Annotated in this window: 693 protein-coding genes, 1 tRNA gene, 2 other RNA genes, 7 pseudogenes, 3 riboswitches and 2 other annotated features (1 of these 708 running past the window's edge); of the genes and pseudogenes, 241 read left to right on the top strand and 462 right to left on the bottom strand. The window is 35.7% G+C overall.

Annotated elements, in window-relative coordinates; all coding sequences use genetic code 11:
• Nucleotides 1-1088, top strand: the 3' portion of a protein-coding gene (locus ACFOY7_RS14445) for an aspartate kinase (protein ID WP_390252802.1). It extends 259 nt beyond the left edge of the window; only the last 1088 of its 1347 coding nucleotides appear in the window; its start codon lies off the left edge, out of view; the stop codon is at nt 1086-1088.
• A gap of 94 nt (nt 1089-1182) precedes the next feature.
• On the opposite strand, the gene ACFOY7_RS14450 is transcribed toward ACFOY7_RS14445, so the two are convergent.
• On the bottom strand, nt 1183-1425 hold the full coding sequence (locus tag ACFOY7_RS14450) for a DUF2627 family protein (protein ID WP_390252803.1): 243 nt from the start codon (nt 1423-1425) through the stop codon (nt 1183-1185).
• Nucleotides 1426-1577: 152 nt separating this feature from the next.
• On the opposite strand from ACFOY7_RS14450, the gene ACFOY7_RS14455 reads away from it, so the two are divergent.
• The 8 genes from ACFOY7_RS14455 (at nt 1578) to ACFOY7_RS14490 (ending at nt 10459) form a co-directional block, all read left to right on the top strand.
• Nucleotides 1578-3233, top strand: coding sequence for an AAA-type ATPase lid domain-containing protein (locus ACFOY7_RS14455; RefSeq protein WP_390252804.1), 1656 nt, complete (start codon nt 1578-1580; stop codon nt 3231-3233).
• Entirely contained in the window at nt 3230-4315 is a 1086-nt protein-coding gene (gene buk / locus ACFOY7_RS14460; protein ID WP_390252805.1) for a butyrate kinase, read from the top strand. Before ACFOY7_RS14455 ends, buk begins: the two co-directional genes overlap by 4 nt.
• Before the next feature lie 15 nt (nt 4316-4330).
• Entirely contained in the window at nt 4331-5746 is a 1416-nt protein-coding gene (gene lpdA, locus ACFOY7_RS14465) for a dihydrolipoyl dehydrogenase (RefSeq protein ID WP_390252806.1), read from the top strand.
• Complete coding sequence (locus ACFOY7_RS14470; protein WP_390252807.1) at nt 5739-6728, top strand: thiamine pyrophosphate-dependent dehydrogenase E1 component subunit alpha; 990 nt, start codon at nt 5739-5741, stop codon at nt 6726-6728. Before lpdA (ACFOY7_RS14465) ends, ACFOY7_RS14470 begins: the two co-directional genes overlap by 8 nt.
• On the top strand, nt 6729-7712 hold the full coding sequence (locus tag ACFOY7_RS14475; protein WP_390252808.1) for an alpha-ketoacid dehydrogenase subunit beta: 984 nt from the start codon (nt 6729-6731) through the stop codon (nt 7710-7712). It begins immediately after the preceding gene.
• Nucleotides 7713-7726: 14 nt separating this feature from the next.
• On the top strand, nt 7727-9007 hold the full coding sequence (locus tag ACFOY7_RS14480; RefSeq protein WP_390252809.1) for a dihydrolipoamide acetyltransferase family protein: 1281 nt from the start codon (nt 7727-7729) through the stop codon (nt 9005-9007).
• Nucleotides 9008-9189: 182 nt separating this feature from the next.
• Nucleotides 9190-9795: a transporter gene (locus tag ACFOY7_RS14485; protein ID WP_390252810.1), complete on the top strand. Its 606-nt coding sequence runs from the start codon at nt 9190-9192 to the stop codon at nt 9793-9795.
• A 25-nt stretch (nt 9796-9820) separates the two neighbouring features.
• Complete coding sequence (locus tag ACFOY7_RS14490; protein ID WP_390252811.1) at nt 9821-10459, top strand: trimeric intracellular cation channel family protein; 639 nt, start codon at nt 9821-9823, stop codon at nt 10457-10459.
• Between the two features lies 1 nt (nt 10460).
• On the opposite strand, the gene ACFOY7_RS14495 is transcribed toward ACFOY7_RS14490, so the two are convergent.
• Nucleotides 10461-11138, bottom strand: coding sequence for a TerC family protein (locus ACFOY7_RS14495; protein WP_390252812.1), 678 nt, complete (start codon nt 11136-11138; stop codon nt 10461-10463).
• A gap of 279 nt (nt 11139-11417) precedes the next feature.
• Between ACFOY7_RS14495 and ACFOY7_RS14500 the strand changes: the two genes are divergently transcribed.
• From ACFOY7_RS14500 to ACFOY7_RS14510, 3 genes are all read left to right on the top strand, one after another.
• Complete coding sequence (locus ACFOY7_RS14500; protein ID WP_390252813.1) at nt 11418-12404, top strand: BMP family ABC transporter substrate-binding protein; 987 nt, start codon at nt 11418-11420, stop codon at nt 12402-12404.
• Nucleotides 12405-12432: 28 nt separating this feature from the next.
• On the top strand, nt 12433-14235 hold the full coding sequence (locus ACFOY7_RS14505) for a sensor histidine kinase (RefSeq protein ID WP_390252814.1): 1803 nt from the start codon (nt 12433-12435) through the stop codon (nt 14233-14235).
• A gap of 91 nt (nt 14236-14326) precedes the next feature.
• Nucleotides 14327-14758 carry a BrxA/BrxB family bacilliredoxin gene (locus tag ACFOY7_RS14510; protein ID WP_390252816.1) on the top strand — a complete coding sequence of 144 codons (432 nt, stop codon included), beginning with the start codon at nt 14327-14329 and terminating at the stop codon, nt 14756-14758.
• Between the two features lie 93 nt (nt 14759-14851).
• Here the strand turns inward: ACFOY7_RS14510 and prli42 are convergent, their stop codons facing one another.
• Nucleotides 14852-14953 carry a stressosome-associated protein Prli42 gene (gene prli42 / locus ACFOY7_RS14515; protein WP_390252817.1) on the bottom strand — a complete coding sequence of 34 codons (102 nt, stop codon included), beginning with the start codon at nt 14951-14953 and terminating at the stop codon, nt 14852-14854.
• Nucleotides 14954-15053: 100 nt separating this feature from the next.
• On the opposite strand from prli42, the gene ACFOY7_RS14520 reads away from it, so the two are divergent.
• Nucleotides 15054-16172 (top strand): M20/M25/M40 family metallo-hydrolase, encoded by a 1119-nt coding sequence (locus ACFOY7_RS14520; protein ID WP_390252819.1) that lies wholly within the window; start codon nt 15054-15056, stop codon nt 16170-16172.
• A gap of 17 nt (nt 16173-16189) precedes the next feature.
• Nucleotides 16190-17278, top strand: coding sequence for a DNA polymerase IV (locus ACFOY7_RS14525; protein WP_390252820.1), 1089 nt, complete (start codon nt 16190-16192; stop codon nt 17276-17278).
• 19 nt (nt 17279-17297) lie between these two features.
• Here ACFOY7_RS14525 and rnz read toward each other — a convergent pair whose 3' ends face one another.
• The gene (gene rnz, locus ACFOY7_RS14530) at nt 17298-18212 is read right to left on the bottom strand and encodes a ribonuclease Z (protein WP_390252821.1); all 915 of its coding nucleotides are present in this window, start codon (nt 18210-18212) and stop codon (nt 17298-17300) included.
• Between the two features lie 18 nt (nt 18213-18230).
• The gene (locus tag ACFOY7_RS14535; RefSeq protein WP_390252823.1) at nt 18231-18974 is read right to left on the bottom strand and encodes a glycerophosphodiester phosphodiesterase; all 744 of its coding nucleotides are present in this window, start codon (nt 18972-18974) and stop codon (nt 18231-18233) included.
• A 193-nt stretch (nt 18975-19167) separates the two neighbouring features.
• Between ACFOY7_RS14535 and ACFOY7_RS14540 the strand changes: the two genes are divergently transcribed.
• A complete protein-coding gene (locus ACFOY7_RS14540; RefSeq protein ID WP_390252824.1) occupies nt 19168-19959 on the top strand; it encodes an SDR family NAD(P)-dependent oxidoreductase in 792 nt (263 codons plus the stop codon).
• A 13-nt stretch (nt 19960-19972) separates the two neighbouring features.
• A complete protein-coding gene (locus tag ACFOY7_RS14545) occupies nt 19973-20290 on the top strand; it encodes an iron-sulfur cluster biosynthesis family protein (protein WP_390252825.1) in 318 nt (105 codons plus the stop codon).
• Nucleotides 20291-20381: 91 nt separating this feature from the next.
• Here the strand turns inward: ACFOY7_RS14545 and ACFOY7_RS14550 are convergent, their stop codons facing one another.
• Nucleotides 20382-21296 carry an aldo/keto reductase gene (locus ACFOY7_RS14550; RefSeq protein ID WP_390252826.1) on the bottom strand — a complete coding sequence of 305 codons (915 nt, stop codon included), beginning with the start codon at nt 21294-21296 and terminating at the stop codon, nt 20382-20384.
• Between the two features lie 90 nt (nt 21297-21386).
• Between ACFOY7_RS14550 and ACFOY7_RS14555 the strand changes: the two genes are divergently transcribed.
• From ACFOY7_RS14555 to ACFOY7_RS14645, 19 genes are all read left to right on the top strand, one after another.
• Nucleotides 21387-21932: an NUDIX hydrolase gene (locus tag ACFOY7_RS14555; protein ID WP_390254114.1), complete on the top strand. Its 546-nt coding sequence runs from the start codon at nt 21387-21389 to the stop codon at nt 21930-21932.
• Between the two features lie 2 nt (nt 21933-21934).
• The gene (locus ACFOY7_RS14560) at nt 21935-23092 is read left to right on the top strand and encodes an endonuclease Q family protein (RefSeq protein WP_390252827.1); all 1158 of its coding nucleotides are present in this window, start codon (nt 21935-21937) and stop codon (nt 23090-23092) included.
• An 82-nt stretch (nt 23093-23174) separates the two neighbouring features.
• Nucleotides 23175-23813, top strand: coding sequence for a stage II sporulation protein M (gene spoIIM / locus ACFOY7_RS14565; RefSeq protein WP_390252828.1), 639 nt, complete (start codon nt 23175-23177; stop codon nt 23811-23813).
• Between the two features lie 107 nt (nt 23814-23920).
• A complete protein-coding gene (fur, locus tag ACFOY7_RS14570; RefSeq protein ID WP_390252829.1) occupies nt 23921-24370 on the top strand; it encodes a ferric iron uptake transcriptional regulator in 450 nt (149 codons plus the stop codon).
• Between the two features lie 70 nt (nt 24371-24440).
• Nucleotides 24441-24659 carry a DUF4227 family protein gene (locus tag ACFOY7_RS14575; protein ID WP_390252830.1) on the top strand — a complete coding sequence of 73 codons (219 nt, stop codon included), beginning with the start codon at nt 24441-24443 and terminating at the stop codon, nt 24657-24659.
• 11 nt (nt 24660-24670) lie between these two features.
• Complete coding sequence (xerD, locus tag ACFOY7_RS14580; RefSeq protein ID WP_390254116.1) at nt 24671-25555, top strand: site-specific tyrosine recombinase XerD; 885 nt, start codon at nt 24671-24673, stop codon at nt 25553-25555.
• Nucleotides 25556-25684: 129 nt separating this feature from the next.
• A complete protein-coding gene (deoB, locus tag ACFOY7_RS14585) occupies nt 25685-26857 on the top strand; it encodes a phosphopentomutase (protein WP_390252831.1) in 1173 nt (390 codons plus the stop codon).
• 12 nt (nt 26858-26869) lie between these two features.
• Complete coding sequence (locus tag ACFOY7_RS14590; RefSeq protein WP_390252832.1) at nt 26870-27691, top strand: purine-nucleoside phosphorylase; 822 nt, start codon at nt 26870-26872, stop codon at nt 27689-27691.
• A gap of 22 nt (nt 27692-27713) precedes the next feature.
• Nucleotides 27714-29015: a pyrimidine-nucleoside phosphorylase gene (locus ACFOY7_RS14595; RefSeq protein ID WP_390252833.1), complete on the top strand. Its 1302-nt coding sequence runs from the start codon at nt 27714-27716 to the stop codon at nt 29013-29015.
• Nucleotides 29016-29122: 107 nt separating this feature from the next.
• Nucleotides 29123-30316 (top strand): D-alanyl-D-alanine carboxypeptidase family protein, encoded by a 1194-nt coding sequence (locus ACFOY7_RS14600; RefSeq protein WP_390252834.1) that lies wholly within the window; start codon nt 29123-29125, stop codon nt 30314-30316.
• 102 nt (nt 30317-30418) lie between these two features.
• Nucleotides 30419-30772 carry an anti-sigma F factor antagonist gene (spoIIAA, locus tag ACFOY7_RS14605; protein WP_390252835.1) on the top strand — a complete coding sequence of 118 codons (354 nt, stop codon included), beginning with the start codon at nt 30419-30421 and terminating at the stop codon, nt 30770-30772.
• Entirely contained in the window at nt 30769-31209 is a 441-nt protein-coding gene (gene spoIIAB / locus ACFOY7_RS14610) for an anti-sigma F factor (protein WP_390252836.1), read from the top strand. Before spoIIAA ends, spoIIAB begins: the two co-directional genes overlap by 4 nt.
• 9 nt (nt 31210-31218) lie before the next feature.
• Entirely contained in the window at nt 31219-31962 is a 744-nt protein-coding gene (gene sigF, locus ACFOY7_RS14615) for an RNA polymerase sporulation sigma factor SigF (protein WP_390252837.1), read from the top strand.
• Nucleotides 31963-32162: 200 nt separating this feature from the next.
• A complete protein-coding gene (locus ACFOY7_RS14620; protein WP_390252838.1) occupies nt 32163-32774 on the top strand; it encodes a stage V sporulation protein AA in 612 nt (203 codons plus the stop codon).
• The gene (locus ACFOY7_RS14625; RefSeq protein ID WP_390252839.1) at nt 32767-33204 is read left to right on the top strand and encodes a stage V sporulation protein AB; all 438 of its coding nucleotides are present in this window, start codon (nt 32767-32769) and stop codon (nt 33202-33204) included. Before ACFOY7_RS14620 ends, ACFOY7_RS14625 begins: the two co-directional genes overlap by 8 nt.
• Nucleotides 33205-33228: 24 nt before the next feature.
• Nucleotides 33229-34698 carry a spore germination protein gene (locus ACFOY7_RS14630; protein ID WP_390252840.1) on the top strand — a complete coding sequence of 490 codons (1470 nt, stop codon included), beginning with the start codon at nt 33229-33231 and terminating at the stop codon, nt 34696-34698.
• A 246-nt stretch (nt 34699-34944) separates the two neighbouring features.
• Entirely contained in the window at nt 34945-36249 is a 1305-nt protein-coding gene (gene lysA, locus ACFOY7_RS14635; RefSeq protein ID WP_390252841.1) for a diaminopimelate decarboxylase, read from the top strand.
• A 2-nt stretch (nt 36250-36251) separates the two neighbouring features.
• Nucleotides 36252-36686 (top strand): peptidylprolyl isomerase, encoded by a 435-nt coding sequence (locus ACFOY7_RS14640; RefSeq protein ID WP_390252842.1) that lies wholly within the window; start codon nt 36252-36254, stop codon nt 36684-36686.
• A 312-nt stretch (nt 36687-36998) separates the two neighbouring features.
• Nucleotides 36999-37352, top strand: a complete 354-nt coding sequence (locus ACFOY7_RS14645) for a GNAT family N-acetyltransferase (protein WP_390252843.1) — start codon at nt 36999-37001, stop codon at nt 37350-37352.
• 214 nt (nt 37353-37566) lie between these two features.
• Here the strand turns inward: ACFOY7_RS14645 and ACFOY7_RS14650 are convergent, their stop codons facing one another.
• Nucleotides 37567-37653, bottom strand: coding sequence for a YjcZ family sporulation protein (locus tag ACFOY7_RS14650; protein WP_390254118.1), 87 nt, complete (start codon nt 37651-37653; stop codon nt 37567-37569).
• Between the two features lie 168 nt (nt 37654-37821).
• Here ACFOY7_RS14650 and ACFOY7_RS14655 point away from each other — a divergent pair, with 168 nt between their 5' ends.
• From ACFOY7_RS14655 to ACFOY7_RS14720, 14 genes are all read left to right on the top strand, one after another.
• Complete coding sequence (locus tag ACFOY7_RS14655) at nt 37822-38547, top strand: segregation/condensation protein A (RefSeq protein ID WP_390252844.1); 726 nt, start codon at nt 37822-37824, stop codon at nt 38545-38547.
• Between the two features lie 31 nt (nt 38548-38578).
• Nucleotides 38579-39160 (top strand): SMC-Scp complex subunit ScpB, encoded by a 582-nt coding sequence (scpB, locus tag ACFOY7_RS14660; RefSeq protein ID WP_390252845.1) that lies wholly within the window; start codon nt 38579-38581, stop codon nt 39158-39160.
• A gap of 95 nt (nt 39161-39255) precedes the next feature.
• A complete protein-coding gene (locus ACFOY7_RS14665; protein ID WP_390252846.1) occupies nt 39256-40374 on the top strand; it encodes a D-alanyl-D-alanine carboxypeptidase family protein in 1119 nt (372 codons plus the stop codon).
• Nucleotides 40367-40957: a nucleoside recognition domain-containing protein gene (locus tag ACFOY7_RS14670; RefSeq protein WP_390254120.1), complete on the top strand. Its 591-nt coding sequence runs from the start codon at nt 40367-40369 to the stop codon at nt 40955-40957. The genes ACFOY7_RS14665 and ACFOY7_RS14670 overlap by 8 nt, the downstream gene beginning before the upstream one ends.
• Nucleotides 40954-41487, top strand: coding sequence for a spore maturation protein (locus ACFOY7_RS14675; protein WP_390252848.1), 534 nt, complete (start codon nt 40954-40956; stop codon nt 41485-41487). The genes ACFOY7_RS14670 and ACFOY7_RS14675 overlap by 4 nt, the downstream gene beginning before the upstream one ends.
• A gap of 108 nt (nt 41488-41595) precedes the next feature.
• A complete protein-coding gene (locus tag ACFOY7_RS14680) occupies nt 41596-42327 on the top strand; it encodes a pseudouridine synthase (RefSeq protein WP_390252850.1) in 732 nt (243 codons plus the stop codon).
• A gap of 56 nt (nt 42328-42383) precedes the next feature.
• Entirely contained in the window at nt 42384-42956 is a 573-nt protein-coding gene (gene resA / locus ACFOY7_RS14685; protein WP_390252851.1) for a thiol-disulfide oxidoreductase ResA, read from the top strand.
• A 25-nt stretch (nt 42957-42981) separates the two neighbouring features.
• Nucleotides 42982-44625, top strand: a complete 1644-nt coding sequence (locus ACFOY7_RS14690) for a cytochrome c biogenesis ResB family protein (RefSeq protein WP_390252853.1) — start codon at nt 42982-42984, stop codon at nt 44623-44625.
• Nucleotides 44626-44648: 23 nt separating this feature from the next.
• On the top strand, nt 44649-45839 hold the full coding sequence (gene ccsB, locus ACFOY7_RS14695; protein ID WP_390254122.1) for a c-type cytochrome biogenesis protein CcsB: 1191 nt from the start codon (nt 44649-44651) through the stop codon (nt 45837-45839).
• A gap of 100 nt (nt 45840-45939) precedes the next feature.
• Complete coding sequence (locus ACFOY7_RS14700; RefSeq protein WP_390252854.1) at nt 45940-46647, top strand: response regulator transcription factor; 708 nt, start codon at nt 45940-45942, stop codon at nt 46645-46647.
• Nucleotides 46644-46824, top strand: a riboswitch (cobalamin riboswitch). (Overlaps the previous gene by 4 nt.)
• Before the next feature lie 86 nt (nt 46825-46910).
• Nucleotides 46911-47297, top strand: a complete 387-nt coding sequence (locus ACFOY7_RS14705; RefSeq protein WP_390252855.1) for a DUF4430 domain-containing protein — start codon at nt 46911-46913, stop codon at nt 47295-47297.
• Nucleotides 47294-47806 carry an ECF transporter S component gene (locus ACFOY7_RS14710; protein WP_390252856.1) on the top strand — a complete coding sequence of 171 codons (513 nt, stop codon included), beginning with the start codon at nt 47294-47296 and terminating at the stop codon, nt 47804-47806. The genes ACFOY7_RS14705 and ACFOY7_RS14710 overlap by 4 nt, the downstream gene beginning before the upstream one ends.
• Before the next feature lie 80 nt (nt 47807-47886).
• A complete protein-coding gene (locus ACFOY7_RS14715) occupies nt 47887-48417 on the top strand; it encodes an RNA polymerase sigma factor SigX (protein ID WP_390252857.1) in 531 nt (176 codons plus the stop codon).
• 1 nt (nt 48418) lies between these two features.
• Nucleotides 48419-49633, top strand: coding sequence for a hypothetical protein (locus ACFOY7_RS14720; RefSeq protein WP_390252859.1), 1215 nt, complete (start codon nt 48419-48421; stop codon nt 49631-49633).
• A 35-nt stretch (nt 49634-49668) separates the two neighbouring features.
• Here ACFOY7_RS14720 and ACFOY7_RS14725 read toward each other — a convergent pair whose 3' ends face one another.
• Nucleotides 49669-49896, bottom strand: coding sequence for a ferredoxin (locus tag ACFOY7_RS14725; RefSeq protein ID WP_390252861.1), 228 nt, complete (start codon nt 49894-49896; stop codon nt 49669-49671).
• 171 nt (nt 49897-50067) lie between these two features.
• Between ACFOY7_RS14725 and ACFOY7_RS14730 the strand changes: the two genes are divergently transcribed.
• The 3 genes from ACFOY7_RS14730 to ACFOY7_RS14740 are packed head-to-tail and all read left to right on the top strand — an operon-like array spanning nt 50068 to nt 52925.
• A complete protein-coding gene (locus ACFOY7_RS14730; RefSeq protein ID WP_390252862.1) occupies nt 50068-51114 on the top strand; it encodes a YpbB family protein in 1047 nt (348 codons plus the stop codon).
• Between the two features lie 16 nt (nt 51115-51130).
• A complete protein-coding gene (locus ACFOY7_RS14735; protein ID WP_390252863.1) occupies nt 51131-52663 on the top strand; it encodes a RecQ family ATP-dependent DNA helicase in 1533 nt (510 codons plus the stop codon).
• Nucleotides 52664-52685: 22 nt separating this feature from the next.
• On the top strand, nt 52686-52925 hold the full coding sequence (locus ACFOY7_RS14740; RefSeq protein WP_390252865.1) for a hypothetical protein: 240 nt from the start codon (nt 52686-52688) through the stop codon (nt 52923-52925).
• Between the two features lie 100 nt (nt 52926-53025).
• On the opposite strand, the gene ACFOY7_RS14745 is transcribed toward ACFOY7_RS14740, so the two are convergent.
• From ACFOY7_RS14745 to ACFOY7_RS14755, 3 genes are read right to left on the bottom strand one after another with little or no spacing between them, the layout of a single operon-like run.
• The gene (locus ACFOY7_RS14745; protein WP_390252866.1) at nt 53026-53595 is read right to left on the bottom strand and encodes a manganese catalase family protein; all 570 of its coding nucleotides are present in this window, start codon (nt 53593-53595) and stop codon (nt 53026-53028) included.
• Nucleotides 53596-53608: 13 nt separating this feature from the next.
• On the bottom strand, nt 53609-53860 hold the full coding sequence (locus ACFOY7_RS14750) for a spore coat protein CotJB (RefSeq protein WP_390254124.1): 252 nt from the start codon (nt 53858-53860) through the stop codon (nt 53609-53611).
• A 2-nt stretch (nt 53861-53862) separates the two neighbouring features.
• Nucleotides 53863-54084 carry a spore coat associated protein CotJA gene (locus tag ACFOY7_RS14755; protein ID WP_390252867.1) on the bottom strand — a complete coding sequence of 74 codons (222 nt, stop codon included), beginning with the start codon at nt 54082-54084 and terminating at the stop codon, nt 53863-53865.
• A 302-nt stretch (nt 54085-54386) separates the two neighbouring features.
• On the opposite strand from ACFOY7_RS14755, the gene ACFOY7_RS14760 reads away from it, so the two are divergent.
• Nucleotides 54387-55622: a Glu/Leu/Phe/Val family dehydrogenase gene (locus ACFOY7_RS14760; RefSeq protein WP_390252868.1), complete on the top strand. Its 1236-nt coding sequence runs from the start codon at nt 54387-54389 to the stop codon at nt 55620-55622.
• Between the two features lie 27 nt (nt 55623-55649).
• Nucleotides 55650-56630: a YpdA family putative bacillithiol disulfide reductase gene (locus tag ACFOY7_RS14765; protein WP_390252870.1), complete on the top strand. Its 981-nt coding sequence runs from the start codon at nt 55650-55652 to the stop codon at nt 56628-56630.
• On the opposite strand, the gene ACFOY7_RS14770 is transcribed toward ACFOY7_RS14765, so the two are convergent.
• Nucleotides 56622-57602 carry an asparaginase gene (locus tag ACFOY7_RS14770; protein WP_390252871.1) on the bottom strand — a complete coding sequence of 327 codons (981 nt, stop codon included), beginning with the start codon at nt 57600-57602 and terminating at the stop codon, nt 56622-56624. The two genes, ACFOY7_RS14765 and ACFOY7_RS14770, sit on opposite strands and share 9 nt — an antisense overlap.
• A 52-nt stretch (nt 57603-57654) precedes the next feature.
• Between ACFOY7_RS14770 and prsW the strand changes: the two genes are divergently transcribed.
• The 54 genes from prsW (at nt 57655) to nth (ending at nt 105061) form a co-directional block, all read left to right on the top strand.
• Complete coding sequence (gene prsW, locus ACFOY7_RS14775) at nt 57655-58320, top strand: glutamic-type intramembrane protease PrsW (protein WP_390252872.1); 666 nt, start codon at nt 57655-57657, stop codon at nt 58318-58320.
• A 153-nt stretch (nt 58321-58473) separates the two neighbouring features.
• Nucleotides 58474-59361 (top strand): spore cortex-lytic enzyme, encoded by an 888-nt coding sequence (gene sleB / locus ACFOY7_RS14780; protein ID WP_390252873.1) that lies wholly within the window; start codon nt 58474-58476, stop codon nt 59359-59361.
• A 15-nt stretch (nt 59362-59376) separates the two neighbouring features.
• The gene (gene ypeB / locus ACFOY7_RS14785) at nt 59377-60708 is read left to right on the top strand and encodes a germination protein YpeB (RefSeq protein WP_390252874.1); all 1332 of its coding nucleotides are present in this window, start codon (nt 59377-59379) and stop codon (nt 60706-60708) included.
• 134 nt (nt 60709-60842) lie between these two features.
• Nucleotides 60843-61511: a flagellar brake protein gene (locus ACFOY7_RS14790; protein WP_390252876.1), complete on the top strand. Its 669-nt coding sequence runs from the start codon at nt 60843-60845 to the stop codon at nt 61509-61511.
• A gap of 24 nt (nt 61512-61535) precedes the next feature.
• Nucleotides 61536-62198: a (d)CMP kinase gene (gene cmk, locus ACFOY7_RS14795; RefSeq protein WP_390252878.1), complete on the top strand. Its 663-nt coding sequence runs from the start codon at nt 61536-61538 to the stop codon at nt 62196-62198.
• Between the two features lie 3 nt (nt 62199-62201).
• Nucleotides 62202-62780, top strand: coding sequence for a lysophospholipid acyltransferase family protein (locus ACFOY7_RS14800; protein ID WP_390252880.1), 579 nt, complete (start codon nt 62202-62204; stop codon nt 62778-62780).
• 97 nt (nt 62781-62877) lie between these two features.
• The gene (gene rpsA, locus ACFOY7_RS14805; RefSeq protein WP_390252882.1) at nt 62878-64020 is read left to right on the top strand and encodes a 30S ribosomal protein S1; all 1143 of its coding nucleotides are present in this window, start codon (nt 62878-62880) and stop codon (nt 64018-64020) included.
• Between the two features lie 160 nt (nt 64021-64180).
• Nucleotides 64181-64780, top strand: a complete 600-nt coding sequence (locus tag ACFOY7_RS18455) for a YphA family membrane protein (protein WP_465260653.1) — start codon at nt 64181-64183, stop codon at nt 64778-64780.
• A complete protein-coding gene (locus ACFOY7_RS14810) occupies nt 64777-65664 on the top strand; it encodes a YIEGIA family protein (RefSeq protein ID WP_390252884.1) in 888 nt (295 codons plus the stop codon). Before ACFOY7_RS18455 ends, ACFOY7_RS14810 begins: the two co-directional genes overlap by 4 nt.
• A 2-nt stretch (nt 65665-65666) precedes the next feature.
• Complete coding sequence (locus tag ACFOY7_RS14815; protein ID WP_390252887.1) at nt 65667-65852, top strand: capping complex subunit for YIEGIA; 186 nt, start codon at nt 65667-65669, stop codon at nt 65850-65852.
• 161 nt (nt 65853-66013) lie between these two features.
• Nucleotides 66014-67324, top strand: a complete 1311-nt coding sequence (gene der / locus ACFOY7_RS14820) for a ribosome biogenesis GTPase Der (RefSeq protein WP_390252889.1) — start codon at nt 66014-66016, stop codon at nt 67322-67324.
• 12 nt (nt 67325-67336) lie between these two features.
• Nucleotides 67337-68377 (top strand): NAD(P)H-dependent glycerol-3-phosphate dehydrogenase, encoded by a 1041-nt coding sequence (locus tag ACFOY7_RS14825; protein WP_390252892.1) that lies wholly within the window; start codon nt 67337-67339, stop codon nt 68375-68377.
• Between the two features lie 57 nt (nt 68378-68434).
• The gene (locus ACFOY7_RS14830; protein WP_390252895.1) at nt 68435-68695 is read left to right on the top strand and encodes a stage VI sporulation protein F; all 261 of its coding nucleotides are present in this window, start codon (nt 68435-68437) and stop codon (nt 68693-68695) included.
• Nucleotides 68696-68935: 240 nt separating this feature from the next.
• The gene (locus tag ACFOY7_RS14835; protein WP_390252897.1) at nt 68936-69202 is read left to right on the top strand and encodes a DUF2768 domain-containing protein; all 267 of its coding nucleotides are present in this window, start codon (nt 68936-68938) and stop codon (nt 69200-69202) included.
• Between the two features lie 18 nt (nt 69203-69220).
• On the top strand, nt 69221-69949 hold the full coding sequence (locus ACFOY7_RS14840; RefSeq protein WP_390252900.1) for a hypothetical protein: 729 nt from the start codon (nt 69221-69223) through the stop codon (nt 69947-69949).
• Nucleotides 69950-70210: 261 nt separating this feature from the next.
• Nucleotides 70211-71689: a stage IV sporulation protein A gene (gene spoIVA / locus ACFOY7_RS14845; RefSeq protein ID WP_390252902.1), complete on the top strand. Its 1479-nt coding sequence runs from the start codon at nt 70211-70213 to the stop codon at nt 71687-71689.
• A gap of 375 nt (nt 71690-72064) precedes the next feature.
• Nucleotides 72065-72337: an HU family DNA-binding protein gene (locus ACFOY7_RS14850; RefSeq protein ID WP_390252904.1), complete on the top strand. Its 273-nt coding sequence runs from the start codon at nt 72065-72067 to the stop codon at nt 72335-72337.
• 217 nt (nt 72338-72554) lie between these two features.
• Nucleotides 72555-73349 carry a heptaprenyl diphosphate synthase component 1 gene (locus ACFOY7_RS14855; RefSeq protein WP_390252906.1) on the top strand — a complete coding sequence of 265 codons (795 nt, stop codon included), beginning with the start codon at nt 72555-72557 and terminating at the stop codon, nt 73347-73349.
• Nucleotides 73346-74065, top strand: a complete 720-nt coding sequence (gene menG, locus ACFOY7_RS14860) for a demethylmenaquinone methyltransferase (RefSeq protein WP_390252908.1) — start codon at nt 73346-73348, stop codon at nt 74063-74065. The genes ACFOY7_RS14855 and menG overlap by 4 nt, the downstream gene beginning before the upstream one ends.
• Nucleotides 74066-74077: 12 nt before the next feature.
• The gene (gene hepT, locus ACFOY7_RS14865) at nt 74078-75049 is read left to right on the top strand and encodes a heptaprenyl diphosphate synthase component II (protein WP_390252910.1); all 972 of its coding nucleotides are present in this window, start codon (nt 74078-74080) and stop codon (nt 75047-75049) included.
• 17 nt (nt 75050-75066) lie between these two features.
• Entirely contained in the window at nt 75067-75513 is a 447-nt protein-coding gene (gene ndk, locus ACFOY7_RS14870; protein ID WP_390252912.1) for a nucleoside-diphosphate kinase, read from the top strand.
• Between the two features lie 34 nt (nt 75514-75547).
• Complete coding sequence (locus ACFOY7_RS14875; protein ID WP_390252914.1) at nt 75548-76321, top strand: CheR family methyltransferase; 774 nt, start codon at nt 75548-75550, stop codon at nt 76319-76321.
• Between the two features lie 89 nt (nt 76322-76410).
• Nucleotides 76411-77577: a chorismate synthase gene (aroC, locus tag ACFOY7_RS14880; protein ID WP_390252917.1), complete on the top strand. Its 1167-nt coding sequence runs from the start codon at nt 76411-76413 to the stop codon at nt 77575-77577.
• Between the two features lies 1 nt (nt 77578).
• Nucleotides 77579-78652, top strand: coding sequence for a 3-dehydroquinate synthase (gene aroB / locus ACFOY7_RS14885; protein ID WP_390252919.1), 1074 nt, complete (start codon nt 77579-77581; stop codon nt 78650-78652).
• Nucleotides 78653-78654: 2 nt separating this feature from the next.
• Entirely contained in the window at nt 78655-79023 is a 369-nt protein-coding gene (gene aroH / locus ACFOY7_RS14890) for a chorismate mutase (protein WP_390252922.1), read from the top strand.
• A 35-nt stretch (nt 79024-79058) separates the two neighbouring features.
• Nucleotides 79059-80147: a histidinol-phosphate transaminase gene (hisC, locus tag ACFOY7_RS14895; protein WP_390254126.1), complete on the top strand. Its 1089-nt coding sequence runs from the start codon at nt 79059-79061 to the stop codon at nt 80145-80147.
• A 15-nt stretch (nt 80148-80162) separates the two neighbouring features.
• On the top strand, nt 80163-81263 hold the full coding sequence (locus ACFOY7_RS14900; RefSeq protein WP_390252925.1) for a prephenate dehydrogenase: 1101 nt from the start codon (nt 80163-80165) through the stop codon (nt 81261-81263).
• An 11-nt stretch (nt 81264-81274) separates the two neighbouring features.
• Nucleotides 81275-82561 (top strand): 3-phosphoshikimate 1-carboxyvinyltransferase, encoded by a 1287-nt coding sequence (gene aroA / locus ACFOY7_RS14905; protein ID WP_390252928.1) that lies wholly within the window; start codon nt 81275-81277, stop codon nt 82559-82561.
• Between the two features lie 120 nt (nt 82562-82681).
• Entirely contained in the window at nt 82682-83971 is a 1290-nt protein-coding gene (locus ACFOY7_RS14910) for a tetratricopeptide repeat protein (RefSeq protein WP_390252930.1), read from the top strand.
• A 23-nt stretch (nt 83972-83994) separates the two neighbouring features.
• Nucleotides 83995-84564 carry a ReoY family proteolytic degradation factor gene (locus ACFOY7_RS14915; protein WP_390252934.1) on the top strand — a complete coding sequence of 190 codons (570 nt, stop codon included), beginning with the start codon at nt 83995-83997 and terminating at the stop codon, nt 84562-84564.
• A gap of 156 nt (nt 84565-84720) precedes the next feature.
• Nucleotides 84721-85179: a DUF2487 family protein gene (locus tag ACFOY7_RS14920; RefSeq protein ID WP_390252937.1), complete on the top strand. Its 459-nt coding sequence runs from the start codon at nt 84721-84723 to the stop codon at nt 85177-85179.
• Between the two features lie 154 nt (nt 85180-85333).
• Nucleotides 85334-85843, top strand: coding sequence for a QcrA and Rieske domain-containing protein (locus ACFOY7_RS14925; protein ID WP_390252940.1), 510 nt, complete (start codon nt 85334-85336; stop codon nt 85841-85843).
• 3 nt (nt 85844-85846) lie between these two features.
• Nucleotides 85847-86521, top strand: coding sequence for a menaquinol-cytochrome c reductase cytochrome b subunit (qcrB, locus tag ACFOY7_RS14930; protein ID WP_089738318.1), 675 nt, complete (start codon nt 85847-85849; stop codon nt 86519-86521).
• A 24-nt stretch (nt 86522-86545) separates the two neighbouring features.
• Complete coding sequence (locus tag ACFOY7_RS14935) at nt 86546-87319, top strand: menaquinol-cytochrome c reductase cytochrome b/c subunit (RefSeq protein WP_390252942.1); 774 nt, start codon at nt 86546-86548, stop codon at nt 87317-87319.
• Nucleotides 87320-87429: 110 nt separating this feature from the next.
• Nucleotides 87430-88002, top strand: a complete 573-nt coding sequence (gene lhaT / locus ACFOY7_RS14940; protein ID WP_390252943.1) for a lipoprotein heptaprenylglyceryl N-acetyltransferase LhaT — start codon at nt 87430-87432, stop codon at nt 88000-88002.
• Between the two features lie 74 nt (nt 88003-88076).
• The gene (locus ACFOY7_RS14945; protein ID WP_390252945.1) at nt 88077-88808 is read left to right on the top strand and encodes a sporulation protein YpjB; all 732 of its coding nucleotides are present in this window, start codon (nt 88077-88079) and stop codon (nt 88806-88808) included.
• Between the two features lie 58 nt (nt 88809-88866).
• Nucleotides 88867-89544: a zinc metallopeptidase gene (locus tag ACFOY7_RS14950; RefSeq protein ID WP_390252947.1), complete on the top strand. Its 678-nt coding sequence runs from the start codon at nt 88867-88869 to the stop codon at nt 89542-89544.
• Nucleotides 89545-89669: 125 nt separating this feature from the next.
• The gene (locus tag ACFOY7_RS14955; protein WP_390252949.1) at nt 89670-89999 is read left to right on the top strand and encodes a nucleotide pyrophosphohydrolase; all 330 of its coding nucleotides are present in this window, start codon (nt 89670-89672) and stop codon (nt 89997-89999) included.
• Nucleotides 90000-90011: 12 nt separating this feature from the next.
• Entirely contained in the window at nt 90012-90812 is an 801-nt protein-coding gene (gene dapB, locus ACFOY7_RS14960; protein ID WP_390252951.1) for a 4-hydroxy-tetrahydrodipicolinate reductase, read from the top strand.
• Between the two features lie 9 nt (nt 90813-90821).
• The gene (gene mgsA / locus ACFOY7_RS14965) at nt 90822-91214 is read left to right on the top strand and encodes a methylglyoxal synthase (RefSeq protein WP_390252952.1); all 393 of its coding nucleotides are present in this window, start codon (nt 90822-90824) and stop codon (nt 91212-91214) included.
• A 23-nt stretch (nt 91215-91237) separates the two neighbouring features.
• Nucleotides 91238-92371 (top strand): N-acetyl-alpha-D-glucosaminyl L-malate synthase BshA, encoded by a 1134-nt coding sequence (gene bshA / locus ACFOY7_RS14970; protein ID WP_390252955.1) that lies wholly within the window; start codon nt 91238-91240, stop codon nt 92369-92371.
• Nucleotides 92364-93557: a CCA tRNA nucleotidyltransferase gene (locus ACFOY7_RS14975; protein WP_390252956.1), complete on the top strand. Its 1194-nt coding sequence runs from the start codon at nt 92364-92366 to the stop codon at nt 93555-93557. The genes bshA and ACFOY7_RS14975 overlap by 8 nt, the downstream gene beginning before the upstream one ends.
• Nucleotides 93538-94515, top strand: a complete 978-nt coding sequence (locus ACFOY7_RS14980) for a biotin--[acetyl-CoA-carboxylase] ligase (protein WP_390252958.1) — start codon at nt 93538-93540, stop codon at nt 94513-94515. Before ACFOY7_RS14975 ends, ACFOY7_RS14980 begins: the two co-directional genes overlap by 20 nt.
• A 12-nt stretch (nt 94516-94527) precedes the next feature.
• Complete coding sequence (gene panB / locus ACFOY7_RS14985; protein WP_390252960.1) at nt 94528-95364, top strand: 3-methyl-2-oxobutanoate hydroxymethyltransferase; 837 nt, start codon at nt 94528-94530, stop codon at nt 95362-95364.
• A gap of 2 nt (nt 95365-95366) precedes the next feature.
• Nucleotides 95367-96245 carry a pantoate--beta-alanine ligase gene (gene panC, locus ACFOY7_RS14990; RefSeq protein WP_390252962.1) on the top strand — a complete coding sequence of 293 codons (879 nt, stop codon included), beginning with the start codon at nt 95367-95369 and terminating at the stop codon, nt 96243-96245.
• 25 nt (nt 96246-96270) lie between these two features.
• Nucleotides 96271-96654 carry an aspartate 1-decarboxylase gene (gene panD / locus ACFOY7_RS14995; protein WP_390252964.1) on the top strand — a complete coding sequence of 128 codons (384 nt, stop codon included), beginning with the start codon at nt 96271-96273 and terminating at the stop codon, nt 96652-96654.
• Nucleotides 96655-96768: 114 nt separating this feature from the next.
• The gene (gene dinG / locus ACFOY7_RS15000) at nt 96769-99453 is read left to right on the top strand and encodes an ATP-dependent DNA helicase DinG (protein WP_390252967.1); all 2685 of its coding nucleotides are present in this window, start codon (nt 96769-96771) and stop codon (nt 99451-99453) included.
• A 60-nt stretch (nt 99454-99513) separates the two neighbouring features.
• Nucleotides 99514-100299: a ComEC/Rec2 family competence protein gene (locus ACFOY7_RS15005; RefSeq protein WP_390252969.1), complete on the top strand. Its 786-nt coding sequence runs from the start codon at nt 99514-99516 to the stop codon at nt 100297-100299.
• Nucleotides 100300-100456: 157 nt separating this feature from the next.
• A complete protein-coding gene (locus tag ACFOY7_RS15010) occupies nt 100457-100630 on the top strand; it encodes a YpmA family protein (RefSeq protein ID WP_390252971.1) in 174 nt (57 codons plus the stop codon).
• On the top strand, nt 100596-101129 hold the full coding sequence (locus ACFOY7_RS15015; protein ID WP_390252973.1) for a hypothetical protein: 534 nt from the start codon (nt 100596-100598) through the stop codon (nt 101127-101129). The genes ACFOY7_RS15010 and ACFOY7_RS15015 overlap by 35 nt, the downstream gene beginning before the upstream one ends.
• A 6-nt stretch (nt 101130-101135) precedes the next feature.
• A complete protein-coding gene (locus tag ACFOY7_RS15020; protein WP_390252976.1) occupies nt 101136-102317 on the top strand; it encodes a pyridoxal phosphate-dependent aminotransferase in 1182 nt (393 codons plus the stop codon).
• 26 nt (nt 102318-102343) lie between these two features.
• Nucleotides 102344-103636 carry an asparagine--tRNA ligase gene (gene asnS / locus ACFOY7_RS15025; RefSeq protein ID WP_390252978.1) on the top strand — a complete coding sequence of 431 codons (1293 nt, stop codon included), beginning with the start codon at nt 102344-102346 and terminating at the stop codon, nt 103634-103636.
• A gap of 85 nt (nt 103637-103721) precedes the next feature.
• Entirely contained in the window at nt 103722-104393 is a 672-nt protein-coding gene (locus ACFOY7_RS15030; protein ID WP_390252980.1) for a DnaD domain-containing protein, read from the top strand.
• A gap of 14 nt (nt 104394-104407) precedes the next feature.
• On the top strand, nt 104408-105061 hold the full coding sequence (gene nth / locus ACFOY7_RS15035; protein WP_390252981.1) for an endonuclease III: 654 nt from the start codon (nt 104408-104410) through the stop codon (nt 105059-105061).
• A gap of 16 nt (nt 105062-105077) precedes the next feature.
• Here nth and ACFOY7_RS15040 read toward each other — a convergent pair whose 3' ends face one another.
• The 3 genes from ACFOY7_RS15040 to ACFOY7_RS15050 all read right to left on the bottom strand — a co-directional run bounded on the left by ACFOY7_RS15040 (nt 105078) and on the right by ACFOY7_RS15050 (nt 109045).
• On the bottom strand, nt 105078-107960 hold the full coding sequence (locus ACFOY7_RS15040; RefSeq protein WP_390252983.1) for a PBP1A family penicillin-binding protein: 2883 nt from the start codon (nt 107958-107960) through the stop codon (nt 105078-105080).
• 15 nt (nt 107961-107975) lie between these two features.
• Entirely contained in the window at nt 107976-108566 is a 591-nt protein-coding gene (gene recU / locus ACFOY7_RS15045; RefSeq protein ID WP_390252985.1) for a Holliday junction resolvase RecU, read from the bottom strand.
• Between the two features lie 374 nt (nt 108567-108940).
• Nucleotides 108941-109045, bottom strand: a complete 105-nt coding sequence (locus ACFOY7_RS15050; RefSeq protein ID WP_390252987.1) for a spore protein — start codon at nt 109043-109045, stop codon at nt 108941-108943.
• 217 nt (nt 109046-109262) lie between these two features.
• Between ACFOY7_RS15050 and ACFOY7_RS15055 the strand changes: the two genes are divergently transcribed.
• The 9 genes from ACFOY7_RS15055 to ACFOY7_RS15095 all read left to right on the top strand — a co-directional run bounded on the left by ACFOY7_RS15055 (nt 109263) and on the right by ACFOY7_RS15095 (nt 113737).
• The gene (locus tag ACFOY7_RS15055; protein WP_390252989.1) at nt 109263-109415 is read left to right on the top strand and encodes a hypothetical protein; all 153 of its coding nucleotides are present in this window, start codon (nt 109263-109265) and stop codon (nt 109413-109415) included.
• Between the two features lie 39 nt (nt 109416-109454).
• On the top strand, nt 109455-109811 hold the full coding sequence (locus ACFOY7_RS15060) for a DUF1798 family protein (RefSeq protein ID WP_390252991.1): 357 nt from the start codon (nt 109455-109457) through the stop codon (nt 109809-109811).
• A gap of 18 nt (nt 109812-109829) precedes the next feature.
• Nucleotides 109830-110237: a cytidine deaminase gene (locus ACFOY7_RS15065; protein ID WP_390252993.1), complete on the top strand. Its 408-nt coding sequence runs from the start codon at nt 109830-109832 to the stop codon at nt 110235-110237.
• A gap of 113 nt (nt 110238-110350) precedes the next feature.
• On the top strand, nt 110351-110629 hold the full coding sequence (locus tag ACFOY7_RS15070) for a CotD family spore coat protein (RefSeq protein ID WP_390252995.1): 279 nt from the start codon (nt 110351-110353) through the stop codon (nt 110627-110629).
• A gap of 113 nt (nt 110630-110742) precedes the next feature.
• Nucleotides 110743-111300: an SLOG family protein gene (locus tag ACFOY7_RS15075; RefSeq protein ID WP_390252997.1), complete on the top strand. Its 558-nt coding sequence runs from the start codon at nt 110743-110745 to the stop codon at nt 111298-111300.
• A gap of 129 nt (nt 111301-111429) precedes the next feature.
• The gene (gpsB, locus tag ACFOY7_RS15080; protein WP_390252999.1) at nt 111430-111717 is read left to right on the top strand and encodes a cell division regulator GpsB; all 288 of its coding nucleotides are present in this window, start codon (nt 111430-111432) and stop codon (nt 111715-111717) included.
• 85 nt (nt 111718-111802) lie between these two features.
• Nucleotides 111803-112193, top strand: an RNA gene (gene rnpB / locus ACFOY7_RS15085) — RNase P RNA component class B.
• A 113-nt stretch (nt 112194-112306) separates the two neighbouring features.
• Entirely contained in the window at nt 112307-113437 is a 1131-nt protein-coding gene (locus ACFOY7_RS15090) for a THUMP domain-containing class I SAM-dependent RNA methyltransferase (protein WP_390253002.1), read from the top strand.
• A 27-nt stretch (nt 113438-113464) separates the two neighbouring features.
• Nucleotides 113465-113737, top strand: a complete 273-nt coding sequence (locus ACFOY7_RS15095) for a DUF6123 family protein (protein WP_390253005.1) — start codon at nt 113465-113467, stop codon at nt 113735-113737.
• 3 nt (nt 113738-113740) lie between these two features.
• Here ACFOY7_RS15095 and ACFOY7_RS15100 read toward each other — a convergent pair whose 3' ends face one another.
• The 3 genes from ACFOY7_RS15100 to ACFOY7_RS15110 all read right to left on the bottom strand — a co-directional run bounded on the left by ACFOY7_RS15100 (nt 113741) and on the right by ACFOY7_RS15110 (nt 115127).
• A complete protein-coding gene (locus tag ACFOY7_RS15100; RefSeq protein ID WP_390253008.1) occupies nt 113741-114136 on the bottom strand; it encodes a ribonuclease HI family protein in 396 nt (131 codons plus the stop codon).
• On the bottom strand, nt 114129-114815 hold the full coding sequence (locus ACFOY7_RS15105) for a queuosine precursor transporter (protein WP_390253010.1): 687 nt from the start codon (nt 114813-114815) through the stop codon (nt 114129-114131). The genes ACFOY7_RS15100 and ACFOY7_RS15105 overlap by 8 nt, the downstream gene beginning before the upstream one ends.
• 111 nt (nt 114816-114926) lie before the next feature.
• Nucleotides 114927-115127 (bottom strand): cold-shock protein, encoded by a 201-nt coding sequence (locus ACFOY7_RS15110; protein ID WP_390253013.1) that lies wholly within the window; start codon nt 115125-115127, stop codon nt 114927-114929.
• A 359-nt stretch (nt 115128-115486) separates the two neighbouring features.
• Between ACFOY7_RS15110 and ACFOY7_RS15115 the strand changes: the two genes are divergently transcribed.
• Nucleotides 115487-116341, top strand: coding sequence for a DUF72 domain-containing protein (locus tag ACFOY7_RS15115; protein ID WP_390253015.1), 855 nt, complete (start codon nt 115487-115489; stop codon nt 116339-116341).
• Here ACFOY7_RS15115 and ACFOY7_RS15120 read toward each other — a convergent pair.
• The gene (locus ACFOY7_RS15120; RefSeq protein ID WP_390253017.1) at nt 116333-117373 is read right to left on the bottom strand and encodes a C40 family peptidase; all 1041 of its coding nucleotides are present in this window, start codon (nt 117371-117373) and stop codon (nt 116333-116335) included. The two genes, ACFOY7_RS15115 and ACFOY7_RS15120, sit on opposite strands and share 9 nt — an antisense overlap.
• Nucleotides 117374-117491: 118 nt before the next feature.
• Between ACFOY7_RS15120 and ACFOY7_RS15125 the strand changes: the two genes are divergently transcribed.
• The 14 genes from ACFOY7_RS15125 (at nt 117492) to ACFOY7_RS15190 (ending at nt 129055) form a co-directional block, all read left to right on the top strand.
• Nucleotides 117492-118448, top strand: coding sequence for a thymidylate synthase (locus tag ACFOY7_RS15125; RefSeq protein WP_390253020.1), 957 nt, complete (start codon nt 117492-117494; stop codon nt 118446-118448).
• A 12-nt stretch (nt 118449-118460) separates the two neighbouring features.
• Nucleotides 118461-118955 carry a dihydrofolate reductase gene (locus ACFOY7_RS15130; protein WP_390253022.1) on the top strand — a complete coding sequence of 165 codons (495 nt, stop codon included), beginning with the start codon at nt 118461-118463 and terminating at the stop codon, nt 118953-118955.
• A 93-nt stretch (nt 118956-119048) separates the two neighbouring features.
• Nucleotides 119049-119219, top strand: a complete 171-nt coding sequence (locus tag ACFOY7_RS15135; RefSeq protein ID WP_390253024.1) for a twin-arginine translocase TatA/TatE family subunit — start codon at nt 119049-119051, stop codon at nt 119217-119219.
• 33 nt (nt 119220-119252) lie between these two features.
• Nucleotides 119253-119423 (top strand): twin-arginine translocase TatA/TatE family subunit, encoded by a 171-nt coding sequence (tatA, locus tag ACFOY7_RS15140; protein ID WP_390253026.1) that lies wholly within the window; start codon nt 119253-119255, stop codon nt 119421-119423.
• A 119-nt stretch (nt 119424-119542) separates the two neighbouring features.
• A complete protein-coding gene (gene tatC / locus ACFOY7_RS15145; protein WP_390253028.1) occupies nt 119543-120298 on the top strand; it encodes a twin-arginine translocase subunit TatC in 756 nt (251 codons plus the stop codon).
• Between the two features lie 18 nt (nt 120299-120316).
• Complete coding sequence (locus ACFOY7_RS15150; RefSeq protein WP_390253030.1) at nt 120317-120535, top strand: YozE family protein; 219 nt, start codon at nt 120317-120319, stop codon at nt 120533-120535.
• A gap of 125 nt (nt 120536-120660) precedes the next feature.
• Nucleotides 120661-121824, top strand: a complete 1164-nt coding sequence (locus tag ACFOY7_RS15155) for an exonuclease SbcCD subunit D (RefSeq protein ID WP_390254128.1) — start codon at nt 120661-120663, stop codon at nt 121822-121824.
• A complete protein-coding gene (locus tag ACFOY7_RS15160) occupies nt 121824-124928 on the top strand; it encodes an AAA family ATPase (RefSeq protein ID WP_390253033.1) in 3105 nt (1034 codons plus the stop codon). The genes ACFOY7_RS15155 and ACFOY7_RS15160 overlap by 1 nt, the downstream gene beginning before the upstream one ends.
• Nucleotides 124929-125103: 175 nt before the next feature.
• Nucleotides 125104-125604, top strand: coding sequence for a VrrA/YqfQ family protein (gene vrrA / locus ACFOY7_RS15165; protein WP_390253035.1), 501 nt, complete (start codon nt 125104-125106; stop codon nt 125602-125604).
• An 87-nt stretch (nt 125605-125691) separates the two neighbouring features.
• Nucleotides 125692-126654, top strand: coding sequence for a peptide-methionine (S)-S-oxide reductase MsrA (gene msrA, locus ACFOY7_RS15170; protein WP_390253037.1), 963 nt, complete (start codon nt 125692-125694; stop codon nt 126652-126654).
• Nucleotides 126655-126718: 64 nt separating this feature from the next.
• Nucleotides 126719-127756 (top strand): AbrB family transcriptional regulator, encoded by a 1038-nt coding sequence (locus tag ACFOY7_RS15175; RefSeq protein ID WP_390253038.1) that lies wholly within the window; start codon nt 126719-126721, stop codon nt 127754-127756.
• A gap of 80 nt (nt 127757-127836) precedes the next feature.
• Nucleotides 127837-128040, top strand: coding sequence for a DUF6501 family protein (locus tag ACFOY7_RS15180; protein WP_390253040.1), 204 nt, complete (start codon nt 127837-127839; stop codon nt 128038-128040).
• Nucleotides 128041-128131: 91 nt separating this feature from the next.
• Nucleotides 128132-128680, top strand: a complete 549-nt coding sequence (locus ACFOY7_RS15185; protein WP_390253041.1) for a histidine phosphatase family protein — start codon at nt 128132-128134, stop codon at nt 128678-128680.
• Between the two features lie 135 nt (nt 128681-128815).
• Nucleotides 128816-129055: an indolepyruvate ferredoxin oxidoreductase subunit alpha gene (locus ACFOY7_RS15190; protein WP_390253043.1), complete on the top strand. Its 240-nt coding sequence runs from the start codon at nt 128816-128818 to the stop codon at nt 129053-129055.
• 42 nt (nt 129056-129097) lie between these two features.
• Here the strand turns inward: ACFOY7_RS15190 and ACFOY7_RS15195 are convergent, their stop codons facing one another.
• On the bottom strand, nt 129098-129373 hold the full coding sequence (locus ACFOY7_RS15195; RefSeq protein ID WP_390253045.1) for an acylphosphatase: 276 nt from the start codon (nt 129371-129373) through the stop codon (nt 129098-129100).
• 166 nt (nt 129374-129539) lie between these two features.
• On the opposite strand from ACFOY7_RS15195, the gene ACFOY7_RS15200 reads away from it, so the two are divergent.
• The gene (locus tag ACFOY7_RS15200) at nt 129540-131138 is read left to right on the top strand and encodes an FAD-dependent oxidoreductase (RefSeq protein ID WP_390253048.1); all 1599 of its coding nucleotides are present in this window, start codon (nt 129540-129542) and stop codon (nt 131136-131138) included.
• A gap of 176 nt (nt 131139-131314) precedes the next feature.
• Here the strand turns inward: ACFOY7_RS15200 and ACFOY7_RS15205 are convergent, their stop codons facing one another.
• Nucleotides 131315-131638, bottom strand: coding sequence for a hypothetical protein (locus ACFOY7_RS15205; RefSeq protein ID WP_390253050.1), 324 nt, complete (start codon nt 131636-131638; stop codon nt 131315-131317).
• Nucleotides 131639-131780: 142 nt separating this feature from the next.
• The gene (locus ACFOY7_RS15210; protein WP_390253052.1) at nt 131781-132251 is read right to left on the bottom strand and encodes a serine hydrolase domain-containing protein; all 471 of its coding nucleotides are present in this window, start codon (nt 132249-132251) and stop codon (nt 131781-131783) included.
• A gap of 309 nt (nt 132252-132560) precedes the next feature.
• Here ACFOY7_RS15210 and glgB point away from each other — a divergent pair, with 309 nt between their 5' ends.
• From glgB to ACFOY7_RS15235, 5 genes are read left to right on the top strand one after another with little or no spacing between them, the layout of a single operon-like run.
• Complete coding sequence (gene glgB, locus ACFOY7_RS15215) at nt 132561-134477, top strand: 1,4-alpha-glucan branching protein GlgB (protein ID WP_390253054.1); 1917 nt, start codon at nt 132561-132563, stop codon at nt 134475-134477.
• A complete protein-coding gene (locus ACFOY7_RS15220) occupies nt 134474-135631 on the top strand; it encodes a glucose-1-phosphate adenylyltransferase (RefSeq protein WP_390253056.1) in 1158 nt (385 codons plus the stop codon). The genes glgB and ACFOY7_RS15220 overlap by 4 nt, the downstream gene beginning before the upstream one ends.
• Nucleotides 135628-136743 carry a glucose-1-phosphate adenylyltransferase subunit GlgD gene (gene glgD / locus ACFOY7_RS15225; RefSeq protein ID WP_390253058.1) on the top strand — a complete coding sequence of 372 codons (1116 nt, stop codon included), beginning with the start codon at nt 135628-135630 and terminating at the stop codon, nt 136741-136743. The genes ACFOY7_RS15220 and glgD overlap by 4 nt, the downstream gene beginning before the upstream one ends.
• On the top strand, nt 136740-138173 hold the full coding sequence (locus ACFOY7_RS15230; RefSeq protein WP_390253060.1) for a glycogen synthase: 1434 nt from the start codon (nt 136740-136742) through the stop codon (nt 138171-138173). The genes glgD and ACFOY7_RS15230 overlap by 4 nt, the downstream gene beginning before the upstream one ends.
• 22 nt (nt 138174-138195) lie before the next feature.
• A complete protein-coding gene (locus ACFOY7_RS15235) occupies nt 138196-140604 on the top strand; it encodes a glycogen/starch/alpha-glucan phosphorylase (protein ID WP_390253062.1) in 2409 nt (802 codons plus the stop codon).
• A 21-nt stretch (nt 140605-140625) separates the two neighbouring features.
• Here ACFOY7_RS15235 and ACFOY7_RS15240 read toward each other — a convergent pair whose 3' ends face one another.
• Nucleotides 140626-141621, bottom strand: coding sequence for a helix-turn-helix domain-containing protein (locus tag ACFOY7_RS15240; protein ID WP_390253064.1), 996 nt, complete (start codon nt 141619-141621; stop codon nt 140626-140628).
• A gap of 270 nt (nt 141622-141891) precedes the next feature.
• On the opposite strand from ACFOY7_RS15240, the gene ACFOY7_RS15245 reads away from it, so the two are divergent.
• Nucleotides 141892-143028 (top strand): tyrosine-type recombinase/integrase, encoded by a 1137-nt coding sequence (locus tag ACFOY7_RS15245; protein ID WP_390253067.1) that lies wholly within the window; start codon nt 141892-141894, stop codon nt 143026-143028.
• Nucleotides 143029-143252: 224 nt separating this feature from the next.
• On the opposite strand, the gene ACFOY7_RS15250 is transcribed toward ACFOY7_RS15245, so the two are convergent.
• The 10 genes and pseudogenes from ACFOY7_RS15250 to ACFOY7_RS15295 all read right to left on the bottom strand — a co-directional run bounded on the left by ACFOY7_RS15250 (nt 143253) and on the right by ACFOY7_RS15295 (nt 152995).
• Nucleotides 143253-143885 (bottom strand): type 1 glutamine amidotransferase family protein, encoded by a 633-nt coding sequence (locus ACFOY7_RS15250; protein ID WP_390253069.1) that lies wholly within the window; start codon nt 143883-143885, stop codon nt 143253-143255.
• Between the two features lie 74 nt (nt 143886-143959).
• Nucleotides 143960-144922 (bottom strand): helix-turn-helix transcriptional regulator, encoded by a 963-nt coding sequence (locus tag ACFOY7_RS15255; protein WP_390253072.1) that lies wholly within the window; start codon nt 144920-144922, stop codon nt 143960-143962.
• A gap of 12 nt (nt 144923-144934) precedes the next feature.
• A pseudogene (locus ACFOY7_RS15260) lies at nt 144935-145110 on the bottom strand (helix-turn-helix domain-containing protein); the annotation flags it as partial.
• 224 nt (nt 145111-145334) lie between these two features.
• The gene (locus ACFOY7_RS15265) at nt 145335-146189 is read right to left on the bottom strand and encodes a tyrosine-type recombinase/integrase (protein ID WP_390253075.1); all 855 of its coding nucleotides are present in this window, start codon (nt 146187-146189) and stop codon (nt 145335-145337) included.
• A gap of 160 nt (nt 146190-146349) precedes the next feature.
• A complete protein-coding gene (locus ACFOY7_RS15270) occupies nt 146350-147069 on the bottom strand; it encodes a YkgJ family cysteine cluster protein (protein WP_390253078.1) in 720 nt (239 codons plus the stop codon).
• Nucleotides 147070-147378: 309 nt separating this feature from the next.
• A complete protein-coding gene (locus ACFOY7_RS15275; protein WP_390253082.1) occupies nt 147379-148176 on the bottom strand; it encodes an energy-coupling factor transporter transmembrane component T family protein in 798 nt (265 codons plus the stop codon).
• The gene (locus ACFOY7_RS15280; protein ID WP_390253085.1) at nt 148160-149611 is read right to left on the bottom strand and encodes an ABC transporter ATP-binding protein; all 1452 of its coding nucleotides are present in this window, start codon (nt 149609-149611) and stop codon (nt 148160-148162) included. Before ACFOY7_RS15280 ends, ACFOY7_RS15275 begins: the two co-directional genes overlap by 17 nt.
• A gap of 4 nt (nt 149612-149615) precedes the next feature.
• Nucleotides 149616-150206 (bottom strand): ECF transporter S component, encoded by a 591-nt coding sequence (locus ACFOY7_RS15285; protein ID WP_390253087.1) that lies wholly within the window; start codon nt 150204-150206, stop codon nt 149616-149618.
• Nucleotides 150196-150891 (bottom strand): thiaminase II, encoded by a 696-nt coding sequence (gene tenA / locus ACFOY7_RS15290; protein ID WP_390253089.1) that lies wholly within the window; start codon nt 150889-150891, stop codon nt 150196-150198. The genes ACFOY7_RS15285 and tenA overlap by 11 nt, the downstream gene beginning before the upstream one ends.
• A 95-nt stretch (nt 150892-150986) precedes the next feature.
• Nucleotides 150987-151093, bottom strand: a riboswitch (TPP riboswitch).
• Nucleotides 151094-151243: 150 nt separating this feature from the next.
• Nucleotides 151244-152995 (bottom strand): methyl-accepting chemotaxis protein, encoded by a 1752-nt coding sequence (locus ACFOY7_RS15295; protein WP_390253091.1) that lies wholly within the window; start codon nt 152993-152995, stop codon nt 151244-151246.
• Between the two features lie 368 nt (nt 152996-153363).
• Nucleotides 153364-153542: riboswitch (Lysine riboswitch) on the top strand.
• A 201-nt stretch (nt 153543-153743) separates the two neighbouring features.
• Here ACFOY7_RS15295 and dapA (ACFOY7_RS15300) point away from each other — a divergent pair.
• Complete coding sequence (gene dapA / locus ACFOY7_RS15300; protein WP_390253094.1) at nt 153744-154634, top strand: 4-hydroxy-tetrahydrodipicolinate synthase; 891 nt, start codon at nt 153744-153746, stop codon at nt 154632-154634.
• Nucleotides 154635-154657: 23 nt separating this feature from the next.
• On the opposite strand, the gene ACFOY7_RS15305 is transcribed toward dapA (ACFOY7_RS15300), so the two are convergent.
• Nucleotides 154658-155830, bottom strand: coding sequence for a M20 family metallopeptidase (locus ACFOY7_RS15305; RefSeq protein WP_390253097.1), 1173 nt, complete (start codon nt 155828-155830; stop codon nt 154658-154660).
• Nucleotides 155831-155962: 132 nt separating this feature from the next.
• On the opposite strand from ACFOY7_RS15305, the gene ACFOY7_RS15310 reads away from it, so the two are divergent.
• Nucleotides 155963-156418, top strand: a complete 456-nt coding sequence (locus tag ACFOY7_RS15310; protein ID WP_390254130.1) for a YaiI/YqxD family protein — start codon at nt 155963-155965, stop codon at nt 156416-156418.
• On the opposite strand, the gene ACFOY7_RS15315 is transcribed toward ACFOY7_RS15310, so the two are convergent.
• Complete coding sequence (locus ACFOY7_RS15315) at nt 156400-156543, bottom strand: hypothetical protein (RefSeq protein WP_390253100.1); 144 nt, start codon at nt 156541-156543, stop codon at nt 156400-156402. The two genes, ACFOY7_RS15310 and ACFOY7_RS15315, sit on opposite strands and share 19 nt — an antisense overlap.
• 13 nt (nt 156544-156556) lie before the next feature.
• Nucleotides 156557-157348 carry an alpha/beta hydrolase gene (locus ACFOY7_RS15320; protein WP_390253103.1) on the bottom strand — a complete coding sequence of 264 codons (792 nt, stop codon included), beginning with the start codon at nt 157346-157348 and terminating at the stop codon, nt 156557-156559.
• A 237-nt stretch (nt 157349-157585) separates the two neighbouring features.
• Here ACFOY7_RS15320 and ACFOY7_RS15325 point away from each other — a divergent pair, with 237 nt between their 5' ends.
• The gene (locus ACFOY7_RS15325) at nt 157586-157855 is read left to right on the top strand and encodes a hypothetical protein (protein WP_390253106.1); all 270 of its coding nucleotides are present in this window, start codon (nt 157586-157588) and stop codon (nt 157853-157855) included.
• A 119-nt stretch (nt 157856-157974) separates the two neighbouring features.
• On the opposite strand, the gene cysK is transcribed toward ACFOY7_RS15325, so the two are convergent.
• From cysK to ACFOY7_RS15420, 19 genes and pseudogenes are all read right to left on the bottom strand, one after another.
• Nucleotides 157975-158889, bottom strand: coding sequence for a cysteine synthase A (gene cysK, locus ACFOY7_RS15330; RefSeq protein ID WP_390253108.1), 915 nt, complete (start codon nt 158887-158889; stop codon nt 157975-157977).
• 170 nt (nt 158890-159059) lie between these two features.
• Entirely contained in the window at nt 159060-159773 is a 714-nt protein-coding gene (locus tag ACFOY7_RS15335) for a LutC/YkgG family protein (protein ID WP_390253111.1), read from the bottom strand.
• Nucleotides 159773-161203: a LutB/LldF family L-lactate oxidation iron-sulfur protein gene (locus ACFOY7_RS15340; RefSeq protein ID WP_390253113.1), complete on the bottom strand. Its 1431-nt coding sequence runs from the start codon at nt 161201-161203 to the stop codon at nt 159773-159775. The genes ACFOY7_RS15335 and ACFOY7_RS15340 overlap by 1 nt, the downstream gene beginning before the upstream one ends.
• Nucleotides 161203-161928: a (Fe-S)-binding protein gene (locus tag ACFOY7_RS15345; RefSeq protein WP_390253115.1), complete on the bottom strand. Its 726-nt coding sequence runs from the start codon at nt 161926-161928 to the stop codon at nt 161203-161205. Before ACFOY7_RS15345 ends, ACFOY7_RS15340 begins: the two co-directional genes overlap by 1 nt.
• A gap of 111 nt (nt 161929-162039) precedes the next feature.
• Nucleotides 162040-164106, bottom strand: a complete 2067-nt coding sequence (locus tag ACFOY7_RS15350; protein WP_390253117.1) for a bifunctional aldolase/short-chain dehydrogenase — start codon at nt 164104-164106, stop codon at nt 162040-162042.
• A gap of 116 nt (nt 164107-164222) precedes the next feature.
• A complete protein-coding gene (gene rhaA, locus ACFOY7_RS15355; RefSeq protein ID WP_390253119.1) occupies nt 164223-165479 on the bottom strand; it encodes an L-rhamnose isomerase in 1257 nt (418 codons plus the stop codon).
• 2 nt (nt 165480-165481) lie between these two features.
• Nucleotides 165482-166888, bottom strand: a complete 1407-nt coding sequence (gene rhaB / locus ACFOY7_RS15360) for a rhamnulokinase (protein ID WP_390253121.1) — start codon at nt 166886-166888, stop codon at nt 165482-165484.
• Between the two features lie 365 nt (nt 166889-167253).
• A complete protein-coding gene (locus ACFOY7_RS15365) occupies nt 167254-168225 on the bottom strand; it encodes an AraC family transcriptional regulator (RefSeq protein ID WP_390253123.1) in 972 nt (323 codons plus the stop codon).
• Nucleotides 168226-168299: 74 nt separating this feature from the next.
• Nucleotides 168300-169559, bottom strand: a complete 1260-nt coding sequence (gene ilvA, locus ACFOY7_RS15370; RefSeq protein WP_390253125.1) for a threonine ammonia-lyase IlvA — start codon at nt 169557-169559, stop codon at nt 168300-168302.
• A gap of 300 nt (nt 169560-169859) precedes the next feature.
• A pseudogene (locus ACFOY7_RS15375) lies at nt 169860-170135 on the bottom strand (VOC family protein); the annotation flags it as partial.
• Nucleotides 170136-170477: 342 nt separating this feature from the next.
• Complete coding sequence (locus ACFOY7_RS15380; RefSeq protein WP_390254132.1) at nt 170478-170915, bottom strand: DUF3139 domain-containing protein; 438 nt, start codon at nt 170913-170915, stop codon at nt 170478-170480.
• Between the two features lie 314 nt (nt 170916-171229).
• Entirely contained in the window at nt 171230-171616 is a 387-nt protein-coding gene (locus ACFOY7_RS15385) for a hypothetical protein (RefSeq protein WP_390253126.1), read from the bottom strand.
• A 118-nt stretch (nt 171617-171734) separates the two neighbouring features.
• A pseudogene (fosB, locus tag ACFOY7_RS15390) lies at nt 171735-172105 on the bottom strand (metallothiol transferase FosB).
• A gap of 411 nt (nt 172106-172516) precedes the next feature.
• A pseudogene (locus ACFOY7_RS15395) lies at nt 172517-173557 on the bottom strand (quercetin 2,3-dioxygenase).
• A gap of 731 nt (nt 173558-174288) precedes the next feature.
• Entirely contained in the window at nt 174289-176298 is a 2010-nt protein-coding gene (locus ACFOY7_RS15400; RefSeq protein WP_390253129.1) for a beta-galactosidase, read from the bottom strand.
• A 243-nt stretch (nt 176299-176541) separates the two neighbouring features.
• Nucleotides 176542-177465 carry a manganese-dependent inorganic pyrophosphatase gene (locus tag ACFOY7_RS15405; RefSeq protein ID WP_390253131.1) on the bottom strand — a complete coding sequence of 308 codons (924 nt, stop codon included), beginning with the start codon at nt 177463-177465 and terminating at the stop codon, nt 176542-176544.
• Nucleotides 177466-177541: 76 nt separating this feature from the next.
• A complete protein-coding gene (locus ACFOY7_RS15410; RefSeq protein WP_390253133.1) occupies nt 177542-178786 on the bottom strand; it encodes a glutamate-5-semialdehyde dehydrogenase in 1245 nt (414 codons plus the stop codon).
• A complete protein-coding gene (gene proB, locus ACFOY7_RS15415; RefSeq protein WP_390253136.1) occupies nt 178779-179906 on the bottom strand; it encodes a glutamate 5-kinase in 1128 nt (375 codons plus the stop codon). The genes ACFOY7_RS15410 and proB overlap by 8 nt, the downstream gene beginning before the upstream one ends.
• Nucleotides 179907-179976: 70 nt before the next feature.
• Nucleotides 179977-180192: a binding site (T-box leader), on the bottom strand.
• 46 nt (nt 180193-180238) lie between these two features.
• Entirely contained in the window at nt 180239-181312 is a 1074-nt protein-coding gene (locus ACFOY7_RS15420) for a branched-chain amino acid aminotransferase (RefSeq protein ID WP_390253139.1), read from the bottom strand.
• A gap of 190 nt (nt 181313-181502) precedes the next feature.
• Between ACFOY7_RS15420 and ACFOY7_RS15425 the strand changes: the two genes are divergently transcribed.
• Nucleotides 181503-182246 carry a CBS domain-containing protein gene (locus tag ACFOY7_RS15425; protein ID WP_390253141.1) on the top strand — a complete coding sequence of 248 codons (744 nt, stop codon included), beginning with the start codon at nt 181503-181505 and terminating at the stop codon, nt 182244-182246.
• A 58-nt stretch (nt 182247-182304) separates the two neighbouring features.
• On the opposite strand, the gene ACFOY7_RS15430 is transcribed toward ACFOY7_RS15425, so the two are convergent.
• Nucleotides 182305-183801 carry a glutamate synthase subunit beta gene (locus ACFOY7_RS15430; RefSeq protein ID WP_390253143.1) on the bottom strand — a complete coding sequence of 499 codons (1497 nt, stop codon included), beginning with the start codon at nt 183799-183801 and terminating at the stop codon, nt 182305-182307.
• A gap of 16 nt (nt 183802-183817) precedes the next feature.
• Nucleotides 183818-188371 (bottom strand): glutamate synthase large subunit, encoded by a 4554-nt coding sequence (gene gltB / locus ACFOY7_RS15435; RefSeq protein ID WP_390253145.1) that lies wholly within the window; start codon nt 188369-188371, stop codon nt 183818-183820.
• 131 nt (nt 188372-188502) lie between these two features.
• Between gltB and ACFOY7_RS15440 the strand changes: the two genes are divergently transcribed.
• Nucleotides 188503-189405 carry a LysR family transcriptional regulator gene (locus ACFOY7_RS15440; protein WP_390253147.1) on the top strand — a complete coding sequence of 301 codons (903 nt, stop codon included), beginning with the start codon at nt 188503-188505 and terminating at the stop codon, nt 189403-189405.
• Nucleotides 189406-189790: 385 nt separating this feature from the next.
• Here ACFOY7_RS15440 and ACFOY7_RS15445 read toward each other — a convergent pair whose 3' ends face one another.
• Nucleotides 189791-190681, bottom strand: coding sequence for a 5'-3' exonuclease (locus ACFOY7_RS15445; RefSeq protein ID WP_390253150.1), 891 nt, complete (start codon nt 190679-190681; stop codon nt 189791-189793).
• A 90-nt stretch (nt 190682-190771) separates the two neighbouring features.
• Between ACFOY7_RS15445 and msrA (ACFOY7_RS15450) the strand changes: the two genes are divergently transcribed.
• Nucleotides 190772-191296, top strand: coding sequence for a peptide-methionine (S)-S-oxide reductase MsrA (msrA, locus tag ACFOY7_RS15450; protein WP_390253153.1), 525 nt, complete (start codon nt 190772-190774; stop codon nt 191294-191296).
• Nucleotides 191297-191309: 13 nt separating this feature from the next.
• Here msrA (ACFOY7_RS15450) and ACFOY7_RS15455 read toward each other — a convergent pair whose 3' ends face one another.
• The 8 genes from ACFOY7_RS15455 to ACFOY7_RS15490 form a co-directional block, all read right to left on the bottom strand.
• Nucleotides 191310-191966 carry an HAD family hydrolase gene (locus tag ACFOY7_RS15455; protein ID WP_390253157.1) on the bottom strand — a complete coding sequence of 219 codons (657 nt, stop codon included), beginning with the start codon at nt 191964-191966 and terminating at the stop codon, nt 191310-191312.
• 263 nt (nt 191967-192229) lie between these two features.
• Nucleotides 192230-192877 (bottom strand): bifunctional phosphoribosyl-AMP cyclohydrolase/phosphoribosyl-ATP diphosphatase HisIE, encoded by a 648-nt coding sequence (gene hisIE / locus ACFOY7_RS15460; RefSeq protein ID WP_390253160.1) that lies wholly within the window; start codon nt 192875-192877, stop codon nt 192230-192232.
• Nucleotides 192867-193625 carry an imidazole glycerol phosphate synthase subunit HisF gene (hisF, locus tag ACFOY7_RS15465; protein ID WP_390253163.1) on the bottom strand — a complete coding sequence of 253 codons (759 nt, stop codon included), beginning with the start codon at nt 193623-193625 and terminating at the stop codon, nt 192867-192869. Before hisF ends, hisIE begins: the two co-directional genes overlap by 11 nt.
• Nucleotides 193622-194239, bottom strand: coding sequence for an imidazole glycerol phosphate synthase subunit HisH (gene hisH, locus ACFOY7_RS15470; RefSeq protein ID WP_390253166.1), 618 nt, complete (start codon nt 194237-194239; stop codon nt 193622-193624). The genes hisF and hisH overlap by 4 nt, the downstream gene beginning before the upstream one ends.
• Nucleotides 194236-194823: an imidazoleglycerol-phosphate dehydratase HisB gene (gene hisB / locus ACFOY7_RS15475; protein ID WP_390253169.1), complete on the bottom strand. Its 588-nt coding sequence runs from the start codon at nt 194821-194823 to the stop codon at nt 194236-194238. Before hisB ends, hisH begins: the two co-directional genes overlap by 4 nt.
• The gene (gene hisD / locus ACFOY7_RS15480) at nt 194820-196106 is read right to left on the bottom strand and encodes a histidinol dehydrogenase (RefSeq protein WP_390253171.1); all 1287 of its coding nucleotides are present in this window, start codon (nt 196104-196106) and stop codon (nt 194820-194822) included. The genes hisB and hisD overlap by 4 nt, the downstream gene beginning before the upstream one ends.
• Entirely contained in the window at nt 196103-196723 is a 621-nt protein-coding gene (hisG, locus tag ACFOY7_RS15485) for an ATP phosphoribosyltransferase (protein ID WP_390253173.1), read from the bottom strand. The genes hisD and hisG overlap by 4 nt, the downstream gene beginning before the upstream one ends.
• Nucleotides 196720-197841 carry an ATP phosphoribosyltransferase regulatory subunit gene (locus ACFOY7_RS15490; protein ID WP_390253175.1) on the bottom strand — a complete coding sequence of 374 codons (1122 nt, stop codon included), beginning with the start codon at nt 197839-197841 and terminating at the stop codon, nt 196720-196722. The genes hisG and ACFOY7_RS15490 overlap by 4 nt, the downstream gene beginning before the upstream one ends.
• A 167-nt stretch (nt 197842-198008) precedes the next feature.
• On the opposite strand from ACFOY7_RS15490, the gene hisJ reads away from it, so the two are divergent.
• Nucleotides 198009-198848: a histidinol-phosphatase HisJ gene (gene hisJ / locus ACFOY7_RS15495; protein ID WP_390253177.1), complete on the top strand. Its 840-nt coding sequence runs from the start codon at nt 198009-198011 to the stop codon at nt 198846-198848.
• A gap of 3 nt (nt 198849-198851) precedes the next feature.
• Here hisJ and ACFOY7_RS15500 read toward each other — a convergent pair whose 3' ends face one another.
• The 4 genes from ACFOY7_RS15500 to ACFOY7_RS15515 form a co-directional block, all read right to left on the bottom strand.
• Nucleotides 198852-202463: a dynamin family protein gene (locus ACFOY7_RS15500; protein WP_390253179.1), complete on the bottom strand. Its 3612-nt coding sequence runs from the start codon at nt 202461-202463 to the stop codon at nt 198852-198854.
• A 137-nt stretch (nt 202464-202600) separates the two neighbouring features.
• Complete coding sequence (parC, locus tag ACFOY7_RS15505) at nt 202601-205054, bottom strand: DNA topoisomerase IV subunit A (RefSeq protein WP_390253181.1); 2454 nt, start codon at nt 205052-205054, stop codon at nt 202601-202603.
• A gap of 11 nt (nt 205055-205065) precedes the next feature.
• Nucleotides 205066-207018 carry a DNA topoisomerase IV subunit B gene (parE, locus tag ACFOY7_RS15510; RefSeq protein ID WP_390253183.1) on the bottom strand — a complete coding sequence of 651 codons (1953 nt, stop codon included), beginning with the start codon at nt 207016-207018 and terminating at the stop codon, nt 205066-205068.
• Nucleotides 207019-207142: 124 nt separating this feature from the next.
• On the bottom strand, nt 207143-207559 hold the full coding sequence (locus ACFOY7_RS15515) for a CoA-binding protein (RefSeq protein WP_390253185.1): 417 nt from the start codon (nt 207557-207559) through the stop codon (nt 207143-207145).
• Nucleotides 207560-207778: 219 nt separating this feature from the next.
• Here ACFOY7_RS15515 and plsY point away from each other — a divergent pair, with 219 nt between their 5' ends.
• The 3 genes from plsY to yidD all read left to right on the top strand — a co-directional run bounded on the left by plsY (nt 207779) and on the right by yidD (nt 209669).
• Nucleotides 207779-208366: a glycerol-3-phosphate 1-O-acyltransferase PlsY gene (plsY, locus tag ACFOY7_RS15520; protein ID WP_390253187.1), complete on the top strand. Its 588-nt coding sequence runs from the start codon at nt 207779-207781 to the stop codon at nt 208364-208366.
• Nucleotides 208367-208493: 127 nt separating this feature from the next.
• Complete coding sequence (folE2, locus tag ACFOY7_RS15525; RefSeq protein ID WP_390253189.1) at nt 208494-209417, top strand: GTP cyclohydrolase FolE2; 924 nt, start codon at nt 208494-208496, stop codon at nt 209415-209417.
• An 18-nt stretch (nt 209418-209435) separates the two neighbouring features.
• Complete coding sequence (yidD, locus tag ACFOY7_RS15530; protein ID WP_390253191.1) at nt 209436-209669, top strand: membrane protein insertion efficiency factor YidD; 234 nt, start codon at nt 209436-209438, stop codon at nt 209667-209669.
• A 44-nt stretch (nt 209670-209713) separates the two neighbouring features.
• Here the strand turns inward: yidD and ACFOY7_RS15535 are convergent, their stop codons facing one another.
• The 6 genes from ACFOY7_RS15535 to ACFOY7_RS15560 form a co-directional block, all read right to left on the bottom strand.
• Nucleotides 209714-210028: a hypothetical protein gene (locus tag ACFOY7_RS15535; RefSeq protein ID WP_390253193.1), complete on the bottom strand. Its 315-nt coding sequence runs from the start codon at nt 210026-210028 to the stop codon at nt 209714-209716.
• Between the two features lie 2 nt (nt 210029-210030).
• Entirely contained in the window at nt 210031-210450 is a 420-nt protein-coding gene (locus ACFOY7_RS15540) for an acyl-CoA thioesterase (RefSeq protein ID WP_390253195.1), read from the bottom strand.
• Nucleotides 210447-212717, bottom strand: coding sequence for an AAA family ATPase (locus tag ACFOY7_RS15545; RefSeq protein ID WP_390253196.1), 2271 nt, complete (start codon nt 212715-212717; stop codon nt 210447-210449). Before ACFOY7_RS15545 ends, ACFOY7_RS15540 begins: the two co-directional genes overlap by 4 nt.
• A gap of 64 nt (nt 212718-212781) precedes the next feature.
• The gene (locus ACFOY7_RS15550) at nt 212782-213387 is read right to left on the bottom strand and encodes a TlpA family protein disulfide reductase (RefSeq protein WP_390253198.1); all 606 of its coding nucleotides are present in this window, start codon (nt 213385-213387) and stop codon (nt 212782-212784) included.
• A gap of 211 nt (nt 213388-213598) precedes the next feature.
• A complete protein-coding gene (acnA, locus tag ACFOY7_RS15555; RefSeq protein ID WP_390253200.1) occupies nt 213599-216304 on the bottom strand; it encodes an aconitate hydratase AcnA in 2706 nt (901 codons plus the stop codon).
• A gap of 192 nt (nt 216305-216496) precedes the next feature.
• Complete coding sequence (locus tag ACFOY7_RS15560; RefSeq protein ID WP_390253201.1) at nt 216497-217585, bottom strand: ATP-binding protein; 1089 nt, start codon at nt 217583-217585, stop codon at nt 216497-216499.
• A 237-nt stretch (nt 217586-217822) separates the two neighbouring features.
• Between ACFOY7_RS15560 and ACFOY7_RS15565 the strand changes: the two genes are divergently transcribed.
• Complete coding sequence (locus ACFOY7_RS15565; protein ID WP_390253203.1) at nt 217823-218305, top strand: DUF2621 family protein; 483 nt, start codon at nt 217823-217825, stop codon at nt 218303-218305.
• A gap of 27 nt (nt 218306-218332) precedes the next feature.
• On the opposite strand, the gene ACFOY7_RS15570 is transcribed toward ACFOY7_RS15565, so the two are convergent.
• The 6 genes from ACFOY7_RS15570 to ACFOY7_RS15595 all read right to left on the bottom strand — a co-directional run bounded on the left by ACFOY7_RS15570 (nt 218333) and on the right by ACFOY7_RS15595 (nt 223041).
• The gene (locus tag ACFOY7_RS15570) at nt 218333-218758 is read right to left on the bottom strand and encodes a Na(+)/H(+) antiporter subunit B (RefSeq protein ID WP_390254133.1); all 426 of its coding nucleotides are present in this window, start codon (nt 218756-218758) and stop codon (nt 218333-218335) included.
• A gap of 43 nt (nt 218759-218801) precedes the next feature.
• Entirely contained in the window at nt 218802-219506 is a 705-nt protein-coding gene (locus ACFOY7_RS15575) for a cytochrome c biogenesis CcdA family protein (protein WP_390253205.1), read from the bottom strand.
• Nucleotides 219507-219595: 89 nt separating this feature from the next.
• The gene (locus tag ACFOY7_RS15580; protein ID WP_089738060.1) at nt 219596-219820 is read right to left on the bottom strand and encodes a YneF family protein; all 225 of its coding nucleotides are present in this window, start codon (nt 219818-219820) and stop codon (nt 219596-219598) included.
• Between the two features lie 124 nt (nt 219821-219944).
• Entirely contained in the window at nt 219945-221942 is a 1998-nt protein-coding gene (gene tkt, locus ACFOY7_RS15585) for a transketolase (RefSeq protein WP_390253207.1), read from the bottom strand.
• A 147-nt stretch (nt 221943-222089) separates the two neighbouring features.
• Nucleotides 222090-222314, bottom strand: coding sequence for a DUF896 domain-containing protein (locus ACFOY7_RS15590; RefSeq protein ID WP_390253209.1), 225 nt, complete (start codon nt 222312-222314; stop codon nt 222090-222092).
• A gap of 61 nt (nt 222315-222375) precedes the next feature.
• Entirely contained in the window at nt 222376-223041 is a 666-nt protein-coding gene (locus tag ACFOY7_RS15595) for a YneB family resolvase-like protein (RefSeq protein ID WP_390253211.1), read from the bottom strand.
• Between the two features lie 270 nt (nt 223042-223311).
• Here ACFOY7_RS15595 and lexA point away from each other — a divergent pair, with 270 nt between their 5' ends.
• A complete protein-coding gene (lexA, locus tag ACFOY7_RS15600) occupies nt 223312-223932 on the top strand; it encodes a transcriptional repressor LexA (RefSeq protein ID WP_390253213.1) in 621 nt (206 codons plus the stop codon).
• 325 nt (nt 223933-224257) lie between these two features.
• Here the strand turns inward: lexA and ACFOY7_RS15605 are convergent, their stop codons facing one another.
• Together ACFOY7_RS15605 and ACFOY7_RS15610 are read right to left on the bottom strand one after the other, a co-directional pair.
• On the bottom strand, nt 224258-224494 hold the full coding sequence (locus ACFOY7_RS15605; RefSeq protein ID WP_390253215.1) for a spore germination protein: 237 nt from the start codon (nt 224492-224494) through the stop codon (nt 224258-224260).
• A gap of 31 nt (nt 224495-224525) precedes the next feature.
• Nucleotides 224526-224738 carry a spore germination protein gene (locus tag ACFOY7_RS15610; protein WP_390253217.1) on the bottom strand — a complete coding sequence of 71 codons (213 nt, stop codon included), beginning with the start codon at nt 224736-224738 and terminating at the stop codon, nt 224526-224528.
• 293 nt (nt 224739-225031) lie between these two features.
• On the opposite strand from ACFOY7_RS15610, the gene ACFOY7_RS15615 reads away from it, so the two are divergent.
• Nucleotides 225032-225136 carry a YjcZ family sporulation protein gene (locus ACFOY7_RS15615; RefSeq protein ID WP_390253219.1) on the top strand — a complete coding sequence of 35 codons (105 nt, stop codon included), beginning with the start codon at nt 225032-225034 and terminating at the stop codon, nt 225134-225136.
• 334 nt (nt 225137-225470) lie between these two features.
• On the opposite strand, the gene ACFOY7_RS15620 is transcribed toward ACFOY7_RS15615, so the two are convergent.
• From ACFOY7_RS15620 to yfmF, 25 genes are all read right to left on the bottom strand, one after another.
• Nucleotides 225471-225614, bottom strand: a complete 144-nt coding sequence (locus ACFOY7_RS15620; RefSeq protein ID WP_390253220.1) for a hypothetical protein — start codon at nt 225612-225614, stop codon at nt 225471-225473.
• A gap of 47 nt (nt 225615-225661) precedes the next feature.
• On the bottom strand, nt 225662-225910 hold the full coding sequence (locus tag ACFOY7_RS15625; protein ID WP_390253222.1) for a hypothetical protein: 249 nt from the start codon (nt 225908-225910) through the stop codon (nt 225662-225664).
• Nucleotides 225911-226038: 128 nt separating this feature from the next.
• Nucleotides 226039-227370, bottom strand: a complete 1332-nt coding sequence (gene glnA / locus ACFOY7_RS15630) for a type I glutamate--ammonia ligase (RefSeq protein WP_390253224.1) — start codon at nt 227368-227370, stop codon at nt 226039-226041.
• Between the two features lie 21 nt (nt 227371-227391).
• Nucleotides 227392-227760, bottom strand: coding sequence for a MerR family transcriptional regulator (locus ACFOY7_RS15635; RefSeq protein WP_390254135.1), 369 nt, complete (start codon nt 227758-227760; stop codon nt 227392-227394).
• Between the two features lie 139 nt (nt 227761-227899).
• The gene (locus ACFOY7_RS15640) at nt 227900-229126 is read right to left on the bottom strand and encodes a methionine gamma-lyase family protein (protein WP_390253226.1); all 1227 of its coding nucleotides are present in this window, start codon (nt 229124-229126) and stop codon (nt 227900-227902) included.
• Nucleotides 229123-230376, bottom strand: a complete 1254-nt coding sequence (gene hflX, locus ACFOY7_RS15645) for a GTPase HflX (RefSeq protein WP_390253228.1) — start codon at nt 230374-230376, stop codon at nt 229123-229125. The genes ACFOY7_RS15640 and hflX overlap by 4 nt, the downstream gene beginning before the upstream one ends.
• A gap of 109 nt (nt 230377-230485) precedes the next feature.
• The gene (gene hfq, locus ACFOY7_RS15650; RefSeq protein ID WP_089738049.1) at nt 230486-230710 is read right to left on the bottom strand and encodes an RNA chaperone Hfq; all 225 of its coding nucleotides are present in this window, start codon (nt 230708-230710) and stop codon (nt 230486-230488) included.
• 38 nt (nt 230711-230748) lie between these two features.
• Nucleotides 230749-231681, bottom strand: coding sequence for a tRNA (adenosine(37)-N6)-dimethylallyltransferase MiaA (gene miaA, locus ACFOY7_RS15655; protein ID WP_390253230.1), 933 nt, complete (start codon nt 231679-231681; stop codon nt 230749-230751).
• 69 nt (nt 231682-231750) lie between these two features.
• A complete protein-coding gene (gene mutL / locus ACFOY7_RS15660; protein ID WP_390253232.1) occupies nt 231751-233589 on the bottom strand; it encodes a DNA mismatch repair endonuclease MutL in 1839 nt (612 codons plus the stop codon).
• Entirely contained in the window at nt 233590-236196 is a 2607-nt protein-coding gene (gene mutS / locus ACFOY7_RS15665) for a DNA mismatch repair protein MutS (RefSeq protein ID WP_390253234.1), read from the bottom strand.
• A 172-nt stretch (nt 236197-236368) separates the two neighbouring features.
• Nucleotides 236369-236935 (bottom strand): outer spore coat protein CotE, encoded by a 567-nt coding sequence (locus ACFOY7_RS15670; protein WP_390253235.1) that lies wholly within the window; start codon nt 236933-236935, stop codon nt 236369-236371.
• A 438-nt stretch (nt 236936-237373) separates the two neighbouring features.
• Nucleotides 237374-237790, bottom strand: coding sequence for a YlbF/YmcA family competence regulator (locus ACFOY7_RS15675; RefSeq protein WP_390253237.1), 417 nt, complete (start codon nt 237788-237790; stop codon nt 237374-237376).
• A gap of 1 nt (nt 237791) precedes the next feature.
• Complete coding sequence (gene miaB, locus ACFOY7_RS15680; protein ID WP_390253239.1) at nt 237792-239369, bottom strand: tRNA (N6-isopentenyl adenosine(37)-C2)-methylthiotransferase MiaB; 1578 nt, start codon at nt 239367-239369, stop codon at nt 237792-237794.
• Nucleotides 239370-239454: 85 nt separating this feature from the next.
• Nucleotides 239455-240369: a dipeptidase gene (locus ACFOY7_RS15685; RefSeq protein ID WP_390253241.1), complete on the bottom strand. Its 915-nt coding sequence runs from the start codon at nt 240367-240369 to the stop codon at nt 239455-239457.
• Nucleotides 240370-240439: 70 nt separating this feature from the next.
• On the bottom strand, nt 240440-240700 hold the full coding sequence (locus ACFOY7_RS15690) for a stage V sporulation protein S (protein WP_089738033.1): 261 nt from the start codon (nt 240698-240700) through the stop codon (nt 240440-240442).
• A 137-nt stretch (nt 240701-240837) separates the two neighbouring features.
• Nucleotides 240838-241635 (bottom strand): TIGR00282 family metallophosphoesterase, encoded by a 798-nt coding sequence (locus ACFOY7_RS15695; protein WP_390253243.1) that lies wholly within the window; start codon nt 241633-241635, stop codon nt 240838-240840.
• A gap of 62 nt (nt 241636-241697) precedes the next feature.
• Nucleotides 241698-243260 carry a ribonuclease Y gene (rny, locus tag ACFOY7_RS15700; RefSeq protein WP_390253245.1) on the bottom strand — a complete coding sequence of 521 codons (1563 nt, stop codon included), beginning with the start codon at nt 243258-243260 and terminating at the stop codon, nt 241698-241700.
• Nucleotides 243261-243557: 297 nt separating this feature from the next.
• The gene (gene recA / locus ACFOY7_RS15705; RefSeq protein WP_390253247.1) at nt 243558-244604 is read right to left on the bottom strand and encodes a recombinase RecA; all 1047 of its coding nucleotides are present in this window, start codon (nt 244602-244604) and stop codon (nt 243558-243560) included.
• Nucleotides 244605-244785: 181 nt separating this feature from the next.
• Nucleotides 244786-246036, bottom strand: a complete 1251-nt coding sequence (locus ACFOY7_RS15710) for a competence/damage-inducible protein A (RefSeq protein WP_390253249.1) — start codon at nt 246034-246036, stop codon at nt 244786-244788.
• Nucleotides 246033-246611: a CDP-diacylglycerol--glycerol-3-phosphate 3-phosphatidyltransferase gene (gene pgsA / locus ACFOY7_RS15715; protein WP_390253251.1), complete on the bottom strand. Its 579-nt coding sequence runs from the start codon at nt 246609-246611 to the stop codon at nt 246033-246035. The genes ACFOY7_RS15710 and pgsA overlap by 4 nt, the downstream gene beginning before the upstream one ends.
• Before the next feature lie 123 nt (nt 246612-246734).
• Nucleotides 246735-247619, bottom strand: a complete 885-nt coding sequence (locus ACFOY7_RS15720) for a helix-turn-helix domain-containing protein (protein ID WP_390253253.1) — start codon at nt 247617-247619, stop codon at nt 246735-246737.
• A gap of 421 nt (nt 247620-248040) precedes the next feature.
• Nucleotides 248041-248298, bottom strand: coding sequence for a DUF3243 domain-containing protein (locus ACFOY7_RS15725; RefSeq protein WP_390253254.1), 258 nt, complete (start codon nt 248296-248298; stop codon nt 248041-248043).
• Between the two features lie 86 nt (nt 248299-248384).
• The gene (gene ymfI / locus ACFOY7_RS15730) at nt 248385-249104 is read right to left on the bottom strand and encodes an elongation factor P 5-aminopentanone reductase (protein WP_390253256.1); all 720 of its coding nucleotides are present in this window, start codon (nt 249102-249104) and stop codon (nt 248385-248387) included.
• Between the two features lie 15 nt (nt 249105-249119).
• Complete coding sequence (yfmH, locus tag ACFOY7_RS15735) at nt 249120-250406, bottom strand: EF-P 5-aminopentanol modification-associated protein YfmH (RefSeq protein WP_390253258.1); 1287 nt, start codon at nt 250404-250406, stop codon at nt 249120-249122.
• A gap of 2 nt (nt 250407-250408) precedes the next feature.
• A complete protein-coding gene (gene yfmF / locus ACFOY7_RS15740) occupies nt 250409-251668 on the bottom strand; it encodes an EF-P 5-aminopentanol modification-associated protein YfmF (RefSeq protein ID WP_390253260.1) in 1260 nt (419 codons plus the stop codon).
• Between the two features lie 283 nt (nt 251669-251951).
• Here yfmF and ACFOY7_RS15745 point away from each other — a divergent pair.
• A pseudogene (locus ACFOY7_RS15745) lies at nt 251952-252050 on the top strand (IS3 family transposase); the annotation flags it as partial.
• Between the two features lie 86 nt (nt 252051-252136).
• On the opposite strand, the gene ACFOY7_RS15750 reads toward ACFOY7_RS15745, so the two are convergent.
• The 90 genes from ACFOY7_RS15750 to smc all read right to left on the bottom strand — a co-directional run bounded on the left by ACFOY7_RS15750 (nt 252137) and on the right by smc (nt 340139).
• Nucleotides 252137-252859: a GntR family transcriptional regulator gene (locus ACFOY7_RS15750; protein WP_390253262.1), complete on the bottom strand. Its 723-nt coding sequence runs from the start codon at nt 252857-252859 to the stop codon at nt 252137-252139.
• A 119-nt stretch (nt 252860-252978) separates the two neighbouring features.
• Nucleotides 252979-255294 carry a DNA translocase FtsK gene (locus tag ACFOY7_RS15755; RefSeq protein ID WP_390253264.1) on the bottom strand — a complete coding sequence of 772 codons (2316 nt, stop codon included), beginning with the start codon at nt 255292-255294 and terminating at the stop codon, nt 252979-252981.
• Nucleotides 255295-255509: 215 nt separating this feature from the next.
• Nucleotides 255510-255716, bottom strand: a complete 207-nt coding sequence (locus ACFOY7_RS15760) for a YlzJ-like family protein (protein ID WP_390253266.1) — start codon at nt 255714-255716, stop codon at nt 255510-255512.
• Nucleotides 255716-256438 (bottom strand): ClpP family protease, encoded by a 723-nt coding sequence (locus ACFOY7_RS15765; RefSeq protein ID WP_390253268.1) that lies wholly within the window; start codon nt 256436-256438, stop codon nt 255716-255718. Before ACFOY7_RS15765 ends, ACFOY7_RS15760 begins: the two co-directional genes overlap by 1 nt.
• Nucleotides 256439-256505: 67 nt before the next feature.
• Nucleotides 256506-257378 (bottom strand): 4-hydroxy-tetrahydrodipicolinate synthase, encoded by an 873-nt coding sequence (gene dapA, locus ACFOY7_RS15770; protein WP_390253270.1) that lies wholly within the window; start codon nt 257376-257378, stop codon nt 256506-256508.
• A gap of 50 nt (nt 257379-257428) precedes the next feature.
• On the bottom strand, nt 257429-258655 hold the full coding sequence (dapG, locus tag ACFOY7_RS15775) for an aspartate kinase (protein WP_390253272.1): 1227 nt from the start codon (nt 258653-258655) through the stop codon (nt 257429-257431).
• Between the two features lie 13 nt (nt 258656-258668).
• Nucleotides 258669-259718 (bottom strand): aspartate-semialdehyde dehydrogenase, encoded by a 1050-nt coding sequence (asd, locus tag ACFOY7_RS15780; protein ID WP_390253274.1) that lies wholly within the window; start codon nt 259716-259718, stop codon nt 258669-258671.
• Between the two features lie 102 nt (nt 259719-259820).
• Nucleotides 259821-260411, bottom strand: a complete 591-nt coding sequence (locus ACFOY7_RS15785; RefSeq protein ID WP_390253276.1) for a dipicolinate synthase subunit B — start codon at nt 260409-260411, stop codon at nt 259821-259823.
• A gap of 101 nt (nt 260412-260512) precedes the next feature.
• Nucleotides 260513-261394, bottom strand: coding sequence for a dipicolinic acid synthetase subunit A (gene dpaA / locus ACFOY7_RS15790; RefSeq protein ID WP_390253278.1), 882 nt, complete (start codon nt 261392-261394; stop codon nt 260513-260515).
• 134 nt (nt 261395-261528) lie between these two features.
• Nucleotides 261529-261765, bottom strand: coding sequence for a YlmC/YmxH family sporulation protein (locus ACFOY7_RS15795; RefSeq protein WP_390253279.1), 237 nt, complete (start codon nt 261763-261765; stop codon nt 261529-261531).
• 26 nt (nt 261766-261791) lie between these two features.
• Nucleotides 261792-263003, bottom strand: coding sequence for a M16 family metallopeptidase (locus tag ACFOY7_RS15800; RefSeq protein ID WP_390253281.1), 1212 nt, complete (start codon nt 263001-263003; stop codon nt 261792-261794).
• 206 nt (nt 263004-263209) lie between these two features.
• Nucleotides 263210-265315 carry a polyribonucleotide nucleotidyltransferase gene (gene pnp / locus ACFOY7_RS15805; protein ID WP_390253283.1) on the bottom strand — a complete coding sequence of 702 codons (2106 nt, stop codon included), beginning with the start codon at nt 265313-265315 and terminating at the stop codon, nt 263210-263212.
• A gap of 195 nt (nt 265316-265510) precedes the next feature.
• Nucleotides 265511-265780 (bottom strand): 30S ribosomal protein S15, encoded by a 270-nt coding sequence (gene rpsO, locus ACFOY7_RS15810; protein WP_390253285.1) that lies wholly within the window; start codon nt 265778-265780, stop codon nt 265511-265513.
• A gap of 134 nt (nt 265781-265914) precedes the next feature.
• Nucleotides 265915-266850 (bottom strand): riboflavin biosynthesis protein RibF, encoded by a 936-nt coding sequence (gene ribF, locus ACFOY7_RS15815; protein ID WP_390253287.1) that lies wholly within the window; start codon nt 266848-266850, stop codon nt 265915-265917.
• Nucleotides 266851-266873: 23 nt separating this feature from the next.
• On the bottom strand, nt 266874-267761 hold the full coding sequence (gene truB / locus ACFOY7_RS15820) for a tRNA pseudouridine(55) synthase TruB (protein ID WP_390253289.1): 888 nt from the start codon (nt 267759-267761) through the stop codon (nt 266874-266876).
• A 102-nt stretch (nt 267762-267863) separates the two neighbouring features.
• Nucleotides 267864-268217, bottom strand: coding sequence for a 30S ribosome-binding factor RbfA (gene rbfA / locus ACFOY7_RS15825; protein WP_390253291.1), 354 nt, complete (start codon nt 268215-268217; stop codon nt 267864-267866).
• Between the two features lie 45 nt (nt 268218-268262).
• Nucleotides 268263-268541 carry a DUF503 domain-containing protein gene (locus tag ACFOY7_RS15830; protein ID WP_390253293.1) on the bottom strand — a complete coding sequence of 93 codons (279 nt, stop codon included), beginning with the start codon at nt 268539-268541 and terminating at the stop codon, nt 268263-268265.
• On the bottom strand, nt 268538-270610 hold the full coding sequence (gene infB / locus ACFOY7_RS15835; protein WP_390253294.1) for a translation initiation factor IF-2: 2073 nt from the start codon (nt 270608-270610) through the stop codon (nt 268538-268540). The genes ACFOY7_RS15830 and infB overlap by 4 nt, the downstream gene beginning before the upstream one ends.
• Before the next feature lie 4 nt (nt 270611-270614).
• Nucleotides 270615-270935, bottom strand: a complete 321-nt coding sequence (locus tag ACFOY7_RS15840) for a L7Ae/L30e/S12e/Gadd45 family ribosomal protein (RefSeq protein WP_390253296.1) — start codon at nt 270933-270935, stop codon at nt 270615-270617.
• Nucleotides 270936-271205 (bottom strand): RNase P modulator RnpM, encoded by a 270-nt coding sequence (gene rnpM, locus ACFOY7_RS15845; RefSeq protein ID WP_390253298.1) that lies wholly within the window; start codon nt 271203-271205, stop codon nt 270936-270938.
• 12 nt (nt 271206-271217) lie between these two features.
• Nucleotides 271218-272366, bottom strand: coding sequence for a transcription termination factor NusA (gene nusA, locus ACFOY7_RS15850; protein WP_390253300.1), 1149 nt, complete (start codon nt 272364-272366; stop codon nt 271218-271220).
• A gap of 17 nt (nt 272367-272383) precedes the next feature.
• Nucleotides 272384-272854, bottom strand: coding sequence for a ribosome maturation factor RimP (gene rimP / locus ACFOY7_RS15855; protein ID WP_390253301.1), 471 nt, complete (start codon nt 272852-272854; stop codon nt 272384-272386).
• 266 nt (nt 272855-273120) lie between these two features.
• Nucleotides 273121-277410 (bottom strand): PolC-type DNA polymerase III, encoded by a 4290-nt coding sequence (locus ACFOY7_RS15860; RefSeq protein WP_390253303.1) that lies wholly within the window; start codon nt 277408-277410, stop codon nt 273121-273123.
• 94 nt (nt 277411-277504) lie between these two features.
• Entirely contained in the window at nt 277505-279202 is a 1698-nt protein-coding gene (locus tag ACFOY7_RS15865; protein WP_390253305.1) for a proline--tRNA ligase, read from the bottom strand.
• A gap of 138 nt (nt 279203-279340) precedes the next feature.
• Nucleotides 279341-280597: an RIP metalloprotease RseP gene (gene rseP, locus ACFOY7_RS15870; protein ID WP_390253307.1), complete on the bottom strand. Its 1257-nt coding sequence runs from the start codon at nt 280595-280597 to the stop codon at nt 279341-279343.
• Between the two features lie 33 nt (nt 280598-280630).
• Nucleotides 280631-281785, bottom strand: a complete 1155-nt coding sequence (dxr, locus tag ACFOY7_RS15875; RefSeq protein ID WP_390253309.1) for a 1-deoxy-D-xylulose-5-phosphate reductoisomerase — start codon at nt 281783-281785, stop codon at nt 280631-280633.
• A gap of 26 nt (nt 281786-281811) precedes the next feature.
• The gene (locus tag ACFOY7_RS15880; protein WP_390253311.1) at nt 281812-282594 is read right to left on the bottom strand and encodes a phosphatidate cytidylyltransferase; all 783 of its coding nucleotides are present in this window, start codon (nt 282592-282594) and stop codon (nt 281812-281814) included.
• 13 nt (nt 282595-282607) lie between these two features.
• Nucleotides 282608-283366 (bottom strand): isoprenyl transferase, encoded by a 759-nt coding sequence (locus ACFOY7_RS15885; RefSeq protein ID WP_390253312.1) that lies wholly within the window; start codon nt 283364-283366, stop codon nt 282608-282610.
• Between the two features lie 198 nt (nt 283367-283564).
• On the bottom strand, nt 283565-284122 hold the full coding sequence (gene frr / locus ACFOY7_RS15890; protein ID WP_390253314.1) for a ribosome recycling factor: 558 nt from the start codon (nt 284120-284122) through the stop codon (nt 283565-283567).
• A 2-nt stretch (nt 284123-284124) separates the two neighbouring features.
• On the bottom strand, nt 284125-284847 hold the full coding sequence (pyrH, locus tag ACFOY7_RS15895) for a UMP kinase (protein WP_390253316.1): 723 nt from the start codon (nt 284845-284847) through the stop codon (nt 284125-284127).
• 154 nt (nt 284848-285001) lie between these two features.
• Nucleotides 285002-285889, bottom strand: a complete 888-nt coding sequence (tsf, locus tag ACFOY7_RS15900; RefSeq protein ID WP_390253318.1) for a translation elongation factor Ts — start codon at nt 285887-285889, stop codon at nt 285002-285004.
• A gap of 311 nt (nt 285890-286200) precedes the next feature.
• Nucleotides 286201-286950, bottom strand: a complete 750-nt coding sequence (gene rpsB / locus ACFOY7_RS15905; protein ID WP_390253320.1) for a 30S ribosomal protein S2 — start codon at nt 286948-286950, stop codon at nt 286201-286203.
• A gap of 149 nt (nt 286951-287099) precedes the next feature.
• Nucleotides 287100-287600, bottom strand: coding sequence for a DUF6115 domain-containing protein (locus tag ACFOY7_RS15910; protein ID WP_390253322.1), 501 nt, complete (start codon nt 287598-287600; stop codon nt 287100-287102).
• 12 nt (nt 287601-287612) lie between these two features.
• Nucleotides 287613-287921, bottom strand: coding sequence for a hypothetical protein (locus ACFOY7_RS15915; RefSeq protein WP_390253324.1), 309 nt, complete (start codon nt 287919-287921; stop codon nt 287613-287615).
• Between the two features lie 25 nt (nt 287922-287946).
• Nucleotides 287947-289305: a DUF342 domain-containing protein gene (locus tag ACFOY7_RS15920; protein WP_390253326.1), complete on the bottom strand. Its 1359-nt coding sequence runs from the start codon at nt 289303-289305 to the stop codon at nt 287947-287949.
• Between the two features lie 29 nt (nt 289306-289334).
• Entirely contained in the window at nt 289335-290090 is a 756-nt protein-coding gene (locus ACFOY7_RS15925; RefSeq protein ID WP_390253328.1) for a FliA/WhiG family RNA polymerase sigma factor, read from the bottom strand.
• A 27-nt stretch (nt 290091-290117) separates the two neighbouring features.
• Nucleotides 290118-290615 (bottom strand): chemotaxis protein CheD, encoded by a 498-nt coding sequence (locus ACFOY7_RS15930; protein WP_390253330.1) that lies wholly within the window; start codon nt 290613-290615, stop codon nt 290118-290120.
• Nucleotides 290612-291247: a chemotaxis protein CheC gene (locus ACFOY7_RS15935; RefSeq protein WP_390253332.1), complete on the bottom strand. Its 636-nt coding sequence runs from the start codon at nt 291245-291247 to the stop codon at nt 290612-290614. The genes ACFOY7_RS15930 and ACFOY7_RS15935 overlap by 4 nt, the downstream gene beginning before the upstream one ends.
• 6 nt (nt 291248-291253) lie before the next feature.
• Entirely contained in the window at nt 291254-291715 is a 462-nt protein-coding gene (locus tag ACFOY7_RS15940) for a chemotaxis protein CheW (RefSeq protein WP_390253334.1), read from the bottom strand.
• Nucleotides 291716-291726: 11 nt separating this feature from the next.
• Complete coding sequence (locus ACFOY7_RS15945; RefSeq protein WP_390253336.1) at nt 291727-293754, bottom strand: chemotaxis protein CheW; 2028 nt, start codon at nt 293752-293754, stop codon at nt 291727-291729.
• A gap of 17 nt (nt 293755-293771) precedes the next feature.
• Nucleotides 293772-294857: a protein-glutamate methylesterase/protein-glutamine glutaminase gene (locus tag ACFOY7_RS15950; RefSeq protein WP_390253338.1), complete on the bottom strand. Its 1086-nt coding sequence runs from the start codon at nt 294855-294857 to the stop codon at nt 293772-293774.
• Between the two features lie 5 nt (nt 294858-294862).
• Nucleotides 294863-295720: a MinD/ParA family protein gene (locus ACFOY7_RS15955; RefSeq protein WP_390253340.1), complete on the bottom strand. Its 858-nt coding sequence runs from the start codon at nt 295718-295720 to the stop codon at nt 294863-294865.
• Nucleotides 295721-296824 (bottom strand): flagellar biosynthesis protein FlhF, encoded by a 1104-nt coding sequence (gene flhF / locus ACFOY7_RS15960; protein ID WP_390253342.1) that lies wholly within the window; start codon nt 296822-296824, stop codon nt 295721-295723.
• The gene (flhA, locus tag ACFOY7_RS15965) at nt 296821-298854 is read right to left on the bottom strand and encodes a flagellar biosynthesis protein FlhA (protein ID WP_390253344.1); all 2034 of its coding nucleotides are present in this window, start codon (nt 298852-298854) and stop codon (nt 296821-296823) included. The genes flhF and flhA overlap by 4 nt, the downstream gene beginning before the upstream one ends.
• Nucleotides 298855-298887: 33 nt before the next feature.
• Nucleotides 298888-299970 (bottom strand): flagellar biosynthesis protein FlhB, encoded by a 1083-nt coding sequence (gene flhB, locus ACFOY7_RS15970; RefSeq protein ID WP_390254137.1) that lies wholly within the window; start codon nt 299968-299970, stop codon nt 298888-298890.
• A gap of 2 nt (nt 299971-299972) precedes the next feature.
• The gene (fliR, locus tag ACFOY7_RS15975) at nt 299973-300743 is read right to left on the bottom strand and encodes a flagellar biosynthetic protein FliR (protein ID WP_390253346.1); all 771 of its coding nucleotides are present in this window, start codon (nt 300741-300743) and stop codon (nt 299973-299975) included.
• Between the two features lie 3 nt (nt 300744-300746).
• On the bottom strand, nt 300747-301016 hold the full coding sequence (fliQ, locus tag ACFOY7_RS15980) for a flagellar biosynthesis protein FliQ (RefSeq protein ID WP_390253348.1): 270 nt from the start codon (nt 301014-301016) through the stop codon (nt 300747-300749).
• Nucleotides 301017-301041: 25 nt separating this feature from the next.
• Nucleotides 301042-301719 carry a flagellar type III secretion system pore protein FliP gene (gene fliP / locus ACFOY7_RS15985; protein WP_390253350.1) on the bottom strand — a complete coding sequence of 226 codons (678 nt, stop codon included), beginning with the start codon at nt 301717-301719 and terminating at the stop codon, nt 301042-301044.
• Nucleotides 301709-302347, bottom strand: coding sequence for a flagellar biosynthetic protein FliO (locus tag ACFOY7_RS15990; RefSeq protein ID WP_390253352.1), 639 nt, complete (start codon nt 302345-302347; stop codon nt 301709-301711). Before ACFOY7_RS15990 ends, fliP begins: the two co-directional genes overlap by 11 nt.
• Before the next feature lie 13 nt (nt 302348-302360).
• Nucleotides 302361-302723 (bottom strand): response regulator, encoded by a 363-nt coding sequence (locus ACFOY7_RS15995; protein ID WP_390253354.1) that lies wholly within the window; start codon nt 302721-302723, stop codon nt 302361-302363.
• A gap of 21 nt (nt 302724-302744) precedes the next feature.
• Nucleotides 302745-303932: a flagellar motor switch phosphatase FliY gene (gene fliY / locus ACFOY7_RS16000; RefSeq protein ID WP_390253356.1), complete on the bottom strand. Its 1188-nt coding sequence runs from the start codon at nt 303930-303932 to the stop codon at nt 302745-302747.
• Entirely contained in the window at nt 303922-304923 is a 1002-nt protein-coding gene (gene fliM, locus ACFOY7_RS16005; protein ID WP_390253358.1) for a flagellar motor switch protein FliM, read from the bottom strand. Before fliM ends, fliY begins: the two co-directional genes overlap by 11 nt.
• Nucleotides 304924-304950: 27 nt before the next feature.
• On the bottom strand, nt 304951-305367 hold the full coding sequence (locus ACFOY7_RS16010) for a flagellar basal body-associated FliL family protein (protein ID WP_390253360.1): 417 nt from the start codon (nt 305365-305367) through the stop codon (nt 304951-304953).
• Nucleotides 305357-305578: a flagellar FlbD family protein gene (locus tag ACFOY7_RS16015; RefSeq protein WP_390253362.1), complete on the bottom strand. Its 222-nt coding sequence runs from the start codon at nt 305576-305578 to the stop codon at nt 305357-305359. Before ACFOY7_RS16015 ends, ACFOY7_RS16010 begins: the two co-directional genes overlap by 11 nt.
• A 51-nt stretch (nt 305579-305629) precedes the next feature.
• Nucleotides 305630-306580 (bottom strand): flagellar basal body rod protein FlgG, encoded by a 951-nt coding sequence (flgG, locus tag ACFOY7_RS16020; protein WP_390253364.1) that lies wholly within the window; start codon nt 306578-306580, stop codon nt 305630-305632.
• A 78-nt stretch (nt 306581-306658) separates the two neighbouring features.
• Nucleotides 306659-307021, bottom strand: a complete 363-nt coding sequence (locus ACFOY7_RS16025; RefSeq protein ID WP_390253365.1) for a TIGR02530 family flagellar biosynthesis protein — start codon at nt 307019-307021, stop codon at nt 306659-306661.
• Nucleotides 307022-307033: 12 nt separating this feature from the next.
• On the bottom strand, nt 307034-307597 hold the full coding sequence (gene flgD / locus ACFOY7_RS16030) for a flagellar hook assembly protein FlgD (protein ID WP_390253367.1): 564 nt from the start codon (nt 307595-307597) through the stop codon (nt 307034-307036).
• Between the two features lie 10 nt (nt 307598-307607).
• Entirely contained in the window at nt 307608-309014 is a 1407-nt protein-coding gene (locus ACFOY7_RS16035; protein WP_390253369.1) for a flagellar hook-length control protein FliK, read from the bottom strand.
• A gap of 29 nt (nt 309015-309043) precedes the next feature.
• Nucleotides 309044-309676, bottom strand: a complete 633-nt coding sequence (locus ACFOY7_RS16040; protein WP_390253371.1) for a MotE family protein — start codon at nt 309674-309676, stop codon at nt 309044-309046.
• Nucleotides 309633-310076, bottom strand: a complete 444-nt coding sequence (gene fliJ, locus ACFOY7_RS16045) for a flagellar export protein FliJ (protein ID WP_390253373.1) — start codon at nt 310074-310076, stop codon at nt 309633-309635. The genes ACFOY7_RS16040 and fliJ overlap by 44 nt, the downstream gene beginning before the upstream one ends.
• Entirely contained in the window at nt 310076-311392 is a 1317-nt protein-coding gene (gene fliI, locus ACFOY7_RS16050) for a flagellar protein export ATPase FliI (RefSeq protein ID WP_390253375.1), read from the bottom strand. Before fliI ends, fliJ begins: the two co-directional genes overlap by 1 nt.
• The gene (fliH, locus tag ACFOY7_RS16055) at nt 311370-312131 is read right to left on the bottom strand and encodes a flagellar assembly protein FliH (RefSeq protein ID WP_390253377.1); all 762 of its coding nucleotides are present in this window, start codon (nt 312129-312131) and stop codon (nt 311370-311372) included. Before fliH ends, fliI begins: the two co-directional genes overlap by 23 nt.
• On the bottom strand, nt 312124-313140 hold the full coding sequence (gene fliG / locus ACFOY7_RS16060) for a flagellar motor switch protein FliG (protein WP_390253379.1): 1017 nt from the start codon (nt 313138-313140) through the stop codon (nt 312124-312126). Before fliG ends, fliH begins: the two co-directional genes overlap by 8 nt.
• 15 nt (nt 313141-313155) lie before the next feature.
• The gene (gene fliF, locus ACFOY7_RS16065) at nt 313156-314754 is read right to left on the bottom strand and encodes a flagellar basal-body MS-ring/collar protein FliF (RefSeq protein ID WP_390253381.1); all 1599 of its coding nucleotides are present in this window, start codon (nt 314752-314754) and stop codon (nt 313156-313158) included.
• A 32-nt stretch (nt 314755-314786) separates the two neighbouring features.
• Nucleotides 314787-315074 (bottom strand): flagellar hook-basal body complex protein FliE, encoded by a 288-nt coding sequence (gene fliE, locus ACFOY7_RS16070; protein WP_390254139.1) that lies wholly within the window; start codon nt 315072-315074, stop codon nt 314787-314789.
• 50 nt (nt 315075-315124) lie between these two features.
• A complete protein-coding gene (gene flgC / locus ACFOY7_RS16075; protein WP_390253383.1) occupies nt 315125-315583 on the bottom strand; it encodes a flagellar basal body rod protein FlgC in 459 nt (152 codons plus the stop codon).
• A gap of 2 nt (nt 315584-315585) precedes the next feature.
• A complete protein-coding gene (flgB, locus tag ACFOY7_RS16080) occupies nt 315586-315978 on the bottom strand; it encodes a flagellar basal body rod protein FlgB (RefSeq protein WP_390253385.1) in 393 nt (130 codons plus the stop codon).
• 245 nt (nt 315979-316223) lie between these two features.
• Nucleotides 316224-317000, bottom strand: a complete 777-nt coding sequence (gene codY / locus ACFOY7_RS16085) for a GTP-sensing pleiotropic transcriptional regulator CodY (RefSeq protein WP_390253387.1) — start codon at nt 316998-317000, stop codon at nt 316224-316226.
• 15 nt (nt 317001-317015) lie between these two features.
• Nucleotides 317016-318413 carry an ATP-dependent protease ATPase subunit HslU gene (gene hslU / locus ACFOY7_RS16090; RefSeq protein ID WP_390253389.1) on the bottom strand — a complete coding sequence of 466 codons (1398 nt, stop codon included), beginning with the start codon at nt 318411-318413 and terminating at the stop codon, nt 317016-317018.
• Nucleotides 318414-318431: 18 nt separating this feature from the next.
• Nucleotides 318432-318971, bottom strand: coding sequence for an ATP-dependent protease subunit HslV (gene hslV, locus ACFOY7_RS16095; RefSeq protein ID WP_390253391.1), 540 nt, complete (start codon nt 318969-318971; stop codon nt 318432-318434).
• Between the two features lie 13 nt (nt 318972-318984).
• Complete coding sequence (xerC, locus tag ACFOY7_RS16100) at nt 318985-319893, bottom strand: tyrosine recombinase XerC (protein ID WP_390253393.1); 909 nt, start codon at nt 319891-319893, stop codon at nt 318985-318987.
• 203 nt (nt 319894-320096) lie between these two features.
• A complete protein-coding gene (topA, locus tag ACFOY7_RS16105) occupies nt 320097-322175 on the bottom strand; it encodes a type I DNA topoisomerase (protein ID WP_390253395.1) in 2079 nt (692 codons plus the stop codon).
• 398 nt (nt 322176-322573) lie between these two features.
• Nucleotides 322574-323479: a DNA-processing protein DprA gene (gene dprA, locus ACFOY7_RS16110; protein ID WP_390253397.1), complete on the bottom strand. Its 906-nt coding sequence runs from the start codon at nt 323477-323479 to the stop codon at nt 322574-322576.
• 63 nt (nt 323480-323542) lie between these two features.
• Nucleotides 323543-324445, bottom strand: a complete 903-nt coding sequence (sucD, locus tag ACFOY7_RS16115; RefSeq protein ID WP_390253399.1) for a succinate--CoA ligase subunit alpha — start codon at nt 324443-324445, stop codon at nt 323543-323545.
• 43 nt (nt 324446-324488) lie between these two features.
• Entirely contained in the window at nt 324489-325655 is a 1167-nt protein-coding gene (gene sucC / locus ACFOY7_RS16120; RefSeq protein WP_390253401.1) for an ADP-forming succinate--CoA ligase subunit beta, read from the bottom strand.
• A gap of 161 nt (nt 325656-325816) precedes the next feature.
• Nucleotides 325817-326092, bottom strand: a complete 276-nt coding sequence (locus ACFOY7_RS16125) for an EscU/YscU/HrcU family type III secretion system export apparatus switch protein (protein ID WP_390253403.1) — start codon at nt 326090-326092, stop codon at nt 325817-325819.
• Nucleotides 326089-328143 carry a hypothetical protein gene (locus ACFOY7_RS16130; RefSeq protein WP_390253405.1) on the bottom strand — a complete coding sequence of 685 codons (2055 nt, stop codon included), beginning with the start codon at nt 328141-328143 and terminating at the stop codon, nt 326089-326091. The genes ACFOY7_RS16125 and ACFOY7_RS16130 overlap by 4 nt, the downstream gene beginning before the upstream one ends.
• Before the next feature lie 14 nt (nt 328144-328157).
• Entirely contained in the window at nt 328158-328922 is a 765-nt protein-coding gene (locus ACFOY7_RS16135) for a ribonuclease HII (protein ID WP_390253407.1), read from the bottom strand.
• A 73-nt stretch (nt 328923-328995) separates the two neighbouring features.
• Entirely contained in the window at nt 328996-329850 is an 855-nt protein-coding gene (ylqF, locus tag ACFOY7_RS16140; protein ID WP_390253408.1) for a ribosome biogenesis GTPase YlqF, read from the bottom strand.
• An 18-nt stretch (nt 329851-329868) separates the two neighbouring features.
• Nucleotides 329869-330426, bottom strand: a complete 558-nt coding sequence (gene lepB / locus ACFOY7_RS16145; protein ID WP_390253410.1) for a signal peptidase I — start codon at nt 330424-330426, stop codon at nt 329869-329871.
• A 110-nt stretch (nt 330427-330536) separates the two neighbouring features.
• On the bottom strand, nt 330537-330881 hold the full coding sequence (rplS, locus tag ACFOY7_RS16150) for a 50S ribosomal protein L19 (RefSeq protein WP_390253412.1): 345 nt from the start codon (nt 330879-330881) through the stop codon (nt 330537-330539).
• A gap of 120 nt (nt 330882-331001) precedes the next feature.
• The gene (gene trmD, locus ACFOY7_RS16155) at nt 331002-331745 is read right to left on the bottom strand and encodes a tRNA (guanosine(37)-N1)-methyltransferase TrmD (protein WP_390253414.1); all 744 of its coding nucleotides are present in this window, start codon (nt 331743-331745) and stop codon (nt 331002-331004) included.
• On the bottom strand, nt 331745-332269 hold the full coding sequence (gene rimM / locus ACFOY7_RS16160; protein ID WP_390253416.1) for a ribosome maturation factor RimM: 525 nt from the start codon (nt 332267-332269) through the stop codon (nt 331745-331747). The genes trmD and rimM overlap by 1 nt, the downstream gene beginning before the upstream one ends.
• Nucleotides 332270-332277: 8 nt before the next feature.
• Nucleotides 332278-332664 (bottom strand): YlqD family protein, encoded by a 387-nt coding sequence (locus ACFOY7_RS16165; RefSeq protein WP_390253418.1) that lies wholly within the window; start codon nt 332662-332664, stop codon nt 332278-332280.
• Nucleotides 332665-332940: 276 nt separating this feature from the next.
• Nucleotides 332941-333168 (bottom strand): KH domain-containing protein, encoded by a 228-nt coding sequence (locus ACFOY7_RS16170; RefSeq protein ID WP_390253420.1) that lies wholly within the window; start codon nt 333166-333168, stop codon nt 332941-332943.
• A gap of 20 nt (nt 333169-333188) precedes the next feature.
• Entirely contained in the window at nt 333189-333455 is a 267-nt protein-coding gene (gene rpsP, locus ACFOY7_RS16175; protein ID WP_390253422.1) for a 30S ribosomal protein S16, read from the bottom strand.
• Nucleotides 333456-333750: 295 nt separating this feature from the next.
• Nucleotides 333751-335112 (bottom strand): signal recognition particle protein, encoded by a 1362-nt coding sequence (gene ffh / locus ACFOY7_RS16180; protein ID WP_390253424.1) that lies wholly within the window; start codon nt 335110-335112, stop codon nt 333751-333753.
• A gap of 12 nt (nt 335113-335124) precedes the next feature.
• Entirely contained in the window at nt 335125-335481 is a 357-nt protein-coding gene (locus ACFOY7_RS16185) for a putative DNA-binding protein (protein WP_390253425.1), read from the bottom strand.
• A gap of 75 nt (nt 335482-335556) precedes the next feature.
• A complete protein-coding gene (gene ftsY / locus ACFOY7_RS16190) occupies nt 335557-336555 on the bottom strand; it encodes a signal recognition particle-docking protein FtsY (RefSeq protein WP_390253427.1) in 999 nt (332 codons plus the stop codon).
• A gap of 17 nt (nt 336556-336572) precedes the next feature.
• Nucleotides 336573-340139 (bottom strand): chromosome segregation protein SMC, encoded by a 3567-nt coding sequence (gene smc, locus ACFOY7_RS16195; RefSeq protein ID WP_390253429.1) that lies wholly within the window; start codon nt 340137-340139, stop codon nt 336573-336575.
• Nucleotides 340140-340489: 350 nt separating this feature from the next.
• Between smc and ACFOY7_RS16200 the strand changes: the two genes are divergently transcribed.
• Entirely contained in the window at nt 340490-340714 is a 225-nt protein-coding gene (locus ACFOY7_RS16200) for a DUF1128 family protein (protein ID WP_390253431.1), read from the top strand.
• Nucleotides 340715-340786: 72 nt separating this feature from the next.
• Here the strand turns inward: ACFOY7_RS16200 and rnc are convergent, their stop codons facing one another.
• From rnc to ACFOY7_RS16245, 9 genes are all read right to left on the bottom strand, one after another.
• Entirely contained in the window at nt 340787-341476 is a 690-nt protein-coding gene (gene rnc / locus ACFOY7_RS16205; protein WP_390253433.1) for a ribonuclease III, read from the bottom strand.
• 92 nt (nt 341477-341568) lie between these two features.
• The gene (locus tag ACFOY7_RS16210) at nt 341569-341802 is read right to left on the bottom strand and encodes an acyl carrier protein (protein WP_390253435.1); all 234 of its coding nucleotides are present in this window, start codon (nt 341800-341802) and stop codon (nt 341569-341571) included.
• A 44-nt stretch (nt 341803-341846) separates the two neighbouring features.
• Complete coding sequence (gene fabG, locus ACFOY7_RS16215) at nt 341847-342587, bottom strand: 3-oxoacyl-[acyl-carrier-protein] reductase (protein ID WP_390253437.1); 741 nt, start codon at nt 342585-342587, stop codon at nt 341847-341849.
• The gene (gene fabD / locus ACFOY7_RS16220; protein ID WP_390253438.1) at nt 342587-343534 is read right to left on the bottom strand and encodes an ACP S-malonyltransferase; all 948 of its coding nucleotides are present in this window, start codon (nt 343532-343534) and stop codon (nt 342587-342589) included. The genes fabG and fabD overlap by 1 nt, the downstream gene beginning before the upstream one ends.
• Nucleotides 343535-343536: 2 nt before the next feature.
• Nucleotides 343537-344544, bottom strand: coding sequence for a phosphate acyltransferase PlsX (gene plsX, locus ACFOY7_RS16225; protein WP_390253440.1), 1008 nt, complete (start codon nt 344542-344544; stop codon nt 343537-343539).
• Entirely contained in the window at nt 344528-345118 is a 591-nt protein-coding gene (fapR, locus tag ACFOY7_RS16230) for a transcription factor FapR (RefSeq protein WP_390253442.1), read from the bottom strand. The genes plsX and fapR overlap by 17 nt, the downstream gene beginning before the upstream one ends.
• A gap of 90 nt (nt 345119-345208) precedes the next feature.
• A complete protein-coding gene (recG, locus tag ACFOY7_RS16235; protein ID WP_390253444.1) occupies nt 345209-347242 on the bottom strand; it encodes an ATP-dependent DNA helicase RecG in 2034 nt (677 codons plus the stop codon).
• Nucleotides 347243-347338: 96 nt separating this feature from the next.
• Nucleotides 347339-348994, bottom strand: coding sequence for a DAK2 domain-containing protein (locus tag ACFOY7_RS16240; RefSeq protein WP_390253446.1), 1656 nt, complete (start codon nt 348992-348994; stop codon nt 347339-347341).
• A gap of 16 nt (nt 348995-349010) precedes the next feature.
• On the bottom strand, nt 349011-349373 hold the full coding sequence (locus ACFOY7_RS16245; RefSeq protein ID WP_390253448.1) for an Asp23/Gls24 family envelope stress response protein: 363 nt from the start codon (nt 349371-349373) through the stop codon (nt 349011-349013).
• 317 nt (nt 349374-349690) lie between these two features.
• On the opposite strand from ACFOY7_RS16245, the gene rpmB reads away from it, so the two are divergent.
• Nucleotides 349691-349879, top strand: a complete 189-nt coding sequence (gene rpmB / locus ACFOY7_RS16250; RefSeq protein ID WP_390253450.1) for a 50S ribosomal protein L28 — start codon at nt 349691-349693, stop codon at nt 349877-349879.
• Between the two features lie 97 nt (nt 349880-349976).
• Here rpmB and spoVM read toward each other — a convergent pair whose 3' ends face one another.
• From spoVM to ACFOY7_RS16320, 14 genes are all read right to left on the bottom strand, one after another.
• Entirely contained in the window at nt 349977-350087 is a 111-nt protein-coding gene (spoVM, locus tag ACFOY7_RS16255) for a stage V sporulation protein SpoVM (protein ID WP_390253452.1), read from the bottom strand.
• A 66-nt stretch (nt 350088-350153) separates the two neighbouring features.
• Nucleotides 350154-350807, bottom strand: a complete 654-nt coding sequence (locus ACFOY7_RS16260) for a thiamine diphosphokinase (RefSeq protein ID WP_390253454.1) — start codon at nt 350805-350807, stop codon at nt 350154-350156.
• A 24-nt stretch (nt 350808-350831) separates the two neighbouring features.
• The gene (rpe, locus tag ACFOY7_RS16265; protein WP_390253456.1) at nt 350832-351482 is read right to left on the bottom strand and encodes a ribulose-phosphate 3-epimerase; all 651 of its coding nucleotides are present in this window, start codon (nt 351480-351482) and stop codon (nt 350832-350834) included.
• 2 nt (nt 351483-351484) lie between these two features.
• A complete protein-coding gene (gene rsgA / locus ACFOY7_RS16270; protein ID WP_390253457.1) occupies nt 351485-352366 on the bottom strand; it encodes a ribosome small subunit-dependent GTPase A in 882 nt (293 codons plus the stop codon).
• Nucleotides 352367-354376 (bottom strand): Stk1 family PASTA domain-containing Ser/Thr kinase, encoded by a 2010-nt coding sequence (gene pknB / locus ACFOY7_RS16275; protein ID WP_390253459.1) that lies wholly within the window; start codon nt 354374-354376, stop codon nt 352367-352369.
• Nucleotides 354370-355134, bottom strand: a complete 765-nt coding sequence (locus tag ACFOY7_RS16280; protein ID WP_390253461.1) for a Stp1/IreP family PP2C-type Ser/Thr phosphatase — start codon at nt 355132-355134, stop codon at nt 354370-354372. The genes pknB and ACFOY7_RS16280 overlap by 7 nt, the downstream gene beginning before the upstream one ends.
• A gap of 27 nt (nt 355135-355161) precedes the next feature.
• Nucleotides 355162-356520 (bottom strand): 16S rRNA (cytosine(967)-C(5))-methyltransferase RsmB, encoded by a 1359-nt coding sequence (rsmB, locus tag ACFOY7_RS16285; RefSeq protein ID WP_390253463.1) that lies wholly within the window; start codon nt 356518-356520, stop codon nt 355162-355164.
• Complete coding sequence (gene fmt, locus ACFOY7_RS16290) at nt 356517-357455, bottom strand: methionyl-tRNA formyltransferase (protein WP_390253465.1); 939 nt, start codon at nt 357453-357455, stop codon at nt 356517-356519. The genes rsmB and fmt overlap by 4 nt, the downstream gene beginning before the upstream one ends.
• Nucleotides 357456-357470: 15 nt before the next feature.
• A complete protein-coding gene (gene priA / locus ACFOY7_RS16295) occupies nt 357471-359879 on the bottom strand; it encodes a primosomal protein N' (RefSeq protein WP_390253466.1) in 2409 nt (802 codons plus the stop codon).
• A 1-nt stretch (nt 359880) separates the two neighbouring features.
• Nucleotides 359881-361080: a bifunctional phosphopantothenoylcysteine decarboxylase/phosphopantothenate--cysteine ligase CoaBC gene (gene coaBC, locus ACFOY7_RS16300; protein ID WP_390253468.1), complete on the bottom strand. Its 1200-nt coding sequence runs from the start codon at nt 361078-361080 to the stop codon at nt 359881-359883.
• Nucleotides 361081-361204: 124 nt separating this feature from the next.
• Nucleotides 361205-361420, bottom strand: coding sequence for a DNA-directed RNA polymerase subunit omega (gene rpoZ, locus ACFOY7_RS16305; protein ID WP_390253470.1), 216 nt, complete (start codon nt 361418-361420; stop codon nt 361205-361207).
• Nucleotides 361417-362034: a guanylate kinase gene (gene gmk / locus ACFOY7_RS16310; RefSeq protein WP_390253472.1), complete on the bottom strand. Its 618-nt coding sequence runs from the start codon at nt 362032-362034 to the stop codon at nt 361417-361419. Before gmk ends, rpoZ begins: the two co-directional genes overlap by 4 nt.
• Before the next feature lie 15 nt (nt 362035-362049).
• Nucleotides 362050-362310: an extracellular matrix/biofilm regulator RemA gene (gene remA / locus ACFOY7_RS16315; RefSeq protein ID WP_390253474.1), complete on the bottom strand. Its 261-nt coding sequence runs from the start codon at nt 362308-362310 to the stop codon at nt 362050-362052.
• 50 nt (nt 362311-362360) lie between these two features.
• A complete protein-coding gene (locus tag ACFOY7_RS16320) occupies nt 362361-363239 on the bottom strand; it encodes a YicC/YloC family endoribonuclease (protein WP_390253476.1) in 879 nt (292 codons plus the stop codon).
• 207 nt (nt 363240-363446) lie between these two features.
• Here ACFOY7_RS16320 and ACFOY7_RS16325 point away from each other — a divergent pair, with 207 nt between their 5' ends.
• A complete protein-coding gene (locus tag ACFOY7_RS16325) occupies nt 363447-365162 on the top strand; it encodes an Rqc2 family fibronectin-binding protein (protein WP_390253478.1) in 1716 nt (571 codons plus the stop codon).
• A gap of 14 nt (nt 365163-365176) precedes the next feature.
• Here the strand turns inward: ACFOY7_RS16325 and ACFOY7_RS16330 are convergent, their stop codons facing one another.
• Nucleotides 365177-365446 (bottom strand): hypothetical protein, encoded by a 270-nt coding sequence (locus tag ACFOY7_RS16330; protein WP_390253480.1) that lies wholly within the window; start codon nt 365444-365446, stop codon nt 365177-365179.
• Nucleotides 365447-365680: 234 nt separating this feature from the next.
• Between ACFOY7_RS16330 and ACFOY7_RS16335 the strand changes: the two genes are divergently transcribed.
• Entirely contained in the window at nt 365681-366973 is a 1293-nt protein-coding gene (locus tag ACFOY7_RS16335; protein ID WP_390253482.1) for a DUF2254 domain-containing protein, read from the top strand.
• Nucleotides 366974-367097: 124 nt separating this feature from the next.
• On the opposite strand, the gene pyrE is transcribed toward ACFOY7_RS16335, so the two are convergent.
• The 20 genes from pyrE to ACFOY7_RS16435 all read right to left on the bottom strand — a co-directional run bounded on the left by pyrE (nt 367098) and on the right by ACFOY7_RS16435 (nt 387479).
• Nucleotides 367098-367721 carry an orotate phosphoribosyltransferase gene (gene pyrE, locus ACFOY7_RS16340; protein ID WP_390253484.1) on the bottom strand — a complete coding sequence of 208 codons (624 nt, stop codon included), beginning with the start codon at nt 367719-367721 and terminating at the stop codon, nt 367098-367100.
• Nucleotides 367714-368418, bottom strand: coding sequence for an orotidine-5'-phosphate decarboxylase (pyrF, locus tag ACFOY7_RS16345; protein WP_390253486.1), 705 nt, complete (start codon nt 368416-368418; stop codon nt 367714-367716). The genes pyrE and pyrF overlap by 8 nt, the downstream gene beginning before the upstream one ends.
• Nucleotides 368411-369328, bottom strand: coding sequence for a dihydroorotate dehydrogenase (locus ACFOY7_RS16350; RefSeq protein ID WP_390253488.1), 918 nt, complete (start codon nt 369326-369328; stop codon nt 368411-368413). The genes pyrF and ACFOY7_RS16350 overlap by 8 nt, the downstream gene beginning before the upstream one ends.
• Complete coding sequence (locus tag ACFOY7_RS16355) at nt 369325-370086, bottom strand: dihydroorotate dehydrogenase electron transfer subunit (RefSeq protein WP_390253490.1); 762 nt, start codon at nt 370084-370086, stop codon at nt 369325-369327. Before ACFOY7_RS16355 ends, ACFOY7_RS16350 begins: the two co-directional genes overlap by 4 nt.
• Nucleotides 370083-373283, bottom strand: coding sequence for a carbamoyl-phosphate synthase large subunit (carB, locus tag ACFOY7_RS16360; protein ID WP_390253492.1), 3201 nt, complete (start codon nt 373281-373283; stop codon nt 370083-370085). The genes ACFOY7_RS16355 and carB overlap by 4 nt, the downstream gene beginning before the upstream one ends.
• A complete protein-coding gene (locus tag ACFOY7_RS16365) occupies nt 373283-374380 on the bottom strand; it encodes a carbamoyl phosphate synthase small subunit (protein WP_390253494.1) in 1098 nt (365 codons plus the stop codon). Before ACFOY7_RS16365 ends, carB begins: the two co-directional genes overlap by 1 nt.
• The gene (locus tag ACFOY7_RS16370) at nt 374377-375657 is read right to left on the bottom strand and encodes a dihydroorotase (RefSeq protein ID WP_390253496.1); all 1281 of its coding nucleotides are present in this window, start codon (nt 375655-375657) and stop codon (nt 374377-374379) included. The genes ACFOY7_RS16365 and ACFOY7_RS16370 overlap by 4 nt, the downstream gene beginning before the upstream one ends.
• On the bottom strand, nt 375617-376546 hold the full coding sequence (locus ACFOY7_RS16375; RefSeq protein WP_390253498.1) for an aspartate carbamoyltransferase catalytic subunit: 930 nt from the start codon (nt 376544-376546) through the stop codon (nt 375617-375619). The genes ACFOY7_RS16370 and ACFOY7_RS16375 overlap by 41 nt, the downstream gene beginning before the upstream one ends.
• A 33-nt stretch (nt 376547-376579) precedes the next feature.
• Complete coding sequence (locus tag ACFOY7_RS16380; RefSeq protein ID WP_390253500.1) at nt 376580-377965, bottom strand: solute carrier family 23 protein; 1386 nt, start codon at nt 377963-377965, stop codon at nt 376580-376582.
• A 140-nt stretch (nt 377966-378105) separates the two neighbouring features.
• Nucleotides 378106-378657, bottom strand: a complete 552-nt coding sequence (gene pyrR, locus ACFOY7_RS16385; protein ID WP_390253502.1) for a bifunctional pyr operon transcriptional regulator/uracil phosphoribosyltransferase PyrR — start codon at nt 378655-378657, stop codon at nt 378106-378108.
• A gap of 180 nt (nt 378658-378837) precedes the next feature.
• Nucleotides 378838-379752, bottom strand: coding sequence for an RluA family pseudouridine synthase (locus ACFOY7_RS16390; protein ID WP_390253504.1), 915 nt, complete (start codon nt 379750-379752; stop codon nt 378838-378840).
• Nucleotides 379749-380222: a signal peptidase II gene (gene lspA, locus ACFOY7_RS16395; protein ID WP_390254141.1), complete on the bottom strand. Its 474-nt coding sequence runs from the start codon at nt 380220-380222 to the stop codon at nt 379749-379751. Before lspA ends, ACFOY7_RS16390 begins: the two co-directional genes overlap by 4 nt.
• A gap of 210 nt (nt 380223-380432) precedes the next feature.
• The gene (ileS, locus tag ACFOY7_RS16400; RefSeq protein WP_390253505.1) at nt 380433-383195 is read right to left on the bottom strand and encodes an isoleucine--tRNA ligase; all 2763 of its coding nucleotides are present in this window, start codon (nt 383193-383195) and stop codon (nt 380433-380435) included.
• 57 nt (nt 383196-383252) lie between these two features.
• Nucleotides 383253-383480: a binding site (T-box leader), on the bottom strand.
• Nucleotides 383481-383528: 48 nt separating this feature from the next.
• Nucleotides 383529-384038 carry a DivIVA domain-containing protein gene (locus ACFOY7_RS16405; protein WP_390253507.1) on the bottom strand — a complete coding sequence of 170 codons (510 nt, stop codon included), beginning with the start codon at nt 384036-384038 and terminating at the stop codon, nt 383529-383531.
• Nucleotides 384039-384122: 84 nt separating this feature from the next.
• Complete coding sequence (locus ACFOY7_RS16410; RefSeq protein ID WP_390253509.1) at nt 384123-384896, bottom strand: YlmH family RNA-binding protein; 774 nt, start codon at nt 384894-384896, stop codon at nt 384123-384125.
• 18 nt (nt 384897-384914) lie between these two features.
• Nucleotides 384915-385184 carry a YggT family protein gene (locus ACFOY7_RS16415; protein WP_390253511.1) on the bottom strand — a complete coding sequence of 90 codons (270 nt, stop codon included), beginning with the start codon at nt 385182-385184 and terminating at the stop codon, nt 384915-384917.
• Between the two features lie 5 nt (nt 385185-385189).
• Nucleotides 385190-385609: a cell division protein SepF gene (locus ACFOY7_RS16420; protein ID WP_390253513.1), complete on the bottom strand. Its 420-nt coding sequence runs from the start codon at nt 385607-385609 to the stop codon at nt 385190-385192.
• Between the two features lie 13 nt (nt 385610-385622).
• A complete protein-coding gene (locus tag ACFOY7_RS16425; RefSeq protein WP_390253515.1) occupies nt 385623-386309 on the bottom strand; it encodes a YggS family pyridoxal phosphate-dependent enzyme in 687 nt (228 codons plus the stop codon).
• A gap of 20 nt (nt 386310-386329) precedes the next feature.
• The gene (pgeF, locus tag ACFOY7_RS16430; protein ID WP_390253517.1) at nt 386330-387121 is read right to left on the bottom strand and encodes a peptidoglycan editing factor PgeF; all 792 of its coding nucleotides are present in this window, start codon (nt 387119-387121) and stop codon (nt 386330-386332) included.
• A gap of 85 nt (nt 387122-387206) precedes the next feature.
• Nucleotides 387207-387479 carry a YlmC/YmxH family sporulation protein gene (locus ACFOY7_RS16435; RefSeq protein WP_390253519.1) on the bottom strand — a complete coding sequence of 91 codons (273 nt, stop codon included), beginning with the start codon at nt 387477-387479 and terminating at the stop codon, nt 387207-387209.
• Nucleotides 387480-387633: 154 nt separating this feature from the next.
• Between ACFOY7_RS16435 and ACFOY7_RS16440 the strand changes: the two genes are divergently transcribed.
• The gene (locus ACFOY7_RS16440) at nt 387634-387804 is read left to right on the top strand and encodes a YfhD family protein (RefSeq protein ID WP_390253521.1); all 171 of its coding nucleotides are present in this window, start codon (nt 387634-387636) and stop codon (nt 387802-387804) included.
• A gap of 52 nt (nt 387805-387856) precedes the next feature.
• Here ACFOY7_RS16440 and sigG read toward each other — a convergent pair whose 3' ends face one another.
• The 22 genes from sigG to ACFOY7_RS16550 all read right to left on the bottom strand — a co-directional run bounded on the left by sigG (nt 387857) and on the right by ACFOY7_RS16550 (nt 410768).
• The gene (sigG, locus tag ACFOY7_RS16445) at nt 387857-388636 is read right to left on the bottom strand and encodes an RNA polymerase sporulation sigma factor SigG (RefSeq protein WP_390253523.1); all 780 of its coding nucleotides are present in this window, start codon (nt 388634-388636) and stop codon (nt 387857-387859) included.
• 84 nt (nt 388637-388720) lie between these two features.
• Nucleotides 388721-389440 (bottom strand): RNA polymerase sporulation sigma factor SigE, encoded by a 720-nt coding sequence (gene sigE, locus ACFOY7_RS16450; protein ID WP_390253525.1) that lies wholly within the window; start codon nt 389438-389440, stop codon nt 388721-388723.
• 20 nt (nt 389441-389460) lie between these two features.
• Nucleotides 389461-390396, bottom strand: coding sequence for a sigma-E processing peptidase SpoIIGA (spoIIGA, locus tag ACFOY7_RS16455; RefSeq protein ID WP_390253527.1), 936 nt, complete (start codon nt 390394-390396; stop codon nt 389461-389463).
• Nucleotides 390397-390697: 301 nt separating this feature from the next.
• Nucleotides 390698-391837 (bottom strand): cell division protein FtsZ, encoded by a 1140-nt coding sequence (gene ftsZ / locus ACFOY7_RS16460; protein ID WP_390253529.1) that lies wholly within the window; start codon nt 391835-391837, stop codon nt 390698-390700.
• A gap of 72 nt (nt 391838-391909) precedes the next feature.
• Nucleotides 391910-393196 carry a cell division protein FtsA gene (gene ftsA, locus ACFOY7_RS16465; RefSeq protein ID WP_390253531.1) on the bottom strand — a complete coding sequence of 429 codons (1287 nt, stop codon included), beginning with the start codon at nt 393194-393196 and terminating at the stop codon, nt 391910-391912.
• A 229-nt stretch (nt 393197-393425) separates the two neighbouring features.
• Nucleotides 393426-393776, bottom strand: coding sequence for a small basic family protein (locus ACFOY7_RS16470; RefSeq protein ID WP_390253533.1), 351 nt, complete (start codon nt 393774-393776; stop codon nt 393426-393428).
• A complete protein-coding gene (locus ACFOY7_RS16475) occupies nt 393776-394501 on the bottom strand; it encodes a DUF881 domain-containing protein (protein ID WP_390253535.1) in 726 nt (241 codons plus the stop codon). Before ACFOY7_RS16475 ends, ACFOY7_RS16470 begins: the two co-directional genes overlap by 1 nt.
• A 5-nt stretch (nt 394502-394506) precedes the next feature.
• Nucleotides 394507-395193, bottom strand: a complete 687-nt coding sequence (locus ACFOY7_RS16480; RefSeq protein WP_390253537.1) for a DUF881 domain-containing protein — start codon at nt 395191-395193, stop codon at nt 394507-394509.
• Nucleotides 395190-395978: a cell division protein FtsQ/DivIB gene (locus tag ACFOY7_RS16485; RefSeq protein WP_390253539.1), complete on the bottom strand. Its 789-nt coding sequence runs from the start codon at nt 395976-395978 to the stop codon at nt 395190-395192. The genes ACFOY7_RS16480 and ACFOY7_RS16485 overlap by 4 nt, the downstream gene beginning before the upstream one ends.
• Before the next feature lie 174 nt (nt 395979-396152).
• A complete protein-coding gene (spoVE, locus tag ACFOY7_RS16490) occupies nt 396153-397256 on the bottom strand; it encodes a stage V sporulation protein E (RefSeq protein WP_390253541.1) in 1104 nt (367 codons plus the stop codon).
• Nucleotides 397257-397349: 93 nt separating this feature from the next.
• On the bottom strand, nt 397350-398696 hold the full coding sequence (gene murD, locus ACFOY7_RS16495) for a UDP-N-acetylmuramoyl-L-alanine--D-glutamate ligase (RefSeq protein WP_390253543.1): 1347 nt from the start codon (nt 398694-398696) through the stop codon (nt 397350-397352).
• Complete coding sequence (mraY, locus tag ACFOY7_RS16500) at nt 398693-399679, bottom strand: phospho-N-acetylmuramoyl-pentapeptide-transferase (protein ID WP_390253545.1); 987 nt, start codon at nt 399677-399679, stop codon at nt 398693-398695. Before mraY ends, murD begins: the two co-directional genes overlap by 4 nt.
• A 41-nt stretch (nt 399680-399720) precedes the next feature.
• Nucleotides 399721-401178 (bottom strand): UDP-N-acetylmuramoyl-L-alanyl-D-glutamate--2,6-diaminopimelate ligase, encoded by a 1458-nt coding sequence (locus ACFOY7_RS16505; protein ID WP_390253546.1) that lies wholly within the window; start codon nt 401176-401178, stop codon nt 399721-399723.
• A 100-nt stretch (nt 401179-401278) separates the two neighbouring features.
• Nucleotides 401279-403204, bottom strand: a complete 1926-nt coding sequence (locus ACFOY7_RS16510) for a stage V sporulation protein D (protein ID WP_390253548.1) — start codon at nt 403202-403204, stop codon at nt 401279-401281.
• A 76-nt stretch (nt 403205-403280) separates the two neighbouring features.
• The gene (locus tag ACFOY7_RS16515) at nt 403281-405431 is read right to left on the bottom strand and encodes a penicillin-binding protein (protein ID WP_390253550.1); all 2151 of its coding nucleotides are present in this window, start codon (nt 405429-405431) and stop codon (nt 403281-403283) included.
• Between the two features lie 11 nt (nt 405432-405442).
• Nucleotides 405443-405826 (bottom strand): cell division protein FtsL, encoded by a 384-nt coding sequence (gene ftsL / locus ACFOY7_RS16520; RefSeq protein ID WP_390253552.1) that lies wholly within the window; start codon nt 405824-405826, stop codon nt 405443-405445.
• Entirely contained in the window at nt 405826-406803 is a 978-nt protein-coding gene (gene rsmH, locus ACFOY7_RS16525; protein ID WP_390253554.1) for a 16S rRNA (cytosine(1402)-N(4))-methyltransferase RsmH, read from the bottom strand. The genes ftsL and rsmH overlap by 1 nt, the downstream gene beginning before the upstream one ends.
• 31 nt (nt 406804-406834) lie before the next feature.
• Nucleotides 406835-407266, bottom strand: a complete 432-nt coding sequence (gene mraZ / locus ACFOY7_RS16530; protein ID WP_390253556.1) for a division/cell wall cluster transcriptional repressor MraZ — start codon at nt 407264-407266, stop codon at nt 406835-406837.
• 250 nt (nt 407267-407516) lie between these two features.
• Nucleotides 407517-409139, bottom strand: a complete 1623-nt coding sequence (gene bshC / locus ACFOY7_RS16535) for a bacillithiol biosynthesis cysteine-adding enzyme BshC (RefSeq protein WP_390253558.1) — start codon at nt 409137-409139, stop codon at nt 407517-407519.
• A gap of 161 nt (nt 409140-409300) precedes the next feature.
• Nucleotides 409301-409756 (bottom strand): RsfA family transcriptional regulator, encoded by a 456-nt coding sequence (locus ACFOY7_RS16540; RefSeq protein ID WP_390253560.1) that lies wholly within the window; start codon nt 409754-409756, stop codon nt 409301-409303.
• 302 nt (nt 409757-410058) lie between these two features.
• On the bottom strand, nt 410059-410232 hold the full coding sequence (rpmF, locus tag ACFOY7_RS16545; protein WP_089741890.1) for a 50S ribosomal protein L32: 174 nt from the start codon (nt 410230-410232) through the stop codon (nt 410059-410061).
• A 14-nt stretch (nt 410233-410246) separates the two neighbouring features.
• Nucleotides 410247-410768: a YceD family protein gene (locus ACFOY7_RS16550; RefSeq protein WP_390253562.1), complete on the bottom strand. Its 522-nt coding sequence runs from the start codon at nt 410766-410768 to the stop codon at nt 410247-410249.
• A gap of 186 nt (nt 410769-410954) precedes the next feature.
• Here ACFOY7_RS16550 and ACFOY7_RS16555 point away from each other — a divergent pair, with 186 nt between their 5' ends.
• Nucleotides 410955-412154 (top strand): nucleotidyltransferase, encoded by a 1200-nt coding sequence (locus ACFOY7_RS16555; RefSeq protein WP_390253564.1) that lies wholly within the window; start codon nt 410955-410957, stop codon nt 412152-412154.
• 16 nt (nt 412155-412170) lie between these two features.
• Here ACFOY7_RS16555 and ACFOY7_RS16560 read toward each other — a convergent pair whose 3' ends face one another.
• A complete protein-coding gene (locus ACFOY7_RS16560; protein ID WP_390253566.1) occupies nt 412171-413190 on the bottom strand; it encodes a SepM family pheromone-processing serine protease in 1020 nt (339 codons plus the stop codon).
• 146 nt (nt 413191-413336) lie between these two features.
• Between ACFOY7_RS16560 and ylbJ the strand changes: the two genes are divergently transcribed.
• On the top strand, nt 413337-414533 hold the full coding sequence (gene ylbJ / locus ACFOY7_RS16565; protein WP_390253568.1) for a sporulation integral membrane protein YlbJ: 1197 nt from the start codon (nt 413337-413339) through the stop codon (nt 414531-414533).
• Here ylbJ and coaD read toward each other — a convergent pair.
• From coaD to ACFOY7_RS16600, 7 genes are all read right to left on the bottom strand, one after another.
• A complete protein-coding gene (coaD, locus tag ACFOY7_RS16570; protein ID WP_390253570.1) occupies nt 414520-415005 on the bottom strand; it encodes a pantetheine-phosphate adenylyltransferase in 486 nt (161 codons plus the stop codon). The two genes, ylbJ and coaD, sit on opposite strands and share 14 nt — an antisense overlap.
• Nucleotides 415006-415011: 6 nt before the next feature.
• Nucleotides 415012-415623 (bottom strand): 16S rRNA (guanine(966)-N(2))-methyltransferase RsmD, encoded by a 612-nt coding sequence (gene rsmD, locus ACFOY7_RS16575; RefSeq protein WP_390254142.1) that lies wholly within the window; start codon nt 415621-415623, stop codon nt 415012-415014.
• Nucleotides 415624-415831: 208 nt separating this feature from the next.
• On the bottom strand, nt 415832-416107 hold the full coding sequence (locus tag ACFOY7_RS16580) for a YlbG family protein (protein WP_390253572.1): 276 nt from the start codon (nt 416105-416107) through the stop codon (nt 415832-415834).
• 23 nt (nt 416108-416130) lie between these two features.
• Entirely contained in the window at nt 416131-416571 is a 441-nt protein-coding gene (locus ACFOY7_RS16585; RefSeq protein WP_390253574.1) for a YlbF/YmcA family competence regulator, read from the bottom strand.
• A 65-nt stretch (nt 416572-416636) separates the two neighbouring features.
• Complete coding sequence (locus ACFOY7_RS16590) at nt 416637-416870, bottom strand: YlbE-like family protein (protein ID WP_390253575.1); 234 nt, start codon at nt 416868-416870, stop codon at nt 416637-416639.
• Nucleotides 416871-416885: 15 nt separating this feature from the next.
• Nucleotides 416886-417290, bottom strand: coding sequence for a spore coat protein YlbD (ylbD, locus tag ACFOY7_RS16595; protein ID WP_390253577.1), 405 nt, complete (start codon nt 417288-417290; stop codon nt 416886-416888).
• A 94-nt stretch (nt 417291-417384) separates the two neighbouring features.
• Complete coding sequence (locus ACFOY7_RS16600; protein ID WP_390253578.1) at nt 417385-418410, bottom strand: CAP domain-containing protein; 1026 nt, start codon at nt 418408-418410, stop codon at nt 417385-417387.
• A gap of 150 nt (nt 418411-418560) precedes the next feature.
• Here ACFOY7_RS16600 and ACFOY7_RS16605 point away from each other — a divergent pair, with 150 nt between their 5' ends.
• Together ACFOY7_RS16605 and ytvI are read left to right on the top strand one after the other, a co-directional pair.
• Nucleotides 418561-418926, top strand: a complete 366-nt coding sequence (locus ACFOY7_RS16605) for a YugN family protein (RefSeq protein WP_390253580.1) — start codon at nt 418561-418563, stop codon at nt 418924-418926.
• 108 nt (nt 418927-419034) lie between these two features.
• The gene (gene ytvI, locus ACFOY7_RS16610; RefSeq protein WP_390253582.1) at nt 419035-420090 is read left to right on the top strand and encodes a sporulation integral membrane protein YtvI; all 1056 of its coding nucleotides are present in this window, start codon (nt 419035-419037) and stop codon (nt 420088-420090) included.
• A gap of 26 nt (nt 420091-420116) precedes the next feature.
• On the opposite strand, the gene ACFOY7_RS16615 is transcribed toward ytvI, so the two are convergent.
• From ACFOY7_RS16615 to cyoE, 7 genes are all read right to left on the bottom strand, one after another.
• Nucleotides 420117-420572 carry a DUF420 domain-containing protein gene (locus ACFOY7_RS16615; RefSeq protein WP_390253584.1) on the bottom strand — a complete coding sequence of 152 codons (456 nt, stop codon included), beginning with the start codon at nt 420570-420572 and terminating at the stop codon, nt 420117-420119.
• A gap of 79 nt (nt 420573-420651) precedes the next feature.
• Nucleotides 420652-421527, bottom strand: coding sequence for a cytochrome c oxidase assembly factor CtaG (gene ctaG, locus ACFOY7_RS16620; RefSeq protein ID WP_390253586.1), 876 nt, complete (start codon nt 421525-421527; stop codon nt 420652-420654).
• 197 nt (nt 421528-421724) lie between these two features.
• On the bottom strand, nt 421725-422048 hold the full coding sequence (gene ctaF, locus ACFOY7_RS16625) for a cytochrome c oxidase subunit IVB (RefSeq protein WP_390253588.1): 324 nt from the start codon (nt 422046-422048) through the stop codon (nt 421725-421727).
• Nucleotides 422049-422051: 3 nt separating this feature from the next.
• A complete protein-coding gene (locus tag ACFOY7_RS16630) occupies nt 422052-422672 on the bottom strand; it encodes a cytochrome (ubi)quinol oxidase subunit III (RefSeq protein WP_390253590.1) in 621 nt (206 codons plus the stop codon).
• Nucleotides 422672-424522 carry a cytochrome c oxidase subunit I gene (ctaD, locus tag ACFOY7_RS16635; RefSeq protein WP_390254144.1) on the bottom strand — a complete coding sequence of 617 codons (1851 nt, stop codon included), beginning with the start codon at nt 424520-424522 and terminating at the stop codon, nt 422672-422674. The genes ACFOY7_RS16630 and ctaD overlap by 1 nt, the downstream gene beginning before the upstream one ends.
• Nucleotides 424523-424582: 60 nt before the next feature.
• Nucleotides 424583-425638 carry a cytochrome c oxidase subunit II gene (gene coxB / locus ACFOY7_RS16640; protein ID WP_390253592.1) on the bottom strand — a complete coding sequence of 352 codons (1056 nt, stop codon included), beginning with the start codon at nt 425636-425638 and terminating at the stop codon, nt 424583-424585.
• 82 nt (nt 425639-425720) lie between these two features.
• On the bottom strand, nt 425721-426659 hold the full coding sequence (cyoE, locus tag ACFOY7_RS16645) for a heme o synthase (RefSeq protein ID WP_390253593.1): 939 nt from the start codon (nt 426657-426659) through the stop codon (nt 425721-425723).
• A 320-nt stretch (nt 426660-426979) separates the two neighbouring features.
• Between cyoE and ACFOY7_RS16650 the strand changes: the two genes are divergently transcribed.
• On the top strand, nt 426980-427870 hold the full coding sequence (locus tag ACFOY7_RS16650) for a COX15/CtaA family protein (protein WP_390253595.1): 891 nt from the start codon (nt 426980-426982) through the stop codon (nt 427868-427870).
• Between the two features lie 50 nt (nt 427871-427920).
• Here the strand turns inward: ACFOY7_RS16650 and ACFOY7_RS16655 are convergent, their stop codons facing one another.
• Both ACFOY7_RS16655 and ACFOY7_RS16660 read right to left on the bottom strand, forming a co-directional pair.
• On the bottom strand, nt 427921-429138 hold the full coding sequence (locus ACFOY7_RS16655) for an FtsW/RodA/SpoVE family cell cycle protein (protein WP_390253597.1): 1218 nt from the start codon (nt 429136-429138) through the stop codon (nt 427921-427923).
• Nucleotides 429139-429279: 141 nt separating this feature from the next.
• Nucleotides 429280-429561: an Fpa/YlaN family protein gene (locus ACFOY7_RS16660; RefSeq protein ID WP_390253599.1), complete on the bottom strand. Its 282-nt coding sequence runs from the start codon at nt 429559-429561 to the stop codon at nt 429280-429282.
• Between the two features lie 166 nt (nt 429562-429727).
• Here ACFOY7_RS16660 and ACFOY7_RS16665 point away from each other — a divergent pair, with 166 nt between their 5' ends.
• Together ACFOY7_RS16665 and ACFOY7_RS16670 are read left to right on the top strand one after the other, a co-directional pair.
• Nucleotides 429728-430189, top strand: coding sequence for a hypothetical protein (locus tag ACFOY7_RS16665; RefSeq protein WP_390253601.1), 462 nt, complete (start codon nt 429728-429730; stop codon nt 430187-430189).
• Nucleotides 430190-430270: 81 nt separating this feature from the next.
• The gene (locus ACFOY7_RS16670) at nt 430271-430855 is read left to right on the top strand and encodes a YhcN/YlaJ family sporulation lipoprotein (protein WP_390253603.1); all 585 of its coding nucleotides are present in this window, start codon (nt 430271-430273) and stop codon (nt 430853-430855) included.
• 15 nt (nt 430856-430870) lie between these two features.
• Here the strand turns inward: ACFOY7_RS16670 and ACFOY7_RS16675 are convergent, their stop codons facing one another.
• Entirely contained in the window at nt 430871-431140 is a 270-nt protein-coding gene (locus tag ACFOY7_RS16675; RefSeq protein ID WP_390253605.1) for a hypothetical protein, read from the bottom strand.
• 122 nt (nt 431141-431262) lie between these two features.
• Between ACFOY7_RS16675 and ACFOY7_RS16680 the strand changes: the two genes are divergently transcribed.
• Nucleotides 431263-431469, top strand: coding sequence for a YlaI family protein (locus tag ACFOY7_RS16680; RefSeq protein WP_390253607.1), 207 nt, complete (start codon nt 431263-431265; stop codon nt 431467-431469).
• A gap of 43 nt (nt 431470-431512) precedes the next feature.
• Here the strand turns inward: ACFOY7_RS16680 and ACFOY7_RS16685 are convergent, their stop codons facing one another.
• A complete protein-coding gene (locus ACFOY7_RS16685) occupies nt 431513-431872 on the bottom strand; it encodes a YlaH-like family protein (protein WP_390253609.1) in 360 nt (119 codons plus the stop codon).
• A gap of 93 nt (nt 431873-431965) precedes the next feature.
• Between ACFOY7_RS16685 and ACFOY7_RS16690 the strand changes: the two genes are divergently transcribed.
• Nucleotides 431966-432139: a DUF5325 family protein gene (locus ACFOY7_RS16690; protein WP_390253611.1), complete on the top strand. Its 174-nt coding sequence runs from the start codon at nt 431966-431968 to the stop codon at nt 432137-432139.
• A 369-nt stretch (nt 432140-432508) separates the two neighbouring features.
• On the opposite strand, the gene ACFOY7_RS16695 is transcribed toward ACFOY7_RS16690, so the two are convergent.
• A complete protein-coding gene (locus ACFOY7_RS16695; protein ID WP_390253613.1) occupies nt 432509-433309 on the bottom strand; it encodes an inositol monophosphatase family protein in 801 nt (266 codons plus the stop codon).
• 139 nt (nt 433310-433448) lie between these two features.
• Here ACFOY7_RS16695 and ACFOY7_RS16700 point away from each other — a divergent pair, with 139 nt between their 5' ends.
• The gene (locus tag ACFOY7_RS16700) at nt 433449-434069 is read left to right on the top strand and encodes a DUF1054 domain-containing protein (protein ID WP_390253615.1); all 621 of its coding nucleotides are present in this window, start codon (nt 433449-433451) and stop codon (nt 434067-434069) included.
• Between the two features lie 26 nt (nt 434070-434095).
• Here ACFOY7_RS16700 and ACFOY7_RS16705 read toward each other — a convergent pair whose 3' ends face one another.
• Nucleotides 434096-434368, bottom strand: a complete 273-nt coding sequence (locus tag ACFOY7_RS16705; RefSeq protein ID WP_390253616.1) for a UPF0223 family protein — start codon at nt 434366-434368, stop codon at nt 434096-434098.
• A 234-nt stretch (nt 434369-434602) separates the two neighbouring features.
• On the opposite strand from ACFOY7_RS16705, the gene ACFOY7_RS16710 reads away from it, so the two are divergent.
• Entirely contained in the window at nt 434603-436075 is a 1473-nt protein-coding gene (locus tag ACFOY7_RS16710; protein ID WP_390253618.1) for an aminotransferase class I/II-fold pyridoxal phosphate-dependent enzyme, read from the top strand.
• A gap of 31 nt (nt 436076-436106) precedes the next feature.
• Here ACFOY7_RS16710 and ACFOY7_RS16715 read toward each other — a convergent pair whose 3' ends face one another.
• The 5 genes from ACFOY7_RS16715 to pdhA all read right to left on the bottom strand — a co-directional run bounded on the left by ACFOY7_RS16715 (nt 436107) and on the right by pdhA (nt 441875).
• Nucleotides 436107-436988 (bottom strand): polysaccharide deacetylase family protein, encoded by an 882-nt coding sequence (locus tag ACFOY7_RS16715; RefSeq protein WP_390253619.1) that lies wholly within the window; start codon nt 436986-436988, stop codon nt 436107-436109.
• An 87-nt stretch (nt 436989-437075) separates the two neighbouring features.
• A complete protein-coding gene (gene lpdA / locus ACFOY7_RS16720) occupies nt 437076-438485 on the bottom strand; it encodes a dihydrolipoyl dehydrogenase (protein WP_390253621.1) in 1410 nt (469 codons plus the stop codon).
• Nucleotides 438486-438488: 3 nt separating this feature from the next.
• The gene (locus tag ACFOY7_RS16725; RefSeq protein ID WP_390253623.1) at nt 438489-439784 is read right to left on the bottom strand and encodes a dihydrolipoamide acetyltransferase family protein; all 1296 of its coding nucleotides are present in this window, start codon (nt 439782-439784) and stop codon (nt 438489-438491) included.
• Between the two features lie 27 nt (nt 439785-439811).
• Nucleotides 439812-440789, bottom strand: coding sequence for an alpha-ketoacid dehydrogenase subunit beta (locus ACFOY7_RS16730; protein WP_390253625.1), 978 nt, complete (start codon nt 440787-440789; stop codon nt 439812-439814).
• A gap of 3 nt (nt 440790-440792) precedes the next feature.
• Nucleotides 440793-441875, bottom strand: a complete 1083-nt coding sequence (gene pdhA / locus ACFOY7_RS16735; RefSeq protein ID WP_390253626.1) for a pyruvate dehydrogenase (acetyl-transferring) E1 component subunit alpha — start codon at nt 441873-441875, stop codon at nt 440793-440795.
• 620 nt (nt 441876-442495) lie between these two features.
• Between pdhA and ACFOY7_RS16740 the strand changes: the two genes are divergently transcribed.
• Together ACFOY7_RS16740 and ACFOY7_RS16745 are read left to right on the top strand one after the other, a co-directional pair.
• Nucleotides 442496-443467 (top strand): BMP family lipoprotein, encoded by a 972-nt coding sequence (locus ACFOY7_RS16740; RefSeq protein WP_390253628.1) that lies wholly within the window; start codon nt 442496-442498, stop codon nt 443465-443467.
• Nucleotides 443468-443482: 15 nt separating this feature from the next.
• A complete protein-coding gene (locus tag ACFOY7_RS16745) occupies nt 443483-445126 on the top strand; it encodes a methyl-accepting chemotaxis protein (RefSeq protein ID WP_390253630.1) in 1644 nt (547 codons plus the stop codon).
• A 51-nt stretch (nt 445127-445177) separates the two neighbouring features.
• Here the strand turns inward: ACFOY7_RS16745 and ACFOY7_RS16750 are convergent, their stop codons facing one another.
• Nucleotides 445178-445822, bottom strand: a complete 645-nt coding sequence (locus ACFOY7_RS16750) for a YkyA family protein (protein WP_390253632.1) — start codon at nt 445820-445822, stop codon at nt 445178-445180.
• Nucleotides 445823-446014: 192 nt separating this feature from the next.
• Here ACFOY7_RS16750 and def point away from each other — a divergent pair, with 192 nt between their 5' ends.
• Nucleotides 446015-446569, top strand: coding sequence for a peptide deformylase (gene def / locus ACFOY7_RS16755; protein WP_390253634.1), 555 nt, complete (start codon nt 446015-446017; stop codon nt 446567-446569).
• Nucleotides 446570-446626: 57 nt separating this feature from the next.
• Here the strand turns inward: def and ACFOY7_RS16760 are convergent, their stop codons facing one another.
• Nucleotides 446627-447400: a Cof-type HAD-IIB family hydrolase gene (locus ACFOY7_RS16760; RefSeq protein WP_390253636.1), complete on the bottom strand. Its 774-nt coding sequence runs from the start codon at nt 447398-447400 to the stop codon at nt 446627-446629.
• A 457-nt stretch (nt 447401-447857) separates the two neighbouring features.
• Here ACFOY7_RS16760 and ACFOY7_RS16765 point away from each other — a divergent pair, with 457 nt between their 5' ends.
• Complete coding sequence (locus ACFOY7_RS16765) at nt 447858-448067, top strand: DNA-dependent RNA polymerase subunit epsilon (RefSeq protein ID WP_390253638.1); 210 nt, start codon at nt 447858-447860, stop codon at nt 448065-448067.
• Nucleotides 448068-448069: 2 nt separating this feature from the next.
• On the top strand, nt 448070-449737 hold the full coding sequence (gene rnjA / locus ACFOY7_RS16770; protein ID WP_390253640.1) for a ribonuclease J1: 1668 nt from the start codon (nt 448070-448072) through the stop codon (nt 449735-449737).
• 29 nt (nt 449738-449766) lie between these two features.
• Here the strand turns inward: rnjA and ACFOY7_RS16775 are convergent, their stop codons facing one another.
• From ACFOY7_RS16775 to ACFOY7_RS16795, 5 genes are all read right to left on the bottom strand, one after another.
• Entirely contained in the window at nt 449767-450438 is a 672-nt protein-coding gene (locus tag ACFOY7_RS16775) for a potassium channel family protein (protein WP_390253642.1), read from the bottom strand.
• A gap of 94 nt (nt 450439-450532) precedes the next feature.
• Nucleotides 450533-452371: an ABC transporter ATP-binding protein gene (locus tag ACFOY7_RS16780; RefSeq protein ID WP_390253644.1), complete on the bottom strand. Its 1839-nt coding sequence runs from the start codon at nt 452369-452371 to the stop codon at nt 450533-450535.
• 19 nt (nt 452372-452390) lie between these two features.
• Nucleotides 452391-454139 (bottom strand): ABC transporter ATP-binding protein, encoded by a 1749-nt coding sequence (locus ACFOY7_RS16785; protein WP_390253646.1) that lies wholly within the window; start codon nt 454137-454139, stop codon nt 452391-452393.
• Between the two features lie 323 nt (nt 454140-454462).
• Complete coding sequence (locus ACFOY7_RS16790) at nt 454463-454912, bottom strand: TlpA family protein disulfide reductase (protein ID WP_390253648.1); 450 nt, start codon at nt 454910-454912, stop codon at nt 454463-454465.
• A gap of 87 nt (nt 454913-454999) precedes the next feature.
• Nucleotides 455000-455542, bottom strand: a complete 543-nt coding sequence (locus ACFOY7_RS16795) for a peroxiredoxin (RefSeq protein ID WP_390253650.1) — start codon at nt 455540-455542, stop codon at nt 455000-455002.
• Nucleotides 455543-455740: 198 nt separating this feature from the next.
• Between ACFOY7_RS16795 and ACFOY7_RS16800 the strand changes: the two genes are divergently transcribed.
• Nucleotides 455741-456562, top strand: a complete 822-nt coding sequence (locus tag ACFOY7_RS16800; protein ID WP_390253652.1) for a mechanosensitive ion channel family protein — start codon at nt 455741-455743, stop codon at nt 456560-456562.
• A 74-nt stretch (nt 456563-456636) separates the two neighbouring features.
• Here the strand turns inward: ACFOY7_RS16800 and ACFOY7_RS16805 are convergent, their stop codons facing one another.
• The 3 genes from ACFOY7_RS16805 to cbpB form a co-directional block, all read right to left on the bottom strand.
• A complete protein-coding gene (locus tag ACFOY7_RS16805) occupies nt 456637-457755 on the bottom strand; it encodes an N-acetyldiaminopimelate deacetylase (protein ID WP_390253655.1) in 1119 nt (372 codons plus the stop codon).
• 87 nt (nt 457756-457842) lie between these two features.
• A complete protein-coding gene (gene dapD, locus ACFOY7_RS16810; protein ID WP_390253657.1) occupies nt 457843-458562 on the bottom strand; it encodes a 2,3,4,5-tetrahydropyridine-2,6-dicarboxylate N-acetyltransferase in 720 nt (239 codons plus the stop codon).
• Nucleotides 458563-458629: 67 nt separating this feature from the next.
• Nucleotides 458630-459073: a cyclic-di-AMP-binding protein CbpB gene (gene cbpB / locus ACFOY7_RS16815; RefSeq protein ID WP_390253659.1), complete on the bottom strand. Its 444-nt coding sequence runs from the start codon at nt 459071-459073 to the stop codon at nt 458630-458632.
• A gap of 160 nt (nt 459074-459233) precedes the next feature.
• Between cbpB and ACFOY7_RS16820 the strand changes: the two genes are divergently transcribed.
• The 3 genes from ACFOY7_RS16820 to ACFOY7_RS16830 all read left to right on the top strand — a co-directional run bounded on the left by ACFOY7_RS16820 (nt 459234) and on the right by ACFOY7_RS16830 (nt 461252).
• Complete coding sequence (locus tag ACFOY7_RS16820; RefSeq protein WP_390253661.1) at nt 459234-460085, top strand: metallophosphoesterase; 852 nt, start codon at nt 459234-459236, stop codon at nt 460083-460085.
• Nucleotides 460086-460092: 7 nt separating this feature from the next.
• The gene (locus tag ACFOY7_RS16825; RefSeq protein WP_390253663.1) at nt 460093-460716 is read left to right on the top strand and encodes an SCO family protein; all 624 of its coding nucleotides are present in this window, start codon (nt 460093-460095) and stop codon (nt 460714-460716) included.
• Nucleotides 460717-460790: 74 nt separating this feature from the next.
• Nucleotides 460791-461252, top strand: coding sequence for a YkyB family protein (locus ACFOY7_RS16830; RefSeq protein WP_390253665.1), 462 nt, complete (start codon nt 460791-460793; stop codon nt 461250-461252).
• Nucleotides 461253-461265: 13 nt separating this feature from the next.
• Here the strand turns inward: ACFOY7_RS16830 and ACFOY7_RS16835 are convergent, their stop codons facing one another.
• Nucleotides 461266-461592 carry a hypothetical protein gene (locus tag ACFOY7_RS16835; RefSeq protein ID WP_390253667.1) on the bottom strand — a complete coding sequence of 109 codons (327 nt, stop codon included), beginning with the start codon at nt 461590-461592 and terminating at the stop codon, nt 461266-461268.
• 121 nt (nt 461593-461713) lie between these two features.
• On the opposite strand from ACFOY7_RS16835, the gene ACFOY7_RS16840 reads away from it, so the two are divergent.
• Nucleotides 461714-462874: an aminotransferase A gene (locus tag ACFOY7_RS16840; RefSeq protein WP_390253669.1), complete on the top strand. Its 1161-nt coding sequence runs from the start codon at nt 461714-461716 to the stop codon at nt 462872-462874.
• Nucleotides 462875-462933: 59 nt separating this feature from the next.
• On the opposite strand, the gene ACFOY7_RS16845 is transcribed toward ACFOY7_RS16840, so the two are convergent.
• Nucleotides 462934-463125 carry a Spo0E family sporulation regulatory protein-aspartic acid phosphatase gene (locus ACFOY7_RS16845; RefSeq protein WP_390253671.1) on the bottom strand — a complete coding sequence of 64 codons (192 nt, stop codon included), beginning with the start codon at nt 463123-463125 and terminating at the stop codon, nt 462934-462936.
• A gap of 268 nt (nt 463126-463393) precedes the next feature.
• On the opposite strand from ACFOY7_RS16845, the gene ACFOY7_RS16850 reads away from it, so the two are divergent.
• Nucleotides 463394-463726 carry a PilZ domain-containing protein gene (locus tag ACFOY7_RS16850; RefSeq protein ID WP_390253673.1) on the top strand — a complete coding sequence of 111 codons (333 nt, stop codon included), beginning with the start codon at nt 463394-463396 and terminating at the stop codon, nt 463724-463726.
• A gap of 500 nt (nt 463727-464226) precedes the next feature.
• Nucleotides 464227-464916 (top strand): hypothetical protein, encoded by a 690-nt coding sequence (locus tag ACFOY7_RS16855; RefSeq protein WP_390253675.1) that lies wholly within the window; start codon nt 464227-464229, stop codon nt 464914-464916.
• A 9-nt stretch (nt 464917-464925) separates the two neighbouring features.
• On the opposite strand, the gene ACFOY7_RS16860 is transcribed toward ACFOY7_RS16855, so the two are convergent.
• Nucleotides 464926-465369, bottom strand: a complete 444-nt coding sequence (locus ACFOY7_RS16860) for a hypothetical protein (RefSeq protein ID WP_390253677.1) — start codon at nt 465367-465369, stop codon at nt 464926-464928.
• Nucleotides 465370-465599: 230 nt separating this feature from the next.
• Here ACFOY7_RS16860 and ACFOY7_RS16865 point away from each other — a divergent pair, with 230 nt between their 5' ends.
• From ACFOY7_RS16865 to spoVAE, 4 genes are read left to right on the top strand one after another with little or no spacing between them, the layout of a single operon-like run.
• A complete protein-coding gene (locus tag ACFOY7_RS16865; RefSeq protein WP_390253679.1) occupies nt 465600-466055 on the top strand; it encodes a hypothetical protein in 456 nt (151 codons plus the stop codon).
• Nucleotides 466056-466068: 13 nt separating this feature from the next.
• The gene (spoVAC, locus tag ACFOY7_RS16870) at nt 466069-466518 is read left to right on the top strand and encodes a stage V sporulation protein AC (protein ID WP_390253681.1); all 450 of its coding nucleotides are present in this window, start codon (nt 466069-466071) and stop codon (nt 466516-466518) included.
• A gap of 4 nt (nt 466519-466522) precedes the next feature.
• On the top strand, nt 466523-467530 hold the full coding sequence (gene spoVAD, locus ACFOY7_RS16875) for a stage V sporulation protein AD (protein ID WP_390253683.1): 1008 nt from the start codon (nt 466523-466525) through the stop codon (nt 467528-467530).
• An 18-nt stretch (nt 467531-467548) separates the two neighbouring features.
• Nucleotides 467549-467899, top strand: a complete 351-nt coding sequence (spoVAE, locus tag ACFOY7_RS16880) for a stage V sporulation protein AE (RefSeq protein ID WP_390253685.1) — start codon at nt 467549-467551, stop codon at nt 467897-467899.
• A 31-nt stretch (nt 467900-467930) separates the two neighbouring features.
• Here the strand turns inward: spoVAE and ACFOY7_RS16885 are convergent, their stop codons facing one another.
• Both ACFOY7_RS16885 and ACFOY7_RS16890 read right to left on the bottom strand, forming a co-directional pair.
• Nucleotides 467931-468908 carry a zinc-binding dehydrogenase gene (locus ACFOY7_RS16885; RefSeq protein WP_390253687.1) on the bottom strand — a complete coding sequence of 326 codons (978 nt, stop codon included), beginning with the start codon at nt 468906-468908 and terminating at the stop codon, nt 467931-467933.
• Nucleotides 468905-469381 carry a DUF6884 domain-containing protein gene (locus tag ACFOY7_RS16890; protein WP_390253688.1) on the bottom strand — a complete coding sequence of 159 codons (477 nt, stop codon included), beginning with the start codon at nt 469379-469381 and terminating at the stop codon, nt 468905-468907. Before ACFOY7_RS16890 ends, ACFOY7_RS16885 begins: the two co-directional genes overlap by 4 nt.
• Nucleotides 469382-470153: 772 nt before the next feature.
• Between ACFOY7_RS16890 and ilvB the strand changes: the two genes are divergently transcribed.
• The 8 genes from ilvB to ACFOY7_RS16930 all read left to right on the top strand — a co-directional run bounded on the left by ilvB (nt 470154) and on the right by ACFOY7_RS16930 (nt 479109).
• Nucleotides 470154-471851 (top strand): biosynthetic-type acetolactate synthase large subunit, encoded by a 1698-nt coding sequence (gene ilvB, locus ACFOY7_RS16895; RefSeq protein ID WP_390254146.1) that lies wholly within the window; start codon nt 470154-470156, stop codon nt 471849-471851.
• Nucleotides 471848-472363, top strand: coding sequence for an acetolactate synthase small subunit (ilvN, locus tag ACFOY7_RS16900; RefSeq protein ID WP_390253690.1), 516 nt, complete (start codon nt 471848-471850; stop codon nt 472361-472363). The genes ilvB and ilvN overlap by 4 nt, the downstream gene beginning before the upstream one ends.
• 88 nt (nt 472364-472451) lie before the next feature.
• Nucleotides 472452-473483, top strand: a complete 1032-nt coding sequence (ilvC, locus tag ACFOY7_RS16905) for a ketol-acid reductoisomerase (RefSeq protein WP_390253692.1) — start codon at nt 472452-472454, stop codon at nt 473481-473483.
• Nucleotides 473470-474993: a 2-isopropylmalate synthase gene (locus ACFOY7_RS16910; protein WP_390253694.1), complete on the top strand. Its 1524-nt coding sequence runs from the start codon at nt 473470-473472 to the stop codon at nt 474991-474993. Before ilvC ends, ACFOY7_RS16910 begins: the two co-directional genes overlap by 14 nt.
• Before the next feature lie 30 nt (nt 474994-475023).
• On the top strand, nt 475024-476094 hold the full coding sequence (gene leuB, locus ACFOY7_RS16915) for a 3-isopropylmalate dehydrogenase (protein WP_390253696.1): 1071 nt from the start codon (nt 475024-475026) through the stop codon (nt 476092-476094).
• Between the two features lie 96 nt (nt 476095-476190).
• Entirely contained in the window at nt 476191-477609 is a 1419-nt protein-coding gene (gene leuC / locus ACFOY7_RS16920; protein WP_390253698.1) for a 3-isopropylmalate dehydratase large subunit, read from the top strand.
• Between the two features lie 32 nt (nt 477610-477641).
• On the top strand, nt 477642-478226 hold the full coding sequence (leuD, locus tag ACFOY7_RS16925; RefSeq protein ID WP_390253700.1) for a 3-isopropylmalate dehydratase small subunit: 585 nt from the start codon (nt 477642-477644) through the stop codon (nt 478224-478226).
• Between the two features lie 184 nt (nt 478227-478410).
• Complete coding sequence (locus tag ACFOY7_RS16930) at nt 478411-479109, top strand: TraR/DksA C4-type zinc finger protein (RefSeq protein WP_390253702.1); 699 nt, start codon at nt 478411-478413, stop codon at nt 479107-479109.
• A gap of 54 nt (nt 479110-479163) precedes the next feature.
• Here the strand turns inward: ACFOY7_RS16930 and ACFOY7_RS16935 are convergent, their stop codons facing one another.
• The 3 genes from ACFOY7_RS16935 to ACFOY7_RS16945 are packed head-to-tail and all read right to left on the bottom strand — an operon-like array spanning nt 479164 to nt 481062.
• Nucleotides 479164-479763 (bottom strand): DUF421 domain-containing protein, encoded by a 600-nt coding sequence (locus tag ACFOY7_RS16935; protein WP_390254148.1) that lies wholly within the window; start codon nt 479761-479763, stop codon nt 479164-479166.
• A 20-nt stretch (nt 479764-479783) separates the two neighbouring features.
• Entirely contained in the window at nt 479784-480812 is a 1029-nt protein-coding gene (gene splB / locus ACFOY7_RS16940) for a spore photoproduct lyase (protein WP_390253704.1), read from the bottom strand.
• A complete protein-coding gene (locus ACFOY7_RS16945; protein WP_390253706.1) occupies nt 480805-481062 on the bottom strand; it encodes a transcriptional regulator SplA domain-containing protein in 258 nt (85 codons plus the stop codon). Before ACFOY7_RS16945 ends, splB begins: the two co-directional genes overlap by 8 nt.
• A 151-nt stretch (nt 481063-481213) precedes the next feature.
• Here ACFOY7_RS16945 and ACFOY7_RS16950 point away from each other — a divergent pair, with 151 nt between their 5' ends.
• From ACFOY7_RS16950 to ACFOY7_RS16965, 4 genes are all read left to right on the top strand, one after another.
• Nucleotides 481214-481981: an alpha/beta fold hydrolase gene (locus ACFOY7_RS16950; RefSeq protein ID WP_390253708.1), complete on the top strand. Its 768-nt coding sequence runs from the start codon at nt 481214-481216 to the stop codon at nt 481979-481981.
• 161 nt (nt 481982-482142) lie between these two features.
• Complete coding sequence (gene htpG, locus ACFOY7_RS16955; RefSeq protein ID WP_390253710.1) at nt 482143-484023, top strand: molecular chaperone HtpG; 1881 nt, start codon at nt 482143-482145, stop codon at nt 484021-484023.
• 108 nt (nt 484024-484131) lie between these two features.
• Entirely contained in the window at nt 484132-486066 is a 1935-nt protein-coding gene (locus ACFOY7_RS16960; protein ID WP_390253712.1) for an aconitate hydratase, read from the top strand.
• Nucleotides 486067-486099: 33 nt separating this feature from the next.
• Entirely contained in the window at nt 486100-486258 is a 159-nt protein-coding gene (locus tag ACFOY7_RS16965) for a hypothetical protein (RefSeq protein WP_390253714.1), read from the top strand.
• 119 nt (nt 486259-486377) lie between these two features.
• Here ACFOY7_RS16965 and ACFOY7_RS16970 read toward each other — a convergent pair whose 3' ends face one another.
• From ACFOY7_RS16970 to ACFOY7_RS17000, 7 genes are all read right to left on the bottom strand, one after another.
• Nucleotides 486378-487418, bottom strand: a complete 1041-nt coding sequence (locus ACFOY7_RS16970) for a lactonase family protein (protein WP_390253716.1) — start codon at nt 487416-487418, stop codon at nt 486378-486380.
• 329 nt (nt 487419-487747) lie between these two features.
• A complete protein-coding gene (locus ACFOY7_RS16975) occupies nt 487748-488005 on the bottom strand; it encodes a hypothetical protein (RefSeq protein ID WP_390253718.1) in 258 nt (85 codons plus the stop codon).
• A gap of 79 nt (nt 488006-488084) precedes the next feature.
• Nucleotides 488085-488630: an RNA polymerase sigma factor gene (locus ACFOY7_RS16980; RefSeq protein WP_390253720.1), complete on the bottom strand. Its 546-nt coding sequence runs from the start codon at nt 488628-488630 to the stop codon at nt 488085-488087.
• Nucleotides 488631-488654: 24 nt separating this feature from the next.
• A complete protein-coding gene (locus ACFOY7_RS16985) occupies nt 488655-490640 on the bottom strand; it encodes an MFS transporter (RefSeq protein WP_390253721.1) in 1986 nt (661 codons plus the stop codon).
• The gene (locus ACFOY7_RS16990; RefSeq protein WP_390253723.1) at nt 490615-491514 is read right to left on the bottom strand and encodes an ABC transporter ATP-binding protein; all 900 of its coding nucleotides are present in this window, start codon (nt 491512-491514) and stop codon (nt 490615-490617) included. The genes ACFOY7_RS16985 and ACFOY7_RS16990 overlap by 26 nt, the downstream gene beginning before the upstream one ends.
• Nucleotides 491489-491884, bottom strand: a complete 396-nt coding sequence (locus ACFOY7_RS16995) for a GntR family transcriptional regulator (protein ID WP_390253725.1) — start codon at nt 491882-491884, stop codon at nt 491489-491491. Before ACFOY7_RS16995 ends, ACFOY7_RS16990 begins: the two co-directional genes overlap by 26 nt.
• 255 nt (nt 491885-492139) lie before the next feature.
• The gene (locus ACFOY7_RS17000; RefSeq protein ID WP_390253727.1) at nt 492140-492748 is read right to left on the bottom strand and encodes an alpha/beta hydrolase; all 609 of its coding nucleotides are present in this window, start codon (nt 492746-492748) and stop codon (nt 492140-492142) included.
• A 164-nt stretch (nt 492749-492912) separates the two neighbouring features.
• On the opposite strand from ACFOY7_RS17000, the gene ACFOY7_RS17005 reads away from it, so the two are divergent.
• Nucleotides 492913-493524: an NAD(P)-binding protein gene (locus ACFOY7_RS17005; RefSeq protein WP_390253729.1), complete on the top strand. Its 612-nt coding sequence runs from the start codon at nt 492913-492915 to the stop codon at nt 493522-493524.
• 21 nt (nt 493525-493545) lie between these two features.
• Here ACFOY7_RS17005 and ACFOY7_RS17010 read toward each other — a convergent pair whose 3' ends face one another.
• The 5 genes from ACFOY7_RS17010 to nirB (ACFOY7_RS17030) form a co-directional block, all read right to left on the bottom strand.
• Nucleotides 493546-494580 carry an anthranilate phosphoribosyltransferase gene (locus ACFOY7_RS17010; RefSeq protein ID WP_390253731.1) on the bottom strand — a complete coding sequence of 345 codons (1035 nt, stop codon included), beginning with the start codon at nt 494578-494580 and terminating at the stop codon, nt 493546-493548.
• Nucleotides 494564-495322, bottom strand: coding sequence for a sirohydrochlorin chelatase (locus tag ACFOY7_RS17015; protein ID WP_390253733.1), 759 nt, complete (start codon nt 495320-495322; stop codon nt 494564-494566). Before ACFOY7_RS17015 ends, ACFOY7_RS17010 begins: the two co-directional genes overlap by 17 nt.
• Nucleotides 495323-495333: 11 nt before the next feature.
• Complete coding sequence (gene cobA, locus ACFOY7_RS17020; RefSeq protein ID WP_390253735.1) at nt 495334-496116, bottom strand: uroporphyrinogen-III C-methyltransferase; 783 nt, start codon at nt 496114-496116, stop codon at nt 495334-495336.
• A 77-nt stretch (nt 496117-496193) separates the two neighbouring features.
• A complete protein-coding gene (gene nirD, locus ACFOY7_RS17025; RefSeq protein ID WP_390253737.1) occupies nt 496194-496532 on the bottom strand; it encodes a nitrite reductase small subunit NirD in 339 nt (112 codons plus the stop codon).
• Nucleotides 496533-496550: 18 nt separating this feature from the next.
• Complete coding sequence (gene nirB, locus ACFOY7_RS17030; protein WP_390253739.1) at nt 496551-498950, bottom strand: nitrite reductase large subunit NirB; 2400 nt, start codon at nt 498948-498950, stop codon at nt 496551-496553.
• Nucleotides 498951-499237: 287 nt separating this feature from the next.
• On the opposite strand from nirB (ACFOY7_RS17030), the gene nirB (ACFOY7_RS17035) reads away from it, so the two are divergent.
• The 3 genes from nirB (ACFOY7_RS17035) to ACFOY7_RS17045 are packed head-to-tail and all read left to right on the top strand — an operon-like array spanning nt 499238 to nt 505228.
• Nucleotides 499238-501559: a nitrite reductase large subunit NirB gene (gene nirB, locus ACFOY7_RS17035; RefSeq protein WP_390253741.1), complete on the top strand. Its 2322-nt coding sequence runs from the start codon at nt 499238-499240 to the stop codon at nt 501557-501559.
• 49 nt (nt 501560-501608) lie between these two features.
• On the top strand, nt 501609-503747 hold the full coding sequence (nasC, locus tag ACFOY7_RS17040) for an assimilatory nitrate reductase catalytic subunit NasC (RefSeq protein ID WP_390253742.1): 2139 nt from the start codon (nt 501609-501611) through the stop codon (nt 503745-503747).
• Between the two features lie 35 nt (nt 503748-503782).
• Nucleotides 503783-505228 (top strand): MFS transporter, encoded by a 1446-nt coding sequence (locus ACFOY7_RS17045; protein ID WP_390253744.1) that lies wholly within the window; start codon nt 503783-503785, stop codon nt 505226-505228.
• Nucleotides 505229-505902: 674 nt separating this feature from the next.
• Here the strand turns inward: ACFOY7_RS17045 and ACFOY7_RS17050 are convergent.
• The 4 genes from ACFOY7_RS17050 to ACFOY7_RS17065 form a co-directional block, all read right to left on the bottom strand.
• On the bottom strand, nt 505903-506124 hold the full coding sequence (locus ACFOY7_RS17050) for a hypothetical protein (protein WP_390253745.1): 222 nt from the start codon (nt 506122-506124) through the stop codon (nt 505903-505905).
• A 163-nt stretch (nt 506125-506287) separates the two neighbouring features.
• Nucleotides 506288-507256, bottom strand: a complete 969-nt coding sequence (locus tag ACFOY7_RS17055; protein WP_390253747.1) for a 2-hydroxyacid dehydrogenase — start codon at nt 507254-507256, stop codon at nt 506288-506290.
• 61 nt (nt 507257-507317) lie between these two features.
• Nucleotides 507318-508127 carry a pyruvate, water dikinase regulatory protein gene (locus ACFOY7_RS17060; RefSeq protein WP_390253748.1) on the bottom strand — a complete coding sequence of 270 codons (810 nt, stop codon included), beginning with the start codon at nt 508125-508127 and terminating at the stop codon, nt 507318-507320.
• Nucleotides 508128-508146: 19 nt separating this feature from the next.
• On the bottom strand, nt 508147-508785 hold the full coding sequence (locus ACFOY7_RS17065) for a helix-turn-helix transcriptional regulator (RefSeq protein WP_390253750.1): 639 nt from the start codon (nt 508783-508785) through the stop codon (nt 508147-508149).
• Nucleotides 508786-509170: 385 nt separating this feature from the next.
• On the opposite strand from ACFOY7_RS17065, the gene ACFOY7_RS17070 reads away from it, so the two are divergent.
• Nucleotides 509171-510406, top strand: coding sequence for an MFS transporter (locus ACFOY7_RS17070; protein WP_390253751.1), 1236 nt, complete (start codon nt 509171-509173; stop codon nt 510404-510406).
• Between the two features lie 57 nt (nt 510407-510463).
• Here ACFOY7_RS17070 and ACFOY7_RS17075 read toward each other — a convergent pair whose 3' ends face one another.
• The 3 genes from ACFOY7_RS17075 to ACFOY7_RS17085 form a co-directional block, all read right to left on the bottom strand.
• A complete protein-coding gene (locus tag ACFOY7_RS17075; protein ID WP_390253753.1) occupies nt 510464-512173 on the bottom strand; it encodes a DNA-binding protein in 1710 nt (569 codons plus the stop codon).
• Between the two features lie 93 nt (nt 512174-512266).
• Nucleotides 512267-513412, bottom strand: coding sequence for a PstS family phosphate ABC transporter substrate-binding protein (locus ACFOY7_RS17080; RefSeq protein ID WP_390253754.1), 1146 nt, complete (start codon nt 513410-513412; stop codon nt 512267-512269).
• Nucleotides 513413-513612: 200 nt separating this feature from the next.
• On the bottom strand, nt 513613-513894 hold the full coding sequence (locus tag ACFOY7_RS17085) for a DUF2524 family protein (RefSeq protein ID WP_390253756.1): 282 nt from the start codon (nt 513892-513894) through the stop codon (nt 513613-513615).
• Nucleotides 513895-514001: 107 nt separating this feature from the next.
• Between ACFOY7_RS17085 and mnmM the strand changes: the two genes are divergently transcribed.
• On the top strand, nt 514002-514565 hold the full coding sequence (gene mnmM / locus ACFOY7_RS17090; protein ID WP_390253758.1) for a tRNA 5-(aminomethyl)-2-thiouridylate-methyltransferase MnmM: 564 nt from the start codon (nt 514002-514004) through the stop codon (nt 514563-514565).
• Between the two features lie 91 nt (nt 514566-514656).
• On the opposite strand, the gene ACFOY7_RS17095 is transcribed toward mnmM, so the two are convergent.
• The 3 genes from ACFOY7_RS17095 to ACFOY7_RS17105 form a co-directional block, all read right to left on the bottom strand.
• On the bottom strand, nt 514657-515079 hold the full coding sequence (locus ACFOY7_RS17095) for a hypothetical protein (RefSeq protein ID WP_390253759.1): 423 nt from the start codon (nt 515077-515079) through the stop codon (nt 514657-514659).
• Nucleotides 515080-515405: 326 nt separating this feature from the next.
• Nucleotides 515406-515762, bottom strand: a complete 357-nt coding sequence (locus tag ACFOY7_RS17100; protein WP_390253761.1) for a putative periplasmic lipoprotein — start codon at nt 515760-515762, stop codon at nt 515406-515408.
• A gap of 498 nt (nt 515763-516260) precedes the next feature.
• Entirely contained in the window at nt 516261-517295 is a 1035-nt protein-coding gene (locus ACFOY7_RS17105; protein ID WP_390254150.1) for a tetraprenyl-beta-curcumene synthase family protein, read from the bottom strand.
• Between the two features lie 127 nt (nt 517296-517422).
• Here ACFOY7_RS17105 and ACFOY7_RS17110 point away from each other — a divergent pair, with 127 nt between their 5' ends.
• The gene (locus ACFOY7_RS17110) at nt 517423-517941 is read left to right on the top strand and encodes a gamma carbonic anhydrase (protein ID WP_390253763.1); all 519 of its coding nucleotides are present in this window, start codon (nt 517423-517425) and stop codon (nt 517939-517941) included.
• Between the two features lie 21 nt (nt 517942-517962).
• Complete coding sequence (locus ACFOY7_RS17115; RefSeq protein ID WP_390253765.1) at nt 517963-518817, top strand: C39 family peptidase; 855 nt, start codon at nt 517963-517965, stop codon at nt 518815-518817.
• Here ACFOY7_RS17115 and asnB read toward each other — a convergent pair.
• The 11 genes from asnB to ACFOY7_RS17170 all read right to left on the bottom strand — a co-directional run bounded on the left by asnB (nt 518812) and on the right by ACFOY7_RS17170 (nt 531332).
• On the bottom strand, nt 518812-520716 hold the full coding sequence (asnB, locus tag ACFOY7_RS17120; protein WP_390253767.1) for an asparagine synthase (glutamine-hydrolyzing): 1905 nt from the start codon (nt 520714-520716) through the stop codon (nt 518812-518814). The genes ACFOY7_RS17115 and asnB overlap by 6 nt on opposite strands.
• 130 nt (nt 520717-520846) lie before the next feature.
• Nucleotides 520847-522049, bottom strand: coding sequence for a methionine adenosyltransferase (metK, locus tag ACFOY7_RS17125; protein WP_390253769.1), 1203 nt, complete (start codon nt 522047-522049; stop codon nt 520847-520849).
• A 319-nt stretch (nt 522050-522368) separates the two neighbouring features.
• Nucleotides 522369-522854, bottom strand: a complete 486-nt coding sequence (gene ytkD, locus ACFOY7_RS17130; RefSeq protein WP_390254152.1) for an RNA deprotection pyrophosphohydrolase — start codon at nt 522852-522854, stop codon at nt 522369-522371.
• A gap of 25 nt (nt 522855-522879) precedes the next feature.
• Entirely contained in the window at nt 522880-523440 is a 561-nt protein-coding gene (locus tag ACFOY7_RS17135; protein WP_390253771.1) for a hypothetical protein, read from the bottom strand.
• Nucleotides 523441-523549: 109 nt separating this feature from the next.
• The gene (locus ACFOY7_RS17140; protein ID WP_390253773.1) at nt 523550-523864 is read right to left on the bottom strand and encodes a hydrolase; all 315 of its coding nucleotides are present in this window, start codon (nt 523862-523864) and stop codon (nt 523550-523552) included.
• A 96-nt stretch (nt 523865-523960) separates the two neighbouring features.
• Nucleotides 523961-524800, bottom strand: a complete 840-nt coding sequence (locus ACFOY7_RS17145; protein ID WP_390253774.1) for an ABC transporter ATP-binding protein — start codon at nt 524798-524800, stop codon at nt 523961-523963.
• Between the two features lie 132 nt (nt 524801-524932).
• Complete coding sequence (locus ACFOY7_RS17150) at nt 524933-526387, bottom strand: o-succinylbenzoate--CoA ligase (RefSeq protein WP_390253776.1); 1455 nt, start codon at nt 526385-526387, stop codon at nt 524933-524935.
• 194 nt (nt 526388-526581) lie between these two features.
• Complete coding sequence (menB, locus tag ACFOY7_RS17155) at nt 526582-527400, bottom strand: 1,4-dihydroxy-2-naphthoyl-CoA synthase (protein ID WP_390253778.1); 819 nt, start codon at nt 527398-527400, stop codon at nt 526582-526584.
• Nucleotides 527390-528211 (bottom strand): 2-succinyl-6-hydroxy-2,4-cyclohexadiene-1-carboxylate synthase, encoded by an 822-nt coding sequence (menH, locus tag ACFOY7_RS17160; RefSeq protein WP_390253779.1) that lies wholly within the window; start codon nt 528209-528211, stop codon nt 527390-527392. Before menH ends, menB begins: the two co-directional genes overlap by 11 nt.
• Nucleotides 528195-529940 carry a 2-succinyl-5-enolpyruvyl-6-hydroxy-3-cyclohexene-1-carboxylic-acid synthase gene (menD, locus tag ACFOY7_RS17165; RefSeq protein ID WP_390253781.1) on the bottom strand — a complete coding sequence of 582 codons (1746 nt, stop codon included), beginning with the start codon at nt 529938-529940 and terminating at the stop codon, nt 528195-528197. Before menD ends, menH begins: the two co-directional genes overlap by 17 nt.
• 3 nt (nt 529941-529943) lie before the next feature.
• Nucleotides 529944-531332 (bottom strand): isochorismate synthase, encoded by a 1389-nt coding sequence (locus ACFOY7_RS17170; RefSeq protein WP_390253783.1) that lies wholly within the window; start codon nt 531330-531332, stop codon nt 529944-529946.
• Between the two features lie 302 nt (nt 531333-531634).
• Here ACFOY7_RS17170 and ACFOY7_RS17175 point away from each other — a divergent pair, with 302 nt between their 5' ends.
• Nucleotides 531635-532579 carry a 1,4-dihydroxy-2-naphthoate polyprenyltransferase gene (locus ACFOY7_RS17175; RefSeq protein WP_390253785.1) on the top strand — a complete coding sequence of 315 codons (945 nt, stop codon included), beginning with the start codon at nt 531635-531637 and terminating at the stop codon, nt 532577-532579.
• 14 nt (nt 532580-532593) lie between these two features.
• Nucleotides 532594-532977: a PaaI family thioesterase gene (locus ACFOY7_RS17180; RefSeq protein ID WP_390253787.1), complete on the top strand. Its 384-nt coding sequence runs from the start codon at nt 532594-532596 to the stop codon at nt 532975-532977.
• Between the two features lie 13 nt (nt 532978-532990).
• Here ACFOY7_RS17180 and ACFOY7_RS17185 read toward each other — a convergent pair whose 3' ends face one another.
• Together ACFOY7_RS17185 and ACFOY7_RS17190 are read right to left on the bottom strand one after the other, a co-directional pair.
• Nucleotides 532991-533572: an ECF transporter S component gene (locus ACFOY7_RS17185; RefSeq protein ID WP_390253789.1), complete on the bottom strand. Its 582-nt coding sequence runs from the start codon at nt 533570-533572 to the stop codon at nt 532991-532993.
• A gap of 94 nt (nt 533573-533666) precedes the next feature.
• Nucleotides 533667-534728 (bottom strand): M20/M25/M40 family metallo-hydrolase, encoded by a 1062-nt coding sequence (locus ACFOY7_RS17190; protein ID WP_390253791.1) that lies wholly within the window; start codon nt 534726-534728, stop codon nt 533667-533669.
• A gap of 92 nt (nt 534729-534820) precedes the next feature.
• On the opposite strand from ACFOY7_RS17190, the gene ACFOY7_RS17195 reads away from it, so the two are divergent.
• Complete coding sequence (locus tag ACFOY7_RS17195; protein WP_390253793.1) at nt 534821-535816, top strand: potassium channel family protein; 996 nt, start codon at nt 534821-534823, stop codon at nt 535814-535816.
• 34 nt (nt 535817-535850) lie between these two features.
• On the opposite strand, the gene ACFOY7_RS17200 is transcribed toward ACFOY7_RS17195, so the two are convergent.
• Both ACFOY7_RS17200 and ACFOY7_RS17205 read right to left on the bottom strand, forming a co-directional pair.
• A complete protein-coding gene (locus tag ACFOY7_RS17200; RefSeq protein ID WP_390253795.1) occupies nt 535851-536261 on the bottom strand; it encodes a YugN family protein in 411 nt (136 codons plus the stop codon).
• A 118-nt stretch (nt 536262-536379) separates the two neighbouring features.
• Nucleotides 536380-537726: a glucose-6-phosphate isomerase gene (locus ACFOY7_RS17205; RefSeq protein ID WP_390253797.1), complete on the bottom strand. Its 1347-nt coding sequence runs from the start codon at nt 537724-537726 to the stop codon at nt 536380-536382.
• 198 nt (nt 537727-537924) lie between these two features.
• On the opposite strand from ACFOY7_RS17205, the gene ACFOY7_RS17210 reads away from it, so the two are divergent.
• On the top strand, nt 537925-538122 hold the full coding sequence (locus ACFOY7_RS17210; RefSeq protein ID WP_390253799.1) for a DUF378 domain-containing protein: 198 nt from the start codon (nt 537925-537927) through the stop codon (nt 538120-538122).
• A 22-nt stretch (nt 538123-538144) separates the two neighbouring features.
• Here ACFOY7_RS17210 and yugI read toward each other — a convergent pair whose 3' ends face one another.
• Nucleotides 538145-538498, bottom strand: a complete 354-nt coding sequence (gene yugI / locus ACFOY7_RS17215) for a S1 domain-containing post-transcriptional regulator GSP13 (protein WP_390253801.1) — start codon at nt 538496-538498, stop codon at nt 538145-538147.
• 330 nt (nt 538499-538828) lie between these two features.
• On the opposite strand from yugI, the gene ACFOY7_RS17220 reads away from it, so the two are divergent.
• Both ACFOY7_RS17220 and ACFOY7_RS17225 read left to right on the top strand, forming a co-directional pair.
• On the top strand, nt 538829-539644 hold the full coding sequence (locus ACFOY7_RS17220; RefSeq protein ID WP_390253803.1) for an alpha/beta fold hydrolase: 816 nt from the start codon (nt 538829-538831) through the stop codon (nt 539642-539644).
• A gap of 71 nt (nt 539645-539715) precedes the next feature.
• The gene (locus tag ACFOY7_RS17225) at nt 539716-540900 is read left to right on the top strand and encodes a MalY/PatB family protein (RefSeq protein ID WP_390253805.1); all 1185 of its coding nucleotides are present in this window, start codon (nt 539716-539718) and stop codon (nt 540898-540900) included.
• A gap of 4 nt (nt 540901-540904) precedes the next feature.
• On the opposite strand, the gene ACFOY7_RS17230 is transcribed toward ACFOY7_RS17225, so the two are convergent.
• The 3 genes from ACFOY7_RS17230 to ACFOY7_RS17240 all read right to left on the bottom strand — a co-directional run bounded on the left by ACFOY7_RS17230 (nt 540905) and on the right by ACFOY7_RS17240 (nt 542153).
• Complete coding sequence (locus ACFOY7_RS17230) at nt 540905-541483, bottom strand: superoxide dismutase family protein (RefSeq protein ID WP_390253807.1); 579 nt, start codon at nt 541481-541483, stop codon at nt 540905-540907.
• Nucleotides 541484-541573: 90 nt separating this feature from the next.
• Entirely contained in the window at nt 541574-541729 is a 156-nt protein-coding gene (locus ACFOY7_RS17235) for a hypothetical protein (RefSeq protein WP_390253809.1), read from the bottom strand.
• Between the two features lie 160 nt (nt 541730-541889).
• Nucleotides 541890-542153 (bottom strand): phosphocarrier protein HPr, encoded by a 264-nt coding sequence (locus ACFOY7_RS17240; protein ID WP_390253810.1) that lies wholly within the window; start codon nt 542151-542153, stop codon nt 541890-541892.
• A 221-nt stretch (nt 542154-542374) separates the two neighbouring features.
• On the opposite strand from ACFOY7_RS17240, the gene deoD reads away from it, so the two are divergent.
• Nucleotides 542375-543085 (top strand): purine-nucleoside phosphorylase, encoded by a 711-nt coding sequence (gene deoD / locus ACFOY7_RS17245; RefSeq protein ID WP_390253812.1) that lies wholly within the window; start codon nt 542375-542377, stop codon nt 543083-543085.
• 209 nt (nt 543086-543294) lie between these two features.
• A complete protein-coding gene (locus tag ACFOY7_RS17250) occupies nt 543295-543768 on the top strand; it encodes a divergent PAP2 family protein (RefSeq protein WP_390254154.1) in 474 nt (157 codons plus the stop codon).
• 51 nt (nt 543769-543819) lie between these two features.
• Here the strand turns inward: ACFOY7_RS17250 and ACFOY7_RS17255 are convergent, their stop codons facing one another.
• The 3 genes from ACFOY7_RS17255 to ACFOY7_RS17265 all read right to left on the bottom strand — a co-directional run bounded on the left by ACFOY7_RS17255 (nt 543820) and on the right by ACFOY7_RS17265 (nt 546216).
• Nucleotides 543820-544503: a 3D domain-containing protein gene (locus tag ACFOY7_RS17255; RefSeq protein ID WP_390253814.1), complete on the bottom strand. Its 684-nt coding sequence runs from the start codon at nt 544501-544503 to the stop codon at nt 543820-543822.
• A gap of 59 nt (nt 544504-544562) precedes the next feature.
• Nucleotides 544563-544874: a YuiB family protein gene (locus tag ACFOY7_RS17260; protein WP_390253816.1), complete on the bottom strand. Its 312-nt coding sequence runs from the start codon at nt 544872-544874 to the stop codon at nt 544563-544565.
• 124 nt (nt 544875-544998) lie between these two features.
• A complete protein-coding gene (locus tag ACFOY7_RS17265; protein WP_390253818.1) occupies nt 544999-546216 on the bottom strand; it encodes an NAD(P)/FAD-dependent oxidoreductase in 1218 nt (405 codons plus the stop codon).
• A 261-nt stretch (nt 546217-546477) separates the two neighbouring features.
• Here ACFOY7_RS17265 and ACFOY7_RS17270 point away from each other — a divergent pair, with 261 nt between their 5' ends.
• A complete protein-coding gene (locus ACFOY7_RS17270) occupies nt 546478-547461 on the top strand; it encodes an NAD(P)/FAD-dependent oxidoreductase (RefSeq protein ID WP_390253820.1) in 984 nt (327 codons plus the stop codon).
• A gap of 23 nt (nt 547462-547484) precedes the next feature.
• Here ACFOY7_RS17270 and ACFOY7_RS17275 read toward each other — a convergent pair whose 3' ends face one another.
• The 5 genes from ACFOY7_RS17275 to ACFOY7_RS17295 form a co-directional block, all read right to left on the bottom strand.
• Entirely contained in the window at nt 547485-548660 is a 1176-nt protein-coding gene (locus ACFOY7_RS17275; RefSeq protein WP_390253821.1) for an MFS transporter, read from the bottom strand.
• Nucleotides 548660-549079, bottom strand: coding sequence for a MarR family winged helix-turn-helix transcriptional regulator (locus ACFOY7_RS17280; protein ID WP_390253823.1), 420 nt, complete (start codon nt 549077-549079; stop codon nt 548660-548662). The genes ACFOY7_RS17275 and ACFOY7_RS17280 overlap by 1 nt, the downstream gene beginning before the upstream one ends.
• Nucleotides 549080-549245: 166 nt before the next feature.
• Nucleotides 549246-549605: a HesB/IscA family protein gene (locus ACFOY7_RS17285; protein ID WP_390253825.1), complete on the bottom strand. Its 360-nt coding sequence runs from the start codon at nt 549603-549605 to the stop codon at nt 549246-549248.
• A gap of 74 nt (nt 549606-549679) precedes the next feature.
• Nucleotides 549680-550543 carry a diaminopimelate epimerase gene (dapF, locus tag ACFOY7_RS17290; protein WP_390253827.1) on the bottom strand — a complete coding sequence of 288 codons (864 nt, stop codon included), beginning with the start codon at nt 550541-550543 and terminating at the stop codon, nt 549680-549682.
• Between the two features lie 11 nt (nt 550544-550554).
• The gene (locus ACFOY7_RS17295) at nt 550555-550797 is read right to left on the bottom strand and encodes a YuzB family protein (RefSeq protein WP_390254156.1); all 243 of its coding nucleotides are present in this window, start codon (nt 550795-550797) and stop codon (nt 550555-550557) included.
• Between the two features lie 241 nt (nt 550798-551038).
• On the opposite strand from ACFOY7_RS17295, the gene ACFOY7_RS17300 reads away from it, so the two are divergent.
• A complete protein-coding gene (locus tag ACFOY7_RS17300) occupies nt 551039-551269 on the top strand; it encodes a NifU family protein (RefSeq protein WP_390253829.1) in 231 nt (76 codons plus the stop codon).
• A gap of 52 nt (nt 551270-551321) precedes the next feature.
• Here the strand turns inward: ACFOY7_RS17300 and thrB are convergent, their stop codons facing one another.
• The 4 genes from thrB to ACFOY7_RS17320 form a co-directional block, all read right to left on the bottom strand.
• On the bottom strand, nt 551322-552233 hold the full coding sequence (gene thrB, locus ACFOY7_RS17305; RefSeq protein WP_390253831.1) for a homoserine kinase: 912 nt from the start codon (nt 552231-552233) through the stop codon (nt 551322-551324).
• Nucleotides 552230-553291, bottom strand: coding sequence for a threonine synthase (thrC, locus tag ACFOY7_RS17310; protein ID WP_390253833.1), 1062 nt, complete (start codon nt 553289-553291; stop codon nt 552230-552232). Before thrC ends, thrB begins: the two co-directional genes overlap by 4 nt.
• A gap of 3 nt (nt 553292-553294) precedes the next feature.
• The gene (locus tag ACFOY7_RS17315) at nt 553295-554587 is read right to left on the bottom strand and encodes a homoserine dehydrogenase (protein WP_390253834.1); all 1293 of its coding nucleotides are present in this window, start codon (nt 554585-554587) and stop codon (nt 553295-553297) included.
• A gap of 150 nt (nt 554588-554737) precedes the next feature.
• Entirely contained in the window at nt 554738-555709 is a 972-nt protein-coding gene (locus ACFOY7_RS17320) for a protein kinase family protein (RefSeq protein WP_390253835.1), read from the bottom strand.
• A 98-nt stretch (nt 555710-555807) separates the two neighbouring features.
• Here ACFOY7_RS17320 and ACFOY7_RS17325 point away from each other — a divergent pair, with 98 nt between their 5' ends.
• Nucleotides 555808-556311 carry a phosphatidylglycerophosphatase A family protein gene (locus ACFOY7_RS17325; protein WP_390253837.1) on the top strand — a complete coding sequence of 168 codons (504 nt, stop codon included), beginning with the start codon at nt 555808-555810 and terminating at the stop codon, nt 556309-556311.
• A 22-nt stretch (nt 556312-556333) separates the two neighbouring features.
• Here the strand turns inward: ACFOY7_RS17325 and ACFOY7_RS17330 are convergent, their stop codons facing one another.
• From ACFOY7_RS17330 to ACFOY7_RS17370, 9 genes are all read right to left on the bottom strand, one after another.
• Nucleotides 556334-556714, bottom strand: coding sequence for a YbaN family protein (locus ACFOY7_RS17330; protein ID WP_390253839.1), 381 nt, complete (start codon nt 556712-556714; stop codon nt 556334-556336).
• 6 nt (nt 556715-556720) lie between these two features.
• Nucleotides 556721-557296 carry a molybdenum cofactor guanylyltransferase gene (locus ACFOY7_RS17335; protein ID WP_390253841.1) on the bottom strand — a complete coding sequence of 192 codons (576 nt, stop codon included), beginning with the start codon at nt 557294-557296 and terminating at the stop codon, nt 556721-556723.
• Between the two features lie 140 nt (nt 557297-557436).
• Nucleotides 557437-557937, bottom strand: coding sequence for a molybdopterin-guanine dinucleotide biosynthesis protein B (gene mobB / locus ACFOY7_RS17340; protein ID WP_390253843.1), 501 nt, complete (start codon nt 557935-557937; stop codon nt 557437-557439).
• 90 nt (nt 557938-558027) lie between these two features.
• The gene (gene moaD / locus ACFOY7_RS17345) at nt 558028-558261 is read right to left on the bottom strand and encodes a molybdopterin converting factor subunit 1 (protein WP_390253844.1); all 234 of its coding nucleotides are present in this window, start codon (nt 558259-558261) and stop codon (nt 558028-558030) included.
• A 4-nt stretch (nt 558262-558265) separates the two neighbouring features.
• Nucleotides 558266-558718: a molybdenum cofactor biosynthesis protein MoaE gene (locus ACFOY7_RS17350; protein ID WP_390254158.1), complete on the bottom strand. Its 453-nt coding sequence runs from the start codon at nt 558716-558718 to the stop codon at nt 558266-558268.
• Between the two features lie 24 nt (nt 558719-558742).
• Entirely contained in the window at nt 558743-559981 is a 1239-nt protein-coding gene (locus ACFOY7_RS17355; protein ID WP_390253846.1) for a molybdopterin molybdotransferase MoeA, read from the bottom strand.
• A 12-nt stretch (nt 559982-559993) separates the two neighbouring features.
• Nucleotides 559994-561007 carry a ThiF family adenylyltransferase gene (locus ACFOY7_RS17360; protein ID WP_390253848.1) on the bottom strand — a complete coding sequence of 338 codons (1014 nt, stop codon included), beginning with the start codon at nt 561005-561007 and terminating at the stop codon, nt 559994-559996.
• Nucleotides 561008-561036: 29 nt separating this feature from the next.
• Nucleotides 561037-562053, bottom strand: a complete 1017-nt coding sequence (gene moaA, locus ACFOY7_RS17365) for a GTP 3',8-cyclase MoaA (RefSeq protein WP_390253850.1) — start codon at nt 562051-562053, stop codon at nt 561037-561039.
• 92 nt (nt 562054-562145) lie between these two features.
• A complete protein-coding gene (locus ACFOY7_RS17370; protein ID WP_390253852.1) occupies nt 562146-562583 on the bottom strand; it encodes a DUF86 domain-containing protein in 438 nt (145 codons plus the stop codon).
• A 106-nt stretch (nt 562584-562689) separates the two neighbouring features.
• Between ACFOY7_RS17370 and ACFOY7_RS17375 the strand changes: the two genes are divergently transcribed.
• On the top strand, nt 562690-562965 hold the full coding sequence (locus ACFOY7_RS17375; protein WP_390253854.1) for an SAV0927 family protein: 276 nt from the start codon (nt 562690-562692) through the stop codon (nt 562963-562965).
• A 67-nt stretch (nt 562966-563032) separates the two neighbouring features.
• Here the strand turns inward: ACFOY7_RS17375 and ACFOY7_RS17380 are convergent, their stop codons facing one another.
• Nucleotides 563033-563308: a YutD family protein gene (locus ACFOY7_RS17380; protein ID WP_390253856.1), complete on the bottom strand. Its 276-nt coding sequence runs from the start codon at nt 563306-563308 to the stop codon at nt 563033-563035.
• A 129-nt stretch (nt 563309-563437) separates the two neighbouring features.
• Between ACFOY7_RS17380 and ACFOY7_RS17385 the strand changes: the two genes are divergently transcribed.
• A complete protein-coding gene (locus ACFOY7_RS17385) occupies nt 563438-564388 on the top strand; it encodes a M23 family metallopeptidase (protein ID WP_390253858.1) in 951 nt (316 codons plus the stop codon).
• A 27-nt stretch (nt 564389-564415) separates the two neighbouring features.
• Here ACFOY7_RS17385 and ACFOY7_RS17390 read toward each other — a convergent pair whose 3' ends face one another.
• From ACFOY7_RS17390 to ACFOY7_RS17470, 17 genes are all read right to left on the bottom strand, one after another.
• A complete protein-coding gene (locus ACFOY7_RS17390) occupies nt 564416-564520 on the bottom strand; it encodes a methionine/alanine import family NSS transporter small subunit (protein ID WP_390253860.1) in 105 nt (34 codons plus the stop codon).
• A 14-nt stretch (nt 564521-564534) separates the two neighbouring features.
• Nucleotides 564535-566016 carry a sodium-dependent transporter gene (locus ACFOY7_RS17395; protein WP_390253862.1) on the bottom strand — a complete coding sequence of 494 codons (1482 nt, stop codon included), beginning with the start codon at nt 566014-566016 and terminating at the stop codon, nt 564535-564537.
• A 336-nt stretch (nt 566017-566352) separates the two neighbouring features.
• Nucleotides 566353-567129, bottom strand: coding sequence for a sporulation protein YunB (gene yunB / locus ACFOY7_RS17400; RefSeq protein WP_390253864.1), 777 nt, complete (start codon nt 567127-567129; stop codon nt 566353-566355).
• Nucleotides 567130-567199: 70 nt separating this feature from the next.
• Nucleotides 567200-568291 carry an HD-GYP domain-containing protein gene (locus ACFOY7_RS17405; RefSeq protein WP_390253866.1) on the bottom strand — a complete coding sequence of 364 codons (1092 nt, stop codon included), beginning with the start codon at nt 568289-568291 and terminating at the stop codon, nt 567200-567202.
• 120 nt (nt 568292-568411) lie between these two features.
• Complete coding sequence (locus ACFOY7_RS17410; RefSeq protein ID WP_390253868.1) at nt 568412-568717, bottom strand: YunC family protein; 306 nt, start codon at nt 568715-568717, stop codon at nt 568412-568414.
• A gap of 58 nt (nt 568718-568775) precedes the next feature.
• Entirely contained in the window at nt 568776-570167 is a 1392-nt protein-coding gene (locus ACFOY7_RS17415) for a bifunctional metallophosphatase/5'-nucleotidase (protein ID WP_390253870.1), read from the bottom strand.
• Nucleotides 570168-570315: 148 nt separating this feature from the next.
• A complete protein-coding gene (locus tag ACFOY7_RS17420; protein WP_390253872.1) occupies nt 570316-571149 on the bottom strand; it encodes a sulfite exporter TauE/SafE family protein in 834 nt (277 codons plus the stop codon).
• A 529-nt stretch (nt 571150-571678) separates the two neighbouring features.
• Nucleotides 571679-573076, bottom strand: a complete 1398-nt coding sequence (sufB, locus tag ACFOY7_RS17425) for a Fe-S cluster assembly protein SufB (protein ID WP_390253874.1) — start codon at nt 573074-573076, stop codon at nt 571679-571681.
• A gap of 29 nt (nt 573077-573105) precedes the next feature.
• Nucleotides 573106-573549 (bottom strand): Fe-S cluster assembly sulfur transfer protein SufU, encoded by a 444-nt coding sequence (sufU, locus tag ACFOY7_RS17430; protein WP_390253876.1) that lies wholly within the window; start codon nt 573547-573549, stop codon nt 573106-573108.
• Complete coding sequence (locus ACFOY7_RS17435; RefSeq protein ID WP_390253878.1) at nt 573539-574759, bottom strand: cysteine desulfurase; 1221 nt, start codon at nt 574757-574759, stop codon at nt 573539-573541. Before ACFOY7_RS17435 ends, sufU begins: the two co-directional genes overlap by 11 nt.
• Nucleotides 574759-576066 (bottom strand): Fe-S cluster assembly protein SufD, encoded by a 1308-nt coding sequence (gene sufD / locus ACFOY7_RS17440; protein ID WP_390253880.1) that lies wholly within the window; start codon nt 576064-576066, stop codon nt 574759-574761. Before sufD ends, ACFOY7_RS17435 begins: the two co-directional genes overlap by 1 nt.
• A 17-nt stretch (nt 576067-576083) precedes the next feature.
• Complete coding sequence (gene sufC, locus ACFOY7_RS17445) at nt 576084-576869, bottom strand: Fe-S cluster assembly ATPase SufC (RefSeq protein WP_390253882.1); 786 nt, start codon at nt 576867-576869, stop codon at nt 576084-576086.
• A 353-nt stretch (nt 576870-577222) separates the two neighbouring features.
• Nucleotides 577223-577375, bottom strand: a complete 153-nt coding sequence (locus tag ACFOY7_RS17450) for a hypothetical protein (protein WP_390253884.1) — start codon at nt 577373-577375, stop codon at nt 577223-577225.
• Nucleotides 577376-577574: 199 nt separating this feature from the next.
• Nucleotides 577575-577898: a thioredoxin family protein gene (locus tag ACFOY7_RS17455; protein ID WP_390253886.1), complete on the bottom strand. Its 324-nt coding sequence runs from the start codon at nt 577896-577898 to the stop codon at nt 577575-577577.
• Nucleotides 577899-577909: 11 nt separating this feature from the next.
• Nucleotides 577910-578260 (bottom strand): toprim domain-containing protein, encoded by a 351-nt coding sequence (locus ACFOY7_RS17460; protein ID WP_390253888.1) that lies wholly within the window; start codon nt 578258-578260, stop codon nt 577910-577912.
• A 140-nt stretch (nt 578261-578400) separates the two neighbouring features.
• Complete coding sequence (gene gcvH / locus ACFOY7_RS17465) at nt 578401-578784, bottom strand: glycine cleavage system protein GcvH (protein WP_390253890.1); 384 nt, start codon at nt 578782-578784, stop codon at nt 578401-578403.
• Between the two features lie 42 nt (nt 578785-578826).
• Nucleotides 578827-579183: an arsenate reductase family protein gene (locus ACFOY7_RS17470; RefSeq protein ID WP_390253892.1), complete on the bottom strand. Its 357-nt coding sequence runs from the start codon at nt 579181-579183 to the stop codon at nt 578827-578829.
• Nucleotides 579184-579409: 226 nt separating this feature from the next.
• Here ACFOY7_RS17470 and ACFOY7_RS17475 point away from each other — a divergent pair, with 226 nt between their 5' ends.
• The 4 genes from ACFOY7_RS17475 (at nt 579410) to ACFOY7_RS17490 (ending at nt 582808) form a co-directional block, all read left to right on the top strand.
• Nucleotides 579410-580162 (top strand): metal ABC transporter ATP-binding protein, encoded by a 753-nt coding sequence (locus ACFOY7_RS17475; protein ID WP_390253894.1) that lies wholly within the window; start codon nt 579410-579412, stop codon nt 580160-580162.
• Between the two features lie 15 nt (nt 580163-580177).
• A complete protein-coding gene (locus ACFOY7_RS17480; RefSeq protein WP_390253896.1) occupies nt 580178-581050 on the top strand; it encodes a metal ABC transporter permease in 873 nt (290 codons plus the stop codon).
• On the top strand, nt 581047-581454 hold the full coding sequence (locus tag ACFOY7_RS17485; RefSeq protein WP_390253898.1) for a Fur family transcriptional regulator: 408 nt from the start codon (nt 581047-581049) through the stop codon (nt 581452-581454). The genes ACFOY7_RS17480 and ACFOY7_RS17485 overlap by 4 nt, the downstream gene beginning before the upstream one ends.
• Before the next feature lie 208 nt (nt 581455-581662).
• Nucleotides 581663-582808 (top strand): glycosyltransferase family 4 protein, encoded by a 1146-nt coding sequence (locus ACFOY7_RS17490; RefSeq protein ID WP_390253900.1) that lies wholly within the window; start codon nt 581663-581665, stop codon nt 582806-582808.
• On the opposite strand, the gene ACFOY7_RS17495 is transcribed toward ACFOY7_RS17490, so the two are convergent.
• The 9 genes from ACFOY7_RS17495 to ACFOY7_RS17535 form a co-directional block, all read right to left on the bottom strand.
• Entirely contained in the window at nt 582805-583707 is a 903-nt protein-coding gene (locus tag ACFOY7_RS17495; RefSeq protein ID WP_390253901.1) for a M14 family metallopeptidase, read from the bottom strand. The two genes, ACFOY7_RS17490 and ACFOY7_RS17495, sit on opposite strands and share 4 nt — an antisense overlap.
• Nucleotides 583708-583775: 68 nt before the next feature.
• Nucleotides 583776-584936 carry an acyl-CoA dehydrogenase family protein gene (locus ACFOY7_RS17500; protein ID WP_390253903.1) on the bottom strand — a complete coding sequence of 387 codons (1161 nt, stop codon included), beginning with the start codon at nt 584934-584936 and terminating at the stop codon, nt 583776-583778.
• Between the two features lie 155 nt (nt 584937-585091).
• Complete coding sequence (locus ACFOY7_RS17505; protein ID WP_390253905.1) at nt 585092-585448, bottom strand: response regulator; 357 nt, start codon at nt 585446-585448, stop codon at nt 585092-585094.
• 15 nt (nt 585449-585463) lie between these two features.
• Nucleotides 585464-585931: a chemotaxis protein CheW gene (locus ACFOY7_RS17510; protein ID WP_390253906.1), complete on the bottom strand. Its 468-nt coding sequence runs from the start codon at nt 585929-585931 to the stop codon at nt 585464-585466.
• A 36-nt stretch (nt 585932-585967) separates the two neighbouring features.
• Entirely contained in the window at nt 585968-586435 is a 468-nt protein-coding gene (locus ACFOY7_RS17515; protein WP_390253908.1) for a chemotaxis protein CheX, read from the bottom strand.
• A gap of 284 nt (nt 586436-586719) precedes the next feature.
• A complete protein-coding gene (locus ACFOY7_RS17520) occupies nt 586720-587781 on the bottom strand; it encodes a siderophore ABC transporter substrate-binding protein (RefSeq protein ID WP_390253910.1) in 1062 nt (353 codons plus the stop codon).
• A gap of 217 nt (nt 587782-587998) precedes the next feature.
• Entirely contained in the window at nt 587999-588769 is a 771-nt protein-coding gene (locus ACFOY7_RS17525; RefSeq protein WP_390253912.1) for an iron ABC transporter ATP-binding protein, read from the bottom strand.
• Nucleotides 588766-589719: an iron chelate uptake ABC transporter family permease subunit gene (locus tag ACFOY7_RS17530; RefSeq protein WP_390253914.1), complete on the bottom strand. Its 954-nt coding sequence runs from the start codon at nt 589717-589719 to the stop codon at nt 588766-588768. Before ACFOY7_RS17530 ends, ACFOY7_RS17525 begins: the two co-directional genes overlap by 4 nt.
• Nucleotides 589709-590662, bottom strand: coding sequence for an ABC transporter permease (locus ACFOY7_RS17535; RefSeq protein WP_390253916.1), 954 nt, complete (start codon nt 590660-590662; stop codon nt 589709-589711). Before ACFOY7_RS17535 ends, ACFOY7_RS17530 begins: the two co-directional genes overlap by 11 nt.
• A gap of 279 nt (nt 590663-590941) precedes the next feature.
• Here ACFOY7_RS17535 and ACFOY7_RS17540 point away from each other — a divergent pair, with 279 nt between their 5' ends.
• From ACFOY7_RS17540 to ACFOY7_RS17550, 3 genes are read left to right on the top strand one after another with little or no spacing between them, the layout of a single operon-like run.
• Nucleotides 590942-591538: an anthranilate synthase component II gene (locus tag ACFOY7_RS17540; RefSeq protein ID WP_390253918.1), complete on the top strand. Its 597-nt coding sequence runs from the start codon at nt 590942-590944 to the stop codon at nt 591536-591538.
• Nucleotides 591539-593281 (top strand): aminodeoxychorismate synthase component I, encoded by a 1743-nt coding sequence (gene pabB, locus ACFOY7_RS17545; protein ID WP_390253920.1) that lies wholly within the window; start codon nt 591539-591541, stop codon nt 593279-593281.
• A 60-nt stretch (nt 593282-593341) separates the two neighbouring features.
• Nucleotides 593342-593770, top strand: coding sequence for a BrxA/BrxB family bacilliredoxin (locus tag ACFOY7_RS17550; RefSeq protein ID WP_390253922.1), 429 nt, complete (start codon nt 593342-593344; stop codon nt 593768-593770).
• Nucleotides 593771-593888: 118 nt separating this feature from the next.
• Here the strand turns inward: ACFOY7_RS17550 and ACFOY7_RS17555 are convergent, their stop codons facing one another.
• From ACFOY7_RS17555 to ACFOY7_RS17605, 11 genes are all read right to left on the bottom strand, one after another.
• Nucleotides 593889-595136 carry a C40 family peptidase gene (locus tag ACFOY7_RS17555; protein WP_390253924.1) on the bottom strand — a complete coding sequence of 416 codons (1248 nt, stop codon included), beginning with the start codon at nt 595134-595136 and terminating at the stop codon, nt 593889-593891.
• 209 nt (nt 595137-595345) lie between these two features.
• The gene (locus tag ACFOY7_RS17560) at nt 595346-595978 is read right to left on the bottom strand and encodes a YesL family protein (protein WP_390253926.1); all 633 of its coding nucleotides are present in this window, start codon (nt 595976-595978) and stop codon (nt 595346-595348) included.
• Nucleotides 595979-595995: 17 nt separating this feature from the next.
• Complete coding sequence (locus ACFOY7_RS17565) at nt 595996-596835, bottom strand: carbohydrate ABC transporter permease (protein ID WP_390253928.1); 840 nt, start codon at nt 596833-596835, stop codon at nt 595996-595998.
• A gap of 2 nt (nt 596836-596837) precedes the next feature.
• Complete coding sequence (locus tag ACFOY7_RS17570) at nt 596838-597737, bottom strand: carbohydrate ABC transporter permease (RefSeq protein WP_390253930.1); 900 nt, start codon at nt 597735-597737, stop codon at nt 596838-596840.
• A gap of 70 nt (nt 597738-597807) precedes the next feature.
• Nucleotides 597808-599139 carry an ABC transporter substrate-binding protein gene (locus tag ACFOY7_RS17575; protein ID WP_390253932.1) on the bottom strand — a complete coding sequence of 444 codons (1332 nt, stop codon included), beginning with the start codon at nt 599137-599139 and terminating at the stop codon, nt 597808-597810.
• 132 nt (nt 599140-599271) lie between these two features.
• On the bottom strand, nt 599272-600813 hold the full coding sequence (locus tag ACFOY7_RS17580) for a response regulator (protein WP_390253933.1): 1542 nt from the start codon (nt 600811-600813) through the stop codon (nt 599272-599274).
• Nucleotides 600779-602560, bottom strand: a complete 1782-nt coding sequence (locus ACFOY7_RS17585; protein WP_390253935.1) for a cache domain-containing sensor histidine kinase — start codon at nt 602558-602560, stop codon at nt 600779-600781. The genes ACFOY7_RS17580 and ACFOY7_RS17585 overlap by 35 nt, the downstream gene beginning before the upstream one ends.
• Nucleotides 602561-602969: 409 nt before the next feature.
• On the bottom strand, nt 602970-603245 hold the full coding sequence (locus tag ACFOY7_RS17590; protein ID WP_390253937.1) for a KGG domain-containing protein: 276 nt from the start codon (nt 603243-603245) through the stop codon (nt 602970-602972).
• Between the two features lie 105 nt (nt 603246-603350).
• The gene (locus tag ACFOY7_RS17595; protein ID WP_390253939.1) at nt 603351-603512 is read right to left on the bottom strand and encodes a hypothetical protein; all 162 of its coding nucleotides are present in this window, start codon (nt 603510-603512) and stop codon (nt 603351-603353) included.
• 19 nt (nt 603513-603531) lie between these two features.
• Nucleotides 603532-604788: a hypothetical protein gene (locus ACFOY7_RS17600; RefSeq protein WP_390253941.1), complete on the bottom strand. Its 1257-nt coding sequence runs from the start codon at nt 604786-604788 to the stop codon at nt 603532-603534.
• Nucleotides 604789-605319: 531 nt separating this feature from the next.
• Entirely contained in the window at nt 605320-605520 is a 201-nt protein-coding gene (locus tag ACFOY7_RS17605; RefSeq protein ID WP_390253943.1) for a cold-shock protein, read from the bottom strand.
• A 199-nt stretch (nt 605521-605719) separates the two neighbouring features.
• On the opposite strand from ACFOY7_RS17605, the gene ACFOY7_RS17610 reads away from it, so the two are divergent.
• The gene (locus ACFOY7_RS17610; RefSeq protein WP_390253945.1) at nt 605720-605845 is read left to right on the top strand and encodes a hypothetical protein; all 126 of its coding nucleotides are present in this window, start codon (nt 605720-605722) and stop codon (nt 605843-605845) included.
• A 401-nt stretch (nt 605846-606246) separates the two neighbouring features.
• Here ACFOY7_RS17610 and ACFOY7_RS17615 read toward each other — a convergent pair whose 3' ends face one another.
• Nucleotides 606247-606498, bottom strand: coding sequence for a hypothetical protein (locus ACFOY7_RS17615; protein WP_390253947.1), 252 nt, complete (start codon nt 606496-606498; stop codon nt 606247-606249).
• A 48-nt stretch (nt 606499-606546) separates the two neighbouring features.
• Here ACFOY7_RS17615 and ACFOY7_RS17620 point away from each other — a divergent pair.
• Nucleotides 606547-606747, top strand: a pseudogene (locus ACFOY7_RS17620) (tyrosine-type recombinase/integrase); the annotation flags it as partial.
• Between the two features lie 63 nt (nt 606748-606810).
• Here ACFOY7_RS17620 and ssrA read toward each other — a convergent pair.
• From ssrA to secG, 5 genes are all read right to left on the bottom strand, one after another.
• Nucleotides 606811-607175, bottom strand: a transfer-messenger RNA (tmRNA) gene (gene ssrA, locus ACFOY7_RS17625).
• A gap of 126 nt (nt 607176-607301) precedes the next feature.
• The gene (smpB, locus tag ACFOY7_RS17630) at nt 607302-607763 is read right to left on the bottom strand and encodes an SsrA-binding protein SmpB (protein WP_390253949.1); all 462 of its coding nucleotides are present in this window, start codon (nt 607761-607763) and stop codon (nt 607302-607304) included.
• Nucleotides 607764-607964: 201 nt separating this feature from the next.
• Complete coding sequence (gene rnr, locus ACFOY7_RS17635; RefSeq protein WP_390253951.1) at nt 607965-610238, bottom strand: ribonuclease R; 2274 nt, start codon at nt 610236-610238, stop codon at nt 607965-607967.
• A 45-nt stretch (nt 610239-610283) separates the two neighbouring features.
• On the bottom strand, nt 610284-611024 hold the full coding sequence (locus tag ACFOY7_RS17640; RefSeq protein ID WP_390253953.1) for an alpha/beta hydrolase: 741 nt from the start codon (nt 611022-611024) through the stop codon (nt 610284-610286).
• 108 nt (nt 611025-611132) lie between these two features.
• Entirely contained in the window at nt 611133-611363 is a 231-nt protein-coding gene (secG, locus tag ACFOY7_RS17645) for a preprotein translocase subunit SecG (RefSeq protein ID WP_390253955.1), read from the bottom strand.
• Between the two features lie 138 nt (nt 611364-611501).
• On the opposite strand from secG, the gene ACFOY7_RS17650 reads away from it, so the two are divergent.
• The 3 genes from ACFOY7_RS17650 to ptsP all read left to right on the top strand — a co-directional run bounded on the left by ACFOY7_RS17650 (nt 611502) and on the right by ptsP (nt 614577).
• On the top strand, nt 611502-612446 hold the full coding sequence (locus ACFOY7_RS17650) for an alpha/beta hydrolase (protein WP_390253957.1): 945 nt from the start codon (nt 611502-611504) through the stop codon (nt 612444-612446).
• 138 nt (nt 612447-612584) lie between these two features.
• On the top strand, nt 612585-612854 hold the full coding sequence (locus ACFOY7_RS17655) for a phosphocarrier protein HPr (protein ID WP_390253959.1): 270 nt from the start codon (nt 612585-612587) through the stop codon (nt 612852-612854).
• Between the two features lie 7 nt (nt 612855-612861).
• Nucleotides 612862-614577, top strand: a complete 1716-nt coding sequence (ptsP, locus tag ACFOY7_RS17660; RefSeq protein WP_390253961.1) for a phosphoenolpyruvate--protein phosphotransferase — start codon at nt 612862-612864, stop codon at nt 614575-614577.
• A 131-nt stretch (nt 614578-614708) separates the two neighbouring features.
• Here the strand turns inward: ptsP and ACFOY7_RS17665 are convergent, their stop codons facing one another.
• The 10 genes from ACFOY7_RS17665 to ACFOY7_RS17710 all read right to left on the bottom strand — a co-directional run bounded on the left by ACFOY7_RS17665 (nt 614709) and on the right by ACFOY7_RS17710 (nt 624735).
• Nucleotides 614709-615017, bottom strand: a complete 309-nt coding sequence (locus ACFOY7_RS17665; protein WP_390253963.1) for a rhodanese-like domain-containing protein — start codon at nt 615015-615017, stop codon at nt 614709-614711.
• A gap of 675 nt (nt 615018-615692) precedes the next feature.
• Nucleotides 615693-616979: a phosphopyruvate hydratase gene (eno, locus tag ACFOY7_RS17670; RefSeq protein ID WP_390253964.1), complete on the bottom strand. Its 1287-nt coding sequence runs from the start codon at nt 616977-616979 to the stop codon at nt 615693-615695.
• Between the two features lie 30 nt (nt 616980-617009).
• Nucleotides 617010-618551 (bottom strand): 2,3-bisphosphoglycerate-independent phosphoglycerate mutase, encoded by a 1542-nt coding sequence (gene gpmI, locus ACFOY7_RS17675; protein WP_390253966.1) that lies wholly within the window; start codon nt 618549-618551, stop codon nt 617010-617012.
• The gene (tpiA, locus tag ACFOY7_RS17680) at nt 618548-619306 is read right to left on the bottom strand and encodes a triose-phosphate isomerase (protein WP_390253968.1); all 759 of its coding nucleotides are present in this window, start codon (nt 619304-619306) and stop codon (nt 618548-618550) included. Before tpiA ends, gpmI begins: the two co-directional genes overlap by 4 nt.
• A gap of 19 nt (nt 619307-619325) precedes the next feature.
• Nucleotides 619326-620507 carry a phosphoglycerate kinase gene (locus ACFOY7_RS17685; protein WP_390253970.1) on the bottom strand — a complete coding sequence of 394 codons (1182 nt, stop codon included), beginning with the start codon at nt 620505-620507 and terminating at the stop codon, nt 619326-619328.
• Between the two features lie 85 nt (nt 620508-620592).
• Entirely contained in the window at nt 620593-621600 is a 1008-nt protein-coding gene (gene gap / locus ACFOY7_RS17690; RefSeq protein ID WP_390253972.1) for a type I glyceraldehyde-3-phosphate dehydrogenase, read from the bottom strand.
• Nucleotides 621601-621639: 39 nt separating this feature from the next.
• Nucleotides 621640-622668 carry a sugar-binding transcriptional regulator gene (locus ACFOY7_RS17695; RefSeq protein ID WP_390253974.1) on the bottom strand — a complete coding sequence of 343 codons (1029 nt, stop codon included), beginning with the start codon at nt 622666-622668 and terminating at the stop codon, nt 621640-621642.
• A 132-nt stretch (nt 622669-622800) separates the two neighbouring features.
• Nucleotides 622801-623043, bottom strand: coding sequence for a glutaredoxin family protein (locus ACFOY7_RS17700; RefSeq protein ID WP_390254160.1), 243 nt, complete (start codon nt 623041-623043; stop codon nt 622801-622803).
• A gap of 82 nt (nt 623044-623125) precedes the next feature.
• Nucleotides 623126-624088: an L-lactate dehydrogenase gene (locus tag ACFOY7_RS17705; RefSeq protein WP_390253976.1), complete on the bottom strand. Its 963-nt coding sequence runs from the start codon at nt 624086-624088 to the stop codon at nt 623126-623128.
• Nucleotides 624089-624662: 574 nt separating this feature from the next.
• Nucleotides 624663-624735, bottom strand: a tRNA-Arg gene (locus ACFOY7_RS17710).
• Between the two features lie 260 nt (nt 624736-624995).
• Between ACFOY7_RS17710 and clpP the strand changes: the two genes are divergently transcribed.
• Nucleotides 624996-625592, top strand: a complete 597-nt coding sequence (clpP, locus tag ACFOY7_RS17715) for an ATP-dependent Clp endopeptidase proteolytic subunit ClpP (RefSeq protein WP_390253978.1) — start codon at nt 624996-624998, stop codon at nt 625590-625592.
• A gap of 40 nt (nt 625593-625632) precedes the next feature.
• On the opposite strand, the gene ACFOY7_RS17720 is transcribed toward clpP, so the two are convergent.
• From ACFOY7_RS17720 to ACFOY7_RS17745, 6 genes are all read right to left on the bottom strand, one after another.
• Nucleotides 625633-625887, bottom strand: a complete 255-nt coding sequence (locus ACFOY7_RS17720) for an HPr family phosphocarrier protein (protein WP_390253980.1) — start codon at nt 625885-625887, stop codon at nt 625633-625635.
• 202 nt (nt 625888-626089) lie between these two features.
• The gene (whiA, locus tag ACFOY7_RS17725) at nt 626090-627040 is read right to left on the bottom strand and encodes a DNA-binding protein WhiA (RefSeq protein WP_390253982.1); all 951 of its coding nucleotides are present in this window, start codon (nt 627038-627040) and stop codon (nt 626090-626092) included.
• Nucleotides 627041-627062: 22 nt separating this feature from the next.
• Nucleotides 627063-628016: a gluconeogenesis factor YvcK family protein gene (locus ACFOY7_RS17730; protein WP_390253984.1), complete on the bottom strand. Its 954-nt coding sequence runs from the start codon at nt 628014-628016 to the stop codon at nt 627063-627065.
• Between the two features lie 5 nt (nt 628017-628021).
• Nucleotides 628022-628903: an RNase adapter RapZ gene (rapZ, locus tag ACFOY7_RS17735; RefSeq protein ID WP_390253986.1), complete on the bottom strand. Its 882-nt coding sequence runs from the start codon at nt 628901-628903 to the stop codon at nt 628022-628024.
• A 282-nt stretch (nt 628904-629185) separates the two neighbouring features.
• Entirely contained in the window at nt 629186-630136 is a 951-nt protein-coding gene (gene trxB / locus ACFOY7_RS17740; RefSeq protein WP_390253987.1) for a thioredoxin-disulfide reductase, read from the bottom strand.
• Between the two features lie 76 nt (nt 630137-630212).
• Nucleotides 630213-631220: a tetratricopeptide repeat protein gene (locus ACFOY7_RS17745; RefSeq protein WP_390253989.1), complete on the bottom strand. Its 1008-nt coding sequence runs from the start codon at nt 631218-631220 to the stop codon at nt 630213-630215.
• A 249-nt stretch (nt 631221-631469) separates the two neighbouring features.
• On the opposite strand from ACFOY7_RS17745, the gene ACFOY7_RS17750 reads away from it, so the two are divergent.
• Nucleotides 631470-632378, top strand: a complete 909-nt coding sequence (locus ACFOY7_RS17750; RefSeq protein WP_390253991.1) for a ketopantoate reductase family protein — start codon at nt 631470-631472, stop codon at nt 632376-632378.
• A gap of 18 nt (nt 632379-632396) precedes the next feature.
• Here ACFOY7_RS17750 and ACFOY7_RS17755 read toward each other — a convergent pair whose 3' ends face one another.
• The 11 genes from ACFOY7_RS17755 to ACFOY7_RS17805 form a co-directional block, all read right to left on the bottom strand.
• Entirely contained in the window at nt 632397-632930 is a 534-nt protein-coding gene (locus ACFOY7_RS17755) for an acyltransferase (protein ID WP_390253992.1), read from the bottom strand.
• Entirely contained in the window at nt 632930-633571 is a 642-nt protein-coding gene (gene ppaX / locus ACFOY7_RS17760; RefSeq protein WP_390253994.1) for a pyrophosphatase PpaX, read from the bottom strand. Before ppaX ends, ACFOY7_RS17755 begins: the two co-directional genes overlap by 1 nt.
• Nucleotides 633572-633649: 78 nt before the next feature.
• Nucleotides 633650-634486 carry a prolipoprotein diacylglyceryl transferase gene (gene lgt / locus ACFOY7_RS17765; RefSeq protein WP_390253996.1) on the bottom strand — a complete coding sequence of 279 codons (837 nt, stop codon included), beginning with the start codon at nt 634484-634486 and terminating at the stop codon, nt 633650-633652.
• A gap of 28 nt (nt 634487-634514) precedes the next feature.
• Nucleotides 634515-635465, bottom strand: a complete 951-nt coding sequence (gene hprK / locus ACFOY7_RS17770; protein ID WP_390253998.1) for an HPr(Ser) kinase/phosphatase — start codon at nt 635463-635465, stop codon at nt 634515-634517.
• A 195-nt stretch (nt 635466-635660) separates the two neighbouring features.
• Entirely contained in the window at nt 635661-636002 is a 342-nt protein-coding gene (locus ACFOY7_RS17775) for a phage holin family protein (RefSeq protein WP_390253999.1), read from the bottom strand.
• A 1-nt stretch (nt 636003) separates the two neighbouring features.
• Complete coding sequence (locus ACFOY7_RS17780) at nt 636004-636201, bottom strand: PspC domain-containing protein (RefSeq protein ID WP_390254001.1); 198 nt, start codon at nt 636199-636201, stop codon at nt 636004-636006.
• A gap of 109 nt (nt 636202-636310) precedes the next feature.
• A complete protein-coding gene (gene bshB2, locus ACFOY7_RS17785; protein ID WP_390254003.1) occupies nt 636311-636970 on the bottom strand; it encodes a bacillithiol biosynthesis deacetylase BshB2 in 660 nt (219 codons plus the stop codon).
• Between the two features lie 15 nt (nt 636971-636985).
• Complete coding sequence (locus tag ACFOY7_RS17790) at nt 636986-637339, bottom strand: YojF family protein (protein ID WP_390254005.1); 354 nt, start codon at nt 637337-637339, stop codon at nt 636986-636988.
• Between the two features lie 253 nt (nt 637340-637592).
• Nucleotides 637593-640448, bottom strand: a complete 2856-nt coding sequence (gene uvrA / locus ACFOY7_RS17795; RefSeq protein ID WP_390254006.1) for an excinuclease ABC subunit UvrA — start codon at nt 640446-640448, stop codon at nt 637593-637595.
• Between the two features lie 6 nt (nt 640449-640454).
• Nucleotides 640455-642440 carry an excinuclease ABC subunit UvrB gene (uvrB, locus tag ACFOY7_RS17800; protein WP_390254008.1) on the bottom strand — a complete coding sequence of 662 codons (1986 nt, stop codon included), beginning with the start codon at nt 642438-642440 and terminating at the stop codon, nt 640455-640457.
• A 257-nt stretch (nt 642441-642697) separates the two neighbouring features.
• On the bottom strand, nt 642698-644284 hold the full coding sequence (locus ACFOY7_RS17805) for a peptide chain release factor 3 (RefSeq protein WP_390254010.1): 1587 nt from the start codon (nt 644282-644284) through the stop codon (nt 642698-642700).
• Between the two features lie 208 nt (nt 644285-644492).
• On the opposite strand from ACFOY7_RS17805, the gene ACFOY7_RS17810 reads away from it, so the two are divergent.
• A complete protein-coding gene (locus ACFOY7_RS17810; protein WP_390254012.1) occupies nt 644493-647699 on the top strand; it encodes an SNF2 helicase associated domain-containing protein in 3207 nt (1068 codons plus the stop codon).
• 36 nt (nt 647700-647735) lie between these two features.
• On the opposite strand, the gene ACFOY7_RS17815 is transcribed toward ACFOY7_RS17810, so the two are convergent.
• The 16 genes from ACFOY7_RS17815 to ACFOY7_RS17890 form a co-directional block, all read right to left on the bottom strand.
• Complete coding sequence (locus tag ACFOY7_RS17815; protein ID WP_390254014.1) at nt 647736-648938, bottom strand: PDZ domain-containing protein; 1203 nt, start codon at nt 648936-648938, stop codon at nt 647736-647738.
• A 234-nt stretch (nt 648939-649172) separates the two neighbouring features.
• The gene (locus ACFOY7_RS17820; RefSeq protein WP_390254016.1) at nt 649173-650654 is read right to left on the bottom strand and encodes a S41 family peptidase; all 1482 of its coding nucleotides are present in this window, start codon (nt 650652-650654) and stop codon (nt 649173-649175) included.
• 126 nt (nt 650655-650780) lie between these two features.
• A complete protein-coding gene (locus ACFOY7_RS17825; protein ID WP_390254018.1) occupies nt 650781-652223 on the bottom strand; it encodes a PcsB-like coiled-coil domain-containing protein in 1443 nt (480 codons plus the stop codon).
• A 37-nt stretch (nt 652224-652260) separates the two neighbouring features.
• The gene (ftsX, locus tag ACFOY7_RS17830) at nt 652261-653154 is read right to left on the bottom strand and encodes a permease-like cell division protein FtsX (RefSeq protein ID WP_390254020.1); all 894 of its coding nucleotides are present in this window, start codon (nt 653152-653154) and stop codon (nt 652261-652263) included.
• A complete protein-coding gene (ftsE, locus tag ACFOY7_RS17835; protein ID WP_390254162.1) occupies nt 653144-653830 on the bottom strand; it encodes a cell division ATP-binding protein FtsE in 687 nt (228 codons plus the stop codon). The genes ftsX and ftsE overlap by 11 nt, the downstream gene beginning before the upstream one ends.
• A gap of 644 nt (nt 653831-654474) precedes the next feature.
• A protein-coding gene (prfB, locus tag ACFOY7_RS17840; RefSeq protein WP_390254021.1) for a peptide chain release factor 2 occupies nt 654475-655576 on the bottom strand; the annotation gives its coding sequence in 2 pieces (ribosomal slippage) (nt 654475-655503 and nt 655505-655576; 1101 coding nt in all).
• A 46-nt stretch (nt 655577-655622) separates the two neighbouring features.
• Nucleotides 655623-658136 (bottom strand): preprotein translocase subunit SecA, encoded by a 2514-nt coding sequence (gene secA, locus ACFOY7_RS17845; RefSeq protein WP_390254023.1) that lies wholly within the window; start codon nt 658134-658136, stop codon nt 655623-655625.
• A gap of 414 nt (nt 658137-658550) precedes the next feature.
• Nucleotides 658551-659111, bottom strand: coding sequence for a ribosome hibernation-promoting factor, HPF/YfiA family (gene hpf / locus ACFOY7_RS17850; RefSeq protein ID WP_390254025.1), 561 nt, complete (start codon nt 659109-659111; stop codon nt 658551-658553).
• Nucleotides 659112-659325: 214 nt separating this feature from the next.
• Complete coding sequence (fliT, locus tag ACFOY7_RS17855) at nt 659326-659679, bottom strand: flagellar protein FliT (RefSeq protein WP_390254027.1); 354 nt, start codon at nt 659677-659679, stop codon at nt 659326-659328.
• On the bottom strand, nt 659679-660077 hold the full coding sequence (gene fliS / locus ACFOY7_RS17860; protein WP_390254029.1) for a flagellar export chaperone FliS: 399 nt from the start codon (nt 660075-660077) through the stop codon (nt 659679-659681). Before fliS ends, fliT begins: the two co-directional genes overlap by 1 nt.
• 27 nt (nt 660078-660104) lie before the next feature.
• Nucleotides 660105-660473 carry a flagellar protein FlaG gene (gene flaG, locus ACFOY7_RS17865; RefSeq protein WP_390254030.1) on the bottom strand — a complete coding sequence of 123 codons (369 nt, stop codon included), beginning with the start codon at nt 660471-660473 and terminating at the stop codon, nt 660105-660107.
• Nucleotides 660474-660621: 148 nt separating this feature from the next.
• Nucleotides 660622-660798 carry a YjfB family protein gene (locus tag ACFOY7_RS17870; RefSeq protein ID WP_390254032.1) on the bottom strand — a complete coding sequence of 59 codons (177 nt, stop codon included), beginning with the start codon at nt 660796-660798 and terminating at the stop codon, nt 660622-660624.
• An 18-nt stretch (nt 660799-660816) separates the two neighbouring features.
• Nucleotides 660817-662880: a flagellar filament capping protein FliD gene (fliD, locus tag ACFOY7_RS17875; protein WP_390254034.1), complete on the bottom strand. Its 2064-nt coding sequence runs from the start codon at nt 662878-662880 to the stop codon at nt 660817-660819.
• 83 nt (nt 662881-662963) lie between these two features.
• Nucleotides 662964-664268, bottom strand: coding sequence for a hypothetical protein (locus tag ACFOY7_RS17880; protein WP_390254036.1), 1305 nt, complete (start codon nt 664266-664268; stop codon nt 662964-662966).
• A complete protein-coding gene (locus ACFOY7_RS17885; RefSeq protein ID WP_390254038.1) occupies nt 664258-665376 on the bottom strand; it encodes a DUF58 domain-containing protein in 1119 nt (372 codons plus the stop codon). The genes ACFOY7_RS17880 and ACFOY7_RS17885 overlap by 11 nt, the downstream gene beginning before the upstream one ends.
• Entirely contained in the window at nt 665373-666341 is a 969-nt protein-coding gene (locus tag ACFOY7_RS17890; RefSeq protein WP_390254039.1) for an AAA family ATPase, read from the bottom strand. Before ACFOY7_RS17890 ends, ACFOY7_RS17885 begins: the two co-directional genes overlap by 4 nt.
• Nucleotides 666342-666630: 289 nt before the next feature.
• Here ACFOY7_RS17890 and ACFOY7_RS17895 point away from each other — a divergent pair, with 289 nt between their 5' ends.
• The 6 genes from ACFOY7_RS17895 (at nt 666631) to ACFOY7_RS17920 (ending at nt 674646) form a co-directional block, all read left to right on the top strand.
• Complete coding sequence (locus tag ACFOY7_RS17895; RefSeq protein ID WP_390254041.1) at nt 666631-667692, top strand: NAD(P)/FAD-dependent oxidoreductase; 1062 nt, start codon at nt 666631-666633, stop codon at nt 667690-667692.
• 163 nt (nt 667693-667855) lie between these two features.
• Nucleotides 667856-668614 (top strand): EAL domain-containing protein, encoded by a 759-nt coding sequence (locus ACFOY7_RS17900; RefSeq protein ID WP_390254043.1) that lies wholly within the window; start codon nt 667856-667858, stop codon nt 668612-668614.
• A gap of 146 nt (nt 668615-668760) precedes the next feature.
• Entirely contained in the window at nt 668761-670440 is a 1680-nt protein-coding gene (locus ACFOY7_RS17905; RefSeq protein WP_390254045.1) for a DUF2334 domain-containing protein, read from the top strand.
• Nucleotides 670441-670504: 64 nt separating this feature from the next.
• Complete coding sequence (locus ACFOY7_RS17910; RefSeq protein ID WP_390254047.1) at nt 670505-672238, top strand: DUF2334 domain-containing protein; 1734 nt, start codon at nt 670505-670507, stop codon at nt 672236-672238.
• 17 nt (nt 672239-672255) lie between these two features.
• Nucleotides 672256-673533 carry a glycosyltransferase family 2 protein gene (locus ACFOY7_RS17915; protein ID WP_390254049.1) on the top strand — a complete coding sequence of 426 codons (1278 nt, stop codon included), beginning with the start codon at nt 672256-672258 and terminating at the stop codon, nt 673531-673533.
• 18 nt (nt 673534-673551) lie between these two features.
• On the top strand, nt 673552-674646 hold the full coding sequence (locus tag ACFOY7_RS17920; protein WP_390254051.1) for a transcriptional regulator: 1095 nt from the start codon (nt 673552-673554) through the stop codon (nt 674644-674646).
• 159 nt (nt 674647-674805) lie between these two features.
• Here the strand turns inward: ACFOY7_RS17920 and ACFOY7_RS17925 are convergent, their stop codons facing one another.
• A complete protein-coding gene (locus tag ACFOY7_RS17925; RefSeq protein ID WP_390254053.1) occupies nt 674806-676290 on the bottom strand; it encodes a methyl-accepting chemotaxis protein in 1485 nt (494 codons plus the stop codon).
• A gap of 174 nt (nt 676291-676464) precedes the next feature.
• On the opposite strand from ACFOY7_RS17925, the gene ACFOY7_RS17930 reads away from it, so the two are divergent.
• Complete coding sequence (locus ACFOY7_RS17930) at nt 676465-676665, top strand: stalk domain-containing protein (protein ID WP_390254055.1); 201 nt, start codon at nt 676465-676467, stop codon at nt 676663-676665.
• Between the two features lie 25 nt (nt 676666-676690).
• Entirely contained in the window at nt 676691-676978 is a 288-nt protein-coding gene (locus ACFOY7_RS17935) for a hypothetical protein (protein ID WP_390254057.1), read from the top strand.
• 231 nt (nt 676979-677209) lie between these two features.
• Here ACFOY7_RS17935 and ACFOY7_RS17940 read toward each other — a convergent pair whose 3' ends face one another.
• From ACFOY7_RS17940 to ACFOY7_RS17950, 3 genes and pseudogenes are all read right to left on the bottom strand, one after another.
• Entirely contained in the window at nt 677210-678394 is a 1185-nt protein-coding gene (locus tag ACFOY7_RS17940) for an MFS transporter (RefSeq protein ID WP_390254059.1), read from the bottom strand.
• A gap of 129 nt (nt 678395-678523) precedes the next feature.
• Nucleotides 678524-679436: pseudogene (locus ACFOY7_RS17945) on the bottom strand (D-2-hydroxyacid dehydrogenase).
• 44 nt (nt 679437-679480) lie between these two features.
• Nucleotides 679481-679681: hypothetical protein (locus tag ACFOY7_RS17950; protein ID WP_390254061.1), on the bottom strand; the 201-nt coding region annotated here is incomplete at its 5' end.

Below are 679681 nucleotides of genomic sequence, written 5' to 3' on the forward strand. Positions count from 1 at the left end.
ATGATGTGATTAATGAAATTAAACAAGGTGTTATTGAAATTTTTGCATCAGACAAGAGTGATGATCTTAAATTAGATGCAATTAAAGCAACAGGGGAAGATTCACTTGCAAAAGTATTAAGTGCTTATTTACAATCTATTGGTTTAAAAGCGGTTTATCTAAATCCCAAAGATGCGGGAATCCTTGTGAGTGATAACCCTGGTAGTGCTCAAATATTAGATGAGAGCTATGACCATCTATACAAGCTTAGAGACCGTGAAGAGATTGTGGTCATACCGGGATTTTTCGGTTACACTAAAGATGGCAAACTAGTTACATTTTCCCGAGGTGGATCAGATATAACCGGCTCCATCGTTGCTGCAGGTGTGAAAGCAGATCTCTATGAAAACTTTACGGATGTAGATTCTGTATACTGTGTGAATCCGACTATTGTTCCAAACCCTAAAGAGATAACTTCTTTAACTTATAAAGAGATGCGGGAATTGTCCTATGCAGGGTTCTCAGTTTTTCATGATGAAGCACTAATACCGGCATTTAAAGCCGATATCCCTGTGTGTATTAAAAATACCAATAATCCAAAAGGGATGGGTACAATTATTGTTTCGCAAAAAGAACCACAACCAAATCCAGTTGTTGGTATTGCTAGTGATACAGGTTTTATCAGTATCTATATCAGCAAATATTTAATGAACAGAGAAATTGGTTTTGGTCGTAAATTGTTAACGATTTTAGAAGATGAAGGAATATCTTTCGAACACACTCCATCAGGGATTGATGATATCTCTGTGATTATCAGAGAATCCCGAATGACGAAAGAAAAGGAAGAAAGAGTAATTGCAAGAATTAATGAAGAGTTACAGCCTGATATGGTACATGTTGACCGTGATTTAGCATTGATTATGGTAGTTGGTGAAGGTATGGATAGTATTGTTGGCTTAGCAGATAAAGCTACACATGCTTTTGCAAATGCGAATGTGAATCTGGAAATGATCAATCAAGGTTCTTCAGAAGTATCGATGATGTTTGGTATTAAGTCATCGAAAGTAGACGCTGCAGTTAGAGCATTATACGAAACTTTTTTTGAATAATAATCAGTCAGCCGAGCTGTGTGGCTGTAATGCTTGATTGTCTACATAGCACTGAGATTATAAGATCTATATAGAAAGGCGGAAAGATAACAGATCAATGATTATACCTGTTATTCTTTCCGCCTTTTATTAATTGTCTTTTTTTATCTCTGTGCAAAATAAATCCGCCAATAAATGATAAACCTCCAAAAAATAATATTAACCCAACAATAAATTGGACAACTATATGTAGAAATATTGCTGTCAGCTCACCGAAAAAGGCATCTCTCATTAGTTTGATCCCATACGTAGCCAGGATAGCAGGAAGGACCAATAATAATAAAGCAATTAATCTCATAATGTGACCCCGTTCTGTTCATAATAATACTGTAAATATTAAATGTAGTATAGCATAGGGACGATCTATTTCGCAAAAGATGTTCTAGCTTGCTAATTTTTGCATAAAAGTATATTATTAAAGCATGCAAAAAAATGCAGGGTGGGATATTAATGTCTGCAAAAGGTAATCGAATTGATTATAGTCTAAATGAAAATATGCTGAATAACTTTCCGTTTGGATTGATAATTCTTAATGCAGAAAAGAAAATCGAACAAATAAATCACCATGCAATCAGATACATGAGAATGGAGCTTGATGGCCCTGTTACTGGACAAGCTTTATCTGATTTTATTAGTATGGACATGGTTGAGCTAGTATGGCAACAAAGGAAAGTATACTATCGAATGGAAAAGTTAGTCACAAATGGTGAGAAAGTCTATTTTACATACAGCCCGATTCTGGATCAAAAAGGTTTAACCATTAAAACACTGATAACAATTGAACCATATGACACTTTTATAGAAAAAATCCGTGAACAGACAGATTATTATCCAATGACAGAACTAATCCCGTTAATTGCAGAATATTCACCTGATGCAGTATCTTTTGTTGTTCCAAATTCTAAAAAAACCTACTATAACAATAAATGGAATTTACTGATTGAGCGTATGTGTAAGCATGACGAAGGTGCGCAAGATGAGTTAGAACATATACTTAATAGAATTGTGAAAGACACGATAAAGCAAAGGCGTAAGATAGAGCAGGTTGTTTCAATGAGCAGCAATTTAGAAATTGAAATAACATCAAAGCCAATTATTATCTCTGGAAAACTGTATGGATGTTTTCAAATGATTAGGGATGATAAGGAGTTAAATAAATACAAACGACAATACCGATTGGCCACATCTGTCATCCGAAATTTAGAAAAAACCTATCTATTTGATGATATGATTGGAAATTCCTTTGATTTAATTATGGCTAAGAAACAAGCAAAACTATATGCAAATATGAATGTCCCAATTTTTCTTAGAGGAGAACAAGGTACAGGAAAAGAATTAATGGCAAGAGCGCTTCACTACGATACCGACCGAAAAGAATATCCCTTCAAGCATTTACGAATAGATGGAAAGGAAGAAAATTTAGAGACTTTCATTTTCAACGATGCTACATCAAAAGGGATTTTATCAGAAGTTAGAGGTGGGACACTTTTTATTGAGGAATGTACTAATTTCCCTAAAAAGATTCTTAATAGGATTGTTCACGAGTTAGAAGAAAACTCAAGCGGACAATCCTTCCAATTAATAGTATCTTCTAGCAATTTGGAAGATTCCCTTCCGCGTAGTACATTCTATGATTGGATTAGCCGTTATCAAATTGTCTTGCCGCCATTAAGAGAACGCAGGGAAGATCTCGCCTTATTAGTCAGCTGTTTTATGGAACAATGTAATATGAAATTTAAGACAAATCTCCAAACAATAGATGGAAAAATGCTTGAGTTGTTTGGGAAATATAGCTGGCCCAAAAATATAAGTGAGTTAAAACATATAGTTGAATTAACAGCAATAAGTGCAGGCATAACTAACAAAATTCTTACTAAAGATTTATTACCTGAACATTTCTTAGCAAACATTGAGAAAAAAAGTTCCACATATTCTGGAGACTTGGAATTACAGCAAGCATTAGATTCCTTCGAAAGAGATTATATTGAAAATACGCTGGAAACCAATCAATATAATAAAACAAAAACGGCAAAAAAATTAGGAATATCTATTCGAAATCTTTACTATAAAATGGATAAATACAATATTGACAGGGGTAGCTCATGAGTAATAATCAAATATTTCGTATCTTAGTAATCAATCCTTTAGTTCATGCAACTAAGATAGCTATATATGAGAATGACCGAAACATTTTTGAACAGAATATTGTATTAACTGATCAAGTTATGAATCTAGATTTATATGAGCAGATTGAGCCAAGGAAACAAGCCATTACCAATGCAATTATTAACTTAGGATTGAATTTGTCTTCACTTGATGCGATTTGTGGCAGAGGTGGCTTATTAAGACCTATTAGCGGCGGCACTTATCAAATCAATCAATTAATGATTCAAGATTTAGTCAGTTGCGTCAATGGGAAACATGTATCGAATCTAGGTGCTATTCTAGCTTATGAAATAGCAAACAACTTAAGTCTTAATTCCTATATTGTAGACCCTGTAGTGGTTGATGAAATGTCCGATGTCGCCAAATCCACTGGTGTACCCCATATTAAGAGAAAGAGTATTTTTCATGCGCTAAATCAGAAATTTGTTGCAATGGAATTGGCTAAACGGTTAGGGAAAAATTATGAGCAAACCAACGTTATCGTAGCACATCTAGATGGCGGAGTGACGGTTGGAGCACACCGTAAGGGGAAAGTGATAGATGTTAATAATGGATTTGATGGGGAAGGACCATTCTCATTTGAACGTTCTGGAAGTTTACCTAACAATGAACTTATCAACCTTACTAACGATTCAACTAACAATTCCAGTCAGCGCTTGAAGCAAAGGCTGATACACCATAGCGGATTAAAAGCATATTTAGATGTCAAACAAATAAAGGATGTAAAATTACTAATCCAGAAAAAAGACAAGCAAGCCATTGAAGCAATAGATATAATGGGGTATCAAATTGCGAAAGAAATCGGAAAAATGGCGGTTGTTTTAGATGGCCACGTAGATGGAATTATTTTAACAGGTAATTTAGCAGATATTAACTATTTAAATGAATATATTATAAAAAAAGTTAGCTGGATTGCCGATGTTTTTACATATCCAGGTGAGAATGCCTTGCTAGCACTTGCTAGAGGTACATTAAGAGTATTACAAGGGAAAGAACAAGCAAAGCTATATGAAATTGTGTAGAAGAGAGGGTTTAGAATGGCGTTAGAGTATGATGTTGTTGTCCTTGGTGGAGGAACTGGAGGGTATGTAGCAGCAGTCAGAGCAGCACAAAATGGGTTAAAGACTGCCATTGTGGAGAAAGATAAATTAGGCGGAACATGCTTACATAAAGGGTGTATTCCCACAAAAGCACTTTTAAAAAGTGCAGAAATATTCGAAATAATTCAAAAAGCACAATCATTTGGTATTGAAGTAGAAGAACCTACCTTCCATATTGAAAAAGCAATGGAGCGAAAAGATAAGATTGTCTCCACATTACATCAAGGTGTAAAAGGGTTAGTTGCTAATGCAAAAGTTGATATTTATGATGGATTTGGCAGAATTCTCGGCCCATCGATCTTTTCACCAATGGCTGGTTCAATTTCAGTTGAATATGAAGATGATCGAGAGAACGATATATTAGTTCCGAAGAATGTTATCATTGCAACAGGATCATCACCGAAAACTTTACCTGGAATAACAATCGATGGTGAATTAGTCATAACATCTGACCATGCTCTTAGTATGAATAAACTGCCATCTTCTATTGTTATCTTAGGAGGAGGGGTTATTGGAATAGAGTGGGCATCCTTTTATCAGTCAGTTGGTGTTGACGTGACATTAATTGAAGCCAGTGATCAAATCTTACCTAATATGGATAAGGATATTGCAAAAGAAATGAGCAAGTATCTAGTCCGTAAGGGTGTAAAACTGCATACAGGTACTAGTGTTATCCCAAGTAGCTTATCGACAGTTAATGGGATTGCCATTAAGTCAGAAACTGACGACATGACATTTGAAGCAGATCAACTTTTAGTGGCAATTGGCCGTAAAGCAAATATAAGTAATATAGGTGTTGAGAATACTGATATTCAGCTTGCTAATGACTTTATTGATGTAAATCCATATTTCCAATCCAAAGAATCTCATATATATGCGATTGGTGATGTAAATGGTGGAAAACAATTAGCACATGCGGCTACATATGAAGCTGACATTGCAGTAGCTCACATTGTTGGAAATACTCCGGTATTGTTAAATCCAACAGATATCCCATCATGTGTTTATGGTGAAATGGAAATTGCATCATTAGGTCTAACGGAAACAGAGGCGAAAGAGCAATACGGTAAAGTCAAAGTAACGAAAACATCTATGCAGGCAATTGGAAAGGCACACGTTAATGGAAACATCGATGGATTTGCCAAGATCGTTATTGATCAAAACACGGATGATCTGCTAGGATTTCATCTCATTGGAAAAGGTGTAACCGAGATAATTGGACAAGTAAGTTTAGCGAAATATTTTGATGGCTCAGGTTTAGAAATATCTGAATCAATAAATCCACATCCGTCTATATCTGAAATTATAAGTGAAGTTGCTTTAGCGGCTGAGGGGAGGAAAATTCATGGATAAAGGAAAGTTTAGTAATGAAGAGCAATTAGAAATGTATGAAGAAATGTTATTAGCGAGAAGAATTGATGAAAGAATGTGGTTATTAAATCGTTCAGGAAATATACCGTTTGTTGTCTCATGTCAGGGACAAGAAGTGATGCAAGTTGCTGCATCAACTGCCCTCGATAAAAAGGTAGATTATATTCTGCCATATTATCGTGATCTAGGTGTTGTCCTGCATTTTGGCATGACAACGAAAGAAATATTTCTACAAGCATATGCAAAAGCAGAAGATCCAAACTCTGGCGGAAGGCAGATGCCTGGTCATTTTGGTCAAAAGAAAAACAGGATTGTTACAGGATCATCTCCTGTGACCACGCAGGTTCCTCATGCAGTAGGGATTGCCTTGGCGGCCAAAATGGAAGGTAAGTCATTAGTTTCTTTTGTAACATTAGGAGAAGGATCTACCAATCAAGGGGACTTTCACGAGGGATTAAACTTTGCAGGTGTGCATAAATTACCAGTTATTTTCATGGTCGAAAATAATAAATATGCAATATCCGTACCTCTTCATAAGCAGGTAGCGTGTGAAAATATAGCAGACCGTGCTATTGGATATGGTATGCATGGCATTAAGGTGGATGGTAATGATCCTTTTGCTGTGTATCAAGCAGTGAAAGAAGCCAGAGAACGTGCATTAAACGGCGACGGACCAACATTAATAGAAGCAGTATCGTACAGGCTTACACCACACTCAAGTGATGATGATGATATGACTTATCGGACTAAAGAAGAAGTTGAACAGGAAAAGTCGATCGATGGTCTAATACAATATAAAGAAAAATTGAAGAAAGAAGGAATATTAACGGATGAAATAGAGGAAAAAATGGAAAGCAAGCTGAAAGAAGAAATTAATGAGGCAACAGAGTATGCAGAAAAAGCTCCAAATCCAGATCCAGGAACTTTAAGCGATTATGTGTACAGCAGCAAGGAGGGGATGTAGGTGGCAGTTTTAAACTATATTCAAGCAATCACCCAAGCGTTAAAAGAAGAAATGGAACGTGATGAAAAAGTTTTTGTTTTAGGGGAAGACGTTGGTCCGCGCGGAGGAGTTTTTCGTGCAACAGATGGATTGTATGAACGATTCGGTGAAGCACGTGTGCTTGATACGCCGTTAGCAGAATCAGCAATTGCTGGTGTAGGAATTGGTGCAGCAATGTATGGTATGAAGCCTGTTGCAGAAATGCAGTTCGCTGATTTTATCATGCCTGCAGTTAATCAAATTATATCTGAAGCAGCTAAAATAAGATATCGTTCCAATAATGATTGGACATGTCCAATAACCATTCGTGCACCGTACGGTGGCGGTGTTCATGGGGGACTTTATCATTCCCAATCAATAGAAGCAGTTTTTGCTAATCAACCAGGCTTGAAAATTGTTATGCCATCAAGTCCTTATGATGTGAAAGGACTTTTAAAATCCTCTATTCGCGATGAGGACCCTGTTCTGTTTTTAGAGCATAAAAGAGCATACCGCTTGTTAAAAGAAGAAGTTCCAGAGGAGGATTACACAATTCCGATTGGTAAAGCTGCTGTGAAACGTGAAGGTAGTGATGTAACAGTCATTACGTACGGTTTATGTGTACATTTTGCCAAGCAAGCAGCGGAAAAATTGGATCAAGAAGGAATTAGCACAGAGATTTTAGATTTACGTACAGTGTATCCATTAGATCAGGAAGCAATTATTCAAGCAGCTTCGAAAACTGGTAAGGTGTTACTTGTTACAGAGGATAACAAAGAAGGTAGTATTATCGGTGAAGTAGCAGCAATTATAAGTGAAAATTGTTTATTTGATTTAGATGCACCTATTAAAAGACTTGCTGCTCCAGAAGTACCGGCAATGCCATTTGCTTCCCCGTTAGAAAAAGAGTTTATGATGAATCCAGATAAAATTGAAGCAGCGATTAAAGAATTAGCGGAATTCTAAATGTAAGGAGTGAGATGATTTTGGGAGTACAACGAATCAATATGCCGCAACTAGGTGAAAGTGTTACAGAAGGAACTGTGAGTACCTGGCTAGTTAAAGAGGGCGACTATGTTGAAAAATATGATGCAATAGCTGAAGTGATGACAGATAAGGTCAATGCGGAGGTACCATCCTCCTATACAGGTGTAATTAAAGAATTGATTGCAAAAGAAGATGAAACAATCGAAGTTGGACAGCTTATGTGTTACATAGATGTAGAAGGTGCTGAATCAGAAGTTACAGGTGAACCGGTCCAAGACAAGGGGGCAGCAAAAGAAACTTCAGTTGAGAATAAATCATCATCGATGAAAAACAGATACTCACCAGCTGTTATGCGTATAGCGCAAGAGAATGACTTGGACTTATCACAGATTACCGGTTCAGGTAAAGGTGGAAGAATTACTAGGAAAGATGTCGAAAAAGTCATTCAAAATAATGATCGGAAAGTTGAACAGGCTGAAATACCAGAATTAGAAGATCAATCGAAATTAGAAGAAGAAGCAACAGAAGAATTTACACCACCTATTATTCGTAGAAAACCAGTAAAAGTAAACCCGGGCGATCGTGAAATCCCTGTGACCGGCTTGCGCAGAACCATTGCGCAGAATATGGTTCGGTCTAAAACTGAGATTCCGCATGCATGGATGATGATAGAGGTTGATGTTACGAATTTAGTTGCTTATCGTAATGCAGAAAAAGACCAATTTAAGGAAAATGAAGGATACAATTTATCTTATTTTGCTTTCTTCTTGAATGCTGTTGCTAAAGCGTTAAAGAAATTCCCTGAACTAAATAGCTGCTGGGCAGGAGATAAAATTATCCAACGTAAGGATATAAACCTATCAATCGCTGTTGCGCATGGTCATGAATTATATGTACCAGTGATAAAAAATGTCGATGAAAAGAGTATAAAAGGTATCGCAAAGGAAATTCACGAACTTTCCAGAAAAGCGAGAACAGGAAACTTGGCAAAAGAAGATATGGAAGGCGGCACATTTACTGTTAATAATACAGGGTCATTTGGCTCAGTAGAATCAATGGGAGTTATTAATTATCCACAATCAGCTATTCTCCAAGTGGAGTCAATCGTTAAAAGACCTGTGATAATCGATAATATGTTTGCTGCACGTGATATGGTTAATCTATGTTTATCTCTAGACCATCGTGTTTTGGATGGTGTGATATGTGGTGCATTTATGTCACATGCGAAAGCAATCTTAGAAAATATCTCAAGTGATACAACACCAATTTATTAGTTGAAAAAAAGAGTTTCATTTTATGAATGAATCTCGTATACTTAATTGAGAAGAGAAACCCTTTTTTTCACATAGGGTTTCTTTTCAATTATTTTTTTATGAAAGAATTCCCTGCGCTGCAAACGAATTAGTTAAACCAATGACAGGAATTCCGAATACTAAAGCGATGTGGTGGGATAGGATTGCAAGGCAAATTAAAAATCTTATATGACTTGCTGATGGTCGTTTTAGTTATGATGACAATTTTAACATTATGGACTAATAATGAAGTTAATTCAACGATTAACTGGATTGTTTGGTTAATATTCTTCACAGATTTTGTTATTCGGATATTAATAGCTGATGATAAATGGGGATTTATTAAAAAAAACCCTTTTTTAATCATAGCAATCATACCTTTTGATCAGTTTTTTCAGTTGGCAAGGTTTGTTCGTATTATTTATTTTTTTCGAATTAAAACAATTACAAAATATTATGTTCAGCCTTATATAGAAAAAATGAATGCATTTGCTAAAATTATTCTGATTGTTCTTCTTCCTGTCAGTTTGATATTAGAATCCTTATTTGTATGGTTAATGGAAAATAAATTCCACTTCTGGTTAGAGGCTCTTATTGTAGTTTTTAAGCACTTATTTATTTTTGCAAACAGTTTAGAATCGGTTGAGCATTTTCCTACAATTATATGTTTGACTATTACTTCTATTATAGGAGTAATTATACAAGGATTAGCATTACAATGGATATTTAATAAATTGGATTTGGTTTATAAAAACTTCAAATCAGCCTGACATAATGAAGGTATAGGAGGTTTCTATGTTACTTATTGAAATGTTTGTATTTCTCGGTACCATTGCCTTTGCAATATCGGGATCTTTACTAGCGATACAAAAAAGATTGGATATTTTCGGAGTGTTATTATTAGGTTTGACGACAGCACTGGCTGGGGGTGTGATTAGAGACTTGATGATTGGGAATATCCCCCCTACTAATTTAGCTGAACCTCAATATTTTTTAGTTAGTTTATTAGCTAGTTTATCCACCATCATATTTTTTGAGAGAATAAAAAAATTCAACCATAGCATTGCATTTTTTGATGCAATCGGCTTAGGTGTTTTTACAGCTGTTGGAGCAAATGCTGTGTTAAGCTTCGAGTATTCACAACCATTTCTAATTATCACAATGGGCTTAGTTACGGGTATTGGTGGTGGTGTACTCCGTGATGTGTTTGTCCAGGAAATTCCGCAAGTTTTTCGTAAAGAAGTCTACGGAATGGCATCAATTGCTGGATCTGTCGCACTAATAATCAGTTATGATTTTGTTTCACCAATCATTAGCCTGTATATTTGTTTAACCGTAACCTTTACAATCAGAATGCTAGCATTAAAATGGAAGTGGAATATCCCGGTAGTTGGCCGGAAAGCTAAAATCAATCGAAGGACATTAAATTCGTGAACTAAGTCTTTTGCTGTTTGGAGATATAACCACTCAATATAACGCCAACAGTTAAAATAATAGATAGAATGATTGTAATTAAATGGTGATTAATATGAAAAGTGTGGAGAATAAAAGGCTCGTGAATTATCATATCTGCACCAGTGTACACAAGTATTCCGGAGCCTATGTACATTAAATAGCTATATTTGTTTAGTAAGACAACAATGAATTTCGCACCAAAAATCATTAATGGTATGCTAATGAGTACCCCAATAGAAAGCAAAGCGATACTTCCATCAGAAGCACCAGCGATGGCGACAACATTATCCAAGCTCATTATAACATCTGCTGTAATAATAGTAGTTATTGCTTTTGTTAAAGAATCATGTGAGGCGATATGTTGCTGCTCTTCATTACTGACTAAAAGTTTGTAACTAATCCATATTAACAGGAGTCCGCCAATCAAGTATATGAATGGAAACTTTAGTAAATAAACAATTCCTGTTGCAAAAATAATTCGTAATGCTATCGCACCCCCCACACCAATTAATATCGCTTTATTTTGAGTTTTCTTTGGTAAATTTTTTGTAGCTAGTGCAATTACCAGCGCATTATCCCCGGACAATACGATATCAATAGAGATGATTTGCAATAATCTAATCCAATCGATATCGATCGCAGACATAAAAATGAACATAACTCCGCCTCCTGATTTATTATTATTTTTGAATGGACAATCTATATCATTATATGCTTGACCATGTTCATAATATGCTTTAATGAAAGAGGTGCATAATTTGTCGAAAACGACAGAATGGTGTAAAAAATACATGTTCAAACTGGAAAAAGTTATGTATAATAGTGCATATAATGCTAAAGTGCTGTTTTATTAACTTCTTATTTAATTCCCTGCTTGCGCTCATTAAGGCAGGATTAGAGTTGATTTAGCATGGAGATTATTAATGGGGTGCTTATAATGCAAGCTAATAAACAATTAAAATTAATTCTGGCAATAACTTTAATTGTTATTTCCGTTTTTTTTGTCTTTCTATTGTTTCGTTCAAGTCAAATTATGAATGATATGAACGCTTCAGAAAAAAAACCAACAAAAATACTAATTCTAACAACAGATAATGTGACAGACCAGAGTTGGGGCAGCCAAGCATACAAAGGGAAGATGCAAATCGAGAATCTTTATAATGTGGAAGCAACACTTGAGAGTGAAGTTATTATAAATATGGAATTAGAAGATTTAATTATGCAATCTATTCATGATGGTACTGAACTTGTTATTGGACATGGACGTGAATTTTCTGAATTTTTTTATAAGTTGACGAATCAATATAAAGAGACACAATTTGTAACAGTTCACGGAGAATATACTAATTCCAATTTAGCTGTATATACTTTTGATCATCAAGAAATCGAATATGTTGCAGGAATAGCTGCAGCATTAAAGACTAAAACAAATAAAGTTGGCGTCATTGATGCTGTAAATAATGAGCATAAGGACTGGGGCTTTTCGGAAGGCATTAAATCAACTAAGCCAAATATTGAGTTAGTGTATGATGTTGTATACAGTAGAGAAGATCATGAGAAAGCTTTACAAATTGCTAATAAAATGATAGAACAAGATGTGGATATAATTTACACTAAAGGAAATAGTTACAATAAATCAGTTATCAACCTTGCTAAATCCGAAGGTATTTATGTAATTGGCTATTTAGAGGATCAAGCATACATGGCCAAACAAAATGTTCTGACAAGTGTAGTTAATAATATTCCGCAAGTATACTCGGCCATTGCAAAAGACTTCTTGAGTAAGGGGGGAGTAAAACCAGAAAAAAAATTCCTTGATACAACTGATGGTGTATATGGATTAGCGCCATTTGGAAGTATGTTTTCAAATGAAGAAATATTATTTATTGAAAATAAAAAGGAAGAGATATTATCAGAAACATAAATATTGTTTCTAGTTTGGGGAGAGTTACATGAGTAATTTATTTAAGCAATTATCTTTACGTAATAAGCTTTTAACGATTCTTCTCACAATCATGGTCATATTTAGTGGCTTTTCCATTTTTTTAATTCAATCAATTGATGAAATAAGCAAAGTAACAAATTCGATTAAGGATGAAAATCTCCCGCAGCTAGTGTGGTATAATTATTGGGAGAAAGAATTGCAGATTAAGAAAAACCTCGTTGAAACACAATTTGATTACCCGACAAATGAAGATTTTATTAGTGAATATGCATCAGTGGTCAATACTTTGAAAGAAGAAGGGTCTTTGGAAGATATTATTGAATTGCCAGAAGGCTTAGAGGAACTTAACAATCGAATCATGTTATTAGACTTCATTATTGAAAATAAGGTTAGCGGTTTACTAGAATATGATGATGCAGATGCTGCGAAAAATGTATTGCGTAATGAATATTTGCCAGAACTCGAATCACTTATTAAAGAGATACGAACTGGACAAAACCAGGAATTATATTCGTTTGATAACAACACGAAAGCGTTTCCTAAGATTATTGAAAAATCTATTGTCATTTTACTGCTGCTAACATTTTTAGGGATAATCGGATCTATATATTTATCCTATCGCATGAGTCAAAATATGACGAAACCAATAGAGGAAATGATGGATAAGGTTGATAAAATCGCTAATGGTGACTATGGTGTCATATTAAATCAGCCAAGACAAGTAGAATTCAGAAGCTTAGCTAAATCAATTAATCAAATGTCATTGAGCCTCCAGCAATCATTTCAGAAAATTGTACGGGATAAGTTAAAGCACGAACAAGTTCTTAATTCATTGCCAATTGGTATTATTACATATGATAAAAATGATAAGGAATTTATGGCGAATTCTTTTGTTAAAAATCTATTTAATATCGATATTAACAAATTAAGTGATCCAGTATATTTTGAAGAGGTAAGGACTAAACCATTATTACGTATGTTTTTTTCCGAAGAAAATTATTATAATAAAAAAGTATCTCTATCAATACATAACAATGAGTATGTGTTTCTAGTTTCTCAAACACATTTAAAAGATAGCAATTTTTCGAATGCCGGTAGAATTTTTTATTTCATAGATATAACAGAGTCCACTCTACTGGAGAAACGGATTATACAATCTGAAAAGTTGGCATTGGTTGGAGAAATGGCTGCATCCTCTGCACATGAAATTAGAAACCCTTTGACAGTTATTCACGGATTTTTGTCATTAATGCAAGAATCGCTAACCGACAAGGAATTGAAACGATTCAATTTCCATCTAATGATGAAAGAAATAGAGCGTCTTTATGAGATTGTAGAGCAAATGTTACTTATGTCTAATCAGAAGGAACCGGAGAAACGGCCCGTCCAACTTAGTGAAATTTTGAATGAATTAGTGCCTTTAATGCAAAGTACGTTTGATGCCAAAAACATAAAATTCAGTATGGAATTAGCAGAACAAGAAGTACTGGCAGATACGAAACAATTAAAACAAGTATTTCTGAATTTAATCAGAAACAGTCTGGAAGCAATTGGAGCTAACGGATCTATTAAAATAGAGTCACATGTAAAGGATCAGCATATTATATTAAGAATTAAAGATAGTGGTTCAGGAGTTCCAGAAGCAATTAAAACAACGTTATTTGAACCATTTTCTACATCTAAATCTAATGGTACAGGGTTAGGACTGAATGTAGTTCGGCGAATCATACAAAACCATGATGGACAAATATCTTTATATGAGAGCAACAATAGTGGTACAACCTTTCAAATTAACCTTCCAATCATTTGAAAAAAATGGAAAGTCCCTGAGTGGTTCTAATTGAAAAAATGAAAGTATGTTGGTAAAATTATAGTAATGAACAGGAAAAGGGGTATTCTTCATGGATTTTAATTTATTTATGGGTGATATAGTAGAAACTGCAAGAACCGAGATTACTGGTGCTGGATACAAAGAGTTAAAAACTCCAGATGAAGTTAAAGAAGCGTTAGAGCACGATGGTACTACACTAGTTATGGTAAATTCAACATGTGGTTGTGCTGGAGGTGTGGCTAGACCAGCTGCAGCAAGTGCCATCCATTATGATAAACGTCCTGATCAATTAGTTACTGTTTTCGCAGGGCAAGATCGTGAAGCTACAGAGACAGCCAGACAGTTTTTCGAAGGATATGCACCATCTTCACCGTCTTTTGCTCTTTTAAAAGATGGAAAAATCCTTAAAATGGTTGAAAGAAGTGAAATTGAAGGACACAGCCCAGTAGAAGTTGTTAATAAGTTACAACAATTGTTTGATGAATATTGTGAAGAAGTTTAATAAATACTTCTTATAGGAGAAAGAACCGTCTATTATAATCTGGGCGGATAAAAAGGAATCAACATCCATATGATGTTGATTCCTTTTCACAATTTAGATGAATGAAGCTAGTCCCATTGTTAGAGTGGATAATATCATTGCGATAATCATAATATATACAATTAATTTAATTCGTTTTTCGCGTTTTGATGCCATGCAGGTAGCCTCCTTTAACAACATTACTATCATTTATTTTACATGGTATTTATCCAAACGACAAGTAAATAATAAGGAAATTTGTATCGGAGGAAAGATAATGGTTAGAACAGAAAGAGTTATTCAACAGTTTATGGAATTAGTCAAAATTGATTCGGAGACACAATATGAGAGAGAGATCGCCAACTATTTACTCCGATTCTTTAAAAAAAGTGGGTTAACTGTTTTAGAAGATAATACCGCTAAACATACAAATCATGAGGCAGGCAATATTCTTGCACACTATCCTGGAAATACGAAGAAAGAATCAATTTATTTCACATGCCATATGGACACGGTAACACCGGGGAAGGCAATTAAACCACGTATTCAAAACGGCTTTATATGCTCAGATGGAACAACAATTTTAGGGGCAGACGACAAGGCAGGTATTGCCGCAATAATGGAAGCTATCCAATTATTAAATGAAAAACAAATGGAGCATGGGGACATTTACTTTCTAATTACAAGTGGAGAAGAGTCTGGATTAGTTGGCTCACGCTACTTTAATGAAAAATCTTTACCGGTTAAATATGGTTACGCCTTAGATAGTGATGGAGAAGTTGGACAGATTATAACCAAAGCACCCTCTCAAGTGAAACTCTATGCCACGATATACGGAAAGGCAGCGCATGCCGGTGTAAGTCCGGAGAAGGGGATTTCAGCAATTAGTTTAACAGCAAAAGCTATAACCAACATGCCGCTTGGAAGAATCGATGAAGAGACTACTGCAAATATTGGAAGCTTTGAAGGAAAAGGCCCTACAAATGTAGTGTGTGAACAAGTATTATTGATAGCAGAAGCTAGGTCATTATCCAAAGATAAATTAGATAAGCAAGTAAAGGCCATGACAAAAGCTCTGGAAACAACTGCAGAATCGATGGGTGGAAATGTTGATATAAAAACAGAAGTAATGTATCCATCCTATTGTTTTAATGAGGAAGACCAAGTAGTAAAAACGGCTATCCGTGCTGTGAGAAATATGGGAATTGAACCAGCCACAGCAACTAGCGGTGGGGGCAGTGATGCTAATCATTTATCCGGAAAGGGAATACCCACAATAAATTTAGCAATTGGTTATGAAAATATTCACACAACGAGCGAAAGAATATCCACTGACCAATTAGTGAAAATTCCGGAACTCATAATAGAAATAGTAAAAGAAGTAGAAAGTATATAACGAAGAAGTGAGAGAGTATGAATAAGTGGTATCCAAAAAATGGCTATGTTATTTTCCATGTAGATATGAATAGTTTTTATGCATCTGTTGAAATAGCGGATAATCCTGAACTTAAAGGGAAGCCGGTAGCCATAGCTGGAAATCCTGATGAACGAAAAGGAATTATTGTAACATGCAGCTATGAGGCCAGAGCATATGGGGTAAAAACTACGATGTCTTTATGGGAAGCCAGGAAGTTATGTCCGAGCCTTGTTGTATTAAGACCTAATTTCCCAAGATACAGAGAAGTTTCACAAGAAATATTTAAATTATTAGAGACATACACTCCATATGTGGAACCTGTCTCCATAGATGAGGCATTCATGGATATTACAACATGCAGTCATTTAGGGAGTCCTATTGAACTTGCAGTATCAATACAGAATAAGCTTCTGGAGCAAATGAACTTACCATGCAGTATTGGAATTGCGCCAAATAAATTTCTAGCTAAAATGGGTTCTGATATGAAAAAGCCAAATGGAATAACCATTCTTAGAAAAAGAGACATTTATTCGAAATTATGGCCACTTCCTATTGAGGAAATGTATGGGGTGGGAAAGAAATCAGCAGCGAAATTAAGGAAACATGTGATAAATAACATTGGTGATATTGCAAAAGCTGATTCCCAATTGCTGAAAACCTTACTAGGTGTTAATGGTGAAAAATTAAAATCAAGGGCATTGGGTAATGACCCTAGGCCTGTGGATCCGGAACAAGCGGAATCATTTAAAAGTATAGGAAGTTCAACCACATTTCCAAAAGATATCGTAGATTATGAAGAACTGATTATTAAATTGAATGATCTCGCCCAAAATGTTGCAACAAGGCTGGAGCGAAAAGATGCAGTTGGAGATACTGTTCAGTTGATGATCAGGTACTATGATCGGAAAACTATTACAAGAAGAATGAAGCTTTCCACATACATTTATTCGAAAGACGATATCTTTTATTATAGTGAAATGTTATTAAATCAGCACTGGAATGGTGCAGCTATTCGGTTACTGGGAATTACTATACAAGATGCAAAAAAGAAAGAAGATGTCACATATCAACTAAGCTTGTTCTAAAAAAAGACTATACCTGGTTTTATACATCAAACCAGGTATAGTCTTTTGCAATTACACTATTTGGAAAAATTAAAGTTGCTTCACCTAGTAGTGATTCGATCTCATCTTCCTGAAATCTAGCAGAAATATGTGTCAAAATAAGTTTTTTCACTTTCGCTTTTTTTGCTAACGAAGCTGCCTGAGCGGTTGTTGAATGGTAATAATCCTTTGCTAGACCACTTTGATTAGCTGAAAAAGTTGCCTCATGAACGAGAACATCTGCATTCTCTGCTAGGAAAAAATGATCTTTCTTATACCGTGTGTCACCAAAAATAGCTACGATTTTACCTCGCTTAGGTTCCCCGATAAATGGAGCTGTTTCCAGGACTTCTCCATTAGGTAAAGTAACTGCCGGTTGCGCTTTTATTTGTTGATAAATGGGGCCAGGCTGGATGTTGTGTTCTTTTAGTTTGTCCACAAGTAAAGCTCCAGGTAAATCCTTTTCCATAATGCGATACCCGTAACTAAGTATGCCGTGATCAAGTGCTTGGGCGGTTACCTTAAACCGGCTGTCTTCATATATTAATCCATCTCTTGTTTCTATAAATTCTAATGGATAGGTCAATCTGGTTTGGCTAATTTGCAAACTTGTCCTGACAAACTGTTCGATACCTGGCGGTCCGCAGATAGTAACCGGATCTGTCCCGCCTTGAAAGGAGCGGCTGCTCAGAAATCCAGGTAATCCATAAATATGATCACCATGTAAGTGGGTAATGAAGATTTTCGTCACTTTCCTTGGTTTAATGTTAGTATTTAATATTTGGTGCTGGGTTGCTTCACCACAATCAAACATCCACATCTCTTGATTCTCTTGTAATAAGTCTAAAATAATTGATGTGACATTTCTCTCTTTGCTGGGTAAACCTGCCCCTGTCCCTAAAAAAACCACTTTCATGTAGATGTTGCCACTCCTTCATTTGTCTATCTGACCTAATCTATTTCTCACTGATATTGCTAAATCCGGTACGTCAGTAAACAGGGCATAGCAGTTGTTCCTCATTACTCTCGCGATTGAGAATGGTTGATTAACAGTGTAAACAGCAGTATATAAATTATTCTCAATTGCTCTCTCTACCAATCTTTTTGATAAGAGTCGATAACGGATATGCAAACCTTTCACACCTAACTCTTTCCCTAATTCAACTAATTCTCTAGAACGTCTGCTCGTTAAGAAAGCTGTTGGTATACTGTATTTCAGCTTACTGATTTTTTTCAGGCTCTTACTATTAAATGTAGATATTACTGAATTATTATCCATATTATATTCTTTTATTTTCTCACAAACTATTTTTTCTATGTTGGGATATTCAATCAAATTATTTTTCAATTCTATATTCAGTTTTAATTGTTTCATTTGATTCCATGCTAATAAATCATCAAGTGTGGGGATTATTGTCTTGCGAAAGGTCGCCGAATGCCAAGACCCTGCATCAAATTTCTTTAATTCGTCGTATGTATAATCCTGGACGAATCCAATTCCATTCGTAGTACGGCGTAATGTTTCATCATGAATTAGTACTGGTATATTATCTTTAGTTAGTTGTACATCTGTTTCAATCCCATCTGCACCTAATTCATAAGCAATTTCAAATGCTGGCATGGTATTTTCAGGAGCTTTCTTGCTGGCCCCTCTATGGGCATATATGATTGTATTCACAGTGTTTCCCCCATCCTTTATTTGCAAAACTTCCCTAAAGAACAATATATTCTTTTATTTTGCTTGATTTCTGTAAACATGTCAAATTGATTTCTTATTCCATTCATAGTATGCAATTTTTTTAAATGTATTAATAAACATTAAGATTCGCCTAGCATCCTTTTGAGTGATACAATGAATATGGTGATGTTAAATGAATGAAATAAAAGGGAAAATAGTGTTAATAACTGGAGCTTCTTCAGGTATTGGTAAAGCAATTACAAAGGAAATAGCTAGCAATGGGGCGATTCCCATTATGCTTGCCAGATCTGGTGATGTACTTCAATCATTACAAAATGAAATAAGAGAAGAATATAAGCAGGAATCGTATTTTTTTACTGTAGATTTAACAGACCGAAAACAAGTGGATATAGTTATAGATGAAATAATTAGCTCAGTGCCAAAAGTTGACGCGATAATAAATAATGCTGGTTTCGGAATCTTTCAATTATTTGAGAAAATGGATTGGGAACAGACAGAACGGATGCTCTTATTAAACATAAATAGTTTAATGTATCTGAGTTATCGCTTTCTGCCAGTTTTGAAACTGCAAGAAGATGCACATATTGTTAATATTGCCTCACAAGCTGGCAGAATAGCAACACCTAAATCTGCGGTCTACTCTGCAACCAAAGCCGCTGTCATTAGCTTTAGCAATGCCCTTAGAATGGAGCTTGCTAACACAAAAGTAAATGTAACAACTGTTAATATCGGACCAGTTAAAACAGCTTTTTTTGAACAGGCAGATCCCTCAGGGAAGTATCAAAATAGTGTGGCACGTTATATGCTGGATCCGATTAAAGTAGCGATTAAGATTCGTCGGGCATTATTTACAAATAAACGTGAAATAAACTTGCCTATCTGGATGCATGCAGGATCAATCTTATATCAAATCGCCCCTAAATGGATGGAAAGAATGTTGCGAAATCAATTCGAGAAAAAATGAGGAGGTATTACTAGTGGAATTAACAATAACTAAGCAAGCACTGGATGAATTACAAGAATATAGAAAAGATAATCAGCAATATCTGGCCCTAACCTATGATACAGAAGGATGCGGTTGTGGTGTAAATGGTATGCCAACAATTAAGTGGAAAAAAGAGGAGGGTACCGATTATATATCGATAACATGTGAGCAACTTCCAGTACTGGTGCATTACCAGCAAAAAGTTTTTTTCGCTAAAAACATGACGTTGGAATTTAATGGTCAGACATTTCGATTAACAAGCCCTGAAGGTGTGTTAAATCCAATTATACCGACTACAGTTCTGCAATAACCAAAACTGGAAGTAACTGTCCGTAAGTCCACCAAATTATTTCCAAACGTTAAGAGGGGATCTTACATTCTCCCCTCTAACTGGTTTACCATTATCGGTGTTGAGTATAATTATATTGTTTAATTAGTTGTTTCACTTTAGAAATTTGCTCAGATTCAAAACGTTGAGAAAGTGCATTTAGATTATCACTTAATTGTTCTGTTGAGCTTGCACCTGCTACGACAGATGCCACCGGATCCTCTGCTAGTACATAAGCTATAGCTAGTCCATTAAGAGTTTGGCCTTCTTCTAATAAATGTCCCAATTGGTTTACGTCATTATACAGATCACTCTGGCTATGATCTAAATACCCACTTTTTGCTTTATTTTCAATGATAGAAGATGCTTGAGAACTTAACATACCTTTAGCTAAAGTGCCCCTTGTAACAACACTAATTTCATTCCTTTTCAAAAGGCTTAATACTTCTTCTTCAGGACGGCGGTCAAAAATACTGTATTGCATCATTACACTTATTATATTAGATTTGTTAACATATTCTTTAATTACGTTTGGCCGAATTGAAGATATACCGTAATAACGGATGATGCCTTCTCTCACTAAATCCTCAAAAGCTTCGATTGTTTCATCAATCGGATCTTCGATTGTTCCGCCATGGAGCTGATATAAATCGATATAATCTGTTTGCAATTTCCGCAAGCTGTTTTTCACTTGTTCTTTTATATAGGCCTTTGATGGGTCCCAATACCAACTGCCATCTTCTTTTAAATGGTTACCAACCTTTGTTGCTAGTATAATATCTTTTCTCTTATCTTTAATTACTTTACCAACTATTTCTTCATTCATTCCTTGATCATACAAATCAGCTGTGTCTAAGTAATTAATCCCTTTATGGGTTGCAAGGTCAATGATCTTTTGTGCCTCTTTTACATCTGTTCCAAGCGACATACAGCCTAATGAGAGTTGAGAAACATTTAAATCAGATTTCCCCAGTTTGTTATAAATCATAATAAACTCCTTTCCTTCCAATGATCATTTCATTTCAATTGTATATATTCTTAAAAAGAAATACAATTAATGTAGATGAAAGGATGAAGAATAATGAATTTTGAAGAGAAAACGATTCGTAGTAAAAAGATTTATAATGGAAGAATAATAAATCTTCAGCTAGATGAAGTAACTTTGCCAAACGGGAAAACATCTACCCGAGAAATCATAAAGCATCCTGGAGCTGTGGCAATTATTGCAGTTACAGAGAATAATAAGATAATTTTTGTGAAACAATATCGAAAAGCGTTAGAAAAAGAATTAGTTGAGATTCCTGCAGGTAAGTTAGAAGAAGGTGAATCTCCAGAGGTCACGGCTATTCGGGAACTAGAGGAGGAAACAGGATTTACAACAGATGTTTTAAAGTATGTCACATCATTCTATACCTCTCCGGGATTTGCCGATGAAATTATCTATTTATATGAAACGACAAATTTAAAAAAACTAGGAGAAAAGAAAGCTTTAGATGAAGATGAATTTGTAGAATTAATGGAACTTTCTATCACCGAGGCTGAAAAATTAATGGAAAGCGAACATATTCACGATGCAAAAACAGCTTTTGCAATCCAATATATAAAGAGTAAAGGTATGAAATAAGAATGGGACAATTTTTTGCGGACTTGCATATTCATGTTGGCAGGAATAAATACGGTAAACCTGTAAAAATAACTGGGGCAAAAACACTAACGATAACAAATATTCTAAAAGAAGCATCTGATCGAAAAGGGATGCATGTGGTTGGAGTGATTGATTGTCATGCACCAACTGTTTTAGAAGAAATAGAGGACAACATTGTCAAAGGATTAGCAGCAGAACAGAAGGATGGTGGGATCAGGTATAAAAATACTACGTTATTTCTAGGTAGTGAAATTGAAATATATGATAGCAACTGCCATGGTCCTATTCATGTGTTATGTTATTTGCCGAAGATGGAGGCAATGAGACAATTTTCAGCTTGGTTAAGCCAACATATGAAAAATATTGAATTAAGTTCCCAGCGGTTTTACGGGACAGCAGCAGAATTACAAGCAAAAGTAAAACAGCTAGAAGGGATTTTCATACCTGCTCACATATTTACTCCATTTAAAAGCATGTTTGGTAAAGGGGTTAAACAGTCGCTACGGGAAGTGTTTGATCCGGACTTAATTGATGGTGTAGAATTAGGGCTTAGTTCTGATACATATATGGCCGACCAAATAAAAGAGCTTCATGATTATTCTTTTCTAACAAATTCTGATGCCCATTCCCTTGCTAAGATTGGAAGAGAGTATCAATTAATTCAAATGGATGAACCTACTTTTTTAGAATGGAAAAACGTTCTACAACAGAAAAACAACCGCAAGATTATGGCGAATTACGGCATGCACCCTAAATTAGGAAAGTATTATGCCACTGTGTGTAAGAATTGCTTAACACCTATTACCGCACCACCATGTGAGAGTTGCGGTTCCACGAGTATAATCAAAGGGGTGTCTGATCGAATAAATGAATTAGCAAACGATAGTAAATGTTCAGTCGAACGTCCACCGTACATTTATCAGGTGCCATTGGAATATATTCCAGGTTTGGGCAAGAAGACGATTGAAAAACTATTGGATCACTTTCAGAATGAGATGAACATAATACACTATGTTCCACAAGTCCATCTAACAGAAGTAGCAGGAGAACAAATAGCCCAATCTATTATGAATATTAGAAATGGTATTGTTCAAATAGAGCAAGGTGGCGGCGGCAAATATGGTAAATGGTTAAGTTAAAAAAAGAGAAAATGAAACAGTTCTATTTCTATCATCCTGTTCATAGATTTAAGTGAGAATATGAATAGAGGATGTGAAGGTTATGCCTAAAAAAAGAAATATAATTGTGAATCATTTAAATCAATATTATACCATTTATATTTTTACTGTTATTTTATTTTTAACTGGCATTATATTTGGTGCTATTATTGTAAACAGTATGTCATTCATTCAAAAGCAAGACTTATACTTTTATTTAGAAAATTTCTTTCTGAATTTTCTCCATGATGACAATATAGTGCAAACGGATTTATTTAAAAATGCCATGCTTTACCACATACAGTTTTTGGCATTGCTTTTCTTCCTTGGTTTAGCAGTTATTGGACTTCCGATAATTTGGGTTTTATTATTTGTAAAAGGGGTTGCTGTCGGCTTTACAGTAGGCTATTTTGTTAACCAGCTTGGTTTAAAAGGATTAATGTTATCCTTTTCTTCTATTGCAGCACAGAATATGGTAATCATTCCTATATATATTATTGCTAGTGCTTTTGCAATGATATTCTCCTTTACATTATTGCAGAGTATATTTTCTAAGAGATACAAAATACCTGTAATACAAGTATTTTATCGGTATATTGGATTATTCTTTATTCTAACTGTAGGAGCGACAATTGCTGCGGGACTTGAAAGTGTAATCTCTTACAAATCAATGCAGATGATTTCTGATTATTTTATTAAATAATAATAAATTTAAATTAGTAATTAATACATTTTATCTTTTTATAATTATTTTAATTGACACCTATCCATTCGATAATTATAATTGGGAATGTGAGGGAGGTCTTACACATGGAACACCGCTTAGACCGGATTAAGAAGGAATTGCATGCGCAAAGCTACAAATTAACGCCGCAAAGAGAGGCGACAGTAAGGGTACTTCTGGAAAGAGAAGAAGACCATTTAAGTGCTGAAGACGTATATTTATTAGTTAAAGAAAAAGCGCCAGAAATTGGCTTAGCGACTGTTTATAGGACTTTAGAATTACTGACGGAATTAAAAGTAGTCGATAAAATAAATTTTGGTGATGGTGTTTCAAGATATGACCTTCGGAAAGAAGGCGCAAAACACTTCCATCATCACTTGGTTTGTACAGAATGCGGTTCTGTTGAGGAAATTATGGACGATTTGCTAGAGGAAGTAGAAGAAATTGTCCAAAAAGATTGGGGTTTTCTTGTGAAAGACCATCGATTAACTTTCCATGGTATTTGTCGAAAATGTCAGATTAAAGAAGAAAATTGATAGGTATATTTTCTCTATTTTTTGGCATAAATTCTAATAGAATAATAATTTCTATTAGGAGAATGTTATGATGCAAACAATTTTTCGGGCAATATATGAGATTGGCAAAGTCTTTATCATTTTTGTACTTTGTACCTTTTTATTCTATTATGTTATAAAGGCATTGCACCAGGAATATGAAAAATTAGATCGGTATGATGTACCGCAAGGCAGTGCAGTCAAAGTTTTTCATCAAGAAGATAATGACTTGTGGGAACGTTTAAATATTTTCTTTCGATTGGGTGAATAGTCATGGATGACATGCAATATGCAATGGAAGATTTCTTTCATTATTTACAAATTGAACGAGGATTGTCTTCCAATACAATTCAAGCATATAAAAGGGATTTAAAGCAATATTATATTTTTCTGAAGCAGAGAGAAATAGTTAAATGGGAAAGTGTCTCAAGGCATGATATATTGCAATTCTTATACCAATTAAATGATCTAGGTAAATCTAGTGCGACTTTAGCCAGGGTGTTATCAACAATAAGATTGTTTCATCCTTTTTTGATGAGAGAATATCAGATTCCAGAAGACCCCAGTATACATATTGAAACACCTAAAACCAATCGTAAATTACCAAAGGTTCTATCTATCGGGGAAGTTGATCGCTTACTAACTTTTAATGACGGGGATAAATTCTCGCTAAGAAACAAAGCAATGCTTGAAACAATGTATGCGACTGGATTGCGTGTAACCGAACTAATTGATTTAACTTTAGCTGATTTGCATTTATCAATGGGCTTTGTCCGCTGCTTCGGTAAAGGTTCTAAAGAGAGAATAGTGCCATTGGGAGATGTAGCTAAAGATTCAATTGAGCAGTATTTAGAGCGGAGCAGACCTAAATTCGTTAAACAAAAGAAAACAGAACAAGTATTTGTAAATCACCATGGCAGTGCTCTTTCCAGACAAGGATTTTGGAAAAATATTAAGCAAATTGCAAAAGATGCTGGGATTGAAAAGGAGATATCGCCACATACATTGAGACATTCTTTTGCCACACATTTATTAGAAAATGGTGCAGATTTAAGGGCTGTGCAAGAAATGCTCGGCCATGCTGATATATCCACAACACAAATATATACACATGTATCGAAGTCAAGACTTAAGGATATTTATAAAGCTCATCATCCTAGAGCTTGAGCAGCCACGATAAAAAGCGTGGTTTTTTCTATTTTATCAAAAAGAGACTAGAACCAGTACTCTAAAAGAATGCAATATTTTGGCTTATTCGGTTATGATAAAGGGTAATGATGGACAGGAGGGATTTATATGGCTTTTAAGCGTATTTTTTTAATTGTATTAGATTCAGTCGGGATTGGTGAGGCGCCAGATGCCGATAAATTTAATGATAAAGGTGCAGATACTTTAGGGCATATAGCAGAATATCGCAATGGACTGAAAATGCCTAATTTAGGCGCTTTAGGTTTAAGCAATATTCGTGAAATTAAAGGTATTGAGAAAAGTGAGCAGCCATTAGCATACTACACGAAAATGGAAGAAGCCTCGAATGGTAAGGATACTATGACAGGCCATTGGGAAATTATGGGATTACATATTGATACACCATTTCGGACATTTGAAAAGTTCCCAGATGAACTGATCCAGGATCTTGAAGAAAGAACTGGTCGTAAAGTAATTGGAAATAAACCTGCATCAGGTACAGAGATTATTAAAGAATTAGGGAACGAACATATGAAAACTGGAAGCTTAATTGTATATACATCTGCAGATTCTGTTCTTCAGATTGCAGCACATGAAGACATTGTGCCAATTGATGAGCTTTATAACATTTGTGAAATAGCTAGAGAATTAACTCTTGATGAAAAATATATGATAGGACGGGTGATCGCAAGACCTTTTGTTGGGGAACCAGGTGCTTTTGAAAGAACCTCTAACCGCCATGACTATGCATTAAAGCCTTTTGGTCATACAGTTATGAACGAATTAAAGGATGCTGGATTAGATGTTATTGCACTAGGTAAAATAACAGATATATACGATGGGGAAGGTGTAACGAAAGCAATTCGAACAAAAGACAATGATGATGGTATGCAAAAATTTATTGACTCTATGGATCAGGACTTTCATGGATTAAACTTTCTTAACCTTGTGGACTTTGATGCAAAATATGGACATAGAAGGGATCCGGATGGTTATGCTGATGCGTTAGAAAGTTTTGATCAGAGATTGCCGGAAATGTTGGAGAGATTAACAGAAAGTGACCTGCTTATATTAACTGCAGATCATGGGAATGATCCTACTCATCATGGAACTGACCATACTAGAGAATATGTACCATTATTATTGTATTATAAAGGAGCAAATGGTAAGGAACTGCCTATTAGAAAAACATTTGCTGATATTGGTGCGACTATTGCAGAAAATTTCAAAGTGGATCTTCCTAAACATGGAACAAGTTTCCTTAGGGATCTTTATAAATAAAGGAGTGTCAAAATGAATCACAGTCAAATAGAGGAGTCTATTCAATATATTAAGGAGAAAGTTAATAATGTGCCTGAGACTGGTCTTATTTTAGGCTCCGGTCTTGGTGTACTGGCTGAAGAATTAACTGAAACAACAGCCATTGAGTATAAAGATATACCTCATTTCCCCGTCTCGACAGTGGAAGGACACCATGGGAGATTGGTCTTCGGGAAACTGGAGGACGTAAATGTTGTAGTAATGCAGGGGCGTTTTCATTATTATGAGGGTTATTCCATGGAACAGGTAACATTCCCGGTCCGGGTGTTTCAATTATTAGGAATCAATCATTTGATTGTAACAAATGCTGCAGGTGGAATTAATGAAAAGTTTTCAGCTGGTGACCTAATGATTATTACAGACCATATTAACAATTTAGGAACAAACCCTTTAATAGGACATAACGATAAGGCACTTGGTGAAAGGTTCCCTGATATGTCAAAAGCGTATGACGAACAATTAATAGGAATAGCAAAGCGATGTGCAAATCAGCTGAATATTTCCATTAAGGAAGGTGTTTACATTGCTAATTCAGGACCTTCCTATGAAACACCGGCAGAAGTTAGAATGTTACGGTTATTAGGTGGGGATGCTGTAGGAATGTCAACTGTTCCAGAAGTAATTGTTGCTAACCATGCGAAAATGAATGTTCTTGGAATATCGTGTATTTCTAATATGGCTGCAGGTATTCTCGATCAACCTCTTAGCCATCAGGAAGTAATGGAAACAACAGAAAAAGTCAAGGAAGATTTCATTCGTCTAGTTCGAGAAATTATTAAGAATATGCCTCATTAATTATTGTAAAGGGTGGATTATAATGCGAATGGTAGATCTGATAGCCAAAAAAAGAAACGGAAATGTATTGTCAGAGGAAGAAATAAAGTTTTTTATCGAAAATTACATGGCAGAGAATATTCCAGACTATCAAATATCAGCATTAATGATGTCGATATATTTTCAAGGCATGAATCAGGAAGAGACAGCTTATTTGACGAAATATATGGTTGAATCAGGTGAAATAATTGATTTATCAGCAATTAAAGGACACAAGGTTGATAAGCATTCGACTGGTGGAGTTGGTGACAAAACAACATTTATTGTGGCGCCATTAGTTGCAGCAGCGGGAATTCCAGTAGCTAAAATGTCAGGACGCGGATTAGGACATACTGGTGGGACAATTGATAAACTTGAATCAATACCGGGTTTTAAAGTAGAACTAACAAATGAGCAGTTTATTTATAATGTAAATAAATTTAAGCTATCTGTCGTTGGGCAGACTGGTAATTTAGCACCTGCAGATAAGAAGTTGTATGCATTGAGAGACGTAACGGCTACTGTTGACTCAATCCCATTAATAGCCAGTTCAATCATGAGTAAAAAAATTGCTTCAGGTGCGGATAGTATCGTTTTAGATGTGAAGACTGGATCTGGGGCTTTCATGAAGACATTAGAAGATTCGAAAAAGTTAGCACGAGAAATGGTAACAATAGGTAAACAATTAAATCGAAATACTATTGCAGTAATTAGTGATATGAATCAACCATTAGGATATGAGATCGGTAATGCGAATGAAGTGAAAGAGGCTGTCAAAGTCTTACAAGGTGAACGAATAGAAGATTTAAGAGAACTAGCAATAGAATTAGCGGCACATATGACCATATTGGCAGGAATATATCCTGATTATAATAAAGCTACATTTGAATTGTCACGCATAATCGATGAAGGGAAAGCTTTCGAAGCATTTAAAAATTTTATAAAAGCCCAAAATGGGGATATTTCCGTTATCGAAGATTATGATAAATTACCGACATCTTCCTATCATGTGGAGGTAACTTCAACAGCAAGAGGTTATATACATCAAATGGATGCAGAGACTGTCGGAATTGCAGCAATGCATTTAGGTGCTGGAAGAGCAACGAAGGATGATTCAATTAATCATGGAGTTGGGATCACGTTACACAAGAAGATCGGTGATATAGTAAAAGAGAATGAAGTAATTGCAACACTCCACACAGATAAACAGGAGAATCATGAAATAACGAAGCTGCTCCGAAGTGCTTTTACGATTAATGAGCAACCAATTAAGAGAAATAGGATGATTTATGATGTAATTAAATAAGTCATAGGAAGAAAGATGATTTCCATTTGGAAATCATCTTTTTTTGTTATAAATTTAGCTTATTTTGGTAAAAATAGATATTGTTAATAATCGGAGGTGTTTGAGAGTTGAATAAATTAAAGAGTTGGTTAAAAATTATCATTTGCTTTTCCATAATTTTCAGTACAAGTATTGGGGGGGAGTTGTTTGCAACACATCATGAACCAGTTAATGAATCAGGTTCATTAGATTTAGCAGAAAACTCTAAATCCGCCATACTAATTGAACGGGATACAGGAGAAGTATTATTTGAAAAGAATGCAACAGAAGTTCTTCCCCCTGCAAGCATGACTAAGATTATGACAATGTTATTAATTATGGAAGAACTGGAGAATGGGAATATGTCTCTTTCTGAAAAGGTTAGAGTCAGTGAAAAAGCTGCCTCCATGGGAGGGTCGCAAATCTTCCTGGAAGCTGGAGAGGAAATGACAGTTGATGATTTATTAAAAGGTATTGCGGTTGCTTCAGGCAATGATGCTTCCGTTGCATTAGCTGAAAGAGTTGCAGGTAGTGAAGAAGCATTTGTAGAGATGATGAATCAAAAAGCGAAAGAGCTGAAATTGAAAAATACTTTATTTCAAAATACTACAGGCTTACCTGCCGAAAATCATTACAGTACGGCGGAAGATATGGCTTTAATGGCGAAAGAACTTTTAAAATATGACGACATCACAACATATACAAGTATTTATGAGGACTACCTAAGAAAAGGGCAAGATAATGAATTTTGGTTGGTCAACACCAATAAATTAGTGAAGTTTTACGAAGGTGTTGATGGACTGAAAACGGGTTTTACCAATGAAGCGAAGTATTGTTTGACTGCAACTGCAGAAAAAGATGGAATGCGAGTTATTGCAGTGGTAATGGGAGCAGATACGACTAAAAATCGTAACAGTGATATTAGTTCAATGCTAGATTATGCTTACAGTAAGTACACAACAAAATCTCTATTTGAAAAAAATCAAAAAGTTACAAGTTTTGAATGGCTGAAAGCAGAAAATTCAAAAGTAGATGTAGTTACAAATGATTCTATTTCCATTTTGCATAAAAAAGGGGAAGATTTAACGAATATTGAAACAGATGTAAAAATAGATCAGAATATTAAATTGCCTTTAAAAAAGGGCACTTCTGTTGGCAAACTGTTAATTAAAAAAGATGACCAACTAATTAGTGAAACAGAGTTAGTGATAAAAGAAGATATGGAAAAATCCGGTATTTTTCAATTAGTTGGAAGAATACTTGGATCATTTTTAAGTAAATAATCGCAAGAAATAAATCGATTTAATTCTACTTTTGTCATGTAGAAGGATTACCTGATGGTTATATAGAAATAAAGATTATTATAAACTTTGGGAGGGATTAGTTTGCAATTAGTATCAGAATTTATTGCAATGGAGAATGTATTAATTGTTCGGTTAGAAGGAGAGCTGGATCACCATTCTGCTGCAAGACTAAAAATAGAATGGCAAGAACAGATTCAGAAGCATCAAACAAAGCATATAGTTTTGAATTTATCCAATCTTCATTTTATGGATAGTTCCGGTTTAGGCGTAGTTCTTGGGAGGTATAAAGAAGTTCAGCAACTAGGGGGAGAAATGGTAGTCTGTTCGATTTCGCCTTCTGTTAAAAGATTATTTGAAATGTCAGGGTTATTTAAGATCGTTAGGTTAGAGCAAGATGAAGCTTTTGCTTTATTGACTTTGGGGGTGGCATCATGAATAATTCAATGCAATTACAATTTAAAAGTATTAGTGAAAATGAAGCCTTCGCGAGGGTTACTGTTGCTGCGTTCGTATCGCAGATTGATCCAACAATGGATGAATTAACAGAAATTAAAACTGTTGTATCGGAAGCAGTTACGAATGCAATCATTCATGGGTATGACGAAGATCCTGATCAAACCGTTTATATAGAATGTGAAATAACTGATAGCACACTCTCCATTACAATTGAGGATAATGGAATCGGTATCGATAATATTGATTTAGCAAAAGAACCACTGTTCACATCGAAACCTGAATTAGAAAGATCAGGGATGGGTTTTACCATTATGGAGAACTTTATGGACAAAGTGAATGTTCATTCAGAACCTGGCATTGGAACCAAAGTAACAATGATAAAAGATTTTCAGACAAGCAAAAGTTTTTGTAATTAGGTGATGCCAATGACAAAAATACAAAATGCGCAGACATTGGATGATAAAGATGTCAAACGATACATTGAATTAAGTCAACAAGGGGATGAATCAGCCAGAACCATTTTAGTTGAAAAAAACATCCGCTTAGTCTGGTCTGTAGTTCAGCGGTTTTTAAACAGAGGTTATGATCAAGATGATCTATTTCAAATTGGTTGTATTGGATTATTGAAATCAATTGATAAATTTGATCTCACATATGATGTAAAGTTTTCCACATATGCCGTACCAATGATTATTGGTGAAATACAACGTTTTATCAGAGATGACGGTACTGTGAAGGTAAGTCGATCTTTAAAGGAAATTGGTAACAAAATTAGAAGAGCAACGGATGAGTTAACAAAGGAGTTAGGAAGGGTACCAACTATTCAGGAGATTGCGATTAAACTAGAAATAAGTCCAGAGGAAATTATCCATGCCCAAGAAGCGACGAAAAAACCGCAATCGATACATGAAACAGTATTTGAAAATGATGGTGATCCTATCACATTACTCGATCAGATTGCAGACTCAAACAACAACTGGTTTGATAAAATGACAATGGAACAATTAATCAATGATCTTGATCAAAGAGAAAGACTGATTGTTTACTTAAGGTATTATAAAGATCAAACACAAACAGAAGTTGCCAACCGATTAGGTATCTCCCAAGTTCAAGTATCAAGGATTGAGAAGAAAATACTGGAGAAAATGAAAGAAGAAATGTTGAATTAATAGCTTTGATTAAAGATATTTTACAAAAAGATGTAAGAGTATCGAATGATCATATCATTTGATACTTTTTTTATATTTAATTTCATGTATTCGCTTTGAATTAATCGTTGTTTCAATATAAGGAAGGAACATTGCAGGTCTGTATAAATTAATTAGATATTTACATACTAAAAACAAGAAAGAATAGGAGGTAGGAAAGAATGGAAGAGAAGATTTACCTTCGCCTTAAGAAGAAAATAGCCGTTAATCCAAACCATCTCTTGAAATTATCTGATATTGCTTATATAACCGGAAATATTAGTGGCTTATCTAGATTAAATGAATTAGAGATATACCAAATTACCGATAAGGACAAAAACGTATCAGTTATTGATGGCTTTCTTTTACTAAAGCAGCTCATCCATGCTTACCCAGCGATTACTTTTGAGTTGATTGGTCCAAATCAAATTATTGTAGAAATAAAGAAGCAAACTAAAAAGGTGAATATTATTGTCCTTACAGCAATTTGGCTGCTTCTGTGTGTTGGATCAGCTATGGCAATTATGAACTTTCATTATGATGTTAGCATGGAGCAAGTTCAACAGAGTTTAGCATATCTGTTAACAGGCGAAAGAGTTAACAAACCCCTACTGATACAGATTCCCTATTCTTTTGGATTGGGATTAGGGATGGTACTTTTTTTCAATCATATCTTTAAGAAGCGATTTAATGAAGAGCCAAGCCCTTTGGAAGTAGAGATGTTTAATTATCAACAGGATTTAGATAATTATTTAATTTATCATGAAAATGTGATAACAAAACGTGATGATTGATGCTATCCGTATTTTTCTCGTAGAAATAGTAATTGGTTTTGGAACAGGAATCATGGTAGGATCTGGCTTTGTTGCATTTCTAACAGTCCTTGGAATTATCCCGAGGCTGGTTCAATTGAGTAAATCTGGTGAATTCCTGCATTCATATCAGGCAAGTGTTATCATCGGTGCCTTACTTGGTACATTTCTTTCTTTTACAAGTATTACATTTAGTTTCCCATCCTTCCTGTTAATATTATGGGGATTATTACATGGAGTCTTTGTAGGAATGTTGGCAGCAGGTTTAACAGAAGTATTAAATGTGTTTCCGATTTTAATGAAGAGGCTAGGCATTGATCGCGAATTACTTTGGTTACTGATGGCAATAGTGATAGGAAAGATTGTAGGGTCAGTTTTCCAATGGACTGTTTTTGTAGATGTTATGGGATAAAAAATATATTCTAAGGGGTTTAATATGAGAAAAAATAAGAAACCAAAATTAATCAGTACACAGATAGAGGAAAATGAAGCATTTCTAAAAACAAAACTAGGTCTGGATGTATCTTTTGATATTGGATTCAGAGAATTAAATATCCTTGAGAAAAAAGTCCAATTATATTATGTGACAGGATTGGTTGATACTAATATAGTAATTGAAGTTATTAAGAAGTTTATGACAGTAAATGACAAAAGTAATAATGAATCCGGTATATATGAAATTTTGGAAAATCGTGTTGTACACCAACAAGTTGATAAAACGGATTCCTTTGAAAAAGCAGTTGATCAATTACTATCAGGTTTGCTTGTAATATTCGTGGACGGGGAGAAAGAGTGTTTTATTGTTGATGTAAGGAGTTACCCGGGGAGGGCACCGGAAGAACCCGATACGGAGAAAGTAGTCAGGGGAGCTAGGGATGGATATACTGAAAATATCATCGAGAATACTGCTTTAACTCGCAGAAGAATAAGGGATGAAAGACTACGGAATGAAATTATGCAAATTGGAGAGCGATCAAAAACGGATGTTTGTATATCATATTTACAAGACGTTGCTGATGATGGACTGATCGCATTAATCAAAGATGAATTAAAGCAAATTGAAGTGGATGGAATTTCTATGGCAGATAAGACTATTGAAGAATATCTAGTCCACCAGGGGATGAACCCTTATCCGTTAGTAAGATATACAGAAAGGCCTGATGTCGCATCAACCCATCTATTAGAAGGTCATGTACTTATCATGGTTGATACTTCACCAAGCATGATCATTATGCCAACGACCTTCTTTCACCATGTTCAACACGCAGAAGAATATCGGGAATCTCCAGCTGTTGGTACTTTTGTCAGGTGGGTACGATTTTTAGGAATTTTTGCTTCGTTATTTCTGCTGCCATTATGGTTGTTATTAGTTTTAGAACCACACCTATTGCCATCCTATTTACAATTTATTGGGCCAAATGAAACGGGTAATATTCCAATTGTTGTTCAGATTTTACTTGCTGATATTGGAATCGAATTTTTAAGAATGGCTGCGATCCATACACCAACCCCGTTATCTACAGCGATGGGTCTAATTGCAGCAGTATTAATTGGAGAAATAGCGATCAAAGTAGGATTGTTCAGCTCAGAAGTTATATTGTATGTAGCGATTAGTGCTATTGGCTCATTTGCTACCCCAAGTTATGAGTTAAGTGTTGCAAACAAGATAACACGTATGGTACTGATTTTGTTAACATTTTTCTTCCACGTTCCCGGTTTTATGATTGGTATGGCATGTTTATTACTATTCTTAACAAATATCCGATCATTACAGACACCGTATTTATGGCCCTTTTTACCATTTAACGGCAAGGCTTTATCGCAGATTTTATTTCGTGTATCCGTTCCATTATCGAAAACCAGACCAAGTATAGTTCATCCGAAAAATAACAGAAAGCAAGTTTAGTATTAATATTAACCTGTCCTAACTTGATAAATGTGAATGTTGTATATTATAATAACTTTTATGTATCAAATATTTTAATTTTTGGGAACATCAACTGATCCCTCTTTCTTTCTCCCGATGTGAAAGGAAAAGGGATTTTATTTTATACGTAAGCAAGTGTAAAATCTCAATGTAGATGTTTATGAAGAGACTTAAACTTGAATCAGCAAAGGAACAAAACATAAACACTGAAGGTAGGGAGAGTAGATGACAAATCGGTTAACTGTAAATGAACAAGGTCATCTTACAATAGGTGGTCTTGATAGTGTAATGCTTGCTGAGAAATACGGCACCCCGTTGTTTGTATATGATGTGGAGAAAATAAGAAACAATGCTAGAGCTTTCGTACGTACATTCGCTAAACATAATGTAAAAGCACAAGTTGCTTATGCGAGTAAGGCATTCTCTTCTATAGCAATGGTACAAGTTGCTAAACAGGAAGAGCTAAGTCTAGATGTTGTTTCCGAAGGGGAATTATATACAGCACTGAAAGCAGGTTTTCCAGTTGACAAAATTCATTTTCATGGGAATAATAAGAATCTGGAAGAATTAAAGATGGCTGTTGAAGCGAAAATTGGATGCATAGTCATTGATAATTTCTATGAGATTGATTTATTAGCTTCAGTACTTGAAGAAAAACATGCAACAATGGATGTATTAATCCGTGTTACTCCAGGAATTGAAGCACACACACATGATTATATTCTGACTGGGAATGAAGATTCCAAGTTCGGCTTTGATTTAACTAACGGTCAGGCAGCTAAAGCGCTGGAAAAAATATTGTCAATTGATTCGATTAAGCTAAAAGGATTACATTGTCATATAGGTTCTCAAATTTTCGAAACAGATGGTTTTGTAATGGCTGTGGAGCGTTTGTTTGAAAAATTAGCTGAATGGAAGGAACAATATCAATTCACTTCGGAAGTACTTAATTTAGGCGGTGGCTTTGGTATTAGGTATACGACTGAGGATGAACCATTACCGCTAGATAAATATGTTGAATCATTAATCGACGAAGTGTCGAAGCAAGTACAAAAAACCGGTCTTGAATTTCCTGAACTTTGGATTGAGCCCGGTCGGTCAATTGTCGGTGATACAGCTACAACTTTGTATACAGTAGGTTCAACGAAAGATATTCCGAATGTAAGAAAATATGTAGCAGTCGATGGTGGAATGACTGATAATTTAAGACCAGCACTATATCAAGCGAAGTATGATGCAGTTATTGCCAATAAAGCAAAACAGCGGAACGAAGAGAAGGTATCCGTTGCAGGTAAATGTTGTGAATCTGGTGATATGTTAATATGGGATATTGACTTGCCTGCAATTGAAGCTAACGATATTATGGCAGTTTTCAGCACAGGAGCATATGGGTATTCCATGTCTAATCATTATAATCGTTTTCCTAAAGCAGCAGTTGTTTTTGTGGAAGATGGTTTAGATAAATTAGTCATTAAAAGAGAAACATATCAAGACGTTATTCAAAATGATTTATCATATGAGGAGGAATAATAATGAAACAAGCAACAATCGATTTTGAAAATGGAGAAAAAATTGTTATCGAACTGTACGAAGAGGCTGCACCAAATACTGTAGCAAATTTTGAAAAATTAGCCAATGATAAATTCTATGATGGAGTAATCTTTCACCGTGTCATTCCAGGTTTTGTTGCACAAGGTGGGGATCCTACCGGGACAGGCATGGGTGGACCTGGTTATACGATTAAATGTGAAACAGAAGGCAACCCGCATAAACATATTGCAGGATCCCTTTCTATGGCCCATGCAGGAAAAGATACAGGCGGAAGTCAGTTCTTTTTAGTACATGAACCACAACCGCATCTGGATGGTGTCCACACAGTGTTTGGACAAGTTATCGAAGGTATGGACACGGTCCTTCGCATAAAACAAGGTGATGCGATGAAGACAGTCAGAGTTACAGAAGTTTAATAAATGAAAAACTACAGATAAATGAGTAACAGTAAAAGATTGACATATTGTTATTGATATACTATTGTAAACAATATAAAGGATACTTTTTGTCATTTGATAAATGAGGTTAGTGAAAATGAGTGAAAAGCGTAAGAATTGGCTACTTTTTGTCATAATATTAATTGTTGCGATCATTTGGGGATGCTACTACTGGTTTGGGATTGCTTTACCAAATACGTAATATTTAATGTAGTAGTAAGTGTAACGACTTCATCGATCAGAACATAGCATAACTATAAATGATAATGCTATGAATAATGAGGGGTAAAAATGTTAATTCGTTATAAGAAAAGGCTTGAAAAAATAGCAATGGGATTGCTGTCATTTATGCCTGATGAGAAAGAAGTAAAAAGGTTACAAGATACCATAAAGGAATATGAAACAAACGACGACTGGCAACTATTTTTATGGAAAGTAGAAGAAGATATTCTCGGTGCAGTAGGTGTAATTGTAGATACAGAAGAACAGCAAGTTTTATTACAACACATCACAGTAGATCCATCGCACCGCAATTTAGGTATTGGAAAACAAATGGTACAGGCAGTGAAAGAATATTATCCATTATTCTTAGTGAAACCAAATGACCATACAGAAAAATTCTTAGACAAATGTAATCATGAATAGGGAAACCATTAGTGAATGCAAGAGAGGAATTGGCCATTTTTGGTAAATTTTTCCGTCTCTCTGCTAATTTATAATTCCGGAGAAACAAAGAAAGAACCTTTGCTGTTGTAGTTTGCAAAGGTTCTTTTCTGTCTTGTACTACCAATATGCCAATCTTCTATCATAATTGACCATTACTGATTCCGGGTAGATATTTAGTACAAGCTATAAAAAATTAAAGCCAAGCTGCACCAACAATAATCAACAAGATAAACAATACAACGATTAAAGCAAATCCACCGCCATAAGAGTAGCCCATCATTAAATTCCTCCTTAAGACATTTGTAATCAATTGAGATAATTGATTTCTCGAAATTAATGTATGCAACTATTATAAAATAGTATGGGCATATATAATAGAAACAGGCTATTTTTGTGTGATTCGTACAAGTAACAACACTTGACATACCAAAACTGGGAGGTTTATGTATTGACAATTCAATATGAGGTTAAATTAGATCAATTTGAAGGCCCGCTGGATTTACTATTACACTTAATAAATAAATATGAAATAGATATATATGATATCCCTGTAGCTGAAATAACAGCACAATATTTGACATACATACACACAATGCAACAGTTAGAACTTAATATTGCAAGTGAGTACTTAGTAATGGCAGCAACTTTATTAGAGATGAAAAGTAAAGTGTTACTGCCTAATCCGACGATTGAAATGGAAGAAGAATACGAAGAGGATCCTCGTGAAGAGTTAATGCGAAGACTAATTGAATACCGAAAATATAAAGAGGCAGCTGAACAATTAAAAGAACGTGAAATGGAACAAAGTCATGTGTTAACAAGGCCGCCAATACATATTGAACGTGAAGAAACGTTCAATGTGCCAGAAGGTGCAGCAGACGTTTTAGACATGATCCAAGCGATGAGTAAGATACTAGAGAGAAGAAAATGGAATCAGCCAATCGAAACAACTGTTCAGAGAAGAGAAATCCCAATTAAAGAAAGAATGTCAGAGATTATCGACTTAGTTTCAGATAAAAAAACTGGAATATCATTTTATCAATTGTTTCCTCAACAATCAAAGTCATATCTTGTAGCAACTTTTATCGCTGTATTAGAATTAATGAAATTGAACGAAATTTATTGTATTCAAGAGGACCATTTTGATGATCTGATTATTTTTAAACAGATATAAAGACAATATAATGGAAGGTGAGAAAATAAATATGGATTTATCTGAAATAAAAGCAATTACTGAAGGATTGACTTTCGTGTCAGGGGATGATGGGATTACTAAGAGAGAATTGCAAAAGATTTTGGATTTAGATAAAGATATGCTTGAGCATGTGTTGAATGAATTGAAATTTGATTATGAAAACAGTAGTCGTGGTATGATGCTAGTAGAATCTAAAGGGTCAGTATTTCTAACAACAAAACCAGAGCATAGTGAATATTATTCCGCGCTAACAGAAACAAAATCAATATCTAAATTGTCCCAAGCAGCTTTGGAAACTTTAGCTATTATTGCTTATTTACAACCAATAACACGAACAGAAATTGAACAAATCAGAGGTGTAAAAAGTGAAAGACCTGTTCAAACATTAATTGCCCGGGCATTAATCGAAGAAGTTGGACGTAAAGAAGGAATAGGAAGGCCAATTCTGTTCGGTACTACGCTAGAATTCCTAACTTACTTTGGCTTGAAATCTTTGGAGGATTTGCCTCCATTACCTGATGAGATTGATGAGATGGATGTTGAGACAGAAGCAGATTTGTTCTTTGACCGCTTTCAAGAATTGGAAAATTAATCAAACGAAAGTATACGTTTTTCATGAATATGCTTGTCTTTGCTGCATACAATGTTACAAACATTTAAACATTGAATGGGAGAAGATGAGGTGAGATGATGCGTATTATAATGATTATTCCAATACTGCTCTTTGCTTTTGTATTTTCAGCACCAAACGTAGCAGCAAGTGTGCAGGTATCTGCTAAAAGTGCTGTATTAATAGACCAGGCAACAGGCAGAGTGCTTTATGAGAAAAACGCTAATGAAAAATCCCTAATTGCAAGTATCACGAAAATAATGACAGCTATTGTTGCAATTGAATCTGGCGATTTAAAGGAGCATGTTAAGGTAAGCAATCGAGCTATCGGGACGGAAGGGTCGTCCATCTACTTAAGAAAAGAAGATCAGTTTACATTAGAAGAACTAATATATGGATTAATGTTAAGATCAGGAAATGATGCAGCTGTGGCAATTAGTGAACAAGTAGGTGGCAGTGAAGAGGGATTTGTTCATTTAATGAATGAAAAAGCTAGTTGGATTGGAATGACAGATACGCATTTTGATAACCCGCACGGCTTGGATTCCGATACCCATTATTCTACAGCGTATGATATGGCAAAGCTGATGAAATATGCGATGGATAATGAGATATTTACAGAAATTTCTGGAGCTGAGTCATTTAAAGCGAATGATCGAGATTATGCATGGCATAACAAAAATAAATTATTAACATCTTATTATGATTATTGTATTGGCGGTAAAACTGGTTACACGAAAGCTGCTGGTAGAACTTTAGTAACTTCAGCAGAAAAAGATGGACAAAGACTAATAGCTGTAACATTGAATGCACCGAATGATTGGCAAGATCATATTCAAATGTTTGAGTGGGGATTCGATACATTTGATCAAGAAAAACTTCAATCAATCGGAATTTATTCATACAAAGATAAGAGCAATGGAAATATTATTAACGGAAAAATTACAGAAAATGTTATCTATCCATTAAAGAATGAAGAAATGAACCAGGTGGAAACTAAAACGTTTATTTCTTCTTCCACCGATAATACTGCAGGCCATTTTGGTAAAAAGGTTTTTTATTTGGATGGCAAACAAATAGCAGAGACAGTAATCTATCATGTAGATAAGCAAATCGAAAAAGAAACTGATCATAACCATTTTTGGACAGAAGTTTGGTCATCTTTCTCTCGATTTTTAGGTGATCAAGATGATTAATGTGATTTGGGCATTAATGGCTAGTATAGGTATTATCTACGCAATGATAAACGGTACAATGGATGCAGTCAATGAAGCGATTTTTAAAGGAGCTAATGACGCAATTACATTAGTGATTGCCTTAACAAGTGTACTGGTGTTCTGGTTAGGTATGATGAGAATAGCAGAAGAAGCAGGTATACTTAAGGGGCTGAGTAAGGTATTCAAACCGATCGTCACAAGAATCTTTCCTGATATCCCCCCAAACCATCCAGCAATGGGATACATACTAGCTAATTTCAGTGCGAATTTATTCGGCCTCGGAAATGCTGCTACTCCAATGGGAATAAAAGCAATGGAAGAAATGAAGAAATTAAACAATGGTTCCAATCATGCCAGTAATTCTATGATAACATTTTTAGTTATAAATACATCGAGTATCACCCTTGTACCCACCCAAATTATTGCTATTCGAATGCAATACGGCTCTCAATCACCAACAGAAATTGTAGGTACAACTCTTATCGCAACAGTGGTTACGACACTTGCTGCTTTAATAATTGATGGCCTTTTGAGAAAGAGAAGGGAGTTTCATTCTCTATGATTCAATGGATTACAACAATTAGTGTCTGGTTAATTCCCTGTATAATATTGTTTATCTTACTTGTTGCTACTGCAAAAAAAATATCATCATATGAATTATTTGTGGAAGGCGGGAAAGAAGGCTTAAAAATGGCGATTTCTCTTCTTCCATTCTTATTAGGGATGCTAGTCGCAATAGCTATCCTAAGAAGTTCTGGAGCATTAGATGCTTTCATTCAGTTGATTGAACCTGTTCTTACTAAATTAGGATTTCCGGCGGAAATGGCTCCATTGGCAATTATTCGGCCGATCTCCGGAACAGCTGCTTTAAGTGTCACAACAGAGATTATTCAAACATATGGACCAGACTCATTTTTAGGAAGGCTAGCTTCCACAATGCAAGGAAGTACAGATACAACTTTATATATCCTCACAGTGTACTTTGGGGCTGTCGGTATTAAGAAAATGGGTGATGCACTTAAAGTTGGACTTATCGCTGATTTTATTGGTATAATTGTATCGGTTATTGTAGTATCGTGGATTTTTGCTTAGAAGCGTTAACAAATATGTTAACGCTCCTTTTCATTATGAAAGGGATAATAATCGTAATGGTATAGCAGCAAACTACTATAAATTTATGATAAGAAAGAGTGTGAATAAATGAGTGAACGATTGCAAAAAGTGATTGCAAAAAGTGGGATAACCTCTAGAAGAAAAGCAGAAAAACTAATCGAAGATGGACAGGTAAAAGTAAATGGTAAGGTTGTTACAGAATTAGGTGTGAAAGTAACAAACCAAGATCAAATAGAAGTTAATAATGTTCCGATAGAGAAGGAACAGCCAGTATATTATCTTCTATACAAACCTAGAGGCGTGATTTCAAGTGTTTCTGATGACAAGGGACGCAAAACAGTAACAGATTTTTTCGAAGAACTGGATGAAAGAATTTTTCCTGTAGGAAGACTTGATTACGATACATCTGGACTAATAATAATGACGAATGATGGCGACTTCATGAATTTATTATTACATCCCAGATATCAAATGGACAAAGAGTATATTGTTAAAACAAAGGGAATTCCAGCAAAAGAAAACTTGCAAAAATTCAAAAAAGGTATACGTTCTGATGGCGAACTATTAAAGGCAAAGCATGTAAAAACAATGTCATTTGATAAAAAAAAGCAAACGGCAATATTAAAGATCGTTTTGCATCAAGGTAAAAACCGCCAAATAAGAAGAATGTTTGATGCTATTGGGCACCCTGTTATGAAACTGAGGCGTGAGCGATTTGGAATATTAACATTGGAAGGTCTCCAGCCTGGAGAGCATCGTAAGCTGACTGCACATGAAGTGGAGCAGCTAAAGAAACATGCTAATAAAATTGTTAAATAAATGTCACAATCTATCACTGCATACATGGTAAAATGATCGTAGGGGGAGTGGGTACTTTGAACAAAGTAGAGCAAGCGAACAAGACAAAACAAAAGAAAAAAAGAAATCGGTTAATTTATCGGACCTCAATTTTAGTCGTTTTGTTCGGGGCTTTGTTATTTGCTGTGATTTCTAACATACTGGCAGATGATGCAGCTTTAGACATTGGGGACCAAGCACCTGATTTTCAGCTAACTCACTTAAACGATGAACAGTCAGATACTGTACGCCTGGAGGATTTAAAAGGAAAAGGGGTTATGCTGAATTTCTGGGCTACTTACTGTGAACCATGTGAACGGGAAATGCCATATATGGAATCTCTATATCCGGAATATAAAGAGAAAGGTGTTGAGATAATAGCTGTAAGTGTTGATGCAACTGAATTAGTTATAGACCAGTTTGTGGACCAATATAACTTAACTTTCCCTGTTTTACACGATAAAAACAGCCAGGTAATGGATGCTTACGGTATTAGACCACTTCCTACGACATTTTTCATTGATGAAGATGGAATAGTGGTGGAACGTGTTATTGGTGAACTAACTTTAGAAAACTTAGAGGGATATTTACAAAAAATTGAACCAAGCTAATTTTACGAGATAACGAGGGGTATCTATGAATGTAATTAAGTGTGAGGCCTGTGGTTATGAAAATTCAAGAGGAACTTCCATTTGTAACAGATGTGGGAAGCCATTAGATAAAGAAAATACTTCCAATATATTAAACATGAGATATGACGGAAGAGCGATCCGCTCAAAAACAAGAAATACTTCTATTGTTGATAAAGTATGGAATTTCTTTTCATCAATTAAAGCAGGTGTTTCGTTAATAGCAATTGCACTAATTGCTTCAGCTATTGGCACAATTTTTCCGCAAAGTCCTTATATTCCGTCAACCGTTGATCCTGCGGTACATTATCGGGATCAATATGGAATAATGGGGCAAATCTATTATCAATTAGGTTTTCATGAATTGTATAGTTCATGGTGGTATATGATATTAATTGCTTTAATCGGCATTTCTATCTTTATTGTAAGTTTAGATCGTGGGGTTCCATTATATAAGGCACTAAAGAATCAAAACCCTAAAAGACATATTAACTTCCTGAAAAGACAAAAACTGTTTGGGTATTATCCGGAATATAATCCAAAAGATTATGATCAATTACTAACCAATTTAAAAAAGCACCGATACAAAATCTATGAAAAAGAAGGTCACATTCTTGCTGAAAAAGGTAGATTTTCAAGATGGGGTCCATATGTTAACCATACGGGACTTATTATTTTCTTAATTGGCTCATTACTTCGTTTTGTTCCATATATGTATGTAGATGAGTTTGTATGGGTTCGTGAAGGTGAAACCGAAATAATCCCAGGTATTGGCCAACAATACTATGTAGAAAATCAAGAATTTATTTTCGAAACATATGGCGATGATGACGAAGATGCAAAATTTAGCGAAATGTTGGAACGGCAAGGTTCAGCTGTTCCGAAACATTATGAAACAAAAGCAATTATTTATAAAGATACTTCAAAAGATGTAATTGGATCTGAGCCCGATTTAGAGGAAGTGACAAGAGGATCAGCAATTGTAAATAAGCCGATTAAGTTCGATGGTTATGCACTATACCAGAGTAAATATCAATTGAATGAGTTTCAAAGTATGTCATTTAAACTTCATGAAACCAATGACCCTGAAGAGCAGTCCATACTTGACTTTACGGTTGATTTTTCGGATCCACAATCAACTTATACTTTTGATAACGGCTTTAAAATCGAAATAAATAAATATTATCCAGACTATGTTCTGGATGATGATGGTACACCTCGATCACAAACTAATTATCCGCGTAACCCAGCGTTTGTATTTTTTGTCTATCCACCAGGACAAGACGATCCTGAGGTCAGTTTTATCGGAATCAGACAAAATGTTGATCCTTCCAAAGATAATCAGTATAGGATTGGATTTACAGGTATCGATGTTAGAGATGTAAGTGGACTGAACCTTAAAAAGGACCTTACCTTACCTGTACTTGGATTGGGAGCGTTTATATTTATGATTGGTGTCATCCAAGGAATGTACTGGCAGCATAGACGTGTATGGATTCATCCTGATAATGGGAAATTATATATTGCAAGTCATACTAATAAAAATTGGTTTGGGATGACCAGAGAAGTCGAAAAAATTTTGAAAGATACAGATTTTCAAATGTTAAAAGATCAAGAAAATAAAGTGACCGAAGACCAAGAAAAAGTATAGATAAATGAAGGAGGGTCACAATGATGGAAGATTTAATTGTTTGGAGTAATCGGTTATTATACTCGACTTTTGTCCTTTACCTTATTGCAACAGTGTTATTTGCTGCAACAATTAAAGATAAGAGACATGAGAAAAATTTTACAATACTTCATTTTTTAGCTCTGATTACCACAATAACAGGGTTTCTAACACAGCTAGGCTATTTTATTACAAGGTGGATCGCTAGTGGACATGCCCCTGTAAGTAACATGTTTGAATTTGTCACATTTTTTGGAATGATGCTTGTATTAGCATTTATTATTCTGTATTTTATTTACCGTATAGAATTGCTAGGGTTATTTGCATTGCCGATTGCATTAATAATTATTGGATATGCAAGTATGTATCCAAATGAAATTTCACCGCTTGTACCGTCATTGAAAAGTCACTGGTTATACATACATGTAACAACAGTAGCTCTAGGTGAAGCCATATTAGCTATAAGTTTCGTGGCGGGCTTGATATATTTAATTCGTCATATTGACCAAACGAAATCAAGTGCTAGAACAAGATGGCTTGAGGTAATTATGTATTCCATTTTTGCAACAATAGGATTTGTTATAATATCCACAGCATTCTCATTAACTGATTATTCTTCTACATTTGAATATACGATCGAAGGTAAAACAAATGAACTAGAATATCAGTTACCTCCAATTTTCGGTCCGGCAGATGGAAGACTAGTAACAGCGGATCACATGGACGCAATATTCAGTACACCGGAATGGATGCATGGAGCTGAAGCACCTAGGAAATTAAACACATTAGTCTGGTCATTAGCAGTGGGGCTTTTATTGTATGCTGTTACTAGATTAATCTTACGCAAAAGGATTGCGGCATCAATCCAGCCACTGCTTCGGAAAGCTAATCCGGAACTATTGGATGAAGTTTGTTACAGAGCAGTTGCGATTGGTTTCCCAGTTTTCACACTTGGTGGACTAATTTTTGCTGCTATATGGGCACAGGAAGCATGGAATAGATATTGGGGATGGGACCCTAAAGAAGTTTGGGCATTGATTACATGGTTTTTCTATGCAATTTTCCTCCATTTACGATTAACAAGAGGATGGCATGGTGAAAAGTCTGCATGGCTTGCTGTAGTTGGTTTTGCAATTATTATGTTTAATTTAATCGTTGTAAATTTAGTACTAGCAGGTCTTCATTCCTATGCTTAGAGTTGATTAGCGAAAAATATAAAGAAAAAGTACAAGAGATAATTGTCCCTTGTACTTTTTCCGTATATACTAATATTGTGATAGGGGGTATGAAATTTACATGGAAAAACAAAAAGTGTTAGTTGTTGATGATGAAGATAGAATTAGAAGATTGTTAAAGATGTATTTGGAAAGAGAAGAATATGTGGTCGAAGAAGCAGCAGATGGTGAGGAAGGTTTACATAAAGCACTGAATCAAGATTATGAAGTAATTCTTTTGGATGTAATGATGCCAGGTAAAGACGGACTTGAGGTTTGCAAAGAAATACGTGAAAAGAAAGCTACACCAATTATTATGTTAACTGCCAAAGGGGAAGAAATAAGCAGAATTCATGGCTTTGAAGCTGGAACAGATGACTATATCGTCAAACCATTTAGCCCCCGTGAAGTAGTGTTACGTGTAAAAGCTTTATTAAGGAGGACTGGAATTCAGTCTTTATCCAATCAAGTCAATCGCTCAAAAGATATGATAGAATTTCCCCATTTAATCATTGATAATGATGCCCACAAGGTAGTGGCTGATAATAAAGAGGTTAATTTAACACCAAAGGAATATGAATTACTATTATTCTTAGCTAAAGCACCTGATAAAGTTTTTGACCGGGAAGAATTATTAAAAGAAGTTTGGAAATATGAATTCTTCGGTGATCTTCGTACAGTTGATACCCATGTTAAGAGATTACGCGAAAAACTAAGTAAAGTCTCAGAAGAAGCTGCAAAGATGATCGTAACAGTATGGGGAGTCGGGTATAAATTTGAAATAAAATAAATGAATTATGTAGTGATGTAGTTAGTACTTTAATAGGGAATCTGGTGAGAATCCAGAACTGTCCTCGCAACTGTCAGTGTTCACAAAACGGATATGTCATTGTACTTAACACGTATGAGAAGACCCGGATTAGATTTAAACACAAGTCAGGAGACCTGTCATTACATAAAATAAAAATGCTTCGAGGATTGAGCATTGTAAGTAGTGAATCATTCCATAACTACTTTTGTGTTAAATCCTCCTATCAATTATGGAGGGATTTTATGAAAAGGATATACACTGGAATATTATGTTCCTTTATTACATTATTAATGCTAACGGGCTGTTTTACAACTGAATCACAGGAAGAGCAAGATTCGGTAAATGAAGAGTCGCTAACTATTGTAATATCTGTTGAAAATGAAGATGTTTCAGTAAACAAGATAGAAATAGATGATACTGTGAATTTAATGGATCTCCTAGTGAACAACTTTGAAGTAGAAGCTGATCAAGGCATGATTACATCAATTGAAGGTTATGAGCAAGAACCTGACGAAGGTAAATACTGGTTATTTGAAGTGAATGGTGAAATGGCAACGGTTGGAGCTTCAGATTATAAAGTTACACCAGGTGACCAAGTCGTTTTTAATTTAGGTGTCGTCACCGAATGAGCTTAAATGTTCACAAGCTAACATTTTTAGCATTATTATCTAGTCTGGCAGTAATTGGTCGTATATTCTTCCAATTTATCCCTAATGTCCAGCCTGTTTCTGTTATAATCATTATTGCTGGCTTTCTGCTAGGTCCTTATTCCGCTTTATTACTTGCAGTAGTTTCAGCTTATCTATCCAATCTTGTACTGGGGATGGGGCTTTGGACAATCTGGCAGATACTGGCGTGGGGGCTTATTGGTTTGATTGCTGGCTCTTTCAAATTATATAAATGGAAAAAACCGCTTTTTCCTCTGATGATTTACAGTTTTTTTGCTGCTTATATATATGGTTTGATCTTAGACGTTGGGACCTTTTTATATGCTGGTAAGTTCTGGCCGTATTTCTTAGCTAGTTTACCATTCAGCACCTTACATGCGCTCGGTAATATTGTGTTTATGATTTTATTGTTTCCTGTTATAAGCAAGTTATTTTATTCAGATCGGGCAAAAAGATTACTTGGTAAATAACGTATATTTATAAAAGTTACAAGTTATTGTAACTTTTTTTCGTATCATTCGACAAATAAAATAGTAAAGGGGGTCTTATCGTGAGGACCACTTTTGATGAACTTTATGATAAGTATCATCAAGACTTATACCAGTTTGTTTTTTATATGGTTAAGAACAAACAAGAAGCAGAAGATATAATTCAAGAAGTCTATATCCGTGTAATACGTTCATACGATAATTTTAAAGGAGATAGCAGCGAAAAGACGTGGCTTTTTTCGATTGCCAGGCATGTAACATATGATTATTTTAGAAAGTTGAAAAGAAAAAGAAATCGCTTCTTAAGTTTTTTTAATTGGTTCGAAGCGGGAGAGTCTTTAGCTTCCAACCAACCGATACCTGAAAATGTAGCAATATTAAGTGAAGAGATAAAACTATTATATAAGTCTTTAGATTATTGTACTGCAGATCAGAAACAAGTCATCATTTTAAGGTATATACAAGAGTTCACCATTCAAGAAACTTCTGAAGTATTAGGGTGGACTACTAGTAAAGTAAAAACAACGCAGCATCGAGCCATCAAATTATTGCAACAGCATATGATTAATGCTGAAGATAAGGAGGATGTGTAATATGACAACAAATCATCCTAATCATAGTGGGAAAGTCGAAACACTATTGAAACAAATGCCTAAAATAGAAGATACACAAAGTAAAGAAGTTATTTATCGTAAAATCCAGACAGAGATAAATAAGACAACATCTAAACAAAAAAGTAAAATAGTTTGGTTAATTCCAACTCTTGCTACAATAGGTTGTTTGATTATTTTATTAATTGCCTGGAATGGGCTTGAAAATTTTTCTTTCTATACTGGTACGGATACAAGTCAGGAATCGACGACAGAATCTAATGAAAGTGATGATAAGATTGGCCAGGAAGCAGAAATTATGGAAGATGCTAGTATAGAACAGAAGACTACTGAAGAGGGTAGTGTAGAAAACAATACAGATTTTCTGCCACCGGTTGGTGACAGAACATTTTTTCAACATATCGATGAAAATTCTTTTATCTATCGAACAGATTATTTAAATGACCAAAATATTCTCTATACTTCATGGGCTACAGAAGAAGCGCAGTATGTTGTGCCAATATCTTTAATGAATACCAGTATACCTTATTATGATCTGGCTGCTTTTTATGAAAATGCTACTGATTATTTATCATTAGCGGATAATGGATTTCATAATCTTGCGTTCGATCAGTTAGATTTTAACATTGATCAGGCAGCACAGCGTGTGGAGATACAAGTCAATGAAAATTATCCTGTAATGTCTAGTGGTGCAAATTTTCAAATGTTTAGGAAAATGCTATCAGACATGTTTGTTCCATTGGGCATTAAGCAAGTGGTCTTAACTGGCAATCATTCCTTTGTTGAGGAACAGAATAACTTTTCACCTGAATACCGGACAAATACTTTATATAAAATATATCAATATGAGGATGATTCACCATTTTGGCTCATACCGACAGCCGAATTTACATTTCAGTCTTTTGGTGAAGCCATAGAAGAAATGAAGAATGATGAAGAACCATTTCGTGTTTCTGCACCAATTCCGAAAAATGCAAGCATAGAGGTTAACGCACAAGGGGATATGGTAAATGTTACTGTTACATCTACATTGCTTGGTAATAATCAAGGAACATTAACAATGATTGAAGCGATACTACTAGCAGCAAAAAGTTTTGGCTACAATCAAGTTAAGTTCGATATTGAGGTTGACAATGTAGGTAAATATGATTTAACCAAACCATTAGATGTGCCTGATATTATTAATCCGGTATACTAAATAAAAAGCAACTAGTTTTCAGTTAACTAGTTGCTTTACCTGTTTGGTAATGTTAATTTTTTGATGGACTCTGTAGGGCATGATTCAAACGCATCGATAAAATCCTCTTCATCCTTGATTGGAACAGGAGTAGTGCCATTATTGTTATCAAGCTTTACATAGGCTAGCCCCTCATCATCATAATCAAATACACCACTAGCTGTTGCCCCGCACACTCCACAGGCAATACATGTATGTTTATCTACCCACGTATAAAAGGGCATTTTTATTCTCCTTTATTGTTGTATTACCAATCCATCATAACACAAGAAAAGCAAAAAAAAAAAATTCCTTTACAATGGGCTATCCGTCTATTATAACTTCCACTGATCCAAGTGTTACTTTATCTTTTTAATTAACATTGATAAAATTAAGGGAAGATGGGAGATAGAAATATGTTAAAGTATATTTTATTATATTGTATAGATGCCTTGCGTGCAGAACGTTCGGTTGCTAATGTATATTACTTATTAAGAGGGAAAAAATCTACACAGACTATCCAAGATAGCCATTTATATAATTTAACGAATTTTTTTGGGGTTTACCGTACAATAAAAAGGAAGGATTTTAATCGTGTGGTCGATGAACTGGTAAAAATGAACCTCATAAAAATAAGCGAACAGGGTTTTGCACACATGAATGAGTATGGTAAAGAATACTTAGTTAATCAATATAATAAATTTCAACATTTATACTTAAAAGGGATGAGTTATGAAAAAAGTGCCCCTCAGTTTTTAGCGACACTCATACTTCTCATCCAAACAGTCACCAACATACATATGAAAAATTATAGATTCATTCCGGTTATTGATGATGTTGCCATACAATCTAATGTCAAAAGATTTTTACAAAGCAAGCAATTGGATATGACAATCTTATTAAAAGATTTATATGATGATTTGTTGCAAATCTTGTCATCAAGAAAATTTCCAGAGTATAGTAAAGACATCTTTGTTGATTATATAACTTCCGCTAATGAAGTTGGACTAGGTCAGCAGCAACTCGCTGTGAAATACAATATCTCAAAAGAAGATATTCACTGCTATCTGATGAATATGATCCATTTAATATTGGAAGAGATTAGAATTACCGCTCCCACATATAAAGTGCTTCCATATATACTGGATCAAAAACGTAAACTTCCCCTAACAGAATCAGCAATAGTTACATATAAATACTATAGCAGTGGCTATACCATTCACGAGATCGCAAACCAAAGAAATTTAAAGGAAAGTACAGTACAAGATCATATTATTGAAATTGCTTATATGGGGGAAGTAAAATGGTCTAATCATATGAATGATAAAGAATTTTCCTTAATAAGAGAAGTATTGGAAAAGTCAAACACGAAACAATTAAAGACATTAAAAGATCAATTACCTGACTTTATTACATATTTTCAAATAAAATTAGTAATTGCACTGTGGCACAAGAACTGTTAGGAAAGGAAAGTTAAAAATGTATGAATCCTCATTAGAAGATTATTTGCAACGTTATTTCGGTTACACATCATTTCGGACAGGTCAAAAGGAAATTATAGAATCCGTACTATCTCAAAATAATACCCTTGCTGTTTTACCAACTGGTTCCGGTAAATCAATATGTTATCAACTGCCTGCAATGATTATGGGAGGGACAGTTTTAGTAATTTCCCCATTGCTTTCACTTATGACTGATCAAATAAAGGAAATAAAAGCCTTTGGGATGAGAGATGTAATTGCTATCAATAGTATGACACCGGTACAGGAAAAGCATGTTTCCATGCGAAATTTAATGAAATACAAGCTTATTTTTACCTCACCGGAAATGTTGCAAAATTCGTTCTTTGTCACGAAGTTAAAAAAAATATGTTTATCACTTTTTGTAGTGGATGAAGCACACTGTATTTCGCAATGGGGTTATGAGTTTAGACCTGATTATTTAAGACTGGCAAATGTTCATAAAGAGTTAAATTCACCGCCTATTTTAGCTTTAACAGCAACCGCAACCCCTGAAGTACAAAGTGATATAATTCATTCACTGCAATTAAAGGATTGTAATAAATACATTTACCCGATGGATAAGCCGAACCTTTCATTTGCTGTAAAGAAAGTGACAGAAACCAGCGAGAAAAAAAGAGATATTGTTAATACGTTAAAAAAGTTTACTGTCCCAACAATGATCTATTTCTCTAGTCGGAAAGAAGCTGAGAATATCTCATATTTTTTACAACAAGAGTTACCTGACCTTAAAACAGCTTTTTATCACGGAGCTTTAGATACAACTGATCGGTTATTAATTCAGCAGCAGTTTATGGCTAATCAATTAGATGTTATTTGCTGCACAAGTGCGTTTGGTATGGGAATAAACAAAATGGATGTCCGACTTGTCATTCATTATCACGCACCATCCCAACTGGAGTCTTTTATTCAAGAGGTAGGAAGAGCAGGAAGGGATGGGAAAGAATGTGTAAGTTTGTTATATTATCATGAATCCGATCAGCACATATCAAGGCGTTTAATTGAATCAGAACTTCCAGATATTGATTTGATAGAACATGTATTAAAATATATCATGGATAACCAGATTACAGAGAGAAGTAAGCTAGAAGATTATTTTCTGAAGATAACCGGTGATAATGAAATTCAATGGCGGTTTTTCCAATACCAGTTAGAAGTACGGGAAGTGTTAATTGATGATATAATTGATAAGAATATGATTAACATTGATGAATTGACAAAATCGATTGATCGCCTCATCTTAAAACGACAGCTATACAAACAGAAAAAGATGTATGAAATGAATGATTGGATAAATGTAAATAAATGCAGAAGGGCAGCGTTATATGAACATTTTCAATCAAGTATCCAAAAACCTTTAAATATGTGTTGTGATTATTGTGATTTCAAATGGCATGACTGGAATCCAGTCATGATTAATCGTAAGAAGCAAGATTTCTCATGGATTGAAAAACTTGGAAATAAATTAATGCAACTTGAATCCCAAACGTAAAATGATATTGGAGGGGAGTACTATGAAATCAGACTTAGATGATCAAGCCTCTTCATTACGAGACTTAGTAAACAAAAGAGATGATAAAAACAATTACGATGATATGAGATTGCCAACTAGAAGAAAGATGCATCAAAAAAAGCGAAAAAGAGACACAAGGAAGAAAATTGAATTAATAAGTGTATTACTATTCTTGTTTTTATTTATTGTTGCCGTATTTCTTCTATTTCCGATTTGGGGTGCTTTTATTTTTTCTAGTTAAAATGATCTACCTGTTGAGTGTAAAACAAATTGTTTTTTCTAATAATATGAGAATAGGAAGTCCTACTTTTTTAAAAACAAAAAGGACTTCCTTTTATTATCTAAAATACTTTTTTTTGATCACGTTCTTCTTTTAAAATTTCTACTGCTTCATGAAAACGTTGGGAGTGAACAATTTCCCTTTCTCTAAGAAATTTTAATGAATCATTCAGAAAAGGGTCGTCTGACAAATCGATTATCCATTGATAGGTTGCTCTAGCCTTTTCCTCAGCAGCAATGTCTTCATATAAATCTGCAATAGGATCACCTTTTGCTTGAATATATGTTGCTGTCCATGGAGAGCCTGCAGCATTTTGATAATATAATGCTTGATCATGATTGACATAGTATTCACCTAACCCAGCTTGCTCTAATTGCTGTGGTGTTGCATCCTTTGTTAGTTTATAGATCATTGTTGCGATCATTTCTAGATGAGCAAATTCCTCTGTTCCAATGTCATTAAGCAAACCGACTACTTTGTCTGGAATCGTGTATCTTTGATTAAGATAACGCAATGCTGCTGATAACTCCCCATCCGCACCGCCATATTGTTCGATTAAGTATTTGGCTAAACGAGGATTACATGTACTTACTTTTACAGGATATTGCAGTTTCTTTTCATACACCCACATATTGGCTACCTCCTTAAACTTGCCATGGCCATGGTGTATCTTTCCAGCTCCATGGATAGCTGGAGTAACTTAACCCATATTGAAGTAACGGCCCGAATTGACTTTCAAATTCTGCTTTTAATTGTTTACTTTCCATTGCTTTTTGATTAAATTGTTTGATTGCTTCTAAATCCTCAGGGTGTGTATCCAAATAGAGGGTTAAATCAACAAGGACAAAATCTACAGCCTGAATTTTCTCCATTAATTGATAATAACTTGCAGGCATTGTCAATTTTCATTACACCACCTTTTTGGAAAATAAGGGTCATAGAGGCATGGCCATAATGTTCCGTGGTATAAAGCTTCCTTTGCTGAAGGAAACTGCTCTGATTGCATAGGCTGGAATGGAATATAAAGATTAGGCGGAGTGGAGTAAGACTTTTTGAGAATTGGACGACAAGGGTCAAACGGGCTAATATATGGTGAATAACATTTTATATACAAACTCAAATGTATTCACTCCTTTCATTTCAAGTACCGCTACATTCTATGTGAAAGAATGTTTGTCTTATGCCATACATACTCGGACAAATGTTAGTAAGAAAATGAAAACACTCATCATTACACTTTTGTATCTCAAAATTGTTCTTTTATGTTTTGGTATTTCACATCATCAATATAAAATAGTATAATTAAAATAATGATCTTTTGTACCATTTAATTTGTCTATTATTGTAGGAAAACGGATGATGGTTTTTGCCAAGTGGCTTGGTGACAAACCTGTATTTCTAATGCATTAGGAGTGAAGTTTATTGAGAAGCAGCTATGAGCACTTGCAGTTTATGATGAAGAATGTGCTAGATCATTTAGGTTATCCAAATGATTTATATGAATTAATCAAGGAGCCATCAAGAGTGATGAAAGTACGTTTTCCTGTCAGGATGGATGATGATTCTGTGAAAATTTTTACTGGATTTCGTGCTCAACATCATGATGTTTTTGGTGTAACACAAGGAAATGTCCACTTCCGTCCGAATATAACAGAAGACGAAATTGCTGCATTGTCCATATTAAGAAGCGTAAAATCAAGTAACTTACAATTACCACTCGGAGGAAGCAGTGGTGGTGTAATATGTGACTTGCGAGAACTGTCATTTAGAGAATTAGAAAGACTTTGTCGTGGATACATTCGTGCTATTCATCACATTATCGGTCCTAACATGGACATTCCCTCATCTGATGCGTCAGTTGATCCACAAATAATGGCATGGATGATGGATGAATATAGCAGATTACATACAGGTATGGATCCAAACTTTATTACAGGAAAACCATTTATCTTAGGTGGCATAAAAAATAAGCAAACGGCCGTCGAGCAAGGTGTTTACCATACAATCTACGCTTTAATTGACGAATATCACTTACCACTGAAAGATACCAAAGTAATGATCCATGGATCAGGTATTATTGGCAGTTATATCGCACAGAAATTATATCAATTAGGTGTAAAAGTTGTTGGAATCTCGGATCCGCAAAAAGCTATATATAATCCTGATGGACTCAACATTCCAATGGTATTTAAGCAGAAAGATAACTTCGGTATTTTCACTCGAGTTATTAAAGATACAATAACTTTGGATGAGTTTTGGGAGCAAGATAATGATATATTACTCTTAACAACAAAACAAGATCAAGTGGATGTAAATATTGCCAAGAAATTACGTACATCATTTATCGTAGAAACTGTTAATAATACTTTAGACCAAGCAGCTATTGATTATTTGCATGAACAAGAAACCGTAATGGTTCCAGAAGTTCTTGCAACAAATGGCGGTATTGTTTATGCATATTTAGAATGGATGGAATATAAGCAAGGGAAGAAATTTACTGATAAAGAAGTGGATGATAATTTTAAAGAAATTATTCAGCATGCAATTAAAGAAGCTAAATACACTTCTTTACAAAAAAAGGTGAATATGTATTTAGCAAGTTATATGATAGGAATGAAAAATCAAGTAGAAGCGATCAGATATAGAGGCTGGCTCTGATCCAAATCGTAAGGAGAGTGTATGAAAATGCAACAAGAACAAGTGATTATTATCGGTGCAGGTCCATGTGGAATGTCTGCAGCAATAGAATTACAAAATGTCGGAATACAACCATTAATTATTGAAAAAGGAAACATAGTCGATTCGATCTATCGTTATCCAACACATCAAACTTTTTTCAGTTCAAGTGATAAATTGGAGATAGGGGATGTTGCATTTGTTACTGAAAAGCAAAAACCTGTCAGAAATCAGGCATTAGCATATTATCGTACAGTAGCTCAACGTAAAGATTTAAGAATCAATAATTTTGAAAAAGTTATATCTATTGAAAAACAAAATGAGGGCTTTGTTTTAAAGTCACGAAATAAGGATGATAAGACGAAAGAATATTCAGCAGGATATATTGTTATTGCTACGGGCTATTATGATCAACCAAATTATATCAATGTCAAGGGGGAAGAGTTAAGCAAAGTATTCCATTATTTTAAGGAAGCACACCCTTATTATAAGAAAAATGTTGTTGTCATTGGTGGAAAAAACTCAGCAGTTGATGCAACGATTGAACTGCATAAAGCTGGGGCAAATGTAACGGTACTATATAGAGGAGAAAACTATTCGCCGAGTGTAAAGCCATGGATCTTACCGGAATTTGTTTCACTAATTAAACACCGTAAAGTACAAATGGAGTTTAAAGCAAATGTTTTGGAAATAAAAGAAGATGCGGTTGTATATGAAGTGAATGGAGTTAGAAAAACTATACCAAATGATTTTGTATTCGCAATGACAGGGTATAAGCCAGATCAGGGATTTCTTGAAAATATAGGAATTACGGTTAATGAAGAGACAGGGAGACCAGACTACAATTCAGAATCAATGGAGACTAACATTGAAAATGTTTATATAGCTGGAGTAATTGCAGCTGGATATGATAATAACGAAATCTTTATCGAGAATGGAAGATTTCATGGAGGATTGATTGCATCCTCCATAAAAAGTAAATTATCTTAATTCCTGCCCTTGAAAGGCATCACGAATTTCTTCTACTGTTGCTTCTTGCTGAAGTAATAGTAGAAGCTTTAATCTAGCTTTTGGGCCGTTAATTTGGTTAGTGAAAATTATTCCTAATTTTTGCAGTGATTTTCCACCGCCTTCATAATCATACACTGGCTGTACAATGCCATTATAGCAACGTGACACAATTACTATAATAATCCCTTTACTCTGCAGATTTTCGAGTGAGGGAACAATCTCAGGGGGAAGATTACCTTGTCCCAATGCTTCAATTACAAGCCCGCTTGTGTTATTTTCGTTTAGATGTTCGAATAGGATACTTGAAATCCCTGTATATGCTTTAAATAAATGCACAGTTTTTGTTATTTTTTCTACAGCCAATCGATTATCGGAGAAAAGATACTTCTGATACATTACAATTTGATCTTTATGTATTAGACCTAACGGTCCAAATGGCGGACTCTTAAATGTTGCAACATTACTGGTTGATGTTTTTGTTACATATCTTGCTGAATGAATTTCATCATTCATTACTACTAAGACACCACAGTTAGTAGCTTCTTTACATTTTGCAACTCTTATAGCAGATTGGAAATTATAAATAGCATCTGTGCCGATTTCATTACTTGGCCGCATAGCCCCTGTTAATACGATCGGGATAGTAGACTTGATCGTTAAATCAAGGAAGAATGCAGTTTCTTCCAGTGTATCTGTTCCGTGTGTGATTACTATACCTGCTAACTTACTATGATTTGCCAGTAGTTTATTAATATACTGAGATAATTCTAACATATGTTTTGGGGTAATGTGTGGTGAAGGTAAAGAGAATAATTCTATCTCTTGTATTGGAATATTCTCTACCTCTCTTATATTTGATAATGGATGATTATCAGATAGCGTAATATTCCCTTCCTCATTCTGTTGCATGGAAATAGTACCACCAGTATGTATGACAATTAATTTACTCAATTTTATCACCTCTCAATAGTATATATTATCATTATAGAAAGTAGGTGTATATTTGTTTACATTAATAACAGCAGGCTTAGCACCTGTATTTGCGTTGTTATCATTTTTTTATTTAAAAGATGAGTATGAACTGGAGCCTGTTTATGCAATTTTTAGAACATTTCTGTATGGTGCATTGTTAGTCTTTCCTATTATGTTCATACAATACGCTTTCGTTGAAGAAGGTCTTGCTCAATCGCCTTTTATAAGGAGTTATTTACTATACGGGCTGTTAGAAGAATTTTTCAAATGGTTTATTTTTCTTTTTACGACATATAAATATTCTAAATTTTCTAATGTGTATGATGGAATTGTTTATGGTGTTTCCATTAGTTTAGGATTTGCAACAATTGAAAATTTGCTATATCTTTTTGCACATGGAATAGAGTATGCATTTAGTCGTGCAATTTTCCCTGTTTCTTCCCATGCACTATTTGGTGTTATTATGGGTTATTATATGGGCAGAGCAAAATTTAAAAGCAATCGTTCAAGTTTCCATTTATTATTAGCATTTTTTATTCCGGTGCTATTACACGGAACCTATGATTTTATATTAGTTACTGTAACAAGGGCATGGGTATATTGCTTAGTGCCATTTATGATCGCCCTCTGGTTATATAGTCTTCGCAAAGTTAAAAAAGCAAATGAGTATTCTAAAATACATAAGCTCGAATTATAAGAGTTATCCTATTACTATAAAAGTAGGCGTAACTCTTTTTTGTTGTTGAAATTTCCAATGAATAATTAATGGATTTTCAATAAAAGCTATGTTTAGGAAAGAGATTGATAATTGGTAAAACTTTGCTGACTAGATTAATGGAGGTTATGGTTCATGAAACTTTTCAAATGGGGTGTAATAGCTATTCTATTACTATCAATACCATTCTTTTTAGCGGAAGAACATGAAGTGAATGGATTTACAGAACAAGTAGTCCAACATGGAGCAACCGGAGAGGATGTCATTGAGTTACAAGCAAGATTACAGTACTTAGGCTTCTATAATGGGGAAATAGATGGGGTGTTTGGTTGGGGAACATACTGGGCCCTTCGAAACTTTCAATATGAGTTTGGTTTAGAAATTGACGGTTTAGCTGGTGAGGAAACAAAGCAAAAATTAACTAATGCGAGTAAATATGACAAACAATATGTCAAACAGCAGATCCAGTCAGGGAACAAGTTCACACATTATGGAGGTGTGAATAACAGAGAACAATCACAACCGGATACGACCCAGACTCCACCTGCACAAAATAAACCTAACACTCAAGGAAACAATGCAAATCAACAACAGAATCAGAACCCTGCTGAAAACAACGATACAAACGCGGAGTTAGAGCCTACGGCCGTAAATGTACCTCAAGGATTTTCACAAAATGATATTAAATTGATGGCTAATGCTGTGTACGGTGAAGCAAGAGGGGAACCGTATGAAGGCCAGGTTGCTGTTGCTGCCGTAATCTTGAATAGGGTAGAAAGTCCGACATTTCCTAACACGGTATCTGGTGTTATTTTTGAACCAAGGGCTTTTACAGCAGTAAGTGATGGACAAATATGGTTAACTCCTAATGATACAGCAAGAAGAGCGGTCCTTGATGCCATAAATGGTTGGGATCCTACTGGAGAAGCTTCTTACTATTTTAACCCAGATACCGCAACGTCAGGCTGGATATGGTCTAGACCACAAATTAAGCAAATCGGAAAACATATATTCTGTATGTAAAATGGAGGTGTGTGTATGTTTCGCTGGATAATTATTGCATTACTAAGTCTAACAGTAATTGGAGTCTCTGTATGGGGGTATCAAGAACACCAAGAAAAAAATGCGATACTAATACAGGCAGAGAACGACTATCAAAGATCTTTTCACGATCTCACATATTATATGGATTTACTGCACGATAAAATCGGTTCGTCATTAGCAATGAATAGCAGGGAACAACTGTCCCCGCAGTTAGCGGAAATTTGGCGCATTACATCATTAGCGCATGGTGATGTTGGTCATCTGCCTTTAACATTATTGCCATTTAACAAAACAGAAGAATTCCTTTCTCAAATGGGTGATTTTAGTTACAGAACGGCAGTAAGAGATTTAGAAAAAGACCCCCTAACTAATGAGGAACTGCAAACATTCGAATCATTATATGAAATGTCAGGCGAGATCGAAACAGAATTAAGAAAAGTACAAAACATGGTTTTAAGCGAGAATTTGAGATGGATGGATGTTCAATTAGCTTTAGTTAATAATGATGAGCAAGCTGATAACACCATAATTGACGGGTTTAAGACAGTTGAAAAAACCGTAGAAGGTTATTCAGAAGGGAAAATGAATACTAGTTTAATGGGGACTTCAAGCAAAAAAGACGGATATACAATGCTTGGAAATGAAAAAATATCGGAAAAAGATGCAAAAGAGAAAATGATAAAGTTATTTAATTTAGATAAGGATGCGGAAGTTACTGTTTCAACTTCAGGTGACGGTGCAGATATTCCTTTGATTAGTGCCTCTTTCCAGGAAGAAAACCGGTCAGGATATGCAGATATTACCCAAAATGGCGGATATCCAATAACATTAATGATTCACCGTGAAGTAAATGAGTCCAATATAAGTCTTTATGAAGCCACAAATAAAGCAAAAGAGTACTTAAAAAAGAAAGAATTTGGTGATTTAGCATTGATTGAAAGCAATCAATATGATCATGTCGGTGTTTTTCACTTTGTTCCAAACCAAGACGATGTCTGGATTTATCCTGATGCTATCCAAATTAAAGTAGCTCTAGATAATGGCGACATACTTGGATTTGTTGCAAAGGATTATGTAGAAAACCATCATGATCGAACGATTAAAGAACCGAAAGTCTCGGAAGAGGAAGCCAGATCAAAAGTAAATCCTAACCTAACTATTGAGGAACACCATATGGCCATTATTGAAGATGATCTGGGAGAAGAAGTCTTAGCATATGTATATTTAGGTACACTAGGTAAGGACACCTACAAAATATTTATTAATGCAGAAACGGGAAGAGAAGAACAAGTAGAGAAATTAAAACAGGCTGAAATAAAATATTAAATGTGAGAAGGAAACTCTTTTCCTTCTCGCTTTTTTTTGTGGTAAAATAGTAATAAGAATCGTCAATTTATATAAACAAACATGGAAGATAACATATATAGAAAAAAATAGAGAGACTAGGAAGAGGATGAAAATTGATTAAAATCGGAACATTTTTACAACTTGAGGAAGTGAAGGATAATAATAACAAGGATGATATCCAAGAGTCAAAAGTAACCTACCGGTGCAGGGTGATAGAAACAAAAAAGGATTCTATAATTATTGATTTACCAATAAATGAACTAACCGACAAAACTACTTTCATTCCTGAAGGAATTGCTCTGAAAGTCAGTTATATTAAAGATAATTCTGTCTATGTTTTTACTACCAAAGTAGTCGGGAGAAGGCTGGACCGGGTGCCGGGAATCATTTTAAATTGGGATAAAGATAAAATTAAAAAAATACAAAGAAGAGAATTTGTGAGAGTTGATTCATTATTAGATATCTCGATAAGAAGTCCCAAAGAACAATTTAAACCAATTACCACAATCACAAAAGATATCAGTGGTGGGGGATTATCAGCTTACCTAGATCTTTCCAATAAATTAAATGAAGATGAATTACTCGATATGATGTTAGTACTCCCCCTGGAGAATAATTTAGAGTATTTACACTTACAAGGTGCTGTCGTAAGATTTATTGAAGAAGAAACGAAGGGAGTACTCTCTGTAAAATTCACCGATATATCAATACAAAATCAACAGAAAATTATAAAATACTGTTATCTTGAACAGTTAAGATTAAAACGAAAAGAAATCAAATAAGTGATAGTAGAAAGAGGTATATTTTTGATGGGAAAAATTGCAATAGCGATAGATGGACCTGCAGCTGCAGGCAAAAGTACAATAGCAAAGTTAGTAGCACAGCATTTAAATTACGTATATATTGATACTGGTGCAATGTACCGGTCTTTGACATATAAAGTACTGCAAGAACAAATAGAATTTAATGATGATCAAAAAATTCTATCCCTATTAATGGAATTAGATATTACCTTGAATCAAAATTTCGAAGTATATATCAATAATGTAAATGTAACAAATGAGATTCGTAATAATGATGTAACAAATCATGTATCTCAGATAGCCTCGATTGCGGCGGTACGCAATGAAATGGTTAAGCGGCAACAACAGTTAGCTGCAAATAGAGGAGTAGTTATGGACGGAAGGGATATTGGAACAAGAGTTATACCGGATGCAGAAGTAAAAATATTTTTAGTTGCAAGTGTGGAAGAAAGAGCAATAAGACGTCATGATGAGAATCTGAAAAAAGGGATTCCTTCTGATTTAGAACAATTAAAAATCGAAATTGAGAATAGAGATAGAATGGATTCTGAAAGAGAATCTTCCCCATTAAAAAAAGCGGACGATGCCATTGAAATTGATACTACATCGCTTTCGATAGAGGATGTTTTGCAAGAAATTCTATCTATAGTGAGTCAAGAGGTGTGAGGAATGAGTTTTTATAGATTTGCAAGATTTGTTGTGAAAACCTGGTTGAAACCAAAGTACAAAGTACAATCTATCGGAATAGAAAATATTCCAAAAACTGGTCCTGTTATTATTTGTTCCAATCATATTTCAAATTTCGATCCACCGATTGTTGGCATAACCTGCCCCCGGGATATTCACTTCTTAGCAAAAGAAGAACTATTCAAAAATCCGATATTCGGTTTTATATTGAAAAACGTACATGCATTTCCGATAAAAAGAGGAATGAAAGATCGAAATGCGTTGAGAAAAGGTTTAGAAGTATTAAAAGAGGGTAATGTTTTAGGATTATTTCCAGAGGGTACAAGAAGTAAGACAGGAGAATTAAAAAAGGGCTTGGCTGGAGCAGGCTTTTTTGCTCTAAGATCGGATGCAACTATTATCCCTTGTGCAATTATTGGCGACTACAGCGGAAAGAAGCCGTTAACAGTATCCTATGGAAAACCCGTAGATATGAAAAATTTAAAAGAGAAAAAAGCTTCCGCTCAAGAAGTTACTGATGTTATAATGGAAGAGATAAGAAAAATAAAAGAAAATCACTAACTTCATTTATAAAACTTGACAAATTGGTCTAAATATTAGAAGTTAGAAAAAAGCACATTAAAGTTTTTTGTGTTGTATTTTGAAGGAGGTCTTTGTCATGGAAGAAATGAACCAAGAAAATTCCGAAATTAAGGAGCTTTCCGTCGGCGATATTGTCAAGGGGAAAGTAGTCAAAGTAGAGGAGAAACATGTGCTAGTTGATATTGGCTACAAGGTAGAAGGTATTGTACCAATTAGTGAATTATCTGCACTTCGTGTGGAAACAGCTAGTGATGTTGTAAGTGAAGGCGACGAGCTAGAATTACAGATTAAGAAAGTGGAAGAAGAAGAGATCGTATTATCTAAAAAAGCTGTCGTTGCCGAAAAAGCTTGGGAAGATCTGCAACAAAAATTTGAAGCAAATGAAACAATTGAGGCTGTTGTTAAAGATGTTGTGAAAGGCGGTCTTGTCGTTGATGTTGGTTTGCGTGGATTTATCCCAGCATCACTAGTAGAGACGCATTATGTTGAAGACTTCTCTGACTATCAAGATAAGCCGATTACATTGAAAATAGTTGAATTGGATAAGGAACAAAATCGCATTATTCTTTCACATCGTGCGGTGTTGGAAGAAGATGTAAAAGTAAAGAAAGAAAAACTCTTAGAAGAGCTTGAAGATGGACAAGAAATCGAAGGAACAGTTCAACGTATTACAGATTTCGGCGTGTTTGTAGATATTGGTGGTATAGATGGTTTAGTACATATCTCTCAATTGTCACATACACATGTGGAGAAGGCTACAGACGTTGTAACTGAAGGAGATAAGATTCGTGTAAAAGTATTATCTGTTGATAAAGAAAATGAGAGAATTTCTTTATCCCATAAAGCTACATTGCCTGGTCCGTGGGACAATATTAGTGATAAAATATCGGTAAATGATGTGGTAAGCGGAACAGTCCAACGACTGGTTAATTTTGGTGCGTTTGTTGAAGTATTACCAGGAGTGGAAGGGCTTGTTCATATTTCTCAAATCTCTTCCCAACATATTGGTACACCTGCTGAGGTATTGGAAGTAGGCCAACAGGTTGATGTGAAAGTGCTTGAAGTAAATGAATCAGAAAAAAGAATTTCTTTGAGTATTAAAGAAATTGAAGAAGATAAAAATGAACAAGAGATAAGACAATATGAGAGTGATGATGATCAATCAGGTTTTCAATTAGGTGACATGATTGGTGATAAATTAGATAAATATAAAAAATAAGAAGGTAAAGCATGCTGCGTTTAAATTGTAGCATGCTTTTTTTATACCCATTGAGTGGTTTACAGTGCTGGAAAGGTGAAATCAGTTTATTCCATGGTATTATCTTTCAGAATTTAGTATAAAAAAAAGTAGAATGTCCATAATGTTAAGGGTGATAATAATGGTTGGGTTTTTACACATATGGATACTATGGTTACTGTGGTGTCTGGCTACTTTCTTTTCTAAAAGATCTACAAAAAGAACTTCATTTAGTTTAGGTATATTACTATTAATAATTTGTTTGCCTTATAAAGTAAATGTTGGCGAAATAACTTTCAATTTGGGAGTTATTTTCCTCGCTCTATACAGTTTGATATTGTTAATTAAGACACCATTAATTTTAAAAAAGTACCTCTATATTTTAGTCTTATCCTACTTATATGTCATATATTTTGTTTGGTATATAACAAGTCCTATTTTGAGTACTGGTCACTTTTTAATCATCGGAATTCTCGTTGCGGCCATTCTTTTACAATTCTTAGAGAAGAATTTTTATTATCGGCTATTGATTTGGATAACAAGCATTTCATTGGGGCAGGTTTTATACACATTGATTTTCTGGAGTTACTATCTGCAACACACAATTAATTATCAGCATTACTACATGCTATTATGCAGTGTCCTGCTATTATTAACTATCCAACATATATGGTCTTTATTTAGAGAGTATATAGAAGGTATTCTTAAAAGCATTGAATCTAAGAAGAGGTGGACATTTTGAATGAATATACCTATCCGATTTTATTTGGAGTAGTAGTTGGTACGATCGCACGCTTAATTATGTTAAAAACAGATTACAGACAGTATCCAACATATCTTCATGGGAAAATAATCCACACTGCATTAGGGTTTATAGCAGCCGGACTCGGGTCTGTGGCGGTACCAGCCATCATGGAAAAGGAATTTACAGCAATTACTTTTCTTACTATTGCTGCATCACAATTCCGAGAAGTGAGAAATATGGAAAGAAATACGTTAAGTGAAATGGATAGTTATGAATTAGTACCTAGAGGGAATACCTACATTGAAGGAATTGCTGTTGCTTTTGAAAGCAGGAATTATTTAGTGATTTTTACTGCCTTAATTACAACATTGGCATATTTGGTGTGGAATGTTTATATTGCGATAATTGTAACAATTGTTGCTTTTTTAATTATCCGGAACATAATGAGTGGTTCTACGCTGGGGGATATTGTTGACATTAAGCAAGCGGAAATTTCTTTTGATGGAGCTGGTTTACATGTGGATAATATTTATATAATGAATATTGGTCTGCCTGTAAGGCAACAAGAAATACTAAAATACGGAATGGGTTTTATACTAACACCTAAAAACTTTGATGTTCGTTCAACTATTGCTAATTTAGGCCAGCGACAAGCTATTTTGCATGATGTATCAGTTTCGCTGGGAGTGTTCCGAGATTCAGGCACTCCCGCTTTAGTGCCATTAATCAAGCGTGATTTAGATGATGGTCGAATAGGTGTGTTTATCTTACCTCAAAATAATGATGTGAAAAAGGCAATGAATGTAATAAGTGCTGTTCCAGTATTAGAAAATGCTATTCGGATGCCTTCAGAATCTAAAGCAAGCAATAAGGAGAAATGATGATGCAATTAGAAAAAGCTATTTTAGCAACCATTACTACTAATGCAAACAAAGTAACGGCAGGGTCGTCCATCTTTATTTGTGATACGAAGGAGGAAATGAATAAAGTAGCTGCAAATTTAGAGGCGATATTAGATGGAATTAGTCATGCATTGAGTGATGAACTATATATTATTGTGAAACATTAAAATTGAGCATTTAAGATTGCCCCCATTTAACATAATTTTATTATGTAAATCTAATATATTTTACTGAAACTTGTTTTCTTTCAATAGTTTATGGTAATTTAGTTAAGTAATAATGGCGAGTTTTAAGTAGAGAGAAATTAATAAAGGAAGGATGTGCCTTCATGAGAAATTCAGTTGTAGCTATTGTTGGAAGGCCTAATGTAGGAAAATCAACCATATTTAACCGGTTGGTTGGAGAAAGAATATCAATAGTAGAGGATATACCTGGTGTAACAAGAGATCGCATTTATGCAAAAGCGGAATGGTTAAATAATACGTTTCGTTTAATAGATACAGGTGGTATAGAGATCGGTGATGAACCATTACTTATTCAAATGAGAGAGCAAGCAGAAGTTGCCATTAGAGAAGCTGATGTTATTATCTTTTTAGTAAATGGCCGTGAAGGAATTACAGCAGCAGATGAAGAGGTTGCAAAATTACTATTTAAATCAAATAAACCTGTCGTCCTTGCAGTAAACAAAATCGATAATCCTGAAATGAGAGAACAAATTTATGAATTTTATTCATTAGGTTTCGGTGAGCCGTATCCTATTTCAGGAACACATGGTTTAGGTCTTGGTGATTTATTAGATCGAGTGCTGGAATTATTTCCAGAACGAGAAGATATTCCAGTTGAGGATGATGTCATTCATTTCAGTTTGATTGGAAGACCTAATGTAGGAAAATCTTCATTAGTAAATGCTATGTTAAATGAAGAGCGAGTCATAGTTAGTGATATAGCTGGTACTACTAGAGATGCAATTGATACATCGTTTACAAAGGATGATCAGGATTTTATCATCATCGACACAGCAGGGATGAGAAAAAGAGGGAAAATCTATGAAACTACTGAAAAATACAGTATCCTGCGTGCCTTGAAAGCAATCGAAAGGTCAGATGTTGTCCTAACACTAATTGATGCGGAAACAGGAATTATAGAGCAAGATAAAAAAATTGCCGGATATGCTCATGAGGCAGGAAAAGCCGTAGTTATTGTAGTGAACAAATGGGATACGATCAACCAGCATGATCGAGCGATTAAAGAATTTGAAGAGAATATTCGAGCACATTTTCTGTTTTTAGATTATGCACCAATCGTTTACTTATCTGCAAAGACGAAAAAGAGAATACACACCCTTTTACCCAAGGTGGTTGAAGCAAGTGAAAACCATAGTAAACGTGTGGAAACAAATGTGTTAAATGACGTAATTATGGACGCATTGGCGATTAATCCGACACCGACAAAAAACGGTAAACGACTTAAGGTTCTTTATGCGACTCAAGTTGCGGTCAAACCACCTACTTTCGTTGTGTTTGTGAACGATCCTGAATTGATGCATTTTTCATATGAACGCTTCTTAGAAAACAAAATTAGAGAAGCATTTGGCTTTGAAGGAACACCAATTAAAATATATGCAAGAAGACGAAATTAGAGGTGATTCATTGTGGGTAATGTAGCGGTCTTAGGTGCAGGAAGCTGGGGAACTGCGCTAGCGATGGTATTGTGTGATAATCATCATCAAGTCCATTTATGGACACATAATGAGTCGCAGAAAGAGATCATGCAGACAACAGGAAAGAATGAGAAATATTTACCCGAGATACAACTGCCGGAAAATCTCAATATTGTTACTGATTTAAACCATGCTATTGAAAATGTGGAAGCAGTTGTCTTTGTTGTGCCAACAAAAGCTATTCGGGAAACGTGTAAAAAAGTTTTACCGTATATAAAAAATAATATGGTATTAATTCATGGATCCAAAGGAATAGAGCCCCATTCGCATTATCGTATTTCGGAAATGATGGCAGAAGAATTAGAACAAGTTACGTACAAAGGAATTGTTGCTTTATCTGGACCAAGCCATGCGGAAGAAGTTAGCTTAAAGCATCCAACAACTGTTACCGCTGCTTCGGATAATGAATTTGCAGCACAATTTACACAAGATTTATTTATGAACGAATATTTCCGTGTATATACAAGCAAAGATTTAGTAGGAGTGGAGCTTGGCGGCTCATTAAAAAATATCATTGCATTAGGTGCGGGTATTTCTGATGGGTTAGGCTATGGTGACAATGCAAAAGCAGCACTGATTACTAGGGGATTGGCAGAAATTTCACGACTTGCCACCAAATTAGGGGCTAATCCATTGACTTTTATTGGTTTATCAGGAGTTGGTGATTTAATAGTTACATGTACAAGCATTCACAGTCGAAATTGGCGAGCAGGAAATCTGTTCGGCAAAGGCCATAAATTAGATGAGGTATTAGCCCAAATGGGAATGACGGTGGAAGGTGTAAGGACAACTGAAGCTGTTAACCAATTGTCCAAAAAATTGGATGTAGAGATGCCTATAACAAGGGGAATTTATGATGTGATATTTAATGAAAAATCACCAAAAGATGTCGTTGATAACTTAATGAACAGAGACAGAACAACTGAAATTGAAGACATTGCCTCTATATTGGCAGATAGGTACTCTGATTAACTGTTTGATCCTCCTTTGCATACTATAGAATGAGATCTATAGTAAGGAGGAAAAACATTGAGCGATTTTAAAGACAAAATGTTCGATCAAATTCAAAAGAAATCTAATATTAAATCAGATCAAATTTTTAAAGTAGCCCAGTCTGTTCAAAGTGCTGACTTTTCAGATGAGGCTACTGTAAGAAAATTAGTGCGCCAATTAGCCGATATGGCTGGTAAGCCGGTATCTAAAGAAAAAGAAGATAAAATTGTCCGTGCTATTACAAACAATAATATGCCTGCAGATATGAACACGCTTAGTAAGTTATTTAAAAAGTGATATTATAGGCACTTGAGGATGCAATGTGAAATTGCTTCGCATACAATAAATCGCACAAGCATTCACTTTCAGGGTGCAATTGGGTATTTATTTAGTCATTACCGGAGTAGATTCTGCCCCTTCTACTTCGGTATTTTTTTGTGGTTACACATATATTTTCCATTTTTCGGAAATAGAATCAAAACTGATTATTAACATTTTTTGAACAAGTTTTGTAACAAGTGTCACCGTATAATGTATATGGTATACTATAGATTATGGATTAATTACGGTACTTATAAAATGGTGGAAAGAAAGGATGTAACAATCATGTCTGCTTCAATGATGATGATGTGGGTATCTTTTGCTGGAATGATTGCATTATTCTTGGCAATAGGATTAATATTATTAAGTCGATACAAATTAAAAGGATTTTTTGCAAGAATTGTAGCTTTATTTGCTTACATATTTTTACTTGCGGGTGGTTTAATTATAGCATTCGTCGTTCTTAGAGGACCGACATCATAATTAGGAGGTCAATGAAGAATGATACATAAAAAATTATTGTTTTTCTTCTTATTATTAATACTGTTAACTGGTTGTATGTATCCATCCGAAAATCTCAGTCAAAATCAAGTAGCAAATGATGTCCAACTCGAGTTGGTCCAAGAAGCGATTGATCAATATGTAGCACAGAATGACGGGAGAATACCTATTTACACCAAAGAAAATGATACACCTATTTATCAAAAATACATTATTGATTTTAATTTATTGAAACAAAAGAATTTAATTCAATCGGTTCCTGGAAGTGCATTTGAAAATGGTGGAGTGTACCAATATGTCTTAATAGATGTTGAGACAGAACCAAAAGTTAAGGTAATCGATTTACGAATATCCGATCAATTAAGAGATATACAGCAACGGTTAAACATCTACTTAAGTGATAACAACTATCCTCCATTTGGTGAGAAAATTGCTGATGGAATATACTCATTAAAACATGAGGAATTAAATCTAGAAGCACCTCCCTTTGTTGAAAGCCCATACTCTACCAATAATTTGCCTGTATTAATTGATACAAATGGAGAATTGTTAATTGATTATCGTGCTGAATTATATCAACTATTAGAGGGCACAGAAAATAACTATCAAGAAGGAGAAGATATCAGGAGGTTAATCACAGACAATCACCCGATTGTTCCGGCATATTCCATCCCTTATACATTGAGTGAAGGGGAACCAGAATTTGCACCTTATTTAGAAGATAAATAGGATCAAAAAGAACCTGTATTAATACAGGTTCTTTTTTTTTTTTTTTGAAATCATAATAATTATAGAATTCTAACATATCCGTTCATACTGCCTCATATGATCTACTAGTATAATTTATATTACCCTAGCATGAAATTATGGTAAAAAAAGATTTTTACAATTATTCGCTAATTATTAGCATATTTTAATAGGACAACATCATAAAATAACATTGTCAATGATTCGAGTAATATTAAGTTAAATAGATCGGGAGGGGATCATTTGGAAAGGGTAGATATCTTTAAGGATATTTCAAAACGCACGAACGGGGATATTTATTTAGGAGTAGTCGGTGCTGTTCGAACAGGTAAATCTACTTTCATTAAAAAATTCATGGAAAAAACAGTATTACCTAATATCCCAAATGAGAGTGATCGACTAAGAGCGCAAGATGAATTGCCGCAAAGTGCAGCAGGACGAACAATCATGACAACAGAACCCAAATTCATTCCAAATCAAGCGGTAAAATTGCAGGTTGAAGACGGGTTGGAAGTTAATGTTAGGTTAGTTGATTGTGTCGGCTATACAGTGAAAGGTGCACAAGGATTCGAAGATGAAAATGGACCTAGAATGATCCATACTCCTTGGTATGAAGAGCCAATACCATTTCACGATGCAGCTGAAATTGGCACAAGAAAAGTAATTCAAGAGCACTCTACAATGGGCATTGTTGTCACAACAGATGGTAGTATTGGTGATATTCCTCGGGAGGATTATCTGGAAGCAGAAAACAGAATTGTTGAAGAACTTAAAGAAGTAGGAAAACCATTTATTATGATAGTAAATTCTGTACAACCGTACAAGCAGGAAACTGAATTATTAAGACAAGAGCTAACAGAGAAATTTGACATTCCTGTTCTTGCAATGAGTGTGGAAAGTATGACAGAACATGATATTAATAATGTTCTGCGAGAGGTTCTTTACGAGTTCCCAGTACTTGAAGTAAATGTAAACTTGCCAAGCTGGGTACTTGTTTTGGATGACAATCATTGGTTAAGACAAAATTACCAGCAAGCGATCGAGGAAACAGTAAAAGACATCAAGAGATTACGGGATGTTGACCATGTTATAGGACAATTTGATCATTTTGAATTTATTGAGCATGCGGCGTTAGCGGGCATTGAAATGGGGGAAGGTATTGCGGATATTGATTTGCATGCACCGAATGAGTTATATGATCAAGTATTAAAAGAAATTGTAGGTGAAGAAATACGGGGGAAAGATCACTTACTTCAATTGATGCAGGAATTTACCAATGCTAAGAAAGAATATGATCAGATTGCGGATGCTTTAAAAATGGTAAAACAGACCGGTTATGGTGTGGCAGCACCAGCTCTCCAGGATATGGCGTTAGAAGAACCAGAGATTATAAGGCAAGGGCCTAGATTTGGCGTAAGATTGAAAGCAGTCGCGCCTTCCATACACATGATTAAAGTGGATGTAGAATCAGAATTTGCCCCAATTATTGGTACGGAGAAACAAAGTGAGGAATTAGTAAGATACTTAATGCAAGATTTTGAAGAGGATCCTTTATCAATTTGGCAATCAGATATTTTTGGCAGATCACTAAGCTCTATTGTAAGAGAAGGTATCCAGGCAAAGTTATCTCTGATGCCTGAAAACGCAAGATTCAAATTAAAAGAAACATTAGAAAGAATCATAAATGAAGGCTCGGGTGGTTTAATAGCTATCATTTTATAAATTAAATTGGAAAATTCTTGAAAAGCGTTATGCAGGTTGCGTTACGCTTTTTTTATTTTCTGTTCAAAATGTATATATGTTCCATAAACTGTCAACAATATATAACATAAATTTATAGAATGGTAGCTGAAGTATTGATTTATCAATATTTGAAATCACTTGCATAGTAATGATACATATGATAACATTCTGAATAATTCATCTAAATTAGTATTTAGATCTCAAAAAATCTATAGGAAAAGATGATTTTTTGTTGAATTATATTTAAAACTCAGTTATTATAAGCCTTGTCATCAAACAATTGGTGATAAACAGCTATAAATTCTAAGATGTTGATTGAAATTTTATAGCTTATTTTGGGAGGAGGTGAATGTCATGAATAAAACAGATCTAATCAATGCCGTTGCTGAAAAAGGCGAACTTTCTAAAAAAGACGCTACGAAAGCAGTTGATGCGGTTTTCGAATCTATCATGGATTCACTTAAAGATGGAGAAAAAGTTCAATTAATCGGTTTTGGAAACTTCGAAGTACGTGAGCGTGCTGCACGTAAAGGTCGTAATCCACAAACTGGGGATGAAATTGAGATTCCAGCAAGCAAAGTTCCTGCTTTTAAACCAGGTAAAGCCCTTAAAGATATCGTTAAATAATGTTATGGTATTACATACGGGCAAAAAGGGTGCATTTTTAATGCGCTCTTTTTTTATTTAAAAAACGAACAATATAAATCCATACTAGTATTTTATCTATACAGCAAATCTCAATTTTTGTCTCATTTCATAGATAAATATGGCGTGAAAAATGTAAAGTTATGATATACTATGTTAATATGATATAGGATTCTAATAAGAATTGCGGTGAGTTTTTTTGAAATCTAAACAGTTATTAAATTATTATAAAAAACTGATACATAATAATATTAAACAGGATTATTTATCTGCTTACTTAGAAAAACCATATGTGGAAGAGTATAAGCTGATTGCATTAAATACAGTTACTCCAGATCATACCCAAAAAGATGAGTACATTGTAAGTACAATGATTGTGCAAATGGCTTTAAATACTCATGATCAAATTTCTAAGACAATCCCACGAAGAGATAAGCACTTAATGAAAAAGCAACAGCTTACTGTTCTAGCGGGTGACTTCTATTCAGGCATTTATTATCACCTACTAGCTAAAGCAAAAGACATATCTTTTGTCCGTATTCTGGCTAAAGGAATAAATGAATTAACCCAACAGAAAGCCATGGTATTTTATAAAGAATATGACCAGCTTGAGACATTCCTATCTGAATATGAAAAAATTGAAACGGTTTTGTTGAAAAAAGTTGCCATATATTTCGACGTAGAGCAGGGCATTGAATATCTATGTAAATGGACTATCTATAAAAAGTTACAATTGGAATGGTGGAGCTTAAAAAACGGCCAAAATACTTCCTTTCAACAATTATTGCTCCATAATGTTGTCAGCAATCACTCAATGAGCGACATAGAGAACGCCATATTAGCAATGTTGGATCAAACGAGAAAAAAATTGAGAAGCTTTCACGAAGTTTTGCCACCACAATTCGATGAATTAAAACAAGAATTTCAGAAAGAGATGAGGAAGGACAACTTCCTGCATATTAACTCAGTATTGGAAGAAGGATTATCAAAATGAAGCAATCAAAGGAAGAAAGAGTTCATCAAGTTTTTGAGAAAATATACAGTAACTATGATACGATGAATTCCATCATATCCTTTCAAAGACATAAGAAATGGCGGAAAGATGTCATGAAGCGAATGGATGTAAAAGAGGGAATGAACGCAATAGATGTGTGCTGCGGAACTGGTGATTGGTCTTTTGCACTGGCAGAGCAAGTTGGTACAACAGGAGAAGTGGCAGGGCTGGATTTTAGCCAGAATATGCTGTCAGTAGCTAATGAACGTAATAAGGATTTGGGGTATGATCAGTTAACATTTATTCAAGGGAATGCAATGGATTTACCTTTTGAAGATAATAGATTTGATTTTGCAACAATTGGTTTCGGTTTAAGGAATGTCCCAGACTACTTGCAAGTATTAAAAGAAATGAACCGCGTAGTAAAACCAGGCGGTCTTGTTGTCTGTCTTGAAACATCCCAGCCAACGATGCCAATCTACAGGCAATTATATTATTTTTATTTTAAACATATTATGCCGTTATTTGGAAAACTATTTGCCAAAAGTTACAAAGAATATGTTTGGTTGCATGAATCGGCAAAGGATTTTCCTGGAAAAGAAGCTTTGAAACAACTGTTTTTAGAAGCAGGGTTAGTAAACGTGCAAGTGAAAAGTTATACCGGTGGCGTAGCTGCACTGCATATGGGGGAAAAGATAAAAGTTAGTAAAAAGTAAAGGTGACTTAAAATGAAGCTTGCTAAAACATACTCATTTATTAAAAAAGATTTAAACGAAATTGAATCAGTGCTTGAAGAAACTATTTATACAGATCAAGACGTTTTACGTGATGCTTCTCTTCAATTATTAAGAGCAGGAGGAAAACGGTTAAGGCCTGTTTTTGTTTTATTAGCAGCAATGTTCGGGGATTATCAGATTCAGCGGATTAATAAAGTAGCAAGCGCACTGGAATTAATTCACATGGCTTCATTGGTCCACGATGATGTCATTGATGATTCTAATATCCGAAGGGGAAAGCCAACTGTCAAAGCCAATTGGGATAACCAAATTGCTATGTTGACAGGGGATTTTATATTTGCCAAAGCTTTAGACCAATTTACAGAAATAGAGAGTCCCAGAGCGCATCAAATTCTTTCCAAGACGATGATTGAATTAACTGTAGGAGAAATTGAACAAATAAAAGACAAATATAACCTTGAGCAAAACATGCGTACATACTTAAGAAGAATTAGAAGGAAAACGGCACTATTGATTTCATCAAGCTGCCAATTAGGTGCAATTGTTGCCAATACTTCAAAAGAGACAGAGAAGGCACTTTTTAATTATGGATATAATATGGGGATGTCCTATCAAATCATTGATGATATCCTGGATTTCACTGGTACAGAAAAAGAATTAGGAAAACCAGCTGGCGGTGACTTACTGCAAGGCAATATAACATTACCTGTATTATATGCGATGAAAAATGATGCCATAAAAGCGGAATTAGAAAGATTGTTTAGCAACCCTGAGAAATTAACTAAAGATATTTTAAAACCTGTAATTGATAAAATTCGTAATACGGATGCAATTCAGCAATCAAGATTAATTAGTGATCGCTACCTGGATAAAGCTTATGAATCTCTACATATTTTACCAAATATTAAGGCAAGAAAATCTCTTGAGGATATCGCTAATTATATTGGGAATCGCAAAATATAACTGTGAGGTGAGTGAAAATGGAAAGAACATTTTTAATGATAAAACCAGATGCAGTACAAAGGAATTTAATAGGTGAGATTGTTGGTCGTTTTGAAAGGAAAGGTTTTAAACTAGTTGGTGCAAAGCTGATGATAATCTCAAAAAATCTTGCTGAGAAACACTATAGTGAGCACGAGGGGAAGCCCTTTTACAACCAGTTGGTTCGTTTTATTACTTCTGGTCCGGTTTTTGCGATGGTATGGGAAGGAGAACAAGTAATAACAGCAGCAAGAAAAATGATGGGAAAAACGAACCCGCTGGAAGCAGAAACAGGGACAATTAGAGGGGATTTCGGTGTGGTAACACATCGTAATATTATTCATGGATCAGATTCTGAAGAGAGTGCCAAACGGGAAATTGATTTATTCTTTCAAGAAAATGAATTACATATATATAAAAAAGATGTCGATAATTGGCTGAGTTAATCAACGAGGTTAATTGCATAAAGGGAGAACAGCTATGGATGAATACCAAGCGTTTGTAAATAGAATATACAGCAAGACAGGGCTGGATTTAAGTTTATACAAAGAAGTTCAAATGAAGCGACGATTAACCTCGCTTCGTAATAAGCGTGGATTTAAAGATTTCGGTGAATATTTTGAAGCAATTAATAATGAACAGAAATTGCTTCAAGAGTTTTTAGACAAAGTAACTATTAATGTCTCGGAATTTTTTAGAAACCCCGGCAGATGGAGAGTTTTGGAAGAAAAAATATTTCCGAAATTTAAAGAGAGAAAGAAGACGATAAAGATTTGGAGTGCCGCTTGTTCTACAGGCGAGGAGCCATATACATTGGCGATCTTAGCAAATCAATTCTGGGCTTTAAAAGATATTGAAATTGTGGCAACAGATATTGACAGAAATGTCCTTGCACGTGCTAAACAAGGGATCTATAATGATAGAGCTGTTCAAGATGTTCCTCCAGATTTAAAAGATAAATATTTATGGCAGGAAGAAAATACATATAAAGTGGATGAGAAATTAAAACAATGTATTACATTTAAACAACATAATTTATTAGCAGATACTTATCCTAAAGGGTTCGACCTTATTGTTTGTCGCAATGTGCTTATCTATTTCACTGAACCAGCGAAGGAAAAGATCTATCAAAATTTCAGTAATTCATTAGAACCAAACGGTATATTTTTTGTTGGAAGTACGGAACAAATTTTCCACCCGGAAACATATGGTTATGATGTATTGGATACATTTTTCTATAAAAAAAAATGTTAACTTGAATTTGAAAAAAATTATAAAATTAATTACAATACTAAGACGCTATGTTATAGTATTACAAAAAATAAAAAAATGGGGGGATTACAATGCGTTATTTAACAGCAGGTGAATCACATGGAAAGCAGCAGACCACGATTGTTGAAGGACTACCGGCACGCATGCCAATTACGAAGGAAGACATTAATGACTCTCTATTGCGTCGACAAAAAGGGCATGGGAGAGGGAAAAGAATGCAAATTGAGAAGGACTTAGTAGATATCGTCGGCGGTATCCGTCATGGTTACACTTTGGGATCTCCAATAGCATTAGTTGTACATAATGATGATTTTAAACACTGGATAGATGTAATGGGAGAAGACCCGGTACCAGAAGACCAAAATATTCGCAGAATTGTAACAAGACCGAGACCAGGACACGCTGATTTAAATGGATCTCTGAAATATGGCCACCGCGATATGCGTAATATTCTGGAACGATCATCGGCAAGAGAAACTACCGCAAGAGTTGCAGCAGGCGCTGTTGCCAAAACCCTTTTAAGAAACTTAGGAATTAATATTGTTGGATATGTGAAAGAGATTGCTGGAATTAAAGCAGAAGAAAGAAATGATCTCACTATCCAAGAAAGAATGAAAATTTCAGAAGAATCACCGGTTCGTTCTCTCGATGAAGTGGCAGGGAAACAGATGATGGATGCCATTGACCAAGCCAAAAAAGATGGAGATTCAATTGGTGGTGTTTGTGAAGTCTATATTGAAGGAATGCCAGCAGGGATCGGTTCATATGTACACTATGATCGAAAATTAGATGGTCGTATTGCAGGTGCTGTACAAAGTATAAATGCATTTAAAGGAGTAGAATTTGGTATCGGGTTCGAAGCTGCTCGCAAAAATGGCAGTGAAGTTCATGATGAGATTCTATGGTCGGAAGAGCGAGGGTATTACCGCAGAACTAACCGTTTAGGCGGATTTGAAGGCGGCATGACAACAGGGATGCCAATTGTCGTAAAAGGTGTTATGAAACCTATTCCCACTTTATATAAACCGCTGCAAAGTGTGGATATCGAAACAAAAGAGCCATTTAATGCTAGTATCGAAAGATCTGATTCCTGTGCGGTGCCAGCAGCAGCTGTTGTTATGGAACATGTTGTCGCATTTGAACTAGCAAAAGCAATTATGGAACAATTCCCTAATGATCAATTCCCTAAACTAAAAAAAGCACTAGATGAGTATCGTGAAGAGATCAGGAGTTTTTAATATGCATAAGCAAACGATACAAACAAGTACTAATACGTATGATGTGATCGTAGGCGAAGGACTGTTAACGAAAATTGAACAATTTTTGCCAAATACATATGAAAATATATTAATCATTACGGACGATGTTGTAAATGATTTATATGCAAATAAACTAGCCGATGTATTAAAAAGTGTAAAGCATGTGGCTGTCAGTACTGTCCCGGCTGGGGAAGAATCAAAAAGTATAGAGCAGTACTATCACCTGTTAACTGAAGCCATTAATCACCGTTTAGATCGTAAATCACTAATTATCGCATTAGGTGGAGGAATGGTTGGAGATTTAGCGGGATTCGTTGCAGCTACATACATGCGCGGGATTGATTTTATCCAAGTTCCAACAACGATACTGGCGCATGATAGCAGTGTTGGTGGAAAAGTAGCAATTAATCATCCTAAAGGGAAGAATTTAATTGGGAATTTCTACCCACCAGTCGCTGTTATTTATGATGTAGAAACACTAAAATCGCTGCCAGCCAAGGAAATTCGCTCTGGTTATGCGGAAGTAGTGAAACATGGTCTAATTAGTGACCGATCTTTTTTTGAGGAAGTATTAAAGGCAGATTTGACAGTACCATTACAACCAGAAGTAACTGTAAGCCATCTGCAGCAGGGTATTGCGGTGAAAGCTGGAATTGTACAACAGGATGAAAAAGAAAGCAATATTCGGAAATTTCTGAATTTTGGGCATACTTTAGGACATGCAATCGAATCCGAGTTGGGTTATGGTGAAATCACGCATGGAGAAGCTGTTGCCATTGGGATGTTATTTGCAATGAGAGTAAGTCAGGAAAAGTTCCAGATTAAATTGCCTTATAACGAACTATACGATTGGTTAGCAGCTAATCGCTATCCTACCTCTATTAAATGGCCGAGTGTCAATCATTTAATTGATAAAATGAAGCTAGATAAAAAATCAGAAAATGCGATTGTACAAATGGTGTTACTAAAGGAAATAGGAATACCATCGATTATTAATTTAAATGATCATGAGCTCCACGCTCATTTGGAAAATTTTATAAGAGAGTTGGGTTAACTGTGATCAGAGGAATACGAGGAGCAACCACTGTTAGCAATAATGAAGAAAAAGAAATGGTGGAAGAAACAAAAAAAATGATTGAGCATATGGCAGCAATAAATGATGTCTCCCCGGAAGATATTGCATCTGTTCTTATATCTGTAACACCGGACTTGGATGCAACGTTCCCTGCAAAAGCACTCAGATTAATTGAGGGGTGGAAGTATGTCCCGGTTATGTGCATGCCAGAGATTAATGTACCTGGAAGCTTACCACAATGTATTCGAGTCATGATGACTGTAAATACGAAATTAGGGCAAGCTGACGTGGAACATGTGTATTTAAATGGCGCAGTGAAACTTAGACCTGACTTGATTGAAGAGAGGTGAACTATTTGGAAACGAGGAGAAAGGAAGTAAACACATTGCAAGCAAAACTTATATTTAAGAATATGGCCCCATATACACCCGGAAAACAGATAGAAGACGTAAAAAAGGAATATGGTTTATCTAGAATTGTTAAATTAGCTTCCAACGAGAACCCTTTTGGTTATTCTGAGAAGGTGAGACAGGCAATCCCTAACATGCTTGATGGATTAGAGATATATCCAGACGGTTACGCAAAAGCATTAAGAGAAGAGTTAGCAAAACGATTAGATGTTAAAGAAGAACAACTAACTTTCGGTTGTGGATCAGATGAAATTGTAGACATTTTATGCCGAACTTTCTTAGAAAATGGGAAAAATACAATTATGGCTACACCAACTTTTCCACAATATAAACATAATGCATTAATTCAAGGGGCAGAGATTATCGAAGTTCCATTAAAAGATGGATATCATGATCTTCCTTCCATGTTAGAAGTGATTAACTCAGAAACGAAGATTGTTTGGCTGTGTTCACCTAATAACCCTACAGGTGCTCTAATTCCAAAGGAAGATTTGGTCAATTTTTTAGAAAAATGTCCTGAACATGTTTTAGTAGTGTTAGATGAAGCTTACTACGAATATATTGATCATGCGAAAAATCCAAACAGTGTCTCATTATTAAATAACTATGAAAATTTAGTGGTACTTAGAACTTTTTCTAAAGCATACGGACTAGCAAATTTAAGAGTAGGGTACGGAGTTGCAAGTGAAGAGATTACAAAACTTTTAAATATTACTCGTGGTCCGTTCAATACAACTACTATCTCTCAACTTTCTGCATTAACTGCATTAAAAGATACAGAATTTCTTAAAAAGACTTATCAAGAAAACATTACAAATAAACTTGCATTTATGCAGTTTTGTAACGAAGCAGGATTAGACTTTTATGATTCAGAAGCTAATTTCCTTTTCGTTAAATTACCAACTTCTGGTGATCAATTATTTGCTTACTTACTAAAAAATGGATTTATTGTTCGTTCAGGTGAAGCGTTAGGTCATCCAAATGGTGTGCGAATTACGATTGGTTCAAAAGAAAATATGGAAGAACTGCAACAGTTGATAAAAAATTACCTAGCAACGATTTGAAAAGGAGACTAAATCGTGAAAGAAACGGTTTTAATTGCGGGCCTTGGCTTAATTGGGGGCTCGCTTGCTTTAAATATTAAAGAAATTGAAAATGTACATGTACTTGGTTATGATGCGAAAAGAAGTACATTAGATTATTGTTTAATGAATGGTATTGTTGATAACGTTTATGACGATTTTGCGGAAGCAGTAAAACTTGCTGATATTTGCATATTGGCAGCACCTGTTTCCATTACAGTCGAATTAATCCACCAACTCAATCATATTCCGCTTGAAAAGGAGTTGCTTGTTTCAGACGTTGGATCTGTCAAATCACAAATAATGGAAGCAGCTGAATCTTTAACTTCTGATCAAATCACTTTTATTGGCGGCCATCCAATGGCTGGATCACATAAAAAAGGAATTCAAGCAGCTAAACCATATTTATTTGAAAATGCTATTTATGTATTGTCACCAACAAAAAAAAGCACTGCGGAGCAATTAGATAGACTAAAGGCATTACTTTCACCAACCAAATGCAAATTCCTCATATTAGATCCGGAAGAGCATGATGAAATGACTAGTGTGATTTCCCATTTTCCTCATTTAATTGCGTCATCACTCGTTCATCAAGCACGTAATTGGCAATCCAAGCACCCATACATTCCAAAGCTTGCTGCAGGTGGTTTTCGTGATATTACAAGAATTGCATCAAGTAATCCTTTGATGTGGCGTGATATTTTCTTTCAGAACAGAGAAAAAATGAGCCGGTTACTTGCAGATTGGATAGTAGAAATGCAACAATTAAAAACGTTAATTGATTCAGGTGAAAAGCAGCAAATTCAAACATATTTAGAACAGGCCAAAGATTATCGAGATGGTCTTGATAGCAAAAAGAAGGGTGCCATTCTCTCCTATTATGATATATATGTTGATATTTTTGACCAACCTGGTGCTCTTTTGAAAGTTATAGGGTTATTGGCCGAGCATGATATCAGTATAAATAATATTGAGATATTGGAAATCAGAGAAGGAATAACTGGTGTGTTAAGACTAAGCTTTCAAAATAAAAATGACCAGCAATTAAGTCAGGCTATTTTAAATAAAAATAAATATGAAACGATGATTGAGGAATAGGAGGAACCATAATGGTAAAAAAGCTACTATTCAGTGAGAAGTCCTTAAGAGGTACGATATCTGTTCCTGGTGATAAATCGATCTCACACCGTGCGGTTATGTTTGGGTCACTTGCTAAAGGCAAGACAATGATTACAAATTTCTTAGCTGGCGAAGATTGTTTGTCAACAATAGAAGCATTTGAAACAATGGGTGTAAAAATTACTCGTAACAACCAAACAGTAATAGTCGAGTCAGAAGGGATTGAGGGCTTGAAAGAGCCTTTAGTACCAATTAACCTTGGGAATTCTGGAACTACAGCAAGACTTCTGATGGGGATTTTATCAGCATTACCTTTTCACTCAACACTATATGGAGATGCTTCATTAACTAAACGCCCAATGGATCGAATTACCATTCCATTAAAGGAAATGGGGGCTATGATTGATGGTCGCGAGAATGGCAAGTACTTACCCATCGCAATCAGAGGGAGTAAATTACAACCAATTCACTATCATACACCAATGAAGAGCGCCCAAGTAAAGTCTGGTGTGTTATTAGCGGGCTTATTAACTGATGGCAAGACAATTGTTGAAGAGGATACGAAAACAAGAGATCACACTGAAAATATGTTAAAAGCTTTTGGTGCTGATTTAACTGTGGAGGGAAACAGGGTGATAATAAACGGGAACATCCCCTTATCTTCCTGTGACATTGAAGTCCCTGGTGATATTTCCTCTGCGGCATTTTTCTTAGTAGCTGCTGCGATTACACCAGGAAGTGAAGTGAAGATTGAAAACGTCGGTCTGAATCCAACAAGAACCGGAATAATTGATGTACTCAAATTAATGGGTGTTGCTATTACCTTAGAAGAAAAGCGGACAGTTGGCGGAGAACCGATTGGTGATATAACTGTTCAATCATCAAACCCTAAAGCGGCAACAATTGAGGGAGAGATTATTCCAAGAATCATTGATGAGATCCCTATTATAGCATTATTAGCTTCACAAGCAGATGGTACTACAGTAATTCGAGATGCTGAAGAGCTTAGGTATAAAGAAACAGATCGGATTGAATCTGTTGTTACTACGTTAAGAGCACTTGGAGCAAATATTGAACCGACAAATGATGGTATGATTATTGAGGGAAATGCAAACCTTACTGGAGCTAAAACTAATTCATATGGTGACCACCGAATCGGGATGATGATTGCGATTGCGTCATTATTGACAGAAGATACAGTGGAACTGCATGATGATAAATGTATTGCCGTATCTTATCCAACGTTTTTTGATGATTTAAACAAATTATTACAATAAAATAAAACAGAAAAGTCATGAGATATTTGCTCATGACTTTTTCAGTTGGCAGGAATGAAATTTCTTATAGTTGCTTCTCAACTCAAAGTTCGATAAGATGTAGATTGAATTGGCAGGTATTTGACTGAAAGAAAGGTGAAACGTGTGGAACATCTAAATCGTGCGATAGAATTAATCCATCATGGGGATATGGAACAAGCTCTAAATATATTACAAGAATTAGCGAAAAACAGTGATAACAATGAGAAACTAGATATTATTCAAATATATATTGAATTAGGAATTGAAGATGAAGCGAGAATACTCCTTGAAGACATTATTCAAAAAGAACCAAAACATGCTGAAGCAAAAATATTACTAGCAGATATATTCATCAACGATAATGAAGATGAAAAAGCAATTACAATACTGAATGAAATCGATCGTACAAACGGTTTTTACACTCAGGCACTGTTGCAATTAGCTGATTTATACCAGGCTCAAGGATTATTCGAAGTTGCTGAAAGTAAACTGATAGAAGCAAAGCGATTAGCACCTGATGAGCCAGTGATTGATTTTGCGCTTGGTGAATTTCTATTTTCAATTGGTGATTATCACAAAGCTACCATTTACTTTGATAAACTTGCTAAAGAGACAGAAGAATTTGCTGGGGTAAACATCCAGGCAAGACTTGCAGAAGCTCATGCACTAAATGGTGAATTCGAAGAAGCATTAGAACATTTTCAATCACTGGATACGGAAGACCCTGAGTTATTATTTCGATATGGTTTTTTAGCTTATAAATCAGAGCGATTTGAAATAGCGATAAAAACATGGGAGAAGTTATTAGAATTGGAATTAGAATATCCATCAGTATATCGCTATTTAGCTCAGGCATATGAAGAAGAAGGTTTAATGACAGAAGCAAGTGAAACGGCAGAAAAAGGTGTGGATATGGATCCATTCAATAAGGAAATGTGGTATGTAGCAGGAAGGATCTTACACAAATCAGGTAGAAGTGATGAAGCCTTTCAATTTATTGAAGAAGCCATTCGCATTGATCAGGAGTACCAAGAAGCTCTATTGTTTTTAGTCGAAATATATAAAAATGAAGGAGAATATACTCGTCTTATAGAATTATTATCAAACAAGGTTGATATAGATCAATTAGACGGTGTTTTTCATTGGGAACTTGCAAAAGCATATAATGAGGAAGAGCAATATAATGAGGCATTAAATGCCTACCAAAATGCATATACTAAAATGGATAAAGATGTTGATTTTATGAGAGATTATGGTTATTTCCTAGTAGAAGAGGGGAGGATTTCGGACGCAATATTGGTATTAGGTCAATATTTAGCAATGGAACCATCAGATTTCGAAGTGGAACAGTATGTCGAACGGTTAAGAAATCGAGATAATACTCTCTAGTTGAAATGGAGGGGAGTTTAAATTTGGAAACATCAATTAAAGTGGAAGATAAAAAATCATTTATTCATTGGTTTCTAGGCAACTTTCAATTAAAAAAACGGGAAAGTGTATGGATATTAAATTACTTAATGAATCATGAACATGTTTTATCAAACGTCCACTTTGTTTTAGAAGCACGTTTTTGTCCAAGGGCAATGATTATTTCTACACATTGCACAAAAGAAATTGCGTTTCGCTTCTACAAAAAGCATATTGTAACAACAGATGCTGATAAATCTTTTCATGACATTCGACTGCATAATAAGGAACCTATATATATTCAATTAAACTTTAAGAATTCTAATCAAAGTATAGAATATATGAAAGTATTAGAAGATAATCCTTTCATACCAGATGATTATTTTCTCTCACAACACGATAAAAAACAGGTCGATAGTTGGCTGAATTACACACTTTATCAATTTAAAAAACAAAAACTTGAGGAAAAAATAAACATGGCTTTAGATGAAAAAAACGAGAGTTTATTTCGGGAATATGCCTCTCGGTTAAATAAACTAGAAATCATCTTTAAGAATAAGTATAATAATCAATAAGGTAATAGGTTAATCGAATTTCATTCCAATGGAATTCGGTTTTTCTATTTACAGCAAACGACAGGGTAAACTCAATACGGGATTCTAACCTTATTAACCAGAGTTGTTCCAAATCGTTTGTGTACTTCTAAAATATTTTAATTGGGGGAAAATTATATGAAATGGGATGCTGCTGATCTGCCAACATATTTTGAAGCAAAGGACTTTGTAGACACTGTCTGTATTCCTCTTGTTCCTGTAAAGTTATCAAATAAAGAGGAATCAGTAAAGTTAGCGAGCAATCAACAAACATTGCAAATTATAGCTAAGGAAGTGGAAAGGAATTTTACTGGGAGAGTATTACTAAGCCCAACTTATACATATATACAAAACGAATCCCGCCAAGCAGAAAAAGAACGACTTAATCAATGGGTTGAAATAATGTTTAAAGAGGATTTTAATCATATCTTCTTCTTAACATTTGACTTGAAATGGAAGAAAGAAGAAAAAGGGATGAATGGAACATTGCTCTGGTTACAAGCCTCAACATTAGAAAATCACCAAACAGAAACGACGAAAAAGTGGATTCAAGAACAAACAAGTCAAGTAAACGAATTAATCCGCTCCTTCTGGTAATAATTATCCAAATATGATTAGGATCGATACATTTCATATTTTAGTTCGGGAATTTATTGACCCTAGCTTTAGTTTGCGCTATCATAGTAATGTCCTAGTAAAATAAGAGATTATAATACCATGATGTCGGAATATGTGTAGAGGGGGGTAAATGATGTCAGAGAAAAAACAACAAGTGTCCCGTCGCCAATTTTTAAATTATACTTTAACTGGTGTTGGGGGATTTATGGCTGCAAGTATGCTTGCTCCAATGGTTCGATTTGCGATTGACCCAGTTCTGAAAGCTTCTGAATCTGGTGATATGCAAGCAGTAGTTGATGTATCAGAGATTACAACTGACCCGCAAAGATTTGAGTGGACAGTTGAACAAGTTGATGCTTGGTATACATCTGATGTAACACATAGTGCTTGGGTCTATAAAAACGATAATGATGAAATTGTTCCGCTATCACCTGTATGTAAGCACTTAGGATGTCAGGTGAACTGGGCTGGGAATGATGATTATCCAGATCAATTTTACTGTCCTTGCCATGATGGACGTTATTTAAAAGATGGAACGAATGTACCAAACACTCCACCTGATGCGCCACTAGACCTTTATGAGTTTGAAGTAAAGGACGGTACTTTATATCTTGGACAACCAGTTCCACGAGAGGAGGTTTAATGAATGCTACAGAAGATGTATGATTGGATTGATGAGCGTGTAGACATTACACCGCTTTGGCGTGATATCGCAGATCATGAAGTTCCAGAGCATGTAAACCCTGCACACCATTTTTCCGCTTTTGTATATTGTTTTGGAGGATTAACGTTTTTCGTTACGGTCATCCAAGTATTATCTGGAATGTTTTTAACAATGTATTATGTTCCTGATATTGAAAATGCATGGCGCTCTGTATACTATTTACAAACAGAAGTAGCTCATGGACAAATTGTTAGAGGGATGCACCACTGGGGAGCTAGTGTTGTCATTGTTATGTTATTTCTACATACATTGCGGGTTTTCTTCCAAGGAGCTTATAAGAAACCTCGTGAGTTAAACTGGATGGTAGGTGTATTAATCTTTTTTGTTATGCTTGCATTAGGTTTAACTGGTTATCTATTACCTTGGGATAATAAAGCCTATTTCGCAACGGTTGTTACCCTTCAAATTGCAGAAGGTGTACCATTCATTGGTGAAATGGCGAAAACTTTACTTAATGGTGATCCTTCCATTGTTGGTGCTCAAACATTGGCGCGTTTCTTTGCGATACATGTTTTCTTCTTACCAGCAGCCTTATTTGTATTAATGGGAATTCACTTTATTATGATCCGTAAACAAGGGATTTCAGGCCCACTATAGAGTTTAGTAAAAGGAGGGATTGCTGTGAAAAGAGGTAAGGGAATGAAGTTTGTTGGTGACTCACGTGTAACAGCTGACAAGCAAAAGTTTATTCCAAAGGACTACTCAGAATACCCAGGTAGAACGGAAGCGTTCTGGCCAAACTTTTTATTAAAAGAATGGCTTGTAGGTGCCGTATTTTTAGTAGGTTTTCTCTGTTTAACGGTTGCACACCCTGCACCATTAGAGAAATTAGCAGATCCTACAGATACGACCTACTTACCATTGCCTGACTGGTATTTCTTATTTTTATATCAATTATTAAAATACAAATTTGCAAGTGCATCTTACTTTGTATTAGGTGCAATTATAATTCCCGGGTTAGCGTTTGGTGGATTATTGCTTGCTCCATTCTTGGACAAAGGAACAGAACGTCGCCCACATAAACGACCTGTTGCCACTTCTTTAATGATCCTAGCGTTTATTGCAGTTTTCTGGTTAACATATGAAGCAGCTGCTCATGTTGATTGGGAAGCTAAAGCTGAAAATAATAAACCAGAACTGCCTAGTAGTGTTGAAATTGATACATCACACCCAGGGTATGCTGCATATGAAAACAGCTGTTTACAATGCCATGGCGGTGAATTAGAAGGTGGACCTGCCGCACCTACACTTATTGGCATCGAACGAAGTGTTGATGAAATTAAAGATATCGCAGTAAACGGTATTGGTAGCATGCCTCCAGATCAATTCCAAGGTACAGAAGAAGAATTAGAGCAACTAGCGGAATTTATTGTATCAGTAAATGAGCAAGAGTAGCTCTAAACCCTCGTCACATATACTGGCGGGGGTTTTTATGTAGAGACATAAATGCTCCCATACTTAGATGCTATAATTCGGGAATGGATAAAGAGAGAGGACGTTTGAAAATGAAAACTCTGTTATACCACCCTCAGATGATTATGATCGTATTTCTAATTAATCTGATAGGTACGATATACGGATATTACTGGTATTTGCCTCAGTTGAAAGATACACCGCTAATATTTATTGCTTTCGTTCCGGATAGTCCAACAGCTAGTTTGTTTTTTACTATTTTTTTATATTTTCACATGAGAGGAAGGAATATTCCGATTGTCGAAGCACTAGCCTTTGTTTCCCTATTAAAATATGGGATATGGGCTGTTGTCATGAATATTCTGACATTGAGTGTAAATGGATCACTTGGCTGGGAAGGATATATGTTAATGGCATCCCATGGAGCTATGGCTCTTCAAGCTTTACTATATTCACCATTATATAAAATAAAACTGAAACACTTAACAATCGCAGCAATATTCACTTTACATAATGAAATAATTGACTATGTATTTGGAATGATGCCAGTATACCCAAGCTTATCATCATTTGCGAAAGAAATTGGTTATTTCACCTTCTGGTTAAGTATCGTTTGTATCCTAACAGTATACTATGTATCCATTTACAAAAGACAAAAAATGTAAGCTATTTACAATAGGAATATCTCGTGTTTTTATTTCATACATTATCTAAAAGATGTATGGAAGAAGGGATATCTGTGCGTAAAAAACTTATCATTTTCTTCATTTTATTTATTTGCTTGTCTAATCAATCATTTCCTGTCGTTCATGCAGACAACATTTCTAATGATTTGTACACATTTGAACGATATGTACAGGAACAAAGATATCCACAAGCAGTACAGACATTAGAGAAGATACAGGATAATATGATAACAACTGTTCGTAAAGCACAACCCGCAAGGGTAGAACATGTGGAGGCATTACTAGCTAATAATTTAAATCAATTGCTGGAAGAAAATATAACTGTAACAGAAAAGATGAAAATGGCTCAGCAATTAGTAGTTATGTATGATGCGTTGACAAATTCGGAAGCACCACTATGGCATCGCTGGAAAACAGATTTAGAGTCGAGTATTCAGACGATCTTAAATGAACAAACAATTGATGAAAAACAAACAAAAGAAATCATTTATAAATGGGAAGTTATTTCTCCAGTTTTAAGTATGTACTTACCTGAAAACGAATATAATGATTTAGAATTAATGTTTTTAAATTTCAGTTATATTAATCTTGAAGAGCAGCATAATGAGCTGCAAAGTGTCTTTAATCAGATGTCACTAATCAATTTAGAAACCATTCAGAATAATCAGATACAAACATATTCGCAATGGCTTATCTTTATAGTGATCGGATTTATTTTTTTGACGTTATCTTATGTTGGATGGGTTCGGTATAAAGCTGAATCAAATGTTAATCATACAAATTGACAAGTAAGCAGTTTTTGACTAAAATTGACCTTAGATATATTCTAATGGAGGTATGCAGATGATAGGATATTTGGTCTACTTGGCTATATTAATCTTGGTACCATTGTGGGCACAGGGAAAGGTAAAGAGTACCTATAAAAAGTATTCAAAAGTTATGAATTCAAACATGGTAACAGGTGCACAGGTAGCAAGAAAAATATTAGACGATAATGGGTTATACGATGTACGCATAGAAGAAACAAGAGGAGTTTTATCCGATCATTATGATCCCAGAAAGAAAGTCGTTCGATTATCCAGTGATAATTATCATGGATATTCAGCAGCGGCTGCTGCGATTGCGGCCCATGAAGTAGGACATGCGATACAGGATGCAGAATCATATGCTTTCTTACGTTTTCGCCACAGTCTCGTTCCAATTGCTGGCTTAGGCGATAAGATGTCATTCGTCTTTATTATTGCAGGATTTCTTCTTAATCAGATGGGTCTAGTATTAGTCGGTGTGATTTTCATGTCTTTCGCCGTATTGTTCCAGTTAGTAACATTACCAGTAGAGTTCGATGCTTCCAACCGGGCGATGACACAACTTGTATCTTCTGGTATTATTCGAAATAATGAAGAACGTCAGACCAAAAAGGTACTAAATGCTGCTGCACTTACTTATGTTGCTGCTGCATTAGTAGCATTAGCGGAATTGATCCGTTTCGCGGCAATGTTCTTTTTATCAAGTGATGATTAACGTTCCAAAAGACAGATGTAATCGTACATCTGTCTTTTTTATATAATTCAGAGGTGGAAGTCAGTTATATATTTGGTGAAACATAGGAACTCTAGATGTTATACTTTATTCAAGGAGGGGTTACGATGTATAATAAGGATAGTGTTGCTGATATGCAAAAAAGAGTGGATGATTTTATTTCCCAATTTGAAGAAGGGTATTTTTCACCATTAAGTATGTTAGCAAGATTTACAGAAGAAATTGGCGAATTAGCCCGTGAAGTAAACCACGTTTATGGTGAAAAGCCAAAAAAAGCGACTGAAGAAGAGAATACAATTGAAGCAGAGCTCGGGGATTTATTGTTTGTCTTAATTAGTTTTGCTAATTCTCAAAATATTCAACTTAACAAAGTATTTGACCAAGCGATGACAAAAATTGAAACAAGAGACAAAAACAGATGGACAAAGAAAGAGTAGGGGGCTTTACCAATGGAAAAAATAAAAGTAGTAGTTGCTGGACCACGTGGTAAAATGGGTGCAGAGGCACTAAGAATGATTGAAAAACAGGAGGACTTAGAATTAGTCGCCTGTCTTGATCATAAATATGAAGGAAAGAAGATTAGTGAGATAGACGAGTTACCTGCAATGGATGCAGTTATCTATACAGATATACAAAAATGCTTTGATTCTGTAAATGCAGACGTATTAGTCGATTTAACGACACCGGAATTTGGTTATTTACATACGAAAACGGCAATTCAAAATGGGGTAAGGCCAGTTGTTGGAACGACAGGCTTTACTGATGAACAACTGGAAGAATTAACTGAATTATCTGAAGAGAAAGGTATTGGTGTCATTATTGCTCCTAATTTTGCCCTTGGAGCTGTATTGATGATGCAATTCGCTAAGTGGGCTGCCAAGTATTTTCCCGATGTGGAAATAATCGAGAAGCATCATGACAATAAATTAGATGCACCTTCAGGAACTGCTGTTAAGACAGCACAATTAATTAAAGAAGTTAGGGAATCGAAAAAACAGGGACATCCAGACGAAAAAGAAACTTTACAAGGTGCACGCGGTGCAGATATGGATGGAATGAAAATACATAGTATGCGTTTACCAGGCTTAGTCGCACATCAAGAGGTTGTCTTTGGTTCGAAAGGCGAAAATTTAACAATTAAGCATGATTCATTCCATAGAGAATCATTTATGACAGGTGTTAAATTAGCTATTGACCAAGTAATGAAATTAGATATTTTAGTTTATGGCTTAGAAAATATTTTAGAGTAGGTGACGAGGATGAATATTGCGTTAATTGCACATGACAAAAAGAAAAAAGATATGGTTAATTTTACTGTTGCATATGCTTCCATATTGGAAAAACATACTTTATTTGCAACAGGAACGACTGGAATGAAGATTAATGAGGCTACAGGTTTAGACATTGAACGTTTTCAATCAGGCCCTCTTGGCGGTGATCAACAGATTGGGGCGAAAATTGCTAATAATGAAATGGACCTTGTTATTTTCTTTAGGGATCCATTAACTGCTCAACCACATGAGCCTGACATTACAGCTTTAATGCGTCTCTGTGATGTATATCAGATTCCCCTTGTAACTAATTTAGGTGGGGCAGAAGTAATGATTCGTGCCTTAGATGAAGGGTTATTTGATTGGAGAAATATTCAATAAGAAATTAGAGGAAGGACTATTTTATGTTAAAAATAGGAATAACATGTTATCCTTCAGTTGGTGGATCTGGGATTATTGCAACAGAGTTAGGAAAAATGCTTGCAAAAAAAGGGCATGAAGTCCATTTCATCACATCAAGTGTACCATTTCGCTTAGAGTTGTATGACCCAAATATCTATTTTCATGAAGTGGAAATGAGTCATTACCCTGTGTTTCAATATCCACCTTATGATTTAGCACTTGCAACGAAAATGGCAGAAGTAATTGATGCGGAGAAATTAGATATTATTCATGCGCATTATGCGGTACCACATGCTATCTGTGCTATTTTAGCAAAACAAATGTCAAAACACCCGGTGAAGATTGTAACAACATTACATGGCACAGATATAACCGTGTTAGGTATAGACTTAAGTATGAAAAAAATGATTCGTTTTGGAATCGAAGAATCGGATGCAGTCACTGCTGTATCTAATAGTCTTGTTAACCAAACAAAAGAAATGATTGGTGTGACAAAAGATATTCACGTGGTTTATAATTTCATTAATGAGAAAGAGTACTATCAAAATTATCAACAAAGTTTAAAAGAGAAATATGGGATAGGTGCTAAAGAGAAAGTAATTATTCATATATCTAATTTTAGAAAAGTAAAGCGTGTTGATGATGTTGTACGTACGTTTCATATGGTGAATAAATCCATACCATCCCGGTTATTGTTAATTGGTGATGGGCCGGAATACCGGAAAGTATATGACCTTGTTCATCGCTTACATATTGAGGACAGAGTGCATTTTTTAGGGAAGCAAAAGAATATACCTGAACTATTATCCTTAGCTGATATAAAGTTATTACTCTCAGAAAAGGAGAGCTTTGGACTAGTGTTATTAGAGGCTATGGCTTGTGGGGTTGTCTGTATTGGCACGAATGTTGGAGGTATTCCTGAGGTAATTAGAAATGGAGAAACTGGTTACATTGAGGAATTAGGCGATGTAAATAGTATAGCAAATAGGGTGATTGAATTGTTAAAAGACCCTCAGAGAATGAAAGAACTGGCTGAAAGTGCAAGCCAATACGTAGATAACCATTTTTCGACTGAAATGATCTTACCAGAATATGAAAAAATATACTATCACGCTTTAGGGGATAGCAATGAGTGAAGAATTAATCCAAAAGGCCAGGAAGATAATCAAAGTCTTGCAACAGCACAGCTATGAAGCCTACATTGTGGGTGGTGCTGTTAGAGATCACCTGCTAGGAAGGGAAATTGCGGATGTTGATATTGCAACATCTGCTCTTCCAGAAGAAGTAATACAAATCTTTGATAAAGTATTCCCGACTGGAATTAAACATGGAACAGTACTTGTACGATTAGAAGAGCAGTCCTTTGAAGTAACTACTTATAGACAGGAAAGTGACTATGCAGATTTTCGACATCCTAATCAAGTGAAATTTGTAACAAATATTAAGGAAGATCTGTCAAGAAGAGACTTTACAATCAATGCAATGGCTATGAATGATGGCTTTTCTATTTACGACCCCTACAAAGGTCAGTTGGATTTGGAAAATCGCCTGATCCGAACTGTCGGTAATCCGAATGAACGTTTTAGTGAAGATCCATTACGAATGATGAGAGCAGTACGATTTTCTAGTCAATTAGGGTTCACTATTGAAGATATAACAATTGACGCAATGGAAAAGAACGCTCATTTGTTATCCCATATTGCGATTGAACGAATTGCTGTTGAATGGGAGAAAATGATTGCTGGGGAGTTTTTCAGGGGAAGTACTAACTTAATTTTTTATACAGATTTGTATAAGTATTTACCAATAATTGCAGAAGATAACATAATTCAGGAAAAAATAAAGCATATTAATGCAGCTCTCCCTTCATTCTCAGCATTTATTGCCTATCTAGTTATTTATCAACCTGATATTACAGTTGATGAATGGGTTAAAAGGTGGAAATTATCGAATAAAATCAAAAAAGATGCAAACTGTCTAATTGATGTTATGTATACATATAGAAATGGGGAAACCAGTTGGGCATATTACTTATTACCAATGGATTTGGTCGATCATTTCGTGCTGCTCTCAAGTTTACTGTTTAAAACTGAAATAACTTCTGTAGAGATTATTGAAAGGAAAGATTCCTTTCAAATTAAAAGCAGAACTGAATTAGCAATAAACGGTTATAGTATTAAAGAATTATTTCCAGAACGGAAACCTGGTAAGTGGATACAAGAATTGCTAACAGAGATCGAAAAGTTAGTAGTCGCCGGAAAACTGAAAAATGACCGAATAATTATAAGTGAGTGGGTAGCTAATGAAAGAAACAAAGCGTGACCAACTAATTGATATATTAGCAAATAGTCAGAATGGATTTATCTCCGGACAAGAATTGTCGAGAAATCTGCAAATTTCCAGAACAGCTGTTTGGAAACATATAAATGAGTTAAAAAAAGATGGTTACCAATTTGAAGCTGTACCAAAAAGGGGATACCGCTTGTTATCCCGACCTTCTGCTGTTAATGAATCAACCATTAAGTGGGATTTACAAACAGAATGGTTGGGACAATCACTTGTCTTTAAAGATGAAGTAGATTCCACACAAAATATTGCCCACCAATTAGCTAGAGAAGGTGCGGTGAACGGTACAACAATTATTGCGAATAAACAATTACATGGAAGAGGGAGACTAAACAGAGAGTGGGTATCTCATCATGATGATGGGATATGGATGAGTATGATTTTGAGACCAGAGATGGCTCCATGTCATGCATCTCAAATGACATTATTTACAGCTACGTCAGTTGTAGATACGCTAGCCAAATTTGCAAATATTCCAGTGAAGATAAAATGGCCCAATGATTTATTTATTAATGATAAGAAATTTTGTGGGATTTTAACCGAAATGCAGGCTGAATTGGATCATATTGAGTATATGGTGATCGGAATTGGGATAAATGTTAATCAGGAATCAATGTCTTTTCCAGAGGAAATACGGCAAAAATCAACATCATTAGCCATAGAGACCCAAGAAAAGTGGGATAGAAGGGTCTTGATTCAACAATTATTAGTAGATTTTGAGACAACCTATCGTGAATTTCTAACACAAGGATTTTCTTATGTGAAAGACAAATGGACAAATAATGCTTATAAATTAGGAGAAAAGGTTCTCGTTAATATGCCTAAAAAGTCTTTTGAAGCGACAATCGAAGGAATAACTGACGATGGCGCATTACTTGTTAGAACTATTGATAATAACATAGAAAAAATCTACAGTGCCGAAATTCATTGGTAAGGAGTAAAAAAATTGAAAACAACAATCCAAATCAAATCAATGAAAAAGAATAATCAAAAAATTACGATGATTACAGCATATGACTATCCATCAGCCAAATTGGCAGAACAAGCAGAGGTGGATATGTTACTAGTTGGCGATTCACTTGGTATGGTAGTCTTAGGTTATCAATCTACTATTGAAGTGACGGTAGAGGATATGATCCACCACGGAAGTGCAGTGACGAGAGGGGCTAAGAATACATTCGTGGTTGTGGATATGCCATTTATGTCTTACCATCTATCATTAGAAAAAGCGATGGAAAATGCGCAGAAAATCATGCAAGCAACCAACGCACAAGCTCTAAAGGTTGAAGGAGCTTCCCAACAAATTTTAATATTGGTGGAACGATTAACAGCAGCAGGTGTACCAGTAGTTGGCCATATTGGTTTAACCCCACAATCTGTTCATGTTCTAGGGGGTTATCGAGTTCAGGGAAAAGATATTGAAACTGCCAAGCGTTTAATTACGGATGCGCAGAATCTCGAAAATGCTGGTGCGATGAGTGTTGTGTTGGAATGTGTACCTGATCAATTAGCAGGCCATATCACTAATCGATTAACGATACCTACAATTGGCATCGGTGCAGGCAATAAATGTGATGGGCAAGTATTGGTATATCATGATATCCTTCAATATGGGGTAAATATGACACCATCTTTTGTTGAGAAGTATGCTGATATAGGAAAAATAACGAAAGAGGCTATAGAAAAATATTGTTTTGAGGTAAAATCAAAACAGTTTCCAACAGAATCTCATCGGTTTACTATCGATGACTCCTTAATGAAAGAGATCGAGCGGGAGGTTTAATAATGAAAATAATCCGGTCGATAAAAGAGATGAAAGAAATTTCGACTAATATCAAGGCAAAGGGCGACACAATCGGATTTGTACCGACAATGGGCTATTTACATGAAGGGCATGCAGCACTAATCGATGTATGCAGAAAAGAAACGGATATTGTCATAGTAAGCATTTTTGTCAATCCATTACAATTTGGACCAAATGAAGATTTTGATAGATATCCAAGAGATGAAGAACGGGACCGAAGAATTGCTGAGCGGCATCGTGCGGACTATTTATTTTTACCAACAGTAGAAGAAATGTATCCAGAAAAAGCGTCCCTCTCAATCAATGTAGTTGATCGTACCGATGTTTTGTGTGGAAGAACTAGACAAGGTCATTTCGATGGGGTAGTTACAGTCTTAGCGAAACTATTTCATTTAACAAATTCAGATGTTGCCTATTTTGGTTTGAAAGATGCTCAACAAGTTGCTGTAGTGAAAGCTTTAGTCGATGACTTAAACTTCTCTGTAAAAATTCGTCCTATACCAACGGTTAGGGAAGCGGATGGTCTTGCCAAAAGCAGTCGAAATGTTTACCTTTCACCAGAGGAAAGAATGGAAGCTTCTCATTTATATAAATCATTACAGATAGGACAGCAATTATTAATTGACGGCGTAAAAAATACTGGTATCATAATAAATGAGGTTAGAAAATATTTAAAAAATCATACTAATGGTTCGATTGACTATGTTGAAATATTATCTTTCCCGGAATTGAAGGAAATAAGTACAATTAATCAACCAGTCATTCTTGCTGTTGCGGTAAACTTTGCAAAGGCAAGATTAATCGATAATATATTAATAAATGGACATGGTGTTATTGTTAGTGATCCTTTTCAGTCATGAAAGGAGAATCTTAGGAGGAAATCATATGTTACGAACAATGATGAAATCAAAAATTCATCGTGCTACAGTAACAGAAGCGAATCTGAACTATGTTGGCAGTATTACAATCGATCAGGAAATATTAGATCAAGTAGGGATATTGCCACATGAAAGGGTTCAGATCGTCAATAATAATAATGGTGCAAGACTAGAAACTTATGTTATTCCAGGTAAATATGGCAGTAAAATTATTTGTTTGAATGGCGCTGCCGCTCGTTTAGTACAGCCGGGAGATACCATCATTATTGTTTCATATGCACTAGTTTCAGAAGATGAATTAAAACATTTCAAACCAAAAGTAGCGATAATGGATAACAATAATACTGTGAAAGAGTTGATTGATCAAGAACCGCCATTATCCACTTTGTAGGGAAATTTTGCGTAAGGAACTCTTATCAATGTAATTTGATAAGAGTTTCTTTCTATGTAATATTAGTCTATAAAAGCAAAAACAAAGTAATAACGATAAAATGGGGTGACTTAATTGAAGAGATTTGCTGTAATTGATGTAGAAACAACTGGCCATGCCCCGACAAAAGATGATAGGATCATTGAAATTGGGATTGTTGTGATTCACAATGGGGATATTATTAAGGAATATAACCAGCTTATTAATCCGATGAAAAAAATACCGCCTTTTATTTCCCAATTAACAACAATCAAAGACGAAGATGTTATGGATCAGCCAATATTCGAGGAAGTAGCTGACGAGATTATCGAAATTTTAACAGACACAGTTATTGTGGCACATAATATTACATTCGACTTGAACTTTGTAAATTCAGAATTGGAACGGATTAATAAAGCGAAACTTCAACCACCTATGATTGATACTGTTGAACTTTCTCGTATCTTTTTCCCTAAATCTCCAGGATATAAATTAACCGAATTGGCGAATTTTCTTTACATTACACATGATCAGCCACATCGAGCCATTTCCGATGCTTTAGTAACGGCTGATTTACTGTTACTTATTAAGCAAAAATTAAATTCATTGCCGAATCAGTTGCATGAACATTTAATAGATCTCGGAGGACAATTAAAGTCAGATCTTAGGTTACTTTTACCGGAAAAACCTATACAATCACGTGATGACTTGATAACAGTTAATGGGATTATGCTCAAGAAGCTGCCCCATACAAAGGTGGAGATAGCCTACCAGCATTCTTCATACCAGGAGTTTCTCGAACAAATATACGATGAAAATGGCTATCTTGCCAACATACTGAAAGATTATGAAATAAGAGAGGACCAGCTGTTTATAAGTGAAACGATTTATGATCACTTCCAATCACAGAAACATGCAATGATCGAAGCTGACACAGGTATTGGTAAATCGTTTGCATACTTAATTCCTGCTGTTTATGAAGCAATAGTTACAGGAGAACCAATCGTCATTAGTACATCCAATGTAAATTTGCAAACAAAGTTATTAAAGGAAGATATGGAACAGTTAAATGATTTCTTTAAACAAACAATTAAAGTATCGATTGTAAAAGGAAAGAGCCACTATTTAAGCTTAGCTAAATTTGAATCCTTTTTGTATGACCAATTACAGAATTCCTATCATCATCAACTAATTAAAGCGATGATTTTAGTATGGTTAACAGAGACAGAAACTGGAGACTTAGATGAGATCCAATTTCCGAAAAAGGATGAGCAATTAAGGCAGCAGTTAGTTGTAAACAACCAAAATGAGGATCGAAACTGGGATACTTATAGCTTTTATGAACGTATAAAACAACAAGCAAGAAAGTCACATGTTATTATTACAAATCATGCATTACTTTCACTCGATTTGAAAACAAATGAAACACTGATTCCAGTTTATTCTAAGCTTATTTTAGATGAAGCCCATCATTTTGACATTACGGCATCCAAGTACTTAGGTGATTCGATAAACTATTTTGAATTGATTGCATATTTGCAGCGTTTAGAAATGGAATTTGAAAAGCTGTACGTGGCAAAACCTCACATAAAAGAACAACTATTAAACACAAAGTATGAAATAGATTCACTGTTTCGATTACTATTCCTTTATGTAAAAAATGCAAAAAACGATCAAAAATCCTTTAATGATAAAGGTAGAATGCAACGAATTTGGGAGCCATTAAAACCAGCCAATGATATCCGAATTATTGAAGACTCTGTTAAGCGAGCGTTAATGGAAATGGAGAAAATATCAACCCATTTACACGGAGAGCAACTTACACACAGCTCATTAAAGGAAGAACTCTTGTCCCATACGGAAACAATTAAAAAGTTACTGCTATTGGATGATCATCTAGCAGTAACATGGCTGGAAATTGATCAAAAAGGGGCACAAAATGCTGTTTACATTAATAGAGAGTTATTTTCAGCAACAGAAAAACTAGTTGCCAAGTTGTTCAATGAAAAACAAAGTGTGATATTGATTAGTGCAACACTAACAATTGGTGGCTCTTTTAATTATTTCCGAAAAAGGCTAGGTATTGACCAAGAAGCTGTTGATTGCTTTCAATTAGAGTCACATTTCCCTTATGAGCAAAGTGTTCAGTTGATGGTGCCTTCTGATTTTCCTGAAATCAAATATCCAAATAATGAAGATTTTATTTATGCAACATGTGAAGTAATTATCTCCCTTGCAACTGTACTCAATGGGAAAATACTAGCACTGTTTACATCCTATGATATGTTAAAAAAAGCTTATCAATTATTAAAAGAATCGGAAGAGTTATCTGACTATATTGTTATTGGACAAGGTATATCTACTGGCAGCAGGAATCGTCTAATTAAGCATTTTCAATCTTTTTCCCAATCGATTCTTTTAGGTACAAATACATATTGGGAAGGAATTGATATACCTGGTGATGACTTATCTTGTGTGGTTATTGTTAAATTACCTTTTCAGGCGCCAAGTGACCCAGTTTTTGAAAAAAAATCAGCATATTTTAAACAAAATGGGAAAAATCCGTTTATGGAGCTATCCCTACCTAAGGCTGTTTTTCAATTTAAGCAAGGGTTTGGCCGATTGATCCGGAGAGAGCAGGATAAGGGATTCATATTTGTTTTGGATGATCGCATCATGACAAAGAAATACGGAAAATACTTTATTGATTCAATCCCGAAAGTTCCCTTACATTTCGAGCCAGTTCACCATCTTTTAAAAAAAGTAAATGATTGGCTCTGATAATTAATTCAACTTGTGTCATCCTAATAAATAATAAATAGAGAAAGCAGGATGCATGGGATGAAATGCAAAATAATCATTGGATTGTTAATACTTTCTTTGTCTGTAGTGTTCCCTGTCATTAGTGCGGAACAGAACGTGATGGGTCAAGATATAGACATCATCTTCCTTAATTTACCGAATGGAGAAGCTACATTAATAAAGTTGGAAACTGGTGACAATATTTTAATTAATACAGGGGCAAAAGCAAGTATCGAAAGCTTAGTGTTTCAACTAGAGGAATTAACCGTAACAGAAATCGACCGGCTTATCGTAACAAGTACAACTGAAGAGTACTCCGGTAATACAGAAGCGATTATTAAGAAATTTAATGTCAGAAATCTTTTGCTGCCAGATAACTTCAACTTGAAAGAGGAGCAACTTCTAAAAAAAACAAATATAAAGTACTGGTCAGCTATAGAGAAATTATCTTTATCAAGTAAAATGAAGATTATTAATATTGATGAAAATTCCCACGGTGATGCAACCTTTTTATTGGAATACGGGAAGGAATCTGTTCTTTTTCTCAATGATAAAAATACTTCTATTGAAGAGAAATTATTTAAAAATATGCATCAGATTGATATTATTAAAATTGCAGCATTTGGCAGTGGAAATTCACCTACTCCACATTTGCTGGAACAATTAGACCCTTACATAGGGATTATTTTTCACAGCCCAACTCATAATATTAATGAAGACCTTGTTGAGAGGTTAGCGGCTTCATGGATAGATGTTTATTTTTTAAAACAAACCGGCAGTGTTTATATCCGATTATCCAAAGATGATTATGAACTTCTTTCTTAAGGTGAGAAGTAGTACTTAATTAAATAATTCTAGCATGTTATACTAATTAAAGTAATATCAGCAAAATTCACGAAGTAAAATGTATTTTTTAGTTGAAAAATACTGCAAACTAAATCAAAATAGTTAAAGGTAGTTACATGTATGTGGAGGTGTCATAATGAGTGAGTCAAAGATAACTACATTGTCAACAGTGAAAATCAATTATTCAGATGACCTGTATAAAATTGTTGATAGTTTGAATCGGACTTTGAAAGAAGATGATTTAATGTTCGGACTAACATTAAGTGAGGTAGATAATGAGAAAGCAATCTTTACCATTTATCGAACTTAAGAAAAGTATTGTGATTATTTGTATTGCAGTCGTTTTGTCAGCAATTGTTTTGCTATATTGTATACATATCTACCAAGAGATTATGGCAGACAAAACTTCACAATATGATGAGATACAAGGTTACTTATTGGCACAGGAATCTTCTATCGATCAAATAAACGATATTGATCGATATCATGGGGAGTTTCTGTATTATGTTGTAGATGCTGAGATGGAAGATGAATCTGTTATTATCTTTGTAACAAATGCAGAGAAGGAATTTCGGTACGAGATATATAACAAGAATAACCTGTATTCAAAAGAAGAGCTCCTTTCAGAATGGAAGAATTCTTGTTCGGATTGTGAATTGTTAGATTCTCAAATAGGTATTTTAAATGATTTCCCGGCATTGGAAATTAAATACATGAATGACGGTAAATTAGTGTATGAACATGTTTTGCTGGAAGATAAGTCGAAATATACTTTAACGATCAACACACTATTTAATAAAGAAAGGTGATATAAAATGGAATTAGCAAACAGAGTACAAACATTGACACCATCTTCAACCCTTGCAATTACAGCAAAAGCGAAAGAACTAAAGCAAGCGGGTCATGATGTTATAGGGCTTGGTGCTGGTGAGCCAGATTTTAATACACCTAAACACATACTTGATGCAGCATCTCAAGCGATGTATGAAGGCTTTACTAAATATACACCAGCCGGAGGAACGGTTGAATTAAAAAAAGCTATTCAAACAAAAATGAACAATGATCATAAACTTTCTTATGATTTAGATCAAATCATTGTAACAATAGGGGCAAAACACGCACTATATACATTATTCCAAGTTTTATTAAACAAAGGGGATGAAGTAATTGTCCCAACCCCATATTGGGTAAGTTATCCAGAGCAAATTAAACTGGCCGAAGGTTCACCGGTGTTTGTTGATGCGAAGGAAGAGAACGAATTTAAATTAACACCAGAACAATTAGAAAATGCCATAACAGAAAAAACAAAAGCTGTAATCATTAATTCACCAAGTAACCCAACAGGAGTTATGTATGAGAAAGAAGAGTTACTAGCATTGGGAGAAGTCTGTTTAAAACATGATATTTTTATTGTTTCAGATGAAATATATGAAAAGTTGACATATACTGACACAGAGCATTTTTCTGTAGCAGAATTATCTGGATTATTAAAAGAGAAAACAATTATTATTAATGGTGTGTCAAAATCACACTCTATGACTGGTTGGAGAATTGGCTATGCTGTTGGAGAGAAACAAATAATCAAAGCTATGACAAATCTAGCATCCCATTCAACATCAAATCCAACATCCATCTCACAAGTTGCAGCAGAAGCGGCTTATTCTGGATCACAACAGCCTGTAAAAGAAATGAAGGAAGCATTTAGAGAACGATTAGAGAAATTGTATGAATGGCTTGTCGAAATACCAGGAATTGAATGTGTGAAGCCAAAAGGTGCTTTTTATCTATTCCCTAATGTGAAAAAAGCAGTAGAAATGAATGGTTTTGACTCGGTTGATGATTGGGTAGCGGCATTATTAGAAGAAGAAAAAGTAGCATTAGTTCCAGGTTCTGGTTTTGGTGCACCTGATAATGTTAGACTGTCATATGCTATCTCAATAGAACAACTAGAAGATGCGGCAAAAAGAATCAAACGTTTTGTCGAAAATCATCAATAATTGGTCAGTAATGCTGGAGGAATTAAATGAAAACAACAATTAATCAAGTTAGTAAATATGTAGATCAGGAAGTAACGATTGGAGTTTGGTTAGCGAATAAGCGGTCTAGTGGAAAAATTGCTTTCTTACAACTTCGAGATGGGACAGGATTTATGCAAGGTGTTGTGGTGAAGGCCGATGTAACAGAAGAAACGTTTACACATGCTAAATCTTTGACTCAGGAAACTTCCATGTATATTACAGGCAAGATCGTGGAAGATGCCAGATCACCATTTGGTTATGAAATGCAAGTTAAATCAATTGAAGTGATTGATGAAGCCAAGGACTACCCAATAACACCGAAAGAGCACGGTACAGAGTTCTTAATGGATCATCGTCATTTATGGCTCCGCTCAAAAAAGCAGCATGCGATTATGAAAATTCGAAACCAAATCATTCAAGCAACCTATCAGTTTTTTGCACAAGAAGGGTTTACTAAAATTGATCCACCAATTTTAACTGGATCGGCAGCAGAAGGAACCACAGAGTTATTCCATACAAAGTATTTTGAGGAAGAAGCTTATCTTTCTCAAAGTGGTCAATTATATATGGAAGCTGCTGCTATGGCATTGGGAAAAGTATTCTCATTTGGTCCAACATTCCGTGCAGAAAAGTCTAAGACAAGAAGGCATTTAATTGAATTCTGGATGATTGAGCCGGAAATGGCATTTACCACACATGATGAAAGTTTAGAGATTCAAGAAAATTATGTCCAATTCCTTGTTGAGTCAGTACTTTCACATTGTCAATTAGAACTGAACACTTTAGAAAGATCTTTGGAGAGATTAGAGAAAATTAAAGCACCATTTCCAAGAATTACGTATGACAAAGCGATCGAACTTCTTAAGGAAAAAGGGTATACTGATATTGAGTGGGGAGAAGATTTGGGTGCACCTCATGAAACAGCAATTGCTGAAAGTTTTGACAAACCTGTATTTATTACACATTACCCGACGAATATTAAGGCATTCTATATGAAGCCTGATCCAAATCGGGACAATGTAGTTTTGTGTGCCGACTTAATTGCACCAGAAGGCTATGGTGAAATAATCGGTGGATCGTCAAGAATTGATGACTTGGAATTATTGGAACAAAGATATAAAGAACATAATCTTTCAGATGAGGCGTATAATTGGTATCTCGAATTACGCAAATATGGAAGTGTTCCACATGCAGGTTTCGGATTAGGCTTAGAACGAACTGTAGCCTGGATATGTGGCGTGGATCATGTAAGAGAAACAATACCTTTCCCAAGGCTTTTAAACAGATTATATCCTTAATATAATAATTAGCAGTCAAGTGTTGTATTAATCCTTTGCATATATTATGCAAAGGATTATCATGTTTTAGACAGGTGGTGGTTAAATGAATGTAAACTATAGCGATATAATAAGAGATCAAATAGCAGTTTCGAAAGGTTTACTAACTAGCTATAATACACTTGGCCTTAACGAACATCAAGTTGTATTACTGTTGCATATACACATTTCCCTAACAAATGGTATTCATTTTCCTACCCCGGAACAGTTAGCGGGAAGTATGACAATATCAACAGAGGAATGTTCCAAACATCTACGCAAGTTGATTCAATTAGGATTCCTGCAAATAGAAGAGGACGAAAGTAGTGGGGTATTAAGGGAAATGTACTCAATAGAACCTCTTTGGGAGAAACTTTACACACTTTCGGATAATAAACCACATACCGAAGAAGTAAAAATTGGAGAAATGTTCCGGCGTTTTGAACAAGAGTTTGGCAGGCCATTGTCTCCATTTGAAATTGAAAGAATTAATCAATGGCTAGATGAGGAGGAGTACTCCCTGGAATTGATTTACGCAGCATTGCGAGAGGCTGTATTAATGAGTAAACTGAATTTTAACTATATTGATCGAATATTAATTGATTGGAGAAAGAAAGGCGTAAGATCTGTAGATCAAGCTAAACAAACAAGTAAGAGTTTTCATGGAAATAAAAAAAACGAACATGCACAGAGTAATCCAACTAGAAAAACATTGTATTATAATTGGTTAGACGAGTAATAGGGGGAAGCAAGGTGTTAACAAAAACGCAAATTAGGTATGTATTAGATACAATAACTGAGATGTTCCCTGATGCAGAATGTGAGTTAAACCATCGCAATGCTTTTGATTTATTAATAGCAGTTGTTTTATCTGCACAATGTACAGATGCACTAGTTAATAAAGTAACAGAGGACTTGTTCAAGAAATATCACACCCCAGAAGATTATTTAAATGTCTCCTTAGAAGAACTTCAACAAGATATAAAATCAATTGGCTTATATCGGAATAAGTCTAAGAATATTCAGAAGTTAGCCCGTACATTAATCGAAGAGCACAACGGAGAAGTACCTCCTACAAAAGCTGAATTAGAAAAGTTAGCAGGAGTTGGTCGAAAAACTGCCAATGTGGTAGCATCAGTGGCGTTCAATGAGCCTGCAATTGCAGTTGATACTCATGTTGAACGGGTTTCAAAAAGGTTAGGTATTTGTAGATGGAAAGATAGTGTATTGGAAGTCGAAAAAACATTAATGCGAAAAATACCGATGGATGAGTGGAGTGATACACATCATCGCTTAATTTTTTTCGGTCGTTATCATTGTAAAGCCAAAACTCCGCAGTGTGAGATATGCCCATTGTTAGATATATGCAGGGAAGGGAAGAAAAGAATGAAAAACAGCATGTCATAAGAGACATGCTGTTTTTTTACGATTCATTCTGATTTTCGTCTTCATTCTGATTTTCCGTTTCATTTTCTTTCCGATTATTGTTCGCATTGGACTGGGAGGCAGCATTCGTATCATTTTGTTGTTCTTGATTTTGTTCCTGATTGCCACCATTTCCGTTATTATTTTCCTCAGTCTGATCTTCATTGTTGTCTTCATTATTATTTCCATTGCCATTTCCGTTACCGTTACCCCCATTATTACCATTTCCGTTCCCATTTTCATTTGGCTGTTCAGGCTGTTGCTCGTCTTGTCGTCCTTCATCTAATCCTTCTGTTGTAATTTGAATCGAGGAAGAAGGGCCAGTCACTCCTTCTCTATTTTTTAATACAGGAGTAACTGTTACAGTATATAATCTTCCAGCCTGTAACTGTGTTAAATTAAATGAAGTTTGATTTGTAGTAAATTCATCGATTGTACTTCCACTTTCCATAACACTTATATTAAATTCTACTGGCCCACTTCGATCATAAGACCATGTAATAAGGGAAGAACGATTCACCGGATCAAAACTCTGCTGTAATTGCTGTACTGGTGGCAGATTGGTTTCTTCATCACCTGGAACTGCAACACTTACTGAGGCAGGTTCGCTAGTTGAATCACCACTTTTCGCAACTACCTGGATGGTATAAGTCGTTCCTTCCTCTACGTTGCTAATTTCTAATGATGTGTTCTCTGTCTCTGTCGTGTTACTAGAAGCTCCTTCAGCTGCAACAGTTACTTCATAAGTTATATCATCATCCTCATCATATTGCCACTCAACAAATATTTTTTCTTCATCTTCATCATATTCAGCGGTCAAGTTTGCAACAGGGTCTAATTGATCAAATTTTTCCGATACAGCACTTGGTTCATGTCCTTTGACGAATAACTCTGTTACTATTTGGGAACTTGGTGTGTGCTCACTCGGTCGTTTCGCAGGATTTGATCCTTTTTCAACTTCCACCTCTACAACTGATGATGGTTGTTGAAAGTCTGGTGTTTCCACATCACTTGATACGTGTGTCATTAATTCTCTAAAAATGTGAAGTGGCAGTTGTGTATCATTAATTGGCTTTCTTTCAGTACTAAACCCACTCCATATCGAAATGGTGTAGTTCGGTGTATATCCAGTGAACCATGAATCAGGACTGCCATCTTGGTCTTTTAAATTAGTTGTTCCAGTCTTCCCAGCGATCGGTAGCCCATTAACATTCGCATTTGTCCCAGTTCCGTTTTGAACAACCGATTTAAGCATGTCTGTAATCATATATGCAGTATAATCAGACATAGCTTCCACTGGTTTCGAAGCTAAATCTTCTGTACGTCTGTCCGGATACTCCACTTTTGTTACAGAATATGGTTCATGGTATATACCTCCATTTCCAAAGGCAGCATAAGCACCTGCCATTTGTATTGGTAAGACACCAGTATCTGTACCCCCAATGGCATCGCCTATTGTCACCTGGTTATTAGCAAATTCTATACCTAACCCTTCGGCAAAGTTCTTTGCATTACTATATCCGACTTCGTCTAATGTTTTTACAGCAGGTACATTTAATGACTCTTTTAAAGCATATCTTGCTGTCATCCACCCTTGATATGTTCTGTTCCAATTTCGTATCACACTATCTGTACCCTCAATTGGATATGGACGATCATCGTTTAATTGATGGTACGTTGACCATTTTAAGTGTTCAATAGCTGGACCATATGCAACAATTGGTTTCATGGAAGAACCACCTTGAAGTCCATCACCATCGATGGCAAAGTTCCAACCATCACTTTCACGGTTTCGTCCACCGCCAATTGCCCGAATTGCTCCTGTTTTTGTATCCACTAATGTTATCCCTACTTGAATATCTTCATCTGCACTGTAATTAATTGGGTTTGATTCCTCATTACTTAACAGAAATTCTGTGTATTCCTGTGCGTCTGGATCCAGTGTTGTATAAACTTGTAAACTGTCTTTATAAATGTCTGCACCTGTTTTCTCTTCGACTTCTTTTCTAACTTGCTGAATAAATGATTCATATTTTACATACTGTTTCTTTCTGTCAACGAGCAAGGCAGTAACATCTGTATCTCGTACCTCATTCGCTTCCGCTTCACTAATTTTATTATGTTGTTCCATTAAGTCCAGAACTGTATTCATTCTTTCATTCGTTAAGTCGGGGTTTACAAAAGGATCATATGCAGACGGACGCTGTGGCAACCCAGCAAGGATAGCTGCTTCAGCAAGTGTTAAATCATTTAAGTCAGTTTTCCCGAAATATACCTCGGCAGCAGTTGCTACACCATACGCTCCACCACCGTAATATATCTTATTAACATACATTTCAAATATCTCTTCTTTAGAGTATTTACGCTCTAATTGCAAAGCCAGCCATTGTTCTTGTACTTTCCGTTTTAATTGTTTGTCATTAGAAAGAAATGACCCCTTGACTACTTGTTGGGTAATGGTACTTGCCCCTTGTGAGCCAAATCCATTACGGAAGTTAGCAAGAACTGCAGCACCTATCCGCTTAAAATCAATTCCTATATGATTTTTAAACCGGACATCTTCTGTCGCTAAAATAGCATCCTCTAATACTTTAGGGATTTCATCATATTTCACTATTGATCGCTTTTCAGTTCCTAAATCTGCAAAAATTTCTCCATTTATATCATATAATTTTGTTGATGCAGGGGCAGACAATTGGGACGGATCCAAGTCTGGTGCTGTTGCAACGTAATATCCAAACAATACGCCTACACCTATTCCGATAAAAAGGACCGCTATGACCAATATTTTAATAAGTTGTTTCCACACTGATTTTTTCTCTTTACCTTTTTGCTTTTTTTGTTTTCTTCTTGCCATTCTGGTTTGACTATTTTCTGCCATTACTCTTCCTCCGTTCTAAATATAATACTTTTCAATTACACTCAAATAATCTACTCTTGCATGAAATTGAATTGGTATTATATAACCTTCCTTTTTGACTGTATCCAAAGGGATAGATTTCCTGCCACCATTGAGTTGTTTTTGCCAATGGCTAAATAAGTTTTCAGCTGGATAATAATATGTTTCTTGCAGCACACTAAATCGGATAAGCAGGAAACAAATGGCACCATGATCAACGACTTGTTTCATGTGATCTATTTGATGCTGATGGATATTACTTAAAGGAAAAGAAGTTTTATTTTTAGTTTCTTTCGCTTCAAAATCAATATATTTTCCTTTGAAAATCCCATTATAATCTGTAGTGGATGCCTGTTTAAAGTAAGCTTCTTTAATGACTGCTGCACTTCTTTTAGGATAATCCACTTGAACAATTTGAACAGGTGTTGGCTTTTTGTGTATGATTGCCCGATTTGTATTTTTATAATAATCATTCGTTTCATTTATATCTTCCTCTAATGTCATCCCTCGATTACTGTAAATGGTTCCGCTAGTAACAGATGGTTTGGCAGCATTTACCGTGACTTTCTTCCCGTTCGGATAATGCATAGATTCCCCCCTGACCGTTAGAAAAACTCGTATTCTGTCGTCTATTAGCATTATGGTAGTTTTTAATATGGTATGTGCAATTACAGCTTTAAATGTCCTTTCACGTAAGAACTTCTACAATTTAGAATACTGTATAAAAACAAAAAGTACTATTAGGCAATTGCTAGATTCATCATACGCTATGCTGATTAATTGTTCAATAAAAATAATGACATAAAACATGGCTGAATACTAACTTATATATTCGGTAAGATGACTGTTGTTATGGGGGTAATGACAAAAAATAAAAATAAAATCAATGAGAATGTGTAAAAAAATCGACATTGCAAAAGTGCATTGTCGATTTTTTTACATTTTCGCTGATGGTCATTTATTTAAGTTGATGGACGATTAGGACCATTCAGTTTTTTGTCGTTCTGTGTAGGGATTGATCTATCCTTTTTCTTTTTATTATCTTTTGCCCGCTTGTTTACTCGCATTTCTTTTTCCCTCCTTGTAAATAATCAGCTTCTTAGGTAAACAAGAAACTTTCTTTCCATAGTTTGGCTCATTTTGAAGAAAAAATTCACTAAATTAGAAAAGCTTTGTCATACAGCTTCTAGTTTTGTCATACAGGAAGGATTTCAACCTTTAAACTTGAATTATTTTGGTAAGAAAACAGGGTTCCAATCTAAATAATCTCGTGAGGTGAAGAACGTGATCAATAATAAAATTGTAAAAAAGGAAAGGCTTGTTAACAAATTAGAAAAATTGATAGAGATAATGAACAAGGTAGATCAACAGGCAGCTGTTTCTTTTTCCTACAATAGTGAACAGGAACGTGTTAAAATGGTAAAGAAAGTAGTCTAACATAAATTATGTCCAGATCGGAAAGAAAAAGGTGAAACAATGCAACTACTTGATCAGATTATGTACTTAGAACAAATTTTAGACCAATTGAAAGATCGTTATTTAACGAATGAACGTCCCGAAAACAAACGTGACCCTCAGTTTTTTCAGGTGGTGAAAGAAAGAACAAATCCTATTTTCGAACAAATTGACGAGTGGTACAGCAGTGCCCTTCTATTTATTAAAAAACGTGAGGTACAAGTTCATCCGCAACAATTGCAATCAACGGAAGAAAACTTAAAATTATTATTATTACACAGCTATTATATTGATGTTAGAAAAAAACGATATATGGAATTATATCAATCAGTAAAATATGTGTTTGATTTATTGAAAAAAGATATAAATAAATATTAATTGATGGAGGAGAAGCGAATGGATCAATACGATTTAGTAAACCAAGCGAAAGCAGCTAGAGAGAAAGCATATACTCCATATTCAAAATTCAAAGTGGGTGCTGCATTATTAATGAAATCAGGAAAAATATACCTTGGGTGCAATATTGAAAATGCAGCATATCCTGTGACAACATGTGCAGAGCGGACAGCAATTTTCAAAGCAATTTCGGAAGGGGAGTATGACTTCGATCAATTAGCAGTTGTTGCAGACTCAGAGAGACCCGTACCTCCTTGCGGATCATGCAGGCAAGTTTTGAGTGAATTCTTTGCCAAAGATACGCTTATTCATACAAGTAACTTATCTAATCAGATTAAGACAATTACTATGGAAGAATTATTGCCATTTTCATTTGCAGCTGATGACATGGAAAAGGGGCAAAATTGAACATATATTTAAATTCCCTTGATAAAAATGAGGGAAAGTGGGTAGTTGTCTTAGACAAACTTCACTATCATGACATACGCTAGTATAGATCAAATATAGTGAGGTGATAAATGATGAGAAGAAGACCATGTATGCCAATGAATACAATGCCAACAAAGACTGTTTTTCATCCGACAAAATGTAAACAAGTGAACACATGCAGTGAAAGTGTTGTGAATCATATTCATCCTTCACATACTAATTGTGTTAACCATCATCTAGTGAAAAATGTCCATTATTATCCACATACTACTTCTAATCAATATACTGTAGACCAAATCAATATAAATGGTGGTCCATACCCGCCGATGTACAATCAAATGGGGATGAACCCAGTTAATTTCCCTCGTTAATGAGAAAAAGCTGTCAAACGACAGCTTTTTTATTTCTGCTGAAATACTAGCAACTAAACTCATGATCCATTATAATTTAATGGAATATGCAGGCATATAGGAGAGATATACGATTGATAAAAGTTTTGACCATTACAGGAAATAAACCAAATGAGTTAAATATCACAGGGGAAAAGGATAAAAGAATTGAATATATAAAAAAAGCCATTAGAAAGAAATTAATTTCCTTTATTGATGACGGATTAGAATGGGTTGTTGTCACAGGACAACTAGGCATTGAACTATGGACATGTGAAGTAATTTGTGAGCTAAAAGAAAAATATCCAATTAAATTAGGTATTTTCCCACCATTTCTTGAATATTCATCAAGATGGCCGGACATTTATCAAGAAAAGCTTGAACAAATGATAATGGAAGCAGATTTTTCACAACCTTTGTATAATCAGCCATATCAAGGACCATATCAATTTATCAATAAAGACAACTGGCTTATTGAAAAGTCTGATGCATGCTTAATTCTAGGAGATGAGGATTTTCCTGGAAGTGTGAAGTTCTTTCTGGATAAAGCAAAAAAAGCAGTAGAATTGTATCATTACCAGATTTTCTGGATTACCCCATATGATTTAGAGGACATTGTAAATGAAGAGCAAGATTTGCAGTCATTTGAATAGACAGGTAAATTATTGACAAGAACCAGTTATTTTGAAAAAATGAAAGAAGGTTTATTATCAATTCATTGAGATTTTTTTATTTTAAAGATATTTTAATATGCTAAGTTTTTATAAAATGAGGTGGATGGAATGGCAAATCAATTAAATGGAAAAGATATTCTTGAAAAGAACTTTAAAACATCCATGCGTGGATATAATCAAGAAGAAGTGGATGAGTTTTTAGATACGATCATTCAGGATTATGAATATTTTCAACAGGAAGTAAATCGTTTACGAACAGAAAATGACCGTCTAAAGAAAAACTCGGAAACAAGACTAAGATCGACTCCTTCCAATCATCAAGTTAATTATGACATTTTAAAAAGGCTATCGAACTTAGAAAAAGCAGTATTCGGAAGGAAATTTGAAGAAGAATAAGCTAAGTTGTAATTCTTTCCATTGACTATTTTTAAAGCCATGTTACAATAGTAAAAGCTTCAAACGAAAAATGACTTAGAGAATGAATGTAGAAGTAATCGCTGCACATCTTAATGTGTAGAGGAAAGTCCATGCTCACACAAGCTGTGATGCTTGTAGTGTTCGTGCTTGACGAAGTCATAAGTCAAGGTAACCGTTTATCGGTTAACGGCAGAGAAAATACCTACGTTCCTGTTAGGAATATGGTGTGAGTATCTTGAAAGTGCCACAGTGACGAAGCTAGACAGGAAACTGTTTAGGTGGAACGCGGTAAACCCCTCGAGTGAGCAACCCAAATATTGGTAGGGGCATCTTCTATTAGGGAATAAAGAACCGAACGAAGGACAAGCTAGATACTTGTAGACAGATGATTACACCTTTGGTACGAGGCTGACCACCGTTTGCAGTACGAAAAGGACAGAACATGGCTTATGAACATTCATTCGGTCAATAAATGCTTAATAAAAACCCCTTTTCTTCATGAAAGGGGTTTTGATATTATATAAGTGAATTTTAAATAAGAATGCTAATACATAGAAGGGGCTATTTTATGAAGAAAAAATTTACTCTGATAGCAACAGCGGCAATGGGATTAGAGTCAGTTGTTGCAAATGAAGTGAAGGCACTAGGTTATGAAGACGCAAAAGTGGAAAATGGAAAAGTGATCTATGAAACAGATGAATTAGGAATTGCCCGATCAAACCTGTGGCTGCGTACGGCTGACCGTGTCAAATTACTAATTGGTGAGTTTGATGCCCGTACATATGATGAGCTTTTTGAACAGACAAAAGCTTTAGCATGGGAGAAGTATATACCCGAAGAGGGTGAATTTCCGGTCATTGGTAAGTCTCACAAATCTACGTTATACAGTGTTCCCGATTGCCAGTCAATTGTAAAAAAAGCAATTGTAGAGCGATTAAAGCAAAAACATGGGGTCGCCCGATGGCTAAAAGAAACAGGGGCACTGCATAGAGTAGAGGTTGCCCTATTAAAAGATAAAGTAACTTTAACATTAGATACATCTGGCAGCGGACTTCATAAACGAGGTTATCGAGTGGGACAAGGAGAAGCACCTATAAAAGAGACATTAGCTGCAGCTCTCGTGAAATTAACCAATTGGACACCTGATAAACCTTTTTATGATATATTTTGCGGTTCTGGTACCATTCCGATAGAAGCAGCATTAATTGGTCAAAATATTGCCCCAGGGTTTAACAGGGAGTTTGCATTCGAAAATTGGGATTTTATTCCTTCCTCTATTCACGAGCGAGCATTAGAAGAGGCTGAGGATTTAGCGAATTATGATCAGCCATTAGATATTTCCGGTACAGATATAAGTCATAAGATGATTGAGATAGCTAAAGAGAATGCAATGGAAGCAGGGCTTGGTGATTTAGTGAAATGGAAACAAATGCAAGCGACAGATTTTTATACAAAAGCGACTGGTGGTTACATTGTTAGTAATCCACCATATGGAGAACGTATTGGAGATCGAAAAGAAGTAGAAGCAATGTATCATAATCTTGGTCAAACATTGCAGAAATTTCCGTCATGGAGTGTCTATATACTGACAGCAAATGAAGATTTTGAAAAGCTTTATGGTAAGAATGCTTCTAAAAAGCGTAAGCTCTTTAATGGATTTATTCGCACAGATTACTACCAATATTTCGGTATGCGTTAATTAAATCAAGTTAAATGAGGGATAACTGTGAATAATAATGAAATATTAGCATACTTTTTGGAAAATTTATGGACAAAAGGCTTTAAATTAACAGATGAAGAAGTCCATTTTATCTATTTTGGTATGAAATATACGAACACAACTGTCATACAAGTAAAAATCGCGTTATCCCTCACATTACAATTACAATTTAATTTTGATCGAAGTTTTTATATAAGCTTATTAGAATTATTTAAAACAAACCATATTCAATCAATGAAAGAAGCCCGTCTACTTCTGCAAAAGAAACATCTGATATAAAGACTACGAATCTCGCTTTAATAAAGCAGTACGTGCTAACTTATCAGCATGATTGTTTTGTTTTTCGGGAATCCATTTAATAAAGAAATATGGAAAGGTGTTGGATAATGTCATAACCTTCTCCAAATATGGTTTAAAAAAAGAATTCTTCACAAATTGCCTTTCTATTGTCTCTACAACAAGTTTAGAGTCTGATCGAAAGGATAAGATCTCATCAGGGAAGTTCTCTTGGCAAAATAATAGTGCTTCAATCACAGCAATAAATTCTGCTTCGTGGTTCGTATATTCTCCAATATAAAGTGAGAGAGCAGAAGACTCGATTCCTTTTTTCATATAGACCCCAATTCCGCTTGGACCTGGATTACCCTTCGTTGCAGCGTCCGTATATACTTCAAGCATACTTATCACCTTTATTCCATTTTTTAGCTAAATATATAAACGGTGTATCAATGACCGAGACAATAAACTTAATTATGTATGTCGTTAATAATATCTCTAACCAGTCATTTACAGCGTATAAACCATAGAAAGCGATGGAACAAAAAATTAGGGTATCAACTAATTGACTTATCATCGTACTAGCATTATTTCTAATCCATAAAAATTTTGTTCCAGGTAACCACCGCTTAATTTTTGCAAAGAGCCATACATCAATATACTGGCTGACTACAAAACCAAGCATACTGCCAATCGCAATGTTTGGAATAACTTCAAATATTGCTTCAAGTGCTGGCTGTATAATATCGGATTCATGTGGTGCGAACCGCAGTACCACTTGCATAATAACTGTCATAATTAGCAATGTTGAAAAGCCCATCCAAACCGCTTTTTTTGCATCATTTTTACCATGGTTCTCATTCAATATATCTGTTGCTAAAAAGACGGTGCCATACATTATATTTCCAAGTGTTGCAATAAGTCCAAACATTTCCACTGTTTTTAATACTTGTATATTTGCGATTACTGTAGCCATCCCTATCCAAACGAACAACCCTGCCCGCCCAAAAAGACGATACATGATAATTAATAATGTAAAATTTAAAATCGCAAAGAAAATCCATAATAATTCATTCGGCAATGTAAAAACGTCCTTTCCAACTTTCCCATTTAAAGATTACCATACTATATCAGCGTGTGGAAACACAAGCATTAGAAAAGGCGATGAACCATATCATCGCCTGGGAAATTGTTATTTTTTTTCTACATTGGCAGCTTGTGGGCCTCTTTCACCTTCCACAATTTCAAAAGTTACTTCTTGGCCTTCTTCTAAAGTCTTAAATCCTTCTTGTTGGATTGCGGAAAAGTGTACGAATACATCATCACCATCCTCCAACTGAATAAATCCATACCCTTTTTCCGCGTTAAACCATTTTACTACACCATTTTCCATCTTTTCTTTCCTCCCTAAATCCATTCACGTAATAGATACGTGGAATTCCACAAACAAGATGATGGGTTTCTAGAAAGCATTCTTGGCTGTATCAATAAATGCAAAAAAAGGCAGCAACAATAGAAGTATAGGATCACCATTTAATTCCTACTCCTATATAGAAGCTACCTGTAAATAATGAATCCCGGACATCTGATTTGCTTGTGTATACTATAGCCCATTTAAAAAATGCCGTCAAGAATTCCGCCATCCGACTCTTATCTTGTGAAAAAGGGAAAAGTTATGGTATTTTTTATAATAGAAGTACATTTCATTCGAAAAACTTTTAGCATTTGTTAGTAAAAGAGGGATTTGAGAATATGTCAATTCTTATTGGGTTAACAGGGTGGGGGGACCACCCTGCACTTCACCTGCAGTCAAATCAGAAAAACAAGTTAGTTGAATATAGTTCGCATTTTCCGACGGTTGAAGTAGACAGCTCCTTTTATGCGATTCAGCCCCAACAAAGGTATAGTAACTGGATAGATCAGACGCCAGAGTCTTTTTCTTTTGTTATTAAAGCATATCAAACATTAACAGGCCATGACCGGAAACATTTAACCAATCTCGAAATGAAATCCCTAATGAAGGATTTTAAGCAATCGATTGAACCGGTTAGAAGTGCAAAGAAATTAAACATGGTTTTGTTTCAGTTCCCGCCATGGTTTGGACTGAATAGACAAAATATAATTAAACTGCAGAAATTACGTGAATGGATAGGAGATTTACCAGTTGCTTTAGAATTTCGTAACAGGACATGGTTAGAAGATTATCGAGACAAAACATTGGAATTTCTTCGTTCAGAAGGCTGGATACATGTTATATGTGATGAACCGCAAGCAGGTGTAGGTTCCATTCCTATTGTTCTAGAAACGAGTAATAAACAACACGCATTAGTGAGGTTTCATGGCAGAAATGTTCACGGCTGGAATAATCATGGACAGGATAATTGGCGAGAAGTCCGCTTTTTATATCGATACAATGAAAGGGAATTATCTGAATGGGCTAGCCATATTCATGTATTACAGAAACAAGTAGAACAAATTACAATTTTATTCAACAATAATTCTGGTGGAGACGCTTACGATAACGCAAAACAATTAATGAATCTTCTTAATGTTAAGTATGATGATCTCCATCCTAAACAAATGAACATATTTGATGAATTATTCTGATACGACTCTTTTTGCACCTAGATATCGTTCTGACCAATAGGGTTGATCCAGTGTACTAATCTCCACACCGTTAGATGCCCCTGCATGAATGAATTGTCTATTACCAATATATATACCAGCATGGGAAGGTCCTGGTTTGTATGTTTCAAAAAATACGATATCACCTATTGCTGGTTGGTCTAATGGTTGGGTTGCATTCCACATTTCATTCACGGTTCTCGGTAAATGAATATTTAATTGTTTAAATACATACTGAATATAGCCGCTGCAGTCAAACCCAGCCGTAGTTGTGCCACCCCAAACGTATGGAATACCTTGGTAAGCTTTCGCTGTTCCTACAATATCCGGTATATGGTGAGTAGTTACTTGAACCAATTCTGCCTCAGCTGCTTCGTTTTCGACAGTATGATTGGAAGTAGGTTCCACATTATTTTCGTATGTATTATTTGGTTCTGGCTGGATTGTTGGTGAATTGGATACATCATGGAATGCCTCATTTTCAATATGAACGATTTGTAACCCTTTGTCTTGTTTATAAGCTTGAAGAGCGGCATCGGTTTTTGGACCATAAATTCCGTCAATTTCAGCTTCATAATATCCATAGTATTGAAGTGCTACTTGCAGTTGTTCGACTTCTTCCGGGCTGCTGTTTTGCTCTGATGTAATTTGCTCGGAGAGAATTCCTTCATAACTGTCAGCTTCTAGCTTTATTAATTTTTGAATGGTCTGAGAATCTGCTTCCCCACTAATTTTAATTTGTTGGTCTTTCTGAAATTGTTTTACAGCGAATTCTGTTAAAGCGCCAAATTTTCCGTCTATTGATGAATCGTAGTAAGATAATTTTTGTAATTTATGTTGAAGAATTCTGACAGAATCATGATGTACTCCAAATGATAAAACGGTTGCTTGTTCTAATATTTGGCTTTGTACAATTGGGTATGCATCAACATAAAAGGAAAAAGGTTGACTAAAAGCAAAACTGTATGCGACGGAGTGCTTTACAACGGTTGACAACTGATCATGTAATAACATATAAGCCCTCCCTTGAATATTGCTTAACAAAAATGTATGCTTAATTAATTAGATTATGATGCGTTGATCTATTTGTTATGATTTTGTAATATTATGTATGAATGAGAGGTTGAAGAAAATGACTACTAGTGAACAAGCTTATTTGGATTTATGTAAACAGGTTTTAATGAAAGGAAACGAAAAGGATGACAGAACCAATACTGGTACACTATCTATATTCGGTCACCAAATGCGCTTTGATCTGAGCAAGGGATTCCCGTTATTAACAACGAAGAAGGTTCCATTTCGATTAATCGTGAGTGAATTGCTGTGGTTTATTAAAGGGGACACCAATATCCGTTACTTATTACAACACAATAACAACATATGGAACGAATGGGCTTTCCAAAAATGGATAGATAGTGAAGACTATAACGGCCCCGATATGACTAATTTTGGTCATCGTTCATTAAAAGATCCATCATTTAAAGAGCAATATGAGGAACAAATGAAGCTTTTTACTGATAAAATTTTAAAAGATGAACAATTTGCTGACAAATACGGCGACTTAGGTTCTGTGTATGGCTCTCAGTGGCGTTCTTGGAAAACTTCTAAAGGAGAAACGATCGATCAATTAAAGGAAGTAATTACATCGATTAAAGAGAACCCATATTCCAGGAGACATATCGTAACGGCGTGGAATCCAGAAGATGTGCCATCAAATATGGCTCTGCCTCCATGTCATACTATGTTTCAATTCTATGTTTCTGACGGCAAGTTAAGCTGCCAATTATACCAACGGAGTGGCGATATTTTTTTAGGTGTTCCGTTTAATATTGCAAGTTATGCTCTGTTAACATGTCTTATTGCTAAAGAATGTAACTTAAAACAAGGTGAGTTTATTCATACATTAGGAGATGCTCATATCTACTCTAATCATTTAGACCAGGTAAGAACCCAGTTAGAACGAGAACCAAAACCTTTACCAACTCTTAAACTAAATGATTTCTCATCAGTTTTTAATGTCGAAGTGGGAGATATAGAAATTGATAATTATAATCCACATCCAGCGATAAAAGCACCAGTAGCGGTATAAAGGAGGAAGAATATGATTTCATTACTTTTTGCAATGGATCGTGATAGAGTGATCGGGAAAAATAATGACTTGCCATGGCATTTGCCAAATGATTTGAAGTTCTTTAAAAACCTGACAATGAATCAATCGATCATTATGGGGAGGAAAACATTAGACTCAATGAATGGCCCGCTGCCGAAACGGGAAAACATTGTGCTAACAAGAGATACTAATTTTAACCCACCGAATTGTAAAGTCATTCATTCGATTGAAGATTTGCAAGAACTTATTAATGAGAACAAGGAAAAAGAATGGTTTGTCATTGGTGGTGAGAATGTTTTTAAACAAGTACTTCCTATCGCTGATCGTATTTATATGACCTTTATTGATCAATCGTTTGGAGGAGATACCTTTTTCCCTGAATTTGACCAATCGGAATGGATTGTTACTAGTGAAAAAGAAGGAGAAGTGGATGAGAAGAACCGATATCCGCACACCTTTATTCAATACGATCGAAAAAGATTGTGAAAATATGTATTAGATCAAGACAAGCTAGACAAAACATGGTAAGATGGGTATGATAATAAACGAAAAGATATAAGAAAAAGGTGGGCAAATTATATGTTACAATCTATTGGAATACCAGGATTGATTTTAATATTAGTCATTGCTCTTGTTATTTTTGGCCCAAAGAAACTTCCGGAGATAGGGAAGGCTACCGGTGAAACGTTACGAGAGTTCAAAAAATCTGCACGTGAATTAACAGATGAAGAAGAACAGAAAAATTCCTAATAAAGTCACTTTCAGTAGAATGAGGTGAAACGGATGTTATCTAGTATTGGTTTTCCAGGGTTAATCCTGATTTTAATTACTGCATTAATCATTTTTGGTCCTTCAAAGCTACCTGAAATCGGGAAGGCGGTTGGAAGCTCTTTACGCGAATTTAAAAAAGCGACAAATGATATAATGAACGATGATAAAAAAGAGCAAAAGTAAATTTTAAAGGTGTAAAAGTCTCGACCCTTTTACATCTTTTTATTATACGAAAAACGTGATATATTTTTTCCATAATACATTTATGAGTTAAGGTTGAGCTATGAAGGGGTTTTAGAAGCATGAAGCAAGAAAAATCATTATCAAATGATAAAGAGATGGGTTACCTTGACCATTTTGCGGAATTACGCAATCGATTGATCATCACGACAGTTATTTTTATCCTTTTCTTTGGATTAGGACTATATTTCGTTAATGATATTCGTGATTTCTTTTTAAATGACATTGATATTACGCTAAATCTACTTTCGCCGGAAGAAATCATTTGGGTGATATTCACCATTGCTTTAATAGTTGCAATAACCGGCACTTTACCATTTTTGTGTTTGCAATTATGGCTGTTTGTAAGGCCTGGGTTAACTCGTCATGAGCGGAGGGTTTCCGCCTGCTATATTCCAACAGTTTTCTTATTATTTTTAGCTGGTTTATCATTTGGTTATTTTATTTTTGTAAAACTAATTCTACCATTTGTATTATCACTAAATGACGGGATATTTGAAACATTGTTCTCGGTAGAAAATTATTTTCGTTTTATATTCAATGTTACCTTACCTTTTGCTATTTTTTTTGAGGTCCCAATTATTTCAATGTTTTTAACTAGCTTAGGCATAGTAACACCTCATTTTTTAAGCAAAACAAGGAAGTATGCTTATTTTATTCTGATCATTATCGGGACCATGATTTCTCCTCCAGACTTTATCTTACAAATAGTTGTCGCTATACCACTGATTATTTTGTATGAAATTAGTATTATGCTATCCAGAATGGTATACCGTAAGAAGGAGGAAAAAAACGAGGCATTTATGAGAGAGTCTTAAAAGAGAGGAAATTAAGAAATGAAAAAATCATTCTACCAATATATGTTGCGACATCGTGGCAACCGGAATTTAGACAATGAAAGAAAACTGGCGGAATGGATGTTTAATGAACATGACTTTCCGATACATTCCACAGATTATGATGAAATTAGCCAATATTTAGAATGGAATATCCCATTTACAGAGGCCTTAGCCACTTTTGACCATTTATGGGATAAATATTTAGAGGAAAGCTAAACCATGAGTGAATTCTCATGGTTTTTTCAGTGGTAATTATCACTAGTGGGAACAAGTGTTCCAAATATTGTAGACGACATTTTTAAGATCTTGTATAATTAAAGATAAATATGATAAATAGGTTGGTGATCACTTTGAAAATTATTCATACAGCTGATTGGCATTTAGGCAAGCTAGTCCATGGTCTTCATATGACTGAAGATCAAACTGATGTTCTGGATCGGTTATTCGAAATATTAGATCAGGAAAAACCAGACATTCTCATAATAGCTGGTGATTTATATGATCGATCTGTTCCACCACGGGAGGCGGTAGAATTATTAAATACTGTGTTAACGAAAATATGCACTGAATTACACATTCCTGTGATGGCTATATCCGGGAATCATGACAGCCCTGACCGTCTTGGATTTGGTTCTTCATTATTCCGGTCCCAACACCTTTATTTACACACTGCTATAGAGCAGGCTTTTCAGCCAGTTGTAATAGAAGATAAAGATGGGCCTGCAAACTTCTTCTTGATCCCATACTTCGAGCCTGCCCAAGTTCGGGAATATTTTGAAGATAATGAAATTGACACACATCATCATGCAATGAAAAAAGTATTGGAAGAAATTAAGGCATCCATTAATTATAATGAGCGGAATATTATTGTTGCCCATACTTTTGTTGCTGGCGGGATGGAGTCAGATTCTGAAGAGCGTTTAACAATGATCGGAGGCAGTCCTTATGTGGACGCCTCCCTTTTCAGTGATTTTGATTATGTTGCATTAGGTCATTTACACCGTCCACAAAAGATTTTGAGGGATACAATCAGATACAGTGGTTCCATAATGAAATATTCCTTCTCTGAAGCTACTCATGGGAAATCAGTCACGTTAGTGGATATGGACTCCCAAGGGGCTTGTGTAATTAAACAAATTCCTCTTCGGCCAGCTAAAGATATGAGAGTAGTAAAAGGATATTTTCAGGATTTAATAGAAGAAAAAGTGATTCCTGGAACAGAGGATTATTTACAAATTGAACTTCTGGATGATGGTCAAATACTTGACCCTGTATCTAAATTAAGAAGTATCTTTCCAAATATATTACGGTTGGAAAGAAAGCAGAATCTTCTCGGCATGTCATTAAAAGACAAAGAAAAAATTCACAAAAAACAGGAAATGACACATGAACAATTATTCGAATCCTTCTACAAAGAAATTAAAGGAGAAGAGATACCTAGAGTTAGATCTAATTATATTCATGAGATAATGACTTCACTAATAAATGAAGAGAGGGAGAAGTAATGCGGGTCTTAACATTAGAATTAACTGCATTCGGGCCATATCGCCAAAAACAATTGATTGATTTTGAACAGTTGGGAGACGAAATGATCTTTCTAATTACTGGTCCAACGGGTGCAGGTAAGACTACTATTTTTGATGCAATCTGCTATAGTATATATGGACGTGCGAGCGGTACAGATAGAGATCAAGATACCTTCCGCAGTCACTTTGCAACGAGTGATGATTTAACGAGTGTAACATTAACCTTTACATTACATGAGAAGACATATCGTGTAACAAGATCACCGAAGCAATTGAAACCAAAAGCAAGAGGGGAAGGATATACAGAGGAACCTGCGAGTGCCTCTCTCTATCAATTAAATCATGAGCAGAAATGGGAGCTGCTTGAAACCAAAATTAAAGATGTTAATGAAACATTAGAATCAATGGTTAACTTAGATTATGAACAGTTCCGTAAAATGATTATGATTCCTCAAGGTGAATTTCGCAAACTTATATCTGAAAACAGTAAAGAACGCGAAGAGGTTTTACAGAAAATTTTCCGCACCTATTTTTATCGTGATATGACTGAGAAAATGAAAAGTGATGCTAAAATGCTAAAAGAGAAATCGGAAAAATTGGAGTGGAAGCTTGAGCAAGAACGTATAAAAATATCAACAGATATGATGGAGTTAGAGGAAGATCAGCCAATAATCGATCAAATTCACGCAAAAATAAAAGAATTGTATGAAGAACAGAAAGAGTTGCAAGAGAAGCAGGAGCAACTCAAACAGCGGCAGCAGCAATTAGAGCAAGATTACTATCATAAACAGCAAATCGTTGAATTATATGACCAGCTCGACCGAAAAGTGGAGGAAAGCAAACAACTGCAACAAAGAGAGCCCCAAATAATTGAGCAAAAGGAAGTTTTACAGTTAGCAAAGCTAGCAGAGCAGCTCATTCCACTTGAACAACAATTGCTTAACAGGGAAGAGGAATTGCATCAACAACAAAAGCGTTCTAAAAATATCCAGCAACAGCTTTTGGACAAGCAAACAGAATTTGAAAGAGAAGAAGTGCAGTATAACCAGCTGAAAAGAGAAGAAGCAGCGAGGGACCGATTAAAAATAGACTTACTTCAAAAGAAAGAAAGTCTAGGAAAAATCAAGGAATATATGAATGTAAAAGAACAATTTAATAAGTTAGCATCAATAGTTACTACGGATCAAGAGAAAATGAAAAAGACTGAGCTAGCATTAGAGCAATTAAACAAAGAGAAAGAACAAAGCTACCAGTTGAATGATCAAATTCATCACTTACAGCAAACAATTCAACAAGCAAAGTTTAATAAAGAAAAAAGTCATAGACAGTTAGTGATCTGTCGAGACATTATCAATGAATCTTCTCAATTAGATATTATGAGGAAAGATTATCAGCAAGTGAAAAATGTTGTTATTAAACTTAACGATAAAGTAGACAAGCAAAAATTAAAATGTGATCAAATTGAGCAAGGTTATCACAAGAATATTGCAGAAATTCTTGCTAGTAAACTATCAGACGGAGAAGCCTGTCCTGTCTGTGGATCAGTCCACCATCCTAAAAAAGAAAGTGAAAAAGTTAATGATATTAACAAGGATACGTTAGAGAATGAGCGGAATCATTTGCATCAACTTGAAGAAGAATTAAAAACAATGGAAAGGAAAATGTATGAAATTAAAGAACAGGGTGAAGCCAGAAGAGCTATCTTAAACAGTTATTATCAATCATTAGATAATACTTTTCAGTCATTAAGTTTAGATGAGATGAAAGAGACGGTTAAACAATTAGAGATTAAGGAAAAGATGAGCGAGAAAGAGATACTTGATCTGTACAACTCTGTCGCTGAATTGCAAGCATCCCAAAAAAGTGTACAAGAAATTCAACTAGCGATTGATCGAAAAAAAGAAGAACAAACCAAGTTAATGCAGGAATTTACTTTTAAAAATGATCAATTACAGCAATTACAAATAAAGATTGCTTCCCTGGAAAGTCAACTTCCTGCTAACATAGACTCATTTAAAGACTATGAACAACAAATTAAGGAGTTGGAGATTAACTACAATAATCAAATGAAGCATTGGGAAAACTCTCAACAACGCTATGACAAGGTAAAACAGGAATTAGCAGAAATTAAAACTATTTCTCAACAGGCAGCACAATTTAGTCTGCAGCTTCAGCAAAACTATGAGAAACAAAAAGAACTATTCGATAAGACTTTAAAAGAAAAGAACTTCGATTCAGTAGACGCATACAAAAATGCTTTATTGACTCAAAATCAACAAGAGGATTTAAACAAGTTTATAGAAGAATATGAAGAGACAAGGAAAGTAAATGAACAGCGAATACAAGAAATCAAAGCAGCACTTAAGGACTATGAGAAACCTGATTTAGAACCACTAAAGGAAGAGTTGAACCAATTAAAAGAAAAGCAATTATTCCTTTCAAAGGATGAGCAGTCAATTGAATGGCTAGTGACACAATTAAAGCGGTCGGAAATAAATGTACAATCTATTGAAAAAGATTTAGCAGCAACTTCTGAAAGATATTATCATATTGGAGAGTTAGCAAATATGGCAAAAGGGGACAACCCACAAAGGCTTTCATTCGAGCGGTTTGTCTTATCAACGTTTTTAGATGAAATTTTAATACAAGCAAATTTAAGGCTTGATAAAATGACAGATAATCGTTTTCAACTAATCCGGAGTGAAGAATTAGCAAAAAGGGGAGCGCAGAGTGGGTTAGATTTAGAAGTACTTGACCATTACACTGGTAGAAAGAGATCTGTAAAAACTTTATCCGGTGGAGAAGGCTTTAAAGCAGCGTTAAGTCTTGCTCTTGGTATGGCTGATATTATTCAGTCACATGCCGGTGGTGTCCAGTTAGATACCTTATTTATTGATGAAGGTTTCGGTACACTTGATGAAATATCGTTAGAACAGGCAATCCAATGTTTGAAAGATCTACAACATGATCATCGTGTGATTGGTGTCATTTCCCATGTATCTCAATTAAAAGAGTCCATAAAAGCCAAACTAGTTGTTCAAAGCTCAAATGATGGATCCAATGCTAAATTTGTTCTCCAATAGATTGTCATATTGTTACAAAAAAGAACAGAAGATCACGCTATCCTGTCGCATTGTGCGCTTACCCAGGAAATAATCATTTATTATTTCTCTAATTTCCCTTTTAAGTGAATGCCTATACAGAAAAAGGCTAGTAACATATGCTACTTATAGATGATGATAAAGGGGATGGATTAAGATGAATATGTTTCGACCTCCAAATCAGCCACCAAATATGTTTCAGCAGCCACCGATGCAGCATGGGAACTTTATGCATATGATGCCGCAACGTGGAGGCATGCCACAACAATCTTTTAATCAAAACGGGATCCAAGGGTTATTACAAAGGTTTCTGCCTGGGAATGCGGCAACGAACAGCGCTGGTCTTGGTTCAAGTTCCGGTGGGTCTGGTTTAATGGGGACCTTAAATAATGTCCAACAAGTTCTAAAAGTAGCACAACAAGCAACACCTTTAATTAAAGAATATGGTCCAATGATAAAAAATGCACCAAAACTTATTAATATGATGAAAGCAATAAATGAGATAAATAAGGAAGATGGTCAGGAAATCTCTGATAGCCCGGAATCTCTAGAAAATATTAAAGCGGATGATGAACCGATAGATTTGGATTGGGAAGATCAAGATTATGATATAGCGGTGAAAAAATCAGCAGAGTCCCGCCCAAAACTTTTTATTTAAATCACGAACATGCACAAAGCAGTCCACTTGCTTTTTTTAAGAATCAGTCGCACAATAAAAGTACTAGGAATTTTAGGAGGGTAATTGATGGGTGATCAACCAATTGAAAAAGCTGTATTTGCAGGTGGCTGTTTTTGGTGCATGGTGGAACCATTTGATGAACAGCCTGGTATAATTAATATTGTTTCAGGATATACAGGTGGAGATAAACCAAATCCAACCTATGAAGAGGTTTGTACAAATACGACGGGACACCGCGAAGCAGTCGAAATTACTTTTAATCCAGACATTTTCCCCTATGAAAATTTACTGAAATTGTTCTGGCAACAAATCGATCCGACTGATCCTGGCGGGCAGTTCAATGATAGAGGGGAATCGTACAAGACGGCAATTTATTATACAACTGAAGAACAAAAGAAATTAGCGGAAGCATCGAAACAAAGGTTAGCCGATAGCGGGAAATTTGATCAACCAATTGTGACAGATATACTGCCAGCTAAACCATTTTACGCAGCAGAAGAAAAGCATCAAGATTATTACAAAAAGCAGCGCTTCCATTATCAACTGTATAAAAAAGGGTCTGGAAGAGCCGATTTTATCAAAAATCATTGGAAGAAGCAGTACACAAAAGATGAGTTAAAACAAAAGCTAACTCCTATTCAGTATCATGTCACACAAGAAAATGGGACAGAACGCCCCTTTATGAATGAGTATTGGGACAACAATAAACAAGGAATCTATGTTGATATTGTGAGCGGGGAACCACTTTTTTCAACAACTGATCAATATGATGCAGGATGTGGCTGGCCAAGCTTTACTAAACCATTAAATAGACAAAGATTGAAAGAGAATTTAGACACTTCTCACGGAATGAGAAGGATTGAAGTTCGTAGTGATGCGGCTGATTCACATTTAGGCCACATTTTTGATGATGGTCCCATCGACAAAGGTGGTATGCGTTATTGCATAAATTCAGCTGCCCTTCGGTTTATACCAAAAGAAAAGTTGTCTGAGGAAGGATTAGAACAATATTTACCTTTGTTTGAATAATTATAAAGTAAAAGAACTTGTTGACTCAAGTTCTTTTACTTTATATTAAAGAGGCGTGAATCTAATGAAAGCGGGAATATTACAATACATAAAAATGTACGGTATTGCTCTTTTATGTACGGCAGTTTTTATTTTATTAAGTCTTCCACTCCCTTGGATCTTAGGTCCTCTAATTGCTGTCTTTTTACTAAAACAATGGGATAAGACAAATTTTCACCTGGACAAGGAAATTCGTCATGTCAGTTTTGCTATTACAGGTGTGCAGATCGGTGCTACATTTACAGCAGCCACCATCGAACAAGTAATACCATATTTTCTTCCTTTTTTGCTATTTACAGTAGGGTTAATTATCTTATCAATTTTGAGCGGAGTATTGTTTGCTAAAATAACAAAAATAGGAAAACCTACCAGTGTTCTTGGCAGTGTACCTGGAGGGTTATCAGTTATGGTAGCAATGAGTGATTCTTTGAAAGCAAATACGGGTTTAGTGGCTATTTTCCATACGATTCGGTTAATTAGTGTTTTGTTTATCATACCTATCATTGCTACATTATTATTTTCGGAGTCTGTATCTAATTATAATGTCCAAGTGGGAACAGAAGAGAATGCACCTGTTTGGACAGTTATTATTTATGGTTTCATTTATCTAATTGCACACCTGTTTCGCTATAAAATTCCTGCTTCACATGTGCTTGTACCAATGATTATTATCGCAATTTTTAAGATCAATGGATTTTCAATCATTCCTTTACATGCTTCTTTATTTCATTTTGCTCAAATTTCAATTGGTATTCACTTAGGCTTATCAATAAATTGGAATGATATGAAAAAAGCGGGTAAATATACATTATTATATTTTACTTTAACAAGTATGGTTATCTTTCTTTCAGTCTTATTTGGCTATCTTTTCGCTGAAATGTCAGGATTAACCTTTGCTACAGGTATGCTGAGCATGGCACCAGGAGGTTTAGTAGAAATGGCCATTACTGCCCATGAAGTTAACGCAAACCCGGCAATTGTAGGTTCATTGCAATTAATTAGAATGCTGCTAATCATTTTGATTTTACCTTTTATTCTAAAGAAAATATGGAATAAACAATAATATTATTATGTAAACTAAGGATTGCTTGTATTATACTTGATTAATGGTATGATATTACTAGAGAAAGGAAGGTAATTATCATGATACACAAAACTTGGGAAAATCATAAAACAACAAAAAAAATAGAATGTATTCATACGAATGCAAAAAAATATAAGGTAAACTCTGTCCTGACAGTTGGGGATATTTATGAAGTCAAAAATGAAACAGACGAGTTTTACTTTATAAAAGATAATACAAACCGGATGGCTGGATTTAGAAAAGAATATTTTAAAGTGATCTGATGTTTAACTCTAAAATATTGTGGGAAGTATAAAGGTTAGGTACATGTTACCAGATTGAGCTTTTTAAGATACACCTTAGGAGCTGATATTTATGAAAAGGATATTATTAATTCGTCACTGTCATGCTATCGGTCAACATAAAGACTCTCCCTTAACTAAAGAAGGGAATGAGCAGGCATATGAATTGGCCAGAATAATAATGCAATTAAGTTTCCCTATCGATCGGATAATTTCAAGTCCATATTTAAGAGCAAAAGAGACAATTAAACCCCTTGCTAATGAGTTTGAACTTGGAATTGAAGTTGATGATAGGTTAAAAGAGCGTACATTAAGTGATGAACCGATCGATGATTGGTTTGAAATTCTAGAAGAATCTTTTCATAACTATCAATTCAAACTACCTGGTGGTGAATCCTCGAAGGAAGCATTTAATAGAGCAAATGAAGTTTTAACTGACTGCTTAAATAATGATCACTATGAAACAACAATTATTGTCACGCACGGGAATTTATTAGCATTAATGCTGCAAAAGTTTCAGGTGGATTTTGGTTTTCATGGTTGGAAAACTTTAACGAATCCTGATGTATTTTTAATACAGCGTGTTGGTGGCGAATATATTATAGAAAGAATTTGGAAATAATCTGCCTGAACGAAAGTTTAAAAATCAGTTGAAAATATGGATAATTAAGCTATAATGGTATTCGAGCTTTTTAATATATGATAGAATGTATACGTATATACATAGTAAGAAATATGACTAAAGGAGGGGACAGTCTTGGCATTTGTAATTACTTCACCATGTAAAGAAGAGAAAGCAGGCGAATGCGTAGAAGTTTGCCCTGTAGATTGTATAGAAGAAGGTAAAGATATGTTTTACATCGATCCAGATATTTGCATAGATTGTGGTGCATGTGAAGCAGTTTGTCCGGTAGAAGCAATCTATATGGAAGATGAAGTACCTGATAATGAGCATGAATATATTGCGTTAAACCGTAAATTCTTCGAAGATAATTAATGAGAAAAGCCCCTGTATTGAAAAGTACAGGGGCTTTTCTCATTAATACTTAATTTCAAACTTGTTAAATACCTCAAAATCTTTTCTTTCCTCTAATTTTACATTTCTAACTTTAGCAAACATAGAAGGACCTTTCTTGATTTTGGCAAGGAAATCCTCCATTTCTTCTTCTTTACCTTGTGCAATTATTTCTACAGAGCCATTTTCAAGATTTTTAACCCAACCAACAATATTATTTTCTATTGCTGTACTTTGTGTGAAGGAACGAAAGCCTACACCTTGGACTCTGCCCTCAACGATTGCATGAATATTTTTCATTATATCACCTCTATGAAACCATCTTATCATTTGTCTTGTTATGGAGCAAAAGCTCTACTGATAGGAATAATCGAGCAATTCTTGTTTCTTAGAAAATACCCGTGATTGCTGAATACAAAACAATCATCATTATACAAATATATTTGGGATATGTTGATAGAGCGAAATGATGGAAAAACGAAAATATATTGCGATATATTTTTCGAAATTGGTCAAGCTATCTATAGATGGCGAAAGAAAGGAAGATATGATGGGTGTTAAAAGAATTCCTTTATGGAAAGAAAATTCAAAAATTAAAGATTTTCCCCAATTGAAGAATAATGAAAAGACAGATGTTGTAGTAGTAGGTGCAGGATTAACAGGGGTAACGACTGCCTATTTATTAGCAACAAATGGTGTAAAGGTGATCTTAGTTGACAGAGAAGAAATAGGGCATGGTACTACAGGCCATACCACTGCAAAAATCACTGCACAACATGGAATGATCTATAACGAATTCATTTCTCATTTTGGCAAAGAACAGGCCCTTTTATATTTTCAAAGCCAAGTCGATGCAATGACACGAATGGAGAAAATAATAAAAGACCTCGCTATTGAATGTCATTTTGAAAAACAAGATGCTTACTTGTTTACAAACGATGAAAAGAATCAGAGGAAATTAGAATCTGAATTTGAAGCATATCAGACATTAGATATTGATGGTGAAGGGTTGTTAGAATTACCTATTAACTTTCCGATGAAATATGCCTTAAAGATGAGAGACCAGGCACAGTTTCACCCAATGTATTATTTGAAAGCACTAGTTGATGAAATTATTAAACATGGGGGAAAAATATATGAGAAAACACCCATATATGACATTGACAGTACAGATCATCGTGTTGTTCGTGCGCTAAATCAAAATACTATTGTTTGTGATCATGTTGTCATTGCAACACACTTTCCATTTTACGAAGGAGAGGCATTATACAGTGCAAGAATGTACCCATCAAGGTCTTATGTGGCTGGGTTTTCATCAGATGTTAAATATCCTGGAGGAATGTATTTAAGTGTAGATAATCCCACACGATCTCTAAGGTCTATTATTCATAATGAACAAGAAATCTGGTTACTTGGCGGAGAAGACCATAAAACAGGTCAATATCAAAACAACACCATGCCATATTCTTTATTAAAAGATTTTGGAGAAGCGAATTTCAGTGTGAAGGAATGGCAATATGAATGGTCAGCACAAGACTATATTACATTAGATAAGTTACCGTACATAGGGAGGTTAAATAAGAACCGCCCTGAAATATTTGTAGCAACAGGTTATCGTAAATGGGGAATGACAAATAGTATGGTTGCAGCAAACATAATATCAGGACTGATATTACAGAAAGATAATCCATATATTGATTTATATCGTTCAAACAGATTCCATGCAGATCCTGATTTAAAGCAATTTATCAGTACGAATACGAATGTAGCAAAAGAATTTGTGACAGGTAAAATTGTTTCGGAGAAGCAGGATATGAAACAGTTAAAGACAAATTCAGCAACTAAAGTAAAGCATCACGGACAAACGATTGGGTTATTCAAGGATATGCAAGGAAAAGTCCATGCAGTTGATACAACTTGTACGCATCTGGGGTGTGAAGTGAATTGGAACAACACTGAAAAAACGTGGGATTGTCCATGTCATGGATCCAGATTTGAGTATAATGGCGATGTCGTTGAAGGTCCAGCAATCGAACCACTCAATAAAATCGATTTTTCAAATTAATTTCATCTCACTATCACAAGTATACTTAATTAATGAGATAGTGATGATTTAATTTGATTAACTTCCTATAATATATATTATGTAAACTAGATATAATTTTAATAAAGAAAGGAGATTCCCTATTAAATTTGTTCAATAATTAAAAAAGTGTGTACAGACTTTTTTAAATTTTTCATCTACCCTTCCAATAGATAGTCCTTAAAGTATTGTGAAGGTCTTGTTGCATCATCTTTAATACTACTTGTGAAAACCGTTACTAATTGATAGTCAGGTGCGACAATAATATACTGTCCTTCATGTCCCATTGCCCAAAAAATCCTACCTACTTGATTGTCGGATGTTATAGTCCACCAATGATAAGCGTATGAAGTAATATCGTCAAAATTGAACTTGGGACTTGTAGATTCCTCAATCCAATGATATGGTACGATTTGTTTGGATTTCCATACTCCATTTTTTAAATTTAGCGTACCGATTTTTAACATATCAACTGTTTTCATTGTTAATCCGAATCCACCAATGGCTGGCTATACCTTGAGCATCACGGTTCCACTTATAATCTGTTATTCCTAGAGGCGTAAATAAATACTTTTTAGCGAAGACTTCTGTATTTAATCCAGTAGTCTTTTGTAAGATTGCACTTTATAATTGTGAAGAACCGCAACTGTAGACCATTTCTTTTCCAGGTGGGTTTCCAATGTCCTGCTGCAGTACAACATTGACCCAATTTTTGCTGGGTATCATACCATTATTACCCTGCCAGTGTAATCCTGATGTCATTGTCAGCAGATGCTTAATTGTAATTCTCTCATGTTCTTTATCTTTATTAAATTCCGGAAAGTAATGGATTATTGGAGTGTTAACATTTTCGATAAAACCTTTGTCAATAGCAATTCCAATCAGTGCGGATAAGACGCTTTTTGTAACAGAATATATTTTATGTTGTTTTTCTTTCATTTTTTTGTTTCGATAATATTCAAAAAGCACGGTATCATTCTTCTGTACAAGGACACTATCAATTTTATCTTTTTTTATAATTTTTTCAAAATCGGTTAAAGATTTCATTCTCTTCGTATCCCCCATATGTATTATTCCAATAGCCTGTATTCTCATCTGATTTCTTCCAAGCAATAACAATTGTAAAAATACACCTCCTCCACCCCACTCCATTCCAATCTTTACATTATACACCCCTTGGAGATGTCTGTTGCAATTGAGATGGGAAATGAATCTTCTACTTTTCCATTTGAATACACCCCCCTTTTAAATTTTATGATAGGTTCTTTATGCTTGCAATGAATATATTAGGTTAAATAATTTGTAATGGAAACGCTATTATTTAAAACGATGGTTATATTGTAATGTAAAGCGCTCATATAATAGTAACAGCTCTGGCAAAAGGTAATATGGAAAGGGGATCGCATGTTAACAATACCAACTAACCAAGATATATATTTATTTCATCAAGGTACTAATTACTTTTGTTATCAATTTTTAGGGTGCCATCAGTATGAGCATAACGGAAAGCAAGGATTTCGTTTTGTTGTATGGGCGCCTAATGCAGCATCAGTAAGTCTAGCCGGGGATTTTAATCACTGGACTGGAGAAGATTACCCTTTAGATCGGATCAATAACGAGGGATTATGGCAAGGATTCTTTACAAATTTAGATGTGAATCAAAGCTATAAGTACCTTATCCTGACACAAGATGGTCAATCTTTATTGAAAGCTGATCCCTTTGCGGTTCAAATGGAGTTACGTCCACATACAGCATCAATAACACCCTCCTCCTCTAGCTATCAATGGAATGATGTTAATTGGCAAAATAATAAGGTCAATTTATCATCCTATCATTCTGCTATATCCATTTATGAAATACACTTCGGATCATGGAAGTTAAAAGAAGACGGATCCTATTACACGTACAGAGAAATGGCTAATGTGCTGATTCCATATGTTAAAAAGTTAGGTTTCACTCATATTGAATTGCTGCCGATTGCTGAACACCCATATGATTTATCATGGGGTTATCAAGTTACTGGTTATTTTGCTCCAACAAGCAGGTACGGAAATCCCGATGATCTAAGATATTTTATTGATCAATGCCATCAATCTAATATAGGTGTGCTCTTAGATTGGGTGCCAGGCCACTTTTGCAAAGATTCACATGGTTTGCGTCAATTTGATGGGACAGCGATTTATGAATACAGTGATCCAAATAAGGCAGAAAAGCAAACTTGGGGTACTCTAACATTTGACTTTGGACGTCCAGAAGTTCAAAGTTTTCTTATTTCTAATGCACTATATTGGCTGGAAGAATTCCATTTTGATGGTTTACGTGTTGATGCTGTTGCAAGTATGACAGATTTGAATTTTGATCGGCCTGGTCATCTTAAAAAGCTCAGCAATGGATTAGGTACAGGGGAAAATCTTGAGGCAATTGCTTTCCTGAAAAAACTGAACGAAGTTATTTTCAGGTATTATCCATCAACACTTATGATAGCAGAAGATAGCTCTGAAATGGCTTTTGTTACCCGTCCAACTACTGCTGGAGGGATTGGATTTAATTATAAATGGAATATGGGCTGGATGAATGATTTATTAGAATATATGTCTTATGATCCTGTCTATCGAAAATGGCATCATCATTTAGTGACATTTTCTATGATGTACCACTATAGTGAAAATTTTGTTCTTCCATTATCCCATGACGAGGTTGTTCATGGTAAGAAATCTTTGCTTGATAAAATGCCAGGTGATCAGTGGCAGCAATTTGCTAATTTACGATTATTATACGGGTATATGTTCTGTCATCCAGGTAAAAAACTTGTGTTCATGGGTGGAGAATTCGGCCAATATATTGAATGGCGTGAACAATACGAATTGGATTGGTTCTTACTAGAATACCCTTTACATTGTCAGATGCAAGTATACATGCAAACATTGTTACATTTTTATCGGGAAAATCCATCTCTTTACCAATTAGATTATGATCCGTGCGGGTTTGAATGGATTGATGCTGACAATTGTGATCAAAGTATTTATATATTTCAACGGAAGGCTAAACAACCCAATCAATTAAGTATTGTAATTTGTCATTTTACACCAAATGTTTACGAAGAATTTAAGATTGGTGTACCGGTTCCTGGAATTTATAAAGAGGTATTTAATTCAGATGATATCAATTATGGCGGGTCAGGCCAAACTAATCGTAAGAATTTGTTTACTATTAATGAGGAATGGCACCAACAAAAACAGCATATCCGTGTAAAAATACCTCCACTCGCCATTAGTATTTATCAATTGGTGAAGGAATTTGTGAAGGAGGAAACAAATTGAAAAAAGAATGTGTCACAATGCTATTAGCAGGAGGAATTGGTAAACGGCTTGGTCAATTGACGAAGAATATTGCAAAACCTGCCGTTCCCTTTGGTGGAAGGTATCGAATCATTGACTTCACACTTAGTAATTGTATTCAATCCAACATGCATACAGTCGGTGTCCTCACACAATATCAACCATTAGCTTTAAATAAACATATTGGTGTAGGTAAACCGTGGGACCTTGATCGTATGGAAGATGGACTTACAATACTCTCCCCTTTCACAGAACATGATGGGGGTAACTGGTATGAAGGGACTGCGGATGCTGTAACGAAAAACATACATTTCATTGAACAATATGATCCTGAATATGTCTTGATTTTATCAGGTGATCATATCTATCACATGGATTACAATGAGCTGTTAAATCATCATAAATCGGTTAATGCAGATGTTACTATTTCTGTAATTGAAGTTCCATGGGAAGAAACCTCGCGATTTGGCATTATCCATATGGATGATAATTATCAAATCACCAATTTTGAAGAAAAACCTAATGATGCGAAAAGTAATTTAGCCTCAATGGGAATATATATTTTTAAATGGAATGTCTTAAAAGAATGCCTGCAGCTGGATCGAAACAATCCATATTCAAATAAGGATTTCGGCAAGGATATCTTACCATATATGTTACTCAAACGAAAAAAAATGTGTGCCTATCCATTTAGTGGATATTGGAAGGATGTCGGTACGATTCAAAGTTATTGGGATGCACACATGGATTTATTAGAAAACCAACTTCTTTTACAACTAAATCGGAAAAATTGGATCACATATTCCCATGATAACAACTTTGCCCCACAACTTATTACAAGCACCGGTTCGGTTTATCAATCACTAATTAATAATGGTTGTATTGTATCAGGGCTAGTTGAATCTTCTGTATTATTTGAAAATGTTCATATTGGTAAACATTCTAATGTAAAAAACTCTATTCTACATCCAGGTGTACGTGTAGGTCATCATGTAACATTAGACAGAGTCATTATTCAAGAAGATGCAATCGTACCAGATTATACGAATATCTCTGTGCCATTATCTGAAGAGCCAATCGTTTTATCTAATGAATACTTCCCAGAAATACAAAAAGTAGGTGGAATGAACCGATGAATAAAGTTATGGGGATTATTAATTTAGCTGGTGAAAAAGATTCCTTAGCAGAACTAACGAAAGAACGCTGCTTAGCTGCAGTCCCTTTTGCTGCCAGATATCGATTAATTGACTTTTCCTTAACCAATATGGTTCGATCACATATTAATGAGATAGCTATTTTCGCTCGAAATAATTATCGTTCATTATTAACACATGTTGGATCAGGAGCCGATTGGGAACTTAACAAGCGACATGGTGGTTTATATGTACTCCCTCCATATTGGAAAGAAAAAGACACTCTAGGTGATGTGGATTATTTTTTGCATAATTGGGATTACATTGAACGCAGTCAAGCAGATCACATCTTAATTAGTGGCAGTTCCTTTATCGCTAATACAGATTATCATAAATTAATAGAACAACATATCGAACAAGATGCCGATATAACATTATTATCAACGTATGCCCCTTCTGCCGCCCATTCTGAAATACAAAGATTGGCCATCCAAGTACATGATAAATTTGTTTCAAATATTGCTGTTAATATATCAGACGCTCCCATTTTTACTGGTGTTTATATTATTAAAAAATCCTGTTTAAATCATCTGGTTCATTATCGCAGTTCTGATGAAAGGTCAAACCATCTGATTGAAATGATATGCGATAACCTGAAAACACTAAAGGTTTGTACATTCGCACACAGAGAATATGGCAGTTTCATTACTTCCTTAGAAGAATACTTTCGTGAAAATATAAGGTTGCTGGACCCCCAACATTACTTAAAGCTATTCCAACAAGGAAAGAATGTTTCTACCAAAATAAGTAATTACAGACCGACAAAATATGAAAGCACAGCAAATGTTAAGCAGTCAATAATCAGTACTGGATGCCGCATCGCCGGAAATGTAGAAAGAAGTATGCTCTCTAGAGCAGTGACAGTGAAAGAAGGCTCTACAATTAAAAATTCAATCATTTTAGACCATTGTACGATAGAGTCAGGTGCATATATTGAAAATGCGATAATTGATAAATATACCGTTTTAACTGAAAAGGACTTAATCATTGGTAAGATAGACAAACCACATATAATAGGGAAACTAAACCAAGTTAGCATGGTGACTGAATCATGAAAAAGAGAATTTTATTTATTGCATCAGAGGGCACACCTTTTGTAAAAACAGGCGGTTTAGCTGATGTTATAGGCGCACTGCCTAATGTACTGAACGATGTAGATGATCTGGAAACACGTGTAATTATGCCTTTGTATCAATCTCTTTACCCTTATTGGCATAGTCAAATGAAAAAAATAGCTTCATTTGATGTATCTGTCGGCTGGCGAAAACAACAAACTGCTTTATATCAGATCACCTATCAACGAGTGACTTATTATTTTATCGAGAACGAGTATTATTTCTCCAGAGATGATGTTTATGGGTATGAAGATGATGGAGAACGTTTTGTGTATTTTTGTGAAGCAGTGATCTCCTCTCTGCCCTATTTGGATTTTGAACCAAATATCCTTCATGCACATGATTGGCAAGCGGCTTTAACCATATTATTAAGTAAGGTATATTCTTGTACACCAAAAATGAAATCTGTTCTTACTATTCATAATTTAAAATATCAAGGAATCATGTTACGTGATTCCTTTCATGACTTGTTTCACCTGGATGATGAGCATATCGGTGGAATGGAGTGGCAAGGATTAATTAATTGCTTGAAGGCAGGTATCTATCATGCAGACAAAGTTACCACAGTGAGTCCGTCGTATGCGGAAGAAATTAAGAGCCCTTATTACGGGGAAGGTTTACACCAATGTATACAAGATCGAAGTGAAGACCTTGTCGGCATATTAAATGGGATTGATACCAAAAGTTATCATCCACGAACAGACAGAGCGATTCGCTTTCATTATCAATTCTCTTCTTCAAGGAAAAGGTTAAATAAATTATATATTCAACATAAATTTTCCATGGAAATTGATCCCGATAAACCGATGTATGTGATGATTACACGTTTCGTTGAGCAGAAGGGTTTACACTTAATTGAAGCAATACTTGATCAGTTTTTAACGGAAGAAGATGTTCAATTTATCATTTTAGGAACAGGTGAATCCCATTTTGAAGATTATTTTCATCAAATAGAACAACGATTCAAAGGAAAGATGATTGCATATTTAAAATTTGATGAGAAGCTTGCAAGACAATTATATGCTGCCGGGGATTTTTTTGTCATGCCATCTAAATTTGAACCATGTGGGTTAGCTCAATTAATCGCACTGCAATACAATACTGTACCAATAGTTAGAGAGACTGGCGGGTTAAAAGACACCGTAATTCCATATAATGAATATGAAAAGTCAGGGAATGGATTCAGCTTTACCAATTACAACGCTCATGATCTCTTAGCTGTTTTACGCTATACCCTGAACATTTTCCATGACCAGGATAAATGGTATGCCCTCTTTCGCAATGTAAGAAAATCCTCATTCAGTTGGGAAGAATCAAGAGATCAGTATGTGAAACTTTATGAACAAGTACTAGCATCATCCAGTACCTAGTCCATCATGGGAGTGATCTGAATTGACGAGAATATCTGTTCAACAGTTTATTGATAAGATAGAAGAAAAAAGGAGTTTGAAAGAACCTAATCGTGAGAGTTATAAGGAGATATATTATATTATCTGTTCAATCCTTAATCATTATATTACTTCAGATTGGAAACAAACTGATGATCAAATCCGTTCATCAAAGGTTAAACAAGTCTATTATATATCGATGGAATTCTTAATCGGCAGTTTATTAAAAAACAATCTATTAAACTATGATTTATTAACGACTTGTAATGATGCTTTAACAGAATTAGGTTTTGATCCAGAAAAGGTTTATAAACAAGAACATGATCCCGGACTAGGAAATGGCGGATTAGGAAGGTTGGCAGCATGTTTCTTAGACTCTATGGCATCATTAAATTATCCTGGTGTTGGTTGTGGTATCAGGTATCGCTATGGGTTATTTGAACAGAGAATAATAAATGGTTACCAAACAGAATTCCCTGATGACTGGTTACAACAAGACTACCCTTGGGAGATAAGAAAAGAACAAGAAGCAGTAATTATCGAGTACGGAGGAAAAGCTTCTCTCTACGAAAACGAATCCGGGAAACTCAGCTGTCGTTACGAAGGAACTGAAAAAGTCAGAGCAGTACCTTATGATATACCAATAGTAGGGTTTCGCAACCAATTCATTAATGCACTAAGGTTATGGAGTGCTGAGCCTATTCAGGAATTACAACAAATCAACCAAAATGATTATTATAACCATTTAGAATATGAAAGACAAGTAGAACAGATATCCGGCTACTTATATCCTGATGATTCAAGTATAGCCGGGAAAAAATTGCGTCTGAAACAGCAATATTTTTTAGTCTCTGCTTCTTTGCGTCAAATATTAAATGAATATCGTCAATATCATTCGTCAGGTTACCATCTTTTATACGAAAAAGTTGTCATTCAAATTAATGATACCCACCCGAGTTTGGCAATACCAGAGTTAATGCGGATATTAATGGATGAAGAACAATACAGTTGGAATGATGCATGGCATATAGTGACAAATCTTTTCGCATATACCAATCACACAATTATGTCAGAGGCATTAGAGACATGGCCTGTATCGATGATTAAAGAAATTGTTCCACGCTTATATATGATTATAGAAGAAATGAATGAACGTTTTTGTCAATCGATTTTTTACAACTACCCTGATCTTCGTAAGGAAATTCCTAAGCTTGCTATCATTGCAGATGATCAAGTACATATGGCGCGATTAGCAATTATAGCTAGTTTTCGAATAAATGGTGTCGCAAAACTCCATACAGAGATTTTAAAAACAAAAGAAATGCGTACTTTCCATCAAATTTTCCCTGCAAAGTTTCAAAATAAAACAAATGGTATCTCCCATCGACGTTGGTTATTAATGACTAATCCTAAATTAGCAAAATTTATATCCTCCATGATTAGTCCGATTTGGATTGATCAACCATATGAGTTAAATCAATTGCTTCGTTATACTAAAGACAAAGGAATACTAGAGGAACTTGCTGCAATTAAATTAGCAAATAAACAAGAATTAGCGCACTATATTCATAAAAATACTGGGATAATGGTTGATGACCACTCCATTTTTGATGTGCAAATTAAAAGACTTCATGAATATAAGCGTCAATTGCTGAATGTGTTTCATATCATCTACCTATATAAGCGTGTACAGGAAAATCCACAGCTGAATTTAATGCCAAGAACATTCATTTTTGCAGCAAAAGCGGCACCAAGTTACCATTTAGCAAAAGAAATTATCAAGCTTATTCATACAGTTGCAGATATTGTAAACAATGATCCCAATATTAAAGATAAGATTAAGGTTGTTTTTCTCGAAAATTATAATGTCAGTCTTGCTGAAAAAATCATTCCAGCAGCAGATGTCAGTGAACAAATCTCTACAGCCAGTAAAGAAGCTTCTGGTACTGGGAATATGAAAATGATGATGAATGGTGCATTAACAATTGGAACATTGGACGGGGCCAACATTGAAATGGAAAACTTAGTCGGTAAGCACAATATGTTTATTTTTGGATTGCGATCAGAGGATGTTTACCAGCATTATCAATCAGGGAATTATCGGGCCAATGAAATTTTCCAAACAGATCAAAGAATCCGATTTATTTTGAATCAATTACATGATGGACTTTTCCATCATTCTTCTTTCAAAGATATCTATTTTCAATTATTACAAACAAATGATCCTTACTTTATATTAAAGGATTTTGACAGTTATGTAGAGGCACAGCACTTAATTGACTTTACTTATCGTGATCAATTGAAATGGCAATCGAAATGTTTAATTAATATCGCGCATTCAGGAAAATTTTCCAGTGATCGGACGATTAATGAATATGCAAGTGCTATTTGGAATATAAAACAATTAAACTAATAGAAAGAAGATACCCGTTATTTACCGGGTATCTTCTTTTTCCATTTGCTTCAAATAATTCGTTATGGCTAGTTGAACGAACTCTTCTATTTTTATGTCTTTCGATTTAGCTATTTGCTGTACCCGTTTTTTTAGCTCACTTGGGATAACTGTATGTATTGTTACCTCATCACTATCCAACAGGATTCCTTGATGTCTTTCTATTACTTTCCCTTTAATCATGCTTTGTTTTAGTAATTGTATTTCTTCGGGATTTATTTGCTGATCAAATGGTAATTGAATTGGCTTTACCAATAATTCAATCATTTCCTCCTCAACCCTTACCTTACAATTTTGTACACCGACTGTAAGAAAGAGCTTTTCTATCAATTGATAAATAACCGAATGTAAATGAGCTGGTTTTATAAACTGGAAAATTGCATATCCTCGCTTATTAATTGCTTTTTGATAACCCAGTTTATACTGTGGTCTGTATCCTTGTTCATTTAATTCATCATAATTCAAGTAGTTTCCTCTTTCTGTTATTGCTATCACTCTACCCTCGCGGCCAATTGTCACGACTCTTGCAATTTCACCTGTTGCTTGATGTAAAAATGTCTGAAATAAATAAGTACCGGTTTCCTTAACATACAAGGGAGTTCTTTGCTCTTTTTTATACTTGCTTTCATAAACAGTAAGGTCTTCTTCATCAACAAAGGTAATTTCTCTCCCTAAGTATGTTTTCGTAAATGAAGGTATCTCTCCTGCTTTTATTAGTTTCTGAGCAGTGGATAATGACACATTTAACCTTTCAGCTACATCCTTGTTGGTTAACCCAGGCTTCGTATAATATTCTTTTAATTTTTCTGCTGTTTCACTCGAAAAATAATATGTACCGTCAATGGTCCAGTCTTGTTTATTTATTGGTACTATTTCTTCACGTTTAACTAAACTATAGATAGTCTGTTCAGATATTTGTAAAAATGATGCTAAATCTTTTGTTGAATATATATCTTTCTCGAATGATTCTTCAATCATTTACTTCACCTTCTAATATAGATTGTTTATCTAAAGTATACCGAAAAACTATCTTCTTTTAAATATATAATGTAAACTTTTTATTTTCTGTTACTTATAATCAAACATAATATATATAATTTAAAAAAATCTAAAATTAGGTTTAAGTATAAATAATAGACTGTTATTTGTTATTTATAATATTTACTAATATTTTTTTATTGGTTATAATACTTATATATTTGTTAAATAAAGCAATAATTTAAAGTATAATTAATTACATAAAAGAAGGTGAAGATTATCTTTTCTATAGAAATAAATAGCAATCCATATGAAATAACTAAAATAAAAAATAAAAAGATATTAATAGATTATCTAATAATAGATGACTATATCGATGATATGCAGTTAATCACTTATGAGAATGAAGAGAAACATGGAGAGCGTTTTTATCAGTTTAATGATATGGAAATGATATATTATTTTATTCATAAACAACAACATGTTAACAAAGCGAAAAAGTTATCCGATGCAACAAAAAGAAATTATCTTCGTGATATTTTGCAGTTTTATTATAAGTGGGTAGAATTTCAAGAAAGAAATAATAATGAGATAAATAATTATTTATTAAAAAGGCTAAAACCTAGACATGTGGAATTATATCAAGTAGATTTTTTAACAAAGCAGATGGGATATAAAGTTGCTACAATTGCACGTAAAAGTATTGTGTTAAAAAGTTTTCTCAAATGGTTACATCAAGTCAATTATATAAATGAACCTGTCCATCAAACAATGATATCATCATCTGCAGGCAATGATGACCATCCAGATAGAGATCTATCTTTTCAGGAAGTATCCATGCTGATTAATTACTGGAAAGAAAGAGATCATCCAGTTAATTATTCGATTTTATTAACCTTAGCTACGACAGGTTTACGTATTGCAGAATTATGTAAAGCAAAATGGGGTGATCTGTTTTTTGATTACACTACAGGACATTATTTCCTTGCAAGTATCGGGAAAAATAAGAAACATCGAGATGTTCTCATCTTTCCTTATGTATTAGAGGCTCTGAAAATGTTAAGAAAAAGACGGAGGTTATCAGACCAATTAAATTCTAATGATCATTCACCTCTTCTTCCAAATCAAAGCCGGACGTTTTATAGTGCTACTTATTTAAGTAAATATGTTAAAAAAATAATTCGTCAAACAAATTTTCCATTCTTAATGAACAAAGACGGTCCAATTACTCCTCATTGGTTTCGGCATTTCTTCGCTAATCATTCTTTAGACCAAGGGGCAAATTTAGAATACATTCGCCAAACATTAGGACATTCTATGCTACGGACAACTCAAGGGTACTTGCGCAAAAATATGGAGAGAAAAAATAATGCGGCCATCTATTGGGATCAGCAGCAATTTTCTTAAAAACTTTATAAAAAATTGGTTACCGTCAGGAAAATGCGGATTTACAACGTTAAGGAATTTTCAATACTAAAAAGCCCAACTTCACTGTTAATTAATAGAGAAATTGAGCTTTTTCATTACTCCATAAGCATTTTTAAGTTATATTCAAAAACCATGCTTTGACATTCGCTAAAGCATGGTAATTATTTAAACGAATACAAATCTGCTAAGTTGCTTTTTTTAGCTCATCTATTTATTGAATTCATTAACTGGAAGAAGTATTCAGGTTTATGAGTCTTATTTAGGTTATACCATGAATGTAATGCATCTGGTGTAAATACATCTATTTTTTTCAGTACCTCCATTGCAAATTCCAGAGGAGCTATTCCTGATGCAGTAATTAAATTCGCATCAGATACCGCAGATCCCAACTCATAGAACTTTTCTCCTTTATAGTTAGGACATACCATTTTAGTATATTCTAAGTTATTACTTGTATGCTTTCTAGTATCTAAGTATCCCATATTCGCGAGGCCCTCAATTGCACCACAAATTGCAGCAACAATAGTGCCAAGCTTTAAAGCTTGGCCAATTCTTTCCAAGATAGGTTGATGAATTTCTTCACTCCAAGTAGTCCCTCCTGGTAAAATTAAAAGATCTTTACTCTCAAGAGTACATTCATCAAGGGAAATATCTGGTTTTATGCTCAGTCCTCCCATAGTAGTAATCATTTCTTTATTAGCTCCTACTGTAATTACTTTTAAAGGTGCTAAATCTTTTTTGAAATATCTTCCTGAGTTTAGTTCAGCAATTATATATCCATATTCCCAGTCCGACATTGTATTAAATACATACAGAAAAACTGTTTTTGTTTGCATCCATTAACACTCCAATCACAATTGATATAGCTATTATAATATAACTTCCCTGACAGTTATCGTCAGGGAAGTTATCATACTTGATGAAATTTTATTAATTCCGACAGAACTTCCAACATTCTTTTCTTAAGACTTATTGGCTCAATAACTTTAATAGATTTATTGTATGATAAAAGCAAATAAGGTACATATGTATGTATCATATCTTTTTCAAGAAGAAAAACAGCTTGATTTGAAGTCCGTTCTTGTAAATAATGTCCTAAAAACCAATGTTGGCATATATCAGCCAATACACTTTTATCCCCATTAATAACCAAAGAAATAATCCCTTCCTTATCTTCTATAGTTGGAAGAAGATTTTTCATAAAAAAGTCACGTGCTGAAAAATTTTCTGGCCGGTTAAACTTATTTTCGGTTAGCATTAGACTTTCCATTCGATCTACTCTAAAACTACGGATATCATTCCTAAGATGACACAATCCAATCACATACCACTTATTATTCCAATAGATAATTTTGTACGGATCGACCAATCTATAATTTAATTGCTCTTCGCCACTTTTATGGTAAAGAATTTTTACTGAGTACCCGTCAGCTACGGCCTGCTCCAACTCCTTCAAAAAAGGTTCCATAGAGAGTGAACTTAATCGACTTATTACTTCAAGACTAGTTAAATGTTGGTTTATCTTTGATTCCTGCTCTTGATTTGAGTATTTACTAAGTTTTGAAATGGCCCTATTCAGTGCTTCACCTCCATAATATCCGGCTTCTTCTGCAAAAACAGCAGCGTGAAATAGCGAAGTTTGCTCCTCAAAATCAAAAAAAAGAGGAGCCTCAATAAAATTGTTCAATAAAGTGTATCCACCGTTATGTCCTGGTTCTGAAATTATAGGTACGCCACTTGTTGAAATTGTATCAATATAACGATACACAGTCCTTATATTCATCTCTAACTTTTCTGAAATTTGTTTTGCAGTAATTCTTTCACCTGAACGAAGCATCCATAGAATCGCTAACATATTGTCAATTTTAGGCATATAATTCCACCTCTATATGAAATTTTTTTCTATTATATATTTCCGGTTTTTGGTATAACTCATCAACTGTTCCTTTCCGATAAGCTTTTTATATAATGAGGTCCTAGACACATTTGTAATTTTACAAATTTGATTTACAGTTATATCTCCCTATTATAGAGCTTTACTGCATAATTCATTGCACCATACGTCACCTATAGGCTGGGAACATATTAATTTGCTAGGAGAATACCATTTTAATTCGGAGAAAGTGATCTCATTAGATTCTTTAAGACCACTGAAAATATCTTAACGTTTTTAAAAACGGGAGAATCGTCAGGAAAATAGGCTTAGCGTTGTAAATTTCCGTGTTTTCCTGACGGTACCCCTTTATAAAAATTAAAAGAAGTGGGATAAATGCACCTCACCTCTTTTAATTTTTTATTCTATATTTATCTTCCAAACTGTTTCTAATTAATTTTGTTGCACTTGCTATTTCAATACCTAGAATGTAGGCAATATCTTCAATTGTCATACGTTCTTCTTGATATAGATAGGTCGCATAGATTTTCCTAATACTAGAAACGGTTAGTTTAGGTTTCAAAAAAAAATCTTTTGAGATGATTTCTAAATGAGAAACGATTGTAGTGAATGCAATCGGGGTAATTGATTGATCATGTTTTTTAGTTATTAAGAAATAAGGTGTTTCGTGATGCTTCATCCAATTATACTGTTCGATAAAAAGATCCACATCAGCTTTGTCCTCAAAAGTAATGATTCGATGTTTTAACAAGAGATTTACATGATCTTTTTCTATCTGTATATCTTGTTTCCTGAAGTGAAAATCGATATTTCGCAAACCTTTTAAAGCTAAAAGATAGACTAACTTTCTCTGAACAGTATAGTTCGGGTGATTCCTTATCTCTGGTAATAACGTCAGTAATTCCATGTAATTTTGGCCTAATTGATTTATATTTTGCTTCTTTCCAGGAATGGATTTTATTTTCATGACAGGATCTATTGATACTTTTCCTATCTGCCATATATAATCAAAAAATACTCGTAAAATGGTTAAATATTTGTTTACAGTACTGCTATTGTTACCAGCATCTAATTTAGCCTGAAGGAAATCTTTTATATCTCTTGGATTTATTTCGTACAATTCTTTTTCTTTGTGATATTTTTTATCAATATATTGAAAGAAAAGCTGAATAACAAGTTGATAATCTTTAATGGTTTGTTGACTTTTCCCCTGTTCTTCTAAGAATCTACTAAATCCATATGGCATCACTATTCACTTCCTATCAACGATAGTAATTGATCATATGAATATTTTACCACAATACTTGAACGAACGTCCTCGTTATTGTAAAATAGATTTTGTTTTTGTTTATACAAATTATTTGAAAGTAATCTATTACTTATAAATAAGAAAAATATAAAAGAATTTAGATTTTAACCAACTCAAATAGGTAATTTTCCTTATATAAGTCATCAGGATATTCAATAAAACCAGTATCTCCTTCTTCATATAGACCTTGTAAAAATTCGTTCAGTGCTCCCATATATTGTTCATACAAAAATTCAAAACTTACTGGTTCTTTTGGTAATAAATTGTCTTTACATACATTTGGATGAGCATAATTAACATATGTTCTGCACGGCAGTGGACGTATCTCATAAGCCAAACATTGATTTGTTTCCGTATCTAACATTACACAAGGCAAATGTTTCTTTTTATATTCATATTTAAATCCCTCCTCCTCTCTATCAAGCTGCTTTATTTCTCTTAGAACATCATTATGTTTTCTATAATAACTGCTCATATGCTGTTGAATCTTCACTCGCCTTTCTTCTGGCAATCCTTTTATTGATCCTTTAATTAGTTTCGCCTCAAGCTCGTTAATTATAATTGGAAAATAACAGCAAAAAGCACAACCTAACTGGCAGCTCGGCTTAACATCCATCATTTTTTCCATTTCACTTATCTCTTCATTCACCAGTTTCAGTAACCCACTGAAACTAGCATGTAACTTCTGATCTATCGATAAATCCGCTTTTGCAAAATGATCTACTAAATCATAAAATTTATCTTCTTCTATTACATATCGATTACTTAAATCGATACATCGCTCTTCAATCTGATCCAGTGTCAAATAATCAACCATGAATTTCTGCCCCTTTCTAACTTCCATTCTTATCATAATAAAGCAATCCGGGTATTAAGACAAGATAGCATCTGACCAAGACTAGTAAAGTGTGCGGTTTATTTATCATATACGAACCTTTCATTGTACTTATTCTATATGGGTAGGTAAATTATTAAATAACTACTAAATTTCCCAATAGATGTCCGTATGAAAAAAATCCCTTATCGGTGTAAATTTGCTTACCTATATATTTATACAACCATTTTTCCAGTAAAAAAGTGCAAAGATGTCTCTTTGCACCGCTTTACTATTCGTATCTTTAGTGTACTAATGTATCACACGATCGATTGGCAGGAAGCTGTAGAATCTTTGGAGAAAATAACAAGCAATTGTTCCAATGATTAATAGCAAGCAAAAATATAGATCATAACGCCCATAACCTATTTGATAAAAGTAGGTTCTTTTCACATCTCCATTAAATGATTTTGCTTCCATCGCTGTTGAAATTCTGTGTGCTCTTCTTATACTTTGAGCAAGAATAGGAACTGCATAATATTTTATCCTGTCATAATATCCAGTAATACCTCTAGAAAAGGTTACCCCGCGAACTTTTAAAGCCTGTCTTAATGTATATACTTCCTCTGCAATCATTGGTAATAATCGAACAGCAGCCATAAAACTGTATGCTATTTTGGGCTTAAGTTTATATTGTTGCATAGAGGAATAAAACAACGATACAGGTTTTGTCGTAAGGGCGAATAATAATCCTAGGTAACCAAAGATAATACTTCTTAACCCCAGATGTAACCCCCTGAAAAAACTTTCCTCTGTAACGTGTATAATTCCAAAATGAAAGAATGTCGTTTCTCCTTCACCAAAAAAAGCCATTGATGTAAAAGACGAGATGAATATGACAATAAAGGGTGAAGCAAATAACAATAACCATTTCATTGAATAACCTGTCATAAAAAAATATAGGAAAGATAATCCGATAACAAAATAGATATGAAAATGAATATAATCTACAAATAATAAACCAACAAACAATAAAACAAGAAGGAAAAGTTTTAGTGACGGATTTACATAATGAAGCCATGTTATTTTCGGATTAAGTTCCAATAGCACTTTGCTTTCCCTCCATTCCTTCTGTATTACGTAACCGATACACTCCCGCTAATTTACCAGCATCAATGATCCACTCTGTTGTAGCAAAGTAATTCCTAATATGAAGATCATGAGTAACCATTAATATCGTCGTTCCATCATTGGAAAGAGTTAAAAAATAATCTAACATGCGAAAAGTATTAGCAGCATCTTGTCCAAATGTAGGTTCATCTAATAGTAAGATCTTCGGTCGCATAATAGTTACCGTTGCGATACTTAAACGTTTCATTTGTCCAACAGATAATTGAAAGGGATGTTTATTTTTCACGTGTTCTAATTGAAAAACAGCCAATTGATCTCTAATTCTCTGTTCACACGCTTCATTAGTTAGCTGGCAATCACGTAATGAAAAAGCTAATTCCTCGTATACTGTATTTGTTACGAATTGCAATTCAGGATTCTGAAAGACAAACCCAACATATCGATAAAAAGCCTTATCTTGTTTGATCGAATAGTTTATTTCACCTTTTGTTTTGATTAGTTTTGCTAAAGCTTGTAGAAGTGTACTTTTTCCTGATCCATTTTTACCTGTAATTGTAATCCATTCTCCCTTGTTAACTATTGCGTTCTCTACATGGATTAAGCCCTTCTTACTCCTATATCCGGTTAAGTGATGTATTGTCATTTCAGGCACTGGTTTTTCAGCATACTGGAGATAGGATGGAATATTTTCTTCCCAAACTCCTGGATACCAAATTCCGTATTGCCGAAAGAGATCTTTATAATGATTGATGACGTAATTCGGTTCCCCATCTGCAACAATGGCACCTTGAGAATCCAACATGATCATCCTGTCAGCAAAATCATAAACATGTTCTATCTTATGTTCCACAATGATAACCGTTTTATCTGAAGCTATCTTCCTAACTGATTCCCATACTTGTTGTGTTCCTTCGCTATCTAACATTGCTGTTGGCTCATCTAAAAACATAACATCTGGCTGTAATGCGAGTGTACTAGCAATTGCTAACCTTTGTTTCATTCCACCAGACAATTTGTCAATCTTCGTATGAGACTCAGGTAAAACTAAACCTACTTTTTCCATATAGAATTGAATTCGATCAGACATTTCCTCATGCGGTATTTGAAGATTTTCTAATACAAAAGCTATCTCTTCATCAACATACGGCATACAAAATTGGGTATCAGGATCTTGAAAAACATAGCCAGAATGTTTCGATAATTTACTATCCGCACACTTCATGGGGATTTCTACAGAGTGTGGAATAATACCTGCAAGTATCTTGAGCAATGTTGATTTCCCCGCTCCGGATGGTCCAACCAAAAGTACCTTCTCCCCTTTATTTATAGAAAGCGAGAAATCCTTAAATAAAAAGGACTTCTCATCAGGAAACTTAACTTTTAACCCTTCTATACTCACTTCAACTTGATCCATTCTCTCACCTTACCTCTTCATCCAGTGCCTGGTAATGCTTCTGATTAACTGGTCTAACTAAGTTTGTTACACCTGTTTTCTCTAAAGCTTTCACTAGATAAAATGCAAAAAAACCAGTAATAACTATTGCACCGAGTGTCCTGAATACAATTAAAAGGGTTAAGTTCCACCAGACTAGTTCCTGTATATAGCCATAATAAGTATCTAACCAAAGGGAACCAATCGTTGCCCCAATTGCCGCAAGACACATCACAAAAATACGGTGATTCTTATAACGGAATATTGCAAATATCAGTTCACAGCCCAGTCCTTGTACTAGACCATATAACAGAAGGCTAATTCCCCACTGACCACCAAATAGAAATTCTCCTTGTGCTGCAGCTAATTCTGCCAGGAGAGCAACACCTGGTTTTCTGATAATTAAGAATGCGACAGTTGCTGCCATAAACCACATCCCATAAACTAATTGGTCAATGTGTAATCCAAATACGGAAAGAGTATTATATAATGGACCCCAGATTTTATATATCACACTAAATACGATTGCAATAACAATGGTAACTAAAATATCTGTAAGAGTTAGTTTATTTTTCATTAGCTAACATTCCTTTCGATAATACAGTCTCCCATGTCTCCATTTGATACGCCATTTCCCAAAACAGTAATTCATAATTACTGCTAATAACAAAATGTTCCTTCATCCGTTCTTGATCCGCTTCTGTAACTTGACTGGCTATTTCGTCCAAGCGATCAATTTGTTCGTTCACTAAATTACCAAACCAGTCACCGCCATATGCGGAAATCCATTTTTGATAGACAGGATGGTCCGGCTTACAATCTTTTAATTTTTCCCCAACCTCAAAATAAAGCCAATAACAAGGAAGTATTGCTGCAATTACATCACCTAGATGTCCTTCATATGCAGCACGATACATATGTGAAGTGTAAGCATATGCGGTGGGTGATGGCTTAAAAGCTGCCTTCTCTTCTTTTGTAATACCTAAAATGTCCGAAAAGCTTCGATGTAACTCTAGTTCGGCTTCATATGTACCTTGAGCATGTGATGCCATACGATAGGTGCTCTCGAGTGAATTCGCCTTGGCTGCACCTAATGATTGGATACGGGCAAAATGGGATAAATAATATGCATCCTGCAGGACATAGTATTTAAAACAATCAATGGGTAAGGTCCCTTGACCAATTCCTTGTACAAATGGATGGTCAAAACTTGCCTGCCAAATCGGATCAACTTCTATTCGTAAAATTTCTGAAAACTTCATTTCATTTCCTCCCTTTATTTAACCACAAAAAACCACTATCATTACCAACGTAAAGATAGTGGTCATAAATACAGAAAAATTTATGATAAATAAAGGATAATCCTTCGCCACTTCCCTACGCTGGTATAAACCAGATCAGGTTCTAAGGGTCTTAAAGTAATACTTTAATCTCAGTCTTTAAAAGACACCCCTAGTGGAATTACGGGTTATATAATTTCGTCTCTACTATAACAGATATTGCTAACTTGTCAATACAATTTTTAACAAAAAATGAATTCATTCAATACTCAGTCATTTACTTTGCTGCCGAGATCCCTTCACCTGTTCGACGGAATGGGCTTATATTCCAGGTTTATATTTCAAATTTTTGAACAACACCGTGAAGCTTTTTAGACAGGTCATTTAATTCAGTAATATTAGTGATAATTTGATTCATTGATTGACTTGTTTGTTCTGACGTAGCAGTGGTTTCTTCGATACCCGCAGCTGATTGTTCGGATATCGATGCAACCTCTTGTAAAGCTCCATTCATTCCTTGGCTGCTTGAAGTTATTTCAGTTAAGTTTTCAGAGATGTTTTGTATATTTTCTACAACTAATTTAACCGCATGATTTATTTCTTCAAAGGTTCGACCTGTTTCTTCAATCTGTGATGTTCCTTCTTTGACTTCTCTATATCCGCCTATCAGGGAATTTGATACAGTTGTTGTCTCGTCCTGAATACTGTGTACAATGACTGTAATATCTTTCACAGAGATACCTACTTGCTCAGCTAGTTTACGCACTTCGTCTGCAACTACCGCAAAACCTTTGCCATGCTCCCCAGCTCTTGCCGCTTCAATTGCAGCATTTAATGCAAGTAAGTTAGTTTGTTCAGCGATTTCTTTAATAACGGAGATTAGCTTCGTGATCTCATGAGATTTGCTGTCAAGCACTTTCATTTTATCAACTGCTTCTGTAACAATTTGATCAATCCGTTCCATTTGTGCAATAGATTGTCCCATTAAGTTCTTTCCATCCGTTATCAGCACCTCTGCAGAAGATGTAGAATTTGCAATTGATTCAGCGTTTTCGTTTGTTGTCATTATTTTTTCACTGAATTTTTGCATCTCTTCCGTTAATTCACTTAAAAAGTTTGCTTCATTATCCGATCCTTTGGCTAACCCTTCCATTGTAAGTGATACTTGCTCAGCACCTGTATGTACCTCTTTGGCACTAGCTTTTAGTGCAGTACTTCGTTCACTGACGACATCAGAGATATCAGTAATATGTTGAATCATGTTACTTAAATTCTCTCTCATTGTATTAATTGCATTAATCAGTTTACTAATCTCGTCTTTTCCTTTGTATTTGATGTTCTCTATGTTTAATTTACCTGCTGCAATCTGATTACTATATTCAATTACTTTCTGTAAGTTACTGGATATATTTCTGCTAATAAAGAAAACGGCTAAACAACTTAATATTATGGATACAATAATAGAAACAATGAGCGTAGTATATGTATTACTCTGAGCAATCTCAGCTTTTGCTACAGCTTGTTCCATATCTTGATTAATAATATCAACAAGTACTTCTAAAACTGCCACCGTTTCTAACTGTAGTTGGTTTAAACTTTGTGCATTTCTTTTCGCTGTAACAAAATCATTTACTTCAACAGCAGGAATTACATCGCTTACAAAAGTGTCATTCATTTTATTCATATTCGTAATAACAAGAGTAAATAATTCATTTGATTCTGGCGTATCCATATATTGTTCTAACTCTGCTGTAAGAAGGTCAAATTGATGTCTTCTATCTTCATACTCCGAAACAAACGATTGTGTGGAATAATGAACGTAATTAGCGACCCTTAACCCCATTGATTCAGTTAATGTACTCATTTGTGAAATATCCAAAGCAATTTTACTTCTTTTTTCTATTTCTTGAATATTATTACCTACATCTTTCACTAATCCTGTTGCGTAAATGGTCGATATACTAAATAAAATAATAACTGCCGCAAATGATAACGCTATCTTTTTACCTATACTTAAATGGTTAAATAAATGAACATTACGTAATTTAATCCTTTTAACTTCATTACCTTTGACTTTCTTTCTCACAATAATCCCCCCAGGATGTGTACAAAATTTATGTAGAATGAATATGTTGACTTCTCATTACATTGTATCACCTCTAATCTGATAAATTATGCCTATACCAAGTATAAATATAGGTTAAATTATCTATTTATACACATTATCATACAACATATACGAACATATTACAATTACCTATTTTTAAATCCTCTACAAGTTAAGTTCTATTTTAATTGTAAAATAATGAGTTAGGTTATCTTGGAACATTTGAACGTACATGAATTTATTTTTAAAAAAAGACCAAAATATTGCATTGCAATGCCAGTTTGAATCTGTTATAGTAGGACGTAATAATAAAACAATTAAATATGTGTTACTTCAATTAATTTTGAAGTGAGAATAGAGGTGCAAAGACCATTAGTAAGTAGTTGGAGGAGATGTGACCAATGACAATTACTGAAAGGGGGATTTGCCGAAGTGATAAGAAACACATCAATCTTACTCACTGGTCCTACATTAAATAAGTGTGGGGCTGTCATATAGAATTTCTATATGGAGGGCTATCTCACGCATCTTATCCATAAATTACGATGCCGCAATGAGACCCTCTCATTGCGGTTTTTTATTTTCAAAAAGGATAAGTATACTGTTAGACTAGTCGCTAACCATGATATGGGGAGCAATAGTTTTTCGATAATCTATGTTGTTGGGATATGCTCTATTCATACTAATTAAGTAAATTGTTTTAAATTTATGAATAGAGGTGGAAATAATGAATTTTGGACGTGTAGTAACAGCAATGGTAACACCTTTTGATCAGGACGGACAAGTTGATTATCAAAAGGCCGAAAGATTAATTGACCATTTAATTGCAAATGGTACAGAAGGGATAGTAGTGGCAGGTACAACAGGCGAATCGCCTACATTATCAGCGGAAGAGAAGATTTCTTTATTAAAATTTGCCGTAAAAACTGTTAATAAACGTGTTCCTGTTATAGCTGGTACTGGCTCGAATAATACCAATGGTTCTATCGAACTAACTAAGCAAGCGGAACTAATTGGGGTTGATGCAGTCATGTTAGTTACTCCATACTATAATAAACCATCACAACAAGGAATGTATGAGCATTTTAAGACAATTGCCAACACAACATCTTTACCTATCATGCTATACAACATCCCTGGTAGAACGGGAGTCAATCTGTTGCCTGAAACAATTATTGAACTAGCACAGATTAGTAATATTGTTTCTGTAAAAGAAGCTAGCGGAAATTTAGATGCAATGACAAAAATCATCCGTGGAACACCAAGCACATTCTCATTGTATAGTGGTGATGACAGTTTAACATTACCTATTTTAGCAATTGGCGGGACAGGAGTTGTTTCTGTTTCTTCCCATGTTATCGGGAATGAAATGAATGAAATGATTCAGGCATTCCAACAAGGACGTGTAACAGAGGCAGCTATCTTACACCAGGAATTATTACCAATAATGCAAGCATTATTTACAGCTCCTAATCCAACTCCAGTGAAAGCTGCTTTAAGTTTTATCGGATTAGATGTGGGCTCCGTAAGATTGCCGCTAATTCCACTTACTGATAGTGAATTGAAATTCCTGGAACAGCAATTAGTTTTCACACAAAACAGATCTAATGCAGGCTGAGACAGACAAAAAAAGAGAAGTCTTTAACTAATGGACTTCTCTTTTTTATTGATTATTTTAATTGCTAACTTCTCAATCACTTGCGCTAACAGTAATGTACGCGGAATGAATGATTCAAGTTCTAAATATTCATCTTCCCTATGTGCATTACCACCTACTGGCCCTAAACCATCAACAGTTGGAATCCCTAATGCAGCAGGAAAAGATGCGTCTGACCCACCACCAGTTTCCGTATCCATTATATTTATCTGCAGTTCATTTCCTACTCGTTTGATTATTTTTAATAATCTCTCTGTTTTCTCCGTTTTTTCCATAGGAGGACGATTTATTTCTCCATCTATGAGGACTTTTGTACCATCAACTTCTGTGGTTGCCGAAATCTCTTCTATTTGCTTCTCAATAACTTTCGCTTGTTCCTTGTTTCTGAAACGGACATCAATTTCTGCTGTTGCATGGTCTGATATTGTGTTTACTGAACTACCACCTTCTATTAACCCAACATTTACATGAATACCTGCTTCTTCATCCGTTATCTCATAAAGCTGGATTATTTTATGGGCTAATTCTTCGATCGCACTCCTGCCTCTTTCCGGCTCAATTCCTGAATGTGCTGCTTTCCCTATAACTTCTAGAGTGTAATGTCCTTTTCCCCTTCTCGCTGATACGATTGCGCCATTTTTTCTTGCCGGTTCCATAACTAATGCGAATTTTTTACCGACAGCTTTTTCTTCAATTAATTTTCTTGAACTGATCGAACCGGCTTCTTCATCACTTGTTAATAATATTTCCACTTCATGAAATGCTTTGCTGTTGTATTTTTTTAATGCTTTCATTGTATAATAAACGGATACCAAACTTGCTTTCATGTCGATCACCCCAGGACCATAAGCACGATTATTCTTTATTCGAAAAGGTCTTTTGGCAGCTGTTCCTTTTTCAAAAACAGTATCCATATGTGCTATAATAAGAATCGAGGGTGATTTACCTTTACATTTCATTGAGTGGATTGAAAGATGGTTACCAAAGTCTTTTTGTTTATGCTTTTGTATCTGTAAACCTAATTCCTGGTATAATGTCTCCATTTTGTCGCCAATTAAGTTTACTCCATCTTTATCATATGAGCCACTATCAATATTGACCAATTGTTCTAAAAGATCCAACATATCATCTTGGTGCTGATTAAAATACTCGTTCATCATATGTTCCCTTACCTTCTATTAAGATTAAGAAAATCATACTATATTTTATGGAAGAATGCTATATTTATTGACAAGGATTGATATCATTTATAAATAGATGTCGGAATATAAGTCAGAAAGGAAATGGATATGCGGATATATGTAGATGCAGATGCTTGTCCTGTAGTTGATACAATAATAAATGAAGCAAAGACATACAACACGGAAGTCATTTTGGTTAAAAGTTATAATCATTACTCTCTTCAAGAATATCCTGATCATGTGAAAGTGAGTTATGTTGATTCAGGAGCAGATGCTGCAGATTATAAAATTGTAGGATTGGCAAAACAACATGATTTAATTGTTACCCAAGATTACGGACTTGCTGCTTTAGGCTTAGAAAAAGGGTGCTATGTTCTCCATCATGTTGGGTTTCATTATACAAAGGAAAGGATAGACCAAATGTTAGATGAAAGGCATAGGAAAGCAAAAGCAAGAAAAGCTGGTTTTAGAACAAAAGGGCCAAAAAAGCTAGAACAAACACAAAAAGAAAGCTTCCGTAATTCCTTACGAAAGCTGCTTGACAACTATTCCTCTTCTTCCTGAATGATTTCTGCAATTTTACTAACTTGCCAACGTTCAGCCGTTTCTTCTGGCACCTCATATATTTTGCCTTCTCGTAGAAGTTGGCCATTATACGTAGATTGTACTAACATTTTTACCTTTATCATATTTATAACTCCTTTAATTTTGTTTGACATACTGATTAAGCCAGTTCAAGCACACCTCTTTCCACATATAAGTATGTGGATGTTCATCTGCTAAACCAAGGCCATGTCTGCCATCTTGATATATATGTAAGTCAAATGCAATGTTTTTTTGCTGTAATGCCTGTACATAATGTAAACTGTTGAAAACTGAGACAGATGCATCATTCGCAGTTGACCAGACAAAAGCAGGCGGAGTGTTTTCAGTTACAAGTTTTTCCGCTGAATACTGTGCCATCACACTCTCATCAGGATTTTCCCCGATTAAGTTATTTCTGCTTCCTTCGTGTGTATGTTTCCCCATACTAATTACTGGATAACATAATATATGAAAATCCGGGCGACTTGATTGATGATATAAGGGATTTTCATGTGTTTTGTCACCATAATCAAAGCTATTACTAATCATTGCAGCTAAATGCCCTCCTGCAGAAAAACCTAACACTCCTACTTTATCTGCTTCAATCCCCCATGCTTTTGAATAGTAACGTACAGCTCTTACTGCAGACTGACCATCATTTATTACTTCTTGATTGTAAATAGGCGCTACCCGATACCGCAGGACAGCAGCATGGAAGCCATTTTCATTTAACCACTTTGCAACAGGCTCTCCTTCATGGTATGCCCGATGGCTGTAGCCACCTCCAGGTATAACGATGATCAACGGTGTGTCTTTTTTATTTTCCAACAGATATGGCGTTAAGCTTGGACACTCATCAGATAGTGAATCATTTTGCCAGTCGATTTGGTTTTGTTCCAGTAATTTCATTATTTTCCCCACCCACCTATTATGTTTTAATATCATTTTATCATAAAACAGACATAGGTTAAGCGCTTTCTGTACAGAAACCCTACGAAATTGCGACAAATAAAAATAAACAATATTCGGGTTTATGTAATAAAAATAGGTAAACACCCTTACACAATAGGTAAACGTGCATAGGCTACTATCAAGTAATGAATATTTGCTTAACTATTGAGAGGAGTGTGTATGTTGTATACACCTATGAATCAAAATTTTATAAACGAACCGCATTTCCGTGGACATGATGAGAGATTCTTCGGACCAATTGGGCCAGTTGGTGCTGGATTATTGGGCTTTGGGTTAGGCTTTCTCGGTAGTGAACTGGCAGACGGCCCTCCTAGACCATATCCGTATCCTTATGCTCCCTACCCGCAATATGGACCTTATTCTCCATATTATGGGCCTGGTCCAAAACCGTTCGGTCCCCCAAGACCTCCGTATGGCCCTGGACCGTACTATGGACCATACTAAAAATTAACTACCTGCAAGTGATAGCCGATTAAAAAATGTGAAAGGATTTAGATATGTTCTAAATCCTTTTACCGCTTAATCTTTAACTATTATCACCTGTATTTTGGTCTACATAAGGATTAGAATAAATGCATGCTTAAATATCTCTCACCAGTATCAGGTGCGATGCATACTACCTTCTTACCTTCTCCAAGTTTCACAGCTACTTGTATTGCAGCATATACAGCAGCTCCTCCTGAAGGTCCTACAAAAATTCCTTCTTCTTTTGCCAAACGTTTGAATGTATCCATAGCATCCTCATCACTTATTTGGATAATTTCATCATAAACAGAGGTATTTAATATCTCTGGAACAAAACCAGGACTTGTACCAACTAGTTTATGTTTACCAGGTTTTCCTCCTGACAGGACCGGAGAGCCTTTTGGTTCCACTACTGCTACGTGCAGGTTAGTTAATGCTTCTTTTAGTTTTTCGCCAGTACCAGTGATGGTCCCACCTGTTCCAGCAGTGGCAACAAAGCCATCCAATTCCATTCCCATTTGTTCCAAAATTTCTTTTGCAGTCGTTTGGCGATGAATATCAGGATTGGCATCATTTTCGAATTGTTGCGGCATAAAGCTGTTTGGAATTTGATCAACTAACTCTTTAGCTTTTTTTATCGCTCCAGGCATCTTCTCACTACTGGGTGTCAAAACAACTTTGGCACCATATGCCTTCAAGAGATTAACACGTTCCTGGGTCATATTGTCAGGCATAACCAAAATAGCTTTATAGCCTTTTGCAGCAGCATTCATCGCTAGGCCAATTCCTGTGTTTCCACTAGTAGGTTCTATAATTGTTGAACCTGGACTTAATTGTCCAGCTTTTTCCGCTTCTGCAATCATATTATATGCAGCACGGTCTTTTACACTTTTGGATGGATTAAACATTTCTAATTTTACATAAACGTTTGCAGCACCCTTCGGCACCACACGATTTAATTTAACAATTGGTGTATCTCCAATTAATTCAGTCATACTTTGATAAACACTCATACGCTTCCCCTTCCTTAAGGAACTATTATAACAAGGATTTATTTCTATTATCAATCAAAGTACTTCAAATTATAGAAAGAAAGTGGTAATTATTATAGAATAATTCCACTTTCTTCTATGAAAATAAAAATGCTTAAGTAAGTTTCTTTACTTAAGCACTTTGTATCCGTTTACTTATCCTGAACAATAATATAAGCTGCACGGATTGGACCGTGGACACCGACTACTAAATTCATTTCAATATCGGCACTATTACTCGGCCCTGTAATAAAGTTAATACATGATGCAATATCTTCTCCTTTTTCCACCATTTCATGAATATACTGTGTTGCTTGCGTCATTCTGGGGACAATAGTGGATTTAGGTACAATCGCTATATAATCTTTTGGCAGGAGACTAACCGAACGTCCCTGTCCTTCTCCATTGAACAAGACAATCGTGCCAGACTCAGCAAGTGTCACATCACTGAATGTGATCCCAACATCTGCTTTTTCTGCAAAGCTTACAGAACTGTCTCGATCGTGCTGATCCCATTTAAATGTTTTTCGATCATCATCTGCTGTGTGAAGATATTCATCCAGGCGGTACTCCTTATAGCGACTGTCATTGGAATAAATAATTGATTTTGCTTCATATTTTTTTAAGACATCATCTAATACTTTGACTAACTGCTGGGAAGTTGTCTGAAAGAAGTCTGTATGAATTTGGTCACATTGCGCTTCCAAGATACCAACTAATTGATCTTTTGTAAAATCTCTTAAAACCTTCTTTTGCGGACTAACTGTCCATACAGGTTTTTCCACAGGCTGATCTGCTGATAATCCACCAATTTTTGATCGAATATTTGTTAAGAACCTGTCTCGATTCAATATTTCACCTTTCATCAGGCAGTTCCCCCTCGTTTATTCCGTTTATTAAACCAGTCACGGAATCTATCGTTAGTTGGTTTAGGCAAATCTCTAATATCTGTCCAATTTCTGAGTAGGCCCGGTCCTTTAGTGATTCGATTATTTTTAGCAAAAGGTGTAGTTAGAAATGGCGCCATTTTCGTTGCAGTCCGGTAAAGATTAGCAGAATGAACAATTTGCTCAAACCCTCTCATCGCGACACGCTCTGCTAAAGTTGTCCTCTTCTCCTCTTCAACAATTTTTCTTCTATGCATAATTAACTGTTCGTGCAAAGGGATTTTTACTGGACACACTTCTGTACACGCACCACAGAGGGAGGAAGCATAAGGTAATTCTTTATATTCCTCATAGTCTGATAAAAGTGGTGATAAAACTGCCCCAATTGGTCCAGGATAAATGGAACCGTATGCATGACCGCCTACATGTCGATAAACAGGACAAACATTAATACAAGCTGCACAACGAATACAGTGCAGTGCTTCCTGAAATTCGGTCCCTAAAATTTTGGATCTGCCATTGTCAACGATAACTAAGTGGAATTCTTCTGGTCCATCGGCCTCTTCTATTTGTCTTGGCCCAGTTAATGCGGTAATATAGCTCGTCAGCTTCTGTCCGACCGCTGCCCTTGTTAGCAAACTTACGACGATATCTAATTCTTCCCAGCCAGGAACGATACGCTCCATGCCCATAACGGTAATCTGTGTTTTTGGTAATGCTGATACCATTCTCGCATTTCCTTCATTTGTTACAAGCGCAATGGAACCTGATTCGGCCACAGCGAAATTACACCCTGTGATACCAATATCTGCTGACAAAAATTCTTCTCTTAATTTTTCACGTGCAAACAATGCCAATTCTTCCGGTTTCTCTGTTTTTAGATAATTTAATTTTTCTTTGAATACATCTCTTATTTGTTCTTTATTTTTATGAAGCGCAGGAGCTACAATATGAGAAGGTGGATCATGATCATCAATTTGCAGAATATATTCACCTAGATCTGTTTCTATTACTTCACAACCTACCTCTTCCAATGCTTCATTCATCGAAATCTCTTCTGTGACCATCGATTTCGATTTGGCAATTTTCTTCGCATCCTTTTTTTGCACAACTTCTTTAATATAGTTATTCGCTTCTTCTCCGGTTTCTGCAAAATAAACATGTCCACCAAGTTCAGCGACTTTTTCACTTAATTGATTTAAATAATAATCCAGATGTTCAATTGTATGGCTTCGAATTTGCTGACCAAGTGTGCGCCATTCTTCCCAATCACCTAGTTCCTCTGCTGCTGCAGCTCGTTTGGATTGCAATCTTTCCTGTGCAGAACGAACGGCGCCACGCATAAAATCATCACGAATACCTTTTGTCACTCGTGTTTTAAAATCTTTTTCCCCAATGTGCATCGGCATTATGCATCACCCCTGCTGTTCAAAATTTCTGCAATATGCTTTACTTCAATTGGCTTTCCTTGCCTGGTAATACGACCACCAATATTCATTAAACAGCTTCCATCCGCTCCTAGCAGCAGGTTGGCTTGTGTTTCCTCAATATGGGAAACTTTTTCATCAACCATTTGCTCGGATATATTCGCCATCTTGACAGAAAAAGTACCACCAAAGCCGCAACAATCATTGCGGTGTGGAAGATCTACCAAATCTAAACCTCTGACATTTTCTAATAGTTTCACAGGTGCTTCCTTTACACCTAGTAATCTCGTCATATGACAAGATGTATGATATGTCGCCGTTGCCTTATAAGTCGCTCCAACATCTTCAATCCCTAACACATCCACAATAAATTGTGTGAGTTCATATGTCTTTTCCTTTAATGCAACCGCTCGTTTTCTCCAATTAGAGCCATCTTCGAATAAATGAACATATTCATGTAACATATAAACACACGAACCAGATATTCCAATAACATATTCCTTTTGCTCAAAAACTTCAATCATATGTTTCGCTACTTCCAATGTTTCTTTATGATAACCACTATTATAAGCAGGCTGTCCACAGCATGTCTGTGCATTCGGAAAATCCACATCGCAGCCTAATCTTTCTAAAAGTTCAACAGCTGATTTACCGGCATTTGCATAAAATATATCACCTAAACATGTGATAAATAAAGATACTCTCATTCTCTTACGCCCCTTTTCGGATGTTCCCCTCCACATACTTATATTCTACTATTCCATAGAATAATAGTAGAATGGATAAACCCTCCATGAGAGTTTATCCATTTTCAACTGTTATCTAGTAAATGCTGCGGCAACTCCACCATCTACTGTTACCATGCATCCTGTTGTCTTAGCTGCTTTGGAGGAAGCTAAGAACGCCACAGACTCTGCAATATCTTCCGGCAAAATATTCACATTTAAAATCGTCCGCTTGCGATAATGTGCTTCTAAATCCTCTGTTCCGATACCATAAGAAGAAGCACGTTCTTTTTTCCATGAAGAATCCCATATTTTGGATCCGCGAATAACTGCATCTGGTAATACAGAGTTTACTCGTATTCCTAGTTCCCCGCCATCCGCAGCAATTGTTCTTGCTAAATGGACCTCGGCAGCTTTTGCTGTACTGTATGCAGCAGCATTTTTACCAGCATAGATAGAATTTTTTGAACCAATAAATACCATGTTTCCACCGATTGCTTGCTCTTTCATTAATTTGAATATTTCTCTAGCTACTAAGAAATATCCAGTCACTAATACATTAATATTTAAGTTCCATTGATCCATTGTTGTTTCTTCAAATGGACTGGAGCTAGCTAGACCTGCATTATTAACCAGGACATCAATTCCGCCATATTTAAGTACCGAATCCTGAATTGCTTTTTGTACTTCTTCTTCTTTTGTTACATCCATTCTTATAGCAAAAGCACGGTTCGCGCCATATTTTTCATTCACTTCTTTTGCTAATTTTTCTGCTCCTTCCAAATTAATATCAGCAATGACAACATGTGCTCCATCTTCTACAAGACGATAAGTAGTTGCAGTACCAATTCCGCCGGCACCACCTGTTACAAATGCAACCTGACGTGAAAACTCTTTTTCAGCAGGTGCTAAGCTAAGTTTATATAATTCAAGCGGCCAATATTCTACACCATAAGATTCTGCTTCATCTAATGATACGAAATTCCCTAAAACCGTAGACCCGGCCATAACGGAAATTGCCCTGTGATATAATTGTTCACTAACATTGGCAGCAGACCAGCTTTTGCCTGTGTTAATCATACCAACACCTGGAATCAGGATAATTCTTGGTGCTGCTTCAACTAATTTGTCACCTTCTTGTTTGTTGCGTTCAAAATATTCTTCATATTCTGTTTTAAAATGATCTAATCCTGTTTTCACCTTTTCCTTTAATGCTTCTTTATCTTCTGATTGAGGATTCCAATCAATAAACAACGGGACACGTTTTGTATGAACTAAGTGATCAGGGCATGCTGCACCGACTTGTGACAATTCTTTTGCATCATGGCTGTTTACAAATTCCAGTACACTTGCATCATCATTATATGTTGCTAGCATTTTATTATTCTGACTAACTTGTCCTCTAATGAGTGGCATAATTTCAGCAAATATATTCTTTCTTTCTTGTTCATCCAGGGATTCGTGCTTTGCTCCACCGAATAATTCTTTTCCTTCCGCTTGTTTATTTATATAGCTTTCCGCTTCATTGATGATTGCTATTGTTTTATTGTAGCTTTCTTTCGATGTTTCTCCCCATGTAACAAGTCCGTGTTTTTCCATTATAACTAATTCAGCGTTTGGATTGTTTTGGACACCTTCTGCAATCATTTTTGATAATTTAAATCCTGGGCGAATATAGGGAACCCAAACAAAACGTTCGCCATAGATTTCTTTTGCTATTTCTTTTCCATTATCTGCACAAGCTATACTAATAATCGCATCAGGGTGTGTGTGGTCTACTTGTTTAAATGGTAAAAACGCATGTAACAGTGTTTCAATCGATGATCGTGGATGCTTTGCGTCAATCATACAATGTCCCAGGTATTCAACCATTTCTTCATCAGACATTTCCTCACGCTCTAGTAGTGGACGAATATCTGTCAGGTTAAGTCCAGTGAAATTATCCGCCTTCATTGTCGCAAGGTCGGATCCGCTTCCCTTCACCCACATTACTTCAATATCGTCCCCTTTAAAATTTTTCTCGATTGTTTTCGAAGAAGTGTTACCTCCTCCCCAGTTTACTACAGCTCGATCAGAGCCTAGTAAATTGGATCTGTAGACAAGTGATTCTAAACCATCCTTTTCAGTTGCTTTACTATCATCCCAATTATTTTTAACCAAATTAATTCCTCCCCATATTAATAAAATTCTGTTTTTCATTTTGTTTCTTTGTTTATCTGTCTATATTATACAATCTAAACAAACACGAATCAACACAAACAAATACAAATGCTATTTTACTTGCGTTCTGATAAAATCTTTTCTTCATATTCTTTTACTTCATCCAGCCACTTTTCTTGTACTGGCACTCCCATTTGCTCGCAATAGTAATCCCATACAGCTCCAAATGGATATGTTTTGAATTCTTCCATTAATGCCAACCGATCTGTAAAATTACCTTCTTCCTGAAGCTTTTTTAAATGATCATTAGGCAATAACAGGGCATATAATAACGATTTAATCATATTTCGGGTACCGATAGTCCATGCTGCGACCCTGTTAATACTAGCATCAAAGAAATCAAGACCAATCATTACTTTATCTATTGCATCATTTCTAACGATTTCTAAACCGATTTCTCGTAATTCATCATCCAGGATGACAACATGATCACTATCCCACCGTACTGGCCGTGACACGTGAAGTGCCAATTTATCACTGAAAATAAGCATTGCAGAGATTTTATTTGATACCACTTCTGTCGGGTGATAGTGACCAGTGTCTAATAAACAAAGTTTGTTATTCTTCAGGGCATAACCCATATAGAATTCGTGAGATCCAACAACATATGCTTCAGAGCCGATTCCGAAAAGTTTACTTTCCACTGCATCATTATTTAATGATTCATCTACATTTACAGCAAAGATTTGATCTAATGATTCTTTTAATCTCAATCGTGGTGTTAATCGATCACTGGGGATATCCTTATATCCATCAGGAATCCAAATATTCGTTAACGCTGGCTGACCTAATTCCTTTCCAAAATATTCACCAATTTTCCGAGACTGAATACAATGCTCGATCCAGAAATCTCGAATATTTTTATCAGGGTGTGCTAAGGTTAATCCATCTTCTGCTTTCGGGTGAGAAAACAAAGTAGGATTGAAATCCAGCCCTAAACCATTCTTTTTTGCCCATTCCACCCAATTAGCGAAATGTTTTGGTTCCAATTCATTACGATCCACTACTTCTCCATCTGTTTCAGCATAAATAGCATGCAGATTCACTTTATGAGTACCCGGGATCAATGATAGGGCTTTCTCTAAATCTGATCTCAACTGTTCTGGTGTTGCAGCCTTTCCAGGATAATTCCCTGTTACATCAATCCCGCCGGAAAGTTCTTGCTGGTTGATTTCAAAGCCGCTGATATCATCGCCTTGCCAGCAATGGATCGAAACGGTCACATTTTTTAATTTTTCGAATGCTTCCTCAATTGAAACTCCCCACTTTTCGTATTGTTGTTTGGCCTGATTAAAGTTTTCCTTAACTGACATGATTATTCCCCTCTCACACTAAATTTTTGAATATCAAATGAATGATTAATAATTTCCTTTGACTTTTCTATTGATTCAATTTCATTTGTTGCAACCATTTGAGCAATTAAATTACCAATTGCTGTTGCTTCAGCCGGACCTGTGCAAACAGTTTTTCCTGTGACCTTTGCTAGTCGCTCATTCATATAATTGTTTTTACTGCCCCCACCAATGATATGAATCGTATCAAAACTTTTCCCTGTCAGCTTTTCAATTTGTGTGACTGCATTTTTATAGCTTTCTACCAAGCTATTAAAAATGCATGACGCTATTTCACCAGGTGTCTGAGGGATCGTTTGCTCTGTTTCATCACAGTATTGCTGAATCGCTTTCATCATACTGTCAGGACTTAGAAACCGTTGATCATTAACATCAATTATTGATGGAAATTCAGTATTTTCATAGGCAAGTACAACGAATTCAGCAAAATCATATTCATCATTAAACTCTCGTTTTACCTCTTGGATCATCCAAAGGCCCATAATATTTTTTAAAAAGCGAATATTATGATTAACGCCGCCCTCATTTGTGAAATTGCAGTCATAGGCTTCTTTTGTACTAATCGGCTCATCAGATTCAACGCCAATTAGCGACCATGTTCCTGAACTAATGTAAATTGTTTCCTCGCTGGGAACACTGACAACAGCTGAAGCTGTATCATGAGTCCCCGGAAGAACGACAGTCATGTCATATCCTAGTTCTTCTATTAACTCCTTTTTTAATCTGCCAATTGGTTGCATAGGTTCTTTCGGCTCTGAAAAAATATGATGGGGAATCCCTAATTTCTCTAAAAAGGCAACGTTCCAGGTTTTTTCTTTAGCATTTAGTAACTGTGTTGTTGATACATTGGTGTATTCATTCGTTATTTTTCCTGTTAATAAAAAATTTAAATAATCAGGTACCATTAAAAAATGGGCTGATTGTTCCAGTGTTTCTGGTGATTCTTTTTTTAATGCATATAGTTGGTAAATGGTATTAAATGGCTGGAACTGAATGCCTGTATCCTTATATATATGCTCCGGATTCAAAATCTCAAATACCTCTTCCATCACTCCATCTGTACGATGGTCTCTATATGCTACTGCATCTGTCATTCTTTCCTTCTGATCATTTAATAAAATAAAATCAACTGCCCAAGTGTCTACACCAATAGAAATGGGTTGATAGCTGTTTGCGATACTTTTTTTCATCCCTGTTTTAATCTCTTCAAATAGTCGTTCCAGGTCCCAACACAGATGGTTATTTTGCATAGACATCTTGTTTTCGAATCGGTGTACTTCCTCCAATTTTAGTTGTCCGTTTTTTAAATAGCCTGCAATAACACGGCCGCTAGATGCACCAATATCCACTGCTAAATGACATTTTTGCAATATCCTATCCCCCTTATTGAAAGCGATTTATAATGCTATAATAAAGGGAATTTATCTAGATTAATATATCGAAAATTATCTTTTTATTGTCCATTTTTGCTATCTCTGTTAAAACAGCTAAGTATTTTCCTACATTCTCAGCTATTTATTATTCTAATCTCTTTTGCAGGCTTATTTCATTATCATCAAAAAAAGCAATCCCATATGTGTTTTAGGATTGCTGCTCCATACAATTTAACATTTTATTTTCCTTTTACCCAAAAGACTTTCCCTTACTAATGAAAATCGTCAAAAGCTGATATTTGCAAAACGGCCAGGTATGTTTTAGAAATCCAACTATGTTTTAAATTAAATAGACATGTGATTCATTCTGTTAACCGATTCTTGTATGCCTTTGGTGTATCACCATATTTTCTCTTAAACAAGCGATAAAAGTAGCTGACATTTTCGTAACCTACTTCTTCTGCAATATTCTGCATTGATAGACTTGTATATAATAACAAGTTTTTAGCAACAAATAATCGCTTTTCCTGTACTAAATCTTTAAAATTTTTCTTTGTTAACGCTTTTATTTGTTTGCTTACCCAATAATCTGTCTGGTGTAGTCTGTGAGCGAGTTCCTGTAGATTGGCATCCTTGTAGTGTTCTTCAATATATTCGAATACTGTTGATAAAAATGCATGCTGATCAGTTTTCGGGGTATTTTTTTGTATGTTTTGTTGCTCCATTAATTCAATTATTAGCAGCCCCATTAAGAACTTTATCTTAGATTTTGAAAGCAGGGTGGGTTCCATCATCTCGACCAATAATTGTTCCATTATTTCTTGAATCCGCGGGGAATTCGCCACAGGAAAATACAGAAATTCTCCTTTTTGATTGTATGGGAATATACTATTCATTAGAAATTGCAGCATTTGACTTTGGATAAATCCGGTCGACAAGTTTGATAAAATATAATCAAAAAATCCGGGATGGATAATGAAATTTATAACAATATCATTTTTATTACATGCCGTCAGTTCATGCTCAATATATTGATTAAGGAGCAAAATTTCTCCTTTTTTTAATTCTAGTGGTTGTCCGGCTACTTTTTGTTTAAATTTCCCATAATATACATAATTCATTTCGATATAGTCATGAGAATGTCTAGGAAAATCGATGTATCTCGGATGTTTTCTAATCATTATTAAATCATCTTGAAGAAATTTTTCACTCTGAATAACAAAATCAGATGTTAAGCTTGTATAAATTTCTTTATTAATTGCCTGGTCGCCTGCTAATATCGCTCTCTCTTCCTCTGTCTCTTCCATTAATTTTTCGAATAAATGATTGATCACATCTCCAACCCCTTCAACTATAGACAGAACTTTCGAATGGTATAAACAAGGAAGCAGACTGCTCTGCTTCCTTGTTAAATCAATAATTGGAACAATTGTTCGTCTTTGTTGATTTCGATATATGTGAAACCTTTCTTCTCCATTCTTGCTATTAGCGCTTTATAGTCGTCAGACTTTTCCAGCTCGATTCCGACAAGAACTGGCCCTTTGTCTCGGTTATTCTTCTTAGTGTACTCAAATCTTGTAATATCGTCATTCTCTCCTAATACTTCATCCATAAACTCGCGAAGGGCGCCTGCACGTTGTGGGAAATTAACAATAAAGTAGTGTTTAAATCCTTCATAGATTAAGGAACGTTCTTTAAATTCCTGCATTCGGTCAATATCGTTATTTCCGCCGCTTACAACACATACAATATTTTTTCCTTTAATTTGGTCTTTATAAAAATCTAGTGCGGATATGGATAAAGCCCCTGCCGGCTCTGCAACAATCGCATTTTCATTGTACAAATCGAGCAAAGTTGTACATAGTTTCCCTTCAGGAACGACAACTATATCATCAATAAATTGTTTAGCAATATCAAATGAAATGTCACCAACTTGTTTTACACTAGCGCCATCGACAAATTTATCAATTTTATCTAATTTAACTACCTGTTCCTTTTCTATTGCTGCTTTCATCGAGGCAGCACCTTCTGGTTCCACACCGATAATTTTTGTTTCAGGACTAATACTGTTTATGTATGAACCTACGCCTGAAATTAAGCCACCGCCACCTATTGCCATAAAGACATGCGAAATTGGCTCCTCCATACTATCCAATATTTCAAGCCCAATCGTGCCTTGACCTGTAATTGTTCTTGTATCATTGAACGGGTGGATAAATGATGCATTATGTTCATTACAATATTCCATCGCCTTTTCATAGGAATCATCAAATGTATCGCCAATTAAGCGAATTTCGACAAATGGCCCTCCGAAGAACTCCACACGGTTTACTTTCTGTCTTGGAGTTGTACTCGGCATAAAAATAACACCTTTTACGCCCAATGCTTTACAGGAATATGCTACCCCTTGTGCATGGTTACCCGCACTTGCACAAACAACGCCATTTTCCAGTTCTTTTTTCGTTAACCCTTGCATTAAGTTGTAAGCACCCCTTATTTTGAAGGAACGTACAACTTGCAGATCTTCTCTCTTCAAATATACATTACATTGATATTTTTCTGAAAGGATTGGATCTAATTGTAAAGGTGTTTTTACAACCACATCTTTTAATACTTGATTTGCGATAATAATATCTCTTACTTGGATTGGATTTACTTTTGTACTCATAATACGAACCCTTCCTGCTACAATTGTTAGATTTATACTAACATAAAGTAAGCAAATAGAAAATAATTTTAATATTATTTAATTAGTGGTATAAGTAAACTTTTAATATGATCTGTCGATTCACCTTAGAAAAAGAATCATTACATACAGTAACATACAATAGAAAACACAGATATTATAGGAGAAATTGAACTTGGAGAAACTATAGAGATTGATCGTCAACGTATTACGAATGAGGAAGTAATCAAAATGATCCCAGAAGGTGATCTATGGTTAAAAAATAGTTCCTTACGATACTCCGGGTCGTTTGGATAAGTTAACGGTGGATCTACTTAGTTTCTCGTACATTTCATCAAACTTTTCTTCTTTAATAGCAAATGCTATGTGTGTATAGGATTGGTTTATTTCATCTCGAGGTAAATCTTTCTCTATATTGAGGGCAAGCCACATTCCATTTAAATCAAAGTATGCAGTACTTCTGCCCTTTACTAACATTTTAGCATCAAGTACATTTTTATAAAATTCAAAAGAAACTTCTAAGTCAGAAAAAGAGAACAAAAAATGGTTAAGCCTTTTATCGCCATTTTATTACCCCCAAAATAGGTCCTTTTCTTCCGAATCACCTTTTGTTTTTTCAAAAAAATCATTTACTATTTCCCCTGTGGTGTTCTTGTATAATTTTACTACAGAACCCTGACCTACTTAAACTAACCTGCAAGATAATTCAATATCTTTGTAATTTAGCTTTAGCATGATATTCCAACAATTCATCCACCAAAAAAAAGACCACCTAATTAATGATAGTCTTGTTCACCTCTTGCACCCGTTCTTTGAAGAAGAACAGAGACGCTTATTAATCAATCGCGCCCTATTCTTAAATAAGGATGCACGAAGAATTTAACGGATTCGCCTTAAGCCTTAATTCCGATTATCGAGAGAATTAACACATTTTTTCTCACTATATTTTGTTTCAGTTTCAACTATATCTGTAACACCATCAGCTGATAATTTGTCTTTTTCACAGAATTGCATAACCTGTTTTCCGTTTTTGGTTATACCATAATAATACGTTACATCTGGTTCTTCTTGAAAGATAACCATATAATGACCTTGATAAAAATCATTATTTATGATGTGTTTCGGCTCTACATAATGCGATTCTACTATATCGTTTTCCGTGTATCCCTTTTCCTCTAAATATACTGGAACATTTTTATCCGCTATATAGTTTGTATAAGGGTTTCCGTTGTATAGCACATAAAAGAAACCAATAGGAACTGCCACGATAATGAGTATAATTAAACCCATAGCAAACCATATAATTTTTTTCTTAATATCTTTTCCTCCTTCCTGTATGGAAAACTATATATCTTGATTCATGAAGTTTTTTTATACAACACTCTTCAACCAACCTGTCCGTTAGTTTAAGTGGATAAAATCACAATGTCACATCACTTCATAACTTGAATCTTACCATAAGATAAAGAATTATTGTTCCTATTTTCCGCAATTATGGAAATACTTTGTTGAGTAGTACGTATCATACACGAAGAAGAGACGATCACTTAATGAATGTGATCGTTTTCGTATATTTCAACAGTATTCTTGTACTATGCATTAAAAACAAACTCTTTGGATACCGGCTTGTTCAACTAATACTCCCCGCTTTTTTAATTTATTATTTTGAACAATGACATGATGGAGAAGAAAATTAGACTTCCAACTAAGCCATAAATACCATACCACAAACTCTCAAGTAAAATAGTTTTAAAACTAGATATTATTGTGATAATACCTACGATAAATCCCGAACTTAGGTAAAGTGGCAATTTAATAATTCTCTTTTCTACATACTTATCAATTAACAATGAAGCAGGTATCCCACCAAGTAAATACGCCAAGCCAGTTATTAACAACAGTGTTGGAACCGGAGCACCGAATGGGTCATACCAAGTATTTGAATGTCTTTCTGAAACAGGTGTATATATCATATAAGCTAATACTAAGCTGAATATTACGGTCGACAATAGTGCAACAACTAATCTCTTAACTAACACTAATGTTCTCTCCTTTATTTATTAGAAGTAAACGTATCTTCTTCCATCTAACTGCTACTTTACTTGAACAGCGGGCACACCTTGTCCATCAAACGCCCCCGTTTGTTTAAAATTCAATTTATCTTAAAGTACCTGTATGGAACTCAAATTTATGACCGTCTGGATCACTAAAGTAAATAGAATTTTTATCACTGTCATCTCTCGGACGTCCGGATAAGATTTTTACATTCAATTCCTTTAGTCTATCATACAATATATCAAAATCAGTGTCTTCAATTGAGAAAGCTATAATGTGTATGATTGGTTTATTTCATTACGAGGTATATGTTTTTCAACATTCAGAGCCAGCCATATTCCATTTAACTCAAAATATGCGGTGCTTTTGCCTTTAGCTAACAATTTAACCTCAAAAACATTTTCATAAAACTCAATAGAATTTTTTAAGTTAGAAACTGAAAACAAAAAATGATTAAGACGTTTTATCGACACCGTATCACCTCAATCTTTTCAAGAAATAAGGGAATCCCGCTTCTTGAAGATTTGTTGCCAAAAGTATAAGGGAATTCTTACTCCTAGTTCTTCTTAATACGTGTGATTAGTATTTATCATCTACAACAAGATAAAGTTCTTTATAAACAGTTGTCAAAAGACTAATAGCATAGTTATCTATTAAGCCTCATTAAAATAAAGCTTATTGGATTCCGTTCGAAAAGTCGGATTGCATATCCTCAAATAGACTATGAGTTCTTCCTTGCCGTATTTGAGAGTTTCCCGTTTTCTATAAGTACAGTCCATTTCAATGACATGATGTCCTCCGCATTTAAATCAAACTTGCTCTTTAGCACAAACGGAAAATCCGCTAAAACTTCCACATTGTTTTTTGCAACATTTGCGAATTTCTCATACTTTATCTCTTCTCTCAGTTAATGGTTTATCCACAGGTTTTAAGTCAAGATTGTGTAAATTTTCTAACACTCTATCATAACGGAAAGGCCATGGCTCATAGGGGAATACGTAGTCATCAGTAGGGTCCCCAATCGTTCGGAAAAACGGTTCGAAAAGACCTGATATAAGGAATCCGATAAATTTTGTATAATGAGAATCGCATCGGTAAGCGTGAATTGTTTTTTCAGGCACGTGGAGAAAGTCACCTGGGTGTAACGTCACTTCTTCCCCATTAGCCCACATTGTCAGTTTCCCTTCCAAACAGAAAAACGTTTCTGTATGCTTCTCATGGTAGTGGGCAGGAATACGAGCAGCTTTCGGTGATTCACACATAACAGTGATAAACTCACCCTGTGTATGTGCTTGTGTTGTTAAAAATGAGAATAGTGATTCAGCTGTAACAAGGCGTTCCCCGCCATTTGCTTCAAGTACGTATGGCTCCAGGTTAGCAGGTAATTCACTATTCTCAACGAGTACAGGTTTGCCACTAGATTGTTCAGTAACAACAAATTTAATGTCTCCTGCCGATTCTGCCTCTGCTAACTGTTCTATAGAAAAATCATGGAGTGCTTTTGGTGGACGTTCGTATTTATCATATGGCTTTCCAATAACTGAGTAAATATTAGCGATTTCTCCTTTCATAGTAAAAGAAAGAAATCGTGTCCGGTGACTTAACATGGGATAGCTGTGTACTGTACCGGCTGGAATTTGAGCATAATTATCAGAAGTTAAGAGATGCTTTTTCCCTTTTATGTTTAGCTCTAAGTTCCCATGTAGAACATAGATAGCTTTGTGAGTATGTTCATGGACATGAGAAGGAAAACTATCTCCCTTTCCCCCTGATAAAATAACACACTAAAATAGATTTCCTGTACTTTCAGCTGTCGCTATTACTGTCGCTAGTTGCGTACCGAAAAGATAGCGTTCTCCTTCTCCCGCTCTAACTATATATGGTTCTTTACTTTTTGGTAGTTGATGTTTCGTTTGATTCCTCATTTTCTAACCACCAGCCTTTCTACTAATCTGTTAAAATAAAATAAGTAAGCTCCCCAAAAGGATACATTTACCATATCCCCATTTTATGATAAAAACTTCATCAATTACAAATAGATAATAGGGTTTCCTATTATCTCAAGGAAGGATTTCTAAAATTATGAGTATAATGGCACATCTGAAAACCTCGAAAAAGAGCAAAAAGTTGATTCTTTATAGTAGGTTGAATGGTGTATGAAAAGCAAATTATCGTTATGTAACTTCATTGGGCGAATGTGAGGAATGACTATAATTTATTCGTGCCGTCATTAGCGGAACAGATTATACCTACAGTGAACACTAGTTATTTATCACATATATAGGTTCAGCTCCCAGGAAAATATTAGCATCATAGAAGTAATTGTAAAGCCAGCATAGTTATGATGTACCTCTTTACATTTTTTATTATATAATATGGTATTTAATTCTACGGCTCTTACAGGAACAATACCCTTTTTCTAATCATTATCCACCACAGAAAACATTCTTCCGTTGTAACATTTGGTTTTTCAATTTACCGAAAACTGAAGATTTGATTTTGAACTCCTAACTCTCGAGAGATAAAAGTACTTCGAAGTCAACACATCATAACAGAGTTATTTAACATAGCTAATAAATAAGTAAAAACACGTCCAAAACATTTAGTTAACAATCTAAAAAACTCACTCATTCAGAGATGAAGAGTGAGTTTAGATTTAATAGGAAATAATTGCAACATCTTTACCTTCCAGTTTAATTTCCTGGCTAATTTCTTCGTTCGTTAAACAGTTTCTATAACTAACCCCATTATCCAGAGTTACAGATACCGGATCCTCATTGTGGTTTAGAATAAAAAGAAAATGCTCTTTACCTTTGACACGTTCTGCAACTTCTACATTTGGAGGGGCTTGTAATGGTGCCAAGATATTTAGTTGAGTCAACAATCCTGAGAATAATTCCGTTAGGTAGTTTCCTGAAGGGTTTGTTCCAATATATAAAGCCAACCCTTTCCCATACCGGTGAGTTGTTACTGCCGCTTTTCCTCCATACCAATTTTGTGTAAAATATGCTATAGGTTTTGCTCCTTCTATTTTAATGATGTCCGCCCATAAATTAGCCTTCATCCGTTGACCGTTTGCAACAATTTCATTTGTTTCCCTATCGGCCATTGGGGCAAATTCATCGACAGTAATACCGAGCAACTTACGAAGTGGTGCTGGATAACCGCCTAAATGAATATGATCCTGTTCATCAGCAATACCACTAAAGAAACTAACTACTAGGGTACCGCCACTATCCACATAATTTTCTAAGTGTACAGCTTCTCCATCTTTTATCATATAGAGCATTGGTGCAATGACTAAATCATATTTATCAATAGAACGATTTGGCTTTACAAAATCGACGGCAATATTTTTTTTATAAAAGACTTCATAATATTGATATACTTGGTCCAGATAGGACAGTTTATTATGCGGTTTTCCTTCAAGTTCAACAGCCCACCAATTTTCCCAGTCAAAGATGATGGCGACTTTAGCTTCCGTTTTTGCACCGACAATTTTATCTAACTTTTTCAATTCATTCCCTAATTGCTTGACTTCTTGATAAGCACGGCTGTTTGGGTTAGAGGAATGAGGTACCATTGCACCATGGAATTTTTCTGCACCTGCTTTTCCTTGTCTCCATTGGAAATACATTACACCATCACCTCCACGTGCCACAGTTGAATAACTCCACAATCGCATTTCTCCTGGCTTTTTCGTTAAGTTGATATCTCGCCAATTGACATGTGCAGTTACCTGTTCCATAAGGTAAAATGGTGATCCATCTTTTAAGCTGCGCATTAAATCATGATGCATCGCATGGCGAAATGGTATACCTTCTCTTGGATCAGGATATGAATCCCATGTTACAAGGTCCAATTCCTTTGCCCATTCAAAATAGTTAAGTGGTTTGAATTCATACATAAAATTTGTAAAAACGGGTATTTCCGGAGTGATTTTACGCAAAATATCTTTTTCTGTTTTATATAAATTGAAAATGGCACGATCCATAAATCGTTTGTAATCTAACATCTGGCTAGGATTATAAAATGTCGGTAAATTTGCTGGGAACTGAATCTCATCCCAAGAATTATATCGTTGACTCCAAAAAGCAGTACCCCATTTTTGATTCAATGTATCAATTGTTTGATATTTTTCTTTCAGCCAATGACGAAATGTTTGCAAACTTTCTTTACTATAACATTCTGCTAGATGGCAGGCATACTCATTGTTAATATGCCACATCTTAACGGCAGGATGATCTTTATACCTTGTCGCCATTTCATTTACTAACTTACTAACCGCGTTTATAAAGCGCTTACTATTAGGGGAATAATGTTGCCTTGAGCCTACCTGGTATTTTACTCCATTTGCTTTCACTGCTAGAACCTCTGGATATTTTTTTGATAGCCATGCTGGTGGAGATGCAGTAGCTGTTGCTAATGCCACACCAATGCCATGGTCATGTAAAATATCCAGTACTTTATCTAACCATGTAAAATCAAATTGCCCTTCCTCTTTTTCAATCATAGACCAACTAAAAATGGCTACAGAAACAAGATTTACACCTGCTGCTTGCATTAATTTAGCATCCTGTAACCACACCTCTTCTGACCATTGTTCCGGATTATAATCACCGCCAAATGCTATCTGTGGCATTATTTCTTGTATAGACTTTGCCATAGTTATCCCTCACCTTAAGTAAAATTTAACTTATCTATTTTACTTATATAGTAAATGAATACGCTAACATATTCAACTATTTCTCACAAATAGTTGCTTCTTGATACGAAATTATACTAAAAGGTCATCGCCCTAATAACATGACGATGACCTCTCTTATATTTTAATATATGCCTTAACTTACATTTTTGTTGTCATAAACCACACTCGTACTTATAATGTTTCTTATTTTCGTCAAATAAATTAAAATACGTTTTGTAAGTTAGGTACTACTTGTTTCTTACGTGATACGACACCTTCAAGTTTTGCTGTTTTATTATCTAAAGTTACATTGAATGCCTCAGCAACTTTTTCTTCTGCTTCACCTACAGCTAAGACAACAGAGTCATTGTTTAAAATATCTGTAATAACGAATACAAATAATTTAAGACCTTTATCTGTGACTGTTTTCTCAATTACAGGCTCGATTTCTGAACGAAGTGCCAATACTTCGTCTACATCAACCGTATTTACTTGGGCAATTTCTACTTTGTTGCCATTCATATCAAACTCTTTTGCATCTAGTGAAATTAACTCACTTGCTGATTTATCACTTAAATCAGCACCTGCTTTTAGCATGTCTAAGCCATATTTTTCTGAATCCACACCAGCGATTTCAGCTAATTCTTTAGCTGCCTGGATATCTTCCTCTGTACAAGTAGGTGATTTAAATAATAATGAATCGGAAATAATTGCTGATAACATTAATCCTGCTGTTTCTTTCTTAATTGTTACGTTCTTTTCTTTATACATTTTATTTAAAATCGTTGCAGTACAGCCTACAGGTTCAGCGCGGTAATATAATGGATCTTTCGTTTCAAAGTTAGCAATACGGTGGTGATCGATTACCTCTAATACTTGCACACGGTCAATGTCTTCTGCACTTTGCTGACGCTCATTATGATCAACTAGTATTACCTGATCAACTTCGTCTGATACGTTTTCCACCATTCTTGGTGCTGAAACATTAAAGTGATCTAGCGCAAATTGTGTTTCATTATTCACTTCACCTAATCTAACCGCCTCTACGTCTTCCCCTATTGCTTGTTTTAATTCTGCATAAGCAATTGCGGAACAGATCGTATCAGTGTCTGGATTTTTGTGTCCGAAAATCAAAGTTTGTGCCATGTTCATTACTCCTTTATTTCCCAAGTATTTATATCCATTCCCAATTATACAGGAATTGAATGAAAAGAAAAATAGTTTACTTAATTTGACCATTACCGTGTAATAAATATTTTGTGGACGTTAAAGCTTCTAATCCCATTGGCCCTCTTGCATGAAGTTTTTGTGTACTAATACCAATTTCTGCACCAAAACCAAATTCGAAACCATCAGTAAATCTAGTTGATGCATTATGATAAACTGCAGCAGCATCGACTTCATTCATGAAGGTAACCGCATTTGCATCATTTTCTGTAATAATTGCTTCTGAATGGTTTGTGCCATAGCGATTAATATGGTTAATTGCTTCTTGTACCGTTTCTACTGTTTTTATTGCAACAATTTTATCTAAATACTCCGTTTCATAATCTTCTTCAGTTGCTCTGCTAATGTTCGAACCTTTTGCCATCGTAAAACTATCACCATGAATTTCTACATCTGCATCTTGTAGTGCTGCAATTAACTCACTCAAATGATTTTCAGCCCAATTTTTTTCAACTAAAATTGTCTCAATCGCATTACATACCGAAGGCCGTTGTGTTTTCGCATTTATCGCTATTTCAATTGCCATCTCTTTTTTGGCTGTTTCATCGATAAAAAGGTGACAATTTCCTGCACCTGTTTCTAATACAGGTACGGAGGCATTGGCGACAACTGTATCTATAAGCTTCTTACCGCCACGTGGAATAAGAACATCCAAGTAGTCGTTTAACTTAAACATTTGTGAGGCTGTTTCTCTGCTTGTATCCTCTATTAGTTGAACAGCGTCATTTGGCAGGTCAGACTGTTTTAATGCATCCTGAATGACTTTTACTAAAGCAGTATTAGAATAGATCGCTGACGAACTTCCTCTTAGCAGTACGGCATTACCCGTTTTTAAACAAAGACTGGCTGCATCAATTGTAACATTCGGTCTTGCTTCATAAATCATACCGACAACACCTATTGGTACTCGAGTCTTCTGGATGTTTAAGCCGTTTGGTCTTGACCATTCTTCCATAACGTCACCTATTGGATCATTTAATTCTGCTAACTGGAGTAAAGCTTCTGCCATGTCATCAATACGTTGTTCATTTAAGATCAAACGGTCAATTAACGACTCATGCAATCCGTTCGCACGGCCTCGTTCAATATCTTTATTGTTCTCTGAAATAATAAAAGCCTTTTGTTCTCTTAATTCTCTAGATAATATCGTTAGCGCATTATTTTTTTGGTCAGTCGTTTTTGTTGCTAGATTCGTTGTTGTATTTTTAACAAGTTTTGCTTTTTGTAATAAATCACTCATAATGATATGCCTCCTCCATTGATAATACTAATCTGTCACGATGAATAACTTCAGGTCTAGTTCCCATCGTTATTTTCATCGCAATTTGACTTGGTTCACCTTTTGATAAGATCATCTCATCAGAAGAATAGTTAACTTGACCTTTTGCAATAACTTGCTCATCATAAACTATCTCTACAACGGCGCCTGCTTCAAATGTGCCTTCAATCCATTTTATCCCTGCAGGCAACAGACTCTTTCCTTGGTTAATGATTGCTTCACTAGCACCTTTATCGACAAATATTTTTCCCGAGATCGGTGAATGAAAAGCAATCCACTGTTTTTGTTTACGATAGTTAACTTCTAAGTGTTCACCAATGTAAGTCCCATCACCTTTATTATCAATAATATGATTAAGTTTATCTTCCCCGCTGCCTGTTCCTACAAATACTCGTACACCTAGTGAAAGAGCTGTTTTTGCTGCTAAAATCTTTGATTTCATTCCACCTGTCCCAAATTTTGAACCTGACTCATGTTTCGTTTGCTTTAAAATTTGATCAGAAATTATTGCCAGGCGGTCATACCTTTTAGCAGAAGGGTCTGTCTTTGGATTTCTATCATAGAGACCATTGATATCTGTTAACATGATTAAAAAATCTGCATGTACTAACCCACTTACTAATGCTGATAACATATCATTATCCCCAAAGGTTAATTCGTCTGTTGCTACCGTATCATTCTCATTAATAATTGGCAGGACATCCCGTTTCAACAGCTCTGTTAATGTCGAATAAACATTTCCATATTGCTTCTCATTACTGAAGTTATCACTGGTTAATAATAGCTGTGCGATCGTGATGTCATACTTTTTAAATGCTTCCGTATACGCTTGTATAAGTAACCCCTGACCTACTGCTGCAGCTGCCTGTTTACCCGAAACAGTTACTGGCCTTGTCGGATACCCTAAATCACTGAACCCTGCAGAGACAGCTCCTGAAGAAATAAGAATTACTTCATAATTTGCCTTTTTTAGTTTTGCAATAGCTGCTGTATGCTCCTGGATTTTTTTTAAGCTTAATCCACCATTTTTATTCGTCAATGAACTACTGCCAATTTTCACAACAATTCGTTGTTTTGCCATTTTACTCACGCCTTCTTATAACAATTACTATCTAAGAAAAACTAAATAAAAAGACTCTTCTGCCTTAATAAATAAGGACGAAAAGAGTCATTCCGCGGTACCACCTTTGATTGACAATATAATCTATATTGTCCACTTAACCCTTTAACGCAGAGTAACGTTTAAGTGATGCTTAACAGTTCATAGAATAGGTTTCATTAGTAAAGCGGGCAACAGAATTTTTCAGCCAGGAATTCTGCTCTCTTTTGCCATTTATCTAATTCATTGTTCTAATCATTACATTTTCTCATTATTAATATCATTATAGAAGATTTGCACAAACTTCTCAACTATTATTTCACTTTAACTGTCCAGCCGAATGGATCTTTTACTGTACCAAATTGGATACCAGTTAACGTATCATACAACCGCTTGGAGATCTCTCCAGTTCTTCCATCATTGATAAATAGCTTCTTATCATTCCATGCTAGTTCACCAATTGGGGAGATAACAGCAGCTGTCCCTGAACCAAACGCTTCTTCTAACTCACCGTTTTGGTAACTTTCATATAACTCTTCCATCGTAATCCGGCGTTCTGTTACTTTGAGACCCCAATAATTTAATAGTTCAATAACTGAGTTTCTTGTTACACCGTTTAATATACTGCCATTTAGTTCTGGTGTAATAATTTCCCCATTTATTTTAAAGAATACATTCATACTTCCAACTTCTTCAATGTATTTTTTTTCTAATCCATCTAACCAAAGAACTTGAGCATAACCTTCTTTAGATACAATCTCCTGGGCCTTTAAGCTGGAAGCATAATTACCAGCTGTTTTCGCTTCACCTGTACCACCTTTAACTGCACGGACAAATTCATTCTCAACAGCAATCTTTACAGGATTAATCCCGGATTCATAATATGCACCAACTGGGGATAAAATAACAATGAATTGATAAGTGCTTGAAGGATTCACTCCTAAATATGGTTCTGTCGCAATAATAAATGGTCGGATATATAGAGAAGTTCCCTCAGCATCTGGCACCCAATCACTGTCAATATGAACCAGATGCTTAATCGCATTAATTGCAAATTCTTCATCTATTGCCGGGATACATAATCTATCATTGGAAAGATTTAAACGTTCCATATTTTTATTCGGTCTAAATAATTGAATGTTACCATCTTTTGTGCGATATGCCTTTAATCCTTCAAAGACCGTTTGACCATAATGAAAAATCATTGCAGCAGGATCAAGAACTATTGGTTGGTATGGCACAATTTTAGGATTATGCCAGCCTTTTTCTTCACTGTATTCTTGAGTAAACATATGATCAGTAAAATGTTTTCCAAACTTTAATTGATCAGATGCCGGTTTTGGTTTTGGATTTTCATTCTTTATTACTGTAATTGTATATTCTGACATTGCAAAGACTCCTTAATAACAATATGTAATGCTTAGTATTTACTAAATTCCTAAGTTATATTTTATTACTAAAACAAACATAAATACAACCATAAAATATTAAAATTTTCAAACAATTAAAGGGAATTAGACATTTCTCTACTAATACAATGTTAATTATGTCCTATTCTTCAGAGAAAAAGGTGATTATATGGTGAAAAAAAATAACGAATTATCTGAACGGTTTGAAGCTGCATTTAATCAAATACATGATCAATTATGTCAATATGCACATGAAGTAAACAATCATATCTCATTTACTGAAGTATTAGAGAAAGCAAAACCTCATCATAAAATAATCCAAGCACACTTCGGATTATTAAAGCAATGTAATAAATTACGAAATGCGATGATCCACCGAAAAATTAAACAAAAATTTTATATTGCGGAACCACATGTTGAAGTTGTCGAAGAGTTAGAACAAATTGCAAGTACTCTGAGTCGTCCACCATTAGCTATTAATTATGCTTCCAAGCCTGTAGAATTCTTTAAGGAGGAGGCATCTATTTCTGAGGTATTGAAGGTGATAACTAGTAAACATTTTTCGCAATTCCCGATTTATCGTCAAGATAAATGCATTGGATTACTGACAGAAGGTGCGATTTTGCATTGGCTTGCAACGAGATTCCTTTATGATTCGAGCTCAATAGATCAGTGTCTGATTCAAGATGTATTTTCATTTGAAACGGAAGCGAATATTGCATTTTTATCAGAGAATGCAACAATATTTGATGCACAGGCAATATTCCAACATTACATGAATCAAAACAGGAAATTGGAAGCAATCGTTATTACGAAAACAGGAGATGAGCAAACTGTTCCACTTGGAATTATTTCTTCCTGGGATTTAATTCGCCTGGAATTACGAACATATCCACTTTTAAACCATACGTAACTCTATGACATTATTCAGTAAAGAGATGAAAGGAGCCTGTATTATACAGACTCCTTGATTACATATTGACTACAGATGGTAAAGCAGTTTCTCCCATTAAATATTGATCTACTTGGTAAGCCACTTCTCTACCTTCATTAATCGCCCAGACAATCAGACTTTGACCACGTCGTGCATCCCCAGCAGCAAATACATGCTCAATGTTTGTTTGGAAATCGCCATATTTGGCATTCACACGATTTCTTTCTGTTTTTACATCAAATGCTTGAAGTACTGGCTGTTCTGCGCCTTCAAAACCAATTGCGATAAGCACAAGTTGGGCTGGCCAAACTTGTTCTGTTCCTGGTATTTCTTCAAAAACGAACATACCATTTTCATCCCGTGTTTTTTTCATCTGAACTGTATGAAGTTCTTTTAATTTGCCATTTTCATCTTTAACAAATTTCTTCGTTTGGATGGAGTATTCACGAATATCTGCACCAAATTTCTCTTTTGCTTCTTTATGAGCGTATTCCAGACTAAACACATTTGGAAATGCCGGCCACATGTTGTCATCATTTCGTTTGATTGGAAGCTGAGGGTGTTTACCGAATTGGGCAATACTTTTTGCGCCTTGACGTAATGCTGTTGCTATACAATCAGCCCCTGTATCACCACCACCAATTACGATGACATCTTTCCCTGCTACGTTCAATTCATCTTCTACTTGAACCGTTTCATCAAGGAGAGACTTTGTTGCAACCGTTAAGTAATCCATTGCAAAACGAATACCTTCTGCATCTCTTCCTTCTAATGGCAAATCACGATGCTTTTGCGCACCAGTACATAAAATCACTGAATCATGATTCGATTTAATCTCATCGGCAGAAATGTCCTTTCCAACCTCAGTGTTCAGAATAAAATCAACGCCTTCTTGTCTTAATAAATTTACACGGCGTTCAACAACATCTTTCTCTAATTTCATATTAGGAATACCGTATGTTAATAGACCACCAGCACGATCTTGGCGCTCATATACTGTAACAGAATGCCCAGCTTGATTTAATTGGTCAGCTGCTGCTAAACCTGCAGGCCCTGAACCAACGATTGCTACTTTCTTACCTGTACGGCGTTTCGGGACTCGCGGCTTGATCCAGCCATTTTCAAATCCTTTATCAATGATTTTCTGCTCAATATTTTTAATCGTTACAGCGGGATCATTTATCGCTACAGTACATGATCCTTCACAAGGTGCTGGACAAACACGGCCAGTAAATTCAGGGAAGTTGTTTGTTTTCATTAACCTTTCCAGGGCTTCCTTCCATTTACCCCGATAAACTAAATCATTCCACTCAGGGATAAGGTTGTAGACAGGACAACCGGATGTTGCCCCATCAATGTCCATTCCAATATGACAGAATGGTGTTCCGCAATCCATACAGCGCGCCCCTTGTGTTTTAGCTACTTCGTCAGAGAAAGGAGCAGAATATTCTTTCCAGTCATGAATTCGCTCCAAAGGTTCACGTTGGTTGGCTGTTTGTCGTTCAAATTCCATAAAACCAGTTGCTTTCCCCATCTCATCTGTCTCCTTTCTACTTTGTCATTACCTCTTCATTATTTAAAGATACCGTCATTTTATTATCTTTTTTTGCATTAAATGCTTCATAACGCGCATCTTCCGTTGATAAGCCTTTATCCTCAAACCATTTAATCTGGTCAAGCATTAGCTTATAATCTGTTGGAATAACTTTCACAAATTTATTCACTTCTTTTTCCCAATTCTGTAATGTAATTGCAGCTTTATTGCTCTTCGTATATTCAAAATGATTAGCAATTAATTCTTTTACCTCTGCTATCTCTTCTGGGTTGGTTAATGTTTCGAATTGTACTAACTCATCGTTAGTTAATGATTTAAATGTCTCAATATTATCAGGCTTTACATAAGCAACCCCGCCTGACATACCTGCAGCGAAGTTCTTACCAACATTACCCAAAATAATGACACGACCACCTGTCATATATTCACAACCATGATCGCCGACACCTTCTACCACAATATCTGCACCAGAGTTACGGACAGCAAAACGCTCTCCAGCATATCCATTTATATATGCTTCTCCACTCGTAGCACCATAGAAAGAGACATTTCCTGCGATAACATTATTACCAGGATCTATAGTCGTTTTATCTGATGCCCTGACAATAATTTTGCCACCAGATAACCCTTTTCCGACATAGTCATTCGCATCACCATTTACGATCATTTTCATCCCTTTTGGAATAAATGCACCAAAACTTTGGCCAGCTGATCCGGTAAAGTTTAGTGTGATCGAATCTTCAGGCAAGCCTTCTTCACCATATTTTTTCGATATCTCGCTACCAACGATTGAACCTGCAACACGATTGGTATTTTTAATTTTATATGAAGCCTCAACTTTTTCTCCTGTTTCGATGGCTGTTGATACTTCTGGTAAGATTGCTGTTATATCAAGTGATTCCTCAATTTTATGATCTTGCTTTGTTCGGTTAATTCTTTCACCATCTACTTGATACAGCAATGTCGATAAATCAAGATGTTTTGCCTTCCAGTGGGATTTCGCACGGTTTGACACTTCTAATGCGTCTGTTCTACCAACCATCTCATCAATTGTTCTAAAGCCTAGCTGTGCCATAATTTCGCGTACTTCCTGTGCCAAGAACATCATATAATTAACTACATGATCTGGATTACCTGTAAACTTCTTGCGTAGCTCAGGATTTTGAGTTGCAACACCAACAGGACATGTATCAATATGACAAACACGCATCATCACACACCCAATCACCACTAAAGGTGCTGTTGCAAATCCGTATTCTTCCGCCCCAAGAAGTGCTGCCATAACAACATCTTTACCTGTTAGCAGCTTCCCATCTGTTTCTAATATAATTCGGTCTCTAAGTCCATTTAGCATTAATGTCTGGTGGGCTTCCGCTAATCCTAATTCCCACGGTAAACCAGCATGCTTAATACTAGTTTTTGGACTTGCACCAGTTCCGCCATCATAACCTACTACAGAAATAACATCTGCATTCCCTTTTGCAACACCTGCTGCAATTGTACCAACACCTGATTTCGCTACAAGTTTTACACTAACTCGTGCGTCCCTGTTTGCATTTTTTAAATCATGAATTAATTGTGCTAAATCCTCGATTGAATAAATATCATGGTGTGGAGGTGGTGAAATTAAATCAACACCAGGTGTAGAACCACGAACATCTGCTACCCATGGATACACTTTTGTCGCTGGCAACTGGCCACCTTCGCCAGGCTTTGCACCCTGTGCCATTTTAATTTGTAATTCCTTTGCATTGACAAGATAATGGCTCTTTGCACCAAAACGGCCTGAGGCTACTTGTTTGATTGCACTTGAGCGCAAGTCTCCATTCTCATCAACTTCAAATCGCGCAGGATCTTCCCCACCTTCACCACTATTACTTTTACCACCTAAGCGATTCATTGCTATTGCAAGAGTTTCGTGTGCTTCCTGACTTATGGAACCATAAGACATAGCACCTGTTTTGAAACGTTTAACAATTGACTCAGCCGATTCCACTTCCTCAATTGGAATAGAATTCCCTTGTTTGAATTCAAATAGGTTACGTAAAAAGCCAATCCGTTCTTCATTCGCTGCCTGTGAAAATTTCTTAAATAAGTCATAATCTCCACGGCGGCAAGCCCATTGAAGCGTATGGATAGTTGTCGGATTAAAAGCATGGTACTCACCAGTTTTACGCCACTGGAAATCACTTCCGGAATCAAGTGAAAGTTCGATCGCTTCTTTATAACCTTCTCGATGTCGTTTTTCTGTTTCTGACTGAATTACAGATAAATCAATTCCATCAATTTGTGAAGCAGTTCCAGTAAAGTATTTTTCAATTACTTTCTTACTGATTCCTACTGCTTCAAAAATTTGTGCTCCACGATAACTTTGCACTGTGGAAATACCGATTTTAGACATTACTTTAATAATTCCCTCTGTCACAATATTAATGTAACGTGTTTGTGCTTCAGCTAAAGTCATATCGAGTTCATCGGCTAAAATTTGAGTATATAATGTCTGATAAACGAGATAAGGATGAACAGCATCGACACCATAACCTAATAATGCTGCGAAGTGATGAACTTCTCTTGTCTCACCAGATTGTGCAATAATACTTGCTTTTGTTCGAATCCCTTCACGTATTAAATATTGATGCAGGCCACTTACAGCCAGTAATATTGGAATGGCCGGGTAAGTAGGTCCCATTTCTTTATCCGAAAGAACGATAATATTTGCACCATTTTCAATCGCGCTCTTGGCTTTCACAAATACGCGCTCTAAGGCATCCTCTAAGCTTCCCTGGTACACTGTATCAATAACTGCAGTTTGTGCACCTTCCACTTTATTCCCGACTAAACGGTCAATTTGTGTGTTTGATAGAATCGGAGAATCTAAACGAATCCGGAATACTTTCGTTTTTTCTGGATGCAACAGATCACCTTCCCCACCTAACCATGTCAACATCGATGTTACAATTTGCTCTCGATATGCATCAATTGGTGGATTCGTTACTTGTGCAAACAATTGTTTAAAGTAATTAAACAAGCTTTGAGGGCGCTCAGACAGTACTGCTAACGGTGTATCTGTACCCATTGCACCAATGGGATCTTTTCCACCTTTAACTAGTGGAACAAGATATTTTGCAATATCTTCTGTTGTGTAACCAAATGCTTTTTGTTTTTGTAATAATTGCGGATCAATATAATCATCATCTTCTGCATTGATATCAAGTCGTACAATTTGTTCATCCAGCCATTCTTCATACGGATGGGCTGTTGCAATTTCTTCTTTAATCTCTTTATCTGAAATAATACGACCTTCTTCAATGTCAATTAAAAGCATCTTACCAGGACTTAAACGTTCTTTTAATAGAATGTTCTCTTCCTCGTAATCTACTACCCCTACTTCAGAAGAATAAATAATATAATCATCTTTTGTTACATAGTAACGCGCTGGGCGCAACCCATTTCGATCTAAAATAGCACCAATCTGTTTACCATTAGTAAATGTAATCGATGTCGGTCCATCCCATGGCTCCATCATCATACTGTGATATTGATAAAATGCACGTTTTTTTGCATCCATATGAGGATTCTTTTCCCATGGTTCAGGGATCAACATCATGGCAGCATGTGCTGGTTTTCTACCTGCCAATGTAAAAAATTCCAAAGCATTATCCAATGTTGCTGAATCACTTCCGCCACTATTAATAATTGGTAAAATCTTATCTAAATCATCACCGAATGCGTCTGATACAAACTGCTTTTCTCTTGCTCGCATCCAGTTAATGTTACCAAGAATTGTGTTTATCTCTCCATTATGAATGAGATAACGGTTCGGGTGAGCTCTTTCCCATGAAGGGAATGTATTTGTACTGAAACGTGAGTGTACTAATGAAAATGCTGAAATAAAATCTTCATCCTGAAGATCTAAATAAAACTTATATACCTGATCAGATGTTAGTAGCCCTTTATATACAATCGTACGGCTAGACAAGCTTGGAAAATAAAAGCGGATCCCTTGCTCCTTCGCCCAATTTTCTGCTTGTTTACGAATGATATATAATTTACGTTCAAAAGCTAAATCATCATCGATATGATCTGGTTTTGCGATGAATACTTGTCGAATGTTTGGTAATGTTTCCATTGCACCTTTACCAATTGGTTCCGTATTTACAGGAACATCTCTCCATCCAATTAATTGTTGCCCTTCATTTGCGATTAATTGATTAATTTTTTCGATTGCATCTTGTTGTTCCTGCTCATTTTGTGATAAAAACAACATCCCAACACCATAGTCTCCTACTGCTGGTAGTTGAAAGTCTTTGCATTCTCTTCTAAAATACTTATCAGGGATCTGTACCATTAAACCAGATCCGTCACCTGTGAGCGGGTCACTGCCCTGACCACCACGGTGTTCTAGTTTGCATAGCATATCTAAACCTTTTGTGACAATATCGTGCGTTTGATTCCCTTTCATATGCGCATATAAGCCAATCCCACAAGCATCATGTTCAAAACTCGGATCATATAACCCTTGGGCATTAGGCAAATCATTATATGTCATATATTGTCGCCCCCATTCGTTCATTACTATTTAAGGTGTGTAATACCATTGTAAGTTTTCTTATCAATCTAAACAATATATAATAAGTATCATAATGTTCTAATTTCGATATATATTAGGCGGTGAAGTTTATGGAATTACGTCAACTACGCTATTTTGTTGAGGTTGCAGAGCGAGAGCATGTATCAGATGCAGCAGCTGAATTACATGTTGCTCAATCTGCTATTAGCAGACAAATAGCAAATCTGGAATCAGAGTTAGGTGTAGAATTATTTGAAAGAGAAGGCAGGAACGTTCGTTTAACTCATATTGGGAAAATATTTCTGACTCATACCAAGACGGCATTAAAAGCAATAGATCATGCTAAAAAGCAAATTGATGAATATATTGATCCGGAACGTGGCTCGATTAAAATCGGATTTCCGACTAGTTTAGCCAGTAATTTATTACCTACTGTAATCTCCGAATTTAAAAAGAAACATCCTAAAATCGGGTTTCAATTAAGGCAAGGATCATATAACTTTTTAATTGAATCGGTTGAAAATCGGGAAATTGATGTTGCATTTTTAGGACCTGTTCCGACAGACCATCCAGATATTATTGGAGATATTTTATTCACTGAAAGCTTTTATGCACTTGTTCCAAACACACACAGATTAGCTGAACAGAGCATCGTCAATTTGCGCGATTTGCATAATGAAGATTTCGTACTGTTTCCAGAAGGTTATGTTTTACACCAATTAGTTATTGATGGTTGTAAACAGGCCGGGTTTTCACCAAAGGTATCCTCACAAGGGGAAGATTTAGATGCGATCAAAGGGTTAGTCGCAGCAGGTATCGGGATAACATTGCTCCCGGAAAGTGCATTCAATGATTTGAATCCCTATTATAGTGCAAAGGTGGCGATTCAAAATCCTGAACTAAAACGGACAGTTGGGATTATTATTCCGAAAAATCGAAAACTAGCCCCGTCTGAGCAAGTATTCTACGAATTTATTAAAGAATTCTTTTCGATATTGCAGAGATTTCAATAAAAGGATAAAGAATACGGGAAAGGAAATCTGTATAAGTGATCCACAGGAAATGTACGAATATAGAAGGTGCTGTACGGTTTGAATACCAGTCGTATTCCGAGGGCATCGCTTCCAGACACAATCGCAGGGAAGTGCTTTTTGTTTTCCTTAGAAAAGATAGCCCACTGGATAAAAAATCCTACAACAAGGCGTTGTACTTGTCCCTTGGAGTGAAAGCGAAGTTTATTTACGGATCGAATTTTCATGTACTTTCAATATAAATGATTTATCCATTTTCATATTATTCTTTTATGATATGAAAAACCACGCGTTAGCAAGGTCAGTTGCTTACGCGTGGTTTTCGTTTCATTCCGTTCGCTGTAAGGTTATGATTGATGGTTGTATGCTAGGCAAGCTCTTTGCTTAGTTTCTTCAACCAACGATCTGTGTTATGGAATTCCAATTCTTCCTGTAAATAACGGACAATCTGATCATGATCATTTTTCCAGACCGCCGTTTCTGCAGAGAAATCTAAAGGAACTTCTGTTAAAATTTCTGCTAATTTACGAGAAATAGTCAAATCTTCTTCATATTGCTCTAACTTTTTTTGCATACCTTTAGTAAGAGATGATCTTTCTTCTAACATACGGTCAATTGTTTCAAATTCTTTCAATAATTTGATTGCTGTTTTTTCGCCAACGCCTTTTATACCTGGATAATTATCAGCGCTATCACCCATTAAACCTTTTAAATCAATAATTTGTTTCGGAGATAATTGCTTTTTCTCATAAAAGTTATCATTTGAAAAAACATCATAATTGCCTGTGCCTTTTTTCATTATGGCTACTTGGATCTGTTCATCTACCAGCTGTAATAGGTCTTGATCACCACTAACAATTATCACTTGATACTCATTTTGTAATTGTTTCGCTAATGTGCCAATACAGTCGTCTGCTTCATAGCCAACTACCCCTATGTTAGGCACTTGAAAAGCTTCTACCATCTCTTTTGCTAAGTCAAATTGTGGAATTAATTCTTCGGGAGCTGCACTTCGATTAGCTTTATATCCGTCATACATTTCATTGCGAAATGTCTTGCTTCCCATATCCCAGCAACAAATCACGTGAGAGGGATCAAATGTATGAATGGCATCCGTAAAGTAATTAAGAAATCCAAACAAACCATTACGAGGTACACCTTTACTATTTAACATATAATTACCTGTAAAAGATGTGGCAAAGAAACCTCGAAATAATAATGCCATACCGTCTACAATTAATAATTTTTTTTCACTCATAATTTCACCTTCCTCAATCTATCTATTTTACATCATAACATATTCACGGTATATTTAATTAGAAAGTGATAGAAAAGAGGGAGACAACTTATGGGAAAACTAGAAAAAGCCACATTTGCCGGTGGATGCTTTTGGTGTATGGTAAAGCCATTTGATCAATGGGATGGTGTAGAAAGTGTTGTATCTGGTTACACAGGCGGAGTGGTAAAAGATCCAACATATGAGCAGGTAAAAACGGGAACTACAGGTCATTTTGAAGCTGTCCAAATAACCTATGATCCTAATAAAATATCCTATCAACTGATATTAGATTTATACTGGCCGCAGATCGATCCAACAGATGACGGTGGTCAGTTCCATGATCGCGGACCACAATATCGCACAGCAATATTTTACCATAATGAGGAACAAAGGAAATTAGCGATTCATTCAAAAGAAGTATTAATAAATTCAAATCGATTCCAAAATGAGATTGTTACAAAAATCTTACCAGCCGTAACTTTTTATCCAGCAGAGGAATATCATCAAGATTTTTACAAAAAGAATGAAGCTGAGTATAAAGAAGATCGTGACAAATCTGGTAGAGACGCTTTTATTGATCAGAATTGGAAGTAACTTTCGGATAAAATTATTCGAAAGTTTCCTTTTCTTTCATTATATCTATAATTTCGCATAAATCCTCTATTACATAATCTGTATCCGGATTCCCCCAATAATTATCTTTTTTCCATATACCAATAAGTCCATAACCTTGAGCCGCTTCTATATCGTTTACAGGATGATCGCCAACATAAATACTTTCACTTGGCATAACTTGTAAGTGGTCTAATGCAAGCTTAAAAATTTGCGGATCAGGTTTTTTTATTCCTGCTGCTTCTGAAATAATAATTTGGTCGAAATAATGGGATATCTTTAGTGCATCAATGTTGCGCTTCTGAAATACAGTTCTGCCATACTTTATCTTTTTACTTTTTAGCGTGTCTAAAGTTTCTGTAAGATGGGGAAATGGTACGCAACAACATTGAAAATATTCGATATAATCTTCTAATAATTCTTGCCAAGTTAGGTTCGTTATTTTTAATTCTTCTACCAATTGATGAAAAACCTTATCTTTCCACACATAGCCTCTATTCTCCAGTTCAATAAATCTGTTAATATAGTTTATTTTCGGGACATGAATGAAGCAATCAAGTAATCTGTCATATTGGTTACTGATAAACTTTCGTACAGAAGCATCCCGATTAAGCAATGTTCCATCGAAATCGAACATAACTGCTTTAATCATTTTTCGTCCCTCCTTTATTATTGTTTTTCAGTAAAAAGCGAATCCATACGTTATATGCCCCATCCACTTTTTTCCTTTTTTTGCTCATTTAATTATAACACTGTTACGATAATTGGAGATAGAGCGAGACTTATATCAGCATTGAGTTAAAAGCCCTTTGTCATCCCTGTGGCACTAGTGTTCGCTGTCGCAAATAAACGTGGTATAAAAAAGATGATTCACCCTAATATTAGAATGAATCACCTTTATTCAACCACTAAATTTCACCATTTTTTTATTACGTCTCTATCACCTTTACTGTTCCCTTTTTTTGCAAACCGATTAGAAAGTTCTTGTTTGACATCTCCTAAAGAAACACCCTGGTTTGCCATCATCACAACCGTATGATATAGCAAATCACTTATTTCTTTTGTTAATTCTCCATTATCATTGTTTTTTGCTGCAATAACAACTTCACCAGCTTCTTCAATCACTTTCTTACCAATTTTGTCAACACCTTTGTCATATAAGTAATTGGTATAAGAGCCTTCCACACGTTCTGTTTTGCGTTCTTCTACTTCATCTACAAGGTGTTCAATGATTGAAGCATCAAAATTGGGATCTTTTTCAGCAACACGGTTGTAAAAACAGGATATTTCTCCAGTATGACATGCTGGACCTGAGGGGATTACTTGAATTAATAATGTATCTTGATCACAGTCAAGGTCAATCGACTGCACTTCCTGGGTATTCCCTGATGTAGCCCCTTTGTTCCACAATTCGTCACGAGACCTTGAATAAAACCATGTTTGCTTTGTCTGTAATGTTTTGTTATATGCTTCTTCATTCATATATGCAAGCATCAATACATCCTTTGTATAAAAGTCTGTAATAATTGCCGGGACGAGTCCTTTTGAGAAATCAGGCTTCACGAATATTCACTCCTTGTCGTTTACATGCATCCTTCACTTCTTGAACAGTAAATGTGTTTTCATGAAAGATCGATGCAGCTAATCCTGCTGATACATCCGTCTCTTTAAACACTTCTGGAAAATGCTCTGGTTTACCGACACCTCCAGATGCAATAACCGGGATTCGGACTGTATTAACAACTGCTTTTGTTAAGGCGATATCAAATCCGTTTTTCACACCATCTGTATCAACACTCGTTAGTAGAATTTCACCAGCGCCTCTTGTTTCCACTTCTTTTGCCCATTCAATTGCATCAATGCCAGTATCTTTACTGCCCCCATGTGTCATTACATGCCATTTGTCACCAAAACGTTTAGCATCAATTGCTACAACGGTACATTGTGCACCAAAACGCTCAGAGGATTCTGTAATCAATCCGGGATTGGTTACAGCTGCTGAATTCATCCCAACTTTATCCGCACCAGCTTTCAGCAAGCGATTCACATCCTCAATCGAGCGAACACCACCACCAACTGTAAATGGGACAAACACTTTTTCAGCTGTTTGGCGTACAATATCAACCATTGTTTGCCGACCTTCATTTGTTGCAGAAATATCCAGGAAAATTATTTCATCCGCACCAGATATAGAATAACTAGATGCCATTTCAACAGGATCACCTAAATCACGCAATCCAACAAAATTGGTACCTTTTACAACTTTGCCTTCTTTTACGTCGAGACATGGTATAATTCGTTTGGCAATCATTTCACTTGCCCCCTGACTGAAGAAGTGTTTTCTAAGAAGACTTTTAATAACTCTATTCCTGCTTCCCCACTTTTCTCCGGATGAAATTGCATTCCATACACATGACCTTTTTGGACAATGGCAGGTATCTCCGTACCATAATCTGAAGTTGCTACAAGGAATTCCTGCTCTGTTCTTGCTTGAAACGAATGGACGAAATAGACGTGTTTATCTTGAAATTCTGCAAAAGGTTTATTATTATTTTCTATTTGCAGCTGGTTCCACCCAATATGTGGCAAAATATATTCTGTTTCAATTTTATTTACTTCACCTGGAATTAAACCTAAACCATCAGATTTACCATTTTCATAACCTTTATCAAATAGTAATTGCATACCTAAACAAATTCCGATAAAAGGCTTTTCCTGAGCTAATTCTCTTAATGGCTCTAATAACCGGCGCTGATTAATTTCCTCAACTGCCGCTTTAAATGAACCGACACCTGGTAAGATAATGTGTGTTGCTTGCTTCAACCGTTCCAGAGAATCCGTAATTTCAACCTCATAACCTAGGTTCAGAAAAGCTGTCTTAACACTGGCTACATTCCCCATTCCATAGTCTACAATTGCAATCATTCGATTAGCCCCTTTGTTGAATTAACTCCTTCAATATCAGGATTAATTGTAATAGCTTGCGATAAGGATCGGCCTAATGCCTTAAAAATCGCTTCAATTTTGTGGTGGGTATTGTCACCATATAATACTTTAACATGTAATGTGATACCTGCTTGAAAAGCAAATGCTTGTAAAAATTCCTGAACTAATTCTGTATCAAAGTTTCCTAATTTGGGATTGGAGAATTCCGCATCACATACCAGGAAAGGCCTCCCGCTAATATCTAATGCAACAAACCCGAGAGATTCATCCATCGGTACATACGCACTTCCATAACGGTTAATTGACTTTTTATCACCTAGAGCTTCTTTGATCAACTGTCCCAGCACAATGCCGACATCTTCCACTGTGTGATGACTGTCAATATGTAAGTCACCGTCTGCTTTTACTTCTAAGCCGATTCGTCCATGGCGTGCAAAGAGTTCTAACATATGGTCAAAGAAACCAACACCTGTTTTGATTGTCACATTGGTTGGATCATCTAAATTTACTGCTACATTGATTTTTGTTTCAAATGTTGCTCTGCTTTTACTAGCTGTTCTCATTGTTTTCCCTCCAAACGCTTTGCAACTGCTCTTCCGTGTCCTTCAAGATCCTCTTCATTTGCTAAATTGATGACATGTTCGCTTGCTTCCTTCAATGCCTCTTCAGAATAATATAAGAATGTTGTTTTCTTTACGAAGTCATCGACAGATAAACCAGATGAAAAACGAGCTGTCCCTGAAGTTGGCAATACGTGATTTGGTCCAGCATAATAGTCGCCTAACGCTTCTGGTGTATAGTGACCAAGGAAAACAGAACCAGCATGCTTTACTTTTGATAAATAAGTTAAAGGATCAGTGATTTGAATTTCTAAATGCTCTGGGGCAAGTTTATTGGCTAGTTCAAATGCTTCATCAATGGAATCAACAACAACACTTGCACCCTTTTCTTTTAAAGCAGTAGAGGCAATGGACTGTCTAGGTAATGACTCACATTGCTTCACTAATTCATCCTCCACTTGTGCGATAAGTGCGGAAGAAGTACTGATTAAAAATGCGCGGGCATTTGTATCATGTTCTGCTTGTGCAATTAAATCTGCTGCAACATAGGCAGGATAAGCACTGCTGTCAGCAATAATTGCTACTTCACTCGGACCTGCAATCATATCAATTCCAACATCACCATATACTAACTGTTTGGCTGCGGCAACATAAGCATTCCCCGGACCCACAATTTTGTCAACAGCAGGAATCGACTCTGTACCGTAAGCCAATGCTGCAATTGCCTGCACGCCACCGACACGATATATCTTCTTCACGCCAGCAATGTCAGCAGCAACTGCTAATATTGGCGCAATCTCTTCGTTGTTTTTCACAGGGGTCACCATGACCACTTCCTCCACACCTGCCAGAACAGCTGGAATGGCATTCATTAATACAGAGGATGGATAACAAGCAGTTCCGCCAGGTACATAAATCCCGACTTTTTCAATCGGGCGATAAAGCTGTCCTGAAATAATATCTCCTTCCACTTCCATCATACGTGAGTTGTTTAATTGTTTCTGGTGAAATGAACGAATATTTTCAGCCGCTTTTTGTAATGAGGTAACGATTTTGTTATCCAACTTCTCCCATGCGCTCTTTCTTTCTTCCTCAGTAACAAGAAATGATTGCGGGGCTTCTCCATCAAATTTTTTAATATACTTTGTTACAGCTTCGTCCCCAGTATTTCGAACATCTGCAATAATTTCACTTGCAGCAAGAAGAAATTCCTCTTTATTTTCTTTCTTCATTTTACTAGGAAGCGTTTCTGTCAAGAAATCTTCAACTGATAATTTTCTGATCATGTCTGTTTCGCCCCTTCCTTAAACCGATCAATCACAGGTACTAATTGATTTCGTTTGATTTTTAATGACGATCTATTGGCAATTAAACGTGCACTGAAAGATAAAAATTCATCCTCAATAACAAGTCCATTTTCTTTCAATGTCGTTCCAGTTTCAACGATATCGACAATTGCATCAGCCAGACCAAGAATTGGTGCTAATTCAACAGAACCTTCCAAACGAATGATATCAACCGATTCGCCTTTTTCTCGAAAATATTCTTTCGTAATATTGGTAAAAGTACTCGCTATCCGTTTCTTGCGATTTGGCCATTCGTAATCCGCTTTCGTTGCTAAGGCCATACGGCATTGGCCAAAAGGTAATGGAAATAGATTATAGATATCCGGCTTATGTTCGATCAAAGTGTCACCACCTACAACCCCGAGATCAGCAATTCCATTCTCTACATATGTTGTTACATCAACCCCTTTTGCAAAAAAGAACAAAAATTGCTCTGTTTCGATTTGAAGCTTTCTCCCCTTTTCGAGTAATGGTTCCACATCATAGTCCAGAGACTTAAAAAATTGCAAAAACTGTTTTTCTAAACGTCCTTTTGTAAGGGCAATAACTGGTTTCATCTTTTGACCACCTTATATTGATTGTTGTCACGAACAATGGTGTATATCGTGTTGTAGACTGTTTCGTTCTGCAATTCATATTGGATATCAACAATTTCTTCTGGTAACTCTTTCCGGTGTTTTTCTGCAATGGCATGTGTTTCTGGTGTTGCTAAAATACACGCTCGAGAACAGGAGTTTTCTACCATCATATGCTGTGCCAATAGATCAACATCGAAAGCTAGACCAACAGCTGTTGTTTCTTGTTCAAATTGTTTATATAGTCGATCATAACGTCCACCAGAAAAACAAGTAGATCCGTCTTTTGTTACAAAACCGCGGAACATGGCACCATCATAATATGGCAGATTTTTTACACGCCCTAAATCCACAATCACTTCGGAAACTCCTGTCGCTTCCAAAAGTTCGATTAACTTACGAATATGTTGTAAAATCGCAAGCAGTTCCGGATGGCCTGACCAAACCTTTTCATAGTGACTAATCACATCGATACCACCATATGCATCAATTAATTTCACTAAATCTTGTTTTATTTCGTCTGAATAATTGATTAATAGTTCTTCAACTAAATCCATTCGTTTTTCATGCATTGCTAATCTTAAAGCTTCTTCCTCGTCCTGATTTAGTTGCAATGGTAAAATCATCTGTTCAAAGATACCGGTGTGTCCTAATTCTATTACATATTCTTCAATCTCAAGTTCTTTTAAATATTGGATTGCTGTAAGGAGACACTCACTCTCGCCAAGAAATGGGTTTGCATGAACGATTTCAATACCCGCTTGGCGGCTCTCTGTTCCATCTTTATCCATACGGAAGACAGAACCCTGATAGGACCATTTCTGAAAAGCATGATGCTGTTTCGCAATCGCTCTGGCTACCGCTGCTGTCCAATCTGGCCGTAATACTTCGATCTCCCCTTCAGAATTAAACCATTTCAGCATACTTTGCAAGTCCATGCCTGCAATCTCATTGGTAAATGTATGGGCATATTCAACTACAGGAGTAGATATAGCTTTGAAATTTCTTTTCTCTGTTACCTTACGAAACACCTCAGATGCTTTTAACCGATTGGCTATTTGTACACCTGTTTCATCTTGACTTCCTGCTGGCAAAAACATATTATCACATCCTACATCCACTTTAATAATTTACCACTCTACTGTGGTAAAGCGTTTATTTGTATCTAAACAATACCACACGTTTTTTACAATTGTCAACATATACTTTTCAATTCTGCCAAAACAGATTATGATAGTTATAATACTTAAGAAAGGAGAATGAAAATATGTTTTATACGGGCGATTATCATGTTCATACAAATTACTGTCCCCATGGTTCCAATGACCAAATAAATAAATACATCGAAAATGCAATATCACTAGGCTTAAAGGAAATAAGTTTTACCGAGCATGCCCCGCTGCCGAAAAATTTTGATGACCCGACACCTGAGAATGATAGTGCAATGAACTGGAATGATTTAGCTAATTATATCGAAGAAATTCAACGATTAAAAGAAAAGTACCATAAAAAAATCAGGATCAACCTAGGATTTGAGCTAGATTATATCGAAGGTTTCGATAGTGAGATATCCCATTTTCTTGACCAGACAGGTCCGGTTATTGATGATGCGATTTTGTCTGTACATATGTTAAAAAACCCCTCTGGTCAATATGTATGCTTAGATTATAGTGCGGAAATGTTTGCAGAGATTATAAAGCAATTCGGCAGTGTCGACAAAGTATATGAGCAATATTACCGCACGTTGAATCTGGCAATTCGAGCAGATTTAGGCAAATATAAACCGCAAAGAATTGGTCATATCACATTAATTGAAAAATATAGTAAAAAATATCTACCGAAAAATGATTATACCCATACTATCGAGCGATTGTTAGATCAAATCAGCAGAGAGAATCTAGCATTGGATATTAATACAGCCGGGCTTTTTAAAGAGGACTGTAACCGTATTTACCCAGATGAATCTATTATAGTTAAAGCGCATCATAAAGGCATTGCATTAATCCCGGGTTCTGACAGCCACACAGCCTCACATTTAGCAAGAGGTTTTAACCAACTGCCGGAATATATCCGTTTTTCCACTCCTCCATTAAAAACAAACAACTAGACGCTAAGCTAGTTGTTTGTTAATATCTCCTATTAAATTATCTAATTCAGTCAATTGCTCCACATTCTCCAAACTCTCAGTCAGACCTTTACTAATATTCTCAATAAATGAGCTTGCTTCCTGACTAAAACCGCTCCAGATCGTTCGATCATCTTGCAGCCATTTTTCTTGATAATATTCTTTTAATTGCAGTTCTTTTTGCTTCATAAGATTTTCTATTTTTTCCACATAGAAAGCTTTGATCTCTTTTTCTAATTGATCCCTGCCATCCTTAGCAAAGAATGAAGCAGTATCTTTATAGCTTTTTACTGCGTTACTATTTAATTGGTTATCTTGCTCAATTTCAAGCACCGTTTCTGGTGTTTGAAGCCTGATTTCATCCAATTCGGATAATGAAAATGATGAATCAACTTGTTTTAATTGGTAATTGACATTTTTTCTATATTGTTGCCATTCTTTATTCCATAATGTCTCCACACGAATGTAGATTGCCTCCAGTTCGTATGTTATCCTTTCATTTATTTGCTTATGGAGTTTAATTAGCGCCGTTTCTAATTCATCTTTCCCTTTTTTCCCATTACTTTGGATTGCCCCAGGATTGATAAACCTACGGAATAAATCAGTATATTGAATGGAGAAACGTTGACCAACATAAAAACATTGCTTACTAACTAATTGCATAATTGATGCTATATGAGATTCACTGTCTCTGTTCTCTATCAGCATCTGCATTTTTTGTTCATTCTCAGCCATTTCGTTTAATAAAGCTTCGCGATGTGTTTGATCACTTCGGGAAATTTCCAGCCATTTCTTCACTAAAGCGTGCACTCTTTCAATATCCGTATAAATTGCCTGCATACTAAGTTGGGTCAGCTCTTCCTTAATAAAAGAGTAGAACGATAGCTCAAAATTTTGCAATCCTGATTTCACCGGTGAGTTACCCTGCAGTTTCTCTTCTAATGCCATTTTACTTGAAATGGGAAACATTCTTGGCTCTTGAATATCAAATGTTTGCAACTGTGTTTTGACATAGTTTGTCACCATTTCCACTTCTGCTTCATCTTTTGCCAAATCAACTGCATTAACTAAGAAAAACATTTTATCTAATTGAAATGCATCCTTTACCTTTCCTAATTTCTCAAGGAAGATTTTGTCAGGTCTTGAAAACGGATGATTATAATACGTGACAAACAAAACTGCATCCGCATTTTTTATATAGGAAAACGATAACTCTGTATGTCTAGCATTAACAGAGTCAGCGCCGGGTGTATCGACAAGTGTCACATTTTGTTCTGTAAGTGAGCAATGATAAAAGAGCTCCATCTCCTGGACAAAACACGCAATTTGTTCATCCTGAATATATAGACTGAATTGGTCGATATCAATTTTGTATGTTTTACCAATAAATTCGGCCATCTTTTGATACCCATTCATAAATGCAACTAAGAATGACTTATGTTGATCTGGAATATTAAGTTTATTAATATTGGTTTTCTTTAGCCATTTAACAGCATCCTCTATCATTGGAAACTGGTTATCTTCAATAATGGCATGCAGGTCTTCTAATAACTCTTCTTTTTGTTTTACCGTTACCTTAACCTCTTCGTGTTTATATTCATCTGTCGGCGGGCTAATCTTATTGATTGCTGCAGTTGTTGGATTTGGCGAAACAGGCAAAAGATTCTCCCCGATCAAAGCATTAGCAAACGAAGACTTACCTGCACTAAATGCACCGAACAAAGCAATCGTAAAATGTCTGTTATTGAGCCGTGCTAATTTACTGGTAAGATCAGTGTGATAACTTTGTAATGCTGGAACAGTTTCGAGCATTTGTAATACTTCTTTTGTATGTTTTATTGTCTGGTCAATGGAAAAGCGATGAAATGATTTGGTAGCAGCGGAATCCTGACTCGTCTCTGTTTCCACTATTTCCTTTTCCCAATCTTCCAGTGTGCTTTGTTTGATTTGTAGAGAGTTTGTTAATTTATCATGTAATTGCTTCTCTAATGAATGACCTGCAACGTACTCCCCTGCAGCTAATATTTCTTCCAGTTTGTTTTTATGGGTTACTAATGCACTATGTTGCTCATTAATTTGCTGTTCATACATAGCAAATTGCTCATATTTTCTTAGATGCTGTTCCACTTCATTAAGTTCTGTCTCGATTGTTTGATAAATTTTTGTTTTAGTACTATGCCACTCGTCTTTATAATATTTGCGATACATCTTTTTGATTTGATTAGCGACAAGATCTGTATAGACTAACACATAATCACCTGTAACATTCACATTATCGTTCATCGATTGTGTTAGATTATCCATTGAGAATCTTTTTTGAAATATCTTATCATCAAATGTAACAGAGGTGAATTTTTGTAAATATTCAGTCAATTTATCCTTTAACTTCCATTCTAAATTTACTTCTGCCTGCTTATGAAGGGCGTTATAAAATTTGCTAAGACGGCGCTGTCGCTCTTCCTCTGTCTTCTGTTTGGATTTAAAAAATCCTAATTTAAACCCGGGTGCATAAGCCTCTAGTAATTCACGTGCTATTTCACGAATATCAAACGGCATTAATTGGGCATTCTTAACTGTTTGCTCTAAAATGTTTTGATAGGTTGCCTCAATTTCTGATTTTTGTTGTTCAAGATTAGCTTTTTTCGTTATTAACTCAGCATGATCAATCGTTTGATCGAGTTCTAGCAGCTCAAGCTTTTCTTCAATACTTTCAATGCTTTGATCCGTATTTTTCTGTTTCTCTTCGATAGAATCCTTCACTAACCGGTAAATACCGTTATAGATTGTTTCTTCAATAATTATTTCATTGTCTGATTGTATTTGGCTTCTTACCGTTTCTTTTACATTCCACCATTGATTTATCGCTGGATCACTGTTCCCAGCTAAGGATGTAAAATAAACCGCTTTTGGCGATATGCCCCACTGGTTAAAAACTGTACGTAAGCTGCTCTTAAATGAGTTAAAAGTTATTTCTGCCTCGTTATGTTTATCCATTTGATTAATAATTACAATATACGGCTTATTCATTGCCTCAACCTGCTTTAAAAAAGAAGCATTAACCTCTGATTGGACATGATTGTAATCGATCACATAAAACAGCAAGTCAACGACATGCAATGCAGACTCTGTCATCAGTCTATCAGCATCATCAGCAGCGTCGATCCCGGGTGTATCCAGTAAAGTTACACTTGGAACTAATTCTTCCATTTCTTTGTATATTTCCACTTTTTTTATTTCTTCTCCATCACGGCATAATGCATGTATTTGCTCAAGTGGCGTTTGACCAGCTAGTTTTACCGGTTCCCTCTTTTTAAAATGAATAACATATTCTTCTGGCCCATTTTTAATTTCTACAATATTTGCACTTGTAGGTATAGGGCTTTGGGGTAATAAAGGTTGATTTAGCAACTGGTTGAGCAGTGTTGACTTACCTGCAGAAAAATGACCGCAAAAGCCAATATGCTGCATTTTTTCCTGCTTTTTTTTATAGAAATCAAACACCTTTTGCTGGCGATTCCATTCTTCAAGTTTTCCAAATTGGTCGTATAGTGCTGCGATCTGTTCTGTAGTGATCGCTTGTAATGTAGTTGTCTCCATGCTTAAAACTCCTTCAAGCTTGATCTAATTATTTATTATACTGATAATAATTAATAATCTCCACCATTTTCTTATACCAAATGGTTACAAAATGCAATATAAATTAGCCGAACATTTACACTGTTCGGCTAATAGGTTTATTGATTTTCGGAATGAAAAGGTTTCTGCAAAGTCGCATTAAGCCAAATTCTTTCTACTTCTCCCTCTTGTTCCGTATCAATGACAAATGATCCATTGCTGTACCTTTCACTAATAGGTAAGTTAACGGTTGAAAGTGTTGATACTTTATCTTGACTTGTTCGAATCACAACTTCATCTGTTTCATGGACTTTTTCAAATCCGACTATACGATGGGGTTTTGCTTTTAGTTCACGCAACATGACGGAACCTTTCTTTGCTCGAGATGATTTCTCAAATTGATCAAGCGGGATTCGTTTACATGCACCTCTTTGACTCATTACAAAGAGATACTCTAATGGCATTAATTCATTGAATACTATGCCATTAATAACAAACTCATCTTCTTTAAGCTGAATGGCCTTAACACCGGCTGCGCGCTGACCAATTGGTGCGACCTCTTTCTCATCATACCATAATCCGTAACCTTTGTTTGTTGCTATAAATATATTTGAGTTTCCATCTGTTAAATAGACATTCAAAAGTTGATCGTCTTGTTTAAGGTTAATGGCAATAAGTGGCCGGGAAAATCTTGCAGAGGAATATAGATCCAACGTACTCTTTTTAACCATCCCATTTCTGGTGAAAAAGAGAAGGTTTTTCGCTGGATCGAATTCACGGATTGGAATTGCTTTAATGATCGTCTCCTCTTTATCTGTTGAAGCAATATTGGTAATATGCTGCCCTAATTCTTTCCAGCGAATGTCTGGAAGTTGATGAACCGGAATCGGCATGTATCTCCCTTTGGATGTGAATAACAAAATATGGTCTGTTGTATTCAATTCATATAATCCAATTAAGTGGTCTTCTTCTTTCATTGTAAAATCCTCGATAGAAGAAGCAGTATACGATCGAACACTCGTTCTTTTAACATACCCTTGATTGGTTACAGATACGATAACATCCTCACTTGCAACAAGTACTTCTACATTTATTTTTAATTCCTCGATTTTATCTTCAATTTTTGTCTTTCTTGGTTCATCATACTGATTTTTCATTTTACGTAAGTCTTTTTTTATTACCGAAAATAATTTCTTTTCATCACTCAATATCTGTTGATATCCCTTAATTGCAGCTCGTAACTCTTCTGATTCTTTTTCAAGCGAGGTTATATCTGTATTAGTAAGTCGGTATAATTGCAAAGTCACAATGGCTTCCGCTTGTTCTTCTGTAAATTGATATTGCTGCTTAATCCTCTTTTTGGCATCTTGTTTGTCATTGGATGAACGAATTGTTTGAATTAACTCATCTAAAATAGAAACAGCCTTTATTAAACCCTCAACAATATGGGCGCGTTTTTCTGCCTTTTTCAAATCAAAACGCGTTTGCCTTGTAATAACTTCTTTCTGGTGGCCAATATAGGCATCAATTAAATCAGTTAAACCTAGTAGTTGCGGTGTTTTATCTTTGATTGCAACCATGTTGAAGTTATATGTAATTTGAAGGTCAGTATTTTTATATAAGTAATTAAGAATTCCCTGACTATCTGCATCTTTTTTCAGTTCGATAACAATACGTAAACCTGTTCGGTCAGTTTCATCTCTAACTTCTGCAATTCCCTCTACTTTACGGTCAATTCGCAGTTCATCCATTCTTTTCACTAAAACCGCTTTATTGACTTCATAAGGAATCTCATCTATTACAATTTGTTCTCTACTTGACTTTAATGGTTCAATTTTTGCCTTTCCTCGAACAATAATTTTCCCTTTTCCAGTCTGATAAGCTTTTTTCAGCCCTTCCTTTCCCTGGATAATCCCGCCAGTCGGAAAGTCAGGTCCTTTCACATACTCCAATAAATCATCCACTGTTGCATCTGGTTTTTCTAATTTTTTAATGACTGCATCAATTACTTCACTTAGATTATGTGGTGGAATCTCTGTTGCATAACCTGCTGAAATACCAGTTGATCCATTAATAAGTAAATTAGGTATTCTTGCAGGTAATACGACAGGTTCATCAATCGTATCATCAAAATTCGGGATATAATCAACCGTCTCTTTATCAATATCTCGAATTAACTCGGATGCTATTGCAGAAAGGCGTGCCTCCGTATAACGCATGGCAGCAGGCGGATCTCCATCAACACTACCATTGTTTCCATGCATTTCAATTAATACATTTCTTACTTTCCAGGTTTGACTTAACCGCACCATCGCCTCGTATACAGACGAATCACCATGTGGGTGATAATTACCAATTACAGTACCTACTGTTTTAGCAGACTTCCGAAATGGTTTATCATGGGTATTTCTTTCTTCGTGCATTGCATACAATATTCTTCGCTGAACAGGCTTTAAGCCATCTCTAGCATCTGGTAAAGCACGGTCTTGAATAATGTATTTACTATAACGGCCGAATCGATCTCCCATTACTTCTTCTAATGGAAGATCGAGAAACTTCTCTTCGTTTGCCAACAGTACTCCTCCTATATTTGAATATTCTCATTGTCAATAATGTTATCTTCTTCATCTAAACTAAATTCTACATGTGACTCGATCCATTTTCGACGTGGTTCTACTTTATCCCCCATAAGTGTACTGACGCGTTTTTCAGCTCTGGCAAGATCATCAATCTTAACTCTTATCAGTGTTCTCGTTTCGGGATTCATTGTTGTTTCCCAGAGCTGGTCAGCATTCATCTCACCAAGCCCTTTATAACGCTGAAGTTGGTATCCAGTTTTATAATGCTTTGTTATATTCTTCATCTCATCTTCATTCCAGGCATATTCCACCTTTGCTTTGGCACCTTTCCCTTTTGTTATTTGGTAAAGTGGCGGCAATGCAATAAAGACTTTGCCTGCTTCGATTAATGGACGCATGTAACGGTAGAAAAATGTAAGTAATAGTACTTGTATGTGTGCACCGTCCGTATCAGCATCTGTCATAATGACAATTTTATTATATTGGACATCTTCCAAAGAAAAGTCGGCACCCACTCCGGCACCTATTGTATGAATAATTGTGGAAATTTCTTCATTTTTTAACACATCACCTAATTTGGCTTTTTCTGTGTTAATTACTTTTCCTCTTAGTGGTAAAACTGCTTGAAACTTACGATCTCTTCCTTGTTTAGCAGAACCGCCTGCAGAATCCCCCTCAACCAGGTACAATTCATTTTTCGCAGGGTTTCTTGATTGTGCGGGTGTTAACTTTCCACTTAACAGGGCGTCTTTTCGTTTTTTCTTTTTACCACTTCTCGCTTCTTCCCTTGCTTTCCTTGCAGCAAGTCTAGCTTCTCTCGCGCGAATGGCCTTTTTAATTAACATCGAAGATATATCAGGATTTTCCTCAAGAAAATACAATAAATTCTCTGCAACAATTGCGTCAACGGCAGATCTTGCTTCAGCAGTTCCAAGCTTTCCTTTCGTCTGTCCTTCAAATTGCAGCTTCTCTTCTGGGACTTTAATTGAAATTACTGCTGTAAATCCCTCACGAATATCATTACCTTCCAGGTTCTTATCTTTTTCCTTTAGCAAGTTAACTTTTCTGGAATAATCATTAAAAACTCTTGTTATTGCAGCTTTAGCACCAGCTTCGTGGGTTCCGCCATCTTTTGTGCGAACATTGTTAACGAATGATAGGATACTTTCCGCATAACCATCATTGAATTGAAATGCAAAATCCAGTTCCATACCTTGCTGTTCACCATCAAATGCTACTACCGGATGTAAACTATCTTTATCTTCATTTAAATAATTTACAAATTCCTTTAAGCCGTCTGGATAATGATAAGTTTGTGCTAAACCTTCATTTCGCTCATCTATTAGTTCAATTGTTATTCCTTTTAATAAAAAAGCAGCTTCTCTTAATCTTTCAGCCAGTACTTCAAATTGAAATACATCTGTTGTGAAAATCGACCGGTCAGGTTTAAATGATATCGATGTACCTGTACCCTTTGTTTTTCCTTTTTTCTCCAGTGTTGTAACAGGTTTTCCGCCTGACTCAAACCGTTGCGTAAAGATGTGTCCATCCCTTTCAATTGTTACCTCTAACCATTCAGACAGTGCGTTAACGACAGAAGCACCAACACCATGCAGACCACCACTTGTTTTATAACCGCCTTGGCCAAATTTTCCACCAGCATGTAACACTGTTAAGATAACTTCGGGTGTTGGTCTGCCAGTTTGATGTATTCCTGTTGGCATACCTCGCCCATTATCTTTAACTGTAATACTTTGATCTTGGTGGATAACAACTTTTATATACTCTCCATATCCTGATAACGCTTCATCTACAGAGTTATCGACAATTTCAAAAACTAAATGATGTAATCCACGCGCATCAGTACTTCCGATATACATACCTGGTCTTTTTCTTACTGCTTCCAGACCTTCTAATACTTGTATGGATTCATCTGAATAGGTTGTTTTATTTACCATTTTCCATTTTACCCCTTCCATTGAACCGAACAAAAACATTCATAAATAACATTCTAACTCATTTCTTATATTAAATGTCAATCTATTTTTTAATATAGAACAGATGTTCTTGAAAGTAAAGTGATTAATTTATCTTTAGCACAGCGTGAGCTACTTTTATGCACCTGTCCATAATAACTGATTTACCATGTTTTTGAAGATATTCGCATGCTTTTTCACTTGTAACACCTTGCTGCATCCATACATATGGGGCTTTAGTTTGTGCAATTTCAACAGCTAAATCTTCTAGATAAATTGATTTCCGAAATACATTTACTAACTCAAAATCCTCTTCTATGTCGAGTACTGTAGGATATGCTTTCTCTCCTAATACTTGATTAACAGTAGGATTTACAGGAATAATTCTATACCCTGCATTTTGCATTGCTTGTGCAATCTGATAGGATGTTCGATCTGTGTTATCTGATAAACCGACTACGGCAATAGTTTTCGTTTCTGTTAAAATCTTTCGCATCAATTGTTTTTCATTTTGAATATCCATTATTCTACACCTCATTTTAGTTGATTAAACCACGGACAGTTAATTTGTGCAAGTGGGATCAGTGTTCGGATTGTTCTAACTCTTCCAACAAACAAATAGATAAATAAAATGCTTATCTATAATATGTAACATAGTTTTTCTAAAATATAAATAGTGATATATTCAATTTCTTAAATACATGCTACAATAGTTATATCAAGAAATGTAAGGAGTTTGTGAATGGAATACGTATTTTTAATTATTATCGCTTATTTACTTGGATCAATTCCTACAGGTTTGATCGTTGGTAAGATCGGTTTTAAAACAGATATTAGGGAACACGGCAGTGGAAATTTAGGTGCAACAAATACTTTTCGTGTGCTAGGTGTGAAGGCAGGAATTATTGTTACAATTGGTGACATATTAAAAGGGACTGTTGCTGCATTATTACCAATCTTATTTCAATTAGAAAATATTCAGCCATTATTGATTGGGGTTTTCGCTGTTATCGGTCATGTTTATCCAATCTTCGCCAAATTCAAAGGCGGAAAAGCTGTAGCAACCTCTGCTGGTGTTATATTAGGTGTTAACTGGCTCTTATTCGTTATTATGGTAATCAGTTTTTTAGTTATATTATACTTAACAAAGTATGTTTCTTTATCCTCGATGTTAACAGGAATTATAGCGATTATTGTTTCCATTGTACAACAAGATGTCGGGTTGATTATCGTTACTAGCTTACTTACTATCTTCGTCATATACCGGCACAAAGCAAATATTAAACGAATTATTAATAAAACAGAACCAAAAATAAAATGGATGGGATAATTGAGAGATCTTTTGCAGGGTCTCTCTTTTCCGCTTCATCATACTGTAAAAATCGTAAATATTGAATATTTCTTTGTTATTAAGTATACTTTGAAATAATTGTAATGTAGGAAAGGGGTTTGGGGACATGCATAAGGACCAACCAATACAATTACCAGATAAACAACAACGACATAAATTATTTGGCTCTGTTGAACCAGGAGAAAAAATAAAGCCAACTAAAAAAGAAAACATGGCTGATTTACAAAATACAAAAAAAGACTTTCTGTTTGATATAGATCAAGTAGGTATTGCTAATGTCAAGCAGCCTATTGTTGTAAACAGTGCAATCAAACCTTACAAACAAACAACAATTGGTACGTTTAAAATGACATCAGCAATTAAGAAGGATAGTAAAGGGACGAACATGAGTCGTTTTACAGAACTATTGTATGAATATAGTCATGGAGAACCCTTCCATGTTTCTATTCAAGCTTTGAAGAAATTCACCAAAGAGTTAACAGAAAGATTAGAACAAGAAGATACCCAGATTTCAGTAACATTCCCATGGTTTTTCGAACGAGGTGGTCCTAGTACCAATAAAACTGGAATGAACCATGCTGATGCCCATTTGACTGTCGTTTATGATAGAAATTATGGCTATCAGGTCAATGTTGGTTTAGAGGGAACGATTACAACACTGTGCCCATGTTCTAAAGAGATTAGTGAATATAGTGCCCATAACCAAAGAGGTATTGTAAAAATGTCTGCAGAATTAAATGCAGATTATAATGAAACAGAAATTGACTGGAAAACTGCATTATTAGAGGCTGCAGAAAGTAATGCGAGTGCCCGTATTCATCCAGTTTTAAAAAGACCAGATGAGAAAATGGTCACAGAACAAGCCTATGAAAATCCTCGATTTGTAGAAGATATGGTACGTCTGGTTGCCGCTGACTTGTATGAATTACCATTTGTTAGAAAGTTCTCAGTAACATGTCGGAATGAAGAGTCCATTCATTTACATGATGCAATAGCTTCCATAACTTATGACAAAGCTCTCCACTCGTAGGAAGGTTAGCTGCAAGCCATGAGATATATATTTATCGGTCTTATTCGTTTTTATCAACTTGTTATTAGTCCAATGTTTCCACCGACATGCAGGTTCCAACCTACATGTTCACAATACAGTTTAGAATGTTTTCGTCGATTCAATCTTTTTAAAGCTAGTTATTTAAGTTTAAAAAGACTAGGAAAATGCCATCCATTTCATCCAGGCGGATTTGATCCAATACCTGAAAGAAAGCATGATCACAAATTGTGATCATGCTTTCTTATTGTCATCAAAATGACAGCGACAGACATTAATCAATCTTCTGCGGATGGTTTTTTCAACCTTTCCAACTGCCTAATTTGGTCTTCAGCTAATAAAATTTGTTCTTGTCGTTCACCGAATAGATCAAAGTGGGGAAACTGCGGATCCTTATGAATCCATTCTTTACTTAACCCGTATTTCTTTCCCCAGCTAATTAATTTATTTAAATCACTGCAACCAACCTTTGTTACAGTTGAACAACCAGGGAAACGTTCATCTATCCAATAATGTGTGAGGAATGATATATGACCATCTTTCACCTTCTGTTTCCATTCCCGCAATATTTTGCGATCAATTCCAAATGCCATTATTAATCATTTCCTTTTGCTCTCTTATATGCTTCATGCCATTGAGGGAATTTCTTTTTTAATGATAATGGACGGAAAGAGTCCTTTTGAACGATCACATGTTGTGTTTCACCTGTCACAGCTACTTCCTTATCCTTATTTAGTACACGATAACCATAAGTTGTTCGAATGCCGTTATAGGATACCAGCCATGTTTCAACAAACGCTTCTTCACCATATCGGATTGGCTGCTTGAATTGTATATTTGCGTCAATTACTGGTGAGACCACACCCTCGTTTTCCATCTCATGGTACTTAAACCCTAATTCCTCAATAAAAGCTGTTCTCCCGATCTCAAACCAAATTAAATAATTGGCATGATATACAACTCCCATTTGATCTGTTTCTTGATACCTTACTTTGATTGGTGTTGTAACGATCATTGTTTATTAATCCCCCTAATTGATTTCCAAGCTAATTCAAAATCTTCAGATCGAAGTTCTGTTAATTGTTCGGTATTCGCATCTAGTTCTACTCGTAATGCCTGGTACTGAATTGCCTCGTTTATCAGGTTAACTACAAACCTGCCATTTCCATTAATATTAACTTGACCTAATTGTTCTAACAAAAATGCTTCCACATCTGCTGCTAATGAGTATTGATAGTGTTTTGTATGGGAAACAACCATTTCCAGCAGCTCTTCATCTGTATAATCTTCGAAATGGAAGTATTTTTTAAAGCGTGATTCTAATCCAGGATTACTCGTAATAAAACGCTCCATTTCGTTTTTATAACCAGCTAAAATAACAACAAGGTTTTCGTTGTGTCTTGTCATCTCATCAACTAGTGTATCAATTGCCTCTTTCCCAAAGTCTTTCTCTCCTCTGTATAACGAATAAGCTTCATCAATAAATAAAACTCCCCCAAGTGCCTCGCGAATTTTATTCTTCGTTTTTATGGCTGTTTGACCGACATAACCTGCTACAAGGTCACTCCTTGAGGTGATAACTAAATGACCTCTCTTTAACAGACCGCATTCCTTTAAGACTTTTGCGTAGATTTTTGCAACAGTTGTTTTACCTGTTCCCGGGTTTCCTGAAAAAACTGCATGTAATTGAATAGGTATTGCAGGCAGGTTCATTGCCTTTCGCTTCTGTTGTACTTTGACAAATGCTGATAATTTTTTAACTTCTTCTTTTACATTTGACAGACCAATTAATTGTTCTAATTGTTCGATCGGATGGTCAGAACCAGTATCTTGATCCAGAAGTAGGATATCTGATTCAGAAATTCGCATATGATTTAGCCAATTATCCTTATCAATTAAACTTCTCTTTGCACCAATATGGAAAATTACTTTTAATACGAGATCTTTCACTGTTCTCGCATTACCAAATGACTCGTCAACTTTCGCTTTTTCAACCAATGATTGAAAAGACGAAAGAGCTTTTTCAGTAAAGAAATAGTCGTTTTGTAATGCGGTTGCTTCAGCAATTTCTAACAGTTCTTCTTCTTTAAAATCTGGCAGCTGAATAAAATTACCGTCAGGAAACCGGCTTCGCAGCCCAGGATTTGCCCAAAGGAAATGATTCATCTCTTCAGGATATCCTGCGATAATTACTGCGAATTTATTCGCATAATCTTGACTTGTCATACTTGATACCAATGTATCGATAACGGTTTGACCGTAATCATTGCCAGATTGGTCTTCCCTTCTAAGGTTATAAGCTTCATCTATAAATAGCACACCACCTAGTGCTTTCTTAACATAGTTCAAAGTATTCTCTTCACTTTGTCCCATAAAAGAACCGACAAGCTGGGAACGGTTGACTTCCACCAATTCATTTGAATCTAAAAGACCCAGTCTGTAATAAATATTAGCTAGTAACCGTGCTATGGTTGTCTTTCCAGTTCCTGGATTACCTGTAATCACCATATGCAACCCTTGTTCATCAACCATCTGGAATCCAGCTTCTTTACGTTTTTTTTGATACTTTAAATAATGGTAGTATTGATTAATATAAGATTTCACTTGTTCCAACCCGATCATGTCGTTTAATTCTTCCAACGGGTCTTCTTTATTCTCTTCTTTCAGAAAAGTCGGAAACTCTTGGTAAAATAACTGAATTGCTCGATTAATTTTCTCAACTTCTTCATTGTAATAAGAGATGTCTTGAATGGATTTCTTATGCTCTAATCCGTAAACAAGCCCTTCTGCCAAATCTCCTGCTTTTTCTGCTTGCTCAAAAATGAAGTTATAAGCACTACTTAAGGTAGAATTAGTCTTTAAATTCGATCTTACTTTTAAATCACCCATTCTTTCAAGCTCTGTAAGCAATGCTCTCACTTTTTTTAATTTAACCGGATCAAAATCGGTTTCTCGAATGAAATATTGGGAAAAATCTATTACTTGCAATGATTGATATACGTGAAGATAATGTTTTAATAATTGAATCTCTTGCACCATTGGATGTTTAACCTGATCTGAAAGTTGAAGCAGCTCATTCAAATGATCATCCGTTACTTGTCTTTTTAATCGATAAAAGATTAACATCGCATATAGAATGGCTTCCATCTCATTATCTGTTTTTAACAGTTCATCCTCGTAATAGTCGATGATCCTTAATAATTCTATTTCAGAATAGGGAGGAGAATCCTCGAAACTTTCCCAATTATGTAGTCTTTCCTTTATTAACATTAGATTGTCCACTTACCAACACTCCTCCAAAATTTTAGAAAAACCTCTTAGAACACTAAGAGGAGCATGATCCTATCTATTTATCCTGTAATTCATTTACATACTGTTCCATCTGATCATATGTCATCATACCATTAATCCTTTTTATAATTTGCTGATCACTTTGCCTGACAATAAATGTTGTTGGTATATTAATCACTGAGTAGTTATCGTATACCTTGCCATCTTTATCAAGAAGAATAGTAAAGTCATATTTTCCGTTAGAAATAAAATCCTCAACAGCTTTCATTCCATTGTCCATACTTGTTGCATTAACTGCTAAAACTTGTAATAGATCTTTATATTTTTGCTCTAATTCCTCTAAATCAGGCATTTCTTCAATACATGGTTTACACCATGTTGCCCAAAAATTGATAAATACAAATTCTTTATTCACCTCTGTCAGGTTAAGTTCTTCCCCTTGAATGTTTTCTAACACCAAACCTGGTGCTTTCATTCCCTCTTTTAATAGCTGCTGGTTTGGCGGCATAATAAACTCACCTTCTACAGATGTATCACCGGTAACATCAAACTCATTTGGTCCATCATTTTTTTCCTTGTTAAATATTGTTGGAAAATTAGTAAAAATAACAATTCCTATTAATCCAATAATTACAGTTAATGCAATGATATTTTTCACCATTCTTTTCATCCTTTAATAACATGTGTTAGCTGACTAAGAAAGCCTTCATCACTTAGCAGTAAAAAGATAATCCAAATTCATTATAAGCGATAAAAATGATCGCGTCTATTATTCGACTTTGAATACTTAGGTTGTATTAACTCAACGGATAAGTGATCCAACACGTAAAAAAAGAGACAGTTTACATGAACATAAACTGTCTCTTTTACTATTAGTTAGCTAATTTATTACGTAAGACCATTTGAAGAATTCCACCATGTCGATAGTAATCAATTTCCACATCACTATCAAAACGGGCAATTACTTCAAACTCTGTTATTTTGCCATCTTCACTAGTTGCAACAACTTTTACAAGATCTCGCGGCTTAACTGTTTCATCAATTTGAACTTCAAATGTCTCTTTACCAGTTAACCCTAGTGAATCAGCACCTTCACCTTCTTTAAATTGTAGTGGGAGAACACCCATCATTACAAGGTTTGAGCGGTGAATACGTTCAAAGCTTTGAGCGATAACCGTTTTAATGCCTAAAAGGTTCGTTCCTTTTGCAGCCCAGTCACGAGAACTGCCCATCCCGTAATCATTTCCAGCTAGAACAACCAGTCCAGTACCATCTTGCTGGTACTTCATTGCAGCATCGTAAATCGGCATCACTTCATCAGTTGGCCAGTAAGTAGTATAGCCACCTTCTGTACCTGGTGCCAATTGATTCTTAATACGAATATTAGCAAATGTACCACGCATCATTACTTCATGATTACCACGACGAGAACCGTATGAGTTAAAGTTACGAGGTGATACACCATTTTCTTGTAAATACTTACCTGCAGGCATATCTTTTGCAATTGCACCTGCTGGTGAAATATGGTCAGTTGTTACAGAATCACCGAACTTACCAATTGCCCGCATACCAGATAATCTATTTACTTTACCCGCTTCTTTTGAAAGTCCTTCAAAGAATGTAGGGTTTTGGATATAAGTAGATTTATCATCCCAAGAATATAAAGGCTGGTCAGTTGTTTCAATCGCATTCCACTTTTCATTTGATTCAAATACATTTTCATATTCTTTACGGAAGATTTCCGGTGTAACTACTTTACCAACTTGTTCACGAACTTCATCCATAGATGGCCAAATATCATCAAAGTACACATCATTTCCATCTTTATCTTTACCTAATGGATCATTTTTAAGGTCAACATCAACTGTACCAGCTAATGCGTATGCTACTACTAAAGGTGGTGAAGCTAAATAATTAGCTTTAACTAGCGGATGAATTCGCCCTTCAAAGTTACGGTTACCAGACAATACTGATGCAACTGTTAAGTCATTATCTGCAATTGCTTGTTCAATTTCCTCACGTAATGGTCCAGAGTTTCCAATACATGTAGTACATCCATAACCTACTAAGTTAAATCCTAGCTGATCTAAATACGGCATTAAACCTGCGTTCTCTAAATAACTAGTAACAACTTTTGAACCAGGTGCTAGAGATGTTTTTACATATGCAGGGACTTCCAACCCCTTTTCTACTGCCTTTTTCGCAAGTAACCCTGCACCGAGCATAACATATGGATTAGAAGTATTTGTACATGATGTAATTGCAGCAATTGCAACCGCTCCGGTTTTCATGACAGATTTACGTCCATTTGGATGATTAACTTCCACTTCTTTATCAAATTCGGAAGCATCTAAACCAAACCCTTGGTTACCCGCAGGCGCAGTAATTGCTTTATTAAATTCATCTTGCATATTAGATAAAGGAATTAAATCTTGTGGACGTTTCGGACCAGATAAGTTAGGTTCTAACTCTGATAGATTAATTTCTACTAGATCCGTAAATTCCGGGTCTGGCTGGTCCGCAGAATACCATAAGTTATTTGTTTTGCAATATTTTTCAACTAATGCAATGTGTTCTTCACTTCTACCTGTCAATCTTAAATAGTTCAGTGCTTCTGCATCAACCGGGAAGAAACCACATGTAGCTCCGTATTCTGGTGCCATGTTAGAAATGGTAGCACGATCTGCAAGCGGCATGTCTTTTAATCCAGGACCGAAATACTCAACAAATTTTCCAACTACTTTTTTCTCACGTAAAACTTGAGTTACCTTAAGAGCCAAGTCTGTTGCCGTTGTTCCATTCGGAAAGCTGCCAGTAAATTTAACACCGATTACTTCTGGTGCCGGGAAGTAAGAAGGTTGTCCAAGCATACCTGCTTCTGCTTCAATACCACCAACACCCCAGCCTAGTACTCCGAGACCATTGATCATAGTTGTATGTGAGTCAGTTCCAAATAAAGTATCAGGGAATGTATCATATTCTCCATTACCACTCTCGACTGCATGGACAACATTTGCCAGATATTCCAGGTTTACTTGGTGAACAATACCTGTTGCTGGCGGAACGGCACGATAGTTGTCAAACGCTTTCTGTGCCCAATTTAAGAATTCATATCTTTCTGCATTCCGTTCAAATTCCAACTCCATATTTGCTTGTAATGCCTGCTTTGTACCATATTCATCCACTTGTACAGAGTGGTCGATAACTAAATCTACAGGAACTTCCGGGTTGATAGCATCCGGTGAACCTCCCATGTCTACCATTGCTTTTCTAAGTGAAGCAAGGTCTACTACTGCAGGTACACCAGTGAAATCTTGTAAAATAACACGGGATGGTTTAAAAGGAACATCTTCTGCCTTACCATTTCCCCAGTTTGCTAGACTCTTTACATGTTCATCCTTAATAACATGTCCATCATATTGACGAACTAATGATTCAAGTAATACACGAATTGAGAAAGGTAAACGTTCTATTTTACCAAGTCCAGCATTCTCCAATGCTTTTAATTCATAATAATTGTACTTTTTTCCATTCAATTCAAACTTCTTTTTTGCTTGAAATGCATTCTCGTTTGTCATCTGAATAAGTTACCCCCTTCAAAAATGTTAGACCTAATCTTGCTTAATTCATATTTATAGATACTATACTTATAGTATGCACCTTACTATTTTAAATGAAATCGGTTTATAAGTAAAATGTTTCAATGTAAAAAATCATTGGATTTAGCAGTTTATTAGATCTTTTTGTAAATAATAGGTTTAATTTTTGATTTATAATGGTAAATGTATACTAAATGTGCTACCTACATTTGCTTCCGATTGTATCTCTAGTAATCCATGATGATTTTCTATAATTTGGTTAGATATCATTAATCCCAGCCCTGTTCCATTCTTTTTCGTTGTGAAAAAGGGCTCTTTTAATTTGTGTATAAGATGATTAGGTATTCCTGGCCCTTGATCGATGATCTCCACAATACAAAAATTGTTCGACTTTTTTATTGTTGTTAAGATTTCTCCACCATTCGTCATTTCTTCGATTGCATTTTTAATTAAATTTATAAAAACTTGTTTTAATTGTGACCGATCACAATAGATTACTACATCATCCTGAATATCAAGTAAAAGATCAATGTTAAATAAGTTCGCTTGTGTTTTTAGTAATGTGATCACATCAGAAACCATCTCAGTAACACTTTCTTCAGATTTTTCATCTGTCATAGGTTTAGAAATAAAGAGTAACTCAGATGTAATGGTATTAATTTTTTCTATCTCATCCATCATTATTTTATAGTATGCTTCCTTGTTCTCCATACCTGCTTGTAATAATTGGATAAACCCCCTTAAAGATGTCAAAGGATTTCTTATCTCATGGGCAATGCCTGCAGCCAATTGCCCGGCAATCGACATCTTTTCAGACCGAATAAAAATTTCCTCAGCTTGCTTCTTATCTGAAATATCCTTCGAAACAGTCAATATTTGCTTATGACCTTCTGGCCATTCTACAACAGACATATTGGATTCAAAAATGATATACTTTCCCAACTGGTGTCTAATATGTACGTAGTATTTTTGCGGTGTATTTGAACTGCGATTAAAATGTTGATCAATGTATTTTTTATCATCTTGTAAAATATAGCGAAATACAGATTTTCCTAATAAATCTCCTTTTGAATATCCAAGAACATTTTCTACAGAATCCGATACGAATGTAATTTGGCCAGAGAAATCGCTAAGAGTAATTAAATCAAATCCAGACCTCTCAACAACTTCTAAGACTTCTGCTGGTAATTGGGAAATACACGTAATTATCTTGTCAACCTTTAATTCATTATTTTTATTCACTAAGTCAACATGATTCATCAACATTCCCCTCCTCTCCGTACTTTTGCACCTAATTCTTGAGTTGTTTAGGCAATTAAACACATGTAATGAGATGAAAATCTTGCTATAATTTTAATGATCTACTAAAATAATATGAGAAAAATGTAAATACATGACTTATATTTATTATTCAATGTTATATTACTATAATTTAGATAAATTGAAAATCTTCTTGATAATGAAAATATCAAAAAAAGAAAGTGTGAGGGATTAATTATGTCATTTGGTTTCTCGATGTTTATAGTAACATGGACATTTATTTTAATTGGTTTACTAACCATAGGCGGTTATTTTATGTTCAGAAAATTCTTAAAAAGCCTTCCTAAACAAGACGGGAAATCAGATCTTGATTGGGAGAAACATTATGTAAAACGTTCAAAGCATTTATGGCATCAGCCGGAAAAAGCCTTTCTGGAAGACTTGATTTCACCAGTACCTGAGTTGTTTCGTGATGTGGCCAGGCAAAAGATAGCGGCTAAAATTGGACAAATTGCTTTAGATCGCAAAAAGAAAAGTATTTCACAGGACATACTAATTGAGGGTTATATATTGGCAACACCAAAAAGAGACCATAAATTTCTTAAAAAAAAGTTAGAAGAAAAGAACATTGACATTGACCAATATTTATACCTATTTGAACTTTCGCCTGAAAATTACAGTAACAAAAAATACGCAATGAAAGCACATAGAAATTCATAGAATATTCTGTGCTGTCATTGCGTTTTTTTATTGATCTTCAGATATTGTTAAAACAATCGTAAGGGTTACTCCAATAACGGTAAAATATACTCCAATATCAAATAATAGCGCGGTCGCCAACTCTACCTCGCCAAATATCGGAAAATGAAAATAGTCAAATGTTTGACTTAAGAATGGCTGGCCAAATATGAAAGAGCCCACTGCTGTAGTGAATGCAATGATTAAACCTAACCCGATTAAAAGACGGTAGTTTATTGGCAAAATTTTATTCACTGCTTCATATCCATAAGCCATGTACATTAATACGATAGCTGCAGAGGTCATTAATCCACCAATAAAACCGCCGCCTGGTGCATTATGTCCAGCTAAAAAGATATATACAGAAAAACCAAGCAAAATAAACGAAATTAAAATCGTCATTGTTCTTAAAATAAGATCATTCGTTCTTACCATCATAATAATACTCCTCTCCGTGAATCTCTATTATGTAATTTTATTAAAAACCTTGGAAACCAAAAAATCCTGCTAAAAAAGAGGTTAACTTAGTCATTAAATCGAAGAATAAAAAGAACCCCATAAATATCATAACATATCCACCGATTTTGACCAGTTTTTGAGCATTTTTTTTGATCCATTGCATTTTTCCGATAAAGAAAGCAAGGATGAAAAATGGCACAGAAAAACCTAATGAGTAAGCCGTCATTAATATTAGACCGGCTTCCGTATCAGTTGCAGCAAGGGAGATAACAGCCATTAGAATTGGTCCTGTACAAGGTGTCCACCCTAATGAAAATGCCATTCCAATAATAAATGAACCGATAAAACCTGCAGGACGATTTTTAAAATGAAATTTCTTCTCTTTCATTAAAAATGAAAAGTTGAGTATTCCAACAATCACCAAACCGAAGAATATAATTAGTATTGCACCAATTTGCCTGATTAAATCATCCCATCTGAATAAAAACTCTCCAATAAAACTTGTAGCAAACCCTAGCAAGATAAAAATACTGGAAAATCCAAGCAGGAAGCATAGTGTGTGAATAATACTTTTATAATTAAACATTCCTTGCTCTTCTTTAATATCATTTACACTCATACCAGTAATATAGGATAAAAATGCAGGGTATAATGGCAATACACATGGTGAGATAAATGACAGAAACCCGGCGCCAAAGGCAATAAACACATTTATATCAGTCATACTGTCACTCCAAATCGTAATTGGTCTATAAATAGCATAAAACCCTTGCTTGAAATAAGCAAGGATTCTATTTCGACAAATATGTTACATTATTTATTATCCACCTGGTTATTCATCGCACGCATCATCTGCTTAATTTTCTTTTGCGATGGTTTTTGTCCCATTTGCATCATTAATGTCCGTAACATTTGTTCATTAATTGGCGGGTTTTTCTTTAAATAGTTCATCATATATTTCCTCGCGATAAAAAAGCCGAGAGCAACGCCGGCTAGAAGTGCAACCACGATGAAAATAATCCAAAGAATAGTGCTCATCCGTTTGTTCCTCCTTCAAATTCTCTCTCATACAGTATAGTAAATGTCGAATCATAATACAAGCAATCTTTGTATTAGATGAAGAAATCCTTAGCAGATTATGCTAAGGATTTCTTTCTATAACTTAGAATAAGTCATTTACATGTTTTACAACATTTTCAACAGTGAATCCATACTCTTCGATGACTTTATCCCCATTAGCAGATGCACCAAAAGTATCGATTGCAATAATCGCACCTTCAGATCCTACATAACGCTCCCAGCCTAGTGAAGAAGCCATTTCAATTCCCACACGTTTCTTAACAGCACTTGGAAGCACTTGTTCTTTGTAAGCAGCATCTTGCTTGTCAAAGCGATCCCATGATGGAATACTCACAACACTTACATCTTTTCCATCTTCTTTTAATTTTGCTTGTGCCTTTACAGCTAACTGTACTTCAGAACCTGTAGCAACAAGGATTGCATCAGGAGTATCTTTCGTTGATGGACTAACAACATAGCCACCTTTTTTCACACCTTCATATGCATTTTCTGCAGTTCCTTCAAGTGTCGGAAGGTTCTGGCGTGTTAACACAAGCGCTGTCGGCTGATCAGTTGATTCAATCGCTAAACGCCATGCAGCCTGTACCTCATTTCCATCAGCTGGACGTATGACAGAAAGATTAGGCATGGCACGGAATGCAGCCAATTGCTCCACAGGTTCATGTGTTGGACCATCTTCCCCTACCGCAATAGAATCATGCGTTAATACATACGTGACAGGCAAGTTTTGAATTGCTGACAAACGAACAGCCGGACGTAAGTAATCGCTGAATACAAAGAATGTTCCACCAAATACCTTTAACCCGCCATGCAGTGCCATACCGTTTAGTGCAGCTGCCATCGCAAACTCACGTACACCAAACCAAATATTGCGCTTATCGGCTTCATTTGCTGAGAAATCTCCCGCATCTTTTAAGTTGGTTTTATTGGAACCAGCTAAATCTGCACTACCACCGAATAGAGACGGTACGGTTTTAGCGATTGCGTTTAAAACTTCTCCAGAGGTTGCACGAGTTGCTGCACTGCTACCTGTCTCATAAACCGGTAAATTTTTGTCCCAGCCCTCAGGTAATTTATTTTGCATTGCCTCGTCTAATTCTTTTGCTAATTCAGGATATGCATTTTTGTAAGCATCAAATAAATCGTTCCATTCTTTTTCTGCGGACTGACCTTTCTCAACAATTTTCGTTTCGAAGTCAGCATATACTTCTTCCGGTACTTGGAATGGTTCATGGCCCCATTTGTATGCTTCTTTGGTTAAGGTAACTTCATCCGCTCCAAGTGGTGCACCGTGTGATGCAGCAGAACCTGATTTATTTGGCGAACCAAAGCCAATAATTGTTTTTACTTCAATCAATGTTGGTTGGTCAGTATTTTGTTTTGCTTCAGCAATTGCCTTAGAAATTGCTTTTGTATCGTTTCCATCTTCTACACGAATTACTTGCCAACCGTATGCTTTAAAACGATCCTCTACATTTTCAGAGAATGCTTTATTTAACTCTCCATCTAGTGAGATATCGTTAGAATCATAAAGTGCAATTAATTTACCCAATTTTAAATGCCCTGCAAGAGATGCTGCTTCATGAGAAATACCTTCCATTAAGTCACCATCACTTACAAGTGCAAAAGTATAGTGATCAACCACATTAAAATCATCTTTATTGTATTTTGCTGATAAATGTTTCTCAGCCATTGCCATACCGACACTCATTGCAATCCCTTGGCCTAATGGACCAGTAGTCGCTTCCACACCGTCAGTGTGGTGTACTTCTGGGTGACCAGGTGTCTTAGAGCCCCATTGACGGAATTTTTTAAGCTCATCAATCGGAAGGTCATATCCAGCCAGATGTAATAAACTGTACAGTAACATTGAACCATGACCTGCAGATAATACAAATCGGTCACGATTAAACCATTTAGAGTTTTTAGGGTTTTGGTTCATATGCTCTGTCCATAGTGTGTAAGCCATCGGAGCAGCACCCATTGGTAAACCTGGATGACCGGAATTAGCATTTTCAATAGCGTCTATTGACAATGTACGAATTGTATTTATAGACATTTGTTCAATTTGAGTTGACATTTTTATTTCCCCTTTCAAAACAATATATGTACGCACATCTATAATCCTATAACGAAAACGAAGATTAGACAAGTATCTCCTTTAAAAAAAGCTAATTTTTTGTAATTATGTCTCGTTTTTTTATAAAAATCAAAGAAATAGTGTACACTATTTCTTTGATTTAAGTTGCTTTAATTTATCCGGAGTGACATCGTTCCCATTTGGATCAATGACAGTCATTCCTTTCATATGGTTTTTGAATGACTTTCTCACATTTTTTAAATATTCCTGACGTAATGCCTGTTGTTCTTTTTTTTCCTCTGGACTTAGTTCTTCTTTCTTAGCTTTATTTGCCAATTCATTAATTCTTGCAATTTTATCATTAGAAAGCATTATTTTACTCCTTTATCTCAAAATAATAGAAAAGAGTATACATATTATTTGTACACTCTCTTCATTGTAAATCACTCATTTTATTTTTATCAAGCAATTCGTGTTCTTGGTATCGACGATGAACTGTTGCCTTTGAGACATTGTAACCCATTCCTTGCAGTATAGAAGTAATTTCTGCAAAGGTCAGGTTGTTCCCCCTTAGTCGTACCACTTCCTCAATGGGAAATTCCTTCCGTTCTCTACCTTGCGCTAAATGTTGGTTGGAAAGGTTATTGGCAGGATTGTATCCATTATTTATCGCTTTCCTCATTCCCCGCTTAATTTTCGCATTATGTAATTTACGCTGATATTCTTCTACAATCGATACTATTTGCAATACCATTGAATCACCTTCAGAGAGTTCTAATTTCCCGCTGTGTGCAATAGTTAATATAGTAATATTCATCTTTGCTAGCTGATGGAGCAATGCAATTTTAGCATTCCCTCTTCCTAATCTAGTTTCATCTTGTATTAGTAAAATATTCGCTTTTTTTTGTTGAAAAAGTTCTAAAAGATCAAACACACCTTCTCTTTCAATCTCGTAGCCACTTTGCTTTTCCTTAATTATTTTCACAATATTATAACCTTTTTCTTTAGCAAACCGGCTAAGTTCTTCTGCCTGTCTATGTATTGAACTCTCCTGTGTCTCTTTATCCGTACTAACACGGCAATAAATGATTGCATTCAAAATTTTAACGACTCCTTGATCTCTTTGTTTATACATTCCAAATAAATGAACTATATAAAAAGATAATCCCCACAACAAAAGAAATCAAATAGAATAAATCAACTTTAGAAATTTTCTTTATCATTTTTATCCCTCCAGAGAACCTTTGTTCGTATTTCCATTATATACGAACAAAGGTTCTTGTCAAGTATTTTCGAACGAATGTTTGTGATTATTCCGAACGTATGTTATAATATTCCTAACAAATCATACGTTAAAGGAGTATTGATTATGACTAATCTATCAAAAAGACAGGAACAGATCCTTGCATATATTAAAGAACAAGTAGATTTAAAAGGATATCCGCCGTCTGTGCGTGAAATTGGGCAAGCAGTAGGTCTTGCTTCCAGTTCTACTGTGCATGGTCATTTAGCGAGATTGGAAAAAAAGGGGTACATAAGAAGAGACCCTACCAAACCCAGGGCAATTGAAGTATTATCACAGGAAAATGATAATGAAATTCCAAAAACGGAAGCTGCTTTTGCTCCTGTAATCGGTAAAGTTACAGCAGGTTTACCTATTACAGCAGTAGAGAACATTGAAGAATATATTCCGATTCCCAGCACTGATGTACATAGCGGCGATCAAATATTTGTTCTGATAATTGAAGGAAATAGTATGATTGAGGCAGGGATTCTTGATGGAGATAAGGTAATTGTTAAACAACAAAATACAGCAGTAAATGGGGATATTGTTGTAGCAATGACGGAAGATAGTGAAGCAACTGTCAAACGTTTCTTTAAAGAAAAGGACCATATCCGTTTGCAGCCCGAAAATGCGACAATGGAGCCGCTTCTTTATGATAATGTCAGTATTCTAGGGAAAGTAGTAGGTTTATATAGACATCTATAGAGTAATAGGGAAAATTCTACATAGGAATATGTAGAATTTTTTACTTAGCATCAGATTAAGCAGAACATCCATTATTGTATTCTGCCTGTCTTGAATTATTGAAATATATTCAGTTTCATGACTAACTGTCTTTGAGTCTCCTTTATAACGGTTAACTTTCCACCATAAGAATTTGGTATTAGGAACATATAAACCCTTTCACTTATAGAGAAAGGGTTTCAAAGCTCAGATATTTCGTTTCTTATTTTATATCTTATGACTGGTACTTATACCGACACAGCTTTTACAATTAACTTCTTGGCAAATTCCCGCAACAGTTCCTCTATCAAATTTCACCAACATCTGTCTCTATTGTATCTAAAATATTTGAATCCTCTGCATCCGGATCAAACGTATGACTTGTGCTTACTCCATTACTATTCATAGTAAAAAAACCAGTATTAAAGCTTCCAGATCCAGTAACTACCTTACTTGTAGAAGTAGGAGATGCATGTATCGCTTGTTTTACTATTAACCCTTCATTACTATTAATTGTGACAGGACCAAAGAAAAAACATGACATTTTTCGAGAACCTCCTTTTTTTATTAACCTTTTAAATATTTTCAGCTATATTTGCATCATTTATATCTGGATCAATTGAAGAAGATCTATTTATATTAGTATTTGTTTTAATCCAATACCCTGTGTTGAAACTGCCAGCACCGGCAACAGTTTTACTTATAAATGTTGGACAAGTATTTAAAGTATTACTGACTATAATACCCTCGTTGCTATTAATCGTTACTGGACCTAATATAATAGTCAAATTATACCCTCCCTTCATTGAAAACTTAGAATGGCAATATATAACTATTCCAGTTTTCATTATAAGTATAATTTATGACTAGAACACTACTGTTGAAATGGATAATGAACTAGTAATAAATAGAATAATTAATAATCCTATTTTGATGATTTATTGACTATCATTTTTTCTCCTTTAAATACAGTGAAAGTCAAGCTTATTGCTAAAACATCCTTAGGAATATGACATAAGCCGACGCATTTCATTCAACTTTTCATATAATGATACTATCTAAGTTGAGGAGGTGTTATATAATGGGCGCGAGTGGAGGTTACGGTTCTGGCTTTGCTTTAATTGTTGTCCTATTCATTCTGTTAATAATAGTTGGTAGTTCCTACGTTGGTGGTTACAGCTATTAAAGCAAAATTGAAAGTATTTGGTGGCAAGAAATTCACATGTATCTTTATGTAGTAAAACGATCAAAATTAAAAATATCAGGCACTTCTGATGTCAAATACTGGCCTTTTTAACGAATGTCATATCAAATTGTTCTGGTTGGTACCCCTATACAAGTAAACTCTGCCACAATAGTGTCAGGGTTATGCATAAATACTATGGCTCTCCTTCTCATGAATTACTAGAATACTGAACTATCAGCAGTAAAATATTCCACTGATTTTTCGAAAAGACTTTTACGTTTTTAAAAACTGTTAAAGTCTCGAGAGCTTTTGCACGAGTATAGTGTGTACCAACTTATTCTGCAGGTATCAGTTTAGCTTTCGCCACGTTAAAAAGGTCAATTGCAGTTGATAATATAGTGCCTTCATTAATAATGTATTCTAACAGGGAAAGACCAGTTAGAATGATAATCATTTCATCATTCACTAAATAGTTCACTCCGTCTACTTCAAAACCTTCCCCATCATAATAGCTTAAAAACTCCTCTAACGTTTGTAATCGATGTTGACTGATGTCAACTGAACTTGATTGACTATTGGGTCAGACTCCGCAAAAATCGTAATGGCTTCCTTTATATATTTGGGGTGCAGGCCATTGTAGGTTTCGTATACCGGGTATAGATTTTTTACTTCTTCTGGTATGTTATTTGCGTCTAGATACTCCAATACATTATTCTTACTCACTTCATACTTACTCTTTTCACTTGCTAAATTATCTGACTCATCACTGCACATATCTACATGGATTAAAAATTTAATAGACTATTACGGATATTCTCTAGCTCTCCATCCATAATTACCTAACAAGTTACTTATCCAAACAAAAACTCCTTGACACCAACGGCATCAAGGAGTTTACTAGATTAATATGTTTGAATATATTGTTCTCTTTCCCATGGGTGAACTTGTGTTCTGAACATATCCCATTCGATTTCTTTTGATTCAACAAAATGTTCAAATAAGTGCTCACCAAGTGCTTCAATAATTGTTTCGTCTTTCTTCAACTCTTCTAATGCATCCGCTAAAGTTGCTGGTAAGTCAACAATTCCATTTGCTTCTCTTTCTTCTTTGTCCATAATATATATATTACGGTCAACAGCTTTAGGAGCCTCCAGTTTATTCTCAATACCATCTAAACCAGATGCTAATAATACAGATAATGCTAAGTATGGGTTAGCAGCAGGGTCTACACTGCGAACTTCTACACGTGTACTTAAACCACGTGAAGCTGGCACACGAATTAGTGGACTTCTATTAGCACCAGACCACGCTACATAACAAGGTGCTTCATAACCAGGTACTAAACGTTTATAAGAGTTTACTGTTGGGTTTGTAACAGCAGTAAATGAAAGTGCATGCTTAATAATACCTGCAATAAACTGATAAGCTGTCTCACTTAATTGAAGTGGTCCATTTTCGTCTAAGAATGTATTTGTTTTTCCTTTAAATAAGGACATGTTACAGTGCATACCAGAACCGTTCACTCCGAAAAGTGGTTTTGGCATAAACGTTGCATGTAAACCGTGCTTACGAGCGATAGTTTTAACTACTAATTTAAATGTTTGAATATCATCAGCATGTTTAATTGCTTCGGAATATTTAAAATCAATTTCATGTTGACCTGGTGCTACTTCATGGTGAGATGCTTCAATCTCAAACCCCATTTCCTCCAGTTCTAACACGATATCACGGCGGCAGTTTTCACCTAAATCTGTTGGTGCAAGGTCAAAGTAACCACCTTTATCATTTAACTCAAGTGTTGGCTCACCTTGCGCATCCAGTTTAAACAAGAAAAACTCAGGCTCAGTACCAATGTTAAATGAAGTAAATCCAAGTTCCTCTGCTCTTTTTAAGTTGCGTTTTAAATTATATCTCGGGCAACCATCGAATGGAGTACCATCTGTGTTGTAAATATCGCAAATTAAACGCGCTACTTTACCTTTTTCAGATGTCCAAGGGAAAACTACGAAAGTATCTAAATCCGGATACAATTTCATATCTGATTCTTCAATTCGTACAAAACCTTCGATAGATGAACCATCAAATACCATTTGGTTATCTAAAGCTTTGTCTAGTTGGCTTAGAGGAATCTCTACATTCTTAATTGTTCCTAAAAGATCTGTAAACTGTAGACGAATAAATTTTACATTTTCTTCTTCAATTCTTTTTTTGATTTCTTCTTTAGTTATTCCCATTTATATACTCTCCTTTATATTTTAATGGAAGAATCGTGATAACTCTCCCTGTCTTAACGATGTTTTACCTAATCTCCCAGCATCCAGAAGTTCTTTCTGCAGGATTTTACGCAATTCTTTTTCAGATAACTCAGGTGCTTTCTCTTTCTCATTTTCATCAGTCTTCGGCATATCTTTCATTAATAAAACTTGCTTTATGCCAGCTAAGTTAATACCCTTCTCAATCAACTCCTTAATTTCTAAGAGCCGATCGACATCATTAAAGGAAAAGAGCCGCTGATTCCCTTCAGTACGAGAAGGATGAATGAGTTGATGCTGCTCATAATAGCGAATTTGTCTTGCGGTTAAATCTGTTAATGATTTAACAATTCCAATAGAGAATAATGGCATCGAACGTCTATCTAAATCGCTCACATCCTCACCTCTTTCTATTAACTTATAAATTTATTATACACAACCCGCAACAAAATTGTCAAGAGATGTTAGGTAAACTTACATGAGTGTTATTTGACGCGACTACTTTATTTGATCATCTAATATTTAATTTATCACAAGCTCTTACAACAGCTAATTTAACATGAGCATAGGTTAATCCGCCTTGTACATATGCGGTATATGGCGGCCTGATCGGTCCATCTGCTGTTAATTCAAGACTTGCTCCTTGCATAAACGTACCTGCAGCCATAATCACTTGATCATTGTAACCAGGCATTGGTGCCGGATATGGAGTAACATGGGCATTAATTGGTGATTGCTCCTGAATTGATTGGCAAAAAGCTATCATTTCATCTGCTGTCCGGAAGATCACTGATTGAATCAGGTCTGTTCTTTTCTCCTGAAAGTGTGGTTCAGTTTGATAGCCATGATCAGATAAGTATTTTGAAGTGAAAATCGCTCCACGTAGAGCTTCACTAACAATATGGGGTGCGAGGAACAGCCCTTGAAACATCTCTTGCAACATCCCTAAACTTGCACCAATTTCTTTACCGATACCGGGAGCAGTTAAACGATTGGCTGCCTTTTCGACGAGCTCTTTTGTACCAGCAACATAACCGCCTGTCCTTGCAATTCCGCCACCAGGGTTCTTAATTAATGATCCCGCAATAAGATCTGCACCAATTTCAATTGGTTCTGCTTTTTCAACAAACTCTCCGTAACAATTATCGACAAAAATAATAACATTTCTATTTATTTCGCGAACTTTCGAGATTACTTCTTTCATTTCCTTCATCGAAATGGATGGTCGATTATCATATCCTTTTGAACGTTGAATTGCGACAACTTTTGTATTTCTGCTCATCTTTTTTCTAACTGAATCCATATCAATCGTATTATCTTTTAAAGGAATTGATTGATAGTCGATACCAAAGTCTGCTAATGAACCGATATCCTTCTCTTCTGACTGAATGACACTTTCCAATGTATCGTATGGTTTACCTGTAATATACAGCAATTGATCTCCAGGCCTCAACACACCAAATAAAGCTGTTGTAATAGCATGCGTACCTGATGAAATTTGCGGTCTAACTAATGCATCTTCTGCTTTGAAAACAGAAGCATAAACCGATTCTAATTTATCCCGGCCGTAGTCATCATAACCATAACCTGTTGTAGGGTTAAAGTCACTGTCACTTACTTTATTTTCACGAAAAGCTGCTAAAACCTTTTCTTGATTAAATAATTCTACATCAGCGATTTCTTCAAAAATATGAGAAATCGTTCTTTCTGTTGCTTTTATTTTCTCTAATGATTTCATTCCTGGTGATACTCCTTTATCTCTTTCATTACCGGATGATTGGAATCAACGAATCCTTTCACTTTATATCCTGACAATTCTGATCGATACTTCTCCTCTTCAATAATAGTATGCTGCTTTAACTTAGCAAGGACTTTACCATATCCTTCTGGTACTAAACAGTGGTAAGGTTCCCATAACTCTCTTATAATATTTTCTATCTGGATTTTAAGTTCATCTAAGTCACTATGTTCTAGGGCACTTAACAACATGTACGGATGAGTATTCGGGACAAAGTGTTCACCATTGATTAAATCCTTTTTATTGTAAATTGTTATGATTGGAATGTTGTCCGCTTCTAATTCCTCCAATAACCTTATAACGGTAGACTCATGATTATCCCGGTCAGGTGCTGCAACATCTATCACATGTAATATAAGATCTGATTCTTTTACCTCTTCCAGGGTTGACCGGAAGGCAGCTATTAGTGCAGTGGGCAGGTCTTGAATAAAACCTACCGTATCAGTTAAAATCACTTCTAATCCACTCGGTAGATGCATTTTACGTGTTAAGGGATCTAATGTTGCAAATAACTTATTTTCCTGTAATGATTCGCTTTTCGTCAAGTTAGTAAACAATGTAGATTTTCCTGCATTCGTATAACCAACAACAGCAATTTGAAATAACTGGTTTTTTCTCCTGTTATCCCTATATTGCTCTCTTTGGTTCACAACCGATTTTAACCGCTGCTTAATCTCATCCATTCTGCGCTGGATATGTCTTCGATCCGTTTCTAACTTAGTTTCACCAGGTCCTCTTGTACCAATACCCCCACCTAATCGTGATAACTCTGTACCTTGACCATGAAGCCTTGGTAACATATAGGCATACTGGGCTAATTCTACTTGTAATTTCCCTTCTTTCGTTCTAGCTCTACTTGCAAAAATATCAAGAATAAGTTGACTCCGATCAATTACACGGATTTGTAACTCTTCCTGCAAGTTTCTAATTTGACTTCCTGATAACTCTTCATTAGCAATCACTACATCAATCTCTTCTGCTTCACATATACCTTTAACTTCTTGTAATTTTCCTTCACCGAGATATGTGGCACGATGAGGTGTTACTCTCTTTTGAATAATCGTTTCAACAACAGTTCCATCAGCTGTATTAGCTAATGCTTTTAATTCATTTATGGAGTACTGAAACCTTTCCTCATCCAGTTTATCTTTCATTACGGAAATTACTAAAACCTTTTCTATTTTGGACACCTACTTTGATTAGTTTTCGCTTAGTTTCTGAAAAAAGTGAATAGAATATGAATCGTTTTATATTATAATATAAGAAATGGCGCTATTAAAAGATAATAGCGCCATCGTTCTATTCTTTATCTAAATTAACATTTTTAGCTGGAACAAAAGTGGAAATCGCGTGTTTAAAAATGAGTTGTTGTTTTCCTTCCACTTCTATAAGAACTGTAAAATTGTCAAAAGCTTTAACAATTCCTCTCACCTGGAATCCATTTACAAGGAAAACAGTAACAGGAATTCTTTCTTTTCTAAGCTGGTTTAAATATTGGTCTTGAATATTAACTGATTGAGACATTATGTATCCTCCTCATTTTTTCTCTATGAATACTAATTCTATTTTTTTCTAAAGAATCCTTCTAAATCTGTTAAAATATTTTGAAAAACTTCATCCTTCGTTTCAGGAAGAATGTCATACCAATGAACGTTCATTTTATTGCGAAACCATGTGTATTGACGTTTCGCAAACCTTCTGGAATTCCTTTTTAATAATTCGACCGCTTGTTCAAGTGGTACTTCCTCTTTAACATATGGCAGAATTTCCTTATAGCCTATCCCTCGCATTGCTTGAGTATTCTCTAACCCCTGATCAACCATTTGCTGAACTTCATTAACTAAACCTTTTTTCAGCATATCGTCAACTCTCTGATTAATTCGATTATATAGTATTGTCCGATCCATTTCTAAACCGACAATATAATGGTCATAAATCGACTCATTTTGTTGTTCTTGCTGCTCTGACATTGTTATCCCGGTACGATCATAAATCTCTAATGCTCGAATTAGTCTTCTCTCATTGTTTGGATGAATCTTTGCAGCTTGGTCTGGATCAACCATTTTCAATCTGTTATATACAGACTGGATACCATCCTTTTTAATTTCATCTTCTATCTTTTGATGATAAGCACTGCTTCTAGCTTGTTCACTAAAATGATAATCATAAAGGACTGATTGAATATATAAGCCTGTCCCACCAGCAATAATCACATGTTTACCCCGGGAATGAATATCACTGATACACTCGCGAACTCGATACTGAAAGTCTGCTACTGAAAAATTTTCGCCGGGATTTAAAATATCAATTAAATGATGTCGGATCCCCTGCATTTCTTCAGTAGTTACTTTCGCTGTACCAATATCTAAGCCGCGGTAAACTTGCATGGAGTCGCCGCTAATTACCTCTCCGTTAAACTGTTTTGCTACTTCAATACTTAAAGCTGTTTTTCCGACTGCTGTCGGTCCAACAATAACAATAATCTTTTGTGCCATACTTTAATCCTTTCAAGTGTTGAAAGTTACTTCCATAAGTATACATGATCTAATCAATAAATTCATCCATTACATAACTCGCTTAAACATTTTCTCCATTTCATACTTAGTAAATCTAATGATGATTGGTCTGCCATGCGGACATGTGAATGGCTCCTCACATGCTCGTAAATCGTTTAATAATCGTTCTATATCATTACTGTTAAGATAATGATTCGCTTTTATCGACTTTTTACATGACATTAAAATAGCAGCATCTTCTCGCAGTTTATGAAGATTGATATTTTGTTCTCTAATCAATTGATCAACCATTTCACGGATAGTCTCTTCCTCTTCCCCTTTTGGAAACCACGTTGGATGTGTCCTCACAATATAAGCATTTTGGCCAAAATTTTCAAAAAATAACCCTACTTTTTGTAGCTCTATATCATATTGTTTAATAATTAATGCTTCCTGGGCTGTAAATTCAAAGGTGATTGGTACAAGCAGATCTTGCAGTTCACTTTCTACCTCCCCAATCTTGTCACGGTAATATTCATATTTAATTCTTTCTTGTGCAGCATGTTGGTCAATAATATATAAACCATCCTCATTCTGCGCAATAATATAGGTGCCGTGATGTTGACCGATTGGATACAACACTGGAATCCGCTCTCTTTCTTCCGGTATATCTCCCGGTGTATTACCATTAATACCTGTTTTTTCTTCTATTTCCGTCAGGGCACTTTCTTCTAGTGTATCCGTTACATGATTGGCAGCTGGCTCATTTACCTTCAGTATGCTTTTATTACTGTGCTCTGCTAATTCCTCTGCTTCGGTCTTAACACTTGCTGTTATTGGCTTTTTCTCAGAAGTTTGGAAATCAAAACTGTTTTGAAAAGACTTTTGTTTCTCAGGTTTTGGCTGGCTGCCTGATGGTATCAATGTCTGCTTATGGAATGCTTCCTTAATCATTTCTTCCACTGCAGTAAAAAGTTCCTTCTCTTTACTGAACCTTACTTCTAATTTAGTTGGATGGACGTTCACGTCAATAAGAATAGGATCCATTTCAATATTTAATATTACTATCGGTTGTCTGCCAATTGGTAATAATGTATGATATCCCTCCGTAATTGCTCTTGCTAGTCCAATGTTACGTATAATCCTGCCATTAACTACTGTTGTAATGTAATTTCTTGAAGCTCGGTTTACTTCAGGTTTGACGATGAAGCCATTAATCGAGTAATCTGTCGTTTGCTTTGATACTGGGATCATATTTTTCGCAACAGACATTCCATATATGGCTGCGGCGATTTGCCTTAAGTCACCTTTACCCGTTGTGTGAAATATTCTTCGTCCATTATGGGTTAATTCAAATCTTATCTTCGGGTGGGAAAGTGCCATGCGATTAATAATATCGGTAATATGACCTAATTCCGTATGAACAGTTTTCAGATATTTTAATCTTGCCGGTGTGTTAAAAAAGATATCCCGGACAAGGATTTCTGTTCCTTGTCTAGCATCACTTCTAGCATCTGATTGCAAATGTCCTCCTTCTATTTCTAAAACAGTACCTGCTTCCTCACCAGTCGAAGTCTGGATCCGGAGACGACTAACTGCTGCAATACTTGCTAATGCTTCCCCGCGAAAACCAAGTGTTTTTACATGAAAAAGATCATTTTCATTTTTAATTTTACTTGTCGCATGACGAAGAAAAGCTTTTTTACACTGGTCATGAGGGATACCAACACCATTATCAGTAATTTTAATTGATTGAAGGCCAGCCTCTTCTATATCTATTTTGATCCAATCACTTTTTGCATCAACACTATTTTCCACAAGCTCTTTTACAACAGATGCCGGACGTTCGACTACTTCACCTGCAGCTATTTTATTAGCTAGATAATCTGGAAGTTCAATTATTTTCATTTATTTCCGTCCCTTCATTCCTTTCACTTTTTTCTGTAGATCATACAGCTTATTCATTGCATCCATTGGGGTCATTTCAAGGATATCCCATTTATTTATCATTGCTATAATATTATCTTCCTCTTTTTTCACTTGTTTACTAGAGTCACTAGACTCTTCCACAAATAGCGTCATTTGTTCTTGTTGGCTTGTTAACACAACTTTCTGCTCTGGTGATACACTTTCACCACTTTTTGTTTCTAATTGGGTGAGAATCAGATTTGCACGGTCAATGAGCACTTGTGGCAGACCTGCCAATTGAGCAACATGTATACCATAGCTTTCATCTGCAGCACCCTGATGGATCTGATGCAGAAATACGACTTCTCCATTAATTTCTTCCGCTCGAACATGGATATTTCTTAACCCATTAAGATTCTCTTCCAAACTAGTTAATTCATGATAATGAGTGGAAAATAATGTCTTGGCACCAATATTGTTATGAATATATTCCATTATCGCTTGAGCAAGTGCCATACCATCATACGTACTCGTACCGCGGCCAATCTCATCTAATAGAATAAGACTTTTACTTGTTGCATGATGGATGGCGTGATTGGCTTCAAGCATTTCAACCATAAACGTACTTTGACCCGAAACAAGGTCGTCTGCCGCACCAATTCTAGTAAATATTTGATCAAAAACAGCTAATTCTGCAGTTTTAGCAGGAACAAAACAACCAACTTGTGCCATTACAATAGTCAACGCTAGTTGGCGCATATACGTACTTTTACCCGACATGTTCGGCCCAGTTATTAGTAACATAAATTTATCTTCATCAAGCAGAATATCATTAGGCACAAAGGATTCACTTTTCATCACTTTCTCTATAACCGGGTGACGGCTTTCTTCTAATTTCACTTGATGTGCCTCGGAAAAAGTTGGTCTAATATAATTATTCTCTTCACTTACTGTAGCGAAACTTTGCAATACATCAATTTCACTTATTAAATCTGCAAGCTTTTGCAATGCTGGAATATAAGCTTTTACTTTGTCACGAATTAATAAAAATAATTGATATTCCAGATCAACACTTTTTTCATCCGCTTCTAAAATTAATGCCTCTTTCTCTTTTAATTCATTTGTGATATATCTCTCTGCATTTGTTAATGTTTGTTTGCGTTCATAACGGTCATTTGGAACAAGATGTAAATTGGCTCTTGTTACTTCAATATAATAGCCGAAAACTTTGTTGTAGCCAATTTTTAATGATTTAATATTTGTATTTTCTTTCTCCTGTCTTTCAAGTGCAGCGATCCAATCCTTCCCGTTTCGTGATACATGCCGGTATTGGTCTAATTTCTCGTTATACCCATCTTTTAATATATTGCCTTCTGTTATGGAAATGGGAGGATCTTCTGCAATACTTTTTTCGAGCAACATTTTCAAGTCTTGTAATGGATCAATCTTATCAGCTAAATCTTTTATGACCTGGTGATTAAATTCATTTAATAACTGCTTGATAGAAGGTATTTTGGAAAGTGAATTTTTTAATTGCAATAGATCACGTGCATTCACATTACCAAAAGATACGCGTCCTGATAAACGTTCTAAGTCATAGATCGACCGTAATGATTCACGTATACTTTCACGTTCCATAAATTGATCATAAAAACCTGTAACCATATCAAGTCTTCTATTAATATGCTGCCGAGAAAGTAATGGTCGTTCCAGCCATTTTTTTAATTTTCTTGCACCCATTGCTGTAACAGTTCGGTCAATTACCCACAAAAGACTGCCATACTTCTCATTTCTCATCATGGAATGGGTAATTTCCAAATTTCGTTTGGAATACATATCTAAAGTCATATATTCTTCTAATTCAATAACTTGTGCTTTTTTCAAATGATCAATGGATCGTTTTTGGGTATGGTACAAATACTGAAACAATATTTTACATGCATGTTGTAACAATTCATCATTTACTCCCTCAATCAATGGTATCATTTGATCAGGAAGCTGTGTTTGATCGTTTACATATGACAAGGTCAACTGCATTTTATCTATTAAATCGTTTTTAAATGATTCATCTAATTTGTCTTCAATAACTATTTCCTTAATCGGCCGATTATAGATTTCACTCAAGACAGAGGGCCATCCATTAACCATTTTCATGGCAGAGGTTTCTCCTGTAGACATATCTGTATAAGCAAATCCAAAAGTTTGATTATTAATGGAATATAATGCTGCCAAATAATTATTTTCTTTATCTTCTAGCATGTTGCCTTCCATTATTGTACCTGGCGTAATTAATTGGACAACCTCACGTTTTACTACACCTTTTGCAGTTTTTGGATCTTCCACTTGTTCACAAATTGCTACTTTATATCCTTTTTCGATTAATGCTTTTATATAATTTTCTGCAGAATGATGTGGAACACCACACATGGGAATCCGATCGTCTTTTCCCCCATCTCTGCTTGTTAAAGTAATCTCTAGTTCTTCAGCAGCTTTTTTCGCATCTTCGAAAAACATTTCATAGAAATCACCTAGACGAAAAAATAAGAAACTATCTTTATAATCCGCTTTAATTTTTAAGTATTGTTGCATCATTGGCGTGTAACCCATTCTTTATCCTCCAAAATCTATAACTATTCTTGGATCATTATAACATATCAGCAATTATATTTATTATCAGAAGTTATATTTGAAATACTTGGCATTGTGTAGTATTTTTAGAAACTAACCTCCTTTAGCACAATTAAAAAAATACAGTGTGGTCTACTCCACACTGTAAGTATTATTCTTCTTCCTCTTTATTGGCCAAAAAATCCGGATCTAGTGTCTCTAACTCTTCATCAGATATGGACAGATCCCAGTCATCATCCTCATATACTTTTCCTTTCGGATCCACTTTGACGCAAATTTTTGTATCACCAATAACTTCAACTAGGAATTCTCGTTCAACGTCAACTTTTATTCTGTTTCCTTTTGTATCAATGGTGCATTCTAAGCAATTTGGTTGCTGAATCACTTTCGCTACAACATCACAGTCATCACCTAGCTGATGTTTATCACGAATCGAGAGTGCTACTGTGTCACAATATTCAACACGCTCTGATACTACTTCTGTTTTCGTATTGTCATTGTATGCATACCATACATTCACTTCATAGCTTCCGTAAATTTCTACTGTATCCTTTTTTACTAATTTTGCATGATAGTTATGGTTGATAATCCAGCATCCTAATATACTTGAGGGTCTATGAGTTGGTGTAATGATATTCGTTTCTTGATTGAACTTTCTTCCTTTACCAATAACCGCCTTTGTAATAATTTCCCTGTATTGCTGATCAAGAAAAGACATCGAATGTTAACCTCCCTTTCATTTCAATCCATCTTATGCGAGATATTCACCTATAGTGCCTATTCATTTCTAAAAAGTTAACAGGCCATAGATTCTAATTCATCCTATGCAAATGCCTAGAAATGTGTACATAAAAGGAAGATAAATCCTAATGTAATACTAAATAACACTGAAATTCGCACAGTCGATACATAATCAGTATGTGCGTTATACATTCAATAGTGAATGGACTGAAAATCAGATAAAATAATAAAATATCTTATTATATAAACTTTGTAATACTTTCAGTTCTGTATTTTTGTGTCGCCAATCTCATGTTAGTAATTTCTATTTACAGTCTATTAGTAAGCCTCTCTAATGTCAGTAGGTTCTGATTAACTCCAACTGTTTCACAAAAAAAAGATCATGGATTTATGCCATGATCTTTTTATATACATATTAACAATGATGTCCTTTAGTCGATCCTGTTTTTCCTGCCAGCACATCGCCACCAGTTGAGCGGATCACTTCATTTGTGATTTCTCTAGCAATTGTGTTTGATACTAATTGGAGGAGGTCATTTATGACAACCTGTGACTCTTTAAATTCTTGTACCACAGGGATTGCATCAATCTCCGCCTCTAAACGGTCGATTTCTTTCTCCACTCGTTTCAAAGCTTCTTCTTTACCATATGCTTGGAAATTCACTGCTTGTTTTTGCAGTGCTTTAATCTTCTTAATTGTAGCTTGAATTTTATTGTTATCATTTAACTTTGCTTCCAATTGTTTAAAACGGTCAATTTCCTCAATATTTGCCATCATTTTTGCTAAGTTATGTGCTTCAGCAATAACTTCAGATCTTGTATACTTTGCCATTTTAATTCACCTCAACTACTGACTCAACCAATTCACCATCTAATGTCCAAGTTTTTGTATTAGTAATTTTCACTTCAACAATTTCTCCGATAATAGATTTTGGTCCTCTAAAATTGACTAACTTATTTCTTTCTGTGTACCCAGATAGTACATCTGGATCTTTTTTACTTTCCCCTTCAACTAAAACTTTGACCGTTTGACCATGATATTTTTCCATCGCTTCAGCTGACTGCTTATTGACAAGAGCATTCAGACGCTGCAAACGAGCTTTCTTTACTTCCATTGGGATGTTGTCTTCCCATTTCGCTGCAGGTGTTCCTTCTCTTGGTGAATAAATGAATGTATACGCACTTTCAAAACCTACTTCTTCGACTAATGAGATCGTTTCTTCGAACTGTTCATCTGTCTCATTCGGGAAGCCGACAATTATATCGGTTGTTAAAGTGGCATTTGGCATCGCTTCACGTATTTTACGTACAAGTTCTAAATAATCTTCTCTTGTATAGCGACGTGCCATAACACGCAGGATTTCAGAGCTTCCAGATTGGACTGGTAAGTGAATATGGTCTAGTAAATTGCCACCTTTTGACAGGACTTCAATCAGGCGATCATCAAAGTCACGTGGGTGTGATGTTGTAAATCGAACTCTGGGAATGTCGATTTTGTGAATCTCATCCATTAAGTCCCCAAGACCATAATCGATGTCTAGATCTTTACCATAGGCATTAACATTCTGACCAAGCAAGGTAATTTCCTTATATCCTTGTGCTGCCAGATGGCGTACCTCTTGGATAATATCTTCTGGACGTCTGCTTCTCTCCTTACCGCGCGTATATGGAACGATACAATAAGTACAGAATTTATCACATCCGTACATAATATTAACCCATGCTTTAATTTTTCCATTCCGAACTTTTGGTAAATTTTCGATAATGTCGCCTTCTTTGGACCAAACTTCGACAACCATCTCTTTACCAAACATCGCTTCATTAATTAGTTTAGGTAAACGGTGAATGTTATGTGTCCCAAAAATCATGTCAACAAATGGATGTTTTTTTAAGATGCGGTTTACAACAGATTCTTCCTGAGACATACAGCCACAAACACCAAGAATTAAATCTGGTTTTTCTAGTTTCAAAGGTTTTAAGTGACCAATTTCACCGAATACTTTATTTTCAGCATTTTCACGAATGGCACATGTATTTAGTAAAATAATATCTGCATCATTTGTATCATCTGTAGATTCATATCCCATGTTTGTAAGGATTCCTGCCATAACTTCTGTATCATGTTCATTCATCTGACAACCATATGTGCGGATCAAAAACTTCTTCCCTTTTCCTACCGCTTTCATCTCTAATGGTATATCGAAGTCGTAATGAATATCGACATCTTTTTTACGACGGCTCCTTGCTTTTTTCAAGTTAGGCGGTTCATATGTTGTTTGGAAATATTTAGAAATCAACTCATCGCTTGATAATTTTTTTAACCGATTTAGATTTTTATCCGTTTCGGATTTTACGTCCGACGAATTAGCTTGTTTGATTTGTTGACTTTCCAATCGCTGTTTTTCGTTCATATTATGTCTCCTTTCTTACCCCTAATCAAATCTACCTCATCTATTATATGGGATAAGCTATCGAATTACAAAGGCAAATCACTTTTTAGCAAGGGATTTTTTTTATAAAATTCTCCCATTTCATTTTTTCAATAAGCCTGTAAGGCAACTTTCCCTCTAAGTACTTGTTAAACTTCGGGTAGTCTGAAATGGATGAAAGTCCATAAACAAGATCATCACTACCATCAAAATCTGATCCAAAAACAATATAGTCTTCTAAACCTAATTCTAATAAGTACTTAATATGTAAGAAGACATCCTCATATTCCGCACTGCTGCTATTTGCAACAAATTCCCGCACAAAATTTATCCCAATAAATCCCGCTTTATTGGTTAAAGTAATAATCTGTTGATTATCTAAATTTCTAGGGTGGTTAACAATGGCACGTACATTTGCATGGGAGGCTACAGGATGGTCCGCAAGTTCGATTGCTTCATAGAATCCTTTATATGAAGCGTGTGCTAAATCAACCCATATATTTTCCTGATTAGCCAGTTGAATAACTTCATGACCAAATTCAGTAAGGCCTGCCCCTCGATTTTCCATAATTCCGTCTATCGCTAAATTTGGAGTATTCCACGAAAGACCGATCATTTGAACACCTAAACGTATTAATGTCCGCAGCTTAAATATATCATAACCGATCAAATCAAGACCTTCTAATGTTAGCATGGCACCCCTTTCATTGTCTGCCAGTGTAAGGATGTCCTGCTTATTAATCACCAGTTTGACGTTCGGATATGGTTTAATAATTTTCTCGTAAAAAGTATCTACCATCTGTAAACCTGCCGCAAATTTAGCTTCAGTCGGTACATTTGGTGGAACAAAAATTGCAAAACACTGTACCTTCACATCACTTTTCATCCACTTTGAATAATTAACTGCAAGTCTCGGGTCATTATAAAAATCATAACCATGTTCCCAAATCTTCCATAGGGCATCACAATGGCAATCTATCAATCTAATCCTCCTCTTTCATCCCATTTAAAAACCTGTTTGTCCTAAAACAAACAGGTAACTTTCGTAAATATTATCTAGGTTCAACTATTAATTTAATTGCTGTACGTTCTTCATTATCAATCATGATATCAGTAAAAGCTGGAATACAAATGAGATCGTCTCCACTCGGAGCCACAAAACCACGGGCGATAGCAACTGCTTTCACTGCTTGATTTAGTGCACCCGCACCAATTGCCTGAACTTCTGCTGAACCACGTTCCCTTACGACATTTGCAAGTGCGCCTGCTACTTTATTCGGATTTGATTTTGCTGAAACTTTTAATATGTCCATTCCTGGTACCTCCTTCAATTCCTATTGTTATCCCACTTTTACTATATTCTTTTACATGAAAGATATTCCTTTTTATTATGAACCATTCCATGCAGAAATTCAAATCTTTTCCTAATGTACCTTACTATTTCACCATGTTAAGAGAAGAATGGGTGATCCTCATTAATTTGAATTCTCTCTATATTATTTGCCCGTCCAGTAGAGGAATCAATATCAATAAGGACAGCACTTAATTGCGTTCTCCCTTCTTTAGGAACTTCAAACCTTACTGGTAATGCCGTAAGAAATCTCTTTAGAACAGCTTCCCGTTCCATTCCTAAAATACCATCATAAGGTCCTGTCATACCTACATCACTTATATAGGCCGATTTATTAGGTAAAATTCGGTTATCTGCTGTCTGAACATGAGTATGCGTGCCGACAACAGCACTTACTTTTCCGTCTAAATACCATCCGAAAGCTAGTTTCTCACTTGTAGCCTCTGCATGAAAATCGACAAAAATGATGTTCGTTCTCTTTTTAGCAATTTCAATTAGTTCATCAATTTTTCTAAACGGATCATCGACAGGCTGCATAAAAGTTCTACCAAGTAAATTTAGAACCGCTATCTCTTTGCCATTTGATTTGATAAAAACAATATCATTACCCGGTGTACCTACTGGTAAGTTGCCTGGACGAACCATATATGGGGCATCCTCAATGAATTCGAAAATGTCTTTTTTATCCCAAGTATGGTTTCCCATCGTAATGGCATTTGCACCCCATTCGAGCAAGTTTTTATATATTTTTTCTGTAATGCCTTTACCACTCGCAGCATTTTCTCCATTAACTATGGAAATATGTGGTTGGTATTTGGCTTTCAACTTCGGTAAATATTCTTTCACCATTTCTCTTCCAGGTGATCCAACGATATCTCCGATAAATAAAATTCTCATGTGAAATATCCTTTCTGTATAAAAAACTCTGTTAATAAATAAAGTGACCAAAAATGGCCACTTTATTTCGCATATTCGACAGATCTTGTTTCCCTGATTACTGTTACTTTAATATGACCTGGATAATCCAACTCATCCTCGATTCGTTTTCTAATATCTCTCGCAACTTTCGCTGCTTCAATATCATCTATCTCATCAGGTTTAACGATAATTCGGATTTCACGACCAGCTTGTATTGCAAATGATTTTTCTACACCATCATAAGATTCAGAGATTTCTTCCAGTTTCTCTAATCGCTTAATGTAGTTCTCAAGTGTTTCACTTCTAGCTCCAGGTCTTGCTGCTGATAACGCATCAGCTGCAGCGACAATAACAGAAATGACTGATGTTGCCTCCTCATCCCCATGGTGTGAGGCAATCGCATTGATGACAACATCATTTTCTTTGTATTTACTTGCAAGTTCTTTACCAATTTCAACATGGCTGCCTTCCACTTCATGGTCAATTGCTTTACCGATATCATGCAGGAGGCCTGCACGTTTTGCAAGTGTTTGATCTTCTCCAAGCTCAGCAGCTAATAGTCCGGATAAATAGGCTACTTCCGTTGAATGTTTTAAAACATTTTGACCATAGCTTGTTCTGTATTTTAAACGCCCGAGAATTTTCACTAAATCCGGATGCAGACCATGGACGCCAACTTCAAATGTAGTTTGCTCACCATAATCACGAATATACTCATCCACTTCTCGCCTTGACTTATCCACCATCTCCTCAATTCTTGCAGGGTGGATACGGCCATCTTGCACTAATTTCTCTAATGCAATTCGGGCAATTTCTCGTCGAATCGGGTCAAACCCAGATAGTATTACAGCTTCTGGAGTATCATCAATAATAAGATCAATTCCTGTTAATGTTTCAAGTGTACGAATATTTCGACCTTCTCGACCAATTATTCGACCTTTCATCTCATCATTCGGAAGATTTACAACGGAAACAGTCGTTTCAGCGACATGATCTGCAGCACAGCGTTGTAAGGCAAGAGAAAGAATATTTTTCGCTTTCTTATCTGCCTCTTCTTTTGCTCTGTTCTCAGCTTCTTTAATAATTAGTGCAGTTTCATGAGTGACTTCTTCTTCGACACGTTGTAAAATAACTTGTTTAGCTTGGTCAGTCGTATAACCAGATATCCGTTCTAATTCTGCTTGTTGCTCGCTTAACATTGCTCCAACTTTGCTTTCCATTTCTTCAATTTGTTGTTGTTTTTCCGTTAGCGAACTTTCTTTCTTCTCTAACATTAGTTCACGCTTGTCCAACGTTTGATCTTTTCGGTTAAGATTTTCTTCCTTTTGCATGAGACGACTTTCAAGCTTCTGAATTTCTAATCTTCTTTCACGAAGCTCTTGTTCAGCTTGTTGACGAATTTTATGATTTTCATCTTTTGCTTCAAGTAACGCCTCTTTCTTCGCTACTTCCGCATTTTTATAGCCTTCTTCAACAATTTGTTTTGCTAATTCCTCTGCACTCGAAATCTTCTTCTCTGCAATTCTTTTTCGAATCAGATAACCAACAACAATACCGACAAATGTAAGCAAAATGGAGATGATAATTGTGAACAGTGTATCCATACTTTCACCTCCTCTTGCTATAAACTTGTACAAATTTTTTCAGTCGGCATGTACAATGAATACTTTAATTTAAATATAATGTATAACAATTTTTAAGATTATACATTTTAATTTTAATCGTGAATACAGTTGATGTCAAGGAATGTAGGATTTTATTCCATAATCAACAAGAAGGTCAATTTTGTATATTGGTAATATTATCAGAAATGTATGCAAACGTTTTTTTGAAATAATAAAAAAACTGGATGCGGCAATCTTAACAGCTTTGCCAACATCCAGCAATTTCATTCATGTGTATTATGCTTTTTCATCCAAAAGTGAAGCTTGTTCTTCAACGTCATCACCTGCAGCGACTTCTTCATCTAATCCATAATGTGTACGGATTGCAAGATAAATCTCTTCAGCAATATGCGGATGTTCCTTTAAATATTGCTTAGAGTTCTCTCGTCCTTGACCAAGTCGTTCTTCATTATAGGAATACCATGCACCACTTTTTAAGACAATATCTAGGTCTGAAGCAATATCAAGTATCTCACCTTCTCTTGAAATTCCTTCACCGTACATAATATCAACTTCTGCCTGTTTAAATGGTGGCGCAACTTTGTTCTTAACCACTTTAATTCTTGTTCTGTTACCTACCATCTCATTGCCTATTTTTAATGTTTCTGCTCTACGCACTTCCAGTCTGACAGATGAGTAGAATTTCAATGCACGTCCCCCAGGAGTTGTTTCCGGATTACCAAACATAACGCCGACTTTTTCACGGATTTGGTTAATAAAAATTGCCGTTGTTTTTGATTTATTAATCGCGCCAGATAATTTTCTTAATGCCTGTGACATAAGTCGTGCTTGAAGCCCAACATGAGAATCTCCCATCTCGCCTTCAATTTCTGCTTTCGGAACTAATGCTGCAACAGAGTCAATTACAACCATATCAACTGCCCCACTACGAACTAATGCCTCAGCAATCTCTAGTGCCTGTTCTCCAGTATCTGGTTGAGATAATAATAGTTCATCAACATTAACTCCTAATTTTCTGGCATACACAGGGTCTAGTGCGTGCTCTGCATCAATAAAAGCTGCCTGTCCGCCTGCTCTTTGCGCTTCAGCAATTGCATGAAGAGACACTGTCGTTTTACCAGAAGATTCCGGACCATAAATTTCTACTACTCTACCACGCGGATAACCGCCTACACCTAATGCAACATCTAAAGTAACCGATCCACTAGAAACAGTAGCCACCTTTTGTTCTGCTGACTCTCCCAGTTTCATAATTGAACCTTTGCCAAATTGTTTCTCTATTTGTTTTAACGCCTGATCAAGGGCTTGTTTTCTATCACTCATTCAATTATTCCTCCTTTTTATCACTAGTACTATCTTACAATGTTTTCACATATTTAACAAGCAATAAACGAATAAATGTTCCCTTTTTTTATAAATGGAAATGATTCGAATGTTAGCATTCTCTCATTTAAAAAAAGCACTTTCTGCTAACTTTATGTTAGAAAGTGCTTTTTTGCATTTTTTATTTTTTTAACTGCTGGTATAACAGCTCAAATGCCTTTTTCACAGATCTTCTTCGGATTGTTTCCCGATCACCATTAAAATGCAATGGAAAGTGATGTATGTTATGCAGCTGATCATAAATTGCAATATGTACTGTTCCCACTTCTTTCCCTTCTTGTAAACTTGGACCAGCGACACCTGTAAAGCTAATTCCTATATTACTTTTATAAAGGGTTTTTACTTGTTCAGCCATTGCCACCGCACATTCTTCACTAATCGTACCATATTGATGAATTAAATCTTGTGGAATATCAAGTACATCTAATTTGGCATCTGTCTGATAAACAACTGCTGCTCCTTTAAATATTGCTGAGGAACCTTCCATATCAACGATGGATGCTGCAAATGCTCCGCCTGTTAAACTCTCTGCACTGGAAATGGTTAATTGTTTATCCCGTAACAAATCAAAAACTTTACTCTCGATTGTATCATTATCATAACCATACAAAAATTTTCCTACTCGTTCTAACAACTTTGATTCTGTCTCATCAATTAGTTTAATTGCCTCATCCTTTGTTTGAGCATTAGCTGATAACCTTAATGCCACTTCCCCCTCTGATGCTAATGGTGCAATGGTAGGATTTGTTTGACTTGTGATTATATCCTGTAATTCATGCTCCAGTTGGGACTCCCCAATACCTATAAAGCGTAACATTCTGGAAAAGATAACATCACGCAAAGCAAATTTATCAGTTAAAAATGGCAGCATATATTCATCCATTAATGATTTCATTTCTCTAGGTACACCTGGCATAAACAAATATATTGTCGTATCATATTCGATTATAATTCCAGGGGCAATCCCCACAGAGTTTTGAATAACGCGGGAACCAGCAAATACATTTGCTTGTTTACGGTTATTTGGAGTCATTATACGATTTATTTTCGTAAAATAGTCTTCCATTTTTTGAATAGTTTCCTGGTCCTCTACGATTGGGATCCCAGTCATTTTTTGAAAAGCTTCTCTCGTCAAGTCATCCTCTGTTGGACCAAGCCCGCCTGTTATAAAAACAATATCTGATCGGTTGTTTGCCAATTTAAATACATCCGTCAGTCGCTCTAAATTATCACCAACAACACTGTGATAATAAACAGGTATACCTCTGTCCGCTAATTTTTCAGACATCCAGGCGGCATTTGTATTAGAAATTTGGCCTAGTAATAACTCCGTTCCAACAGAGATGATTTCTGCTTTAATTGGTGTTATCATTTCGAATCCTCCATCACATGCCAATTTTTAATAAAATATTCAATTCCTGAAATGACTGTAATAATTAAGGCAGCATATAACAATATATCACCGACAGGAAGACCAATACTATTAAATGGGAAGTTGTGCAATAGTAAAACAATGATTGCCACAATTTGAATAACTGTTTTAAGTTTTCCCAGCTGACCTGCAGCAAGTACGATTCCTTCACCAGCTGCAACAAGTCTTAGTCCAGTTACCGCAAATTCTCTGCTAATTATTACAATAACAATCCATGCTGGTGCCATTCCCAGTGCTACTAATAATATAAATGCAGCCGAAACCAACAGCTTATCCGCCATTGGATCAAGAAATTTACCTAAGTTTGTCACTAAATTGTATTTTCTTGCATAATAACCGTCTAACCAATCTGTAGCAGATGCAACTGCAAAGATAATAACAGCAATAAAATGAGTTAGCGGTATATCTGTTGTACCTAGTGAAACTGTTCCCCAATCAAACGGATAGGATAACAATAAAATAAAAAAAGGTATTAGCATAATTCTTGAGATCGTAATTTTATTTGGTATATTCATTCTGTATCACCCCTAAATAGTAAAGTTAATCAAAAAGTAAACGCAAAATATTACTTTATTATAGTCGATTCTATAGTATAAAAACACCCTCTTTATTTCCAAACAAAGAGGGCTGATGACACCTTATTTGACAATATTAATCCACATTTCCTGAGGAATTGTACTATCACTTAGTTCTGCAGGTAATTCAATTGGAGTTCCATTTACACTAAAGCTAACCGATAATGGTTCACCAAACTTCACATATACTTGTTTAAAATCCGATATATCTACCTCTATCGGACTATTATTCGCAGTTAACGTTTCATAAACAAAGCTTTCTCCATTCTCGTTTTGAAGATCTATCCAGTTTTGTCCTGTTGTTTCTAATACCAACGTTAGTTGTTCCTCATTTGTTTCGAGCGTATAGTTCAAATCATTGTCTGCGAAACTGTCTAAAGTAATGGAGGTTTCAGTTTCAGTTTCTTGCTGGGTGTCACTGTCTTCACTAGTTCCATCAGGATCATCATTCGTTTGCTCATCTCCCCCATTGTCTGGTGGCATTCGAACCTCACTTCCGGGACTTTCATCCGTTTGTTCAGTTAATTGGTCTGAAGTATTGGGATCATTCCCATCAAAAGCTCCTTGCCTGAATAACCAGACAATGACAATAATACCAATTACAAGTAATACGACAATAACCGAGGGCAGGAATGAGAATACGACAGGGGTTTTTGTTACTGCCTTATTTTTCTTACTGCTGTTTACCCGTGATAGAACAACTTTTTCCTCCTTATCAAATGGTAAGTCACTCTCATATTCGGTCATTAGCGCTTCAGGATCTAATTCAAGAACAGTCGCATATTCTTTTATAAATGCACGAACATAGAACGACCCTGGCATTACTTCAAATTTCTCTTCCTCAATTGCATTTAGATAGCGTGTTTGAATTTTTGTTTGCTTTTGAATATCATTTAATGTTAAATTTTTCGCTTCACGCTCTTGTTTCAACCTTTCTCCAATTCCCATTAATAACACCATCCATCAATCTATTATCTAAAATTTTTAAAAGTTATATATACTTAATATCATCTAATCCCTATATAATCAATTAAGTTATTTTTGAAATAAACCTTCTATAAATTTATTATTCGTTTCACATAATTAACATCAACAAATAATTCTGGCTTAAGCCAAATATATTCCATCTAGTTCATCTTTGCTTAACCTGCTGTTCAAAGGCAGAAAGCTTATGTTTTTAATAATAAGAATATATTGTTAAATTATCACATATGACAATCATATCTTAAATTGCCCATCATGAAAAGAGAAATCCCACGATAAATTAAATAAAACTAAAAATTAATGCCCATATGTAAGATATAGAAAAAGCCCTAACTGCACAATCAACAAGTTATGCAATCTAGGGCTTATATACTTTTAAATCAAACTACTTCGAACCTTCATTTTGAACAAGTTTCACCATAATATTGGCAATAGCTTTTTGCTCATTCTCATCAGCAGCGTTCCACAGGTCACGAAGAACTCGTTCTTGATCATTCTTTGCCTGGACTTGTGTAGATAAATAATTACCAATGTCATACGCTAATTCAGATATAGCGTTATTACTGATACCATTCCCTTGAGCTTCGTGTAAACGGTCGCCTAAAAAGTCTTTCCATGATTCAAAATTATCAATCACAGACATGTTCATACCTCCTTTTTTAGATACATCTATATTTTCCGTCATTTGATAAAAAATATGCGTCCTAAAATAAGGAAGGATATGGACAGCTAACTCCATCCACCATTCACACGCAGAATCTCTCCAGTTATATATTTCGCCTTTTTACTTAGTAAAAAGGCGACAGCTTCCGCAACATCTGCCGGATGGCCACTTTTTTGCAAAGGAATTTCTGAAACAAGATTTATTTTTTCCGTTACACTTAAATGGTCATTCATTTTCGTCTCTATAAATCCAGGGCTAACCCCGTTAACATAAATTCCACTTGGTCCCACTTCTTTTGATAATGCTTTGATGAATGTATTTTGTGCACCTTTAACAGTAGAATAAGCCACTTCGCAACTTGCACCAATTTCTCCCCAAATCGATGTAATTAAAACAATATGCCCTGTTTTCTTGGAGATCATCGATGGGAGTACATATTGCGTCAGCTGCCATACCGCTTTAACATGTAAGTGCAAGAGACTGTCCATGACTTCACCGCTAAGATCTTGTATTAAACCATAAACAGAACTGCCACTTGCAAATACAACTTTATCGATGTCCTGATGTAATTGCGATAAAAAACTTTTTAATCCTTTAGGCTTGCTTAAATCTGCACGAATTAATCCATCCAATTGCTGGGGATCTATTCCTTGGACTAATTGTTCTATCGCTTGTTCGTTTGTATTGTAATGCAAGATTAAATTATAGCCATCTTCTGCTAATTTTTTCGCTATTGCTGTACCAATCTCTCCACTAGCACCAACAATTAAACATCTGTTCCCCAAAGTTAATCACCTGTTCTATTCTTCATTCCGGACAAAGCAAAATGAAATTCTATCTTCATCAATCCAGGAGGAAAGGAATTTCTGTAAATCTTCATAGCTTAATGCCTCTAACCATTGAATGCTTTCAAATAGATCAATTCCTAATAATTGATAATGCGTATATTGATTAGCGATAAATTCTAATGAATTCAATGCTCTTAATAAATGGCCCAGCTTCTTACGTTTTATTCGTTCAAAAGTATGTTGATCCAATTTCTGATCATTTAGATCAAGTAATTCTGCCTTTATCGATTGTGCTAACTTCTCAGGCTCGCTTGTATTTCCCCCAATAATCGAAAATCCGAAATCTTTTTCTAAGTGTGTTTCACTACTAAATGATTGATCAATTAATCCTTCTTCGTACAGTTTCTCATAGCTGCTCCCACTCCTGGAAAACAATGCATCCATTACAATATCCATTAACCATTCTTTTTCCATAAATGATTTGGGATCTGAAGGAATATCTTTTTCCTTAACCCCGACTAATGCTTTCGGTACATTGACTGGCATTGTCACATTTAACTGTTTTTGGGCAACCTCTGCCGGCTCATCAGGAAACTTCCGTGTAATTGGTTCAGGCTGTTCAAATGTTTTAGCAGCTTGATTTTCTTTAATCATATGCATCGTTTCTTCAACGCTAACATTACCAGCAACAAATAACACCATGTTACTCGGGTGATAGAATGTATGATAACATGTATACAAGTCATCCTTCGTAATATCACTGATCGATTCGACCGTTCCCGCAATATCAATATGGACAGGGTGATGCTTATACATACTTTTTATGGTACCAAAAAAAGCGCGCCAATCTGGCTGGTCATCATACATGTTAATTTCTTGCCCAATAATTCCTTTTTCTTTCTCAACAGATTGCTCAGAGAAATACGGTTCTTGAACAAAATCAATTAAAACCTTTAAATTCTCCATAATTCGAGATGTTGCCGAAAACAAATAAGCTGTTTTAGTAAAAGAAGTAAATGCGTTAGCTGATGCACCCAGTTTAGAAAAATCATGGAAAACATCGCGGTCCTCTTTCTCAAATAATTTATGTTCTAGAAAATGGGCAATACCATCTGGTACAGTAATAAACTCTTCATTGCCTAATGGGACAAAACTTTGATCAATGGAACCGTAATTGGTTGTGAAAATCGCGAAGGTCTTCGCCATTTCCTGCTTTGGCAAGATAAACACACGCAATCCATTGGAAAGTGTTTCCGTATAAATTTTTTCGTCAATTTGTTCATAATATAGTTCTTTCATTTCTAAACCCCCTCACTTGTTAATAAATAGATCATATCTAGCTGTATTTTTTGGGCGACTTTTATAATATCCTCTTTCGTCACCTGCTTTACGTCTTCAATTAACTGCTCAGGTAATTTCGATGATTTAGCTAAAACTCTTTGGTAATGCAATTCAATCATCCCTTGAGGATTATCTAATGTTTCCTTTAACTGGTTAATTGTCATTTCTTTCGTTTCAGCAATTTGTTGATCGGTAAAGTCACCTTTTACCATCTGGTCCATTTGATCTATAATAATTTCTCTGGCCTTCTCATATTGCTCAGGTGCAATACCGCTAAATACAAACAACAAACCTTTGTGGCTCTCAATTCTTGATGCAGCATAATAAGCGAGACTATGCTTTTCTCTTACATTCATAAATAATTTCGAACTAGGGAAACCGCCGAATAATCCGTTAAAGACATGTAAGGCAGCGTAATCCTGATCATCATAAGAAATATTTGTGCGATAACCAAAATGTAATTTCGCTTGTTGGATTTTATCTTTCTCGATAAGTGTGTTTGCCTGTCTTTCCTTAGAAATTAATTGCGTTTTACCCATTTCAGCTTGTTCACTACGGGAAACAATGCTATCTATTTTGTTCTCCATTTCTAAATTTTCTATGTCTCCAACAACAAAAATATCTAAATGGTCTTGTTGTAACAATTGCTGATAATACTCATAAAGTTGACCTGGGGTAATCGAAGCCAAATCTTCCTCATAACCATGTACTCTTAAGTGATATGGTTCATCAGCACACATTTCTTCAATTAATCGTGTATTCGCCAGACTCATTTTATCTTCTTTCAATGCATCCATCTTGTTTTTTAATGTTTTCTTTTCTCGTTCAAGTATTTTCGGATCAAACCCATTATCTTCCATCTTAGGTGAGTAGATCACCTCGTGCAATAATTTCAGTCCATCTTCTAATAATGACGTTTGATTAGACAGGTAGCGTTCATTGGCCAACTCTAACCGGATCGTAGTAATACTTTTTTCCCCTTTTTTACTGCTGTCGATATGCAAAATGGCCCCAAATAATTCATCTAGTTTTTGTCTTAGCTTTGTTGCTGTCGGATAATTGGCTGTACCTTGTTGTAAGACATATGGTAATAGGGCACGCTGTGTCACTATATCTCTGTTTAAGTTGGTCGTAAATTTAAACGATATATTTATTGTCTTATACTTTTTCGTATGTAACAAATGTAGATCATAACCTTGTTTTTGAATAAACTTTTCCATTACCATGCTCCTTTTTATTTGTTCTGTTAAAGTAACTTATCTATATTGTATCATCTTATCATTTATATTATGCTTAAGCGATAATTACATCTCATAATAAGCAACAATAAATGACAAGGCAGTATAGCCATAATCAACTAAATGATGAAAGTTGTTAAAATATATATAACCTGTGGATGTACGCCCCGAAAGTTAGACGAAACAATCGAACTTTCGCGGTGTTTTTTTATGTTTAAATATGATAAAGGAGATTTAAGCAATATACAAGCTTTCCATATAATTATATCGCTCATTTGAAGAGCTTGAGCAAGCAGTTGCAAATTATATTTTTTACTACAGGAATGATCGGATAAAAACAAAATTGACTGGCATGTCCGGTTAAATACCGACTTCATACCAGCCAATTAGCTGCTTATCAATTAAGTTTTACTTTTAGGGTTCAGGACATTTGACCAGGTCTTTTAAATCTTACATTCTTTTTCTTAACACATAGAAGCTGAATACGTCTGCACGGAAGAAGTTGGCTGAGTACAGTACCGGCTCGTTGTCTTTCGTGTAATGCATTTGCCTTAATAATAATAACGCTTGATCTGGTTCACAATGTAGTAATGGGGAAATTCTTTCATGGTAGCCAATAGGTTCGATATGGGCAACTGCATAGTCTATATCTTTTTTTGCATATGCCTTTATTGCAGCAAAAATTGACTCCTGTGAATGAATTAACTCTAATGGTAATAAACGATGATCAACTCTATCAATACAGTAAACCACTGGTTCCCCATCAGCAGTTCTTAACCGTTCTAATTGTGCAAATGTATCAATTTCTAATGGATCAAATCGCTTTCTGTCTTCATCTGTAGGTTCCGTTAACTCTGCTGAAATATATTGAACCCCTGGCTTTTTTCCAGACTGTCTAATCATTTCAGTTACACTGCCAAGTTGTTCAATACCTGATGATAAAATTGGTTTCGCATGAACGAACATTCCTACTCCCGGTCGACGAATTATAATATTTTCCCGTTCTAAAATTGTTATCGCCTCTTGAACAGTTTTTCTCGTAACACCAAATCTCTGAGCCAGTTCATATTCTGTAGGTAATTTTTCTTTTTCTTTGTAATGGCCTTCTTCTATTAATGATTTAATCTGATTCAAAACAAAAGTAGATGATCCATTATTTGTATTAGATAGCATAGCTTCCCCCAACCATTTCACATCCATATAAAATTTATTATTACAAACAAATATAACATTTATAATTGGATTAATAAAGAAAAAATTAGTTAAAAAGAAATGATTCTTAATAAATAGAATTAATCCATCGTTGTCTGGTGATTTTCAGAATCGGTCTGTAAGACTGTTCGGGGTTTGGATCCTTCATATGGACCAACTATTCCCCTTTGTTCCATTGCATCAATTAACCTAGCTGCCCGAGTGTACCCGACACGAAACCTTCTTTGCAACATCGATACACTTGCACTTTGCATTTCAATAACAAGTGCTACTGCTTCAGGGTATAGCTCATCATCCACTTCTTCTGTTACTTCATTTTCTTCTTCTGGTATCATATCTTCCTGATATTGGGCTTTCTGTTGTTCAATACAATGATCAACGACTCGCTCTACTTCATCATCCGACAAAAATGCTCCTTGGATTCTTAAGGGCTTCGACAAACCAACAGGGATAAACAGCATGTCCCCTCTTCCTAATAACTTCTCCGCACCGCCTGAATCTAAAATAGTTCTAGAATCAGTTTGTGAAGAAACGCTAAATGCTATTCTTGATGGTATATTTGCTTTAATCACACCTGTAATAACATCAACAGATGGCCGTTGTGTAGCGATAACCAGATGAATTCCGGCAGCCCGTGCCATTTGAGCCAATCGGGTGATTGCATCCTCCACATCATTAGAGGCAACCATCATTAAATCTGCTAATTCATCTACAATAACAACAATGTACGGAAGTTGGGGCTGCTGATCTTCATTTTCTTTGTTGACCCTTGAAATGTATTCATTATATCCTTCCATATTTCTGGTGCCTGTATCAGAAAATAAATCATATCTCCTTTCCATCTCTGCCACTATCTTCTTCAATGCTCTAGAAGCTTTTTTCGGATCTGTTACAACAGGAGATAATAAATGTGGAATACCATTATAAATATTTAGTTCCACCTTTTTTGGATCAATCATCATCATCTTAACTTCATGTGGCTTAGCATACATGAGGATGCTTGTTATAATTCCATTAATACAAACACTTTTCCCGCTTCCTGTCGCACCAGCAACCAGGAGGTGTGGCATTTTATTTAATTCTGCAACAACTGCTTCACCAGATATATCTTTACCTAGTGCAAATGCCAGTTTATTCTGTGATAATTGCTTTTTAGATTCTAATACTTCCCTTAATGTAACCATTGCTGTTTCTTCATTTGGTACCTCAATACCAACCGCCGATTTACCAGGTATTGGCGCTTCTATCCTAATATCTTTCGCAGCTAATGCTAAAGCTAGATCATCGTGTAAGTTGACAATTTTGCTCACTTTGACACCTGCTTCAGGGTATACTTCATATTTTGTTACTGATGGCCCTACATGAACTTTCGTTACTCTAGCTTTAACGCCAAAGCTTTGGAATGTTTTCTCAAGTTTTCTTACAACTCTTTGAATATAGGACTTCTCTTGCTGCTTTCCTTGATGTTTCGGTGCTTCAAGTATTTGAATTGGCGGTAATTGGTAATCTATATTCTCAAAGTTAGCTACAGATAATGGCTTATCAGCTATTGGTTCTTCTTCCGAATTATGATCAACTTTTGATCCAGCAACATCCCTGGACACAGATTCATCCTCTTGCTTTGTCATTACATAAGAGATTTCTTCATTTGGATTCTCTTCTGTCTCAGGGTGTGTTGCATAAGCAATGGATGGATATGTTTCCAGATCACTTTCTTCCTCAGCTTCCAGTAATTCTGGCTTTTCCACTTTTTTCATTTTCTTTTGTTCTTTATTTTTTTTCCATTCTTCCCATTTGCCAGAACTATAATTACGTGTTTTTTTTGATATATTAATAATCAACTCACCGATTGAAAGATTAATAAATAAGATGATTCCGATAATAATCAGAAAGAATGCAACAATTTTTGCGCCACTATTTGAGAATAAAAAGAAGGAGACGGCAAACAGTATACTGCCAAAGAGCCCTCCGCCGAGATAATATGCTGGTATTTCTCCACTTGTATAATCAAAAAATGCAGTAAAGGTTTTATTTATGATAGAAGGATAATCAGCTGGTGAGGAATATAGCTGCTCAAATAATTGGATATGGGTCATTAACAATATCCCTGCTAATATAATGTATGTACTGTACCAGCGCCTTGTCGTAATATTTGGCCAAGAACGCTTAATCATCAGATATATACCGACAAACAGTAACATTGCTGCAATAACAAAGTACCAAATTCCTAAGAAAAACCGAAAAGAATTCGATAATAATTTAGATATGGCACCATTTTGAATGATTGTTGCACCACTTCCAAAGATAGCCAAAAAGATTAATAGTATGCCTGTTAGTTCAATTTTTATAGTATTCTTTAGTTTCTGCTTTTTCCTCGATTTTTTCTTGCGTGCCAATTCAATCACCCCTAATACTAGCTTAATAGAACAATTGTAATAATCTATAAATAGATGGATGATTTCTTTTAGATACTTAAAAGAAATCCTTAAAAAGAAAAAAATGTGCTCATCGCCATAGTTAAAATGGCGAGAGCTTCTGACTTTAGATCTAATAAATTATAACATACCGACAAGAATAGAACGAACATTCTATTTTAAAATTTTATGAATATTTACAGGCGGATTACAGTACCAGGCAGATATTCATCTAACAGAAAATCATTTGGGTTAGTTGAAAGTAATTGAGAAATTCTCCAGTCACCGTTATCTAACCTTTGTATGACACATTGTTTATTGTTATAGGTAACATGTTGATAGTTTTCCCACACATTTTGGCTTTCAGGAAATAACTCTTCATTTGTTAATGGTGTATACATCATTATTGAATCAGCTCCTCAGGCCCTTTTGAATGGCCGATTAATTCGTTCAATTTTGCCATTGCCCCGCTAATTCCGCCAACTTCATTAATCAACCCATATTCTACTGCGTCCTGTCCAACAACATTTGTTCCAATATCTCTGGTGAGGTTACCTTTTTCAAACATCAGCTCTTTAAATTTTGACTCTTTAATATTCGAATGGCTTGTCACAAATTGGATTACTCTTTCCTGCATTTTATCAATATATTCAAATGTCTGTGGCACACCTATAACTAAACCTGTTAACCTCACTGGATGAATTGTCATTGTTGCTGACGGTGCAATAAAGGAATAATCCGTTGCAACTGCAATTGGTACTCCAATCGAATGTCCTCCACCTAACACGATGGATACAGTCGGCTTTGACAATGATGCAATCATCTCCGACAATGCTAACCCTGCTTCTACATCGCCACCAACTGTATTAAGGACAACAACTAACCCTTCAATTTTCGGATTTTGTTCAACAGCAATTATCTGTGGGATTAAATGTTCGTATTTGGTTGTCTTATTTTGTGGTGGTAACTGAATATGGCCTTCTACTTGCCCAATAATTGTCAGTACATGAATATTAGAATCTGGTGCTTGAGGAATGTTCGATTGACCCAATTGCTGGATTTTCTCTACTAAAGAAGAAGAGGTTGACCCATCTTTTTCTTTTGGTTCTTGCTTATTTGAATTCATAATAAAAACCCCTTTCACCTCACTATTCCTAGTATGGTCAAGGGGAGTTGTTTCATACACATGAATATTATTTAAAATTGTCTAATACACGATATACATTTTGCTCCTCAAATGGTGATAATGGTACTAATGGCAGCCTTACTGAACCTACATCGATTTGTTTATACTTCAGTGCAGATTTAACTGGTGATGGAGATGGGGCCATAAACAATGTTCTCATAACTGGTAGCAATTTACGATGCAGTTTAGCTGCTTCTCTAACTTTCCCTGCTTCAAACAGTGTCATCATTTCCTTCATTTCTGTGCCAATAATGTGGGAGGATACAGAAACAACGCCAGATCCGCCGATTGATTGAATAGGTAATGTTAAGCTATCATCCCCACTGTATACGGTAAAGCCATTATCTGTTTGATCCAAAATTGAAGCAATTGCATCTAAATCACCTGTTGAGTCTTTTAATGAAACAATATTTTCTATTTGTGATAATGCGACAACTGTCTCTACGTTAAGCTTAACAACTGCCCTTGATGGAATATTGTACAACATAATTGGCAATTTCGTCTCTGCCGCAATTGCTTTATAATGATGGAACAGTCCATCCTGATTCGGCTTATTATAGTATGGTGTAACAAGTAAAACTGCATCAACACCAAGTTTTTCTGCTTCCTTTGTTAACTGAATTGATGCATTTGTATTATTACTGCCAGTACCTGCAATAACTGGAACCCTCTTATTGACAACTTTTAACACATGTTCAAACAGTGCCAATTTCTCTTGTAAGGACAGGTTTGGAGATTCTCCAGTTGTTCCCGCAACTATCAGTCCATCTGTACCGTTCTTAAGTAAGTATTCAATTAACTCTGTTGTTTTCTCTAAATCCATTCGATTATCTTGATCAAACGGTGTAACCATGGCTGTAAGCAATCGGCCAAAATCCATGTTACAACCAGCTCCTTTCCGAACAACTTGATGATCATATAATTGATCATTTAACTATTATTATTGCTATCTAATTGAAAAGCTAAGTGTAATGCATTTATTGCTGTTTGTAAATGTTCACTCTTTATAAGTACCCATATAGTTCGGTGACTATCTGCTGATTGAAAAATCGGAATATGGTGACTGGATAGGGTTTGGACTATAGTCGAAGTAGCACCAGGAAGTCCGGACATGCCAGCACCGACTAATGATATCTTAGAACAATTCTGGTTGAGAATTGGTTCAATATTTAATTTCTTTAATACGTCTAATGCTTTTTCTTCGTATTTATTAAATATCGTGTACATTACATTACTTGGGGATATATTAATAAAATCTACTGAGATCCCTGCTTCCGCCATTGCTTTAAAAACACTCACATGTAATTGTTCTGATTCCATCTTATTATCAATTCTTATTTGAGTTAAATGATCAACATAGGCAATGCCAGTAACAAGCCGGTCTTTCACAGTGTGTTTATTTTTTTCAGTATCAAAAGACGTAATTAATGTCCCACGATCTTGTTCAACCGTTGATCTGACTCTAATTGGTATGTTGGCTTGCATTGCAATTTCGACTGCTCTTGGGTGAATGACCTTCGCACCTTGGTATGCAAGATTGCAAACTTCGGTATAACTTATCTGATCAAGTTTCCTTGCAGATGAAACAAGTCTGGGGTCTGCTGTCATAATACCATTTACATCTGTAAATATATCAATATATTCTGCCCCAATTGCAGCAGCTAAAGCAGTGGCAGAGGTGTCACTACCGCCTCTGCCAATAGTTGTTACTTCATATTGATCATTTCTTCCTTGGAAACCTGCTACAACGACTACGTCATACTCATATAATAACGAAGTTATATAATGTGTATCCATTGATTTTATTTGGGCATTGGTAAATTCACTTGTTGTAATTATACCTGCCAGAGCACCAGTGATAGCAATTGATTCAATGTTTTGGTGCAAAAGTTCATGTGAAAATACAACAGCAGAAATTGTTTCACCACAAGATAGTAACAAATCCTTCTCCTTTGCCGACAGCTTCGTCATGTTCTCTCCGACAAGATGTAATAATGAATCTGTTGAATATGGATCTGGATATCTTCCCATTGCTGATACTACCACAATCAGTTTATATCCTTCATCTAAAGCCTGCTTTACATGCGATATAGCATGCTCGCGAATTTCTTGATCCCTGACTGAAGTCCCACCAAATTTTTGAACCAATACTTTCATAGGCTCACCTCAATTATTTTTGTAGCCAGTTATTTTCAATTAAGGATTCCGCGATTTGTACGGAGTTCCAAGCAGCACCTTTAAGTAAATTATCAGAAACAACCCATAAATGGAATCCTTTGCGATTGTCTAAATCCTTACGAACGCGTCCAACAAATACTTCGGGTTTACCTGCTGCAGATAATGGCGTTGGATAAACCTGGTTTGTAATATCATCTTCTAATATAACACCATCAGCATTTTTGATTGCTTCTTGTACTTGTTCCACACTAACATTGTCATTTTCTACTTCCACATACACACTTTCTGCATGTGATGTGAAGAATGGCAATCTTACACAAGTTGCAGCAACATTAATACTTTGGTCATGCATAATCTTCTTCGTTTCATTGATCATTTTCATTTCTTCAAATGTATATCCATTTTCTTGGAAAACATCAATTTGTGGTAATGCATTAAACGCGATTGGATAATGTTTTTTCTCACCACTAACAGGCATAATTTCTGGTTCAAGCTCTTTACCATCCAGAAAAGCTTGAGCTTGTGATTCTAACTCATTAACAGCTTTTGCTCCGGCTCCCGAAACAGCTTGGTATGTTGAAACAATTACCCGTGATAATCCAAATTGCTCTTGGATTGGTTTAAGTGCTGCTACCATTTGAATGGTTGAACAGTTAGGATTAGCAATTATGCCATTATGTTCTGCAATATCTTCAGCATTTACTTCAGGTACTACTAAAGGCACATCTGGATCCATTCGAAACGCACTAGTATTATCTACTACTACTGCGCCTCTTTTGACTGCTTCATGTGCAAGTGCTTTTGATACTGAACCGCCGGCAGAGAATAAAGCAATCTGGATATTTTCAAAACTTTCTGGAGTAGCCTCTTTAACTGTATAAGTTACTCCTTTAAAGTCTATTTCTTTCCCCGCAGATCGTTTCGATGATAATAAATGCAACTCATTTATTGGAAAGTTCTTTTTTTCTAAAGTTTCTAGCATTTTTTCTCCTACAGCTCCAGTAGCACCTACTACTGCTACATTATACCCTTGTATTGTCATTGTTATGTTGTCCCCTTCCCTTTACTCAGTAACATTACTTATGTTTGATTATCTCTTCTATATTAACATAGATTACTGCATACTTTAATTATTTCACCATATTTATTGCTTTCTTGCAATAAGAACTGGTTGAATTTGTTGATTTTCTAGAGCGAATTTTATTGTGTCTGGAATTAAAGTCATATCGGAGACTAAAGAATTTGGTTTTTTGATGGGATCATCCTGACCATATGGTACGAAATACATTAATTTAGTTGCCATTAATCGCATTAAATTGACCCCATTTAATCCTAGGGCATCATTTGTTGAAACAGCAATTACGACAGGATGGCCATTCCTGATCGTTGCTTTGGTTGCCATTAAAACTGGAGAATCAGTAATAGCATTAGCTAATCGGCTCATAGAATTACCGGTAAGTGGTGCTAACACCATACAATCCAGCGGTTCTACAGGACCAAGCGGTTCTGCATCAACAATTGTGGTTATCGGCTCTCTGCCAGTAATCTCTCTTAATTTAGCCATATGATCATTAGCATTACCGAATTTTGAATCAGTTGTTTGAAAAGTGTATGAAACAACAGGAACTACTTCTGCACCCATCTCGATTAATCTTTCGATTTGCGGAAATACAGCGGCATACGTACAATGAGACCCCGTCAGACCGAAACCAATCTTTTTACCTGCTAAATCCATCTTAAAAACCTCCCAAATTGTCAATCATGTGTTCTGTGCTAATGCCCATTATATGTTATGAATGATTAATTGTGACACTATTTGGAAGGGGTCATTTTAATTCAGTTTTCTTCTTGCAGCCTGTTTACAATTATGTTGGCAAGTATTTCCCCAGCTGTTTTTGGTGCTACCAATCCTGGTAATCCAAGTGCATGAATCGTTTGGATACCACGCTCTTTCGCAAAATCGAAATCCACACCGCCAGGTTTTGAAGCAAGATCAATAATTAGTTTATTGCTCTCCATGTTATTTAAAACCGTTTTAGTTATTACTAATGATGGGATGGTATTGACAAGGATCTCACATTGATCTATATATTTTTGACTATCTTTTAATAAAATACCACGATACCCTTGTTCAAATGCCCGCGACAATTCCACTTCACTTCTTGAAATAATTGTTATCTTTGCACCAAGACCAGCAAACTTATTTGCTGTAGTTTGCCCAACTCTGCCAAATCCGTATATAAAAATATTGGCTTGATGAATTGTTATGTCAGTATGCTGTATTGCTAACATAATCGCGCCTTCAGCTGTCGGTATCGAATTATATATTGCTATATCGTCTCTCTCCATCAATTCTTCAAGGGTATACTTGTATTTTTCCACCCATCTGTCTAATGTCTTACTGGTTATTCCAGTAAATATGACACAGTGATCTGGTAATCTTTTAAACCAATCTTCTGTTATTTCCCATTCTTTGTTAGAAAAGACGGTCTCCACTTTTCCATTATCATGAATGCCAGTAATCGGGAGTACAATAGCATCTAATTCTTCTGGGAGTAATTCTTCCAGTGAAGATTGTTTTACACCAGTATAGCTTTGTTCGACTTGATCAAAGCCAACTAATACAACATCCAACCAATTTATTCGTTGTAATGAATGAATTAGTCGTAAATAGCGAGCGTCACCGCCTATGATGGCGATTTTCTTACGTTTATGCATTTTCTCACCTCACAAGTCCCTATTATATGTCATCTAAACCATCATATGTTCACTGTATCGTAAAGTGAATTGATTCATCTTTTCTGCTAAACAATAATGAAAACACCTAATGAATCCATTAGGTGTTCTTTCGTTTACTTATCTGTTTCAACGATAATCATGTCATCGCCAATTTTTTTAATTTGTCTCCAATCAATTCTAGAATAGGTTTCTGATTTTTTCAATCCGAACATTCGATATTGCGGGATAGTAAAACTGATAATTTGGCCTGTTTTCTCATCAATTTCAAGATCTGTTTGACCTAAAAGGCCCAATCGGGTTCCTGTAGATAAATCAATCAATTCTTTATTGCTCAAGTCATGGAATCGCAAACTTATTCACCTCGTTTCCAGGTAATTTAAGATGTAATAATAGTGCTTGCAACTTGATCTAATGAAAGATGTTCAATAACATGATTAACTTGTTCCATTGTCATCTTGTCTATGTCGTTAATTACATCATCTATGGTTGGGTGTTTTTCCAGCAAAAGTTCGTTTCTTGCATTGCGACTCATTCGACTATTTGTACTCTCCAAACTCAATAAGTATAAGCCTTTCAACTGTTCCTTGCTATTTTGGAACTCTTTTTTCTTTATACCGAATTTTTTTATATCATATAATATCTGATTAATTAATTGTTGTACATCATCTAACTGGTTCGGTGATGTTCCTGCATAAATAGTTAAAATACCTGTGTCAATAAAAGCACTGTGATAAGAATATATGGAATAAGCCATCCCATGCTTTTCCCGGATTTCCTGAAATAATCTGGAACTCATGCTGCCCCCAAGTATATTATTTACTAACATGAAAGGATAAATATATTTGTCTGTAATACTAATACCTTCAAACCCTAAACATACATGTGCCTGTTCTGTTTCTTTCGATTTCTTTAGGCTACCGGTATGGAACTTGGGTTCTTCAAGATCTTCGCCCTTGTTACTACTCGGTATGTCTGTGAAGCGTGCACCTAATTGCTCCATATATGCTGGTGTAATATTACCTGCAATCGAAACGACAATATTATCTGCTGTATACTTCTCTTTATAGTATTGGAATAATTCGCCTTGATTTAAGAGTTGTATATTATTCTTACTTCCAAGTATCGGATTCGCCAATTGATGGGATTTGTACGCTACTTCTGCTAAATAGTCATGGATAATATCATCGGGAGTATCTTCCGTCATATTTATTTCTTCAATAACCACTTTTTTCTCACGCTCTATTTCCTCTTGGTCAAATGTTGAGTCAAGTAACATATCAGTTAAAATATCTAAAGCATAATCTATGTGATTATCCAAAACTTTGGCATACAAACATGTATACTCTTTCGATGTGAAAGCATTAATTTCTCCACCTATTGAATCAAAAGCTTCCGCAATTTGTTTTGGACTATACTTATTGGTTCCTTTAAACAACATATGCTCAATAAAATGAGATATACCATTTATATTATGATTTTCATGTCGGGAACCTGTTTTAATCCAAATTCCAATCGTTACAGATCTAACTGTTGTAATAGGTTCCAATACAATCCTTAGTCCATTCCCTAATGTTTTTCTATGTATCAAGAAACTTCCTCCTAATCAGAATACTTACCAGGTTTGTCCAGTTATAAACTAGTAAAAAAGTGACACTCTATCAGCAATTTTTTCCGTACTGATGGTTTGTGCTGTAAAAAAAACAATCACTTACTGCCAATTCTCACCATTACTACATAATTTCTAACTTCTTTGAGCTTGAAAAAAAGAAACTGGTTTTCCAGCTTCTTTTTGGTTTATTGCTTTTCTTTTTGTTCTGCAAGTACTGCTTTTCTTGAAAGGTTGACACGGCCCTGGCGATCAATTTCTTTCACTTTTACCATAATCTGATCTCCGATCGCTACCACATCTTCCACTTTTCCGACTCGTTCTTCTGCTAGTTCAGAAATATGAACAAGTCCTTCTTTTCCTTTAAATAATTCAACAAATGCACCAAATTTCTCGATTCGTTTTACTGTACCCAGATACATTTGACCGACTTCTACTTCTCGTACAATATCTTCGATAATTTGTTTCGCCTTTTGATTCATATCATTCTCTGTTGATGAGATAAAGATATGTCCATCTTGTTCAATATCGATCTTAACACCTGTCTCTTCAATAATTTTGTTGATTTGTTTACCACTAGGTCCGATTACATCACGAATTTTATCTGGATTAATATCCATTGTCAAAATCTTCGGAGCATAGTTAGACAGCTGGTTTTTCGGTTCACTGATTATTTCTAACATATGGGAAAGAATGTGCATACGGCCTTTTTTTGCTTGAATTAAAGCTTCTTCTAGAATTTCTCTAGATAAACCTTCAATCTTGATATCCATTTGTAATGCAGTTACCCCATTAGCTGTACCTGCAACCTTAAAGTCCATGTCACCTAAGAAGTCTTCCATTCCTTGAATATCTGTCAGGATCGTATAATCTTCTCCGGACTTCACTAGTCCCATTGCAATGCCGGCTACTGGTGCCTTAATTGGTACACCTGCATCCATCATTGCTAGTGTACTCGCACAGATACTTGCTTGTGATGTAGAACCATTAGACTCCAGCACCTCTGATACTAGACGGATGGTATAAGGAAATTCTTTTTCTCCTGGTATAACCACTTCAAGTGCACGCTCACCTAAAGCTCCATGTCCAATTTCACGACGGCCGGGTCCGCGTATTGGTCCGGTTTCCCCAACACTAAAAGATGGGAAGTTGTAATGATGCATAAATCGTTTTGACTCTTCTGCATCTAATCCATCAAGAATTTGCACATCACCTAACGCACCTAAAGTACAGATGCTCAATGCTTGCGTTTGACCACGTGTAAATAGTCCCGATCCGTGTGTCCGAGGCAATACACCAATTCTTGAAGTTAATGGGCGGATTTCATCTGGTTTTCTTCCATCTGGACGAATCTTCTCTTTTGTAATTAATCTTCGCACTTCTTCTTTTACAATTTTTTCTAGCACATTGGCTACTTGCTTTAAGATATCTGCTTCAGCTTCTGCTTCTTCATAGCTTGTCATTACTTGTGCTTTCACTTCATTGATTGCATCTTCTCTTGCATGTTTTTCTTGTACTTGAATTGCCTCAATAAGTGATTGCTTTGCTTTTCCTTCTACTTCAGCAACAATCGTTTCATCAAGTTCAAATAACTTTACATCCATTTTCTCTACATGTACCGCTTTTATAATTTCTTCTTGGAATGCAACAAGTCGTTTAATTTCTTCATGACCAAACATAATTGCTTCTAACATTACCTCTTCAGGTACTTCATCAGCACCTGCTTCTACCATGTTAATCGCGTCTTTTGTCCCTGCAACAGTTAAATCAATGTCACTTTTCTCACGTTCTTCCAATGTTGGATTAACAATAAATTTACCATCAACTCGTCCAATTACTACACCTGCGATCGGACCACTGAACGGAATATCGGAAATTCCGAGTGCGATAGAAGAACCAATCATTGCAGCTATTTCTGATGGCAAGTTTTGATCAACACTCATTACAGTGCTTATTACTTGCACTTCATTTCTAAAGCCATCAGGGAACAATGGACGTATCGGACGATCAATTAATCTCGAAGTTAGGATAGCTTTTTCACTTGGTCTACCTTCTCTCTTAATAAACCCGCCAGGAATCTTCCCTACCGCATATAATCGTTCTTCATAGTTAACTGTTAGCGGGAAAAAAGGTAAATCTTTTGGTTCTTTTGAAGCTGTGGCTGTTGCCAAAACAGCTGTATCACCATAATGTACCATACAAGCACCATTTGCTTGTTTTGCCAGTTCACCTATTTCTACTCGGAAAACTTGACCTGCTATTTCCGTTGAAAAAACTTTTTTTTCATCTGCCATTTCAATTCTTACTCCTCTCAAAAAAAGCAACTGAGCTTTCCATAAACTATTACCTATTTTACCATGATGTTCTTGCATATGTAACTAATTCTATCAATTCATTGGTTATATGTTTATAGTATTAACAAAAAAGCGTATTTTTATCAATTTTTTTACATACAGAAAAAGCGGGATAACTCCCGCTTTTCAAGTAGCTTATCGACGCAAACCTAATTTTTTGATTAAATCACGGTAACGTGATACATCTTTGTTACGTAGGTAGTTTAACAAGTTACGACGTTTCCCTACCATTTTCAATAGACCACGACGTGAGTGGTGATCTTTTTTATGAATACGTAAGTGATCATTCAAATTATTGATTTCCTCAGTAAGGACAGCAATTTGAACCTCTGGCGAACCAGTGTCACTTTCATGTGTCTTGTATTCGTTGATAAGTTCATTTTTACGTTCTTGTGTGATAGCCATCCTATTCACCTCCTATTAATATGCTTGAAACCCCAATCCCCTAGCAAATCGTCGGAGACTCGAATTGCCAAGTGGATGGTTCCGTATTAAAGATTACATCTTTTTTAGTAAGATTGCAAGTGTTTTATCCTATTTTATGAAAAATATTGACGAATTTTCATTTCATCTTGTTTTAGTTGGCTAATAAGCTGATCTATTCCAGCAAATTTCACTTCTTCTCGAATAAATTGTTTCCATATAACTTTTATCTTTTGACCATATAAATTCTGATCAAAGTCAAAAATGTGAACTTCGATTTTTGGATCTAATCTCTGTTCAGAAAATGTTGGTTTATAGCCTAAATTAGCCATTCCAAAATACGTGTTACCATCTATATCCACTTCCACTGCATAGACACCTATTTTGGGAAGGAAATATGGCTTGTCTAACATAAGATTAGCTGTTGGATACCCAATAGTGCGTCCTCGTTTGTCACCATGAATAACTTCACCAGTTAACTGCAGGGGTCTGCCCAGTAACGTTTCTGCTTCTTCAACCTTACCAGCAAGGATAGATTCACGAATTCTTGATGAACTAATTTTCTGATCTTTAAAGTTTATTTTATCAATCATTGTTACTTCAATCGGTTCTGGGAGTAACTCATCAATGTTATTCATGTTCCCCGCACCTTTAAAACCAAAAGTAAAATCATAGCCTGCAACCAAATGATCAACATTTAAACCTATAATAAAATGTGCTAAAAAATCTTCTGGTGCAAGTTGCGATAGTTTGCGATCAAACCTGATAATATATAAGCGGTCAATCCCAAGTGATTCAATCTGTTCTGCTTTTTCTTCCAAAGGTGTTAAGTATTGCACATCTTCGATTTTTCCTTTTAATATAACAGATGGATGAGGGTCGAATGTGATCACCGCTGACTGTTTATGGGTATTATGGGCAATATTCAGCGCTTGATTGATGACTTTTTGGTGTCCTTTATGTATGCCATCAAAAAATCCAATAGCTGCAACTGTAGCTGGCAAATTCTCTTTACTTAATTGATGAGGATAAGTTAGTGGGATTATATCCATGTGTTTTCACCTACTTTCATTAATTACTTCACAAAAACACGTGCAGGTTTTATTTCTTGCTGATTTTCGTGAAGATGATAGATCGCTAATAAATCGTCATTGTATTCCATTCTAAAATACTTCGTTTTTGGTAAATTATTAGGAACGGGTAATTTCTGTCCATTTGCTATCTTCTTTTTTTGTTCCTCGTCAACTTTCATTATATCTAAATGAGAGACTCCTGTACGAATAGGGAGTAATTCGATATTATCTAATTGTTCTAATTGAGCAAAAGTAATACTATCATCTGTTGAAAAATGCCCGCTCTTAATTCGGATAAGATGGGACATGTGCCCAGGATATCCAAGTTTTTTGGCAATGTCGACACATAATGTTCTAATATATGTACCTTTTGAACAGGTAACTTCGAAGGAAAATTCTTGAGTAAGATTGTGTTCTGAGAAATCTGTTGCAATAAAATTTAATCGATGAATGTTAACATATCTTTTTGGCCGTTCTACCTGTTCATTATTTCTAGCATATTCATATAATTTCTTTCCATTAACTTTTACTGCTGAATATAATGGAACTTGTTGGACGATTTCCCCTTTAAAAGCAGATAACACTTCAAGGATATCTTGTTCAGGAATGTTATTAGCAAGATCCTTTCTCTCAATAATTTGACCGGTTTGATCTTCTGTATCTGTTGCAATACCGATTGTAGCAGTTGCCACATATGTTTTATCAGTATCAGTTAAAAATGGTACAATTTTAGTTGCTTCACCAACACAGATCGGCAGCATTCCTTCCACTTCAGGATCTAATGTTCCTGTATGTCCAACTTTTTTTGTTTTCAACAATTTACGAACTTTCATCACACAGTCGTGTGATGTCATTCCTTTAGGTTTCCATAATGGCAAGATTCCGTTCATAAGTACCCCCTAAATTACCCATTTAAGTATATAATGTATAATGGAAAATATCGAAAGAAAACCCTTGTTTGATGACAGACAAGGGTTTTCTGAGTATATTAATTATGGTGTATCCGTGTCATTGATTTGACGCAGCAAGTCTTCAATCCGGTTTCCACGTTCCATTGCATCATCGAAATCAAATGATAGTTCCGGCGTTTTTCGAAGTCTAATTCGTTTGCCAATTTCTGAACGAATAAATCCTTTTGCTTTGGCAAGGCCAATTAACGTATCTTGTCGTTTCTTTTCATCACCTAAAACGGAAATGAATACTTTTGCCTGTTGCAAATCTCCAGTCACTTCTACATCTGTTATTGTGACAAACCCGACACGAGGATCTTTGATTTTTCTGGAAATTATATCGCCTAATTCTTTCTTCATTTGTTCTGCTACTCTGCTTGCACGTAGTTCATTCATGTAAGTCACCTCTTTCTACCAGTGAAACAACAGATCATCATTTATTTAACGTTCTTCCATAATGGTTGTTGTTCTTTCCAGTTCCGTAAAAGAATCTGTGATTGAAAGAACTTGTTGCAACACCTGCTCATTTATTACCCTGGATTCAGATACTGTAACAACAGCAAGTTTTGCCCGTTGCCACAAATCTTGATACTCTACTTCAGAAATAGCAATATTTAAATCTTTTCGCAGCCGATTTTTTAACTTTAATAAAACCGACCGCTTGTCTTTCAATGAATGACATTCATAAAGAAACAATTCTATTTCTGCATAGTAGATCATTTAACTTCGATTTCCTCCATGATGTAGGCTTCAATAACGTCGCCTTCTTTAATATCATTATAATTCTGAATCGTAATACCACACTCATAATTTTGTGCTACTTCTTTTACATCATCTTTGAATCGTTTTAATGTATCGATTTCACCTTCGTAAATAACTACACCATCACGAATCAAACGAACACCTGAGTCTCTAGTAATTTTACCGTCAGTTACATAACCACCGGCAATTGTACCAATTTTCGATACTTTAAAGATTTCACGAACCTCTACTTGGCCAATTACTTTTTCTTCAAATTCTGGATCCAGCATCCCTTTCATTGCTGCTTCCACTTCTTCAATTGCTTTATAAATAACACGGTGTAAGCGAATTTCTATATTCTCGGATTCTGCCGCTTTTTTCGCATTTGTATCTGGTCGTACATTAAATCCAATTACAATTGCATTTGATGCGGAAGCTAAATTAATATCTGTTTCTTTAATTGCTCCTACGCCTGTGTGGATAATGTTAACTTTAACACCTTCTACATCAATCTTCTGTAAAGAGGCAGCTAGTGCTTCTACAGAACCTTGTACGTCTGCTTTCAGTATTACGTTAATATCTTTTATCTCACCTTGCTTAATACGTTCAAATAAATCATCTAAACTTACTTTAGCTTTATCCCCACGTTTTTCTTCAATTTCTTTCTGTTGTCTCATTTCACCAATTTGGCGTGCTTGTTTCTCATCTTTGAAGACAACGAAGCGATCACCAGCTAATGGAACTTCATTCAAACCTGTAATTTCAACAGGAGTTGACGGACCAACGCTTTTCACTCGTTTACCTAGGTCATTTACCATTGCACGAACACGACCAAACGTATTTCCTACAACAATAGGGTCCCCTACATTTAGTGTACCATTTTGTACGAGTAATGATGCAACAGATCCGCGTCCTTTATCTAATTGTGCTTCAATTACAGTACCATTAGCTAAACGATTTGGATTTGCTTTTAATTCTTCTACCTCTGCAACAAGTAAGATCATTTCTAATAGATCATCGATTCCCTCACCTTTTAAGGCAGATAGTTGAACAAAGATTGTTTCACCGCCCCAATCTTCAGGAACTAATTGATATTCCGTTAATTCCTGCATCACTCTATCAGGGTTGGCGCCCTCTTTATCCATTTTATTAACAGCAACAATTATTGGAACTTCTGCTGCTTTCGCATGATTGATTGCTTCCACTGTTTGCGGCATTACCCCATCATCTGCTGCCACAACTAAAATGGCAATATCTGTAATTTGCGCCCCTCTAGAACGCATGCTTGTAAAGGCCGCGTGGCCTGGTGTATCAAGGAATGTCACCTTTTTATCATTTGCCTCAATCTGATATGCCCCAATATGTTGTGTGATCCCGCCAGCTTCACCTGCTGTAACCTTTGTATTACGAATGGAGTCAAGCAATGTTGTTTTCCCATGATCCACGTGACCCATAATTGTAACTACTGGTGGGCGTTCTTCCAATTTATCGGAGTCATCCTCTTCAATATATGTGGATAGGTCTGTTTGATCTATTTCAACTTCTTGCTCTACTTCTACACCATACTCCCCACAAATTAACTCGATGGAATCATCGTCTAAATCTTGATTTTTCGTAGCCATAACACCTAGGAACATCAACTTCTTAATAATTTCGTTTGTTTCCTTATTTAGTTTCTCTGCAAGTTCTCCGACATTTAATGTTCCCGAATAAGTAATTTTTGTAACTGGCTCTGGTTCACTAGCCTGTTTTTTAATTGGTTGATTATTTTGATTGTTATTCATTGGTTTACGATTTTTAGATTTTTTATTGTTATTTTGTTTATCATTCGGTTTATGACTTGCTTTTGATTGTTTCTGTTGAGTTGTATTTTGCTTTTTATCTTGATTTTTCAGTTGAAAAGTTGCATCTAACTTTCCGATCATGTCATCTGAGATCGTTGACATATGGTTGGAAACTGGCTGATTTAGTTCCTTCAGTTTCTCTATAACTTCTTTACTTGATTTATTCACTTTTTTTGCATATTCGTATACCCGTACTTTTGACATACGTTCACCCCCGATTAATGTTGGAAAGTAACTCGTTTAATTTCTTAGCAAAACCCTGCTCATTCACAGATACTGCTACTCTCCCGATCTTGCCTATTGCTTGTGATAATGTTTCTCGATCATCAATAAAGAAATATGGAACATGATAGTACTTACATTTATCAGTTAACTTTTTCTTTGTTTGGTCACCAATATCGTTTGCAATTAGAACGATTCTCGATCTATTCGCCTGAATCTCTTTAATGATTTGCTCTTCTCCAAATGTGCACTTACCTGCTCTAGTTGCTAAACCTAATATGTTTAAATAATTTTTAGACTCGTTCATTTATTTCCCTTCAATTTCCATGATTAATTGTTGGTAAATCTCATCTGGAATTGCAATATCTAATTGTCTGTCTAGTGTTTTAGTTTTTTCTGCTTTTTTGATGACATCAACATCTTTGGATAAATATGCCCCACGTCCATTTTTCTTACCTGTAGGATCAACAAAAACTTCCCCTTCTTTCGTTTTCACTACTCGAATAAGAGATTTTTTCGGTAACATCTCTTGAGTTACAACACATTTTCTAAGTGGTATCTTTCTTTGTTTAGACATATGAAATCCTCCTTATTTAAATAAATCTTCATCCATTTCCTCAAAGGATTCCTCATAGTCGATTGATTCGTCATATTCTAATGTATCTAATTTTTCTTCGCTGTCTTCTTCTGTCAACAGACCTTCTTCTTTTGCTTCCGACTCGCTCTTTATATCAATTTTCCATCCAGTTAATTTGGCAGCCAGTCTGGCATTCTGTCCTCTTTTACCAATTGCTAGAGATAATTGGTAATCTGGAACTATAACGGTTGTTGCTTTATTTTCTTCATCCACGTTAACTCGAACAACCTTGGAAGGACTTAATGCGTTTGAAACGTAGACTACTGGATCTTCTGACCACTCAACGATATCAATTTTTTCACCTTTTAGTTCGTCTACAATTGTTTGTACACGTTGACCTTTCTGACCAACACATGAGCCTACTGGATCAACTTCTTCATCTCTCGCATAAACAGAGATTTTAGAGCGGTCACCAGCTTCACGAGCCACTGATTTAACCTCAACCGTCCCATCATAAATTTCTGGGACTTCCATTTCAAACAATCGCTTTAACAATCCAGGGTGTGTTCTGGAAACAAAAATATTAGGCCCTTTACTTGTATTTTCAACTTTTGTTACATATACTTTGATTCTGTCATGTATATTATAAGTTTCTGATGGTATACATTCTGATTCTGGCAGTTTTGCTTCAATTTTACCTAAATTGACATAAATAAAGCGACCGTCCATTCTTTGGATGGTTCCATTCATAATATCATCTTCACGGTCAATGTATTCATTGTAGATAATCCCTCGTTCAGCTTCACGAACACGTTGTGTAACAACTTGTTTAGCAGCTTGAGCGGCAATACGGCCAAAGTCTCTTGGTGTTACTTCTATTTCTACCACATCACCAACTTCATATGTTGGGCTTAATTGATGCGCTTCATCTAATGAAACCTCTTGTTGCGGGTCATCTACTTCTTCAACAATTTCCTTTTGTGCAAAAACGGCCATCTTCCCTGCCTCTTCATTCAAATCAACTCTTACATTCGTTGCAGACTTAAAATTCTTTTTATAAGCGGAAATAAGTGCAGCTTCTAATGCTTCAATAAGGATATCTTTATTTATCCCTTTCTCTTTCTCTAAAAAATTAATTGCGTCAAACAATTCCTTATTCACAATTTCTCCCCCTTTTATTAAAAAATAACTGCTAAGTGCGCTTTTGCTATTTTCTCGTATGGTATTTCTACCTCTAATGTTTTCGTTTTTTCTTTATACGAAATTTTCGCAATATTATTTTCAAATTGAAGTAATTTACCAGAAAACTCTTTCTCGCCGTTAATTGGTTCATATAACTTAACATAGACATTTTCACCAACATATTTAATAAAGTCGGCTTCTTTTTTCAAGGGACGCTCAACGCCTGGAGATGAAACTTCAAGAAAATAGGCACCCTCGATTGGATCTTCCTGATCTAGTTTGGCACTTAATTTTTCAGAAACAATGCCGCATTCTTCAATATCTATACCGCCTTCTTTATCGATATATACTCGTAAAAACCAGTTTTTGCCTTCCTTTTCATAAACAACATCAACTAATTCCAATGAAAGTTCATCTAATATTGGTTGCAGTAATTCTTCTGTCTGTTTTGCTATATTTTGACTCATTGCTAAGCCTCCTTTTATCTAAACACACATTCTGTTGAATCGTTAGTTGTATCTACTTTTCCCTGAAAGGTTCTCGTCTACACATAGTGTTTAACACAAGTGAAACATAAATCCCTTGCCAAAATTGGCAAGGGATTGTGTTAAACCCTATAACGCAGCTGTACCTACGAAGAAAGAGTGGGGTTTTCCCACTCTTTTGTAAGATCAATCAAATGAAATCTGTATAAAATATAACATGACTGGAGAAAAGATGCAAGAGTTTTGCATTAGAAGAGTGATAGCTGGTTCCTTTCTTCCATTCCCTCCAAACATCCATGTTGATCAAGATATTCCAATACAGTTTTCGAAATTCTGCTTCTTTCACGTAAATCCTCTTTTGATAAAAATTCTCCATCTTCTCTTGACTTTGCAATATTAATGGCAGCATTTGTACCTAGCCCGTCTACTGCATTAAAGGGAGGTATTAATGAATTACCATCAACTAAAAACTCTGTAGCAGAAGATCGGTATAAATCCACCTTTTGAAAATGAAATCCTCTTTCATTCATTTCAAGGGCGAGTTCCAGCACTGTTAAAACATTCTTCTCTTTTGGAGAGGCGTCATTCCCTTTGGCAATAATTTCTTTAATTCGATTACGTATAGCGTCTGAACCTTTAATCATTGTATCTAACTCAAAATCGTCCGCCCTAACTGTGAAATATGCGGCATAAAAGAATATAGGATAATGCACCTTAAAATAAGCGATTCTAATTGCCATTAGTACATATGCTGCAGCATGTGCTTTCGGGAACATATATTTAATTTTTTTACAAGAATCAATATACCAATCAGGCACATCGTGTTTTTTCATCTCTTCAATCCACTCATCTTGCAATCCTTTACCTTTACGGACAAATTCCATTATTTTAAATGCTAATGAGGATTCAAGCCCTTTATGCATTAAATAAACCATAATATCATCCCGACAACCAATAACATCTGGCAATTCACATATACCATTATTTATTAACTCCTGGGCATTCCCCAACCATACATCTGTACCATGACTAAGTCCTGAAATAATAACAAGTTCGGCAAAGGTCTTAGGCTTAGTATCTTCAAGCATTTGTCTAACAAAACGTGTACCGAATTCCGGCACACCCAATGTGCCTGTCTTGCACATTATTTGATCAGCGGTCACCCCTAATACCTCCGGCCCTGAAAATATCTTCATCGTTTCTTGGTCATCTGTCGGGATTGTTTGTGGATCGATCCCACTTAAGTCTTGTAACATCCTTATAACTGTCGGATCATCGTGTCCTAGTATATCTAGTTTTAATAAATTATCATGGATCGAGTGGAAATCGAAATGGGTTGTACGCCACTCAGAATTACGATCATCAGCAGGATATTGAATTGGGGTAAAATCATATATTTCCATATCATCTGGTACTACAATAATCCCGCCAGGATGCTGTCCGGTTGTCCGTTTTGCACCAGTACATCCTTTAACTAAACGATCTACTTCCGCATTCTTTATTACCATACCATGGTCACTTGCGTATCCTTTTACATATCCATAGGCCGTTTTTTCAGCAACTGTGCCAATTGTTCCTGCTCGATAAACATTGTCTTCACCGAATAATACTTTCGTATAGTTATGGGCTCTCGGCTGGTATTCACCGGAGAAGTTCAAGTCAATATCTGGTACTTTGTCCCCTTTGAATCCAAGAAATGTTTCAAATGGAATATCCTGCCCGTCTTTTTTAAATGGTGTCTGACATTTCGGACATTCCTTATCAGGTAAATCAAATCCACTACCTACTGAACCATCAGTAAAAAATTCGCTATGTTGACAATTCGGACAAACGTAATGTGGCGGTAATGGATTCACTTCAGTAATTTCCGTAAATGTTGCAATTAATGAGGACCCGACAGACCCACGTGAACCTACTAAATAACCATCATCTAGAGATTTTTTTACTAATTTATGAGAGATTAAATAAATTACCGCAAATCCATGTCCGATTATACTCTTTAACTCTTTCTCAATTCTATGCTCAACTAATTCCGGTAATGGATCACCATAAACCGATTTGGCAAAATTGTAGCTTAAATCACGAATTTCCTGCTCTGCCCCATCTATATTAGGTGTATATAAATCATCCTTTATAGGCTTAACTTCTTCTATATCGTCTACAATCATATTCGGATTCTTTATCACCACTTCAATCGCCTTCTCTTTTCCTAAGAAACGAAAGGCATCTAACATTTCATTAGTTGTCCTGAAATAAGTATTTGGTAACTTTTGGCGATTTAAAGGATTCCCACTTTGTGATGCAATTAAGATTTTACGGTAGATCTGATCATTTTCATCTAAGTGATGAACATTTCCTGTTGCGACACAGGTTTTTCCTAAGCGATCTGCCATTTCCACTAATTTTCTTAAAATATCCAAAAGCTGTGCCTCATTTTGAACTAATTCCTTTTCAATTAAATGAGCATAGTTCGCGGGTGGCTGAATTTCAATATAATCATAAAATTTCGCCACTTTTTCTGCCTGATCAGCAGATTTCTGCATCATTGTTTCGAATACTTCCCCTTTATCACAACCAGTACCAACAAGAATTCCTTCCCTTAATTGTTGCAGTTTGGATCTGGGGATTCTTGGCACACGATAAAAATAATCAATATGTGAAAGTGAAACAAGTTTAAAAAGGTTCTTCAATCCCACTTCGTTCTTAGCCAATAATGTAGCATGGAATGGGCGCGAACGTTGATAGGCATTTCCTTCCCCCATATGCTGATTAAATTGTTTGTGATTGGTTATCCCCTTTTCATTGGATAATTTGATAAATTTCCATAACAAATAACTAGTAGCTTCCGTATCGTAAATAGCTCTGTGGTGTTGAGTCAATTCGATGTCCAGCTTTTTACACATCGTGTTTAAACGGTGATTCTTCATTTCCGGGAATAAATAACGTGCTAGTTCCAGTGTATCAATGACAGGATTACTTGCTTCTTCCAAACCGATCTTCTTAAATCCTGTATTAATAAAGCCCATATCAAAATCAGCATTGTGTGCAACAAGAATATGATCACCCATCCAGTTTCTGAAATCTGTTAAAACTTCATCTACTTCTGGGGCATCTTGTAACATATCATCTGTAATGTTGGTGAGATTAATAATTGTTTCTGTTAAAGGTTGATGTGGGTTAGCGAATGACTCAAAACGATCAATTATCTCTCCATTTTTTATCTTCACTGCTGCTAGCTCGATTATCGTATCATAAACAGCAGAAAGACCAGTTGTTTCCACATCAAAAACTACATAAGTTTCGTCCATTAACTCTCTATCCTGAACATTATAAGCAATCGGCACACCGTCATCGACAATATTTGCTTCTACACCGTAAATCACTTTAACACCATGCTTTTTTCCTGCTCCATACGCTTCAGGGAATGCTTGTGCTACAGCATGGTCCGTTATTGCGATTGCTTTATGTCCCCATTTAGCCGCTTGTTCCACTAATTTTGATGCAGAAACAACGGAGTCAATTTGGCTCATTAATGTGTGGGCATGTAATTCTACACGTCTCTCTCCATCCATTCCGTGATCCTCGCGAGTTTTTGCTTTCACTTCCTGTATATCTTTTGCCATCATTGTAAGCTCATTCGTGAACGTATCTGTTTGAATCATGCCTTTTGTTTTCAACCACATCCCCGGCTTCAACTGTTTAAACTTGTCTACGTCCTGATCACCTTTTGAGAACATTTTGATTTGAAATGAGTCCGTATAATCAGTCATCTTTAACATTAATAAATGGCGACCAGATCGTAATTCGCGTATTTCTGCATCAAATAAATACCCTTGAAAAACAATATTTTTATCTTCTTCAATAATTTCTTTCATTTGAACAGGCTCATCTTTAATCGGATAACCAATCATAACTGGACCAGTGCTTGATTCTTCTTTATTATCTTTCGAACGTTCTTCTTGCTGCTTAAAGGCTTCCTCGACACGTTTTTTGTCCTCTATAGCTTTTTCTTGCTGAAATTTTTCAATTTCTTCTTGTTGTTCGTGAACATCTATTTGGATTATTCTTTTTTCCAAACCAGCATGGAGTGAAAATTGATCAAATCTTTTCTGAATATCTTGCATTAAGGAGTGTCGTTCAATCTCATTGCTAGTAGTTAACATAATATTATTATCGTTAAATAATGGCTTTTTATTTTCTAGCACTCGAAATTTAGGGGACTCCGTAATTAATTCAGAAAGAAAAATGGACCAATATTTTGCCCATTCATTCTCCTCTAACTTTCTCTGCTCTGCTGCAAACTTCCATGAAACTTTCGCTATAGACGAGAAAGCATCCGTTAATTTCAACACAAATAACTGGTAAATATCAGCAGGTAGCAATTGTTCTAAACGAAAGGAGAATTGCCATACTTTTGTTTGGCGAAATACTTCTAGCTTTTCTATCGCACCATTTTGCAGGTATTTGTTCTTCATATCATCAGGTATACCTATTTGCTGCATTAATAAATCGAATCTTTCCCTATTTGTGTTATCCACTCGTTTCACCCCTTTACGAAATGGTAATTCCCTTGCCACAGATGTAGACAAGGGAACAGATTGTTAATATGGTCTGAAAAATAATATAATATATTTATGCTAATAATTTGTTAATTTTATCAATTAATTCTGACTCATGTATATCGAATTGCTCGCCAGATTCACGTAATTTACATTCAAGGTAGCCTTCGTTTGCTCTTTTACCTACTGTGATTCTTATTGGTAAACCAATTAAATCACTGTCTGCAAATTTAACTCCAGGTCTTTCTTTCCGGTCATCAAATAAGACAGAGATATTATTATCTTGTAATTTCTGATAAACAGATTCGGACAGTGCTAACTGCTCATCGTTTTTAGGATTTACTGCAATTAAGTGGATATCATATGGTGTTACTTCTTTTGGCCAAACGATACCATTATCATCATGGAATTGTTCAACAATTGCTGCAATTGTCCTCGAAACACCAATCCCGTAACAACCCATTGTCATAATATCCTGTTTCCCTTGTTCATTTAAATAGGCAGCACCCAGCTTCTCTGCATATATATTCCCTAATTTAAATACATGCCCTACTTCAATTCCTTTAGCAAAACGGATCGTTCCTTTTCCATCTGGGGAAGGATCACCTTCTTGTATAAAACGAAGATCTTCCAAACGCGAAACATTAAAATCTCTGGCAGGATTAACATTTATATAATGTTTACCTGTCTCGTTAGCACCACAATACCCGTTTATAATTGAAGCTACCGCATGATCTGCGATAATCTCTATATCACTTACTTGTATCGGTCCCAATGAGCCGATTTCGGCACCTAATTGCTGTTTTGCCTCATCTTCCGAAGCTAATTCAACACTCGTTGCATTAAGTGCATTTTTCAATTTAATATCATTTATTTCATGGTCGCCACGAGCTAATACTAATACAAATTGATCGTCTACTTTGAATAACAGCGATTTAATTCCTTTTTCAAGGGGAAGCTTAAAATATTCAGAAACTTCCTGCATCGTTTTAGCATTCGGTGTATCCACTTTCTCTAATTCAGCTAATGGCTCATTACTTTTTTCATATGCTATTTTAACTTGAGCCATTTCTATATTTGCTGCAAAATCAGAAGTGTCTGAATAGGCAATTGTATCTTCTCCAATCTCAGATAAAACCATAAACTCATGTGTATCCTTTCCACCAATTGCACCAGAGTCAGCAATTACTGCCCGGAAATTAAGTCCACATCTTCTGAAAATATTCGAATAAGCTTTATGCATTCTATTATATGCTTCATCTAAACTTTCCTTCGAATCATGGAAAGAGTAAGCATCTTTCATAACAAACTCCCGACCACGAAGCAATCCAAAACGTGGACGTTTCTCATCACGATATTTTGTTTGAATTTGGTAAAGTGTTAGTGGAAGCTTTTTATAACTCTTTACTTCATCTCGAATGAGGCTGGTAATAACCTCCTCATGAGTAGCTCCTAATGCGAATTCACGGTCATGGCGATCATTTAATCGCATCAGTTCGGCCCCATAGCTGTACCATCTGCCTGTCTGTTTCCATAAATCAGCAGGTTGTAATGCTGGCATCAACATTTCTACTGCTCCCGCTTTCTCCATTTCTTCACGGACAATGTTTTCCACTTTTTTTAACACTTTGTTTCCCAAAGGTAAGAAACTATAGACTCCGGATGCAGTCTGTCTAATATATCCTGCTCTAACCAAAAGTTGATGACTCTTTATTTCAGCATCTGCAGGTACTTCTTTTAATGTAGGAATTAATGTTTGACTATGCTTCATTTCTGCATTCACCTCAAATATAAAATGTATTAAAAATACAGTGGACGAAATAGACGAAGACTCCAACGGAAAGTGAAGGTAATTCCCATACTACAATCTTCCACTAACTTGTAACGATTCTAACCATACTCTCTTTTCTTATAAAAATAGACGCTGAATATCATTCCATGTTACGACAATCATTAGTAACATTAGTAAAGCAAATCCTACAAAATGGACAATACCTTCTTTTTGCGGATCAATTGGTTTTCCTCTGACTGCTTCTATACCAACAAATAATAGTCTCCCGCCATCAAGAGCCGGCAATGGAACTAAATTCATTATCCCTAAATTAACACTTAAAACCCCAGTCCACATCAAGAAGTTTAGAAATCCTGTTTGAACAACTTGATCGGTTGCATCATAAATACCTACAGGGCCTGACAGCATATCAATGGAAAATTGACCGGTTATTAATTTACCTAAATTTGTGATAATTAATGTCGACCATTCATATGTCTCTTGTATACTGTAAGGGATAGTTCGTAAAAATGATTTTTCTAATGCTAAAGTTACACCTACCTGACCAATATTGCCTTGTTCCGTTTCAATGGAAGCTGGAACTACTTCGAGCGATACTTCTTCCCCATTCCTTAATACGACCATATCTACTGGTTGATTCGGACTTGATTGGACAAACTGCTCGAATTCACTCCACTCACTAACACTTTGGCCATTTATTTCAATTACAGTATCATTTGCTTCAAAGCCCGCTTCCTCTGCTGGACTATTTTCAACAACTGAACCGACTTTAATTTCATCAGCTGGTATACCTTGAATGAAACCCAAAATTAGAAAAATTAGAATGGATAAAACAAAATTCATCATAGGACCTGCAAATAATTGCATGCCGCGTTGACCGATTGTTTTAGATGCGAATTGCCGATTATATGGAGCGATTTGAGTCGCCTTTTCATCCATGATAAAGTGTGCTTTTTCATCTACTTGGAATGAGTAAAGGCGTTCTTCTCCCACTTCATATCCTTCAATTACAAGCTTATGGTCCAGATCGATATTTTCTACTTCGATAACTAGGCAATCCGGGTGTTTATCTTTATTGTTTACAATAATTCGATTTACTTTTTCATCATCATTAAAAGTAACTCCAATATGCTGCCCTGGCTTTATCTCAATAATTTCAGGATCTTCACCAGCTACCCGAACATACCCTCCCATCGGAAGTAACCTTATCGTGTAAAGTGTTTCATTTTTCATTGTGGAGAATATTTTCGGTCCAAAGCCAATGGCGAATTCCCGAACTAACATTCCCGCTCGTTTGGCAAAAATATAATGCCCAAACTCATGGACAAAAACAAGCAGGCCAAACATAAGAATAAAGGCGATAATTGTATTCAAAAAAGCACACTCCTCCCAAATTTACTAAAACGATCAAAATTCACTTGCAGTATTAAGAGCTTTTATCCTTGTCTCACTATCAATCGATTGGATTGTATTTAAGTCTGGCTTTGCAATTACTTGGTGGCTATTCATTAATGATTCAATTAATCGCTCAATTTCTAAAAATTTTATTTTTCCTTTTAAAAACAAATCTACCGCAACTTCATTTGCTGCATTCAAGACAGTCGGCATCGTACCACCTATTTTCCCTGCATCAAATGCATACCCCAAACATGGAAATCTGCTAAAATCCATTTCTTTGAAATGCAGTTTACTGATACTCACTAAATCTAAACTCTTTGATGAGGGTATATTGATTCGGTCCGGATAGGTTAAAGCATATTGTATCGGCACACGCATATCAGGTGTTCCTAATTGGGCGATAACACTCTGATCAATAAATTCTACCATTGAATGAATAATACTCTCTTGATGCTGAATGACTTCGATTTTTTCATAAGCTACATTGAATAACCAGTGTGCTTCAATCACTTCTAAACCTTTATTCATCATTGTAGCTGAATCAACTGTAATCTTAGCACCCATACTCCAATTAGGGTGATTTAACGCATCAGAAACGGTAACATATTGGAGCTCGTCCCTTGATTTATCGCGGAAACTTCCACCAGACGCTGTTAATATGATTTTCTTTAATCGATCATGAGATTCTCCATTTAATGCTTGAAAAATAGCTGAATGCTCACTATCAATTGGAAGAAGATTCACACTAAATTCCCTTGCTTTCTCCATCACCAAGTGTCCTGCTGTAACTAAGGTTTCCTTATTAGCAATTGCCACCTGTTTACGATGTTCAATTGCGGATAATGTAGCTTTAAGCCCTACACTTCCCATCACAGCATTAACTAACACATCTGTTTTGGGATGAATGCTTATTTCCTCTAAAGCTTCAACCCCCGTAATAATCTTATAATCACCTGTTAGCCTTGTCTTCAGCTTCTGCTTGACATGATTATCCTTAGCAACAATCCATTCAGGCTTGAATTTTTCGATAATTGGTAAGGCTTTTTCAACATTCTCTCCAAAAGAAATTGCAAATAAACGAAAGTGTTCTGGATGGGCTTCAATTACATCTAATGTTTGCAGTCCGATTGACCCGGTCGCACCTAATAGTGTTATATTCTTCATAAATCATACGCTCCAATATAAATAGTCTATGAGATAAATTGTATAAAATGCAATAATGGAAAAACAAATAACCAACTGTCGAATCGATCTAATATTCCTCCGTGACCAGGAAGGATCTTTCCTGAATCTTTTACATCATAATGTCTTTTGATCGCTGATTCAACTAAATCTCCAATTTGTCCAGCTATAGATGCCAATATTGTTACTACAATAACTAGAAATAACGACTCATGAACGGGATAAAAGAATTGGTAAATAACCGCAACAACACATGCAACGAGGATTCCTCCTAAAGCCCCTTCTATCGTCTTGTTCGGACTAATTTCCGGCCATAATTTATGCTTACCGATGGCTCGTCCGAAGAAATACGCCCCTGTATCTGTGGCAAGTATGATTAGAATAGCATAAAAAATATAGATTAATCCACTTTCTAATTCTCTTGTTTCCATAAAATAATAAAAACCAAGGCCTACATATATAGAAGACAAAATAAGAAAACCTGCGTCTTCAAAAGTGAATTTGTTTTTAACCAACACCGTATATGCCAGTAATAGAAGGACGAAAAACATAATTAATTCTAATCGTTTAGAGAAGAAAATACTATCCTCTTGGTATAACAAGCCCCACAACAGGAATATCGTAAGAATTGTCGGGATTGGGTAAGAGGTTGTTTTCCGCATATGCAGTAATTCTATTAAACCAACTGTAGCAATGATGTACATGATGATTTTAAATGGCCAGTCACCGATAAAAACAATCGGAAAGAAAATTAATATGGAGAGAATCGCTGTTATTGTTCTTATTTTCAAAATTATTCACACCTTAAATTCCGCCATAACGACGTTTTCGCTTTTGATAATCGTTAATGGCTTTTTCAAATTCTTCTTCATCGAAATCTGGCCAGAACGTATCAGTAAACCACAATTCTGAATATGCGGATTGCCAGAGTAGAAAATTACTAAGACGTAACTCTCCGCTAGTTCGAATTAATAAATCCGGATCCGTTAGATGAGAAGTATATAAATGTTCTGTTATAGTTTCCTCGGTAATATCATCAACCTTATACTCACCTTGTAAGATATCGTTACATATTGATTTTATTGATTGAACAATCTCGAATTTACTTCCGTAATTAATTGCAATATTAAGAATTAACCCAGTATTGTGTGACGTATTCTCGATTGCTCTCAATATAGCAGTTTGGGTGTTAATTGGCAGGTCGTCTATTTCACCAATTGTTTGTATTCTAACATTCTCTTCAATTAGCTCCGGTAAATAATGTTGCAGAAAATCAATAGGAAGTTTCATTAAGAAATCAATTTCGGTTGATGGCCTTTTCCAATTTTCAGTTGAAAAAGCATAAAGTGTTAAAATTTTTACATTATAAGTGTTTGCAATTTTTACAATTCTTTTGATATTATCCATACCTTCGCGATGACCAGCAATTCTCGGCAACCCTTTTTTTTGAGCCCATCGTCCATTACCGTCCATAATAATCGCAATATGGTCCGGAACTTTATCATATGAATTATGTATCTTTTTCGTATCTTTGTTCGTAAAAGGAAGTTTAAACAAAGCCATTTTATTTCCCCCAATGGTTCTCCATCATTATAGAGAGACTCTTTCCATTTAATATTCCTGCTAATCGAATTAGCAGACAATCATTATTAGAAACTTGGCTTATCAGTAAAGCCTAAGTTTTTCTTATAATATAAAGTGGAAAAACCCTCTTCTTAAAGAGGGTCTGTTTCACTCAACTTCATTTTACATGTTTTCCGCTTAAACTTCCATAATTTCTTGTTCTTTTTCTTTTGTTAATTGATCAATTTTTTTAATATTTTCGTCAGTTAATGATTGTACTTCATCCTGGAAACCTCTCAGTTCATCTTCCGTGATGTTACCATTTTTCTCTTCTTTTTTCAATTGGTCGTTGGCATCTCTTCGGATATTTCGAATTTGTACTTTTGATTCCTCTGCATACTTGCCTACAACTTTAACAAGATCCTTTCTTCTCTCTTCAGTTAAAGGAGGTATATTAAGACGAATGACATTTCCATCACTTGATGGTGATAAGCCTAAATCCGCTTTTTGAATAGCTTTTTCAATATCTCCGATAGAAGATTTATCGAATGGTGTAATTAATAACAATCTTGCTTCCGGAACAGAAATAGATGACAGCTGGTTTAGTGGTGTAAGTGCACCATAGTATTCCACTTGTACACTATCTAACAATGCCGGATTCGCTCTCCCAGCTCTGACTGTTGCTAAATTTTTTGAATATGCTTTTGTTGCCTGGCTCATTTTATCCTTTGCTTCATTTAAGATAGCTTGTGACATAATTAATTCCCCCTAATAATTGTTCCAATGTTCTCGCCTGTTACTGCTTTTTTAATATTACCTTCTTCCGAAATGGAAAAAACTAATAATGGAATATTATTATCCATACATAGTGATGATGCAGTTGAATCCATTACCCCTAAACCTTCATTTAATATCTCAAGGTAAGATAATTGATCATATTTTGTAGCATTCTTATCAATTTTCGGGTCTGCAGTATAAACCCCGTCCACATTGTTTTTTGCCATTAAAATAACATCTGCTTCAACTTCTGCTGCTCTTAAAGCTGCTGTAGTATCTGTTGAAAAATATGGATTCCCAGTTCCTGCAGCAAAAATAACTACCCGTTTCTTCTCTAAATGTCTGATAGCTTTTCTGCGTATATATGGCTCGGCAACTTGGCGCATCTCAATAGAAGTTTGTACTCTCGTTGGTATTCCCTGATTTTCCAAACTATCTTGTAATGCTAATGAGTTCATAACCGTTGCTAACATTCCCATATAGTCGGCATTAGCACGATCCATTCCCATTTCACTGCCGACTTTTCCGCGCCAAATGTTACCACCACCGACAACAACAGCGACCTCGACACCTAATTCCACAACATCTTTCACTTGTTTGGCAACAGATTGAATAATGGATGGTTCAATACCGAACCCTTGCTCCCCACTCAACGCTTCACCACTTAATTTCAAGACAATTCTTCTGTAGTTAGCAGTAGTCATAATTACCTCCATTTATGTATTAATTATAATAAAAAATAGCTTTATCTGTCTATCAAAAACTAAACATGATTTCCTTCTACCTATTATGTGCTTCACCAGATATATTTTTTCAAAGAAAAGGGACACAATGTGTCCCCTTTTTTTGAAAATATAATTACTTTTGATTAACTTGGCTCATTACTTCTTCTGCGAAATTATCTTCACGTTTTTCAATACCTTCACCAACTTCATAGCGAACAAATGAAGATAATTCAGCATTATGACTTTTAACAATTTGTTTTACTTTTTGGTCTGGATCTTTAACAAAGCTTTGTTCTAATAGACAAATTTCTTCAAAGAATTTGTTTAAACGACCTTCTACCATTTTTTCTACAATATTTGCTGGTTTGCCTTCATTTAAGGCTTGTGTTTTAAGTACTTCACGTTCTCTTTCAATATCTTCTGCAGAAACCGCATCACGTGAAAGATACTTAGGGTTCACTGCAGCAACATGCATCGCAATATCTTTTGCAACTTGCTCATCAGTAGTTCCTTCAAGAACTGTTACTACGCCGATTCTTCCACCCATGTGAGTATAAGCACCGAAAGCGTCTTGATCAGTTTTTGTAAATGTTGCAAAACGGCGTAATGAAAGCTTTTCACCAATCTTAGCAATATTACTGTTAATAAATTCTTCAACCGTTTCGCCTTCACCATTTAGAGGTTGTTTTAAAGCTTCTTCCACTGTATCAGGTTTTTGGCTTAAAATATGTTGAGCTAATTGTTTTAACAATGTTTGGAATTGTTCGTTTTTAGTTACGAAGTCTGTTTCGCAATTTACTTCTAGAAGAACCGCTGTATTTCCTTCAACTTCTACATATGCAGAACCTTCCGCAGCAATACGATCTGCTTTTTTAGCAGCTTTTGCAATACCTTTTTCACGAAGGTAGTCAATTGCTTGATCAATGTTACCATCAGTTTCTTGAAGTGCTTTTTTACAATCCATCATTCCAGCACCAGTTTTTTCTCTAAGCTCTTTTACTAATTTTGCAGAAATTGCCATAATAAATTCCTCCTTAATTATTGTATATATTTCCTTAAGAATAGCACAAAGCGCCCGATTAGAAACGTAGCAGCCACAGGACCTAATTCCTGAGATATAAGAAGAGCTCACGGTGTTTTAATTAACCGGATGACTCTTACCTATTGGTATATAGTTTGTCCACAGCTCTCCGGACAAGGATAAGACTCTATCAAGGGGCATATCTGGAGTCAGCTAGTTTCAGGCACTTAGAGCTAAATCTCTAAGTTTATACATTCATTACTCTTAAAAAAAGGTGATAAAAGGTCCCCCTCTTATCACCCAAAACCTTCTTACTCTTCTACCGCTTGAACTTCTGCTTCTTCAGTTACTTGCTCTTCAGCAGCCTCTTCAGTAACTTCACCTTGTTTCACTTCTAAAATAGCATCTGCCATTTTAGCAGTCAACAATTTAACAGCACGAATAGCATCGTCGTTAGCTGGGATTACATAATCAATTTCATCTGGATCACAGTTTGTATCAACAATACCTACAATAGGAATGTTAAGTTTATGCGCTTCAGCAACTGCAATACGCTCTTTTCTTGGATCGATAATAAATAGAGCATCAGGAATTTTATTCATTTCTTTAATACCGCCTAAGAATTTAACAAGTCTTTCTTTTTCTTTTAGAAGACCTACTACTTCTTTTTTAGGAAGTACTTCGAAAGTTCCATCTTCTTCCATTTTTTCGATATCTTTCAAACGTTTAATACGTTTGCGGATTGTTTCAAAGTTTGTTAATGTACCGCCTAACCAACGTTGGTTAACAAAGTACATACCTGAACGAATTGCTTCTTCTTTAACAGATTCTTGTGCTTGTTTTTTTGTACCTACAAACAATACAGTTCCGTCGTTTTGAGCAATTTCTTTAATGAAATTATACGCTTCCTCAACCTTTTTCACTGTTTTTTGTAAGTCAATAATGTAAATGCCGTTACGCTCTGTAAAGATGTATTTTTTCATCTTTGGATTCCAACGGCGAGTTTGGTGTCCAAAATGTACACCAGCTTCTAGTAGTTGTTTCATTGAAATAACTGCCATGTTTCTTTTCCTCCTAATATTGGTTTTTTTATCCTCCATTTACATCATTAGATAAAAGGACTAATTTAGCACCACTTCTATCTTTAGTAAACGTGTGTATTTAACACCGTTAACAAATATACCATAATGAATCTATGCAATCAAGCAATTTATTGGTTTTTTTGTTGAAATTTCAGTAGTAGTTCAATTTCTGTTTTTCCTTTATCCATCCTTTTTGCAATTTCCTCGATAGAATAGCCATTATTGTACAAATGGAGGATTTGACCCGTTTCCGATTGTTCAACAATATCTTTTTTGTCTATTTGTGTGAGTGGTTCAAAGTCAGGGTAGTCATTTTTCTTAATATGTGTATCTGTTGAAGATGCATTCTCTATATTATCTGATTGGTTTTTATTATCTTTTGTTCCGTCAGATACCTGCTCGTTCCGCTTCTGTTTATTTTGCATCGAGAATAATTCTTTTGTAAAATTATCATTTTCTTCTCGCATTTCTACTAAATACAGTGCTAAAGTATCCTCCAACTTATTAATTTGTTCATTGACATTATCTTCGATATCCAGTAAATTTTGCTGGTTAATTTTCATCTGACGTATAATTATTAATGTAACGATATGAATAATAAAACTAAATAATAACAATAAATAGATCATAAATTACCTTCTTTATCCTGAAAAGTCAACTTGCTTCCCTAAATACGGATGTTGAATTTCATCATTACCCGTGATTGATTCATTTCCAATCCCATTTTCTTCGATAGATTGTGATAAATTTTTTTCTTCTTTGTTATTCTTCATTTTCTCACTTGCTTGCTGTCCTTCAATCCGTTGTCTTTTACGCATTTCCTCTGTTGTTAAAGTTTGAACTAATTGCTCTTGAGCTAACCGGCCTTGTTGTTGTAATAAGTCTTGGAGTTTTCCAGCATCTTGTGTTCTTGGTAATGCTACTTGCATTTCTACAGCTTTCCAGCTCATATAGATGCCTCCTCATTTAGACAGATCAAAGTGAATCAATTACAATTTCCATTTCTTTTAGATAGGATTTAAAGTATTTAAATTCCCGATCTAATTTGCGCGAGTATTTGCCAAAAATCAGTAGAACATTATCAAAAGCTTTTCCTTTCACAATTACTTCCATATCGGTGTAATTGCCAATACTGAATTGCATTTCGTCCATTTCTTCTTCCATCTCGTTAATTTGTTCGATTACTTTCTCATACATGTTTCGTTGCTTTAATAACATAATGCGTTCTTTTGCATTTAAACCTATTCTTTCTTTTTTATCCTGGAGCTGGTTTCCAAGAGTTTTCAATTTTGTTTTATTATTGAGTAATTTGTCTATTTCTTTTTTTAAATATTCTAACCGTTCTCGTTTATTCTTATTAATTCCTAAAGCTAATTCGGTTTTTGTATTAGCAAAATTGCCAACAGTATTTACTAAAATTTGCCTTCCGGCCGAGCATGTACCACCAATGATACTTCCATTTTCACATAAGATTGATTCTTGAGCAACACATTGACTATGCAGGATCGATTTCGAAACAATAAGATTATTTCCTGACTCCACGCTAGATTGGTTTATGTAGCTAATTCTAACATCTCCGTCTGCTTGAATTACTGCTTTATCCATTCCGGATACTCCACCATTGATTACAATGTTACCACCTGCTTTTAGATAGGCAGCTTCCACTATCCCCAAAACATGAATGTCACCTTGTGCTTTCACTGTATAACCTGCAGGAACGTTCCCGCGGATATAAACAGAACCAACAAAATCAATATTTCCTGTTTCAAGTGTTACATCTCCACTTAGTTCATACATATCGAAAACTTGTATTAGCTTGTCAGTAACAGATAATTTCCCATCCTTTTTTGCAATAAAATTTCTGGTTTCTTCATTAAACTCGACATTTTGCCCCGCCTTGGTTGAAACTTTCCTGCCTTTTTGCTGTTTCACTATATTACCATAGACATCTATTCCACTCTTGCCTTCTGTTGGTGGAATGACTTCAGCTAACAGCGTCTCAGCTGTAACACTGGGAATTTTCTTTACATCTCTAAATGATGATTTCTCTTGTTCACTCAATTCCGCATCCAATGAAAGCTTCCAATCGATATAACCATCAACCCCATTTACCGCTGGTGTTCCTTCTGCTATAACTAATTGCTGTTTTTCCTGCAAAGATTGTTTCCAATTCGCTTCATCAAAGTGAATAAGTTCTTTCTGAATTTTCTCTTTCTCTAGTAATTTGATTAGATCGTTTGTTCTCACTTCTTCTAAAAGTTCAGAATCTATCAATTCAATCCATGCTTTTAAACGGTTTTTTGCCACCTTTATCTCAATAGCGTTCTTTTCCATTATCTCAAGCCCCATTTATCCTAATAATATTAATGAGATATCATTTTCCTCAATTTAAATATAGCTTGTTTGTGGATTTGAGAGATTCTTGATGTAGTTAATTGAAGTACTTTCCCTATTTCCGTAAAAGTTAATTCTTTATCATAAAATAAACTTAACACGTATTGTTCATTGTCACTCAAATTTTTAATAGCATTGTATACATGCTGTATGTTCTCTTGCTTTAAGATATTATCCTCTGGTGTTAATTCTTTCTCGTCCGGAATAGTATAGCCAATTCCTTCTTTAAATTCATCACCAGTTCCTTTTTCTTCCATTGATAATAAATTGGAAAAGAAGCTGTCTTTAATAATATCTTCCACTTCATCTTTTGTCATTTCCAGATGATTTGCGATATCAGATGAAGTAATATCTCTCTGAAATTTTTGCTCTAGTAATTCTGTTGTCTGATCAATTCTTTTCACTTTCTCTCTGACTGAACGCGGTAACCAATCCTCTTTACGCAACCCGTCAATAATTGCCCCTTTTATCCTGATTGAAGCATATGTATCAAATTTCAAATCTCTGCCGGGGTCAAATTTTAACAATGCGTCATATAATCCATACAACCCTAAACTTTTAATATCTTCTTTACTAACACTTTTTGGAAGGTTTGATGCGATTCGCTGGACATGAAATTGTACGAGATACATATAATTTTCAATTAATTGATTTGTATTTTCATCATTTTTATTATTTTGCCAGTTACGCCACAGGTACTCCTCAATTGCTGTATCTTTTGCCATCGAATCACCTCTTTCCATCACAAATGATTAAATTATTTTTATACCGCTGTTAACTGTCCTTATCTCTAGCATAGATGTTTCGATATTAAATTCAATTGTTCTACCTTTGTTTCCACCAACATCCTCAGCCATGACAGGAATATTAAAATTCGCAAGTATACTATGGACAGCATCAACATTTCTGTCACCAATTCGCAACATTTTATTTTCGGAGCGGAAGGAAAACATATGAGCGCCACCAGCCATCTTAGCTTTCAAAGAAAATTTATTTGCACCTTGTTTTTTTAGTCCTTCTAATAAAATGTCCATTGCAGTATCTGCATATTTCATTGCATTATTTGTTTCCCTTTTTGAAGCAGCTGAATCAGGCAGCATAATATGGGCCATTCCCGCAAGTTTATGTGTTGTGTCATAAATAACCACACCTACACAAGAACCTAATCCAGATGTTTTTAACGTATTTGGTGCTTTTGTTATTTTTAAGTCGGCAATCCCAACTTTTATAATAGATGGTGTAATTATCATTTATCCAGAACTCCTAATGCAGCAAAAATTTTATTAAAAGAATCTGGATCTGGTAATAAAAAGAAGTGACCTTTCACTGAATGTTCCGAATTCTCGCCATCTTCTATCATTGTATCTATTATAATTGCATGGTCACTCTCCTGAGAGATTTCGACTAAACCTTCCATCAAAATGGCTGCCGCCATATCCATTACTAATGCTGGTACAGTTGGTTGCATATTAATTGAGGTGAAGTCAGACAGTGCAGATAAATAGGATCCTGAGAGTATATTGCCGATCTCAGAAACAGCGGAATAAGCTAGTTCATGTTCCATCATTTCTTCTGCTCTAAAATCCCTGTTCCCTAATAATTGCTCAACTAAAGAGTTTGTCTCTTCAGGTGATAAAACGAAGAACATAGTTCCAGGAGCTTCGCCTTGTATACGCAAAAATACAGTTACAATTATTGTATCAGGTCCGCCAACATATTCCATTAGTTCATTAAAATCTACTATCTTAATAGAAGGAATCGTCATATCAATCTTCTTACCTAACAGACCTGATAAGGCAGTTGCAGCATTACCTGCACCGATGTTTCCTATTTCTTTTAATATGTCCAGATGGGTTTGTGTTAATTGATCGATCCTAACCATCTATCACTATGGCCTTTCCTTGCTATTTTGATAGGATTCAATTGACAATACTTTCTCTAATTGCAGTAACATGATCAATCTTTTATTAACCTTTGCTACACCTTCAATATAATCAGCATCAACCGTTCCAATCACCTTAGGAGCTGGTTCAATAGCTTCTTGCGAAATATCTAATACATCATAAGCTGCATCTACAATAAATCCCACATCAAAATTCTCTGTATGGACAATAATTATTCTCGTACTGTCCGTATGCTCTATTGGCTCCATTCCGAAACGTTCTCTTAGATCAATAATTGGCGTTACTAACCCTCTTAGATTAATCACACCTTTTACAAAGTCCGCTGTTTTCGGAACTCTTGTAATATATTGCATTCTTTCAATTCCACCTACTAATTCCACAGGTATGGCATATTCTTCTTTGTCTAGTTCGATAATGATCGATTGCTGATTTTTCATTTCATCCATTTTTACACCTCCTAATTAATTAATGTGTTTGTATCAAGTATTAGTGCAACTTGTCCATCACCTAGAATAGTAGCACCGGATATGCCGAACACATCACCTAAATAATCACCGAGTGATTTTAGTACGATTTCCTGTTGGCCAATAAATTTATTTACAATTAAACCAGCCATCTTCTCCCCTTTTCTAATTATCACAACAGAACATAAGTCTCCGTCTTCTTCAACGGACGGTACTTCGAACACTTCTTTTAAAGAGATTAGCGGAACAACTTTACCTCTAAAATCAATCACTTTCTTATTATGAGCATTTAAGATGTCACTCTTACGAATAATGGCTGTCTCGATAATCGATGATAATGGAACGGCATATTTTTCTTTTTCTACCTCTACTAATAAAACCGATATAATCGATAATGTTAACGGTAATTGAATGGAGAATAATGAACCTTCGCCTTCCTTTGATTCAATAGTGATGGTACCACCCAAAGATTCAATCGTATTCTTTACAACATCTAGTCCTACACCTCGTCCAGATACATCAGAGATTTTATCTGCAGTAGAAAAGCCACTAGACATGATTAGTTGAAATACTTGCTCATCTGTTAGTGTATTGGCATCTTCCGCAGTAATCACCTGATTAGAAATAGCCTTATTTACAACTTTCTGTCGATTAATTCCAGCACCATCATCGCTTATTTCGATAAAAACATGGTTTCCACTGTGGTATGCTTTTAAGACAAGGTTTCCTTGTTCATCTTTACCATTTTCACGGCGTAAGTCTGGTGTTTCAATTCCGTGATCCAATGAATTACGAATCAAGTGAACGAGTGGATCACCAATTTCATCAATAACAGTACGGTCGAGCTCGGTTTCAGCTCCAATAATATCTAAATTTACTTTTTTGCCTAAATCTTTCGATAATTGGCGAACCATTCTTGGGAATCGATTAAATACTTGTTCAACAGGTACCATACGCATATTGAGAATAATGTTTTGCAGGTCACCGGAGATCCTGGTCATTCTTTCCACCGTTTCTTGTAACTCTGGATGCTTTAAGTCTGCAGATATTTGTTCTAATCGCCCACGGTCAATAACCAACTCTTCAAATAGATTCATTAAACCATCTAAACGTTCAATATTTACTCTTATTGTTTTACTTACAACGCTTTTTCCGTTATTTGCTTTTTTATTTTCTTTTGAGTCTCCACTGTCTTCTGTTTTATCATTAGTCTCATTTTTAGCTTCATCTTCCATGGTACGATCTATTCTCTGATTCAATTGAAATGGTGTGATTACTACTTCCTCTATCTCCGAGATTTTCATAATTCTTTGTTTAACTTCTTCTTCGTCAAACTTCGTTACTAATAAAACATTAAATGACAAATCAAAGTTCTCTTCCTCTAATTCTTGAACACTAGGATTGGATTTAATAACTTCTCCTACTTGCTCTAAAACTTCGAATACCATATAAACCCTTGCTGCTTTCAACAAACAATTCTCATTCAATCGAATATTTAACTCATAGTTAATAAAACCTTTCTCTTTTGATTGATTTAAAATAGCTGTCTCAAATTCATCCAATTTAGCGAATTGATTGGACACAGGCTTAGTCACTATATTCTCATTAGATTCTTCAACGACTGAATTTGTGGATATTGTCTCATTATTTTCTATTAATTCCAATTTATGTACGAGCTCTTTAACATCTGAAGAACCATTCCCGCCACCTGCAATATCAACTACCATGCCTTCTAATTGGTCAACAGCCTGAAAGATAACATCAATAATATCTGAATTAATTGATAGTTTATCATTTCTTACTGCATCCAGGACATTTTCCATTTTATGTGTTAAATCAGCTAAATCTTGAAAACCCATTGTCGCAGCCATACCTTTTAAAGTATGTGCTGATCGAAAGATCTCTCCAACGGTGTCCATGTTTCCAGGTTCATTTTCTAAAATTAACAATTGGTCATTTAATGATTGAATATGTTCCTTACTCTCTTCAATAAATACCTCTAAATACTCATTGTTTTCCATTTTACTCACTCCTGTTATCATATTTTCTTTTGGAGCATTCCACTAATATCTTGAATATCTAAAACATAATCTACTAGACTAGTCTTTTCAGCAGCTTGTGGCATTCCGTATACAACACATGTTTCCTTCGATTGTGAAATGATGACAGTGCGCGGGTGATTCTGCTTAAGTATTTCAATACCATTTGAGCCGTCGCTCCCCATTCCAGTCAATATTACTGAAATAGATTGGTAGTTTTTCAACTTAGCAATTGATGAGAACAGTACATTAACTGCAGGTTGATGACCATTGACAGGTCCATCTTCCCTCACCTTAGCAAATAACTTATTTCCGGCTTCTTCTAATTGAAACTGTTTTCCCCCTTGAGCAATATATACTTTACCTGATTCAATTAGATCGCCATCCTCTACTTCTTTCACATCAACTTCAGACAATTTGTTTAATCGGTCAGCCAGTGATTTAGTAAAACCTTTCGGCATATGCTGCACGATTACCACTGGTGCATGAAATGTTTTAGGAAGGTTTGTGATCACCTCCTGAAGTGCTCTTGGCCCTCCGGTTGATGAACCTATTGCCACTATTGGTTTTGTATTTTTCGTCCTATTAGACAGCATGGGAGATAATCCAGGGCTCGCACTATAATCGAGCCTTTCCTCACGCTCATTTCCCTCAACGTTTTTCTTCTGGGTGTGAACCGTAAAATTAGATTGGACAGCTTGTTCTACTTTTGTGATAATTTCTTTTTCGATTTCTCTAATATTTAAAGATATAGAACCAGAAGGCTTTGCAATGAAGTCAACAGCACCTAGAGAGACTGCTTCAATCGTTTTATCTGCCCCCGTTTTCGTTAAACTTGATAACATAACGACAGGAGTAGGCATGTGTTCCATAATATGTTGTAATGTTTCAATTCCATCCATTAACGGCATTTCAACATCTAATGTGATAACATTTGGTTTAAGTTGTTCGATCTTGTTAATAGCATCTTGTCCATTTCTCGCTGTACTAACAACCTCAAGATTGCGCGATTGGTTGATTATATCGGAGATCATTTTTCGCATAAATGCTGAATCATCAACCACTAGAACGGAATGTTTTTTCATGTTCGTTACCCCTCTGCAAAAAAATTCATTAACTTATTTAAAAAATGGGAGCCAACAGATTTTTTTGGCATTTCACCTAGAAATTGATTAGTAATTTTCATCAATGCCTCTGAAGCTTTTGACCTGGGATTCTCTAAAATAAATGGTCTTTGATTCAATACTGCATTAGTTACTGCCTGATCATCTGGTACAACACCTAATGGATGAATATCATAATTTAGAAACCTCTTTACAGCCTCACTGAAACGGGAAATTATTTCCTCTCCTTGTTTTTGTTTCATCGCTCGATTCAGAATCAAGTGAATCGATGTTTCATGATGACTTAAGATATGTTTGACCATTGAATAAGCGTCAGTTAGTGATGTGGGCTCAGGTGTCGTTACAGCAATACATTCATCAGCTGCTAAGATGAAATTGATTGTCTCTCTAGTTACCCCTGCACCCATGTCAAAAATAATATAATCATATTCCCTAAGTAACAGTTCTAATTGCTCAACGAAATAGTTCAATCGGTCCTGATCAAGAAAAAAAATATCCTTGCTTGCTGTTCCACCTGCTATGTATGAGAAGTCATTTGGTCCTGATTCTATAATATCATATATCGACATATTTTTCTCAAACATTTGGATTATAGTACTATTGGATGACTTTCCTAATAAAATATCAATATTGCCCATACCAACATCTAAATCAAAAAGCAATACTTTTTTTCCTTTATTAGACAAATTTAAACCGAAGTTTAGCGCAATATTTGACTTGCCTACGCCACCCTTACCACTAACAACAGCGATTGTTTTAGCATGGTACTTCCCATGGATGCCTTTTATCTTTGAGCGTAATTTTGCTGCCTGATCTTGTTTCATTTAATCACCAACTATTAATTTTGCAATATTGTCGATGGTTGCTTCATCAATATCATCAGGGACATCTTGACCATTTGTAATAAAAGCTATCCCAATATTGTTTTCTAAACACATATTAATGGCAGAACCATAGACGGTTGTTTCATCTTTTTTTGTAAAAATAATCTGCTTTAATGGCACTGTTTGAAATTGTTTATAGATATCTTCCATATCTCGAGTCCTAGAGGTAAGTGATAATACAAGATATGTATCTACGTCTTCGTGTAAATTAATTACATTCCCTAATTCTTTCACATATTTTTCATCCCGAAAGTTTCTCCCTGCAGTATCTACTAAAACAATATCATAATCAACAAACTTCTCTCTCGCACGATTATAATCATCTAAGCTATAAGCAATTTCAATAGGAACATCGAGAATTTTCGAGTATGTCTTTAATTGTTCAATTGCTGCAATACGATAAGTGTCTGTTGTAATTAATGCTACCCGTTTCTTTTCATTTAGAACACAATGTGCCGCTAATTTGGCAATGGTTGTCGTTTTTCCTACCCCTGTTGGCCCAACAAGCTGGATAATTTGCTTATCAAATAAGTGATTCCCATATTGTCCTTTGTTAGCAAGACGATGTTTTATTTCGAACGCGAGTTCTGCCCTTAATTTACCTAAATCCGATTCTTCCTCACTATTTCTTTTGTGGATGTTATCAATCAATTCATGTGCTATGGTTTGATTTACCTCATGATCAATCAGGTGATTCAGCATAAGTTGATATGTGTGAGGCAAATCTGACTCTTTTTCTGTACTTTTTTGAATCCAACGTTTCATTTCCTTGATTTCATTCAAGATTGCTTCATTATTATGGCGATTATTATCATCTATATTTTGGACTGTTTTTTTTGCTGGGGTTTGCTGTTTTTGTGATGCACCAGTCATTTGCTGGTCAATTGCCGCTAACACTTCAATTTTCTTTTTTTTGAATAATCCAAGGAAACCACCTTCATAGATTTCCTTGGAGTTTAAAATAACTGCATCTTGACCTAACTCGCGTCTAACAACTTGCATTACTTCAGGCATTGTTGCACCTTTTATTTTTTTCACCTTCATGCTACTTTTACCACTCCAATGCTTTGAATTTCGACAGTTGGTTCAATCTCATTATAAGAAAGGACAACAACATGCGGAAAGAATCGATCCAGCAATTGTTTCAAATACATCCTAATGGTAGGTGAGCATAATAGGATCGGCGTCTCTTCTTGTAAAGACATGTTTTCAACATTTTCTGCAACAGATTGAATGACTCGCTGTTGGGTGTCAGGATCCATCGCTAAATAACTGCCATGCTCTGTTTGTTGAATATGTTCTGCAATTAATTTTTCCACTTCACCAGCTATTGTAATCACCTTCAGTTGCTCTCGACCTTGAATAATTTCATTCGTAATTTGAGCAGATAATGATTGTCTCACATATTCTGTTAATAAATCAGTATCTGTTGTCATTTTTCCGAAATCTGCCAATGTTTCGAATATGACTGGTAAATTCTTAACCGAAACATTCTCTCTTAATAATTTTCCGAGAACTTTTTGTATGTCTCCGATACTTAGTGGTTCTGGTGTTACTTCTTCCACTAAAATTGGATAGTTTTCTTTTAAATGATCGATTAGCTGTTGTGTCTCTTGCCTTCCTAATAATTGATGGGAATGACGTTTAATTACCTCAGTTATATGGGTAGAAACTACTGAAGGTGGATCTACAACAGTATATCCAGATAATTCCGCATCATCTTTTGCTTCATCCGTAATCCACTTTGCAGGTAACCCAAATGCAGGTTCTGTTGTATCAATACCATCTAATTCATCATCTTCAATACCTGGACTCATAGCAAGGAAATGATCTAACAACAGTTCGCCCTTCGCTACTTCATTTCCTTTAATTTTTAACCTGTATTCATTTGGGTTTAACTGAATATTATCACGGATCCTTACAACAGGAATAACAAGCCCTAACTCAATAGCTAGCTGTCTTCTTATCATAACAATCCGATCTAATAAGTCACCGCCTTGATTGGAATCTGCCAGTGGAATTAAGCCATAGCCAAATTCGAACTCGATCGGATCCATATTAATAAGCCCCACGACATTTTCCGGTGCTTTCATCTCTTCAGATTTTGATTCATCCACTTCAGACTCAGTAGGCATCATTTCTTCTTTTGCTTTACGAGATAACATAAACGCACCAGCCGCTAACACTAATGCAATAGTTGTTGTTAACAGAAAGTTTATAGGTGTCAAACCTAATAAGAAAATGGTAGCTGCTGCTACGTATAGTAATGTTGGATAACGAAAAAGTTGTTTGGTTACTTCAGAACTTAAGTTACCTTCTGATGCAACCCTTGTAACAACAATACCTGTTGCTGTCGATATTAGTAATGCCGGGATCTGACTGACTAATCCATCACCAACAGTGAGACGCATATATGTATCAATTGCTTCACCGAAAGGTAATCCGAGTTGGGCCATACCGATAATTAAACCAAAAATAATATTTATAAGTACAATAATAATACCGGCAATCGCATCACCTTTAACGAATTTACTTGCCCCATCCATTGACCCATAAAAATCTGCCTCATGCTCGATCTTCTCTCTCCGTTCTTTTGCCTGCTGTTCATTAATCATCCCTGCATTTAGATCTGCATCAATACTCATTTGTTTACCAGGCATTGCATCTAATGTAAAACGTGCCGCAACTTCCGACACACGCTCACTACCTTTTGTAATAACTAAGAACTGAATAATAACTAAAATTACAAAAACAACAAACCCTACTAACGGGCTATTACCGATAACAAACGTACCAAATGTTTCTACAACGCCACCCGCATCTGCTTCAGACAAAATTGATCTCGTAGTAGAAACATTTAACCCTAAACGAAATAATGTTAACAATAATAACAATGAAGGGAAAACCGAGAATTGCAAGGTATCTGTCGTATTCATTGATACAAGAATAACGATTAATGCTAGAGATATGTTTATTAAGATAAATACACTTAATAACCACCCTGGTAGTGGAATAACCAACATCACAATAATTAATATAACACCAATTAATACAGAAAAATCTCTAGCTTTCATTCACTTACAACTCCTTTAACTTGCTTCCATTCACTATTTAATCTTCTTTTGGATACTATATACATATGCTAATATTTCAGCTGCCGCCTGGAAGTATTCTTCACTGATCACTTCCCCAATCTCTGTCTGGTCATACAATGCTCTTGCCAAAGGTCGATTTTCAACCATCATAATCTCATGGTGCTTTGCGATTTCTCTAATTTTCATTGCAACAAAATCTACACCTTTAGCAACAACATAAGGAGCATCCGCCTTATTTTCATCATACTTCAGTGCAATGGCGTAATGGGTCGGGTTAGTAATAATAACATCCGCTTCAGGTACTGCACTCATCATTCGTTGCATCGCCATTTGTCGTTGTCTTTCTTTTATCTTTGATTTAATCAGCGGGTCCCCTTCGATGTTTTTATGTTCATCTTTAATGTCATTCTTTGACATCTTATTTTGCTTTTCGAAATCATAGCGCTGATAAGCATAATCAATTACAGAAATAATTAATAAAGCTATAGCTGCAGCTAAACCCATCTGTACTGTCATTGAGCCAAAAAAAGCAAGGGCACCTGTTACATTTTTGTCGTACAGCATCATTATTTCATCTTTATTCATCCAAATAATAGAAAATGTAATAGCCCCTACCACAACAATCTTCAACAAAGATTTCACTAATTCCACAAGTGCTCTGACAGAAAAAATCCGTTTGGCACCTTGGATAGGATCGATTTTATTCAGTTTCATCTTTAATGGCTCTGAGGTAAACAGAAAGCCAATCTGCAAAAAATTGGAGGCCAATCCTGCAACAATTGCAATAAGCATGATTGGGGCAAGCGCAATAGCTATTTGAATGCCAAAATCGATAAACATTTCAAAAATTTGATCTTCCGTTACATCTAAATGAATATACTCAGTAAATGATTTACTATACATGCTGGTCATTGTATTTCCTAATGATTGACCAATAACTAGTAAAATAATAAAGACAAAGAAAAGCAAAATAGCTGTATTTACATCCTGACTCTTCGCAACTTGTCCCTTTTTACGAGCATCTTGCCTTTTTTTCGGGGTTGCTTTTTCTGTCTTTTCTCCAGCAAAATATTGTAAATCTAATGTTAAATATATCATTACGCACCACCCAGAATATGAATAAGTGATTGCATTGTCTCAAGAGTATAGGAAAATAATTTCTGTACAATAGCAATATAAAATGGAACAAACATAAATAAGACCAGAAAAGAAACTAATATTTTTAATGGCAAACCAACAACAAACACATTTAATTGCGGCACTGTTCTTGCCATAATACCCAACGCAACATCAACCAGAAACAAGCAGCCAACAATTGGTATTGCTAATTGAAAAGCGATGACAAACATTTGACTAAAGGACCGTAATATAAAATCAAGATTATTTAGTGCAATGAGCGAATCAATTGGTATTACTTCAAAGCTGTAAAACAAGCCATTTAGTAAAAGATGATGGCCATCCACTGTCAGTAAAAAGATAATTGCAATTACATAGAAATACTGTCCAATAAGTGGACTTTGGGCACCTGTTTGGGGATCGACAACATTCGCTATCGCAAAACCCATTTGGAAATCAATAAAACCACCTGCAATTTGAATGGCTGCAAGGATTAAATACGCAATTAAACCTACTAATAAACCAATAATTGCTTCCTTTATTATCAGCAAGATAAATATGCCATCAAATGGCACTTCTGGAATCGGAATCGAGTAAAGCATAATCCATGCTAAAAAGAAGCCAATGCCAATTTTAAGTTGGTTGGGAATCGTCCGATAAGAGAAAATAGGTATCGTCACAAAAAAAGCTAACACTCTTACCAAAATGAGGACAAATGCAGGAAATAGATTAATATTAATTAAATCCAGCATAGATTAACCCACAAACTGATTAATATTTTGAAAGATATTTGCTGCAAACTCAACCATAAGTGACAACATCCATGGACCAAAGATGACGATACCAAGCAATACGGCAACAATCTTAGGAATAAATGCTAATGTTTGTTCTTGAATTTGAGTTGTTGCCTGGAAAATACTTACAAGTAGTCCAACGACTAGTGCAAGCAGCAAAATAGGTCCTGTAACCATTAAAATCGTATAGATCCCTTGTTCTGCTAATGATACGATAAATTCACCACTCAATATTTATACCCCTCTCTTACAACTATCATAACGGTAAGAAACCATCCAATAAGGAATGTGTAATTAAATACCAGCCATCAACTAAAACAAATAGAAGTATTTTAAATGGTAAAGAAATCATTACAGGTGGCAACATCATCATCCCCATTGACATTAAAACACTAGCTACCGCCATGTCTATTACTAGAAAAGGTACGAAGATCATAAAGCCCATTTGAAAAGCGGTTTTTAATTCACTTATCGCATATGCAGGTACTAATGTAGTTAATGGTATGTCCTCAACAGACTCAGGTTCATCAATGGAAGCAAAATTCATAAACAAAGCCAGATCTTTTTGTCTTGTATGCTTTGCCATAAACTCTTTAACTGGCAGACTAGCATTATCATATGCTTCTTCTAATGTTATATCTTCATTAAATAGTGGTTGTAATGCTTGGTCATTCACTTCTTGAAAAGTTGGTGCCATTATGAAAAATGTCATAAACAATGCTAGTCCTACTAAAACTTGATTAGGTGGCATTTGCTGTGTTGCTAAAGAAGTTCTAACGAACGATAGTACAATAATTATTCTTGTAAAACTTGTCATCAATATTAGGATGCTAGGAGCTAATGACAAAATCGTTAACAGTAATAATAACCTGACAGAGGTCGAAAGGTTCGCTGGATCTGTACCAGAAAAGACATCAATTAAATTAATGATCATGATCTTTTTCGATTTCCTTCATTTTTTTTAACATTTTCTTTCGTCCCTCTTTCATTTCATCTAGCTCCTTATTAAATAAATGACCGAAGTCTTTAGTTGTTGATGTTTTAGCATTTTTTTGGTTCATTTTCATTTTATCTTTCACAAAATCCAGTGGCTGTGTCTGAATATCGCTTGATTTTTTTATTTGTTCGATTGTCTCGATGTCTGTAATTTCTAACAATAATTCTATATTGTCTGCTAATCCAATCACAAAAAATCGTTCGCCTATTCGAACGATTTGGAGAGATTTATTTGTGTTAAATGAGATCCCTCCATAATTCTCGATGACTTGATTTCGGCCGGAGAACTTATTACGTTTTTTTACAAAATTCGCAATAAAATAAATTAATCCTACCACAATTGCCAGTGCGACTAATAGTTGTAAAAGACTTCCTATAAAACTTGGTGATTCCATCGTTGGTAATGAATTTTCTTCTGTTAATTGTTGTGAATTATCAACATCTTCATCACTCTCTTCCATGCTCCCATTATATTTTTCAAATACATTTTGCGAAGCATAAGAAGGGTGAGAATAGCAACAAAGAAACACCAATAAAACCACTAAGAGCATAAATACTCGCTTCACACAGTTCATCATATTATCCTATAACTTTGGAAATAGCCTCAATTACACGATCTGCTTGAAATGGTTTAACGATAAAGTCTCTCGCACCAGCTTGAATGGCATCAATTACCATCGCCTGTTGTCCCATTGCTGAACACATAATTACATTGGCATCATTGTTTAATGCTTTAATATCTTTTAATGCGGCTATACCATCTTTTTCTGGCATAGTGATATCCATTGTTACTAAATCTGGTGTTAACTCTTTGTATTTCTCAACAGCCTCTGCTCCATCTTGAGCTTCCCCAACTACTTCATACCCATTTTTTGTTAAAATATCTTTAATCATCATTCTCATAAATGCTGCATCATCAACTATTAATACACGTTTTGACATAAAAATCATTCCTCTCATTTACTATTTATTTAATTGTTTTAATCTCATTTCCCTGCTAACAATATCCGTAACGCGGACACCAAAGTTTTCATCAATGACGACAACTTCCCCTTTAGCTATCAACTTCTGGTTGACTAATATATCAACAGGTTCCCCGGCTAATTTATCCAGTTCTACAATGGAGCCTGAAGATAATTCTAATATATCTTTTACTGTCCGTTTCGTTCTGCCCAGCTCAACTGTTACTTGTAATGGGATATCCATTAATAAATCCAGGTTACGTTTCTCCTCTTTATGTAACGGAATATCTTCGAATTCAGTAAATGAAGCTGAATGAACATCAGCATTTGGTGCTGCTTGCTGGCCTATCTGACGTGATTCTCTTGGTTGTGCAGGTTCATTAAAGCTTTGTTCAGCTTGCTGCTTTGCTGCATTATTTTCATTAACAAAGTTATTATTAGGTTCCTCAACAGCTTGTACCGGTTCTTCAATCGGTATGTCATCTTCCATTGAGGAATTTAATAAATTGTCCACTAACTCTTTTGCAAATGGCACAGGTAGTAACTGCATAATTTTCGAATCGATTAAAGAACCTATTTTCAACTGAAAAGATACTTTAATTAATACATCATCGTCTGCTTCTAATGTTTTATTCGCCTCTTCCTCTGTTACATCCATAATCGAAATCGATGGTGGCGAAATGTCCACCTTTTTGCTGAAGATTGTTGACATACTCGTTGCTGATGTCCCCATCATCTGATTCATAGCTTCCTGGACAGCACTTAAATGTATGTCCGATAACTCGGTATTTTCTGGCTCTCCACTTCCGCCCAACATTAAATCAGCTATTACGGCTGCATCTTTAGATTCCAGAATGAATAAATTAGCACCAGTAAAACCTTCTGTATACTTTACTTCAACTCCAACGTATGGCACAGGAAACTCATTTTCCAGCAAACCTTTATCAATAACTGAGATAGTAGGTGTTGTTATATCTACTTTTTGGTTTAATAATGTAGAAAGTGTTGTAGCAGAGCTTCCAAATGATATATTTCCAATCTCTCCTAATGCATCTTCTTCTAAAGAAGATAGATATTGATTTACGGAAGGAGAATTCCCATAAGAACTGCTATCATCACTAGTTGTTCCATCGTTACCGCCCAATAGTGCATCTATTTCGTCTTGTGACAACATTCCATCATTCATCATCATAATCCCCTCCCTTTATTTCATCTAACACTTGAACAGCTATTTTGTTTTTCTTCTTCCCTGGCTGTACATGGAATTTAGGTATCTGATCTACTTCCAATAATAAAGGTTCTTCAATTGCCTGATTCAATAGAATCTTATCATCTTTATTTAAAAAGAGTAGTTCTTCAACAGTTATTGTGCTTTTTCCTAAAATTACTGACAAGTTTAATGGTGCTTTTTCAATATTTCGTGAAATGGATTCGTACTCTTCTGGTTTTCTTTCTTTCGTGTTTTCATTTTGCATCCAATAATGAACAGATAGTTTAGGGATAATTGGTTCTAACACAACATGCGGAATACAGATATTAATCATTCCACTACTATCACCAATTGTCGTGTTCAATGAAACTACAACCACTGTTTCGTTTGGTGATACTAGTTGAAGAAATTGCGGATTCACTTCAAAATCTTCTAACATCGGATCAATCTCAACTACTGTCCCCCATGCCTCTTGTAAGTTATCTAACGCCTTCTCAAATAATTGTGACATAAGTGTTGTTTCAATTTCTGTCAATGTATCAATCTTATTCACACTATTGCCTTTGCCGCCTAACATGCGATCCAACATAGCATAGGCAATGTTAGGATTAAATTCAAAGATAATTCTTCCATCCAATGGAGCAACACTATACACATTAAGAATAGTCATCGTTGGAATAGAACGAATGAATTCTTCGTATGGTATTTGATCAACAGAAGCAACGTCAATATCTACATATGTACGTAATTGTGCTGAAAAATAGGTTGATAATAAACGAGCAAAATTATCATGTATTCTGGATATACTTCTAATTTGATCTTTCGAAAATCTTAATGCCCGTTTAAAGTCATAAACCTTCACTTTTTTATCTTTTTCTTCTTCTATTAATTGATTGGCATCCATTTCACCTGATGACAATGCTGATAATAGAGCATCTATTTCACTTTGGGACAGAACTTCATCCGCCATAACCTCACCTCCATTCAGGAGAAATTCTTACTGAATTACTTTACTAATAATAAGTACTTCGACAATTTTTCCTTCTGTCATTTCTTGATTCATAGCATTTTTAATGCTTTCTTCTAATTGTGGCAAATTCTCACGAAGATCTGATTCTGTCAGATCCATTGATTGTTTAATAAACTCATTTTTTACTTGAAACTCTCGTTTTTCAATTTCTTCGACAGCTTTTTTTCCATCCATTATAAATTGAAATTGGATAAGTACAAAACTTCCATCTTGCAAATCTGTCTTCATCTCATCAGTTGTGTAGGAGTATTTCACCATCTCATCAATTGTTAATTCTTCATCAGCCTTAACTTGAGAGTTCATAAGGAAATATAATGTTGTTCCACCACCAATAATAATGACAACTAATGCAATAACCAATATTCTTAGCAATTTAGGATTCATCTTGATCACCTACTTCTCTCTGGAGTGGTATCAACCCAATTGATTGATAAAATTGTGTTGCTAATTGGCTGACTTCATCTTCTGTTTCTTTTACAAATAATTTTTTCTGATTGACTAACGTAATCGTTGTGTCAGGGAACGACTCTATTCTTTCAATAAACATGGCATTGAGAGTTATCTTCTGATTGTTTAGTTTTGTTAATTTAATCATAGTTTATGATAAGAAGGTTAGGAAGGCTCTCCTAACCCCCTCCTCCTTGTTTTATCGTTTTAAGTTAACGAGTTCTTGTAAAATTTCATCAGATGTTGTGATGATTCTAGTATTTGCCTGGAATCCACGTTGTGCTGTGATCATCTCAGTGAATTCTTCAGATAAATCTACATTAGACATTTCAAGCGCGCCGGCTACTATTGATGCAGTACCAGCTGATTCCGGTGTGAAAAATATTGTGTCAGCGGCTGGGTCATATTGATTGTTGTTATTTAAATCAGAATAAATTTGACCATCATTGGTTGATGTTTGAAACATATTCGCTCCAGTCTTTTGTAAACCGCCAGGGTTAGAGAATTTAGACAAAACTATCTGACCTGCAATTTTAGTTTCTCCTCCTTCTATATAATTGACAACACCATCTCCTTGAATGCTGAAGCTCTCTGCTCCTGCAGGTATATTAATTGGTCCCGAATTAACGTTATTTATTCCATCGTTAGCTGACGTTGGTTGAAAACCCATTAAGTATTGTCCATTTGCATTAACAATAAACCCTTCGTCATCTAAATACATGTTTCCTGCGCGAGAGTATGCTAAGGATATCCCTTCATTTTGCTGGATACCAGCTGTAGTAAAAGTTGTTACAGTTGGTGCAGCCGCAGAGGCATCAACTGCATCGAAACCTGTACCGAAAACAAACATTCCATCCCCTTCTAATTGCAGGTCCAACGGTCGTTCAGTTGTTTGACGGTTCCCCTGTGTATGGACGTTATCTATTGTACCTAATTGTACACCTGTTCCTACTTGCTTGGGATTTATACCACCTCGGATATTCGTCGGAGCACTTGCACCAGTTACTGGCTGACTCATCATGTCCTGAAATGTTGTTCTACCTTTTTTAAAACCTACTGTGTTAACATTGGCGATATTATTACCTACAACGTCTAGCTTTGTTTGGAAGCCTTTCATACCTGAAATACCAGCATACATTGATCTTAACATGTTACAATCTTCCCTTCGTTTGTATGTAGCTACGTCTGTCAGTCAGTAGCTTGTAAGCCTCCCGTTTTCGGGTCCAGCTTAGTCGATTAAAATCGTTCCATTAATATTAGTGAAAATTTTACTTTTTGTTTCTGCCCGCTCCATTGCCGTGATTACTGTATTATTTTTTACATTTACAATAAAAGCAGCGTTATCCATTAATACGAGAGATTCATTTATTCCTTTTTGCTTTGCTTCACTAACTTTTGTTTCCAACTGTGACCACTTTGCATCAGGTACTTGAATGTTTCTCGTATCCATTCGCTGTTGCGCATGTTTACTAATTTTCAGCTTGCTTTCTTTATGCAAAAGATCGGAGAAATTACTATTCGACTGAACTCGCTTAACACTCGCATTATTAGGAATAACTGGATGATGGAGTGCGTGAATTTTTGTGTTCATTATTTCCCTCCTTTATGCAGAAGGAGTCTCGGTTGTTAACTCACTATTATCTGGTCCAGCAGCTGTTTCTTCTGGATTTTCTGTCTCTTCTGTCGGCTTTTCTATTTCCGTTTCACTATGTTCTGATCTATTACCTTCTTGTTCAATTTTCAAGATTTCATCTGTGAAGATTTTTGCCCCATTTTCTAACTCTAATACTGCAAAGCCCTCTTTTTGGGAAATTGCTATGACATTACTTGTTTCTGATTCCTTAGGCTCAGCAACTTCACCAGTTTCTTCGTCAATTTTATAATAGGTCACTTGCTGACCGATTAAATGACTGTATTGAATAACAGGGGACACCATTTGGTTGTTTACTAGATTTGTAATAGCTTTATTCATTTGCATCATTTGTTCTAACGAAGAAAATGTCGCCATTTGAGAGATGAATTCCTTATCATCCATAGGGTTTAATGGATCTTGATTTTGTAATTGTGTCATGAGAATTTTTAAAAATTCATCTTTTCCTAAAGTTTCATTATGTTCTTTTACTGTTGACTGATTTTTTAAATAGTAAGTTGCGTCAATGGATGTCAATATTTTTCACCTACACTTTCATGTCCATTAATAAATCATGGAATGTACTGGAATTACTGTCTTGTTCTGATTCTGTTTGTTGTTCATGTTGCTCCTCATTAGCAGATTGATCTTGTTCACTTGATGGATTAGAGTCATCCTTCCAAATTTTATCTTGTGCTGCCTGTGTAAGTATTTGATCTTGCTTTTCAATGACAACTTGCTGTGGCGAGAACATATGACGCAGCTGATTAAGATTGCCTTCTAACAAGTCTTTTGCCGCTTGTGATTGAACAATCATTTTTACAATCATTTCACCATTTACCTGTGTCAGCTTTACCATAACATCACCTAAATGCTCTGGCTGTAACCGTAACATTAGCTGTTTCGTCCCATTTGGTGTTTTAAGAAAACTGCTTTTTTGAATCACTTGTTGGAATTGGTCCAACAACTGCTTTTGAGCCACTTTGTCCTCCGTATTGGTTTGTTGAACATGGATGACAAATTGCTGAACTTTAGTTGTTGCAGACTGATTGGTCAAATTAAGTAAATCTGTTCTGGATTGACTATTTTCGGATTTCATCGTTGTGTCGTAATTTTCTAATGCTGATTGTATCCACTTAGCGATGTCCTGTTTTGTCACTTGTTGCGTTTTTCCATATAATTTTTCTGCAGCCATCCTATTTTGGTAATTTTCGACTAGCTTCGTCCAAATGTCTTTCGACTTAGATTGATCAACACCTGCCAGAAAACTACTTAATGCCCCGCTGTCTTGTTGGCTTAACTGGGACCATTGTTGCATGAGATTCATGAACTGCTTATAGTCTTTGGAAGTTAATGTCTGATTATCAAATTTGTTAATCAATGTTTCAACTTTTTGCCATAATGCAGAAAGTTGTTGTTGATCAACCTTTACCTCTGTTCCAGAGCTAGTTGCATTAAGGTGAAGATTTGCTGCAAAAAAATCATTCCATAGTGAATTCACTTTTTCATTTTCGTCCGTTATACCACTAATAAGATCTTGTAACTGCTTAAGTTCCTCTTCGGTGAGACCATTAAATTCCGGCAATAAGTTCTGATCTTCTGAGTGGTTACGTACATTTAATAATTGCTGAACCAAATTCAGCAATTCCGCATCCCCAACATCTGAATCAGAAAGTTGTTGTAGCGTTTCTCCAGCTGTTTTTTCTCCCGATAACAATAACTTTAGCAATTTAATTGTCTCATCAGAAGCATTACTTAACATACTTAGCAGATCCGTTACAGAGCCTGAATCGTTTTGATTTAAAACCAGTGACCTAACAGTTCCAACCGATTGATTATCCGTTACACCTGCCAGTATTTGTTGAAATCCATTTCCTGAAGTTGACTGATTGCTAGTCTTAGGTAACGTCTGTGTTGCAGTCATGTTCGGTAAAATATTTGCTCCGACAAACATCTTTTCACCCCCTTTCCAAATGAATAAACTTATTGATTTGCCAGCATCTCTGTATAAATCGCCGCTGTTTCTGGCTTCATTTGTGCTAAAATATCTCCTCTAACATCAGCATCAAGTTGTCTTAATATAGAAACTGCTAGCTGATTGTCTAAGTTTTCAATAATTGGTGCAGCAGTTTTAGGTTTCATGTTTTCAAAAGATGAAGTTATTTCTTTATGTGATTCATCTGTTGCAGTAGAGGATTCTAATTCATTTTGCTGTTCTGTTAATTGATCAGCTAATGATGTAACTTCCTCTTGTAAATCTTCAATTTGTTGATCCTTCTCCTGTAGCTGCGTCTGTAGAGAGGAAATTTCTTCATCTTTCGTAGAAATTGTGTCATCTTTTGTTTCTAACTGTTGCTGATGTAATTCTTCTTCATCTGTCATTACTGTTTCAGATAGAAAAGGTACCTTATTTAGAGTTTCTTTCGAATAACTGACAACGTCTACACCCATAAAATATAAGATAATTAGGGCGAAAATTGCTGCAAAAATGAGTGGGACGATGATAACAATGAGCCATTGAAAGATACCAGGCTTTTTCTCTTTAGTTTGTTTGGGATTGGTTTTCATTTCTTCACCTATCCTTACCTTCTGTAAACTTACGAATGGATAGTTCATCCATTTGCATCATTTCTTGTTTATTAAATAAAGCAATTTCCTTTTGTTTTTTGCGGTCGATAATCTTTTCGATCTTTTTAACCTCAATATATTGATCCGTTAATTTTTCTTGGACATCATACATATGATCTCTTGCTATATTGGCACGTTTCTGGACATCAATAATATTGGGAGTCAAATAATTTAAATAATTATAATATCCTTTCACTGTTTCTATATCACCATTTTGCAAGCATTGTTGGTATTTGTCTTCCATCGCTTCTTTTTTCTTCAATAGCTTATATAGTTCAGTTGCCTCTTTTTCAAAAGATGCCTGTGCATCTTCAAATTCCATTCTTACTTCATTTTTCTCATTTTCTCTCAATGATCTAATTTTCTCGAAGCCTGTCCATTGTGTCATTATGTTAAGCTCCCATTAAGTATTGCTTGTAAGTTTTCCAATGCAGAATTTCGATCAATATTTTCATCCATTCCTTGTCTTAAAAAACGAAGGATCTTGGGTTGCAATTGTATTGCCTGATCAATAACAGGGTTCGAGCCTTTTTTATATGCTCCAATTTGGATCAATTCCTCATTTTCCTGATATGTAGCTAGAATTGTTCTTGCTTGTTGAATAATGGACATTTTCGCTTGATCCACAATATTAGGCATTACACGACTCACTGATTGCAATACGTTGATCGCAGGAAATTGTCCTTTTTCTGCCAACCTTCGATCTAATACAAAGTGACCATCTAAAATACCTCTAGTTGTATCAGCAATTGGTTCGTTTAAGTCATCACCATCTACTAATACTGTGTAAAAAGCTGTGATGGACCCATTTTTACTTGTGCCGGTACGCTCCAGTAAGGATGGTAATAAGGCAAACACAGAGGGAGTATACCCTTTCGTTGTTGGCGGCTCACCAATTGCTAAGCCTATCTCTCGTTGAGCCATAGCAACCCTTGTAACAGAGTCCATCATTAAATTGACTTGGAATCCTAAATCTCGAAAGTATTCACTAATTGCTGTTGCAGTATAGGCACCTTTTATACGCATCAATGCTGACTGATCCGATGTGGCTACAACAACAATCGATTTCTTTAGCCCTTCGGGTCCAAGATCGCGCTCAACAAATTCCTTCACTTCACGCCCTCGTTCCCCTATTAACGCAATGACATTTAAATCTGCTTCACTATTACGCGCAATCATTCCCATTAACGTACTTTTCCCAACACCGCTTCCGGCAAAAATTCCAATTCTTTGTCCCCTGCCTACAGTCAACATTGTATCAATTGCTTTCACACCAACAGGGATAACTTCATGGATTCTCGGTCTTTCTAATGGATTTGGTGGTTGTTGTTCAGTTGGGTAGTCCTTTAACCCTTTTGGAAGTCTAGTCCCATCGAGCAAGTCCCCTGTTGAATCAATTACTTTTCCGATTAATGACCTTCCCACTTTAATCGTAAGTGATTTTTTCGTTGCTTCAACTAAACACCCTGCTCCAATATTACTTACAGCAGAATATGGCATTAACAATACCTTTTCTTCATAAAAACCTATTACTTCTGCCATAATCTTCTGATTTTGCAACTTCGTGTGAATATAGCATACTTCGCCAATTCTTGCTTCAGGTCCTCTTGCTTCAATCAATAAACCGACGACGCGTTCAACCTTTCCATATCGTTTATAGGAGTCAGCTTTTTTAACATGTTCAAGAATTGTTTGTAGTTCCACGACTGATCTCCTCCACTAAGTGAGCTAGTTTGTTTCGAACTTCTTCCAGTTGTGTCTCAACAGATGCATCTATTTTCCCGTATGGTGTTTCAATATAAGCTTGTCCTGCAGTCATTTCACCTTCACTGTAAATCAATAATTCTGCTTGATTATAAGTGATTGTTTGTAATTCATCTTTGTTATCGAGTAAGAGCTGATAATGTTCAGGATGAACATAAACTTTGATTTTCGGTTGTTCTCTCACTTGTTCGATTGCTTTCTTTACAAGTTGATAAAAACTGTTCTTATTTTCTTCTAAAGTAATATTGACTATTTTTTCGGCAACTGCCATCGCGATTTGCAGGATTTGTTCATCCATTTGTGACAATGTATGATGATAATCTTGATTTGCAAGGTCAACTATTGAATTTGCTTGGTCTAACAGTGTCTGATATTGGTTTATACTATCTGACTCACCCTGTTGAAACCCTTGCTGATAGCCTTGCTGCTGTGCTTGCTCTACATATTGTACTCTTTCTTGTTCCCATTGTTCCTTTAATGAATTAATTTCTGCTTTTGTTTGTTCTAACCTCTTATTGGTTTCTTCTTCTAATTGAGCCAGTTCCTCTTTTTTTCGTTGGATTTTGATTTCTTCACTATCATCGGTAGTCTCTATACTTGCTTGCTTAAGATTCTTTACTGCAATTGGTTTGATTTGAATCTTTTTTTGAGGTAAAGACAGTTTGTCTTGATTAGACAATAATATCATCTCCTCCGCCTCTCGCAATGACAATCTCACCAATCTCTTCTAATCTTCTAACAACAGAGACGATTCTCGATTGTGCCTCTTCCACATCACGCAGACGAACTGGTCCCATAAATTCCATTTCTTCTTTGAATGTTTCGGCCATTCTTTGTGACATATTATTGAATACAATTTCTTTCACCTCATCGCTAGCTACTTTTAATGCAAGGCGAAGGTCATCATTTTCCACTTCACGAATAACTCTTTGAATGGCGCGATTATCCAGTGTAACAATATCCTCGAATACGAACATTCTTTTTCTGATCTCTTCGGCAAGTTCCGGATCATCAATTTCTAATGCGTCAAGAATTGTTCTCTCCGTACTTCTGTCCACACCATTTAATACTTCAACAACTGCCTGGATTCCACCGGTTTGAGTATAGTCTTGTGTTACCGTCGTTGACAATTTCCGCTCAAGAATCTGCTCCACTTCCGCAATAATTTCCGGAGAAGTAGAATCCATCACAGCAATACGTTTGGCGATATCTGCTTGTAATTCCTGCGGTAATTCTGATAAAATCTGCGCTGCCTGTTCTGAATCCAAATATGAAAGAACGAGTGCAATTGTTTGCGGATGCTCATTTTGGATAAAATTAATAATCTGAGATGGTTCGGCTTTTCTTGCAAAATCAAACGGTTTGACCTGTAAGGAAGAGGTTAGTCTTCCTAGAATATCATTAGCTTTGTCTGATCCTAAGGCTTTTTCCAGAACTGTTTTTGCATAGCCAATCCCGCCTTGTGCAAGGTAATCCTGTGCCATCGCAATCTCTTGAAATTCCTCTAAAATCTCATCTTTCTGGTCAGAATCTACTTTTTTTACCGAGGAGATTTCTAAAGTCAGCTTCTCAATTTCTTCTGGTGTTAAATGCTTATACACTTGTGCGGAAACATCTGGACCTAATGAGATTAATAAAATAGCTGCTTTTTGTCTTCCTGTTAATTTTTGTTGTTTTTGTCTCGCCATATTCATTAACCTCCTCTAATCCTCTGATATCCATGTACGCAACAGTTTTGCAAAATCTTCCGGTTTTTCTTGCGCATATTTCTCTAGTTGTTTTCTCCGTTTCGTAGAATCTGTATCTTCGTTCATCATCATTGGAGGAACTTCTTGCTTTGCAACTGTTTCTTCCATTTCTTCCAATTCTTCTATTTCCTCAACGTCTGGTTTTCTTCTACGTAACATAACAATTAGTAAAATTATTATTGCAAGTAAAACACCACCAACTATATATACCCAAAGTGGAATAGTTGGTACTGCTCCGCTTTCCATATCGAATTCGGCCCCATTAAATGGTTGAAACACTATTGATAGATTTTCTTCTGCTGCAATGTCACCGTACGTCTTATCGATAGAAGTTGTAATAATCGAATCTAATATTGATTGTACACTTTCTTCAACTGCTGCTTGTTCTGCTGCAGTGAGTTGTTCCACTTCTCCATTCTCACCAAGTCGCGTGTTATCAATTGCTACTTGGATACCTAAGTCTCTAATTTTGTATGGACTTTCCACAATATCTTTTTGAATTCTATTAAATTCATTATTGACTGATTCTTTCACCATTTCATAATCACCGACATTACCATCCAAGCCCGCTGGATAATTAGCGATTTCCCCTTCTCCAGCTCCGACCGCACCTTCTTCTGGTTGTGCTCCTGTAAAAGACTCAGTGATTGTTTCAATACTAACAGGTAATGTATCGGTATCTTCATTAACAGGTTCTACTATTTGTTCCACTCTTTGTTCTTGGGTAAAATCTACATCTGCAGTTGCTGATATAGCTACTTTATCCATTCCTATCATCATGCCAAGCATACGCTGCACTCTTCGTTCAATGTCTTTCTCTATATCACCTTTAATTTGCTGCTGGTTGGCATAAGAATCGCCTGTCGAAAAATTATTTTCATTATTTTGATCATAATACTCAAGATTTTGGTTCATTAGGACGATATTATCAGTAGGTAGATTTGGTACAGACTTTGATACTAAATGGTATAGTGAATTTATTTGACCAGGATTAAATTGATAGCCAGGTTGTGTTTGAATGACAATTGATGCTGTTGACTCCTGTTGTTGTTCACTAACAAACACAGGATCTTTAGGTATGTTCAAACTAACCTCCGCAGACTCGATCCCATCAATTTGTGAAATTAATGAAGCAAGTTCTGTTTGCATTGCATCTAATTTCATTACATCAAATTCATTATCCGTAACGCCCCATGAACTGTTTTCAGAGAAAAAGGAATAATCGATACTCCCACTATCAGGTATTCCTTGCGCGGCCAAATCTACCAATAATGAGGAAGCTTGGGCTTCGGGAACTTCAATTGTTGTACCTGCATTTGTTAACTCATAAGGAACAGATCTTGCATCTAATTCTTCTTTAATCTGTCCTGCTTCCTGTAAAGATAAATCACTGTAAAGCGGCACCATGCTTTTGTTGGCAGCAAACAAACTAGTTAAGATAATAGCAATGACGATTAAAGCTATACCACCAAACAATGAACCTTTTTGCCATTTGGACATCGACTTATATTTTTCATTCACTTTGCTTATGTAATGTTTGAATTTCTCGTTCATTTTTTGCCCCCAAAACTAGTTACTAACTTTATTTATACTTGCATTCGCATTACTTCATTGTAAGCATCGATTACTTTCTTTTGTACCTCGACACCTGTTTGTAACATAATACTAGCTTTTTGAGCAGTGATCATCACATCATGCAAATCATCAATTTGCCCATTTGCCAGTGCGGTTGTTTTTTGGTCAGATACTTGCTGGGCATTGTTTAATTGTTCAACAGCATTCTTTAAATTTGCTGCGAATTGCTGCTGTGCCTCACCAACCGTTGCCTGAGTATTTGAGTGTTGATTCGACCGTGCTATATACTCTGTGTTCAAAAAATTATTAACAATCACTTTTCTTGCCTCCTATCTTCTTTTCGATATTATTATTTTCCTATCTCTAATGCTTTCATTAACATAGATTTTGATGCATTGACAGATGTTACATTTGCTTCATAAGACCTTGTAGCACTCATTAAATCTACCATTTCTTTTAATGGATCTACATTAGGCATTTCTACATAACCAGCTTCATTGGCGTCTGGGTGATTAGGATTAAAAACTAGTTTAAATGGCTCAGTTTCATCATCAATAATCCTGGCAACTCTAACCCCGCCGCCTGTAGTACCATTTTGTGATGTCGTTCGTTGTAAGATGGACGAAAAACCTTCATCTTTCGCCTGGAATACTGTCATCTTTCTGCGATATGGTTCATATTCTCCATTTTCATTAATGGTAGCTCGAGTAGTATCGACATTCGCAATATTAGAAGAGATAGTATCCATCCTTAATCTTTGAGCAGTTAACCCGCTCGAACTGATGTTCATTGAATTAAAAATAGACAATTTTAGTTCCCTCCTCTAATTACTGTTTGCAAACTATTAAACTTACCATTTAATCTATCAACAACTGCCTGATAATAGATCTGATTTTTTGCTAATTCAGCCATCTCTTTATCAATATCAACATTGTTCCCATTATGATTGTATGTAGTAGATTGATTTGTAACTATTTTGTGTGAAGCAGTGTTATAGTTTCCAAACGCTATATGACGTGAATCGGTTCTTCTCGCTTCAAACTGCTGACCTGATTCATTATCAAGTATATCTCTAAAGACTACTTCTTTCGCCTTATAGTTTGCTGTATCTACATTTGAAATATTGTTTGCTATTGTTTGATTCTTTACTGTTGAATAATTCAGAGATCGCTCTAGAGTCTGAATGGTGTTTCCAAACATCATACTTTTTTCCTCCATTTTTCAATAACCGTCATAAAATTCTACCTTCTATCGAATATTGTAATAGAATTAATCTTAAGTGTCTATGACTTATCGTCATTTTTTATCGAATTTCCATGATTATTAGGAAATTAACACTATAAATTCGATAAATTATGTGTCGAAATCTGTTATGTTTAGGTATAAAGTGCTTTTACTCATTTTTTATTCAATGAAAAAAACATGCTAAAAGTAGCATGTTTTTTATCTTATTTGTTAACATGATTTAATTCTTTCAAAAACTTATCATTTAATATTTTTATATATGTCCCTTTCATCCCTAATGATCTGGATTCAATTACACCAGCACTTTCCAATTTCCTTAATGCATTTACAATAACGGAACGTGTTATACCTACCCGATCGGCAATCTTACTGGCAACAAGTAATCCTTCTTTGCCTCCAAGTTCTTTAAAAATATGGGCAATTGCTTCCAGTTCACTATACGACAAAGAACTTATAGCCATCTGCACGACTGCGGTACGTCGTGCCTCCAGCTCTATTTCTTCCGTTTTTTCATGCAGGATTTCCATCCCCACTACTGTTGCACCATATTCCGCCAGTACTAAATCATCATCTTCAAAACTTTCAGATAATCGGCTTAATATTAGTGTACCTAAACGTTGACCTCCACCTATTATAGGGACAATGGTCGTTAATCCAGATTGAAACAACTCTTTATTCTCCACAGGGAAAGCTGTATACTCACTTTCAATATCCAAATTTGTTGTAGTTGCTGTGATATTAAACAAATTGTCGGTATACTCTGTTGGGAATCGCCTTTCCTCTAACATTTTTTTCATTCGGTCATTTTCAATTTGCTGATTAATTGAAAAACCTAACAGTTTTCCTTTTCGGCTAACAATAAACACATTTGCTTCAATCACATCTCTTAACGTGTTAGACATGTCGGTAAAATTTACTGATTTCCCCTTTGTTGTTTGTAACATTGCATTAATTGCTCTTGTTTTTTCTAGCAGCTTCACATTTTTCACCAACCTTTATAAAATAAACTGACTTAAATCTTTATTTTTAGCAATAGACTTTAATTTATCATTTACGTAGTTTTCTGTAATTTGGATATTTCCTACACCAATTTCAGATGCTTCGAATGATAATTCCTCTAATAATTTCTCTAGAATCGTATGAAGCCTTCTTGCTCCAATGTTATCTGTCTCTTGATTTACTTCTGAAGCAATCTCCGCAATCCTGGTAATCGCCTTTTGATCAAAATCAATCGTGATACCTTCCGTTTCTAATAATGCCTTGTATTGTTTTAATAACGCATTGGAAGGTTCTGACAGAATCCTTTCAAAGTCGGATACACTTAGTTTTTCAAACTCTACTCTGATAGGGAACCGTCCCTGCAACTCCGGGATAAGGTCAGATGGCTTAGCCATATGAAATGCTCCTGCTGCAATAAATAGCATATGATCTGTTTTTACAGGACCATACTTTGTAACGATAGAAGAACCTTCAACGATCGGCAAAATATCTCGTTGAACACCTTCTCTTGAAACAGTTGCGTTATTCTCTTGTTTAACTGCTATTTTATCAATTTCATCGATAAAGATGATCCCTGTTTGTTCCGCTTTTCCAATCGCTTTTTGTGTCACATTATCCATATCAATTAACTTCTGTGCTTCTTGTTGTGTCAATACTTTTCTCGCTTCAGATACTTTCATTTTTCTTTTTTTCTTTTTACTTGGGAATAATTGGCCGAATGCATCCTGCATATTCATCCCCATTTGCTCCATTCCAGAGCCTTGTAACATATCAAACATGGAAGATGTTTTTTCTTCCACTTCTACTGTAACAATATCATCTTCCAATTCCCCTAATTCTAATAATTTTTTCATTTGCGAGCGTTTCATTTTAATGTCCTCGGAATGATTGTCATCAGCCTGTTCCGTATCATTGTTTTGCTGATTCGTATTTAGAAACATTTCAAAAGGATTTTTCGTTTGCGAGCTTTTCTTTTGGGAAGGGACTAATAGTTGGATCAATCTTTTATTTGCTGCTTCCTCAGCTTTTCCTTTTACTTTATCCATTTCTTCTTCTTTTACCATTCGGACAGCAGTTTCAACTAAGTCCCGAACCATTGATTCGACATCTCTGCCGACATAGCCAACTTCTGTATATTTAGTTGCTTCTACTTTAATAAAAGGTGCTCCAACCAGTTTCGCCAGTCTTCTGGCTACTTCTGTTTTTCCTACACCTGTTGGCCCAATCATTAAAATATTTTTCGGTACGATTTCATTTCTTAAACTTTCATCCAGCTGCATCCTTCGATATCTGTTTCTCAATGCGACGGCTACAGCTTTTTTAGCTTGTTGCTGACCGATTATGTACTGATCTAACTTAGTGACAATTTGTCGGGGTGTAAGGTTGATCGACATTATATTACCTCCAATAACTTATAACTCTTCTAATACTAATTGATTGTTTGTAAATACACATATTTCACCCGCTACTTCCAGAGATGCTTTGGCAATATCTTTTGCAGAAAGATCCGGTGCATTCCTTTTTAATGCTCTTCCAGCACTTAGCGCATAATTTCCGCCAGATCCAATCGCAAGAATTCCATCATCTGGTTCTATTACTTCTCCTGTCCCTGAAACGAGTAACAATTCATCTTTATTCATAACAATTAACATTGCTTCTAATTTTCTTAAATATTTGTCGTTTCGCCAGTCCTTCGCTAATTCCACCGCAGCCCGAGATAACTTTCCATCATAGCTTTCCAGCTTAGCTTCAAAACTTTCAAACAATGTAAATGCATCAGCAACTGATCCAGCGAAACCTGCCAACACTTGATTCTTATAAATTCTTCTAACTTTTTTAGCAGTGTGTTTCATTACAACTTGGTTTCCGAATGTAACTTGACCATCACCGCACATTGCTGATTGACCATTATGTTGGATAGCAAATATTGTTGTTGCATGAAATTGTTCCATTATTCATTCCCCTTTATTTATTTGCTCGCGGATGAGCATTTTTATATACATGACTGAGCCGATCTTTTGTTACATGTGTGTATATCTGGGTGGAAGATAGTTGAGAATGTCCTAGCAATTCCTGAACTGCACGTAAGTCTGCCCCGTTATTCAGGAGATGTGTCGCAAATGTATGTCTTAGTTTATGGGGATGCAAATCAATTGTTAATCCGGAATCTTGAACTATTTTCTTCAATATTACTCTTATTCCTCTAGCTGTCACAGGATTGCCTTTAGCATTAAGGAACAAAAAATTATTCGGGTTGCTATGTTTCCCGATTAATTGATCTCTCCCGTTCATTATATAATACTCTAATGAATCTTTGGCAAATTGACCAAATGGGACATACCTCTCCTTGCTTCCTTTTCCTAGGACTAACACCGTTTGCAGTACTAAATCAATGTCCTCAAGCTTCAATTGAACACATTCACTGACCCTGATCCCTGTCGCATATAAAAGTTCCAATAAAGCGCGATTTCGTTGTCCTAATGGTGTGTCTAACTGGTTAACCGCTAACAGTTTTTCCATTTCTTCATCATATAAAAACTGCGGGATGGGATAATTTTGCTTTGGTAAGTTGATTTGTGTAAACGGATTGCTTGTTACAACAGACTCTCTAACCAAAACTTTGAAAAAACTTCTCAATGTAGATATATGTCTTCCAACAGATCGTTTTGTTAATCCATTATCATATAATATGGTTAAATAATTTCTAACAATATGATAATCTACCGTATTAAGCTCACTAATTTGCTCATTAGCTAAGTATTTCACAAAGTGTTCCACATCTTTTTGGTAAGTCTCCACAGTCTTTGCCGCAGCATTTTTTTCGATTTTCAAATAGTCTAAAAACAGTAACCATTCTTTATTAAAATATTGCATAACTTCGCACCTCTAAATGCTTAAAAATACTATCATATTCAAACTATAAGTTCAATTCATTTCGCAAATTTGTCAAAATTTTCGAAATAGTAGCGCTACTAATGGTTTACCCATCTTTTTCCTATTATAAACTATTGTGGCTTAACCATACGATAAAAGAGCTTGTTAACCGTTTTGGATAACAAGCTCAAGAAGTTTATCGATTAACTTTGTTCTGTTTCTTTATAGTCACAGGATGGACATTGTACTTGTGCTGTCTTTTTAGTCTTCTTCTCAACTAACATTGTATCACACTTAGGGCAATTTCTCCCTATAGGTTTATCCCATGAGATAAAGTCACATTCTGGATAGTTATCACACCCGTAAAAAGAACGTTTCCTTTTCGTCTTTCTTTCAACGATGTTTCCATCCTTACAATTAGGACACTTTACACCGATTTCTTTTAGTATTGGTTTTGTATTCCTGCAATCGGGAAAATTGGAACATGCAAGAAATTTACCGTAACGTCCCATCTTATAAACCATCCCATGACCACATTTTTCACAGTCAATACCTGCAGGTTCATCTTTAATCTCTACCTTTTCCATTTCTTTCTCAGCTAATTCCAGCCTCTTATCAAATCCATCATAGAACTGATCAATAATAGATACCCACTCTGTTTTCCCTTCTTCCACAGCATCTAAATCGCCTTCCATTTTAACAGTGAAGGCAACATCAATTATCTCCGGGAAAAACTCTTCAATCAACTTAATAACAATCTCACCTAATTCAGTAGGTATGAAACGACGATTGTCTAATGCAACATATCCGCGCCTTTGTATTGTATCTAAAGTTGGTGCATATGTTGATGGTCTGCCAATACCTTGTTCTTCCATCGTTTTTACTAACCTGGCCTCTGTATATCGAGGAGGCGGCTGAGTAAAATGTTGATTTGGTTCAATCTTTTCAGCCTTGACCGTTTCTCCTTCAGCTAATTCGGGCAGCCATTTATCCTCTTTCTTTTCTTTATCATCACTACTTTCGATATATACTCTCATAAAGCCTTTAAATTTAATCTTTGAGCCGGTAGCTCTAAATTCGACTCCTTCGTTCAGTAAATGGACCGTCATTGTATCCATTATTGCTGGCGCCATTTGACTTGCAATAAAACGGTCCCATATTAATTTATATAGCCTTAACTGGTCTCGTGATAAGACTGTTTTTAATGACTGCGGGTCTCTCATAGCATCAGTTGGGCGAATTGCCTCATGGGCATCTTGTGCCCCTTCACTTTTCTTCGCCTGTTTAGTTACCCCAAGGTATTCTTTGCCATAATTGTGTTCAATATAATCTTTTGCTTGGTTTTGAGCAGTTGTAGAAATTCTGGTAGAGTCTGTACGCATATACGTAATTAAACCAGTAATGCCACCTTCTCTTTTCCCTAAATCAATTCCTTCATATAATTGTTGTGCAACCATCATTGTTTTACGTGCCCGGAAGTTCAGTTTTCTAGCAGCTTCTTGCTGTAATGATGATGTAGTGAAAGGTGGTGAAGGATTTCGCTTACGTTCTTTTTTGTTTACCTTGTCGATAGTAAAGTTGTTCCCTTTTAATGTTGCTAATATTTGATCAACATCTTCTTTCGACTTAAGCGGTTTTTTCTTGCCATTGATTCCATAAAAATTCCCTTCAAAAGATTGTTTATCTTTTGTGAATTTTGTAGAGATACTCCAGTACTCCTCTGGTTTAAATTCTTTTATCTCCTTTTCGCGATCAATGATCATCTTAACTGCTACTGATTGTACCCTGCCTGCACTTAGTCCTTTTTTCACTTTTTGCCATAATAACGGACTAATATTATATCCGACAAGCCTGTCCAGAATTCTTCTAGCCTGTTGTGCATCAACTAAATCCATATTAATCTTTCTTGGATGTTTAAAAGACTCCTTAACAGCATCTTTCGTAATTTCATTAAATACTACCCTGCATTCTGAGTTTAAATCAATGTTCAGACTATGTGCTAAATGCCAGGCTATCGCTTCCCCTTCACGATCCGGATCGGCTGCAAGATAAATTTTATCAGCTTTTTTTGCCGCTGTTTTTAAATCTTTCAAAACAGGACCTTTTCCGCGAATGGTGATATATTTTGGTTCAAATTGATTTTTTACATCAACACCCATTTGGCTTTTCGGTAAGTCACGAACATGTCCCATTGATGCTCTGACTTTAAATTTCTTCCCTAAATATCTTTCAATAGTTTTAGCTTTAGCTGGTGATTCGACGATAACTAGATATTGTGCCATAATTAACCCTCCCAAGAGGTCACTCTCTATTAATTGTATCATATATGTTTAAGAATGTTTGTACTGCTATATATTTATTCTGAATTCTATGAATCAAATGATAAATCTTCCCTATTATGAAATACTTTTATATTGTTTGTCAAACAAATCAACAGACGAAACTCCATTTTTTTCTAACACTCCCTGAATATCCATCCAGTAGGATAATATTTAGAAGAGATTATTAAAGACAGTTATTGTATAAATTCGCTAATGTGCCGGGAAGACCGATTATTCCCTTAAATCAATTGCTGCAATGAGTTATTCATTTTCGAGTTTGGCCGTTGTTGACATTGTTGGAGTTCCAATTCATTATAATACAACAACCCGTGACTTTCCTTAATCACGTTATACAACTACTATAATGACGTTATTTTTGCCCATTTCATTTTGCTATCTTCCCACTCTGATTCAATGTCATTTGCTGTTTGCACTAACTTTGCCCCATCTTGAATCAGCTGGTTACAACCCTCACTCGTATTCTTTAATATTGACCCGGGTACTGCCAGTACATCTCTGCCTTGCTCTAACGCTTGATCTACAGTAATTAATGAGCCGCTTTTTGTTTTTGCTTCAATGACAATGGTACCGAATGTTAAACCACTAATTATTCGATTTCTTTCAGGAAAATGGTATTTTTGAGGTGGAGTATAAGGAGGATACTCGGAGATAACTAATCCTTTACTTGCAATTTCATTAAATAGTGTTAAATGTTGATTAGGGTATATGTGTTCAAAACCGCTTCCCAATACAGCAATAGTCGGTGAGTTATATGCCAAAGCTAATTCATGTGCATAACCATCAATTCCAGTTGCCATACCACTTACAATTATCCACCTTTTCTTCAATATAGGACGAAGTAGCTGGTTCATCAAATTTTTAGCATTTTCTGAAGGATACCTTGTCCCAACAACACTTAAATTAGGCGTTTGGTTTAATAATGATATGTCTCCTGTCGTATATAGAACTAGTGGGGGATCTGGAATATTCCTTAACTGAGGGGGATACTGGTGGTCAAATATCGTAAGAATATTATATTTTTTTGCTTGTTTGACAATATTACGCTGCAATTCCTTGTTGAGAAGATTTGCTTTAATTTTCCATACTTGATTATCTGAAATATTAAAGAGTTTTATCCACTCGTCATTCGTCCATTGATAAATGGATGTTAAACTTGGATCAGCCTTTAATATTTTCCATATTAGCTGTCTGGTTATACCATGAATCTGATGTAGATGGATTAATCTCCAACTAACTTTTTCCATCGCTTCACAACCTTATTATATTTTTAGAAGAGATAAGCTTTTTGCTTATCTCTTCATGCAATATTAGTGAGTTTTACACTTCTCAACAAGACCCTTTTCTTCTAAAACGCTAATTAATGTCTTGCCCATCACTGATGGGGTTTCAGCAACTTTAATACCACAATTGTTCATAACTTTAATCTTTTCTTCTGCAGTACCTTTACCACCAGAAATAATCGCTCCAGCATGACCCATACGTTTACCTGGTGGTGCTGTACGTCCACCAATAAAACCGACAACTGGTTTCGTCATATTCGCTTTGACCCATTCTGCCGCTTCTTCCTCGGCAGTTCCGCCAATTTCACCAATCATCATAACCGCTTCAGTCTCAGGATCTTCATTGAACGCTTTTAATGCATCAATAAAATCTGTTCCATTAACAGGGTCTCCACCAATACCTACAGCAGTAGACTGTCCAAATCCTGCTTCTGAAAGCTGATGTACTGCTTCATACGTAAGTGTCCCGGAACGAGAAACTACGCCAATATGGCCTTTTTTATGGATATAGCCAGGCATAATTCCGATCTTGCATTCTTCTGGTGTAATTACACCAGGGCAGTTTGGTCCTACTAATCTAGTATTTTTGCCTTCCATATAACGTTTTACTTTCACCATATCCATTACTGGTATGTGTTCTGTAATACAGATAACAAGATCTAATTCTGCATCTACCGCTTCAATAATCGCATCTGCTGCGAAAGGAGCCGGTACATAAATTACCGACGCATTTGCCCGAGTCTGATCCACAGCTTCTTGCACTGTATTAAATACAGGAACACCTTCTACCTCTGTACCACCTTTTTTTGGTGTAACACCACCGACTATCTTTGTACCATACTCTAACATTTGCTTTGTATGAAAAAGTGCTGTAGAACCTGTGATCCCTTGTACTAGCACTTTAGTATCCTTATTAATAAATACACTCATGAACGGATCCTCCCCTTATCCCATTTAGGAAAATTTAGCGTTTCTATGCTTCATTAACTAGTGCGACAATCTTTTCAGCACCGTCTGCCATTGATTCAGCTGGTGTAATGTTCAAGCCGGACTCTGCTAAGATTTGCTTCCCGGCATCCACATTTGTACCTTCTAAGCGTACAACCAGCGGCATTGTTAAACCAACTTCTTTCGTAGCTTGGACAACACCTTCCGCAATGACATCACACTTCATAATACCACCGAATATGTTTACAAAGATCCCTTTCACATTCTGATCGGAAAGGATAATTTTAAAAGCTTCTGTAACTTTTTCAGCAGTCGCACCGCCCCCCACATCAAGGAAGTTAGCGGGATCACCATTATAATGTTTAATAATATCCATTGTAGCCATCGCCAGTCCTGCACCATTTACCATACAACCGATATTGCCATCTAATGCAATATAACTTAAGTCGTATTTTGATGCTTCAATTTCTTTCTCATCTTCTTCCTCTAAATCACGATATGCTACAATATCTTTTTGACGGAATAATGCGTTATCATCAAAGTTAAACTTCGCATCAAGCGCTAATACTTCACCGTCTCCAGTTGTTACTAATGGATTAATTTCCGCAATAGAACAATCTTTTTTGACAAAAACCTGGTATAATCCCATCATAAATTTAACCGCTTTCGATAAATATTCTGCTGGAATATTTATATTGAAAGCAAGTCTTCTCGCTTGATATGGCAATAGTCCTGTTACAGGGTCAATTACTTCTTTAAAAATCTTCTCAGGCGTGGACGCAGCAACCTCTTCTATTTCTGTACCGCCCTCTTCTGATGCCATCATCGTCACTCGTGATGTAGCACGATCTAATACAAGGCCGATATAATATTCGTTTTTAATGTCACAGCCTTCTTCAATCAGTAAACGCTTTACTTCTTTGCCCTCAGGACCTGTTTGATGTGTTACCAGTGTCTTACCTAATATTTCGTCTGCATATGTACGAACTTCATCGATATTCTTCGCTACCTTCACACCGCCTGCTTTACCTCTTCCCCCAGCGTGAATTTGAGCTTTCACTACAGTTACCGCTGTGCCCAGTTCCTCTGCTGCTTTTACTGCTTCTTCTACAGAATAAGCTACTTTGCCATTAGGTACAGCGACACCGTACTTACGCAAAATTTCTTTGCCTTGATACTCGTGAATATTCATCTTTCATCCTCCCATCAATTAATCACTGCATCCTCATTGTATAAAAAAAGGGGAGTCATTGTCCACAAAATAATTTAATAAATCAGACATTTTTCAAAATCATATTTATATACAGTAAGAAAAAGCCCTCCATCTGAAAATCGACGGAGAGCAATTATAAGTTATTTCATTTTCTGATCTACTTGATAAATATACGCAAATACCTCTGCAACAACTTGGTATAATTCTTCGGGTATTGATTCATTAATTTCTAATTCTGACAATAATTCAACAAGGGTCGGATCCGATTGAATCGGAATATTATTTGCTAATGCCTTCTCTAAAATGTTTTCTGCTACATACCCTTTTCCAATTGCCGTCACTTTTGGTGCTTGGTCATTTCCTGGATCATATTTAAGGGCAGCTGCTTTCTTTCGGTTTGTTTCCCCATTCCTCATACTCTGTAATCAATCCCTTCTACTCTTCGCTGAACATAAGGATTATTCTCACGTGTTTCTGGATTTTCTTCATTCATACCTTGAAAACTTTTCCATGTCACAGTAGTTAATTGATAATTTAAATTTACTAACTTCTCCTTTAACAATGGCTTAAATAATGAAAGCACAGGTTTTATTTCCTCATGATCATTGTAAACGGAAAGATGGACAACCCTTTTCTGAATCGACATTGCGATCATTGTCTCACCAAGATTATTTAAATTTAAATGAAAAAGTACTCGGCAGTAATCAGGATCTATTTCTTTACTGTCTTCTTTCTTTTTCCCTTCAAATTGGATTCGGATATCCTCTATTAGTCCAAATTTATCTCCAGGGAAGTGAAGATTAATTTGAGAGAGAGATTGATCCTGATTTAGCATTTGTAATTGAGTACCTGTTAAAGTGTTAATAAGCCTCATCATCTTATCCCCAGCTATATCTGTATTTTGCTGGGTGCCTTGAATGAGAAGTTGCTTCAATGAAAAATTCTCTTGTTCTTCAGATTGTTTTACTAATTGGACTTCATCTTGGATACCACTAGTATGGATAAATTGTTTAACCAATGTTACAAAATGGTCTTTAACCGAGCGGGAATCAAATGACATCATTTGATCCGTTTTTAACATAAATTCTCTAACAACATTTGCTTCTTGTTGTGATAATTGTTGAAGATTCACTTTTTGTAATAATTCTGCTACTTGTTGATTTTGTGTCACAGATGAAGCGGAATTTTGAATCCATCTTTGGATAACTTCTATTTCATGTTTGCTTATAACTGTTGTTAATTTTGGCAGTAAATCACTACTTGTAAACATATTCTTTAAATCCTGGATCATATTAGCTGGCTGATTACCGTCTCCTAGCCTTCTGACAATCAGATTAAAACGCTTCACATCATTGTGGTTAAAGGGAAGCTGCGCTTGTAATAGCGACCGCATATTGTCTTGAATATGTGTTTGTAAAACTTCTTTTGTAAATTGCTGCATCATAGCTTTATCTATAGGTGTTAGGAAACTGGATGATTCCCAACTTGTTTTCAATAAAATATTGGATACACTCTGATTATTATCCATTAACATTTGACTGTTTAGTAACGAATTTTGTAGTATTTTTGCATCTCCTGCTGTTAACATTGGTAATATTTTTGCAATAACAGGTCTGAGTTCTTCCAGTTTATTTAGTGGCAAAGGGTTATGGTTGTTTGTATTGGAAAAGTACTGTGTAAATTCCGTTTTATTACCTGTCATTTGCCCAACAAGCGTTTGAAATTTTTCTAAGGGGGCATCTGAGTTAACCTGACCTGTTCTTTGTAATAACTGGAAAAGTACTTCACTGTTCTTTTTCGTTAACAATGGACTGCTGTTAACAGGTGAGGTACCTAGAAATTGATTTAGTTTATCCAAAATCATGTTCGTTAGTTGTGAAGTGTTTCCATTGGATTGCTGACCCACTAATGAGTTTAATTGCTTTAATAAGGTATTCATCTCCTTGCCAACACCACTCTGTTGCATTCCTTGTAACGCTCGGAAAACCTGGTCAGTAAGCGGAAGCTTCTTCTCCATCATTGACATTAATATATCTCTGTTTGAACTGTTGCCACCATATTTATCCAGAAATTGGGTAAGCATTTGAGCATCATCTTTTGTAAACGGAATATTTTTTGAGATTAACTGTGAAAATAAATCCTCCGTACTTTTTGTTAAAGAAACCCCAAGTTGTTGTAACATTTTCTCTAGTGACTGACTGGATTCCAATGAAACATCGCTAACTTTTTTTAAATGAAGAGTATTTGCTGTTGAAACAACCTGGAAAATATAACCTTGTTTTGCGGATAACGCTGTTTCCAATTGGGCAACTACTTGCATACCACCTATCTGTATTCTTGCCTTCTGATTTGGAAATATCTCTATCACTTTCCCTGCAATCATTTGCCCACTTCTCAAATTCATGTTGGAAGCAGAATTACTTGATTTGGTAACAGGTGATTTATTTGAGATGGTATGCATATTCATTTTCCAACCTCCACTTAAATAATATTTTTTAAAAAACTTCTTCTATGTATATTGGTAATCCCGTATTGATTAATTGCACTAATATGGTCTTTCGTTCCATAACCACTATTTTTCTCGAACTGGAACTGCGGGTATTTCCGATGGTACTCTGCCATCATTCTGTCGCGCGTTACTTTTGCTATAATGCTTGCAGCCGCAATAGAGATACTTTTTTGATCCCCTTTAATGATAGATTCACTTGTATATGGCAGCCCTTCTAATTCAACCGCATCGATTAATACATGGTCTAATTTCAGTGGAATATTGTCTAAGGCAAACCTCATTGCTTTTTTTGTTGCTTGGTAAATATTCAATTGATCAATTTCTGCCGGCTCAATTATTCCTACTTTGTATGCTAAAGCATTTTCAATAATATAATCATAATACGCTTCGCGGGTCGACTTACTTAATTTCTTCGAATCATCTAATCCTAATAGACAGAAATCAGCAGGAAGTACTACGGCAGCTGCAACTACAGGGCCAGCAAGCGGACCTCTTCCCACTTCGTCGACACCAGCTACAAACTTGTTCCCTTTTAGCCATTGCATTCGTTCAAAACGGGACATTGTGAGAAAATGCTGTTTTAATTGCAGTTTTAGTTGTGCCTGTTTTTCATAATTTTGAATTAACTTTTGTACACCTTTACGTTTATCTTTCTGTAAAAACGTTTTTATTTCCTCATTCCATTCATTCGAATCTATGTATTGTTTTATCTGGTTAATTGTCCAGGATGAATCCATATGCGAAACCCCATTTCTTACTATATCGTCAATTTTTCACAAAAATAAAGACATTCTATTGTTTGGAATGTCTTTATTCAATCATATTTGGCTGCTCTAATGTAATCGGTCCTAGCTTACTATTTCTTAAGTCTTGGACAATAATTTCTGCTGTCTTGTCATAATTAACTTTACCACCTGACTCAAGGCAGCCTCTTTTACGACCAATTGTTTCAAAAATTTCTACCATATCATCCACTTCATCAATTACATGATAACGTTCCTCTAATAATTCAGGATAATGATCTTTAAGGTAACGGATAATAAATGCTGCAATATCATCCATTGCTAACAGCTGATCTTTAATAGTTCCGATTGCAGCTAATCGTAAACCGATGACTTCCTCTTCGAACTTTGGCCATAATATACCGGGCGTATCTAATAATTCAAAGTCTTTTTTAACCTTAATCCATTGCTGGCTTTTCGTTACACCTGGTCTGTCACCAGTTTTGGCAATTTTTTTATTTGCCAACCGGTTAATTAATGTGGATTTCCCTACATTTGGAATTCCTACTATCATTGCTCTTGCTGGTCTTGGTCTTATTCCTTTTCTTTTTAACCGCTCCATTTTTTCTTCAGCTAACTCTTTCGCTGATTGAATAACTTTTTGAATATCTTTCCGGTTATTAACATCAATCGCAATCGATGTAATGTCTTGTTTACGAAAATAGCCGAGCCACTTTTCTGTCATTTTTTTATCTGCTAAATCATCTTTCATAAGAATAATCATCTTCGATTTATTGTTTAACAGTTGTTGAAGTAAAGGATTTTGTGATGATAATGGGACTCTTGCATCAACTAATTCTATCACAAAATCAACTAGCTTCAATTTTTCTGATACTTCCCGCTTTGCCTTTGCCATATGGCCAGGAAACCATTGAATTACCATGCCATCCACCTCCTGTTCCTAATCAATGGTGCCGAGATTCATTATAGGCCAATAGGAAAACCTTGCAATCCCTACAATTTGCTCTAAAGGTATAAAACCTAGATGCCTACTGTCTGTAGAATTCTTTCTATTATCACCAAGTACAAATACATGGCCGTCCGGGACTGTCATAGAGCCACCTGGTATGTCTTCAAGTGTAAAATCAGTGGTAAATGTAGCATTCGGGTCAAGATTTTGTTTCACTTCCTGAAGATAAGGTTCTTCTACTAACTCTCCATCAACAAATAATTGATCATTCTTATATTCAATTGTTTCTCCCGGAAGACCGATCACACGTTTTATGTAATCTTTCTTCTCTGTTGCATGAAAGATTACCACATCAAATCTGTCCGGATTTTGAAAGATCAAACTAATTTTATCAACAATTAAACGATCATTATTTTCTAATGTTGGTAACATAGATGGTCCTTCTACAACAATTGGGACCGCGATAAACATTCTTATTAGAACAATAACAATCACTGTTATAATAATAGTCTTTATCCAGTCAATCCAATCGCTTTTCCTTGCTGCCATGATTAGAATTCCTTCCTTCTGCCATCATACTGCTTTTTTAAACATCATAATATAATTATTATATAGCAGAAAAAGGAGCCTGACAATGCAAGCTCCTTTTACAATACTCATTAGCGAATTTCTTTAATACGGGCAGCTTTACCACGCAGGTTACGTAGATAATATAGCTTCGCACGACGAACTTTACCACGACGAGATATTTCGATCTTAGCAAGACGTGGTGAATGCACAGGGAAAGTACGTTCAACCCCTACACCGTAAGAAATTTTACGAACAGTAAATGTTTCACTAATTCCACCATTTTGGCGTTTGATAACAACACCTTCAAATACCTGGATACGTTCACGGTTACCTTCAACAACCTTCACGTGTACTTTAACAGTATCACCAGGACGGAATTCAGGAAGATCTGTACGTAATTGATCTTTTGTAATTTCTTCGATTAATTTTTGCATTCTTAATGCACTCCTTCCAAACCAATGTTCTTAACGAAAAGCTCGACAGCGGAACACCGTTAATAACCTTAAGTATACACTTAAGCACAAATATCAATATATCATAGACTAATAAATAATTCAACTAGAACTTTTATTATTTCCCCATTCTTTTATCCAACCTTTTTCTTCATTGGACAGTTCCATGCTTTCTAATAAATCTGGTCTTCGTAAATAAGTTCTTCTCAAAGATTCTTTCCTGCGCCACTCATTAATATGTGCATGGTTTCCTGACAATAATACATCAGGCACTTTTATTCCACGGAACTCTGCTGGTCTTGTATAATGCGGATGTTCCAGCAATCCTGTTGAAAATGAATCTTCCACTGCTGAATCGTCATTTCCCAATACGCCAGGGATTAGTCTTACAACACTATCTATGACAACCATCGCTCCTAATTCTCCACCTGTTAAAACATAATCGCCAATCGATATCTCATCTGTTACTAAATTAGTACGGATTCTTTCATCATAGCCCTCATAATGACCACATATAAAGATTAAATGATCCTCTCTTGCCAATTCTTCTGCTTTTTTTTGAGTAAATGTTTCCCCTTGCGGGCACATTAAAATAATCCTTGGCTTCTTAGTTTCATCCGTTTCAATGGTGTCAATTGCATCGAATATCGGCTGTGGTTTTAAGACCATTCCAGCACCACCACCATATGGATAATCGTCAACTTTATTATGTTTGTTGTCAGCAAAATCACGGAAGTTCACAAAATTATAGGAGAAAAATTGTTTCTCATAAGCTTTTTTTAAAATAGATGACCGAAAAACCCCTTCGAACATTTCAGGAAATAATGACAAGATATCTATTCTCATTACTCTAATAGTCCTTCCATTGGTTCAATAATAATTTTCCTTGCTTCTATATCTACTTTTTTCACAACAGGTTCAATGTATGGAATTAACACTTCTTTTCTGCTTTCATCTTTTACTACCCATACATCATTTGCTCCCGGGGATAATATTTCTATTACCTTCCCGATATACTCTTCATTAACAGTGTAAACATCACATCCGATAACTTCGTAATAATAAAATTCATTCTCTTCCAATTTTTCTAATTGGCTTTGTGCTACGACTAATATCGAACCTTTATACTTTTCGACTTCATTAATATTATTAAAGCCTTTTAAATGCAAAAGGTCAAATTGCTTATGTTGCCGATGTCCGTCAACTTCTACTTCAATTAGTTCATCTGTTCCATTTTGCTTAATAAATAATTTTGTACCTATATCAAAGCGACTATCAAAGTCTGTAATTCGAACGACTTTTATTTCCCCTTTGATCCCATGAGTATTAATAATTTTACCAACTTTAAAATATTGATTTTTCATCTGCATCACCTGATTTATGTAATTTTTGTAATGATTCCATCCTTAATAACAATCGTCTTTTGATCAACCAATTCATTCCAATTCATACCTTCTTCTATCTCAACCATCGCTTCAACTTCTCCATCACTAATCTCACTGCCTATTGGTAAGATTTCCAATTGCTCTAGTTTATACTTATACCATTTAATGTGGTCTTTCCGATTAGACATTTCTTTTTGAAATTTTAATGCTATATCTGCTTTATTCTTGGATGACCGTTGTTCAAGCTTCTTTTGTTCGAACAGTAACTGTTGACATTCTTGTTCTAGTTTAAACACTTTCCATTCATATTCTTCTTTAAGCTGTGCTTTTGTTTTATCTGTCACAATTTGTTTCACAGCAACTTTACGAATTATTTTCATAAAATACAGCCTCTCCATTTTCATGATACAAGTTATTAAAAGAATAGCAAAACTTCAGAAAAAGATAAAGACAGAACTAAAATTGTCTGCTATTTGTTTCTGCCTAATGTAATAGGAGAGTGCAGGAAAAAGGAATTGGAAATGTACTATATATGAAAAGCGGCAACTGGTCGCAGATAAAAAGGCATTTACTAATGGATCGATGATGAAAGGAAGGAGAACACTTTGAAATTTGCTGATATGTAGAAAAAAGAGAAGGTTTCCCTTCTCTTTTTTCTACATGATATCCAAATAAACTTTTTTATTTGTTTTCATTCCCGCAGCATAAACAACTGTTCGAATTGATTTCGCAATTCGTCCATTTTTTCCGATCACTTTCCCAACATCGTCTGGATGAACTTCAAGATGATAAACGATCTTATTCGGTTCATCTTTCTCAGTCACGACAATTAACTCAGGATGATCGACTAATGGTTCAATAATTGTTTGTATTAAGGATTTCATGAAATCACACTACTTTATTATTAGTTTTTTGATTCGTGAAATTGTTTCATGATGCCTTCTTTTGAGAATAAGTTACGTACCGTATCACTAGGTTTTGCACCTTTTGTCATCCAATCAAGTGCTTTTTCTGTATCAATTTTCACTTCAACCGGATTAACTACCGGGTTATATGTTCCAACTTGTTCGATAATACGTCCATCACGTGGTGAACGAGAATCTGCAACAACGATACGATAGAAAGGATTTCTTTTAGAACCCATACGTTTTAGGCGAATTTTTACTGCCATTGTTTACACCTCCAAATTAATGTTTCACACAAGATAGAATTGTATCAGATTTAATTATGTCTGTAAAGTGTTTTTACATTACATATATAAAAATTCTTTAAAAACCCGAGTAAGCACCGGCTTGAGCTTTGAAAATAAGAAGGATGTTCATCATCAAGTGGTTGTCATTAACTCACTAAAAAGAAAGTTTCCCGCTGGGGAAAAACAGCCGGTTTCACCCAAAGGGCACAAGTGCGGGGGCCTCAGCACTTGGTAGAATTCCAATATTTATTGGTAAACAAGAACAAGTTTTTCTTTACATGAAAGGAAAGTTAAATCCTTTGCCCTTTTTCCCTTTCTTTCCTTTTTTTCCTTGTTGCATGTTCGTCATTTGTTTCATCATTTTTTTCATTTCATCAAATTGTTTTATTAATCTATTTACATCAGAAACCGAACGACCGGAACCTTTTGCGATCCGTTTTCTTCTGCTCGCATTAATAATACTCGGGTCTTGTCTTTCTTTAGCTGTCATTGATTGAATGACTGCCTCTACATGGGAGATTTGTTTTTCATCAATCTCAACATTCTTTAGACCCTTCATTTTGTTTGCACCTGGGATCATATCTAACAACTCATCAAGTGGGCCCATCTTACGAACTTGCCCCATCTGCTCAAGGAAATCGTCAAACGTAAAGGAAGCTGAACGCATCTTATCTTCTAATTCCTTTGCACGCTTCTCATCAACATTCTCTTGTGCCTTTTCAATTAATGACAGTACATCTCCCATCCCTAATATACGGGAAGCCATTCGTTCTGGATGAAAGACTTCTAACTGATCAAGTTTTTCCCCCATCCCTGCAAACTTAATTGGTTTATCCGTAACTGCTTTAATAGATAGGGCAGCACCCCCACGAGTGTCGCCATCTAATTTCGTTAGTATCACACCAGATACATCTAACTGTTCGTTAAAGCTTTCAGCAACATTAACTGCATCTTGCCCTGTCATCGCATCAACAACTAAAAATATTTCATCAGGATTTACATTATTTTTAATTTGGATTAATTCTTCCATTAAATCTCCATCAATATGCAAGCGACCCGCTGTATCAATCAGCACATAATCTAAATGCTCTTCTTTCGCTTTCACCATTGCTTGGTTAGCGATATCTACAGGACTAGTATCCGTTCCTGCTGAATAGACAGGCATATTTAGTTGCTTTCCTAATGTCTCTAGTTGGTCAATCGCTGCAGGTCGATAAATATCTGCAGCAACAAGCATCGGCTTACGATTATATTTCTTTCTTAATAAGTTAGCAAGCTTTCCTGTAGTTGTTGTTTTACCTGCACCTTGAAGTCCGACCATCATAATTACTGTAGGCGGTCTGTCAGCGACAGCAATCTTACTCTCATCACCGCCCATTAACCCGGAGAGCTCTTCCTTTACGATTTTAATAACTTGCTGACCAGGTGTTAAGCTTTCCATCACTTCTTCGCCAACTGCACGTTCTTTTACCTTTTTAATAAAGTCCTTCACAACTTTAAAGTTAACGTCAGCCTCTAAAAGTGCTAAACGTACTTCTCTTGTCATTTCTTTCACATCTTGCTCTGTTACTTTACCTTTTCCTTTAATTTTCTGTATCGTATTTTGCAGGCGGTCGGCTAAACCTTCGAATGCCATATGATACGCCCCCTATTCCATTTCCATAATTTGATCAATAATTGCTGTTACTTGTTCGTATTTTTGCTCGCTTAATAATTCTTTCGATTGCTTTAACAGGTTCTGTCGTTCCTGAAACTTTTGGTACAAACCTAACTTTTTTTCATAATCTTCTAGCATTTGCTCTGTGCGCCGGATATTATCATATATTGCTTGTCTTGACACATTAAATGATTCTGAAATCTCCCCTAAGGATAGATCTTCTAAATAATACATTTCCATATAGTTTCTCTGCTTATCTGTTAATAGAGCCTGATAAAAATCATATAGAAAATTAATTCTTGTCGTTTTTTCTAACATACAAGGACTCCTCGTTAAATGAATTTCCATTCTTCATCAAACTTTTAAAATATGATAGTACAATAAAGTCTAAGCTTTTCATTTCGACACTGTCAAGTATTAATCCTATTCATCATCCAGCATATCTGCAAACAAACCATACACGAATGCTTGTGGATCGAAATTTTGCAAATCAGTAACTTTTTCCCCTAAACCAACTAGTTTAACAGGAATCCCTAACTCATTCCGAATAGCTAAAACGATCCCGCCTTTAGCTGTTCCATCAAGTTTTGTTAACACAATTCCTGATACATCGGTTGCTTCAGAAAAAGTTTTTGCTTGGCTTAATGCATTTTGCCCTGTAGTTGCATCGAGAACCAATAACACTTCATGAGGCGCATTAGGAATTTCACGTTCAATTACCCGTTTCACTTTGGAAAGCTCGTTCATTAAATTCACTTTATTTTGCAATCTGCCTGCCGTATCACACAATAATACGTCGGCTTGACGAGATTTTGCTGCTTGGATTCCATCATAAATAACAGCAGCAGGGTCACTTCCTTCACTATGTTTAATTACATCAACATCGACTCTTTTGCCCCATTCACTTAATTGCTCGATAGCACCAGCACGGAAAGTATCACCAGCTGTTAGCAAGACTTTTTTTCCTTCAGATTTCAATTGATGAGCTAATTTCCCAATCGTCGTTGTTTTCCCGACACCATTTACACCAACAAATAAAATGACCGTGAGCTCATCAGCTTGCATATTCAATCCAACTGCTGCTTCTTCTTTCCCGTCTTCTCCATAATAAATGTCGACTAATTTTTCTGAGATAACAGACTTAACCTCTTTCGAATCATTAATGTTTCGGCGTTTCACTTCCATTTTTAATTCATCAATTAAATCCAGTACTGTAGAAACACCAACGTCTGCACCAATTAACACTTCTTCTAAATCTTCAAAAAAGTCCTCATCTACTTTTCTGTACCTTGCTACAAGATCGTTTATCTTTTCAGAAAAACTCTTTCTCGTTTTACTTAGACCGTCTTTATATTTATCTGATACCTCTTCATTATTTTGATTGGATTGGAATTTTTCTTTTAATTTATTCAAAAAACTCATGATTCGACCTCCATTATCTATGCTTCTAATAGTTCCGGTGTTTCTTCTAGTTTAACTGAAACTAATCTGGAAACACCTGATTCTTGCATTGTCACACCATACAGAACATCTGCTTCTTCCATTGTACCTTTTCGATGGGTAATGACAATAAATTGTGTTTCTGAACTATAATGTTTTAAGTATTGGGCAAACCTTGTTACATTCGCTTCATCTAGCGCCGCTTCCACCTCATCCAGAACACAGAATGGTACTGGCCTTACACGTAAAATAGCGAACAACAATGCAATTGCCGTTAAAGCTCTCTCACCACCTGACAACAAGCCCAATTGCTGCAGTTTCTTACCGGGCGGCTGTGCAATAATATCTACACCTGTTGTTAGCAGATGAGAAGGATCTGTTAAGCGAAGTTCTGCTTTCCCACCACCAAATAACTTTTTGAAAACCTGGTGAAACTCTTCCTTAATTTGTGCAAAGGTTGATTCAAAACGCTTCGTCATCTCTTCATCCATCTCTGCGATAATATCATACAATGTCCTTTTTGCTTCAACTAAGTCTGCTTGCTGTTTCGTTAAAAAATCATGTCTTTCTTTAATTCTATCATACTCATCAATTGCGCCGAGATTGATTGTACCTAGTTCTTCAATCGATCGTTTGATTAATTTAACTTTTTCCTTAGCTTCGTTCAGGTCATCAGGCTTTTGGTAATTATTCCGCGCTCTTTCAAACGTCATCTGATACTCATTTTCAAGAACCTCTAACCTTTGATCTAAATCACTTTCCAGACGGGCCTTATTGATCTCCAATCCTTGAATCTGTTTAGATAACTGATGACCTTCTTCAGTTAATTTCTTTACCGCAATGTCCATTGATTCGATCATCTGGTTTAATACAGATCTTTGCTCTCTTTCCTTCTGTAATTGTTCTTGAATTTCACTCTTTTCCCGCTTCATCTTTACCACTTGTTCTTCAATCTCTTCTTCTGTTTGCTCAGAGCTTTTTAACTTCTCCAACTGAATTAATTGTTGATCTGTCTCATTATGTTCTGTTACTACGTTTGTTAATTCTTGCGTTAAACTAGCTACCTTATCTTTTTGGTTAGTAATTTGAGCATTTAATTCTGCATCTTTCACTTGAAGGGTTTGACGTTTGCTTTTCAATCGCTCTTCTTTCTCTTCATAACTAGCATGCTCTTTTGTTAAATATTGGATTTTTTTATCAATTGTTGTTAACTCTTCCTGTATTCTTTTTAAAACCTCTTCATTATTGCTAGCTTGTGTTTTTAACTCGACTTCATCTTTTTCTTGCTGCAGTTTATCTTGATCATAAATAGAAAGTCTTTGATTCAAATGTTTTAAAGATAACTGAGCCTCTTTCAACAGACCAGCTTCCTTTTGATACTGGTTCTCCAGCTCCTCTAATTCAACATGTTTTCGCTTTTTCCATTCATTAGCCTGCTCGACAACAATTTTCTGTTCCTTTAGTTTTGTTTCGAAATCTTCAATTCTCGCTTGATAGGACTCGCACTTTTCATTTATTGTCTTTAATTCACGTTCCCTTGTAAAGAGTGATTGATTGGTTTTCTTTTTTGCGCCTCCTGACATTGATCCACCAGGGTTAACAATGTCACCATCTAGTGTAACAATACGATAACGCCGGTTCGTCTTTGCTGCGATAATATTGGCATTCTTTAATGTTTTGGCAATAATTACATTGCCTAATAATGCTTTTAAAACATTATCATATTTATGATCATATTGAATTAACTCGGCTGCAATCCCAACATAACCATCGTCCTGACTTATTTGTTGGACTACGTGATTTGGAATAGATTTAGGTTGCATTGTTGAAATAGGTAAAAATGTTGCCCTTCCCTTGTTTGTTTTCTTTAACCATTCAATCGCTTTACGAGCGAAATTTTCATCATCTACTACAATATGCTGGGCTTGTGCACCCAAAGCTGTTTCCATTGAATCAACAAGGGTTTCATCAAATGTAACTAATTCTGGTATCGCTCCATGTATCCCTTTTAGTTGATTGTTTTCTCTAGCCTTTAATATTTCTTTGACTCCAGCATAAAATCCTTGAAAATCTTCCTTTAACTCTTCTAGTAATTCTTTCTTAGACTTAAGATTCTCAAGTACTTGCAACCCTTTATAATATTTTTGCTCCATATCTTGATATAGATTCATTTCTACAATTGCTTTACGATCCTGCTCAGAGGTCTGCTTTTTCAGTTCCGCTAATTTTTCTTTTATTAATTGATAAGAATGTTCTCCAGTTTCAACCAGTTCGGTAAGTTTATCACGTTCTTTTAAAGAATCTTGCCATTTACTTTTTTGCAAGCCTCTTTTTCCATTGATTCGCTCTAACTGCTGTTTAATCGAATTTTGTTCATTACGTTTAGCCGCTTGTTCATTTAGCAATTCTATGTAATCACTTTTCAATGATTCAAGATCTTCTTCTATCGTCAACTTCCCATTTTCGAGGAGTTTTGTCGTTTCAGCTATTTCCTTCGAGTTCTGCTGTTTGCTGTGCTGTAATGACTTCAGTTTATCCTTCTCTGCCTTTTGTAATTCTTCTAACTGTCTCACTTTATTATTCAGCTTATCTAATTGATTTTGAAGGTTTCGCTTATTTTCTTCATAGTGTTGCAATCTTTCATGGAAAATTTTTTTGTTCCCTTCCAAACTCTCAACAGATTGGGTCAACTGCAGTAGCAGTTCTTGCAATGATTGAATATTTTGATCAACCTCTTGCATGCTTGCTTTATTATTACGCAACGATTCATTCTTCACTTCTATTTCATTACACTTAATTTCATGCTCATTCTGGTTTGTTTCTATATTCTCCACAGTTGTTTCATATTGTTGATGGAGCATTTCAATCTCTTTGACCAGTACACCTACTTCATGTTCTGTCAATCTTTCTTTATGATTTAAGAACTCTTTTGCAATAGCTGCTTGTTCTTCTAGTGGACTAAGTTGTCCAGATATTTCATAAATAATATCCTCCACACGGTTCAAATTCTCTTGGGTTTCTGCAAGCTTATATTCCGCTTGCTTCTTACGATTTTTGTATTTTAAAACCCCTGCCGCTTCTTCAAAAATAATTCGGCGATCATCCGATTTGGAACTAAGAATTTCCTCGACCTTCCCTTGACTAATAATGGAGAACGCTTCTCTTCCAAGTCCGGAATCTAAAAACAAGTCCGTAATATCTTTTAATCGGCACTTTTGTTTATTGAGTAAATATTCACTCTCGCCAGAACGGTAAACTCTCCTCGTTACACTAACTTCCTGAAAATCAACAGGGAGTTTCCGATCGGTGTTATCAAGTACTAATGTTACTTCTGCCATATTCAAAGGTCGCCTTGAGTCACTACCTTGGAATATGATATCTTCCATTTTCGAACCACGTAATGATTTAGCAGATTGTTCTCCCAGAACCCATCTGATAGCATCAGTGATATTGCTTTTCCCACTTCCGTTTGGTCCAACAACTGCTGTAACTCCTGGAACAAAGTTAACACGCACCCGATCCGCAAATGATTTAAACCCTAAAGTATCTAATTGTTTTAAGAACATAGTAAAAACTCCTATATATAACTTTCCATTATTTTATTCTTCCATCATCTTCCATTTATAAAGTATCTGAATAGGTGAAGTGCCATTATGAATAGTCACTTTTCACGGAGACAACATCTTCCATTTTAATGAAAGGGAAAATGGTATCGCTGGTTAGCATCAAAGGATAATGCTAACTAATTGAATGCGATAAAATAATTTCCAAAAAAAGTTGATTTTTTTTGATATTTTGGTTGCTTTTCAACTTATTTATTTTATCATAAAGAGAAGGGTGTGAGAAGAAAGAATAAAGCGAGACACCAATTAAGCAGGATTATTACATAATAAACAAACTTTAGGAGTGATTGCAATTGAATTCAGAAAACCAAACACAGGAAAAATTCAATCAAATGATTGAAGAAATGGGGAAAATGTTAAAAGTTGTAAACAGTTCTTTAATGGATCCAAAAGATTATGATTTTGAAAAATATGACGAAATCGAAGAATTATATGATTTATTAAATCATAAAGGAAAACTTACTGTGGCAGAAACGAATGCTTTTATTGATGAATTGAAAAAATATCGAAAACAATAATAAGGGCAAGAGGGACAGGGTGTCCTCTCCCTATTTCTCTTGCCAGATTTCATTATACGAAGGAATTATTTATTATTTCACTTTCAGTTCATCTAATGCTTTTTTAGCAGCACGTTGTTCCGCTTCCTTCTTCGTTCTGCCCAAACCTTTACCTTCGATTCTACCATTGATAGTAACTACAGCAAAAAACTCCCGATCATGAGCTGGACCTTTCTCTTCAACGATCTCATATTCGACAACTCTATTCTTATACTGTTGCACCATCTCTTGCAACTGGCTCTTATAATCCATCGTATGCGAAAAAGCACCGGTAGTAATCTTCGGATAAACGTGTTGTTCTAAAAAGGAAATAACCTGATCATATCCCTGATCTAAATATAATGCACCAATAAATGCTTCGAAAACATCTGCGAGTAATGCAGGCCGGTTTCTCCCACCAGTCATTTCCTCTCCTTTTCCTAGCAGTACATATTGATTAAAATTTAGGTCCTCTGCAAACTTAACAAGCGCTGGTTCACAAACGATCGATGCACGCAATTTAGTTAAATCACCTTCAGCCATTTCTTTGAATTCACGAAACAGATACTGTGAAACTCCTAACTCTAAAACAGCATCACCTAAAAATTCTAATCGTTCATTATCCGATAACTTTTTCTTCCGGTGCTCATTCACATATGATGAATGTGTAAAGGCTTGGCGTAATAATTTTTCATCACGAAAAAAAATGCCCAATTCCTGCTGTAATAAACTAAAATCATTCATTTCCATCACCTACCATTATAAAATAAAACGATTGCAAACATTTACTTGTAAGAGAAGCCTTACTATCTGTAAGGCTTCCTTTTGCACATTCATTAGCTGTTGCTGTCTATGTATTTTACAGCATCACCTACTGTAGCAATTTTTTCAGCATCTTCATCTGCAATTTCCATATCGAACTCATCTTCTAATTCCATTACAAGCTCAACCACATCTAAAGAGTCTGCTTCTAAATCATCCTTAAATGATGCTTCAAGTGTTACTTTATCCTCATCCACATCTAGATGATCTACAACGATTTGTTTTACTTTCTCAAAAGTATCTGACATTTTCCTGTCACCTCCTTTCAAAGTATAGCAGTTTTTTGAAAAAATTACATCACCATTCCACCATCAACTTGGATCGTCTGTCCTGTTACATAGTTGGATTGTTCTGAGGCTAGAAATAATGCAACATTTGCTACATCATCTGCCTTACCAAGTTTTTGTAATGGGATAAGTGCAAGCATTTGCTCTTTTTGTTCATCCGTTAATTGATCTGTCATATCTGTCTCAATAAAACCAGGGGCAATCGCATTTACTAAAATATTTCTCATTGCTAATTCTTTCGCAGTTGTCTTGGTTAACCCTATAACACCTGCTTTTGCGGATACATAATTAGCTTGCCCGGGATTTCCGCTAACACCTACAACGGAAGAAACATTAATTATTCTTCCACTTTTCTGTTTCATCATTTGACGTGTAACTGCTTTTGTACAGAGAAAAACGCCTTTTAGATTGATATTAATTACCTCATCAAAATCTGTTTCACTCATACGCATAATTAAGTTATCACGTGTAATCCCTGCATTATTTACCAATATATCAAGACTGCCAAAGGTTTTCACAACTTCTTTAATCATTTCCTTCACTTCATCTTCTTTGCTTACATTTGCTTTAAACTTTATCGCTTCACCGCCAAGTTCTATGATCTCTTTAACAACTGCCTGAGCTTTTTCTTCATTACCTGAAAAGTTAATAGCAACCTTCGCTCCATTTTTGGCATAATTTATTGCAATTGCTCGGCCGATACCTCGAGAGGCACCTGTTATTAGTGCTACTTTCCCTTTTAGCATTACGATTCCTCCTTTACCCAGTTTATAAATGTTTCTAAAGATTCTGCATTATGTACAGAAAACACAGTTGCACGACGGTTCACTTTTTTCACTAGTCCTGTCAGTACTTTGCCATTACCAATCTCTACAATGGCATCAATATCTTCTTCTAAAATCTGTTCAATAATTTCCTCAAATCTAACCGGCGAATAAAGTTGCTCTACCAATAATCTTTGGACTTCTTCCTTATTAGACACTTTTTCCGCCGTAACATTAGCATATAACGGTATTTTTGCATGATTCCAATCTATCTTAACAACTTCCTGATGGAATTCGTCTGCTGCAGGTTTCATTAAGCTAGAGTGAAACGGCCCGCTAACCGATAATGGCACAACTCGTTTTGCACCCGTATCCTTTAATTGATTGACTGCAAGATCAATTGCCTCTTTCGTTCCGGAAATAACAATCTGGCCAGGACAATTTAAGTTTGCTATTTCTATTGTTTGATCATTTTGCTTACGAATGGTTTCCAGAGCTTTTTCTAATTCTTCTTGCTTCAAACCCAGCACTGCTGCCATTGCACCTTTACCAGCTGGATAGGCATTTTCCATCAGCTTGCCTCTTATATGGACCAGCTGAACGGCCTCAATAAAAGGAATAGCTTCCGACGCTACCAATGCACTATATTCGCCTAAACTATGACCCGCAGTGACAGTGGCATTAATTTGATTTTCCTTTAGCAACTCAGTAATTGCAGCACTCATTAATAGTAATGCTGGTTGAGCATTTTCTGTCTTGGTTAATTCTTCAACAGGTCCTTCAAACATAATAGAAGTCAGATCATAATCTAACACTTCATTAGCTTGCTGAAACATTTGCTTTACTTGATCAAAATGATCATATAAGTCTTTTCCCATACCAACCGCCTGAGAACCCTGACCTGGGAAAATGAATGCTAATTTTTTCAACTTTATTGTTCCTCCCCTTGGTTTGGTAAGTGTTTAACTTCCTCTTCAATTTTACTAACAACATTGTTTTCGACTATTTTGATTGTTTGTTGTATCGCACTAAATATTGCCTGACTATTAGATGATCCATGCGCTTTAATGACAGGTGCTCTTAAGCCAAATAAGGCAGCACCTCCATATTCTGAATAATCCAATTCATCTTTTAAACCGCGGAGTTCATTTTTAGCTAAAACTGCCGCAATCTTTGTTTTGGTATTTGACATAAATTTTTCTTTTAACATTGAAAATAAAGTTAATGCCGTGCCTTCAATTGTTTTTAATGCGATATTTCCACTAAAACCATCTGTTACCACTATATCTGCAACACCTTCAAGCAGGTCCCGTGCTTCAACGTTTCCAATAAAATTAATTGGTGCATTTTCTAATAATTCAAATGCCTTTTTCGTTAAGTCATTCCCTTTCCCGTTTTCTGTTCCGACATTCAGTAAACCTACTCGCGGTTTTGTAATGTGACGGACCTTTTCCATGTAAATGGATCCCATAATACCGTACTGCATCAAATGCTGCGGTTTCGCATCAACATTTGCACCAACATCCAACAATAGAAATCCATTCCCATTTGTTGTTGGCAAAGTTGGACTTAGTGCAGGTCTTTCAATACCTTTGATTCTTCCGATGACGAATAATCCCGCACTCATTAAGGCACCAGTATTCCCGGCAGAAATACAAGCATCTGCTTTCTCCTCTTTTACTTCGTTTGCCATTAATACGAGTGATGCTTTCTTTTTTCGCCTAACAGCTTTAACCGGTTCATCTTCACTCGTAATCTTTTCCTCTGTATGCAGTATCCTGATAGAATTATTTTCACCAGGTAAAAACTCACGAATCTTAGTTTCATCACCAACAAGTGTAATTTCCAGTCCTTCAAATGTTTCCACTGCCTTCAATGAACCAAGCACAATTTCCTTTGGAGCATGATCGCCGCCCATTGCATCAATTGCTATTTTCATTTTCGATCCCTTCCTTTTCATTGGATCTGTACATTTCGAATTCACCTTTAAAAACGACTTCGTTATCCACATTACTGATAACTTCTACAACTGTTCTATTTTTTACTCCACTATCTCTTACAGTTGCTTTTGCTATCACCCGTTCACCTTCGACAACTTGTCTTGTAAACTTAATCATTGCATTGGCAGTTAATGCTAATTCGTCATTTATCACAGCAACTGCTAATGAATTGGCTTGAGCAAATAAATGATGTCCTCTGGCAATTTTATTTCTTGAAAAAACATGTTCTGCCGTAATATCCAAGATCGATATTGCACGATAGTCTAATTCTAAATCAATAATTTCACCAATTACTTCATCAATTGGTAATGCTTTTACTGTTTCATTCCAATTAGATGTCGCTACAGACTTAATTCTTTCTCGTAATTCAGGGATAGCTAACTCCATCCGATCTAAACGAATTGTCTGTATACTAACTTGGAAAATTTGTGCGAGTTTTTCATCTGTTATAAATGGTTGATCATTTATTGTATCTATTAATAATTTCTGTCTTTCTTTTTTTGATCGTTTCACAAAAACACCATCCAATACAAAAGCCTGCCAAAGTTTAAGACTAGGTACTAATAGTAATATATAATACCGGCAGTAATTATGCAAGCAAATCTAATTTAATAAATCGTCTAAAAAAGTAAACTCCCTTTTTATATAATGAAATAGCTTGCTATATTCCTTCTCTTTCCACCTTTGGTTGACAACAAGATCTATTGCATCATTACGAGCGGTTTCTAAGGCTCTGTAATCATGAACTAAATCAGCAATTTTAAACTCAGGGACCCCGCTTTGTTTCACACCAAACACATCACCAGGCCCTCTTAATTCCAGATCTTTTTCTGCAAGGACAAACCCATCTGTAGTTTCTGTCATAATACGCATTCGCTCTTTACCGGTATCCCCTTTAGGATCAGCTACTAATATACAGTAACTTTTCTTTTCCCCTCTACCAACTCTTCCTCTCAACTGGTGCAGTTGAGATAAACCAAATCGGTCAGCATCTTGAATCATCATGATTGTGGCATTAGGAACATTTACTCCAACCTCTACAACAGTAGTTGAGACCAATAGTTGAATTTGATTGGAGGTGAAACCAGCCATTACTTGTTCTTTTTCTTCATTGGATAACCGTCCATGCATTAAGCCAACGTTCACTTTACCTTTTAATACTTCCTGTAACTGCATATATAAATCAATTGCATTTTGTATATCCAATTTATCAGATTCCTCAATTAATGGACAGACGACATAGGCTTGGGAACCACTCTTCAATTCCTTATAGATAAAGGACAGGATTCTGTTTAACATGTTGTGTTTCACCCAATAAGTTTCTATAGGTTTTCGTCCTTTTGGCATCTCATCAATTTTAGAAACATCCATATCCCCAAATGCGGTAATCGATAATGTCCTAGGTATAGGGGTAGCTGTCATGAACAGAATGTCTGCTAATATTCCTTTTTCTTTTAATGTATTACGCTGGTTAACACCAAACCGATGTTGTTCATCAATGATTACATAGCCTAAGTTGGCAAAATGGACATCGTCTTGAATTAATGCATGTGTTCCGATTATGACATCCACTTCTCCAGCAGCAAGGTTTTGTAATACTTCTTTTCTTTTTTTTCCTTTTACAGAACCTGTTAAACGGACCACACGTATTTCTTCTGGGAGAATAGATTTTAACGAATGCTCATGTTGTTCTGCCAGGATTTCTGTAGGTACCATTAATGCTGCCTGCTTTCCGGCAGTTATCGATGCATATAAACTAACAATTGCTACAGCTGTTTTACCAGACCCAACATCCCCCTGCAGTAAGCGGTTCATACGATAGGGTGATTCTAAATCCTGCAGTATTTCTTTAAGACTTTTTAATTGAGCATTCGTCAATGAAAATGGTAATCTATGGATTAATGTATTTACTTTGTCTTTATCATAGTGTTGGGCATTCCCTGTTGTTTCTTCTTTATTTTTTTTCCGCAATAACTGCATTTTTAACTGAAAAACTAATAATTCTTCATAAATAAAACGCCTCTTAGCATGTTTTAATTGAGTAAAGTTGTCAGGAAAATGTATTTGCCTGATAGCATCCCTTCTTGGTGGTAATCTGTAGTCATCAATATATTGTTTTGGTAAAAACTCTTCTATTGTATGTAAAGTTGCATCCAATGCTTGTGAAGTAATTTTAATCAATTGATTATTTTTAATATTTCCTTTTAATGAATAAATTGGAGTAATAGGACTATTATTTTCTATCATTCCTTTTTGGTATTGGTCAATGGTGATTTGCAATCTGTGTTGATCCCACTTACCACTTACTGTAACTGTTTCACCTGGAATAAAATGTTTCTTAGCAAATGCACGGTTAAAAAGTACACCTTTTACTACAGCACCATCTACACGGATGGAGACAGTCAATCTAGATCTTTTTCTATTATAAAATTGTACAATTGGTTCCTGGATAACTTGGCCCGCAATCGTAACCTTTTCCTCATGTACTAGTTCATGAAGTGGTTTTTGCTCATAATGGTCATAACGGTTTGGAAAATAATTTAGTAAACCTTCCAATGTTGTTATTCCCATTTCAGCTAGTTTTTCATACATCTTTGGTCCGATACCTTTTAAATCTTCAATAGATTTCTCCAACATCCGGATCCCCCTTTCTATCTATCCCCAGGTTATGCACCTTGTTAAATAAGCCTTATATGATAAGAAAGCTCTATCTATGTTAGATAGAGCTTCGGATTATTCGATCGAGAATATATAAGAATAGATTGGTTGATTTCCTTTATGGACCTCTACTTCTATTTCAGGATATTGATCTTCTATAAATGTAATAATTTCAGCTTCTTCTTCATCTGTCGTTTCTTCACCGCGTAAAACAGTCACAATTTCATCCTCATCTACATCAATCATTTCATCTAACAGTGCCTTGACTGCTTCGAGTTGATTTGGATTCGTTGTCTTAATTTTACCGTCAGCAAGGCCCATGTAATGGCCATTCTGAATTGTCAACCCATCAATTTGTGTGTCTCTGACCGCATAAGTAACTTGTCCTGTCTTCACTGCCTTACTCGCATCTTCCATCAGCGCTTTGTTTTCTTCTAGAGAAGTTTCAGGATTATATACTAATAGTGAGGCCATACCCTGCGGAATCGTTTTTGTTGGAACAACAGCTACATTAACATCTGACAATTCTGCTGCTTGCTCTGCAGCCATCACAATATTTTTATTATTTGGTAAAATGATCACATTTTCCGCGTTAGTTTGCTGAATAGCGTCAGCTAAATCTTGGGTACTGGGGTTCATTGTTTGTCCACCTTGAATCACTACTGTCGCACCTAAACTCTTAAACAGCTCTGTTATCCCATCACCCATAGCAACTGTTACAATTCCAAAAGCCTGTTTCTTATTCGGTTTCTCCTTATCAACGATCTTAGAATGCTGCTCACGCATATTCTCTACTTTTAAATTGATAAAACTTCCATATCTTTGTCCTAAATTGAACACATCGCCGGGGTATTCCGCATGGATATGGACTTTAACAATTTCCTCATCTGAAACCACTAGTAAAGAGTCTCCATGATTACTAAGTTCTTCGCGAAAAGCAGCTTCATCATATGGATGCTCTTTCAATTTATCTTCTTCAAAGCGAACCATAAATTCTGTACAGTAACCAAATTCAATCTCATCTGTATTCATAAAGCCTTGTGCCTGTTTATGATGTTCAGCATGTACAAGATCTTCTAAATCCATTGTATCTGCAACTGTATCTGGAAGTTCTTCACCTTTTAACCCAGCAAGAAACCCTTCATAAATCACTACCAGGCCTTGTCCGCCACTATCAACAACACCCACCTCTTTTAATACTGGCAATAACTCGGGTGTTCTTTTTAATGATGTTTTGGATGCTTTTAATACTTTCTCCATAAATGACTCAATATCTTTTTCAGTTTCTGCCAATGCTCTAGCATCATTTGCAGTGTCTTTCGCAACAGTTAATATAGTACCTTCTACCGGCTTCATAACAGCCTTATAAGCCGTTTTTACACCAGTCTCAAATGCAGTAGCGAAACCTTCCGCATCTAATTCCTCTTTCCCTTCAATCCCTTTTGCAAACCCTCGGAATAATTGGGACAAAATAACACCAGAATTCCCTCTCGCTCCCATTAACAGACCTTTAGCAAATGCATTAGCCACTACTGTTACAGACTCATTCATCACTTTTTTAACTTCATTAGCACCTGAGGTGATCGACAAATTCATATTTGTCCCTGTATCTCCATCCGGCACTGGGAATACATTAAGCGCATCAATTTTATCAGCATTATTTGATAAATGATGAGCACCCGCAAGTACCATCCTAGCAAACGTTGCCCCATCAATCTTTGTTAATGTCACTTCCGACTTCCTCCCTCTAATCTTGACTTACTCGTACACCTTGAATATAAATGTTAATCGATTGTATCTTAAGTCCTAATGTTTTTTCTAAATTGTACTTTACTTGTGATTGAACATTATGTGCCACTTCGGATATTTTTGTTCCATAGCTAACAATAATATACATATCGATATGAACATCTTCTTGAACTTGTCTTACAACAATTCCTTTTGAGAAATTTTCTTTGCGAAGAATTTCAGCAATGCCATCACGTAATTGGTTTTTTGATGCCATTCCTACAATACCATAGCATTCTATTGCAGCACCACCCGCTACTGTTGCAATGACTTCATTTGTTATCGTTATATGACCATTACTTGTAGTTAATTCAATCGACATATCTAAAACCTCCTATGATTTAGTTTGGATTATGTCAACACAAGTTTCATTATTTTACAATATGTACGAACATTCCATTTCATTATCTATTGGTGAAAAGAATCTTATCCATTATAGAATGGATGAAAAATCGATTTCTGTCAAGCAGCTACTAACTATACGATACTTAGATAACTTGCTGACAATTATACTCTTTAATTATAGCAAAAAAATAAAATTTAAACTAAAAAATCGAAGAATAAATTGCAAAACGGCACATATTATGATAGATTATATAAGTATGTATAGAGTTATTGTAAGGTAGGAGGGAATAAACAATGGGACGTAAGTGTGTTATTACAGGACGTAAAACGACTGCAGGAAATAGTCGTTCACACGCTATGAATTCTAGCAAGCGTAAATGGAAAGCTAACGTACAAAAAGTGAGAATTATGGTTGATGGTAAACCGAAACGCGTGTATGTTTCAGCTCGTGCGCTAAAATCTGGAAAAGTAGAACGCGTATAATAATAATTGATTTAGAAAAAAGCTCCTAATTTCTTAGGAGCTTTTTTTCTTTAATCCCTCAAATAATGATACACGTTGCAAGGCACACTATGCTTCGCTACTTTTTGTTACCAGAACCCAGTAATGCCCGAATGAAACCACCAATAAATCTCGGGAGTTTAATCGTATAAAATTTCATCATACCCCTCCTCACCATGTAAAGAAACATATTCACAAAACTTGCTGATAATAATTGGGTATATTGACACTACAATTGCTAAATTGTATTCAGCGTTTATTTTTTGAATGGTTCGATACTCTTTATCAATATTAATATGCCATCATGAAAAGAAAAAGTACCAATGTCATTAATTATTTGATTGGAAACACAAAGAGTAGTACCCCATTCAATCGTTTTGTTAGATAAAGGATAATAAAAACCTTCTAATGTGAGTCCTTCAACATGGTGAGTGAAAGGTAAAAATGAAATATATTCGCGGTCGCTGTCTTTCATAACTTTATGTTCGCCAGGCATGTGTAAAGATAATTGATTAGAATTATCAACAATGACAGCTTTAACATCTTTCTTTAATAACTGATAAAGTAATTGGATATTTACTAACTCATGGTCTAACCGCCCGCCCGTAACACCAAAAAAATACACCATTTCTGGTTTGTAAGATAAAGCTGTGCGTACAGCCAGCTCTAAATCTGTTTCATCCTTTTCTACGGGATACTGTTTAAACCTTTTTGCTTGTTTACGGATATTAACGATTTCTTTATTTGAAACTGAGTCAAAATCCCCTATTGCAATATCTAAGCTGAGCTGATGCTTGGTTATATATGCAGATCCTTTGTCTGCACCAACCCAAATATCAATTATATCGTTGTAAGTAGATAAATCAGCCAAAGACTTCTCCGGACCTCCTGCCACAATCCCAATTTTCATTTAGTCCTGCCCTCTCAATCCAAGTTATGCATTTCTAATTTTATCAATCGCTTCTTTTCGATTTATTTCATTAAAGATAGCACTTCCTGCAACTAATACATCAGCTCCAGCTTCCTTGCATAGTTTAGCTGTCTCCTGGTTAACACCGCCATCCACTTCGATTTCAAATGTTAATTCCATCTCTTCTCTCCAGCTTGCTGCTTGCCTAACTTTATCTAAAACTTCTGGAATAAAGCTCTGACCGCCAAATCCGGGGTTAACAGTCATAAATAAAACCAAATCAACAGTATGTATGATAGGTTTAATCATCTCAACAGGTGTAGCAGGATTCAACACGATTCCTGCTTTTTTTCCTGTTTCTTTAATTAAATGAATCGTACGATGTAAATGCGGACATGCTTCATAATGTACAGTAATAATATCAGCACCAGCTTCTGCAAATTCCGGAATATAATGATCTGCATTTTCTATCATTAAATGAACGTCAAAAGTGATTGGAGTGACGGGTCGTATTGATTTCACCACTAATGGTCCAATCGTTATGTTAGGAACATAATGACCATCCATCACATCAATATGAAGGTAATCTGCCCCAGCATCTGAGACTTCTAAAATTTCATCTTTTAGGATACTAAAATCTGCTGATAATATTGATGGAGCGATTTTTGTTGTCATGACTAATACCTCGGCTTTCTCTGTTTAATTTCCTCAATAAATTGTAAATAGTTATTATATCTTTCTTCTAATATTTCTTCATTAATAACTGCCTCTTTTACGGCACATTTTGGTTCTTTCAAATGCATACAGCCTCTAAATTTACAGTCTGATCTCCGCTCAGTAAATTCAGGAAAACAATCTGGTAATACCGCCAACTCCAGCTCAGCAAAATCCAGGGCGCTGAAGCCCGGTGTATCAGCAATTAAACCCTTCTTAAATGGGATTAATTCCACATGCCTTGTTGTATGTTTACCTCTCCCTAAACTTTCCGATATTTGGTTCGTCTCCAACTCTAAATCGGGAATTAATGCATTTAATAAGGACGATTTCCCTACACCAGATTGGCCGGCAAATACAGAAACTTTGCCATCAACAAATGTGGAAATCTGTTCCGCAATATCATCGGTCTTAGTTGAAAGAAAACGAATCGAATATCCTATCTCACTATAATAATTCAATTTTTGCTGCAGCTTTACTGTCTCTTCCGCGTTAAGTAAGTCTTTTTTTGTAAAAAACAATAAAGGGCGGATGGACTTAGCTTCAACCATCACTAGAAACTTATCTAATAAGGTTAAACTAAGATCAGGTTCCTTTAGTGATGCAATAATAATTGCTTGATCAACATTCGCAATAGGTGGACGTACTAATTCATTGACTCTTTCATCAATAGACAAAATGTATCCTTCATTTTCACCACTAAACTCAAATTCCACAAAGTCTCCAACTAATGGTGATACTTTTCTTTGTCTAAAAACACCTCTCCCACGACATTGAATCATTTGTCCATCATAAATTATATAGTAAAAACCGCTTAATGCTTTAATAATTCTTCCCTTTGGCATTTACTCACCCTTTACATCATCGTATTTGATCGTTTTCTCAATTAATAATTGATTATCTCGTAATACCTTATACGTTGCATTATCCCCTCTGGCTATCGTAAGATGAATTTCAAAAGTTGTATCTTCTTCTATTAGTTGAACCTCTTCATATAATTCCTGGATTCGGTGATTCACATCTTCCACGTATATGCTAACAGACTGTGGTTCAATTTCTTTATTTTCTTCATCCAATTCGTTTCCAGTACCCTGTGTGTATGGCACTGTAAATGTTTCGGTATGTGTTACCTGTTCTGGCTCATCAGGACCTTTAGAAACGGTTAATGTTACTACATCACCTTTGACCACATCTGAATATGCAGAAGGACTTTGTTTGATTATCAAACCTTCTTTCACTTCATTATGATATTCCTCATTAACCGCAGCAGATAAACCAATATTCTCTAAATACTCGATCGCTTCACTTTGCGTCATTCCTTCTAAACGGTTTAGTTGGATCTTCTCCAAACCTCGACTTACTTCAAAAATAACTGTTGTCCTGCTTGGGATCACGTCAGTCCCTACTTCAGGTTGATGTTGTGAGATAATTTCTCCTTCTGGTCTATCGGAAAAAATACTGTATGGAATCACATTTTTGAATCCCGCTTCATCTAGTATTGCTTTCGTCTGCTCAAAGTTCTCGCCAACATAGTCTTCCATTTCGATCGTTTCAGGTCCAGCACTCACTATAACCGTAACCTCTCTACCTTCTTTTACCGTTTCACCAGCCCTTGGAAAAGTTTCAATCACTTTTCCTTCCTCAATTTCTTCATGATTCTTCAATTCTTCTAAAACTAATAAACCTGCAGCCAGTAACTCTTCTTTTGCCTCTTCAAACGTTTTCCCATCAACCTCTGGTATGTCTACATCCTTTGGTTGAAAGAGATTCGGAAAAACAAATAATGCAAGTAAGAAGGAACCGAATAATATAAAGAATATCGCTGTCGTCCAAATAATAAACCTTTTCTTTCCACCTTTTTTCTTCTCATTGGGTTTATTTTCGTCAGATTTTTCAACCTGTTTTGAGTGTACCATTGTCCTGCTATTATCTGTATTTGTTTGACTCATATTTTCCACTGATAGAATCGGAATTGCTTTTGTCTGGTCCTCATCGTTAGAAATTGGCGGATAAAATTTTGGTACATTTCTCTGTCCAGGATCAAGGGCATGTTCTAATGCACTTTCCATTTCAATGGCATTTTGATACCTGTGAAACGGATCTTTGGTTGTCGCTATAAGGATAATATTCTCAACTGCTTGTGGTATATTACTATTCCATTCATGAACAGAAGGCATCTCTCTTTGCAAGTGTTTTAAAGCAATGGAGACAGGTGACTGACCGGAAAAAGGTAAATGTCCTGTTAACAATTCAAACATAACAATCCCTAAAGAGTAGATATCTGATTTATTATTCGCTTTACCTCCACGAGCTTGTTCTGGTGATAAATAATGGATGGAGCCAAGGACGGAATTGGTTTGAGTTAATGCCGTCGCACTCAATGCTGTAGCAATTCCAAAATCTGTTACTTTGACTAATCCGTATTTATCAATTAATATGTTTTGTGGTTTAATATCTCGGTGGATAATTCCATTATCATGTGCGTGAGCGATAGCTGAAGTTACTTGTTTCATAATTTCTAAAACTTCTTCCGTTTCTATTGGAGCATGTAATTGAATGTATTGCTTTAAGGTCATACCATCTATGTATTCCATAACTATATAGTAAATATTACCCTCTTCTCCCACATCATAAATGCTAACAACATTCGGGTGAGACAAACTGGTTGAGGCATGGGCTTCCCGATGGAATCGTGAGATAAATTCTTCATCCTCGGCATACTCTAAACGTAAAACTTTAATCGCTACATCCCGATTTAATATCAAGTCTGTTCCTAAATATACGTTAGCCATACCGCCTCCACCGATGAGCTTTTTTAATTTGTACCGTTCACTTAAAATGTTACCTTCTAACAATGAGAATCACCAACTTCTTTATCTTGATGATTAATAACTGCTACGGTAATGTTATCTTCACCACCGCGGTCATTTGCCAATTTAATTAATTGGTCAACAGTTTGCTGGGAGCAGTCCTGCCATAATAATTGATGAATTTCCTTATCTGATATTTTATTTGTTAGACCATCTGTACACAATAATAAAATAGAAGATTCTTCCCACACAGCACTGTATATATCCGGGGTAACGTTCTTCTCTGTCCCTAAAGCTTTCAATATCACATTTTTCCGAGGATGAACTAATGCGTCTTCTTCTGATAACTGGCCGGTGCGCACTAATTCTCCAACTAATGAATGGTCTTTCGTTATTTGTTTCCATTGATCCTGATATATTAAGTAAGCTCTGCTGTCACCTATGTGAGCTATAACCAAAAAGTCATTGGAACAAACAGATGCTACAATGGTTGTACCCATACCAGTTAAGGAACTGTTACTTAGAGCATATTCATATACGCGGTTGTTTGCTTGTAAAACCGCATTCTCCAGCCACTTCTCCGCACTTTTTTTAGTATTGATATCCTGATGATCATTTTGCCATGCTTTGTTCAATTCCTCAATTGCCATTTTACTCGCAACATCGCCAGCCTGATGTCCACCCATTCCATCAGCAACTACCGCTAATACGAATCCCTCTGCAGATTGCTCATATACAGCAACAGCATCCTCATTAATTTCCCTTACTTTACCCTTATCTGATCGATAATAATACTTCAACATATTCACCTCAATTGCAATGGAAAAAGCCTATTCCGTTACTTTTACCATTCGTGTAATAAAAAAGCCATCACTATTTAAATCCTGCGGAAAAATTTGCATGCCGAGCTTCGAAATGCCAACTTTATTTCGAAACATAATTGGTAGCTGATCGAAAAAGGTCGGGTCTATCTTGTATTCTGGATGATGTTTTAAAAAATAGGTGACCACTTTTTCGTTTTCATCTTTGTCAACTGTACATGTACTATATACTAGTTTTCCATCCGATTTTAATAATGGGGCAATCTCATCTAATATATCTTTCTGAATCTTTGCGAGATTAATAATATCTTCTTCTTTCTTATTATACCTTATATCTGGCTTGCTTTTTAATACACCTAATCCAGAACAAGGTGCATCAATTAAAATTCGGTCAAACGTTTCTGAGTTGTGTTTTAATTGTAACTGTCTGGCGTCAGCTTGAGCTGCTTGAATGGAATGAAGCCCTAGCTTGTCTGCCTTCTCTGTTACTAGTTTCGCCTTTTTTGCATGTAAATCATACGCATAAATGGTGCCACTATCATTCATTTTTTCTGCAATGTGTGTCGTTTTTCCTCCAGGCGCACTACATCCGTCCAACACTGTCATATTCTGCTCCAAGTCCATAAGCTCTGCAACTAGCATGGAACTTTCGTCTTGAACTGTAAATAAATGTTGCGCAAATGTGTCATGCTTTAATACATTTCCTTTTTCAATGATAATGCCTTGGTCAGAAACTTTGGAAGGCGAAACCTGGAAACCGTCGTCCTCAAGCTGTTCCATCAACTCATCCCGACTAATCCGTAATGGTTGTACTCGAACAGTCATCTGCTTATGGCTCATATTCGCTTGACACATTTCTTCCGTCACAGCATATCCATATTGTTTTACCCATTTCTTGACCAGCCATAATGGATGACTTGTTGCAACACTTAAACGAACATTTTCATCTTTAATTTCACTAAGGTCTGGTACACCTTGGCGTTGAACTGATCGCAGGACACCATTAACAAAATTAGCGATCCCTTTATGTCCTCTTTTTTTGGCTATCTCTACTGATTCATGAATAATGGCGTGATCTGGTACTTTTTCCAGGTAGTGCATTTGATATATTGATAAATAAAGTAACCATTTGACCCAATTATCAATTTTATCTTTCCTTTGGACAAAGGAATCCAAGAAATATTCTAAAGTCAGTTTTCTTTGTAACGTGCCATAGACAATCTCTGTAAGCAATGCCCCATCTCTTTTCTCAAGGTTATGCTTTTTCATCATCTGGTCAATTGCTAAATGACTAAATCCGCCTTGCTCACCAATCCGCAATAACAAATCTAATGCAATACTTCTAAGTAGATATTTTTCATTCTTCATTCGCCTAATTTCGCTCCTACTAAATCATTAAGATCTATGCCTCTGATGAAATCACTTACTAACATTTTCTTCTTCCCTGCCGGCTGCAATTCTGTAATTTTCAATGTAAGATTGTCACCCGTTGCTACAATTAGTCCATCTTCACTCACTGACACAATCTCACCTGGCAGATTATCTGTTGTTTGATTAGACTTCTCTGCCCGCCATACCTTCACGTTCTTCCCTTGCCACTTTGTATATGCAACAGGCCATGGGTGTAAGCCTCGAATATGATTATAAACTTCTTGGCGTGACCTTTTCCAATCGATCTCTTCTTCTTCCCTTTTAATATTTGGCGCATATGTTGCTAATTCGTCGTCCTGCTTAATTGGTGTTATCTCATTTGCGAATAAGGCGGGTAATGTGTCTGATAAAAGATCTGCCCCAATTACAGATAACTTGTCATGTAAGCTGGCAACATCATCATCGTCTAATATATCAATCTCTGCCTGGCTTATAATATCACCAGCATCTAGTTTTTCTGCCATATACATAATAGTAACACCTGTTTTGTCGTGTCCTTGTAATATCGAATAATGAATCGGTGCACCACCTCTTAGCAATGGTAATAATGATGCGTGAACATTCACACAACCGAATTTTGGAATTTCTAATATTCCCTTGGGTAATATCTGCCCAAAAGCAGCTGTTACAATCAAATCAGGTTGAAGTTGTTCAATTTGTTCATAATTATCTTTAATTTTTTCAGGTTGAAAAATTGGGAGCCCATGCTTTTCTGCCGCAACTTTTACAGGGGGTGGTGTTAACACTTTCTTTCTTCCTTTTGGTCGATCAGGTTGTGTAACAACAAGCTGAATAGTATAACCATCTTCTATTAGTCTTTCCAGAACAGGTACAGCAAAATCAGGTGTACCCATAAATATGATGTTTTTCATTTCTAACTACCTCACTTACATTAATTGGTATGGTTCAAAGTCGACCTGGATCGTTAAGTCATTTTTTTGGATGTCTTCATAGTAATGTTGTAAAATCTTCCGGATGACTGTCCTTTGATTTGGCTCATCTCTATATTTTATCATGCACTGATAACGATATCTATTGTTTATCCTCTCAATAGGAGAAGGTGTTGGTCCAAGAATTGTTGCAGCACTTGACAAATGCTTATATAAAAGGCGACTAATCGTTTTTGTTACCTCCATTGCTTTTACCTGATTTGGATGGGAAACATTAATCATTGTTAAGAAAAAGTATGGCGGATAATGAAAGTTTTTTCGCATTTGCATTTCTTGCAGAAAAAATTGTTCATAATTATACTGGCTGGCTAGTTCTATTGCATAATGCTCCTTAGAATATGATTGAAGAATGACTTCACCAGGTAATTGGTGCCTTCCTGCCCGCCCGCTCACTTGTGTCAGCAGTTGAAATGTTTTTTCTGATGAACGAAAATCAGGCAAATTGAGCATTGCATCAACTGCAAGAACACCAACTAATGTAACATCTTCAAAATCTAACCCCTTTGCAATCATCTGTGTTCCTAGTAATATGTCAGCTTTTTTCTGTTGAAATTGATTTAAAAGTTTTTCATGTGCACCTTTTCTTCTGGTTGTATCCACATCCATACGGACAACTCTTGCTTCCGGAATTGCTTCTAATAATGCTTCTTCTACTTTTTGCGTACCCGTACCAAAATATCTAATTTGGTCACTTTCACAGGTTGTACAATTTCTCACCATCGGAATTTGATAATCACAATAATGACATTTTAATTTATAGCTGCTTTTATGAAATGTTAGGGCAATATCGCATGCGGGGCATTTCATAACATCGCCACAATCCCGACACATAACAAAAGTAGAATAACCTCTCCGGTTTAAGAATAGCACAACTTGTTCTTCTTTAGCGATTCTTTCCTTCACTGCATCAAGCAGCCTGCGGGAGAACATGGAGCGATTTCCTTGATGTAATTCTTCCCGCATATCCACAATCTCTACAGGGGGCATCTTCTGTTCATTCATTCGATCAGGCATTTCTAACAATCGATAAACCTGCTTTTTGGCTCTGGCATATGACTCTAAAAGTGGTGTAGCACTGCCAAGTACCACAGGGCATTTATGGAATTCCCCACGGTACTTTGCCACCTCTCTTGCATGGTAACGTGGTTGTTCCTCTTGCTTATAACTTGTTTCATGCTCTTCATCAATGATAATTATGCCTAAATTTTCAAATGGGGCAAAAATCGCAGAACGAGCTCCTACTACAACTTTTACTTCTTTTTTGTGAATTTTGGTCCATTCATCAAACTTTTCTCCTGGTGATAACGCGCTATGAAGAACTGCCACATCTCCACCGAACCTGCCTTTAAATCGTTTCACCATCTGTGGTGTTAACGCAATTTCCGGAACTAAGACAATCGCTTCCTTGCCTTTTTTCAACACCTTTTCAATTGATTGCAGATACACTTCTGTTTTGCCACTGCCTGTTACACCATGTAACAAAAAAACTTCACTAGCCATTGTATCAATAGCTTTCCAGATTGGAGTAATTGCTCGTTCTTGCTGGTTACTTAACGGCAGAGGGGTTGTTTGTTCAAACACTGTATCCGCATAAGGATTTCGATATATTTTTTTCTCCACTTTTTTAAGTAACCCTTTTTCAATTAATGCCTGAATCGTTGCTGGAGTTGTATGACAAAGTTTTATTAATCTTCTTTGTTCGATTGGTGCCGGGTCTTTGATAAAGAATTCTAAAATCACTCTTTGTTTTTGTGCATTTTTAGGTAAGTCTACTAATGCTTCTTCTAGTAAGTATAACTCTTTGTTCGCTTCGATAAACGATACTTTCCTGATTGTTTCTTTTGATTGAACGCTATAGTTAATCTGAACAATTCCTTCATGTATTGCCTTTAATAGTTCTCTATAATTTCCATTTCGTTCAACAAATTCATCAAAATCAATTACTGCCCTGCCTGCAAAAAGGTTATCCAATTCTTGTGGTAAGTCATTTTCTGTCAATGTTTCTATTTCCTTTTTATACTTGGCTTTTAAAACTTGCGGCAACATCGCCTGATATGCTTGAATATAAAAACTAACTGTTTCATCTGCTAACCATTTCCCTAAACTTAATAACTCTGATGTTAATACAGGGGTCATATCCATCACTTGATCAATTGCCCTTAGTTTATTAAACTCCGATTTATCCACAACTTCCATCACAAATCCCATTACTTTCCTTGGACCGAAAGGTACGGATACTCGCACACCAGGTTTCACTAATTCTTGTAAATCTTGCGGAATTAGATAATCAAAAGAATGATTTGTTTGACTTGTAGGAACATCAACAATCACCTTAGCTATAGACATATTAATCCTTCCTTGTTTCTTTCTCAATAAATGCAATTAATTGTGAAGCAATCGCCTCTTTTTTTGATTTTATAATGCTTTTCTCTTCTCCATCTTTCGTTAAGAAAATAACTTCATTGTAATCAGATTGAAACCCAATCTCTTTGTTACTTATATCATTTATGACAATAGCATCTAAATTCTTTTTCTCTAACTTTTCCTTCCCATACGACAGTACATTATCTGTTTCCGCAGCAAAACCTACTAAATATTGCTGTTTTTTATGTTCACCTAAATATTTAAGTATATCTCTTGTCCGTTCTAATTCAATGAACAGATTACCATCTTTTTTCTTCATTTTCTTATTTATTTGCTTAACTGGTTTGTAATCAGCTACAGCTGCTGCTTTAATAACAATGTCCATGTTGTTATACAACTCCACTATCTGTTCATACATTTCCTCCGCCGTAGTAACTTGATATGTTATAACATTATTAGGGACCGTTAACTTGGAAGGTCCTGTAACTAAATGAACTTCAGCACCTGCTCCTGCTGCAGCTTTTGCTAATTCATATCCCATTTTACCGGAAGAATAGTTAGTAAAGTACCGAACAGCATCGACAGCTTCTTGGGTTGGACCAGCTGATATTAATACTTTCTTACCCTGCAGCTTTCCTGTTTTCATCTGGTCCTGCTGCAATAAGGAAACAATCACTTCAGGCTCTTCCAATCTTCCTTTGCCAATATAGCCGCAAGCTAAGTACCCATCACCTGGTTCAATAAAGCGATATCCCCAACTGTCTAGTTGCTGCATATTATTTTTTACTGCTGGATGTTGGTACATGTGTACATTCATCGCTGGAGCTATATAAACAGGTACTGTCGTTGCAAGCAGTGTTGTTGTTAGCAGATCATCAGCAAGTCCATTGGCAATTCTGCCAATTAAATGAGCGGTTGCTGGTGCAAGCAGGATAAAATCTGGCCAATCAGCTAAGTCAATATGTGCAATCTTACTTGGGTCCTTCTCATCAAATGTGTCAATATATACATCATTCCTTGAGATTGCCTGAAATGACAATGGTGTAACAAATTCTGTTGCACTTTGTGTCATAATTACTTTCACATCTGCACCAGCTTGGGTAAGTTTACTGGTTAATGCAATAGCTTTGTATGCAGCAATCCCTCCTGAAACTCCTAATAATATTTGCTTTCCCTTTACCATCTTCATGCCCCTCTCTAATGGATAGAAGAAACCCTCGCAAGCAGATGCAATGCGAGGGAATATCGATAGATCATTTGGTCTTCATAATAATTGCAGAATATAAAGTGATGATCACTAAAAGAAACTAATCTTCTAACCCTTCTGAAGTTGGGTCCACTTTTAATTTTTCTGCTAAAATTTCTTCCAATGCAATACCAACACATGTTGCTGAGTCATGTGTTTCTAATTGATGCACATTTGTGTCTTGAATTTGACGTGCTCTTCTAGCTGCAAGTGTAACTAATGTATACTTTGAATTTATTTTTGATTGTAATTTATCAATCGATGGTTCTAATATCATTTTTCTACCTCCAATAGTGCTTTATATTGTTTTGCTACTCTTTCCTTCTTGCAGTGCTCACCCTGTACAATTGCTTGTACTTTCTTAACCGCATTTTCAACAGAATCATTAACGACTACATAGTCATATGCTTCCATCATTTCTATTTCATTTCTAGCTTCCTGTAATCGACTCGCAATTAGATCTTCTGATTCCGTACCTCTGTCTTGAATCCGGTTTTTAAGTTCTTCTAAACTTGGCGGGATCAAGAAAACAAATACACCTTGCGGGAAGTTCTTCTTCACTTGCATGGCACCTTGAACTTCTATTTCCAGAAATACATCATGACCAGCTTCGATCATTTCCTCCACATATTGTCTTGGAGTCCCATAATAATTACCGACATACTCAGCATATTCAAGTAATCTATTGTGGTCAATCATTTCTCTAAACTCATCGTGTGTGCGAAAGAAATAATCAACACCATCCTGTTCGCCTTCACGCCTATTACGCGTTGTCATAGATATAGAATACTTTAAATTCGTATCATGTTCAAATAGAGCTTTTCTCACTGTTCCCTTGCCAACACCAGAGGGCCCTGACAGAACAAATAAAATTCCTTTTTCTTTGATCAAAGTATTTCCTCCTACTTATTCTTCACTAATTTCATCATGGCTAATCACACGTTGTCCAACCGTTTCGGGTTGAACAGCTGATAGAACAACATGATCACTGTCCGTTATTATAACTGCACGTGTTCTTCTCCCATATGTTGCATCAACTAATTTATTATTATCTCTAGCTACTGTTATAATCCTTTTTATTGGTGCAGATTCCGGTGATACAATCGATATAATTCGATTGGCTGAAACTACATTACCAAATCCAATATTAATTAACTTTAAACTCATCTTGAGTTCCCCCTTAAAGATTGAAAAAGAACAATTGGTATGTAAGGCTTCTATTCTATGTTTTGAACTTGTTCTTTCAGTTTTTCGACATAACCCTTCAATGGTATAACCTGTGCACTAATTTCAGCATCATTCGACTTCGACCCAATTGTATTACACTCTCGATGCATTTCTTGTACTACGAAGTCTAACTTTCGCCCAATTGCTTCAGTTTCCAGAATTATTGACCGAAATTGTGCAATATGACTATGTAACCTCGTTAATTCTTCAGTAATATCTCCTTTTTCCGCTAAAATCGCAATATCTTGATGTAACTTCGCTTGATCAAATATGGAAGCATCTTGGAGATATTCCCCGATACGTGCTTTAATTCTATCCTGATACTCTATTATAACAATATTTCTTCGTTCACCCAACCATTTTAATATATTTTCTATTTTTTGAAGATTGTCTTCTAAATCTGTTTTAAGATATATACCCTCCTGTTCCCGCATTTTCACAACTTGTTTAATGGCTTCGGTAACTTTTTCCATAAGTATATGTTCAATACCGGAGGTTTCGCTCGCTTCTTCGATTGTTTCCATAATATTCGGATACTGTGCTATCATATCAATTGTAATTTTGCCGGGCAGGTTATATTTATTTTTAATGTTTTGTAAATTTGTAACATATTGCTCAACAATACTCCAATTGGTTTGCAACTTTTTTTGCTCTAATACTTTACTATCTATATGAATGGATAGTTCTACTCTTCCGCGTAATAAATATTGTTTTACTATCTTCTTCACTAAATCTTCTTGTGGAAGCAAATAGGAAGGCATTTGAGTTGTTATATCAAGAAAACGATGATTTACTGTGCGCATTTGCACAGAAATAAATAGGTCATCCGATTTGTATTCAGCCTTACCGTAACCTGTCATACTCTTCATGTGATCACATCCATTTACATTTCTAGTATTAGCTTGTCATTTTATTGATAAACATTATGAAAAAGCGAATAAAGCAATTGGCTTAAAAACCAGAAAACTACTATGTCATTGTTATAGTATATCAAATAGGAGCAATTAATCACAAGCTAACAAAATTCCCTGAAAAATTAGTATTCCATGTTATAATGTTGAGATGAGGTGATAAAGATGGTTTTTGATGGTATTGTAACAAGAGCAATTGCACATGAATTAAACAAAAACCTTTCTTCAGGAAGGGTACTGAAAATATATCAACCAACAGATACGGAGCTTTTATTTACGGTAAGGCATTTTGGAAAGAATAAACAACTGCTAATTTCCGCACATTCAAGTTATGCACGGCTTCACTTATCAAATGACCGGTATGAAAATCCAACTGAACCGACAATGTTCTGTATGATGTTAAGAAAATATTTAAGTGGAAGTTTTATTGAATCTGTTAGCCAAATGGAAAATGAGCGAATTCTTCATATACGTTTCCATACAAAAAATGAAATTGGGGATACCAGCTTAAAAACGTTAGTAGTTGAATTAATGGGAAAGCATAGCAACATCATCCTAATTGATGATGAGAGACAGGTCATTCTGGATAGCATAAAGCATGTTTCTCATGCCCAAAACAGGCACCGATCCATCCTGCCTGGCAGCACCTATATCTCCCCTCCTAGTCAGGATAAAATAAATCCATTAACAATCGATGGAGATACCTTTATTAAAAAGCTCGACTTTAATAGTGGAAAGTTAGATCAACAAATTGTAAAAACATTTATGGGCTTTTCACCATTACTCGCGAAGGAAATTATTCATATGGCTGATTTGGGCAAAACAAACGCATATAAAGAAGCCTTTGAAACAATACAAAATAAAATTAAGGAGAACCAGTTTGAACCACAGATCATACTAGCGAAGAAAAATTTATTTTATGTCTTACCACTCCAGACTGTTGCTGGTAATAAACAAGAATTTAATACAATAAGTGAAATGCTTGATACCTTTTATTCAGGCAAGGCTGAGCGTGACAGGGTAAAACAGAAAGCTGGTGATTTGCTGCGTTTCCTAACAAATGAGGTAAAGAAAAATCAGCGTAAACTGATAAAGCTTGATCAAACACTAGAGGAAGCAAAAAATGCAGATAAATATCAACGTGATGGTGAATTGTTAACCGCACATATGCATCTGGTAAAACAAGGTGATAAGCAAGTGGAAGTTATCGATTATTATGATCCCGAGCAAAAAACCAGGACAATCAAATTAAATGAAAATAAATCTCCCAGCGATAATGCTCAAGTCTTCTTTAAAAAGTATCATAAATTAAAAAAATCGAAACAAATGGTCGTGGAAGAGAAAAAGAAGGCAAAGGAAGAAATAAATTATTTGGAAGAGATTATTGATCAAATTGAAGCAGCTAGAGAACAAGATATTGAAGAAATTCGTGAAGAGTTACAGGAGCAAGGTTATTTAAAGAAAAAGGCTGGTAAAGGAAAGCAAAAGAAAAAGATTTCAAAACCTGAGCCTGATACATTTTATGCTACGGACGGCACTGCAATTCTTGTAGGTAGAAATAACAAACAAAATGAATTTTTGACAAGCCGGTTAGCAAGAAAAGATGAGGTATGGCTTCATACAAAAGATATTCCTGGATCACATGTTGTCATCCGATCAACTAATCCGACTGAAGAAACATTATTAGAAGCGGCCCAACTTGCGGCGAATTTTAGTAAATCCAAAAACTCGTCATCTGTACCTGTTGACTATACACTCATTCGCCATGTAAAAAAACCTAATGGTGCGAAACCAGGGTTTGTTACTTATGATAATCAAAAAACTATCTACGTGACACCTGATGAAAACTACATGACGAAATTAAAAAGAGAACCCAATTAGGGTTCTCTTTCTCACTATGATAATTGCCATGCTGGTATAAGTGAATGAAATTGTAAGAAATAACTAACAACTATATGTAGAATGGTATACAAAAATAAAATAAACATATAGGTTCCTAACCATTTCAAAAAAGAAGTCTTTAAGAATAGATATAATAATAGCATCCCGACAGGGAATGGTATGAATACAATTAACCAAATCGGTGCACCAAAAAATTCAGTTAATGCTCCTAATGAAACAACCGAAATCCCAATAATAAGCGCCTGGATTATGTGAAGTTTCATCCCCAATATTCTACTACCAATATAATAAGACAGAGAAGTTAATATTACCGCTGCTATGTAACTAACCCAATAACCCATTTTATCACCATTCCTATTTGATCTGTAAATTATATCATATAGATTCTATTAAATTAGGTAAATAATTTGTAAATTTATTATACCTACATTTTTAACAAATGCTTCATTTTTAACTGACAGGGTATAGATAAATAAATGGAATTATGGGGGAGAGAGATGAAGAATAAGATTTGGTTAAATACAAGAGATAGTTTTTGGTTTTTACCAGCCGTTTATATTGTTTGTTCAATTATTGCTGTACTAATTATTGTCGTAATAGATAAAAATATTGTTAATCAATTCGAAGATAGTATTCCACCTATATTGTTAACAGAAAAAGCTATAGCGATTGAGCTGTACAGTTCACTAGTTACAGCAATTCTTACGATGACAACAATCAGTTTCTCTGTCATTATGGTTGTATTGACTACATACAGCACTCAATTTTCACCAAGAACCTTGCAGGATTTCATGAGAAGCCAAACTACTTCACATGTCTTGGGTGTATATTGCTTTGGCTTTGTTTTTGCTTTATTGAACTTAATTATTGTTGGGAAAGAGAATCTGTTTATTGGACCAATTGCAATGACACTAATTGCAATTATTGAATTAGCCTTTTTTGTTTACTTTATACACCATTCAGCTAGATGGATTCAAGTGAACAATTTAATCACATGGATCGAGAAAGACGGGATAAAAATTATCGAAAATAACAAAAAACGATCAAATTTTCATGTCGTAGAAGAAATGAAAGAGGTTCAACTGAATAACTATATGGAACAGGAGGCATATTTTCTTAATGGAAAAAAATCCGGCTATGTACAAGATATAGAATGGAATAATTTAGTCAAATGGGCAAAAAAAAATGACGCTGTATTAAAGATGAAGATACAAGTCGGAGACTTTGTTCAGGAAAATTTAAGTTTGCTGAAATTATATTCAAAGAACAAAATGGATAATCTGGATGAACTAAGGGAATATATCTTGATCGGAAATGAACGTACAGACCTTCAAGATATAGAATTTACGATACAAAAATTAGTTGAAATTGCTTTACGCGCTATTTCACCAGCTATAAATGACCCGCATACAGCAATAAATGCAATGTATCGAATTGGCAGTATATTAGTTGAAATAGCTAAAATTGATAATAGAGGAAAATATATTATTGATGACAAAAATGAATTAAGAGTTATAAAAACGATCAAAACTTTTCCAAACTACTTATTCAAAAGCTTCTATCAAATTAGACATTATGGAAAAAATGATCTATCCATAATTTACAGCATTATGGAAGTTTTAAGGAATGTAGCCATTGCTAGTAATAAAGAGATTAAAAATGAAATTTGGAATTTTCATTCCTATATTTTAGAAGTTATTAATTGGGAAGATCTATCAGACTTAGAAAGGGATTATTTGCAATCCATATATGAAGAACTGGAGACATGTTGTTGCAACCAACAGATATAGACAAAAAAGCCAGGATATCAACTACTTTCGTTAGTCTTCCTGACTTTTCATCATCAATCAATTAAGCTTCTGGTCGATTTCTAGCGAATGATTAAAAATCCTGCGGTTGCCCGGGAAATGATAATTAATTATTGCCTAAATCATCACGCCATTCTAGTAAGTTTTGCTTTTCATCTATTGTAATTTCCCCTTTCTCAACCAAAGCATCAGCTAATACATCAAAGCTTGTAATTGTTGAGAATGGTATAGCAGCCTGATTAAATTGAACATCAGCTTTATTTAGACCGTAGCTAAATATAGCTAGTACACTTAAGATTTCAGCACCTGCTTCTCGTAAAACTAATGCACTTTCTAATGAAGAACCACCCGTTGAAATCAAATCTTCAATCACGATTACTTTATCACCTGGGGCTATTTTACCTTCGATTTGGTTCTTCTTCCCATGTCCTTTAGGTTTAGAGCGAACATATACCATAGGTAATTCTAAGTAATCGGCAAGCCACGCAGCATGTGGAATTCCTGCAGTAGCACAACCTGCAATGACGTCTGGTTTTACATCCATTTCTTCCAGCATCTTAGCAAAATGCTGGACAATCTTTTTTCTCACATCTGGATATGACATTGTTAAACGATTATCACAATAAATTGGTGAATGGATTCCGGAAGTCCATACAAATGAACGATCTGGACGGATTTGGATTGCCTTGATCTCATATAATGCATTCGCTATATCTTTTGAATTAAGCATTGTTCCACTCCTCTACTACACGCTGATAATTTTGACTCGGATTATTTGCCTTGGTAATACTGCGACCAATTACTAAATAATCGGCACCATTTTTCTTGGCAAATGCAGGTGTTGCTACTCGCTTCTGATCATTTGTATTACTATCCACTAATCTTATTCCGGGTGTAACAGTTAAGAAGTCTTTTCCACATACTTCTTTTATCCGTCCTGTTTCATGGGCCGAACACACAACACCATCTGCACCACTATCTTTCGTTAATTGGGCTAAACGTTCTACAGCTTCATCTAACGGTTGTTTGACATATAACTCCTCATGTAAAACTTGTTGATCCATTGACGTTAATACAGTAACCGCAATTAATTTCGGTAATTGACCTACAGCCCCAGCTTCCAATCCTCTTTTAGCCGCACGAATCATTTCACTTCCACCACTCGCGTGGACGTTAACTATATCTACTCCCAAGTTCGCTAGGTTGTACATTGCCTTTTCAACAGTTGTAGGAATATCATGCAATTTTAAGTCAAGGAAAATCGGGTGTTTATGTTCTTTTAACCATTTAATCATTGAAATACCTTCACGGTAAAATAGCTCCATCCCTACTTTTACTGGTAGACCATGGAAGTTGTGTTGTTCAATAAACTGCTTTACATCCTCACCTGTTCGAAAATCCAGTGCTAAAAAAAATGGTTTATCCATGGACATGCCCCTTTCCCGTTGCTGCTTTAACTGATTCAAATCCATATTTCGACAATGTTCCTGGTAAATCTGCAATAATTTCAGGACATACATAGGGGTTCTGAAAGTTGGCTGTCCCAATAGCAACAGCATTAGCCCCAGCTAATAAAAATTCTACTACATCCTCTGCTGTCATTATTCCACCCATACCAATGATCGGTACATCGCTGAGCGCTTGACGAACCTCATAAATCATTCGAATCGCAATTGGTTTGATTGCAGGGCCTGATAATCCGCCTGTTTTATTAGCAATAATTGGGGCGCGTTTTTTTAAGTTAATTTGCATACCTGTTAATGTATTTATCATTGATAATCCATCTGCACCTGCATCCACAACTGCTTTTGCCATTGTCGTAATATTCGTTACATTCGGGGACAATTTTACATAGACAGGATAGTTACTAACTTCTTTCACCTTATAGGTTACTTCTTTAGCTAGGTCAGAATCTGTACCAAACTGTACGCCACCCTCTTTTACATTCGGACAAGAGATATTCAATTCAATCGCAGCAATATCATTTGATTGATTTAACTTGCTTGCAACCTTTACATATTCCTCTACAGTACTTCCCGCAACATTAGCAATAATAGGAGTATCAAATTGGCGAAGGAATGGTAACTCATCTGTAATAATTTTATCAACTCCAGGATTCTGTAAACCAATTGCATTTAACATCCCGCTAGAAGTCTCTGCAACTCTAGGAGTAGGGTTGCCATATCTTGCAGCACCAGTTGCAGCTTTAACTATGATCGCACCTAGCTCATCCAGATCAAAAAATTGACTATACTCTTTACCAAACCCAAAACAACCTGAGGCAGGCATTACCGGGTTTTTTAATGAGAGTCCAGGTAGGTTCACTGTTAAACTCATGCCAAACTCACCTCGTTTGCTAAAAAGACGGGTCCATCTTTACAGATTTTCTTATTTTGTTCGGGGTCGGCTTTTAATGGGACAACACACGCATAACATGTACCAACACCGCAGCCCATTCTTTCTTCTAGAGAGATATATCCTTTTTGATTCGATAATTGGTTTGTCACTGCTTGAAGCATTGGTGTGGGTCCGCATGAGAAATAATAATCGATCGGCATATCTAACTCTGCAATAATTTCTGTGACAAAACCCTTCTGACCATAGGTACCATCATTTGTCGCAATAAATGTATCACCTAGTTGCTGGAATTTTTCTTCATAAAATACATGCGTTGCTGACTGAAACCCTAAAACACTCGTTACATTAACCCCTTTTTCCTTTAATTTTTTACCAAGGTAATAGAGTGGAGGAACCCCTATTCCTCCACCAACTAATAATGCATGACTAATTGTCAGCTCCTCAATTGGATAATGCGTCCCACATGGTAAAATCACATCCAAGTACTGACCATGCTTATATTTACTAAGGTTACGAGTACCTTCACCTAAAATTTTGAAAATCATCGTAAAAGTCTCTGCTTCGGGGTTAACATTGGCAATTGAGACTGGTCGTCTTAACATATGACCAGGTAACGCAATATGGACAAATTGACCTGGTTTTAATTCTTTACTTAATGATGACCGTAATACAACCTCAAATGTATCCTCTGCAATCTGAATATGGCTGAGAATTTCTAATGTTTGTTTCTTTATCACAGGACCACAGCCTTCCCTGCTACTGCTGGTCTTGCAGTAAATGTAGTTGAATCAATAACATTTACAATTGCTTCTGCGGTATCTAAGCTAGTTAGACAGGCAATTCCGTGTTCTACTGCTTCCCGGCGAATTCTAAAACCATCTGAACGTGGTTTTTTACCTGAAGTTAGTGAATTGACGACAACTTGCACTTCACCTTTTTCAATGATAGAAAGTACATTTTCACCTTCTGTATCGATCTTCCCAACAGTAGTAACCGACAAGTTTAATCCTTGTAAATACTTTGCTGTTCCTTCTGTCGCGTATAAGGTAAACCCTAATTCAAAGAAACGTTTGGCAATCTCTCCAGCCTCTTGTTTATCTTTATCTGCTACTGTAATTAATACAGCACCTTCCATTGGAACTTTCAATCCTGATGCTGTTAAGCCTTTATACAGTGCTTTTTCCAATGTTCGGTCACGGCCAATTGCTTCCCCTGTTGATTTCATTTCTGGCCCAAGCATTGTATCCACACTTCGTAATTTTTCGAAAGAGAATACTGGAACTTTTACCGACACTGTTTCCGGTTCTGGTAATAAGCCTTCTTCATAACCCATTTCTTTCAATGATTCACCAATAATACAACGTGTAGCAATGTTAGCCATTGTAACACCAGTGATCTTACTTAAGAATGGAATCGTCCTGCTTGCTCTTGGGTTTACTTCCAATACATATACTTCATTTTTATGAACAACGAATTGGATATTAATTAACCCTTTCACACCTAGTTTTTCTGCTATTTTGATTGTTGTATCAACACACTTCTGTTTGATTTCTGTTGATAACCGTTGAGTTGGGTATACAGCAATCGAGTCACCAGAGTGGACGCCAGCACGTTCAATATGTTCCATTACTCCAGGAATAATCGTAGTCTTCCCATCACTTATTGCATCAACTTCTACTTCAATACCTGTTAAGTATTTATCGATTAGTACGGGATGTTTATGCTTAATATGGTTTGTTTTAGCTAAATAACTTTCTAATTCAGATTCATTATAGACAATCTCCATCTGACTTCCGCCGATAACATATGATGGACGGACAAGTACAGGATAGCCAATAGTTTCTGCTGCTTCTTTTGCTTGATCTAGTTGGCGAACACTTTTTCCTTTTGGTTGTGGAATGTTTAGTTCTTGTAACAGCTGTTCAAATTTATCGCGGTCTTCTGCTGAATCAATTGCTTCAAGTGGTGTACCAAGAATTTGTACACCTCTTCTCTCTAATCCTTCCGCTAAATTGATCGCTGTTTGTCCACCAAACTGGACAATAACACCTTCAGGTTTTTCTAGTTCAACAACATGCATTACATCTTCTAGAGTTAATGGCTCAAAGTAAAGTTTGTCTGACACACTAAAGTCTGTTGATACGGTTTCTGGGTTACTATTCATTATGATCGCTTCATAGCCTGCCTCTTTTAATGCAAGGACAGAGTGAACCGTTGCATAGTCAAACTCAATTCCTTGACCGATTCGAATTGGGCCTGACCCGATAACTATCACCTTTTTTCGATCAGTCGCAATAGATTCATTTTCTTCTTCATAAGCACTATAGAAATATGGCGTCTCTGATTCGAACTCAGCAGCACATGTATCTACCATTTTATAAACAGGAAGCAACCCTTCTGCTTTTCTTGTTTCATAGATGGAATCTACTTCAACACCCCATACACGGGCAATTTGCGTATCTGATATACCCAGTAACTTGGCTTCTTTTAATACTTGAATATCATTGCGATGATTCGCTAGTTTTGTTTCAAAATTTATAATTTTTTTAAGCTTATTTAAGAAAAAGCGGTCAATCTTTGTTAATTCGTAAATCTCTTCTACCGTCATCCCTTTTCTGATAACTTCCGCTAAAACATAGATTCTTTCATCATCCGGCTTTACTAGTCTATCAGTTAGTTCTTCCATGCTGTTCTCTACCAGTTTCGGCAGAAAGAAATCTTCCCCGCTTATATCTAATGAACGAATTCCTTTTAACATCGATTCTTCGAAATTACGGCCAATTGCCATTACTTCGCCAGTTGCTTTCATTTGTGTACCTAACTGGCGATTTCCCAGAACAAATTTATCGAACGGGAATCTTGGGAATTTCGTTACAACATAATCCAGCGCTGGTTCATAGAGTGCATATGTTGTACCTGTAATTGGGTTCATAATTTCATCTAAAGTCATACCAATTGCGATTTTAGCTGCAATCTTGGCAATTGGATAACCAGTTGCTTTTGATGCTAATGCAGATGAACGACTTACACGTGGATTTACCTCTATAATATAATATTGAAAACTATAAGGATCTATTGCAAGCTGAACATTACATCCACCCTCTATTTTCAGTGCGCGAATAATTTTTAATGAAGCAGAACGTAAAAGTTGATATTCACGATCACTTAATGTTTGTGATGGCGCAACTACGATGGAATCACCTGTATGGATACCAACAGGATCAATGTTTTCCATGTTACAAACTACAATTGCTTGATCGTTTTTATCCCGCATTACCTCATACTCGATCTCTTTAAATCCTGCAATATTTCGTTCGATTAAACATTGGTTTACTGGAGATAATGATAGACCATTTCGTGTGATCTCACGCAAATCTTGCTCATTGTAACACATTCCCCCACCAGTACCGCCTAAAGTATATGCAGGGCGGACGATTAATGGATAACCAATATCATCTGCAAATGACAGTGCTTGATCTACAGTGTTAACAATTTGGCTTTCTGGTACAGGTTCGTTAATTTCATTCATTAAGGTACGGAACTTTTCACGATCCTCCGCTTTTTGAATGGCTTCTAATTTCGTACCTAGCAATTCTGTTCCTGTTTCTTCTAAGATCCCTGACTCATCTAAAGCAACAGCCAAGTTTAGTCCTGTTTGACCTCCAAGCGTTGGAAGGATAGCGTCCGGTCGCTCTTTTCGAATAATTTTTGATAAAAATTCCACAGTTAGAGGCTCCATATAAACAGTATCCGCAATAGTATGGTCTGTCATAATCGTTGCAGGGTTCGAGTTAGCCAAAATAACGGTATAACCTTCTTCTTTTAATGACTGACATGCTTGCGTTCCAGAATAGTCAAATTCCGCTGCTTGTCCGATGACAATAGGACCAGATCCAATTACTAATATTTTTTGAATATCCGTTCTTTTTGGCATTATGCTTCCTCCTTCAATGTTGCTTTATATGTTGTAATTGTTCCAATAAATTTATCAAACAAATAATTGGTATCATCAGGCCCAGGTGATGCTTCTGGGTGATATTGTACAGAAAATGCCGGGTATTTCGAATGTTTTACCCCTTCAACTGTCTTATCATTTAAAGCAATTTGCGTTAATTCCAGTTCTGTTGATTTAATTGAATCTTCTGTTACGGCATACCCGTGGTTTTGCGAAGTAAGATATGCACGCTCTGTTTCAAAATCATAGACAGGATGATTCGATCCACGGTGACCGAACTTTAATCTTTCGGTATCTGCTCCACAAGCAAGTGCTAATAGTTGGTGTCCTAAACAGATCCCGAATGTTGGAATTGTTGGAATAACTTGTTTAATCATTTCAATTGATTCCGGTACATTCTTCGGATTCCCCGGACCATTTGTCAACATAATTCCGTCTGGCTTTAATCGTAAAATATTTTCAGCACCGTAATTATAAGGAACAACCGTCACATGACAATCTCGTTTCGTTAATTCTCGCAAAATGCCGTGTTTCATTCCAAAATCTATTAATACGATTCGATAGCCTCTTCCTGGCGCTACATATGGTCTTATCGTAGAAACCCTTGCTACTTGATCAGTGAGTACTTCTCTCTCTTTAATTTTTTCTAGGCCATCTTCAACAGACAGATTTTCGTCTGCTTTTGTTAAGATTCCACGCATTGTCCCATGCTTACGAAGAATTTTAGTTAACTTTCTAGTATCGATTCCAGCGATCCCAGGGATATTATTCGCATTTAAAAAAGAGTCTAGGCTTTCATCACTTCTAAAATTGGAAGGAGTCTCACAATATTCTTTCACAATAAACCCAAAGATTGCTGGATTAATTGTTTCAAAGTCATCTTTGTTAATGCCATAATTACCAATAAGAGGGTATGTCATTGTAACAATTTGACCACAGTAGGAAGGATCAGACAATGTTTCCTGATACCCTGTCATTCCTGTAGTAAATACTACTTCTCCAATACTCTCTTCTGTTGATCCAAATGCTTGTCCTTCAAAAATAGTTCCGTCTTCTAAGATTAGTAGTCTTTTCATTGTGCTGCCTCCTCAAATACAACTTCACCTTGATAGATTGTTACAACAGGTTTCCCTAGAACATTCCACTCGTCGAAAGGCGTATTTTTTCCTTTTGAAAGGAATGTTGTTTTGTCTATTTTATAATTTGCCTGCAGATCAATTAATGTAAGATCTGCACTTTGACCAATGTCTAATCTGCCAAATGGCAAACCAAAGACATCTGCTGGTTTTACTGTCATCCAATCGATTAATTGTTTTAATGTAAAGATCCCTTTTTCAACAAAATGGGTATGTAGCAAAGAAAATGCTGTCTCAAATCCTACAATTCCAAACGGCGCTTCCTCCATCCCATTTGCTTTCTCTTCTTCTGTATGTGGCGCATGATCTGTTGCAATAAAATCAATTGTTCCATCAAGCAATCCTTCAACCAATGCTCGCTGATCATCCTGATCTCGCAATGGCGGATTCATTTTAAAATTTGCATCATTTTTGGTGATAGCAGTGTCATTAAGTAACAAGTGGTGTGGTGTAACTTCTGCTGTTACATGGATACCAGCTTTTTTCGCATCACGAATCACTCGGACAGATTCCTTTGTACTTACATGGCAAACATGATAATGACAACCAGCAGCTTCTGCTAACAATACATCACGAGCAATTTGAACAGATTCACAAACGGAAGGAATTCCTTGTAACCCAAGCTGCTTATTTACGGCTCCTTCATGCATTACACCAGCATGAATTAATGAATTATCCTCACAGTGTGCGACAATTGGCATATTAATAGATGCCGCCTGTGCCATTGCTTGTAACATCATATCAGCGGACTGGATACCAACACCATCATCCGTGAAAGCAAATGCGCCTTCTTCTTTTAATGCTTGCATATCTGTTAGTTGCTCCCCAATCAGTCTTTTTGTAATGGATGCATATGGAAGAACCCGGATTCTCGCTGTTTCTTTAATTTTGTCATTAATTTCTTTCATAACTTCAACAGAGTCGGGTGTAGGTTGGGTATTTGGCATCGCACAAACAGTTGTATATCCCCCTCTAGCTGCTGCATGGGTACCTGTTGCAATGGTTTCCTTCGCTTCCCCACCAGGCTCTCTTAAGTGAACATGGACATCAACAAACCCAGGTGATACTAGTCGATTTTTCCCATCAATAATTTCCGTATCTCTATGTTCAAGCTTTGTTCCGATTGCTTCAATTTTCCCATCATTGATTAAAATCTCGCATGCTTGAAGCTCTCCTTTATCCGATAAACGCATGACGTTGGTTAAAATCTTCTTCATAATAGTTTCCCCCTTGGTTTAATAATGACTGTATAACTGCCATCCTTGCCGCTACACCATTTTTCATCTGTTTGAAAATTCTAGAACGATCACATTCTACAAGACGGCTATCAATTTCGACACCGCGATTAACCGGGGCCGGATGTAAGATAACCGCATGTTTTTGCATTCTTTTTTCCCTTTCTATTGTTAACCCATATTTTTGCAAATAGCTGTCTTTATCTAATGCAAGGTGGTCTAGGTGTCGTTCATGCTGAATCCTTAGTAACATGAGAACATCTGCCATTTCTACTGCTTCATCCATTGTTATATATGGAAAATCTAATGTTTGATCTTGCCAATTTTCCATTCCTGTTAAATAAATTTCACAACCTAACGTTGATAATGCAATTGCATTTGATCTTGCAACACGACTATGCTTGATATCTCCTGCGATTACGACTTTTAAACCTCTAAATTGCTGATACTCCTGATAAATTGTTACAAGGTCTAACAATGATTGGGTAGGATGTTCTCCAGTACCATCACCAGCATTAATTACTGGTGTATGAATCGATTCTGCTAATTTCCGAGCAATATTTTCTTCTGAATGTCTTAATATAAGAACATTTGCACCGATTGATTCAAATGTTCTTGCAGTATCATATATGCTTTCTCCTTTTGTTACACTAGAAACTTCTGTCATAAAATCCAACACTTCTATTCCCAGGCGTCTTTGGGCCACAACAAAACTCATCTTCGTTCTTGTACTTGGTTCGAAAAATAAGTTAGCAGCAAAATATTGACCTTTAAGTGGTTTTGCACCATTTAGACTAATATGATCAGCTCTTCTTATTAACTTATACATTTCCTGTTCTGTGAGATCTTGCATTGTCACAAAATGTTTCATTTGTATGGCCTCCTTAAAAGTGTTGTTATCAATTTATTTTTCTTCCTCTGGTGATTCAAACATCTGTCCATTGCCATAGCCTGAATCTTTACCTGGTAAAACAAGATTTAATAGTAAACCGATTAATGCGGATAGCGCCATTCCAGCAATTTGCAGATTTTCTGCATCTTTTATTGGAATTTCAATATACGCTCCACCGATACCAATTACTAAAATTACTGAGGAAATAATTAGATTTCGGTTATTTCCTAAATCAATCTGATTGTCTATTAACATTCTGAGTCCGCTGGATGCTATAATACCGAATAGTAATATTGATACTCCTCCCATAACGGGTGTTGGGATCGAGGCGATAATTTCGGTTATTATACCGACAAATCCAAATAAAATGGCTAAAACAGCAGCACCACCTATAACAAACACACTGAACACTCTCGTTATTGCCAGAACTCCAATATTTTCACCATAAGTTGTATTAGGAGGACCACCAACAAGTGATGCAATAATTGTTGCTACCCCATCACCCAGGATAGAACGGTGTAAACCCGGTCTTTCTAAAAAATTTCTGCCTGCAATCTTAGATAATACCATTTGATCCCCTATATGTTCTGCCACTGTCACTATAGCTACCGGAACCATTAACATGACAATGCTCCAATTAAAAATCTCAGCAGGGTTGTAGGTTACGAATGGAATGACGAAATCTGGCATGACGAAAATTGCACCAATTGCTTCCGCTAATGAATTACTTTCAACAATTCGCTGCCACGCTGCTGTTACCCCACTCGTCTTAAGCACCTCTACTCCTGTTACTGCTGTAATAATCATTGAGTATAGATATCCGCCAATAATGCCAATTAATATTGGGATAAGACCTAAAAACCCTCTGAACATTAATGACCCCACTACTGTAATTAATAATGTCACCATTGCTGCACTAAAATGAACCCCACTGTATTCTCCATTAACGTTCATTGCCATATCGATAGCTGTTGGTGCCAAACCAAGTCCAATTACGATGATAACTGGTCCAACGACTACTGGCGGCAACACTTTCATCAACCATTTGGTTCCAAAGGCTTTGATTAAAAGTGACAAGATACCGTAAACAATCCCTGCCAAGAAGCTTCCGATCATTACACCACCTGTTCCACTAATAGCCATTGCACTAGTGATCGGTGTAATAAAAGCAAAACTTGATCCTAAATATGCAGGTATTCTACCTTTTGTTATCAATATATAAGCAAGGGTTCCTACACCACTTGATATTAAAGCTACTGCCTGTGACAAATCTGTTAGAAATGGTACTAATATTGTTGATCCGAACATCGCAAACAAATGCTGAATACTAAATAAAAACCATTTAGATAATTTCGGTACTTCTCTTACATCCAAAACGATATTATTTTTATTTACCATATTTTCTCGTCCCCTCTTCAATTTCTCTATAAAAAAACCTCTTTGCAAAATCGCAAAGAGGCAAACGTGTTGTTCGTTCTACAACCCGTATCCATCATGCGACCTTGCAAGTATCTCTGTACTCACTTAAAGGTCTTTATCTATTCTTCTTTTTCATAAATACTTACACTATCTATATTATCAATCTCTGCTAGTTCAACAGTAATAATTTCATTTTGAGATGTTGGGATATTTTTTCCGATGAAATCAGCCCGAATCGGTAATTCTCTGTGACCGCGATCAACTAAAACAGCAAGTTGAACCTGTGATGGTCTTCCATGATCCATAATTGCGTCCATTGCTGCCCGAACAGTTCTCCCTGTATAAAGGACATCATCTACAAGGACAATGTTCTTCCCTGTTACATGTTCTTTTAAATTTGCATCATTTAATTGAGGCTCCTGTGCTTCACCATCAACGTGTGTTAAATCATCACGATATAAAGTTATGTCCAATTCACCAAGCGGGACGTCTACCCCTTCAATTTCTTTGATGCGTTCTCTAAGACGATATGCAATCGGTACTCCTCTTGTTTTAATTCCGACTAACATTAACCCGTCTACACCTTTATTGCGCTCTAATATTTCGTGTGCTATCCTGGTTAATGCTCGTTTCATTGCGTTTGTATCTAAAACATTCGCTTTTTTGTTCATCATAATAACTCCTTTTATAGCCCATTATATAGAAAAAACCCTTTATTATCCGAGAGGAAATAAAGGGTTTTGGATACACTTACAGCGTCCAGTTGTATCCAGTTCCTTTTTCAGCCTCACGGGACTGTGTTAAAAGGCTTTATGATATTGAGATAATTATCGCAAAAAACTAAGTACAAGTCAATAGCTTTTTCGAATGTTTTCTAATACTTTCTCGAATTTTGTCGGTAACTCTGCTTCAAAACTCATTTCTTCATTGGAGATTGGGTGTTTGAAGGTTAGACGATATGCATGTAATGCTTGGCCATCAACGTCAATAGACTTTCTCTGTCCATATTTCGGATCGCCAACGATTGGAAAACCGATGTATTTCATATGAACCCTAATTTGATGGGTACGGCCTGTATCTAATACACATTTTATCAATGTGTATTTGCTGTGAAGTCGCTCCAGCACCTCGAAATGGGTAATTGCTGGTTTCCCGTTATCCACAACATCCATTAGTTGACGGTTTTTTTCACTTCTCCCGATTGGTGCATCAATCGTACCATATTCGTGAGGAATATCGCCATGAACCAGTGCTTTATATTCACGTTTAATTTGCTTTTCTTTCATCTGATCCGCAAGTTGTTCATGTGCCTTATCATTTTTTGCAACAACTAATAAACCACTAGTATCTTTATCAATTCGATGGACAATTCCAGGTCTTGCTACACCATTTATTCCTGACAAATCATCACAATGATACAGTAATGCATTGACTAATGTGTCATCTTGATGACCTGCTGATGGATGGACAACCATTCCGCTTTCTTTATTAACTACCATAATATCGTGATCTTCGAATACAATATCAAGTGGAATATCTCTCGCCTCTACCTCTAACGGTTCAACTTCAGGAATTTCCCATTCAATCAAATCATCTGGTTGGCATTTATAATTTTGCTTCACCTTTTTTCCATTTACTTCAATTAATTGTTTATCAAACCATGTTTTGATTTGAGAACGAGAATACTCTTCCGTTATATCAACTAATAATTTATCAATTCTTATACCTTTTTCATCTTGTTGTACTTTATATTGCTCCAAGCTCATGCATTTTTGCTCCTTTTCTGGTTACGCTCATCAAGTATTGTACCGATAAATATGAGGATTACACCTACCACAAGTGCGGAATCCGCAATATTAAAAATGGGATAATCATATGACCCTAAATATACATCGAAGAAATCAACCACTTCTTTACGAAATAGCCTGTCAATGAAATTCCCGATTGCACCCCCTAGTACTAAAGCTAAGGAAACTCCTATTAAGTTACTATCTTTCGCGTGTTTTTGAATATAATAAATTACAAAACCAATCACCACTGCAGTTATAATATAAAAGAATACCATTTGTCCCTCAAGTATTCCCCATGCAGCACCTGTATTTCGATGAGATGTTAAATAAAATACATTTTCAACAACTGTTATTTGCTCACCAAGTTCCATATTTTGTACAATCCATAATTTTGTCAATTGATCTAATCCGATAATAACGACTGCTATGGTATATACCCACCACATAAAAACACCAACCTCTGTTTCATTAATATCATTATACACACTTATAAATATTATAGCATGTTTTTTCCTTTCACAGGAAAAATATATAAAAAGCCAACTATACAAAACAACAAAGTATAGCTGGCTTTTATTTGTATCAGTAATTTTAATGCATCTGATGAAGATTTTAACTAGTGAACCTTATCCATTCACATAATGATGTAACATTACCTATCCTTCCATTACATCTGCAAAGTGTTCTTTTACCACTGATGCACATCGTGTACATAATGTCGGGTGATCTTTATCTTCCCCAACAGTGTCGGAAATAACCCAACAACGTTCACATGTATCCCCTTGGTGCTTACTAATATTTAATGTAACAAACTCATATTCTTTACCTGAGTCCAAGTTATCCACTATTTCTACATGTGAAACAATTAATAACTGGTGTAAATGAGCAATTTGTTGTAAAATTTCAGCAACTCGCTCGTTTTTGGGTTGAATTTGTACGGAAGCTTCTAAAGACTTTCCAATTATTTTTTCAGCACGAGCTTCTTCGAGGCCTTTCAAGATGTCATCACGGATTTGCATAAATTCATCCCATTTTTCAATAAGCTGATCTGCATTAGTAATTTCCCGTGATTCCGGCATATCACATAATTGCACTCGCTCCTCTGCTGCATCCGGAATATATGTCCATACTTCTTCCATTGTATGAGTTAAAATTGGTGTTAAAAGCTTAACTAAGGATGTAACAATTTCATAGTATACTGTTTGAATACTGCGTCTTCTTGGATGATCTTCTGCCTCAATATAAACAACATCTTTAGCAAAATCCAAGTAGAAAGAACTTAGGTCAATACTGCAAAAATTATGAATCGTTTGATATACTGTCGAGAAGTCATAAGTCTCATAAGCTTGTCGTGCTTTTGCAATAACTTTTTGCAATTTCACTAACATATATTGATCGATTTCTTCTAAGTCATTATCTGCCACTTTATGTTTTAAGCTGAAGTCACTTAGATTTCCTAATAAGAAACGGAAGGTGTTGCGAATTTTCCGGTAACCCTCTGATGTTTGCTTAATAATATCGTCAGAAATGCGTACATCCGCTTGATAATCTACAGAAGCTACCCATAAGCGAAGGATATCTGCACCGTATTGTTTCATGATTTTCGATGGAACGACAACATTACCAACAGATTTACTCATCTTGCGGCCTTGACCATCTAAAGCAAACCCATGAGAAATAACAGTTTCGTACGGGGATTTACCTGTCACTGCAACGGCTGTAGAAATGGATGAGTTAAACCAGCCACGATATTGGTCTGAACCTTCTAAATAAACATCGGCAGGCCTTTGTAATTCTTCCCGATCATTTAATACACCCTGGTGTGATGATCCTGAGTCAAACCATACATCCATAATATCTGTCTCTTTCGTAAAGTTGCCATTAGGACTATGTTCTGAGGTAAATCCTTCTGGTAATAAATCTTTTGTCTCCCATTCAAACCAAATATTCGATCCATGCTCTCTAAATAGTTCTGCAACATGGGCAATTGTTTCATCAGTAATGATTGGAGTCCTATCCTCCCCGTAAAATACTGGAATGGGAACACCCCAAGTACGTTGGCGGGAAATACACCAATCCTCACGGTCACGTACCATATTATATAATCTTGTTTCCCCCCAGTTTGGTACCCAATTAATTCGTTTGATTTCCGCTAAAATTTCTTCCCGAAAATCCTTGATGGAAGCAAACCACTGATTCGTTGCACGGAAGATCGTAGGTTTCTTTGTACGCCAGTCATGTGGGTAGGAGTGTGTAATAAACTCCATTTTTAATAAAGCACCATTTTCTTCGAGTTTTTCTGTTACTTTTTTATTTGCTTCATCGTAAAATAATCCTTCGAACCCTGGTGCTTCATCAGTAAAGACACCTTTCTCATCAACTGGACATAAAACGCTCAAACCATATTTTTTACCGACAATAAAGTCGTCTTCACCATGACCCGGCGCGGTGTGTACGAGCCCTGTACCACTTTCAGTTGTAACATGCTCACCTAAAATAATTAATGATTCTCTGTCATAAATAGGATGCTGTGCCACAAGGTTCTCTGCTTCCACACCTTTAAATGTTTGAACAATTTCGGCATCCTCCCATTCTAAAGTTGTTTTCACTTGTTCTAACATGTCATTGGCAATAATGAATTTTTCTGTACCTACTTTTATGACAGCATATTCTAAGTCCGGGTGAAGGGAAATCGCTAAATTAGCTGGAATTGTCCAAGGTGTTGTTGTCCAAATGATAAATTTCTCATCACCATTTAACAGATCTTTTCCGTCTTTTACTCCAAATGCTACATAGATAGAAGCAGACCGTTTATCTTGGTACTCAATCTCTGCTTCCGCTAAAGCAGACTCAGAAGATGGTGACCAGTACACTGGTTTCAATCCTTTATAAATATAACCTTTTTTCGCCATTTCGCCGAATACTTTAATTTGTTCTGCTTCATATGCTTTATCTAAAGTAATGTAAGGATTTTCCCAATCGCCACGTACCCCTAACTGTTTAAATTGTGTCCTTTGATTATCGATTTGTTTTAATGCATACTCCGCACACTTTTGACGAAATTCAGCAATAGTCATTTTTTTGCGATTTACTTTCTTTTTAGCAAGTGCTTGCTCAATCGGTAAACCATGTGTGTCCCAACCTGGTACATATGGCGCATTGAAACCTGTCATCGATTTATACTTTACAATAAAATCTTTCAACACTTTATTTAATGCATGGCCCATATGGATATCTCCATTCGCATATGGCGGTCCATCATGAAGAATGAACAGTTTTCGACCTTTAGTTCTTTCTTGAACTTTTTCGTATAGTTTCTCCTGTTCCCATTGTTCTTGTAACTTCGGCTCTTTATTTGGCAGATTTCCACGCATTGGGAATTCTGTCTTTGGCATGTTTAATGTTTGTTTATAGTCCATTAAAATGTCCTCCTTCACATATTTTTCCTGCAAATAAAAAAAGTTCCTCACATCCCAAAAAGGGACGAGAAGAACTCGCGGTACCACCCTTATAAATAATAGCATTACATCACTACTATCCACTCGAACATCCGTAACGAGAATGACACGACTATCCCTACTTTGTCATTTCAGAATAGCTCCTCATGGGTGATTTTCAATTAATGGTCTAAATTAGGCTCACACCATCCCTAACTCGCTCTTCTTAGTTGTCCATTAATCTACTGTCCCAATCAATGAATTAATCATATTAGTTGAATAAAATTATAGAAAATAAATCCGATTTAGTCAAGATTAATAATTGCTTGGTTCTGTTTCCTGTTGTTCTACATCATCAATTTCTGTTTGAAAAAGCCCATCCCAATCATCATTTTCAATTAAATCTAATTGTGCTTCGACTAACATTTTCAATCTTGTACGGAACACTTTTGCCTGCTTTTTTAATTCTTCCACTTCTAAGGAAATCTTTCTTGATTTATGTAAAGCTTCATTAATAATTCTGTCTGCGTTTTTTTCCGCTTCTTTTATTATTAATTTTGATTCTTTCTTCGCATTTTCTTTCACTTCTTCTGCTGTTTCTTGAGCAACAAGGATTGACTTATTAAGTGTTGACTCAATATTAGAAAAATGACTTAATTTCTCATTTAACTGATCAACCTGTTCTTTTAATTCCTTTTTTTCTCTAATTACTAATTCGTAATCCTTAATAATTTGATCTAGAAATTCATTTACATCATCTTCATCATATCCCCGAAACCCTCTTGCAAATTCTTTATTGTGGATATCAAGTGGTGATAAAGGCACGGCGGCCACCTCCTAATTCTAGTAGTTCTAACTTCTATAGTATCATATTAATTAGACAAAACAACGAAAAATCCTGCATAAATACTATAATAATTTTTCAAAAGTAATCCGTTGTTTGTCTTTTTTTGTTTTACCTTGTAATTCCTTTAACCTTGTCCTGCCTTTTCCCCTGACAGATAACATATCTCCCTCTTCCAATACATAGGCAGCTTGTTCAATTGTCTGGAAATTTACTTTCACATAGCCTTTTCTAATTAGATCAAGAGCCTGCTGTCTAGATACCTGATACATTTCTTTAATCAGAACATCCAATCGTAAAGAGGAACATGTTGCACTGTATTCCACCCATTCATTATTGCTTGCTGCCAGCTTAGAAAAAGGAGTAGGTTGGAACTGAACATTCGCCTTTTTTATTGACGTAACATTTGTTGTTAAATATGTAGTGATATCTTTTGCAACTACTATTTGAATATATCCATCATTAATGGCAATATCTCCAAGTTTCTTCCGTTGAATACCTGCGGAAAGAAATGCCCCTAAAACATCGCGATGCTCGATCGAAACAAACTTTTCAGGGAAATGAGCTTGCAATAACTCTACTTCAAAAGAACCTTGCGTTATTTCTTCATAAAAAGGTGTGAGAATTGCCCGCTTTCGCTCTGCATCATCCCACGCACCGAAAAATTCCAGTTGCAATGTTTCATCATGGCCAATTAACGACTTAAATATTCTTTGCTCTCTGGGATGAAGGAAATCCGTTAGTCTAGAAACGTAATGGTGTGTAACTTCATCTCGCCATGATAGCACTTGATCAATAAACGGGTATTCCTCTTCTCTAAAATGCTGATATAAATCCATTGACTCACCTAACTTATACTAAAATAAAAAGTTAAAAAACAAATAATCTAATCCCATCTTTGCGAATCGTAAAACGAAAATCGCAACAATTGGTGAAATATCAATCATACCACCAATTGGAGGGATTATTTTGCGAAATGGTTCTAAATATGGTTCAACAATCCTTCCTAACATTCTACCGATTGAAGATTCTCTCGCCCCCGGGAACCATGACATTAAAATATAAATGATAATTGCATATGAATATAATTCAAATGCATAACCCAAAATTTGCCATAATGTAATCATTAAATTTACCACCTTTGATCTGGATCAAAATCTTCCATAACTTCTGTAATATTCCCACTAATTTCAACATGGTCAGGTGTACAAAGAAAAGTCTGTGCACCTAATTTCCTAATATGTCCTGACATTGCATAAACAGTACCACTCATAAAGTCGACAATCTGTCGTGCTTGCTGTGCATCTACTCGTTGCAGGTTCATAACAACAGAGCGACGGTTAACAATATGATCAGCTATTTCTTGCACTTCATTATAAGAACGGGGTTCACAAAGTACAAACTTAGAGCTGGGCTGAACTGTTTTTAAACTAACCACATTATTTCTTTCTTCAGGCTCACCTGGTTCATCCTTTTCCTGGATTTCTTCATGAATGATTTCATATTCATCCTCTAAACCAAATAAGTTCTTAAACTTTCCTTTCATACTCATCAATTACACACCTCTATTCATCATAGGGCCCCACTAGTTCTGAACCAATACGGATATGGGTAGCACCTTCTTCAATTGCTATCATATAATCATTACTCATTCCCATTGAAAGGTAGTGACATGGTGCATGAGCCCATCCTTTTTCTTCAATTTCATCACGTAAGTTTCTTAGCTTACCAAAGGTATTTCTAAGGATTTGTTCATCATCAACATACGGTGCCATTGTCATTAATCCAACCACTCGAATATGCTCATATTGTGAAAGACTCTCAACGAAAGATAAAACATCACTTGGCGTAAGTCCATGTTTCGTTTCTTCACCACTCACATTTACTTGCACAAAACAATTGATGACACTATTTTCTTTTGCTCGCTTATTAATTTCTTTAGCCAGTGACACCCGATCCAGGGAATGAATAAAATCAATATGGTCAATCACTTCTTTTACTTTACGTGATTGCACAGAACCGATAAAGTGCCAGGTTGCTCCAGATTCTATTTCTGCTTTCTTTGCTAACAACCCTTCCATCCGATTTTCTCCTAAATGACTTACACCTGCAGCTACTGCTTCTTTCGCTCTTTCTATTGTAACATATTTTGTCACACCAATTAGTGTTATATCTTGCTCACTTCTGTTTACATTCTGGCATGCTTGTCGTATATTTGCTTGAATGGCTGCTAAATTATCTGCTACTTTCATTACTAGAAATACTCCTTTCCCTACATTAATCCAATAAACCCAAGCATCCTGCCTGTTTTTTGATCGTCTCTTCGATGGGAGAAGAAAAGGTCATCATGTGCAGTACAATATTTTGTTACATGAATATTAGATCCGGGAATACCTGTATCTAATAATTGGAGGTAATTTAGTTGCTTTAAATCTAAATAATAATGTGAATTTTCCAATCGGTAAACTTCATTGTATTTCAGTGGAACATGTTGGATTACTTCCTGACTGACTTGATAACACTTCTGGCAAATAGATGGTCCGATCACAATTTCTATCTGGTCTATAGAAAACCCTAGTTTGGTGAAATTATTTATTGTTTCTGCAGCAATATTTCCGACAGTTCCTCTCCATCCTGCATGAGCAATTGCTGCGGCATTATTGCCTGCAAGGAAAAATAATGGAACACAGTCAGCAAACAACAAGCAAGGTAACAGATCATTCTCGGTTATTATGAATCCATCTGTGTCACGTATGGTGTCAGATAGGGTAATAATCCCTTTCCCACGATCTTTTTTCGATACTCTCTCCACATTTACACCATGAGTTTGTTCTGCCATTACCCAATTTTCAATTGGCACATTGATTTTCTTTGCTAAGCTTCTCCTGTTTTCGAGGACATCATCATGGTTGTCTCCAACATGTAAGCCTAAATTATTACTATAATAATCACTCTGGCTCTGGCCGCCAAATTTTGTTGTAAAACCCCCGATAACATTATACTTTTTCATCCAATGATGAATGAAAAGAAGCTGCTTTGTGGTATCATGATAAAATGGTTCCATTAGATGACACCTCTCCTATTTTTCATCATTTTATCACATTTACGACATCGTTCACAATTTAAATCATACATCGACCAAAAAACTATTATGCATTATGTTTTTCCACTGGTTCATTAATATAAAGATTAGACTTTTTTACCAGGATTACATCTTGACCAATTCGCATTACATTTTCCCATGGGATAATTACTTCTCTTTCTTCACCAAATAAGCCAAGCATTTTTGATTTTGTTGCTACTATTAGATTTATAATTCGACCATAATCGACATTTATTTCTATATCTGTTACATGCCCCAGTTTTGTTCCATCCTCAATATAAATAATATCCTTCATCTGCATTGATGATAATGTTATCACTCACTCTCACCACCTTTTTATATCAATATATGATTATGGAAGTAAATTATGGTGCAGGATTTCAATAAAAATTTAGTATGCACCAAATTATTTCGCACAAAATAATGGTGAGAGAAGCTAAGTTTCTCCGATTACATCATAAGAGGGTGAAAACATGGGTAGAGATGACCATAAGAACAGAAAGAATAAGAATAACTTACCACAAACACCAAAAAATCAAAAAAGCGATGGTATTGATGTGGAATTTTCCGAAGAGTTAGCAGATACGGAAGACAGAGAAGCACAGATGAGAAGCAAGCGAGCAGATCAGCGTCAAAGCAAATAAAGTATATTTCCATCAACAAAGGGCAGTGATGGAAAAACCATCACTGCCCTTTTTATTCAAACATTTCCTTATTCATTTCTTTTATGGCAGCTTTTTCAAGTCTGGATACTTGTGCTTGTGATATACCAATTTCTTCTGCCACTTCCATTTGTGTTTTTCCTTGAAAAAACCGCTTGTTTAAGATCATTTTTTCTCGATTGTTTAATCTTCTCATACCTTCTTTTATAGATAAATAATTAATCCAATCATTATCTTTTACATTATCATCACTTACTTGGTCCATTACATAAATTGGGTCTCCGCCATCATTAAATATTGGTTCAAATAAGGACACAGGATCTTGTATTGCATCAAGTGCGAAGATGACATCTGTAACAGGAACATCGAGCTCGTTGGCAATTTCTACTGGAGAAGGATCCTTTGAAGTTTCACTCATTAACTTTTCTCTTGCATGCAAAGCTTTATAAGCGATATCTCGTAATGATCTCGAAACACGAATAGGATTATTATCACGTAAGTATCTTCTAATCTCACCAATAATCATTGGGACTGCATATGTTGAGAATTTAACATTTTGACCTAAATCGAAGTTATCAATTGACTTTAACAAACCAATACAGCCAACTTGAAACAAATCGTCACCATATTCTCCACGGTTATGAAATCTTTGGATAACACTTAATACTAATCGTAAATTCCCATTAACTAATTTTTCTCGTGCTGACTGATCTCCTGCTTGCATTTCCTTAAACAGCTTTCTCATCTCATCATTTTTTAAAACTGGTAATGTTGAAGTATCTACCCCACAAATCTCTACCTTATGTCTTGTCATATTGTACCCTCCCAATTGGAGATCCTTCTCAAAAATAAGTATCACCAATCGGAGGGTTTTTATGCATGTACCATTAATTAACAGTTACACCATCTTATTAAATTCTTTCTGTAATCTTTTAATAATTTTCTTCTCTAACCTCGAAATATATGATTGCGAAATCCCTAACATATCAGCTACATCCTTTTGGGTCTTCTCCTCGTTATTAACAAGTCCGAAGCGAAGTTCCATGATTTGTTTTTCCCGCCCGTTTAGTTGCTCCAATGCATTTCTTAATAAGACTTTATCAACATCTTGTTCTAAATCTTTAAATGTTACATCCTCATCTGTTCCTAATACATCGGATAGTAGCAATTCATTTCCATCCCAGTCCACATTGAGTGGTTCATCAAAGGATACCTCTGTTTTTAATTTATTATTTTTTCTGAGATACATTAATATCTCATTTTCAATACACCTGGAAGCATATGTTGCAAGTTTTATTTTCTTCTCAGGGTTAAACGTATTTATTGCTTTAATCAAACCTATTGTTCCTATACTAATTAAATCTTCAATATTAATACCTGTATTCTCAAATTTCCTTGCAATATAAACAACTAGTCTTAAATTACGTTCGATCAACATTGCTCTAGCTGCTTTATCACCTACTGGTAATTTATTGATTAATTCAAACTCTTCCTCTTTTGTTAATGGCGGTGGCAGTGCCTCACTACCCCCAATATAGAATACTTCATCTTCATGAAAACCCATTTTTTTCAAGATTTTATAAACGATGATTTTATATTTCATTTTTATATCTAACATATAATCACTCCCTTGTATATTCAGCCCACTTCTTGAAAAAGTTTTGGATGAAGTAAGCAATGGTAGCTATGGTCCCCGACTAATTGTCCAAATCTAATCCCAATAAGCACTTGCTGCACCTCAATTTTATTCCGTTTATCAATATGTATCACCAATTTGTCTGGGGAAAAAGCGATTAACCATTCCATTTTCCCACCGACCCCTTGATATGGGACGAGGCGGTAATTCTTATTAGAATGTGGTGTAATATCACCGTCTGCAATTTGTTCATACAATTGTTTAAGTTCCATTAATTCTTGTTCATTAAACGAATCATTTAAAAATGTCTCATCACAGATAATCACAGGTTTCTTTGAAATTGGGTCAACTAGTTGATTACCACTATCTACATAGCCAGATACCTGTACCTCTCGTTCACGCCAAATAATTGTAACCATGTACATAAAATCTCGTTTTAACTGGGTGTATTTATGCTTGTCCATCCTCTGTTTTGTAAATAAGTAGACAACAGGAAAACCAATCAATACGAAAAAACCATGAATTTGGGTTGGTTGTAATTGGCTGTAATAGCTATTCAATTCCTCTGTGTTAGTAAGATAATGGATCGCCAGCAACCCGCCGCCAATAGCGAATGTCATAAAGTAAAATGTAAATAAATGTTTGATGAATAGAGCCAGGTTGGTAAAGCCAAACGAGATAATGATGATTAGACAAGAATGGAGCACTTTTACATACCATGCTTCCAAATAGAGTTCTGGAATTAAAAGAGATAATGGAACAATAACAGAGCCTATAAAGCCAGCAAAGCAAATTCGATACCATTTTGTTTTGCTACACAAAACGGATTGGGTTAATAGGAGAATCATCCAGTCAATTCCCCAATTTATTAACCATATTAATTCAATATAAATAGTCACCAATGATCGCTCCATTAGAAAAACTTTATGTTGTTCCATAAGTATAGTGGATTAGAACAAAGAAGTCTGTCAAACTGAGGAAGGCAATGACATCTAATTTTTAGAACTTTACACACATATTGTTGAATTGTGAAATTTAAATATAGGTGAGGACTTATTTAGTAATTATACTGATTCAAATTACTAATCTAGGGGGCAGTAAGCACCATTCTAGAAATCCATGCTTTGATCAACAGCCCGATGCGAAAATCTATTCCAGCAGAAAATGTTCATATTTTCATAAAAAAGCTGCCTAATGTCAGGTATTTCTGACTTAGACAGCTTTTAAATCGTATTCTTATTATCTTCTTCTATTGCGATTTCTCAAGAATGCAGGAATATCCAATGTATCCTCCTGTTGTTTTGTTCGAGAGGAGGTGGTCGAAGCTGGGGTTGGTTCCTGTTTTTTTTCGTCCTTCTCCCGCTCACGAGCTACTGGTTTTTGCTGAAGAGCAGGTTTTGCTTTTCCTTGAACGTTTTTTAATTGTGTTTCGTCAAAACCTGTTGCAATTACAGTAACAACAATCTCATCTTTAAGGTCTTCGTTAATTACAGAACCAAATATCACATTAACTTCCTGATCTGCAGCAGATGTTACAATATCGGCAGCTTCCTGTACCTCATATAAACTCAGATTCGTCCCACCAGTAATATTCATTAACACACCATGAGCACCGTCGATCGATGTTTCCAGAAGAGGTGATGAGATTGCTTTTTTAGCAGCTTCTGCAGCTCTGTTTTCACCTGTAGCAATACCTATTCCCATCAATGCAGATCCTTTGTCAGCCATAATTGTCTTCACATCAGCAAAGTCAACATTGATTAAACCTGGGGTTGCGATTAAATCAGAGATACCTTGAACACCTTGTCTTAACACATTATCTGCTTCACGAAATGCTTCTAACATTGGTGTATTTTTATCAATTATCTCTAGCAATCTATCATTCGGAATAACAATTAATGTATCCACATTGCTTTTCAGTCCGTCAATACCAGTAACAGCTTGTGTAGCTCTTTTTCTACCCTCGAAAGTAAATGGCCTGGTAACAACACCTACAGTTAGTGCTCCTAACTCCTTCGCTACTGCAGCAATTACAGGAGCAGCACCAGTACCAGTTCCACCGCCCATACCAGCGGTAACAAACACCATGTCTGCACCCTTTAGGATTTCTTCAATCTGCTCTTTACTTTCTTCAGCAGCTTTGCGACCTACTTCAGGATTGGCACCGGCTCCCAATCCTCTTGTCAGCTTAGTCCCAATCTGCATTTTCACTTCCGCTTTTGATAAATTAAGTGCTTGCGCATCCGTATTGACAGCAATAAAATCTACTCCTTGAACACCATGCTCAATCATTCGATTTACTGCATTACTTCCGCCGCCGCCAACACCAATAACCTTTATTGATGCTAACTGGTCCATATTTGTATCAAAATCTAACATATAATTTCCTCCTAATTTGCTAGTTTTAGAGTCTGTCTGTTTCCACATTTAGTTACATTGCTGTAAATATTTTTAGTCGAAGAAATATTTAAACAAGTTAGCTAATTTAGGTTCTTTCTTCTCTTTTACCTTTTGTTCTTTTACTGGTTTTGATTTTTCGGATTTTCTTTGCTCAGATACTTCCACTTCTCTATTTGCTGAAATAGAACCTGAAAACTCTTTCCCTTGTATTTTCGCATTCTTGTAAGCAAATTTCAAGATGCCAATTCCAGCAGTATACTGAGGTTCCCTCACCCCAATATAATCCGGTATAGCAATTCTAACATTTGTTTGGTAAATTAACTGAGCCAAATCAGCTGAACCTGGCATACTCATTGTTCCACCAGTTAGTACAATACCACCCGGAAGATCATCATAACCCATTTTTTGAATTTCCCGAGCACTCATTAAAAGTATCTCTTCAAATCTTGCTTCAATGATATCAGCCAATTCTGCTTGGTTATATATTTCTTTTTGATTACTTCCAATAATATTAACGGATAATGTTTCTTCTTCGTTCGCATCATCATAGAACGCATAACCATGATCTAGCTTAATATTTTCAGCTTCTTCAGTTGTTGTCCTTAGACCTATAGACAAGTCTTTCGTGATGTTATTACCTCCAATCGGTAATACAGTTGTATCAGATAATGAACCATGTTCAAAGACTGAGACAGTTGTGCTGCCTCCACCTAAATCTAATAAAGCAACACCGAGATTCTTCTCGTCATTTGAAAGTGCTACTTCCCCTGTTGCCAATGGCTGTAAACAAAGATCTAGTACAGTTAGTCCAGCTTTTTCAACACATTTCAGGATGTTATGTAACATTGTTCGCGAACAAGTGATGATTGTTCCTTGCATTTCTAAACGCACGCCTATCATTCCGCGTGGATCTCTAATCTCATCCAATCCGTCAACAATAAACTGTTTCGGTATCACATCAACAATTTCTCTCTCTGGCGGAATAGACAAAACTTGTGCAGCATCCATCACCCGATGGATATCTTCTTCTTTTATTTCCTTATCCTCACTAGATACTGCCACAACACCGTGACATGGTTGTAATTGAATATGATTTCCATTAATCCCAACGACAACACGATCAATATGTACATCTACCATTCTCTCAGCTTGTTCTACTGCTGTTTTTATTGAATGAACTGTTTCATCAATATCAACGATTGCTCCCTTTTTCATTCCAAGTGACTTTGAAGATCCAACTCCTATTATATTAAGAGAGTCCCCTACCACTTCCCCAATAATGACTTTGATCTTCGATGTACCTATATCAAGGCTGACTAAAATTTCACTGTTGTCCATGAGGCACCTCCTATTTCTTATACATTAATTTAAGAATGATTGCATATAGTAAACTATGTTAAAAACTATTATAATAAAAGTTAAGCCATTTTTCATAATAATTCGAAAAATGTTTTCGAAAAAATTTAGTTTACTAGACATTCACATGATTTTTTCAATTCTTATACGTTCATTCGTATAAGAATCACCATTACATTATTCTACTTTATGTGATAAAATTCCGCCAATTTCAGTTATTTTTCTTAATCCGATGCTTTTCTAATAATACCCTTCTAATAATTGCCATGTTATTAAACAATCGCACACCAAATGCAAAGATTGCTGCCAAGTATAAATCGATTCCCAATTGAACACCAATAAATGCTAATAATGCAGCCAGTGATACATTGAAGAAAAAACCAGATACAAACACACTTTGATCAAATTTACCTTCCAATTGTGTTCGAATCCCCCCAAATAGAGTGTCTAAAGCTGCTAATACTGCAATGGATAAGTAGTTGGCATACACATCAGGTATTGTAATATTAGTTAAAAATCCTAAAACTAAACCTAAAATTAAAAACAAAGCCGGCAACAGCACTATGACCCACCTTCTTCTTGTGACTCAGATATTTCCAAACCATCTAAATCTATTGCACCATCGTACTTTGGCAATACTATTTCTGTAACTTTCTCTGTTTTTATATCAATATTTTCTAAAGCAAGATAGTCAATAGACTCACTTACTTCAATATGATTGATCAGACGTTCAGGGTCTGCGGTTAGTATATTGATTTCAATTGGCAAACTGCCGATCGGACTATTATTCACATAAACTCTCCCATTTACATTCCTAATCGGTGTAATATTTACCAACCTTTCTTGTTCAACTGCTATATCATTTGCACCATAGTCATTTAGTTGATTGATTAGAAATTGTAATAGTTCAGCAGTCAATTCCGGGTATTCCTGATAATTTTCATATTCTTGGAAGAGTGGCTGTAATGTAATCACTACACCCTCTCCTCTTATTTCGGTCAACCCTGCCTGTTCCTTTAATATTTCAATAGATTCATTTAATGATTTTATTTGCTGTCTTTCAGGTTGCTCTTGGTATTCTTGTAATAGTTCCTCGTTTGCAGCAATTTCAGTATAAAGAGTTTGCTGGATTTGCTGTTCTTGTTGCAAATCTGTTCTTATTTCCCATAAATCTCTAGTATCTCTTAATTCAGCAGATTGATTTGTTTGAAATAATATTGCGATCATAAAACCAATGATAAAACAGATTAAGCTAATCGATAATTTTCCGCTATTTGAAATTTTCATATAGATCACAATTCCCTTGCCTGCATTTCAATTAGTGATTTCTTCTCAAGTGCCACTTCCACATTTTCTTGAACTAACATATCAATAACACCATTCTTCAAATTCAAACTTACATCAAGCAAGTCTTGATCTCCAATTGCTGAGATAACAAAAGGTGCAGGGTATGTCCTGCCATCTATTGTAATGACAGGCCCTACACATGTAATATAACTGTCCCTGTAGATACGTTGACCATTAATTGCAATCGCCTTTGCACCTGCACTATATAATTCGTTAATAACTTGATGAACGTGTCGGTCATGAACAATATATTGATTTGCATGCTGATCACTTGGTATGTAACTGGAATCACTTAAAGTAATTTCAATTCCACTTCCCTGAACAGAGAGTTCGCCGACCAGTTTCTGTAATTTCGTTTTCGTTTCAACAAGAGTATGTAAAACATCTGCTTCAGAAGCTAGGTTCTGCTCTATCTCTTGAATACTTTGTCTAATACCATTCAACTCTGATCTAAGTTGTTTATTTGTGTCCTCAAGTTCAATCAGCTGCTTCCGATAGAAGTAATCACGTTCCCATTCATTTTCATTTAATTGTACTACATTATTATTTGATCGAGTTTGCTGGAAGCTAAACGTAATTAAAAATCCTAACACAAAGAAAACAAGTGCAAAGATTAGCTTTCTACTTTTCATTCTCTTCCCCCGTCTATTACTTCAGGTTGATTTGTACTGTAAGGCGTAAAGACTGCGCCGCCTTCATCAATTGTTATCACGCCTTCCACTCCTTTATCCAACTGATTGATGATCGAAGGATATGTTTTTAATAATGCTGAGAAGTTTCTTGCGGTTATTTCAACTTCATAGCCATCTACCATAAATAGTACCAGTTTCTGAGAGTTTGTGGGTGTAGGCGACCATTTGATTTCTGATATTAATGACTGAATATAACTAGGCAACTCATTCAGTTCTTTGGCAAGCTCTTGCAGATTTGGGTACTCTGATAAATTTCTTAACAATGGGGCTGATCTATTTATATTATTCATTGATACTCCATCTAATGTGTCACCATTTTCTAATAGTGGATAGACTAAATCTTCTTCTACTATATATCCTACATTGTTTAATTCTTCGATTTGAATAATAATTTTATTAGCAGGAAACTTTTTATCAATTGTTACAGTATGTATCAGCTGGTGCTGCTCTAATGCTTCTTCCAACTTCCCTGCTTGTACCGTCCAATAATTTGTGAAAAGATCTAATTCAGTTATTTCCAGGATCTCCTCTTCTGATACGAGATTTTCACCATTAATTTCAATACTGTTAACATGACTCAAAGGTGATTGGAGATAAACAACTAAAAAAACAAGCAAAAAAAATACTGTCAAATAGATAGCTAATTTACGATTTGTACGCTTTCTTCTTTCTCTTTTTAATTTTGGAATTCTATCTTCGATTGATACAACTCTTTTTTCCTCCATAGTTCAACTTCCCTTTTTTAATATAAAACTTAAATTGATTAGCTAATTCTACATGATAACCTGTAAATAGCAGACTTGAATTCTGCTAATTTCTTCATGTATGGAATCACTACCGTAACTCACCTCTAATTATAGCATATTGTTCCCATCAAACCATAATGTATCTTCCTTATTTCATTTCCTGTATTTGCTAACATTTAATAAAATTCCGACAGAGCATAAAGTTAGGGTTAAAGAAGAACCGCCATAGCTTAAAAAAGGTAAGGTAATCCCTGTTACTGGAATCAGACCAATTACCACACTAATATTAATCATCACCTGAATAGCAATCATACCTACAATACCGATTGATAACAATTTAGCAAATAAGTCTGGAGCCTGAAGTGATACAAGAATTCCGCGCCATACAAAAAGGAAGAATAATCCGATAACAAAAACCCCTCCAATAAATCCTAACTCTTCAGCTATTATAGCAAAAATAAAATCATTATGAGGTTCTGGTAAGTAGAAATACTTCTGTAAACTATTACCATATCCTACACCAAATAATCCTCCTGGTCCTATAGCATATAATGACTGAATAATTTGAAATCCATTACCTAAAGGATCTTGCCAAGGATCTAAAAATGCTGTAATTCGATTCATACGATACGGAGCTGATATAATTAGCAATAAAAATCCAAGAACACCGAAACCAGCTAATAATAAGAAGTGTTTCCAACGGGCACCAGCAACAAATAAAAGCAAAAAACTTGTTAGAAGAAATACCATACCTGTCCCCAAATCTGGTTGCAGCATTATAAGGAGAAATAAACCGACGATGGTGAGAAGTGGCGGAATAAAACCCCTTTTGAATTCTACTATCCGATCTTGAATGTTCACAAGATAGCCACTTAAAAAAAGAATCATGCCTAATTTCATAAATTCGGCTGGCTGAATACTAAATGCTCCAATTCCAATCCAGCTTCTCGCTCCACCTCTTACCATACCGATTCCCGGAATCAATACGGCAATTAACAAAACAATACATCCAATAAAGATCCATTTTCTGTATTTAATCCACTGAAAATATGGAACATTAGCTACAATAAACATTGCTATAACCCCTACACCTGCAAATAGAAGCTGACGTTTCACAAAATAAAAAGAGTCATTAAATTTATACTCTGCCCAAATATATGAAGCACTATAAACCATTAAAGTTCCTATTATTAAGATTGCTAAAATAAGAATAACTAAAAGCCGATCGACCGAATCTGTACGAATCCGATTTTCCATAAAAAAACCCCCTTATTCGATAGATATAAGGGGCAATTGTTATCATTATTAAATTGATCATCAAAGCATTAGATCATGGTAGACAAGCCCCTACTATAATCTATGCACAGATTCCATAAACATGTTTCCTCTCTCTTCAAATGTTTTATATTGATCCCAGCTGGCACATGCTGGTGATAATAAAATGACATCACCGGATTCAGAAAACTGGTAAGCTTTATTTACGGCTTCCTGCATATTGGCGACTAATGAAATAGCAGGAATAGACGCACTTAGACCAAGTTGTTCTAATTTTTTTGCCGTTTCTCCAAACAGCACTAGTGCTTTTACATTTTCCATAAATGGCAGTAAACTATCAAAATCATTCCCGCGATCTAATCCACCAGCCAATAAAATGATCGGTTGATCAAAAGATTGTAATGCTTTCGTTGTTGCTAATATGTTTGTGGCTTTTGAATCATTGTAGAATAACCTGTCATCTACATTTTTAACAAATTGTAAACGATGAGAAACTCCAATAAATGTTGTTAAAACTGCTCTTATCGCACTCGATGGGATACCTGCAATTTTTGCAACAGCAGTTGCAGCCAGGATGTTTTCAAGGTTGTGTGTGCCAACAAGTGCAACCTCTTTATAATTAATAATTTTTTCATTACGAAAATATATCTCCCCGTTATGCAGGATAGCTCCGTGATCCAGCTTCTTTTTTCTGCTGAAAGGGACTGTCTTACTCTTAGCTGATTGAATCATCTTAACAGTCCGTTCATCATCCGCATTATATACTAAGAAATCTTCTTCTGTTTGATTTTCAAAGATTTTTGCTTTTGCATTTTGGTAATTTTCTAGATTATTATGAAAATCCAGGTGTGCCTCAAAAATATTTAACAATACGGAAACGTTTGGTTTAAATTTTCTTGTACCTTCTAATTGAAAGGAAGATAATTCAACAACCATTGTTCGATCATCACTCATTGATTCCGCCACCTCTGATGCAACATGTCCAATATTTCCAGCGATCTCCACCGGAATTTTTGCTTGCTTATACATTTCGTAAATTAAAGTTGTTGTAGTAGTCTTACCATTTGAACCAGTAATTCCAACAAGACTATTAATATCAAAATAATGAAGCAGCTCGATTTCGGTAATAATTGGAATATCTCTTAACAGTGCTTGTTGTAAAAGAATATTTTCATAAGGAATCCCCGGATTTTTAACAATCACATCAATACCATCTATTAATGTTAAAGGATGGTCACCAACAACAACATCAATGCCCAAGTTCTTTAATTCGATCACATTTTCATCATGGATCGTTGCTTTTAAATCATTGACAACTACATTTCTATTATTTCGTGCCAGAATCTTGCTAACAGCCGTACCACTTTTGGCTAATCCTAGTACTAAAACATTTTTATATGGAAAATTATTAAGTTCTCTCATGCTGACCACACCTCGATATATATTCCTAAAATGGCAAATAAAACGCCCACAAGCCAAAAAGTAGTAACGACACGCCATTCACTCCATCCTTTTAACTCATAGTGATGATGTAATGGGCTCATACGAAAAACTCTCTTTCCTGTTGTTTTGAATGAAATTACTTGAATGATTACAGATAATGTCTCAATAACAAATACCCCGCCAATAATAACTAATAAGATCTCTAATTTAAGTAATATTGCTATTGCACCAATAGTTCCTCCTAATGCTAATGAACCAGTATCCCCCATAAAAACTTTAGCAGGATGCGCGTTAAAAACTAAAAATCCTAATAATGCCCCAACAACACTTAGTGAAAACAAGGTGATATTGAGGTTAGGCAAACCATACCACGCAAGAATGGCGAATGCGCCAAATGCAATAGCTGCAGTACCAGCCAGGAGTCCATCTAATCCATCAGTCAAATTCACAGCATTGGAGGCTCCCACTAACATCACAATAATAAAAACAGCATAAAACCAGCCCAATTCCATTTTCCAATCAGTGCCGGGTATCATTATACTCGTATCAAATTGTTGTTGTCTTAACACAATGTAGAAAATGATCGAAATAACGATTTGTCCAAGCAATTTCTGCTTAGAATTCAAGCCAAGGTTCCGTTTCATTACAACCTTAATAAAATCATCTAAAAATCCTAATAAACCAAATCCTAACAAAACTAATAGTAATAACCAGATCTCGTAATTTAACGTGCCACTATTTACTTTAGCTATAACAATAATACTTGTAATTGCAATACTTAGAATTATCATTAACCCACCCATCGTCGGAGTTCCGGATTTTTTCTGGTGGGATTTCGGTCCTTCTTCTCGTATACTCTGTCCAAATTTCAATCTCTTAAGAAAAGGAATAAAAATTGGGGATAGTAAGACGGTTATTAAGAATGCTATGGCTATTGTTATTAAAAAAGTATATTGACTCATAAATGTCCTCTCCTATCTTCTTACATATCCTAAAATAATTGTTAATCTTCTAAAAATTGTTTCGCGACTTTAACATCATCAAACTCTAATACACGTTCACCGATAATTTGATATGTTTCGTGCCCTTTACCCGCAATTAGTATAACATCATCTCTTTTTGCCTGGTCAATCGCTGCTTGTATGGCTTCTTTGCGATCAATAACTACTTGGTAGTTATCTGCTTCTAACGGACTGATCATGTCGTCTATAATAGCCTCCGGTGACTCTGATCGCGGGTTATCCGAGGTAAAAATAGCTTTGTCAGCATATTCGCATGCAATACCTGCCATTTGAGGGCGTTTTGATTTATCACGATCTCCCCCACAACCTACCACAACAAAAATTTGTCCTTTACAAAATGTCTTTACAGTTGTCAATACATTTTCTAATGAATCTGGTGTGTGAGCATAATCTACAATTAAGCCAATGCCCCGGTTGTTTGCAATTGGCTGGAATCTTCCCTTAACACCAGTAGTATTGTCTAAAACATCTTTAATAACAGATATCTCAATATTACTATAGTATGCAGCTGCTGCAGCTGCTAGCATATTATATACACTAAATAGCCCCATTAATTTACTATTAATTTTTACCGTTTCTGCAGGTGTATGTAAATCAAAAGTTACGCCATCTGCTTTAAGCTCAATATTTACTGCATAAAAATCAGCTTTGTCAGTTAAACCATAAGAAATGACTGGCTGGGCTGTTGCACGAGTGATGAATTCACTACTGGAATCGTCCATATTTATAATTGCAAATTTCCTCTGTTTATAATCATTTCCAAGCTGTGCAAATAACAAACTTTTTGCGAACAAATAATGATCCATTGATGGGTGATAGTCTAAATGGTCTTGTGATAAATTGGTAAAAACGGCTATATCAAAATCACAACCATGGACTCTACCTTGATCTAATGCATGCGAAGAAACTTCCATAATAGCGGCATCCACTTTTTCCTTTTCCATTTCTTTGAAGCTTTTCTGTAAGAATATTGCATCTGGTGTAGTATTTTTCACTGGTGTAACATGATCATTAATTCTCATTTCAATTGTTCCAATAAGACCTGTTTTTTGTTGGTTTCTTTTAAACATTTCTTCGATTAAATGTGTGACAGACGTTTTCCCGTTTGTTCCTGTTACACCTATTAAAGGAAATTTTCTTGTTGGAGAATCAAAAAAGGCATTTGCAATTATCGGAAGTACATGGGAAGTATCTTTCACTATAATTATCGGAACCTCAATGTCCAATTCTCTCTCAGCAAGGATTGCTGCAGCACCATTTTCATAGGCGGATTGCGCATACTGATGACCGTCTACTGTAAATCCTTTTATACAAATAAATAATGAGCCAGGCTTCACTTCTCGATGGTCTATTTCAATACTGTTTATAGTAACATCATCAAACAATGAATTTATCTGGAAACTCGGAATATGCTTGAGCAAGTTTTTTAAATTTTTCACACCTAATCACCTATACTTTCTATCTTCTCTTGTATCATGTCATTATAACAACTATCCTATTATACCAAAACTGTATCAACATATCGATAAATCTTTCTAACTATTTATCACCTAATACTAATCTTATTTTACTTCCTTCTTCCACCTTTTCTCCAGCTGCGGGAGCTTGATCGATAATATAGTCACCATCCCCTAATGTCTCAATTTGCAGGGAAATCATATATTCTGGAAGGTCACTTTTTGTAAGACCGATTAAGTTTGGCACCTCAATTGCAGGTTTATCTGGCCACTGATATGCCTTTTCGATGCCACCTTCTTGTTTCTCCACACCTAAGGCTCGCAAACTATCCTCCATAATTGTACCAACAATCGGTGCAGCAACCGTTCCACCAAATTGCACCGTCCCTTTTGGATTGTCTATCGCTACATATACAACTATTTCCGGGTCATTGGCTGGTGCAAAACCTATAAATGAAACGACATAGTTATTTTCCATGTATCGTCCATCTTCTCCTACTTTTTGAGCAGTTCCTGTCTTACCTCCAACCCGGTACCCTTCTACATATGCATTCCTTCCAGTTCCAACTGCAACCACATGTTCTAGTGCATCTCTGACTTGCTTGGAAGTATCTTTTGAGATTACTTTTCTTTTCATTACAGGTTCTTTTTCGTCAATAACATTTCCTGAAACCGGGTCCAGCAATGATTGCACAATATATGGTTCATATAAATAACCGCCATTAATTGCTGCGGATACTGCCATTACTTGTTGTATTGGCGTGACCGAAACTCCCTGACCAAACGAAGTTGTCGCTAATTCTACTGGACCTACATTATCTAATTTGAATAATATACCATTTGCTTCACCTTGCAAATCAATGCCTGTTTTGGTACCAAATCCAAAATCATTAATATAGGAGAATAGTTTTTCTTTTCCTAATTTCTGACCCAACACAATAAAACCGGGATTACAAGAATTTTGTACCACTTCTAAAAATGTTTGATGACCATGGCCGCCACTCTTCCAACAATGAAGGTGTGTGCCGCCAACTTCAATCGACCCACTGTCGATATATTCATCTTCTAATAAATCCACTTTATTTTCTTCTAGTGCTGCAGCAAGTGTAATAATCTTGAAAGTAGACCCCGGCTCATAAGTACTCCATATTGGCAGATTCCGATTATAAACTTCTGCAGCAATATCTTGATAATTCGCTGGATCAAAAGTAGGTCTGGAAGACATCCCAAGCACACTTCCATTATTTGGGTTAACCGCTATAGCAATCGCCCCATCCGGATTGTATTTTTCTACAGCTATATCTAATTCACGCTCGATAATAGTTTGTACTTGATGGTCTATCGTTAATTGGAGATTCATTCCATCTTGAGGAGGAGTATATTTGTCCGCTTTCTGTGCCAGCTTTTTACCTTTTGCATCACTATAAAAAGATAAACTGCCTTCAACCCCGCTTAGTTGTTCATCATAGGATAATTCCAACCCGGTCAATCCTTGATTATCAATTCCGCTAAAACCTAATACATGAGAGAGATAGGCACCATTTGGGTAATGTCTGACAGAATCCTCTGCAATATATATACCATCTAAATTTAAATTTTGTACTGCGACTGCTTTTTCTTCTGAAATTTTCCTGCCTTCAGGTTGCAGAATAACTATCCGTTCATTTTTCTTAATCGCATCTAAAGCATCTTCATACGGCATATCAAGGGCTTTAGAGAGTGATTGAGCTGTGCTTTCGGGTGAGGTTACTTGTCTTGGCACAACCATCACGGTTGGCGCGGATACATTCTCTGCAAGTACTTCTCCGTTTCGATCAACGATTTTCCCTCTTTCCGGCTCAAATACAATATCTCGGCTCCACAGAGCTTCCGCTTGTCCAATTAAGAAGTCAGACCATACCAATTGGACGTATCCCAGCCTAATGATTATAATCCCGATTACTATGAAAGCAAAAAGAAACACAGTGACAATTCTCTTCTGAATAATCATATTGGTGATCCGTTTCATAACATTACTCCTTTTATTAAAGAAACATTTGTCCCAATATATGATTTATCCGAATAGAATAGAACACTGTGAATATTTAATCTATTGTACTAGAAAGTTCTATCGATAATTCGTCATTACTTGAAATACTACTTCCCTGTTGTAAATCTTGCTTCACAACATAACCTTCACCTGACCAATTCATTTCGAAACCAACTAAACTTTGCAATTTAATGACATCTCTTAAAGACCATCCAGAAAGGTCCGGCATTTTCGGAGCATCTGTCAAAACATAAACCTTCTGATGTGCTGTGATTTCACTTCCTGCTTCCACACTTACATTGACAACATTATCACCATCGCCTATTACTACAGTCTGTATTCCAGCTTCCTCAAATTGGTCTGCTACATCTTTTGTTGTTTTGTTTTTCCATTCAGGAACTTTAATTATTGGAATAGATGGTGTTTTCTCCTGATCTGTATCAATGTTCAAATATCTTAGACTGTTCTCCATCACATTATTAAAGATAAAGGAAACTGGAGCGGAATCAGGTTCATTATCTTTTAATTCCGGCTGTTTAACAGACACATACATAATTAACTCAGGATCCTCTGCAGGAGCCATACCTAGGAAGGAGAATATATAATTTTCACGTCCAGTCATATAGCCGCCAGTTTCTGGATGAGGTATTTGGGCAGTACCTGTCTTCCCCGCTAGTGAATAGCCATCTAATTTATACCGCTTATAGCCAGTACCTTTTTCAGATGTTATAACTGTTTCTAACACTTCTAATGTTTTTTTAGCTGTTTCGGCAGATATAGGCTCACCTGCAACTTCCGTTTTTCCCTCTTGTAAAACCTTACCTGTGTTTGCATCGGCTATTTCTTTAATTATATACGGTTTTAGCATCTTTCCATTATTTGCAATAGCGGTAGCTGCCTTCATTAGTTGTATCGGGGTCGTTGTTGTACCTTGGCCAAATGATGTAGTTATTTGTTCAATTGCATAATTATATTGAATAACTCCCGCCACTTCTCCGTCTAAATCAATTCCTGATACTGTATCAAAATCGAATGCATTTAAATAGTCTAAAAACTTTGCTGGTCCGATCTTTTCATAGGCAAGCTTAGCTGCAGCCACGTTTGAAGATCTTTGTATGCCTTCTAGATAGGTTATAGGTCCCCAACCTTTACCCCAGTTATGGTCTCCAATTTGTTGAATATTTGCCCCTGCTTTATAAGTACCAGACTGAAAAGTGTCATTAGGATTCCAGACGCCTTCTTCAATAGCAGCAGCTAAAGTAAATATCTTCATGGTAGAGCCAGGCTCGAAAGGTGTTGATATGACATCATTGTACCAATTCTCTACATCCCCTAAATTATTTGGGTTATAACTGGGCCGGTTACTCATCGCTAAGATTTCACCAGTCTTAGCGTCCATTACAACAGCTGAAATCCGTTCAGGATTATATTGTTCTACAACTTCAGACATTGAGTCTTCTAATAATGTTTGAATTTTCTGATCCAGTGTCAAAATTACATTATCTCCATCAGCAGGCTCTTGAACAACTTCTTTAGGATTTAATAATTTCACATTGAATTTATCCCTTTGATAAGAAATATAGCCATCAGCACCTGTTAATATATCATTGTAATTTTTTTCAACACCACTAATCCCTACAATTTTATCATCGGTTTTATTGGTAAGGCCAAGTGTATTCGAGGCAAACATTCCATTTGGGTAGAAACGGATTACTTCATCATTGAAGTATATCCCTGGGAGATTTAATGCTTCAATCTCTTCCTTTTGCTGCTGGGTAAGCTCCTTGCCGTTATTGCCAAACTCCACTTGGAACCTTCCATTCTCTATTCCTTTATGAAGAATATCAGAAATCTCATTCTTATCCATATCAAGGATTGGTGCTAACCTTTTTGCTGTCTTATCAACATCTTGGACATGTCTTGGTGTCAATGGGTCACTCGTATACGCTTCATCTAGAACAGCATATATTCGATATACAGTATGATCTTGAGCTAAAGGCATGCCATTCCGATCATAAATCGTACCTCGCTTTGCCGGAATAGCATATTCGTTGGTCCTTTTCTCATCAGCTAACGCTTTGATATCGACTCCAGAGACCTCCCCTGTAACTTGGATAAACAAAAAACGTCCCAGAATAACCAGAAAACCAATGGAAAAAACACAAATCCAAACAACTGGTAAAAACTTTTCTATCTTTACTCTCATAATTGTCACCTTTACTCAGAAATTTCATCAGCTTGTTTCACTTTGGAGTTTTTCAATTCCAATCCATGTTCTTTTGCATTAGCGATAATTCGTTCAGGTTGACTTAATTCTTTCACTTCATAAGAAAGATTCTGGTTCATTGTTTGCTGATTGGATATATCTGTATTAAGTGTTTGAATATCACGATTCAATTGATCTAAAGTAGAACTGAAATGAACAAGATATGTAAGTGTAGCAATTAAAATACATGCACATAAAGAATAAATAAACTTCTCACCGCGTGTAACCCAACGTTTTGGAACAACTACTTGCTTCTTTACAACTGTTTGCTTTTTCTCTGTTTTTCCACGCCAATCTTCTTGTATTTGCCAGTTTTTAGCATGTTGAGTACTCATTATTCTTTTCCACCTTTCTCTTCATCAAAGTTATCGTTCAACTCTCTCACTTTCTCAGCAACACGCAACTTTGCAGATCGTGATCTGCGGTTTTCTTCTAGTTCATCATCTGAAGGAATAATTGGTTTTTTTGTTATCAATTTAAATGGTGGTTGAAACTCTTCAGGAATGATTGGGAAATTTTTTGGTAATGGAGGTACTGTACTCCATTTTTTAAATGCTTGTTTACATATACGGTCCTCTAAAGAATGAAACGTTATAACTGACAATCTGCCTCCTAAGTTAAGCATTGATGCTGCTTGATATATGGCCTCATGAAATGCGGTCAGCTCATCATTAACTGCAATCCGAATAGCTTGAAATATCCTTTTAGCGGGATGCCCGCCCTTTCTTCTTGCTGGAGCTGGGATGGCTTCTTTAATAATATCAACTAATTGAAAGGTTGTTTCGATTGACTTTTGGCTGCGTTCTGCTTCAATCTTACGCGCAATTTGCTTAGAAAACTTCTCTTCACCATATTTAAAGAAAATGGACACAAGTTGTTCGTAGCTCCATTCATTAACTACATGATAAGCACTAAGCTGTCGATCAATGTCCATCCTCATATCTAGTGGTGCATCGTGCTGATAACTAAATCCACGCTCCCCACGATCTAACTGAGGCGAAGAGACTCCAAGGTCAAATAAGAAACCATCAACTTTCATAATATTCCTGTTCTTTAACTCTTCTTTTATATTTCTAAAATTACTTTTCACAAATGTTACTTGTCCACTATACTGTGTTAAACGTTCACTTGCTGCTTCAATCGCTGTTTCGTCTTGATCGAAGGCGATTAAATGGCCTTTTTTATCTAACTGTTCCAGGATGTAAGATGAGTGCCCTCCTCCCCCTAACGTACAGTCTACATATATACCGTCTGGCTTAATATTTAACCCGTCAACAGTCTCTTTCTTCAAAACTGTGTAATGCTTAAACAAGAGGCCACCTCTTTTCTTGTTGATTAATTTTTCACAAATCAAAATCCAATAAATTTTCTGCTAGTTCTGCAAAAGAATCCTCAGAGTCATCCACGAACTCACTCCACTTATTAGCAGCCCAAAATTCGACTCTATTCGACACGCCTATTACAGAACATTCTTTCTCAATCAATGCATACTTCCTAAGAGTTTGCGGGATGTTTATTCTTCCCTGTTTATCTAATTCACATTCAACTGCTCCAGAAAAGAAAAATCGCGTAAAAGCTCTAGCGTCCTTTTTAGTTAGTGGTAACTTCTTTAGTTTCTCTTCAAGTTGGTGCCATTCGTTCATTGGGTATGCGAACAAACATTGATCTAATCCGCGTGTTAAAACAAATTGTACTCCTAAGTTTTCACGAAACTTTGAGGGTACAATAATACGACCCTTATCATCAATATTATGTTGATATTCACCCATGAACATACAAGCGCACCCCACTTTCTCCCATTATCGTACCACATCACCCCACTTCACTCCACAAAAATATAATTCATTTTTAATAGTTGATTAAATAGTCCTATTCTGTAGGTGATATTACCTATATGAGTCACCGTTTATTCACGTAGAGAAAAATATTTAGGGTTATTTCCTTATATATTCATCCAATTTAAACCACCTGCAGTTATTTCCCCAAAAAAAAAAGAAACCTAGCATCAACACTAGATTTCCTTTTTTATAGATAAAAAGCTTGATGATTTCGATTGATTTCATACTCTTGATTAATAATATTTTGCATAAATGAATAACCATATTTGTTCAAATAATAAATAACATTCCAAATTCTTTCTTGCAGTCCATCATACGGATGTAAATGAATTGCCACACTTTCAAGGTCCGCTAATTCTTTAGAATACTTCATATGTAACTCTTTCTCCATCCGATTCGTTAATTGTTCCACATGTTCCAATATATATTGTAAATTTTTTTCCGCATATTTTCCCACATCTGCTTTTATTTCCTTCGCTTGTACTGCTAAAGGTTTGTGTGCTGTTGTTACCATCTGCTTTACTTGATCTGATAACATATCTAATGGTGGAACAGATTGTGAGATTAGCCAATTTTGCTTAGTCTCCATGATTCCTTCTGATATGGCTTCTTTTACCCCAATAGCATAATGGGACATTATTTTCTGCAATCTTCTCTCAATAATAGTAATGGAGATACGCGGAAGGACTGGCGGCATTTTCATCTCCAGTGCAGAAAAAGCTGGTTTGAGAATCGACCAGTAGGCTACCTCGCTTGGTCCACCGAAAAATGCTAAGGTTGGGAACAGTTTTTCTTGCATCACCGGTCTTGACACAACATTGTTGCTTAATAATTCTGGCTGTCTAATTGCTACTTCCAATAGGTCCACATGTGATATACGGCATTCATCATTTTTCCCAACCCAATAATCCCCATCACGTTTCAATAGAATCCTTTGCTTGTTCTGGTGATAAAAGATGTGCCCATCATCTTTATCAACATCAACGGACACATTATATCCCTTTTTTCTCATTCTCTGTAAATAATGAAAAACTTCTTTACTATAATCAGCTTGTTTCTCAATTAATTCCTTAAAATATTTATTTTCCAACCGCCTTACTAAATAGTCACCTGAATCAATAAATACGATGCCTGTTTCTCTGAAAAGTTCATGCATAAATTTCGCAAAAAAATCAACGATCGTATCAGATTGCTCCATGATATCTCTAATTTTTTGATATAAATCTTTACTATGGCAGGTTTCATCTAATTTTGAAAATACGGAATTCAGCCAATTTATCCCTTCCGTACTCTTTAGTTTGCGTTCAGAAACCGAAGTTTTTTCATTATATTTATCTTTCCATGTTAATTTTTCAAGCTTCAATTCATCTGGTAAAAAGATATGGTTCACTTCATCATAATCATGATCTTCACCTGCAATCCAAAAAACAGGGATGACAGGAATGTTAAGTTTCTTTTCTTGTTCTTTAGCTAAGTGCAGGATGGAAATTATTTTATGTATTGTATATAGAGGACCACCTAAGAGCCCAGCCTGTTGACCTCCGATAACCACAACACTGTCAGATTTCCGCAGTCTGTTAATATTATCGAACGTCTTCTGTGACGCTCCCCATCTCTTATTTAATTTCTCTAAAACACCCGATAATTTTTCCCTTTCAAAATCCCGTTCTTTCAGATCATTAACCCTTTGCTTAAATACATTGTCGGCATACGGCTCATAATCATAGTGCTCCATTAATTCAGAGTGATGGTTAAAGTAATCTGTCAAAAATTTATTAGATGAATTGAGTGTTATTTGTTCGATATGCATCGATAACAGGCCCCTTTATTTTCGAAAATATGTGTATTAGTCCATTAGTATTTTACATAATTATGATACTAAACGCACACAATTTGTTTGCATCCTTCATTTTGTACAGAAAGAGTAAAAAGAAACTTCACCATTTGATGAAGTTCCTCCACCTGAGTTATCTAATTCTGCCGCTTTTCCCATTTATCTAAAATCTTTTGAATTTCTTCTAATAATTGATTGGATAATTGCAATTGATCAGTTAATTCACGATTTTCCTCTTCTAATTCTTTCCACCTTTTAGCCTGATCTATCGTTTGGTAATATTGGGAAATTTTCTCCAGGGACTGAATAACCTCTGTAAAATTTGGATGGTCTAATTCCTGTATTACCTTCACATTTGTATATGGATTTACTTTTTTTCGATTACTCTTCGCTATTTGAATCGCTTCTTCATAGTGTTTTCTTAAAGTAGCATTCCACCTGAAGCCACATGCAGCAGAAGTTCTTGATAATTTGTTTCCCGCCTCTTTGAAAGCCTCTAACTGTGTTTTACCTTCTCTAATATAAAGTAATACGGTTTCAGCCAGTATTACATCTTCATCTTTTGTCCAAGCATCTTGACGATGTCCTTGCATCAACCCACCTCCTCTATTCTTGCTATCAATGTATGCATATAATAGAGGAGATAGAATTTTTTTATTGGAAAATTTACTATTTGGTAATTAATATTTATGAAAAAAAGAAGTATTCTTTAGGTTGTTCTAAAAGGAAGGTTATAACTGAAAATCGGTTGAATTAAGCGAAGATGGTGCTTTTTCTTGTATTTTTGTTTATATACTGATCTTTTCTTGTGATCTTAGCCTTAAATATAGATAAAAAGAAAATAGTGTAAGTAGTTTTATCTACTTACACTATTTACTAGTACATGGTATATAAATTATTGAGCTACTACTTCTTTTCCATCGTAGTGTCCACAAGATTTACATACATGGTGAGGCTTTGCTAATTCACCACAATTTGAACATTCTACCATTCCTGGTACATGTAATTTTTTGTGTGTACGTCTTTGTCTTTTCACTTTTTTTGAAGTTCTTTGCTTAGGTACTGCCATGCCTTACACCTCCTTTAAAGAGATTCATTATTGTTGTCATCTAATAAGGCTTTTAACTTTTCAAGACGAGGATCAATTTTTTCATTCGTTTGTTCCTCTGTCATTAGTGTCCAACCTTTACCTTCTGAAATAGTATTTGCTTCTAATACTTCTTGTTCAGCAAATACACGAAAAGGTATCTCTAAGATTATATTTTCCTTGATATAAGGGTTTAAGTCAAGTACCTCTGTATCAACCTTATGCACTTCTCCATCATTACTCTTATAAGAAGAAGTTGTAAAAGTCTCTACAGCATGTATGGTGAAATCATACGGTACATCAACTAGAGTTCTTGCACAAGGTAATATCATTTGACCCATTATATCGAAATCAAAAGTGATTTCCGTACCATCAATTCTGGCCGTTCCTTTCACCTGAACTGGATCAATTTTTCTAATATCATTATCTAATTCTTCCAATTCTCGAACATCTACACTTTCATCAAATGATAATGGGTTACCATGTAATTGTTTTAACTTTTGTAACGAAATTTTCATTATAATCACCTCAAGGCAACAAGAAATATTTTAAAAGGAAATCAGCTATTTGTCAACATATTTTCTTTACACTATCAGAAAAAAAAACAGATATATGCTATACTGTATTACAAGATCACTTAAATATACCTTTCTAACCACTTTAACAAGAATGAACGAATTATGCAAAGCTTGGAGGTTGAAAGAATGCAAGGATGCGGCTTAATTGTTGAATATAATCCATTTCATAATGGGCATAAATACCATTTGAATCAGTCCAGAATAATCTCCGGTGCAGACTGTATGATTGCTGTAATGAGTGGTAATTTTCTGCAAAGAGGTGAACCTGCTGTTATAGATAAACACCATAGAGCAAAGCTCGCTGTTACACAAGGTGTAGATTTAGTAATCGAGTTACCATATTATTACGCCGTGCAGCATAGCGAGTTATTCGCTGAAGGTGCAATAAAGTTATTAAGTGCCCTCAAGGCAAATTATATATGTTTTGGCAGTGAACACGGGGAAATAAATGGCTTTCATGAAATGATCAAATTGCTTAGATCCAATCAGACTGAATATGAAACACAGTTGAAACTTAGCTTACACCAAGGAAATTCCTACCCAAAGGCACATGAAATAGCATGGCGTCAGATAGGCGGAGAACACTTATCGATTGACTATACAAAGCCTAATAACATTTTAGGCACACAATATTTACTTAAGATTTTACAAATTGATTCATTAATTCAACCATTAACCATTAAGCGGCAGCAAAATAATTATCATGATCAGGCGATATCAACGCCGTTTGCGAGTGCGACAAGTATTCGAAAAGAGTTATTATCTGATCATCCACTAAGGAAAATTGAAGATTCTGTACCTAGTGAAACACTGGATATTCTGAATAAATACAAAAGTAATTACGGCTGCTGGCATGATTGGGAGCAATACTTTCCGTTTTTACATTACCGTATATTAACAATGCATCCAGATGAATTAAAGCAGATCCATGGCATGAAGGAAGGGCTGGAGAACCGTTTAATCCGTTCAATGACAGATGCTTCAAGTTTTGAGCAATTTATGACAAATGTGAAAACAAAAAGATACACCTGGACAAGCCTTCAAAGGGTTCTAACAAATATCTTAACAAATACAACCAAAAGTGAAATAGAGATAAAATTGAGTTCCCCACCTCCGTTGCGAATTTTAGCAATGTCCCAGATAGGAAAAAGATATTTAAACCATTTAAAAGAATATGATCCAATTTTCTATACTAGTAACAAAAAGCCTTATCCTGATTACGGATTGGATAATAGAGTTACTTCTGCCTACTATAGTATACTAAATACGGAAAAACAATTAACAGCAAAGAAACAAGACTTTAAACCACCATATATGGAGGTTTAAAGTCTTGTTTACGTTATTATTCAGATAATGATTGTAAATATCTCAATGCGTCATCAAAAGTATCTACAGGAATAATTTTCATATCTGTATTAATTTCCTCTGCCACTTCTTTTGCTGTTTCATAGTTGGAGTCTTGGCGTCCATTCTCATTCGGTGCAAAAAAGATATCATTGCCTGCCCTGTCAGCTGCAATCACTTTTTTATCAATTCCACCTATTCTGCCAACATTGCCTTCATAATCAATCTCTCCTGTTCCAGCGATTTGAAGCCCCTTCGTTAAGTCTTCCTCGGTTAATTGATCATAAATTTCTAAAGCAAACATTAAACCAGCACTTGGACCACCGATATCTCCGCTCGAGAATGTTAACTTTGGATTCTCTACTACTTCTCGATCGGTTACAAGCTGTATGCCAATCCCAGCTTTACCATCTAGCTCCTTCATTTTCACCAATCCTACTTGTTTCGATAATTGTTCTTCATCTCTTATAATCGTTAAGTTAATTATATCGCCGGCTTGCTTAGTTCCAACATAGTCAATTAGATCATTTGCTTCTGCAATATCCATACCATCTATCTTAACAATTCTATCACCAGTTTTTAGTATATTTTCTGCTGGCATATCTTCTAGAACCGAGACAACATATACACCATTATATTGGATTACAATGTCCTCCTTAGCCGCTTGGTATGCAACTACCTTAGATGCCTCCTGGGAACTTTCCATCATCATTAATTGCATCTTCATATAATCTTCTTGTGATATTCCATTATAGTAAACATCTTCAATTGGGACTATTTGATGGTAATCCCTTAACATGGCTAAAAGGTAATAAAACGGCGTAGCTTGTCCTCCTTTAATTGTTACCAGGTGCATATCTCCATCACTTTCATATCCTCCTTCTACTTCAACAATTGGATTTAAAGGATCCGCAGTACCTGGCTTATAAATATAGAAGGGGAGCTGATAAATAAAGAGTAATGCTAAAAGCACTAGTAGGGTTATAAATGAAACAATTTGAAGCCATTGTTTTTTCATGTCATCTTACTTCCTCTCTGACTAACGAAAATGTATATATATTGGTATGCCATCATATAAATTTAAATAAAGACAAGCCAACTCTTCACCATTTTACTACTTCTTATAATAATCGTACAGAAATGTAACTAACAAGGAGGATATATGTGAAATATAAAGTTATTTCTATAATGTATGCCTTATTCGCCCTTTTTATTGCTTTATCTATCATAGTATTTCCACAACCAGTATTGGAAGCAAGTAAAAGAGGGATTGAAATGTGGGCATCCGTTGTCTTTCCCTCACTCCTGCCTTTTTTTATTGTAGCTGAATTGTTTATTGCCTTCGGTGTTGTGCATTTTATCGGTGTATTATTTGAACCGATTATGCGGCCATTATTCAATGTACCTGGAGTAGGAGGCTTTGTTTGGGCAATGGGTATGGCAAGTGGTTATCCTGCTGGAGCAAAGTTTACGGTTAGACTAAGGCAAGAAAATCAATTAACAAAAATAGAAGCAGAGCGACTAGTAAGCTTTACAAATGCTTCCAACCCTTTATTTATCATTGGAGCTGTCTCCATAGGTTTTTTTCATGACCAGCAACTCGGAATATTGTTGGCCATTACCCATTATTGCAGCAATTTTCTCGTTGGTATTTGTATGAGATTTTATAGGAGAAATACGAGGTCTACAACAAAGAAAAACCAATTCTCGATAAAGAAAGCTTTTGAAAGACTACATGAAACGAGAATGAACGATAATCGTCCCCTCGGAAAAGTGTTAGGAGATGCTATCATTCATTCCATACATACATTACTTTTAATTGGTGGTTTTATTACATTATTTTCAGTACTTACAAGGATATTCCAAGAAGTGAATATTTTATTTATTTTATCTAAATCCCTAGGTGTTATTCTTGATTTCCTGCAATTACCGGTAGAATTAGCCCCAGCATTTTTATCAGGTCTTTTTGAAATCACCCTAGGAGCACAGGAAATAGCCCTTGCAGAAAACAATAGTGTTCTCATTCAAGCCATTTTATTATCCTTTATTCTTGCATTTAACGGTTTATCCGTCCAAGCTCAAGTGGCGAGTCTTTTAGCCGAAACGGATATCCGTTTTTTGCCTTATTTTTTCGCTAGACTACTTCATGGATTATTCGCTTCCATACTTGTAATAATTTTATTTAAACCAACATACACAGCGAATAACAATAAAGAAACTCTCCCTGTTTGGAGCCAATACATTACTGATCAGACAAGTACTATTTATGTAGTATTTCAAGAATCGGGTATGTTTATAACTATCATAAGTTTGGTGCTATTCATTATATTAAATATATATATAAAGCCTACACATAATTAAATTTCTTACGTAAAGCATTTTCTACAATAGACGGTACGAGGTCTGAGACATTTGCATTGTATTTAGCAACTTCTTTCACCATACTGGAACTAAGGAAAGAATACTGGTTATTTGTCATCATAAAAAATGTCTCGATCTCTTCGTTTAATTTCCGGTTCATAGAAGTAATCTGCATTTCATATTCAAAATCAGTAACTGCTCGTAACCCTCTTAATACCGCTTGGGCATTTTTGCTTTTGGCATAGTCCATTAATAATCCTCTGCAGGAATCTACCCGGACATTCCGGATATCTTTCGTGGACTCTTCTAAGAGCATCACTCTTTCTTCCACCGTAAATAGTGGGGATTTTGATTGATTATTAAATACTGCTACAATCACTTCATCAAAAATCTTTGCACCTCTTTGAATAATATCAAGGTGGCCGTATGTTACAGGATCAAAACTCCCTGGGCAAATTGCTAACTTTGTCATCTATGATCATCCTTTCTGATATATCGTAATCCCTGTTGTATTTCCTAATTTGTCTTTTTTAAACAATTGATAATTGTCTAGTTCAACTTCTAATTGGTATGCTGCATCATGTTCACATACGATCAATCCTTTTTGAGCAAGTAAATCATATGCATCAATCATTTCCAGTAATTTTTCATATGACGTCTTATAGTAGGGTGGATCTAAAAAAATAATATCTAATTTTAACTCCCTTTTTTTAATCGCTTTCAGTGCCCTTTGTGCGTCATTGCGATATATTTCCACATGTTCACTTAATCCAAGTTGATTAACATTAGATTTTATCGTTGAGATTGCTTTTGGTTGTTTATCGACTAAGATGGCTTGATCCATCCCTCTGCTTAATGCCTCGATTGCGAGTGAACCACTACCAGCAAACAAGTCTAAACATATGCCTCCACTGAAAAACGGGCCTATTATTTGAAAAAGTGATTCCTTTACTTTATCAGTTGTTGGTCTGGTTAATTTATTTGGAACTGCCTGAATACGGTGCCCTTTATATTTTCCTGCGATGACTCTCACTTTATACCCTTCTTTCCTCTGAGTGAAATCTATCTTACTATAGCATGGAACTTTTATTTCCTCAAATTATGATGTATAAAAAATAACATTATGGTACAAACTTTAGATAAGCAACAAGTAGTTGCTTTAATTCGGAGAAGACTTACCATTCCCCATAAGTTCTTCCTCCGGTTTCTCCTCTCCCTTTATTCTTTTTATTTTCGATGATGAAAATAAAAAGAAACCTGCAACTTGTTTATGAGTTGCAGGTTTTTTTTATAGCAATTTAAATTCCCATCTTATAATCGTATTCTTTTGCTTTGTCGACTGATGCATTTTCATAATCAGTCTTGATAAAGGGTTTATAAGATGGTTCTGCTTTCGTCACATAAGGTAATCGGTTAAAGATACGGAGGGATTCCTCATAGTCATCCTGATTGACATAAATCATTGCATATTTTAACTTTTTTGATACATGGATAAGATGACCATATCTTTTTAATTGTTTCACATTTTTCATATGATGGAACCATACAATTACTGCTTGTCTTTTTGTTAACATTGCTCTTCCTCACTTTTTCAAAGTTACGAAGCGTTGCAGCCACAGCCTCCGCCTGATCCACAACCACAACCGCCATCTGTTAATAATGCCCCGTCTTTTGGCACTTTCACCTTGTCACTAACACTATATGCTAAGATTTGACTAATTTCATCCAATAGTTGTTGTAATTGGGTTTCAGCTACCTTGTATGCTGCTATTGTTTCATGCATATCCATTTCACGCTTAGCTGCACGGATATCTTTCATTATTGTACTATAATCAGGGTGATAACGTCCAAACCTCTCTACCTCTTCATAAAGATCTTTCATCTGATTGAATTTCTTGATCAGATTTTGTGCTTCTTTATCTTTATTCATTTTGTTTTTTGCTTCATCAAATGCTAGCTTTACATCTGATTGCAGTACAATTTGACCTAGTGTTTCTGATTTATCTAAAATATCAACAATTTCCATTGTTGCTAACATGCAATGCACCTCCATATTCTTATTTTACCAACATTTAAGCCAAAATAAAAGAGGCAGGGTTATGATTAATCCTTAAAGGCCCCTGCCATATCTATTATTAAACTTACTAATTGTATATTTTGTTGTGCTTTCTCAAGTCGCTGTGGTATTGTTTTACCGTAAAATTGTTTAGCTGTTTGCTCCATTTCCTCTATCCTGTTAGCATCTCTCGATAAGTAACGATACCAATCAGGATTTTTGCGTATAAAATTCCATAAATCCTGCCTCTGTTCCAAAAAATAATAAGTTTCCTGTTCCAACGATGCTCCCCCTAATCAATCTCTCATCCTGAATGAGAATGGATCTCGCACTGGTCGTGGTGACGGTTCACTACTATCATTTGTGAAGTGTTTGTATTGATCAATGACTTTCATTACTTGATCAATAGCACCATTAAGGTCATGAATATGCTTTTCTACATGATTAAGATCTAATTGGCTTATTTTATTTAACCATTTACTGAACATTTTCTCATCGTTTTGTCCGTCCTTTACACTATCCTTCTTTTCGTTGTTAGTATGGTATTTCTCCCAAACTTGGTCATTCTCTCCTAATAAAACGTATTGTTCATAACACTCCTGGAGACTGATCTTATTGGATCGTATTGCTTTGATTATATGTGGATTACTTTGCAAAAAAGCTTTAAATTGGCGAATAGTAGGTGTAAGTTTTTTTGTCATCAAATCACTTCCTTTATTGCTTAGCTCATTCCTTCTTTTAACTCCATATAGTTTATGATTTCATTTTCCATATCGTGTTACAAGTGCTTAGAATTTATTTTTCAAGGAAGTTTTGTGTGTAATACAATTTATAAGTTCCGACACCTAAGTGCGTATAATCTTCTTTTAACAATGCTTCCCTATGACCATCACTATTTAACCATCCGTGTATAACAGCAGGAACATCAACATAGTTTGCTGCAATGTTTTCTCCTGCTGACAAGTAGTAAGCTCCCGCTTCAACTAGTCTTTCCTGTAATCCATCACCGTTCAACCGGTAATGAGAAAAATAATTCTGCTTTTCCATATCCTCACTGTGTGCTTTTGCGGCAAAACTGGCTTTTTCATCCCATTGTAAGAGATTGAGTCCATAACTTTTCCTTATCGTGTTGGTAATATCGTAAATTTGATTTTCCATCCCCTTCTCAATCATTTTCCATTCCTCATCATTCGGCTTTTTCGCTTCTTTAATTTCTCCATAGTAGTATACTTCATATGGTTTATGTAATTCGAAGACATCTTTATTCATAAACCTTATACCGGCTATTTTATTTGTAAAAGAATCAATAAATAATTGCGCGAATACATTATTATCTAAAGCGATAACAGGTCTCTCCTTAATATCCTTTTCCGATAGTTTAAAACGAATATGTTCGAATTCTATCATTTGATTTAAGTTATGGTTTGCTTTCAAGTCATCATAAGATTGTCCAATGGCGAATGGTTGTAAATCGGCCTGTTCAGATGTTGTATATAATGTAACAATTGAGCTGTCCATCACACCTACTTGAATATAACTGTTTTCATCATAATATATTTTCCATTCGTAACCGTAGAGTGATGGATCTGTCCGATCAGCTTTACCAAAATCTTGTTCAAAATGTAGGATGTTCTTACCAAGATAACCCCAAAGAGATCGGCTATATTTAATCACAGGATGATTTTCGTTAACAGTTTCTTTTTGTGTTATCCCTGTTGATTTTACTAATTGATTTCTTCTAATAATTTGTTCGTCATCCTTTAGTAAAAATGGTGAAACAACTGCAGCAATAATTACTAGAAAAATTAATATTTTTTTCATTAATACAGACACCATCCTTTTGCAAAATAGGTTATACTAGAATATATAACAGGAAGAAGTTTTTTAATACAGATTGTTGAATATAAATTGCATCTTTCAACAATTCATACTATTATAGTTTTAGTGAAAATATTAGATGGGGTGAATATTTTGAAGATTTTAGACACAGGAATAGAAGATTTATTAGTTGATTTAAAACCATTAGATAATGGAATGGAGAAAGCTAACTTTGTCCGTGCATCACAATGGGATTATGAACGCGTAACATATGATTATAAAGTTGGTTCACCAGAGGAAAACATTACATATTATATCAGAGTACAGGGTTATGCAGTAGAAGGCGATGTTGACAAAGGGGATGCAGTTATTAAATTATTAACACCGCTTTTAGGTAAACATTACTATCCCCACGGGATTGAATATGGAGAAAATGAAGAATTTCCTGAAACTCTTGTTAAACGAGCTACAGGCATCATTCAGAATGCAAAAACTAATATCGAACCATTTGCTAAATAAACTTATTCTAATTTCATACATATCCGGCTGTACTCCTACAGCCGTTTTTTTTAAAAAGACACAAGTATATCTGTCTCTCATAGTGGAAAGGAGTCCGAACATAACTTAATGAAGAATTTCACGAAGCAATATTGGAAGTTAATCTTAATAATTGTTTTTCTATTAGTAATTGGTTACTTTATATTGCCTGTATCCATTCCATTGATCTTATCATTTTTCACTGCCTTAATATTAAACCCTCTTATCAGATGGTTTATTAATAAATTGAAAATAAATAGAAAATTAGCGGTAACGATCGTTTTTCTTTTGTTCATTTTAATTTTTAGTATTATTGGAACATTCGCTGTAACAAAAACAGTTACACAAGTTGTGAATTTCGCTGAAAATGTACCAGACTATATCGTACAAATTAATGATCAAATGTTAGAATGGGAATCAGACTTAGATCATTTTACAGCAGATATTCCAGACGAATTAATGTACAAAGTGGTCGACGAGTTTGAAGAAACAATGAAGAACCTAAGCAATCAATTAAAAGATTTTCTTAACTTTGATAGAATAGCACAAGTAGCCAGTTTTATTCCAGAATTAATTGTAAGCTTAATTGTTTACTTAATTGCATTATTCTTATTCATGCTAGAAATCCCCAGACTTAAAGCAAATATATACAAACATTTAACGGACAAAACTGCAGAGAAAGTAAAATTTATGAATACACGATTATCTTATGTAATATTTGGATTTTTCAAAGCACAATTTCTTGTGAGTATTATTATATTTGTTGTTTCGCTTATCGGTTTATTGATCATCGTACCGGAATATGCGCTCATCATGTCACTGTTTATCTGGATAATAGATTTCATTCCTATTATTGGTTCTATCGCTATATTAGGACCTTGGGCATTGTATATGCTAATTGCTGGTGATCCATTTATAGGGATTCAGCTTTCAGTACTAGCAATCATTTTGCTTGCCATCAGACGTACAGTCGAACCTAAAGTTATGGGTAAGCATATTGGTTTATCACCACTTGCTACTCTAATTGCAATGTATATTGGACTTCAATTATTAGGTATTCTTGGATTTATTGTAGGACCATTACTTGTCATCGCCTTTAATTCAGCAAAAGAAGCTGGTATTATTAAGTGGAATTTCAAGATATAAAAAAACTACCTCGTAAGGTAGTTTTTTTATGTACCTAAAATAGCTTTGATTAAGCTTGTTGTCTCACCGCCATCATACAATATATATAACAAAATATAGACCGCGACCCCGGTGATTGCAGTACCAAACCAAATAATACTTGTAATTGGACCTATCTTTCTATGTTTCTTAATCTTCCGCTTGAACGCCAATATTAATGTTATTACACCAAAAATGGCACCAGTTGTTGCAAGAAAAATATGAAAAATTAAAAAAATCGTGTAATAGATCTTCCATTCATCTGGTCCACCGAAACTTGTATTACCGATAAAAATCGTTCTGGACATATAGATGATAAAAAAAACCAAAGCACTGTAAGCAGCAGCTAACATAGCTTTTCGGTGTGCTTTGAAATTATTCTTAATAATCTGACGCCAGCCTATGGCAACAAATACCGCACTTAAAACAATAAAAAATGTACTAATTGTTGGTAGTAAATGCATTATAATTCCCTTTCTTAAATCCAGATTAAGTTTTCTATTTTAGAAACCAATAAATTAACATGATAGCATTGTTACAAATTTACTCATGTACAGGCAGTGGATCAATTTTATTTTCTCCACTTCTAAACCATGGAAAAAATATCCTTGCAAGTAATATTCCATAGATTATTTCCTGCGTAATTTTCATTAAAATTCCACCTAACTGTTGATCTTCTAAAAGGCCCATTGGTGAAAACATTTCAGGACCACTTAGGGATAAACTGTCCAGAATCTCTGCAGGGACACATAACGCCAATGCTTGAATCCATCCCCCACTAGCGCCATAAGTATTATAAATGCCGGTTGTCGCAAAAATAATTAAGGCACAGGCTGGTGTAATCAACACCCCATTGGCAACAATATAACCAATTTTTAAAAGAGGAGACAACTTGTCCATTTGCTTTATTGGTGTAAAAATTGGCCACCACATCAAAAATGCAGCGATCAGGATAGATACTGTGATTACTGCGTGTGCAATTTCATTTCCCTTCGCAAAATCGAAAATAATCGGAATATGGTACAATGAAAATAACCCGTTAAATAATATCAATGCAATAAGTGGTTTAGTTAGCAAACTTAAAATTTTACCTATTATAGGTAGATGGAATATATTCTCCCATAACCATTTTGGAAGTCCTTTTATAATAAGTATCGGAAATAACAAATAGTAAAGTGCCATTTGTACCATATGTGCTGTAAACATAATATGTGAAAGCAAATCTACTGGCGATCCTTTAATAAAATAAAGCAACAAAATACCAGAATAAAAATAAGCAGCTTGGGCTACAGAAGCTCTTTTTTGATCTTTTCGTTTTAAGAATAGAAAAAAATACGCGACTGCTAAAACGCAAATAAATAAAGCATAATACGGACTCCAAAGTGCTCTAAAACCAAAAATTTGTAAATCTTGCCACATGATAATCACTCCATTATCGATTCAAATACATCATTATCATTATACCGGAATAACTACTAATTAAAAAGGAATTAAGCAACTTAAATTCAACAATTTGTTGAACATGAACAGTTAGGTGAACTGCAAAGTAATTGTTACAGCAATAAAATAAGGACCTGTGGAATAAGGAGAAATTATCTCACAGGTCCTTCATTATTTTACCACCAAACCAATGCAGCTAATGCAAGGATTGTAAAAAATGCAACTAAGATACCACCATATAGCATAAAAGCAGGCATATCATGTCCTTTATGACTCATATGCATAAAGTAATAGAGTTGAAAGCCAACTTGTACTGCTGCCAATACTACTATTACTGGAATGACAAATAATTCATTGAGATCTGCCATCACCATAGAAAATGCAATAATAGTAAAAATAATCATTAACGCGAAAGTGATTACTTGCTGTTTCATTTCATCCTTGCGCTTTTGTCTTTCATAATCTAACTGTGCTGGATGTAGAGAATCTTTATCTGCCATTTCCTACAACACCCCCATTAGATATACTACTGTGAAGATAAACACCCATACAACGTCAATAAAGTGCCAATAAAGGCTAGCAATATAAAACTTTGGTGCATTGTATAAGTTTAACCCACGCTTTGCATTTCTAATCATCAGAGTTACAATCCATAATAAACCGAATACGACGTGGCCGCCATGAAAACCAACTAATGTATAAAACGCAGATCCAAACGCTGAAGAACGCATTGTAAAATCATAATGATGAATATAGTGATAAAACTCATATATCTCAAAACATAGGAATCCAACACCTAGTGCAACAGTTATAGCTAACCATATCTGCATTTTCTTAAAATCATTATTTTTCATGTGATACATTGCATACACGCTTGTCAACGAGCTAGTAAGGAGCAACATTGTCATAATGAAAACTAACTCTAAACCAAATAATTCCTCAGATGAACTACCACCGTTTGTAGAATTATTTAGTGCAAGGTATGTTCCAAATAAGCTTGCAAATAAAACTGTTTCTCCCCCGAGGAAAAACCAAAAACCGATAAATTTATTTTTACCTTCCAAGGTGGCTTTTTCAGGATTCAGAGGCATGTTCTTCGTATCTAATACATCATGTTCACTCATTATTCCTTAGCCTCCTTTACTAAATCTTCCTTATGAATATGGTAACCCAAATCATCTTTTAATGATCTTGTAAGCATAGAACCTAAAGCAATTCCCATTCCAATAAATACAAGACTTAACCATACAATGTCATATTTTTGATAAATGAACCCAAAGCCGGCAATAAAGAATCCTAATGACATCAAAAATGGTAAGAAAGAGTTATTTGGCATATGAATATCACCCAGTGGTTCTGCAGGGGTCATACTTTTTCTGCCTTCTGTTTTTTCAATCCATAATGGATCTAAACCACGAACTAATGGTAATTGCTTAAAGTTATAGAAAGGTGGTGGTGACGGAATTGCCCATTCAAGTGTACGAGCATCCCATGGATCAGAACCCACTTTCTCCCCTTTTATTGAAGTAATGATTATATTATAAAGTAATACAATCGTACCAACTCCCATTAAGAATGCGCCGGATGTACTAACTGCATTACCTAAATCCAGCCCTTGATCTTCTAAATACACCCAATACCTTCTCGGCATACCCATTAAACCAAGGAAGTGTTGAACAAAGAATGTCAAATGGAACCCGACGAAGAAAAGCCAGAATGTTACTTTTCCTAAAGTTTCATTTAAAATTTTCCCAAACATTTTTGGCCACCAGTAATGTGTTCCAGCGAATAATCCAAAAACAACCCCACCAACAATAACATAATGAAAGTGTGCAACAACAAAGTAACTGTCATGGAACTGATAGTCCGCAGATGCGGCTGCAACCATTACCCCAGTCATACCACCTATTGTGAAAGTTGGTATAAAACCTAACGACCAAAGCATTGCTGTATTAATTTTGATATTTCCGCCCCACATTGTAAATAGCCAATTAAAGATTTTAATACCAGTAGGTATCGCAATCGCCATTGTAGCCACAGCAAAAATAGAGTTGGCTGCTGGGCCCATACCTACAGTGAACATATGGTGTGCCCATACCATAAATCCTAAGAAACCAATTAAAACCGTCGCAAAAACCATTGCAGAATATCCGAACAGTCTCTTTCTAGAGAATGTTGAAATAACTTCACTGAATATACCAAAAGCAGGCAATACTAAAATGTATACTTCCGGGTGTCCAAAAATCCAGAATAAATGTTGCCAAATCACGGCATTACCACCCATGTTTGGATCAAAAAACCCTGAACCGAATAAACGATCAAACATCATTAGAAATAGTCCTACTGTTAAAGCAGGGAATGCAAATAAAATAAGTGCACTTGCAACAAAAGCTGTCCAAGTAAACAGTGGCATACGCATGAAAGTCATTCCTGGTGCACGCATATTTACAATTGTAACAAGGAAATTGATCCCCCCAATTAATGTACCAGCACCAGAAATCTGTAATCCTAAAACATAGTAGTCTACACCTTCACCTGGTGATGTTGTAGATAATGGTGCATATGCTGTCCAACCTGCATCTGCTGCTCCACCTGTAAACCAACCGACATTAAGCATAATTCCTCCAAATAGGAATAACCAAAAACCTAATGAGTTCAGAAATGGGAATGCAACATCTCGTGCACCTATTTGTAAAGGTACGACTGCATTCATAAAGGCAAAAATTAAAGGCATTGCAGCCAGGAAAATCATCGTCGTTCCGTGCATTGTTATTAACTCATTATAAAAGCCCGAACTAACGAAGTCGTTCATAGGTTTGACTAATTGCCATCTGATAGCTAGAGCTTCTAATCCACCAATTATGAAAAAGAATCCACCTGCAACCAGATACAATATGGCAATTTTTTTGTGGTCAACTGTTGTTAAGTAATCCCACAAAACTGAGCCGAAGCTTCTTTTATTAGTAGCTACCATTGTACTCACGGTGAGTTAACCTCCCTTTTTTATCTCTTGCTTTCAATTAACCAAATATATTTATTCTGCACTATCTGGATTAATTTCAGATGCTTTTAATTGCAATAAATATTCTGCAATTTTCTCTGCATCCTCTTCACTAACACTATCATCTTGTAAATATGGAGCATCTAACATCCCGTTACCTGGTTTTTTAGATGCCGGATCCAGAATCCATTCTACTAACTCTTCTTCCGAATGTTCTAGAACACCTGCGATCATTGTACGGTCACCGAAGTTGGATAAGTTTGGACCAACTGATGGTGTGTTTCCGACAGCATGACAGCTTAGGCAGCTATCTTCAAAAAGTGCTTTTCCTTCTTGTGCTGTAGTTGATTCTGGTACGAATTCAGGATCTACATTTTGCATATCAGCAACCCACTGGTCATACTCTTCTTGACTAACGACGACAATTTTAAAGTCCATTAGCGAGTGAGAATCACCACAAAACTCAGCACATTTCCCCCAGTACACACCTTCTTCATAGGCTTCAATGAACATTGTGTTTTCATTATCTGGATTTACATCCATTTTACCCGAAAGCGCAGGTACCCAAAATGAGTGAATAACATCACTCGATAACATATTTAGATACACTTTTTGACCGACAGGAATATATAAATCTTGGCTTGTTTGAATCTCCTCTTCAGGATATTCAAAGTGCCACCAAAATTGTTTTCCTGTTACATTAATATTTATGCTGTCTTCTTTTTCAGTTTCATCAGCTAAATTGTATGTAACTGCAATTGTTGGTACAGCAATAATAATAAGTAACAATATCGGGATAACTGTCCAAACAATCTCTAAGGTTTTATTACCTTCCGTTTGCTTCGGGATCATGTTTTCCTGACCCTTCTTTTGACGGAACTTCATTAATACATATACGAAGATCGCCATAACCACTACAAACACAACAATCATTACTGTAATGGTAATAATAATGACTCTTAATGATTCCTCTGCCCCATAACCTTTTGGCACTAATGCTGTTAAATTATCTTTTCCACATGCAGAAAGAAGCAACAACATTAGAGTAAATAAGGACAGATTTCGGATTTTTCCCATCCATTCTTTCATCTTTATACCTCTCTTTCTATAAATAAACTTTTGAATATTATTAGAAAAACTTGAAAGAATCAAGTTCTACTTACGAAGTAAGTTAAAAAAGTGTTGTAGGTAAGCATATTATTATCATAGCAAAAAAGATAACGGTTAAATAGACTAAAGAATAAATAAACATTTGATTTGCCCATTTTAAATCATTATTTTTACTAGAAAGTCCTTTTACTGCAAGGATTAACCAGCCGATGTTCAAAATAGAAGCTAAAATAACAAAAATATACCCTAACCCATATAAAAAGAATGGTATAGGTAACAAACATGCTACATAAACAATCATTTGTCTTTTTGTAATGGCAAATCCATGTACTGCTGGTAACATGGGGATATTCGCTGCACGATAATCCTCCACTTTTTTAATTGCAATGGCTAAAAAGTGTGGAGTTTGCCAGATAAAGATAAGTAGAAATAGGATCCATGCAATTGGATGTAAATTATGATCCACACTGGACCAGCCAATCAATGGAGGTATAGCTCCAGATAAACTGCCAATTGCTGTATTAATTGTATACCTTCTTTTTGACCAGATTGTGTAAAGTACCACATAACTAAACCAGCCGGCGAAGCCGATTATTGCTGTTTGAAAAGAAGCCAGCGATAAAATTAGTATACCTACAAAAGTAAATGCCACTCCTATTATCAATACATGTTGTAAATCTATTGCACCAGTAACTGTTGGTCTTAATTTAGTTCGTTGCATTTTCTGATCAATATCCCGATCATAATAGTTATTGATCACACATCCACCTGCAATCACAAAAGCAGTACCAATAACACATACCAATAATATATGCCAATTCAAATAGAAGGAGGCACCAGTATAATAAAGAGCTAGCCAAAAACCGGCGAAAGCAGTCATCGTATTTGAATTTATAATACCAATTTTCATAATTTCTTTTAAATCTGACCATTTAAACAAATATCCGCCAGATTGAGCCTGGAATATCGGTTCATTTGTTGAGAGCTCTATTTTATCCAACTAATTGCTACCTCCTCTCTATTTTTTTAGACATTATGTACCATTGTTATTTTGCAATGTTATTGTAACATGGATTGAAGCGCTTCGCTATTCAACTTTATTATTGTTTTGGAATTTTGACAGTTTTGTGAACAATTTAATTATCTTGTTTCGTATACACACTTACAAGTCTTTTTTTGTTATAATAGGTTGGATTTTGTAAAATTGATTGATAGAAAAAATATACTATTTATTTCTAGCACAACTTATTTGTATTTGGCAAGCGTTTTACATATTCCAATAAAAAATTCGAAAAAAGAATTATATGATGAGGTGTAATCATGGTTAAAGGACTTAAGGTTTTATCCATCATTTCAACATTATTGATGATTTTTGTTTTAGTTGGTGGTGCACTTGTTACAAAAACAGAATCCGGGATGGGCTGTGGTGCGAATTGGCCATTCTGTTATGGCGAGTGGTCAATGGAAATGTTCATAGAATTAAGCCACAGGATGGTCTCAGGACTCGCAGGAATATTTGTTTTATTACTGTCGATTTTCTCGTGGATCAAAATCGGTCATATAAGAGAAACAAAATTTCTAGCATTTATCTCGATATTTTTCTTAGTGCTTCAAGGGTTAATAGGTGCTGCTGCTGTACTATGGTCACAATCTGATTTTGTTTTAGCATTGCATTTCGGTATTTCTTTAGTCTCTTTTGCAGCTGTACTGCTTTTAACAATATTAATATTTGAGATTGATCAGAAATTTGACGCCGAATCTCTTGTCATTAAACCTTTTATTCGTAAACAATTTATCCTTTTAACCATTTATCTAATGGTTGTCGTTTATTCTGGCGCATTGGTTCGGCATATAGACTCAAGTTTGGCTTGTTCCGGTTGGCCCTTTTGTGTGAACAGTGCTCCAATGAAGTTTGATTATCATCTAGGACAATGGGTACAGATGGGACACAGGCTGCTAGCGGGAATAGCATTTATTTGGACTTGGATTTTATATTTAGTTATAAACAAACATTACCCGAATGTAAAAGTGATGAAACAAGGCTGGTTCATTCAGACGGTGCTAATTTCTATACAAGTAATATTAGGTGCACTTATTATCTTTACTAAGGTTAATCTAATCATTGCATTATTACATGCCTTAATTATCACGTTATTCTTTGGTCTTTTATGCTATTTTTTGCTTCTCTCTTATCGAAGTGTGAAAAGATGAGTTTCTTCAGGATTTATATACGTTATTAGAAATAAAAAAGCAAGGCATAGTTAATGCCTTGCTTTTCTGCTATTTGCATAATTAATATTTCGACTTACCTTCCCATTTTGTATTTTCGTATGTTCTACCCTATCATCTTCTGTTTCAATTACCTTTTCTTGATACCGATTATAATTAACATGTCTTGCTATATTATTTAATACACCCACTGAGAATAATGATACTAATAATGATGTTCCACCATAGCTTACAAATGGGAGAGGCACACCTGTTATTGGTAACAATCCACTTATTGCACCTAAGTTAATGATTGTCTGAATACCGAACATTGCTGAAATTCCAATTGCTAGTAAACTGCCAAACTTGTTTTCACATTTCATTGCAATAAAAAATCCTCTTATCACAATTACAGCAATACAAACAATAACAAACAACACCCCAAATATTCCAAGTTCTTCAGATATGACAGCCATGATAAAGTCACTCTCTGCTTGTGTTAAATAGCCTAGTTTCTGAATCCCTTGTCCAATACCTGTTCCCGATAAGCCACCAGTCGCAATTGCTATATATGATTGAATCAGCTGATATCCGGAATGTTCAGGATCTGCAAAAGGCTGGTAAGCTCCAGTAAAACGCGATATCTTCTCATCAGTCATCATATGAAAACCTAAAGCAACTATTAAAATAGCACCAACACCAATTAATAATGATAAGTGGCGAAACTTAATACCTGAACTAAAGATAACAACACAAGCAATAGAAAAGATAATCCCTGCTGTTCCTATATCGGGTTGCTGGATGATTAATCCTAACAATAAACTGGTTATAACTAATGGGGGTAAAACTGCTTTAAAGAAATCATCAATATATTCTTGTTTATTTGTATAAACAGAGGCTAAATACATTACTAAACCGATTTTAACAAACTCAGATGGCTGTACGGAAAATGGACCTATATATAACCAGGATTTCGAATAATTAATTTCTTTCCCGAATAACATAACAGCTACTAATAAAATAGCTAATATTAATATGATCACTTTCGTCATTTTCTGGTATATTTTATAATTAAAGAAACACGCGAATAAGAATGCGATGGTGGCAATACCAAACCAGACCAACTGTCTTAACATCATCGAGTATGCTGGCTGATCAGCAATATATGTAGTAACCATACTTGCACTATAGATCATTACAATACCAAAACTTGCTAGCAATAATGGCGGGAACATAAGTAAAAAATCAAATGTTTTACGATTTAGTTTCATATCGATACCTCTTTATATCTTCTTTATCAATTATAGTTTATCATATTAAAATATTTTTATAGTATAGATAAATCTATCCAATTAAACTGGATTATTTAGCCAAAATAAAAACCTTGCCGAACATGGCAAAGTTTTTAAAACCTACAATTTCTGTGAAGCTTCATGTAATACATTCAACTGCCGCTCTAAATCTTCCAGTAACTTTTTTCCATCATTTTCATCTACTAGATTTAAACGTACAGCAAAGTCAATTTCCCTCGATAACCCGTACATTTGCGTATCAAGCACCTCTTCATATAGAGGACACTGCGGCATCGTTAAATTATCTATTTGAACTTTGATCAATTGCAATATTTTATCTGCATCTGCTTTTAGAAGGGCATATGCTTGCTCTTCTTTACTTACAGCCACATCAGGTATCAAAGAAATCCCCTCCGATAATAAAAAAACTTCTATTATTAATTTTATCGTGAAAATAGTTAAATTGCAAGGTAATCCAAGAAAACCATCTAATTTATTCTATTATCATTCCTGCCTATTAATGCATTTTTTATTATAGTCTGCTATTCTTATAGATGAGGTGATGTAAATGATTATTCAAATTAAAGGAAAAGTTAAATATCCTATAACCTTAGACCCTAGTGTCTGGATCTTCGATGATCGAAAAATACTGCTGAAGGATGCCTTTAATTCCAACAAAATAGAGGGAATAAGTGAAGAGTTCTCTGGACAGGACAGTAATCGAGTGAAGCCGCAAGTACATAACAGTATCAAAAAATTTAATAAAAATGAATTACTCAATAATTCGTACGTTATGCCAATTTATGATTTTATTAAAAATGCAGAAGTAAATGAAAGTGCTTCAAAAGCAACATTGAAAACAGATCAAGATACTTTCGATATCTCACTTGACCAATTGCTAAAAGGTTTGTTACAGTTTGCCATTGACGGGAAGCAAATTGTAAAAGATGGACCCGCCTATTTCTATTTCAGTGATGGGTCGAACAAAGATAAACCCATTAAAAATATAAAAGAAATTTATATTGATTAATCTATCCTCCTTTTCATTGTTTATGTATAATTTTCGTTTGCTTACAGAGAATAATGATAAACAACGAAGGGGGGAAAGTTGATGAAATATTTATTCATCTTTGCGTCATCACTTATTTTAATTACCGGATGTCAGCAAAATGATCAAAATAGTGCGTCTCCGAACAATAATGGAGTAGTCCAAGTAAAGAATTCGAATCCTGAACAATTAGAACCACTAGATAACCAAGATAGGGCTCAATATCTTGCTAACCTTGCCAAGAGCGTCCCTAATGTAGACAATGCGACAGCTTTGATTACTAATAGAGGAGCGATTGTCAGTATTGATGTAAATGATGGGTTAGATCGCTCCCATGTTGGATCAATTAAATACTCAGTTCTTGAGGCATTACAACATGATCCCTCTGGAGAAAATGCCATTGTTGTAGCAGATCCGGATTTTTATGAACGGATGAAAGGGATGAGTACCAAAATACAAGAAGGTCATCCAATAGAAGCAATAACAGAAGAACTCGCCAATATTACAGGTCGTTTAATGCCAGAATTGCCTATTAATGAAAAGCAAACAAAAAATATTGACCAAAACAAACAAATGTTAGATGAAAAAAATAAGCAAGAATTAGAGAAAATTACTGATGAACAATCAAACCAACAAAAGGACCGTTAAATAACGATCCTTTTGTTATTGCCTTGTTTTATTATAATAGTTAACACCGAACTGAGAACCTTCAGCAACCATGTTTGAATTCTGAATACCTTGTTTTCCAGGGTCTCCTGCTTCATCTACCGGTAAACTGTTATCATTATTATTTTTATCTTTATTGGAAATAGTGTTAGACATCTCCTTAAATTTGCTCTTAATATTTCTTCGCTTTGTTTTATCCATTAGTACAAACGATAAACCTACAACAGCTGCTCCTCCAATAATATTCGCCATTTTTCCTTTACCCATTTTTAAACCCCATCCTTTCTTTGGTATCTATTGTTAATATACCCTGATTAAATAAGCTAAAACACTTAATTTATGTTACAATATAGAGACAGATAGATTTTGATAAAATTTAGAGGTGACTTATGCGTGTAAAATGTGTAATGTGTGATGGAATTAATCGTATTGATAATGATAGTCCAGAAGCAAAAAAGTTGAGGAATCGCTTGATTCACACATATATGTGTCCAAAATGTAATGAACGGATTAAAATTAAAACATTGGAAAGACATAAAACAGGCAGATTTAAATTATATAAACAAGAGATAATTGAAGATGAATTTCTTTCATAAAAAAATGAACGGTTGGTTATCAACTAATACCAACCCGTTCATTTTAATTATTTTTTCGTTCCTGATGTAACCTTAATCGATACACACCCATAACAATTGCGATAATAAATAGACTTTCAGCAAGCGGAAGATTCAAACCAAAAATTAAAGTAAGAAAAAACATGCCAATAAATAATAATATATATACTACCATAGATTTTAACGGACTCAATCTTTTAGCAAAACCAAATTTATATGCTAGAATAGCTAAAATAACAACAGTTACATATAAGAAAAAAAAGCCTCTAATCAGTAATCCCATTTCTTCTTCATTCGCTAGATTAACTTCACTACCCAACCCTTGCATGAAAAAATTTGCAATCGGCCACAAATTATCTGGAACTTCAATGACAGTATTTTGCATGATAAACCTCCATAAATTATATCCACAAATTCTATCATACTAAATAAGAATATGTTATGCTAGTAAAAAATAGAAAATAGTTGAGGTGAAATGATGAATAATATACAATGGTTCAAACTAATTCTTGCTATATTAGTCATTTTTTCTTTTTCTGCTGCAGGTGTTGGGATAGCCCTTAAAAGTATATGGGTCATAGTGTTTTCCATAGTAATAGGATTCCTAATAATGGGCTATGGAATTTCACTAAAAAGAAAAGAAGCAAAATGAGCTGGGACGAAAGTGTTTTAACCAAAGTAAATACCGAACGATAGTCGAATTTTCCTTTCATTCGATTATCGTCCGGTTTTTCTTTTATGATCTAACATAAACTACGAATCTAGTTACTCCTGTATCCTCTTAGAATCAGTCCTATCAATTACTTCGGACAATGCCCTTGCTTTTTAACCAGGCTGCAAGTACAACATCTGCTCTATTAAAGAAAATCGCAGTTGCAGTTGTTGTACTTAGAATGTTAACCAAATAAGGGCAATATGAAGACATTCAGGATAGGTTGTGTCTTAATGCCCTCAGGAAAGTGATTTTCTTTCAGAGGATGATAAGTCCGACTTTTCAAGGTGCCGAATAATCCCCAGAAACTTATTTAAATTCTATATAATTGGTTAAATCCTGATATATTTGCTTATTACATGTGATGATAGTGTTATTTGTTAAAAGATTTACCGGATCTCCAGTTGCTTGAACTGTTTTGCCGCCTACTTCTTCGATTAATATGTAACCTGCAGCAAAATCCCATGGTGCTAGATTCATTGTTACATAGCAATCCATTATTCCTTCAGCAACAAACGCGAATTCTAATGCAGCTGAACCATATGACCTTGTTCCACGGCAATCTTTTATTAATTGCTGTATTTTTTTCTCATTAACCCGCTTATTCTCACATGCTAATATACTATTCATTCCAACTATACTTGTTTCTATTTGAACATTATCGCTTAGCAATGGTAATTTATCCTGATTACGATAAGCCCCTTCACCTTTTAATGCAGTATATAATACATCTTCCATTACATTATAAATTAAACCAATTTCTCCTATTCCATCTTGATAAATCCCTATTGATATAGCAAAATTCCGTTTTTGATGCACAAAATTCATTGTTCCATCAATTGGATCAATTATCCAAATTACACCATCCACATTTTCTACTTTATCCCCATAACCTTCTTCACCAATTAATTTATGATCAGGATGAGTGTTTTTAATTTTTTCAGCAAAAAACTGCTCTGTAGCTTTATCTACTTCTGTTACTAAATCATTGGGATTTGATTTCGTATCAATTTGAAACTGTCTTTGCATATGCTCACGAATCTTTTCACCAGCTTCATATACCCATTCTTTTGCGTTTTCAAATATTTTCTGTCGGATGGCTTTTTCCATTGCCTTTCCTCCATTCCTATTTATAGAATACTTCCTATTTTAACAAAGATTCAAAATTTTGAAAAACAATCACTTCTATTGCAATTACATTATAATTAATATAATATTATAATGATATTAAATAAAGAGGATGAGTAGTATGCAATTCAATGGATTTGATAAACAAGACTTTGAAACATTTTATATTGAAGGTTTAGATGAAAGAATGAGTGCAATACAGGAAAGAATTCAACCAAAATTTCGTGCCATACACGAGCTTGTGAATCCCGACTTAGAAGAGATAGTTGGAAGAGAGATGCATCTTCATATTGCAAAACATGCACGAAGAACAGTTAATCCTCCTAAAGACACATGGTCCGCCTATTGCCATAACAAACGAGGGTACAAAAAACATCCCCATTTTCAAATCGGTCTATGGCATGATAACTTATTTATTTGGTTGGCTTATATCTATGAATTACCCCATAAAGCAGAAATCGCATCCAAATTCCTTCAGGATATGGAGGCAATTAAAGCAACCATTCCAAATCATTACTATATTTCATTAGATCATATGAAAAACGAAGCACAACCAATATCTTCAACAGATATAGCAAAAGCATTAGAGCGATTTAAAAAAGTAAAGAAAGGTGAATTCTTAATTGGACAGAGATTTAATGTTAATGATCCTATTGTTTTAGATGGCAATAAACTAGTTAAGGAAATTAAAGAAACTTTTAGAACAGTCTCACCACTATACCTTTCCTCAATGGAAATATAATAAAGCGCCCATAGAAAATGGGCGCTTTATTTCATTTTTATTATATCACCAGAATTTTTTTCCCTTGCATGTTTTATTACGCGATATGGTACATACCCTGATTGTTTTTCAAATTCTCTGTCCAGCTGTTTTTCTTCACTTTTAGATGGGACAATTTGTTTAAACCGGTTGTATGCAAGCATTAAATCCTGCTGCTTTATCCCTTTCTCATAAGCCCTCTCAATAATAGAATAGTAATTGACAACATCTACAATTTCTCCCGTTGACCAACTATCATCTAATGGATAACTGTAATTCAATCATTCCACCCCATTTATAATGATAACTATATTTATTGTATCATGGAAAACTATAAATATGTATGATTACGCGAGAAAAAGTTAGGCTATACTATTTTCGACACTAAATCTTTTTCTAACTGGAAACAAGATTAACGCTGAATATGTCATAATTAAAGCTAGCTATTCAGTCATGGATTTGCTATAATACGTCTTGTTTTATATTTTTCAAAAAAGAAGGAGTACTACACATAGATGTATACGCAAAATGATACACCACTTTTTAGTGGGTTGAAGAATCATATTGATTCGAAACCTACAATGTTTCATATCCCTGGTCATAAACAAGGGAAAGGCATGGATCCAGAATTTCGAGATTTTATTGGAGAAAATGCGTTAGCAATTGATTTAATTAATATTGAGCCATTAGATGACCTCCATCACCCGCAAAAAATGATAAAACATGCACAAGAATTAGCTGCAGAAGCTTTTGGAGCTGATTTTACTTATTTCTCGGTACAAGGTACTAGTGGTGCAATAATAACTATGATTATGAGTGTTTGCCAACCTGGCGATAAAATAATCGTCCCGCGTAATATTCATAAATCAGTATCTTCTGCAATTATATTCTCTGGGGCAATTCCAATATTTATCCACCCGGAAATTGACCATAAGCTAGGGATTTCACACGGTATTACACCATATGCTGTAGAAAAAGCTTTAGCTGCAAATCCAGATGCTAAAGCAGTGTTTGTGATCAATCCAACCTATTTTGGTATCGCAGCAGACCTGAAACAAATAGTATCCGTTTCACATCAGTACAATATTCCGGTTTTAGTTGATGAAGCACACGGAGTTCATATCCATTTCCATGAAGAATTACCTGTCTCTGCGATGCAAGCTGGAGCGGATATGGCGGCAACTAGTGTTCATAAATTAGGTGGATCATTAACACAAAGTTCGGTATTAAACGTACGTGACGGACTAGTAAATCATGAACGTGTTCAAGCAGTTATGTCCATGTTGACAACAACATCAACTTCTTATATTTTACTAGCATCGCTTGACATGGCTAGAAAGCATTTAGCTAAAAATGGTTATGATTTGCTAACAAAAACAATTGCTTTAGCCAATAAATTAAGGAATACGATTAATAATATATCTAACTTATATTGCCCTGGAGAGGAACTATTAGGTACTGAGGCTACTTATGATTATGATCCTACAAAAGTAATTATTTCAGTGAAGAATTTAGGAATTACAGGACATGATGTGGAAGTATGGTTAAGAGAAAACTATCAGATCGAAGTTGAGCTGTCTGATATGTATAATATTTTATGCATTCTTACACCAGCAGATGGTGAAAAAGAGATAAATTATCTAATACAAGCACTTAAACATTTAGCTGATAATTTTGAATCAGCAGGTAAGGAAAATCAAGTAGTTGTACATGTCCCTGAAATCCCTGTTTTAGCGGTTAGTCCACGAGACGCTTTTTATGCAGATTATGAGATTATACCATTAGAGCAGTCAGCAGGACGTATTAGTGCGGAATCTATTATGGTCTATCCTCCAGGTATCCCAATCTTTATTCCGGGCGAAATCATTGTAGAAGAAAACTTACAATATATATATAATAACTTAGATTCTAGTTTGCCTGTTCAAGGCTTGCATGATACAACTTTGAATACGATTCGAGTGATAAGGGAACATAAAGCATTTAAATAAGAGCTGTGAATCTCACAGCTCTTCATTATATTTAAGGTAATTTTATTGCAGCAGGATCAGCTATTTCATACCCCTGTTCTCTTAAACCTTTGACAATATCAGCAAGTGCTTCAGCTGTCCACTCTCTATCATGCATTAAAAGGTTTGCTCCCGGTTTTAGTAACGAGTAAGGGACATCTACTTCTGGTCCTTTACCTGTTATCATTGCTTCCGTAAGTTTGTCTGCAACCATGTATGGTTCAAAATAGTCATAGCCATAGGTCCAGTTCATTAATAACATACCCTCTTCTTTAACTAATGATGCTGCAAATTCGGTATTCGCCCCATTGGGAGCTCGGAAAAACTTTGGCTTCTCTCCGATTATCTCTTCGATTAATGTGGAAAGTGAAAGAATTTCCTCTTCTTGAGTTGCTTCATCCACTTCGGTTAATCGTGAGTGATTATATGTATGGTTTCCAATTTCAAAGCCCATTCCATGAATTTGTTTTAATATATCTTTTTGTTCCTCCGTTTCAAGGAAATGTCCATTAACAAAAAATATAGCCGGTGCTTCAAGTTCTTTTAATGTGTTAGCCATTTCTAAAGCATATTGTTCAGGCGCATCATCAAATGTCAAAAGGACTACTTTTTCGTTCGTACCTTCTTCGATTGGCACTATGCTCCATGAATCAGTTAATTCATATAATGGCTCTTGTGCAGACTGAGTGTGAGCAACTTCTTTCTCATTTCCAGCATCCGCTTCCCCACTCGGTTCCTCGAGAGTTTCTTCTTCCATTACCTCCACACCTGGGTTCGCTTCTTCTTCTGCTTCTTCAACTGGCTGACTATCTACTGGTTCTCCGTTTTTTTCCTCATTACAAGCCACTAAAAACAGCAATAAAATAACAAGAAATATTCGAGATGCGTATTTCATTATTCTTCCTCCTTCCTTATTCATAACAAGCACTTATTCCCTTTCTTATTAAAAAGAGCCTGCAAATTGCAGACTCTTTGTTTTAAATTATTTTACAATATGGATTGGTGTTCCCATCGCAACTTCCGCTGCTTCCATTGTAATTTCTCCTAGTGTTGGGTGAGCATGAATAGTTAAAGCTAAATCTTCTGCCGTCATGCCAGCTTCAATAGCTAAACCAATTTCAGAAACCATGTCACTAGCATTAGGACCAGCGATTTGTCCACCAATAATTAGACCATCTTCTTTACGTGTAATTAACTTCATAAAGCCATCACTTGCATTAAGTGATAACGCACGGCCATTTGCTGCAAATGGGAATTTAGATGCAACAACATCATATCCTGCGTCTTTCGCTTCTTGTTCTGTATAGCCGACTGATGCCAACTCAGGGTCAGAGAATACAACAGCTGGAATTGCATTATAATCAATTTCTGCATTTTCTCCAGCAATTGCTTCAGCAGCAATTTTACCTTCATAAGATGCTTTATGAGCAAGCGGTGGTCCTGCAACAATATCCCCAATTGCATAAATATTATCTACACTTGTACGGCATTGTTTATCAATTTTGATAAGACCACGGTCATCCATTTCAATTCCAACTTGTTCCAAGCCAATATCTGAAGTATTTGCTTTACGACCTACAGTAACAAGTACATAATCAGCTTCCACTGTTTCTTCTTTACCTTTCGCTTCATATGTTACTTTAACACCATCTTCTGACTCTTCCACACCTTTAGCCATTGCTTCCGTAACAATTGTTGCACCTTTTTTCTTCAATTTCTTCTTAACTAGTGCACTCATTTGCTTCTCAAATCCACCTAAGATATCTTTCATACCTTCAAGGATTGTTACTTCCGTACCAAAGTTTGCATATGCTGTACCTAATTCAGTACCAACATAGCCACCACCGATAACAACAAGCTTTTTAGGAATTTCTGATAAGTTTAGTGCACCTGTAGAATCAAGTACACGTTTAGAGTATTTAAATGATGGTAATTCAATTGGTGAAGAACCAGTAGCGATAATACAGTTTTTGAAAGTATAAGTCTGAGAATTTTTATCATCCATTACTTTCACTGTGTTTTTGTCTACAAAATAAACTTCGCCACTAATGAGGTCAACTTTATTACCTTTAAGTAGACCTGCCACACCACCAGTTAATTTTTTTACTACTGATGCTTTCCATTCTTGAACTTTAGAAAAATCAACAGATACATTTTCTGCTTTAATTCCCATTGTATCTTCACCATGTGCATACTCTACACGGTGTCCAGCTTGAATTAATGCTTTAGATGGAATACATCCAACATTTAAACATACACCACCAACAGTGCCTTTTTCTACAACAGTAACTTTTTGACCAGTTTGTGCTGCACGAATTGCGGCTACATATCCCCCGGGACCTGCACCAACAACAAGAGTATCTAGTTCAATCGGGAAATCTCCTACTACCATTTTTTACCCCTCCATCATAATTAATTGTGGGTCTGCTAATAATCGTTTAATTTGATTTAATGCCATTTGCGCTGTTGCACCATCAACGATTCTATGATCGAAGCTTAATGATAATGCAAGTACAGGTGCAATGACAATTTCACCATCCTTAACCACTGGTTTCTCAGCGATACGTCCAATACCTAGAATCGCCGCTTCCGGATAGTTAATAACAGGTGTGAACCATTGGCCACCAGCTGATCCAATGTTTGAAATAGTACAAGAAGCACCTTTCATTTCATTTGGAGCAAGTTTGCCATCACGAGCTTTTGTTGCTAATTCATTAATTTCAGAAGAAATACCAAAAACAGATTTACGATCAGCATTCTTCACTACTGGTACTAACAGACCTTTTTCAGTGTCTGCAGCAATTCCAATGTTGTAGTAATGTTTTTGAACAATTTCATCTGTAGCATCATCAATTGATGCGTTTAAGATTGGATATTTACTTAATGCAGAAACAAGTGCTTTTACCACATATGGTAAGTATGTTAATTTGATTTCCTGTTCAGCAGCAATTGGTTTGAATTTCTTACGATGTGCTACTAATTCTGTTACATCCACTTCATCATGCAGTGTTACGTGAGGTGCAGTGTGTTTAGAATTAACCATTGCTTTTGCGATAGCTTTTCTAATTCCACTCATTTTCTCACGAGTTTCAGGGAATTCACCTTCTGGAACTGTTGCAGCTGCAGAAGTTTGTTCAGAAGAAGAAGCTTCTTCTTTCTTCTCGCTAGCAGCAGGTGCTGATTGACCGCCATTTAAGAATGCATCCACATCATCTTTTAGTACTCGGTTATTTTTCCCTGTACCTTGTACTTCCGTAATGTTTACATTATTATCACGAGCATATTTACGAACAGATGGCATCGCAATTACACGACTATTAGGGTCTTTAGCTGATGTATCATCCGTTTCTTTTGCTTTTGCTTCTGGCGATTTGTCTTCTTTCTTAGTATCTTCTTTTGGTGCGTCTTTCTCTTCTGCTTCCGGTTGTTCTGTTGATCCGGCATCTTCATATCCTTCTGCATCAATTGTGATAATTGTTTCACCAACTGTTGCAACAGAACCTTCTTCAAAATGAACTTCTTTAACTGTTCCATCAACTGGGGAAGGAATTTCAACAACCGCTTTGTCATTTTGTACTTCACAAAGTACATCATCTTCTTTAATTTCTTCACCAGCTTTTACGAACCATTTTACGATTTCACCTTCATGGATACCTTCACCGATATCCGGCAATTTAAATTCAAAAGCCATTTTGGTGACCTCCCGTCTCTGTTAATTTTAGTAGTTAATGACTTTATTTACTTTTTCAATAATATCTTGGTAATTTGGTAACCAAACTTCTTCAGCTTGAGTAAATGCATAAACTGTATCTGGTGCAGCAACTGTTAAAATTGGTGCTTCTAGATGTAAGATAGCTCGTTCTTGTACATTTGAAATGATATATGAAGCCATACCAGCTTGGCGTTGTGCCTCTTGAATCATTACCATATGATTTGTTTTTTCTACGGATTTTACAATTGTATCGAAATCTACAGGCATTACTGTACGCAGGTCAATAACTTCTGCATCAATACCGTCTTTCTCAAGTTCTTCGGCAGCTTTTAATGCAGAATGAACCATAGCACCATATGCTACTAATGTTACATCATTACCTTCACGTACCACATTTGCTTTCCCTAATTCAATTGTGTATTCATCTTCTGGTACTTCTTCACGGAAAGAACGATATAACTTCATGTGCTCTAAGTATATTACTGGGTCATTATCACGTATAGATTGGATCAACAATCCTTTAGCATCGTAAGGACCTGAAGGGATAACCACTTTTAAACCTGGTTGTTGTGCTACAAGACCTTCTAATGAGTCTGCGTGAAGTTCTGGTGTATGCACACCCCCACCAAAAGGTGAACGAACTGTAATTGGTGCATTCATTGTATTACCTGAACGATAACGTAATCGAGCCATTTGCCCATTGATAGCATCCATTGCTTCATAAACGAAACCGAAGAATTGAATTTCAGGTACTGGGCGGAATCCTTGTGTTGCTAAACCAAAAGAGATACCCGCAATACCAGACTCAGCTAATGGCGTATCGAAAACACGGTCTTCACCGAATTCTTTTTGTAATCCTTCTGTTGCACGGAAAACCCCGCCATTTTGACCGACGTCTTCCCCGAATACTAACACATTTTCATCATTTTTAAGTTCAACACGTAAAGCATCAGTTATTGCTTGAATCATTGTCATCTGAGCCATGATTTACTTCGACTCCTTTGCTTGATATTCTTCCAATTGTTCCTGCAAGTGAGCTGGAAGTGTTTCATACATATTATTAATAAGGTCTGTTACTTTTTGTTTTGGTTGTTCGTCTGTTTTCTTAATTGCTGCTTTAATTTCTTCTTTTGCTTTTTCAATTACTTTATTTTCTTCTTCTTCAGACCACAAACCTTTTTCTTCTAAGAATTTACGGAAACGAACGATTGGATCTTTTTTCTCCCATTCGCTATCCATATCTTCTGTACGGTAGCGCGTAGGATCATCACCAGCCATTGTGTGTGGACCATAACGATATGTTAATGTTTCAATTAGTGTCGGCCCTTCACCATTTACTGCACGTTCTCTGGCTTGTTTTGTTGCAGCATAAACTGCTAAAACGTCCATACCATCCACTTGTATTCCGTCAATACCTGCTGCTACTGCTTTTTGTGCTAATGTCTTAGCAGCAGTTTGTTTTTCAACAGGAACCGAAATTGCAAATCTGTTGTTTTGCACAACAAAAATTGCCGGAGCAGCATAAGCACCCGCAAAGTTAATTCCTTCATAGAAATCACCTTGAGATGTACCGCCATCACCAGTATAAGTAATAGCAACAGCTTTCTTGCCACGCTTCTTCATACCAATTGCTACACCAGCAGCCTGTGTATACTGTGCACCAATAATAATTTGCGGGCTTAATGCATTAACACCTTCAGGGAATTGATTTCCATGGAAGTGTCCACGAGAAAATAGAAAAGCTTGATATAATGGAAGGCCATGCCATATTATCTGTGGAACATCACGATAACCAGGTAAAATAAAGTCCTCTTTTTCAAGAGCAAATTGTGTACCTAATTGCGATGCCTCTTGCCCTGCTGTTGGTGCATAGAAACCTAAACGACCTTGACGGTTTAGTGCGATAGAGCGTTGGTCAAGGATCCTTGTATAAACCATGCGATACATTAACTCTTTTAATTCTTCATCTGAAAGTTCAGGCATTGCGTCTTCATTAACAATTTTTCCTTCTTCATTCAGAATTTGAAACGTTTCGAACTGTTCTTCAATGTTTTCAATTGTACGTTTCAAAAAATTCACCTCTTCCTTTCTAAATCCAAAATTAATTTATCAAAATTAGCTTTCCCAAAAGATTAAAAATTCTGTACCAAAGTCATTATTATTGCTATACCCAATTTAATTAAAAAATAATCAAACCACTTCATATATAATCTGTTATATATGTTTTGCTAAATAATATTGGTACAATTTTTGCTCAAGTATAGTTTAGCTTATTGAACGGTTTAGGTCAAACACTTTGCAACAATTAGTCTATATTTTTATTATGGAGATAAGGATGTTGTATTACATCGTTAAAGTTTGTTGTATCTATCATCTGTTTCATTATGTTTTTAATTCTGTACTACTAGCAAAAATTCATTTTATCTATGCTAAAGATATTCTAATTTAATCCTCAATTTATTAACCAGCATTTTTCTCCCCATTTCTATTTCCGCATACTTTCGCTTTCCAAAATTAAATCCCATGCCTGCAAATTTTATATTATAAATGGAGATATTTTTCAAAATCTCAAATTTAATTTTTATGTAAATTTAATGTAAATACTATAACGGACTCTAAATAAATATGATACTTTAAGTAATGTTGTAATGGGTTTAAAGTCATAAAAAATAGTGTTAGGGGGACTTTTGATGAAAATACAGCCTATTTGCCTATTATTTTTATTGTTAATAGGTATTATTGGATGTTCTCAGCAGACATCCACTTTTGAAAACAAAACAAAAATAGGAATTATGTTATCAGATGTTGGACTTGGAGATCAATCGTTCAGCGATTCAGCATTTTATGGTCTTGAACAAGCTAGAGATCAATTAGGAATTTTGTTTGACTATAGAGAACTGGCTGAGGTTGGCGACTATGAGACAGGGTTAAAAGAACTTATCATGCAAGGAAACGACCTCGTGATAGGACTGGGTTATATGATGGTAGAAGAGCTGGAAAAAGTGGCTCAAGAATATCCAGAGCAGCAATTTGTAATTGTTGATGGTGACATTGATTTGCCTAATGTTATGAATGTTAATTTCAAAGAACAGGAAGGAAGCTTTCTAATTGGTGCAATAGCCGGGCTAAAGACAAATACTGACACAGTCGGATTTATAGGGGGTGAAGACACACCTTTAATACGGAAGTTTCTAAGTGGATTTAAGCAAGGAGTTGCAGCAACTAATCCGGATGCCGAGGTTCTGGAACGTTTTGCTGGCAGCTTTGGAAATGACAAACTTGGAGAAGATATTGCTTTTGAGTTAATTGTTGAGGGTGCAGATTATCTATATCCTGCAGCAGGATTTACTGGTACAGGTGTAATTAAGAAGGCTCAAGAAATGGGGGCTTATTCATTTGGTGTAGATTCAGATCAATATTATCTGGGTGAGGAAACGGTCGTTAGCTCTATGATGAAAAATATTGATGTAGCAATGTATAGATTAGCGTCAGATCTTGTAGAAAACGGACATTTGCCAAATGAAGATTTATTACTTGGTTTGGATGATAATGGCGTTGGAATAGCCCCTGTTCGGGTAATATCTATGACTAAATCAGAAAAGGACCGAATAGAAGAATTAACCAATGACATTATTTCCGGTTCAATCGCTATCAGGGAGTAGAAAGAAGGTGAATATATGAATATTAAACAAAAACTTAGACTAATAACACTTTTACCATTGTTCATAGCATGTGGCATTATGGCAATAGTGGTCATTCAAATGACTCAGATCCTCTCATCTAATAATGACAATGTTGATCAGCTAGTTAACGTGGAAAAATTGAAAAGTACGATTGTTTCCATAGAACAAAACCTGGATAGCTTCTCATTGAACAGGACAGAAGCTGACGCAGAGTCTGTGAGAACAAATTTACAAAATAGCATAGGATTTTTAGAATACTTTTCCCATACAACTGGTGCCCAAGATCAAGTTAAAAAAATTGAAGAGAAACTGCTAGAATTAAATGAGAATGTTCAGGAAGCTTTAGACAGCAAAGATGTCTCTGAAGCAAAAAGGCAGTCAATCAGAACACACGGCATTCAAAATGATATTCATCTATTACAACTCATGATTGATCAGAATTACCAGGATGCCCAATCCAAACAGTCGGGTATCATTACTTTTATCATCTTTTTTACAATCATCTCTGGTTTGATCTTACTGATTAGCACAGGTACTTTCTCTTATTTTATGACAAATCGTCTAGTAACTTCCATAAAAATTCTTGTTAGACATGCTAACGAAATTGCAAACGGGGACTTAACACAACCCTTACATATTACAAAGCGCAAAGATGAAATAGGACAATTACAGAATAGTTTCGTTAAAATGAAGCAGGACTTAAAAGATTTAATTGCAAAAGTATTAGAAACTTCCCAAAGTGTTGCTACTTCTAGTGCACAGTTAAGTACAAATGCTGATCAAACATCTATTGCTACTGATAAGATTTCCGGGAACATATTAGAGGTGTCAAAAGGTTCCATAAAGCAATTAGACTATGTAGAAGACTCAAGCAAAAATGTTCATCGGATGGCTAATGATATTGAAGTCATCTCAAATCAGATTGACCTTGTAACAACAGCATCCAACGAGGCCTCCATTCGGTCTCAGCAAGGGATTGATACGATCACCAAAGTAAATGAGCAAATGACCATCATTAATCAAAATTCAGAAGATACAAATAATGTTATCAGAAGCTTAAATCAAAATTCTCAAGAAATTAATAAAATTATCGATATTATTACAAGTATAGCTGAACAGACAAACTTACTTGCATTAAATGCAGCTATAGAAGCAGCTCGCGCCGGTGAGCATGGTAGAGGTTTTGCTGTCGTTGCAGACGAAGTAAGGAAATTAGCAGAAATGTCTGGTCGATCCGCTCGTCAAATTAGTATGTTAATCTCAACGATGCAAAAGACGACCAATACTGTTATCGACTCCATGACAAATGGTAATAATGCAGTTAAACATGGTACCGAACTGGTAACAGAAGCGAACAAAGCTTTTCACAATATAACTGGGGTAGTTAATGATATAAAAAAACGCATGGAAGATGCAATATCATCAATTGAGTTAATAAATAAGAACAAAGAGACACTAATAGCGTCGATGGAAAGTGTTTCGGCCATTACGGGAGCTGCCGCGAGCTATTCGCAAGAAGTAGCAAGTGTAACAGAGGAACAAGCTGCCTCCATTCAAGAAGTTTCTGCAGCTACAAAAGTTTTGGAGGAAATGGCACAGGAGCTACAAGATAATGTGAGAAAATTTAAGATTTCATAACCTAATACTGATAAAAGATAAAAAAGAAGAATAGCCTTCATTTGTTGATGGCTATTCTTCAAATTCCACATTCATTCCCGCTTCTTCATAAAATTGCTCTTTTAATTCATTATAAGAGTCGGTGTATTGATTAAATAGATCGTTATATTCAAGTACACTCTCATATGTTTCATTAACTACATTAATTTGTTCAAGTAATTCGTCTTCAGTCAGATCTTCCTTTGTAAATAACTCGTACAATTTCTGATCTTCACTCAATGAATTAAGATATGCTTCATTTAACTCATAGTAATTAGTGTATCTGTTTTGCATCGCTTCAATCATCTGTTCTGCAGTTGGCTTAACCTCTTCATCTAAATCTCCAACAACATCTTTCACTTTTAGAAATTCTTCTTCGGCACTGCTAATACTTTCCTTTTCTGTCGCCAATAAAGATTTCCGTTCCTCAATATTAGCCAGAGCTTTGTCTTTTAATTCTGTAATCTGATCCATTTGGTCTGCAGATAATTCAATCAGTTCATTATAAATTTTTTGTTCATCTTCTTCTAATTTCAGAAACGGATCTTGCTGATCAGCAAATGGTTGTTCCAATTCGACAGCTTTTTCTAAATGTTCATACATCTGATTCGCAGCTGATTCTCCACTACAACCCACTAAAACAAAAATTAAAAGAATTGCAAGTATAAACTTTTTCATCATTCGTTGACTCCTTTTAGTTAAAATAAAATTAATGACTTTTAGTATAACATATTTATGAGTTAAATCTTTGCTTGCTTTATATTCTTTTATGCTATTATGGTTATTACATAAAAAGTATATTTCTTTATATCTTTAATATAACTTTTTATAGGAATTAAAAATAGGATTTTGGCAAAAGAGGTGTTTAATATGATAACAATGAAAGATATCGTTAGAGAAGGAGATCCTGTTCTCCGTCAAGTAGCAGAAGAAGTGCAAATGCCACCAACAGATGAAGAGAAAGAAACACTTAATAAGATGCTTACCTTTCTAAAAAATAGTCAGGATGAGGAAATCGCAAAAAAATACGAGCTGCGAGCGGGTGTTGGGTTAGCAGCTCCTCAAATTGGTATACCAAAAAGAATGATCGCTGTACATTTTCAAGACTTCGATGAAAAAGAGTACAGCTATGCTCTGTTCAATCCAAAAATAGTGAGCCATTCTGTTGCGAAAACATACTTAACAGGCGGAGAAGGCTGTTTATCTGTAGACAGAGAAGTCGCCGGGTATGTACCTAGATATAATAAGATAACAATTAAAGCAACAGATGTAGAGAATAATGAAGTGAAATTAAAACTAAAAGGTTATGCAGCAATTGTCTTTCAGCACGAAATCGATCACTTGAATGGTGTAATGTTTTATGATCATATCAACAAGGAAGATCCATTTCTTATTCCTGAAAATACAACCGCATGTGATGCATAAGAAGTTAAACGCAAAGCTTTATTTTGCTTTGCGTTATTCTTTGAAGATATGTATTCATCAAATCAAGCCTACCCTCTTTAATCCGTTACTTAATCCATCATCTTCCACATCATCTGTTACAAAATAGGCTTTTCGCTTTAGCTCCGCAACAGAATTCCCCATCGCTATCCCATAACGGACTTTTTCTATCATTTCTAAATCATTTAGACCGTCACCGAAAGCATAAGTATCTTCCCAATCTATCCCCAGCTTCTTGATAAACTGCTCTATTCCATGCGCTTTAGATCCTATTTTCGGAAGTACATCACAAGAATACTCGTGCCATCTTACGAACCTCAATTGGTCAAAAGTCTCTTCATATACAGTTTGCTCATGCGCTTCATTGAACAGTAAAGCTTGAAAGATAGGTTCCTTTTTATAGAACTCTGCATCTGCCTCAGGATGTCCCCTTTTTAAACTATTCATTCCCATTTCAATATGTCTATTATTAGTAACAGTTGCTTTCATTTCATTGACAGATTGAAAAATCAATGGATGATTCGAATTAGAACTATATTCCAATAATTGCTCCATTTGTTCAGAATTATAATAATTTTGATGAATAACTTTACCTTGGTGAACAGCATATTGACCATTAAACCCAATAAATGAATCAATAGCTAATTCCGACAGAATATCCTGAAACATAAATGGCGCTCGCCCTGTTGCAATGGCAACAATAATTCCTTGATCTTTCAATTTGGCGACAGCCTCTTTGGTTGCTTGAGGTACTTTCTTTTCATTATTAAGAATTGTTCCATCAATATCTAAAAAAACGACTTTTTTCTTCACAATAATTCTCCTTCTATCTCTAATACATCATTAGATTTGTCCCTGTATATTATTATATCATTACAATCAAGCGAATAACTATTTTTTGATGGTGAAAAATAAATATAGATACAATCGATAAAGACATAAAACCGCTATTTACAGGGTTTTCAAAAAATCTTTTTAGAGATTTTAGCTTTTTTGTTTCAAAAAATGTGAAATCATACTATACTATATAGTAATAGGGATTGGATCGGTTCATTGAGTACTTACTTTTCTTTTCTAATGATTAGGAAGGAGTTGGAAGTAGCTATGTTAAAACGTTTGAAGGAAAAATTAAAAAAACGATGGCGAGATGTTATTAGAAGACGTGTACCAACTACAATACAACGTTCTAAATGAAACAGCAAAATATCTACAAATACCATAGGATTAAAAGAAAATTAAATTCAGTAATGTAATTAAAAGGAGAGATAACATGGTATACAAAGTTTTATATCAGGAAAACCCGCTGGAAATTCCAGTGCGTGAACATTCGAAAAGCTTATATATTCGAGCAAAATCTGAAAGAGAAGTTAGACAATTATTAAAAGAAAAAAATATCAATATTGAGTTTATCCAATTATTAGATGAAGCACATTTAGCATATGAACAGCAATCAGAATTTTTCCAAGTGGAGAATGACTAATTATGAAATTCGTTAAAAATGACCAAACAGCGGTATTTGCATTAGGCGGATTAGGAGAAATCGGGAAGAACACTTATGCTGTTCAGTTCCAAGATGAAATCATCCTTATTGATGCAGGTATTAAGTTTCCTGAAGATGAACTATTAGGGATTGATTATGTAATCCCTGATTACACTTATTTAGTTCAAAATCAGGATAAAATTAAGGGACTCTTCATTACACATGGTCATGAAGATCATATTGGTGGGATTCCATACTTATTAAGAGAAATAAATGTTCCTATATATGCTGGGAAATTAGCAATTGGCTTAATCAAGAATAAATTGGATGAACATGGCTTACTTCGAAAAGCTAAGCTGCACACATATCAAGAAGACGATATTTTTAAATTTAGAAAGAATGCTGTATCTTTCTTTAGAACAACCCACAGCATCCCTGATTCCTATGGTATTGTAGTAAAAACACCTCCAGGTAATGTAGTGCATACCGGAGACTTTAAATTCGATTTTACTCCTGTTGGAGAACCCGCAAATCTAACCAGAATGGCGGAAATCGGTAAAGAAGGCGTTTTATGTCTCCTTTCCGATAGTACGAATAGCGAAGTCCCTGGTTTCACACTGTCTGAACGTGTAGTTGGTGATAGTATTAACGACATCTTCTCTAGAGTTGACGGAAGACTGATTTTTGCAACCTTTGCATCAAACATCCATCGTTTACAACAAGTAGTGGAAGCTGCTGTCAAACATAACCGTAAAATTGCCGTTTTTGGTAGAAGTATGGAAGGTTCCATTAAAATTGGACAAGATTTAGGCTATATTCGTGCACCGAAAAATACTTTTATAGAAGCAAGTCAGATCAATCAATTGCCAGCAAATGAAGTGACAATTCTTTGTACAGGTTCTCAAGGCGAACCAATGGCAGCATTATCTCGGATTGCTAACGGTACTCATCGTCAGATACAGATTATACCTGGTGACACTGTTGTGTTTTCTTCTTCACCAATCCCTGGAAACACACTTAGTGTTAGTAAGATTATAAACCAACTGTATCGAGCCGGGGCAGATGTAATCCATGGCCCACTAAACGATATTCATACATCTGGTCATGGCGGCCAACAGGAACAGAAATTAATGTTACGTCTCATTCAACCTAAATTCTTCTTGCCTATCCATGGAGAATACAGAATGTTAAAAGAACATACCAAGCTTGCTGAAAGTTGCGGTATTCCTCCTAAGAATAATTTTATTATGGACAATGGAGAAGTTCTTGCATTAAGTAAAGACCAAGCAGGTATAGCCGGAAAAATCCCTTCAGGTTCTGTTTATGTGGATGGCAGCGGTATTGGAGATATTGGTAATATCGTTTTAAGAGATCGTCGTATACTATCAGAAGAAGGATTAGTAATTGTAGTAGTTAGTATAAATATGAAGGAATTCAAAATTGCTTCAGGACCTGATATTATATCAAGAGGCTTTGTTTATATGCGTGAATCAGAAGACTTAATTAATGATGCACAAAAAATTGTTGCAAAACATTTAGACAAAGTGATGGAACGACGCACAACACAATGGTCCGAAATTAAAAATGAAATTACGGATACCATTGCACCATACTTGTACGAAAAAACAAAACGTCGCCCAATGATTTTACCAATTATTATGGAAGTATAAGAAAAACCCTGACTTATGTCAGGGTTTTTCTAATCTTCCAATACCAAATTCTTTTCAAAACGGGAAATATCCTTATCTGCTCCAATAACAATTAAAATGTCATCTTTTACCAATTGCTGATTTGCCATTGGAGAAACATTAATCCCCTTCTCGTTAGCTTCTTTAATTGCAACAACGTTACAGCCAAATTGTGCTCTAATGTCTAATTCAAGCAATGTTTTCCCATGCATTTTCTTACCAGCTTTTACCTCCACAATACTATGGTCATCAGACAATTCAAGATGGTCTAATATATTCGTTGAAATAATACTATGCGCAATTCTCCGCCCCATATCCCTTTCCGGGTGAACAACATTGTCTGCTCCAATCTTATTTAACACTTTTTCATGATAATCATTCTGCGCTTTTACGGTTATTTTATTTATTCCTAGTTCTTTCAGCATTAATGTTGTTAAAATACTTGCTTGAATATTATCACCAATCGCAACAATTACATGATCAATATTCCTTATCCCAAGTTCCTTCAGAACATTTTCATCTGTTGTGTCGGCAATTACGGCATGTGCTGCAATACTTTTGAATTCATTTACTTTGTCTTCATGAATATCAATAGCTAGCACATCCATCCCTTCTGCACTCAATTCCCGGCAGATGCTTCCACCAAACCGCCCTAAACCTATTACTGCAAATTCACGTTTCATCATTCTTCCTCCAAAAAGATCGTATAAATAAGTATAATATTAGTTTAACACATTAAGGAGCCGTTTGGAGATTGAGTTATTAATTTCACTTAGTTTATAATGCATCTAACATATCAAACTGGGACTTAACCAACTCATAGTATTCCCCTTTTTTACTCATCAGCTCATCATGATTACCTTGTTCCAGTATCCGGCCATGTTCTAATACGATAATTTTATCGGCTTCTCTAATTGTTGATAAACGATGGGCAATCATAATTGCTGTTCTTCCTTCTAGTAATTTCTTTAGTGCTTTCTGTATTTTTACCTCTGTTTCCGTATCAATACTTGCTGTTGCTTCGTCTAAGATAAGTATTCTCGGGTCTGCTAACAGCGCTCGAGCGAAAGATAGTAACTGCCTCTCCCCTGCTGATAATATATTCCCTCGCTCCTCTACTTCTGTTTCATACCCTTTAGACAGTCTTCTGATAAAGTCGTCTGCACCAACCATTCGTGCCGCTTCTTTCACTTCTTCGTCTGTTGCTTCCGGGCGGCCAAATCGAATATTCTCCATGATTGTCCCCGAAAAAATAAATGTATCCTGAAGAACAACTGAAATATTATTACGCAAACTAGACAGTTTCATATCACGTAAATCATAACCGTCAATTTTTACTGCCCCTTTTGTAGGATCATAAAAACGACTGATTAAGTTGGCGATCGTAGACTTACCTGAACCTGTATGACCGACTAATGCTACGGTTTGGCCCTGTTTCATTTCTAGAGAGATCTCATGTAAAGCAATTCGGTCTTCATTATAAGAGAATTGTACTTTATCAAATTCTATATGTCCTCTCATGTTTTCAAACTCTTTTGCATCCCTTTTTTCTTTTACATTAGGTTGTTCATCTAAAAACTCGAAGATTCTTTCTGATGAGGCCATTGCAACCAACAATTGATTATAAATTTGCCCCAATCTTGATATAGGTTCCCAAAACATGCCGAGATAAAAAGCGAAAGAAACGAACGTTCCAATACCGATATCTCCTGAAATGATTAGATGGGCACCGAATGAGATTAAAATAACCGTACCTATTGCATTGCTCATTTCCACGAATGGACCAAAATAGGCACTCTTTTTCATTGCAACACGTTCCATCTCATAGTTATCTGTATTTACTCCATTAAAAAATTCTGTGTTTTCTTTCTCCTGGGAAAACGACTGTGTAATACGAATCCCTTGCATACTCTCATTTAAATGGGAATTTAATCTGGATTTCTGGATTCTCACATCTTGCCAGGAGCGACGTATATTTCGACGCAGCTTTGTTGAAATAAAAAACATAATAGGCAAGATAACTAATACTGCCAGTGCTAATGGTGGACTTAAGGCAAACAATATAATAATAATTCCGAATAACATTACTACATCCATAAGCAAGTTAATAATCCCGTTAGTAAATAATTCCTGCAGCGAGTTTACATCATTTAAAATCCTTACAAGAATTGAACCGGCAGACCTTTTATCAAAGAAATTGTGAGATAATCGTTGAACATGGGAAAATAATTTCCTTCTTAGGTCATATATCACTCTCTGACCTAATATATTCACCCATTTAATTCGAAACATGTTAGCGACATAGCTTAATAAGTAGAGTACCGATATTCCAATTATCAGATATGTTAGTAAATTTACATCACCTTGACCGATGGCTTGATCTATTGCAACATTACCGATTAATATTGGTACAACAAGTCTAACTATTGTCGAAATTAACATTGCAAATATCGCTGCAGGTAATAGACTTTTCACATATGGTTTCAAATATTCTAATAGCCTTAACATTTGCTTCCAATTAAAAGGTTTCTCTACAGCTTGGTCTAACGGGTAATAGAATCTTGTAAGGTGTGAACTGTCCTTTTTCATTTCTTTAGCAGAAATGGATTTAGCCATATTATTTCCCTCCCCTTTTCTAAATTGATTGCATTACTGCATCTTTGTCTTTGTACTGAATATCGTAAATTCTTCTATATGCACCATTCTGCTGGATTAATTGATTATGGGTTCCCCTTTCGACAATTGACCCTTCATTTAATACTATGATCTCATCAGCATGTTTCAATGAGGAGATACGATGCGCGATAATAAAGGTTGTTCTATCTTTCATCACTTCTTTTAATGCCTTTTGAATGAGAAATTCTGTTTCCATATCAACTGCCGAGGTTGCGTCATCCAGCACTAATATTTTGGGATCAATTAAGATCGCTCTCGCAATTGCAATTCTCTGTTTCTGTCCACCAGATAATCCCATGCCACGCTCCCCTAACATTGTGTCATATCCCTTCGGCATTTCCATAATAAAATCGTGTGCTTGGGCTCTTTTAGCTGCTGCAATAATTTCTTCCATCGATGCATCAGGATTTCCATAAGCAATATTCGCTTTAATTGTAGTAGAGAATAGAAATGATTCCTGCAATACAAACCCGATATGTTTCCTTAATCCTTTTAATTCATAAGCATTTGTTGGTATACCATCAACTAATACTTCCCCTTGATCGGGTTCATAAAATCTTGTAATAAGCTGAGTAATACTCGTTTTCCCTGCACCTGTCGGGCCAATTAGTCCCATCACTTTACCTGGTGGTGCATCAAATGAGATATTACGTAATGCAGCGTCATCATCAGCAATGTAAGTGAGAGACACATCACGGAAAGTAACATGCCCTTTAAATTGTTCCACTCCAATTGATTGATCATCTTCGACAATATCTTCTTTTGCCTCTAATATTTCTAACAGCCTTTCTCCTGAGGCCTTTGCCTGAGAAAATTGGTTGACGATAAATCCCAAATGCATTAATGGTCCAAGTATATAGGAAACTAAACTAAAAAAGGCAACTAACTCACCTATTGCCAACTGGTCATTAATAACCAAATAACCACCATAAACGAGCAGTGCTACCATACTCACATTCCCGATAAATTCCATCAAAGGGAAATACTTAGCCCAAATGTTAGATGTCTTAATATTAACCTCACGATAATTTATATTATTTGTTGAAAAACGATCAATTTCGAAGTCTTCCTTTGATAATGATTTTACCGTATTCATCCCACTTACATTTTCTTGAATTCTTGTATTCAGGCGACCAAGTGATTGGCGAATACTACGAAATGCTGGATGTACTTTCCGATCAAACCGATAAACTATAATAGCTAAAAAAGGCATTACTGCCATTGTTACAATAGCAAGTGGTACAGAGTAATAAAACATAACACTAAGGCTTATAACAATAAGTAAAACTACACGAATTAATTCTTTAAAACCAGCGGCCAGAAAGAATCGAAATCCTTCCACATCCATTGTTAAACGGGACATCAAATCACCAGTACGCGCATTATCATAGTAAGTAAATGATAATCTTTGCAATTTTTTATACAATTCATCACGCAGAACATATACTGACTTAACCCCAAATAAATCCCCTAAATATTGTTGTGAAAAGTTAGCTATCCCTTTTATAACCATTAGACCAATAAACGTTAAAGCTAAATAAGGGATTAATTGATACTCCCCTGGTGTAACTACATCATCAATTGTTATTTGTAATATAATGGGATAAACAACAGTGATTGCGGTTACAAACAAAACGGATAAAACAGACAAATAAAAGTACTTTTTAAAAGGCCAATAAAATTGCTTTAATTTTTGAAATGTTTCCAAACTTTGCACCCCCTAATTTACGTAAATATAAATATAACGGTTTACGAAATAAAATTCCACCTTTTCGACTTAATTTCTAAAATTATTATATAAATACTAATAAACAGATATGTCGGTAAATGAAAAATGATTATTCAAGAAGTGAGAACTCTATCTATTGGGTCACAGGATGGTAAGCCCTGAATATTATTATTACGACCAGTAAATTCTATTTCCAGCACACAAAGGAAGCGCTTACTATATAATCGTGGACATTTTTTAGCATATAGATTATTAAATTCCTTCAGATACAGAAAAAAATAATGTCCTTAAAAGGACATTATTTATTTTTCAGTTTTTCCTAATACTCTGTTAACACGTTTACGCAACATCTTCATTCCGCCGCCGCCAGCTTGGAAATGTCTTAAGTTCCCTTCACCATCGAACACATAGTATGCAGGTACATATTGGTTTTCAAAGGCATCTGTTAATGCGTGTTTATTATCAACAAAAATTGGTTGTGTAATATCATGTTCTGCTGCTACTTCCTTAATTTGATCAAGATCTAAATCTTTCTCAGATCGAGGCATATGAACAGCAACTACATTTAGTTCGTCTTTATATTCATCACGAAATTCATTTACATTTGGCATTGCTTCCTTACAAAGCCCGCAGCTTACTGACCAGAAATGAATAAGTGTTGGTTTATCTCCAATTAAATCACTTTTCTTAACTTCTCCATTTAACCATTCTGTTGCACCATCTAACTCAGGCATTGGAGCTCTTAATTTCATTTATATATCCTCCTATAAACTATGATAAATCACTTAAATGAGATACAGAATGAAGGTCTAACATGCATGTTAGACCTTCTCTAAACATTATAGAGTTTCTTGACCTGGTTTCCAGTTAGCAGGACATAAACCGCCAGTTTGTAATGCTTGAAGAACACGTAATGTTTCATCTACATCACGTCCGATGTTGTTGTGGTTAACTACTTGATACTGCAATTCACCTTCTGGGCTGATGATGAATAGACCACGAAGAGCGACACCCTCTTCTTCAATTAGAACACCGTATTCTTTTGCTACTTGGTGGTTTGTATCTGCTGCTAACGGATAGTTTAAATCACCTAAACCATTATCATCTCTCGATGTTTTAATCCATGCTAAGTGTGTATGTATCGTATCTGTTGATACACCGATTACCTCAGCATCTAGATCTTCGAATTCATCGTAACGATCTGATAATGCTGTGATTTCAGTTGGACAAACAAATGTAAAGTCCATTGGATAAAAGAATAATACTGTCCATTTATCATTTTTCATATTTTCTTCCAAAGATACTTTTCCAAATTCTTTGTTCGCTAATACTGCTTCCATTTCAAAACGTGGTGCTTGTTTTCCTACCATACGTTCAGCCATAATAAATTATCCCTCCGTACAAAATCTTTTTATTTACAACAAAATTATAAAAGATAGAAAACAAAACGTCAACAAATCTACTCAACATCTGCATATACATCAAATCAAGCCTTTATTTTCAAGAATTATGTAGATTATTTGCTTGTATATTATCTTTTCCATTATGATTATGAATAACAATAAAAGAGGAGGACAAGTATGTTTCGTTTTGATTGGGATTATATACTGACACAAACTGTGCAAGTAGGTGGGAAGCTAGTTATTCTAATAATAGCTTTCCTTATTATTTCACCAATTGCAAAGAGGGCCATTAGTAGACTGATAAATAAATCAACTTCTAACAAAAATGTCTCCCAAGCACGTGCGATAACATTGGAGAAATTATTGATCAACATACTTTCTTATACATTAATTTTTGTATTTATTGTAATGTTCTTTGGAATTATTGATATAAATATCGGTCCGCTTTTAGCCAGTGCTGGGGTAATTGGTCTAGCGGTAGCTTTCGGTGCGCAAGGTTTGGTTAGTGATATTGTCACAGGGTTTTTCATCTTGTTAGAGAAGCAGATTGATGTCGGTGATTATGTGACAGTTGCCGGGTATGATGGGATAGTTGAGGAAATTGGCTTACGAACAACACAAATCCGCGGTTTTGATGGCACCTTACACTTTGTTCCTAACCGTGAAATTTCGGGTGTCAGCAACCATTCTCGCGGCAATATGCGTGCACTTGTTGATATTGGTATTAGCTACGAAGACAACATCGACCAAGCGATCGGCGTATTAAAAGAAATTTGTAACGAATTTGAGAACGACGAACGCTTTGTAGAAGGCCCGGATGTGCTTGGTGTACAATCATTTGGATCAAGTGAAGTTGTACTGCGCGTTATTGGAAAAACCGAAAACATGGCACAATGGGGTGCCGAGAGAGATATTAGGAAACGCATTAAAGAAGCATTTGATGCTCATAATATTGACATTCCATACCCGCATCAAGTTAATATAACGAAAGAAAGCTAAAATGAAAAACCGGGGTCTATGGAGACCCCGGAAAGTTAGACTTTTATTCGAAGTAAAGATACTGCTCCAATTTTTCAATTCATTCTTCTGATTGTTTTAGTAACTGCCTCTACCCCGACCGCAATAGCGTCCTCATTGGGATTTAGATGACTGTTATGCAATCCATACTCAGAATCAACTCCTAACCAAAACATAAAGCCAGGAATATCTTTTAAGAAATACCCAAAATCTTCACCAGTCATTGCCGCATTGGCTTCGAGATAGTTAACCCCGATTGAATCCATTATTTTTCTAAACTTATCGACACAATGACCATCATTGTATACCTGATAATACATAGAACCATAATCTACAGTAATATTACAATCATAAGTATATTGAAAACCTTTAATATATCTTTCGAGTTCTGCTTTAATAATAGACATTGTTTCAGGTCGAAGTGTCCGAATTGTCCCCTCCAACCTTGCTTTTTCTGCAATGATGTTTTGTACAGTCCCTGCTGTCATCTTTCCGATTGTAATGACACCACTGTCTAATGGATCCACTTTTCTTGAAATAATTTGCTGTAACTGTGTAACAAAACTGCTAGCAGTAACAATCATATCCTTCGTTAAATGAGGATAGGCTGCATGCCCGCCTTTACCTATGAAATCAATAAATAATTCACTAGTGTTAGCAAATAAAATCCCTTCTCGACTTGATACAGTCCCAACCGGTAACTCTGGCGCAATATGTAATGCGAAGATCATATCTAAATTCCATTGCTTAAAGGTCTCTGACCGGAGAATCGGTTCAGCGCCTCCAGGTCCTTCTTCCGCTGGTTGGAAAATAAATAAAACATTATCATCTATCGGTTTAGAAGCGATATCGCTTAATGCTCCTAATGCAATTGTCATATGGAAATCATGGCCGCAAGCATGCATGTATTCCTTATGAACAGATGCAAAAGGTAAACCTGTTTCTTCCACGATTGGCAACCCATCTATGTCAGTACGATATCCGATCGTTCGCTTCGGATTTACCCCCTCCACAAAAACAAACAAACCCGTTTTCCATTTTGTCACATGGACATTAGTGTGATTTAATTGCTCGATTGTCTTAATTAAGTATTCTTGTGTCTTGTGTTCTTTAAACCCTGTTTCTGGTATTTTGTGCAAATCTCTTCTAATTTTAATTAATTGTTCTTTATTCATTGTAGAACTCCCTTTCGAGTACGATGCCATTTTATATGAAAAACAAGACAGGAATTGAACATCCTGCCTTGCTAATTTACAACTTTATTAATCATCCAGTCTTCTTAAAGCTTCAATAATTTCTGTTTTGGATTTCGTTTGGTCATCAATTTCTTTAATTACTTTTGCCGGCATACCTGCAACTACAGTGTTAGGTGGTACATCTTTTGTTACAATCGCACCTGCCGCAACAACAGCTCCCTCTCCAACTCGTACTCCTTCTAAGACAACGGCATTCGCACCAATAACTACGCCATCCTCTATAACAACTGGTTGTGCGGATGGTGGTTCAATAACACCTGCTAATACCGCACCAGCACCAACGTGGCAGTTTTTACCAACTGTCGCTCTTCCACCTAGAGAGGCATTCATATCTATCATGGTTCCTTCACCAATTACCGAACCGATGTTAATCATTGCACCAAACATAATAACAGCACCGTCACCGATTTCTACTTGCTCACGAATGATAGCACCTGGCTCAATTCGCGCATTGATGTTTTTCATATCTAATAATGGAATGGCTGAATTTCTGCGATCATTCTCAATCACATAGTCTTCGATTTGTTCTTTGTATGTATTTAATAGTTCATTAACTTCTTTCCATTCACCAAAAATAACGCCTGTTGTATCATTTAAGAAAGTTTGTACAGAACCAGTTGCTTCTACTTTTGAAAGGTTGTTCCCTTTCACATAAACTTTCACTGGTGTAGATTTCTTACTGTTTGAAATAAACGAAATAATTTCGTTTGCATCCATCATTTTCATTACACTTTTCCTCCAAATAAATTATATTTATTCTAATGTACTAAAAAAAATGTTATAGTACAAGTATTTATGATTGATCAATATATAATGATTTATTCACTTCTTTCAGGATGGCCCTTCTAGTCAATATACCAACAAAGAAATTCTCTTCATCGACAACACATGCAAACGCATGATCAATAACCACTTTAATAGCAGTTAAAAAATCGGTTTCTGGTTGTATTGTTGGTTGATCCTTGTGCATCACAGCTTCAACTTTTAACTCGGACAACCTTTCCATTTCAAATCGTTCTATCCCCATAACACTCTTTAAGATTGGTGTTTTGGCAATCGTTCCTTTATATTTAAAATCTAAATCTAATACAGGTACAGATGAATAGCCTGATTCCACTAACACCAGTAATGCATGCTCTAATGGATTGCCAATTTGAACATGTGCTACTTTGTCTGCTTGTATCATTATATCGCTTACTTTTAAACCTTCTAATCTCTGTTTTAATAGGCTGGACATGTTGACACTCCTTTTTATTTTGTTGAAGGAGTAAACCTCTCATCCTTCCTATTTTAACATAATTTCAAACATTTTGTGTATTTCGTTTCTCTAGGAAGCCGATTTTCATAACTCATGCTATAATAGAACTCAATATTTATGTGGAAAGGTATATTAGATTATGAATCGTCGTACATTTTTAAAGCGAATGCTTGGAGGTATCGTCTCTGTATTGGGTATTGGTGGCGGAACTTATTATTATGCCAAAGAAGTTGAGCCAAAAATGCTTGATATCCATCACGTTACCATTCAGTCACCCAAAATCCCTGAAAGTTTTGAATCTTATAAAATTTTACAATTTTCTGATACCCATCTTGGCTTCCATTATACCATCGACCAGTTACGGGAATTAGTAATGGAAATAAATGCATTGAATCCTGATGTAATTACATTTACGGGTGATTTAGTTGATCATCCTCAGGAATTTAATTGGAATAATGAGATTATAACAGCACTAGCAGACATGAACGCACCTGATGGAAAGTATTGGATTTATGGTAACCACGATCATGGAGGATACGGAACAGATATTGTTAAACAAGTATTTGACAAAGCTGATTTTAAATTGTTGAAAAATAGCCATAGACTTTTAGAAAAGAATGGTGATAAGATCATGCTAGCAGGACTTGATGACATTATGCTTGGCCAACCAGATATTGCCACAGCACTTCAAACTTCTGAAAATATTAATTACACTATATTATTAGTACATGAGCCTGATTTTGCTGATACAGTAATAGATTTCGATGTAGATGTACAAATCTCCGGACATAGTCATGGAGGACAAGTCCAAGTTCCTTTTTTAGGCTATATATATACACCTTACTTAGCTGAGAAGTATGTTGAGGGAAATTACCAAATAGGGAGTAAACCACTTCAGCTTTATGTAAGCAGAGGAATTGGCACAACTCGATTACCATACCGTTTTTTTTGCAAACCGGAAATTACAATTTATGAATTGAAGAAAGGTTGAGATTTGAGTGAAAGCAAAATTCTTTTTATCAATACTAATCCTATTCTTGCTAACAGCATGTGGAACGGGGGCTGAAGGAAATAACGCCTCAGACAGCAGTAATTCCAATGAAAGTTCTCACTCAAAGTACAAGGGAGACTTTGAATTTAAAGTGCAAAACTTTACTTACACAAACCAAAACGGTGAAGAATTCTCAAAAGAAAAGTTAGACGGGAAGTTTTGGGTGGCAAACATGGTCTTTACTAATTGTACTACGGTTTGCCCTGCAATGACTTCCAATATGGCTCGTTTACAACAACAATTAAATGAGGCTGATATAGATGCTGAACTTGTTTCCTTCTCAGTAGACCCTGTCAATGATACACCTGAAATGTTGAAGCAATACGCTGAAGACAGAGGAGCAACTTTTGAAAACTGGAATCTGTTAACTGGTTATAGTGATGAAGATATTAAACAATTTGCATCAGAATCATTTAAAGCATTTGTGGAAAACCCTGATAACAGTGATCAAGTTGTTCACCAGACAAGCTTCTATTTAGTTACACCTGATGGGTATGCTGTAAACAAATATAATGGTTCGAAAGCAGCGAATATGGAACAAATAGTTGAAGATATTAAAGCAATGAACTAAAGTAAATGTAGAAGCTAAGTTCAACTTATGCTTCTGCTTTTTTTACTTTATGCAATGATTTTGAGGTGATAATGATGACAGAGAAAATACAATTAATCGGACAAGCATTATTTATTGTCAACAGACATGCCAAAACTGCTCTAGACCCATCCTATCTATACAAGCTTAAAAAAGCTGCAATGGAAAAATTACTGAACGAGAAAAAAGCAAAGAAGGTCGGACTGCATTTCTCGAACAACCCTAAACAAAGCAGGCAACATTCTGTAATGTTAGTAAAAGTAGGTGATTACTACTTTCATATGCCACCAACTAAAGAAGATATGAAAGAGTTAGAACATTTAGGGAAGCTTGATAGTAATTATCGTAATCCTAGACCTGATTTGTCTCTTAGTAAAGCAAAAAATATATTGAGTGAGTATTTAAATTGGTCGAAACAAGCAGGAAAACAAAATAATAAGAATCATTTCTCTCCCTCCACCTCTTCTTACTTAAGTTCCACGTCCATTTCTCCTTTTTTTCACAGAAGGAAAAAATGAAGGCTAAATCCTTTCAGTTTTTAGCCCTCATTTTGAAAATAGTAACTAATCGCTTTATACATACACAAAGGGAGAAAATAATAATAGTATTTAGATAATATTTATTATGAGTGTCAGGCACTAAATGATTCATTAACCAAATTCCTAAAATACTGACAAACAAAAATGTTAAAAAACTACCCCACTCTAACGCAATTACAAGACGAATAAACGGGTATAATAAATAATACCCGATTAGTAGTAAACCAACAGTAAAAATGATCATAATCATTTCTTGCTGCATTGTTATCATTAACAAATCCATTACTCTTACAATCTCACTCCATGTTTCATTCCACAAAGCTATTCCTTCTTTCTCTAGCGGTTATTTTTATGATAGAATATGGCAAGTACTATATAAAAATTATTGCCACAAATACTGGCTTTTATAATTGTTTGTATCGTTTTGGAGGGAAAATATTATGGAACATCTATTAAATGATGAAGTAAGAGCAATCGAAATATCGGGAATCAGAAAGTTTTTTAATTTAGTTCAGGGACAAGAAGATGTTTTATCTTTAACAATAGGACAACCTGATTTTTATACACCTGACCATGTCAAAGAAAGTGCCAAAAACGCTATTGATGGAAACTTTACGACTTATACACACAATGCAGGTCTTTTGTCATTAAGAGAGGCTATTGGAGATTTTGTTAGAAAGAAATATCAGCTTTATTACCAACCTGATGATGAAATAATCGTAACAGTGGGTGCATCTCAAGCAATTGATATTTCTCTACGGACAATTTTAAAAGACGGGGATGAAGTGATTCTGCCAGGACCCGTATATCCAGGTTATGAACCGTTAATTAAACTGGCTGGTGCAAAGCCAATCTATATCGATACTAGAAGAAGCGGGTTTAAAATTACTGCTGATTTAATTAAGCCTTACATAACAACAAAGACAAAAGCCATTTTGATCCCATATCCTTCTAACCCAACTGGTGTAACTTTAAACAAAGAAGAATTAAGTGAAATTACAAACTTAATCGAAAATAATGAAATATTTCTAATAGCAGATGAAATCTACAGTGAATTAGTTTATGATCAGGAACATTTCTCTATCGGCCGTTTTACTAATATACGTGATCAGCTAATTATCATTAATGGTTTATCCAAGTCCCACTCCATGACTGGTTTTAGAATCGGTTATATTCTAGCTCCATCCTGGTTAGCGAAGCATCTTCTGAAAGTACATCAATATAATGTATCATGTGCCAGCTCTATTAGCCAGTATGCAGCATTAGAAGCAATAAAGAATGGTGAAAGTGATCCGGAAGAAATGAAGCAGGCGTATAAAGAAAGAAGAGATTATATTATCAAACGATTTAAAGATATGGATTTACATACATATGTACCGGATGGAGGATTTTATTACTTCATTGATGTCTCTCACATGGATCGTTCTTCCTTTGATATTGCAATTGATATTGTACAAAAAGCAAAAGTAGCATTAGTCCCTGGCAGTGCATTTTCCCAATTTGGTGAAGGATACTTACGATTATCATATGCCTATGATTTAGCGAAGTTAGAACAAGGTATCGACAGATTAGAAAAATATTTCAAAGAAAACGGTCAATAAGAGATATCAGTATAATTGTACCCTTTTTGGATAACTAAAAAAGCTGAGCATAATTTGAATTAGCACAATTCATCTTGCTCAGCTTTTGTATTTTTCCTATAGTATTCATAGTCATTTAACAACCGATCTAATTCTTGGCTGATATAAAGTGATTCTTTGCTTGTAATACCTTTTGAAAGAGCAACATCGGTCATCTCTTGACGCAGCTTCTCAATTTTATTAATTAGTTCTATTGGATATCTTGCCATCATACCGTGTTACCCCCTTAATTTTAAACAACTCCTGTTATTCTCATATATTATCTACCCAATAAATTCATGGTTTAATCATTTTTATATATTTTGCAACGCAATGAGTGTTTTAGATTATCCCAGAAAATTCAAGGTTTGTAAATAGATGCAGAAAAGCAGACAAAAACTTACCATATTCCCTAATTTGTTGATGTTATTCGACAAAGAGAACTATTCCTATGATATTTCATCGTATTATTGTATTATTGTATAAAAAGGGTGAAATAAAGTGCATATTAAGAGAGAAGAAGCATTTCGTTATAAATTTAAACAGCCAATAATTGGCACAGCATCCCTGGATAATTCTCGTGAATTCAAAATGCAAATAATTAATGTTAGTCCAAAGGGTATGAAAATACAAACGAATAATCGCATTTCTAAGAATACTCCTATATATATTAAATATAATTTATTAGAGGAAAGTTTTCAAGTAAATGGTAAAATAGTTTGGAGTCTAGATACTGGAGGGTCAATTCAGCATGGAATTGTTCTGGAAAAGTCTGAAGATTATCATACTAGACTAATTTTAGCATTAAAGAAAGTATCCGGATTTGAAAAGTAGATATTCTGAGCTTAGTTCATAAAAAGAAAACCGAACTACTTCGAATGAAATAAAATTCGATCATCGTTCGGCTTTTATTTTGGGCTAAAACTAATTTTTCCCAGAATTAATTAACAGAATGCATTGAAAAATACGATATTTGAGTAGTTACTATACACGATCGAATATACTAAATCCTATCAGCGTTACAAGTAATACCATTGAAATGATACCAAACATCTTCCATTCACTCCTCATCCAATTCTTTTCTTTCTCTATTATACGTTAAAATCGTGTGAAAACAACCTTGAATTGGTTACTGCTTATTATAAGTTGTTGAGACATTACGGGTTTTGTAAATAAAATTAATTCAATCCATTGTAAATTGCTGTTGTAATTACTTCTTTTTTAAGAAATAATTACTATGCAGGAATATTTAATCACCGCATGATAATAGTGGACTATAGAAAAGGCTTATATTCTACCAATAATTTAAAAGTGTGATAGGGGGCGAAAGAATAATGAAAAAAATGAGAATAATTTTACTCTTCCTCATATTCACTATATTCACTGGATGTGCCGGTAATAATACAGAGAATCAGGTAATTCCAACAGACGATTCTGAATATATAGAGAATAATCAGTTGACAGAGAGCACGATGGAGATAAATCAGGAAGAAGAACCATTACCTGTAGACACAACCATTGATTTTTTTATAGATAACCAGTTAGTCACAATCGATACAGAAAATATACCAATCTTAAATACCTTTTTAAATACATTTAAAAATAGACAAGTTGGTATCAATACGATGTCGTTAGAAAAACTGCCAATAGAAGATCTATACCTGCTTTCTTTTAACTGTAATATGCTTAATTGTTCTTATATGTTAATTGATCACACAAAACCTAATAAAACCATTCTGCTTGATGATTTTGTTCAGTTCAAAGATATGGCGCTGTCTCCAACTGAGGAAGAATTGCTGATTTTATTGGAAAGAAGTCGCTCCGATTATGTGATTTTATTTAATCTGGTTGATTGGAATCAAGAGGATTTCAAACCATCACTGAATGACTATGGAGATATACGTTTGTCCAATCCGGTTTGGGATAATGAAAACCAGTTTACCTTTGACATTGTGTTACCAGAAGACGAAACCATGAAGCAAATAATTTTCAGAAAGGATGAGAAAGAAATATTTGAAGATTAAAGGAGAGCTCTACTCAAAATAGAGCTCTCCCTCTGACTTAATATCAATCCGTTCATTTTCAATAAAAAACTGTGTGTGTACATAAACTGTATGTGAACCTTTTTCCAGATTAGAAAAGCGTATAGCTTCTTGAGGATAATTGTATCCCGGGTTTAACACCATCGTCCGGTGACTGCCAGTAAAGACGGGATTATTCCTGTTTATTGTTACCGCAGTAAGTGGTGTTCTATGTTTTATTTCCACTCTTTCGTCTCCCGTATATTCTAATGAACGAAGCACTTTAAATCCATCATTTGTTGGTTCAATACGTATATGAATAATATAATCCTCATATTGTTCACTAATTTTCACAGTCTCTATTAAAGATGTTTTCATCGATTCTTTAACAAAAGCTGTTACTAACAGGCCAACACAAGTGATCAATATAATACTTAAGATTATTTTTTTCCACATTTGACACCCCTCCTCGACCCCTCTTCTTTATATGACGATTTAGAATAGTCAAAAGTTTCAAAATTTCTATATTTTTGTCAAAAATTCACTTTCTTTTTATAACGATAACCATTTTTTCTAACCATACCCTAAAATTAACATCGTATAATTTTTGTCATTTGTTTACATGATAACTTATAGAAAGCATTGCACTTGGTTCTTCATTTTCAACAAAGAAAGGAATATATCAGATGAATTATAAGTTGGTTTATTTCACCATAATTATCATTAGCTTAATTTTACTCGGTTGTAGTGAAGAGAACAAGCAATCAAAAGGACAAGCAATTGATCAGTCATTACATCTATCCACACAGGATAGTTCTTCACCATATAATCTCCCTAGTGCAGCGCAAGAAGTCTTAGAAGAACAGAAAAACCATCTTGTTAAATATAAAGCTGTACAAACAAAGAAAGACTTATTTATTGCTATCCAGGTAAAAAGTGTGAACCAGATAAACGAACAAAAAATTGCAAAAGATATCCAGAAAAAAATTAACAAAAAGATGGAAGATAAGAAGGTAAATGTGACGTCCGATCAGAAATTCCTTATTGAGTTAGAAAAATTACAATCAAATGAAAAAGCTGACCAGAAAGAAATAGAGAAGAAATTAAAAGATTGGAAAAAGCTAATAAAAGAGAAAACTTGAGGGAGTTATAAGAATGACTAAACAGCAAACAACCTATCAAAAGTATGAGAAAAAAATGGAACCAAAGCGTCCGGTTATGAAAAATTGCTTAAAAGCATTTATAATCGGTGGATTTATCTGTGTTATCGGCCAAATAATTTCATTCATCTATATGTATTTCTTCGATTTTACAGAACAAACTGTAGGTAACCCAACTGTTGCAACACTTATTTTTATTACAATGCTGCTTACCGGTTTTGGTGTTTATGATAAAATCGCACAATTTGCAGGTGCAGGAACAGCTGTACCTGTTACAGGATTCGGTAATGCTGTCATATCAGCAGCTATAGAGCACCGAACAGAGGGATTTGTTCTAGGTGTCGGTGGAAATATGTTTAAACTTGCTGGTTCTGTCATATTATTTGGCGTATTCTCTGCTTTTCTAATCGCCTTGATTAAAACGATTTTTTCATATTGGAGTTGATGTTATGTTACAAGGAAAAGCTACAATGTATTTTGATAATCCCCCGACTATTATATCGACTGGTACAGTTGGAGGACCTTTTGAGGAAAAAGGCCAAATTGCTGATGACTTCGATTCATTCTTTTCTGATCAATGGATGGAAGAGAAATCGTTCGAACAAGCTCATACACATTTAATTCAAGAAGCAAGTACAATTGCTATTAGAAAAGCCAACATTAAAGAGAACGACATCAACTTCTTTCTGCACGGTGATCTGATTAATCAAATTACACCATCTAATTTTGCTGCAAGAGAATTAAAAATACCATACTTAGGCCTATTTAGTGCGTGTGCAACTTCGATGGAAGGTTTGGCAATTTCCTCCCTGTTATTAAGTGAAGGCAATGCAAACTATGTGTTAACAGGTGCTGCAAGTCATAATTCTGCTGCCGAAAGGCAATTCCGCTACCCAAACGAATATGGCAGTCAAAAACCTGACACTTCACAATGGACTGTTACTGGTGCAGGTGTGGCACTATTAGCTAAAAATGGGGATGGTCCAAAAGTCACTTCTGCCACCATTGGTAAAGTAATTGATGAAGGGCTGTCAGACCCTTTCAATATGGGTGGAGCAATGGCCCCGGCTGCTTTTGATACAATTACCCAGCATTTTTTGGATCGTAATGTTGATGAAAATTATTATGACCTTATCGTCACTGGTGACTTAGCTAAGTACGGAAGGATGATTTGTCTTGACTTATTCGCAAAGCATCAGCAACCTATCAATGAAGTTAAATTTCAAGATTGCGGGTTAATGATGTATAAAGAAAATCAATCAGTATTCGCCGGTGCCAGTGGACCCGCATGCTCCGCTATTGTGACATATGGACACCTGCTTAAGAAACTAATGAAAAAAGAATATAAGCGAATTCTAGTTGTCGCTACTGGTGCATTACTTTCTCCGTTAACTGTCCAGCAGAAACAATCTATACCGTGTATTGCCCATGCTGTATCGATTGAAAATTTATCTTAAAATGGGAGGTGAATACAGATGGTATTTATTTGGGCATTCATCGTTGGAGGGTTAATTTGTGTAATTGGGCAATTGTTATTAGATGTTGCAAAACTAACGCCTGGCCATACACTAAGTATCCTTGTAGTAGCCGGTGCAATTTTGGATGGATTTGGGCTGTATGAGCCATTAATTGATTTTGCCGGCGCTGGAGCTACTGTCCCAATCACTAGCTTTGGTAATTCCTTGGTACATGGTGCATTAGAAGAAGCAGAAAAACATGGTTTGATTGGTGTAATTACAGGAATGTTCGAAGTAACAAGTTCGGGGATCTCATCAGCCATCATTTTCGGTATGATCGGTGCACTACTATTCAAACCAAAAGGATAACCCGCCATTTATAGAAAAATGGCGGTAATTTTTACATATTAATAACGATCTTCCCTAATTGATTTTGAGCTCCCAATAAATCAAATGCTTTGTCTATATCAGAAAAAGCAAATTGACGGTCAATTATTGGCTTAATACTCTGGTCTTCAGTAAATGCTAACAGTTCATGCAACTCTTCTCTGCTCCCCATCGTTGAGCCAATCAATTTATATTGGCCATAAAAGAATTTTCTTAAATCAAATGTCAATTGGTCATTCGTAGAAGATCCATATGTAACAATTCTTCCCCCTTTTCTTAATACTTCCAAAGATCGATTAAATGTTTTTCCACCAATACTTTCTATTACTAAATCAATTGTCTCATTAGCCAATTTTTCCTGCCAATTATCATTGGTAAGTATTCCTTTATCATAACCTAATTTCTCTGCATCTTTTAATTTCTCTCTTTCTCTAGATGTTGTGATAACTTTCGCACCTACAGCTTTCGCTAATAAAATGATAAAAGAGTTCACTCCACCACCAGCACCTGGTATAAATAATGTATCGGTTTTTTTCAATTGTCCTTGTGTAATTAAAGCTCGATAACCTGTTAATCCCGATAACGCAAAAACACCCGCCTCTTCCCATGAGAGGTGTTTGGGTTTTCTTTCAATGAAATCTTCCGAAATAACAATTCTCTCCGCAAATGTTCCATGAAAAGGTACACCAACTATCTCAAAATCTGCAGGCGGGGCCTCACTTTTATCATACCAATTCAGACCAGGATTAATAATTACTTCATCTCCTATATCGAAACGACTCACATTTGCCCCTGCTTCTACAATTACACCTGCTCCATCTGAACCAAGAATATAAGCTTCTTCATTACTGCCAACCCGATGTTTAATCATTAGGTCACGGTGATTAAGCCCTGCTGTTTTTAGTTGGACCTTTACCTCATCCGCTTTTATTTCAGGTTCTTCCACTTCTTTCATTTGATAGTTGCCATTATGCACCACAAATGCTTTCATCTTATCCCACCCTTTTCTGTATGTATTGGTTGACCGTAAAGAATACTTTTCTTTAAACGTCTTTGCATATCTCCAATCCCTCTTGTTCCTAATAAAGGATATTCAATAAGGTCAGCTTGATCAAATACTTCCTCCATGATTGGCTGATATTTTTTCCCTGTTAACACTATAATGTGTTTAAAATGGTCTAATTGTTTTTCTTTTAACTGACCTTTTAACCGATCTGTCGTTATAACCTCAGGATTGCTTTTGTGAAAAGTTAAATCATAGTTCTCAAAAATGAGATCATCCGGAAGCAAAAAGCCGTGTTTTGCAGATATCGTTACATTCTGCAGAAAAAACTTTTCTGCATAAGCAAGTGTTAATTGACGAAATATACCGGTATAAGCTTTCTCTGCTTTAACCGCCCCTGCGTTCGGATATTTATCCCAAATTTTTCTTTTTCCGCATGGGATAACACATAATTTTTGCAAAGTTTCACCTCTCCACGATAAAAATAGACAAACTTATTGTAACTAAAAATAATAAAGAAATGAAATATTAGACAAAATAATTAAAAAATTCACATAAATTAATCCAGTAGTAAAATTCAATAAAATTAGTGATGTAATCGCTTCCTAAGAAATGGACTTTTTTGAAATGTCAGAAAATTATTAAAAAACGGTTGACCAAACGTAAAAATGGTTGTATTATTGTCGTCAATCAGATATTTTCTTTTCATTTAAGTTTTACTTTTAACCTATGGACAGAATGAAATCTTTCGTATAGTATAAGCTATAGCGACAATTATTTATAATCGAAAAACGAAGACGGGAACAAAGGAATAAGATCATGTAATGATAGAGAGCCGAGGATGCTGGAAACTTGGCATTACACCTTAGTCCGACTACTCATCCCTGAGTGCTATACTGAACAGTTCTCTTAGTAAGTTTAGCCAGGTGGTAAACACCTGTTACCAAAAATGAAGCTAAATGCTCTCTTTCATTTAGCTTCACAAGGCAATATTTGTAAAAATATTGTGAATCAGGGTGGTACCGTGAAAAGAAAGGCCTTTTCTCCCTTGTTGATAGCTCCTAACTTTTGTGAGCAATGAACAAGTTAGAAATGGCCTTTTTTCATACGATAAATCAGCTTTAGTGAAAGATGGAATCACAATCAACGAATCCATTATTAAAATTTCGATAAATTTTATTTATAGGAGGGATTAAAGTGGAAAGAACACAAAAGCAAGCAGAAGAAACAGCAATGGAAAAAGAACCAAAAACAGGTGCTGACTTGCTAGTCGAATCGTTGGTTAACGAAGGTGTGGAAACATTATTTGGTTATCCAGGTGGTGCTGCCTTGCCTATCTTCGATGCACTATATAAAGCACAAGAATCATTCACCCAAATTCTTGCACGCCATGAACAAGGTTCCATTCATGCAGCGGAAGGTTATGCAAGAGTTTCAGGTAAACCCGGTGTTGTTATTGCAACTTCCGGACCTGGTGCAACAAACTTAGTTACTGGAATTGCTGATGCAATGATTGACTCACTTCCATTAATTGTGATAACAGGTCAAGTAGCACAAGGAATTATTGGAACGGATGCTTTTCAAGAAGTTGATGTAATGGGTGTTACCACACCTATTACGAAACACAATTATCAAGTTCGTGATGTAAAAGACTTACCTAGAATCGTAAAAGAAGCTTTCCATATTGCAACAACCGGACGTCCTGGCCCAGTCTTAATTGACATGCCAAAAGATATCTCAGCTGAAGTTATTGAAGAAACTTTCCAGGCCGAAGTGGAACTAGACCTGCCTGGATACCAGCCAACTACAAAGCCAAACCCGTTACAAATTAAAAAATTGGCTGAAGCAATTGGTAAAGCAAAAAAGCCTATTATTTTAACAGGCGCAGGGATCTTATTTGCTAAAGCTTCTGAAGAAATCAAAGAATTTGCAGAGAAGTATTCCTTACCAGTTACCTCAACATTACTAGGCTTAGGGGCATTCCCTGGCGAACATCCGTTATTCTTGGGAATGGCAGGTATGCATGGAACATATGCAGCGAATACCGCGTTATACGAGTGTGACCTGCTTATTAATATTGGTGCAAGATTTGATGACAGGTTAACAGGGAACCTAGCTTCCTTTGCACCGAATGCAGCAGTCGCACACGTTGATATCGACCCTGCAGAAATCGGCAAAAATGTTCCAACATCTATACCGATTGTTGCTGATGCCAAAGAAGCTTTGAAGAAACTATTACAAAGTGATATAACACAACCCGAGCATGACGACTGGTTAGTAAGAATTCATGAAAATATGAAAGAATACCCTTTATGGTTTAACACGCCAGATTCTGAAATGATTGGTCAATGGGTAATTCAAAAAATCCACGAAAAAACGGAAGGAAAAGCAATTGTAACAACAGATGTTGGGCAGCATCAAATGTGGTCAGCCCAATTCTATAAATTTAATACACCTGATCGTTGGGTATCTTCCGGCGGACTGGGAACCATGGGATTCGGCTTCCCGGCAGCTATTGGAGCACAGCTTGCAAAACCAAATGAAACGGTCGTTTCCATCGTTGGTGACGGCGGATTCCAAATGACGTTACAAGAGTTGTCTATTTTACAAGAACGCGGCCTGCCTGTAAAAGTGATTATTGTTAACAACCAAGCATTAGGTATGGTTAGACAATGGCAAGAAGCATTCTACTCTGAGCGTTATTCACAATCAATCTTCAGCATCCAGCCAGATTTTGTTAAATTGGCTGAATCTTACGGTATTAAAGGATTAAGGATAGATACACAAGATGAGTTTATCAAAGCACTACCAGATATTTTCGACTATGAAGGTCCAGTGGTTGTTGATGCTCGTGTTATCCAGCAAGAAAATGTATACCCAATGATCGCTCCAGGAAAAGGACTAAACGAAATGATTGGGGTGAAACCATGAAACGAATTATAACTGCAACTGTTAGAAATCGTAGTGGTGTATTAAATCGCGTAACAAGTTTGCTACAACGCCGACAATTTAATATTGAAAGTATTTCTGTCGGGAGAACCGAAACAGATGGTATGTCAAAAATGACATTCGTTGTAGATGTTGAAGATTATCAAAAATTAGAACAAGTAACAAAACAATTAAATAAACAAATCGATGTAATTAAAGTTTCAGATATTTCTGAAAAAGCCATTGTTGCCCGAGAATTGGCATTAATCAAAATTGTGAGCAATAGCCAACTGCGTGCAGAAATTCAAGGCATAATCGATCCATTCCGTGCATCGATCATTGATGTAAGTAAAGACAGTGTGTCGATCCAAGTAACTGGTAAGCCAGAGAAAATTGAAGCACTGATCGAATTATTAAAACCATATGGTATTAAAGAGTTAGCCAGAACTGGTGTAACTGCACTAGTACGCGGACAACAACCAGTGAGCGTTGACAGCAGCTCTATTTTAGGATAATCCAATCCATATATATTAGGAAAGCTTCATGTAAGCTTTCCTACTACTATAAAATAAAAATAATAATTATTGAGAGGATGTAATTTACATGACAAAAGTACTTTATAACAACAATATTAACGAAGAGGTATTACAATCTAAAAAAATCGCAATTATTGGATATGGTTCTCAAGGTCATGCCCACGCTTTAAACCTTAAAGAAAGTGGATTTGATGTAGTAGTTGGCCTTCGTCAAGGACGTTCATGGGATAAAGCGGTAGAAGATGGTGTAGAAGTAAAAACAGTTGCAGAAGCTTCTAAAGAAGCTGATGTTATTATGATCCTTCTTCCCGATGAGTATCAGCCAGCAATTTATAAAGAAGCAATTGAACCAAATCTAGAAGCTGGAAATTCTTTAGTATTCGCTCATGGCTTTAACATTCATTTTAACCAAATCGTTCCACCTGCAGATGTTGATGTATTCTTAGTAGCACCTAAAGGGCCTGGCCATCTTGTACGCAGAACATACCAAGAAGGCGCTGGTGTTCCTGGTCTTTACGGTATTTTCCAAGATGCTACTGGTAAAGCAAAAGATATCGCCCTAGCATATGCAAAAGGAATTGGTGCTGGTCGTGCTGGTATCCTTGAAACTACATTCCAGGAAGAAACAGAAACAGACCTGTTCGGTGAGCAAGCTGTTCTTTGCGGTGGTGCATCTGCACTTGTTAAAGCAGGCTTTGAAACTTTAGTAGAAGCTGGATACCAACCAGAAGTGGCGTACTTCGAATGTCTTCATGAATTAAAGTTAATCGTAGATTTAATGTATGAAGGTGGACTTGAAAACATGCGCCATTCTATCTCAGATACTGCTGAGTGGGGAGATTTCATGTCAGGGCCACGTGTTGTAGATGAAAGCACAAAAGCTCGTATGAAAGATGTCCTAACAGATATTCAAACAGGTAAATTTGCACAAGGGTGGATTTTAGAGAACCAAGCAAATCGTCCACGTTACACTGCAATCAAACGTGCAGAAAGTCAACATCAAATTGAAAAGGTAGGGAAAGAGCTTCGTGAATTAATGCCATTTGTAAAGCAAAAGGCAATTAATAAGAAGGAAGTGGTCTCTAATGACTCAAATTAAGATTTTTGATACCACACTGAGAGATGGTGAGCAATCACCTGGTGTGAATCTGAATCAATTGGAAAAATTAGAACTCGCGAAACAACTAGAACGCTTTGGGGTTGATGTTATGGAAGCAGGGTTCCCTGCTTCCTCCCAAGGTGATTTCGATGCAGTAAAAAAAATTGCGGAAACTGTGAAAAACGTCCAGGTTGCAGGACTTGCACGTGCAGTAAAATCTGACATTGATGCCTGTCGTGACGCACTTAAAAATGCAACTAATCCAAGATTACATGTCTTTATTGCAACCTCCCCTATTCATATGGAATATAAATTGAAGAAATCACCAGAGGAAGTCATTGAAACAGCGGTTGAAATGGTTAAATACGGGAAACAGTTTTTTGATAATATAGAGTGGTCGGCAGAAGATGCTTCAAGGTCTGATTTAAACTTTTTAGCACGCATCATTGAAAAGGTAATTGATGCAGGAGCAACAGTAATTAACTTGCCAGATACAGTTGGATACACAATGCCACGTGAATATGGTGCAATGTTCCGTTACATTAAAGAAAATGTTCCAAATATCGACAAAGTTGATTTATCATGTCACTGCCACGATGACCTTGGAATGGCTTTAGCTAATTCTTTTGCTGCAGTAGAGAATGGTGCCACTCAAGTCGAAGGAACAATCAATGGTATTGGAGAACGGGCTGGTAATGCTTCACTAGAAGAACTCAGTGTTGCTTTAAATATTCGAAATGATTACTATCCATATCATTCCAACGTAGTTCTTAAAGAGATAAAACGCACAAGCGATATGGTTAGCAAATTTACGGGAATGACAGTACCAGGTAATAAAGCAGTAGTTGGACGTAATGCTTTTGCACATGAATCAGGTATTCACCAAGATGGAGTACTAAAAAATGCGCAAACATATGAAATCATTACACCAGAATTAGTCGGCGTTCAATCGAACAATCTAGTATTAGGCAAACACTCAGGAAGACATGCGTTTACTGATAAGATAAAACAACTGGGCTTTACACTTACTGACGATAAAGTGAAAGAGGCATTCAAGGCATTTAAATCTCTAACTGACCGAAAAAAAGAAGTTACTGATGATGATTTATTTGCCATTCTAACAGATATCCAAACAGACACATCTAATGTGAAACGATATACGTTAGAAGACTTTAAAGTTCAATATGGTTCATCAGATAAACCTAGTGCTACGGTTAATTTAAAAACACCAAATGATCAACTTGTTGAAGATACAGGAACCGGCCAAGGCAGTGTTGAGGCACTTTATAATACACTTGATCTAATTATTCACGAAGAAACACACTTAACAGATTTCCAGTTAAATTCTATTGGTAAAGGTAGAGATGCCTTAGCAGAAGTTCATGTAAGTTTAACAGTAGATGGTGTCTCTGTCAGTGGACGTGGCTCTGCGCAAGATGTTCTGGAAGCTGCCGTTCAAGCATATTTAAATGGCGTTAATCGTGCAATTTATCGTCAGAAAACAGAATAAACTGTTTGAAAAGTCTAGGAGGTTTAATAATTGAGCTATAAAATCGTCCTGCTTCCTGGAGATGGAATTGGTGCAGAAGTTATTTATGCAGCCAAAGACGTCCTTGAAGCAATTAGTAAAAAATTTAACAAACCGTTCGAGTTTTCCTCCTTTGATATTGGAGGAATTGCCATTGACAATCATGGTACTCCCCTTCCAAATGAAACAGTAGAAGCATGTAAAAATGCAGATGCAGTTTTACTCGGAGCTGTAGGTGGTCCTAAATGGGATAACAATCCATCTGATTTACGTCCTGAACGAGGATTACTAGGTATTCGTAAAGCTTTGGATCTCTATGCTAACTTACGTCCTGTCAAAGGGTTTGAGAAATTATTACATGCCTCCCCTCTTCGTCAGGATATCATTCAAGGAAGTGATTTACTGATTGTCCGCGAGCTTACTGGCGGTCTCTATTTCGGAGAACCTAGTGAGAGACGTGAAAACGGAAATGCTGTAGTTGATACACTGTTATATACCCGAAAAGAGATTGAGCGAATCATTGATAAAGCTTTCCAAAGTGCAGAGTTACGCAATAAACACCTTACTTCAGTTGATAAAGCAAATGTCTTAGAATCTAGTAAACTATGGCGGGAAATAGTTGAAGAAAAAAAAGCACAATATCCTGATGTTGCTGTTGACCATGTGTTGGTTGATGCTGCAGCAATGAAGCTAATTACCAATCCAACAGATTTCGATGTCATTGTTACTGAAAACATGTTTGGTGATATTTTAAGTGATGAAGCTTCTGTACTAACAGGATCACTTGGTATGCTGCCATCAGCTAGCTTAGCTGAAGATGGTGTTGGTCTGTATGAGCCAGCTCATGGGTCTGCGCCAGATATCGCTGGTAAAGGTATTGCCAATCCAATTGCCATGATATTATCTGCTGCGATGATGCTTCGCTACTCATTCAATATGAATGATGAAGCACAAACAATTGAAGATGCGGTAGAAGCTGTGTTAAATCAAGGTTACCATACTGCAGATTTAAAAAGTGATGATGGCAAGTTAGTTAAAACCAAAGAAATGACAGAACTTGTTGTAAAAGCAATTATAAATTAATTTATTCATAAATCTCGGCATTCGCCTCGTCTACTAGCGGGTGCCGATGTTTTTTCAAAATTACCATTAAAAATTTGATGTAAGGAGTGAAAACAGATGAGAAAACCTAAAACAATAATTCAGAAGATTTGGGAAAAACATATTGTTCATCATGAAGAAGGGAAACCAGATCTTTTATATATTGATTTGCATTTGGTTCATGAGGTTACTTCACCACAAGCGTTTGAAGGATTGAGAATGAATAACAGAAAAGTACGTCGACCTGATCGTACATTCGCAACAATGGATCACAATGTTCCAACAATTCACCGTAATGTAATCAAAGATGTAGTATCAAAAACACAAATGGAAACTTTGAAAACAAATTGTGAGGAATTCGGAGTACCTTTGGCAGATATTCACCACCCTGATCAAGGGATTGTACACGTCATTGGTCCTGAATTAGGGCTTACACAACCAGGGAAAACAATTGTATGTGGTGACAGTCATACATCCACACACGGTGCATTTGGTGCTTTAGCTTTTGGTATTGGTACAAGTGAAGTAGAACACGTTTTAGCTACCCAAACAATTTGGCAAGCAAAACCTAAAACACTAAATGTGAAGGTGAATGGCAAATTAGGAAAAGGCGTTACTGCAAAAGATTTGATTCTAGCAATCATCGGTAAATTTGGTGTTAAATTTGGAACCGGGTATGTCATTGAGTATACTGGAGAGGCTGTTCGCAGCCTTTCTATGGAAGGCCGTATGACTGTTTGTAACATGTCTATCGAAGCAGGTGCTCGTGCAGGTTTAATTAGTCCGGATGATACAACAGTAGAATTCCTGCGCGGTCGTCGTCATGTACCTGATGGGGAAGCATTTGATCAGCTAGCGGAGGAATGGAAGGCTCTTGCAACAGATGAAGGTGCAGTATATGATGAGACAGTTGAAATTAATGCGGAAGAAATTGAACCACAAGTAACTTGGGGAACAAACCCTGGTATGTGTATACCTGTTAGCGCCAACGTACCTACAGTAGAAGATGGCAAAAATGATAATGAAAAGGAAGAAATCCAGCGTGCATTAGAGTACATGGGACTTAAAGGCGGAGAACCAATTTCTTCTGTTCCTGTTGAGCATGTATTTATCGGTTCATGTACAAACTCTCGTCTAGCAGATTTAAGAAAAGCTTCAGAAATTGTAAAGGGTCATAAAGTAAATCCAAATGTCCGTGCAATTGTTGTCCCTGGTTCACATAGTGTGAAAGCCCAAGCAGAAGCAGAAGGAATTGACGTTATCTTTAAAGAAGCAGGATTTGAATGGCGTGAAGCTGGATGCAGCATGTGTCTTGCAATGAATGATGATGTTGTTCCAGAAGGTGAGCGTTGTGCATCTACTTCTAACCGTAATTTTGAAGGACGCCAAGGCACAGGTGCACGTACTCACTTAGTAAGTCCAGAAATGGCCGCAGCAGCAGCAATCAAAGGTCACTTCTCCGATGTACGTCATTTAGATGTTCCTGCATCGATCTAAATAATAATTATAAAACAAGGGGGTAACGGATAATGGAACCAATTAGAAAACATAAAGGTCTAGTCTATCCTTTAAACCGTGCAAATGTTGATACAGACCAGATTATTCCTAAACAGTTTTTAAAGCGTATTTCACGTCAAGGGTTCGGTCAATTTGTTTTTTACAACTGGCGCTTTGATTCAAAAGGTGAATTACGAGAAGATTTTTCCCTAAATCAACCGAAATATGATGGTACTTCTATTTTGGTCGCAGGAGAAAATTTTGGTTGCGGTTCTTCCCGCGAACACGCGCCATGGGCATTGCAGGATTATGGATTCCGTGTTATTATCGCGCCAAGTTATGCAGATATTTTTTACAACAACTGCACGAAAAACGGTATCTTACCTGTTATTTTGACAGATGATGAAGTACAAACTTTAATCAAAAATGCAGAAGCTGAAAAGTATCATATAACTGTTGATTTGGAAGCTAAAAAAGTATATGATAATCAAGGCTTTGAAGCATCCTTTGATCTAGATGATTATAAACGCGAAATGTTATTAAACGGTTGGGACGATATTGCGGTAACCTTGACACATGCAGATAAAATTGATCAATTTGAAGCATTACGTGATTAATATTAATGAAAGCTGATTCTCATTTTTGGGAGTCAGCTTTTTTCGTTACGGCTGCCACGACTTATCGCTCTTCCTCTAATCTATTCTCCCCTGCTCTTCCTGAAATTATGTCATCCTTACCAAAATCCTCTTTAGTGAGATAAAACTCATTAGGTTATACTAAGCAAGGCAGGAGGTGAGACTTATGCTAACAGAACAGCAACTGCAGGAATGCAAAAAAGAATTATTAGAACGTAAGCAAGAGGTTGCCGAACATCTAGAAGACCATTTTGGTTTACACCTTGAATTAATAAAAGAATCTATGTCTGAATTATCCAATTATGACAACCACCCAGCTGATCATGGTACTGAGCTGTTTGAACGAGAGAAAGATATTGCTTTAAATGAGCATATTGAGAGAGAATGGAAAGATATTAATGAATCGTTACAGGCGATTGACCATGGAACTTACGGTATATGTGAGGAATGTGGCGCTGAAATTCCTGCTGAACGTCTATTAGCAATGCCGACAACAAGGAAATGTATAGAGCATGCTGATAACTATGTGGAAAAAACCAGACCTGAAGAGGAACATGTTATTCCCTCAAATCTTAATGACGACCTTAACGAGGAAGAAGCGACACTTTTTGATGCAGAAGATGCCTGGCAACGCGTTGAGCAATTCGGTTCTTCTGATGGCCCTTCCGACTTTTATAATACAGAAAAAAGCTATGATGACATGTATTTCAATTCCGAAGAATTAGTTGGCAGTGTTGAAGAATTAGAGGGTTTCCTGCTCTCAGATATGCATGGAAAATTTATTGGTGTAAATGAAAATCATGAACGATATGAAGATTATTTAGATGAAAATGATGTGGCATCTATCTTATATACAGAAAGATAAATAAAAAGATGGCAACTGGAAATATATCCAGTTGCTTGTTTTCTGTCCCCTGTATTATTCTAAATGCTTCTCTGGCGGGTTTTTATGTCCTTTTTGAGCAACCTCTGTAAAAATATTCTGTTGTTTTTGACTATTCGGTTTACTTACACTTTTTTGTAATTGTTCAAGCTGGTTTAACAATTGATTCAAATCCCTTTTAGTAATAGGCTGTGCTTCATCTTTAAGCAGAAATCCTAGTTGACCATTAGGTTCTATTGTCGCCCACTCGACATCACTAATTTTCTGAACACTATTTTGTCTTAATAACATTTCCAGCAGATCTACCGATATTCGGTATTTCTTTAAGTTCTTCTCATTTAGCACACCATTTTCAATTAAGGTAATCGATTTGCCTGTAATAAACTTTTCGAAGGTATCTGATCTAATTTGGGTATATTCTATAAAAATTAAAGTAATAATCAAAACAGCACTTACTCCAAATGTTACCCAGATACTTTTCCCTGCCACTGGTTGAATCAATAAGGAACCGATCGCAATCATTAAGACAGTTTGGGCAAGAGTCATCTGGGAAATCGACTTTCTGCCTGCAATTCTTAGTAAGAGGGTTCCAATAACAATGATTAGAATAGCCTTCCAAATCCAATCTAATTCCAATTCACTCATCCTTCCACATCCTAAGTAAAATACTCTAATGCAGCATTCGGAAAGAATTCCTTCATGTATTTAAACAACTCTGATTTTATCTCCTGTTCTTCTTCTTTTTTATAAATATATTTCCCAATTCCATACCTGCCCCATTTGTATCTCCGCTTTGACTCATCAAGTTCTAATTTGGTCATAGGGTAGTTTTTTTCAATCACTCGCTTTGCAGGCTTCGTAAATCGGTGTTGAATGAATTCGAATGTAATGTCTTGCTTAGCATCCTCCGGCAATTCATCATGAAGACGTTCAAACATATGATAATACCCCTCTTGCCAATTTTCATGTAAGTATATTGGTGCAACAATAAACCCTAGTGGATAACCAGCACGTGCGACCTTCCCTGCTGCTTCAATTCTTTGGGCTAATCGGGAGGTTCCTGGTTCAAAATACTTAATCACATAATCGGCATTAATACTAAATCGAAAACGGGTTTTTCCATTATGCTTCGCATCCAGGAGGTGATCAACATGATGGAATTTCGTTACAAAACGGAGCTTTCCATATTCAGATTGACCAAAAAATTCGATTGCATCTTTTAATGTATGCGTTAAATGATCAATTCCAACAATATCAGATGTACATGATGCTTCAAATCTTGTAAATTCAGGTGCTCTTTCTTCCATATAATTCTTTGCAGCATCGAAGATCTCCTCAACATTCACATATGTTCGAATATATGGCTTACTCCCCATTGTGGTTTGTAAATAACAATAATGACAATGACCCATACATCCTGTTGCAAAAGGAATAGCATATTCTGCTGAAGGTTTTGATGTATCAAACTTCAGTGTCTTTCTTATCCCTACAACTAAAGTAGATTTAGCATTACGATATTTCTGAAAATCATTATCTCCAGGTAAGTTTCTTACTTGGTTATGGGACGTCGTATAACGTATTTCCATATCCATATTTTTAAATTTCTTCATCAGTTTTTCACCTAATGGGTAGTCCAGAGCTTTAGGTTCAAAGTAGACAAGTTGAGGTGTAAATGGTTTAATCATCGTAAATTTCTCCATCAAAGTAATGGTGATATGCCGCCTCTGCGGATTGTTCATTCGGATATACTGCAAGTTCACTGGATAATGGATAATAGGTTTCATATAAAAATAACGCCAGACCGTCAGGGTTTTCGGGATCTCTAACAACAGCTGCCTCTTGAATATTGGCTACATCTTGTGTATGTGGATTGCGATAAAAAACATACACAACATCACCAGCTTTATAATGATTGTAATCAGTTGGCTCTAACATTTCACTACCTCCCCTATTTTTACTATTTTTAGGTTGTCAATAATCTTTCCTGAATATGAGTTCCATATATTAGTAATTAATAAAGTCATTAATTTTCTTCTAGTTAGAAACAATAAGATTTATCTTATTGCTTTTAGGGATGTGAATAATTATGCCATTTACTGAAGATAACCCATCATTATACTACGAAATTGAAGGGACAGGGACAGCTGTACTTTTTATCCCCCCACCTGCTGTGGGACATTTAACTTTCCGTTACCAAAAAAAGCTGAAAGACGTATGCAGGATCATTACATTCGATATTAGAGGAGACTGCCGCAGCGAAAAAGGTAAGGAGATGAATATGGATGTGTTAGTCCATGATGTTCGACGTTTATTAGATGCAAACAAAATTGAGAAAGCAATTATTTGCGGTTATTCAAATGGAGGATGTATTGCTCAGGCTTTCGCAAGTTTATATCCAGAACGAACACTTGGACTTATTCTAATTGGCGGATACTATGAAGTAAGCAGTTTCTTATTAAGAAAGGAATATCAAATAGGGATATGGATTGCCCGGCAAAAATGGTTGAAGTTTCTTGCACTTGCCCTTTCTAAAAACCACTTTCGCAGTAAGGATGCAGCTAATGAAATATACAAGGAAATAATTAAAACAAATCCACAAAGTCTGGCCAGTCAATACAGTGCTGGATTAGATTATATTAATAAGCATAACCTGGAGCGAATAAATGTACCTTTACTCTTGATTTACGGGCAACGTGACTATTATATTCACGATTATCAAAATTTGTATAAAGAAAAAGTGAGAGATATAGAAATAGCTTATATCGCAAAATCAAAACATCAAGTTCCAACAAAGCATTATAATGAATGCAATGCTGTTATAGTTAGTTGGATGATTAAAAAATCACTCCTTTAATTTCTTCCGTAATTTTTTAGATCTCCCCTGCCTGGTATGTCTCTATTTTCATTCGGCAATCCCTTGACATGCCTTGTTTTTTATACTAAATTAATAGGTGTTAGCACTCTTACTATTAGAGTGCTAAGTTATACATATAGATAAATTAGGAGGCAAATGAGATGGAGAAAAAACAGTTTCAGGCTGAATCGAAACGTCTACTAGAAATGATGGTCCATTCCATTTATTCACAAAAAGAGATCTTTTTACGTGAGTTAATATCTAATGCTAGTGATGCTATTGACAAGATCTATTACAAAGCACTTACTGATGAAAACATTTCTTTCAACAAAGAAGATTATTATATCCGTATTGAGCCGAATAAAGACAATAGAACATTAACAATTAAAGACACTGGTATTGGCATGACTCAAGAAGAACTTGAGGAGAACTTAGGTACAATCGCAAAAAGTGGTTCACTTGCATTTAAAAAAGAAGTGGATATGCAAGAGGGACAAGAGATTATTGGACAGTTTGGTGTTGGATTTTACTCTTCTTTCATGGTAGCAGATAAAGTAACAGTATATACACGTGCATTACACAGTGAAGAAGGTTATAAATGGGAATCTGATGGACAAGAAGGCTATACGATTGAACCATACAGCAAAGAAGGTGTTGGAACAGAAATTATCATTCATTTAAAAGAGAATGCTGACGAAGAAAATTATGATCAATTTCTTGATGAATTCAGTTTGAAATCTCTTATTAAAAAATATTCGGATTTTATTCGCTATCCAATAAAAATGGATGTTACAGAGAAACAGCCAAAGAGTGAGGATGACGAAGAATTAGTTGATGTAACAGAGGAACAAACAATTAATAGCATGGTTCCAATCTGGCGTAAAAACAAGCAGGAACTAAAAGATGAAGATTACAAGGCATTCTATCAAGAAAAACACTTTGGTTTTGATCAACCACTAAGTCATCTGCATGTAAGTGTTGATGGGATGGTTCGATTCCAGTCAATCTTATATATCCCTGAGCAATTGCCGTTCAACTACTACTCACAAGACTTTGAGAAAGGTCTAGAGTTATACTCTAATGGCGTATTGATTATGGAGAAATGTGCGGATCTTCTACCAGACTATTTCAGCTTTGTTCGTGGTATTGTTGATTCGGAAGATCTGTCCTTAAATATCTCACGGGAAATCTTGCAGCAAGACCGCCAGGTGAAACTTATTGCCAAAAATATTGAAAAGAAAATAAGCAACCATCTGAAAAGCTTATTAAAAAATGACCGGGAAAAGTACGAAAAATTCTTTGAGGCATTTGGTCGTCAACTGAAATATGGGGTATATAGTGATTTCGGTGCCAATAAAGACAAACTCCAAGACTTACTGCTTTTCTATTCATCAAACGAAAGAAAATTAGTCAGCCTAAAAGAGTATGTTGAACGCATGCCTGAAGACCAGGAGCATATTTATTATGCAACAGGTGAATCACACGACAGGATTGAAAAACTTCCACAAACAGAAATGGTTAAAGATAAAGGGTACGAGATTCTTTATTTCACTGATGAAGTGGATGAATTTGCGATCAAAATGTTAATGAAATATGATGAGAAAGAATTTAAATCTGTTTCCAGTGGTGATTTAAACTTAGAAGATGAAGAAACGAAAAAAGAAGCAGAGAAACAAAAAGAAGAACATAAAGACCTGCTCACAGAAATGAAAGAAATTCTAAATGGTAAAGTAAATGATGTAAAGCTTTCACCAAGATTGAAATCCCATCCTGTATGCTTATCTGCTGAAGGCGATGTATCAATTGAAATGGAGAAAGTACTTCGACAAATGCCTGATAATCAAAATATCCAAGCAAATAAAGTACTTGAAATCAATAACACGCATGAAATTTTTCAAGCATTAGTAAAGGCACATGAGACTGATAAAGAAAAAGTAAAATTATATACAAATATTTTATACAATCAGGCACTGCTTATTGAAGGTCTTCCTATCGAAGATCCTGTTGCATTAACAAATGATATGTGCAAAGTAATGGTATAAACCACGAAAAAGTCTTCATTCCAGTTTGGATGAAGGCTTTTTTCTTTTGATTAATTTCCTTTAAACTGTACAGACTATTGATATAGTTTATGCGTGGAGGTTATCGAATTGAAAAAAAATGTCGCACAAAAATTAATCGAAACACATTTAGTTGATGGAGAGATGGAAGCAGGATTGGAAATCAGCTTAAAGATTGATCAAACATTAACACAAGATGCCACAGGTACAATGGTTATGCTGGAGTTGGAGGCAATGGACTTAGATAAAGCAAAAACGGAAGTCTCTGCCCAATATGTTGATCATAATGTGATCCAAGAAGATTATCGGAATGCGGATGATCACCTTTTTTTAAGAAGTGCTGCAAGAAAATTCGGCATTTATTACAGCAGGCCTGGAAATGGTGTGAGTCATCCAGTACATATGCAACGACTTGCGAAACCTGGGAAGACTCTGCTTGGTTCTGACAGTCATACCTGTGCAAATGGTTGTATGGGAATGCTAGCGATGGGAGCTGGTGGAATTGATGTAGCGATGGCAATTGCTGGGGAGCCTTACCATGTGAAGATGCCGCAGATTATGGGTGTGAAGCTAACAGGCAAGCTTTCTGATTGGGTCAGTGCTAAGGATGTCATTTTGGAAATGCTAAGGAGATATGATGTTAAAGGCGGTGTTGGCAAAATCATTGAGTATTACGGACCTGGATTGGATGCATTATCCGCCATGGATCGCCATGTTATTGCTAATATGGGGGCAGAACTTGGGGCAACAGCGACCGTTTTTCCTTCTGATAATGTCATTAAAGAATTTTTACAAAACCAAGGCCGTGGTGATGATTGGGTCGAATTAAAAGCTGATCGTGGTGCCGATTACGATTTACACGAAGAAATCGATCTATCAACAATTGAACCTCTAATTGCTAAACCGTCAAGTCCAGGAAATGTTGTACCAGTAAGTGAGGTTGCCGGGGAGAGCATTTACCAATCCTATGTTGGCTCTTCAGCTAACCCAGGTTACCGGGATTTCGCTGTCACCGCTGAAATTGTTAAAGGAAAGAAAATTGCTCCTGGAATCTCTTTTGATATTAATCCAACATCACGGCAACTTTTAACACAGCTCAGTGATAATGGTTATATTGGTGACTTACTAGCTGCTGGAGCACGGATGCACCAAGCTGGTTGTAATGGTTGTATCGGGATGGGCCAGGCTCCGGCTAGTGACAGAAACAGTTTACGAACAACACCAAGGAATTTCCCCGGGAGATCTGGTACTAGAGAGGACAGTGTCTTTCTTTGCAGCCCTGAAACTGCAGCAGCCTCTGCACTTACTGGTGTAATCACAGATCCACGTACTTTAGATATGAACTATCCGAAAATAAAAGCACCAAAGCAAGCTGGGGATGATGGGATGTTGGAAGCTCCGCCTCAAAATAATGAAGAAATTCAATTAGAAAAAGGACCTAATATTACATCACTACCAGATTTTGCACCTATTGAAAATAACTTTGATATACCAGTTTTACTAAAGATGGCTGATAATATATCAACAGATGAAATTTTAGCAGGTGGTGCAAGGGTTTTGCCCTATCGCAGCAACATACAGCGTATTAGTACCTTTGCTTTTGAAATTGTTGATGACACCTATTATGAAAGAGCAATGAAAGCACGAGATGATCATGGTCATGCCGTTATAGCCGGGTATAATTATGGTCAAGGTTCCAGTCGTGAACATGCTGCTCTAGCACCGAGATATTTAGGTTTAAAAGTTGTGTTAGTGAAAGACTTTGCTCGAATCCACTTACAGAACTTGATTAATTTCGGTATTTTACCATTACGCTTTGTCAATGTGGAAGATTATAATAAACTGCAAGAAGGCACTATACTGTCATTCAAGAATATTCATAAAACAATAAAGCAACTTTCCAAATTCGAAGTAGAAATAAAAGATAGTAACGAAACCATTCAAGTTGAACATGATTTGACAGATAGACATATTGATATCATCCTCCAAGGTGGTGTCATTAATTGGATAAAAAATAAAGCTTAAGAAAGGATTGTTTTTTATATGGGATCACAAGAAATGAGATGCAAAGCATGTGAAGGATCAGGGATGTTAATGGATGATGAACAGTGGCATTACACATGCTCCATATGTAATGGAGACGGGTTTGTCTCTAAATTTGAGGAAGATGAACATACAATTGTTGATACAGATTTTAATCACAGGATTATTGAGTAAATGATAAATGTTATATAGAAGTATTATTCCCCTAAACAGGAAAGGCTGCCAATGTATATTGGCAGCCTTTTTATTTATGAAATAGCTATATATTGGTTTTGATGCTAGCACTTAACCTGTTATTGATTCAAAAATTTTACACATACGGGTTCTGGTACTTTTACATCTTTTTGTACTAATGTTAATGTACCTTTTTCTTTATTGCGTTCGAACAAAACTAATGTGTCAGATTCCTGATTTGATGCAATCACAAATTGTTCTGTTGGATCTAAAACAAAATCTCTTGGCCAATCTCCTTCTGTATCTGTCCATCCAACAAAGGAAAGTTTAAAATCACCTTCCACTTTGTAAATGGCAATCGAGTTATGGCCGCGATTCCCTGCGTAAACAAACTTACCGTCGGAAGAAATATGAATGGCACTTCCTTGGCTGTTATCTGTGAAATCGTCAGGAATAGCAGGAGAATATTGTATTTCTTCGAATTTGCCATCACCTAAGTAACGTAGTGTGATGACTTCATTACTTAATTCTGTCATCACATAAGCGTATTCCCCATTGGGATGGAAAGTCAGGTGTCTTGGACCACTTCCAGATTTTGTTTTTAACACACTTACTTCATTCAGCTTGCCATTAACCGGTTGATAACTTGTAACAGTGTCTGTCCCTAAGTCAACAACAATGACGTATTTTTCGTCTGGAGTAAATCCCGCATAATGTAAATGAGGTTTCTCCTGACGTTCATGTGGACCGGAACCTTCATGTTGAGCAGCAAAACCTCCATTTATAGATCCATCTGTATTCACAGAATATGCTTCAACAAACTTTGTATGATAGTTTGCGGCGACAACTAGAGTATTGTCACTATTCACACTAACATGACAAGGTGGGGAGCCCGCAGACGCCTGACTATTTAATTTTACCAGGTCACCTTCTTCTTTAATAGAAAATGATGTTACCCCACCATTTTCTCCTTCCTTGGATACAGCATAAAGGTATTGATTATTCTTGCTAACTGTTACATATGTAGGATTATCCAATTCTGCAGCAACTTGTACATTTTGCAATTCTTTTTTATCAAGATCTAGCTCAAAGCGGTAGACACCTTTACTTGTTTTTTTTGTATATGTACCAACATAACCAATGTAACGATTATTCCCCATGTTTGGTCCCTCATTTCTTTATCCTTTGTTATATCTCCACACATTATAACAAAGTTATATAGAATATTCTAATAATGGGAAGGCTAAGTTAAAATAAAATAAGTGCTGAAAGGACCCTTACAGGACCCTCCAACACTTTGTGCTATCATTACCCCATATTTGTTGGGTTTTTACCTTTTCGCATTTGGAAATAAGCATATGCTCCAATTCCTATTGATGCAAGCATTGGCAATACCGCATTACGTCTGCGCATGAGTATCCCTCCTAATCATTTGGGTACACTTATAATATTTCCATCATTCAGGATGTTATGTTGAACAAATAATGGTTTATTGGAATTTATTACCTATAAAAAGAAAAAACAAAATAAATAAGCCAATCGTAAAAGGCAATGCACCAATTAAGCTTAAACTCATCCCATTATATCCACCGACAATTTCATTGCCAATTAGATAGATAACAACACCAGTTGCACAGCTAGCAAATCCCCACCAATAGGGTAGTTTTTTCCACAAACTATATAATCCGCCAATAATAAATAAACATAAGAAGATCCATGGGAGGACAACATATATTATGAAGCTCATGCGATTCATCCTTTATCTCAAGCTTTTTTCTCTACCCATTATAACCTTTTTCAGGAAAAGTGAAAACCAGAAGCTATTATTATGCTCCTGGTTTTATGTCATCAATTAATTGATACTGTTTTTTTATCAATTTCCGGGCACGAAATAACCGCGTTTTTACTGCTGATTCTGAAATATTCAGCATTGTCGAAATTTCCGAATCTTGATAACCTTTGACAACCTTTAAATAAAAAACGATTTGCAGCTTTTCGCTTGAGTGATCGAAACATTTCTTTATTTCTTCCAACGTACCTTTTATAGCTATTTCTTCATTTATATGTTCCACTGAGAAAATTTTTAATTCTTCTATATTTATCTCTTCATCCAGCAAAAACATTTTCGATCTCCGTTCTTTACGCAACATATCAATAGCTGTACGGGAAGTGATCGTTCGCAGCCATGCGGCGAGCTTATCTATATTCGTTCGATCAATTGAAAAACGATAAACTTTTATCCATGCTTCCTGTACTGCGTCTTCTGCAAGCTGACGATCTTTTAATACATGTAAGGCAGTATAAAACATCATCTCTTGATATTTATCTACTAAATCTGTAAAACACAACTCTTTGTTTTCCGCAACGATCATCCTGACCACCCCCCACCTATTGATTTAATTAGTTTGCAGGACAAATTCCGGTAATTGATCCTCTTTAATAGAAAAAGATGTAATATAATTATCTCTTGTCGGACCAAATGCAGCAATTGTCCAATTACCTTCATAATCATAGTTCTCTTCCAATTTGACTAACTGCTCAATTTCCATTTGATCTTCTGTAATGAAAACATCTTCTAAATCACTTTCCTCTGAATACGGAACTTCCCCTAAATATTCAAAAGATGATTCTTCATTTTTAATTGCTATCATTACTACTTCTTGTTCGGTAAGACTTATTAAATCACCGAATCCTTCGTTTTGAAACAGTTCCAGCGTGTTTGTATAACTCCTTGGTATATTCAAGTATTGATACCCATATCCATTAGCATCTAATTGAATTTCAATGTCAATCATACTATCTTCTGTATGGATTATTTCTTCGTAGGTAGCTTCTAAATAATCTTCGCGTAAAGCATCTAATATTTCAGATTTTAATCCACTGTTAACATCTATATTGCCGTTTTTATAGCGACTGTAGATGCTCATTTTATTAACCTTTATATTTTCATTAAACAACCAAGCCATATTACTTTTCTTAAATGCTACGTTTTCAAAAATCGGCTTTAAATACTCCTCATATTTCTTGACAGAGGAAATGAAATAAGAACGTTTTATATGATTTCCATTTTCTAGATAATAATCAAAATACAGATCTCTTGAATCCTCGTTCCAGTCTCTGTTTGTTCTACTTACCCCATTGTCAATAATCTCCTGGTGAAATTGAGTAATTAATTTAATCAACTCTGGATCTTCTATTTTAGGTAACTCTTCCATATCTGTAGATTGACTACTATCGTATGATAAGTTGTCTAGTATTTGTATAGATGCCACTTTTTCTGCATCAGGTACTCTGGACTCATAGCCAAACCAGTCAAATACAAGTGATGCAAGTACTAGTAAAGAAAATCCAATATATACAACGAAACCCTTCCATTCACCGAATACACGCCATGTTTTTTGAATTAACATTTCTGCAAGAATATATCCAATTAATGCACCAAATAGATAACCGAATGTCACCCACCCTATATGTTGCTGCTGAACTAAGCCAAAATATGTACCAAACAGCAGCATAAAGCAAAACGTAACACCAAACTTAAATATTGGTTTCAGGAAATAAAACAATAATGTTTGTGTTGCTGATTCTACCGGACGAATTCGATAAAGAATAAGTGCAGCAACATAACAAATCACTGTGAGAATAGCATAAATCCATATAGTTAAGCTGTTAAATTCATTTGGTTCTGTCATCGTGAAGACAGTATGAACAATTGGAGATAAACTCGTCACATTCTCTTCCCAAAGATAACCAGCTGAAAATCCTTCTAATAACATTTCAAGATTGTAAAAAATAAGAAAAACTATCCCTACAGGAAAAATAAGCAAGATATAACTTAACATCCCTTGTACCGCAGATATTCCTGTGATGCCTCCAATAAGTACAGTAAATGTATACATTAAGCTAGTGATGATAAGCGTAAACCAAATCCATTCCAATATATCTTCATTATTATATATTTGGATAAGATTCATTGAATTAGACATAACATATAGAATAATTCCTGTAACAGCTATTGGCATTATGACCATCGCATATCCCATAAAAAAGTGGTGTTGAAATAAACGATTCCTTGTTAAAGGTAAACTATGGATAAAATCAGCGGATCCTTTAACTTGCATATAACGAAAAGCAAATATACCTGCAGCAATTGGTACAATTAAAATTGTAATCAATTGCAATGGAGTATTAATATCAATTAATTTTTCAATATTGTCTAAATAATTGTATCCATATTCCTCTCGATCCCTTGATAATTCCATTATTATTTGCATCGGTAAAATGAAGGTTAATGCAAGAAAATACGCAATACCAATCCAACCTGTTGTTCGAAAGCTTTGTTTAAGGATTTCTTTTTTAAAGTAGAATGTTTTCGATTGCATACCCCACACCCTCCATTTCATAAATAAAGATTTCTTCTAATGTAAGTGGTAAAATATCGAATACCACTGGATCAAGTTGTTGAATTTGTTGATCAATATCATCATATTCCCCGCGAATGATAAAAACATAGACACTGCCTCGTTTTTCTTGATGTAATACATTTAAGCCTGCAAATACGTCTTTAGATACCTCTTGTTTAAATGCTAACTGCACTTTATGGATATCTGATTTTAAATCATCAAGTTCTTTTTCAAGCAATAATTTCCCCCGATGAATAATTCCCACTGCATCACAAATATCTTCTACTTCAGACAAATTATGTGATGACACGACGACAGTCATTTCACGTTCTGCAACATCTTGAATTACCCATGATTTAATTTTCTTACGGATAACGGGATCTAATCCGTCAAAGGGTTCATCCAGAATTAAATAATCAGGCATTGCACATAGTGCTAACCAAAATGCGACTTGGCGCTGCATCCCTTTTGAAAAGCGATGAATTTTCTTTCCTGGATCCAAATCTAGTAACTGTTGCATCTGAACAAATCTTTCATTGTTCCAATTCGGGTACATATTTTCATAGAATTTTGCCATTTGGTTTGTTGTATATTGTGAAAAGAAAAATAATGAATCTGGAATGTAAATTAGCATTTCTTTTAATGAAACATTCTCAAATACTGGCTTTCTTTCCACTTCTACTGCCCCACTGTTTTGTTTGATAATACCTGCAATCGTTTTTAATAGGGTTGTTTTTCCAGCACCATTAGAACCTAATAAACCGTAGATAGAACCTTTATCCACTTTTAGTGAGATATTATCTAAAACGATATCTTTCTCGAACTTTTTATTCACGTTTTGCACTTGTATCATTTATCTCACCCCCGATGATCTCTTCGAGTATTTCTTTTAAATCGTTGACAGTAAGACCAATAAATAATGCTTCCGCAATTTGTTTCTTTAATTGTTCTTTTGCTTGTTTAATTTGTTGCTCATTGTTTTCTGCCACCATTTGACTCACAAAACTTCCCTTCCCTTTCACAGAATAAATATATCCTTGTGCTTCCAATTCGCGGTATGCCTTTTGGATTGTATTTGGATTAATCGATAATTGCTGTGCTAGTGTTCTTACTGATGGTAATTGTTCATCTTGCTTTAATACCTCATTAATGATCAATTGCTTCAATTTATCGACAAGTTGCTCATAAATCGGCTTTCGACTTCGCAAATCGAGCTCAAACATAGCCCCCCTACCCTTCTACTGTATGATGTGTATTAAGTGTATTAACTGTATTAGTATATATAGTACAGTTATATTATATGCTAAAAATATAAAATTGCAAGTACATTTTTTATTGATAATTATTATTTAACACATATTTCCCATAAAATGGCTTCTTCTTGTATCAAAAACTGACTAAGAGCTATTCAACAGCAATAAATCTTTTCTGGTCTTAAATAAAAAAATGCTATGTATCTAGTGATACATAGCATTTTTTTATATTACATTTTGTTTATACCATTCGCTTGCGGCTTCTACTTCTGTACGTGTTAGCTGGTGACCGTTATTTTCCCAATGGACCTGGACAGAGGCCCCATTCCCTGTTAGTATCTCTTCTAAATCTTTTGATTCCTGTTCTGTACATAAAGGATCATTCCGACCTGCTGTGATAAAGACTTTTACTCCAGCTAAGTCTGGTAATTCAATCCCACGTCGAGGTACCATTGGGTGATGTAAAATAGCTGCAGTTAATGCATCTTGATAATGAAACAGTAAACTGCCTGCTATATTTGCACCATTCGAATAACCAACAGCTATAACATAATTTCGATCAAAACCGTATTCCTCTGAGGATTCATCTAGAAATTCATGCAATTCTTTCGTTCTAATAATTAAATCTTCTTCGTCGAAAACACCTTCTGCTAAACGTTTAAAGAAACGAGGCATCCCATTTTCCGTAACATTGCCTCTAACACTTAATATATTAGCTTGTGGATCAATCAGGTCCGCTAAACCAAGTAAATCTTGCTCCGTTCCTCCTGTACCATGCAGTAATAATAACGTCGGACCTTTCAAACTTTTACCTTTTTTAAAAATATGTTTCATTAAATCATCCCTTCGTTACAAACTATCTCAATTTCAAAATAATAAGTTCTTGTTCGTCTATCTATTAGTTTACGTAACGTTACATTCTCTGTCAATTAGCTTGCATTGACTTCTATCCCGTACTAAAATACATTATAAGAGTTAATCCTAGAGGGGTAAGAACGATGAACAAAATTCCATTAATGGTTGATTTGTCAAACAAAACTGTCTTAATAATTGGTGGTGGTACAGTTGCGGAAAGACGCGCAAAAAGAATTCACAAGAAATGTAAATCGCTGAAAATAATCAGCCCGGATGTTACTGCTTATATAAAAGATCTGGTAATCAGGTCTAATGTTAGCTGGATAAAGAAAAACTGTACACCAAGTGACTTATCAAAACAAGACATAATTATTATTGCTACAAACGATCCTGTGGTCAATCAAATGGTCCTTAAACATGCACCGACTCATACCTGGGTAAACGCCAGCCATGATGCTGGAAAAGGCCATATTGATTTCCCTATTACATTAGAACGTGGTAAATTGCAAATAGCGATATCTACTGGATCATCCAGTCCGCTTCTGGCAAAGAAAATAAAAAAAGATTTAGAACTTACATATACATCCAATTATGAATCGTATATAGAATTTTTATTTCATGTCAGAAATTTAGTTAAATCATCTTCATTCTCAAAGAAACGAAAACATAATATATTACAGTCAGTTGTTGATCAGCCCATTTTTGACGTGGAAAAACAAGCTGAGTTTTTAAGTAAACTAAAGGAGCAAATGTGAAAACAATTCTCCACATTTGCTCTATGATTGTATCCTACCTTTTTGCCACTTATCGATAACATTTATTATTCTTCCGCTGGCTAATTGCTCCTTAGCTAATTCGATTCCCTGCTCAACAGATTGTACAAGATTAAATAAATAGTATCTAAGCCCTGCATTAAGAAGCACTTGGTTATAATAATACTTGTTTTGATCCAATTGTTCTCCAGAGATAAGGGATGCGATAATACTGGCTTGTTCATCTGCTGATAATTTTTGATTTTTATCGAATTCTTTACACTGTAATCCATAGTCATTTGGTTTTACTGTGAATGTCTTTAGATTTTCTTTTGTCCAGTGAAACACAAAACTATTACGATGTACCGGGACGTCTTCTGAACCTTCGAGGCCTTGAACAATGTAGACATGATCGTAATCTAAATGTTTAAACACATCATTCAATTTATTGATAGCTGTTTTGTGAAATGCACCAAGCATGATACTTCTCGCACCACCAAGGTTCATCAATTTTTCGACAGTATTAAATAATGTTCTTACACCGATCTCTTTTCGAATCTGCCGCAATTGTCTTAATGGCTCACAGTAAGCTTCTGGATCTGCATAGATAAATCTGTCACGCTCTAAATCTGAATCTGATAATTTATTACTCCAGCCAAGTTTACTTATAATTTCCTTAACCGATGTACCATATTTCGGTGGTAAGGTATCACTTGCAGCTAAGTATACGGGAATGCCTTGATCTGCTAACAGAAGTGAAACCGGAATAGTCGCAGCAAATGAGTTTCGCCCGTTGTACGGTCCTGCAAAGTCTATCATTTTTGATTGGATTTCTTTTGAAATCGATAATTTGCTGGAATAATCTTGTAATTTCTTTATGAAAGCTAGTAATTCTTCGGCTGATTCTGTCTTTATCCGTTCACCAACTAAATATGCGGCAATCTGTGCGTCTGTAGCAGATCTGGACAAAATAGCTTCAGCAACTTCCAATGTCTCTTCATAACTTAAATCTTTTGCACCTTTTTGTCCCCTAGCTACTTCTTTAATCCACTGTTGCAATGAGCTTCGACTCCTCTCTAGCTTCTTCCACCCGGTCTTTTAAAACGGAAACAACATTCTCATGATGGCCTAAATATTCTGAAATTAGAATTTCCTGATCCTCTTCCAAGGAGAATTGTTCGATATATTCCTTAATCCCTTTGATTAACAATCCTGTAAATAACAAATACGGTACAATTAACACTGATTTTTTCTGCACATTCACTTTCTCTGCTAAAAATGACTCAAACTTTGGTTCACTTGCAGCTAAGAAACATTTCTCTATGTTGTTTCGAGGATATTCTCTTCTTAATAAAGACACAATTGCTCCTGTATCTTCTAATGTTTGAGGATCACTACTCCCTCTGCCGACAAACAGAATATCGTAATGCTCTACATTGTCAGTTACCTTTTCTATGTGATCTTTTACAGCTTTAATCATCTTAGTGTCCACATCAATCGGTCTCCCGTAATGGAAGTCGATTTTAGGATATTTTTTAACTTCTTTCTCAATCATTTCAGGAATGTCTACTTTGGCATGGCCTGCAGTTAACAATAAAACAGGAAGAATCGTAACTTTAGTTGCTCCGGAAGCTACAACTTTACTGACAGTTTGGGCCAAATCTGGTTCCTGCAGTTCAAGAAAACAAGCCTCTTGTATAGGTATATCAACTTTTTGCTTTACTCTATCTATAAGTTCAAAGGATTCTGTCTTCGATTTTTTTAAACGGCTACCGTGACAGATATAAATAACAGCCTCCACTTTTATCACTCCTAATAGGCTTCCACGACTTTAGTCAAATTCTCTTGCCAATGGATGTTTTTTAGTCGTTGTAAGTTACTCCCTATTCGTACAACTTCCCCTACAACAATCATTGCTGGATTTTTAATTTTCTCTTGCTCAACCATTGCCACAATAGAGTCAAGCGTTCCTGTTACCACTCTTTGCTGATGTGTTGTGCCTTCTTGAATAATTGCAATAGGAGTGGATTTAGCTTTACCCGCTTGCAAAAGTTTTTCCGTAATAAAAGGAAGGTTACTCATTCCCATATAAATGGCTAATGTATCAACAGAATGTGCCAGCTCCATCCAGTTAATTTCATCCGGTTGGCCATTTTTGCAATGTCCTGTAATTACTGCAAACGATCTGCCGACATCTCGATGGGTGATTGGAATATCCGCATATGCTGGTGCTGCGATACCTGAAGTAATACCTGGCACAACTTCATATACAATTCCTTGTTTCGCTAAAGCTTCAGCTTCTTCAGCGCCACGCCCAAATACGAAGGGGTCACCACCTTTTAATCTTACCACATCTTTACCTTTCTTTGCATATTTGATCAGTAAATGATTGATAGTTTCTTGCTTCATTAGATGCATTTTCGGCAGTTTCCCACAGTAGATAAGATCTGCTCCAGCTTTTGCTTCTTTTAACAATTCTTGATTAACTAAACGATCATACAGGATGACATCAGCTTTTTGAATATACTTTAATGCTTTCACTGTAATTAAATCTGGGTCACCTGGACCCGCACCGACCAAATAGACTTTTCCCATCGCTTTATTCCTCCTTGGAGATTGATTATATAATAGTAGAGGAAAGTGCATGAAAGCTGCACTTTCCTCTATATAAATTAAGGTTGAGTTATTTCATTTGGAACAAGGACATATACTTGTTCATCTTCTTTCACGATATCAAATGTTTGCACACAACCCTCATCAGGTGCTTGCACTAATCCGTCTTTTATATTTATTTTCCAATCATGCAGAGGACAAAAAACGTGATCACCACTTACCATACCTTCTGCCAGTACACCACCACGATGCGGACAGCGATTTTCGATTGCACGAACATCCCCACTGGATAGCTTAAATACAGCAATCTCTTTATCTTCTAAAATGACTGTCTTGCCTAAACGCTCTGGTAATTCACTATAATTGCCGACAAACACCTTCTTAACTGTTTGTTCCATGGTAAAATCCCCCATCCATTATTTCGCATTTACTTTTTCATATAAATCTCTTAATATCGTCTCACTCTCTAATACCTCGTTCCAAGGTTCTTTATAAACAGACAATGCTTCATCCATTCTTTTACTCAATTCTTTTCGCATCTCATTATTTTGGACGATTTCCTGAATTGGTTCTAATCCGACTCTATCAACAAAATGAGATGTTCTTTCTAAATATCTAGCATTTTCACGATAATATTGTAAGAATGCTGCCGTATATTCTAATACTTCTTCTTCTGTTTTCACTTTTACCAGAAGATCTGCTTTACGTAAATCTGTACCACCGTTTCCTCCAACATATACTTCCCATACACCATCCAAACCTATGACACCAACGTCTTTTATACCACCTTCTGCACAATTACGCGGACATGCAGACACACCCATTTTTACTTTGTGTGGGGTGTTTAACCCTTCGAATTTCTTTTCTAACTTGATTCCCATCCCTGTAGAATCTTGTGTTCCGAAGCGGCAAAATTCTGAACCTACACACGTCTTTACTGTTCGAAGAGTTTTACCATATGCATAGCCTGAAGGCATCCCTAAATCCTTCCATACATTTGGTAAGTCTTCTTTTTTCACACCTAGTAAGTCAATACGTTGCCCACCGGTTAATTTAATCATTCCCACATTATATTTTTCAGCAACATCTGCTATTGTTCTTAAATCTTCTGCATTGGTTACCCCGCCATACATTCTCGGAACAACTGAGTATGTGCCATCTTTTTGTATGTTTGCATGTAATCTTTCATTTACAAACCTTGATTCACGCTCATCTTCGTGCTCTTTTGGATAAACCATTCCTAAATAATAGTTTAGGGCTGGCTTACATTTCGAACACCCTTCCTCTGTCTTCCAACCTAGTACATTCATTACTTCACGAGTGTGTGTTAAATGCTTTTCTTTAATCTCTGCAATTACTTCATCTCTAGATAAATCTGTACATGAACAAACAGTTTCTTTTTCATTTGCTTCATATTCATCACCTAATGTATGTGTTAATAAATCTGAAACAAGAGATTTACAAGTACCACAAGAACGGGAAGCATTTGTACAACCTTTTACTTCTTCAACAGATGTTAAACCCTGTGTTTTAATCGCATTTATAATCGTTCCTTTCGTTACCCCATTACAACCACAAATCACTTCATCATCCGTCATAGATACAACAATACTTTCATCATTATCTTGACTTTGGGTACTTTCCAGGTATTCTTCTACATTCGCACCTTTTTTGATCAGGCTAAGTAATTTGGTTCCTTCTTTTGTATCTCCAAATAGGACAGCACCAGCCAGTTTATCATTCTGTACAAGAATTTTTTTATAGGTGTTTCTCCATTCATCGAATACTTTAATTGATTTCGTCTGATCCGTTTCATTAATCAACCCTGTTGAGAATACACTAACACCAGATACTTTTAATTGTGTTGATAAGACAGAACCTTTGTATCCTTGGTGGTTCATCCCACAAATATGCTTAGCTAACGCTTGACCTTGTTCATATAGTGGTGCAACTAAGCCATATACCATGCCATTATGCTCTGCACATTCACCAACTGCATATATATTAGGAATATTTGTCTCCATATGGTCATTAACTACTATCCCGCGGTTAATATCCAACCCTGATTCCTGTGCTAATTGAATATTTGGTTTAATACCTACAGCCATTACTACTAAGTCAGCTGGTATCTTGCCTCCATCGTTAAACCTTAATCCTGTCACACGATCTTTACCTAAGATCTCAGCTGTTTGTTTTTCAAGCAAGAAATTCATTCCCTGTGCTTCTAACTCTTTCTGAAGCAACTCACCAGCAGATCTGTCTAACTGACGCTCCATTAAATAATCTGAAAGATGAATAACATCAACTTCCATCCCTAGATTCAGAAGTCCTCTGGCTGCTTCTAACCCTAATAAACCACCGCCGATCACAGCTGCTCTTTTATAATTTTTCGATGCTGTAATCATTTTTTCACAATCTTCTATATCGCGGAAAGCTGTTACTCCTTCTTTATCCGCACCTGGAAGCGGCAGCATAAAAGGATTGGATCCTGTAGCAATAATTAAATAATCATAAGGTGTTTCTTTTCCTTTATCAGTAAAAACTACTTGGTTGTCTTTATCAATTTTAGTCACCGTTTCACCAGGATATAAACGAATGTCGTTCTCCTCATACCATTCCCATTCATTTAAAGTGATATCTTTTATCTCGGTATCCCCTTGCAACACTTTTGATAATTGAATTCGATTATAATTCGGATAAGGTTCTTTACCAAAAACCGTTATATCGAACTGATCTGGTAACAACTTTAATATTTCCTCAATTGTTCGAATACCTGCCATCCCATTACCGATTAACACTAGTTTTTTCTTTTCCATGCCTAGTCCCCCAATTTGTTTTTGGAAATTTAACATGTATAAAGCGTACCCCTTTAAAAAGGTTCTTTCCAAACCTTTGTCAACTTTCCTAACATGGTTTTTTGTCAACATATTACAAAAATACTCTGTTATATTTCCTAACAAATAATAAGACAGCAAATTATTAACGATGATACGCTTTTTATAAAAGAATCGACTATTAACTTGAGAATGAAAGATTATTCATTTATTAAATATGTAAAGTTTCATAACGTGACATGTACCAGCAACTCAGGAGGTTATATCTTATGGAGAAGAAACAGCTTGTTTTAATCGGGAATGGAATGGCTGGATTGAGATGTATTGAAAATATTTTAAAAGAAGACTCCAGTCTTTATCATATAACGGTGTTTGGGGCTGAGCCTTACACCAATTATAGTCGGATTATGCTTTCTTCCGTCTTACAAGGTAATACATCCTTTGATGATATCACCTTAAATGATTGGCATTGGTATGAAAGGAACCATATAACACTTTACCCTAACGAAATCATTAAGAATATTGATCCTGTCGGTAAAACAGTTGGATCAGAAAAACGGCAAGTTTCTTATGATAAGTTAATTATCGCAACAGGATCCATCCCTTTTATCATACCTGTGCCAGGATTTGAGAAAGATGGAGTAATGACATTTCGAACCATTGATGATTGTAAAAAAATGATCAAAATTTCGAAGCGTTATAAAAAAGCAGCAGTAATTGGTGGAGGGATTCTTGGGTTAGAAGCAGCGCGCGGATTATTAAACCTAGGCATGAAAGTGGATGTGATCCATTTAGCTGACCGATTAATGAACAATCAATTAGATCACCAAGCTGCAGGCATGCTGAAGGATGTTTTGAACAACCAAGGGATGAACTTTTTGCTAGAAAAAGAAACGTCTGAAATATTTGGCAAAGAAAGAGTAGAAGGAATTCGCTTTAAAGATGGTAGCGAGATTTCAGCAGACCTTGTTGTAATGGCCGCAGGAATTAGACCGAACATAGAGTTAGCTGCAAAAAGTGGTATTGAAACAAACCGCGGCATTAAAATCAATGATTGGATGGAAACAACTATTGAAGATATTTATGCTGTGGGTGAATGTGCAGAACATAAGGGAATAGTCTACGGGTTAGTAAAACCGCTGTACGAACAAGGCGAAATTCTAGCTAAACATTTATGTAATATAACGACAGACCCATACAATGGTTCTACATTATCTACTCAACTAAAAGTTTCCGGTGTTGACGTATTTTCAGTTGGGCAGGTAAATACATCTTCTGAGACAAAAGCTATTTCAGCTTTTGATGAAGTGTCTTCAACATACAAAAAAATACTATTTAAAAATAATAAGGCAATCGGCGCTGTTCTTTTCGGTGAAACATCTGCAGGTCCCAGATTACTAGACGCAATTAATAAGAAGAAATTCATTTCAGACAAAGAAAAAATTAAATTGATGCAACCAGTCAATATTCAAGATTCTTATGCAGCTTGCCTTGGGAGAAAAGACCATGTATGTACTTGTAATAATGTAACGAAAGGCAATATTATTGAGCAAGTTTTATCGAAAGACTTACAAACAGTCGATGAAGTAAAACGTTATACAAAAGCATCTAGCTCATGTGGCGGGTGTAAACCAGTCGTTCAGGAGTTACTAACATATATAAAAAGCGATTATTTCCAGGAGACAATGAGCGTTCACCATTTTTGCGCTTGTACAAATTTGGCAGAAGAAGAAGTTGTCAGAGAAATTCAAACAAGAAACTTAACAACAATCAGCCTAATCCGTAAAGAATTAGGCTGGTCACAGCCAGAAGGTTGTGATAAGTGTGAAGAAGCATTGCTTTACTATCTTGAAATGGTCTACCCGGAAATGGACCATGATGAAAGTTTTCTATTTGTTGATGAGAAAATCAATGCGATAAAACAGCCAAACGGACTTTATACAATTATCCCGCAACTGTATGGCGGGGCAGTTGATGGTAAGCAGTTAAACAAAATTAGTGAGGTAATTACTCAATTTCAACTTGCACCGGCCTTAATAAGGAATGGCCGAATTATCCTGAAAGATGTCTCAAAAGAAGATTTACTTTCTGTATGGAAAGCACTAGATATGAAATTATTTTCCTTTTCTGAAAATATGATAAAAAGTGTGGAAGCAGATTCTTCTGCTGCAGCACTATCTTTAGCCAAATTTATAGAAGAAAGGACCGAATATCTTAAAATGCCCCACACTGTGGAGGTAAAAATAAATGGCTGTCAAGAATCTAATCAATCGCTCCCTTTAAAGGATATCTACATTGTGGGGGTAAATGGAAATTGGGAGATTTATATTATTGATCGAGACAATTTTAGTACCGAACTGCTGACAGTGTCCAAAACAATTGTTGATGGCAGAAAAATTGTCCTTTCTTTAATTCAATATTACAGACAATCAGCTAGTTTTAATGAATCGATTGGAAAGTGGACAAACCGAATTGGGCTGATTCATATTCGCGAAGTGTTGTTCAATAAAGAATTACAAAATCTACTATTAGCTAGATTAGTAGAAGACCAGTCGATACGAAAAAAGAAAATCATTACTTCACTTTATTAGTATAAAACTTCAAAAATTTTCCTGTTTGTTTAGAAAGGATGTCCATTAAATGACAGAATTGATGTTAAAGTATTTTCGTGATAAACAACAAAAGGCACAATCGGAAAAAGTGTATGATACCCAATGTCCGTATTGCAGTATGCAATGTAAAATGCAATTAATAGAACAGAAAATTGTTTCAAGGAAGCAATATAAAACAATTGGAAAAGACAACCCGACATCTGGAGGCAGACTTTGTGTAAAAGGAATGAATGCTCATCAACATGCCCTTCATAATGAAAGATTGAAGCAACCATTAATGAGAATAAATAATGAATTCGTACCAGTAACATGGGAAGTTGCACTAGAAACGATCAAAACCAACTTTCAGGAAATTCAAAAGAATCATGGTAATAACGCGTTATCTGTGTATGGCAGTGCCTCAATAACAAATGAAGAAGCATATTTATTAGGTAAATTTGCAAGAGTTGCATTACAGACAAAATACATTGATTATAATGGAAGATTATGTATGGCCTCCGCTGCTACTGGAGCAAATATGACATTCGGAATGGATCGAGGATTCACAAATACAATCAACGAAATCCCCAATACACGGGTAATTATTTTAGCAGGGACAAATATAGCGGAATGTCAACCAACTATTATGCCCTACTTTGAGAAAGCAAAGGAAAACGGTGCATATATTATTGCTATTGATCCGAGAGAAACAAGTACAACAAAACTTGCAGATATGCATCTAAAGATCAAACCAGGTTCAGATATTGCACTAGCAAATGGCTTATTAAAAATTATGATTGAAAAAGAATTGATTGATACTGCTTTTATTATGAAACACACCAATCATTTTGATGAGGTGAAAAATTATGTACTTTCATTAAATTTGGATGAAATTGTTTCTGAAACTGGAATAACGATGGAAGAGTTCTATCAATCTGCAACAGTATTTGCTAGTGAACCTTCAGGAATGATCTTTACAGCTCGCGGGATTGAACAACAAATAAATGGAACGGAAACGGTAAGAGCGTTCCTAAACCTATTACTCGCAACAGGGAAAATCGGTAAACCAAACTCCGGCTTTGGTGCAATTACTGGACAAGGAAATGGCCAAGGTGCCAGAGAACATGGACAAAAAGCTGACCAGCTGCCTGGCTATCGTTCCATTGAAAATAAAGTGGACCGAAAATATATTGCAGATGTCTGGGAAATAAAAGAAGAAGATCTTCCGGATAAAGGGGTATCTGCATACGAAATGTTTGAACATATTGAAAAAGGTGATATTAAAAGCATGTTTATTATGTGTTCAAACCCGGTGATCTCCAACCCAAATGCTAATTTCGTAAAAAAAGCATTAGAAAAACTTTCTTTCTTAGTTGTTGTTGATTTATTCCTATCAGAAACAGCACAACTAGCAGATATTGTTTTACCGGCCACTTCCTATCTTGAAGATGAAGGCACCTTCACAAATGTGGAAGGACGGGTAATGTTAAGAGAAGCTAGCTTTCCGATCCAGGGTAATGCAAAACACGACTGGCAAATTCTGTCTGAAGTTGCAACCAGATTAGGCAAAGAAAAATATTTCACTTATGGTTCTGCAGAAGAAATTTTTGAAGAACTTAGAGTGGCAAGTCGTGGAGGAAAAGCGGATTATTATGGAATAACTTATGATCGTTTACGAAAAGAAAGTGGTGTATTATGGCCTTGTCCCTCACCAGATACTCCAGGAACGAACCGTTTATTTGAAAAACGATTCGCTCATGAAGACGGTAAGGCGAAAATGGCGGTCGTAAAAAACGAGTCTGGAGAACGTAAGCCAAAAATTAATTCCCAATACCCACTATATTTAACCACAGGCAGAGTCATGTCCCACTATCTAACTGGAGAACAAACAAGAAAAAGCCCTTCATTAGCTGCCAGAAATGTGGAAGCATATATAGAAATACATCCAGAAACCGCTAAAAAATATGGCATCAAACAAAACAAATTAGTCAAAGTAACCTCGGAAAAGGGGTGGATTATTGTTCGTAGTCAATTCTCGGAAGCTATTCGAAAAGACACGATTTTTATACCATTCCATTGGACAGAAAAGCAGAATGTCAATCGGCTTGTAGGTGATCAATTGGATCCTTTTTGCCGTATGCCTGGTTTTAAAATGAGTGTAGCAAGAGTTAGTCCAATAACAAATTAGAATATTGGAACAATCATCATTATAGGGAGATTAATATGACTATCGAAAATAATTACAGTGGACAAAAACAGATGCTTACAATTTCTACACTTGCTTTCTTCGTCAGTGTAATGGTTTGGTTTAATATGGCGCCATTCCAATCAACGATCCAAAAGCAGCTTGCTTTAACTGGTGAGGAAATCGGTGCATTAATGATTGTCAACCTTGCACTTAGTATTCCTGGGAGAATTATTATCGGAAGGTTAGTGGACCGTTATGGCCCCAGAAATGTTTTCTCGCTTCTTTTAATAACAATGAGCATACCTTGCTTTATATTTGCGATCGGAACTAATTATATGCAATTACTTATATCCAGATTAATCCTTGGGACGATAGGTGCGAGCTTTGTTGTAGGGATACGGATGGTAACCGAATGGTTTCCGGCACGTCAGGGGGGATTAGCACAAGGAATTTATGCAGGTTGGGGAAACTTTGGGTCTTCCTTTGCAGCACTGACCTTACCCTCTTTTGCACTACTTTTCGGAGGTGAAAATGGATGGAGGTATGCCATTTTTATTACAGGGTTGATTGCACTTATTTATGGGATCATTTTTTTCATGACAGCCAAAAACACACCAGCATGGAAGGCATTCCCTTATACAAAGGACACGAATCCGATAAAAGCAACAACTAGAAATGATTTAAAATTACTATTGCTAATTTCATTCCCTATTTATGGAGGAATGGGAATATTAATCTGGACTTTACAACAAAATGGTGTGTTACCTAACCAGATGGCATTCCTCTTTTATATTGCGATTGGAACTTTCTACTTATTTAACATGAGAAAAAGATGGAAAGAGAATATCGAATATCTTAAACTTGGTGTCCCAGACAGTGATAAATATTCGATGAGAAGTGTCGCAATATTAAGTATAGGTTATTTTGCTACATTTGGTTCAGAATTAGCCATCATTTCTATGTTGCCAATGTTTTTTCTAGATAGTTTTGCTGTTAATGCTGTCATTGCCAGTGTCATTGCTAGCAGCTTTGCTTTCACCAATCTGGTAGCAAGACCTGCTGGCGGCTGGCTGAGTGATCGGTTTGGGCGCAAAAAAGTTTTGCTAGTACTGCTCGCATTATTGTCTTGCTTATATGTAGGTATGTCTTTTTTACAAAATAGCTGGCCGATCTATTTGGCTATTTTATTAACGGTTTGTTGTTCTATTGTAAGTCAAGCAGCGTCTGGAGCAATCTTCTCAATGGTTTCTTTAGTGAAAAAAAATCGAACAGGTCAAATATCTGGAATGGTCGGTGCTTATGGTAACATTGGTTCACTATGTTTTTTGGCTGTTTTAAATATATCTCATTCATCTATTTTTTTCCTAACAATCGCAGCTGGTCTAATATTATGCTTTGTTGCGACACTAACCATGCATGTACAAAAAAAGCCACAAACAAACACAAAAAACTCCAACAAAAAATTAGTTAGAGTTCATTAAATATCAAGGTTGAATTAAAGAGACTCCTAAATAATGTTCGTATCACTGCAGCAGAATTAATTAGGAAGGAAAAAATTATGACACTACTTAAGCCACCTTAGTAGTGTCTTTTATCATTTTACGCATTTCTCCAGCTAACATTAAATAACCAAACTTAACTTAAAAGATTAACCACCTTAAAAGTCCTGTACAAATCTTCTATCTTTATAAAGGAGATAAGACATAACAAAAATCGTAAATCTAAAAACCGGACAATAACTATACAAGTATATCACTTACTAATGATTATATATAATACTAGCTCACCGCTGGGTAAAATACTCGCTTTCGCTGGCAACACCTGGAGCCTCTTCAGTAGCACAAACCGCTTGCTCCAGGGTCTTCGGTTGTTGCTATTCCCACAGGAGTCTCGCATTTTCCTCAACTTTTAATGGTTTTTCAGACGAATAAGTGGAACAACTATCATCCTGTAAAGACAGCATTACTTAAAGGTAAGTTTAGGTACGATCATGCCTCTCATAAAAAGTCTCTCTTCGAAAGCATTAACCTGGCATGAAGCAGAGGATGATAGATTCTGTTTTCAGAAAGCAAAAAATCGGACACATTCAGTTGAATATTGCGGATTACAGTATGGATATACTATTTTTGTCCAGCTCTTTACATTGTTTCTATATTTATATTGTCGGCTTAATAATTGTTTGCCACCATAAAAATATACTAATTAAAATCGCAGCAAACAAGATAATGCTTTTCACTCCATAGGGAATTTTATTAGGTATATAACGGAGTGCTAAAGTTGTGACGAGTCCAGCAATAAGCATATATATAACTGCATAAATCAACATTCCTAATAAATTGTCAACAGGCAATACCATTGATTCTTTTATTAAATTCACATTTCCACCTCATTAAAACTATTTTCCTCACCCGTTTATTCACCAATACTATCATACATGATTACAGGCAATTTGGAAGCTTTTTCTTATTTTTTTTACTGGGAATTTAAAACAAGAACACGACAATCTGTTTCGATTGCCGTGTTCTAACTTTCCCCCTTTATTATTGAAGTTCTTTAATTTGGGCGTCAGGTTTTTCCCCATTCAATGCTTGTAACATGTTCTTAGCGGCAAAAAATTTCATTTGTTCCCTTGTTTCAGCTGTTGCTGAACCAATGTGTGGCAGTGTAACAACATTATCCATTTTGAGTAATGGATTTTCCAGGTCGACGGGTTCCTGTTCATATACATCTATCCCCGCTCCTAAGATATCGCCTTGCTCTAACGCTTGAATCATCGCTTTTTCATCAACAACTGCTCCTCTGGCTGCATTAATAAAAAAGCAAGTATGCTTCATCTTTTGAAAAGCCTTCGCGTTTATTAGATGGTAGGTTTGTTTTGTCAACGGTGTCATTAATAAAATAAAATCAGATGTTGCTAACAGATTTTCTAATTCTTCATAGTAAACACCCAAGCTTTTTTCAACAGTCTCTCTCTTCCTGCGATTATAGTAACTAACTTCCATCTCAAAACCCAATTTAGCTCTTCTTGCTACTTTCTCACCAATTCTCCCCATTCCAATGATACCTAGCTTCTTGTGGTGAACATTATGTCCGAACAATGAACTGTCAACAGATTGTGTCCACTTACCATTCCTGACATATTGGTGAAGCTCCGGAATACGACGAGCGGTTGCTAATATTAATCCGAAAATTAAGTCTGCTACCGTTTCATCAAGTACATATGGCGTATGTGTTGCAATTATTTTCGAAGCTTTTAATGCTTCCACATCAAAATTATCGTAACCAACAGATATATTGCTTACAGCTTCTAGTTGCTTTGCTCTCGTTAGGAATTCCTGGTCAATTTTATCTTTTGAGGTAATTAATCCATGAAATGATGGTATTATTTCTAATAATTGCTCTCTCGGCATTTTTTCAGAGTGGTCCCATCTTTCCAATTCGACTTCATTTTCCAAATAATCAATAACTGTTTGTGGAATTGGTTCTGTTACTAACACTTTTTTCTTCATCCACTCACTCCTTTTACATTAGAAAAGTAAAAAATAGACTTTTAAAAAAAGAAACCCATAATTAAATTTCCGATCGAATTTTCATAATAATCCCTGCAGTTTCTTCAATTGATTTATCCGAAACATTGATGACTGGACAATCTAATTGCTGCATCCAATTACCAGCTGTTTGCAATTCTTTTTTGATTTGATCCATTGAGGCATATTTCGATTGCGCGGGTAATCCTAATGTTTTTAAGCGTTCCGTTCTTATTTTAAGCAGATGACCCGGATCTATTGTTAAGCCAACAACCATTCTGTCTGCTGGCTTAAATAATTCTTCTGGCGGCTCCATCTCTGGCAGAATCGGCAAATTAGCTGTTTTGATTCCTTTATGTGCCAAGAAAATGCTAAGCGGTGTTTTTGATGTTCTGGAAACACCGATAAGTACAACATCAGCAAGCAATAAACCTTTCACATCTTTCCCATCATCGTATTTGACTGCAAATTCAACTGCCTCGATCCGTTTAAAATATTCCTCGTCCAATACTTGTCTTTGTCCAGGCTCAGGCTTTGGATCATCATTAAATGTATCAATATATGCTTGCATCATTGGCCCCATAACATCAACTGCACGAATATCCTGACGAATTGCTTCTTGTTGCATTTTCGCCCGCAATTCTGGTTGTACTAAAGTGTATGCTATAAAACTATTGTTCTGTTTAACCTCTTTAACAATCGTTTCAATTTCTTCTTCTGTCTGGATGTGGCTATACCGTTTAACTCCTATTTCATTATTCGTAAATTGCCGGATTGTTGCACGCACAACTGCCTCTGCAGTCTCCCCGACTGCATCTGAACAAACATAAATAAATGTATTCTTAAGTACCATGGCTATGCTCTCCTTTGTTCTATGCTTCAGATTCCACTTCAATTAATGATTTCACTATATTTGTTTTTGTAATTCTGCCTATTACCTTTAATGCTTGTGAATTTTCATTTACTTGTTTTACAACTGGCAAGCTATCAATTTGATAATAAATCAGCTTTCTTGCAGCCTCATATACACTATCGTCTGACTCTACTGTATACACTTTAGGTTTCTTTGTCATAACTAATTGAATAGGCATAGAAGCAGCTTGTGCATTCCCCAGAGTTACTTTTAATAGATCTTTCCGAGATACAATACCTGTCAGAAACTGATTCTCATCAACAACTACTAATGTACCGACATCTTCTAAGAATAATGAGATTACCGCATCATTTACTGTAGTTGATGCATCAATGGTTACGGCAACACTTTGAATTTCTTTTACTGGTGTCTTATGCCACCAATCAGAACGTTCCATCCGATTTAAATTTTTCTTTCCAAGAAAATACCCTACTTTTGGCTTTGCTTCGATATTTCCTGTCATCACCAAAACTGCTAAATCAGATCGAATTGTCCCTTTACTAACTCCAAGCATTTCTGCTATTTGTTCAGCTGTTATTGGTTCATGCTTTTTCAATATTTCAATTATTTCTTGTTGCCTTTTCGTAAATTCGATCATTCTTTTCCTCCTGATCTTTCAATCCCAAACATATAATATTAGAAAGAAAAGCTTGGATGGTTTCCAAGGTTTCCTTTATACTATAATTAGAAAATAATTACCGAACTTATAGTATAAAATCATCATAACATATTTTAAATGGGGAATTGAAAAAGTACTGTCAATTGAAAAAATAAATATAGGTTTTATCTATTCAGATTTTATAAGTATCACTTTAATAATACAACATTTTTATTTATATGTTATATTATATCTGCTTATCCAGAGAAAGTTAAGTGTATTGTAAGTATATTTCAATTAATATCCATTAGATGTATTTATTTACACATTTTAAAAAGCCCTTACAATATAGTAATCTTTTGATCATACATAGGAGAAATAATTAATGAGATTTAATCACAAAATGAATTATACCCTTTTGTTAATTGTTGTTTTTGGCGGCTTCTCCATCTTCGGAATATCTGAAAATATTAAAGGCCCTGCCCTGCCAAATATGCAATTGGAGTTAAATTTAAGTGATGGCAATCTTGGCTTACTTCTTGCGATTAACTCTTTCAGCTTTTTAATCGCGTGTACGTTTACTTCATGGCTGATTGACAAAATTGGTACTAAAGTTACAAGCATTCTTACATTCTTGTTAATGGCTGTATCGGGATTGTTTATTTATTTGTCATCAAACTTCCTCTCATTGGCTGGCGGCTATTTCCTTTTATACTTAGGCAATGGAATGTTAGAGATTGGTTTAGCTATTATTGCTGCGAGAATATTTACCAGGAATACTGGGACTATGCTTAACTTATCACACTTTTTCTATGGATTAGGTTCAACAGTTGCACCAATTCTTGCCGCACAAATGATGGGATGGGAAATATCTTCTACTATTCTCGGTTGGCGGGGAATGTACATGATTATGTTGTCACTTTCATTGTTACCATTAGTTCCTGTTACCTTAAGCAGATTTCCAAAAGGAGAAACAGAGGAGACCAATGAACGAACATCAATCAAAAAATTGGCCAAGGACCCGATTGCATGGTTAATCGTTTTTTCATTATCAATGGCTGTTACTGCAGAATTAGGCATTGCTGCATGGCTTGTCAATTATTTAGTTAAAGTAAGTGAATGGAATTTAGCTGATGCTTCCGGCATGTTATCAATATTCTTTTTTACGTTTATGCTCGCAAGACTGCTGCTAGGTCCAGTCACTGATCGCTTTGGCTATACGAAATCAATAATTACTTTTTCCTTTTTCGCCGGTATCATAAGTATGATTCCAATTTTTGCTGGTGATCGTTTTGCGATATTATTTGCCATTGCTGGATTTGGCATTGGACCCATCTATCCCACAATGATGGCTCTTCTAGCCAAGAAATATGCAAACGGTACAGATACTGCAATTACATTTACTGTTACACTAATAGGAGTTGCTACAGTATTATCGAACTTACTAATTGGATATATAATTGAATTTGTCACATCACTCTCTTTAAGGCCAACCTATGTAGCTAGTAATCAATTAGGAATGCAAGCAGGATATCTCTTTTTAGCCTTAACGGCAATATTATGTGGAACTACTTGCCTCGAAATACACCGCAGATTAAAACAGCAAAATAACATTTTATAAAAAAAAAGCATGGTCTCATTAGATGTAGCGTTACATCTTGAGAACCATGCTTCCCTATTATTGTTGAGTTAATCCTTCGATTTCCATTGTTTCAACTGTTGCTGTACCGTTGTCCAGTATACTCACTTCTGCTCTAATTCGGTCACCTTTTTGCAGGAATATAGCTAAAGGCACATTACTACCATTGACAGAATAGATAGTCTGGTCACCTTCTAATAGAAACTGAACCACTTGACCCTGCTCTGTAGATGTAACAAGCACTCGATTAATTTGTCCTGACTTTGTTTCAAGCGGAGCATCATCTGTTGCTCCGACATTTCCTGGATTTTGCAGTAATGCCATTCGATAAGCATCTAATGTTTGACTTGCTGTTTCTCCAAACACGGCAAAATCTGAGTCATTTGCTTTAATATATGCATATTGTTTATGCAAACCGTTTGGGTCAAGAACATTAACAACCCATGTAGGATTTCCATCAATATTATAAAGTACCGGCATATAACCTTCCCAACGCTTTTCCGGGAATTCTTTGTTTACAATTTGTTTTGCACCTTCACTATCCATTATCCCATTATTTTTCTCTCCACCGTAATAGGTCAGTTCACCAGTTCTTGAATCAATCAGTGTATAACCTAACGCTGAATCAATATTTTCTTTCGGCGAAGTAAGGTCAGTAAAGTAGAACATAGCACCATTTTCATCAAATATTGGGGTTACGCTTGATTCGGAACCTGATTCATTTGGTATTTTTACATCTCGTTTACCAAATACACTATTAAGCCAACCATGAATATATTTACCAAAATATTCATTTTCTATTGAGGCAATTTCCGAACTAACTGACCCTTCAATAAATTCCGGTGCTTCATCTGTGTTATACATTTTCATCGCACTTGTAACAGGATCAATGACAACTACTTTTAATTTTTGCATATCTGGTTTATTTGTAATATGCATTGGACGATAAAGTGTCTGAACGTACCACGGTTTTCCTTCATCATCTACTTCGATTTGAGCTTCACCACTTTGTATATATTGCGGAAATTTATTATAAATGACGCGGTTTACATTTTTATGAAAGTAACTGGAATTTGTGTAGTGCATTGCACTATTGTGGAATTCGGGCTGTGCATTAACATTTGTTGCAGAAATCGTAAAATAACCTGGTGTTTCTTTCCCACGAACAAATTTCCAAAATCCAGAAAATTCAACTGGTGCCACATATACGATTTCGTTATTTACTTTCTGAACTTGAAGCTTTCCTAAGTCATAAAACTGTGGGTTAGGTACGACGCTCATTGCTTTTTGTATTTTATTTCGGGCAAATTCTGGTGCAACAGTTATCGGTGTTTCGTCCTTCGTCATTGGCTTTGCCTCTTCTTCTTCTTTTACAGTTATGGAATTATGCGCCTCATCTAAACTGGTAAACCCTGTAATAATCACCGCAACAATACTTATAATTGCTAATGTAATGATGGAGATTACTGGTGTTAATATTCTTGTTTCCACTTTTTCACCTGGTGTATATAAAAAGAGTGGCAGTAATACAATAGCTATAATAGTATTTGCTATTAACATGTTAGGTACTGTGATTGTTGGCAGAGTAAAGTAAAAGATTACCGCTGTTACAATATAACCTGCAAAAAACAAAAGTAATCCTTTTTTAAAATTTTTAGCACTACCCGCTTTTGAGAAGCTTACTGTAATGATAACTCCTGCTAAATATAAAATCATCGCAAATAAGGATGCAATTAAAACACCTATCATTAAAATTTCCCCTTTCTTATCTATCTCTATCATACTTTACGATTCTACCATAAGAAAGGTTTCATCTCATTTACATTCCGATAGGAAAATCCCTTATTTAACCCGTACATACCCAGATCTATCCACAATTTGCTGCCCCTGTTCTGATTGCATCCATTCAATAAATGGAGGAATGTTCGGATTGCTGCTGCCTGCTGTTATAGCAAAAAAATCTGCCACAATCGGATAGGAGCCGTTCTGTATATTCTCTTTTGTAGGAGCAATCCCATTCACCGCGATATATTTAATACGCCTGTCTTCAACCATCTCTTGAGAGAAATAACGAAAAGAATAACCGATTGCATTTCGATGATTTTGATAATTAGATGTCTCTCGAATTATTCCCCCCATCCCACTTATTATTTCATCTGCTGGTGGATCCATAATAGTTGCCCCATCCATAAATCGAACTAATGCGGATTGACTGCCACTGCCCTCTGGTCGCTGAAAGGCACGAATTTCTGCATCATTTCCCCCAACTTCTTTCCAATTGGTAATTGCACCAGTATAGATTGCCTGAATTTCTTCAATCGTTAGGGAGTCAATCGGATTCCTTTGATTAACAAAGAATACAAATGCTTCTTTACCAATTGGTGTCAATTTTAATTCCTTATCCAATTCTTTGGCCATCTGATATTGTTCTTTCGATGGTTCAGCAATAACAGCGATATCGACTACATCATTGATTAACTTCATGAATGCGCCGGATGTTTGGCTTGACCTTACTTCACTCTCTTCAATACTGTATGTTTTTTTGGGATAGACAGCCTGAGCAAAACTAGCATAAACAGGATATAATGCTGTTGCCCCATCTATTACAGGTAAATCATCAGTTATTTTATAGTTCGATTGTCCCTCCAGCTGAACTAATTTTGTCCCAACCTCAAACGGCTGGTATTCCCCTAAATCAAAGTCTTGTGTACTCACAATTTCGAGGCTTTTTAAATAAGATTGATATCCTTCAAAACCTATTACAACCACAAATGAAATGATTATAAATGATAAACTACTAATCTTAACCAATCGTTCTTTCCATTGGCCATATATGCCGAGAACCATAATAATAATTACACCTATGGTGATAGCTGGGATATAAACTCCGTAAAATTGCTGGTGCTTTCCGAGCATCATTATGATCCATAAAAACAAACCGGCAAATCCTAAACCTATCACTGTAATGACTGTTGCTACAGTTCTCATATAATTCACCTCCATAAAATTCCCCTTCATAAAAGTGAGTATTAATCCATCGTGGAATAACTGTGATTATATCATAAAAAATATGTTAAATAATAGAAGATAAAAAGTTTTTAAAATGAAAAAGCTGCATGATTATGCAGCTTCTAACTCATAGATATAGTGGGATTATATTATTTTAAGATCACAACTATAGAAATACTCTATTCAAATCTGTTTACATCAATTTGATCCAGAATCATATCATTCAGTTTCTCATTAACAACAAGCTGAAAGCGATGAAGTTGATCTCTTTGCTGGGCATTCGCACTTGCTAGTACCCGATTAAGATTTTGGGCAAGCTTTTCTAATTCCAACTGTGCATTCCTATAGTCTTCATTCATCATAAAATGATTACGATTTGATTGGTCTAACTGTTCTTCTGCTTGCTGAATAATATGGTGTCCTTCAATAAGTAAATTCTCTACAGAGTCTCTTGTTGCCATTTCCTATCACCTCTTGTCTAGTTTGAGACAAGAACAAAAATTCATACACGAATGAGCATATTTTTGCTAAAATAACCTTAATATAAAAACAGTCAGGAGAAAAGAGAATGAAGACAATAATACCTTTTTCGCATCAATTATTAAAAGAAATCGTCTTAAAAGGAGATACAGTTATCGATGCAACATGTGGTAATGGTAATGACACCCTTTTCTTAAGCAAATTAGTTGGTCAGCATGGGAAAGTCTATGGATTTGACATTCAAGCAGCAGCTATTGTAAATACAAGGAAAAAAATCGAAACAGAAGATTACCTGAAGAATGTAACACTTATCCATGATGGACATGAAGCAATTGACAAATATATCGCGGTTAATGAAGAAGTTGCTGGTGCTATATTTAATTTGGGATATTTACCAAAAGGAGATCATGCGGTTGTAACCAAGCCAGTTTCTACAATCCAAGCAGTGGAGAGAATCCTTAAAAGATTAACGCTTGGAGGAAGGATTGTGCTTGTTGTCTATCACGGGCATGAGGGCGGCACGGAAGAGAAAAATCACTTATTAACTTTTTGTGAAAATCTTGACCAAAATTATTACCAAGTCCTACAATACCAATTTATTAATCAAAAAAATCAGCCACCCTTCATACTTGCAGTGGAAAGAATAAAATAAGCCATCCTGAAAAGAGGCTCCCATTGTCCCTGCTTATCTCATTAAAATGCTTGATTAATGAAGTCGGGGATCAAAGGGACAATCTAACTACTTACCCTTCCACAAGCAATTTATATACCATTATTTTTTCATCGATCTTAGCTAGAATAATGTTTGGTGGTTCATTTTCATTATATTCTATACCTTTTGGTACATATATTGGTGTTCCGTTTGGCAGCCTTGTTGCAAACATATTTCGGTAGAACCATGTTTGTTTCGTCTGCTTTCTAATTTCATTAATCTGTTCACCTAATTGATATTCCATTTCTACCAGCCATTCTTCTTCAGCTGCATTGGAATAGACCAATCCACCCATCTGAATAATATCTGCGTCGGGATTACCCTCCAATATTTCTTTAGCTGAAGGATTATTTACCACACCGAACTGTGGGGGGAATTTCCCGCTTAAAGCTAAGCCTGCTAGTAAAAACAAGCATACGGATATGCCAATATAGATGGATATTTTTTGTTTCAACTATCTTCAACTCCTCTAACACAATCTACTTGAACTACCCATCCTAATGATTGTTTTCTTGGTCATAAAACTAAAGTTTGGTAAAGCTGAATAATTTAATTCCAGTGCAGATTAATCATCACATACATCTTTATCAAATGAGGAGTCGTCCCTCTTTCCCCACTTATATTCATGTTTATTTTCAAAGTATTTAGCGGTACTGGAATTGTTGATACCATTTTTAACTGCAATTGCAATAGTATATAGAACCACCAACCTCGTTAAAATTGATCGTATTGTTCCAAGACGGTATATATCATAACCTCCAGTAATATCTTCAAGTTATATTATCCTTCAATCATTCCTAAATATGGTATGATTTGATCATCAACTACAGCAATTATTATCGGTCTGTTTTCGTCAATCAGTTCATATAATTCAGTTTCAATTGGTAAGTGTGTCGCATTATTACTTGATGATATTTCACCAATTTGATCTCCGAGTTTAAATTCTAATTCTGTGAGCCATTCCACATCCATCGCATTTTTGTAAACGATATCTCTGTGGACAAATACATCTGCATTGCTGTCTTCTTTTAGTATTTCGTCCATTGTTGGATTCCCAATCGCTATTTGATTGATTTGATCATGATTACATGCTGCCAGCAATCCTGGTAAAATAAATAAAATGATTAGCTTCTTCAATTATTACATCTCCTTTTCGTACCTTTTAATCGTTTAATACTGACGATTTTGCATAGTATATGTATTAAAACAATTGATGAATGATCGAGCAGTTTTGATTATTTATTATCATAACTAATAACCAACCTGAACCAAAGGATTATGGCAAAAATGAAAAATTATCCAAATCGGACAGTGTTGGAATTAAATAAAACAATCCCCGCTATTTAAACAGTGAATATTGTGTAATAAATTAAGCATTCAATACATTCCCTTTATACAAAAATTAAAACCTAAAAACTAACAGTTAGTTTTTAGATAGAATGAGCTTGAATTATTTCCCGAGAAATATATTACTGTATGAAAGGCGGTTAATTTGTTAGAATTAGTAAAAATTGTAAGATGAAGTAGTTATAATTACTGTTATCTACATATAGGGTGAAAATGAATAAATACTAAAATGTTGGGAATCATAATCAAAGTAAAAAGCTTGGTACTAATACCAAGCCTTTCACTGATCTAATATCTTCCCGCCAAGCGATTATATATTTTGATATTCCAGTGGAAAAATTGTGACCTTCTCCCACTAGCTTTAATTAACCTCTTAGCGATTTCATAAGCTTTATCCATCTTCTTCACTTTTGGATCTGCTAAGTATAGCCCGACTAAACCATGCTGGACCATTTCGTGAAAAGTCTGGTCAGGTAATTTCTGTACTTGTGCATTGGTCTGCTCAACAAAGTAGATTAACCTTTCTTCTAATTCCTGTTCATTTTCATAATAGTTACAGAAATTCAGATCACCTTCAATCCGGTCCTCTTCCTGGTCAATAAAGTAATCTAGCATAATATGTAATCCTTGTAAGTATGGGAAATAACTATCATAGATTGTTTTTGCTAAGTTTTCTGTTATCATACCGTTAAGTGCATAGGAGGTCATGCAAAAAATCCCTAATGTGGATCCAGTACAAGCAGAAAATTCATACCAGCTTAGCATTGGCCATTTCTGCTGATAAGATTGAAACCATTCTTCAAGCCTTGGAATTCTTTCTTCATGCTTAACGTGTTTATGTACTTGAAGATCACTATATAATGCTTCCAATTCTAATATATAGCTTTCAAACATTGGATAGTTATCAATTTGTCTTAAAACATCTTGACATGTGATCACTAAATCTATTAAATAATTACCATCATCTTGTTCTTCACGAAGCTGATAGTAGTTCTTCACTTGATTGCTGGGAGTTAATGCATCTTCCATTGATTGATGCAGCATACGAAAATCTTTCGGATCAAGTGATGTACTTCGATCACACAAGTTATCTAAATAGTCACTTATCGTTTGATATGCTACAATAAACCGAATCGCTTCTTCCCATCTGTCCCCTGCCAATACGCTATATACACTCCCGCCTTGACAGTGAAACTTCTTATCTTTAATACTAGCTAAAGCTTGTGTACGTAATTCCCGATTTGGAATTTTTTCCGCTCTTTTTTTCCAATAGTTTAATTCTCTATTTACTTGTGGAAAAATCTTCTGATAAACGCTTTTCATTAATAAAGGAGCATTTGCTGGGATTTGGTTAGCCAAAATTATTCCCTCACTTTGTCTAATACTTTCATATATTTTTTTCTACTTTATATGATATCATAATATTAACGATTTAGCAGGAGGGAAGAAAATGATCCACCAATATAAAGGCAGTAATCCATTTATTCATCGTGATGCATTTATTGCACCAGATGTAGTTATTACAGGTGATGTGGAGATCGGTGAATATACAAGCATTTGGTTCAAAACGGTTATAAGAGGCGATGTCGCCCCTGTAAGGATAGGTTCGTATTCCAATGTTCAAGATTTATCATTGTTACATCAAAGTCCAAATAAACCACTAATAGTTGAGGATTATGTAACAATCGGCCATCAGGTAACATTACACTCTTCCATCATCCGTAAACATGCCCTTGTTGGAATGGGTTCCATTATTCTCGATGGTGCAGAGATTGGGGAAGGTGCCTTTGTAGGTGCAGGCAGTCTGGTTCCACAAGGAAAAAAGGTCCCTCCAAGAACGCTTGCATTTGGAAGACCTGCTAAAGTAATTAGAGAATTAACCGATAAAGACATTGAAGAGATGCAGCGTATTCAACAAGATTATGTGCAGAAAGGTATCTACTATAAAGAGAATCTGGCGAATAAATAATCGCATTATTGGGGGGAACTTATGCTTATTACCCTTTTTGTCTTATCAATTACTATGTTTTCTTTTCTGTTTTACTATTATAAACGTTCACAAAAGAAAATTATACAATACATGGCTTTCCTTTATATTCTTTTATTTGGTACAGTCAGTTTTGGGATCGGCGGATATTTAATCTATACTATTGATCTAACATGGGTACATGCAACAGGCAATGGTGGTCCTAAAGCGTTAAATACCCATTCCATTGTTAGAAATGGTTTAGATAGTAAAATAAAACCTGAAGTGAAACTAGAGGCTCCGATTGTTCATCAGTTCCCGGAACTGCCACGCGGTTGTGAGATAACATCATTAACAATGTTGTTCCAATATCATAACATAGACGTAAATAAGATGAGATTAGCAAAAGAAATTAAGAGGGATAAGACGCCCTATGTAAAAAAGAATGGCGTCGTATATTTTGGGGATCCGAATACAGGATTTGTTGGTAATATGTATAGCTTTAATCAGCCAGGATTAGGAGTTTATCATCAGCCGTTATATGAACTTACAATGAATTATGTTGGCGACAAAGCAGTAAATTTAACAGGGCAGGACTTCCAATCTGTTATCAGGTCTGTCTCTAACGGAGAACCCGTTGTAACCATTACCAATATTACTTATCAACCACTATCTGAATCTGAATTCGAAACATGGCAAACACCAAATGGTCCTGTTGAAATTACAAGGAAATTACACGCAGTACTTGTAACAGGTTATGATCAACAAAATGTTTATTTTAATGATCCGTATGACGGCAAACAAAAAAAAGCTCCCAAACAATCATTTATCGCTGCCTGGGAGCAAATGGGCAAGCAAGCTATTTCAATCAGTCTATGATTGAGCTAGTTTGCTTTCTGTTTTGTCTTCGTTTATTAGTTTCTCAATATCGAATTTATTTTCCATGAAAATTTGGTGCCAGAGCATAAACATGAAAACTGTCCACAGCTTGCGGCTGTTGTCTGCTTTTCCTGCACAATGGTCATCTAAAAGCTGCTTAATTACAGGCTTGTTTAGTAAATGTTCCGTTTGACTCTCATTTATCAATTGACGTGCCCATCCATTCAGCTCGTTTTTAAGCCAATGGCGAATTGGCACAGGAAATCCTAATTTTTTACGGTCTAACACATGATCCGGTACAATCCCTCTTGATGCTAAACGTAAAATATGCTTGGTTGTTCCTTCTGCGATCTTCATATCAACTGGAATTTCACTAGCAATACGGAAGACTTCCTTATCTAGAAATGGAACCCTTAGTTCTAATGAATGTGCCATTGTCATTTTATCAGCTTTTAATAATATATCTCCACGCATCCATGTATGAATATCAACATACTGCATTTGGTTTACGAGATGATCATTTTGTACTTGATGAAAATATGGTGCCGTAATTTGCTGGTAAGAAATATTGCTGCTATGAGTGTTTAAGATAGCTTTTTTTTCTTTTTCTTCAAACATTTTTGCATTACCAATGTAGCGATCTTTTAATGGTGTTGTACCTCTTTCAAGGAAACTCTTTCCTTTTACACCTTCTGGTAAAACTTGTGCGACTTTTGCTAATAAATCTTTTGCAGGTGCTGGTATGGATTGGAACATTTTTAGAGATTCTGGTTCTCGATAAATATTATAACCGCCAAACAATTCATCCGAGCCTTCTCCAGATAATACAACAGTTACATGTTTTTTCGCTTCCCGTGCAACAAAGTATAATGGAACACAAGCTGGATCTGCTAACGGATCATCTAAATGCCACAATATTTTCGGTAGTTTTGCAACATACTCCTCTGGGGAAATCATATATGAATGATTTTCTACACCCAGCTTTTCTGCTGTTTCTTTTGCAACATCAACTTCTGAATACCCTTCTTGCTCAAAGCCAACAGAAAATGTTTTAATATTCGGGTTGAACTCCTTCGCGATAGAGACAATTAAAGAGGAGTCAATTCCACCTGATAAAAATGATCCAACAGGTACGTCACTTCGCATATGAAGATTGACAGAATCATACATTACATCTTGTATTTTTTTAATTAATACTTGTTTTTCTTGTTGAACTGGTTGAAATGTTGCATGGAAATAACGGTGGAAAGATATTTCCTCATTGAAACGCTTGACAAAAAAATGACCTGGTTCTACTTTTCGAATATTTTCATTCATTGATAACGGTTCGGGTACATATTGGAAACTTAAATAATGTTGTAAAGCCTCACGATCAACTGTTTCCCCAACATCTGCAAGTAAACTCTTTTTTTCTGAAGCGAAGTAGATGCCTTCCTCTGCTTCCTTATAAAACAATGGTTTAATACCAAATGGATCTCTGGCACCATAAACGGTTTGTTCTTGTTTATCCCAGATTAGAATAGAAAACATACCGCGAAGTTGTTTAAATGCCTCTACACCATATTCCTGGAACATGGCCAGAATAACTTCCGTATCAGAATCTGTTGTAAAGTGATACTCTTTTTGTTTTAACTCATCTCGTAATTCAATATAGTTATATACCTCACCATTAAAAACCATCCAGTATCTATCATCATTATAGGTGAATGGCTGATGGCCACTTTCAATATCAATAATGCTTAATCTGCGAAAACCGAATAGTACTTGCTCATCCTCATAATAGCCTTCATCATCTGGCCCACGGTGATAAATTGCTGTATTGCGGTCTTCGAATCGTTTTACTTCTTCTTCCTGCCATATTTTGCTTTCGGACTTAATTATACCGACAAATCCACACATAATTTATTGGTTCCTTCCTTTATTGTTTCTTTATGTAGCTTAGGTTTATCTCCAAATCAATATGAGAAAAAGCCAAGTACACATCGGGCACTTGACCTTTGTATCTCAATTATTTAATTTTAAATGTTCCTTACGCTTTTGACAAGTATGTTTGTAATTGTTCTACCCTGTCCGTTTTTTCCCAAGGAAATTCAACATCTGTACGTCCAAAATGTCCATATGCAGCTGTTTGACGATAAATAGGTCTTCTTAAATCTAACATGTTAATTATACCTGCAGGACGCAGATCAAATATCTCACGAACTGCAGCTACTAATGCTTCTTCTGAGTACTTTCCTGTATCAAAGGTATTAATTGAGATAGACACTGGTTGCGCGACACCAATAGCATAAGCAAATTGTACTTCACATGTATCCGCTAAGCCCGCAGCAACAATGTTTTTCGCTACATAACGTGCTGCGTATGCTGCAGAACGGTCTACTTTTGTAGCATCTTTTCCACTAAAAGCTCCACCACCATGACGTGCATAACCCCCATAAGTGTCTACAATGATCTTACGGCCAGTTAAACCGGCGTCACCTTGTGGCCCGCCAATGACAAACCGACCAGTAGGGTTAATGAAATATTTCGTTTCATCATCTAATAATTCAGATGGAACAATTGGATTGATGACATGGTCTTTTACTTCTTTTTGAATTTGTTCTAATGTAACATCCTGATGGTGCTGGGTTGAAATAACGATCGTATCAATACGAACAGGTTTATTATCCTCGTCGTACTCGACAGTCACTTGCGTTTTCCCATCAGGCCTTAAGTAACCCAATATGCCGTTTTTTCTGACATCTGTTAGCTGTTTCGCTAATTTGTGTGCCAAACTAATTGGCAATGGCATTAATTCCGGTGTTTCATTGTTGGCATAACCAAACATTAATCCCTGATCACCAGCGCCAATTGCTTCAATTTCATCTTCGCTCATTTTACCCTCTCTTGCTTCTAGTGCCGTATTTACACCACCAGCAATATCAGGAGATTGCTCATCAATTGCAGTTAAAACACCGCATGTTTCAGCATCAAATCCATATTTTGCTCTAGTATAGCCGATCTCTTTAATTGTGTTTCTAACGATTTTCGGAATATCTACATACGTATTTGTTGTAATTTCACCTGATACTAGAACTAATCCAGTAGTTACAGTTGTTTCACAAGCTACCCGAGCATTTGGGTCATTTCTGACAATTTCATCTAATATTGCATCAGAAATCTGGTCACAAATTTTATCTGGATGTCCTTCAGTAACCGATTCTGATGTAAATAAACGTCTATTTTGCACCATCTTTACATTATCCTCCTTAAAACTTCCATCAAACATACCAATTAGACCTATAGCGTCATTGTTCTCCATTAAATGTTATCATTCAATTTATTATAAATACTCTTAACACCACTATACATTTTTCCTTAAAAAAATGCACGGCTCGGCAAAAAATATGTTAATTAATTAAATTAGCTGGATATAAATATTCCATACTTTTATATTCGAACGATAGGGATAATATATTACACTATATCCTAATTATAGTCTATATCGTACCTTAAACAGATGAGCAAAGTCAATTACTTTTTATCTTGCTAAAAGATAATATAGCTAACCCTTAGATAGGGTTAGCTATAAGCGAATTTGCTTTAATAAATTGTAAGCTGTATGTCAATACATCATCTTTCATAATAAAGCTGAATAATTCATTTGTTCGAATATTGTCAGGTAATTCATCTAATAAGACTGGTCCGGCTGTCTCCATATAAGTGGAGTGCTTTTTAATTGTTTTTATATTTGCAAAATAAATATTCTTCGCTAATTGGTCATATCTACCAGTAACGAAATATTGACCAATATAATAAATTGATTCAATTTCCCCACCAGTCTCTTCACTTACTTCCCTAATCGCCGCTTCATTTGCAGATTCATTTCTTTCGACTTTCCCGCCAGGAAATTCAAGCCCTCGCTCTAAATGCTTGGTTAAAAGCCACTTGGATCGATATCTGCATATTACCCATACATGTTTCGGATCTTGATCAAATGGATGATCAGAAAAGGACAACTTCACTTGATTGTTATAATAGTCATTAAATATTCTCATATGCCTATTGTACCTTGATTTTTTATCAATGGCTAATATTTGTAATTTTCCATTGTCCTTCGTTTTTCTCAAAAAGCACTTTTATAGTGTATGGCCCATACAAATCCGATACATTCGCTTGTGTAATTTCCACTTTTTTATCAGATATCTCTTTCTTATTATACTCATTATCTTCAACGAACCATGCAGGTGTTTCTGTCGGGTTGATATAGAGTTTATTATCTTTTTCCTCAAAATAGTAATCTATATATGGTTGAACGACTTCTTTTGCCGCGATTGGTTCAAATTCACTAATCAATGTTTCTTTCGAATCAAATTGAACTACTCGGTACTGATCATCTACCTCTTGGACAAGTGTCTCCATGAATTTATCCATAATTGCCGCAATCTCTTCATGAGTTATCGTTGATTCATTACTTTCAAGTATAGTAATTTTGCTGGAATCTAAATTAGAGGCATTTGTTTGTTTATGTACAGCTTTCACTTTTTCTGTTTTCAATACATGACTAGTATCTGTTTGTTGAAATATAATGAAAGTAAACCCAAATAATAATCCGATTGTTAGTATTGTTATAAGCTTTTTCATTTTTATCCCCCTCCCAATTTACTATATATATCCTTATCCTTATTTATAATTCTTTAAACATTGAATTTACTATATAGACGTTTTAATATAAATAAAAGTTTCATTTTTCTCAAAATTCTCTCCCAATATTTTCTTCATCCATTGCTTTTTTTGTTTCAGAATCAGCCAAATTATAAATCATTTGATAGACTCCTTTCATTCCGCTGTCATATTTATCATTTTGAGGATCATTATGATATGGCATGTATGGAATATGTGCTCTGACAAATGCGCTCATATCTGCATCATGTATTTCATTAAATTTTTCTCTTAATAGAAAGATTTCTTCATCAGTTGCTTCAATAACGAACTCAGTATTCGCCCCATACGGGATTTGAGATATTTCCTGGGTTCCAATATTAACATAATACTTTTTCTTCTCCATTTTATTCACCTCTTAAAGTTAGTTTATGTATTATCATTTAAAAAATACAAAAAGCTCCCTATCCATATCGGATAGAGAGCCAAAAGTTTGTCCATATTAAATTGGCTGGATGTTTTGTTGCTTTGCTTCTTCGACTGCTTGTTTGATTAAACAACGTCCTCTGCCATGCGGAATACACATAGGTGTACCGAACATGGGATCATACATTACATCACATTTCATCTGAAATACTTCATTTACTAGGCTGCCACTTATAATTTCTTCGGGTTTGCCTTGAGCATAGACCTTTTTATCTTTTATCGCGACAATGTGATGTGCATATCGACATGCTAAATTAATGTCATGCAGTACCATAACAATTGTACTATTTCTATTTTCATTCAATTCAAAAAGTAAATCCAATATTTCTATTTGGTGTGTCATATCTAAGTAGGTTGTTGGTTCATCAAGTAAAATAGTATCCGTACCTTGTGCCAGGGTCATAGCAATCCATGCACGTTGACGCTGACCACCTGATAATGAGTCGACAGTCCGGTCTTTTAATTCCAGCATATTGGTAGCATCTAATGCTTCATTTACTGACTTTTCGTCTTCATATGACCATCTATTGAACATTGTTTTGTACGGATGACGTCCTTGACGAACTAATTCCTCTACTGTTAAACCTTCAGGACTTGTTGGACTTTGAGGTAGAATCGCCAATTGTTTTGCAACATCTTTTGTCGGTATTTTAGCTATATCTTTACCGTTTAGGACAACATCACCTTGCTTTGGTTTTAATAGACGAGCTAATGATCGCAATAATGTTGATTTCCCACAACCATTCCCACCAATAAAGACAGTAATTTCTCCTTTAGGGATAGTTATGTCTAATGAATCTATTATAACTTCTTCGCCATAGCCAAGTGTTAAGTCTTTCGCCACTAATGTTTCCATTTCGGAATCTCTCCCTTAATCACGTTCATTCCAAGCGTATCTTGCACAATTAGTATTACTTCGTACTGTTTTCTACCTTCTAGTCTATTGGTTTACTGGAGAAAAGTCAATGATTTTGAGAATCATTATTAATTATAACCATTCTAATAATTTATGTCTTTGTAGCTTATTTGTTGCATTACGAGGCAGTGACTGGACAAATTTTATATGTTTCGGTATTTTATATCTTGCTAACTTCTCCTTACAATAAGCAAGTATTTGGTCACTTGTTAATTCAGGTTCATTCTTGATAACAAAAGCAACTGGTACCTGCCCCCACGTTGGATCAGTTTGTCCAACTACTCCAGCTTCGGCTATAGCATCCATTGATAGTAAACAATTTTCAATTTCCGCAGGATATATATTCTCACCACCAGAGATAATTAAATCACTTCTCCGGTCAACTACATAAAGAAAACCTTCCATATCCTTATAACCCAGATCGCCTGTCAGGAGCCAGCCATCTTTAAATGAAGAGGAATTAGCATCCTCGCATTTATAATAACCAGTTGTAACCATCGGACCACTTACAGCGATTTCACCTATTTCCATTGGCGGTAATTGTCTTTCTCTTTTTCTTATTTCAATACGTGCTGAAAACAGGGCTTGTCCTGCAGATCCGCTTTTCCTGAAAGCATCATTCTCGTTTAATGTAGCAATTTGGGATGATGTTTCAGTCATGCCATATGTTTGAACAATCGGTATTCCTTTTTTCTGTGCTTTTTTTAACAAGGAGAGTGGTGCAGGTCCTCCACCTAGCAACATGCAACGAAAACTCTCGGGATAATTCCCTTCGCCAAGCGCATTTATTAACCGGGAACACGTCACGGCTACAACAGAAATTATGGACACATGATGTTTCATTATTGCTTGATGCACTGTTTGCTCATCAAATTTCTCCAATAAATAAACTGGCATACCATAAATAACACTTTTTAAAATAATGGATAATCCTCCAATATGGAATAGTGGTAAACATGCTAACCATTTATCTGATGGTAAAAGCCCTAAATTTAATGCAGAAGCAATGGCGCTGGACCAGTGGTTATTAAAACTGTGCATCACTGCTTTTGCTTTCCCTGTTGTTCCTGATGTAAACATCATTGTACATAATTGATGCATGGTGATTGTATGGGCGATGGGAACTGCAATCGGATCTAGTTGGTGAATTTCCGAAAAGGTATAGGCTGTAACACTGTCAAAAGCTGCTTTCTCTTTGAGATTTTTGGTTGTTAGAATTAAATTCACATCTGCTGTTTGACATTGTGTTTGGATTTCCTCTTTTGTCAGACGCGTATTTAGAAAAACAACAGGTGCTTCCAGGTAGGTACAGGCAAAAAATGCTGCGATCATATCCAATGAGTTATTTGATAAAAGACCAACATGTTGACCTTTTTTTATATGGTTGGCAAGTTTTTCAGCTAATAAGATTGATTCATTATATAATTGAGCAAAGGTCCAACTTTCACCATTAGCAATTTCTATTGCCAATGCCTCCGGGATTAATGCAGCCCGTTTCGTCAGCCAATGCTCCATGGCAGTCTCCATAATCCAACCCCCTTCTTGTTTGTACAGAATTACACTCATCGTGGATAGAAGTATTATGTACACTAGTTCTGTTCTCACAAATTTAAGTAATTTTCTCGTACTTAGTATACATAAAATTACCTTTTTCCAATACTTGTTAATGGAAAAATTAGAAAATGACCAATACTTAAGCATTGGTCATTCACCTATTTGTATTAAGGAAAACGCGGGAATTTCTTGAAGTCTGGTTTGCGTTTTTCTTTAAAGGCATCTCGTCCTTCTTTTGCTTCATCTGTTGTATAGTAAAGCAATGTCGCGTCACCACCCATTTGCTGTAATCCCGCAAGTCCATCCGTATCTGCATTAAAGGATGCTTTTAGGAAACGTAGCGCTGTTGGTGACTTTTCTAACATTTCTTCACACCATTGTACTGTTTCTTCTTCCAGCTTTTCTAGAGGAACCACTGTATTTACGAGGCCCATATCGAATGCTTCCTGTGCATTATATTGACGGCAGAGATACCAAATTTCGCGAGCTTTCTTATGTCCGACAATACGTGCAAGTAACCCAGCACCATAACCAGCGTCAAAACTGCCGACTTTAGGTCCTGTCTGTCCAAAAATAGCATTATCGGCCGCTATCGTTAAGTCACAGACAACATGCAATACATGTCCTCCACCAATAGCATAACCAGAAACCATTGCTACAACTGGCTTCGGAATAACACGAATTAACCTTTGCAAATCTAATACATTTAATCGAGGGATTTCGTCTTCTCCAACATATCCACCATGACCACGAACTTTCTGGTCACCGCCAGAACAGAATGCTTTATCTCCTGCTCCCGCTAAGACAATCACACCAATACTTGAATCATCTCTTGCATGTGTAAAAGCATGGATTAACTCATTTACTGTTTGTGGACGAAAGGCGTTATGTACCTCAGGTCTGTTGATCGTAATTTTAGCAATACCATTATATGTTTCATATAAAATATCTTCATAATTATGTTCATTTACCCATTCAATTGACATCAGTTGTCCTCCTTCTTGATATAAACTCATTTACTATTGTACCAAAAATATTTGTTTGTTCCACATGAATTGCATGCCCACTCTTTTTTACCATTTGTAACTCACTGTTTGCAAGTGTCTGATTCATTTTCTTCCCAATCTGTACAAACTTATTATCCTCTTCCCCTACAATAATACAGACGTCACATGTCACTTGCTGGAGATATTCCCACCATGATGGCATGGAACCCGTCCCCATTACTTGAAGCGAATGGGCTAATCCTTCTTTTGTCTGTGATAATCTTTCTTGGCGTATCTTTTTTCTTACATGTTCAGGTAAACTGCGTTGCGATTCAAATAAAGGGACTTTTTCCCATTTATCCACAAAAACTTCCAATGGGTTCTCTAGTATAAATGCCGCAAGTTTATGGTCTTCTCTAACCCTGTTTTCTCTCTCTGCTTCATTAGCAATTCCAGCAGTGGTACTTTCCAATAAGAGTGATTCAACATACTGAGGATAAAGAATCGCAAAAGAAATCGCCGTTCTTCCCCCCATGGAATAACCAAGCAGATGAATTGCAGAAAGTCTCATTTGGTCAAATATGCTGGCTAAGTCTGCACAACAAGCTTCTATTGAATCGACACATGCGTTTGTACGACCATGCCCTGGTAAATCGACTAAGATCACTTGGTAATTGTCGATTAAGCTATCTTTAACAGAATGCCAAGTATTAGTGGAACCAGTAAATCCATGCAGCATAACAAGTGGTTTCCCATCACCATATATTTCTACCCAATAGCTATTCCCACCAACATTATAATACATTTTCATTTTTCTGCATTAATCCTAACAGTTTTTGACCAACTTTGTTCCACTTAGTTTGATGCCATAAAACATTCTCATTTCGGTCTGTTTGTACCTCTATAATAGATAGTCCACCTTCTTCATAACTTTGAGCTAAGGAATCAAGATAATCTTGCCAGTTCTTCGGACAATGATAATTGATGTCGAATGCTTTAGCGAGTTTTTCCATATCCATTGATTGAGAAGTTCCAAACAGTAATTCATAATAAGGACTTTGCTGTTTAGCTTGTGGCAAGAAAGAAAAAATTCCGCCACCATCATTATTTACCAAAACAATAGTTAAAGATAAATTATAATTCCTTGCCAGCAATAAACCATTCATACTATGTAAAAAAGAAATGTCACCAATTAATAATGTCGTATGCTTGCCAGTTGCACTCATACCAACTGCTGTTGATACAATACCATCAATACCATTAGTACCGCGGTTAGCAAACACTTCTATTGCTCTTTCATGGCAGAACCAGAAACTATCTACATCTCTTATAGGCATACTGTTACCAACAAAAAAGATCTGATCTTTTGGAATAACAGATTGTATCCCCAATACTGTATGCCCCTCGGTTAATTCTTCCTGATTAATTTCACTTAATATTTGCTTCGTTTCATCATTCCAATTTTGCCATGCTTTTAAATAGCTGGGATCATAATAAAGACTAACATTCGCTAATTGGGCTAATATTTTGACAGGGTCGCCATAAATGAAATGTGTTTTTAAGCCAACTGGTTCTCGATGTCCTTCAACTGCCTCTATGACAAAATGCTCCATATCGGTATTTTCCTGCAATAACTGTAAATACGCTTTGGAGATCGGCATCGCGCCAACACGGATAATAAAATCTATTTTTACCTGTTTCCTGACTTCAGGCATTTTCAAAATAGCATCATAACATTCGATAATATGTGTTTTAGAATGGCTGCCATTTCTAAGTGGTGAGAGAGGATCAGCGAGTATCGGCAAGTTCCAATTTTCCGCTAAATGATTCACCGCTTCCGTTATTCCTTCTGTATTGTCAGGACCACAAACAAGTAAGCCCCTCTTCTTGTCAGTTATTAATGTAAGAATTTCGGTCAACGTTGTTTCATCAAGCTGATAATTCATCTGTGGCACTATCCTTGGGGAGTTGTGCCCCCATAACCCAGAAATGCTAAAATCGGGCAATAATGGTTCCTGAATTGGAAAGTTTAAATGAACAACACCGCTATTAGGCATTATTGCTGTCCGGACTGCTCTGTCAGCCTGATTTCTTACATATGTGAGCATCTTTGGTATATCACTTGGCACGGCCATTTCATGAAACCATTTCACATAATCACCATATAACTTGATTTGGTCAATTGCTTGTGGTGCACCTACATCTCTTAGCTCATGAGGACGGTCAGCTGTTAATACTATTAGCGGGATTCTGCTGTAATACGCCTCAATAACTGCCGGAAAGTAATTAGCGGCAGCGGAACCTGATGTACATACAAGGACAACTGCCTCTTTTTGTTTTTTTGCCATTCCCAGGGCAAAATAAGAAGCGGAACGCTCATCAATATCTACCCATAAATCAAATTTTTTATATTCTGCAAAAGTCAGGGCAAGGGGTGTGGATCTTGAACCAGGAGATATGACTACATTCCTTACCCCGCTCCGATAAAGTTGATCAACAAAATTGGATATATATCTTGTTAGTTTTATCTGATGACTCATAGGTTAACCTCCCAACGCTTCTAACATTGGAGTAAACTTTATTTTCGTTTCTTCGTATTCCATCTCTGGATCTGAATCCTTAACAACTCCGCATCCGGCAAATAAAGATGCTTTTTCATCACATATTAAGCCAGATCGGATGGCGACCGCAAACTCGCCATTAAAACTGCGATTAAACCAGCCGATCGGAGCCCCATACCATCCTCTTTCTAATGTTTCATGCTCACGTAAAAAGGATAATGATTCATTTTGTGGAAATCCACTCAACGCAGGCGTTGGATGTAGCTTTTTCACAACATCAAGCAGTGTGTAGCCATGCTTTAGTTCCGCTCGAACTGGTGTATACAAATGCTGCAAATTTTGCAATGGATAAATAACTGGTTGTTCAGGTATTTGCACATTATGAGCACAAGAAAGGACAGCATCCCGAATCATGTTAACAACGATTTGATGCTCTTCACGATTTTTCTTATCTTGTAAAAGTGCTTGTCCCATTTGTTTATCATCTTCTGTGGTCTTGCCTCTTGGTGCAGTACCTGCTAAGCATGTGGATAATAAATGATTATTTTTTACTTGAACTAACCTTTCCGGTGATGCACCAATAAAGCATGCTCCCTCTGACTCCCATGCAAATACATAACTGTTCTTCTGATTCGTTAATAACTGCCTTAATACATCAGTAATATTGCAGGGCTTGCGAAGCTCTACCTGCAATTCTCTTGCCAAAACAATTTTTTCAACAGAATGATTATCAATATAATCTGTTACTTCACGGACTAAGTTCTTCCACTCACCAGGATCAACTTCATGTTTCAAAAGAATTGGATTTACCCCTTCAGACCTTTGAGGCGGAGGATTAAGTAACATATTGCGTTCTTCATGTAAAACGCTAGCTAATTTCCCGACATTACTATGAGGATCTATCCATGTATTAGTGGTTAGGAAATAACCATTCTCATCGACAGTTAGCATATATTCCGGAATACGAAATTGACTCCCTTCAAACCCTTGCCACAATTGATAGGTTTCATTTTCCTCATCAAATGGAAAGCCGCCAATTGCGATAGGACCAGTATTCGCACTCTCATCATGCCTTTTTATAATGGTTCTTTCCATTAACTTTTTCCATTCTGCTTTCACTGTATCATATGAATGCCTTTCTGCCTTTAATGTATAGGAGTCACCTATCCCAACAAAACAAACATTTTGATCCGCATTTGACCAAAATGATCTGTTTTTAGCAAGATTTTTACCAGCAGCAAAAAATGAAAGTCTATCCACTTTGTTAATTTTCTCACTTATACTAACAAGGGAAGCTGTTTTACTTACTTGAACTTGTTTAAGTGCTGCTGTTAGTACACCCTCTATATTTATTCCCTGTGTCTCGATCATCCGAAAACCCTCCAGTATAATAGGGCATTTTTTTCATAAACGATATCCATTATAGTACAAATCGAAGTAATTTTAAATAAAAGACTACTTCCCGTATACAGATATGCTAGGCTATTTAGTAAATGTTATGCCTTTCTTAAATTAATTTCTTCTGATAGTATAACAAAAAAACAAGGGAATAGTGTGTTAAATAACTTCCCTTTTCACACTAAATTCAAACGGTCATCATTGACACACATCATACTATTCAATAAAATTATAATGTTGTACTCATAAATACGTAGATCAAGGAGATTTCTTCAATGGGACCAAAATCTGAACAAGAAACAAATCATTTGAATGAGAAACCAGGATTACATGTTTGGTGGCGATTGTTAAGGCCCCATACGTTAACAGCGTCTTTCATCCCAGTAATTGTTGGAACAATGCTTGCAATATTAGATGGAGAATTCCATTTACTACTATTTTTAGCAATGTTAATTGCAGCGATGCTAATTCAAGCAGCGACCAATATGTTTAATGAATACTATGATTACAAGCGTGGTCTTGATAACGAAAAGTCTGTCGGTATAGGCGGAACGATTGTTCGCGATGGCGTTAAACCAATCGTTGTAAAAAGGCTTGGTTTTCTATTCTTTTTCCTTGCAATTTTATTAGGTGTATATATCTGCCTTACTTCGAGTTGGTGGATAGCGGTTATTGGACTCATTAGTATGCTAATAGGCTATCTTTATACGGGGGGACCCATTCCCATTGCTTATACACCATTTGGCGAGCTGTTTTCTGGCGGACTAATGGGTACTGTAATGATTAGTATTAGTTATTATATCCAGACATTACAAATAACTATGGAAGTTATTATTATTTCTGCCCCTATCGCCATTTTTATTGGTTGCATTTTACTGTCAAATAACATTCGTGACTTAGATGGTGATAAAGAAAATGGCCGGAAGACATTAGCCATTTTAGTCGGCAGGGACCGGGCTATTACTTTATTAAAGTGGCTAATGCTTATTAGTTATCTGTTAACATTAGTTTATGTCGCTGTCGGTTTATTACCAATCTACAGTGTGATTAGTTTGCTGAGTATTTCAAAAGCTAAGTATGCTGTGGACACGTTTCGCAAAAACAATACCAATGTAGGTATGATCCCGGCAATGGCAGCAACTGCTAAGACAAATACTATCTATGGAGCGTTAATTTCATTATCATTGATTATCCATGTTATTTATCCATTGTCACTATAATGGAGGGGAACCTTATGAGTAATTTATTAGAAACATTAGGAATGAAGCTTCTTCAAGCAGATAAAGACACGATTTTAATGGAAATGCCAATTACTGAAAAAGTGAAACAACCGATGGGCTATCTTCACGGAGGAGCGTCTGTTGCATTAGCTGAGACAGCCGCAAGTATAGGCGGACTTCAACATATTGACCAAACAAGACAAGCTGTTGCCGGATTGGAAATTAACTGTAATCATATAAAAGCAAAAAAAGACGGATACTTGATTGCTAATGCTATTCCTCTTCATGTCGGAAAAAAAACAATGGTATGGGAAGTAAAATTAACGGATGAGTCAAATGACCTTATTGCTGTAGCAAGGTGCACCTTAGCAGTCGTAACTCCATCTGTTGATAAGTAAAAAAAAGCGCACATTAAATTGTGCGCTTTTTTTCAATCCATTTTTTTAATCTTAAGAAAATAAAATAATAGACCATCCCAACAATTATTCCTTTAATCAGATTAAATGGCAAAATACCTGCTAAGACCGTATTTTGTTTAACAGTTTTTGATAATTCTTCCCACCCCATAAAAATACTGTAGGCAGGCAAAAACACAAAGTAATTTAAGACAGACATTCCTAACGTCATAAAAATGGTACCTAATATCAGTCCTACCCAAACACTTTTCTTACTATTATATTTATAGTAAAGGAAAGTTACTGGAACTACATAAAATAATCCTGCTAAGAAATTTGCTGTAGCCCCAATAGGATCGTAAATCGCAGTCAGTGCAAGATATAGTATATTTTTAATTGCCAATACTGCTGCCCCTGCCACTGGATTAAACATAAGCCCTGCAATAAATGCGGGTAAATCACTTAAGTCTAATCGCAAATATGGCGGTAGAAAAGGTATTGGAAAATTGATAAACATTAGTATTGCTGATATTGTCCCCATTAATGCGAAAATTATAAACTTGTAGAGATAAGAATTGGGAAATGTTGGTTTTTTCAACCTGGTTCCCCCCCAAGAAGCAGATGGTAACAAAATTTTCTATTATCTATTCTTACCTATCTTAAGTTTATGAGTTTATTATGTCAACAATATTTCAATCAATCTCTAATGGTTTTAGGCTTTCTGTCCCCTTTAGGGATGATATCATTTCAACCAATAATTCAATCTCAGCATCGATATCTGCTATACTGGCTGTCTCTACGGGTGAATGCATATAGCGCAATGGGAGTGATACTAGACTGACTGGTACACCCTTACCTGTTACACGCATTTTATCTGCATCTGTACCCGTCTGTCTTGGTGTCAATTCATATTGGATCGGCATTGCTAACTTTTTAGCAGCTGATTCAAGCCATTGGTTCATTTTTCGGTTAATAGGGGCTCCTTTTGCCAAGACTGGGCCGCCATCCAAGCGAATATCCCCATGCTTTCTTTTATCAACAGAAGGATAATCTGTTGCAAAAGTTACATCACAGGCAATAGCGCAATTAGGCTTTAATCCGGCTGCAGCAAAATAAGCTCCACCCATATTTGTTTCTTCATTTACAGTACTTACTGCATATACACCAATATTAAGCTCTTTTCCACTCAATCTTCTCAAAACTTCAGCAATAATAAAAGCTCCCGTTCGATTATCAAGTCCCCGTCCAGAAAGATAACGTCCCATTAATAATTCAGATTGACGCCTATATACAACCAAGTCGCCGATTTGTACATGTTCAATAACTTCTGCTTTACTTTTTGCACCACAATCAATAAATAGATCTTCAACATCGAAATCGTCTTTCATGCCACCATGGTGCTGTGCATTAACACCAATCACACCAGGTAAACGGCTATTTTCGCCAAGAATTTCTACCTTCATCCCTATAGCCGCTTTCGGGTTAATTCCACCCATTTTATCTAAATATATATATCCATTCTCATCAATTCGATTGACGACAAATCCAATTTCATCACAGTGGCCAGCTAGTAAGATATGAAAATCTGCATCTGAATTAATGGCAGCTATTGCATTACCTGCTTCATCTGTTTGAATTTTATCTGCATATGGTTTAATATAATCCAACCATTTTCTCTGAATATTCATCTCCAGACTTGAAGGTGACGGTGTATGTAGTAAATCCATTAAGAAATTTAAACTATTCTCTTCCATTGTTTCACTCCTAGTTATATTATTTTCGGGCATAATTCAGAAACTATTGAACAAACTAATTTAGAAAATATTGGATTAGCAGGTGAGATATAATGATTTGGCATAAATGTATTCAATTTTATTTCCATTTACCTATTTTTGTTCGTTTACTATTAAGTGTATGCTTCATCATGCTGTTTTTTGGATTATTTATTCACTTAATAGAACCAACACATTTCCCGACATTATTTGATGGTATATGGTGGGCTTTTGTTACAGGTTCGACAGTTGGTTATGGTGACTACGTTCCATTAAGTGCACTAGGAAAAACGGTCGGTATATTTTTAATATTGGCAGGTGGAGGCCTTGTGACATTTTATATGGCTACAATCTCTGCCAGTACTATAAAGCATGAGAAAGACTTATCTGAAGGTAAAGTTGCATTTAAAGGTTCCAGGCATATAATCATTATCGGCTGGAATGAGCGCACTCGTCAATTAATTGACATGGTTAAGGATAGTTCGCTTCATCAGGATATAGTATTAGTAGATCATACGTTAAAGAATATTTCATACCAAGATCATCATATTCATTTTATTCAAGGAAATCCTACAGCTGATAATATATTGCAAAAAGCGAAAATAAAAGATGCGACACATATCATCATAACGTCTGATCCTTCCATGAAAGAAAATGAAGCTGACCGCCAAACAATCCTGAACATCATATCTGCTAGAGGAAACAATCCTGATATAGCTATTGTTGCAGAGATATTAACAGAGATCCAAAGGAAAAATGCCGAGCGTGCTGGAGCTAACGTAATCGTTCGTTCCAATAATTTTATGAGTTCATTATTCTTTCAGACTATATTCCAGGCAAGCAATAAAGCTACAGATATTATAGCAAAAACATTAGAACAACAACAATTTTGCACAATTCCTATTGATGAAAAGTTAACCAATCAAACATTTCAAACAGGTGCGAAAGAATTTTTAAATAATAATAAATGGTTAATTGGAATTTTTAGAAACGAAGAGATTATCATAAATCCTGGTTTCGAGTTTATTCTCAAAGAAAATGATCATCTTATTTACCTAAGGCCATTTTAATTATACTAATGACAAAGTGTTTGGCTCACTTTGTCTATTTAATATGATCTAAAATAACTTCTAATTGATCTAACAATTGCTTCCCTTTCTCAATGTATTTGCTCGGAATATCCGCATCCTTCTCAACTGGTGTTTGAAATTGATTAAAAGCTGCTTGAATGACACTGCTCTCCGCCCTTTCATCAACATTATTCTGATATTTGTGTGTAAGAATATATGGTTGATCTAATCTTACCAAAACGTCTTTATCTTCTATTTGTCCATTGACAGTATGGAATGGGATCCGTAAAAAATGGTATCCATCATCCTTCGCCAGTTTGTAGTCAAAATAACCATGATCATATTCCCATGCTCCGCCCAAACTATAACCTGCATGTTCTAATACTTCCTTTAACTGTTGATATACCAACATTCTATTACGGATTGGTGATTCTATTTCATACATAACCTGATTCACTCCTTGTAATTTTTCTCGCTTATCATAGCATTCCTTGCGAGTGAAGGATTATGTATTAGTCAAAGAAAAACCCGTATCACTTATTACAGTAATACGGGGATCTGGATTATAAGCGTTTTTCTAATTTTGCCTTCTCTTCCTCAAAACCAGGTTTACCTAGTAATGCAAACATATTTTTCTTATATGCTTCAACACCTGGTTGATCAAATGGGTTAACACCTAGTAGGTATCCGCTAATTGCACAAGCTTTTTCAAAAAAGTAAACAACATACCCAAATGTATATGCATCTAATTTAGGCAAGTGAACAAGCAAGTTAGGAACTTGTCCGTCAGTATGTGCAAGCAATGTACCTTGGTATGCTTTTTCATTAACAAAATCTAGAGTTTGTCCAGCAAGATAGTTCAATCCATCTAAATCTTGTCCCTCTTCTTCAATGGTAATATTAGACTTAGGCTCTTCCACATGAAGAACTGTTTCAAAAATATCACGGCGACCTTCTTGTACATACTGTCCTAATGAATGAAGGTCTGTAGAGAAGTTTGCAGAGGAAGGGTAAATTCCTTTGAAATCTTTTCCTTCACTTTCACCGTATAATTGCTTCCACCATTCAGAAAAATACTGAAGTGCCGGCTCATAATTAATTAGCATTTCAATTGTCTTCCCTTTGTTATAGAGCACATTTCTTACTGCGGCATATTGATATGCAGGGTTTTTCGCTAAATCAGCTTCTCCTAATTCAACCTGTGCTTTCTGTGCACCTTGCATCATTTCATCAATATCGATACCACTTACAGCGATTGGAAGTAAACCTACTGCTGTTAGTACAGAATAACGGCCACCAACATCATCAGGAATAACAAAACTCTCATAACCTTCTTCATTCGCTAATGTCTTCAATGCACCTTTTGCTTTGTCTGTTGTTGCATAGATACGACCTTTCGCTTCTTCTACCCCATATTTTTCCTCAAGGTATTTACGGAAAATACGGAAAGCGATCGCAGGTTCAGTTGTCGTACCACTTTTCGAAATAACGTTTACAGAAACATCTTTATCTTTTAATACGTCAAATAAATCATTGATATATGGTGCACTAATGCTGTTTCCAACGAAAAATACTTGAGGAGTCGTACGTTGCTCTTTAGAAAGCTCATTATAGAAAGAATGATTTAACATTTCAATTGCAGCACGAGCACCTAAATAGGAGCCGCCAATACCTACTACTAACAGAACATCAGAATCAGACTTAATTTTTTCTGCAGATTTTTTGATTCGGGCAAATTCTTCTTTATCATAATCTGTCGGAAGGTCCACCCAACCTAAAAAGTCATTACCTGCACCTGTTTTATTATGTACCATTTCATGCGCTAGCTTCACTGGTTCTTTCAAATAGTCAAGTTCATGCTGACCGAAGAAATCTAACGCTTTTTCATAATCAAAGCGAACGTGTGTCATTTTATACCCTCCATTATATTTATTATTACTTTATAAATGTAACGGATAGTTGGCTTTAAATCAAGCCATGCTATAGCACATTTCACAATTTAGTTAAGTTTGGCATCTAAAATTATGGATATCTTAAGAATAAAATTGGAATTCTATCACATGATAGAAAAGGAGAAAAGTGTTGTAAAACAGGAAGGAGCGAATATGATGAAAAAATTAGCATTAGTACTCGTTATTATAGGTGCTTTAAACTGGGGACTAATTGGGCTTTTCCAATTTGATCTTGTTGCAACTATATTTGGTGGCGGAAGCCAAGAAGGAGTATTTGCGAGAATTATTTATACTGTTGTTGGGATCGCAGGCTTAATAAGTATTGCTTTTCTGTTTGATTCTAATAGAGATTAAACCGGGTGATAACCCGGTTTTTTTATTCTGATTGTTTTATCCATTCTTGTAATTTGTCTTTCAATGTATTAAACCCATGTTCACCTTCTTTTTCATTTATATTTTTATCTTCCGTACGGCTTTCCGCAGCATTCTCATCAAGTGCACGAATGGATAGGGCATATTTATTATTGTCTTGGTCGATTTCAAGAATCTTTACCTTAACCTTGTCCCCTTCTTTAATATGTTCGTGAATATCTTTAACATATCCATTTTTGATTTCTGAAATGTGGACCAACCCTTGAATCTCGTCTGTTAAAGCAATAAATGCTCCATATGGCTGGACACCTGTTACAACACCATCGACCGTATCTCCTGCTTGAAATTCATTTGCCATTGTTTCATCTCCTTGCATGAGTTTTCGCAATAATTAATCGTTTATAGACAATATGTAATGTTAGCATAATTCCGTTTATAATAGCAAAAGTTTTAATAAGAAATGTTAGGAATACTATCACTATTAACCAGATTAACCCGCATATGCAGGGCCATAGAGTATCTCACATAATCCAGCTGCTAAATAAAAAAATATTTTTTTCTTTTCACATGTTTATAAAAAATATTAGCGGGTATAATTAAAACATGTAAGACTTTCTCGTATTCCCCCTGGATAGCAAAGCGATTTGATCGCTTTGCTTATTTTTTTATCTATACAAAGGAGTTCAATATGACAAATATTCGCTACAAAGAACATCTCATCTGTTACGACCTTCATCATTCAACAGAAATCAAACAACCTAAATATATACTTCTATTACATGGGTTTCTTGCATCAAAGTATTGTTTCAGAAACATGATTCCCTCTCTAACAAAGCATTATCATGTCATTACAATGGATATTCCACCATTCGGGGAGAGTTCAAAAAAGAAGAATAATTTATATACATATGATCATATGGTTGAAGCTATTATTTCCCTTTTAGATCATTTAGAAATTAATCAAATAACTTTAATGGGGCATTCAATGGGTGGGCAAATTGCCTTAAGATGCAGCTGCTCTCATCGAGAAAGAGTGGATAAATTATTCCTGCTCGCCCCTTGTTCATTTATGCACCGGTCACCAATATTTGCCCGATTGGTAAGTTATAACCCTCTTGCACCATATATTGTAAAGAAATTTTTACGAAATAAAGGTGTATATGAAATATTAAGACAATGTCTATACAATGATCAACTAATTACAAGAGAAATGATTGAGAAATATAAAGAGCCATTTCAGGATAATGCTATTTTTCATTCCATTATGACATGGCTAAAAGACCACCAGGGAGATCTACTAGAAGAACAATTAAACACCATCAATGTCCCTTGCACCATTTTCTGGGGAAAAGAGGATCTTATCCTGCCATACCAATTAGGTTATGATTTATTAAGATGTATCAAAGACGCTAAACTTTACTTGATTGATAATGTCGGACATTTTCTTCCTGAAGAAATACCCTCTATTATCACTTCTGCTATTTTTGCAGACAGCAAGGCATGAAACTTTTCAATCAATACAGTATAATGTTTAAATATAGTTACAAGTGTAAAATAATTGAGGAGAGTTTATTTATGAAACAACATTTTGAACAAATTATTGATAGAAAGAATACCCGTGCGGCGAAATGGGATTTAGTAAAGCAATTATATGGTTCTGAAGATGTTTTACCAATGTGGGTTGCTGATATGGATTTTAAAGTTCCGCAAGCGGTCGCAGATGCGCTAAGTGAAAGAGCGAAACACGGAATTTTCGGTTATACAATGACTGATAGAGAACTTAATAAACTAGTTGTTGATTGGGTTAGTTATAAACATAATTGGGACATTAACAATAACTGGTTACTGTACAGCCCAGGTGTTATCACTACATTACATATGGCAATCCAGAGCCTTACCGAAAAAGGGGATAAAGTCATGATCCAAACCCCTGTCTATCCACCTTTTTATCAGATTATTCAAACACACGGACGTACTTTAGTAACGAATGAATTGCAATTAAAAGCTGGCAAATATGAGATAGATTTTGCTGATATGGAAGAAAAATTCAAAGAAGGTGTCAAAGCATTTATTTTGTGTAATCCACATAATCCTGTTGGCAGAGTATGGACAAAATCAGAATTAGAAAAGATGATCTCTCTATGCAAAAAATACCATGTATTTATATTAGCAGATGAAATTCATGCTGATTTAGTTTATGAACCATATAAACATATTTCAATCGCTTCATTAGATGAGGATATTCTCCAACAATCCATAACATGTATGTCTCCAACTAAAACTTTTAATTTAGCTGGTTTACAAATTTCATATGCCATTGTTGCGAATAAGGAGATTCGTAAACAAATGGAAGAGATGTTCCACAAGCAAGGAATTAACGGAATGAATACTATGGGAATAACTGCTTTAGAAGCTGCTTACAAGGAAGGGAAACAGTGGTTAACCAATTTAATCGAACAATTAAAAATAAACTTGGATTATGTTATCGAGAGATTATATAAGAGAAACGATGTAAATGTTATAAGGCCTGAAGGCACGTATTTGGTTTGGCTAGACTTTCGTGCTTTAGGTATATCCCAGGATGAGTTAAAAAAGTTTCTGCAAAATGAAGCCAAAATCGGTCTAAACGACGGAGTATCCTTTGGTGAGGAAGGAACTGGATTTATGCGGATAAATATCGCTGCACCATTCGAAATAGTTAAAAAAGGAATAGACAGGTTAACAAACGCCTTAGATAAACAAAATAAAAAAGAAGAGTAGGCTGTTACTCTTCTTTTTTATTTGTCTCTGTAGGATCTGTTGGTTCTTGTTCGTTCTCTGTCTTATCTAAGGAGATAACACCACAAATGATTCTGGCTCCTGCATCTCCGCCAGGTTGACTGATTCCATCGTCCTGTTTTTCATGAATAATAATAGATGTTCCGTCTTCTCTCAAGAGAGAATTTTTCCCATCTGTTAAAGTTGCTCCAGGTAATTCTAATTCGACATCTGCTGTACCATCAGCCTTTATTTCAAGATTAGGCATATCTCCTAAATGAGTACCTTTTGGATGCATTAAGCCATGCTCATTCCCTTCAGGATTTAAATGGTTTCCAGCGGTTTGAAAGTCAGGACCTTCACATTTCGCATATTCATGGATATGAATACCGTGAAACCCTTCTTCTAATCCTTCTACCTTTACTTGAACGGTCACCTTGTCCTGTTGTTCTTTAAAATTTGCTGTCCCGACTGCATCCTGATCAGCATTATACAAGCGGACTTCAAGTGGGGATCTTGTTTCCTCCTGACATGCAATTAAAAGTACTGTTGTTAAGATAAGGATACTTAATAATAACCTGTTCATCCGATCACCTCTCCGTATTTATCCATTTACTAGTATAAACAAATAAAAGGAGAATTAATCATTTAAACAAGCTAAAGTCTTCCTCGTTATTTATTTGAACTTATCGTCCCATTTCTTCTCTTCTTTTTTTGAATGTTTTACTAAGAAATACATCGAAGTAATAGCTGCTACAACAAAGAAAAACAAACTTATTGCCGCAGGTATATACTCTGATTTATCTTCAGGAAAGTATAGAAATTCCATCATTATTATCACTTCCTTACAAAAAGCTTATAATATTTTCTATCACACAGATATTGATTGAATAATTTTTACCTGTAAATAAAAAAGCTAGTAAGATAAACTAGCTTTCGTTCATTAAAAATAGTGCACACAATAAAAATAATTTTTTACAATTGTTACAAGACTATTTTCCTAAATGTTCCTGAATAGTTTCTGCAATTCCTTCTAATGCCTGATCTTCATCATTACCATCAACAGAAATACGAATCTCCGCACCTTTTGGTACACCAAGTGACATAACTCCCATGATTGATTTCAGGTTTACTGTTTTGCCATTATAATGTAATTCGACATGTGATTCATATTGACCAGCTTTATTTACTAGCAATGTTGCTGGTCTTGCATGAATACCAGTATCGCTCTGGATTGTAAAAGATTGTTCTTTCATTCTAAATTCCTCCCCTTTTTTTCGTTCCGTTTTTATTATAATGTCCCATTTTCATTGTAATGTATTTACTAAGTCCTATTATATACGAAATTTATAAATTTAGAAACTAAAATCATTAGAAATTTTTCGATTGTTTTCTACAGGTATAATTTGTAATAGTAAAATGAATATGATATTTTCATACTAGAAAAGATCTTTATATAAATAAAGGAGGATGGGCAATGAGTGTACATATTGGTGCAAAAAAAGGAGATATCGCTGAAACGATATTATTACCGGGCGACCCTTTACGCGCAAGGTATATTGCAGAGAATTTTTTAGAAGATACCGTTTGTTACAATGAAGTAAGAGGAATGTATGGTTTTACCGGAACGTATAAAGGTGAGCGTATTTCAGTCCAGGGAACAGGCATGGGTGTTCCATCTATTTCTATATATGTTAATGAATTAATTCAAAGTTATGATGTGAAAAATCTAATACGTGTAGGTACGTGTGGGGCTATTCAAAAAGATGTAAAAGTACGTGATGTCATTTTAGCAAGTACATCCTCTACAGATTCCCAAATGAATCGAATGACTTTTGGGGGGATTGATTATGCACCAACAGCTGACTTCTCCTTATTAAAAAAAGCTTATGATACAGGGGTAGATAAAGGATTGTCTTTACGAGTTGGAAATGTATTTACAAGCGACAGTTTCTATCGGGATAATATGAAAGAATTACTCCCATTATTAGATCAATATAATGTGTTAGGAATAGAAATGGAGACAACAGCACTTTATACATTAGCTGCTAAGTTTAACTGTAAAGCATTATCCATATTAACAGTCTCTGATCATATCGTAACAGGTGAAGAAACCTCCGCAGAAGAACGACAGACAACTTTCAATGATATGATTGAAGTAGCACTTGATGCAGCGATCATACAATAAGTTCGTTCTATATCGGCTGTTTGTCAGGAGTTAGGTGTAATGCCTTCTTCTTCTCTAAGTAAATAACACTATTTTTAAATTGTTGTAAAAATCTCTTGGTTTATTATCAGATAAGATTCCGCTATGCTATAATAGTGAATAATTATAATTACATAATTGATAGTGTTGTCACATTTTCACTTCAAAGAATGAGAAAGGATGTCAACAATTTGGAGCTCTTTGCCAATTTCCCATTATGGGCTGCCCTAATTGCAATCTTTATAGCTCAAGCAATTAAGGTACCATTACATCTAATTGCAACAAAAGAATTCAAACCAGGACTTGCCTTTAGTACTGGAGGTATGCCTAGCAGCCATTCTGCTGCAGTCACTGCAGTTTCAACAGGAGTTGGGATAGAACATGGCGTATCATCTGGATTATTTGCAGTATCATGTGTTTTTGCTATCATCATTATGTTCGATGCTACCGGCATTAGGAGGCAAGCTGGAGAACAAGCGATTCTTTTAAATATGCTCGTTAAAGATTTTCACCGATTAGTTTCTGAAGCAAAAGATTGGTCTCAAAAAGGTGAATATGAAAAGCAAAAAGAATTAAAAGAGTTACTGGGACATCAACCGATTGAAGTATTTTTCGGAGGATTGTCAGGTATCATTATCGCTATATTATTACATCCATTTTTTTAAGTATAAAAAACAGTTCCATTAATATTTCATGGAACTGTTTTTTTGCAGCTTTTATTCTGATTGATATTGAGATCTGAAAACTTGTAATGCTTCCGTATCATTCAAAGCGGTTAATGTTTCCTCAGTTAATTTACCATTACCGTGTTTTACTACATAAACATCCACTTCTTTTTTTCCCCACTTCTCAAATACTTCAGATACTGTTGGATAATATAAGTCTATTTTATGTCCTTTTATTGCACTACCTGTATCAGCTACCACACCATAACCATAATCTGGTATGAATAAAATGGTTCCAATTGGGAAAATTGATGTATCTGCAGCAATGGTAGAATAGATATCTCTTTTCACTTTCACTCCAGAGTAAGTGATGCCATACGCTGGGTGACCTGGAGACTTTCCGGTGGATTCAACCCCTGCTGTATAACCAGTTGCAACAACCTTCATTTTCTCGTATTGTGTTAAATCAATTGTTTCTTCTAAAGTAGCAGGCGCATTCACTTGTTCACTAGAGATATATTTGGTTGCTTTAGACTGTTTCCTCACATACCGTTTCTTATCGATCATTGCTTTCGTTTTTGCCTGGTTAAATTCTATGGGTTCTGTTTCCGATGATTCCAAACTTGCAAAAACATCTGTTGTTGAAATATTGGCAATGAGCGAATAACTAGATAGTAGAGCTAAACCGAACAAAAGAATGAACAAACATTTTCTTAAAATTTTGTAAACTAACATAAAAAAAGATCACACCTTTCCTAGGTGTCATCTTTTCCAATTCTACTCGATTTATACATTTAAAACATTTGATAACCATTTTTTCTTAAAAACCTGATTACAAAACCTGCAACAATTGTTCCGATAAATCCTGATGCAAGTATAATTACATCTTGCATACCGAGTGAAGCTACTTCATTACCTAATGATGAAAAAGCAGTTCCCGGCTCGATAAAATATTCAGAAAACGGAACCGTGTCCACAATAAATATAACAATTACCGGAAATACAAAAGCCATAAGCCATGTTTGTCTTAAAATCATGTTTAAAATAAAACTTATCCCAAAAAACAAAACAAAAAACAGTAATACTGAAATAAACAATTGAATCATCTTGTTTCTCCCTTACTATGTATCTATCCCATAATTTTATTATGTGTCTATATGGAAAGCAAGTACATACTCCGAAAAATATATGGAAAAAGCAGAGGGGTATTCCTCTGCTTTCAAAGCACGGTTAACCGAAAATATTAAATTTGCCTTTTTTAAGAACTAAACCTACTCCACCGATTTTAAATAACGCTCGATTATCAATAACTTTCTTCATAACTGATGCTGACCAGCCGAATAATTTCTTTCCATTAAAGATGCTACCCATCGCATCCTTTTCACCAAGTGAACAAACTGTTCCACGGTTAATAAATTCGAACTCCTCAAGCTCTCCGCCTTTAACAAGTGCAATCAGGTTATGTGCACAAACTTCCGCTTCCTGCATAGCAATTTGTGCTGTTGGCGGGTATGGACGGTCGATTTCTTTGTTCCATATTAATGCACAATCCCCTACAACGAATACATCTTGATGTGATGGTGCACGAAGGTGAGCATCTACTTGTACTTTTCCACGATTATCTTCCAGGCTAGATTCTTCTACTAAGTGATTGGCACGAACGCCTGCCGCCCATACTGTAGTTAGTGCTGGGATATCTTCTTTTACACCGTTTTGTTCGATTGTAATTCCATCAGGACGGCATTCTTTCAAGAACGCACCTAGTTTAAATTCTACTCCACGTGCTTCTAATGAGTTCATCGCATATTCAATTAACTCCGGATCGAATCCCGGCAGAATGGAATCCATTCCTTCAACATTGATTAAACGAACTTTGCTGCGGTCAATGTCATATTCTTCACAAAGCTCTGGCACACGGTTGGCAAGTTCCCCAAGGAATTCAATACCAGTAAAACCGCCACCGCCAACAATGATATTCAAGCGTTCTTGTTTTGGTTCCGGCTCATTGTTATATTTAGCAAATTGGTATTCAATATGCTGACGAATTAGCCTTGATTGATTAATACTGCCAATTGTAAATGCATGTTCCAATAGTCCAGGAATACCAAATGTTGCTGCCTCAAATCCTAATGCTACAACTAAATAATCATACTCTACCACACCATTAGCTAATTCTACTTTTTTCTCATCAGGTTTAATAGCTGTAACTGTATCCTGCACAAAATTAACTTTTGCAGAATTAATTATATCACTGATCTTCATTCTGCCGCGGTCGTGATGCAGTGTACCTGCTGCTACTTCATGTAACCAGGTTGATTCATAATGGTAATCATGCTTATTTACTAAAGTAATATGCGCATCATTTACTCCAAGTTTCTTCTGAAGCTTAGCTACAGTAGTTAAACCGCCATAACCTGCCCCTAATACAACAATTTTAGGTTTATTCATCTTTCTCACATCCATTTAAGATTTTTGTCGTACGAATACGTGATATTTTTCACGTACTGTCACATAATCGTGCATTAATACTAATTAGTCCATATTATATGTTAGTCCTTTTTCCGACATTTTTCAACCCAGAATTTTATTTTTATCAATTTTATTTTCATACATATGGAGCAGCGAGCTTGGCGCATATTCTTTCTGTTCATTTATAATATAATTATGTTAAAATAATAGCCATTGATGTATTAATAGGGGGAATCTATTGTGTCAGAACATGTTTATGATATAACGATAATTGGGGCAGGTCCAGTTGGCCTGTTCACAGCGTTTTATGGTGGTTTGAGACAATCATCTGTGAAAATTATCGAGAGCTTACCGCAAATCGGCGGACAACTAAGCGCATTATATCCTGAGAAGTATATTTACGATGTGGCTGGTTTTCCAAAAGTTCGCGCCCAGGAACTTGTTGATAATTTAAAAGAACAAACAGACTTATTCAAACCAGAAATTGTTTTAAATCAATCAGTAGAAACAGTTGAAAAATTAGAAGATGAAACCTTCCGCCTTACTACTAATGAGGAGGTTCATTATTCTAAAGTAATTATAATTACTGGAGGAAATGGAGCATTTCAGCCACGCAAATTAGCTTTGCCAAATGCAGAGCAATTTGAGAACAGCAACCTGCATTACTTTGTAGATAATATGGAAAAATTCCGTGACCAAAAAGTTGTCCTGTTTGGCGGTGGAGATTCTGCAGTTGATTGGGCTTTAATGTTAGAACCAATTGCAAAGGAAGTAAGCTTAGTTCACCGTCGGGATGAATTTAGAGCACATGAGAGCAGTGTGGATACACTAATAAATTCAAATGTGAACATTTTAACACCATTTGTTCCTGAACAATTAAACGGCGATATGAAGATAGACCAAGTTATTCTAAAAGAAGTAAAAGGGGAAAAAGAGATCACACTTGATGTTGATCACGTTTTAGTAAACTATGGGTTTATTTCTTCTTTAGGACCAATTAAAAACTGGGGTCTGGAAATTGATAAAAACAGTATAGTTGTAAATTCAAAAATGGAAACCAATATACCAGGAATATATGCTGCTGGTGATATTTGCACATATCCAGGAAAGGTTAATCTTATCGCAGCAGGATTTGGTGAAGGACCAACAGCAATAAACAACGCGAAAGCCTATATGGATCCAAAAGCTAGAATTCAACCAAAACACTCAACAAGTATGTTCTAATTCAAAAAAAAGTGAATGCTCATCTAATCGGCATTCACTTTTTTATTTGTTAGCAAACTAATAAAGAGCAATAGAATAATAATAACCAAACCTGCTAAACAAAAGAATAAATTAGCAAATCCAATATATGTTACGATAATTCCTAACAAGAAAGAACCTATCGCTATTCCGGTATCATACATCGTGTAAAATGTCGCATTGGCATGACCACTCCTGGAAGTGGGGGATCTTTCAATAACAATGGATAATAGAAATGGTAATAAAGAACCGTAACCTATCCCGATAATAGCGGAAGAAAATAAAAATGCTAATGCTGAATTCGTGAATCCTAAACAAATAAATCCAATCGAAAAAAGCAGCATACAAGGAATAATCACAGGTTTCGGACCACGCAAATCAAATTGTCTGCCTAGATAAGGCCTCGATACTAGCATGGCTACAGCAAACACTAAAAAGAAGTAGCCAGAAACATGGCTTAAGCCTCTCCCATCTGCATATACGGATATAAAGGAGACAACACTTGAATAAGCAAATGCAACCAATAATCCAATTAATGAAATAGAGATCGCACTCTTCTCAAACAAATTCCTTATCGACCAGTTTGTTATCACCTTTTCATCATCAATAATTTCCGTTCCATTTTTTTGAACAAAAAATGCTAAGAAGACACTAATACAAGTAAATAAATTCAGTACGTATAATAAAACTTGATAAGAAAATACTTGGGTTAATGTTAATCCAATAAATGGACCAATTACAATTGCAACATTCATTGACATTGTGAAATAACCAAGGCCTTCCCCTCTTCTTTCTGGCGGCACAATCTCTGTAGCGATTGCTGATGTGGCTGTTGTCAGTACCGCAAACGATATCCCATGTATAAACCGAAGGATTAGTAAGCTAGCAAAACTATTAGTAAAAAGATATCCTATCGCTGTTATTGCAAAAATAATTACACTTATAACTAACAATCTTTCTTTACCAAAGTTCAATAAAACATTTCCTGAAAAAGGTCTGACAAGTATTGCCGATAGCAGCATGATTGTTACAACCAAACCTGCTTGTCCTTTTGGGATCCCCCACTCATTTATTACGAACAGCGGTAATGTTGTCAGTAATGAGTAAAAAGTGATAAATACAAATAAATTAACTAATCCGATACTAATAAAGTTCTTTGTCCATATTTTCTGTCGTGTCACTAAGATTCATCTCTTTCTATTGTTAATTTCACTAGAAGTTCTTCAAAAATTGATAGTTCGTCTTCTGACAAATTCTCTAAAAATTGCTTTTCTGTTACTTTTACTGCAGACAGGACTTGGGGAAATGTTTGCATTGCTGATTCTGTTAATTCTACTACTCGTTCCCGTTTATCTTTCCCGATTCCCCTGGTTATCCAGCCACTTTTCTCCATTCTTACTAACGTTCTTGTGGTTGTTGGTGCTTCGACTTTTAAATACTGCCAAATTTCCGTTTGGGTCATTTTCCCCTTTTCATACAATATATAAAGAATTGTCCACTGTGAGGAATACAGGTCAAATGGCTTCAAGCAATCATTTAATTCTTTCATAAGAAGACGTTGTTTTTGATTGAATAAATGTAATAATTTACTTGGATCCAACAATAATTCCTCCTCTATAATACTTACCCGGGTAAATAAACAACTTTCCAAGTTTAACTTACTGTTTCTTGTTTGTAAAGAAGTGTTTTCAGATAATGCCAAGAATCTTCTTGATAAATAACAAAAAAACTAGTGGTATAAAATACCACTAGTTCATTCATTAATCTTAACAGTTTTCTGGTGTACCTGCTCTTTCTTTGGCTTTAAATGAAGAGCCACATCCACATGAAACTATTGCATTTGGGTTATCGATCGTGAAGCCTCCACCCATCATATTTTGTTTAAAATCAATAGTTGTTCCTTTAATTACATCAATATCAAATTTCTTAATTGTAACAGGGATTTCATTAGAGACTTCTGTTTGATCTAATTCTTCATTCACATCATAATCAAATCCCAGTGAATAAGACAGCCCGCTACATCCTCCACCTTTTACACCAAAGCGTAGACGAACATTCTCTTGATCTTCTTCCTTCATCATTTCCTTTATTTGATGTTTTGCATTATCAGTAATATTTAATATCATAGAAAAATCTCCTTTTTCTAATCAGGATTTGTTGATTGGGTATTTTTTAGTATAACAGATAAACTTCCAATTGTTCAATTATTACGTTCCCAACTGAAAGTTCCAGTAACGGTTGTTTCTGCTTTGCCTCTCATCCAAACGACATCATTATTGTCCCATGTTATATACAAGTCACCGCCGGCTAAGTGTACTGTAATTTCCTTTTCTTTCTTTAATTTCCCATTAAGTATCGATGCAACAACGGAAGCACATGCCCCTGTTCCACATGCTTGTGTTACACCAGATCCTCTTTCCCATACTCTGAAATTTATTTCTTCCTCATTTATCTTTTCAATAAATTCAACATTTACACCTTCCGGGAAACGGTGATCTTTTTCAATTATCGGACCTAGAGTAGTTAGCGGGGCATCCTCAATTCGATCAACAAAAAATACAGCATGTGGATTTCCCATTGATACAGCAGTGACAGCTAACTTATTGTCATTAATAGAGAATGGCTCTGCAATTACTTGTTGTTCAGGTTCACCAAGCATTGGTATTTGCCCGCGTTGTAAAATAGGTTTCCCCATATTCACAGTTACCTCGTCAACTTTAGACCTGTCGCCATGAATTTCAGCAATTACATTACCTGCTTTTGTTTCAATTGTAAATCGCTTCTCTTGAACCAGTTGATGTTCATAAGCATATTTAGCAACACACCTTAACCCATTACCACAGTTTTTACCTTCCGATCCATCATTATTGAAGATACGCATACCAACATCCGCTTTGTCTGTTGGATGGATAAGGATAAGACCATCCGAACCAATTCCTGTATCTTTATTTGCAACAATTATTGCTAAATCATGTAAATATTCCTCTGCGATAGGGAATTCAAATACATTAATAAAAATATAACTATTTCCTAAGCCATGCATCTTTGTAAAAGGTATATTCATCGTTTTTCTCCTTACATTCCATCAAATAATTCTGTATCCACATAATCATTTATATTATCTAGTAATTCGTCCGGTGATTCAGCTTTTATAGGTTTACCATTTACTATTGCAACATAAAAATTACTGCAAATTCCGCAAAAGCTTGTACATCCATATTCAGCTACATTATAATCCGGATCTTTGATCAGCTGCTGTCTTACCTTCTCGCTGCCTTTTGCTAAATTCTTTACACAAAAGGCGATATTTACTCTCATCAATATTCTATCACACCTTTACCGATTAAACGTCATTCTTATTATACAGTTTAACACATTTAAATACTTTGAAATATATATAACTCTGATATTAATTTGTAACACTCTTTTATTTACAAATGCTCATATAAAAGCTAAAATATAATTGAGACTGTTTATCAAAACATGTGATTTAACGCATAGTATGTTTAACATTATGCCTTTATAATAGAAGCAAGATTAAGGAAGGAGAAGTCAATTAATGGAACAACAAACAGAACAAGTTCAAGAAGTGTTAAATAAATTGCGTCCATTTCTATTACGTGATGGCGGAGATGTAGAATTAGTTGATGTAGAAGATGGTATTGTAAGATTACGTTTAATGGGGGCTTGCGGGAATTGTCCAAGTTCAACCATAACATTAAAAGCGGGGATAGAACGTGCGTTAATGGCAGAAGTCCCTGGTGTAAGAGAAATTGAACAAGTATTTTAATATTTGACATTAAGAAAGAGAAACGAATTAAATCGTTTCTCTTTCTTTCATTTTAGTCTTGCTTGACAGCTTCTTGTTTTGTCTCAACATAAACCCCTGAGTTTTCTACATGCAGTGAGAGCCATTGATAATCCGGGTAATCATTTTTCCATTGTCTGACAGTATTAAATACATTTTTATCATCCACAATGGCAATCATTGTTGGCCCTGCACCACTTAAAAACACACCGTATGCTTGTAGACTCAAATACTCATGTAATTCATCATAATGCGGGATTAAAGATTTACGATAAGGCTGGTGAAAATAATCTTTATTCATCATTTCACCAAGAAGCTTCCAGTTCCCCTGGCAGATTGCTGCAACACTTACGTTAGCTACACTGCTTGCCTGCACACTTTCCTTATAGCTAAACTCATTTGGAAGCACAGCACGCGCATCTTTTGTTTTTAATTCAAAGTTAGGAATAACCGCTACAAAAGTTACTCCTTTAACAGGAATTTGCGTACAATTGACTTTTCCGTCATAATGCCCAATAACACATCCTCCAAGTAAAGAAGGGGCTACATTATCAGGATGGCCTTCAATATCTGTGGCAATTTGCAGCTTTTCATCTTTACTCAGGTTAAGATCTAACAATATATCAGCCAGTTCAATTCCTGCAATTATAGCGGTAGCACTACTTCCTAATCCCCTGGCCAGTGGAATTTCACTTTTCATCTCAACTAGACATGGAGAAAGTTCTTTCTTTTTCCCATACAAATCGGCTACTTTCTCAGCGATTTCATATATTAAATTATCTTTTCCTCTTGGTATACCTTCTAAACAAGCAGAGGCAGGAACGAATTCCCACTCCTCCGCTCTTTTTACTTTTAATTCCAAATACAAATTCAGCGCTAAACCAATTGAATCAAATCCTGCGCCTAAATTAGATGTACTGGAAGGTACTTTGATCAACCAACTCATGCCTTGACACTGCCTAATATTTCATTCATTACCACTTCTTCTTCATTTGGAAGAACAGTTGGTTTTACTTCACTATAATCAATCGCTGTATTTGGATCCTTTAAGCCATTTCCAGTAAGTACTGTCACAACTGTAGAACCTTTTTCCACTTTACCTTCTTTTAATTTCTTTAATAATCCTGCGATAGACGCACATGATGCAGGTTCAGCGAACACACCTTCGTTTTGTGCCACCCATTTGTATGCTGCAATCATTTCTTCATCTGTAATCTCATCGATTTCACCATTTGATTCCTCTCGCGCATTTACAGCACCTTGCCAGCTTGCAGGATTACCAATTCTAATCGCAGTACCAACTGTTTCAGGATTTTCAAACACACGGTCATGCACAATTGCTGCAGCACCACTTGCTTCAAATCCCATCATTTTTGGTAAACCTGACTGTTTGCTTTCATTGTATTCTTTAAAACCTTTCCAGTATGCTGTTATGTTTCCTGCATTACCAACTGGTATGAATAAGTATTCAGGTGCTTTACCTAAAGCATCCACCACTTCAAATGCAGCTGTTTTCTGACCTTCAATACGATATGGGTTAACAGAGTTTACTAATGCAACTTTTCCTGTTTCACCTAGCTTGCGAACAATTTTTAATGCATCATCAAAGTTGCCTTTGATTGAATAAATTTCTGCTCCATACATTACTGCTTGAGCTAATTTTCCTTGGGCAATTTTCCCTTCCGGAATAACAACAATACAACGTAACCCAGCACGAGCTGCAAATGCTGCTGCTGAAGCAGATGTATTACCAGTAGATGCACAAATTACTGCTTTAGCCCCATCTTCTACTGCTTTCGCCATTGCCATAACCATCCCGCGATCCTTAAATGAACCAGTTGGATTTAAGCCTTCATATTTTGCGTAAGCATTAATGCCATACTTTTCTGATAATTTCTCGAGTTTAATTAAAGGTGTATTTCCCTCATGTAAACTAATCATTGGTGTACTTTCTTCAATCGGTAAGTATTGTTTGTATTCTTGTAATAATCCTTGCCAAGCCATAAATTAATCCTCCCCATCCACACGATAGTAACTGATAATTCGATTTACTACATCTAATCCTTTTAGGTTCTCACGGCTATTCATTAATTGCTGTTTGCTGATTTTGTGAGTCACCATAACGATTTCTGCCATTTGATCTTTCTCTGACGGTAATTGCAAGATCTTCGCAAAACTTACGTCCTCATTTGTGAAAACATTTGTGATCTTCTGGAAAGTACCTGCAGTGTCGTCAACTTCCATACGAATAAAATATTGCATATATTTCTCATCATCTTGCTTTAACTGTTTTTCGTATTGCGGTGTAATGTATTCATTACCGGTAATTCCTAATCTCACATTTTTGACAACTTCCATTAGATCAGAAACTACTGCTGTTGCAGTTGGTAAACTACCTGCACCAGGTCCGTAGAACATTGTTTCACCAACAGCTTCCCCATAAACATACACTGCATTAAATTCATTTTTCACTAGTGCCAGTGGATGATCTTTAGGCAGTAATGTCGGTTCAACACTTACTTCTACTTTTCCATTATGGATTGATGCAATCCCTATCAACTTAATAGTATACCCTAAACTTGTAGCAAAAGTAATATCTTCCTGTGAAATTGTGCGAATTCCTGTAACTTCTACATCTTCTAGGCCAATTTCCATTTTAAAAGCTAAATTTGCCAGTAAAGTCATCTTTCTTGCAGCATCTAAGCCGTCTACATCAGATGTTGGATCTGCCTCTGCAAAACCTAACGCCTGCGCTTCTTTTAATACAGGGTCAAAAGCCAAATCTTCATCAGTCATTTTGGTTAAAATATAGTTTGTTGTCCCATTAACAATTCCCATAATTTTCTGAATTTTATCGGAAGCTAATCCTTCTGTTAATGAACGGATAATCGGAATACCGCCTGCTACACTCGCATCATAGAATATATCACATTTATTTTCTTTCGCTAATCGCAGTAATTTTTGCCCATGTACTGCCATTAAATCTTTATTTGCTGTGACAATATGTTTTTTGTTGCGGATCGCTTGCTCTAGTAAAACATTTGTATCTTCTATACCTCCCATTACCTCGATAATAATATCGATTTCTGAATTATTCACTAATTCATCAGGGTTAGTTGTTAACCACTCTTGCTCGATCGCCACATCACGTTTTTTTTGAGTATCATTAACGAGAATTTTTTTTATATGGATTTCACTTCCAACTTTGTACTTTATTTCTTCTGCATGGTCTTTTAAAATCTTTACAACACCTGTTCCTACTGTACCAAGACCACATAAACCAACATTCACTTGACTCATGAGATTGTCCTCCCCGTTGTATGTTTTACGAATACATTTGTATGTGTATAGTGGACATTATACATGTCTCTTTCTGGTTAATCAAGGTCCAAATGCCTAAAATAAAGAAAAAATGCACCCCCTTCTTAATGGATGATGCATCTAAGGCTTTCAGCTCATTAACCAATCTAATTGTATAACATTTACTTCTCTCTGTTCAATCCCTATATCAGAAAAAAAGTATCTTAAATTTCTCTCATATTCTTTTTGGGAATCCATAATCTGTAATAGCGTTTGTTCTTCTTTTTCTTCTCGAATACAATCATCTATTTTATCGTATAGATGAATTGGAAAGATTAGCCTGGCGTACAGCAGCTTCCACCCAAATGGAGATAATGGGCACTTTGATAAATATTCGTTTAAAAATTGATGCAATAACGGATCCTTTAATCCATCTTTATCGAGCATGTGTGGTCGTATATACTCTGCTAAATCTCTTGTACCATGGTCATAGATTAAATCATGAATCCAGATAAAATTATGGTTTAGTTGATCATTTAACCTTCCAAAGGCAAAGACCGGCTGATCATATTGATTGAAATTCTGATCTTTCTCAACCATATTCAAATATTGAACAGCATTTTCAGACAAACCGATTATATAGGGAAAATTATCAGCAAGTATACGCATAAAGGAGGGAACAGGTCTTTGTTGATAATATGAACGAAATAATCTTTCATACTGTTCTATTTTACTTATCCATAACTCTTTCCACCTGCCATAGTTATTGGTCATTACAGGCTGGTAAGGGAATTGGTATCCGATTTGATGGAGCAGAGCTAAATATTCACCAGGAGAATCCAATGGAACAGAATTATTTCTGGCAAAACAAACAATGTATTTTTCCTTACCCAATGATGTAATAAATTGATTATGTACGTTCAGTAACGGACATACTACGTGTGTGAGACCTTTTTCATGGAAGTGATTTGCAATAACATATTTTTCCCAAACATTTTCTTCCGACATTGATACCGGTACAACGAAGTAATAAAACTGTTCATCAGTGTAGGTGGAGAATGGTTGACCGTTAACCTGTTTACCCGGTGTATTTATCGGGTAATGTAAGAATATAGGGTGCATAGATAATTCCTCCTCAAAAGGTATGATCTGTTTATTTCTGGTATAATAATAATATATGTAAAAAAGTTGATAAAAATGAAGTTATAGGATGTGATAGAATGGCAAAATCAGAATTAGAGTTAAAAGCTAGACAATTACTCAAAGATCGTGGAGTAGAAATAGAGGATATCGCAAACTTAGTGTATTACCTTCAAAACAAATATCAAGATAACTTAACGATGGAAGTATGTTATGAAAATGTTGACCGTGTATTAATGAAACGGGAAGTACAAAATGCAATCTTAACGGGGATAGAATTAGATGTATTAGCAGAACAAAAGAAACTGAGTTCCCCATTGCAAGAAATCATCGAAACTGATGAGAGCCTTTATGGAATCGATGAAGTCATTGCTCTATCCATAGTCAATGTTTATGGTTCGATCGGATTCACAAACTATGGTTATATTGATAAAGTAAAACCGGGTATTTTAGAAAAATTAAATGACAAATCTGACGGAGATTGCCATACATTCTTAGATGATATTGTTGGAGCAATTGCTGCAGCAGCTTCTTCCAGACTAGCCCATGGTGCTGCGAATAATGAAACAATGGATGATGAGTAAGGTATGTCCTTAAAACCCCTGGTCAGGGGTTTTTTGATTTTAACAGTGGAGAGGTTAAAATGAAAATCGTGACAGATATTGCGACAATCAACATAAAGATCTTTACTAAGAATAACGGGATTATTAGTAATGTAAATAATACACTTGTCCAAACAATCAGGATAGCAAATAATTTTATTCTTAAAGGGACTCCATATCCTTTCTGGTAATCTGCTATATAGTGGCCAAAATATCGGTTTGTTATTATCCAGTTATGCAGTTTTGGAGATGATTTTCCAAAGCAAAAAGCTGCAAGAATTACTAAAGGAGTTGTTGGGAGGATTGGAAGAATAACTCCTACTATTCCAACTGCTAAACTGAGTAAACCTCCAACCATCCAAACTATTTGGCTGAATTTCCTCATGTCTGTTCACTCCAGTTGTAGTTTCCTTAATTCTTCTTCTGTATTAACATTGTAAAAACAGGGCTCACAACTATCATCAAATGTTATATATTGAACTCTTAATTGATCCAGCAATCCATGCATTGATCTTTTATTCTTTATTAGTAAGTCATATACCACTTGTTTTGCCGTATAATGATAGGTGGCAATTAACGGTTGCTTACGACCCGTAACAATCGGCACAAATGCTTGAACCTTAGCATTGTCTCCTGGAAGTAATCTTTGCAAAATCTCCCTGTTCACACATGGGGTATCGACAGGTAAAGTAATATACCAGTCCGCTTCCACTTGGCTCATAACAGTATATAAGCCTGCTAATGGTCCCAACCCCTTAAATAAAGGATCATCTTTAAGCAAATGGATGGGAGGTTGGTAACATTCCATATGCTCTTCTCTTGCTATGACACTAATTTTGTTAGTGATATTTCCCAATGAATCTATTGCATGGAGATAAAGCTCTTTACCTTTATATTTTGCAAAGGCTTTCGGCTTGCCAAATCGACTAGACTCTCCTCCTGCGATAATTACACCAGTTAAATCCATATGGAAACCTCTCTTCATAAAAGTTCTTGCTATCATGCAAAAATCTGATTATTTCTATTACTATTTATCAAAGTAATGATGTTCAGTTTTTAAGGAAGGAAATTGATTAGATAACTGCCCAATCGAAATGTGCAAATTTATTAATTTATTCTGAAGCTGTCAAGTTGTCTTTGAACTTCCTGAAACAGCAATTCTTTGTCTTTATATAATGGTTTACTTGTATGGATAATGCTTTCATCCCTGGAGTAAACCATTTGTATGTTCGCTAGTTCGTCTAATAATCTGTTATCACTATTATCCCGGATCAGTACAATTTTCGCATAGTCTAATCTTTTAAACCCTTCCATAATTGTTATATCTACACCAAATTCTTTGTAAAAGTCTAACATTCTCTCTATCGATATTTTATCATTCCATAACTTTATCTGGAGGGTCTCTTCACCAAAGACCGCTGCTGCAGTAGCTCCTGCTTCCCAATGGCTGGCTGTATCAGTATTTTCTACGAAGGATGGTTCCCCACCATGACCATGATGCTTAATTGTTGCTATATTAAATCCTTGTTGTTGTAATCTTTTGATCAATTCTACCGCCAAGGTTGTTTTCCCGCTATTTTTATATCCGACTAATTGAATAACATACAATTAACACACACTCTCTCTACCATATTGTTGATAATGAAGGATGAAAACAAGTCATACAAGCAATATCGGAACAAAAGACTAACCCTTGGCTCATCCTCCACTTACGGGTGGGATAATTGCTACAGTGTCACCTGCTTTTACTTCATCAGTCTCTAAGGCATATGCTTCGTTTATCGCAATCATTGACTCGTTAATTTGCGATAAGTTGTAATGGTTTCTAAGATATTCTTTTAAATCTTTCACCTTAATTTTCTCGATATCCAAATCTATTTTTTCTTTTCCTGCTTCTTCTTGCATTTGGGCAAAAAATAAAATATTTATCATGCTCTCATTCCTTTATATTAGGTTGACCTGCTGGATAGACGACATTTTCTAATTGATCGCCTATCCACTCATCTCCATCTTCCCATTGTTCCTTTTTCCAAATAGGAACAATCTGTTTAATCCTCTCAATTGCATATTCATTCGCTTCATATGCTGCTTTACGATGAGGGGAAGATACTGCAATAACAACTGCAGCTTCCGTTATCTCTAATTTCCCGATTCGGTGTGTGATTGCAACAATGGTATCCTGCCACTGCTCCTCAATCTCTTTACCAATTTGGGCAAGCATTTTCTCTGCCATTGGTTTATATGCCTGATATTGCAAAAAGACCGTACGTTTTCCCTTCGTGAATTCTCGTACTGTCCCAATAAATGTTGTGATAGCGCCTGCTTCTCTTCGTTGTACTTTCTTGATAATATCTTCAGTCATAATTGGCTCTTCAACAATCTCATACATTTTATCCTTCATCATACATTCTCCTTACCAATGATTATCCAGTAGATAAATATCCACCTCTTCTCCCAGGGAATATCCATTAGGCCTTCCAGGAAGGTTAATCAAACAATTCGCATCAGCTAATGAATGAACCATATTTGATTTGTCTTTTCCGGAAGGGGCAACCACCAACTGACCACCTCTAAATTCATATTTACCTCTTATAAAACGGTCGAACAGATTTGGTTTGGGAAATTCCGTTGATAATGTGGCTTTCTCTTTATTCATACCAACTTTATCTCTGCAGATAAAACGATCGATAACTGGTTTTACAAAAAGTTCAAAACCGACATAACATGCTGAGGGATTACCTGATAGCCCAAATAAGAGCTGATCATTCAATTGAGCTACTGTTGTCACACTTCCTGGTCGCATTTTAATCTTGTTAAAAAGAACACGTGCATCAAAATGATCATAAATTTCGGGTAATAGATCGAAATCACCAACAGATACACCGCCAGTTGTAATAATATAATCAACATCTTTCATTGCTTTTTCCATTTGTGCGATGCATACATTTAACTGATCACTAAATTGGCCATAGTATTTAGCAACAGCTCCTGACCGCTCGATCTGTGACATAATCATATATGCATTACTATTACGGATTTTCCCTTCTTCCAGCTCTTGATCAACCTCTAACAATTCGCTTCCTGTAGCAAGCACACCAATCACAGGTTTTTTGCTTACAGGTACTTGTTTGTAACCAAAAGTAGCGAGTAATGCGATAATACCAGGGTTAATTACCTTTCCTTTAGAAACTAGCAAACTTCCCTTTTTCACATCCTCTCCCTGAAAGGAGATATTTTGATGATGTTTCATTTGCTGTTTAATATTGATCTTATCATTATCTATTGTCTCTGTATCTTCTAACATAATAACGGCATCAGCACCTTTCGGAATGGCTGCACCTGTCATTATCCTTACAGCTTCTTTTTCTCTTAATGTTTGCTGAAACACGCTTCCTGCCCCAATATGTCCAACTACATTAAAGCTAATTGGATTATCTGCTGCGGCCTTTTCCGTATCCACAGACCTTATCGCAAATCCATCATATGGCGAACGGTCAAAAGACGGTACATCATGATCAGCTATTAAACCTTTCGCTAAGACTCTGCCATAAGCTGCAGAAATATCCACATATTCCATCCCGCCATTTTTCTGATTGGCCAACACACGCTTTAATGCCTCTTCCACTGTTATCGGTGTTCGTTTTTCTACCATTTCCATCATCCTTTATCCGACCATTTGATAATAGATTCTTTTCGCTTCTTCTATAGAATTTGTTCCATGCACAAACGTCCTGCCATCTTTAAAGAAAACAAGTCTAACATTTTTCGTTTTAACAGAGACTAAAAATGGATTTTCTGTTACATCACCAAAATTCTGTAATCTTCTTGCAAGTAAAGAAAAGTCATAACTTTTCCCGCGAATTTGTACCGTATCTCGTCCACATAGTACTTCCGTTTTTGCCTGGTTTTCATATTGCAGAAACGGATAATTGGCATTCTTTCCGCAGCTTGGACATGAGCTGGTCTTTGCCCTCGTCACATCAATCATTTGGAACTGATTATGCCAAAGATCGAATATGACTAGTTTTGAACGCAGCTGCATATCTGCTTCAACTAATAATTTCATCGCTTCTGTTACCTGGTGTGAAACAACCATTTGAACTGCCGGTCCGATTACGCCAACAGAATCACAAGTTGCACCAAACATTGGTGTCACTTTTAGCAGACAATCAAGGCAAGGTGTTTGTTTCGGAATAATCGTGTAGGACATCCCTGAACTGCCTACACATGCACCAAATATCCATGGAATGTTATATTTTTGACTAATATCATTGAGGATAAATCGTATATCAAAATTATCTGTGGCATCCATGATTAAATCAACGTCTCTTACCAACTGGGGAAACGTATCCGGATTTGCATCAATTACGTGAGCTGCTATCTTAACATGGTGATTGATTCTTTCAAGTGCTTCCTTTGCAGCAATTGCTTTAGGAATTTGATTTTTTACATCATCTTCTACAAATAGATGCTGCCTTTGTAAATTGGTAAGATCAACATAATCACGATCTACTAATGTCAGTTTCCCTATGCCAGACCTTGTTAACATTTCCGCTATGGATGAACCTAATGCACCGCAGCCAACAATGAGTACATGTTTATTCATTAATTTTTCTTGGCCGCTTTGACCAATTGGTTGGAACAATATTTGCCGATGATATCGATCCATTTTATCCATTACGTGTACCTCACTTTTACTAATCTTATCTAACCGCCAATATAGGACATTTCAATTTTCTTTCTGTTTTTGGCCGTTTCTTCTGTTCTTTCATCGGAATAACGATCTTCTCGGTTTTGCCAGCGGTTTATGATCGTATTCTTTAGTTCTTTATCAGTCATCCCGTTACGCATTAATTCCTTCAAGTTAAATCCAGTCCCAGCAAACAGACATGTATAAAAATGACCGTCAGCAGCTATCCTTGCCCTTGTACACGAAGAACAAAAAGATTCCGAAACGGAAGTGATAAAGCCTACTTCGGTATCAGTCCCTCTATATTTGTAACGTTTTGCTACTTCACCAATATATTCCGGATCGACTGGCTCAATATCATGCTCTTGTGCAATCATGTCATGTATTTCTTTTTTTGTAACAACATGTTTGAAATCCCATCCGTTAGACTGGCCCACATCCATGAATTCGATAAATCTCAATGTTATATCCATTTTTTTAAAGTAGTTTGCCATCTTTAAAATCTCGTGATCATTCATTCCTTTTTTAACGACCATATTAACTTTAATGGTTAATCCTGCTTCTTTTGCTTGCTGAATACTTTGTATAACAGTATGTGAAGGTACTTTACTATCATTAATTTCCATAAATGTCTTATCATCTAATGCATCCAAACTAACATTTACACGTTTTAAACCAGCTTCTTTCAGTGTTTTTGCCATTTTTCCTAACAGTACACCATTCGTTGTTAAACCAATATCCTCTAATCCATCTAAACTTGCTAATTTCCTGATTAAAATCGCAAGATCTTTACGTAAAAGCGGCTCTCCGCCTGTTAGACGAATCTTTTTAACCCCAAGGTTGAGAAATGTATTTGCTAGTCTTTCGATCTCTTCAAATGTTAACAAATGATCTTTTGGTAAAAAGGCGAAATCTTTGCCAAATATTTCCCTTGGCATACAATATCGACAGCGAAAATTACAACGGTCTGTCACCGAAATTCGCAAATCTTGAAGTACACGACCAAATTTATCTGTAATGACTGGTTGTTGCATGGAATCCGCTCCCTAATGATTAATCTTTTGTATTAACTTAAAAACATATTTCAGGGCAGGAATTTGTGTATTAACACAACAAGTGAAGAAAATTAGTCCTCTCGAAAAGTATTTGCTACACCCGTTTCATTTTCCAAATACTTTCTAATTTTCTGACTAAACTGCTCATATATTTTAAAGTTTTTGTCCAGAATTAGTTGAATGGACGCATGATCAACATTTTCATAGTCTGACACTAAATTTTTTCTGGTATTTATTAAGGTTTGATATGCATCCTCTTCTGCCTGTGTAAGCACCTTCTCATCAACTAAAATCGTTATAATATCTGCATAACTCCCAGGATCACGCATAACAAATCCATCTATCATCATGTTACCTATGTCTAATATTGTTTCAATTAAGACATGAGCCAACCGCTCTAAGGCCAATTTGTCTAATTCTGTGTTATATGTCATATCATGATACAATGTTAGTTTCTGATCAAAATACTTTAATTTTTTATCTAATTTGTTTACATCCACAAAGTACATTATTAACTCTCCTTAAGTTGATAATAAACCAAACCATAAACGAAAGATATGCTTTACTCCATATCCGCCATTTGCTAGGATATAATTAGAAAAAGGAGTGAAGCATATGGAAATTTCCTATATTAAAAATGAAATGGAAACTAGCCAAACACGTCTGGTCAGTTTTAAAGGAAACACGATTCGCTTTGATCTTGCAATAATTTCCTCCCCTGCATTTAAACCAGATTACCTTGTCATTGATTTAAACACGAATAGATACTGTAAACTTCAAGCAGGTACACTGGTGAAAGAAAATTATGTTGAACACGCATTTCAATATAATGAAATGGAAGCAGAAGATTTTAAAACCTATGTTAAACCATTAATAAGTGAAATAACATAGATGTGTTAGATTATCTGTCATAAGTTCAAAAAATAGGTGTGATCATCTAATCTCACCTATTTTCAACTTATTTATCAATTTGTTTCACTACAAAATAGCTGCAGCCAAAATTACAGTATTCATATAAATAATCTTCACATGTACTTATCTTTGTATCAAATGTTGCTTTAGGGTTTTGGTCATCATAGAATCCTTTCAGCCGCAGTTGCTCATAGCCCCAATCACCTACAATAAAATCATACTTGCTTAAAACATCACTGTATCTTTCCTTAAAAGCTTTCTCATCAAAACCATCCCTGTAGTCTTTAATTAATTGGTACGTTTTCCCTTGTACTTCAAACATATCTTGTGACACTCTCCTGTTCTATTCCACACTGCTATTACCTTATATAGAAAATGTTGCTAGAATGAAATACTGATTACTACTTAAACTAATTAACAAATAAAATAATTCCATAAGGAGGAAATCTTTTTGATTAAACGCAGTTTTTTAATCGTTCTCTTTAGTTATTTTCTTCTTACTACTATAGCATATGCTGAAGAAAATGTGGACGAGGAAGAACAAAAAATTAACTTGTTCAAGCAAATGGAAGCAATAACTTACGTACCGTGGTATTACTATGCTGCAATCAATCAATATGAGTCAAACATCCGCAAAGCATCTGAAGAGAAAAAATTAATTGATATTGAGATACCTGATGAAAAATGGTATGGATTAGCACCACAAACATCCAATAATCCTTCTGCTATTGAATTATTCTTAGGGATGGGAAGGGATGGCGATGGGGACGGCAAAACAGATAAACACAATGAGATGGATATTCTCTACACATTCGGAAATTATCTGCAAGGATATGGTCATACAGAACAAGATATAAAAGCAGCACTATGGAATTACTACCGCCGTGATCTAACAGTATTATCCATTATGAATTATGCTCGGTTAATGAATAAATACCAAAAAATAACATTTGATACAACTTCATTCCCTATTCCTCAAGGGTATAATTACAGTTACCGAAATACATGGGGAGACGCTCGGGGTTTTGGGGGCAGAAGAATTCACGAAGGTACAGACATTTTCGCCAATTATGGCACACCAGTTAGAGCAACAACATTTGGTATTGTAGAGTTAAAAGGATGGAATAAATTTGGCGGCTGGCGAATAGGCATTCGGGATATCTATAATCGTTACCATTATTACGCACACTTAAATGGATTCGCAGAAGGAATTGAAGTTGGGGATGTTGTAGAGGCAGGCCAAACGATCGGTTCAGTTGGATCTAGTGGATATGGTCCACCAGGTACTTCTGGAAAGTTTCCACCACACCTCCATTATGGTATGTATAAAGATGATGGAAAAAGTGAGTGGTCCTTTGATCCATTTCCATATTTAAAGAAATGGGAAAGAAATACTCCGTAAAGCCCACGGGCTTTACGGAGTATTTCTTTATTTTGATTTGGTTGCTTTTTTTGCTTTTAATATACTAATTAATAGTCCGCCCCAAATAATTGCAACACCAATCACTGCCATAACGATTGCACTTGTCGACATGGATTACCCCTCCTTTATGCCTCTTTATCAATATTCGGCCATTTTCTCATTGTAATTAGTGTGCCTAGAAGCATCGCCCCGATTGCAACCAGCCAGCCATAGGAAAATAAGAAATCAATAGGGTAGTCTTCATAGGGCCGTGAAAGGTCTGTTTTCAAGTTCTGTAACATCATATAGCCAAGTACTACTGGAGTGATAACACCTAGTGAAAACCTCCACCATACACCTAACTTTATGTCTGAGACGCTATCGGCATGGTTTTGTAAATCCTTTAATCCTTTAGCAAACCAAGCGATAGCTACCACCTCAAACAGACCAGCTAATGCAACACCATAATTGTTAATAAAATAATCTACAGTATCTAATAAGTTTAGTCCGCCTTGCGTTGAATACAACAAAGAAGCTAAAAATGCTAAGCCGCCACCTAATAATAATGCTTTTCTACGAGAAATAGAAAACTTTTCCTGTACTGCAGCAATATAGGTTTCTGAGATGGATATCATAGAAGATAATCCAGCAAGTACTAATGAGCCAAAGAATAAGAAACCAAAGAAACTTGATGCTGGCATCTGGCTAATAATCTCAGGGAATACCATGAATGCAAGCCCTACACCACTCTTGACAACTTCTGCTACAGGTTGTGAGGTTTGAAAAGCCATAAATCCTAATACAGCAAATACACCAATACCTGCTAACAACTCAAATGAAGAGTTAGCAAAACCTGTAATAAAAGCATTGTTTGTAATATCTGATTTTTTTGGCAAGTATGATGAATAAGTAATCATAATAGCAAAAGCAATTGATAAACTAAAAAAGATTTGTCCATATGCGGCTATCCATACAGAACCATCCGTAATACGGCTCCAGTCTGGCTTGAAGAATGCATCCAAGCCATCAACTGCTCCAGGTAAAGTTAATGCTCTAATAACGATAATAATAAAGACAACTAATAATGTAGGGATAAAAATACGATTGGCAAATTCGATCCCTTTCTTCACCCCACGTCCAAGGAAGAAGAAAACAAAAATCCAAACAAAGATTACTGGAATTAGTACAGATGGTACAAAAGAACCAAATTCACCAGCATCTACTACACTTAAAAAATCAGAAACAAAAAAGGTTGTTGGATCATCTCCCCATTTTGTACCTAAAGAAAAATAAGCATACATAATAGACCATGCTATGATAATTGGATAATATGTTGAAATAACAAATGATATCAGAACTTGCCACCAACCGATCCATTCCATTCCCTTACTGATTTTAGAAAAACTTCGCGGTGATGAACTGCGATACTTATGTCCTATCGTGTATTCCATAATTAAAAGCGGAATACCCGCTGTAAGCAATGCAAATAAATATGGGACAAAAAAGGCACCCCCACCATTTTCAAAAGCTGTCGCAGGAAACCGCCAAATGTTTCCCAGCCCAACTGCTGAACCTATTGCTGCAAGTAAAAAACCAATTCTAGTTCCCCACTGTGAACGCTGTTCCATAAAATCCTTCCCCTTTCTCTTTTTAAAGAATAAAAATAAATTATATCCACCATTTTTACTAGTACCATGATAACCTTTCAAATTATATCGAATATTCAAACAATTTGTCAAAGGTAATATTAGTAAGATTACTCTTTTATATTAGATAATTCATTAAATTTAGAAAATTACATTCATTATTATTCATAAACAATTTAATAATCTTTTATATTTGCTTATAATTCTGGAAAATGTGAAATATGGTTCCTGATTTTAACAGGAACCATATTTAGCACTCACTATGCATGCCCTTTTGTCCGTATAACATTAGTGTAAAATAGTCAGGGCTATTATTATTTAGTCAAGCGGATCGATTGGGACAGATAAATTTGAGCCGCCTTCACCACTTTGGTAGTAATTTGGTACATCACCTGGATGGAATACTTTTGTAACAGGAATATCCTGGATAACCCGGACGGGTTCTGAAGCAAACGGAATAACGACACGCATTTCTACCTCAATATGGACATTAACATGTATATAAGCACCATTGACACCTGTTTCTACAATATCACTGGTAATTTCTGTTTCAACATGGCCTATCACCTCCATATTAACAGGGATTTTCGGTCCTAAGTTAGCTAGTACTGGAATTCCTAATGTTTGCCCTAATGGCACTTCCACAAGAAGACCTTTCTCTCTTATATCGTTTAATAATTCTTCTTCTGATGGATCTAATTCCATTTCTACTTCCAGTGGAATCCCAGTTTCTGGTCTCTCTCCTTTTTCTAATAATTTTAAGAAGCTTTCTACACGATATTGAACATTTCTTTGGACCCGATTTTCTACAATTGCATTGAAAATATAATTCACAACCCTCCCTTGCTCATCCACTTCATATTGTACTAATTGTTCTGTTTCTAAATCTTCCGATATTTTTTTATTAACCGCTATTCCTAATGCTTGATTCGCTATTTGACTTACTTTAACTTTTGCATACTCCAGTAAAACTGGTTTGATCCCTTCATTAACAATCAGCAGACTGGCAACCATACTTATAATAAATAACAATAAGGAGATGTAAGCAATTTGTCTCGCCTGAGGAGCCGCTATCCTTCTTGTCCTTTTCTTCACCTCAAAAACCCCCCCTTCTCTATATTGATATGAGATAAGGGGGGGAAATAGATATTATACTGTTTAGAAATTAATGAATCTTCGCATTATCAGCATTAATTATTATGGAATGGAGGTCTTTTGACAAGTCTATATCATAAGGTTCAACTGGATGATTATTTTCTTGCAAAACTCTTACAACAGGTCGTTCATGTGATTGTATATTTTGTTTCGTTACAACACCTGTTCGGCCATTATTTAAATGCACTGTAACCCCATTAGGATAAATAGAGACTGTATTCTTAAAAAGATTCACTAAGTTTGAATCAAATTGGAGACCAGCACCACTTTCTAAAATCTCTACACCTTTATGCGGCAACATGGCAGCACGATATACTCTATTACTAGTAACAGCGTCAAATACATCAGCAATTCCCAGGATTTTTGCATATGGATGAATTTTCTCAGCAGTTAAACCGCGCGGGTAGCCTGATCCATCCAGTCGTTCATGATGCTGAAAAGCACAATGGGCAGCTAACAACGGCAAGCTGCGACTTTTTCTTAATAGTTCAAAGCCATACTCCGTATGTGCCTTCATGATTTTAAATTCTGTATCATTAAGTTTTGATCTTTTATTTAAAATTTCCGTAGGGATGTATATTTTTCCGATATCATGTAATAATGCACCTAAACCAATAACTTGCATTTCTTTTCTATTAAATTTCAGTTGGCGTGCAAGAGCCAATGTGTATATCGTTACATTTACTGAATGATGGAACACATAATTATCCACAATTAATAAGTCTGACAGAAAGTGCATTACTTCATCCTGAGCCAATAAATTGTCGACAAGCCCTTTCACCACATCATTTAATTGCTTTGAAGACTCATCAATTAAATGGCTGCCTTTTTTTATATCATCTTTTTTTATTGACTGAAAGGATGTTTTAATTTTATTGACAGCTTCCAATCTTACTTCATCAGGTATAGGTGGTGTTATTAAAATATCGTCAGTATACTTATCCCTTATATAGACATAAGTTATATTACTAGATTTTAACCTGTTCACCATTTTGCTGGAAAGCTTTATATTTCTTTGTACAAGTATACGTCCATTATCGTCAAATATTGGTCTCGCTAATTCGACACCTTCTTGCAGCAAATTCGTTGATACTAGCCTCATATGGAACTCCTATAATTACAAATCTGATTATTTTATATATTACTATATTTTTAGAGTAGCAGATAAAATATGAATTTTCTAGTAATTTAGACAAAATTCGATGAAAATTATAAATCTTTTCTATTCTGCTATTAAAAGCAGTGCTTTTTTCACTTCCATATCTTCTTTCCAACCATAATCTCTGGCAGTGTCCGTGATTTTTTCTAATTTTGCACCGAGTAAGTCATCGATTGTTCTTACACCAATTGCACGTCCAGCTACTACAGGCCGATCACTTAGTTTTTCATTTAATAAATCCACATCTAAGGCACCGCACATCACATATCCAACATCGTTTGTTATCACTAATAATGTGGTATAAGGCAATTTAACTGTTATCGCCACAAATGTATGATCCTCTATTTTTAATGGGTTTACTTCCATCATCTAAACACACACCCCTTTCACTAAAGTGTATGTTTAGCCTAAAAAGATGTGCGTAAAGTTAATTATTTTTCTTCAATAAATCTACTAATAAATCTCGCATAAATTCAGGAAGAAAGAACTTCTTCATTTCAGATCGTGCAATCTCCGGAAACATCTTACCAAATGTGAACATATCAGCAGTTGCCAGATAGTATAGTTTGTCATGGTCAATTTCTCTTCCATTTTGATAAACTGCCTTTACATGTTCTATTCCTTGCTTATCTTTATGAATATCTAGTTCTATGCCACTAAAAATAATCTTTCCAATTATTTTGCCTCTAAAGCCAAACCCTTTTAATGCGAAGTGAATTAGTTCATCTTTAAATGCAGCCCGAACAACTTCTATTAGCTCTATCCCTTTTAGCTCTACTAAGCATGGGTTAATTGGATGTGGGCATATCCGATGAATATCACCATATGTTATCATACCAGCTTTAAGACTTTCCAATAGAATACCAGCATTCAGCATGGCAACATCTGCTTTTGTCCATTTTAATAAATGGTCCGTTAATGCTTCTATTATTGGAGTAGATTCATGCCAGTTAACATTCATTGAGTAATCTAACCTTGTTACTGGTTTTTCTAGCAATTTATTAGCATCATCAAGTACTTTTGACAAGAGTTTTTCTGTAGCATGATCACTTTGATACACTTTTGTATCAACAGCATATGCTTGTTTTTTTGTTATACACTTCTTAACATGGTCCCAATCTAGATGGACTTCCCCGACATAATAGCCGTATTTCCCGGCAGCAGTTATTAATGTGTCATTAATATATTCACCATTTTTCAAAAGGTGATGGGTGTGTCCGCCAATAATTACATCAATCTGTGGAAAATGGTTGGCAATATACTGATCCTCTGTCCACCCTAAGTGTGATAATAAAATCAGAATATCTACGTCTTCTTTTACTCGTGTCAATCTGCTTTCAAGAAAGTTATACGGTGAATGAACATTCCATCCTAACGGTTGATAGAATGGCTTAAATGGCGCTGTCAATCCAACAAGCCCGATACGTATACCTGATGCTGTTTCAGTTGTAATATATTCCTGCAGCCATAGCGGATCTCTCTCATTAATTGAAGACAAATTAGCACAGGTCACTTGGAATTTAGCATCATCATATAAATGAAATAAATCATCATACTCTAATGTAATCCCTTCATTATTACCAATTGTAGCAAAATCATATCCTGCCTGATTTAATAACTCCACATTTGCCTTCCCTAGATAAGCTTCTGAAATCGGATGGGATCGATCAACATGATCACCTATATCTACAATCCAGTAAGGATGTTTATCATAACTATGTTTTGTCTTTTTCTCATTCAAGTATTGGACAATATTGCCCCAATTCTCAAAATGGCTATGTAAATCATTCGAATAATAAAAGTGTAATTGTTCAATCATTCTTTAAGCCTCCTGATTACAACTTTCAACTAATATAGCGGTGAAATTAAGCGTGACTTCCATCAGCGGGAGTTATAATTCCCCCTTCAGGTAAGGCGAAATATGTTCCGATCCATAACAGAAGTATCACGTAAGTATTTAGTGTTAATTAAGATAAAAACCCTTGCCAAATTAGACGCAAACCAATGATTAACAGGACGATTCTTAATAAATACTCAACAGCCTTACTAGACATATGCTGACTAATCTTAGCACCAAGAACACCACCAAACCAGGCTCCCGGAATAAATGCCCAAACATATACCCATTCAATATGTCCTAAAAGAATATGGGTGAAAGAACTCACCGTACTTAATGATAAAATCATAAACATTGATGTAGCTGTTGCTATATGCGGAGGAAAGTGAAATAACAAAATCATTGTTGGGACCATCAATGATCCGCCGCCGATTCCGAAGAAACCTGATAGCATTCCTACAATAAATGCAATAAAAATTGCTGCAAATGGTGTAAACGCATAGAAATATTTTTCATTATTAACCGTTGTTTCCCGATAAATTTTATATTTACTCTGCTTTAATGGTTTAGTATGATCAGTCTCTTTATCTTTCTGAAATAAGAAAGTTGTAAAAATAAGCAGCATAAATATACCTAAAAATATAGAAAAGGTATCTGTTTCAACAAATTGATTAAGCCAAGAACCTAGAACACCTCCAGGTAAACTCCCAGCAATAAAAAACAGACCGCTTTTATAGTCAATTCTTTTTAACTTCGCATAAGATATTGTAGAAGACATTGCTGTGAAGACCATGATAATTAAAGAAATACCAACAATCGTACTAGCAGTCGCCCAATCAAATAAATTAGTTGAAGCATGTAATATTAACAATGTTGGCACTAATATTACACCACCACCAAGCCCCACAATACTACCGAGCATTGCAGAAAATAAGCCTATTAGTAAACAAATTATGACGACCAAAATATCACTTCCAGATTTCTGTAATAAAATTATGTAAAAGAAAGAAGAGTTCGTTGCATGAACTCTTCTTCTATTATAAAGCTTAATGATTAAATTATCCAATAAGGCTGTCCTGTTTTGTAGTTCATTAATTCTTTCACATCTCTTATAAAGTAATATTCTTTATCCCAGGAATCCCTTCGTTAACACTTCTTTCCCTTCTCCGAAGTTTACATCCCGTGCTTATCAGGCAATTCATTAAATGATTGTTGTAATTTTTCAAAATCTTTTTTGCCCAGAGCTGACCCTGGACATTCTTCTGCGGTTTTGTTCTGCTTATGGCGCAGCTCGTACACATATGGAGAGAGATAAAATCATGCGGTTAGTGCCTATAAGGAAGCCCAGAAATCAAAAGAGACAAGATAGTGAAAGCCGCCAAATATAGCTCTTTATGTTTAAAAGAATATGATATGGATTATTAATGGTAAGAGAGAAGTGATTAATTAATAAAAAAACCTTTGCTACAAAATATGCAGCAAAGGTTATACTTTTAACCAATAGAACCTTCCATTTCGAACTTGATTAAACGGTTCATTTCAACCGCATATTCCATTGGAAGTTCTTTTGTAAAAGGCTCAATGAAGCCCATTACGATCATTTCTGTTGCTTCTTCTTCAGAGATACCACGACTCATTAGATAGAATAATTGTTCTTCTGATACTTTCGAAACTTTTGCTTCATGTTCTAATGAAATATTTTCATTAAGAATTTCATTGTAAGGAATCGTATCAGATGTTGATTTATTATCCATTATTAACGTATCACATTCGATATTGGAACGTGCACCTTCGGCTTTACGGCCAAAGTGAACAATCCCGCGGTACGTTACTTTTCCGCCTTGTTTTGAGATCGATTTAGACACGATCGTAGAAGAAGTATTTGGTGCCAAGTGGTGCATTTTCGCCCCAGCATCCTGGTGTTGACCTTTCCCTGCTAATGCAATGGACAATGTCATACCACGAGCGCCTTCACCTTTAAGAATAACTGCAGGATATTTCATCGTTAATTTAGAACCGATGTTTCCATCAATCCACTCCATTGTTGCATTTGCATCACATGTTGCACGCTTGGTAACAAGGTTGTATACATTGTTAGCCCAGTTCTGGATTGTTGTATAACGGCAATACGCATCCTTCTTAACAAAGATTTCTACAACCGCACTGTGTAATGAATTGGTTGTATAAGTTGGCGCTGTACACCCTTCTACATAGTGGACAGACGCACCTTCATCAACAATAATCAGCGTACGTTCGAATTGCCCCATGTTCTCAGAGTTAATTCGGAAATATGCTTGTAATGGTGTATCTGTTTTTACACCTTTTGGTACATAAATGAAAGAGCCGCCTGACCATACTGCAGAGTTAAGTGCAGCAAACTTATTATCAGATGATGGAATTACTTTACCAAAATACTCTTTGAATAAATCTTCATTCTCTTTTAAAGCAGTATCTGTATCTTTAAAGACTATTCCTAATTCTTCTAAGTCTTCTTTTAAATTATGGTAAACAACCTCTGATTCATACTGTGCAGAAACACCTGCCAGATACTTTTGCTCCGCTTCCGGAATACCTAGTTTGTCAAATGTTTGTTTGATTTCTTCTGGTACTTCATCCCAAGAACGTTCAGAACGCTCAGATGGTTTTACATAGTAAGTGATCTCGTCAAAATCAAGTTCTGATAAGTCGCCACCCCATTGTGGCATTGGTTTTTTGTAAAATTGCTCTAAAGCTTTTAAGCGGTATTCTAACATCCACTCTGGTTCTTCTTTCATACGGGAAATTTCTTCCACAATATTACGAGTTAAACCTTTTTCCGTACGAAAGATCGAAATGTCTCTATCATGAAAACCATATTTATATTCGCCTATTTCAGGTGCTTTTTTAGCCATATTATTACCTCCTATTTTGGATTTCTTCTCTACTCTTTCCTGTCGGCCGCTACTGCTTTTTCCATCGCTTTCCAAGCTAATGTAGCACATTTAATTCGAGCTGGAAATTTGGAAACACCTTGGAGTGCTTCGATATCGCCTAAGTCGAAATCCACTTCTTCTACATCTTCGCCTAACATCATGTTAGAGAAAATCGTAGACATCTGTAATGCTTCATCAATCTGCCTTCCTTTGATGGCTTGGGTCATCATCGAAGCAGATGACATACTGATCGAACACCCTTCCCCTTCGAATTTAGCATCCTCTACGATGCCATTTTCAATTTGCAGGTGCAATTCGATACGATCCCCGCAAGTAGGATTGTTCATATCTATTGTAACAGATTCATTATCAAGTGTTCCACGGTTTCGCGGGTTTTTATAATGATCCATAATAACTTGTCTGTACAGTGTATCTAAATTATTAAAAGACATCGCCGAAATACTCCTTCGCTCGTTCGATTCCCTCAACTAATCGGTCAACATCATCTTTCGAATTATATAAATAGAAACTAGCCCGAGCCGTTGCAGTGACATTCAACCATTTCATTAAGGGTTGTGCACAGTGGTGTCCCGCCCTCACTGCTATACCTTCTGCATCAAGCACTGTTGCTGTATCGTGTGGATGAACCCCTTCAATATTAAATGTAACTAATCCACTACGCTGTTCTGGTCCAAAGATAGTTATACCTTCCACATCTGCAAATTTGTTTTGTGCATATTGTACAATTTCTCGTTCATGTGCTTCAATATGATCTAAGCCCACTTCTTCAAGAAAATCAATTGCTGCCCCTAAACCAATTGCCCCAGCAATTATAGGCGTACCACCTTCGAACTTCCAAGGCAGTTCTTTCCATGTGGAATCATAAAGGTCAACAAAATCAATCATCTCTCCACCAAATTCAACTGGCTCCATTTTCTCAAGCAAATGTTTCTTTCCATATAGCACACCAATGCCTGTAGGACCACACATTTTATGACCGGAAAATGCATAGAAGTCACAATCTAACTTTTGCACATCAACCTTCATATGTGGAACCCCTTGGGCCCCGTCAACGACTAGAATTGCTCCATTTTCATGTGCAATCTTGGCAATATCATTGATTAAATTAACTGTTCCTAGTACATTTGAAACATGTGTTATTGCAACAATTTTCGTATTGGAGGTAACAGTAGACCGGACAGAATCTAACTTAATTGTCCCATCTTTTTCTAACGGAATATATTTCAATGTTGCACCAGTATGTTTTGCAGCTTGTTGCCATGGAATAATATTACTATGGTGCTCCATTTCGGTTATGACAATTTCATCACCTTCTTTAAGAAAATGACGAGCATATCCATATCCGATCATATTGATGGCAGTAGTTGTGCCTCTGGTGAAGATAACTTCCTCAGTGGAAGAGGCATTGATAAATTGCTTAACTTTATCTCTTGCCCCTTCATACTGATCCGTTGCACGTGTGCCTAATGTATGGACACCTCTGTGAACATTGGAATTGTTCTCTCGATAATAGCTATTAAGTGCTTCGATCACATGGAACGGTTTTTGTGATGTTGCCGCAGAGTCCAAATAAACTAACGGATGGCCATTAACTTCTTGGTCTAATATCGGAAATTGCTCACGAATAGCACGAATATCCATTAGTACACTTTCCTTTCAATTACCTCTGTCAATTGATTACGTACTGCTTGGATCGGAATCTCTTTAACTACTGGTGCCAAGAAACCGTGAATAATTAGTCTTTCTGCTTCTTGTTTAGAAATCCCTCTACTCATTAAATAATACAATTGAATTGGATCTACACGACCAACAGATGCTGCATGCCCTGCTGTTACATCATCTTCATCAATTAAAAGAATCGGGTTCGCATCACCGCGCGCATCCTTACTTAACATAAGTACACGGGATTCTTGTTCGGCATTGGATTTTGAAGCCCCGTGTTCAATTTTGCCAATACCGTTAAAGATAGCAGAAGCAGCTTCTTTCATAACACCGTGTTGTAAGATATAACCTTCTGATTGCTTACCATGGTGTACGATTTTAGCTGTAAAGTTTTGCGTTTGCTCTCCGCGTCCAACCGATACAGTTTTTGCATAAGAATAAGAATTTTCTCCAATTAAATGAGTGATGTTTTCTGAAACAGTGTTCCCATCATTCATTTGGCCCAAATTCCATTCAATCTTGGCATCACGGTATGCTACACCTCGACGGTTCACATAAACAGTTGTTCCTTTAGAGAAATTGTCTACTGAACCGAAGTTAATTTTCGCATTATCATGTGCAATAACTTCTGTCACAATATTTGCAACAGCATTTTTATCTTCGTTATTTGAAATATAGTTTTCTACATATGTTAAGGAACTATTAGCTTCTGCAACAACAATGACATGATTAAATGTTGCAGCTTCCGGATCCTCTTGCCAGAAAATAGCTTGAAGCGGTTCTTCTACTTCTACATTTTTCGGTACATAAACGAATACTCCGCCATTCATTAATGCAGTGTGCAATGCAGTTAATTTATGCTCATCGATTTGCACAGCATCTTTCATATAGTAGCGTTGTACTAATTCACCATGTTCTTTTAATGCTGTCTGGATATCAGTGAGAATAACACCTTGCTCTTCTAATTTAGAGGATAAAGATTTGTAAGCAACACTTTGGTTCCGTTGAATTACTAAATTTTCATTTAAGTTCTCCATATCGAGAAATACTTGAATATCACCAGGTAAATCTTTCAATGAACCGAGGTCATCCGCACTTACATCATGTTTAAAATCATGGAAGTTCCATCGCTTTATACTTGTTTTATCTGGTTTTGGCATTTCTAGTCCATCTGCCAATTCTAATGCTTGAATACGCAGTTCCTGCATCCATTCCGGCTCATTTCTATTTGAAGAAAATGAACGGATGTAATCCTGATCATACGGTAATTTAGTTTCCACAGTCATACAATACCTCCTAACCCTTACGCATTTTGTCCTACAGTTTCGTCTTCAATACCTAGTTCTTCTTTAATCCATTCATAACCTTCTGCTTCTAGTCGATGAGCTAATTCCGGACCACCTGATTTTACTACACGACCTTGCATCATAATATGCACATGATCTGGTGTAATATAATCTAATAATCGTTGGTAGTGTGTAATGATAAGACAGCCGAAGTCTTCACTACGCATTTTGTTAATCCCTTTTGATACAATTTTTAATGCATCGATATCAAGGCCAGAGTCAATTTCATCTAAAATTGCGATAGCTGGCTGGATCATCATTAACTGCAAAATTTCGTTACGTTTTTTCTCACCGCCAGAGAACCCTTCATTTAAATACCGTTGCGCCATGTTTTTATCCATTTCTAAATAGTCCATTGCTCCATCCATTTCTTTAATAAATTTCATTAAAGAAATCTCGTCGCCTTCTTCACGATGTGCATTGACAGATGAACGTAAGAAATCAGATGTTGTTACACCACTAATTTCACTTGGATACTGCATTGCAAGGAATAGACCTGCTTTTGCACGTTCGTCAACTTCCATTTCCAGTACGTCTTCCCCATCTAAAAGAATTTGCCCTTTTGTTACTTCATATTTCGGGTGACCCATAATTGCAGATGCTAATGTTGATTTACCTGTACCATTTGGCCCCATTACTGCATGGAATTCTCCACCTTTGATTGTTAAATTCACACCTTTTAATATTTCTTGACCTTCAATTTCAACATGAAGATCTTTAATTTCTAAAGTTGAACTTGCCATAAATACATACCTCCAGAACATTTTATATTATCTTGACATCAAGTGGAATTAAATTCATTCTCACTTTATTCTCATTATAATCTTATACTATTTCGAATCTATAATCAACCATTATTCGACTTATATCCACTGAATCATATTATACCACAATAAATGAGATATTATCGATTAAGACCACTTCATAATCAATAACTCGATCTTCTCTCATTGCCAGACATCAGCAGTTTAATATGGATACACAGAAGGTAATGTCACTCAGTATACGTGTTTTCTTGTTGCTTTTAGCTATTTACTATATATAATTAAAAGAACAGCAGCTTCACTTTCTCGTGGAACTGCTGTTCTTATTTTAATTATCGATGAACTAATCTTTCTATATCTTGAATAACTTCCTGACTTTTTATATAACTATCTTCTCTTTCTTTTTCAACACTTAATCTCTTCTCCAGATTACGACTATACTCTGCATATCCAACACCGTGGGTTTGGTGCATCGCTTTTTCCATCTCTGTTGTATAGTTTAGATTAAGCTTTTGGTCATTAATAATAAATCAATCCTTTCATTTGTTTGACAAGATAATTGTAACATTATCTGCCAGAAGACCAAAATGTGATTTCTTCCGTTATGACCATCATATAATTAATGTGAAAGGATATCATTAATACAACGAATATATAACCAAAATTAATCCTGAATGCTTTATCTTATTGTGTTATCCTCCACTTTTGATCCCACAGTTCAATTACCTCAAAGAGCTTTGTTACTGACTCCATCGCATATAATTTCTCCTGAACAGTATGTCCATCCCATAATACAAGAGCGGGGACACTTTCGATTTTATGTTTTTTCATAAATTCTGGATAATAAGATGCATTCATTCGAAATATTTTTCGAGATGTTTCTGCCTGTTCGATTACATGCAACATCTTCTCCGCTAATTGGCATGTTGCACAAAATGGTGTGTGTATAAAAATAATTGCTTTTTCACCATTCAGATCATTCCATGATTCCTCTTTTATATCTTGCATCATCATCACCTTTATAAATAATCAGGGTTTATCATAATATGAGAAGATACTAATGCAACCGCCAATTCTGATTCTGGCGTTGCAGCTACCTCTCTAAATGCTTTATCAATATATATATGTGTGGCATGCGGAAGTTCCTTTGACAACTGCTTCCGAAGTTTCTTTCCAGCGTTATCCTCATCAACTAGAATATAGACATCTCTATAGTCCATGTTATAGGTTTCTATTAGATACTCTAGCCGCTCTACTCCCAATGTTCCATTTGTACAGACAATTTCGACGTGATCATTTACGAGTTTTTTCACCTTTTCCTTATCTGATCTACCCTCAACAATAATTACTTTCGAATCTAAATTAAGCATTGGCTCACCTACTTCATCAGACTGCATGCTATTTAACAATAGCTTAGTTTATTGTATGGAACAAAATAGTGAAGTTATGACTAATTAAGGAACGCTATAAAAATTTAGCATTCGCAATACAGATGCGAATGCTAAGTTTATTATTCTTCATTAATCATTTTTTCATAATCTTCTGCAGACATTAAATCATCAAGTTCTGCTTCATCACTAGGTTCTATTACAATCATCCAAGCGTTTTCGTATGGTGATTCATTCACTAGTTCTGGACTATCTTCTAATTCTTCGTTTACTTCCACTACTTTTCCACTAACAGGAGCATATAATTCAGATACTGTTTTAACAGATTCTGCACTGCCAAATGGTTCATCAGCCTCTACCGTATCGCCTACTTCCGGCAGTTCAATAAATACTATGTCCCCTAGTTCTGATTGTGCATGGTCAGTAATACCAACTCTTACTTTCCCATCTTCTTTTTTTACCCATTCATGTTCTTCAGAATATAATAGTTCTTTTGGTAAATTCACGATTCATACCTCCATTTTTTACTGTCTATTTTAATATAAATGCTATTTCCAAGTTTGGTCAAATATTTCTTCTTTAAATCCTAGTGTTACTTGATCTTCTCCTACAACTAATGGCCGTTTGATTAGCATGCCGTCAGATGCTAGATAGTCTAGCTTTTCATCGTCAGAAGCATCTTTTAACTTGTCTTTCAAACCTAATTCCCGATATTTCTTCCCGCTTGTATTAAAAAACTTTTTAATTGGCTGGCCACTTTTTTCAATAATATTTGCTAATTGTTCTTTTGCAGGCGGGTTTTCCACAATGTGAATTGTCTCATATGTAACTTCATTCTCATCTAACCATTTTTTTGCTTTTCTGCATGTACCACATTTAGGGTACCAATAAAACTGCAATGCCATTATATAATTCCTCCATCAAGCTTGTTGCCATTATTTTACCGAATCGTTTCAACATTAAGCAAGTAATAAGATAACATCCTCGCATAAGAGAAAGATAATAGTCCCTATCACCTACTTCCTCTAATTATCTTTAAACGAATCATTTCATTTGATTTACAAAACGTAATCATTACGATAAAATATAGTAACTTAGAGTTATACGTTGTACAAGTTAGGAGAATTGATTATGGTCAGTACCATTGTTGATATGCAAAATGTAAATTTTCATTACGGACACAGGCAAGCATTAGAAAATGTGAATTTCCAAATAAATGAAGGAGAATTCATTGGATTAGTTGGACCCAATGGTGGTGGTAAAACAACGTTAATTAAATTATTGTTAGGGTTAGAAAAACCATCAAGTGGAGAGATATCATTATTTGGTGTACCTATACAAAAATATAAGCAAAAAAACAATATTGGTTATGTATCACAGAAAGCAAACAGTTTTAATCGCGGATTCCCTGCAACAGTAACAGAAGTCGTTGCAATGGGATTAACTGCTAAACTCGGTTACTTTAAACGATTGTCTAAACAACACAGATTAAAAATAGAGCAAGCAATTGAACATGTTGGAATGTCAGAGTACAGAAATGAAAATATCGGTAACTTATCTGGTGGGCAGCAGCAACGTATTTTTATTGCTAGGGCACTTGTTGGTGAACCAAAGCTATTAATCTTAGATGAACCGACAGTAGGGGTTGACGCAGAAAATGTGGAAAAGTTTTTTGACTTATTACATGAGTTAAATGAAGAGAAGATAACATTATTACTTGTTACACACGATATTGGAACAATGACTCACCATGCATCACAAGTAGTATGTTTGAATAAGACATTGCATTTCCACGGAAACCCAAGTTCCTTTAAATCATTATCTAAAGAACAGTTATCAGATTTTTACGGTCATCCCTTAAATCTTGTAACACACCAACATTAAGACGGAGGAAGCTTCATGTTAGCTAATTTTTTTGAGTATGAATTTTTAAGAAATACATTTTTCACCGGGATTATCATCGGTATCATCGCACCATTACTAGGTACATTTGTCGTTGTGAGGCGATTGTCATTAATTGCCGATGCCTTATCTCATGTAACCCTGGCTGGGATTGCATTTGGATTACTTGTAGAGAAAAAGACAGGCACACCATTATTAACACCATTTTACTCAGGATTAGGGTTTTCTGTCATCGGTTCTATATTTATTGAGCGGCTAAGAAGTGTTTACTCCGCATTTCAAGAGTTAGCGATTCCGATTATCTTGTCTGCTGGTGTTGGTTTGAGTGTCATTTTTATCTCTATTGCTAATGGGTTTAATACAGACTTGTATAACTATTTATTTGGTTCTGTTTCTGCTGTTAGCAGGCAAGATCTCTACAGTATAATTATTATAGCGATTCTGGTTTGTGCTGTGATTTTCTTCTTTTACAAGGAACTTTTTTTACTTTCATTTGATGAAGAACATGCAAACGTGACAGGCATTCATTCAAAGATTATTCATTTTATCTTTATCTTATTAACTGCCCTCGTAATTGCAGCATCAATACGTATTGTCGGTGTATTACTTGTATCTTCGTTAATGACTTTACCAGTTGCTGCTAGTATTCGAATTGCAAAAGGATTTAAACAAACGATCATTTATGCGATAATATATGGAGAAGCAGCTGTAATTTTAGGATTAATAAGCGGATATTATTTAGAAATTCCACCAGGTGGAACGATCGTCATGTTATTAATTATATTATTGATAGTCACTATTGTTTGCAAGAAGGTTGTCAACCATTTGATGGGGAGAAAACATCGAGTCGATGATGAGGTGATAGAATGAATACACAAGAAGCACTAGACTTGTTGAAACAAAAAGGGTATAAATTTACTGAAAAGCGTGAGCATATAATTAACTTTTTTGTTAGTGAAAATAGGTATCGTACCGCAAAAGACCTTCAAGAAAACATGGAACCAGACTATGAAGGAATTAGCTTTGATACCATTTACCGCAATTTACATTTATTTGATCAATTAGGTATATTAGAATCTACAGAGCTTAATGGGGAGAAACACTTTCGCTTAAAATGCGATCACCATCACCACCACCATTTTATCTGTAAAAGTTGTGGCATAACAAAAGAAATCCACCACTGTCCAATGGAACAAATTAATGAAGAGTTAAAACAATTTATGATTGAAGACCATAAGTTCGAAATTTATGGTTTCTGCCCTTCATGTCAATAATTCAGCATGATGCTGGACAAAAGAGTTTTAGCCAAAGCAAAAGCCGACCTTTGAATGAATCTTTATTTCATTCATAGGTCGGTTTTCTTTTGTGATTCTTTCACTTTCTAATATCTTTTTTACAAATATTTAACACAAATCAGTTGTTCTTTACATATTTTCGACATATCCTTTGAGTGAAAGGACTCACTTGAAGGGATGTGACAATATGAAAATCGCCATTTTTACGGATACATTTCTCCCGGATGTAAATGGGGTTGCTAAAACTTTAGGAAGACTTACAGCGTATCTGGATAAAACTAATCATTCTTATATCATTATTTCTCCAAAGAGAACAAGGAACGAGGCAGGAACAGATCAAATATACCCTCAATCAAGTTTCCCTTTTCCCCTTTATAAAGAATGTAGAATTTCCGTTCCAAAGAAAACTGAAATTCGCAATTTACTATTGTCGTTTAATCCAGATATTATCCATGTTGCAACACCTTTTTCTATCGGATTATGCGGGTTACAATTAGCCAAAAAGCTGAATATTCCCCTTGTTGGCTCCTACCATACGGATTTTGATCATTATTTACAATATTATCATTTATCTTTGTTATCTAAACCGCTCTGGCGTTATATGGAATGGTTCCATCAGGAAATGGCACGTATTTTTGTACCATCTGCCCACACATTTGATCAGCTGCACCAACGGAACTTCCCTAACATCCAAATATGGAAGCGAGGTGTAGACACATCTATTTTCCACCCACATTACAGTCATTCAGAGACCCGTTCCAAATATAATATTAAAGAAAAATATTTATTAAGCTATGTTGGCCGGCTTGCTCCGGAAAAAAACATTGAGACACTTGTCTATTTATTCAAAAACCTGCCAAAGCGTTTAAATAAAGAAATTCATTGGATTATTATCGGTGATGGCCCCACTAAACAATATTTGGAGGAAAACAAAACGGAAAATGTTACGTTTACCGGGTTTTTGCCGCAACAAGAGGTCGCCCCTATTGTGTCTGCAAGTGATTTATTTGTATTTCCATCTGAAAGTGAAACATTCGGGAATGTTGTACTAGAAGCATTAGCTTGCGGAACACCAGTTGTAGGTGCAAATGCTGGCGGGGTTAGCACTATTATCCAAGAAGGTTTTACAGGACTCCTTTGTCGGCCAAACCACCAGGAGGATTATATGAACTCAATTACCGACATTCTTGATAATAGTGAATGGCGCTGCCAATTAGGGGTAAACGCTGTGCGATACGCAATGAAACAAAGGTGGGAAGATCGTTTCGAAGAATTGCTTGCCGGATACCAAGAAGTCATTCATGAAGAGAAGAAAGCGACAAAGCACGCTTAATTTTGTAAGCATGCTTTCGCCAATAATAGACCCACCTCTTTGTTCTCTTTCCAAATCTTATCATAATAGTGCAATGGTACAGGAACCGGTCCAACATATGGTCCAATTTCAATCGTAAAACTTGGCCGCTTCTGTACCATTATAAACCAATCGGTAAATCCCCCGCCACTCGGATTAGGACCTGGTTCAACTAATCGATAACCTGTCAAAGCGGCAAGCTTTTCTGCTAATTTTTTTGCTGAGTCATAAACAGCACCACTTGATTTGTACTGCCAGAATATTTCCTCACCTGAGGAATGATAACATGCAACAAAAGCAAAATTATGTTCAAGCGAAAACTGATATAATGACCTCACCTCAGGTTCACTTAAAGGTTTCTTCCCTTTAAACATTGCTGGAGCAGGTTTACGTATTTGATCGTCAATCGTTTCCCAGTCCATTGGATACTGACGATTCAAATCAATTCCGCGGATATTAGCTTTCCATCCATCATAATGTACAGATCCATCATTCATTTTTATCAACTCATTTTTTTGGTGAAACTGATCTGCCCCATCCTGGACGAGTGTGACACCGTCAGGGTTAACCATTGGGACAAACCAGAGGGAAACTTCTTTGAACAGTTTTCTGATTTCTTCCTCATCTTCATGGCGTTTACAATAATATTCTGCCATATTCATTAACAAGGCAGAGGTTAACCACTCTCTAGCATGATGTGCCCCATTTAGCATGACAGCCTTCTTCCCTGTTCCTAATCTTAAGGCAATAAGTTTACGATGATTAACAGAATATCCAATTACTCTTTTCTCAAGACTGTCATACTTGCTTGTCAATAAATTGATGTCATCTAGTAACTGTGTATAACGATATACTTGTTTTGGATTGACAATGTTCCCCATTATAACACTCCCCACAAGTTCATGTTATACTGCATTGTATGCTTCATAACTTGTGGAAGTGCCTAGAGTTACTGACCAAATGCATTCTTTGCAAGCATCTGAATAACCATATCATCCATTGGCGGATTATGGAGACCTGCTCTAACATCACGATAATATTGTTCAAAAGGCATAGTTTTAGCTAATCCTCTCCCACCAACAATACGCATAACTAAATCCACGATTTCATTTGCATAGTTCGTTGCAATGACTTTTACTGCACCAAGTTCCCCAATTAATTCTGGTCTCTTTTCTGGAGCTTTATCCCACTTTTCAGCGACCCCATACATAAAATGACGTGCCTGCATTAATTTCAAGTCAATTTGTCCGACCTTTTGTCGTATATGTTCCACTTCTGAAATTGGTGTTTTTAAGCTGTTTGGCTGAAACGTCTTAGCGAATTCAATAACGTCATTTCTTGCTGCCATTGCAATCCCTAAATAACACGCAGGTATATGCAATAACCATCCTTTTGGACCAGGTCTTTTCGGTTTTTGATTTACTTCCACAAGAAACTTAACTGGCACTTTTACATTTTCAAGCAGTAAATCATCGCTTCCTGTGCCTCTCATGCCTAGTGTATTCCATGTCTTATTAACAGACAGACCATCAGTATCTTTCGGTATAAGAAATGATCCTACTGCATTTTGGTCATCCAAAAATGCTGTTACAATATAATAATCGAGGACTAACGCCATTGTCGTAAAAGTTTTTCTTCCATTTATGATATAATGTTCTCCTGATCTGACTGCTTTCGTTTCAGGAATACCACCACGTGTCGGACTGCCGGTTGCTGGTTCTGTGGCAGCACGATTTACTAATTTTTGCTTTGTTCCAACCTCTTTAGCAAGGAAGTCAAATATTTGTTTCTCCCATAGTCCTTCCTCACTTAGTTCCTTCATGACACCTAGGTGCCATCCAACAGATAGAGCTGTTGCCCCATCACCCTCGGCTAATTTCTCCTGAACTAACAGAAACTCATACAAACTTAATTGTTCTCCACCGTAATCCTTTGGCAGGGTTAATGATAAATATTTGTCATTTCGTAAATCTTCAAGGTTTTCTATAGGAATAGAAGCATCCTGATCTGCTTGCTGTCTTCTATGTTTAATTTTCTCTGCTAAGTCATTAGCTCGCAACACTAACTTCTTTTGTCTCTCTGTCTGTACAAAATGATTTTGAAAAACCATTTTCATTAACCTCCTTTAAGTCACTTCCATTAAATGATATCGAAGCACTCAGTAATTTACCAATAATCTACTCAAAAAGTAAAATTTCCATCAGAAGCATTCATCATTTATTTAAAAAAAGCGACTCTATCAATGATAGAATCGCTTTTTTTTACCTATAATAACTTATCTAAAGTTTCCTTTACACGTTCCTCTGTAAATGGCTTAACAATAAAATCTTTTGCTCCCGCTTTAATAGCATCTAATACCATTTGCTGTTGTCCCATCGCAGAACACATGATTATTGTAGCATTGCTGTCTTTGCTCTTAATTTCTTTTGTTGCTTCTACCCCATTCATTTCAGGCATGGTGATATCCATTGAAACAATATCTGGTTTTAACTGCTCATACATTTCTGTTGCTTGCAGACCATTTTCTGCCTCTCCAACTACTTCATGTCCTAATTTTGTAAAAATATTCTTCAATTGCATTCTCATAAATGCGGCATCGTCAACTATTAATACTTGTGCCATTTTTTTAAACCTCCATTAATCTTGTGCAACTTGTTGTACTTCTGTTAATTCTTCATTGCTTAGTACATGATCTAAATCTAAAAGCAGAAGCATTCCTCGATCTTCTAACTTAGCAACACCTTTTAAATAGCGATGATCCACATCGTTTACTAGTTCAGGTGTTTCTTCAACTACTTCGGGAGAAATATCAATCACATCTGTAGCTTCATCTACAATTAATCCAACTTGAACCTCTTTCACTTTTGCAATCAGAATTCTCGTTTGTTCTGTTTCGTCAATTTGGTTCATTCCTAACCTTGTACGTAAATCAATAATTGGTGTTACAGCCCCACGTAAATTAATAATCCCCTTAATAAAATTTGAGGTTTGAGGTAATGCTACAATTTCTTGTAATTTCTCAATTGATAGTATTTGAGCAATATTTGCTCCATACTCCTGGTTATTCAGTTTGAAAATAATCGTTTTTGTTAACGTTTCTTGCATTTAACTCACCCGCCTATTTATTTAATATTAGTATTTTTATTGATTTAACAATAATGACATAGTCATGCCGCCAATTTTTTCGTATTGGATTTGCACTTCCAGTACTCTTTTAAACCCGCTTAACTTTGCTTCCCCGCTAATTATAGTTGGGTGGGTAATGTCTGTTTCGATCCCTGCATTAGCTAAATGAGTCGACAGACCTCCAGCGATCATATTTCCTAATTCTCCTGAAAAGGAGTCGAGCATATCTTCTGTTAATTGCATACCATATAACGCTTCACCTATTGCACTAAATACATTATGTTGTGCCTGAATAAGTAAATCTCCCTTAAATGTACCACTAAACCCAATTAGTACACCATATTTTACGGGGAGTGGTTCTGTTGATAATTTTGGTGCATCGAATTGATGACTAACCGGTATGATATTTTTAATAGATTGTACTGAACCATTATAAAGTTCTTTAATTATTTCATTCATGTTTCCTTCTGCAGGTGTCGTCATACATACATTTCCCCTTACCTTTTAAATAATAGTAGTAATATAAAATAATACCTCATAATCCATATTACCTAATTATCATTCAATACACAACTATAATTTATAGAAAAATAGTCATACATTATCTAGTTTTGTCGCACTACAATAGATAGGCTTACCCATACTCAAAGAAAATCTCCCCAACGTAACATATGAACAGTTAATAAATATGCAGAGATTATTGAATAAAAAAAAGACTACCGGAATGTCAGTTGTTTCTGACTTTCCGGTAAGTCTTTTTCCATGAATTATTTACTTAACCCTGCTTTAATTTCTTCAATTTTCGCTAGCTCAGATTGTAAACCGCCTCCGCTTAAGTACCAGAGAGCACCATCTAAGTATAAAATATGATCGTTTTTGTATGCTGTTGTTTGTTTAATGATATCATTTTCCATGTCCGTATCAATATTAGATTCACCATTTACAGCTGCTGTACGATCGATGACAAATAGGACTTGTGGATCGAATTCTAAAATTGCTTCAAAACCGAAGTTGGAACCATGTGATGAAGAATCAATATTTTCTGTTACTGGCTGGAATCCGTATACGTCATAAATGTACCCAAAACGAGAGTTATTTGCAAAACCGGACAGGCTGCCTTCATTATACATTGTAACCAAACTATTTTCATAGTTTCCAGCTAATTCTTTTATTTCTTCAAGAGCGGTGTCAAATTTAGCAACATACTCTTCAGCTTCTGATTCTTTACCGAATATTTTTGCTGCAATGTCTACTGACTCCAAGAAGGTATTCCAGTAGTCATCCTGTTGAGTACCAACAAAAACTACATTTGGTGTAATCTCTTTTAATTGGTCATAAAATGCGGCTTGACGACCAGAGATAAAAATTGCATCAGGTTCTAATGCAGCAATATCTTCTAGTAATGGTTCTTTTAATGTACCGACATTAGTATATTCATCAGATCCATAATCTTCTAAATGAGATGGTAATGGTGAGCCGCTAGGCACCCCTACGATCCCTTCTACACCAAGTGCATCTAATGTATCTAAGAATCCATAATCAAAAACTACAATTCTTTCTGGCATTGATTCAAACTCTACATCATCAAATGCATATGCTGTACCATCTCTGTCTTCAGATTCTGCAACTGTTGGAGTAATAGTCATTGGATAAGAAGATCCATTCTCATCTGCCGTTTCATCCTCAGCTGCCTTATTATCCGATGCTTGACCTTCTGTTGCCGCTGCATCGTCTGATGCTCCCTCTGCTGGTGACTCTTCATCAGATCCACAAGCTGCAAGCATTAATGTTAAAACTAAAAATAGTATAGCTAATTGCCATTTCTTCATATTTCTCTCTCCTTATGTAATCTTATATTTTTAATAATGATAATCATTATCACTGATAACAATTATCATTATACAATTATCAAACATTATCGTCAACATTATTTTGCTGTTTTTTTCATTTATTTGTTTTTTTATTTCAATCTATTAAAAACGGCCGATAGAAAAAAGATTATTCGTAATAAACTTTATTTCCAGGCCGTTTTCTTCAAGTTTTATTTTATGACGTATGTGAATTAAAGTAGACACAAATCCTGCATCCATTTTGTTCTTGGATTGGAATATCCATATCGTAAATATCACGTAAAGCTTTTGAATTAATAATTTCATGTGTTGTCCCGTTTTTAACAAGCTTACCATTTTTCAATGCAACAATACGATCTGAATAGACAGATGCGAAGTTTATATCATGTAATACAATGACAACTGTTTTGCCTAATTCATCTACAAGTTTGCGGAGTATCTTCATAATTTGAACGGAATGCTTCATATCCAGGTTATTTAAAGGCTCATCAAGTAATATATAGTCTGTATCTTGTGCAATTACCATAGCAATAAACGCTCGTTGTTTTTGACCACCGGACAACTCATCCAGGAACTGATCTTGTATATCTGTTAAGTTCATATACTCAATTGCCTGTTCTATAAATCGGTTATCTTCTTCTGAAAGGCGTCCTCTTGAATAAGGATAGCGGCCAAATGCAACAAGTTCACGGATTGTAAGTCTGACATTAATAAAATTTGCTTGTCTCAAAATTGAAACACGTTTCGCAAACTCTGTTGACTTCCACTTTTTTACGTTATTTTTATCAAGTAATACTTCCCCAGTATCTGCATCCAACAATCTGCTCACCATTGAAAGAAGTGTAGATTTACCCGCGCCATTCGGTCCGATAAACGAAGTTATTTTACCTTGCTCAATAGTTACCGATACATCTTCTACGACAGGTTTTCTTCCGAATTGTTTCGTTAATCCCTTAATTTCAATCATCTTGAAGCCCTACTTTCCTTTAATAGTAAGTATATAAAGTAAATCCCACCGACGAAATTAATAATAACACTTATTGTTGTACTCAATTCAAAGACATGTTCTACAAGAAATTGACCGCCAACTAATGCAACAATACTAAACAAGCTTGCACCAAGAATTAAAATGGAGTGCTTGTAGGTATGGAAAAATTGGTATGCAAGGTTTGCAACAATTAAACCAAAAAATGTGATAGGTCCCACAAGTGCTGTTGAGGTGGCGATTAGAACTGACGATAAAATTAATATATTCATTACCATTCGGTCATAATTGATCCCAAGGTTTATCGCATTTTCTCGACCAAGTGACATAACATCCAACTTTTTCATAATAAAAGAACCATAAATAAAAGAGATGAGCAAAATACCTATTGCAATATATAATAACTCTGCCTTAACTTTTGTAAAGGATGCAAATAGCAATGTTTGCAACCCTAAATATTCGACTGGATCAATCAATACCTGTAAAAATGTAACTAAACTCCCTAATAGTGTTCCAATAACCATTCCAATTAATAATAGTAAGTAAATGGGATGCTTATCTGCACGAAACAAGAAACGGTATAAAATTAATGCAAATAATACCATTGCAATAATAGCAACACCAAAATTCAAATATTTATTTACTATCCATATCGACATTGATCCAGCAAAGAAGTATATTAATGTTTGTACTACCTCATACATAGAGCCTAATCCCATAACAGACGGTGTCAAAATCCGATTATGTGTGATTGTCTGGAAAACCACGGTGGAGTATGAAATGGCAACCCCTGTAATGACCATTGCCGCCACACGTGTCATACGCCTTGGAAAGGCATAATCAAATCCACCCTTGATATCGTAAAATCCATAAAGTAAAACGGATATAATTACTAAAACAAATAACAGGATCAACTTCGTACTATTTCGCATATGCTCTCCCCCTAAATAACATAATTAAGAAGATCGCACTACCGATTACTGCCACTGTAACATTGACTGGAATTTCATATGGGTGAATAATGATCCGGCCAATAATGTCACATAATAATAGGAAGACAACCCCTAACAACATAGTATGCGGGATTGTTTTACGTAAATTATCCCCTAAATAAATTGATACAATATTTGGGACAATTAAACCTAAGAAGGGGATAACCCCGACAGTAAGTACGACAGTTGTAGAAATAATAGCGACAAGGATTAAACCAATATTTAATACAACTTTGTAACTCAAACCTAAGTTTTTCGCAAACTCTTCTCCCATACCTGCAACAGTAAATTTATTTGCATAAAGATAGGCCAAAATAACAGCAGGAATACTTATATATAACAATTCATAACGGCCTGCCATAATTAATGTAAAGCTCCCCATTAACCATGCAGAAATATTCTGGATAAGATCTGCTTCATACGCAAAGAACGTTGTAATAGATGACAGGATATTCCCATACATAATTCCGATTAATGGGACGAAAATGGCATCTTTAAACTTAATCCGTTCTAAAATTTGCATAAAAACTAATGTACCAACTAATGAAAATGCAAAACTGAAAATAATTTGCTGAGTATATGTTACATTTGTAATAAATAACATAGAAATCAAGATTCCTAGTTTTGCTGCATCTAACGTACCTGCAGTTGTTGGGGATACAAATTTGTTTCTGCTTAATGCTTGCATTATTAAACCCGCAATACTCATTCCAGCCCCTGCCAATATAATTGCTATTAACCGCGGCACTCGACTGATCAGGAAAATTTGTGTTTCTTCCGAATTCCAATCAAGCAAATCACTAATTCTGATATCAATGGCACCAATAAATAGCGATATAAATGAAAGGACTATCATTGCGATTATTAATATCCATAGTCTCATATGTAATCCTCATAACATCTTTTATTCTTGTTCAACAAATGAAAATGATTATCATTCCAAGTATGTCATTCATTATATTAAAAGTAGGAGAGCATGTCAACAGAAAATATGCTATTAACCGTAATGGAACGCACCTTTTCCTATACTTCAACCCTAATTTAAATGAAGGAACTATTCTTTCTTCATATACATCTTGGAAAAAAATGGGAAACCTTTTTTACCTATGTTAATTAAGTTATAATAAATAGTAATTCTATTATTAAAAGTGAGGAAAGCCCAATGATCGTTGTTATTGATAATTATGATTCATTTACATATAATCTGGTCCAATATTACCGGCAAATGGAAGAGGAAGTTATTGTTTACCGAAATGATTCCACAACAATTGAACAAATTGCATCCGTAAAACCTACCCTTCTGGTTTTATCCCCAGGTCCAGGCTCACCTGCTGATAGCGGTATTTCGTTCGCAGTGTTAGAACATTTCCATAAAATTACCCCAATTTTTGGTGTTTGTCTAGGAATGCAAATCATTATTGAATTTTTTGGCGGAAACGTCTTCCCATCCAATCAGCCAATGCATGGGATGACTAGCCGGATTCACCATAAGAATATTGGTATATTTAATGGTCTTCCTCCAATGTTTAATGTAACAAGATATCATTCCTTAATTGCAGGAAAAAGCAATCTCCCTAAAGATCTTTTGGTTTCAGCGCAAACAAATGATCAAACGATTATGGCAGTGAAACATCAACATTTACCAGTAGAAGGAGTCCAATTCCATCCAGAGGCAATTCTCACTGAATATGGTTACGAGTTGATTAGAAATAGTTTGCGAATGATAAAACAAGTGGATTATCAAAAGGATGTGTTGTAATTGGAGGAATATTTACAGTTTGACTTTAACGGTATGGAAAAAACATTTACAAATCCAATCGAGGTTATTACAGCAAATGACATTGAAAGTGTACCAAAAGCCTTCAGGAAAGTGGAACATGCTCTCGATAATGGCTATTATGTTGCCGGATATGTATCTTATGAAGCCGCACCAGCCTTCGATGATAGTTACATAGTACATGACCAGTCTCTCCTTCCTTTAGTATGGTTTGGGGTTTTTGAACAGGGAACAGATATAAAGAAAACTCATGCGCATCTGCCTTATTCATTATCCGAATGGAAAAATACCATTAGAGATGAAAAATATAAGGAAATGATAGAAAAAATCAAATTATTAATCGGACAAGGTATCACCTATCAAGTAAATTATACAACAAGGTTAAAAGCTCAATTTAATGGTGACAGTTATTCATTTTATCAGCAGCTTTTAAGAAACCAATCCGCTTCTTATTGTGCTTATTTAAGTATAGAGAATTATCAAATTTTATCTGTTTCACCTGAGCTCTTCTTCCATGTGAACAATGGAAGGATTACGACGAAACCGATGAAAGGAACCATAAAACGAGGAAAAACTTTAGAAGATGATTTAATATTAAAAGAACAATTGAAGTTCTCAGCAAAAGACCAGGCGGAAAATGTGATGATTGTTGATTTATTAAGAAATGATCTTGGCCGGATAGCAAAACCAGGAAGTGTAAATGTAAAGAAATTATTTGAAATCGAGCAATACCCTACTGTCCATCAGATGACCTCTACCATTGAAGCTGAAATAGAAGAAGATACAACAGTATGGGATTGGTTTCACGCATTATTTCCTTGCGGTTCTATAACAGGTGCACCTAAAGTAGCAACAATGAAGCATATTGCAGAAATGGAAACAACACCTCGTGATATCTATTGTGGAGCAATTGGCTGGATTGGACCAAACAGGCAGGCAATTTTTAATGTTCCTATACGAACCGTTTGGATTAACAGTCAAACCGGAGAAGCTTTATATGGTACGGGAAGTGGTGTAACATGGAACTCATCCAGTGAAGATGAATTTAAAGAAGGGATGCAAAAAGCGGCTTTCTTAAAAGAAAACCGGCCATCCTTTTCCTTATTAGAATCGATTTTATTGGAAGATGGGATTTATCCGTTACTTGAATATCATATAAAAAGATTAGAAGACTCTTCAACGTACTTTTCTTATGAATACAATAAAGGAAATATTATTAGCGCTTTAGCCGACACTGCAAAGGAATATCCTAGTGGTAAATATAAAGTAAGATTAATTGTTGCTAAAAATGGAGAGATTCAAATAAACACAGTATCAATCAGGGAAATAATCGAACCAGTTAACGCGAGTATAGCAAATAAGGCAGTATCTTCCGACAATGTTTTTTTATATCATAAAACAACCCATCGGGAAACTTATCAGCAATTTGATAATCAGCTGCCAAAAAACTATATGACTACATTATTATGGAATGAAAGTGGATACGTAACAGAGTTTACCATCGGCAATGTTGTATTTGAAAAGGGTGGAAAGTTTTATACACCACCAATTACGGATGGCTTGCTTAATGGGATAATGCGCTCAAAGCTAATTAAAGAAAAGATTTTAGAAGAAAAGCAGATTAGGAAAGAAGATATAGACAGCTATGAGCAAGTTTGGTTTATAAACAGTGTAAGAGGTTGGCTACAGGTGAATATAATGCAAACAAATAATTCGTCTGCCTGACCTTATTTTGTTAAAATGCTGTTAGCAGGGATTGAATCATTTAAGGAGGATCATATTAGTATGAATGCTTATGAAGAATATATGCGAGAAGTTGCTCGCCCGATGAGAGAGGAACTGACTAATGCAGGTTTTGAAGAATTGACAACGCCTGAAGAAGTGGATCAATTTATGAAAGAGAACAGTGAACCAGCCTTAGTTGTGATTAATTCTGTTTGCGGATGTGCAGCAGGTTTAGCCAGACCAGCTGCAATTACTTCACTAGAAAGTAATAAAAAGCCACAAAAAGTGGTAACTGTTTTCGCTGGTCAAGACCGTGAAGCAACAGCTCAAATGCGCTCCTATTTTACTGACGTGGAACCTTCTTCCCCATCAATGGCTATTGTTAAAGACGGAAAGTTACAGCACTTTATTCCACGTGAACAAATTGAAGGGTATGAAGTAGAAGAAATCGTTAACCATTTAACAGAGGCTTATAACAAATATTGTTAAGTATGTTTGCAGCAAAACGGAACCTTTTATTTATAAAAGTTCCTTTTGCTGCCTTCTAATTGGAACAACAAAAAAACAGTCAAGAACAACTATCTAAAGTTCTTGACTGTTTTCTGTTTTATTGCACTACACGGCGTACATGCCCAGAGAAAGTACTTGCCCAATAACCACTACTCATATCTGCAACAGCAACCCCTGAAGAATTTTGTGAACCAATGAATTTATTATTTCCAAGGTAGATACCAACATGCCCATTTGTTTTATATGTATTAAAGAATACAAGGTCTCCCGGCTTCATTTCACTTGTCGATACCTTAACACCTACACCTGACATTGCCGATGTACTAGCTGGTAAGCTGATACCACCCTGGCTGTATGCCCAGCTAACAAATCCAGAACAGTCAAAGCGACCATTTGCAATATCATAAGCATTTCTACCGCCACCAAAAACATATACAGAATTTCCAATATATTTGTTTCCAGCATTAATAATCGTTTGCAGATTTCCACTAGCGACAGCCGGTGTGCTTACACTCTGATTAGATCCACTGCTTGGAGCAGTCGAAGTCTGATTCTGAACGGCAGCTGCAGGAGCCGGGCTGTTAGATGTCTGGCTCTGTAACAATTCCTGCTGACGTTTCGCTTCTTCTATTGCCTTTTCTTTCTTTGCAAGGACTTCGTCTTCAATACGTAAATCTTCTAGAATATCTTTATTAGCTTCTTGTTTTTGTTCTAATTGTTCTTTTACAGCTTCATTTTCTTCTTTTTGTTTCACAATCTGCTGTTGAATTTGCTCATACTCGATTGCCATCTCTTCTAACTCTGATAATTTTTCTTCAAGTGAAGCTTTTTTGTCTTCTAATGTTTGTTTATCTTCTTCTTGTGCATCTAATAATTCCTGATCAGCAGATGTAATTTTCGTTACTAATGAAAAACGATCGATAAAATCCATAAAATTCGTTGCCCCGAAGATAACTTCCAGATAACTATTGGTTCCACCACTTTGCTGCATTGATGAAATACGTTCTTTTAATATTTCATTTCTGCGATCAATATCTTTTTGGAGGTCTGCTATAACGCTTTCCAATTCTTCTGCTTCTGATTCTACTCTTGCAATATTTCCTTCTGTTTCTTTCATAACTTTCTCGTTATCTTTAATTGCTTCTTCTAATCTATTCAGTTTTTCAGTTAAAGAAATTAATTCTTCTTTTAAGCTGTTAATTTCAGATTGTTTTGCTTCAATATCAGTTTGTATTTCAGAACGTTGTGCTTGAATTTCTGCCTGTGTTTCCGCTTGAACATTACTATTATGTACAAAAAATAAACTTGTTACAACTGTTGCAGTAATCGCCGTTTGCTTTGCCATTATTTTCCAATCTCGCACTCGTTTCCCCTACCTTCAATCTATTAGATATAGTAGCGAATATAGATGTAAAGGATTTCTATTAATTCTCTATTAGCTCTCTATTTATTCACTAGCAACAGTGTAACATAGAAATATGTCAAATTTATTATCGAAATATTACATTTATATTTCAAATTGCTATTATATGTTTAAAAAAAATATTCTTTGTACTAATCTTCTACCAATTTCTTGCTTTTGTAATACTTCTTTTTTTGTTGAATTTTCTCGAAAGCTTTTTTCGCCGGCATCATTAAAGCAATGGATGCTAGACTCATACTAAAGAAAAATAGCAACGGTTGAAAGTTCCATAGAATAAAACTTATTCCCATCAAACCTAATAACATAGTAACAGTTGGTAATGGGTTAAGAGCCATAATGAAAAAGGCACTCTTTAAAATTTGTCCAACGCGCATTTCGTAATAAACATAAACAGGAAAGATATATAATATGGTTAATAAAAATAAGATACTGATAAACAGAAAGGGAATGGTTAATAACAGAGCATACTCATTTGGGGATACGGTGATAAATACGAAGTCTAAATATAAGATATAGCTTACTGTACTTATAATGAGACCAAGAATGTTCGCAGTTTTAAAAGAATCGCGGTATGCACGCCAAAATGTTTGAAAGATGGGTATATCACTGTACCCTGTTATCCATTTTTTCGTTATTGTAAAAGTGGCTGCAGTAGCGGGAAATAACCCCAGAACTACTGCACCTAACACGGTAAATAATATCCATAAGATATTTAAATATGCTACTTTTGTTATCCATTCCAGGGCTTTATTCGCTGCTTGCATGTATATCCACCTCTTTTTTATCCTTTTAGTCCACTAGTGCTAATTCCTTCGACAACATAACGTTGGAATATAAAGAAAATAACAAATACCGGGATCAACGAAACCGTTGACATGGCAAACATTGCACCCCAATTTGAAACAGTCTCATTACTTAAGAACATATTCAGTGCCATTGAAACAGTATATTTTTCCGGGCTGTTCAAATATAATACTGGACCAAGTAGGTTATCCCATGTCCAATAAAATGTGAATATGGCAGTTGTTGCAAGTGCTGGTACAACTAAAGGCAATATTATTCGGTAATAAATCTGGAATGTATTACACCCATCAATTGTTGCTGCCTCATCCAATTCTCTCGGTATTGTTCGAATAAATTGAACAAGTAAGAAAATAAAGAATGGATGGCCAAAATACGCTGGTACAACTAATGGTTTCAATGAATTAAGCCACCCTAATTCCGCGAAGATGATATATTGCGGTATCATTACTACTTCATATGGAAGCATTAGAGTCATAATCATGATCGCAAACCAGAAATTTCGACCGGCAAATTTAAGACGAGCGAATCCAAAAGCGATTAAGGAACAGGAAATTAAATGACCTACTAATACAAATACTACAAAGACTGCTGTGTTTTTTATAAATGTTCCGATACCATAATCTCCAAAACCTTCCCATCCTTTTGCATAATTTTCTAACACAAAGGGATTAGGGATTAAAGAACCTGCTGTAACAAAAATATCTGAACTAAGTTTAAATGAACTCATGATTAACCAAATAACTGGATAAAGTAACAGAATGGCAAATCCACCTACCAATACATGGTAAATAAGCTTTTTTATATGATTAGGTTTCATTGTTATCTGCCCCCTTCTGATTCATAATGCACCCAAAATCTTGACGAGAAGAAGATAATGGAAGTAAGAATTGCAATAATGATTAACATTACCCATGCCATTGCAGATGCATAACCCATATGGAAGAACTCAAAACCTTGCTTAAATAGATAAAGCGAGTAAAGTAATGTTCCATCCAGCGGACCACCTGTCCCCTTAGAAATAATAAAAGCAGGCACGAATGTCATAAATGCTGCAATTGTTTGCATAATAGCATTAAACAAAATAACTGGACTTAACATTGGTAGCGTAATAGTAAAAAACTTTTGAAAAAAGCTTGCCCCATCCACACTTGCCGCTTCATAGTAACTCTGTGGAATAGATTTTAAACCTGCTAAAAAAATTAACATCGATGAACCGAATTGCCATACTGATAAGAAAATTAACATCCATAATGCTGCTGTCGGATCTCCGAACCACCTTACAGCATCAATACCAATAAAGCCGAGAGCAAGATTAACAATCCCCTCATCACCGAAGATTTGACGCCACATGATCGCAACGGCTACACTCCCCCCAATCAATGAAGGCAGATAATACATCGTACGGTATAAACCGACTGCTCGAGAAGCTGTGTTTAATAACATGGCAACAATTAAAGCAAATGCTAACCGTAAAGGAACGCCAGCGAAAACATAGATGAACGTTATTTTTAATGAATGCAAATACCGCGGATCATCTGTAAACATTTTCGTATAGTTATCTATTCCAATCCATCTTGGTGGAGAAAAAAGGTCATAAGAAGTAAATGAAAAATATAGAGACGATATGATTGGAATAATTGTAAACGCCAGGAAACCAATAATAAATGGCCCAATGAATAGATAACCCCACAAATTTTGCTTCATATGTGTTTGCAACATAATCAGCTCCCTTCTCTGTTTGTTTAAAATGATAGCTGATCTCTAATTAGATCAGCTATCATGATAAATATTAGTTACCCAGGATACTTTCCGCTTGTGTTCTGAAATGTGTTGCTGCATCTTCTGGAGTAATTTCTCCATAGGACATTTGCTCAGACAGATTTGTTAATAGTTCAATAATTTCCCCTGCGCCAGATGGATCTGGTGACCCCATTGGAGTACTATTATTTTCCACCCATTCAATGTATTCAAATACTTGTGCTTGGGAGTCTGATACTTCTGATTTTAATGCTTCTAAAACCTCTGACGAAATTGGTACACCACGGTCACCTAAAATTAATTTATTTGCCTCGATATCGTTAACAAAGAAGCTTATAAACTTTGCAGCTTCTGCCTTCGCTTCAGAATTCTCTGCGACAGAGAAAAACATACTAGGTTTTAGGAATAGACCATCTGCCGTATTCGGACCAGGCATTGGAGCAATTTCAAAGTCTAACCCAGATAATTGTTCTAATCCAACGAATTGATTAGACCATTGGAATATACCAACACCTTCGCCTTTAATAATTGGATCATCTTCGGGACCAGCTAATTGCGCTAAGAAATCAGGTGTAGGTGTTGCCCCTTTTTCTACTTCTTCTGTAGTCATCGAGAAAAAGTCTATAAATAGTTGATCATCTTCATAGCCTAACCCACTGCCATCTTCCGCATATAAACGTTGTCCTTGTGTACGTAAATAATAATTGAAAAACACATCTGCCTGGAAACCATTATCGAAATAAACTCCTGCATCAGCAGCTGCTTGAGACATTTCCTGAAAATCTTCCCATGTCCAATCTTCTGGAATTTCATCATAGCCAATTTCAGCTAATTGCTGTGGATTGTATTGGAATCCAACAGCATTAACCCCTAAGTTAAAACCATATAATGCATCATTAATTTGACCTGCATTAACGTTATCATCTGATATATTGCTTACATCAATTTCACTTTCAAGAAATGGTGTTAAGTCAGTTAACTGACCATTTTGTGCATATTGAGAAAGATAAGATAAGTCCATTGCAACAATATCTGGTAATTCATTAGCTGCAGCTTGTGGAGCCAGCTTCCGCCAATAGTCTTCCCAGCTTGCATATTCCGGTTCAATGGTTACATGAGGATTCTGTTCCTCATACATTTTAATTACTTCTAATGTATAGTCATGTCTTGTTTGCTCACCCCACCATGCGATTCGCAGTGTGACATCTTCGCCAGTTGCTTCCTCAGAACCAGACCCTGAATCATTTCCTGTTTCTTCTGTTCCAGTATCTGTACTTGTTTCCTCGGTTCCGCCGTCACCGCCACACGCAGTTAAGACTAATACCATCATTAAACCTAAAAGCAAATACAAAGATTTTTTCATTTCTTTCCCTCCCCTTTTTATATACGCTTTTTGTAAGCGATTACAGTTATATCATATCATTTTTTGATTCCGTACAATTATAGAAAAATCAGAGTTGAATGTATAAAAAAAAGAGGTTTAGTAAGCATCACCTTAGTCGGTACTCTTCATAACCTCTGATGGTGTAAACCCTTTGATTCTTTTAAACAATTGGCTGAAATATTGCGGATTACTGCCAAACCCTAACCTTTCAGCTAATTCGAACACTTTTATATCTTCTTCTAATCCGATGATTTCTACGGCCTTGTTGATTCTGGCATTTGTAACATAGGATGAGAAACGCTGGCCAACTTCCTTTTTGAATATTTTCCCAAGATAGTCTGCATTCATATAAAGGCAGTTATTCGCTAACCACTGTAGTGATAATTCCGGATTATGAATTTCTCTATCAATCCATTCGAGTAAATCTTGTACGACTTTTGAATATTTTCTTGGTGTTGAATCAACCAGCCTCAAAGAACTGAATAACTGGTCAAAAAACTCGTAAAGAGTAGCTAAATGGGTAACACCTTCCAATTTTGAAATTATCTCAATCCGATCTTCTTGCATAACTGAATTAAGTCTGCTCATCAATAATAAATAAAATTGAATAAAATATCCTTTTGCGATCTTTGGGCTAATATTATATTGCTTCAGTTCATTACCGAACTTTTTAACAATTTGTACTGGTTGTTCTATCGATGACTGTTTCTTTAAATGAACAATTACTTGATCCACATCTAATGGTGTAATTCTTTCCGTACCTGTTTGGTAGTCAGTAATTTCATTAGCAGAAACTACCGCTCCTTTTGGATGATAGAACAATTGTAAAATTAAATCATTCAATATAGATTTGGATTTCACTGCATCTTTTACTTGATAGGGACGAGATAGAACTATTGACCAGCTATCTGTAACTCTTCTCAGATAAGTATTTATTGATTGTAATAAACGCTCATCTTTTTCCAGCATAATTACTATATTGCTGTCAATAATTGTGCCAATGTAGGTCATACCCTTACAAACAACTTCAAGTTCGCTCAATTGCTGCTCTATGATTGGATAATCTAAATTCGACTCACAATGGAATATTAAAAATTGAAAGTCACTTCCGTTAAACTTTGAATTTACCATATTTATGAACCTCTGCTGGATATCTTCTGAAAAAGGGCCATCACCAATATAGCGCTTCACAATATCTTCATATTCATAGTCATGCAGTTTCGAAGCATCTTGCTGAATGGATTCTAAGTATTCCATTGCTTCCTCTTCTTCTCTTTTTTCTTGAATAATTTCTGTTAAAGCCTCAGATATCTGATCTTCATTGCAAGGTTTAAGTAAATAGTGTCTAACACCAAACCTCATCGCTTGCCTCGCATATTCAAATTCGTTGTACCCGGATAAAAACACCCATTTAATTGACGGGTATTTTTCACTAGCTTTTGCAACTAACCCTATTCCATCAAGCCCAGGCATGGTTATATCTGTAATAACGATATCTGGTTGATTTCTTTCAATAAAAGCCAATGCTTCCAACCCATTCATTGCTTTACCAACCAATCTTGTCTGGTGACTTTCCCAATCTATAATGACAGATATACCGTCAAGAATCATTCGTTCATCATCTACCAGCAACACTTTGTACATAACTATCATTCGCTCCCTTCGGTATTGTGATTATTACATTTGTCCCCTTACCTGTTTCGCTTTCAATATGGAGTCCGTAATCGCTGCCAAATAATATTTTAATCCGCTCATTTATATTTTTTAATCCGATCCCTGTTCCTTTTGGTATATACTCACCCTTGATTAAATTGATTAAATATTCCCGCTCCATTCCTGGACCATTATCACTAATCATAATTTTTATATCCCCTTCATACTCATTTATGTCTAGAATAATTTCACATACACCAACCATTTCTTGTAACCCATAACGGATCGCATTCTCCACGATTGGCTGTAATATAAATTTTGGTATTTTTAATTGAAGTAAATGATTTGGAATATTTTTCTTGAAATACAGCCTTTCCTCAAAACGGTATTTCTGAATGGTAATATAGTGGTCGACAATAGATACTTCTTCGGATAGAGGGATGAGCGTGCTTTTCATGTTGATTGATGATCGAAGCACATAGCCAAGGGATTCAGCCATTTGCGATATTTTCTTTTCCCCGGCTATTTTCGCAGACCAATTAATTGATTCTAGTGTGTTGTATAAAAAATGTGGATTAACTTGTGCTTGCAGTGTTTTATATTCAGAATCTTTAATTAGTAATTGCTTTTTATAATTTTCTGCTATTAAATAATTGATTTGATTCATCATTTTTTTAAAATTTTCATGCATCTGGCCTGCTTCGTCTTTTGTAAAATTCGTTTCTGATTCTAAATCATAGTAATCCAGATTTCCAGTTTGTACCTTTTCCATCTTTCGGTTTAAACTTTCAATTGGATTAACAATAGTTCCAGTAAATTTGGAACCTAAAAAGATAACGATTAAAAATAATGCGAAATAAGTCAGGAATACAGCAGTTCGGGTTTGCGTAATAACCTTAAATAAGTTACTATACGGTGTTAAAATCATATATGTCCAACCTAAATCATTTGCTTCTGAATAGGTTAAAAAATAACGTTCCTTATTAATTTCGACAATTTGATACCCTTGTTTATTGATATGAAATTGGCCTGGTGAAATATTGTTAATTGGATTCTCATTTGTAAACACTTGATTTTCTGAGTCATCGTAGATGAGAAAACTAGTGTTCTGGTCCTCTAAATTGCTGGTGATTTCATTCACTATTTCATCAATATCCACACGTATACCCACTGTCCCTAATTTTGCAAACGAGAAATCTAAATATTCGTGGATATCTCTTGCTACAATGATTGCAGCATCTTCCTTAGTTGGCGACAGCCATGTTACACCACCTTCTTCCAGCTTAGTAACACTTTTTATTTCATTTATCCTCGCTTTTGACAAATTTTTTAATGCAATTCCACTGGCATATTCTTGGTTATCATTATCATAAACTTGAATCGATTCTATATATTTACTCAATGCTCCAATATCTATTAGTCTTTTTCTAAGTTCTGCTCCAATCATATAGTGGTTATAGCTGGATTCACTGTTGGCTAATTCGGTTAAATAGGATTGAACATATGTATCTGTAGCAATCTGATATGACAGTCTTTCTAATTTCTTTAATTCTGCTTCAATCGAATTTGTAGAGACTTGTAATGCTTGTGCAGATTGGCGATAGATCTCTTTATTATAGAAGGTAAAAGCATACTGTAAGATAGATAAACCACCAATACTGAATGTGAGCAAAACTAGTAATGTAAGAATCACCATCTTATACTTAAGTCTTAAGTTTGCATAATAGTTCTTAAGTTTATGTAACAAGAATAATCACCTCATTTCTATAAACAGGTGTTAACGCTTCCAGTTTGTATATTTTTATTATACTTATTATTTTACAGTACCGTCAAATCAGTTATACCAACCTGTATCATTTTCAAATGAGAACTTCGTTGTATGGCTGGTATCATCCAGCGACATTTACTTCCAATTTTTATATTGACTTATATAGGATTTTTATGGCAGAGTGGATCCTCTTTCTTGACTGGTGGTTTAGATGTCTTCTAATGCGTTATCTGTTTTGGAAAAATAATATGTTTCCTCCTGTTTTTTCAGTAACATCGATTTTTATTTGGCCCTTCCTCAAATAAAAATACCCTATAGAGGGCTTTTTATAAGAGCCTGCTCTATAGGGTAAATTGATATACTTAAGGTATGAACATTTAATTTCCTTTTAGGAATTGTTACTTCCTTGTCCGCCATTGCTTCGTTTACCGCCTTTACGGCCGATTTCTTCATAGAATTCTTGATCATGATTACGGGAAGTAGCTTCTCCGCCTTTTTGTCCAATTTCTTCAAAGAATTCCTGGTCATGTTCTCTTGCAGTTTTGTTGCCGCCTTTTTGTCCGATTTCCTCAAAGAACTCCTTATCATGTTCTCTTGCGGTTTTGTTGCCGCCTTTTTGTCCTGCTTCTGAACGAGACATCTTGTTATTATTGTTTTTAGCCATTTGAATCTACCTCCTTGAATTATTTTTTTCTTACATTACATATCTTCCACTATTGATTTATACTAAACATACATTCTTTCTTTTTAATAGAATTGTAATAATCTTTTATTTATTTTCACCTTCGTATTTTTTCGCCAATTCTTGCAAAACTTTATTTGCTACTTTCTCTTTTTCTGCTTTTTCTTTTTCTTCTAAAATAAAATGTATCTCGTCTTCTTTCGGTATATTAAAAAATTTCTTTTTACCTTTAGCTTCTTTTGGCACCATTGGTATCACCCTTTCCATTTTAGAGTCTGGCGTTAAGTTCCTGGTTAACAAAATTCTTTCTTTTCCTCCAAACAAAGCCATCCCCTTTTGTAATGAAGGCTACATCAACCGGAAGCCCTACTGATTCAGTAGCTCTGCTTACCCTTCTTTTAAAAGAAGTCAGATTAATTAATGTTTCAGCCATATCTGCAAGGTCCTCTTTTGGTAAGGATCGGACAATACCAAGAAGAGGTTTAATATAATTACTCTGCTGATATTCCCAAACTGCTTCTTTAATCGATTGATATACATCTTTACCCAGTTTTTCTATGTTTGTAACATGATCATTAGAAAAAGAGATATCTTTTATATGCTGTTGAATCTGATTGGGATACTCCGTTAGCACTTTTTGTATAATGCTGAAGATGGCATCCTCCATATCCGGCTCAATTCCTCCCATAAAGGAATCAATCATCTCCCTCTGGGCAAAAGGTACAATCGCAGCAGTGCCATCTTCTTGCTGATTGGTATAACTAATCTGTTTTTCCAGTTCTTTTGTATATTTCAGTTGACCGAGAATAAACCCTTCCAAACGAAAACTTAATAAATGGGGGAATAAATCTTTTTCACCAAAACCTGCAATTACAAATCCACTGCTACCAGTACTAAAGTAATGACTTCTTGCAGTTTCATATGCTAATATTATAAGTTTCTCCTTTAATGTTTCGGTAAGCTTAAATGAAATTATTTCTTCTTCAATTTCATTAATGGTCACATGGTATTTCTCTTTAAACTCTTCAAAGTTCAATGCTGGAATGATCTTATCCTTCTTTTCAAACTCCTCTATATTACGATCAATGTACACACTCATCAAATTTTCTACTATAGTGTTGGTTGCTTCTTCTTCGCTTTGATTAATATCATCTTCTATCTCTCGAACAATCTGTTTTAATATCCCGGAAAAGGTTCGATAAATAATTACCTCTTCAATTTGAGAATTTTTAAATCTCTCATCATGCCGGAGGAAATCTAAAAAGTCTTCCATATATTGATTAAGAGTAGAAAAAGTTCGGGTTCCCAAAAATTCGCGATAAGATTTAATAATAACTTCCCACGGTATCTCCATAAACGATGCCGCACCATACACCATGATCCCTACTGCTTGTTCGCCAGATAAAGAAAAAAGCTTGTTTGCAGAATTATAAACTTTTTTAATATCATCGCGTCCACTCGTAATGGCACTATCTGCCGCCAATGCCATCCCTTGTTTATTCATGATTGCTATTTCTGCAGTCATATTAACCCTCCTCTCTATTAGTTATTATCCTTAAACCTTATCAATCAAACTAAAAAGATGAGTACTGATAACATTGCAGGAGCTGGTCTCAACAAGATTCTCTGCAAACAAAAAGCATTAGTTTTTCAATTGAAAAAACTAATGCTTTTTGTTTAAGCCTGTGTTTGAACCATATTATTGATGGATATGGAAGAATCATCATTGAAATGGATCATTATTCTATTTGCCTATTTCTGATTTTCAAAATGCAAACGCTGCTATGAGAGCAATTTTTTCTTTCTTTTCGTATTTTCACTTTAACTGTGGAATTGTAAAAAACTGGTCTTACAAATTCAACATTCATGTTACGAGGCAAAGCACTATAATCACCACCAACTATTGCTGGTGGACTTAGCATCAATAACCTTTATACCAGAAGTCGCCATTATTTAACTGAGGGGACACGATGAATTTATTCCCCTAGGACTTTGTATATAAGTGGGGCCGGCTAAAAGCCATCCCCAGTAAACAATCTTTTTTATTAATTTTTGATTAAACCTTACGAACATTAGTTGCTTGTGGCCCACGTTGACCCTCTTCCATGTCAAAGGTAACGTCTTGACCTTCATCCAATGTCTTAAAACCTTCACCTTCTATAGCTGAAAAGTGGACGAATACATCGTCTCCACCTTCACGCTCGATGAATCCAAAACCTTTGTCACTGTTAAACCACTTTACTTTACCTTGTTCCATTTTGTTCCCTCCTAGCATGTAAACATAGTCCGTTAAAATTGCAAGGTAAACTTGCATCATTATTTTGTCCAAAAGCTTTAGAATTAACCGCATAATACTGTTTTTAAGAGAAATAATAAGTTTGTTCTTACCCTTATTAAGTTGGAGGTTAGACAAATGGATAAAGCATTTCAACCGAAAGATACGGGAAAATTAACGAATGAACACTAAAGTACTAAGAAAGACAGAAGAAGAGAAGAAGCACTTACTTCTCATGGTACAGAACCAATTAAACACCTTACTAAATAGTAATTACCAACTTGTTTTCGGAAGGCGAGCATTTTAGTGTGCTCACCCTATATTTGGAGGTGAAAGGTGAACATCGATACTCAGATTTTATTATAGGGCTAATTATCCTTTAATAAATTTTTCTGGTTTTTTGTTAAGCATATCTCCCGGTAGCCTCTGTACAATTTTCCAAACTCGCCTTTACTAAAAGGCTGCACTCCACAAATTGATCTTAATGGGAAAGTGATTTACCTAAATATGTATGAAGTTCAAATAAAATCATTAAACCAGAATGATGCAATAAAACCCTAAATAAAACAAAGCATAAAATCTCCAAAAGGAAACTTCATGCTTCAGAGTATTATTTTTATGAGTGTCATTGCCGTTATTTTTTTGAAGCAATATGGCTGCCAAATTTTCATTTTAGATTCCTCCCTCAACAACTATTTTATATTCGACCTATGCATCCGAATCTAAATCTATTAATACTAATGACTTTGATTCAATTGATTTAGATTCTATAGATTTTGAGAACATACCTAAAGAGCTTTCATACTCACGAATTTTTTCAGCAAAACGGTCTAACACTTCTGCAACTTGTTCCCTGGTCAACGGCATTTTTGGTTTATTTCCATCAAAATAACCTTGCATCACTTGTTTTTTCCACACTCCTGCTGCCCATTCACTAGGTTGGTTACTTCGATTGATCATTATTTCGCATCCTATGTAAAAACATCAGGTTGTTAAAAAAATCAGAATATACACGATTTTAGACATAGTCATGCTAGTTACTTGATTAATAGAAATGCATTCCAATCTATTATCGCACAACGTTTAGGACATATCGATATAGGGACAACGTTAAATATATATAGTCACCTTTATCCAATTACAGAAAAAGAAGCCGTACTTCACATGGAAGACGACTTCAAACCTGCTCAAATATATCATTTTAAATAAAAATGTTACCACATTTGTTACCACCAAATCCAATACGTTGTCATATCAACGTTTATAGGCGATTGATGGAGACGGTGGGAATCGAACCCACGTCCAAGGATATCGGCACTCAGGCTTCTACACGTGTAGTTGGTATATTCATGTTTCGCTGACTGTTCTGCCTACCAACAGGCATCCCTAGCAGCTAGTCTGATTAGTCTCTTCTACAAATCCGCAGACGGAGGATCGTAGCGTAGCCCACTAATAAGTGAGACCCTTCAATCTGCCACATGGGCGATAGCAGGAAGGATCCTTTAGTCAGTGCTTAGGCAGCTGCTAAAGAGTAATTGTTTTCTTTGCCAGTTATTATTGGCGTTAACGTTTTACGAGTCGTAACCTCGACGCGCAACCAGAGCTCGACCTACCCCTGTCGAATCCGTAACGTCCCCTTAATAAATAAGAAGATACGGATAAGAGTACTAAGCTCTTATATATGAAGTTGTTAGTTTCTAACCGATAAATCTATTATAGCATATTTCTAGTATTTTTCAAGTAAACAGGATTTCCAATTCCAGTTAACTGCGATCTTTGATTGCACGATCCATATCACGTTTTGCTTGCTTCTGTTTTAAATCTTCACGTTTATCATATTTTTTCTTCCCTTTACCTAAACCAATTAGTATTTTCGCAAAACCATTTTTTATATATACTTTTAGTGGAACTAATGAATATCCTGCTTGTTTTGTTTCCCCAATTAATTGATCAATTTGTTTGCGGTGCAGCAATAATTTCCTTGCACGTGTTGGTTCATGATTATAACGATTTCCTTGTTCATATGGAGAAATATGCATATTATTTAAATAAACTTCTCCGTTTCTAATTGTCGCAAAGCTATCTTTCAAGTTAACCTGACCTTTACGAATCGACTTAATCTCAGTACCTTGCAAGACAAGCCCTGCCTCATATGTTTCCTCTATAAAATAATCGTGGTTTGCTTTACGATTTTGTGCGATAACTTTTCCTTCATTTTTTGCCATGACTATTTCCTCCTAAATGTTCCGTACACATATTGTAGCAAAAATCATACAATTGCGCTAACAGAGGAAAAAATTTAGTAACAAAGACAGATTAAAAAAGCTAGCATTCCCTCCTTTATTAGGGAATGCATATATTTTCATTGAACTTAACACTTGTCTGCTTCTGCTTTTTAAAAGACAAAATAGAAACTTAAAGTACTTCTATTTTCTTTTCTTTTTCCGTCCGTTTTTCTTTTTCGCTTTTGCACCAGATTTTTGAGCGTTTTTCGCAGTCTTCTTCAGACCACCTTTTTCTCTCCGTGCATTAATCACTTTTGGTCCATCTTTGTTCTCTCTGTTTTTTCTTGGTCTCATTCCAACAATCTCAAAATCAACTGCCCGCTCATCAAGGTTAACTTGGGCAACTTTAATTGTTATAGCGTCACCTACCTGGTAAACATTCCCTGTCCGTTCCCCAATCATCGAATAAGATCTTTCATCAAAATGATAATAATCGTCTGTTAAATAGCTGACATGAACTAAGCCTTCAACAGTATTCGGCAATTCGACAAACAAGCCAAAGTTAGTAACAGAACTGATTACTCCTTCAAATTCTTCGCCAATCTTGTCTTGCATAAATTCTGCTTTTTTCAGATCATCTACTTCACGTTCTGCATCAACTGCAGCTCTCTCTTTCATAGAGGCTTGACGAGCAATTTCAGGCATTTTCTCTTTCCAGTGTGCTCGTGTTTTTTCATCTAATTTTCCTTCAATTAAGTACGTACGAATCAGCCTGTGAACAATTAAATCTGGATATCGTCTAATTGGTGAAGTGAAATGTGTATAAAATTCTGTTGCTAAACCAAAGTGTCCGATACTTTGCGGATCATACTTCGCCTGCTTCATGGAACGTAACATTAATTTGGATATAATAATGTCTTCGTCTGTTCCTTGTACTTCATCCAATACTTGTTGTAATGCCTGTGGATGGATCTCATTAGAGGTCCCTTTAACAACATAACCAAACCTTGCGATAAATTCGAAAAAGTTTTGCAATTTAGCAGGATCTGGATCTTCGTGAATACGATGAATAAACGGTACATCCATCCAATGAAAGTGTTCAGCAATGGTTTCATTAGCACACAGCATAAACTCTTCAATTAGCTTCTCACCGACAGAGCGTTCTCTTATGACAACATCTTTCGCTTTTCCATCCTCATCAACTAATACTTGTGCTTCCTTGAAATCAAAATCAATTGCACCACGACTGAATCGTTTATTACGTAAAACCTCTGCCAAATCACGCATTTCCTCAAACATAGGCACAAGTGGCTTGTATCTTTCTTTCTGTTCCGGATCCTCATCAACTAATATTTGGTTGACCGCTTTATATGTCATCCGCTCGGTTGTATTGATGACTGCCTGAAAGATTTCATGGTTAACAACTTCGCCTTTTTGGTTAATTTCCATGTCACAGCCAAGCACTAAACGATCGACATGCGGATTCAGAGAGCATATCCCATTCGATAATCGGTGAGGAATCATCGGGATTACTCTGTCAACTAAGTATGCACTTGTCCCACGTTCAAATGCTTCCTTATCAATTGGAGAATTTTCTTTAACATAGTGGGTTACATCTGCAATATATACCCCTAATTTATAGTTTCCGTTCGAAAGTCTGGAAACAGTAACAGCATCATCTAAGTCTTTCGCATCTGCACCATCGATTGTTACAATCGTTTCATTTCTTAGATCACGTCGATCTTGTAAATCTGTTTCAGAAATCTGCTCCGGAACACTCTCTGCTTGATCAAGTACTTCTTGTGGAAAGTCAATCGCAATTCCATTCTTATATATGATCGACAAGATGTCCATGCCTGGATCGTTCTTGTGACCAAGGATTTGGATAACTTCCCCTTCTGCGCTCATCCGTCCTTCAGGAAATTTTGTTATTTCTACAATGACCTTGTGACCACTAACAGCACCTTTTGATTGACCTTTTGGTACAAAGATATCATTCGGAATTCTCTTATCATCAGCTATAACGAAACCGAATGCGCCATTATCATCATATGTTCCGACAATTTGTTTCATTTGTCTTTCGATAATGCGGACAACAACCCCTTCAGCTCGTTTACCGTCATCATCACGGCGGTCTACACGCACAAATACGATATCTCCATTCATTGCTGACTGTAAATCTGATTGATTAATGTAAACATCATCCATCGACTCATCATCAGGGATAAGAAATGCAAATCCCTTTGCATGCATTTGAATCCTTCCCCTGATAAGATTCATTTTTTCCGGAAGACCGTAACGGTTTTTCTTTGTTCGAATTAATTCACCACTATCTTCTAAATTATTTAGTGCTTTCATCAACTCTGTAAATTGGTCTGCTTCTTCCAATTGTAAACTTTCCTCTATCTCCTGAACAGATAGAGGTTTCGTCGCATTTTCTTGGAAAAATTCGAGTATTTTTTGTTGGAGCTCCATCCAATCACCTCTTTCTCTTTCTATGTCCTTTATTATTATGGCAAATTACCAGTCAAGTGATGCGAAAAATTCGGCAATATCTTCATGTAACTCATCTTTTGCATTACTAAAAGTGATTGCGTGCCCTGCATTTTCATACCATTTTATTAGTTTCTGATCAGATTCAACCGTTTGATAGATGTAATTAGCACTATCTGTATTAATCATCTGATCATTGGCTGCCTGAACAACAAATGTTGGAGTATACAGCATATCAACATCCTCTTTTACACGTTCAATTGACTGGGCGATTTGCTGAAATAACTCTTTTGAATTGTCTAATAATTGATGAACTTCCTGTTCGATCGTCGCTTCATCTTTTTTCTCTAACTGTTTATATTCTTTAGCGAATTTTCTGAATCCTATCGTTAACTGTTCTTCATTATCGAAAAACATCGGGGAACACATCGTTACAACTGCTTGAAGAGGATTATTGCAAGCAAGGCGCAACCCTAAGACACCCCCAAGTGATAATCCAGCTACAGCAATTTTTTCATATCCCTCTTCTTGCAAATGCTGATAAGCCGCTTGTACATCTTCCCACCACTCTTCTGCAGTTGCTTCAACTAGTTCCTCAGGTGATTTTCCATGGCCGCGGTAAATTGGGGCAAAGCACGTATAACCTTTACTGTTTAAATATCTGCCAAGCATCCTAACATCAGCAGAATGGCCAGTGAACCCATGTAATAATAATACCGCTCGTTCATCCCCTTTAAACATAAATGGCTCTGGTTGTTTCATTTTCATTTCCGTTCGACTCCTTTTGAAAATAGCAATAATTGAAAAGAACATCCTTCGCATTGTCGCAAAGGATGCTCTTATAGTTGTTATGATCATTTCCTAAAAACAGGAGAATTATAACAAGTAAGCAATAGCAAAAGTTAATACGAAAAACAATACCCCTGTAATTACAGTACCTCTGTGCAGTACGGCATCGATACCTCTTGCTTTTTGTTTACCAAATAATTGCTCAGCTCCACCTGAAATAGCTCCAGATAAGCCTGCACTCTTCCCTGATTGAAATAATACCAATACGATTAATACAATTGCATCAATAATTAGCAAAGTCATTGCAGTTGCTAACATATGGCAAACACCCCCTAGACGTACAAATACATAATATCAATTTAGCACAATTTCGATCGGTTTAGCAAGTTATTTTACAATTTTCTAATAAAAAACATGGTAAAATATAGCTATCATATATTTTAAGAGGTGTTAATGTTGAAAAAAAGCAAATGGTTGGAAATGTCTGACCAAACTTCTGTCTATTTAAGAATATGGGATCCAACAGAAAAACCACGTGCCATTGTTCAAATTGCTCACGGAATGGCAGAACATGTGGAAAGGTATAATAATTTAGCGAAATTTTTAAACAAGCAAAACATAGCAGTTTATGGAAATGATCACCGCGGTCATGGTCAAACAGGTGCACGTCAAAATATGATGGGTTTTTTTAGCAATGAAAACGGATTTGACCGCACAGTTTTAGATTTAATAGAAGTTACTACATATATCCAAAGACAATATCCCAATATCCCAATTATTTTGTTAGGGCACAGCATGGGTTCATTTTTAGCAAGAAGATATTTAACGTTACATCACCAAATCAACCTGTCTGGCGCTATCTTAATTGGGACAGGTTATCAGGCAATGCCATTACTAAAAGCAGGAAAAATGCTTGTTAAGACTATTTCTAAAATAAAAGGAAAAACAGCCACCGGAAAGTTCCTTAATAAAATGACATTTAAGCAATATAATAAGAAAACTGAAAAAGAAACAGATTTTGATTGGATTTGCAGTAATAATGAAGTGGTTAAAGATTATATGAATGACCCTTATTGTGGTTTCATCCCGACAAATCAATTCTTCTATGATTTATATGAAGGAATAGAGAAAGTCCAGCAAAAACAAGCCATTAATCAGATTAACAAGAAAATTCCCTTGTTGTTACTTACAGGTGAGGACGATCCTGTTACTAATTATGGTAAAGGGATGGAAGCGGTTGTGCAATTATATCGCTTTTATAATATAGAAACAATTGAAAAGAAAATTTATCCAAATATGAGGCATGAAATTATAAATGAGGATAACCAAATTGCTTACAAGGATATAATAAACTGGATCAACAAACAAATCCCTTGTCAATCCGGCGTACAGTCATTATAATGAGGTTGCTACTTTGTTAAAATTTTTTACAAAAAATTAAAACTTTTAATTGTAATGTTGAAAAATAACTCCAAATAAGAGTAAAATTAAAAGGTAGCAATACATTAATTAAATATATACTTAGGAGGTTTTTTTATTATGGCAGTAGAAAAAACAGTAACAATCACAGATGAAACAGGAGTTCACGCGCGTCCAGCGACAGTACTTGTGAATAAAGCAGGTAGCTTCTCTTCAGAAATGACTTTAGAATATAATGGGAAGTCAATTAACTTGAAATCAATCATGGGTGTTATGTCACTTGGTATCCCGCAAGGTGCCCAAATCAAAATCATTGCTGAAGGTTCTGACGAGCAAGAAGCTGTAGATGCTGTTGTGGATGTCATTAAATCAGAAGGACTAGGAGAGTAATTCTTTCATGAGTAATTTAACAGGTATAGCGGCATCAAATGGGATTGCCATAGCGAAAGCATATAAATTAGCAGTTCCTGACCTTTCTTTTAGTAAGCAAACAGTAGAAGATACAAAAAGTGAAGTGGAACGACTAACAAGCGCACTCGAAGTATCCAAATCAGAGTTAGAGAAAATAAAAGAACATGCAAGAGCATCACTTGGTGATGAGCATGCGGAAATCTTTTCTGCTCACCTGCTGGTACTAAGTGATCCAGAACTCATTAACCCGATTAAAGACAAAATTGAATCGGAAAACGTTAATGCAGAAGTTGCCTTAGATGAAACAGCTCAAATGTTTATTCAAATGTTCGAAGGCATGGACAATGAATATATGAGAGAAAGAGCTGCTGATATTAAAGATGTAACGAAACGTGTAATGGCACATTTACTAAATGTATCATTTCCTAACCCTGCATTAATTGATGAGGAAGTTATTGTCATTGCAGAAGATTTAACACCATCAGATACAGCTCAATTAAATAAACAATTTGTTAAAGGCTTTACAACAAACATCGGTGGTAGAACATCTCACTCAGCAATTATGGCACGTTCACTTGAAATCCCAGCTGTTGTTGGTACGAAAAAAGTGACAACAGCAGTTAACGAAGGAGATCTTCTTATTATTGATGGTATCGATGGACAAGTCCTTATTAACCCATCAGATGATGAAGTTGCTCAATATAAGCAAAAACAAGAAGATTTTGAGAAACAGAAACAAGTATGGGCAAAATTAAAAGATGAACCAACCGTTTCCTCTGATGGAACCCATGTTGAATTAGTCGCTAATATTGGTACACCAGATGATGTACAAGGTGTATTAAATAATGGTGGCGAAGGTGTTGGTCTTTATCGTACCGAATTCCTTTATATGGGGAAAAATGAACTGCCTACAGAAGAAGAGCAGTTTGATGCCTATAAATCAGTATTAGAACAAATGGGTGACAAACCTGTTGTTGTTCGTACACTAGATATTGGTGGAGACAAAGAATTACCATATTTAGAATTGCCTGACGAGATGAATCCATTCTTAGGTTTTCGTGCGATTCGTCTATGTCTGGAACGTGATGATATTTTCCGTACACAATTACGTGCACTTCTCCGTGCAAGTACATACGGAAACTTAAAAATAATGTTCCCAATGATTGCAACATTAGATGAATTCCGTCAAGCGAAACAAATTTTACTAGAAGAAAAAGATAAGTTAGTTGGCGAAGGTGTGGAAGTCTCTGATTCAATTGAAATCGGTATTATGGTGGAAATTCCATCAACTGCAGTTATTGCTCGTCAATTTGCGAAAGAAGTCGATTTCTTTAGTATTGGAACAAATGACTTGATTCAGTATACGTTAGCCGCAGACCGTATGAATGAACGTGTAAGCTACTTATACCAACCATACCACCCTGCAATCTTAAACCTTGTTAACAATGTTATCGAGGCAGCACATGCTGAAGGCAAATGGGCTGGAATGTGTGGAGAAATGGCTGGCGATTCCATTGCCATTCCAATTCTTTTAGGATTAGGTTTAGATGAATTCAGTATGAGTGCAACATCCATTCTGCCTGCTCGTACACAAATCAAAGGACTTTCCAAAGAAGAAATGGCGTCTTACAAAGACCAATTGTTAAGCATGAACACTGCTGATGATGTAGAGGCATTTGTTCGTGAGAAAACAAATCAGTAAAATATCCTTTCTGAAATAAATAAGCTTATCCTTTTTTAAGGATAAGCTTATTTTATATCTTTTAATCGATCCCATGACAGCTAGACTCTATAAAATAGTCTCAAATATTTACTAATTAGGGAGTTTAATCATTATTCACCTGGTATTACTACATCTTCTTCCCATGCTAACATACCGCCAGCCATATTTGTTGCTTCTATTCCATTCGCTTCTAAATATTCTGTTGCACGGCCGCTCCGCGCTCCCGAACGACAAACCATATAGTAATGCTCGTCTTTGTCTAACTCATTCATTCGCTCTGGAATCTCGCCTAATCGAATATGTTTAGCTCCTGGAATCACTCCTGCTGCAACCTCATCATCTTCTCTTACATCTATAATGTTTAGTTTTTCTCCACTGTTCAGTTTCTCAGCTAGCTCTGCTGGTTGTATTTCTTTCATAATACTTACCTCCATAAAATTAATCACCTACATTATAACACGTACATCACTGAATAACGCAATCTTAACATCTTATGAACGGCTATTATTATTTAAGCAATAAATTACATAAACAGTATTATGAGCACTAACAATTTCACTAATGTACTAACTTAGTTAGTGCTAGTGCGCCACTGGGGGAAACAGTCGCTTTCCGTGGGCACGGCTTCAGCTAACTTGTTAAAGAAGCCCACTTTAACAATTGGATCTTCAGCTCGCGCTGTTCCCACAGGAGTCTCCTATTTCCCCCAGCTGGTAACATTCCCTGCACCAATAAGAGGATCGGACATAATACTTTTTATCCAGCAACAATAATTATAAGCGCAGGCACGTAAATTATCTCCTGTAATATCAGCATTACCAATAGAAAACAGATTTTAAGTGTAGTAAATAAACGTAGACTCCCTGTGGGATCAGCGGCCAAGTCGAGACCCCTTAGAGAGCGGTTTTTGCGAGCGAGGAGGCTAGACAGACCCCCGTGGAAGGTGAAGTTTATTTACGGAACGGGAATTTCGCAGCAAATCGAGTAACAATTCAGTGCTCATAATACTGCTTATGCTCTTTCATTGAATCTCTTGCTATCTATATAAAAAGATGAACTCTGATTATCAGAGTTCATCTTTTGGCTATATAAGCTTATTTATTTAAGTTATAGAACGCAGCTGGACCTGCATATTTAGCAGATGTTGCTAAAGCGTCTTCGATACGTAATAACTGGTTGTATTTAGCTACACGGTCTGTACGGGACGGTGCACCTGTTTTGATTTGACCAGCGTTTGTTGCCACTGCGATATCAGCAATTGTTGCATCTTCTGTTTCACCAGAGCGGTGAGAGATTACTGCAGTGTAACCTGCACGTTTTGCCATTTCAATTGCTTCGAAAGTTTCTGTAAGTGTACCAATCTGGTTCACTTTTACAAGGATAGAGTTACCTACACCTTGCTCGATACCTTGAGCTAGACGTTTAGTGTTTGTAACAAATAAGTCGTCACCAACTAATTGTACACGGTCACCAATGCGGTCTGTAAGAAGTTTGTGACCTTCCCAGTCGTTTTCATCTAGTCCATCTTCAATTGAGATGATTGGGTATTTATTGATCATTTCTTCATACCATGCAACCATTTCTTCAGATGTACGTACTACACCTTCACCTTTAAGGTTGTATTTACCATCTTCGTAGAACTCAGATGATGCTACGTCCATCGCAAGTTTTACTTCCTCGCCTGGTTTGTAACCAGCTGCTTCGATTGCTTCAATAATTGTAGAAAGTGCTTCTTCATTTGATCCAAGGTTTGGAGCAAATCCACCTTCATCACCTACACCAGTATTCAAACCTTTTCCACTTAATACTTTCTTCAAGCTGTGGAAAATTTCAGCACCCATACGAAGTGCTTCTTTGAATGATGGAGCACCTACAGGCATGATCATAAATTCCTGGATATCTACGTTGTTATCCGCATGCTCCCCACCATTTAAAATGTTCATCATTGGTGTTGGAAGAGTAGTTGCATTGAAACCACCTAAGTAAGTATATAATGGTACACCTAAGTGATCTGCAGCTGCATGTGCTGCTGCCATTGATACACCTAGAATAGCATTGGCACCTAATTTACCTTTGTTTTCTGTACCATCAAGTTCAAGTAAAAGCTGATCAATGATAACTTGACGAGTTACGTCAATACCCATTAATTCTGGTGCAATTACTTCATTTACGTTTTCTACTGCTTTTTGAACACCTTTACCTAAGTAACGACCTTTATCTCCGTCACGTAATTCTACTGCTTCATGTTCACCAGTAGAAGCACCACTTGGTACTAGAGCAGTACCGAATGCTCCTGATTCTGTATAGATTTCTACTTCAACTGTTGGATTACCACGAGAATCTAATACTTCACGTGCATATACGTCTGTAATGTATGGCATAATTATTACTCTCCTTTATTTTTAATATAGTTAATTATTTTTTATTAATGATTCGCCAGTCATTTCTTCTGGTTTGTCAACATCTAGTAAATCTAATAATGTTGGTGAAAGATCTGCTAAGATTCCTCCATCACGCAGCTCCACATTATCTTTTGTTACGATAACAGGGACAGGGTTTGTAGTATGTGCTGTCATCGGATTTCCGTTAAGTGTAACAACTTCATCTGAGTTACCATGGTCTGCTGTAATAATTGCATGACCACCTTTTTCGATGATTTTATCAACGACTTTTCCTAAACACTCATCAACTGTTTCAATAGCTTTAATTGTTGGCTCAAGCATACCAGAGTGTCCCACCATATCAGGGTTGGCGAAATTCAAGATAATCGCATTCTGCTCATCCTTATCTAATTCTTCAAGCAATGCATCAGTAACTTCATATGCACTCATTTCCGGTTTTAAATCATATGTTGCTACTTTTGGAGAATCAATAAGAATTCGTTTTTCACCAGGAAACTCTTGTTCACGTCCGCCACTCATAAAGAAAGTAACATGTGGATATTTCTCTGTTTCCGCAATTCTTAGTTGCTTCAAGTTATTTTGTGCGAGCACTTCACCAACTGTATTATCCAGGTTCACAGGCTCATAAGCAACATTCCCGTCAACTGTTTCACTGAAGTTAGTCAAACAAACAAAATTGATGTTTTTCGGTGCTTTATCCCCACGTTCAAAATCGCGGAAGTCCTCATTTGCAAATGTACGTGAAATTTGAATGGCCCGGTCTGGACGGAAATTACAGAATATTACTGAATCTTCGTCTGAAATGGTTGCTCTTGGCTGACCATCTTCATCTGTAATAACAGATGGGATCACAAATTCATCATAAATTTCTTTTTCATAAGAATCTGCCACAACTTCGAGTGGATCAGTATATTTAGGACCATTGCCGTATACCATTGCATCATATGATTTTTTCACACGATCCCAACGTTTGTCACGATCCATAGAGTAATAGCGTCCGGAAACTGTAGCAAATTCACCAGTACCATACTCTTTCATTTTATCAAGTGTCTGATTGATATAAGCAATGGCAGATTTCTGATCAACATCTCGTCCATCTAAGAAAGCATGCAGATATACTTTCTTTAAGCCATTATCTGCTGCAAGCTTCAACACTGCAAAAATGTGGTCTATATGGCTATGTACACCGCCATCTGACAGCAAGCCAAACACATGCAAAGCTTTGTCCTTGTTTTTAGCATGTTCAATTGCATTTAAAATCACTTTATTTTCAAAGAAGTCGCCATCTTTAATTGATAAGTTTACCCGCGTTAAACTTTGATAAACAATACGGCCTGCACCAATATTTAAATGACCAACTTCTGAATTACCCATTTGGCCATCAGGCAGTCCGACAGCTTCACCAGATGCAGTTAACTGGTTGTGCGGATAGTTATTCCAATAACGATCAAAATTAGGTGTTTTTGCTTGCTTTACTGCATTCCCTTTTACCTCATCTCTTATTGCATAACCGTCTAAGATGATTAGGGCTGCTAATTTGTTTTGGCTCATTTTGCACCAGCCTCCACTAATTGCAGGAATGAATCTGCCTCTAAGCTAGCACCACCTACAAGTGCACCATCAATATCGGATTGTGCAAGTAATTCATCAACATTTGCCGGTTTTACACTACCGCCATACTGAATACGAACAGCTTCACCAGCTGCATCTGATACCGTTTGTGCAACAACTTTACGAATATGTGTACACACTTCATTTGCTTGTTCAGATGTTGCAGTCTTTCCTGTACCAATTGCCCAAATTGGTTCATATGCAATGATAGATGCTTTTACTTGCTCATCAGATAAACCTTTAATTGCTGCTTTTACTTGTTTTTCGACAACGTTCATTGTTTCATTGCTTTCACGTTCTTCTAATGTCTCACCAACACAAATGATAGGAATTAATCCATGAGCGAATGCAGCATGAGCTTTTTTGTTTACTGTCTCATCCGTTTCAGCAAATAATTCCCGACGTTCAGAGTGACCTAAGACTACATAAGTTACCCCAATGTCTTTTAGCATGCTAGGACTTACTTCACCAGTAAACGCACCATTATCTTCAAAGTGCATATTCTGTGCTGCAATGGCCAAATCTGTTCCTTTTGCTTTTTCTACTAATGTTGGTAAGTATGGAAAAGGTGCACAAACTACTGATTCCACATTTTCACTTGAAGGTACTTTTGCTTTTGTTTCTTCAACAAATTGTACAGCTTCACCTATTAGTTTGTTCATTTTCCAGTTACCTGCGATTACTTTTGTACGCATCCTATCACCTCTCCTTTTCTTACTTGTCAGTTAAAGCAGTAACACCTGGCAGTTCTTTACCTTCCATAAATTCTAAAGAAGCACCACCGCCAGTGGAAATATGATCCATTTTATCTGCAAGATCAAATTTCTCAACAGCTGCTGCAGAGTCACCGCCACCAATTACAGTATACCCTTCTGTTTTACTTAATGCATCTGCTACGGCTTTTGTACCATTTGCAAAAGTATCCAATTCGAATACACCCATTGGTCCATTCCAAATTACCAGCTTAGACTCAGCTACTATTTTAGCATATTTTTCACGAGTTTTTGGACCAATATCTAATGCTTCCCAATCTGCTGGGATATTTTCGATGCTAACCTCTTGAGTGTTAGCATCATTTGAGAAGTCATCAGCAACAATAACATCTTCAGGCATTACGAAATTAACACCTTTGTCTTTAGCTTTTTGCATATATTCTTTTGCTAACTCAATTTTGTCTTCTTCTAAAAGTGATTTCCCAATTTCGTTACCCATTGCTTTAACGAAAGTATACGCAAGTCCACCACCAATGATTAAGTTATCCACTTTATCTAACAGGTGATCAATTACACCAATCTTATCTTTTACTTTCGCTCCGCCGACAATTGCTGTAAATGGACGATCAGGATCCGATAATGCTTTCCCTAGCACGTCTAGTTCTTTTTCAAGTAAGAACCCGGCTGCTGATGGAATATGTTCAGCAATACCAGCTGTTGATGCATGTGCACGGTGAGCAGCACCAAATGCATCATTCACATAGAAGTCAGCTAAGTCAGCAAATGCTTTCGCTAATGCCGGATCATTTTTTGTTTCACCAGCTTCAAATCGAACATTTTCGATAAGCAGAATATCGCCATCATTTAGTTCGCTTACTGCTTGATTTACTTCATCTCCGTAAACCTCATCAGTTTTCACAACAGATTTATTGATTAAATCACTTAAACGTTTCGCAACAGCATCCATGCGTAATTCTTCGACTACTTCCCCGCCCGGGCGGCCTAAGTGGCTTGCCAGAATCACTTTTGCACCTTGTTCAGATAAGTGCTCAATTGTTGGTAATGCTGCTCTGATACGTGTATCATCTGTTACTTCTCCGTCTTTCATCGGTACGTTAAAATCAACTCGGCAAAAAACCTTTTTCCCTTTAACATCAATGTCTTTAATTGTCTGTTTATTCATTGAATGGAACCTCCTTGGGATTAAATCCTTATTAAATTGGAAAACGAGAGGAGGATTGATCCCCCTCCCGTTTTCTAGCTAATTCTTATAGTCCTTGTGCTTTAAGGTATGCTGCTAAATCAACTACACGACTAGAGTATCCCATTTCGTTATCATACCATGATACTACTTTTACCATGTTACCTTCCATAACCATTGTAGAAAGTCCATCGATAGTAGAAGAGTTAGTGTTTCCGATGTAATCTACAGATACTAAAGGCTCATCAGAATATCCTAGGATACCTTTTAATTTACCTTCTGCTGCTTCTTTAAGCGCTCCGTTTACTTCTTCAACAGTTACTTCTTTATCAAGTTCTGCAACAAGGTCAACTAGTGAACCATCTGGAGTTGGTACACGCATTGCCATACCATTCAATTTACCTTCTAATTCAGGTAATACTAGTGAAACTGCTTTAGCAGCACCAGTAGTTGTAGGAATGATATTTTCAGAAGCTGCACGCGCACGACGGTAATCTTTATGAGGTAAGTCTAAGATTTGCTGATCGTTAGTGTATGAGTGAATAGTTGTCATCATACCGCGTTTTAAACCAAATGTATCATTTAACACTTTCGCATATGGAGCTAAACAGTTTGTTGTACAAGATGCATTAGAGATTACATGATGATTTGCTGGATCATATTTATCTTCGTTAACACCCATTACAACCGTAATGTCTTCATTAGATGCAGGAGCAGAGATGATTACTTTTTTCGCACCAGCATCTAAGTGTTTAGCCGCAGCTTCACGTTTAGTGAAGAATCCAGTAGATTCAACTACGATTTCCACACCTAAATCACCCCATGGTAAGTTAGCCGGGTCACGATCAGATAGTACTTTAATCTCTTTACCGCCAACTACAAGAGCGTCACCTTTTACAGAAACTTCCTCTTCAAGTTTGCCGTGAACAGAATCATATTTTAACAAGTGTGCAAGCATGTTCGCATCAGTTAAATCATTAACTGCTACTACTTCCACCTCATTATTTTTTAAAGCTTGACGAAAAACATTACGACCAATACGGCCAAAACCATTAATACCTACTTTTACTGCCATGCTAATATCCTCCTTAAGGTTGTACTTAATTTTTTATATTTAAAGGGAAATTCCCTTTAACAACTCTTTCGCTGCTGCCTCATCTGTAATAAGCACATTACTTTTTCCTTGCTTAAAATATGACTGGATCGCTTTTGCTTTTGATTTACCACCAGCAACAGCAATAACATACTGTGCTTGCTTCAACTCTTCAATTTGTATACCAACAGTACGAACTTTATAAACAACTTCCCCTTGTTCGTCCAGATAATAGCCAAAAGCTTCACTAACAGCATTGCCTGACCTTAACTTTTCTATTACGCTATCTGATGCTTTACGTCTCTTAGCCATTGTGAAGGCATCACCAATACTATGAAGAACAACTTTTGCATCGTGAACCATTTCTAAGATCTCTTTAATTGTCGGTTCTTCGATTATAGAGTGATATGAATCCTCACTTAGCGGATCCGGAACATAAAGCATACGATAATTGCCGTTTGCTTTCTTCGCCATTTGTGCACAAATCGTGTTAGCCTGGTTTTCCACCTGTTCCCCTAAGCCGCCACGTGCAGGGACAAACGTACATTTTGGTGCATGTAATAATGGTTTCATCTGATTAGCCACTTCTGCCATCGATGTACCACCTGTAACAGCTATCGTTTGATTGGAAGTTAATATAGTATTAAGGAACTGTACACATGCTTTCCCTAATTCTTCTTTAACAGAGGGTTGTTCATCACTATTCCCCGCAACGATAAATACTTGTTCCAATTGTAATTTATCCTTAATCTGTGATTCTAAAACACGAAATTCAGAAATTCCATTCATGAACTCAGCTAATTTCTCAATGACCGCATTTCCTTCTTCCGTAACTTGCATCCCTTTTGATGTCACTGCAATAAAGCCGTGTTTATTCAAAAATTCTGTTTCTGATCGAATAACACGCTCTTTCATTTGAAGATTATCGGATAAACTTCTGCGTCCAATTGGCTGCATCCGTTGTATGTATTGCAATATTTTATATCTTTTTTGCATGACATCTAAAATATCTGGGAACAATTTTTCTTGAATATCCAGTAATTCCTTCAATCGGAAACGCTCCTTTTTCGATACCGGGAAATATTTGTCCCTCCTAGTCAAAAATCGTCCCACATAGACTAAAAAAAATCAACTTCCATAAATGATTCTATCAAAGTGTTTATAATTTCTCAACTATTTTAGTCAATAATTTTTAGTTTTCAGAAAATTCGCCACTTTATCGTAATCCACTTTTCCAAAATCGGCAATTTCTCCCTCTACTTCGATCACCGGAATGATGAGATGATATTTCTCTAATAACGTATCATCTTCATATATATCTATTTCATCAATTTCGAAAAAGTACTCTGTTTGCAATAGCTCTAAAATCATTTTTGCATCCGTACATATGGAGCAATTTTCTTTTCCATATAATTTTACAGTCAATTCAATACCCTCTTCCATTATGAGGAGACAATGATTTTTCACACCATCTCCTCACATTTTTCTCTATGGTTGAAAAAGATGATCATTTTATTGCTTCTCTACCTGCTTCTACCATTTCTTTAAGTATTTTTGCAGAATCTCGCAATTGCTCCTGTTCTTTGTCAGTTAAGTTTAATTCAATAATTTCTCTGACACCATTCTCATTCAGAATTGCGGGTACGCCTATATATATATCCTCTAATCCATATTGGCCTTCCAGATAAGCAGACACTGTCACAATTGCATTTTCATTATTCAAAACTGCTCGTGTTAAACGAACTAACCCAAGACCAATCCCGTAATATGTTGCTCCTTTTCGCTTAATAATATGGTAAGCCGCATCACGAACATTTTCAAATATTGCTTTCATCTGTTCATGCTGATCAAAATCAGTAATACCCGCATACTTGCTTAATGGTACACCGCCTATCTGTACATGACTCCAAACAGGTAATTCTGAATCTCCATGCTCTCCCATTATATATGCATGTACATTTCTGGGATCCACCTCAAAATGTTCACCTAATAAATAGCGGAATCTTGCTGTATCCAGAATGGTCCCAGAACCGATAACACGCTCTTTCGGCAAGCCGGAAATTTCTTTTGTAAGTTGTGTAAGAATGTCTACTGGATTTGTTGCCACAAGGAAAATCCCTTGAAAATCAACATCCATTACTTTGTTTATAATACCTTTGAAGATTTGTGCATTTTTTGACACTAAGTCTAATCTTGTTTCTCCAGGGCGTTGATTTGCACCGGCTGTAATTACTACAAGGTCAGCATTATGGCATTCTTCATAGTCACCAGTTCTTATTCTCATCGGATTGCCAAAAGCCATGCCGTGATTCAAGTCCCTTGCTTCACCTTCTGCTTTCTCACGATCTAAATCAATTAGTACTAACTCATTTACTACTCCTTGATTTAATAATGCATATGCATAACTTGTTCCGACAAATCCAGTTCCGATAATTACGACTTTTCTTAACTTTGTTTTCTTACCAGCCATCAAAATCACCCCTAAACATTATTGAAGAACATTTGAATATATTCTTACTATATCCTATTTTTATTGGTGATAAAAGGCAGATATATGATAATATTGTGAAATGTTGAGCAACTATTCAATACTATGAACCATTTGATAATCATGACACCAATTTTTTTAGAGGTATTCAAAATTCATTCTTTCTCTGGATTATCTAGATTTTTATTTTGTACTTGTTTTGGTGCTTTATGAATTTGAGAGCCAGGTAGTCTCAATGGATAATTTACAATAAATTATCCATGCCATGTTGGATCCAACATGGCATTTTTTAGTAATCAATAGAAAGTAGATATAAGCTAACACTTAAGCTAAATCCTTAAAATTCGGGGAATTTATTATGAATCATTCAACGGAAAGTCGGCTTTATACTCTCACTATCATCCTTGCTATCCAGATATCTCAATCAAAATTTTGTCAAGAGAGATGGAAAAGGGTTTTGAAACCAGAGGATAAAGTCCAATCGATATGATATGGATGGTTTGATACAGTGGATAATGAAACAGCAGATTTTTGTAGTGGAATAAAATAAAGAGTACGCGCTCGGAGGGATTTGAACCCCCGACACATGGTACCGGAAACCATTGCTCTATCCCCTGAGCTACGAGCGCATATTTAAATAGCGACATTTTTTATTATAACTAATACACCCAATCTTTTCAATGGTAAATTTCGCATTTTTCTAGATGAGCATTCATAAACTGTTCAAGACAGTTGTTTAAACAATGGGAAAAAAGGGAAAGATGTTGTTATAATACATAATTGTTCATAATGCGGTTCAAATCTTTTGACCTTATTTGACCATTAAGTTATGATGAAAATAGTTAAAGATTTATTAAATTTAGAAGCAACATAAGGAGGAATTTTTTTTATGAATTTAATCCCTACAGTTATTGAACAAACAAACCGTGGTGAGCGTGCCTATGACATTTACTCTCGCCTTTTAAAAGACAGAATCATTATGCTGGGCAGTGCTATTGACGATAATGTATCTAACAGTATTGTTGCACAGCTTCTATTCTTAGCTGCAGAAGATCCTGATAAAGATATTTCATTATACATCAATTCACCAGGTGGATCAATCACTGCTGGTATGGCAATATATGATACAATGCAGTTCATTAAACCAAATGTATCAACAATCTGTATTGGTATGGCAGCATCTATGGGTGCCTTCCTTCTTGCAGCTGGTGAACCCGGCAAACGCTTTGCCTTACCAAACAGTGAAGTAATGATTCACCAGCCATTGGGCGGAACTCAAGGTCAAGCATCTGATATTCAAATCCATGCTAACCGTATTATAGAAATGCGTAAAAAATTAAACCAAATTTTAGCAGATCGTACAGGTCAACCACTTGAAGTAATCGAAAAAGATACGGATCGTGATAACTTCATGACAGCTGAACGTGCAAAAGAATATGGCCTAATTGATAGAGTAATGGAAAAGAAGCCGGCTGATTTAAACTAATAGGAAAACCCAGCTTTTAGTGGCTGGGTTTTTTGCTGTTTTATGTTCCTTCAACAAAGCTTGCTAAGTCTTCCAGTGCCTCTTGATCATCTGGACCATCTGCAATCAGCTTAATTTCATTTCCTCTCGCTAATGCTAAGCTCATCAAACCCATGATACTCTTTGCATTGATTCTTTTTTGATCTTTTTCAATAAAAATTTCTGAAGAATAACTGTTAGCTTTTTGTACAAATTGAGCTGCAGGACGTGCTTGCAAACCTGGTTCTACGTCAATAATGACATTTTTTTCCACCATCTTTAAAGCCCCTCTCTTTGTAAGCGTTACCATAATTATAATACTATACTATCCCCTTATTTATTACCAATAAAAACGATTTTTAAATTCGATACATATATAATTGTCTTTAACAAGCCCGGACTGCTCTTTTGATGTTTCATGCTTATTAAAAATAATCCCCGAAGAGGATAACCTGTTCTTCGAGGATTATAGTAAGCTTTTAATTATTTGTTGTAACATTCTCATTACGTAATTGTTCGGCAAATTGATCGATTTTTTTCAAGCGATGATTAATGCCTGATTTACTGATTTTACTGCCTGATACCATTTCACCTAACTCTTTTAGTGAAACATCTTGATGCTCCATTCTCAATTCCGCTATTTCCCGTAATTTATCAGGTAATGCTTCTAGTCCAACTGTTTTTTGAATATATCGGATGTTTTCTACTTGTCTAAATGCTGCACCGATTGTCTTATTTAAGTTTGCCGTCTCGCAATTTACTAAGCGATTAACAGAATTACGCATATCCCTTACAATTCGAACATCCTCAAACTTAAACAATGCTTGATGTGCACCAATGTAATTTAAGTATTCTGTAATTTTTTCCGCTTCTTTTATATAGGCAATAAAGCCTTTTTTCCGCTCTAAAACTCGCGCATGAAGGTTATAGTCATTCAATAAATCACATAATGCTTGATTATGTTCTTCGTAAAAATTATATATTTCCAAATGATAAGATGATGTTTCTGGATTGTTTACAGAACCACCTGCCAAAAAGGCCCCGCGCAAATACGCTCTCCGGCAGCATTCTTTTTGTTTATATTTATCTGATATTGTACGAATAAATTGATATGGTTCAATCAAGATCTCCATATCGACTAACATATTTTTCACACCTTCATTCATTCGAACAATATATACATTGTTTTTTTTCAATTTCATTTTCTTTCTCACAAGTAATTCGACGGGATATCCATAAAGACTTTTAATTAATGTATAAATACGGCGAGCGATGGCCGCATTTTCTGTTTGGACATCTAATGAATAATGAAGCCTTGAAAAAGATACTGCGCCATTCATGCGAATTAATGCAGCAAGTTCCGCATGGTTGCAGCATGGCTCATTCTCAATAGTTGTTAACTCTTTTTTAATCTCTGATGCAAATGACAACTTTCTCCCCCCATTTTTTCCCCTACAATAAAGAAACGAGAAGATTGGCAATTTTTTCTGTATCATGCCTTAATGAATTGTTTTTCACTTTAACAATATCCTCTTCAATAATTTCTAATCCTATGCTTTTCAGGCGATCTAAATCATATTTAACTGGCTCTGCTTGTTCTTCTGCATAGACTAATTTCATATTAGGGTCAATTTCTTTATTATGGACAATTACTGATTGAATACACCCTGGACCAATATGGTCTGTTATTGCCAGTACATGGTCACCTACTGTATATCCATTTGTCTCACCGACCTGGGTCATGACATTACAAACATAAACAACATTTGCTTTTGTATCTTTCAATGCTTTTCCTATTTGCGGAACGATCAGATTAGGAAGGATACTTGTATAAAGACTTCCTGGGGAAATGACAACAAGATCCGACTGGTGAATAGCATCAACTGCTTCTGGCAAAGGTAAAACAGGATTAGGTTTTAAAAAAACACGTTTAATTTTCTTCTCCTCTTTTGGAATATTTGATTCACCAGTAACAATAGTACCATCATCATATTCTGCATGTAAGAACATACTCTGATTAGCAATCGGATAAATATTACCTTTGACATTTAGTACACGGGAAATTTCTTTAATCCCTCTATAAAAATCACCTGTAACAGAAGTCATTGCAGCGAGCAGCAGGTTCCCCATCGAATGTCCTGATAACCCGTTTCCTTTTGTAAAACGATGCTGGAATAAATTCATCAACATTGGTTCCACATCAGATAATGCTGCAATTACATTTCGGATATCCCCTGGTGCTGGAATCTCCATCTCTGCCCGAAGTTTTCCTGAGCTCCCTCCATCATCTGCAACTGTTACAATGGCAGACAGGTCGATATTATGCTCTTTTAAGCCACGCAATAGCACTGGCATGCCAGTTCCTCCGCCAATTACTACTACCTTTTTTATATCTGAGTGTGTCATAAACGTTATCCCTTCCGCTTGTCAATATCACGATGACTGACATGAGTAACATAGTTTTTTTGGAAATACTTTGCTAAATATTCAGCTATAGCTACCGAACGGTGTTGTCCGCCAGTACATCCAATTGCGATCACGAGTTGACTTTTCCCTTCCCTTTTATATTGCGGTAACATGAATTGTAATAAATCGATTGTTTTATCTAAAAACACTTTTGTATCTGACCATTTAAATACATAGGAAGAAACTTCTGTATTGAGTCCTGTAAGTGGCCGCATATGTTCGACATAATGCGGGTTTGGCAGGAAACGTACATCAAAGACAAGGTCAGCATCGATCGGCAATCCATACTTAAATCCAAAGGAAAGCGTATGAACAGAAAAGATCTCTTGTTCTTTCTCACTATATCTATCGACAATTTTTTCTCTGAGCTCTTTTGGTTTCAATTTAGATGTATCAATAAAATGCTGTGCACGACCTCGCAGTTGGTCCAAAATCGTTCTTTCTGCATGAATACCTTCTAAAGGGAGACCATTTTGTGCAAGAGGATGTGAACGTCTTGTCTCTTTGTATCGGGACACTAGTACTTGATCACTTGCATCTAAAAATAATATATGTTCCTCGAGCCAATTTTCTTGGCCCAATTGGTCTAATGCTTCAAATAACGAATCAAAGAATTCGCGCCCTCTCAAATCCATTACAAGTGCTACTTTCTGGATATTATTCGTTGCATCACGCATTAATTCTAAGAACTTTGGTAACAATGCCGGGGGAAGATTATCGACACAATAGTAGCCTAAATCTTCGAAGCTTTGTACGGCCACTGTCTTCCCAGCACCTGACATACCTGTAATAATTACTAACTTAGTCTCTTCTGAAGGTGTCCCCATACAATGCAAACCTCCCTTAATAATCTTTCTATTAAATAATTTTATCAATAAAAAAAACGGTCGTCCGTAACATTTTTTTGGTTTCACCTATCTATTATACACGTAGAAATTAAGAGAACAAAGCAAAAAAATTGGCATAGGTATGGAAGCCTATGCCGTCAAGTTCTATTTATTAAAAAAGGGGGTCAATTAGTTAATTACATTGTATCTAATTTATGTTTCATGCGTGTTACAGTGGCGTTAATTTCTTTTTACGTTAAGATTGCTAAATGATGACAGAAATTATTTAGTTATTTCCGCAGCTTCTTGTAAGTTTTCCACATACGCTTGTGCTGCTTGAGCAGCAATTGCTCCATCACCTGTCGCTGTGACAATTTGACGTAACTCTTTGTCACGAATATCACCTGCAGCAAATACACCAGGTACACTTGTTTCCATATTTTCATTTGTTGGAATGTACCCTTCTTCATTCGTAATTCCTAATGATTTAAAAGGTTCGCTTAATGGCACCATTCCGATATAAATAAATGCACCATCTGTTTTGTGCTCATATTCTTCCCCTGTTTTCTTATTTAATAAAGTTGCACTTGATACTTTCCCGTTTTCGCCATTAATTGATTTAACTATGGTATCCCAGACAAAATCAATTTTATCATTTTTAAATGCTCTGTCTTGCAGAATTTTTTGGGCGCGTAACTCATCACGACGGTGAACAATTGTCACTTTGCTGGCAAACCTTGTCAGATAGACACCTTCTTCTACCGCAGAGTCACCCCCACCGACTACGATTAGTTCTTTCTCTTTGAAAAATGCTCCATCACATACCGCACAATAAGATACACCACGCCCACCAAGCTCTTCTTCTCCCGGAACACCTAATTTTTTATATTGTGCACCAGTTGTAATAATTAATGAACGTGTTTTATATTCTTTCGAGCCTGCGATCACTGTTTTGTAATCTTTGCCATCTATGACTTCTTTAATATCACCATACGCGTATTCTGCGCCGAATCTTTTCGCATGGTCGAACATTTTATTCGAAAGATCCGGGCCTAAAATATGGTCATAACCAGGGTAGTTTTCGACATCTTCTGTGTTTGCCATTTGTCCACCTGGAATACCTCTTTCAAGCATTAATGTATCTAAGTTGGCACGAGATGTATAAACAGCCGCCGTCATCCCTGCAGGACCTGCGCCAGCAATAATTACGTCATAAATTCTCTCTTCTGTCATATTTCTCATCCTTCCTAACGATTGTATAATCATTATCTTATGCATAACGAAAAAGGTCTAATATTATGCTCAATTATCAGATAAGCTTATCCCGCTTCCAGGGCCTGGATTGTTTTGCTAATATACTATGCTCTTTACAACCTTCTGACCATACCGCTTCCGCTTTTTCTTCATTTCCAACAAAGAAATAACAGGTACTAAACCATCTATAATAAGAAGGGTGACCTTTTAATTTCGATTTATGCAATAGCCTAAACCGGTTCAGTGCTTCCTCATAAAGGCCAATTTGTGTGAAAGTTGTTGCCATCCTTAATTTTTGTTGTTCGTGAACAGGATAAATATTTTGAAGCATTGTTATCAGATGATTAAATTTCTCTTTTACATTTGTATAATAATAGAAGATCGCTAAATTCATATAACTGTTCAATGTTTCCGGATGGTCTTGAACATACTTTTCTTCTAAAGCGATTGCTTCTTTTGTTTCTCCTGCAAAAAATAACGCGTAATGATATTCATGTCGCGCTTGAGAAAACTCGGGAAATAATGCAATCATCTCTTCTAATAATGCGATTGCTTCTTGCCATTCTTCTCTCTCCAGATGGTAAAATACCGTCTCCTGGTAAATAAGAACATCATCTTCCTCTTCTAATGCCCAATCATCATCTTCTTCATCTTCATCAAAATCGAGAACACTTAATAATCCGACAGCTTCCTCTGTAAAATCACCTTCTGGAGCTTTTTCCAAGTATAACTCTGCATACTTAATCGCATCTTGCAGTAATCCAAGATGTGCGTAATTATTTGCAATCAAATAATAACAATCAATATACTCATCACCATAAGCTGTCAGCACTTTTGTCAGTAACTGATTTGCTTTATGATATGAACCGAGTTCAGTATAGACAATGGACATTTGACATTGGTACAAAGGATGATCAGGTTTCTCAGATAGAGCTTTAGCAAACCATTTAAGAGATAGTTCAAATTTTTGTTTTTGGTATGCTTCTACACCTTTTGCAAAATAAAATTCTCCATCAGGTATAAAAGGAATGATATTCTGGTCTGATTGATCTGGTTTTGTCACGCTGTATTTACCCATCCTTTCTTTTTCTAAAAGTGTTGTATATATTAATCTTTACTTTGACTTTTAAAAATTTCATTCTGCTGTTCGACTAATGCATTATAACATATATCTGTTAACAAAATTAGTTCTAATTTATCATTGTAGCAATTTTACTTTGAAAAAGCAATCTCATCTTCGAGCTGACCGTTCATTTACTCACTGATGAAAGTATTGCTTTATGGTAACATATTAAGCAGGGAGGAATGGATAATGAATATTGCTATAATTGGTGCAGGAGCTTTAGGTGCATATTTTGGTGCGAAATGGCTGGATGGTGGTGCTAATGTTACTTTTGTTGTAAGAAAAAAACGCAAACAACAAATAGAGGAAAATGGTTTACATATTAGAAGCATATGTGGTGATACAATAATCAATGCACCCCAAACTGTAACAGATCCATCTGCATTACAAGATATAGATATCATAATTATCGCTGTAAAAGGCTATCACCTTGAGAATGTTATACCAATGATTGAAAAAATGTGCAGTGAAAATACGTACATTTTACCAATTTTAAATGGTTTAGCTCACTATGCCCCGTTAATCCACCATTTCGGAGAGCATAAAGTACTTGGTGGACTTGCCAATATTATTGCAACATTAAATGAGAAAGGTCACGTAGAGCATACTAGTAAACTGCACGAAATTCGTTTTGGTGCCCTCACCCATTCACAGACAGAAATTTGCGAACGATTAATGAGAATTTCGGAAAACTGCAATATGGATGCAAAATATAGTGACAGAATAAGAACAGACCTTTGGTATAAATACATGTTTATCACATCTTTTTCTGGAATAACTACAGCAGCTGATTTACCGATTGGCAAGATTAGACAACACCCTCAGACAATGGAAATTGTCAAGGGGATATTAACCGAAATGAAAACAATTGCCCAACTGGAGGACGGCGTATTAGAAGACAAACACATTGATAAGGCTATCAAGACAATGATTAGCTTACATGAAGATGCAACGTCATCAATGCACCAGGATATGCGCAAAGGGTTGGCAATTGAATTGGAGCATTTACAAGGATTTGCATTAGAATTAGCAAAAACAAATAATGTGGAAGTACCAAATTTAAAAACAATTTATGCAATTATTAAAGCAAAAAGCTGATGAATCCCGTATGGTTCATCAGCTTTTTTGTTGAAAGAATGGGTCTTCTCCTATCCGCTTGTCCATTTCTTCTTTTGTGAAGATAACTTTCATCGGATTTCCACCAACAAACGTCCCTGCCTCTACATCTTTATGGACGACCGTCCCTGCGGCAACAATGGCACCATCACCTATTGTAACTCCTGGTAAAATGGTACTGTTGGCACCAATCATCACCTCGTCCCCGATGACAACATCTCCTAACCGGTATTCCCTAACTAAATACTCATGCGCTAAAATTGTCGAATTATAGCCTATAACACTATTTCTGCCAACATGAATTTTTTCCGGAAACATGATATCCAACATGACCATCAAAGCAAAGGCAGTTTGATTACCCACTTCCATCCGCAAAAACATACGATATAACCAGTTTTTCATTTTCAGAAATGGCGTATATCTAGCGATTTGTATCACAACAAAATTTTTTACAACTTTCCAAAATGGCACAGTTTTATAAACATGCCATAATGAGTTGGCACCAGTTACTTTATAACGCTCCGTTTTGCGCATTAGTCTGCTCCGACAATTTGGAGTAAGTCGCTCATCTGCTCTAACATATATGTAGGGTGATGTGATTCAAGGATTTCCCTGCCTTTAATTGTCCAAGCGACCCCAGCTGTCTGTACACCTGCGTTATGACCTGCCTCAATATCATGATAATTGTCTCCAACCATTAATGTTGTCATCGGATTTGCTTGTAACTTTTCAATAGCTGTTAAAATTGGTTCAGGATGTGGCTTGGCATTCTCCACATCGTCTAAGCCGATTAAGACTTCGAATATATTAGCCATACCGGTTATTTCTAATCCTAATTTAGCTGTATCTGATAATTTTGTTGTAACAATTCCCAATTTATATCCAGCATCTTTTAGTTTATTCATTGTGTCAACAACTGTCGGATATGCTTTTACATATTTTTCATGGTTAGCATAATTGTGTTCTCTGTATGTTGCCATTGCTTCTTCCACACTGTTTGGATTTACTTTTTGTAAACTGTCCGTAAGTGGCGGCCCAATAAAATCGATGATCTCTTCCCGAGTATATGGCCTGTCACCAAATTTCTCGACAGTATGTGTGAATGAGGCAATGATCAACTCATTCGTATCAATTAATGTTCCATCTAAATCAAATAAAATGGTTTCTATTTTCATTTTCATTCCTCCAAAAATTATTACTTTGCTTAGAAAAAAGGGGCTTTTGCTATGATCTGCAAAAGCCATCCATTTCGTTTATTTTCTTCCCATTTTCTTGCCTTGATACGTTTTATCAGCCAATCCTTTTTTTCTTCTGTAAATAACAAGAATAATCGCAATAACAACCAGAATAATGGAAAGAACCTGTGCTGTTCTTAATGGGCCGACAATATATAAACTGTCCGTTCGCATTCCTTCGATGAAGAAGCGCCCAATTGAATAATAGGTCATATATGTTAAGAACATTTCCCCGCGACGCAGTGGTAACTTTCTTAATAGGATTAAGATAATAAACCCTATAATGTTCCATAATGATTCGTATAAAAATGTTGGGTGATAGATCGTTCCATCAATACACATTTGATTCATGATAAAATCAGGCAAATATTGATGAAAGTTATTATATGTAGTTTCCGATATAGGTCCACCGTGGGCTTCCTGGTTCATAAAATTTCCCCAACGCCCAATTGCTTGGCCTAATATAAGGCTTGGTGCGAGAATATCAGCAATTTGCCAGAATGACAATTTACGAATCCTTGTATAAATGATCGCAGTTATGACAGCTCCAATTAATGCGCCATGGATGGCAATACCGCCTTCCCATACTGCGAATATTTTCCACCAAGGCCCATCTGAATATCTATGCCATTCGAAAATAACATAATAGATTCTAGCTGACAATATTGCAATAGGAATGGCGTAGACAACTAGATCAACAATATAGTCTTTCTTCACACCCAATCGATCTGCTTCTCTTGTTGCAACCCACAAACCTAAAAATGCGCCTGTTGCAATAATTACACCATACCAGTAAATTGGTAACGAACCAATCCAAAGGAATACAGGATCCAGTGCAGGTGCTTCACATCCCAAATTCGATCTCCTCCGTTCTCCACATTAACTAGTCTAAATCAAACTCTTCTTCTTCTCGTTCTCCATGTTTTATCATTTTTGTTAACCTTTGGGAAAATTCTTCTGCTGCATTAACACCCATTCGTTTTAAGCGGAAGTTCATTGCTGCCACTTCAATAATAACAGCTAAATTACGTCCAGGTCGAACGGGAAGTGTTATTTTTGGTATCTTCACATCAATAACTGGCATTGTCTCTTCTTCTAAACCTAAGCGATCGTATTGTTTCTTCTGATCCCATGTTTCTAAATTAATCACTAAAGAAATTCGCTTATGTGAGCGTACAGACCCTGCACCAAATAATGTCATAACATTAATAATACCTAAGCCTCTAATTTCTAACAGATGTTCAATTAGCGGAGGAGAAGAACCAATTAGCCGATCATAATCTTCTTGTCTAATTTCGACACTATCATCCGCTACTAAACGGTGCCCTCTCTTTACTAATTCTAGCGCCGTTTCACTTTTCCCCACACCACTCTGACCTGTAATAAGTACACCAATCCCATAAATATCGACTAATACCCCGTGTACTGCGGTAAATGGAGCGAACTTAGCTTCTAGGAAATTTGTTATCCTGCTAATGACACGTGTCGTTTTGTATGGTGAGCGCATTAATGGAACACCAGAATTTTCACAAGCCTCCACTAACTCTTCCGGTACTTCCATATCACGGGTAACTACAATACCTGGTGTAATATCTGTACACAATTTATAAGAACGATCTTTTTTTTCTTCTTTGGTTAATTCAGAAAAATAAGAAAGTTCTGTTTTTCCTAGTAATTGCAGTCGGTCTTTAGGATAGTATTTAAAGTATCCTGTTAATTCAATACCTGGCCGGGAAACCTCACTCATAAATATCTCTCTATGTACACCTTCTTTCCCTGCAATTAGTTCAATCTTAAATCGATCTAGTAAATCTTGAGTACGAACCTTTGCCATCATTTTTAGCCCCCAGTCGAACCATCTTTTTATAATCATTAAAAATACTGCTTGCTAGCTACTTAATCGTCAAGAAGAAAATATTTTGTGTATAAAATTTACCACCACAATCGTTTCTATTGTAGCACTTTTTTGTAAAATTCGTATAGTTTTCTAAAGAAAAAAATTAAATAGAGCGGAGTCTCTCCGCCCTATTTAATCTTTCACTATTTTATTTATAAATATATTGAGAATGGAAAATAATATTGCCGCAATGATAGCTGTTCCAAAGCCATTGATGATAAATTTATCACCTAACAATGCCTGTGTTAACATTAACGTTACGGCATTTATAACGAATAGAAACAATCCAAGCGTAACAATTGTAATTGGCAGTGTTAATATAACAAGGATCGGTTTTACTATTGCATTAAGCATTGCCAAGATTATACTTGCAACAAGAGCAATCATAAACCCGTCAATAGTTATTCCATCAAACAAATAATCAATTAACATCAGAGCAAGAGCATTTAATACAAGAGAAAGTATCCATCTCATTTTACTCTACACCCCTTTTTGGAATGATGATAGTTGCTGCGATGTACAATAGAAACAACGGTAAGCCTGCCGTAAAAATAAACAGAATAACGTAAATTAGTCTTAAAAGTGCTGGGTCTAAATTATAATTCTCTGCAATTCCTCCCAGCACACCTTCAAGCATTTTATTGTGTTCAGATCGATATAAATTCCGATTCATATTTTCCTCCTTGAAACAATCAGTCTTTTGCAACAATGTACTATTAATTATACTATTCCACTACATCAATTTTGCAAACAATTTTCTTGTTGAGGAAGACGAATGATGATTAATTAAAATCCCAAACATAAAATGTTTCTGTGCCAAGCCATGTTTTGGCAGCAAGTTCCATATCATCAGACTCATTTCTGACTTTTGAAAGCATACCATCAGCCTGTGACTTATGTGCTAAAATACTTTCGAATTTCTTGCGGAAAACGTCTGAGACATTATTTTGTATATGCGGTTTTCCGAGAACTTCCACATGGTCATTGCTGATTGCCTGTGCCCAGACTGTTGGCCGTTCATCCTCTGGCAACATTTCCACTGCACGGATAGCAGCTGCACCAAATGCGTCATGATCAGGGTGAACTGCATAACCTGGATAATGGGTGATAACAAGCGATGGCTTAATTTCTTCTAAATAAGAATAAAGATGTTCAGCTATTTCTTCTCTTGATTCAAATTCCAGTGTTTTATCACGATAACCCAGCATTTTTAATTCGATATCTAATACTTCACATGCTTTAATCAGCTCTTTTTTACGAATTTCAGGCAGTGTCTCTCTTGTGGCAAAGGTTGGATTTCCCATATTTCTTCCCATTTCTCCTAAAGTTCCACACAAATAGGTAACAGGAATCCCTTTTTCCCGGAATGTTGTGATCGTTCCTGAAGCACCGAATGCCTCATCATCTGGGTGTGGATATATTACTACAACATGTTCACTCATTATTTTTGCCCCCTTTTAATAATGAAATGGCCGTTCACTAATTTGCAGTGCAACCATTAGACGTCCTTCGCGGTCATGGCCTGCCATTAACAGACTCCCGTTTTTATCTACTTCATACTGGTTTACACCTTCTGCATAAATCCAGCCAATGTCTAGTTTTAATCCAACTCTGTATGTAGCACCTGCACCTACTACTTTTCCACGTTCATATTTTACTTTCGCATTTCTGATAAATGCACCGACATTATAGGAATCTTTATTAAAATGACTGGCATATGCACCATTGGTTGTTTCTAAATGCACATAGACATCTCTGTTTGTCCTGTTATCTATCTCTTCCTGTAACAAATTTATATCAATTGGTTCCACTGTTTAAAACCTCCTTATAAATACGTATAATATTTTATCATAGTATTGATTGATTAGCTTGTCTGGTGTTTGCAAGAGAAGATACCATTTTAGAATCATGAAAATTTAATAAGCCGCTAGTATATTAAGTGAAGATTGTAAAAATCTTCGCATTCACACCGCAATTATAAACAATTTTCATTTGGTCGAGTAAACATTTTTATGTAAGCAATGTTAAAAATCAATCTTAAAAAACTGCCATTAAGGCAGTTTTTTAATTAATTGCTTTTTCTCCCATTCTTTCACGGTCCCGCTCAAGAATTGGCTTTAAATAACGACCTGTATGGGATGCTTCGACTTTTACTATTTCTTCCGGGGTGCCTGTCGCAACAATCGTACCACCGCCATCGCCGCCTTCTGGCCCGAGGTCAACAATGTAATCAGCAGCCTTAATTACATCAAGGTTATGTTCAATAATAACAACAGTGTCTCCATTCTCCACTAAACGTTGAATAACAACTAGCAATCTTGAGATATCATCAACATGAAGTCCTGTAGTAGGTTCATCCAATATATATAATGATTTCCCGTTTGAACGACGATGTAATTCGCTGGCTAGTTTGACACGTTGTGCTTCCCCGCCAGACAGAGTTGTAGCAGGCTGACCAAGCCGAACATACCCTAATCCAACATCATACACTGTTTCAAGTTTTCGTTTTATCTTTGGAATATTTTCGAAAAATTTCATTGCTTCTTCAATCGTCATATCTAATACATCCGCAATATTTTTCCCTTTGTATTTTACTTCTAATGTTTCCCTCTTATATCGTTTCCCATCACAAACTTCACATGGAACATACACATCTGGCAAGAAGTGCATTTCGATTTTTATAATTCCATCGCCACGGCACGCTTCACAACGACCACCTTTCACATTAAAGCTAAAACGGCCTTTTTTATATCCGCGAACTTTGGCTTCATTTGTCTGGGCAAAAACATCTCGAATATCATCGAAAACGCCGGTATATGTTGCCGGGTTTGAGCGCGGTGTACGTCCGATTGGTGATTGATCAATATCAATAACTTTCTCTAAATATTCAATTCCTTTGATCTCTTTATGTTTTCCAGGCTTTTGTTTCGCACGGTGCAATTTTGCTGACAATGATTTATGCAAAATCTCATTAATTAATGTACTCTTTCCAGAACCCGACACACCTGTAACAGCTGTGAAAAGACCAATCGGGATTTTGGCACTGACATTTTTTAAATTATTCTCTTCTGCCTCTATAATTTCCAGGAAGCGATCACCTGCATGATGCCTTTCTTTCGGCAACGGGATGAATTTAGAGCCGCTTAAATATTGGCCGGTTAGAGAGCTTTTCTTTTTCATTACCTGTTTCGGTGTGCCTTCCGCAACAATTTGTCCACCATGTTCACCTGCACCTGGACCAATGTCAATTAAATAATCGGCTGCAAGCATTGTATCCTCATCATGTTCCACAACGATAAGCGTATTTCCTAAATCCCGCATTCGTTCCAATGTCTGAATAAGCCGGTCATTATCACGTTGATGCAAACCTATGGAAGGTTCATCTAGTACATAAAGAACGCCTGTTAGTGCAGAACCAATTTGAGTAGCTAAACGAATCCTTTGTGCTTCTCCACCGGATAAAGAACCTGCAGCACGCGATAATGTTAAGTAATCCAGTCCGACATTGGTTAAGAAAGTAAGTCGATCATCCAGTTCCCGAATAATCATTTGAGATATTTGCTGCTCTTTCTCAGATAAGTCTAATGTTGTAAAAAATTGATGAGCTTCTGTGACAGACATTGCTGTAACCTGGCCGATATGTTGACTATTAATTTTCACAGACAATGCTTCTTGGTTTAACCGGTAACCATTACATGCAGGACAGGCCTTGGTTGTCATATATTTTTCCATCTGTTCTCTAATAAAATCAGACGACGTTTCTTTATATCTTCTGGCAATATTGTTCAATACACCTTCAAAGTAAATATCATTTTCGCGTAACATGCCGTAATCATTTTCATATCGAAAATAGATCTTTTCCTTGCCGCTTCCCTTTAAAATTTTATCTAACTGGCCTTTTGGGAGTTTATTAACAGGTATATCCATATCAATTCCGTAGTGATCACAAACACTTTTCAACAGTTGCGGATAATATTGCGAGCTAGTTGGTTCCCAGGCAATAATTGCTCCGTCGTTTAAAGATAAATCGCGATTAGGGATAACTAAATCGACATCAACCTCTAATTGGGAACCTAGACCATCACAAGTTGGACATGCTCCAAAAGGACTGTTAAACGAGAAAATTCGCGGTTCCAATTCATTAATGGAGAAGCCGCATATTGGACAGGAGTGTTTTTCACTAAAAAGCAGCTCCTCTTGCCCAATCACATCTACTATAACTTTTCCATCGCCAAGTCTTAACGCTGACTCGATTGAATCAGATAGCCTTGAAGAAACCCCATCCTTTACGACGATTCGGTCAATAACCACTTCGATCGAATGTTTTTTGTTTTTGTCTAATTCAATATTATCACTAATTTCACGCATCTCACCATCGACACGTAAACGGACATATCCCTCTTTTTGCAAATCTTCGATTGTTTTCACATGGGTCCCTTTTCTTCCCGATACAACTGGTGCGAGAATTTGAAGTTTTGTTCGCTCCTCATATTCCAGAATCCGATCAACCATTTGCTCTACAGTTTGTGAAGTGATTTCCACCCCATGGATTGGACAAACAGGATGCCCTATTCTAGCAAATAATAAACGCATATAATCATAAATTTCTGTAACCGTACCAACTGTTGACCGTGGATTACGGCTAGTAGTTTTCTGATCAATCGAGATTGCAGGTGATAATCCTTCAATTGAATCAACATCCGGCTTATCCATTTGCCCCAAAAATTGTCTGGCATATGCTGAAAGTGATTCTACGTAACGTCTTTGCCCCTCAGCATAGATTGTGTCAAAAGCTAGGGAAGATTTCCCCGAGCCGGACAATCCTGTTAGAACAACTAATTTATCTTTTGGAATATCAATCGAAATGTTTTTTAAATTATGTGCACGTGCTCCTTTAATCGAAATGGTTTTCTTTGCCATTACTGATCACCCTTCTACTTTCAGTTCTAAAACTAAATCACGAAGCTCTGCAGCACGCTCGAAATTTAATTCCTTTGCTGCCTGCTTCATTTCCTGCTCCATTTTTTCGATTAGCTTGTCTTTCTCTTTCTTTGACATGTCTTTTAATTTTGGAGTCTCTTCTCCATACGTTGCTTCTGTTTCTGCAGCCATTGTTGCTCTGATAACATCTCTGACTTCTTTTTTAATCGTCTTAGGTGTAATGCCATGTTCCTTGTTATACGCTTCTTGTTTCTCTCGACGGCGATACGTTTCATCAATAGCCTTACGCATCGAATCAGTTACCCTGTCGGCATACATAATTACTTTCCCATTTTCATTTCGGGCTGCACGTCCCATTGTTTGGATTAAGGAACGCTCAGAGCGTAAGAAGCCTTCTTTATCAGCATCTAATATAGTAACCAGAGAAACTTCCGGAATGTCTAAACCTTCCCTTAATAAATTGATACCAACAAGAACATCATACTTCCCTATCCTTAAATCCCGAATAATTTCAATTCGCTCCAGTGTTTTTATTTCAGAATGAAGGTAGGCAACTTTTATTCCAATCTCTTTTAAATAATCTGTAAGGTCCTCCGACATTTTTTTCGTTAATGTTGTAACAAGTACACGTTCATTTTTAGTAACACGTTCATTAATCTCACCAATCAAATCATCTATTTGGCCTTCAATTGGTCTGACTTCGACTTCAGGGTCTAATAAACCTGTTGGACGAATAATTTGCTCTGTCATTTTCGGTGTATGTTCGAGTTCATAAGGGCCTGGTGTTGCTGAAACAAATATTAATTGGTTTGCCTTTTTATCGAATTCATCGAAAGTTAATGGCCGGTTATCCATTGCTGAAGGCAAGCGGAAACCATGATCCACTAGAACTTGTTTCCGTGCCTGGTCTCCATTATACATACCACGAATTTGGGGTAATGTAACATGTGACTCATCAATTACGATTAAAGAGTCCTCGGGAAAGTAATCTAATAAGGTATATGGAGTGGACCCCGCTTCCCTTAATGATAGGTGTCTGGAATAATTCTCAATTCCTGAACAAAAGCCCATTTCAGCCATCATTTCCAAATCGTAATTTGTCCGTTGTTCTATTCTTTGTGCTTCCAGCAGTTTATCTTCTTCCCGGAACTTTGCTAACTGTTCTTTTAATTCTGTCTTTATGTTTTCCATTGCGATTTTTAATTTTTCCTCACCTGTCACGAAGTGGGAAGCAGGAAAGATAGCAATGTGTTCTCTATCCCCAAGTATCTCACCTGTTAATGCGTCAACTTCACGAATTCGATCAATTTCATCGCCAAAGAATTCGACACGAACACAATGTTCTTCCTTTGATGCTGGAATGATTTCAACAGAATCGCCACGAACGCGAAAGGTACCCCGTTGAAAATCTATGTCGTTTCTGGCATATTGAATGTTCACCAATTCGCGCAAAAGATCATCTCGTTCTTTTTCCATTCCAACACGCAATGAAAGCACTTGGCTTCTGTACTCTTCCGGTGAACCTAAACCATATATACAAGAAACACTCGCAACAATCAAAACATCATTTCGTTCAAATAATGCCGAAGTAGCTGAGTGCCTTAATTTATCTATCTCATCATTAATACTCGCATCTTTTTCGATAAAGGTATCTGTTGATGGAACATATGCTTCTGGCTGGTAATAATCATAATAACTGACAAAATATTCGACCGCATTGTTTGGGAAGAATTCCTTAAATTCACTATACAATTGACCTGCTAATGTTTTGTTATGGGCAATAACTAATGTAGGACGATTAATTTCTTTAACAACATTGGATATCGTAAATGTTTTTCCAGTACCTGTTGCACCCAGTAATGTTTGGCAACGCTGGTTATTATTTACCCCCTCCACTAATTCTTTAATTGCTTTTGGTTGGTCACCTTGCGGCTGATATGGTGCCTCCAACGAAAAAGTATTCTGTTCCATCTTTTTACCTCCGTTTCTCAATGTAACTATTATACATGAAGTCGCTATAAAAAGCGAACAAATATTCGTTTAATTTAGTATCATACAATATCATTATAACCAAACGCTGGTGGGTGATAAAAGAGATATGAATTTTCGAGGTTATATAAGTGGATAATGCATGCTAATAATAAGGCTTTCTCCCCTTATCTTTCTACTTACAGCTTTTTAAAAAAATCACTTATCAAAAAAGCACAGCTAATTGCTGTGCTTTTTCATCATGTTGACTGGTCATACTGATTTACTTCAAATAAATCAATTAACTCAATATCTGCATGTTTATCAACAAACCATCTTAATGCGAAATCATTTTTAAATAAAACAAGGAATTCATCATCACGATCTTTCACTAATAGATTTCTTTCATCAAATAATTTGGTATCTACTTGCTCCTTTTTCAACCAGCGAGGAATACGATCACCGATTGACTCTAACATTACTTCCACATTATACTCATTCTTCATCCGGTGCTGAAAAACTTCATACTGCAACTGTCCGACTGCCCCAATAATATAAGAATCAGTTGGATAACCGCGGAATAATTGTATAGCACCTTCCTGGACAAGCTGTTCAATCCCTTTCCGGAATTGTTTGGCTTTCATTACATTCTTTGCTGATACTCGTTGAAATAATTCTGGTGGGAATGATGGCAATTCATCATATTCAAAAACGTTCTTTCCATCAAGTAACGTGTCACCAATTCGATAAGAGCCTGGATCATAAATTCCAATAATATCGCCCGGATATGCTTCTTCAACCGTATCACGTGATGAGGCAACAAATTGCTGTGTCTGTCCTAACCGGATTGTTTTTCCTGTTCTGGCTAACTGGACATTCATTCCTCGTTCGAAACGACCTGAACACACTCTTAAAAACGCCACACGGTCACGGTGCTGCGGATTCATGTTTGCCTGAATTTTAAAAATAAAGCCAGAGAAATCCGGGTAATCAGGATGGATCACTTCATCCTTTGTCCTTCTGGGACCAGGTGCTGGTGCCATTTTCACAAATGTATTAAAAAATACTTCAATACCGAATGGTGCAAGTGCACTACCGAAGAAAACAGGTGTCTGTTCCCCTGCAAGTACTCTTTCTAAGGAGAATTGATCTCCCGCTTCATTTAATAATTCTAACTCTTCCACTGTTTCCTGATATGTTGGATTCTCAGCAATTGCTTTATTTTCAGGCAAGTCCATGTCTTTTAAATCAATATATGTTTCTTCTTCATTTCCATTAAACTGAATAAATTGATTATGGTATCTGTCTAATATGCCTAAAAAGCGTTTTCCCATGCCGACAGGCCAATTCATTGGATATGTTTCGATATTTAAAACTTCCTCTATTTGATCCATTAAGTCTAATGGATCTCGGCTTTCACGGTCTAATTTATTTATAAAAGTAAAAATCGGAATTCCGCGCATTTTACAAACTTTGAATAATTTGATTGTCTGTGCCTCAATCCCTTTCGTTGCATCAATAATCATTACAACACTGTCGACAGCAGTTAATGTACGATACGTATCTTCACTGAAATCCTCGTGCCCTGGTGTATCGAGAATATTGACCTTGAAGCCTTCATATTCAAAATTCATTACACTTGATGTAACAGAGATCCCACGTTGTTTCTCAATTTCCATCCAATCAGATGTAGCGAACTTCCCAGATTTCTTCCCTTTTACTGTTCCAGCTGAACGAATCAAATTCCCTTGTAATAACAGTTTTTCCGTCATCGTTGTTTTCCCCGCATCCGGGTGGGAGATGATCGCGAACGTTTTTCTTTTTTGCACTTCTTCTTGTAAACCCATTCCATTCCCTACTTTCCATAGCAGTCGCTCTTTCTATTGTACACTATTTAGACTTTGCTAAAAATAGCAGTTTCTTTACAAATTGTCAATCTAGATGGAATCACAGCATCTTTCTGTTATAATATAATGATGGTTTGAAAAAAATGAACTATAAAGTTTTTTAGTATGAGTAAACGAAAATCTTCGATCGGACAAGGAAGGGATATACATGCAGCAAATTCCATTGAATGAACAATCGATCCGAAAACTTACAGGTGATCGTTTTTATCAAAGAGGATTCCAATACTATATAGATGGAAAAGTATATGGTTTATCATATAATCCAAATACAAATACATGGCGAGGGTTAGTGAAAGGTGCCAAAGTTTATACGATACGAATTTATTACAATGGTGGAACTGATATTGAGGCAACGTGTACTTGTCCTGCTTTCGAAACACATGGTACTTGTAAACATATTGCAGCAGTTTTGTTAGCTATCACACAAGATGCACAATCAAATAAAAGAAAATTCGCTGTTGACCGAAATACTAACACACGCCCAGCAAACGGACAGCAGACAGATTTATTTGCTAAACAGTTAATGCATACATTTCGTGAGCAGAAAAAGCCGAATGAAGCTGTTCAGACAGAATTTCAACTATTAGTAACAAAAGCAAATAAAAACACCCAATATGCCCTTGCTATCGAATTAAAAATAGGCGATAAACGTCCCTATGTTGTCAGGGACCTTCGTGGTTTTTTTAAGGCATGGATGAATGGGGAATCCTATAAAGTGAACCATACATTTACATTTCAACCCGCAGATCACTTCTTCCATTCTGCTGACCATGAGTTACTGGAATTAATGGTATCCTGTTATGAACAGGAAAGGCTCTTTGGAAATAGTTACACATTAAAAATGGAACAGCCACGCAGTATCTATTTACCGCCAAGTGTCAGTGATCAATTTATTGAGAAGCTGCAGGATACCAATTATGTTTTTAAGCATGAAAACAATCAGGAATATTCGTTGGTTGATTTTGGTGTAATGACAGACCAGCTTCAATTTAAAATTGATTACCTGCAAACAGATGCCTATTCATTAGAATTGTCTGATTTATCTACCTATTATTTCCTTAACAGTTATCGTTATTTAATCGAAGGCGAGCATATTTACAAAGTCAATTACCAACAAAAGTTAGTGTTAGAGAAATTATTCCGGATTTTACCGTTACATGATAAAAAGAAACAGCAAATATCCCCATCAGAAATGGAGACATTTGTTAGAAATGTAATGCCGCAATTTGAGCAAATAGGTAAGTTAGAAATGACAGAAAGAATGCAGGAGCAATTAAACACAGAGCCTTTAGAAAGTAAATTGTGGGTTGACGAGCAAGAAGGTGCTCTCAGAGTAGATATCGGGTTCCAATATGGTGAAACAACCATCTATCCATTACAAGAAGAGAAAGACACAAATGATATCATTAAAAGAGAAACAATAAAAGAACAGCAGCTTCTTCAAATGTTGCGGGAAATTGGATTTATGGAAATAAATCAGGCAATGTTTTTATTTAATGAGGATTTAATTTATCATTTTCTTCATGAGAAAGTATATGAGCTAGAAGAATATGCAACCATTTTTCTTACACAGCATGTGAAAAACATGATGCTTAGTAACAATTATTCCATACAAACTTCTGTGGATTATCATCCATCAGAGGGGATGTTAGATATCTCCTTTGATATTGAAGGAATTACTGGTGAGAATATCTCACATATTTTGCAAGCATTAGTTGAGAAAAAACGTTATTATCGCATCCCAAATGGTGCATTAATACCTCTCGATTCCGAAAATTTTGAAGCATTCCATCAAATGCAGAATAAGTTTCAACTGACAAAAACGGAATTACAAGAAGGGAGAATCACCATACCTGCAGCTAAAAGCTTTCAAGTGGAAGAAATGTTTGATAAAAGCAAACACAATTTCAGTGAAAATTTCCAAAACATGCTTGATCAATTAAAAAACCCAGCCGCTTTAGAGTTTGAGCTTCCTCCATCATTACAAGCTGAAATGCGTGAATATCAAGTAACAGGGTTCCAATGGATGAAGACATTATCTCACTATCATTTAGGCGGTATTTTGGCTGACGATATGGGTCTAGGTAAGACATTACAAACAATCAGCTATCTTTTATCAGAAGTAGATAGCTCAACAACTAACTATCAAGCATTGGTCGTAGCTCCGGCTTCCTTGTTATATAATTGGAAAAAAGAAATTGAAAAATTTGCACCAACTATAACTAGTGCTGTTATAGCAGGTTCCAAAGAGCAGCGAATAGCAACGATCAATAATGCTGACAATACGAACGTTTTAATCACATCTTACCCTACATTAAGACAGGATTTAGATTTATATGAAGGGAAAATGCTAGATTGTGTTATTTTGGATGAAGCCCAAGCTATTAAAAACCACCTGACATTAACCGCTAAAGCGATACGAAGTCTGAAAGGAAAACAATTTTTTGCTTTGAGTGGTACACCGATCGAAAACTCATTAGATGAATTATGGTCGATTTTTTACACAATATCACCAGGGCTGTATGGAAATAAGAAAACATTTAACCAACTGGATCCAAAGTATATTGCTAAGATTACACGTCCATTTATTCTCCGTCGGGTGAAGAAAGACGTATTAGAAGAATTACCAGAAAAAATTGAGTCTGTGCAGTATTCTGAATTAACACAATCACAAAAAGAAGTGTACTTAGCCTATTTAGAAAGAATCCAGCAGAATTTAGACCAATCGATTCAGGAAGGCAGATTCGAAAAAGGAAAATTGGAAATTCTGGCAGGGATTACACGGCTAAGGCAAATTTGTTGTCATCCCAGTCTGTTTCTCGAAAATTACGAAGGCAATTCCGGGAAGTTAGATCAACTTATTGAACTCATTCAGGAATTACATGCCCAAGGAAAACGTGCATTAATTTTTTCCCAATTTTCCTCCATGTTAAAAATAATTGCCCAATCATTAGAAAAGAATGGGCACCATCCGTTTTATTTAGACGGTTCGACCCCATCAGAACAGCGGATGAAAATGACAGAAGCCTTTAATGAAGGAGAAAAAGACTTTTTCTTAATCTCTTTAAAAGCTGGTGGAACGGGACTAAACTTAACAGGTGCCGATACGGTTATTCTCTTTGATTTATGGTGGAATCCAGCTGTGGAGGAGCAAGCAGCAGGACGTGCCCACCGAATCGGGCAAAAAAATGTCGTCCAGGTTATACGATTCATTACAGAAGGAACAATTGAAGAGAAGATTTACCAATTACAACATAAAAAACGAGAACTTGTTGAACAAATCATCCAGCCTGGTGAAACATTGTTATCTAAATTGTCAGAAGCAGAATTACGCGAGCTTCTCCAGTTTAATTAAATTCATATATATTAAAACCCTGAGCAATCCGGTTGCTCAGGGTTTTGTGCTTTGTTGATCTGTACTCCAATCAATTGGATCATTATCTTTTACTAATAATACGCCTAGCTCATGATGATCGTCCTCAAATAGCGGACTTTTGCTAAAACGGATTTCACCATTCAAATCGATTATTGCCAACTTACAGAATGCCCTGTTTTGTTGAACAGCATGGTAAAATTCATGCTCATTCGTCACAGGTATTCCATTTACTTTTACTATTCTGTCTCCTGGTTCAATTTGTAAATGAGCTGCTGTTGAATTTGGCATTACACCTAATACAAAAATACCTTCACCACCAAGTTTAAAAACGGATTGTTGATTCTGATCGTGCATCCTAAACCAATACTGAATTATCAATCGGCCTGCAATAGCGATAATGGCACTAATAACAACAACAACCTGATAGAAATAACTAACAATGGAGAGCACAACCATCACGCTAGCGAGAATAAATACTTTAGTTGCAATCCATCTCGCACCATGTTTAGGTATTGAATTTCTAACTGCATGCTCAAAACCAACAATATATGGAATAAGAATAAGCCCATATGATTCTCCATTTACCTGTAAAAAAGGCCACCATTCAGCAAATGGTTCAATCATTCCAGCCGGCAGTAATGCAAAAAAAGGAACGAGGGCTATCTTTTTCATCCGGTGACGTCCTAAGTATTTTCCTCTTAAGCTTTTTGTAATCTCCGGGTATGTATCGTCTGGTTTAGTTCTTGACAAAAGGATTCCTTCAATGATTAAAAGAAGGGCTATTAATAAAGGTATATAGTTAAAATTAATCTGTTCAAATGAATCTATCCAGTTGGATGGTAAAAAAGCTAAACGTAATTGAGTTATCACATATGCTGCAATATAGCTTATTCCTATAATATAACTAGCAGATAAGAAAAAAAACCTTCTAAATAAAGAAAGGATGGCAACAACTGTTGCTAACAGTATGATCAAAGGCCATGTAACTACAAATCCTATCCCTACTGAGATAATGGAGAGCAACAATCCTGAGATTAAAGAAATCTGCCACGTTCGTTTCTGTTCATCAAAATAGGAGAATATCTTTATTCCGAAAGATTGACGGTCCTGTTTGATTCGATAATAACCACTAACAAGTAATAATCCGATGAACAAATAAACAAATGGCTGGGCCAACGCTCTTAAAACAGCAAAACATATTTCCAAAATCCATTCCATTCTCTCGTAACCCCTTTCCTGCCAACTACTTGCATTATATTCTATATTATGCGTAAAAAAATAGTGTTTGGCTACCCCTACTTTAAAATAACTTGCATTTTATTCTTATATCTTCTCATATTACCATAAATTGAGCCGAAACATGTAGTTAACCTCATTATATTAATGGAAAGAAAACACCCTATAGCCAAACACATAATGGTTTGTAACTATAGGGTGCTTTTCAGTCACTACTTATTTGGTTAGGACTTCGATTGCTTTTTCTAACTGAAGATCATTTGCACCACTGCGCACTTTTTCCACTAATTTTGTTTGTAATACTTCTGCTGTGGATTGATCAACTTCTCCAGTCACTTCCAGTTCATTGTCTTCCTGAAACGCTTCTACTGCCTTCTTTGTACTTTCATCAAAATACCCATCATGACGTCCCGGGTTATATTCTAAACCTTCTAACATTAATTGAATGTTTTCTATATTTGGGTCACTATCATTAAACGCAAATGGGTCATCTTTCACTTGAACAGGATTTGCGTAATAATAATCCGGCATATCTTGTTCGATTGTCGGTTTAACACCCTCTTCATGAATCCAGTTTCCTTCCGGTGATAACCATTTAAATCGAGTAATTTTAATGGTACTTCCATCACCCATCGAAACGGTTTGTTGTACAGTGCCTTTACCGAATGATGTTGTACCAATAACTTCATAGTCCATTGCTTCCTTTAAAGATACTGCCAGAATTTCAGAAGCTGATGCACTTCCTTCATTGATTAATGTAACAACAGGGTAATCTTTTGCTGTTTCCAAATCAGAGAAATATCTTGATTTCTTACCACTCGGATCTTCAATTTGCAAGTATGGCATATCTTTTGTCACAAATAGTTTAAGTATTTCTTCTACAGATGGGAGCAAGCCACCGGGATTGCCTCTTACATCAATAACTAAACCATCCATCCCTTTTTCTTCTAATTTCTTTAACTCTGAAGCAAATTCCGAAGCTGTGTTTTCAGAAAATGAGGTTAACTCAATAATACCTATTAATTGATCATTTACTTCTTTTTCTTCAACATAAACGGTTTGCAATGGAATAGAATCTCTCGTAATGTCTATTGTAATTATATCTTCTACACCTGGTCTTCTGATTTCTAAAGTAACTTTAGAGCCTTTTTCACCGCGAATTTGGTTAACAGCTTGATATAGATCTAATCCTTCTACACTTTCTCCATCTACTGTTAAAATTTGATCATTTGGTTTTAATCCGGCTTTTTCTGCTGGTGAGTCTTTAATTGGAGCAATAATGGTTACATTGCCGTCAACCATAGACACTTCCGCACCAATTCCTTCAAAGGATGATTCAATTTGATCATTGAATTGTTCCATTGTTTCTTTATCCATATACACACTGTAAGGGTCATCTAATGACTGCAGCATGCCTTGTATGGCACCTTCAATTAGTTGATTATCGTCAACTTCCTCTACATAATTTTCTTTAATAATTGTGAGAGCATTAATAACTTTCGTCATATCTCCCATATTTTCTTCCAATACTTCTTGTTGATCCGCTAACTCTAACAGTAAATCCCGATCATTACTTGCTAGTCCACTGCCGGTATTCGTATTGTTGAAAAACAGGAGGCCAAACGTAAATGTTCCAGCAGCACCTATTACAATAGCAATGAAAGCAATTAAAGCAATATACCTTTTCTTTATATTCATTCTTTCACCCCAAACTATTCCATCTTTTAATACATTGTATGTAAAATGTATTTCCTAATACTATATATTATGAAGGTTTAAAAAAGACATCACAAGTATTTTGTGATGTCTTTAAGTATTTTCTTTTTATGGCAAATAATTTATTGGATTCACGCCACCGTGGTAACTCCAACTTCCCTGGTGTACCTCGAAGTGAAGATGGCTGCCGAACGATTGGCCTGTATTACCCATTCCTCCAATATATTCTCCTTGAGAAACAGATTGACCTAACGATACCCCAATACTGTTTAAATGACCATAGACAGTTGTTAAATTTAAATCCACATGATAAATATACACAACATTTCCATAACTAGGAGAGTAGTTTGCCCTTGTCACAACACCTGAGGCTGCTGCATTTACTGGCGTTCCAACCCCATTGGCAATATCAAGACCATAATGGAAACCACCACCATTAAATGATCTGTAACCAAAACCAGAACTTTGTCTGCCAGTTGTTGGCCAAATTAAACTGCCATTTCCTCCAGCAGATAAGTTACCCCCACTCGAACTTGAACTTGAACCTGAACTTGAGCCAGAGGCTGAGTTACCTGAAGACGATTGTTGCTGCTGTCGCTGTTGTTGCAATCGTTGTTGTTCCTGTCGTTTTTGATTTATCTGCTGCTGTGCTTCTCTTTTCGCTTTCTCCACAATAGCAGCTTGATTATTTAACGTTTCCTGCTGTTCAGCTAATGACATTTGATGACTATGTAACTCATCTTCTTTATGTTCTAAGTTTGCCATCAGCTTTTGTTTTTGGTTCATTTGCTTATCTAGTCTTGCTTTAATTTGGTCCAATTCAGCTTTCTGTGAGACTAATTGAGCTTTTTTGTTCTCTAAATCCCGCTTACTTGTTTCTAATGAAGCTTGTTTATCTTCTAACTCTTTCTTACTCTCTTCTAATGCCTGTTTATTTTCTTCTAGCTTTTCTTTATCTGCTTGCTGTTCTTCCATAATAGTTTTATCAGAATCCATAATCTTATTTACAGCAGTTGCTCTGTTAATAAAGTCACCAAAGCTTTGGGCTCCGAGGATAACTTCTAAGTAGTTTACATTCCCACCATTTTGCTGAATAGACCTTAGTCTGTTTTTCAACAAGTCTTCACGGGCTTCAATTTTTTCTTGTAATGCTGCTATTTCAGCCCGTAATTCCTCAATTTCTCCCTTTAATTGGTTAATTTCTCCCTCTGTCTTATTTATTTCATTTTCTGTCTCTTTAATTTCATTATTTGTTGTCGCAATCTCATTTTCCTTGGCGGTTAATTGAGATTGTGTTGTTGTCAACTTACTATCAATTTCAACAATTTCACTGTTCGTTTGTTCTTGCTTTTCCTGATTCTCAGCAATTTTTTCTTTTGTTTCCTCTACTTTATTGCTAACTTCTCCAGATTTACTCTGTATTGATTGCTTATCCTGTTCTAATTCGTTGACTTTATCTTGTAATTCATTAATAGATTCAGCAGATACTGAAACAGTTAGAACAGCAAATGCTATCATTAATGAAACTATTAAATAGAAAAAATTCTTCATTTAATTGCTCCTCCCTAAACTTTCCACCTATTATTATTTATACTTTTAAGAATTTGCGTACACTCATCAAACTACCCCATACACCGATACAAACACCAATCCCGAGAATAATTCCGGATATTTGGAATGCAAATGGACTAAATGGAAGAATTTGAACAAAGTTAAATTCCTGAATCGTTACACCACTTTGTGCTAGATAATAATAACCTACCAATATGATTAAAATTGGAATAATGCTTCCCAGGAATCCGAGAATCATCCCTTCGACAAAAAACGGCCAGCGAATGAAACTATTAGTTGCACCAACTAGTTTCATAATCCCGATTTCCTTTTTCCTTGCCAGAATCGTAATTTTTATTGTATTGGAAATAAGGAATATCGCTGTAAACACTAAAGCAAATATTAAAACTAACCCCACATTTCTTGCATATTGGTTAAATGTAAACAACTTATCGACATAATCTTGTCCAAAATTAACACTGTTAACATTATCCAACTGAGCGATCTGGTCTGCTACCATTTCTGTATCCAGGGGATCAATAGTTTGGACAACAAATGCATCATTTAACGGATTATCTTGTTCATACAGTGTCCAGGCTTGTCCTTGTTCGCCCATACTTTGAATTAAGTTATCCAGCTCTTCTTCTTTTGTCAGGTACTCAACGGTACCCACTTCGGGAATAGCTTTAATATCCGCTTCTAGTTGATCTATATCAGCTTGCTCAGCTGTTAATTCAATTAATGCTTTAATTTCTACATCTTTTTCTAATTCATTTGCAATATGATTCAAGTTCAATATAACAACAAGAAAAACACCTACAAGAATAAGGGTAGTGGTTACAGCTCCAACTGAAGCAACTGTCATCCAGCTATTCCTCCACGTGTTTCTTGCACCTTCTTTTATGTGTCTTTTTAACGTACTAAATTTCATAACCATATTCTCCCCTGTATTCGTCACGTACGATAATGCCATCTTCCATAGCAATTACTCGTTTTCTAACTGTGTTTACAATTTCTTTACTGTGTGTAGCCATAACAACGGTTGTACCAGTTGAATTAATTTCCTCCAGGATACGCATTATTTCCCATGATGTATCAGGATCAAGGTTACCTGTTGGCTCGTCTGCTATTAATAAGCCTGGACGATTAACAATAGCACGTGCTATCGATACGCGCTGTTGCTCACCACCAGAAAGCTCATCAGGGATAAACCTTGCTTTATTCTTCAAGCCGACTTGGTCCAGAACTTCCATCACACGCTTTCTGATATTTTTCGGGTTTTCTTCAATTACTTCTAATGCAAAAGCAATATTTTCATAGACTGTCAGTTTCGGCAATAGGCGGAAATCCTGATAGACTACTCCAATATTTCTTCTGAAATAAGGGACATCTTTCCACTTTATTTTGCTAACATCTTTATTATTAACAAGGATTTTACCTTTCATCGGAACTTCCTCGCGAAACATTAACTTAGTAAATGTGGACTTTCCTGCACCACTGTGTCCTACTATATATACAAACTCGCCTTGTTCAATTTTTACACTTATACCATTTAATGCAACAACTCCATTGGCATAAGTCATAAATACATCTTGCATTTCTATCATATCATTCTCACCTTTTATATAAATATAGTCATTATTTTTCTTCATATCTTAAAAAACAACATTTTTCGTCTCACAAGTTTTATTATAACAAAAATATCACGAAATTTCGGCTAAAATTTTATTACAATTATATTTCAATACAATTACTTTTTAACTAATACATTTGACACAGTGTATAAACCTCTTGTTTTAAAGGTTTAAAAGCACTTTTTCAAAAATCAATAGTTAATATGAACTAAAAGTGAATAATTAGATTCATTAAGTATTTTACCACTCATCGCAATAAGTGACAATGGGACTAGTGACTCTAATCACCCTTTTTCAGTAAATATCGGCAAATAGCGGGAGTATATTATCAGTTTTTCAAAACAGCATTTCGGTATATAAGGATTATATGTGAATAATATATCTATTCACATATATTTATAACCCGACGAATTTCAGTGGCATATTCATTTTATATAAATCCTGAGAGTTTATATTTGAGAGCTGAGGTTTTTCCTTGATTGGTTTTGAGAAATGAAATTTTTGGGGGTATCTGGGGGATTTTGGTGGAATATCGCTCAACCCTCAGATAGTTTTCCTGATTCTCTATAAGAATTACACAAAAGGATAGTCATTTTCCTTTTGTGTAATTTAGACTATTAATTCATCGTTGAACGAAGATATGCATCAATAAACGGATTTAGTTCTCCATCCATTACTGCTTGTGTATTTCCTGTTTCATAATCGGTGCGATGGTCTTTCACCATAGAATATGGATGGAACACATAGGAGCGGATTTGGCTTCCCCATCCAATTTCTTTCTGCTCACCGCGAATTTCATTTAACTGTTGTTGTTGTCTTTGGATTTCCAATTGATACAATTTAGCCTTCAGCATCTTCATTGCCTGGTCTCTGTTTTTAATTTGCGAACGTTCTGATTGGCATGTTACAACAGTATTTGTTGGAAGGTGAGTAATACGAACAGCAGAATCTGTTGTGTTAACATGCTGCCCACCCGCACCACTTGAACGGTACGTATCAATTTTTAAATCTTCTGTTTTTACGTCAATGTCGATATCATCATCCAACTCTGGCATTACATCACAGGAAACAAAAGAGGTATGACGTCTGCCTGACGAATCAAATGGTGAGATTCTGACTAAACGATGGACACCTTTCTCTGCTTTTAAATAGCCGTAAGCATTATGACCTTTGATTAACAATGTAACACTTTTCACTCCAGCTTCTTCCCCGGGAAGATAGTCTAATGTTTCCACTTTAAAACCTTTCGTTTCCGCCCACCGTGTGTACATACGAAGAAGCATACTTGCCCAGTCTTGAGATTCCGTACCGCCAGCACCAGGGTGTAATTCAAGAATCGCATTGTTTTTATCATATGGTTCACTTAGTAAAATAAATAATTCAAACTGATTGAGTGCCTCTGTCAGATGCTGGACTTCTTCTTCCAGGTCCTGATGAAGTTCCTCATCATTCTCCTCTTTTACGAGTTCATAAGACACTTCTGCATTTTCTAAGTTTTCTTCATTGCGATCAAAGGCCTGAACTAATTCTTTTAATCCATTTGCTTCATTAATTGTTTTTTGTGCTGCCTGCTGATCATCCCAAAAAGCAGGATCAGACATTATTTCATCTAATTCAGCTATACGGGCTCTCTTTGATTCTAAGTCAAAGAGACCCCCTGAAGTCCGCTAACCGCTTAGCCATTTTGTCAAGTTCTTGTTTGATTTCTACTAATTCCATCTTTCCACCTCGTTAAGTTTGTTCTTAAAAAATATTATTGTGTTAATTACGCTCGTCCATGGCAATTTTTGTATTTTTTTCCACTACCACACGGACATGGATCATTTCTGCCGACATTTTGTGCTTTAACATATGGCTTTTTCACTTTCTTCTTCGCCTGGTCACCGCCAGACACTGCTTGTGTTTCTTTCACGACAGCCTCACGTTTTAGATTTTCACGTATTTGTGCTTTCATTACATATTTCGATACATCTTCATTAATTGATGAGATCATTTGTTCAAACATTGTAAAACTTTCCATTTGGTATTCTCTTAGCGGATCGTTTTGACCATATGCCCGTAAGTGAATACCTTGGCGCAATTGATCCATTTGATCAATATGATCCATCCATTTCGTGTCAACGGTACGTAAAAGAATGACTTTTTCAAATTCTCGCATTTGCTCTGATGTTAATTCTTCTTCTTTTTGGTCATATTTTGCTTTGACCTTCTCTAAAATTAATGCTTTTGCCTCATCTTTATCTTTACCTTTTAAGTCACTTTCTGTGATCCATTCAGTTTCTAACAATGTTGCATGGAGATATTCTGTTAAACCGGTTATATTCCAGTTTTCCGAAACATCATCAGCCATGTAGGAATCGATCGCTGTATCAACTGTTGTTTCGATCATTTGTTCAATAATTTCTCGTAAATTATCGGAGTCAATCACATCATAGCGCTGTTTATAAATAATCTCCCGTTGCTGACGTAACACATCATCATAAGAGAGGATGGTTTTACGTGCATCAAAGTTGTTACCTTCCACGCGTTTTTGGGCAGATTCCACTGCTCTTGATACCATCTTACTCTCAATCGGCTGAGTATCATCCATGCCCAGCCTTTCCATCATTGCTTTCATATTGTCTGACCCGAATCTGCGCATTAATTCATCTTCCATTGATAAATAGAACTGAGTAACACCAGGGTCCCCCTGACGACCGGAACGACCACGTAATTGATTATCAATACGGCGTGACTCATGACGTTCTGTCCCAATAACAGCAAGGCCTCCAAGTTCTTTTACACCATCACCTAATTTGATGTCAGTCCCGCGCCCCGCCATGTTTGTAGCAATAGTTACTGCACCTTTTTGTCCGGCATTCTCAATTATCTCTGCTTCCCTATAATGATTCTTCGCATTTAATACATTATGTTTCACGCCAGCTTTTGAAAGGTATTTTGAAATTAATTCAGAAGTTTCCACAGCAACTGTACCAACTAGAACTGGTTGGCCTTTCTGATGCCTTTCTTTAATTTCTTCTACAACAGATTTAAATTTTCCTTCCATTGATTTATAGATTAAATCTGCTTTATCTTCTCTGACAATCGGTTTGTTCGTAGGTATCGCAATAACATCCATATTATAAATGTTACGGAATTCCTCTTCCTCTGTTTTTGCTGTTCCTGTCATACCTGCCAGCTTTTCATACATACGGAAATAATTTTGGAATGTGATGGAAGCCAATGTCATGCTTTCATTTTGAATTGGCAATCCTTCTTTAGCTTCAATCGCTTGGTGCAGTCCATCACTATAGCGGCGGCCTTTCATTAAACGGCCAGTGAATTGGTCAACTATTACAACCTGGTCTTCTTCAATAACATAATCTGTATCCTTGTGCATAGAGATATGAGCTTTTAATGCTTGATTAATATGATGAGTTAATGTCACATTATTCAAATCAAATAAGTTTTCCACTTGGAAGAAGCGTTCTGCTTTGTTCATCCCTTCTTCCGTTAATTGCACACCTTTTGTTTTTTCATCATAGGTATAATCTTCTTCATTTTTTAGTGTACGGACAAAAGCATTTGCTTGTTCATAGAGTGAAGCAGATTTTTTTGCAGTACCTGAAATAATTAATGGTGTCCGGGCTTCATCAATTAGAATGGAATCAACCTCATCAATTATTGCAAAGTGTAAAGGTCGTTGTACCATTTGTTCTTTGTATAACACCATATTGTCCCGTAAATAGTCAAAACCATATTCATTATTTGTTCCATAGGTAATATCCGCCAAGTATGCTTGACGTTTCTCATCTTTTGACATTCCGTTTTTATTAAGTCCTACGGTCAATCCCAAAAACTCATATAAATTGCCCATCTCTTTTGCATCACGATCGGCCAGGTAATCATTGACTGTAATAATGTGAACGCCTTTGCCTGTTAATGCATTTAAATAGGCAGGCATTGTAGAGGCTAACGTCTTCCCTTCACCTGTTTTCATTTCTGCTATATCACCATGGTGCATAGCAATCGCACCACATAATTGTACAGTATACGGGCGCATACCCAACACTCTTGTTGAAGCTTCTCTTACAACAGCATACGCTTCGGGAAGCAGATCATCTAAATTTTCTCCATTTTGATATCTTTGCTTTAGTTCCTCTGTTTTATTTTGTAATTGATGATCAGATAATTGCTGCATTGATGGTTCTAATGCTTCAATCTCTGAAGCAATTTTCTCTAATTCTTTTAATTGTTTCTGGTTACCAACACCAAAAACTTTTTTTAATAATCCACGCATTCTAGCCGCTCCTCTTCTTCCATACTTGGCAAAGCCAAAGAAACCTTCAGTGTGTCATTTTGTTGTGTTTATCACTTTATATCATAACACTTGAATGAAGAAATTGACAACAATCGGATAACGAACAGAGAAAATGAGGAAAGAAGCAGCCCTGGTTCGACTGCTTCTCTAATGATGAGAAGGTTTCTTGAGAGGAAGGTTTACCTTCTCGGTGTGGGGATATTCTATTTATAACATAGGACGAATGATTTGAAAAACAAGGAAATTCTTCATTTCATTACATTGTTCCATCAAATTTATTATGTTTTCCTATGGATTTGGCTAAACCTTCATCAATAGTATAGGAAATGATAGAGTTCGATAGAAAACAGAAAAAGATGATTTGCTATGCAAATCATCTTAGAATAAGTATTATCAGCTAGGTTCAATTAGGCCATAACGACCGTCACGACGTTTATAAACAACGTTTGTTGTCCCTGTCATGGAATTTTCAAAAACGAAGAAAGCATGTCCTAACATATCCATTTGCAATACTGCTTCTTCTGAATCCATTGGTTTTAAATCAAAACGTTTCGTTCTTACAATTTCTATTTCATCATCATCTAACAAATCTACTCCTCTAAATTCAGCAGCTTCTTTCTCTAACTCTGCAAATACATGCTTTGGTGAGCCTTGCTGACGGAATTTACGGTTAACTTTTGTTTTATGCTTACGTATTTGCCTTTCTAGTTTGTCAACAACAAGATCAATAGCAGCATACAAATCTACGTGTTGTACTTCTGCACGGAGCAAAAGATTAGTCATAGGAATCGTTACCTCGATTTGTTGTTCTTCATTATAGACACTTATATTTACATTTACATCTGAAGTCGGAGGCGTGTCAAAATATCTTTCTAACTTGCCAATTTTTCTTTCTACATATTCCTTAATGGCTCCAGTCACTTCTACATTTTCTCCTCGAAAGTTGTATTTCATAAAAGTGTCCTCCTTTCAAACTATAAAGCTTTAATAAGCTATATATCTAGTATACCACACTATAGGGGGGATAAACGAGTAAATTGTCAATATATTTTGAATATTTTTAACATAAACTTTACATACTCATGAATAGCTCCATTTACTTTATTCTTAGAGTATTTCAATGAATAGTTATAATAGAAAAAGTTCTCCTACTTCACAGTAGGAGAACTTATTTCTTCGAATCCAGGAACATCCCGTCGTGCCCTGAAAGGCTTTTGTATGGATTTAAGTATTGCTTATTAGATTTTGATTGTTTTTTTGTATTTTGCATATTTAATTTAATTTCATTTAATAATGAATGCATTTTCGGCTCTAATAGTTGATCAATTACAATGCATTCTTTCCCTAAGCATATTTCTTCTTCGTTGTATGGGGGTTGAATATGACGAATATATTGCTGTCTTTGTTCAATTAAATCACTTATATTAGCAATAACGAGATCGCGCTCTTCTTTATTGATTGGCTTGTCTATAAGCAAAAGTAATTTTTTTGATATATCCAAATAGCCTTTAAGTGGATTCATTATAGTTTAACACCTTTTCCATGCTGACGTATTCTCTCTTGTTTGATAATCTCTTTCCATGTATCGCGGAATTGAATTAGAATTTCTTCAGCTTGTTCTATTTGTGTCATATCGTTTTTGACATTGGCTTGTGTTAAACAATGGTAGGCAAATTCATATAATGGCATCATTTGCTTTGTTATTGGTGCTGATGGTTCTAATGTTACCATTAATTCACGAATAATATTTTGTGTTTTTTGAATCATTACGTTTCTTTCCTGATAATTCTTCTCTTCCATTGCCTTTTTTGCACGCTTAATAAATTTCAAGCTACCATTGTAAAGCATAAGAGTTAGTTCGGCAGGGGTAGCTGTATTGACTGAGTTGTTTTGGTATGCTTGATATTGTTGATAAGCCATTAAACAAACGCTCCTCTATTGTCTTACTTATATTTTTTCATCAACGATAAATCCCATCAGTTCAGCCATTGATGCGTATACATCTAGTAGTTTCTTTGGTGGGATCTCTTTCACTATTTCTTCTGTTTCTGAGTTCACTACAGTTACATAATACTTTTCTAGTTTTTCATGGAATTCATATCGAATGTTTGTATGTGTAGGTTTCAAAAATGAATTTAACCCGTCGACCATACTTTTTACTTCTTCATTTGATATTTCCCCTGATTCATTAATATTCTTTCTGAGATCTGATTCTTGCACATGGTTATTGGATCTGTCTACTGCTGATGTGGATTGCTCTTTGCTGTCAGGGTTTTGCAGATGGGGAGATCCAGTGATCATATTACCAACTTCCATGCTTTTCTTCATCTCCTCTATATATATTTACTTGTATTATCGGTTAATTTATAGAAAACTTTAGTCATTTAGAAAAACCTTCTAATAAATACATGATTTATGTATTTTATGTAAAAAACCTAGAGAAAAATTCTCTAGATTTTTACGATTATGCTTTTACATCTACTGTACTGCCTAAATGTGGCTGAATCGCCTGTTCTAACATTTTAATCATTTGATTTGATTGCTGTTCTGATGTATTCATTGCTTTATCAAGCAATGAAATACTTGCCTGTTGCTTCACTTGTGCTTGGCTCATAATAACAGACATAGCTGCTATATCCATCAAAAAACCTCCTTTTGATTATTGTCCCCCACTAAACATTTGCATTAAATAACTAGATTGGCTATTATATTTCGAAATTGCTTGTTCCATTGCTGTAAATTGGCTCCAATAGCGATCTTCAATTTGTGATAACCGATCTTCAAATCTTCTAATTTTGTTTTCGAGATTAGATAAATTCTTTCCTATTGTAAATTGTTCATTGCTATAAGAAGTTCGGCCAGCTCGTTCATAAATACGATCCATTGATGAATTAACTGAGTCGTACAATCTATTTACAATTCCCTGTTCACCATACTCATTACTAGGAGAAATAAATAATTTTTCTACTGCATCGGGATCTTCTTGTATTGCTTCTTTTAACTTTCCTTCATTAATTTCTAATTTTCCACCCTGCATATAATCTTTAGTTGTCGTTATACCTATTTGTGCCAACTGATTAAATACACTTGATCCTGAATTGTTAACAGGACTATAGAAATCTGTTCGCATTTTTGATAATGTATCTCTTAGTATCTGGTCACTTCTTAGCAACCCACTTTTCGCTAAGTTTGTCCATTCTTCTTGCTGAGTGTCACTCAATGATTGTTTTTGATCATCAGTCAGCGGTTTGTAATCTCTATAATATTCTTCATTAACTTTACTGTTAATAGCTTCGATTAATGTATTATATTTTTCAACGAATTCCTTAATATTTTCATATACATCTTCACTATTGTTGGATACACTTACAGTAACCGGTCCCTCTGCTGGAGTAAATTTTTGTTTCAAATTAAAAGTTACACCATCAATTTGGAAATTATTAGAGCTTCTCTCCGTATCTGTTATTCCATTTATGGAAAATATAGCATTATCCCCACCAGACTCTGTACCATTCCTGAATTTTAGTACATCATTAATAAATGCATTATTCCCACTAGAAAAGCTCGTAATTATCTCATTTCCTGAGTCATTAAATTCTCCTGTATCTTTTCTGCTCATAGTTACTTGATCAGTATAGGAGTCATACATCATAGAGACCCCAACTTTAGAATTGTTTACTTTGCTGATAACTTGATTCAGTGATTCATTACCAGTCATTATGAAATTTCTATACGTCTGGCCGTTTTCGGTATGGGCTCCTAGAGCGAACGAACTGTAATTTTGTTGATAGTCAGCTGTTATTTCTGTACCCTTTGGTTTAGCTTCACTAAATGAGATTCTACCTGAACTCGTATTAATGGTACCTACAACAGTATTAGATCCATCTACTAAATTATATTGTGTCCCATTAGCGGAAGCTGCATCTATTGTATAATTTGTAGTACCGTCAATTGTTAAAGAAAATGAATTAACATCGATTGACCTTCCACTTAATTGAAAAGTACTTGTTTCTGCCGTCAAAATCTTAGAATCTTGATTGGTGCCTTCATGTGCATATTCAGCTGAAAATTTGTCCCCTTTTTTGACAACACCTTCAGCAAACGTTAATGAATTATTTGTAGCATCGAATAACACCTGGTTATCTGCTAAATCTGCCTGAGTAACACCCGTCACAACTTCATACCCTTTTCCATTTAACTGAATATTCATAGCTTCAGTGTCAATATTTGTACCTTCTAGTTGTATTATTTCCCCATCAGCTTGTACTGTTACATCTTTCGTTTCAATTGCTCCTTGATTCCAATTGATGTTAGTACCCAAATTAGCATTTTGTGATAATAGACTTTTAGAAGCATCGATTTTTTCTGTTCCTGATATGCCACCCTCGTTAATAAGCGTTGCTGCTGATGCTAATTGCTTAACCTCAGTAATACTAAAAGAAGTTTGACTAGCTGCACTACTTGCTGAGGCTGTCACTTTTGACTCATCTGTAGAAGATGTTTCCCTTGACCGATAACTAGTAGTAAGTCTCATGTTTGATAGCGTATTACGAAAATCCAACAATAAAGAGTTAATCGAGCGATAATCGTCTCTTTTCCATTCTAGTAATTGTTTCTCTTGTTGCATTGTTTGTAAAGGATAGCTCTCTGCTTTCATTAAGTCCTTTACCATTGTTTCAATATCCATACCACTTGCAAAACCGGAAATACGCATTGCACTCATCTTATTCACGCCCTTTTATTAGTCATTCTTATCTTTATTATCGGACTAATAAAGTGAGACTTAAATAGGACTTTTGAACTTTTTCATTTATTTTGTAACTTATTCCAAATCGACCTCAAATCAGAATCTGAAGAATGCCCTAACAACTCCTGCCCATACCGAACATGGTCATACATTTCCTCTAAACTATCCAATTCTTGTCCTGATATGTCTAACACCTCATGTGCCGTCATCGATTCCTTCCATTTATCCTGTTTTCTCAATTCCCTTGTTATTTCCCGATATAAGAATCTTACTTTATCTTCTGTTGACAACTGGTCATATTTTGTTTTCCGTCCAAAAATACTTTGTAATCTATCCTTTATTTCCGTCTGTTTCTCATTTCGCCAGTTTTTCCAATTAAAGAGATTTTCCTTTTCATCCATATACTCGGAGTCCAACTGATTGAAACGGCTGGTTGTGAAAACTTGCTTCAAAGCATTCCATATAAATAGAATCACTTTTTTAACAAGACGGCGAACTTTTTTAAATAGGAGTGATAACATTAAGATGGCTGCAAGGATGACCAAGAGAATACCAAATATGATTGTCACTTGCTCCATTATCTCGGCGAAGCGAGAAGGTTCACTAAACTCCTCTGTTGGTAACATTGGCTGATTGTTTTGCTGGGGCAGTTCTTCCATTGGCGGCTCCTCATTGGAGAAGAGTTCAACAAATGAAACGATAGCCTGAATGACTGAGCGGACACTATGGTACAAAAACGATTGAATCACTTGAAAATTTGTTAAAAGAAACACAAATACGATGGTAAAAAGAAGATATGCATAATTTATCCTTTTCATTTCCCTGCTTGTATGATGTTTTTTTTCTTTTGTCAGGGATTCTTTTTGCAAATGCGCTTGATTTGTGACAATCAGCATTGTAATAATAAAAACAAGACCAATACTGCTTAAGAAACCTATATAATCAATTAAACTGTCAAAATTAGAAAAGAGAATGTATCCAACAAAATAACTTGGCAGACCGATTCCCCACAGTATTCTTGATGGCAATAATTCCTTCCCATTACTCTCAGCGTATTGCACCCCTCGATATGATGCAATAAAACCAGAAATAAAGGAAGACAGATAGGATAATATATCGGAACCAATTATGAATGTAAATCCAAATGCAAGAAAAGCTGCTAATATGATGACAATTGTCCGCTGCTTCAAGTATGACCTGATTGCAGCTGACAAACAAAATAAACCGTATAGACCAATCAGCCAATAATAGATATTTCCTTCGATTGTCAAAGTACCAATAAGTAAAATAAAAGGAAAGAAGGAAAGGAATTCAAGTATCCCCTGCAAGAAAATCGAGAAGACAGAACGCCCTTTAGCTTGCATATGCTTCACCTGCTTCCCCTGTCAATTGATCTAATAAAACAATCTCCACCGCATTGTTCAGCTGTTCTAACTGATAAATTTTCTGTTCAACTTTTTCAGATATTTGCTGGGTGAAAATAATGATATCTGTATCCCTTATCTCCTCCTCCAGATCTTCTTCTAAAAAGGCTCGAAAGTTTCGGCTTCGATCAATCTTCACTTTGGCAATCGTATCAAGAATATATTCAAGCTGACTGCGGCTGTTTGATGGTTCTACTCTTACTGACGGCTTTATCCGTTCCAAAGTATTGGTAAAAGGCTCAACAAAATACCCATTACAGCCAAACCCTGTCGCTATTCCTTGCTCGATTGTATATGCCGCAAGGGAAGCAGCATAGGAAAGGGCCTTCTCGATTACTTCCGGCTTTTCTATTGGCAGACGTATATCTTCGTTGGAATCAAAATTAACATAAATCATTAAATGGTGATCTGCTGTGTAATCTTTTTTATTGATTTGCATTGTTTGTGACCGAGCGGTAGCTTTCCAATTTATAGCGTTTAATGGATCACCTGCTTGATATTCCCGCACACCTGCATACAGAAACGGGTCCTCAATAATCCATCTTTTCACTGTAATGTCCCCTAACCAGCTATGTGACGGCAATGGAATCTCATCAACTGAAACAACTTGCGGATAAACAGTCACAGCAGTGCTTGCTTGAATGGAGTCAAAAGACTCCCCGAAACCGATCGCATCACCTGTTGTAACCGAAACGGTATCAAGCGGATAATACCCTCTCTTTGTTGCAATCAACTGATGTCTTCTCGTGATTTTCTGATATGGTAACAGACTAAATAATGACCGGTGAAACACTTCTTCTGTTCCTTTATCTTTTTCTGTTGTACCAGCTAAATGATGGCTTATCTTTGATTCCAAGCGGATCCATGGGATTGGGAGTAACTTTCGATTGGTAATTTGATCAACCATTTCTATTGTTTCCCCTTCAAACACAGTCTGTTGTTTGAACTCTCTTTTGTAGGTAATCCCCTTTAATCCCCATTTGCTATAGATCATTCCCTGGATGAAGACAATGAATAATAAAGCGACAATCACCCATGCAATGTTCATCCGCGCACCAAATCCTTTTCAGGCTCTGTTGGCACAGGAACCTCCTGCAAAATCTCGCCGATTACTGTATTGACTTGATTGCCTTTCACCCCAATACGTTTCGCAAGCACAATACGGTGCCCTAATACTGATATTGCCATCTGTTTAATATCATCTGGAATAACATATGTTCTTCCATGTAATAATGCATAAACTTGCACACATTTTAATAATGCTTGACTGCCGCGAGGACTAACACCCAATGCGATATTCGTATGGTTTCTCGTCTTTTCAATCACATCCATTAAGTAATTCAGAACATCATCACTGATTTCAACTTCGCTGTACACTTTTTGCATTGCCACCATTGTATCTATATCAACTACCGCATTTAAATTCGTTAATGGATTTGTTTGTTTGAAACGCTTTAATATCTCCATACCTTCTGCTTTTGATGGGTAACCCATTTGAATTTTTAATAAGAAACGATCCAGCTGGGCTTCAGGTAACGGAAAGGTCCCTTGACTTTCAACCGGATTCTGTGTAGCAATAACTAAAAAAGGATCTGTTAACTGATGGGTTTCGCCATCTATCGTCACTTGCCGTTCTTCCATACTTTCTAATAAGCTAGATTGTGTTCTCGGTGTTGCACGATTAATTTCATCTGCTAATAAAATGTTAGTAAAAATGGGCCCCTGACGGAATTCAAATTCTCCTTTTTGTTGACTGTAGAAATGAATGCCTGTAATATCTGATGGCAGTAAATCTGGTGTGAATTGAATTCTTCGAAACGTGCCAGCTAATGATTTAGCTAAAGATTTTGCCATCAATGTTTTTCCTGTACCAGGAACATCTTCTAACAGAACATGGCCTGAGGAGATCATAGCAACTAACAACAAATCAATGGTTCTCTTTTGTCCGACAACAACTTGATTAATATTCTGTCTAATTTCTTTTGCTACTTCTTGTACATTGGTTAATTCCATCTTTCAAACTCCCCCTTCTATTGTTTGCGCTTTCAGTTTCTCTAACACTGTTATATCATGTTGGTTACATTTAGGCAAAATATAATACTATTCCCATATCGAAGAATATGATAAAAAATAGCGGGAACATTATTTTCAGAATAATTAAATATTTCCATTTTACATAATATTTATAGTTTTATTAGACTATTTTTGGTAGTCTATTTATAGATATGCTATGGAAAGCTTTATATGTAAAGGATGTTAGAAGGAAATAACCTGAAAATATAGATAGACAGGGGTTTTGAAAATGAAAAGAGTTGTTATAATTGGTGGTGGATACGGCGGAATGAATGCGTTGCATCAACTAATTGATCATGATCTTCCCAACGATGTGGAAGTCACTGTCATTGACCGCAATCCATACCATTCGTTAAAAACAGAATTCTATGCCATTACAGCAGGAACCAAATCTGATAAAGAGATTCGGATCGATTTCCCTGCCCACAATCAGATTGATTACATATTTGGTGAAATTATTGAGATAGACACGGAAAATGAGAAAATTCGCTTAAAAAACAGAGAAGACTCCGTTTCGTTTGATTACTTAATTATTGGACTCGGCTGTGAAGATAATTATCACGGTATACAAGGTGCAATGGAATATACAGAAAGTGTCCAGACAATCTCGAAAGCTCGTCAGGCGAGTATTCGAGTCAATAATTTACCTGCATACAGTCAAGTTTCGGTAGTTGGTGCAGGTTTAAGTGGTATTGAAGTAGCTTCTGAAATCAGGGAAAGCAGACCAGACCTTAATATTCGTTTATTGGATCGTGGTGCTTCCGTACTTTCTGCATTTGACGAAAAGGTTCAAACATATGTAGAAGATTGGTTCCAGCGTAATGAGGTACAAATATTACATCACTCCAATGTAGAATTAGTTGCTGAAGGAATTTTTTATAATAATGGTGAGGGTATTGAAAGTGATGTGATTATCTGGACAGCAGGTGTAAGACCACATTATTTAGTACGAAGTCTTCCTTTCGAGAAAGATCGTCAAGAAAAAGTTATCGTAAACGATTTTTATCAAGTACCGTCACAGCAAAATATTTATGTTGTCGGTGATTGTGCCTCCTCTACCTATTCACCGAGTGCACAGTTAGCAGGAGTTCAAGGAGAACAAATTGGTGCTATTCTTGCTAAAGTACTCCGTGGAGAAGAGCCGGATAAGCCTAAAGAAATAAAATTAAAAGGCCAGCTAGGTTCACTTGGAAAGTCTGATGGATTTGGAAGCATGTACCGTAAACCAGTGACAGGGTTATTGCCTCGCCTGGCAAAGTCTGGCGTTTTATGGTTAAGCAAACGACATTAATGATTCCAACAGAGCACTGAAAATAATCAGTGCTTTTCTTTATGGTGTAATATTGGGAATCCATTTAAAACACTTAACCATTTTCATAATTAGTTGTATAATAGAATACCAGCAAAAAGTAGCTGATAAATTACAGGTCATTCTTCTTTCCTAGGAGGTTAGCATGTCCAAAGCCAAAGTAAACGATTTAATTGACAACGAAAAATTCGAGCACCATTTTCAAGCATTATATGATCTAGAAACATTATCACCAATTGGATATGAAGCATTACTTCGGACCAAACTGTTTAAAAATCCGGAAATACTTTTTGAACAAGCAAGTCTTACTGACCGTTTTTTTGAACTGGAGATTCGTTCGATAAAGAAAATACTACAAGCTTTTGATGACCTCATAGGTGGATTAACTGATAAAAGAAAGCTTTTAATGAATGTTTTTCCATCTAATTTAATCAGGGATGAATTTATTACATATTTAGACCAATATATGGCGAATAAAAAATTCAAACCACAGCAAGTGATTATTGAGATAACTGAATCAGATGTGATGAATAATGTGACATCATTAATGAGGAATGTCTATTTATTGAGAGAAAAAGGTTACTTAATTGCCATCGATGATGTGGGCAAAGGAGTTTCTTCCCTGCAAGCAATTGTTGAATTACGACCAGATTTCGTGAAAATGGACCGCTATTTTGCAAATCAGCTGGCTAATTCCAACCGTAAACAAGAGATGGTACGTTCCATCGTTACCTATTGCTTGCATACCAATACAAAATTCGTACTGGAAGGAATAGAAATCATGGAAGATTTAGAGATGGCTAAATCCATCGGTGTTAATATTGTACAAGGGTTCCTGCTTGCTGAGCCTCAACCACTTCAAACAATTAAATGTATCGAATCTAGAATGGCAGATGGTTTTTAAGAACCATTGCCTTTTTTTCTATTATCGGTACATTTATCCTACTCTTTTCATACCATAAAATAAATATTTTTTAAAAAACCTTGCGCTTCTTATATGAATGCTGTATGTTCTTTATATAGAACATTATGAAGAATGGAGGAGGGATCATGAAAAAAGTAATTATATTCTTATTCTATTGTATGATCTATGCCATAATCTCTAGTCCTATTCTCACCCATGCCATTCCTGCTAATAAGATAAAAGTACTTATCGTTTATTCATCGAGTACTCAGGAAATAACCGAACATGAGCGTTTATTAGATATGTTGATATCTCATTTTTCAAATCAACTTTCTTTTCGACATACTTCCGAATTAAACAGCAGTGATATCGAAACAGCTACCCATCTAATTTACTATGGGAATAAAGAAGAAAAGATATCGAATGAAACGATCCGGTTAATGGATGATTTCGAAAAACCTTTTTTAGCTATAGGTCATAACATCGAGCAATTTCCTGCCTCTTTTTCCTGGATTGAAGGGAATGATACAACCTATTTAAACAATGTAACTATTTCCACAAATGAACAAAGCAAACTCGAAATCAAACACCTTGAGCTTATTCCAATATCCACTTCTGGTGAGCAGGACATATTTTTTCAAGTGACTCAAAAAGATTCGATATTCCCGCTAATGGTGCAAAAAGGTGACCATTACTATCTTAGCACAACACAACTTTTTCCACCGGTTTCTAATTTACTGGCAGATGCACTGCATATTTTCTTTGATCAAGAACACGAACATACAACAAGAGCAATGTTAAGACTAGAAGATGTCCACCCAAAGCTTTCTGCAAAAGATATGATGAAGGTTGCCGAATATTTAAAAGAAAAAGATATTCCATATATTATTTCGATTATACCAGTTTACATAAATTCTGAAACAGACGAAGAATATCATTTTTCAGACAACCCTGAACTTGCCGAAGTATTACAATTTATGCAAGAGAACGGAGGAAGTTTTGTTTTACATGGATATACAGATCAATTTGGAAATGGCACTACAGGTGAAGGATTTGAATTTTGGAATAAGGAGAAAAACGAACCAGTTTATTTTCCGGAAAATAGTACAGAAAAAACGAAAACCTTAAACGATTTTAAAAACACATCAGATTACGAAGCCTATATAAATGAACGGCAAGCTTTTGAATCAGAATATATAATTAGCAGAATGGAAAAAGGGATAAAAGAATTAGCAAACTACCGAATCTATCCTGTTGCATTTGAGGCACCCCATTATGCAATGAGTCAAAATGGATATCGAGTGGTATCCGAATACTTTTCAACATATATTGGTCAAGTACAACTGACAGATAAAGATTGGAGAATAATGGCCGAAGCACCTACCATTTCACAACCAAGTTTCCTGCATGGAATGACATTAATACCCGAAACGATTCGCTACATTCGATATGAGGATCCACAATCAATTACACAAATGAGTGAGCTAATCGACGAGGTTTCCATTGTCAGAGATGGTATTATCAGCGGCTTTTATCACCCATTTCTGGGAATTGGCCAATTAAAGGGACTTGTAAATGAGATAGAAAAGATCCCTGATATGGAATGGATGGATATTAGCAAACTAAACAATACAGATCAAGACAATAATACCGATACATCTAATCAACCTACCAGTAGTTTCATTACAGAACCACCCTGGTTCCAACTATCCATCTATCCATTGCAACTTTATAAATCTGGAATATTCTTATCTGTTATTGGCGTGATCATTGTCATGTTCCTAATAATATCAGCTTATCGAAAAGGATTAAAGAATGAAAAATAATTATTATACAATCGTTCTCTATTAAGAACATATTGTTCCTTTTTAAAAAAGTGAGGTTAGTTAAATGAAGCTTAATAAATTGATCTTATTGCTGTTACTCTTGTTATTCACAATTACACCAATCATACATGCTGAGACTGAGAGCAATCATCAAGTGTTAGTCGTATATTCATCTGAAAGCGCAGAGTTAGATCAACACCAACGCTTCTTAGACTTATTGATTGGCCATTTTACATCAGATATCACCTTTATGTCTGTTTCAGAAGTTGATGAAGATGCCACGAAAGAAAAGACTCATTTGTTTTATCTGGGAACGGTAAAGGATCGTTTGCCAGTGTCCTTCCAGGAAATTCTTACTAACTTTAACGGGAAAGTCATTGGCTTGGGTCATAATATCAACCAATTGGGTGAGCGATTTAATTTTGTATCAACAGGGGAAGAAGCTGTGTACAGCAAAATAATAGTAAGCAGTGATCCGGAGAACGCCATATCTGTTCTTCCAAGGTCTGTTATTACTACAAAAATAAGCTCTCCAACAGAAATATTAGCGATGGTCACACATGGGGAGGGAAATAACTATCCATTATTTATTCAGAAAGACCATACGTATTATTATGCCTCTTCAGAAATGGAGCCACCTTTAACCATTTTCTTAGGAGAAGTATTACATGAAGTCTTCCAAGAAGATCATGAAACAGCCCATCCTGCATATATTCGTTTGGAAGATGTCCACCCAATGGTTGACCATAACAAATTGCTGGATATTGCAAAAGAATTAAAAAAACGGCAGATTCCCTATATGGTAGCCGTTGTCCCTGTTTACACCAATCCGGAGACAGGGAAGGAATCTTATTTATCAGATTCAAGAGAATTGCTAAACGTATTGAAATATGTTCAAGATAATGGCGGAAGTATAGTAATGCATGGTTACACCCATCAGTTTCGCAAAACAGAAACAGGTGAGGGGTTTGAATTTTGGGATGTGGAGAATAATATGCCTATTTATCACGAAGCTGATGAGAAAGTGTTCAAGAAAACCGAAAAAGACTTCGATAATATAGCAGATTACCAATCCTATCGTGAAGAACAGCTAGCTTTTGAAACAACTTATATAAAACAAAAATTAACACGCGGGATACAGGAACTATCGAATTACGGAATATATCCATTAGCATTCGAAGCCCCGCACTACACTATGTCTCAAAACGGCTATAAAGTTACGGCTGAACATTTCTCCACATATGTTGGTCAAGTGCAACTAAGTGATGCAGATTGGGAGATCATGTCGACATCACCATATTACACTACTCCTGTTTTTCTACATGGCATGAAGTTATTACCAGAAACGATTGGATTTGTCGATAGAGAAGATCCGATCGCAATCAATAAAATGATGGAAAAGGCCCAGAAACAACAGGTGTTGCGTGATGGAATGATCGCAGGATTTTACCATCCATACCTTGGCGTGGAAGAATTTATTGAGCTGATGGATCAGATGGAGCAAATACCAGGTATTGAATGGATTGACTTAAAACAAATGGAGAATACCGTTCAGGCAGATCATGTATTCATTCAATCAAATAATGGAGTCATTACGAAAGAAATTGATTACTTTCACCTTTACGCTAACTCGATTGACTTACTGGGATATAAAATTCTTCATATAATGCATGAATCATTATGGACATTAGCAAGTGCAGGATTTTTATCGGTATTATGGTTCATCTTCTATATTTTTAAAATGAAAATAAGGCAAAAACGCTCTCGGATCCGCCGGAGATACAGGCGCGCAATATAAGAAAGGGATGAATTATCTTGGCTGATATATTAGTTTATATTGCATTATTTATTATATGGGGAATGCTTTTTTATCATATTTTCTTAATGCAAGGCGGTTACTTACATGCCACACGATTTCAAAGGAAAGCGGAAAAATGGCAAGCAAATATACCTTATTATCCTTCCGTAAGCATACTCATTCCCGCTCATAATGAAGAAGTGGTAATTGAGGATACGTTAGAAGCGATGAGCAAACTGAATTATCCCTTGGAGAAATTACAGGTACTGATTATAAATGATAATTCAAGTGATCGCACTGGGGAAATTTGTGAATCTTATGCGGAGAGATTCCCTTACATACAAGTCATTCATACAAAGCCACCACATGGGGGCAAAGGAAAGTCAGCTGCACTTAACAATGGACTTGAGTATGCGAATGGAGAAGTTATCTGTGTTTATGATGCGGATAACACACCAGAAGCTGATGCCATCTATTGGCTTGTTCTAGGATTAGTAAATGATCCAAAAGCAGGAGCAGTTGTAGGAAAATTTCGTGTACTAAATGCGACGAAAAATCTCCTTACAAGGTTAATTAATATTGAAACACTCACCTTTCAATGGTTAGCACAAGCCGGAAGATGGTTTTGGTTTAAGCTTGCAACAATTCCGGGAACCAATTTTGCTGTAAGACGTTCCATTCTCGACCAACTTGGCGGTTGGGATGAAGGGGCATTATCAGAAGATACGGAATTAAGTTTTCGAATTTACGACCTCGGATACCATATCCGCTTCTTCCCTAACGCCATAACTTGGGAACAAGAACCTGAAACAATAAAAGTATGGTGGAGGCAACGTACTCGTTGGGCAAGGGGCAATCTCTATGTTATTTTTAAATTTTTGTTTCATTTCTTTCAACTAAAACATAAGCGGGTCGGCTTGGACCTCATTTACTTTATGTTTACTTATGTGTTCTTTTTTGGTGGAGTAATGATTTCCCACGGGCTGTTTATTGTTGGATTATTTGTTGATCTAAAATTATCTGTTGGCTTTGTATCCTATTTACTATTAATTGTTGGCTTTTTACTCTTTATCGTGGAAGAATTATTGGCATTAAGTTTCGAAAAAGACCAATTAACGAAAACGAATTTCTTTGTTGTGATCCTTATGTATTTCACTTATTCACAAATGTGGCTGTTTCTCGTTGTAAATGCTGCTTTTATTGAATTAAAACGCTTGATTTTAAAACAGGAAGTGACATGGTACAAAACCAAACGATTTAAACAGAAAGATGTGGAAGATAAACGTACCGCATAAGGCAGGAGTAGATCTGTTTTGAAAAGGAAATATATATTAATTTTCTTTATTGGAGTGGTGTTAATAATGGGTTTCCTCTTTAATTTTACTAAAGATAATAAACTATCAACAGAAAAATTTATTGAGAAGTGGTTCCTAAATGCGAATGGTACACTTGCCACCAATGTATTAGATAGTGATCGTATGGATGCTGATTTAGTAAAAGGCCGTGAGGCACTATCAGAGACAATTGGATTATGGCTCATCTATGCCGTCGAAAAGCAGGACAAACAAATGTTTGAAAAAGCATATAATATTTTGCTGAATTATTTCTTAACCGAAAATGGTTTTGTTTCATGGAAACTAACAGAAACAGGTATTGTCGAAGTGACAACAAATGCTTTGATTGATGATTTGCGTATAATTGATGCATTATACCGGGCGGAAAAGCTTTGGAATATTGCGGGTTATGGTAAAGTGGCTGAGCAAATCGGGACTTACCTCACAAACTATAACAGAAATGGCCTTATGCTAACAGATTACTATGACCAACAATATCAAACTAGCTCTGCTGAAATTACATTATCTTATATTGATCCAATCTCCTTAGAGAAGATGCTTAAACAACGTGTATTAGATAAGCAAACATATCATAAAATGGTAACAGTATTAAAGGAAGCTGAGAAAGCAAATGGTTTTTTCCCGAAAGCATATCATGTTCAGAATAACCAATACCGTCACGACCAAGAAGTGCATATGATTGATCAGGGGTTAGTAGCATATCACCAAGCACTTATGGGAAGTAATAATCCAGAATTTTTGCAATTTATAAAAACAGAAATGATGACAAATGGAAAAATAGCTGGTGCCTATAATCCTGCATCAAAGAAGCCTGCAGTTCATTATGAGTCACCCGCAGTTTATGGAATATTGATATGGTACTGTTTAGAAATCAATGAAACAGAATTAGCAGCCAAACTGTATAAGCGAATGACAGAATACCGCAATGACAATATATTCAGCCGGTATTATGGAGGCTACACGGTAGATGATGATGGGGATACCCATATTTTCGATAATCTCGTTCCATTGATTGCCGAGCAGCGGCTTATGGAACATGGGGATAAATTTTAATAAACCCGCATCCTGTACCAGGCAGTAACTATCAGGATAAAAAATATTCCTGCTGTTATACTCATTTTCTGACAGGAGATTGGCCCACTCCCTTTCTTACCACAGCAATGTATGCTGTGGTATTACTAGGTTAGTTTTATTATAAAGATTGACTGAATTCTAAATTAATTTTTTAGATAATATATTTTTAGCCTCTAACTCCGTTTCTTTCATTTCATGACCAATCGTCTCATTTTGAATATTAATATTTTCTACTGTTGCACTCATCTCTTCCAGTGCAGCTGAAGCTTGTTCAATAATGGCCGCTAATTCATTTGTTGCTTGTTCTATAATAGAAGAATCATCTTTCACATTAACAGCTAATTGTTGAAAACTTGTAAAGCGTTGATTCGTCTTATCCAAATGTTCAGTAAGTCCGCTAAATGCTTGATTAACCTGTTCTGTTCTGTCTTGATTGCTTTGAACCATCTTAATGTTTTCATTCATTATTTCTAGAGCTGAATCGTTCGTTTCATTTAATTCCGCTAAATTACTGGTGATCTTCTCTGCTGCCTTGTTGGTTACTTCCGCCAGCTTTCTTATTTCCTCTGCAACTACCGCAAAACCTTTTCCTGCCTCTCCAGCTCTAGCTGCTTCGATTGATGCATTTAATGCAAGCAGATTTGTTTGCTGGCTAACATTGATGATATCCTGAGAAAATGAGTTAGTTTCTTTTATATTATTGGATAAAGATTGAAAGGCATTGCTCAGTTCTTGTATATGTTGGTGAAACTCTTTCATATTATTGGATAGTTCTTTAGATAACGCATCTCCATTATAAGAAATCTCCATTGCACTATCAAAATCCTGTTTAAGAGAGCCAGTTTCATTAAGCATTTTTAAAGCTTGTGCTAACATATTTTGCAGACTTTGGGCAATATCGGATATTTTCTCATTTTGAATCGTACTGCCTGTTGTTATTTCAGAGATTGCTTCAGAAATCTCTGCTTGCGATTGCACATTTCCTTGCACCTTTTGGTTCACAACAGTTATCTTCTCTGTAATACTATTAACGTGTTGTTCAAGTATTACTTGATTTTTCTCTTTTTCTATTGACTCTTTTTCGGCTGTTTCCAGCATAGATTCTATCTGATTAAATTGATTCCTGTTAAGATAGATTAACACTCCGGCTATTACTCCGGATAAGAAATAAGTGACCAAAACTAAAGACAGGTTGTCATTCAGGTACTGTACTTCCGCATGAGCTGCTAAACTATTATATATTATCCCTATAGCTCCCAAAACAAAACCGATTACAAATACAGGAAGAAGCAAGAAGATAGTGGTTAAAAATAATAAAAAGAAAAGAATAACTAGTATAGACAAATTACTGCCAAAAAGGTTGATTCCAATATAAGAGAATAAAAATGATATAACCACAATAAAGTAAGGATATATCCTATCTTTTCTCAAAATGTACCTTATTAACGTATAACTTACCACTAGTATGATTAACTCGATTCCGTAGTATATTCCTTTCTCTGCCGCTCCTTGAACGAACGCTAATATCATTGCACAAATTAATGAAAATGAGAATGTAGCTAAAGTTAATATATTCTTCTTTTTAATATCCTCTAACTGAAGTTGCTTTGATCTAGTATTCATAAATACCTCCCGTTGTTAAATAGATTTTCCTCTATTATAATATCGGTTTAATAGCTGTTTACTTTAGTGAAACACTTATCAATTTTCAGTATATTGCAGGTAATTAGTAGAACAGATTCGGGTATTTCGTCACACTTCTTGATTAAAGCCCTTTATTTATAACTGGCATCATACGTGGAAATAGTAAATGAAAGGGAAAATATTGACACATCTTCAAATCCGCCGATTATTTACAATCAGCGTACTTATTTTCCGCTTAGAGTCGTAAGTGAAGCATTAGGTTACGAAGTCGGCTGGGATGCAAAAAATTACCGTGTGGATCTGAAAGAGGAAGATCAATCAGTCAAACTAGCAAAAGAGTATACAAGTAATTGAATATGCTGCTACTCCTAATGCAAGAGTGTCGATACATGACGTGGTAAGTGTCACATATACGGATGGGGAAAAACTGTACACCATTGCAGAGCCTCTGAATGAAGAAGCTACAGCTCCTTTCAAGATGATCAACCAGAATAATAAAGTTATCCAAACAGAAACAATCATCTTTAAAGAGACAGAGCCAGGTACATATAAACATCATTTCACTACTGGATATTTCCGCACATCCTATGATGGAACAAAAGGTGATTCGTCATACTTCCACGATAAAGTGCTAGATGAATTTTCCTATCGTTTGAAACTAAATTAATCCAAAAAAGGATATCTCCTAAGTATAGAGAGGTATCCTTTTTTATTTTCATTAGACTGGAGGTTGTACACTTGTTTTTAAGGAAAAAACGAGGAGAAGAGCAGGAAAATTATTATGCTTGTGAGAATAGACTAATCATCATTCTAGATACACAATTGAAGATAGACCGATCAATTGCCATTTGTACGACGGCAGATAACCGACCTGATATATCTAATAATTGGCTAAAGGTCACACCAATTCGCGCTGTCCAATTTTTCTGTCCTTTAGTAATAACAATATATACAATATTATCGAAATTACAACAGAAACAGCACCTGCCGCATATATGTACATGTAACCAAAAGCGGAAGCGATAAAACCAAACCCGATGGCGCCAATTCCCACTCCTAAATCAAAAAAGGAAAAGAAAGTGGCATTTGCCATCCCTTTACGGTTTTCCGGTGATTGATTAACAGCCCATGCCTGAAGAGCAGGCTGAACTGTCCCAAATCCTAAGCCATAAAGTGCTGCAGCGATATACAATACTATTGAATTTGGCAGCCATGTTAAGAGAAACATCGCTACGAAGATTAGGAATGCTCCAGGTATAAATACGGCTATGTGCCCTTTCCTGTCATACAACTGGCCCGCAAATGCTCTTGTTATCATTAAGAAGATAGCATAAATGAGAAAATACGCTTCTATCCCCGCAATTCCCTCCTGATCTGTATATAACGGCAAAAAAGATGCGATACCGCCAAAACAAAAGGTAATAAAAAATAATAGCAGGGATGGCCTTAATGCACTTTTTTCCATCACATCGAATCTTGGTGTTACCACTTTTCTTGCCTCAGGATCTACAGGCTTATAGGAAATCTGACTGGATAATAAGAATGCAACGATCCCTAAAGCTGCACATATTAAAAATAACAAAGTGAAGGAGATATGCTTATATAAGGTGAGCCCTAGTACCGGGCCAGCTGCAAGGGCGATATTGCCTGACAGTCCGAAATACCCCATCCCTTCCCCTCGTCTTGATTTCGGAATTAAATCAGTAGCAATGGTACCAGTAGCTGTTGTGGAAAAGCCCCAGCCTAACCCTTGAACAATCCGCATCATAAACAGAACGACAATACTTGTTATAAATGCATAGGAACCAATAGAAACAACGAAAATACCAAGACCGATCATATAAACAAACTGTCTTCCTTTTGTTTCTAAGGAGTGACCTGCAGTTGGTCTTAAAAGCAATGCAGAAAATGTAAAAATCCCCGTTATTAGACCGATAAACTGATCTGAACCTCCTAATTGCTGAACAAATAACGGGATCGTCGGCAGTGTCATCTGAAAACCTAAAAAGATAAAAAAATTAGCTAGACAAATTAGAACAAAATCTTTCGTCCAAATTTTTTCTTTTTTCTCTTGTGCACTCAAATTAAAGACTCCTTTTACTGTGATAGCTAGCAACTAATAAGTGAATTTCTTCTCCTGCTAATACAAAAATTACATGAGCAGTCAAATAATCTACCGTTATTTTCAAAATATGGAAGTGCAATAATAGCCTTAATAGCCTTTATCATAATCAACAACATTAAGGTTAGGGGTATCTGATTCGAGATAATTTCTTAAATTCGGAATAAATATGTCCCGAATTACCCGCTCGTCATAATGTTCAGTGGCACCTGCTGTGTGAGGAGTTATGATCACATTTTCCATCTCCCATAATGGATTGTCTTCTGATAAAGGTTCTTTTTCAAAAACATCCAGTCCAGCACCAGCTATTTGACCATGTTCCAATGCCTGTATAAGCTCTTTCTCATTTATTATCTGACCTCGTCCAATATTGATGAGAAATGCACTGTTTTTCATTTGGTTGAATGCTTCTTTTCCAAACATACCAGTTGTTTCTTCTGTTAAAGGAAGTGTAATTACCACATAATCACATTTTGGCAATAGATCTGATAATTGATCTGGGGTAAACATCTCATCAACATGCTCTATGTCTTTTCCTGAATGGCGCATACCAAGAACTTTCATGCCAAAGGCTTTTGAAATTTTTGCTGTTTCCCTGCCAATGGCCCCAACGCCTAAAATTCCGATTGTTTTCTGATGGATTTCCAATTTTATTTCAGCATTGTGCCATGTTTTCTCCTGTTGCTGCCGGACATATGTATGTCGGATATCCATGAACACCATTAGCACTTGTTAATTTCACATTCTTTTGTTTTAGACGATCCAGTGGAAGGCTGTTGACTCCTGCGCGAAAAGTTTGAACCCATTTAAGATCTCTGTTGGCAAGTAATGTTTGCTCTGCCGCCCTCTTCCAATGTAGTACAATTTCTGCTGCAGCAAGGTCTTCTTTAATTTTTTCTGGATCCTTGTTTGCACTTACTTCCCAGTCCGGAATTTCCTGTTGAATTTCTTTGATTAACTTTTCATTAAGATCGGAATTTATCACTAATTTTCTCTTTGTCATATATATCCTCCTCGTCTATATTACTACCCGAGTTTATCTCTATATTAACATTTTAAATTAGTGATTCCACTTTGAAGTCTTTTATTAGCTTGATTTTGCACCCAATTATTGAATAAATACGAAAAAACCTTCAAGAGAAAGAATCTCTTAAAGGTTTTTTCTGTTGTTGCCTGGCACCGTCCTACTCTTGCAGGGGCAAAGCCCCAACTACCATGGGCGCTGGAGAGCTTAACTACTGTGTTCGG

The sequence above is a fragment of the Gracilibacillus xinjiangensis genome (assembly GCF_042651765.1).
GTDB classification, from domain to species: Bacteria; Bacillota; Bacilli; order Bacillales; family Amphibacillaceae; genus Gracilibacillus; species Gracilibacillus xinjiangensis.

Coding starts and splice junctions, on each gene's coding strand:
- carB (WP_390253492.1), bottom strand. CDS start 373,283: ATGCCAAAAAGAACGGATATTCAAAAAATATTAGTAATTGGATCTGGT.
- pyrH (WP_390253316.1), bottom strand. CDS start 284,847: ATGACTACTGCTAACTACAGAAGAATTGTCTTGAAATTAAGTGGTGAA.
- ACFOY7_RS14735 (WP_390252863.1), top strand. CDS start 51,131: ATGTATGAATCCTCATTAGAAGATTATTTGCAACGTTATTTCGGTTAC.
- flgG (WP_390253364.1), bottom strand. CDS start 306,580: ATGTTAAGATCAATGTATGCTGGTATTTCAGGTATGAAAGGCTTCCAA.
- tpiA (WP_390253968.1), bottom strand. CDS start 619,306: ATGCGTACAAAAGTAATCGCAGGTAACTGGAAAATGAACAAACTAATA.
- ftsX (WP_390254020.1), bottom strand. CDS start 653,154: ATGAAATTTAGTACGTTAAAAAGACACATAAAAGAAGGTGCAAGAAAC.
- vrrA (WP_390253035.1), top strand. CDS start 125,104: ATGAATATGTTTCGACCTCCAAATCAGCCACCAAATATGTTTCAGCAG.
- ACFOY7_RS14505 (WP_390252814.1), top strand. CDS start 12,433: ATGAGTAATTTATTTAAGCAATTATCTTTACGTAATAAGCTTTTAACG.
- cysK (WP_390253108.1), bottom strand. CDS start 158,889: ATGAGTGTTTATCAAAGTATGACTGAATTAATTGGAGATACACCAATT.
- ACFOY7_RS15060 (WP_390252991.1), top strand. CDS start 109,455: ATGCAACTACTTGATCAGATTATGTACTTAGAACAAATTTTAGACCAA.
- ACFOY7_RS17295 (WP_390254156.1), bottom strand. CDS start 550,797: ATGAGAGTAAATATCGCCTTTTGTGTAAAGAATTTAGCAAAAGGCAGC.
- ACFOY7_RS17395 (WP_390253862.1), bottom strand. CDS start 566,016: ATGGAACAGCGTTCACAGTGGGGAACTAGAATTGGTTTTTTACTTGCA.
- ACFOY7_RS14640 (WP_390252842.1), top strand. CDS start 36,252: ATGAAACAAGCAACAATCGATTTTGAAAATGGAGAAAAAATTGTTATC.
- mraY (WP_390253545.1), bottom strand. CDS start 399,679: ATGAGTCAATATACTTTTTTAATAACAATAGCCATAGCATTCTTAATA.
- sufC (WP_390253882.1), bottom strand. CDS start 576,869: ATGGCAAGTTCAACTTTAGAAATTAAAGATCTTCATGTTGAAATTGAA.
- eno (WP_390253964.1), bottom strand. CDS start 616,979: ATGCCATACATTACAGACGTATATGCACGTGAAGTATTAGATTCTCGT.
- tsf (WP_390253318.1), bottom strand. CDS start 285,889: ATGGCAATTTCTGCAAAATTAGTAAAAGAGCTTAGAGAAAAAACTGGT.
- ACFOY7_RS17820 (WP_390254016.1), bottom strand. CDS start 650,654: ATGAATATAAAGAAAAGGTATATTGCTTTAATTGCTTTCATTGCTATT.
- secG (WP_390253955.1), bottom strand. CDS start 611,363: ATGTTAGCAACTGCAATGACTTTGCTAATTATTGATGCAATTGTATTA.
- ACFOY7_RS16025 (WP_390253365.1), bottom strand. CDS start 307,021: ATGAACACAAAAATTCACGCACTCCATCATCCAGTTATTCCTAATAAT.
- ACFOY7_RS16380 (WP_390253500.1), bottom strand. CDS start 377,965: ATGGTAAATAAAAATAATATCGTTTTGGATGTAAGAGAAGTACCGAAA.
- hprK (WP_390253998.1), bottom strand. CDS start 635,465: ATGGCAAAGGTTCGTACTCAAGATTTACTAGATCGATTTAAGATTGAA.
- aroB (WP_390252919.1), top strand. CDS start 77,579: ATGCATAAGCAAACGATACAAACAAGTACTAATACGTATGATGTGATC.
- ACFOY7_RS16485 (WP_390253539.1), bottom strand. CDS start 395,978: ATGGAGGAAAAAAGAGTTGTATCAATCGAAGATAGAATTCCAAAATTA.
- ACFOY7_RS16370 (WP_390253496.1), bottom strand. CDS start 375,657: ATGAAGAAGATTTTAACCAACGTCATGCGTTTATCGGATAAAGGAGAG.
- ACFOY7_RS16650 (WP_390253595.1), top strand. CDS start 426,980: ATGGTTAAAGGACTTAAGGTTTTATCCATCATTTCAACATTATTGATG.
- ACFOY7_RS15915 (WP_390253324.1), bottom strand. CDS start 287,921: ATGAGCTGGAAAGCTGTAGAAATGCAAGTAGCATTACCAAGAACACAA.
- tatA (WP_390253026.1), top strand. CDS start 119,253: ATGTTATCTAGTATTGGTTTTCCAGGGTTAATCCTGATTTTAATTACT.
- ACFOY7_RS17500 (WP_390253903.1), bottom strand. CDS start 584,936: ATGGTTTTTCAAAATCATTTTGTACAGACAGAGAGACAAAAGAAGTTA.
- ACFOY7_RS15200 (WP_390253048.1), top strand. CDS start 129,540: ATGATGGAAAAACGAAAATATATTGCGATATATTTTTCGAAATTGGTC.
- hisH (WP_390253166.1), bottom strand. CDS start 194,239: ATGATTGCAATTGTAGACTATGGAATGGGGAATGTAGCCAGTGTTAAG.
- ACFOY7_RS16580 (WP_390253572.1), bottom strand. CDS start 416,107: ATGTTAACAAAAAGACAAGCAGTAATTGTATGGTTCCATCATATGAAA.
- ACFOY7_RS17265 (WP_390253818.1), bottom strand. CDS start 546,216: ATGAATAAACCTAAAATTGTTGTATTAGGGGCAGGTTATGGCGGTTTA.
- ACFOY7_RS15500 (WP_390253179.1), bottom strand. CDS start 202,463: ATGGAGACAACTACATTACAAGCGATCACTACAGAACAGATCGCAGCA.
- ACFOY7_RS16015 (WP_390253362.1), bottom strand. CDS start 305,578: ATGATTAAATTAACAAAACTAAACAATCAGAAGATAACTCTCAATGCC.
- ACFOY7_RS15560 (WP_390253201.1), bottom strand. CDS start 217,585: ATGAATCATGTTGACTTAGTGAATAAAAATAATGAATTAAAGGTTGAC.
- mraZ (WP_390253556.1), bottom strand. CDS start 407,266: ATGTTCATGGGTGAATATCAACATAATATTGATGATAAGGGTCGTATT.
- ACFOY7_RS16885 (WP_390253687.1), bottom strand. CDS start 468,908: ATGAAAGCATTTGTGGTGCATAATGGCAACTATCAAATGAAAGAAGTG.
- ACFOY7_RS16540 (WP_390253560.1), bottom strand. CDS start 409,756: ATGCAAGGACATCGTCAAGATGCTTGGACAAAAGATGAAGATGTAATA.
- spoVAC (WP_390253681.1), top strand. CDS start 466,069: ATGACTAAACAGCAAACAACCTATCAAAAGTATGAGAAAAAAATGGAA.
- ACFOY7_RS17070 (WP_390253751.1), top strand. CDS start 509,171: ATGAGATTTAATCACAAAATGAATTATACCCTTTTGTTAATTGTTGTT.
- ACFOY7_RS17135 (WP_390253771.1), bottom strand. CDS start 523,440: ATGAAAAAGCTTATAACAATACTAACAATCGGATTATTATTTGGGTTT.
- yfmH (WP_390253258.1), bottom strand. CDS start 250,406: ATGAAAGAACTATATTATGAACAAATTGACGAAAAAATTTATACGGAA.
- ACFOY7_RS15940 (WP_390253334.1), bottom strand. CDS start 291,715: ATGGATGAAATGAAAAATCAGCAATCGATCATTATCGAACTAGACAAA.
- ACFOY7_RS16855 (WP_390253675.1), top strand. CDS start 464,227: ATGAAAAAAATGAGAATAATTTTACTCTTCCTCATATTCACTATATTC.
- ACFOY7_RS17825 (WP_390254018.1), bottom strand. CDS start 652,223: ATGAAGAATTTTTTCTATTTAATAGTTTCATTAATGATAGCATTTGCT.
- ACFOY7_RS17570 (WP_390253930.1), bottom strand. CDS start 597,737: ATGTTGCAAACACATATGAAGCAAAATTTGTGGGGTTATCTATTCATT.
- trmD (WP_390253414.1), bottom strand. CDS start 331,745: ATGAGAATAGATATCTTGTCATTATTTCCTGAAATGTTCGAAGGGGTT.
- infB (WP_390253294.1), bottom strand. CDS start 270,610: ATGTCAAAAGTACGGGTATACGAATATGCAAAAAAAGTGAATAAATCA.
- asd (WP_390253274.1), bottom strand. CDS start 259,718: ATGACAATACAAGGGTATAATGTAGCAGTAGTAGGTGCTACTGGAGCT.
- ACFOY7_RS17895 (WP_390254041.1), top strand. CDS start 666,631: ATGAAAAGAGTTGTTATAATTGGTGGTGGATACGGCGGAATGAATGCG.
- ACFOY7_RS16665 (WP_390253601.1), top strand. CDS start 429,728: ATGATTATTCAAATTAAAGGAAAAGTTAAATATCCTATAACCTTAGAC.
- ACFOY7_RS15425 (WP_390253141.1), top strand. CDS start 181,503: ATGGTGAAAAAAAATAACGAATTATCTGAACGGTTTGAAGCTGCATTT.
- topA (WP_390253395.1), bottom strand. CDS start 322,175: ATGGCACAATATCTAGTTATCGTCGAATCACCAGCTAAAGCTAAAACT.
- ACFOY7_RS15945 (WP_390253336.1), bottom strand. CDS start 293,754: ATGGAAAACAATGAGTATTTAGAGGTATTTATTGAAGAGAGTAAGGAA.
- ctaG (WP_390253586.1), bottom strand. CDS start 421,527: ATGTGGCAAGATTTACAAATTTTTGGTTTTAGAGCACTTTGGAGTCCG.
- ACFOY7_RS16840 (WP_390253669.1), top strand. CDS start 461,714: ATGGAACATCTATTAAATGATGAAGTAAGAGCAATCGAAATATCGGGA.
- gpmI (WP_390253966.1), bottom strand. CDS start 618,551: ATGAGCCAAAACAAATTAGCAGCCCTAATCATCTTAGACGGTTATGCA.
- ACFOY7_RS16245 (WP_390253448.1), bottom strand. CDS start 349,373: ATGTCGATTGAATTAACTACAAGTAATGGTCATATAACGATAACAAAT.
- rpoZ (WP_390253470.1), bottom strand. CDS start 361,420: ATGATATTAGAACCATCGATTGATAAATTACAATCAAAAATAAATTCA.
- dapF (WP_390253827.1), bottom strand. CDS start 550,543: ATGAATATACCTTTTACAAAGATGCATGGCTTAGGAAATAGTTATATT.
- nirD (WP_390253737.1), bottom strand. CDS start 496,532: ATGGAACAAACAGTTAAGAAGGTGTTTGTCGGCAATTATAGTGAATTA.
- sucC (WP_390253401.1), bottom strand. CDS start 325,655: ATGAATATTCACGAGTATCAAGGCAAAGAAATTTTGCGTAAGTACGGT.
- metK (WP_390253769.1), bottom strand. CDS start 522,049: ATGGTGCAAAATAGACGTTTATTTACATCAGAATCGGTTACTGAAGGA.
- ACFOY7_RS16790 (WP_390253648.1), bottom strand. CDS start 454,912: ATGAAATTAAGAGCTCCAATGCCTGAGTTAGATGGTGCAACAGAATGG.
- ACFOY7_RS15250 (WP_390253069.1), bottom strand. CDS start 143,885: ATGCAAACAAAAACAGTTTTTCTGTATGTATTTAATACAATGTCGGAC.
- ACFOY7_RS16600 (WP_390253578.1), bottom strand. CDS start 418,410: ATGAAAAAAATATTAATTTTTCTAGTAATTATTGCTGCAGTTGTTTCA.
- mutS (WP_390253234.1), bottom strand. CDS start 236,196: ATGGGTTACACGCCAATGATGCAACAATACTTAAAAATTAAAGCGGAT.
- ACFOY7_RS14765 (WP_390252870.1), top strand. CDS start 55,650: ATGCAACAAGAACAAGTGATTATTATCGGTGCAGGTCCATGTGGAATG.
- trxB (WP_390253987.1), bottom strand. CDS start 630,136: ATGACAGAAGAGAGAATTTATGACGTAATTATTGCTGGCGCAGGTCCT.
- recG (WP_390253444.1), bottom strand. CDS start 347,242: ATGTTGGAGAAATCTATTGAAGATTTAAAAGGTATCGGACCAAAGATG.
- sigG (WP_390253523.1), bottom strand. CDS start 388,636: ATGACAAGACATAAGGTAGAGATTTGTGGGGTAGATACTTCAACATTA.
- ACFOY7_RS17590 (WP_390253937.1), bottom strand. CDS start 603,245: ATGGCTAAAAACAATAATAACAAGATGTCTCGTTCAGAAGCAGGACAA.
- ACFOY7_RS16745 (WP_390253630.1), top strand. CDS start 443,483: ATGAATATTAAACAAAAACTTAGACTAATAACACTTTTACCATTGTTC.
- yugI (WP_390253801.1), bottom strand. CDS start 538,498: ATGGCAAATGAATTTCAAGCAGGAGATACGGTCGATGGTGTTGTAACA.
- fliP (WP_390253350.1), bottom strand. CDS start 301,719: ATGATCATTAATTTAATTGATGTCTTTTCTGGTACAGATCCAGCGAAC.
- ACFOY7_RS15640 (WP_390253226.1), bottom strand. CDS start 229,126: ATGAAATCATTAGAGAAAATAAAAGCAACAGAAAGAACGATTTCTCAT.
- msrA (WP_390253153.1), top strand. CDS start 190,772: ATGGGAAAACTAGAAAAAGCCACATTTGCCGGTGGATGCTTTTGGTGT.
- ACFOY7_RS15760 (WP_390253266.1), bottom strand. CDS start 255,716: ATGATGTATACACCATTAACAAATGAAGAGTTATTTCCTGAAAGCCAA.
- rsgA (WP_390253457.1), bottom strand. CDS start 352,366: ATGCCAAAGGGAAGAATTATTAAAGCATTAAGCGGTTTTTACTATATA.
- ACFOY7_RS15710 (WP_390253249.1), bottom strand. CDS start 246,036: ATGATAACACCAATTAAAGCAGAAATCATCTCTGTTGGAACGGAGTTA.
- ACFOY7_RS15910 (WP_390253322.1), bottom strand. CDS start 287,600: ATGATCTATTTATTGTTATTATTTAGTTTTATTATTCATATCGTTACA.
- ACFOY7_RS14750 (WP_390254124.1), bottom strand. CDS start 53,860: ATGCCTGCAAGTTATTATCAATTAATGGAGAAAATTCAGGCTGTAGAT.
- ACFOY7_RS14560 (WP_390252827.1), top strand. CDS start 21,935: ATGGGACAATTTTTTGCGGACTTGCATATTCATGTTGGCAGGAATAAA.
- ACFOY7_RS15090 (WP_390253002.1), top strand. CDS start 112,307: ATGAAGAAAAAATTTACTCTGATAGCAACAGCGGCAATGGGATTAGAG.
- ACFOY7_RS15195 (WP_390253045.1), bottom strand. CDS start 129,373: ATGAAAAATATTCATGCAATCGTTGAGGGCAGAGTCCAAGGTGTAGGC.
- ACFOY7_RS17140 (WP_390253773.1), bottom strand. CDS start 523,864: ATGGAGAAGAAAAAGTATTATGTTAATATTGGAACCCAGGAAATATCT.
- ACFOY7_RS15230 (WP_390253060.1), top strand. CDS start 136,740: ATGAAAAAGAGAATTTTATTTATTGCATCAGAGGGCACACCTTTTGTA.
- ACFOY7_RS16630 (WP_390253590.1), bottom strand. CDS start 422,672: ATGAGTGAACATGATGTATTAGATACGAAGAACATGCCTCTGAATCCT.
- ACFOY7_RS14800 (WP_390252880.1), top strand. CDS start 62,202: ATGAGTTTTTATAGATTTGCAAGATTTGTTGTGAAAACCTGGTTGAAA.
- ACFOY7_RS15325 (WP_390253106.1), top strand. CDS start 157,586: ATGAATCAAAATTTTATAAACGAACCGCATTTCCGTGGACATGATGAG.
- fliG (WP_390253379.1), bottom strand. CDS start 313,140: ATGGCGAGACAAAAACAACAAAAATTAACAGGAAGACAAAAAGCAGCT.
- ffh (WP_390253424.1), bottom strand. CDS start 335,112: ATGGCATTCGAAGGTTTAGCCGACCGCCTGCAAAATACGATACAGAAA.
- ACFOY7_RS17490 (WP_390253900.1), top strand. CDS start 581,663: ATGAAAATCGCCATTTTTACGGATACATTTCTCCCGGATGTAAATGGG.
- ACFOY7_RS16475 (WP_390253535.1), bottom strand. CDS start 394,501: ATGAAAATTTCAAATAGCGGAAAATTATCGATTAGCTTAATCTGTTTT.
- hslU (WP_390253389.1), bottom strand. CDS start 318,413: ATGTCGATCAACCTTACACCCCGACAAATTGTCACTAAGTTAGATCAG.
- hpf (WP_390254025.1), bottom strand. CDS start 659,111: ATGAAATACAACTTTCGAGGAGAAAATGTAGAAGTGACTGGAGCCATT.
- ACFOY7_RS17435 (WP_390253878.1), bottom strand. CDS start 574,759: ATGGATATTCGTGCTATTCGTGAGCAATTTCCGATATTAGACCAAGAA.
- ACFOY7_RS17255 (WP_390253814.1), bottom strand. CDS start 544,503: ATGTTAGTTTACAAAATTTTAAGAAAATGTTTGTTCATTCTTTTGTTC.
- folE2 (WP_390253189.1), top strand. CDS start 208,494: ATGCATAAGGACCAACCAATACAATTACCAGATAAACAACAACGACAT.
- fliM (WP_390253358.1), bottom strand. CDS start 304,923: ATGGCGGATGAAGTTCTGTCCCAAAGTGAAATAGATGCTCTATTATCA.
- ACFOY7_RS17705 (WP_390253976.1), bottom strand. CDS start 624,088: ATGGCTGGTAAGAAAACAAAGTTAAGAAAAGTCGTAATTATCGGAACT.
- nirB (WP_390253741.1), top strand. CDS start 499,238: ATGGAGAAGAAACAGCTTGTTTTAATCGGGAATGGAATGGCTGGATTG.
- ACFOY7_RS16555 (WP_390253564.1), top strand. CDS start 410,955: ATGCAAGGATGCGGCTTAATTGTTGAATATAATCCATTTCATAATGGG.
- ACFOY7_RS17605 (WP_390253943.1), bottom strand. CDS start 605,520: ATGGAACAAGGTAAAGTAAAGTGGTTTAACAGTGACAAAGGTTTTGGA.
- ftsA (WP_390253531.1), bottom strand. CDS start 393,196: ATGGACAACAGTGAAATTTTAGTCAGCCTTGATATAGGTACATCGAAG.
- ACFOY7_RS16410 (WP_390253509.1), bottom strand. CDS start 384,896: ATGGATTTATATCAGCATTTTAGAGAAGAGGAATACCCGTTTATTGAT.
- ACFOY7_RS16330 (WP_390253480.1), bottom strand. CDS start 365,446: ATGAAACTTCACATAATCCAGGCGCTTATTATTGGGATTTCGGTTGTT.
- pyrR (WP_390253502.1), bottom strand. CDS start 378,657: ATGAACAAAAAAGCGAATGTTTTAGATACAAACGCAATGAAACGAGCA.
- ACFOY7_RS15240 (WP_390253064.1), bottom strand. CDS start 141,621: ATGATTGAAGAATCATTCGAGAAAGATATATATTCAACAAAAGATTTA.
- ACFOY7_RS16480 (WP_390253537.1), bottom strand. CDS start 395,193: ATGAAAAGTAGAAAGCTAATCTTTGCACTTGTTTTCTTTGTGTTAGGA.
- ACFOY7_RS14840 (WP_390252900.1), top strand. CDS start 69,221: ATGATACATAAAAAATTATTGTTTTTCTTCTTATTATTAATACTGTTA.
- ACFOY7_RS16950 (WP_390253708.1), top strand. CDS start 481,214: ATGCCATTTACTGAAGATAACCCATCATTATACTACGAAATTGAAGGG.
- ACFOY7_RS17000 (WP_390253727.1), bottom strand. CDS start 492,748: ATGAAACATATTTTTAAAAAAGGTAAAAGTTTGAAAGGTCCGACGTTA.
- flhF (WP_390253342.1), bottom strand. CDS start 296,824: ATGAAGGTGAAAAAAATAAAAGGTGCAACAATGCCTGAAGTAATGCAA.
- sigE (WP_390253525.1), bottom strand. CDS start 389,440: ATGTTAGATATAAAAATGAAATATAAAATCATCGTTTATAAAATCTTG.
- ACFOY7_RS17150 (WP_390253776.1), bottom strand. CDS start 526,387: ATGGAGACTGCCATGGAGCATTGGCTGACGAAACGGGCTGCATTAATC.
- ACFOY7_RS17370 (WP_390253852.1), bottom strand. CDS start 562,583: ATGTACTTTGTGGATGTAAACAAATTAGATAAAAAATTAAAGTATTTT.
- rnjA (WP_390253640.1), top strand. CDS start 448,070: ATGAAATTCGTTAAAAATGACCAAACAGCGGTATTTGCATTAGGCGGA.
- ACFOY7_RS17210 (WP_390253799.1), top strand. CDS start 537,925: ATGAAAAAATTAGCATTAGTACTCGTTATTATAGGTGCTTTAAACTGG.
- nirB (WP_390253739.1), bottom strand. CDS start 498,950: ATGGAAAAGAAAAAACTAGTGTTAATCGGTAATGGGATGGCAGGTATT.
- spoVAE (WP_390253685.1), top strand. CDS start 467,549: ATGGTATTTATTTGGGCATTCATCGTTGGAGGGTTAATTTGTGTAATT.
- smc (WP_390253429.1), bottom strand. CDS start 340,139: ATGTTCTTAAAACAATTAGATACTTTAGGGTTTAAATCATTTGCGGAT.
- coaD (WP_390253570.1), bottom strand. CDS start 415,005: ATGACAAAGTTAGCAATTTGCCCAGGGAGTTTTGATCCTGTAACATAC.
- ACFOY7_RS16725 (WP_390253623.1), bottom strand. CDS start 439,784: ATGGCTTTTGAATTTAAATTGCCGGATATCGGTGAAGGTATCCATGAA.
- ACFOY7_RS15955 (WP_390253340.1), bottom strand. CDS start 295,720: ATGAAACAAGATCAGGCAGCAAAATTACGCTCAAAGATAAAAGGCATC.
- moaD (WP_390253844.1), bottom strand. CDS start 558,261: ATGATAAATATTTTATTTTTTGCCCAAATGCAAGAAGAAGCAGGAAAA.
- menD (WP_390253781.1), bottom strand. CDS start 529,940: ATGAGTCATCAGATAAAACTAACAAGATATATATCCAATTTTGTTGAT.
- ACFOY7_RS15550 (WP_390253198.1), bottom strand. CDS start 213,387: ATGGTGAAAAATATCATTGCATTAACTGTAATTATTGGATTAATAGGA.
- ACFOY7_RS15175 (WP_390253038.1), top strand. CDS start 126,719: ATGAAAGCGGGAATATTACAATACATAAAAATGTACGGTATTGCTCTT.
- ACFOY7_RS14925 (WP_390252940.1), top strand. CDS start 85,334: ATGTCAGAGAAAAAACAACAAGTGTCCCGTCGCCAATTTTTAAATTAT.
- rplS (WP_390253412.1), bottom strand. CDS start 330,881: ATGCAAAAATTAATCGAAGAAATTACAAAAGATCAATTACGTACAGAT.
- ACFOY7_RS14450 (WP_390252803.1), bottom strand. CDS start 1,425: ATGAGATTAATTGCTTTATTATTATTGGTCCTTCCTGCTATCCTGGCT.
- ilvC (WP_390253692.1), top strand. CDS start 472,452: ATGACAAAAGTACTTTATAACAACAATATTAACGAAGAGGTATTACAA.
- ccsB (WP_390254122.1), top strand. CDS start 44,649: ATGGAAGATTTAATTGTTTGGAGTAATCGGTTATTATACTCGACTTTT.
- ACFOY7_RS14520 (WP_390252819.1), top strand. CDS start 15,054: ATGGTTAGAACAGAAAGAGTTATTCAACAGTTTATGGAATTAGTCAAA.
- pgeF (WP_390253517.1), bottom strand. CDS start 387,121: ATGGAACCATTTTATCATGATACCACAAAGCAGCTTCTTTTCATTCAT.
- ACFOY7_RS16375 (WP_390253498.1), bottom strand. CDS start 376,546: ATGAAACATTTTGTGACAATGCAAGATCTCACAGAACAGGAAATGTAT.
- ACFOY7_RS14745 (WP_390252866.1), bottom strand. CDS start 53,595: ATGTGGGTGTATGAAAAGAAACTGCAATATCCTGTAAAAGTAAGTACA.
- ACFOY7_RS16585 (WP_390253574.1), bottom strand. CDS start 416,571: ATGTTAGCAACAATGGAAATTGTTGATATTTTAGATAAATCAGAAACA.
- ACFOY7_RS16615 (WP_390253584.1), bottom strand. CDS start 420,572: ATGCATTTACTACCAACAATTAGTACATTTTTTATTGTTTTAAGTGCG.
- ACFOY7_RS17405 (WP_390253866.1), bottom strand. CDS start 568,291: ATGAGGCTAGTATCAACGAATTTGCTGCAAGAAGGTGTCGAATTAGCG.
- ACFOY7_RS16975 (WP_390253718.1), bottom strand. CDS start 488,005: ATGAGCTTCATAATATATGTTGTCCTCCCATGGATCTTCTTATGTTTA.
- ilvA (WP_390253125.1), bottom strand. CDS start 169,559: ATGAGTACAAAAGTAAATCCAATCCAAGTAAGAGATATTATTATCGCA.
- ACFOY7_RS15885 (WP_390253312.1), bottom strand. CDS start 283,366: ATGGCTTTGTTTAAACTTCCTTTTACGAACAAAGATACGAAAAAGATA.
- ACFOY7_RS17720 (WP_390253980.1), bottom strand. CDS start 625,887: ATGGTGGAAAAAAATGTCATTATTGACGTAGAACCAGGTTTGCAAGCA.
- ACFOY7_RS17115 (WP_390253765.1), top strand. CDS start 517,963: ATGCTTATTACCCTTTTTGTCTTATCAATTACTATGTTTTCTTTTCTG.
- ACFOY7_RS17200 (WP_390253795.1), bottom strand. CDS start 536,261: ATGTATGAAATAGAATCACCAATCCGTAATAGAATGTTGGTATATCAA.
- rnpM (WP_390253298.1), bottom strand. CDS start 271,205: ATGTCTAAACAAAGAAAGATACCACTTAGAAAATGTGTTGTAACTCAA.
- ACFOY7_RS15445 (WP_390253150.1), bottom strand. CDS start 190,681: ATGAGTGAAAAAAAATTATTAATTGTAGACGGTATGGCATTATTATTT.
- ACFOY7_RS15830 (WP_390253293.1), bottom strand. CDS start 268,541: ATGATCTACTATGCAGAAATAGAATTGTTTCTTTATGAATGTCATTCA.
- rapZ (WP_390253986.1), bottom strand. CDS start 628,903: ATGGGGACACCTTCAGAAGAGACTAAGTTAGTAATTATTACAGGTATG.
- ACFOY7_RS16740 (WP_390253628.1), top strand. CDS start 442,496: ATGAAAATACAGCCTATTTGCCTATTATTTTTATTGTTAATAGGTATT.
- ACFOY7_RS15920 (WP_390253326.1), bottom strand. CDS start 289,305: ATGGAAAAGAACGCTATTGAGATAAAGGTGGCAAAAAACCGTTTAAAA.
- sleB (WP_390252873.1), top strand. CDS start 58,474: ATGAAACTTTTCAAATGGGGTGTAATAGCTATTCTATTACTATCAATA.
- ACFOY7_RS15440 (WP_390253147.1), top strand. CDS start 188,503: ATGGAATTACGTCAACTACGCTATTTTGTTGAGGTTGCAGAGCGAGAG.
- ACFOY7_RS16515 (WP_390253550.1), bottom strand. CDS start 405,431: ATGAGAGTAAAGATAGAAAAGTTTTTACCAGTTGTTTGGATTTGTGTT.
- moaA (WP_390253850.1), bottom strand. CDS start 562,053: ATGCAACAACCAGTCATTACAGATAAATTTGGTCGTGTACTTCAAGAT.
- ACFOY7_RS15725 (WP_390253254.1), bottom strand. CDS start 248,298: ATGTCTGTGATTGATAATTTTGAATCATGGAAAGACTTTTTAGGCGAC.
- ACFOY7_RS17315 (WP_390253834.1), bottom strand. CDS start 554,587: ATGAGTCAAGTGAATGTTGGTTTATGTGGTCTTGGTACAGTAGGAACA.
- leuD (WP_390253700.1), top strand. CDS start 477,642: ATGGAACCAATTAGAAAACATAAAGGTCTAGTCTATCCTTTAAACCGT.
- ndk (WP_390252912.1), top strand. CDS start 75,067: ATGGAAAGAACATTTTTAATGATAAAACCAGATGCAGTACAAAGGAAT.
- ACFOY7_RS16945 (WP_390253706.1), bottom strand. CDS start 481,062: ATGTTAGAGCCAACTGATTACAATCATTATAAAGCTGGTGATGTTGTG.
- ftsZ (WP_390253529.1), bottom strand. CDS start 391,837: ATGTTAGATTTTGATACAAATATGGACCAGTTAGCATCAATAAAGGTT.
- ACFOY7_RS16210 (WP_390253435.1), bottom strand. CDS start 341,802: ATGTCAGATACTTTTGAGAAAGTAAAACAAATCGTTGTAGATCATCTA.
- ACFOY7_RS14675 (WP_390252848.1), top strand. CDS start 40,954: ATGATTCAATGGATTACAACAATTAGTGTCTGGTTAATTCCCTGTATA.
- ACFOY7_RS16930 (WP_390253702.1), top strand. CDS start 478,411: ATGCTAACAGAACAGCAACTGCAGGAATGCAAAAAAGAATTATTAGAA.
- ACFOY7_RS17380 (WP_390253856.1), bottom strand. CDS start 563,308: ATGTTTGAAGTACAAGGGAAAACGTACCAATTAATTAAAGACTACAGG.
- ACFOY7_RS15160 (WP_390253033.1), top strand. CDS start 121,824: ATGCGGGTCTTAACATTAGAATTAACTGCATTCGGGCCATATCGCCAA.
- ACFOY7_RS17610 (WP_390253945.1), top strand. CDS start 605,720: ATGAACACTAAAGTACTAAGAAAGACAGAAGAAGAGAAGAAGCACTTA.
- qcrB (WP_089738318.1), top strand. CDS start 85,847: ATGCTACAGAAGATGTATGATTGGATTGATGAGCGTGTAGACATTACA.
- ACFOY7_RS14620 (WP_390252838.1), top strand. CDS start 32,163: ATGGAAGAGAAGATTTACCTTCGCCTTAAGAAGAAAATAGCCGTTAAT.
- ACFOY7_RS17110 (WP_390253763.1), top strand. CDS start 517,423: ATGATCCACCAATATAAAGGCAGTAATCCATTTATTCATCGTGATGCA.
- ACFOY7_RS14700 (WP_390252854.1), top strand. CDS start 45,940: ATGGAAAAACAAAAAGTGTTAGTTGTTGATGATGAAGATAGAATTAGA.
- ACFOY7_RS17410 (WP_390253868.1), bottom strand. CDS start 568,717: ATGATGGAAGTAAACCCATTAAAAATAGAGGATCATACATTTGTGGCG.
- ACFOY7_RS16675 (WP_390253605.1), bottom strand. CDS start 431,140: ATGGGTAAAGGAAAAATGGCGAATATTATTGGAGGAGCAGCTGTTGTA.
- ACFOY7_RS16440 (WP_390253521.1), top strand. CDS start 387,634: ATGGGTAGAGATGACCATAAGAACAGAAAGAATAAGAATAACTTACCA.
- glgD (WP_390253058.1), top strand. CDS start 135,628: ATGAATAAAGTTATGGGGATTATTAATTTAGCTGGTGAAAAAGATTCC.
- xerC (WP_390253393.1), bottom strand. CDS start 319,893: ATGCAATATTTTAATAAAGAATGGTTACTGTTTTTAGACTATTTGAAA.
- ACFOY7_RS16845 (WP_390253671.1), bottom strand. CDS start 463,125: ATGATGGCAAGATATCCAATAGAACTAATTAATAAAATTGAGAAGCTG.
- ACFOY7_RS15320 (WP_390253103.1), bottom strand. CDS start 157,348: ATGAAATTACTGGAACAAAACCAAATCGACTGGCAAAATGATTCACTA.
- fmt (WP_390253465.1), bottom strand. CDS start 357,455: ATGAAAAACATCATATTTATGGGTACACCTGATTTTGCTGTACCTGTT.
- bshB2 (WP_390254003.1), bottom strand. CDS start 636,970: ATGAGTGAACATGTTGTAGTAATATATCCACACCCAGATGATGAGGCA.
- ACFOY7_RS17360 (WP_390253848.1), bottom strand. CDS start 561,007: ATGGATAAAATGGATCGATATCATCGGCAAATATTGTTCCAACCAATT.
- xerD (WP_390254116.1), top strand. CDS start 24,671: ATGCAATATGCAATGGAAGATTTCTTTCATTATTTACAAATTGAACGA.
- glgB (WP_390253054.1), top strand. CDS start 132,561: ATGTTAACAATACCAACTAACCAAGATATATATTTATTTCATCAAGGT.
- ACFOY7_RS14590 (WP_390252832.1), top strand. CDS start 26,870: ATGAATCACAGTCAAATAGAGGAGTCTATTCAATATATTAAGGAGAAA.
- ACFOY7_RS17475 (WP_390253894.1), top strand. CDS start 579,410: ATGGTCAGTACCATTGTTGATATGCAAAATGTAAATTTTCATTACGGA.
- uvrB (WP_390254008.1), bottom strand. CDS start 642,440: ATGGAACAGAATACTTTTTCGTTGGAGGCACCATATCAGCCGCAAGGT.
- ACFOY7_RS15565 (WP_390253203.1), top strand. CDS start 217,823: ATGTCATTTGGTTTCTCGATGTTTATAGTAACATGGACATTTATTTTA.
- clpP (WP_390253978.1), top strand. CDS start 624,996: ATGAATTTAATCCCTACAGTTATTGAACAAACAAACCGTGGTGAGCGT.
- ACFOY7_RS16130 (WP_390253405.1), bottom strand. CDS start 328,143: ATGAATATGCATACCATCTCAAATAAATCACCTGTTACCAAATCAAGT.
- hisD (WP_390253171.1), bottom strand. CDS start 196,106: ATGATCAGAAAATTATCAGTTGAAGATTTCTTGACAGAAACGCTTCCT.
- ACFOY7_RS14670 (WP_390254120.1), top strand. CDS start 40,367: ATGATTAATGTGATTTGGGCATTAATGGCTAGTATAGGTATTATCTAC.
- ACFOY7_RS15935 (WP_390253332.1), bottom strand. CDS start 291,247: ATGGTTAGGATCGATCAATTAACACAAACCCATCTGGACATATTAAAA.
- ACFOY7_RS16165 (WP_390253418.1), bottom strand. CDS start 332,664: ATGAAAATAATTCGTAAAGTTGCTGTGAAACAAATTGTGACAGATAAA.
- ACFOY7_RS14525 (WP_390252820.1), top strand. CDS start 16,190: ATGAATAAGTGGTATCCAAAAAATGGCTATGTTATTTTCCATGTAGAT.
- fliS (WP_390254029.1), bottom strand. CDS start 660,077: ATGGCTTATCAACAATATCAAGCATACCAAAACAACTCAGTCAATACA.
- cbpB (WP_390253659.1), bottom strand. CDS start 459,073: ATGTCCAGCCTATTAAAACAGAGATTAGAAGGTTTAAAAGTAAGCGAT.
- ACFOY7_RS17530 (WP_390253914.1), bottom strand. CDS start 589,719: ATGCGAAATAGTACGAAGTTGATCCTGTTATTTGTTTTAGTAATTATA.
- rpmF (WP_089741890.1), bottom strand. CDS start 410,232: ATGGCAGTACCTAAGCAAAGAACTTCAAAAAAAGTGAAAAGACAAAGA.
- ACFOY7_RS14720 (WP_390252859.1), top strand. CDS start 48,419: ATGACAACAAATCATCCTAATCATAGTGGGAAAGTCGAAACACTATTG.
- leuC (WP_390253698.1), top strand. CDS start 476,191: ATGAGAAAACCTAAAACAATAATTCAGAAGATTTGGGAAAAACATATT.
- ACFOY7_RS15015 (WP_390252973.1), top strand. CDS start 100,596: ATGAGAAAGCAATCTTTACCATTTATCGAACTTAAGAAAAGTATTGTG.
- ACFOY7_RS14665 (WP_390252846.1), top strand. CDS start 39,256: ATGATGCGTATTATAATGATTATTCCAATACTGCTCTTTGCTTTTGTA.
- hisG (WP_390253173.1), bottom strand. CDS start 196,723: ATGAAACCAGTTATTGCCCTTACAAAAGGACGTTTAGAAAAACAGTTT.
- ACFOY7_RS14835 (WP_390252897.1), top strand. CDS start 68,936: ATGGTATACTATAGATTATGGATTAATTACGGTACTTATAAAATGGTG.
- miaA (WP_390253230.1), bottom strand. CDS start 231,681: ATGGCACAAAAGATTATTGTTATTGTTGGACCGACAGCAGTCGGAAAA.
- ACFOY7_RS14950 (WP_390252947.1), top strand. CDS start 88,867: ATGATAGGATATTTGGTCTACTTGGCTATATTAATCTTGGTACCATTG.
- ACFOY7_RS17470 (WP_390253892.1), bottom strand. CDS start 579,183: ATGGCATTGCAGTTTTATTGGTACCCTAAATGTGGTACATGCAGAAAA.
- smpB (WP_390253949.1), bottom strand. CDS start 607,763: ATGGCAAAAAATGAAGGAAAAGTTATCGCACAAAATCGTAAAGCAAAC.
- ACFOY7_RS17780 (WP_390254001.1), bottom strand. CDS start 636,201: ATGAATCGGAATTTATATCGATCTGAACACAATAAAATGCTTGAAGGT.
- lpdA (WP_390253621.1), bottom strand. CDS start 438,485: ATGGTAGTAGGAGATTTCCCGATTGAACTAGATACTCTTGTTGTTGGT.
- htpG (WP_390253710.1), top strand. CDS start 482,143: ATGGAGAAAAAACAGTTTCAGGCTGAATCGAAACGTCTACTAGAAATG.
- ACFOY7_RS15120 (WP_390253017.1), bottom strand. CDS start 117,373: ATGTTATTACATGATCAGTTGTCAACCGTTGTAAAGCACTCCGTCGCA.
- ACFOY7_RS14875 (WP_390252914.1), top strand. CDS start 75,548: ATGGATGAATACCAAGCGTTTGTAAATAGAATATACAGCAAGACAGGG.
- lhaT (WP_390252943.1), top strand. CDS start 87,430: ATGAAAACTCTGTTATACCACCCTCAGATGATTATGATCGTATTTCTA.
- mgsA (WP_390252952.1), top strand. CDS start 90,822: ATGAATATTGCGTTAATTGCACATGACAAAAAGAAAAAAGATATGGTT.
- ACFOY7_RS17225 (WP_390253805.1), top strand. CDS start 539,716: ATGAAACAACATTTTGAACAAATTATTGATAGAAAGAATACCCGTGCG.
- ACFOY7_RS16965 (WP_390253714.1), top strand. CDS start 486,100: ATGAGATGCAAAGCATGTGAAGGATCAGGGATGTTAATGGATGATGAA.
- ACFOY7_RS15865 (WP_390253305.1), bottom strand. CDS start 279,202: ATGAAGCATAGTCAAACATTAATTCCTACATTAAAAGAAGTACCTGCA.
- dapA (WP_390253094.1), top strand. CDS start 153,744: ATGAATTTTGGACGTGTAGTAACAGCAATGGTAACACCTTTTGATCAG.
- prli42 (WP_390252817.1), bottom strand. CDS start 14,953: ATGGCATCAAAACGCGAAAAACGAATTAAATTAATTGTATATATTATG.
- ACFOY7_RS15750 (WP_390253262.1), bottom strand. CDS start 252,859: ATGCTATCTAATACAAATAATGGATCATCTACTTTTGTTTTGAATCAG.
- ACFOY7_RS15580 (WP_089738060.1), bottom strand. CDS start 219,820: ATGAGCACTATTCTTTGGATTATTTTCATCGTGGTTGCACTTCTAGCC.
- ACFOY7_RS14470 (WP_390252807.1), top strand. CDS start 5,739: ATGGATAAAGGAAAGTTTAGTAATGAAGAGCAATTAGAAATGTATGAA.
- ACFOY7_RS15785 (WP_390253276.1), bottom strand. CDS start 260,411: ATGGATTTAGCAGGTAAAAAGATTGGTTTCGGTCTGACGGGGTCTCAT.
- ctaF (WP_390253588.1), bottom strand. CDS start 422,048: ATGGCAGATAAAGATTCTCTACATCCAGCACAGTTAGATTATGAAAGA.
- ACFOY7_RS17105 (WP_390254150.1), bottom strand. CDS start 517,295: ATGAAAAGCGTTTATCAGAAGATTTTTCCACAAGTAAATAGAGAATTA.
- ACFOY7_RS15030 (WP_390252980.1), top strand. CDS start 103,722: ATGAATGTAAACTATAGCGATATAATAAGAGATCAAATAGCAGTTTCG.
- bshA (WP_390252955.1), top strand. CDS start 91,238: ATGTTAAAAATAGGAATAACATGTTATCCTTCAGTTGGTGGATCTGGG.
- ACFOY7_RS16670 (WP_390253603.1), top strand. CDS start 430,271: ATGAAATATTTATTCATCTTTGCGTCATCACTTATTTTAATTACCGGA.
- ACFOY7_RS15135 (WP_390253024.1), top strand. CDS start 119,049: ATGTTACAATCTATTGGAATACCAGGATTGATTTTAATATTAGTCATT.
- ACFOY7_RS15430 (WP_390253143.1), bottom strand. CDS start 183,801: ATGGGGAAAGCAACTGGTTTTATGGAATTTGAACGACAAACAGCCAAC.
- deoD (WP_390253812.1), top strand. CDS start 542,375: ATGAGTGTACATATTGGTGCAAAAAAAGGAGATATCGCTGAAACGATA.
- fliJ (WP_390253373.1), bottom strand. CDS start 310,076: ATGACACAATGGACAGGCTTCGAGAAAATTAGATCATTGAGAGAAAAT.
- ACFOY7_RS15690 (WP_089738033.1), bottom strand. CDS start 240,700: ATGGACATATTAAAAGTTTCAGCAAAATCAAATCCGAATAAAGTAGCA.
- ACFOY7_RS17925 (WP_390254053.1), bottom strand. CDS start 676,290: ATGAATACTAGATCAAAGCAACTTCAGTTAGAGGATATTAAAAAGAAG.
- rsmB (WP_390253463.1), bottom strand. CDS start 356,520: ATGAAGAATGAAAAATATCTACTTAGAAGTATTGCATTAGATTTGTTA.
- ACFOY7_RS16280 (WP_390253461.1), bottom strand. CDS start 355,134: ATGTTGAAGTATTATTATCGATCAGATAAGGGTAAAGTAAGGGAAATT.
- hisB (WP_390253169.1), bottom strand. CDS start 194,823: ATGAGAACAGCTAGTAAAAGCAGAGCAACATTTGAAACAAAAATCAAT.
- ACFOY7_RS17240 (WP_390253810.1), bottom strand. CDS start 542,153: ATGAAAGAACAATCTTTTACAATCCAGAGCGATACTGGTATTCATGCA.
- flhA (WP_390253344.1), bottom strand. CDS start 298,854: ATGAAAGCTAGAGATTTTTCTGTATTAATTGGTGTTATATTAATTATT.
- ACFOY7_RS17235 (WP_390253809.1), bottom strand. CDS start 541,729: ATGATGGAATTTCTATACTTTCCTGAAGATAAATCAGAGTATATACCT.
- ACFOY7_RS17485 (WP_390253898.1), top strand. CDS start 581,047: ATGAATACACAAGAAGCACTAGACTTGTTGAAACAAAAAGGGTATAAA.
- ACFOY7_RS15605 (WP_390253215.1), bottom strand. CDS start 224,494: ATGTCATGTTTTTTCTTTGGTCCTGTCACAATTAATAGTAATGAAGGG.
- coxB (WP_390253592.1), bottom strand. CDS start 425,638: ATGAAAGAATGGATGGGAAAAATCCGAAATCTGTCCTTATTTACTCTA.
- ACFOY7_RS16690 (WP_390253611.1), top strand. CDS start 431,966: ATGAATAATATACAATGGTTCAAACTAATTCTTGCTATATTAGTCATT.
- ACFOY7_RS17655 (WP_390253959.1), top strand. CDS start 612,585: ATGGCAGTAGAAAAAACAGTAACAATCACAGATGAAACAGGAGTTCAC.
- pyrE (WP_390253484.1), bottom strand. CDS start 367,721: ATGCTTAATTCAAAAGATATAGCGAATGCATTATATGAGATCAAGGCA.
- ACFOY7_RS16715 (WP_390253619.1), bottom strand. CDS start 436,988: ATGAAATACGCATCTCGAATATTTCTTGTTATTTTATTGCTGTTTTTA.
- ACFOY7_RS14920 (WP_390252937.1), top strand. CDS start 84,721: ATGAAATGGGATGCTGCTGATCTGCCAACATATTTTGAAGCAAAGGAC.
- ACFOY7_RS16985 (WP_390253721.1), bottom strand. CDS start 490,640: ATGCAATCGAAAACATTCTACTTTAAAAAAGAAATCCTTAAACAAAGC.
- ACFOY7_RS16365 (WP_390253494.1), bottom strand. CDS start 374,380: ATGAAAAGACTACTAATCTTAGAAGACGGAACTATTTTTGAAGGACAA.
- ytkD (WP_390254152.1), bottom strand. CDS start 522,854: ATGAGAATATTTAATGACTATTATAACAATCAAGTGAAGTTGTCCTTT.
- ACFOY7_RS15635 (WP_390254135.1), bottom strand. CDS start 227,760: ATGCCATTATTCTCTATTGGAATTGTTAAATCATTAACAGATTTAACC.
- ileS (WP_390253505.1), bottom strand. CDS start 383,195: ATGGACTATAAACAAACATTAAACATGCCAAAGACAGAATTCCCAATG.
- ACFOY7_RS17170 (WP_390253783.1), bottom strand. CDS start 531,332: ATGATCGAGACACAGGGAATAAATATAGAGGGTGTACTAACAGCAGCA.
- sucD (WP_390253399.1), bottom strand. CDS start 324,445: ATGAGTGTATTTATTAATAAGGATACTAAAGTGCTAGTACAAGGGATC.
- ACFOY7_RS15050 (WP_390252987.1), bottom strand. CDS start 109,045: ATGCGAGTAAACAAGCGGGCAAAAGATAATAAAAAGAAAAAGGATAGA.
- yfmF (WP_390253260.1), bottom strand. CDS start 251,668: ATGGAAAAGTTTATTCAAAAACAAGGTTATGATCTACATTTGTTACAT.
- ACFOY7_RS17355 (WP_390253846.1), bottom strand. CDS start 559,981: ATGGTAGAAAAACGAACACCGATAACAGTGGAAGAGGCATTAAAGCGT.
- ACFOY7_RS17750 (WP_390253991.1), top strand. CDS start 631,470: ATGAATATTGCTATAATTGGTGCAGGAGCTTTAGGTGCATATTTTGGT.
- ACFOY7_RS17450 (WP_390253884.1), bottom strand. CDS start 577,375: ATGGAAAAAGCGATGCACCAAACCCACGGTGTTGGATATGCAGAGTAT.
- rpmB (WP_390253450.1), top strand. CDS start 349,691: ATGGGACGTAAGTGTGTTATTACAGGACGTAAAACGACTGCAGGAAAT.
- ACFOY7_RS17600 (WP_390253941.1), bottom strand. CDS start 604,788: ATGACTGCAGAAATAGCAATCATGAATAAACAAGGGATGGCATTGGCG.
- ACFOY7_RS17060 (WP_390253748.1), bottom strand. CDS start 508,127: ATGGTACTTAAGAATACATTTATTTATGTTTGTTCAGATGCAGTCGGG.
- ACFOY7_RS14480 (WP_390252809.1), top strand. CDS start 7,727: ATGATTTTGGGAGTACAACGAATCAATATGCCGCAACTAGGTGAAAGT.
- gap (WP_390253972.1), bottom strand. CDS start 621,600: ATGGCAGTAAAAGTAGGTATTAATGGTTTTGGCCGTATTGGTCGTAAT.
- hisJ (WP_390253177.1), top strand. CDS start 198,009: ATGTTTTATACGGGCGATTATCATGTTCATACAAATTACTGTCCCCAT.
- ACFOY7_RS16125 (WP_390253403.1), bottom strand. CDS start 326,092: ATGAGGAATGGGGAAACAAACCGAAAGAAAGCAGCTGCCCTTAAATAT.
- remA (WP_390253474.1), bottom strand. CDS start 362,310: ATGAGTTTAAAGTTAATTAATATTGGATTTGGTAATGTAGTTTCAGCC.
- ctaD (WP_390254144.1), bottom strand. CDS start 424,522: ATGGTAGCTACTAATAAAAGAAGCTTCGGCTCAGTTTTGTGGGATTAC.
- frr (WP_390253314.1), bottom strand. CDS start 284,122: ATGTCACAAGCTATCTTAAATGAAGCAAAGGATAAAATGAGCCAGGCA.
- ACFOY7_RS17325 (WP_390253837.1), top strand. CDS start 555,808: ATGGCAAAATCAGAATTAGAGTTAAAAGCTAGACAATTACTCAAAGAT.
- spoIIGA (WP_390253527.1), bottom strand. CDS start 390,396: ATGGAACAACATAAAGTTTTTCTAATGGAGCGATCATTGGTGACTATT.
- ACFOY7_RS16425 (WP_390253515.1), bottom strand. CDS start 386,309: ATGAAAGTAGCAGATAATTTAGCAGCCATTCAAGCAAATATACGACAA.
- ACFOY7_RS15270 (WP_390253078.1), bottom strand. CDS start 147,069: ATGGTTGATTATTTGACACTGGATCAGATTGAAGAGCGATGTATCGAT.
- ACFOY7_RS17190 (WP_390253791.1), bottom strand. CDS start 534,728: ATGGAAGAGAATAGTTTAAATTTCTTAATGGATTTACTACATACACCG.
- ACFOY7_RS16260 (WP_390253454.1), bottom strand. CDS start 350,807: ATGAAAATTGGGATTGTGGCAGGAGGTCCGGAGAAGTCTTTGGCTGAT.
- ACFOY7_RS16795 (WP_390253650.1), bottom strand. CDS start 455,542: ATGGCTGAACGTATGGTAGGAAAACAAGCACCACGTTTTGAAATGGAA.
- ACFOY7_RS17890 (WP_390254039.1), bottom strand. CDS start 666,341: ATGGAATTAACCAATGTACAAGAAGTAGCAAAAGAAATTAGACAGAAT.
- gpsB (WP_390252999.1), top strand. CDS start 111,430: ATGGCAAATCAATTAAATGGAAAAGATATTCTTGAAAAGAACTTTAAA.
- fliD (WP_390254034.1), bottom strand. CDS start 662,880: ATGAGTGCAATGCGTATTTCCGGTTTTGCAAGTGGTATGGATATTGAA.
- secA (WP_390254023.1), bottom strand. CDS start 658,136: ATGCGTGGATTATTAAAAAAAGTTTTTGGTGTTGGTAACCAGAAACAA.
- ilvN (WP_390253690.1), top strand. CDS start 471,848: ATGAAACGAATTATAACTGCAACTGTTAGAAATCGTAGTGGTGTATTA.
- ptsP (WP_390253961.1), top strand. CDS start 612,862: ATGAGTAATTTAACAGGTATAGCGGCATCAAATGGGATTGCCATAGCG.
- ACFOY7_RS16655 (WP_390253597.1), bottom strand. CDS start 429,138: ATGAAACTAAATCGTAAAACATTTGATTTTTTACTTATGTTCCCGCCA.
- tkt (WP_390253207.1), bottom strand. CDS start 221,942: ATGTCAACTCAAATTGAACAAATGTCTATAAATACAATTCGTACATTG.
- ACFOY7_RS17045 (WP_390253744.1), top strand. CDS start 503,783: ATGACTATCGAAAATAATTACAGTGGACAAAAACAGATGCTTACAATT.
- recA (WP_390253247.1), bottom strand. CDS start 244,604: ATGAGTGATAGAAAACAAGCCCTTGATCAGGCGTTAAAACAAATAGAG.
- ACFOY7_RS16695 (WP_390253613.1), bottom strand. CDS start 433,309: ATGGAAAAAGCCATCCGACAGAAAATATTTGAAAACGCAAAAGAATGG.
- ACFOY7_RS16830 (WP_390253665.1), top strand. CDS start 460,791: ATGACAGAGAAAATACAATTAATCGGACAAGCATTATTTATTGTCAAC.
- ACFOY7_RS15675 (WP_390253237.1), bottom strand. CDS start 237,790: ATGGCAAAGTATACAAGATCTGAAGTTATTGCTGAAGCACATAACTTA.
- ACFOY7_RS17350 (WP_390254158.1), bottom strand. CDS start 558,718: ATGTATGAGATTGTTGAAGAGCCAATTATGACTGAAGATATTATCAAG.
- cobA (WP_390253735.1), bottom strand. CDS start 496,116: ATGGGAAAAGTCTATTTGGTCGGTGCGGGTCCAGGTGACCCAGATTTA.
- rnc (WP_390253433.1), bottom strand. CDS start 341,476: ATGAATGATTTTAGTTTATTACAGCAGGAATTGGGCATTTTTTTTCGT.
- rimM (WP_390253416.1), bottom strand. CDS start 332,269: ATGCAGATGAAAAATCAATATTTTAAAGTTGGTAAAATTATTAATACT.
- ACFOY7_RS16970 (WP_390253716.1), bottom strand. CDS start 487,418: ATGGGGAATAATCGTTACATTGGTTATGTTGGTACATATACAAAAAAA.
- ACFOY7_RS17480 (WP_390253896.1), top strand. CDS start 580,178: ATGTTAGCTAATTTTTTTGAGTATGAATTTTTAAGAAATACATTTTTC.
- ACFOY7_RS17775 (WP_390253999.1), bottom strand. CDS start 636,002: ATGAGATGGATACTTTCTCTTGTATTAAATGCTCTTGCTCTGATGTTA.
- ACFOY7_RS17520 (WP_390253910.1), bottom strand. CDS start 587,781: ATGAAGAAATGGCAATTAGCTATACTATTTTTAGTTTTAACATTAATG.
- ACFOY7_RS16860 (WP_390253677.1), bottom strand. CDS start 465,369: ATGTGGAAAAAAATAATCTTAAGTATTATATTGATCACTTGTGTTGGC.
- dapA (WP_390253270.1), bottom strand. CDS start 257,378: ATGGATTTTGGCCGATTGCTTACAGCCATGGTTACACCGTTTGATCAA.
- ACFOY7_RS17335 (WP_390253841.1), bottom strand. CDS start 557,296: ATGGATTTAACTGGTGTAATTATCGCAGGAGGAGAGTCTAGTCGATTT.
- rhaA (WP_390253119.1), bottom strand. CDS start 165,479: ATGTCAGTTAAGGAAAACTTTAATCAGGCCAAACAACAATACGAAAAG.
- ACFOY7_RS17075 (WP_390253753.1), bottom strand. CDS start 512,173: ATGATAGGTGTTTTAATTGCATCCTTATTTGCGATGATTTTATATTTA.
- ytvI (WP_390253582.1), top strand. CDS start 419,035: ATGAAGAATTTCACGAAGCAATATTGGAAGTTAATCTTAATAATTGTT.
- menG (WP_390252908.1), top strand. CDS start 73,346: ATGAAGCAATCAAAGGAAGAAAGAGTTCATCAAGTTTTTGAGAAAATA.
- ACFOY7_RS17330 (WP_390253839.1), bottom strand. CDS start 556,714: ATGAGGAAATTCAGCCAAATAGTTTGGATGGTTGGAGGTTTACTCAGT.
- ACFOY7_RS17085 (WP_390253756.1), bottom strand. CDS start 513,894: ATGGCAACAAGAGACTCTGTAGAGAATTTACTTATTGAAGGACACCAT.
- murD (WP_390253543.1), bottom strand. CDS start 398,696: ATGAGAGAACTTAATAATTTTCCATATAAAAATGTTTTAGTACTAGGA.
- dpaA (WP_390253278.1), bottom strand. CDS start 261,394: ATGCATAAACGTAAGAAAATCGCCATCATAGGCGGTGACGCTCGCTAT.
- ACFOY7_RS16710 (WP_390253618.1), top strand. CDS start 434,603: ATGTATACGCAAAATGATACACCACTTTTTAGTGGGTTGAAGAATCAT.
- ACFOY7_RS16990 (WP_390253723.1), bottom strand. CDS start 491,514: ATGATACAAGTGCAAAACGTGAATAAAAAGTTCGAGAAAGATATCGTT.
- ACFOY7_RS15180 (WP_390253040.1), top strand. CDS start 127,837: ATGATACACAAAACTTGGGAAAATCATAAAACAACAAAAAAAATAGAA.
- ACFOY7_RS17870 (WP_390254032.1), bottom strand. CDS start 660,798: ATGGATATAGCAGCTATGTCTGTTATTATGAGCCAAGCACAAGTGAAG.
- fliT (WP_390254027.1), bottom strand. CDS start 659,679: ATGAATCCACTTAAAGGCTATTTGGATATATCAAAAAAATTACTTTTG.
- ACFOY7_RS16390 (WP_390253504.1), bottom strand. CDS start 379,752: ATGAGCTTGGAGCAATATAAAGTACAACAAGATGAAAAAGGTATAAGA.
- ACFOY7_RS15040 (WP_390252983.1), bottom strand. CDS start 107,960: ATGGCAGAAAATAGTCAAACCAGAATGGCAAGAAGAAAACAAAAAAAG.
- rny (WP_390253245.1), bottom strand. CDS start 243,260: ATGGATACACTGTTCACAATTATCATCTCCATTTTGCTTACATTTGTC.
- rpsB (WP_390253320.1), bottom strand. CDS start 286,950: ATGGCAGTTATTTCAATGAAACAACTACTAGAAGCTGGTGTACATTTT.
- ACFOY7_RS17575 (WP_390253932.1), bottom strand. CDS start 599,139: ATGAAAAAATCTTTGTATTTGCTTTTAGGTTTAATGATGGTATTAGTC.
- spoVE (WP_390253541.1), bottom strand. CDS start 397,256: ATGGAAAATCGGATTCGTACAGATTCGGTCGATCGGCTTTTAGTTATT.
- fabG (WP_390253437.1), bottom strand. CDS start 342,587: ATGCTAAAAGGGAAAGTAGCACTAATAACAGGTGCCTCTCGAGGTATC.
- ACFOY7_RS16335 (WP_390253482.1), top strand. CDS start 365,681: ATGAAGAATAAGATTTGGTTAAATACAAGAGATAGTTTTTGGTTTTTA.
- rpsP (WP_390253422.1), bottom strand. CDS start 333,455: ATGGCAGTAAAAATTCGCCTAAAACGTATGGGTTCTAAAAGAAATCCT.
- ACFOY7_RS17910 (WP_390254047.1), top strand. CDS start 670,505: ATGAAGCTTAATAAATTGATCTTATTGCTGTTACTCTTGTTATTCACA.
- ACFOY7_RS15515 (WP_390253185.1), bottom strand. CDS start 207,559: ATGGATATTCAAAATGAAAAACAATTGATGCGAAAGATTTTAACAGAA.
- ACFOY7_RS17510 (WP_390253906.1), bottom strand. CDS start 585,931: ATGCAAGAAACGTTAACAAAAACGATTATTTTCAAACTGAATAACCAG.
- ACFOY7_RS16320 (WP_390253476.1), bottom strand. CDS start 363,239: ATGAAGAGTATGACAGGTTACGGTAAGGCTGAATACAAATCGGATGAC.
- ACFOY7_RS15100 (WP_390253008.1), bottom strand. CDS start 114,136: ATGCTTGAAGTATATACGGACGCTGCAACGAAGGGTAATCCAGGTCCA.
- ACFOY7_RS16685 (WP_390253609.1), bottom strand. CDS start 431,872: ATGCAAAATACTGTCATTGAAGTTCCAGATAATTTGTGGCCGATTGCA.
- ACFOY7_RS17730 (WP_390253984.1), bottom strand. CDS start 628,016: ATGACACACTCAGATATAAAAAAGGTAGTAGTAATTGGCGGAGGAACT.
- fliY (WP_390253356.1), bottom strand. CDS start 303,932: ATGATGAATGATGGAATGTTGTCACAAGACGAAATAGATGCACTATTG.
- ACFOY7_RS15925 (WP_390253328.1), bottom strand. CDS start 290,090: ATGGCAAAAGATACAGCAATTGAGGAGTACCTGTGGCGTAACTGGCAA.
- ACFOY7_RS17375 (WP_390253854.1), top strand. CDS start 562,690: ATGGAAATTTCCTATATTAAAAATGAAATGGAAACTAGCCAAACACGT.
- spoIIAB (WP_390252836.1), top strand. CDS start 30,769: ATGAATAATTCAATGCAATTACAATTTAAAAGTATTAGTGAAAATGAA.
- ACFOY7_RS15340 (WP_390253113.1), bottom strand. CDS start 161,203: ATGCCGATGCACATTGGGGAAAAAGATTTTAAAACACGAGTGACAAAA.
- aroA (WP_390252928.1), top strand. CDS start 81,275: ATGGTAAAAAAGCTACTATTCAGTGAGAAGTCCTTAAGAGGTACGATA.
- lspA (WP_390254141.1), bottom strand. CDS start 380,222: ATGTGGTGGGTATATACCATAGCAGTCGTTATTATCGGATTAGATCAA.
- ACFOY7_RS17685 (WP_390253970.1), bottom strand. CDS start 620,507: ATGAATAAACAGACAATTAAAGACATTGATGTTAAAGGGAAAAAGGTT.
- ACFOY7_RS15305 (WP_390253097.1), bottom strand. CDS start 155,830: ATGAACGAGTATTTTAATCAGCACCAAGATGATATGTTGGATCTTTTA.
- ACFOY7_RS17550 (WP_390253922.1), top strand. CDS start 593,342: ATGAATGCTTATGAAGAATATATGCGAGAAGTTGCTCGCCCGATGAGA.
- ACFOY7_RS15280 (WP_390253085.1), bottom strand. CDS start 149,611: ATGGATCAAGTTGAAGTGAGTATAGAAGGGTTAAAAGTTAAGTTTCCT.
- ACFOY7_RS17390 (WP_390253860.1), bottom strand. CDS start 564,520: ATGTCGACAAGTGCAATCGTTATGGCAGTGATTGGTGTTGCAATTATT.
- ACFOY7_RS16820 (WP_390253661.1), top strand. CDS start 459,234: ATGAATCGTCGTACATTTTTAAAGCGAATGCTTGGAGGTATCGTCTCT.
- ACFOY7_RS14705 (WP_390252855.1), top strand. CDS start 46,911: ATGAAAAGGATATACACTGGAATATTATGTTCCTTTATTACATTATTA.
- sufB (WP_390253874.1), bottom strand. CDS start 573,076: ATGGCTAAAAAAGCACCTGAAATAGGCGAATATAAATATGGTTTTCAT.
- ACFOY7_RS17505 (WP_390253905.1), bottom strand. CDS start 585,448: ATGGCACAAGTATTAATAGTTGACGATGCCGCATTTATGAGAATGCAA.
- panC (WP_390252962.1), top strand. CDS start 95,367: ATGAAAATAATCCGGTCGATAAAAGAGATGAAAGAAATTTCGACTAAT.
- ftsE (WP_390254162.1), bottom strand. CDS start 653,830: ATGATAGAAATGCAAGATGTATTTATGACTTATGCCAATGGAGTTGTT.
- tatC (WP_390253028.1), top strand. CDS start 119,543: ATGAAGCAAGAAAAATCATTATCAAATGATAAAGAGATGGGTTACCTT.
- ACFOY7_RS16800 (WP_390253652.1), top strand. CDS start 455,741: ATGTTTCGTTTTGATTGGGATTATATACTGACACAAACTGTGCAAGTA.
- ACFOY7_RS16325 (WP_390253478.1), top strand. CDS start 363,447: ATGGTTTTTGATGGTATTGTAACAAGAGCAATTGCACATGAATTAAAC.
- ACFOY7_RS17260 (WP_390253816.1), bottom strand. CDS start 544,874: ATGATTCAATTGTTTATTTCAGTATTACTGTTTTTTGTTTTGTTTTTT.
- ACFOY7_RS17415 (WP_390253870.1), bottom strand. CDS start 570,167: ATGATTGAACAATTACACTTTTATTATTCGAATGATTTACATAGCCAT.
- ACFOY7_RS17900 (WP_390254043.1), top strand. CDS start 667,856: ATGTCCAAAGCCAAAGTAAACGATTTAATTGACAACGAAAAATTCGAG.
- rpe (WP_390253456.1), bottom strand. CDS start 351,482: ATGACAACAAAAATCGCTCCATCAATATTATCAGCAGATTTTAGTATC.
- ACFOY7_RS15625 (WP_390253222.1), bottom strand. CDS start 225,910: ATGTGCAGTGATGAGTCAGATAATTTAGCAAGTGAAAAGAGTAAGTAT.
- ACFOY7_RS17460 (WP_390253888.1), bottom strand. CDS start 578,260: ATGCTTAATTTAGATTCGAAAGTAATTATTGTTGAGGGTAGATCAGAT.
- ACFOY7_RS16040 (WP_390253371.1), bottom strand. CDS start 309,676: ATGAACTATCCATTCGTAAGTTTACAGAAGGTAAGGATAGGTGAAGAA.
- ACFOY7_RS16780 (WP_390253644.1), bottom strand. CDS start 452,371: ATGGCTAAATCCATTTCTGCTAAAGAAATGAAAAAGGACAGTTCACAC.
- ACFOY7_RS17755 (WP_390253992.1), bottom strand. CDS start 632,930: ATGCGCAAAACGGAGCGTTATAAAGTAACTGGTGCCAACTCATTATGG.
- ACFOY7_RS14850 (WP_390252904.1), top strand. CDS start 72,065: ATGAATAAAACAGATCTAATCAATGCCGTTGCTGAAAAAGGCGAACTT.
- glnA (WP_390253224.1), bottom strand. CDS start 227,370: ATGGGAATAACTAAAGAAGAAATCAAAAAAAGAATTGAAGAAGAAAAT.
- deoB (WP_390252831.1), top strand. CDS start 25,685: ATGGCTTTTAAGCGTATTTTTTTAATTGTATTAGATTCAGTCGGGATT.
- ylqF (WP_390253408.1), bottom strand. CDS start 329,850: ATGGTAATTCAATGGTTTCCTGGCCATATGGCAAAGGCAAAGCGGGAA.
- rnr (WP_390253951.1), bottom strand. CDS start 610,238: ATGGAGCTCCAACAAAAAATACTCGAATTTTTCCAAGAAAATGCGACG.
- ACFOY7_RS17080 (WP_390253754.1), bottom strand. CDS start 513,412: ATGAGAACTGTAGCAACAGTCATTACAGTGATAGGTTTAGGATTTGCC.
- priA (WP_390253466.1), bottom strand. CDS start 359,879: ATGTCTATAGCTAAGGTGATTGTTGATGTTCCTACAAGTCAAACAAAT.
- ACFOY7_RS15010 (WP_390252971.1), top strand. CDS start 100,457: ATGAGTGAGTCAAAGATAACTACATTGTCAACAGTGAAAATCAATTAT.
- ACFOY7_RS16805 (WP_390253655.1), bottom strand. CDS start 457,755: ATGAATAAAGAACAATTAATTAAAATTAGAAGAGATTTGCACAAAATA.
- ACFOY7_RS14490 (WP_390252811.1), top strand. CDS start 9,821: ATGTTACTTATTGAAATGTTTGTATTTCTCGGTACCATTGCCTTTGCA.
- fur (WP_390252829.1), top strand. CDS start 23,921: ATGGAACACCGCTTAGACCGGATTAAGAAGGAATTGCATGCGCAAAGC.
- ACFOY7_RS14495 (WP_390252812.1), bottom strand. CDS start 11,138: ATGTTCATTTTTATGTCTGCGATCGATATCGATTGGATTAGATTATTG.
- menB (WP_390253778.1), bottom strand. CDS start 527,400: ATGTCAATTGAATGGGTAAATGAACATAATTATGAAGATATTTTATAT.
- splB (WP_390253704.1), bottom strand. CDS start 480,812: ATGATTAAACCATTTACACCTCAACTTGTCTACTTTGAACCTAAAGCT.
- ACFOY7_RS15405 (WP_390253131.1), bottom strand. CDS start 177,465: ATGGCACAAACTTTGATTTTCGGACACAAAAATCCAGACACTGATACG.
- ACFOY7_RS17805 (WP_390254010.1), bottom strand. CDS start 644,284: ATGGGTTTACAAGAAGAAGTGCAAAAAAGAAAAACGTTCGCGATCATC.
- ACFOY7_RS14740 (WP_390252865.1), top strand. CDS start 52,686: ATGAAATCAGACTTAGATGATCAAGCCTCTTCATTACGAGACTTAGTA.
- msrA (WP_390253037.1), top strand. CDS start 125,692: ATGGGTGATCAACCAATTGAAAAAGCTGTATTTGCAGGTGGCTGTTTT.
- lepB (WP_390253410.1), bottom strand. CDS start 330,426: ATGGCAGCAAGGAAAAGCGATTGGATTGACTGGATAAAGACTATTATT.
- ACFOY7_RS14680 (WP_390252850.1), top strand. CDS start 41,596: ATGAGTGAACGATTGCAAAAAGTGATTGCAAAAAGTGGGATAACCTCT.
- plsY (WP_390253187.1), top strand. CDS start 207,779: ATGGAATACGTATTTTTAATTATTATCGCTTATTTACTTGGATCAATT.
- ACFOY7_RS17885 (WP_390254038.1), bottom strand. CDS start 665,376: ATGAACATTGCATGGGTGATTGTCGCTTTATTATTCATTGTCTTCATC.
- ACFOY7_RS14510 (WP_390252816.1), top strand. CDS start 14,327: ATGGATTTTAATTTATTTATGGGTGATATAGTAGAAACTGCAAGAACC.
- dapB (WP_390252951.1), top strand. CDS start 90,012: ATGGAAAAAATAAAAGTAGTAGTTGCTGGACCACGTGGTAAAATGGGT.
- sufU (WP_390253876.1), bottom strand. CDS start 573,549: ATGTCTTTTAATAATTTAGATACACTGTACAGACAAGTTATTATGGAT.
- ACFOY7_RS14630 (WP_390252840.1), top strand. CDS start 33,229: ATGAGAAAAAATAAGAAACCAAAATTAATCAGTACACAGATAGAGGAA.
- ACFOY7_RS15110 (WP_390253013.1), bottom strand. CDS start 115,127: ATGGAAAATGGTGTAGTAAAATGGTTTAACGCGGAAAAAGGGTATGGA.
- ACFOY7_RS16550 (WP_390253562.1), bottom strand. CDS start 410,768: ATGAAAATTTCGTTACAAAAGTTAAAACAATTACATGGTAACCCATTA.
- pnp (WP_390253283.1), bottom strand. CDS start 265,315: ATGGCAGATGAAAAAAAAGTTTTTTCAACGGAAATAGCAGGTCAAGTT.
- spoVAD (WP_390253683.1), top strand. CDS start 466,523: ATGTTACAAGGAAAAGCTACAATGTATTTTGATAATCCCCCGACTATT.
- ACFOY7_RS17055 (WP_390253747.1), bottom strand. CDS start 507,256: ATGAAGAAAAAAGTGTTAGTAACAGAACCAATTCCACAAACAGTTATT.
- ACFOY7_RS17905 (WP_390254045.1), top strand. CDS start 668,761: ATGAAAAAAGTAATTATATTCTTATTCTATTGTATGATCTATGCCATA.
- nasC (WP_390253742.1), top strand. CDS start 501,609: ATGACAGAATTGATGTTAAAGTATTTTCGTGATAAACAACAAAAGGCA.
- ACFOY7_RS16185 (WP_390253425.1), bottom strand. CDS start 335,481: ATGGAAATTCATTTAACGAGGAGTCCTTGTATGTTAGAAAAAACGACA.
- ACFOY7_RS17640 (WP_390253953.1), bottom strand. CDS start 611,024: ATGAAAATGAAACAACCAGAGCCATTTATGTTTAAAGGGGATGAACGA.
- ACFOY7_RS14575 (WP_390252830.1), top strand. CDS start 24,441: ATGCAAACAATTTTTCGGGCAATATATGAGATTGGCAAAGTCTTTATC.
- ACFOY7_RS15255 (WP_390253072.1), bottom strand. CDS start 144,922: ATGCCTAAAATTGACAATATGTTAGCGATTCTATGGATGCTTCGTTCA.
- ppaX (WP_390253994.1), bottom strand. CDS start 633,571: ATGAAAATAGAAACCATTTTATTTGATTTAGATGGAACATTAATTGAT.
- ACFOY7_RS17580 (WP_390253933.1), bottom strand. CDS start 600,813: ATGATAGTTATGTACAAAGTGTTGCTGGTAGATGATGAACGAATGATT.
- ACFOY7_RS17565 (WP_390253928.1), bottom strand. CDS start 596,835: ATGAAACCTAATCATATAAAAAAGCTTATTTACCATGTATTGGTAGGT.
- plsX (WP_390253440.1), bottom strand. CDS start 344,544: ATGAAAATAGCAATTGATGCAATGGGCGGCGATCATGCTCCAAAGGAA.
- parE (WP_390253183.1), bottom strand. CDS start 207,018: ATGGTAAATAAAACAACCTATTCAGATGAATCCATACAAGTATTAGAA.
- ACFOY7_RS17285 (WP_390253825.1), bottom strand. CDS start 549,605: ATGATATTAAATATTACTGATAATGCAAAACATCAAATAAAGGAAATG.
- ACFOY7_RS15265 (WP_390253075.1), bottom strand. CDS start 146,189: ATGCCATATGGATTTAGTAGATTCTTAGAAGAACAGGGGAAAAGTCAA.
- scpB (WP_390252845.1), top strand. CDS start 38,579: ATGGATTTATCTGAAATAAAAGCAATTACTGAAGGATTGACTTTCGTG.
- ACFOY7_RS15950 (WP_390253338.1), bottom strand. CDS start 294,857: ATGAAAAAACATTCCGTTCTAGTGGTTGATGATTCAGCATTTATGCGA.
- menH (WP_390253779.1), bottom strand. CDS start 528,211: ATGAAAATGTATTATAATGTTGGTGGGAATAGCTATTGGGTAGAAATA.
- ACFOY7_RS17300 (WP_390253829.1), top strand. CDS start 551,039: ATGGAACAACAAACAGAACAAGTTCAAGAAGTGTTAAATAAATTGCGT.
- ACFOY7_RS14710 (WP_390252856.1), top strand. CDS start 47,294: ATGAGCTTAAATGTTCACAAGCTAACATTTTTAGCATTATTATCTAGT.
- ACFOY7_RS17810 (WP_390254012.1), top strand. CDS start 644,493: ATGCAGCAAATTCCATTGAATGAACAATCGATCCGAAAACTTACAGGT.
- ACFOY7_RS15995 (WP_390253354.1), bottom strand. CDS start 302,723: ATGTCAAAACGTGTATTAATAGTTGATGATGCAGCATTTATGAGAATG.
- ACFOY7_RS16010 (WP_390253360.1), bottom strand. CDS start 305,367: ATGAATCCTAAATTGCTAAGAATATTGGTTATTGCATTAGTTGTCATT.
- pyrF (WP_390253486.1), bottom strand. CDS start 368,418: ATGGATAAACCATTTTTTTTAGCACTGGATTTTCGAACAGGTGAGGAT.
- rnz (WP_390252821.1), bottom strand. CDS start 18,212: ATGAAAGTGGTTTTTTTAGGGACAGGGGCAGGTTTACCCAGCAAAGAG.
- ACFOY7_RS17320 (WP_390253835.1), bottom strand. CDS start 555,709: ATGCACCCTATATTCTTACATTACCCGATAAATACACCGGGTAAACAG.
- ribF (WP_390253287.1), bottom strand. CDS start 266,850: ATGGATATAATCCCACTAACTTATCCTCATCAATTAAGTAAAGAGAAT.
- ACFOY7_RS15490 (WP_390253175.1), bottom strand. CDS start 197,841: ATGTTTTTGCCAGCAGGAAGTCAAGATGAAACAGGTGTACAAATAGCC.
- ACFOY7_RS15670 (WP_390253235.1), bottom strand. CDS start 236,935: ATGTCTTTTCTTGATCAGCAATACAGGGAAATTATTACAAAGGCGGTT.
- ACFOY7_RS14730 (WP_390252862.1), top strand. CDS start 50,068: ATGTTAAAGTATATTTTATTATATTGTATAGATGCCTTGCGTGCAGAA.
- dprA (WP_390253397.1), bottom strand. CDS start 323,479: ATGGAAAAAGTTAGTTGGAGATTAATCCATCTACATCAGATTCATGGT.
- spoVM (WP_390253452.1), bottom strand. CDS start 350,087: ATGTTTCTTTACATGGTGAGGAGGGGTATGATGAAATTTTATACGATT.
- gltB (WP_390253145.1), bottom strand. CDS start 188,371: ATGACATATAATGATTTGCCTAATGCCCAAGGGTTATATGATCCGAGT.
- ACFOY7_RS15310 (WP_390254130.1), top strand. CDS start 155,963: ATGCGGATATATGTAGATGCAGATGCTTGTCCTGTAGTTGATACAATA.
- ACFOY7_RS14815 (WP_390252887.1), top strand. CDS start 65,667: ATGCAATTAGAAAAAGCTATTTTAGCAACCATTACTACTAATGCAAAC.
- rpsO (WP_390253285.1), bottom strand. CDS start 265,780: ATGGCTATCACACAAGAACGTAAAAATGAACTTATCAACGAATACAAG.
- sigF (WP_390252837.1), top strand. CDS start 31,219: ATGACAAAAATACAAAATGCGCAGACATTGGATGATAAAGATGTCAAA.
- ACFOY7_RS16750 (WP_390253632.1), bottom strand. CDS start 445,822: ATGAAAAAGTTTATACTTGCAATTCTTTTAATTTTTGTTTTAGTGGGT.
- ypeB (WP_390252874.1), top strand. CDS start 59,377: ATGTTTCGCTGGATAATTATTGCATTACTAAGTCTAACAGTAATTGGA.
- ACFOY7_RS15590 (WP_390253209.1), bottom strand. CDS start 222,314: ATGCTTTCTAATGATAAAATTGCAAGAATTAATGAATTGGCAAATAAA.
- ACFOY7_RS14595 (WP_390252833.1), top strand. CDS start 27,714: ATGCGAATGGTAGATCTGATAGCCAAAAAAAGAAACGGAAATGTATTG.
- ACFOY7_RS16510 (WP_390253548.1), bottom strand. CDS start 403,204: ATGAAACGGATCACCAATATGATTATTCAGAAGAGAATTGTCACTGTG.
- ACFOY7_RS15695 (WP_390253243.1), bottom strand. CDS start 241,635: ATGAGAATTTTATTTATCGGAGATATCGTTGGATCACCTGGAAGAGAA.
- ACFOY7_RS14955 (WP_390252949.1), top strand. CDS start 89,670: ATGTATAATAAGGATAGTGTTGCTGATATGCAAAAAAGAGTGGATGAT.
- dapD (WP_390253657.1), bottom strand. CDS start 458,562: ATGAAAATGATGGATGCAAACGAAATTATTTCGTTTATTTCAAACAGT.
- ACFOY7_RS14980 (WP_390252958.1), top strand. CDS start 93,538: ATGAAAGAAACAAAGCGTGACCAACTAATTGATATATTAGCAAATAGT.
- ACFOY7_RS17495 (WP_390253901.1), bottom strand. CDS start 583,707: ATGGGGAACATTGTCAATCCAAAACAAGTATATCGTTATACACAGTTA.
- lexA (WP_390253213.1), top strand. CDS start 223,312: ATGACTAATCTATCAAAAAGACAGGAACAGATCCTTGCATATATTAAA.
- lysA (WP_390252841.1), top strand. CDS start 34,945: ATGACAAATCGGTTAACTGTAAATGAACAAGGTCATCTTACAATAGGT.
- ACFOY7_RS17535 (WP_390253916.1), bottom strand. CDS start 590,662: ATGAGACTATGGATATTAATAATCGCAATGATAGTCCTTTCATTTATA.
- truB (WP_390253289.1), bottom strand. CDS start 267,761: ATGAACGGAATCTTGCCATTATGGAAACCTAAAGGAATGACATCACAC.
- ACFOY7_RS15570 (WP_390254133.1), bottom strand. CDS start 218,758: ATGGTAAGAACGAATGATCTTATTTTAAGAACAATGACGATTTTAATT.
- pgsA (WP_390253251.1), bottom strand. CDS start 246,611: ATGAATATACCAAATAAAATTACGATCTCAAGAATTATGCTAATACCT.
- ACFOY7_RS16775 (WP_390253642.1), bottom strand. CDS start 450,438: ATGAAACGTGAATTTGCAGTAATAGGTTTAGGGCGGTTTGGTGGAAGC.
- miaB (WP_390253239.1), bottom strand. CDS start 239,369: ATGAACGAAAAACAGCGATTGGAAAGTCAACAAATCAAACAAGCTAAT.
- ACFOY7_RS17525 (WP_390253912.1), bottom strand. CDS start 588,769: ATGATTGAAATTAAGGGATTAACGAAACAATTCGGAAGAAAACCTGTC.
- ilvB (WP_390254146.1), top strand. CDS start 470,154: ATGGAAAAAGAACCAAAAACAGGTGCTGACTTGCTAGTCGAATCGTTG.
- ACFOY7_RS17815 (WP_390254014.1), bottom strand. CDS start 648,938: ATGGAATGGATTTTGGAAATATGTTTTGCTGTTTTAAGAGCGTTGGCC.
- ACFOY7_RS15345 (WP_390253115.1), bottom strand. CDS start 161,928: ATGAGAGTATCTTTATTTATCACATGTTTAGGTGATATATTTTATGCA.
- ACFOY7_RS16420 (WP_390253513.1), bottom strand. CDS start 385,609: ATGAGTATGAAAGGAAAGTTTAAGAACTTATTTGGTTTAGAGGATGAA.
- hisF (WP_390253163.1), bottom strand. CDS start 193,625: ATGATTGCCAAACGAATTATACCATGTCTCGACGTAAAAGAAGGCAAA.
- ACFOY7_RS16910 (WP_390253694.1), top strand. CDS start 473,470: ATGACTCAAATTAAGATTTTTGATACCACACTGAGAGATGGTGAGCAA.
- ftsL (WP_390253552.1), bottom strand. CDS start 405,826: ATGAGTACTCAACATGCTAAAAACTGGCAAATACAAGAAGATTGGCGT.
- ACFOY7_RS15115 (WP_390253015.1), top strand. CDS start 115,487: ATGTCAATTCTTATTGGGTTAACAGGGTGGGGGGACCACCCTGCACTT.
- ACFOY7_RS15575 (WP_390253205.1), bottom strand. CDS start 219,506: ATGACTGATATAAATGTGTTTATTGCCTTTGGCGCCGGGTTTCTGTCA.
- ACFOY7_RS16765 (WP_390253638.1), top strand. CDS start 447,858: ATGGTATACAAAGTTTTATATCAGGAAAACCCGCTGGAAATTCCAGTG.
- ACFOY7_RS15210 (WP_390253052.1), bottom strand. CDS start 132,251: ATGAGAATACAGGCTATTGGAATAATACATATGGGGGATACGAAGAGA.
- ACFOY7_RS15065 (WP_390252993.1), top strand. CDS start 109,830: ATGGATCAATACGATTTAGTAAACCAAGCGAAAGCAGCTAGAGAGAAA.
- mnmM (WP_390253758.1), top strand. CDS start 514,002: ATGAAGACAATAATACCTTTTTCGCATCAATTATTAAAAGAAATCGTC.
- ACFOY7_RS15420 (WP_390253139.1), bottom strand. CDS start 181,312: ATGTCAGAATATACAATTACAGTAATAAAGAATGAAAATCCAAAACCA.
- ACFOY7_RS16170 (WP_390253420.1), bottom strand. CDS start 333,168: ATGAAATCCTTAATACAAACAATTATTGAACCATTAGTCGATCATCCT.
- buk (WP_390252805.1), top strand. CDS start 3,230: ATGAGTAATAATCAAATATTTCGTATCTTAGTAATCAATCCTTTAGTT.
- ACFOY7_RS16700 (WP_390253615.1), top strand. CDS start 433,449: ATGCAATTCAATGGATTTGATAAACAAGACTTTGAAACATTTTATATT.
- ACFOY7_RS16135 (WP_390253407.1), bottom strand. CDS start 328,922: ATGGATTCATCCTGGACAATTAACCAGATAAAACAATACATAGATTCG.
- ACFOY7_RS15615 (WP_390253219.1), top strand. CDS start 225,032: ATGGGCGCGAGTGGAGGTTACGGTTCTGGCTTTGCTTTAATTGTTGTC.
- hfq (WP_089738049.1), bottom strand. CDS start 230,710: ATGTCTCAATCAGTTAATATTCAAGACCAATATTTAAACCAGCTTAGA.
- aroC (WP_390252917.1), top strand. CDS start 76,411: ATGCGTTATTTAACAGCAGGTGAATCACATGGAAAGCAGCAGACCACG.
- thrB (WP_390253831.1), bottom strand. CDS start 552,233: ATGAGTTGGTTGATCAAAGTACCTTCCAGTACATCTAATTTAGGCGCA.
- ACFOY7_RS15130 (WP_390253022.1), top strand. CDS start 118,461: ATGATTTCATTACTTTTTGCAATGGATCGTGATAGAGTGATCGGGAAA.
- flaG (WP_390254030.1), bottom strand. CDS start 660,473: ATGGAAGTTGGTAATATGATCACTGGATCTCCCCATCTGCAAAACCCT.
- flgB (WP_390253385.1), bottom strand. CDS start 315,978: ATGATGTTTGGAAACACCATTCAGACTCTAGAGCGATCTCTGAATTAT.
- recU (WP_390252985.1), bottom strand. CDS start 108,566: ATGCATTATCCGAACGGGAAGAAAGTCACGGTAAATGCTGCCAAACCA.
- ACFOY7_RS17205 (WP_390253797.1), bottom strand. CDS start 537,726: ATGACACACGTTCGCTTTGATTATGAAAAAGCGTTAGATTTCTTCGGT.
- ACFOY7_RS17455 (WP_390253886.1), bottom strand. CDS start 577,898: ATGCAAGATATAAAAGAGGAATCATGGAATGATCTGAATGGTGAAAAA.
- ylbD (WP_390253577.1), bottom strand. CDS start 417,290: ATGACAAAAAAACTTACACCTACTATTCGCCAATTTAAAGCTTTTTTG.
- ACFOY7_RS17195 (WP_390253793.1), top strand. CDS start 534,821: ATGATTTGGCATAAATGTATTCAATTTTATTTCCATTTACCTATTTTT.
- lpdA (WP_390252806.1), top strand. CDS start 4,331: ATGGCGTTAGAGTATGATGTTGTTGTCCTTGGTGGAGGAACTGGAGGG.
- ACFOY7_RS16980 (WP_390253720.1), bottom strand. CDS start 488,630: ATGATCGTTGCGGAAAACAAAGAGTTGTGTTTTACAGATTTAGTAGAT.
- panD (WP_390252964.1), top strand. CDS start 96,271: ATGTTACGAACAATGATGAAATCAAAAATTCATCGTGCTACAGTAACA.
- thrC (WP_390253833.1), bottom strand. CDS start 553,291: ATGGCTTGGCAAGGATTATTACAAGAATACAAACAATACTTACCGATT.
- proB (WP_390253136.1), bottom strand. CDS start 179,906: ATGGCAAAACAACGAATTGTTGTGAAAATTGGCAGTAGTTCATTGACG.
- ACFOY7_RS17145 (WP_390253774.1), bottom strand. CDS start 524,800: ATGGAAACATTAGTGGCGAAAGACTTAACACTTGGCTATGGCGAAGAA.
- ACFOY7_RS14550 (WP_390252826.1), bottom strand. CDS start 21,296: ATGATTTATAACAAACTGGGGAAATCTGATTTAAATGTTTCTCAACTC.
- ACFOY7_RS15720 (WP_390253253.1), bottom strand. CDS start 247,619: ATGGGAATTGGAGAAAGGTTGAAACAAGAGCGTGAAGCGAAAAATTTA.
- hslV (WP_390253391.1), bottom strand. CDS start 318,971: ATGGAACAATTTCATGCAACAACAATATTTGCTATCCAACATAATGGT.
- ACFOY7_RS17595 (WP_390253939.1), bottom strand. CDS start 603,512: ATGGTGCCAAAAGAAGCTAAAGGTAAAAAGAAATTTTTTAATATACCG.
- ACFOY7_RS17180 (WP_390253787.1), top strand. CDS start 532,594: ATGAGTAATTTATTAGAAACATTAGGAATGAAGCTTCTTCAAGCAGAT.
- ACFOY7_RS14725 (WP_390252861.1), bottom strand. CDS start 49,896: ATGCCCTTTTATACGTGGGTAGATAAACATACATGTATTGCCTGTGGA.
- ACFOY7_RS14690 (WP_390252853.1), top strand. CDS start 42,982: ATGAATGTAATTAAGTGTGAGGCCTGTGGTTATGAAAATTCAAGAGGA.
- ACFOY7_RS16865 (WP_390253679.1), top strand. CDS start 465,600: ATGAATTATAAGTTGGTTTATTTCACCATAATTATCATTAGCTTAATT.
- ACFOY7_RS15205 (WP_390253050.1), bottom strand. CDS start 131,638: ATGAAAACAGTTGATATGTTAAAAATCGGTACGCTAAATTTAAAAAAT.
- ACFOY7_RS17175 (WP_390253785.1), top strand. CDS start 531,635: ATGGGACCAAAATCTGAACAAGAAACAAATCATTTGAATGAGAAACCA.
- ACFOY7_RS15125 (WP_390253020.1), top strand. CDS start 117,492: ATGACTACTAGTGAACAAGCTTATTTGGATTTATGTAAACAGGTTTTA.
- fliR (WP_390253346.1), bottom strand. CDS start 300,743: ATGCTGGATTTAATTAATATTAATCTATTTCCTGCATTTGTCCTCATT.
- ACFOY7_RS16035 (WP_390253369.1), bottom strand. CDS start 309,014: ATGTTTGTCGGAGCAAATATTTTACCGAACATGACTGCAACACAGACG.
- ACFOY7_RS15070 (WP_390252995.1), top strand. CDS start 110,351: ATGAGAAGAAGACCATGTATGCCAATGAATACAATGCCAACAAAGACT.
- dxr (WP_390253309.1), bottom strand. CDS start 281,785: ATGAAGAATATAACACTATTAGGTGCGACCGGGTCAATCGGACTGCAA.
- spoIIM (WP_390252828.1), top strand. CDS start 23,175: ATGCCTAAAAAAAGAAATATAATTGTGAATCATTTAAATCAATATTAT.
- ACFOY7_RS15315 (WP_390253100.1), bottom strand. CDS start 156,543: ATGATAAAGGTAAAAATGTTAGTACAATCTACGTATAATGGCCAACTT.
- rbfA (WP_390253291.1), bottom strand. CDS start 268,217: ATGAATGAACTACGTGCAAGCAGAGTAGCAGAACAAATGAAGAAAGAA.
- mutL (WP_390253232.1), bottom strand. CDS start 233,589: ATGAAAATAATTGAACTTCCAGATTATCTAGCTAATAAAATAGCTGCA.
- ACFOY7_RS17560 (WP_390253926.1), bottom strand. CDS start 595,978: ATGCAAGCAGCGAATAAAGCCCTGGAATGGATAACAAAAGTAGCATAT.
- ACFOY7_RS17230 (WP_390253807.1), bottom strand. CDS start 541,483: ATGAACAGGTTATTATTAAGTATCCTTATCTTAACAACAGTACTTTTA.
- ACFOY7_RS15765 (WP_390253268.1), bottom strand. CDS start 256,438: ATGAATTCAAATAAGCAAGAACCAAAAGAAAAAGATGGGTCAACCTCT.
- coaBC (WP_390253468.1), bottom strand. CDS start 361,080: ATGGTAAAGGGAAAGCAAATATTATTAGGAGTTTCAGGAGGGATTGCT.
- ACFOY7_RS14975 (WP_390252956.1), top strand. CDS start 92,364: ATGAGTGAAGAATTAATCCAAAAGGCCAGGAAGATAATCAAAGTCTTG.
- uvrA (WP_390254006.1), bottom strand. CDS start 640,448: ATGGCAAAGAAAACCATTTCGATTAAAGGAGCACGTGCACATAATTTA.
- ACFOY7_RS14540 (WP_390252824.1), top strand. CDS start 19,168: ATGAATGAAATAAAAGGGAAAATAGTGTTAATAACTGGAGCTTCTTCA.
- ACFOY7_RS15185 (WP_390253041.1), top strand. CDS start 128,132: ATGAAAAGGATATTATTAATTCGTCACTGTCATGCTATCGGTCAACAT.
- ACFOY7_RS15285 (WP_390253087.1), bottom strand. CDS start 150,206: ATGAAAAATAAACTAACTCTTACAGATATTTTAGTTACCATTGTTATT.
- ACFOY7_RS16350 (WP_390253488.1), bottom strand. CDS start 369,328: ATGAGTTTAACAGTGAACCTACCTGGACTCTCATTAAAAAACCCGGTA.
- ACFOY7_RS15535 (WP_390253193.1), bottom strand. CDS start 210,028: ATGGCATTTGGAATTGATCGCAAAATATTGCGGGAATGGAAACAGAAG.
- hepT (WP_390252910.1), top strand. CDS start 74,078: ATGAAGCTTGCTAAAACATACTCATTTATTAAAAAAGATTTAAACGAA.
- ACFOY7_RS15840 (WP_390253296.1), bottom strand. CDS start 270,935: ATGAACGAGTCTAAAAATTATTTAAACATATTAGGTTTAGCAACTAGA.
- ACFOY7_RS15005 (WP_390252969.1), top strand. CDS start 99,514: ATGAAATGCAAAATAATCATTGGATTGTTAATACTTTCTTTGTCTGTA.
- asnB (WP_390253767.1), bottom strand. CDS start 520,716: ATGTGTGGATTTGTCGGTATAATTAAGTCCGAAAGCAAAATATGGCAG.
- bshC (WP_390253558.1), bottom strand. CDS start 409,139: ATGCATATCGAACAAATAACACTCAATTCATCTAATAAATTTTTGACA.
- acnA (WP_390253200.1), bottom strand. CDS start 216,304: ATGACAAACGAGAATGCATTTCAAGCAAAAAAGAAGTTTGAATTGAAT.
- ACFOY7_RS16730 (WP_390253625.1), bottom strand. CDS start 440,789: ATGGCTCAGATGACAATGATTCAAGCAATAACTGATGCTTTACGTGTT.
- rpsA (WP_390252882.1), top strand. CDS start 62,878: ATGGAAGAAATGAACCAAGAAAATTCCGAAATTAAGGAGCTTTCCGTC.
- ACFOY7_RS15930 (WP_390253330.1), bottom strand. CDS start 290,615: ATGATAATTACACCATCTATTATAAAAGTTGGGATTGCCGACTTAAAA.
- asnS (WP_390252978.1), top strand. CDS start 102,344: ATGAAAACAACAATTAATCAAGTTAGTAAATATGTAGATCAGGAAGTA.
- ACFOY7_RS15150 (WP_390253030.1), top strand. CDS start 120,317: ATGAAAAAATCATTCTACCAATATATGTTGCGACATCGTGGCAACCGG.
- ACFOY7_RS17220 (WP_390253803.1), top strand. CDS start 538,829: ATGACAAATATTCGCTACAAAGAACATCTCATCTGTTACGACCTTCAT.
- ACFOY7_RS16415 (WP_390253511.1), bottom strand. CDS start 385,184: ATGATTACATTATGGCAAATTTTGGGTTATGCATTTGAATTATATTCA.
- der (WP_390252889.1), top strand. CDS start 66,014: ATGAGAAATTCAGTTGTAGCTATTGTTGGAAGGCCTAATGTAGGAAAA.
- ACFOY7_RS15400 (WP_390253129.1), bottom strand. CDS start 176,298: ATGGCAAAGTCTATACAAGAAATAATGCCACAGATAGCATTTGGCGGT.
- ACFOY7_RS16680 (WP_390253607.1), top strand. CDS start 431,263: ATGCGTGTAAAATGTGTAATGTGTGATGGAATTAATCGTATTGATAAT.
- ACFOY7_RS17880 (WP_390254036.1), bottom strand. CDS start 664,268: ATGCAAGCTAAAGGGCGTTCTGTCTTCTCGATTTTCTTGCAGGGGATA.
- def (WP_390253634.1), top strand. CDS start 446,015: ATGATAACAATGAAAGATATCGTTAGAGAAGGAGATCCTGTTCTCCGT.
- ACFOY7_RS16560 (WP_390253566.1), bottom strand. CDS start 413,190: ATGAAAAAACAATGGCTTCAAATTGTTTCATTTATAACCCTACTAGTG.
- ACFOY7_RS17515 (WP_390253908.1), bottom strand. CDS start 586,435: ATGACGACACCTGCAGAAGGAAACATGAATGAAATAATTAAAGAACTT.
- ACFOY7_RS17615 (WP_390253947.1), bottom strand. CDS start 606,498: ATGATCAATCGAAGTAACCAACCTAGTGAATGGGCAGCAGGAGTGTGG.
- ACFOY7_RS17065 (WP_390253750.1), bottom strand. CDS start 508,785: ATGATCGAATTTACGAAAAGGCAACAAGAAATAATTGAAATATTGAAA.
- ACFOY7_RS14645 (WP_390252843.1), top strand. CDS start 36,999: ATGTTAATTCGTTATAAGAAAAGGCTTGAAAAAATAGCAATGGGATTG.
- ACFOY7_RS15455 (WP_390253157.1), bottom strand. CDS start 191,966: ATGATTAAAGCAGTTATGTTCGATTTCGATGGAACATTGCTTAATCGG.
- ACFOY7_RS18455 (WP_465260653.1), top strand. CDS start 64,181: ATGGTTGGGTTTTTACACATATGGATACTATGGTTACTGTGGTGTCTG.
- ACFOY7_RS15540 (WP_390253195.1), bottom strand. CDS start 210,450: ATGATCGTTACAACACCAATCAAAGTAAGGTATCAAGAAACAGATCAA.
- tenA (WP_390253089.1), bottom strand. CDS start 150,891: ATGAAGTTTTCAGAAATTTTACGAATAGAAGTTGATCCGATTTGGCAG.
- ACFOY7_RS14455 (WP_390252804.1), top strand. CDS start 1,578: ATGTCTGCAAAAGGTAATCGAATTGATTATAGTCTAAATGAAAATATG.
- fliF (WP_390253381.1), bottom strand. CDS start 314,754: ATGAACGAGAAATTCAAACATTACATAAGCAAAGTGAATGAAAAATAT.
- ACFOY7_RS15020 (WP_390252976.1), top strand. CDS start 101,136: ATGGAATTAGCAAACAGAGTACAAACATTGACACCATCTTCAACCCTT.
- ACFOY7_RS16995 (WP_390253725.1), bottom strand. CDS start 491,884: ATGTTTGAGCTCGATTTGCGAAGTCGAAAGCCGATTTATGAGCAACTT.
- dapG (WP_390253272.1), bottom strand. CDS start 258,655: ATGAAAGTATTGGTTCAAAAATTTGGTGGGACTTCAGTCAGGGATCAA.
- sufD (WP_390253880.1), bottom strand. CDS start 576,066: ATGACTGTGGAAACTAAATTACCGTATGATCAGGATTACATCCGTTCA.
- yidD (WP_390253191.1), top strand. CDS start 209,436: ATGAGATATATATTTATCGGTCTTATTCGTTTTTATCAACTTGTTATT.
- rimP (WP_390253301.1), bottom strand. CDS start 272,854: ATGAGTCAAAATATAGCAAAACAGACAGAAGAATTACTGCAACCAATA.
- ACFOY7_RS17665 (WP_390253963.1), bottom strand. CDS start 615,017: ATGAAAGAAATACAACCAGCAGAGCTAGCTGAGAAACTGAACAGTGGA.
- ACFOY7_RS15410 (WP_390253133.1), bottom strand. CDS start 178,786: ATGAGTGATTTATTACAAAAAGCAAAACTTGTTAAAAATACAACAACG.
- ACFOY7_RS14500 (WP_390252813.1), top strand. CDS start 11,418: ATGCAAGCTAATAAACAATTAAAATTAATTCTGGCAATAACTTTAATT.
- ACFOY7_RS17005 (WP_390253729.1), top strand. CDS start 492,913: ATGAACAAAATTCCATTAATGGTTGATTTGTCAAACAAAACTGTCTTA.
- ACFOY7_RS14625 (WP_390252839.1), top strand. CDS start 32,767: ATGATTGATGCTATCCGTATTTTTCTCGTAGAAATAGTAATTGGTTTT.
- ACFOY7_RS17555 (WP_390253924.1), bottom strand. CDS start 595,136: ATGGCAAAGCAAACGGCGATTACTGCAACAGTTGTAACAAGTTTATTT.
- ACFOY7_RS14650 (WP_390254118.1), bottom strand. CDS start 37,653: ATGATGGGCTACTCTTATGGCGGTGGATTTGCTTTAATCGTTGTATTG.
- ACFOY7_RS17540 (WP_390253918.1), top strand. CDS start 590,942: ATGATCGTTGTTATTGATAATTATGATTCATTTACATATAATCTGGTC.
- ACFOY7_RS15335 (WP_390253111.1), bottom strand. CDS start 159,773: ATGAAAGGTGAAATATTGAATCGAGACAGGTTCTTAACAAATATTCGA.
- ftsY (WP_390253427.1), bottom strand. CDS start 336,555: ATGAGTTTTTTGAATAAATTAAAAGAAAAATTCCAATCCAATCAAAAT.